Consider the following 892,223-nt stretch of genomic DNA (forward strand, 5'->3'; position numbering starts at 1 on the left):
GGCGCCAAGCCGCAAGAAAACCTCCCGAAAAATCCTCCCACAGCATTTCCTCGGCAGTGCCGCGGTGGCGGGGCTGGTGCTTGGCTGTGCCTGGACCGTCTATGCCAACATCTTTGCGGCGAGCGTCTATCCGTCGGTCGGCAATGCGTCGTTTGAAGCGCCGGTCGTGAAGCGGCCCGTCGCGGTTGCCGCGCGGCCCACACCCGCGTTCAACGAGGTGTTCGCGTCCCTGACGCCGGCGCCGGCGGCGCCCGCAAAGACCGAGGTCGCGAAGTCGGAAGCCCAGACACCGTCACTTATGTTTAACGATCGGTTTGCGGCCGCCGCGCCCGACGGCGTCGCGTCCAGCGTCGTGGCTGACGCCGCACCGCAGATCGACCCGATCAAGCAGGCCGCTGAACCCAAGGTCGCCGTAGCGGCGAGGGCGGTGGCGACGGCGGAGCTCGCCGAGACATCGAAGCCGTTGCCGGCGCCGAAATCGGTCGAGACCGCCAAGAAGCAAGCCGCCGCCAATCTGAAGGTGGCGCTCAACGATCCCGCTGCGACGGTTGAGTCGAAGGCCGCCGAGAAGGCGCCCGAGGCGAAGCAGGCAACGAAATCCGGTGGCGTCCGTGACATGGCCGCGCGCGCCAAGGCCGCGGTGCTGTCGATCGCATCGAGCGAGCGGCAGACCATGGTCGAGAAGCTGTGGGGCAAGCGCGAGTCGAGTGGCGGGCTGCTCTCGTTCGCTTCTGCCGATGCCAATGTCACCGGCAGCATCCCCTCGACGCTGGACCAGAACCCGATGCTCGGCGGCTCGCCGCCCTATGACCGCCAGACCGCGGTCTACGACATCTCGGCCAAGACCGTGTATTTGCCCGATGGCACGCGCCTCGAGGCGCATTCGGGCCTCGGCTCCCGCCTCGACGATCCCAGATCCTCGCATATGAAGATGGTCGGCGTGACGCCGCCGCACATCTACGAGCTCAAGCCGCGCGAGGCACTGTTCCATGGTGTGCCGGCGCTGCGGCTCAATCCGATCGGCGGCGAGGGCAAGATCTTCAACCGCGACGGTCTGCTCGCACACACCTTCATGCTCGGCCCGAACGGCGACTCCAACGGTTGCGTCTCGTTCAAGGACTATTACGCGTTCCTCGATGCCTACCGTAACAAGGGCATCCGCCGCCTCGCGGTTTTGGCGAGGGTTCAGTAAGCGCCGTCCTGCTGGGGGCGCTGCCCCCACGGCGTGAGCTACGCGACCAGCCCCCCGTACCTGTCCGAAGGTCGCGGTGGCCATCCCTTGAAAGGCCGCTGGGGTCGCTATATCCTGCGGAATACAAAGGTGCCAGGGCCAACAGCGCCGCGCTCCCGAGGGTCACAGAACCCGCGGAGCAGGGGAGGGAAGCATGAGCCGGTCGCCAGGCGTCATGCACACGGACAAGGTTCTCGACGTGCTGGCCGGAGGCGGGGCGCCATCCGACCTGTCGGCATCGTGGCGCAGGTCCGGCCATCTGCATGCGCTCGATCCGGCGAGCCGCCTGCCTTCCCATCGTCTCGGCCAGGCTGAAATCGCCGCTGCACAGCAACGCCTCGGCGAATTCCTGAAAGTCGCCCAGAGCACGCTCGACCGGCTGTTCCTTGCCGTCGGCGGAGTCGGCTGCTCGGTGCTGCTCGCGGACCGCGACGGCGTCGTCGTCGACCGGCGCGGCGCGGGCGCCGACGATGCGACGTTCGACGCCTGGGGGCTCTGGACCGGTGCGGTCTGGAGCGAGAAGTACGAGGGGACCAACGGCATCGGCACCTGCATCGTCGAGAAGCGTCCACTGTCGATCGACCGCGAGCAGCACTTCTTCACCCGCAATTCCGGACTGTTCTGCACCACCGCGCCGATCTTCGACGAGCATGGCGAGCTCGCCGCCGCGCTCGATGTCTCCTCCTGCCGGGCGGACCTGACCGATGGATTTTCCCGGTTGATCGCGACCGCGGTGACGGACGCCGCGCGCGCGATCGAAGCCGAGAATTTTCGCCGGGCGTTTCCCGATGCGCGAATCCTGCTGACACCGCGAAGCGAGCGCGCCGTCAACTCGCTGCTCGCGGTCGATCGCGACGATCTCGTGATCGGCGCAACGCGCGCTGCGCGCCGCGCGCTCGGCCTCAACGCCGCGTCGCTGGCGCGGCCGTTGCCGGCGGCCGACCTGATCGGCGAGACGCGCGACGATGGCGGCCTGGCCGCCGCGGAACGCGCAGTGTTGCAGCGCGCGCTGGCGCGCGCCGGCGGCAACGTGTCGAAGGCTGCCAAGGACCTCGACATGTCTCGCGCCACATTGCACCGCAAGCTCAAGCAGCTCGGCTTGCATCGCTAGAGCATACCCGAAGGCTCCGAACCGGCCTCCGCCGCGCTGGCGCGCCCTGTGCCAATTTGCGGCGCACTCTGTCTCAGATTTGCGACAGTTCCCCTGCGGCCGTTGGGGCGGGCCCCTGTTCTGTCCGCCTGATTTGACCGAGCGTCCCGGCCAACGCCGTGTGCATCGGCGTGCCAACGGAGGAACACATGAACAAGGTTGACATGCAGTCGGTGCTCAAGGCGCCGTTCGCCAAGCGCTACGGCAATTTCATCGGCGGCGAATGGCGTGAGCCCCGCTCCGGAAAGTATTTTGAGAACATCTCGCCGGTGACCGGCCTTCCGGTCTGCGAGATCCCGCGCTCCGACGCGTCGGATATCGAGGCGGCGCTCGATGCCGCGCATGCAGCCAAGGACGCCTGGGGCAAGACCAGCGTCGCCGAGCGCTCGCTGATCCTCAACAGGATCGCCGACCGGATGGAGGCCAATCTCGAAAAGCTCGCCACCGCCGAGACCTGGGACAACGGCAAGCCGATCCGCGAGACGATGGCCGCCGACATGCCGCTGGCGATCGATCACTTCCGTTACTTCGCCAGCGCGATCCGCGGACAGGAAGGCTCGATCTCGGAGATCGACCACGACACCATCGCCTATCACTTCCACGAGCCGCTCGGCGTGGTCGGCCAGATCATTCCCTGGAACTTCCCGATCCTGATGGCGGTCTGGAAGCTTGCACCGGCGCTCGCCGCCGGCAACTGCGTGGTCCTCAAGCCGGCCGAGCAGACCCCGGCCTCGATCCTGGTGTTGCTCGAGCTGATCGGCGACCTGCTGCCGAAGGGCGTGCTGAACGTCGTCAACGGTTTCGGTCTCGAAGCAGGAAAACCGCTGGCATCGTCGAACCGGATCGCCAAGATCGCCTTCACCGGCGAGACGACGACGGGCCGGCTGATCATGCAATATGCCTCGCAGAACCTGATCCCGGTGACGCTCGAACTCGGCGGCAAATCACCCAACATCTTCTTCAAGGATGTCTGCGCGGAAGACGACGACTTCTTCGACAAGGCGGTCGAGGGCTTCGTGATGTTCGCGCTCAACCAGGGTGAGGTCTGCACCTGTCCGAGCCGGGCGCTGATCCAGGAATCGATCTATGACCGCTTCATGGAGCGCGCGCTGAAGCGCGTCGAAGCGATCACGCAAGGTAGCCCGCTCGATCCCACCACCATGATCGGCGCGCAGGCCTCCTCCGAGCAGCTCGAGAAGATCCTCTCCTACATCGACATCGGCAAGAAGGAAGGCGCCGAGGTGCTGACCGGCGGCGAGCGCAACAATCTCGGCGGCGGGCTCTCGGGCGGCTACTATGTCAAGCCGACCGTGTTCAAGGGCCACAACAAGATGCGCATCTTCCAGGAGGAGATTTTTGGGCCCGTGGTGTCCGTGACCACCTTCAAGAACGACGAGGACGCGCTCTCGATCGCCAACGACACGCTCTACGGCCTCGGTGCCGGCATCTGGAGCCGCGACGTCAATCGCTGCTACCGGTTCGGCCGGGCCATCCAGGCCGGCCGGGTCTGGACCAACTGCTACCACGCCTATCCGGCGCATGCGGCGTTCGGCGGCTACAAGCAGTCCGGTGTCGGCCGCGAGAACCACAAGATGATGCTCGACCACTACCAGCAGACCAAGAACATGCTGGTGAGCTACAGCCCGAAGAAGCTCGGCTTCTTCTGATATCCCGGCCGCCCCCCGCGTTCGGGGACGAAGACGACAGGCTTCGGCGGGGTGTCCCGCCGAAGCTCCCATCACGGAGGCCGAGATGTCTGACAAGGTGACCGCGACGCCGGCTGCGCTGGAGCTGATTGCCGAGATCGTCGCCGATCATGGGCCGGTGCTGTTTCACCAGTCCGGCGGCTGCTGCGACGGTTCGTCGCCGATGTGCTATCCGCAAGGTGACTTCCTGATCGGCGATTATGACGTCAAGCTCGGCGAGATCGGTGGGGCGCCGTTCTACATCAGCGGCTCGCAATACGACGTCTGGAAGCACACCGATCTGATCATCGACGTCGTTCCGGGCCGCGGCGGCATGTTCTCGCTCGACAACGGGCGCGAGCGCCGGTTCCTGACCCGGTCCGAAATCTGCGCGTTGCCGCCGCGCACGCCGGATTAGGGCGGCTTGGCGCGATCGGCGTCGATCTGGAACTGGAGGCCATTGTCGCTATACTGTGCTGATCCAGGGCGAGTCCCAACTCGGCAACGGATCGGGTGCAAAGCGAACATGTCTCCCACGCCTCCCATCGAAACCCCGCCGCCGATCACGACCGAAGCGTTCGTCGATGCTGGCGCCGCCGTTGCCCGTCTCGAAGAGATCTATGAGCGCAACACCGGCTTCCTGCGCAGTCGCTTCGAGGCCTATGTCAACGGGGTGCCGTGCACGACGCGGGTGCGGGCGCATTACCCGTTCGTCCGCATCACGACCTCATCGCATGCCCGGCTCGATTCCCGTCTCGCCTACGGTTTTGTCGCGGGGCCTGGTGTCCACGAGACCAGCATCACGCGGCCGGATATTTTCCGGACCTACCTCACCGAGCAGATCGGGCTCCTGATCAAGAACCATGGCGTGGCGGTCGAGATCGGCGAGTCCATCGAGCCGATTCCGATCCATTTCGCCTATCGGCGCGACATCAATATCGAGGCCGCGCTGACCATCGCCGACAGTTCGGCGTTCACAAGGTCGCTGCGCGACGTGTTCGATACGCCCGACCTCGCGGCGATGGACGATGCGATCGCCGACGGCACGTTTGAACTCACGCCGGGGACGCCCGAGCCGCTGGCCCTGTTCCGTGCCGCGCGCGTCGATTACTCGCTGCGCCGGCTCTATCACTACACCGGCACCGATCCCGAGCACTTCCAGAATTTCGTGATCTTCACCAACTACCAGTTCTATGTCGACGCCTTCGCGCAATCGAGCCTGCAGCGTCTTGCGTCGGGTGAGGAAGGCCTCGAGGCGTTCGTCGCGCCCGGCAATGTGATCACGCGCAGCGCGCTGGCAGGCGGCGGCACCGTCGGGACGGCCTCGGATCGCGTCCCGCAGATGCCGGCGTTTCATCTCGTCGAGCCCGGCTACCGCGGCATCACCCTGATCAACATCGGGATCGGTCCATCGAATGCGCGCAACATCACCGATCACGTCGCGGTGCTTCGGCCGCATGCCTGGCTGATGATCGGGCATTGCGCCGGCCTACGCAACACGCAGCGGCTCGGCGATTACGTGCTGGCCCATGGCTATGTCCGCGAGGATCACGTGCTCGACCATGAGCTGCCGCTCTGGGTGCCGATCCCCGCACTTGCGGAGATGCAGGTCGCGCTGGAGGAGGCGGTCGGCGAGGTCACCGGGCTGACCGGCTTCGAGCTCAAGCGCTTGATGCGCACCGGTACGGTCGCCAGCGTCGACAATCGCAATTGGGAAATCAGCGGGCCGCAGGTGATCCGGCGGATGTCGCAATCGCGCTCGATCGCGCTCGACATGGAATCGGCGACGATCGCCGCCAACGGCTATCGCTTCCGCGTGCCCTACGGCACGCTGCTGTGCGTCTCCGACAAGCCGCTGCATGGCGAGATCAAGCTGGCGGGCATGGCGAGCGAGTTCTATCGCCAGCGCGTCGGCCAGCACCTTCAGATCGGGCTGAAGGCGCTGGAGCGGCTCAAGCAGCAGGAATCCGAGCGGCTGCATTCGCGCAAGCTGCGCAGTTTCGCCGAGGTCGCGTTTCAGTGACGCCACACCGGGCGCGCGGCGATCACGCCGCGACGCTCTTCCACAATTGCATCTCGGTGCCGATCGCGGCCTTGACCTGCGGCCGCGCCTGGATGCGTCCGAGATAGGCGGCCAGCGGCGGCCATTGCGCCACATCGACGCCGGCGGGGCGAAGCAACAGCAGAGCCCAGGCGAGATGCGCGTCCGCTACGGTGAAGCGGTTGCCAACCAGAAATTCGCGGTCGGCAAGATGCGCTGATGGCACCGACAAGGTCTGTCCGATCCTGGCACGCGGCTTGGCGAGCGATGCATCGTCCTTGTACCAGAAGGTCGGGAACAGGAATCCCTTGTGGATCTCGGTGCCGATGAAGCTCAGCCATTCCTGCAGGCGATAGCGGTCCGGATGGCCTGGCGGCGGCGCGAGACCGAGCTCGGGCTTGAGGTCCGCGATATATTGCAGCACCGCCGCGCTCTCCGTCAGCCGCTCGCCGTTCTCGAGCACCAGCACGGGCACTGCGCCCTTCGGCGCGACGGCGCGGAAGTCGCCGTCGTCCTCCAGCACCTTCTTGGTCCAGAGATGGACCATGTGGTAGCGCGCGTCGATGCCGGCCTCCATCAGCGCGATCCGGCTGGCGAGTGAGCAGGCCATCGGCCAGAAATAGAGCTCGATCATGATGGTGATCTCAGGCGAGGGCGTTGCCGCGGGCGATGATCGCGAAGCGGTCGGACAGTTCGGCGAGCGCGACGTCGTGGATGAGCTTCGCGGCAATCGTGCCGCCTTTGCCGTCGGGCAAGTCGCGGGTCGCGCAGCTCTCGGCATCGATCGTGGTGCGGAAGCCGAGATCGAGCGCGGCGCGGGCGGTCGAGCTGATGCACATATGCGTCATGAAGCCGGCGAGCACCAACTCCTTGCGGCCGGTCGCGGCAAGCTGGGCGTTGAGGTCGGTGCCGGCGAAGGCGTTCGGCAATTGCTTCTCGATCACGATCTCGCCCGGCCGCGGCTTAAGCGGCGCAACGATCGCGCCACGCTCCGCGCTGCGATCGAACAGGCTTCCCGGCGCTCCCTTGTGCGCGATGTGGATGATCGCAGCGCCGCTCTCCCGCGCGCGGGCGAGCAATGCGGTGGCGCGTGCAATTGCGGGGCTGGCGTCGGGCAAGGCGAGGGGACCGGCGAGATATTCGTTCTGGATATCGATCAGCACCAGGCAGGCATCGCCGAGGCGGGGCGGGGTGAGGTCGATACCGGCAAGCTGCATCAAGGTTTTGGCTGCGGTCATGGTCGTGAGAACTCCAGAGGATGCGTCTTGCCAAAATATAGCCGCGGACCGGCCTGCTGTTATGCAGGGATATCGCAGCCGGTGGCTGCGTTATTGCAGGCAGGCGGGATGCGATGTAGCCTCAAGGCCATGAACTGGGACGACCTTCGCATCATCGCGGCCGTCAGGGACGAGGGCACCTATGCCGGCGCCAGCGCGCGGCTGCGGATCGACGAGACCACGGTCGGCCGCAGGCTGGCCCGGATCGAGCGTGCGCTCGGGCTGCGGCTGTTCGAGGCAGCCGACGGCGTTCGTAAGCCGACCCGGCAGTGCGACGTGGTGCTTGCGCACATTCAGGCGATGGCCGCGCATGCCGAGGAGATCGGCCGGATCGGCGAAAGCCTGCCCGGCCCGGTCGGCCGGCTGCGCATCGCCTCCACCAATGCGATCGCGGAGGAGGTGCTGGCGCCGCGCACCAGCGCATTGCTGCGCGCCCATCCGGGCTTGACGTTGCAGTTCCTGACGTCGAGCGAGAACGTCAAATTCTCGCGCTGGGAGGCCGATCTCGCGATCCGCCTGCGCAAGCCCGACAAGGGCGACTTTGCGATCTCCAAGCTCGCCGAGGTCAGGCTGTATTTCTTCGAACCGGTCGCGACGACAGCGGGAGAGGCGGTGGCATGCGCCTATCCCGATGAGCTCGGCGGGATTCCGGAAATGCAGTTCCTGCGCGGAAAGCGGCTTCGTGCGCGCTGCGTCACCGACAATGTCCGCATCATCCACAAGCTGATCCAGTCGCATCAAGCGGTCGGCGTGCTGCCGGAGCACAGTTGCGTCGACCTGCTGACCGATCGCCGTCTGCGCGCCACGCTGCTGCCGAAGCGGCGCGACGTCTGGCTTCTGGTGCAAAGCCACCTCAAGCGCGATGCGGCGACGCGCGTCACCATCGACTGGCTGCGCGGCTGTTTTCAGGACGTCGCGCGCAGCGGGTGAGGAGGACGGAAGCGGATTTCTCCGCTCGTCATTCCCCGGTGCGCAATTGCGCACCTGAGGGCGGCGCGCAGCGCCGAGCCCGGAATCCATTTTTCAGCAAAGCTTGCGGCTCGATGGATTCCGGGCTCTCGCTTCGCGAGCCCCGGAGTGACGAGGAGAGGGTCTCCAGGCGATATTGCAGCGGCGCGCTGCCGGCAACCTCAGATCTCGGCCTTCAGCTTCGCGAAGGCATCCTGGACGTATGTCGTGAGCTTACGCTTGCGGCCGTGCTCGATCCATTTGTCGACGGCGAGACGAAGCGTTCCGATCGAGACCATCGCGACGAGGCGGAGAGGCTCGCGGCGTTCCTTGTCTGGCCATATCTCGCAGAGTGCCTCGTAAACCACCTGTTCGCGCCGCAGATTATTGCCGTGTCTGCTGGCGCTCAACGCCTCGCTCTGCCGGATCAGGCGAATGATCGCCATGAGTCGAGAGGTCTCGAAGCGGGCAGCCACGTCGAGCAGCGCTTCGCGGACGACGTCGATCGGAGAACCGGCGGCGGCATGTCCCAGGACTGACGCCCTGAGCTCGTCATCATAGCCGGCAAGATGCGCGAGCAGGATGTCGTCCTTGCTCTTGAAATAATAGAAGAAGGTTCGGCGCGAGATGCCGGCCGCGGCCGCGATCTCGTCCAGCGTCGTTGCCTCGTAACCCTTGGCAAGAAACAACTCGATGCCGACCTCGGCGATATGCTGAAGCGTCTGCCGACGATTGCGCTCGCGCAGGCCTTCGGGTTTCGAGAGGGGGTCGGGCATCAGCCGCTTCTCTCATCAGGATGAAATCAGGAGCCGGCGGTCACGCCTTAAAACCGCCCAACACGAAATTTACACCAAGTGTAGTATTTACACTTAGTGTAAGTCGCCGGTGCCCCAATGACAACCTGCTTACGCGTGAGTTGGATCAAATTGCTTCCGGAGGCAAATGGATTCTCGAGCGGGCGGGGGGCGCAACTGCGCGGCTTTGCGGCGGCGAACCTGCTCGGTCTTTTGGTCTCGGGCTGCGCGACGGCGACGCTGGATCAGGCCGGTTCACTCCGCTCCTACGACAATATGGAGCAATCGGACGGGATGTTGACCCGCTCGAAGCTGCGGGTGAGCAAGGAAGAGGTGCTGGCGGCGAAGACGATCAGGATCGTGCCCACCGTGTTCTCTGACGGAACGTCAGTGCCCTTCACCGCTGCACAGCGCAGGCTCGTCACCAACGCCGCCGACCGTGCATTGTGTGCGGGCCTGAGCGAACGCTTCTACGTGGTTGCGTCAGAGCCCGCCGACCTGACCGTTCACGCTGTCATCACGCATGTGGTGCCGACCGATCCGACGGCGGTCGGCGTCTCCAAAGGTGTGTCGGTGGCGAAGACGATTCTGTTGCCCGGCGTGCCCGTGCCTGTTCCGCGCATTCCGGTGGGGCTCGGCAGCCTGTCACTTGAAGCCGAGGCGCGCGATCCGGCCGGACAGCAGAAGGCGGCGATGGTCTGGGGCCGCGCGGCCAATGCCTTCGACAACGGGCGGATGTCGGAGGAGGGCGATGCGTACGGCCTTGCCGCATCGTTCGGCGGCGATTTCAGCCAGATGCTGGTCACCGGCGCGACGCCGTTCGGCGCCGTGCCATCGATGCCCTCGATGCAGCGGCTGGGCTTCCTGCTCGGCGGCGCGCCGAAATATCCGGCCTGCGAAGCGTTCGGACGCGCGCCGGGCCTCGTCGGCATGGTCGGCGACAGCGCCGGCGTGCCGCCGGATTGGACCGACAAGGGACCGGTTGCGGCGAAGGTGGAGTGAGGCGGCCGGCACGCGTACGAATGTTCGCGTGCATACGGCTGTAACGGGGCACCGCGGTGGCACAATTCGCGTGTCCTGCTCTGCGCGGACTTGCCGCAAAACAGAAGGTGCCAGCACAGACAGATTGCGATAACGTCTGTTCGCCGTGGTCCATTCGGCCAGCCGTCAACCCGTCGGTGAAGCCAATGCAGCAGATTGCGGAATGGCTCGACAAGCTGGGGCTTGGGCAATACGCGCTGCGTTTTGCCGAGAACGGCATCGATGTTGGTGTTCTTCCCGAATTGACGGATGAAGACTTCGACAGGCTCGGGGTCCTGCTCGGCCATCGCCGCAAGATGCTGCGTGCCATCGCCGATTTCAATCAAGCCGAACTGATCGCTGCGCCGGTTCCATCGCACGATGCCGAGCGACGCCATCTCACCGTGATGTTCTGCGACCTGGTCGGCTCGACGGCCTTGTCGGCGCGTCTCGATCCCGAGGACATGTGGGAGGTGATCCGCGCCTATCGCGCAGCCTGTGCGCGGGTAATCGCGACATATGATGGCGTCGTTGCCAGATTTATCGGCGACGGGATCCTCGCATATTTCGGCTACCCACGTGCGCATGAAGACGATGCGGAGCGCGCAGTGCGCGCCGGCCTCGACGTCATCGCCGCGATCGGCAAGCTCGAGACCCGCGCGGACGAGGGGGTCGCGGTGCGGATCGCGATTGCGAGCGGGCTCGTCGTGGTCGGCGACCTCGTCTCCGGCGGTGCATCGGAGGAGCAGGCGCTGGTCGGCGATGCGCCGAACATCGCCGCGCGGCTGCAGAGCCTGGCGGAGCCGGGCGTGGTCGTCGTGGCCTCCTCGACACGCCGGCTGCTCGGCAATCTGTTCACGCTTCGCAACCTCGGTCGCCGCGAGGTCAAGGGTATCTCGGAGCCGATCGCGGTGTGGGCTGTCGAGGGCGAGCCGGCATCGGAAAGCCGTTTCGAGGCCGTGCGGACCGCGCGCTCGATCGGCTTTGTCGGCCGCAAGGCGGAGATCGAATTTGCATTGTCGCGCCAGCAACTGGCGTGGCAGGGCCAGGGCCAGGCGGTGCTGATATCGGGCGAAGCGGGTATCGGCAAATCCCGCATCGTGGCGATGCTCTCCGACAGCCTCGTGCCCGCGACGTACCGCCGGGTGCGCTATCAATGCTCGCCCTATCATACCAACAGCGCGCTGCATCCCTTCGTCGCCCAGCTCGAGCGTGCCGCCGGCATCCGCCTGGAAGATGTGCCGGAGCAGAAGCTGGACAAGCTCGAGGCCATGCTGGCGCTCGGGACGCAGCATGTGCCTAGCGTGACTCCGCTGATCGCAGCGCTGCTGTCGATCCCGACCGGTGACCGCTATCCGCCGCTCGGCCTGAGCCCGGCGCAGCAGCGGCGGCAGACATTCGCAGCGCTGCTCGACCAGCTCGAGGGCCTTGCCCGGCAGCAGCCGGTGCTTGTCGTCTGCGAAGACATGCATTGGGCCGATGCCACCTCGCTCGAATTGCTCGACCTCGCGGTCGATCGGATCAGGGGACTGCCGATCCTTATGCTGATGACGTTCAGGCCCGAGTTCGAACCACCGTGGGCGGGGCTCGCCAATGTCAGCCTGCTGCGGCTGGATCGGCTCGACCGGCAGGACACGCGCGCCCTGATCGAGCAGGTGACCGTCGGCCGGTTGCTGCCCGGCGAGATGATGACACAGATCATCGAGCGGACGGATGGTGTCCCGCTGTTCGTCGAGGAGCTGACCAAGATGGTCATGGAGTCGGGGCTGCTCGTCGAGAATGCTGGACGCTACCGCCTCGACAATCCGCTGCCGCCGCTGGCGATCCCGGCGACGCTGCAGGACTCGTTGATGGCCCGGCTCGACCGCCTGGCGCCGGTCAAGGAGGTGGCGCAGATCGGCGCAGCGATCGGCCGTGAGTTCTCATACGCGCTGCTGCGCAGCGTGGCCGGTCGCGATGATCTGACGCTTGCCGCGGCGCTCGCCCAGCTCGAGGAGGCGGAGTTGCTGTTGCGTCGGGGCACGCCGCCGGATGCAAGCTACAGTTTCAGGCACGCATTGGTCCAGGAAGCGGCTTACGAGAGCTTGCTCAAGAGCCGCCGGCAATTGCTCCACAAGCAGATCGGCGATGTGCTGCGCGCCAAGTTTGCCGAGATCGCCGAGATCGAGCCGGAAGTCGTTGCGTATCATTTCACCGAGGCGGGGCTCGGCCAGACCGCGCTGGCGTGGTGGCGCAAGGCCGGTCAGCAGGCGCTGAAGCGCTCGGCCTATTGCGAGGCGATCGCACATCTCGGCAAGGCGGTCGCCATCGCCGATGAACTGCCCGACGAGCCGGGTCGGATGATCGGCCGGCTCCATCTGCAAATCGCCTACGGTCGCGCGCTGCGCGGCAGTCTTGGGCACAGCGCCCCCGAGACGGTGGCCGCCTGGACGCGCGCCCGGCGGTTCGCCTCTGACATTGACGATCCAATCGAACTGGCGCCGATCCAGTCTGGCCTCTTCAACGCCTGCTTGACCCACGGTGAGCTCGCGCCGATGCGGGAGTTGGCGGAGGCGATCATGGGCGCGGCGGAACGGCATCCGGAATCGCCGGTGGCGACGATCGTCGCGGGCTGGACCAGCGGAGTGACCTGCTGGTTTGCGGGCGACTATCTGAGCGCGGGCATCCATCTCGAGAAGGCGTTCGCTGCCTATGCGACCGAGCCGGATCCGGCAACGTTCAAGGCGTCGACGCTCGATCTGCCGTTCGTCATCATGAGATTTCTGGCGCTCGTGCTCTGGCCGCGTGGCGAGATCGATCGAGCCCGGCAGCTCGCGGGCGCGGCGGTGAGCGTCTCCGGAGAACAGCGCGCGCTCGCGCGTGCCAATGCGCTGGTTCACAAGGCCGTTTTCGACGGGCTGTGCGGCAGCCGGTTGCGGCAGACCGAGACGATCCTTGCCCTCGGACTGGCGCAGGATCACGCGATGCCGCTGTATGTCGCCGCCGGCACCTATCTCAATGGCCTGGCAAAGTGGCGTGCCGGCGACCTCGAGGCAGGTCTCGCAGAGATGCAGCGCGGCTGGACATTGCTTCACGAGAACGACTGCTACCTCTGTGATCCCTTCTGGGGACTGCATATCGCGTTGGCGAACGCGGACGCAGGGCATGTCGAGGCGGGGCTCGACATCATCAACGAGCTGATCGACGCGACGGAGCAGTCCGGGCAGCACTGGCTGGATGCCGAGCTGTACCGTGTATTGGGCGAGCTGCGGTCGCGTCGCGACACCCCCGACATTTCCGGCGCCGAGGATGCCTTCCGCCGCGCGCTCGAGATTGCGCGAAGGCAACAGACCAAGACTTTCGAATTGCGCAGCGCGCTTGGACTTGCACGTCTTTACGGCCGCAGCGGCCGGGCAGAGGAGGTATCTCAATTGTTGGCGCCGGTGCTCGCCGGCTTCGATGCGGCGCTCGATCTCGCCGAGATTAAGGACGCGCAGGAATTGCTCACGCAGGCGCATCGGTGGCCGGACCGCCACTCGCGCGCGTCTTGACCGTTGCCGCAGCGGAGCGGCCGCACCGCGTCCGTCTTCCTGCGCCCGCGCAGGTGGTGAAAGAGCAGGCTCGGATGTCGCGCGCAGCGCTTGCGGTGCGAAGCTGGAACTGTTGGGTTCCCGAAGTCCTTGGGCTCCCGAAGTTCTACGGTGCCGACGATGCGCATTTTGCTATTGCGTCCGGCGGCGCATTTGCATCTAACTTTAAGGACGCTGCCGCAGAGAATTCCGCCTTGCGGTCAAGCGTTTGGAATTTGTTTTTGATCCTGTGTTTGAGTGAGTATGCTGTGCGACCTTTGACGTTCCCGCAGGTGAGCATTTCCGGTGGAACTCGTAATCGCCTTCTCGCGACATTGTCGCAGGCGGATCTGGATCTCCTGAGACCCGAACTTGAGACCATTGCGCTCGAACAGGATGCAGTCCTGGCGCGCGCCGGTGACGAGATCGACTACGTCTTCTTTCCTCACAGCGGCGCGATCTTGTTGATGATCGACATGGCGGATGGGCAGACGGTCGCGACCGGTGTGGTCGGATGCGAAGGAGCCGTGGGCAGTCTTTCGGTTCTCGGAGCCTCGCCGTCAGGCATTACCGCCGTCGTTCGTGCGGCTGGTACCGCCTCGCGGGTCCCGGCGGCGCGCTTTCATGCCGCTTTCGGCCGCAGTCCGGGGATTCGGCAGGCAATCCAGAAGCACGTCAGAGCGATGCTGATCCAGTTTCAGCTTGGCTCCGCTTGCAACGCGCTCCACCCGGTCGAGGCGCGGATGGCGCGCTGGCTGCTTCAGCTTCGCGACCGCGTCGACAGCGACGTTCTCCCGCTGACCCAGCACGCGCTGTCGCAAATCCTCGGCGTACGACGAACAACAGTAACCTTGCTGATGGGTAATCTGCGCAAGCGCGGTGCGATCAGGTCGGATCAACGAGGCCAGATCGAGATCGACCGGGCGCGGCTATTGGCGGCGGCATGCGAATGCCATCGCATCATGCGTCTCGAGGCCGAGGAGATCTTCTCGGGTGACAAGGCTCGAGCTCGAGGAATGGCTCCGGCCGACGAGCTCCGCATCTCGGAAATCGAGGCGGACGACACCGTGTGAGCGCGTTCCCGGCGCGATCAGCTTGCTGGCCGCCGATCACGCTTCCGCGCGGAGGAGGATGCCGCCTCGAGCTTCGCAATCTCGCGCAGCACGTGCGCCGTCTCGCGCAATTCATTGCGCTCGGGGCCCGGCTTCAGCCGTCGTGCTTCATGGAGAAAGTCCTTGGCCTGCAGCAGCCAGGCAGACGTTTCCGTTGAGTTCTGCGCATGCGCCATGGTGTCCCTCCATCGCGATCATCAAGAGTGGTGGCCGGTTTCAGGCCGGTGAACCGGCGCTGCGGCGTCGCCGCACGCGGATGCTCGGCTCGTCGACCCAGGCGTCCCCAGCAAACCAGGCGTGATCGGCGCGGCAAAATGGGCAAGGGGTGCGCGAGAAGAACACCGTACTGCGTCGAAAGCTCTCGCGATCGGTTTTGATCCCGGTGGAGATCGCGTGCCCGGTTTGCGGACATTTGACCATGACCATGCCCATGTGAGCCTCCCTCCGATATTGTTTTTTTGCTCTTGCAGAAAAGCTCCGGCCGGTTGGATTGGCCTCAGGTCGGTGCGGGGTAGTTGGGGGCATCTCGCACCTGCGGCGGTTGACAGAGCATTGGGCAGTGGGGGCTGCATGCTCGTCACTGGGCTTTTTCCAACCGGCCAGATTCCTCCTCAAACGAATCCTCGATGTGAGTTGAACGCCGCTTTTTCAGGCGGCTTGGCGAAGCACCTCGGCAAATCGTTTCCTGGCTGGTTCGCGGGCTTTCGTCACGCCCGTCTGGTCGAACGGGTGGCTCGACGACGGCATCTCGAAGAGACGCGTGCCCTTCACGGTGACTTTCATTTGGCTTTCGTTCACCGCATAGCCTCCCGCTCAAGCGCAAGCATTCTCCGCAACGCTTGCCCGCGTCACGGGAGCAGACGCTCCGTGCTCGATTCAGATTTTTGAGTGAACTTCGATCCTGTCCCGAGCTTACTGTGCGGGACGAGGCCGAGACTGTCGGTTCGGTTTGCGACTCTCGCCGACAATTTTTTTTGAGAATGTCAACCCGAACGAACATGGGTTTATGGGGAGTGCTGTGCATAAGTGAATGCTGCCGTGAACAGCAGCGTGCCTTCTCCGGCGCGAGGTCGCGCAGATCACCCACATTGAGCGCGCTGCAACAAGTGCTCGGTCAGCTGCCCAAAACAAAAACCCCGGCATCGCTGCCGGGGTTTTGCATTCCGTAAATTGCCTTGAGAGGCCGGACTTAGAAGTCCATGCCGCCCATGCCGCCGCCCGGAGGCATCGCGGGGCCGCCGGCGTTCTTCTTCGGCAGCTCGGCAACCATCGCTTCCGTGGTGATCAGCAGCGCGGCAACCGAGGCAGCGTTCTGGATCGCGGTGCGCACGACCTTGGTCGGGTCGATGATGCCCTTCTTGACGAGGTCGGCATAGTCGCCGGTCTGGGAGTCGAAGCCGTAATTGTAGGCCTTGTTCTCCAGGATCTTGCCGACGATGACCGAACCGTCTTCACCAGCGTTGATCGCAATCTGGCGAGCCGGAGCCGACAGCGCCTTGCGCACGATCTCGACGCCGGTCTTCTGGTCGTCGTTCTTGGTGCGCAGGCCCTTGAGCTGCTCGGAAGCACGGAGCAGGGCGACGCCGCCGCCCGGGACGATGCCTTCCTCGACAGCCGCACGGGTCGCATGCATCGCGTCATCAACGCGATCCTTGCGCTCCTTCACCTCGACCTCGGTCGCGCCGCCGACGCGGATCACCGCGACGCCGCCTGCGAGCTTGGCGAGACGCTCCTGCAGCTTCTCACGGTCGTAGTCCGAGGTGGTCTCCTCGATCTGCGCCTTGATCTGGGCAACGCGAGCGTCGATGTCGGCCTTCTTGCCGGCGCCGTTGACGATCGTGGTGTTTTCCTTGTCGATCATCACCTTCTTGGCGCGACCGAGCATCTGCAGCGTGACGTTCTCGAGCTTGATGCCGAGGTCTTCCGAGATGGCCTGGCCGCCGGTCAGGATCGCGATGTCCTGCAGCATGGCCTTGCGGCGATCGCCGAAGCCCGGAGCCTTGACGGCCGCGACCTTCAGGCCGCCACGCAGGCGGTTGACGACGAGGGTGGCGAGCGCTTCGCCTTCGACGTCTTCAGCGACGATGACCAGCGGCTTGCCGGTCTGCACCACGGCCTCGAGCAGCGGCAGCAGCTCGTTCAGCGAGGAGAGCTTCTTCTCGTTGATGAGGATGTAGGCGTCGTCCATCTCAACGCGCATCTTGTCGGCGTTGGTGACGAAGTAGGGCGAGATGTAGCCGCGATCGAACTGCATGCCCTCGACGACGTCGAGCTCGGTCTCGAGCGACTTGGCTTCCTCGACCGTGATCACGCCCTCGTTGCCGACCTTCTTCATGGCGTCGGCGAGGAACTTGCCGATCTCGGCATCGCCGTTGGCCGAAATGGTGCCGACCTGGGCGATCTCCTCGTTCGAGGTGACCTTCTTCGAGTTCTTCTGGAGGTCCGCAACGACGGCTTCGACCGCGAGGTCGATACCGCGCTTCAGGTCCATCGGGTTCATGCCGGCGGCAACCGACTTGGCGCCTTCACGCACGATCGCCTGGGCGAGCACGGTCGCCGTGGTGGTGCCGTCGCCGGCCGCGTCAGCGGACTTGGAGGCGACTTCGCGCACCATCTGCGCGCCCATGTTCTCGAACTTGTCCTCGAGCTCGATCTCCTTGGCGACGGTGACGCCGTCCTTGGTGATGCGGGGAGCGCCGAACGACTTCTCGAGCACGACGTTGCGGCCCTTCGGGCCGAGGGTGACCTTCACCGCATTGGCGAGGATGTCGACGCCGCGCAGCATCTTGTCGCGCGCATCGACGGAGAATTTGACTTCTTTGGCTGCCATCTGAATTTTTCCTTGAGAGGTTTACCTGGGAGGGAGGAGGCGCTTAGGCCGCCTTCTTCTTGGAAGCGGGGACGTCGAGCACGCCCATGATGTCGCTTTCCTTCATGATCAGCAGGTCTTCACCGTCGATCTTGACCTCGGTGCCGGACCACTTGCCGAACAGGACGCGGTCGCCGACCTTGACGTCGATGGGGATCAGCTTGCCAGCTTCGTCGCGGCCGCCCGGGCCGACGGCGGTGATTTCGCCCTGCGAGGGCTTTTCCTTGGCACTGTCCGGAATGATGATGCCGCCAGCAGTCTTCTCTTCGGCGTCGATACGCTTGACCACGACGCGGTCGTGAAGCGGACGGAATTTCATGCAGTCCTCCTAAACGTTTGCGGATGCTGTAGATTTTTGGAGAGTTAGCAGTCCAGCCCGGCGAGTGCCAGACCGACTGCGCAGGAGATAGGCCAAGCCTAGGCGGCGGGCAAGTGGCTCTAGCAGAAAAATTGGCACTCGCGAATGGCGGCTGCCAGGATCATTTCGGCATCCTTAATGCCGTCATCGGGGCCCACCGGAGCTATTAGCAGATGCGGTAAGCTGCTGCTAACGCAAGAAATTTCAACAACCTATTAAACATTTAGGCTTGAGATGGGCTAGTCGCGTGCGTCACATTTGTATCATGTGAGCGCATCCATTGCCGGTGGTCCGGCGGGGGTCGGCCGCCATGTGAATGCGCTCCGTCACAGGAGGTTGGCATGGTCTCGCGAGTTGGTGGGGTTGTTTCCGACGATTTCCGGAAGCAGTTGCTGGGGTATGGACTGACGACGGCGCAAATCCTGTACCGGATGCCGGATCATCCCTCGCTGCTGCAAACCTATGTCTGGCAGAACTACGACCTGTTTCCGAAATTTCCGGCGCTGCGGGATTTCCTCGCCTTCTGGGAGGAAAAGCTCGAGGGCCCGCTGTTCTCGGTGACGGTGGCGCATTCCAAGCTGGTCAAGCCGGCCGAGCTGCGCGCCGTCGACGGCGTGTTCCGGCTGCATTGATCCGTTGAAGGGGGCAAGGCAAGAGGGGCGCGGCGCGGCCTGCGCCTTTGCCCACCTCGCGCGGCGCGACTTGTGTTAGCCTTCATCAGTCACAAAAAGACGGGAGGCGAACAATGGCCAAGAAGACGGCATCGAGATCTGCAGCCAAGACCGCGGTGAAGAAGAAATGGTCGGGGCTCGGCGCCGGCGCCAAGAAGTCGTCGGCGAAATCTTCCGCGCGCAAGACCATCAAGTCCAAGGGCCGCGTCACCGCGGTCAAGAAGAGCGCGCCCAAAGCGGCGACCAAGACAGCAAGCAAGGCGCGGCCGAAGCAGCGCATCGCCATCAGCCATCACCGCGAAGAGGATTTCAAGGCCGATGGGCTGCGCGCCTACGCCAAGTACCGCGACCTCGGCATTGCCGCAGCATCCCATGGTCTCGCGCAGGCGCATGTCATCCGGTTGCAGGGACCGTGCAACCCCGATGAGGTCTCGAAGCTGCACTTCCACGACGTCGAATTCCAGATGGTCTATGTGCTCAAGGGTTGGGTGAAGACCTACATGGAAGGCGAAGGCGAGACGCTGATGAAAGAGGGCAGCGCCTGGACCCAGCCCCCGCGCATCCGGCACATGATCCTGGACTACTCCGACGACGTCGAACTGCTGGAAGTGATCCTGCCGGCCGAGTTCAAGACGGTGGAGTTGAAGGCGTAGCCACGGGCCGTCATGGCCGGGCTTGACCCGGCCATCCATCCAGCTTCGCAAGAGTCGTCGTTGATCGATGGATGCCCGGGTCAAGCCCGGGCATGACGAGGTGGACTCGCTCCATCCGGGCTACGGCTGCGTCAGCATCCCCACGATCGCGCCCATCAGGCAGGTCGTCAGCGTCCCTGATACGACCGACTTCAGCCCGAGCGCGTTGATCTCGTCGCGCCGCCCGGGCGCCATGATGCCGAGGCCGCCGATCATGATGCCGAGGCTCGCGAAGTTGGCAAAACCGCACATCGCGTAGAGCATGATCAGGCGCGAGCGCGGATCGAGCGCGTCGGGGCCGAGCTTCGAGAGGTCGACATAGGCGATCAGCTCGTTCAGCACGGTCTTGGTGCCCATCAGGCTTCCCGCCGTGATCGCCTGCGGCCACGGCAGGCCCATCAGCCAGCACACCGGCGCCATCACGTAGCCGAGCAGCCGTTGCAGCGAAATCTTCGCGCCGCCGACCTCCGGCAGCAGGCCGATGATCTTGTTCGCCAGATACACCAGCGCGACCAGCACCAGCAGCATCGCGATGATGTTCATCAGCAGCTCGAGCCCGGCGGCGGTGCCCTTCACGATGGCGTCCATCGTCGAGGACACCTGAACATCGGGATCGTCGAGCGACCCGCCGGTGCGCTTGTCGGAAGTCTCCGGCACCATGATCAGGCTCACCAAAATCGCGGCCGGCGCGCCGAGCACCGAGGCGATGACGAAATGCGCGGCGGCATCGGGAATCAACGGCGCCAGCAGTGTTGCGTAGAGCACCAGCACGGTGCCGGCGATCCCGGCCATGCCGCCGGTCATCACCAGAAACAATTCGGAGCGCGTGAGCTGCGCCAGATAGGGGCGGATGAACAGCGGCGCTTCCACCATGCCGAGGAAGATATTGGCCGCGGTCGAGAGCCCGACCGCGCCGCCGACGCCGAGCGTGCGCTCGAGGATCCAGGCCATGCCGCGCACGACAGGCGGCAACACGCGCCAATAGAACAACAATGTCGTCAGCACGCTCATGACCAGCACGATCGGCAGCGCCTGGAAGGCGAGGATGAAATCCGAGCCCGGTGCCTTGGGATCGAACGGCGCCGGGCCGCCGCCGACATAACCGAACACGAAGGCGGTGCCGGCGCGCGTCGCCGCCGCGATGGTGCCGACGGCATCGTTGATCGCGCCGAAGGCCTGCGTCACCAGCGGCACCTTGATCAGCACCAGCGCAGTCACGACAGTGACGACGAGCCCGATCGCGGCCTGCCGCAGCGACACCTTCAGGCGATTCTCGCTCAACGCCCAGGCGATCACGAGCAACGCCACCACGCCGAACGCCGATTGCAACTGCAGCATCACGCCCCCAAGAACCCTCGGGCGATTATGGGCAGGGGCCTCGCGCAGCGCAATGCTGTTGCGCGTTGATCCCGAATCCATTGACAAGTTGCAGGGGCTCAGCCACGCAATCATGCATGTCCTCCGCCACGCCGGCCGGTGCCCGCGATCTGCTCGGCCACAGACCGTTCCTGTTCTTCTTGTCGTCGCGCAGCCTGTCGCGCTTCTCCAGCCAGATCGGCGCGGTGGCGATCGGCTGGCAGATCTATGATCTGACTGGGAGCGCATTCGACCTCGGCATGGTCGGCCTGGTGCAGTTCCTGCCGACGGCGCTGCTGGTGTTCGTCGCCGGCCACGCCGCCGATCGCTTCGAGCGCAAGCGCGTGGTGCAGGCCTGCCAGGTGGCGGAGGCGCTGACCGCATTGTTTCTCGCCGGAAGCACATTCGCCTGCACCGTCTCCGAGATCCAGATCTTCGCTGCGACCTTCGTGCTCGGAATCGCCGGCGCGTTCGAGAGCCCGGCGACTGCCGCGCTGTTGCCGCTGATCGCGCCGCAAGGCGCGCTGCAGCGGGCGACCGCGATCTCGAGCGGCGCGGCGCAGGTCGCGACCATCACCGGACCAGCGCTCGGCGGCTTCGCCTACGCGCTGATGCCGAGCGCGCCCTATGGCATCATGATGGTGTTCTGGCTGTTCGGTGCGCTGCTGACCGGCGGCATCGGCCGGCTGCAGCAGGCGGCGGCGAAGAACGGCGAGGTGTCGGATGACCTGTATGCCGGCGTCACCTTCGTTCGCAGCAATCCGGCGATCCTCGGCACCATCTCGCTCGATTTGTTCGCGGTGCTGTTCGGCGGCGTCACCGCGCTGCTGCCGATCTATGCGCGCGATATCCTGCAAACCGGACCGCTCGGCCTCGGCATCCTGCGTGCCGCGCCCGCGGTCGGTGCGCTCTTGATGACGATGGTGCTGGCGCGGCACACCATCAACCGCCGCGTCGGCATGCGGATGTTCCAGGCGGTGATCGTGTTCGGCTTAGCTACCGTGGTGTTCGCGCTGTCGCAATGGATGTGGCTGTCGGCGGTCGCGCTCGCGGTGCTCGGCGCCGCCGATACGATCAGCGTCGTGATCCGCTTCTCGCTGGTGCAACTGGCGACGCCGGACGAGATGCGCGGCCGCGTCGGCGCGGTGAACTTCCTGTTCATCAACGCCTCGAACCAGCTCGGCCAGTTCGAGAGCGGCGTCACCGCGGCGCTGCTCGGCGCCGTGCCATCGGCCGTGCTCGGTGGCGTCGCGACGGTCGCGGTCGCGCTGCTCTGGATGAAGCTGTTCCCGACGCTGCGGGATGTCGAGAAGCTGGAGTAGGGGCGTTCTCGCCACCCGTCATTGCGAGCGAAGCGAAGCAATCCATCTTGCCACACGCGGAGGCATGGATTGCTTTGCTTCGCTCGCAATGACCGCAATTTCGGAATAATGGAAAAATATCGCTGATTTGCCCGACGTGTCAAGTTGCCGTGTCGAACGCCGGTAGCTGCCGGCTACTTTGCATGGGGTTGTTTTCGATATTTTGGCCGTGGGCCTTGGAACGGCATGGCCGGGACAAGCCCGCCGCGCGGTCTCGTGTCCCGGATGCGGTGCAGCGCGGAGCGGTGCGCCACAGAGCCGGGACCCATCTCATGGTACGACGGATCGAGCCTGGGCCCCGGTTCAGCAGCGCGTCATTGCATGCCGCGCTGCGCCCGGGGCACGAGAGTCAGCCCCGGCCCACGAACGGCATCTTGGTCGCCATCACCGTCATGAACAGCACGTTGGCGTCGAGCGGCAGGCCGGCCATGTAGGCGACGGCATCGCCGACCGCCTTGGCGTCCATGCGCGGTTCGTGCTTGGTGGTGCCGTCCGGCTGCAGCACGCCGGGGCCGTTGACCATGCGGTCGGTCATCGGGGTCGCAGCATTGCCGATATCGACCTGGCCGACCGCGATGTCATACATGCGGCCGTCGAGGTTGGAGGCTTTTGTCAGGCCGGTGATGGCGTGCTTGGTCGAGGTGTAGGCCGCCGAGAACGGCCGCGGCGCGTGCGCCGAGATCGAGCCGTTGTTGATGATGCGGCCGCCGCGCGGCGTCTGGTCCTTCATGATGCGGAAGGCGTGCTGGGTGCACAGGAACGGCGCGGTGAGGTTGGTGTTGACCACGGCCTGCCACTGCTCGAGGGCCAAGTCTTCGAAATTTACCGGCGGCGCGCCCATGCCGGCATTGTTGAAGAGAACGTCGAGCCGGCCGTAGGTTGCCTTCACCTTGTCGAACAGCGCGGCGATCGCGGCCGGGTTGGCCATGTCGGCGGTGACGCACAGGCTCTTGCCGGCGGGGCCGAGCTTGGCGGTCTCTTCCAGCATCTCGATGCGGCGCCCGACCAGCACCACGGTGTAGCCCTTGTCCATCAAAGCGAGCGATGCTGCGCGGCCGACACCGGTGCCGGCGCCGGTGACGAGCGCGATCTTGCTGGTTGCTTCGGTCATCCGAGTTTCCTCTTACTTGGTTTTTGCTTCGGTTTCGTTCTTGTAGGGTGGGCGTGGAATGTTCTGATGCGCCGCGCGCAGCGCAGCCGACCAGCGCGAGCGCAAATCGTGGAAATAGGGCTCGCCGGCCTCGATGCGGTGGTTGAGGTCGGCCTCGCAGGCATCGGTGCGCACCACCAGCACGTCGATCGGCAGGCCGACGCCGAGATTGGAGCGCATCGTCGAATCCATCGAGATCAGACCTGTCTTGAGCGCCTCATAGAGCTCGACGTCGTAATGCATGGCGCGGTCGAGCACCGGCTTGCCGTATTTGTGCTCGCCGATCTGCAAATAGGGCGTGTCGGTGGTGCATTCGATGAAGTTGCCGGCGGTGTAGACCATGAACAGGCGCATCCGCGAGCCCTTGATCTGGCCGCCGAACAGGAACGAGACGTCGAAGGAGATATCTTCGGAACGCAGCGCATCGCCCTCGGTCGCATGCACCGACCGGATGGCGCGGCCGATCCGCTGCGCGGCCTGGAACATGGTCGGCGCGTTCATCAGCGTCTCGAGCTCGCCGGTGTGCGGATCTTCCATGCCCTCGGTCAGGGTCGACAGCACCGACTGGCTGATCGCGAGATTCCCCGCGCTGGCGATCGCCATGATGCGGTCGCCGGGCTTTTCGAAGATGTGCAGCTTGCGGAAGGTCGAGACGTTGTCGAGACCGGCATTGGTGCGGGTATCGGCGATCATGACGAGGCCGTCGCGCACCAGAATTCCGCAGCAATAGGTCATTTGCAGCCCTCAAACGGTCCGAGTTTCTCGGCGCCAAACGTGTAGCCAATTTCGAGGTCGCATCCAACCCTAATTCCCCGTGACGGGACATCAGGTGGCCGGTCAAAAGGGGGCCGGCGACGGTCCGTGTGAGGCCCTTTTCCATCGCTGGCCGCCTGAGAATCCGATCCTTGCCCCGGCCTCGTTCTGCGTTGCACGCAGCCGGCAATGATCTGCGCTCCCGTGTCATTGCGGGGCACCTGGCGTTGTGGTCGACTGCCCACAACCGACAACAACAAGAATTCCGGGAGGCGAGAATGTCGTTCAAACTGGCCACGTGCATCATGGCATTGGGCGCAGCAGTGATGGCGGCGAGCCCTGCATCGGCGCAGAAAAAGGGCGGCACGCTCCGACTTTATCACAATGACAATCCGCCCTCGACCTCGCTGCTCGAGGAATCCACCATCGCCTCGGTGATGCCGTTCGCGGCGGTCTTCAACAATCTGGTGGTGTTCGATCCGGCCAAGGTGCATGAAAGCGTCGACACCGTGATCCCCGATCTGGCCGAGAGCTGGTCGTGGGACCAGACCAACACGAAGCTCACCTTCAAGCTCAGGCACGGCGTGAAGTGGCATGACGGCCAGCCGTTCACGGCCAAGGACGTGCAATGCACCTGGCGGATGCTGATCGGCAAGAGCGAGACCCAGGACTCCAAAACCCAGGACTTCAAGCGCAATCCGCGCAAGGTCTGGTACTCGAAGCTCAAGGACATCAGCATCAACGGCGACGATGAGGCGACTTTCGAGCTGACAGAACCGCAGCCCGGTCTCTTGGCGCTGCTCGCCAGCGCCTTCTCGGTGGTATATCCCTGCCACGTACCGCAGCAGGTGATGCGCACCAAGCCAATCGGCACCGGGCCGTTCAAATTCGTCGAGTTCCGGCGCGGGGATTCGATCCGTCTGGTGCGCAACCCCGATTATTTCAAGAAAGACCGGCCGTATCTCGACGAGATCACGGTGCGCTCGATCGACAGCCGCGCCACGCGCATGCTGGCCTTCGCGACCGGCGACTACGACATCACCTTTCCGTCCGACGTCAGCATTCCCCTGATGAAGGACGTCAAGGCGCGGGCGCCGAACGCGATCTGCGAGATGACGTCGACCAATCTGCAGATCAATCTCTTGGTCAACCGCGTCAATCCGCCGTTCGACAATCCGGAGATCCGCAAGGCGATGTCGCTGGCGCTGGATCGCAAGGCCTTCAACAGCATCCTGTTCGAAGGCACCGGGCGGCTCGGCGGCGCGATGCAGGCCAAGCCCGAAGGCGAGTGGGGCATGCCGCCGGAGACATTGTCGACGCTGATGGGCTACGGCGCGGATACCGAGAAAAATCTCGTGGACGCGCAGGCCATCATGCAGAAGCTCGGCTACAGCGACGCCAAGCCGCTGTCGATCAAGATCCAGACCCGCAATCTGCCGACCTATCGCGATCCGGCAGTGATCCTCGCCGACCAGCTCAAGAAGATCTACATCGTCGCCGAGCTCGATATCCTGGACACGCCGCGCTGGTACTCGCGGCTGCAGCGCAAGGATTACACGATCGGCCTCAATGTCACCGGCGTCAGCGTCGACGATCCCGACGGCAATCTGGTCGAGAACTATTCCTGCAATTCCGAGCGCAACTATACGCAATATTGCAATGTCGAGGTCGACAGGCTGCTGGCTGCGCAGTCGCGCGAGGTCGACAAGGACAAGCGCCGAACCATCGTGTTCGACATCGAGCGCCTGCTGGTCGACGACGCGGCGCGGCCGGTGATCCTGCACTCATCGGCCGGCAATTGCTGGCAGCCCTACGTGAAGAACTTTCATCCGCACGACAACAGCCAGTACAACAATCTACGTTTCGAGGATGTGTGGCTCGACAAATAGTGCGTGCTGCCCCCGCTGGCGGCGACGTGTGTCGTCGCCCTGCGCATAAGCGGAATGTTCGCGCCGATCGCCGGGTGTCTGAATAGCGACGGTACCCGTCAGTCAGGCCGCGCAGAGGTCCACTGGACATCCGAAGCCGCTACGGAAGCTCGGATATCAGCTTGGTCCACTCGGCCTCGGGCCAGGCCCGTGAGGTGCACGTCCGTATGTTTCCCTGAGAACTGAGGGCGAGCGCGAGTTTTGTGATGTTGTCGCCGAGAGGCGCTTCGGCGAGGAGAAGGATGTCATGCTCGCCGGAGGTGAGATAGACCTCCTTGATTTCGACACCAAGCGTCTTGGCGAGTTCTTTCGCCGCCCGGCTGCGCTTGGGAGCTTCCTTGACATTACGAATTCCCTGGTCGGTCCAGTCGATCCTCACTATGAATGTCGCCATGTCGTCCTCCAAGGGTTACGCATTCCCTTGTCTGCCGCGCGTGCGGCAGGCCAACCTGCATCATGTTGAAGTCGAGGGAGCGCCACATAAGGCAGGCGCTGCTTTCAGACTGAGATGCCTGCCGACGGCCTGATCGCTGCCCGTTCCATCAGACGGAGACGTCGGCCCGTCCCGTCTAAGGGCAGCTCGCTGCAGATTACGCCATGTCCCTTGCTCGAGAAAGAGGGCTCCCCGCGTTGTGATCGGGACCGCGGTGGCCTCGCACAAGCGAGGGCGCTGCGTCGAGATCGCACGCTGTGCACGAGGATGACGGCGCACAACGCCTTCGCCTGGCGGGCTGCCATCCGATGCAAGTCAGCTGTGGGTGTAGTCGCCAGGTTTCAATCCGAGCGCTTTCACCGCGGCTTCAGGAAGCGGCCCCCACGCTTCGACCGTTTCATTCGGGGCCATCATGTCCGCAATAATTGCCGTGGCCTTTGCCGCGTCTCCTTCAGCCACGAAGAAGACCGAGCGAACAGGCGGGCCGCCGTCCAACGGCGCGGTTCTTACGAGGACAACCTGACCATTTGCCATGCTCTCTTATACAGCAGTCGCGGCGCATGCTGCCACGGTATTGCATCGTCGCGGCCCGAACACCAAATAACTGAACGTGGGAGGCAGAACCGCTCCTGGAGTGAGCGCGTGGCCAGCAAAAGAGCGAACGAAGAGCTCCCCGTCATTGCGCGCTTTGAGGTGCGCCGCCGCAATTACCTCGCGCCCGACGGCTCGATAGAGCGGCCGCTTCCTGCCTTCGCCACCGATGCCAAGCTGCTGGTCGAACTTTACCGGTCGATGGTGCTCTTGCGTCTGTTCGACCGAAAGGCTGTTGCATTGCAGCGAACCGGTCGGCTGGGAACCTATGCCATTTCGCTTGGCCAAGAGGCCGTGTCCGTCGGCATCGCGAGTGCGATGCGGCAAGATGACGTTCTGCTGCCTTCCTATCGCGACAATGGCGCGTTGCTCTGGCGTGGCGTCAAGCCCGAGGAGATCCTGCTGTTCTGGGGCGGCGATGAACGGGGCAATCAATTCTCCGGTCCTGTCCACGATTTCCCGTTTTGCGTTCCGGTCGGATCACAGGCACCGCATGCCGCCGGTGTCGCCTATGCCTTCAGGCTGCGCAGGGAGCCGCGCGTGGCCGTCTGCCTGTTCGGCGATGGCGCCACCTCGAAAGGCGATGTCTACGAGGCGATGAATTTTGCCGGCGTTCACAAATTGCCGCTCGTGTTCGTCGCCACCAACAATCAATGGGCCATATCGGTGCCGCTGCGGCTGCAAACCGCGTCTGAAACGTTGGCCCAGAAGGCGATCGCTGCCGGGTTCAGCGGCGAGCAAGTGGATGGGTGCGACGTGGTGGCGGTGCGCGCCGCGGCCGAGGAGGCCATTGCCGCTGCCCGCGACGGCAAGGGCCCTCACTTCATCGAAGCGGTCACCTATCGGCTCGGCGATCACACGACGTCAGATGATGCATTGCGCTATCGTTCGGCCGAAGAAGTCCAGGCGCATTGGAAGGAAGAGCCGATCGCGCGCCTCAGGTCCTATCTTGTGGGTCAGAAGATGTGGACCAAGGCGGACGAGGAGCGGCTTGCCGCCGAGTGCCATGAGCGCATCGAGGCGGCGGTGGAGCGCTATCTGAAGACGCCGCCGCGCCGGCCAGAAACCATGTTCGACAACCTCTATGCCGATCTGCCCGAGGCCTTTGGCGCGCAGCGTCGCGAACTCGCGGGAGAGGACGATGCCTGAAGTGACGTTGGTCGAAGCCATCAATCTGGCGCTCGGCCGCGCCATGACGGACGATCCCGATGTGGTCGTGCTCGGCGAAGATGTCGGCGTCAATGGCGGCGTCTTTCGCGCGACCATCGGCTTGCAGGAGCGCTTTGGTCCGGAGCGCGTCCTCGATACGCCGCTTGCCGAACTCCTGATCAGTGGGCTTTGCGTCGGCATGGCCGGGCAGGGACTGAAGCCGGTCGGCGAAATCCAGTTCATGGGATTTATCTATCCCTGTCTCGATCAGCTGGTGAACCACGCATCACGGATGCGCAACCGTACCCAGGGACGGCTCACTTGTCCGATGGTTCTGCGCACGCCGCATGGTGCCGGCATTCGCGCACCCGAGCATCATTCCGAGAGCACTGAGGCGATGCTCGCCCACATTCCGGGCTTGCGTGTCGTGATTCCGTCGTCGCCGGAGCGCGCCTATGGACTTCTCCTCGCTGCGATCCGCGATCCCGATCCGGTGGTGTTCCTGGAGCCGACGCGGCTGTACCGCGCGGCGAAAGGAGAGGTGGAGGACAACGGCGAAGCCTTGCCGCTCGATCGCGCCTTTGTCGAGAGGGAAGGTCGCGACGTCACGCTGATCAGCTGGGGTGCGATGCTGAAGGAAACGATGGCCGCAGCGGACGCGCTCGCCGACGAGGGCATCGCTGCCGAGGTTGTCGACCTCGCCACGCTCAAGCCCTACGATGAAAACACCGTGCTCAGGTCGGTCGCAAAGACCGGGCGCTGCGTCATCGTGCACGAGGCCGCGCACACCGGCGGATTTGGCGCGGAGATAGCGGCCCTGATCGCCGAGCGCGGACTATCCTCGCTGCTCGCACCCGTGACCCGTGTCACCGGCTACGACACGATCATCCCGATGGCCCGCCTTGAGCAACGCTACATGCCGTCGGTCGGACGCATCGTGACCGCAGCCCGAAAGGCGCACCAGTACAACTGAACACCAACGGACCTTGTGCCATGCGCCAGTTCACGTTGCCGGACCTTGGTGAAGGTCTTGAAGAAGCTGAGATCGTCACCTGGTATGTCAACGAGGGCGATCACGTCGTGACCGATCAGCCGCTCGTTTCGGTCGAGACCGACAAGGCGGTGGTCGAGATACCGGCGCCGTCGAGCGGACGCATCGCGCGCCTGTTCGGTGCCAAGGGCGATATCGTGAAGGTCGGCGCGCCGCTCGTCGAGTTTGCCGAGGAGGCCGGGCAGGACACCGGCACGATTGTGGGCGAACTCGACACCGGCGAGCAACGGCCGGCGCCAGCAACTGCTTCGCCGCCCGGCGGGAAGGGAGCCCAAGTGTTTCCGGCAGTGCGGGTCCTTGCGCGCAAGCTTGACGTCGCGCTCGATCTCGTCGAGGCGACCGGGCCCGGCGGCACCATCACGCGGGCCGATGTCGAGAGGGCGGCGAAGCGAATGTCTCACAGCGGACCCGCCGAGCCGCTGCGCGGCTTGCGCCGCGCGATGGCCCAACGCATGACGGCAGCGCATGCGGAAATCGTCCCCGCGACGGTCACCGATGAAGCCGACATCGACGATTGGCGGCAGGGCGAGGACGTGACAATCCGCCTGGCGCGTGCGATCGCCGTTGCCTGCAAGGCAGAGCCCGCGCTCAATGCCTGGTATCATTCCGGTACGGGAGAACGGCGCCTGATCGAGCGAATCGATCTTGGCATCGCCGTCGATACCGGCGGCGGCCTGATCGTTCCCGTGCTGCGCAATGTCGCGGAGCGGAGCGTATCGGACCTGCGGGCCGGGCTCGACCGTCTGCGAGCCGACGCAATCGCGCGCGCGATACCTCCAGAGGAGCTGCGCGGTGCGACGATCACGTTGTCGAACTTCGGCATGATCGGAGGCCGGTTTGCTAATCTCATCATCGTGCCACCGCAGACGGCGATCGTCGGCGCCGGGCGGATTTCGGAGCGCGTGGTCGCGCTTCGGGGACAGGTTGCGGTCCGACGCACACTGCCGCTATCGCTGACCTTCGATCATCGGGTGGTGACGGGCGGCGAAGCTGCCCGTTTCCTGGTTGTCCTCAAATCCGACGTTGAGCGCATTTCGTGACATCACTCATTCGCGAGACAGGCAGGAGCGTTCACGGCTCCTGCCTCTGTCCCGCAGGTGCATCGACGAGAAAGGCATCGTCCACCGGCACGCCGAGCGCGGTGACCAGCCGGTTGGTTTCGGCGGCCATGCCGACGATCGCGAGCATCTCCTGATATTCGGCCTCGGTCATGCCCTTGGCGCGGGCGCTCGCGGTGTGCGAATGGATGCAGTAGCTGCAGCCATGGGCCACCGAGACCGCAACATAGAGCATCTCCTTGACCTTCGGATCGAGGGCGCCCGGCGCCATCACCTCCTTGATGCTCTCCCAGGTCCGCCGCAGCGTCTTCGGATCATGCGCGAGCGCGCGCCAGAAATTGTTGATGAAGTCCGAGTTCCGCGTCTTGCGGATGTCGTCGAAGACGGCGCGTGCGTCGGCCGAGAGTTCGTCGTCGGAGAGCAGTTTCACAGTTGCCATGGTTTCTCTCGCTGATCCGGTGTGGTGCAGCGATCATAGCACCCCAGCCGTCATTGCGAGGAGCGAAGCGACGAAGCAATCCACGCCTCCGCACGCGGTCAAATGGATTGCTTCGCTGCGCTCGCAATGACGGATGCGAAGAGGGATCAGTCCTACGACTGCGACTGGCTCTGCCACTGCCCGGGGCGGCCGGCTTGGTCGACCTTGACTGCGACCGACAGGGTCTCGTTGCCACCGCCATAGCGGGTGCCGCGGACCGGGGCGGCGCCGAGATAGTCGAGGCCGATCGCGACGCGGGCATGGGCGTCGGTGGTGCAGATGCCGTTGGCGGCGTCGAAGCCGACCCAGCCGAGGTCGGGCACGAAGGCTTCGGCCCAGGCGTGGCCGGCCTGCTGGTTGACCATGCCGTCGGAGCGCAGGAAGTGGCCGGAGACGAACCGCGCCGGAACACCGCCGGCGCGCGCGCAGGCGATCAGGATGTGCGCGTAGTCCTGGCAGACCCCGCGCTTCAGCGCGAACGCCTCGGAGGCCGAGGTGGCACTGTTGGTCGGGTCCTCGTCGAAGGTCATGTGCTCGTAGATCTGCACCATCACCGCGTGCAGGAAGCCGAGCACGTCGCTACCTGCTTCCGCGCGCAGCTCGCGCACGAAACTCGTCATCGCCGGGTTGAGGTCGGTCAGCGGCGTGGGGCGCAGGAACAGGCTCGGGGGAAACCGCTCGTCGGTGCCTTTCAGCACGCCGCCGGTGTCCTGGGTCTCGACCAGGCCCTCGCAATGGATCGTGAGGTCGGTGATCGCGCCGTGCGTCAGCACATGGGTGACGTTGCCGAACGCGTCCTCATGGGTGTCGAGCCGGGAATCGGTCGAGACGTCGATCTGCCAATCGGCGACATACTGGCCGTCATGGCTGCCCGGCGTCATCCGCAGAATCTGGATCACGCCCGAAGCCGCCGGCTCGTAGCGATAGGTGGTGGTGTGGGCTATCCGCAGGCGCATGGTTCAACCGGGATTCAGTCGGTCTTCTGGGGCAGGAACATCATGCCCCGGGCACTCACGTCTTTCTTCCTAATCGGCCGCGAAAGCAAGACGTGGGTAACCGGGATCAACCCGGTCATGACGACATTTTGAGCACTTTTCCCGCCGCGGTGGTCAGACCAAGTACTGCTTGGCGACGATCTCACCCAGCCGTGAATTATCCGCAAGGAATTCCTGGATGAATTCATGCACGCCGTGCTGGAAGATATCGTCCATATGGCTGTGCTCGAGCCGGTTCCTGACGCCGCGGGCGTGGCGCTGGGCGGCGCCCTGGCGGCCATAGGCGACGCCGATCTGGTCCAGGTTGCGCACCAGGTTGCTGTAGCAGCTGGCAAGCGACCGCGGCAGCGTATCGTTGAGGATCAGGAGGTCGGCGATCAGCCAGGGCTTCAGGGTTTCCCGGTACACCCAGTGATAGGCGGTCGTCGCCGACACCGAGCGCAGGATCGAGGTCCACTGGTAGTAATCCAGCGGGCCGCCGACATGCTCTTCCTCGGGCAGCAGCATGTGATACTTGACGTCGAGAATGCGGGCGGTGTTGTCGGCGCGCTCGAGATGCACGCCAAGCCGCGAGAACCAGTAGGCGTCGTTGCGCAGCATGGTGCGGTAGGCCGAACCGTCGAAGCGCAGCGAGGTCTCCTGCACGAAGCGCAGGAATTTTGCCAGCTCCTCGCGGTTGGCGGGACCCTTGTTCCAGACTGCCTGCAACTCGATCCACGATGAATTGATGGTGTCCCACATCTCCGACGTCAGCGCGGTGCGCACCGAACGCGAATTGAGCCGCGCAGCCTCGATGCAGTTCTTGATCGAGGACGGATTTTCCGACGAGAAGGACAGGTACTCGACGACGTTCCGCTCGTTGGCTTCTTCGTAATGGTCGTAGAAGGCCGAGCCGACACCGGCGGTGAGCAGCGCGGAATCCCACTCATTGGTCTTGCCGACATAGGCCGCGGGCAATGCGGTGACACGGAGCGTGGCGTCGATCGTGCGTGCGAGATACTCGGCGCGTTCGACATAACGGGCCAGCCAGAACAGGTTTTCGGCGGTGCGCGACAGCATGCTTCAACTACTCACTCAATATCCAGGTGTCCTTGGTGCCGCCGCCCTGGCTCGAATTGACCACCAGCGAGCCTTCCTTCAGCGCGACGCGGGTCAGGCCGCCGGGCACGATGGTGGTGTGGCTGGAGCCGGTCAGCACGAACGGGCGGAGGTCGACATGGCGCGGTGCCAGCCCCTTGTCGGTGCAGGTCGGGCAGGTCGACAGCGCCAGCGTCGGCTGGGCGATGAAGCCCTCCGGCTCGCGCTTGAGCTTGTCGCGGAACGCCTCGATGGTCGCCTTGGTGGCGGCAGGACCGATCAGCATGCCGTAGCCGCCCGAGCCGTGCACCTCCTTGACGACGAGGTCGGCGAGGTTGTCGAGCACGTAGGACAGGTCCTGCGGTTCGCGGCAGCGCCAGGTCTGCACGTTCTTCAGGATCGGCTCCTCGCTGAGGTAGAATTTCACGATGTCGGGCATGTAGGAGTAGATCGCCTTGTCGTCTGCGATGCCGGTGCCGACCGCGTTGGCGAGCGTGATGTTGCCGGCCGCGTAGGCCGACATCAGCCCGGGGACGCCGAGCGCGGAATCCGGACGGAAGGTGAGGGGATCGAGGAAGTCGTCATCGACGCGGCGGTAGATCACGTCGACCCGCTTCAGCCCCTCGGTGGTCCGCATGAAGACTTCGTCGTTCTTGACGATGAGGTCGCGCCCCTCGACCAGCTCGATGCCGAGCTTGTCGGCCAGGAAGGAGTGCTCGTAATAGGCCGAGTTGTAGACGCCGGGCGTCATCAGCGCGACCGTCGGCTCGGCCGAGGCGCTGTGCGGCGCCACCGACCGCAGCGCCGACAGCAGCTCGTCCGGATAGCGCTCGACCGGCGCGACGCGGTGCCGCGCGAACAGGTCCGGAAACAGCCGCATCATGATCTCGCGGTTTTCCAGCATGTAGGAGACGCCGGACGGCGTGCGCGCATTGTCCTCCAGCACGATGAAGTTGTCCGGATCGGTGCGGATGATGTCGATGCCGGCGATGTGGACATAGATGTCGTGCGGCACGTCCTGGCCGTTCATCTCCGGCCGGAACACCGGGTTCTGGAAGATCAGGTCTTCGGGGATGATGTTGGCGCGCAGGATGTCGCGGCCGTGATAGATGTCCTTGAGGAACATGTTGAGCGCGAGCACGCGCTGCTTGAGGCCCTTCTCCAGCAGCGTCCACTCGGTCGCCGACATGATGCGCGGAATGACGTCGAACGGGATCAGCCGCTCCTGGGCCTCGGAATCCCCGTAGACCGCGAAGGTGATGCCGATCCGGCGGAACAGCAGCTCCGCTTCCTGGCGCCGATATTCGAGCGCATCCGGCGGCGTCTCTTTGAGCCAGCGGGAGAGCTCCTGGTAGGCCGGGCGGAGATCCTCGCCGAGGCCGTTCATCTCATCGAACGCGACTGCCATATATCCCGATTGCCCTCCCAAGCCATGTGACACAGTGCATGACTTGATGGGATGGTAGCAAGGGGCGGGCCAGCGCGATATGCATTGGCTTCTGGCATTTGCTAAGGGGGAGGCGGAAGGCCTGCCCGAAAAACCGGCTGAGGTCTGCTTAATTCGGCGGCAAAACCCCGTGACATCAAGGCATTGGAACGGCAATGTCAGGGGATCAAGTTTAAGGAAATGAGACCATGAGCGAGATCGTCACGGCGGGGATATTGGTGATCGGCGACGAGATCCTGTCCGGCCGGACCAAGGACAAGAACATCGGCTTCATCGCCGAATACCTGACCAATATCGGCATCGACCTGAAAGAGGTCCGCGTCGTTGCCGACGACGAGGCCGACATCGTGTCCGCCCTTGATGCGCTGCGGCATAGGTACAATTACGTGTTTACCACCGGCGGCATCGGGCCGACCCATGACGACATCACCGCCGACAGCGTGGCGAAGGCGTTCGGGGTCGAGATCCACCATCATCCCGACGTGGTGGCGCGGTTCAGGGAGCGCTGGACCGAGCAGGACCTCAACGAGGCGCGGCTGCGGATGGCCCGGGTGCCCGATGGCGCCGAGCTGATCCAGAGCGCGACCATCCTGGCGCCGGGCTTCAAGCTCGGCAACGTTATCGTGATGGCCGGCATCCCCACCATCATGCAGGCGATGATGGACATCGTGGCGCCGACCCTGAAATCCGGCGTGCGGATGTTGTCGGACTCGGTCCGCGCCGACGCAAGAGAAGGCGACATCGGCGGCCCGCTGCGGGCGATCGCGGAAGCCAATCCCGACACCATCATCGGCAGCTATCCGTTCCAGGACGAGAACCAGAAGCCGAACACCAATCTGGTGGTGCGCTCGCGCGATCCGGAGAAGCTCGCCGCGGCGATGGCCGCGGTGAAGGAGATGCTGAAGCAGGTGCAGGCCGCGCAGAAGAAGCCGGCGGGTTGAGGCGACATGGTTGAACGAAATTCTGAACAGAATGCGCAGGATCGGGCCGGCAGGCCGTTCCCGGTCTCGTGGGATCAATTCCACCGGGACTGCCGGGCGCTGACCTGGCGGCTCAACGAGGTCGGCCCGTTCCATGCGGTGATCGCGATCACCCGCGGCGGGCTGGTGCCGGCGGCGATCGTGGCGCGCGAGCTCGGCTTGCGGGTGATCGATACCGTCTGCGTCGCAAGCTACGACCACGACAAGCAGGGCGATCTGAAAGTGCTCAAGGGCATTTCGGAGCAGACCGCCAAGCTCGGCGGCGGCACCGGCAAGGGGCTTCTGATCGTCGACGACCTCGTCGATACCGGCAAGACCGGCAAGCTGGTGCGCGAGATGCTGCCCGATGCGCATTTCGCCACCGTCTACGCCAAGCCCAAGGGCCGCCCGCTGGTCGACACCTACATCACCGAGGTGTCGCAAGACACATGGATCTTCTTTCCCTGGGACACCGCGCTGTCGTTCCAACCGCCGATCCGCGACGGGGCGGCGTAGACGCGTCATTCCGGGGCGATGCGAAGCATCGAGCCCGAAATCTCGAGATTCCGGGTCTGGTCCTTCGGACCATCCCGGAATGACGGTGGTGGATAATCGAATTCGCAATATGCCCCTGCAAAACCGCGTCACCCCGACAGGCGACATCGTCGCGTCCGAACATCGCGGCACCTTCACCGGCAATCGCGGCATCATCCACGATCCGGCGACCCGCACACTGTTGAACAAGCGCTGGTCGTCGCCGGCCTGGCTCACCTGCGTCTGCGAGTTCAGGGGACGGCGACGCGAGGTGATGAGCCGGCAGAGCTGGACCGAGCTGTTCTTCCTCGATGAAGCCACCGCCTTCGCGGCCGGGCACCGGCCCTGCTTCTACTGCCGCCGCGACGACGCCAAGCGGTTTCGGAGCTGCTGGGAGCAGGGCAACGGCACGGGCGATCTCAGCGCCAAGGCGATGGATGCGGTGCTGCATGCCGAGCGGCTCGATCGGGGCAGGAAGCGGCTGCATCCGCTGCCGATGCCGCTCGCCGCGCTACCCGACGGCGCGATGGTGCAGGCGAACGGCGAGAGTTACCTCGTTGCCGGTGGCAAGACCTTGCGCTGGTCGTTCGCCGGCTACGAGCGGGCCGACGTCATCGCTCCCGCAATGCTGCTGACGCCGCCGTCGACCGTCCGTGCGTTTCAGGCCGGCTATCGGCCGGTGCTGCATCCGAGCGCGGCGGCTGCCTTGGGCTGAGCCGCCGGCACCGCCCTTACGCCAGCCGCTGCCGTGCCAGCTGTGCGCCGGCGCCGAGCGCGATCAGCTTGGCTTCGGCGATGTCCCGCCGCATCGGGGCCATGCCGCAATTGGTGGTCGCGATGATGTTGCCCTTCGGCACGTGTTTCGCCACAGCCTCGATCACCTTGACGACGTCCTCCGCACTCTCGACCTCGTCGCTGGCGACGTCGATCACGCCGGCCTGCACGATCTTGCCGGGGAGTGCCGCGAGCAGTTCGATCGGCACCTTCGAATTACGGCATTCGATCGCGACCTGCTGGATCGTGCTCTTGTCGATGACCGGGAAGGTCTCTTCATACTGTCGCCACTCGCCGCCGAGCGTCTGCTTCCAGTCGGTGTTGGCCTTGATGCCGTAGCCGTAGCAGATGTGAACGGCGGTGGCGCAGGTCAGGCCTTCGGCGGCGCGCTCCAGCGCCTTGATGCCCCAGTCGCGGACCTCATCCATGTAGACGTTGAAGGCAGGCTCATCGAACTGGATCATGTCGACGCCGTCGGCCTGCAACGCCTTGGCTTCCTGGTTCAACAGCTCCGCGAAGGCGAACGCCATCTTGACGCGGTCGCCGTAATATTGGTCGGCGATGGTGTCGATGATGGTCATCGGACCGGGCAGGGTGAACTTCAACCTGTTTTTAGTGTGGGCGCGGGCCGCGCGTGCCTCGCCTTCGTGGACGCGGCCCTTGAGCTGCAACGGCGCGACCACCTGCGGTACCATGGCTTTGTAGCGGTCCTTGCGGATGCCCATCTCGACCTTGTGGGCGAAATCGATGCCCTCGATCCGCTCCAGAAAACCATGCACGAAGTGCTGGCGTGCCTGCTCGCCCTCGGTGACGATGTCGACGCCGGCATCCTCTTGCAGCTTGACCGCAAGCACCGTGGCATCGCGCTTGGCGCGGGCGAGTTCGGCGCCTTCGGATTTCCACGGTGCCCACAGCATGTTCGGCTCGGCGAGCCATTCCGGCTTCGGCAGGGAGCCTGCGATCGTGGTTGGAAACAGCATGGGTGCCTCCCGCTGGGTTCTGATTGAGCGCCTGTGTGCCATGTCCTAGAGTGGAGGTACAGAACAACAAAAGTCTTTGTGACGGGGAAGTGGACGCCGATGATCGACCTGCACTACGCGCCGACGCCGAACGGCTGGAAGATCTCGATCATGCTGGAGGAACTGGGGCTGCCCTATCAGGTGATCCCGGTGAACATCCGCGCCGGCGAGCAGTTCCGGCCCGAATTCCTGGCCATCAGCCCGAACAACCGCATCCCCGCGATCGTCGACCATGCGCCTGCCGACGGCGGCGGCCCGTTCTCGGTGTTCGAGACCGGCGCGATCCTGATCTATCTCGCCGACAAGGCCGGCCGCTTCTTGTCGCAGGAGTTGCGTGCGCGGTCGAACGTCATCCAATGGGTGATGTGGCAGATGAGCGGCCTTGGGCCGATGCTCGGTCAGCACGGTCATTTCGCGCTCTATGCGGCCGAGAAAATTCCCTACGCGATCGAGCGCTATCGCGACGAGACCGCGCGGCTCTATGGCGTGCTCGACCGCCAGCTCGGCAAGACCGGCGCCTATATCGCCGGCGATGACTATTCGATCGCGGACATCGCCTGCTTCCCTTGGACCATGACCCACAAGGCGCAGAGCTTCACCCTCGACGATTACCCGAACATCAAGCGCTGGTACGCCACCGTGCGCGCCCGTCCGCAGGTGCAGGCGGGCCTTGCGATCGGAAAATTCGTCAAGGAGCCGTTCGACGAGGAATCACGCAAGAACATGTTCGGCCAAAGGGCTAGGGAAGTGTTGGGGAAATAGCAGATGTTCCCGCAACGTCATTGCGAGCGAAGCGAAGCAATCCATCGCGCCACGCGCGGAGATATGGATTGCTTCGTCGCTTCGCTCCTCGCAATGACGGAGGACAGAGCAATTCACGCACAACAAAAGGAAACGCTATGATCGAATTCTTCTTCGACTGCTCCAGTCCATGGACCTATCTCGCCTGGCACAACATCCAGCCGCTCGCGAAGGAGTTCGACGCTGACATCACCTGGCGGCCGATCCTGGTCGGCGGCATCTTCAACACCGTCAATCCGTCGGTCTACGCGCAGCGCGAGACGCCGGTGCCGCTGAAGGCCCGCTACATGAAGAAGGATCTCGGCGACTGGGCGCGCTCGGCTGGGCTAGCGATCAAGATGCCGCCGACCGTGTTCCCGGTGAACAGCGTCAAGGCGATGCGCGGCTGCATCCTTCTCGGCAACGAGAAGATGGTGCCGTTCGCGCGCGCCGTGTTCGAGGCCTATTGGGGGGACGACAAGGACATCTCGCAGGACGCGGTGCTGACCGAGATCTGCAGCAAGCTCGGGATCGATCCGGCGCAATTCCTGGCCGGCATCGGCGACCAGGCGATAAAGGATCAGCTCAAGGCCAACACCGAGGAGGTGATGGCGCGCGGCGGCTTCGGCTCGCCCACGATCTATCTCGACAAGACCGACATGTATTTCGGCAACGACCGATTGCCGCTGATCCGCGAGGCCTTGGCCCGTCTCAAGGCGCGAGCCGCCTGATGCCGAAAGCCGTTGTTTGCCGCGAGCTCGGGCCGCCCGAGCGCCTTCAGCTTGAGAATTTTGCCTCGGTGCCTTTGCAACCGGGGCAGGTGCGCGTCGCGATCCGCGCCGCCGGGATCAATTTCCCCGACATCCTGATGGCGGCGGGCGAGTACCAGCTCAAGCCGCCGCTGCCGTTCACGCCGGGCTCGGAGGCGGCCGGCGATGTGGTGGAGGTCAATGACGCTGCCGGTGTCGCCGTCGGCGACAAGGTGATCGTCAAGATGCGCTTCGGCGCCTATTGCGACGAGACGGTTGCAACACCGTCGCAGCTCGTGCCGGTGCCGTCGACCTTCGACTACGCGGAAGGTGCGACCTTCCTTGCCGCACACGGCACCGCGTATCACGCGCTCATCGACCGCGGGCAAATCAAGCCGGGCGAGGTGCTGCTGGTGCATGGCGCCGGCGGCGGCGTCGGGCTTGCCGCGGTCGAGATCGGCAAGCTGCTCGGCGCCACCGTGATCGCGGCGGCCTCGAGCGAGGAGAAGCTTGCGATTGCCAAAGAACGCGGCGCGGAACATCTCGTGCTCTACGCGCGCGAGCCGTTTCGTGACGCGGTCAAGCGCATCACCGATGGCCGCGGCGCCGACGTGGTGTTCGATCCGGTCGGCGGCGAGGTGTTCGAGAACTCGATGCGCTGCATCAACTGGGGCGCGCGGATTCTCGTCGTCGGCTTCACCGGCGGCATCGGTCTTGCCCGCACCAACCTCCTGATGATCAAGGGGGCGAGCGTGCTCGGCGTTCGCGCCGGCGAGGCGGTGCGGAAGGACCCCGCGCTCGGCGAAGTCAGGGTCAAGGCGCTGAGCGAATGGGCCGAGGCCGGCCGGGTGCGGCCAAATATCTCACATCGGCTGCCGCTGGAGGACTATGCGAAGGCGATGCGGCTCTTGATCGACCGCAAGGCGATCGGGCGTGTGGCGCTGATGATGCAGTAGTTCGTCATTGCTGTCGATGTTCACTAATTCGCTGATTGGATCGCGGTGGTCTTGGTAGCGGCGAAGGCCTTTGGCGTTTGTCCTGCTAGGGCTTGGTGAGGCCTGTGGTTGTTGTAGTAAATCAGATACTCGAACAGCTCATTGGCGAAGTGGTCGAGGTTGTCGAAGGTGGCGCCCTCGATCACGTCCTCGTCGAGGGTGCGCCAGAAGCGCTCGACCTTGCCATTGGTCTGCGGTCGATAGGGTCTGGTGTAGCGGTGCTTGATGCCAAGTTCGAGCAGCATGGCCTCGAAGGGATGTTCCTGAGGATTGTTGCGGGAGGCGAACTCGGCACCGTTGTCGGACAGGATTTCCTGGAAGGCGAGCCCATAGGTGACGTTGAGGGTGTTGATCATCTTCAGCGTCTTGAACATGACTGGCAGCGCCTTCTTGGAGGCCAGGACCTCGGCCCAGGCCAGACGCGAGCAACTGTCGATCAAGCTGACGATGTAGGCCGTGACCGAGGGTGGCGCGAGGAACATATCGCGCGGCAATTGATGCAGATCGACGTGGCCCAGTTCCCCGAGCTTGTCCTTGATAATGCGACGTTTCTCCTCACGCATCGCCGGCGTGCGGCGGTTTAGCTGATGGCGTCGCAGCACCCGGTAGATCGTCACCGGCGAAGGTACTGTGTCCCGCTGCTCGCGCAAGACCGCATGGATCTCGTAACGGTTCATCCCTCGCCTGCGGCAAGCGATGATCTCCGCCTCGATCCCTGCCGGCTCGCGCCGCTCCCGCCATTTGGGGCCGCGGCGGCGCGGCAACAAATCCGCTTCGTCGCCGCTCTGCAAATAGCGATTGTAATACTTACGGAACGTCTGCGAGCAGGTCCCATGGTGGCGGTAGAAATCCCCCACCCGTTTGAACAGCTCCGATCGGCCAGCCTTTACTGCCTCATACTCCGGGATCAGAAATCGCCACTTCTGCAGATAGTTACGTTCGATCGTCCGGTCGTAGCTGTTATCGCGCATCGGATCATCCTCCAGTCGAGCGATCCAATCAGCGAATTAGTGAACATGCACAATTGCGAGCCAACGGGTCGGCGCGTAGCGCCGCCCGATGACAGGCTCCGCGAAGCAATCCATCCTTACCGTGCGGGCGGTATGGATTGCTTCGTCACTTCAGCGCAAAATTGCTTTGCAATTTTGTCGCGAGCTCCTCGCAATGACGGCTAGTGCGGCGTGAATTTGCCTTGCCGCAAAAACACAATCGTCTGCGCGATCGCCTCCCGGTTGCGCACCAGCCAGGGATGCGAGGTGCGGATCACGATGTGATCCGCCATGCCGTCGAGCCTGGTGTTGGCGACCGACACCCGGCCGTCATGCGGCCGCGGCAGTCCCATGGAGGTGATCGGATAGACCGAGCGGTTGCCGGCGATGATGCCGGCGGGATAATCAATCGTCGGCAGCAGCGCGCTGGTCGCGGCATCGCGGCGGGTGACGAGCTGCTGGCCGGCCGGGCCGAAGAAGGCACGGTAGGCCGCGAGGTGTTTCAGGCGGTCGGCGATCTCGCTGCCGCCATTCGGCGTGCCCAGCATCACGACGCGGCCGAGCCGCGCCGGGCGATATCTCGCCAGATAGACGCGGGCGAGCAGACCGCCCATCGAATGGCAGACGAAATGCACGGAGCCGTCGAGGCTCTGCGCGAAGCGATCGAGCGGAGGATGGATATCTTCGGCCAGCGCATCGAGCCCTTTGCGCCGGCTGTCATAGTCGAGATTGAGCGTCGCAAAACCGGCATCCCTGAGCGCCAGCTCCATCCTGCGAAACGAGCGCGCCGTCCTGCTGATGCCGTGCAGCAGGACGACGCCATCAGGAGTGGACGCCGCGGGACGCCGTTCGCTCACTTATAGTCGCGCTCTTGCCACCACGGGAAATAGTCGGGCATATCCGACGACACCTTGTTCTTGAACTGCGCCGGGCGCTTTTCCAGGAACGACACCACGCCTTCCTTGACGTCCTCGGAGCGGCCGCGGGCATAGATGCCGCGGCTGTCGACCTTGTGCGCTTCCATCGGATCGTCGGCGCCCATCATCCGCCACATCATCTGGCGGATCAGCGCCACCGACACCGGCGCGGTCTTGGCGGCGAATTCCTTGGCGAGCGCGCGCGCGGTCGGCAGCAAATCGTCCGGCGGCACCACCTTGCTGACGAGGCGGCCGGCGAGCGCTTCCTGTGCCGGGAAGACGCGGCCCGAGTAGCACCATTCCAGCGCCTGCGAGATGCCGACGATGCGCGGCAGGAACCAGCTCGAGGCGGCTTCCGGCACGATGCCGCGCTGGGAGAACACGAAGCCGAAGCGCGCGGCTTCGGAGGCAATGCGGATATCCATCGCAAGCTGCATGGTGACGCCGATGCCGACTGCCGGGCCGTTCACCGCGGCGATCACAGGCTTCAGGCACTTGAAGATGCGCAGCGTCACCTGGCCGCCACCGTCGCGCACCTGCGGATCGCTGTAGTCGACGCTGCCGTCGGCATTGCGCTTGACCGGACCGCGCCGCGCATCGCGGTCGAAAGTGTTGGCGCCGGAGGATAGATCCGCGCCGGCGCAGAAGCCGCGGCCTTCACCGGTCACGATGATCGCCCTGACGTCGTCGTCCTTGTCGGCTTTGTCGAACGCGTCGATCAGCTCCTGCTGCATCGTGGCGTTGAAGGCGTTGAGCTTGTCGGGCCGGTTCAGCGTGATGGTCAGGATCTGCTCGGCGACCTCGTACTTAATCGTCTCATACGCCATGGGGATGATTTCCTCTCGGTTTTCTTGAGTGAACGGCGCTGGCGCGCGTGTCATTCAGTTAACCCGGCAATCATCCCTTGTGAAGAAGTCGGATGCGCGGTGTGGTTCCGCGCATCCTGACTTGCGTTGAGGCGCTACTTCTTCGGCGGCGTGGGCCACGGCTTCTGCGGGCCGCGCAGGCCTTCGAACGCCTTGCCCATGCCGAGCACGCCGATGTCGTCGAAGCGGCGGCCGATGATCTGGACGCCGATCGGAAAGCCCTTCTTGTCATAGCCGCCGTTGATCGACAGCGCCGGGTTCTCCGACATATTCCACGGCACGGTAAAGCAGATATGCTCGAACGGCTTTGCGGGGTCGTTGAGTGGTGCTGCGAATTCCGCCGGGAAGTTCACGACCGGCGACACCGGCGAGATCACGTAATCGACGTCGCAGAACAGTTTTGCCGCGGCCGCGCGGATCGCCATCGTCTGATTGAAGCCGCGCACGACGTCGACCCCGGAGAGCTTGGCGCCGGCCTCGGCCCAGTTGAGGATGTAGGGCAGGGTCTTGCCGCGGTCGGCCTGCGACAATTTCGACAGCTCGTCCCAGGTCCGCGCACGCCAGAAATTGTCGAGCCCCTCGAGCATCTCAGGCGTCAGGATGCCGTCGATCTCGGTGATGACGGCACCGGCGGACTCGAACGCCTTCGCTGCCTTGACGGCGACCTCGCGAACCTCCTTCTCGACCTTCTGGCCGGATCCGGCATCGAGCATCAGCCCGATGCGCAGCTTGCGCGGCGACTTCTCCAGCGCCTTCCAGTTCACCTCGAGTGCCGGCAGGCTCATGCCGTCGCGGCGATCAGGGCGCGACAGCACGCTCATCATCAGCGCAGCGTCGTCTACGGTGCGGGTCATCGGACCGGCGACGCGGCCGACATAGGGCGGGTCGATCGGCACGCGGCCGAGGCTCGGCTTCAGGGCGACGAGGCCGCACCAGGAGGCCGGCAGCCGCACCGAGCCGCCGATGTCGGTGCCGAGATGCAGCGGGCCGTAGCCGGCCGCACCGGCCGCGCCCGCGCCCGCGCTCGAGCCGCCGGGGTTCTTGCTGACATCCCAGGGATTGCGGGTGAGGGGATGGAACGACGACAGCCCCGACGACAGCATGCCGTAATCCGGCATCGTGGTCTTGGAGAAGATCACGCAGCCGGCTTCGCGCAGCCGCGCGGCAGGCGGCGCATCCTTCTCGGCGGGCGCGAGCTTCACGCTTGCCGCACCCAGCGGCACCGGCTGGCCCTTGGTCGCGACATTGTCCTTGATGGTGACCGGCACGCCGTCGAGCGTGCCGACCGGCTCGCTTTGATGCCAACGCTCGGTCGCAGCTTTCGCGACCTTCCGCGCGCCTTCGGGGTCGTACAGATACAGCGCCTTGATGTGCGGCTCCCAGGTCGCGACCTGGGAGATGATTTCCTCGAGCACCTCGGACGGCGAGAACTGCTTGGCACGGTAGCCGGCGAGCAGGTCGACGGCCGAGAGAGCATGCAGCGACGTGATGGCGTCCCCTTTCGGCTTATGCATGCGCACCTGCCGGCATACGTTTCTCGATGATGCGGGCGAACATGCTGGCGCCGATCGGCAGGATCTTGTCGTCGAGAACGTAACCGGGATTGTGCACGGGCACCGAACCGTCATGGCCGACCCAGAAATACGCGCCGGGAATGGCCTGCATCATGTCGGCGAAATCCTCGCTGCCCATCTTCGGCGTCGAGCGGGTGATCACCTTGGCCGGATCGACCACCGTGCGCGCGACTTCCTCAACGACGCGGGACTGCTCTTCCTGATTGACCAGTACGCTGAAGCCGTCGCGGATCTCGACCGAGATTTCGGCGTCATATGCCACCGCAAAGCCGGCGGCGATCTCGCGCATGCGCTTGCGGATCAACTCACGGATCTCGTCGGAGAAGCAGCGCACCGTGCCGCACATCCAGGCTTCGCCGGGAATGACGTTGTACGCCGACCCGGAATGGATCTGCGTGATCGACAGCACCGCAGCCTGCAGCGGATCGACGTTGCGGCTGACGATCGACTGCAACGCTTGTCCGAGCGTCATTGCGATCACGACGGCGTCCTTGGAGCGCTCCGGCATCGCGCCATGCGCGCCGTAGCCCTGGATCCTGATGTCGAAGAAGTCGGCTGCGGCCATTGCCGGGCCCGGCAGGATCGCGATTTCGCCATGGTTGAGGTCGGGCGCGTTGTGCAGGCCGTAGACCTCGTCGCAGGGGAACTGCTTGAACAAGCCGTCCTTGATCATGGCGCGCGCGCCGCCGAGGCCTTCCTCGGCCGGCTGGAAGATGAAATGCACGGTGCCGTCGAAATTGCGGGTCTCGGCGAGGTAGCGCGCCGTGCCGAGCAGCATCGTGGTGTGGCCGTCATGGCCGCAGCCGTGGAAGCGGCCGGGAATGGTCGAGCGCCACTTCAGATTGGTGTTCTCTTCCATCGGCAGCGCGTCCATGTCGGCGCGCAGGCCGATCTTCTTGCTGCTGTTGCCCTTGCCCTTGAGCACGCCGACCACGCCGGTGCCGCCGAGGCCGCGATGCACCTCGATGCCCCAGCTCGTGAGCTTGTCGGCGACGATGCCTGACGTGCGGACCTCCTCGAAGCCGATCTCGGGATGCGCATGCAGATCCCGTCTGATGGCGGTGAGTTCGTCGGCAAAACTGTCGATGCGCTCAATGGTCGGCATGATCTCTATCCGTTTGTGCGTGATGGGGAGGAGGGGGTGAAAGTGGGGCCGTTAGGCTTGATACGAATGCCGGGACGCAAATGTTTCCACGGCAGTGTGGCGGTATCGGCCGGCATTGCGCCGGGCGCGGCGCAGATCAGCAGCTTCTCGGCGATCGGCTCGAAATCGGCGCGGAAATGCACCGAGCTCTTGTTGACCAGGATCTTCTGCGCAGTCGGCTCGATGCCGACATAGCGGTACATCGACTGGTCGGCAAGCTGGGCCTTGTAGGAGCCGACGACGACGCGGACGTCGCCGACCCGCAGGCAGGCCGAGGGCCCCATGTCCATGTCGCGGCCGCCGAAATACGGGCCGGGTGCAACGAACTTGCCGTCCGAGAGCTGCTCGACCACGAAAGTCTCCCGGTACGGCGCGTCGCCGGGAATGCCGGACTTGCCGCCGAGCTCGAGCGTGACGGTTGAGCCGACGCCAGCCGTGTGCGCAGCCTTCGCCGATTGCGGGTCGTAGATCACGCCGGTTGCGGCGCTCGCTTTGTTGCGCACCAGCGCGCGCAGCATGCCCGTGGTGTCTGAATCGCCGCCGGCGCCGGGATTGTCCTGGGTGTCGGCGATGATGATCGGCTTGCTGGCCGACTTCGCCAGTTCCATCGCCAGCTGCACGCCTTCGTCCGGCGAATAGATCCGGCCGTCGAAATCGTCCTCATGGCTCTCGACCAGGGCGACGACCTTGTCGGCCGCCGCATCTGCATCGGCCTGGGTCCGGCCATAGGCGAACACGCTCGGCCCGCAATCCCTGAAATCGGCGGCCGGGAAGCCCGGCGCGAACGACAGCGTCGGCACGGCATCGCTCTCGAGGGCCGCGAGCTTCTGATAGATGCCCTTGGTGGGCTGGTCGTTGGTGCATTGCCAGCTGATCGGGATCAGGAACGGCAATTGCCGGAATGCCTTGGCAAAACGCTGCCCGGACTTGAGCATCAGCGCCAGATGCCGGGCGCAGGCGCGGCCGGTGTCGGCCATGTCGACATGCGGGTAGGTGCGGTAGGCGATCAGGGCATCGGCATGCTCGACCATCTTGGGCGAGACGTTCGCATGCAGATCGAGGCTCACGACCAGCGGGAGATCATTGCCAATGGCCTTGCGCACGCGGGCGAGGGTTTCGCCTTCGCCGTCGTCATAATGCTCGGTGACCATGGCGCCGTGCAGGTCGAGATAGACGGCATCGATCGGGCCGGCCGCGACAATGCCGTCGACCATTTCCGTCACGATCCGCTCGAACGCGTCCTTGCTCACATGCGCCGAGGGGCTCGCCGCGGCGAAAATCGTCGGCACCAGCTCCCAGCCATTGGCTTCCGCGGCCTCGACAAAGCCGGCGAGGCCGACATTGATCTTGCGCATGACCTTGAGCACCTCGGTGCCATGCGTCATCGACGGCCAGCCGCCGCCGTGCACGAAGTCGTCATAGGTTGCCTTCGTCGGTGCGAAGGTGTTGGTCTCGTGCAGGAAGCCGCCAACGGCAATGCGGGTCATCAAGTTGGTCTCGATACGTTTCTTCGATCACGGTGCGATCGGAACGGTTCGCGCCACGATCTCGTTTCGTTGGTTTGAGCGCGATCTTCCGGCGAACAGGTGTCCACCTTCCGGCCCACGCTCTAGCGCGCGACGTTAAGCGTGTCGTCGCGCCAAGCGCAAGCCGTCGAGCACTTCCGGATTTGCATGCCCTATGGGCGTAAAGGCCCAAGGCAGACCAAAGCCTGAGATCAAGGCTGAGACTGAGGCTACGGCGAAAGGCTTAGGCCGTTGCCACCATGCCTTCCGAAACCGGCCGGAAATTCGCAAAATCCCAGCCGCGCCCGGGCGCAGCCTCGAGCAGCGCGCGGGTGTAGGCCTGCTGCGGATTGGTCAGCACCTCGGCCGCCGGTCCCTGTTCCACGACGCGGCCATGTTGCATCACGGCGACGTCGTCGCAGATCTGTGCGGCGACGCGCAAATCATGCGTGATGAACAGCAGCGCGATGCCGAGCCGTCGCTGGATTTCGTCAAGCAGATTCAGAACCTGCGCCTGCACCGAGACGTCGAGCGCGGACACAGCCTCGTCTGCCACCAGCACGTCGGGATCGAGCGCCAGCGCGCGCGCGATCGCGATGCGCTGGCGCTGACCGCCGGAGAACTGGTGCGGATAGCGCGAGATCGCGTCGGGCGGCAGGTGGACGAGCTCGAGCAGCTCGCGGGCCCGCGCCAGCGCATCCTTGCGCGGCATGCCGTAGTTGACCGGGCCTTCCGCGATGCTCTCGCCGACGGTGACGCGCGGATTGAGCGAGCGGTAGGGGTCCTGGAAGATGATCTGGATCTTCTGGCGATGCGGTTGCAACAGCCGGCGCGACAGGTCGGAGATCTCGCGGCCGACGAGGCGCACCCCGCCCGAGGTCGGATCGATCAGGCGAACGATGCAGCGCGCCACCGTCGATTTGCCAGAGCCGCTTTCGCCGACGATGCCGAGCGTGCGGCCCTTGCGCAGGGTGAGCGTGACATTGCTGGCGGCGGCGACCTCGCGGGCTTTACCGTACAGCGACCGCTCCCGGTAGACCTTGCTGAGCTCGTTGGCTTCCAGCACCACCGGCTCCTTCGTCTCCGGCCGTGGCGCGCGCGGCACGAGGCTCGGCACCGCGGACAGCAGGTTGCGGGTGTACTCCATCGTCGGGTTGCGCAGCACATCTTGCAGCTGGCCGGTCTCGACCAGCCGGCCGTGCCGCATCACCGCGACGCGGTCGGCGATCTCGGCCACCACGCCCATGTCGTGGGTAATGAACAGAACCGCCGTGCCGTGGTCGCGTTGCAGGTCGCGGATCAAGGTGAGGATCTGCTTCTGGGTGGTGACGTCGAGTGCGGTGGTCGGCTCGTCCGCGATCAGGAGCTTCGGTTCCAACACCAGCGCCATCGCGATCATGATGCGCTGGCGCTGTCCGCCCGAGAGGCGGTGAGGGTAGGAGGAGAAGATGCGTTGCACATCCGGCAGCCGCACGTGCTCCATCATCGCCAGGATCTTCTGACGCCGTGCGCGGGAATCGAGATCGGTATGGGCGCGCAGCACCTCGTCGATCTGGCGGCCGACCGGCACGACCGGATTGAGCGCGGTCATCGGCTCCTGGAAGATCATCGCCATCCGCGTCGCGCGCAGCTGGCGCAGCCGCCGGTCGGTCGCGGTGAGCAGTTCCTCGCCGACCAGTTTGACGCTGCCGCCGGACGGCACCAGCGTGCCCTTCTGCAGCAGGCCCATCGTGGTCAAAGAGGTCACCGACTTGCCCGAGCCGCTTTCGCCGACGAGGCAGAGCGTCTCGCCCTCGCGCACTTGCAGCGACAGGTCGTCGATGATGCGGTGCGCGTCAGCCTTGCGGCCGAGACCGACGACGAGATTGTTGATGTCGAGGACGACGTTGGTCATGTCAGGGTCTCGTGTTGCGAGGGGGCACGATGGGTCCGTCAGTGTCATTCCGGGATGGGGCGCAAGCACCAGACCCGGAATCTCGGGATCCCGGGTTCGGTGCTTCGCACCGCCCCGGGATGACGGCTTCAATTGGTATTGAAGCCGTCACTTGCCCTCACGCTGCTTCATGCGGGGATCGAGCGCGTCGCGCGCGGCGTCGCCGATCAGGTTGACGCTGAGAATGGCGATCGAGAGCAGCAATCCCGGCCAGAAGATCAGCGACGGCTTGACTTGGAAATAGGCACGGCCCTCGGCCATGATGTTGCCCCAGGTCGGCGTTTCCGGCGAGATGCCGGCGCCGAGGAACGACAGGATCGCCTCGGTCAGGATCGCGGATGCGCAGACGTAAGTGCCTTGCACGATCAGCGGCGCGATCGTGTTCGGCATCAAATGCCGCCACATGATCTTCGGCAGGCTCGAGCCGAGCGAGATCGCGGCCTCGACATAGGGCTCCTCGCGCGCGGTCAGCACCACCGAGCGCACCAGCCGCGCCACGCGTGGGATCTCGGGGATGGTGATCGCGACCATCACGGTCCAGATGCTGGCGCCGGACAGCGACACCACGGCGATCGCGAGCAGGATGGCGGGGATCGCCATCAAGCCGTCCATCACGCGCATCATCACCGCATCGACCCAGCGGAAGAAGCCGGCGACGAGGCCGATCAGGAGCCCGATGGCGATCGAGCAGACGGCGGCGCCGAGCCCGATCAACAGCGAGATCCGTGCGCCATAGATGACGCGCGACAGCAGGTCGCGCCCATAGGCGTCGGTGCCGAGCAGGTATTGCGCGCTTGACGGCTTCAGCCGCTGCGCCGGCGTCAGCAAGAGTGGATCATGAGGCGCAAGGAGCGGCGCGAAGATCGCCATCAGGATGATCAGGACGAGGCAGATCGTCGCAACCGCGATGATCGGCGTCGATGCCAGGAAGCCGAACTTGACGCGGAACGGCCGGGTGACGGGGATGGAGGATTCGGGAAGGGTTTCGATCGCCATTGCTCAGTACCGGATACGAGGATCGAGCAGGGTGTAGGCGAGGTCGATCAAGAGATTGACCGCGACATAGATACCCGATGTCAGAAGGATCATGGCCTGGATCACCGGATAGTCGCGCGCCAGCACCGCATCGACGGTGAGGCGGCCGATGCCGGGCAGGTTGAACACGCTCTCCGTGACGACGACGCCCGAGATCAGCAGCGCGAAGCCGGAACCGATCACGGTGATGACCGGGACCGCGGCGTTGCGTAGCGCATGGCGCAGCAGCACGCCGCTCTCGCCGATGCCCTTGGCGCGCGCCGTGCGCACGTAATCCTCACCCAACACGTCGAGCATCGAGGCCCGCGTCATGCGCGCGATCAACGCGACATAAATGAAGGAGAGGGTGCAGGTCGGCAGGATGAGGCGCTGGAAGAACGGACCGAAGCTGTCTCCCATACAGGTGGCGACCTCAAGTGCGCTAAGCGGCTTCGGCGGTGATGCTGGGCAGGCTGCCATGATGCTCTTGAAGCCCTGCACCGGCACCCAGCGCAGATCGATCGCAAACACCTGGATCAGCACATAGCCGATCACGAACACCGGCACCGAGAAGCCGAGCACCGACAGCCCCATCACGCAGCGGTCGATCCAGGTGCCGTGCTTCCACGCCGCGATCACGCCGAGCGGCACCGCCACCAGGATCGAGAGGACGATGGTGGCCAGCGCGACCGAGATCGAGGGCTCGAGGCGCGGACCGATCATCTCGAGGATCGGCTTGTTCGAGATCAGCGAGACGCCGAGGTCGCCGTGCAGCAGCTTGGCGACCCAGGTATAGAACTGGATGTAGATCGGCTCGTTGAGACCAAGCGAGGTGCGGATGCGATCGAGCTGTTCGGGTGTCGCATTGTCGCCGGCGAGAATCGCGGCCGGGTCGCCCGGCGTTAGCCGCAGCAACAGGAACACGAACAGAGCCACCACGCCCATCACGGGAACGGCGGCGAGGATGCGGCGAAGGAGATAGCCGAGCATCGTTGCTATCTCCTGCCGCCAGATGGTGTGAAGCGAAGGCTGGGCCGCATCATACTCATGGTGTCCCCGTGATGTGTCTCATGCGCTTCTGCGTCTTGTCTCAAGGCTAGCGCGAACGTGATGAATTTGCAGGCAAATACTGTGCCAATGGCGACGTTATATCAAGGCGCGGTTCAGGCCGTTGGAAGCCTCCCTTGGTCTGAAGCTGCTATTTCGAATTGCACATGGCGCAATGCGCCACCGACCTGAAACGAAAAGTCCATTCACGCTCGCATCACGCCGCACCAATTGGCGACGAACAGTGCGATGCTCTGCGTTGTCTTGCGAAGGCTGTCGAGCTCGACACGTTCGTTGAACGCATGCGGGCCGATACCGTACGGACCATAGCAAAGGGCAGGGATGCCGTAGTCGACGCAATAATAGCGGGTGTCGTTGACGGCCGTAGACAAGCGCTCCTGCATTGGAGCGTCGAAGATGGAGTGATGGGCGGCAGACAGAGCTGCTTCCGCGTCGCTGCCGGGTTCGCACACCGCCGCGTCTGCCTGAAAGCCGCTCCATACGAGCTCAGCCGGATTGTCGGACAGGAAGTCGTCGGCCTTGTGCGCCTCAGTCAGGCATTCCTCGATGCCGCGCATCGCCTGCTGTGGTGTTTCGCCCGGCAAGAGACCGAGCCGGCAATCCAGCTCGCACCACGCCGCGGTCGAACTGGCCCAATCGCCGCCTTTGATGATCCCGACGTTGAACTTGATCGGATTCTTGACACTGCGGAACCAGCTGTTGTCGAGCGCCCGGGCGTTGAGCGCCTTGGTGTAATCCTGAAACGCGCGCACCAGATGCATCGCCGACAGGATGGCGCTGGTACCGGCCTCGGAATAGGCGACATGCACCGGCGTGCCACGGACGCGCAGGCGAAACCAGACGGCGCCGACCTGGGCACGCGTCAGCGTGTGTCCGGTCGGCTCTGGAATGAGGCAGGCGTCGGCGCGATAGCCGCGCATCAAGGTCGACAGCGCGCCGTTGCCGGTGCTCTCTTCCTCGGTCACGGTCTGCAGATGGACACGCCCGCCCGGGGCATAGCCGGCGTCGCGGATGGCATCGAGCGCGAAGATCATTGCCGAGACACCGGCCTTCATGTCCTGCGCGCCACGCCCGAACATCCAGCCTCCGTGCACGGCGCCCGAGAACGGAGGTTGCTCCCAGAGGTCAGCGGGGCCCTCCGGCACCACGTCGATATGACCTTGCAGGATCAGGCTGCGTCCGCTGCCTTTGCTGTTGAGCGTGGCAACGACTTGCTGCGATCCGGCAAGATCGATGCCGTCCATCGGTGCAGCCTTCGGATGGCTCATCAGGTCGACGTCGGCAAGGCTGAACGTATCGACGTCGTAGCGGCGCTTTGCGAATTGCTCGGCCAGCCAGCGTTGTTGCGGCGCTTCCTGTCCGCGCAGGCTGCGGAACTGCACCATGCGCGACAGGAACGCGATCTGATCGTCGAAGTTTCGATCGACGGCCGCGCACAGCTCGGCGGCAATCTGATCCGGCTTGGTCAACGTGTCGTGCGTGTCCGCCACCCCAATGCGCATTGTCCCCTCCCGCGCTGAAGCGCTTTTCCCCAATATGACGCTAGTCGTTGTCATGCGGTGTTTCTCAGCGAATTCCGACTTGGCCACACGCAAATACGCTCATATTCTTCCTCGTCGGCCGGATAATTAGGGGAAAGCTGCGCGGGCGGTCTCTGTCGCATCGACCTGCGATGGCACCATCGAGGGCGTGTCGAGATCGCGCCAGTCATCGATCGCGCCTGCCACCATCTGCGCCGTCGCAGCCGACAGCGTCCAGCCGAGATGACCGTGGCCGGTGTTGTAGAACACGCCCGGAAACCGTCCGGCGCGCACCACCGGCATCATGTTCGGCATCATCGGGCGCAGGCCGGCCCACGGCACGACCCTCGACGTGTCGACGCCGGGAAAATGCTGCCGCACCCAATCCACCAGCGGCTGGATGCGGTCGGCGCGAATGTCGAGGTTGAAACCGTTGAACTCGGCGGTGCCGGCGACGCGGAAGCGGTCGGCGCCGAGCCGGCTGGTGACGATCTTCGCGGCCTCATCGAGCAGGCTGACGGTTGGCGCAGCGTCCCGGCTTTGCGGCGCATCGAGCTGCACGGTGATCGAATAGCCCTTCACCGGATAGACGTTGACGCGGTCGTTGAGCAGGCCTGCGAAGTGGCGGCTCGCGACGCCGGCGCAAATGACGATGCCGTCCGCCTGCAACTCATGTCGCGTCGCGACCTCAGCATCGTGCGAAGCGACTTCGTTCCAGCCGATGCGGAAGCCGTCGTCGCCGCGCGCGATCGCATCGACGTCGGCTTCATGGACGAAGCTCGCGCCGCGGCGGATGCAGGCGTCGGCGAGGCCGCGCGTGAACTTGTGGATATCGCCGGTCGCGTCCGACGGTGTGAAGAAGCCGCCATAGCAGCTCGTCTGCAGCGCGGGTTCGATGCTGCGGATTTCGTCCGCCGTCACCGGCCGGCGGTCGAGCCCGCCTTGTTGCAGCAGCGTGTTGACGCGCAGGCCCGCCTCGAAGCCGGCCTTGTCGTGATAGACGTGCAGGATGCCGCGGCGTTCGAGATCGAAGGCGATATTCTCGCGCTGCGCGATCGAGAACAGATGCTTGCGCGCTTCGATTGCGAGCCGCGTGGTCTCGATGGTGTTGGTGCGATAGCGGCCGATGTGGCCGACGAACTCGCCGATCCAGGAATATTTGTGCCAGCTCGGCTTCGGATTCATCAGCAGCGGCGCGTCGCTTCGAAGCATCCAGCGCAGCCCCTTGAGAATGGTCGCGGCGCTGTTCCACACCTCTGCATTGCTGGCGGAAAGCTGTCCGCCGTTGGCGAATGAGGTTTCCATCGCGGCGTAGCGATGCCTGTCGAGGACAGTCACCCGGTAGCCGCGTTCGAGCAGGGCATAGGCCGTCGTCACGCCGGTGATGCCGGCGCCAATGATTGCGATGTGAGGCATGGTGGTCTTCAGGCTCCCGTGGGTTAGAGTCGCCGAACCACCGGTGAAACCGGCGTCGGCGCCCCATCTGTCACGGTACCTGAGAGCTTGATCCGCATCGGGCCTGGGCCCGATGGCAGACTATCCCCTTCGGTGGACGTCATGGCCCTTGATGTGCGGCCATGTTCGTCTCTCTCCAGATCGTCCTGACGATACAGTCCTTTTGCCTGAGAGTTTCCGGGGCGGTTGCTCCGTCGGCGCCGAAGCAACAACACGAATGTTGTGGCTTCGATCTCTCCCGCATCGTCGCGTTGGACGGCCGGACCGTAGGCGAAGCCTTAAAATTGGACAAGGCTAAATTTCGGTCCGGCAGTGCCAACGTGTTGTGCAGTGCAAATCGATGTCAGTCCAGCGTCGCCAGCAGCGCCGCCATCAGGCGGCCGCGCTCGGCGAGGCTCTCGATCTCGATATGCTCGTTGAGCGTATGTGCATCGGCGCCGCGAACGCCGAGGCCGTCGAGGGTAGGGATGCCCATCGCACCGGTGAAGTTGCCGTCCGATCCGCCGCCGGCGCTGCCGTGCGGCAGATCGAGGCCCATCGCCGCTGCAAGGCCCTTGGCCTTTTCATAGAGCGCCATGGTGCCGGCATCCGGCTCCCATACCGGGCGGGTGACGCCGCGCGTCACCTTGAAGGTCACGTCGTTGGCGGTGCCCGACAGCGCCAGCATGCGCTCGACGCCGCGGTCGAGATCGGCCTGGCGCTTGGCCATGCTGAGCGCTTCGCCGGTGCAGGTCGTTGCGACGCAATTGACCCATTGCCCGCCATGCACGATGCCGACCGAGAAGGTGCAGTCTTCGGTGGTCATGCCGTCGATCGCAATGATTTGCCGGGCCATTTCGCGGATCGCAGAACGGCCGGAAGAAAGTGTCGCGCCGGCATGGCTCGGCTTGCCGACAGCTTCCAGATTGAAGCGCGCGATCGCGTAGCGGCCGGTGACGACGCCGTTGTTCGGCCGGCCGGGCTCCGGCACCAGCACGTATTTGTTGCGCGCGGCCTCCGCCTCGATGATGTCGCGCGTCGACGGCGTGCCGACCTCTTCATCGGGCGTGAACAGCACCGTGATCGGCAGCGGCGTCGTGAAGGACGCGCGCGCCAACTGCCGGATCGCCTCGATCGACAGATAGTTGCCGCCCTTCATGTCGAAGATACCGGGCCCGAAGCACTTGTTGCCTTCGCGCCGCCACGCCAGCTTTTCGATGGTGCCGACCGGGTGCACGGTGTCCAGATGGCCGGCGATGAGGATGCCGGGCTGGCCTTGTTTCGGATGGGGAAAACGGGCGCGGACGCAGCCGGCACAGCCCTGGCGTCCCGCGATGCGTTCGATCGTCGCACCCATGACCGCCATCTCGCGCGCGGCGAGGTCGAGCATGCGCTCGACTGCGGCCGCATCCCATGTCGGGCTCTCGCATTCCACCCAGCTGCGCAGCCCCTGCAGCATCGCTTCGGAATCAAAAGGAAGATTGGCGGGGTTCATGTCTTTTCTCTCTTGTTGTTTGTGCGCGCCGATACGCGTTCGCGTGCGGTACGAAAAGCTCGGAAGACGAGTTTGTAAAGTCAAATGCGCTGCACCAGCGGTTCATTCGTTCGTATACGTTCGATCCTGCCGGAAACCGATTGACGCGCATTGCGCTTGATGCAAGTCTCGATTTCACAAGCCATACAGCATGTTAGTTCGCCTAAATAACGAACCGCATGCATAACGAATAAGCCGGCTTTGACCAGTTACACGTCAGGAGAAATTGCATGTTCCCTATCTCGCGTTGGAAGCACCGCACGCTCGCGGCTGCGTTAACCGCGCTCGCGCTGTCGTTCGCGCCGCAGGAATTGTCCTTTGCGCCGCAGGCTATGGCCGCGGGCAAGACCATCACCGCGGTGATGCACTCGGATCTGCGCGTCATCGATCCGATCCTGACCACCGCCTATATCACGCGAGACCATGGCTACATGGTCTACGACACGCTGGTCGCGACCGACTCCAACTTCAAGATCCAGCCGCAGATGGCGGACTGGAAGGTGTCCGACGACAAGCTCACTTACACGTTCACGCTGCGCGACGGCCTGAAGTGGCACGATGGAACGCCGGTGACCGCGGAAGACTGTGTCGCTTCGCTGAAGCGCTGGGCCAAGGTCGACGGCATGGGCCAGAAGCTGATGGACTTCACGGCGAGCTTAGAGGCCACCGATGCGAAGACGATCACGCTGAAGCTGAAGGAGCCCTACGGCCTGGTGCTGGATTCGATCGGCAAGCCGTCGTCGCGCGTCGCCTTCATGATGCCGAAGCGGCTGGCCGAAACGCCGCCGGACAAGCCGATCCCGGAGCAGATCGGTTCGGGCCCGTTCAAATTCGTCCAGGCCGAATTCCAGCCGGGCGTGAAGGCGGTCTATGTCAAGAACACGGACTACGTGCCGCGCAAGGAGCCGGCGAGCTGGACCGCGGGCGGCAAGGTCGTAAAGGTTGACCGCGTCGAGTGGGTCACGATGGCCGACGCGCAGACTGCGATGAATGCGCTGCAGTCCGGTGACATCGATTTCCTGGAGAACCCGTCGTTCGACACGCTGTCGATCCTGGAAGGCGACAAGGACCTGAAGGTCGAGACGCTGAACAAGTTCGGCTTCCAGACGCTCGGCCGCATGAACTTCCTCTATCCGCCGTTCGACAACATCAAGGTTCGCCAGGCGGCGCTGATGGCGATCAACCAGAAGCAGGTGCTCGACGCGCTGGTCGGCAATCCGAAATACTACAAGACCTGCGTCTCCTTCTTCATCTGCGACACGCCGTTCGCGTCCGAAGTCGGCGGCGAGACCTTGTTGAAGGGGGGCGACATGGCGGCGGCCAAGAAGGCGCTTGCCGAGTCCGGCTATGATGGCACGCCCGTCGTCATCATGGCGCCGGGCGATGTCACCACGCTCAAGGCGCAGCCGGTTGTTGTCGCCCAGCAACTGCGCGACGCCGGCTTCAAGGTCGACCTGCAGGCCACCGACTGGCAGACCGTGGTGACTCGCCGCGCCAGCCAGAAGGCGCCGAAGGATGGCGGCTGGAACATGTTCTTCACCAACTGGGTCAGTGCCGACGTCTCCAACCCGATCGCCAACCTCTCGATTGGCGGTCAGGGCAAGAATGGCGGATGGTTCGGCTGGGCCGACGATCCGAAGATCGAGCAGCTGAAGGACGCCTTCGTTCGCGCGCCGTCGCTCGACGAACAGAAGAAGATCGCGGCCGATATCCAGAAGGAAGCCTACGAGCAGGTCATCTACATTCCGCTCGGTCAGTATCAGGGTCCGAGCGCCTGGCGGAAGTCGCTGTCCGGTGTGCTCGATGGTCCGGCAACGCCGATCTTCTGGAATATCGACAAGTCCGAGTAGGCTTCAGGCTTCACACAACACAAATGGCCGGGACCTGTCCCGGCCATTTTCGTTTCGCGCCGTCGCTTCGCGACGGCGGCTAATCTAGTGGCCCGATTTCGCGTTGCTCGTGCTCGACAGCCTCGTGAGCTGGGTCTGTCCGACGCCGTCGCCGTTCATCCAGACCATCGCTCCCGCGGCAAACGCCAACAATCCGCACAGCACGATCGCACTGCGAATCCAGCGCCGGTAGATCGCGCGCTCGTCGGGCGTCGCATCGCGGAATTTCTGTGCGCTGAGCCCGTTGCTGCAATGGGCCGCGTCGTCGCCGTGCTCGAGGGCGGAAGCGCCATGATCGGGCGCGGTATTGCCGACAATCTGATTGCGACCGGCAATCCGATTGCGATCCGCAATCGTCATCGCCTATCTCCAACTCATTGATCTCGAAATCTGATGGCCGCGAAATGTGCGGCCGGAATTTCCAATGCGACCACACTACACCACGTGGCGAGCGCGGCATGTGAACCCTGCCACACCCGCAAAACACGATGAGGTGATGCAAGCATCGTGACGCCTCGGCTGCTTGCTCAAGCCGTGGGCGGGCGCGTGGCATACCAATTTGGATAGCGCCGGCTTTAAGGTTCCCGTTAGTATTGCATCGTAATCTGACCGCCAGCTTGTGAACTTACCGCGACGGGCCCATGGCCGACGACCATAGCAGGCCCGCACCGGCCAGCGCGCAACAGGCAATGCCGACCGAGAAGCGCCGTATCGGCGCACGCCGCCGCGTGCTCAAGTCGGGAGCGATCGAATTCGGCAATGAAGCGATTGCCTGCACGGTCCGGAATCTCTCACCTCAGGGCGCCTGCATCGAAGTCATCTCGCCGCTGTGGTTTCCCGACCGCTTCACCCTCGCCGTCGACGGCCAGCGGTGGCCGTGCCGCATCGCATGGAAGAAGCAGAAGCGGCTGGGACTGACGTTCGAGTAAGGCTCGACGCCAGGCGTGGCGCGCCGCGCCGATTTGCACGAACAGTTGTCGTCTATTTCACAAACTACCCGAGGTTACCGGGGTATTGTCCGACGGGCCGATATCGGTGCCGCTCCAGGATGCACGCTCTCACCGTGCAAGGGTGGCGTCCATTGTTTCGCTCCTGCGCATTCACCCAGCCTCGGGGAAATTGTGATGACCATCAATGTCAAGGCCTACGCGAACGCCGATGATATCCTGATCGCCTGGCAGCCGGACACCTGGTCCAACGACTGGGTCGGATTCCAGCTCGAGCGGCGCAACAACATCACGCAACAGACGACCGTGCTGTCCAACCGCATTCCGCCGAAGCCCGGCGAGAAGCCGGTGGCGGACGCCGGCATCTCCTCGACGCAATCGCCGTTCCGGCGCTGCATCTGGACCGATCACAGCGTCGTCGACACCGACAACGTCTCATATCGCGTCACCGCGATGAAGAGCGGTGCGAACGGGACGTTCACGCCGGATGCCGCCTCGGTGTCGGCCTGGACGACGCCGGCGGTCGCTTCGGGCGATGCGGGCGGCGGCTTGTCGGCCTATTTCAATCGCGGCACCTTGATGTCGCAGATCGTCAGCCGCTTCGTGCAGGGCGATACGTCCGACGACGCGCTGCGCAATTTCGTCAAAGGTCTTTCCGACCCGGCCAACCAGGCGCGGCGCTACCTTTCAGGCGACGCCCTGCACGAGATCCTGGCCTTTCTGCACGATGCCGATCTCCGCGGCAGCCAGATCCATGCCGCCATCTATGAGATGAATGACGAGGAGCTGGTCGGCGCGCTGAAGCCGTTCGGCAGCCGCGGCAACGTCCTGCTCGGCAATGGCAGCGCGACCAAGCCGAACATCGCGGGCGAGCTCAGTGGCGCCGGCCTGACGGTCAAGCATCGCGATCTGTCGAATGCGGGCAGGTCGTCGCCGAGCGTCCACAACAAGTTCGTGGTCGAGAGCGACGCGCATGGCAACGCGATCCGCGTGCTGACCGGCAGCACCAACTGGACCACCACCGGGCTGTGCACGCAGCTCAACAACGTGCTGATCATCGAGAATGCGGTGATCGCCAAGCGCTACCTCGATCAGTGGGGCAAGCTGGTCGCCGCGGGCAATGCCATGCCGCCCGCGCTCAAGACGTCGAATTCCAGTCCGACCAGCGACAGCAACATTTCGGTCTTCTTCGCCGCGACCAACGGCGAGGCCGAGTTCCAGCCGGTGCTGGACCTGATCCAGAACGCCAAGGACGGCGCGCTCTTCCTGATGTTCATGCCTGGTCAATCGCCGCTGCTGGATGCCCTGCTGGACCGCGCACAGCAGAACGACATTTATGTCCGCGGCGTGGTGTCGACCATGATGCCCAGCAAGAACGGCAACATCGTTTCGGTCGGCGGGGAGGTCGTCAAATCGGGCGCGCCGCAGCAATCCTTTCATGACGACGTCCAGCTGCCGCATGGCGTGAGCGCGACCAACGAACCCTCATGGGCCGACGTCGAATTCAGCGTCCAGCAGATCCGCAACGCGGGGATGATCGCGATCGTTCACTCCAAGACCATCGTGATCGATCCGTTCTCCGACAATTGCGCCGTCATCACCGGATCGCACAATTTCTCGGTCGCCGCCTCGGAGAAGAATGACGAGAATCTCGTGATCATCCGCGGCAACAAGCAGCTTGCCCAGGCCTATGCGCTGCACATCAACGGCGTCTACGACCACTATTCCTGGCGCGGCTATCTCGGCAGCGGCGGCAATCCGGATCAGATCTATTCGCTCGACGGCTGGAAGCCGGGCGGCGGCAAGGAGCAGGAACTGGATTTCTGGATGGAGGAGCCGGTGCCGCCGCGCGCGACGGGCAGCGGAGGCGGTGGCGGCGCGGCGCAACAGCCCAGCGCGGCTGCCGGGGCGTCAACGAAGACAGCCGTCAAGAAGACCCCCAAGAAAGCTCCGAAGAAAGCCCCGAAGAAATCGGCCAAGAAAGTCGCCAAGACGTCAGCCAAGAAATCGGCGAAGAAGGCGAAGGCCAGCAAGCCGGCAAATGCGAAGAAGACAAAGGCCAAGAAAGCAAAGGCCAAGACGGCGAAGAAGGCCAAGCCGAAAAAGGCCAAGGCCAAGAAATAAGAGCGGTGCGCAACAAACTGGTGCGGGCGGTGGGACTCGAACCCACATGACGTTGCCGTCGAGGGATTTTAAGTCCCTTGCGTCTACCAGTTCCGCCACGTCCGCATGATTCTATTGAGTTTTCGCAATCTAGACCGAGAAGTTTTCCAAAATCCCTCGGCGGTTTTCAAAATCTGGTTTCGTTCTGTTCCGGACAAAACCCGGCGGGCGCATCTTCTAGCTCTTCGTCGTCGGCCGGGCAAACGCCGGGATACCGTATCGCGACTGAACGGCTGGTCTGTCCGTTAGCCCGTTCCTGATTTCGTCAACGCGGTGCGAAGCGCCTGGACGCGCTTGTTGAGTGAGATGAGTTCGTCGACCGTCAGGCCGGACCGCTCCAGCAAGGTGTCGGTCAGACAGCCGGTGCGCGATTGCATCGCCTTGCCGCTGTCGGTCAGATGGACTCCGACCTGCCGTTCATCCTCCACACTGCGCCGGCGCACCACGAAGCCGGCGCTTTCGAGCCGCTTGACCAGTGGCGTGATGGTGCTGGGCTCGAGGGCGAGCCGGTCGGCGATCGCGGAAATCATCTGTCCGTCCTTTTCCCAGAGCACGCTGAGAACGAGGTATTGCGGATAGGTGATGCCGAGGCCGTCGAGCAGGGGCTTGTAGGCACGGTTGATCGCAATGGTCGTCCCGTAAAGAGAGAAGCAAAGCTGGCTATCCAGCGGAATTGGTCCCGGATTTGGCATGGGAGGGGGCCCTTTCGATGTGGTTTGCCCAACATACCACGAAAATCGTTATCGCGATAAAAAATATCTGGACAAGCAAATCGAGGGCGGTTACAAGATGATTATCGCGATAAAGATTATCGCGAAATAAACATCCAGGAGAACTTCAATGTCTGTCGTCACCAAATTGCTCGCCGCCGCAGCGTCGCTGGGCCTCGCCACCGCCACGATCCCCGCGGCCCAGGCCCAGTCCGCCCCGGTCAAGTCGATCGTCCTCGTCCACGGCGGTTTCGTCGACGGTTCGGGATGGGAAGGCGTCTACAAGATCCTGAAGAAGGACGGCTACAAGGTCAGCATCGTCCAGAACCCGACCACCTCGCTGGCGGACGACGTCGCCGTCACCAAGCGCGCCATCGCCGCCGCTGACGGCAATGTCATTCTGGTCGGTCATTCCTATGGCGGCGTCGTCGTCACCGAAGCGGGCACCGATCCGAAGGTCGCGGGGCTGGTCTACATCACGGCGTTCGCGCCTGACCAGGGTGAATCGGTCGGCAAGCTGATCGCCAATCCTCCTCCCGGCGCGCCGGTGCCGCCGATCCTGCCGCCGAAGGACGGCTTCCTGTCGCTCGATCACGCGAAGTTCGCCGCCGCGTTCGCAGCCGATGTGAAGCCCGATGTCGCGGCATTCATGGCTGACTCGCAGGTGCCCTGGGGTGTCGCCGCCTTGAATGGCGAGGTGTCTGTGCCGGCCTGGAAGAGCAAGCCGAGCTGGTACCTGGTGGCGACCAACGACAAGATGATCCCGGTCGACGCGCAGCGCATGATGGCGAAGCGCGCCGGTGCCAAGACCGTCGATCAGGCCGGCAGCCACGCCGTGTACGTCTCGAAGCCGGAGGCCGTGGCAAAGGTCATCGAGCAGGCCGCCAAGGGCGTCGGCGACAAGCAGAAGTAACGCAGCCGTCCGTGACCGAGCTCCCCGATCGCGCCCGCGGCCGGGGAGCTTGCGCGTTCGCGACCGGTGCTGTGCCCCGAACTATGCTGTATCCTGTGGGCTGACGCGCAGGAGGCGGTATTGCCCAAGGGCGGTATGCGGAGCGGCTAGCCACCTGCGAAGCCTGGCGGAGGTTTCGAGACGTGCACAAGGTTGAGGGCTTTGTTGCCAGGGCAGCGCGTCGACGCAGATCGATCCGTGGAGTCGTCGGCCGCCGGCTCGACATCTGCGGCAGCGCGAGGCGTTCCACCAGGGCCTGATGAAGGGGCAGGGGCCCATTCCAACTCCGTCCTAGAATTATCCGACCGGATGGTCAATAAATGGCTTCAGGCCCGGCCGTGGACAGCGCGGGACCGGTCTGAGAAAATTTGCCGTTATTGATTCACGTCCCAGGACGAGGGCCGAACGGCCAGCCGGTGGAATGGACAGGATATGGCCCGATCGCGCGCCAAGGACTACGACGACAAGCGTCTCTCGATTCTGCATCGCTCGGCCGAGCTGTTTGCGGCATCGGGATATGTCGGCACGTCGATGAACACGATCGCGGATGCGTGCCGTGTCTCGAAGGCGTTGCTCTATCACTACTATCCCGACAAGGAAGCCATCCTCTTCGACATTCTCTCGTCCCATCTCGAGAAGCTGGTTGCCGCGGTCCAACAGGCCAACGCTTCCGCCGAGGATCCGGTGCAACGCCTCGGCACGATCGTCGCGACCCTGCTCGAACTTTACCGGCATGCCGATGCCGAGCATCAGGTCCAAATCGCAAGCCTCAAGCTGTTGCCGAAGGAGAAGCAGCAGCCGTTGCTCGCGAGCGAACGGATCCTGGTCGCGATCATGTCGGATGCGCTGGCCGCGGCCGTGCCGGCGGCGAGGCAGAAGCGGGTTCTCAAGCCGCTGACGATGAGCGTCTTCGGCATGCTGAACTGGCACTACATGTGGTTTCGTGAGGGCGGGCTGATGACCCGCGCCGAATATGCCGACTTCGTCGTGCAGCTCGTGCTGGCCGGTGCGGAGGACGCGGCGGCCGCCGCCACCCGGCCGCGCAGCAAGGCGAAGCCCACCGGCCGAAACCGGCAGACCGCTCTGCTTTGAAGCGATGAGCCAGGTCCGCATCGCATTGCATCGTCAGCGATTCATAGGTCACCGGCGCTGAAGCAATTCAGGCGATCCGCCCGCGTTTGAGGATCAGGACGCGAGATCCGTCGCGGACATGCGTCAGCGCAGGGGGCTGACCATGTCACCTTCCGTTGCGGCTTCCGATGACCGAAGGTCGCATGACCTGCGACTGAATTACTATTGACCAACCGGTTGGTCAATTATAATTTCCTGCCCAACAATAGGAATAGGACGCGCCGGCGATCGGCGCGCGAGGAGGGGAGGTCTCACATCATGCGTTATCTTGCTCGATTGAACCGGCGGCAGGCGGTCGGCGTCCTGCTTGGCGCCTCTGTCGCCACCTTCGCCGTCTCCGCTCCGGCCGCTGCACAGGCCACGATCAAGATCGGGACCGTGCTTTCGGTGACCGGGCCGGCGTCGTTCCTCGGCGACCCCGAGGAGAAGACGCTGAAGCTCTACGTCGACAAGATCAACGCGGCCGGCGGCATCCAGGGCAAGAAGATCGAGCTCGTCATCTATGACGACGGCGGCGACGCCAACAAGGCGCGCACTTTTGCGACGCGCCTGGTCGAGGACGACAAGGTCGTCGCCATGGTCGGCGGCACCACCACCGGCACCACGATGGCCATGGTCCCGGTGTTCGAGGAAGCCAAGGTGCCGTTCATCTCGCTGGCCGGCGCCATCGAGGTGGTCGATCCCGTGCGCAAATACATCTTCAAGACGCCGCACACCGACAAGATGGCGTGCGAGAAGATCTTCGAGAACCTCAAGCAGCGCAACCTGACCAAGATCGCGATGATTTCCGGCACCGACGGCTTCGGTGCGTCGATGCGGGCGCAGTGCGTGAAGGTCGCGCCGAACTACGGCATCCAGATCCTCACCGAGGAAACCTATGGTCCGCGCGACACCGACATGACGGCGCAGCTCACCAAGATCAAGGGTACGCCGGGCGTTCAGGCCGTGGTCAATCCCGGCTTCGGCCAGGGCCCCGCGATCGTCACGCGTAACTATGCGCAGCTCGGCATGTCGGCGACGCCGCTCTACCAGAGCCACGGCGTCGCCTCCAAGAGCTTCATCGACCTCGCTGGTCCGGCCGCCGACGGCGTTCGGCTGCCGGCCGCGGCACTGCTGGTCGGCGACAAGCTGCCGGATAGCGATCCGCAGAAGAAGGTCGTGGTCGACTACAAGCAGGCCTATGAGGCGTCGGCGAAGCAGCCGGTCTCGACCTTCGGCGGTCACGCCTATGACGGGCTGTTCATCCTGGTCGATGCGCTGAAGCGTGCGAATTCGACCGAGCCCGACAAGATCCGCGACGCCATCGAGGCGACCAAGGGCTTTGTCGGCACCGGCGGTATCGTCACGATGTCGCCGACCGATCACCTCGGCCTCGATCTCACCGCGTTCCGGATGCTCGAGATCAAGGGCGGGGACTGGACCCTGATTGCGCCCGGAAGCTGAGCGCCCGGGTCAGATATTGCGCAACATCTAGGGCGACCGTGGGCGCCGCGACTGGGTCGCGGTCCCGCGGAGAGGGGGCCGCTCGTCGTTCATGTCCGAATTTCTTCAGTTCCTTTTCTCCGGGCTCACGGTCGGCGCGGTCTATGCGCTCGTCGCGCTCGGCTTCACGCTGATCTACAACGCGTCCGATGTCGTGAATTTCGCGCAGGGCGAGTTCGTGATGCTGGGCGGCATGGTCACGGTGTTCGTGTCGGCGGCCGGCGTTCCGCTGCCGATCGCTGCGCTGATCGCGGTGATCGCATCGGTCGTCGTCGGGCTGCTGCTGTACTGGCTTGCCATCGCCCCGGCGCGCGATGCGTCGGCGGTCTCCCTCATCATCATCACGATCGGCGCATCGATCCTGCTCAAGGGTCTTGCCCAGCTTGTGTTTGACAAGCAGTTCCACAAGCTGCCGGCGTTTTCCGGCGATACACCGATCAACCTCCTGGGCGCGGCGATCCAGCCGCAGAGCCTGTGGGTGATCGGCGGTACCGCCGTCGCCGTCATCGTGCTCTATGTTTTCCTGGAGAAGACCCTGATCGGAAAGGCGGTGCTCGCGACCTCCGCCAGCCGGCTGGCGGCGCGGCTCGTCGGCATCAACACCGCGACCATCATGGCACTGTCGTTCGGCGGCTCGGCTGCGATCGGCGCGCTCGCCGGCATTCTGGTGACGCCGATCACGCTGACCAGCTACGACGTCGGCACCATGATGGCCCTGAAGGGCTTCGCTGCCGCGATGTTGGGCGGGATGGGCAATCCGCTTGGCGCCGTGGTGGGCGGACTGCTGCTCGGCCTGCTGGAGACGATGGGCGCCGGCTACCTCAGCTCGACCTACAAGGACGCGTTCGCCTTCATCATGATCCTGGTGGTGCTGTTCGTGATGCCGCAGGGCCTGCTCGGCCGCCGCACCGTGAACCGGGTTTGACCGATGCGCGCCGTTCTCAACAGCCGCTATGCGGTGATCTTCGCGCTGGCGGTCATCGTCGGCGTGCTGCCGCTGACCTTTCCGTCGAGCTACTATCTGCGGGTGGCATCCCTGGTCTGGGTCTCGGCGTTCGCGGCGATCGGGCTCAATCTTCTGATGGGCAAGGCCGGGCAGGTCAGCCTCGGCCACGCGGCGTTCTTCGGCGTCGGCGCCTACTCGGTCGCGATCGGCCCGGCGCATCTCGGAATCTCGGCCTGGGCGTCATCGCTGATCGGCGCCTGCCTCGCGGGGGGGCTGGCCTATCTGGTCGGGCGTCCCATCCTGCGGCTCAAGGGCCATTACCTCGCGATCGCGACGCTCGGCTTCGGCGTGCTGGTCGCGCTGGTGATCACGACAGAGAACCGCTGGACCGGCGGCCCCGACGGCATGCCGGTCGCCAAGCTCACAATGTTCGGCTGGCGCGTCAGCACGGCCTATGCGTGGTACTGGGTCTCGGGCGCGTTCATGATCCTTGGGACCTGGGTCGCGCTCAACCTCGACGACACGCCAACCGGCCGCGCGTTCCTCGCGCTGCATGACAGCGAGATCGCGGCGCGGGTCGCCGGCATCGACGTCGCGAGCTTCAAGCTGCGCGCCTTCGTGCTGGCCGCCGTCTATGCCTCGGTCGCCGGCTCCCTGCTCGCCATGATGAACGGCTTCGTCTCGCCCGACCTCGCCGGCTTCCAGCATTCGGTCGAACTGGTAACGATGGTGGTGCTGGGCGGGCTCGGATCGATTCTCGGCAGCATCGTCGGCGCGGCGGTGCTGATCGTGCTGCCGCAGATGCTCACCGTTTTCCAGGACTACGAGAACGTCATGCTCGGCCTGATCATCATCGCCTCGATGGTGTTCATGCGTGACGGCATCGTTCCGACAGCCCGCAAATTTCTCGTGAAGGTGATTGCACGGTGATTCTTTCGGTCAGCGATATCGGGATCGCGTTCGGCGCCGTGAAGGCGATCGATAACGTCAGCTTCGCGGTCGACGAGGGCCAGATCTTTTCCGTGATCGGTCCGAACGGCGCCGGCAAGACCTCGCTGTTCAACGTGATCTCCGGCGTCTACGTCGCTGGCTCCGGCCGCGTCGAGCTCTCGGGGCAGGACGTCACCAGGCTCGGGCCGGATGGGCTTGCGGCACGCGGCATGTCGCGCACGTTTCAGAACCTCCAGATCTTCCAGCGCATGACGGTGGCGCAGAATGTCATGGTCGGCCGTCACTTGCAGGAGAAATGCAATCTGCTGGCCGACATGCTGCGGCTGCCGTCGGTCGCGCGCCAGAATCGCGCGACACGCGAGGCGGCGCTCGCCTGTCTCGACGAGGTCGGTCTGCGCGGCAAGGCCGACGTGCTTGCCGGCGACCTGTCTTACGGCGGCTGCAAGCGGCTGGAGATCGCCCGCGCGCTCGCGGCCGAGCCGCGCATCGTGCTGCTCGATGAGCCGGCGGCCGGCTGCAACGCGGTGGAGACCGAAGATATCGACCGCGTCATCTGCCGCCTCGCCGACAAGGGGATCGCCGTCGTTCTTGTCGAGCACGACATGAAGCTCGTGATGAAGATTTCGAATCGCATTCTCGTGCTGGATCGCGGCAAGGTGCTGATCGAAGGCACGCCCCAGCAGGTGCGTGAAAGTTCGACGGTCCACGATGCCTATCTCGGCACCCGCCGCGCGGAGGCCCAGCGTGCTTGAGATCGAGAATCTTCACAGTGCCTATGGGCGCATCGAAGTGCTCAAGGGCGTCTCCTTGCGTGTTGCGGCGGGCGAAGTCGTCGCGCTGATCGGATCGAACGGCGCCGGCAAGACCACGCTGATGCGGGCGCTGTCGGGCGTGCAGCCGGTGACGGGCGGAGCCATCACCTTTCTCGGTGAGCGGATCGACCGGCTGCCATCGCATGCGCGGGTCAGGCGCGGCATCGTCCAGTCGCCGGAAGGGCGTCACGTCTTTGCGCCGCTGAGCGTTGAGGACAACCTCAGCCTCGGCGGCTATCTCAGGCGCGACGGGGAGATCGAGCAGGATCGCGCGCGCGTCTACACGATGTTCCCGGTGCTGCATGAGAAGCGGCACCTGCTCGCGGGGGGCCTGTCCGGTGGCCAGCAGCAGATGCTGGCCATCGGACGCGCGCTGATGGGCAAGCCGAAACTGCTGCTGCTTGACGAGCCCTCGCTCGGGCTGTCGCCGCTGCTGGTCGATCAGATCCTCGGTGCGATCGCGGCCCTGAAGGCCGCCGGGGTCACCATCCTGCTGGTGGAGCAGAACGCCTCCGCCGCGCTCGAGATTTCCGACCGTGGCTACGTCATCGAGACCGGCCGCATCGCCTTCACGGACAGTGCATCGGCGCTGCTGAACGATCCGAGGGTCAAGAGCGCCTATCTCGGCCTCGAATAGGGCCGAGGATTAGGCTCGGCAGTACCAGTGGATATTCGCGGAGCTCAAGCGATGCTCGTCAACACCGCGATGCAGACGCACCATCGCCATGTCGTGGTGCCCGGGCGCCGTGTAGGCGGGCGCCTCGCCGAAGCGAACGACATTCATGATCAGGCTCTCGGTCGCAGGACGACGCGGTTGCGTGATGATCCGATCACTGCGGTGTAGGCCGCCTTCGTCTCAGCGAGCGGGTAGATCGAGGACGGGACGATCGGATAGGGGCGCAGGAAGCCGCCGGCGAACCCAGGTAGCACGCTACGCAGCAGCTCTGCGCTTTCGACCGTAGAAAACGCGAGGGTGTCGACGCCGACGTAGGTGTGCCGTCCGCGATAGAATTCCAGGATGTTGAATTTGACCGTCTTGTTGATCGTGGCAATCAGGATCTGCCGCCCGGCCTTTGCAAGCGAATGATGCGCATCGTCGAAATAGGGGTCACCGACCGTGTTGAAGACGATATCGGCTCCGTGGCCGTCGGTCAGTTCGCGCACACGTTCTGCCACGTCGGCCGTCGCGGAATTGATGATCTCGATCGGGGCGTTGGCGTGGCCTTCATAGGGTTCGTCCTTGCGCACCACGCCGATCACCCTGGCGCCTTGCCAGGTCGCAAGCTGGACCGCAGCCTGCCCGACCTTGCCGTTGACGCCCATGACGAGGACATGTTCGCCGGGTCTCGGCGCGCCAGCTCGCCGAAAGCCTTCGATGGCTGTCACGAACGGAACGCCGATCCCTGCAGCCTCATCCATCGAAATGCCGTCCGGCTTTTCGACCAGGGCCGCGGCTTCGACGACGACATGGCTGGCGTGGGTACCGTCGCGGCGGATTCCGAGGTCGCCGGACGAGCCGAACACGGCTTTTCCGATCAATGCGTCCGGCCCTTCGACCACCCGCCCGGAAAAATCCCGGCCCGGGGTTCTTGGGAACACCGCATAAGGCATCAATCCCGTGGCGGCCTTGACGTCCGACGGATTGACACCAGCAGCTTCGATCGCAACCACGACTTCGTGCGGTTGCCGCGTCAGCGAATGTTTCTCGATGGACGGCGCGATCGCCGCCGCATCGGCGGCCTTGGCATTGAGCCGCACGCAGGTCGCCTCGACGACGACATCGGTCCCCGATCTGGTGATGGCATTCATAGCTCGCTCCTAAGCCTTGATTGTCTTCGTGGGCGAGGGCAGGCCGACGATCCGCCGGCTGTCCTCGATCGTCGCGACGGCGCCTCCGAGATCCTCGACGATGCGGCGCGCCTTTGTGACCATTTCCGCGTTGGAGGTCGCGAGCTGGCCGCGCGTGAGATAGACCGCATCTTCCAGGCCGATCCGAACGTGACCGCCCGCAAGATAGGATTGTGCAACCGTCGTGAATGCGGCCTTGCCGATGCCGACCGCGGTGAACTCCGCGTCAGGCGGCAGCAGGCCGCGCGCGTACAATACGGTTTCCGGGGAAGGCTGAAAGCCGTAACGAACGCCCATCACGAAGGAACACAGGACTGGCCCTCGCAGGGAGCCGTCGGCCAAGAGATCGCGCATCAAGGCGATATCGCCGGAATCGAACAGTTCGATCTCCGGTTTGACGCCGGCGTCCGCGATCACTTTCGCCATCCGGCGAACGTTCGCCGGCGTATTGATCACGACCTCGCCTCCGGAGTTCATGGTGTTGAGATCGAGCGTGCAGATGTCCGGTCGCAGCACGGCGATGTGCTCGACCCGCTTCTCCGGCGCCATCAGGGTCGTGCCTTCGGCGGCCACCTTCGGATCGTCCTTGGACGGAACAAAGCGTCCGCCCGGTCCGGTCGTGATGTTGAGGATCAACGCGGGGTTGCGCGCGCGAATGCGCTCGACGACATCGACATAGTGGTCGAGCAGCATCGAGGGACGGCCGGTAAGCGGGTCTCGAACGTGGATATGGACGATGGCGGCGCCCGCATCGGCGGCGGAGAGACAGGCGTCAGCGATCTGCGCCGGCGTGATGGGAAGATGAGGGGTCTGCTCGGGTGTCGTCAGGTTGCCGGTGACGGCGCAGGTGATGATGACCTTTTCGTGGGGAGATCGCATAGACTTGTTCCTTCAAAGCGAGCGGCCGCCGTCGACCACGAAAGTCGTTCCGGTCGCGAAGCCGAGTTGGGTTGCACAGGCGAGAATGGCCGAGGCGATGTCCTCCGCGGTCGCGATCCGCTTCAGCGGTGTCGTCGTCGCGGTCTTGGCGTTGAAGTCCGTGCCGCGCCCTGGAACGAAGCCGGTGTCGACCACGCCGGGTGCGACCGCGAGCACCCGCACCTCGGGGGCCAGCACGCGGGCGAGCGATTTCGTCATGACGTCGATGCCGGCCTTGACGGCACAATAGGCAATCGAGGAACCGATCCCGTTGGTGCCCGCGATCGATGATATCGAAACGACGAGGCCGTCACCGGATGCCTTCAGCAGCGGAGCGAAGGTGCGGATCGCCGCAAACTGTCCGCGCCAGTTGACCGCGAACATCCGGTCAATCAGGTCGTCGTCCAGCGCGTCGAGATCGGCGTGCGGCACCGGCTTGGTAAAGCCGGCGGCGTTGACGAGGATATCGAGCCGGCCGAAGCGCCGCTCGATCTCGGCGCGCAGTGCTTTCAAGGTTGCGGTCTGCGCGACGTCGGCGATCAACGCGGCGTGGCCGTCTCCAGGCAAGGATTGCACTACCGTTGCCGCGGCGGCGGCTTCGTCCGGAACGTCGCGGTGGCTGATTGCAATGCGGGCACCGAGTTCGGCGAAGCGCCTGGCGGACACGGCCCCGATGCTGCCGGCTCCGCCTACGACGAGCACGACCTTGTCCTTCATGGATTGATTCATCGTCAGCCTCACTTGATCGGTGGCTTGGGGAGGATCGCTTCACCGTTTTCCATGGTGGAGCGATAGTTCAGCGTGTACCAGGGAGCGCGGACCCCGGGCGCCGGTGGATCGCCGTCGTCATGCCGGCGATAATCGCCGACCAGCGCGCGCGTCACCCCGAACACCACGTCGCTGTCCAGGTGTTCGTCGTCGTCGACGAAGACCTGCGTGATCAGCGTCTTGTAACCGGGCTTGAAGCCCAGGAAGTGCAGGTGTGCCGGCCGGTAGGGATGCCTGTTCTGGGCGCGCAGCATGTCGCCAACCGGGCCGTCGGTCGGCACGGGATAGCCGGCGGGCTTGACCGATCTGAATGAGAACCGACCCGCGGCGTCGGTGGTGAACTTGCCGCGCAGGTTCATGTCTGCCTGCGTTTCGTCCTGGTTCTCATAGAGGCCGACCGGCGAGGATTGCCAGACGTCGACCTCGACATTGGCGAGGGGCTTGCCCGCGATGTCGACGACCTCGCACGCGACGAAGAGTTCGGGGCCGGGTGTCGCCGAGCGAACGATCGATGCCCCGTTCTCCGTTCGGGGAGAATTGGCCCGCCAGAACGGGCCCAGCAATGCTGCCGCGGTTTCGGTCGCACCGGCGTTGCCGTTGTTCAGCAGGCAGACGAACGTCGAGAAGCCGGTCGCATCCGCGAAGAGGATGCCCTCGTTGTGGCTGTCGTGGGTGGCCTGTCCGATCCGGTTCAGGAAGTCGATGCCGAGATCGTATTCCGCCTCGGTGAGTTTCACCTCGCGGGCGAAGGCATGGAGGTGCCTGACGAAGGCTTCCATCACCGTTCGAAGCCGCGCGTTGTCGGCCGACGCCATCGCCCGCAACACTGTCGGCGTCACGTCCTCGAGCTTCTCGATAATGCCGTGAGACATCAGTGGGCTCCCAATTGGTTGCTCAGAATGCAATCGTTTGCATGAGATATTGCAATCGATTGCAATGAGTCAAGGGAGCCGCTATGCTCATTTCGCAAACGAGCTAAGCAGCAGGAATCGCTGGGTGAATCGACCAGTCACGACAATCAAGCAGATCGCGGACGCCGCCGGCGTCCATCCTTCGACCGTGTCGCGGGCTCTCGATCCCAAGAAACGGCATTTGGTCGCGGACGACGTCGCCAGGAGGATCTCCGCCCAGGCCGAGGCGCTGGGCTACCAGCCGAACCGGCTGGCGGCCAATCTGCGACTGGGTCGATCCGATCTCGTCGGTGTGCTGCTGCCCGACATTACCAATCCGGTGTTCGCTCCGATCCTTGGCGGCATTGCGGAGGTTCTTTCTGCGGAAGGCTACGCACCGATCGTCGCGGATGCCGGGAATGTATCGTCGCAGCAGATCTCCTTTGTTGAGCGACTGCTCAGCCAGCGGGTCGACGGTCTGATCCTGGCGACGGTTTCGCAGGATGACGAACTCGTCGGTTTCTGTATCCGGCGCGGCGTTCCCGTGATCCTGGTCAACCGATCCGAAGCGCGCGATCGCGTCTCCTCAGTCGTCTCGGACGACGAAATGGGAATGCGCCTCGCCGTCGATCATCTCGTCGATATCGGACACCGCCGCATTGCGCATATCGCAGGGCCGCTGTCGACATCAACCGGCGCGCTGCGGCGTGATGGCTTCGAGCGCGCGATGGCGCGGCACGGATTGACCGGTGTCTTACGCGAAGCCGCGGGATACACGCGCGAAGGCGGCGCGCTGGCGGCGACGTATCTCGTCGGCGGGCCGCATCAGGTGACTGCGATCGTTGCCGCGAACGACCTGCTGGCGATCGGTGCCCTGGACGCGCTGCAGGAGCGGCACCTGCGGTGCCCGGAGGATGTCTCGCTCGTCGGTCACAACGACATGCCGTTCATGGATGTCGTCTCGCCGCCGCTCACCACCGTGCGCATCGAGCACCGCGAGATGGGGCGGATCGCTGCCAGAATGCTGATCGAAATGCTCCAGAGCAAGTCGGCCGAGATCCGGCACGTCGTACTTCCTCCTGAGTTGGTCGTCAGGAAATCCACGCAACCGGCGGTCTAGAGAATCTGCCGGCTGCTTTCGGCCGGGCGGGTCATCAAGGTTGCGCCGGCGCGGCCTGTCAGGAAGCACGTCGGCGATCTCGCCTTCGTCGCTGGTCGGAGCAGGGCACTCGTCATCCCGCAATGGTCGATCGATCGGGTTGAGCGAAGAGGTAGTGCCGCATTGGACACCGTACGATCCCGCCGGACATGCTGCGCCTGACGGTCAGCCCGGCGTGCGCCTTGGCTTAGCCCCGCGCTCCGCTATCCGCTACTACCAGGCGCGCTTTCAAAGGCTTAACCTGCAGCTTGCAATTCCATTTGCTTCAGCGGCCGAGCATTGGGATAAGCAGCGCGCCGCCGCGATTGAGCCTCAATCCGGACACCGGCGGCTGCTTTAGGCAATCTCAACACTGTCGGACTAAGAAAGCTGAATGTCTGTTCGTCCCTCACGCCGCCCAAATCTGTCGCGCGCGGCAGCCTTCGTTGCGCTGCTAGCCTCGGCTGCGGGCGTTTCCGGCTGCGCACAGATCGGCGACAGCGTGCCGTCGGCATTCGCCGATCCCGCCAAATACGATCTGTATGATTGCAAGCAGCTCGAGACCGAGCGCACGAATCTCGCGTCTCGCGCGACGGCTCAGGAAAAGTTGATGGCCAAGGCGGAGACCGGCGTCGGCGGTACCGTGGTCTCGGAAATGGTCTATCGCAACGAGCTGATCTCGATCCACGCCCAGCAGAGGCTGGCGGATCAGGCCTGGCGCGCCAACAAGTGCCATGAGAGCCCGCCGGACACGCCTGCGGCGGCCGCACCCGCGGCGCCTGCGCCGGCGGCGAATGGCCCGCGCGCGCCGCGAGGCCTCGTTCACTAAGTCAACGTTTCCAGAAGAACCGGTAGCTGCGCGCGCAGGCGCGCTCGGCTCAGGCGCGCCAGTCGTAGATCCAGTCCTGCCGCGCCAGCATGCGCTGCGGACCGATGGCGCGGATCGCAAGATCGCGCGCGATCGCCAAGGGTCCGCTCAAATGATAGATGCGGCCCTGCTGCCGCGCCATGCGCTGCACCTTCAGCACGCGGCCGCGCCGCATCTCGGCGTAGCGCTTCAACGCGGCGGGAATGCCTGCGGTGTTTTCGCCGGTGCAGTCGGCCAGGGCCTTGGCGAGCACGGCCGCATCCTCGATCGCCATGCCGGCGCCTTGCGCGGCAAACGGCAGCATCGCATGCGCGGCGTCGCCGAGCAGTGTCACCGCGCCTTCGTTCCAGCGGCCGATGTCGGGCAGGGTGAACAGCGCCCATTTGCGCCAGCCGTCGACCGCGCCGATCAGCATCCGCGCCGTGGCGGGCCAGCGCGCGGTAGCGAACGCGCCCTTGATCTCGTTGATGTCACCCGGCGCGCTCCAGCCTGGTCGGTTCCAGGTGCCGGACACGATCGCAACCACGTTGACCTGGCGTCCGGCCGAGATCGGATAGGCAACGAGATGCGCGTCCGGCCCCATCCACAGCTGCACGCGCGGCGCGGTGTATTCGCGCGGCAGGGCGGTCGCGTCCAGCGTGCCGCGCCAGGCGATCAGGCCGGAGAATTGCGGCTGTACATCCGGAAACAAATGTCCGCGGACCGACGACCAGATGCCATCCGCGCCGATCAGCGCAACGGCCAATTCCTCTTGCCGTGCGTTGCCGCGGCGCTGCACCACCGTCAGCCCCTTGGCGTGCTTTGTCACGTCCTCGAACTGGCAGCCGAGCCGCAGATCGATATCGGGATGCTCGTTGACGGCGGCCTGCAACGCGGCCTGCAGATCGGCGCGGTGGATCACCCAATAGGGGGCACCGGCGCGGAACTCGGCGGCCCGGCCGAGCGGCATCCGCGCGATCTCGCCACCGGCCCGCGCGCTCAGGATGTTGACGGATTCCGGCGTGACCGCGCGCCGCGCCAGCGGTTCCTTGAGCCCGAGCTCGACCAGGATGCGGCTGGCATTGGGAGAGAGCTGGATGCCGGCGCCGGCTTCCTCGAGCCGCTCGGCCTTTTCCAGCACGACGACGCGAAAACCTTGTGCCGCCAGGGTCAGCGACGCCGTCAGTCCCCCGATCCCGGCGCCGGCAACGATGACGGTTCGCGTCAGCGCCACGGAACGATCAGGCGACCTTGTCTTTCAGCACGCATTCCGGCGGCCGGGCTTCGCCGGCAGCGAGGTCGGACGCGAAGCGATACAGCGTCGAGCAATACGGGCAAATGATCTCGCTGTCGTTGCCGAGGTCGAGGAACACGTGCGGATGGTCGAACGGAGGGTTGGCGCCCACGCACATGAATTCCTGCGACCCGATCTCGATCACCGAGACACCGGCATCGTTATGGAAGTGCGGGACGACGTGGTCGGACATATTCTCACCTTGGTGGCAACGATGGGCAGACGCAATTAACAGCATGCGGCATCGTGAAATGCCGCGCACCATACTGGCGGGAACAGTTGATTCCTAGAGCCCCGATGGCTCATTTGCTCATGCAAATTCGACACAATCTTGTCGTCCCAGAGAAGCCCTTCTTTGGTCGGAGCCGTTGTGTCGCAAAATCGGCACACTATTTCCAAGCGAACTGAACAAGGCGAATAAAACTAGAGGTTTTCAGCGGAATGAACGGGGTGCGCCTCATTTTTGCGGTGGCCGGCCTGGCAGCGAGCGCTGTCGTGGGCGCGGCCATTTGGCCGCACGCCCGGGACGCCGGCACGGTGCTGTCAGCGCGGAACGATCCGGCTGCGCTCGCCGACCTCAGGCTCAATTCCGTCCTGCGCAACAACCCGGCGTTGATATCGGACAATATCGAGGCGGCGCTCGCCTCCGGAGATGCCGATCTTGCGACCAGCTTCGTCGCGCTCGCGAGCGAGAAGAACATCGCGCTCAGTGATGAACTCAAAAAGCGTGTCGATGACGCGCGCACCGAGCAGTCGTCCACCACGCATTTCGCCAAGGGATTTGCCACCGGTCTCGTGACCGGCAATGCCGACGATGTCGCAAGCCTGTCCGGCACGGTCGCGGGCGATCTGTTCGTGTTCGGTGACGTCAGGGACGTCGTGCGCGAGGGCAAGCACCTCGTGATGGGCGAGGACACCGACCGACTGGTGCTTGGCCTTGCCGCCGCCGGGCTCGCCGTGACTGCGGCCACCTATGTGTCGGTCGGCGGCGCCGCGCCGCTGCGCGCCGGACTGACGCTGGTCAAGGATACGCGCAAGGCCGGACGGCTGAGTGAGGGGATGATCGAATGGGCCGGGCGCTCGACCCGCGAGGTGGTCGATCAGCCGGCGCTCCGTGATGCGGTCGCATCCGGCTCGGTGCTGCGGCCGGCGGAAACCGCAACCGCGATCCGCGCGGCGTTCCGCGCCGAGAAGGCCGGTGCGCTGGTGCGCGTCGCCAAGGACGTCGGGCGCATCGGCGAGGCGGCCGGGGTTCGTGCCGCGCGGGACACGCTGAAGGTCGCGGAGAACCCGCAGGAGATCGCGCGCGCGGCCCGCATCGCCGAGGTGAAGGGCGGCCAGACCCGCGCAATCATCAAGCTGCTCGGCCGCGGCGCGCTGCTGCTCGTGGCCGGCACATTCAATCTCACCATGTGGCTGTTCGGCGCGCTGCTTGCGCTGTTTGGCTTTGTGTCGTCGATCAAGGCCACCACCGAGCGAGCCACGGCATGGTGGCTCAGACGCAGCAAGGCGCTGCGCCTGAAGCGGCAGATGACCGCGCAGGCCGCGCTGGCGAGTATGCCCGCCCAAGGCTAGATTTCACGCTAAGCTTGCGGTCGCCGGTCGATCGCAAATCCCAAATCCAGAATCCCAAGAAAAAACGGAATCGAAGATGCCGAGTTTCCACCACGGCGATGTTGAGATTGCCTATATCGACGAAGGCGCGGGCGAGCCGATCGTGCTCGTGCACGGCTTCGCGTCGAGCAAGAACGTCAACTGGATCTATCCGACCTGGGTGTCGGAGCTCGTCAAGGCCGGCCGGCGCGTCATCGCGCTCGACAATCGCGGCCACGGTGAATCCGCCAAGCTCTACGACGCCGCGCAGTACGAGATCGCGACCATGGCAAGCGACGTGATCGCGCTGATGGATCATCTTGGAATCGCGCGCGCCGACATCATGGGCTATTCGCTGGGCTCGCGGATGACGGCGATCCTGGCGCGTGAAAATTCCGATCGGGTGCGTTCGGCGATCCTCGGTGGCATCGGCATCGGGCTGATCGAGGGCGGCGGTCCCGGCGAGGCCGTTGCGCTGGCGCTGGAGGCGCCGTCGCTCGACGACGTCACCGATCCGGTCGGCCGCACCTTCCGCGCCTTCGCCGATCAGACCCGCTCCGACCGCCGCGCGCTCGCCGCCTGCCTGCGCGGCTCGCGCCGCCTGATGACGCGCGAGGAGGCCGCCGGCATCGGCGTGCCGGTCCTGATCGCGGTCGGCACCAACGATGAGATCGCAGGCTCGGCGTCAGCGCTCGGCCGGATCATTCCGGGTTCGCAGGTGCTCGACATTCCGAACCGCGACCACATGCGGGCGGTCGGTGACAAGGTCTACAAGACCGGCGTCATCGACTTCCTGTCGCCGCGAAAATAGCTCGTTGGCATCGTTCTCGGCATCGTGCTTGGCGAAGGCGCGCGCCGCCGCGGTCAGCACCACGAAGGTCGCGACCCACACCATGCGCGCGCCATAGCGGTCGTGGGGCCCCGAGATCACGCCGCAGACGGCGGCATTGCCGAGCAGAGCGAGCGTCACCGTGCCCGCCAGCAACGTCAGATCGTCGAGCCGCCGCTGCCACAGTCCGCGGCCGAACAGGATCACGACCAGGAGCATCGAGGCCAGCGCGACCGGCACGTGGATGCGATTGATCGCGGTGAAGTCGAGGGCCCATCGTTGTTGCCGCGCGGCGCGCATCGGCGCGACCTGCTTGGGAACATAGCGCTCGATGATGCCGTAGGTATGCGGGATCCAGCCCGAGGAGCCTTCGCCGGTCGCCACATCCAACAGCTGGTCGGCGGTCGCTTTCAGCGCCGCCCTGGCCTGCCATGTCGGATATTCGGCGAGCGAACGCACCACGATGTGGCCCATCTCGTCATTCAGTCCCTGAAAGCGGCCGAGCGTGTTGAACATGCTGTGACCCCACAGGAAGTCGTCGGCGGTCGGCGGCAACTCGTCGCGATAGGGGCAGAGCTTCAGGTTCTCCCTGGCGCAATGATCGCGCAGATATTGCGCGACGATGCCATCCTGCAGCATGCGGCCGAAGGCGACGCCATAGCCGCCGGGTGTCCAGGCAAGCTGACCCGACAGCGCGAAGTTCGCCGCCAGCAGCATCACGGCGGCGGTGACGATGGTCAGGCTGCCTTGCATGAGCCCCGCGACCGGGACGCGGCGGCCGAGCCACGGACGCAGCATCCAGCCGACGCAGCACAGACCGAGCAGTACCGCGAGCGTCGCGCTGTGCGTGGCGGCGGAAAACGCGATGAACCCGAACAGCACCGCCTTCTCGAGCGTCGAAATCCGCTCGCCGTGCAGGACCAGGATGTAGAGCGCGAGCACCGAGAGGCCGGCAAAGATGTCGGTCAGCAGCATGCTGGCGAGCCAGGGCAGGGCGGTGGTGGCGATCAGCGCGAGGCTGATCGCGATCAGCCGGACCGGCCGGGCGAGCTCGAGCATGCGCAGGGTCAGCTGCAGGATCCACAGCGTCGCCAGGGTCTGGATACCGAGGTTGAGCCAGAAGCCCGATGTCTCGCCGACATGCAGGTAGAGGCCGAATACCGTGGACCGGCTCGGCACCAGATAGCCCTCGTACCAGCGCGCCAGATAGCCGCCGGTATCCCATTGGAGCAGCGGATAGCCGTTCCAGAAGGCAGGTGCGAGCAGCAGGAGGGGAATGGCAATGGTGGCGATCCAGACCGACCGTGCATCGGTCAGGCGCCCACGTAACGTCTGGGTATTGATGGTATTTCCCCCTTTTATTGGGGCCGACCATGCCCAAAACCACACTCGGGACGAAATCCGCCAATAGTTGCAGAAGCGCGGCTTGATTTCGGCAAAATCCCGACCAATTCCCCTAGACATCGGCCCGGGGGGCGTTCGGCTGGGGTTTACCGTACCGAGCCCTCCCGGGACGCGCTGGGGTCACCGTGCTATAACGCACATCAGAACAACCGAATTGCGAGAGCAGCTATGGCAGTTCATCAGGTCAATCCGCAGGGGAGCAAGCTCGCGGCACTCGATCCGATCTGGGATCGAATCCGCGGCGAGGCGGAAGACATCCTGCGCCGCGAGCCGGAGCTCGCATCCTTCATCTATGCGACCGTGTTGCATCATGAGCGCCTGGAAGATTCCGTGGTCCATCGCATTGCCGATCGGCTCGACCACGCCGCGCTGTCGGGCGACCTGATCCGCCAGACCTATGGCGAGGCATTGCGCGATGAGCCCGATATCGGCAACGCCTTCCGCGCCGATCTCGTCGCCGTCTATGACCGCGATCCCGCGACCTCGCGCTTCATCGATCCCTTGCTCTACTTCAAGGGCTTCCACGCGCTGCAGACCCATCGTCTTGCGCACTGGCTCTATCAGAAGGGCCGCAAGGATTTTGCCTTCTACCTGCAGAGCCGCTCGTCGGCGGTGTTCCAGACCGACATCAATCCGGCGGCCAGGATCGGCCGCGGCATCTTCCTCGATCACGCCACCGGCTTCGTCTGCGGCGAGACGGCCGTCATCGACGACGATGTCTCGATCCTGCATGGCGTCACGCTCGGCGGCACTGGCAAGGAGAACGAGGATCGCCATCCGAAGATCCGCCACGGCGTGCTGATCGGCGCCGGCGCCAAGATCCTCGGCAATATCGAGATCGGTCATTGCGCGCGGATCGCGGCGGGCTCCGTCGTGGTCAAACCCGTGCCGCACAACGTCACGGTCGCGGGCGTGCCGGCGAAAATCGTCGGCGAGGCCGGCTGTGCCGAGCCGTCGCGCACCATGGATCAGATGCTCAACGCGATCGGGCTTTGATTTCACTCGCTTTCTGATCGGTACCGCGCCTTAGCGTGTGCGCAACATCACGTCGCCAAAGCCTGAAAAGGCTCTGGCGATCTTTGCCGTCTCGTCCTAAAACTCCCCCGAAAATCATCGACCCGATTGGAGACGGCTGTGGACGTTCAGGAAGTCAGGAAGCTCGACGCGTATCTCAAACGCGTGTTCAGCAATCCCAAGATCCGCGTGGTGCCGCGGCCCAAGAAGGACGACTCGGCCGAGGTTTATATCGGCGAGGAGTTCATCGGCGTGCTGTTCGTCGACGACGAGGACGATGATCGCTCATTCCAGTTCCAGATGGCCATCCTGGAAGAAGATCTGGGCGAGCAGGGCTGAACGGCCTCGCCGCGACCAGCGCCGTCGTATGAGCGTCGGCGCTGGTGACCATTTGCCTGCCGCGGCCGCTGCGCGGGTCAATGAATCTGACAAGCTCGGGCTCCGCGCCGGCGACCAGACTGGTCGCGGGTCCAAGAAACGTGACTCAGGCGCCGCGTGAGACCAATGCTGGCACGATCAGCGACAGGCCGGCGAGCAGTAACAGTGTCAACACCACCTTGCGGAACATCTCGTCATCGATCTTTCCGTACAGCCTGAAGCCGCTCCAGAGGCCGGCGAGCAGAAATGGCAGACCCAGGCCGTACAATTTGACGGTTTCGGACGTGAAGGCGCCGGTGACGCCCATCGAAATCGAGATCACCACAAAGGCGGCGAACAGGACCGGCTGGAACACGGCGCGCTGCGTATCCTTCGTCCAGCCGCGCCATTGGCAGGAGATGGTTGAGACGACGCCACCAAGTCCGGTCAGTCCGCCGACCAGCCCGTTGACGAGGCCGATCGCAATGTCCGGCCCGATCCCGATCTTCATCGGACTGAACGCCGGTCGCGCCAGGCTGTAGATCGCGTAAGTTGCCAGCAGTGTACCGACACCAAATCGCAAATAGACGGGGCTGAGATAGGTGAGCAGGACCACGCCGGTCGGGATGCCAATCGTCGTGCCAAGCGATAACGGCCAGATGGCGTGCCAGTTCAGCGCCTGCCGCAATTTCAGGATGCCGTAACCCTGCGTGAGCAGGCCGTAGCCCGCGATCAGCGCCGCGGTCTGGATCGGCGTGATGATGTGCAGCCACACACCCGACACCACGAGGCCCATCGCAAACCCCGAAAAGCCGCTAACGAACCCGCCTACAAGAGCGGCGAGAACAAAAAGAACGAGACCCACTCCATCCATCGGTCACTCCCCCAAAAGCGAGGTGACGCACACTTGGATGGAAATTCCATCTGATGGGGAGGATGCGGATCCCCGCGTTTGCTAATCGGCAGTTGCCTGCGCTTGGCCAACTCACCTATTTCGCTTCTCCGTAGGTGATTTGATCAAATAGCGTCACACTGTCGGCCTTGGTCCAAAGCCCGACCTTGCCTGCATCGCCGAATGTGGAATCCTCCACCTCAAACAATTGCTTGCCGTTGAAAGATACAACGAAGCGCGAGGCTTTGAAGTCGACACGCAGGGTGTGCCAGGTGTTGGACGGAACCTTGATATCGGTTCCATAGCCTCCCTTGCGGCCCACGATGTCGAGCGGGCTTCGAACGCCGTTCACAGTCTTGTAGAGGACGACATTATCCTCAAGTGCATTGGCGCGGGTCACGTAATAGTTGTTCGCGTCCTTCGCTCGCCAAACAATACCGGCGGCGCGGTCCTGGGATCCCGCGACAGCCTTGAACATGAGCTCGACAAAGCCGTCCTTGATTCTGGTGTCGTCCTTCAACAGCAGCGGGTAGCTCGCTCGGCCGGATTGCTTGAGCACGTTCGATTTCGACGGCGCCGTCGCATCGGTTTCGACCGTCCATCTTGAAACGCCTGATCCCGTGACGGTGGCGGTCCAACCGTCGGGCGCAACACCGATCTGGGTACCCTCAAAGCCGATAGCGTAATTTGACATGTCATTCACTCCCAAGAGAAGCAGCGTCGCTGCGGCAAGGGCCATGCGTCGTTGGGGATGGGGCATTTCCAGGCTCCGGTGAGATCGAGAACTCCGCTACGCGGACTACAACGTGAAATGCGAACTGACCGGGCGCTGATCATTCGAAAAGCCCGGACCCTTGAACGGGAGGCTCCACCGGGTCGGGAGGTTGTTCGAATCCTGCGATCCCCATCGCGCGCAACGCTACGAGGAATCCTTCCCAGACTTCTTCTCGGTTCCGGTGATAAACGGCGACCGAAGATTCATCGGAGCAATCGTCCCGGCCAGGCTGAGTTGGCCCAGACCAATTTTGCCGCTCGCCGGCGACGAGTTCGTCTGACCTAGCGGGGGTAGGATCGATATCCGCCAAGGTCGGCGCAGGGGCAGACCGTAAGGCAAATTGGCTGCGGGGAATTGGGGGCTTGCTTTCGTCCATGTGCGCATGACCTCGACAAGTCGAGCGTTGCACAGTTCTTGGACCGAAGCCTCAAGGGGAGACCGTACTTCCCCTGAAGACGTCTTAGTCCAGCGAAACGACAAAGGCAATACGGCCTCGACCGGCGCTGCCTAGGATTGCCTCATGGAGCCTGTCATCCGGCGGCGCTTCGCGCCGACCGGGGGCGTTCGCAATGACGAGGAGGCTAGCCCTTCGCGCTGTGCATCTGCGCGGAGAGGCGGTTCATCGCGGTGGCGATGTCGCGCCATTGCGCAAGCCAGCTGCGCGGAAAGCGGAAGGTCAGGTCGGCGCCCTCGATACGCTGCTCACTCAGGCACGTGCCGGGCGTCGACGTATCGCGCGTGCAGCGTGCGATCAGCTGCGGCTCGGTCGCGGTGAACAGGTCCTCGCCGCCATAGGGCGTGCCGTCGCGGAACGCGCGTGCAGTCAGGCCGTCATCGGTGTTCGCACGCTCGTCGAGATAGCGCGGATAGATCGTGCGCAGCCGCATGTCCGGCGCGAGTGAATCGTGGTGCGCCGCGATCGACACGAAGATCCTGTCGATCGGCTGCACCTTGTCCTCGACCGTATCGGCACTGTAGTGCTTCGGCGCGGCAGGCGCCTCCAGCGACGGATAGAGGAAGCTCAGATCGACGCGCTCCTGCGGCCCGGAATGACGCTGGATCTTCATGCGCACGGCCATGGTCGGCACGTTGAACAGCGTGCCGCCGACGCTCACCGGAAGCCGCGACGGATCGCTCGGCGGGACGGTCGTATAGGTCGGCCACAACAGATAGGCGACGAGGGCAATCGCACCGGCCGCGATGACCGCCGAGGCGATGAGCGGAACGAGATGCGCGCGCGGATTGCGGCGGGTGTCGCGGGCGAGATGCTGGGCAGTCGAGAGAAGCGTCATGAGCGAGGCAAAGATCAGGTCGGGAGTCGCCGAATCACCTGTCGAATATGCCACGAGGCGAAGAATTTCCGTACGATTCCAATGGAATCCCTGATCGAATGGCCATGCGCAAACGCCGCGGCGGGCGCCCCGGTTAACCTTTCCTTAAGGATGATGTGGCGGCCGGCCGTCAATTCTGCGAAGCAGGGTGGAGTGGCCTGTTGCGTAGCGGAAGTTTCGATGTCGCCCGATACCTTGAATTCCCTGTTCTCGCTCTTCATTGGCTTCGCGCTCGCCGGCGCATTGGCCAGCGGTTATCAGGCGATGGCGGAGCGTCCGGCCGGCTTCGGCCTGCTGCAGGAGGGCGTCGCGCCGAGGACCTTCGCCGCGGTCCCGTTTCTCGTCTTCGCCGCACCGTTCATCATCATGCGCAACACGCTGCGCGGCGCGCGCATCGAGCGCCGCCGTTTCGAGTTCGTGATGATGGCAACCGTCATCTCCGGCTTCTGGAGCCTGATGTCGGGCACCTTCTTCGTGATGACGCTGCGCGCTGCCGGCGTGATCGGGTGATCCGCGCCGGATCCTGATCCGGGTCCGGACCATGAGCGTGCTTGCTTGAAACCACGTCGTCCGCTGTGCCAAGGTCACCTTCATCCAAGGAGACCTCTATGGCGATCTACGAACTCGACGGGCAGGGGCCCGATCTTCCCGCCGACGGCAGCTACTTCATCGCCGACAATGCCGTTGTGATCGGCAAGGTGCGCCTCAAATCCGCGGCGAGCGTCTGGTTCGGCGCGGTGCTGCGCGGCGACAATGAGTGGATCGAGATCGGCGAAGGCTCCAACGTTCAGGACAATTCGACCCTGCATGTCGATCCCGGCTTTCCCCTGACCATCGGCAACAACGTCACCATCGGCCACAATGCGATCGTGCACGGCTGCACGCTGGAAGACGGCGTGCTGATCGGGATGGGATCGATCGTGATGAACGGCGCGCGCATCAGGCGCGGCAGTGTCGTCGGCGCCGGCTCCGTCATTACCGAGGGCAAGGAGTTTCCGGAAAATTCCCTGATCATCGGTGCGCCCGCGCGCGTGGTGCGCACGCTGGACGCCGCGCAGGCGGAGGCGTTGTCGCGGCCGGCGAAGTCCTACGCGATCCGGGGCCCGCAGTACAAAGCCGGACTGAAGAAGATCGGCTGAAGGCTCAGCGCTTCCGGCCCTGCTTGCGTGCGCCCTTCGCTATCGCCGGGCCTGGCCTTGCCGCCTCCCGCGGTCTCGCTGCTTCCTGAAGTCTAGCGCTCTTGCGCAGCGCATCCTTCAGGTCGATCGGAATACCGTGCTTCTTGAGGAGGTCGGCGAAGGCCTCGTCCGCCAGCTCCTGCAGCGTCGCCATCCGGTCGCGCCCAAGCTGCTTCAGCTTGTCGGCGGTATCGTCGTCAAACTCGATCAGCTTGCGCAAATTGCATTGCTCCCAAACTGTATTGCCCCAACGCCTGTGGGAACCGGCGTTTTGCGGATCCGTTGATGTCCGCAAGGGAGAATTGCCATGCGCAAATTATCCGTCACCGCCGTGTTCGCGACAATCGCGATTCTGCTGGTACCCACGGTTACCGTCGCTCAAGGCACGGGCACTGGGAGCGGCAGCCCTTCGTCAGCCAGCACGACATCGCCGCAAGTCGCGTCACCGCCGCCCGGCACCAACAGCGTCGGCACGGCGCAATCCTCCGGCCGGCTGAACACCGGTGAGGGCGTCACCACCGGCGCAGCGTCGAGCGAAAGCTTCGACAAGGCGATTGCCGACGAGAACAGGTCGGTCGATCGCCGGGTCAACGGCATCTGCCGCGGCTGTTAACTTTTGACGGCTGCGCCTTGATGAACGCGGGTCGCGCAGAAGTGAGCGCGACATGAGCGCGCGGTTGAAGCCGCGGTCCCACATTGAGTTAGCATGCGCGGGACGCGGCGGCGGAGGCTTGCAAAGAAAGCCTTGGAAAGAGGAGTGACGGGTGATGTTGCGTAAAGCGATGATTGTCTTGCTGGCGACGGCCACGGTCGGCCTGTTCACGGTCGATGCCGCGTCGGCTCGAGGTGGTTTTGGTGGTGGCGGTTTCCACGGCGGTGGTGGCGGCTTCCGGGGTGGCGGCTTTGGCGGCTTCCACGGTGGCGGTTTTGGCGGCTTCCACGGTGGCGGCGGCGCTTTCCGCGCCATGGGCGCGGGCGGTGGCTTCCGGTCGGCCGCCATCGGCGGCGGCTGGCATGGCGGCGGCTGGCATGGTGGAGGCTGGCACGGCGGAGGCTGGCATCGGCGCGGCTGGGGCTATCCGTTCGCGGCCGCCGCGATCGGCTTTGGCCTGGGCTACGGCGCCTACGATTACTATGACGGCTACTACGGCAACCCGTACTACGCCGGTTACGGCTACGACGACGGGTATGGCTACGGCTATGGTTACGGTGACGGCGGCTGTTACGTCGTGCGCCGTCGCATGCTGACGCCGTATGGCTGGCAGGTGCGACCGGTGCAGGTTTGCAACTGAGACATCTGCTGACGCATGGCCGGTCCATCGGATCGCCATGCTGATGGTCTTGGTATGATCCGGCGCGGCCTCGGCGTCTTGATGCCGGGGCCGTCGCGCATTGGTACGCGGCTTGCAGCGCTCTGCAGCAGTCTGTGTGTGAACGCGTCGCGAAAACAAACGGTCCGGCTGCGATTGGAGCCGGGCCTCAGAGGATATCAGAGATGCTGACCATTCCTGATCTGACATTGCTGTTCATGGTTGTTGTTTCGGGCCTCGCCATCGCATTCGTCTACATGCTCCACGAGCTCGAGCCGAAGCTTGCCCGGCTGCGGCAGCGAAGCGATCGCGTCTTGCGCGACCGCACCAAGTAGGCGGCAACGCGGATCGCTGCGGCTTCAGCTGCAGCGATGTCGCGCGCGCAGAGCCGTCATCCGAGCACGCCGCATTTTCGGGGTGGGCAGTCCAGAGGCCGGGATTCACGATCACAAAAAACAAGGCCGTCGACGTAGTATACCGTCAACGACCTTGCCAGCCCCGGATATTGAAATCGGCTCACGCCATCCGGTGATTTAAGGATGACTCGGATTCGAAGTCGGATATGTGAACCAGTTCACAAAGTCCGGATTAATTCACGGTAACGGGCACTCATGCGAGGCTGCCATCGGCAGGCCTGGAGCGGGAAATTCCACCTTAGCTCCTGATGCTGTTCGGGATTTGGCGCATTTTGATGGCCGGGCCGGTGACTGCCGCTCCGCCGTCTTCGGTCGTCAACCGCGCGACCTGTGGCGCTTCCGGTTGGCCTTCGACCGCTTGCGCGGCTCGGGCTCTGCGGCCGGCTCATTGGCCTGCGCGCTCGCGAGCGATTGGCGCAGGCCCTCGACCTGTTCGGTCAGTGCGGCGACCTGGTCGGAGAGCTTCTTGGCGTCGGCCTGCTGCGCGGCGAACTGCTTGCGCATGGCCAACAGCTGGTCCTGCACTTCCTGCAATTGGTCGATGGATTCCTGCTGGGTCACCTCCATGCCCTTGGTCTTTTCCACCAGGGCCTCGGAGACCTGCGCGGTCCGCGCCTGCAATTGGCGGGCGGCGACCATCCGGTCGGTCTCCGGCACGTTGCCGCTGAAGGCGCGCCACAGCGCGATCGAGCCGATCCCGAACAGCACGAGCACCAGCGCCACGGCGCCGATCGCGATCGGCTGCACGCCGATCAGGCTGCTGGCCTGTGCATTCCGGGGGGCAAGTTCGATCATGCGACCAGAACCGGACATCAATTGAAAGGTTCCGAATAGCACAACCGCGATGCGGGCAAAACCCCCGGGGATTCAAGCAGGTGGCGCGGGGAGTGCAAAACTCGCCGCAAATTCCGGGAGGCTGCCTCAAAACGGGACTGTCCGGCGCGCGTCCGTGGTTCAGCCCGTCGGCGCGATCAGGCCGACCCTCATGTCCTTCGCCAGATAGACGCAAGCGCCGTCGGCGAGCACACGGCCGTCGGCGATGCCCAGCACCAGCCGGCCGCGCCTGACCTGACGCATGTCGACCTCATAGCGCACGAGCCTGACGTCCGGCGTGATGTGGCCCCTGAACTTGACCTCGCCGACCCCGAGCGCGCGGCCTTTGCCCGGCGAGCCCGACCAGCCGAGCCAGAAGCCGATGATCTGCCACATCGCGTCGAGCCCGAGGCAGCCGGGCATCACGGGGTCGCCGGCAAAGTGGCAGGCGAAGAACCAATGGTCCGGCGCAACGTCCAGTTCGGCTGCGACACGGCCCTTGCCGAAGGCGCCGCCGTCGATGCCAATTTCGGTGATGCGATCCATCATCAGCATCGGTGGCGCCGGCAGCTGCGCATTGCCGGGGCCGAAATAGCCGCCCGCGCTCGAGCGCAGCAGATCCGGCTTGCTGTAGGACGATTGCGGCGTGTGAAAATCATGCGGGTTGAACAAGATGGCCACCAACCTTGGAGTTATAGTTGAACATTAGAAGCGGCTGCGCCGCGTGGCTTTCGGCTTCACCGGCGGGGACTTGGCAGGCAGGCGCAGCGCCGCGGCCATGAAGGCCCAGATGTCGCCGGTCAGCCTTGCCGGATCCGGCCGCCGGTCGGCCGTGAGCGCGCCGATCAGCGCCTGGCGAATGCCACCGATCATCAGCGCGATGGTGAGGTGAGGGTCGAGGTTGCCGGGTACGATCCGGTCGCGCTGCGCGGCCTCCAGCATGCGCGCCCCGGCTGCAAGCTGGCGGCTGGTGAAGGCGGTCTCGACATCAAGCACTTCGGGCGCCCGGCTCAGCGGTCCGATCACCAGCGGCGCAAACGGGTGCTCATAGTGAAAGGCGACATAGGCGCCGATCCGCGCCTTCTCCCGGTCGGCCCAGTTGCTGGCGGGCAGTTTGGCGCCGCCGAAGGCCGCCTCATCGAGATGTTCATAGAAGCCTTCGACCACGGCGGCGATCAGGCCGGCCTTCGATCCGAAATGGTGATAGGCGAGCCCGACCGAGACCTGGGCCCGTCTCGCGACGGCCTGCATCTCGAGATGCCCTTGGCCTTCGATCAGCTCCACTTGGGCTGCGGCGAGCAGCCGCTCGCGTGTCCCCTGGCTCGTTACGCCCATCGCTTGCCCGTTGCTTGAATTGAATTCAATTCAATAGACCGGATGCTAGGATGTCAAGCTTGGGGCGCCGGATGGCCGAGCGTACCGGTGCAGGGCATGCGATGGCGTTTGCAATCAAGACCGAGATCGGGGAGCCGCGGGCGAAGGCGTTCGTCTTCACCGCGCAGAAGACCATGTATGGCGGCAAGCACATCGCGGCCGGCGACATCGTGTTCGTGTTCGCGAGCGAGAACGAGGGCGGCAACGGACTGATCGCCCGCGCGGTGGTGACCTCAGCCGAACCGGTGCCGCGCAAGCCTGACATCGCCAGGCAGACGCCGCGTGTCAGCATCGCGGTCAGGCGTGTTGCGCTGGCAAAGCGGCCGCTCGGACGCGACGCGCTCAAGCGTTTCAAGGATTGGGACGACGGCCGGCCCGAGACCGAGCTCAATTTCAAGTTCTATCGCCAGGCCACCAACAAGATCGTCGGCATCTCGGACGAGACGGCGGCCTTCCTCGATCGGTTCTTCTGACGGGCGGTCTTGATTCTCACATCATCCAACAGCAGCCGGTCGCGAACGGCTCTTTAGCGATGCTCGATGTCGTCAACTATGCCGCAACGGCGACAGATGGAAAACGACGCTTTTCGCTTGCGCTCGGCTCGCGCCGAAACGCGTCGTCGGCCCGTTGCTAACTGCTGGTTGCAGTGCTAGCTGTCTCGCCACGGAGAGACAGTATGCAAGACAACCAGCAGACGGCCGATCACTACACCAAGCAATGGTCGAGCGACCTGGGTTTCAGGTCGTTCGTTCAGCAGAATGCAGAAGCTGCAAAGGCGATGCCGAGCAGGCAATTGCCCTGGGCCGAACTGTTCGAGCGCATTCGCAAGCAGGCCTCCGAGCGCAAGACATCGGTATACGATGCTGCTTGCGGATTTGGAGACATCCTGAACCAGCTCGCGGCATCGCCTGTCCCTGCCAACCTCGAATATGTCGGTGCCGATATTCACGGCGCCCTGGACACCATCGAGCGGTTCGGGATTGCGACACTGTTCAATCATGACATCACAAGCGAGTTGCCAACACGGCAGCAGTTCGACTTCATCGTCTGTCGCGCGGCCATCCATCACACGCCGAGCCCGCGTGCAACATTCCATACATTGGTCAGGCAGCTCGCGCCCGGCGGCACCATTGCCATTACAGCCTACGCAAAGAAGGCCCCAATGCGCGAGGCCGTGGACGACGTCTTGCGCGCCGCGATCATTCCGATGCCAAACGACGAGGCGTTCGCTACCGCGAACCAGCTCACGGCGCTCGGACGGGATCTGCAGCGCTCCCAGGGCCAAATCACGATCGACAATGATTTGCCGTTTCTTGGCATCAAGGCCGGCACCTATGACATCCAGACCTTCATCTACAATCACTTCATCAAGTGCTGGCACAATCCGGCGTTCTCGGAGCAGCATTGCGATCTCGTGAACTTTGACTGGTACCACCCGCCATTCGCATTCCGCTACAAACGGGATGAGTTGCGTGAGTGGGCAGCCTCGTGCGGACTCGAGATTGTCAACGAAGCCTCGACCGAGGCCCAGCACTATTTGGAATGCCGCTCATCGCGGTGAGCCGGCCTGCGGGCAAACGACCGGTGAGCCCACCGATCCATCAGGCGAGCACGATCAAGCTGCCGTGCAGTTCCTGCGCCGGGATCGTGCTGAAGGCCGGATCAGCGCTGCTGCAACGAACTCGGAGCGATCGTTTCCCAAAGAGGTTGCGGCCAGGCTTTGGGGGAAGCCTGGCCGCGCGCGAACCGGTCTGGGACGGGGAGGGGTGGGGATGTGACCGGGTCGCGAACTCGATTCCTTGTTGCTGCTCAGCGCGAGCTTGCGGTTGAAACTGCGGGGCGGTTGTCGCCGAGCGAGACCCACACATTGGGATCGCTCTGCGATTGCCGCTTGACGAAGCGGTAGCCGGTCTCCGTCCAGGCGACGATGCTCTCGTTCTGGTTATCGAGCACGAACTCGCCCTTGTCGGTCTTCACCGTCAGCACCGCGTGGCCTTCGCCCTTCTTGTCGCGGACCACCGTGATCAACAGCGCCTCGCGCGGCCAGCCGGCATCCATCAGCATCTTGCGCTTCAGGAGCACGTAGTCCTCGCAGTCGCCGTAGCCGTCTGATGGCAACGACCATTTCTCGATCACGCCCCAATGATCCATGTCGGTCATCGGCTTGATGGATTCGTTGACCCACTTGTTGACCCGCACGAGGTCGCGCCAAGCGGTCTGCGACAACACGATGTCGCGTGGTTGCGTCTTGCCGCCGCGGCACTCGGCGGGATTGTCGGCGCAGAATTCGACCCAGCCGATCGGCGAGCGCGCAACGTCACCCAGGCTGGCGTAGACCACGTCGCCGGCCTTGGCCGACACGCACGTCGCAAACAGAATGGCGGCAACCGCCAAACCTTTCCCCTGTCCCCTGAACCCAAACATCGTGGCCCCCGTTCTTCTTGTTGGGACCACGTTTCGCACAAAGCTTTTGCGCCGCCGCTAAGTACGCGAAGTAGATTTGACGCGAATACTGGTAAAAGCTGCGGAGAATTCGATCTTTACTTGAATCTAATTCGCGTAAAATTTGAAACATCTGCAATTGATTCAAATTTTATCTATTAACGCGGCAAACGCTGTGCCTGCACGGTTTGTTGCCTCAAACGCTCTGGCCGTTAACCGCCGATTTCACGACGCCAAACGCGCCGAAGGCGGCCACCGGTGCACCGGTGGCCGCCTTCGCGGGCTGAAAACGGGGGTCTTGAGCGGTTTTTCGCTTTACCTCGCGGTAACGCTCTCTTCGAGCGTTTCCGCCGACTGCTCGTGGACGAACTCGAGCGCGAAGCCTTCCTCGAGATTTCGCACCACGCGGGCCTGCACCCTGCCGAGCATCACCAGCGACTTCAGCGGCGGGCGGTTCTCCGCGGCGATCGCAGCACCGGACAGCGAAAGGTCGATGATGCGGCAGGTCATCCGCGAGCCGTCTTCCTGGGTGAGCAGGGCGATCGGGTTGCGCGGCACGATACGGTCGTGGCGGCGATCCTCGGGCAGATTGAGGATGTCGCGGTTGGCGAGCCAGGTGAGCTGGGCGGCGAGCTTGTCGCGCTTGCGCGCGGTGGCGCCGATCGTCATCGCAAAGCCGTTGTCGATGATACGGGTGATGCGGCCCTCGACCCGGCCGATATGGTCGAGATAGGCGATCACGCGGTCGCCGACATTGCCGATGCCAGGCGCCAGCAGCGCGAGGCCACCCGGGGACATGTTGATAATCTGGCAGGGAAACTCGCGCCGGTCGGGCAGCATGTAGCGGCCGAGCAGGTGCACCTTGACGCGCTGGAAGCGCCGCCGCTCCTCGGCAACGGGGACGACGGTAGTTTTCTTTTGTGCAAACGACATCACAACAAACCCGGCCACCGTCCATTCGGAGCCCCGACGACCCTAAGGCTGATAGGGTTAACGGGGCGTTACGGTTGTGAAGGGGAACCCGGACACGGAGTGAGAGCGACAATTGAAGCTCACGTGCGCCGTATCCAGGGACGTTAGGCTCATGCAGATGCCGCGTCAGGCTCTCCGAACCATCGCGCTGCGGCTTGAGCAGTCTCCTCCAGATCCTGCTCGATGTCTGTGGCCCAAGCCACAAACCCGTCGGGACGCACCAGCACCGCGCGCAAGCCCAGCCGATCCCCGGCATCGCTTGCGACATAGTTGATCCGGCCGCGCCAGCGATCGGCCAGCGCGCGCTGGGGAGAGTGCGGATCAAAGTCGAGCAGCAGGCCGCGCCCATCTTTGAGCAGTTCGCCGAGCCTCATCCCGCTGGCGAGCTCGAAGTCGGGCGCGCTGCGGCCGACCAGCGGATGGCCGCCGCCAAGATCGTAGCGCAGCGAAACGCCCCACACGCGCTCGGCAAAATAGGTTGCGCCGTCTGATGTCGCGATGAGATCGCGGATGATGGCTTCGAGCGCGCGCGAACTGCGGCTCGGCCGCATCAGCGCGACCTGGGCGCGCGACCAGTCGAGGATCTGCGCGCCCACCGGATGCCGTTCGCTGCAATAGCTGTCGAGCAGACCGGCCGGCGCGTCGCCGCGGATCGTGGCCGCGAGCTTCCAGCCGAGATTCATCGCATCGCCAAGCCCGAGGTTGAGCCCTTGGCCGCCCAGCGGAGAGTGGATGTGCGCGGCATCGCCGGCGAGCAGCACGCGTCCCCTCTGGTAAGCCGTCGCCTGACGGGCGCGATCCGTCCAGGTGGTGGCAAGCCGGAGCGCCGTCAACGTGACGTCGGTGCCGGAGACGCGGCGCAGCACCGCCTGCACATGCTCGCGCGTGACCTCTTGGGTGCGGTGGAAGGCGCCGCCGTCGAAATCGACCATCGCGATGGTGTAGGGCCGCGCGTAGCTATACATGCCGGTCGGCGTGTAGTGGCGGCCCGGGCGGAGCGTGTCCGGATCGGCGATCTCGACCTCGATCGAATAGCCGGTGAACTCGGGATCGGTGCCAACGAACTCAAAGCCGCCGGCCTTGCGCACAATGCTGCGGCCGCCGTCGCAACCGACCAGCCAGCGTCCGCGGAACGTCTCGCCGCCGGCGCGAACGATCACGCCGTCATCCCACTGATCGAACGCCTCGACGGCCGCGCCGCGCCGGATCTCGACACCCATCGCAATTGCGCGCGCGGCGAGCGCGGATTCGAGCGACCCCATGTCGACTGCCATGCTGGTGTCGGCCGGACCCGGCACGCGATACGGCCATTTCGCAGTGTCGATATCGTCGTGATAAAACTGGATGCCGGCGAAATGGCCCGCCGGGCGGCGCGGCTGCCGCATCCAATGCGCGCCGTTTGACGCATTGCTGCCCGCGCCATCATTCGCACGCGGGGGCGCTGCGATCTCGTCCAGCATCCCGCGACGATAGAGGGCCTCGATGCTGGGCGCCGAGAGGCCGCGCATGCCGAACGGCAGCCGCTTCAACGGCGATCGCGGGTCGGCGGCCTGCTCCAGCACCAGCACCGAGCGCCCTGCGAGCCGCAGCTCGCAGGCAAGCAGCAGGCCGACCGGGCCGGCGCCGGCAATCACGACATCATGGGGAAGGGGGTGGTGGTTGTGCATGAACTGCTCCTGTGTCGAGGTTCGACCGGAGCGGTTCGTCGGGTTGAGAACCACACGGACGAACAATGGACGCTTCGATAGCGTCCGGTGTTCGTCGTGGGGATCTCATGCACGCAGCAGGAGGCCAGAGCTTTCGCTACCGAAGGGACTTCGATTTCGAAAGGACTTGGGCTTACCAAACCAAGTCTGCCTTTTCCGACACGGGCGATATAGCGGCATCGCGACAGCTCCGCAACGGCGATCCGTGCGTGCAAGTTATGGGAACAACGCAGGGCCGCGATGTCCCGGTGCGGCCGCATCGGCGTTATCAGGACCGCCGACGCGGCGGGAGCCCGGGCGCGGCGCGAGATTGTCCGGCGTCTTGATGTTGCTGGCGAGGCCGGCTGCCTCGAAGGCCTTGATCAGCCACCAGCCGAGATCGATCTGGCCCGGCAGCAGCCCGAGCTTGGCGGAGCCGGGATAGGCATGGTGATTGTTGTGCCAGCTCTCGCCCATGCTGATCAGCCCGGCGATGCTGACATTGTAGCCCTGGGCTGCAACGCCTTCGATGACCCAGGTCTGTCCGCCCTTGCGATGCGAGTAATGACCGATCAGCCAGTGCCCGGTGACGCAGACGGCGACCCGGACGCAGATGCCCCAGACCGGCCAGCTCCACGAGCCGATCGCAAAAAACAGGATCGCCCACGGCAACTGCTGCCACATCCAGGTGCGCTCGACGAAGGCGTAGAAGCGGTCGTCGGCGAGCCGGGGCTCGAGCCGGAAAACCGGCGGGTGCGTCAGCACCAGCGTGCAGTGCAGTTGCCACCAGGCGTCGCGCCAGAAGCCGGCGGCGTGGCGGGAGTAGGCGTGGCACGCCGCCTGGCGCTGCGCCCAGTCACGGAAATCGTGTAGCCGCACCATGCCGTAGGGGCCGGCCATTCCGACCAGCGTGCCGAGATAGACGCAGAGCCGTTCGAGCCATAGCGGGCAGTCGAAGCTCGCATGGATCAGGCGGCGGTGCATGCCGACCGAATGCCCGAAGCACAGCGTGATCGCGCTGGTCACGATGAACAGCGCGAACGCGCTCCACGAGAACAGCAGCGGCCCGAACACGATCGCAACCGCGGTCATGCTGCCAAGCCATAACGACTTCACCGGCGCCCATCGCACGCGCCCGTCGAGCGGGTCGGTGCTGTCGTCCGCGAAGATGCGTTCGGACCCGGGATGCAGCTTCATTCCGTAACCTGAAATTGTAACGCAGGTTTGGATGGAGCGGCCGTTGCTGTCAATCCGCCGCGCACGTCCGTCATGTCGCAGTCCGCATTGGCATCTCCGGCCGCTTCACCTAGCCTGTCGTGGCTGAGTCAGCTCATCGGCTTAGTAAGCGCTTGGGGCGGAGACGTTCGATCATGCGACTGAAATTCTGGTTTGCACTCGTTGTGGCGATCCTCGCCGGCGCTGGCATGGCACGCGCCGCTGAGATGCGGGTCACCTTGCTCGGCACGGGCACGCCGACGCCGCGGCTCTCGAGCTTCAGCGCCGCGACGCTGGTGGAGGCGGGGCCCGAGAAGCTGATGTTCGATTTCGGACGCGGCTCGACGATCCGCCTGTTCCAGAAGAAGATCCCGATCGGTGCGATCACCGCGCACTTCATCACCCATCTGCACTCCGACCACATCGTGGGCCTTCCCGACATGTGGCTGACGGGATGGATCGGCACGCCGTTCGGCTCGCGCAAGACGCCGATGGTGATCTTCGGGCCGAAGGGCACGGTGGCGATGACCGAAAATCTCACCAAGGCGTTCGCCGAGGACATCCGCATCCGGATCGATGATGAGAATTATCCGCCTTCCGGCGTTGCGTTCGCGGCGAAGGACATCGAGCCGGGTCCGGTCTACGAGAACAACGGCGTCAAGGTCACCGCGATCGAGGTCAATCACGGCGACAAGATCAAGCCGTCGTTCGGATATGTCGTCGAGTATGACGGCAAGAAGGTGGTGCTGTCGGGCGACACCAAGCCGGACCAGCGGGTGGCGAAGGCGGCCGAGGGCGCGGATCTCTTGATCCACGAGGTCGCGGTCATCGATCCCGACCTGTTCAAGGCCTATCCGAATTATCGGGCGATCGAGAACCATCACACCTCGCCGGAAGAGGCCGGCAAGATCTTCGCGCAGGCCAAGCCGAAGCTTGCGGTCTACTCGCACATCGTGTTCGCGAGCCAGCCGCCGACGCAGGACGTGCCGGAGGACGCGCTGCTGAAGCGGACGCGCACGACCTATCAGGGACCGCTGGTGATCGGGCACGACCTGATGTCGTTCGTGATCTCCGACAAGGTCGAGGCGTTCGCGCCCGACGGCACCGCGATGAAGTGACGATCCATGCGAAGCGGCGCGGCGGGTTACTTGGCTTCGGCGTCCATGGCCGGTTCGGCCGGCACCGCCGGTGGCTCAACAGTCACGGCCTTTAGCACCTTGCGTTTCGCCGCGCGGATCTCGAGTTGCAACGGCGGCTGATAGGACCCGCTTGGCGGCTCGAACACGAAGGCGTGGTGCCCATCGCCCTTGTTGAGCTTGAGAAGATCCTTGCGGAATTGATCGGCGACGACCTCGGCTACGTGATCGCCGTTGAAATAGATATCGATCGTGACCCGCTTGTCGGGATGCCGGTCGTACAGGGCCCAGCCGGCAATCCGTTTTTCGTTGAAGACGTCGACATGGCCGGTGACCTCGCCTGACAGGCTTTCGATGCCGGCCTCGATCACCTCGAGGTCGCTCTTGTAGATCGATCGCGTCACGTCGAAGCTGAAATGCGCGGTGTCGACACATTGGTCGAGCAGGTTCTGCCGATGTTCCTTCATTCGTTGCAGCGTGTCCAGCTCGCCCAGCTTGACGTACATGCCAACGATGCCTTCGATACCAGGATTCATGGTGTCGTTCCCCGCAATGCTACAAGCCTATTGGCCCTCAGTTGCGTTCACAATCAACGGTTCTTTGCGATGCTTCCTTGCGGAAGGATACTCCTGTCAAGACCTGAAGCGCGTCGTCCCGCCAGGGTCTGTCATGGAGGCCTTCATGACAGGCGTTCATGACATCCCGATCGTCCTGACCTAAAGTCGGTGCGGCCGGACCCGGCCCAATGGGAAGGACAGGGAGAGCGAACCGATGGAGCAGATCCGCGTCTGCACGCATGACGGACCTGGAGCCAAGCCTGTAATCCGGACCGTGCCATGGCCGGATGTCGGCAAAAAGGCGGCCTTGATCAAGGTCGGCGCCTGCGGAGTTTGTGGAACCGATCTGCACATCCTGAAGGGACACTGGCCGAAGCCGCTGCCATGGCCGTTCACGCTCGGCCACGAGCTCGGCGGCGTGATCGTCGAATGCGGTGCGGAGTTCACCGAAGACTTCATGAGCAAGCCGCTGCAGGTGGGATCGAAGGTGATGATCCCGCCGTTGATGCCGTGCGGCCGCTGCTATTACTGCGTCCATTATCCCGAGAGCGCCAACAAGTGCCTGACGCCGGTGTACTACGGCCGCTATCTCGGCTTCGACAAGGCGCCGCACATGTGGGGCGGCTGGGCCGAATATGTCTATGTCGATCTCGACATGCTGCCCGGCACCAAGATCTACAAATTGCCTGACGACATGTCGCTGCGGCTCGGTGCACTCTCGGAGCCGTTGACCTCCTGCATTCGCGCCTTCAACCGCGCCACCCGCGCCGGCGGCTTCAGCTGGGGCGACACGGTGGTGATCCAGGGCTCCGGGCCGATCGGCATCCTCGCGGTCGCGGCCGCGCAGGAGATGGGAGCGGGGCGCGTGATCTGCGTCGGCGCGCCGGAGGTGCCGCGGCTGGCGCTGGCACGCAAGTTCGGCGCCGAGGCGACGGTCGATATCGAGCAGCTCAAGACGCCGGAGCAGCGCATCAAGGCGGTGCGCGATATCGTCGGCGGCTTCGGCGCCGACTTCGTGATGGATTGCTCGGGCCATCCGACCGCCGGCCCCGAAGGCATCGAGATGCTGCGCGACGGCGGCACCTATGTCGAGATGGGCCAGTTCACCGACGCCGGCTCGATCAATACTTCGTGGCACCGCATCTGCACCAAGGACCTCAATGTGCTCGGCTCCTGGGGCTTTACCGGCAACGACCTGCCGCTCGGCGTCGACATGCTCTACCGCACGCGCAACAAATACCCGTGGCTCGACATGCAGACGATCTATCCGTTCACCGAGGACGGCATCGCACGCGCGGTGGCGGACGCGATGGCGATGAAGACGGTGAAGTCAACCATCGTGCCGTGGCCGGAGCTGCTCGAATGAGGCAGGCCAATGGAAGCCTCGCTATTCCTGTTGCAGTGCTCCCAAGAAATGCTGGCCGGGGCGCCGCCGGGGGCGGCCTGATATCGCTCGCCGGGACGGCGGCCCGGCGCTAACATCCGCGCATGCAATCGAACCGTGTGCCGCCGAGCGCAACGTTTGCGTGGGGAAACCTGTCCGAGGACTTCGCGCTGTTCCGTACGCTCAGCCCTGAGCAGCGGCGGATCGCCTTTGGCGCGATGACCCGGCGCGACCTGGTGCGTGGAGAGCTGCTGGTGGAGCAGGGCGGCGCCTCGGACGCATTGTTCCTGGTGCTGCACGGCGCGCTCGCGGTGCATCGGACCGATCATCCCGAGCCGATTGCGGAGCTTCGCGCCGGCGAACTGGTCGGTGAGATCGGCTTCTTCGCCAACATCCCGCGCACGGCCAACGTGATCGCGATCCGCGATTCCAGCGTGCTGGTGTTGACGCGGGCGGCCTATGCGAGGCTTGTCCAGGAAGCGCCCGGCATCGTCGAGGCGCTGCTTGCCGCGCTCGCACAGCGCTTTGCCATCCAGACCGCGCGCCTGTTGCCCGTCCGGGCGTCACCAAAGGCGCGCACCGTCGCGCTGATTGCGGGCGGACGGGAGCCGGTGCCGCCTGCCTTTGAACGGAGGTTGCGCGAAGGCCTTGCCGCAGCAGGCGCCGAGATCGTCGATCTCGCGCGCGTTCAGGCGATGTTTCCCGGCCGCGCGCTGGACTCGTCCGAGGTCGCCGACTGGCTCAACCAGATCGAGTACGACGCGCCGCTGGTGGCTTATTTCGGTGGTGCGGAAGCATCCGAATGGGCGCGCAAGACCATTCGCCAGGCCGACCTCGTCGTGCTCGCCTGCCGCGGTGATGCTCCGCCGCCGGTTCTCACCGAGATCGAGAGCTTCGCGTGCGGGGTGCATCCGGCGTCGGCGCGGCGCCTGGTTCGTGTTCATGATATCAGGCAACACGAGGTCAGCGGCACCGCGGCCTGGCTGGCGCGGCTGCCTTGCTTCATGCATCACCATGTCGCGCTCGAGGACCAGATCGATATCGAGAGCCTGGTGCGCTTCCTGTGCGGTCGCGCCGTCGGGTTTGTCGCCGGCGGCGGCGGCAGCCTCGGCACCGCGCATGTCGGCATCTACAAGGCGTTTCGCGAGCGCGGCACGATGTTCGACATCTTTGTCGGCACCAGCGTCGGTTCGGCGATGGCGGCGGGCTTTGCCAAGAACTACGACGCCGAGCATCTCGAGCGCGGCACCCATGAGATCTTCGTCTCCAGCCGCAGCTTCCGCCGCCCGACCTGGCCGCGCTACGCGCTGCTCGACCACAAGGCCTTCGATCGGGCGCTTGCCGATCAGTACGGCGACAACTGCCGGATCGAGGATTGCTGGCGGCCGTTCGCGGCGGTCGCGACCAATCTGTCGACGCACAGTCTCGAATTGATCAGGACCGGCCTGCTCTGGCAGGCGGTGCGGGCATCGAGCGCCATCCCCGGCCTGCTGCCGCCGTTCTACACCCGTGATGGCCTGATGCTGGTCGACGGATGCCTCGTCGACAACGTTCCGCTGGCGCAAATGCACCAGCTGAAGAGCGGGCCGAATCTGGTGGTGCATTTCGGCGAGCCGGCGACCGAGATGTTCGACGTCGACTATGCCGCGCTGCCGGGAAGGTTCGAACTGCTCGCGTCGCTGCTGACGCCATTCCGGCGGAAGGCGCTTCCATCAGCGCCGAGCGCCGTCAATGTGTTGTGGCGAAGCCTCGTCGCGCACCAGCGCTACGATACGCTGCCGACCACGCCACTCGACCTGGTGATGCGCCCGCCGACGCCCGATGGCGTCGACGTCACCGATTTCGATCGCCATCAGGAAATCTTCGAATCCTCGTACCGCTGGGCGCGGGAGACCATTGCCGCCTCGGAGGCGGCGCATAATCCGGCCATTGCTGCCATCGTCGCGTCAGCCAAGGGTGCGGACTCGGCCGCGGACAAGAGCGCAGATCAGACGACGACAGCGACAGCGCCGGTTTCCCAACAGGCCCGCGTCGTCGGCTGAGCCGCTTGCGGGCGGCGGCGAACTCGACCATCGTGCCGGACAGAAATCCGGAGATGATGATGCCTTTCGATTTGATTCTGCGCGGCGGACGGGTGATCGACCCGTCGCAAAAGCTCGATGCGGTGACGGATGTCGCCTTTGCCGGCGGCAAGGTCGCGGCGGTCGGCCGGGAGCTGAAGGCCGATCCCGCAACCGAGGTCCGCGATGTCTCCGGGCTGATCGTCTCGCCGGGGATCATCGACCTGCACACCCATGTCTATTGGGGCGGCACCTCGCTCGGCATCGACGCGGAGGAGTTTTGCCGCAGCTCCGGCGTCACCACCTCGGTCGATACCGGCAGCGCCGGCCCCGGTAATTTCGCGGGCTTCCGCAAGCATGTGATCGAGCCGAGCCAGGTCCGCATCCTCGCCTATCTGCATGTCTCGCATGCCGGCATCTTCGGCTTCTCCGATCGCGTGATGGTCGGCGAGAGCGAGGAGTTGCGGCTGATGAATCCGGTCGAGGCGGCGCGCGTGGCGGACGAGAACCGCGACCTCATCGTCGGCATCAAGGTGCGGGTCGGCCTGCACGCCTCGGGCACTTCGGGGCTGGTGCCGCTCGAGATCGCGCTCGAGGTTGCGGAGCAGGTCGGCATGCCCTTGATGGCGCATATCGATCACCCGCCGCCGAGCTATGAGGAGGTGCTCGCGCGCCTGCGACCGGGCGATGTGCTGACCCATGCGTTCCGTCCGTTCCCCAACACGCCCGCGACCGCGCAGGGCACGGTGAAGAAGGTGGTGCTGGAGGCGCGCGAGCGCGGCGTGCTGTTCGACATCGGCCACGGCAAGGGCTCATTCGCCTTCAAGACCGCGCGCGCGATGCTCGCCAACGGCTTCTATCCCGACACCATCTCCTCCGACATCCATCAGCTCTGCATCGACGGTCCGGCCTTCGACCAGGTGACGACGATGTCGAAATTCCTCTGCATGGGGATGTCGCTGCCGGACGTGATCGCCGCGTCCACCGTCAACGCCGCGATGGCGCTGAGGCGGCCGGAGCTTGGCAGCCTCAAGCCGGGCAGTGTCGGCGACGCCACGCTGGTCTCGATCAGGGAAGGGCAGTTCGATTATGTCGACGTGGTCGGCGAACATCTGACGGGCGATCGCAAGATCGCATCCGAAGGCGTCGTGATCGGCGGACGCTGGTGGCATCCGAGGTAGCGCGCGTCCTCACAAAGCCCGCGAGCGCTTTGCCTTCATAAAGGCGACATGGAAGCCGGTGTGAACAAATGCCGGCTAGGGGCCAATAGCGGACATCCCGCACACTTTCCAATTGCTTGAAAGTGCGGTCATATGGCGCCCAGTGACACCTCGGACGTTTGACACTTGGCGTCTCGGGGCGAGGTTGTCCGCTTGCACGGGGGGAGAACGCGCGTGAAGGATCTCGCTGGAAAGACCGCGTTCGTGACCGGTGCAGCGTCAGGCATTGGACTGGGGATCGCGACCGCCTTCGCCCAAGCGGGGGCGAAAGTCATGCTTTGCGACATTGATGAAGCGGCTCTGTCCGCAGCGCTCAAGCAACTGAGGCTCACCAACGTCGATGTCGACGGCGTGAAAGCGGACGTTTCACTCAAAGCCGAACTCGCCGCCGCCGCCGAAGCCACGACTGCCCGCTACGGCAAGGTGCATATCCTCGTCAACAACGCGGGCGTCGGCGGCGGTGGGCCCTATGGCGCCTGGACCGACGCGGCATGGGATTGGACCATGGGCGTCAACCTGATGGCGACCATTTGGGGGATCGAGATTTTCGGCCCGTTGATCGAGCAGCATCGCGAGGGCGGACACATCGTCTCCACAGCCTCGATCGCTGGCCTTATTTCAGGGGAGAGCAATGCATACAACGTCTCGAAATATGGCGTTGTCGCGCTGTCCGAGGGCCTGCGGGGTGAACTCGCGCCCCGCGGGATTGGCGTATCGGTGCTGTGTCCAGGGTTCATTCGCACTCAAATCGTGGACTCAAGACGCAATCTCCCCAAGCGCTTCGAGGGGGCGGTCCGTACCTTGCCGACTTCGGGCCCACGTGCCCTGCAGATCAATATGGTCCGGGCACGCATCTCTCAGGGCATAGAACCCAACTATGTCGGTGAACTCGTCCGCGAGGGCATCGAAAACGACTGGCCATATATCTTCACCGACCTCGAATTTGAGCCGATGATCGAAGCGCGCTTTGCTGCAATCAAGCAAGGCTTTGACCACATCCGCGGGCGCACCCCGAAACGTTGAGCACGCAGGCACGGTGAAGAAGGTGGCGCGTGAGCGCGGCGTGCTGACGATCGTCTCCGAAGGCATCGTGATCGGCGGACGCTGGTGGTATCCGAGATAGGGCGCCTGTTCATAAAACCAGTGTCCGCTTTGCGCCAAAAAGGCGACATCGAAGCCGGTCCGAGCGAATGTCGGCTATGGGCCCAGCTCCGGACATTCCTAGGTGGCGCAGTCGCCGCCTCCGGGCAGTATGCCCATCGGGCCTTTGAAGCCACCTGTTTCTCTGGCGCGTCAGGTGGCGTAGAATGCAGTTGCCCTTGAAGCGGGACGTGCCGAAATCGCCGTTAGGGGCGAACGAGCAGCATTGGTGCCATCGGCAGGCACGCGCTCTTGAGAGACCGGCTCTTTTTCCGGTTTCGCACCACCATTCGCACTACCATTCACCACGAAGTGTACACGCCGCTTCTGCGACAGCTCGTTGCGTAACCTCGGGAGAAAAGCGATGAACAAGATCGATCGAAGGTCAGCACTGGGAATCGGGTTGGCAGCGGCTTCGGCTGCTCTGATGAAACCGGCCGCCGCTCAGACCACCGGCTACAAGGATACGACGCCGTGGCCAGGTGTCGTAGTGCGTGCTTATGATGGTGAGACCCCCTCCCTCATCCCCGGTTTTAAGACCGTCTCAATGCGCGATGTCATCATGCAGCCGGGATCGAAGACTATGGGTCCCCCGATGATGAATGCCATGATCTGCCATATCCCCGAGGGGGAGCTTCGGATCGAGCAGGAGGGCAAGACCTTTACGGCCAAGAAGAACTTTGTCTGGACCTGCAACAAGGACACAAAGGAGCAAGCGCACAACGATGGGAACGTGGTCGCAATCATGCGGATCGCGGATCTGAAGGCTTAAGGCTCGTTTCTTCGCAAGAGACCGATTGCAGGTGCGGATGGCGTATGCGACGAGGTTGCCGCCGCCGAGAGTCTTCTTTGGGTCATTCGCGTCGTCTTGATCGTCCGCCGAAGACTTCCGGTCTACCCCGGCGAACAGACATCCTGAGGCCTCGTCCTCGTGTCTCAAACGGGCCAGAAGCGGAAGTTATCCAATCACCAATGCCCCGGTGGGGACCACGGAAGCTGTGGCGACCTTTTTAGGAAATACGACAATAGAGTCCGATCCCCTTCTTTGAAGGCACAGACATACGCGACGGGAGTCTCCGGCTGATCGTGGCCCGGGAGCAGATTGAGAACAAGATTTGCGTCGTTGCGGTCCTGAAACCAAAAATCGTTCCGGCCCAGTTTTTGGTTTATTTCCGAATGGCCAAAATGAACGTCGTTGTATCGAACGTAAAAGAACGCCTTTATCACCTTGCCGGCGCTATATTGCTGGTCGCCCAAATTGTCTTCGACAAGGAAGCTCGCTTCATACGGATAACCGGGACCAACACGCGCAAGCACCCAGATAATCTCCCCAACGAACCGCACCTTGAGCCGCGAGCAGGTCTTTGTGCCCGAAGGCAATTCAAACTCTTCGCCATCCGGGGCGGTCGGCCACCACCAGTGGGCGACGACGTCTTGTACGAATTTTGGTTGAGAGGAATCCGGACGATCGTTCATCGCATAAGCCCTTTCACACGGCGCGGTCACGCAAAGGAGAACAATCACGGCGACCCGGCGCACGGGATGGGTTGAGCCCTTCGCGAAGCCCATCACCTTCGCTAGTGCGCCAAAAATCACCGATCGCGTTCCCTGTCCCTCGCTCTCAACAACTCGTCCGGCTTTAGGTCAATTTGAGATGCTTTGGAGAGTCACAGATCAACTCGATGGTTGTATAATATGGTGTGAACAACTGTTAACGCGAGTCTACTTTTGAGGAATTTCAATACGCTCGATTATCCGCTTTGGGTCAAAAGCCGTCGATGATGACCGACCCCAGCAACTACCGCTTCCCCTCAGAAGTGGACCTTTATGAGTCCATGCCCCAATTATCGCCCACGTCATTCCCGCCGCCGTGCTGCGAATGATGTGCAATCGCAGCAGATTGTTCGCGCCGATCGATGTCGCGCGACCGGTTCGGCGGTTCATGCTGCCATCAAAAAAAGATTGGCGATGCGAATAATGTTCACGCCTTGCGCCACCTGGGCCTCGCATCACATCTCCGCATCGCAATTCTTGGGTGCAGGTTTGGGCTCCCAAACCGCCCAGTTGCGAATTGTGGAGATGGGCTATGGACTTCCTCGGTTTTCTTAATGGTTCAGGTTTAACTCAGCCTGCCATTTGGATCGCTGCAGCGGTCGCATGTGTGATCCTGCTGCGCATATCGAACGTATTTCGCTACATTCCCAACAATCAGGTCGGCATCGTCGAGAAGATGTGGGCGATCAAGGGCTCGATCGACGGCGGCTTCATCGCGCTGAACGGTGAGGCCGGCTACGAGCCGGAGGTGCTGCGCGGCGGCCTGCACGTGATGTTTCCCTTCATGTACCGCATCCACCGCTCGGACCTCGTGACCGTCGGCCAGGGCAAGATCGCCTATGTGTTCGCGCGCGACGGTGCAGCGCTGGAGGCTTCGCAAGTTCTGGGCGCCAACGACACCGAAGACAAGTCGGACTTCCAGGACGCGCGCCGCTTCCTGCTCGGCGGCGGCCAGAAGGGACCGCAGCGCAAGATCCTGCGCGAAGGCACCTATGCGATCAACACCACGCAGTTCGCGGTCATCACCGACGAGCGCGTCTACGGTCATGCGCTCAGCGAGCGGGAACGCGGCGTGCTGGAGAGCATGCAGCTCACGATCACCGAGCGCTGGGGCTTTGCGCCGGTGGTGCTGGCGGCCGATCACGACCTGGTCGGCGTCGTCACGGTGCATGACGGCCCGTCGCTGCCTCCGGGCGAGATCATCGCGCCCGAAGTCGGCATCGAGCTGCGCGACGCCGCGACCTTCCACAACAATTTCCAGGAGCCCGAGAAATTCCTGCGCGCCGGCGGCTATCGCGGCCGCCAGCTCCAGGTCATCGTCGAGGGCACCTGGTACATCAACCGCCTGTTCGCGACCGTCGAGGCGGTGCCGAAGACGGTGATCCCGGTCGGCAATGTCGGCGTCGTCATCTTCTACACCGGCCCGCGCACCGACGACGTCTCGGGCGAGCAGTATCGCCATGGCGAGCTGGTGCTCAACGGCAGCCGCGGCGTCTGGAAGGACCCGCTGTTGCCGGGCAAGTACGCCTTCAACACCTATGCCGGCAAGATCGAGGTGATCCCGACCGTCAACTTCATCCTGAAATGGGTGCGCGGCGAGGTCGGTGCGATGAAGCTCGACGAGAACCTGTCGGAGATCTCGCTGATCACCAAGGACGCGTTCGAGCCGACGCTGCCACTCTCAGTGGTGATGCATATCGACTACAAAAAGGCGCCGATGATCATCCAGCGCTTCGGCGACGTGAAAAAGCTGGTCGAGCAGACGCTCGACCCGATGGTCAGCGCGTTCTTCAAGAACATCGCGCAGAAGATGACGCTGATCGAGTTGCTGCAGAACCGCGCCGCGATCCAGGAGGAAGCGGCCCACGACATGAAGGCGAGGTTCGAGAGCTATTCGCTCGATCTTCAGGAGGTGTTGATCGGCACGCCGCGCGCGGCCCCTGGTGACCACACCATCGAGAACATCCTGATCCAGCTCCGCTCGCGCCAGATCGCGCGCGAGCAGATCGAGACCTATCAGGAGCAGGAGAAGGCCGCGGTGCAGGAGCGCGCGCTCAACGAAGCCAAGGCGACGGCGGCGGCGCAGTCGGCGCTGACGCAGTCGCTGATCCAGGTCAAGGTCAACGAGAACGAGGGCGCGGCTGCGCTGGCCCGTGCGCAGAAGGATGCCGAGACGAGGAAGGTGACCGCCGCGGCGGTCGGCGAGCAGTCGCGGCTCGAAGGCCAGGGCGAGGCCGACCGGGTGCTCGCGGTCGGTACCGCCAACGCGCAGGCGACCAAGCTGTCGGTCGATGCCTATGGCGGGCCGGAATACCGGCTTGCCGAGCAGAACTTCGCGAAGTTCGCCGATGCGCTGACGCGGATCAACCAGCCGCTGGTGCCGCAATTCCTGATGTCGGGCGGGCAGGGGCAGGAGGGCAACAGCGCGGGGCTGATCCCGACCGCGATGCTGAGCTCGATGTTCGGACAGATGATGCCCGGCGCATTGGAGAAGCTGAAGGACGAGGCACCGAAGGCCGCGCGCCGCACCAACGGCCAGTGAGGTGACGGTACTCAGGCGAAGTCGAATAGCAGGGAAGTGCGCTCCCTCTCCCGCTTGCGGGGGAGGGGGCATTTGCACGAATTCGGAATATTAGAAATATATTGGTGATTTGCCCGACGTGTCAAGTGGCCCGGTGGGAGGGCGGCGGCCGTCGGCTACTTTGCATGGGGTTGTTTTCGATATTTTAGCGGCGCGCAGCGGGGCGGCCCGGGGTGGGGCTCTCTCCGCGAGCCACGTTGTGGAGAAAGCCGATCAACCTGCCTGCGTGCTGCGGCTCACCGAACGATGATCTGCGGCCCGCAAGTTCGCGCCGCCGATCCTATTCCGTCTTGTCGACGTTCCAGAACACCGGCGGCGCCGGGCCGTCCAGCACGCCGGTGAGCGATTTGCGCCAGGCGCTCGGCAAGCGGAACTGGCCGAGCGGGACATAGATCACCTGGTCGTAGGCCTGCTTCTGGATCTCCACCGCGAGCTTCTTCTGCTCTTCAGGTGAGGTGGCGCGGGCGTAGGCGTCGCGCATCTGCTCGAGCTTGGCGTCCTCGGGCCAGCCGAACCAGGCCCGCTTGCCGTTCGCGGCGATCTGGTTGTTGACGATCGGATTCATCACCTCGGTCGCGCCGGTGAACGTGAAGAACAGGTTCCAGCCGCCTTCCTTGGGCGGCTTCTGACTGGCGCGTCGGCTCACCACAGTCTGCCAGTCGGTCACCTGCGCGTCGACATTGAAGCCGGCCGCGCGCAACAGTTGCGCCGCGACGGTCGGCGGCCCCTTCAGCGTCTGCACGTCGCCGGGGATCATGATCACGACCGGCGTGCCGTCATAGCCCGAGGCGGCCAGCGCCTTCTTCGCCTCGGCCATGCCGTCGCCCTTGATCAGCGTCTCCGCGCCGGCGTCGCTGGCGAGCGGCGTGTCGCAGGCGAAATAGGAGCCGCAGATCTCGTAGTATTTGGCGTTACCGACGGTGGCGTCGAGCACGTCCTTCTGGTTCATCGCCAGGAATGCGGCGCGGCGGATCTTGGGATTGTCGAACGGCGGGTGCAGGAAGTTCATCCGGCCTTCGATCTGGAAGCCGAACTTGTTCAGCACGGCCACGGTGAGATCGGAATTGGCCTCGAGCACCGGCACCAGGTCGATCGAGGGCTGTTCCAGGAAGTCGATGTCGCCGGATTGCAGCGCGTTGATCGCGGTCTGCGCGTCGGGCATCGTGATCCATTCGACGCGATCGACCTTCGCGACCTTGCCGCCCGACAGCCAATCCGGCTTTTCCTTGCGCGGCACATAGTCGGCGTTGCGCTCATAGACCGCCTTCACGCCCGGCTGGAATTCGGCCTGGACGAACTTGAACGGCCCGCAGCCGATCTGCTCGGCGATCTGCTTGCCGGGTGGCGTCTCCGCGAGCCGCTTCGGCATCATGAAGGCGACATAGGAGGAGGGCTTTGCCAGCGACTCCAGCACCAGGCCGTACGGCTCCTTGAGCTTGAGCACGATCGTCTTCGGTCCGCCGGCCTCGAGGGAGGCGGTGAACTCGGCCAGCTTCTGCGCCATGCCGTCGACGACGGTCCAGCGCTTCAGCGAGGCGATGCAGTCCTCCGCCGTGACAGCCGCGCCGTCGTGCCATTTCAAGCCGTCGCGCAGCGTGAAGGTGTAGGTCAGCTTGTCGTCGGAGATCGTCCAGTCCGCCATCTGCGGCCGGACCTTGAAGCTTGAATCGATGCCGAGCAGCGTGTCGTAGACCATGTAGCCATGGTCGCGGGTGATGTAGGCGGTGGTGAAACCGGGATCGATGATGCGCAGGTCCGAATGCATCACCGCCGAGATGGTCTTGCCCTTGCCGGCGGCGATGGCCCTCGACGAGAGGAGAGCCGGGGCCGCAATCGCCGGCGGCACGCTGGCCGCGAGCTTGAGGAGCGTTCTGCGCGAAACTTCGACCATTCGCCGTCCCCCGATTTTGTCGTTGCGCCGGCACGCAGGCCGCGGCGGCCTGCATGCTTCACCAATCCGTGACGCAAAGCAAGCAAGGGCCGTGCCGCCGATCTGGGAATCTCGGCAGCGGGTTCGCGTGGACCGGTGACGTGAACGTTCGATGACCCGCGGGCCGTCGCGCGCGACCGTCGGCACCGCGCAAGCGCGCATCCTGCATGGGAGCCTGCGCTTCCTGCCGCACCTCGCAGGCTGTTCGGACGGCGATCCGCCGTGTAGGCTTGCGGTCTGCCGGCCAGCGATAAGGCCATATCCCGCACATCCCTGAGGGAACAAGCAGCCGAGGGAGACCAGAAGAAACATCATGACCGATATCCGATACGTAGCACCGCGCACGCTTGATGAAGCGGTCGGCGCATTTGCTGCCTCCGGGAGTGCCGCCCGCATTATGGCAGGCGGTACCGACTTATTGGTGCAAATGCGCTCCGGCCTGGTGCGGCCGGGATTGATCGTCGACATCAAGAAGATCGGCGAGATGACCGAGATCTCTGAGGCCGCCGATGGCGGTTTCCGCGTCGGCGCTGCCGTCTCCGGCATAGAGCTCGCCGACCACGCGCGCTTCGGCAAGATATGGCCCGGCGTGCTTGAAGCCGTGAACCTGATCGGCTCCAAGCAGGTGCAGGGCCGGGCCTCCGCCGGTGGCAATCTCTGCAACGGCTCGCCGGCCGGCGACAGCGTGCCGGCGATGATCGCGGCGGGTGCCGTCGTCACCGTGCAGGGCCCGAATGGTCGCCGCGAGATGAAGGTCGAGGACGTGCCGGCCGGACCGGGACGGATCAACCTCAAGCCGGGCGAAATCCTCGTCAGTTTTGCGCTCCCGCCGCGGCCCAAAGGTTCGGGCGATGCGTATCTGCGCATGATTCCGCGCACCGAGATGGACATCGCGGTGGTCGGCATCGGCGTCAGCCTGACGTTGAAGGACGGCGTCTGCACCGCGGCCCGCGTCGGCCTCGGCGCGGTGGCGCCGACCGCGCTGCTGGTTGAACCGGCGGCAACGGCGCTGATCGGCTCGAAGCTCGAGGACGCCGCTTTGGCGGCGGCTGCCGCCGCGTGCCGCGCCGCCTGCCGTCCGATCGACGACAAGCGCGGCACCATTGCCTACAGGATAAAAACCGCCGGCGTGCTGCTCAAGCGCACCGCCGCGATCGCCGCCCAGCGCGCCGGAGGACACTAGCACCATGCCGAAACTGCACGTCACCACCTCCGTCAACGGCGAGCCGGTCGAATTCCTGTGCGAGCCGTATGAGACCATGCTCGATGCCTTGCGCGGACAATTGGGGCTCACCGGCTCCAAGGAGGGCTGCGCCTCCGGCGACTGCGGCGCCTGCTCGATCACGCTCGACGGCCAGCTGATCTGCTCCTGCCTGATGCTTGCGGCCGAGGCCGAGGGCCACGAGATCCGGACCATCGAGGGCATGGCCAAGGGCGACATGCTGCATCCCTTGCAGCAGAAATTCCTCGAGCACGCCGCGCTTCAGTGCGGCATCTGCACTTCGGGCATGCTGGTGGCCTCCGAGGCGCTGCTGGCCAGAAATTCCAATCCGACCGAAGAAGAAGTCCGCTTCTGGCTCGCCGGCAATCTCTGCCGGTGCACCGGTTACGACAAGATCGTCCGCGCGGTGATGGAGACCGCCGCCGAAATGCGGGAGATGCGGCCATGAACGTCGTCAACAACAAATGGATCGGCCAGCGCACCATCAGGCCCGATGGCGTCGACAAGGTGACCGGCCGCGCGGCGTTTGCCGCCGATACCACCATGCCCGGCATGATCTGGGGCAAGGTGCTGCGCAGCCCGCATCCGCATGCCCGCATCAAGTCGATCAACACCGCCAAGGCCGAGGCGCTGCCCGGCGTGAAAGCGGTGGTCACCTCGCGCGACATCGTCGACTTCAGAATCGAGAAGGGCGCCGTGATGCTCGGCATCCAGGACATGCGCTGGATGTGCCGCAACGTGATGGCGCGCGACAAGGCGCTGTTTCCCGGCCATCCCGTCGCCGCCGTCGCCGCGACCACGGAGGCGATCGCGGCGGAAGCCTGCAAGCTGATCGAGGTCCACTACGAGGTGCTGCCCTGGGCGATCGAGATCGATGACGCGCTCAAGCCCGACGCGCCGATCCTGCACGAGTTCAACAGATTCGACGGCAAGCCCTCGAACATCATGGGCCGCATCGAGTCCAAGAAGGGCGATATCGCGCAAGGCTTCAAGGACGCCGACATCGTCGTCGAGCGCTCCTTCACCACGCGTCCGGTGCACCAGGGCTATATCGAGCCGCATGCCTGCCTGATCTCAGTCGCCGCCGACGGCAAGACCACGATCTGGTCGTCGAGCCAGGGCCAGTTCATGGTGCGCGCGATGACCTCGATGCTGACCGGCATCCCGCAGAGCGACATCCGCGCGATTCCCGCCGAGATCGGCGGCGGCTTCGGCGGCAAGACCATCGTCTATCTCGAACCGCTTGCGACCCTGCTCGCCAAGAAATCCGGCCGACCGGTCAAGATGGTGATGACGCGCGAGGAGGTGATGCGCGCCACGGGCCCGACCTCGGGCTCGAAGGGCACGGTGAAGATCGGCGCCAGGAAGGACGGCACCATCGTCGCCGCGCATGGCAGCTTCTATCTGCAGGCCGGCGCCTTCCCGGGTTCGCCGATCCGCGGTGCGGTCGGATGCAGCTTCGCGCCCTACGACATTCCGCACGTGCTGTCGGAAGGGTTTGACGTCTGCTCCAACCGCTCCAAGGTCGCGGCCTATCGCGCGCCCGGCGCGCCGATCGGCGCCTATGCGGTGGAATGCGTGCTCGACGAACTGGCCGAAGCGTTGAAGATGGATCCGCTGGCGCTGCGGCTGAAGAACGCGGCCAAGGAAGGCACCAAGGCGGCGCATGGCCCGGTGTTTCCACGCATCGGCTATATCGAGACGCTGGAGGCCGCGAAGAACCATCCGCATTATGCCGCGCCGCTCGGCAAATATCAGGGCAGGGGCGTCGCCTCCGGCTTCTGGTTCAACGCCGGCGGCGAATCCTCTGCGCAGGTCAACATCACCGAGGACGGCAACGTCGTCGTCACGACGGGGCATCCCGACATCGGCGGCTCGCGCGCCGGCATCGCCAACATCTGCGCCGAGCTGCTCGGCATCGATTACAAGCGCATCTCGGTCATCATCGGCGACACCCAGACGGTCGGCTTCTCCAACCTCACCGGCGGCAGCCGCGTGCTGTTCGCCTCCTCGATGGTGGTGACGCAGGCGGCCGACAAGGTGATCGCAACGCTGCGCGAGCGCGCGGCGAAGATCTGGGAGATCGACCCTGAAGCGGTGAAGTGGGAGAACGGCGCCGCGCATCCGGTGAGCCCGAATGCCGGCCAGTTCGAGCCGCTGACGCTCGCGGATCTGGCTGAAAAGGCGCCCTCGCAGGGCGGCCCGATCGGCGCCAGTGTGCAGCTCAACACGCAAGGCGCAGAGGGCGGCTTCGGCACGCACATCTGCGACGTCGAGGTCGATGTCGATCTCGGGATCGTGCGCGTGATCCGCTACACCGCCGTGCAGGATGTCGGCCGCGCAGTGCATCCGAGCTATGTCGAGGGCCAACTGCAGGGCGGCGTCGCGCAGGGCATCGGCTGGGCGCTGAACGAGGAGTACATCTACAACAAGGACGGTAAGGTCGATAATCCGGGCTTCCTCGACTACCGGATGCCGGTCTGCTCCGACCTGCCGATGCTCGACTGCGCGCTGGTCGAGGTGCCGAACCCGAAGCATCCGCAGGGCGTCAAGGGCGTCGGCGAAGTGCCGCTGGTCCCGGTGATGGCCGCGGTCGCCAATGCCGTGCACAATGCGCTCGGCAAGCGCTTCTACAGCCTGCCGATGTCGCCGCCGAAGGTGTCGGCGGCGCTGGATGCGCCGACGCAGCAAGCCGCCGAGTAGGGAGTGGTGGGCGGGTCAGTCAAGACTCGATTTTTTGCCCATTGGCTCGATATCACAGCCTAGAGGCGCTCCCGGATCCTTTTGTGCTCAAGCATCGGATGCGTGTAGATCGAAAGATCTACACGCAAACCTTGCGCATCTGTGGGTTCATCAGCTAAATGTCTCACACTGCGGGAGCTTAGGTGAGCGTTAGAGATTCGGGTGGGCGGGGAATACGTTGCTATTGGAGATAGATAGAGGTCTGCTGCTTGGCGCGATCAAAGCTCAAGATTTGTCAAACTCTGATTGCCAGTCACTCGGCTATGATCGCGACAAATTAGCTGATGTAGCTTTGCGCGTTGTCCAAGATGGATTCGATGATCTGGTCCTCGCCAAGACTGAGATCAGGGGTAGCGTTGCATTCACAATCCGGTCGACGCCTCATTTGATCGTGCTTCGGTGTTTGAACCAAACGATAAGACAGACAGTCGGAATTCAGCCTTCGGATCGCGACACAATTATTCGCCGGCTGACGACAATTCTCACCGAGGGCGTACCACACCGGTTGTACAAGTTTGATATCAAGAAGTTCTTCGACAGTGTTGGCGTGATAGACCTGTTTGCGGAACTGGCAAACGAGCCCCGCATTCCTCGCAAGGCCATTTGGGTCCTTAACAACTACGTCTACATGCTCAAGCAACGCGGCATTGACGGGCTCCCAAGAGGCATTCAGCTTAGTGCGACAATGGCCGAATATGCGATGAGGCGATTTGATCGCTTCGTCTCTCGCTTGCCAGAAGTTTACTACTACGCCCGCTACGTCGATGACATCGTGGTTGTTACTGGCGCGCGGGAGGAACAAGTTCGATTTAAGCGCCAGCTTGCGCGGATGTTACCGAGAGGTCTCCGATTTAACGGTGTCAAGACCAAACACATCGACATTCCGGTGCAGCACAAGTCCGATGGCTCGGCGATTGTCGGTGATGTCGATTATCTCGGTTACAATTTTTCGATTCACGAAACGAAACGGGTAGATCAGCGGTACTGCCGTGAGATCGATGTGACCCTCGCTTCCAAAAAGATTCGGAGATTGAAGTCCCGCATTTGTCGGGCTGTAGCTAGCTACGTTGCCGACGGCAACGAACTGCGCCTTGAGCGTCGATTGCAATTGCTCACCGGAAACTACAATTTGCGCGATGTATCGACAGGCAAGCTTCGGAATGTGGGATTGTACTGCAATTATCGAAGAGCAAACTCGTACAAAGCTTTGATCGAGCTCGACATGTTCATGCGCGCTGTCTTTGTTGGTAATAGGATCCCGCTATCGCGTCGTCTGTCTGCAAGAATGCGCTATCAAGTTCGTCGCTCGTTTCTGAAGTTTAGCTTTTCGACCGGCTTTCGCGATCAGACCTTCTATAACTTTCCACCTGATGAATTGGCAGAATTGGCGTTGTGTTGGCGCGATGCATAAGTGGAAGTTGAGGAAAGGAAACATTGATCGCGGCAACGCTAGTAGGGCGTTGCTTACGGATACGTCTCCTGATGACGTCCCCATCATATTCTCGAACGATGGGTTTCATGCAAACTTGCAGCGCGAGCCGACAACGGAGGGGTTGCGAAGGATTATTGACGCGGTCGCCCTCAATTGCCGGGAGCGGTATACGATTCCATATCGATATCGAATAAGACTGACCAATACTTCAAGTCGCTTGATCAGCCTAGCTCATCCAGCGGCGCAACATCGTGCCTGCCGCTTCTATCAAGCCTACGGTCACTTAATTCCCTATTTTTGTCGTCACGACGACATTTCGATGCGGCGTCCGACTAAAATAGGAAGTGCTTACTTCCATAGCAGCCGACTCTCCGAGCGGAAGAAATATAAGGGGGCGGCAATTGACCTGCTCCTGGATGATCAAGTTGTCCGCAACCCCGGTTCGTTCTTCGCGTACGAAAAATACGATCGGTTCTACAAGTTCTTCAATTCGACCGAATTCGTCGAGCTAGAGAAGACTTTCTCGATCATGAGGCTGTCGGACATATCGAAGTGCTTTAGCTCGATCTATAGTCACACAATGGCATGGGCGATCAAAGACGTTCAGCATGGGAAGGAAAACACTTCCGCGGTCTCGTTTGCGAATGACTTTGATGTGTTGATGCAATTTTCGAACTACAACGAGACCAATGGAATTCCAGTGGGAGCTGAGATATCCCGTTTATTTGCTGAAATCATCTTACAGTCTGCTGATGTTGACCTCCTGCGGCGAGCTGATCAGTATGGATTGGTGCAGGGGCGCGACTTTGAGATTCGACGATATATCGACGACTATGTAATTTTCGCTAACAAAGTCGAAGTGCTGGATAGCCTGCAGAGAGGGCTATCGGAGGCGCTACAAATCTTCAATCTCCATCTGAACGATTCGAAGACTCTAACCGTCTATAGACCTCTCCAAACGCGGCGGTCGCAGATCATCGCGGATGCTACGGTCGGCCTTAATCGCTTCCGCGATCAGGTGAGCAGGCTTGATCCTGTAGTGCAGGCAACAATGCCGGGAAAAGTTCGCAACCCGGAGAGTCTGACGCGAACGTTTGTCAACGACATGAAAGTCGCGTGCGTCAATGCAGATGCTGGTTATGAAGATGTATCTGCGTATATCATAGGGTCTATCAGTACGACAATCGAGACTCTGGTGGGGAGTTATAAGGCCGCTAAGCAATCGCGAGAATTCAGCTCTGAGGCGTACGTTGGGGCATTTGAAGCGCTTCTGCGTTCACTGTACTACTTCTTTACGGTGCATGCCACGGTCTCTTCATCCTATCAGGTGGCGAAAGCAACGATCATATCCATTCGTTTCTTTAGGGATCGTTTGACGGGATTTTCCGACATGATCCATGAAGTCGTGCGGCAGCTGATTCAATCTCTGATTCAGAATCCCGCGCTGCAAAACTTGGCAATGAGTGCTTATGTGCCGATCGAATTGCTGAACGTAATCCTCGCATCAAGCGAGCTCCCGGTTCAGTACCGAATCAACATCTACGACATACACAGGCGTATTCTCGAGGACGATCAGATTGACTACTTCTCTATCGTAACGCTGCTATTCTATTATGAAGATAGTGATGAAGCTGTGCGGGATGAAATCGAGGAGAAACTCCTCGACGAGTTTCTTCCTAAGGTTCGGCCTACACAGAATTCGCATGATGCTCATTTCATGCTCGATCTCATCGCTTGTCCGTATCTGACCCGAGATTTTCGTAAGGCCGTCCTGACTGCGTTGTTCAAGGGGCTGGGGATATCCGTGGGCACCTACTTTTCATTTCTCGTTGTCGCAGAAATCGAAAAGAATCCATGGTTCGTGAACTGGAAGCAAATTGATCTGCTGAATCATTTGCGAAAGAAGGAATTGAGGCCTGTGTACTAGCTGTGCTACTGGTATGGTCGGAGGGGCCACCCAAGATAGCTATTTGTTCGGGGCAACCCAAACAACTGCGTGGAAACGACGAAGTCGTACGTAATTAGCCGGCTGCATAGTTTCACACGAGCGGGCGTAGCCCGCACACACTTGATGCGTGAGAGTGGCTCCTCTGCTTTCCGCCGCCGATCTAACATGATGTCACTTAAGCGCGGCCCCCAGCTGCGCAAGCACCGTCTCGCAGGTCATCAGATCGAGATGCCCGCCGCCGGCGTTCTTGAAGAAGGTGATGTCGTCGGCGGACAGGCGGCCTTTGACCTTGCCGGTTGCGAGATCATAGTGATCGCCGAGCACGTCACTCTCCTTGATCGCGCCGCTCGCGATCGGCGCCAGAATGTCGCCGACGCCGTCGAAGGCGGATTCGCGGCGGTCGACGAAGATGCGCGCGCGCCGCGCCGCCTCGTCGTCGGACTCGCGGGTCTCGGGCGTGAAGCCGCCGACCAGGTCGAGGTGGGTGCCGGGCCTTAAGTTGGCACCCTTCACCAGCGGCTCGCGCGAGCGGGTGCAGGTGGTGATGATGTCGGCCTCGCGCGTCGCGGCATCGAGATCGGTGACAATATCGGCGGCGATGCCGTCGCTTTCCAGCAGCGTGGCGAGCTCGTGCGCGCGCTCGACCGTCCGGTTCCAGATCCGCACCCGCTTCAGAGACGGCCGCACCGTGCGGTGGCCACGCACCAGCCAGCGCGCCATCTCGCCGGCGCCGACCACCAGCAGCGTCGCGGCGTCCGGCCGTGCCAGGTGCTTGGCGCCGAGCGCGGAGTCGGCGGCGGTCTTCCAATGGGTGATCTCGGCGGCGTCCATCACCGCCAGCGGCCGCCCGTCATTGCCGTCGAACAGCACGCAGACCGCCTGCACGGCCGGCAGCTTGCCGTGCGCAAGGTTGCCCGGAAAGCTGGTGTACAGCTTGGTCATCATGAAGCGGCCGGCATCGACCGCGCTGCGGGTCACCAGCTGCTGGCCCCTGTCGTCGCCGAGATAGCTGTCGTGCACCGCGATCTTCGGCCGCCGGTGCGCGGCCTCGATCGCCTCGATCAGGATCGGAAAGGTCAGGACGCGGTTGACCTCGCGGTCGTCGACAATATGCACTGTTTCTCTCCTCGGGCGCGCCGGACGCGCCAAAAAGCGCTCCGGACTGATAGCGCGTAGGGAGGGCCAGTCAACCGGACATGCGCCGCCGCGCGGCACTTGCTATCCTGCGCACCTGATTCTCTCGCAGGTCCTTGCAAGCCGTGGTTGCAGTTGTCGTCGCCATCCTGATCTTCATGCTGCTCGGCGGCGCCGCGCTTGCCACCATGGCGATCCATGGCCGGCTCGGGGAGCATCACCGCAGCGACGAGACCAATACCTCGGTACGCCTGGTCGCGACCCTGTTCGTCACCATGCCGTCGCTGCTGCTCGGCCTGATGATGAACAATTCGGCCAACACCTATGCGGCGGTCGACCGCAACCTGCACGTCTTCGCCACCGACCTCATCCTGCTCGACCGCAGCCTGCGGCCGCTCGGCCCCAGCGCCGACGAGCCGCGCAAGCGGCTGCTCGCCTATGTCGAGCAGGCGCTCAGGGATGCCCCGATCTCGCGCGCGAACGAGGTGTCCGAACATCTGCTCGACGAGGTAGGCAACAGCCTCCGCGAGCTGAAGTTCAACGACGAGCAGAAGATCGCGCTGTGGAACGACGCGCGCTCGGTCTATCGCCAGGCGGTGCAGCAGCGCTGGACCTTTGTAGAGCAGTCCGACGGTTCGTTCCCGTCACCGCTGATCTGCATCCTGGTCGGGTGGCTGACCCTGATGTTCGCGACGCTGGGCTTTCGCGCGCCGCGCAATGCGGTGGTGGTCTCGACCTACATCGCCGCCGCGGCGCTGATCGCGGCCGCGATCTATCTGATCCTCGAAATGAGCACGCCGTTCTCCGGGCCGATCCAGCTCTCCGACCGCCCGCTGGTGCGCGCCGCCGAGGAGATCAGGCGGTAGGACATGTAGACTTGTAGCCCGGATGAGCGAAGCGACATCCGGGGTGTCTCCCGCATATCGCTGCGCTCATGCGGGCTACGTGCCGGTATCGGCACGCGCTGTCGGCTTTATTCCCCTCACGCCCGTCGCTCCGCCGAAAATTCTTCGCGCGCCGCCAGCGGAATACGGTGCGACCTCCGGCGTCCTTACGCATGCAAGCCATTTGCATTCGAAAGGGAGACACCATGAAGACAACGCTCGCGCTCGCCATCGCCACTGCCGCTTCGTTCGCGCTCGCCTCGGCCGCGCTTGCCGCGCCGCCGACCAAGACCGGCACCACGGCGAAGGGCTCGGTCCTGACAGACACCAAGGGCATGACGCTCTACACCTTCGACAAAGACACCGAAGGCAAGTCGGCCTGCAATGGCCCATGCGCGACCAACTGGCCGGTGCTGAAGGCGGAAGCCAGTGACAAGGCCGAAGGCGGCTACACCATCATCTCGCGTGACGACAGCTCGAAGCAGTGGGCCTACAAGGGCAAGCCGCTCTATACCTTCGCCAAGGACCAGAAGGCCGGCGACATCACCGGCGACGGTTTCCTCAACGGCGCCTGGCATCTCGTGCAGCCCTGAGAGTATGCAGGGAGAGGCGCGGGTTAGCGCAAGCGTAACCCGCTATCTCTTCACGCATGAAACGTGTGGCGGGTTACGCGACGGCTAACCCGCCCTGCGTTCGTGCTAGCGGCCGCCACCACCGCCGCCCCCTCCGCCACCACCACCTCCGCCTGCGTTCAGCAGGCTCTGATTGTAGCGCGGATCGGACTGTTTCATGTAGGCTGGCGAGATGTCGCGGTTGCGCGCACGGCCCGGATCGGCAGGTGGAGTTGGCTGGCCGCATCCCGTGAAGAGGAAGAAGCTGCAGGGCGGAACGACACGCGGCTGATATGCATGGGCCGCGGTGGTTGTCAGCGCCGTCGTGGCGACGGTCGTGGCCAGCACTGCCGCTGCCGCGACCACGGTGCTGCCTGCGACAGTGAATAACGCTGCTGCTGATAATCTTGACCGTATCGACATAGCCAATTCCATCCTTCGGTTCGGCGAAACCGGAATGGTCCGCGCGTCGAATTGGACGGGACCTGATGGAAGTGGGTTCGAGCGCGAAGCTGCGATTTGGCGATATGGACACGACAACGTGAAGGCGTGAAGGCTCGCGCCTTATGCCGGGCCGGCCGGTTCGCCTGCGGCTTGCGAAGTCAGGCGCGCTGCTTCAGCGCCATGCCCATGCTGATCCAGCTGACGCCGGCGCAGATCAGGTCGACGCTGAGGAAGATGCCGAGCACATAGAGGCTCGACACCGGCCAGCGCGCCAGGATCATGGCCCCGAGCACCAGCGTGATCAGCCCGGAGATCGCGACCATTCCCCACGGCGCCGCCGAGTTCATGCCGAACGCCAGGAAGATGCGGACGATGCCGGAGACCACCAGCGCGACGCCGAGGAATAGCGTCAGCGTTGCAGCTGCGAGCAGCGGGTTCTCGAAGGTGATGAAGCCCGCGACGACATAGAGCGCGCCGAGCAGCAGCCAGAACAGGAACTTGCCCCAGGTCTTGAACTGGAACGCGTTGATGATCTCGGCAACGCCGGCGACGATCATCATCGCGCCGACGAACAGCACGCTGACGACGGTGGCAAAGAACACGCTGCCGAAGGCGAGCACGCCTGCGATCAGGTAGATCACGCCAAGGGCGACGATCCAACCCCACTTCGCGCGAAGGTTGGCAAGCCCGGATCCGAGGCTGTGAGGAGGTGTGGCGGGTGAGCTGGACGCTGTGGACATCGATCGCTCCCGAATACGAGGTCAAACCATGCTACCATAGGTGACGGAGCGGACAAGGGCAGGTGCCTCCCTGGCACGAAATGCATGCTGGCACCAAAGGCGCCGCGACGCGTTGATTCAATTCGTCCGGCGTGTTGCCGCGCAGCATTCGTCGGTCTGACGACAGCTGGTCGGCATCGGACGACGGACTGTCCGGATCGGAGTGCAAATTGTCCGGATCGCGCATCCACCCAAGGAGGTCGACATGCCCACCACGCAAGACAAGGACCACGTCTACAAGATCCTCGAACTGGTCGGATCATCGGACAAGAGCATCGAGGCGGCGATCGAGAACGCTGTCAGCCGCGCGTCGAAGACGATCCGGGAAATGAAATGGTTCGAGGTGGTGCAGACCCGGGGCCATATCGAAGACGGCAAGGTCCGCCACTACCAGGTGGCGCTGCGAGTCGGGTTCACGCTGGAATAGGGCGCTTAGGCAGCTTATCGCGAGAGCGCGAAGCTATATCCCATCCTCAACTGTCATCGTCCGGTCGAGCCGGGCGATCCAGTACGCCGCGGCTTATCGGCTCAAGCGCGCGCGTCTCTGGAATACTGGATCACCCGCATGCGCATGCGCGGGTGATGACACCGCGTGGTGTGACGCCTCGAATCGAGAACCATCCTCATCGTCGTCCTGGCGAAAGCCAGGACCCATTACCCCAAATCTAAATTGTTGTACGACGCTGGGGCCGCTGTCCCGTTCATCACCGAATGCGGTGGTTATGGGTCCTGGCTTTCGCCAGGACGACGAATGGCAGGGAGCCGTGCCATCACCGCCGCGACAGCGGCGCGGGTGGCGGCGGGGCGGTCGAGCCCGCGGCGAGCGAGCGCTGCACCATCACGGTGTCGGACCAGCGGCCGTAGCGATAGGCGACACCGGGCAGATGGCCGACGCGGGCAAAGCCGAAGCGGTCGTGCAGCGCCAGCGAGGCGGCGTTGTCGCTGTCGATGTAGCCGATCATCTGGCGGAAGCCGGCCGCCGCACAGGCGTCGACCAGTTCCTGCAACAGCCGGCCGCCGACGCCCTTGCCGGTGAAGCCGTGGTGAATATAGATCGAATGCTTCACCGTATACCGATAGGCCGGACGCTTGCGGAACTGGACCACATAGGCGTAGCCGACCACCTCGCCGTCGCACAGCGCGACCAGATGCGGCAGGCGGGTGTTGCGCAGATTCTTGCGGCGGTCGCGCAGGTCGTCGGGCTCCGGCGTGCCGGAATCGTCGACGCTCTCCTCGATGCCGTGGCGGATGTGATAGCGGTAGATCGACAGCATCGCATCGACGTCGCTGTCGCGCGAGGGACGGACGGTGATCTTGTGATCATTCTCCATTGCGTTGCGTCCGCTGGCCTATTCGGACACGACATAGGTGTAGAAGCGGACGCGGCCCGCGTCGTCGATCTCCTTGTAGATGCCCTGGACCTCGACCTCGAAGCCCGGGAATGCATTGAAGCTCGCCTCGAACATCCGCAAGTAATCGATCATCGGCTTGCTGCGTTCCGACAGCCGCTCGCCGGGCACGATGGTGGCGATGCCGGGCGGGTAGACCACGAACGGCGTCGCGGCGATGCGGCCGAAGATCTGGTCGATCGGCAGATAGTCGACGTCGTTGCGGATCAGATATTGCGCCGCCTGGCGCGGTGACATCGCGATCTCGGGCAGATGTTCGGGCAGGAATTGCTTGGCCTGTAGCGTGCTGACGCCGCCGTCGCGGAAGAAGCGGTGCATGTCGCCGCAGAGGTCGCGCAGCCGCACCCCGGTGTAGCGTTGCGGGCGGCGGCGGAAGAATTCCGGGATGACGTCCTCGACCAGCGCGTTGTCGTCGTGCAGTTTCTTGAAGGCGACGAGCCCGGACACCAGCGTGCCGGCCTTGCTCGCCTCGACGCCTGGTGTCAGCAGGAAGAGCAGGGAGTTGAGGTCGTTCTTCTCGGCGACGATCTGGTTCTCGCGCAGATATTGCGCGACGACCGGCGCGGGGATGCCGTGGTCGGCATAGGCGCCGGTGGCGTGATCGAAGCCCGGCGTCAGCAAGGTGAGCTTGTTCGGGTCGGTCATGGCAAATCCCGCGGTCAACTCGGGGAAGCCGTGCCAGGTTTCGCCCGGGCTGAGCTGCCAGTACGACGGATTGGTCGCGAGCTGATCGGTTGAGATCGTCTCCCAGGCGACATTGTGTACGCCGTTCTCGCGCGCGACGTCGGGGATCATCACGCGGTCCGGCACGAACGGCTCGAAGAACCAGCGCCGCTCCGCGCGCGTCTCCTTCTCCTCGAACTCGCGCTTCACGGCACGGATCTTCTTGCGCAGCTCGATGCCGAGCCGGATCGTGTCGTCCCACAGCACTTCGCCGGAGCGGCCCTTCATCATCTGCGCGCCGACGTCGAGTGAGGCGAAGATCGGATAGAACGGCGAGGTCGAGGCGTGCTGCATGAAGCTTTCGTTGAAGCGGCGGTGCTCGACCCGGCGCTTCTGGCCCTTGATGTGGCGGTCGCGGATATGGATCTGCGAGGCCTGCGAGAAGCTCGCGAGCTGCTTGTGGGTCGATTGGGTAGCGATGATGCCGGGCGCCTCGGGGCCGAGATTGGCGAGCCCCATCGCGAAGCGGCCGGAATAGATCGGGTGGAACTTCATGAAGCCGGCCCAGGCCTCGTCGAACAGGATGTAGTCGCAGAGATGGCCGATCCGCTTGAGGATCATCTCGGCGGAGTGGATGGTGCCGTCATAGGTGCACTGCTCGACCACGGCGACGCGGAACGGACGCTCCTTCTTCCAGGCGTTCTCGTCCTTGACCAGCGGGTGCTTGCGGATCTGGTCGCGTAAGCTCCCCTCGTCGAGCAGGTCCCAGCGCATCGGGCCGATCAGGCCCCAGGCGTTGCGCACCGTCGGCACATAGACCGGGATGCCGCCGCCGATCAGAAGCGCGCCGTGATGCGCGGCCTTGTGGTTGTTGCGGTCGAACAGCACGAGATCGCCGTCGGTGACCAGCGAGCCGAGCGCGACCTTGTTGGATGTCGAGGTGCCGTTGAGCACGAAATAGGTCTTCTCGGCGCCGAAGATCTTGGCGGCTTCCTTTTGCGCCCGCAGCGCCGGCCCCTCATGGGTGAGGAGGTCGCCGAGATCGAGCACGGAATTGTCGAGGTCGTCGCGGAACACGGCCTCGCCGAGATGCTCGACGAACACCCGGCCGATCGGGCTGCGGCTGTAGAACACGCCGCCATTGTGGCCCGGGCAGGTCCAGAGCTGGTTGCCTTCCTCGGCGTAGTCGACCAGCGCCCCGAAGAACGGGGTCTTCAGGTTCTCGGCATATTGCTTCAGCCTGGAGATCAGGTTCTTGGCGATGAAGGACGGGGTTTCCTCGGACAGGAACACGTAGCCGTCGATGAAATCCAGCACCTCGACCGGCAGGTCCTCGAACCGCTTGCGGCGGATCAAGAGGAGGATCGGGAAGTCGAGGCCGCGGCGGCGCATCAGGTTGATCAGCGCCGCGGTCTTGCCCTCGAGACCCTTCTTGCCCCAGTCGACCACCATGCAGCCGATCGCCGCATCGGTCTGCACCGCGATCTCGGCATCTTCCAGCTTGCGGGCGCGGACCACCTCGAAACCGGAGCGCTCGATTTCGGCGATGATCTGGTTGAAGCGGATGCCTTCGAGGTCGTCGGCCTCGAAAACCGGCGCCGCGAACAGGAAGTTGAAGCGTTTGAAATAGTCCATGCATGTCCCCGAAACTGGTCCGCTGAACCTGTCTGCACAATTCATGACAAAGAGATGACAATCCCTCTGCGACGCCAGGTGCCATGGCCAAATCCGCGTCTCCGCGCTGAACTGCCGATATAGCCAGCCGTCGGAAAGCACGGCGTCATGCCCCAGCCTGCTCAACCCACTGTTGCCGACCATTTGGCCGCGCTCGAGCGGCTTGCCCCGGATTTCGACCGCGAGCGCCGGCTTCCCGACGCCGTGGTCCGCGCCCTGGCCGAGGCCGGAATGTCTCGGCTGTATTTGCCGAAGGCGCTGGGCGGGCCGGAATTCTCGCCGCTCGACTTCATGACGATCGTCGAGGCGGCCGCCGCGCTCGACGGCTCGGTCTGCTGGCCGGTCGGCAATGGCGGCGGCATGAGCCGGGCCGGCGGCTATCTGCCGGAGGAGGTGGTGCGGGGCTGGTTCGCCGATCCGCTGGCGTTCATCGCGAGCGCCACCAGGGCGATCGGGACGGCGGTCGAGGTCGAGGGCGGCTATCGGGTCAGCGGACGCTGGCCGTTCGGCAGCGGCGCGCCCCACGCCACCAGGTTCAAGGGGCTGGCGTGCGTCAAGGGTCCCGACGGCAAGGATGGCCCGCCGATCTGCTGCTACGTCGATCGCGCCGACGTCCGCCTCCACGACACCTGATTCGTGTCCGGACTGCACGCCACCGGGAGCTGCGACTTCGAGATGCAGGACTGCTTCGTGCCTGACAGCCACACCCATCCGCTGGTCGACTTCAAGCCGACCCAGCCGGGTATCCCGTACCGCCCCGCGTAAAGCTCGGCCTGCCGCTCGGCACGACGCGGTTTTGAGCAGGGCCGCCGGCGGTACAGGTTTCTTGCGTCGAGCGGTCAGGAAGCGACCGGCACCAGGCCGTAGCGCAGCATCGTCTCTTTCATCCTGGCTGGATCGGGGGCACCCCCCGCCATCAGGGCCGCCATGTCCTTGAAATATTGCGGTCCGAGCGCGCCGGGGCTGAGGAGGCAGAGGCAGGTCGCCGGACCGTTCGAGCGGTTGGTGAAGCCGTGCACGACACCGCGCTTGATGAATACCGATTCGCCGGGCCCGATGTCGATCTCCTTGCCGTCGACCCGCCAGGTCGAGACGCCCGAAAGCCCGTAGATCGTCTCGTCCCAGCTCTCGTGATAGTGCGGAATCGGCATCCGGGCGTTCGGCTGCAGCGTCATCTCGAACAGGTCGACGCTGCCGCCGGTGGTCTCCTTGCTCTGCAGGAATTTGAGCTGCAACGTACCGAAATCAATCAGGTCGGGCATGACGGACTCGCAAATGGTTCGGGTGCCCACGATAGCGGACGGCGCCGAAGGAAGCCAACGGCGTGTGCGGCCCGGACGCGCGAAGCGATGTCCGGGCCGGACTAATGATCCCGCATTCCGCTCATGCCGGCTCAGCGCCGGTGCGCTCAGTAGACGAGGTTCGTACCCGGCGGCTTCTCCAGTGCCGCCGCCAGCGTGCGATACTCCTCGCAGTCGGTGCCGCAGATCTCGGCGATCCGCTGCAAATGATACTGCGCCTGGTCGCGGTTGCCTTGTTCGATCTGCCACAGGCCGTAGTAGTTCCACGTCAGCACGTGGTTCGGATCGGCCTTCAGCGCGCGCTCGTACCAGACCTGCGACTGCTTGTAGTCGCCGAGCTTGCGATAGGAGTAACCGATCAGGTTCGCGACATCAGGATGATCATCGCGGCCGAGCGCGTGCAGTTGATCGATCGCGGCGGCATAGTCGTTGTGTTCGTAGATCGTCGCATAGGCCGCGCGGTAGCCGTCGCGGAATGCCGGGTCGTCGAAGCCCGATTGCTTGATCGGCTTCTTGACCCTGTGCGTGGTCTTTCTGTCCTTTTGCTGGGGATAGGCCGGCGCAGGCGTGCTGTAGCTCGACCCGTAGAAGTCTCCGCCGCCTGCTCCTCCTCCGCCGCCACCACCACCTCCACCGGCGGCGAGGGCGGTGTGCGGTGGGAACAGGATGATCGGCGCTGTCAGAAATGCCGTAAGCATTGCGAGCTTCATCGGTGACTTGATCATGCGCATCTCCCGATTTGATGTGGCAGTCGTTGACCTGAAGGACTAACTCCCGATCGCGGGAGACATTCCGTTCGTTCTGAAAAATTGTTTGCCGATGCGGCAATCGCACTGTCGCTTCCGAACGTCGCGCGTGCACGCGCGTGCTGTTTGTTCGCGCCATCGAACGACGGCGCCGAAACTAACATCGGTGTTAGAATCGCGCCGGTCGCACAAGGGCAGTGAAGGGCAGGTCAGCGTCAATGCGTGTAGCCCAGATGAGCGAAGCGATATCCGGGATCTTTCGTTCCGCATATCGCGGAGCCCGTCATCGGGCGCGCATTTCGCGCGAGCCGTTGGCTCATGCGGGCCGCAAGTGCCGCTACTTCTGCTCCAGGTGCCAGGCGCCGTCCCAGTCCGCCGCCGGCGGATTTTGCCTGAACGCTGCGACGCGTGCCTTCATAGTGATCGACGGTCCGTCGCCCGGCGCCGCAACCAGTGCCGCAGTGAAAGCTTGCTCGGCGTCGTCCCAGCGGCGGTCGCGATAGGCGTCGAGACCATCCGCGTAGTGCTGCCGCAACTCGGTCTGCGCCGGCGTCAGCTCGTCCTTCTTGCCGAGGATCTCGAACACGGCGACCGGCTGGGTCTGGCCGACGGCGACGAGGCGGTCGATCTCGCGCAGCTCGATGGTCGCGGCGCAGGCGCTCGCGGTGGCTTCCGAGATCAGGCTGCGGCTGCCGTAGAACTTGTTGGCGCCTTCCAGCCGCGAGGCGAGGTTCACGGTGTCGCCGAGCACGGTGTAGCTCATCATGAATTCGGAGCCGATGCTGCCGACCAGCACTTCACCGGTGGCGATGCCGATGCGGATGTCGCAATCGGCCGGGATCGCGCGCACGCCGAGCAGCTCGGGCAGATCCTTGCGCAGCTGGTTGACCTGGCCGATCATGTCGATGGCGGCAAGCGCGGCCAGATGGGTCTGCTCGGTTTCCTCGACGAAGGGCGCGCCCCAATAGGCCATGATGGCGTCGCCGATATATTTGTCGATGATGCCGCGATGCGCATGGACCGGCGCCGACATCGTCGACAGATAGAGGTTCATGATCTTGACGAGGCCGCTCGGCGTCACGCCTTCGCTCAGGCGGGTAAAGCCCTTCATGTCGCAGAACATCACCGTCATGACGCGGCGCTGTCCCTCGGTGGCGGCGATCGCCGGCTGCTCGAGCAGGCCTTCTGCGATCCGCGGATTGATGTAGCGGCCGAACGTCTCGCGGATGCGCTGGTTGTGGCGCAGCGTCTCGATCATGCGGTTGAAGGCGGCGGAGAGCTGGCCGATCTCGTCCTGGGTCGTGATCGTGATGGCGCCGTCGAGGCGCCCCGCCTCGACCTCGCGGGTGCCCTCCAGCAGCTGCATCACCGGGCGCGTGATGCCGCTGCCGACCAGCATCGCGAACACGAAGCCGAGGATCGCGGCAATCGCGGTCACGACACCGGAGATGATGATCGCCCGCTGCTGCGCATTCATCACCTTCGCGGCGGCCGAAGCGACCTGCGCCAGCATGTCGGTGCGAATGCCTTCGATCTTGTTGGTGAAGTCGTCGCGCAGCACGTCGGCGCGGAGCGTGGTCGCTTTCGCGGCCGCGAAGTCCTGAGCGTCGAGCTGGTCGAGCAGCGTCTTGTTCTCGGCGTTCAGGCGCATCAAGAGATCGTTGACGGCATTGTCGATGCGGTCATCGAGGCGCCCGAGGGCAGCGTTGTCCGACGGGGTCGAGGGATCGGCGATGATCGAATCGATCAGCGCGCGCGCCGCATCGGCCTCGCGCTTGATCGTCGGCTCGATCTCGTCGAACGTCTTGCGCGCCGCGTCGTAGCCGCTGGCTTCCCCCGGCGCCTGCATCTTCGCCATCATCATCCGGCGCATCGCCAACGACCGCTCCAGCGAGCGGATGTTGACGCGGGCGAGATGGCCATAGGCGGGGATGTAGCGGTTGGTGAGCTCATCCAGGAGGTGGCCGACCTGGCCCGCCATCACCATCGACAGCAGCGAGGTGACCACCGCGAGGACGATGAGTCCCGCGGCGATGCCGACGATCTTCTGCCTGATCGAATTGCGAAACATGCCCAGCCCGCCCGCAGCTGCAATAAGCGGATCACCCCCGCCATGGCAGCGAACCAGCTAATAGAGTTCCGCGGCCCGCGGTGCAAGCGACCGGCGTGGCCGGTCTCGCCGCCGAAGGAGGGCAGGCGTCAGGGGTTAGCGCAGCCCTTCGTAGACCATGAGGCCGCGCGCGATGGCGAGCTTGCGCAGGGTCCGCGGCACCAGCCGCTCCTGGGGATGCAGGTAGCGCCACGAGGTCAGGACGAGGTCGTGCAGCCGGGTGACGTCGTCCTCGAACGGGGCGAGCAGGCCAGTCAGGCTCGCCGGCATATGGACGCGGGCGGTGAAGGGCAGCAGCAGCAATTCAAGGTGCGCCTTGGACCCGGTCTCGGTCGTGGCGGTGATGCCGGCGATGGCCGGCAGGGTCTCTTCGACGACACAGGTGATGATGTCCTCGATCTCGCCGCGGCTCTCGCCGGTGAAAAGGGCGGAAAAGCTGCGGTTCTTGAGGTCGCAGCCGAGCAGGGCGGAGGTGCGGGTGCCGGCGACGCGGAACGGAAAGCGGGTCTCGCCGTCATAGGACAGCACGAAGATGTCGGACAGCAGCTCGCGCACCGCGGACGGCTCAAACTCACTCCGGTCGGGTGCACGCGCAGTGCCGCGCTTCGCATTCCAATAGGCGAAGAATTCGCGGCTGGAGCTGTGTTTCATCTAAGAACCTTGCCCGGCACCTGGCTCGGCGGGACACATCTGTCCCGGTTTTGCTCAGGCGCCTTCCCTTCTCTGTTGTGCAGGGAAGGCTGTGCAGCGTCCATGCCGTGGCCGCGGTTTGGGCGGCTTATCGGCAGCTTTGTGTTGTTAACGTAAATTTAACTATGTCCTTGGCGGCCGCGGAACCTCCGCGTAGGGTCCGCGCGTTCCCGTTCGCCGGCTGCCCCAAGCGCCGGCGTGGTTGGTACACAGGTGGCGTCAAACAGTTTGGTCACCGTGCGGGGAGGGGTGGGGATGTTCTCCCGATCCCTCTGGGGCACGAGAAGACCAGCTGATCAGGGAGGGCGTTCTCAGCGCCCTCCCTTTATCTTTTTGCCAAGATATCGTGTCCCGGACGCAGTGCAGCGCAAAGCGCTGCGCTGCAGAGCCGGGACCTATGCCAGACCCCGCTCAAGAATTGACCCGATCAGACAGATTCCGCCAATCCGGATTGAGCCCTTCAATCAACTTGATCTTCCATACACGACGCCATCGTTTGAGGGAGTGTTCACGCGAGCGCGCACTGCGACGCGTCCGGGACACGAGAGATGTCCGATTTCGGGATTGTGCACTTGCACAGCGGTATGAAAGCCGCCTATCTGGGATGCACAGCCGCGTGCGAGGTCGCCGACCCCTTGGACTCCCATCCCGAATCCCCGCTCGAGCCGCCGCCGGAGGCGCCGCGCGAGCCGATCCTGACCTTGCCGCCGGCGCTCACCGCCTACATCCTCCTGATCGCGGTGATCCATCTGCGGGTGCTGCTGCCGCCCGAGATGGAAAACTGGACCATCGACGTCTTCGGCTTCATCCCGAAGCGCTACGATTCGACGCTGCTCGACATCACCTTCCCGGGCGGAGACGGCGCCAAGGTCTGGACCTTTGTCACCTATTCGCTGCTGCACGCCAACCTCACCCATATCGGCTTCAATGTGCTGTGGCTGCTGCCGTTCGGCAGCGCGCTGGCGCGGCGCTTCGGCGCGGTGCGCTTCTTTGTCTTTATGGCGGTGACGGCGGCCGCAGGCGCGCTCGCGCATCTGTTGACCCATGAGCACGCCATTGCGCCGATGATCGGCGCGTCGGCCTCGGTGTCGGGGACGATGGCGGCGGCGATGCGCTTCGCCTTTGTGAAGGGCAGCTTCCTGTCGTTCAGCCGCGGCGATGCCGACGCGGCCGCCAAGGTGCCCGCGCTGTCGCTGTGGCGGGCGCTGCGCAACGGGCGGGTGCTCGCGTTCCTGGCGATCTGGTTCGGCGTCAATATTCTGTTCGGCGCCACCTCGTTGTCGCTCGGCGGTGAGGAGGCGAGCGTCGCCTGGCAGGCGCATATCGGCGGCTTCCTCGCCGGGCTGTTGCTGTTCTCGCTGTTCGATCCGATTCCGCGCGCGCGAGATGATGCTGCGGATGCGTCGTCGGTGGACCAGTCCGGCCGCGTCTGATCGCCGCTTGCGGCTCGGTTCGAATTCCATCATCATCTTTGCGACACAGAACAAAGCGGGCCGACACATCGAGCCCAGCTACCGACCGCGCCCCCGGAACCGAATTCGGCGCGGAACTGTTGATTGAAGACTCTGGCGAACAGGCTCGACCCCGCTGATGCAGGGAGCGAACGGATTCAGGGAGACGACAATGACGGTACGTTCCATTCTCGATGCAAAGGGCCATCAGGTCATGAGCGTCGCGCCAGGCGCGAAGCTCTCGGCCGCGGTCAAGCTGCTCGGCGAGCGCAAAATCGGCGCCGTGCTGGTGATCGAGCAGGGCCGGATGGAAGGCATCCTGTCGGAGCGCGACATCGTGCGCGTGCTCTCAGAGCGCGGCGCGGGTGTGCTGGACGAACCGGTGAGCGCGGTGATGACCAAGAAGGTCGTGAGTTGCCGCGAGTCCGATACCGTCAGCGGCCTGATGGAGATGATGACCACCGGCAAGTTCCGCCATCTCCCTGTCGTCGAGGACGGCAAGGTGGTCGGGCTGATCTCGATCGGCGACGTCGTCAAGCGCCGCGTGCAGGAATACGAGCACGAGCAGGAAGCGCTGCGCGACTACATCAAGACCGCCTGAGCAAGACCGCCTAAGGGCTACTTCCCGGTGGTGCCCGCGCCGTTCGACGGCGGCACCAGGATATCGATCGCTTCCTCGATCGCGCCGATGGCGCGTTCGGCCGCGCGGATGCCGTGTGCGATCAGGTCGTCGGCGCGGTGGAAGTCGAACCAGCCGATCTGGCCGACGCGCGGCGAGATCAGCATGTCGGGCGGATCCCCGGCGAGGCGCGCACGGGTGATGCGGTCCTGCATGATGTTGAAGGCGTCGACCATGACGCTCGAGATCCCGGGTCGGCTGGCGCTGCCGAAAAACTCCCGCTTCACGGTCCGTTCGGCGGAGAAGAAGCGGCCGAACCGCCGCTTCGGCGGCTCTGGCTCAGTTTCTGCCTCGGCAGTCACCGCGACCGTCACCTCGGGCGCGGCGGACGGTCCGTGATTGTAGATCGTGGTCGAGTGCGCGAACACGTCGCTGGAGAGGTTCGCCGCAATGACGATCTCGGCGCCGAGGGCGCGGGCGGCCGAAACCGGCACCGGATTGACCAGCGCGCCGTCGACCAGCCAACGGTCGCCGATCAGCACCGGCGCGAAGATGCCGGGCAGGGCGTAGGAGGCGCGCATCGCGTCGACCACGCGGCCCTGGGTCAGCCAGATCTCGTGCCCGGTGCGGACTTCGGTTGCAACGCTGGCGAACTTGACCGTGAGGTCCTCGATCATGACCTGGCCCAGCGCGGCCTCGATCTCGGCGGCCAGCTTTGCGCCGCCGATCAGGCCGGAGCCGTTGAGGCGGATGTCGAGGTAGCCGAGCACGCTGCGCGGCTGCAGGCTGCGGGCCCACTGCTCCAGCTTGTCGATATGGCCGGCCGCATAGGCACCGCCGACCACGGAGCCGATCGAGGTGCCGACCACCACGTTGGGGACGATGCCGTGGGCGAGCAGGGTCTTGATGATGCCGATATGAGCAAAGCCGCGCGCGGCGCCGCCGCCGAGCGCAAGCCCGATCACCGGCCGGCGAACCGTTCCCAGTCCGACCTTGTCGGGGCCGTCGGAGCTCTTTTGGCCGCGGCCCATCCAGCTATCCAACACGGCAAATCTCCTGCCAGCGCCAGACTAGGCCGCGCGGCATCGCTGCGCCAGCGTCGTCCGGTTTCATGGTTAGTCCCCACAGGCATGATTCATGCCTCGGGTGGACCGCGGTAGGCAGGGAATGTGACTTGACCGCGACGATAGGACTAACATCCGCTTGATCGAGCGGTTCCAAACCGGGACGGCGCCCCCGGGACTGTGACAAAGCATTGGACGAAGGCTTGAATTTGCCGCGTTTTCGTTGAAAAGCATGGTGATGACTTCGAGGGGCAACGGCATCGGCGGATGCGGGCGGGGCATGCGGCTCCTTCCGCTATTGACGCTTGCGGCATTTTTGCTGGCCCTGATCCCTGGTTCCGTGTCGGCGCAGTTCTTCAGCGACCGGCCGCCGCCGATCCCGCCTGCCTCGGTTCCGGATGTACCGTCCGGCCCGGCGCTGAACCTGGCGCCGCCGTCCGGGCCCGGTTCGGGGCCCGTTCTGCCGGGTCCGTTGACCCAACCGACCATCGTCCAGCCGTCGATTGCGACCGTGCCTCCGGTGACGCCGCCGGCCGGCTCGCCGACCGCCGGGCAGGCGGTGCTGTCGCTGACGGCGCGATACGGCAAGGACCTGCCGGTGATCAATGCCGGGCTGGTGTGGCGGGTGTTCGCCGACAAGCCGGACGATAACGGCACCTACAAGCTGATCCGCGAGGAGCGCGGCGCGACGCCCAACGTCGTGCTGCCGCCCGGCAACTATGTCGTCCATGTCGCGCTCGGCCTCGTCAGCGCGGTCCGCGCCGTCAGCCTGAAGTCGGAGACCGACCGCGAGTCCTTCGTGCTGCCGGCCGGGGGCCTGCGGATCGAAGGCCGGGTCGGCTCCAGCAAGATCCCGGCCAACCAGATTTCGTTTGCGATCTACAAGGGCAGCCAGTTCGACGGCTCGGACCGCGGCCCGCTGGTGCCCAACGTGTCCGCCGGCGACGTCGCGCTGCTGCCGGAGGGCACTTACTACATCGTCTCCAACTATGGTGATGCCAACTCGGTGGTGCGCTCCGATATTCGCGTCGGAGCGGGCAAGCTGACTGACGTCACCGTCACGCATCGTGCGGCCGTCATCACCCTCAAGCTGGTCAGCGAGAAGGGCGGCGAAGCGCTCGCCAACACCGCCTGGTCGGTGATCACGCCGGGCGGCGACGTGATCAAGGAATCGATCGGCGCCTTCCCGCGCGTCGTGCTCTCCGAAGGCGAGTATCGTGCGATCGCCAAGAACGAGGGCAAGGTGTTCGAGCGTCCCTTCAACGTCGTCAACGGCGTCGATGGCGAAGTCGAGGTCGTGGCGCGCTGACGCCCGGCCGCGCTGCATTCATGCAGCTGTCATAGTCTCTAACGTGAACTAACCATCGCGCCAATTTGAGCTGTCATAATCGCTGGCGGCGACGCACGGGCTCGCTATTTTTACATGGCGTTAAGCCGCGGCATGACTTGGATGCCACGGGGACTAAAGCGCGCTGAGTTCACCTTGTGTCGTCATCGCGCCTTGGCTTTTTGCTTGAGCATGATCCCTTCGGAAAGCTGTGTCGCACTTTCCGGATCATGCTCCGGCGTTTGCGTGAACGGGGCGTGCCATGATCATGGCCAACAAGAAATCAGCAACGACTTCGGCCAAGTTCAATTCCGAGATGTTCGCCGACGTTCCGGTTCTGCAACGCAAGTGGCAGGCGGCAGTCCGTCCCGGCGAAAAGCTGCCGCATTATGAAGACGTGATGCTCGGCAGCCTTGGCCGGCTCGCCGATCACATCGTGCTGCTGCGGAACGTCGACGGCGTGCTCAGCGTCTCGCACACCGGCCGCTACGTCCAGACCTGGCTGAACGACGAGCGTTGGGACATTCCACTCAGCGCGCTGCCGCCGGACTGCGCGACGGCATTGACCGAAGCTGCTTCGAATGCGCGCGAGAACTGCCGGCCCTATCTCGCGTCGGCGCATTGCGTGCGCGACGGTCTGGTGCGGACCTTCGACGTGCTGGCGCTGCCGACGCGGTCGCGCTGGGGCGGCATCCTGGTCGGCGTCTATGTCAACGAGCGCAATGCGCAGTACAATCTTCTCGATACGATTTTCTCGGCCACCGACGAGGGCGTGCTGTCGCTCGCTGCGATCCGCGACGCGCGGGGCGAGGCGGCCGACTTCCAGATCGTGCATCTCAACCAGGGCGCCGCAAGGCTCCTGATGCAGCCCGCGACCGAATTGCTGTGGCGTCGGCTCAGCGCCGGCGGCAATCCGCTGGCAGCGCCGGCGGTGATGAACCGCCTGCGCGGATTCGTGGGAAGCGGATTCGTCGGCAACGGTCCTGGCGGCCAGTTCGAGATCGACAGCGGCGATCGCTGCCTGCGACTCGGCGTCACGGCATTCGGCGACATGCTGTCGCTGACCGTCTCCGACGTCACCGCGCTGAAGCAGCGCGAGCAGTCGTTCCGCCTGCTGTTCGAGAACAACCCGATGCCGATGTGGGTATTCGACGCCGGCACGATGGAGTTCCTCAGCGTCAATGACGCCGCCGTTCAGCACTATGGATACAGCCGGGAGAGATTTCTCGGCATGACGCTCCGCGAGATCTGGCCGGAGGATGAGTGGGCCATGCACAGCGCCGCCTTGCGCGAGGTCGGCGACGTCTATCAATCGAGCCGCGACTGGCGGCACATCAAGGCTGATGGCACCGAGATCCATGTGCTGACCTTCGGACGCAGGGTGGCGTTCGAGGGCCGCGACGGCTATCTGGTCGCGGTGGTCGACATCACGGAACGCCGTGCTGCCGAAGCGCGGATCGCGCACATGGCGCACCATGACGGTCTGACCAACCTGCCGAACCGCGACTTCTACCAGGAGCGCCTGCGCGAGGCGCTGGAGCGCAGCCGGTCCGGCAATCGGCGCGTCGCGGTGATGTGCATCGATCTCGACCTGTTCAAGAACGTCAACGACTCCTTCGGGCATCCGATGGGCGACCGGCTGCTCAAGCTGGTGGCGGAGCGGCTGCGCGAGGTGGTCCGCGACGACAACGTGGCGGCCCGTCTCGGCGGCGACGAGTTCGCGATCGTGCTTGCCGCGGATGTCTCGCCGAACGAAGCGAGCGCTTTCGCCGAACGGCTGATCGATGCCCTGAGCGCGCCCTACAAGATCGACGGGCTCGAGGTCGTGGTCGGCGCCAGCGTCGGGATCGCGCTGTCGCCGGGCGACGGCACGACGTCGGAGGACCTGATGCGCAATGCCGACATGGCGTTGTATCGCGCCAAGTCCGACGGCGGCGGCGTGCATCATTTCTTCGAGCCGGAGATGGATCAGCAGGCGCAGAAGCGCCGCGACATGGAGCGCGATCTGCGCGCGGCTTTCAGCAACGGCGAATTCGAGCTGCACTACCAGCCGCTGGTCGACATCGCCGCCGACCGCATCAGTGGCTTCGAGTCGCTGCTGCGGTGGCAGCACCCGCAGAAGGGCATGATCTCGCCTGCGGAGTTCATCCCGGTTGCGGAAGACATCGGCCTGATCGTCGCGCTCGGCGAATGGGTGCTGCGCGAGGCCTGCGCCGAGGCGATGAAGTGGCCCGCCGACGTGAAGGTCGCGGTCAATCTGTCGCCGGTGCAGTTCCGCAGCCGCAATCTGGTCCAGGCCGTGATTTCGGCGCTGGCGCATTCCGGCCTGTCGGCGCGGCGGCTCGAGCTCGAGATCACCGAGTCGGTGTTCCTGGCGGAGACCGAGGCCAATCTCGCGATCCTGCATCAGCTGCGCGAGCTCGGCGTCAGCATCTCGATGGACGATTTCGGCACCGGCTATTCCAGCCTGAGCTATTTGCGCAGCTTCCCGTTCGACAAGATCAAGATCGACCGCTCCTTCGTGAAGGACCTCGCGCGGCGCTCCGACTGCCTCGCGATCGTGCGCGCGATCTCCGGCCTCGGCCGCAGTCTCAAGATCACCACGACCGCGGAGGGGGTCGAGACAACCGACCAGCTCGACTGGCTGCGCGCCGAAGGCTGCAACGAGGTGCAGGGCTTCCTGTTCAGCGCGGCGAGGCCCGGGCACGAGATCGCGGCGTTGATGAGCGGCTTTGCGGAGCGCGCGTCGAAGGCGGCGTAGCCTCGTTCAACTCGTCATGCCTGACGACGGAACTCGTAGCCCGGGTGAGCGGAGCGACACCCGGGGCGAGGGTCCCGCATATCGCTGCGCTCATGCGGGCTACATAGCTTCAGAAGAGTCTTTCGGTAGATGGATTGCCGGGTCAAGCCCGGCAATGACAGATCTACGGCTTCAGAACCGCGTCACGATATCCGACAGCGCCGGGCGCGGGCGGTCCTCGCTCGGCTTGGTCGGCGTGCCGATATGAATCAGCCCTGCGAGCTTCTCGTCCGGCTTCAGGCCGAGGCCGTCGAGCACGTCGCGGTCGAAGGCGAACCAGCCGGTCAGCCAGCAGGCGCCATAGCCGAGCGCGCTCGCGGCAGTGACGATGTTCATGGCGCTGGCGCCGGCCGACAATTCCTGCTCCCACGGCGGCACCTTCGGGTGCGGCCTGGTGAAGGAGACCACGCCGATCACCAGCGGCGCATCGGTCAGGCGCTTCTTCTCGACCTCGATGTCGGTGGCGGGTGCGCCGGGGTTCTTGCGGGCAAACACCTTCGCGATCACGTCGCCGGCGCGGGCGCGAGCCTCACCCTCGAACACGATGAAGCGCCAGGGCGCCAGCTTGCCGTGGTCGGGCACGCGCGCGCCGATGGTCAGGATGGTCTCGAGCTCGGCCGCGGACGGGCCCGGGCCGGTCATCTCGCGCGGTTTCATCGAGCGGCGTGTCTTCAGGAGTTCAATGGCATCGGGCACGGAAATGTCCTTCAAGTGGAGTCGTGCCCCCAAGATGGGGGCACGACCAGGCCGACGAAAGCCAGTTTAGACCGATTGTGAAGATCAGGCGACGGATCGCGCCCGTTTCACGTCCGGTGGCGTCGCTTCATCCACCAGCGCGGCGATCGCCTCATCGGTCGGCATCACGGTCTGCCGCTCGCTGCCGAGGCGGCGGACCGAGACCGAATGCGTCTCGGCTTCCTTCTTGCCGACGACGAGCAGGGCCGGGATCTTGGCCAGCGAGTGCTCGCGGACCTTGTAGTTGATCTTCTCGTTGCGGAGGTCGATCTCGACGCGGAGGCCGGCGCGGCGCGCCGCGGCCGCCACCACCTTGGCGTACTCGTCGCCCTCGGAGGTGATGGTCGTGACCACGAGCTGGGTCGGCGCCAGCCACAGCGGGAAGTTGCCGGCATAGTGCTCGATCAGGATGCCGATGAAGCGCTCCATCGAGCCGCAGATCGCACGGTGCACCATCACCGGCGCCTTCTTCGAGCCGTCGTGATCGATGTAGAACGCGCCGAACCGTTCCGGCAGGTTGAAGTCGACCTGGGTCGTGCCGCACTGCCAGTCGCGGCCGATGGCGTCGCGCAGCACGTATTCGAACTTCGGCCCGTAGAACGCGCCTTCGCCCGGGTTGATCTCGGTGCGGATCCGGTTGCTGCCGTTGGCCTTGATCTCCGACAGCACGGTCGCCATCACGCGCTCGGCGTGATCCCACATCTCGTCGGTGCCGACCCGCTTTTCGGGCCGCGTCGAGAGCTTGACCGTGAGCTCGCCGTCGAAGCCGAAATCGGCGTAGGTCGACAGGATCAGCTCGTTGATCTTGAGACACTCATCGGCGAGCTGCTGTTCGGTGCAGAACACATGGGCGTCGTCCTGGGTGAAGCCGCGCACCCGCATCAGGCCGTGCATCGCGCCCGACGGCTCGTAGCGATGCACGACGCCGAACTCGGCGAGCCGCAGCGGCAGGTCGCGGTAGCTCTTCAGCCCGTGCTTGAAGATCTGCACGTGGCCCGGGCAGTTCATCGGCTTCAGCGCGAACCAGCGCTTGTCCTCGGCCTCGTCGCCGGCGGACTGCGCTGCGAACATGTTCTCGCGGTACCAGTCCCAGTGGCCCGAGGTCTCCCACAGCGCCTTGTCGAGGATCTGCGGCGCATTGACCTCACTGTAATCGCCGAGCAGCCGGCGCCGCATATAGGCGATCAGCTGCTGGAAGATGGTCCAGCCCTTCGGGTGCCAGAACACCACGCCGGGGCCTTCCTCCTGGAAGTGGAACAGGTCGAGCTCGCGGCCGAGCTTGCGATGGTCGCGCTTCTCTGCTTCCTCGATCTGCTTGAGGTAAGCGTCGAGATCCTCCTGCTTGGCGAATGCGGTGCCGTAGATGCGGGTCAGCATCGGATTGTTGGAATCGCCGCGCCAATAGGCGCCGGCCACCTTCATCAGCTTGAAGGCGTTGCCGATCTTGCCGGTCGACGTCATGTGCGGGCCGCGGCAGAGATCGAACCAGTCGCCCTGGAAATAGATCTTGATCGGCTCGTTGCCGGGAATCGCGTCGACCAGCTCGACCTTGAAGGCCTCGCCCTTGTCGCGGAACACCTGCTTGGTCTTCTCGCGATCCCAGACTTCCTTGGTGAACGGCTTGTCGCGCGCGACGATCTCGCGCATCCGCTTCTCGATGGCGGCAAAATCTTCCGGGGTGAACGGCTCGTTGCGGAAGAAGTCGTAATAGAAGCCGTTCTCGATCACCGGGCCGATCGTGACCTGGGTGCCCGGCCACAGCGACTGCACGGCTTCGGCGAGCACGTGCGCGGCATCGTGCCGGATCAGCTCCAGCGCGCGCGGGTCTTCACGGTTGATCAACTCGATCCTGGCGTCGGCTTCAATCGGATCGTTGAGATCGGCGAGCGTGCCGTCGAGCGCCATCGCGACGGTGCGCTTGGCGAGCGAGGGCGAAATGCCTTTGGCGATGTCGAGGCCGGTGGTCCCTCTCGGGAAATCGCGCCTCGCTCCATCAGGGAAGGTGAGGGCGATCTTGTTCACGGGTTCTGCGGGTTTGAGGTTAGAGAGGCTGTACTGGAATCCGGACTCGGATTTGGGCGGCGTGTCGGACATTGAAGGCTCCTGTAGCTCACTCCTGCGAACGAGCGCAGGTAAGCGGAAAGCAGCGGTATAGCAGGGGATTTGACGCCTGCAATCCGGCAATATCAAGAAATTGGGCCTCCGGCCGCACCGATTCGAGAGAAGCCCGGCTGCACCTGGCAGCACCAAGCGTTGCGACGTTGCCGATCATCGTTTAACGTCGAATGTCCACTTTCCCGCCATCGTGCGATCCGCAAGGTTCATGTTTTCCCGTCTCCTGTTTTTCGTGGCGTTGCTTCTGCTCCCGGGCATCTTGCGGGCGGAAGAAGCACCGGTCGAGAAGGCCGGGTTTGCGAAGAAGCTGACCATCTACCTCGCCAAGGGACCGGCGAATGCCTGCGGCGCCGGTTGCGATCGCTGGATCGCGATCGAAGGCGAGATCGATCGGGAAGCCGCGCAGCGGATTCGCACCTTCCTTTTTCCCATCAAGGACAGGCAGCTCCCCATCTACCTCCATTCGCCGGGCGGAAATGTCGAGCAGTCCTACGCGATCGCGCGGTTTCTGCGCGCGCACAAGACGATTGCCCGCGTCGGCCGCACCACCGTGGGCGCATGTTCCGCGGGCACGCAGATCGACGCTGCCTGCCTGAAGGTCAAGGCTGCGAAGGGAGAGGTCGAGGCCGAACTCACCACGCGCAACGCGATGTGCGTGTCGGCCTGCGCCTATCTGTTCCTGGGCGCGACCGACCGTGAAGTCGCGCCCGACTCGGTGCTTGCGGTCCATAATTCCAAGCTGATGTTCGTGGTCCACGGGCATCCGCCGCCGCAGGTCGTCGCCGATTTCAGGCGGCGCGAGATGGTCAGTGCCGATCGCGATCGCAATCTGTTCCTCGCGGCGATGGGAATCAGCCATGAGCTCAGCGAGCTGATCCGGACCGTGAAGTTCGAGAACCTGCACGTGCTGACGCGGCCGGAACTCTATCGATTTGGAATCGATACGCGGCCGCTGCCGGAAACGCTGTGGATGGTGGAGAAGGAAACCCGGCCCTATGTCCGCAAGATCGCGCAGCAGAGAAAAGGCGACGGCAGCTCGTTCCGCATGATGGAGTGGCGGCTGTTCTGCGAGAACAAGGATCGCGGGCGGCTGATGTTCGTGCGCGAGTTCGACGAGGGTGCCGCCGGCAGAAGCACGGCGGTGATGATGGCCGGCGCCACCAAGGCGATCGCATTCGGCAGGTTGCCGGCGCGGTTCGGCAAATACGAGGTCTGGAGCGACCCGGTGGGGTCGGACATCGTCAAGGCCATGCTGGCGGTCCCGCATCTGCAGATCGGCGAAAGCACGCCGTCGTCGGACGGCAAGGCCGATCCCAAGGGAGATCCCAAGTCCAATCTCAAGTCCGATATCAAGCCTGACTTCGCGACATTCGATATCGACACGACCGGGCTGGAGCAGGGCTGGGCGCAGCTGCTGGCGTCGTGCCCGGCAACAAGCGTCGGCCCGAAGCCTGCGAGCCCGCTGCCGGCCGCGGTATCGCCGAGCGTCAACGCGGTGCCGGCCGCATCGCCGTCGCCGTGAGCGCAACAGGCGCCATTCGATCACGTGCCATCGATCACGTGCTATGCATTTAGATGCAGTTGCATTGATTTCGGGGTCTGCTATCAACGCGGCGTGAAACGCTTCGCTCCCACCGCATTGATGCTCGGCAATATCGTCACCGGCTGCTCGGTGCTGGCGCCGGCCGGCATGCTGTCGGAGCTGTCCAACGGGCTCGGCGTCACGATCCACGCCGCGGGTCTCCTGATCACCTTCGGCGCGATCGTGCTGTGTGTGGGCTCGCCGGTGACGGCGTGGCTGACCAGCCGGTTCGAGCGGCGGGCGCTGCTGACGGCGACGCTCCTGGTGCTGACGCTGACCAACGCGGCATCGGCCTTCGCGCCGGACTACGACAGTCTCTTGATCATCCGCCTGGTCATGCTCGCGGTCGGTGTCCTCTACACGCCACAGGCGGCCGGCACCGCGGCGCTGATCGTGCCGGTGGAGAAGCGCGGCAGCACGATCGCCTATATCTTCCTCGGCTGGTCGCTCGCCGCTGCGATCGGGCTGCCGTTGATCACCTTCATCGCAAGCCGTTACGGTTTTCGCGTGACCTATGGCGCGATCGCGCTGACCGGGCTCGTGAGCTGCCTGCTGCTGTGGTGGCGGTTGCCCGGCGGGTTGCATGGCGCGCCGGTCGACTTGAGGACCTGGGCCGATCTCGGCCGCAATCCGACCGTCATCCTGCTGCTGTCGATCACGACGTTGCAGATGTCCGGCCAGTTCGTGGTGTTCACCTTCATGGGGCCCTTGCTCGGCAAATTGACCGGCGCCAACGCGGACGCTGTCGGGATCGTATTCGCGCTGTACGGCCTCTTCGGCTTCGTCGGCATTGCGATCGCGACCCGCATCGTGGACTCTTGGGGCGCCTGGAAGACGTCGGTGCTGTTCACCGTGCTGCTGCTCGCAGGCGTTACTGGCTGGGCACTGAGCGCCGGCGCCTACGCACTGATGGCCGCCTCGGTTGCGGTGTGGGGCCTCGGCTTTGCGTCGACCAATTCGATGCAGCAGGTGCGCCTGGTCGGTGCGGCTCCGACGCTTGCGTCGGCGTCGGTCTCGCTCAACACCTCGGTGCTCTACATCGGCCAGGCCATCGGCTCCGCGATCGGCGGGTTGCTGTTCGCGCGCGAATGGCTCTACAGCGCGGGCTATGTGGCCATGGCCTTCGTCGCGGCGGCCCTCGCGGTCGTGGTCATGACTCGGCCGCGACAGACGGCGCGCGCTGTCGCCGCTGAGTGAGTTAATCGGCGATCCGGGTCAGGAACGCCTTGAAGCTCACGCCCGGCAGCTGCAGCGCCTCGCCCTCGAAATCGACCATGTCGCCGTTCGCGGTGCCCTTCAGCATCAACGTGATCATGTCGGTCCCGAACAGCGGCCGGAACGCGGGATCGGGATTGTGCCGCTGGGTCGAGACCTTGACGTGAATGCCGTCACCGCGATTGGTGTAATTGCCGACGAAGGCAAAGGCCGAGTTGCCGCCGCGCAGCTTGCCGCACGTCGCGTAGAGCACACCGGTGCCGGTGCCATGAACGGTGTGAAATTCGAGCTTGTACAAGCCTTCCTGCAATGCCCACCCCCGAGAAAAATATCTGTCCCAATGGTTGCAGCCTATGGTGCACGCGGGATGCAGACAATGCCGCGCGGCACAGATCGCCCGGTCGTCAACACCACATGGGGTGAGGTCAGCGCATGGTCCGGGGCTCGGCGCTGTGGCTGTTCGCGTTGCGCGTCACCACTTCACGCTCTGGCTCGGCACGATGAACGCCGTCGTGCTCGGCTTGTTCGGATTGTGGGTGAAGTAGCCGTAGGCGGCAATGATCACGACCAGCAGGGCAAGCACGGCCAGCAAATCGATCTGCCGGGGATCGTGCCCGTTTTGGCTGAGTTTCCAGCGCATTGTTGTTTCCTCCCCGAGGGGATCCCATGCGGGCGATGAAACAATGCGCCAAGTATCGCCACAGTTCCGCCGGAACAGCTATGCGCGCCGCGTTTGGGAGTGCCGCAACAGATCAAGCGTCGTTGACGCCGCGCCAGCGGCCATAGCGCCAGGGCAAATACCAGTGTGCCCCGGGCGGCCTCGTCTGCGGGACATTATCGATGCCGGAGGTTCCCCAGGGCTGGCAGCGCAGCAACCTTGCCAGCGTCATCCACCCGCCGGCCCAGAGTCCGAAGCGCTCGATCGCTTCATCGCCATAGACCGAGCAGGTCGGCAGGTGCCTGCAGTTGTAGCCGACCAGCGGCGACAGCGTGTGCCGGTAGATCCAGATCAGGGCGCGGCCAAGGTTGCGCGGCATGCGGCGCATAGTGGTGGCACAGTCCATGCATCGCGGATGGTGTGTCGTTGAATGATCGGTCGGTGGCATACGCAAGTATGTACGTAATCTTGCGGGGGTTCCAAGCCAAGGAACTGTTCAATTGCAGATATTTACGCCACAGTTGGCCACTATTGCACAGCACCGGTGGCGCTGCAGCAAGGGCTCTATGGACGGTCCAGGTCGGCAACGCTACCGTTCCCATTACGCGCCGATGACAGATTCGTGGCGCATTTCCATGGGGCCATTGCCACCGCTCGCATCACCAAGGGCTTGGGGGAAGGAACCAAATTGAGGCTCGCGAACTCGCTTTCATTGCGCAGTTGGGTGCTCGCCGGCGCCGTTGCCCTTTGCTTCGCGGTTTCCGGCACCGCCGCATGGGCGGGTAACTCCACGCAGACCAGCTCGACCCTCGAAGAACGCAAGCTGCCGATGAAGTTCAGCTGGATCGCATGCCAGCCGAATTGCCGCGGCTGGGTGTCGGCGGTCGGGATCATCACGGCCGACAGCCCCAAGGAATTCGACGAGTTCGCGCGCAGCCGCCAGCTTGGCGGCGCCACCATCGTGCTCGACTCCAGCGGCGGCTCGGTCAACGACGCGATCGCGCTCGGTCGCCGCTTCCGCGGTCTCGGCGCTTTGACAACGGTCGGCACCAGCGTCGTCAATGCGGCCGCGCAGGGCGACCGCGCCAGCGTGCTGCCGGATGCCTATTGCGAGTCGATGTGCGTGTTCCTGCTGTTGTCAGGCAAGACGCGCTATGTTCCACCGGCCGCGCACATCCGGGTGCATCAAATCTGGATGGGCGACCGCGCCGATGACGCCAAGGCCGCCAGCTACACCGCGCAGGACCTGATGATCGTCGAGCGCGATATCGGCCGTCTTGCCAAGTACACCTTCGAGATGGGTGGCGCGGGTGAGCTGTTGTCGCTCGCACTTAGCGTGCCGCCGTGGGAAGATTTGCACGAATTGTCGGCGGCCGAATTGCGGCTGACCAATCTCGTCACCACCGATGCAGTCGCCGACGTGCTGCCGCATCAGGACAATGCAATCCCGGTCGCCGACGCGAAGCCGAAGAACGCCGATCGCTTCGCGAGCAGCGCGATGGAAGGTGAGGCGCTGCCGCAGGCCGCCAAGGCGACCAAGACCGCCGAGGCCGTGGTGCCGACCGGCGGCACCGCAGCGCCGGCGCCGGTCCAGCCGTCGCAGTAACGTTGAGGCTGGCGGTCGGGCTTACGCCGGCTGCTTTGCCTTGGCCTCGATCTGGCCGATCGCATCGACCACGGCGTCGAAGGTCAGTAGCGTCGAGGCATGGCGGGCCTTGTAGTCGCGCACCGGCTCGAGCAGCGCGATGTCGGCCCATTTGCCGCCCTGCGGAGGCTGGCCGTTTTCCTTCAGCATCTTGCGGACGGTCTCGCGCAATTCGCGCAGCTCATCCGCAGTCGACCCGACCACATGGCTCGCCATGATTGAGGAGGAAGCCTGGCCGAGTGCACAGGCCTTCACGTCATGCGCGAAGTCCGTCACCACGGGGCCGTCCATCTTGAGGTCGACCTTGACGGTCGAACCGCACAATTTCGAATGAGCGGTGGCACTGGCGTCCGGCTCGGCCAGTCGTCCGAGGCGCGGAATATTGCCGGCCAACTCAATGATCCGCTTGTTATAAATGTCGTTCAGCATGGAGGTAGATGCCTGGTTCCGGCTGCGCCGGGCGCTCTTGGCGGCTGGGTCTCACCGTCCTATATATGAACGGCATCGTCCGAAACATAGCCCGGCTATGCTTCCACCGCGGGCCACTTGCGCCGCGGCGGTGCTACAAAGATGGGACTCAGGCGCCCGGCGGTTCGATGATCCGCCCCGTCTGCCCGGTGACACATCCGGCCCAAAGGCAAATGCCTGGCCGGTCGAACGGAGAAGACATGGACGCCTTGATCAAACCGATTCGCGCCAACAAGCCGGCCGATGCGAAGGCCAGCGAGCTCGACCCTTCAGAATTCCTGGCGGCGGCCGTCCGTGCCGACCAGCCGCGCCCGTCGCGGGCGGAGGCCGAGGACGCCGTGAAGACGCTGCTCGCCTATATCGGCGAGAACACCGGCCGCGAGGGCCTGCTCGACACGCCGCGCCGCGTCGTCGAGGCCTATGACGAGCTCTATCAGGGCTATCATCAGTGCCCCGCCGAAGTGCTGAACCGCACCTTCGGCGAGACCGCCGGCTACGACGATTTCGTCCTGGTCCGCGATATCGAATTCACCTCGCAGTGCGAGCATCACATGATGCCGTTCTACGGCAGGGCGCATATCGCCTACACGCCGGTGGAGCGCGTCGTGGGTCTCTCCAAACTGGCGCGGCTGACCGACATCTTCGCCCGCCGCCTGCAGACCCAGGAGCATCTCACCGCGCAGGTCGCGGCCGCGATCGACGAGGTGCTGAAGCCGCGCGGCGTTGCCGTGCTGATCGAGGCGGAGCATACCTGCATGTCGGTGCGCGGCGTCGCCAAGCATGGTGCATCGACCTTCACCAGCCGCTTCACCGGCATGTTCCGCGACAATCCGGCGGAGCAGCAGCGTTTCCTGTCCCTGGTGCGAGGACCGAACCGGTAACCTCGCATTTTCCCAAGCGAGGTTTGCCGTGTCCGCATCGACCCACGATCACGACCGCGAAGAAGGGCTGGCCTTCCAGCCCAAATTCGACGCGACAGGTCTTGTGACCTGCGTCGCGACCGATGCCGCGACCGGCGATGTGCTGATGGTCGCGCACATGAACGACGAAGCCCTGCGCAAGACGATCGCGACCGGCGAAGGCTGGTACTTCAGCCGCTCGCGCAATGCGCTGTGGCGCAAGGGCGAGAGCTCGGGCCAGACCCAGCGCGTGATCGAGATCCGGATGGATTGCGATCAGGACGCGGTGTGGATCAAGGTCGAGCAGATCGGCGCGGCCTGCCATACCGGGCGGCGTTCCTGCTTCTATCGCGCGGTGAAGGACGAGGGCGGCAATGTCAGCCTGGCCTTTGTCGACGCCGAGCGGCTGTTCGATCCGGCGCAGGTCTATCGCAAATAGATCATTGATCTGAATCAAGTACAACGCGCCGCAGTCGTGTATTTCGTGGCCTCCTGTTACGCCATGCGCAAGCCGTTGCGCATCGTCGTCACTGGGGGTGAACTGTGGCGCATCGCCTGATACCGCTTCTTGGGTTTCTTGCCTGGGCTGTATGGCCGATCGGGGCAGCGCAATCGCAAACGTCGGAGCGTGCGCCCGATACGATGGCCGCGCGCGTCCTCGCCTGTGCGCCCTGTCACGGCGCCGAAGGCGAGGGCACCAGCGACGTCTATTTTCCGCGCCTTGCCGGCAAGCCGGCCGGCTACCTCTACAACCAGCTGATCGCGTTCAGGGACGGGCGGCGGAAATATCCGCCGATGAACTACCTGCTGGAATTTCAGACCGACGACTACTTGAAGGAAATCGCCGAGTATTTCGCTTCGCTCCGGCCGGCATTTCCGCCGCCGGTCCCGCCGGTCGACAGCAAGGAGATCCTGGCGCGCGGCGAAGCGATCGTGAAGAACGGTGATCCTCAGCACGGCATTCCGCCCTGTTCGGCCTGTCATGGTCAGGCACTGGGCGGCATGGAGCCCGGCATCCCGGGCCTGCTTGGCCTGCGCGCGGCCTATATCAGCGGACAACTCGGCGGCTGGCGCTACGGCACGCGGACCGCGCTCGCCCCCGATTGCATGCAGGTCGTCGCGGGCCTGCTGACGGAGGACGACGTCAAGGCGGTGGCTGCCTATTTGTCGTCGCGCCCAGCGCCGGCCGATCCGTCTTTTGCGCCGCGAGGCAGCCTGCCGATGCCGCTGGAATGCGGCAGCGAACCGCACTGAAGGGATCGTGCAGATGTCGCGAACCTCCACAGGACTGCTGGTCGGATTGATGCTCGCATTTGCGCCGGTTGCCGCACTGGCGCAGCAGACGGCGGCCGATCCGGCGGTCGTCGCCAAGGGCGAGTATCTTGCGCGCGCCGGCGATTGCATCGCCTGCCACACGGCGCGCGAAGGCAAGACGTTCGCCGGCGGCCTTCCGATGAAGACGCCGTTCGGCACGCTCTACACGTCGAACATCACGCCCGATCCGCAGACCGGGATCGGCACGTGGACGTCGGATCAGTTCTACCACATGATGCACAATGGCCGCTTCCCCGACGGCGGCCTGGTCTATCCGGCGATGCCGTTCGCGTCCTACACCCAGGTGACGCGCGAGGACAGCGACGCGATCTACGCCTATTTGCGCACCGTGCCGCCGGTCAGGCAGCTCAACAAGCCGCATGAGCTGACATTCCCGTTCAACAACCGCTCGCTGATCCTCGGCTGGCGCACGCTGTTCTTCAGGGAAGGCGAGTTCAAGCCGGATCCGGGCAAGTCCGCCGAGTGGAACCGGGGCGCCTATCTGGTCGAAGGGCTCGGCCATTGCGGCATGTGCCATACCCCGATCAACGCGCTTGGCGGCAGCTCGCAGTCGCAGGCCTTCGAGGGCGGCCTGATCCCGATGCAGAACTGGTACGCGCCCTCCTTGACGTCGAACAAGGAGACGGGCCTCGGCGATTGGACGATCGAGGAGATCGTCGACTATCTGCGCAAGGGCGTCTCCGCCAAGGGCGCCGTGTACGGGCCGATGGCCGAGGTCGTCTACAACAGCCTGCAATATCTCAACGACGACGACGTGCGCGCGATGGCGATCTATCTGAAGGGCCTTGCGCAGCGCGGTTCGCCTGAGAAGCCGTCGACGCCGCTGCCGTCGGCCGAGAGCAGCCTGCTGCTCTCCTTCGGCAAGCCGATCTATGACCGTGAATGCGCCAGCTGCCATGGCGCGACCGGGCAGGGCATGCCGCCGGACTATCCGCCACTTGCCGGCAACCAATCGATCCAGATGGTTTCCGCCGTCAACCCCATCCGCATGGTGCTCAATGGCGGCTATCCGCCGGGCACATCAGGCAATCCGATGCCGCACGGCATGCCGCCGTTCGCGCAGAAGCTGTCGGACGACGAGGTTGCGGCGGTCGTGACCTACATTCGAACGGCGTGGGGCAACCGCGGCGAGCCGGTGTCGGCGCGGCAGGCCAACGATTTGCGTGCAGCAACACTGAACTAGGGGCGCGGTCATGATCAACTCATCTTTGCCGCAATCGCCTGCATCCGTCCCGGAGGACGAGGCCGTCGAGACCATCGTGCGCGCGGGCCCGAGCGGCGCGGTCGCGATCGCGGGCATTGCGACGGCCATCGTGGTCGGCTTGTGGTTTGCGTTCTATCTGCTCGTCTTCCTGCCGCGGAGCGCGCCCTGATGGCGACCGAGACTGACCATAGCCTCGGCGAGGCGGTCGCCGCACGGATCGAGCGGCGCTGGGCGACGCTGTCGATCGTCATCGTCGGCCTGCTGGTCGGCATGGCGGCCTATATCGGCATTCATCAGGCGACGATGCCGCAGGGCCGGGTCGAAACCGCCGATCCCAAGACGTTGCATCTGTCCGGCGAATTCATCGAGAGCAATCTCGGCAGCGAAATGGAGGCCGACGGCTCGGTCACCGTGCGCGCCATCGGCCAGCAATATTCCTTCACGCCGCAATGCGTCGTGGTGCCGGCGGAGGCCCCGATCACCTTCCGCGCCACCAGCGCCGATGTTGTCCATGGATTCCTGATCGAGGGCACCAACATCAACACGATGCTGGTGCCGGGCTACGTCACGGCGCTGCCGGTGCGCTTCAAGGCGCCGGGCGATCACGTGATGCCATGCCAGGAATTCTGCGGCATCGGCCACCAGGGCATGTGGGGCAAGGTCAAGGTGATCGACAAGGCCGCGTTCCGCGACATAGCCGCAGCGAAGCGGAGGCTGACCTGTGTTGACTAACAGACGGCTGATAGCGGCGCATTTCTGGCTCGCCTTCATCGTGTTCGGCGTCGCGCTGGTGCTCGGCGCCTGGCAGATGTTCGTGCGCAGCCCGTTGAACGCCTGGCACTTCAATCCGGAATTCTACTATCGCTCGGTCACCGCGCACGGCTCGGCGATGGGTTACGTATTCCCGACGCTGATCGCGATGGGCTTCGGCTATGCGATCACCGAAGCGTCGCTGGAGAAGGCGCTGATTGGACGGCGCTGGGCCTGGGCCGGCTTCTTCCTGGTCGCCGTCGGCGCCGTTGTCGCGATGATCCCGGTGTCGCTCGGGCTCGCCTCGGTGCTCTACACCTTCTATCCGCCGATGGTCGGCAATCCCTTCTATTACATCGGCGTCGTCATGGTCGTGGTCGGCTCATGGATCTGGGTCGCGCTGATGGTGACCAATTTCGTGATCTGGAAGCGCGAGAACCCGGGCAAGCCGGTGCCGCTCGCGATGTACGCCAATGTCGCGGGCTCATTGCTCTGGGGCTGGACCGCGGTGGGTGCAGCGCTGGAAATCCTGTTCCAGATCCTGCCTGTGGCGCTTGGACTCAAGTCGACGATCGATGCGGGGCTGGCACGCGTCTTCTTCTCGTGGACTCTGCACGCCATTGTCTATTTCTGGCTGATCCCGACCTACATCGCCTATTACACGATCTTCCCGCGCGCGATCGGCGGCCGGCTCTATAGCGACGCGATGGCACGGATTTCATTCATCCTGTTCGTCGTGGTGGCGATGCCGATCGGCGTGCATCATCTGTTCGCCGACCCGCAGGTCGGCGCCGGATTCAAGTTCATGCATTCGGTGTTTACCGGCCTGGTGACGTTGCCGACACTCCTCACGGTGTTTACGATCTGCGCGTCGGCGGAGATCGCCAGCCGCCTGCGTGGCGGCCGTGGTGCATTCGGCTGGATCGGCGCGCTGCCATGGTCCAACCCGATCATGCTGGCGACCGCGCTGTCGCTGGTCATGCTCGGTTTCGGCGGCGCCGGCGGTATCATCAACATGAGCTACCAGCTCGACGCCACGGTGCACAACACGCAGTGGATCACCGGCCATTTCCACCTGATCTTCGGCGGCGCCATCGTGATCATGTATTTTGCCATCGCCTATGATCTGTGGCCGCATCTGACCGGCCGTGCGCTGGACAGTTTCGGCATGATGCGCACGCAGCTCTGGCTGTGGTTCATCGGCATGATCGTGACCACTTTCCCGTGGCACTATGTCGGCATCCTCGGCATGCCGCGCCGTATGGCGTACTACGACTATGCCAACCCGGCGATCTCGCCGCAGGCCTTCTCGGTCGCGATGTCGGCGATCGGTGGATTCATCCTGCTGCTGTCGGGTCTTCTGTTCCTGCTGGTGCTGGTCCGTGGCCAATTCGGCGCGCGCGGCGAGGCGGGTGCATATCGTTTCGCAGTGCCGCTGCACATGCCGGCGCGGATTCCGGTCGCGCTCAACTCGTTCGGCCTGTGGCTCGCCTTGATGGTCGGCCTCACCGTGGTGAACTATGGTTTCCCGATCGCGCAGCTGATGGCGCTGAACGAGACCAGCGTGCCCGCGGTCTATGTCGGAGCAGGCCGATGAGCGATCAGCCGCTGTTCTCCCCGCGCAATCCGTGGTTCGGCATCAGCGTCGGCGTCACGGCCGCCATTGCCGTGCTGTCGGCTATTGCGGGCCTGATCTTGTTGCCGCTGGCGCAACCCAATCTCAAGCTTGCCGGTGTCTGGGACGCCATCTGCAGCGCAGCCGGCGTGCCGCGTGCCGCGGTGCAGGGGGCCAGCGTCAAGCCGGATTTCAAGACCTCCAACGTCGTCATGACGTCGGAGATGCTGACCAAGGTCGATCAGGTCTCGATCGGGCGGGGCGCGACGCTGGCGCAGCGTTGCGCGATTTGCCACGGACCGCAGGGCGTCAGCGATGCCCATTCGCCGAACCTCGCCGGGCAGTTTGCCGCGGTGACGTACAAGGAGCTCAACGACTTCAAGACCGACGCGCGGGTCAGCGTGGTGATGAGCCCGTTCGCGGCGGCCATGAGCGACCAGGATATGAAGGACGTTGCGGCCTACTACGCCTATCTGCCGCGGGTGCCTTCGAACAGTCTGGATACCGGGCGCCCCGCGCCGGCGGTCGTGGTGACGGGCGCCCCGATGCGCAACATCCCGCCTTGCGGCTCCTGCCACGGCGATATCGACAACAAGGCGGGAAGCCCCTGGCTCGGCGGTCAGTCGGCGGTCTACATCAAGGCGCAGCTCGAGGTGTTTGCGTCCGGGGCCCGCCGCAACGACATCAGTCAGCAGATGCGCAACATCGCGCGCCAGATGACCGCCGAGGAGATCGACCAGGTTGCGCATTACTACGAGGCCCAGCCTTGAGGGTTGTTAACGCGCCGTTAACCATAATTACGGCAGTTTGACGGGACATGAGCGCCGATTGCCGGCGCCCGGCAAGGCACCCGGACAGATGGCGGTCGACCTCTTCAATGCGACGGCTTCGGCAGGTGTCGATGCTTCGCGCCTGAAGGTCGCCGGTTCGATCAAGCAGGCGGCCGCGACCACCGGCACGAGCTTCGAATATCTGCTCACCACCGCGAAGATGGAATCCAATTTCAATCCGCGGGCGGGTGCCACGACCTCGTCGGCGCATGGACTTTATCAATTCATCGACCAGACCTGGCTCGGCACCGTCAAGGAGGCCGGAAGCCAGCTTGGCTACGGCCAGTATGCCGACGCCATCACCAAGAACTCCGACGGCAGCTATTCGGTCAGCGATCCTTCCGCGCGCAACGCCGTCATGAAGCTGCGCGACGATCCCGATGCGGCGTCGTCGATGGCGGCGGTGCTGACGCAATCCAACAGCTTCAAGCTCACCGGCACGCTCGGCCGTCGTCCGACCGATGCCGAGCTCTATATGGCGCATTTCATGGGCGTCGGCGGCGCCGGCAAGCTGATCTCGAGCGCCGAGGACAGCCCGAGCGCCAATGCAGCCGCGATGTTTCCGAAGGCCGCGGCGGCGAACCAGTCGATCTTCTACGACAAGTCGGGCAGTGCGCGCAGCGTCAGCCAAGTCTATTCAGTGTTGACCACGCGCTACGCCGCGGCTGCGAATTCGAACGACACGCGCACGGCCTTTGCCGCGGCGGGCGGCGACACCATGAGCCCCAATGCGATTGCTAGCGCTGCGCCGACGCAAGCGCTGACCATGGACACCGCGTCCTATCTTTCGACCTTCCCGAATGCCCACGCGGCCTCATCAGCCGGTGCGAGCTCGGCCGTCGCATCGGCGCAGCCGGCGCCGGCCTTCCGCTCGCTCTACCAGGGCGGCGACCGTTCGGAGCCGATCTCGCCGGCGGTGCAGGAACTGTGGGGCAATTCCGCATCGCTGACCACGTCGGCGACGCCAAAGGTCCGCGCGCCCGGGCGGCTTGATCTGTTCAGCGATCCGAACGGCACTTACAGCAGCGGCTAGCGTTGCTGTCTTGCAGGTGCGTTGGCGCGCCGTGGCTGTCTTAACGAAACGTCAATAATCCCAAACGTTTATGGTGAACCCTTTGTTAAGCGTCATGGTTTATTTTTCCTTGTAGTGGCGTCGTATGTCGATGCCGTCTCGTTGCGTAAGCCGGCAGGACCATGATCGTTCGGCAGTTCATTAGTTGGATTAGGACCGCTCCAGCAGGCGAGCGGGCAGAGGCGACACGGGCGTTGGCCCGGGCCTGGCTCATTTCGGATCTCACCGAGGACGACCGTATCGCAGCCGAAGGCGCGCTGCTGATGCTGCTCGACGACCCGTCGCCGCTGGTGCGACAGGCGATGGCCGAGGTGTTTGCATACAGCGCGGAGGCGCCGGCTACGATCGTGCAGGCGCTGTCGGCCGACCAGCCGGCCATCGCGCTGCCGGTGCTGGAGCATTCACCGCTGCTGATCGATGCCGACCTGGTCGACATCGTCGCGACCGGCTCCGACGAGATGCAGTGCGCGATCGCGCGCCGCGCCAATCTGCCCGCCTCGGTCGCCGCGGCGATCGCCGAGGTTGGCTCGGCGGCGGCTGCGCTCGAGCTGATCGAGAATCCGTACGCCGGGCTTGCGCCATTCTCCTGGGACCGCATCGTCGAGCGCCACGGCCATCTCGCCGCCATCAGGGAATCGATGCTGCAGTTGGACGACCTGCCCTCGGCGACGCGGCTCGCGCTGGTCGCAAAGCTCTCGGATACGCTGGCGCAGTTCGTCGTCGCGCGAAACTGGATCGGCGCCGACCGCGCCGACCGCATCGCCGGCGAGGCGAAGGAGCGCTCCACGGTGAACATCGCCGCGCGCGCCTTCGGCGACGACATGCAGAATTTGATCACGCATCTGCGCGCCACCGGCCAGCTCACCGCCGGGCTGATCCTGCGCGCGCTGCTGTCGGGCAATCTCGACCTGTTCGGGGCTGCGCTCGCCGAACTGTCGGGGCTGCCCTATGGCCGGGTTTCCGCGCTGTTGAACGACCGCGGCGGCAACGGCCTGCAGGCGTTGCTGCGGCGCGCCGGCCTGCCGGAATCCACCTACGCGGCGTTCCGCGTTGCGCTCGAGGCCAGCCACGAGGTCGGCTATGTCGACAGCGGCGACGGCGCGGCGCGGCTGCATCGCCGCATGGTCGAACGCGTGCTGACCCATTGCGAGACCGATCATGCGGCCGCCGAACCGCTGCTGATCCTGCTGCGCCGCTTCGCGACGGAATCGGCCCGCGAGGATGCGCGCATGTTCTGCGAGGAGCTCGCCGCGGAAGACGCGATTGCGGTGCTGCCTTACGACGACGATCTGATCGCGGCCTGACAGCCGCGTTCTCCCGAGATTGACGAGAATGGAAGCCGTGGCCGCCGCCGCGGCGTGCGGCTATTCGCTGGGTGCGATGCTCGGCGCGAGGATGGCCTCGAGATGTTCGGGGCGGTCGCGGTTGGCGTGGGTCAGGAATTCATCGGCGATGCCGCGGAGCTGTTTGCTCAGCACGCCGGCCACGACCGCGGTGTCGAGCTTGGTGCGGTTGCGCACGATCGCCTGCACGGCGTTGATGTGGTGGGCAATCAGCTGCGCCGGCACCGCGGCGAGATCAGGCGCGTGCTCGATGATGCGGCACAGGCTCTCGGCCGCCGCCGCCGCCGAGGGATAACCGAATGTCGCGGCATCGCCCTTGATGTCGTGCGCGGCGCGGAACAGCTCCTCACGCGTCTTGTCGTTGAAGCCCTCGCGCTGCACCGTGGCGTGCGCGGCGGAGAGGCGGTCGGCCTCGATCGTCATCCATTCCTTGAACTCGCCCGACAGCCCGGCGAGCGCCTTTTCGGCGCGGCCGACCGGATCGTCGAGATCGCTCTCGGGGACGCGCAGCAGCACCTTGCGCAGCGGGTTCGGCTGCGTGATGACATGGTGGGTGCCGAAACTCTTGACCTCGATCGTCCCGGGTTTGTCTTTCGCCATGGCGATATCCTAAATGGTCGAGCGCGCCTTCTCGAGCAGCGACGGCTGTTGCAGGATTTCGACCTCGCCGCTGCCGCGGCGTTCGGGGCCGATATAGGTGTTGGTGGTGTTGCGGCGGCGGTCGGGCCCGAAATAGGTCTTGGTCTTGATGAACGGGCGCGGATTGGCGACCACGTTCATGATGCGCTGGTAGAGGCCCTTGGCCGAGATCGGCTTGGCCAGGAATTCGGTGACGCCGGCATCGCGCGCCACGGTGACGCGGCGCTTCTCGGAATGGCCGGTCAGCATGATGATCGGCGCGTAGGGATTGCCCTTGGATTCCGGCTGCCGGATCATCTGCGCGAGCTCGAGCCCGTCGAAGATCGGCATCGACCAGTCGGTGATGACGATGTCGGGCACGTAATGGGTGTACATCTCGAGCGCGGTGGCGCCGTCCTCGGCCTCATACACCTCGCGCGCGCCGAACGAATGCAGCAGCGTCCGCAGAATGCGGCGCATGTGCGGATTGTCGTCGCAAATCAAAAATCGCAGCTTGTTGAAATCGATGCGATACATGGTCCGGTCCCGAACGGGCATACCGGGCCAATGCGGTATTACCCAGCGTTAACCATATCCCGCCCGGGGTTAATGATTGGTTGCCGGGCAAGGGAGCAAGGGTCGGGCCAGCGCGCCGTCAGTAGCCGAACTGCTCGCGCAGGATGCGCTCTTCGAGCGAGTGGCCGGGATCGAACAGCATCCGCATCGCGATCGTCTTGTCGGAGAGCACCTCGACCCGGCGGACGTCGCGGACCTCGTCATGGTCGGCGACCGCGGCGACCGGGCGCTTCTCGTCCTCGATCACCTCGATCACCACGAAGGCGGAATTCGGCAGCAGCGCGCCGCGCCAGCGCCGCGGCCGGAACGCGCTGATTGGGGTCAGCGCCAGCAGCGCCGCGTTGATCGGCAGGATCGGCCCCTGGGCGGAGAGATTGTAGGCGGTCGACCCGGCCGGCGTCGCCACCAGGATGCCGTCGGCCATCAGCTCGGGCATCCGCTCATGCTCATCGATCAGGATGCGCAGCTTGGCGACCTGGTAGGTCTGCCGGAACAGCGCGACCTCGTTGATGGCGTGATGCAGATGCACCGCGCCGTGGATGTCGGTCGCGCGCATCAGCAGCGGATTGATCAGCGACTCCCGCGAGGCGGCCAACCGCGCGCGCAGATCGTGCGTCGAATATTCGTTCATCAGGAAGCCGACGGTGCCGCGATGCATGCCGTAGATCGGCTTGCCGCTGCGCATGTTGGCGTGCAGCGTCTGCAGCATCAATCCGTCGCCGCCGAGCGCAACCACGACGTCGGCATCGGCGGCCGAATGGTTGCCGTACATCGCGGCCAGCTGCTCGAGCGCGGTCTGCGCTTCCGCGCTCGCGCTGGCGACGAAGGCGATCTTGTCATACCGCTTGGGGCTAGCCATCGCTCACGAACTCGTTTGGCACGGAACACGCCGCGCTCGTCTATACATCCCGGGCGGCCTTGTCGAGATGGTCCCGTGAGAGACCCGATGCCCAACGGGTGCCGCCAGACTAGCGCAGTTCGCTGGTGATATGCGTAATTGTCGGCCCAGGGAGTGAACGGCATGGCTAACAGTTTTGCGACACAGCTCACCGCGGCGTTGCTGGTGGCCTGCCTCGCAACCGCGGTGCGGGCCGACGACGAGACCCCGCAGCCGTCGCCGTCGCCGAGCGCGCAGGCCCCAAGCGGTCAGAACCCAAGCGGCCAGAAGGGACGGGCAGGGCGCGGCGAGGCCGGCTCCGGCGCCAGCGCCGCAGCCAATACGCCTGCCGCCGAGCAGCACCGCCTGCCGCCGGATTCCACGACCAAGCAATCGGTCGCGCTGCCGGGCCGCACGCTGAACTTCAGCGCGACCGCGGGCTCGATCCGCGTGTTCGACGACAAAGGCGAGCCGCTCGCCGACATCGCCTACACCTCCTATCAGCTCGACGGCGCCGAGAAGGCGAGCCGCCCGGTGACGTTCCTGTTCAACGGCGGGCCGGGCTCCGCGTCTGCCTGGCTGCAATTCGGCAATGTCGGGCCGTGGCGACTGCCGTTCGACGGAGCGGTGGCCTCGGCCTCGCCCGAGCTGCAGCCGAATGCCGACACCTGGCTCGATTTCACCGATCTTGTCTTCATCGATCCGGTCGGCACCGGCTACAGCCGTTTCGTCACCACGTCCGAGGATGCGCGCAAGCGCTTCTTCACCGTCGATGGCGATGCCAATTCGGTCGCGCTGGTGATCCGCCGCTGGCTGGAGAAATACGACCGGCTGACCTCGCCGAAATACGTCGGCGGCGAAAGCTATGGCGGCATTCGCGGACCCAAGGTGGTGCGCAATCTGCAAATGCAGCAGGGTGTCGGCGTACGCGGCCTGATCCTGATCTCGCCGGTGCTCGATTTCCGCGACTATACCGGCTCCAGCCTCCTGCAATACGTCGCGAGCCTGCCGACCATGACGGCGGTTGCGCGACAGGCGAAGGGGCCGGTGACGCGCGAGGATCTCGCCGACGTCGAGAGCTACGCGCGCGGCGATTTCCTGCTCGATCTCGTCAAAGGGCAGGCCGATACCGAGGCCACCGCGCGGCTCGCCGACAAGGTCGCGAGCCTGACCGGCATCGATCCGGCGGTGAGCCGCAGGCTCGCCGGCCGCTTCGACATCGGCGAATTCCGCCGCGAGTTCGATCGCAAGAACGGCAAGGTGACCGGCCGCTACGACGCCTCGATCGAAGGCTTCGATCCCTATCCGGACTCCAGCTCCTTCCGCTTCAACGATCCGTCCGGCGATCCGCTGATGGCGCCGCTGACCAGCGCCGCCGTCGACCTCACGACGCGCAGACTGAACTGGCGGCCGGACGGTTCGTATCATCTGCTCAGCGAAAGCGTGAGCAAGGGCTGGGAGTTCGGTCACGGCATCAGCCCGCCGGAATCGGTGACGCAGCTGCGCCAGATGCTGGCGCTCGACCCCAAGCTGAAGCTCCTGATCGGTCACGGCCTGTTCGATCTCGCAACACCGTACTTCGCCTCCAAGATCATCCTCGACCAGCTGCCGGCCTTCGCGGGTCCGAGCCGCACCAGGCTCGCGGTTTATCCCGGCGGCCACATGTTCTACTCCCGCGACGGCTCGCGCCAGGCCTTCCGCAAGGAGGTCGAGGCGCTGGTGAAGTGAGGGGGAACGTGGCGGCATAGATTACGCCGCCGGCGCGACGCCCACAGCCGTCGTCCCTGCGAAAGCAGGGACCCATACGCCGCGGCGGATGTTGTAGGCGGGACTCGTCGTTCCAACGTCGCGCATCAATTTACATTGGTGGTTATGGGTCCCTGCTTTCGCAGGGACGACAGTGAGTTTGTTGCGCCGCCCGCTGCAAACATTCTCGTCGTCCCTGCTTTCGCCGGGACGACAGCGAATGTGTTGCGCGGCCGGTGAGTCATACATCCGCGTTCTCGCGACATGATCTTCCGAATTGCACCGGGTCAATTTATCTCAGCCATAGGTCTCCACGATGAAGTCGATCAGGGCGCGGAGCTTCGGGGTCATCTTGCGGTGCTTCGGCCACAGGATCTGGCGCGCGCGGGCTTGCGTCGAGTAGTTCGGCAGCAGCACCTGCAGCCGGCCCGCGGCGATATCGTCGGCCAGCAGCTCGTCGCGCATCAGCACGATGCCGGCGCCGGCCAGCGCCGCATAGCGGATGCCGAACGCGCTGTTGATGAAGAGGCGGCTCGCGACATCGACATGCACTTCGCCCTCCGGTCCGACGAAGGTCCATCGCTGCCCGTCCGACCAGCCGGGATAGCGCAGGCATTCATGGTGGATGAGATCCCCCGGATGCGTTGGTGTGCCGTGTTCGGCGAGATAGCCTGGCGCTGCGCAGACGACGCCGGTGTAGGGCGACAGCGAGCGCGACATCATGGTGGAGTCGGTCAGGGTGCCGACCCGGATTGCGGCATCAAGCCCTTCCTCGAGCAGATCGACCATCCTGTCGCTGAGGATGAGGTCGACCGAGACTTCCGGATATCTCTTCATGAAGCGGACCAGCGCGGGCGCCAGGCTGTACGACCCGAAGGCGACCGAGGTCGCCACGCGCAGCTTGCCGCGCGGCGCGCTCAACGCCTCCTCGACCAGCGCGTCGCCGGCCTCGGCCTGTTCCAGCAACTGCTTGCAGTGATCGAGATAACTGCGGCCGAGCTCGGTGAGACCCTGCCGCCGGGTCGACCGGTTGATCAATTGCGAGCCGAGCCGGTCCTCGAGAAAACGGATATGCTTGCCGATCATGGTCGGCGAGATCCGCAGCTCTTTGGCCGCCGCGGTGAAGGACCCGAGATCGGCGACGCGGGCGAACACGGACATGCTGGTCAGTCGGTCCATGGATTATAAACCAATGGTTATTTCATTGCGCATCATCGCGCCGGTTACGCGGCATTGGAATTGGATTTATTACCACAAGTGAGCAATCGGCGCGAATGCGCGTTCAATCGCTTTGGAATGTCGCGGTTGCGCCCGGAGGGGCGCAGTCCGGGCGGGTCTCGAACCAGGACAGGAGTGTCAGGATGCCTTTCCAGATTATGATCAATGGGACCAGTCATTCGGTCGATGCCGATGGCGATACGCCGCTGCTGTGGGTACTGCGCGACGTGCTCGGCATGACCGGCACCAAATTCGGCTGCGGCATGGCGCTGTGCGGCGCCTGCACGGTGCATCTCGATGACAGCGCGGTGCGCTCCTGCATCACGACGATCGACAGCATCGGCGACTCCAAGATCACGACCATCGAGGCGATCGGCAAGACGCCGGCGGGCAAGAAGATCCAGGACGCCTGGCTCGCGCATGAGGTGCCGCAATGCGGCTACTGCCAGTCCGGGCAGATCATGTCCGCCTCCGCCTTGCTCGCAAGCAAGCCGAAGCCGACCGATGCCGATATCGACGACGCGATGTCGGGCAATATCTGCCGCTGCGGGACCTATGTCCGCATTCGCGAAGCCATCAAGCAAGCCGCGCAGTCGGGAGGTTGATCATGACGCTGATGAACAATGTGTCTGAGCGCGCCGCCGATCTGTCGCGCCGCAATTTCCTTCGCGCCGGCGCGATCGCAGGCGGCGGCCTGTTGCTCAGCGTGAGCCTGCCGCTCGCGAGCCGCGACAGCGAAGCCGCGGCCGCCGGTGACTTCGCGCCGAATGCCTTCATCCGGATCGGCGGGGACGGCAAGGTCGTGCTGACCATGCCCTATGTCGAGATGGGGCAGGGCACCTACACCTCGATCCCGATGCTGATCGCCGAGGAGCTCGAGATCGGCCTGACGCAGGTGCAGCTCGAGCATGCGCCGCCGAGCGACAAGCTCTATGCCAACCCGCTGCTCGGCGTGCAAGCCACCGGCAATTCGAATGCGATGCGCGGCGCCTGGCAGCCGATGCGGAAAGCCGGCGCCACCGCGAAAGCGATGCTGGTCGCGGCCGCGGCGAAACGCTGGAACGTCGAACCCGGCTCGTGCCGCGCCGAGAACGGCGAGGTGCATCATGTGGCGTCGGGACGCAAGCTCGGTTACGGCGAACTGGCGGCCGACGCGGCGCAGATGCCGGTGCCGGAGAATGTGACGCTGAAGAGCCCGGCCGAGTTCAAGCTGATCGGCACGCCGGCCAAGCGGCTCGATACGCCCTCCAAGATCAACGGCTCGGCGGTCTACGGCATCGATGCACGGCCACCCGGCGTGAAGGTCGCGACGCTGGCGCAGTCGCCGGTGTTCGGCGGGCGGGTCAAGCGCGTGGATGATGCGGCGGCGAAGGCCGTCAACGGCGTGCGCCAGATCGTGAAGCTCGATGACGCGGTCGCCGTGGTGGCCGATCACATGGGGGCGGCGAAGAAAGGTCTCGCGGCGCTCACGATCGAGTGGGACGAGGGGGCTCACGCCAAGCTCGCCACGTCGGATATCGCGCGCGAGCTCGAAGCCGCCACCACGAAGCCGGGCGCGGTCGCGCAAAATGTCGGCGACGCCGACAAGGCGCTGGCGGGCGCGGCGACGAAGCTCGAGGCGACCTATCAGCTGCCGTTCCTTGCCCATGCAACGATGGAGCCGATGAACTGCACTGTGCATGTTCGCGCCGATGGCTGCGAAATCTGGGTCGGCAACCAGGCGCTCTCGCGCGTGCAGGCGGTAGCCGCCAAGATGTTGGACCTGCCGCCGGAGAAGGTGGTGGTGCACAATCATCTGCTCGGCGGCGGTTTTGGCCGCAGGCTCGAGGTCGATGGTGTCATTCGCGCCGTGCAGATCGCAAAGCAGGTCGACGCGCCGGTCAAGGTGGTGTGGACCCGCGAGGAGGACATCCAGCACGACATGTACCGGCCGTACTGGTGCGACCGGATTGCGGTCGGTCTCGATGCATCGGGCAAGCCGGTGGCCTGGAACAATCGGTTCGCGGGTTCTTCCGTCATTGCGCGGTGGGCGCCGCCGGCGTTCCGCAATGGTCTCGACCCCGACACGACAGAGGGGGCGATCGATCTCGTCTATGACATTCCGAACTTCCACGTCGAATATGTCCGGGTCGAGCCGCCCGGCATTCCGACCGCGTTCTGGCGCAGCGTCGGGCCCTCGCACAACGTTTTCGTCACCGAAAGCGTGATCGACGAGATGGCGGCGGCCGCCAAGCAGGACCCGGTCGATTATCGCCGGGCGCTGCTCGGCAAGTCGCCGCGCGCCAAGGCGGCGCTCGAGCTTGCGGCGGCCAAGGCCGGTTGGGGCGGCAAGCTGCCGGCCGGACGGGGCCGCGGCGTGTCGCTGCAATTCGTGTTCGGCAGCTACCTCGCACAGGTCGCCGAGGTCGAGGTAGCCAAGGACGGTTCGGTCCGTGTCCATCGCGTCGTCTGCGCGATGGATTGCGGCACCGTGGTCAATCCCGACACCGTGCAGGCGCAGCTGCAGAGCGGCATCAATTTCGGGGTCACCGCCGCGCTCTACGGCGAAATCACGCTGAAGGACGGTCGCATCGAGCAGAGCAATTTCGACAGCTACCAGATGCTGCGGATCGACCAGGCCCCGGCCATCGAGGTCCATATCGTGCCGAGCACCGAGCCGCCCGGCGGCATGGGCGAGACCGGGACATCGGGAATCGTGCCTGCGATCAGCAATGCGATCTTCGCGGCGACCGGCAAGCGGCTGCGCAAGATGCCGGTCGACCCGGCGGCGTTGAAGCAGACGTGACCGATTGAGGGATGGCGCAGCTGTGCGTCGCGGGCCGAGGGTGACTTCGGCTCGCGCGCCCTCTCGCTTGAAGGGGCGCAGGGAAAGCCGGGTGCCGATCGCACCCATGAGTCCGGTGCAACAAAAAGCACGGGAAGCAGGGCCACAGGTGTAACCGGAGCAATCCCGGCTTTCCCTGCACGATGGCCTTACGGGTGGTGTTCTATTGCCTCGACAGGCGGGGTCTAGCCCTCGCGCCGGAACTGGCCGAGCTCGTGCAACAATGCAGCCCCGGTCCGCAAGCCGCTGTAGAAGCAGTCCAGCGTCATGTTTTCGTTCGGCGCATGGTTGGCTTCGTCCGGATTGGCATAGGGCGTGACGAAGGCAGGGATGCCCAGGAGCTTGGTGAAGACGTAGTTGGGCAGACTGCCGAAGCCGGCCGGTATCAGCAGCGGCTCCTGGCCATGGGCGGCAACGAAGGCGCGGCGCAGCGGCGCGGTGTAGGGCGAGGCGATCGGCGTCTTCGAGGGCTGCATTCCCATGTCTGCAGCGACGAACTCGACCTCGGGCGCGTGTTTGGCGACGTGAGCGCGGACTTTGCGCAGGATGTCCTCGGCGTCCTGAGCCTCGACGAGACGGATGTCGCATTTGACGAAGGCCTCGTTCGGCAGCACCGTCTTGGTGCCGGGGCCGCCATAACCGCCGTGGAAGCCGTTGATGGTCAGCGTCGGCTGGAAGCAGAGACGGTCGTAGAAGGGGCGGTCGGCGGGGGCGTCGAGGCGCTTCAGTGCAAGGCTCGCTTTGACGGCCTCGATATCGAGCGGCAGGCGCTCGATCGCCGCCAGTTCCTCAGCCGCTGGTGGCTCGACGGCATCATGCAGCCCCTCGATGGTGATCTCACCGGCCGCGTTCTTCATCGTGCCGAGAAGGTGGACCAGCGTCCAGATCGGGTTCGGCACGACGCCGCCGAAGTTGCCGGAATGGACGTCGCGGCTGGCATGGCGGCAGCGCAGCTCGAAGGAGACGACGCCGCGCGAGCCGAACTTGATCGTCGGTGCGCCGCTGGCATGGCGCGGGCCGTCGGCGGTGACGGCAAGATCGGCCTTCAAGAGATGCGCGTTGGTGCGCACGAAACCGGCGATGTGCGGGCTGCCGATCTCTTCCTCGCCCTCCAGCAGCAGGATGACGTTGCAGGGCAGTTCGCCGTGCACCTTGAGATGGGATTCGATCGCCAGTATCTGGGCGAGGTGCTGGCCCTTGTTGTCACCGACGCCGCGTGCATAAAGCCGGCCGTCCCGGATCGTCGGCTCGAAGGGGGGCGATATCCATTTCTCGAGCGGGTCGGCCGGCTGCACGTCATAGTGTCCGTACAGCAGGACGGTCGGCTTGCCCGGTGCCTTCTCCCAGCGCGCCACCACCATCGGATAACCCTCCGTGGGGACAAGGCCGGCTTCGAGGCCGATCCCTGTGAGCATCTCGACCAGCAGGGCGCCGACCTCGGCGATGCCGATGTTCTCGGCACTGATGCTCGGATGGCGCAGATAGGCGATCAGGCGCTGCAGGAAGCTGTCGCGGTTGGCTTCGATATGAGTGAAGACGGCAGCCAATGCGTCGGACGAAGCCATGATGAGCACCTGACAATGGAGCGGTCGTCGCACCGGGAGACGTCGGCGCGATCAGCGTCGGATTGTGCAAGCGCTTTACCTGCCTCCAAAGAGACAATCAACGGGGAGACGTCAATCGCCATCGGCGCGACAACAACTACGTCCGCCATGCCCCGTGAACGATCCAGCTCGCGCTGGTATCACTAACGCTCACGGCTCCACGGGAAGAGCGAGGCCGGGAAATCGGCCGCGTAGCGGTGACCGATCGGCGGGCGGGGCTCTTCTTGCGGAGGATTCGGGTCAGGCTCGATCACCTTCCTGTAAAGATGCCAGGTCGCATGACCAAGCACCGGCAGAACGACGCAGAGACCGACGAAGAATGGCAGTGAGCCCACGGCCAGCAATACCGCAACGATCAATCCCCACGCGGCCATCTCAATTGGATTCATCATCACGGCCCGTATCGAGGTACGGATCGCATCGATCGCTGTCGCATGGCGGTCGAGCATCAGTGGAAACGAGACGACGCTGACGCAAAGGGCAACCAGGGCGAAAAGGAAGCCGACGCCGCATCCGACGATGATGAGCGACCAGCCTTCGGGTGTCGTCAACACGCGCTCTGCGAAATCAGGGATGCTCGCAGCCGGAGCATAGCCGAAAGTCGCAATGTAGATCGCGTCCGCGGCGGCGATCCAGACCCCGAACAGAACGAACAGGAGAATGCCAAGTTCGAGCATGGCGCCAAACGACGGCGCGCGGAGCACCTGCATTGCATCCCAGGCTCCTGGCTCCTCTCCCCGCTCGCGGCGGCGGCTCAGCTCGTAGAGGCCTAATCCGGCGAAAGGACCGATCAGGGCGAAGCCGGCTGCGAGCGGAAACAGCAGCGGCAGCACCGAATAGCCGATCACAAGTCTGAACAGGACGAGTCCGAGGACGGGGTACATCACGCACAGGACGATGGCGTGGGTCGGGATGGCTTTGAAATCTTCCCAGCCGAGGCGCAGCGCGTCGCCCAGGTCGGAAAGGCTGATCTTGCGAACGACAAAGGCGGTCGAGACGCCAAACAATTGCAGTTTGGGTCGTGCGAATACGGTGGTCATGGTTCCGGTCTCCTTGCTTGTGCTCGCAGGGGAACGGAGCGCCATCAACACACGCACATCCGCCTCATGCGCGAAAATCGCGACTGAGTCCGGCAAATCAGATTCAACCAGAAGGAGCTTGCCGGACGACATCTGCCGCAACCGGTCCAATCAAAGTAGTCCGATACGCAGCAGAAGCAAGATGGCGAACGCCGTCGGGAGAATTGTGCAATCGCACAGGCCAAGTTTTGCGATGCACCATCTGATGGCGGGTCCCGATCGGTGCTCTCCGGCACGCAATGCGTTCGCGCCAACGCGCGCCGGACAGAGGCGGGACATACTCCTCTATTGACGCCGGGCTCGACGAGTACCATCTTGAATGGACTGAACGCCCCCAAGCTCCGATGAGATTGCGGCCGTGACGTTGATCCTTTGTCATGATGTCCCAGCGTCGCGACCGGCAGAATGGGCGAGGCAAAAGGCACGGTGATGGTGTACGTGACACCATACCTTTGACACCATACCTTTGACGTGAGCTCCGCCCTTTCGTTCGTCTCCGTAGCCTTCAATGGCAAGGAGGAATGAGGGATGGCTGTCGCGCTCGTACTGCTCCTGGTTGCAGTCGCCTCGGTGCTGTTTCACATCTACAGCCCGTGGTGGTGGACGCCGATCGCCTCAAACTGGCGCTACATCGACGACACGATCAACCTGACGTTCTGGATCACCGGTGCGGTTTTCTGCGCGGTCATCGCGTTCATGGCCTATTGCGTGTTCCGCTTCCACCACAAGGAGGGACGGCGGGCCGCCTACAATCCCGAAAACAAGAAGCTCGAATGGTGGCTCAGCATCGTGACGGCAGTCGGCGTCGCCGCCATGTTGGCGCCCGGCCTGGTGGTCTGGCACCAGTTCGTCACCGTTCCCGACGACGCCACCGACGTCGAGGTCGTTGGACAACAGTGGATGTGGAGTTATCGGCTTCCCGGAAAAGACGGCCGGCTCGGCACGTCAGATGCGCGCCTGATCAGTCCCGACAATCCTCTGGGGTTGAATCCCAACGATCCGAACGGACAGGACGACATTGTCGTTCAAAGCGACGATCTGCATCTGCCGGTTGGGAAGCCGGTGAAGGTGCTGCTCCGCTCAATCGACGTTCTGCATGATTTCTACGTGCCCGAGTTCCGGGCCAAGATGGACATGATACCGGGCTCGGTGACCTATTACTGGTTCACGCCCACCCGCACCGGAACATTCGACGTCCTCTGTGCGGAGCTGTGCGGTACCGCGCACGCGCAGATGCGGAGCAGGGTCGTCGTGCAGGAAGCGAAGGAATATCACGCGTGGCTCGACAAGCAGCGGACGTTTGCGGAGTTGTCAGGCCAGCACGACGTCGCGAAGGCCGCGTACAAGACTGGAAGCGAATGAACATGCCGACGAGGATCAGCCGGATATGAGGTGAACTCGTCGCTGAGCGGAAGACCAAGGAGGCTATTCCGATGGTCGATATCCCGTTTGATGAGGTCGCAGGCATCCCGCCCGCCGAAGTAGGTGAGGTCGAGCTCTATCACCCGCACAGCTGGTGGACGAGATACGTCTTTTCGCAAGACGCCAAGGTTATCGCCGTCCAGTACTCGATCACGGCGATGTCGATCGGAATGGTTGCGCTGGTGCTGTCGTGGATGATGCGGCTGCAACTGGGATTTCCCGGCACATTCTCCTTCATCGATGCCAATCAGTACCTTCAGTTCATCACCATGCACGGCATGATCATGGTGATCTACCTGCTCACGGCGTTGTTTCTCGGCGGCTTCGGCAACTACCTCATCCCGCTGATGGTCGGCGCGCGGGACATGGTCTTCCCCTATGTGAACATGCTGAGCTACTGGGTCTACCTGCTCGCCGTGCTGGTGCTGGTCGCGACGTTCTTCGTGCCCGGCGGGCCGACCGGCGCAGGCTGGACGCTTTATCCACCCCAGGCGATTCTCTCCGGTACCCCCGGGCAAGATTGGGGCATCGTTCTCATGCTGGCCTCGCTGATCCTGTTCATCATCGGCTTCACGATGGGCGGGCTCAATTATGTGGTGACGGTGCTGCAGGCCCGCACGCGCGGCATGACGCTGATGCGGATGCCCCTTACGGTGTGGGGCATCTTCACGGCCACCGTGATGGCGCTGTTGGCCTTCCCGGCGCTGTTCGTCGCCTCGGTGATGTTGCTGCTGGACCGCCTCCTCGGAACCAGCTTCTTCATGCCGACGCTGGTCGAGATGGGCCAGCTGACGAAGTACGGCGGCGGCAGCCCGATCCTGTTCCAGCATTTGTTCTGGTTCTTCGGCCACCCCGAAGTCTACATCGTCGCCTTGCCGGCCTTCGGCATCATTTCCGATCTGATCAGCGTCCACGCGCGAAAGAACATCTTCGGCTATCGCATGATGGTTTGGGCGATCGTGGCAATCGGTGCGCTCAGCTTCGTCGTATGGGCGCACCACATGTATGTGAGCGGCATGAACCCGTATTTCGGGTTCTTCTTCGCCACCACGACACTCATCATCGCCATCCCGACTGCGATCAAGGTCTACAACTGGGTGCTGACGCTGTGGCGCGGCGACATCCATCTCACGGTGCCGATGCTGTTCGCGCTCGCGTTCATCATCACGTTCGTGAACGGCGGCCTGACCGGACTGTTTCTCGGTAACGTGGTTGTGGACGTTCCGCTGTCGGACACGATGTTCGTCGTCGCACACTTCCACATGGTGATGGGTATCGCGCCGATCATGGCCGTGTTTGGCGGGATCTATCACTGGTATCCGAAAGTCACCGGACGCATGCTCAATGAGGCGCTTGGACGCTTCCATTTCTGGGTGACGTTCATCGGGGCTTATGCAGTCTTCTTCCCGATGCACTATCTGGGCCTGCTCGGGATGCCCCGCCGCTATCACGACATCGGCGAGACAACCTTCGTCCCGGCATCCGCGCATGACCTCAATGCGTTCATGAGCGTGGCGGCGCTGATTGTCGGCTTCGCCCAGCTTGTCTTCCTGTTCAATATCATCTGGAGCCTGTTCAAGGGAAAAGAGGCTGGCAGCAACCCCTGGGGAGCCGCTTCGCTGGAGTGGCAGACACCGGAAACCCCGCCTGGACATGGCAACTGGGGCAAGGACCTCCCGATCGTCTATCGCTGGGCCTACGATTACAGCGTGCCGGGCGTTGCCGGGGATTTTGTGCCGCAGAATGAACCGCCGGCCGGATTGGCGACGCAGGGGGCCCATCCGTGAGTGCCATCATCCTGTTCACTGTTACAATCGCAGCGATCGCGGGATGGTGGCTCTCGCAGCAACGGTTGGCGGCCAAGCCATGGCTCGAGCAAGGAGTGGACGTCGATCTTCGCGGTGAGCGCGGTTCGTCCGTGCCGACGGCGAAGATCGGACTGGGCGTGTTTCTCGCGGTCGTCGGCTCGTTGTTCGCGCTCCTGATCAGTGCTTACTCGATGCGCAACAGCATGGTGGACTGGCGGGAGCTGCCCCTGCCCAGGCTGTTGTGGTTCAATACCGGCGTCCTGGTCATCAGCAGCGTGGCGCTGCAATGGGCGTACATGGCCGCGCGACGCGACGACATTGATGGCCTGATCGTCGGCCTGCTGATCGGCGGAGCATCCGCCGTGACCTTTTTGGCCGGGCAGCTACTGGTCTGGCAGCAGCTGAAGGCCGCCGGCTATTTCGTGGCGTCCAATCCGGTCAATTCCTTCTTCTACCTGATCACTGCGGTGCACGGACTGCATCTGATGGGCGGTCTGGTGGCGCTCGGCAGGACGACCGCCAAAGTGTGGCGTGGCGCGCCCATGATGCAGATGCGGCTGAGCGTGGAGCTCTGCGCCATCTATTGGCATTTCCTGTTGCTGGTCTGGCTGATCTTGCTCGGTCTGCTGACGGGCTGGACCGACAATCTGGTCGACATCTGTCGCCAGTTGCTCACCTAGCGAGGGCGGGAAGCGATGACGGAAACCACACTTGCACCCCCCCAGACGTCGCCCGGAACGATACCCGGATTGCGCGGCATCGCCGCCGACTGGGCCTCGGACCAGCGTGCCTTCAAGCACGTGTCCTGGGGCAAGGCAATGATGTGGATCTTCCTTCTGAGCGACACCTTCATCTTCAGCTGCTTCCTGCTGTCGTACATGACGGCGCGAATGTCGACGACCGTGCCGTGGCCCAATCCCAGCGAAGTCTTCGCGCTCAATCTCGGCGGCAAGCACATCCCGCTCATCCTGATCGCGATCATGACTTTCATCCTGATCAGCAGCAGCGGGACGATGGCGATGGCCGTCAACTTCGGTTATCGCCGGGATCGCGCCAAAACGGCAGCCTTGATGCTGGCCACTGCGGCATTTGGCGCGACGTTCGTCGGAATGCAGGCCTTCGAATGGACCAAGCTGATCATGGAGGGCGTGCGGCCGTGGGGCAATCCATGGGGCGCGCCGCAATTTGGCGCCTGCTTCTTCATGATCACCGGCTTCCACGGCACCCACGTGACCATCGGTGTGATCTTCCTGATCGCCGTCGCGCGAAAGGTTTGGCGGGGAGACTTCGACGTCGAGCGGCGTGGCTTCTTCACGAGCCGGAGGGGGTATTACGAGATCGTCGAGATCATGGGCCTGTACTGGCACTTCGTCGATCTGGTGTGGGTGTTCATCTTTGCCTTTTTCTATCTCTGGTGAGGTTGGCGCATGACAAACGCAGCGGTACATGTGGAAGGGCAGGCAACACAACATGGGCTGCACGCGTATGTGCACGACGCAGTCGCATCAGGAGCCACGCACGCCAAGGGCCAGCAGCATCCGATCAAGCTCTATCTCGTGGTCTGGGGATGGCTGTTCGTGCTCAGCACCTGCTCGTACCTCGTCGACTTCTTCGGCATCCATGGCCATCTCCGCTGGTCACTGATCCTGCTGTTCATGGTGCTGAAGGCCGGCCTGATCGTTGCCGTGTTCATGCACATGGCCTGGGAGCGGTTGGCGTTGGCCTACGCCATCCTGTTGCCGCCGGTGCTCGTGCTGGTCTTTGTAGCGATCATGATGTTCGAATCCGACTATACGCATCTGCTTCGGGTCATGTTTTTCGCGCCGGCGAGCTAGAGGCAGGACGGCTGCGAGCTCGCCACGTCATCTGGGAGTCTGCGAAGAAGGCCTTCAACCGACGGCCTTTTGAGTATCGAACTGACGAGGAATCAATCTCGTGCAAATCAATCGTTCAATTCTTCGCCGGAGCTATACCAACATCGGAGACTACGTCGCACTGACGAAACCGCGCGTCATGTCGCTGGTCGTCTTCACCGCACTGGTCGGTCTTATGGTCGCACCAGGCGGCATCGATCCCGTGACCGGCGTCGTTGCTCTTGCTTGCATAGCTGCGGGAGCTGGCGCCGCAGGTGCGCTCAATATGTGGTACGATGCCGACATCGATGCGGTGATGGCGCGGACCGCCATCCGTCCAATTCCCGGCGGTCGTGTATCGCGCCCGGAAGCGTTGGTTTTCGGATTGATGCTCGGAACGTGCGCCGTCCTGGCCCTCGGCACTTTGCTGAACATGGCCGCTGCTGCACTCCTTGCTTTCACGATTTTCTTCTACGTCGTCGTCTACACGATCTGGCTCAAACGCCGAACACCGCAAAATATCGTCATTGGCGGTGCCGCTGGCGCACTCCCTCCGGTGATCGGCTGGGTCGCGGTCACAGGAAGCGTCGGGCTCGAGCCGCTCATCCTGTTCCTGATCATCTTCCTTTGGACGCCACCCCACTTCTGGGCATTGTCGCTCAATCTTGCTGGAGAATATGCCCGCGCCGGTGTGCCGATGTTGCCGGTCGTCGCCGGCAAGACCGAAACAAAGCGCCAGATTCTTCTCTATAGCGCGCTTTTGGTTCCGATCTCGCTGCTACCCTATGCACTGGGATTCGCGGGGGGCATCTATGGCGCGGCCGCGGCGATGCTGGGAGCGATCATGATCTTTCTCGCATGGCAAGTACGTCGGAGCCACGACAAGGAAAGGCGGCCTGCTCGTCGCCTGTTTGTGTTTTCGATGCTCTATCTGGTGCTTCTTTTTGGTGTGCTGCTGATGAATGCTGCACCCTACGCCCAGACCTACTAACGCGACGCATTCGAAGCGTCAGCCGCAGGACTTACTTCGTGCTGTCCCCGGCGAGACCGGGCCTGCCTAGCCGATCAACCGAAACATCTTCGCCGCGGGGCGTGCGCCGCCGGGCAAATCAGTGGCAGGGGGCTCAGGCTGGCCCTGGTCCGCCACAGCATGCGCCGCGCGTCTGCACCGGAGGGCAGGGGACCGTCCCGTATGAGCAGAACACGCAGCAATCGCCGGCAAGCGGCTTGAGGCGGGTGCCGCAGCCGCGGCAGTCGTAGAAGAACTGGCAGGCATCGGTCGGCATGGTTTCGGTCGCGGCGAATCCGCAGGCCGGACAGGTCAGGGTCGAGACGAGTTGCATGGGCCGCGGGTCCGTTGGTTAGTCCCTCATGTCATTTCGGCGATTGCACAGGTCAAGGCCCCATCTGGCAGGATTGTGATCGGCGGTCGCCAAAGACGGGTCTATCCAGCCGGGATGAAGCCGCAAACAGTCGGGATGGTGTACGAACTGAGCTGAACCCGTCGCGGCTTCGAAAATATTCGTGGTCCGGCCGATCGGGCTGTAACCAAACCGGTCGCCTGAGCGAACCAGACCATAGAAGCGCTGCATGACGACCGCGGAAAACGAGCTCAAGCCACTGATGCTTGCCAGCCAGGATGGCGATGCGGCAGCCCACCGGGCATTGCTGGAGCGCCTGAGCCGGCATTTGCGTGCCTACTACAAGAGCAAGCTTGCCAGGACCGGCCGCGGTGCGGCGGAGGCGGAGGATCTGGTGCAGGAAGCCGTGTTGGCAATTCACCTGCAGCGGCACACCTACGACCCGGCACAGCCACTGACGCCCTGGGTGCACGCGGTCGCGCGCTACAAGCTGATCGATTTCCTGCGTCGCACCCGGGCCTCGCGCGCCGACGTGCCGATCGATGAGGCCGACGACATCACAGCCCATGACGATCATATCGGCGCCGAGAGCAGCTTTGACCTCAGGCGATTGCTCAAGCAATTGCCGGCGAAGATGCAGTGCGCGATCGCGGCCGTAAAGCTCGACGGATTGAGCGTCGCCGAAGCGGCGCAGCGGTGCGACATGTCGGAATCCAGTGTCAAGGTCAGCATTCATCGCGGCCTGAAGTCCCTGGCCGCGTTGATCGCCGGGAGGACGAAGCCATGAAGACCGATGAACTCATCGCGGCTCTCAGCAACAATGTCGAGCCGGTCGATCGGCGGCTGGTCGGCCGGACCGTCGCTATCGCGCTCGGGCTGGCGCTGGTTGCCGCACTTGGCCTCGTGCTTGCCGGGCTCGGCGTCCGCGCCGACCTGACCACGCCGCGCGCGGTGACCTTCCTCTTTCTGAAGCTCGCATTCGCGCTGGCGACCGTCGGCGCGGCGGCGGTCTATCTGACCCGGCTGGCGCGGCCGGGCGGCGAGCGAAAGATCTCGCTTGGACTTGCCGCACTCCCGTTCGGGGCGATCATGCTGCTTGCCGCCATCAGCCTCGGACAGGCGCCCAGCTCCCACTGGGACAGGATGGTCATGGGAGACCAATGGCTCGAATGCCTGATCTCCGTTCCGATCATCGCGATCGTGCCGTTTGCCGTGGTGATCTGGGCAGTCAGAAAGGCGGCGCCGACCAACCTGGTGCAGGCGGGGGCATTCGCCGGCCTTGTCGCAGGTGGTGTGAGCGCCGTCGGCTATGCACTCCACTGCACCGACGACTCGTTGCCCTTTGTCGCGCTGTGGTACGGCGGCACGATCGTGCTGTGCACACTCGCAGGCGCGGCATTGGGACCGCGATTGCTGCGTTGGTGAAAGCAGATCAGATCTTTCACGTCAGCGTGAGCGTGTAACGGGGGAAACGTCGGCTCCGAACTCATGATCAGAAGCGCAAATCAATGCGCTTCAGGACAATGATGGAGCCGATGATGTCGATCAACAAATGCCTTCTTGCCTTCTCAATCCTCGCGCCGCTGGTGGTGGCGTCGGCAACCGCGCAAGCGGGCCTGACTGCCTCCGACAGGAGATACTTGCCCAACGAGGCCTCAGAAACCGCACCGGCGGGTACGGTTGCCGCGCAACGCGACCCGATGTCTGCATTCGGCTACGATCAGGGAGCGGCGGCCTTGCAGCCGGCAAGTGCCCCGGAGGGTACCCGGACGCAGTGGCGCTATCACGGCGGCCCGAAATCTCCATATCAATAGCCGCGCCATGCGGGGCGCCAGGCCGGGATGAACGATTAACCACCCAATCTCCCGCTGGTGCAGTTGTGAACAGGGTGACCTTTTCAGCACCCGTCCTTTGTGAGACTGTCGCGACATGAATGTTCGCCAATTGTTCAGATTGCTGCTCGCCGTCCTCGTGACGGCAGGCCTGACAATTGCGCCGCTGGCAACGCCCGCGGCGGCCGGATCTTCGTTGACCGGTATGAGCCAGATGGCGGACATGTCGGATATGGCGGCCGATATGCCGTGCTGCCCCGACAAGCAGAAGAGCGATGATTGCCGGGATTGTCCGCTGGTTGCGATCTGCATGTTGAAGGTCCTGCACGCAGGACCATCGACCGTCGGCCTCGCGGTGCGGCCGTCGACGCAGCTGCAATTGCATCCGCATGACGATCTGGTCGCTGACGGGCTGGTCCGTCCGCCGCCCGACCATCCTCCTCGACATTTGGTCTGACTGGCGCCGCAAGCGCCGGTTGCTGCCGCGCGACCTTCTGGCGCGTGGATGTCGCATGCCGCACAAGCGGCAGACTAAATCCAATCGAGGAATGAAACGAAATGACGTCGTTCAATACGCCGCGTGCCGTAGCGGCCGCGCTCATCGGCCTGGCGCTGACAGGCACCGCCACTGTCGCGCTCGCCGACATCAAGGACTACGAATTCCAGCTCGTCGACCAGTCCGTCCAGGCCGGTCCGGACAAGGTTGTCACCGTCCGGCTCATGAACAGGAAGACCGGCAAGGCCGTGCCTGACGCCGTGATCTTCGCGACGCGGCTCGACATGGCGCCGGACGGCATGCAGGAGATGGCCACCAAGGTCACACCGATGCCGGGGACCGAACCCGGCACCTATCGGTTCAAGGCGAACTTCGGCATGGCCGGGCGTTGGCAGCTGTCGCTCGGTGCGAAGGTGCAGGGCGAGACCGGCACGGTCGAAAGCAAGCTCGTCGTCACGGCCGGAAAATGAACCGGCTCGCTCTGGCGGGCGCCGTCGCTGCGATCGTTGCAGCGGCAGGCGTCGCATATGTTGGTCGCGGCCTGCCGCCGTGGCCGGGCGCAAATCTCGTTGCTCCTGCCGCGCAAGCGGCGGAAGCCGGCGCGCCGATCTATTTCCGCGATCCGGACGGCAAGCCGTCCTACTCGCTGACGCCGAGGAAGACGTCCGACGGCCGCGACTACCAGCCGGTCGCCGCCGGCGCCGATCTCAGCTTCGACGAGGCGGAGGCGCCAATGGCGATGCCCGCGGACAGCAGCGCCACGGCCGCCAAGGGCGAGCGCAAGGTCAAATATTATCGCAACCCAATGGGCCTTCCCGACACCTCGCCGGTGCCGAAGAAGGATTCCATGGGGATGGATTACATCGCCGTCTACGACGGCGAAGACAGCGACGACGGCTCGATCAGGCTGTCGCCGGGAAAAATCCAGCGCACCGGCGTCAAATCCGAGGCGGCGGAGCTGCGCCGCATCCGCACGCTGGTCCGTGCCCCCGGCACGATCCAGCTCGACGAACGGCGGGTCTCCGTGATCGCGATGCGGGCCGAGAGCTATGTGCAGAAGGTCGCCGACATCACGACCGGCAGCCGGGTGACGAAAGGCCAGCCGTTGATGGAGATCTACAGCCCGGCGGTGTCGTCCGCGGCGGCCGAATATGTCGCGACCATGACCTCGAAAGCGATCGCGAATATCGAGCCCTACGGACGCGGCTCCAAGCAGCGGTTGACCAATCTCGACGTTCCCGAGACCGTCATCGCCGAGATGGAGAAAAGCCACACGGTGCCGCTCGCGATCCAGTGGTTGTCGCCGCGTGACGGCATCGTGTTGCAGCGTGCCGCGATCGAGGGCATGCGTGCCCAGCCCGGCGACGTGCTGTTCCGGATCGCCGACGTCTCCGTCGTGTGGGCACTGGCCGATGTCGCCGAGCGCGATCTCGGCAACATCGTGGTCGGGCAGAAGGTCGCGGTGCGGGCCCGCAGCTATCCCGGCCGCACGTTCATGGGCCAGATCAGCGTGATCTATCCGCAGGTCAACAAGGACACGCGCACCGCGCGGGTGCGGATCGAATTGCAGAATGCCGATCTCGCGCTGTTGCCGGACATGTATGTCGACGCCGAGATCGACATTGGCAGCGCGGCGCCGGTGCTGACGGTGGCGGAAAACTCCATCCTCGACACCGGGAGCCGCCAGACCGTGCTGATCGACCGCGGCAACGGGCGGTTCGAGCCGCGCGAGGTCAAGCTCGGGCGGCGCGGCGACGGCTATGTCGAAATCCGCGACGGGATCGCCGAGGGCGATGCGGTCGTCACGTCGGCGACCTTCCTGATCGATGCCGAAAGCAACCTGAAGGCGGCGATCAAGGGCTTTGCCGAGGCCGGCGCTGCGCAAGCGGCAGCGGCCGACGGCCAGATGACGGACGGAGGCAAGCCATGATCGCACGTGTCATCGCCTGGTCGGCGCGCAATTTGCTGCTGGTGCTGTTCGGCACCGGCTTTGCGGCTGCCGCGGGCCTCTACGCGTTGCTGCATCTGCCGCTCGATGCGATCCCCGATCTCTCCGACACCCAGGTCATCGTCTACACCGAGTATCCCGGCCAGGCGCCGCAGGTGATCGAGGACCAGGTCACCTATCCCTTGACCACGGCGATGCTGACGGTGCCGAAGTCGAAGGTCGTCCGCGGCTTCTCGTTCTTCGGCGTCTCCTTCGTCTACGTCATCTTCGAGGACGGCACCGACATCTATTGGGCGCGCTCGCGGGTGCTCGAATTCCTCAACGGCGCGGCGTCGCGGCTGCCGGCCGGTGTCTCGCCGACCATCGGTCCCGATGCGACCGGGGTGGGGTGGGTCTACCAGTATGCCGTGATGTCGAAAGAGCTGAATCTCGCCGACACCCGCACTATCCAGGACTGGAATCTGAAATTCGCGCTGGCGAGAGCGGAAGGCGTGGCGGAGGTCGCGAGCGTCGGCGGCTTCGTCAAGCAGTACAATGTGATCCTCGATCCGCAGCGGATGCGCGACCGCGGCATCACCATGCAGCGGATGCGCGATGCGATCCGCGCCAGCAATGCCGATGTCGGCGGCCGCACCGTCGAGCTCTCCGAGTTCGAATATGTCATTCGCGGCAAGGGCTATCTCAGGGATATCAACGATCTCGGCAACATCGTGCTGAAGACCGACAACGGCACGCCGGTGCTGCTGCGTGACATCGCCCGCGTCGAGCTCGGCCCCGACGAGCGGCGCGGCATCGCCGAATTGAACGGCGAGGGCGAGGTGGCAAGCGGCATCGTGCTGCAACGCTTCGGCGTCAATGCCCTCGACGTGATCGAAAACGTCAAGAAGCGCTTCAAGGAGATCGCGACCAGCCTGCCGAAGTCGGTCGAGATCGTGCCGGTCTATGACCGGTCCAACCTGATCTATGCGGCGATCGACACGCTCAAGCGCACGCTGTTCGAGGAGAGCGTCGTGGTCGCGCTGGTCTGCTTCGTGTTCCTGCTGCATGTCCGCAGCGCGCTGGTCGCGATCCTGATGCTGCCGGTCGGCGTCTTGATGGCGTTCGGCGCGATGAAGCTGCTCGGGATCGGCTCCAACATCATGAGTCTCGGCGGCATCGCGATTGCGATCGGCGCCATGATCGATGCGGCGATCGTGATGATCGAGAACGCGCACAAGCACCTGGAGCGGGCCGAGCCCGGACGGTCGCGGGTCGCGATCCTGATCGAGGCCGCGGCGGAGGTGGGACCGGCGCTGTTCTTCAGCCTGCTCATCATCACCGTGTCGTTCATGCCGATCTTCACGCTGGAGTCGCAGGAGGGGCGGCTGTTCTCGCCGCTCGCTTTCACCAAGACCTTTGCGATGGCGGCAGCCGCGTTGCTGTCGGTGACGCTGGTGCCGGCGCTGATGGTGATCTTCGTCCGCGGCAGGATCGTCCCCGAGCACAAGAATCCGATCAATCGCTTCCTGATCTGGATCTACCGTCCGGTCATCAACGGCGTGTTGCGGGCGAAGACGCTGGTGATCCTGCTCGCGCTCGCAGCGGTCGCCGTCACGGTCTGGCCGGCCCGGCAGCTCGGCACCGAGTTCATGCCCGACCTCAACGAGGGCACGCTGCTCTACATGCCGACCACGCTGCCGGGGATTTCGGTGACCAAGGCGGCCGAGCTGCTGCAGATGCAGGACCGCATCATCCGCAGCTTTCCCGAGGTCGTCTCGGTCTACGGCAAGGCCGGCCGCGCCGCCACCGCGACCGATCCGGCGCCGTCGGAGATGTTCGAGACCGTCGTCAACCTCAAGCCGAAACAGCAATGGCGCAAGGGCCTCACGCTCGACGGCCTGATCGCCGAGATGGATAAGGCACTGCAATTCCCCGGCGTCTCCAACGCCTGGACCATGCCGATCAAGGCGCGCATCGACATGCTGTCGACTGGGATCCGGACGCCGGTCGGCGTCAAGGTGATCGGCCCCGATCTCGCCGTGATCGACAAGCTCGCCCGCCAGATCGAGCAGGTCGTGAAGGGCGTGCCCGGCACCTCGTCGGCCTATGCCGAGCGCGGCCTCGGCGGCTACTACCTCGAGATCACGCCGAACCGCGAGGCGTTGTCGCGCTACGGCATCGCGGTGCAGGACGTGCAGGACACGATCGCGACCGCGCTCGGCGGCCAGACCGTCACGACGACAGTGGAAGGACGCCAGCGCTTCACCGTCAACATGCGCTATCCGCGCGACCTGCGCGACAATCCGGGTGCGATCGCGAGCGACATCCTGGTGCCGATGCCGGCGGGCGGCGCCGTGCCGCTCGGCGAGGTCGCCGATATCACGCCGTCGCGCGGGCCGACCACGATCCGGACCGAGAACGGGCAGCTTGCGACCTACATCTATGTCGATATCCGCGATCGCGATCTCGGCGGCTATGTCGCGGATGCGCAGCGCGCGGTGCAGGCCGCCGTGCAGTTTCCGCCCGGCACCTACGTGGTCTGGAGCGGGCAATACGAATATCTCGAACGCGCCGCGGCGCGGCTCAAGATCGTGGTACCGGTGACGCTTCTGATCATTTTCCTGCTGCTCTACCTCAACTTCCGCTCGGTGGTGGAGACCATGATCGTGATGCTGTCGCTGCCGTTCGCGCTGGTCGGCGGGCTCTGGCTGATGTGGGCGCTCGGCTTCAACCTGTCGGTTGCGGTCGCGGTCGGCTTCATCGCGCTCGCCGGCGTCGCCGCCGAGACCGGCGTCGTGATGCTGATGTATCTCAACCATGCGCTGGCCGGGATCACCGCGCGTCGCGCCGCCGAGGGACGCTCGATCGACCACGAAGATCTCAACCGCGCGATCATCGAAGGCGCGGTCGAGCGGGTCCGGCCGAAGATGATGACCGTGGTCGCCATCATGGCCGGGCTATTGCCGATCATGTGGAGCACCGGCACCGGCTCCGAGATCATGCAGCGCATCGCGGTGCCGATGATCGGCGGCATGATCTCGTCGACCTTGCTGACGCTGATCGTGATTCCCGCGATCTTCGCTGTCGTGAAGGGCTTCGCGCTTCGTGCACGGATGCCCGAACCGGATGTCGTTGCGCCAGTCGTGCGACAGCGTGTAGCAGGGGCAGGGAATCCATAGGCCGGTTCAAACCGGATTGAATGATACCCTGCGGGGGTATATAGGATGGCGGTTCGCGGCCGACTGATCTGCAGTCGGGGTGCGGGCGAGGCGAGTTCGGGGCGATCACGCGGGTGTTGGTGCGGTTGACGAGGTCACGGCGGGTGCGGGCGGGATGTTCCATCATCCTGGCCTATCTGTTCTGCGTCCTCGCGCCGTCCGTCGCGCTCGCGTTCGGGGCGCCGTTTCCGTGCCTGACCGATGAGGTCCAGCCATCCGTCGCGGTGCACGTGCATGATGCCTCGATGGCGCATGCCAATGGCGTCGCGCACGATCATGCCGGCCACGATCATGGTGGCATGCATGCGCATCACGCGGCCGATGGCGCCGGACCACCGATCAAGCACAGCCACGACGGCAAGAACGCGCCGGGCCCGTGCTGCGCGATGATGTGCGTGTCGGCGCTGCCGGCCGATCTTCCGCTCGTCGCCGGTCCGTTGCATCCGATTGCGACCCGTCTCACTGAAGCCTTGCAGGGCCTGCGCAGCGAGGCGCCCGCGCGGCTCTATCGTCCCCCCATCGCCTGATCCTCAGCTGACATCGTGGCTGCGCCGCGCGCTTGCGTGCGCATGCCTGCTATTCATCTGATGATCGGGACAGATCCATGTTTTCGCATTTCGGGGCGAGGCTCGCCGCCGTGGCCACGCGGCGTGGCAACCGGCTTGGCCGGCGCGCACCATCGACATTCGCATCGCGCATCGCCGCCGCCATCCTCGCGGCTGCGCCGCTCGCCGGGTGCATGGCTGACGGCCGGCCAGTCGCCATCGCAGCCGATCCGGCCGACCCGTCGGCGCACACGGCCAGCGTCGGCTACCGCTCGACGATCGCGCCCTACAGCAGCCTGCGTCCGGCGACGCCGCTGCCCTGGCGCGAGCGCAACGATGGCGTGACGCCGCAAACCAATTCCAATCACAAATCGGATCGGTAGGAGGGCGCCATGCGATATCTGGCCATTGCGCCGATCCTGCTGCTGACAGCCGCGCTTGCGGGATGCGCATCGTTCTCGCCCGACAGCGGCATGGGCGTCGTTTCCGACGTGACCGAAAAGGCGATCGGCAAGGACGTCGCCTTTGTTCGCTCCGCGGACGAAGCCACGACCGTCGACGCCGCGGTGAAGCGGCTGCTGGCGCGCAACCTGACCGCGGATGCCGCCGTGCAGGTCGCGCTATTGAACAACAAGGGCCTGCAGGCGGCCTATAACGAGCTGGCGCTGGCGGAGACGGATCTCGTCGCCGACAGCCTGCCGCCGAATCCCACCTTCTCGGTCTCCCGCATCACCGGCAACGGCGCCAGCGAGGTCGAGCGGCAGGTCGTCGGCGACATCCTGGCGCTGGCGACGCTGCCGGCGCGCTCCGAGATCGCACGCGAGCGCTTCCGCCAGGCGCAGCTCAGGGCCGCGCTCGCCACCTTGCGGCTCGCCGCCGAGGTGCGGCGCAGCCATGTCGCGGCGGTGGCCGCGAACGAGACGGTCGCGCTGCTGATCGACGCGAAGGCGACCGCGGAATCGACGGCACAGCTCGCCAAAAAACTCGGCGAGACCGGCGGCATGAACAAGCTCGACCAGGCCCGCGAGCAGGTGTTCTACGCCGAGATCACGGCTGACCTCGCCAGCGCGCGGCAGAACGCGTCGAGTTCGCGCGAGCGGCTCGCGCGCCTGCTTGGGCTCTGGGACGGCGATCTCGGCTTTCGACTCCCCAGCAAGTTGCCATTGCTGCCGAAGCGGCCACTGGAACAGCCGTCGATCGAGGTTGCCGCGGTCGGTCATCGCGTCGATCTGCAGATCGCGCGGATGGAGATCGTAGCTCTCGCCAAGGCGCTCGATCTCACCGAGGCGACGCGCTTCGTCACGCTGCTTGATGTCGCCGGCATCGACAGGCGGACGCGCGATCCGGAAGGCCCGCCATTCAAGGAGCGCGGCTTCGACGTCCAGTTCCAGATTCCGATCTTCGACGGCGGCGAGGTGCGGGTGCGCCAAGCGGCCGAGACCTACCGGCAGGCCATGAACCGGCTGACCGAGAAGGCCATCAATGTCCGCTCCGAGGCGCGCGACGCCTATCGCGTCTACCGCTCGACCTACGACATCGCGAGCCACTACCAGCGCGAGGTGCTGCCGCTGCGGCAGATCATCACCGAGGAGATGCAGCTGCGCTTCTCCAGCATGCAGGTCGACGTGTTCGCGCTGCTGACCGAAGCGCGGCAGCGGCTCGGCTCGCTGCGCGCGGCGATCGACGCCAAACGCGACTTCTGGCTGGCGCAATCCGACCTGCAGACCGCGATCAACGGCGGCGGCCCGGCGGCCGCGCCATCGACACCATCCGCCATCGCCTCGACCGCGCCTGCGGCCGGCGATCATTGAGAGGAGACGTAGATGTTTTCACGTCGAGGATTTTTGGGGAGCGCGGCGCTGGTCACGGCGAGCGCGGTCAGCGGCCGCGTGCAGGCTGCCGGCATTCCGGAAGCGCCGACCATGGACAGAGCGGTGATGCAGCCGCCGCTGCATCCGTCGAGCGGGCCCGACTATCGGCCCGTGGTGACGCTCAACGGCTGGTCGCTGCCGTGGCGGATGAACGGCGACTGGAAGGAATTCCATCTCGTCGCCGAGCCGGTGGTGCGCGAATTCGCCGACGGCATGAAGGCCAATCTGTGGGGCTATAACGGCCAGGCGCCGGGACCGACCATCGAGGCGGTCGAGGGCGACAAGGTCCGGATCTTCGTCACCAACAAATTGCCTGAACATACCACGGTGCACTGGCACGGCATGATCGTGCCATCAGGCATGGACGGCGTCGGCGGCCTCAACCAGCCGCACATCAAGCCGGGCAAGACCTTCGTCTACGAGTTCGAGCTGAAGCACAGCGGGACCTTCATGTACCACCCGCATTCCGACGAGATGGTGCAGATGGCGATGGGCATGATGGGCATGTTCATCGTGCATCCGCGCGATCCGGCGTTCCGTCCCGTGGATCGTGACTTCGTCTTCATCATGAGCAGCTACCTGATCGACCCCGGCACCTATCTGCCGAAGGTCAACGAGATGACCGATTTCAACATGTGGACCTGGAACAGCCGCGTCTATCCCGGCATCGATCCGATGCCGATCCGGCTCGGCGACAGGATCCGCGTACGGATCGGCAACCTCACCATGACCAACCATCCGATCCATGTGCACGGGCACAATTTCGCGGTGACCTGCACCGACGGCGGCTGGGTGCCGGAGAGCGCGCAATATCCGGAGACCACGACCGATGTGCCGGTCGGCGCCGTCAGGGCGTTCGACATGCTCGCCGACAATCCGGGCGACTGGGCGTTCCACTGCCACAAGTCGCACCACACCATGAACGCGATGGGCCACGACGTGCGCAACTTCATCGGCGTGTCGCGCCAGGATCTGGCGAAGGCGGTCGGCAAGCTCGCGCCCGACGCCATGGTGATGGGATCGACCGGCATGGCGATGGGCAACATGGAGATGCCCGCGCCCGACAACACGCTGCCGATGATGACCGGCACCGGGCAGTTCGGGCCGATTGAGATGGGCGGCATGTTCACCGTGATGAAGATCCGCGAGGGGCTCGGCCGCGACGATTACGCCGATCCCGGTCCCTACGACTATCCGCCGGGCACCGTTGCCTATGAGGTCGACGCGCCCACTGCCGAACCCGCGCGGCAGCCGCCGGCGGCTCCGGAGCGAAAAGCCAAGCCATCAATGAAGGGAATGAAGATGTAGCGGATCGACGCGCCGTCCAACGAAAAGCAAGCAACAACTCAGAATGGAGAATCCCATGAAACACCGCACCACGATCGGCATCGCCCTGGTTGCGTTGTCGATCACCGCGGCGCCGTCGCGCGGTCACGAAAAACACGGTCACCAATCCTATTCGGCCGGCGAGCCCGGCGATCCGAGCAAGCCGTCGCGCACGGTCGAGGTCGAGATGAAGGAGATGGAGTTCACGCCGTTCCGCATCGAGGTCAAGCGCGGCGAACAGGTCCGCTTCGTGATCAAGAATGCCGGCACCGAGGATCACGAATTCCTGCTCGCGACCACCGAGGAGAATTTGAAGCATGCCGAAGTCATGAAGAAGCATCCGCATATGGAGCATGACGATCCGAACGGCGTCCGCCTCGCGCCCAAGAAGACTGCGGAGATTGTCTGGAAGTTCACCAAGGCCGGTACCTTCGAATATTCCTGCCTGATCCCCGATCACCGCGACTACGGGATGACCGGCCGCGTCATCGTGAAATGAAACCAGCAACGAGAGAAAGGACGACGACGATGAACAGGATGATCCGGATTGCAGCCGCAGCTGCGCTGGCGCTGACCTTGGGCGGCGCTTTCGCGCAGGCCGCAGCCATCAACGGCGAGGTCAAGAAGATCGACGAGGGCGCGGGCAAGATCACGCTCAAGCATGGCCCCGCCAAGAGCCTCGGCATGGACGAGCCGATGACGATGGTCTACCGGGTCAAGGATCCCGCGCTGCTCAAGCAGGTCAAGGTCGGCGACAAGGTCAAGTTCGAAGCCCAGGAGAGCGACGGCGGCTACACCGTCACCGCGATCCAGAAGGCGAAGTGAGGCGATACCCGTATCGTCGCTGCGCGCCAGGGCTGTCGGCTGAAGCACCGCCGGCAGCCCCAGCAACCGCGGGCGCGGGAATTCGCCTTGCATTTACCTTAAATGATGGTGCCGGGGGAACGTCCGCGGCAGCGGCGCGTTGCTGTGCATCATTCGTGCGCAGAAGGCCCCCTCCATGACAGTCAACGCGGCAATACTGATGGCGGCATTGGTGCTATCGGGAACCGTGTTGGCGCAGAGCTCCGGTCCGTCGGCCGGCTCAGCGGGAGCCGGGCAGGCCGCCAACATCACCACCGGCCAGGCGATCAGCACCAGCAAGCAGACCGGCGACAGCGGCCCGCCGATCGCGAAGGCCGCGCACCCGGCGAAACCGGCGGAAACCGCTGATGGCAATACGGTCGGCGCGAGTCGTCCGAAAAAGCCAGACCGGCGCCTCGAGCACTACCCGTAACTGTCCGTAATCCCAGGGATCTCGCCGGGCCCGCGCCGACTGCGGCTGCACGATCCTGAGTAGCGGGCACGGTTCTTGCTGGAGTCTGGTTGTGATACGGCCCCGATCGCGGACGGAGCGCCATGCGATGGGCGCGATCGCGACGGCGCGCGCTCCCGACATGACGCGAGGCATTCGCATGACCCAGCAGGTGATCGGCTTTGTCGGCTTCGGAGAGGCCGCGCAATGCTTCGCGGCACATCTCGCGGCCAAGGGCGGTCCCGCGCCGCTGGTGTTTTGCGCAGGCAAGACCAATCGTCCGCCATATTCGGAAGGGTTCCGGGGCGTGGCGTCCACATGCGGGGTCGAGCTGGTCGACAGCCTGTCCGCGTTGATGGCGCGTGCCGACATTGTGTTCTCCGCGGTCGTCGTCGCAACCGCCGTGCCGGTCGGCGAGGCCATCGCCAGCCTGGTTCGGCCTGGCATGCTGGTGGTCGATCTCAATGCCTCCACGCCCAAGGCCAAGCGGTTGGTCGGCGATGCCGTTGCGGCGAACGGCGGCGCCTTCGTCGATGCCAATTTGATGGGCGCGGTCAGCATCTACGGCGCGGCGGTGCCGCTGTACTGCTCGGGCGATGGCGCCGCGCGCTTCGCCGAATTGTTTGCGCCTTTGGGCTTCACTGTCGAGCTCGCCGGCCCAGAGGCCGGCACCGCCGCGGCGGTGAAGATGCTGCGCAGCGTGGTGACCAAGGGCATGGAGGCGCTGATCGTGGAAGCGCTGACCGCCGCCTCGCTCGCCGGGGTGCGCAGCGAGGCGCTGCGTGGCATTTGCGAACCGATGGATGCGACGCGCTACAGCAAATTCGTCGACATGTGCGTGCGCACCGACGTGCTGCACGCCGAACGCCGCGCGGTCGAGATGGATGGCGCCGCGGAGGGGCTGCGCGAGATCGGCCTGCAGCCGATCATGACCGAAGCAACCGCCGCGCGGCTCAGGACGTCGGCGAAGCTCGGCCTGCGCGATGATTTCGCGGCGCGCCAGGCCTACAGCGCCGCCGACGTGCTCGATGCCTATGTGGCACGGATGGCTGACCTGCCGCAGGCGTAGTCGGTTGGATGGCGCGCGCAAAGTTCGCAGTTCGCAGTTCGTAGGATGGGTAGAGCGAAGCGAAACCCATCGACTTTGACCCGCGCGGAAGCATGATGGGTTTCGCTGCGCTCTACCCATCCTACGGCAGCTCACGGCGCAGCAAAAAGCCGGCGCAGTCATTGCGACTACGCCGGCTCGATGTTTGAACGGTTCGCCTGCTCAGTAAACCAGGCCGGTGCCCGGGGGCTTCTCCAGCGCGGCGGCGAGCGAGCGATATTCGTCGCTGCTGGTGCCGGCGAGCTGGGCGATGCGGTTGAGGTGGTATTGCGCCTGATCGCGGTTGCCCTGTTCGACCTGCCAGAGGCCGTAATACTGCCAGGTGCGCACATGGGCCGGGTCGGCCTTGAGCGCGCGCTCGTACCAGATCTGCGAGACCTTGTAGTCGCCGAGCTTGCGATAGGAATAGCCGATCAGGTTGGCGACGTCGGCACGGTCATCCTGGCCGAGCGCCTTCAGCTGCTCGATCGCGGCGGTATAGTCGTGCTTGTCGTAGATCGTGGCATAGGCGGCGTGATAGCCGGCCAGGAACTTCTGATCGTCGATCGCGGAGCTCTTGTCCTTCTTCGCCTTCTTGCCCTTGCCGCTGTCGGAAGCCGGCGGGGAGGGATTGTCGCCGCCTGCGGCGTAGGCCGAGATGACCGGCCCGGCGGCGAGGGTCATCGAGAGCACTGCGAGGCCCAAAAATTTCCAAAGAGACTTCGGCGACTTGCTCATTCCTGGTTGCTCCTGATCGTTCCTGATCGTGCTCGGTAATCCTACACCCAAGCCTGCTGACTTGAACACCCGAGGGTGCAGAACATTCCCGGCCGGTGCCACGATTGCGTGATCCCCGCGATCGGCGGGCAGGGGCAGGCCAACATGACCAAGATGTCATTCACATGAATGAATTCCGTCAGCGCCCTTCAGAACGGGTTCAGTGCGGGGCCCATAAGGTCACGTGCATTGATCGGTGAGGCCGACCATCCGGCCGGAGACCTCCCGATCCCGCAGAGGAGACCACCATGCTGAAGACGATTTCCGCCGCGCTGCTCGCCATGTCCGTGATCGCAGCGCCCGCGCTCGCCGCCGAGGCCGGCAAGACTGCTGCGCCCGCGCCGGTGACCACGACCGCCCCGGCGACCAAGGCCGCCCCCGTCATCAAGAGCGAGCAGCTGCCGTCGAAGGTGCGCAACGCCAACGCCAAGATGCACCACAAGCACTATCGCCATCACCGCCACCACAAGCACATGGGCATGCTGAAGGTGAAGGCGCCGAAGCATGCGACCAAGCACGTCCATGCGAAGGTCGCCACCAAGCACGTCGCGCCGGCCAAGCGCGGCTGAACCTGATCCGAGGGCGCAGTTCGCTCCACATTGCCCCGCTGCGTCCTTGGATGCAGAACCGGCCCGTCCGTCCATTGCTTCCCCAATGGCGGCGGGCCGGAGTGCATCGGGGCTTCCGTTGCGAGGCTGGGCGCCGGCTCGGCAGGAACAACCGAGTTGCGAATTCCCCGCCTGGCGGTTTATGAGACGCGGCCGGGGACCCATGAAACAGCTGACTTTGCGGACTTCATCAAAACTGGCGGCGATCCTGCTGCTCTCGATGCCGCTTGCCGGCTGCCTCACCAGCGATGACGGCGGCAGCTCGACCACCTTTACCGACGACCGCGGCGTCGCCAACCAGCCGTTCCCGGACCGGTACCGCGACCAGATCCTGGCCTTCATGCGGACCTATCTGAACAATCCGGTCGGGGTCCGCGAAGGCGGAATCGCCGAGCCGGTGCAGCGCACGGTCGGCGGCCGGCTGCGCTACGTGGTCTGTCTGCGCTACAGCGCCAAGGAGACCGACGGCAATTACCGGCCGGTCCGGGAGCGCGGCGTCCTGTTCGTCGACGGCCGGCTCGATCGCATCCTCGACAATGCCGCCGAGGCCTGCGCCGGCGCGTCCTACGCGGCATTTCCGGATATGGAAAAAATGGCGCGCTGACGCGGCGGCTTGTCGCAGCAAGCCTGAGCAGACCGTTAGCGAACTCCGATCACTTTTCGGGGAGCGCTGAACTTCACCTTAGCCGTTTGCGACTTACATACAGCCGAAATACGGCTGCTTAACCGGTGAAAAAACCTTCTGTGCCAAGGAACAAACGGGCGTTGTTGCGACCCCGTCACAGCTCGGAAACATCACAGGTCAGGCATTGCCCCAAAGCAACCTAATTGGCGTCACGTTGTTTGTCTTAACAGCGCAGCGTTCGTAACGGGGATCAGAGATGAAGAGGTTTTTGCTCGGCACAGTCGCGCTGGCCGCTTTTGCGGGCCCGGCATTCGCGGCTGACATGCCGGCCCGCACCTATACCAAGGCACCGCCGCCCTATACCGCCCCGGCGCTCATCTACAACTGGACCGGCTTCTATATCGGCGGCCATGTCGGCGGCGCGTTCACCGACGGCACCAATCTGATGGGCAGCGACGCGCGCTTCATGGGTGGCGTGCAGGGCGGCTTCGACTATCAGTTCGCGCCCAACTGGGTGATGGGTATCGAGGCGCAGTACTCCTGGCTGCCGAGCTCCTCGAACAATGGCCTGACGTTCCCCGCCGGAACGGTCGTGACCGGCAATACCGACCAGCTCGGTTCGGTGACCGGCCGCCTCGGCTACACTTGGGGTCCGGCGCTGCTCTACGCCAAGGGCGGTTACGCCTGGCGCGACAACAACAACATCACGGCGTCGGTCGGCGGCGTGCCGGCGGCCTTCACCACCGATGGCGGTCACAAGGACGGCTACACGGTCGGCGCGGGCCTGGAATACATGTTCGCCCCGAACTGGTCGGCGAAGGCTGAGTACCAGTATTACAATTTCGGCAAGACCACGTTCAGTAGCGGTCCGGCCGACATTGTCGGCGCGAGCTTCCGGAACGACGAACATACCGTCAAGCTCGGGGTCAACTACCGCTTCGGCTGGGGCGGTCCGGTGGGCTCCCGCTACTAACTGCGCCGTCGTCGCATCGAGATCGAAAGGCCGGCCTTCGGGTCGGCCTTTTTCGTTGGCCCGCCGCGTGCCCCCGGATCGACGACGGATGTGGCGAACCCGTAGCCCGGATGGAGCCAACGGGTCGCGCGAACGCGCGCCCGATGACAGGCTTCGCGTAATCCGGGGCGGTCGATCCGACGAACGAAGTCCCCGGATTTCGCTCCGCTCCATCCGGGCTACGACCCACATTCACCCGATGTTCAGGCCTGATCGTGCAATGCAAAAAATAATTCCTGCATTGCACGGAACTTTCATCGTGATGCGCTATTGTGGGATCGCCGGGCTGGTGGACAAACAAACATGCGTAGCTTTGCGTTAGGGCTGATCATCTCTGCGGTCTCTGTGCCGTGCTTTGCCCAGACCATCCTCAAATCCGAACCCTTGGCGCTTGCGCCTTACGAGGTCGTGTTCGTGCAGGACGCCTCCTGCACGGCCGGCAAGGTGCTCAAGGTGACCGGGTCGATCCGCGGTCTGCATCGGCGGAAAATCTGCGTCTCGCTCGTCGCCGAACAGGCGTCGCTGGCGACGGCGACGCCGTAACGGCAGCACGACGGCCGCATCGGCATCCGGTCCGCCCCTGCGCACCGGACGACCCACTGTTCTTCAGTTCAACCGCGGCTCCAGACGCGCTTCGCGATCGGCATCGGCCTTGTTCTTGACCGGGTCCTCGTTCGGCTCGGGCTGGCACGGCCGGATTTCGTAGTCATTGTCCAGCACCGGGCGCGGCGAGGGCTTCTCCTTCCCGGAGACGGTATCCACCACCAGGCCCGATTTCCGGGCAAGCTTCCAGACATCGGCCTCGGTCGGGTAGGCCTTGCTCAGCTTGGCGTCTTGATAGAATAGCGCGTACGGCATTCGTCGTTTCCCCAAACAACCGACAACGCCAAGGCCCGTCCCGGGTTTCACACGAGATCGCCGTTCCGATCACGGAACCGTGAGCTGGATTCGGGCAAGCATCTGAAAACATGAGTCATTTCGGACCTTTTGCCGGAGGGGCCTGAGTCCTTAATGAGCGGTAAACCCCGGAAAAAAGAATCCCCGGGACTCCTCGGGTAGAATCGCCGGATGCTCCAAACCATGAGAGCGATCCACCAGCCCCCCTACGAACGCGTGCAGCTCGCGCTTGCGGTTGTGCTGTTCGCAGCCTGTGCCGCCAACGTGGCGCTGGTCTGGTCGTGGCTTTAGGTTTGTTGGATTAGGTTTCCTGCCTTTCCCTACTTAGCCCGAACCGGCTGCCGGCCTCGCGAAAAACGCATCAGCCCGCGCGAAAAACGCCGTAGCCGTGCGACGCGGCACAACGGGTTAGTTTCAATTTACTATGACAGGGCAGGTACTTCTCCTTTAGGGTGAGTCACTTTGACTTACCTCCTTACGGTTGATTGGAATCGGATATTGACTTATATGTCAATTGCCCCATCTATAGTGGCGCTGACGGCGGCCGGCAGGCTTTCCAAATACCCCCTCCGAAGCCGGCAGCCAGCGAAACGGCGGTTATTTTTGACGGAATCGGCTCTGAAGGACTTAGAAGACCCGAATTCGGCGACAAATATTCTAGGCGTGCGCGGTTTTATCGAGAGTGCAATGACTCGGTGGGTACTAGGTGGAAGAGTATTCGCGGATGATCGCGGGCGGCCGCGTTTTCTGAAGCGGCTTGGCCCTCCGCCCCCCGAGATATGGGAAATTCGCGTCATCGAACCGCGCGTCCAAGCGAGGCTATTTGGACGGTTTGCTGAGCCCGACACGCTTATCCTGACTAGATTCCACAGTCGTGGCGTCCTTCGTGACAGGAAAAAAGCTGCATCAAGCAACAGTGAGTGGCAGATCGCGATGGGCGAATGCGAGGCTGCTTGGAATAGGCTGTTTCCAGGAATCGTCCCGTTTAGCGGCCCTGATGTTCATGCATATGTGACGGAGAATTGTGATGACTTCCCCATCTAAGCGAAACGCCATGACGGCCGATCAGAGGGGCGATTACGGTTTTGCGCGCGTGCGGGATGCTGCCTACGACGCCGTGATGGAGTTATGGCGTCGGCGCAAGGCAGAGGGCATGACTCAAGCCCAGTTGGCCGAGGCGCTTGGCGGCGACACTGGATGGCTCTCACGTAATTTGCGTGGTCCCGGCAATTGGACACTCAGGACAGTTGGGCGGTTTGTAGAAGCCCTCAATGGAGAAGTGGAGCTAAAGGTGCATGGATTGGAAGATCCACTCCCTGCGCCGCCGAACTATCATGCCTACATTGGATATGAACCTCACACAGCCACTGATCTCGCCGCGACAATGAGTTGGCCAAAAGCGGCAATCACATCGACTAAGCCGACTATTCGGAAAGGCTTCCCCGCCGTAGCTGCGAATTTAATCTCGTGACCGATCAATCTCGCGAGAAGGCGTGGGGCTTCGCAATTTTCTGCGACGATGTTCGCCCGGAAGTGGGTGGAAAGCTGAGCCTCATGGGCCTCTATCAGGCTGACATGTTTTTCCCGGCAAGCATTTCGCTGCCGATCATTCTGCCTAAGTTTTTTGCCGTAATAAACTACTATGAAATACACCACTCCATTGAAGAAGATATGATCTTCCGGATTACGTATGGAACAGAGGGGGCTGCACTAGCTGAACTCCCCATCTCAAGAAAAGAAATTCAAGCCAACCAAATTGCAGCCACGGCGGCGCCGGAAGACGCAGAAGATCAAGAACGAATTTTCAACATTCGCCTGCCGATTCCGTTAATCCCCTTCACGCTATCGAAAATGGGTCGCCTACGCGTGAGGGCTCACTATAGCGACGGGAAAGTTCTTAGGCTTGGCAGTATGGCGATCCGACAAATTCCAGATGCGGAATTTCAGGCCATGACCGGGATTGTTGCTGCGCCTTGAGCCCCTGCTGCTTTGTCTAGCCGGGCTCGCTTTGCTATATCCGACCGCTGCTCTGCGGTCGGGCCTCTCACTCGTTGCGATTCAATGATGTGCCTAGCGACCTGGTTGGGGCCTAGGGCGGTTTGGCTTGGCTAGTCGTTGTCACCGCGAAATTTGGCCAAGAGTTTCTCAATGGTCCCGAGACGGTGGGCGTCCCGCTGCTCGGCAGAATCGGTGATCCTTCCCCATCCCTTAGTGGAAAACAGTCGTTCCAAGATGCCCTGCTTCTCGCGTTCCAACTGGTCTCGGTAAGCCATTCGCCGACTCTCCATCTAGAGGCGAAGCATAACATCGGAATAAGGCGGATCGGCACTTTATCCCCTGCCACAATCAAATTGACCCCCGCGCGACGCCGGCACCGATTGACGGCCCGGACATTCCTTCCATCATTGCCGGCAGAACAAGTGCCCGCCGCGGCCGTTACCTCACCACGACATTCCTGCTCGAGATCGGCAAGGCCGCCTGGCTGATCGCGATCCATGAGGGCCGCATCGTCGCGGTGACGAAGGGCCCGTTCGTGATGCCGTCGTCGTCGTTTGCGCTGCGCACCTCGGACGAGGAATGGGACCGGTTCTGCGAAGAGCGGCCGCCGCCGGGCTCCAACGACCTGATGGCGCTGATCAAGCGCCGCGTGCTGAAGGCCGAGGGCCAGCTGCAGATCTTCATGGCGAACCTGCGTTACTTCAAGGAGGCGCTCGGCAAGCTGCGCCGCAAGGGAGCCGCCGCATGAGCGCCAAATTCGAACCGATCATCGGCCGCTACATGCATCTCGAACTGTCCGGCCGGGCGCATCGCGTCTATGTCGAGGAGGCCGGCGAGGGCACGCCGCTGCTCTGCCTGCACACCGCGGGCGCCGACGGGCGGCAATATCGCGGCCTGATGAACGATGTCAGCGTTACGCGCAACCATCGCGTCATCGCCTTCGACATGCCCTGGCACGGCAAGTCGTCGCCGCCCCGAGGCTGGCACGACGAGGAGTACCAGCTCACCTCGGCGCACTACACGGCGATGATCCTGGCCGTGATGGAGGCGCTCGAGCTGGACCGGCCGATCGTGATCGGCTGCTCGATCGGCGGCCGGATCGCGCTGCATCTCGCGCTCGAGCACCCCGAACGCTTCCGCGCGATCATCGGCCTGCAGGCCGGCGCGCATGTCGATCCCTATTACGACCTGAATTTCCTGCACCGGCCGGACGTGCATGGCGGCGAGGTCGCGGCCGCCATCGTCTCGGGTCTGGTCGGGCCCGACGCGCCCGACAATGAGAGGTGGGAGACGCTGTGGCACTACATGCAGGGCGGGCCCGGCGTGTTCAAGGGCGACCTGTATTTCTACAAGATCGACGGCGATATCCGCGCCCGCGTCGCCGAGATCGACACCAAGCGCTGCCCGCTGTTCCTGCTGTCGGGCGAGTACGATTATTCCCGCACGCCGGAGGAGACGCTGGCGGTGGCGAACAGCATTGCCGGAGCCAAGGCCACCATCATGAAGGGCCTCGGGCATTTCCCGATGAGCGAAAACCCGGGCGAGTTCGTGAAGCATCTGCTGCCGGTGCTGGAGAAGATCGGCGGCGGCTAGAGCGTTTCAAGCGAAGTGGATACCGGTTCGCGCTCGGAAAACGCGTCAGAACAAGGGGCGCTACTCTCGACCGTGGGCGGCGCGGTGTGACAGACTGCGTCATCGCACGAAAGGGTTACGCAGGAGGTCTCCATGCTTCCGAAGGCTGAAGCGGCATATTTCGCGATTGCCGATATTTCCGGCTATACCAACTTCCTCGCGGCGGTCGAGCTCGACCATGCGCAGGACATCATCGCCGATTTCATGGACGTGGTGGTGAAAGGGCTGCGCCCGCCATTTCGCCTCGCCAAGTTCGAGGGCGACGCCGCGTTCGTCTACTCGACCGGGACGATCGACGGCTCGCTGCTGCAGGACGCGATCGAGGGCGCCTATTTCAAATTCCGCCGGCGCTTGCGCGACGTTCGCCAGGCCTCGACCTGCGAGTGCAAGGCCTGCGTCGCAATGGGCGATCTCGATTTCAAATTCGTCGTCCATCACGGCGAGATGGTGAAGCAGAAGATGGGCGGCAGGGAAGAGCTCGCCGGGCGCGACGTCATCCTGGTCCACCGGCTACTCAAGAACAGCGTTGGTGAGAAGCTCGGCGGCCGCGCCTACGCGCTCTACAGCGACGCCGCGATCCGCGCCATGGGCGCCGACCCGGTGGCGCAACGGCTGATCGCGCATCACGAAACCATCGATGTCATCGGCGATGTGACGCTGTGGGCGCGCGATCTCGAAACGGCGTGGCAGCAGGACGACGCGCAAACGCGGATGGAGGTGACGCGCGAAGACGCCTACGCGATACTGGAGTTCGACATTGCCGCGCCGCGGCAGACGGTGTGGGAGTTCATCACCGTGCCCGGGCAATGGCGGAAATGGTGGGACGCCGACGACATCATCGAGGAGTCAGGCAAGGGGCGACGCGGTGTCGGCACCAAGAATCATTGCGCGCACGGCAACCATACCAACGTCGAGGAGACGCTCGACTGGCGTCCGGTCGATTACTTCACGGTCGGGATCACGCTGCCGGTGCCCGGAGCGCCGCGCATCATCATGACCCGGGCCGTTCTCGACGGCCCGGACGGAACGTCCCGTTTCGAGCTGCGGATCGCCAAGCCGAAGCCGAAGGACAGGGCGTTCCTCGATGGCGCCGCGGCCAAATTCGCCGAACGGATGACCCAGGCGGTGGCCGGCCTGCGATCGATGGTGGAAGGCAAGCAGCCTGCCGTTGACGCTGTGGAGGAGCCGACGCTGGCGCGATCGAGCGGACGCTTCCTGAGCGAGCCGGTGAAATCGGGCGCGCGCGGCTGAAGGTCAGCGAACGATTCGGAGATTAAGGGGGGCCGATTACTTGCCGGAGCGCGGCAGCTCGCTGTTGTCGCGGATCGCGGCGCGGACCTTGGCCATGGTCGTGGTGCAGTATTCCTCGCGCTCCCTGAGGAAGCGCTGCTGCTGCGCGCGGAAACTGGCAACCCGCTCCCGCACCTCGGATCCGAAGTCGCCGCTGATGTCGAGCTTGGCAAATTGCGGCGGCTGCGCCGCCGGCGGCGGGACTTCCACGACGGTCGCCGTCAAAGGCGGCGGCGCGGGGGGCAGGCCCTCGAGCACGGTCGGCACCGGCAGCGGCGGCGGCATGACCACCCTTTGGGCCTCCGCCGCAGGCTTGATCTCCAAGGCCGGCTTTGCCTCCAAGGCCGGCTTTGTCTCCAAGACTGGCTTTGTCTCAAAAGCTGGCTTTGCGTCAAACGCTGCCTCGACCACGGCCGCGGTGGCGGGCAGCGGGGCAGCCGCTGGCGGCACGGCGGTCGGCGGGGCAGGCGTCGGCAGCTCGGCGTCGGGCAGCTTGCCCTTCACCGACTGTACGAAAGCCATTGTCTGCGCGATCAGGAGATCGCGTTCCTTCATCCACTTCATGGCGCACCTTGAGCGCGCGGATTGCATCAGAGCAACCCCGCGGAAGCAAGCACTCGCAATCATGATGGTTGAGGAAGACGCCTGTTTTGCAGGCACGGTGACAAAATTGTGACGTGCGTGGGCGCGAGGACGGTCAGCGCTGGCGGGGATTGGTGTTCGGGACGAGCGGGGTACCGACGATCCGGACCTGCGTCTGGGTCAGTGCTTGGCTTGGGACCGGCGCCTGATTCGGGGCCGGCCGGGGCGCGGCGTTGGCCGGCGCGGGCGCCGGATCGAGCAGGGCGACGATGCCGGCAGCGGCCACGCTCAGCAGCATGAAGCTGCCCAGAAACATCAAACTGCGGTTGGTCTCGCGCACCCTCATGCGGGGAAAATCGCGTGACGGGGCATCATGTTCCGAACAAATCCTCAGGCGTTTTCGCGCGGTTTGACATCAAGCTTGAGAGAGTGCGTCAGGAGCAGACCTGAAAGCTCAAGTCGCGAATCCACCGGCCCGGTGTGCCGGCGGGAGCGGGCGGGTCGGCCTAGTGAGCCATCGCCTCGACGGGGGCCGGTTCGACGCTGCGGGCCTCGATCAGGTCGGCGTAGCGGCCATACTCCTCGGCCATTTCGAGCAGCTTTTCACGCACCGCGGCGTCGGTGACCTGGCGGGCCAGCCGTCGCGCCTGATCGGACTGGAAGCGATAATGGGCTGTGTCGGACATCGTAGGCTCCTCACACATGTGTAAGGGCCATCCGGCAAAGGTTCATCAAGACGTCATTCAAGGGAAGACGTCATTGAAGGGCAGGCGCTATTGAAGGGTGTTGGACCGATCGGTCGCCGTAGCCGCGACGGAGTGGCCGGCCTTGTCCTCGCGGACCTCGACCTCGAACCAACCCATCTCCTTCAGCTCGCGCGCCTTCTTCTCGGCCGCGTCTTCGCTGTCGCGCTTCAGCACGATTTGGCTGGTGCCATCCCGGGCAAGGATCAAATAGGTCATTGGCTGAGTCCCATCCCTCATTCTGCATACCGCGTTTCGGGCTGCAAGGACAGAAACAAGGCAAGGGATGGGTGATCCTACGGGAATGATCCCACGATTCCTGCCAGGGAGCGCGGATTGCGCCGCTTCCGAAACGGCTCTGTGATTTCGCGGTGCTCCTGAACACGGTTGCGTCTTTGGTCAGTCCATCATTTCGGCGCCTGTTCCAGCACGCGCTGTCAATGCGTACCGCCTCATGGAGACCGGAAGACTACGGCTTCTGCTGCACCTTGTGGGTAAGCCAAGCGAGGGACTTTGATTGAATCGCGAGTCCGTGCTCGGCTTGGATCAAGGACAATGCGCGGCGCAAGCCGTGTCGATCTGGATGGAGGACTCGATGCCCAGGCACTTCGGTTTGAAGGCGACATCGCCGGCAGGACGGTCGACGTTCACGGGATCATCAAGAGATTTGCAGCAGCGGACCGCGTCGGCATCTGCGTTGAAGAATCGTGCTTCGGTCAGTTCGCCGACGTCAAAGCCCGCTTCGCCATGCTCGGAGCTGCCGTATTCTCCCACGAGCTGGCGGGGCTGCTGCGGTCGACGGTCGATCTCGGCCGACTGAAGCTGCGCGCGACGAGGCGTGGCTGACCAGTCCTCATAGCTCGGACGGCTCGTGCTTTTTGTCGCGCTTCAGGTCCATGCGATCGATGCGTTCATCGATCAATCGATTCAGTCTCTCGTCCCGCAGCGTGTCCTTCCTGAACAGCCCGCCATGCAGGCGATAGGCGAGGAGGAGCAGGACAACAGCAATGCCGACGAGATAGTAGGACCAGTCCATAGTCAGAACCGCGCCTGGCAGTGTGCATTGTGAAACAGCGAGTCTCGGCAACTGTGCCAGGCAGCGCTAACGGCGGCTCGCCAGCATCACCGCAAGGTCAGCTCAATTGGCGCCCGCCAGGATGAACAGATTGTTGTAGACGGGCAGTGCGATGAAGGCGACCACATAAGCCACCTGGCGTTCGCTGTTGCCGTGCCAGAGCAACCATATCACGAGGTAGGTTAGGCCCAGTTTGGCAATAAGCCACCATTCGCCCAGCCACTCCTGGGTGAGCCACATGAACGGGTTCAGTTCGCCCATTCCCCGCTGCAAGATCTCGTTGGTGGTGATGAGATCCGAGTAGCCCATCAGCAGGGCGCAGACCAGCAGCATTGCCTTCAGGAACGACGTCCTCGCCCGCAACTGCTTTTCCGTCATCCGGTCCCTGCCCGAAATCCGCTTGTGGCTCCCCGTTGCGCAATTTTGCGGGATGTTTTCGGCGAGTGCAAGCCTCCACGCCCCGGTTATCCAACGCCCGCCCTTCAAACCGACCGGGTTGGGTACCCCCTACCGGGGGACGGTCAATCGACCCGTCTCATCGATTTTCGCGAAAAACTGGTGCCGGCTGAGGGGATTGAACCCCCGACCTTCAGTTTACAAAACTGCTGCTCTACCGCTGAGCTAAGCCGGCGACATGGGAATGATTTGCGCGCTCGCATAGCAGACTTGGTGCGCCGGGGCCAGAACCTGAAGACCAGAACCCGAAGGCCGAGAACCCGGGAGATCCGGATCGACCACTTCGCCTCCACCGGCTCGGCGACAAAAAGGCGGCCCGAAGGCCGCCTTTTGCACATCAGTGCTTAGCCTGAGCTACTGGCAGGGATGCCGGAGGCCGTCGCTGCCGCGGAACCAGGTGCCGGGGGTGCAGATAAAGCCGTTTTGCCGGGCATATTCCGCGCCGCCGATCGGGGCGGTGGCGATCGCAGCGGCTGTTCCGACGGCGCCACCGACCACGCCGCCCACCACACCGGCCGCAGCGTCGACGGGCCCGAACGGGCCGGGGTCAACCCGGTTGTAGCTGCCCTGCCAGTCGCGGTCACGCCGGTCGGAGCGGTGGTGGTAGGTGGTGCGGGTCGTGCCCGGCGCCATCGCCTGGCATCGGGCATCCGGAGTTGCGTTCGAGCAGCGTGCGGGCGTGCCGATGGTCTGCTGCGCCATTACGGGGCTCGCAAGCGCCGCGGCGACGAGCGCGACAGCGCCAACGATCTTAAGCTGTGTCATGCGAGATCTCCTCTTGCCGTAGTGCAGAGCTAATCTCGCAGTGCCGCGCCTGTTCCGGTGCGGCCTTGCCCTGCGTTCAAACCAGTGTGAAGTTCCCAAACGCGCGCGCATGATGCGTTCCGGATCATGCGCTATTGAAGGGAATTCGATGCACGCACGCGACATCGACTACGCCGCCGGCGACGCCATTTTGCGCGGCTATCTTGCGTTCAAGGACTGCGGCGTAAAACGTCCCGGCGTGCTGGTATTCCACGAAGGGCTCGGACTCGGCGATTTCGCGATGGGGCGGGCGCGCAGGCTTGCCGAGCGCGGCTATGTGGCGCTTGCTGCCGACATGTTCGGCGAGCGGCGGCAGGCTGCCGATCTGCAGCAGGCAATGACGTTGATCGGTCATTTGCGCACCAGCCCCGCCACGCTCCGCGCACGGGCCCGCGCCGCGCTAGCGACGCTCACGGCTTTGCCCGAGGTCGATGCTACCCGTTGCGCGGCGGTCGGCTTCTGCTTCGGCGGCACGGTCGTGCTCGAGCTCGCGCGCGACGGCGCGGACCTCAAGGCCGTCGTCAGCTTCCATGGCGTGCTCTCGACCACGCAGCCTGCGGCAGCGGGGGCGGTGAGGGCGAGCGTGCTGGTCTTGACCGGGGCCGACGATCCGCTGGCGCCTTCCGACCAGGTCGCGGCGTTCGAGAACGAGATGCGCGCCGGCAAGGTTGCCGACTGGCAGGTGATCAGCTACGGCAACACGCTGCACGGCTTCACCAACCCGTCCGCCGACGGCTCGATCATGAAGTCGGCGCTCTACGATGCGCGGGCCGACCGCCGCTCCTGGGCGGCGATGCAAGGCCTGTTTGACGAGGTGCTGGTTTGACGAGGTGCCGGCCTGACAAGATCGGCGATGTGGTGTTTGATCTGCCGTCACGCGCTGGCGCGGGGGATTGATGTTCGGAATCTTGAGTCTTGGCTTTCTGCTCGGCATGCAGCATGCGCTGGAGCCGGATCACATCGCGGCGGTATCGAGCATCGCGGCGCGCCGTACCCATGTCGGTGACATCGTCAAGCACGGCCTGACCTGGGGCCTCGGTCACACGCTCACGCTGTTCGTCTTCGCCGGCGCCGCGATCCTGCTCGGGCGCGCGATCCCCGAGACGGTGGCGCAGCCGATCGAGACCGCGGTCGGCGTCATGCTGGTCGGCCTCGGCGCGCATGTCTGGTGGCGGCTGTGGCGCGATCGCGTGCACATCCACAGCCATTCGCATGGCGACGGCATGACGCATTTCCACGCCCACAGTCACGCCGGCGAAACCAGCTCGCACGTCCGCGCGGCGCACAGCCACGCCCATGGCTTCCGCTGGCGCACGCTGCTGGTCGGTCTGATGCACGGCATGGCGGGCTCGGCGGCGCTGTTGGTGCTGACGGTGTCGCAGGCCCCAAACCCGGTGATCGGGCTTGGCTATGTTGCGCTGTTCGGCGTCGGCTCGATGATCGGTATGGGCGTGCTGTCCAGCGTGATCGCGGTGCCGCTCGCGGCCTCCGCGCGCTGGCTGACCTGGGCCAATCGCGGCCTGCAAATGGCGGTCGGCGCGGTGACGATTGCGATCGGCGTCCACTCGATCATCGAGAACGCGTTCACCTGACGCAGCGGCGGCTTTTGTTTGAGCATGATCTCTTCGGAAAACCGCTTCGCACTTTCCGGATCATGCTCCCGCACCGCGAGCCGCCGTTAACGATTCCTGATCCCTCACGGCCGCATTGACCGGATGCGGATGCTTACGCGTTAGGCTTACCGCCAGTTTGGCCTGCGTCCTTAACCCTTCCGCCAAGCCGTTGGATTAGGCTGTCGGGTGGAACAATTCGGGACGCTGGGTAGAACATGCGCGGAAGTCTTGCGCTGACGATATTGGCTGCGATGACCTCGACGGCGCTGGCCGGCGGCGGTTTCGACATCGTCGTGCCCAATCGGCCTGGCGTGCCCATCATCATCAATGGCGTCGACGCGTCCTACGCCGTGGTCGAGAGCGCGATGGGGCTGGCCCGCAACGACTCGATGGTGCCGACCGTCTATGGCGGCCGCCCGATCGATCCCCAGCCGAATGTCGGCCATTATTATCCGAGCCTTGGCCGCATGCCGGGTTACGGCCGCCTCGAGATCGAGCCGCCGGCCAACCGCCGCCTGCCGCAACCGGCCGAGAGCTATCATGAATCGTGGTCGGCACATTCCGCACCGCTGCCGGCGCAATCCAGCGTGCCGGTCGATCCGCCGCCGGTGATCTACGCGCCGCAGTTCAACGGGCCGCGGCCGCTGCCCGGACCGGTCCCGCGGCCACCGCGTCCCCGAGGCCCCTAAAACCAACTACCCCAAATCAACAGCCCCTCGCGGGGCGCCTTCATAGCCACCAAGAGCTACGCGACGAACAGAGAGACCATCAGGAGAGAGTAATGCGTCAAATGATCAAAGGACTGATTGCGGCCGTGGCAGTCATGGTGACCGCGCCCGCAATGGCGTGCGGTTTCAACCCTTGCGGTGCGCCGGTTTATGCCGCGCCTGCCGTGACCTATGGCTGCGGCGGCTGCGGTGGCTACGGCTACGGCTATGGCGGTTACGGCGCGGTCGAGCGTCTGCCCGACCCGGATGCGGCCTATCCCGACGCAGCGCAGCAGTACTATTACGTCAACCAGGGACCGAGCTACACCGGCCCGGGCAATTGGGCGCCGCGCCCGTACTACCGCCAAGGCTATGGCCGCCCGTATTACGGCTATCGCCACTACGGCTACCGCCATCACTATCGGCCCTACCGTCCGCACTACGGCTATCGCTACGGCTACGCGCCGCATCGCTACGGCCATCCGGTGCTGCGCCGCTACTACTGATCCGACGATCGGTCGAAGAGACATCAGCGCCCGTTCGCGTCAAGCGAGCGGGCGTTTTCGCTCACATCAGCCCGAGCCGGCTGGCGCCGATATAGAGCGCGAGCACACAGGCGTTCGACACGTTGAGGCTCTTGATCTCGCCGGGCATGTCGAGGCGGGCGACGACGCGGCAGGTCTCGCGCGTCAATTGCCGCAAGCCCTTGCCTTCGGCGCCGAGCACCAGCGCGAGCGGCTGCTGCAATTGAACCTTGCCGAGATCCTCGGTGCCCTCGCTGTCGAGGCCGACGGTCTGGAAGCCGTGGTCGTTCAGTTCGTTCAGCGCACGCGCCAGATTCTGCACGGTCACCATCGGCACCAGTTCGAGCGCGCCGGAGGCGGACTTCGCCAGCACACCGGTCGCTTCCGGGCTGTGGCGGGCGGTGGTGACGATCGCCTTCACCGCAAATGCGGCGGCCGAGCGCAGGATGGCCCCGACATTGTGCGGATCGGTGATCTGGTCGAGCACCAGCACGATGCCCTCCTGCGCCAGCGTGTCGATGCCGGGCGAGGGCAGGGGATCGGCCTCCGCCAAAAGCCCCTGATGCACGGCATCGGGGGTGAGGCGCCGGTCGATGTCGCCGGGCCGGACGATCTCCGGGGTGACCCGGGTCGCGATGTTTTCGTCGGCAAGGCGCTTGGCGGCGTTCTCGGTGAGGTAAAGCTTGCGGATCTGGCGGTCCGGGTTGGCAAGCGCGGCCGCCACCGTGTGCCAGCCATACAGAATCACCGGTCCGTCGGAACCGGATTCGCGCTCCCGCCGGGCCGGCGGGCGGCCGAATTTCGGCCCTTTTTGGAAGGGTTTACCGCCCTTGCCTCGGAAATTGGGTTTGCGGTCGCGGTCGCTCATGTGAGGCTTGTGTCACGGGTGTCGCAGAATGGCAATTTAACCGGCAAATTGCGCGCCGGCTTGGTTGACTTTGGGGACCGCCTTCGCCCATAAACGCGCCCGACCGCGCACCCGTTTCGGGGCGTCCGGTTATCAGCGTCATTTCGATGACCGGTCCGCCGCCACTCGCGCGGCCGGTTTGATGCTGTTGGACGGGGGAGTGTCCCGAGTGGCAAAGGGAGCTGACTGTAAATCAGCCGCCTCATGGCTTCGCAGGTTCGAGTCCTGCCTCCCCCACCACGCTTCGCCCTGACGGGCTACGCGTGGCGCAGCCACGCCTGGCCCGTCAGGGCAAAGCGTGTCCGGCGTAGCTTGAGCGCGAGCGAAAGCGAAGACGGACTGGCCAAGGGCCTCGCTTCCACGAACTTCAACTCGACACGTTCCTCCCATTTCGCTGGGCATGCCGACAAGGCGTCTCGCGCTGCCACCACGACTCACCCACGCAAACCGCGCCGCAGCAGTTTGGCGAAATCCTGCGCCATCTGCGACTGCGCTTCGTGCGTCGGGGAGAGGATCGCGATCTGGTACTGGATCTTCGGCTTGAACGGGCGGATGGCGAGGCCCTCGGTGAAGGGCTTGCTCACCACCGGATCGACGATGCCGACGCCGCGGCCCTCGGCGACGAGCTGGCACGCGGTCGAGAAGAACTCGGTTTCCGCCACCACGTTCCAGCGCGCGCCATATTCGGAGAAGGCGGATGCCAGCTGCTGGTAGATCGGGTCGCCGCGAAACAGCGTCACGAAGGGGACGCCGTCGAGGTCATCAGGGGTGATCTGCTTGAGCTTCGCCAGCGGATGCGCATGCGGCAGCATGCACACGCACTCATACGAGAACACTTCCATGTGCGAGGTCGGATAATCCAGCGGCAGCTCGGCGACCGCGAGATCGAATTGCTGCGTCGAGATCAGCTCGCGGACGGTCGCCGAATTGCGCGTGATGATCTTGATCTGCAGTTCGGGCTTGTCCCTGGCGAACTGCGACAGCAGGCGCGGCAGCAGGCTGATCGAAATGCTCGGATAGGCTGCGATCGCGAGGTGACCGCGCCGCCCGGACCTGATCTCGGCCGCAACGCGCGACGCGTTCTCGGCGGCTTCGAGGGCGCGCGCCGCCTCGACATAGAACAGCTTGGCTTCCGGGGTCGGTTGCAGGCGGCCGCCGCGGCGCAGGAAGAGATTGAGGCCGGTCTCGTGCTCGAGGCCCGCGATCATCGTGCTGATGCCGGGCTGCGACATGCCGAGCAGCTCGGCCGCCCGGGTCATGGTGCCGTGGAGCATCAGGGCGCGGAAGCATTCGAGCTGTCTGAGGCGCATGCGCGACTATACGAATCTGCTATAATGGACACAATTAATATTATTAGAATTGCATGGCGAGCGGTGCTCCAATGGCGCAACGAGCCATTGAGGAGGCACCAAATGAACGCAGCAACCATCGATCTGACCCGCGCCCGTCTGATCCCGGCCCGCAACGGCGTGGCGGCTCGCCTCGATGCGGGAGAGACGGTCATGGTCGTCAACACGCATGGCAAGCAGGTGGTCGACACCTGGGCCTTCAATGCCCGCGACACCGGCGAGTTCATGTCGATGGAGCACAGCCGTGCCTCGATGCTGCGGCTCATTCCCCGCGTGGGCGACACGCTGACCACCAACCGGCGCCGCGCGATCCTCACTTTCGTCGCCGACACAACGCCGGGGATCCACGACACCTTGATCGCGGCCTGCGACATTCACCGCTATCGTCAGCTCGGTGCCGTCGGCCATCACGATAATTGCACGCAGAATCTGGCGCACGCGCTCGAGGCGGTCGGTCTGTCGGCTGCCGTGACGCCGGCGCCGCTCAATCTGTTCATGAATGTCCCCGTCACCGACAATGGACAATTGGACTTCAAGTCGCCCGTCAGCGAGGCCGGCCAGTATGTCGCGCTGCGTGCGGAGATGGATCTGGTCATCGTGTTCTCGGCCTGTCCGCAGGACATGGTGCCGGTGAACGACATGCGGCCGACCGACGCTCACTTCCTCATCGCCTGATACTGTCAGCGCGGAGAACCGATCATGCGCAAGCTGCCGCCGCTCAATGCCGTCCGTGCGTTCGAAGCCGCCGCGCGCCATGAGAGCTTCACCGCCGCCGCCAATGAGCTCTGTGTCACGGTGACGGCGATCAGCCATCAGGTCCGGCAACTCGAAGCAATCCTGGGCCACAAGCTGTTCGAACGCTCCGGCCGCGCGGTCGTGCTGACCGCGGAGGGCCATGCGGTGTTCCCCATGCTGCGCGATGGCTTCGATCGCATGGCGAGCGCCTTTGCCGCGATCAGGCCGCCGGCCGATGGCGATGCGGTCACGGTATCGACCACGCGCGCCTTCGCCGAGCGCTGGCTGATGCCGCGGCTCGCGCGCTTCAACGCGGCGTTTCCTCACCTCGTCGTCCACATCGATGCGACCGAAGAGGTGCGAACGCCGGGCGCAGACGGCGTCGATCTGGCCATCCGCTACGGACGCGCCGACCGCGCCGGCGAGACATCGGTGCTGTTCAGCGATCGCTATATTGCCGTGGCAGCGAGCGCGATCTGTCCGCCCGGTGTCCGTCCTGGCATCGACGACGTCCGTTCGTGCCCGCTGCTGGCCTATCGCTGGAAGAACGCCACGCTGGATTCGCCGGCGTGGTCGGCCTGGCTCGCGGGGGCCGATCATGATCCCGGCCGGGACTTCCGTATCTCCTGGTACAGCGAGGAGCCGCTGGCCTTGCACGCCGCCGAGCGTGGGCTCGGGCCGCTGTTGTGCAGCGATGCGCTGGTGGACGAGCAATTGCGTCAGGGCACGCTGCGCCGGCTCGATGGTCCCGCGCTTGCGGGCTTTGCCTATCGCCTCGTCGACGCGCCAAGCGCTGCCCGGCGCAAATCAGTGACGGCGTTCATCGACTGGTTGCGGGCAGAGGCGGCCACCTTTCGTGCAACTCCCGAACAGGTCATGACACGGGCTGCGTGAAGTAGGGCAGGGTCTCGACGCGGACCTGATACGTGCCTGCCTTGACCAGGCCGTCGAGATGCGCGGCGATGTCCTCGAGCGATGCGAACCAGACCTTGCGCTCGGCGACGATCTGCTCGAGCCAGCGCTCCACGACGCGCCAGCGGGCAAGCCGGCCGGTCAGGAACGGATGCCAGATCCCCATCCAGAATCCGCCGGCCTCATAGGCTGCTTCGAACTCCTCGAACGAGGCGGCAAGGCCCTCGCTCGGCGATTTGACCGGCATCATGTAGCCGATCTCCGCGTAATGGGCGAAGGGCGGCCAATCGTCCGATCCCCAGTGCGGCGGCATCTCGTAGAGCGATCCGCGCGCGGTGCGCATCTGGTACGGGATGTCGTCGGCCATCAGCGACGAATCGTAGACAAAGCCGTGCTCGATCAGGAGATCGATCGTGGTCTGGTTGGCGTTGTAGACCGGCGCGCGGTAGCCGCGCGGCTTGCGCCCGGTCATCGCGATATGAATGCCGAGCGCGCGTTCGAAGGCCTCGCGCTGCTCCGCCGAGGAAATCTCCGTCGGATCCTCATGGATGTAGCCGTGATGGCCGATCTCGTGGCCCGCCTTAAGGATCGCCTCCACCGCATCCGGATAGCGCTGCATGGTCCAGGCCGGCATGAAGAACGACTGCTTCAAGCCGAGGCGGCGATAGGTCTCAAGAATGCGCGGCACGCCGACGGTCGGCCCGTAGCGTCCCATCGTGATCGGATAGAGCCGGTCGAACGAATCCTTCGGCCGGGCGATGTGAATGAGACTGTCGGCGTCGACGTCGAACGTGATCGCACAGGCGCAACGCGCACCGTTCGGCCAGGGGATGGGATTGCGGATCATCGGATCATCCTCGTGCAGCCGGCGGACAGCGGCGCATCATTCCGCGGCCACATTAACAGGCTCGTCGATTCCAAGACACTGCCGGACCAGCACCGGAATCGCGGCGAAGGCGTCGGCGAGCGAGCGCCGGTAGCGCTCATCGTTGAACTCCTGGTAGTCGACCGCGATCAGATGGCTCTCCTGGACCCCGAGATAGTGCGCGCAGGTGAAGATGTGGGTCTCCAGATGGTTCATGGTTTCCCGCACCCCGCCGGGGCCGAAGCCGAATTCGCCGCGCGAACTCAGCACCACCAGCGTCTTGCCGCGCATGATCGGCTCGAGCGGAAAGTCGCCGCGCGCGAGATCGAAGCTGAAGGTCTTGTCGATGCGGATCACCTTGTCGAACCATGACTTCAAGGCAGCCGGCATGCCGTAATTGTGCATCGGTGCGCCGATCACGATCACGTTGGCGCGTTCAAGCTCGTCGATCAGCACATCGGAGAGACGAAGCTCGTCGTGCTGCTCCGCCGTGCGGTCACCGGGCGCGGTGAAGGCGGCGGCCACCCACGCCTCCGTGATGAGCGGCGGCGGGTTGCGGCCGACGTCGCGCGCGATGATCGTGGCGCCGGGCTCATGCGTCAGCCAGTGCTCGACAAACGAGTTGGAGAGTTTCCGGCTGACCGAACGGTCGCCGCGCGGGCTGGCATCGATATGCAGAAGTGTCGTCATCCCTGGCCTCGGCTGATTGGGGGCAATGCGTCGGCTTCACAATGACCGAGTGCCAGGGGCGGCGTGATTGACGAATCCGACAGCTGGGTTGAGAAAATCTCAACAGTGAAGCAGCGCGCCACGGTGACGCGGTGTGCGAGCCTGATTGCGGCGCGATCTTTCGCTGTTCAGCAGACAAACTTCACTCTCGACGTCGTCTCAACCCGGCTTGAGGATTTCTCATTATCGCCTTAACGCTGCCTGCTGCTCAGATGCCCCATCCGGCCCGAACCAATGCGCCGGACAACGGGGGAAACATGTTGCTCAAGCAGACACAGCTTCCGGCGCAGGATGAGGCCGGCTTCGATGCCCACGGAATTGAACCGGTGCCGGCGGCGCACCGCACTTCGTCATCGTTCGATCAGTTCTGGATCTGGACCGGCGCGAACATCGCGCCGATCAACTGGGTGCTCGGCGCGCTCGGCATCCAGCTCGGCCTGAGCCTGCTGCAAACGCTTGCCGTCATCGTCGTCGGCAACCTGTTCGGCGCGGCGCTGTTTGCCGCCTTCTGCCTGATGGGACATCGCACCGGCGTGCCGCAGATGGTGCTGGGCCGGCTGGCGTTCGGCCGCCGCGGCGCCTATCTGCCGGCGCTGGCGCAAGTGCTGATGCCGATGGGGTGGGTCGCGATCAATACCTGGATCGTGCTCGACCTCTGCATGGCAGCGCTCGAGCGGATGGGGATTGGCGCCGGTGTTGAGCTCAAATACGCGATCGCGGTGCTGGTGATGGTATTCCAGATCGGCATCGCGGCCTGGGGCTTCAATGCCATCAAGGTGTTCGAGCGCTACACCATGCCGTTCATCCTGCTGATCATGGCGGTCATGACCGCGCTCGCTTTCCTGCGCGTCGATATCAAGTGGCAGTCCGCGACCGTGACCGGCATGCCGGCCTTCGCCGCGGCGACGCAACTGATGACGGCGATCGGCATCGGCTGGGGCATTTCGTGGCTCACCTATGCGTCCGACTATACGCGCTTCACCAGGCCCTCGCTCAATGCCGCCAGTGTGTTCCGGGCGACATTCCTCGGCATGTTCCTGCCGACCGTCTGGCTCGCCTTCCTCGGTGCGGCCATTGCGTCCGCCGGCGCCGGTTCCGATCCGTCGAAGCTGATCATCGCAGCTTTTGGTGCGATGGCGCTGCCGGTGCTGCTGGTGCTGCTCCATGGACCGATCGCGACCAACATCGTCGTGATCTATTCGGCGGCGCTGTCGTCGCTCGCGCTCGATCTGCGGCGGCCGCGCTGGGTGATCTCGGTGCTGTCCGGCCTGATCGCCTCCGCGATCCTGTACGCCTTCCTGCAATCGGGCGATTTTGCCCATGCCTTCGACAATTTCATGGTCGCCCTGATCGTCTGGATCAGCCCATGGGCGGGCGTGACGCTCGCCGACTTCTACCTGGTACGACGCGGCCGCATCGACGTCGCCTCGCTCTACGAGGAACCGGGGCGGGATCGTGATTTCAACTGGGCCGGGCTGATCGCCTTTGCTGCCGGCTTCGTGGCGGCGTGGGCCTTCCAGATGGGCACGATCAAGGCCATGCAGGGTCCGCTGGCGATGGCGACCGGCGGGGTTGACCTGTCGTGGCTCACCGGCATCGGCGTTGCGACGGCGAGCTACCTTGCGCTGCATCGGCGGTTTGGACGCCCGCTGGCGCGGAGCGTCCCGTCGCCGGCCGCGGCGTCGATCGAACCCGCGCCCACATCGACCTGACAGGGGCACGCCTTGCGCCTGTTCACTCCATCCGCGCGAACAGCTCCACCAGCGTCTCGCGCAGCCAGCGCTGCGCGGGGACGGTGTCGTTGCGCTGGTGCCAGAACAGGCTGACGATGCGCGGCGGCGCCGGCAGCGGCACCGGCACCGCATGCAGATGGGGCGCGTGGCGGGACTGCGCGCTGAGATCGCGCGGCAGAACCGCGATCAGGTCGGACTGGCGCACGATCTCGTAGGCAGCGTTGTAGTGATTGACTGTTGTGACCAGGTTGCGCGACAGCCCGCGCGAGGCGAGGAACTGGTCGTAGGTCGGCAGCGTCTTGCCGGCGAGGCTGACATCGACGTGCTTGGCGCTGAGGAAGCTGCGGGCGTTGAGCCGCTTCCTGTTCGCCAGCGGATGATCCCGCCGCATCATGCAGGCATATTCGACGGTCCACAGCGAGCGTGAGCGGATCGCGGCCGGCGGCTGCTGCGCCTCGTTGACATAGACGCTGAGCACGCAATCGACCCGGTTGTCCTCGAGCCGGTCGCCGATCTCGAGAATGGTGTTGGGCAAGGTGTGGATGCGCGCGGAAGGCGCGATTTCGCCGAAGCGGTTGATGAGCCGCGGCATCACCAGCGAGGACACGTAGTCCGACATCGACAGGCTGAACTCGGCCTCGGTGCGCCGCGGATCGAAGGCATCTTCGTCGAGTGCGTGGCGAACGTGTTCCAGCGCATCGCCGATCGGTTGCCACAGCGCCACCGCGCGCTGTGTCGGGCGGATCCCGCTGGCTGACCGCACGAACAGGGGATCGCCGAGCGCGTCGCGCAAGCGGGCGAGGGCGTTGCTGACGGCGGGCTGCGTCATCGTCAGCGCGCTCGCGGCGCGCGTGACGCTGCCCTCGGTCATCAGCGCCTCGAAGACTTTCAGCAGGTTGAGGTCGAGCGTGCGAAAGGACACGAGCAATATTCACAATGGTGATGTACCAGATAACAATTATAAATTATTCCCATAATATTGATTTGTCTATCATTCCCCCGGACCGACCTCGCGGCGCGTGCCGACCGCGGGGCGGAGGGGGGCTATTTCATGTCGATGATTTCGGCGCGCATCGAGCGCCTGCCGTTCGCGCGTTTCCATGTGCACCTGCTGCTGATGGGCGGCCTGGGCTATCTGTTCGACGCGATGGATGCCGCCGTGCTGGCGTTCATCCTGCCCGTGCTGCGCACCGCCTGGGGACTCACCAATGTCGAGACCGGCGTGCTCGGCAGCAGCACCTTCGTCGGCTATCTGTTCGGCGCGCTGCTTGCGGGGACACTGGGCGACCTGATCGGCCGCCGTGCGGTGATGATGTCGGCGCTTGCGCTCTACAGTGTGGCCTCGCTGGTGAGCGCGACAGTGGACAGCTGGCCGGCGTTCTTCGCCGCGCGCGTCGTCGCCGGCATGGGCACCGGCGCGGAAAGCGCGATCATCGCGCCCTATCTCGCGGAGTTCGTGGCGCGGCGTTACCGCGGCGCCTTCACCGGCGCGCTCGCGGGATTCTTCTCGTTCGGCTTCGTCGCGGCCGCCTTGCTCGGCTATTTCATCGTGCCTGCCTACGAGAACGGCTGGCGCATCGTGCTCGTGATCACCGCCATCCCTGTCGTGATGCTGCTGTGGTGGCGCCGGTCGCTGCCGGAATCGCCGCGCTGGCTGGAAAGCCGCGGCAGGGTGAAGGAGGCTGAAGCGGTGCTCGACAAGGTCGAGGCCAGCTTCGCGCGCGAGGGCCGTGTGCTGCCACCGCCGGTCGCGGAGCCCGTTCTGCCGGCCGTATCGTCGGGAACGCTGCTGAGCAATTTTGCGGCGCTGTTGGCCGGCCGTCAGGCGCGGATCACCACCATGACCTGGATCATGTGGCTGTCGATCACGTTCAGCTATTATTCGTTCTTTGTCTGGATTCCCGGCCTGCTGGTGCAGAACGGCATGAGCATCACCAAGAGCTTCGGCTATTCGCTGGCGATGTATTGCGCGCAGGTGCCCGGTTATTTCACCGCCGCCTTTTTCAACGAGCGGATCGGCCGGCAGTCCACGATCGCAACTTACATGATCCTCGGCGGCGCCAGCGCGCTCGGGCTCGCCTTTGCCGCGAGCGACGGGCAGATCATGGCGGCCGGCCTGCTGCTGTCGTTCTTCATGAACGGCACCTATGCCGGCGTCTATGCCTACACGGCCGAGGTGTTTCCGACGGCGATCAGGACCACGGGGGCAGGCCTTGCGTCCGCCATCGGCCGCATCGGCGCGATCATTGCCCCGATCCTGGTCGGTTATCTCTACCCGAATTTCGGCTTTGCCGGTGTGTTCGGCGTCACCACGACCGTGCTGCTGGTCGGTGCCGTCACCGTCGTGCTGATGGGCGTGCCGACGCGCGGCCGATCGCTGGAAGACATCGCAAGCGAAGCCGCGTGATCACGCGGGCCGCATCCTGACAGGAGACCTTTATGTCCACGACCCTCTTCAAGAATGCCGCGCTGCTTGATCCGTTGCGGTCCGATTTGCTCGAAGGACACCACGTCCTGGTCGAGGATCGCCTGATCAAGGAGGTGTCCGACCGGCCGATCGAGGCTTCAGTCGATCGCGTTATCGACCTCAAGGGCAAGACCCTGATGCCCGGCCTGATCGACTTGCATGTCCATGCGGTCGCCGTCGAGCTCGACCTGTCGCAGCAGGCCCGCATGGCCAATGTGCTGGTGACGCTGCGCTCGACCATGCTGCTGCGGGGCATGCTGAAGCGCGGCTTCACCACCGTCCGCGATGCCGGCGGCGCCGGCTACGCGCTCAAGCAAGCCATCGACACCGGCCTGACCGATGGTCCAAGGCTGTTCGTCTCCGGCCGCGCGCTGAGCCAGACCGGCGGCCATGGCGACGGACGCGCACGCTCGGATTATCTGGCCGACCCGACCTGTTCCTGCTGCGTGCGGGTCGGCGCGATCGCGCGCGTCGTCGACGGCGTCGATGCGGTGCGCAAGGCGGTGCGCGAGGAGCTGCAAATGGGCGCCGACCAGATCAAGATCATGGCATCCGGCGGCGTCGCGTCGCCCACCGATCCGATCGGTGCGTTCGGCTATTCCGAGGACGAGATCCGCGCCATCGTCGCGGAAGCCAAGGCGCGGCACACTTATGTGCTGGCCCATGCCTACACCGCGGAGGCGATCGAGCGCGCGGTGCGCTGCGGCGTGCGCACCATCGAGCACGGCAATCTGGTCGACCTGCCGACTGCGCGCCTGATGGCGGAGCAGGGCGCCTATGTGGTGCCGACCCTCGTCACCTACGAGGCGCTGGCCACCGAAGGCGCCAAATACGGCCTGCCGGCGGCGAGCGTCGCCAAGGTCGCCGACGTGCGCGACGCCGGCTTGCGCTCGCTCGCGATCTATCGCGAGGCCGGCGTCAAGATGGGTTTCGGCAGCGACCTGCTCGGGCCATCGCAGCGCCTGCAGAGCGACGAGTTCCGGATCCGCGCCGAATTGTTGGGCCCGCAAGCGGTGATCGCGAGCGCGACCATTATCGGCGCCGAGGTGCTCGGCATGGAAGGCAAGCTCGGCCGCATCGCGCCGGAGGCTTTTGCCGACCTGCTGGTGGTCGAGGGCAATCCGCTGCGCGACGTGACCTGCCTGCTTGGCCAGGGCGAGCACATCCCGCTTGTCATGAAGGCCGGCAAGGCCGAGGTCGACCGGCTGGGCGGATAACGCAAGATGAAGTCAGGCTGAATCGATCCTGCGGCAGGCTCCCTGAACCTCCCGCGCAAGCGGGCAGGGCGATCGCATATGGCTATCGGCGACATTCCATAGCCGGCCATGACGACGTCGAGGCGTCAGTTGCAGAAGCCCGCAAACGCCATATGCGATCGTCCCGGAGCGAGGCGCCTCTGCACGATTTCTGGATAATAGAAGAATGCCAGTGATTTGCCCGACGAGTCAAGTTGCCGTGTCCGGCGGCTACTTTGCATGGGGTTGTTTTCGATATTTTGGCAGTGCGTCCATGCGACGGCAGGCTATCGCATCCGGCTCTCTTGTGACCGTCCGGCCTCACCACACCACGCGGAGGCCTGCGGTGCCCTTCGAGGGGCTCGGGCAGGCCGACTAGCTCGATCACGATACCACCGGCGGCGTTGACGCGGCCGGGCGGAAGCACGACATATCCCGTGCCGACCCCACCCGCCGCTCCGGAGCAAGAAATGAACGCGCCCCCCAACATCGATCGCGTCACGCCGCAGTCCGACGGCGACGTTGTGAGCTGGCTGACCAATGAAACACGCGACCAGCGCTTCATCGACAATATCTTCGCCGAGCTGTGCATCCGGCTGCAGGGTGCGGGCATTCCGCTCAAGCGGGCGACCATGAACCTCCTGATCCAGCATCCGCAATGGCTCGGCGCCCGGATCATCTGGGCCGACGGCAAACGCGAGGCCGAGATCACGCGGATCGATTACGAGGTGCAGCAGCGATCGGAATATATCGGCAGTCCGGTCTACGAAATCCATCAGGGTACCGACGAGGTGCGCGAGAACCTCGAACGTGACCCGTCGCAGGGCCGCAAGCACGCGCTCTATGACGAGATGCGCGCGCAAGGGCTGACCGATTATGTGGCGTGGCCGCTGCTGCATACGCTCGGCAAGCGGCATGTCGTGACCTTCGCGACCGACCGTGCCGGTGGTTTCGACGATGCGCAGATCGCCAGCCTGAAGACGGTGCTGCCGGTGCTGGCGCTGGTCAGCGAAATCCGGATGAAGAACCGCCTGGCGCGGACGCTGCTCGAGACCTATGTCGGGTCGCATGCCGGCGAACTCATCCTGGCCGGTGCGACGCGGCGGGGCAGCGGGACCACTGTGAGCGCCGCGATCATGATCTGCGACTTGCGGGATTTCACCCGGATCTCGGACTCCTGGCCGCGCGATGACGTCATCGATCTCCTGAACGACTATTTCGACGCGATGTCGGAGCCGATTGCGCGGCATGGCGGGGAAATCCTGAAATTCATCGGCGATGGCCTGCTCGCTATTTTCCCGCTCAGCGAACCCAAGGCCTGTGCCAACCTGCTCCACGCGGTGTCCGAGGCGCGGCTGGCGATGGCGGCGCTCAGCGAAAGGAACGGCATGATGGGCCGGGCGCCGATGAATTACGGCATCGGCGTCCATGTCGGCGACGTCATGTACGGTAATATCGGATCGCGTACCCGGCTCGACTTCACCGTCATCGGCCCCGCCGTGAACATGGCTTCGCGCCTCGAAACCCTCACCAAGCAGTTGAAGAAGACGGTGCTGCTGTCCCGCGCCTTTGCGGACCTGGTCGAGCACGATTTCGCGCTCGAGCATGTCGGCGAGCATCCGGTGCGCGGCTTCAGCGAGCCGATCGAGCTGTTTGCCTATAGCGGCTGAAGAATCTCAGGCTGGCGTCGCCTGCTGCGCCGGCGCAGCCCGATCGATGAATCCCTTGGCGAGGGCGTGATAGATGCCTTCCTTGCAGATCAGGCGCGAGCTCGCATGCGCGATCAGGGCCGCGGCCATCAGCGGCACAACCATGGCGTGATTGTCGGTCATCTCGGTGACGATCACGAAGGCCGTAATCGGGGCCTGAACCACGCCGGCAAAATACGAGACCATGCCGAGCAGCATGATGGCCGGAAGCGGCGCGCCGTGAAACAGCGGCGCGATGTTGGAGCCGAGCCCGGCGCCGACCGCGAGCGAGGGCGCGAAGATGCCGCCCGGCATGCCGCTGATCGAGGCGAATGTGGTGGCGAGGAATTTCCAGACGCTGAAGCTCGCGGGCAATTGGGATCCGGCTTCGAGCGCGGATTTGACCTGCTGATATCCCGTGCCGTAGATCGCGCCATCGGAGGCGATCCCGCAAATCGCCGCGGCAAGTCCGCAGATTGCGGCAAAGCCAACCGGGTAACGCTTGATCGCGCGCCCGACCGGATTGGCAAATCCGCGCGCCATTGCGATCAGGATGCGGCTGAACAGGCCGCCCGCCAGACCTCCGGCCACGCCGCAGAGCGGCACCGCGAGCCAGTCGGCGCCGTTGCGCAGGGCCGTCGCGCTGGTGCCGAAATAAGTGTAGTTGCCCATCAAAGCGAGCGAGGTCAGGCCCGCGGCGATCACCGCGCCGATGATCAGGCTGGAGGTTCGCGTCTCGAAGGCGCGGCTCATTTCCTCGATGCCGAACACGATCCCGGCCAGCGGGGTGTTGAAGGCTGCCGCGACGCCCGCGGCAGCACCGGCGAGGATCAAGCCGGGCTGGCGCCGGGGCGAGAAGCGGCCGAGCGCAAACATGATCGACGCGCCGATCTGCACCGTCGGTCCCTCGCGCCCGACCGACGCGCCGCACAGCAGGCCGAACAAGGTCAGCAGAATCTTGCCGGCGGCAATGCGCAGCGAAACCAGGCTTTCGCGCGCGGTCTGGTCGGTCAAATGGCGTGCGGCAATGGCCTGCGGGATGCCGCTGCCCTGCGCGTTCTGAAAAAAGCGATTGGTCAGGAAGACCGACAGCGCGAAGCCTATCGGCGTCAGCACCAGCGAGGCATAACGGAAATGCGACACCAGTGCGGAGAAGGCGACCTGCGCCAGATCCGCGAGCTGGGCGAGCGCGACGGCCGCCGCACCGACCGCAATGCCGCCCAGCAGGAAGATGGCGCGGCGCTGCCAACGCGCGGAAACGATTCTGAACAGCCGCCTCTGGCGGTTGGAGGGGAAGCCCATTCTGACGCAATTCCGGCTGATATCGTGGTCCGGTCCGGACGGATCACGTCATTCCTAGCACGCGTCGATGGTGGGTGAAGCTCAACAAATCAGCAAGGCGTGCCCGCGCAGCCGCCAGATGCCAAAGCCGAAATCCGTGCTTTTTCCGCGGGCAGCAGATATCCCGCCGCCTATCTCCGGCGCCGCTGTTTCCTTGGAAACAGCCGATCGCGGATGTAGCGCGAGGTCGCCGTCAGGCGAAGTCCGCGGGGCTTCTGCCAGGCGGCGCGGTCGATCTCCTTCTTGTCGCCGATCGCCAGCCTTCCCTTGGCGTTCTTGGCGATGAAGATCGCGTCGCTCATCTTGCGGCCGGAGCGCTTGTTCTTGGCCGTCACTTCCTTCCACAGGCTGAGCCTGCCGAGCTTGAGCTTCGGCAGCTCTTCCTTGATCTCACGCTTCAGGCAGTCCTTGCCGGTCTCGCGCGCACGCCTGCGCCCGCCGGGGAACATCCACAGCCCGTCAGATCGACGTCGGACCAGAAGGACTTTGCCGCGCTTCGCGGCAACCAGTTTGGAAGACTTCGTCATGTACTGCGCAATGATCGAAACAGAATCGACCCCATTCTAATTTGTCTATTTGAGTAGACAAGTTCCAAGGGCGAATTGTTCCACAGTCATGTGTCGGCGGTTTGTCTGCCACGGATCGCCTGAGCACTGAGGAAATCCTGACGACGCGCATCCCTTTAAGAGGCGGCCGCAAATGAAGAGGCCGCCGGCTGTGACGGTCGGTCGCGGCTTCATTGCGGACGCTTGCGCAGGTTCGCCCGATCCCGGCCGGACGCGTTCGTCCGTGGCTTTCGGTCGCTTCATCGAACGTCCTCACGTGGAGTTTGTGAGAATCGTGATCCTCCTGGTTCCCGCGACAGGAACCGGGCACGGCCTTCGATGACAAAAATCCATGACAGGCAGGCTCCGCCGCTTGACTGCATGTTCTTGTTTTGTTCTAATTGCCCTCCATCGTGAATAGGAGGCCGCCATGGACAACCGTATCAGCGAAATTCGCAGGCAGATCAGGGCGCTGCGCATCAGCATGCTCGAGGCCGAGGCCATCATGCGACAGCAGATCAATCGGGATGAGGACTGCGCCTTCGTTGCCGGGGACCTCCTGAAGATGCGCCTGGTGATGAGCCGTCTGGTCGAAGAGCGGGGCACGTTGGGCGACCGCGAGCCGATCATCGTGCATGCGAGCGTTGCTCCGCGCCGCCGCGCCGCGACACCGATCTTTCTTCGCGCGGCGAAGCGGGAGCTCGTCGCCGGCGAAGCGCGTGGGTGATGACGCACTAAGGATGCGGGGGCTGCGCGCCGAGTTGCGCGAGCTCGACGCATCCGTGAACCGGCTGAGGCAGGCCGGACGCGATAGTGCATCGGCGCAGCTTCTGCTGTCGCGCAAGCGCGCCGAGCTGGAGGACGTGATCTGCCGGAGGAAAGATGAGAGAGCCGCTTCGGTATTTCCACGACAGTGATGATCATGCGCCCTGGATCAAGGCGCTGGCCGAGGTCCGGCACATGGCGACGCGGGAAGGCTGGTGCTTTCACCACGTGCAGGCGATCATCGTGGCGATCGACCAGTATGCGGAGGCCGCGCTTGGCAACCGCGAATTCTTCCTCAACCGCCCGCAGACCGTCGGCCCGCTGCGGCGAGGCGAGGTGCCGTAGAACGCAGCATCGCGTACGGCATTTCGCGAGCTGGTGCTGCGGTCAGCATCGCCGTGTGGCTGACGTGCTCAAGGCAATACATCGGCGGGATGTTTGTCGCGATGCTCGACATATTCGACGCGTGTCTGGTCCGGATGCAGCACCAGCATGTTGCGGCCGGTCGGGACCGGCTTGGGGGCCTCGAGTATCGTGGCGCCGACGACGGGGAGATGCGCGGCGAATGCATCGATGTCGTCGACCAGAAACGTCAGATGCGTCGCCGTGAACGGCTTCAGGCTCTGTTCCGTGCCTGCAATGAACAGGATCGAGGCGACCTGCGCCAGCCTGAGATCATATTCGGGATAGTCGAACCGAAGCCGCGCTGGCTGGCCGACCAGGGCTTCGTGGAAGGCCACGGCCTCGTCCAGGCCCTCGAGCGGCAGGTAACGTCTCGCCAGGATATTGAGTATCTTCATCGCCAGGTCCTGATGTTCTCGTGTTGCTGCGACCGCCATCCGGTTCAGCCAGACGACGCGACAAGGCGCGCCGCCGCTTGCGCAGCGCCGCGATCGCTCGATCGATCTGGTCGAGCTTCTCCTGCATCACTGCCGAGCAGTTCACGCGCGGGCCGCGCCGGCCGTCTTCAAGCGCAGTCAGAAGATTGCAAAGCTCGCGGGTCGAGAAGCCCGCGGCGATGAGATCTCTCACCCACGCAGCCCGTTCGACCTCCAACACAGAGTAGCTTCGATAGCCGTTCGAATTCCGGCGCGGCACGATCAGGCCAGCCGCCTCATAATGCCGAAGCGCCCGTGCACTCACGCCAAGATGGTGTGCCGCCTCCTGAATCCGCATCGCGATCTCCTGTCGAGGGTCAGCCTAGCACCTTCTCATTAGCGTCAATGTCAAGCGCCGTGTTGCGGGGCCGCGCCGGGCGCCGCCGCTGAACTCCGTCAATCCGCCGGGACGGACGCAGGGGCCAAATGTCCCGGCCTGCCCGATCCGGCCGGGATGGCCAATCTGCTGCCGGCGACATATCGTGACGGTCCGCGGCCGAATCTGAGGCGGATCGTTCATCGCCGGGTCATCTACATGAGGCCATCGTCAGCGCCGCGCCCGCGAGGGCGGCGGCACATTTTTCGGAGGAGGTTTCGGATGATCAGGGGCTGGCAGATTGCGACGTCGGCGCTCGCCATCGTCGTGATGGTTGCAACGCTGGGCGCAGAAGCGAACGCGGCGCAGTGCGGCAACGGGCCCGGCGGATTCGAAGCCTGGAAGGAGCAGTTTGCCGGCGAGGCGAGGGCCAAGGGCGTCGGGGCCACCGCGATTGACGCGTTGATGCAGGCACATTACGCCAGTGCGACGATCGCCGCCGATCGCGGCCAGCGCAGTTTTGGCCTGTCGCTCGAGCAGTTCATGGCCAAGCGTGGATCTGCGACCATCGTGGCGCGCGGCCGTTCGCTGAAGCAGTCGCAGGCGGCCATGTTCGCCTCGATCCAGCAGCGCTACGGCGTGCCGCCGGGACCGCTGATCGCGATCTGGGGCATGGAGAGCGGTTTCGGCAGCCAGCGCGGCAACCAGAACATGCTGTCGTCGATCGCGACGCTTGCCTATGACTGCCGCCGTCCCGACTTCTTCACCGACCAGCTCTATGCTGCGCTGAAGCTGATCGACCGCGGCACTTTGTCCGGGAGCACGCGCGGCTCGATGCATGGTGAAATCGGCCAGACCCAGTTCATGCCGAAGAACGTCCTCGCCTACGGCACCGGCAATCTCGACGTCGCCGCCAACGCGCTGAGCTCGACGGCGAACTTCCTGCGCGCCAATGGCTGGCGCGCCGGCGCCGGCTATCAGCCCGGGGAACCCAATTTCGCGGCGATCGAGGCGTGGAACGCGGCAGGGGTCTATCAGAAGGCGATCGCGATCATGGGACGGCAGATCGACGGCGGCCAATGAGCGCTGGTCCGAGTTCCTTCACCTCCCGTTAACGCAACGATGGCCTGATCGTTTGCTTGAAACGGAGCGAGTGGAGACAGGCTCCATGCTCAAGAACGGCACCTATGCGGCGTGGTTTCGAACGTCGCTCGCTGACGGCACCGGCATCGTGCACGTGGCTGATGGCAGGCTGTGGGGCGGCGATGCCATCATGCTCTACAGCGGCACCTATGAAGTGGACGGCGAGCGCTTCTCCGCCGTTCTCACGGCCAAGCGGCACTCCGAGGGACATTCGACCGTGTTCGGCACCGACGATCTCGTGGTGCGGCTCGACGGCGTCTGGAGCGGCGCGATCGCGACCTGCAAGGGCAGGGCTGATGCCGTGCCCGATCTCGCCTTCGAGGTGACGCTGATGCCGAGCCACGAGGCGACACCCGAGCCGCCGGCGGATCTGCCGCTGCCGAAATTCGATCCGAGCAAGCTGCCGAAATTGCCGAAACGCTCGAGCCGTTGAGCAGCTCTCCAGGCGCGATCTCTACGCGTCGCTTGGGCCCGCGGTTTCCGGAAACGGTGCGCCGGGAGTGTAGCGCTTCAGCGCGCGGATCTCGTAGACCGCCGACGGGTTGACGCTGCGCAGGTCGCGCGCCGCGGCGATCGCTTCGGCTTCATCGGCGCAGTCGATCACGTAGAAGCCCAGCAGCTGCTCCTTGGTCTCCGAGAACGGGCCGTCGATCACGATGCCGTGGCCGGGCCCGCGCAGGGTGCTGGCATTGCGGGTCTCGCCGAGCCGTGCAGCCGGGCCGAGCCGCCCCTTCAACCGTTGATGGACCTCGCGCAGACCCGCCATGACGGCTGCGTCCTCATCGGCGCTCCACGACTTGACCTCGGCTTCGACGTGATAGGCCAGGATGGCATAAAGCATCTGGTGAGCTCCTCATTTCTGATGCGGCAGGCCCAAGGACGGCCCAAAGCCAGCCACGCCGACATTTCATGTGTAGCGGACCGGCCGGTTTTTGTGCTGCGACAAGGTATCCCGCCGGCGGCTTGGCGGCGGCGAGTCGCGCGGCCCGAACAGGTAAAAAGGCGCGGCGGAATCGCTTCCGCCGCGCCCCCGGATTTGTTGTCTCGCTGGTCAGGGCTGAGAGCGCCCCGATGCCAGGCTGATTACTCAGAGCCTAGCGGGCGATCCCAGCGAGGTGACAGCGCTTGAGACAAGACACTAGATCACCTCCTTTCTTTGTTGATGGGACCAGCAATATAGGTGGCGAATCTGCCGCTGTTAAGGCCGCCGTCCGGCCCATTCCGGCCAGGAATCGGCCCGATTGCGCCGACATAGTCTCGTTTACCGGCGCACAGGGACGCCCGCCGAGGCAGTTGAGACGGCCGTCCGGCCGTGTTAGGTGATCGCTCGATGCGGGTGTAGCTCAATGGTAGAGCAGCAGCCTTCCAAGCTGAATACGAGGGTTCGATTCCCTTCACCCGCTCCAGCCTCTCCACTGGCATCGAGTACGAGCGGATCGCCTCGCCACCGACATGCGCGGCTCAGACGCCGCAGTAGCCGACCTCGCAGCCGTACTTCGGTCTCTACGCGCAGTTCGTGCCGCAGCAGCAGCGAAGCAGCGGGCTCTCCGCTACGAACTTGCACTGTTTCCAAATCGGCTTTACAGTTCACGAAGGTGCTGAAGGGGCGCCTTCCCGCGCAAGAGGCTCTCACCCTTCAATCGTTCGTTTCCCGTTGCGATAGATGCATCGAATGGCATCGGGGTTACGACAATGACTCGACCCTTTGTTCGGCCACAGCGGGAAGGCCGAAGTCTCTACGGAGGGTTGTTGTGCCTTTATCTCCATCAAAAGAAATTGCACTTGCGTCGTCTCAAGTCGCCGCGAGCGAGCTCCTGCGCGAAGTCAAGATCCGCGCGCGGCTCCGCCTGAATGATCTGGCCAATCAAGTACCAGATGCGATGTTCTATGCGCGCTGGATCTCGAGGAAGCGACGTTGGGATTTGCCAGTGTCCTGGAAGCTTGCGCACGCCCTGAATATCGTTTCCACGGAACTTGGATTTCAAGATTGGGCGCACGCTCGCCGTGTGCTTGAGGGGCGAGCCCAACTGACCGACGACCTCGGCGGCCTCTGGTACGATCTTCGTTGTCAATTCCTGCTCAACAGCTGGTTTTCAACTTATGCTGACGCCCGCTCTTTCTGCCGCCAAGGTGGCGAGCGGTTTCTATTCCCGTTCGCAAAGCAGATCGTCGTTGGCGACGAAAATTTCGTACGAATGCTAGGGCTGGATCCCACGTCATCGCTCTGGAAGGAGACGGGGAACGATCTCGTCGCAAGTTATGGCACCCGCGCCTGGCGCGCTCTTTGCTCGGCTCGCCTGGCGGCGACCCGTGGTCGTTTGCCGATTGGTCGTACGCCGACAGCGCGCAATCTTTGACCTGAGCGAGACGATTGCCGCCGACACGGCTTGAGACGCTTACGCGCTCAGCCCGAGATCAACCATATCTGAAGAAACGAAGAAACATGCCTGCACATTTCGCTACGTCAGCCGACGGAACTCGCATTGCCTATGAAAAGACTGGCTCAGGTCCCGCTGTGGTGCTTTTGCACGGTGGGGCTCAGTCTCGCCAAACGTGGCAAGATGCTGGCTACGTGGATAGGTTAAGTTCGGACTTCACCGTCGTGGCTGTGGACCTTCGAGGTCACGGTGAAAGCGACAAGCCGACTAGAGTTGAGGCATACGGCATCGACCGCCACTGCCAAGACATCCTGTCTGTTGCCGATCACGTAGGTATCGAGCGATTCGCGCTTTGGGGGTACTCTTTCGGAGCAAACACTGGCCGCTATCTTGCGGCCAAATCGGAGCGCGTAGCACGGTTCGTCATGGTCGGCGTGCCGTTTGGTCCCGGCGCTTCCGGCGACTTCCGCCGCACGGTGACGGGCGTTCGGGATCGCTGGATACCGATCCTGCGCGCGCAAGACGAGGGGACACTCGATTTGGAGTCGCTTACTCACCCCGAGCGCGCCTATCTTCAGAGCGCCCGTGCGCAGCACGAAGTTCCGTGGCTTACCGCCATACTCGACTGGGACGAAATCGTTCCGGCGCAACTGCTCTGTCCAACGCTTTGGATCGTCGGCGGGAAAAATCCGGTTGCGCTGGAAAGTGCCCGGAGCATCGGGCCCGCCTTGGCGAACTCCAAGGTGCTGTTATGCACGATCGACGGACTGACACATGAAATGGAAATGAGCGACATCGATAATGTCTTGCCGCGCATCCAAGGTTTCATCAGAAATGCCAGCGGTTGAGGGGGCGGGGGCGCGCTGCAACGGGGCGCGGCACCCGTATTGAACTCGGCCGAAGATAGCGGCGACTAACAGTCGGTAGACTGGAGGACCACGACATGCCCGACTGGATTCTCGCGCCGATCTGTGTGGTCGGACTGGGCGGCTTTATCTGGTTCGCGTTTCGACAGGGTTTCAGGGTCAAGCCCGACGAGAACAACCGCGACCATCCGACTTTGCCCCTTGGGCCGGACGGGTCGTGGCGCTAAGGGCGGCGTCCGAGCGACAGGTGCTGCCGGCGCCACACCCGCGTGACCCATGGTCGTGGTGAGATCGTCATACGGCCGAGGGTGCCAGGGATGAGTGTCAATGTCGTCCATTACGGTCGGCGATCCTACACCCTTTGGAGTATGCCGATCGTCACGTGAACCTTCTGCCCTAATGTGTAGACCTAATGGCTACCGGGATTTTGCATTTCCTTCCTGGGGCTAGAGCCGACGCCGTCCGCATGCATTTTAAGCGGGCGGTGTTGTGCTGATGTGGATCACCGCCCCGTCGCAGCATCCCGCTCCCGCGCGCGGAGGCGGCCTATGAAGCGCATACCGACGAGCGAAGCGATCATCACCGTCGCCTTGTTGGTGATATTCGCGCTCGTGATCTGGTTTGGCGCTATGCCCTGAGACTCGGGCGCCCGGCGCAACGAGGCCGAGAAAATCCCGATGCGCCGGATACGTGCGGCGTTTGGGACCGCGGAGCCGGGCGATGGCTCCGTCAGGGAAGCGAAACGACTCGCAGGTTGTTGGTGCTTCCCGCCTGCCCAAAGGGAATGCCGGCAACAACGACCAGCAGGTCCCGGCTGGATGCAAACTGCTCTGCATGCGCGAGAGCCGTCGCGCGCTCGACCATCTCCTCGTAGCTCTGAACGTCGTCGGAAAGAACGCTGTGCGCGCCCCAGAGCAGGCACAAGCGGCGCGATACTTCGCGGCTTGGGGTGATGGCGAGGATCGGCAGGCTCGGCCGCTTGCGCGCGACGCGTGCGGCCGTGGTGCCGCTCGACGTGTAGGCCACGATGGCCGCGGCGTGGATGACGGAGGCGAGGTCGGCGGCGGCTGTTGCAACGGCATGCGGCGGCGTTTGCTCCTCGCCGGGCTGGGTCGCCTCGACGATCGAGCGGTACATCTTGTGCTGCTCCGTGCTGCGGATGATGCGATCCATCATCTCGACGGCCTCGCGCGGATAGTGGCCCGTCGCAGATTCCGCCGACAGCATCACCGCGTCTGCGCCGTCATAGATCGCGGTCGCAACGTCGGAGACTTCCGCGCGCGTCGGGGTTGGCGCTGCGACCATGGAGTCCAGCATTTGCGTGGCGACGATCACGGGCTTCACCGCGAGACGGCAAGCCCGCACCAGCTCCTTCTGGCGCCCGGGCACGTCCTCATGTGGAATTTCGACGCCGAGATCACCCCGCGCAACCATGATGGCGTCGCACAGCTGGATGATGTCGTCGATCCGCTCGAGCGCTGCCGGCTTCTCGATCTTGGCCATCAGACCGGCGCGGTTGCCGACCAGGCCTCTCGCCTCGATGATGTCGGAGGGCTTCTGCACGAATGACAGGGCGACCCAGTCGACGCCGAGGTTCAGACCGAACTCCAGATCGAGGCGGTCCTTGGTGGTGAGCGGCGAAAGGTCGAGCACCGTCCCCGGCAGATTGACGCCCTTGTGGTTCGAGATCGTGCCACCGACGATCACCCTGGCTTCGATGAAATCGTCACCGAGCCCGATGACGCGAACCCGGACCCTGCCGTCGTCGATCAGAAGGTCGTGGCCGGGGGCCACGGCGGCAAAGATTTCCCGATGCGGGAGCGGAATCGAGGATCGGTCGCCGTCCGATCCGGACAGCACGAACCGGATGGTCTCGCCGGCCGCCACGATAATCTTGCCATCGCGCAAGGTGCCGACGCGGATCTTGGGACCCTGGAGGTCCATCAGAATGCCGATCGGCCGGTTGACTTCCTGTTCCAGCTTTCGGATCGCGGCGTGGATGCTTGCGTGGTCGCTCTGGGTTCCGTGGCTGAAGTTGAGACGGAACGTATCGACGCCGGCCAGCAGCAGCGCCTTGAGCATCTCGGGGGAACTGCTGGCGGGGCCAACGGTCGCGACGATCTTGGCCCGTCGATGACGACGCATGGGTTACCTCATTGCTGGCTTGCCGGCCGCAATCAGCACGGCGCGGATATCGTTGACATTGGTAAGCGTTGGGCCGGTGCGCACGAGGTCTCCAAGGCGGTCGAAGAACGTGTAGCTGTCATGGGCTGCCAGATAGGCCCGTGCGTCGAGATTACTCGCGGCTGCGCGCCGCAGTGTATCCGGACTGATCAAAGCTCCAGCCGCATCTTCCGTTCCATCAATACCGTCGCTGTCTCCCGCAATCGCCCAGATATCGGACGTACCGGACAGGGCGATGACAAGCCCGAGCAGGAATTCGGTGTTGCGACCGCCGCGGCCCGCCGGCCCACGTCCGATCGTCACCGTCGTCTCGCCGCCGGAGAGCAGCACGGCGGGGGCAGGGCCAGGCTGCCCATGCCCCGCGACAGACCGGGCGATGCCGGCCATCACGGTTCCGAGTTCCCGTGCCTCGCCTTCGATCGCGTCGCCAAGGATGATCGGGGTGAGGCCTTCATCTCGGGCTGCGTTGGCCGCCGCATCGAGCGCATGGATCGGCGCGGCAAGGATCCGGACGTCGGTCTCGATCTCGCCGGGTTTTGGGGTCTCGTCGGCTTGCGCGAGGACAAGCCGCGCCGCGTCCGGCAGATCGATCGCAAAGCGGCGAACGATCTCCTGCGCATCGGCTTTGGTGCTGCTGTCCGGCAGCGAGGGGCCGGAGCCGATCGCCGAGGGATCGTCGCCGGGAATATCTGAGATCACGAGGGTCGTGACGCGGGCGGGGCAGGCGGCGAGCGCCAGCCGTCCACCCTTGATCGCGGACAGATGTTTGCGGATGACGTTCATCTCGGCAATCGTGGCGCCGCTTGCAAGCAGGGTACGGTTGACCGCCTGCTTGTCGGCGAGGGTCATCGGGGATGCAGGAAGGGTCATCAGCGCCGAGCCTCCGCCGGACATCAGGGCGATGACGAGATCATCCGCTGAGAGTCCCTGAACGGCGCCGAGCATCCGAAGGGCGGCGGCCTTGCTCGTGTCGTCAGGCACAGGATGAGACGCCTCGAGCACTTCGATGCGGCCCGCGGGGACTGAATGGCCGTGGCGCGTCACCACGACGCCTGAAAGGTCGACATCGGGCCAGGCCGCGTCGAGGCCTGCTGCCATCGCGGCCGAAGCCTTGCCCGCGCCGACGACGATGCATCTGCCCTTCGGCTTTGCCGGCAAGGCGCGCGCGATGGTTAGCCTTGGATCGCAGCTGGCGATGGCAGCATCGAAGATCTTCCGGAGCGCCGTCCGAGCACGCAAGTCCGTCCAATCAGTGTTCAATCGCCGCACTCCGGCCAGGTGCAGGCGCGATCGCGGCCTTTGCCGTCGTCTCACTGCCGAGAATGAACGCGCGCCGCATCGGCTTGATCACCAGCAAGGCGGTGAGGGCTGCAGTAGCATTGAGCGCAACCGCGACGATGAACACGGCCTGCCAGCCGAGCTGCGAGGAGATGATGCTCGCGAGCGGCACGAGCAGCGCCGCGGTGCCCTTCGCGGTGTAGAGCATGCCGTTGTTGGTGGTTGCGTATTTGGCGCCGAATGTGTCGCCCGACGTCGCCGGAAACAGGCTGTAGATTTCGCCGAAGACGCCGAAATAGACCGCCGTGGCCAACACGAAAACAACCGGAATGTGGCCATAGGTGGACAGCGTCAGCAACATCAGCGCCGCAGTCGCGAACGCGATGAACATCGTGTGCTCGCGGCCGATCGTGTCGGAGACCCAGCCAAAGAACGGACGGCCGAACCCGTCGAACACACGATCGAGCGAGATGGCAAAGGTCAGCGCCGCCATCTGGAAGCCCGCGAGGGTGACCGGCGTGTCCGCGATCTTGAAGTCGTGAGCGATCGGCCCGATTTGCGCGGCAGTCATCAAGCCGCCGGAAGCCACCATGACGAACACCAGGTACATGACCCAGAAGATCGGCGTGCGCAGGACCTGGGGCGGCGTGTAGTCGATTGCGCTCTGCGGCAGATTGAGCTGCTTTTTCCTCGGGGCCTCGACGCCATGCGGCGGGCGGACGAACCAGGCCAGCAGGAGGACCACGAGGCCTTGCCCGATTCCGAACGTCAGGAAGGTGCTTTGGTAACCGCTGGCGGCAATCATGTTGGCGATCGGCACGACGGTGAGGGCTGCGCCGGCGCCAAAGCCTGCGGCGGTCGCGCCTGCGGCGAGGCCGCGCCGGTCCGGAAACCATTTCAGCGCGTTGCCGACGCAAGTGCCGTAGACGGCGCCGGCGCCGATGCCCGCGACAATGGCTGCTGCATAGAGCATGACGAGAGAGGAGGCGTAGGAGTTCAGCACCCAGGCCAATCCGATCATCAGCCCGCCGAACATGATGACGATGCGCGGGCCGTATTTGTCCACGAACCAGGCTTCCACCGGCACAAGCCATGTCTCCGTCATCACGAAAATCGTGAAGGCGAGCTGGATGGCCGGTCGGCCCCAGTGAAACTTGGCGTCGATCGGATCGACGAACAATGTCCAGCCGTATTGCAGGTTGGCGATCATCGCCATGCAGACGATGCCGATCGCGAGCTGGAGCCAACGGAAGCTGCCGGGCGTCGATGCCGGTTTCGTGCTGGAGATCATATGCGCTCCCAAAAAGATGTTGGTCGGTTGGTCCGGATGCGGCAGGCGCTCGTCCTGCGGCCGCCTACTGACGAAATTCGTTGGTCAACTCGCCGATCCCGTCGATCGCGACGGTGACCGTATTGACCGGCTCCTTCATCACCCCGACGCCGATCGATGTCCCGCAGCAGATCAGGTCGCCCGGCAACAGCGTCATGTCGTGCGAGATCTTGCTGACCAGCGCCTGTGCGCTGAAGATCATGTCCGCGATCGGGTAGTTCTGGCGCTCCACCCCGTTGAGGATGGTGCGCACCACGAGGCGTGCAGGGTCGAGGCCCGAGGCAATCACGGGACCGAAGGGGCCATATCCGTCGAAGCCCTTGGCCCGCGCCCATTGCGGGAAGGTCGGATCGCGATTGAGAATGTCGGCAGCGGTGACGTCGTTGGTGCAGGTATAGCCGAAGATGAAGGCGTCGGCCTGTTCGGGGGCTATGGCCGTGCAGCTTTTGCCGATGACAATGCCGAGCTCGCCTTCGTAGGTCGTCTTGCCATCGTAGCCCGAGGGACGCGTGATGACGGCGCCAGGCGCGGTCACGCTGGTCTGCGCTTTCAACAGGTACAGCGGTTCGGCCGGCTCAGGTGATTTCAGCTTCGCCGCCAGTGCGTGGAAATTGTTCCAGAGCGCGATGATCTTGCTCGGCTCGGTTGGAGCGAGCAGCTCGACATCGTCAAGCGCCAGCGTTTGTCCGGTCGGTCGTGTGTGGCCGAACATCTCTCCTGCATGCACGGAGATGCCGGAGGGGGTGAGTTGCCCGAAGCCGGTTTCGGCATGGTGGCGGAAGCGAACCCAGCGCGTCACATTGGTCATCGCGATCACGCCACCGCAAGCGATTGGGCTTCGACGCCGGCCGCCCCGTCATAGAGGCCTGCCAGTCTGGTGCGCTGCGCGACCAGCGCCAGCACCGCGTCGAGCGCAGGCGTCGCAATATCAGTCATCCGGCCCATCTCCTGCACCACAGTGATCAGCGGATCGATCTCGACGGGACGTCCACGCTCGAGATCCTGCAACATCGAGGTCTTGTGCGCGCCGACCTTGCGTGCGCCCTCGATGCGGCGTTCGACATCGACCCGGAACTTGACGCCGAGGCTTTCCGCGATCGCCTGGGCCTCCAGCATGATCGCCCTGGACAGCGCGCGCGTGCCGGGATTGGTGCAGATCACGTCGAGGGTCGCGTGGGTGAGGGCGCTGATCGGGTTGAAGCAGACATTGCCCCACAGCTTGAGCCAGATCTCGTCGCGGATGCGGTCGAGCACCGGCGCCTTCATGCCCGCGGCCGCGAACAGGGCGGCAAGGCGCTCGACATCAGGTGTGATCTCACCGGAGGGTTCGCCGAGCGGAAAGCTGTTGCCGTAGACGTGGCGGATCACGCCGGGCGCCTCGATTTCGGTGGCGGGATAGACCACGCAGCCGATGGCGCGCGCGGGATCGAGCTCGTTCCACTGCCGTCCGCCGGGATCGATGCTCTCGAGCGCCGATCCTTCGTGCCGTCCGCCGTGCTTGTAGAAATACCAATAGGGAATGCCGTTGACGGCGGTGACGATACGGGTCCGCTCACCCAGCAGCGGCCGCATCGGCTCGATGACGCCGGTGATCGAATGCGCCTTGAGGCAGATGATGACGAAATCCTGCTCACCGAGTTCGGCGGGATTATCGGTACAGCGAGGATGCACCACGCGCTCCTCTTCGCCGATCAGGAGCTTCAGGCCATTCTGCCGCATCGCGGCGAGGTGCGCGCCCCGCGCGACCAGGCTGACATCGGCGCCAGCGCGCATAAATTCGACACCGAGATAGCCGCCGATGGCGCCGGCGCCGTAGATGCAGACCTTCATGAAATCCTCGCGAGCAGAGTGGGGGCACAGCATGAGCCGCAACGGCTCGAACCGGGTTGCGTGACAATGACCTTGGGAAAATCCGTCAGGCCGCGCAGGCGGCTTCCTCCAGGGCAAAGCCGATGTCCCGCATGCTCACGACGCCGACCAGCCGGCCGTTGTCGATGACGGGGATATGGCGGATGTCATGACGGACCATGAGATGCTCGACATCGGTGAGCGCATCCTGCGAAGTGCAGGACACCAGCGGCCGTGGCGAAATGAACTGCGCGACTTTCGCGGCGAGGCCACCCGTGCCGCGCTCGGCGATCACGGCGACCACATCGCGCTCGCTGAACATCCCGACCACGGCGGCGTCGACGCTGCGCGAGCCGTTCCTGACCACGAGTGCGCCGACGTTGCTCGCGTACATCAGGTTCGCGGCAATGCTTACGGTTTCGCTCGAGCCGATCGTCACCACGTGCGCACTGTTGGTGCGAAGGATGTCCCCGACATACATGGCATAGTCCTCCCGGTTGCATCATTGGATCGTTGAGAAACAATCGTGGTATACATTATCCCAGAAGTCAAACAAAAGAATCGAGGTGTTCTGCAAGAAAAATGGCAAAAAGACTTACCTATTCTTGAATTTTGCCACCTTGACTCACAGGTCTTTTGGTATGCCATATGCCAATTGTGACGCTCGTTATCGGCGAGCAATTTCGTTCTGAACCGCAACCGGTTAGGGGCAGGTCGTGATGAAAAGAGAGCCGATCCGGCGCAAGCCGTCCGATCCCGATCTTCGCGCTCCGTCCGATCAGGACGCGCGAGACGGCGGCGTTCAATCGGTCGATCGCGCGATGCAAATCATCGAAGCGCTTGCAGAGGATGACGAAGGCTATCGGCTGACCGATCTCGCGATCCGCATCGGCTTGCCGCCGTCGACCGCTCACCGGCTGCTGACGACGCTGGAGAACCGCAGGTTCGTGCAGTTCGACCGCGAGGAGTCGAAGTGGCATATCGGCGCGCAAAGCTTCGTGGTCGGCTCGACCTTCATGCGGCGGCGCAATTTTTCCACGCGGGCATTGCCCTATCTGCGCAAGCTGCGCGACCAGACCAGGGAAACCGCCAATCTTGCCGTGGTCGACGACGACTCCATCATCGTCGTATCCCGCATCGAAAGCCGCGAGATCATGCGCTCGCTGACCAAGGTCGGCGGACGCGTGGCATTGATCGCGTCCGGCGTGGGGAAGGCGGTGCTGGCCGCGTATTCCGACGCCGACATCAACGCGATCATCCGCCGTCGCGGCATGCCGCGCCTGACGGAGAAGTCGATCATTCGGCCGGGCGAGCTGTTCAGGGAATTGGAGACCGTGCGACGCCAGGGCTATGCGGTGGACGATGAAGAGGCGCGGCTCGGCCTGCGCTGCGTGGCCGCGGTCGTCTTCAACGATTGCAGCGAGCCGTTCGCCGCGGTTTCGGTATCTGGGATGGCGGATCGGCTGACGGACGAGCGCTTGCCGGAGATTGGCGCCATCGTGCACCAGATCGCAGCCGAGCTCTCCGCAGAGCTTCGCGGGGGCAGTCGCACTTAACCGTCGCAGGCGCACGGCCTGCTGCTGTTCTCACCCTTGCCGGTTTCCATTGTTTCGCAGGCGCTAATCTCTTGGAGAGATGCAAGAAATCGCAAGCGCTGCCACTGGGCGGAAAATCCAATCGATTGCGTTGAGATCGATGATCGCGGGCCTGATGATCATGCTCAGGCCAACTCATAGCGAAGCGGGATCATCAGATGAAGATGCGAGCAATCGATGCAGCAGTGCGCATTCTCGAACGCGAGGGGATCACCTGCGCGTTCGGCGTTCCCGGCGCCGCGATCAACCCGCTTTACTCCGCGCTGAAGCGCAACGGCTCGATCCGGCACATTCTGGCGCGGCACGTCGAAGGCGCCTCGCACATGGCCGAAGGCTACACCAGGGCGAAAGCGGGCAATATCGGCGTCTGCATCGGCACGTCGGGCCCGGCCGGAACTGACATGATCACCGGGCTCTATTCGGCGATCGCGGATTCGATTCCGATCCTGTGCATCACCGGTCAGGCGCCGCGGGCGCGGCTCTACAAGGAAGATTTCCAGGCCGTCGACATCGAGGCGATCGCAAAGCCGGTGACGAAATGGGCCGTCACGGTGCGCGAGCCGGCACTGGTGCCGCGCGTGTTCAGCCAGGCCTTCCATATCATGCGGTCGGGTCGGCCGGGACCGGTGCTGATCGATCTTCCCCTCGATGTGCAGCTGGCCGAGATCGAGTTCGACGACGAAACTTATTCGCCGCTGCCGGTCTACAAGCCTGTGGCGACGCGCAAGCAGATCGAGAAGGCGCTCGAGATGCTCAACGCCGCGGAGCGGCCGCTGATCGTGGCCGGTGGCGGGGTGATCAACGCCGATGCATCCGAGCTGCTGGTCGCGTTCGCCGAAGCGGTCAACGTTCCGGTGGTCCCGACGCTGATGGCGTGGGGCGCCATTCCGGACGATCACGCGTTGATGGCCGGCATGGTCGGCTTGCAGACCAGTCACCGCTACGCCAACGCCACGATGCTCGAATCCGATTTCGTGCTCGGCATCGGAAACCGCTGGGCCAACCGGCATACCGGTTCGATCGAGACCTACACCAAGGGGCGCAAATTCGTCCATGTCGACATCGAGCCGACGCAGATCGGGCGGGTTTTCAATCCGGACCTCGGCATCGTGTCGGACGCCAAGGCCGCGTTGGAAATGTTCGTGACCGTCGCCCGCGAGTGGCGGAAGTCCGGCAAGCTGCGCGATCGGCAGGCCTGGCCCGCAGCCTGTCGCGACCGCAAGCGCTCGATGCTGCGCAAGAGCCACTTTGATAACATCCCGATCAAGCCGCAGCGCGTCTACGAGGAGATGAACAAGGCGTTCGGCCGCGACACCTGCTACGTGACGGTGATCGGATTGTCGCAGATCGCAGGCGCCCAATTCCTCAACGTCTATCAGCCGCGCAACTGGATCAACGCCGGGCAGGCCGGTCCGCTCGGCTGGACGCTGCCCGCCGCGCTCGGCGTGCGCGCCGCCGATCCCGGCCGCGACATCGTCGCGCTGTCCGGTGACTACGATTTCCAGTTCCTGATCGAGGAGCTCGCGGTCGGGGCGCAGTTCAATCTGCCCTACATCCACGTCGTCGTGAACAATTCATATCTCGGGCTGATCCGCCAGGCGCAGCGCGGCTTCGACATGGACTATCACGTCCAGCTCTCGTTCGAGAACATCAACGCGCCTGAGATCGGCGCCTACGGTGTCGACCACGTCACCGTCGCGGAGGGGCTGGGCTGCAAGGCGATCCGCGTGACGGATCCCAACGACGCACAGGCCGCGTTCGCGACCGCGCGCGAGCTGATGGCCAAGCATCGGGTGCCCGTGGTGGTGGAGTTCATTCTCGAGCGGGTCACCAATATCGCGATGGGAACCGAGATCGACAACATCGTCGAATTCGAGGAGGTGCTCGATCTCCCGCTCGATGACCTGCCGAGCGCACAACGATCCGGCACGCTGTTGCCGGCCTGACGACATCATTCAGCGCTGCCCCAAGCGGAGATATCACCCGTGCCTCAATTTGCCGCCAATCTCACCATGCTCTTCAACGAGCTGCCGTTCCTCGATCGGTTCGCCGCCGCCAAGGCCGCCGGCTTCAACGCAGTCGAGTATCTCTTTCCCTATGACTTCGAAAAGGGCGCGTTGCGCGAGGAATTGGCACGCTGTGGGCTGACCCAGGTGCTGCACAACCTTCCGGCCGGCGATTGGGCCACCGGCGAGCGGGGCATTGCGATCCTGCGCAACCGTGTCGATGAATTTCGCGACGGCGTGGTGCGCGCGATCGACTACGCGAAGGCGCTGGATTGCCGGCAGCTGAACTGCCTGGTCGGCATCGCGCCCGCCGGTGCGGATGCGTCAGAGCTGCGCGAAGTCCTGGTCTCCAATCTGCGCTTCGCCGCCGGTGCGCTCGGCCAGCACGGCATCAAGCTCCTGATCGAACCGATCAACACGCTCGATATTCCCGGCTTCTTCCTGAGCGGGACGGAACAGGCGGCGCAGCTCATTGCCGACGTGGGCTCATCCAATTTGTTCATCCAGTACGACATCTATCACATGCAGATCATGGAAGGTGATCTGGCGCGGACGCTGCAAAAGCATCTCGACCGGATCGCGCATGTCCAGCTCGCCGACAATCCTGGCCGGAACGAGCCGGGGACCGGCGAGATCAACTATCCCCATTTGTTCAAGCATCTCGACAGCATCGGGTATCGCGGCTGGATCGGGTGCGAATACAAGCCGCGGACGACCACGCTCGAGAGCCTCGCCTGGCACGCCGCGCAGACCTTCGTGACCTAGAGATTTTGCGTTCCGATCTTACCGGAACGGAGCTCTGGACTTTGTTTTGATGCGTTTTCCGCTTCGCTGGAGAACGCTCTAACCCGCCTGACAGGAGCGACGACAATGAAAGACATCGGATTTATCGGGCTCGGCACCATGGGACGTCCGATGGCGAGCCACCTCCTGGCTGCCGGCTATCGCCTGTTCCTGCACGACGTTGCGCCCATTCCGCCGGAGCTGATTGCAGCCGGCGGCGTCGCCTGCGAGTCCGCGAGGCAAGTGGCGCAGGAAGCGGACGCCGTGATCATCATGGTGCCGGATACGCCGCATGTCGAAGCCGTGCTGTTCGGTCAGGGCGGCGTCGCGGAGGGGGTGTCCAAAGGCATGATCGTGGTCGACATGAGCTCGATCTCGCCGCTGGCGACGAAGGAGTTTGCACGCAAGATCGATGCGCTCGGAGCCGACTACCTCGACGCGCCGGTTTCCGGCGGCGAGGTCGGTGCAAAGGCGGCAAGCCTGACCATCATGGTCGGTGGCCGGGAGCGGGCGTTCAACGCGATGAAGCCCCTGTTCGACGCGATGGGAAAGAATGTCACGCATGTCGGCGGCAATGGTGACGGCCAGACCACCAAGGTCGCGAACCAGATCATCGTGGCGCTGACCATCGAGGCGGTGAGCGAAGCCCTGCTGTTCGCGTCCAAGGCGGGCGCCGATCCTGCGTTGGTGCGCAAGGCGTTGATGGGGGGCTTTGCGTCGTCCCGGATCCTTGAAGTGCATGGCGAGCGCATGCTGAAGCGCAATTTCGATCCGGGCTTTCGTATCGAGCTGCACCAGAAGGATCTCAACCTGGCGCTGGAGGGCGCGCGGGCACTCGGACTGTCGCTGCCGGGCACCGCAGCCGCCCAGCAGCTGTTCAACGCCTGTACCGCCCTCGGCGGCAAGGCCTGGGACCATTCCGCAATGCTGAGAGCGCTGGAAGTCATGGCGGATCACGAGGTGGCGGCTGCCTGAGCTTCATGCAGGTGCTGATGCGGGGAAAGGCGGTAGCCTTCCCCGCTACGAATTTCGCGATCTTGTACGGCGAAGGCGCCTCAAGAAGCCACGTAGCCCGCGGAAAAGCGACTATGACTTGACGGCACCCGCCGTCATGCCGTCGATGAAGCGACGCTGCAGCAGCACAAAGGCCAATACGACCGGCAACACGATGATCACGGCTGCAGCCAGCATCTCGCCCCAATCCGTCGAATACTGTCCGGTCAGATTGTAGAACTTCACGATCGCCGTGACATTGCTGTCGTTCTGCAAGAACGTGACTGCGATCACGAATTCATTCCAGGCATTGAGGCCGACGATAATCGCAACTGTCAGAAGTCCAGGCCGCATCATCGGCAGGACGACGTAGTAGAACTTCTGCCAGGCAGTCGCGCCGTCCACCTCCGACGCCTCTTCCAGTGCGTAGGGGATTGCGACCACATAGGTGCGCAGCAGGAAGATCGAGAATGGCGAGAACATCGCCGTGTAGATCAGCGCTACTGCCGGGATCGAGTTGACCAGTCCGAGCTTGGCGAAGATGAAATACAGCGGATAGAGATAAAGCTGCACCGGGACCGTGATCGAGGCCATGAAATAGAACGTGAGGAGCCGGAAACCTCGTCCTCGCTGCCGTGCAAGGACGTAGGCGCAAGGTGCCGCCGTGGCGCAGACCATGACGATGGTGAGGGCGGCGACTTCGGCGCTGTGCAACAGGCTGGGGCCGAGTGCGGCATTGTTCCAGGCTGCAGTGAAATTCTCCCAGTGCAATTGGCGAGGGGGCGCCAGTGGGTTCGTGCTGATTTCCACCGTTGTCTTCAGTGCATTCATCACCGCGAGCACGATGGGCAGCAGGGAGGCGAATGACGCCACGCCGATCAGGATCAGGCAGAGGGTCCGGTTCAGGCGGCTCTCGGTCATGCGGCGTTGGCACTGTCGCGGGTTTGCAGCCAGAGATAAACCGCCGTCGCGCACAGGCCGAACAGGCTCATCACACAGGCCGCCGCCGTCGCCTTGCCGATATCGCCTGCGAAGAACGCGTTGCGATAGGCGAGCGTGGCGAGCACGTCGCTGCCGTTGGCAGGACCTCCCTGGGTCACGATGTAGATGAAGTCGAAGACCTGGAATGACCATATCACGGTGAGGATCATCATCAGCACGAGCGTCGGCCGAATGCCGGGCAGCAGGACATAACGCAGCAGTGCGAAAAAGCCGGCGCCGTCGAGACGGGCGGCCTCGATCTGATCGACGCTGATCTGCCGCATGGCAGCGAAATAAACGACTGCGAGAAAGCCCCACCAGTGCCAGATGTCGACGGCCGCAACCGCATAGAGCGAGCGGTCAGGATCGGCGAGCGGATCCGAGATGGAAAGACCATGCCCGTTCAGCCAGCCCACCAGTCCGGTGACCGGGCTGAAGATCATGCCTTGGAAGACCCGGCCGGTGACGGCGGCGGCGAGAATCCGGGGCAGGAAGATAATGGATTGCACGACGATGCGCGACGAAGGAACCATCATCAGCGCGGCCGCCATGACCAGCGCGAGACACATCGGTACGATCAGGAAGATTGCGGTCCAGATGAAGTTGTTGGTCAGCGCGGTCCAGAACACGGGATCGTCGAACAGGTTGTGGAAATTCGCGAGCCCAGCCCATGCCGGCGTGCCCACGCCGTCCCAGACGAAGAACGCCGCCATCAGCGTGAGAAGGCCGGGAATCAGGATGATGCACACGTTGATCAGCAGCGCGGGAAGCGCAAACAACCACATTCTGCCGCTCACGCCGTGCGGGGAGGGAGTGGGGGCACCCTGCCGGCCTTGAGCTCCTCGGCAAACACGGTCTGCAAGCGGTTGAGATAGCCATCGGCGGTGATCCGGTTGAGCCAGACCTGCTCGATCCCCTCCGTGACATAGCTGTTTGCGGCGTTCGGCCAGAACGTCCAGGTCGTGAAGCCGAAGCGCCCCTTGCTGAACGCCTCGTGCAGGCTGGCGATGGTCTTCTCGAACAGCGGATATCCGATGCCCTGCAACAGATCGGGGGGAAGATCCTTCACCGGCAGCGCCCATTTGCCCGGCCAGTCGCGATTCATGCTTTGGTAGAACTGCCGCGACAGCATGAACTCGAACACGGCTGCCGCGCCTTCAGCGTTCTGCGAAGTATTCGCGATCGAAAGCGTGGCGCCGCATGCAAGATGCGAGAGCGGCTCGGTCACCCTGTCGCTCAGGCCGGGGATCGGTACCACGTCCATCACCGTATCGGGCTTCGACATACCGAAGGACTTGGTGCCGAACGACCAGGTGCCGTTCATTGCCATGGCTGCCTTGCCGTTCACCACCTGCAGAAAGCTCTGCTCGTTGGTGAGGGAGAAATAGTTCTTTCCGAAGTAGCCCTTGGTGTACCAGGCCTTGGCGAGTTCGACGGCTTCGACGAAGGGGTGCGCGGTCCACGGCAACTCGCCGCTGAGTGCCTTGCGGACATTGTCGGGACCGGCGACGTTGTTGAAGAACACCGTCATCAGCCACTCGTTGACGCCCTTCCAATCTGCATTGCCGGCGCTGAACGGGGTGATGCCCTTGGCCAAGGCCGCATCCGCGAGCGCTTCAGTTTCGACGCGATTGGTCGGAACCTTCCAGCCGTTCTGGCTGAACACCTGCTTGTTGTAGAACAGGTGCATGGATTCATAGTCGCGTGGCAGGGCGTAGAGCTTGTCGCCATAGACGCCGGTATTGAGCAGCGCCGGCAGGAAGCGCTCCTTCCATCTGTAGCGGGCCGCGAGATCATCGAGCGGTAGCAACTGGCCGGCATTGGCGATCGCCGTGAGATAGGAGGGGCCTGACGTCTGCACGATGTCGGGTCCGTTGCCGGCAAGCAGCGCGACCTTCAGGAGATTGTTGACCGCAGCGCCCTTTACCTCGAGCTGAAGCAGATATTTGTCTTGTGAGGCGTTGAACGCGTCGACGAGGTCGTTGCGCAGCGCCGTCTGGCCATCGGAATTGGCCTGCGCGAACCAGAACGTCACCGCCTTGCGTCCGTCCTGTGCCCGTGCGGGCGCGCGAGGCAGGCTGGCCACGACAGCGGCGGCGGGCAGGGCGGCAACGATTTGGCGTCGGGTCACTGGCATGGCGGCGCTTCCTCTTTCCCGGGATGGCGGAATTATGATTGTTGATATTCGCTATAGTAATACGTATAATTAAACGAGATGAGATCGTCAACACAAACACCGCGAGGCGGCGAAGGCGGCGAGCGCTTCAATCCGCGCACGACGCAGAAGGACATTGCGTTGGCTGCCGGCGTCTCGCAGGCCGCCGTGTCGCTGGTGCTCAACAAGTCTGAGACGCCGTCCGTCCCCGATGCGACGCGCGCGCGCATTCTCAAATTCGCCGGTGAAATGGGGTATCAGCCGCACCATCCCGCACGGATGCTGCGCCGCGCCCGCACCATGGCGCTCGCCTGCGTCGTGCCTGATATCACCAACCCGTTCTATCCGGGACTGGTGCGGGGCGTGCAATCGGTGGCGGCGCCTGCCGGTTACGACGTGCTGATGTTCGATACCGATGGCCGTGAAGAAGGGGAGGCGCGCGCCCTCAGCTGGTTGTTGCAGGGCCGCGCGGATGGCGTGGTCGGTACGTTCTTTCACCTGCGTGTTCCGCAACTGTCGACGCTTGCCGGACAGAGTGTCCCGATCGTTCGCCTCGAAAGCCGGTACAAGGCGGCCGGCGATTTGCCGATCGACAGCGTCTACATCGACAACGCGGAAGCATCGGCCGCCATGACGAGATATTTGATCGAGCGGGGACATCGGCGGATCGCGATGATCCTCGCCGAGGTTGGGCCGAGCCGGCAGCGGGCCCTCGGCTATGCAGCGGTGATGCGCGCGGCCGGTCTCGTGCCGGATGTGGTGACCGACAGCCGGTATTCGGAGGAGTCGGGCGCTCGCGCCATGAGCGAGATCCTGGCGCGCGGCCGGGACCGCCCCACTGCGGTGTTCTGCGCCAACGACATGCTAGCGATCGGTGCGATGGTCAGCGCGCGAAGCGCTGGTTTGTCGGTCCCGGACGATATCGCGATCGCCGGCTTCGACGATATTCCGGCCGCCAAGCTCCTGGGTTTGACGACGGTCCGGCAGCCCGAATTCGATCTCGGTGCGCTCGCAGCACGCACGCTGCTCGAACGGTTGCAGCCGGGCGGCTTGAATTCGCGCGGCCAGAGCCGCGAGCTGAAGTTTGAAGTCATGACACGTTCGTCGGCTTGAGGCTGCGGACGAAGGGAGTGCGACGTGCCGACGATACCAGGTGGTTATGCCGAACGGGTCTATGCGGGCGTGCTCGGCAAGTTGATCGGCGTCTATCTGGGACGCCCGTTCGAGGGCTGGACCTATGATCGGATCATGCAGGAGCTCGGTCCGATCAACTACTATGTCAACGAGCGCCATGACGTTGCATTGCGGTCGCACCATCTCGTCGTCACCGACGACGACGTTTCGGGCACTTTCGCCTTCCCGCGGACGCTTGCCGACTGCGGCTTTCCCGAGCGGCTGACGTCGCAGCAGATCGGGAACGGCTGGCTCAACTACATCGTCGAGGACCGTTCGGTCCTGTGGTGGGGCGGCATCGGCAATTCGACGGAGCATACGGCGTATCTGAGGCTGAAGTCCGGAATACCGGCGCCGCGCAGCGGTTCGATCGAGCTGAACGGCAAGACCGTCGCCGAGCAGATCGGCGGACAGATATTCATCGATGGCTGGGCGATGATGAGCCCCGGCAATCCCGAACAGGCGGCTTATCTCGCCGAGCAGGCAGCCCGCGTCAGCCACGACGGCGAGGCGGTGCATGCGGCGAGGCTCCTGGCCGCGATGGAGGCGCAGGCCTTCGTCGAAGCGGACGTTCAGAAGCTGGTCGACATCGGCCTCGGGTTCGTTCCCGCCGATTGCTTGATCCGGCGCGTGGTCGATGACGTGCGCGCATGGCATGCGGGTGACAATGGCAACGACTGGGAACGCACGCGGGCGCTGATCGCCGGGCGCTATGGCTATGACAAGTTCAGTGGCAATTGCCACGTCGTGCCCAACCACGCCCTTGTCATCCTCGCGACACTCTACGGCGCCGACAGCTTCCAGGACGCGATGCGGATCGCCAACACCGCCGGCTGGGACACCGATTGCAACGCCGGCAATGTCGGGTGCCTGTTCGGCATCAGGACGGGTCTTGCGGGCATCGACGCCGGGCCTGACTTTCGCACGCCGGTCGCCGACCGGATGTACATCTCGACGGCGGATGGCGGCGCTTCGATCACCGATGCCGTGATCGAGGCCAATGCGTTGATCCAGGCCGGCCACAGGCTGGTGGGATCGAACCCGCCCGCGCGGCCGAAGAACGGGGCGCGCTTCAACTTCGATTTCCCGGGTAGCCTGCAAGGATTTTGCGCGAAGTCAGGGGAGGCCGCCAGCCTGCACCCATTGCAGGTCGGCAACGTGGAGGGGCACAGCCGCGACGGGCATCGCAGCCTCGCCATCGACTTTCGACGTCTCGCGCGCGGACGGGTCGCGCGCGTGGCGACGCCAACGTTCTTCGACAAGGACGTCTTCACGATGCCGATCTACCAGCTACTGGCCTGTCCGACGCTGCATTCCGGCCAGCTTGTCGAGGCCAGGGTCGAGGCTGGTTCAAGCGTCAGAGACGTTTCCGCGCGTCTCTATGCAAGCGTCTACGATGAGCGCGATGAACTCGCCCCGATCTTCGGCGACCGGCTGCCATTGCAGCCCGGTCGGGATGCCGTCCTGACCTGGCGGATTCCCGATACCGGCGGATATCCGATCTTCGAGATCGGGCTCGAACTTGAAACTGAAAGCCCGCTTGGCGCGGATGGCACGCTCTACCTCGATTATCTGACCTGGTCCGGCGCGCCCGAGACCAGGCTCTATCGTCCGGACGACAATCTGAGCACGATGTGGAAGCATGCCTGGGTGAACGGCGCGAGCCAGTTCCAGACCCGCTGGGAAGGATTGCGCGTCACCAATGGTGAAGGCATCGGCTTCGTCTCGCAGGGTTCGCGGGATTGGCGTGACTACCGCGTCAGCTCAGTGATCACGCCGCTGCTCGCCCGGCGCTGGGGGCTCGCGGCCCGCCTGCAAGGGCGCGAGCGCTACTACGCGCTGATGTTCGACGCGGTCGACGGCGGCCGCGTCACGCTGCTCAGGCGCGACCACGAGGAGACGGTTCTTGCCAGCAACCGTTTCGCCTGGGAAGTCGACCGGCCATACGCCCTTGAGCTTCGGCTGCATGACGTGGAGATCCTGGCCTTCATCGACGGTCGTCAGGTGTTTTCGGTTCGCGACGAAGGCAGGCTGCCGCTCCTCGGTGGCGCGGTCGGACTTGTCGTCGATACCGGGTCGATCTCGACCAAGGCCGTCGATATTTCCCCGCTTTAAGGAGCCGACATGCAAGCCAGCACCTCCAGCCGGTTTGAGACCCACGTTCTGGCTTGCCTGACGTTCGGCGTGATCGGCGACGCCATGGGAACGCCGACCGAGAATCTCGAGCCGGCCGAGATCGAGCGGCGCTTCGGCTGGGTGGATTCGTTCGAGGGCGACGGAACCGACGACACGATCATGCGCGACTTGATCGCATCCGCGCTCATTCGGACCGGCGGGTATGCTGATGCCGATCATTGGGCCGAGGAGTGGCGTGACCGGCACGAACTGATCTTCGGCAGCAAGGTCGGTCGTTTCTTTCCGTCCGTGCTGCATGCGGCCGCCAAGTTGCGCCACGGCTATGCGCCGCGCACGATTGCCGAGGGCACGATGCCGAGCTCGAGCGCCGCGATGGCGATCGCACCGGTTGGAATCGTCAATGCCGGAAATCCGCGCGCGGCGGCGGCGCAGGCCATGGAGATCGCGAGCCTGCTCCACGTCACGGACCTCGCGTTCTGCCAGGATGGGGCGGCGGCGATCGCCGCCGCCGTGGCCGAGGCACTGATGCCGGAGGCGACGGTCGAATCGGTCCTGAAAGCGTCGACGGCTCACCTGAAGCCGTGGAGTGGCAAGGAAATGCTGGCGCTGATCGCAGCCGCGCTCGAGCTTGCCGGCGAGGCGGCCGACTACAAGATGTTCCGCGAACGCTATCACGCCAAATTCCGTCGGCAAATCGCCTGCGACAGCCGCGAAACGGTCCCCGCTGCACTGGCGATCGTTCGTCTTGCCGGGGGCGATCCCCGGTTGGCCGCCGCCCTCGGCGCCAATTTTGGCCGCGATGCCGATACGGTTGCCTGCATGGCCGCCGGCATCTGCGGCGCATTAAGCGGCATTTCACCTCTGAATGCGGAATTGATCGACCGTTTGCCCATCGAAGCGCAGCGCGCTCAGGCCGAACTGGCCTCGCGACTGTCGGTCGTCACACGTGCCAAGATGGAGCGCGACCTGAAAGCTGTCGCTCGCTGCCCCGTAGGCGCTTCGTAATCGCGCTGGCACGAGGATCCGGCACCACGGAGCTGCGCGGGGTCCTTCGGTTCTATCTTCGGCGCGATCTTTGGCTCCTTGACACGGTAAGTAAAAATATTATTACATATCGTGATTGGGAGAGACGACCGATGTTGCAGACAAAACGAAGCTATGGCGGCATGGTGACCGCGCCGCACCACCTGGCGGCGCAGGCTGGACTCGCGGTCCTGTCGGAAGGTGGCAATGCGATCGAGGCGATGATCGCCTCGGCCGCGACGATTGCCGTGGTCTATCCGCATATGAACGGCCTCGGCGGCGACAGCTTCTGGCTGGTCGGCCGCGCCGGTTCGATGCCGGTCGGGATTCAGGCTTGCGGACGTTCTGCGATGGCTGCGGATCGCGGCTGGTATCGCGAGCGTGGCTGCAGCAGCATTCCTGGCCGCGGCCCGCTGGCCGCGCTCACCGTTGCCGGTACCGTCGACGGCTGGCAGAAGGCCTATGAGCTCAGCCGCGATCGTCATGACGGTCGGCTGCCGATGGCGCGGCTGCTCGAGCCCGCAATCCGGCATGCCGAGGAGGGCGTCGCCGTCACCAGCACGCTGCATGAGAACATCCGCAAGAAGCGGCATGAGCTCGAAAACGTGCCCGGCTATGCCGAGGTTTATCTGCCGCAAGGCACCCCGCTCGCGCTCGGTGCGCGGCTGCGGCAGCCGCGTGTCGCCGAGACGCTGCGGCGTCTGGCCAAGGCCGGGCTGTCTGATTTCTATCGCGGCGAACTGGCGCGCGCGATGGCGGCCGACCTCGAGCGAGTAGGGAGCCCGCTGCGGCTCGCTGATCTGGAGCGGCATCAGGCATCGCTGGTGACGCCGCTGTCGGTCGAGGTGTCCGGACACAAGGTCTTCAACATGCCTCCGCCGACGCAGGGGCTGGCCTCGCTCCTGATCCTGGCGCTTTATGCCCGGCGCATCGCCGGCGAGGCCGATGGCGTCGATCATCTGCACAGGCTCGTCGAATGCACGAAAGCTGCGTTCCGTATTCGCAACGGCCATGTGACCGATCCCGACTACATGAAGCGGCCGGCCGCCGAATTCCTGTCCGAGGAGTCGCTCGCCGCGCTTCACGAAACGGTCTCCGACCGCCGCGCCGCGCCGTGGCCCGATCCGTCCAAGCAGGGCGATACGGTGTGGCTCGCTGCGACCGATCGCAACGGACTCAGCGTCAGCTTCATTCAAAGCGTCTACTGGGAATTTGGTTCGGGCGTCATCCTCCCCGAGAGCGGAGTGACCTGGCAAAATCGCGGAACGAGCTTCAGCCTAAACGAGACCGATACCAATCGGCTGGATCCCGGACGCCTGCCATTCCACACGATCCAGCCGGCGATGGCCGAACTCGGCGACGGGCGGCTGATATCCTTCGGCACGATGGGCGGAGAGGGGCAGCCGCAGACCCAGGCCGCCATCTTCTCCCGTTACGCCATGCACGGCCAGGAGCTGCAGTCCGCGATTACGGCGCCGCGCTGGTTGCTCGGTCGCACCTGGGGCGAGGAAAACAACAATTTGAAGATCGAATCCCGCTTCGATCCCGCGATCATCGAACAGCTCCGCGCGCTCGGCCACGACATCCAGGTGACCGGCCCGTTCGAGGAATTCATGGGACACGCCGGTGCGATCGTCTGGCATCCGGATGGCCTGATGGAAGGAGCCAGCGATCCTCGCAGCGACGGCGTCGTTGCGACCCGCTGAAGGACATTCCCGGCGCGTGATCCGCACGATACCGCGTCGTGCGGCTCGCCCGCTAGCGGGACGGCTTGCCGAGGCGTGCCGTCGCCTTCGATCCGGCTGACCTGTCCTTGCGTCCTCCGGCAGGGGCCGTCAGCCAGGTCAGGATCATGTCCTGCGCATGCTCGCGGCGCAGCTCTAGCCAGTCCGACGCGCCGAGGTCCTTGTCGAACATCGCCGACAAAGTGTACCGGTTGGAAACGTGGAAATAGCTCATCGCGGTGATTGAGACGTAGAGCTGGATGGGATCGACGTCACCGCGAAACAGGCCCGCCGCCACGCCGCGCCGCAGAATGCTTTCGATGCTTGCAACCAGGGGCAAAGTGAGATCGGCAATCTTGCGCGACTTGCGCATATTGCGCCCGCGCTGAAGGTTCTCGGTGTTGATCAGGGCGATGTAGTTCTGGTGCTGCCCGAAGAACGTGAACGTGAAATCGATCAACCCGCTCATTGCGGCGATCGGCTCGAGATCATCCAGGTTCAGCCGCTGTTCGGCGGCGCGAATTTCGGTGTAGACGTCCTCGAGGACGGCAATGTAGAGCCCGTTCTTGTCGCCGAAATAGGCGTAGAGCAGGCGCATGTTGGCCTTGGCGCGCTGCGCAATGGCCTCGACGCGTGCGCCGCCGAGGCCATTGTGACAGAACTCGAAGGTCGCGGCGCGCAGGATCGCTTCCTTGGTGAGCGCGGAGTCGCGAGGCCGCTTTCCGCGTGTGGTGCTGCGGGTGGGGCTGGTCGGTGCTGTCGTCTCTGTCACGGCGTCAACCTTGCCTGGGCTCGGGTATTCACGCAGGGCACGTCCGCATCAGGCCACATCGGGCAGCGGACCGGTTCCCGGCGCAAGCAGCTGGGATTGAGATCGGCATTGCGACTGTTCGTCAAGTGCGATTCCTCCATGTTCACTGCTTCCGGGCGCCGGCTGCCATCACCGCGCCGTTGTGCGCGACGAGTCGGCCAGCCTTGTAGACATCGCGTGGCTTGGGACGAGCGACCACGGCTTCCTGGACATGCCGGGCGTCTAGCACGACGAAATCCGCCGTCCCGCCGACCGTGAGGCCGTAGTCCTTGAGGCCAAGCGCGCGCGCTGCGTTGGTCGTCACCATGTCAAAGGCCGCGGCCAATTGATCGTCCGTGTTGAAGCCGGAGCGATAGCCGACCATCATCGCGCGTTCGAGCAGGTCGCCGTCGCCGTAGGGCCACCAGGAATCGCGGATGTTGTCGTTGCCGGAGAACACGGTGACACCGGCATCGCGGAGCAGCAACACGGGCGGAAATGCGTGCGCGCCCGGGGCATTGGTCAAAATAGCAACGCCGGCCTCGGCAAGCTGCTGCGCGGTACGTTGAGCCACGTCAACAGCCACTTCGCCGAGCGCATAGGCATGACTGATCGTGACCTTGCCGCCGAGGCCCGACGCCTTGGTGCGTCGCGCGATCTCCTCGATCTCCGAGATGCCCTGCAGGCCGCCGTCATGCAGGTGAATGTCGATGCCTACGCCATGCCGCTCGGCGATCCCGAAGACGACGTCGAGATGCCCGGCGACGTCACCATCATGGCCTGCGGGATCAAGCCCGCCGACCAGATCGGCGCCGGCGCGAACGGCTTCCTCGAGCAATCTGGCCGTTCCGGGCGACGTCAGGATGCCGCTCTGGGGAAACGCGACGATCTGGATCGAAAGCTTCTCCCGGTGCGCCTCCCGCGCGGCGGCGATCGGTTCGAAATGTCGCAGGCCGACCTCGGCATCGACATCCACATGGCTGCGCATGTGAGTGGTGCCCTGCGAGACGCAAAGGTCGATCAGGGCCGCGGCCCGAACCGGGATCGGCTTGGCGCCGGCGAGCGCTTCCTTTTCGAATTTGACGCGCTCGCGCACGCTGAAGCCGGCGGTGCAGGGCCGGTGCGGCTTCCAGTCGTCGCCGATGAAGCATTTGTCGAGGTGGATGTGACCTTCGACCATGCCGGGGAGCACCAGGCGTCGGCCAAGGTCGCGCCTTTCGCCGACTGCGCCGTAGCTTTGCGGGGACGACGCGATCGCCACGATCTTGCCGCCGCGGATGGCGATTTCGACCAGCTGGCCGTCGGTGAGCCGCGCGTTCTGAAAGAGTGTGTCGATGGCAGTCAATTCGAGTCTCCAGTTTTTTATGTCGGGACGATGCCGTCGGGCAGGGCGCGGGAAAATGCCGCGATCTCACCGGCGGTGGTGATCCAGATGTCCTCGCGCCTTGCGACGATCGCCTGCAGGGCGCGGCGCAGCGGCCGCAGCCGGTGCGGTTGGCCGACCAGGTATGGATGCAGCGCGATGCCCATCACCAGCGACTGCTTGGCGGATTGCGTCAGCATCTCCTCGAATGTGTCCGTGATCATGGTCGCAAACTGCTCGCCGCTGTCCTTGCGCCCGACAATCGAGGGGATGTCGTTCAGTTCCTGTGGATAGGGCACGGACAGGATCCGCCCGCCACCCCTTGTCGAGAACCACACCGGCTGGTCGTCCATGCACCAGTCGAGCAGATATTGGTAGCCCGCTTCGGCGAGAAGGTCCGGCGTCACGGCGGATTGCGAGATCCACGGACCGAGCCAGCCGAGCGGCCGTCGCCCTTCGGCACGCGCGATGACATCCGTTGCCTCCGCGATCAGTTGCTGCTCCTCGGCAGGTGAGAGCACGCCTTGCCGTTCGGAATTGGTCCGTCCATGGCCGACGACCTCGTCGCCGCGCGCGCGAAATGCGTCCATGACTTCCGGGCAGTAGTGATAGATGCTGCTGTTCGCGAGCACGGAGACCGGCAGTTTCAGCTGGTCGAACAGATCGATGAGCCGCCAGACGCCGACCCGGTTGCCATAATCGCGCCAGGCGTAGTTGAGGACGTCCGGATGCGGGCCGCCCGGACAGAGTTCGGCGCCGAGTCCATCGCCGAAAGCGAAATGCTCGAGGTTGAGCGCGATGTAAACCGCGAGCCGCTTTCCGTGTGGCCAAACGAAGTCGGGGCGCCGCGTGATCGCGCTGTAGCGATAGCGGTCATGGGAGACGAGACCCTGCGTTGGATCCGCCGCTTGCGCGGATGTTGCACCGCCGAGAACGCCAGGTGAGGTGGCCCGCTCCGGTTCCGCTCCAGTCTCCCGTTGCATTGCAATCTCCATTCGGCGCGCGATCAGCCGCTTGACATTCGTCAATTTGTGAAGAAAGTTTTTACTTCCGTCAAGGCCGCGGAGACAGCGGCAGCGGACCAGAGGCGGCTGAGGAGCCGTCGGAGCGGGAGGAATTGCAGAAATGAGCTACGCTTGTACCCCCATTACCCGGTTGTGCCGCCGCGTCGTCTTGCAGGGCGCGCTCGCCATTCTCGTCGGCGCTGTGCCGCTTGCGGAGCGGGCGCGGGCCGCCGAGCCGATCAAGATCGGGCTGGTCACCGCGCTGTCGGGCCAGTCGGCGCGCGCCGGCGAAGCATTGACGCGCGGCGCCACGATCGCGATCGAGGAGATCAACGCCAAAGGCGGCGTGCTCGGCCGTCCGCTGGAGCTGGTGCGCCGTGACGATGAAAGCAATCCCGCGAAGGGGTTGACCGCCGCGCGCGAACTGATCCAGCGCGAGAAGGTCGCGGTGCTGCTCGGCGGTCTCGATACGCCGGTCCAGCTCGCGATCGTGCCGTTCGTCAACAACGTCAAGATGCCGTTCGTGGTGCCATGGGCGGCCGGAACCAACATCACGCAGAACGGCGCCGCCTCCAACTATGTGTTCCGCGTCTCGGCGATGGACGACGAGGTCGACAAGGCGATCGTCGCGTTCGCCGGCAAGACCTTCGCGGCCAAGAAGCCGGGCCTCATCCTGGTCAACAATCCCTGGGGCGAATCGAACGAGCACGGCCTGCGCGCGGCGCTGAAGGCGGCCGGGATCGAGCCGGCGGGTGTCGAGAAGTTCGAGGCGAACGATGTCGACGTGGTCGCGCAATTGTCCCGGCTCAAGCAGGCCGGCGCCGACTCCCTGTTCCTGGTCGGCAATGTCGGTCCATCCTCGCAGGTCGTGAAGTCGCTGGACCGGATGGGCTGGGCGCCGCCGATCGTGTCGCATTGGGGACCGGCGGGCGGCCGCTTCACCGAGCTCGCCGGGCCGAGCGCCGAGAGCGTCGTGTTCGTCCAGACCTACAGCTTCTTCGGCAACCTTTCGCCGGTCGGCAAGCGCGTGCTCGCCGAGTTGCAGGCGAAGTATCCGGACATCAAGGGCCCGGCGGACGTGACGCCCGCAGTCGGCTTCGCCAACGCCTATGACAGCGTCTTGGTGATCGCCGGCGCGATCCAGAAGGCCGGCAGCACGGATCCGACCGCCATTCGTGACGGCTTCTACGGAATCGACCGGCTGGAAGGCCTGATCAAGACCTATGAGAAGCCGTTCGCCCAGGACAAGCACGATGCGCTGACGGCGCAGGACTACATCTGGGCCCATTTCGAGGACAACCACATCCTGCCGTTCAAGAACTGACGGCAGCGGCCGTCCAGCAAGCAGATCGGGGTGATCATCGATGTCGTTTCTTTCGGCGATAATAACCGGAATGGCGCTGGGGAGCATGTACGGTCTGCTCGCGCTGGGCTTTCACGTCACGTACGCCGTATCCGGCACGGTCAACTTCTCGCAGGGCAGCTCGATGACCCTGGGAGCCGTTGCCGGATACTTCTTCCTCATCGTGTGGGGCTGGCCGGCCGCGATCGGCATCCCCGCGGTGCTGCTGGTCTGCGCGGTTTACGGCGTCCTGATTGAACGCTTCGCGGTTCGTCCGTTCGTGCTCCGCGGGTCGGACAACTGGCTGATGGCGACCGTTGCGGTCGGCATCATCGTCGACAATGTGATGCTGTTCGTGTTCGGCAAGGAGCCGCGCAGCTTCCCGTCGATGCTCGCGGCCAAGCCGATCCAGATCGTGGAGGGGGCAGGGGTCTACCCCCTGCAGCTCCTGATTCCCGTGGTCGGCCTGTTGCTTGCGCTGGCGCTGCATCTGATCACCCGCCGCACGCGGCATGGCGTCGCGATGCTTGCGGTGGTGCAGAATCCCAATGCCGCGCGGCTGATGGGCATCAATGTCAGTGGCGCCATTGCCGCGAGCTACGCGGTATCGGCCATGCTGGCAGGTGTCGCCGCGCTGCTGATCGCGCCGTTGTTCAACGTCTCGTCCGAGATGGGCACGCTGTTCGGCATCAAGGCGTTCGCCGCCGCCATCATCGGCGGTCTTGGCAGCGCCTGGGGCGTCATGCTGGCCGGATTGTGCCTTGGCCTGATCGAGGTGTTCGCGACCAACTATCTCGGGTCGGTCTACACCCAGATCATCACGTTCGCTTCCGTCATCGTCATCCTCGTCGTCATGCCGCACGGGCTGCTCGGCCGAGCTGGAGTTAAGAAGGTATGACCTCGCGCGCCTCCCTTCTCGTCGCGGTCGCGGCGTTCGCGATTGCCATCGGCTATGCCGCGGTCGCGGACAGCTATTCGGTGTTCCTGATCGCAACGATCTCGCTGACGGCGATCGGCTGCATCGGCCTCAACGTCCTGCTCGGTCTCGCGGGCCAGATCTCGCTCGGCCATATCGGCTTCATGGCGATCGGTGCCTACACCACCGTGCTGCTGATGGAGAAGGCCGGCTGGCCCTACCTCGCCGCGACGGCGGGAGCCATCGTGCTGGTCAGCATCGTCGGCGGGCTGCTCGCGATGCCGGCGCTGCGCGTGCGCGGGCCGTATCTGGCGATGGTGACGATTGCCTTTGGCTTCATCGTCGAGCATGTCACGATCGAGTGGCGCGACCTCACCGGCGGCGGCAACGGCCTGATGCTGAGCGCGCCGCCGAGCGTGTTCGGCTATGCGCTGTCCGAGCGTTCGCTTGCCATCGCCGGCGTCGCGCTGGTGTTTGTCGGCCTCATCCTGTTCGAGCGGCTGAAGCGCAGCGGCTGGGGCTATGCGATGCGAGCCGCCCGCGATACCGAGGTCGCGACGCGCTCGCTCGGCATCGATCTGGTGCAGGTCCGCGCCGTGGCCTTCGTGATCTCGGCGGCCGCGATGGCGCTGGCCGGCGCGCTGTTCGCGCCGCTGCAGGGCTATATCAGCCCGAGCTCGTTCCCGTTCCTGCAATCGGTGCTGCTGTTGTTCGCCGTGATGGTCGGCGGCGCCGGCTCGGTGCTCGGCCCGGTGATCGGCGCAGCACTGGTGGTGCTGCTGCCCGAAGCGCTGTCGGATCTCGCCGAGTATCGCCTGCTGGCTTTCGGCGTGCTGCTGTTCGTCGTGCTGCGCGCCGCACCCTCCGGCATCGTCGGACTCGTGGAGCAGCTCGCGGCAAAATTCCTGCCGGCGCGCAAGCCGGTGGCCGAGCCCGCGATCGCGGCGGCGAATGCCGATGCCGCGATCCTCGAGACCCACAACGCGGCGGGGCTCGACGTGACGGATCTCTCGATCTCGTTCGGCGGCGTGCGCGCGGTCCAGGGCGTATCGTTCAAGGCGGCGCCCGGTGCGGTCACCAGCATCATCGGTCCCAACGGCGCCGGCAAGACCAGCGCGCTCAATCTGCTCTGCGGCTTCTACCGGCCGCAGGCGGGGACGGTGAAGCTCGGCGATCGCGATGTCACGGGCATGACGTCGCATTTGCTGGCGCGGGTCGGCGTGGCGCGCACGTTCCAGACCACGCAGCTGTTCGGCTCGCTTACGATCCTGGAAAACGTCCTGCTGGCCGAGCGGGTCGGCCGTCTCGGCGGCGTTGTCTCCGCGCTGCGTAACGCGGAGACCGAGAGTTTCGCCCGGTTCCTGCTGCGATTTGCCGGTGTCGACGGCGATGTCGACCGTCTTGCGGATTCGCTGTCCCATGGCGAGAAGCGGCTGGTCGAGATCGCGCGCGCGCTGGCGTTGCGGCCCCGCATCCTGCTGCTCGACGAGCCCGCGGCGGGCCTCTCGAAGGGCGACAAGCAACGCCTGACTGCGCTGTTGCGCCGGATCGCCGATCTCGGGATCGCCGTCATCATCGTCGAGCACGACATGCCGATGATCATGTCGCTAAGCGATCTCATCGTCGTGCTCGACGGCGGCAAGCGCATCGCGATCGGCGATGCGGCGGCGATCCGTAACGATCCGCTGGTCCGCAAGGCCTATCTCGGCGACGCCACGCCCGGTGAGAAAAGCCGCGCGCCGCGACCGGCGCGGCAGGGCACCGCACTCGAGGTCAAGACGCTCGATTCGTTCTATGGCCTGTCGCGCGCCTTGAACGGGATCGATCTGGTGGTCGCGCCCGGCGAGGCGGTCGCCGTGCTCGGCGCGAACGGCGCCGGCAAGACCACCCTGATGCGGTCGATCGCCGGTCTCGAGCCGCCGCGCTCCACGGGCGAAGTGCGGCTCGCCGAGACGCGCATCGACCGGATGCCCGCGCATGTTCGTGCCCGCAATGGCGTCGTGCTGGTGCCGGAAGGGCGGCAGGTGTTTCCGGAGCTGACGGTGAAGCAGAACCTGCAGCTCGGCGCCTATGCGCGCAAGGGAATCGACCTCGATGCCGAGATCGAGGCGATGTTCGTGCGCTTCCCGCGGTTGAAGGAGCGCATCGATCAGCGCGCCGGCCTGTTGTCGGGAGGCGAGCAGCAGATGCTCGCGGTGGCGCGCGGCCTTCTGACCGGGCCGAAGATCTACATGCTGGACGAGCCGTCGCTCGGGTTGGCGCCGCTCGTGGTCGATGAGTTGTTCGCGTCCTTCGAGCGGCTGCGCAGCGAGGGCATGACCATCATCGTGGTCGATCAGATGGCAGGCCACGCGCTCGCGCTGGCCGACCGGGCCTATCTGCTGGAGACCGGCGCGATCCTGAAGAGCGGCGCTGCCGACATCATCGCCGAGGATCCGCTGCTCGAGGCGGCCTATCTGGGCGGCGAGGCCCAGGCCGGCGCGCCACAACGGCTCGCGGCACAGGCACGCTGAGGGAGGCGAGGGCGGATGTTGATCGAAGGCCGCGAAGCTGACGGAAGGCAGCCGGGTCGCGCAAGTGCATCGGGCGAGCGGCGTCCCGAACCCGCCGCGACGATCTGTGCCGATGTGGAAGTGGGGCTCCTTGCCGACAGGGCGCTTCGCGATCGCGCCGCGGGCCAGGTCGTCGCCGTGTTCGAACGTTCGTTCTACGCTGTGATCGACGGGATCTGGATCTGCGTTGGACGGATCGGCATCGGATCGGGTCCGTTGCAGGTCGTCGGCGACTTCCGATGGCCGGGATTGGCGGTCGGCGATCCGGTGCGGGTCGCGGACTCCGTTCTGTGGATCGGAGCGACGCCGCTTGCGAATCTTGCCGCGCGGTCGGTCTGGGCGCCGCCCGCTGCACCACACTGGTCGACGGCTAGCCTGCGACGCGGCCTTGATGCCGTCGACGAGGTGTGGGGCGGTGATCTGATTGCGGAGGGCCTCGCCGTGGCCGGGTCCGGACGAGTTCCAAGCGACGGCCCTGCGCTGGTTCGGGCTGCCATGCCCGGTCTCGCCGCGCTGGAGCTAATCCTCGCAGGCTCGGACGACGATGCGGATCGCGAGTCCGGGCTTGCCAGCCTGATCGGTCTCGGGCCGGGGCTGACGCCGTCCGGCGACGACCTGATCGGCGGTGCGCTGATTGCGCTGGCAGCGCTCGGACGCATCAAATGTCGCGACGCATTGTGGGACCGTTGCCGCGCGCTGCTCGACGGCACCAACGACATCAGCCGAATCCATCTGCGCGCGGCGGCGCTGGGTTACGGCGCGGCGGCACTGCACGCTGCCATCCATGCAACGATGAGTGGCGAGGCTGCCGGATTTCGTCGCGCCCTCACGGCCCTGACCGCGATCGGACATTCATCCGGACTGGATGCATTTTCCGGCAGTCTGATCGTCCTGCGCCACGCCCTTCGCGAACGGTGACGCCGTTGCAGACCGAATTTCGAGTTCTCCCAGACTGCTCCGAACGAAGTTCGGAGCACTTTTTTTAAGGCGCGATCGCGCTTCGACCGGTCCGCTGTTCGAGGGTTGCGGAAATCCGCATTCTTCGAGAATCCGGTCTTGACGAAGTAAGTGTTTTCTTATTAACTCGACACAACGAAAACGAACTTGGTTAGGGCGGAGACGATGACGGATCAGGATAGGCCGCAGTATCAGCAGTTGCTGGCGCGCAAGGTCGAAGTCGTGAATGTCGGGCTTGAGGGGTTCGTGAAGGACCTCAGCGACTGCGGCATCGAGGTCGTTCACCTCGACTGGAAGCCGTCGGCAGGCGGAGATCCGCAGATGGCGGCCCTGCTCGCGAAGCTCGGTGTGTGAGGGCGCACCGATGAAGCTGATCGAAGACGCAAACCAACAGGCGCTCACCCGGATCCTCGAAGGGGAGCCGCGGCTGATCGATATCGTTCCCGCCCGCGAATTGATCCCGGGCCTGCGCGAACGGATGATCCTCCACGCCGGACCGCCGATCTCCTGGGACAGGATGTGCGGCCCGATGCGCGGTGCGGTCGCGGGCGCCATCGTGTTCGAGGGATGGGCGCAGGATCTGCCGACCGCGACCAAGCTCGCCGCCAATGGCGAGATTGAATTTCACCCGAACCACCACTTCGGCGCGGTCGGCCCGATGACCGGCATGACGACGATGTCGATGCCGCTGTTCGTGGTCGAGAACGCGCGCTTCGCCAACCGCGCCTATTGCGCGATCAACGAGGGGCTCGGCAAGGTGATGCGCTTCGGCGGCAACGACGCCAGCGTGCTGAAGCGGCTCGCCTGGTTGCGCGACGTGTTCGGGCCGACGCTCGGTAAGGCGATCCGTGCCGCCGGCGGCATCGACCTGAAATCGATCGTCGCGCGGGGCCTGTCGATGGGCGACGAGCTGCATCAGCGCAATCTCGCCTGCTCGAGCGTTTTCCTTCGCGAGATCGCGCCCTGGATGGCGCGCACCTCGACCGACAACGCCGTTCTCGCCGAATGCCTCGCATTCATCGGGCAGAACGATCAGTTCTTCCTCAACATCGCGATGGCGATGGGCAAGGCGATCACCGATCCCGCCAACGGCATTCGGGGCTCAACCATCGTCACCACCATGTGCCGCAACGGCACCGATTTCGGAATCCGCGTCAGCGGGCTCGGCGAGCAATGGTTCACTGCGCCGGTCGAAATGCCGGAAGGGCTGTACTTTGCCGGCTATTCCGAGAAGGACGCCAATCCGGACATGGGTGATTCCGCGATCGTCGAGACGATCGGCCTGGGCGGATTTGCGATGGCGGCGGCGCCGGCCGTCGCGGGCTTCGTGGGGGCGGGCGCGCCGTCCGAGGCAGGCAACTTCACCCGCTCGATGGGCGAGATCACGGTTGCACAGAATCCGGAATGGACCATCGCCGCAATGGACTTCGCGGGCGTGCCGACCGGCATCGATATCCGCCTGGTCGTCGATTCCGGGGTGGTGCCCGTCATCAACACCGGCATCGCGCATCGCGAGCCCGGCATCGGCCAGGTCGGTGCCGGCGTGGTCAAGGCGCCATTGGCGTGCTTCCAGCAGGCGATCGTCGCGATCGCCAAGGATTTGGGTGTGTCATGAACGTCGTTGTCCTGAACGAGGTCCGCAAGGGATTCTATCTCGACTCGGTCGCGCTGATGCGGCTGTCGCGCGAGGTGGCCAGCTCGCCCGGTGTGATCGAGGCGGCGTTGATGATGGGAACTCCGTCGAACGCTGCGATCATGCGCAATGCGGGGCTGCTGGAGGAGGGCACTGCCGTGAAGGGCAATGACCTCGTGATCGCGGTCAAGGCCGCCTCCGAGTCCGCTGCCCGCGAAGCCCTCGACAATGCGATCAAGTCGCTCGACAAGCCGAAGACCCAGGGCGACGCGCAGGCTGCCTGGCGGCCGCACTCGATCGCCGCGGCTGTGAAGGTCAGGCCGGAGATCAATCTTGCGCTGATCTCCGTTCCCGGCGAGTTCGCTGCCGCCGAGGCCCGCAAGGCGCTCAATCGCGGCCTGCATGTCCTGATGTTCAGCGACAACGTGTCCCTCGAGGACGAATTGTCGCTCAAGCAGCAGGCGCGGGCGGCCGGCCTCCTGATGATGGGACCGGACTGCGGAACGGCCGTGATCGGCGGCGCGCCGCTGGCGTTCGCCAACAAGATCGGGCGCGGCAGGATCGGCATCATCGGCGCGTCCGGGACCGGAACGCAGGAGGTCTCGTGCCTGATCTCGGAAGCCGGCGCGGGAATCTCCCACGCCATCGGGGTCGGCGGGCGCGATCTGAAGAAGGATATCGGCGGCATCACCACGCTGATGGCGATCGATGCCTTCGAGTCCGATCCGGAAACCGATCATGTGGTGCTGATCTCGAAGCCGCCGCATCCCGATGTCGCCAAATCCGTCCTTGAGCGGATCGGCAGAAGCCGGAAGTCGTACACCGTGTGCTTCATCGGTGCTTCGGAGATCGAGCTGCCGCCGAACGCCCGCTTCTCGCCGACGCTGAAGGGCGCCGCGGAGCTGGCACTGGGAGACAAGAAGATCGGCGCGGGCTTCGACGCGAACGCGGTCGCGTCGCGGCTTCCGCGCAGCGGCCGCGGCGGGATCGAGGGCTTGTTCGCCGGCGGAACGCTGTGTGCCGAAGCTCAGGTGATCCTCGCTGCCGCAGGCCGGAAGGTGGCGTCGAATGCCGCCATCCCCGGCGTGGTCAAGCTCGGCGTCGAGCCGAACGCCGGACGGGATCGGCTGATCGACCTCGGCGACGACGAATATACCCGTGGCCGGCCGCACCCGATGATCGACCCCTCAGTGCGCGACGATGCGTTGCGTGCCGCGCTGAAGAACCGCGATCTTTCGGTGGTCCTGCTCGACCTTGTGCTCGGCTATGGCGCGCATGCCGATCCCGCCGAGCATCTGACGAAGATCGTCGCTGATCGCGGGCAAGATGCGCCGGCGCTGATCGCGTCCGTCGTCGGCACAGAGCAGGATCCGCAAGGCCGCTCCGCGCAGGTCAAGAAACTGGAGCAGGCCGGAATCCTCGTTGCGCCGTCGAATGCCCAGGCGTGCGAGCTTGCGGTTGCCATCGTCCAGAATGCCGGGAGGTAAGGAAATGCGTACACTCAATGACGTGCCGCGTCGCCTGGTGGTCGCGATCGGTGGCAATGCGGTTCACCCCGAGGATATCAGGGGCACTTCCCAGGAGCAGAAGTCCGTCGCGCGGATCACTGCGGAAGCGCTGCTGCCGCTTGCGCAACTCGACAATGAACTGGTCATTACGCACGGCAACGGGCCGGTCGTCGGCAAGATCATGATGCGCCAGATGCTGACGATGAGCCGAATTCCGCCGATGGACATGGACATATGCGTCGCGCACAGCCAGGGCGGCATCGGCTATCTCCTGATGCAGGCGATCGAGAATGCCCTGCGCGAGCAAGGCAACCAGCGACATGTGGCAAGCCTGCTGACCCAGGTCGAGGTGGACAAAGACGATCCCGCGTTCAAGAACCCGACGAAGTTCGTCGGACCGTTCTTCTCCGAGGACGAGGCGAAGAAGATCAGCGCCGAGCTCAATTGGGCGATGCGTGAGGATTCAGGGCGTGGCTGGCGCCATGTCGTGCCGTCGCCAAAGCCCAAGCATGTCTGCGACATCTCGCTGGTCGATGCATTGGTCAAGCGGGGAACGATCGTCATCGCGGGGGGCGGCGGCGGCGTTCCGGTGGTTCGTGATGCAAAGGGCGTGCGCACCGGCGTGCCGGCGGTCATCGACAAGGATCTGACATCCGCTCATATCGCCAATGTGCTTGGTATCGAAGAGTTGCTGATCCTGACCGCAGTCCCGCGTGTCGCGGTGAATTTCGGCAAGCCGAACAAGAAGGAACTGGACCAGGTCAGCCTCGAGGAGATCAAGGCCTACCACCGCGAGGGACATTTTCCTCCGGGAAGCATGGGACCCAAGGTCGATGCGGCAATCCGGTTTCTCGAGGGAGGCGGCAAGCGCGCGATCATCAGTCACCTCGATTGCGCCATGGCGGCGCTGCGGGGCGAGACGGGGACGCACGTCGTTCAGTAACCACCGGGATTGGCGCATCGGTGGGACATTCGCCCGCGCCAATCTGCATTCGAGCGTCGAGCAAGATGGCGGTCCGATCCTGATGGCTGCAATGGCGCCCGCGCTCACCGAGTTGAAGCAGTTGAGGCGCGTCGGCGCCTCACTCTGATCAGGCGATCGAGCTGGCCGCTGGCTCAAGCTCACACATACAAAACAAACAAGCAGCCTGCGGGATTCAAGGGAACGACAAGGCGATGGCCATTCAATCCAGCATAAAGGCGAATCTGTACAAAGATTCCGTGTCGTTGATGCGGATCTCGCAGGTCACGGTCGCGCGGACCGGCGTGCAGCGGGTCACGCTGCTGATGGGAACGCGCAGCAACAAGGAGTTCCTGCAGCAGGCCGGGCTGATGAGTCCGGCGCTCGAGAGCGCCAAGCCGGGCGATATCATGATCGTTGTGGCGGACGATGCGCCCGAAAAGCTCGCAGCCGCGGAGCGCGAGATCCACTCCCTGATCGCCGGCGAAGAACCGAAGGGCGGATCGACTGAAGCCGCGGCGGAAGCACCGCCGCGCTCGATCTCCGGCGGCGTCGCGATGGCCGATCATGCCGACCTCGCACTGATCTCGGTGCCCGGCCCCTATGCCGCCGCCGAAGCCTTGAAGGCGCTGCGCCAAGGCCTCAACGTGCTGCTGTTCAGCGACAATGTGCCGATCGAACAGGAGCAGGCCATCAAGCGCGTTGCGGCGCAGAAGGGCCTGCTGGTGATGGGACCGGATTGCGGTACGGCCATCATCAACGGAGTGCCGCTTGGATTTGCCAACGTCGTTCGGCGCGGCGCGATCGGGCTCGTCGGAGCGTCCGGCACGGGCCTGCAGGAGGTGATGTGCCAGATCCATCGTCATGGCCAGGGCATCTCGCAGGCGATCGGCACCGGCAGCCACGACGTTTCCAGCGAAGTCGGCGGCATCACCATGTTGCAGGGCCTGGAGCTGCTCGCCGCCGACGCGCAGACCAAAGTTGTCGCCATCGTCTCCAAGCCTCCCGCGCCCGATGTCCAGAAGCGGGTGATCGAGCGCGCTCGCGCGATCGGAAAGCCGGTCGTGATCTGCTTCCTCGGCGGCGAGCCGGCAGCATCCGCCGGCAATGTTCACCGCACATCGTCGCTCGAGGAGACGGCGCGGCAGGCCCTCGCGCTTGCGGCGCCCGGCCAGCCCGAGCGTAACGAAGGCGCGATCGAACAGTTGGCAACACGGGTTTGTGCGTCGCTGGCACCCTCGCAGCGCCACCTGCGCGGTCTCTACTCCGGCGGAACGTTTTGCTCGGAAGCCCAGACCATCTGGCGGGCGGCGGGCATTCGTGCCCGGTCGAACGCGCCGCTTGCCGGCGCAGATCGCCTCGCCGACGTGGAAGAGAGCCACGGGCACACGGCGATCGATCTCGGCAGTGATGAATTCACGGTGGGGCGTCCGCATCCGATGATCGACTATGGCGTCCGGATCGAACGGCTGCTGAAGGAAGCGGACGATCCGACCGTTGCCTGCATCGTCATGGACGTCGTGCTCGGTTACGGCAGCCACCCCAATCCGGCAGAGCTCCTGGCCCCGGCGATCCGGCGGGCGAAGGCCGCGGCGCGAGCGCAGGGGCGGGAGCTTCCCGTGGTCTGCTTCGTCTGCGGCACGGGTTCCGATCCGCAGCCCTACGAGACCCAGAAAGCCATGTTGGCGGACGCCGGCGCGGAGATTGTCGGCAGCAGCACGGCCGCAGCGCTTGCCGCGCAAGCCATCGCGAGCCGTATGGCCGCGGACGACAACGCCACGGGGCGTCGCGTGATGCAAGGTGGAGAACGATGATGAACGCAGCCCCTTCCGCGCTCCAGCACAAGACCTCGGTCATCAGCCTCGGCGCCTCCGGCCTCGACCGCGGTGTCGAGAGCAGCGGGGCCCCGCTGGTGCGTCTGCAGTGGCAGCCGGTCGGCGACGGAAGTCCCGAAGTCGCCTGGAATCTCGCGCAACTGGTTGGCGATGACGGCGATGCCGACTGCCTCGGATCGTGGATCGATCGCGCCAATGCGGAAGTGCTCGAGCGCATCCTGACCGCGCAGCCGGTATGGGTCGACGTCGCGGCGCACGCGTCCGAAGTCTGGCCGGACATGGGCCGGACGCTGCTCCACGCCGGTCCGCCGATCGCCTGGCGCGATATGTGCGGCCCGATGAAGGGGGCGGTCGTCGGCGCAATTCTCTACGAGAAATGGGCGACAACCCAGCAAGAGGCCGAGCAACTCGTCGCGGCAGGCGGCATCCGCTTCGCGCCGTGCCATGAATTCGGTGCGGTCGGGCCGATGACCGGGATTATTTCGCCTTCGATGCCGCTGTTCGTGGTGCAGAACCAGACCACCGGCAATCGAGCCTATGCGCCGATGATGGAATCCGGCGGCGCCAAGACATTGCGTTTCGGCGCTTTCGCGCCCGAGGTGATCGAAGGCCTCAAGCTGATCGAAAATGTGCTGGCGCCATGTCTGAAGGCCGCGGTCGCCGGCATCGACGGTGGATTGCCGTTGAAGCCGCTGATGTCGCAGTCGCTGCACATGGGCGACGACGTCCACAATCGCAACACGGCCGCGACCCTGCTGCTGTATCGCGCCGTCACGGAATCGCTGCTCAAATCCTCGATCTCGCGCGATCTGGTCCATGAGACGCTGCGGACGATCGGGGCGGACGACATGTTCTTCCTCAGCCTGTCGATGGCGGCATGCAAGGCGACCATGGATGCCGCGCACGGCGTGCCGTTCAGCAGCATCGTGACCGCAATGGCGCGCAACGGCGTGAATGTCGGGATCAGGGTCAGCGGGCTGAACGGGCAGTGGTTTGTCGGTCCGGCCGACATCCCCGTCGGCCTGTTCCTGCCCGGTTTCAGCGAGGCCGATGCCAATCCCGATATCGGCGACAGCGCGATCACCGAGACTGCTGGCCTGGGCGCGTTCGCGATGGCGGCGGCTCCGGCGATGGTGCAGTTCGTCGGCGGCACGCCGCAGGACGCCCTGCGTTATTCCCGCGAGATGGCGCACGTCACGATCGGCCGCAATCCCGGCTTCACCCTGCCGATGCTCGACTTCATCGGAGCTCCGGTCGGCATCGACGTCCGCAAGGTCGTGGACGAGAGCATGCGGCCGGTGATCAACACCGCAACGGCGCACAAGGAGCCGGGCATGGGGATCATCGGCGCCGGCGTCGTGCAGGCTCCGATGAAGTGCTTCGTCGACGCCGTCGGCGCGCTGGCGACGGTGGCCGGAGATGACGTTGCTTCGAGTCTGAGAACGACGGCAGCGGTCGCGCTGCCGATTGAAAAAATACCGCAACAAAGATTGCGGCAACACCGGGAACGAACAGGAGGAAACAGATGAACGGTACCCGTCGTGCATTTCTGCAAACAGGCCTGCTCTCGGCAGCCTGGATCAGTTCATCAGGGCGGCTGGCCTTCGCCGACGATGCGGCGAAGCCGCTGCGCATCGGCATTCTCATTCCGGGGTCGCGGGCAGACCATGGCTGGATGGAGTCGGCCTATAACGGCATGAAGGCGGCCGAACAACGCCACGGCAACAAGGTCGTGATCACGTCGATCGAGAACGTCAAGTTCGCCGACATGGAGCAGGCGCTCGTTACGCTCGCGAGCAAGAATGACATGGTGATCGGCGCCGCGGGGCAGACCCAGGCATCGGTGCTCAAGGTCGCCAAGCGATTCCCGAAGGTGAAGTTCTCTATCGTCGGCCCGACCGGACAACCGACCGAAAACGTCGCGCAATACGACGTGCTGCAGGCCCAGATCGGCTTCATTGCCGGCGCGGTCGCCGCGATGATGTCGAAGAACGGTGCGGTGAGCTACGTCGGCGGGCTTGAAATTCCGGCCATCGTCAACACCGGAACGGAATTCGCGAACGGCGCCAAGCACGTCAAGCCGGACACCAAATGCTTCGTGACCTACACCGGCGACTTCGACGACGTCGCCAAGGCGAAGGAAGCGACCCTTGCTGCGATCGCGCAGGGGGCCGACGTCCACTACAACATCCTCAATCTCGGCGTGCGCGGAATGGAGCAGGCGGCGCGCGAGAAGGGCACCAGGATGATCGGGAGCTATACCAACTACTGCTCCGACAACAACCCGCTCTACATCGCCTACACGGTCAGCGGCATCGGGTTCATGGTCGAATATGCCATCGACCAGGCCGTCGCCGGAACGTGGCACCCGGAGTACAAGCAGTTCGGCCTCGCGATGGGGCCACGTTCGGCCGACATCGAGATCTGCGCCGGGGCAACGCCTGAGATCCAGGCCAAGATCAAGGAGCTCAAGGACGGCCTGCTGTCGAACAAGATCAAAGTCAAGGTGGGCTAACCGTGGCGCTTCTCGAACTGTCTGGCTTGACCAAGCGCTTCGGGGCTTTCACCGCGCTCGACGACATATCGCTGCTGATCGAGCGCGGCGAGGTGCATTGCCTGCTTGGCGAGAACGGCGCCGGCAAATCGACATTGTGCAATCTGGTGTTCGGGGTGCATCGGCCGGATGCCGGCACGATGACGCTCGGCGGAGAGCCGTTCGATCCGCGCGGCCCGGCGGAAGCGCTGCAGCGCGGCGTCGTGATGGTGCATCAGCATTTCAGCCTGGTGCCCAACATGACCGTGGCCGAGAACCTGATGCTCGGCCGCGCCAGCGCGGTGTTGAAGCCGCAGGACATCATCGTGCGGATGGAGCAGCTCGCGGCGGAATACGGGCTCGAAATCGACCCCGAAGCGCGGATCGACGAGCTTTCGGTCGGTGAGCGGCAGCGGGTCGAGATCATCAAATGCCTGCTCGGCGATCCGCAACTGCTCGTGCTTGACGAGCCGACGGCTGTTCTGCAGCCAGACGAAATCGACGCGCTGCTGGCGATCTGCCGCCAGGTGGCGCTGCGCGGAAAGTCCGTGATCCTGGTGACGCACAAGCTCGGCGAAATCAGCCGCGTGGCCGATCGCACGACGGTGCTGCGGCAGGGCCGGATCATCGAGACCGTGGCGATGGAGGGCGCCGACATCCGATCGCTGGTGCGCTCGATGGTCGGCCGCGACGTTCAGTCGGCAGGTTCGGTGCTCGCCGCCGCCGTCGACATCGAGGGCAAGACGCCGGCGAAACCCGCAGAAGCGGCCGGTCCGGTGTCGCCGGGCGAGGCGGTGCTACAGATCTCGGACCTCGTGTATCGCGACCCGCATGGGGTGCCGCGGCTCGACGGCCTGAGCCTCACGGTCGGCACCGGCGAGATCGTCGGGATCGCGGGCGTCGAGGGCAACGGCCAGACCGAGCTCGGCCTGATCCTGGCCGGGCTCGCCTCGCCAAGCGCCGGTGCGATCGTGGTCGGCGGCACGCCGGTGGCCGGTTGCACGCCGCAAGAGATCACGGATGCGGGTGTCGGCATCGTGCCCGAGGATCGCCATGCGCTGGCTTGCATCAAGGAGTTGTCGGTTGCCGAGAACCTGTTTCTCGGCGCGATCGGAAAGTTCAGTCGCTTCGGCCTGCTCGACAAGTCCGCGCGCCGCAAGGCGGCGGAGGCGATGATGCGCGACTTCGACGTACGCGCGAGCAGCCCTGATGTTTCGATGGCGAGCCTTTCCGGCGGCAATCAGCAGAAGGCGGTGCTTGCACGCGAGCTCTCGCTCGATCCGCTGGTGTTCCTGCTGGCCGCGCAGCCGACGCGAGGCCTCGACGTCGGTGCGATCGAGGCCGTCTACAATCGCATCCGTGCCGCGCGCGATGACGGTCTCGGGGTGCTGTTGATCTCCAGCGAGCTCGAGGAGCTGATGGCGGTGTCGGATCGGATCGCGGTGATCTACCGCGGAAAGCTGGTTGGCGAGCTCGCGGCCGGGTCGTTCAGCCGCGAGGCGATCGGAGCGATGATGTCGGGGCACGCGCATGTCTAGGTTGGCCATGGTCATGAAAAATCCGAAGCTTGCGCGGGTCGCGCAGGGCGCGCGGCTCGAGCTCGTGCCGTTGCAGGTTCTGGTTCCGGTGGTAGCGACCCTGATCGCGCTCGGGATCGGCCTGCTCATCATCGCCGCCACCGGCGCATCCGTCCTCGAGGCGATCGAAGCCTTCTGGGACGGCATGGCGGGCAGCGATTTCAACATCGGTGCGTCGATCAATCGCGCCATCAGCCTCGCGCTGGTCGGTCTCGGCTTCATCTTCGCCAGCCGCGCCAACCTGACCAATGTGGGAGGCGAGGGGCAGATCGCGATGGGCGGCATGTTCGCGACGGCCGCGGCCCTGCACGGCGCCGGCGGCTTGCCGTTGGGACTGGCGTTTATCGTGCCGCTCGCCGTGGGGACTATCGCCGGCGCTGTTTGGGGTGGCCTCGCGGGCTTCCTCAAGGCCGCACGCGGCACCAACGAGGTCATCAGCACGTTGCTGTTGAGCTTCATTGCGCTGCCGCTCGTCTACTGGTCCGTGGAGTCGTTTCACCTGCTGCGCAAGCCGATCAGCGACGTGTCTTCGCTGCCGGAATCGGCGGAGATTCCTGACACGACCAAGCTGCCGCTGCTGTTCCCGGACAATGGATCTCCGCTCCATATCGGTCTGCTGATCGCGGCGATCGCGGTCGTCGTGGTGTGGCTGGTGCTCAAGCACAGCACGCTCGGTCTGCGGCTGCGCGCCGTCGGCCTGAATGCTATGGCCTCCCGCCGCGCGGGCATGCGAACGAGCTTCTACGTGATCCTGGCCATGACGGTCTCCGGTGGCCTGGGCGGTCTCGGCGGTGCCATCATGATCCTCGGCCAGCAGTTCTATCTGACCAGCGATTTCTCGTCGGGTTACGGATTTGACGGCCTGGTGGTCGGCCTGCTGTCGCGCGGCTCGGCCGTCGGCGTGGTGATCGGTGCGTTGCTGTTCGGATTCCTGCGCTCGGGATCCATCAACATGGAAATCTCGGCGCACGTCCCGTCTGCCGTGGTCCTGATCTGTCAGGGCCTGATCGTCATTGTCATTGCAGGCTCCGCAATCTTCACCAACCGAAAGGTGACCCGATGATTGACGAACAAATGGCCGTGTTCATCGGTTCCGGACTGCGTCTCGCGGTTCCGATCATCTTCGCCGCAACCGGCGAGATGCTGAGCGAGCGCGCCGGCGTGCTCAATCTCAGCCTCGATGGCATGATGCTGATGTCGGCGTTCACGGCGGCGCTGGCGTCGTGGGCGACCGGCTCGCCGCTGCTCGGCGTGGCGGCCGGCGTATTGGTCGCGATGGCGGTTGCCGCGGTGCAGGCCGTGTTGAGCGTGACCTTGCGCGCCAATCAGCTGGTGGTGGGGATCGGGTTCAACATCCTGGCGCTGGGAACAACGACGTTTCTCTACCGCGAGATCTTCGGGCCGCTGTCGCGCGATCCGATTCCCGGCTTCGCGCAGCTCAATCTGCCGTGGCTCGCCAGTATCCCGGTGATCGGGCCGGCATTGGCGAACCAGACTGGGCTTGCCTATGTCAGCATCCTGATGGTCGTCGTGACATGGTTGATCCTGAAGTACACGTCGTTCGGGCTGGCGGTGCGGGCGGTCGGCGAGGATCCGCGCGCCGCGGACAAGGCCGGCATCAGCGTCGCCAGGACGCGCTATCTCGGCGTGCTCTACGCCGGCATCCTGGCCGGCCTCGGCGGCGCCTTCATGTCGGTTGCGGACAGCAATACGTTCACCGAGAACATGACCAAGGGCGCGGGCTATCTTGCGATCACGGCCGTGATCTTCGGCGGCTGGAATCCCTGGTACACGCTGGCGGCATGCCTGCTGTTCGGCTTCGCGACCGCGCTGCAATTCCTGATGCCGGCGTTGCAGATCGACGTGCCGGTCGCGTTGCTGTTGCTGCTGCCATATTTGCTGGCGCTGGTCGCCATCGCGGGCTTCGTCGGAAAGAGCAGGCAGCCCTCAGCCCTGACCATTCCGTTCGAACGCGGCGGCTGATCGCAACGGACGTCAAGAAAACATAGGCAAGAAAACATAGCCAAGGGAGGACAATCCGATGACGAGTTCAACTTTAGCAAAGGCCGCGGAATCCACAGCGCCCAACACCGCCAATCCTCTCGGGTCTGCTCCCGGCTACAAATGGCTGGTCGACGACGCCAACGTCAACATGGCGATGGCGCCGCCGCCGCCCAAGGCGGTCACGATCGACGCGCAGCCGCAAACGGTGACGGTCGATCTGCATCGCACCGCTCTCATCGTCGTCGACATGCAGAACGACTTCTGCGCGAAGGGGGGATGGGTCGACCATCTCGGCCTCGACCACACGCCGGATCGGGCGCCGATCGAGCCGCTGCAGAAGCTTCTCCCGGTGTTGCGGAACGCCGGCGTGCAAATCATCTGGCTGAACTGGGGCAATCGGCCCGATCTGAAGAATATGGCGCCGAACCAGCTCCATCTCTACAAGCCGAAGGGTGTCGGCATCGGCCTTGGCGAGCCGTTGCCGGGCAGTGGCGCGCGCGTGCTGCAGAAGGACAGCTGGGCCGCGGCCGTGGTCGATGAATTGAAGCAGGAGCCCGAGGACATTCACGTCGACAAATACCGGATCAGCGGCTTCTGGGACACGCCGCTGGACAGCATTCTGCGCAATCTCGGCACCAAGACGATCCTGTTTGCCGGCGTCAACACCGATCAATGCGTATTGCATTCGCTCACCGACGCGAACTTCCTGGGCTACGGTTGCCTCCTGGTCGAGGACTGCTGCGCAACGACCTCGCCGGGCTACTGCGTTGAAGCAACCCTGTTCAACGTCAAGAAGTGCTTCGGCTTCGTGACGCATTCGTCAGATGTCATCGAGGCCATTTCAGGAGCACATCCGACGGCGTGACAGATCGGTCGCGCTCCGAGCGCACAGACTAGCCTTGTGACGCCACTTGCGATTCTCGTCCGCCTGAGCCCAGACGCGGCTCGGTCCCGGCCAGCAGCCGCTGAATGTTGGCACGATGACGCGCGATCACGTAAAGGCCACCTGCGATGACGAGCAGCCGATATGGCAGCGGCTGCTCCAACGCGCAGACCAGTGCGATCGCAGTGAGCGCCGCCAACATTGAGCTCAGGGAAACGATCCGGGAAATTGCCAGCACAACGCCAAAGGCTGCGGCGGCGCCTAAACCGACAGGCCAGGACAGCGCCAGCAACACGCCGAGCCCCGTCGCCGCGGATTTGCCGCCCGTAAAATTCAACCAGATCGAACGGCTGTGGCCCAGCAATACCGCAAGCCCGGCCAGGCAGACTGCCCAAGGCTCCAAGGTTTGCAGATCGATCGCCGTCGGCGGCGTAACCGACGGCAACGTCCGGAGCCAGGGATAAAACCAGCGGGCAAACGCGATCGCCCCGGCGCCCTTCAGGACATCGACCAGGAGGACCGCCAACGCGGGCCACTTGCCCAGGGTACGCAGCACGTTTGTGGCCCCGGTCGACCTGGAGCCGTGCTCCCGGATGTCGATACCCCTCAGCAGTTTCCCCGCGAGATAGCCCGCGGGTATGGAACCGAGAAGGTAGGCAGTCGCCAATCCAGCCGCACTCGCGATCCAAAAAACCATAGGCCTCTCCTCGATGCGCCAGTGTCAGGCAAGCGTCATCCGAAGTCTACCGCCATGCGACGGCCGATGTCGTGGATACGAGGGATCGATTGCCTTACCCGCTCCAATGCCCTTTGGAATAGGCTGGCCTTGCGATAGATACCGCGATCGACTTGCCGATCAATCGGCCATGCTGCCGCGACGGAGACAGGACACGGAATGACGACGCACTCAATCGAGATTCGCCGCCTCTTGCCTGCGGACGCTGCGCTTTATCGCGACATCCGTCTCGAGGCGCTGCGCTTCAGTCCCGAGGCGTTCGGCAGCGCGTATGAGACGGAGAGCGTGCATTCCGTCGAATGGTTCGTGGAGAGGCTCGCGCATGGGGCGGCGATAATTGGGGCGTTTCGTGGCGGCGAACTCGCCGGCATCATCGGTTTCATCGCGGCGCAAGGGCCGAAACAGCAGCACAAGGGCATGCTGGTTGGGATGTATGTGCGGCAGCAGGCGCGACGCGCCGGAGTCGGCCGGCTCCTGGTCGATGCGGTGCTCGAGCTTGCCGCGCAATCGGTCGAGCTGTTGCAGCTCGCCGTGGTGAAGGGCAACGAGCCTGCCTGCGGGCTCTACCGGCGCGCCGGCTTTGTCGAGTACGGGCTGGAGAGGCATGCCCTGAAGATCGACGGCCGCTACTACGACGACATCCTGATGGCAAAGGATCTGGTCGGGCGCGACTGACGTCGTACAAAGCGAACCGACACAATTCCGGCGGCCCGTTGCGATAGCCGCACATCCACGCTTGGGGCCACGCATTCGTTTGCTGTTATCGCCTCGGAGACGCTGCCATGCCGAAGATCGATCTGACAAAGGTGCCGGAACGTAAGGGGACCGGCTATCCGGCCGAGTTCGCTGCACCGTGCGCGGAACGAATCCGGCAGCGTCTCGGCGACGCCGGCGGGCTCGCCGATTTCGGCGTCAATCTGATGCGGCTGCCGCCGGGCAACTGGTCGAGCCAGCGCCATTGGCATTCGGACGAGGACGAGTTCGTCTATGTGCTTGCGGGCGAGGTGGTGCTGATCGAGGACGGCGGCGAGACGGTGCTGCGCGCCGGCGATTGCGCGGCTTTCCGGAAGAATTCCAGCAACGGGCACCACATGATCAACAGGTCGCAGATGACGGCGACCTATCTCGAGGTCGGCTCGCGCTCGCGTGCCGACGTCATCACATGTTCCGACATCGACATGATGAGCCCGAGCTCCGACGGCCGCTTTCTGCACAAGGACGGCCGGCCATACGAATAGGCCCCGAACCGCGGGCAGCCATGCCGCCGCGAAAATCGGCGTTGCGGATTGGCCGGCGAAGGACCAATCTTCCGGCCAGGGAGATTTGGTCGCGTCCATGACGGAATGGTATTTCATCTGGATTGACGGTCCGCGCGGACCCGAGCCGCAGAAATGGTCGTCGGACGCGCTGTGGGGGCAGGTGGCCCGTCAGGATATCATCGTCCGTTTTCCCTTGAGCGATCGCGAGGCTGGCCTGTCGCTCGATCAGCTGGCGCGGCTGCATCCGGTGCCGCAGTGAGCTGCGCCGCAAGAGCGTGCGGCAGTCTCACACCACCAGCCGTCCTTCGCGGTCCGCGACCGTGATCTGGGCTTCCGTTCCCGAGTTGAAGTCGAGCCGGTCGGCCTCGATGCCGTCGCTGAAGATGACGCCGTTCTCCGGCATCAGCGAGCGGACGCTGAGGCGCTCGGCGCGTTCGAGGCTGCCGCAGACCAGCGCGACCTGCGAGGTGCGGCTCGGAAACGGCTCGCGCGACGGTGTTCTTCGCGCGTACGTTCAATCCGCCGGGCTGACCGTCAAACCGAGAGATCGAAGCCGGGCGTCGCGACGTCGGTCAGGAACGAGGCCAGGAACATTTTTCCAAGCACATGCTTTGCCGCCGGCGTGTCGTTCTTGAGCCGGCCGGCGCCGGTCGCGGCTGCGAGTTCCGTCAGTGTCGGTGCCACGAGACTCGTGTCGGGTGCGGCGCGCGGCGCCGTCGCGGATGCACTGAACAGCACGCCGGCATAATAGAGACGGGTGAGGGCGCGGACCAATCGGAGCTGGGTGTGCAGCGCCGCGTCGAGCGGCCGGCCGAGCCAGGCGCGATGCAAAATCTCCTCCAGCTCCGGCGTTCGCGCGAAGCTGTCGCCAACGATCGCGAGATCGACCAGCGGATCGGTGCGATAGGCGGATTCCCAGTCGATCATCCAGAGCCTGTTACCGTCGAACAGGATATTGGCGGGAAGCGAGTCGTTGTGGCTCGAGACCGAGTTCGCCTCATCCCAGACATAGCCCGCGCGAATGCGTTCGAGATGTTCGTTGCACTGGTCGAGTACGCCGGGCGCGAACAGGCCGTTGCGGCAGACATGGGCCCAGAGCCGAGCCACGATATCCGGATAACGCACGAAAGCCGGAAAGGTCGGCGTCGCCTGCAACCGCGCCAGCAATTCGCCGACCGCCTTTGCCAGCGCCGGCAGCCCACCGGGATAGCGACCGAGCGGCTGCCGCTGGATAAAATCCATCACCGCGACGCGCGACGTCTCGTCGACATAGTAGAGTCGCGGCGCGATGCCTGCTTCGGCGGCGATGCGCAGCGAAACATATTGATATGGATTGCGCAGTGGGCTCGGTACGCCTTCGATTCGTAGCAAATAATTCTTGCCGCCCGCGTCGATCCGAAACAACCGCGCCGACGTGGCGCCGCCTGCGATCGGCGTCACGGCGTCGATCGTTACCGTACCGATCATTTCACGCAGCGCAGCATGCGCTGCATCGCGCTGTTCCGGTGGAAGTGCATCGAGATCACTCATGCGCAAAAAGTTAGCATGACGGCTATGCGTGCCGAAATCGCATTGATGTTGGGTTCCCGATCTTCAATCGCTGGTCGCGCGCGACGAAGCGTGAAACAATGCCGCAAAAATCATGCTGGGAGAAAACTTGATGTCGTTCGAGCGGGGGTTGCATGGCGCCGTTGCGTGCAGGATCGTGAAGCGCAGATCATGGATGGCGTTGCCATTATTCTGCCTGATCAGCACGTTCGGAGTGGTGCATCACGTCGTCGCGGACGAATCCTTGCAGATTGTGGATGCGCGCGTACCGGCTACGGACAAAGAAGGCGGAGACCTTCCCTTGACGATGACGATCAAGAATGAGGCCGACAGCGCCGACGCGCTACTCCGTGTCCGGTGCCCGGTTGCGAATTTTTCCGAACGCCACATCGTTGATCGCGGCGAAGGCGCGCCCGCCATGCGCTCGATATCCAATATACCAGTCCCGGCCAAGGCGACGCTCGAGCTGAAGCGCGACGGTTATCACGTCATGCTGCTGCAGTTGCGTCAGGCGCTCGCGCCGGGCGAGACCTTCAAATGCGCAATCGTTTTTCAGAAAGCAGGCACCATCGAGACGGAGGTACAGGTCCAGAAGTGACCGAAGACAAGTTATGACAAGTGACTAAGGAAGACGGCGGGCGGCACAGCCGATCGCCGGGACTCAAGGCTTCTCGCGCGGCCACCCGTATGTGACGGGCGGTTCGATCAATGAAGAACGCTGGATCCGGAGGAAATGAACTCATGACAAGGTTGAATTGGGTTAAATCGCACATGCTCGCGGCGGCAGTAGCATCCGCCGCGACCTTCGCGGGCTCTTTCGCGCTCGCCGACGATGTCAACCAGGATCGCCTGCTCAATGCTGACAAGGAAGCAGGCAACTGGCTGCACCACCACAAGAACTATTCGGCGACCCGCTTCTCGTCGCTGGCGGATATCAACAAGGACAACGTCAAGAACCTGAAGGTCGCCTGGACCATGCATCTCGGCGGCGTCGAGGGCGGCGGAATCTGGGGGCACGGCGGCCTGGAGGGAACTCCGATCGTCGAGAACGGATTCATGTACGTCACCGACGGCTGGGGTTCGGTCTACAAGATCGACGCGCACGGCGGCAAAGGCGTGCTGCTCTGGAAGATGGATCCCAAGACCGACCACGACTGGGCCGGCGCGGTCGCCTGCTGCGGCGTCGACAACCGCGGCGTCGCGCTGTGGGACAACCTCGTGATCTCGCACACGCTCGACGGCCGCCTGATCGCGACCAACAAGGAGACCGGGCAGGTCGCCTGGCAGCGTCAGGTCGCCGATCCCGACAAGGGTGAGGTGATCACCGGCGCGCCGTTAATCGTCAAGGGCATGGCGATCACGGGCGTCGCTGGCGCCGAATACGGCATTCGCGGCTGGATCGCTGCGACCGACCTGAAGAGCCAGAAGGAAGTCTGGCGTACCCACACCATCCCGGGCAAGGACGAACCCGGTTCCGAAACCTGGAAGGACGACAAGAACGCCAAGGCAAGCGGCGGCGGATCGACTTGGGTCACCGGCAGCTACGACCCGTCGACCAACACCATCGTCTGGGGCGTCGGCAATCCCGGACCGGACTGGGACAACGAATACCGGCCCGGCGACAACCTCTACACCGACTCCTCGCTCGGTCTCGATGCCGACACCGGCAAGATCAAGTGGCACTACCAGCACACGCCGAACGATCCTTATGACTATGACAGCGTGGCGGAGAACGTGCTGGTCGACGTCCCCGGCCCCAACAACACGACGCTGAAACTCGCGCTCGAGGCCGACCGCAACGGCTTTGCCTATGCGGTCGATCGCAACAGCGGCAAGTTCATCTGGGGTCTGCCCTTCGTCAAGAAGGTGACCTGGACCAAGGGTCTCGACCCCGAGTCCGGCAAACCGGTGGAGTATGATCCGAAGCAGGGTGTGCAGAAGTACAACGCGTCGGTGACGCCGAGCCGCACCAACAAGGAGACGGATATCTGCCCCGGTAACATGGGCGGCAAGAACTGGCCGCCGACCGCCTACAATCCGAACCTGAAGCTCTGGTACATTCCCGTCATCGAGAGCTGCAACCACATCAAGGTCGAGGAGATGACGCCGGACAAGGTCAAGGCGCGCGAGTTCTTCACCGGTGGCGGACCGAGCCAGCCGGTCAAGATCACCGGCAGCGTGACCGCGATCGACGTCACCACCGGCAAGGTGGCAGGGAAGGCGGAGACGCAATTCCCGAACCTCGGCGGGATCCTGGCGACGCCCGACCTCGTGTTCTCCGGACAGCCGTCCGGCGAGGTGATCGCCTACGACGCGAAGTCGCTGCAGCAGCTCTGGCAGTTCAACACCGGCGGTGGCGTCAATGCGCCTCCGATGACGTTCTCGGTGGACGGCAAGCAGTATGTCGCGATCCTGGTCGGCCTCGGCGGTGCCTGGGACAAGTGGTTCATCGATGCCACGCCCGAGCTGAAGCGGATGCAGCCGGGCTCGATGCTCTACGTGTTCGCGCTCTGACATCGCAGACGCGGGAGGCTTCACTGAGAGGCCTCCCGCGTCGATCTGACCGAGAGAAATAAGACAAGAAACAGAACAAATGAAGCAATCATGGCTGGTTGGCGCGTGGCTCGGCTGCGCGCTGGTGATGGGATTTGTCAGTATGGCGCAGGCACAGTCGGCGAGCGATCCGACCGATGCGGGCAAGGCGGTGTTCAAGCGCGGCAATTGCGTCGGCTGTCACAAATGGCACGGCAATGGCGGCGGCGGCTATGGCGGCGATGCGCTGTCGCTGCGCAAGACCGAGCTGACGCGCGAGCAGATCATCGAGACCGTGACGTGCGGGCGGCCGGGCACCGGCATGCCGTTCTTCGTGCGCGGCTCCTATGACACCACGAAATGCTACGAGATGACCCGCCAGGATGTCGCGGACCGCATGCCGCCCGAGGCGAATGTGTTCCTGCGGCCGAACGAGATCGAGGCCGTGGCCGACTACGTGCTCGCCCACGTCAAGGGTAAGGGTGAGCCGAGTTATGACGAATGCATCGCCTTCTTCGGCGACGGTTCGCGCGTCTGCAACATCTACAAGGAGGCCGGCCACGCCGCCGCGTCGTCCGACCAGAGCGAGAAGGCAAAGCCATGAGCAAGCAGGGATCGGCAATCCGCGGGTTGGTCTTCGCCGCGTCAGTCACCGCGGCGGTGCCGGCGATGGCGACTGCGGGAGACTTGCGCGACATCAATGTCGGCATGGACGTCAGCAGCGTTCCCGACGCGGGATATATCAACCTGACCTGCGTCGGTGAGACGACGCACCGATTGGCGGAATGGGCGCAGTGGGCGGCCTGCCCAGCCGGGCCGGACCAGCTGCGCGGCATCCGCTTCGAGTATGACCGCGAGACCGCGCGGGAAGGCACCATGGTGGGCGGCCATCCGGCGATCCTGACCGTGATGATCGACAAGGATGCCAGGATCGCGGCACTGACGATCGAGACCGATCCGAAGGCGCGGCTCTATCTGCGCAAGAAGGCGTTCCTGCTCGGCCTGCAGGCGAAGTCACGCTACGGCGAGGACGGCTGGACCTGCACGGAGGCCAAGCGGGGCACCGACAAGCAGGAGGTCGGCGGCGTATTCGTCGACGAGACGTGCAGCAAGACCACCGATGGCCGAACTGTCGAGATCGAGCGTCACCTCTATCGTGAGCCGAACAAGGAGCTCAAGGACATGACCGACGAGACCCGGATCACGATCCGCCGCGCGGGGTCGTAGGAACATCGATCGGGCGCGTTTGCGCCTCGTAGCCCGCCCGATCTCAAGTCTCGACCGGTGGCGCGTCGACGTCGATCTGCGGCAGCAGGCCGGGCGACTGCCGTTCGACCAGCTCGCGCATCTTTCCGATGATTGCCTTGCCTTCCGCCGAGACGATCGAACTCGGGCCTGCGACGGTGATGACCAGCGGGGGCGTCTGGTCGGCTTCGGTCAGCCGCATCGCAATCGCGCTCAGGCCGGGCGTCCCCATGTCGCGCGTATAGGCGAAGCCCTGCCGGCGGATGGTCGCCAGCGCATGCTGGATATCACCGAATCGGACCACGGATGACGGCGCCTCCTCGGCGTTGATCCGCTGCACGATCCGCCGCGCATCCTCGTCGTTCATCAGGCTGAGAAACACCCGGCCCGGGGTCGAGTGGGTCAGCAGCCGCCGCGCGCCGGGTTCGAGATAATAGCGCACGGGCGTGGTGCCCTGCAGCACGCGGATATACTGGCTGTAGAGCTGGTTGCGTGCCACCACGAAGGTGGTCAGCCGCGTCGCTTCGTGCAGCTCGCGCGTGATCGCATCGAGCGTGACGCCCGGCAGCCTTTCGCTCGTGAGCCAGCCGCCGAGCAGGGCGATGCGGACCGTCGGCCGGTAGCTGCGCGCCTGCCGGTCGTGGTCGAGATAGCCGAGCTCGACGAGGCTCTTCAGAAGTGCAGACGTGCTCGATGGCGGATAGTTCAGCCGGCGCGCGATCTCGGTCATCGCCGCGGGCCGTTCGATCTCGGCAAAATATTCGAAGATGCGGAGCGCGCGATGCGCCGATTTGACGATTGACGGATCGGGGCTGCCGTCGGCGGCGCGAAACAATTCGTCGTGCCTGTTGGCCTCGATCACCATCGCCGCGGGATCGTCCGCTTGCGTGCGCACGCGGTCGGCGACGATGCGCCTGCGGCCCCGCCGGGACGGGGGCTGGGTATCGGAGCGAACTCCCTTCATCTCTGCCGCTCGTGTCCTCGAACGCAGCGCTAGCTTGGTGCGCTGCAACATTCATTGTCGCCTTCTCCGGTCGAATGTGCAGCGAAACCAGCGGAGGTCAAGCGTCCGCGGTGCAGCATGACCTAGCGTGCGATCCGCATTTCTTCCACGTATCTGAAATTATTCTCGGAAGCTCGTCCGCAGATGGACATCGCCGCGATCGTTCCCGATGTTGCAGGCGAAGTTTGAACACCGAGCGATGGTGTCGCGCGCACCGCAAGGCCGCTGCGATATCGTCCCGAACAAGGAGAGCCCCGATGCAGATGAGCGCGCGCGACCTTCGCAGCTCCAACGATGCCGCCGATCCGGCCCGCCACATCTCGCATGATTGCGCAGGCCTCAACTTCTATGATCTCGATCGCGGACTTCGCGGCCTTCTGGGGCTCTATTTGTCGCGCGAGGATCGCGACAAACTGGAGCCGCACTTCAAGCGTCTCGGCGAACTGGCGGGAGGCAGGCTCGACCGGCTGGCGCGGATCGCCGACAAGCATGCGCCGGTGCTCAATCCGAGGGATGCCTACGGCCGCGACGAGGATTGGATCGACTATCACCCGGCATACCGGGAGATGGAGGCAATCGCGTTCGGCGATTTCCAGTTTCATGCCATGAGCCATCGTGCCGGCGTGCTCGGCATGGACCGGCCGCTGCCGGCGGTGGCCAAATACGTGTTCCAGTATCTGTTCGTGCAGTCCGAGTTCGGGCTGATGTGCCCGATCAGCGTCACCGACACCTCGACGCATTTGATCCGCAAATTCGGCTCGGATGAGCTCAAGGCCTATCTGCTGCCGAAGATGCTCTCGGACGACATGGGGACGCTGTGGAAAGGCACCCAGTTCATGACCGAGCGCGCCGGCGGCTCCGACGTCGGTGCCGTCGAGACGGTTGCGCGCCGGGATGGCGACGTCTGGCGTCTGACCGGCGACAAATGGTTCTGCTCGCACGCCGATGCCGACGTCGCGCTGATGCTGGCGCGGCCGGAAGGTGCGCCGGATGGCACCAGGGGGCTCGCACTGTTCGCGCTGCCGCGCCGCCTCAAGGACGGACGGCGCAACAGCTACCGGATCGTCCGCCTCAAGGACAAGCTCGGCACCAAATCGATGGCATCAGGCGAGATCCGGCTCGACAACGCGGTTGCCTATCTGGTCGGTGACCCCACGCAGGGCCTCAAGCAGATGATGGAGCAGGTCAACCTCTCGCGCCTGTCGCACGGCGTGCGGGCCGCCGCGATGATGCGGCGCTGTGTCAATGAGGCTGTCGTCAGCGCCTCGTCGCGCGTGGCGTTCGGCCAGCGCGTCCTCGATTTCCCACTGCTGCGCCGTCAGCTGATGAAGCTGATCGTGCCGACCGAGCAGGCGCTGTCGATGATGCTGGTGGCCGCGCGGGCGATGGACGATGCCAATGCCGGCTCGGCGGAGGCAAGGGACCTGCTGCGCATCCTGACGCCGCTGTTGAAGTATCGCGCCTGCCGCGACAACATTCCGGTCGCCACCGGCGCAATGGAGGTGCGCGGCGGCAATGGCTACATCGAGGAATGGGTGCAGCCACGGCTGGTGCGCGACGCCCATGTCGGCGTGCTCTGGGAGGGCACCAGCAACATCAACGCGCTCGACATCATTTCGCGCGCCGTCGGCAAGAGCGGCGCGCACCGGGCGCTCGCCGCTGTCCTTCAGTCGCGCCTCGAGGAGGCGAAGGCGTTGCCCGGGCCGTTCCGCAAGCGCCTTCGGACCGCGCTCGACCGCGCGGTCGGCTTTGCCGAGCAGGTCGCGGCCGATCCCGGCTCGGAGCACACGGCGCGGCTGGCGGCGAGCGCGCTCTACCATGCCACCTCGGCGATCATGCTCGCATGGGAAGGATCGCAGCCGGAGGTCGATGCGCGGCGGCTGTTGCTGTCGCGCTTCGTGCTCGAGCATCGCCTGACCGCCAAGGACCCGCTGGCGCCGGCCGCCGATGCATGGGAGCGCGAGGCCATCGATCTGATGCTGAGCGATGCGCCGGTCACACTCGGACAAGCGGTCAAGTCCGTGACGGCCTGACAACAAAAGAACAAGAAACATCGCGGGGAGGTTTCTATGCGATCGATTGCGGCTGCGTTCACGGCGGTCTTGTGTCTGGCTGTCGTTGGGTCCGTGCGTGCCCAGGTGTCAGGCGACGTGGTGCGCATCGGCGTCATCAACGACATGTCGGGACTTTATTCCGATCTTGGGGGCGAGGGCTCGGTGGAGGCGGCCCGGCTCGCGATCGAGGATTTTGGCCCGACCGTGCTCGGCAAGAAGATTGAGCTGATGTCCGCCGACCACCAGAACAAGCCCGATATCGCCTCCGGCATCGTGCGTCGTTGGATCGACGAGAACGGTGTCGATTTGATTGCCGATGGCGGCAACTCGGCCACCGCGCTGGCCATTCAGGCCATCACCCGCGAGAAGAAGCGCATCTTTGTGATTTCTGGGCCTGGTAGTTCCGATCTTACCGGAAAGCAGTGCTCGCCTTATGGGTTTCATTTCACCTACAGCACTTACGCTGAAGCCTCCGCTGTCACCAAGGCCATGCTCAAGAAGGGCGCGGATACGTGGTTCTTCCTGACCGCGGACTACGCCTTCGGCCATGCGCTGGAGCGTGACGCGTCAAGCTTCATCACGACCGCGGGGAGCAAGGTCGTTGGCTCGGTTCGCCATCCGCTCGGCGCGTCGGACCTCTCGTCGTTCCTGCTTCAGGCACAGAATTCGAAGGCGAAAGTCATTGCATTGGCGAACGCCGGCGGCGATACGGTCAACAGCCTGAAGCAGGCTTCGGAGTTCGGTATCGGAAAATCTGCCGACCAGAACATCGTCGCGCTTCTGATGCTGATTACGGATGTGCATTCGCTCGGCCTTGAGGCGGCCCAGGGCATCATCTACGCGACGTCGTTCTCGTGGACCCAGAACGAGGCAACCCGGACTTTCGGTCATCGCTTCATGGCGCGTCGGCACGGGCAGGCGCCGACCATGATCCAGGCCGGCGTCTACAGTGGAGTGATGCATTATTTGAAGGCAGTGCAGGCGGCCGGAACCGACGATCCTGGCGCCGTAGCCGCCGCCATGCGCAAGCTTCCGGTCAACGATTTCATGACGCAGAATGCACAGATCCGCCAGGATGGGCAGGTGATGCGTTCGATGTATTTGGTCCAGGCCAAATCGCCATCCGAATCGCGCGAGCCTTGGGACTACGAAAAGGTGATCGCGACGATTTCGCCGGACGAAGCCTGGCGGCCGCTCGCGGAAGGCGGTTGTCCGCTTGTAACGAAAGCTCAGTAACGTTTGCGTTCGCACCGTTGGCAGGCAGTTGAAGACGTCTTCCATGGCCTCGCGGCGAAGTCAGCTTCGTCGCCGCCATGGAAGACGTCTTCAACAGCCCGCTAGTGCCGCGCCAGCAGCACCACGATGATCAGCGCCAGGATCGCGCACAGCACCTTCCAGAAGGTCACGGGATCGCGGTCGTGCAGCGATTTGCGGGTCGTGACCGCGGGGCCGGCCCAGGTGGCGCCGTTTTCCAGCTCGTGCGCGAACTCGATGGCGTCGCCGAAGCGTTGCGCGGGCTCGATACTGAGCGCCTTGCCGATCACGGCATCGAGCCAGGCCGGCAGGTCCGGCCGGTAGCGTGACAGCGGCGCCGGTTTGCCGAACCGTGGCCGCGAGAACGGCTCGATCTCGCCGAACGGATAGTTCGCGGTGAACATGCGGTAGACAGTGACGCCGAGCGCGAACAGGTCGGAGGCCTCGTCGCCGGCCTTGCCGCCGAACAGCTCGGGCGCCATGTAGCTCGCGGTGCCGGGAATATCCTCGGCGGGAAAGTCTTCCAGCAGCGGCACGCGCGCGACGCCGAGATCGACGAGGCGCAATCCGCCGTCTTTCAGCAGGATCACATTGTCGGGCTTGATGTCGCGATGGATGATGCCGGCGCGGTGCAGCGCCGTGACCGCGCGTACCAGCTTGGTTGCGATCGCAATGCCTTCGGTGAGCGACAGCCGCGGCGCGCGGCCAAGCCGCTGCTCCAGCGTTTCGCCCTCGTAGAGCGGCATCGCCGAATAGAGTCTGGTCTGCCGCTCAGCCGGCACCTCGATGATTTCGCCGATCCAGAGGCTGCGCACGCGCGCGGCGACCCAGGCCTCGCGCACGAAGGCGAGGCGGTAGGAGCCTTCGCTGGCGACCCGCGGATGCGGGAACTTCAGCACGACCTCGCGGCCGGCCCGTTTGTCGGTCGCCTTGAACAGGCGGCTGTAGCGCCCGTCGGACAGCACGTCGTGGAGCGCGAAATCGTCGATCGAGTCGCCGCTCTCCGGCAAGTCCAAAATCGGCAAGGTCGCGATCGCATGCGTGAGATCGTCTCGATCCGCCGGCGGCAGGTCGACGACGTCGAGCACCAGCGCGGTCGTGTTGTCGCTGCTGCCGGCTGCGAGCGCGGCATCTACGATGCTGCGCGCCGATTCGTCAGGCGGCGTGCGTTCCTCCAGCAGCTGCTGGAGGCGGGAATCGGAGAGCGCGCCGTGAACCCCGTCGCTGCAGACCAGGAGACGGTCGTGCTGGCGCAGTCCCACCGAGGTGTAATCGAAGCGGGCGAACTCCTCGAAACCGATGGCGCGGTTGAGCAGATGGGCGAGGTCGCCGCGGCCGGCGATATGGTCCTGCGTCAAGCGCTCCAGCCGTCCGTCGCTGAAGCGATAGGCGCGGGTGTCGCCGATGTGGATCACATGGCATTGCCGCCGCGACAGGATGATGGATGAGAACGCGCAGGCCATGCCGCTGCGCGCGGCATCGACGCGGCCCTGTCCATAGATCCAGCTGTTGGCGGCCTCCAGCGCCCGCGCCGCGCGGCGGCGGACGCCGAGCGTCTCGGGCAGCGAATAATAGGCGTCGATGAAGCTGCGGACCGCGACCTCCGCGGCCTCGCGTCCGCCCTTGTGGCCACCGACGCCGTCGGCGACCGCAGCCACCACGTCGCGATGCAGCGTGCCCGGTTGGCCGAGGCAGGTCGCGACGTAATCCTCATTGGCGGCGCGTTTGCCGGTCTCGCTGGCGAAACCGACGCGAACGCCCAAATCCGGTTGCGCGCCATTCGCCACGTCCTAGCCCGTCCTTTCGGAGCGGGCCGTCAGACGCGCGCTCCCGACACCGCGCCCCAGGTAGTGCGCCAGCGGACCTTGACCATGGCAAGTCCGATGAAGCCAAGCAACGCCAGCGCGCCGAAGAACAGGAAGCCGGCGCCGAAACCGCCGGTCATACCCTTGGCGAAGCCGAGCGTCTGGGCGAGGAAGAAGCCGCCGATGCCGCCGGCGCAGCCGACAAGTCCGGTCATCAGGCCGATCTCGTGGCGGAAGCGCAGCGGGATCAGCTGGAACACGGCGCCGTTGCCCATGCCGAGCGCCAGCACGCCGATCGAGAACAGCAGCACCGAGATCCAGGCGATCCGCGGCAGCTCGGTCAATGCCCAGCCGCCCGGAGCCGGCGCCGTCGGGCCTTCGGGCATGAAGGCGATGACGAGATAAGCCGCGACGACGACGCCGAACAGGATCGACAGCGAACGGATGCCGCCGATGCGGTCGGCAATCATGCCGCCGACAGGGCGGAAGCCCGAGCCGAACGCGACGATCAGCGCGACCAGCATGCCGGCCGCCACGCCCGAGACGTGATACTGCACGGTGAAATAGAGCGGCAGCGCGTTGGCGAGGCCGACAAAGCCGCCGAAAGTGATGAAGTAGAAGAACATGAACCAGCGGCTGTCGGAATCCTTCAGTAGCGCGCCATAGGCCTGCAGCGAGACCTTCTTGCGCTCGCCCGGCGCGTCCTTGGCCGCGAATGCGTAATAGGCGAGCACCATCAGCATCGGAATCAAGAGGCAGCCGAACACGGCCTGCCAGCCCCAATGTTCGGCAATGCTCGGTGCGAGCAGGGTGTCGAGCACGACGCCCATATTGCCGGCGCCGGCGATCCCCATGACCACGCCCTGATATTGCGGCGGATACCAGCGGCTGGCCTGGGGCAGGGCGACCGCGAACGAGGCGCCGCCGACCCCGAGCGCAAGCCCGAACAACTCGATCGCGAGCTTGCTGGTCAGCCCGAAATGCCACACCGCCGCGGTCGCGGCGATCACGACGAGCTGCGCGATGATGCCGGTGCGCTTGGCGCCGATGATGTCGGCGAGAATGCCCATCGGCACGCGGAGCAGCGCGCCGGCCAGCACGGGAATGGCGACCAGGGTGAACTTCTCGTTCACGGCCAGGTTCATGTCGCGCGCGATGTAGACGATCAGCGGTCCGAGCGCGACCCACGCCATGAAACTGATGTCGAAGTACAGGAACGCGGCGAGCAGGGTCGGCCAGTGACCTGCCTTCTTGAACTCGGCTAGCTTCATCGCAACGTCTCGCGGTGATGCGGCGGAGACCGCCGCACAGGTGCGGCTCTCTCGGGCGCTGATAAATCGAATGTGGGTGAATGGTGAGTGCACTCGTCGTTGAGACGCACTCCGTCAACCGTTCAGATTAGCAATTTGCGTGCCATCGAATCGATCGCGCCGCTTTGCCTTGCAGTCGCAAGACGTTGCTGCGAGATCGCGAACCGAGTCCGGCGATCGGGACTGGCGTGGCTTGCAGCAAGCGCCGCCGTGGAAACGCGCACGCTGATGCTTTCTTGTGCGACGCGCCACGAGCGCGCGATGGCGCATCAATGGCGGGTTCACGATTGTCATCGCGGCCGGCGATGCTGTGCTGCACAAGAGATCATCGCCGTGGCTAAAAATTCGGCCAGCCGGCCGCGCGGCGCATCATCAGGCACATTTGAGGTCACGGAAAACCTGTTGATTTTGCAATCAGATTCGTTCGCCCCGAGTTGGCACGCGTCTTGAATGTCAGTCGATAACGGAACATCGGTCGTCATCGAAGACGGTCTGCGCCCGCGGCTGGGCTTCCTACAACTCCAACCTTTATCGGTGCCCATCAACGACGCACATCGCGTCGCTGCGCAGCGCCGTCGGAATTGAAAGGCAGACCATGCTCGACAAAGTGACCAAGCAGAAGCTCGTGGTGATCGGCAACGGGATGGCCGGCATCCGCACGGTGGAGGCGCTGCTCGAGCGCGCCCCCGATCTCTACGACATCACGGTGTTCGGATCCGAGCCGTACGGCAATTACAACCGCATCCTGCTGTCGCCCGTGCTCGCCGGCGAGAAGACCGTCGACGACATCATGCTCAACACCGTCGACTGGTACGAGGACAACAACATCACGCTGCGCAAGGGCGAGACGATCAGCATGATCGATCGCCGCACCTGTGAAGTCGTCACCGATGCCGGCGATCGCGTTCCCTACGACCGCCTTTTGATCGCGACCGGCTCAAATCCGATCATGCTGCCGCTGCCGGGCAAGGACCTGCCGGGCGTGATCGGCTTCCGCGACATCTATGATGTCGACCGCATGATCAAGGCCTCGACCGACTATCGGAACGCCGTCGTGATCGGCGGCGGCCTGTTGGGCCTCGAGGCCGCCAACGGGCTGATGAAGCGCGGCATGAACGTCACGGTGGTGCACCTGCTCGACACCTTGATGGAGCGTCAGCTCGATCCGGTGGCCGGCGGACTGCTGCGCAAGTCACTGGAAGAGCGCGGCATGGTGTTCAAGATGCCGGCCCAGACCCAGGCGATCCTGGGCGAGGACCGCGTCACCGGCGTGCGCTTCGGCGACGGCACCGAGCTGGCGGCCGATCTCGTGGTGATGGCGGTCGGCATCCGCCCGAACTTCGAGCTCGCCAAGAAGGCCGGGCTGTACTGCGAGCGCGGCATCGTCGTCTCCGACACCATGCAGACCTATGACGGCCGCATCTATGCGGTGGGCGAATGCGTGCAGCATCGCCGCCAGACCTACGGTCTCGTCGCGCCGCTGTTCGACCAGGCCAAGGTCTGCGCCAACCACCTCGCGATGAAGGGCTTTGCTACCTATGACGGCTCGGTCACCTCGACCAAGCTGAAGGTCACCGGCATCGACCTGTTCTCGGCCGGCGACTTCGCGCCGGGGCCGGACAAGGAGGAGATCGTGCTGCAGGACGCCAATCGCGGCGTCTACAAGCGCATCATCCTGAAGGACAAGAAGATCGTCGGTGCCGTGCTCTATGGCGACACCATCGACGGCCCCTGGTACTTCCAGCATTTGCGCGACGGCACCGACGTCTCGCACATGCGCGAGCGCCTGGTGTTCGGCGCCGCCAATCTCGGCGACGGCGGCGTCAACGGCCAGAACTCGGTTGCCGCGATGAGCGACGAGACCGAGATCTGCGGCTGCAACGGCGTGTGCAAGGGCGCGATCGTCAAGGCGATCTCCGAGAAGAAGCTGTTCACGCTCGACGACGTCCGCGCCCATACCAAGGCGTCGTCGTCCTGCGGCTCCTGCACCGGCCTCGTCGAGCAGGTGCTGGCGTTCACGCTCGGCGGCGACTATTCGGCGGCGCCGAAGGTTAAGCCGCTGTGCAAGTGCACCGATCACAGCCACGACGACGTTCGCCGCGTCATCGTCGAGCAGCAGCTCAAGACCATTCCCGCCGTGATGCGCTTCATGGAGTGGAAGACGCTGAACGGCTGCCATTCCTGCCGTCCGGCGCTGAACTACTATCTGCTCGCGACCTGGCCGGGCGAATATCGCGACGACCAGCAGTCGCGCTTCATCAACGAGCGCGTCCACGCCAACATCCAGAAGGACGGCACCTATTCGGTGGTGCCGCGGATGTGGGGCGGCGTCACCACGCCGAGCGAGCTGCGCGCCATCGCCGACGTCGCCGAGAAGTTCAACATCCCGACGGTGAAGGTCACCGGCGGCCAGCGCATCGACCTGCTCGGCGTCAAGAAGGAAGACCTTCCGGCGGTGTGGGCCGATCTTAACGACGCCGGCATGGTGTCGGGCCATGCCTACGCCAAGGGCCTGCGCACGGTGAAAACCTGCGTCGGCTCCGAATGGTGCCGGTTCGGTACGCAGGACTCCACCGGCCTCGGCGTCAAGCTCGAGAAGTTCATGTGGGGGTCGTGGACGCCGGCCAAGGTCAAGCTCGGCGTCTCCGGCTGCCCGCGCAACTGCGCGGAGGCGACCTGCAAGGACGTCGGCGTGGTCTGCGTCGATTCCGGCTACGAGATCCATTTCGCCGGCGCCGCCGGACTGCACATCAAGGGCACCGAGTTCCTGACCAAGGTCGAGACCGAGGACGAGACGCTCGAGGTGATCGTGGCGCTGACCCAGCTCTATCGCGAGGAGGGCTGGTATCTCGAGCGCATGTACAAATGGTGCGACCGCGTCGGTCTCGAGCAGATCAGAAAGCGGGTGGTCGACGACATCGCGAACCGCAAGGCGCTGTTCGCCCGCTTTGCCCATTCGCAGCAATTCGCGCAGACCGATCCGTGGGCCGAGCGCGCCAGCCGCGGCGTCGACCGCAACGAGTTCGCGCCTCTCGCCGAATTGGAGCTCGCATGACCAGCTGGATCGAAATCGGCGCGCTCGACGACATTCCGCGGCTCGGCTCGCGCGTGGTGCGTACGCCGGCCGGCAACATCGCGGTGTTCCGGACCGAAAGCGACGAGGTGTTCGCGCTCGATGACCGTTGCCCGCACAAGGGCGGGCCGCTGTCGCAAGGCATCGTGCACAACAAGCGCGTGACCTGTCCGCTGCATAATTTCGTCATCGAGCTGACGAGCGGGCAGGCGGTCGCGCCCGATGAAGGCTGCACGCATACCCATCTGGCCAAGGTCGAGAACGGCGTTGTCTGGCTGTCGGTGCGGCAGGCGGCTGCGGTGAGCTGAGCGGGCAAGGATCGGCCAGCCATGTCCGTCAAGACCACGTGTCCCTATTGCGGTGTCGGCTGCGGCGTCATTGCGTCGATGGACGCGGCGGGCGCCGTCCGGGTCGAGGGCGACGAGCAGCATCCGGCCAATTTCGGCCGGCTCTGCAGCAAGGGCTCGGCGCTCGCCGAGACCATCGATCTCGACGGGCGATTGCTCGCGCCTGTCGTCGATGGCGCGCCGGCGGGCTGGGATGACGCGCTCGATCGTGTCGCCGATGGCTTCAGCCGCGTTATTCGTGAGCACGGGCCCGACGCGGTCGCGTTCTATGTCTCCGGCCAGCTCCTGACCGAGGACTATTACGTCATCAACAAGCTCGCCAAGGGCTTTGTCGGCACCGCCAATATCGACACCAATTCGCGGCTGTGCATGGCCTCCAGCGTCGCGGGGCACAAGCGCGCCTTCGGCAGCGACACCGTGCCGGGCTGCTACGAGGATCTCGAGCAGGCCGACCTTCTGGTGCTGGTCGGCTCCAACGCCGCCTGGTGCCATCCGATCCTGCACCAGCGGATGCTGGCGGCGAAGGAGAAGAACCCGGCGTGCAAGATCGTGGTGATCGATCCGCGCCGCACCGCGACCTGCGAGGGCGCCGATCTGCATCTGCCGCTGCGCTCCGGCAGCGACTCCGTGCTGTTCAACGGGCTGTTCGCATTCCTCGCCGGCAGCAACGCGGTCGATCGCGGCTTTGTCGGCAATTGCACGACGGGGATCGTCGACGCCCTCAAGCAGGTGGCCGGCCAGACCCTGGCGCAGACGGCTGCGACGTGTGGGCTGAGCGAAGGCGCGGTCGGGCTGTTCTTCGACTGGTTCACCCGGACCGAGCGCGTCGTCACGCTGTATTCGCAGGGCATCAACCAGTCGTCGAGCGGCGTCGACAAGGTCAACGCCATCATCAATTGCCATCTGTTGACCGGACGCATCGGCCGTCCCGGCATGGGGCCGTTCTCGCTGACCGGGCAGCCCAACGCGATGGGCGGCCGCGAGGTCGGCGGGCTCGCCAACCAGCTTGCCGCGCATATGGAGATCGAGAACCCCGCGCATCGCGAGCTGGTGCAGCGGTTTTGGCGCGCGCCTGTGATTGCGGAGAAGGGCGGGCTGAAGGCGGTCGACATGTTCGACGCGATCGCCAGTGGCCGCATCAAGGCGGTGTGGATCATCTCGACCAATCCGGTGGTGAGCCTGCCCGATGCCGACCGCGCGCGCGCCGCGCTCGACGCCTGCGAGCTCGTCGTGGTGACGGATTGCATGCGCGACACCGACACCACGCGGCATGCCGACGTGCTGCTGCCGGCGCTGGCGTGGGGCGAGAAGGACGGCACCGTCACCAATTCCGAGCGCCGGATCTCGCGGCAGCGGCCGTTCCTCGCCGCGCCCGGCGAGGCGCGCGCCGACTGGCGGATCATCTGCGACGTCGCCGCCCGCATGGGCTATTCCGGCTTCGATTACGCGTCAGCCGCAGAGGTGTTCCGCGAGCACGCCGAACTGTCGGGCTTCGAGAATAACGGCCAGCGCGATTTCGATATCTCGGCGCTGGCTGCGCTCGATGACGGCGCCTATGACGCGCTGGCGCCGGTGCAGTGGCCGGTGACATCGGAGCATCCGGCCGGCACGCCGCGGATGTTCGAGAGCCAGCAGTTCTTCACACCCGATCGCAAGGCGCGCTTCGTGCCGATCGCCCCGCGCGCGGCGCGGCATGCGACCAGCCGCGACTATCCGCTGGTGCTCAACACCGGCCGTGTCCGCGATCAGTGGCACACCATGACGCGGACCGGGAAGACCGGACGGCTGCTGTCGCATGTCTTCGAGCCCTATGCCGAGTTTCACCCCGAGGATGCGCGGCAGGCCGGGCTGCAAAATGAAGGACTGGTGCGGCTGACCAGTAGTTGGGGTGAGATGATCGCGCGCGTCGTGGTCAGCGCCGACCAGCGACGCGGCTGCGTGTTCGTGCCGATGCACTGGAACGAGGAATTCGCCGGCGAGGGGCGGGTCAACGCGCTGGTCAATCCGGCGGTCGATCCGCTGTCCGGCCAGCCGGAGTCCAAGCACACGCCGGTCAAGGCCGATCCTTACGCGCCGAAATGGCACGCCTTCATCCTGAGCCGCGATGCGATCAAGCGTCCGGCAAGCGGCTACTGGGTTTACGGCAAGGCCGGCGATTGCACGCGGCTGGAGCTCGCGCTCGACGTCCGCCCGGAGAGCTGGCGCGACTGGGCGCGCGCGCAGCTCGACCTCGAAGGTGTCGAGATCGAATGGATCGCCTATCGCGATCCGGCCGCGGGCCGCTTCCGCTATGCGGCGGTGCGCGACGGCCGGCTCGAGGGCTGCGTGTTCATCGCGCCCGATCACGCGCTGCCGTCGCGGGCGTGGCTCGCCGGGTTGTTCGCGGAGCAACAATTGTCGGCCAATGCGCGGATGGCGCTGCTCGCCGGACGGCCGTTCGGCGCGGGCGAGGATGTCGGGCCGATCGTCTGCTCCTGCTTCGGCGTCGGACGACACCAGATCACCGCCGAGATCAGGAAGGGCGCGGGCAGCGTCGAGGCGATCGGTCGCTGCCTGAAGGCCGGCACCAATTGCGGCGGCTGCAGGCCCGAGATCGGCAAGCTGATCGGCGCCTCCGCGCCGGCGCGACAGGCGATCGCGTCCTAAAGGCCCGGCGCCGGCTTGAGCCGAACGAATGAACGCATGATCCGGAAAGTGCGAAGCGGCTGTATTCATTGCGTATCGCCGCAAGACGTGCAATAGTTTACTCAAGAAACTTCAGATAGCGTTCGTTCAGATGGAAGCCGCAATAAAAGATACGGTTTGCAGTATCTGGCGCTGCAGTTGCGATTCCATCAGGTTTCGGTTGATTCCGCACAATTCATTCATCGGTTTTCCGGCACTTCGATCGAAGTGCCCTGTTGCGTGCGCCAATGATTAAGGCTGAAGGCCGGCAGGTGACCCAAAGTCGGGCCGGCCTGATGAAGCTCCCGTTGCAAGCGATCGTGGAGCTACGAAAGCAGCAGCGCACAATAGGATTTTACGACAAAGGATTTTGAGACCAATTGGGATGCGACCATGGATGTCGAGGGATGGTTGCAGGAGTTGGGCCTCGAACAATATGGAACGCTGTTCCAGGCAAACGAAATCGATGCCGAAGTCCTGCCTGAGCTGACCGAGATCGATCTTGAGAAGCTCGGCGTGCCGTTGGGGCACCGCAAGCGCCTGCTCAAGGCGATCGCGAAATTGAGCGCCACGGAAACGGCGGAGGTATCGCAACCGACGTCGGCCGAACCGAGCCCGCGGGACGCCGCGGAGCGTCGTCAATTGACCGTCATGTTCTGCGATTTGGTCGGCTCGACCGCATTGTCGGCGCGACTCGATCCCGAGGACATGCGCGAGGTGATGCGCTCCTATCAGGACGCGTGCTCGGGCGTGATCGCGCGCTATGAAGGTTTCGTCGCCAAATTCCTGGGCGACGGCATCGTGGCCTATTTCGGCTATCCGCTCGCTCATGAAGATGATGCCGAGCGCGCCGTGCGCGCCAGTCTCGAGATCGTTGCTGTCCTTGCGGGGCTGGAGACGCGGGCCGCCGACCTGCTTCAAATCCGCATCGGTATTGCGACGGGGGTCGTGGTGGTCGGCGATCTCATTGGACAAGGCTCCGCGCAGGAGCATCCGGTGGTCGGCGACACACCAAATCTCGCCGCGCGGCTACAAAGCGTAGCCCACCCCGGCAGTATCGTGGTGAGCGAGCAGGTGCGCCGCCTGGCCGGAGGAACGTTCGATTACGAGGATTTGGGCGAGCTGACGCTCAAGGGCATCGCGCCCCCCACGCATGGCTATCGCATCCGCGGCATAAGCAAGACGGCCAGCCGCTTCGAAGCCGCCACCTCCGCGGGACTAACGGCTCTGGTCGGGCGGCACAGCGAGGTTTCGCTGCTGCAAGACCGCTGGGCCCAGGTGGTGGAGGGGACGGGGCAGGTGGTCTGCCTCAGCGGCGAGGCCGGCATCGGCAAGTCGCGCCTAGTTCATATGCTGCGCGCCCATGTGTCGGCTGGTCACGCCCTGTGCTTCTCGGCCAGCGGCTCGGCGTACCACCAGAACACCGCGCTCCACCCGGTCATCGATCTCCTGCAAGGGCTGCTGGGATTTGAGCCCGGCGACGACGCGCCGGCACGCCTGGCCAAGCTGCATCAGGGCCTCGCCCTGCATGGTCTCGGCGACGCCCGCATGGCGAGCGTGTTCGCCGCGTTGCTGTCGCTCCCCAGCGAAGCTGGCCAACCCGCCGCGACGGCCGGGACGCAAAAGGAGACGCTGGAAGCGATCCTCACTCTGTTGCTGGCGCTGGCCGCACACAAACCGGTCCTGCTTGTGGTCGAAGATCTGCATTGGCTGGATCCTTCCACGCTGGAACTCTTGGGCTTGCTGATCGATCAGGTGCCCACGGCCAACATCCTGTTGCTGACCGCGGCCCGACCCAACTTCCAGCCGCCCTGGGGTGCGCGGCCGCAGGTCAACGCGCTGCGCCTCGGCCGGTTGGCGCGCAGCGAGATCAGCCAGCTGGTGCTGCAGGTGACGGGCAGCAAGCCGCTGCCGGCGGAGGTGCTGGAGCAGATCATCAAGAAGACGGATGGCGTGCCGCTATTCGTCGAGGAACTGACCAAGACGGTGATGGAGCTCGGTCTGCTCAGGGACCTTGGCGAGCGCTACGAACTCGTGGGCCCGCTGACCCCACTGGCCATTCCGGCCACAGTGCATGACTCGTTGATGGCGCGCCTGGACCGTCTATCGACGGCCAAAACTGTGGCCCAACTTGGCGCCGTGCTGGGGCGCAGTTTTGCCTACGACCTGTTGCATGCGGTGGCGAAAATGGACGAGCCGACGTTGCGCCAGTCGTTGCAGCAGCTTGTCGTCGCCGAGGTGTTGCAGCAACACGGCCTGCCGCCCAGCGCCACCTACACGTTCAAGCACGCGCTGGTGCAAGACGCCGCCTATGGCTCCTTGCTGCGCAGCACGCGCCAGCTGTTTCACCAGCGCGTCGCCCAGGTACTGGTGGAAAGCTTCGCCACCCTTACGCAGGGGCAACCCGAGGTGCTGGCCTATCACTACACCGAGGCCGGCCTCGCCGCACAGGCCATCCCGCAGTGGCAGCGCGCGGCGCAATTGTCAGTTGGGCGCGCGGCGCATCGTGAGGCAATCAGCCAGTTCAATGCGGCGCTAGGATTGTTGGCCGGCCTGCCCGCGGGGTCCGAGCGGTCCAGGCAGGAACTTGAGGTGAGGCTCGGTCTCGGACCGGCGCTGATGGCGGCGCGCGGGTATGCGGCGCCGGAGGTCGAGCGGACCTACGAGCGGGCACGCGAACTCGCGAACGAACTGGGCGAGGCCGAGCAGCGGTTCACCGTCTTGTTCGGGCTGTGGCGCTACTACTTGAACCGTGCCCGCCTGGCCGCGTCGCGCGGTCTCGCCGAGCAACTCATCGCCTCGGCCGAGGAATCGGGCGTCGACACACAGTGGTCGATGGCGCGTTATGCGATGGGCACCACCCAGTACTACCAGGGCGAGATCGAGCCCGCCGCCGCCAACCTGGCACAAGCCGTGGCGCTGTACGACCCGCGGCAGCATGTCAGCGTGGCGGCGAGCGACCCGCGCATCACCAGTCTTTCCTGCGGCGCGTGGGCGCTGTGGCATCAGGGCCTGGCCGACCAGGCGCTGATGCGCAGCGAGGAATCGGTGCGCCTGGCGCACGAATTGTCGCATCTGCCGAGCCTCGCGCACGCCTTGTACTACGCCTCGCTGCTGCATCAGTTCAGACGGGCCGCGGATCGGGCGCGTGATTGCCTGCAGCAGTTGATGGCCTGCTCCACCGAGCGCGGCTTCTCCTACTGGGAAGCGCGGGGCTCCGTGCTTCAGGGCTGGCTGCTCGGCGAAGAAGGCCACACGGCCGAAGGCATCCGCACCATGCTGCGCGGCATCGAGGCGGTGCAGGCGACCGGTGCCGAACTGGCCCAGCCGAACTACCTGGCGATGCTGGCCGAGCTGTATCTCAAGAACGGCGAAGCGGCCGCGGGGTTGCGCACCGTGAACGACGCATTGGAGCGGATCGAGCACACCCTCGAGCGCCGCTGGCAACCTGAACTGCTGCGCCTGAAAGCCGAACTGCTGCTCGCCGAAGACGCCGGCGCGGCGGATGCCGCGCGGGACAGCCTGCACCAGGCGCTGGCCCTGGCGCGCCGGCAGAATAACCGGTCACTCGAGTTGCGCGCGGCGATGAGCCTCTATCGCCTGGAGCGCCATCACCGGGGACGGTGCGACGGGCATCAACTGCAAACCGCCTGTTCCGCTTTCACCGAAGGCTATGACGAACCGGATCTACGCGAAGCCCGTACGCTGCTCCAAGCATCATAAAGGGAAATAACGCCATGGAAGAGTCGCTGCTGCATGATCTGGGCGATGAGGCGCTGGACCCGATCATCAAGGAGTACGTCCAGATCGTCCAGCGGGGATTGCCGCGACCGGCGCGCCCGCAGGACGTGATCATTGTCGGCGCCGGCATGGCCGGCCTGACCGCGGCGTATCTTTTGCGCAACGCGGGCCACCACGTGCGCATTCTGGAAGCCAACACTTATGTCGGCGGCCGCGTGCACACCTTTCGCTCCTTCAGCGGCGATCTCTATGCCGAAGCAGGCGCGATGCGGATCCCGAGCCAGCACCAGCTGGTGAGCGCGTTCGCCGATCTGTTCAAGCTGCCGCGTGAACCCTTCTTCAACGTCGACATCGACCCCGCGACCCGCGACGCTGCCGACCCGGTGTCGCGCAACAATGAATGGCTATTCGTCAATGGCGTGAAGATCAGGCGTAGCGCCTACACCGCCGGCCAGTTGAACTTCCCGCTGCCGCCGGGCGAGAAAGGCCTGACTGCGCAGCAAATGCTGGACGCCGCGCTGGCGCCGCTGCGCGATTTCATCAAGGCCGATCCGGCGTCGCGATGGCCGGTGGTGATCGAACGCTTCGGCGAATTCTCGGTGCGCCGCTTCCTGAAGGAGCAGACGCTGTATTCCGAGGAAGCGATCGAGATGATCGTCGTGCTGAACAACCTGGAATCGCGATTGATGACGTCCTTCGTGCAGGCCTTCATCGAGCTTGCCATCATCAATGACAGAGTTCGTTATTGGCAGATTCTCGGCGGCAACGACTTGTTGCCGCAGGCCTTCCTGCCGGCGCTGAAAGACAGCATCAGCTTTGGCCAGCGCCTGAGCGCGCTGAGCTGGGACGGTAGCGGTGTCAGTCTGCGTACGACCAGTGGCGAGACCTTCAAGGGCGACGCGGCCATTGTCGCGATCCCCTTTTCCAGCCTGCGATTCGTGCGCACTGACCCGTTGTTCGTGCCGCAGCGCCGGCGCGCCATTCGCGAATTGCACTATGACGCCGCCACCAAGGTCTTGCTCGAATTCAGCCGCCGCTTCTGGGAGCAGGACGACGACATCTACGGCGGGGGCTCCACCACCGACCTTGCCAACCGCTACATCTACTACCCGAGCCACGACATGGGCTCCGATCGGGGCGGCGTCGTGCTCGCGAGCTACGTCTGGGGCGAGGACGCCTTGCGCTGGGACTCGCTGACGGAGCCCACGCGCCTGCAGTTCGCGTTGGACGGCGTCTGCGCATTGCACGGCGAGGGCGTGCGTAAACTGTATGTGGGTGGCACCAGCAAGAGCTGGATGCAGGATCCTTTCGCGTGCGGCGAGGCGGCCATCTTTGCGCCGGGGCAGTTCGAGATGCTGATGCCCTACCTGCTCGAGCCGGAAGGCGGCAAGATTCACTTCGCGGGCGAGCACACCTCGCTCAAGCATGCGTGGATCGAAGGCGCCATCGAGTCCGGCGTGCGCACCGCGCTGGCTGTCAGCGAAGGGCGCAAGCCGGCCGCAGCCCAACTGGGTGTCATGCGATGAACAAGTCACCCAACGCCATCGAATTCGTGCTCGGCGCGCTCAAGCAGGAAGGCATCAGCCATGTCTTCATGGTGCCCGGCGGATTGATCGACGGCTTCCTCACCGAGTTCGGTGACGTCACCGGCGTGAAAGCCATCGTCGCCGCCCATGAAGGCGGCGCGGGCTTCATGGCGGACGGTTACGCGCGGGCAAGCGGCAGGTTTGGCGTATGCCTCGGCATCGGCGGGCCGGGCGCGGCCAATCTGGTCGCTGCGCTCGCCAATGCCTACGCCGACGAGTCGCCGATCCTCGCCGTCACCGGCGAAGTGCAAAGCGACTGGGAAGGCCGCGGCTCATTCCAGGACGGCAGCGGTACGGGCATGAACGACGTCGCCCTGATGCGGCCGGTGACGGCGTTCGCCCAGGAAGTGCCGGCGGTCAGTCTGCTGCCGCATCATTTGCATGTGGCCTTGCGCACCATGGTGGGGGACTCGCCGCGGCCGGTCTTCCTGAGCCTGCCGCAAGATCTGCACGAGCGGCCCGTGACCGAGGCCTACCGCCCGCTGCAATACGGCCCGGCAACGCCGCCGCGTGTGCTGGACCGGGAGACCGCGGCCGCCGCGCGAGCGTTGCTGACGGCAGGCCCGCGCATCGCCATTCTGGCCGGAAACGGCTGCGTGAGATCCGGCGCCACAGAGGACCTCGTGCGGCTTGCCGATAGCTTCGGCATTCCGGTTGCCACCACGTTGCGCGCCAAGGGCGTCGTCCCGGAAGACCATCGCCTGTCGCTGGGCGTGTTTGGCTATGGCGGCACGCGTCATTCGACACTGGCTTTGACGCCGGACGACGACACCGGCCCCAACCCGCCGCCGGCGGCTGACATGAAGGCCGACGTGCTGTTGATCTTGGGCTCGGGCCTGAGCCAGCGGGACACCATGTCGTGGAGCCCGAACCTGCCGGCGGTCACCGTGCAGGTCGACATCGACGCTTGCGAGTTCGGTCGCGACTATGCGGTGACCGGGTCCGTGGTGGGCGACGCGCGCGAGTTTGTGCGCTGGATGTTGGACGACGAGCTCGTGCGCAGCACGCTCGCCGGCACCCGGGCGGCGCGCGACGCGTGGACCGCGCGCATACGCGCCATGCCGCGCCTGTACGATGTGGCCAACACCCGCAGCAATGCGGTGCCCATCCACCCGGCGCGCGCCGTTGCCGACCTGCGTCAGGTGGCCCCGCGCGACTGCGTGCTGCTGGTCGACTCCGGCGCGCATCGGGTCTTTGGCGGGCATTACTGGCAAAGCCATGGGCCCAGCGCCTATCTCACCGCCACCGCGATGGCGCCGATGGGCTGGGCCATTCCCGCGGCAATCGGCGCCAAGCTGGCGCGGCCGGAGCTGCCGTGTGCGGTGATCACCGGCGATGGCTGCATGCTGATGCACGGCATCGAGATCCAGACCGCGGCGCGTCACGGTCTCGCTATCGTCTACGTCGTCATCAACAACGGCGCCCTAGGCAATGTCTACCTGCGCGCCAAGCAGATGAGCCCGGCCGCAGCCGAGCTGTCCCTGCTTCGCACCCATGACTGGGTGCAATTTGCACGCTCGCTCGGTGCCGACGGCGTGGTGGTGGAGCAGCCCGGCGACCTGGTCGGCGCCTTCGAGCACGCCTTTCGTTCGGGCGGCACGTTCATCGTCGATGTGCGCTGCGACCGTGACGCCACCACGCCCGTGGGCCCCTGGAACCGCGCCAAAGGCGCGTCGCTGGATTGAAGCCATGGCACAATTGCCCGACCCGACGCCGGATCTGGACGACGAGGGCCGCGCCATCTACCGGCGCCTGGCCGGCCCGCGCGGCGGGCTGCATGGCATGTACCTGGCGCTGATGAACAATCCCGTGCTGGCTGAGCATATCGGCAATCTCGGCAGCTATCTGCGCTTTCATGGCCTGCTCAGCGCCGACGTGCGCGAACTCGCCATCCTGGCGACGGCGCGCGGGCTCGGCGTGGCCTATGAATGGGAGCAGCATGCGCCGATCGCTCTCGCCGCGGGCGTGCCCCAGGCGGTGGTGAACGCCTTGCAGGCTGGTGATTTCGCGGCTCCGTCGATGAGCGCTCTCTACGTCGACATTTGCAGCGCGGCCCGCCATGTCGTGGCGCAAGAGTCTCTGCCCGACCTCCTGCAGCAGCGCTTGCAACAGGCGTTGGGCTTGAAGGGCGTGGTCGAACTGGTGGCGCTGTGCGGCTTCTACCGCTGCATCGCCACCGTCGTCACTGCCTTCGACGTAGCCCTGCCCAATCCCGGACCGCCGCCGTTCTGAGACGGTCCCGTACAAGCCGAAAACGTCGAACCTCGGGAGCACGTGATGGACTCCCTGAAGCGCGATGACGATTGAAGCTCATCGGGCCCTAGCAGCCGCGGCAGATGCTCTTCAGCTTGCTGTTGAGCAGGCGGTCCTCTTCGTCGGAGGCCGCCTTGGTGTAAGGGTCGTCGGCGTGGCGCTTGTCGGCGGCAAATCCGCCGCCGCGACTTACGCCGCCGGCATGCATGCCGTGCAAGCCGCCGCCATGGCCGTGGCCGCCGCGCGCATCCGCCGGCGGCGTTGCGGCCGCAAGCAGGGTCAGCAGCAGCCCGACTGTTGCGATCGTCCGCATGTTGTCCTCCTCGTCGCGGTAAAATACCGCAGACGCTGCGGCAAATCGGTGTCGGCCAACTTCACAATTTCGCGTGGCGGCAATCGGCCCGATACGCGCGGCCGGTTCCCGAAGGACCCGGGCCGCTGCGCCACACGGGGATGGCTTCATGCCGACAATGCAGTGCTCGCGGCAGCAAAATGGTGTATCCGCAAGCTCTGGCGCGCTCAGGAGACGGGCAGGAAACGGGCAAGACACGGTCCGGCGCCGGATAATCAAGATTTAGCAAGATTTCGGAGGAACGTTCATGTCGGCTCTGCCACTTTCGGGCATCAAGATTCTCGACCTGACGCGGGTGCTCGCGGGCCCGCTGTCGGCCCAGATGCTGGCGGATCTCGGCGCCGAGGTGATCAAGATCGAGCGGCCCGGCGGCGGCGACGACGCCCGCGCCTTTGGCCCGCCTTATCTCGCCGATCCCGAAGGCAAGGCGAACAACAACAATTCGTTCTACCTCTGCGCCAACCGCAACAAGAAGTCGGTCACCGTCAACATCGCCAAGCCCGAGGGGCAGGCGATCATCCGCGAACTGGCCAAGTCGGTCGACGTAATGATGGAGAACTACAAGGTCGGCGATCTCAAGCGCTACGGCCTCGACTACGACACCATCAAGCAGCTCAACCCCGGCATCATCTATTGTTCGGTCACCGGCTTCGGCCAGACCGGCCCGTACGCCACGCGCGCCGGCTATGACGCGATCCTGCAGGCGATGGGCGGCCTGATGAGCGTCACCGGCCATATCGACGGCGAGCCGGGCGCGGGCCCGATGAAGGTCGGCCCCTCGATCGTCGACTACATGACCGGCATGAACACCTCGATCGGAATTCTGTCGGCGCTCTACCATCGCGACGCCAACAACGGCGAAGGGCAGCATGTCGACGTCTGCCTGTTCGACACGGTGATCGCCTCGCTGTCGCATTGGCTGCAGATTTATCTCGTCAACGGCAACATGCCGCCGCGCCGCGGCACCTGGGGCAATGGCGGCATGCCGGCCGGCGTGTTCCGCTGCACCGACGGCGAATTGATGCTGGTGGTCGGCAATGACGGCCAGTTCCAGCGCACCTGCGCCGTGCTCGGCGAACCCGAGCTCGCCAACGACAAGCGCTTCGTCAAGAACAACGACCGCGTCGTACACGGCAAGGAGATCATGGCGATCTTCGCCGGCCTGTTCCTGAAGCATCCGGTCGCCTACTGGCTGGACAAGCTCGAGGAGGCCGGCGTGCCGTCCGGCCCGATCAACAATTTCGAGCAGGTGTTCAGCGATCCGCACGTGCAGTCGCGCGGCATGCGGGTGAGGGTCGATCACCCCTTCGAGCCGAACCTGTCGCTGATCCGCAATGCGCTGACCTTCTCGGGCACGCCGATCACCGACTACCGCGCCCCGCCGCTGTTAGGTGCCGACACCAAGGACGTGCTGGCGACCATCGGCTACGACGACGCCAAGGTCGAAGGACTGAAGGCGCAGGGGATTCTGTAGGCGCACGCTGGGGCCACGCGGGCGGTCCGCTCTTCCCGTCATCCTGAGGTGCGAGCGGAGCGAGCCTCGAAGGATGAATCGGCCACCGGCCGGGCCGTGCATCCTTCGAGACGCGCTTCGCGCTCCTCAGAGTCTGACTCCAAATGAGCTGAGTATTTTCAGGGCGTAGCGAGGCGTCGGGTCAAGAGTCTGAGATGGGCTACGAGGAGCCAGGCGACCTCAGTTGAGGCGGAGCCCTCGAAATCTCTGGAGAGGCGGCGACACCTGCCGAACCACGCGAAGGTGCGCTCGACGACCCAGCGTCGTGGTAAGAGCTGGAAGCCTTTGACCCCAGGCGGCCGCTGAACGATCTCAATGGTCCATGGCCCGCAATGGGAGAGCGCGCCAACAAGCTGCTTTCCGCGATAAACCCGGTCAGCAAAGACATGACGCAGCTTCGGAAAGCGCTCTCGCACGCGCTCCAGTAAGGGGACTGCACCATGCACGTCCTGAACATTGGCTGGGTGAACGTGGACGGCCAGCAAGAGACCGTTGGTATCGGTGACGATGTGCCGCTTACGTCCGTTAACACGTTTGCCCGGATCGAAGCCGCGCGGGCCGCCGGCTTGTGTCGTCGAAGCGCTCTGACTGTCGATGACGGCCGCCGTCGGTGTCGGCTTGCGGCCGAGTTTGCGCCGTGCCTGTCGGACCAGAGCCTTCACGATCCTGTGCCATCGGCGAGTATCGCGCCAAGTATAGAAATAACCTTGCACCGTCGAGTACGGCGGGAACTCCCGCGGCAGAGCGCGCCATTGGCAGCCGGTGGACAGAATGAACAAAATGGCCTCGACCACCTTGCGCAGATCAACCTTCCGCGGGCGGCCCAATCGACGCCGACCCGGCAACTTCCTGGCTATCAGACGCCACTCCGCGTCGGTCATGTCGCTTGCATAGCGCAGTCCGTTCCGCAGATACTGAGCACGAGTGATTTTGGTCCATGGCATGGTGCACTCCCTCGAATCTTTGCAAATCCGAAGGAATCACAGCCGACTGAAATCACTCACTGCTTTTTCGGTCAGGCTCTCAGGATGACGGGGAGAGGGCTGTCTGGTCGGCTACAACACTTCGACCGATATCGAAGCATTCTTGACACGAGCCTGCTAGATTGGCGCCATCGATCCCTATCGAAGGTGCCAATCATGAAACGGGAAGTGGTCCGCGTCGAACCGATCTCAAGCTGGCTGGAGCGCTGGCAGGCGCCGGCATCGGTGGTCACGCGCGCCGGCAACATGATCTTCGTGTCAGGCCTGCCGCCGTTCGATCCGGCAACCGGCGAGATCGCCGCCGGGGCCTCGATCGAGCGGCAGAGCGAGCTGGTGATGGAGCAGCTCAGGCGGTGCCTGGAGGCTGCCGGCGCGTCGTTCGACAACGTGATGAAGTGCAACATCTTCTGCACCTCGGCAAAACACTTCGCCACCTTCAACGCGATCTACCGGAAGTACTTCGCGGATGATCTGCCGGCGCGGATCTTCGTCTGCATCCCGGAATGGACCGGGCCGTTCGACATCGAGATCGACTGTATCGCGATGGTGTAGCGCGGAAAGTCTTACAGATCCTGCCGCGTCAGCCGGCCGTGCACCACGACCGGCCGCAGCGCCGGCTTGCTCGGCACGTCGCCCATCGTCAGCGCCATCACCGAGACCGTGACCACGCGATCGATGATGGCGCGGACGTCGTCGAGATCGCATTTGCCTTCCGACAGCCGCAGCAGGCGTTCCTTTTCGCGGATGGTGTGGTGCGCCATCGCGAGCGCGAAGTGCAGGCCCCAGTACAGTTCGGTGTCGTCACGGCCGGGCATCGCGCGGCGCATCGCGGCGGCGAATTTGCGCAAGTGATCGACCTCGCGGTTCTTGATGCGGCGGATCGGCGGCACCGATTCGATCGAGGCGCGGATCATGAAGCGCGCCGCGGTCGAGCCCTCGCGATCGGGCCCAAGGCAGCCGCGCAAAGTGGGGCCGACGAGGGCGCGCATGATGTCCTCGATCGAGGCGCGTCCGCCGCCATTTTCCTCCGCCGCCTTCAATTCATTGAGACGTTCGCGGTTGGTCTGGATGCTGCGGGTGACGAACAGCTCCGCGATCAATTCGTCCTTGGAGCCGAAATGATAGTTCACCGCCGCGAGGTTGACGTTCGCCTCCGCGACGATGTCGCGCAGCGTGACGTCGCCGAAGCCGCGGTCGGCATAGAGCCGCTCGGCGGCGGCGAGAATGGCGGATCGGGTCTGGTCGCTGGCCATGGTCTTGAGCCTTTCCGTTATTCCGCGGTGCGCCGGGGAATGACGAAGACGACGGGGAGTTGCATTTCAAACATTTGTATGAAACTATCGTTTGAAGAGCCGGAAATGTCAATCCGCAGATCGCGGGGCGGCGTTCCGGCACACCACCGCCGCCGTTTCCGTGAACGCCCTTGCGGGCCGCGGAGGCGGGGTCAACAATGTTGCCCAAACCGGCCAAGGCCCAGTTCCGCGGCCCCAGTGCAAAGCCCAAGTCTAGGAAGAAACGAGGAGCGTCCCATGGATTTCACGATGTCGGCCAGGCAGAAGGAATGGCTTGAGCGCGTTCAGGCTTTCATGAAAACGCATGTCCGTCCCGCCGTGCCGATCTACGACAAGCAGGACGCCGAAGGTCCGCGCTGGAAGGTGATCCCGATCCTCGAGGATCTGAAGAAGAAGGCGAAGGCCGAGGGCCTCTGGAACATGTTCATGCCGCCGTCCTCGCATGAGGATGACGAATTCCACGGCGCGGGATTGAGCAACCTCGAATACGCGCTGCTGTCGGAAGAGATGGGCCACATCTCCTGGGCGTCCGAGGTTTTCAACTGCTCCGCCCCCGATACCGGTAACATGGAAGTGTTCATCCGCTACGGCACCAAGGAGCAGAAGCGCAAATGGCTGCGTCCGCTGATGGACGGCGAGATCCGCTCCGCCTTCCTGATGACCGAGCCGGCGGTTGCGTCCTCTGACGCCACCAACATCGAGACCCGGATCGAGAAGGACGGCGATCACTACGTCATCAACGGCCGCAAATGGTGGTCGTCGGGCGTCGGCGATCCCCGCTGCAAGGTCGCGATCCTGATGGGCAAGACCGACTTCAACGCCGCCAAGCATCAGCAGCAGTCGCAGATCCTGGTGCCGCTCGACACCCCCGGCATCAAGGTCGAGAAGATGCTGCCGGTGTTCGGCTTCGACGACGCGCCGCATGGCCATGCCCAGGTGTTGCTCGAAAACGTTCGCGTGCCGAAGGAAAACATCCTGCTCGGCGAAGGCCGCGGCTTCGAGATCGCGCAGGGCCGTCTCGGTCCGGGCCGCATCCATCACTGCATGCGCACCATCGGCAAGGCCGAGGAGGCGCTGGAGAAGATGGTGAAGCGGCTCGCCTCGCGCACCGCGTTCGGCAAGAAGATCATCGAGCATTCGGTCTGGGAGCAGCGCATCGGCGAGGCCCGCACCGATATCGAGATGAACCGCTTGCTGTGCCTCAAGGCCGCCGACATGATGGACAAGGTCGGCAACAAGACCGCGCAGGCCGAGATCGCGATGATCAAGGTCGCAGCTCCGAACATGGCGCTGAAGATCATCGACCAGGCGATCCAGGCCTATGGCGGCGGCGGCGTCTCCGACGAAGCCGGGCTCGCCAAGGACTACGCCCACATCCGCACGCTTCGCCTGGCGGACGGTCCGGACGAGGTGCACAATCGCGCCATTGCCAGACTTGAACTTCGGAAGTATGCAAACACGTCGCACTGAGCATGATGCGGAACGCATGGCGTTCGCGCTGACATCGTGCTCAGAATGAAAAAGAGAAATCAGGCTGGCGTGCCAGCCTGATTGAAGGAGCGTCCGACGGCGCTCCCCAAAAACTGAATTGAGGGAGCGTCATCGTGGCGGACGGCGTCAGGAAAGACGAAGAATTTTCCGGCACAAGGGAAGTCGAGGAGCGCCATCGTATCAACCAGGCGAACCTCGCGGCCTGGATGCAGGAACACGTCGAGGGCTATCTGGGCCCGCTCAAGGTCCTGCAGTTCAAGGGTGGCCAGTCCAACCCGACCTACAAGCTCGAAACCCCCGGCCGCAACTATGTGATGCGCCGCCGTCCGTTCGGTAAATTGTTGCCGTCGGCCCATGCGGTGGATCGCGAGTTCCGCGTCATCGCGGCGCTCGGCAAGCAGAATTTCCCGGTCGCGAAAGCCTACGCGCTGTGCACCGACGATGCGGTGGTCGGCTCGGCCTTCTACGTCATGTCGATGGAGGAGGGGCGGGTGTTCTGGGACCCGACGCTGCCGAGCCAGCAGCCCGACGCGCGCCGCAAGATCTTCACCAGCAAGATCGAGACGCTGGCGAAGCTGCACATGCTCGATCCCGAAAAGATCGGCCTCGGCGATTTCGGCAAGCCCGGCAATTATTTTGCGCGCCAGGTCGACCGCTGGACCAAGCAGTATCGCGCGTCCGAGACGCAGCACATTCCCGAATTCGAGAAGCTCGCGGAGTGGCTGCCGAAGACGGTGCCGGAGCAGAAGCGCGTCTCGGTCGTGCACGGCGACTATCGCCTCGACAACATGATCTTCCACGCCACCGAGCCGCGGGTGCAGGCGGTGCTTGACTGGGAATTGTCGACGCTCGGCGATCCCATGGCCGACTTCACCTATCTGCTGATGCAGTGGACCATGCCGGGCCTCGCCAATGCCGACCTCAAGGCGCTGAACATTCCGAGCCAGGACGAGGCGGCGCAGATCTACTGCGACGTCACCGGCATGGCTGTGCCGGATCTGAACTGGTACTTCTCCTACAATCTGTTCCGCCTCGCCGGCATCACGCAGGGCATTGCGGGCCGGGTCCGCGACGGCACCGCCGCGAATGCCAAGGCCCTCGAGTCGGCCAAGCGCACCGTGCCGCTGTCGCAGGCGTCCTGGGAATACGCGCAGAAGGCCGGCGCAACCTGATCCGAGAAACGCGGCGCGATCCCCCAGGGTTCGCGCCGCTTCTGCTTCCGCCTTACCTCGCCCCGCTTGCGGGGAGAGGTCGGATCGCATCGCAAGATGCGATCCGGGTGAGGGGGAGTCTCCGCGAGTCCATATCTCACCGAATTTGCGGAAGCAGCCCCTCACCCCAACCCTCTCCCCGCAAGAGCGGGGCGAGGGAGCAAAATCGCGCCGCTTCTGCGTGGTGCGGCATGTTTCCGCATTGTAGCCATCTGTGACTTGAGTTCGCGGCGCCGCTTTGGCAAGTCAGTCCGGTCAACGCCCGCCCTGGTCCTGATCGGACATTTTCACTTTGCCCCTTTCCCCGAATCTTCGCGGCAGCCTGTTCATGGCTGCGGCCATGGCCAGCTTCACGGCCAACGACGCCATCACCAAGGCGGTGTCGGCGGAGCTCAACATCGGGGAGATCCTGCTGGTCCGCGGCCTGGTCGCGATGGTGCTGGTCGCAGCACTTGCCTGGTACCGCGACGCGTTCCGCAGCCTTGGCGCACTGCTGATCTGGCCGGTCGGACTGCGCGTGATGGGCGAGATCGGCGGCACGCTGACCTATCTCTCGGCGATTTCGCAGATCCCGCTCGCCAATGCGTCGGCGATCTTCCAGGCGCTGCCGCTCGTCATCACGCTGGGCGCGGCGCTGGTGTTCGGCGAGCCGGTCGGCTGGCGGCGCTGGCTTGCGATCGCCGCCGGCTTCATCGGTGTGCTGGTCATCGTGCGGCCGGGGGCGGAGGGCTTCAGCCAGGCCTCACTCTTGGCGCTGGCGTCGGTCGGCTTCTGCGCGGTGCGCGATCTCGCCACCCGCCGCATTCCGAAGGCGCTGCCGACCGTGTTCATCACGCTGCTCACCACCGTGACGGTGACGACGGCCGGCGCTGCCGTTCTGGTCCCGCTCGGCGGCTGGAAGCCGCCGTCGGGCCACGCCCTCGGCCTGCTCACATTCGCCGCGGTGCTGATCCTGATCGGCTACCAATGCATCATCGTGTCGCTGCGCACGGGCGACATCTCGGCGGTGGCGCCGTTCCGTTACTCCGCATTGCTGTGGGCGATGCTGCTCGGCTATCTCGCCTTCGGCCACCGGCCCGATGTTCAGATGCTCGCGGGCGCTGCGATCATCGTCGCCTCCGGCCTCTATGCCTTCTACCGCGAGCGCAAGCGCGACAAGCTCCGCCCCGCCGCGACGGGGCCGGGCCTGCCGCCGGATGGGTTGTGAAGATTTGTAGGGCGGATTTCGCGCAGCGTCATCCGCCCTACGGCTATCGCAGGTTCAAGGCCCGATACCCGGGCATGACGAAAACAACCGCCTCAGCGGAGACCGCCCGTCACGTGCAACGTTTCGCCGGTGACGTAGGAGGCATCGTTCGAGGCGAAAAAGGCCACTGCGGCTGCGATCTCCTCGACCTTGCCGATCCGTGCCAGCGGCGTGGTGGATTCGATCCACTTGCGCATGTCGCCTTCGGCAAGGCCGGCGGAAACAACGCCTTCGGTAGCAATCATGCCGGGGTTGACGGTGTTGACGCGGATCTTGCGCGGCGCCAGTTCCTTCGACAGCACCGAGGAGATCGCATCCACCGCGGCTTTGGTCGCAGTATAGACGGCGGTGTTCGGCGGCGCGATCGTCGATACGCCGGAGCTGATATTGATGATGCTGCCGCCTGCCGTATTGAAGTGCCGCGCGGCTTCCTGCGACACCAGCAACAGGCCAAGCACGTTGAGATCGAAATGCTTGTGGATGTGCTCGGCGGTGATGCCATCCAGCGGTGCGAACTCGTAGAGGCCGGCATTGTTGACCAGGATATCGATCGGACCAAATGCCTTGACGGTCTCGGCCACCACCGACTTCACGTGGCTGGCGTCGGTGAGATTGCCGTGGACAGCGATGGCTTTGCCGCCCTTGCTGGTGATCGTATCCACGACACGCTCTGCTGCCTGTTTGCTGGCGCTGTAGTTGACAGCAACCGCGGCTCCCTCCGCGGCCAGGCGGATTGCGATCTCGGCGCCGATCCCCTTTGACGCGCCGGTTACCAGCGCCACTTTGCCCTCGAGTCTTTTGCTCATCTTCTTCTCCATTGCCCGCGCGGATGCGGAGTTTGTTCAATAGTTCAGTAATAGTGAACTATTGAAGCTGTTCAAGGGCAGCGCTATATATTTCGTGATGGTGCAGTTCGTTCACCCGTCGCGTGAGGACATCACATTGGCCGGAGTGCTGGCAGCACTCGCGGACCCGATGCGGTTGAAGATTGTCAGGAGCCTGCTCGAGCGGGACGATTGCATGTCGTGTACGGCGGCGGCGCCGTGCCCTGGCATGGCCAAATCGACGCTGTCGAACCACTTCCGCGTCCTGCGCGAAGCCGGCTTGATTCAAACCTCAAAAAAAGGCGTCGAGCATCGCAATGTGGTGCGCGAAGCCGATATCAATGCGCGCTTTCCCAAATTGCTCAAGACGATCCTGGGGTATCCGGAATAGCGCACAGGGCGGATCAACGAAGCCTAATCTGCCGTTCGTTCAACGCAGCTGCAATGGCGGATTGGCCTTCCCGCATATCGCTTCCGCCGTCGCTCTTCGAGCTATGGCGGACAAGTCGCTCATGCGGGCTACGTCTTGATCGGCGCCGCTCGCTCGTCAGTGAATGCCGGTGAACAGCCGGTTCCAGCGCACCGAGGACGGCCAGTGCCAGACTTGCCATGCCGGCGCGTCATTGCCGATCGAGAAAAAGATCACCTTGGCTTGCCCGATCAGGTTCTCGAACGGCACGTAACCGACGCCGCCGCGCGCCGGCGGCACGCGGCTGTCGGCCGAGTTGTCGCGGTTGTCGCCCATCGCGAAGAAATGCCCCGGCGGCACCACATAGACCGGCGTGTTGTCGTATTCGGAACGCTCGATGCGATCGAGCGTGTCGTAGCTGACCCCGTTCGGCAGGGTCTCGCGCCAGCGCTTGACGCGGACCGGGCGCGGCCCCTCGTCGCGATCGACATAGTCATCGACCCGCTCGCGCTTCACCGCAGTGCCGTTGATGTACAGCTGCCCGTCGATCATCTGAATGCGATCGCCGGGCAGGCCGATCACGCGCTTGATGAAATCAACGGAGTCGTCGCTCGGCAGCCGGAACACCACGACATCGCCGGGCTTGGGTTCGGAGCCGAAGATGCGGCCGGAGAACAGCGGCGGCGAGAAGGGCAGGGAGTAGTGCGTGTAGCCGTAGCTGTATTTCGAGAGGAAAAGGTAGTCGCCGACCAGCAACGTCGATTCCATCGACTCGGACGGAATGTTGAACGACTGGAACAGGAAGGTGCGGATCACCAGCGCGATGATCAACGCCTGCACGGCCACGCGGAAGGTTTCCGCGATTCCGCCTTGCTGACGTTCTTTCTCGGTCGACATGGTTCCGGGGCTCCCGTTTCACGCCTTACGCAGCAGAGCATCACTTCGCGTAACGCCCGATCAACTACGTAGCCCGGGTGAGCGAAAGCGATACCCGGGGAACTGTTCCCGCATATCGCTTCCGCCGTCGCTCTTCGAGCTATGACGGACAAGTCGCTCATGCGCGCTACGAAATCAATTCACTTCGCGCAATGCGCGATCAGCCGTGCGACGAATTCGCCGCAAGCCTCGAGCTGCGACATCTCGACGAATTCATCCGGCGTATGCGCCTGCGCGATAGAGCCGGGGCCGACCACCACGGACGGCACATCGGCCATGCTGACGAACAGGCTGGCCTCGGTGCCGAACGCGACCTTGGCGTGGTCGTTGCGGCCGGCGAGCTGCTTGGCGAGCGTGACGATGGCTGCGTCCGCCGCGGTGTCGAGCGCGGGGTAGTCGAGGATCTCCTCGAAATCGATGCCGCACTCCGGATTCCGCTTGCGCATGTCAGGCTCGATCTCGGCTTTCGCCCAGGCGATGATCGCGTCCGTCACCTGCCGGGACTCGGTGATGCCGATGCCGCGGCATTCGAATTCTACCACGCAATTGTCGGGCACGATGTTCAGCGCGGCGCCGCCATGCACGATGCTGGTGAGCAGGGTCGAGTGCGGGACGTCGTAGAGGCTGTCTCGCTCCGCATCCGTGGCCAGCAACGCGGCTCGGCGGCGGATCTCGGTGATCAGATCGGCCGCGTATTCGATGGCGTTGACGCCGTCGGGCGCGATCGAGGAGTGACGGGCGAGCCCGCGGAACGTGGCGCGCACGCCGTGCTTGCCCTTGTGGCCGATGATCACCTGCATCCGGGTCGGTTCGCCGACGAAACAGCCGAGCGGCCTGATCGGCTTGCGTGCGACCTCGCGCAGCATCGGGCGCACGCCGACGCAACCGATCTCCTCGTCATAGGAGATCGCAAGATTGATCGGCGTCTTCAGATCGGCCGCGAGCATTTCCGGAACCATCGCGAGACAGACCGCGACGAAGCCCTTCATGTCGGTGGTGCCGCGGCCGTAAAGCCGCCCGTCACGCTCGACGAGTTCGAACGGGTTGTGGCTCCAGTCCTGTCCCGCAACCGGCACGACATCGGTATGCCCCGACAGCACCAGCCCGGGTTTGTCCTCGGGGCCGACCGTGACCCACAACGAAGACTTCTGTCCGGTGTCATCGACGATGCGCTGTCCGGTGACGCCGAGCGAGGCGAGGTAGCGCTCGATGTAGTCGATCAGGGGCAGGTTGCTGCGGTCGCTGATGGTGTCGAACGCGACGAGGTCGGCCAAGAGCTTGCGGATACGGTCGGGGCGTTGATTTTGCATTGCCTGTTCGTGTGCGAGGGAGTGTGCAAGGAATTGCTGATGTGCCGGCGATCCTGCCAGCAAAGTATAACAGCTGGTTTGCCTGCCGCCGCCAAGCAAAATTCGGGCCGCTGCCTGCCGATAAAGATGCATCCGCGCCGTGAGATGATGGGTTTAGCTTCGCTCTACCCATCCTACGGCTCTCGATGCGCAGCACATTCGATGTCGTCCTGGCGAAAGCCAGGACCCATTACCCCAAATGAGAATAGTTGCACGATGCTGGGGCCGCGATCCCATCCATCATCAAATGCGGTGGTTATGGGTCCTGGCTTTCGCCAGGACGACGATGGTGTGCAAGGCACCCACACTGTCATCGCCCGGCTCGACCGGGCGATCCAGTACGCCGCGGCCCCTCGGTTCAACAACCGGCGTCTCTGGAATACTGGATCACCCGCATGCGCGGGTGATGACATCGCGTGGTGTGATAACTTGAATCGAGAACCATCCTCATCGTCGTCCCGAGCCAGTGCGAAATGCACGGGGGATGGGACGACGGTGGTGGATGTGGCGCCGTCATCGCGCCATTCCGGCTTGCGCCGCGAACGGAGAACGCCGTTGCTAGATCGGCTTGCCCGTATACGGCATCGACGCGGTGAGGCCGCCGTCGACGGGGATGGCCTGGCCGTTGACGTAGGACGCCTCATCGCTCGCCAGGAACAATCCCATCGCGGCGAGTTCGTGCGGCTGGCCGGGGCGCTTCAGCGGATTGAGCTGGCCGATCTTGTCCTGGGTGCCGCGCTCCTTGGCGCGATCGAACACCGGTTTGGTCATGCCGGTCTCGATCAAGCCCGGGCAGACCGCGTTGATGCGCACGCCGGTGCCGGAGAGCGAATAGGCGGTGGTCTGCACCAGGCTGATGACGCCGGCCTTGCTCGCGCCGTAGGGATGTCCGCTGGCGCCGGACTTCAGGCCCGCGACGGAGGCGGTGCAGACGATCGAGCCGGAACCCTGCTTGGTCATGTGCGGGATCGAATGCTTGATCGCGAGGAACGGGCCGATCAGATTGACGCGCAGCACTTCCTGCCAATGTTCCGGGGTCTGGTCGGCGAGCGGCACGAGGCCGCCGCTGACGCCGGCATTGGCCCAGATCGCATCGAGCTTGCCGTATTTCGACAGCGCCTTGTCGATGAAGGCCTTCACGTCGCTCTCCGAGCCGGCATCGGCGGTGACGGCTTCGACGGTGCCGCCGGCATCGCGCACCAGCTTGGCGGTCTCGTTCACAGCCTCGCTGCGATCGACCGCGATCAGCTTGGCGCCTTCCTTGGTGAACAGCAGCGAGGCGGCGCGGCCGATGCCGCTTCCAGCGCCGGTGATGATGACGGATTTGCCTTCGAGGCGGCCCATGGTTTTTCTCCCTGTTCACGTGGTCCGTGGCGCGTCTGCCGCGCGACGGAATTCAAACAAAATTTCAAACGTCCGAAGCACTTGAGACGATGTGCGGCGTGACGTACAGCGACGGGGGACAGTATTGAAGGGCTCATCCGATGTCCAATCCAGACAAGCCTAACGTGACGGTGACGCGGTGGTGGTGGGTTCGCCACGCACCGGTGCGCAGCGACGGCGGAAATATCTACGGGCAAGAGGACATTGATTGCGACACCGGCGATGTCGAAGTGTTCGAGGCGGTCGCAAAAATGCTGCCGCGCGATGCAGTCTGGTATTCGAGCAATCTGAAGCGCACGCACAAGACCGCGGAAGCGATCTGGGCCGCAGGTTTTCCGAAGCCGGCCAACATGATTCAGGAACGCGACTTCGCCGAGCAACATCTCGGCCAGTGGCAGGGCATGAACCGCGCCGCACTGCTCGCGAGCCAGCCACCTGGCAGAAGCTGGTTTGCCGATGTCAACGAGCCCGCACCCGGCGGCGAGAGCTTCATGGATCTCTACACACGGGTCTGCCGCACGATCGTGCGGATCACGGCTGCGGAGCCGGGCAAGAATATCATCGCGGTCGGTCATGGCGGCGTGATCCGGGCCGCGGTCGGTCTCGCGCTCGGCGGCCAGCCGGACAGGGGACTGTCGTTCGACATCGACAATGTTTCGGTGACGCGGCTCGATCACATCGCGGGCATCGGCCTGTCGACCTGGCGGCTGCCGATGGTGAACCAGCAGCCCTGGATCGCCGATCCGCGCCACGCCGCGATGCATCAACCGTCCGGACCTGAAGTCCGGCCGGCGAGCAAGCTTGCGTGATTGCCGCTATCGCAACACCGGAACGCTGCCTAAGCTCAACCGCAGAATTCAAACACTTCACACCTGGGAGAGAAACATGACCTTGTTCGACATGAAGGGAAAAGTCGCCGTCATCACCGGTTCGACGCGCGGCATCGGGCTCGCCATTGCCGAGCGCATGGCCGAGCACGGCGCCAAGGTCGTGATCTCCTCGCGCAAGGCCGACGTCTGCGAGCAGGTCGCGGCCGACATCAACGGCAAGTTCGGCAAGGGCACCGCGGTCGCGATCGCGGCTAACATCTCGTCGAAGGAAAACTTGCAAAATCTGGTCGACGAGAGCAATCGCGCCTTCGGCAAGATCGACGTGCTGGTCTGCAACGCGGCGTCGAACCCGTATTACGGTCCGCTTGCCGGCATCTCCGACGATCAGTTCCGCAAGATCCTCGACAACAACATCGTCGCCAACAACTGGCTGATCTCGATGGTGGTGCCGCAGATGATCGAGCGCAAGGACGGCTCTATCATCATCGTGTCCTCGATCGGTGGCCTCAAGGGCTCAACCGTGCTCGGCGCCTACGCGATCTCCAAGGCCGCCGACATGCAGCTCGCGCGCAACCTCGCTTGCGAATATGGCAAGCACAATATCCGCGTGAACTGCATCGCGCCGGGCCTGATCAAGACTGATTTCGCCAAGGCGCTGTGGGACAATCCGGACACGCTGAAGGCCTCGACCGCGCGCTCGCCGCTGCTGCGGATCGGCGTGCCTGACGAGATCGCGGGCGCCGCCGTGTTGATGGGCTCGCGCGCCGGCGACTTCCTCACCGGCCAGACCATCGTGATCGACGGCGGCGCGACGATCAGCTGACGCCGGCGTTGGTGCGCAAAGCGCGCCATACTCAATCTGTCATCACCCGCGAAAGCGGGTGATCCAGTATTCCAGAGGCAGTCATTATTGAGCCGAGGGGCTGCGGCGTACTGGATCGCCCGGTCAAGCCGGGCGATGACCGTCTTGGATGGAGCGAGGAGTGTCCCAATCACTCCACCGCCGCGTACACGCCGTTGCGCACCAGCGAGCGGGTATATTCGCGCTGGCCCGGGCCCTGCATCATGAAGACCGCGATCAGGTCTTCGCTCGGATCGATCCAAAAGAACGTGCCGGCCATGCCGCTCCAGAAGTACTGGCCGACCGAGCCGGAGAACGGCGCGATGCCCTGCTGCATGCGCACGGCGAAGCCGAGGCCGAAGCTGTGGCCGGGCGACACCAGCGTGCCCTGGACCTTGACGCCGGCGCCCAGGTGATCGGACGCCATGAATTCGAGCGTCTTGCGGCCGATGATCCTGGTGCCGTCGAGCGCGCCGCCGCCCAGCAGCATCTGCGCGAAGCGGGCATAGTCCATCGTGGTCGAAACAAGTCCGCCGCCGCCGGATTCCATCGCCGGCTTCTCCAGCATGTTGAACAGCTGCACCTTCTCGTTGGTCCAGGGATCGTTGGCAAAGGCCTCGGCGAGACGGCCGGCATTGGCTTCCGGCGTGTGGAAGGCGGTCTCATTCATCTGCAGCGGCGAGAGGATGCGCTCGCCGAGGAATTCGCCGAGCGTCTTCCCGCTGACCACTTCGATGATGCGGCCGAGGATGTCGGTGGAGCGGCTGTAGTTCCACTCGGCGCCGGGCTGGCAGACCAGCGGCATACCGGCGAGCATGGTGGCGTGCTCTGCATTGGTGATCTTGCGGCTGCGCAGCCGCGACTGCTGGTAGAGCTGCTGCACGGGGCCGTTGCCGGTGTGGTCATAAGTCAGGCCGGAGGTGTGGCGCAGCAGGTCCTGAATCGTCATCTGCCGCTGGACCGGGACCAGCTCGAGCTTGCCGTTGTGCTCGACGCCGACCTTGGTCTCGGCGAATTCGGGGATGAACTTCGCGACGGGGTCATTGAGGAGGAAGTGGCCGTCCTCCAGCAGCATCATGATGCCGACCGAGACGATCGGCTTAGTCATCGAGAAAATGCGGAAGATCGTGTCATGCGTCATCGGCGCGGAGGCCGCCGGGCTTTGCCGCCCGATCGCGTCGAACCAGCCGATCTGGCCGCGCCGCGCCACCAGCACCGTAAAGCCGGGCGCGGTTCCCTTGTCGACCTCGCGCTTGAAGGTGTTGGACAGCGCCTGCAGCCGCGTGCTCGACAGTCCGATCGATTCGGGCTTGGCGAGGGGGAGGGACGGGGTGGTTTGGCTGGCGGCGTGCTTGGTGGCGGTCTGGGCGTTCATGGTCTCTCCCGGGTTCTTGATTCTTGTGGCGGAGCGCCGACGTGGTGTGATGGACGAAGTCTGGCGCAGAAGTTTTGCAATGAACAGAAGCTTCACCGCTTCGCCCTTGCAAACCGGCCATGCCCTGTGCTTGAAACGGCGCGAACCGGCGGCGACGCCGGTTCCCTGCAGGAGTGTAGCTCAATTGGTAGAGCACCGGTCTCCAAAACCGGGGGTCGCAGGTTCGAGCCCTGCCACTCCTGCCAGATTTTCCCTAATCATTTGAACGTGTTGGCCGAGCTCCTGGACCCCGGCCATGATTGTATTCACTCACTTGACGAGCGGGCAGCCGCCGTCCTTCAGCGGTCGGAATGCCTGGTCGCCGGGCACCTCGGCGAGCACCTTGTAGTAATCCCACGGCGCCTTCGACTCCTCGGGCTTCTTGACCTCGAACAGGAACATCGAGTGCTCCATGCGGCCGTCCTCGCGCACCACGCCGTTGTCTGTGAAGGCGTCGCGGACCGGGGTCGCGCGCATCTTCGCCAGCACCGGCTTGGTCTCTTTGGTGCCGGCGGCCTTCACCGCGTTGAGGTAGTGCAGGGTGGCGCTGTAGGTCGCGGCCTGATTCATGGTCGGCATCCGCTTCATGCGCTCGAAGAAGCGCTTGCCGAAGGCGCGGGTGCGGTCATTGAGATCCCAGTAGTAGGCCTCGGTGATGATCAGGCCCTGCGCGAGCTTCAGGCCGAGGCTGTGGATGTCCGAGATGAACATCACGATACCAGCCAGATTCTGCCCGCCCGCCACGATGCCGAATTCGGCGGCCTGCTTGATCGCGTTGATGGTGTCGCCGCCGCCATTGGCGAGACCGACGATCTTCGCCTTCGACGATTGCGCCTGCAGCAGGAAGGAGGAGAAGTCCGGCGTGTTGAGCGGATGCCGGGCGCTGCCGAGCACCTTGCCGCCGGCGGCGCGGACCACGTCGCCAGTGTCGCGCTCGATCGAATGGCCGAACACGTAGTCGGCGGTGATGAAGAACCAGCTGTCGCCGCCGTTCTTGACGATCGCACTGCCGACAGTGTGGGCGTTGGCGTAGGTGTCGTAGGTCCAGTGCAGCGTGTAGGGCGAGCAGGATTTGCCCGTGATGTCGGAGCTCGCCGCGTCAGTCACGATCATGATCTTCTCGAACTGCTTCGACATCTCCATGCCGGCGAGCGCCGTCGCCGAGGTCGGCATGTCGATGATCATGTCGACATTCTCGGCCTCGTACCATTTGCGGGTGATGGTGGCGGCGACGTCGGCCTTGTTGAGGGCGTCGGCGGTGACGAGCTCGATCGGCTTGCCGAACATCGAGCCGCCGAACTCCTCGATCGCCATCTTGGTGGCCTCGACATTCCCGGCGCCGCCGATGTCCGCATAGACCGACTGGAAATCGGTCAGCACGCCGATCTTGAGCGGCGTCTGTTGCGCGAGCGCGGGTCCCGCCAGCGCGGCGGCGATCAGGCCGGCGGCGGACAGACTCGTGACGATGGATTTCATGGTGATGCGCCTCCCCAGGATGCTTTTATCGGTTTGTCCGACAAAGCTAGATTTGCCCGGTTCCGGTGTCAATTCGTGCCGGGCGGGTGCGACAATCCGGCCAATAACGCCGATTTGACGCACTAGATGGCTTCGCCTATCTTTTGTCCGACAAACGACAATCGGGAGCCAAGGGTGTCCACCACGCCGCTGTTCCGACGCATCGATGTCGCGCCGGCCTATCAGAAGGTCGCGGACGCGATCGAACGCGAGATCGTCAACGGCCGGATCAAGCCGGGCGAGCCGATCGGCACCGAGCAGCAACTCGTCGCGCAGTTCGGCGTCAACCGCTCGACGGTGCGCGAAGGCATTCGCGTGCTCGAGGAGGGCGGGCTGATCCGCCGCGATTCCAGCCGCCGCTTGCAGGCGTGCCTGCCGCGCTACAACAAGCTCGCCACGCGGCTGTCCCGCGCGCTGATCCTGCATGAGGTGACGTTCCGCGAATTGTTCGAGACGTCGATGACGCTGGAGGTCGCGAGCGTCGAGGGTGCGGTGGAGCGCGCGACCGAGGCGAACATCGCCGAGCTCATCGGCAATCTCGAGCGCAGCGCGGCGGTGGTCGGCAATCCCGCCGATCTCGCCGAGCTCGATGCGGAATTCCACGTGCTGATGGCCAAAGCCTCGCAGAACCGCGTGCTGCAGCTCGCCCGCGAGCCCGCCGCGCAGCTGTTCTTTCCGACCACGGAGATGATCGTCGGCGGCGTGCCGGAGGGCGGCGCCCGCCTGGTCGAGGCGCATCGCCACATCCTCGATGCGATCAAGGGGCGCGACAAGGAGGCCGGCGTGCTGTGGACCCGGCGGCATTTGCAGGACTGGCGACGCGGCTTTGAGAAGATCGCCTCGCTCGATCGCTCGGTCGAGCACACCTACATGGAACATGCCTACGCCGCCCGGCAATAGCGACGGCGCGGCGAAAACAACACAACGACAAAAAGCACATTCGGGAGGGACAAATGAGCGGAGACATCGCAGCAACCATCCAGCGCGCCCGCGAGCACAGCATCGGCGATCTGCTGCGCCGGTCGGCCAAGCGCTACCCCAACAAGACCGCGCTGATCTGCGGCGAGGTGAGCTGGAGCTTTGCGGAGATGGACGCGATCTGCAATCGGCTCGGCCGCGGCTTGCTCGCGCTTGGCATTGCGAAGGGCGATCGTGTCGCGGTGCTGTCGCGCAACTCGCATGGCTTCGCCGCGCTGCGCTTCGCGGTGGCGCGGATCGGCGCGATCCTGGTGCCGATCAACTTCATGCTCAATCCCGACGAGATCAGTTTCATCCTCGCCAATTCCGGCGCGAAGCTGCTCGCGGTCGGCCCCGATTTCGTGGAGACGGCGCACGCTGCGGCCGCCAAGGGCTCGGCGGTCGAAACCCTGATCTGGCTGCCGGGCGAGGATCCGGCCACAGCACCCGAGGGCATCACGACCTTCGACAGCCTGCTGCACAGCGACGCCTCGGCGCCGGAGGTTGCGGTCGACAGCCGCGATCCCGCGCAGATCATCTACACCAGCGGCACGGAGTCGCTGCCGAAGGGCGCCATCCTCACCCATGAAGCCGTGATGTGGCAGTATGTCAGCTGCATCATCGACGGCGGCATGGCGACCGACGACACGGTGCTGCACGCGCTGCCGCTCTATCACTGCGCGCAGCTCGACGTGTTCCTGGGGCCCGCGATCTATCTCGGCGCCACCAGTCTCATCACCGGCAAGCCGGTGCCCGACAATGTCCTGGCGCTGATCGCGGCCCACAAGATCAATGCGTTCTTCGCGCCGCCGACGATCTGGATCGCGATGCTGCGCTCGGGCGCGTTCGATCGCACCGACCTGTCGTCCCTGCGCAAGGGCTATTACGGCGCCTCGATCATGCCGGTCGAGGTGCTGCTCGAATTGCAGCGCCGGCTGCCCGACGTGAAGTTCTGGAATTTCTACGGCCAGACCGAGATCGCGCCGCTCGCGACCGTGCTGGCGCCTACGGACCAGTTGCCGAAGGCCGGCTCGGCCGGCAAGCCGGCGATCAATGTCGAGACGCGGGTGGTCAAGCCGGACATGACCGACGTCGAGGTGGGGGAGGTCGGCGAGATCGTGCACCGCTCGCCGCATCTCTTGTCCGGCTACTACAACGATCCGGTCAAGACCGCGGCGGCATTTGCCGGCGGCTGGTTTCATTCCGGCGATCTCGCGACCGTCGATGCCGACGGCTACATCACGGTCGTCGATCGCGTGAAGGACATGATCAAGAGCGGCGGCGAGAATGTCGCGAGCCGCGAGGTCGAGGAGATGATCTACCGGCTGCCGGCGGTGTCGGAGGTCGCGGTGGTCGGGCTGCCCGATCCGCGCTGGATCGAGGCGGTGACCGCGATCGTGGTGGCCAAGGCGGGCGAGAGCCTCGACGCCGAGGCGGTGATCAAGCACTGCGCGGCGTCGATGGCCCATTTCAAGGTGCCGAAGCGGGTCATCTTCGTGGATGCCCTGCCGAAGAACCCGAGCGGTAAGCTGCTCAAACGCGAGCTGCGCCAGCGCTATGTCGGTGGCGCCACGCTGGATCAGGCGGTGCAGAAGAGCTTTGCCGGATAGACCGGTTACTGGCCAGTCGTCGCAGGCGCCTTGTCCGACCACTCCGGCGGCAAGCCAAGCTTTCCGGCAGCCATGCCGATCAGGCCGGGGTTGCGGCCGAACGCCTCGCAGGCCGCATATTTCGGCTTGCCGCCGAACGAGGCGCCGATCTTGTCGAATGACGGCAGCTCCGGCACCTTTCCGAACGGCGTTGCGCCGGTGACGACGAGCTTGCTGAAATCGTCGCTGAAGGAGGACGCAAGATCGTAGGCGTCAGCGGCGCTCGAAGCCCTCGGCGTGTTGGTGAATGAATTTGCGCCGCGGGCCCAGACCATCGCCGCTTGCTGGCGGCTGGCCGGATCGCGCACCTCGGCTTCGACGGTCAGGCTGCCGAGACCGACCGGCAGCCGCGGTATCGGCACGGGCACGTTGGCGCTGAGTGCGGTCGGCAGAAAGCCGATCACCGTGGAGGCGCCCGCGGCGACCTCGTCGGTGGGCGCCGCCTGCGTGACGAGCGCGTGCACGGTCAAATCGGCTGGCTGATCTGGAGCAACGACTTCGAGCCGATCGCTGAGGCCGACGCAAAGCGATCGGTCGATCACGTTGGCGACGAGGTGCCTCTGCTCTTGCGACAGCGTCGGCGAGGCTGACTGCGAGAAGGTCGTCGGCACGATTCGCACGGTCTTCGCGGCAAGCACGTCGTCCTTGTTGACGCGAACCAGCGATTTCGCCAGCAGCCCGTCGGATGGCGTCAGCTTGTCGTAGGACGCCAGTGATCCGCCTTTGGTCATCGGCGCGCTGGCGCAGCCCGACAACAGCGCCATTGCGGCCGCAGCTCCGACGAGCGAGGACAACCGAATATACCGGCGATCGTGCCACGCCCGGCCCGTGCCCTGCGCATCAGTCGCAGCGCTCGGTAGAAACTGAATTTTCATATCACCCCTCGACGACCGCTCACCCCAGCAACGATCGCGTGGCACGATAGGGCGAGGCCGCCGAGGCCGGGATTAAGAGATATTAAGTCAGTTATAGACCGCGAAATCGCGCGACCTATTTGAGCCACATTTGGCCGCGCAGGCTTAACAAAACGCAATATTTGCGTGGCTGCGCATCCATGGCGGACGCCTCTAAAGTGCCGTGATGCAAATCCTGGAATATGACCTCGTGACTCTCTCCGTCACCAATGCGCGTATTCTCTGCGTCGAGGACGACGCCGATATCGCGCGCATGCTGGCCGAGGTGCTGCAGGACAACGGCTTCAGAGCGGTGCTGGTCGGTTCGGCCATCGAGATGGATGCGTTGCTCAAGCGCGAGAGCTTCGATCTCATCGTGCTCGATGTGATGCTGCCGGGCGAGGATGGACTGAGCATCTGCCGACGCCTGCGCATGTCGTCATCGATTCCCATCATTATGGTCACGGCGCGGGGCGAGGACGTCGACCGCATCCTCGGCCTCGAGCTCGGCGCCGACGACTACGTCACCAAGCCGTTCAATTCGCGCGAGCTGGTGGCCCGCATCCGCGCGCTGTTGCGTCGTGTCGAAAGCGGCGCCGCGTCGCGCACCCGGCCACGTCCTTTGACCTTTGCCGGATGGCGCATCAATCCAACCACGCGCGAACTGCATGACCCGGCCGGCGTGCGCATCACGCTGACCGGGGCCGAGTTCGATCTGCTACTGGCGTTCTGCCGCAATCCGGGACAGGTGCTGTCGCGCGAGCAACTGATCGAGCAGGCCTTCGGCGGTTTGATCGCATCGGTCGAGCGCAGCGTCGACGTCCATATCAGCCGCATCAGGCAGAAGATCGAGCCGGATCCGAAGGACCGCTCGATGATCAAGACGGTGCGGCTCGGCGGCTACCTCTTCACGCCTGCGGTCGAGCAGACATGATGGGGTGGGTGCAGCGGCTGATGCCGCGCAGCATTGCTGCGCAGATCATGAGCCTGGTCGCGCTGTCGGAACTCATCGGCATCACGCTCGCGGCGGCAGGCATCATTTTTTTGTTCGATTCTCCTTCGGTCAATGACACGCAGAAGTTTCTTGCGGGGCGGATCGCGGAGGTCGCACAGCTCCTGCGCTCCACGACGACGCCAACCGAAGCGGATGGGCTGCTGGCCACGGCGAGGCGCGGCGGTCTCGATGTCAGGCGCGTCGCGTCGAGCGAACTTGTGCCTCGGACGATCGGAGAGACGCGGCCGTCCATGCGGGCGTTTCGGCAACTGGCGGCCGAGCCTGGAATTGAGTTGCTGGAGGAATTGCGTCATCCGGCAGGCTCGGCGTCACAGGTGATCGTGAAGCTCGACGACGGCCACGCGCTGATGGCCGACGTCGCGACCGCCGGCGGCTTTTGGTCCTTTGTGCTCCGTCCGGCGGCAGCGATGGCGACTATCGTGTTGATCTCGATGCTGTTGCTGTCGGTCTATGCCGTGCGTTGGGTAGTCGCACCGCTGGCGGAATTGGCAAGCGCCGCGACGTCGTTCGGCCGCTCGCCGCGAGCTCCCGAGGTGCTGCACCGGCGCGGCCCGCTTGAAATTGCGCAGGTTGCCGACGCGCTGAACGACATGCGCACCCGTATCGCTGCGCTGCTCGACGACCGCACGCGGATGCTGGCCGCCATCAGTCATGATCTGCGGACGCCGCTGACGCGGCTCAGGTTGCGCTCCGAGCGGGTACGCGAAGATGCACTGCGCACAGCGATGCTGGGCGATATCGCCAAGATGACGCGCATGATCAACGAGACGCTGGAGTATCTTCGCGACGATGCGCGCTCGGAGGCGCTGTCGTGCATCGACCTGCCGAGCTTTCTGCAGACGATCTGCTCGGACTTTGCCGACACGGGCCATGCGGTGTCCTATTCCGGGTCCGCGCGACTGCCCTATGTCTGCCGGCCCCGTGCGCTGTCGCGTGCCGTCACCAATGTCGTGGAGAACGCGGTCAAGCACGGCAGCTTGGTCGTGGTGACGCTCCGCCTTGCGGAGGCCGACCACGTCGAGATCGAGGTGGCCGACGATGGTCCCGGCATCCCGCCGGCGCTGCACGACAGGGTGTTCGAGCCCTTCTTCAAGGCTGACAACGCACGACAGGAAGGCGGCTTCGGGCTGGGGCTGTCGATCGCCCAGGAGATTGTCAAACGTCATGGCGGCAGCATCGCACTGAGGCTGCAGGAGCCGAGTGGATTGCTTGTATCGATGCTGCTGCCGCCAAAGCCCGCCCCGGCCTAGACCAGCGACGGCTATCTCGGCAGCAAGCGGGGATGTCGCCGGGAGCCGGCTAAGTCCTTGATTCGAGGGGCCCCGTTCCGATCCGCCGCGGCCCCGGCCGGGATGGGGGGCGACCCCGCCGACCTTGACCTTTGGCCGGTCTCGCAGTAGATACGCGGCACTCGCAGCCGGCCCGCTTTGATCGCGGATATCCGGCGCGGCCTAATTCCCCGAACATTCGAGCTCGTTTATCGGCTCAACCTTCCAAACGAGGGCTGGGTCCGCAAGGTCGGCTGTTCGGATTCCTTGAAACGTTGCAAATCGTCCGGAGACGGGCGCGGATCTCACGATGGCTTTCAGCCCGTTCAAATTCCTGCAGGAAGTGCGCTCGGAGACCGCCAAGGTCACCTGGCCGACGCGCCGCGAGACGACCATCACCACCATCATGGTGTTCGTGATGGTGGCGCTGGCCTCGATCTTCTTCTTCGCCGCGGACCAGGTCATCCGCTACCTCATCACCCTGGTACTGGGCATCCACTGATGAGCATGGGAACTCAATTGATGGACAAGCGCTGGTACATCGTTCACGCCTATTCGAACTTCGAGAAGAAGGTCGCGGAATCGATCCGCGAGCAGGCCAAGCAGCGCGGGCTGGAAGAGCTGTTCGAGCAGGTGCTGGTGCCGACCGAGAAGGTCACCGAGGTGCGCCGCGGCCGCAAGATCGACGCCGAGCGCAAGTTCTTCCCGGGCTATGTGCTGGTGAAGATGAAGCTGACCGACGAGGCGTTCCATCTGATCAAGAACACCCCGAAGGTGACCGGCTTCCTGGGCGCTGAAAACAAGCCGATGCCGATCTCGGAATCCGAGGCGATGCGGATCCTGCACCAGGTGCAGGAGGGCGTGGAGCGTCCGAAGGCGTCGGTGTCGTTCGAAATCGGCGAGAACGTGCGCGTGGCCGACGGCCCGTTCGCCTCGTTCTCCGGCGTGGTGGAAGAAATCGACGAGGCGCGCTCGCGCGTGAAGGTCGCGGTGTCGATCTTCGGCCGTGCGACCCCTGTGGAACTGGAATTCGGTCAGGTCGAAAAGGTGGTCTGACCGGACGGCGTGGGGTATATGCCCCCCGTCAAGTGAGAGGCCGTGGGAGGGAGGAGGCGGTCGCCAGCCCCTTCAACCGAACCACGGAACCTGAAACCGCCGGCACCGTCCGGCACAACAGGAGTGATAAATGGCAAAGAAAGTGACCGGATACCTGAAGCTTCAGGTCCCGGCCGGTGCGGCGAATCCTTCGCCCCCGATCGGCCCCGCGCTTGGTCAGCGCGGTCTCAACATCATGGAATTCTGCAAGGCGTTCAACGCGCAGACCCAGAAGGAAGAGAAGAATACCCCAATCCCGGTGGTGATCACGATCTACGCCGATCGTTCGTTCACCTTCGAGATGAAGACGCCCCCGATGTCGTTCTTCCTCAAGCAGGCTGCCAAGATCCAGTCCGGCTCGAAGGCGCCGGGCCGCGACAAGGCCGGCCAGGTGACCAAGGCGCAGGTGCGCGAGATCGCCGAGAAGAAGATGAAGGACTTGAATTGTGACACCATCGAATCGGCCATGAAGATGGTCGAGGGCTCTGCCCGTTCGATGGGTCTGGAAGTTGCGGGGTAACGGGCCATGGCAATCGGAAAGCGTTTGAAGAAGGCCCGCGAGGGTGTCGATCGCGAGAAGCTCTACCCGCTCGCGGATGCCATCAAGATGGTCAAGGAGCGCGCCAAGTCGAAGTTCGACGAGACGATCGAAATCGCGATCAATCTCGGCGTCGACCCGCGCCACGCCGACCAGATGGTCCGCGGCGTCGTCAACCTGCCGAACGGAACCGGCCGTACGCTGCGCGTCGGCGTGTTCGCGCGCGGCGCCAAGGCTGAGGAAGCCAAGGCCGCCGGTGCCGACGTCGTCGGTGCCGAAGACCTGGTCGAGAAGGTGCAGGGCGGTGCGATCGACTTCGATCGTTGTATCGCCACTCCCGACATGATGCCGCTGGTCGGCCGCCTCGGTAAGGTGCTCGGTCCGCGCGGCATGATGCCGAACCCGAAGATCGGCACCGTGACCATGGACGTCACCAACGCCGTGAAGGGCGCCAAGGGCGGCTCGGTCGAGTTCCGCGTCGAGAAGGCCGGCATCGTGCAGGCCGGTATCGGCAAGGCCTCGTTCTCCGAGGACAAGCTGGTCGAGAACGTCAAGGCGCTCGCGGATGCGGTCTCCAAGGCGAAGCCGGCGGGTTCCAAGGGTACCTACATCCAGCGCGTGGCGGTTTCCTCCACCATGGGCCCGGGCGTGAAGGTCGAGCCGGGCACGATCCTCGGCTGAGGTCTCTGGCCGTGACGAGTTAGACAGGGCGGGATCGGGCAACCGGTTCCGCCCTTTGTTTTGCCGGAGCGTTTTCGCGCGAAGTGGCTGCCGACTCGCGTGAAGAAGACCCGCCAAGACAGGAATCCAAAGCCTCGTTTCGATTCAATCGGAACGAAAAGGCTCCAGGTGAAGCCTCTCGCAGGAAACAACAACAATGCCCGACAAGGTGCTGGTCTATTCACGCTTTCCCAGAAACGAACTGGTGCGCTTCGGCGAGCGCTACGAGCTGCTGAATGCCGCGGGCAAGCGGCCGACCGAGATGTTTTCCGCGGCGGAGCTCGGCGAGATCCGGGCGATGATCACGGCGGGCGGGACCCCGCTTGGCGGCGAGGCGATGGACCTGCTGCCGAAGCTTGGCGCGATCATCTGCTACGGCACCGGCTATGAGGGGATCGATCTTGCCGCCGCGGCCAGGCGCGGCATTGCGGTCGGCCACAGCCCCGGCGCCAATGCCGCATCGGTTGCCGACATCGCGGTGACGCTGATGCTGGCGGCTACACGCCGCCTGCCGGTCGCCGACAACTATGTCCGCAGCGGCGACTGGATCGCCGCCAAGCCGTCGCCGATGATGCGGCCGCAGGCCGGCATCCGCGGTCGCAAGGTTGGTGTCTTCGGTCTCGGCGAGATCGGCCGCAAGATCGCAACGCGGGTCGCGGCGTTCGAGACCGAGGTCGGCTATTTCAGCCGGTCACGGCAGGACGTGCCGTATCAGCACTTTCCGAGCCTCGAGGCGCTCGCCGACTGGTGCAGTGTGCTGATGATCGCGGTGCGCGCCGGCGCGGACACGGTCCACGCCGTCAATGCCGACATCCTGCGCCGGCTCGGCAGCAGCGGGATCGTGGTCAATATCTCGCGCGGCTCCGTCATCGACCAGAAGGCGCTGCTCGCGGCGCTGACCGATGGCGCGATCGCTGGCGCCGGCCTCGACGTGTTCGCCAAGGAGCCGCACGCGCCGGACGAACTGACCGCGCTGCCGAACGTCGTGCTGTCGCCGCATATCGGCGGCCACACCCTGGAATCGCACGTGGCGATGCAGGACTGCGTCCTCGCCAATCTCGACGCGTTCTTCGCTGGCAAGCCGCTGCCGTATGAGGTAAGGGGCGCCTGAGCGGCTGGCGGTTCCGGCCTCGGAACCGGTTCCCCGGCCGCAATGTGAAACTGGTCTGAAATTTGCTCTTGGCAAGCAGGGCGGGACCGGTTACATAGCGGCTTCCGGGCGTGCTGGCACTTGCTGGCATGTCCGTGCTCGCATTCCGAAAACCTGAGGTGATAGGAGATCATTCCTTTCCGCATGCCCGCAAGGATGCTCGAAAGGAAGGAAACCCGTCGCCTCCAACGGAATGAGAGCAGGGCATTCGGCCCCGGCCGATAGCCCGATCCTGTCCGAGACTGCAGGCGCCCGCGAGAACTTCGTGTTTTCAACGGCTTAATCGCATGGCCTGCATAGACGGGTGAAGACCGGATTTTGTGCTCCACGTCGCGGCCTGTTCGCGACTGGGAGGCTGGTTTGGTTCGAACCTCGACAGCCCATGGCCGCAAGGCTCTGGGAGGGCAGGCTTCTAGATGTCGTCTTGCCCGGCATGTCCGAAGGGTCTTGCGCCCAACGGATCAGGTTTAGGGCGGGACGATGGGTGCAACCCGGCGGTCCTGCCTTCGCGGAAAGGCCGCCAACCGGAAAGAGCTTGCTGTGGAACGAGCGGCAAAAAAAGAGGCGGTCGGACAGCTCAACGAGGCCTTCAAGGCCACGAGCGTTGCGATCGTCGCTCACTATTCCGGCCTCACCGTGGCCCAGATGCAGAAGCTGCGCATGCAGATGAAGCAGGCGGGTGCGTCGGTGAAGGTCTCGAAGAACCGTCTCGCCAAAATTGCTCTTGAAGGCACTGACGTCGCTGCCATCGGCTCCCTGCTGAAGGGGCCGACTGTGATCGCTACTTCGAACGATCCGGTCGCGGCGCCAAAGGTTGCCGTCGAATTCGCCAAGGCGAACGAGAAGTTCGTCATCCTTGGCGGCTCGATGGGTAAAACCGTCCTGAATGTCGACAGCGTGAAGGCACTTGCCTCACTGCCGTCGCTCGACGAACTGCGCGGCAAGATCGTGGGCCTCATCGTGGCGCCGGCGACCAAGCTCGCTCAGCTGTCGAACGCGCCTGCGGCCAAGCTCGCACGCGTCATTCAGGCTCATGCCTCAAAGAGCGAAGCGGCCTGACCCTTCGCTAATCTCAAAACCTGGTTCGAACCAAACGTTTAAGGAAACAGATCAATGGCTGACTTGCAGAAAATCGTCGACGACCTCTCGAGCCTCACCGTGCTCGAAGCCGCCGAACTCGCCAAGCTCCTCGAAGAAAAGTGGGGCGTCTCCGCCGCTGCCGCCGTCGCGGTTGCCGGCCCGGCTGGTGGCGGCGCTGCCGCTGCTCCGGCTGAAGAGAAGACCGACTTCACCGTCGTGCTGGCTGCCGCCGGCGACAAGAAGATCGAAGTCATCAAGGAAGTCCGCGCCATCACCGGCCTGGGCCTGAAGGAAGCCAAGGACCTCGTCGAAGGCGCTCCGAAGCCCGTCAAGGAAGGCGTCAACAAGGACGAAGCCGAGAAGATCAAGGCCCAGCTCGAGAAGGCTGGCGCCAAGGTCGAGCTCAAGTAATGCGCGATCCGGGAGCGCCGCAGGGCGCTCCCGGGCCTGCAAATGGCGTGCGACAGGTTGTCGCGTGGCGCGCCGGACACAAGAAAGTGTGGGGATCCGTGGACTTAACCCTCGAATCTCCTTTATTGCCATCCCATATCGGGTTGGCAGCGGAAAAACACGGTAGGCGGCGGGGGCGGCAGGGCACCCGGCGGAAGCCGTTGGGAGACAGTCAGATTTCGGGCTTTTTCAGTCCGTAAAGCGGAGCGTTTGGACGAGCGGGTGCAGTGATGCGCCTCGCGCGTCGTTTTGCGTTTTGGAGGTGATGGGGCCGGGCCGGGGATTTAATTCCTGACTTTGCGCTTCGTTCCTTCGGGACGATTCGAAATTCAACCCGGGGGCGATGGCAATCGCGTCCCGGAAGGTTCGCCCCACAAAGGCGACGAAAATGAGAGGCCACGATGGCGCAGCAGACATTCACCGGTCGCAAACGCGTACGCAAGTTTTTCGGTCACATCAAGGAAGTCGCCGAGATGCCGAACCTCATCGAGGTTCAGAAGGCATCCTACGACCAGTTCCTGATGGTTGACGAGCCGGCCGGCGGTCGCCTCGACGAGGGCCTGCAGGCAGTATTCCGCTCGGTATTTCCGATCTCGGACTTCTCCGGCACCTCGATGCTCGAATTCGTCCGCTACGAGTTCGAACAGCCGAAGTATGACGTCGACGAGTGCCGCCAGCGCGGCATGACCTTCGCTGCGCCGCTCAAGGTGACGCTGCGCCTCATCGTGTTCGATATCGACGAGGAAACCGGCGCCAAGTCGGTGAAGGACATCAAGGAGCAGGACGTCTACATGGGCGATATCCCGCTCATGACGATGAACGGCACCTTCGTCGTCAACGGCACCGAGCGCGTCATCGTCTCGCAGATGCACCGTTCGCCCGGCGTGTTCTTCGACCACGACAAGGGCAAGACCCATTCGTCCGGCAAGCTCTTGTTTGCCGCGCGCGTGATTCCGTATCGCGGTTCCTGGCTCGACATCGAGTTCGACGCCAAGGACATCGTGTTCGCGCGCATCGACCGCCGCCGCAAGCTGCCCGTGACCTCGCTGATGTACGCGCTCGGTCTCGACGGCGAGCAGATCCTGTCGACCTTCTACAAGAAGATCACCTACAAGCGGACCAAGGACGGATGGCGCGTGCCGTTCGATGCCAACCGCTTCCGCGGCTACAGCACCATCAACGACCTGATCGACGCCGACACCGGCAAGGTGGTGCTCGAGGCCGGCAAGAAGCTGACCGTGCGCAGCGCGCGCCAGATGCAGGAAAAGGGCCTCAAGGCGCTGCGGATGTCGGACGAGGAGCTCGTCGGCAACTATCTCGCCGAGGATCTCGTCAACCCGAAGACCGGTGAGATCTACGCCGAAGCCGGCGAGGAGATCACCGAGAAGTCGCTCAAGGTGCTGAACGAGCAGGGCTACAAGGACCTGCCGCTGCTTGACATCGACCACGTCAATGTCGGCGCCTACATCCGCAACACGCTCTCGGCCGACAAGAACATGACGCGTGAGGACGCGCTGTTCGACATCTACCGCGTGATGCGTCCGGGCGAGCCGCCGACGCTGGATTCGGCGCAGGCGATGTTCCAGTCGCTGTTCTTCGATGCCGAGCGCTACGACCTCTCCGCGGTCGGCCGCGTCAAGATGAACATGCGCCTCGAGCTCGATGCGCCCGATACCCATCGCACGCTGCGCAAGGAAGACATCCTGGCGGTCATCAAGACGCTGGTCGACCTGCGCGACGGCAAGGGCGAGATCGACGACATCGACCACCTCGGCAACCGCCGGGTGCGTTCGGTCGGCGAGCTCATGGAGAACCAGTACCGGATCGGCCTGCTCCGCATGGAGCGCGCCATCAAGGAGCGCATGTCGAGCGTCGATATCGACACCGTGATGCCGCAGGACCTGATCAACGCCAAGCCCGCGGCCGCCGCGGTGCGCGAGTTCTTCGGTTCCTCGCAGCTGTCGCAGTTCATGGACCAGACCAACCCGCTGTCGGAGATCACCCACAAGCGGCGCCTGTCGGCGCTTGGCCCGGGCGGTCTGACCCGCGAGCGTGCCGGCTTCGAAGTCCGCGACGTGCATCCGACGCATTACGGCCGTATCTGCCCGATCGAAACGCCGGAAGGTCCGAACATCGGCCTGATCAACTCGCTGGCGACGTTCGCGCGCGTGAACAAGTACGGCTTCGTCGAGACGCCCTATCGCAAGATCAAGGACGGCCGGGTCACCGACGAGGTGGTCTATCTGTCGGCGATGGAAGAGGGCCGCTACCGCGTCGCGCAGGCCAACGTGCCGCTCGATGCCAAGGGCCGCTTCACCGACGACCTCGTGGTCTGCCGTCATGCCGGCGAAGTGCTGCCGGTGACGCCGGACAAGGTCGACTACATGGACGTGTCGCCGAAGCAGCTGGTTTCGGTCGCAGCGGCCCTGATCCCGTTCCTCGAGAACGACGACGCCAACCGCGCGCTGATGGGCTCGAACATGCAGCGCCAGGCGGTGCCGCTGGTTCGCGCCGAGGCGCCGTTCGTCGGCACCGGCATGGAAGGCGTGGTCGCCCGTGACTCGGGCGCGGCGATTGCCGCGCGCCGCTCGGGCGTGATCGACCAGATCGACGCCACCCGCGTCGTGATCCGCGCCACCGAGGATCTCGATCCGACCAAGTCGGGCGTCGATATCTACCGGCTGATGAAGTACCAGCGCTCGAACCAGTCGACCTGCATCAACCAACGTCCGCTGGTGAAGGTCGGCGACATCGTCAAGAAGGGCGACATCATCGCTGACGGTCCGTCGACCGATCTCGGCGAGCTCGCGCTCGGCCGCAACGTGCTGGTCGCGTTCATGCCGTGGAACGGCTACAACTTCGAAGACTCGATCCTGCTCTCCGAGCGGATCGTGAAGGACGACGTCTTCACCTCGATCCATATCGAGGAGTTCGAGGTGATGGCCCGCGATACCAAGCTTGGTCCTGAGGAAATCACCCGCGACATTCCGAACGTTTCGGAAGAAGCGCTGAAGAACCTCGACGAAGCCGGTATCGTCTACATCGGCGCGGAAGTCCGCGCCGGCGACATCCTGGTCGGCAAGATCACGCCGAAGGGCGAGAGCCCGATGACGCCGGAAGAGAAGCTGCTCCGCGCCATCTTCGGCGAGAAGGCCTCCGACGTCCGCGATACCTCGCTGCGCGTGCCTCCGGGCGTGCAGGGCACCATCGTGGAAGTCCGCGTGTTCAACCGCCACGGCGTGGACAAGGACGAGCGTGCGCTGGCGATCGAACGGGAAGAGATCGAGCGTCTGGCCAAGGACCGCGACGACGAGCAGGCGATTCTGGACCGCAACGTCTACAACCGCCTCGCCGAGCTGCTGGAGAACCGCCAGGGCATCGCCGGCCCGAAGGGCTTCAAGAAGGATACCAAGATCACCCGTGCGGTGCTCGACGAGTATCCGAAGTCGCAGTGGTGGTTGTTCGCCTCGCCGAACGACAAGCTGATGGCCGAGATCGAGGCCATGCGGAAGCAGTACGACGAGTCGAAGAAGGGCCTCGAGCAGCGCTTCCTCGACAAGGTCGAGAAGCTGCAGCGTGGCGACGAGCTGCCGCCCGGCGTGATGAAGATGGTCAAGGTCTTCGTCGCGGTGAAGCGCAAGATCCAGCCCGGCGACAAGATGGCCGGCCGTCACGGCAACAAGGGCGTGGTGTCGAAGATCGTGCCGATCGAGGACATGCCGTTCCTCGAGGACGGTACGCACGCCGACATCGTGCTCAATCCGCTCGGTGTGCCGTCGCGCATGAACGTCGGTCAGATCCTTGAGACCCATCTCGGTTGGGCCTGCGCCGGCCTCGGCAAGCGCATCGGTCAGACCATCGACGCCTATTATCAGAAGCAGGATCTCAAGCCGCTGCGCGAGACCCTGAAGAAGATCTATGGCGAGGATGAAACCATCAAGTCGCTGAACGACAACGAGCTGGTCGAACTCGGCCGCAATCTGAGCCACGGCGTGCCGATCGCAACGCCGGTGTTCGACGGCGCCAAGGAAGCCGACATCGAGGAGATGCTGAAGCTCGCGGGCTTCGACGCCTCCGGCCAGTCGACCGTCTATGACGGCCGCACCGGCGACCAGTTCGATCGCAAGGTGACGATGGGCTACATCTACATGCTCAAGCTGCACCATCTCGTGGACGACAAGATCCACGCGCGTTCGATCGGTCCGTACTCGCTCGTCACCCAGCAGCCGCTGGGCGGCAAGGCGCAGTTCGGCGGCCAGCGCTTCGGCGAAATGGAGGTCTGGGCGCTGGAAGCCTATGGCGCCGCCTACACGCTGCAGGAAATGCTGACCGTGAAGTCGGACGACGTCGCCGGCCGTACCAAGGTGTACGAGGCGATCGTGCGCGGCGACGACACCTTCGAGGCCGGTATTCCGGAATCGTTCAACGTGCTGGTCAAGGAAATGCGCTCGCTCGGCCTCAACGTCGACCTGCACAATTCCAAGGTGGGACCGGCGTCGACGTCGGAAGCGGCCGAGTAACGCGATGATTTACGCCCGGCGCGAAAGCGCCGGGCCTTCGCGCTCCGCTCGGACGTTGAGTGGGGCGCGCGTTGAATAAAAGTTTCGAATTTGCTGCCGGTGACGATCGGCACGCGAGGAGAAGACCATGAATCAAGAGATTATGAATCTTTTCAATCCGACGACGCCGGCTCAGGTCTTCGACCAGATCCGGATTTCGATCGCGTCTCCGGAGAAGATTCTGTCCTGGTCGTACGGCGAGATCAAGAAGCCGGAGACCATCAACTACCGCACCTTCAAGCCGGAGCGTGACGGCCTGTTCTGCGCGCGCATCTTCGGGCCGATCAAGGACTACGAGTGCTTGTGCGGCAAGTACAAGCGGATGAAGTACAAGGGCATCATCTGCGAGAAGTGCTCGGTCGAAGTGACGCTGTCGCGCGTCCGGCGCGAGCGCATGGGCCATATCGAGCTGGCGGCGCCGGTCGCCCACATCTGGTTCCTGAAGTCGCTACCGTCGCGCATCGGCTTGCTGCTCGACATGACGCTGAAGGATCTCGAACGGATCCTCTATTTTGAATACTACGTCGTTCTCGAGCCGGGGCTGACCGCGCTGAAGGACCGTCAGCTGCTGTCGGAAGACGAGTATCTGAAGGCGCAAGACGAGTACGGCCAGGATTCCTTCACCGCCATGATCGGCGCGGAGGCGATCCGCGAGCTGCTCAAGGGGCTCGAGCTCGAGAAGCTCGAGGCGACGCTGCGTGCCGACATGGCGGAGACCGACTCCGACATCAAGCACAAGAAGCTCGCCAAGCGTCTGAAGATCGTCGAGGCTTTCCGCGTCTCCGGCAACAAGCCGGAATGGATGATCATGACGGTCGTGCCGGTGATTCCGCCGGACCTGCGTCCGCTGGTGCCGCTCGACGGCGGCCGGTTCGCGACCTCCGACCTCAACGACCTGTATCGCCGCGTCATCAACCGCAACAACCGCCTGAAGCGGCTGATGGAGCTGCGTGCGCCCGACATCATCATCCGCAACGAGAAGCGCATGCTGCAGGAGGCCGTCGACGCACTGTTCGACAACGGCCGCCGCGGCCGCGTCATCACCGGCGCCAACAAGCGCCCGCTGAAGTCGCTCGCCGACATGCTGAAGGGCAAGCAGGGCCGGTTCCGTCAGAACCTGCTCGGCAAGCGCGTCGACTATTCGGGCCGTTCGGTGATCGTGGTCGGTCCCGAGCTGCGTCTGCATCAGTGCGGCCTGCCGAAGAAGATGGCGCTCGAGCTGTTCAAGCCGTTCATCTACTCGCGGCTCGACGCCAAGGGTCTGTCCACCACGGTGAAGCAGGCCAAGAAGCTGGTCGAGAAGGAGCGTCCGGAGGTCTGGGATATCCTCGATGAGGTGATCCGCGAGCATCCGGTGCTGCTCAACCGCGCGCCGACGCTGCACAGGTTGGGCATCCAGGCGTTCGAGCCGGTGCTGATCGAAGGCAAGGCGATCCAGCTGCATCCGTTGGTCTGCGCCGCCTTCAACGCCGACTTCGACGGCGACCAGATGGCCGTGCACGTTCCGCTGTCGCTCGAAGCGCAGCTGGAAGCGCGCGTCCTGATGATGTCGACCAACAACATCCTGCATCCGGCGAACGGCCAGCCGATCATCGTGCCGTCTCAGGACATCGTGCTCGGCCTCTACTACGTCTCGATCATGCGCGAAGGCCTGCCCGGCGAGGGCAAGATCTTCGGCGACATGGCCGAGCTCGAGCACGCCCTGCATTCGAAGGTCATCCACCTCCACACCAAGATCAAGTACCGGTGGGAAGGCCTCGACGAGGAAGGCAAGATGTCCAAGCGGTGGATCGAAACCACCGCCGGCCGCGTCATGCTCGGCAACCTGCTGCCGAAGAGCACCAAGATCTCGTACGACATCATCAACAAGCTGATGACCAAGCGCGAGATCTCCGGCGTGATCGACCAGGTCTACCGTCACTGCGGTCAGAAGGAGACGGTGATCTTCTGCGATCGCATCATGGCGCTCGGCTTCTACAACGCCTTCAAGGCGGGCATCTCGTTCGGCAAGGACGACATGGTCGTGCCGGCGTCGAAGTGGAAGATCGTCGACGCGACCCGTACGCTGGCGAAGGATTTCGAGCAGCAGTACAATGACGGTCTGATCACCCACGGCGAGAAGTACAACAAGGTCGTCGATGCCTGGTCGAAGGCCGGTGAAGAAGTCGCCAAGGCGATGATGAAGGAGATCTCGTCCGTCAAGAAGACGGCGAGCGGAGCGGAGGCCGAAGTGAACTCCATCTACATGATGGCACACTCCGGTGCGCGTGGTTCGCCGGCGCAGATGCGCCAGCTCGCCGGCATGCGCGGCCTGATGGCCAAGCCGTCGGGCGAGATCATCGAGACGCCGATCATTTCCAACTTCAAGGAAGGTCTGTCGGTGCTCGAGTACTTCAACTCGACCCACGGCGCCCGCAAGGGCCTCGCGGACACCGCGTTGAAGACCGCGAACTCCGGCTACCTGACCCGCCGTCTGGTCGACGTCGCGCAGGACTGCATCATCACGCAGACCGATTGCGGCACCAAGCTCGGCATCAAGATGCGCGCCATCGTCGATGCCGGCACGGTCGTTGCCTCGCTCGGTTCGCGCATCCTGGGCCGTACGGCCTGCGATGACGTGCGCGATCCCGCCACCAACGAGATTGTCGTCAAGCGCGACACGTTGATGGAGGAGACCCATGTCGACGCGATCCAGCAGGCCGGCATCCAGGAAGTGAAGATCCGCTCGGCGCTGACCTGCGAGCTGATCAACGGCATCTGCGCCAAGTGCTACGGCCGCGATCTGGCCCGCGGCACTCCGGTCAACCACGGTGAGGCCGTTGGCGTCATCGCGGCGCAGTCGATCGGTGAACCCGGCACGCAGCTGACGATGCGCACGTTCCACATCGGCGGCGCCGCCCAGCTCAACGAGCAGTCGTTCGTCGAATCGAACTTCGACGGCAAGATCGTGATCAGGAACAAGGCGATCGCCCGCAACAGCGAAGGCAACCTGGTCGCGATGGTGCGCAACATGGTCGTTGCGATCGTCGATGCCGACGGTACCGAGCGTGCAACCCACCGTATTCAGTACGGTTCGAAGATGCACGTCGACGAAGGCGACATGGTCAAGCGCGGCCAGCGCATCGCGGAGTGGGATCCCTATACCCGCCCGGTGCTCACCGAAGTCGAGGGCACGATCGGTTTCGAGGATCTGGTCGAAGGCCAGTCGATCTCGGAAACGCTCGACGAGTCGACCGGTATCGCCAAGCGTGTGGTCATCGACTGGCGCACGACGCGCGGCGGTTCGGACCTGCGTCCGGCCATCGTGGTCAAGGGCAAGGACGGCAAGGTCATGAAGCTCGCGCGTGGCGGCGATGCCCGCTACATGCTGTCGGTCGACGCCATTCTGTCGGTCGACACCGGCGCGAAGGTGATGCCGGGCGACATCCTGGCGCGTATCTCGACCGAGAGCGCCAAGACGCGTGACATCACCGGCGGTCTGCCGCGGGTGGCGGAACTGTTCGAGGCTCGCAAGCCGAAGGATGCGGCGATCATCGCGGAGACCGCGGGAACGATCCGCTTCGGCCGCGACTACAAGAACAAGCGCCGCATCTCGATCGAGCCGATGGACAAGACCGAGGAGCCGCGCGAGTACCTGATCCCGAAGGGCAAGCACATCCACCTTCAGGACGGCGACATCGTCGAAAAGGGCGATTTCATCGTCGAAGGCAATCCGGCGCCGCACGACATCCTGGCGATCAAGGGCATCGAGGAACTCGCTGCCTATCTGGTCAACGAAATCCAGGAGGTCTACCGGTTGCAGGGCGTGCTCATCAACGACAAGCACATCGAGGTGATTGTCCGTCAGATGCTGCAGAAGGTCGAAGTCACCGATCAGGGCGACACCGACATGATCTCGGGCGAGCAGGTCGACAAGATCGAGTTCGACGCGCTCAACACCAAGGCCAAGGAGGAGGGCAAGAAGCCCGCCACGGGGACGCCGGTTCTGCTCGGCATCACCAAGGCGAGCTTGCAGACCCGCTCCTTCTTCTCGGCGGCGTCGTTCCAGGAGACCACGCGCGTGCTCACCGAAGCTGCCGTCAACGGCAAGGTGGACCCGCTCGAAGGCCTCAAGGAGAACGTCATTGTCGGCCGCCTGATCCCGGCCGGCACCGGCGCCTCGATGGCGCGGATTCGCGAAGTTGCGGTCAAGCGCGACAAGCTGATCCTCGACGAGCGCGAGAAGCAGCAGGCGGCGATCGTGCCGACGGCTCCGGAAGCGGAGCCGCTGGCGCTGCCGCCCGCGGAATAGGCATCCGCAAGACTACGGTAGTCAGCGAGAAGGCCGGCGTTCTGCCGGCCTTTTTGTTGCTTTCTTGCCTTGCTGCGGTGCAGGGACGCAGTTTGTTCATCTTCCCTTCAGGCAAAAAAGTGCCTTTGCTAGGGTGACTTAGACCGGCTGTTTGGCTCGTGCCGGAGACGACGGAATCGATATGCTCGACTTGGCGATTGTAGGCGGCGGCCCCGGGGGGCTGATGAGCGCCTGGTATCTGAAGCGCAAACTCGGCGACCTCTGCCGCATCACCATCTTCGAGGCGTCGAACCGTCTCGGGGGCAAGATTGTCACGCGCAAATTCGACAGCGCGCCCGCGATGTACGAGGCCGGCGTCGCCGAGATCTACGATTACTCGATGACGGGACCCGACCCGCTGCGCGAGCTGATCCAGCATTTCGGCCTGCAGACGATCCCGATGGATGCCGAGCAGGTGCAGCTCGACGGCGAACTGCTGGCCGACGTTCCCGGCATGCGCCGCAAATACGGCGCCAAGACCGCGGCCGCGATCGAGGCGTTCCGCAAGCGCTGTAGCGAGCTGGTGTCGCCGATCGAGTATTACGAGGGCGTCGGCGCCCACGACAACGAACATCCGTGGGCCTACAAGACCGCCGAGCAGATCCTCGACGAAGAGGTCGAGGACGTGACCGCCAAGCGGTTCTTCAAGGTGATGGCGCGCTCCGACCTCGCGACCGAGAGCCACAACACCAACGGCCTCAACGCGCTGAAGAACTACGTCATGGACGTCGACGGCTATATCGGCCTGTATTCGATCCAGAACGGCAACGAGCAGCTGATCGATTGCCTGCGCTCGGAGGTCAGCGCCGACATCCAGCTCAACCATCGCGTCCTCAAGGTCGGCAAGACCGCAAGCGGCCGCTACCAGCTCAACATGATGAACGGCAAGGGGCCGGAGACGCGCGACTTCGATCTGGTGCTGGTCTGCCTGCCGCATTCCTGGCTCGCGACCATGCGCTGGGACGGCGAGCAGCTGCGCAAGTCGATGGTCAAGCACGTCGCCTATTTCGATCGTCCGGCGCACTACCTGCGCGTCTCGATCCTGTTCGACGAGCCGTTCTGGGGTGAGAAGATCCCGGGCGCCTGGTTCATGTCGGAAGCGTTCGGCGGCTGCTGCGTCTACAATGAGGGCGCGCGCCACGATGTCGGCAAGCACGGCGTGCTGAACTGGCTGATCGCCGGCTCCGACGCGCTCGCCTTCGCCAATCTCAGCGACGAGGAACTGATCGACGCCGCGCTGAAGTCGCTGCCGGCCTCGCTCGGCGATGCCCGTGCGCATTTCCTCGAGGGCAAGACCCATCGCTGGCTGTCGTCGGTCAACGCGCTGCCGGGCGGCCTGCCGGTGCGCGACGTCATGACCAACCACCGCCCAGATCCGAAGCAGCACCCCGGCATCGTGGTGGTCGGCGACTATCTGTTCGATTCGACGCTGAACGGGCTGCTCGATTCCTCCGATGCCGCGACCGACATCATCGTCACCGAGATGATGCGGCTGCGCCGCGCCCGTGCGCAGGACGAAGGCGCGCTGTCCGACAAGATCGACCGCAACTATTTCGAGAATTATCGCGGCGCCGGTCCCTACAGCGAGGTCTGGCGCAACTTCACCGAGCCGGCCTATCTGACCGACCTCATCAAGACGGTGTGGGGCAGGGCGAAGGGCTACAAGCTGCTGATCGCCGGCTCCGCCAGCGGCGAGCTGGTCGGCGCGCTGCGCGAGCGGGGCATCGATGCCTGGGGCATCGAGAACAACCGCTACATCCACGGCAAGACGCCGAAGGCGCTCAAGAAGTACAACAAACTCGGCTCGATCGCCGACATGCCGTTCAAGGACAATGAGTTCGACTTCGTGTTCGAGACCTCGCTGTGCCATCTCGGCGAGAAGCAGGTCGTGCGCGGGGTGCGCGAGCTCAACCGCGTGGTCAAGACCGGCGTCGTGTTCGCGTCGGTGACCTCGGACATGGCGCCGGCCGTGATCGATCGCTACGACCTGCTGCGCGGCGTGAAGAAGCTCGGCACCTGGTGGGAATGGTCGGAATTGTTCTTCGGCAACGGCTTCGACCTGTCGATGCACCGCCGCGACTGCACCGATGCGCTGTGGACGTTGACGCTTGCCGCCAACAAGGGGCCGGGCCAGTGGTACGCCGACTCCGACAGCCTGCGCTACTCCTTCTTCGACAAGGTCGAGGCGGATCACGACGACTAGCGGCACCGGCTCGCGGGGCCGCGCACCGCGCCGTTCCAAACGCTTTGCCGAATTCATTGTGATCGCATAGGATTGTACCGGCAGCATTCGCCGCTGCGGTTTCGATTTGCGGTCATGCCGGCCGTGGAGCATCGGTTGGTTTCATGGCGCCAAGACCTCCTGCATCAGACGATCCGAATCGATCGGCCGCCGACGATCCCGAGCTGAAGAAAAAGTCTGCGGCCGCGGCCGCGGCCGGTCCGCCTGCGGCAACCGCCTCCGCCAAGCCGGCCTCCGCCAAGCCCGCTGCCGCGCCGGCCGATGACGACGATGATGAGGACGAGGACGACGAGTTCGAGCTCGACGACGATGATGACGAGGACCTCGTCGTCTTCACCGCCAGGGAAGCCGCCGGCGCGCTCTCTACGATCTTCAGCTTCGTCAAGCCGATCCTGACCAACTACAAGAAGCCGCTCGCCTTCGTCGCGATCGGCGTGCTGGTCGAGACGTTGTTCAACGTCATCATGCCGCTCAGCCTGAAATTCCTGATCGACGACGCGCTCGGCGAGGAGGATTTCCAGGCCCTTTACAAGATCCTCGGCGTGCTCGCGATCGCCGGCATCGTCACCTCGATCATCGCGGTCTGGTACGAGCGCTGGGATGCGCGGCTCGGCGCGGGCATCATCGCCGACGTCCGGACCCGCATCTTCGACCACGTCCAGAACCTGCCGTCAGCCTATTTCGCCCGCACCAAGCGCGGCGAGATCCTGTCGCGTTTCTCGATCGATCTGTCGGCCTTCGAGGGCTCGGTCAAGACCTTCGCCAACAGCGCGGCGCTGCCGGGCCTCGAGCTGATCGCCGGCATCATCCTGATGCTGTTCCTGAACTGGCAGCTTGCCGTGGTCGCCTTGCTGGTGTTTCCGATCACGCTGATCGGGCCGCGCATCCTGACGCCGAAGGCGGTGCTGGCCAATTACGAGCAGAAGCAGAACGAAGCCGCGCTGCTCGGCATGGTGCAGGAGAACGTCGCGGCCCAGGCGGTGGTCAAGGCGTTCAACCTGCAGCGCCGGGCGCTCGGCTGGTTCACGCTGCGCAACCGCGACGTCCGCGCCAAGGCCGCGTCAGCCATGTTCCTGTCGACAATGGTGGAGCGCACCGTCACCATCGCGGTGCTGCTGCTTCACCTCGTGGTGCTGGCGATCGGCGCCTATCTCGCCACCAAGGGGCAGATCACGGTCGGCACCTTCGTGACCTTCGAGAGCGCATTCTGGGAGGTGTCGTACAACATCGCCCATCTCATGCATTTCATCCCGGTGTCGATCCAGTCGGCGGCGGCAGTGCGGCATATCCAGGAGCTGCTCGACGAGCCGACCCGCGGCGCCGACCGTCCCGGCGCGCCGGATCTGCCGCGCATCACCAACGACATCTCCTTCGACCGCGTCACCTTCCAGTATGAGGGGGCGCAGACGCCGGTGCTCGACAATCTCAGCCTCAAGCTCAATGCCGGCAAGAGCATTGCGATCGTCGGTCCCAGCGGCTCCGGCAAGAGCACGCTGATCAACCTGATCCTGCGGCTCTACGTGCCGGATGAGGGCCGTGTTGCCATCGACGGCGTCGACATCCGCCGGGTGACGCGCGAGTCGCTGCGGGCCAGCATGGCGGTCGTGTTCCAGGAGAACATGCTGTTCAACATGTCGATCCGCGAGAACATCCGGCTCGGCAAGGAAGGGGCCACCGACGCGGAGGTCGAGGACGCCGCCAGGAAGGCCGAGATCCATCGCTACATCATGAGCCTGCCGCAGCGCTACGACACGCCGGTCGGCGAACGCGGCGACACCTTGTCCGGCGGCCAGCGCCAGCGCATAGCGATCGCGCGCGCGATCATCCGCAACCCGTCCGTGCTGCTGCTCGACGAGGCGACCTCGGCGCTCGACCAGACCACGGAGGCGGCGATCAACCGCACGCTGCTCAAGGTGGCCGAGGGCCGCACCATGATCTGGTCGACGCACCGACTGGCCTCGGTGGTCGAGATGGACGAGATCATCGTGATCTCCGGCGGCAGGGCGATCGAACGCGGCTCGCATGAGGAACTGCTGGCCCTGAATGGCGTCTACCGCAGGCTGTGGGACGACCAGGGGCATGTCCATCACGACGCGGACGACGAGGATGACGACGACGCGGACGATGATGAAGACGACGAAGATGAGGACGAAGACGAGGCGTGAGTCCCGCGCCGTGTCGCCGGCGATGGCCGGGCGCTGGAATCTTGTTTGACGCGCTTTCTTTACGCGAACCGGTATCCACTTCGCTCGAAAACGCTCCTGCTGACCACGCCCTTACGCCCGGTCGGCGGCGTGCGGACGTTGCCGGAAGTGATTGGCGGACCGTGTCGCTGACGCTGCCTGCGGGCCGTGCAGCCGGCGCAGCGTGCCCCGGCCGAGATAGCCGAGGAAGCGCGCCCAGCGCTGGGCCTGCCAGTAGGGCCCGCTGCCGATCGACACCTCGCGGAAGTTGAATGCCTTGGCATTCGACCAGGCGTCGCACTCCGTCTTGACCGGATCGTCGTAGAACGCCGTGATCTTCTCCTCGCCCATGCCGTCGGTCGCAAGCCAGGCCGGGATATGGACATTGCAGAGCTGGGATACGTCGGTGAACACCTTGTCGGTCCCGGTGCCGGTGACGGGGCAGGTGCTGGCGAAGGCGTCGCCGACCAGCACGACACCGGCCTGCCGATAGCCGGTGCTGACATAGACGTCGGCGGGCCTGATCTTGATGTCGCCGGCGACGTCGAACTCACCGGTGAGCCGGCGCAGCCGCGGCAGCGCAGCGTTCAGCGTCTCGACCGGATTGCGCCGCATCGCCCGCAGCCACGGATCGTCGGCCGGGCGGTAGGTGAACAGGTTGGCGCGCATCCGGTTTCCGACCGGAAACAGCGTGATGTAAGGGATGCGGTCGCTCGGCCGCTCCGAAAAGTAGGTCATGGCCGCGAACGGGAAGGCGGGGCGGCCGACGGGGACGAAATCGAAGCCGATCGAGATCGAGTGGCAGAAGCTGGTCACCAGCCGCTCGATGCCGAGCATCCGGCGCAGCCCGACATTCAGGCCGTTGGCGAGCACCACGAGGCGCGCCGAGATCTCCTCGCCGCCAGAAAGCACCAGCCGCTGCCGCTCGGAGCTGGTCGCGACATTGACGACCTTGTCGCGGATGAATTCCGCCGGCCCCGCGATCTCGGCCCGAATCGCAGTGATCAGCGCGTCGTACATGATGCCGTATTGCCGGCTCGGCTGCCGGTCGAGCAGACGGCCGAATCGCGCGATCCAGTTCTCGCCGTCGAGCGTCGCCGAACGCAGCACGGATTCGGCAATCCCGGTGCGGGCGAATCGCGCGAGCTGCAGGTCGCCACCGACCTTTTCGACGCGGAAGTCGAACGGATAGACCTGATGGGGGTCGATCAGGACGCTCGGTATCCCGGCACGGCCGAGCATGGCGGCCGCGGTCGAGCCCGCAAGACCTCCGCCGATGATCGCGATGTCGGTGTACCGCATGACGTTTTCCGTGGCCGTAGACCGCAATTTTTGCGCTGCGAATGGCAAATAAAGGCTTAGTTTCGAAATTCGCCTTCAGGTCCAAGTTGGGGAGAATTGTTTCTAATCATATTTTACCCGGATATAATATGATTCCGTTGGCGTGCCCGAGATTCGGATTCGGGCGAGGGGAGTCGCAGACGCTGTCATATTTTGACGCCCGGCGAGCGCTGCGAAATGCGAAATCTGCAAGCGCCAGAGGCGTTTCTTTGCTTGTCGTTTTGCTTGACTTCACTATCTCTCGATTATACAAGGCGCTCACTTAACGACAGGCGGTGAGCTACGCCAGCGTCGGAACGGAACACCCCAAGGCCCTTTTTCAGGCGCCGGCCGGGCACCAACCTCGACGAATGCCGCTCAAACGCTGTCGATGATAGCTAGGCAATGCCAGGACGATTTTGGTTCTCTTGAGCACGTCCTCTTGAGAGTGAATTCGGATGCATGACCTCGGTGGCGGACCGGACAGCGAACGCTGAACGGTTCGGAATCGCGGTCCTCTGTGGCGTCGATGCGCTTTCCGCTCAGTGATGAGTGGTTGGCGCGATTTCGCTTTGCGCGGGTGTTTGTTCCGTGTCGAGCGGGCCGTACGGGACGGCTAGTCCTGAGAAGAAATTTGCGGAGCCATTCTAGGTTTCCGCGCGAACTAAAGGGTGAAGGCTGCATGCCGACGATCAACCAGCTGATCGCAAAACCACGTGAAGTGCAGAAGTCGCGCAAGAAGGTGCCGGCGCTGCAGCAGTCGCCGCAGAAGCGCGGCGTGTGCACGCGCGTCTACACCACGACCCCGAAGAAGCCGAACTCGGCGCTTCGTAAGGTCGCGAAGGTGCGCCTGACCAACGGCTTCGAGGTGATCGGCTACATCCCGGGTGAAGGCCATAACCTGCAGGAGCACTCGGTGGTCATGATCCGCGGCGGCCGCGTCAAGGACTTGCCCGGCGTGCGCTACCACATCCTCCGTGGCGTGCTGGATACCCAGGGCGTCAAGAACCGTAAGCAGCGTCGTTCGAAGTACGGCGCAAAGCGTCCGAAGTAAGCGGGAAACGATCAGATGTCGCGTCGCCATTCTGCTGAGAAGCGTGAAGTTCTTCCGGATCCGAAGTTCGGGAACATCATCATTACGAAGTTCATGAACTCGGTGATGTACGCCGGGAAGAAGTCGGTCGCCGAAAACATCGTCTACGGTGCGCTCGGCATGATCGAGGCCAAGACCAAGCAGCCCCCGCTCGGCGTGTTCGAGCAGGCGCTCGAGAACGTGATGCCGACCATCGAGGTCCGTTCCCGCCGCGTCGGCGGCGCGACCTACCAGGTGCCGGTGGAAGTCCGCTCGGTGCGCCGTCAGGCGCTCGGCATCCGCTGGCTGATCTCGGCCGCCCGTGAGCGCAACGAGAAGACCATGACGGAGCGTCTGTCGGCGGAACTGCTCGACGCCTCGAACAATCGCGGCAACGCCGTCAAGAAGCGTGAAGATGTGCACCGGATGGCGGAAGCCAACCGCGCCTTCTCGCACTATCGCTGGTAACGGCGAAACACGGAATTTAAGGAACAGCCTATGCCTCGCGTTCATGCCATAGAGAACTACCGCAACTTCGGTATCATGGCGCATATCGATGCCGGCAAGACCACGACCACCGAGCGCATCCTGTATTACACCGGCAAGAGCCACAAGATCGGCGAAGTGCACGAAGGTGCCGCGACGATGGACTGGATGGAGCAGGAGCAGGAGCGTGGCATCACGATCACTTCGGCTGCGACCACCGCGTTCTGGAACGGCAAGCGCCTGAACATCATCGACACCCCCGGCCACGTCGACTTCACCATTGAGGTCGAGCGTTCGCTGCGCGTGCTCGACGGCGCCGTTTGCGTTCTCGACTCCAACCAGGGCGTCGAGCCGCAGACCGAGACCGTCTGGCGCCAGGGCGACAAGTACAAGGTTCCGCGCATCGTCTTCGCCAACAAGATGGACAAGACCGGTGCCGACTTCTTCAAGTGCCTGTCCGACATCGTCGACCGCCTCGGCGCCAAGCCGATCGCGATCCAGCTTCCGATCGGTGCCGAGAACAACTTCAAGGGTCTCGTCGACCTGGTTGTCATGAAGGGCATCGTCTGGAACGATGAATCGCTCGGCGCCAAGTTCGACTATGTCGACATCCCGGAAGACATGGTCGAGCAGGCCAAGGAATATCGCGAGAAGATGGTGGAAGCCGCCGTCGAGCTCGACGACGACGCTTTGGCTGCCTTCCTCGACGGCAAGGAGCCGGACGAGGCGACCCTCAAGCGCCTGATCCGCAAGGCCGTGCTGACCGGTGCGTTCTATCCGGTGCTGTGCGGCTCCGCGTTCAAGAACAAGGGCGTTCAGCCGCTGCTCGACGCCGTCGTCGACTATCTGCCGTCGCCGGTCGACGTGCCCGCGATCAAGGGCATCGACGATGACGGCAACGAAGTCGTGCGCCATGCGGACGACAAGGAGCCGCTGGCGCTGCTCGCGTTCAAGATCATGGACGACCCGTTCGTCGGCACCATCACGTTCTGCCGCATCTATTCCGGCGTTCTGCAGTCGGGCACCGGCGTGGTGAACTCGACCCGCGAGAAGAAAGAGCGTATCGGCCGCATGCTGCTGATGCATGCGAACAACCGCGAAGACATCAAGGAAGCCTATGCCGGCGACATCGTCGCGCTGGCTGGCCTGAAGGAAGCGCGCACCGGTGACACGCTGTGCGATCCCGACAAGCCGGTCATCCTTGAGAAGATGGAATTCCCGGAGCCGGTGATCGAGATCGCGATCGAGCCGAAGTCGAAGGCCGACCAGGAAAAGCTCGGCGTGGCGCTTGCCAAGCTCGCCGCGGAAGATCCGTCGTTCCGTGTGTCGACCGACCAGGAGTCCGGCCAGACCATTCTCAAGGGCATGGGCGAACTGCATCTCGACATCAAGGTCGACATTCTCAAGCGCACCTACAAGGTCGATGCCAACATCGGCGCGCCGCAGGTGGCGTTCCGTGAGCGCGTGACCAAGAAGGCCGAAGTCAAGTACACCCACAAGAAGCAGACCGGCGGTACCGGTCAGTTTGCCGAAGTGTCGATCGTCGTCGAGCCGAACGAGCCCGGCAAGGGCTATGAGTTCGAGTCGAAGATCGTCGGCGGTGCGGTGCCGAAGGAATACATCCCCGGCGTCGAAAAGGGCCTCAACAGCGTGATGGGCTCCGGCGTCGTTGCCGGCTTCCCGGTGGTGGACGTCAAGGTGCAGCTGGTCGACGGCAAGTATCACGACGTCGACTCGTCGGCACTGGCCTTCGAAATTGCGTCGCGCGCCGCGTTCCGCGAGGCGCTGACGAAGGGCAAGTCCGTTCTGCTCGAGCCGATCATGAAGGTCGAGGTGGTGACCCCGGAAGACTACACCGGTTCGGTCATCGGCGACCTGAATTCCCGGCGCGGCCAGATCCAGGGTCAAGACATGCGCGGCAATGCCAACGTCATCAATGCGATGGTGCCGCTCATGAACATGTTCGGTTACGTGAACAACCTGCGCTCGATGAGCCAGGGTCGCGCGACCTTCACAATGCAGTTCGATCACTACGCCGAAGCACCGGCGAACGTGTCGGCTGAAGTCCAGAAAAAGTTTGCTTGATTGTCGTTGGTTAGCAACTAACGACTGAACGGAGAGTCAAATGGCCAAAGCAAAATTCGAGCGTAACAAGCCCCACTGCAACATCGGCACCATCGGTCACGTCGACCATGGCAAGACCTCGCTGACCGCAGCGATCACCAAGGTGCTTGCAGAGACCGGCGGCGCGACGTTCACCGCCTACGACCAGATCGACAAGGCGCCGGAAGAGAAGGCGCGCGGCATCACGATCTCGACCGCTCACGTCGAGTACGAGACGAAGAACCGCCACTATGCCCACGTCGACTGTCCCGGCCACGCCGACTACGTCAAGAACATGATCACCGGTGCCGCCCAGATGGACGGCGCGATCCTGGTCGTGTCGGCTGCTGACGGCCCGATGCCGCAGACCCGCGAGCACATCCTGCTCGCCCGCCAGGTCGGCGTGCCCGCGCTCGTCGTGTTCCTCAACAAGTGCGACATGGTCGACGATCCGGAGCTGCTCGAGCTCGTCGAGCTCGAGGTCCGTGAGCTGCTCTCGAAGTACGAATTCCCGGGCGACAAGATCCCGATCATCAAGGGCTCGGCGCTCGCCGCCCTCGAAGACAAGGACAAGACGCTCGGCCACGATGCCATCCTCGAGCTGATGCGCAATGTCGACGAATACATCCCGCAGCCGGAACGTCCGATCGACCAGCCGTTCCTGATGCCGGTTGAAGACGTGTTCTCGATCTCGGGCCGCGGCACCGTCGTCACCGGCCGTGTCGAGCGCGGCATCATCAAGGTCGGCGAGGAAATCGAGATCGTCGGTATCCGCGACACCCAGAAGACCATCGTCACCGGCGTCGAAATGTTCCGCAAGCTGCTCGATCAGGGCCAGGCCGGCGACAACATCGGTGCGCTGCTCCGCGGCACCAAGCGCGAGGAAGTCGAGCGTGGCCAGGTGCTGTGCAAGCCCGGTTCGGTCAAGCCGCACACCAAGTTCAAGGCTGAGGCTTATATCCTCACCAAGGAGGAGGGCGGTCGTCACACCCCGTTCTTCACCAACTACCGTCCGCAGTTCTACTTCCGCACCACCGACGTGACCGGCGTTGTGCACCTGCCCGAAGGCACCGAGATGGTGATGCCGGGCGACAACATCGCGATGGAAGTGCACCTGATCGTGCCGATCGCGATGGAAGAGAAGCTGCGCTTCGCGATCCGCGAAGGCGGCCGCACCGTCGGCGCCGGCGTCGTCGCCGCCATCATCGAGTAAGGGTGGATCAGTCAGTTTGCAGCGGGTGGGTTCGCCCACCCGCCGCTCACCACTCGCTATTCGCTAATTGAGCGACGAAGAAAGAGATACGGCAATGAACGGCCAAAACATTCGCATCCGTCTCAAGGCGTTCGACCATCGAATCCTCGATACGTCGACCCGTGAGATCGTGAACACGGCGAAGCGCACCGGTGCGCAGGTTCGCGGACCGATTCCGCTGCCGACCCGCATCGAGAAGTTCACCGTCAACCGTTCGCCGCACGTTGACAAGAAGAGCCGCGAGCAATTCGAGATGCGCACTCACAAGCGCCTCCTCGACATTGTCGACCCGACCCCGCAGACCGTCGATGCGCTGATGAAGCTCGACCTGGCCGCCGGTGTCGATGTCGAGATCAAGCTCTAAGGTTTTGGATTTTTACGTCCGCCGCTTGCGGACAGAAAGACAGGAAGCACGCCGATGCGCTCCGGAGTGATCGCACAAAAGGTCGGGATGACGCGGGTCTTTACGGAGACCGGCGAGCATATCCCTGTGACCGTGCTGAAGTTGGGCAACTGCCAGGTGCTGGGCCACCGCACGACCGAGAAGAACGGCTATGTCGCTCTTCAGCTCGGCTCGGGCGCCCGCAAGACGGTGTACATGCCGAAGGCCGAACGCGGCCAGTTCGCGGTCGCCAAGGTCGAGCCGAAGCGCAAGGTCGCCGAGTTCCGCGTGTCCGAGGACGCGCTGATCCCGGTCGGCGCGGAAATCCAGGCGGACCATTTCGTGGTCGGCCAGTTTGTCGACGTGACCGGCACCTCGATCGGTAAGGGCTTCGCCGGCGGCATGAAGCGCTGGAATTTCGGCGGTCTGCGCGCCACCCACGGCGTGTCGGTCTCGCATCGTTCGATCGGTTCGACCGGTGGCCGTCAGGACCCCGGCAAGACCTTCAAGAACAAGAAGATGCCCGGTCACATGGGCGTCGACCGCATCACCACGCTGAATCTGCGGGTGGTTTCGACCGACGTCGAGCGCGGCCTGATCCTCGTCGAAGGCGCCGTTCCCGGCTCCAAGGGCGGCTGGATCTCGGTGCGCGACGCGGTCAAGAAGCCGCTGCCGAAGGAAGCCCCGAAGCCCGGCAAGTTCAAGGTCGCCGGCGGTGAAGCTGCCGAGGCTGTAGCCGAGAAGGAGGGCGTGTGAGATGGAACTGAAAGTCACCACCCTTGAAGGCAAGGACGCCGGTTCGGTTCAGCTGTCGGACGAGATCTTTGGTCTCGAGCCGCGCAAGGACATCATCCAGCGTTGCGTGCAGTGGCAGCTCAACAAGCGCCAGGCCGGCACGCACAAGGCCCAGGGCCGCGCCGACGTGTGGCGCACCGGCAAGAAGATGTACAAGCAGAAGGGCACCGGCGGCGCCCGTCACGGCTCGGCCCGCGTGCCGCAGTTCCGCGGCGGTGGCCGTGCATTCGGTCCGGTGGTTCGCTCCCATGCGACCGACCTGCCGAAGAAGGTGCGGGCGCTCGCGCTGAAGCATGCGCTGTCGGCCAAGGCCAAGGACGGCGGGCTGATCGTGATCGACAATGCGCAGCTCGAGGCCGCCAAGACCAAGGCGCTGCTCGGTCACTTCTCGGGCCTCGGCCTGACCAACGCGCTGATCATCGACGGCGCCGAACTGAACAACGGTTTCGCGACCGCGGCCCGCAACATCCCGAACATCGACGTGCTGCCGATCCAGGGCATCAACGTCTACGACATTCTCCGCCGCCACAAGCTGGTGCTGACCAAGGCTGCGGTTGATGCGCTGGAGGCGCGCTTCAAATGAAGAACATCGATCCGCGCCACTACGACGTCATCATCTCGCCGGTCGTGACGGAAAAGGCGACGCTCGCCTCCGAGCACAACAAGGTGATGTTCAAGGTCGCCGGCAAGGCGACCAAGCCGCAGATCAAGGAAGCGGTCGAGAAGCTGTTCGACGTCAAGGTGAAGAGCGTCAACACTCTCGTTCGCAAGGGCAAGACCAAGGTGTTCCGCGGCAATCTCGGTTCGCAGTCGGACTCCAAGCGCGCGATCGTGACCCTTGAAGAGGGCCACCGCATCGACGTGACTACCGGACTATAAGGCGCAACGACGATGGCATTGAAAACCTACAATCCCACGACGCCGGGCCAGCGCCAGCTGGTCATGGTCGATCGTTCGGCGCTCTACAAGGGCAAGCCGGTGAAGACCCTGACCGAGGGCAAGCTCGGCAATGGCGGTCGCAACAACACCGGTCGCATCACCGTGCGTTTCCGCGGCGGCGGCCACAAGAAGGCCTACCGCACCGTCGACTTCCGCCGCGACAAGGTGGACATGCCGGCGGTCGTGGAGCGGCTCGAGTACGATCCGAACCGCACCGCGTTCATCGCGCTGATCAAGTATCAGGACGGCGAGCTGGCCTACATCCTGGCGCCGCAGCGTCTGGCGGCGGGCGACACCGTGGTCGCCGGCAACTATGTCGACGTGAAGCCGGGCAACGTCATGCCGCTCGGCAACATGCCGGTCGGCACGATCGTGCACAACATCGAGCTGAAGATCGGCAAGGGCGGCCAGCTGGCGCGCTCCGCCGGCACTTATGCCCAGATCGTCGGCCGCGACCAGGACTACGTCATCGTCCGCCTGAACTCGGGCGAGCAGCGTCTCGTGCACGGCCGTTGCCGCGGCACGATCGGCGCGGTCTCGAACCCCGATCACATGAACATCTCGATCGGCAAGGCCGGTCGTACCCGCTGGCTCGGCTGGCGTCCGCACAACCGCGGCGTCGTCATGAACCCGATCGATCACCCGCACGGCGGTGGTGAAGGTCGTACCTCGGGCGGTCGCCACCCGGTTACTCCGTGGGGCAAGCCGACCAAGGGCAAGAAGACCCGCACCAACAAGTCGACCAACAAATTCATTCTCCTCAGCCGCCACAAGCGGAAGAAGTAAGGAACGCCGGACATGGTTCGTTCAGTCTGGAAAGGCCCGTTCGTCGAGGGTTCTCTGCTCAAGAAGGCAGATGCCGCGCGCGCGTCCGGCCGTCACGACGTCATCAAGATCTGGAGCCGTCGCTCCACCATCCTGCCGCAGTTCGTCGGCCTGACCTTCGGTGTCTACAACGGCCAGAAGCATGTGCCGGTGGCGATCAACGAGGAAATGGTGGGTCACAAGTTCGGCGAGTTCTCGCCGACCCGGACCTTCCACGGCCACTCGGGCGACAAGAAAGCCAAGAAGGCTTGAGGAATAGACGATGAGCAAACCAAAGCGCGAACGTAGCCTCGCGGACAATGAGGCCAAGGCCGTCGCCCGCATGCTGCGCGTCAGCCCGCAGAAGCTCAACCTGGTGGCGCAGCTGATCCGCGGCCGCAAGGCTTCGGCTGCGCTCGCCGACCTGCAGTTCTCGCGCAAGCGGATCGCGGTCGACGTCAAGAAGTGCCTGGAATCGGCGATCGCGAACGCCGAGAACAACCATGACCTCGATGTCGACGATCTCGTCGTTGCCGAGGCGCATGTCGGCAATGGCATCGTGATGAAGCGTTTTGCTCCGCGCGGCCGTGGCCGTTCGGGCCGTGTGTTCAAACCGTTCTCGCACCTGACCATCGTGGTTCGTCAGGTCGAGGCCGAGGCAAGCGCCTAAGAAGGGCGCAGGAGAAGACGATGGGTCAAAAGATCAATCCAATCGGGCTGCGTCTCGGCATCAACCGGACCTGGGACTCCCGTTGGTTCGCCGGCAAGCAGGAATACGGCAAGCTCCTGCACGAGGACGTCAAGATCCGCGAGATCCTGCACAAGGAGCTCAAGCAGGCGGCTGTCGCCCGCATCGTGATCGAGCGCCCGCACAAGAAGTGCCGCGTGACGATCCACTCGGCCCGTCCGGGCGTCGTGATCGGCAAGAAGGGCGCCGACATCGACAAGCTGCGCAAGAAGGTTGCCGACATCACCTCGTCGGACGTCGTGATCAACATCGTCGAAATCCGCAAGCCGGAGCTCGACGCGACCCTGGTCGCTGAATCGATCGCCCAGCAGCTCGAGCGCCGCGTTGCGTTCCGCCGCGCCATGAAGCGCGCCGTGCAGTCGGCGATGCGTCTCGGCGCCGAGGGCATCCGCATCAACTGCTCGGGCCGTCTCGGCGGCGCCGAAATCGCGCGCATGGAGTGGTATCGCGAAGGTCGCGTGCCGCTGCACACGCTGCGCGCCGACGTCGACTACGGCGTTGCCACCGCGTTCACGACCTTCGGCACCTGCGGCGTCAAGGTCTGGATCTTCAAGGGCGAGATCCTCGAGCACGATCCGATGGCCCAGGACAAGAAGATGGCCGAGGGCGACAACACGCCGCGTTCGCGCCGCGACGCCGCTTGAGGCAAAGCAGGAATTTGAGGGCTTAAAGCCATGATGCAACCTAAGAAGACGAAGTTCCGGAAGGCGCATAAGGGCCGTATCCACGGCGTTGCGACCTCTGGCGCGACGTTGGCGTTCGGCCAGTTCGGCCTGAAGGCGATGGAGCCTGAGCGCGTCACCGCCCGTCAGATCGAAGCCGCCCGCCGCGCGCTGACCCGTCACATGAAGCGCGCCGGCCGCGTCTGGATCCGGGTGTTCCCGGACGTACCGGTGTCGAAGAAGCCCGCCGAAGTCCGCATGGGCTCCGGCAAGGGTGCGCCGGAATTGTGGGTGGTCCGGATCAAGCCGGGCCGCGTGATGTTCGAAATCGACGGCGTGCCGGTGCAGACCGCCAAGGAGGCGCTGTCGCTCGCCGCCGCCAAGCTGCCGATCAAGACGCGCTTCGTTGCGCGCATTGCGGAGTAATCGCCATGGCCGAGATGAAAGTTGAAGACATTCGCGCGATGAGCGACGACCAGCGGGACGACGCGGTCCTTAACCTGAAGAAGGAACGCTTCAACCTGCGTTTCCAGCGCGCCACCGGGCAGCTGGAGAACACGTCGCGGATGCGGGAAGCCCGCCGCGATATCGCTCGTATCAAGACCATCGCCGCGCAGCTGCGCGCGAAGAAGAAGTAAGGGGCCAGCTATGCCGAAACGTACTCTGCAGGGCGTGGTCGTGAGCGACAAGCAAGCCAAGACCGTGGTGGTGCGCGTCGATCGCCGCTTCACCCACCCGATCTACAAGAAGACGATCCGCCGTTCCAAGAACTACCACGCGCACGACGAGGACAATCAGTTCAAGCCGGGCGACATGGTCTGGATCGAGGAATCGAAGCCGATCTCGAAGCTGAAGCGCTGGACCGTGGTCCGGGGCGAACACAAGAAAACGGCCTGATTACTTCGGCCTGGCCGAAGACATTCAGGGAAATTTTGGGCGCGCTAAAGCGCAGAAAGAGGACGAGGTGCATCAATGATTCAGATGCAGACCAACCTCGACGTGGCCGATAATTCAGGCGCACGCCGTGTCATGTGCATCAAGGTTCTTGGAGGTTCCAAGCGCCGCTATGCCACCGTGGGCGACGTTATCGTTGTGTCGATCAAGGAAGCCATTCCGCGTGGCAAGGTGAAGAAGGGCGACGTGATGAAGGCCGTCGTGGTTCGGGTCCGCAAGGACATCCGCCGCGCCGACGGTTCGGTCATCCGTTTCGACCGCAACGCCGCCGTGCTGATCAACAATCAGTCCGAGCCGGTCGGCACCCGTATCTTCGGGCCGGTGCCGCGCGAGCTGCGCGCCAAGAACCACATGAAGATCATTTCGCTTGCGCCGGAGGTGCTGTGATGGCTGCCAAGATCCGCAAGGGCGACAAGGTGATGGTGCTCACCGGCCGCGACAAGGGTCGCACCGGCGAGGTGTTCGAGGTGCGTCCGGACGAGAACAAGGCTCTCGTTCGCGGCATCAACATGGTGAAGCGTCACCAGAAGCAGAGCCAGACCCAGGAAGGCGGCATCATCTCCAAGGAGATGCCGATCGACCTGTCCAACATTGCGTATGTCGGCAAGGACGGAAAGCCGACCCGCATTGGGTTCAAGATTCAGGCCGATGGCAAGAAGGTTCGTGTTGCCAAGAGCTCGGGAGCAGAGATCGATGGCTGAGACAGCTTACACGCCGCGCCTGCGCGCGGAGTATGACAAGAAGATCCGCGGCATGATGACCGAGAAGTTCGGTTATGCCAACGTGATGCAGGTGCCGCGCCTCGATAAGGTCGTGCTCAACATGGGCGTTGGCGATTCCGTCAACGACCGCAAGAAGGCCGAGACCGCGGCTGCCGAGTTGAGCCAGATCGCCGGCCAGAAGGCGATCGTGACCTATTCGCGGATCGCGATCGCGACCTTCAAGCTGCGCGAGAACCAGCCGATCGGCTGCAAGGTCACGCTGCGCAAGGCCCATATGTACGAGTTCATCGACCGCCTGGTGAACGTGGCGCTGCCCCGCGTCCGCGACTTCCGCGGCCTGAACCCGAAGAGCTTCGACGGCCGCGGCAACTATTCGCTCGGCATCAAGGAGCACATCATTTTCCCCGAGATCGACTTCGACAAGGTCTCGGAAGCGCGTGGCATGGACATCACGGTCTGCACCACCGCCAAGACCGACGACGAGGCGCGCGCCTTGTTGACCGCTTTCAATTTCCCGTTCCGGCAGTGAGTAGCTGAGCCAAAGCCACTCAAACGCGGATACCCAGGAGCCAAGCATGGCAAAGAAGAGTTCGATCGAGAAGAACAACCGGCGCAAGCGGATGGCGAAGAACGCCGCCCCGCAGCGTGAGAAGCTGAAGGCGATCATCGCCGACAAGACCAAGCCGATGGAAGAGCGCTTCGCGGCGACGCTGAAGCTCGCCGAGATGCCGCGCAACTCGTCGCCGACGCGCATCCGCAACCGTTGCGAGCTGACCGGGCGTCCGCGCTCGAACTATCGCAAGAACAAGCTCTCGCGCATCGCGCTGCGTGAACTCGGCTCCAAGGGCCTGGTTCCCGGCCTCGTGAAGTCGAGCTGGTAAGGGGAGGGTCGGAACAATGTCTACGCACGATCCGATCAGCGATCTCATCACCCGCATCCGCAACGCGCAGATGCGTTCGAAGTCCAAGGTCTCGAGCCCCGGCTCGAAGATGCGCGCCAACGTGCTCGAAGTGCTGAAGTCCGAGGGTTACATCCGCGGCTACGCCAGCGTCGAGCATGCCTCGGGCCGCAGCGAGCTCGAGATCGAGCTGAAGTATTTCGACGGCGAGCCCGTCATCCGCGAGATTGAGCGGGTGTCGAAGCCGGGCCGCCGCGTTTACGCCTCGGTGAAGAACCTGCCGCGCGTGAACAACGGTCTCGGCATTTCGGTGTTGTCGACGCCGAAGGGAATCATGGCTGACCACGAGGCGCGCGACGCCAACGTGGGCGGCGAAGTTCTCTTCACGGTGTTCTGAGGAAGGATTTTACGATGTCACGTATCGGCAAAAGGCCGGTGGCGATCCCGTCGGGTGTGACGGCAAGCGTCGAGGGCCAGACGGTGAAGGTGAAGGGGCCGAAGGGCCAGCTTCAGTTCGTCGTGCATGACGACGTCGAGGTGAAGTTCGAGAACGGCCAGGTCAAGGTCGCTCCGCGCGTCAAGACCAACCGCGCGCAGGCGATGTACGGCACCGCGCGCGCGCAGGTCGCCAACCTCGTCGAGGGCGTCACCAAGGGCTTCGAGAAGAAGCTCGAGATCACCGGCGTCGGTTACCGCGCCGCGATGCAGGGCAAGAACCTGCAGCTCGCGCTCGGCTACAGCCACGACGTGGTCTACGCGATCCCGGAAGGCATCACCATCGCGGTGCCGAAGCCGACCGAGATCACGATCACCGGCAACGATCCGCAGCGCGTCGGCCAGGTCGCCGCCGAGATCCGCGCCTACCGTCCGCCGGAGCCCTACAAGGGCAAGGGCGTGAAGTACGCCAACGAATTCATCTTCCGCAAGGAAGGCAAGAAGAAGTAACGGAGCCGGTCATGTCACTCAAGGTTACGAATGCCCGGCGCAAGCAGCGCGTCCGCCTTGCGCTTCGCCGCTCGGCAGGCGGCCGTCCGCGGTTGTCGGTGTTCCGCTCGTCCAAGCACATCTACGCCCAGGTCATCGACGACCAGAAGGGCGAGACGCTCGCGTCCGCCTCGTCGCTGGAGAAGAACCTGCGCGACGCCGGCAAGACCGGCGCCGACATCGATGCGGCGAAGGCCGTCGGCAAGCTGCTGGCGGAACGCGCGGCGCAGAAGGGCGTCAAGGAAGTCGTGTTCGATCGCGGCGCCTACATCTATCACGGGCGCGTCAAGGCGCTCGCGGATGCGGCGCGCGAAGGCGGATTGAGCTTCTAAACGAATCGAACGATTACCAGGATAGAGGCGTCAGGCCTCCTAGAGATTGGAAAACACCATGGCAGGTGAACGCGAACGCGGCGGACGCGAACGGAGCAGGGATCGCGAGGAGCGCGACAGCGAGTTCGTCGACAAGCTCGTCCACATCAATCGCGTGGCGAAGGTCGTCAAGGGCGGCAAGCGCTTCGGCTTTGCGGCGCTGGTCGTGATCGGCGATCAGAAGGGCCGGGTCGGTTTCGGCCACGGCAAGGCGCGCGAAGTTCCGGAAGCGATCCGCAAGGCGACCGAATCGGCGAAGCGCAACCTGACGCGGGTCGCGCTGCGCGAAGGCCGCACGCTGCATCACGACATCGCCGGCCGTCACGGCGCCGGCCGCGTCTATCTGCGTGCCGCTCCGGCCGGTACCGGCATCATCGCCGGCGGCCCGATGCGCGCGGTGTTCGAGACGCTCGGCATCCAGGACGTGGTGGCGAAGTCGATCGGCTCGTCGAATCCCTACAACATGGTTCGCGCAACCTTCGACGCGCTGAAGCATCAGGATTCGCCGCGCTCGGTGGCTGCGCGCCGCAACATCAAGGTCTCCACCCTGCAGTCGCGCCGCGTCGGCGGTGACGCCGAAGTGGTGGCGGAATAACAACGCGCGCTTCTCGAAGCGCTATTCGGAGTTACTGTCATGGCCCAGGCCAGCAAGACCATCAAGGTCGAGCAGATCGGCAGCGCAATCCGCCGCCATCACTCGCAGCGTTCGACGCTGATCGGCCTCAAGCTCAACAAGATCGGCCGGGTTGCCGAGCTGCAGGATACCCCTGAAGTTCGCGGCATGATCAGCAAGGTTCAGCATCTCGTCCGCGTCGTCGGCGAGTAAGCAGAGATAAGGAGAAGGGCGATGAAGCTCAGCGATATCGCCGACAACGCCGGCTCGCGCAAGAAGCGCATGCGTGTCGGCCGTGGCATCGGTTCCGGCAAGGGCAAGACCTCGGGCCGCGGCGGCAAGGGCCAGACCGCGCGTTCGGGCGTCCGCATCAAGGGTTTCGAAGGCGGCCAGATGCCGATGCATCGCCGTCTGCCGAAGCGCGGCTTCAACAACATCTTCCGGCTCGACTTCGCCGAGATCAATCTCGACCGTCTGCAGGAAGCGATCGACAACAAGCTGGTCGATGCGAGCGCGACGGTGAACGTCGAGTCGCTGGTGAAGGCCGGCGTGCTGCGCCGCGCCAAGGACGGCCTGCGGCTGCTCGGCCGCGGCGAGATCAAGACCAAGCTGACCATCGAGGCGCACGGCGCCTCCAAGTCGGCCATTGCGGCGGTCGAGAAGGCCGGCGGCTCGGTCAAGATCCTGGCCCCCGCCAAGGACGAAGGCGAGGCGGCGTAACATCTGCGTCATTGCCCGCGGCCTGCGCGGGCAATCCGTGGATCGAATGATGGACTTATCGAGGCCGAGCACCAGATAATGTCCGGTGTCTGCCGACGGCCCCGAGGGAACGAGTTTCTTGGGGGCGTCGGCGAAGCGGGCTCCGGGAGAAAGCCGAACATGGTCTCAGCAGCCGAACAACTTGCCGCAAACCTCAATTTCGGACAGCTGGCGAAAGCCGACGAGCTGAAGAAGCGCATCTGGTTCACCCTGGGTGCGCTGCTTGTTTATCGGCTGGGCACCTATATCCCGCTGCCGGGCATCGATCCCAACATCTGGGAGCAGGTGTTCCGCAGCCAGTCCGGCGGCATCCTCGGCATGTTCAACATGTTCGCCGGCGGCGGCATCCACCGCATGGCGATCTTTGCGCTGAACATCATGCCGTACATCTCGGCATCGATCATCGTCCAGCTGCTGACCACCGTGTCGCCGCAGCTCGAGGCGCTCAAGAAGGAAGGCGAGGCGGGCCGCAAGACGCTGAACCAGTACACCCGCTATCTGACGGTGATCCTGGCGCTGTTCCAGTCCTACGGCATCGCGATCGGCCTCGAAGGCGCCGGCAATGTCGTCAGCGACCCCGGCATGTTCTTCCGGATCTCGACCGCGATCACGCTGACCGGCGGCACCATGTTCCTGATGTGGCTCGGCGAGCAGATCACCTCACGCGGCATCGGCAACGGTATCTCGCTGATCATCCTGTCCGGCATCGTCGCCGAGCTGCCGTCGGCGCTCGCCAACATGCTGGAACTCGGCCGCCAGGGCGCGATGTCGACCGGCCTGATCCTGATCGTCATCGTGATGGCGGTCGCCGTGATCGCCTTCATCGTGTTCATGGAGCGTGCGCAGCGCCGGCTGCTGATCCAGTATCCGAAGCGCCAGGTCGGCAACAAGATGTTCGAGGGCCAGTCCTCGCATCTGCCGCTCAAGCTCAACACCTCGGGCGTGATTCCGCCGATCTTCGCTTCGTCGCTGCTGCTGCTGCCGACCACGGTTGCGAACTTCAACGCCGGCAAGGGGCCGGAGTGGTTCCAGTGGCTCACCACCCAGCTCAGCCACGGCCGGCCGCTGTTCCTGCTGATGTATCTCGCGCTGATCGTGTTCTTCGCCTTCTTCTACACCGCGATCGTGTTCAACCCAACCGAGACCGCGGACAATCTGAAGAAGCATGGCGGCTTCATTCCGGGCATTCGGCCCGGTGAGCGCACCGCCGAATACATCGACTACGTGCTGTCGCGCATCACGGTGCTCGGTGCGATCTATCTCGCGATCGTCTGCCTGATTCCTGAAATTCTGATTTCCTACGCCTCGGTCCCGTTCTACTTTGGCGGCACTTCGCTCCTGATCGTCGTCAGCGTGACGATGGATACGGTGTCGCAGGTGCAGGGCTATCTGCTCGCTCATCAGTATGAAGGGTTGATCAGGAAGTCGAAGCTCAGGGGAGGCCGCCGCCGCTGATCGCGGCGCGGCTTCAAACTCAAAACACAGGTGTGCGGACGTCGCCACCTAGCCGGGGGGCGAAACAGATATGAGATTGATCCTTTTGGGGCCGCCGGGCTCGGGCAAGGGAACCCAGGCACAGCGGCTGGTGCACCGGCATGGCATCGTTCAGCTCTCGACCGGCGAGATGCTGCGCGCAGCCGCTGCCGCGGGCACCCCGGTCGGCTTGCAGGCCAAGGAGATCATGGCCAATGGCGGCCTGGTTCCCGACGAGATCGTGGTTGGAATCATCGCTGACCGAATCGAGGAGCCCGACGCCAAGAAGGGCTTCATTCTCGACGGCTTCCCGCGCACCGTGCCGCAGGCGGAGGCGCTCGACGAACTGCTCCGGAAAAAGCACCTCAAGCTCGACGCCGTCGTCGAGCTGCGCGTCAACGAGAGCGCGCTGCTCGCCCGCGTCGAGAAGCGTGCTGAGGAAACCCGCGCGCGCGGCGAGGAAGTGCGCCTCGACGATACGCCGGAAGTGCTGACCAAGCGCCTGGCGCAGTACCGCTCGCTGACGGAACCGCTGATTCACTATTATTCGGAGCGGCGGAAGCTCCTGACGGTCGACGGCATGATGACCATCGAGCACGTCACCCGCGAGATCAACCGGATCCTGACCGCGCTCGGCGCGCTGGAACCGAAGGAGCACGAAGAGGCCAAGAGCGCCTCGAAGGCGTCCAAGACAGCCAAGAAGATCGCGAAGCAGCCGACCAAGAAGGCAGCTAATTCGGCCAAACCGGCCCGCAAGGCCGCCAAGGGGGCCTCAAAGCCGGCCGCCAAGGCCAAAGCTGCCAAGAAGGCTGCCAAGAAAACGGCGAAGCAGCCGGCCAAGAAGACCGTGAAGAAGGCCGCAAAGCAGGCTGCCCGTGCCGTGAATGCCCGGAAGGGGGCAAAAGCTGCCAAAAAGGCAGCAAAAAAGCTCACGAAAAAGCGAGCTAAACGCTAGGAGCGGTTGACGAAACCGACATGAATCCTTTAATAAGCCCCGCATCCAAGTTGGATAGTTTTATGACGATGCCGGGCCCCGAAGGACATGAGGGGAAGGGCGTCGTGTTCGCGTTTGTGGACACAAGCCCGCAGAGAGCAAGAACTTGAGAAGCCCGTATCCGTGATGGATCGGCGACAGGAGAGAAGTCCGTGGCCCGTATTGCCGGCGTCAACATTCCTACCAACAAGCGCGTGCTGATCGCGCTTCAGTACATCCATGGTATCGGCCAGAAGAACGCGGCCGACATCATCGAGAAGGTCAAGATCCCGCTGGACCGTCGCGTCAACCAGTTGACCGACCAGGAGGTCCTGCAGATCCGCGAAGTCATCGACCGCGACTATCTGGTCGAGGGCGACCTCCGTCGTGAGGTTGGCATCAACATCAAGCGGCTGATGGACCTCGGCTGCTATCGCGGCCTGCGTCATCGCCGTGGTCTGCCGGTGCGCGGCCAGCGCACCCACACCAATGCGCGCACGCGCAAGGGTCCGGCCAAGGCGATCGCCGGCAAGAAGAAGTAAGTTTTACGAATTGCAGGTGGGGGGTAGCGAATCGAAATTCGCTACTCGCCATTTGCGTTTTGAGGTGTAGCCGCTGGCACTACGGCGGCGTTTGAGATCACAGGAAAGGTTTGAAATGGGCAAGGAAGCCACCCGCGTACGTCGCCGCGAACGCAAGAACATCGCCTCCGGCATCGCGCACGTGAATTCGTCGTTCAACAACACGACCATCACCATCACCGACGCGCAGGGCAACACCATCGCCTGGTCGTCGGCTGGTACGATGGGCTTCAAGGGCTCGCGCAAGTCGACCCCCTATGCCGCGCAGGTCGCGGCCGAAGACGTCTCCAAGAAGGCGCAGGAACACGGCATGCGCACGCTGGAGGTTGAAGTGGCCGGCCCGGGTTCGGGCCGTGAGTCGGCGCTCCGTGCGCTGCAGGCTGCGGGCTTCACCGTCACCTCGATCCGCGACGTGACCACGATCCCGCACAATGGCTGCCGTCCGCGCAAGCGTCGGCGCGTTTGATCTGTAAATCGCGGGCGGCTTTCCAGCCGCCCTGCGATGGTTTTTGGAATTGACCGCGCGGACTGTTCCGCGATCTCCAACGCCAGGTTCGGCCATTCGACGGGCCCGACGACTGGCACATGGGTGAACAAGTGACGATCCAGAAAAATTGGCAAGAACTCATTCGACCGAACAAGCTGCAGGTGACGCCGGGCTCGGACGCGAGCCGGTTCGCCACCGTGGTCGCCGAGCCGCTCGAGCGCGGCTTCGGCCAGACGCTCGGCAACGCGCTGCGCCGCATCCTGCTGTCCTCGCTGCAGGGCGCGGCGGTGCAGTCGGTGCATATCGACGGCGTGCTGCACGAGTTCTCCTCGATCGCCGGTGTCCGTGAAGACGTCACCGACATGGTCCTCAACATCAAGGACATCTCGATCAAGATGCAGGGCGAAGGCCCGAAGCGCATGGTCGTGAAGAAGCAGGGCCCGGGCGCCGTCACCGCCGGCGACATCCAGACCGTCGGCGACGTCACCGTGCTCAACCCCGACCTGCAGCTCTGCACGCTGGACGATGGCGCAGAGATCCGCATGGAGTTCACGGTCACGACCGGCAAGGGCTATGTCGCCGCCGAGCGCAACCGGCCTGAGGATGCGCCGATCGGCCTGATCCCGGTCGACAGCCTGTTCTCGCCGGTCCGCAAGGTCTCCTACAAGGTCGAGAACACCCGCGAGGGCCAGATCCTCGACTACGACAAGCTGACCATGACGATCGAGACCAACGGCGCGATCACGCCGGAGGACGCCGTGGCCTATGCCGCGCGCATCCTGCAGGATCAGCTCAACGTGTTCGTCAACTTCGAAGAGCCGCGCAAGGAAGTCACGCAGGAGATCATCCCCGATCTCGCGTTCAACCCGGCGTTCCTCAAGAAGGTCGACGAGCTCGAGCTGTCGGTGCGTTCGGCAAACTGCCTGAAGAACGACAACATCGTCTACATCGGCGACCTCGTGCAGAAGTCGGAAGCGGAAATGCTCCGCACCCCGAACTTCGGCCGCAAGTCGCTGAACGAGATCAAGGAAGTGCTGGCCCAGATGGGTCTGCACCTCGGCATGGAAGTGCCGGGCTGGCCGCCGGAGAACATCGACGAGCTCGCCAAGCGCTTCGAGGATCACTACTGATTTGGTCATTCCGGGGCGGCTCGCAGAGCCGAACCCGGAATCTCGAGATTCCGGGTTCGATGCTGCGCATCGCCCCGGAATGACGTCATAGGGCGAACGCAGGATGCCCACCTGCAAAACTTGTCGCTGAACCACCGCGGCAGAATTGAAGAAGGAAGAAGTCAATGCGTCACGGCAAGGTTCATCGGAAGCTCAACCGCACCGCCGAGCATCGGCGTGCGATGTTCGCCAACATGGCGGCCGCGCTGATCAAGCACGAGCAGATCGTCACCACGCTGCCGAAGGCCAAGGAGCTGCGGCCGATCGTCGAGAAGCTCGTCACCCTCGGCAAGAAGGGCGGTCTCGCCCTGCGCCGCCAGGCGATCTCGGAGCTGCGCGACCTCGACCAGGTCAGGAAGCTGTTCGACACGCTGGCGACCCGTTACAAGGACCGCCAGGGTGGCTACACCCGCATCATCAAGGCCGGCTTCCGCTACGGCGACAACGCGGCGATGGCCGTGATCGAGTTCGTCGACCGCGACGTCGACGCCAAGGGCCAGGACTCCGGTCCGACCCAGGACAAGGAAGCCGAGGCTGCGTAGGCCCGGTTACCGAGCCAAGGTTTTGAAAACGGCGCCCTCGGGCGCCGTTTTTATTTGGCGGCGACGCTCCATCCCAGTCGTCGTCCTGGCTTTCGCCAGGACGACGTCGTCATTGGCTTCCTCACGCGTCGGTGAGATGCAATTGCGGTGCATCATGCCGCGCCCGATATCTCGGTCAGCATCAATGGAGATGACGCCATGAGAATCGACCTTTCCGGAAAGACTGCGCTGGTGACCGGCTCGACCGCGGGCATCGGCAACGCCATTGCCAGGGGGCTGGCCGAGACCGGCGCCGAGGTCGTCGTCAACGGCCGCAGCCAAGCCAAGGTCGATGCGGCGGTCGCCGCGATCGCCAAGGCGGTGCCGGGCGCCAAGGTCCGCGGCATTGCGGCCGACGTCTCGACATCGGCCGGTTGCCAGGCGTTGCTGGCGGCGCTGCCCGAGGTCGACATCCTCGTCAACAATGCCGGCATCTTCGAGCCGAAGGCGTTCTTCGATATTCCCGACGAGGACTGGAGCCGCTTCTTCGAGGTCAACGTGATGTCGGGCGTGCGGCTACATGCAGGGCATGCTGAAGCGCAACTGGGGCCGCATCGTCTTCATCTCCTCGGAATCCGGCCTCAACATCCCGACCGAGATGATCCACTACGGCACGACCAAGACCGCGCAGCTTGCGATCGCGCGCGGGCTCGCGCAGCTGACCCGCGGCACCGCCGTGACCGTCAACTCCGTGCTGCCCGGACCGACGATGTCCGAGGGCGTCGAGACCTTCGTCAAGGATCTCGCCAAGCAGAACGGCCAGTCGATCGAGGAGGCGGCCTCCAACTTCGTCAAGCAGCACCGGCCGACTTCGCTGTTGCAGCGCTTTGCCAGCACCGAGGAGATCGCCAACCTTGTGGTCTATGTCTGCTCGAAGCAGGCCTCCGCGACCAATGGCGCCGCGCTGCGGGCCGAGGGCGGCATCGTCAACACCATTGCCTGAGGTGCGGCCATGTCAGCCTATGTGATTTCCGAGGTCGACGTGAAGGATGCCGCGGGCTTCGAGGCCTATCGCACGATCGCCGCCAAGGCGATCGCGCAGTATGGCGGTCGCTATCTGGTACGCGGCGGTGCTGCGGAGGCGGTCGAAGGCGGACCGCCGCCGAAGAACATCATCGTCGTCGAATTCCCGTCGATGACGCGGCTGCGCGAGTGGTACGCGTCGCCGGAATATGCCGAGGCGCTCAAGCATCGGCGGACCGCGCTGGACCGCCGGCTGATCTTCGTCGAAGGCGTGCCGCCGAGTTAACCCTTGGCCCCGTCCAGAAACTCGCTGAATCCGGAGGGACGGTAGGGGCCGAAGCACAATTGCTCCAGCACGCCAATTCCTGTCCGGTCGCCGTGGCGGGCGCGAACCACCTGTTGCACATGCACGTTCTCGCGGGCCAGCGGGTCGAGCGTTGAAGGATCGAACGACTCGCCGCCGATCTCGAGCTCGCCCTTCCACATGCCCTGGCCCCATTGCGGATGACCGTAGCCGAGGCCCTTCATCTGGAATTTCAGGATCGGGTCGAGCGCTATCGTGCTGGTGTGGCCGTCGATGTCGACCAGGTCGATCTCGGCCGACTGCGCAAGCCGCGTGTTCGGCACGTATTTGACGCGGTGCCGCGCAGTCGCCATGCGGCGGTCGAGCCCGTCGACGACGCCGGGAATCTCGGCCTCGCTTCGGTAGAGCGGCGCGGTGATGCCCTCGCGGACCAGCGCCTCGCCCTGCGTCCCGTCGAAGAAGATCGCGTGCGAGATATGGTCGTCCCAGACCAGCGGGGCCCAGAGGAAGAACACGCTCGGCGGCGGCATCGGCGCGCCGCCGACGTCGCGTTCGCCGACATTGCGCACGCCCCAGGAGCGATCCTTGGTGCCGTAGCAGGTGTGATCGTCGACCTTGATCTCGCCGTCGGGGTGGCGCACGACGCCGCTCCAGCGGCCGAACTGGTCGAACCGGGTCGAGTCCATCGCGCGGCGGTCGCCGGACCAAAGCGTCTGACGCGCTTCCTGGATCGCGGCGGTGCGTGCGGAGAAGGTCAGGTCGCAGGCGAGACCCGTCGCATTGTCGTCGAGCACGACGCGGGTTCGCCGCATCGGCTCGATCACCTCGAGCCTGAACGGGCCGACCTGCATCTCGGTGCGTTCGAGTGGCGCCCGCCGCGAACCGTAGAAGCAATGCTGCCGTCCGCCGCGCTCCACGACGCTGAAGGCGCAATCGAGGATCTTGCGGTGCGGGTAGATCGCGATGCCGATGCCGAAATAATACGCGCCGTCGGCGGTGTAGCCGTTGAACCAGGTGCGGTCATAGACATTGCGGTCGCTGGTCGAGGGAACCGCGATCGGCTCCGGCGTCTGGTGGATGGGGAAGTCGTCCAGTTTGTTGAGCACGCCGATCCCTTTCGATGTCTTGATGCGCTGTCTTCAAGCGGAGCGTTAGCCGCTTCGCGCGATGGCGCTTCAGTCCTGCCAGTATGAAAAACTGTCGTGGTCCTGCGCTTGCGCGCAGGCGCCACGGGTCATTTTCAGGAACAGTGCGTCGCCCCGCTCGGAGCGCTGGACGCTGAGCGCCGAGACGACGCCCATCATGATGCCGTGCAGCGTGTAGCGCCGGTAATCCCGCCAGCAGTCCTCCCAGCCATAATCCTGCACGCCGCGCCGGATCAGCTCGGAATGATAGAACCGCACCAGATCGGCTTCATGGAGCCGCCGCTCGGACGGATCGACGCCGGCCGACAGGAAATAGGCGACGTCGACGATGCCTGGCCCCACCGTCAGCGTCTGCCAGTCCAGCGTGGCCATCGGACGGGCGTTGCCACGTACCTCGAACAGCATGTTGTCGAGCCGGAAGTCCGCGTGCTGCAGGGTTCGCGGCGCCGATCGATCGGACTGGTAGCGCGGTATCGCGTCGGGAAGCCGGTCGATCAGATCGAGGAATTCCGGCTCGATCACGCCGTGATAGCGCTCCTTGTAGTGGCCGATGATGGCGGGCAGCACCGCGCGAAGATCCCTGCGCCGGCTTGCGGCGACCACGAAGCATTGCACCGCTTCGAGTGTCGGGTCGTTCCATCGCGGCGCATGCAGCGCGGCGGCCTCACGCATCGCCGTCAGGCAGTCCGCGATCGCGCATCCGGCGAGCTGGTCGCCCGGGCGTGCGGGCGCCAAATCTTCCAGGATCAGCGTGAAGTCGTCGGTCGCCGGATCGATTTCGGCGAGGATCGGCCGCGGGGTGTGAATGTCGACGGTGGCCGCAAGCTCGCGATAGAACGCGACCTCGCGGACATAAAGCGTGTGCGCGGAACCGGAGCGGCGGCTGTCGGGATCCGCGGCCGGGAATTTACCGACAACGCTCAAGGGCGCGTTCGGCGCGTCGCCGTCATAGCCCAGATGAAATCGATAGCTGTCGCCGACGAGGCCATTGCCGACCGGCTTGCAGACGAGATCGATGACCTTCACGTCGTCGATCACACCGGCTGCGCGCAGCGCCCGCGTCATCCACTCCGGATCGATCCGCGACGGATCGGCCGTGAGCAAACTCATCGGTTTCCTCCCATCGCCATGTATCCCCTTGGGGCGTCACCACCGTTCCGGCCGCCTCTTGCTGCGGCCGGATTGAGGACGGGGTGATCGTTGCGCAAATCATACAGGCGATGCTGGCTTTGGCAAAAGCCACACGCCGGCCTGTGGGGATATCTCGCGAGGTGTGCAGCTGCGTAGGGCGAGTTAGCGTCAGCGTAACCCGCCGTTCGCAGAGCGAAATGATGGTGGGTTACGCTGCGCTAACCCACCCCACACATTGGAGTCCTACCAGCCCTCCAGCACGATCTTGCCACGCGACTTGCCGCTTTCCAGCAGCGCATGGGCGCGCTTGAGGTTGGCGGCGTTGATGGTGCCAAAAGTCTGGTCGAGCGTGGTGCGCAGCACACCCTTGTCGATCAGGTCGGCGACATCGTTGAGCAGACGATGCTGCGCGATCATGTCAGGTGTCTGGAACGAGGAGCGCGTGAACATCGATTCCCAGTGCACGGAGACCGCCTTGCCCTTGAACGCGGCGACGTTGAATTCGGCGGGATCGTCGATCAGGCCGAACTTGCCCTGCGGCGCGATGAAGTCGGCGATCGACTTGTAGTGCTGGTCGGTGAAGGTGAGGCTGGCGACGAGGCCGACCGGCGACAGCCTCAAGCTCTCGATCTGCTCCTTCATCGGCTGCGAGTGGTCGATCACCGCATGCGCACCGAGATCGCGGCACCACCTCTGCGACTCCGGCCGCGTCGCGGTCGCAACCACGGTCAACCCGGTGAGGCGGCGCGCAAGCTGGATCAGGATCGAGCCGACGCCGCCGGCGCCACCGGTGATCAGCAGCGTCCGCGGATCGAGGCTCTTGCCCGGCACCGCGCCGAGCCGGTCGAACAAAAGCTCCCACGCGGTGATCGAGGTCAGGGGCAGGGCGGCGGCCTGCGCGAAGGACAGCGATGCCGGCTTGTTGCCGACGATGCGCTCGTCGACCAGATGAAATTCCGAATTGGTGCCCTGGCGCTGGATCGAGCCCGCGTAGAACACTTCATCGCCGGGCTTGAAGAGCGAAACGTCGGGCCCGACGGCGTCGACCACCCCGGCCGCGTCAAAGCCGAGGATCTTGTAGCTGCCGTCGGTCGGCGCCGCGCGCTTGCGCACCTTGTAGTCGACCGGGTTGGCCGAGATGGCCTTCACCGCGACGCGGATGTCGCGCCCCTTCGGTTCGGGCTTGGCGATCTCGAAATCGACGAGCGAATCCGCCGCCTCGATCGGCAGCGATTTTTGATATCCGACGGCCTTCATGCCTAGTCTCCGTGGTGGGCGATTGCCTGCCGCCTTACCTGTCGCGCTGGCGTCCTTTTGGCAAGTACTGTAAAATCAGGGAACTAGTCCCTGTTTGTATACTATTGGGAAATTACCGATGAAACGGAAGAATTTTGCGCGCCGGCCGGGCTGCGCGGTCGAGGCAGCGCTCGACCTGATCGATGGCAAATGGAAGGGCGTGATCCTGTATCATTTGCAGGCCGGCACCCAGCGCTTCGGCGAGTTGCGGCGGCGGATGCCCGGCATCACCCAGCGCATGCTGACCAAGCAGCTTCGGGCGCTCGAGGACGACGGCCTCGTGACCCGCAAGGTCTACGCCGAGGTGCCGCCGCGGGTCGAATACACGCTCTCCGAACTCGGCGAGAGCCTGCGTCCGGTGATCGATATTTTGAAAGCCTGGGGCGAGGGCCATCAGGAACGGCTGTCCTGCGCGCCGGCGCCGGACGTCGTCGTGAAGAAGAAGCGCGCGGCCTGACCATTTGCAATGAAGAAGGCCGGGAGCGGTGTGTCGCTCCCGGCCATTGTTATCGGCGCTGATCAGATCGCGTCAGAACGCAACCTGCGTGCGCAGCGCGACCGCGTCGAACTTCGAGCCGGCATCCACAGGCGAGGTCGCCGAGGCCTGTCTGGCGATGTCGCCGTGCAGGTAGTTCAGCATGAAGCGGACGTTGTTGTTGACGTACCAGTTCAGCGCGGCGGTGTAGACGGTCTGCCGTCCGCCGGCGATGCCGACGGCCTGGCCGACCTGGTCGTTGAGGTTCATCGTGCTGACGCGGCCGGCGATTTCCCAGGCGCCCCAGCCGCCGCCTGCGAGCGAGACCGGATCGTGCGGCTTGATACCGCCGTAGGAGGCCGTTGCCGGATTGTAGGCGTGGTTCTCGCCGGTCAGCACGTAGCCGACCTGCGCATAACCGCCGTCGAATTTCAGGCTCGGCGCGCCGAATGGCGGCAGCCCGGTATTCGCAGAGCGGTCGACATTGAACCAATAGTACTCGCCCTGTGCGATGAACGGGCCATAGGTCGCGGCCGCCTCGACGCCGTAGACCTGTGCGCCCGAGACGTTGGCGATCGCACCGGTCGAGATCAGCGTCGTCGGGTCGATGCGTAGCTCGGGCCGGTCGTTCAGCGTGAGCGTCTGCGCTTGGGTGAGCTGGTTGCGCGGCGGCTGGACCAGCCATTCCGCATCGGCGCCGATATGCACCGAGTAGTTCTTGCCGCTGATCGGATTGCCGGCGACGCGGATGACACCGCCATACTGCTCGGACGTGCCGGCCGGCGCGGCTGACGACGCGGAGTGAATTGCGCCTGTCGTCGGTCCCGTGACATAGCCGCCGATCCAGAGCTGGTCGTTCCACCATCGGGTGCCGGCGCCCGAACGGAAGTCACCGGCCGCGATGTTCTGTGCGATGATGCCGACGGAGGCGCGCTCCATGAACAGGATGTCGTTGGAGCTCGTCGATTCGTCCAGCGTCCACGGGATGTCCATGATGCCGCCTTCGATCGCCATCTTGCCGCCGAACGGCTTGAAGCCGGTGTAGCTCAGATAGGCATTCTCGACGCCAGAGGTGCCGCCGCCCGGCAGTGATCCCGGTGCCGCACCGCCGAAGCCGTCGGACGAGCCGCCGAAGTCGTAGATCAGCGCGTAATTCCAGTCGCCGAAGAATTTGCCGACGATGCCGATGCGGGCGCGGCGGAGGTTCTCGCCGCTGTCGAGCTTCTGCGGCGAGGTACTTGCGGTGTTCGGACGATAGTCGTAACCGCCGACATCCCAGTGCACGCGGCTCGTGATCGCAACGCAGTTCTGTTCATCCGCAGTGCAGATCGTCGGCCGGTTGTTCGGCAGCGTCACCACGACGCCCGACGGCGCGACCGGGCCCTTGACCGGGATCGCGGCGTTGGCGCTTGCAACACGCGCGGCCTTGGCATCCGCCGCCTTCGCGTTGGCGTTCGCGCTGGCTGCGGTCGCGGTATTGGCATTGGTCTGCTTCTGCAGCTTGTCGAGCTTCTGCTCGAGCATCTTCAGCTGCTGCTTGAGCAGCGCGATCTCCGCGTCGCTGCCGCCTCCGGCCGATTGCGAATAGGCCGGCGAGGCGGCGAGCGCCCCTGCCAGCCCTATGGCGATTGCACCAACTTTTGTCGCACCCATCGTGCACCCCTGTTGTGTTTGAATTCCCCACTCACTCACTGAAACGTCCTAGGAGTTGATCGTGACTGACGCACGACAGCGCCGCCTAGCATCGCAGTTCCGCTTGTTGTCCGCAGGCAACAAGCGGAGCGGCGCAGTGAGATGACAGTCATCATAGGAGTTTGGCAGCGCGCTTCAACGCGGCTGCCGGGGGTTTTGCACCGGTCCGGCGGGGGCCAGTTATCCGGCCGGGCGCCCTTCAATTGCCCGGCGAACACGCCTATATTCCGGCGTTTCCACGAGAGGTGAGAATGCTCCGACCTGTCCGCTTCGCTGCCATATCCGCTCTGTGCACATTGGCCTTCATGGGGAATCTGTCCCCCTCCGCGGCCCAGGACCGCCGCGTGCCGTCCTCGCAGGCCGAGCTCCAATTGTCCTATGCGCCGATCGTGCAGCGGGTGCAGCCGGCGGTGGTCAATGTCTACGCGGCCAAGACGGTGCAGAACCGCAATCCGTTTCTGGACGATCCGATCTTCCGCCGCTTCTTCGGTGTCCCGGGGCAGCAGCCCGAGCAGATGCAGCGCTCGCTCGGCTCCGGCGTGATGGTCGATGGCTCCGGTCTCGTGGTCACAAACAATCACGTGATCGAGGGCGCCGATCAGGTGAAGGTCTCGCTCGCCGACAAGCGCGAATACGAGGCCGAGATCGTGCTGAAGGACAGCCGCACCGACCTCGCGGTGCTGCGGCTGAAGGGCACCAACAAGGAGAAGTTCGCGACGCTCGACTTCGCCAATTCGGATCAGCTGCAGGTCGGCGACGTCGTGCTGGCGATCGGCAATCCGTTCGGCGTCGGCCAGACCGTGACGCACGGCATCATCTCGGCGCTGGCGCGTACTCAAGTCGGGATCACGGATTATCAATTCTTCATTCAGACCGACGCGGCGATCAATCCCGGCAATTCGGGCGGCGCGCTGGTCGACATGACCGGCCGGCTCGCCGGTATCAACACCGCGATCTTCTCGCGCTCCGGTGGTTCGCAGGGCATCGGCTTTGCGATCCCCGCCAACATGGTGCGCGTGGTGGTGGCCTCCGCCAAGAGCGGCGGCAAGGCGGTGAAGCGGCCATGGCTTGGCGCGCGGCTGCAGGCGGTCACGCCGGAGATCGCAGAGACGCTCGGGCTGAAGCTGCCGACCGGCGCGCTGGTCGCCAATGTCGCGCCGAACAGCCCGGCGGCGAAGGCCGGGCTCAAGCTGTCCGATCTGATCGTCGGGATCGACGGCACGCCAATCGACGATCCCAACGCGTTCGACTACCGCTTCGCGACCCGTCCGCTCGGTGGCAGCGCGGAGATCGAGGTGCAGCGCGCCGGCAAGCCGGTGAAGCTCACCGTACCGCTGGAGACCGCGCCCGATACCAACCGCGACGAGATCGTGCTGACCGCGCGTTCGCCATTCCAGGGCGCCAGGGTTGCGAACATCTCGCCGGCGCTGGCCGATGAGCTGCATCTCGACGCCGGCGCGGAGGGCGTCGTCGTCACCGAGCTCGCCGATGACGGCACCGCCGCCAATGTCGGCTTCCAGAAGGGCGACATCATACTCGCCGTCAACAATGAGAAGATCGTACACACCAGCGACCTCGACAAGGTATCGAAGGCGGGATCGCGGATCTGGCGCATCACGCTGGTGCGCGGCGGCCAGCAGATCAACGTGACGCTCGGCGGATGAGCCCGAAGAGACCGCACGAAGCCAGCAATCTCTTTGCCGCGGCGGGGATGGAGCAGGACGCGCCACACCCGCTGCCGGATCGGCTGCGCCCGCGCACGCTGGCTGACGTCGTCGGTCAGGATCACATCCTCGGCCCAGACGGCGCGCTGACTCGCATGCTGGAGACGCGCACGCTAGGTTCTCTGGTGTTCTGGGGACCGCCCGGCACCGGCAAGACCACCGTGGCGCGGCTGCTGGCCGACGCCACCGAGCTGCATTTCGAGCAGATCTCCGCGGTGTTCTCCGGCGTCGCCGACCTGAAGAAGGCGTTCGATGCCGCACGGGCCCGGCGCGAGACCGGCAAGGGCACGCTGCTGTTCGTCGACGAGGTGCACAGGTTCAACCGCGCGCAGCAGGATTCCTTCCTGCCCGTGATGGAGGACGGCACCGTGGTGCTGGTCGGCGCCACCACGGAGAACCCGTCCTTCGAGCTCAACGCGGCGCTGCTGTCGCGCGCCCGCGTGCTGGTGTTTCATTCGCTCGACACGGCCGCGATCGAACGGTTGTTTGCCAATGCCGAGAAGATCGAGGGCAAGACCCTGCCGCTCGATGCGGAAGCGCGCGCCGTGCTGGTGCGGATGGCCGATGGTGACGGCCGCGCCTCGCTGACATTAGCCGAAGAGGTCTGGCGCGCCGCGCGCAAGGGCGAGGTGTTCAACGCCGAGCAGTTGCAGGCCATCCTGCAGCGCCGCGCGCCGATCTACGACAAGTCGGCCGATGGCCATTACAATCTGATCTCGGCGCTGCACAAGTCGGTGCGCGGCTCCGATCCGGATGCGGCCCTGTATTATCTCGCGCGCATGCTCGATGCCGGCGAGGACCCGCTCTTCCTGGCGCGGCGCGTGGTGCGGATGGCGGTCGAGGACATTGGTCTCGCCGATCCGCAGGCATTGGCGGTCTGCAACGCCGCCAAGGATGCCTATGATTTCCTGGGCTCGCCGGAGGGCGAGCTCGCGATCGCGCAGGCCGTGGTCTATCTCGCCACCGCGCCGAAATCGAACGCGGTGTACACGGCGTTCGGCGCTGCGATGCAGACCGCAAAGCAGGGCGGCTCGCTGCTGCCGCCGAAACACATCCTGAATTCGCCGACCAAGCTGATGAAGTCGGAGGGCTACGGCTCCGGCTATCAATACGACCACGACGCGCCCGACGCGTTCTCCGGCCAGGACTATTTCCCGGAAGCGCTCGGCCGCCAGACCTTCTACGATCCGCCCGACCGCGGCTTCGAGCGCGAGATCCGCAAGCGGCTGGATTACTGGAACAGGCTACGCAAGGAGCGCGGCGGGAGCTAGGCCGCGTACTTATAAACTAACCGCGTGAATCGATGTCCGCTTGTCCCCCAAGAAAGGCGCGAAAGCGGACGTTGCCGGACTTCCGAGAAGGGCCAAAAGCGGACCATCCCGACAGCGTGTGCTATTGCACGCTCGGCGGATCGCCCTCCGATTTCCGCAAATGCATATTTGAAATGAAATCTTGAAATAAATGCGGCTCACCGAAGCCTTTGTCGCGGGTGCGCCTTCTGTTATTGACTGTCGTCCTGAAGATACGGAGGCTTCACCGATGAAACGGCCGCTCGCGGCTTCGGCGGCTCTCGTCGCGATGCTCGCCTTCGCGGATGCGGCCCTCGCCTGCCGTGTCGCAACGCATCAATCCATTTTCTTCGAAGAGGGCCATCTTCCGATAATCGAAGGGACCGTGGCGGTCGAAATCGAAGTCACCGGGACCGCGTCAGCTTCCGGTCCAGTTGCCGTCCGCGTATCGCGGGTGGTGCGAGGAGATATCGATCCCGGGCCGCTGTCACTCGCGGTCCAGGTCTCGTCTTGCGGAGGATACCCGAGAGCGGGATCCAAAGGCGTGGTGGTCGGCCACGTTTCGAGACAACCCGACGGCAGCAACGTGATCGCGGCGTTGTGGAATTATCCCGAGCGATCAAAGTCGACTTCAGGGACGCCGTCGTGCCCGATCCCCGTGCCGCGTACGGAATCTGAAGTGCTTGCCCTCGGAGGAGGCCGCTCGCGCGGAATTTCGCCGATCTCCACGGTAGGACTCGACAAGATGACGACTGTTTCGAACGTCAGGATCGAGGGAGACCGGCCGCTTTATCTTGTTCTCGGAAGCCGGACACCGACGATTTGGAACCTCGATGGCAACGTGGGCCTGATCGATCGTGTGGTCGTCGAGTCGGACAAGAGTCGGGGCGGGATGTACACGTCAGCGGTTTCGGGCGTCCCGCCGGAGAAAGTCTCGTTCACGACGTGCCTTCCTATGGCGACCGGAGGACTCGAAGACGATGCGCTGAGGACAATGTTGCTGCAAGAGATCGGGCGCGCCGACCGGATCGTCCATAGCGAAGATCTGACCGGGACCAAGATGCCGTCGTTCGAGCGATTCGTTCCGGAAGACGTGGCGAAGCCGGTCCGTCTCGATGAGAATAGCATGGTCTCCGTCGGGCTACTGGAACGATATGAGGTCCTACCGGGCAGGGCCGGGTTCGAAGCGCTCATCGAAGATATGGCCGTCGAGGAAGACGTGGAAGCGTCGCGACGGCAGGGGTTACGCGGCAACAAGGTCTATCGGATTCTGAAGCCGATCCATCGTCTGCCGGCACTGAACCGATACACGATCTACACACTGCCGGCCGGTATGGATCCGCCGGTCAATGCGTCCGACTACTGCGTCTTCGACGGCCGAACCGGGCATCTGATCGACGCGTCGCTGGGTCATGAAGGCTGTAGCGTGCTCAATATCCTCACGGAGAACGGTAAAGATCCGACGGCAGTAGCCCCACCGAAAGTCCCTTCCTGCCCTCCAAGTTTTAAATGTACAGCATCGACACCGATGCCCGCGCTGCGCCCCACCGAAATCCCGTTGAGGCCGGAAGCCTACGTGAGGGTCGAATATCTGGAACAAGACCGCAGTATGCAGTCCATGCGCGGATTTCTGCAGTACGAACTGGGATTCGCTTTCAACAGGATCACTGGCGCTCCGACCGATCGGAAATGGCCGCCGCCGCCGGACACGTCGCTTGACTACCATTTCGTGATGTTCGGAAGCGATGCGTTGCCTCCTGAGGACGTCGTCCCGCTTCGTGGTTTCGCTCGAGTGCCGTACGTGCTGCTCGCCACCCCCAAACTTCCGGTACAGACGGTGGCTGATCTGGTCCGATATGCGCGATTGGAAAAGACACCCATCAGATACGTCGATAGCGGAGGGACGGCGACCAAGGTAGTGGAGAACTTTCTGAACCATTTCGACATCCAGGGCGAGCGGATCCCGGCGTCGGGTGACGACGCCTACGCGGCCGTGATCGCCGGTCGGGCGGACCTGATGATGTCGACCATTCTCCATGCGGCGGACGTGACGAATACAGGACGCGTTCGAGCGCTCGCGGTGACCGGAGCCAACCGCAACGCGCGTCTTCCGGACGTACCTGCCGTGGCGGAGTTCTTCCCGGGGTACTCCGACGGAGATTGGTACGCCGTAGGAGCGAGGAAGGGCGCCGCTGCCGAAGAAATGCTTGCCTTGGCCGACATAATGAAGACGGTCGATCATGACCCGGCTACCTCGGTCAAGTTCAGGGAACTTGGGGTCGACCTATTCGATGTCGGCCCGGAGGAAATCGCGAAACTCTTGAAGCGATAGACGATCGCGGCAGCGGCCTCCGCACGCCGACACTGGCGCGAATGCGCGCAGGCGGCCGAGCCTGCCGAAAAGAATAGGGAGTTCGATTCGGGTCATGAACGACAAAACTCAAGGTAAGCACGATAGGTCCGCTTTCGGGTGCATAGCGACCACTTGAGCCTCACGGCCGAGCCATTGACAAGCTCGCCGCCAACTACCTTGAATTTGTTCAACTCGCGTCAATCCGGTTGTGGCTGCGCCTTAGCGAGTCCGCGTGCTCGACGAGAGGCTGCGGCTGCGAATGACGCGCGTTCCCGGTCCCGCCCGCCAGCGTGGGAGCGTGAGTTGCAGAAGCTCGCAAATGTGCACGACCTTGGGCGAGGACACTTGCGCGGCTTCGGAATATTAGAAATGTATCCCTGAGTTGCCCGACGTGTCAAGTTGCCTGGTCGAACGCCGGCCGCCGCCGGCTACTGTGCATGGGGTTGTTTTCGATATTTTGGCAGCGCCGCTGCGACGGCCTGTAGCTCATATTGCTCTGGCGCGTCACTTGACGCTCTTCACGAACTCCAGGATCTCGTTGGTCAACCGCGTATCCGGCGTGTTGATCGCATAGACCTCCGACGTGTGGCTGTGCTGCGGCAGCATGAAGCTGCGGACGCAGCCGCTCGGCCGCTTGCAGCTCGCCTGCTTCAACAGCTCGAACTGCTCGACGAAGCGCGGCGGGTCGAGCTCGGCCGCGGTGATCAGAAACGGGATCGGGCTCGCGAGCAGACCTTGCAACGAGGAGCGTTCGGCGTAGCGCGACGGATCGGAGCCGTAATAGGCGAGCTCGGCATCGCCGGCGGGCGAGGCGGTCAGATCGTAGATGCCCGACACCATGATCGCGCCGGCGAGGCCGCCGCCCTTCACCTTGTGGAATTCGCTGTGCGAGACGTAGCTCGCGACATGGATTGCGCCGACCGACTGGCCCATCAGGAAGACGCGGCTGGGGTCGCCGCCGCGGCTGGCGATGTTCTCCGCGACCCACTGCACGATCGCGCCCATGTCTTCGGCGCCTGCCGGCCAGGGAAAGGCCGGGGCCAGGCGATAGGTGGCATTGACGCCGACAAAGCCGCTCTTGGCGGCCCACAGCATGACGTTGTCGTAGAACGGGCTGCCGGGGTTGCGCTTGTTGCCGGCAATGAAGCCGCCGCCGTGGATGTAGATCAGCACCGGCCGGGGCGGCGACGCCGGGTCCGGCGTGAAGACGTCGAGCAGATGGCGGTCGGCAGGGCCATACTTGACATCGCGCTCGACCTTGACGCCCTGATAAGGCTCCTTCTGCTGCAGCGGTGCGTAGAGTGCGGCCGTCTTGGGCGGGTCGATGACGCGGCCGAGTTCCAGGAGCTTCCAGGCCAAATCTTCCGGCATCGGGCCTTGCTGGCCTAGCGCCGGTCCGGAGAGCATCAGGGCCGCCGCCAAAGCCGATATCGCCAGTCTCATTCCAAAGCTCCCGTCGATTGCCGATTGCGGCCGAACATGGCCGATGTTGTGCCGGATTCGTACCGATTTCGCCGTGACGATTCGCGGCATTTGCGCTACCCACGGGCTTAACTTCGGAGTTGCAACCCCATGAGCCGCCGCGTCAAGAGACCTCTCCGCCCAGCCGCCGACCGCGCCAAAGGCGCGCGTCCCCATCGCGGCCCGGCCGCCGAGCGGGGGCCGGCGCATCGTGCGGGCGGCAAGTCAGCGGCGGTGCGCCTTGGCGACAAGCAGCGGGCGACCAAGCCATTCGTGGCCGAGCCGGAGAAGAGCGTCGCCGAGCCGCCGCCGCTGCCGACCAAGGTGCAGACCGTGGTGGTGACGGCGGACGAGGACAACATGCGCGTCGACCGCTTTCTCGAGGCGCGTTTCCCCGGCCTGTCGTTTTCCCACATCCAGCGTATCGTTCGGAAGGGCGAGCTGCGCGTCAACGGCAAGCGTGCGGACAGCAAGGACCGGCTGGAAGAAGGGCAGAGCGTCCGCATTCCGCCGCTGCGGCTCGATACGCCGAAGGCGGCCACCAGCCTGTCTGAAGCGGCGAAGAAGACCCTCCAGGACCTCAAGGACATGACCCTGTTCGAGGACGCCGACGTGATGGTGCTGAACAAGCCCGCAGGTCTGGCGGTTCAGGGCGGCTCCGGTATCACGCGCAATGTCGACGACATGCTGGAGGTGATGCGCGACGCCAAGGGGCAGAAGCCGCGGCTGGTGCATCGGCTCGACCGCGAGACCTCGGGCTGCCTCCTGATCGCCAAGACACGTTTCGCCGCGACCGCTCTGACCGGCTCGTTCCGGCATCGCTCCGCGCGCAAGATTTACTGGGCGCTGGTCGCCGGCGTGCCGAAGCCGAAGCAGGGCCGCATCTCGACCTATCTCGCCAAGGAGGAGAGCGAGGAGGACAGCATCATGCGGATCGCGGCGCATGGCGACGAGGGCGCCAGCCACGCCGTGACCTACTATGCCGTGGTCGAAACCTCGGCGACGAAGCTCGCCTGGGTCTCGCTCAAGCCGGTGACCGGCCGCACCCATCAATTGCGCGCCCATATGGCGCATATCGATCACGCGATCGTGGGCGACCCCAAATATTTCAACAAGGAAAACTGGCAGCTGCCGGGCGGCCTGCAGAACCGGCTGCATTTGCTCGCGCGCCGGATCGTGATTCCGCACCCGCGTGGCGGCGTGATCGATGCCACCGCGCCGCTGCCGCCGCATATGCTGCAATCCTGGAATCTGCTCGGGCTCGAGGCCGACCGATTCGATCCGATCGAGAATGCGCCCGAGGAGTGACGGCGGACGCCGCCTCCCGATATCCGCCGCGGACAGCAAGAACGATCAAAGCGGCTCATCGCGCCGCGGCTATGTTGCCGCGCGCCGGTCGTTGCCGGCATGCAACCATCAAAGAGGCTGTCCATGACCCGGACTTGGTTGCGCGTCGCGCTTTTCCTGATTGGCTCGGCTGTCGCCTCTGCGTCGGCACATGCCGAGACCGTGGTGCTCCGCGGCGGCACGCTTTACGCATCGGCCGATGCGGCCGCGCTGCCGGATGCGACGATCGTGATCACGGACGGCGTCATCAGCGCGGTCGGCAAGTCCGGCGACGTCAAGCTGCCCTCGGATGCGCGCCTGATCGATTGCAGCGGCAAGACTGTTGTTGCCGGGTTCTGGAACAGCCACGTGCATTTCACGGAACATGTCTGGCACAAGGCCGGCGAGGCGCCGGCCGCGCCGCTGACGCAGCACATGCAGGAGATGCTGACCCGATGGGGCTTCACCACGGTCTGGGATCTCGGCTCCGATCCACGCAACACGCTGCCGCTGCGCAAGCGCATCGCAGCGGGTGAAGTCGCCGGTCCGAACATCCTGCTCGCCGGCAATGTGTTTCCCAAGGGCGGGCATCCCGTCTACCTGCCGCCCGAAATCCAGCTCCCCGAAGCTGCGACGCCGGAGGAGGCCACGAAGTGGGCGCGCGACTGGCTCGCGATGGGCGAGGACGGCATCAAGCTGTTCACCGGCGCGTTCATGGGCGACAAGCCCGTCGTCAACATGGATCCTGCGATCGCCAAAGCGGCCGTCGAAGTCGCGCATGCGCAGGGCAGGCCGGTGTTCGCGCATCCGCAGAACAAGATCGGCGTGGAGACGGTGATCGCAGCGGACGTCGACGTGCTGGCGCACACCACGCCAAGCGAGCGGAGCTACACGGATGACCAGCTGGCGCGGTTCAAGGCGCGGGGGACTGCGCTGATTCCGACGCTGTCGCTGTTCACGACGGTGGTGCTCGACCCCAACGTCACCAACCGTCTGGTGGCCGCGACCGTCAACCAGCTCAAGCAGTTCTCCGAGAATGGCGGCACCGTTTTGTTCGGCACCGATGTCGGCTTCACCACGCTGTACGACACCACGCAGGAAGTCCAGCTGATGCACCGCGCGCTGTCGGAGCGCCAGGTGCTGGCCTCGCTGACCACAAATCCGGCGCGGTTCTTCAAGGCCACGAAGAAGGGCAAGGTGGAGCAGGGCTTTGACGCCGATCTCGTGGTGCTCGACGGCGATCCGCTCAGCGACGTCGCCAATCTCGCGAAGGTGAGCACCACGATCCGTGCCGGTCACGTGATCTATCAGAAGCCGTGAACGCCGGCCGGGGAACGGCTGCGCCAGTCTATTTGGCGGGAAGGCGCAGCGTGGCGAGATCCGAGCCGACAATGGTCGTGCCGGTAAATCCGCCTGCCTCGGCGGCGGCGCGATAGTCCGCTTCGGTCAGCGCGCCACCGGGGACCTTGTAGGGGCCGTGGTGCGTCGCCCCGACCTGCGGCGCGAGATGGGTCACCATCAAATATTTGGCGCCCACGCGCTTCGCCATGGCGCCAAGGTCGGGCGCCAGGCTCTGGCGGTAGAAGACGGGCGGCGGCATGCCGCTGTCGCGCTCCGGACCCATGATGGGATGCATGGTCGAGTGCACGATCACGTCGGCGCCTTGTGCCAGCTTCTCGACTTGCGCCGACGTCGACGTCGGACGCGGCGGAGCGGCACTGTCATTGCTGGCGTCGCCGCCGATCACGACGCTGCCCGCGGGCGTGTCGACGCGATAGGAGGCATGGCCCGCGATGTGGGTCGAGCGGATCGCGCTCACCCGGACCTCGCCCTTCGACCAGATCACCTGTGGCTCGTCCGTCGGCTCGAACGTGACGAGATGCACAAGCTCGGCAGGTCCGCCCGCCAATCGTTTGCTGTCCTCTGAAACCCGTTGTGCGATTTCGCCGGACTGAATGAAGGCGTCGCCGATATGCGCGACAAACTTGCCGCAGCTCAGGGTGAAGCCGAGCGGCGAGGGCGCATCGCTGCTGCAGACGACATCGAGCGCGGGCCCGCCGGAATTCCAGTTCCAGCGCGCGAGCAGAAGGTCGACGAGGCCCTCGGTGTGATCCGAGTGCATATGCGTGAGGAAGACGGCGTCGATCTGGCCAGGTTCGACGTCCAGTTGCGACAGCCGTAGCTCGGTGCCGCGGCCAGCGTCGAACTGCAGCTTCAGCGTCCCGCAATCGGCACTGTCGTCGCCGTAGCGCACGAGTGTGCCGGCGCCCGCGACGCCATTGAGCAAGGCGGGACCGCTCATGGTGCCGGTCAAGGTGACGAGCAGGCAGGGCGCCGATTGGGCGGGAAGCGGCAGCAGCAGCCAGATGACGGCCAGCAGGGGTATCGGAAGAATGAAGTGCCGCATGCTGTCGGCTCCCGCGTCGTTCCGGTCTTCACCGAGACTGCCAAAGTCCGCGCCGCATCTCAACGCTCGGCAGCGCCGCATCGAGGTGTTGTGATCGCGCGGCCGGTTGGTCTCGCCGCACGGTGCGGAAGCTTAGAGCATCAGCTTGTAGCCGATGTGGCTGCCGACGAATCCCAATCGCTCATAGAAGCGGTGCGCGTCGGGGCGCGCCTTGTCGGTCGTGAGCTGCACGAGATCGCAGCCTCTCGCTTTGCACTGCGCGATCGCCCATTCGAACATCTGCTGCCCGACACCCGAGCTGCGGTGCGCCTCGGCAATTCGGACCGCCTCGATCTGCCCGCGCCAGGCGCCCAGGCGTGCCATTCCGGGAATGAAGCTGAGCTGAAGGGTCCCGATCACCTCGTCGTCCAGGGTCGCCACGACCAGCAATTGATTGGGATCGGCGAGGATAGCTTTGAAAGCGTCGACGTATCGTGGGTTCGGCGGCGAGCTTGCATCCTCGCGCTGCTGCCCCAGCACGTCGTTGGCGAGGAGCGCGATGATCGCCGGAAGGTCGGCCGCTTGGGCCTGGCGGAAGGCGATTGATGTCATTGAACAGGGATTCCACGCAGACGAGATCGGTGTCGCCGGATACGTTACAGGCTCGCGCGGGTTATGGACATCCAGCCGGGTACAAATGAAATCCGCCGGCCTTTCGGGCCGGCGGATCGTTGTGTCGCGAGATGCGGTGCTCAGTGGTTCCAGTTGCCGCCTTGATCGTCGCCGTCACCATGGTGATGGCCGCCGTCGTCGAAGTCGAAGAAGTCGAACAGATCGCTGAGCGCCGGGCTGTTGACCGGAACATAGGGATTGCCAGGCGTCGCAACCGGGTTCGGGAAGTTGTCGCGGCTGCGGTTCGTGATCGGCTCCAGGCGCCAGTTCCGCTCGATGAACTTGAGGATCGAAACGTGATCGGCATATTCATGAGAGATGTGGCCGTGCCGCGCGAACGGCGACACCACGATCAGCGGAATACGGGTGCCGTCGCCGAAGTAATCGAGCGGCTGCACATAGCCGGAGTCGAAGTAGCCGCCGCCTTCGTCGAAGGTGATGAAGATTGCGGTGTCCTTCGCATAGTCCGAGGCCTGGACCTGGTCGACGATCTTCTTCGCGAAGCCTTCGAACAGATTGAGCTTGGAGGACGACGGGTGACCGTCGGTGAAGCCGCTCGGCTTGACGATGGAGACCGCCGGCAGCGAGTGCTTGGAGAGGTCGGCGTAGAGATCAACCGAGTCCTTGATATGGGCTGCGACCTGGTCCGGGTGCGACATGATCGAGGTGTCGTACTGGAACGGATTGCAGATGTTGCAGTACTCGTCGGCGTTCGGACCGGCCACGCCCCAGTTGAGCTGGTAGGGATCGTTGACGTAGTTGTTCCACTGGTCGCCGTAGTACTTCCAGGAGACGTTCCGCTCGTTCAGACTGTCGCCGATGCTCTTGCGGGTCGACGGCGGGATCGTGAACGGCGTGTTCGATGGGTTGGTGTCGGTGTAGGCGTTCTTGCCGTTGCCGAAGTAACCGGGATTGTAGTTGTTCAAGAGATAATAGTGGCCCGGCTCGCAATTCGCGTTGATGTGGATCCCCTTCAGATAGTCCAGGATCGGCTTGACGCCGGGCTGGGTCGGATCCGAGCAGTCGCTGTAGGAGCCGCCGCCGGACACCGGGCTGGTCTGGAAGGGCGGTGCGAAGCCGCCATTGCCGCCGGCGCCGTAGCCGTCCTCGGTGTACCAGTTGTTGGTGCCGGAAGCCGGGTTCGGATTCTCGATTTCATGCACGATGCCGGCGTCGGGCGTGCCGCCGAACACCTGCGTGCCGTTCGGCGGCACCGCGGCGTTGCCGTAGGTGTCGCTGAAGTAGAGCATGTCGGCATGGCCGAACATGATGTGGTTGGCGCCGGTGCCGCCATTGACGGACTGGTGGAAGTTGTCGCTCATCGCATATTTCTGCGCGAGCGAGGTGAAGTAGGGCACGTCACCCTTCTGCACGTTGTAGAAGCCGAGCGCCGTCGAACCCTCGCCCGTGGTGGTCGCCGTCGGCGAGTAGTCGGTGGAGAAGTTGGAGGGCTGCGCCGCGCCATTGGCGCCGGCGCCGACGGTGACTTCGACCCAGGCGAACAGATTGCCGCCGCAGCCCGACGGATTGTCGCGGCTGGCCGCCGAGTGGTTGCAGTTCAGCTGCTGCCACATCTGGTAGAAGCGATGCACCGGGCTTGCCGAATAGGAATCGTAGGGCATTGCATCTGTGTTGGTGAGCTGGAACGGGCCGGCCGGCAGCGCGCTGACATTGGTGATGCGCTGGTCGGGGGTCTGCGAGGTCTGACCGGTGCCGCCGCTCAGGAGGAACTGGTAGTACTCGGACGGCAGGCCGGATTCCGACTGCTGCGCCAGCGCAAGCGACGCCTCGCAGGTGGTGATCGGCGAGCTGCCGCATTTGTTCGGGATGTAGGAGACCTTGGGGCCGCCGACCAGCGGAGCCGGCAGTTGATCCTTGGGAAAGTTCTGCTTCGGCGGGCTCAGCAGGAACGCATCGTTCAGGCCGGTATCCGTCGCTGCCTGCTGATGCGCCTTCTCGAAGTTGGGGCCGGGGATCGCGTTCTTGTTGTGATCGAGCTTGACGATGCCCTGCGAGAGCAGATTGAACACGCTCTGGTCGTGCCGTTCGGGCACGTAGGTCGCGAACACGTGGTCGAAGCTGCGGTTCTCGCCGATGATGACGATCACGTGCTTGATCGGCGACCGCGTCTCGTGTCCACCGTGGTGATTCCAGTCCTCCGCAAGCACCGGGCCGGCGGTGAACTGACCTAGCGCAAGCGCGCTGAGGGTGAGGCGGCAACCTTGCAGCCAACGTGACCTGTGCTTGTCGCGCATTAGAGCTCTCCTTTTTGCTGATTGAGCGGCTTGGTGGAACTTGCAGTGTCTCGCGGCACGACCCTGATGCGTCCCATCATGCCGCCGTCCTCATGCTCGAGGACGTGGCAGTGGTAGACGAAGGTGCCGACGATGTTGGGATCGCGGAAATCCATGCGCAGCCGCACGCTCGGATATTTCAGCATCCGGCCGTTGTAGTAGGGGACGTTGACGGTATCGCGCAGGAACGGCTCGTTGACGGCGACGCCGGACCAGTCGAGCAGTTGGAAGTGCAGCTGATGGATGTGGAAATCATGCAGCTCCATCGAGCGGTTCTCGATGATCCAGTCCTCGACGTCGCCCTGCCTCACGGCGATGTCGGGAATGTCCGATTGCGGATCGAACGGTTTCGGCGTCTCTCCGTCGAGCGTCATGAAGAATTTGGTCGGGCTGTTCGGATCGTTCGGGTTCTCCGGTTGCTCGGAGAAGAACAGCTTCCTGACGCGCACCGGCGCGACGGTCCCGACCCACGGCCGCTCCGGCCGTGGCAGCGGCTCGGCGCGAGCGGGCAGCGCGGCCTGCGGTTCGTTCGCGTTGACTGAAGACGCGACCGCCAGCAGCGCGCGGTTGGGGTCGTTCTCGCCGGCGGGCCCGGTGTCGACCGCGCGCGTCACCAGCAACGCCGAGCTGCCGGCCGGCGGTCCCTCGACGATGAATTCGGCACGCGAGCCCGGCGGCAGGCCGATATGGTTGACCCATTGCACTGACGGCGATGGGCTACCCTGGAATTGCAGCGGCACCCCATCGAGCCCGACAATGCCGATCTGCTGCGGTGTGCGGCCGACCAGCAGCGCGAGGTTGAGATAGGTGATCGCGGACGCGTTCAGCACCCGCCAGAGCTGCCGCTCGCCCGGCTTCATCGTCAGCGCGGCCGGCGGATAGTTCGGATAGGGCACCGGCACGAAGTTGATGGAGAGATCCTTGGACGGCTTGCCGAAACCGGTGCCGGAGTTGGCGACGTCGCCGTCATTGTCGAGCTGGCTCTTGGTCATGACCGGCTCGGATTTCGACGGCGGCGCGTCGGGATTGACGAGATCCTGGTCGCGGATCACGAGCACGCGCTCGGGCAGGCCAGCGAGCGACGGATCAGCGCGCTCGATGCCTTCGATGATGATGGCGCCTGAGGCGCCGCCGAGCACCTGCGTCTTGCTGAAGCCGTGCAGATGCGGGTGATACCAATAGAGGCCGGGTGGCGCGTCGTCGGGGATGCGCAGGCGGTATTCGAACGGTGCGTCGTCGGGCTGGATCGAAGTCTTCAGCACGTCATCCTGGTGGCAGACCGGCGGCACGGTCAGCCCGTGGAAGTGCAAATTGGTCGAGATCGGCGTCATCGCGCCGCTCTCGCAAACGTCGGCTCGCTTTCGCGTGGTGCAGATCGGCGCGCCGGCGAGCGGGCGGTCGATCGCAGGTGTTGCCGTATCGAGGTCGACGAGGTCGTTCTTGAAATGGATGACCAGCTGATCGCCCGGCTTCAGCCGCAAGGTCGGCGACGGCTTGCCGTCCGGCGTCAGATAGCAATAGCGGCTCGTGCCATCCGGCTGCTTCTGATCGTGGATGCTAAGGTCGGTTTCGAGCACGCCATCGCGGCTGCGCAATTCGGCGGGTTCCTCGATCGCGCTTCCGGGCTCTGGCCGGGCACAAACGTCCTGTTGCGTGCGCGGCGCATTCTGCAAGCCGGTTGCGCCGAGCCAGGCCGTCATGCCGCTCACGGCAAGCCCGAAGCAAGCCGCAACGATGACACAACAAACGGTCGAAAGTCGTCGTGCCACGCCGCCCCGCCAATACGCTGCCACCGGCGCGCAAACACGCACGGACGCCACGCGTGACGTCAGTTCACGTCTTGCGACCGCAATGGTCGACCAATGCTTCTGTTTGGTGTCGGGACGCTAGCCGCGCGTTGTTGCCGGAATCTGGCAGGTTTTTAACGCGCAGATGACAGCATCTTGCGGCACTTCGACGCGGTGAGCTGGAGAGATGTTCAAACTTGCTGAGCGATCAATCGGATGAACGGTGTCCCGACTGGATTGCGGAGAGAGGGGGTAGACCCGCCAACCGCCGGATATTTTTTCGGCGTCGGCGATCCCGCCATCGAGGCTGGGGCTGCATGCGTCGGAGGTTACGCCCTTCTCATCAAGCGCACACAAAGTGGCGTTCGAATCGAACGCCGACTACCGGATCCGCTCAGAGATCCGCCAGTGGCAAAAGTAGCACACCAGGCGCAGGAACGGGAACCTTGCCCACGACGGCAATGGCAAACGGATCTCGGGTGTGGGCATGATCGTCCTGCCGGGGAATTGGAAGCGCTGAAGCAATTGCAGCTGCAGCGTTGAGCCGGCGGGCAGGGGTCGGTAATTGCGCTTGATTATATTGGCGGTCCGGAAGCGGATATTTTCCGCTCGCCTGGCCTGTATATTCGTCATGACCTTGCTTGGTGTTGTCGGCGCGACGGGCGATGCCTTCGCCCAGGCGACCTCCACGGTCGTGACATCGCAGGAAAACCCGAGCGTAGTTGGTCAAACCGTGACCCTCGTCGCAACTGTGACGGTCACGGGCCCCTTCGTGCCAGGCGGAACGGTGGACTTCTTTGATGGAATCACCCACTTGGGATCGAGTTTTGTCGGTGCCGGCGCCGCGATATTCGACATCTCATCGCTGACTCTCGGCAGCCATACCATCACTGCCACCTATAACGGCGATACCAACGGCAATTTGGTATCGACCTCGCCACCTATGACGCAAATCGTCATCCTGGCTCCCACCACGACCAGCCTGGTGTCGTCGGCCAATCCCAGCGCGCCCGGCCAATCGGTGACCTTCACCGCGACCGTGAGCGGCAGCGGCTCGCCGACCGGAACGGTGCAATTCAAGGATGGCGCCGCCAATCTCGGAGCCGTGGCGCTCGCCGGCGGTGTCGCCACATTCACCACCTCGTCGCTGGCTACAGGCAGTCACACCATCACCGCGGTGTATAGCGGCGACAGCAACAACACGGCGTCGATGTCCGCGGCGCTGACGCAGACCGTCAACCAGGCGGTGAGCACCACCACCGTCACGTCGTCGCCCAATCCCAGCACGCCGGGCCAATCGGTGACGTTTACCGCGACGGTGACCGGCGCTTCGCCGACCGGGACAGTGCAATTCAAGGATGGCGCCGCCAATCTCGGAGCGGTGACGCTCGCCGGCGGAGTCGCCACATTCACCACCTCGTCGCTGGCTACAGGCGGCCACAGCATCACGGCCGCGTACAGCGGCGACGCCAACAACACGGCATCGACGTCTGCGGCGCTGACGCAGACCGTCAACCAGGCGGCGAGCACCACCACGGTCACCTCGTCGCTCAATCCCAGCGCGCCGGGCCAATCGGTGACCTTCACCGCGACGGTGACCGGGGCCTCGCCGACCGGGACAGTGCAATTCAAGGATGGCGCCGCCAATCTCGGAGCAGCGGTGACGCTCGCCGGCGGGGTCGCGACATTCACGACCTCATCGCTGCCCGCGGGCAGCCACAGCATCACGGCCGCGTACAGCGGCGACACCAACAACACGGCCTCGACGTCGGCCGCGCTGGCGCAGACCGTCAACCAGGCGGCGAGCACCACCACAGTGACGTCGTCGCTCAATCCCAGCGCGCCGGGCCAATCGGTGACCGTTACCGCGACGGTGGCCGGCGCCTCGCCGACCGGGACGGTGCAATTCAAGGATGGCGCCGCCAATCTCGGAGCAGCGGTGACGCTCGCTGGCGGTGTCGCGACGTTCACGACCTCGTCGCTGGCGACAGCCAGCCACAGCATCACGGCGGTGTATAGCGGCGATGGCAACAACGTGGCTTCGACCTCGGCGCCGTTGACGCAGACCGTCAACAAGGCGGCGACCAGCACCAGCCTCGTATCGTCGCTCAATCCGAGCACGCCGGGCCAATCGGTGACTTTCACCGCGACGGTGACCGGCACCTCGCCGACCGGGACGGTGCAATTCAAGGATGGCGCCGCCAATCTCGGGGCGGCGGTGACGCTCGCCGGCGGGGTCGCGACATTCACGACCTCATCACTGGCGTCGGGCAGCCACACCATCACCGCGGTGTATGGCGGCGACGTCAACAACACGACCTCGACCTCGGCAGAGTTGACGCAGACCGTCAACAAGGCCGCGACGAGCACCAGCCTCGTGTCGTCGCTCAATCCCAGCACGCCGGGCCAATCGGTGACCTTTACCGCGACCGTGACCGGCGCCTCGCCGACCGGAACGGTGCAATTCAAGGATGGCGCCGCCAATCTGGCTGGGCCGGTGACGCTCGCGGGCGGGGTCGCGACGTTCACGACCTCATCGCTGGCATCAGGCAACCACAGCATCACGGCGGTCTATGGCGGCGACGTCAACAACACGCCATCGACCTCGGCCGCGCTAGCGCAGTCCGTCAACCAGTCGGCGACGACCACCACCCTGTCGTCGTCGGTCAATCCGAGCCAGGTCGGCCAGGCGGTGACGTTTGCCGCGACCGTGACCAGCGGCGGCGGCACGCCCGCCGGCACGGTGACATTCAAGGACGGTGCTGCCGTAATCGGCAGTGCAACATTGGGTGGCGGCGGCGTTGCGACATTGACGATCTCGTCCCTGACGCTCGGCTCGCATTCCATCACCGCGGTCTATGGCGGCAGCGCGGCGTTTGTCACCAGCACCTCGGCGGCCCTGATCCAGGCGGTCAGTACGCCGGCTGACAGCTTGAAGCTGCGCGCGATGCAGACGCTGGCGGCGCCGGTGGTGGCGCAGAACTCGGGTGCGGCGATTTCCGGCGCGATCGATTCCGCGATCTCCGAAGCCTTTGGCGGCGATGGCGCGTTCATGACGCCGACCGGCAGCGGCATGCGCATCAATTTCGCCGCCGATCCAGACGGCAAGTCGTTCGAAGACCGCGCGCCACGCTCGGCCGATCCATTTGCCGGCATCAACAACTCGTCCGCATCGAACGGGCGCGGCTTTGCCGCGCAGACGCTGCCGGGCAACACCACCCGTTCGACACCGCGCATCGACGACGCGTTCGGAGCGATGGCCTATGCCGCGCCCACCAAGGCGCCGCCGCGTTACGTCGAACAACGCGACTGGCTGGGCTGGGCGGAAGTGCGCGGCGCCGTGCTCGACCATTGGGGCACCGGCGCGGTCGGCACGGTCGCCGGCGCGTCGATGCTTTACGGCCACCAGGTCAACTTGATCGCCGGATTGACGCGACGGCTGTCATCGAATTTCGTGGTTGGTGTGCTCGGCGGGTATGAGACGTTCGATTATCGGTCCGACGCCTTGCAGGGCCGTCTGAAGGGCGATGGCTGGACGGTCGGCTCGTATCTCGGCTGGAAGTTGACCCAGACCATTCGCTTCGATGCGGCGGTCAGCTATTCGGGCATCGGCTATGACGGCACCGCCGGTACCGCATCCGGCAATTTCGGCGGCGAGCGCTGGATGGTGTCGAGCGGCCTGACCGGCACCTATCAGGGCTTCGGCCTGCAGTTCGAACCTTCTGCGCGCATCTACGCGCTGTGGGAGCACGAGAGCGCCTATACCGATTCCTTTGGCACGCTACAGACCGCGCGCGACTTCTCGACCGGGCGGGCCAGCGCGGGCGTCAAGGTCGCCTATCCCGTGGCATGGTCGTCGACGGTCGCGCTGGCGCCCTATCTTGGATTGTACGGCGATTACTACTTCAATTCCGACAACGCGACCGCGGCCTTGGCGGCGTCCGGGCTTCCGGGTGCGGTCGTGCTCGAAGGCTTTTCGGCGCGCGCCATCGGCGGGGTGACTGCCAGGTTCGCCAATGGCGGCCAGGTCGCGCTCGGCGCCGAGTTCGGCGGCATCGGCGGCAATGCCAGCATCTGGATCTATCGCGCCCGCGCCTCAGTGCCGTTCTGACCATCGCGTCGATCATCGCGAGGTCGCCTCAAGCATGATCCGGAAAAGTGTGAAGCGGTTTTCCGAAAAGATCATGCTCAAGCAAGAAGCTAAATCGCGATCACGATTCAACCTATTCTCATCGCGCTTTAGCGCCTGAACTGCGCGAGAAACATCCGCAACGAATCGTGCGGGCTCTCGACGTCCGCAATCACCCAGCCGTCGGCACCGTTGACGACGATGAAGTTGAGCGTGACCGCGCGGCCCTCATTGTCGAACGTGACCGTCACGTCGGTCCTGTCGAACTGCCGGCGCGGAATTGCGATCGAGACCGGGCCGAGCCGCCAGGTCGGGCTCTGCACCAGGAAATCGTAGGGCGCGTCGTGCAGGGCGGTCCAGGCGCCGCGCAGGCTGGAATCGAAGAATTGCCGGGCCGTTTCGTCGTCGCGCGGCAGGCCATTCGAGAACGCGGCGCTGCCTTTGCCGTAGTGGGCGTAGACGTTGCGGATCAGCGATTCCGGTGTGCGGAACCCGGCGTCGGCGGCGGCGGCTCCGAAAACCGTCGCAACCAGCGAAAAACCCGCGAGGAATTTGCCGCGTCCCATCAGCTTTATTTGCCGTTGCCGCTGGCATATCTTGCAGGGAAATCCTTCCGAACGAAAGCCGGCCGGCGCAATGCGCGAACTCTTCGACGACGTCCCAGACCAATCCCCGCTCGACCCGCAGGAGGCGGTGCGCCGCCACATCCGCAAGCCCCAGCGCAAGCGGTTCTACACCAGCGCCGGCGTGGCTGAGGCCGATGGCGGATTTGCGATCACGCTCGACGGCAAGCAGATCCGCTCGCCGTCCGGCAAGCCGATCGTGGTGCCGAGCCGCGCCATTGCGGATGCGGTCGCGGCCGAATGGAATGCGCAGGGCGAGACCATCGATCCCGTGACCATGCCGCTGACGCGCCTCGCCAACAGCGTGATCGAGGGGGTGATCGATCGCGTCGACGAGGTCGCCGACGATGCGGCAAAATTCCTCGGCAGCGATCTGCTGTTCTATCGCGCCGGCCATCCCGACACGCTGGTGGCGCGCGAGGCCCGGCACTGGGACCCGATCCTGTTCTGGGCCGCCGATGCGCTCGGCGCCCATTTCGTGATGGCCGAGGGGGTCATGCATGTCGGCCAGCCCGAGCCCGCGATCAAGGCGGCGCGTGCGGCGTTCCCGACCGATCCCTGGTCGGTCGCAGCGCTCCATGTGGTGACGACGCTGACCGGCTCGGCGCTGCTGGCGCTGGCGCTCGCCCATGGCGTCCGCGACGAGGACCAGGTCTGGGCGGCCGCCCATGTCGACGAGGACTGGAACATCGAGAAATGGGGAGTCGACGAGGAGGTCGCCGCGCGCCGCGCCGCCCGGCTGGTCGATTTCAGGGCCGCCGCCGGCGTCCTGAGGGAGCTCAAGTCGGCTGCCGGTTAACGGGGGGTTTACGACGCCCGGCTAGCCTGCGGCACGTCCCTCGCGCCTGGCCGAGACCTCCGACATGGCACTCGCCGTCAATCCCGTGCTGCCGGTGCTTGCCTCGAACGAGGCGGGCAGCGTTGCGCCTGATCTCACGCTGGAGGCCGGCAGCGTCGTCAATGCCCAGGTGCTGAAGGTGCTGTCGGCTGACCTGGTGCGGATCGCGATCGCGAGCCTGTCGATCGACGTCCAGACCGAGGTGCCGCTGCAGCAGGGCCAGAACCTGCAGCTTGCGGTCTCGCAGAGCAATGACGGCATCCGTCTGCAACTGGTCGGGCCGGGGGCTGACACGGGCGACGCCGTGCAATTGTCGCCGGCGGCCGCCAACGTCAGCGCCGCTCCGCAGCCCGTCGCCACGGCGCCGAAGGCCATGCTGTCGCCGCTCGAGCGCGTCACGATCACCGCGGCGGCGCAGCATGCGGCGGCGGTGCAGGGCAGCCAGGCGCCGCTGTTTGCCAATCTTGTGGCGGTCGCCGCGGCTAATCTGCCGCCGAAGCTGCAGGCCGCGATCGCGCAGGTTCTGGCGCAGCAGACCGGCTTCAACGAGAATTTGAGCGGCGATGCCGTCAAGGCCGGCTTCCAGAAATCCGGCCTGCTGCTGGAGGCGACGCTCGCCTCGGGCGTTGCGCCGGCGAGCGGCAGCGTGCCCGATCTGAAGGCCGCGCTGATCGTGCTGCGCGAGGTGCTGACCTCGCTCGGCGCCGGCGATGCCACAAGGTCTGCGTCCACGCCGCTGCAGCAGCCGGCGCTCGCCGGTGCCGGCACGGCGCCGGGCCTTGTGCCGTCAGGCACGCCCGAGCTCGAGGTACAGGAGGTCTTGCTGCCGCAGGCGCGCGTGCCGGTTGCCGAGGATCTCACCCGCGGCGCCACCCGCCTTGCAGGCGCACTCGCGGACGCGCTCGATGCCGGCCCGTCTGCGGGCGGCGCGCTCAATCTCATTCAGGAAGCGCTGCACGAGCTCGGCAACCCGGCACGGCAGGGCGCCGCGCCGCGGGAGATGCTGCCCGGCGACGTGCCCGCACGTGGCAGCACGCCGCCACCGCCGTTTCACGGCGCGCTGCCGTCGGCCCAGGCCGTTGCGGAGCCGTCGATTGCATCAGGCACGCCGCTTGCGACCGCTGCGCACCGCCTGTTGGAAAACACCGACGCGGCGCTGGCGCGGCAGACGCTGCTGCAGATCGCCTCGCTGCTGGATAGTGGCGACGGCACGCGTCCGCCGCTCGACGCCATGGTGCCGCGCTGGAATTTCGAGATTCCGTTCCTGACCCAGCAGGGTACGGCGATGGCGCAGTTCGAGATTGCCCGCGACGGCGGCGGCAACGAGATCGAAGCCGCCAAGCGGGTGTGGCGGGCGCGCTTCACGCTCGACGTCGAGCCGGCCGGTCCGGTGCACGCGCTGGTCTCGCTGAACGGCGAGCGCACCTCGGTGCGGATGTGGGCCGAGCATCCGTCGACCGCCGCGCAATTGCGCGCCGGCGCCTCCGAACTGAGCCTGGCGCTGACCCGGGCTGAGCTCGTGCCCGGCGACATCGAGATCCGCGACGGCAGCCCGCCGCAGCCTGCGCCCGCGCGCGCCGGCCATTTCCTGGACCGCGCATCATGAGCGATGCGCCGAACCAACTCGCGGTCGCGCTGCATTACGACCACGCCGGCGCGCCGCGCGTGGTGGCGAAAGGCAAGGGCGCGATCGGCGCCAAGATCATCGAGGTTGCCAAGGCCAACGACATCCCGATCGAGGAGAACGAGGTCTTGGCCGGCGCGCTCTCCAACGTCGAGCTCGGCGACGAGATCCCGGCCGAGCTCTACAAGGCCGTCGCCGAGGTGCTGGTGTTCGTGCTGCGAATGTCGGGGCGGGCGCGGTAGCGATAGCGTTTTCAAGCGAAGTGGACACCGGTTCGCGTGAAGAAAGCGCGTCAGGCAACCGAGACTTATTGCCATCCTTTCACCACGATGGCATCCACCATCGTCGCCAACCCGAACCCGCTCAGGTTCCGCCGTGAGTCCCGTCGTGATCCATCGCCGCCATGCGCTCGGTCTGTTTGCTGTCGCCACCATCCTGCCGTCGCGCAGCTTCGCCAACGTGTCGTACCAGCGCAGCGAGTTTCGCGAGGACCTGCAAAAGCGGTTCTTCGATCTCGGCACCGAGGGCACCTTCGTCGGCTACAAGGTTGACGACTATCTGATCATCGCGAGCGACAAGGTTCGCTCGGGCGAGGGCAAATTGCCGGCCTCGACCTTCAAGATACCGAATGCGCTGATCGCGCTCGAGACCGGCGTGGTGCAGGATCCCGACAAGGACGTCTTCAAGTGGGACGGCACGACACGCAGCATCGAGGCCTGGAACAAGGACCATACGCTGCGCTCGGCGCTCGCGGTGTCGGCATTCCCGTGTTCCAGGAGATCGCCCGCCGGATCGGCGCGGAGCGGATGCAGAAATATCTCGACGTCATCGACTACGGCAACCGCGACATCGGCGGCGGCATCGACCAGTTCTGGGTGACGGGCAATTTGCGGATCGATCCGGTGCAGCAGATCGATTTCCTCGACCGGCTGCGCCGCGGCGTGCTGCCGGTCGGCAAGCGCAGCCAGCAGCTGGTGTGCGATGTTCTTCCCGTGACGAAAGCCGGTGACGCCGTCATTCACGCCAAGACTGGCCTCACCGACAAGGAGCACGGCGCGCTCGGCTGGCTGGTCGGCTGGGCCGAGAAAGGCAGCGAGATCACCGTGTTCGCGATGAACATGGACTGCAAGACGCAGGCGCAGATCGATGCGCGAATGAGCGTCACGCAGCAATGCCTCACCGATATCGTCGCGCTGTGACTGGCTGATCGCTACGCAAGCGCTTTTGCGTTTGTCGTCCGCGCAAACGCCTTGCAGCGCGCTTTCAGCGCCCGATCGCGCGCTGGAGCGCCGGCATCAGTTTCGGGTCGCGGCATTGCGCGACGTTGAAGCGCATGAAGCCGGTCGCCGATTGCGTGGTGCTGAACACGTTGCCCGGCGCCAGCACGATGTTGTCGGCGAGTGCCGCGCGCGCGACGTCGGCGGAGTCGCAGCCGTCGGGCAGGCGGCACCAGAGCTGGAAGCCGCCGCGTGGCATCAGCCACGGCTCGATGCCGATGCGCTGCAGCTTCTCGCCGACGTCGCGGCGGGCGCGCACGAGCCGCCGGCGCAGCTCCTCGACATGCTTGCGGTAGAAGCCGGTCGCCAGGACGCTGGCGATGATTTCGGTCGCGACCGCGCAGGGGCCGCCGAATCCGGTCGCGACCTGCAGGTCGACCAGCTGCTCGATCCAGTCGGCGCGCGCCGCGATGAAGCCGCAGCGGAGCGACGCCGACAGCGTCTTGGAGAAGCTGCCGATCCGGATCACGCGGTTCAGCCCGTCCAGCGCCGCGAGCCGTGCCGACGGCTCTGGCTCGAAATCGGCAAAGATGTCGTCCTCGACGATGGTGAGGTCGAAGGCTGCAGCCGCGTTCAACACGCGGTGCGCGGTCTGCGGCGACATCGTCGCCCCGGTCGGATTGTGCAGTCCGGAGACCGTAATGTAGAGCCGCGGCCGCTCGGCTTCGAGCACGGCCTCGAAGCTTGCGACATCGGGGCCCGATGGGGTGTAGGGCACGCTGACGAGCTTGATCTGATGGGCGCGCAGCAGCGCCCGGAAATTGAAATAGCAGGGATCGTCGACCAGCACGGTGTCGCCGGGCCGCAGCAGGAAGCGGCAGATCAGGTCGATCGCCTGGGTGCCGGACATCGTGAGCAGCACCTGCTCGGGCGACACTTCGAGACCCTCGTCGGCGAACCGCGCCATCAGCATGCGGCGCAGCGCCAGCGAGCCGCGCGTCGCACCGTAATCGGCGAGCACGGCGTCGTCGGCCCGCGCCAGGCTGCGGAACGCGCGCCGCAACGCCTCGGTCGGCATCCAGTCGGCGGGCAGCCAGCCGCAGCCCGGCTTCAGCGCGCCGCTCGCGGCATCGAGCGATTGCCGCGACACCCAGAACGGATCGACGGCGCGGTCGTGCTGCGGCTGGTCGTTGGCCAGCGCCAGCGGCGGCAGCGCCGCCGACGAGACATAGAAGCCCGAGCCCGGCCGCGCCCGGATCAGGCCCTCGGCGGCGAGCCGGTCATAGGCCTCGACCACGGTCGAGGGCGAGACCCCCATGGTCGCGGCAAAGCTGCGGATCGAGGGCAGGCGGTCGTCGGCGGCGAGCGCGCGGCTCGCGATCCTGGCGCGGATCGCGTTCATCACGTCGGTGGTCCGGGTCGCCTTCGGCGCCAAAGCGGCGCGATAGTTGGATGGTTGCCGCAAGTGTATGCCTACCTTTGCCCATACAGTTTGGCGATATTGTACTGATCCGTAGCTGCCTTGGCCAGCCCGTCGCCGCTATCCTCGCCCGCGAAAGTCGAGGTGTGCGATGAGCGATTCAAAGACATTGCCGGGGAAGTCTCTGTCGGGAAAGTCCTGGGCGGGCGAGGCGAGTGGCGGCGCTTCGCTGGAGGGCTGGGGCAGCGGCCTGCTCGGCGTGATCATCTTCAGCGGCTCGCTGCCGGCGACCCGCGTCGCCGTGGCCGGGTTCTCGCCGCTGTTCCTGACCTCGGCGCGCGCCGCGATCGCGGCGCTGCTCGGTGCCGCGCTGCTGGCGGCGCTGCGACAGCCCTGGCCGCAGCGCAAGAACCTGGCGTCGCTGACCATCGTCGCGCTCGGCGTTGTGATCGGCTTTCCGCTGCTGACCGCGCTTGCGCTCCAGCACATCACCTCGGCGCATTCGATCGTGTTCATCGGGCTGCTGCCGCTGTCGACCGCGGTGTTCGGCGTGCTGCGCGGCGGCGAGCGGCCGAAGCCGCTGTTCTGGCTGTTCTCCTGCGTCGGCAGCGCGACGGTCGGCGCCTTCGCTCTGTCGGGCGACGGATCGGCGTCGCTGACCGGCGACTTGCTGATGATCGCCGCCATCATCGTCTGCGGCCTCGGCTATGCCGAAGGCGCGGCGCTGTCGCGCCGGCTCGGCGGCTGGCAGGTGATCTCCTGGGCGCTGGTGCTCTCAGTGCCGGTGGCGCTCGTGATGACGATCATGACGTTGCCGCCGAGCTGGCAGGGCATCGGCGCGCCGGCCTGGCTCGGGCTCGCTTACGTCTCGATCTTCAGCATGCTGGTCGGCTTCGTGTTCTGGTATCGCGGGCTTGCGCTTGGCGGCATCGCCAGCGTCGGCCAGTTGCAGCTGTTGCAGCCGTTCTTCGGCCTCGCGCTGGCCGGGCTGCTGCTGCATGAGCCGGTCGCCTGGTCGATGATCGCAGCGACGATGCTGGTCGTCGCCTGCGTCGTGTTCGCGCGCCGGTACGCTTGAGGCTAGAGCGGGATGACTTTTCGTCGAATCATCATCCCGCTCTATCCCTTTGTTTGATTTCCCCCACTGACTCGGCCGAATTGTAAAGCGCACGCTAACCATGCCAAGCGGTAGTTCATGCCGCCGGCAGCACGGCCCCGCACGGCTATGGATCAGGTTTCAGTGATCCTTAAGTCGAACCTCCGACCATGCGCGCCGACGCGACACGAGGGGGCCGATGCCATTCAGGTTGATTGCGCCTGACGCGGTCAGGTCGGAAAGCCAGCGCGCACTGCTGGCCTATTGGGATCAGCTGTCGGCAGGCCGGCCATTTCCCGCTTTCGCCGAATTGAAACCGGATCCCGCGATGCACGATCCCCGGCAACTCGTCGCATGGGCGGTCGAAGGCGAGGGACGCCTACGCAAATTCCGTGCGATGTATCAGGGCGAGCATGTTGCCGAGGCGTTCAATTCCGCCTGGGCAGGCAAGACCATGGAGCAGGTGGTCTCGATGTCGCTCCGGCGCATTACGCTGACGCCGGCGAAGCAATGCGCGACGAGCGGCTGTGCGGTGTACATGGTCTTCTCGACCATCGATGCCAACGATCGGCAAGTCGATTGCGAGCGGCTGTTGCTGCCGTTCGGCAGCGACGGCAAGAAGGTCGAGCATCTGCTGGCGTCCCTGCAATTGACCGTGGTCGGAAGTCGGCCACGCATTCTAAAGCATTTCGACATGCAGGCGGACGTGCGGCTGCAAGGCAGGATTCGCTCCGGCTTCTCGACCGGCGCGACCAGCCAAGCCGCTGGCGACCAGCGCAGGGCTCTCAGGCGCAACGTTGCGCGCGCGGCACGGATCAGCTTTGCCCGGCGCAGCATGACCTGCATCGTGCGCAACCTCTCCGCGACCGGTGCCGCGGTCGAGGCGACGAATCCCGCTGTCATCCCCGACAGGTTCAGCCTCGTGCTGGAAATGGAGACGACGGAGCGGCATTGCCGCGTGATCTGGCGCAGGAAAGGCCGGATCGGCGTCCAGTTCAGCTGAGCTTTCCTATGCGCCCGAGATGGGTGAAGCCAAACCCTGTTGAGTATTTCAGCCCGTAGCCGAGCGCGCGGTCGATCCCGATATGGGCAAGCCAGATCATCGCGATCGAGAGCACCAGCGGTCCTTCGCCGGCAAAACCCAGCGTCATCAGCGCCACCGGCGCCAGATAGGTGTGGGCGGCGTTGTAGGCGATGGCGCCGGCCCGCGGGCTGATCAGGTAAGCGGCAAAGCTGATGTCCGGAACCAGGAACAGCAGGACATAGACCAGCCACGAGCCCTCCCACTTGTAGTAGAGCACGGTCATCCCGACGAACAGCACCAGTCCCTCCAGCCGGAGCAGGGTGCGGACCCCGCCGGTGGCGGCGCCGGTCTCGGCCGTGGTCGTATCAGTCATCGCTGTCTCCCCAGATGTCGGAAAATCCTACCGTTTTTGCGCCCGAACCCGGTCACAAGCGCCTTTCCGGTTCCGAAATGGCCGTGCTAAAGCCATTCCGAACGAAGCGGGACACCGGTTCGCACCGGGACGCGGACTGTAGCTAACACGGGCGGAAACAAATGAAAGACATCCTCGACACCCTCGAAGAGCGGCGCGCCGGCGCCAAGCTGGGCGGCGGCGAAAAGCGCATCGAGGCGCAGCACGCCCGCGGCAAGCTGACCGCCCGCGAGCGGATCGAGCTGCTCCTGGACAAGGGCTCGTTCGAGGAATTCGACATGTTCGTCGAGCACCGCTCGATCGAGTTCGGCATGGAGAAGACCAAGATCCCCGGCGACGGCGTCGTCACCGGCTGGGGCACGGTCAACGGCCGCAAGACTTTTGTCTTTGCCAAGGACTTTACAGTTTTCGGCGGCTCGCTCTCCGAGACGCACGCACTGAAAATTACAAAGCTTCAAGACATGGCGATGAAGGCGAGGGCGCCGATCATCGGCCTCTATGACGCCGGCGGCGCGCGCATCCAGGAGGGCGTCGCTGCCTTGGCGGGCTATTCCTACGTGTTCCGCCGCAACGTGCAGGCCTCGGGCGTGATCCCGCAGATCTCGGTCATCATGGGCCCCTGCGCCGGCGGCGACGTCTATTCGCCTGCGATGACCGACTTCATCTTCATGGTGAAGAACACCAGCTACATGTTCGTCACCGGCCCCGACGTGGTGAAGACCGTCACCAACGAGGTGGTGACGGCCGAGGAGCTCGGCGGCGCCTCGGTGCACGCGACGCGGTCCTCGATCGCCGACGGCGCATTCGAGAACGACGTCGACGCGCTGTTGCAGATGCGCCGGCTGATCGACTTCCTGCCGTCGAACAACAGCGACGGCGTGCCGGAATGGCCGAGCTTCGACGACATCGGCCGGGTCGACATGTCGCTCGACACGCTGATCCCCGACAATCCGAACAAGCCCTACGACATGAAGGAGCTGATCCTCAAGGTCGTGGACGAGGGCGACTTCTTCGAGATCTCGGAGACCTTTGCGAAGAACATCGTCACCGGTTTCGGCCGCATCGCCGGCCGCACCGTCGGCTTCGTTGCCAACCAGCCGATGGTGCTGGCGGGCGTGCTCGACAGCGATGCCTCGCGCAAGGCCGCGCGCTTCGTCCGCTTTTGTGATGCCTTCAACATCCCGATCGTCACCTTCGTCGACGTGCCGGGCTTCCTGCCGGGTACCGCGCAGGAATATGGCGGCCTGATCAAGCACGGCGCGAAACTCTTGTTCGCCTATTCGCAGTGCACGGTGCCGCTCGTCACCATCATCACCCGCAAGGCCTATGGCGGCGCCTTCGACGTGATGGCGTCGAAGGAAATCGGCGCCGACATGAACTACGCCTGGCCGACCGCGCAGATCGCGGTGATGGGCGCCAAGGGCGCGGTGGAGATCATTTTCCGGGGCGACATCGGCGACCCCGACAAGATCGCTGCGCGAACGAAGGAATACGAAGACCGCTTCCTGTCGCCCTTCATCGCCGCCGAGCGCGGCTACATCGACGACGTCATCATGCCGCATTCGACAAGGCGGCGGATCGCGCGGGCACTGGCGATGCTCAGGGATAAGAAGGTCGAGATCCCCGCGAAGAAGCACGACAATTTGCCGTTGTGATGGAAGCGTAGGGTGGGTTAGCGCAAGCGTAATCCACCAACTTCGCTCCGCACGATCCGCGGCGGGTTACGGCTTCGCCTAACCCGCCCTACAGGTCCGAACCTGATGACCGAAGACGAGCCGACCGACGAGATTTCGGAGATCGAGGCGCAGATCGAGGAGCTTGCCGAGAGCGCCGAACGGTCCCGGCGGATCATTCTCGGCTCGAAGATCGCGATCGCCGGCGGGTTCGTCTTGTTGTTCGCTGCGCTGCTCGGCCTGTTCAGTTCTGGTGAGGCCGCAGCACTCGGATCGATTGCGCTGGTGCTCGGCGGCATCGTGTCGCTCGGATCGAATGTCAGCACGCTGCGGCAGATCGAGGCTGCCATCAGCACCGCCGAGGCGCGCCGTGCGCGGCTGATCGGCAATATCGATCTTCGGCTGGTTCATGACGCGCCGCTGAAGCTGATGTGAGGCAACGTTTGTAGATGAGCTCCGACGGTGTAGTCGTGTGGTCCTGATGCCCTAGCGGCAGGTGTCTTTTCCAATTGCGCGATGCGCGTTGCGAAGACGGTGACAAGCAAGCCCAGTCTCGCCGGGCAGAGCACGAAATAAAGCTGTAACCCATCGCGCAGGGAAAGCCGGAATGCTCCGGTTACACCTGTGGTCCTACCCCCGTGCTTTCTACTTTTGCACGGGGCCCATGGGTGCGATCGGCACCCGGCTTTCCCTGCGCCCTCTTCAAGAGCGAGGGCGAGACGAAGAGCAAAGCTCGGACGATTTGCGTCGCGAGAATGCGGACGCTCATCCTCAATGCTGTTTGAGATGTGAATCGGAATCTATCCCCGCGTCGTCCCGGGCAAGCGAAGCGCGACCCGGGACCCATAACCACAAATGCAAGTTGGTTTGCAACGCGGTGGCCACAGCGTGCTTCGACAACTCAATCCTGTGGTTATGGGTCCCGGCTTTCGCCGGGACGACGATGGAGAGAGTTTGGCTCCTTACTTCGCCGCCAGCGGCACGTAGTCGTACTCGCCGACGCCTTGCAGAACCAGGAAAGTCAGCGACGTCGTGCTGGCGTTGGTGACGAGGTGAGGGCGGGTCGGGCGGACGGCGTAGACTTCGCCGACCTTCAGGTTCACTTCCTCCTTCGGCTCCTGCAGGAACAGTCGCATCTGGCCTTCCAGCACATAGAATGTGTCGGAGATGTTGCTGTGGGTGTGCCACGGCACCTTCTGGGTCGGCGAGAGCTGCAACTCCATAATGCGGAAGCCGGGGCGGGCGGCGTGCTGGGCGCGGCGCTCGACTTCGTAGAGGTGGCTGGCATCCTTGATCGGTTGTCCTGACTTCATGACGGCCTCCCGGAGATGGTCTTGTGATGCGCGATGCTAGTTCCGTTCGGCCGCGCGTGAAACGGTCGGAATCGGCATAACGGGTAGAACGTGAGGCGGCAGCGTCGTGATGGTTGTGTGACGTCACGCCAATGCGAACGCGGCCGCGGCGTCGAATTCCCTCGAACGTGAATGCGCGGTTCAGCGAGCGTTCAGGTCGCGGCGAAAAAACTGGCTGACGCAGTTGGTCCAACTCAGCAACAAAGGGAAACTCTGATGGAACGCCGGGATTTTCTGAAGATGGCCTTCGGTGTCGCCGCCGGTGTGGCGACTTTTGCAGCAACCGCCCAGGCGGCGCCGCTCGCGCCGCTTCCGCTCACCCAGGACGCCCGCGCGCCGGCCGGCAATGATGCGCATCCGGCCGTCACCACCGGCGAGGAGGTCGGTCGTCTGAAGCCCGAGCAGGTGCGCTGGCATCACTGGCATCATCGGCGCTGGCATCACCGGCATTGGGGCTGGCGCCACCGCCACTGGCGCAGGCATCACTGGCGTCATCATCACTGGCGCCGCTGGTGACATCGGCACCACCTCAAAAAAGAAAAACCCCGCGCGAGGCGGGGTTTTGTTTGCGCAGGTGTGCCGCGATCAGATCGGGCGGCAGCGGCCGTAGCGCCAGGCGAAGCCATAGGGGCAAGCGCGAACGCGCGGCGCCACCACGACCGCGCCGGGCGCGACGACGACGGGGCGCTCAACAACGACAGGGCCGGGAGCGACGACGACGGGGCCGCGGTTCCGGACGCAGCCGCCATACGGACCGCGGTGCCAGCCGGGGCCGCAGCCGCCGGCAGCGTCAGCGGCGCTGATGCCGGCGAAAGCGGTCGTCACCAAAACTGCTGCTGCAAAAAGATACTTCATGTCTTCTCCTTTTATTTTGGGCCGCGCTGCGGCACCGCAACAAACTTTAGATTACCGATTCGCCCGGCCGGATGATTGCAGAAGCCGTGCCCGATGTCGCCGACGATAGTGTTGCGGGCTGAATGCGACATGAATGTTACGCGTCACAGCTGCGTCAGTGCGCCGCAAGCAAGCTCAGCATTGATTTGAAACATTTCGCACGCGCGAGAGCAGCACACGCCGCCGCGAGGATACAAACTGTATCGGCGAGCGAGACAAGCAAGACAAGGGTTCGCGAATGACCGCGCCGATGCGGACTTCGACGCGCGACGTTACTCGCCCGCGCCGAACAAGGCTGCGAACCGCTTTTCGCCGTTCCGCGAGAAATTGACGACGCGGCTGCCCGGCGTCGTGTCGCGCGCGGCCCACTTCAATTCCGTGAAGCGGCCCATCATCGCGGCGCCCAGCGTGCCGGCGAGGTGGTGCCGCCGCTCGCTCCAGTCGAGGCAGGCCTTGCACACCGGGCGGCGCGGATGCGTCAGCGCATCGGCGTCGATCTGCAGCTCCTCGGCCATGAAGCGCTTGCCTTCGCCGGTGAGCTCGATCGCCTGCTTGCTCTGGCGCACCAGCTTCTGCCGCTTCATGCTGTCGAGCATCTGCACGCCGAGATCGCCGGCGAGATGATCGTAGCAGATGCGGGCGCGGCGCAGCGCCGGATCCTTCGGCCCGGTGCGCACGCGCATATGGCCGGCGCGGGCGGCGATGCCCTGCAGGCCTTCGAGCACATCGGCGACGTCGGGGTCGGAGAGCCGGTAGTAGCGGTGGCGGCCTTGCTTCTCGGGCTCGATCAGGCCGCCGGCCTCGAGCTTGGCGAGATGCGAGCTCGCCGTCTGCGGCGTGATGCCGGCCTCCTGCGCCAGCTCGCTCGCGGTCAGCGCGCGGCCGGTCATCAGCGCGGTCAGCATGTTGCAGCGTGCGGGATCGCCGACCAAAGCGGCGATCCGGGAGATGTCGGGTCCTGCTTTCATAGTTCGATGATAGCCGAAGCATCGAGGTCAGGCAAGGCGGTAGTGTCCATCGTGCCCGTCGCCCGTAAAGACGAAAACACCAGGAGGCCATCAATGACCGTCACCGTCTTCATCCGCTACCAGCTCGATCCGTTCAAGCGCGCGATGTTCGAGGAGTATTCGCGGAACTGGCTCTCGATCATCCCGCGCTGCGGCGGCGATCTGCTCGGCTACTGGATGCCGCACGAGGGCACCAACAACATCGCCTTCGCGCTGATCTCGTTCGAAAGCCTCGCCGCCTACGAGGCCTATCGCGCGCGGCTGCGCCAGGACAGCGAGGGCATGGCGAACTTCAACTTCGCGGAACAAAACCGCTTCATCCTCGCCGAGGAACGAACATTTCTGCGCAAGGTCGAGCTATAGTGGTTCCACAACAACAATGCGCGGAGGCGCCCATGATTGCCGTGATCTTCGAAGTCTGGCCGAAGGCCGAGCACCGGGAGCTCTATTTCGACCTTGCCGCCGAGTTGAAGCCGATCCTGCAGGAGATCGACGGCTTCATCTCGGTCGAGCGGTTCGAGAGCCTGACCGAGAAGGGCAAGTTCGTGTCGCTGTCATTCTTCCGCGACGAGGCTGCGGTCGAAGCCTGGCGCAACACGATCGAGCACCGCCGCACCCAGGCCAAGGGCCGCGCGCGGATCTTCGAGAACTATCGGCTGCGGGTCGCGAGCGTGATGCGTGACTACGGCCTGAACGAACGCGATCAGGCGCCGAAGGACAGCCGCGCGTTGCACGAGCCGAAGCTCTAGCGCGCGCAGATGCGCGTGCCTATCTGTGCGCGGCCAATGACTCTAGGGAGCGACCAATGCCACTGCCAACTGCTGACAAACGAGCCGCCTTCAAGAAGCTGCACGACAGCGGGTGCTTCATCATTCCGAACCCGTTCGATGTCGGCAGCGCCCGCGCATTGCAACATCTCGGCTTCAAGGCGCTGGCCTCGACCAGCGCGGGCTTTGCCTGGACCATCGCCAAGGCGGACAACCGCGTCACCGTCGACGACGTCTGCGATCACCTGACCGCGCTATGTGCGGCGGTCGATATACCCGTCAACGCCGATTTCGAGGGCGGCTTCGCCGTCGAGCCGGACAAGGTTGCGGTCAATGTCGCGCGCGGCGTCAAGACCGGTGTTGCCGGCCTCTCGATCGAGGATTCCACCGGTGATGCGGCCAATCCGCTGTTCGAGCACAAGCTCGCGGTCGAGCGCATCAGGGCGGCGCGCAAGGCCATCGATGCCGACCACAGCGGCGTGCTGCTCACCGGCCGCTGCGAGGCGTTCCTGTGGGGCAAGAAGGACCTCAATCTGGTGATCGAGCGGCTGCAGGCGTATTCGGAAGCCGGGGCGGATGTGTTGTATTCGCCGGGCATCTCGACCAGAGAGGAGATTTCCGCGGTCGTGAAAGCAGTGGCGCCGAAGCCGGTCAATCTTTTGATTGGTGGCGCGTCCGAGTTGACGCTGCAAGCGGTCGGCGACCTCGGCGTGCGGCGGATCAGCGTCGGCGGCGCGCTGGCGCGGATGGCCTGGACCGGCGTCATGAAGGCGGCCAAGGAAATGGCCGAGAAGGGCACCTTCACCGAATTCGCCAACGGCTATCCCGGCGGCGAGCTCAACAAGATGTTCAAGTAGACCTCACGCGCAAAAAGAGCGGCGGGCCGCCTGGGCCCGCCGCTCGCGCCTGGTCAGTGTCGTTACACGTTACTTCGCATTCCCGGCCGGCGGGGCGGCCGGCTTGTTCATGTCCGGCTTGTTCAAGTCAGACGGCGGGGTCGACGGGTTGGCCGGCGCCGCGCCCGTGGTTACGCCGGGCTGGCTGTTCGGCTTCGGCGTCACGTCGCGCATGCCCGGAGGCGGCGCGGCCGGGTTGATCGGCTGCGTCTGCGCGGTCTGTGTCGACGGCGTCGTGCCGGCCTCGTGGACCGACGTGTTGTTCAAGCCGTAGAACAGCGCGCCGAGCACCACGGCCACCGCAACTGCGAACATCGCGACCTTGGTGCTGCTGGTCGATCCTTCCTGGAGTTCCGGATCCGGCTGCAGCTCGTTGTCCAGGCTGTTGAAGCGCGCCTGACGGCGGATTTCGTCATCGGTCAGGTTGGCGCGATACGGATCGTCAGGGTTGTAAGCCATCTCAAAGTTCCTCCGTTAGCCCCCCAAGGCTAAGCGCGTAGGCTAAACGCAGGAGACAATGGCTGGCGCGTGAGGATGTTCCGCGCCAATGTTGCAACCCGTTCATGCTGGAACCGCCGATTCCCAGGGTTCCGAACCTGTTCCATGGGGCCTTTTCAATGTGGACCATGCCGCCCACCGATTCGGTGCTGCACGTGCTCTCGTTCATTGCCGTTGCGGCGCAATCGATGACGGCGGCGCTGGCGGCGGGCAGGCGCAGCATGGATTGGGCCGGCGTCTGCATGCTTGGGGCGATCACCGCGCTCGGCGGCGGCACCATCCGCGACGTGCTGCTCGGGCATTATCCGCTGCTCTGGGTCGCGCATCCGATCTACCTTGCGATCGCGGCGGCGGGCGCATTCGCCACCATTCTGCTGGCGCGGCTGGTGGTCAGGCTCAATCTCGCATTCCTGGTGCTCGATGCGATCGGGCTTGTGGTGTTCACGATGGCCGGCTGCGACGTGGCCTGGCAGGTGGACGCCTCGCTGCCGATCGTGATCGTCGCCGGCATGATCACCGGCTGCGCCGGCGGCGTACTTCGCGACATCCTCTGCAACGAGGTGCCGCTGCTGTTTCGCAGCGAGCTCTACGCCAGCGTCTCGGTGGTGACCGGGCTGTTCTATGCGACCGCGTTCGGACTGAACCTCAACCCACCGGTTTGGACCCTGCTGACCTTCGCCCTCGGCCTGACGTTCCGGATGCTGGCGATCCGCTACAAATGGGAGATGCCGAAATTCGTGTTCAGCGGCGAGGAACGGTGATCCGCTATTTCGCCGTCCGCGCCTTTATTTCGCTGTCCGCGCCTTGGCGACCTCGTCCGCCGTCACGGCCGGTGCCGCATTGCCCCAGGCATTGCGGATATAGGTCGCGACATCGGCGACCTCCTGGTCGGTGAGTTTTGGATAGGCCGGCATCGAGCCTGCGTTCGGCGCGCGCGGCGTGGTCAGGGTCTGCGCGCCGTCGAGGATGATGCGCAGCGTGCTCGCTGGACTAGCCGATTGCAGATTGGCGTTGCCGGGCAGCGGTGGATAGATCCGCGGTGCGCCGGAGCCATCGAGCTCATGGCAGGCGACGCAGGCGCCGCGATAGATGCGCTCGCCGTTGCTCATCTGCATGGGCGAGGGCGGGGTGACTGCTGGCTCCGGCGCGCCGGCCGGCAGGCTCTTCAGATAGACCGCGATCGCGCGCACATCGGCGTCGCTCATCTTCGACGTCGAGTTGACCACCACCTCGGACATCAACGGGCCGGCATGGCTGTGCCCGTTGCGGCCGCTCTGCAGATATTCGGTGATGTCGCCCGCGCTCCAGGATTTCAACCCGCTGCGCGCCGCGCCATCGAGCCTCGGCGCGAACATGCCTTGCACCATGCTGCCGCCGAACGTCTGGTCGCGCCTGTCGGCGCCGAACGCGTTCTTCGGCGTATGGCAGGCGCCGCAATGGGCGAGCGCCTCGACGAGGTAGCGGCCGCGATTCCATTCCGCGCCCTTGCCCTGTTCCGGCTGGATGATGCCCGGCGTGAAGAACAGCGCATTCCAGGCGCGCATCAGGACGCGGTAGCACAGCGGCCAGCGCAGCTGCGGCGGCGGCGCCCTGTTGCTGACTGGCGCCAGCGTCGCGAGATAGGCGCGGATCGCCAGGATGTCGTCACGGATCAGTTTCGTGAGGTAAGGGTAGGGGAACGCGGGATAATAATGCTTCCCGTTCGGCGAGACGCCCATCCGCAGCGCGCGGACGAAATCGTCGTCGCTCCAGCCGCCGATGCCGGTATCGCGGTCGGGCGTCAGGTTCGGCGAGAACACCGCGCCGAATGGCGTGTCGATCCGTTTGCCGCCGGCGAACGGCTTTGCCGGATCGGCCGTATGGCAGCTTGCGCAGTCGCCGGCGATCGTGAGCGCCTTGCCGCGGGCGACGACGTCGTCGGCTGGAGCAGCAGTGCATTCGCCGGCCGCGAACGCGCCGCACAACAGCAGGGGGACCAGAATCGCACCGGTCGTTCGACGTCGTCGCCGCATCCATTCACCTTCCGGTCCACAAGACGCGTTACGCCGTTTCGCCGCGGGCCCATCCTGCGACAGAAACCGAAACGGCCCTGCAATATTCCCGGCACGATATTGCGATTTTTGAGCGACGGGCTTGGTCGCCCAGAATTGTGCTGCGCGGGCCGGAAAATCCGACATAGACTGGTTCTAACAAGTTCGGATGACTAGCTAAAAAGCGGGCGTCGCGACCAGCGCAAAGAGGGCTAAATGGGAATCAACCAAGGGCCTATCAGCCTCGACCAGAAGTACACCCAAGGCACCGGTCACGTCTTCATGACCGGCATCCAGGCGCTGGTCCGCCTGCCCATGGCGCAGATCAGACGCGACCGCGCCGCAGGCCTCAACACGGCAGGCTTCATCTCCGGCTATCGCGGTTCCCCCCTCGGCGGTTACGACCAGCAGCTGTTCGCCGCCCGCAAGCATCTCGAACAATACAACATCAAATTCCAGCCCGGCGTGAACGAGGACCTCGCGGCGACCGCGATCTGGGGCTCGCAGCAGCTCGCTTTGTCGCCCGGCGCCAAATATGATGGCGCGGTCGGCATCTGGTACGGCAAGGGCCCCGGCGTCGACCGCTGCGGCGACGTCTTCCGCCACGGCAATGCGGCGGGCTCCGCCAAGCATGGCGGCGTGCTCTGCCTTGCCGGCGACGACCACGGCGCAAAGTCGTCCACCGTCCCGCATCAGTCCGACCACGCCTTCATCTCCGCGCTGATGCCCTACCTCTACCCCTCCAGCATCCATGAAATGATCGAGATGGGCCTGCTGGGCATCGCGATGTCGCGCTACTCCGGCTGCTGGGTCGGCATGAAAGTGATCACCGAGACGGTCGAGACCACGGCCGAGATCGACCTCACCGACGAGATGACGCCCTTCATCATCCCGGCCGATTTTGAATTGCCGCCGGGCGGGCTGAACATCCGCTGGCCCGACGACCGTTTCGAGCAGGATCGCCGGCTGCAGGACTACAAGGGCTTTGCCGCGATCGCCTTTGCCCGCGCCAACAAGGTCAACCGCATCACCATGGATTCGCCGAACGCACGCTACGGCATCATGGCCTCGGGCAAGAGCTACGAGGACATCCGCCAGGCGCTGCGCGAGCTCGGCATCACGCCGGAGATCGCTGCCAAGATCGGCATCCGCCTCTACAAGATCGGCATGCCCTGGCCGCTGGAGCCGGAAGGCGTGCGCAACTTCGCCGTCGGTCTTGAGGAGATCTTCATAGTCGAGGAGCGCCGCGAGATCGTCGAGAACCAGGTCAAGCAGGAGCTGTTCAACTGGCGCGACGACGTGCGCCCGCGCATCGTCGGCAAGATGGACGATCACGACAAGCGCTTCCTGACCTTCGCCGCCGAGCTCAGCGTGGCCTCGCTTGCGAGCTCGCTCACCGAACGACTGCTTCGACTTAATCTCAATCCCGAAATCGCCGAGATGCTGCGCGCCAAGGCCGACTGGTTCAACGGCCGCCAGTCGTCGCAGATGCAGGCGACGGCTCCCGTCAGCCGCACGCCGTATTTCTGCTCGGGCTGCCCGCACAATACCTCGACCAAGGTGCCGGAAGGCAGCCGCGCACTCGGTGGCATCGGCTGCCACTTCATGGCGCTGTGGATGAACCGCTCGACCGAGACCTTCACCCACATGGGCGGCGAGGGCGTGCCGTGGGTCGGCATCGCGCCGTTCACCAACGAGAACCACATCTTCGCCAATCTCGGCGACGGGACTTACTTCCACTCCGGCATTCTGGCGATCCGCCAGTCGATCGCCTCCAAGGCCAACATCACCTACAAGATCCTCTACAACGACGCCGTGGCCATGACCGGCGGCCAGCACCACGACGGCGATCTGTCGCCGCAGAAGATCACCTTCCAGCTGCACGCCGAAGGCATCCGCGAGATCTACCTGGTCTCGGAAAACCCGGGTTCTTATCCGGCCGACACGATTGCGCCCGGCGTCAAGCTGTTCCATCGCGACGAGCTCGAGAACGTCCAGAAGATGTGCCGCGACACCAAGGGCACGTCGGCGATCGTGTTCGTGCAGACCTGCGCCGCGGAAAAGCGCCGTCGCCGCAAGCGCGGTCTGATGGAGGATCCGGCGCGGCGCGTGCTGATCAATCCGGCGGTCTGCGAAGGCTGCGGCGACTGTTCGGTGCAGTCGAACTGCATCTCGGTCGAGCCGCTGGAGACTGAGCTCGGGCGCAAGCGCACCATCAACCAGTCGACCTGCAACAAGGACTATTCCTGCGTGAAGGGCTTTTGCCCGTCCTTCGTCACGATCGATGGTGGCACCCTCAAGCGTCGCGCGCCGACCGAGCTTGGCGATATCGGCGTCTTGCCGGAGCCGGCCTCGAAGCCCGCGCTCGACCGGCCCTACAATATCGCGGTCGGCGGCGTCGGCGGCACCGGCGTGCTGACGATCGGCGCGCTGCTCGGCATGGCCGCCCATATCGAGGGCAAGGCCTCGATGATCCTCGACATGTCCGGCCTCGCGCAGAAGGGCGGCGCGGTGCTCAGCCATGTTCGGCTCTCCGAGCACACCGCCGACGTGACCTGCTCGCGCATCGTGACCGGCACGGCCGATCTCGTGCTCGCGGCCGACGAAGTCGTCGCGGTATCGAAGGACACCATCTCGCTGTGTGAAGCGAGCCGCACCGTCGGCATCATCAACAGCCACATCATCCCGACCGCGGATTTCATCCTCAACCGCGACTTCAATTTCCAGAGCCGTAAGGTCAACAGCGTGCTGGAGACCGAGCTGCGCAAGGACTCGGCCTTCTTCGACTTCACCAAGCCGGCCGAAGCGCTGCTCGGCGACAGCATCGCCACCAACATCATGATGATGGGCTTTGCCTATCAGCGCGGGCTGCTGCCGCTATCGGCAGAATCGATCCAGCAGGCGATCGAGGTCAACGGCGTCTCGATCAAGATGAATACGCAGGCGTTTCAGCTCGGGCGTCTGGCCGCGGCCGATCCGGCGCGCCTCGCCGCGATGATGAAGGGGCAGGACGACGACGTCGCGCCGGCAAAGTCGCTGGATGCGATGTCGCTCGACGAGATCATCACTCACCGCATGGCACTTCTGACCGGCTATCAGAACGCACGTCTTGCAAAACGCTACCGCAAGCTGGTCGACCAAGTCCGCGAGGCCGCCACCAAGGGCGGCTATGGCGAGGCGCTGCCGCGCGCGGTCGCGATCAACTACGCCAAGCTGCTCGCCTACAAGGACGAGTATGAGGTGGCGCGGCTGTTCACCGACGGCCGGTTCGAGAAGCAGCTGCGCGACCAGTTCGAGGGCGACTTCAAGTTCAACTTCAATCTCGCTCCGCCGATCCTCGGCGGCGGGCTCGATGCGCAGGGCCGCCCAAAGAAGCGCGCCTTCGGGCCGTGGATGATGCCGGTGTTCAAGGTGATGGCGCGATTCCGTTTCCTGCGCGGCACGCCACTCGACATCTTCGGCTACAACGCCGACCGCAAGCTCGAGCGCGATCTGATCGCGGGCTACGAGAAGGATGTCGCGACGGTGCTGACCCTGCTGTCGCCGCTCAATCACGACATCGCGGTCGAACTGCTGTCGCTGCCCGACCGCATCCGCGGCTACGGCCCGGTGAAGGACAAGGCGATCAAGGAGGCGAAGGTTCGCTACGCGCAACTCGCCGCCGACCTCGCCAACCCGCCGCCCGCACCGCGCCAGATGGCTGCGGAGTAGGAGCCACATATCAGCTGCGTAGGGTGGGTAAGCGAAGCGTAATCCACCATCTCGCCCGCACACCGATGCACTGATGGGTCACGACTTGGATATGGATGCGAGTCAGAGGATCGTCACGCAGACACCGCTCACAGAACTCTGGGACAACAGCGGGCTGGTGAGCGCGCGTCGCATAGAGCCGATAGGTGAGGCCGAAATTGTTCGGCTTCTGCGCGATGGTTCGGTTTTGGTGGTCGCCGACGTAGGTCTTCCGCTGTGCTGGATAGCTGCGGATGATCGCTTCGCGTTTTGGAAGAATGAAGTGAAGCGTCGTCTGGCGGAACCAAACGCGGATCGCATCGACCTCCGCGATTATCCGGCCAACTACTGCTATGCGGCATCGATGTGGTCATGCGCGTCGCTTGGCACGGTGATCGTTCTGGAAAAGCATCATTAGCCTATCGGCAAACGCTACATATTCAGTGTCGTCCCGGGCAAGCGAAGCGCGACCCGGGACCCATAACCACCGCATTTCATTGTTGGGCGATGCTGGGGCCACAGCCTTATCTCGCAACGCAGCCTGTGGTTATGGGTCCCTGCTTTCGCAGGGACGACGATTGAGTTGCGGACGCAGTCTCGCCTGACGGAATATTTCCGCGCTTGCCAAGGTCGCGCCGTCGGTTCAGAAAAACGCTGGAGCGAGAAACGCCAGCGGAGAGCGATTTGACCATCAAGGGCAAGGCCTACATTGCCGGGATCTACGAGCATCCCACCCGGCATGCACCCGATAAATCAACAGCACAGCTGCACGCCGAGGTCGCCAAGGGTGCGATCGAGGATGCCGGGCTCACCAAGGACGACATCGACGGCTATTTCTGCGCCGGCGACGCGCCGGGCGGGCTGTGGCCGATGGTCGATTATCTCGGCCTCAACACCAAGAAGCTGCGTCACGTCGACTCCACCGAGACCGGTGGCTGTTCCTATCTGATCCATCTCGGCCACGCCGCCGAGGCGATCGCCGCGGGCAAATGCTCGGTCGCGCTGATTACGCTGGCAGGCAAGCCGCGCACCGGCCCGATGCCGCCGCGCGCCTCCGGCGCCGAGGCCGACTTCGAACTGGCTTACGGGGCTACCACGCACAATGCCTATGGCATGTGTGCCATGCGCCATATGCACGACTATGGCACCACCTCCGAGCAGCTCGCCTGGATCAAGGTCGCGGCCTCGCATCACGCGCAATACAATCCGCATGCGATGCTGAAGGAGGTCGTCACCGTCGAGGACGTCTTGAACTCGCCGATGATCTCGGACCCGCTGCACCGGATGGACTGCTGCGTCGTCACCGACGGCGGCGGCGCGATGATCGTGACCACGCCGGAGATCGCCAAGAGGCTGAAGAAGCCGCTGGTGCGCCTGATCGGCCATGGCGAGGCGATGAAGGGCCCGCGCGGCGGCAAGGATATCGATCTGACATACTCCGCCGGCGTGTGGTCCGGCCCGCGTGCTTTTGAGGAAGCGGGCGTGACACCGAAGGACATCAAATACGCCTCGATCTATGACAGCTTCACCATCACGGTGCTGATGCAGCTCGAGGACCTCGGCTTCTGCAAGAAAGGCGAGGGCGGCAAGTTCGTCGCCGACGGCAATCTGATCTCGGGCGTCGGCAAGCTGCCGTTCAACACCGACGGCGGCGGCCTGTGCAGCAACCATCCCGTCAATCGCGGCGGCATGACGAAGATCCTCGAGGCGGTGCGCCAGTTGCGCGGCGAGGCGCATCCGAAGGTGCAGGTGCAGAACTGCGACCTCGCGATCGCCCACGGCACCGGCGGTCTGCTCGGCGTTCGCCACGCCGCCTCAACCTGCATTCTGGAGCGTGCGTGATGTCTGAAGCCAAGAAGTACAATGCCCCGGTGACCAACCCGGAGACCGCGCCGTTCTGGGAAGCGGCGAAGGCGGGCAAGTTCATGATCAAGCGCTGCACCACCTGCGGCGAGGCGCATTACTTCCCGCGCGCGATCTGCCCGTTCTGCTTCTCCGACAAGACGGTGTGGGAGGAGTCGAGCGGCGAGGCCACGGTGTACACCTACAGCCTGATGCGGAAGTCGCCGACCGGTCCGTATGCGATCGCCTATGTGACGCTGAAGGAAGGTCCGTCGCTGCAGACCAACATCGTCGATTGCGATCTGGAGCAGGTGAAGATCGGCCAGAAGGTTAAGGTGGTGTGGAAGCCGACCGACGGCGCGCCGCTGCCGTTCTTCACGCCGGCCTAAGAAGTACCTTCCCCCCTTGCGGGGGAAGGTGGCAGCCGAGGGCTGCCGGAAGAGGGGTGTCTCTCCACGAACAAAGTCGTTCCGCGGACGCAACCCCTCTCCCAAGTGAGTTTGTTGCGCGACCGGCGCAGCCCTCTCCCGCAAGGGGAGAGGGCGCAATAACCGGCAGCGCCGAAGAAACAACGGTTCGGGGAGAAAACAACAATGCCAATCGTGTACGAACAGCTGATGGCCCTGAAGAACCTCGGCCAGAAATACAGCTACAGCGATCGCGACGTGATGCTCTATGCCTATGGCATCGGCCTCGGCGCCGATCCGATGGACGAGAACGAGCTCGCCTTCGTCAATGAGGGCGTGCTGACGCCGCGTCCGCTCAAGGTGGTGCCGACCTTCGCGTCGGTCGCGGCCTGGGGCGCCGGTCCCGGCGAGATGAATCTCAACCGCGTGATGGTGGTCGACGGCGAGCGCGACATTACCTTCCACAAGCCGTTCGCGACCGCAGCCCACATCACGGCCGACTCGACCGTGCTCGACGTGTTCGACAAGGGCAAGGACAAGGGCGCGGTGATCCGCCACCAGACCGTGCTGAAAGACGAGAAGGGCGACAAACTCGCCACGCTGGTCGCCTCGCGCTTCGCCCGCGGCGATGGCGGCTTCGGCGGCCCGTCGGACGGCCAGCCCGAGCCGCACAAGGTGCCGGAGCGCGCGCCGGACAAGGCGGTCGACATCTCGACGCGGCCCGACCAGGCGCTGATCTACCGGCTCTGCGGCGACCGCAACCCGCTGCACTCCGATCCGGAATTTGCGAAGAAAGCCGGCTTCCCGCGGCCGATCCTGCACGGCATGTGCACCTACGGCATCACCTGCCGCGGCGTGCTCCAGACCTACGCCGATTACGATCCGTCCGCCTTCAAGCAGCACGTGGCGCGGTTCTCCTCGCCGGTGTTTCCTGGCGAGACCGTGACGATGGAGCTGTGGAAGGACGGCAACGTGGTGTCGTTCGAAGCCAAGGTGAAGTCGCGCGGCGTCACCGTGATCAAGAGCGGCAAGACGGTGCTGGCCTAAGCGGCGCGGGTGATGCTCTCCCTCGCCCCGCTCTTGCGGGGAGAGGGTTGGGGTGAGGGGCTCTCACCGCGAACTGTGACCATGGTGAGACCTGTACCCCCTCACCCGGATCGCAAGGGCGATCCGACCTCTCCCCGCAGGCGGGGAGAGGTGAAGAAAGAACAACAACGGAGAAACGACCATGGGATTACTCGACGGCAAGGTGGCGCTGATTACGGGCGCGGGCGGCGGATTGGGTGAAGCCTACGCGAAGCTGTTCGCGCGTGAGGGCGCGGCCGTGGTGGTCAACGACCTCGGCGGCCCGCGCGACGGCTCGGGCTCCGACAAGTCGATGGCCGACAAGGTGGTCGATGCGATCAAGGCCGAGGGCGGCCGCGCGGTCGCCAACGGCGCCGACATCTCGACGCTAGCCGGCGGCCAATCGGTGTTCGACGATGCCATCAAGCATTTCGGCCGCGCCGACATCCTGGTCAACAATGCCGGCATCCTGCTCGACGAGACCTTCCACAAGGCCAAGGAAGCCAACTGGGACAGGGTGATGAAGGTGCACCTGAAGGGCACCTTCTGCTGCACCCAGCCGGTGTTCAAATGGATGCGCGACAATGGCGGCGGTGTCATCGTCAACACCTCCTCGACTTCAGGTCTGATCGGCAATTTCGGCCAGACCAATTACGGCGCGGCCAAGGGCGGCATCTGGGGCCTCTCCAACGTGTTGGCGATCGAGGGCCGCAAGTACAACATCCGGATCTGGACGCTGGCGCCGGGCGCGCTGACCCGCATGACCGCGGACCTGCCGCGCTACAAGGAGAACCCGGGTGCGGCGCTGGGGCCGGACGGCATCGCGCCGGCCGTGCTCTACATGGTCAGCGATTTGTCGGGCGACCAGACCGGCAAGGTTCTCGGCGTCTCGGGCCCGCGCGGCGTCCGCGAAATGCGGATGATGGAAATGGAGGGCTGGAAGCCGCCCTTTACCGGCTGGAAAGCCGAGGACATCGCCACCCACGCCAAGGAGATCTTCTTCTCCGAGGAACAGATCAAGATGGGCGCGCGGCGGATCTGACCGTACGTCATTCCGGGGCACGCGAAGCGTGAGCCCGGAATCCATACCCCCGATCGTGGTTATGGATTCCCCGATGCGCAATTGCGCATCTGTGGCCTGCGCCAAGTGGCGCATCCCGGAATGACGCTGTATAGAGGCGGAAACAGATGAGGCACAAATGACCAAACTCACCGCCCAGGCCGCAGGAACCTTTGCAATCGCGCCGACCCCGTTCCACGACGACGGCCGCATCGACGAGGCATCGATCGACCGGCTGACCGATTTCTACACCGAGGTCGGTTGCGACGGCGTCACCGTGCTGGGCATTCTGGGCGAGGCACCAAAGCTCGATGCAGCCGAGGCAGAGCAGGTCGCGCTGCGCTTCGTCAAGCGCGCCAAGAAGCTGCAGGTGATTGTCGGCGTCTCGGCGCCGGGCTTTGCCACGATGCGCTCGCTGGCTAAGAAGTCGATGGATGCGGGCGCCGCCGGCGTCATGATCGCGCCACCGCCGCACCTGCGCACCGACGACCAGATCGTCGGCTATTTCAAGCAGGCGCAGGAAGCGATCGGCGACGATATTCCCTGGGTGCTGCAGGACTACCCGTTGACGCTCACCGTCGTGTTCACGCCCGCCGTGATCCGCAAGATCGTGATGGATTCGCCGTCCTGCGTGATGCTCAAGCACGAGGACTGGCCGGGCCTGGACAAGATCTCCACCTTGCGCAACTTCCAGAAGGACGGCTCGCTGCGGCCGCTGTCGATCCTGGTCGGCAATGGCGGGCTGTTCCTCGATTTCGAGATGGAGCGCGGCGCCGACGGCGCGATGACCGGCTATGCCTTCCCCGAGCTCCTGATCGACGTCGTCAATTTGTCGAAGGCCGGAAAACGCGATGCCGCGCATGATCTGTTCGACGCGCATCTGCCGCTGATCCGCTACGAGCAGCAGCCGGGCGTTGGTCTCACCGTGCGCAAATACGTGCTGCAGAAGCGCGGCATCATCTCCTCCAGCGCCCAGCGCAAGCCCGGTGCGGTCATCACGCCGCAGGCGAGGGCGGAGGTCGACTATCTGCTCTCCCGCGTGGCGCGCGTCGACCGTCGCGCCAATCTGCAACCGCAATCCAGTGCAGCAGGATAATTATGACCGAGATCGTTGCCGCGCGCCTTGCGTCCACCGTTTTACTGTTGCGTGACGGAACGCCGTCAGGCGAAATCGAAGTCTTCATGATGGTCCGCCATCACCAGATCGAGTTCAACTCGGGTGCGCTGGTGTTTCCGGGCGGCAGCGTCGACAAGAACGACAAGGAGATCGCCGCCGATCCCGCGCTCTATTCGGGCGGGGGAGGGCTCGACGGCGACGCGCTCGGTTTCCGCATCGCGGCGATCCGCGAGACCTTCGAGGAGAGCGGGATTCTCTTGGCACGGCCTCAGGGATCGAAAGATCTGGTCGACGCGAAGCGCGCGAACGACATCGCGACCGCGCATCGTGCGGCGCTGAACGAAGGCAAGATCAGCTTCCTCAAGGTGCTCACGGACAACGGCATGGTGCTCGCGCTCGACGAGCTCGTGCCCTATGCGCACTGGATCACGCCGGAAGGCATGCCGAAGCGCTTCGACACCTGGTTCTTCCTGGCCGCCGCGCCGCCCGAGCAGCTCGGCGCCCATGACGGCAAGGAATCGACCGACTCGATCTGGGTGTCGACGCGTGAGGCGCTGGAGGGCGGTGAGACCGGCCGCTTCAAGCTGCCATTCCCGACCACGCGCAATCTGGTCAGGCTCGGCAAGCAGCCGAACGTCGGCGCCGCACTCGCCGACAGCAAGGGCAAGCCGATCGTCGCCGTGATGCCCGTGATGACCAAGACCGCGACTGGCCGCCAGCTCCGCATCCCCAAGGAAGCGGGCTACGACGGCGAGGTGTTCGACGTCGGCGCGATGGGCTGAGCTCCCGCGGATCCGAGCCACGATACTTCGGCGGGCATCGAAATATAGCCACCAGAAGCCCGCTATAACCACGTCAATCACCGCGCTGGGCGAACGGCCCGGCGCAAAGGAACCGACGTGGCAACATCTCTCGACGCGGCAATATCTCTCGAAGCCCACCTGACGATGCCCGGCAGCGATGACACGCTGTTGTTGCGGCACTGGCCGGGCGCGGGCGATCCGGTGCTGTACGTTCACGGCGCGACGTTTCCCTTAGCGCTGTCGGTCGGCTATCGCTTTGGCAGGCGATCCTGGGCGGACGATCTCAACGCCGCGGGCTTCGACGTCTGGGGTTTCGATTTCATCGGCTTCGGCGGCTCGAGCAGGTCGCGGCAGATGTCGATGCCCGCGAGCGGGGTCCTGCCGCTCGGTCGTGCGCCGGAGGCCGCCAATCAGGTCGGTGCGGTGGTCGATCACATCCGCAAGGTGCGTGCCGGTGCGCCGGTTCATATAGTCGCGCATTCATGGGGCACGATGGCGGCCGGCCGTTTTGCAGCCGATCGCCCGGATGCGGTCGGCCGGCTCGTGCTGTTCGCGCCGATCGTCCGGCGCGAGCTGGAGGGGCTGCCACGCCCCGAGAGCATCGGTGCATGGCGCGAGGTCTCCATCGCGGATCAATTGAAACGATTTGTCGAGGACGTCCCGCCGTCGCATCCGCCGGTGCTGATCGAGCCTGACCTCGCCGAGTGGGGGCCGGCCTATCTGGCAAGCGATGCCGGCGCGACCGGACGCAACCCGCCGGCGGTCCGGATTCCAAACGGGCCGCAGGCCGACATCATTGCCGCGATGTCGGGGCAGCTTCCCTACGACCCGCGCCGCGTCCAGGCGCCGACGCTGATCGTCCGCGGGGAATGGGACAACCTTTGCCAGGATGCCGACGCAGCCTGGCTGACACATGCGCTGGGCGCCTCGCAGAAGGCCGATGTCGTCGTGCCGAGCGCAACGCATTTGATGCATCTTGAGCACGGACGCGAAGGCTTGTTTGCGGCGACCACCGCGTGGCTTGCAAGGAGTGCGTCGTGAGCGGCCCCGCGACCGGCGACGCGCGCCAGCCCCCTATGGGCTTCGAGCTGGCGCTGCTGCTCGCGCTCGCCACCCTCTGGGGCGGCTCCTATACCTTCATCAAGCTCGGCGTCGCGACCATCCCCCCGATCACGCTGATTGCGGCGCGCACCGCAATCGCGGGGCTCTTGCTGCTCGTCATCATGCGGATGCGCGGCGTGACGATGCCGACGGACGGCGCGACCTGGCGCCGCTTCATCTTCCAGGCCTGTCTCAACAGCGTGATCCCGTGGACGCTGATCGCCTGGGGCGAACGCTTCGTCGATGCCGGGCTCGCCACCATCCTGAATTCGGCCTCGCCGATCTTCACCTTCCTGTTCACGGCCGCGATCACCCGCCATGAGGCCGCGAGCCCGCGCAAGCTGTTCGGGGTGATTGCCGGCATGGCCGGCATCTGCCTGATCGTCGGCGTCGATGCGTTCCGCGATCTCGGGGAGGGCATCGTGGCCGAGGTCGCGATCGTCGCCGCCACCATCTGCTACGCCTGCGCCGCGATCTTCAGCCGCGGCTTCAAGGGGCTCGATCCGATGGCGCCGGCCGCGGGTTCGCTGATCGCGGGTGCGGCGGTCCTGATTCCGCTCAGCCTCGCCGTCGAACGGCCCTGGACGCTGACGCCATCGACCAGCTCGCTGCTCGCCTTGCTGGCGCTTGCGGTGTTCTCGACCGCGATCGCCTTCGTGATCTACTTCCGCCTGATCCAGACCTTGGGCTCGGTCGGCACCACCGCGCAGGCCTATCTGCGGGTGCCGATCGGGGTTGCGCTCAGCGTCGCCTTTCTGGGCGAACGGCTGAGCCCGACGGCGTGGCTCGGGCTCGCCTGCGTCGTGATCGGCGTCGCCGCGATGACGATTCCGGCGCGAAGGACCACCACGGCCTGAAGTCACCGCCGCGATGACGATCCCGGCGCCGAAGGTTGCCGGCGCCTGATGTCCTGTCTCCCGAACCGGCTGCCGGCCGGATGTCCCCGGATGCGTCAAGGAGGCCGGCATCCCGCCGGACGAGGCCTGACGTCACCCTGTGCCGGAATCGGCCACCGGTGGCCCCCGGGTGACACGGGTCACACCGCCGGCCGACGCGAGCGGCTTCAGCATGTTTCCCCAAAGCCCGTAATTTCCCGTATATTGGGGCGCATTGGACCCCGGCCTTGATGACATGACCGCTGAATTGCCGCCGAATTCGCAAGCGCCGCGTGCGTTCTCCCTCTCCATTGGCCAGCTCACGTTCGGCAGCTTCCTGCTGGTGCTGGCTGTGATCATCATCACGTCCACGGCCAGCGTGATCGCGATCCGGCACATCGATACGACCTTCGCCGAGCTGCAGCGGCTGCAAAGCGTCGGCGACATCGCCGAGGATATCGATCGTCGCACCAACGAGCTGCGGCTAGCGGCGCGGGACTTCGTCACCGAGCCCGGCAACCAGTCGGCCCAGGTCGCAGAGGCGGCCCAGTCGCTGAGCGAGATCCTGAAGAAGACCCGGATCGAGCTGGCGCCCGAGCAGCAGGACATGATCGACGGCGTCACCCAGCGGCTGGCGACCTATCGCAGCGGGATCGAGCGCATCTCGGCGCTGCTCAGCCGCCGCGCCGAGATCGTCGCCGGGCTGCCGCCGCTGCGCGACGCGTTCGACAAGGCGGTCGCCGCGAGCGATGATGCGCCGCTGGCCAACACGCTGTCGCAGGCGCAGAGCCGCATTGCCACCGCGCTGTTGGCGCACAACACGTCGGCCGCCGAGCAGGCCGCGCAAAGCATGCGAGCGATGACCATCGCCGAACCTGCCCTGCGCGGCGCGGTCGACAATTATGCCGAGGCGATCAGCGCGATTTCAGTGCGCGAGGGCCAGATCGCCGACATCGACCGCGAGGTGCTCGGCGCCGAAGGCCGCCTGATCCAGAAGGTCACTGAACTGCTGCGCGAGCTCAGCTCCCGCCGCGGCCATGTGCTGTCGCGCGATTTTGCGCGCACGCTGGCGGAGGCAAAATGGCAGAGCATCGTGCTCGGCACGGCCGGGGTGCTGATCGGCCTGTTCGCTTCGGTGCTGGTGGTTCGCCGCACCGTTCGCCCGCTCGCCCGGATCGCCGGATCGATCCGCAAGGTCGCGGGCGGCGAGAAGAGCGCGTTCATTCCGGGCGCCGACCTCGACAACGAGATCGGCGACATCGCGCGCGCCGCCGAAGTGTTCCGCCAGACCCTGGTCGACGCCGACAGCGCGCGCGAGGCCGCGCTGCGCGCGCTTGCCGAGCAGCGGCTCGCCGAGGAGAGCTACCACAAGCTGTTCGAGGCATCGGTCGACGGCATCTACGTCACGACGCCGGGCGGCGCGCTGCTCAACGCCAACCCGGCGCTGGCGCGGATGATGGGCTATGCCACGCCGCAGGACCTGATCAACGGCATCGGCGACATCGCCTCCACCGTCTATGTCGATCCGGCGGCGCGCCAGCAGTACCAGCAGCTGATGCTGCGCGACGGCACGGTGCGCGACTACGAGTATCAGGTGCGCTCGCGCGACGGCACCGCGCTTTGGCTGTCCGATTCCGCGACCGTCGTGCGCAACGACGAGGGCGAGGTGATCCGCTACGAGGGCACGGTGCGCGACATCACCGACCAGAAGCGCGCCGAGGATGCCATCGCCGAAGGCCGCCGGCTGTTGCAGATGGTGATCGACACGGTGCCCGCCGTCATCAACGTCAAGGAACGCAACCTGCGCTACGTGCTGATGAACCGCTACATGGCGGGCATCTTCGGCATCGAGCCGCAGGACGCGATCGGCCAGACCACCGCCGAGCTGATGGCGCGTTATGGCGCAGCCAAGACCGACGAGAACGACAAGCGCGTCCTGTCGGCGCGCCGCGAGCTTGGTTTCTATGAGGAAGAGTACAGGGACGCAGCCGGCAACATGCGGCAATGGCTCGTCAACAAGCTGCCGATCCTCGATGCCCAGGGCGACATCGAGAACATCGTCACGGTCGCGCTCGACATCGGCGAGCGCAAGCGCTCCGAACAGGAAATGCGCAAGGCAAGGGACTCCGCCGAGGCGGCGCTGCGCAATCTGCGGGAAACCCAGAATTCGCTGATCGAGGCCGAGAAGCTCGCCGCACTCGGCCGCCTGGTCGCCGGCGTCGCCCATGAGGTCAACAATCCCGTCGGCATCAGCCTCACGGTGGCCTCCGCACTGGAGCGCAAGACCGCGAACTTCGCGACCCAGATCGAGCGCGGCGACCTGCGCCGCTCGAGCCTCAACGACTTCCTGAACACCGCGCGGGATGCCTCCTCGCAGCTGGTCGCCAATCTGAACCGCGCCGCGGAGCTGATCCAGTCGTTCAAGCAGGTCGCCGCCGACCGCAATTATTCGGACCAGCGCACCTTCGATCTCGGCGATCTCACCGAGCAGGTGGTGATGAGTCTGCGGCCCGGCCTGCGCAAGCACAATCTGACGCTCAATGTCGATTGCGAGCCCAACCTGATCATGAATTCCTATCCCGGACCGTACGGCCAGGTGCTGACCAATCTGTTCCTCAACGCGGTCGCGCATGCGTTCCCGGACGGCAAAGCCGGCGAGGTCGAGATCCAGGTGCATGCCTCCGGCAACGACTATGTCGAGGTGATCTTCGCCGACAATGGCTGCGGCATGAGCCTCGACGTGCGCCGCCGCGCCTTCGATCCGTTCTTCACGACGCGGCGCGACCAGGGCGGCACCGGGCTCGGGCTGCACATCGTCTACAGCATCGTCACCAACCGCCTCGGCGGCCGGCTCTCGCTCGAGTCCGCGCCGGGCAACGGCACCCGCATCCAGATGATCCTGCCGCGCGTCGCGCCGCTGGAGCAGGCGGCGGAGTAGGTGAGCGATGAGTTGGTGGCGCCAGCTTAGCTCCGTCATCCTGAGGTGCGAGCGGAGCGAGCCTCGAAGGATGAACGGCCCCGCCGGTGGCCGTCGACCCTTCGAGACGCGCTACGCGCTCCTCAGGGTGACGGGTTGGATTATCCATATTCGATCGGCATCGATCGATGCCCGAACGGCATTGGACCGTCGGCGACAACGCTCCTACGGCTCGCTCAGCCGACCGGGGATCAACGGACGGTACGGGCAGGGAGGACAACATGATTTCACGGCGCAATCTGATGGCCGGCATCGGCGCGGGCATGGCGAGCGCAGCGGCCAGCCGCGCCATGGCGCAGTCGTTCCCGTTCAAGCCCAATCAGCGCTATCCGGATCCGGCCGTCGAAATCCTCGATCCAGCTTTTGCCAAGTACCGGCTCTACAGCTCTACGCTGGAGCAGGTTGCGACCGGCATGCGCTGGGCGGAAGGGCCGGTATACTTCCCCGAAGGCGGCTATCTGCTGTTCAGCGATATCCCCAACAACCGCATCATGAAGTACAGCGAGAAGGACGGCAGCCTCAGCGTCTTCCGCAGTCCCGCCAATTTCGCCAACGGCAACACCCGCGACCGCCAGGGCCGGCTCGTCACCTGCGAGCACTCGGTGACGCGGCGGATCACGCGCACCGAGAAGAACGGCAAGATCACCGTGCTGGCCGACGGTTTCGAAGGCAAGCGCCTCAATGCGCCGAACGACATCGTGGTCAAGTCCGACGACACGATCTGGTTCACCGATCCGGTGTTCGGTATCGCCGGCGAGTGGGAGGGCTTCAAGGCCAAGCGCGAGCAGGACAACACCAACGTGTTCCGGATCGGCACCGACGGGAAGCTGACCGCCGTCATCACCGATCTGGTCAATCCCAACGGGCTTGCCTTCTCGCCGGACGAGAAGAAGCTCTACGTCGTCGAGTGGAAAGGCACGCCGAACCGCAGCATCTGGAGCTACGACGTCAATGCCGATGGCACGGTCGGCAACAAGACCAAGCTGATCGACGCCGCCGACCAGGGATCGCTCGACGGCTTCCGCGTCGACCGCGACGGCAATCTGTGGTGCGGCTGGGGCAGCAACGGCGCGCTGCAATCGGAGCCTGTCGAGACGGGCGGCCGCAAGGTCTACCAGCTCAAGGGCAGGCCCGAGGATCTCGACGGCGTCATGGTGTTCAGCCCGCAGGGCAAGCCGCTCGGCTTCATCCGCCTGCCGGAGCGCTGCGAGAACCTGACCTTCGGCGGGCCCAAGAACAACCGCCTCTACATGGCGTCATGCCATTCGATCTACGCGCTCTATGTCGAGGCGCACGGCGCGACGTGAGACGTCGCGACGGAGAAGACGCGTGAGCGCGCACCATCGCTGTTCACCGTCATCCTGAGGAGCGCGCTCTTGCGCGCGTCTCGAAGGATGCACGGCCCGGCTGTTGGCCGTGCATCCTTCGAGGCTCGCTGCGCTCGCACCTCAGGATGACGGGTCAGATGCCGGTGCGATGACCTAATTGATATCCGCGAGCTTGTGCAGCGTGGCGCCGAAGATCAGGCTCGCCTTGCCGACCAGCGCGGTGCCACTCATGGTGCCGCGGGTGTCGGTGAAGGTGCCGGAGACGCCGATGCCGACCGGCGCGGGCCCGCCGAACAATGGGTTGTCGGTCTCGCGCGGCGTGGTGTGGCGTTGCACGAGGACCTCGCCCTTGAACGCGTCACCCTTCACCGTGTAGCTGCCGGTGTAATAGAGATAGGCATCGCCGCCGAGAATCTGCCCGTCGCGGAAAAGAATCACTCCGCTGCCCTTGCCGACGCGTCCGTCCAGCAGGGTGACGTGGATTGAGTACAGCCCGTTCTTCATAACGTCCCATGTACCGGCTGCCGCGCCCGCAGCAATCCGGATTGGTTTTTTATGCCAAAGCGAGCAACCTCGTGCAATGCGGCAGGTTGATTCCGGGGGTATCCGGACTGACCGTGAACCCTCGGTTCCTGCCAGGCGGTGTGACGGCGCGATGACAGCGGACCGTGCGCGCGAATCGAACTGGCCCGCGAAATGCATAGCTCTGGTTGCACTGGCCGGTGAGTGCTGGAGCGAACACATGTCAGACTGGATTGATTCGGGCGGCCGATTGGCGCGCCTTCGCATTGCCAATGGAACTTGGGCCCGTCGTGCGGGCCGTGTGATGGTGTCTCTCGGGCTGATGATGCTGGTGTTGGCCGCGGCCGTACAAATCGCGCGGGCGCGCGATCCCGACGGACGCTACGCCAATTCGCCGCTCAAGGAATGGTTCGACGGTCTGCGCAGCGGCAAGGGACCGTGCTGCTCGGATGCCGACGGCAGCGCGGTCAGCGACGTCGATTGGGAATCGAAGGACGGGCATTACCGCGTGCGTCTCGACGGAGCCTGGGTCGACGTCCCCGACGAGGCTGTGGTCACCGAGCCCAACCGGGTCGGCCGCGCCATGGTCTGGCCGATCAAGAGCTACATGGGCGTGACGATCCGTTGCTTCATGCCTGGCAGCATGACGTAGCGGACCGGTCTTCGCTCATACGTATTTCTGGTCGCGCTCGAGCAGTTCGATCGAGATGCCCTGCGGCCCGCGGATGAAGCAGATCCGCACGCCGGGGCGGATCGTGGTCGGCTCCTTGGTGAACTCGACGCCCTTGGCCTTGATCTCGGCCGCGACCGCGTCGATGTCCTTCACGGCCAGGCCGAAATGATCGAGCCCCTGATACGGCGCCACCGGCGGGGCGTTGACGCCGTCGCCTTGCGTCACCTCCGCGATGAACACCTTGGCGCCGCCGAGCTGGACGTCGATGCGGCCGGGGCCGCGGATGATCTCGCCGCCGAGAATGTCGCGCAGCCAGGTCGCGGTGGCCTCGGGATCAAGACTGCGCAGATGGACGTGGTCCCAGGTGACGACAGGCATTGCGATCTCCATGTTGTTCTCGCGCGCTTGAGGGTGCGGCACTCGCTCTCGGGCGGCGCAAATCTAACGAGCGGTCTGTTGGGATACCATCCCTCCGTGATGCCAGCCGCAAGATTGTCGTCCCGGAATGAAACCATTCCGGCCGTCGGTGATTGTTCTCGCGTGGCCGCTCGACCTGCGGCCGTCCCGGATGCCGCATGCTGCGATGCCTGCGGCTTCCGTGCTGGGTGGCGGCTTGATCGGGCGTCGAGGGTGAGGGCATGACGATGCGGATCGGCTTGGCGTCGTTTCGAAGGTTTACCGCCGGGCGTCTCGGTGAGGGCGGCCTTTACGTCAGCCTGCTGCTGTCGATCATCGCCGTCGCCGGAATTGCGGCGTGGTTCATGCTTCCCGAGCCGAGCGATGCCGGAGACCAGGATGTCTGGCCGGTGTCTTCCGCCGTCATCCGCACCGTGCAGGATGCATCGACCGGGGCGCAGCCGGGCCAGATCGCAAATCAAGCCGCAAAGGATGTGCCAGCCGCACCGGCAAGTGAACCGGCCACCGTCGGCGTGGCGACCGCCGCGCAGCCCGCCGAGGCGGCCAGAGCGTCCGAGCCGGGCACCGGACGATCGCCGCTGGACCGGCTGCGGATCGCCTCGCAATCCTGGCGGCGCGGCGGGCTGGGTTCGAAGGTGCTGGTCACCCTGACGCTGCGCAACGCCAATGATTTCGCGGTGAAGGATATCGAGATCGCTTGCGCCTTCATCCGCGGCGACGGCAGCCCCGTGACCGAACGCAAGCGGCTGATTCCAGACACCATCGCCATGAAGAGCCGCAAGACCTACCCGCCGATGCTGATCGGGTTCGTAAATGTTAACGCAAACAAGGCGAGATGCACGGTCGTGACCGCCAGCCGCGCCTAGAGCACTTTCGGTTCTGATTTAATCAGAACCGAAGCTCTAGCTTCTTGTTTTGACGCGTTTTCTTCACGCGAACCGGTACCCACTTCGCTCGAAAACGCTCCAAACCCTGCATCCCGAAAAAGTGACCGGGAATTGACTTGCCGGGTGAACCGTAACGGCCAGGCAGGAACTAACTAATAAGCCGACCGTTAGAGAACGACCCGGAAGCGCAGGATGGCGTCTGTCCGGGTGATCATGCGCAGACGATGAATTCGTTGCGCGATGACAAGATGTCGTCGCGTCGAGTTGAACCGCGCCCGTAGCGCGGGGGGAGCTACCAAAATGCCTGTGGCGCGTTATTTCCTGTTCGTTGGTGGCGTGCTGCTCGCGCTGCTCTTTGTCGTCAATGCCATCGTACCGCAGGAGGCCGTGGTCGCCAGCCAGGGCCTGTCGTCGCCCGGCGTCGACAGCAAGACCATGGTACGCATCAAGTCGACCCAGAAACTGCCGGAGCGGGTGGTGTACGACACCAACCTGCCGACCATCGTTCCGTCGCAGGTGAACGCGGTCGCCGCAGCGACCCCGGCGGCTGCCAGCGATGCGTCGGCGCAGGCCCGCGTGCGTGACACGTTCGCCCAGTTCATTCCGCCTGAGAAGGCTGACGCGCGCAAGGGGCCGGTCGTGGCCGAGGCGAAGCCGGCCGAGCAGCCGGTGCAGGCGCCGAAGAAGCGCAAGATTGCGCGCAGCCATGTCCATTCCCAGCAGCCGATGCGGCTGGCCCAGCCCGGCATGTATCAGCCGTACCGTGTCGCGCAGCAGCAGCCGCGCATGGGCTTCTTCGGCGGCTTCGGTACCTGGTAGACCAGGACACGCCGCAATCGCAATCGATACGCCGCCGCAAACACTTGCGGCGGCATTTTCATGTCCGCGAGATCAGGCGAGCAACCGGTTGCGGGAAAGCGTCCCCGGTTGGCCGGAAACGGTTAGCGCGGCAGGCGCGGAATCTTGTCGGCGAAGCCGTTGTAGCAGGTCAGCCGCTCGTCCTCTTCCTTGACGAACCGGCACTCGGCGACGCCCTTGGCAGGGGCGGCCTTCGGCTTGGGCTGCGGCTTGAAGATCTCGTCGTAGCACATCAGCCGCTCCTTGGTGGCGTCGTCGATGTCCTGGCAGGCCTGGAGCTTCTGCGCCACCGACTGAGGCTTGCCGGGTGCTGCGGCCTTCTCGCCCTTCTTGGCCGCCGATTTCTTGCCGACCTGGACCAGCGGCTTGTCGCCGACCATCGGTTGTGGGGCCGCTGCCGGCTTGTCGGCGGCGGGGGGTGGTGTGGTGGCTGGAGCGGTGCCTTGGGCAAGCGCGGCAGCCGGGCAGAGGAGCGCCAGCGCGAGGATGATATGTCTCATGGTGAAAATGTCCGAAGTGGCGTGATGACCGGAAGGATGGCGCCGGGGATCGGAAAAGCCCGGCAAGCGCCGAGGCTTATCGCAAGTTCTGCCCGAATCCTACCCCCGGCGGGGGCCCGCCCGGCACCGATCCACCGGCAAAAACAGGGGCAATTCCTCGCCGGTTCGCCGCAAGGGAGCGTGATTTGCGTTTGCCGGGCCGGGCGGCTATGACGGCGCCATCTGCGCGACTGGCGCTTGGATGGACCACCATCGGGGAGCGCAGAGACTGAACGCCGCGCGCCTGGGCACCGCTTCGAAACGGAGGTGCCATGACGGCGAACATTCTTGATGGGCATGCACATGCCCAAATTGTCATCGACAAGCTTGCGAGCGAACTGGACCGGCTGCCCCGCGCGCCCGGGCTCACGGTCGTGCTGGTTGGCTATGACCCGGCGAGCCAGATCTACGTACAGAGCAAGGTCAGGATGGCCGAGCAGCTTGGTCTGCGCGGCGAGGTCGAACGCCTGCCGGATGACGCCAGCGAGGCCGATCTGCTCGCCAGGATCGACGCGCTCAACGCACGCGACGATATCGACGGCATCCTGATCCAGCTGCCGCTGCCGGCGCATATCGACGCCTTGCGCGTGATGGCGGCAGTCGATCCCGCGAAGGATGTCGACGGCCTGCATGCGTTGAACGCAGGCCGGCTGTTTCACGGCGACGATGCCTTGGTGCCGTGCACGCCGCTCGGCTGTCTCCGGCTGATCAAGTCGATCCGGCCTGACCTCACCGGCGCTCATGCCGTGGTAATCGGCAGTTCCAACATCGTTGGCAAGCCGATGGCCGCGCTGTTGCTGCAGGAGCAGGCGACCGTGACGCAGACCCACATCCACACCCGCGGCATCAGCAAGATCTGCCGCCAGGCCGATATCCTGGTCAGCGCGGTGGGGAAGGCTGGGCTCGTGCGCGGCGACTGGATCAAGCCGCAGGCCATCGTGATCGACGTCGGCACCACGCGGGTCGAGAAGCCGGACGGCGGCTACGCGGTGTGCGGCGACGTCTTCTTCGACGAAGCGGTGCAGGTCGCCGGCGCGATCACGCCGGTGCCGCGCGGCGTCGGCCCGATGACGATCGCCTGCCTGATGGAGAACACCGTGAAGGCCGCAAAGGCGAGGGCAGCGCGGCTGCAATAGCCGCGGGGAGCCTGCAGCGAGACGCGAGCGGCCGGCGCCGCGCGCGTCTCGTCTTTGCGCACGAAGTCCGGCGCGCGAAGGACATGACGCCGGAGGTCATGGAAAGCCTGCAGCATTGGTCTATCGTCGCGCGACAGAACGGAGGCGCGCGATGCTGTATGCGGAAGATCCCACCGAGGGCCAGACATTCCAGCTTGGTACCTACACGATCGGCGAAGCCGAGATCCTTGAGTTCGCCGGCAAATATGATCCGGTGCCGATCCATACCGATCCTGTTGCAGCTGCGGCGGGCCCGTTCGGCGGCCTGATCGCAAGCGGCTTCAACACCATTGCGATCTATCAGCGGCTCGTCGTGGAGGCGATCTGGACCAAGGTGGCGGGCATCGTCGGGCGGAGCTTCGAGATCCGCTTGCCGAGCCCGGTTCGCCCGGGCGCCACGCTCACCGGCCAATCCCGGATCCAGAAAATCACCATCAGGCCGGAGCGGCGCGACGCCGTCGTGATCTTCAAGACGGAGCTTGTCAACGACGAGCAGCGTCCGGTTCTTGTCCTGGTGCTCGATGCGCTGATCCGCATGCGGCCGGCGGAGCAGACGTAACCCAGCCCGGATCAATCTGGCCGCCCGGCACTGCTGCGGCTACCATGGCAAGCCTGCGCCGGACTGCAGCCTATCAGTGGCGTCGCCCTGATATGGCCGGGCGGCAAATTCGTCGATGCGGTGCAAGCCGGATGGTATGGGCGTGAAGCGCAGCAAGCAGACGCGGGGCGAGATCGAAGCCAAACAGCGCAAAGCTGAGGAATGGCGTCGCACGCTGGCACAACGCGCCGCCGAACGGCAGCGCTTGCGCGACTACAAGATCGCGCTGGCGCGCGACGAGGTTCCGGTGGTCACGAGCCAGCTCGCGCCGACGAACAGCTATTCGACTCCTGATTTCGTCGAACGCGGAACCTATCGGCCCGAGCCGTTCGTCTGCAAGGATTGCGGCGTTGCCGAGGTGTGGACGCCGTTGCAGCAGAAATGGTGGTACGAGACCGCCAAGGGCGACGTGTTCACCAAGGCCGTGGCCTGCCGGGCCTGCCGCACCCGGGCGCGCGCACGCAAATCCGCCGCGCGCCGCGTGCATCTGGCAGGGCTCGCCAGGAAGAAGCCTTCCGCCTCGTAGAGAGTGGGCATGCCCAGCGTCGTGCCACACACACACACACACACAGCGATGGATGTGGAACCCGCGCGCACGCGGTCAATGCGTCGCGCGTGCGGAACGTTTCGTTGCCTGATCGGTTCGAGACTTCGAAGCCCCCGGCGAGGGGTGCGGGCGGGGAGGAAGCAGCCAGGGAAACATCCAAGGCCGGAACCAACAAAGAAGGAGCAGCGGATGAAGCTTAATTCCACGCAAGTCAAGCAGACCATGACGCAATTGAACGCGCAGGTGCTTCCGGATGATCATCCGGCGGTGGCGCAGCTGAACAGCGTGTTCGGCGAGCACACATTCTTCGTCGACACCACCGGGCTCAAGGTGCTCGAACCCGCCCAGACCTCCGACATGCCGGGGCAGACCGGCGAGGTGGTGAGCCTAGCCGAGTGGAGCGATCCGGAGCTGACGTCGCTGCGGCCGCACGAGCCCGAACCGACCGGCGTGCTCATCACGCTTGAACCCAGCAAGCACTGAAGCGAAACGCGATCACACAAAGAGATTGGAGCATGATCCGATTCAATCGGATCGTGCTTCTGAGTGCCGCATCGGACGGCACCGCAATCGGCCTTCTTGATGGCGACAGTCTCCAACGTCACATCAAGAGGTGCCAAAAGTCACATGGCAAATCAGCATCGCCTGCGTATGCATCGGTTCGAGATGGGTACCCGGGCGGTGAGGGGCAGATGGGGATCGTGCGACGCTGGAGCTCTGACGAGGACGAGAAGCTCAGAGAACTCGCCCGGGCCGGCAAGAATGCTCTCGAGATCAGCAACGAACTGACCCGCAGCGCGTCGGCCGTGCGCCGGCGCGCCGAGGTGCTGTCGGTCCTGATCATGGCAAAGGCGTTTCGCGCGCGCCCCTCGCATGTCGCGACCCATCTGGAGCGGGTCGCGATCGACGCGATCCGGCATCGCCGGCCGTTTCCCGCGGGCGTCGGCCCGAGCACCATCGCTGGAATGATCGAGAAGGGCTGGATCCTGCCGGAGATGGGGCGGAAATATCGCGTCACCGATGCCGGCGTGGAGGCCGTGCGTCGGAAGATCCCGAGCGGGTGAGACGGGCGGCGGCAAGACGGGCCATGGATGGACGCGCGATCAGCGCGGCGGGATGCAAGATTCTCCGCCCGGGAAGGGCGCTCGCGCCGTTGAAGGAGGAGGAGACTTGCCGCCAGCGCTCTCCCGTCCGTCCAACCCTCGCCCGATCGCACCGATGCTCAACGTCCAGCAAGCTCCAGAAGACCGATACCAGCGTTTCGCCGACCTTGCGCCGTTCGTGCGTGAAGCGATCAGCACCATCGCCGCATTGACGCCGTCTCAGCGGCTCGATGTGGAATTCCTCGAACGTGAGTTCATCCCTGCGCTGGGGCTCAATGACGAACTGCTTCACGAGCAGCCGCCGGAGCTTGCGCCGAGCTTCGGCAAGGGCCTCCACCTCTGGCAGTATCCGAGCAGCTTGCGCCGTATCTGGCCTGGCTCGCGCGCAACGCGTCCGGCATTTCCTCCTATATGGAAATCGGATGCCGCTGGGGCGGCATGTTCATCCTGGTTTCGGAGTGGCTGAGGCACAGCGGCGCCGACCTGAAGACCGTGATCGCGCTCGATCCAATCGCGCCGACGCCCTTCATCGCGACCTATTTCGAACTGCTGCAGGAGCAGGCTTCTATCGAGCCGGTCTATCTCCAGGCTTATTCGACTTCACCTCTAGCGGGTGCCCATGTCGATCGGCTGAAGCCCGACTTCGTCTTCATCGACGGCGATCACAGCCTGCGCGGTGCGATGCAGGATCACCTGCTGGTGCGCTCCCACGCCAGCATCATCGTACATCATGACATCCACTCCCAGGCCTGTCCGGATACGACGCTGCTCTGGAAAGCACTGAAGGAATTCGAAGCACCTGGCTTCGATGCGTTCGAATTCACCAGCCAGTATTCGTCGGTGAACGGCTCGTTCCTCGGCATCGGCGCGATGAAGCGGCGGCAAGCCTGAGCTGTTGCCCTAACCGGCGCGCGGCGCCGAAGCTGACGCACCGTTGATCGCACGCGGCGAGGGTCGGCGCGTCTCCAGGTACGAATTGCCCCAGACCCACAGCGACCGGATGACGGGCTCGAGCGAACGTCCGAGCGGCGTCAGCGAATATTCGACGCGCAGCGGCACCTCCGGATAGATCTCGCGGTGGATCAGGCCCGCGGTCTCGAGCTCGCGAAGTTGCCGCGTCAGCATGCGTTGCGAAATCCGCGACAGCCGCCGCCCGAGTTCGTTGAAGCGGATGGTGTCGCCGAGCAGGTGGTAGAGGATCACGGCTTTCCACTTGCCGTCGATCAGATCGAGCGTCGCCTCGACGGGGCAGCCGACCGCGCAGTCATAGCTCTTCGCATCAAGCCCCTTCATGGTTCACTCCCTGATACTACCGGACATTCCTGTGCGTAATTGTCAGCGCCCAAATTAGCGCGCAACGTCGATCCCGCAAAGCCGAACCTTGCCGATCAAGGCCGGTCCGGTGCGCAACGACACACCAACGATAACAGGGAGGGGACCCGCGTGAAGCGAGGGATTTTGTTGATCGCCGCGATGACGGCGAACGTAATGCTATCGAGCGCGCGTGCGGATGAGGCGGTTCGCGCCGAAATCGTGGCGCGGTTGCCCGAGTCGGTCGGCAACATCGCCATCACGCCGGATAACCAGCTCATCTTCAGCCATCACCCATTCTTCAGCCCCGAGATCAGGGTCGCCAGGCTAACGTCGCCGACGACGTCGCAGCCATTTCCAAGCGCGGAGTGGAATACGCCCCGGAAAGGCACCGACCAGTATCTCGACAACGTGCTCGGGCTTCGCTCGGACGAGAATGGCGTGGTGTGGATCATCGACATGGGATTCCGCACCAACATCACGCCCAAGCTGGTGGGATGGAATACCCGCAGCGACCGGCTCGAGCGCATCTACTACATGCCCGATCCGGTGACGCGGCCGGGCTCGCAGCCGCAGGACATCGTGATCGACCAGAAGCATCGCAAGTTCTACATCGCCGACGAGAACATCGGTCCCGGTGGCGACGGATCGCATGCCGCGATCATCGTCATCGACATGGATACCGGGCGCGCCAGGCGCGTGCTTGACGGCGACCGCTCCACGATTCCCGAGGACCTGCCGATCACTGTGGACGGCAAGGATCTCACCGTGTCGGGCAAGGACGGCAAGCCGTCCATCATCAAGGTCGGCTGCGACGGCATCACCATGGATGTCAGGTCGGAATGGGTCTATTTCGCGCCGCTCAGCGGCCGCTCGATCTATCGCGTGCGCGTGGCCGATCTCAATGACGAGAAGCTGACGCCGGCCGAGCTCAGCGCCAAGGTCGAGCGCTACTCAGACAAGCCGAACAATGGCGGGCTCTCGATCGACTATGCCGGCAATCTCTATCTCACCGCGGTCGAGAGCAAGTCGGTGGGCGTCGTCGGGACCGATCGCAAGTACCGCACCTATCTGAGCGATGCGGAGATGGTGTGGCCTGACGGAATCACGGCCTCTTCGGATGGCTACATGTACGTGTCGGCATCGCAAATCTCTGCGGCGGCAATGTTCCACGGCGGCAAGGGCGAGAACAAGGCCCCATATCTGATCTATCGCTTCAAGCCGCTTGCGGCAGGCTACGTCTCACGATGACCGCGCATCGCGCGTGCTTACGACGATCGCCCGGCCTGCTTGCAGGCCGGGCGAGACCTGCAATCACGCATTCGCCGGCCGGTCGCCGAGATTGAGCTTGCTCCTGTCGCCGCCGGCCCACGCCAGTGTCTTCGGGTCCATCACGCGGAACCAGAGCGGCGGGATCGCAGCCAGGCCGAACATGCCGGTGTAGCCGTTCGGCAGCCGCGGGATGTCGTCGAAATCGCGCAGCGACTGGTAGGGGCGCATCGGGTTGGCGTGGTGATCGGAATGACGTTGCAGATGGAACGTCATCAGGTTTGAGACGATGTGGTTGGTGTTCCAGGAGTGACGCGGCTCGACCGCCTGGTAGCGTCCGTTCGGCAGCTTCTCGCGCAGCAATCCGTAATGCTCGACATAATTGGCCTGGGTCAGCGCATACCAGCCGAGGAAATGATGCGCGACGATGAACGGCGCGACCTTCCAGCCGAACAGCGCAATCAGAATGGCCGCGACGACGAGCGTGAGCGCAAAGCCCTGCAGGATCTCGTTGTTGACCGACCAGACCGGCTCGCCGCGCCGGGTCAGCCGTTCGGCCTCATTGCGCCAGCCGCGCATGAACGCGCCCGGCAGCTCTCGCGTCGCGAAGGCATAGATCGATTCACCGAACCGCGCGCTGGCGGGATCCTCCGGCGTCGCGACCCAGGTGTGATGGCCGCGATTGTGCTCGACGCGGAAATGGGCGTAACCCACCGCGCAGTTGGCGAGCATGCCGAAGAAGATGTTGAGCCGGTCGGCCTTGTGGCCGAGCTCGTGCCCGATCAACAGCGCCCCGCCATTGATGGTGCCGACGCCGAGCAGCAAAGCGACATAGGACCACCACGGCAGCTCCTGCGTGCCGAAGAAGGCGATCAGGGCGACGTAGTTGATCCATGGAAACACCACGGTGATGCGCGCCAGCCGCAGATAATAGGGATCGGCCTCCATCGCGGCGACCACTTCCGCCGGCGGATTGTGGGTGTCTTCGCCGAATAGGACATCGAGCAGTGGGATCAGGATAAAGATGAAGACGAACGGAATCAGCGTCACCAGCGGATTGTGCGTCCGCAGGAAGAGCCAGTAGGACAACAGCGGGATCAGCGGCGGGATGAACGCGAGCATCCACAGATAGCGCTTGCCGTCCCGGTAGGTGATCGTTTCGCCAGCGGCATTGGTGCCCGTGAAGATCATCGCATTCCCTCCAGCATCTCTTGTCGAGGCGGCGTTCGCCGTTATTGCGCTCAGGATGCCGCGGGGCGGGCCTGCGCCGCCAGTTCCCAACAGGCCAATTTTGTGGCATTTTGCGCCAAGCCTGTTGGGCTGAACGCTTGCGAGGGAGGCGCCGAGGCAATGCAGGGATCGGAGGCCGATGCCCTTCGCACGCCGGTGTCCGTGAGCTATGCGCGGGCGCTGGTGCGGGCGTTCGGCAAGACGCGGGGCGAACGCGACGAGCTGCTGCGGGGCACCGCAATCGAGCAGGACGTGCTCGACCAGCCCGGCGCTCACATGCCGGTGTCGTCGCTGGTGATCCTCGCCGCCAACATCACCCGCCGGCATGGCGAGCTGTGGCCGTTGTCGGCCGCGGCGGTTTGGTCGACATCGCTGCAGGGCGCGCTCGATGTCGCGACCAGGACGGCGCCGACCATCGCGGACGCGCTCAACACCGGCGCGCGCTTCGGGTCGACCCGCGCGCCCTTCATCCGTAACCGGCTGCGCACAACACCGCGCTCGATCCAGATTGAAATCTCTCCTGCGGTCGCCATGGATGCCGCGCTGTGGCGCGCCGTGGCGCTGGCGGTCAGCCTCAACGTGCATGCGGTCTATGCGCAGCTGCTCGAGGATGCGATCGATCAGGCGACCTTGCAGTTTCCTTGGCCGCCGCCTGCGGGCGCGGAGCGGCTGATGCCGTATTATTCCTGCGCCGTGAAGTTCAACGCCGCCGCCTTCATCTTCGACGTGCCGAAGCAGCTATGCGCGCGCCCTTCGCCGTTTGCGGATCCGGAATTGCACGCCAAGGCCATCGAGGCGCTCGAGGAGATCGAGAGGCCGCGCTCGGACACCGCGGCGCTGGCGCGGATCGTCGAGAGCCTGATTGCGGCACGGCTGCCGCAGCGGCTCGGCGAGGAGGAGGCCGCGCGCCTCGTCGGCACCTCGCGGCGGACGCTGGTGCGGCGGCTGGCCGAGGCGGGCTGCGCGTTCCGGCCGCTGCTCGACGGCGTGCTGCGCGAGCGCGCCCGGACAATGCTCGCGGCCGATACACAGTCGCGCGACGAGATGGCGGCCGCGCTCGGCTACACCGACGCGACGAGCTTCAGCCGCGCCTGCCGGCGCTGGTTCGGCGACAAGAGCCTGCGGAGTTAGCTCAGCGGCGCGATCTGGCGCGGCTGCGCAGGCTCGCCACCACTTGGCATGTGAGGTTGGGCGGCTGGCGGATCGTTGCGCTTGCGCTTCGAGGTCCACGCGACGATCGGGTAGGCCAGGAGCGCCAGATAGCTGGAGGGCATTGGATGATCGACGCCAAATGTCTTGGGATTCTGCCCCTTCGGAAGGTGGGCGCTCCCGAACAGCACATCGTAGAACGAGAACAGTCCGGCGAAGTTCTTGTCCCTGGCTGCCGTCTCGCTGCTGTGGTGCCAGTGGTGAAATTCCGGCGACACCAGGATGTGACGCAGTGGTCCGTAGTTCAGGCGCACGTTGGCGTGAACCAGCCAAGTCTGCCAGAAGTAGGTGAGAAGGTAAGTGGCGATCGCTTCCGCGGAGAAACCGAGCGCGTAAAGCGGAAACAGCGCCCCGGCCTTCATGAAGATTACGTCGAGCGGGTGCTGATGAACCGCCGCGAGCCAATCCAGTTCCTCGACCGCGTGATGAACGGAATGGATTTCCCACATGGCAGGCACGACGTGCAGGATGCGGTGCGTCCAGTAGACGCCGAGGTCCGCGATCAGGATCACGATGGGCACTTGCACCAGATACGGAAGATCGCCGATCGTCTGCGTCACCGCTGCCGGCAGGATCGACCGGTTGACCAGAGTGGCCACCGCCATGATGGCGATCACGCCGCCCACCACCAGCCACCCGTTGAGAAACAGGAAGGCCATGTCGGTCAGCAGGCCACGCCTGAGAATCTTCTGAGGCCTCGCGGCGAGCAGTCGCTCGAAAGGCACGAAGATCAAAACCACCAGCAAAAGCTGCTTCAATCCCGATAAATCGTTCATTCAAAATGGCCGTTTGAAATGCCGCTAGCCTATCACCCCGGCGCCCAACAGCGTCAAGGGGAAGGGAAGCCCGAACCGCGGGAGCGTTAATCGGCCCGGTTCCATGTCGCCGAGGGGCGTCAGAAACCAGGCAAGTCCAATCGATTTGGGTGGTGCGCCAGTGGCGCGCTCGGAGAGATTCGAACTCCCGACCCTCGGAATCGAAATCCGATGCTCTATCCAGCTGAGCTACGAGCGCCGCGGGGGTCGATTATCAGACTTGGGCGGGGAGGGCCAGCAGCCTCGCGCGTCGCCGGGCGGTGTCGCGCGCTGCCCCGGCCGTTTCCCGCAAAGCCCTCAGAAGCAGGGATGCCGGCGACGATCCTGGCCGATATAGGCGGCCGAGCCCTGGTAGCACTTGTTGGTCGACGGGCCGTCGTAATAGGCGAAGCTGCCGGCGGCCGGGCCCGGGCCGTAATTGTGCAGGTAGCTGATGTGGTAGGGCAGGCCCCAATGCGCGTGGTGGTGATGCCGGTGGTGGCGCGGGGTGGCCGAGAGGTCGGCCGCTGCAGCCGGGGTGAGGGCCGGGATGGTCAGGGAAACGGTCACGGCGAGGGCGGCGAAAAGCTTGGTCTTGGTCATTGGCGGCCTCCTGGCATTCACGCTGGAATCGGCTTGCGCAGCCGGTCCAAGATCCTCTGGCGCTTCATTTAACCCGGAATCCGGCCAAAAGCTGCGGGAAATCAGCCACAGCGCGCCAAATTCCGCCTTTTTGGGGATGCTTAACGGATTGCCAACACAGTCCGGCCAGAGTCTTGCGGTCAGGTCCGCCCGGGCCGCCTCTCCCTCGGTTTAGAACATTCCATGCGCATCACGCCCCTTGTCGCTTTGCTGCTCTCGGTTCTGGCGGTCACGCCAGCGGGGGCCGTTTTGCACATCACGCGCGACCATGGCGGCTATGTCGAGGAGTACAAGGCCAAGTACAAGCAGATCCGCGACCGCCGCGAGCGCGTCGTGATCGACGGCATCTGCAATTCGGCCTGCACGCTGGTGTTCGGCATCGTGCCGCTGAACAAGATCTGCGTGACGCCGAAGGCCAGCATCGGCTTCCACCAGGCCTATTACGACAAGGCCTTCACCTTCGGCATCAAGGTCACCAGCCTCGAGGGGACCTCCGACCTGATGTCCTACTATCCGGACACGGTGAAGGACTGGATCCGCCGCAACGGCGGGCTCACCACCGAGATGAAGAAGATCAAGAACGGCGTCGATCTCTGGAAGATCGTCGATCCCTGTCCGGAAGAGTGGTAGGCGCGGACGCTCGCGCGCTCCGGACCTTCTTCCAGCGCGGCTTTGCCCGCTTGCCGCATGCGGCCAATGCCCGCGACCCGAAACCCTGCGGTCAGAATTCGGAGCCGGCAACACTGGCCATTCGTTTCGCTCATGATGCGTTCATCCTCATGATGCGATGGTTCCGAGCAGCGAGAGCGAGCCTCACCGCCGGAACGGACCGGCCTCAGCTCGCCCGCGCAGGAGGTTGTGATGGCAACCAGGTCCAATCTTTCGAAGGCTGAACTCGCCCGCGGCGTTGCCGGCGCCGCATCAGCGTTGGTGCTGAGCGCGCTCGTCCTGTTCGTCGCCGCACATCACCTGAGCGGCGGGTAAACCGGGCGGCGGGTCCACCAAGCCTGTCATGAAAACAGGAAGGTCCCGATCAGGAGGCCGGCCGCAAATGCCCAGAGTCCGAGGGTGCAGGCCGAGATGACCCGAACGAGATTGCGCAGATCCACGTCCTGCCAGCTGCTGTGGGATCGATACGTCAATTGCAGGCACCCCCTGCGGCGGCCGCCTTTGCGTCCTGGTTCCGCAGCCTGTTCCCGATACGTGCCCAAATGAAGGCAACCGGTGGTGGCGCCTGATCACGCATTTGCGAGGTGCGGCCTTAAGCGTCCGATATCGCCTTCCGGCGGCCGCAACGACGGTCCGTACCCAGGTCTCCCTGGCTATCTCGACCGGGGCGTCCGCTGGACACCGGCCTTGTCGTCGTTCGGTTCTACCACCTCGAATCTGGACCGGCTGAAGCGGCCTAATCCGCTGAGCTCGTAGTAACCGTCACGTTCGCTATCCCCCGTCACGTCGTAGACGCGCCCGAGCGAGAGCGTGTCCCGCTGCAACGTGTTGTCGACGCAGCGAACGCGAGAAATCCTGCCGGATTCGACCACGGGCCTATCCTGAATTGTTGTCTGGTTCGGTGAGGTGCCAGCTCGCAGTTTGCCATCGCGATCGCTGACCCGCTCGCACGCGGCACGTCCGATGGCTTGAAAACGCCTGTGTTGGGCGAGCGTTCCTAACTTCGGAGGCTGCGTCGGTGTGCGTCACGCCGCAAAGGCCGAACCGCCGCCTTGCACGATGTCGCTGAGATATTTCGCCGGCGGCTTGCCGAGCGCCTTCTTGAACGCGATGGCGGATGCCCGTCGGTTGTATGCGATGAAGCCGCGCGCTACAGAGACGCGTGGCAAGCAAGAGCCTGGGGAAAGTGCCGTTGAGGATATCCACCAATACGCGCATCGTGATCGGATCGACGCTTTTTGCGCTGGCGTCGAGTGCATTGCTCTATCTGGTTCCGGCAAGCCCGATCGACCGACAACTGCTGCGCGGCACCTTTCACTTTTATCAGGGGCACGCGTTTCTCGTGCCCGTCAAATACGTGGATGGCGAGATCAAGACTGCCCGGCTGTATGAAGACGATAGGCTGCTCGGCCCGGCGAATAGCACCCAGCAAGAGATCATCGACAAGGGCGCCGGCCGATTTGGACTTTACCGGGATCGCTGGGGCTATTTCGGACTGGCCTTGATGTTCTCGACAAGCGACAATACCGACCCGAACACGAACGGCAGGAAGTATCACCTCAGATGACGATCGGCGCCATGCGACGGTCGAATCGAGACCCGCGCGGGTCACATGAAGCCCGGATTGCGCGGCAGATACTGGCTCCAATTGCCGAATTCTCGCGACGACATCAGCAGCATCGGACACTTGATCCGCATTCCGTGCGCCATTGCGGCATCAAGCGCCGCCTTGCTCGCACCGGGCAGGAATGCCGATATCCGTGACGCGCCGCTCCCGGCCGCCAGGTACAACGCTGTTCTCAAGGCCGGAGCGACCGCGTTCGGCTCCATGACCGCGAGCGGTCCGATATGACCACCGGCGTCCACATAGGCATAGCCGATCCAGTCGTTTCCATCGTGGAGATTGAACCCGGTCGCCGCGCCCTCATGGAGCAGATAGCGATGATGCTTTTCGCGCGAGACACCAAGGGTCCGCTGGTCTGCCTGCGCGAGGCGGCGCAGGGTCGAGGCCTCCGGCTTGAGCGGTGTGACGTCGTATTGGGGACCGTGCAAATGACCGATCAACTGGTCGCGCGATGCACTGACACTGTAGATAGGGAATCGCGGAAGCAGTCCGTGACGGATGTAGAGCCCCTGCGATACCGTGTTGAAGCTGAAGGTGATGAGCACCCTGTTGGACGCGCCCGATTTCCCGGCGTGCTCGATGGTCCGCTTGATCAGTTCGTTGCCGATGCTCCGCCCCTGCTGATCGGGCGACACGAACAGCTGCGCCAGAAACCACATGTCGCCGCAGACCCAGCTCCAGGCGAAGCCGAGGATCCGCTCGTTCTCCTCCGCCACCCAGAGACCATCGGGATCGTCCCTCATGCAAAACAACTGGAAATTGGGTGGAGACGACACCGCCATCGAGCCGAAGCCGTGCCGTTCCGTGAGATCGTTGATGCTGGAGACGACGAGGGCGTCGGCGAATTCCAGATCCTGCGCGCGTGCCGGCCGGCAAGCCACTGACATGGGCAACTCCGTTGGTGGCCGGATGATGGTCAAAACCTCGTCGTGCCGGGATCGAGCCCGAGCGCCAGCCGGCCGGCGGTGATGTAATTGTTCGGACTCATCGCGATATGCTTCGCCGCGGCGCGGACATCGCCGACCGCACGCTCCAGGGTGCAGGTCTCGAAGATGGCGACGGCGCCTGCGCTGGCGGCCAGCATCTCGGTGATGGACGTCGCAGTCTCCGCCGCATGTGCGTTGGCGATCCGAATGTCTGCGCGTGCCTCCACCAGCCGTTGGTCGCCCGTGTCGGTTGCGGCCATCAACTCGGTCATGGCATCGATCAGAAGCGCGCGGCCGGCGCGAAGCATCGCCCTGGTCCGCCCGACCGTCGCCTGAACGATCTCGCGATCGCGGAGCGCGGCCCGATTTCCGGAGCGGCCTTTGGCGAGCTCCGTGAACGAGGTCATGGCGCCGGACGCGATGCCGAGCGGCACCCCGCAGATGCTCCACGCGAACACCGATGACGGTGGCATGCGATAGAGCAGTCCGGGCTGGGTCGGTTGCAGCCCGAGAAAAGGATGAGCGTGAGCGGCCGGCACGAAGATATCCCGCGCCTCGAAATCGCAACTGCCGGTGCCGCGCAGCCCGGATACATGCCAGTTGTCGAGGATGGTCACATCCGCCCGCCCGAGATAGCAGCAGAGAAGCGGCGAAGCCGGATCGTCGGGCCTGACGCTGGCCAGCACCATGAAGCGCGTCGCGTGATGGGCGCCGCTGCCGAACGGCCAGCGCCCGGAAACGCGATAGCCGTCTGCGACGGCGGTTGCCGTGCCGACCGCGCCGGTCGCGCTTGCGACAAAGGCGCGCGGGTCGGCATACCACTCACGTGCGACGGCCTCATCGAGGTAGCCGCCGATCCGGCTCATGCCGGCGCCATTGCCGACCAGCCAGCCGACGGAGCCATCGAGCGCCGAGGCGGCTTCAACGACGCGCATGAACGCGAAGGGAGACAGTTCGGGTCCGCCGAGCGCTTGCGGCAGCCACAGGCGGAACAGGCCGGCATCCGCCAATGCGGCGAAAACCGCGTCCGGCAACCGCCGTCCGCTGTCGAATGTGTTGCGCTGCGCAGCGATGAGCGGGGCCAACGCCTGGACGGCCTCGAGCATGCGGCAAACGTGGGCAGGGTCACCGGCATTCACTTCCGGACCGGGACGGGCCGCCGGGCCGTCCGCCTTCGCCGCATAGCCTGGATCGCGCATCGGGCTCTCCTCGAGGTTCAGCACCGCCGCAGCATGATCGTCCGCTTCCCCGAGGTCCTGAATCCATTCCGAAAAAGTTCCAAAAAATGTAGTCTCCGGAGCCATGGCAACACTCCACGAATTCGGGCCCTTCCGCCTCGACGCCGGGGCCGAGATGCTGTTCCGGGAGGCCGAACCGGTCGCGCTCGGGCGGCGCGCGGTGGTGCTGCTTCGGCTGCTTGTCGAGCGGGCCGGATCGCCGGTTTCCAAGGACGCGTTGGTGGAGGCGGCCTGGCCGGGGCTTGCGATCGAGGAGAGCAACCTGACCGTGCAGATCGCCGCCTTGCGGAAGGTATTTGCCGACATCGACGGAGGCGCGAACTGGATCGAGACGCTGCCGCGTCGCGGCTATCGCTACGTCGGCCCGCCGGTTGCGAGCGTATCCGAGCCGGGCTCCTCGGTAACGCCCGAGCCGGCGCTGTCCGGCAAGCCGTCGCTCGCGGTGCTCCCGTTGTCGAATCTGAGCGGCGATCCCGCGCAGGACTATTTTTCCGACGGGATCACGGGAGACATCATCGCGGAACTGTCGCGGTTCAGGTCACTATTCGTCGTCGCCCGTCACTCCAGCTTCGCCTACAAAGGCAGGACAGCCGAGATCAAACGGGTCGGCCGCGAGCTCGGCGTCCGCTACGTGGCCGAAGGGAGTGTGCGCAAGATCGGCAGCCGTGTGCGGGTGACCATCCAGCTGCTCGATGCCGCGAGCGGTTACAATCTCTGGACCGAGCGCTACGACCGCGATCTCGATGACATCTTCGCTCTGCAGGACGAGATTGTACGCGCGATTGTCGCCGCGCTGCCGGGTCGGATGGAGGATGCCGGCCGGGAGGTCGCCAGACGCAAGCCGACCTCCAGCATTACCGCCTATGATCTGGTCCTGCTCGGAAACGAGCGATGGCGTCAATTGACCGTGGATGCCATGGCCCAGGCCAGGGACTATTTTCGATGCGCCGTGGCGCTTGACCCGCAATATGCCCGCGCCCACGTCAACATCGCCTGGACCATCGTCTGTGACGTGTTTCTCGAATCACCCACCACCGCAACTCTGGGCGAGGCGCGGAGTGAGATCGAGAACGCGCTCGATATCGAGGACGGCGACGCCTGGTCTCATGGCGTCTTCGCCCAGTTGCTGTTCCTGCTGAAAGATGACGCCAAGGCCGAAATCCATTTCAGCCGCGCGCTCGCCCTCAATCCAAACGATGCCGATGTCGCCGCCGTTTTCGCCAACATCCTGGTCTACTGGGGACGGTGGCGCGAGGCGCTGATGTGGATCGGGACAGCCAAGCGGCTCAATCCGTTTCCGCCCAACCTGTACCACTGGTATCACGCGCTTGCCCTCTATTCAGGGCGCGAGTACGAGCAGGCGGTCAAGGCGGTGATGGAGGCGCGGTCGTTCGACAGGTGGTCGCACGGCCTCCTTGCAGCCTGCTATGCGCAGATGGGACGCCTCGGCGAGGCGCAGGCCGAGGCTGATGCGTTCGTTAGCCAACGTTGTCGCGAACTGAATGCGAATGGCAACATCGCGCCCGCGAGAACTCTTGACCTCGCCCAGGCCAGAGCCGAACGGTATCGTAATCCCTCCGACCGCGAACATTTCCTCGATGGATTGCGCAAGGCGGGTCTCACCGGTTGACGCTCACAGCCGCTTGTTTCTCGAACCGGCGGGTTGACCTGCGCTGTGTCCGGGTATCGTCACGTCGTGCGTATCACGCCCAGTTCCTTTGACCGCTGCAGAAGCGCCGGCTGGTAAGGCGGTGAGGGATCGTCGTCATCGTCGTCAGGGATGGCGCAATATCCGAACTCCTGCTGGATGCGGTGGATCTCCATGACGCGATCGTTCAACCGCTGCAGATGCTCGAGCGACCTGGCCTTCCAGTAGCGGAAAGTATCGAACGTGATCGGCACGAAGGCGGTGCCGAACAGCGTTGGATCGGGCACGATGGTCCGGCCGAGCAGCAAATAGCGGTCGTGACCGACGATGACGAGGGTGGCATACGGCCGCCCATCGCTCACCCTGAGGCCCTTCAGCGATAGTTCGCACAGCTTGCTGAAATAGGGTTCCTCGCGCCAGCGCTCGGGATCATCGAGGTCGACCTGCACATTGAGTGTATCGAGCCCGAAATGCGGCACCATGCCCGCGCTCTCGGGAAACCAGTCATCATCGAGATGGCCCTGCAGCCAGGCGCAGCTGAATGAGCGGCACTGCCGGGGACGCTCGTGATAGATCCCGCATCCGCCGCCCGCCAGGATGTGGTTGCAGAGCGTGTTGACCGGTTTGCCGAGGTCGGTGACTTCAAGCACCTTGCAGCAGAGGGTGCATGATCCGCATTGCCTGACCGTCGCAGCCACCGGAAAGCCGAGGGCCCACGCGCCCTGTCGTTCGCGAACGAGCAGCTTCTGCTTCTCCAGCGCGCCCAGTGCGCGCTCGACCTTGAGGCGGGACAATCTGGTTACGCCGATAATATCTTTCGTCGTCGTCGCGCCGCTCTCGACCGCCCGAACGACGACCAACGCCACTTGGTCCATTGTTCTTCTTCTTGTCCGGCTCGTGGCCGGTTCTTCTTGTGCAGTGTTCTTGGCCGCCGGTATTCGGTGACGGCAGATCCCTGTGATTATCCGGACCGCGCCGCGACCGATGGCTGCGAGGTTGTTCAGGGAGCGTATCCGCGAGGACAGGATGCTGCATCCGACAAACGCGCATGGCATCCCTGAGGACAAATGGTCGTGATTTGTGGCGAACAGGCGCAACAGTTTGCAAAGTCAGAGCGCGCTCAGGCGACAAAGCAACCCGGCGGAACGAGATACAAAGCTCGGACGGATTATGTCGCGAGAATGCGAAATGTGACCAACAGACGGTGCAACACGTTCAGTGTCGTCCCTGCGAACGCAGGGACCATAACCACCGATGGTCATCGTTGAAGTTCGCTGGAACGACGCGTTCCTTTCACAACATCCGCCGCGGAGTATGGGTCCCCGCTTTCGCAGGGACGACAGCGTGCCTGGGGCGCTCGTCCGGCTAACGCGCGAAAATTCGCGATTGCCCGCTGCCTCATCTTCAGGCAATGACGGCCTGCAATGAACAAGAGCTTCGAGGAAACTGCCGCTCGGCTGGCGCCGGCGATTTTTGTCGTGCTGTGGAGCACGGGGTTCATCGGCACCAAATACGTCATCAACAATGCGGAGCCGCTGACCTATCTGGCGATCCGGATGGCGTTCGTGGTGGTGGTGATGGCGATCATCGCCGCGGTCGCACGGCCGAAATGGCCGGACCGGACAGGTGTTTTCCACAGTGCGCTGGCCGGCATCCTGGTGCACGGCTTCTATCTCGGCGGCACCGCGATTGCGATCGCGCATTCGATTCCCGCAGGCCTGTCGGCGTTGATCCCGGGCCTGCAGCCGATCCTGACCTCGACCATCGCCAACCGCTGGTTCGGCGAGCGCGTCACGCCGCTGCAATGGGGCGGACTCGTGCTCGGTCTCGCCGGGGTCGTGCTGATCCTGCACAACCGGCCGATGACGGGTGACGCGGGGTGGGGCTGGCTTGCCTCCGGCGTCTCGCTGATCAGCATCACGCTTGGCACGCTGTACCAGCGCCGCTACTGCAACCAGATCGACTGGCGCGCCGGCAATCTGGTGCAGTACGTCGCGGTGACGATCTTCTTCGGCATCGGCGCCTGGCTGTTCGAGACCAATGTCGTGCATTGGACTAGCGAGTTCGTGCTGGCGATCGCCTGGCTGGTGTTCGCGCTGTCGATCGGCTCGATCGGATTGCTGTATTGGCTGATCCGTCACCATGCTGCGACCTCGGTCGCGAGCCTGTTCTATCTGGTGCCGGCGGTGACCGCGTTGATGGCCTATGTGCTGTTCGGCGAGCGGCTGGATTACGTCGCCATGGCCGGCATGGCCGCCTGCGCCGCCGCGGTGCTGCTGGTCAACCGCCGCTCCTGACCCTTGCTCTAATCCTTGCCGCGGATTTTTGCATACGCCGCAAGCGCGCGTTCGCGTCCCTGCTTGTGATCGACGATCGGCGGCGGATAGGTCTTGCCGAGTTCGACGCCGGCGCTCGCCAGCTCGATTGGTGTTGCAGTCCAGGGCTGGTGGATCAGGTCGTTGGGAAGCTGCGCGAGCTCCGGCACCCAGCGCCTGACATAGGCGCCGTCCGGATCGAACTTCTCGCCTTGCAGGATCGGATTGAAGACGCGGAAATAGGGCGCGGCATCGGCGCCGGAGCCGGCGGCCCATTGCCAGTTCGCCGGATTGGAGCCGGCATCGGCGTCAACCAGCGTGTCCCAAAACCATTGTTCGCCGGCGCGCCAATCGATCAGCAGGTGCTTCACCAGGAACGAGGCGACCACCATGCGCACCCGGTTGTGCATCACGCCGGTGCGCCCGAGCTCGCGCATGCCGGCATCGACGATCGGGTAGCCGGTCAGGCCGCGTTGCCAGGCTTCCAACGCACGGGCGTCGCGCTTCCATGGAAACGCGTCGAACTGCGCCTGCAGATTCCGATCCGCAATGTCGGGGACGTCGAACAGCAGATGGCGGCAGAACTCGCGCCAGCCGAGCTCGCTGAGGAACTTGTCGATATCGCCAGAGAGCCGCGGATGCTCGGCGGCCGCAAAGCGGGCGGCGTGCCAGACCTGGCGTGGGCTGATCTCGCCGAAGCGCAGATGCGGGGAGAGCCGCGAGGTGCCGTCGCGGCCGGGCCGGTCGCGGTCGTCGCTGTAGCCGCTGATATTCTCGTCGAGGAACGCCTTCAGTCGGGCCTGCGCCGCGGCTTCGCCCGGAGACCAGGTGTCGCGCAGGCCGCCGGCCCAATCGGGCCGGGTCGGCTCGAGGCCCCAATCGTCGAGGGCTTCGCTCGCGACGCCGCCGATGGATGCGAGCTTCTTCGGTGCCGGCAACGGCCTTGGCGGATCGCCCAGCGCCTGCACGCGCCGCCAGAATGGCGTGAAGACGCGCAGGCCACGGTTGTCCTTGTTGCGGATCGCCCTGGGTTCGGCGAGCAGGTCGCCCGGGAAAATCTGCGAGTCTATTCCGTCGCTTGCGAGCGCAGATTCAACGCCCGCGGCAATCGCCTGATGCGGCGCCTGCGCGATGTCGTTCCAGAACACGGCGCCCGCATGGATGTCGCGCGCCAGCGTGGCGATCACGGAGGCGGCTGGTCCGGTGCGCAGCACCAGCGTGCCGCCTATCACCTCAAGGCTTTTGCGGAGTGCGCGCAGCGACTGCGCCAGCCACCAGCGCGTCGCGCCCCCGAGGGGGCGCGACGCTGGAGGTTTCAGGGCACGGCTTGCTTCGTCGCGGACATAGAGACCGACCACGGGCGCGCCGCGGCTGGCCGCTTCATGCAGGGCCGGGTGATCCGACAGCCGCAGATCGTCGCGAAACCAGACGATAACAGGCTGTGCGCAGGTCACCCGGACGTGCGTGCCGGCCGTTACTTCGGCTGCGGCACGATGCGGATGTAGGGCTTCGGTTCTTTCCAGCCCTGCGGATAGATCGTCTTGGCCTCGTCGTTGCTGACCGAGCCCGCAATGATCACGTCCTCGCCCTGCTTCCAGTCGGCGGGGGTGGCGACGCGGTGCGTGGCTGTGAGTTGCAGCGAGTCGATGACGCGCAGGATCTCCTGGAAGTTCCGCCCCGTGGTCATCGGGTAGACCAGCACCAGCTTGATCTTCTTGTCGGGGCCGATGATGAAGACGTTGCGGACCGTCTGATTGTCCGCCGGCGTGCGGGTGAGGGGATCGCCCGAGGTCGAGGCCGGCAGCATGTCGTAGAGCTTCGACACGTTGAAATCGATGTCGCCGATCATCGGGTAGTTCGGCGCCGCGCCCTGGGTTTCCTTGATGTCCTCGGACCATTTGGCGTGACGGTCGACCGGATCGACCGACAGGCCCATCAGCTTGACGCCGCGCTTGTCGAATTCGGGTTTCAGGCGGGCGAGCGTGCCGAGCTCGGTGGTGCAGACCGGGGTGAAGTCCTTGGGATGGGAGAACAAAAGCACCCAGCTGCTGCCGATCCAGTCGTGGAACTTGATCTTCCCTTCGGTGGTCTCGGCTTCGAAGTCGGGGGCGACGGCGCCAATCTGAAGTGCCATGATTTTACCTCATCTATTTGATGTTGCAGACAAAATTGCATTTGAGGTGGTCGGTTCCCAGTATAGGACGCAAGAAGGCTTAAGTGAACGGCTTCTGAAAAAAGGTGAGACATTTCTCCTTGAAGGTGGAATTCCAAGCAATTTGTTTTGATCCATACTCCTGCGGCGAAATATCAGCTGCGGCACAAAAGCTTGGAAATGCCCCGATAAAGCCGCTTATCGCCGTCATCACGCCGACCCCGGCTGCTATAGGACTGAACCGTGACGGCGTTTAAATCGACCAAATAGCAACCATCTAAAAATCTCGGAACCCAAGTTCCGAATCGTTAACCACTCGTTTACGCCCGCATGGAAAAGCTGGCCTCAGATAGGAATTGAAAGCTCCCACAATGTCTACCCCAAGTACCAAGACCGCTGAGGTTCTCAGCGGTGCGTTGCATCCGTCCTGCCGCAAGACCGCCGCCCATGCGCTGACCATCGTGCGCGACGGCGTGATCACCGGCGAGGGCCCGACCACCAAGGGCCGTATCCATTTCTCCCGGTCGCTCGATGCCGATGACGCTGCCTGGTGCGCGCGCATCCTGACTGCGGCCGCGGTCGAGCACCAGCCGGTCAGCCGGGCCGAGATCGAGGCGCTGTTCGCGATCAACGAGGCTGCTGCCGAGCGCAGTGATGGCGGCCGGTTCGACGACCTGCTCGCCAAGGCGATCGCCCATCATGCCGCGTCCGAATCCGGCCTGCCGGTGCCGCCGCGCACGGTGGCGCTGTCGCCGGATACGAACATCGATCGCTGGGCGCCGACGCAAGGCGCCAAGATGGACACCAAGGTTCTGGAATGGATCGCGGGCCGGATGCGCGGTCAGCGCCGCACCGGCCGTGCGCTCGCGGCGATGGTGGCGACGCTGGTCGGCGCGACTGCGCTGCCGCTCGCAGTCCAGCTGCCCAACGTGTTCGACATCGGGATGATGTGACCAGTCGGGATGATGCCTGTGCATCATCCCGAACCAATGGCTTCAGGCGAGAGCGGCGGGGATCACTTCCCCGCCGTTTTCTGTGTGCCGCCGCTCTCCTCGAGCCCGAGCGTCCGCCCCGGGAACCCGGCGACGTCGAAATAGCGGGTCGAGAGTACGCGCTGGAATTTCAGCACGGTGCGCAGGCCGTTGGCCGAAGGCTTCTTCGACATGATGGTGCCCTCGGCCATCTTCGGCACGATGCCGTTCGGCAGTGCTTCCGACATCACCCGGCCGATCAGCCCGCCATTGTTCGGCGCGCGCAGGCCGAGCAATTGCGCCGCGGTCATGCCGACATCGGCGTTGCTGACCGGCAGCGGATCGACATAGCCCGCCTTGAAGTCGGGGCCGATCGCCGCGGTGAAGTTGTAGGTGTCGCCGCGGCTGAAGCTGCCATGCATGCCCTGGCCCTGGCGCAGCACGGTGTCGGCGATCTGCACCGAGCAGTTGGTCGGGATCTCGCAGCCGCTCGACCAGGAGCGGAAGTTGACCACGATCGACGGGTTCGGCGTCACCGCCTTGCCCTTCAAATTGAGGTTCGACATCGGCAGCGTTCCGGGGAAGGTGCCGAGCTTGTCGTCGACGAACAGGCCGCTGACATAGTCCTGCTCGAGCAGCGCCGTGATGACGCGATCGGCGAGCTTCTTGTCGCGGTTCGGCAGATAGATCAGGTCCGAGCCGCCATTGGTGGCGATCACGACATCAGGCTTGGCCGGATCCTGGCCGAGCACGCCGTTGCCGGCCTTCGGATGGGCATTGTCGGCGACCTTGGCGTTCTTGTCGTTGGGGTCGAACAACGGCAGGTTCAGCGCCTTGGCGAGATCGATCGCCAAAAAGCCCATCGGCAGGAAATCCTTCGGCGTGTCGTCGTAGGCGATCTTGGCCGAGGGGCTGGTCTTGCTCTCCTTCGAGATCGTCGAGAAGCCGTGGTCCGAGGAGACCATGATGTTGGTGTTCGCGGCGAGCCCGAGCTCGTCGAGCGCCTTGCGGAGCTGGGCGAGGTTGTTGTCGGCATTCTTGATGCCGGCCATCGAGGTCGGGCCGTTGATGCCGGGCGTGATGGTGTTGAGGCTGTCGCCTGTGTTGTGCTGGCTGCCGTCCGGATCGCGCGACCAGAACACCAGCACGAAAGGCTTGTTGCGCGCCTTGAACATCGGCAGCACGACCTTGGTCGCGACGTCGGCCATATAGGCCTGCTGTGCAACGTTGGCGACCGTGGTACCTGGCGTCTTGGCATCGCCGGCCTTGGCATTGTCGCCGCGGCTCGGAGTAGCGAGCGGCAGGCCGGCCTTGGTCAGCGCGTCCTTCATCTCGTCGGAGAGCGGCACGCCGGCCTTGCCGCCGGTGGAATCGTCGACCACGATGGTGTTCTTGCCGCGGTCGGTGTGGTCGAACAGCAGGGTCGGGCCGAGCTTGCCGATGGCTGCAGTGCTGAAACCCTGGCCGCGGGCCATCTTCAGCAGCGTCTCCTCGTTGAGGTAGTCGCCATTGAAGTGATCGTCGATATCGGCGAGCACGGCGTCGTTCTCGATGAAGGGGACAACGGTGTCGCCGGCAGGCACCGAGGTGTAGCCGGTGAAGATCGTGTTGGAGAAGGTGCCGGTGTCGCCGAGATAGTGGCCGGTCGAGAGCGCCGAGCTGTTCGCCATCGTGAAGGTCGGGAACAGCGAATGCGAGTTCTTGAAATGGACGCCCTTGTCGCGGATCTCGGCCATCGCAGGCGCCGACTGCGGCGTCACGATGCCGCCGCGCAGGCCGTCGGGGACGAACAGGATCAGGTTGCGGGGCTTTGCATTTTGCGCGGAAGCGGCGCCGGCTGAAAGCGCGATCATGCTCGCGGACAGTAATGTAATGGCACGGCGCATTTTGTTATTCCCCCTGATGAAGCCCCGCGGCAGCCCGCCGCAGCTTTCGTTTAGTTTTGCCACATGACAGAAATGTTACAGCGCCTGCCGGGCGCTGTAACTGCCGGATTTTTCTTGGCGACGGCCGGTCAGCCGGCCGTCATTCCGCGGGCTGGGGAGCGGTTCTCACTGCGCGCAGCGCTGCCGGCATGCCCGTACCGTGCATAGAGCGCGGGCAGCACGGCAAGCGTGAGCAGGGTCGCGCTGATCAGGCCGCCGATCACGACGGTGGCGAGCGGCTTCTGCACCTCGGCGCCGGTGCCGGTGGCGAACGCCATCGGCACGAAACCGAGCGAGGCCACCAGCGCGGTCATCACCACGGGGCGGAAGCGGGTGAGGGCGCCTTGCTCGATGGCCTCCCGGATCGGCACGCCGCGCTCGCGCAATTGCCGGACGAAGCTCAGCATCACGAGCCCGTTCAGCACCGCAACGCCGGACAGCGCGATGAAGCCGACCGCCGCCGAGATCGAGAATGGCATGCCGCGCAGCCACAGCGCGGCGACGCCGCCGGTCAGCGCCAGCGGCACCGCGCTGAAGACCAGCAGCGCATCGCGCACTGATCCCATCGCCGCCAGCAGCAACAGGAAGATCATCGCAAAACAGGCCGGCACCACGACGGCAAGGCGCTGGCGCGCCGCGGCGAGATTTTCCGATTGGCCGCCCCAGGTCATCCAGTAGCCGGGCAGCAGCTGCACCGATTGCGTGACCTTGGCCTGAGCTTCCTCGACCACCGAGCCGAGATCGCGGCCCCGGACATTGGCCGTCACCACGATGCGGCGCTTGCCGTTCTCGCGGCTGATCTGGTTCGGTCCCTCTGTGAAGGAGAACTGCGCGACGCGGTTGAGCGGCAGGCTCTGCACGGGCGAACTCGGCGTTGCCTTCGGCAAGGCGACCGGCAAATTGCTCAACGCTTCGAGATCGGAGCGGACGCTCTCCGGCAACCGCACCACGATGTCGAAGCTGCGATCGCCCTCGTAGACGACGCCGGCATCCTGGCCGCCGACCGCGGCACCGATCACGTCCTGGACCTCGGAGACGCTCAGGCCCCGCCGGGCGATCGCCGCCTTGTCGACCTTGATCTCGAGCACGGGCAGGCCACCGGCCTGCTCGACCTTGACGTCAGTCGCGCCGCGGACGCCGCGCAGCGCGGCGGCGATCTGGTTGGCGGCCTTCTGCATCGGCTCGAACTCGTCGCCGAACACCTTGACCGCGATGTCGCCGCGAACGCCGGCGAGCAGTTCGTTGAAGCGCATCTGGATCGGCTGGGTGAATTCATAGACGTTGCCCGGCAGCCGGCCGACCGCCTTCGAGATCTCCTCGATCAACTGCTCCTTGGTCAGCGATGGATCCGGCCACTCTGCGCGCGGTTTCAGGATGATGAAGGTGTCGGACGCGTTCGGCGGCATCGGGTCGCTCGCCACCTCCGCGGTGCCGGTCTTGGAGAACACGAACGACACCTGCGGAAAGCGGCTGACGGCCTTCTCGACCGAGAGCTGCATCGCCTGCGACTGCGACAGCGCCGTGCTTGGAATTCTGAGCGCGTGCATGGCGATGTTCTTCTCGTCGAGCGAGGGGATGAACTCCTGGCCGAGGCGGAAGAACCCGAACAGGGCGGTCGCGAACAACACGACCGCCACCGCGATGACGGGCAGGGGCGTTGCGACCGCGCGCCGGAGCAGCGGGCTGTACCCGCGCTTCAATGCGGCAACGAGCCAGTTCTCCTTCTCCTGCACGCGGCCGGTGATGCCGATCGCGATCAGTGCCGGAACCAGCGTCAGCGACAGCACGAAGGCGGCGGCGAGCGCGAGGATCACGGTCAGCGCCATCGGCTCGAACATCTTGCCTTCGACGCCGGTGAAAGTGAGGAGCGGCACATAGACCAGCAGGATGATGGCCTGCCCATAAAGGCTCGGCTGCACCATTTCCACGGCGGACGCCCGTACCGTCGCCAGCCGTTCGTCGCGGGTCAGCACGCGACCGAGCGCGTGCTGCTTCTCGGCAAGATGACGCAGGCTGTTCTCGGTGATGATGACGGCGCCATCGACGATCAGGCCGAAATCCAGCGCACCGAGGCTCATCAGATTGGCGCTGATGCGGCCCTGCCACATGCCGATCGCGGTCATCAGCATCGCGATCGGGATCACCAGTGCCGTGATCAATGCGGCGCGGAAATTGCCGAGCAGCACGAACAGCACCGCGATCACGAGCAGTGCGCCTTCGCTGAGGTTCCGCGCCACCGTACCGATCGTCGCATCGACCAGCTGGGTGCGATCGAGCACCGTCTCGACTGCGACGCCTGCCGGCAAGGACGGCGTGATCGCGCGCAGCTTGGCATCGACTGCGGCCGATACCGTGCGGCTGTTGGCGCCGATCAGCATTAGTGCCGTGCCGACCACGACCTCGCGGCCGTTCTCGCTGGCGCTGCCGGTGCGCGTCTCGCCGCCGATTGAGAGGGAGGCGAGGTCGCGAATCCGGACCGGGACGCCACCGCGGGTGGTGACCACGACGGCGCCGAGCTCTTCGATGTTTTCGAGGCGACCGCCGGACCGCACCACGAATCCTTCGCCGTTGCGCTCGATATAGCGCGCACCGCGGCTGACATTGTTGCTCTCGATCGCCTTGGCGACGTCGGCAAAGGTGAGGCCGAGCGCGATCAGCTTCGCTGCATCGGGATGGACCTGGTACTGCTTGAGGTAGCCGCCGATCGAATCGACGCCGGCAACACCCGGCACCATCTTGATCTGCGGCTTGATGATCCAGTCCTGCACCGTGCGCAGATAGGCGTCCTTCTCGACCTCGCTTTGCAGCACCTGGCCGTCCGCCGTCAGGAATCGGCCGTCGCTCTGCAGGCCCGGCGCGCCGTCGCCCTGTACCTTTTGGTTGGAGTAGTGGACGGTCCACGTGTAGATTTCGCCAAGACCCGTCGTGGTCGGGCCAATTCGCGGCTCGATGCCCTGGGGCAGGCGCGCGCGAACTTCGGTCAGGCGCTCGCCGACCTGCTGGCGGGCGAAATAGATGTCAGTGGCTTCGCTGAACACCGCCGTGATCTGCGAGAAGCCGTTACGCGACAGCGACCGCGTGCTCTCCAGCCCCGGCGCGCCCGCCAGCGCCGTCTCGATCGGGAAGGTGATCTGCTTCTCGATTTCCGCCGGCGACAGCGCCGGGGCGACGGTGTTGATCTGGACCTGCTTGTTGGTGATGTCGGGCACTGCGTCGATCGGCAGCTTCGTCAATGCGAGGCCGCCGAGGAACATCAGGATCGCCGCCAATGTGACGACCACCCAGCGCCGCTGGATCGCCAGACCGATGATGCGCTCAATCATGGCCGTGCTCCGCTTCGTCCTTCCCGACCTCGGCCTTCAATGTGAAGGTGTTCTGCACCGCGATGGTCTCGCCGGCGGCAAGACCCGCGACGATTTCGATGTCGTCATCGTCCTCGCGACCGGTCCGTACCGACCTCGCCTCGAAGCCATCGGCATCACGCACGAATACGGTCGGCGTCCCCTTGATGGTTTGAATGGCCTTCTTCGTCACCATCACGGTGGACGGCGCGCCAGACAGCGGCACCTCCGCGGTCACGAAGGTGCCCGGTTTCCAGCGGTGATCCTTGTTGGGCAGGGTCGCGATCACACGGGCATTGCGGGTCTCGCGGTCGAGCAGAGGGCTGACGAAGATCACGCCGGCACTGGCTTCATCCTCGGTGCCGATGGCGCGGATCTTGACCGACACGCCTTCGCGGACCGCGCCGATGTCTTCAGGCGAAACCGCCAGATCGACCCAGATGTCGTCGAGATTAACGATAACATAAAGCTCGCTTTCCTGGCCCTCGCGCCCGATCAGGCCGCCGAGATCGACGCGCCGTTCAGACACCCGGCCGCTGATCGGCGCGCGCAGGAACTGCGTCCGCAGGCTTTCGGGCGGCTGGTTCGGCAGATCGGTGATCTCGCTTTCCGACAGACCGAGCGCAAACAGTTTCTGCCGCGCGCCGTCGAGCTTGATCTGCGCGTCGTTCGCGGTCAGTCGCGTGCGCAGGAACTCGTTTTCCGAGACGATGCGCGTCTCTACCAGCGTCTTCTGTCGCGCGTAGAGCGTCTGCTGCAGGTCGTTGGTGAGCCGCGCGGCGAGGTATTCGCTCTTGGCGTCGGCTACCTCACGGCTTTCGATCGCAGCGACGATCTCGCCTTTCTCGACCACGTCGCCGAGACGCTTGCGCAGTTCCGTGACCGTTGCGAGCACTCGGACCGAGACGCGGCCGATATGATCGGCGTCGGGGATCAGCGATCCCGGCGCGAGGAAATGCCGCTTCAGCATGCCGCCGCTGGCCGGTGCGAGCGTGATGCCGGATTCACGAATCTGGTCTTCGCTGAGCTCGATATGTCCGGGGGCCTCATGCCTGGCCTCGGCTTTCGGTGGATCTGCGCTCGCCGTCTCCTGCGTCGTGGCCGGGAACTTGACCGGCCAGCCGATCCATCCGGCCGCCAGAATGATCAGTGCAATGCCGGCAGCCACGCCGGCGAAAAATAGAACAACCCGTTTCATATGCGCCTCTCCGCAGCGCATGCCGATGGCCCTGCGCTGTCGCGACATCGATCTGTGCGGAAGCGTGCGCGCTACCGGATGGCAGCGGCGCACGGCCGGTCATGCCGACCGGATCAGGCGCGGGGTGGTTTGAAGGGGGAGAGGCGATCGGCTGACGCCGGCAGCCCGATGCTGCCGTCGCCATAGCTATGCGGCGCATAGGCGATCGGGAATGCGGTCTCCTGCGGCGCCACCGAGGCGACGTGGGTCAAGCAGTGATCGCCGTGCAGTGAGGCCGGATGCGCGGGAGCCTTGCCGCCGGTGTCGTTGATCGACTGCGCGATCGAGAAGCCGGGAGCCGCATCGTCATCGCCATCGAAGGCCCAGCCGTGGAAGAACGACAGCACCAGCGCAAGCGAAATCAGCCCCGCAAGCAGGCTGCGCCAGCGGCGCGATCCTGTTGCATGGGCGGAATTCTGAATCATGGTGCGCGAAGCGTCCATGGGCCCTAATTAGCGCCGCGACCGCGCGCATTCAAGTTCGACGCCGCGACAGAATTGCCGCGGATACTATAACGTTACACCCTCTCAGCGGTTCGGCGCATCAGCCAGCGGCGCGCTGCGACGACGGCCCAGATCGCTTCGACCAGCCCGAACGGCCAGGCGCCCTGCAGGAAACCGTAGGCCGAGCCGAGCGCGCAGGAGACTGCGAAGGCCAGGATGAACCACGGGCTGCGGTCCTCGGCTGCGTAGCAGACGAGCATCATCGTCACGGCGAACAAACCGAACAGCGTGAGCGCATCCATTCCGCAGCAGGACTCCTGTTGTAACGCTGTTGATATCTGAGCATGCTTGGGCTGGAATATCCATCCAGCGTCGGCGCCCGAAAGGATTGCCTCCCATGAAGCGCATGCATGTTCACGTCGCCGTCAAGGACATCCACCAATCGGTCGACTTCTACTCGGCGTTGTTCGGCGCCGAACCGACGGTCGTGAAATCCGACTATGCCAAATGGATGCTCGACGATCCCCGGGTCAACTTCGCGATCTCGACCCGCGGCCGCGAGCCGGGGCTCGATCATCTCGGCATTCAGGTCGAGAGCGCCGAGGAACTCGGCGAGGTCTATGGCCGGCTGCGCAAGGCGGGCGGCGAGGTGATCGAGCAGGGCCAGACGGTGTGCTGCTATGCCAGGTCCGAGAAGTCATGGACCGACGATCCCGCGGGGATCGCGTGGGAGACCTTCCATACGACCGGCGAAAGCATCGTCTACGGCGACGGCAGCGGCGAGCGGTCCGCGCGCGTCGCGCACGAGAAGCTGGACGGGCAGCAGAGCGCCTGTTGTGCGCCACAGCCCGAGGCCGCGCCGCCCGGGGCTTCGGCCTGCTGCAAGGCGTGAGTCGAAGCGGCCGCGCGCACCAGGGGTCGAAGTTTCTTGTAGCCCGGATGAAGCGCAGCGAAATCCGGGAGCCGCCAACCGTTGATACAGGTCCCGGATTGCGCTGCGCTTCATCCGGGCTACGCATCGCCGGGCCAGCCGCCGCAGCCGGCTACCGTTGTAAGCAAAGGCTTAATGCCTGCGACATATTATCCCAGCGACGACTCCCCTCCGTGCTAACAGCCCCCTAACCATGCGGCTTTTGCCAATCAAGGATCCTGAGCGGTCCTGGCGTCAAATCAAGGCACAATGGAAGAAGGACGCTGAAGGCGTCGGAGAGGATTTTGCCACCTTTGGCGGCATCGGCGCGTTTGAAGCGCTGACCGCCAGGGAAGGTGACAGTCAGGGGCTGTATCACCTGACCGACGGCGAGCGGGTCCACGCGGTCTGCCAGGTCAGACGTCTCCTGATGAGCCGATATACGTCGCCGGCTCTCAGCGCGCGTTTCATCAATGTGTCTCCGATCTACGATCTCGGCCTCTCCGATGTCAGCGATTACGCGCAGATGCTCGTGGCGCTGTTCTCCGGCGTCGTCTGGCTGTCGCGCGATGCGCTGGCGGCCAGCCACATCCGTTTTCTCCTCAAGAGCCCTGGCGACTCGCAATTCTTCGCTGCGCTCAAGGCCGCGACGCCGTTCTCTCCATTCTCGAAATTCAGCATTGAGGGCGCGTTGATCGAGTGCAGCCTGAAGGAGGCGACCGGGTCGCCTGAGGCGGTCGCGTTCTGAGGCATCCCGTGCTGATCGCGCTCAGCTACTCATCCGCCTTAACAATCCGATAACTGATTTTCCTAACGACCCCTTGGGTTGTGCTCCCGTACAAGGGCACCCGCAGGGGCAGGAAAATGTCGGTTATCTCAACGAACAGCGTGAAGCCGGAGCACCGGCGGCTGTCGATCAAGGGTGTGCTGCGCGCCACCAGGATGGGCGCCATTCAGTGGCTCGTCCTGAGCGCCGCGCTGCTGGTGCTCGCCATCACGCTTGGCACCGGCTATCTCGCGCTGCAGTTTCGCGAGCGTGCGCTGGAGATGTCCGAGCGCGAGCTCAACAACACCGCGCTGCTGCTGTCGCGGCATTTCGACCAGCAGCTCAGCGACCTCCAGCATGTCCACGACGACATCGTGAACTATCTCCGGTCGGAGCAGGTCGAGACCGCCGATCAGTTCGAAAAGAACATGTCGCTCCTGAGCGCGCACGAGATGCTGCGCACGCGGTTGGCCGCGCTGCCGCATGTCGGCGGGCTCAATCTGTTCAATGCCAAGGGATGGCTGATCAACTCGTCCGAGATGTGGCCGGTGCCCGACGTCAGCATTGCCGAACGGCGCTATTTCCAGGAGTTCACCTCGGGACGGCCGACGTCGCCGGTGATCGTCGAACCTGCGATGAGCAAGGTGACCGGCAACTGGACCACGATCTTTGCGCGCAAGATCACCGGGCGCAACGGCGAGATCATCGGCTTCGCGAGCCGCGGCGTCGAGCCCAGCCATTTCGAGGATTTTCTCGCCTCGCTGGCATTGAGCGGCGACACCGTGATTTCGATGATCCATCGCGACGGCACCATCATCGCGCGCTATCCGCAGGATGCCGGCGTGATCGGCCGCAACATCATCAACTTGCCAGTGTTCCAAAAGGTCATCAGCTTTGGCGGCAACACGTCGGGACGGTTCGTTGGCGCTTCTGGCGAGGAGAACGTCGGTGCGGTCAAATCGCTGTCGCATTTTCCAATCCTGATCCTCGCCACCACGAAGACCTCGAGCGCGCTGGAAGACTGGCGCGCCCAGACCAAGCTGCAATTCTGCGCGGCTGTGTTGGCGGTACTGATCATCAGCTTTGCGGTCTTCCTGATCGTCCGCCAGCTGCAGCGGCAGCACGATGCGGCGCAACGCCGGCTGTCCGAGAAGAGCCAGCATCTCGACACCGCGATCAACACCATGACGCAGGGGCTCCTGCTGTTCGACGCCTCGGCGCGGCTCGTGATCTGCAACCAGCGATACATCGACATGTTCGGCCTGTCGCCCGATGTCGCCAGGCCCGGCTGCCATCTGCGCGATCTGATCCTGCATCGCCAGGCGCTCGGTTCATTCGTCGGCGATGTCGATGAATACTGCGCGCGGTTCACCAATCCCAGGGGTGATGAAATCCGGGACTCGGTGATCGTGACGCCCGACGGCCGCAGCATCCGCCTGATCTACAAACGCGCACCCGACGGCGGCTGGGCTACCACGCTCGAGGACGTCACCGACGGGCGGCGTGCGCAGGCGCAGATCGAGTATCTCGCGCATTACGATGCCCTGACCAATCTGCCGAACCGGACGCTGTTCCAGCGTCACGCGGAAGAATTGTTGCGCGAGGCTATCGTCCGCGAGTTCGCGATCCACTACATCGATATCGACGAGTTCAAGCGGATCAACGACACGCTGGGCCATCCGATCGGCGATGAATTCCTCCGGCGCGTGGCCGACAAGCTGCGCCAGTCGGTCGGATCGAACGACTTCATCGCGCGCCTCGGCGGCGACGAGTTCGCGATCGTCCAGCATGACATCACGTCGGACGACGACGTCAGCGATCTGGTCGCGCGCGTCTATCAGTCGCTGCGCACGCCGTTCGACTGCCACGGTCATTGGCTGTCGAGCGACGCCAGCATCGGCATTGCGATCGCCCCGCGTCACGGCTCCGACCTGTTCGGCCTGCTCAAATGCGCCGACCTCGCGATGTACGCGGCCAAGGCCGCCGGCCGCAGGACCTACCGCTTCTTCGATCCGGCGATGGAGAAGCAGGCCAACCTGCGCCGCGCACTGGAGGCCGATCTGCGAACAGCGTTGGCGGAGGACCGCTTCGAGCTGCACTATCAGCCGCTGGTTGACCTGCGCAGCGACGAGGTGACCGGCTGCGAGGCGCTGCTGCGCTGGCGGCATCCGGTGCGCGGCATGATCTCGCCGGCGGAGTTCATCCCGGTCGCCGAGGAAACCGGGCTGATCGAGGAGATCGGGCAGTGGGTGTTACGCACCGCCTGCATCGAGGCGGCGGCATGGCCGGCGCATGTGCGCCTTGCGGTCAACGTGTCGCCGATCCAGTTCAAGTCGGAGACGCTGGCGCTGAAGGTTGCGAGCGCGCTCGCCGAGAGCGGGCTCGACCCGCGCAGGCTCGAGCTCGAGATCACCGAGGCGGTGCTGATCGCCGACGACGATGCGGCGCTGGTCACGCTCGGCCAGCTGCGGGCGCTCGGTGTCCACATCGCGCTCGACGATTTCGGCACCGGCTACTCGTCGCTGCAATATCTGCAGCGCTTTCCGTTCGACAAGATCAAGATCGACCGCAGCTTCGTCAAGGAAGTCACCCGGAACAGCGGTTCGGCTTCTATCATCCGCGCGGTGGTCTCGATCGCCGCCGACCGCAACATGATCACGACCGCCGAGGGCGTCGAGACCGATCAGCAGCGCGATACCGTGCAGATGCTCGGCTGCACGCAGATGCAGGGCTATCTGTTCAGCAAGCCGGTTCCGGCGCAGGATCTCCGGACACTGCTCGCGGCCGATAGCGTCGAGGACGCCGCCTGAGCGGCTCTCACTGAAAAGTTCCAAAAAATCGACCTGCCGACGTGTCGGGCGCGGAACCGAAACGGTGGAACCGCGTTCCATTGCGGGGCTCGACCGGCAGGCAATCAATGAAGACCGCAGTAACGTCCGCGGCCATGCTGCTGTTTACCTCATGCATGGCGAACGCAGAGAGTGGCCTTGCGTCCTATTATCATGGCATCGGCAGGAGTGGCGAGATGACCTGCGCGCATCGCAAGCGGCCGTTCGGCAGCATGGTCACCGTGTCCTATCGCGGGAGGTCGATCCGGTGCCGGGTCAACGACCGTGGGCCGTTCGTTCGTGGACGGATCATCGATGTCTCGACCACGGCGGCGCGCGCGCTCGGCATCCTTCAGCTCGGCGTCGCGCATGTCGTGATCGAGTAGCGCGGCCGGCGGTGGGATCAGGGTTTTGAGGCGGTCGCCCGCTGCTCGGCGATCGCCTTGCGGAGCGTGCGCGACAGCGCCTCGACCGAATAGGGTTTCTGGATCAGCTCGAAGCCGCTATGCGCATTCTCGGCGAGCACGTTGCTGTAGCCGCTGGTCAGCACCACCGGCAGGCCGGGAAAGCGATCGCGGATCACGCCGGCGAGTTCGACGCCATTCATGCCGGGCATGATCACGTCGGAGAATACGAGGTCGGCGGCGAACTCGTTCTCGGAGAGGATCGACAGCGCTGCGTTGGCATTGGCAGCGCGCTTGACTGAATAACCGAGATCCTCGAGCAGCTCGGTGGAGAACTGGCCGACATCGTCGTTGTCCTCGACCACGAGGACGCGATAGCCGCGGCCGATCGAGGCCTGCTCGATGCCGGCGCTGGCCGCGACCTTGGCGTCCGCCGGGCGCATTGCCTGCGGCAGATAGATGGTGAAGGTCGCGCCGTGCCCGGGCGTGCTGGTCACCTCGATATCGCCGTCGGATTGCTTGACGAAACCGAATGCCTGGCTCAGCCCGAGGCCCGTTCCCTTGCCGACCTCCTTGGTGGTGAAGAACGGTTCGAAGATCGCGTCGAGATTTTCCGGCGAGATGCCGGTGCCGGTATCCTGGATCGAGACCGTCACGAAATCGCCGCTGCGCGAGGCCTGGGCGCGCAGGGCAGGGATGTGCTTGACCTTCCTGACGCCGATCGTCAGCTGGCCTTCGCCGTTCATGGCATCGCGGCCATTGACCGCAAGGTTGATCATCGCGGTCTCGAATTGACCGATATCGGCGATCGCAAAGCAGTCGGGATCGTCGATCCTGACCTCGATGTGAATCCGCGCGCCGACCAGCGGGCGGATCAACTGCACCACGCTATCGACCTGCGTCCCGACATTGAACACTTCGGGATTGAGCGGTTGCCTGCGCGCGAACGCCAGGAGCTGCGCGGTGAGCTTGGAGGCCCGCTCCACGGTCTCGGAGATCGCGTCGATATAGCGGCGTCGCCGTTCATCCGGCAGCTCGCGGCGGCGCAGGAAGTCGGTCGCCGAGCGGATGATGGTGAGCAGATTGTTGAAGTCGTGCGCGACGCCGCCGGTGAGCTGGCCGACCGCTTCCATCTTCTGCGACTGCCGCAGGGCTTCCTCGCCGAGGCGCCGTTCGGTGATGTCGACGGCTTCCGGCACCGCGCCGACGATCGTGCCGTGCTGGTCCTGCAACGGGCGCATCGCGAAATCGAAATAGCGCTCGCCGATCGGCAGCTGCAATTGCAGCTCGATCTTGACCTCTTCGCCGCGCATTGCGGTCGCAAAGGCATTCTGGATCACGCGCGGCATGCCGTCGGTCGCAGTGAACCATGGCGTGTCCCAGAACGGTTTGCCGACGACGTCGGTGGCCTCGGCGCGGATGCCGGCCAGCGCGGTCTGGTTGGTGTAGAGCAGGTCGCCATCCCGGTTGAGCAGCATCTGATATTGATGGCTGGTTTCCAGGATCGCGCGGGTCTGCGCTTCACGGGATTCGAGCTGGGCGGTGCGCTCCAGGATGCGCCGCTCCAGCGACTCGTTGAGCTTGCGCAGCTCGATCTCGGCTTCCTTGGCCGCCGTGATGTCGTGGGCGACGCCGATGAAGCCGATATGCTTGCCGTTCGGGTCCCAGCGCGGTTGCGATTCCGAGCGCAGCCAGCGCCAATCGCCGGCGGCATTTCGATAGCGTGCCTCGAGCACGAACGGCTTGAGCGACAATTCGCCGGTGATCTGCTCCTGCAGGATGTTCGGCAGGTCATCCGGATGCAGTGCCTTGCGCCAGTCGAACACGACCGCTTCCTCGAACGGCAGGCCGAGGAAATCCAGATAGGCCTGGTTGGCGAAGGAGCGGGTGCGGTCGAGCTTGGTCACCCAGATCGGCACCGGCGCGCTGTCGGCGATCAGGCGGAAGCGTTCCTCGCTCTCGCGCAGGGTTTCCTGCGCCAGCATCTGATCGGTGACGTCGAGATCGGCGCCGACCAGCCGCAGCGCGCGGCCGTTGCGGTCGCGGTCGATCTTGGCGACGACACGGATCCAGCGGCTCTCGCCGTCGTTCGGGCGGATGATGCGGTACTCGGCGGTGTAATCCTCGCCGCCGGCCTTGAGCACGCCGAACAGGTGCTTGATGGTGCGCTCGCGGTCGTCGGGATGGATGCGCGCGACCCAGTTCTCGTAGGTCTCGTTGACCTCCTCGGACGGCAGGCCGTGCACCAGCAGATATTCGGGAGAGCGGCGGTTGCGCACGCCGTCGCGGAAATCGATCTCGAGCCCGCCGACCCGCGCGATACGCTGGATCCGGGCCAGCTCGGCCTCGCGCTCCTGAAGCTCTCGATGGGCGCGGTCGCGTTCGCGCGCGATCTCCTCAAGGTGCTGCCGCAGCCGTTCGGCTGCCGCAGCTTCGGGAAGCACATCAGCGGGATCGGGTGGGGTCATACGCGCCGGCAACCTCTAGGCGCAGTTTCACACAGGACGAGGCGGCTTTTCCAGCGTGATTTGCGGCGATCACTTGGCTCCGTCATTCCGGGGCGATGCGAAGCATCGAGCCGAGATTCCGGGTTCGCTTCGCGCCCCGGAATGACGGTGTAATCCACTTGCCCTTCATTTGCCTTTGGGCGGGCGGCAATTGTAGGCCCTGCGGAACCCGGCGGCCTGCGCATCCTCCTCGGAGCAGAACCAGCGATCCGGATTGCCGAGGCCCGGGTAACTGCGGCACGCCTGCAGGTGATAGATGCCGACATTGCCGGTGACGCGGGCGCGTACGGCATACTTGCCCTTGATGTTGCAGCTTGCCGGCATCGGCAGGTCGTCGGGGAAGAGCGCATTGCGGATCTGCGTGTCACGGTCGGCCGGGCAGGCGTTGCCGAGCAGGGCGCCGTCCTTCTTGCCGAGACGAAAATCGCGCGGCGCCACGAAGCAGCCCTTCCACAGCCCCGCACGACTGTCCGTGGCGGTGGCTTGATCCGGCTTGAATCGGCCAGTGGCCGATGTCTCGACGTTGAGGGCGTAGCCCTTCTGCACCATCACCTGGCTGAGGCTGGTCGGGTCGCCCTCGAGCTTGCAAACGCCGAGGCGGCGCTTCTTGAAGGTCGGGTCGACGCCGATATCGTCGCAATGAATCGGTTTGCCGCCAATCAGCTTTGTCAGCTGGTCGCGCGCTTCAATCCCGCAGGTCCAGACGTCGGCGTGCTCGTCGATGCAAAGCTGGTCGGCCGCCGGCGCGTCGATGCCGTCGAGCCGATAGACCGTATTGCCGAGCTGAACCGTGCCGGCGTCCTTGACGATCGCCGTGGCCGAGGGGCCACCGGTCGCAGACAGCGCAGCCGTCGCAGACAGGACAGGGCTCGCGGACAGGCATGTCAGGAGAAGCGTCGTGATGACCGGATTCCGAAACCGCATTTTCTCACTTCAGATCTTTGGCGGGCAGCCGAACTTCTAGCACAGGCAGGTACGATCCAACCAAGGACTGTTCGCACGCGATGCGTGCGCGCCGTCACATCCTGATCGGCATTCCGCGACGTAGAACGGCCGGACATTGCTATCGAAGGGATGCTGACATGGCCGAGTTCATCATCAACCTCATTGCGGATGTCATCACCGACATCTGGACCCTGCAATGCCTCGTGCGCTGGCGGCGGAAGCGAGAGGGGCCTCGGCAGACAGCTTCCGAGCAAAGATCCGATTGACTTCAGGAGAACATAATAGGAACATGATGTGCCACCTGAATCCCGGATACCCCATGATGTCTGCACGGCCCGAATCTGATGACGATGACGGGCTGGAGGCGGCTGTCGATCAGGCGATTTCCGCCTGCGGCGGCAATTTGCGTGCGACCATCCGGGCGCTGATCGTGGCCAATGAATTCCTGGAGAATGAGGTCAGCGAGCTGATGAAGGCCGTCGCGAAGGCGCATTCGCGCGGCCGCTTCAAGACTTATTCGGGCTGAAATACCCCTCCGGCTACCGCCAAGAACCGGCCAAGGATCGGCCAAGCGCCGGGCCCGGTCTGCATTTGCCTCCGGGGCATTTTGCTGTACGACGGAGTGGTTACGCCAATCGCCCGTGCCGGATTGCGCGGGGAGGAATCCTGCCCAAAGCCCAAGCAAGAAGAGCATGTTCAAACGAATCCTGATCGCCAACCGCGGCGAGATCGCCTGCCGGGTCATCAAGACTGCGCGCCGTATGGGGATTGAGACGGTTGCCGTCTACTCCGAGGCCGACCGCGACGCGCTGCATGTCGAGATGGCCGACGACGCCGTGTTGATCGGCCCGCCCGCCGCCGCCGAGAGCTATCTTCTGATCGACAAGATCGTCGACGCCTGCCGCAAGACCGGCGCACAGGCGGTGCATCCCGGCTACGGTTTCCTGTCCGAGCGCGAGGCGTTTCCGCGCGCGCTGGAAGCCGCCGGCATCGTCTTCATCGGCCCGAACCCCGGCGCCATCGCCGCGATGGGCGACAAGATCGAATCCAAGAAGGCCGCGGCCAAGGCCAAGGTCTCGACCGTGCCCGGTCATCTCGGTGTCATCGAGGACGACAAACACGCCGTCCAGATCGCCGACGAGATCGGCTACCCTGTGATGATCAAGGCCTCCGCCGGCGGCGGCGGCAAGGGCATGCGCATCGCGCATTCGAAGAGCGAAGTCGCCGAAGGCTTCAACCTCGCCAAGGCCGAGGCGAAGTCGTCGTTTGGCGACGACCGCGTCTTCGTCGAGAAATTCATCGTCGATCCAAGGCACATCGAGATCCAGATCCTCGGCGACAAGCATGGCAACGTGATCTATCTCGGCGAGCGCGAGTGCTCGATCCAGCGCCGCAACCAGAAGGTCATCGAGGAAGCGCCGTCGCCGCTGCTCGACGAGCAGACCCGCCGCAAGATGGGCGAGCAGGCGGTCGCGCTGGCCAAGGCGGTGAATTACGATTCGGCCGGCACCGTGGAATTCGTCGCCGGCCAGGACAAGAGCTTCTACTTCCTGGAGATGAACACCCGTCTGCAGGTCGAGCATCCCGTCACCGAGCTGATCACCGGCATCGACCTCGTCGAGCAGATGATCCGCGTCGCCGCCGGCGAGAAGCTTGCGCTCGCGCAGAAGGACGTCACGCTGACCGGCTGGGCGGTCGAGTCCCGCGTCTATGCCGAGGATCCGTTCCGCAACTTCCTGCCGTCGATCGGCCGCCTGGTGAAATACCGTCCGCCGGCCGAGGCCAGCCATGACGGCATCACGATCCGCAACGACACCGGCGTGCAGGAGGGCGGCGAGATCTCGATCCATTACGATCCGATGATCGCCAAGCTCGTCACCCACGCCCCGTCGCGCGCCGCCGCGATCGAGGCGCAGGCGACCGCACTCGACGCTTTCTATGTCGAGGGCATCAGGCACAACATTCCGTTCCTGTCGGCGTTGATGAACCATCCGCGCTGGCGCGAAGGGCGGCTCTCGACCGGCTTCATCGCGGAGGAATTCCCGAAGGGGTTTTCGGCGCGTCCGCCCGAGGGCGAGATCGCGCGGCGGCTGGCGGCGGTCGGTGCCGCCATCGATCACGTGCTGGGCGAGCGCAAGCGGCAGATTTCCGGCCAGATGGGCGGCCGCGTGGTGCAGCGCGAGCGCCGCCGCGCGGTGTGGCTCGACCGCGCCGAGATCGCGCTCGACGTCGCGCGCGAGGATGACGCCATCGCGGTGCGCTTCATCGGCGCCGACGGCTTGCCGGGCAATCCACACAACCTCGTGTCGAGCTGGGCGCCGGGCGAGCCGGTGTGGCAGGGCACCATCGACGGCAATTTTGTCGCCGTGCAGGTGCGGGCCATCAACAACGGCTTCCGCCTCGCGCATCAGGGCTATGAGGTGCCGGTTTATGTCTTCACCGAGACCGAGGCGACCTCGGCGCGGCTGATGCCGGTGGTCTCGGCCGCCGACACCGGCAAGAAGTTGCTGTGTCCGATGCCCGGGCTCGTGGTGTCGATCGCGGTGACCGAGGGCCAGGAGGTCAAGGCCGGCGAGACGCTCGCGGTGGTGGAAGCCATGAAGATGCAGAACGTGCTGCGCGCCGAGCGCGACGGTACGGTGAAGAAGATCCACGCCGCCGCCGGCGCCACGCTCGCGGTCGACGCGCTGATCCTGGAGTTCGCATAGCACCGTCATTCCGGGGCGATGCGAAGCATCGAACCCGGAATCTCGAGATTCCGGGTCTGGTGCTACCGCACCATCCCGGAATGACGAGAATGGGGACATAGCAAATGGCTTTCCGCAAACGCCGCGAAGCACTGCGATCGATTCTCAACGGATCAACCTGCATTCGCCCGGGTTCGGTCTATGACGCGACCTCGATCCGGATCGCGGAAGATCTCGGCTTCGAGCTAGGCATGTTCGGCGGCTCGGTGGCGTCGCTCGCCGTGCTGGGCGATCCCGATATCGCGCTGATCACGCTGACGGAATTCGCTGAGCAGGTACGCCGGATGTCGCGTGCTTCGACCCTGCCTGTGTTGGTCGATGCCGACCACGGCTACGGCAATGCGCTCAACGTTCGCCGCACCGTCCAGGAGGTCGAAGGTGCCGGTGCCGCCGGCCTCACCATCGAGGATACGCGGCTGCCGCAAGCGTTCGGCCAGGCCAAGGCGCAGCTGATCTCGCTAGAGGAAGGCGTCGGCAAGATGAAGGGCGCGCTTGACGGCCGCAGCGATCCGTCGCTCGTCATCCTGGGCCGGACCGGCGCCGTCTCGATCACGGATCTCGACGATGCGATCGCTCGCGCCAGGGCCTATGAGGCGGTCGGCGTCGATGGACTGTTCTTCACCGGCATCACGTCGCGCGGGGAGCTCGAGGCGCTCTCGGCCGCCACGACGCTGCCGATCGTGCTTGGCGGCGCGCCGGAGGAGATGACGGCGCTGGATTATCTGGCAAGCCAGCGCGTCAGGATCGCGCTGCAGGGCCACGCGCCGTTCGCGGCCGCAACCCAGGCCGTCTACGAGACGTTGAGGGCGCTGCGCGAAGGCACCTCGCCGAAGAATCTGAAAGGCATCGCCTCGTCCGAATTGACCAGCCGCGTCATGCGCGAGGCGGAGACCAAGGCGCGCAGCGGCGAGTTCCTCGGTCTGAAAAAATGAGCGGCGCGATCCGCCACGTTACCATCAGCGGCCGCGTCCAGGGCGTCGGCTATCGCGCCTGGGTCGACGAACAGGCGACCTCGCGCGGCCTCGAAGGCTGGGTCCGCAACCGCCGCGACGGCAGCGTCGAAGCGGTGTTCGCCGGAGCCGATGATGTAGTCGCCGACATCATCGCGGCCTGCGGACGCGGACCGTTCTCTGCGCGGGTCGATGCCGTGCACGCCGGAACAGGCAATTCCGATCTTCTGAACCTGCGCCGGGCAGGGGAGCGGTTCTCGGTCCTGCCGACGGTATGACGCGTGGTCACGCAACAGCCGTGATCACCAGCGCCTGAATGCGGCCTTCGATCGCGCCCTTGCCGAAGCGCCGCGCGAGCGCCGATGCGGCGTGCTCGGTCGCGGCGTCGAGGCCGATCCCGCCGCGCGCCTCGATCTCGCCGCGCAGCGGTGAGCCCTGGCAAAAACCGATCGCCGGATCGTGCGGCGCATTCGCCCGGCTTTGCTCCCGGACGGTGTCGATCTCGATCTTGCTGAAGCCGGCGGCCAAAAGATCGGCCCGGATCGGGTCCGCCGAGTAGTGGCCATGGGGCGTGCGCGCCAGGAAGCGCGGCGGATCGGCCGGGAAGACCTCTGCCAATGCCTGGGTCACCACGTCGGCAAACTCGTTCGCTTCGATGCGATCCCACATGCTGAACAGGAAACGGCCGCCCGGCTTCAGGACACGGCGAGCCTCCGAATAGCCCTTGGGCTTGTCGGGGAAGAACATCGCGCCGAACTGGCAGGCGACGACATCGAAGCTCGCATTGTCGAACGGCAGGTTGAGCGCGTCGGCCTGCCGCCATCTGACATCAGCCGCGTCCGGCATCCGCGATTTCGCCCGTTCGAGCATCGGCTCATTCAGGTCGGTCGCCACGATGCGGGTGTCGTGGCCGAGCGCTGCCGACAGCGCGCGGGTGACAGCCCCGGTGCCCGCGGCCGTCTCAAGCAGGTCGCGCGGGCCAATGGCCTTGGCGCGTTGTGCGAGATCGCGTGCGTAGGGTTCAAAAATCATCGGCACGAGGAGCCGGTCATAAAGTTCTGGAATGGACCCAACGAACTCCTTGTCGGACGCGGGCATCGCAAGCTCCTTGTTGGCCGTGAAGCTGGCTCATGTCGACAGCCCGCGATCCGGCCGAAAAATCGTCCACCCGGATCAGCTTGGACGAAGACGCGGGTCGCGACAAAGGAAAATTCGTCATCTGTGATGATCACCTTCGCTGGGGTCACACAGGCGAGAGGGGCACGCTGCGTCGCGCGGCGTCCCTGGCGGCAGCGATGACCCTTGACTTCTGCTCCGAACAATCTGATATTTCTGTCATGACAGAAATAACCGCCAAGAAAAAACTTCCCGCCGCCGTCGAGCGCTTCATCCTGCATTGGGGCGACATGGGCGACGAATGGGGCGTCAACCGCTCGGTCAGCCAGATCCACGGGCTGCTCTACCTCGCCGAGGCGCCGATGACCGCGGAGGACATCGCCGACACGCTCGGAATGGCGCGCTCCAACGTCTCCAACTCGATCAAGGAATTGTTGTCCTGGGGATTGATCCGGCGGGTGCCGATCCTCGGCGACCGTCGCGACCATTTCGAGGCCGAGACCGATATCTGGGAGGTCGCGGCCAAGATCGCGGCCGGGCGCAAGGAGCGCGAGATCGATCCCGCGCTGGCGGCGCTGCGCGCTTGCGTCTCCGACGCGGCCGACGATCCCGCCATCAGTCCGCTCGCCAGCAAGCGGCTGAAGGAGATGCTGACATTCACCGAGCTGGTCGACCGCTGGTACACGCAGATGCTGAACGTACCGCGGCCACGCCTGGTCGCGCTGATCAGGCTCGGCGAGAAGATCGTGAGTTTCCTGCCGACAGGCAGGGCCAAATAGGGGCAGCGGCGTAGCGGGAGTGTGCGATGGCGTCAGCAAGGATATCCACCTTAAAGACAGCGCCGGCTTCCGATACGAAACTGTTCGACGACCATCGCTTCCGCGCGTTGCTGCCCGACGAGGATTGGGGCCGCCTGCCGGTTGCAATCTGGCGGCGCTTCTCGAAGCGGTTCGAGGACGGCAACACCGTCGTCTATGTCGGCGAGGTCGAGGAAGCCTCGAGCAGCCGCGCCGGCTGGTGGCTGGCACAGGCCGCACGGCTGATCGGCGGACCGCTTCCGACCGGCACCGAGACCGGCGTGCCGATGATCGTCACCGTCACCGAGGACGCCGCGAGCGGCGGCCAGATCTGGACCCGCATCTGCGCGCGCCGCGACGGCTTCCCGCAGGTGATTCATTCCGCCAAGCGCTTTGCCGGGCCGACCGGGCTCGAGGAGTATGTCGGCTTCGGCGTCAGCATGGCGTTGCGGATCGCGGTCGAGCACGAGGCGCTGGTGTTTCATAGCGTCGGCTATTCGCTGCGGCTCGGGCCGTTTCGGATGCAATTGCCCGATTGGCTCACGCCCGGCGATCTCACCGTGACCCATTCCGATCTCGGCTGCGGCGACTTCCGCTTCACGCTGGAGATCATCCACCCACGTTTTGGCCGGCTGATCCGTCAGTCCGCCGTGTTCAGGGAGGCCTCGTCATGACGCCGCTGCTGTGGACCCTCGTCGCGATCCAGATCGCGATGGGCGCGTTCGATACCTTCTATCACCACGAATTCACCGAGCGGCTGGCCTGGCGTCCCTCGCAGCGCCACGAGCTTCAGCTGCACAGCGTGCGCAACATGCTTTATGCGCTGCTGTTCCTCGTGCTCGGCTGGCTGGAGGTGCACGGCATTCTTGCGATTGCCATCATGGCCATGCTGGTCGTCGAGGTCGTCATCACGCTGATGGATTTCGTCGAAGAGGATCTGAGCCGAAAACTGCCGCCGAGCGAGCGGATCAATCATACGCTGCTCGCGATCAACTACGGCGCCATCCTGGTGCTGCTGGTGCCGGTGTTGATCGGCTGGGCGATGCTGCCGACGGCTGTCATGCCGGCCTATGCGGGTGCCTTAAGTCTGTTTGCGACGGTCGCGGCCTTCGGCGCCGCGCTGTTCGGTGCGCGCGACTTTGCTGCGGCCAGGCGGCTGGGACGGATGGTCAGCGTGCCGGCCGCCTCCTTGGTCGAGAAATTGCCGGCGCGGCAGACCGTGCTCATCACCGGTGCAACCGGATTCGTCGGCAGCCGCCTGGCCGCAAGCCTCACCGCATCCGGCCATCAGGTGATTGCGCTGATCCGCAACCCGGCGAAGGCCGAGATGCTGCCGCCGCCGGTGACGCTGATCACGAGCCTTGACCAGGTGCCCGCCGATTCAGGGATCGACGCCATCGTCAATCTCGCGGGCGAGCCGATCGGCAACGGTCTTTGGACCGAGGCCAAGCGGCGTAAGATTATCGCCTCGCGTGTCAACATGACGGCCGAGGTCGTCGGGCTGATCGCGCGGCTCGAACGCAAGCCGTCGGTGCTGGTGAGCGGCTCCGCGATCGGTTGGTACGGTCTCTGGCAGGACCAGGTGCTGACGGAGTCGGCGAAATCCCACGCTTGCTTCAGTCATGAACTGTGCGAGGCCTGGGAGAATGCGGCCAAGCCCGCCGCCGACCACGGTGTGCGCGTAGCGTATTTGCGGATCGGTCTCGTGGTCGGCACCGACGGCGGTTTCATCACGCGGATGCTGACGCCATTCGAATTCGGTCTCGGCGGCCCGCTCGGCTCAGGCAAGCAGTGGATGTCATGGATCGAGCGCGACGATCTGGTGCGCCTGATCGCGCATGTGATCGCGAAGCCGGAGCTCGCAGGCCCGATCAACGCGACCGCGCCGATCCCCGTGACCAACACGAAATTCACCGAGGAGTTGGGACGGCGCCTGCACCGGCCCGCGATCTTCCGCGTGCCTGCCGCGCTGCTCCGCGCTGTCGGTGGCGACTTCGCCAATGAGCTATTGCTCGGCGGCCAGCGCGTGCTGCCGAACAAGGCGCTCAGCAACGGCTTTGTGTTCCGCCACGAAACCTTGCGCAGCGCGTTCGAAGCGATCTTGTGAGGAGGCCAGTATGTCCAGCATCTGTACGCGCGCGTTCGGAGGGTGGCTCGCGGGCTGTGGCGCCGCAACCGCGGTGATTTCCGCGGTCGGTCAGACCATTCTGATAGTGACTTCGCACGGCGATGTCGCGCGGCTGCTGTACGGCATCGTCCTGCTGCTGATTCCATCGGCTGCGGTGCTCGTCATCACCTGTCTGCTCACCGCAATTCCGGCTGCGATCGTCGTCTGGCTCACTGAGGAGTTCCAGATCCGCGACGCTGGCTTCTTCGCCTGCGCCGGCGCCGCGATCGGCGCGCTGAGCATCAGCGTGCTGATCCGCTCGCCGGCTGTGTGGACCTCCGGACTGGTTTGCCTGTTCGTCGCCGCCGGATTTATCGCGGGCCTCACCTACTGGTTCGTCATGCGCGAACTGGCGGCCGGCGAGCACTCCATGTGAGCCCGTGCGGCATGCTCATGTTATGCTGCAGAGGCCACGCTGCGGAACGTCGCTGCCAGCGTCCGCAACGCCGCCAGCTTGGCGGGATCGCTGACCTTCGAGTGTAGCATCACCTTTGTCGTGCCGAGCCGCGGTAGCTTGTGCGCGGGTCCGATGTCTATCAATCCGGGCGGCGCGATGCGGCGGACGAGGGGCGCAACGGCAAGGCCTGCGAGCGCGGCGGCGACCACCGCCGTGACGCCGCCACCGACGAAGCTTTCGGTCCACGCGATGCCGGCCTTGTCGAGCGCCCGCACGGCGAGGGCGCGCACCCCGCACGGCGGCGCCAGCGTAGCGAGCGGCAGCACATCGCCGCGCGGCCAGACGAAGCGCTTGGCGGCGAACCAGCCGAATTCGTCTTCAGTCAGTTTCTCGCCGCCGCGCCGGCTGCCTTCCTGCCGCACGATCACCGCATCGAGTTCGCCGGCGTCGTAGGCATCGAGCATCGCGCGCGAGAAGCCGATGGTCACGGCAAGCGCAAGCTGGGAGGCCATTGCGTGCAGCCGTTCCAGCAGCGGCACCAACTCGGGGCCCGCGGCGTGATCGCTAATTCCCAGCGTGAGTTGCTGTCGCGCCGGTGTCTCGCCCGAGAGCGCACGGTCATGCACCTCGATCAGCGCGCGGGCGTGGTGCAGGAAGGCCGCGCCATCGGCGGTCAGCCGCACCGCGCGGGGCGAGCGCTCGACCAGCCGCTTGCCGAGCACGGTTTCCAGCCGCTGCAATTTCATGCTGATCGCCGCTTGCGTGGTGCCGAGCGCCTCGGCGGCGCGGGTAAAGCCCTGCAGCTCGGCGACGAGGAGGAAGGCCTGCACGGTGTCGATATCGAGTGTCGCCGTCATAATCAATAAACGTTATCATTGCTATCAATATGGATAAGATATCAAGATGATACGCAAAGGTCTAGCTAGAGGAGGCGCGATTGACCCGCCAACCGAATTCAAGGAGACCGATCATGCCGCTCATCACCGTCACCTATGCGACCTCCCGCGAGAGGCCGTCGCTAAAGTCCGACATCGCCGCTGCCGTGTCGGAGCTGACCGCGGGGATCCTGCACAAGGACCCCAAGGTCACGGCAATCATCGTGAAGTCCGCCGACGCCGCCGACTGGTTCGCCGGCGGCAAGTCGCTTGCCGAGCAGGGGCTCGCGAGCTACTGGCTCGACATCCACGTCACCGAAGGCACCAACACCAAGGACGAGAAGGCGGCCTATCTCGCGGCACTGTTCAAGCGGATGGGCGAATTGCTCGGGCCGCTCCACACCGAGAGCTACGCCCATGTCGACGAGGTGAAGGGCGATGCCTACGGCTTCGGCGGACTGACCCAGGAGCGCCGCTACATCGCCGGCAAACTCGAGGTGGCGCCGCAGAAGGCGGCGTGAGCCTTACAGCGTTGCTTCCGGCAGGCGCGCCGCGGTGTCGCCGAACACCTCGGAAAATGCCTGCCGGAGCGCGATGTCGACATCGGCCATCGTGACCGGCAGTCCGAGATCGACCAGCGAGGTCACGCCGTAGCGCGGATCGACCACGCCGCAGGGCACGATCGCCTGGAAGTGCGAGAGGTCGGGCTCGACATTGATTGCGATGCCGTGGAACGAGACCCAGCGGCGCAGCCGCACGCCGATCGCGGCGATCTTGTCCTCATGGCCCGGCCCCTTGTCCGGGCGCCTCACCCAGACCCCGACGCGGTCCTCGCGGCGCTCGCCGCGGACGTTGAAGGCGGCCAGCGTTCGGATGATCCATTCCTCCAGCGAGGCGACATAGGCGCGCACATCCGGCCGGCGCCGCTTGAGGTCCAGCATCACATAGGTCACGCGCTGGCCCGGGCCGTGATAGGTGACCTGGCCGCCGCGGCCGCTCTGGAAGGTCGGAAACCGTGGGTCGAGCAGATCGTCGGCCTTGCCGCTGGTGCCGGAGGTGTAGAGCGGCGGATGCTCGAGCAGCCACACCAGTTCCGGCGCCGCGCCCTCGGCGATCGCCGCCACCCTTGCGTCCATCTCGGCGAGCGAATCGGGGTAGGGCACAGGACGGTCCGAGATCCGCCATTCGACCGCTTCGCTGCCCGAAGGGCGCGCAAAGGTCGTCAAATCGAGGCTTTGGCGGTCGTTAACCATTAGCTAACCCTAACGTGGTCAGGTGAACCCACAATTTAGTTCCCGTTCGGTGGTTCAGAAGTGCCCACGCTTGATAAAGTCAGCGTAGATCTCATGGTGGTTCTCGGCACGACCACCATGCCGATTCACCAGGTCATGCGGCTGTCCCGCGGCGCCATCATCGAACTGGATGCCACCGAGGCGGACGAGGTCAAGATCCTCGCCAACAACCTGCCGGTGGCCAGCGGCGTCGTCCTGGTCGACCGCAACCGGATTGCGGTCGAGGTCAAGCAGATGCTGCCGAAATCTCCCGGGGTTCGCAGTTAATTCACGCATCAAGCGCCTTGTCCCTGCATCCGTGATTTGTTACATGGCCCCCTCGATGCGGCGGCGCCTTAGGGTTCCATCCGACATCCTTAGCGCTCGTGGCGGAATTGGTAGACGCGCTGCCTTGAGGTGGCAGTGGGTAACACCGTGGGGGTTCGAGTCCCTCCGAGCGCACCACACCTCAGCTGATCATTGAAATCGCTGGACTTTTCGAAGGCGTGCCGGCCCCGCGCCCTGGGGCAGGTCCGACGAGTGCCGGCCGGCGACGTGAAAGCGCCGGTCGATGCGGTCCTGTAACACCGGTCAGGTAGATTCGCGGATGCATGGCCTTGCCGGTGTGGCGCTGCCGACTGGAGGCGGCCGCGTCTCCCGACCGCGCGGCGCGAGCCTGCCCCAGCCGGAGACCTCGATGATCTTTGCTAGCTACGCCTACCGTATCCTCTCCAACTTCGTGTTCCTGGGGCTGGTCTACTTCACGCTGAACCTGCTGGAGAAATACGAGCAGCGCGCGACGGTCGCGATCCTGGTCCTGGTCTATGCAACGATGCATGCTCTGTCCGGCCTGCGCTCGTTCTATTTCTTCCAGCGTATCGAGCGCCTTGAAGGCGAGACGCGGCGGCTAGCCGCTGCGGCCGGCGAGGGGCCCAATGCGGTGGCCTCGCGCAAGCAGATCGTCGCCGATGTCACCACACTCAGGCACGCCGGCGAGATCAAATCCTACATCGACATCTTCTTCCTGGCGCTGGTGATCCTGCTCTGCGTCGCCAAGATCGTGGTCAGCTAGATCGCGCTCTAGTCAGGCACGCGCTTGCTGGCCGCCGAGGCCTCCGCGCGCGGGGCGCGCTTGGCGACGTGGACCGACGCATTGCTCGCGGCCGGCGGTGCGACATGCAGCGGCGCGGCGTGAAGTCGGCCGTGAGCCGCAGCGGGGATCTGATGCGCGGCCTGCTTCGGGTGCCTGGCCTGGCGCGCCGAGATCGCCTGCGCGCGCGGCGCGCCGACGCCGGGGACAGCTGTCGCGCGCTGTGCGAGACGGCGATCGGCCGCCGAGCGGGCCGCGAGCAGGGTCAGGTCCAGCGCTTCGGGAATGCGAAACACGTCAGCCGCCGGGATCGGCAATGTCGAGACCGACGCGAGCTGGGTGAGCTGCGGCTGCGGCCACAGCGTGCGCACGGATGCGCCGACGCGCGCGCGCTGCGCGTGATCGAGAACGTCGGCATCGCGCCAATCCATGTCGGCAAACACCGGGGCCGGCAGCGTCCGCGTCGCGGTGAAGACGAAGTTCGGAATTTTGGGCCAGCGCGTGATCGCGACCGTCTCGGTCGGCGGACGCATGAACCATTGCTGCGGCTCGGTCGGCGTCGCCGGGCGGTCCGCTGTCGCGGGCACGACATGGACGATGCGGTAGCCGCGCTCCTTCAGCGTGTTGAGGATGCGCGGCAGCGCCGCGACGGTGCGCGGCTGGATGTCGTGCAGCAGCAGGATGCCCTTGTGCTTGGCCTCGATCCGCTGGATCGCGAGGTCGTAGACCCGCTGCGGCGAGACGTGGCGCCAGTCGTCGGCCGGGAAGTCGGCGCTCCAGACCTGGATGCCCTGTGACGCCAGATAGGCTTCGGGGATCTCGGCGCGCATCAGGCCGGGGATCCGGAAGAACGGCGCGAGCTTGCTCCTGTCGCCGTTGAGCGCGGCGAGTGTCGAGGCGATGCCGTCGTCGACCTCCTGCCGCACGCGCTCGAGCGGCATCTTGTTCATCGTCAACGGATGGTTCTGGCTGTGCGTGCCGACGGTATGCCCCGCGGCGATCAGCTTGCGCACGCCTTCCGGATTGAACCGGGCCTGTGAGCCGATGGTGAAGAAGGTCGCCTTGACGCATTGGCTGGCGAGGATGGCCAGCACTTGGTTGCTGTATTTCGGCAGCGGTCCGTCGTCGAAGGTCAGCACCACCTCATGATCGGCGAGCGGCAGCGTCTCCGGATACTGCATGGTGCCGATCCGCGGATGCTCCCTGGGATCGACGACGATGGTCCGCGAGGTGCCGAGCGCGTTGGGGTTACCCGGGCAATCCGCGGCGAGGGCGGCCTGCGGCGTCATGAAGCAGCAGCCCAGCAGCGCCGCGCCGACCACGGTCCGCGACCGCTTCCGGATTATCACCAGGACGTCTGCAATCATCGATCTCGGCCGCATTCCAAACGCACTGACGAATCCTTAGGTGCGGCCCCATGAATGCCGCCTTAACGGTCTGTAATCCACCTTGGGTCCCGGGTTCAATGTGTCCGGTCAGACACGGTTTTCAACGCCGCCGGGACGATGTGGACGACGTGATAATTATGCTCCTGCAGGTACCTTAGGAAGGCCGGCAGCATCTCGGCTGTTCGCATCTGCGGGTCATGCAGCAGGATAATTCCTTTGCGATGGCCCTCGAGCCGCCCGATGAGCAGCTTGAGTTCCTCCTCGGGGGTCATCTTGTTCCAGTCGCTGGCCCAGAAATCGGCGCCGAACACCGCGATACCGCGCTTTTCCATGCGCTCGAGCAGGGCGGGCGTCGACTCGAAATAGGGGAACCGGAAGAACGGCGTGCTCGGGACCGTGCTCGCGGTGCCGCGCAGGGCGGTCTGGACCGCTTCGATCCCCCGATTGATGTTCGCCTCGGCCTGATCCGTCGGCATTTTGTTGAGATGCGGATGGTCCCAGCTGTGATAGCCGATGCTGTGGCCGAGCCGCGCGATCTTGCGGACCATGTCGGGATGATCGGCTGCATTGCGGCCAACCATGAAGAAGGTGGCCTGCACGCATTCGGTTGCCAGCGCCGTCAGCACTTTGTCGGTGACGCCAGGCGTCGGCCCATCGTCGAAGGTCAGCACGACTTCGCCATCCCGCAGCGGCAGGGTCTGCGGAAAGCTCTTCTGCCCGACGCGCGGATAGGTCGCAGGGTCGACCTCGAGCACGCGCGAGGTGCCGAGTGCGTCCTTGCGCGGGCATTCGGCGGCCTTCGCCGAGTTGATCAGCGCGACAGGTGCGAGCGCGATCAGCGCCGCGACAATGTTCAGGATCGGTCGCGGTGCGCTCGACATCTTTCTCATTGCACTGGGCCCCACCGATTAGGTAATCCGTTCCGCACTCATCAGAGCAGTTTTTCCCTTCCTGTCAAACCGGCGAAACACGGCATGGCCGAGAATATCGACGTTGCCGAACCCGCCGAGGCCGACCCGCTCGCCCGGATGCCGATGCGGGACGAGGAGGGCCAGCTCCGCCCCGAATTCGTCACGGAGATCACCCGGGCCATCCATGCCGCCGACCGGCCCCTGCTGTGCGAGGTGGTGGCGGAACTGCACGAGGCCGATCTCGGCGACCTGATCGAGGCGCTGGAACCGGACGACCGCGTCACCCTGGTCGAGATCACCGGCACGGACTTCGACTTCTCGGCGCTCAACGAGGTCGACGAGACGGTCCGCGAGGAGATCCTCGAGGAACTCGAGCCGGAGACCGTTGCCGAGGGCGTCCGCGAGCTCGAATCCGACGACGCCGTCGAGCTGCTGGAGAGCCTCGATGAAGAGGACCAGGAAGAGATCCTGGAGAAGCTGCCGGCGGCGGAGCGCGAGGACATCGAGCGCAGCCTGCTGTATCCGGAGAATTCCGCCGGCCGGCGGATGCAGACCGAGTTCATCGCGGTGCCGCCGGACTGGAATGTCGGGCAGGCGATCGACTACATGCGCGACACGCCCGATCTGCCGGACCGCTTCTACGAGATCTATGTGGTCGACGCCAACAAGCATCTGCTCGGCGCGGTGCCGCTCGACGTGCTGCTGCGCACGCGCCGCCCGGTTCCGGTCAAGGACCTGATCGACGAGGACCGTCGCCGGGTCTCCGCGCTGGAGGACCAGGAAGAGGTCGCGCGGATGTTCGGCAAGTACAATCTGGTCGCGGCTCCCGTGGTCGACACCACCGAGCGGCTGGTCGGCGTGATCACCATCGACGACGTCGTCGACGTGATCGAGGAGGAGGCCGACGAGGACCTCAAGGCGCTGGGCGGCGTCACCCACCCGGAAGAGCTGTCCGACACGGTCTGGACCATCGCCCGCGGCCGCTTCAACTGGCTGCTGGTCAATCTCGCCACCGCGTTCCTGGCCTCCTCGGTGCTCGGCCTGTTCGAGGGCCAGCTCGAGAAGATGGTGGCGCTCGCGGTGCTGGCGCCGATCGTGGCGAGCCAGGGCGGCAATGCCGCGACCCAGACCATGACGGTCGCGGTGCGCGCGCTCGCCACCCGCGAGCTCGGTTCGTTCAACGCGACGCGCGTGGTGTTGCGCGAGACCATGGTCGGGCTCGTCAACGGGCTCGCCTTTGCCGTCATCACCGGCATCGCCGCGGTGGCCTGGTTCAAGATCCCCGGCCTCGGCATCGTGATCGGGCTTGCGATCATCTGCAACCTGGTCGCCGGCGCGCTCGGCGGCATCCTGATTCCGATGGTGCTGGAACGGGTGCGCGCCGATCCCGCGGTTGCCTCCGGCACCTTCGTCACGACCGTCACCGACGTGGTCGGCTTCTTCTCGTTTCTCGGCATCGCCACGCTGTGGTTCGGGCTGAAATAGCCCGGCGCCTGCGGGCGCGCTTATCGTTAATCGCGCCTTAACGGGGTTGGCGGATGATGGTCCTATCTCCAAAGGGGCCATCACGGGGGCCATCATGCAGCGGTTGCGGCTCAAGGCGGACGGACGGATCGTCGAATTGCGCGACGGGCAGGAAATTCCGCTCGTGCCGGCACATCCGGCCGAGACGGCGATACAGCCTTCGGCCGCGCAACCGGCCGTGCGCGATCTGCGCCGCCGGGCCCAACTCACCCAGCTCGAATTCGCCGCCAAGCTCGGCGTGCCGGTGGAGACCATCCGCAACTGGGAGCAGGGCAAGCGCGCCCCGCGGGGACCCGCCCGCGCGCTGCTCGCGGTGATCGCCCATTCGCCGGAGACGGTATTCGCCGCGCTGTCGAGCGAGCCGACGGCGGCTTGAGCGGGTACGTCGCGCGCGACGTTGATTGTCAGCCGATCGATCGCGCTTGCAGACCACAACACCGGTGTCGTCCCTGCGAACGCAGGGACCCATAGCCACCGCATGTGATTGTGAAAGGGATTGGGGCCCCAGCGTCGCGCAGCAATGACCATTTGGGGTAATGGGTCCTGGCTTTCGCCAGGACGACGATGAGGATGGTTCTTGCGCGATATGACGCACCGTCATTGCGTACCATCTCGGTGTCATCGCCCGGCTCGACCCGGCGATCCAGTATTCCAGAGACGCCGGTCACGGGGCTTGCCAGGAAGGCGGTTTGGCCGCTTTAATCGAAGGATTGCAGTAGGTTTTCATTTTGAAGCGTGGATTTCCCCCATGAAGGCCATCGAGCAGATCATCGCCGGCTACGTGTCGCTGAAGAATCGTCAGGCGCTGGAACAGCTGAGAGACCATCGCCAACACCTACTGGACGATGTTCGAACGCACAGCGTCCCCGGTTTCAGCCCATCGGTCGTGAACGAGACCCTCGCCGAGGAGATCGAGCTCATCGAGGGAGCATTGGCTCGCCTCGACGAGGACGGGTAGCTCGCGACCGGGGGCGTCAGGCCGGCTGGTCGTCTGCTGATCAACCGCCGCAGCACGGTTGCTTGGCTTTCGGCGCGCAGCACGACTGCTGTTCCTGCAGCCATCGGTCGCGCGGCTTGCAGCTCGACGGACGCGCCGAAAGATAGACGCGGATCGCGGCGTCGTCGGCATCCATGCGTTCCGCGCGATAGATTTGCATCGGCCGTACGCCGTCGCTCACCTCGAAGGTCAGCTTGGCCTGCGGATCGAAGCCGACGGCCTCGTCGACCTTGCGGATGATCGCAAGAAACTTCCCGGCCGGCATGTGGCCCCGGTTTTCCTCCTCGATGTCCCAGAGCTGAATGAAGGTCTCGCTCCAGCTCTCGGGGTTCGCGCCGCAATCGAGCCCTCTGAATGAGCCGGTCTTGACCTCGGTGACGTGGTAGCTGGGGCGGACGTCCCGGCCGTCGTAACTGAAGATCAGCGGCTTCTCCCTGTGCGCCTCGAGGCTGGAAAGCAGCGCTGCGGACGAGAGCTCTTCGACCGGCAGCAGGGCGCCGACGGTCGATCGGGTATTGGCAAGCGTGTTCACGGCTGCTATCCTCATTTCAATGATTATTGAATTGTAGGATTATCGAAAGATGGAGGAGCGTCAAGCCCGAACCGCCTTCGCCGCGCTGTCGCAGGAAACGCGGCTGCGGATCGTGCGGTTGCTGGTGCAGGCCGGCCCCGATGGTATGGCGGCAGGGGCGATTGCCGAGGCGGTCGAAGTATCGCCATCCAACGTGTCGTTCCATCTGAAGGACCTCGAGCATGCGGGCATGATCGTGCCGCGCCGCGAGGCGCGTTCGATCATCTACTCGGCGGATTACACTGGCCTCCGCGAACTCATTGCCTTCCTGATGAAGGATTGCTGCGCGGGCCACCCGGAAATCTGCGCGCCGGCGCTCGCCGATGTTCAGTGCGGGCCGTCCACGGCCAAGAAAAAGGCGCGCGCCTGATGCACGGCTTCGACCTGCCGCGGCGCCTGGCGGCCGAGGGCCTCGGTACGTTGCTTCTGGTCGCAACCGTCGTGGGCTCCGGCATCATGGCCGAGACGTTGACCAAGGACGTGGCGTTGGCGCTGCTCGGCAACACCCTTCCGACCGGTGCCATTCTGGTGGTGCTGATCACGATCCTCGGACCGATATCCGGCGCGCATTTCAATCCGGCGGTCACGCTGGTGTTCATGCTCAAGGGCGAACTCCGTCCGCCGCATGCCGCGCAATACGTCGCGGCGCAGGTGCTCGGCGGAATCCTCGGCGCAATGGTCGCGCACGCCATGTTCGGCCTGCCGCTCCTGGAATTCTCGGCGAAGGCAAGGACGGGATTTCCGCAATGGTTTGCCGAATTCGTTGCCGCGTTCGGATTGATCGCAACGATCATCGGTGGCCTCCGGTTTCGTGAGGCCGCAATTCCATGGCTGGTCGGGCTTTACATCACGGCCGCGTACTGGTTCACGGCATCCACGTCTTTCGCCAATCCGGCCGTTGCCATCGCGCGATCGTTCACCGACACGTTTTCCGGCATCCGCGCGCAGGATCTGCCGGGATTCGTCGTCGCCGAAATCTTAGGGGCCGTGGTCGCGCTGACATTCATGAGCTGGCTGCTGCGCCACGCTGAAACCACAACGGAAGTCACCCAATGACGATCACGATCTACCACAACCCCGATTGCGGCACGTCGCGCAACACCCTGGCAATGATCCGCCAAAGCGGGGAGGAGCCCGAGATCGTCGAATATCTCAAGACTCCTCCCTCGCGCGACAAGCTGATCGCGCTGATCGCTGCCATGGGCATGACACCGCGCGCGCTGCTCCGCGAGAAAGGCACGCCCTATGCCGCGCTCGATCTCGCCAATCCGAAATGGAGCGACGACGAATTGATCGATTTCATGATGGCGCATCCGATCCTGATCAATCGGCCCATCGTCGTCTCGCCGAAAGGCGTGAAGTTGTGCCGGCCGTCCGAGGCCGTCCTCGATCTCCTCGCCGTTGCCGACATCGGCCGGTTCGTCAAGGAAGACGGCGAAGTGATTCCGCCGGGGACGCCGGATGCGCACGCTGAATGAGCCGCCGTGCAGATAACCTCCTGATCGTCGCGCTCGGCACCACGCAAACCCTGGCCTGGGCGTCGAGCTACTATCTGCCGGCCATTCTCGCGGACCCGATTGCGCGGGACCTCGGCATATCCACGAACTGGCTGTTCGCCGCGTTCTCGATGGCGCTCGTGATATCAGGACTGCTCGGTCCGCGCGTCGGCCGCCAGATCGACCGCATGGGCGGGCGCGAAGTGCTTTGCGCGTCCAATCTTATCCTGGCGTCCGGCCTGATCCTGCTCGGGCTTTCGCAAGGCCGCGTTCTGATGGCCGCAAGCTGGCTGCTGCTCGGCGTCGGCATGGGCCTAGGCCTGTATGATGCAGCCTTCGCGGCGCTCGGGCGCATCTATGGCAACACGGCACGCCGCTCCATCACCGGCATCACCTTGATCGCGGGGTTTGCCAGCACGATCGGCTGGCCGCTCACCGCGTGGGGCCTCGCAACCATCGGCTGGCGCTGGACCTGCTTCGGCTGGGCGGCGGCGCACGTTCTGATCTGCCTGCCGCTCAACGCCTTCGTGGTCCCCAAACTGAAGAGCGAGCATCGGATCGCGGCTGACACGCCAAAGCCGCACATTCCGATCGACCGCGCGATGATGCTGCTCGCGTTTGCCTTCGCGGCCGCCTGGAGCGTCACGTCGGCGATGGCGGTTCATTTGCCGCGAATTCTGGAGTCACTCGGCGCGACGCAAACGCAGGCGATCGCGGCAGGCGCGCTGATCGGCCCGGCGCAGGTGGTGGCACGGATTGTCGAGGCGAGCCTGCTGAAGCGCGTCCATCCACTCTGGTCGGCGCGATTGGCCTGCATCACGCACCCCTTGGGCGCCTGCGTCATCGGCCTGTTCGGCGGAGGCTCCGCCGGGATCTTCGCGCTGCTGCATGGTGCCGGAAACGGCATCCTGACGATTGCGCGCGGCACGCTGCCGCTCGCAATATTCGGCCCGAAGGATTACGGCTACCGGCTGGGGCTGCTCGGCGCGCCGTCGCGGCTGTCTCAAGCCATTGCGCCCCTGGTATTCGGATTCCTGATCTCTCCGCTCGGCGGCTATACGTTCGCGGTCACGTCGGCTCTCAGCCTCGCCGCGCTGCTGGCGTTGTTCGCACTCAAGGCCGAACCGAAGAGCCTCTCGCGGTAGCGTCGCGACCTTTCATCCGCCGAACAGTATCGATGAAGGCCTTGATGATCGGGGAGTGGCCGCGCCCGCTGTGATGGGCGATGCTGTACTGGGTCTTGATGGTGCGGTCGCTGATCTCGAGCGCGCGCAGGTTGGGATGCGGCACGAATTCGAAGTCGGCGACGACGCTGATGCCGAGCCCGCGCTCGACCGCCTTCCACACACCTTCGCGGCTTTCGATCTCGAACACCGGCTCGATCCTGATGCCCTCGGCCTGCATCGTCGCCTCGAACGCGCGCCGCGTGGTCGAGCCGCGCTCCCGCAGCACGATGGGCTGGTCGGCGAGCTCGCGCAGCCTGACCGATTTCCGCTTGAACCAGGGATGGTCGCGGTTGACGAACACGATCACGCGGTGCGTGCGATAGGGGATCATGGTGACGCGCGGATCCTCCGGGACCTCGGCCAGAATCGCGACGTCGGCCTCGAAGTCGACGATGTGGCGGAGGGTGCGTTCGGAATTACCGAGCAGGGTCGAGATCTGAACGTCGGGGTGATCGCGCTTGAACGCCGCAATGATCTCGGTGGCATGAAACGGCCCGACGGTCGCGACCCGCAGATGGCCCTTGGTCGCCTTGCCGTGCGCGGCCAACAGTTCGTGTGCCTCGTCGCAGAACGTCATGATGCCGCGGGTGATCTCGAACAGCGCGGCGCCTGCTTCGGTGAGCTCGGTGTGCCGCGGCTTGCGGATCAGAAGCTCGACGCCGTAGGTCTCTTCCAGCTCCTTGACCTGAATGGTCAGCGTCGGCTGCCCGACATTGAGCACGCGCGACGCCGCGGTGAAGCCGCCATGCGCGGCGACTGCATGAAAGGCGCGAAGCTGGCTGAATACTATTGACATAATCAATAGAACGCATCCGAAGAATGAATTTGTCAATACCAGCCGGGGCCGTACGTTCGCGCCAAATGGAGGACGCGCGAATGGACTGGAGTTATTCCAACCCGGTAAGAGTCGAATTCGGAGCCGACAGCTTCGACAAGCTGCCGGCGCTGATCGGCAAGCGTGCCTATGCGCTCGTGACCTATGGCGAGCCGGTCTTCGCCGAGCTCGAGCGGCGACTGCGCGCTGCGGCGGGTGCTTCGGTCCTGACCATTCGCGACGTCGCCCCCAATCCGGACTACCGCCTGCTCACCGAACAGACCGCGCGCTTTGCCGGGCTCGCCAAACAGCCCGAAGTGATCGTCGCGCTCGGTGGCGGCTCGGTGATCGATTCCGCAAAGGTGTTCGCGGCTGCCGGCGGCGACTTCGCGACCGTCAAGACCTATCTGGAAACGCAGCAGGGCGCCGATCGCTTGTCCGCCATTCCGATTATCGCGGTGCCGACCACGGCAGGCACCGGCAGCGAGGTGACGTGCTGGGGCACGGTGTGGGACGAGGCCAACGGCAAGAAATACTCGCTGGCGCGGCCGTCGCTCTATCCGACCCATGCGGTGATCGATCCGCGCCTGATGCTCGGCAAGCCGCAGCTTCTGACCATCAGCACCGGGCTCGACGCGCTGTCGCACGCGCTGGAGAGCATCTGGAACGTCAACAACAATCCGGTGTCGGCCAACCATGCGGTGGCGGCGGCGCGCGGCGTTCTCGACGTGCTGCCGAGGCTCGCCAATGATCTGGGCAATCTCGAGCTGCGCAGCCGCATGGCGCAGGCGGCGCTGTTCGCTGGCCTCGCGTTCTCCAACACCAAGACCGCGATCGCGCATTCGTTGTCCTATCCGATCACGCTGCGGCACGGCGTGCAGCACGGCATCGCCTGCTCGTTCTCGCTGCCGATGGTGTTGCGCAGCGTGAAAGGGGCGGGCGGGCTCTGCGAGGACAGCCTCCGGCAGATCTTCGGCGCCGACCTGGCGCGCGCAGCCGACGATCTCGAAGACTTCATGGCGCGGCTCGGCATTTCCTGCAATCCGGCCGCCTACAGGATCGAGCGCAGCGAGTGGCACGCGCTGATCGCGGATTCGCTCGAGGGCGAGCGCGGTCGCAACTTCCTGGGGTCCAAGGAACGGCTGATCGAGGCATCGCAGACGCTGCGGATGCCGAGCGCGGCAAGTGCGTGACGACGGCGCAGTGACACGGAGAGATATCATGCAAGACAATCGCAAAACCATCACCGTCAACGGACGCCATTACGACGCGCCGACGCGGCCGACGGTCGTGATCTGCCTCGACGGTTCGGAACCCGGCTATATCGAGCAGGCGATCGAGGCCGGCGTCGCGCCGACCTTCGCGCGCTTCATGAAGGAGGGCGCGCATGTGCATGCCGCCAGCGTGATCCCGAGCTTCACCAATCCGAACAACCTCTCGATTATCACCGGACGGCCGCCCGCGGTGCACGGCATCGCCGGCAATTATTTCTACGACACGGCGAACGACGCCGAAGTCATGATGAACGATCCGAAGTTTTTGCGCGCGCCGACGATCCTCGCCGGCGTCCATGACGCCGGCTACAAGGTCGCCGCGGTCACCGCCAAGGACAAGCTGCGCACCTTGCTGGCCTACGGGCTCGACTATGCGAGCGGCCGTGCCATCGCGTTCTCGTCGGAGAAAGCCGACCAGGCCACCAGGGCTGCCAACGGCATCGACAATGTGCTCGACTTCGTCGGCCTGCCGCTGCCCGGGGTCTATTCGGCCGATCTGTCGCGCTTCGTGTTCGCGGCCGGCGTCAAGCTGGTCGAGCGTTATCGTCCGGACCTGATGTACCTGTCGACCACCGATTACATCCAGCACAAGGTCGGGCCCGGTACCAAGGTCGCCAACGACTTCTACGCGATGATCGACGGCTATCTCGCCAGGCTCGATGCGCTCGGCTGCAACATCGTGGCGACCGCCGACCACGGCATGAACGACAAGTTCTTGCCCGACGGCAAGCCCGACGTGATCTACCTCCAGGACGTCATGGACGACTGGACGGGTACGGGCGCCGCGCGCGTGATCCTGCCGATCACCGATCCCTATGTCGCCCATCACGGCTCGCTCGGCTCGTTCGCGACGATCTACACGCCCGATGGCGCCGACGTCGACGCGCTGCTGATGCGGCTGCGCGACATCAAGGGTATCGAGGTGGCGCTGCCGCGCAAGGATGCCTGCACCCGGTTCGAGCTGCCGCCCGACCGGATCGGCGACATCGTCGTGATCTCGACCAGGCACAAGGTGCTCGGCACTAGCGAATCTCGTCACGATCTGTCCGGCCTGACCGAGCCGCTGCGCTCGCATGGCGGGCTGACCGAGGAGCGGGTGCCGCTGATCGCGAACCGCAAGATCGCGTTGCCGGCCGGTCACGCCTTGCGCAACTTCGACGCCTTCGACGTCGCGCTTAACCGCGTCCAGTGACATCCGGACCTTAAGGATACCACCATGAACATCCAGAGCCCGGCCGTTCGCCATGAGCAGATGCGGATCGCAGGCAGCCTCATTGACACCGATGAGCATGTCGAGGTTTTCAATCCCTACACCAACAAGGTGGTCGGCACCGTGCCGGCGGCGCGCCCGGAGCATGTGCGCAGCGCCTTTGCCAAAGCGGCGGCGTTCAAGCCGAAGCTGACGCGTTACGAGCGCCAGCGCATCCTGCTGCGCACCGCCGAGATTTTGGCGGGCCGCAAGGAGGAATTCGCGCGGCTGATCACCGCCGAGTCCGGCCTGTGCTGGAAGGACTCGCTCTACGAGGCCGGTCGCGCCTACGATGTCTACTCGTTCGCCGGGCAGCTCGCGATCAAGGACGACGGCGAGACGTTTTCCTGCGACATCAGCCCGCAGGGCAAGGCGCGCAAGATCTTCACGACGCGCACGCCGCTGCTCGGCGCGATCTCGGCGATCACGCCATTCAACCATCCGCTCAACATGGTCAGCCACAAGATCGCGCCGGCGATCGCCACCAACAACCGCGTGGTGCTGAAGCCGACCGAGCTGACGCCGCTGACCGCGCTCGCGCTCGCCGACGTGCTGTACGAGGCCGGGCTGCCGCCGGAGATGCTGTCGGTGGTCACGGGCAATCCGCATTCGATGGGTGATGCAATGATCAGCGATCCCGACGCCGATCTCGTGACCTTCACCGGCTCGGTCAGGGTCGGCAAGCACATCGCCGACAAGGCCGGCTACAAGCGCCTGGTGCTCGAGCTCGGCGGCAACGATCCCTTGATCGTGATGGAGGACGCTGACCTGGAGAAGGCGGCCGAGCTTGCGGTCACCGGGGCGACCAAGAATTCCGGCCAGCGCTGCACGGCCGTCAAGCGCATCCTCTGCGTCGAAGCGGTCGCCGACGATTTCGCCGCCCTCGTGCTGAAGAAGGCGCGCACCCTGAAGTGCGGCGATCCGATGGACCCGACGGTCGATGTCGGCACCGTGATCCATGAGGGCGCGGCGAAGGAGTTCGAGCGCCGGGTCAACGCTGCGGTTACCGACGGCGCCGAGCTTTTGCACGGCAACGACCGCAAGGGCGCGCTGTATCCGCCGACGGTGGTCGACCGGATTCCCTACACCAGCGAGCTGGTGATGCAGGAGACCTTCGGTCCGGTGATTCCGATCATCCGCGTACCCAACGACATCGAGAGCGTGATCCGGATTTCAAACGCGACCGCGTTTGGACTGTCGTCCGGCGTCTGCACCAACCGGCTCGACTACATCACGCGGTTCGTCAACGAGCTCGACGTCGGCACCGTCAACGTCTGGGAAGTGCCCGGCTACCGGATCGAGATGTCGCCGTTCGGCGGGATCAAGGACTCCGGCCTTGGTTACAAGGAAGGCGTGCAGGAGGCGATCAAGAGCTTCACCAACGTCAAGACCTATTCGCTGCCCTGGCCCGTCTAGGAAAGCGTCCGACGAGGGCCACACGCGCACAACAAAAACAACGCGGCGGCCGACTGCAATCAACGAGACAATCAGGGGAGGCTGCAATGTCGATCACGTTCAGTCCGGCGAGCGTCGGCTCGGTCGGAGTCCAAAATCCGGAGCTTGCGACATCGTTCCGCCGCGCACAGTGGCGGATGCTGTTCGCGGCGATGTTCTGCTATCTGTTCTTCTACACCGGGCGGCAGACCTTTGGCTTCGCCATTCCCGGCATCCAGACCGAGTTCGGCGTCAGCAAGGAGGCGCTGGGCTGGGCCAGCGCGGCGCTGCTGTGGTGCTACGCAGTCGGGCAGGCCATCAACGGCAATCTCGGCGACAAGTTCGGCGGCCGCCGCGTGATGAGCGCGGGCGCGATCCTCTCCTTCATCATGAACTGGGCGACCAGCCTCTCGACCGGCATCGTCAGCCTCACCGCGTTCTGGGGCATCAACGGCTATTTCCAGTCGATGGGCTGGGCGCCGGGCAGCCGCCTGCTGTCGAACTGGTGGGGCCGGCATGAGCGCGGCACGGTCTACGGGCTCTACACGTTCGCGGCCGGTCTCGCCTCGGTGCTGTCGTTCGTCACCTCGCTGGTGGTGGTCGGCTATTTCCAGCTCGACTGGCGCTGGATCTTCCGCATCCCGGTGGTGCTGCTGCTGCTCGGCGGCATCGCGTTCTATCTGATCGCGCGCGAAAAGCCCGAGGACATGGGCTTTGCTTCGCCGCATGACGAGACCGACGACGTCACCGCAACCGACGCCGCGGTCGACGCCAATGAGGGCTCGCTCGCGCGCTACAAGGCGGTGCTGTCGAACTGGCGCCTGCTCGTCGCCGGCGTCTCGATCGGATTCCAGAACGCGGCGCGCTATGGCCTCTTGGTGTGGGTGCCCGTGCACTTCCTCGGCAGCAACTGGGCCAAGGCCGGCGCCACCTCGGCGATCGATCCGCGCTGGATCAGCATCGCGCTGCCGGTCGGCATGGCGGTGGGTGCGTTCAGCAACGGCTGGGTCTCGGACAAGGTGTTCGGCTCGCGCCGTTACCTCGCCATCGTGCTCTATATGGTGCTCGCCGCGGTCACCGCGCTGTGCATGTACGCGATCCCGACCACCGAGATCTATCTCGGGATGACGGTGCTGTTCCTGTGCGGCTTCTTCACTTACGGCCCGCAATCCTCGTTCTGGGCGCTGTGCCCGGATCTGGTCGGCCACAAGCGGGCAGGGACCGCAACCGGGGTGATGAACTCCTTCGCCTATCTGTTCGCAGGTCTCGGCGAGCCGATCATCGGCCACTTCATGGACAAGCATAACCAGACCTCGCTGGTGTTCCTTGTGGTCGCGGTCTGCGCGACCTCCAGCGCGGTGGTGGCGGCCTTTATCCGGCGCTAGTTCACCCACATGCGTCCCGGGTGACTGCCCGGACGCCGCCATCGGGGCATGTGTAGCCCGGATGAGCGAAGCGATATCCGGGGTTGCTGTGGTTCCCGCATGTCGCTTCGCTCATGCGGGCTACGCCTTTTTGCAGCTAGCGGAACGCAGCCGCGCGCGAGCGCTGGAGCCCAAACACCGCGCCAATTCGCTGAAAATCGCCTCGCCGAGCCGGCGGACTGACGCCCAATTCCTCGCCATGGGCTGGCCAACAACCAGGCAACCGAGATATAATATCTATAAATATCAATATGATATATAAAATTGCATGCAGAATACAAAATGTGCTTGCCGCCTCGTGCGGCTTGAAGCAGACTTTGCGCGGGGCAGGAGAGGCCCGATGACCTTCGATGACGAAGGTCGCATGGGGCAAAAACAATCTGCCGGCAGAGGAGCGAGCAATGAGCGATCAGGTGTCCACCATCGCAATGGCAGATACGGCGAAGCCTTCCGGCGTGCGCTGGAAGATCTTCCTGCTGATGCTGTTCCTGATCTCGATCAACTATATTGATCGCGCCTCGCTCTCGGTCGCGATGCCTGTGATCGCCAAGGAGTTCGACATCGATCCGGCAATGCAGGGCTTGATCCTGAGCTCGTTCTTTTGGACCTACGCGCTGATGCAGGTGCCGGGCGGCATGCTCGCCGATCGCTTCAAGCCGCGGATCGTGATCGCGCTCGCGACGCTGTTCTGGGGCTTCTTCCAGGCGCTGGCGGCGCTGTCCACCAGCTGGATGCTGCTGCTGCTGACCCGGCTCGGGCTCGGCGCGTCGGAAGCGCCGATCTATCCGGCCGGCGGCAAGCTCAACGCGATCTGGATGACGCAGACCGAACGCGGCCGCGGCGCCACCCTGCTGGACGGCGGCGCGCCGCTCGGTGCAGCGCTCGGCTCGATCGTGATCGCCTGGCTGATGGCGGCGTTCAGCTCCTGGCGCGTCGCCTTCGTCGTCGCGGGCATCGGAACCATGCTGTGCGGCCTGTGGGCCTGGTACTACATCCGCAACGCGCCGCGCGAGCATCCGTCGGTCAATGAAGCCGAGGCGCGCTATCTCGAGGAGGCGCATGCGATCGAGGACGCCGCGACGCCGCCGTCGTCGGGCGCGAGCGGGATGGCGTATTTCCGCTTCCGCTCGGTCTGGTGCATGTGCCTGGGCTGGATGTTCTTCAACACCACGTTTTATGGCCTGCTGACCTGGATGCCGACCTATTTGTTCAAGGTGCACGGCTTCGACATCAAGGCGCTCGGCGGCGCATCCTTCATCATCTTCTTCGCAGGCTTCGTCGGCGAACTGGTCGGCGGCTGGATCGGCGACGGCTGGCGCGCGCGGGGCGGGGCGCCCAACACCGTGTTCCGCACCCTATTCGGCATCGCGGCGATCATGGCGACCGTGTCGATCTTCCTCGTCGCCTACGTCACCAACGCGGTCGTGGTCGTGGTGCTGCTGTCGACGACGCTGTTCTTCCTGCGCTGGTGCGGCATGTACTGGGCGATCCCGTCGGCGCTGGCGGGCCGCGGCAAGTCCGGCTTCCTCGGCGGCTGCATGAATCTCGGCGGCAATATCGCCGGCATCACGACACCCTTGATCGTCGGCTTCATCGTGCAGGCCACCGGCTCCTACTTCCTCGCTTTGATGTATTTCGCCGCCGCCGGAATTGCGCTGTTGATCTGCTCGACCCTGATCGATTACAGCCGCAAGCTCCCGGTCTAGAACTGATACGGCCGAATCCTTACGAGGGCTCGGCCGCTTGATGAGGTCCGCCAATGACACGTCCCGTCCGGCTCGGCATGCTGACGCCGTCGTCGAATACCGCACTGGAGCCGATCACCTGCGCGATGCTGACAGGCGTCGAGGATGTCTCGGCGCATTTCTCGCGCTTCAAGGTGACGCAGATCGCGCTGTCGGAACAGGCGCTGCGCCAGTTCGACGCCAGCGAGATTCTGCGCGCGGCAGAGTTGCTGGCGCATGCCAAGGTCGACGTCATCGCCTGGAACGGCACCTCGGCAAGCTGGCTCGGCTTTGACCGCGACGAGAGCCTGTGCGAGCAGATCACTGCGGCAACCGGGATCAAGGCCTGCACCACGGTGCTCGCCTATCGCGACCTGCTGCGGCGGATCGGCGCCAGGCGCATCGGGCTGGTGACGCCGTATCGCAGGGATGTGCAGGACAGGATCATCGCCAACTGGAATTCGGCTGGGCTGCATTGTTTTGCCGAGCGGCATCTCGCGCTGCAGGACAATTTCTCCTTTGCCGAGGTCAGCGAGGTCGAGGTCGCGGGCCTGATCGAGCAGGTGGTGCGCGAAGGCTGCGATGCCGCCGTCGTGCTCTGCACCAACATGCGCGGCGCGGGCGCTGCCGAACGGCTGGAGCGCGGTTTCGGCGTGCCGGTGCTGGATTCGATTGCGGTGACGCTGTGGGCGTGTCTCACGGCTGCGGGCTGCGATCCGTCACGCGTGCACGGCTGGGGCAGCCTGTTCACCAACCCCGATCTGCGCGCAGCGACCGCGATCCCCGATCATGACGATAAAGGCGTGCGGTGACTGAAGCCAAAACCAAAGCCAAGACCACCAGACGCAGCAAGGAACCCAAGCGCGCCATCACGGCGCAGCAGCGGCGACGTCTGCGCGTGCCGCGGGTTGGACTGCACGAGCAGGCGGCGGCGCGGCTGCGCACCATGATCGTGCGCGGCGAGCTGGCGCCGGGACAGTCGCTGGGGGAGGCGGACCTGTCGGATGCGCTGGGTATTTCGCGCACCCCGCTGCGCGAGGCGCTGAAGCAGTTGGCGAACGAGGGTCTGGTTGAACTGCGGCTCAACCACAGTGCGGTGGTGGCGCCGTTCCGCCGCGCCGAGCTGACCGAATTGTTCGAGGCGGTCAGCGGCATCGAGCGCTGCGCTGCCGAGCTCGCCGCGCTGCGCATGGAGGATGCCGACTTCGAGCGGCTCGACGCGCTGCAGGACAAGATCGAGTGGCATCACCGCCGCGGCGAGCTGCGCGACTATTTCCAGGCCAACCAGCAGATCCATTCGGCGATCGTCGGCTTCGCCCGCAACGCGGTGCTGAAGGCGACGCACGAGGCGCTGCTGGCGCGGGCCGAGCGCGCGCGCTTCTTCGCGCTCTCGGTGCTCGGGCGCTGGGATGAATCGGTGCGCGAGCACCAGGATATCCTGGCCGCGCTCAGGCGCCGCGACGCGGCGCGGGCCGGGCAGATGCTGGCCCACCATGTGCGCCGCACCGGCGAGATCGTCGCCGAGACGCTGGATGGCAAGGGAGATGAGGCCGCGGCTGTGGACGCTCCCGCAAAGCCGCGCGGCCGCAAGACGAGGAACGTTGCGCCATGAAGATCCTGCTGCTCAATCCCAACACGACCGCGGCGGTCACGGATTTGCTCCATGCCGCCGGCAGCAAGGCGGCGTCGGCCGGCACCGAGCTCGTGCCTGCGACCGCCTCGCGCGGCGTACCTTATATCGCGACTCGCGCCGAGGCCCAGATCGGCGGCGCGATCGCGCTGGAGATGCTGGCCGAGGCCGGCCCCGGCATCGATGCCGCCATCATCGCCGCGTTCGGCGATCCCGGCCTGTTCGGCGCGCGCGAGCTGTTCGCGTTTCCGGTGGTGGGATTGGCGGAGGCCGCGATGCTCACCGCCTGCATGCTCGGCCGGCGGTTCTCCATCGTGACCTTCGCCGGCGCGCTGGCGCCCTGGTACGAGGAGTGCGTCGCCATGCACGGGCTGAGTTCACGCTGCGCCGGCATCCGCACGCTCGACGGTGGCTTCCAGTCGATCTCCGACGTGCAGGCCGAGAAGGAAGAGCTGCTGGTCGCGCTCGCGAACCGGGCGGTCGAACAGGACGGCGCCGACGTCGTCATTCTGTCAGGCGCGCCGCTCGCAGGCCTTGCCGCAAAGGTCCGCGACCGCATTCCGGTGCCCGTGGTCGATCCCGTTGCGGCCGCCGTGCGCCAGGCGGAGACGCTTGCCGTGCTCAAGCCGCGCAAGGCGGTCGCCGGCACCTTCCGGCGGCCTGATCCGAAACCGACGCTCGGGCTGGCGGAGCCGCTTGCTGCCATCATCGAACATCGCTCGCCGAAAGAGGGGACGGACTGATGTCCTTCGACACCATCATCCGCGGCGGCACCGTCGTCACCGCTGCCGACACCTTTGCCTGCGACGTCGGAATCCGTGACGGCAAGATCACGGCGCTCGGCCACGATCTCGGCGATGCGGTCACGATCATCGACGCCACCGACCGGCTCGTGCTGCCGGGCGGCATCGACAGCCACGTCCACTTCGCCCAGCCGTCAGGCGACGGCATCGTGATGGCCGACGGCTTCGCCAGCGGCACCCGCTCGGCGGCGTTCGGCGGCAACACCACCGTGCTGCCGTTCTGCCTGCAGGAGAAGGGCCAGACGCTGCGCGAGGCGCTCAAGCACTACCATTCGCTGGCCGACGGCGAATGCCATGTCGACGTCGCCTTCCATCTGATCGTCACCGACCCGACCGAGCACGTGCTAGGCCAGGAGTTGCCGGCGCTGGTCGAGGACGGCTACACCTCGCTCAAGGTCTTCATGACGTATGAGGGGATGGCGCTGTCGGATCGCGAGCTGCTCGAGACCATGTCGGTCGCGCGCGAGACCGGCGCGATGCTGATGGTGCATGCGGAAAACTTCGACGCCATCCGCTTCCTGACCGACCGGCTGGAACGCGCCGGCAACACCGCGCCGCGCTTCCACGCGACCTCGCGGCCGATTCCGGTCGAGCGCGAGGCGACGCACCGCGCGATTTCGCTGTCCGAGCTCGTCGATGTGCCGATCATGATCGTGCATGTCTCGAACCGCGAGGCGATGGACGAGATCCGGCGCGCGCAGCAGCGGGGCTTGCGGGTGATGGGCGAAACCTGCCCGCAATATCTGATGCTGACCGAAAAGGATCTCGATCAGCTCAACATGGAGGGCGCAAAGTACGTCTGCTCGCCGCCGCCGCGCGATGTCGCGAGCCAGCAGGCCTGCTGGGAAGGCCTGCAGCAGAAGGTGTTCTCAGTGTTCTCGTCGGACCATTGCCCATTCCGCTACGACGACCCGCAAGGCAAGCTCGCGCCGAAGGGGCGCACCAGCTTCCGCTGGGTGCCGAACGGCATCCCGGGTGTGGCGACACGGCTGCCGATCCTGTTCTCCGAAGGCGTCGTGAAGGGCCGCATCGACCTCAACAGCTTCGTCGCCTTCAGCGCCACCAATCACGCCAAGATCTACGGCCTCTATCCGCGCAAGGGCACCATCGCGGTCGGCTCGGATGCCGACATCGCGCTGTGGGACCCAAAGCGCAAGGTGACGATCCGCCACGACCTGATCCATGACGGCTCGGACTACACGCCCTATGAGGGGCTCGAGGTCACCGGCTGGCCGGTGCTGACCATGGTGCGCGGCAAGGTGGTCGTCGACGACGGCACCCTTGTCGGCAGCAAGGACCACGGCACATATTTGCCGCGCGCCAAACCTCCAGCGGGGGCAACCATCCCGTAACACCCAAAGTAACCCGTATTACCCAAAGCAAGAAGGCAGGAGACCACCATGCCCTACGCGACAACAGACGACGGCGTGCGGCTCTATTTCGAGGAAACCGGATCCGGCCATCCGGTGATCCTGGTCCATGAATTCGCCGGCGACCTGCGCAGCTACGAGCCGCAGATGCGGCATTTCGGCAAGCGCTTCCGCACCATCGCCTACAATGCGCGCGGCTTTCCGCCGTCTGACGTGCCCGAGCAGGTCTCATCCTATTCGCAGGCGCGCGCCGCCGACGATATCCTTGCCGTGCTCGATCATATCGGCGCGCCGAAGGCGCATATCATCGGCCTCTCGATGGGCGGCTTTGCAACGCTGCATTTCGGCATCCGGCATCCGGCGCGCGCCTTATCGCTGTGCGTCGGCGGCTGCGGCTATGGCGCCGAGCTCGACAAGCGCGAGACGTTTCGCGCTGAGGCCGACGTGATCGCGGGCATGATCCGCAAGGAAGGCATGCCGGCGTTCGCCGAGCGTTACGCCTACGGCCCGACGCGCGTGCAGTACGAGAACAAGGATCCGCGCGGCCACGCCGAATTCAAGGCCATGCTGGCCGAGCACTCGGCGGTGGGATCGGCCAACACCCAGCAGGGCGTCCAGAAGGAGCGTCCCTCGCTCTACACGCTGGTCGACGAGATGAAGCGCATCACCGTGCCGACGCTGATCATCACCGGCGACGAGGATTGGCCATGCCTGCTGCCGGGCATCCTGATGAAGCAGAGCATCCCGTCGGCCGCGCTCGCGGTGATGCCGAACTGCGGTCACGCCATCAACGTCGAGGAACCCGACGAATACAACCGGATCGTCGGCGAATTCCTGGCGCAGGTCGAAAGCGGCCGCTGGCCGCAGCGCGATCCGCGAGCCGTCAGCGCCTCGATCACGGGGATGAAGGACTAGGCTCGGGGCGCAATTGCCCCGTGCTCAAATGCTCGTGCGCAATCAGCCAACCGGATTGCTCTTTGCGAAAGACTCTGGTTCCTCGGCCATCTCCGCCGATGTTCTCGCCGCGGACCCTGCCGGTCCATGCGAAGCTGTAGATGACGGCGGCCGAGGTGTCGGATTGCGTGACCCAGATCGATTCCAGGGTCGCGTAGTTGTAGTCATCGACCAGCTTCCAATTGGCCTGCATTGTGGAGGAGAAGGCGTCCCTGCCGCATATTGCCGTTCCGTTGCTGTAGAACAGCACGACGTCATCGGTGAGAAATGTCAGCGCGGAATGGATGTCCCTCTCGATCAACGATGCAGTAAAATCGGCCATGCAAGTCTGTGGCGTGTTTGCGGGCATGTCTGCTCTCTGTTCTCAGATTGCGATGGGAGAAAATCGGCGCAATGCGGCGAGATCCTCGGTGATCCCGAGACCGCTTCCCTGATTGGCCTCGGTGACCAAGGTGACGCATTCGTCTTATGTAGCGGTCTCCGTTCCTACGCTCGACTCTCCGCGGCCCAGATCACGGCGTCGGCGCCGGCGGGGATACGCATCGGGCTCGACGGATCGGTCACCGCGCGCCACACCGCTTCGGCAACGTCCTGCGCGGTGGTGACCGGCCCCGGTTCCCCGAATCTTGCGAAGACGCTCTGCACGAGCTCGGCATAGGCCGCGTGATCGAGGCCCTGCGCGCGGGCGCGTGCAGTATCGCCGAAGCGGGTCTCCGGCGAACGGCCCGGCAGCACCAGGCACGCGCGCACGCCGAACTGCGCGAGCTCCAGCGCCATCGACTCGGTGAATGCGTTCACCGCTGCCTTGGTCGCGGTGTAGGACGCGATCAGAGGGATCGATCTCAACGTCACGCTCGAGGTGACGTTGACGACAACGCCGGTCCTGCGTTGCCTGAACTGCGGCAGCACTGCCTGGGTGACGGCCATCGTGCCAAATGTGTTGGTCTCGAACAGCTCGCGGATCGTTGCCATCGGCGTGGCTTCGAATGGCGACGCTGCGCCGAAGCCTGCGTTGTTGACGAGGGCATCGATCGGTCCCGCGGCCTCGACGGCGCGATGGATGCTGTCGGGATCGGTGACGTCGAGCGCGAGCACGCGCAGATGCGCCGAACGCGGCAGCACCTCCTCGCGCGGCGTGCGCATCGTCGCGATGACCTTCCAGTCGCGGTCGAGAAAGTATTTCGCGGTTTCAAGTCCGAAGCCGGACGAGCATCCGGTGATCAAGATGGTGTTCATGGGGGCTCTTGGAAGTGATTTGACTGACACAGACGATAGGTGTCAGTGGCCGGACTCTCTATGTTTGAAAGTCCAAGAGTCATTTGCAGGAGTCCGGACATGATCGATCCGCTTGCGGAGGTCGTTACGCTGCTGCAGCCAAGTGCCCGGTTCTCGAAGGCCGTGGTCGGCGCCGGGGCGTGGCATGTCCGCCGTTCCGATGCCGGACAGCCGTTTTATTGCGTGGTCCTCGAGGGCGGGTGCCGGCTTGAGGTCGACGATTACGAAGCGATCGAGCTAAAGGCGGGCGACTTCATTCTGGTCCCCGCGGCCTATGACGTCGCGATGTCGAGCCTCGCGCGGTTTTCCGAGCCGACCGCCGAAACACGTCCCGTCGCGCTCGCCACCGGAGAGTTCAGGATCGGAGACCAGGACGGTCCAACCGATCTGCGGATGCTGATCGGCCATTGCAGCTTCGGCTCGGCGGACGCGAACCTGCTGGTGTCGCTGCTTCCCCAACTGGTGCATGTGCGCGGCGAACCGCGGCTCGCCACCCTGATGCAGTTCGTCCGGGACGAATTCTGCGAGAGGCGCCCGGCGCGCGATGTGATCCTGGCCCGCCTGCTCGAGGTTCTCCTGATCGAGGCGTTGCGCTCGACGGCGGGCACCGCGGCGTCGCCGGGTCTCGTGCGCGGGCTCGCCGACGAGCGTCTCGCTGTTGCGATCCGCCGGATGCATGAGAGCCCGACGCGGGCGTGGACGGTCGCGCAACTGGCGAAGGAGGCGGCGCTGTCGCGTTCGGCATTCTTCGACCGGTTCAGCCGCGCTGTCGGCGTCGCACCGATGGAGTATCTGCTGGCCTGGCGCATGGCGATGGCCAAGAACATGCTCCGGCAGAATGAAAGCGGCATCGCCGAAATCGCCGAACGCGTCGGCTACGGTTCAGCGAGCGCGTTCAGCGTCGCGTTCACCCGCCATGTCGGATTGTCGCCGACGCAATATGCGCGGGAGCAGATCGCGCCGTGACGCGCGTGCTGGCGTCATCGAGATAGAGATCAATCCAACATCCTTCGCAAGCGCTGCAGCCGACGCGTGAATCGGACGCGCGATGATGAATCGTTGTGATGAAACTTACACAGGGCTGTCATCGGCGATGGATAACTTGTCGCACGTCGACGTCATAAATCCTTAAAAAATGGGGCAAGAAGTGAAGGCGAAATTCCTTTCAACGGTCGGAGTCTGCCTGGTTGCTGCTGCTGCAGTTGTGTGCAGCGCCGCCGCTCACGACGATGATAGAGATCACGATCATCGTCATCCGCACGACATCCACACCGCAACGCCGATCAAGCATCTCGTCGTGATCTTCAACGAGAACCGCTCGTTCGATCACTATTTCGCAACCTACCCGAATGCGGCCAATCCGACCGGCTCGATTCCGTTCACGGCCAAGCCGCATACGCCGAAGGTCAACAACCTCGTTAGCGCCAATCTGTTGACCAACAACCCGAACACCAATCCGGCCAACGGCACCGGCGCGACCAATCCGTTCCGCCTCGACCGCACCCAGGCCAACACGCGCTCGCAAAACCACGCCTATACGCCCGAGCAGCAGGCGGTCGACAACGGCAACGAAGACCTGTTTCCGAAATTCACCGGTCGCGGCACCGCCGGCGGCGTCGGCGCCTTCGGCACCAACGGGCAGGTGATGGGCTATTTCGACGGCAACACCGTCACCGCGTTCTGGAATTACGCCCAGAACTTCGCGATGAGCGACAACAACTGGACCGACACCTTCGGTCCGTCGACGCCCGGCGCGCTCGAGGTGATTTCCGGCCAGACCAACGGTGCGCAGAACATCGTCGGCACCTCATCGTCGATCGCCGACGGCCAGGGCGGCCTGACGCTGATCGGTGATACCGATCCTGCCTACGATTCCTGCTCGAGCACGACCAGCCAGGTCCTGATGACCAGCAAGAACATCGGCGACCTGCTCAACGCCGAGCACATCAGCTGGGGCAGCTTCATGGGCGGCTTCGACCTGACGCTCAAGAACAGCAACGGCACCACCAACTGCGCCCGCAGCACGTTCTCGAGCAACGTCAACGGCAGCATCGTGGACTACATCCCGCACCACGCCTGGTTCCAGTACTACAAGTCGACCGCCAACCCGACCCATGCGCGGCCGAGCTCGGTGAGCGCCGTGGGCCACACCTACGTGCCCGGCAGCAAGACGCTTGATCCGGCCAATCATGCCTACGATCTCGAAGACTTCTACGCTTCGGTGAAGGCCGGCAACTTCCCGGCGGTCTCCTACATCAAGATGCCGGCCTATCAGGACGGTCATCCCGGCAACTCCGATCCGCTCGACGAGCAGGTGGGCAATGTCGAGCTGATCAACTTCCTGCAGAAGCAGAAGGAGTGGCGCGACACCGCGGTCATCATCACCTATGACGACTCCGACGGCTGGTACGACCACCAGTACACGGCGCCGATCAGTGCCTCGTATGATCCGACCGCCGACCAGGTCAACGGTCCCGGCCAGTGCGGCCGCGGCATCGGCAAGCAGACGCAGCCGAATGGCCTGAACGGCCAGCCGGTGAACGGCCGCTGCGGTCCCGGCACGCGGACCCCGTTCATTGTGATCTCGCCTTACGCCAAGAAGAACTTCGTCAGCCACACCCGCATCTCGCAGGCGTCGGTCGTGCGCTTCATCGAAGACAACTGGCTGCACGGCCAGCGTCTCGGCGGCGGCGCGTTCGACGACAGCGTCGAATCGATCACGGACATGTTCGATTTCGATCATGGCCACGATCACGACCACGACGGCGACGATCAGCAGAAGCTGTTCCTCGATCCGACGGCCGGCACGGTCATCGTCAGCCCGTCTGACGATCATCACCATCACTAACGCTCTGGGATCACTGGACGTCATATGAACGGCCGCATGTTGTGGCTTCTCGGCGCCGGCCTGCTCTGCATGGCCGGCGCCGTTGCGGCAGTCGAGACCCAAGTACTAGCGGGGACAAATCCGAACCCGGTGCAGCTCAGGCGCCCGCCGGTCGCCCCGCTGTCCGGCATGGCGCAGCTTGGCCAGAAGATCTTCTTCGACGCGTCGCTGTCGTCGTCGGGCGCATTGTCCTGCGCCTCCTGTCACAGTCCGGACCACGCCTACGGACCGCCCAACGATGCGGCGGTGATGTTCGGCGGCCCCGCGCAATCGCGGCAGGGAACGCGCGCCGTTCCGGGACTGACCTATCTGGAACGCCAGCCGAATTTCAGCATCGGACCGGAGAAGGACGAGGACGACAATCTCGTCGACTTCGCGCAACTGGCCGCGGCAGGTCAGCAGGCTGCGCGTGCGAAGAAGGTCGCGACCGGGACCGCGGCGTCGGCGGTCAACATCGTGCCGCAGGGCGGACTGTTCTGGGACGGCCGCGCCGATACGCTGCAGGACCAGGCGATCTTCCCGCTGCTCGATCCCAATGAGATGGACGGCGGCAGCATCGAGGTGGTGGCGCAGAAACTGCGCCGGGCGAGCTACGCCCCGCGCTTTGCCGAACTGTTCGGCGCTCAGGTCTTCGACAATATGCGGCTGCTGGTCGCCGAGGCGATGTTCGCGGTCGCGCGCTATCAGGTCGAGGAGCCGAGCTTCCATCCCTACACCAGCAAGTTCGACTACTGGCTGGAAGGCAAAGCGCGGCTGAGCGAGAGCGAGCTGCGCGGCCTGCAATTGTTCAACGATCCGGACAAGGCCAATTGCGGCGGCTGCCACACCTCGGCGCCGACCCGCGACGGCCTGCCGCCGCTGTTCACCGACCATCAGTATGAGGCGCTCGGCGCGCCGCGTAACGCCGCGCTCGCCAGCAACCGCGATCCCAACTATTTCGATCTCGGGGTCTGCGGCCCGTATCGCACCGACATTGCCGAGCAGACGCAATATTGCGGGATGTTTCTGACGCCGACCTTGCGCAACACCGCAACCCGCCGCGTGTTCTTCCACAACGGCGTCTTCACGAGCCTCGAGCAGGTGCTCGATTTCTATAACTTCCGCGATACCAATCCGGAGAAAGTTTACCCCCGTGCAGCTGACGGTACGGTGCGGAAATACGACGACCTGCCGGAAAAGCATCACGGCAATGTCGACGTCGCCGATCCGCCGTTCGAGCGCCATCTCGGCGACACGCCTGCGATGACCGCACAGGACGAAGCCGACATCATCGCCTTCCTGAAGACGCTCACTGACGGTTACCAGCCGGAACGGTGAGCGGTCGCGACGGCTCATCGCGGAACCCATGCGTGAGTTGGCAGGTCCTCGTCGTGCGCGCATAATGGGCGTATGAATGTGGTCGAAGGCAACGGTGCCAGAATTCCCGCGATCGGGCTCGGCACATGGGAGCTGCGCGGGCGGACCTGCGCCCGTATCGTCGAGCAGGCGCTGCGGCTCGGTTATCGGCACATCGACACCGCCCAGATCTATGACAATGAGCGCGAGGTCGGCGAGGGGCTGCGTGCCTCCGGCATCAAGCGCGACGATGTGTTCCTGACCACCAAGGTCTGGACCACACATTTCATGGCGAGGGATCTCGAACGTTCCGCCAAAGAGAGCCTGGCGCGGTTGCGTCTGACCGAGGTCGATCTGTTGCTGCTGCACTGGCCGCATCCGCACGTGCCGCTTGCCGAGACGCTCGGCGCGCTGGCGCGGGTCAAGCAGGCGGGACTGGCGCGGCATATCGGGGTCTCGAACTTCAACGTGGCGCTGATCGAGGAGGCGGTGGCGGCGTGCCCCGAGCCGCTCGCCTGCGATCAGGTCGAGTACCATCCTTATCTGGGCCAGGGTGACGTGATCGAGGCGTGCACGCGCCATGGCATGGCGTTCGTCGCCTACAGCCCGATCGCGAAGGGACGCGTCAAGGGCGACCGCGCGCTGGCGCGGATCGGCGACCGTTATCGCAAGACGGCTGCCCAGGTCTGCCTGCGCTGGCTGGTGCAGCAGAATGTCTCCGCGATTCCGCGCACCTCGAAGCTCGAGCGGCTCCAGGAAAATCTGGACATCTTCGACTTCGAGTTGTCGGATGAGGACATGCGCGAGATTTCGGCAATCGGGAGCGCGGCCGCGCGCTAACGGCCCACCTAACGGCGCATCTGAACGCCCATGGTGCATTGGGTCCTTGCCTGCGAATCGCTGCGCGGAAAATGGCTGGGCAGCGGTCCGGATCATGCTATTGCGGCGCTTGCCGATTGCGGTTTTGCATCGAATGGGGATTGAGGCAGGCGGGTTCCACCCGGTATTGTGGCCGGCGGGGAGACGACACTGATGTGATCGAGTGGGATGAAGTTTCGGCCAAACGCGGATCTGATGGCATCGGTGTTCGTGCACCTGATGCTGCTCGCGCTGATTTTCCTGTATTCGGAGGTGCATCAGTTCGATCCGGTCGCCGCTGACACGGTGCCGGTCGAGATCGTGACGCCGCAGGAGGTCGCCAGGAGCGAGATCACAAGCGAGGTCAAGCCCGATCCAGTGCCGAGCCCGTCGCCGACGCCCGAGCTGCAGTTGCCGTCGCTCGACAAGCCGGTCGACACCGCCAAATCCGAACCACCGGCGCAAGCCCCGGCACCACAGCCGCAACAGGCCCAGCAGCAACCGCCGCAGAAGCAGGCGACGCCGCCGGAGCCCAAGCCCAGCCCGGCTCCGCAACATGCCGCGGTCGAGCCGCCGGCACCACAGGCGCCGGCACCGCAGACGCCGCCGATGCCCCAGCCAATGGCGCAGCAAGCGGCGCCGCCGTCGCAACCTGCCTATGCGCAGCCCGAGCCTGACCTGTCCGTCAAATACAATGTCATGCTCGGTTTGCCGCCCGACATTCCCGTCAAGCTGCCGGCTGAAGCGCCGCACGGCCCCGGTCCGGGCAAGGACAATTTCGACGCTGCGGCCACCGAGCAGGCCGACGTCGGCTCCAGCGTGGTCGCCGAGTTCCGCCGTCATCTGAAGAGCTGCATGAAGCTCCCGGCGACGCTGAGCACCGGCGATGACGTCAGGATCAAGCTCAGGGTGTTCATGAAGCCCGACGGCAAGCTCGGCGCATCGCCGTTGCTGATCGAAGCCACCGCATCGGAAAAGGGGCCGCTGCTGCTCAAGAGCGCGACCGAGGCGCTGCAGGCCTGCCAGCCCTATGCGATGCTGCCGCGGGATCGCTATGGCGAATGGAAGGTGCTCGACCTCGACTTCACGCCGCGCGATTTTGCGTCGTGAGCGGAGGCAAGTCTCAGCTTCCCATCGCCTGCCAGGCATTCGAGGCGAACTGCCGGCGCCAGATCACGATGACGACCGCGGCGGTGGTGGCGAACAGCACCCAGGGGCTGAGGAACCAGCCGAGATAGCCGAGCGCGAAGAAGAACGCGCGCTGGCCGCGATTGAAGTGCCGGCCCGCGGTCTCGAACAGCCGCGTGGTGCGGATCACATGCGCCTCGGCTTCCGGTGTATCGCGCTGGCCGGCCGGCGGCATCGCGCCGAACAGGATCGCGACATAGTTGAACAGGCGATAGGCCCAGGCGAATTTGAAGAACGTGTAGATAAAGATCAGGATCAGCCCGATGCACTTGATCTCCCACAGTGCGGGCGAGGGCGTGAGGTTGACTGGCAATGCGCCGAGCACCGCGAGCGCGTCACTGGTCGCGCGCAGCAGCGCCAGCGCGCCGCCGATCGCGATCAGGCTGGTGGAGGCAAAGAACGCGGTGCCGTTCTGCAGGCTGGCCATGATCTGCATGTCGACCATCCGCGCATCGCGGTTGAGCAGATTCCGCACCCAGATCTCGCGATAGACATGCATCCGCGCCGACAGGCCGTCGCGTCCGTAGGCGGTGTGCTCCAGCGTGATGGCGTAGACCAGCCATTCCAGCGCAAAGAAGCCGACGGCCAGGATGTCGACCCAATAGCCGGTCATTGGTGCCTTCCTTCGTCAATGCGCGGCGGCGGGTCCGCGCCGCGCTGCATCCCGCGTCATGTACAGGTTGAACGCGTGCAATGCACTATGGCAAACTGACGTGGCAACAGGATTCACAGGCATGCTCAAGCTCGTCATCGGCAACAAGAACTATTCGTCATGGTCGATGCGGCCCTGGCTGGCGCTGCGCGCCAACGACATCCCGTTCGAGGAAATCTTCGTTCCGCTCTACACCGATCAGGCCGACAAGGACCGCATCCTCTCTTTCAGCAAGGCCGGCAAGGTACCGACGCTGATCGACGGCGACGTCACGGTGTGGGACTCGCTGGCGATCATCGAATATCTCGCCGAGAAGTTTCCCGAGGCCAAGCTCTGGCCGTCGGATCGCGCCGCGCGCGCGCATGCCCGTGCGATCTCGGCGGAGATGCACTCCGGCTTCGTGCCGCTGCGCAGCGAATGCGGCATGAACCTGCACCGGCCGATCCGCGCCGTCGCGCTGTCGGACGATGCGCGGGCCAATGTGGCGCGGATCGAGGAGATCTGGGCCGATTGCCACGCGCGCTACGGCAAGCAGGGTCCGTTCCTGTTCGGGGCATTCTCCGGGGCGGACGCGATGTACGCGCCCGTGGTGCATCGCTTCCGCACCTACGCGATCCCGGTCAAGGCCGAGGCGCAGCATTATGTCGATGCGATGATGTCGCTTCCGGCATTCCAGCAATGGACCCGCGACGGCCTGGCCGAGACGCTGGTGATCGACCGATTCGAGGACGCCTGACCGTTGCTGCGCTGCCGAATTGTGACAGCGGCGGCAAAGATCGCGGCTTGACGCCGCGGGGCCGAAGGCGTCGAATCCAAAAGACCGGTTTTGCAAGTCGTGAAAGGACTTAGACCATGGGCATTCTCGATTCCCTGGAGAACTCGCCGGAGCTGAAAGGCATGCTTGGCCAGCTCGGGGCGGCCGTCATCCCCGTCGTGCTCGGTCAGGTGATGGGCAATGGCGGGCAGGGCGGCTTGTCGGCGATCGTGGCCAAGCTCGAGCAGGCCGGCCTTGGCGAACAGGTCAAATCCTGGATCGGCACCGGCCAGAACCTGCCGATCACCGCCGAGCAGCTCCAGCAGGTGCTGGGCAGCGACACCGTCAAGCAACTCGCCGCCAAGTTCAACATTCCGGTCGACCAGCTGTCCAAGGTGCTGGCCCAGCAACTTCCGGCTGCGGTCGACGGCGCGAGCCCCAACGGAAAGTTGCCACATACCGCCTGAGGTGTGGAACCGGGTTCCGGCCGAGGTCGGCGGGCAATTTCCGGCTGGCACATAAATTGCTGCCTATCGCCCTGAAAAACCTGCAAAATCGCACCTTCGCCATGCCCCAATCTTGCTGGATTTGGGGCGGTGCGATGTGCTAGGTTGCCGCAGGGTTCTCAAAATGCCGGCTTGAGCTATCGGGACTGTCAGCTCAGCCAGCAATCTCTAAGAAAATGGAGAGGGCGTTGAAGCATAAGTACTCGATTGGCGAGATCGTCTATTTCACGGCCAGCAACGTGGCGCGCCCCGCTGCGAGCGGCACCTATGAGGTGATCCGCCTGCTGCCGACCGATGGTGACGATTGCCAGTATCGCATCAAGAGCTCGACTGAAGCTTTCGAACGGGTGGCCAAGGAGAGTCAGCTCGCGCTGTCCTGAACGCGTTGTGCGCAAGCCGGTGGCTGGAGCGGGTTCCGCGCCGTCGCCGTCAAAAGGCCCTGTTCGCAGACCCATTGTGCTGAAGGTTGGACGTCGGGATGGCGGCGTTCGGCGTCGCCGGCTGTGCTTACGCTGTGTTGAGGGACATCGCGCATGAATTGGGCTTCCTCGCTGGATCAGATCTGGCGCTCACCGACCTTCCCGATGTGGCTGACGCTGGCTGCGGCGGGCTTCTTTGGGATCGTCGTACTGGTCACGCTGCTGCGCGCGGAAAAGTCCGTCGCCAACGGCGCGCTGACCGTCATCACGCTGCTGTCGATCGCGGTTGCGGTCGCTGCCACGATCCGCGGCTTCGGGCCGGGCGGGCAGGCGGCGCCCGCCGACACACGGACGGCGCAATTCACCAGCCAGACCGCGCCGGCGCTGGCCTGCGTCGACGACCTCGCTGGAGATGCCGTTCTCAATGCCTGCGAGAAGGTGCTGTTCGGTTCGTCTGACACAGCCGCAGCGGCAGTCAGCTATGCGGCGGCGCAGATTTCGCGCCTGACCGCGCTCGGCGACCTCGCAACCGCGGAGCGCAATTCGACTACCGAGTTGCAGGCGCTGCGCCGCGCCATCGAGCACGACCGCTACGGTCTCGTGGCCTACGCACTGATGGCGCGAGACCACTGCACGCCGACCGCGTGCCCCGCGTTCCGCTCGCTGGGCGACAACCATCAGATCATCAACAACATGAACGAGCGGACCTACGAGAACCTGGTCACGCGCTACGCGGCGTCCTGGAACGCTCCGGGCGGCGCGCAGGCGTCGGCCGCCTCCGGCCTGGTCGCGGCGCTGCCGCAGTCGTTGCCCACCGGCAAGCCGACCAATGCGGAGTTTCCGAGCGCGTCGTCGACGCCGCCGGTCAGCATCATGACGCCCGAACCGGCGAAGCCGGCCGCAGCGGCCCAGCCGCCGGCCGCACGCGCCGCCGCCGCACCGCCCGCAGCCCCGAAGCGCCCCCCCGCAGCGAAGCGTCCGGTCCAGATCGCGCCGGCTGCGGCGCCAGCGCCACCACCACCACCTGCCGCGGCGAGTGCGCCGGCGGCCGCGAACCAGGAATGAGCCTGACGACGGCGGCTTGAGCCGCCGTCCTTGCACCGTTCCGGGTGGTAAATCCCGATATCCACTGCCGCTGCTATCGCTCCCTTTCCAAAGCGCGCGCCGGCCGCTACATCCGGCGCATGCCGCTTCATCTCATCAAGCTTGCCGTCGGTTGCGACTCGGTCAAGGAACTCAAGGGCTGGGTCGCCGAACGGATGGCGACCGCGAAGAAAAAAGGCCTGCCGCTCCGTCACGTCCACATCACGCGGATGACGCCGAAGCGCGAGGAGGAGATCCTCGCCGGCGGTTCGCTGTATTGGGTGATCCGTGGCGAGATCGCCGCACGCGAGAAGATCATCGCGATCGAGCCGTTCCGCGACAAGGACGGCATCGGACGCTGCCGGCTGGTGATGCAGCCCAAGGTGATCGCCGTCTCGCCGCGGCCGATGCGGCCGTTCCAGGGCTGGCGCTATCTGACCGCGGACTCCGCGCCCGCAGATCTCACCAAGTCGAGCGCAGCCAGCGTGGCGTCGATGCCGGAACCCATGCGCCGCGAGTTGCGCGACCTCGGATTGCTGTGAGCCATCGGATTGCTGTGAGCAATCGGAAGACGGCTGGCGCGGATCACTGCGTCACGAGATGCAGCCGGCCCCATTCGGACGCCGGGATCTCGACATAGCGGCCGCCGCCGGCGTTGCGGACCGCAACGTCGAGCAGTTCGTGATCGATCCCCATCTCGCCGAGATAGCGCCGGAACTGGTCGGTGAAGATCGAGGTCAGGCTTTCGCGATGCTCGGCCGAGACGTTCGGCGCGAGCCGGTTGTGGATCGCCATGCCGCTCAGCACCACGCGGCTGCCCGCCGGCAGGCTGCGATGCACGCCGCCCGACAGCACCAGCACGCAGGCAAGATCGCAGGCAATGCTGGACGGCTTCTCCTTGGCGTCCAGCGGGCCGCCGGGCCGCTTGAGCGCAAAGCACTCCTCCTCGGGCTTGCCGTTGCAGACCTCGACCTCGGTCGCCGCGACCGCGGTATCCACCCCGCGGTCGCGCAGGATCCGGCCGAGGCTGGAGGCGACGTTGAGGTTGGACTCGCCCTTGATGTTGATCACCACCGGAAGCTTTCGTCCGCCCTGCCGGTCGAGGATCGCCAACAGGCGCTTGTAGGTGTCCCATTGCACGGCGCCCTCGGCGGCGATCCAGTCCGAGCAGCCCGGGCCGCAGGCATCGGGCGCACCATGCGCGACGTAGAAGATCATCGCGCCGGGTGCGGAAATGACCCCGCCGACCGGCGGCCGGGTTTGCGCCTGCGCGACACTGATGGCCAGTAGCGCGATGCCGAGAACAATGCCTTGCCTGAAATAACTGACCATTCCGATCGCCTCTGAAAGGGGCGATCATCCATGCGTCACGGGCGCGGCGCAAGCACGACCCGGCCGCACGGATGAGGCCGGGCTCTCATTACAGGCTCGCATCCGGTTTGCGCGTGAACCGCTTCACACTTGTCCCGATCCAGCCTTAGACCGCGATGTTATCGATCAGGCGCGTGCTGCCGATCCTTGCCGCCACAAGCATCCGCATCGGACCGTCCTTCAGCGAGCCGATCGGCGCCAGCGAGCCGGCGTGGCGGACCTCGAAATAATCCAGCACGAAGCCGGCCTTGGTGATCTCAGCAGCGCCGGCGGCCATTGCGGTCGCGGCGTCCTCGCCGGCGCGCAGGCGGCCCGCCGCTTGCTTCATCACACGGTTGAGCTCGGGAGCCGCGCGCCGTTCCTCCGCCGAGAGGTAGACGTTGCGCGAGGACATCGCGAGGCCGTCGCGTTCGCGCACCGTCTTCGATCCGATCACCTTGACGCCGAGGTCGAGGTCCGCGGCCATCTGGGTCACGACCCGAAGCTGCTGAAAGTCTTTCTCGCCGAAGATCGCAACGTCGGGCCGGACTTGGGTGAACAGCTTGCCGACCACGGTGGCGACGCCGCCGAAGAAATGCGGCCGGAAGCGATCCTCCAAACCGGCGGTGGCCGGTCCCTCCGGCACGATCCTTGTGGCGAAGCCGTCGGGGTACATCGCCTTCACCTCGGGATGCCAGATCAGGTCGACGCCTTCGGCGGCGAGCTTGGCGACGTCTTCCTTCCAGGTGCGCGGATACGAACCGAAATCTTCGGTCGGCGCGAACTGGGTCGGATTGACGAAGATCGAGACGACGACCCGCTTGGCGCGACGCTTGGCCAGCCGCACCAGCGACACATGGCCGTCATGGAGCGCTCCCATGGTCGGGACCAGCGCGACGGTCGCCTTCTTGGCGCGCAGGGTGTCGACGGCGCGACGAAGGGCGGGGACGGTACGGACGACGGTGGGATTTCTCGGCATCTGGTCTCGACTCGTGGGGCAAGCTGGGTGGGGGGAATCCAGGTGGAACGTTTGGCGTTCGGCAGGTGGCGGAGCTTACCAAGTCCGAACCGTTATCGGCAAACCGCCGCGCAAGCATTACCCGATCTCGCACGCGCATGGATCGCAGGCCGCGTGCCGCCGATCGACGCAGCCGGCTTGCGCGCTCGATTCATCATTAAGGGCGCCTGCAATTGATTTCCTTGCGCAGTGATGCATTTCACTTGACCGCAGCCGTGCGCGATTTGAAGATCATTGCGGGGATTGAATCATGTTGGTGCAGGCTAGTCAGGGTCAATCCGGCTCCGCACATGTCGTGGTGCTGGGGAACGAGAAGGGCGGTTCGGGCAAGTCGACCACCGCCCTGCATATCGCCGTCGCGCTCCTGAAGGCCGGACAGCGCGTTGCCAGCATCGATCTCGACTGCCGCCAGCAGAGTTTCACCCGCTACATCAGCAATCGCCAGGCCTGGGCGCGGCGCTCCGGGCTCGATCTCGAACTCCCTGCGCATTATTGCATCAAGTACGGCGAGACGATGCAGATCGAGGAGAACGAGAACGCCGAATTCCAGCAGTTCATGGCCGCCGTGAGCGCGGTGGAACGTGCCTATGATTTCATCGTCATCGATACCCCGGGCTCGGACAGCTACCTGATGCGGCTCGCGCATTCGATGGCCGATACGCTGGTGACGCCGATCAACGACAGCTTCCTCGATTTCGACGTGCTGGGCACCGTCGATCCCGCGACCTATGCGGTGGTCGGCGAGAGCCATTACGCGGAGATGGTGCGCGACACCAGACGCAAGCGCCGCCAGCTCGACGGCGCCTCGACCGACTGGATCGTGGTGCGCAACCGGCTGTCGATGCTCGGCTCGCGCAACAAGCAGCTGGTCGCCGACGGCTTGAAGCAGCTGTCGCTGCGGCTCGGGTTCCGTTCGGTCGACGGCTTTGCCGAGCGGGTGGTCTACCGCGAATTCTTCCCGCGCGGGCTGACGGCGCTCGACGACATCGACGAGGCGACGCTCGGCACCCGCCCGAGCCTCGGGCACGTCACCGCCCGCGAGGAGGTGATGGGTCTGTTGCGCCAGCTCAAGCTGCCGCTCGATGAGCGCGGCCGCCGCCGCGCCGCCAACCGGGCCGAATGGTTCAGCCAGGTCGACAAGCCGCTGGAAGTCGACGACATCATCGGCAGCTAGGCCTTGAGGCCGGCAGTCCCGGTGGCGGCCCGGCATCGGGCAGATTCTCCAGACGATTGGTGTGCCGGTCGCAAGGCGATGAACGGGGGATCGAATGGAACGACGCCAGTTCATGTCCCCCATCGTCCGCAAGGCGACCGGACATCCGCTCGACGAATTTGCGCGCACCGCGTTGTTTGAGCCCCTGGGCATTACCAGCTTCGAATGGAGCCGGGTCATAGCAATGCCGGCGGTGGGTTGCGCCTTCGGCCGCCTGCCCGCGAGCGAGCGCAATACTCTGATCTGCATGCTGACCAATCCCGAGACCCGCCGGCTGTTTGCCGCAGGCTGGGCCGAGGAGGCGCGCAGGATGGTGGCGCAGTTCCGCAGGACTCACGACCTGTGGGCCGGGGACCCCGCCTTCGTCGACCTGCTGGCGAGGGTCCGCCAGGGCTGTCCCGAGTTCGAGGCCTGGTGGGGAACCCATGACGTCAGCAGCAGCGTTGCCGGTCGGAAGGTGCTGAGCCATCCCAGGCGCGGTCGGCTCAATTTTGAGTACGCCAGCTTCCAGGCCAACGACGATCCCGGCCTGAAGCTGATTATTTACACCGAAATCGGTTGAATCCGTGGTTTTCCGGTGATTTCGGCCACACCACGGCCAAAAAGCCGGAACAAAGCAGCCGAAATCCAGTTTCTCCTCAACGTCGATCCAAGAGCGATCCAAGAGCGATCCAAGGCTCGAACGCAACCTTGGGAACTCACGTCAAAGGGGAGAGGAGAAGCACGAGCCGTCGCGGTAAGGCGTGTGCATCTGCACAAACTATAGGTGCAGCGCACAACGTTATGCCACCGAAGCCACAATATTTGGACTTCCTGTCACGGCGCTGTGACATATATTCTCACAAGGAGGCCGAAGAGCCTCCGACCAAAATCGCCCTGTAAAGGCGGGCACCTCGAGGACGTCATGAAGCGTGGAATTCTCGTTCTGCTTTCGCTCTCCGTAGTGATCACGGGTGCGTATTTCACCGCGAGCAAGTGGGCGATCCGTCACGAAACTCTCATGTTCAAGGATCCTACCCGCGATGAGCGGCCGGTCGCGGTCGACGTTGCCGTGCGCTTCGACAAGGAGATGCAGGCCGACGCCGGCATGATCAAGCTCCCGGTTGCGATCCTCAATCATGGCAATACCGTCAAATTTACCGAATATTCCTTCCTCGCGAATGTGTTCGCGGCGCGCGGCTATCTGACCATCAGCATTCAGAACGACCTGCCGTCGGATGGACCGATGGTGACCAAGGTCGGCGAGCTCTATGTCGGGCGCCTGCCGCAGTATCAGCGCGGCATCACCAACATCAAATTCGCGATCGAGGAGATGAAGAAGCTTCAGCCGAACGCGGACTACAGCAAGCTGACGATGGTCGGCCATTCCAATGGCGGCGACATCGCGATGTATTTCGCCAAGCAGTATCCGGACGAGATCAAGAAGGTCGTCACGCTGGACAATCTTCGCGTGCCGTTCATGACCGACGGCAAGTTCAAGATCCTCTCGTTCCGGTCGCACGATCAGCACTTCAAGCCCGATCCGGGCGTGGTGCCGGACGAGGAGGAGTGCGAGAAGGCCGGCATCACCGTTGTGAACACCAACTTCCAGCACAACGACATGCGGGACACCGGACCCGAGAAGGCCAAGGACTCGATCCAGGCGATGCTCGATAAATTCCTGGCCGACACCGACAGCGATGTTGCGGCGGTCGATACCAGGAATGCGCCGCTGAAGATTCTGGAGCCGGGTCCCGTCTCGCTCTACGTGCCGGTCGAGAAGCCCCTGACCTTCGGCGAGAAGGTCAAGAAGTCGCTCTCGCTGACCAAGACCGAGACCAAGAAGGATCCGTCGGTCACGAACTGACAGGGCCGCCCGGGATTCGATCCGGGCCGGCGGGCGCGTCACGTTGACCAATCCGATGCCGCGGCCCACATAGTGTTTGCTGTACGAGGCAAGCGCTGATGGCTGGCAAGACGATCAAACCGACATCCGGAAGCGACGTGCGCCCGGCCGATGCGCCTGGCGTGCCGGCGTCGAGCGCCAATGACATCGCCGCGTTCGTGGCAAAGGCGCGCGCGATGTCGCCGCATCGCGCCGGCGCACGCGGCAGGCTGGTGTTCGCGCTCGACGCCACGATGAGCCGGCAGCCGACATGGGACATGGCATGCACGCTGCAAGCGGACATGTTCCGCGAGGCCGGCTCGCTCGGCAGCTTGGATATCCGCCTCGTCTACTATCGCGGCTTCAACGAGTGCCGCGCGTCGGGCTGGATCTCCGACAGCGCGCAGCTCGCGCGGCTGATGAGCAAGATCGACTGCCAGGGCGGCAATACCCAGATCGGCAAGGTGCTGTCGGAGACGCGCCGCGAGGCGGTTGCGGCAGCCGTGCGCGCGCTCGTGTTCGTGGGCGACGCGATGGAGGAGAACGCCGACGCGCTGTGCGCAAGCGCCGGAGAGCTCGGCCTGCTCAAGGTGCCGGTCTTCATGTTCCAGGAGGGCGCGGACGCAACTGCCGAGCAGACGTTCCGCGAGATCGCGCGGCTGACCGGCGGCGCATGGTGCAGGTTCGATCCCGGCGCGGCGGCACAACTCCGCGAGCTGCTGCGCGCCGCCGCAGCCTATGCTGCCGGCGGCCGCGAGGCGCTGCTGCAACTGGCGAAGACGACGAGCGGCGCGGCCAGGCTGATCGGCCAGATGAAATAGGCCGCTTGGCGCGTCAGGCTCCGCCCGACGTCACGGCTTTGGCAATCGTGGCGAGCAGCGCCGACATGTTGGCTGTGACCTGTCCGGTCGCTTCCGCGAAGCCATGCCGTTCGGCGAGCCAGGCCGGATCATTGTAGGAGAGCCAGCAGTCGCCGGCTTCGTCCTGCCAGACCAGCGCCTTGAGCGGCAGATCGATCCCGATGGTCTGCGCAGCCTGCATCAACGGCGTGCCGCCCTTGGCATTGCCAAACACGAACAGTTCGGTCGGACGGAGCGTAAGCCCGGCACCGGCGGCGCCCGCGGCATGATCGATCTGCGCGAACAAGGTCAGCCCGCGCGCCTGCAATTCGGCCTTGAGCCGGTCCGCGGTTTGCTTCGGCCCGACTTGGCTGCGAAGGCTGATCAGTCCGTCAATCGCCATCAAGCGTCCTCCAGCGCCGTTGCCGCAAGCTACTCAGTCGCAGGGGGCGGCGCCACGCCAAAGCATGATCCAGCGGTTTTCCGAAAAGATCATGCTCAAACAAGGAGCTAAAGCGCGATGACGAGTCTACCGGATCTCATCGCGCTTTAGGCGCTTCACGCTCCAGTGAGACGAAGCTTCGCATGCTTTTTGCCGCCGGGCCGCCTATATTCCGCGCATGCCAACCCTGATCGCCGGCGTCGTCGCAATTGTCATCCTTTACTCCGCACTGCAGATGTTTCGTGCGGCCAATCCTGCCGTGCTTGCGCGTGCGATCAAGATCGGTGGCGGCGTGCTCGCGCTTGCCGTTGCGGCCTTCACCGGCGTGCGGGGCGAACTGGCAGTGGCAATCCCGCTCGGCATCTTCGGCGCCGGATTGCTCGGCTGGTCGCCGTTCGGGAGCACCGGCTTTCCCAATTTCGGCGGCATGTTCGGCGGTTCGCGCAATCAGGGACAAAGCTCGCGGGTGCGCTCGCAATATCTCGACATGAGCCTCGATCACGACAGCGGCGTGCTCAAGGGCCAGATCGTGGCGGGACCGCAGGCCGGCCACATGCTCGACGAGTTCGACCTGTCGCAGCTTCTGGCGATGGTCCCGAGCTTCGACGCCGAAAGCGTCGCGCTACTTGAAAGCTATCTGGACCGCCGCTTTCCCGCCTGGCGTCAGGACGCACAGGGCGACCGGACAGGGGGGCAGGGCCGCGCGGCGACGAGTGGCAAAATGACGAACGAGGAGGCCTATCAGATCCTTGGCCTGCAGCCGGGAGCGTCGCGTGACGACATCGGCCGGGCTCACCGCACCCTGATGAAGAAACTCCATCCCGACCAGGGGGGCTCGACGTATCTCGCTGCCCGTGTGAACGAGGCCAAGGATACTCTGCTTCGCACGCATCTCTAACTCCGGCTACGCCACTGACGCCACAGCCGAGAGCTGCCTTCCGCTTCTGATTGATGCCCCGTGTGGCCCGCCGCTGTCCGGCGTGGCCGATCGTTCTTTCGGGAAAACTTAACCGTAAAATATTGACGAGAAGTTCTCATGGTTGCGCCGCGCGCGGAAAGGCCGGTCGTTGGCGCGGCGGCCCGCCAAGCAAAAGGGCCGGCGCTTGCGGCGCCGGCCCTTTGAAATCAGACGATCGCGTCGATCAGTTGCGAACGGTGATGCAGGAGATCTCGGCGCGCTTCAGCGTCTTGCACGCAGCTTCCGCCTGATCGCGCTCGAGGCCGGCAAAGCGGGCGCGGTAGAGCTTGCGATTGTCCTTGGCCACGACCTCGGTGAACGGGTCTGCCTTGCTGAGGAGGCCGCGGGCCGAGCTGCGCGCGAGGTCGATACGCTTGTTGGCCTCGCCTTCGGACTCGAGCGCGCCAACCTGGATGATCCAGCCGGAATGCGCGGCGCCTGGCTTGACGACGCTGGTCTGCGGCGCGGCCTGCAGGCTGCGGGTCGTCGGTTCGATCGAGGCCACCGCCTGCGGCGCCGCGACGGCGGCCGGTGCATGGACGGACGAGGCCGGCAGCACGCCGAGGATGCCGTTGCCGGTGCCGAAGTTCGCCGGCTGCGGCGGCATCTCGGGCCTCGTGGTCTCGGCAGCCCGCGCCATCATCGCATTGGAGGTCTCGGGAACTTCGCCGCGCGACGGGATGGTGCTGGTGATCGGGGGCGCGGACTGCGCCGGGCCGGCGGCGGCAAGCTTGATCTGGCCGGCCTTGACCTGCACGGTCTTCACCTTGACCGGCTTCATCGGTTCGGCCGAGCCGGGGATCGCGGCGATCGGCTGGGTCTGGATCACGCCTGAGGTCAGCGGGGCCGGCTCGGGCTTGGCCTGCGGCTCAGGCTTCGCCGGGGGCGGCGGCAGGGCGGCGGCGACGGCTGCCATCAGCGAGGGCTTGCTGGCCGGGCGGGGCGCCTGCACCGCGACGGCTGCCGCGGCGGGCTCCGACGCTGCGACCGGCGCGGTGTCCGCGCTGCGGCCGCTGTCGGCATCGGCAACCTCGATATTGGCGTCGGCCGGGTTGCGCTCGGTGATCGCGGCGGCCGTGCGGGTGGTCGCGCCCTTGCCGATGTTCTCGGCCAGGAGGTTGCGCATGATGGCGTCGCGGGAGCCGCCGCTGCGTCCGCCAAGTACGACGCCGACCAGGAAGCGATTGCCACGGTGGATCGAGGTCACGAGGTTGAAGCCGGAGGCGCGGGTGTAACCGGTCTTGATGCCGTCGACGCCTTCGACGCTGCCGAGCAGGCGATTGTGACCGGTGATCGTGTGGCCGCGGAAATTGAACGCCGTGGTCGAGAAGTAGCGATAGTAGCGCGGGAAACGATCCTGGATGGCGCGACCGAGCGTCGATTGATCGCGCGCGGTGGTGATCTGCTCGTCGTTGGGCAGGCCTGAGGCGTTGCGATAGGTGGTCCGGCTCATGCCGAGCGCGCGGGCCTTGCGGGTCATCATCCGGGCGAAGTCGTCTTCGCTGCCGCCGATCGCCTCAGCGATCACGACTGCGGCGTCATTGGCGGAGCGGGTGACGAGACCCTTGATGGCGTCTTCGACCCTGATGGTCTGGCCGGGCCGCAGGCCGAGCTTGGTCGGGTCCTGCTCGGAGGCGTGCTCGGAAACCGGCATCTCGGTGTCGAGCTTCATCTTTCCGGAATCGAGGCGCTCGAACAGCAGATAGAGCGTCATGATCTTGGTGAGCGAGGCGGGGTGCCGCAGGCCGTCGGGACTGTTCGATGTCAGCACCGAGCCGGTGTTGCCGTCGACGATGATCGTCGCGAATTGCGGGCTGTAGCTTTCGCGCGCGGGCTCGCTGTGATGGTGACGGGCGGTGTGGCGCCGGTGACGGCGCGCCTCCGCGCTATCACTGGTGATCAGGATCGCCGTCGTGACGGTAACGAGCCCAAGAACGCCAACTCGCAGCGCCCGCGAGGAGGCCAAGGTTGTTCGAAGCATCTACTTCCCCGTCCCAATTTCTATCTAGATCACTGGCTCGTGAGGCGAAATTGTGCCCGGCGGCCGTCGATCCTTGCCTGCGCAACAGACCACTTCGGGCAGAACCATCGGCCCTCGTGGCGGCTCAGGTCGCTCTTCTAGCTAAGGTGTTGTTCACAAACAGCTTTCAAGGCTGTCCGTCGGAAGGCGAACAAAGTCCAGGAATCAGGTTAGGCGGACCGAGTTTCCAAAAGATTAAGCAACCGTTGCGTAGTCCCCCGGGGTTTATCGCAAATGCTCAGGATTCGGGCAAATGTCGTTGTGCGTCGCACAATATTTGTTGACTTTATTGTGCGATGCGATATTCCGATCGTTGTCAGGGGGCCGGGAGCTTCCCGGCAATGGGAATTTGCGCCTTCAAGTCTGGGAAAAGGAATTCCAATCCATGGTCAAGATCGAAGACATTCAGAACTACGGCAAAGAGCATTTCGAGTCCGTCACTGCGTCTGCGAACAACCTGCAGAGCGGCGTCCAGGCGATCGCCACCGCCTATGGCGACTACGCCAAGAAGTCGTTTGAGGACACCAAGTCGTTCGTCGAGAAGCTGTCGGGCGTGAAGTCGCTGGACAAGGCGCTCGAGGCGCAGACCGAGTACCTGCGTTCGTCCTACGAGACCTTCGTCGCGGAATCGCAGAAGATCGCCGGCCTGTACAGCGACTGCGCCAAGCAGACCTTCAAGCCCTATGAGGGCCTGGTCTCGAAGTTCGCGCCCGCTCAGTAAGCGCCGCTAATCAAGACAAACGAAAAGCCCGGCCGTTTCGGCCGGGCTTTTTTGTTGCGCCTGAAGCGGGCGGTTATTTCGCCAGCCGCAGCTTGCTGAGCGCGGTTCCGATCGTGTTGAACGTCGTCAGGATCTGGGTCGAGCTGGTCAGCATGAAGAACTTGTCGGGGCTGCTGGCGCAGTTCTTCAGGACGGTCGAGGTCGGATCGGCGGGCGAGCTGGTGTTCACCTGGATCGCGTAGATCGTGTACATCGGCGCACCATTGGAATCCTTCGCGGCCTGCAGATTCTGGCACTGCAGGGTCTGCCGTGCATCGATCGGATTGCCGGATGCCTGGCTGCTGCCGTCGCCGTAGTCGGGCCAGCGATCCTCGGTGTTCAGACCGTCGGAAAGAATGATGATGACGCGGTTGTAGGTGGTGTTGGAGTCCTCCGCCGGCGCGTTCAGCGGACCGCCCACCAGAAGGGACTGCCACGCCCAGGCGAGGCCGACCGACTGGTCGGTGCCGCCGGTCGGCTGCATCGCGTTGACCGCGGTCTTGAGCGCGCTCCAGTTGTAGCTCAGCGGAATGATCGGCTCGAGCGGCGTCGAGACGTTGCTGTTGCAATAGGCCGTGCCGTTTTCATAGTACTCGTTGGCCGGGAACATCGTGGTGACGTCGGATGTCGTCGGCAGTACGCCGGTCGCATCGTTCGGCTGGGTGCGGTCGGTGATGCAGCCCGTCCATGTGCTGATGGGATTGGTGGAGGGCTGCTGCCAGTTGTTCACCACGGTTGGCGTCTTGTTGGTCGAGGTCCATTGGTTGTTGGTCCATCCGACGACGGCGGTGACCCGCGGCTGGTTCTTGTTGTCCACGGTGTCGTTGGGGCCCGGCTGCGTCCAGTCGTGGGTATACAGATTGCCGGAGCACGAATAGACGCCGTTCTTGGTGCCGCAGCTGCAGCCGCTTACAGCGTAGCCCGTGGAATCCGTGGGACAGGCGCACGAGCTTGAGCCGGTGCAGAATACGCCCGTGCCGGCTGGCGTGCTGACCCAGCAGCCATTGTAGAGCGTGTGCGAATTGTAATCGACGCTCGGGCAAATGTAGCCCGAATAGGTCCCGCTCGAGGGGATGTAGGTCGTGTTGGACGAATTGGTCGGGCCCTTCGTGCAGGTGAAGCCGCCGTTGCCGTTGGTCCAGGGGCATCGTGCACCCGGTCCCACCGCATGCCAGTTCATCGGCAGGGTGGCCTGGGTGCTGCCGTTGTTCGGCTGCGCGGTCGGAGGATTGAGCCAGTCGGTCCAGTCGATGTAGTTCTGGCCATAGTTGCTGGCGCCGAGATTGACGACCTTGGCGAACGGGATGACGGAGATGTAGACGTCGCCGTTGTTCTTGCTGAGCGCGCTGAGCTGGTCGATCAGGCCGCCGGTTCCGGCCACCGCGTTTCGCAGCGCGGTAATCTTGCCGTTCTGGCTCATCGATCCCGTGTTATCGAGGGCGAGGGCGACGCGCATCTTGACGTTGCCCCAGGTGGTGGTGGTCGAGGTACCGAAATTCATTTTCTGGAAATTGCCGTGGGACAGATCGGCAAACTTCATGAAATAGGTGTTGATGTAGCCGGACCCGCTCAGGAGAATGGTCGCGGCAGTGTTCGCGGTCGGGGTCGTATAGGCGGCCGAGACGGAAATGCCTTGGCCGTCCTTGTTGGTGAAGAGGCTGTTGAAATAGGTCTGTGCCTTGTTCGGGATCTGCGCGGCCGTGATGTTGCCCATGGTCAGATCCTTGGACAGCATCAGCGCGGTGGAATCGAGGGCCGACTGCATCGCGGTGCGAGCGTTGTTGGCGCGGGTATAGTCGACCGCTGCGCCCACGAAGGCGAGGATCGGCAGCATTGCGAAGGTGAAGATCACCGCGACATTGCCGTCGGTTGCCCTGGAAAACCGGCGGAGAGCCGCGCGAACGCGATTGGAAATGGCTGAACCAAGCATGGCACTCTCGTCAAAATGAATTGCGCGGCCATCTCCACGTGCGCGGCTAAACAGATGGTGAATCGGGCCGGGGAAACCCTGCGGGTGGCCCGGCGGAAGCTCAAAAAGCGGGGCAAAAGCGCGGGCTATCCTGAATGCCGTCTAAACTGGAGGCCCCAGTCCTTTGTCAAATCAGCCAGAAATGATTAACCTTCCGAGGGTTGCCGCGCCGGGAATCGGACCGGTGGGCTGCGGCGGGTCAGCGCTTGCGGCAGGGCGTCGTGAGGCCCATATTCGGGAGGTCGATCCGGCCGCCGGATCGGACCGGGAGCGGCAATCTGGAAAGCATTGCTGGGGGTTCCGCGATCAGTCTTGCGGCAATCGCGACCACCTTCCAATCGCCAACCGGTTTCCCCTGGGGAATTCGAACGCCTGAGCCATGCTGCGATACACGTTGACAGTCCCGATCTCCGAGCCGGTTTCGGCCATGCCTGCGGTGTCCGCCGCGCCGGTGCCGAAAATGAGCAATGACGACAACCGCAATGGCGCGGGCAGCGGCCCGTCGACCTCGGTCATCACCAAGGTCAAGCCGAAGACCAAGCGCCCGAACCTGTATCGCGTCCTGATCCTGAACGACGACTACACGCCGATGGAGTTCGTGGTTCACGTGCTGGAACGCTTCTTCAACAAGGACGCCGAGGCGGCGACCAAGATCATGCTGCACGTTCACCATCACGGGATCGGTGAGTGCGGCGTGTTTACCTATGAGATCGCCGAGACCAAGGTGACGCAAGTCATGGACTTTGCGCGCAAGCATCAGCATCCACTGCAATGTGTGATGGAAAAGAAATAGTTCGCGGGAACGATTGACCTGCCGCGGAAGCGGAACGGGTCTTGCATCGCGCATTTTGACGGCTGCGAGCGGCGTTCCCGTATGATCACGGGGCGCCACCGGATCACGTCCCGGCGCCTGAATTTTAGAAGAAAACCATCATCGCGGGACCGGTCTTTCGCCACGATCCGTCGTAACTATATCAATGGCGATCACGAAGGTTGTTATTGCCTGACCCGGTAATGGCGATCATGATGGCCGGGGGCCATAGAGGACGCGAATGCCTACTTTTTCCCAAAGCCTAGAACAATCCTTGCATCGTGCATTGGCGATCGCGAACGAGCGTCACCATCAATACGCGACGCTCGAACACCTTCTGCTGTCGCTGATCGATGACTCGGATGCGGCGGCGGTGATGCGGGCCTGCAGTGTCGATCTCGACAAGCTGAGGACCAGCCTCGTCAATTATCTCGAGACCGAATTCGAAAACCTGGTGACGGATGGCGCCGACGACGCGAAGCCGACCGCTGGGTTCCAGCGCGTGATCCAGCGCGCGGTGATTCACGTCCAGTCGTCCGGTCGCGAGGAAGTGACCGGCGCCAACGTCCTGATCGCGATCTTCGCCGAGCGCGAGAGCCACGCTGCGTATTTCCTGCAGGAGCAGGACATGACGCGCTACGACGCCGTCAACTACATCAGCCACGGCATCGCCAAGCGGCCCGGCGTGTCCGAGGCACGGCCGGTGCGCGGCGTCGACGAGGAAACCGAGACCAAGGGCAACGAGGACGCCAAGAAGAAGGGCGAGGCGCTCGACACCTATTGCGTCAACCTCAACAAGAAGGCGCGCGACGGCAAGATCGATCCGGTGATCGGCCGCAATGCCGAGATCAACCGTGCGATCCAGGTGCTGTGCCGCCGCCAGAAAAACAACCCGCTGTTCGTCGGCGAAGCCGGTGTCGGCAAGACCGCGATCGCCGAAGGCCTCGCCAAGCGCATCGTCGACAGCGATGTGCCGGAAGTGCTGGCGGCCGCGACCGTGTTCTCGCTCGACATGGGCACGCTGCTCGCGGGCACCCGCTACCGCGGCGATTTCGAGGAGCGGCTCAAGCAGGTCCTGAAGGAGCTGGAGGCGCATCCGAACGCCATCCTGTTCATCGACGAGATCCACACCGTGATCGGCGCCGGCGCCACTTCCGGCGGCGCGATGGATGCGTCCAATCTGCTGAAGCCGGCGCTGGCTTCGGGCACGATCCGCTGCATGGGTTCGACCACCTACAAGGAATATCGTCAGCACTTCGAGAAGGACCGCGCGCTGGTGCGGCGCTTCCAGAAGATCGACGTCAACGAGCCGACGGTGGAAGACGCGATCGCGATCCTCAAGGGCCTCAAGCCCTATTTCGAGGATTACCATCGGCTGAAATACACCAATGAGGCGATCGAGGCGGCGGTGCAGCTGTCGTCGCGCTACATCCACGACCGCAAGCTGCCCGACAAGGCGATCGATGTGATCGACGAGTCCGGCGCGGCGCAGATGCTGGTCGCCGAGAGCAAGCGCAAGAAGACGATCGGCATCAAGGAGATCGAGACCACGATCGCGACCATGGCGCGGATCCCGCCGAAGAGCGTGTCGAAGGACGATGCCGAGGTGCTGAAGCATCTCGAGCAGACCCTGAAGCGCACGGTGTTCGGCCAGGACAAGGCGATCGAGTCGCTGGCGGCGTCGATCAAGCTGGCGCGGGCCGGCTTGCGCGAGCCGGAGAAGCCGATCGGCAGCTATTTGTTCTCGGGTCCGACCGGTGTCGGCAAGACCGAGGTGGCCAAGCAACTCGCGGCGTCGCTCGGTGTCGAGCTGCTGCGCTTCGACATGTCCGAATACATGGAGCGGCACACCGTGTCGCGCCTGATCGGCGCGCCTCCCGGCTATGTCGGTTTCGACCAGGGCGGCCTGCTCACCGATGGCGTGGACCAGCATCCGCATTGCGTGGTGCTGCTCGACGAAATCGAGAAGGCGCATCCGGATCTCTACAACGTGCTGCTGCAGATCATGGACCATGGCCGGCTCACCGACCATAACGGCAAGCAGGTCAACTTCCGCAACGTGATCCTGATCATGACCACGAATGCGGGCGCGGCTGACCTGGCGCGGCAGGCCTTCGGCTTCACCCGCTCGAAGCGGGAAGGCGACGATCATGAGGCGATCAACCGGCAGTTCGCGCCGGAGTTCCGCAACCGGCTGGATGCGATCGTCTCGTTCGCGCACCTCAATGCCGAGGTGATCGGCATGGTGGTCGAGAAGTTCGTGCTTCAGCTCGAGGCGCAACTCGCCGACCGCGACGTCACGATCGAGCTGTCCGAGCCCGCCAAGGCCTGGCTGATCGAGCACGGCTATGACGAGCAGATGGGCGCGCGTCCGATGGCGCGGATCATCCAGGAGCACATCAAGAAGCCGCTCGCGGATGAAGTTCTGTTCGGCCACCTCAAGGGCGGCGGACACGTTCGCGTCGTCCTCGTCAAGGACGAGGCGACCGACAAGGACAAGATCGGCTTCGAATATGTCGAGGGCCCGGTCACCCCGAAGCCCGAGAACCTGCCGCCGCGCAAGCGCAAGCCGCCGAAGGGCGGTCCGGGTGGCGGCGGAGGCGGCACCAAGGGGCCGGCCTCAAAGGGGCCGATGGTCAAGGCCTGACGGGCTGCATAATCAAAAAGGCCGGCTCCTGAGCCGGCCTTTTTCGTGTGGCAGCCGGTGTTTTCCGCCGGTCGCGCATGCCGCCGGACCGGCGTTACACGAGGCCGGCCAGGAAATCCCGCGTTTGCGAAGTCATCGGATAGGACAGTTCGATCCGCAGTTCCTGCAAGCCGACATCCTGGGGCGTGCCGAACGTCGTGATCGTATTGAACAGGTGCAGCACGGTTCCATCTATTTTTAGCTGCAGCGGGACAATCGGGAGTTCGGCCCGCTCCTGATCGTCAGCCGCCAGGTCGCAGCCTGCGGACGGTCCGAACTCACTGAGTAGTGATGCGGAGGGTGACCGGGGATCGCCGCGCGCCTCGTTGCGAAGCCGCGCGAGCAGGCGTGGCGCCACCGCCTGCCAGTTCAGGATTCTCGGGCGCATTTGCGAAGGCTCGAACATCATGCGCATCAAATTGAGCGGGCCGTCCGCCTGCAGCGCGCGCAGCGTGGCTTCGTCGAAGCAGGCGGCGACGAGCCGCGCCGCGCCGTTATTGTGCATGACGACGCGCCACTGGCGGTCGACCACGAACGACGGATAGGGCTCGTGGTGCGTGATGATGCGCATGAGCGCCTCGCGCACGCTTGCCATCTCGGCAAGATCGAGCGACCGCTCCGGATAGAGCGCGGCATAACCGGCTGACGCCAGCAACTCGTTGCGTGCGCGCAAGGGAATATCCAGCGCATCGCAGAGCCGGATCAGCATCTCGCGGCTCGGAAGCGTGCGGCCGGACTCCAGGAAGCTGAGGTGGCGCTGCGAAATGTTGGCGGTGATCGCGAGGCTGAGCTGGCTCTCTCGCCGCCGCTTCCTCCATTCGCTCAACCGCGCGCCGACGTGATCTGCCTGCAGCGGTTGTCGTCGCTGGCGTTCAGTCATGTGCGCGATCCTGTCCGGCCCGGCGGGTGCGTCCAATTACCCGGCGGGTAATTGCGCGAATTACGCGACCGGCAGTAGTGAACGAGAAAAGCACCCGTGCAACCCCCGACATTCCGGAGCGATGCAATGTTGAAGCCGAAGATTCTGGTCACCGGAGCGACCGGCAAGACCGGCATGCCGACTGCACTCGGGCTCGCGGAGAAAGGCTTTCCGGTGCGCGCCCTCGTTCGGCGGCACGACAGGCGCGCGGCGCTGTTGCAGAGCAAGGGTGTCGAAATCGTCGTCGGCTCGCTGGAGAGCCTGCGCGATCTCGAGCTGGCCATGAAGGGCGTGAAGCGCGCCTATTTCTGTCCACCGCTCGAACCCGGCACGCTGCGGCGTGCGGTGCTGTTCGCGGCGGCTGCGCGTGAGGCCCGGCTTGAGGCCGTGGTGCAGCTCAGCCAATGGGTGGCCGACGCAAGCCATCCCGCGGTGCATGCACGTGAGAAATGGCTGACCAATCACATGCTGTCGTGGATGCCGGATATCGGCATCGTCACGGTGCAACCCGGCTGGTTCGCGGACAATTACTTCGCCGTTATCGGGCAGGCCGCCCAGTTCGGGCTGTTCGGCCTGCCGCTGGGGCGCGGCTGCAATGCGCCGCCATCCAATGAGGACATTGCGCGGGTCATTGCGGCTTGCCTGGCCGAGCCGGCGCCGCATATCGGCAAGGCTTACCGGCCGACCGGCCCCCGGCTGCTGGCGCCCGGCGAAATCGCCGAACTGATGGGCGTGGCACTTGGCCGTGCCGTAAGCTACCAGGACGTGCCGCTGCCGATGTTTCTGAAGGCCGCCGCTTCGCTCGGGCTATCCGAGTTCGTGATCTCCCAACTGTACTGGTTTCTGCAGGACTATCAGGCCAATGCGTTCGGCGTCGGTGCGCCGACCGACGCGGTCGAGAATGTCGCCGGGGTGATGCCGGAGGATTTTCTCACCATCGCGAGGCGCTACGTCAGGACGTCGCCATCGGCGGAGCGCGGGATAGCGGGAGCGTTGCGGGAGACCGGCGGCTTGCTGGCTGCCTTGCTCGCGCGCAAACCCGACATCGGGCGGATCGAAGCGCGCCTCGGCGCCCCGCAGATCGAGGGCTTCGTGCTCGCACGCCAGTCTGAGGCTTGGCTAGCGACCCATGCCTGACGGCGACACGCGTTCAGCCTTCGCTGAGCAAGGTCCCTCCTTGATCTCGCACTTCGGGCGAGCGCGATGATATCGAAAAGACTGGCTGAGCAGCCGGCTCTTTTTTGTTTGCGCTCACTCGCCCTTCAGGCGCTGACCCTCATGGACCCGCACCTGCTCGGCGCCGCGGCTGCCGGCTGAGGACAGCCGCAGCGTGCTCAGCACCGCGCCTACCACGGCAAAGCCGACGCCGACCATCAGCGAGATTCTGGTGCCGTCGGCCGGATAGCGCGCCAGCAGCATCGCCACCAGCGCGGCACCGATGGTCTGTCCAAGCAGGCGCGCGGTCCCGAGCATGCCGCTGGCGCCGCCCGAGCGCTCGCGCGGCGCGGCGGCGATCATCGTGCGGTTGTTCGGGGTCTGGAACAGGCCGAAGCCGGCGCCGGCTAGCGCCATCCGCCAGATCACGTCGATCGGTGTCGCAGTGACCGGCATGAACGCCAGCGTTCCCAGACCCAGCGCGAATAGCAGCAGGCCGATGCCGCCGAGCAGGCCGGCGGGGTAGCGCTCGACCAGCCAGCCGGCGATCGGCGCGGCGAATGCGACCGCGATCGGCCACGGCGTGATCAATAGGCCGATCTGCACCGCCGAATATCCGAAGTGGTTCTCGAGATAGAACGGCATCGCGACGAAGGCCAGCATCTGGCCGCAGAACGAGGCGATCGACGTGCCGATCGAGAGCGCGAAGATCGGAATCCGCAAGAGGTCGACCGGCAGCAGCGGCGAGGGCAGATTTTGTTGCCGCCGGTACAGCAGATGAGAAGCGACCGCGGCAATCGCAAATTCCAATGCGCAGAGATACAGCGCCTCGCCATGGCCGGCGCTGTCGATCGCGCTGATGCCGAACCCGAACGCGATCGCGCTCATCGCGGCGCTCTGCCAGTCGAAGGCGTGAACCGCGGGCCTGGTATGCGGCAGGAAGCGCCAGCCCAGCGCCAGCGTGACGATGCCGAGTGGGACATTGATGGCGAACAGATACGGCCAGGTCCCGACCGCCAGGATGAACGAGGCGATGGTCGGGCCGACCGCGGCCGAGATCGCGACCACCAGCGCGTTGACGCCGATGCCGCGGCCGAGCTGCGAATGAGGATAGATGAAGCGGACCAGCGCAGTATTGACGCTGAGGATTCCGGCCGCGCCGAACCCCTGCAGGATGCGGGCGACCGTCAGCAGCGGCAACGTATGCGATAGCGCGCAGAACAGCGACGCCAGCGTGAACAGCAGCAGCCCCGCCAGATAGACCCGGCGATAGCCGATGATCTCGCCGAGCGAGGCCAGCGGCAGCAGCGAGATCGTGATCGCCAGCTGATAGCCGTTGACGATCCAGATCGAGAAGGCGGGGCTGGCGTTAAGATCCCGCGCGATGGTCGGCAGCGCAACGTTGGCGATCGAGCCATCGACGACCGCCATCACCAGGCCCAGCGCGATCGTGAGAATGGCCCAATTGCGCTGCGGTTGCGGCAGCCCGTCGGGATGCTCGATGATCGCGGACGACATGTCGTGAAATGGCCTTTGGTTCCAGCATGGGCGGGCTTACCGGATGCTGGATTAACCTGGCCTTTGCAACCCCCGAAATGACAGATACCGGCCGCGATCGAAACGCGGCCGGGGAGCTGCGGGAGGACGCTCAGCCCTGGCCGAGCAGTTCCTTGATCCGCCGCTGCAACTGCCGTTTCTTGATCTCGCTGCGGCGGACCCGCTCGTCGAGATCGCTGACCGGGGTGTCCGAGGTCATGATCCGGAACGCGAGGCCGACCTTGTTGGCCTGGCGCCAGATCATGCGCGCCAGGAACGAGCGGCCCTTGCGCGCGACGCTGAGATTCATCTCTTCGGGCAAGTGTGCGGCGTCGCCAAATTCGACGCACGCGCCGCCTTCGCTGATATTGCGGACGATGCAATCCATCGTCGAGCCGCGCTCATTGATCTCCGCAACCGCACCGTAAAACACCTTGTCACGTGGGCTCTGGCGCCGGTCCTGCATGGGAAATCCTCCTTAAATTAACGGCAGGACTGTACCGGTCCGGACCCGCGAAAAGAAGGGTACGAACGGAACCCGTTGGAGTTAGTGTAAATTGTTTGCATCTGTGAAGGTCAGGATTCCCGGCTATTTTGCGCCGCAAACGACCCGAGAAACTAGTTCGGCACTCGGCTGTGCCGCCAATCGCGCGGCGAAAGGCCGTAATGGTCGCGGAACACGCGGCCGAAATGCGAGAGATCGTTAAAGCCCCAGGCGAATGCAATCTCGCCGATATGGCGATGCGCGTGTGCCGGCGAGGCCAGGTCGCGCTTGCAGCGCTCCAGCCGCTGCGCCAGCACGAAGCGCTGGAACGAGGTGTCCTCATCGGCCAGCAGGCTGTTGACGTAACGCGGCGAGATGCCGAGCGCCGCGGCGGTTTCGCTGAGGCTGAGCTCGGGGTTCGGCAGATGCGCGAGCACATGCGCCTTCAGCCGGTAGAGCAGGGCGGAGCGGTGCGTCGAGGCCGGTAGCGCCGCGCCGCCGAGCCGCTCGCTGATCGCCATCGCCAGCAGGTCGGCGGCCTGATCGGCGAGGCGGATCGCATTGTCAGGATCGAGCCTGTCGGCGATCTCCGAGAGCCCGCTGATGAACTGCCAGGCGAGCCGCTGCACCGGGCGATCCGATGTGAATGAGGTTGCCGTCAGGTCCTGGGTGCCGGCAAGGCGCCGGTGCAGCATCGCGCGCGGCACCTGGAAGATGGTCTGCGTAAAGTCGTCGTTGAAGCGCAGTTCGTAGGGCCGGGTAGTGTCATAGAACGCAAACTCGCCCGGCTGGATCACGGTCTCGCGGCCGTCCTGCAGCACGGCGCCACAGCCGCGTTGGCCGAGCGCGAACAGAACAAAATCCTCACTGGTGCGCGCAATCCGCGACGGCGTGCGCAGCACGCGCTGCCGGCTCGACGAGACGACGGAGCATTTCACCGCGCCGAGTTGCGCGCTGGTGATGGCGCCGTGGAAGGCGGTGCCGAGATCGGACTTGCAGTCGAGTTGGACGAACACGTCGCAGACGATGTCTCGCCAGAGCGCGAGGCGCCGATGCGTGGGCGCGCCTTCCGTGGTGAACAGGGCCGGCATGATTTCCTCCCTTCACGAGTGCAAACGCTGGCCACGCAAACAAAGCAAGCTTCGTACCGGGGACGGCCGAGGAAATCTCCTCCGCAGTCGAATTTTCCTTCCGTCCTGGTCGAACGGCGCTCCCGGTCCCGGGGCAGCATGATGTCAGAAGCGGCTGCGGCCGATCAAGTACGAACCGGCCAGAACGGCCGGCCACGAGGAGGACATCATGGGCATCGAACATCCGAAATATCGCGTTGCGGTGGTGCAGGCGGCCCCTGCCTGGCTCGACCTCGACGCCTCCATCGCCAAGAGCATTGCCTTGATCGAGGAGGCCGCCGCCAAGGGGGCCAAACTGATCGCGTTCCCCGAGGCGTTCATCCCTGGCTATCCCTGGTACATCTGGTTGGATTCGCCGGCCTGGGCGATCGGGCGCGGCTTCGTGCAGCGCTATTTCGACAATTCTCTTTCGTACGATAGCCCGCAGGCCGAGAAGCTGCGGCTGGCGGTGAAGAAGGCCGGCTTGACCGCGGTGCTCGGCCTGTCCGAGCGCGACGGCGGCAGCCTCTATCTGGCGCAATGGCTTGTTGGCCCCGACGGCGAGACCATCGCCAAGCGGCGCAAGCTGCGGCCGACCCACGCCGAGCGCACCGTCTATGGCGAGGGCGACGGCAGCGACCTTGCGGTGCATGACCGCCCCGGCATCGGCCGCCTCGGCGCGCTGTGCTGCTGGGAGCATCTGCAGCCGCTGTCGAAATACGCGATGTATGCCCAGAACGAGCAGGTCCATGTCGCAGCCTGGCCGAGTTTCTCGCTGTACGATCCGTTCGCGCCGGCGCTCGGCTGGGAGGTCAACAACGCGGCCTCGCGGGTCTACGCCGTTGAGGGCTCGTGCTTCGTGCTGGCGCCGTGCGCCACGGTCTCGCAAGCGATGATCGATGAGATGTGCGACCGCGACGACAAGCACGCGCTGCTGCATGTCGGCGGCGGCCACGCTGCGATCTACGGGCCGGATGGCAGCTCGATCGCCGAGAAGCTGCCGCCCGATCAGGAAGGCCTGCTGCTTGCCGATATCGATCTCGGCGCGATCGGGATCGCCAAGAATGCCGCCGATCCGGCCGGGCATTATTCGCGGCCCGACGTCACACGCCTGCTGCTGAACAGGAAGCCGTCGAAGCGCGTCGAGCATTTTGCGCTGCCGCTCGACATCGAAGAGATCGACGCGGCCGCGAGTTGACATATCGGGCAAATCCAACCGGAGGCGACTGCCATGGAATCCGCGATTCCTTCCCATCTGCAAACGGCGCGCTCCCGTCATCGTCGTGTGCCCGACGATTACGCGCCGCCTTATCCGTCCTTCGTCGCGCGCCACAAGCCCGCCGTCGCACGCGTCATCATGGCCTATTTCGGCGTACAGGTTCGGGGCGAGCCGACCGCTGCGGTGGCCGAGGCGCTGGCATTGATCGCAACGCGCTTTGCCGGTGAGAACGGCCCGACGCATTGGGACCGCGCGCAATATGTCGACCAGGCCGGCTTCACCAACGTCGTCTCGGTCGCCTATTGGGACGACGCCGGGCGTTTCGATGCCTGGTTCGAGGCCGCGCGCGAGGCCTGGACCGGCAGTGGCGCAACAAATGGCGTCGGCCGCTTCATCGAGGTGCTGCGGCCGCATGTCGAACGCTACGAGACGCTGTTCTCGTCGCTCGGCCGTCCGGAGGGCGTCGCGGTCCTTGCAGACGGCATGAGCGGGGAGGTGCAGGAGCACGCCTATTGGGGCGGCATGCGCGACCGCATCCCGCTGTCACAGACCGACGCGATGACGCCGGGCGGTGAGCCGCGCGTGATCCGCGACGGCGCGCGCATCCGGGTAATCGCGCATGACAACCTCTGCCTGATCCGCTCCGGTCAGGACTGGAGCGACACCGAGGCGTCGGAGCGCAAGATGTATCTCGACGATGTCGAGCCGGTGCTGCGCGAGGGCATGGATTTCCTGCGCGATGACGGCGTGCCGATCGGCTGCTACGCCAACCGCTACATGCGCGTCGTCGACGCGGAGGGACGACTGACGGAAAAGTCCTACGGCCAGAGCTGGTGGAAGAGCCTCGCGGCGCTGGAGCGCTGGGCGGAATCGCATCCGACCCATGTCCGGATATTCGGCGCGGCGATGAAGTATCTGTCGACGTTGGGACCAGCCGCAAAGCTCAGGCTGTATCACGAGGTCACCGTCGCCGCGGCCGACGAGCAGTTCTTCGAATATCTCGGCTGTCACGAACAGACAGGGATGCTGAACGCGGTGCAACTAGCGGCGGCGCCATCCGCCTGACGCGGGGCGCCTGGTCCGAGCAGGGGCCGCATCGAAGCTGCATTCAAAATATCGAAAACAACCCCATGCAAAGGAGCCGGCGGAAGCAGCAACTTGACACGTCGGGCAAATCAGCGATACTCTTCTATTATTCAGAAATCGTGTAGACGCCCTCAGCATGCTCAGTGTCATCACCCGCGCATGCGGGTGATTCAGTATTCCAGAGACGTCTGTGCTTGAGCCGAGAGGCTGCGGCGTACTGGATCGCCCGGTCGAGCCGGGCGATGACAGCGGAGGACGAGGACATAGCCTCACACCCTCTCGGGATGAGGTGATTGCCCAGCTTGCTCGGTGTCATCACCCGCGCATGCGGGTGATCCAGTATTCCAGAGACGTCTGTGCTTGAGCCGAGAGGCCGCGGCGTACTGGATCGCCCGGTGAGCCGGGCGATGACGGGCGGGGGCCTCGCACACCATCGTCGTCCTGGCGAAAGCCAGGACCCATAACCACCGTACTTGATGATGGACGGGATCGCGCGCCCAGCATCGCGCAACAATTCTCATTTGGGGTAATGGGTCCTGGCTTTCGCCAGGACGACGATGAAGATGGCCCTCGTTCAACCTGTCAAACAGCTCGTTCAGTGTCATCACCCGCGCATGCGCATGCGGGTGATGAGTACTCCAGAGGCCGCAGCGTTGGGCCGAAGGGCTGCGGCCATAGACCGTTCTAGCCAAAGTTCTACGGCCGCAGCCGGCCGCCGCGTTCCGTGATGGCCTGCGCCAGCTCTGTGGCTGGGCCGCGTCTGGTCCGTCGCGCGGTGCGGACCACGAATTCGACGCTGCCGAGCGGTGGCAATCCTGACGCCGGCAGCGCTTCCAGTCCGTCCGGGATCAAGCCCTGTGCCTGCGGGGTGATGCCGAGACCGGCGAGAGCTGCGGCGCGCAGGCCGCTCAGGCTGCCGCTGGAGCAGACGATCCGCCAGGGCCGTCCGAACCGCTCCATCGCCTCCAGCACCACGCTGCGGCTGACGCTTGGCGGCGCGTAGAGGATCAGGGGCAAAGGCTGCTCGGGATCGAGCCGCATGCCCGGCGCGGCGGTCCATACCAAGCGGTCCTGCCACACCAGCTGTCCCAGCGCGTCGCCGGGCCGGCGCTTGCCGAGCACGAGATCAAGCTCGCCGGCGTCGAGCTGCTGGTACAGCACGGCGCTGAGGCCGATCGTCAGCTCGAGATCGACCTGTGGATGGCGGCGGACGAAGTCGCGCAGCAGATCGGGCAGGCGCGAACTGGCAAAATCCTCCGCGGCGCCGAACCGGACCTTTCCGCGCACCTGCGACCCCGCGAAGTAATCGCGGGCACGGGCATTGGCCTCCAGGATCGGGCGCGCAAAACCGGTCATCGCCTCGCCGTCGGCGGTGAGCACCACCGAATGGGTGTCGCGCACGAACAGGCGGCGCCCGGCGGCGGCCTCGAGCTTGCGGATGTGCTGGCTCACGGTCGACTGCTTCAGGCCAAGGCGGCGGCCGGCCTCGGTGAAGTTCTGGGTCTGCACCACGGTGAGGAAGGTTTCGAGCTGGGTCGGGTCGAGCATGGCGGCGATCCGTCATTACGCAATGTCATGACAGTAACATCGGTAAGCGCGGTTCACAATCGGCATGGAGAGAGCCATTTTCCGGTCAAGGAAAGGAAGCCACCATGACCATCAGCCGCCTGCGATCATTTGTACCCGTCGACCCCTACATCGCCGCCATCGTCGGCATGGTCGGCCTCGCCACCTTGCTGCCGCTGCACGGGCAGGGCACCGTGATCGGCGGCTACGCCACCGACGCTGCGATCGCCCTGCTGTTCTTCCTCCACGGCGCCCGTCTCTCGACCACGGAGGCGCTGGTCGGCGCCCGGCACTGGAAGCTACACCTCGTGATCTTCCTGTCGACCTTTGCCCTGTTCCCGATGCTCGGCCTCGCGGCGCATGCGCTGGCGCCGCATCTGCTGACGCCGGCGCTGTGGGCGGGCGTGATCCTGGTCTGCATCCTGCCGTCGACCGTGCAGTCCTCGGTCGCCTTCACCTCGATCGCGCACGGCAACGTGTCGGCGGCGCTGTGCTCGGCGACCGCCTCCAACCTGCTCGGCATCGTCGCGACGCCGTTGCTGGCCGGCTTCCTTCTGTCCAGCCATGGCGGGTTCTCCGGCAATGCCGCGCTCGACATCGTCGTGCAGCTGCTGCTGCCGTTCGTTGTGGGGCAATTGTCGCGACCGCTGATCGGCCGCTGGGTCGAGCGGCACCATGCGATGCTCGGCCTGGTCGATCGCGGCTCGATCCTCCTGATCGTCTACACCGCGTTCAGCGACGGCGTCAGCCATGGCATCTGGCACCAGGTCAACGCAAGCCAAATGGCCATCGTGCTCGGCCTCGATGCAGCGCTGCTCGCGATCGTGCTGCTGATCACCAATTTCGGCAGCAAGCTGCTCGGCTTCTCGCGCGCCGACCGCATCGCCATCATGTTCTGCGGCTCGAAGAAGAGTCTGGCGAGCGGGTTGCCGATGGCGAGCGTGCTGCTGGCCGGGCAATCGGTCGGCCTGATCGTGCTGCCGCTGATGCTGTTTCACCAGATCCAGCTGATGACTTGCGCCGCGCTGGCGCGCCGGTATGCGGGCGGCGAGGAGGGGGCGTCACGTGATGCCGCCCCGGTGCACGCGTAGGCATTTCGCCTCCGCTGTCGTCCCCCGGCTTGACCGGGGGACCCAGTACGCCGCGGCTTCTCCGTGACCAACTGGCGTCTCTGGAATACTGGATCGCCCGGTCGAGCCGGGCGATGACACCTAGAGTTGGGTGAGTGATCGGGCCAAACGCAAAGCCTTACGCCACGCGAAGACCCTTCGCAATTTCCTTCTGCGCGTCGAACTCGCGGCGCAGGCGGGCGAGCTCCTCGGCGCTCAGTGCGTCGGCGTTGCTGTAGTCGCGCTTCCAGGAGGCGTCCTCGCTCCAGCGCAGCGGCGATTGCACGGTGGTCTGCGGACCGGGCGCAGTTTCCAGCACGCGCAGCGCGAGCTCCAGCGTAAAGGCCTGCGAGGTCACGTCATGCGGCTTGCCGGCGGAGTTGCCGAGCGGGAAATCCGAGACCAGGAAGCGCGGCACCGCGGCGTGCTCGACGATGTCCTTGGCGCAGCCCATCAGCACGGTCGGGATGCCGTTGGCTTCGAGGTGCCGCGCGACGAGGCTGACGGTCTGGTGGCAGACCGGGCAGTTCGGCACCAGCACCGCGGCGTCGACCTTGTCGTCGCGGCAGCGCTTGAGGATTTCGGGCGCATCGGTCTCGATGGTGACGCGGTGGCTGCGGTTGGTCGGGGCGCCGAAGAAGCGCGGGGCGACCTCGCCGATCTTGCCCGCCGCGGCGAGACGCTTGAGTTGCGCCAGCGGGAACCAGGTGCCGCTGTCGGTCGCGGTGGTGTGGGTACGGTCATAGGCGATGTGCGAAATCCGCAAATCGTGTGGCTGCGACGTGTCGCCGTCATAGACGGAATAGAACTTTGCTCCGCCATTGTATTTCGCTCCGGGACCCTGGTCGCCCCTGGCCGGATCGAACGGCGCCGCCGTCGTGATGATCGCGACGCGGGACTGGCTCAGCGGCTTCTTCAGCGGCTGGAACGGCGCGGAGGTGTAATGCGCCCAGCGGTAGGGGGTGGTGTAGCCGATCGCCGCGTAATAATCGCGGGTCCGCTTCATATAGCCGATCGGGGCGTCGTCGTCGGGGGCAAAGCCGAGTTGGTCATCCGAAGCTGCTGCCATTTTGCGCTCCCTTTTGTGCGCCATCATTTCAGTCCATAGCTAGACCACGAGCCTGCGGTGTCAAGCCGCGCCGCGCGGGAACAGATTTGCGATGCGAACAGGTCTTTGCGCCGCATGGGTCATGCTTCTGGTGCTGGTGTCGCCGGCCGGTGCGGAGGACGCGCCTGCCGCACCTCCGCCGACGTCGCCAAGCCCCGAGCAGCCCGCAACGCCGCCCGGCGACAAGCCCGCCAAGAAACCCGCGGCCGCGCCGGCGGAGCAGCCTGCGCCGCCGCCGGGAGAGCAGGCCACACCATCAGCCGGGAAACCTGCCGCACCTCCGGCGGACACGCCCACGCCACCTGCCGAGAAGCCCGCGGCGGCAACTGACAAGCCCGCGGATGACGCGCGCGAGAGCGACACCCGCGAGGCGATGTGCCTGATGATCGAATCGGCGGCGCGGGCGAACGACCTGCCGCTCGAATTCTTCGCGCGCGTGATCTGGCAGGAGAGCCGTTTCCAGGCCGACGCGGTCGGTCCCATCACCCGGAGCGGCCAGCGCGCGCAGGGCATCGCGCAGTTCATGCCGGGCACGGCCAACGAGCGCGGGCTTCTTGATCCCTTCAATCCCGTCCAGGCGCTGCCGAAGTCGGCCGAATTCCTCAGCGAGCTGCGCAACCAGTTCGGCAATCTCGGCCTCGCGGCCGCCGCCTACAATGCCGGCCCGCGCCGGATCCAGGACTGGCTCGCCGGCTCCGGCTACATGCCGCAGGAGACGCGCAACTACGTCTCCGCGATCACCGGCTCCAGCGTCGACGACTGGGTCGCCGCCGGCCGCAACGGCAAGATGCCGCAGCGTGCGCCGACCGCGAGTTGCCGCGAGCTGATGGCATTGTTGAAGCGCGCGCCCAACCCGTTCGTGGCCGGGCTCGAGCAGCACATCACGCTGTCGGCGGCCAAGCTATGGGGCGTGCAGCTCGCCGCCGGCTTCAGCCGCGACAGGGCGCTTGCGATGTATGCCCGTGCCATCAAGCGGCTGTCGAGCGTGATCGGCGATCAGGATCCGAGCCTGCTCGGCTCGCGGCTGCGCAGCCGCGGCAGCGCGATGTTCTACCAGGTGCGTATCGGTGCCGACACGCGCCCCGAGGCCGACGGCCTGTGCAACCGCATCCGCAAAGCGGGCGGGGCGTGCTTCGTGCTGAAGAACAGGGCGTGATTGCGTAGCTGCGTAGCCCGGATGAAGCGCAGCGAAATCCGGGGCCGCTCCTGCAACGCGTGAGAGCTGTCCCGGATTGCGCTGCGCTCCATCCGGGCTACTGCATACCAGCGCTGTGTCGTCGCTTGGTTGACCCTGCGTCGCGCGCGCCGTAAGCCGCCGACATTGCAAAACCATCCGGCTTCCCGTGGCGCTTCCTCCGCTCGATTCTCCGCAATGGCAGACCTCGTTCCGCGCCTTCCTGTGGGGCGCGCGGTCGATCGGGGCGACCGTGCTGACGCTGGTGCTGTTTGCGACCTATCTCGGCATCGGCGCGCTGGCGCATGATTCCGGCTTCTCGCTGGGCTGGACGCTGGCGAGCACTGCGTTCGTCTGGGCGGGCCCGGCGCAGATCATCGTGATCACGACGCTCGGCTCCGGCGCCACCGTGCTGCAATCGGCGATCGCGGTCACCGTCAGCGCGATCAGGCTGTTTCCGATGGTGGTGTCGGTGCTGCCGATGATGCGCACGGAGGACACCAAGCGCCGGCATCTGATCCTGGTGGCGCACCTCACGGCGGTGACGCTGTGGGTCGAGTGCTTCCGCTTCCTGCCGCAGGTGCCGCGCAACCGGCGGATCGCCTTCATCCATGGGCTCGGCTGCGGGCTGGTCTCGGTCTGCCTGATCGCTAACACGATCGGCTACACGCTCGCGGCCAACCTCACGCCGCTATTAGCCGCCGGCATGCTGATGCTGACGCCGCTGGCCTTCCTGTTCTCCACCGCGCGCAACTGCCGCGAGCTCGCCGACGTCATCGCACTGGTGCTTGGGCTCTTGCTGTTCCCGCTGGCGGCGATGCTGAACAGCGGCGTCGACATCCTGGTCAGCGGCGTCGTCGCCGGAACCATCGCCTATGGCGTGCACCGGGCGAGGGCAGGCATCGTGAAGGCGCGCGCATGAGCAGCTTCATCGGCGACTGGCACGCGCTCGCGATCCTGTTCGTGGCGGGCGTCATCCCCAACCAGATCTGGCGCATGCTCGGCCTGTGGTTCGGCGGCGGCATCGACGAGAATTCCGAGCTCTTGGTCTGGGTGAGGGCAGTCGCCACCGCGATCCTCGCCGGTATCATTGCGCAGATCGTGGTGCAGCCGCCGGGCGCGCTCGCCAGCGTGCCGGACTGGCTGCGTTACGGCGCCGTCGCCGCGGGCTTCCTGGCGTTCATGCTGGCGAGGAAGTCGATCTTCGCCGGCGTGATCGTGGGCGAAATCGTCATGCTGTCAGGCAAATACTGGCTCGGCTGATTGCGGCCATCGCATTATCCGTTACTCTCGTTCTCCAAGAAATAACGGGGGAACGTCATGCAGCGGCGCGCATCATCGGCCTTCATTGTTGCTTTGGCTGCCATGCTGGCGGCGGCGTTGCCGGCGCGCGCCGCGGACTATCCGTCACGTCCGATCAAGCTCGTGGTGCCCTACGCCGCTGGTGGACCGACCGACGTGCTCGGCCGCATCGTCGGCGAATATCTCGGGCGCGATCTCAAGCAGGTGGTCGTGGTCGAGAACAAGGCCGGCGCGCAGGGCGCGATCGGCGCCGAGGCGGTCGCGCGCTCCGATCCCGACGGCTACACGCTGTTCGTGACGGCGGCCTCGATCTTCGTGCTCAATCCGCTGCTCTATAAGAAGCTGCCGTACGATCCCGCCAGGGATTTCCGCCTGCTGTCCGTGATCACGGATGCGCCGATGATCATGGAGGTGAATCCGTCGGTCCCGGCCAAGACGATCGCGGAGTTCGTCGCCTACGCCAAGAAGAATCCCGGCAAGCTCAATTTCGGATCGGCCGGCACCGGCGGCACCGTTCACCTCGCCGGCGAGATGTTCAAGCAGATGGCCGGCGTCGAGATGACCCACGTGCCGTACAAGGGCGCCGGACCCGCGCTGCAGGATTTGCTGTCAGGCAACATCCAGCTGATGTTCGACACGCTCGGCACCGCGCTGCCGCCGGTCAAGTCAGGCATGCTGCGCGCGCTGGCCGTCACCTCGACCGAGCGAATCCCCGACTTGCCCGATCTGCCGACGATTGCCGAGAGCGGCTACCCCGATTATGCGGTCAGCGTCTGGTATGGTATTGCGGCGCCGTCGAAGGTGCCTGACGAGATTGCCGACAAGATCAAGGCGAGCCTCGACCGGGCCTTGAACGACGAGGCGTTTCGCGCTTCGCTGGTCAGGATCGGCTTTCCGCCGCTGCGCGTAAAGAGCCAGGCCGAGATCGACAGATTTGTGGACACCGATCGCGCGCGGTGGGCGGGCGTGGTCAAGGCGCTGAACATATCGTTGGACTGACACATGGTACGTGAAATGGAATTGCGCCAGGGCGAGGTCGCCGTCGACATGCCGACGGCGCGCGACGCCGGGCTCGTCTTCATCGGCCGCATCCGCACGCCCTGGACCTCGCGGCTGGCGACGCCGCGGCAGGGGCGGCATGACGGCCCGGTGTGCCGGCTCGAGATCTTCGAGCCCTGGGTCGCCGCGATCAAGGGCGTCGATTTCTACTCGAACCTCGAGGTCCTCTACTGGCTACACCAGTCGCGTCGCGACATCGTGCTGCAAAGCCCGAAGAACAACGGCAACACCCGCGGCACCTTCTCGCTGCGCTCGCCGGTGCGCCCCAATCCGATCGGGACCTCGATCGTCAAGCTGGTCGGTGTCGAGGGCAACGTCATCCTGGTGCGCGGCCTCGACTGCCTCGACGAGACGCCGCTGATCGACGTCAAGCCCGACCGCTGCGAGTTCACCCCGCTCGCCCCGCCGCAGGCGGGGGATTTCGAGACGGAGTAGGATTCGTAGCCCGGATGAAGCGAAGCGAAATCCGGGACGGTCTTACAATGCTGTAAGGACTCCCGGATTGCGCTGCGCTTCATCCGGGCTACGCAGCATCGCGCGTGTCGCGCGGCCTATCTCAACGCCGCAATCAGTTTCGCCGCATTCGCCTCCAGCACCTTGCCGTCTTCCTTGTGGCTGGCGGGCGGCAACAGCGCGACGCCATCCTTGCGCGGCATCACATGCATGTGCAGATGGAACACGACCTGGCCGCCGGCGGGCTCGTTGAATTGCTGCACGGTGATGCCGTCGGCCTCGAACGCCTTCATCGCCGCGGCCGCGATCTTGTGGGCGGCGCGTGCGACATGGGCGTAGTCGTCCGCCTTGATGTCGAGGATGTTGCGGGCCGGGGCCTTCGGAATGACGAGTGTATGCCCGGGCGAGCGCGGCATGATGTCGAGGAAGGCGAGCACGTGCTCGTTCTCGTAGACCTTGTAGGACGGAAATTCGCCGCGCAGGATTTTTGCGAAGGGGTTGTTGTTGTCATAGGCGGCGGGCATGGCGGCGGCTCCTTCGGATTTTAGAACGCTAATGTCTTAGTCGCGGTCCAAACGTCAAGCGTCGTCGTCGGCCGTCTTGCGGAACGGACCGGCCTCGGTCAGCTCGCGACCGACCTCGGCGACATAGTCGCGCTCGCGCTTGAGGTAATCGGCGATCGCCCGGCGCAATCCGGGATCGGCGATGAAATGCGCCGAATAAGTCGTCTGCGGCAGGTAGCCGCGCGCCAGCTTGTGCTCGCCCTGCGCGCCGGCCTCGACCACCTTGAGCCCGCGCTGAACCGCGAAATCGATCGCCTGGTAGTAGCAGACCTCGAAATGCAGGAACGGGTGGTGCTCGATCGCGCCCCAGTTGCGGCCGAACAGCGTATCCGAGCCGATGAAGTTGATCGCACCTGCGATCCAGCGCCCGTTGCGCTTGGCCATGACCAGCAGCACGTCCCGGCTCATGCTCTCGCCGATCAGCGAGAAGAACTCTCGGGTCAGATACGGCCGGCCCCATTTGCGCGAGCCGGTCTCCATGTAGAACTCGAAGAACGCGTCCCAGGCGTCCTCGGTGATATCGGAGCCGGTCAGCCAGTGGATGGTGATCCCGGCGGTAATCGCCTCACGGCGTTCGCGCTTGATGCCCTTGCGGTGGCGCGAGTTCAGCGATCCCAGGAAATCGTCGAAGGTTTTGTAGCCCTCATTGTGCCAGTGGAACTGCTGGTCGGTCCGTTGCAGGAAACCGTGTGCGCCCAGGAATTTTGCCTCGTCCTCGCGGGCAAAGGTGACGTGTACGGAGGAGGCCTCGGTGGCGTTGCAGAGCGCGCGCAAGCCCCGCGCCAGCGCCGAGCCGATCGCCTCGCGGTCGACACCGTCGCGGATCAACAGCCGCGGCCCGGTCGCGGGCGTGAACGGGACGGAGACCTGCAGCTTCGGATAATAGCTGCCGCCGGCGCGGTGATAGGCCTCGGCCCAGCCGCGGTCGAACACGTATTCGCCCTGCGAGTGCGATTTCAGGTAACACGGCACGACGCCGACGATCCGGCCATCGAGCTTTGCAATCAGATGCCGGGGGCCCCAGCCGGTCCGTGGGCAGGCCGAATTGGAGGCCTCGGCGGCGGCGAAAAAGGCATGGGAAACGAAGGGGTTATAGCTCGAACTTGCGGTCGTCTGGCAATCGCCTGCGACCGCGGGCGAGGCCAGGGTGTCGAGGTTGTGGATGCTGTCCGCATCCGCCTTCGGATTGGCGCAGGCGTCCCATTCGGCGGCCGGAATGCCGCCGATGTCCGCTACAGCCTCTAGGGTGATTTCAGACGACGCCATCGAGAGTGAAGACCGGTGCCTCTTTTGAGCATGATCTTTCCGGAACAGCTGGCTCCACTTCCGGATCATGCTCCGCATTCCGCCATCGCCGATGACGACCAACGCTTTGACCAACCCTTGCCAAGATCGTGCGTCGCAGCGACGAGTTCAAGACTGCCGGCGACATGTCAGGTTCCCGGCACGAACCCCTCGAAAATCATCTGGTCGGCGTAGCGGGCCGCGCGCTCGCGCTGTTCCGCCGTCCGCACGGTCCACGCCAGCAGTGGGCAGCCGAACACGTTGCGGGCGATCCAGGGCGCCGGCGCCGGCAGCTGGTTGACCCAGAAGGCGACGAAATGCGGCTCGGTCTTGAAGCCGTGACGCAGATACAGCATGCCGTCGCGCTGGGCCGGCGTCAGCTTGGTCCAGGAACTGTCGTCATAGCTGCGCTGGGCGGTGATGCCGCGCGGCAGGCTCGGCATGGTCTCGCGCAGCGCCAGCACCTGGTCGGGATCGAACGACATGCCGACCACAGGGCCGGAATAGGGCGACAGCACCTCGGCCATCCGCCGAACCAGCTTGCGGTCGCCGTCGAAATGGCTCTTCACCTCGACCACCAGCGGGACGCGGCCGGCGACCAGCGTGCAGAGATCGCCGAGCGTCATCATCTGCTCGGAGGTGCCTTTGAACTTCACCGCCTTCAGCTCGGCTGCGGTCTTGGTCGACAGCAGGCCGGAGCCTTCGGTGAGGCGGCCGAGCGCATCGTCGTGATGCACCATCGCCTCGCCGTCGGCGGTGAGCTGGATATCGCACTCGATCGCGAAGTTGCCCGCGACCGCGGCACTGGCCGCGGCCGGCATGTTCTCGATAACGCCGCGTGCGGCATCGTGCAGGCCGCGATGGGCGACCGGCCGTTTGGTCAGCCAATCAGGGGCGCGCATCGATCAGGAGACTTCGAACACGCCTTCGACCTCGACCGCGGCGTCCGCCGGCAGCGACGCGACGCCGACGGTGGTGCGGGCATGGCGGCCCTTGTCGCCGAACGCCGCGACCATCAGGTCGGAGGCGCCGTTCAGCACCTTCGGTCCGTCGAAGAAGTCCGGCGCCGAGTTGATGAAGCCGCCGAGCCGCACCACGCGCACGACCTTGTCGAGATCGCCAAGCGCGGCCTTGACCTGGGCCAAGAGGTTGATCGCGCAGCCCTGCGCCGCGGCGACGCCTTGCTCGAGCGTGACGCCGGCACCGAGCTTGCCCTTGGCGATCAGCTTGCCTTCGGCGTTGAAACAGACCTGGCCCGAGACGAACAACAGGTTTCCGCTGCGGACGAAGGGGACATAGTTCGCGACCGGGGAGGTCGGCTGTGGAAGTGTGATGCCCTGTGACGCCAGTTTCTGTTCGACGGTACCCGCCATTTTTGTTCCCCAATTGGAATTGCACGAAGCCTGAAACGCGGTCAGGGCCAAGTTTGTTTCGTTTGTTTCGCGCATCGTGTCGCAGGTTGCAAGCGACGGTAAGGTGAGGGCCCGCGGCGGTGACGTGTGGAATCGCACGGAAAGCTGCCAAGAATGACGGCAAACTCGCTCCTTACATTGCTATTTTGTCAGACTTGCCCCAGTTGCGGCGCAATACCACCGTCACTATTGTGGCGAATCCCTGCCTCCTCGAGGAAAAACCATGACCTTGCCGTTTCGGAATCCGTCGCGTGCCCTGGTGCTCACGATCGCCGTTGCCGCAGGAGCCGGTCTGGTTCATGGGGCAGCCGCTGCGGCCGGCGGGCCGTTTCTGGCGCATCAGGCGCTGTACGATCTCAGCCTCGTGAAATCGCGCGGCTCCAATTCGGTCAGCGATGCGCGCGGGCGCATCCTCTACAATTTCTCCGGCAGCTCCTGCGAAGGCTACACCTCCGAATTCCGCCAGGTGTCCGAACTCGACAGCGGCGAGGGCAAGGTGACGCTGTCCGATCTGCGCTCCACGTCCTGGGAGGACGCCTCTGGCAAGAGCTACCGCTTCAAGATCGATACGCGGATGAACGACAGCGACTCGTCGCCGGTCGACGGTATCGCCGAGCGTGTGGGCGATCATATCACCGTGAAGCTGACCCAGCCGGTGAAGAAGACGTTCAATCTCGACGGCAAGATCGTGTTCCCGACCGAGCAGATCCAGCACATCATCGCCGCCGCCCGCGACGGCAAATCGGTGCTCGAACAGACCGTCTATGACGGCTCCGACAATGGCGAGAAGGTCTACAACACGCTGACTGTGATCGGCCGGCCGATCGCGGGCGACCGCGCGCCGTCATCGCCCGATCCGTCGACCGCGAGCGATGCGATGAAGACCATGACGCGCTGGCCGGTGACGGTGAGCTATTACGACAGCGACGCGCGGGCCAAGGATGGCGAGCAGACGCCGGTCTACGCGATGTCGTTCGAGCTCTACGAGAACGGCGTCTCCCGCGCGCTGGTCCTGGATTACAACGATTTCGTGATCTCGGGCGCGCTGGACAAGTTCGACGTCAGGGATTCCAAGCCCTGCAAGTGACGGCTGGCGATCGCCACCCACTCGGTGTCGTCCCGGCGAAGGCCGGGACCCATAGCCACCGAAGGTCGTTATTGCGCGACGCTGGGGCCACAGCTTCCTTCAACAACTCAACCCTGTGGTAATGGGTCCCGGCCTTCGCCGGGACGACGGCGGAGACCGCACTGGCCGGAACCATCAGACACGAGTACGCTTCCCAAAACACGCGTGTCAGGGAGGCACATCATGAGCAAATCAGACCATCTTCGCCCCAGCGGCCTGCATCACAATCCGGCTTACTCCCACGTCGTGGTCGCGTCAGGGGCGCGCACGATCTACATTTCCGGACAGGTTTCCACCGACGAGGAGGGACGGGTGGTCGGCGCCGGCGATCTTGCCGCTCAGACGACGCAGGTGATGCAGAACCTCGGCATGGCGTTGAAAGCCGCCGGCGCGAGCTATTCCAATATCGTCAAGATCACGACCTTCGTCGTCGGCTACAAACCGGAGCTTCGCCCGATCATCGGCAAGGCACGCTCGGCATTCTTCGAGGGCATGGAGCCGCCGGCCTCGACCCTCGTCGGCGTCACCGCGCTCGCGGCGCCGGAATGGCTGATCGAGATCGAGGCGGTCGCGGTCGCGGATTGATACGGGGCGTCATGCGCGGGCTTGACCCGCGCATCCATCGCTCTTCGAAGAATCTTTCTGGATGGATGGCCGGGTCAAGCCCGGCCATGACGATCGATTACTCCTCCGCCGGCTTTCCCGGCCCCTCATAGGCAATGCCCCTGATCACGGCGGCGTTGCCGAACTTCTTGCGCAGATTGTCGATCGCGCGTTCGGCGTGCGCCGAGCGGCGGTCGAGCATGTCGGAATCGTTGGCCTGCGCGCCCGGGCGCAGCGCGCTGACGCCGGCGCCCATCAGGCGGAAGGCGGTGCCGTCGATCTCCTTCACCAGCATCTCGCGCGTCACCGCAAAGATCTTTGCGGCCAATTGGGTCGGCGTCTGGATCGATTGCGAGCGTGTGCGCTGGCGGAAATCAGCGGTCTTCAGCTTCAGCGTGATGGTGCAGCCCGAGAGGTCGCTGCTCTTCAGCCGCGCCGAGGTCTTCTCCGACAGCTTCCAGAGCAGTTTTTCCAGGATTGCGAAATCGCGGATATCGGTCTCGAAGGTGGTCTCGCTCGAGATCGTCTTGGCGCCGCGATCGGGCACCACGCTGCGGTCGTCGATGCCGCGCGCCAGCCGCCACAGCCTGCGGCCTTCGCTCGCGAACTGCTTCATCAGCTCGTTCTCGTCGGCGCGCTGCAGGTCGGCAATGACGCGGAAGCCGCGCTGCACGAGCTTCTCTTGCGTTGCAGGGCCAACGCCGTAGATGAAGCCGACCGGCTTGCCGGCCAGCATCTCGCGCGCCTCGTCCTGGTCGAGCGCGGCGAAGCCCCTCGGCTTGTCGAGGTCGGAGGCGATCTTGGCGAGGAACTTGTTGCAGGACAGCCCGACCGACACCGTGATGCCGATCTCGCGCTCGACGTCGCGGGCGAACTTGGCGAGCACCTTGGCCGGGATCATGCCGTGGACGCGCTGCGTGCCGGAGAGATCGAGGAAGGCCTCGTCGATCGACAGCGGCTCGACCAGCGGCGTCAGCGCCTGCATGGCCTGGCGCACCTCGCGCCCGACCCGGACATATTTCGCCATGTCCGGCGGGATCACGGTCGCGTCAGGGCAGAGTTCCAGCGCCTTGAACATCGGCATCGCCGAGCGGACGCCGTAGGTGCGGGCGATGTAGCAGGCCGCCGACACCACGCCGCGCTTGCCGCCGCCGATGATGACGGGGCGGTCGGCGATGTCAGGATTGTCGCGCTTCTCGACGGTGGCATAGAACGCGTCGCAGTCGATATGCGCCAGCGCCAGCGCGGGCAGGGTGCGATGGCGGACCAGCCGCGGCGAGCCGCAATGGCTGCATCGCTTCACCTTGATATCGAGATCGCCGAGGCAGTCTCGGCAGAAACTGAGGGGGCTGTCGGAAGCTGGCGCTGCCGTCGTCACGGCACGTCGCGCTCCCACTTCGGGTCGCCCAGCACCTGGTGGGCGGCAGCGACGTTGGTCGGGTGCAGTTCGGAGGCCGCGGCGAACGCCTTCACGGTGGCATCGTCGCGCATCACGAAATCGAGCACGCTCGCAAGAAATTGAGGATTGGACGCAGCGTTCCGCAGCGTCTCCGGACCGATTCCGGTTTCGGCCAGGAACAAGCCCAGCCGCTCGGGATCGCCGGCAATGAAGCCTAGCGCCTGAATCGCAACGATTTCAGCGACTTCCCGGGGGTTGTGAACAGGCTTTTTCAACGCGCCGGTTTGCCTTTCCGTTAACTTATGGTCTCTAATGAGAAACCCATCATGCCCGAGTCTTCCGCGTGTGTTCAAGCAACGGAAACCACGCTGCGGAAGTTGGACTACGGGTTAACGGGTTAGAGCGATTCTGGCGCTAGTTTGAATTCACATTTTCGACGCGCTCCGCGCGCGGTGCGTGAGGTGCCGCAGCCGGGCCTGTTTCCTAAGTCTGGGAGGGACGGGATGGCCAAAACCGTCCTGATCGTGGAGGACAACGAGCTCAATATGAAGCTCTTTCGCGATCTGTTGGAAGCGCATGGCTATCAGACTTCGGGCACCAGCAATGGCTTCGAAGCGCTTGATCTCGTCCGCAAGCTGCGCCCCGATCTCATCCTGATGGATATTCAATTGCCCCAGGTCTCCGGCCTGGAGGTCACGCGCTGGATCAAGGACGATCCTGACCTGCGCACGATTCCGGTGGTCGCGGTCACCGCCTTCGCCATGAAGGGCGATGAAGAGCGCATCCGCGAGGGCGGCTGCGAAGCCTATTTGTCCAAGCCGATCTCGGTCGGGAAATTTATTGAGACTGTCCGACGCTTTATCGGATAGGGGAGTTGTGGTGCCATGTCCGCGCGTATCCTCGTCGTCGATGACGTTCCGGCGAACGTCAAGCTGTTGGAAGCCCGGCTGTCAGCCGAATATTTCGATGTGCTGACCGCTTCCAACGGGACCGAGGCGCTGGAGATCTGCGCGCGCGCCGAATGCGACATCATCCTGCTCGACGTCATGATGCCCGATATGGACGGCTTCGAGGTCTGCCGCCGCTTGAAGTCGAATCCGGCGACCCATTTCATCCCCGTCGTCATCGTCACCGCGCTCGACAGTCCGTCTGATCGCGTGCGCGGCCTTGAAGCCGGTGCCGATGACTTCCTGACCAAGCCGGTGTCCGACGTCGTGCTGATCGCGCGCGTGCGCTCGCTGACGCGGCTGAAGATGATGACCGATGAGCTGCGCATGCGCGCCATCACCTCGCTCGAGATCGGCATGCAGGCGCCCGAGCGTAGCGCGATCGCCGACCGGGGCACCGGCGGCCGCATCCTGCTGGTCGACGACCGGCCGTCGTCCTACGAGAAGCTGGCGCCAATCCTTTCCGCCGAGCACACCGTCGACGTCGAAACCAATCCGGCGGAAGCCTTGTTCCACGCCGCCGAGGGCAATTACGACCTCCTGATCGTGTCGCTCAGCCTCGACAATTTCGATGGCCTGCGGCTGTGCAGCCAGGCCCGCTCGCTGGAGCGTACGCGGCAGGTGCCGATCCTTGCAGTCTCGGACGCCGACAACAACGCGCGGCTGATGCGCGGGCTCGAGATCGGCGTCAACGACTATCTGCTGCGTCCGGTCGACAAGAACGAGCTGCTGGCGCGTGCGCGCACCCAGATCCGCCGCCGCCGCTACACCGATCATCTGCGCGACAACGTGCAGAACTCGATCGAGATGGCGATCACGGATGCGCTGACCGGCCTCAATAACCGGCGCTACATGGAGAGCCATCTCGCGACCTTGGCGGAGCAGGCTTCGATCCGCGGCAAGCCGCTGGCGCTGATGATCCTCGACATCGACTACTTCAAGGCGATCAACGACACCTACGGCCATGACGCCGGCGACGACGTGCTGCGCGAATTCGCCGTCCGCATCCGCAAGTCGATCCGCGGCATCGATCTGGCGTGCCGCTATGGCGGCGAGGAGTTCGTGATCGTGATGCCGGAGACGGACTTGCATGTCGCCGGCATGGTCGCCGAGCGGCTGCGCCGCTCGATCGCGGGCGAGCCGTTTGCCGTCGACAAGGGTGGCAAGCGGATCACGGTCACGATTTCGATCGGGCTGACCACGCTGGAGCGCAAGGGCGAGCAGGTCACCGACGTGCTCAAGCGCGCCGACACCGCGCTCTATCGCGCCAAGCACGATGGCCGCAACCGCGTGGTTTCCGCCGCGGCGTAGTCAGTCTGTAGCCCGGATGGAGCAAAGCGCAATCCGGGACGCTTGTGCATTTGGCGCGATACCCGGATTTCGCTGCGCTCCATCCGGGCTACGAAGCATCCTTAACGCCCGCGCTTCACCGCGTCATAGGCCATCCGCTTGAACTCGAACGAGAACGGATGGACGAACGCCATCTGGCGCTGTGCCATCATGACGCCGGCCATTCCCGTCTTCGGCGAAATCCACCACTGCGTGCCCGCGACGCCGCCCCAGTAGAACTCACCGGCTGCGTCGGGATGATCGATCGGCGAGGGGGTGAGGATCAGGCCACCGGCAAGTCCGTGCGCCTTGCCGGGTTGCTCGCCCATCATCGCAAAGCGGATCCACTGTCCTTCGGGCAACTGGTTGGACATCATCATCGCGATGGTGTCCGGCTTCAGCAGCGTCGGTCCACCGGGCAGCAGGCTCCGGATCAGCGCGACCATGTCGGGCAGCGTCGACACCAGCCCACCGCCGCCATTGAGCCTGGCGACCGGGCGCAGATAGGCGCCGGGGAAGGGCGCATTGTCGGTGCGGGTGAGACCGGGTTTCATCGGCTCCATCAGATCTGCGCCGGCGTAGTAGGCCACGAGCCGGCCGTGATCCCTTTCCGGAACGACGAAGCCGGTATCGACCATGCCGAGGGGGTCGAGGATGCGCGCCTTGATGAACTTGTCGAAGGTCTGGCCACTGACGACCTCCACCAGGCGTGCCACCACGTCGATCGCGAGCGAGTATTCCCACGACGTGCCCGGCTGATAGATCAGCGGCAAATCGGCCAACACGTCGACCATTTCAGCCAGGGTCGTATTGGGATTGTGCACGCCGCGCTCGTTGAGCGCCTTGAAAATGACGGTGCCGGGATCGAAGAAACCGTAGCTCAAGCCGGCGCTGTGGCTCAGCAATTGGCGGATGGTGATCGAACTCTTCGCGGGCTCGGTTTGATCGATCGACGTCGCGCCTTTCAGCAGGACCTTGCGGTTACGGAGCTGCGGGATGAATTTCTCGATCGGATCGTCGAGCTGGAAACGGCCATCCTCGAACAGCAACAGCGCCGCGCAGGAAGTGATCAGCTTGGTATTGGAGAAGACCCGGAAGATGTGGTCGGTGCGCAGCGGGGTCTGCGCTTCCTTATCGGCCCATCCGACGCAGCCCGTGTCGGCGATGTCGCGCCCGACCAGAACCGACCAGGAGATTCCGGACAGCAGATTGTTGTCGATATAGCGCTGCATGGCGGCGCGCGTCGGCGCGAAATCGTAGCCGGTGGCCGTCACCTTCAGATCTTCCATGGTTGTTCCTCAGTTGTGCCGCAGGTTGTCGCGCGGTCGTCAATCTCGCCGGACGGAATATCCAATCTGGAATGCCGTCGCGTGCCTCACCGCTAACAACCAAACCGGACTTGGGTACGCAACCGGATTTATCCAGTGCGTTTCTTGTCCGCAGGCGCGGCGCCGCCGACTGTGACCCCCGCATTCGCCAGCAGCACGCGGGCGGCTTCCTTCGCCGCGCGCGCCATGGCCGGATCGTCGCGCACGAGGTCTTGCGCAATCGAGCCGTCGACCAGGAGCGTCAGCTGGGTCGCAAGCCCCTCGGCATCCGCGACGCCAAGCTGCCGCAGCAGATCGCGAAACCAGACCCGGCGGCTTTCCTTGAAGGCCACAGCGATATTGCGGACGGTGCGATCCTCGTCGTCCGGTCCGAGCTCGGCAACCGCGTTCACGAACGGACAGCCGCGAAAGTCCTTCGCCGAGAAGCGCCGCTCCAGCGAATCGAAGGTTGCGAGAATCTGCTCGGCCGGCGGCTTGTCCGAGGGGCGGGGCTGCACGAAGCGGCGCTTCAGATAGGCCTCGATCAGCGCGTCCTTGGACGGGAAGTGATTGTAGAGCGTGCGTTTGCTGATGCCGATCTCGGCCGCGATGGTGTCGACGCCGATGGCGCGAATGCCCTGCAGGTAGAACAGTTTGTCGGCGGTCTCGAGGATCCGCTCTTTCATGGTCTGTTTGGGAGGCGGGGAAGCCATGCGCCGGCCGTGATCCTCTTCGCTTGACAGGTCGCCCCCTGTATAGCCTAAGTACACAGGTCTGTGTAACCAAAACATGCGTGAATCGCAGTCCGTGGCACGCGTGCCGCGCCATCATGGGAGAATAAGAACAATGCCCCTGTTGCAGGTCCTGCGTCCCACGCTTCCCATTCTGATCGGTGCCTCCATCATGCTCACGCTGAGCATGGGGCTGCGGCAGAGCCTCGGCATCTTCATGCAGCCGCTGACGCATGACATCGGTATCTCGGTGTCTCATTTCACCTTGGCGCTGGCGGTGCAGAACCTCGCCTGGGGCTTCCTGCAGCCGCTGGCGGGCGCGATGACGGTGCGTTACGGCTTCCGCCCGATCATGATGGTCGGTGCGCTGGCCTATATCGCGGGCCTCGTGCTGATGACGACGGCGCACGGCCTCGTCGCCATCATGATCGGCGCCGGTGTGCTGATCGGCCTGTCGCTCGCCTGCACCGCGAATGCGATCGCCATGTCGGTCGCGGCGCGCGCGGTGTCGGAGACGGTGCGCTCGACAGTGCTTGGCATGGTCTCCGCGGCCGGCTCGCTCGGTGCGCTGCTGTCGGCGCCGATCGGCCAGATGCTCAATGAAGGGTTCGGTTGGCGCGTCGGGCTTGCCGGATTCGTCATCCTGTCGATCGGGATGATTCCAGCCGCGTTGTACGCCGGCCGCGTCGACAAGATCCCGCTGCCGAAGCCCTCGGCCGATGATATCGGCAACGCCACAGCGGCGACCGCGGCGAAGACCGCGTTCGGCAACGCGTCCTTCGTGGTGATGACCTGCGCCTACATGGTCTGCGGCATGCAACTCGTCTTCCTCACCACGCATCTGCCGTCGTATCTGGCGATCTGCGGGCTCGATCCGATGCTGAGCGCGCAGACGCTCGGCATGATCGGCGGCTTCAACGTGCTGGGCTCGCTGTTCTTCGGCTGGGCCGGCCAGCGCTGGAACAAGCTCGCGCTGCTCGGCGGCATCTACATCCTGCGCTCGCTGGCGCTCGCCTGGTACTTCATGCTGCCGGCGACGCCGGGCTCGACATTGCTGTTCGGCGCCATCATGGGCTTCCTCTGGATGGGCGTCGGTCCGCTGGTCGCGGGTGCGGTGGCCGAGATGTTCGGGCTGCGCTGGCAGGCGATGATCCAGGGCCTTGCCTTCATGAGCCACCAGGTCGGCAGCTTCCTCGGCGCCTACGGAGGCGGGCTGATCTACGACTCGCTCGGCTCTTACACCATGGCCTGGCGGATCGGCGTCGCGCTCGGTCTTGCCGGTGGCATCATCCAGGTCGCCTTCGCGCTGATCCGGCCGGCGCAACCGCCGCTGCTCAAGGCCGCCTAGCTTCCGATCCCGGCCAGACGGCGACTGCCCCGCCCGAAGGCAGTCGTCGGATGCTGCCTATTTTTTCATCGATCGCCTGCTACGAGAACGTGCAATGGAGCGCGACGCCGTTCTATACGCGGATTAAAGTCACAGCGTCTTCAAGCTGTTACGCCGCACGCGTCGGTGGCACGAATCTTGATTGAATTTGGCTAGAAATCGTGCCGGAAGCCGCCGCTGCGGTTCCGGCCTGGGGACCCATGGGAAGGGCTGGCCGCGATGAGGCTAGTCGCCGTCATTCTCCAGCCATCCGCGCACCACGGCCTCCGCCGCGCCGCCGAGCAGGAAGCCCTTGTGCCTTATGTCCGGCCTGATGCCGCGACGACTTCGCTGCTTCGCGCCGTCAGCAACGCGGCACTTCGAGATATCCCGACAACTGAGCGCGCAGATGGCCCTTCGGCGCTTACGCGCGGAGCGCGCTGCACCCATTCCGAACACCAGCATTTCTTGTGAAGGGAGGACGATGATGGAGTCTGGGACATATACGCGCCAGAAGCTCGTGAGAATCCTGGTTGCCTTGCTGGGAGTGGCCGTTCTTTGCCTGCTGTTCAGCGACCTCGCGCTGGCTGAGGAGGCGGCGGCGCCGCCGGCCTGCGGCGGCAAGATTCTCGAGAAGTGCACACCGAATTCCGGCGATACCGCCTGGATGCTCACGTCCGTCGCGCTCGTCCTGATGATGACGATCCCGGGGCTCGGCCTGTTCTATGGCGGCATGGTGCGCAAGAAGAATGTCGGCGACACGGTGATGACCAGCTTCGCCGTCACCTGCCTGGTCACGATCCTGTTTGCCGTCCTAACCTACAGCCTGGCGTTTCGTGCCGGCACGCCGTTTATCGGCGGTCTGGATCGCATGTTCCTCAAGGACATCCTGAGCGACATCGGCAAGGGTGGCATCGGCAATCCCAATCCGCTTGCCGCGACCATCCCTGAGTCGGTTTACATCTGCTTCCAGATGACGTTCGCCATCATCACGCCGGCGCTGATTGCCGGCGCGTTTGCCGAGCGAATGAAGTTCTCGGCGATGCTCTGGTTCATCGGGCTGTGGGCGATCTTCGTCTATGCGCCGATCGCGCATTGGGTCTGGGGGCCTGACGGGATCTTCTCGGCGGGCAACGATGCCGCCTATGTCAAGGTTCTCGATTTCGCCGGCGGCACCGTGGTGCACATCAATGCCGGCGTGGCGGGGCTGATGTGCGCCATCATGCTCGGCAAGCGCGTCGAGACGGGGCCGGCGCACAATATGGTGCTGACCTTCATCGGCGCCTCGCTGCTGTGGGTCGGCTGGTTCGGCTTCAACGCCGGCTCCGCCGTCACGGCCGGAATGCAGGCGGGCATGGCCATGCTGGTGACCCAGATAGCGACAGCAGTGGCGGCCTTCACCTGGATGCTGGTGGAATGGGCGCTGAAGGGCAAGCCGACCGTCGTCGGCATCTGCTCGGGTGCCGTTGCGGGCCTCGTCGCGATCACGCCGGCCTCCGGTTTCGTCGGGCCGGTCGGTGCGTTCGCCATCGGCATCGCCGCCGGCGTCTGCTGCTACTGGGGATGCACCGGCTTGAAGCGCTTGTTCAGCTACGATGACGCGCTGGACTGCTTCGGCGTCCATGCCCTCGGCGGCATCGTCGGGGCGCTGCTGACCGGGGTGTTCGCTGTCGAGCAGTATGGTGGTACGGCCGGCGTTCTGGAGGGAAATCCCGGGCAGTTCCTCAATCAATGCATCGGCGTCGCGACGGTTTTCGTGTATGATGCGGTGGTGAGCCTGATCATCCTGTTCGTGATCAATCTCTTCGTCGGGCTTCGCGTGACGCGAGATATCGAGCGCGAAGGGTTGGATCTGGCACTGCACGGCGAGGTCGTGCAGTAGACTTGGCGGCGTTCCGCTCAGCCGGCGTTCTTCGCCGGCTGACGCGGATCAAAGCTGTTCGAGGTGATCCGATGAACTGGTTCTATTGGAACACAGCGTGGTCGCTGTTCTTCAGCCTCATTTGGTTCATGACCATCACGCACAATCCGGATGCAGAGATCGCGGACGCGCATCTGCGTGATGAAGCGTTCAAGGGCTAGCTCCGGTAGTAGCGCCACATCCTGAGGAACGTCCGGTGGATCTCGTCGGGCGTCCGGTCGAATGGCTCGAGACTGACGCGGACCACGCCACGATGGTCCATGCGCCACGGCATGCGCATCAGCAGCCGATAGGCCGGCCGCTTGCGCCAATCGGCCACCAGCGCGCTGCCGAGCGGCCCGTTGAGCGCGATCTGCAACTCGTGAACGGTCATCGCGCGCTCGGCGATTTCGACGAGGTCGATGCGCGTGATGGCGCGCCAGCGAATCAGCCCAAAGGCCTGGATGAAGATGCCGTACTGGTTGGCACCGATGGTCGGACGACCGGCCTCCAGCAGAGGGATGTTGTAGTAGGTGAAGCCGCCCGCCGCCGCCGCCGGCGCCAGCCAATAGATCTCGCCCGTGATCCAGCTCGCGGTCAGGAAGATCGCGGCCAGGGCGGCCGTGACATAGACCGGAAAGTAGATGTCCTCGCGGCCGTAGGCGACCGAGTAGCCGCCTGCGTTTCCCTCGTCCAAGCTTGCGATCATCTGAACCCTGCACCCGGGACTGGTCCGGGAATCATGCGGGATGACGCAAGCCTACAAAGCAAAAACGGGGCCGCGAGGGCCCCGTTTGAAACATCAGAAGCAGGCGATCTTACTTGATCTTGGCTTCCTTGAACTCGACGTGCTTGCGCGCGACCGGGTCGTACTTCTTCTTGACCAGCTTGTCGGTCATGGTGCGCGAATTCTTCTTGGCGACGTAATAGAAGCCGGTATCGGCCGTCGACACGAGCTTGACCTTGATGGTGACCGCTTTGGCCATGTGCAAAACCTCGAAACTGCAGGGATATCGGGAGCCGGCCAAATCGGCCCGCGTTTGGCCGGGAAACTAGCCAGAAACCGTCCAAAGTCAAGGATTTCCGAGCCAAAACCATCCCGAATCCGGGCCGATTACCCCCCGAAGAACTGATTTTTGGGCCGCGGCAGGCCCAAATTCTCGCGCAGGGTCCGCCCTTCGTACTCGGTGCGGTAAATCCCGCGCTTTTGCAGTTCCGGCACCACCTTGTCGACGAACTCGAACAGGCCCTGCGGCAGATAGGGGAACATGATGTTGAAACCGTCGCTGCCGCGGCCGGTCAGCCATTCCTCCATCTGGTCGGCGATGGTCTGCGGCGTGCCGACGAAGGCGAGCCCGCCATAGCCGCCGACGCGCTGCGCGAGCTGGCGCACGGTGAGCTTATCGCGCGCGGCGACCTCGACGAGGCGCTGGCGGCCGCTCTTGCTGGCGTTGGTTTCCGGGATCGGCGGCAATTGCCCGTCGGGATCGAAGGCGGACGCATCGGTGCCGAGGATCACCGAGAGCGAGGCGATCGCGCTGTCGTAATGCACGCGGCTGTCGAGCAGCGCGCGCTTCTCCCTGGCTTCATCGACGCTGTCGCCGACCACGACGAAGGCGCCGGGCAGGATCTTCAGGTGCTCGGGATCGCGGCCGATTTTCTCCATGCGGCCCTTGATGTCGGCATAGAGCTTCTGTCCATCCGCAAGGCTGCCGCCGCCGGTGAACACGGCCTCCGCCGTCTCGGCCGCAAGCTGCCTGCCGTCGTCGGACGCGCCGGCCTGCACGATCACCGGCCAGCCCTGCACGGGGCGGGCGATGTTCAGCGGGCCGCGCACCGAGAGATATTTGCCCTTGTGGTTGAGCACATGCATTTTGTCGGGATCGACGAACAGCCCGGACTCGACATCGCGCACGAACGCGTCGTCGGCGAAGGAATCCCACAGTCCGGTGACGACGTCGTAGAACTCGCGGGCGCGCTTGTAGCGCTCGGCGTGCTCCATGTGGTCGTCGAGGCCGAAATTCAACGCGGCGTCCGGATTGGACGTGGTGACGATATTCCAGCCGGCGCGGCCGCCGGAGATGTGGTCGAGCGAAGCGAAGCGGCGGGCGACGTGATAGGGCTCGTCGAAGGTGGTCGAGCCGGTCGCGATCAGGCCGATATTCTCGGTGACGGCCGCGAGCGCCGACAGCAGGGTGAACGGCTCGAACGAGGTCACGGTGTGGCTGCGCTTCAACGCGTTGATCGGCATGTTCAGCACGGCCAGATGGTCGGCCATGAAGAAGGCGTCGAACTTGCCGGCCTCGAGCTTCCGGATCAGCTGCTTGATATGGTCGAAGTTGAAATTGGCGTCGGGCCAGGCCCCGGGATAGCGCCAGGCGCCGGTATGGATGCTGATCGGCCGCATGAATGCGCCGAGCTTGAGTTGACGCTTCGCCATTGCCCCGTTCCGTTCTTGATGTCGTTAGCGGAACAGATAGGGAGGCGTTTTGCGGCCCGCCATCGGGAAGATTATTTTGTTTTTGGGCACTTCCTCAACGCCGTCATTCCGGGGCGGCGCGAAGCGACGAGCCCGGAATCCATTTCTCCATTGATTCTGCGGCCCGATGGATTCCGGGCTCGCGACTGCGTCGCGCCCTCAGGTGCGCAATTGCGCACCGGGGAATGACGGGAGGATGATCACGCCCCCAACACGTCCTTGTGCATCTTGCCGCCGTAGAAATGGAAGAACGGCACCGGCGCGTCGTGACGGAGCGGGCCGGTGGCGAGACGGCGGTCGAGTTCGGCGAGCACGTTCTTGGTCATGGCATGCGCGTCCGCGAGCGGCTCGGAGCCGATCTCGACCCACACGAGCTCCACCAGCTCGGCATCGGCATGCACTACGCCTTCGACACGATGCGCGATCGTCGAGGCATCGGCGGTGAAGAAGCGCGTGTCGAAGCGGCGGACGCGGCCGGGCGGGGTGATCGCACGCGCGATCAGGAACAGGCCGGACGGATCGGGCAAGAGTCCTGCGTCGGCGAACGGCGCCCAGGGGCCATCGAGCTTCGCCGTCTTCTCGACCTTGCGGCCGAGGCAGAGCCCGGTCTCTTCGCAGGCTTCGCGGATCGCGGCATTGGCGAGCGCGCGTGCGCGGCCGGGTGTGATCTTCGGGCTGCCCTTCAACAGATTGGCTTCGAGCTCCGGCGTGATCGGGGCTGCGACCGGCACGCGGTTGTCGGCCTTGTCGACGCGGCCGCCCGGGAAGACGAATTTGCCCGGCATGAACACGACCTTGTCGTGGCGCTTGCCGACCAGGACCTTCGGCTTGGCGCCGGAACGATCGATCAGGATCAGCGTCGCCGCATCCTTCGGCCGGAAGTATGCGTGATGATCGGCTTCCTTTTCGCCCTGGTGGACGACGGCGGCAGGGGCGGCAGCTTCAGTCATTTCATCCCTTTCATTTCTTCTTGTGGCCCGGTTTAGCTAGACCGGCGGGATGTCGCTAGGGGGAATCTCGTCAAAGCCATGCATGCGCAGGGCCCATTGCAAGCCGATCACGGCTCCCTTCACCGGCTGCAACAGTGCCAGCGATGCGAACAGTGTGAACGGCAGATAGATCGCAAGTTGCAGCCACACCGGCGGCGAGTAGTCGGTCTCGATCCACAGCGCGGTCGGTACCACCATATGGCCGACAATGACGATGACGAGATAGGCAGGCAGATCGTCGGCGCGATGCGGGGTGAAATCGAGATCGCAGACCGGGCAATGGCCGTCGCATTTGAGAAACTTGCGGAACAGTTTGCCTTTTCCGCAGCGCGGACAACGGCTGAGGAACCCGCGCTTCATCGCGGTCCACACGTCGCGCTTCTCGGGCTCGACAGAGTCGCGAGTCCAGGCCACCGTCGGCGGTGTCACTTCCATGACTTGCCTCGCTTCGATTTGCCGGATGTCGGCTTCGCCGGCTTGCGGTCCTTTTTCTTGCGTGCCTTCCGTTCCTTGTGCGCCTTCTTGCTGGATCCTTTATTCGGCCCCTTGCCGAATCCTGCGGCGCGGCGCTCGGACCCTGCGCCGTCACGTTTTCTGCCGCGCGGAATTGCCTGACCTTCGGATAATAGCTCAAAACGCAGCGCGCCCGCCACCGGCGCGGCCTCGACCAGCCGCACGTCGACGACGTCGCCGAGCCGATACATGGCGCCGCTGCGCGTGCCGATCAGCGCGTGGCGGGTTTCGTCGTAGTTGAAATACTCGCTGCCGATGGTGCGGATCGGGATCAGGCCGTCGGCGCCGGTGTCGTCGAGCTTCACGAACAGGCCGGCTCGCGTCACGCCGGAAATGCGGCCCTGGAACGAAGCGCCGATGCGATCGGCGAGGAAATGCGCGATCAGCCGGTCGGTGGTCTCGCGCTCCGCCTTCATCGCGCGGCGCTCGGTGACGGAAATCTGCGCGGCGATCTCGGCCAGCGTCTCCACGCTCTCATCGGTCGGCAAGGCGCCTTCACCAAGGCCGAGCGCGCGGATGAGCGCGCGATGCACGATCAGATCGGCGTAGCGGCGGATCGGCGAGGTGAAGTGCGCGTAGCGGCGCAGGTTCAAGCCGAAATGGCCGTAGTTCTCGGCGGAGTATTCGGCCTGCGCCTGCGAGCGCAGCACCACCTCGTTGACCAGCGGTTCGTAATCCTCGCCGGCAACCTGCGCCAGCACGCGATTGAATTGCGTCGGACGCAGCGCGCCCTGCTTGGTGAAGGGCAGGTCGAGCGTCTTCAGGAATTCCTGGAGGTTGTGCACCTTCTCCTGGCTCGGCTCGTCATGCACGCGATAGATCAGCGGCAGCGCCTTCTTCTCCAGCATCTCGGCCGCAGCGACGTTGGCGAGGATCATGAACTCCTCGATCAGCCGGTGCGCATCAAGCCGCTGCGGCACGATCACCCGATCGACGGTGCCGTCGCCCTTCAGCAGGATCTTGCGCTCGGGCAGATCGAGATCGAGCGGGTCGCGCTCGTTGCGTGCGAGCTTGACCAGCTCGTAGGCCGACCACAGCGGTTTGAGGATCGGATCGAGCAGGGGACCCGTCGTGTCATCAGGCCTGCCATCGATCGCGGCCTGTGCCTGCGCGTAGGCAAGCTTTGCTGCCGAGCGCATCAGCACGCGATGGAACGTATGCGAGCGCTTGCGGCCGTCGGCGCCGATCACCATCCGCACCGCGAGTGCACCACGCGGTTCGCCCGGCACCAGCGAGCAGAGATTGTTGGAGATCCGCTCGGGCAGCATCGGCACCACGCGATCGGGAAAATACACCGAGTTGCCGCGCAGCAGCGCGTCGCGGTCGAGCGCCGAGCCGGGCCGCACATAGAAGGCGACGTCGGCGATCGCGACATGGACGGTGAAGCCGCCCTTGTTGTTCGGATCGAGGTCGACCTCGGCATGAACGGCGTCGTCGTGATCCTTGGCATCGGGCGGATCGATGGTGACGAGCGGCACGTCGCGCCAGTCCTCGCGGCCCTGCAAGGTCGCCGGTTTTGCTTCCTCGGATTCGCGCACGGCGGCGGCGGAGAACACCTGCGGGATGTCGTGGGTGTTGATCGCGATCAGGCTGATCGCCTTCTCGCTGGCGATCGAGCCGAGCCGCTCCTTGACCCGGGCGGAGGCGAGCCCGTAGCCGCGGGTGCGGATCAGGTCGACACTGATGAGATCGCCGTCCTCGGCGTCGCTGCTGTCGGCCTTGGCGATATTGAGCTCGCGGCCGGCCTGCTTCTTGTCGACCGGGATCAGGCGCCCGCCGCCATCAGGGTTCTTGCGGAAGATGCCGAGGATGCGCGTGCGGCCGTGATCGATCACCTTGATGACGCGGCCGCGATAGGGCGTGCCGTCGTTCTCGTCGGTCACCTCGACGTGGAGCAGCGCGCGGTCGCCGACGCCGGCCGTGGTGCCGGGCTTTGGCCGCCGCGGCGTCTCGATGCGGATTTTCGGGGCGGTGCCGTCTTCCGAGTCCCACTCGGCGGGCGTCGCGATCAACTCGCCGTCGCTGTCGCGGCCGGTGATGTCGGCGAGCAGGGTCGGCGGCAGCGCCGCCGGCTCGTGGATCTTGCGGCGGCGCTTGGCGACCGTGCCGTCGTCGGCGAGTTCGCGGAGGATCCGCTTCAACTCGATGCGGTCGGCGTTCTTCAGGCCGAACTCGCGCGCGATCTCGCGGGTGCCGACCTTGCCTGGATTGGCGCGGATGAAGGCGACGATGGCGTCCCGGCCCGGAAAGCCATGGTCGGGTTTTCGTTTCACTTATCCTCTTGCCTTGCCGGCGCTCTTCTTCGCGGGCGCTTTCGCTGGTGCCGATGACTTTGCAGGCGACGTCTTGGCACCGGAGGCGACCGGCGCGCGCGCCTTGCTGGTCGCATCCGTTTTCGGCTTCGCCGCGGCCTTCTTTGACGCAGCCTTCTTGGCAGGCTTGGCCTCGGCGTCGCCGTCGGTCTCTTCAGACCCTGCCTTTTCAGACGTTGCCTTTTCAGACTTGGCCTTCTTGGCCTTGGCGGGCTTCTCCGCCTTCGCCTTCTTGGCCTTCTTGCCGCTGCCCTTGGCCGCGCGCTCGTCGATCAGCGCGATCGCTTCCGCGAGCGTGATCTCGTCCGGAGTGCGGTCGCTCGGGATCGTCGCATTGACGCCACCGGCTGCGACATAGGCGCCGTAGCGGCCGTTCTTCAGCGCGACGGCGCCGAGCGTCGGGTGGTCGCCGAGCGGTTTGCCCGGATCGGCGCCGAAGCGGCGGCCGCTCGGGCCCTTGGCGATCTTCTCCGCGATCAGCGTGACGGCGCGGTTCAAGCCGATGTCGAAGACCTCGTCGCCGGCCTCGAGGCTGGCATAGGTCTTCTCGTGCTTCACGAACGGCCCGAACCGGCCGAGGCCGGCGGTGATCGGCTCGCCGGTCTCCGGATGCTTGCCGATCTCGCGCGGCAGCGACAACAGCTTCAGCGCCAGCTGGAGATCGACATCGGCAGGCGAGGTGCCTTTTGGAATGCCGGCGCGCTTCGGCTTCTCGCCCTCGGCGTAATCCTTCTGCTCGCCGAGCTGGATGTAGGGGCCGAACCGGCCTGCCTTCACCGTGACGTCGAACCCGGTGTCGGGATCGGTGCCGAGCACGCGATCTGCGCTCTCGGCGCTGTCGGCCGCGAGCGGGCGGGTGTAGCGGCATTCCGGATAGTTCGAGCAGCCGACGAAGGCGCCGAACTTGCCGGCCTTGAGGTTGAGCCGGCCGGTGCCGCAGGTCGGGCACTGCCTGACGTCGCCGCCATCCGCGCGCGGCGGATAGATATGCGGGCCGAGCATTTCGTCGAGCGCATCGAGCACCTCGGCGACGCGGAGATCCTTGATGTCGTTGACCGCACCGATGAAGCCGCGCCAGAAATCGTGCAGCACCTGCTGCCAGCCGATCTCGTTGTTGGAGACGCGATCGAGCTGTTCCTCTAGATCGGCCGTGAAGTCGTACTCCACGTAGCGCGAGAAGAAGTTCTCCAGGAACGCGACCACGACGCGGCCCTTGTCCTCGCCGTGCAACCGCTTCTTCTCAAGCTTGACGTAACCGCGGTCCTTGAGCACCTGCAGGATCGAGGCGTAGGTCGAGGGACGGCCGATGCCGAGCTCTTCCATCCGCTTCACCAATGATGCTTCCGAGAAACGCGGTGGCGGCTCGGTGAAGTGCTGGGTGACGGCAAGGCTCTGGCGCTTCACCGCCTCGCCCTGGCTCATCGCGGGCAGGCGGCGCGAATCCTCGTCCTCCTCGTCGTCGCGGCTTTCCTGGTAGAGCGCGAGGAAGCCGTCGAACTTGATGACCTGGCCGGAGGCGCGCAGCTCCAGCACGCGGGCGCCGGCCTTGGCCTCGATGTCGACGGTGGTGCGCTCCAGCTCGGCTGATTCCATCTGGCTCGCAATGGTGCGCTTCCAGATCAGTTCGTAGAGCCGCGCCTGATCGGTATCGAGCCTGCGGCCGATGGTGGCCGGGCGACGCGACAGATCGGTCGGGCGGATCGCTTCGTGCGCTTCCTGCGCGTTCTTGGCCTTGGCCTGGTACTGGCGTGGAGCGTCCGGCACATAGGCGTTGCCGTAATCCTCGCCGATCACCTTGCGGGCCTGGGTGATCGCGGACGGATCGATCTGCACGCCGTCGGTTCGCATATAGGTGATGAGACCGGTGGTCTCGCCGCCGATGTCGATGCCCTCATACAGCCGCTGCGCGATGCGCATGGTGTGCGCCGGCGCGAAGCCGAGCTTGCGGCTGGCTTCCTGCTGCAGGGTCGAGGTGGTGAAGGGCGCCTGCGGATTGCGCCGGGCCGGCTTCGCCTCGACGGTCGCGATCTTGAACAGCGCGGCCTCGATCGCCTTCTTGAAGTCCTCGGCTTCTGCGCCGGAGCCGATGTCGAGCCGTGCGATCTTCTTGCCGTCGGCGCCGACCAGCCGGGCCTCGAAGGCTTCGCCGCGCGGCGTCAGCAGCGTCGCGACCAGCGACCAGTACTCCCGCGGCACGAACTTCTCGATCTCGAGCTCGCGGTCGCAGACCAGCCGCAGCGCGACCGACTGCACGCGGCCGGCGGAGCGGGCGCCGGGCAGCTTGCGCCACAGCACGGGGGAGAGGGTGAAGCCGACCAGATAGTCCAGCGCGCGGCGCGCCATATAGGCGTCGACCAGCGCGCCGTCGATCTGGCGCGGCGCCTTCATGGCGTCGGTGACCGCCTGCTTGGTGATGGCATTGAACACGACGCGCTCGACCTTCTGGTCCTTCAGCGCGCGCTTCTCCTTCATCACCTCCAGCACGTGCCAGGAGATCGCTTCGCCCTCGCGATCAGGGTCGGTCGCCAGAATCAGGCGGTCGGCCCCCTTGAGCGCCTTGGCGATGTCGTTCAGCCGGCCGGCGGCCTTGGCATCGACCTCCCAGATCATCTGGAAATTGGCGTCCGGATCCACCGAACCGTTCTTGGCCGGGAGGTCGCGAACATGGCCAAACGACGCCAGGACCTCGTAGGAGGACCCCAGATATTTGTTGATCGTCTTGGCCTTGGCAGGCGACTCCACAATGACGATATTCATGTCATTCCAATAGCTTACGGGAAAACTTGAAGGCTGGTTCCGCTAGACTCGCGGCCCGCCGTGTCGGGGCGAACATGGGTGCTGGGGCGGTCGGTGTCAAATCGTCAGATATTGAAGGCAGGGCTCAGGCTGTGGAGTTCCTATCCCAAGGGTTGAAAAATGCGTCCTAGAGTTGCGGCCGGAAACGGCGTATCTCTTTATATATTGGGTGGGAATCGGATTAGGCCTTTTGAGCAGCACAGGGGGTGGGCGCAAGCCCAAGCCGTCCGGCCGACGGCGACCGGAGGGCGACGAGCCAGGTGGGGAGCCAGGTGGGGAGGGCGGCCCGGATGACGCCCTGGTCCTGATCGCAGCGGCCGCGACCGAGCTCGCCAAACTCGCCCAGCGCCACAAATTCGAAGTCCTCGACCATCTGCTCGCGATGACCCGCCTGGAGGCCGACGAGCAATTGCGCGCGCGCAGCCGAAGGAAGCTGTCGTGAGGGTGTGACAGGGCCGGCCTTGTTCGCAGGGCTTTCTCCATTCGTCGTCCTGGCGAAAGCCAGGACCCATAGCCACCGTGTTCGGCGATGAGCGTGATCGAGGCCCCAGCGTCGCGCACCAATTGAGGTTTGGGGTAATGGGTCCTGGCTTTCGCCAGGACGACGATGGGGATGGGTCGCGCGCGATGCAACGCGCCGCCATTGGCGAACCCCATCTTCAGTGTCATCGCCCGGTCGAGCCGCGCGATGACAGTGTGGGTGGGGACGCAGCTTCGCATTCTCGCGACATGAGTTGCCCGAGGCTCTTCGTTTCGCCGCTCTGAGAATAGAGGACGCAGGGAAAGCCGGGTGCCGATCGCACCTATGGGGCCCGAGCAATCGCGGATGGAGCTACGCCGACACGCTCCGCGCGCGCTTCGCCGCAGGCCGCGGCTTCAACGTCGTATCGGCAGCCCCCAGCACGCGTCCGTCCTGCGAAAGCAGCGCGAGCTTCTTCACCGGCTTGCCCTTGTCGCGGTCGACCATGATGGTCGCGATCTCGTCCGGATGCTCGTCGAACTCCTCGGTCCATTGCCGGAGCGCGACCAGGATCGGAAAGATGCCGTGGCCCTTCGGCGTCAAGACGTATTCCTGATAGGCGCTGCCGTCGGAGGCGGGGACCGTTTTCAGGATGCCGCGCTCGACCAGCGTGCGCAGCCGGGTGGCGAGGATGTTCTTCGCAAGCCCGAGGCTGGCCTGGAATTCGCCGAAACGGCGCCGGCCGAGGCTGGCGTCGCGGATGATCAGGAGCGACCACCAGTCGCCGAACACGTCGAGTGCGCGGGCCACCGGACAGCTGTCGCCTGCAAGGCTGGTTCTCTTCACGACGCACGCTCCGAAAGTCGGGCCATCACGGTCTTGTGTGGTTGCAATATTAAACCTGATGCCCTAGGTAGGCAACGAAGTTTAATAATGCAACCAACTGGAGGCGGACATGAGACTGGCAAACAAGACGGCGTTGATCACCGGCGGCAACAGCGGCATCGGGCTTGCGACGGCAAAGCTGTTCGTCGCCGAGGGCGCCAAGGTCGTCATCACCGGGCGCAACAAGGAGACGCTCGCGGCGGCGGCGCGGGAACTCGGACCGAATGCGCTCGCGGTGGTGGCCGATGCCACCGATGTCGCGGCGCTGGAAGCCGCGGTGAAGCAGGGCGCGGAGAAGTTCGGCAAGTACGACGTGCTGTTCGCCAATGCCGGCATTCCCGGCCAGACGCCGGTCGGCGGCACCACGCTTGCTGCATTCGAAAATGTGATCCGCACCAATCTCACCGGCGTGTTCTTCACCGTGCAGGCGGTCGCGCCGTATCTCAACGACGGCGCTTCGATCATCCTCAACGGCTCGGTGATTTCGGTGCTCGGCAATCCCGGCTATTCGGCCTATGCCGCGAGCAAGGCCGGCGTGCGCGCGATGGCGCGGGTGATGGCGTCAGAACTGTCGCCGCGCAACATCCGCGTCAACGTGGTGGCGCCGGGCGCGGTGCGGACGCCGATCTGGGGCGCGGCCATCGCGACGCCCGAGGCCGAGAAAGCGTTCGAGCAGCGGATCGGCAAGTCCACGCCGCTCGGACGTATCGGTGAACCCGATCACATCTCGAAGACGGTGTTGTTCCTCGCGTCCGACGACGCGGCGCATGTGCAGGGGCAGGAACTGTTTATCGATGGCGGTGCAACGGCATCTCCCGCCGGCGCGCCGATCTATCGCGGCTAAACTTCGTTTCTCATTGTAACGATCGGCCGGTGTGAAGCGGTTCACACCGGCCGATTTCGTGCGTGACTAATATCACGCGTATTGAACCTTTGACGTACTCGCCGGACTCCTGAATGGGCGGGGATTTTTTTTCACCACGGAATCATTTTGGAGTTCCTTCATGCCGAAAGCAGCCCGCATTTCGACGCCGATCCCGGTTTCGTCTACCTCCGAAAACGAAAACTCAGACTCAGCCCAGTTTGTGACGGTCGCGCTGTTTTCCGGCATCGGTTTGTTGATCTCGCTCGTCGCCGTCATCTTCGGCATTCAAGGCGTCTGGTTCTGACTTCATCCACCTGAAGCGGCCTGCCGCCACCAGGGTGACGGCAGGAATGTGATCACGTCAGGCGGCGTTCAGGCTGCCAGCGGCCTGCAGCGCACCCGCGACCGCCTTCTCGCGGTGCTCGGGACCGACCTGGATGCCGTCGGCGGGGATCAGCTCGAGATTCTTGACGCCGATGAAGCCGAACACGCCGCGCAAATAGGTCTCGAGGTGCTCCAGCGCGGCCATCGGCGTGTCGGCGCCGTAATAGCCGCCGCGCGAGATCGCGATGATGACGCGCTTGTTGCCGGCCAGTCCCTCGACGCCGCCGGCGCCGTATTTGAAGGTCTTGCCCGCGACCACGATGCGGTCGATCCAGGCCTTCAGCTGGGAGGGAAGGGTGAAATTGTACATCGGCGCGCCGATCACGACGACGTCGGCGGCGAGGAACTCCTCGAGCACGGCCTGGCCGGTCGCGATGTCGTCGCGCATCGACGGGTCCGGCGCCGCGCCCTGGCTGGCGGCGAGGTGCAGGCCGGAGAGGTGGGCGAGCGGGGTCTGGGTGAGATCGCGGTAGCTCACGACCAGGCCGGGATTGGCCTGGCGCAGCCGCTCGACGGCGGCGGCAGAAACCTGGCGGCTGACGGAGTGGGAGCCTAGGACCGAGGAGTCGATGTGCAGAAGTTTCATGGCTGAAGTCACCTTTGGTATAGGTTTGTAACTGGCGCTATATGAGTGACCGCCCTAAATGTGCGCAAGAACGCACATTTTTGAAACCCGAGCACAGCAATGAAACCCGAGCACATCCGTGTGCCTGCCCTTCCGCCCCTGCCTGACCAGGATCACAGCGATTGCCGCGCGGTTGCCTCCGTATTGGCGCGGGTCGGCGACAAATGGAGCGTGTTCGTGATCATGATGCTGACCGATGGGCCAAAGCGCTTCAACGAGCTGAAGCGGATGATCAACGGCATCTCGCAGCGGATGCTGACGCTCACGCTGCGCGGGCTCGAGCGCGATGGCCTGGTGACGCGCACGGTGTTTCCGACGATCCCGCCGCGGGTCGATTACGAGCTGACCGATCTCGGCCGTGGTCTGGCCGCGCCCGTGAAGGCACTCGGCGAATGGGCGTTCGCGCATCTGCCGGAGATCGAGGGCGCGCGGACACGGTTTGACGGACGCAACGAGTAGGGAGTGTTATCGGTCGTCCTGCTGTTATCCGTCACCCGACTGTTATCCGTCACCCTGAGGAGCGCGAAGCGCGTCTCGAAGGGTCGACGGCCACCAGCCGGGCCGTGCATCCTTCGAGGCTCGCTCCGCTCGCACCTCAGGATGACGGTGATGGACTGGCGTGAGCCGCTTATTCGCCCGCGTCAGATCATCGACACCAGTCCGCCGCCGTGACGCTCGAGTCGGCCGGCGAGCTCCAGTTCGAGCAGTACCGCGCGGACGACAGCGGGCGAGACATCGGCCATCCGGATCAGATCGTCGAGGCTGATCGGGCTCGGTCCGAGCAGATTGATGATGCGGGCGCGATCGGACGCATCGGGGGCAAAATCCAGCGGCTCGTCGTCTTCGCGGGCGGACAGCATGACGGGCCGCTCCATGATCGGCGTGACCGCGCTGATGACATCGGCGGCCTCGGTGACCAGCGTGGCGCCTTGCTTGATCAAATCGTTGGCGCCGGCGGCGCGCGGATCGATCGGCGAGCCCGGCACCGCGAACACCTCGCGGCCCTGTTCAGCGGCCATCCGCGCCGTGATCAGCGAGCCCGAGCGGTGCGCAGCCTCCACCACCACGACGCCGAGCGATGCGCCCGAGATCAGCCGGTTGCGGCGAGGGAAGTCGCGCGCCCGCGGCACGTGGCCGAGCGGCATCTCCGAAATCGCCGCGCCGTGCGCGAGCAGGGCGGCGAGCAGATCCTCATGCTCCGGCGGGTAGATTTTGTCATGGCCGCCGGCCAGCACGGCGACCGTGCCGCTTGCAACGGTCGCGCGATGCGCCGCCTGGTCGATGCCGCGGGCAAGGCCGGAGATCACGACAAAGCCGGCGTCGCCGAGATCGCGCGCCAGCTGGCCTGCAAATTTCAGCCCGGCGCCGGACGCATTGCGGGAGCCGACGATCGCGATCATCGGGCGCATCAAGGTGTCGCGCGCGCCGCGTACGGCAAGCAGCGGCGGCGCGTCGTCGATGGTGGCAAGCCGCGCCGGATAGTGGACTTCCTCCGGCGCGATGAGGTCGATGCCAAACTTGGCACAGGCCGCGAGCTCCGCGGCTGCATCGGCCTCGCTCGTGATGCGCCCGGGTCCCGATGCGCCGCCGCGGCGCGCGAGATCCGGCAGGCGCTCCAGCGCGTGCGCCGCATCGCCAAAATGGCGGAGCAGCGATGCAAAGGTGCGCGGGCCGACATTGTCGGAACGGATCAGCCGCAGGCGGTTGAGCCGTTCGGCGTCGGTGAGTTCAGTGGTGCTGGGTGACCGGTCATGCATGCGAGGTGTAGCTTCGCCCAACCTGGGATTGTGATCAACCGCGACATTGGCGGCATAGGCGTGACGCGCTACAAGCGGTCGCCAATTCGAGGAAGCCGCCCATGATCTCACTTGCCGACCTCCAAGCGCGTATCGAACAGGGCGCGCTGTCGCCTGAAGCGGCCATCGGCCAATCGCTGGAGGCGATCAGTGCGCAGGACAAGACGATCGGCGCCTTTGTCCGCCACGACGCGAAGGCGCGTGCGCAGGATGCCGGGCCGCTGCGCGGCATCGCGGTCGGCATCAAGGACATCATCGATACCGCCGGCTTTCCGACCGAGATGGGGGCTGCGATCTATCGCGGCCATCAGCCGCGCGCCGACGCGCCGGTGGTGATGGCGCTGAAGCAGGCCGGCGCCACCATCATCGGCAAGACCACGACGACCGCGTTCGCGGCGAACGATCCGACCGCAACGCTCAATCCGCACAATCACGCGCACACGCCGGGCGGCTCGTCGTCGGGCTCGGCCGCTGCGGTCGCCGCCGGAATGATCCCGCTGGCGCTGGGCACGCAGACCGGCGGCTCGGTGATCCGGCCGGCCTCGTTCTGCGGCGTCGCCGCGATCAAGCCGAGCTACCGGCTGCTGCCGACCGTCGGGGTGAAGTGCTTCTCCTGGACGCTCGATACCGTCGGGCTGTTCGGCGCCGGCGTGCGCGATGTCGCGCAGGGGCTGGCCGCGATGACCAGGCGCCCCGAGCTTGTCGTGCCGTCGGAGGTCGCGGCACCGCGCATCGGCGTCGTGACGCAGGCCTTCGCCGGTGCGCCCGAACCATCCGGCGCGGAGGCATTGCAGAAGGCGGCGCGGGCGGTGGAGCGGGCGGGCGCAACCGTGCGCGAGCTCGCGATGCCCGAGATCATCGCGGAGGCGTGGCGGATTCATCCGGTGGTGCAGGAGTTCGAGGCGCACCAGTCGTTCGCCTGGGAATACGGCCAGAACTACGATGCGATGCCGCCGCTGCTGCGCGGCCGGCTCGACGAGAGCAAGGGCGGCACACCCGCCGAGTATGATGCGGCGATGGACGTCACGCTGCGCGCGCGGCAGGCGCTGTCAGCGATTTTTGGCGAGGTCGATGTGCTGCTGACGCTGTCAGCGCCGGGTGCTGCGCCGAACGGCTTGGCCTCGACCGGCGATCCCCGTTACAACCGGCTCTGGACGTTGATGGGCGTGCCCTGCGTCAACGTGCCGACGCTGACCGCCGAGGGCGGATTGCCGGTCGGCGTGACCGTGATCGCGGGTTTTGGCGGCGACGCAAAGGCGCTGGCGGCGGCGAGCTTTTTGGAAGGTGCGCTGAAGTCCTAGCCTTCCGTCATTCCGGGGCGCGAAGCGAACCTCAGATGCGCAATTGCGCATCGGGGAATCTCGAGATTCCGGGTTCGCGACTTCGTCGCGCCCCGGAATGACTTGCGTCACTTCTTCTCGCCGATCTTGCCTTCGGTGCCGGCCTGCAGCCGCTTGATGTTCTCGCGGTGCATGTAGAACAGCAGCAGCGTCAGCACGGCGAACAGCGAGGCGAGCGCGTTGTGGCCGAACCACCACAGGAATAGCGGCGTCACGAACGCGGCGACGAGCGCCGATAGCGACGAGTAGCGCGTGGTGGTGGCGGTGCCGATCCAGATCACGGCGAAGATCAGCGCGGCCGGCCAGAACAGGCCGAGCAGCACGCCGATATAGGTGGCGACGCCCTTGCCGCCGCGAAACCGGAGCCAGACCGGGAAGAGGTGGCCGAGGAATGCGCCGAGCGCCGCCAGCATCGCCGCGTTCGGTCCGTCGATCGAGCCCGCAATGATGACGGCGACCGTGCCCTTGAGCATGTCGCCGATCAGCGTCGCCGCGGCGAGGCCCTTGTGGCCGGTGCGCAGCACGTTGGTGGCGCCGATATTGCCCGAGCCGATGGTGCGCAGATCCTGCGTGCCGGCGAGCCTGGTGAGGATCATGCCGAACGGGATCGAGCCCAGGAGATAGCCGATCACGAAGGCGGCGAGCAGCAACGCGTCAGCAGACATCGCGGTGGTTCCCTGGACGGTCGATCCGGTCCATTTTTGGCAATTCCGTCAATGAAATATTAACCATCAATCCGCACCATGGCCTTGGAAATGAGGGAGCTTATCATGGCTTCTGTTCGCACGCGGCTTGAGCAGGTTTTCTTTGTGGTTTACGTCGCGGCCATCGTCGTTGGAACGACGATGGAAGCGATGTCGCAACTCGCTGTACGCTGAGTTCCACGCTGATCTAGAGCCTTTTTCCGTTCCGATTGCATCGGAACGGGGCTCTGGTTTTTTGTTTTGACGCGTTTTCTTCACGCGAACCGGTATCCACTTCGCTCGAAAACGCTCTAGACGTGTTCGTACACCGTCCGTCCGCCGACGATCGTCCGCGTCACGCGGCCCGAGAAGCGGGCGTCGTCGAACGGCGTATTCTTGCATAGCGATTTGAGGTCGTCGCGGTCGAGCACCCAGGGGGTGTCGGCGTCGATCACGATCACGTCGGCCGGGGCCCCGGCGCGCAGCGTGCCGCCGGGCAGGCCGAGCAGTTCCGCCGGCCGTGTCGACATGGCCCGGATCAGCGTCTTGAACTCCATCTCGCCATTGTGGATCAGCCGCAGCGCCGCCGGCAGCATGGTCTGCAGGCCGACCGCACCGCTCGCCGCTTCCGCGAACGGCAGCCGCTTGACCTCGACGTCCCGCGGATTGTGATCACTCATCACGACGTCGATCAGCCCGGAGGCGAGCGCTGCAACCAGCGCCCTGCGGTCGTCCTCGGTGCGCAGCGGCGGCGCCAGCTTGAGGAAGGTGCGGTAGGGGCCGATGTCGTTCTCGTTCAGCGTCACGTGGTTGATCGAGACCGAGGCCGAGACGTTGAGCCCGTTGTCGCGGGCACGCTTGAGGATCTCCAGCGACTCGATCGAGGTCAGCGAGGCCGCGTGATAGCGCCCTCCGGTCAGCGCCGCGAGCCGCATGTCGCGCTCGAGCATGATCGACTCGGCGGCGGTCGGGATCCCGGCGAGGCCGAGCCGCGTGGCGAACTCGCCCTCGTTCATCACACCTTCGCCCACCAGATTCGGGTCCTCGGTGTGATGCACGATCAGCGCGTCGAAATCGCGAGCATAGGTCAACGCGCGCCGCATCACCTGGGCGTTGGTGACGCTGCGGTCGCCATCGGTGAAGGCGACGGCGCCGGCGGCCTTCAACAGGCCGATCTCGGTCATCTCCAGGCCCTGCATGCCCTTGGTCAGCGCCGCCATCGGGTGGATGTTGACGATCGCGGTGTCGCGGGCGCGGCGCAGCACGAAGTCGACGGTCGCCGAATTGTCGATCACCGGCGAGGTGTCGGGCTGGCAGATGATGGTGGTGATGCCGCCGGCGGCCGCGGCCTGGCTGGCGGAGGCAAAGGTCTCGCGGTGGCTGGCTCCGGGTTCACCGACGAAGGCGCGCATGTCGATCAGGCCGGGCGCCACGATCTTGCCGGCGCAATTGACGATGTCGGTGCCTTCGGGGACGCCGGCGGCGCCGATGCCGCGCTTGGCGTCACGGATCACGCCGTCGGCGATCAGGACGTCGCCCGGACCGTCGAAGTCGCGGGACGGATCGATGACGCGGGCGTTGGCGAGCAGGATGGGGCGGCGGTCAGTCAGCATGGCGTCACGCGTTCGGCAGGTTGCGGGCGAGCGCTTCGAGCACTGCCATGCGCACCGCCACACCCATTTCGACTTGTTCACGGATCAGCGACTGCGCGCCGTCGGCGACGAACGTGTCGATCTCGACACCGCGGTTCATCGGGCCGGGATGCATGACCAGCGCATCGGGCTTGGCGTACGCGAGCTTCTTCTGGTCGAGGCCGAAATAGTGGAAATATTCCTGGCTCGAAGGCACGAAGGAACCGTTCATGCGCTCGCGCTGCAGCCGCAGCATCATCACGATGTCGGCGCCGTTCAGCCCCTCGCGCATGTCGCGCGCGACCTCGACGCCCATCCGCTCGATGCCGCGCGGCAGCAATGTGGAGGGGCCCACCACACGGACGCGGGCGCCCATGGTGTTGAGCAGGAAGATGTTGGAACGCGCCACGCGCGAATGCAGCACGTCGCCGCAGATCGCGATCGTCAGCCCCTCGAGCCGGCCCTTGTTGCGGCGGATGGTCAGCGCGTCGAGCAGCGCCTGGGTCGGGTGCTCGTGGGCGCCGTCGCCGGCGTTGATCACGGAACCGTCAACCTTGCGCGCCAGCAGCTCGACCGCACCGGAGGCGTGGTGGCGCACCACCAGGATGTCGGGGTGCATTGCGTTCAGCGTCACCGCGGTGTCCATCAAGGTCTCGCCCTTGCGGGTCGACATCGAGGACACCGACATGTTCATGACGTCGGCGCCCAGGCGTTTTCCGGCGATCTCGAACGAGGACTGGGTCCGGGTCGAGGCCTCGAAGAACAGATTGATCTGGGTGCGGCCGCGCAGACTGGCGCGTTTCTTGTCGACCTGGCGGTTGAGCTCGACATACTCCTCGGAGAGGTCGAGCAGGCCCGTGATGTCGTCAGCGGAAAGGCCCTCGATGCCCAGCAAATGCCGGTGACCGAGGACAAAAGTCGATTTTAATGATGGGGTCATTAAAGCGAGAGCTATAGGCGCGGATGGCCGGTGGGGCAAGCGCGAAGAGGGCTAGGCGGAGTTTTCCCCGAGTAAGATGGGGCTGGGTTTCTCCGCCATCATGCCCGGGCCTATTGCGAGCTGTCCGCGCCTTGCTTTTGCTGGTTTTTCCGGAACAAGACGTGGACGACCGGGCTCAGGCGGAGCAGAGGCGAGGTGGTGCCTTGGACGGTCATGCAGCCAGGACAGCGGAGCTAAGGACTCGTGAAAATCGCCGTGATCGCACTGCTGGCCATCGAGCTGATCTCAGGGTCGATCTCGCCGGCCTTCGCTCAGAGCCTGCCCGGCGACTTCGCGTTCTTGCGCGAGATCGATCCGACCATCATCCAGGACATCCGCTACGCGACCTCCAACAATTTCATGGGGCGGCCGATCGCGGGCTATGGCGCGGCGGAATGCGTGGTGAAGCGGGAGGTGGGGTTGCGGCTCAAGGCCGTGCAGCAGGAACTGGCGCGGCAAAGCCTGTCGCTGAAGATGTTCGATTGCTACCGGCCGGCCCGTGCAGTCGCCGACATGGTGGCGTGGTCGAAGAACGGCAAGGAGACCGCCGCCGAGCGGCGCTACAACCCGGCCTTCTCGAAGGCGGACCTGTTCCGCCTCGGCTACATCGCCACCCATTCCGGTCATTCGACCGGCGCCGCAGTCGATCTCACGCTGGTCGATCTGACCGCGGACAATTCGCGCAAGTTCGACCCGGCCAGGGACTATGCCGACTGCACCGCGCCGGTCGCCGAGCGCGCCCCGGAGGGCAGCGTCGACATGGGGACCGGCTATGACTGCTCCGACGTGAAGGGGCATACCGCTACCAGCGCGATCACGCCGGCGCAGCGACGCTGGCGCAACCTTCTGGTCGCTGCGATGGCCCGCCAGGGATTTGCCAACTATTCAAAGGAATGGTGGCACTTCTCGCTGCCGGGGGGCGGCGGGGTGGCCTACGATTTCCCGGTCACACGCGCGCACTAATGCTGGATTTTCCTCAAATCCAAGGCATCTCGGCAACACAAAGCTTGCCAACGCTGAAGTAGCTGAATGCGCTTTCAACACTCCTTAATTGTGGCCGTATGAAGTGCGGGCATTGCGGGAGCAGAAAACATGCGTTGGGCTGTTGTCATTGTTGCCGTTGGTGCGTTCGGCATCGCGATCTACGACCAGTACGACAAGGGCGCGAACTACCAGCGCGTCGATGCGCGCATCAGCAGCGTTAATGACCAGTGCTATCTAGAAAAGGTCGAGCGCGGCGTCGTCACCAAGACGACGTTCACGTCGGACCTCACTCGCTGCGAAACCGCCGAGCTGCTGCGGAAGGAGCATCCGAAGTGGCAGGGCTATCACGTGATGCACAAGATCGAGGTTCGCGTCGTCTATGTCTCGCCGGTCGATGGAGCCACGCACCAGTCCAGCCTGCAGATGTCCTACTTCCCTAACGGCAAGCCGCTGCGCGCCGGCGACGTGTTGCCGGTGTTGGCCTCCAAGACCAAGGCGGAGACGACACGTTCGATCTGACCGTCACAGCGGTCCGACAGGATGGGAGTTCGACCATGCGTCTGGGGCTCTACGGGATGATCGCTATCGGCGTCGCGGGCCTCTATGCCTACATCGAACTCGACAAGCGGGTGAACTTCCGGCCGATCGACGCGCGCGTCAGCAGCGTCAAGGAGCAATGCTATATGGAGAAGACCGAGGAGAATCGGAGCTCGACCTCGGATCTGTTGCCTTGCGAGCTTGTCGAGCTTCTGGCGCGTCACCATCCGAAATGGCAGGGCGCCGACATCAAGCACAAGATCGAGATCCGGTTTGCCTACATCTCTCCGGTCGACGGCGCCGCGCATGAATCGAACCTGCAATTGGCTGAATATCCCGATAACCGGCGACTGAACAGCGGCGACATCTTTTCGGTCCAGGCGTCCAGGACGGAGGCGAACCGGACCCGCGCCAACGACTGGGTCGACCGGTGGCTCGGCCGCCATGCGCCGAGGCATGGAAGCATCTAGCGGACGTGTACTTTTCGCTGCCCCGTGCCGGCTTGCAGGCTTATGATCCTCCGATTCCAGTTACGGCGCTGCTGCCGCCAACCAAGACCGTTGTCCGGGCATCGCGCGCAGTGCGACCAATCGCCGGGGAGACCATGACGCAGGCTCCGTTCGCCACCCACGACGTCTTCAACCAATCGCCGCCATTTTGGGATGTCGACCTGTTCGCGACGGACGCGCCGCTCGTCGCGGCGGTCGCCGCCAATGGCGGGGCGGCGGCCAGCGCAGAGCTGTCGGATTTCGGCAACCATTGGGGATCGGCCGCCATGGCCGAGCGCGGCCGCGTCGCCAACGAGAACACGCCTAAACTGCGAACCTTCGATGCCAGGGGCAATCGCCGCGACGAGGTCGAGTTTCATCCGGCCTATCACGAACTGATGGCGCACTCGGCCCATGCCGGCGTGCACAACTCGACCTGGACCGCCGACGGCAAGCCGGCCGGCGGGGCGGCCGAGGTGGTGCGCGCGGCAAGGTTCTATATCGCGTCCCAGGTCGAGACCGGTCACCTCTGCCCGATCACGATGACGCGCGCCTCGGTCGCGGCGCTGGCCTCGCAGCCGGACATTCTGGCGAAGACGATGCCGGTCATCGCCACGCGCGCCTACGACCCGGGCTTTGCGCCGTGGTGGACCAAGCGCGGCATGACGCTCGGCATGGGCATGACGGAAAAGCAGGGCGGCACGGATGTGCGCGCCAACATGACACGCGCCGAGCGCGACGGCGGCGCCTGGCGCATCACCGGGCACAAATGGTTCATGTCGGCGCCGATGTGCGACGCGTTCCTGGTGCTGGCACAGGCCGAGCAGGGCCTGAGCTGCTTCTTCATGCCGCGCTTTGCGCCCGACGGCACGGTCAATGCGATCCACTTCCAGCGGCTGAAGGACAAGCTCGGCAACCGCTCCAATGCCTCCTCGGAGGTCGAATTCCACGGTGCCCATGCCGAATTGATCGGCGAGGAGGGCAAGGGTATCCGCACCATCATCCAGATGGTGCAGCTGACGCGGCAGGATTGCGCGATCGCCTCCGCCGGCCTGATGCGCTCGGGGCTGGCGCACGCGCTCAATCACGCGCGGCATCGCAGCGTGTTCCAGAAGCATCTCGCCGACCAGCCGTTGATGCAGGCGGTGCTCTCAGACATGGCGCTGCATGTCGAGGCGTCCATCGCGCTGGTGATGCGGCTCTGCCGCGCCTTCGATCGCGCGCCCATCGATGCAGGCGAGGCCGCCTATATGCGGCTGCTGACGCCGGCGATCAAATACTGGACCTGCAAGAGCGCGCCCGGCTTCCTCTATGAGGCGATGGAGTGCCTCGGCGGCAATGGCTATGTCGAGGAGGGCATTCTGGCGCGGCATTACCGGGAGTCGCCGGTCAATGCGATCTGGGAAGGCTCAGGCAACGTGATGTGCCTTGACGTGTTGCGCGCGCTCGGCCGCGAGGCCGATGCCGCGCTCGCCGTGCTGCGTACGCTCGCCGACGAGACCAAGGGCCTGCTGGGCGCCGCTGAGGCAGTTGCGTCGATCGGACAATCGTTCCGCCGCCCGGACAGCGAGCGCATCGCACGGCTTGCAGTCGAGAAGCTGGCGCTCTTGGCCGCCACCGCGGCGCTCAACCAGGTCTCGCCCAAGAACGCCGAATTGTTCGCGGCGACACGGCTTGCCGAACGCCACGCCGGCATGTACGGCGCCGTGGACCTCTCCGATGCCGATCAGCGCGCGCTGCTGGCGCGGGCGCTGCCATGAAGGTTTGCTGATGGACGCACTCAATCCCGATACTCCGCCGACCACCATCGAACCGCCGCCACGTCCCCCTCGGGTGTGGAAGTTCTGGGGCACCGCGCTGTGGGGCCTTCTGATCTTCGCCGCGATGTTCCTCGGCCAGGTCGCGGTCATCGTCTATCGCATCATCGCGCAGGGCGGCGAACTGTCGGCGGCCGGCATTACCCATGTGGTCGCCGACGGTCTGACGATCTCGCTCTCGGTCCTCGCGGGCCTGCCGATGGTGCTGCTGGTGCTGTGGTTCGCGATCCGCCGCACCGGGATCCCGTTCGCCGATTACCTCGGGCTGCGCGGGACGTCGTGGAAGAACGTGATCATCGGCGTCGTCGCGCTGATCGTGCTGGTGGGCGCCTGGGACATGGTGTCCCGTGCCGCCGGCCGCGAGGTGACGCCGGGCTTCATGGGCGACGTGCTGAAATCGGCACAGGAGCACAGCGCGCTGTGGCTTCTGGTGATCGCCTTTGCCGTGGCCGCGCCGCTCTGGGAAGAATTGTTCGCGCGCGGCTGGCTCTATCGCGGCTGGTCCGAATCCAGGCTCGGCCCCTATGGCGCGATTCTGCTGTCGTCGATCGTCTGGACCATCATGCACCTCCAGTATGACTGGTTCTTCCTCTGTGAAGTGCTGTCGATCGGGTTCCTGTTCGGCTATTTGCGCTTCCGCACCGGCTCGACCTGGCTGACCATCCTGCTGCACGGGCTGAACAATTTTGCCGCGACGCTGCAGACCTGGTGGCTGGCGGGGCAGTAGACAGTCTCTCTCCGCCGTCATTGCGAGGAGTGAAGCGACGAAGCAATCCATGTCTCAGCGAACGGAGAGATGGATTGCTTCGCTTCGCTCGCAATGACGGGGATACAATAAGGGCGCTACTCCAGTAAGCGTGCGCGTTTCGGAGAATGGACGATTGATGTCTAATCAAACCCCCGACGCGTTCAACGCGCACATGCTGACCTATCGCCACCATCTTCATCGCTTGAACCGCGCGTTGGCGGAAGAATACATACTCGAGCACAGTCACTATGTGTCCATGGCCATCAACGAGTTGGCCAAAGCGGTCCCTGTTGCTCTCGCTATCGCACGGCTTCACGATGCAATTCGTCGATCGCCTGCGAGAGATTTCTGGCCGGTGATCCGCGAGGCAAAAGGCGCGCTCCTCATTCGATCGACCGACACAGGCCCGGAGTGCCCTTCGCCGTGGCGGCGAACGCATGGCGGCAACATGCGCTACGATCTGCCGGGGTATCTGCTGTTCTCGCCATTTCCCCCAAATTTCCGTCGCATGGTGCACGCTCGGATACACGAGTTGCAGAGGCTGACGGAGCGTATCGAGGCACGGGCAAGCACCAATGATTTTTGGGTCACGGTCGATGCCGGACTTATCTATTGGAGCACGCTCAAAGGCAAGCATCTCGTTCCTAAGATCAAGGCATTCCAAGGATTTGTGACGCCGGACAGTAGTGCTGCTCTGGATCGGTGGTCCAATGAACAACACCGTGATGCGAAATTCACGTTGCGGATTTCGCAGGGGACTCTTGTTTACAGCTACGGCGCAGATCGTTGCGAAATTGAAGTCCCGGACGCACTGAGCGCGCCGCTCTGCGTCCCTACGGTGCCTGATCGCTTCGAAGAAAGGCATTGGATCCGAGCTGGAGATCGAGCTTATTTGTGAAAACGCTTTAAAGCCCACCCGCTGCAATCACGATCGGCATCGTGATTGCAGGCCACGATGGTGTGCCTCTTAGCCAGCGCGTCGCGCCGCTTAGGAACCTGACAGAGGGGATGCCAGTGCCCCCCTTCGAGTGCTATGATCTAGATCAATGAACGAGCGCGGGCCGGACTGAAACCAGGCAGCGGCGGCTGCCGTCGTGCGAGCTCTTCTCATGGCCATGTTGATCCGAACTCTGCTGGCCAGCGTCGTCGCGCTGGCGTCGCTCGGTGCCATCACGCAACAGGTGCGCGACCAGGGCGTTACCGACACCGAAATCCGTATCGGCAATCTGATGCCGTATAGCGGCGCGCTGGAGATTTTCGGCCAGATCGGCAAGGCGGAAGCTGCCTATTTCGAGATGATCAACGAACGCGGCGGCATCAATGGCCGCAAGATCCGTTTCATGTCCTACGACGATCTGTCGGATGCTTCCAACGCCATGGACCTCACGCGTATTCTGGTCGAGACCGACAATGTGCTCTTGATGTTCGGTTCGTTCGGCGCGCCGGGGAATCTCGCCGCGCGGAAGTATCTCAACGAACGGCAGGTCCCCCAGCTTTTTGTTGCCTCCGGCGATCAGGACCTCAGCGAGCCGTCGGTCTATCCGTGGACCATGGGCTGGCAGCCTTCATACCGCGAGGAGGGGCGCATCTACGCCAATTACATCCAGGCCTTCTATCCTGGAAAGAAGATCGTGGCGCTCTGGGAGAATGACCAGTTCGGCCGGGAATTGTTCAAGGGATTGGTGCAAGGCCTGGGAGACGTCGCCCACAACATCAGGGTCGACATCGCCTATGATGTCGACGATCAGCATCTGGACGGCCACATATCGATCCTGAAGCAATCGGGGGCCGAGGTCTTTGTGTTTGCCGGGGTGCCGGAAAATGCCTCGAAGGTGATCCGGGCCGCGGCCGAGCACGGCTGGCGGCCGGTGTTCATCGTGAACCAGATGGCGTCATCGATCGAGACGGTGCTTAAGCCGGCCGGCACGGAGAATGCGACCGGGGTCGTCACCGCTGCCTTCCTGAAGGATGCAAGTGATCCGGCCTGGAGGGAAGAGCAGGGCGCCTGGCGCAGCTTCCTCGACAAGTATACGAAAGCCGGCGGCAAGGATGACGCTGCCGCAGTCTACGGCTATGCGGCCGCCGAAACGCTGGTCCAGGTGCTCAGGCAATGCGGCAACGATCTGTCGCGCGAAAACGTCATGAAGCAGGCTGCGGCGCTCAGGGATTATCAGGCATCCGCCTTGCTCCCCGGCATCAAGATCAATACCGGTCACTTCCGTCCGGTCGAGCAATTGCGGTTGCTGCAGTTTGACGGCCGCAGCTGGCAGCCGATCGGTGACGTGCTCGATACGGCGTTCACCGGTTCGAGCGGGAAATAGCGACGATCAGCGCAACGAGCCGGCCTGCGCAAGCGCATGCCGCATGCTACGGCCCGACGGCGGCGATCACGATCGGCATCGTGATCGCGGCCAAAATCGTCTGCAGCGTGATGATCTGGGCGAGCAGCGGTGCGTCGCCGCCCATCTGGCGCGCCAGCACGTAGGCCGACGGCGAGGTCGGCACCGCGGCGCAGGCCGCGACGATGGCGAGATTGGCGCCGCTGACGCCGAACCACAGCGCGAGCGCGACGGTCAGGACGGGCATTGCGACCAGCTTCAGGACCAGCGCGACGCTGGTGGCGAGACTGGGACGGAAGATGCCTTCCAGATGCAGCCCGGCGCCGGTGACGAGCAGGCCGATCGCGAGCGACGAGCCGCCGAGCGCGTCGGCGACGTCATGCCAGATTTTCGGCAGCGGGACATGCGTGACATTGATGACGAGCCCGATGACGCAGGCCCAGATCAGCGGGTTCTTCACGACCGTCATCACGATGGCGCCCGCGGAGCGTTTCTTGGACGAGGCATATTTCGCCAGCACCGCGACGCTGAAGACGTTGACCAGTGGAATGATCGCGACCATCGCGACCGAGGCCAGCGCAAGTCCGACCTTGCCATAAAGATTGCCCGACACCGACAGCGCGACATAGGTCTGCCAGCGCGTGGCGCCCTGGAAGATCGAGGAGAAGGCGGGGCCGTCGACCCCGGCGCGGGCGAGCGGGGCCCGCAGCGCCAGACACAGCAGGCACATCATGAGCGCCGCGAGCAGCAGCGCGCCGCCGACACCCGCGACCGGCACCTTGGTCAGATCGGCCTTGACCAGCGTCTGCACCAAAAGCACCGGGAACAGCACGTAGTATGTGAGCTGTTCCAGCCCGTGCCATTGGGTGTCGAGCCGCATCAGCGTGCGTCTTAGGATGAAGCCGAGCACGATCAGCAAAAATACCGGCAACAGCGCCGCGATCACCACGGCCATGGTCAGCGGTCCCCGCGCAGCTTCGCCAGCCGGTCGAGCGCGCCCTGCAGGATGAAGATCGCGGCGTGCTCGTCGATCACCTCGGCGCGGCGGGCGCGGCTGACGTCCATCCCGATCAACTCGCGTTCGACCGCCGCGGTCGACAGCCGCTCGTCCCACAGCCCGATCGCAAGCGGGGTGAGATTGGCGAAGTTGCGGGCGAAGGCCCGGGTCGATTGCGCGCGCGGGCCCTCGCTGCCGTCCATATTGATCGGCAGGCCCAGCACGAAGCCAACGGCACTGCGCTCGGCTGCAATCGCGAGCAGGCGCGTCGCATCGGCCTTGAACTGCTTGCGCCGGATGGTCTCGACGCCGGTCGCGAGCCGCCGGTCCGGATCGGAGACGGCAACGCCGATGGTCTTGGTGCCGAGGTCGAGGCCGACCAGCGCGCCGCGTTCGGGCCAGTTCGGCGCGGCTTCGATCAGGGGAAGGATGGGGGCGGGCATGCCGTGCGCTTAGCACGGGAGCGGGAAGGAAAGGTAGCCCGGATGGAGCCAACGGGCCGCGCGGACGCGCGCCCGATGACAGACTCCGCGAAATCCGGGAATCTCGCCGCGGAGAAACTGTCCCGGATTGCGCTGCGCTCCATCCGGGCTACGAACTCCCGATGGGAGAGGTAAGATTGAAGTCGCCTCACGCGGCGATGACGCGATCCTCGCCGCCAAGGCATGCGGCAAGTCCCTGCAACGCGCTGGAGTGGTGTGTGGCGCGGCGCTGGATGAACAGCGTCTCGACATGCGCATGCTGCGGATTGAGCTTGTGGATCTTGATGTCGCGCTGGACGTGGTCGCGCTCGACCACCGCGCGCGGCAGAAGCGTCACGCCCATGTCGGCGGCGACGCAGCCGACCATGCCGTCGAGCGTGCCGAGCTCGAAGCGGGCCGCCGACGGCCAGCCGAATTCGGTGAACACCTGTTCGAGGCGCTGCCGGTAGGTGCAGCCGGTGCGGAACACCAGCGCGGTCGGGCCCGACTCCGGCGTGCCGGCGCGCAAGGCGGCGAGCGATTTCCAGCGCTGCGCGGTGACGAGCACCAGTTCCTCGGTGAAGGCTGTTGTCGCCGACAGTTCGGCGTGCTCGATCGGACCCGCGACAAAGGCGCCGTCGAGCGAGCCGTCGAGCACGGCGGCCACGAGATCGGCGGTCGGTGCCGTGCGCAAGGTCAGGCGCACCGCCGGATAGCGGCGATGAAACTCGGCAAGCAGCGTCGGCAGCCGCACCGCGGCCGTCGTCTCCATCGATCCGATCGACAGCGGCCCCTTCGGCTCGCCATCGTCGCGCGCGGCGAGCACCGCTTCGCGCGACAACGCCGCCATGCGCTGCGCATAGGGCAACAGGCGGCGACCGGCGCCGGTCAGCGACATGCCGCGGCTGTGACGCTCGAACAGTGGCGTGCCGATCTCGGCCTCCAGCGCCTTGATGCGCTGGGTGACGTTGGACTGCACAGTGTTCAGCTCGTCCGCGGCCCGGGTGATGCCGCCGAGCCGGGCGACCGTGGAAAAGGTGAGCAGGTCGGTCAATTCCATCTGGGACCACCGTTTCATTTTAGAGATGGTAGCGTTCTCTAGTATTCATTTTCCGAGAAGGTTAGGCCCGCTTAGGCTGCGAGTCCAGAACAGCAAGTCCAGAACAGGGAGCAACGCATGCCGATCGGCACCGAATTGACGGCTCGTCTGGGCATCGCACATCCGATCCTGCTGGCGCCGATGGCGATGATCACGGGAAGCCGGCTGGTGATGGCGGTGAGCGACGCTGGTGGCCTCGGCATCCTAGGCGGAGGCTATGGAGATAAAGCCTGGCTCGAGGCGGAGACTGCGACGCTCAGGAGATATCACCGCCCGTTCGGAATCGGTTTCATCACCTGGAGCCTCGCCAGGCAGCCCGAGCTGATCGATATCGCACTGGAGGCGCGGCCGCGCGCGGTGATGCTGTCATTCGGCGATCCCGCGCCCTTCGCGGCCAAGATCAAGGCCGCGGGCGCGCTCCTGATCTGCCAGGTGCAAAGTGAGGAGATGGCGCAGCAAGCGCTCGATTGCGGCGCCGACATCCTGATTGCGCAGGGCACGGAGGCGGGCGGTCACGGTGCCTCGCGCACAACGCTCGACATCGTGCCTGCGGTCATCGATTTCGCGGCAGGGCGCGTCCCGGTCGTCGCAGCCGGCGGCATCGCGGATGGCCGCGGCCTCGCGGCGATGATGATGCTCGGCGCATCCGGCGTGCTGATGGGAACGCGCTTCTATGCCAGCGTCGAAGCCGACGCGCCCGAGCAGGCGAAGCAGCTGATCTGCGCCGCGAAGAGCGGCGAGACGGTACGCGGCGTGGTGATGGACTGGTCGCGCAAGCTGATGTGGCCGGCGCCTTTCACCGCGCGCTCGCTCGTCAACGATCATCTGCGCCGCTGGAGCGGTCGCGAGATCGAGCTGATGCAGCGCGCCGACGAGATCGCGGTGGAATATGCCGCCGCGAGGGAAGCGGCCAATTTCGATGTTGCCGCGGTGTTTGCCGGCGAGTCCGTCGGCCTGATCCATGATATCGTTCCCGCGGCCGAGATCGTCGGCCGCATCGTCGCCGAGGCCGAGCAGACGTTGCAGGGCCGGCGCAACTCTCTTTCCTCTTTGTCCTGAACAAGCGCGAGACAGACCATGTGGCCGGACCGTCGATTGATCGATCGTTTCAAGACCGAATTCCCGATCGTGCTGGCGCCGATGGCCGGCGTGATGGATGCGGAGCTCGTGATCGCGGTGGCGCAGGGCGGCGGGCTAGGCTCGCTGCCATGTGCGATGCTCTCGGCCGAAAAGGCGCGTGAGCAGGTCAACATCATCCGCCAGCGCGTATCCGCGCCGGTCAACCTCAACTTCTTCTGCCACAAGGCCGTCGACGCCGATCCGGCGCGCGAGGCGCAATGGCGGCAGCGGCTCGGGCCTTACTATCGCGAACACGGCCTCGATCCGGATGCGCTGATCAATGCGGCGAACCGTGCGCCGTTCGATGCGGCGTTCTGCGCAGTGGTCGAAGAGCTGAAGCCCGAGGTCGTCAGCTTCCATTTCGGCCTGCCGGAGCCAAAACTGTTGCAGCGGGTGAAGGCGGCGGGCGCCATCGTGATGTCGTCGGCGACGACAGTGAAGGAGGCGATCTGGCTCGAGGAGAACGGTGCCGACGTCGTCATCGCGCAGGGCGCCGACGCCGGCGGCCATCGCGCCATGTTCCTGACCGAGACCATTGCCGAGCAGCCTGGCACGTTCTCGCTGCTGCCGCAGGTGGTGGATGCGGTGAAGGTGCCGGTCGTCGCGGCCGGCGGCATCGCCGACGGACGCGGGATCGCGGCGGCCTTCGCGCTCGGCGCCTCCGCTGTGCAGATCGGCACCGCGTTCCTGCGCTGTCCGGAATCCAAGGTGAGCGCGGCGGGCCGCGTGGCGCTGGCGCAGGCGAGCGATGAATCGACCGTCATCACCAATGTGATGACCGGCCGCCCGGCGCGCGGGGTCGCCAACCGCGTGATGCGCGAGGTCGGCCCGATCTCGCCGGACGCGCCGGCGTTCCCGCACGCGGCGACCGCCCTCGGACCGCTGAAGGCGGCTGCCGAAAAACAGGGCAAGGTCGATTTCACTAACCTCTGGGCCGGGCAGGCGGTGCGGATGGGCAAGGAAATGCCGGCCGCCGAGTTGACCCGCGCGCTGGCGGGCGCCGCGTTGGCGCGGATGGGCAAGATGGCGGGCTGATTTCACCTCTGTCTGCGCAATTTCGGTGTTGCCCCCACTGCCGCCGCGGATATGCGGGTATCGAGAGGCGGCAGTTCACGTGTCGCATCACTTGGCCCACCACCTGGCGCAGGAGCACCACGGCATGATCACCTGTTATCTGCGATACGAAGTGCGTCCGGACAAGCTCGCCGAATTCGAGGCTTATGGTGCGATGTGGCTGGAGCTGGTGCCGAGGTTTGGCGGCACTCATCACGGCTATTTCCTGCCGTCCGAGGGAGCAAGCGACGTCGCGTTGGCGATCTTCAGCTTCCCGAGCCTTGCGGCCTACGAACAGTACCGCAAGGACTCAGCGCTCGATCCGGACGTTCAGAAGGCGATCGCCTTCGCGAGGGAGACGCGCTGCTTTGTCCGCTATGAGCGGTCGTTCTTTCGGCCGTTGCTGCCGAAGCCGGCCTAGCCGGCCATGGCAGGCCGGATCGCTCTGTCTCAGGCCTGACGCGCGGGCTCGCTCGGGTTGATCTCCAGGTGCTCGGTCGCGAGCCTGCGATAATGCGCGGCCATTTCCCTGTAATGCTGCCGGGAGATCGGATCCGTGGCGCTCTCGGCGCGGCGCTCGAACATCTCGGCCTTTTCCTGCAGAGCTTTCGCCTGGGACTTGGCCATCACTCGCCTCGCTCAGACCAGACAGGCCACGTAGAGGATCGCAATCCCCAGCACCGTGCCGATCGACCACAGGGCGGGATCCCAGCCCTCCGGCCGGGGACGGTTTTCCAGCGTTTGCATGACGCACTCCGAACTTTTTGATTTGGAGGGAGTAGGCGCCCTGAATGTTTCGGCACCACTTCGTGGCAGCGGCAAAGTGGTTTCGTCGCGGGCTTTTGCGGCCTGAATGCGGGCCAGAATGTCTCGCCGGGTGCCCGGCAGGGTGCCGAAGCCCCGGGGCCGGGGGATTCGCGCGGTTGCGGCGCAAAACCGGCCTCTGCTATACGGCGGGCTGACCTTTCAGCCTGACCTTTTGGATCTGGGGCCCTATATAATGTCCGTCGACGCCACAACCGTCCGCCGCATCGCGCATCTGGCGCGGATCGCGGTCAGCGACGCCGAAGTTCCCCATCTCCAGGGCGAGCTGAACGCGATGCTGGCCTTCGTGGAGCAGCTATCGGAGGTGAATGTCGACGGCGTCGAGCCGATGACCTCGGTGACGCCGATGGAGATGAAGAAGCGCGCCGACGTGGTCAATGACGGCGAGATCGCCGACGACATCGTCCGCAATGCGCCCGATACGACCAACCACTTCTTCCTGGTGCCGAAGGTGGTCGAGTAGTTCTCTGTTCTGGGACGGTCCCGATGTGTCTGCTCTGCGACGATGAGAAGGCCTACAAGGCCTATATGGATTTCCTCGATGCGATGGAGCGCAGGGGAAAGGTCGCCGATCCCAATGCGGCGATGGACGCGGTGCTCGACCATCTCGAGGCGCTCGACGCCGCCCGCGCCAAGGAGAATGCCCAGAGACATATGAGCCCCCGGCAGGACGACCCCGCCAACGACAAGACCCTGTCTCCGTTCTTCTGCAGCCCGATCAATAAATGACCGATTTGACATCGCTGACGATCGCCGAGGCCCGCGAGGGCCTGGCGAGCAAATCTTTCACCGCCCGCGAATTGACTAACGCGCATCTCGCCGCCATCGAAGCCGCGCGCGTGCTCAATGCCTATGTGCTCGAGACGCCGGACCGCGCCCGCGAGATGGCCAAGGCCGCCGACGAGAAAATTGCAAAGGGCGAGGGCGGGCCGCTGGCCGGCATTCCGCTCGGCATCAAGGATCTGTTCGCGACCCGCGATATCAGGACCACGGCGTGCTCGAAGATCCTCGGCAATTTCATTCCGCCCTACGAGTCGACGGTGACCTCGCAGCTCTGGCGCGACGGCGCGGTGCTGCTCGGCAAGCTCAACAATGACGAGTTCGCGATGGGCTCGTCGAACGAGACCTCGTGCTTCGGCCCGGTCACCAATCCGTGGCGGCGCGAAGGCTCCAACACCACGCTGGTGCCGGGCGGCTCGTCCGGCGGCTCGGCCTCGGCGGTGGCGGCACTGCTCTGCATGGGCGCGACCGCGACCGACACCGGCGGCTCGATCCGCCAGCCCGCGGCGTTCACCGCGACCGTCGGCATCAAGCCGACCTACGGCCGCTGCTCGCGCTGGGGCATCGTGGCGTTCGCATCCTCGCTCGACCAGGCCGGGCCGATCGCGCGCACGACGCGGGATGCTGCGATCCTGATGCGCTCGATGGCCGGTCACGATCCCAAGGACACCACGTCGGTCGACATCGCCGTGCCGGACTACGAGGCCGCGATCGGCAAGTCCGTGAAGGGCATGAAGATCGGCATCCCCAGGGAGTACCGGCTCGACGGCATGCCGGCCGAGATCGAGAAACTCTGGAGCGAGGGCGCGCAGTGGCTGAAGGCTGCCGGCGCCGAGCTTGTCGAGGTGTCGCTGCCGCACACCAAATACGCGCTGCCGGCCTATTACATCGTGGCGCCGGCGGAGGCCTCGTCGAACCTCGCGCGCTATGACGGCGTGCGCTACGGGCTGCGCGATCCGGCCAAGAACATCATCGAGATGTACGAGAACTCCCGCGCCGATGGGTTTGGCGACGAGGTGCGCCGCCGCGTGCTGATCGGCACCTACGTGCTCTCGGCCGGCTACTACGATGCCTATTATCTGCGTGCGCAGAAGGTGCGGACGCTGATCAAGAAGGATTTTGAGGACTGCTTCGCTAAGGGCGTGCATGCGATCCTGACGCCGGCGACGCCGTCGGCGGCATTCGGCATCGGCGAGAAGGGCGGCGCCGATCCGGTTGAGATGTATCTCAACGACATCTTCACGGTGACCGTGAACATGGCCGGCCTGCCGGGCATCGCCGTGCCCGCGGGCACGGACACGCAAGGCCTGCCGCTCGGCCTGCAACTGATCGGTCGTCCGTTCGACGAGGAGACGCTGTTCTCGCTCGGCGAGGTGATCGAGCAGGCGGCCGGCCGGTTCGCGGCGCCAAGATGGTGGTGAGCGATGGCGGATTTCCGCGCCAGTCTCGCTGACGCTGTGCCGGAGACGACTCTGGCGCCGCCGCTCGCCGCTTTGTGGTGGGCGGCGAAGGGCGATTGGAATCAGGCGCACCGTATCGTGCAGGACGAGAGCGACGCCAATTCGGCCTGGGTGCATGCCTATCTGCATCGCGTCGAGGGTGATCTCGGCAATGCCGGCTACTGGTATCGCCGGGCCGGCCAACCCGTCGCGAAAGATACCGTAGAGGCCGAGTGGGAGCGGATTGTTTCCACATTGTTGGCCTCGTGAGCGTGATGACGACACCGGTGCCAAGGCACCGCGAGCATTAACCCTGTTTCGGCCGCCATGCCGCCGCCCAGATTGGCCGTGATAGGCTGGTGGAACCGGGCGGGGGCCAGTGGCAAAGAGAGTATTCGTGCGTGGGTCGGGCATAGGGGGATGGCTGTCAGCGTTGCTGGTGGCTGCGGTGGCGGTGGGCCTGGCCGGCTGCGCAACCGTCTACAATCTCCCGGGCAATGTGCCGCTCGGCGCCGCGGCTGCCGACACCAACGGTGTCAGCGATATTCCGGCTTATGAAGACGATCTGCTGCTTGCGCTGTCGTTCTCCGGCGGCGGCACGCGCGCCGCGGCATTTTCCTTTGGCGTGCTCGAAGAGCTCGATCGGGTGCGCTCCAGCGCCGCCGGCACCAAGACGCTGCTCGACCGTGTCGACTTCGTCTCCGGCGTTTCCGGCGGATCGGTCACCGCGGCCTATTTCGGATTGAAGCGCCGTGCGGCGCTCGACGATTTCCGCGAACGCTTCCTGCTGCGCAATGCCGAGGAGGGGCTGAAGACCAGGATCTCGCTCGGCAATATCGGGCGCGCGCTGGGCGGCGGCGTCAACGACAGCCAGTTCACCGATTGGCTCGATCAAAATCTGTTCGACGGCGCGCGGTTCGAGGCATTGCCCGACGACCGCCGGCCGCGGGTGTGGATCAACGCCTCCGACATCTACAACCGCACGCCGTTCGTGTTCGGCAAGACGTCGTTCGATGCGCTGTGTAGCGACATCCGCTCCTATCGTGTCGCCGAAGCGGTGGCGGCGTCCGCCGCGGTACCGTTGGCCTTCGCCCCGATCGTGCTGCAAACCTATCCCGGCGGCTGCGCTGCGCCGCTGCCCTCCTGGCTCGATCGGGTGCGCAACGATCCGAACGCGCAGCCGCTGCTGCGCTCCTATGCCGAGGCCCAGGCGCGTTACCGCGACGGCTCGATGCGCTACGTCAAGCTGCTCGATGGCGGTCTCGTCGACAATTACGGCCTGTCGGGGCTGAGCATCGGCCTGCTTGCCGCGCAACGCCCTTACGAGCCGCTGAGTGAACGGCAGGCGGCCAAGCTCAGGCGCATCCTGTTCCTGGTGGTCGATGCCGGCCGCGGCATCTCCGGTGACTTCGTGCAGACGCTCGAAGGGCCGAGTGGTGTCGAGCTGGTGTCGGCGGCCGCCGACACCGCGATCGATGCCAGCGTGCGCTCGAGCTACGCTGCCTTCACGGCGCTCGCCAGCGACTGGTCCGGCAAGCTGAAGCATTGGCGCTGCGGCCTGTCGGCGGCGGATCGCACCAGGCTCGGCGTCGGCGCCGGCTGGAAGTGCGGCGACGTCGCGATCTATGTCGAGCGGCTCGGCTTCGACCGGCTCGGGCCGGAGCGCGCCGGCATCCTGAACGCCATCCCGACGCGGCTTTCGCTGCCGGCCGAGCAGGTCGACCAGCTGATCACGGGCGGCGCGGACGCGCTACGCTCAAGCAAGGCCTATCAGCAGTTCCGGCGCGGGCTCTGATCTCTGCCCAATGCGCCGGTACGGGCTGCAAGGGGACTGCAAGGGGATTGCAAGGCGGCTTGACTGGCGCGATCGGTTGCGCGAAGCCCAATCCATCCCAGATATTACTTGTCCGGAAACCGAGATCATGACCGCATCTGCTGCCCCTCACAAACTGATCAAGAGCGCCACCGGCGATTGGGAGGTCGTGATCGGCATGGAGGTCCATGCCCAGGTCACCTCGAACGCGAAGCTGTTCTCGGGCGCGTCGACCGCGTTCGGCGGCGAGCCCAACTCCCATGTCTCGCTGGTCGATGCCGCGATGCCGGGCATGCTGCCTGTGATCAACGAGGAGTGCGTCCGCCAGGCGGTGCGCACCGGTCTCGGGCTGAATGCGCAGGTCAACCTGCGCTCGGTGTTCGACCGCAAGAACTATTTCTATCCGGACTCGCCGCAGGGCTACCAGATCAGCCAGTACAAGTCGCCGATCGTCGGCGAGGGCGAAGTGGTGCTCGAGCTCGATGGCGGCCGCAGCGTCACGATCGGGATCGAGCGGCTGCATCTGGAACAGGACGCCGGCAAGTTGCTGCACGATCAGTCGCCGACGATGTCCTATGTCGACCTCAACCGCTGCGGCGTCGCGCTGATGGAGATCGTCTCCAAGCCTGACATCCGCGATGCCGAGCAGGCCAAGGCCTACGTCACCAAGCTGCGCTCGATCCTGCGCTACCTCGGCACCTGCGACGGCGACATGGAGAAGGGCAGCCTGCGCGCCGACGTCAACGTCTCGGTGCGCCGCCATGGCGAGACCACGCTCGGCACCCGCTGCGAAATCAAGAACATGAACTCGATCAACTTCATCGGCCAGGCGATCGAGTACGAGGCGCGGCGCCAGATCGAGATCATCGAGGACGGCGGCTCGATCGACCAGGAAACCCGGCTGTTCGACCCGAACAAGGGCGAGACGCGCTCGATGCGCTCCAAGGAAGAGGCGCACGACTACCGTTACTTCCCCGATCCCGATCTGCTGCCGCTCGAATTCAGCCAGGCCTTCGTCGACGAGCTCAAGGCGCAGCTGCCGGAACTGCCGGACGAGAAGAAGTCCCGTTTTATTACGGGCTTCGGCCTGTCGCCGTACGATGCGAGCGTGCTGGTCGCCGAGCGCGAGAGCGCGGAGTTCTACGAGACGGTGCTCGCTCGTCTCGCCGACAAGGCGCGCGACGGCAAGCTCGCCGCCAACTGGGTGATCAACGAGCTGTTCGGCCGTCTCAACAAGGAGGGCGTCGCGATCGCAGCCTCGCCTATGTCGGCGGAGCAACTCGCCGCGATCGTCGACCTGATCGGCGAGGGAGCGATTTCCGGCAAGATCGCCAAGGACTTGTTTGAGATCGTCTGGCGCGAGGGCGGCGATCCGCGCGCGCTCGTCGAGGCGCGCGGCATGAAGCAGGTCACCGACCTCGGCGCGATCGAGAAGGTGGTCGACGACATCATCGCGGCCAATCCTGACAAGGTCGAGCAGGCGAAGGCGAAGCCCGCAGCCCTTCAGTGGTTCGTCGGTCAGGTGATGAAGTCGTCGGGCGGCAAGGCGAACCCGAAGGCGGTCAACGAGCTCTTGAAGTCCAAGCTCGGCGTCTGAACGAACAGGACAATGATGTTGTCCTTGGCGTATGATCCAGTCGGATCATGCTCTCGCGCCGTCACCATCGGCGTCGTCGCGCGCGCGTGAACGCGGCGTGATCCTGCCTCACACCCTCCCTCGACGGTCGCACTGACGCCTTCCGCGCCGAATCGCCGAAGCTGCGATTCGTTCGCGAATCCGGTCCCGGTGACCTCAAACGAGGCAAAAGCGGTCTTACCCACGAAAATTTTTTCGTTGCCAAAAATTACGACTCGGCGTTCGCGACGCGCCGCTTTTCGTCACGGCTTGCGACTCAACGCAATGACGATCGCGCGTCGATCGCTCGAATGCGAATTCAAGAAATGCCTGCAATACAGGCGTTTCCTGCAACGTTGACAAATGCCGATGTCGGCCGTTGCTGCATTTCTTGCATCGTCGCGTCAACGCAATGCCGATTTGATCGGCGCCGCGCGCTGTGCGCACTGCCACCGCTGCGTCAACACTTCCTTAAGCGGGACACTGTTTTTTTCAGTCTGTTGGTGTATTCGGGAAGTAGTGCATATCGATTCCCGAGTGCACGCAGCGAGAGCCATCTCACATACTGGAGGGCAACATGGCTAAGAAGGCAAAGAAGGCGAAGAAGGCGAAGAAGGCGAAGAGCGCAGTGAAGAAGACTGCGAAGAAGACCCGCAAGGTCGCCAAGAAGAAGTAAGCCTCTCGCCTTGAGAGGATTGCCGGCGGCTTGATGCCGGCACGTCGCGAGAGCCAGCGGACGGACTGCTGAGAGGCACATCCCACCCCAAGGCTCTGGCTGACGAAAGAGGGTGTCGGCGAGACATCAGGTCAAACGGCTGGATCGAATTTCGGAGAGGGCAACCTTCCCAAAAGCGGTCCGGCAGAAGAAACAGAGATTTCTTCGTTCGGTGCGGAGCCCGCTTGGTTCCGCAATTTCACCGGCGACAATGCCGAGCTGAAATCTGGTCCTGACGTGTTCGCCGACCCCCTCGTTCCGGCGGCCCGCGCAGTCCGCGCCCCGGGCAACCATTTTCCCAATCCCAGTTCTGGATCGACGTTGGGCCTGACGGCCTCGCGTTGTTGTTGCGCGCTCGACCGTACCGCGCCTCCGCGGACCGTCCCGCCAGGCGTGCCAGCCCGCCGTCAACGCGTCGACTGATCACATGCGTCGGACCGGCCGGCGCCCGCAGCCATTGTCCGCGATGGTTATCGTAGTCCGAAGCACCAGGGTAAACCGGCGTTCACGAATACCCGGAAATGCCTGCGGCACAGGCACTTCTGCGATTCCGGGGAACGTGCCGGGCGGGCTCGATTTACATCCCGTTCATCGCGATACTTAAACCGCTCTTCAAATTTGATGGGCCATGATCATCCCAACAAGCCGGCAAACGGCGCGCGGTGATCCCCAGGGATCAGCGCGGCGCATGATCCCAGGATCAGCGCGGGGATAACAGGGCGTTTCAACAGTGGACGGGGGCCGCGCTCGGGGGAGGGCGGCCAACAACAAAAAGGGGAATGACGACAATGTTTCAGGGGGTCATCGATCAGGAAAGTGCTATCCCGGTTGTTGCGACTGCAATCCAGGACGTGCTGTTCGAGCGTGGTATGTATTGGGCGAGCGGCCGCTCCGGCGTGGTCAACCTCGTCGCGGCGCACAAATGGTTCAACCTGGCGGCGCTCAAGGGACGTACCGACGCGATCGCGCACCGCCGCGAAGTCGCCGAGCAGATGTCCGACGTCGAGATCGCTGCTGCCCAGCGCGAGGCCCGCGCCTGGATGACGACGCATTAAGCTTTCGTTTTGGAGCGTTTTCTTCACGCGAACCGGTAATCCACTTCGCTCGAAAACGCACAGCTCGAGCTGGGAGCCTCGGCTCCCTCGCTCCATCTAGAACCAGTATCGCGCTGCGTAGATCACACTCATCAGCGCTCCCGCGACGATGACGAACTGTCGGACGATGCGAGCCGGCAGGATCCGGATCAGGTGGCCTCCTGCATAGCCGCCGATCATGGCGCCGAGCAGCATCACAGAGGTCTCCGGCCACCGCACCGCTCCCTGCACGATGAAGATCAATGTGGCGGCGAGCGAGACGCAGGTCGCCAGCAGGTTCTTCAATGCCTTGACCGCCCTGATGTCGTTGGGTTCCGTGATCGAGAGCACCGCGGTCAAGATGACGCCGAGCCCGGCACCGAAGAACCCTCCATAGACGCACGCCAATCCGAGCATAGAACTGCTCGCGCCGGTCGAGGGCAGAGCCGCTGCCTTCTGGTGCCCGACGGTCCATGCTTGGATCTGCGATGCTTGGATCTGTGGCGCGAAGGCAAACAGCAGCGTTGCGAATGCGATCAGGGCCGGCACCGGCAGGACGAACAGCCGCTCGGGAAGCAGCAAAAGGACGCCGGCGCCGACTGCGCCGCCAAGCGTGGAGACGGCGACGAAGCTGATCATGCGCCGCGTCGGCGGCGGCAGCTTGCCGCGATCGGCGAGCGCCGCGATCAAATGCCCCGGCGAGATCGCCACCGCATTCGACGCATTGGCGATGACCGCCGGCAAGCCTGCGGCGAGCATCGCCGGAAACGTGATGAGCGTCGCGCCACCCGCCAATGCATTGATGATGCCTCCCGCGCCACCGGCTGCGAGCAGCAGAAAACTTGTTCCGGTATCCATCCTTCACCCCTTTGCAGGGTGAGCAGGCTAGCGGGCCGAGCGCCGGCCGGTCTGGAACGTCTGTGACGCCGCCTCAATCGCGCCAGTAAACGCCCGGTGTCGTGCCGAAGGTGCGGCGGAACAGGCGGGTGAGGTGGCTCTGGTCGGAGAAGCCCGCATCAGCCGCAACGGCTGCGATCGGCTCGCCGGCGCGCAGCAACTGGCGGGCAAGATTGAGCCGGGCGAGCAGGCGGAAGGCATGCGGCGCGACGCCGAGCTCGCGCCTCACCATGCGGCTGAACCCTTCGCGGCTTCGCCCGAAGCTGGCGGCAATCGCGCCGATCGGCTCGACGCTCTCCGTCAAGGCCGTGCCGAGCTTCGCCCTGTCGGAGCGCCCGGCCGGGCGGAACGGCTCGCGCGACAGCATGTCGTTGGCGATCTCGCTGATGTGCTCGGGCGATATCTCGTCGATGCTCCGCCAGCGGTCCCCCACATTGATGATCCGGAGCGACGGGCAGGCGCGGCTGGCCGGAACGTAGGCGTTCAGGCAGACCGTCTCCGCGCCCGGTGTTGTCATCGGTGCGTGCAGCATTCCCGCCGGGATCAGCGCGGCATGGCCCGCAGGCACCGTGACGGTCACGCCGTCGATGCGAAAGGCGCGCGATCCCGACAGCACCAGCACGATCTGGGTCTCGTCATGGAAGTGCGGTCTGAGGGAGAGCGAGCCGGCACCGCGCCACGACGCCAGCTCGACGATGTCGTCGTTGCCGGCGCGCCGGTAGGTCCAGGCATTGGTCATGGCGAAGCGGGTGATCACAGAAGCTCGAACCGGCAGGTGATCCCCGAACGTAGCACGGGGGTCACCGACCGTCATGGGAAGTCACCGCTGCGCGAGTGAAGCCATCGGTGAGGCCGTTCGCATCGTCGCGACGGCGATGAGGGCGGCGACGAGATTGGCGGCTGCGCTGATCGCCACCGGGATGAAATAGCTGTGGCTGACGTCGAACGCGAAGCCGGCGGCGCTCGGACCCAGCAGCGTGCCGACGGCGACGCTGGTGTAGAGGATGCCGATGATGCCGCCGACATTGCGGCCGCCGAAATGGTCGGTGACCACAGCGGGCAGGATCGCGACCCAGCCGCCATAGAACACGCCGAACAGCAGCGCGAAGACCGTGAGCGACCAGAAGCTGCCGGCGATCGCCCAGATCGCCAGCGAGACGGCCATGCCGAGATACATCGCAATCAGGAACGCATCGCGGCCGACCCGGTCGGCGATGCCGCCGAGGAAGAACCGGCCGGCGGTGCTGCCGACGCCGATCATCCCGAGCAGCAGCACGGCGAGCGTCGGCGCCACCTGATGGTCGACGGCAAAGGGCACCAGGTGCACGAAGGGCACGAACACCCCGAACGCGCTGATCAGGCAGGCCGCATAGAGCCCGGCGAAGCGGGCGGTCTTGACCGCGCCGCGGATCGAGACGCCTTGACGGAGCGGCGCGCCTGAAGCCGCTTCAAGCGGATCGCCATCCGGTCCGGTGCCATGGCGGCGCGGATCGTCGGCGATCAGGAGCGATGCGCCGATCCCGGCAACGACGGCGACGACGCCCAGCACGACATAGGCATCGCGCCAGCCGAGGCTCGTGATCAGCCAGGTCGCGAGCGGCGGCATCACCAGCGTCCCGACCCCGATCCCGCTGACGGCGAGGCCCGACGCAAAACCGCGCCGCCTGACGAACCAGCGCTGCACGGCGCCCAAGGTCGGAACATAGGCGCAACCGACGCCGGCTCCGATGCCGATGCTGTAGGCGGCATAGACCTGGAGGATGGTCTGCGCCTGTCCCGCCAGCACCATGCCGAGACCGACCAGCGCCATTCCAAGGACTGCAAGCCTGCGTGCGCCCCAGCGATCGGCAAGCGGGCCGGAGACGATGCCGAGGCCGAAATACAGGAAGCCCGCGAACGAGAACACCAGCGAGACCGAGCCGCGCGAGGCGCCGAACTCCCGCTGCAACGACCCGACAAAGGACGAGAACGTATAAGCGCTGCCGAAGCCGACGAAGGTCACGACGAAAGCTGCGGCGACGACATACCAGCCATAGAATGGCTTTGCTCTCTGATAGCCGGCGTGCATGACGGCGTTCCTCATGATCGTTCTCCCTGCGCTGCGCCGCTGCCTGCCTTGGCCGGTGGATAGAGCAGCATCTGCGTGCAGCGAAACAGCGCGATGGCCTTGCCCGTCGCTTCGCTGCGGATCTCGGCATCCCACACCTGGGTCGTGCGCCCGGCATGAACGAGGCGCGCCTCGCAGCTGACGCCGCCTTCGCGTGCGGCGCCGATGAAGTTCGTCTTCAACTCGCCGGTCGCGAAGCCGATTGCGCCGTCCGGCAAGGAGGCGAGGCAGCCGAAGCCGCACGCGGTATCCGCCAGCGCGACGATGCTTGCGCCGTGCAAGAGCCCGTGCGGCGAGAAGTGCTTCGCGGCAATCTCGAAGCGGCCGCGGATGAGGCCGCGTTCGGCTTCGAGCCATTGAAAGTCCAACAGGCCGGGCAGGCTGCCGGGTTGCGACGCGTTGATGCGGTCGACGCGTTGGCGGGTGTCGCTGCCAGCACCGATTTCGTGCAAAGCGAGTCTATTTGGCACCTCAGTCATGTCCTGTCCTGGCTCCATCAGGGAACCGGAAGCCGCTGTCGCGAGCCGTGACAAAAGATTAGAAAAACTAACTTTATTGGCCCGGATTGCTCTGCGTTGACGCGGCTCTCGGCATTACGATAGGCTGATTGAGCGCCGGGAAGGTCCCGTTGGCAAACCAGATTTGCTGCGCGATTGAGATTAGAAAATCTAAATCATGGAGAGTAGGCTTCCACCACTGAACGCGCTCAAGGTGTTCGAGTCCGCCGCCCGCCATCTCTCGGTGAAGCTCGCGGCCGAGGAGCTGTGCGTGACGCCGGGCGCGGTCAGCCAGATGCTCAAGACGCTGGAAGCCCATCTCGGCGTCAAGCTGTTCGAGCGGGTGCCGCGCGGCATCTATCTCACCGACGCTGGGCGCGACTATCTGCCGTCGATCCGCAATGCGTTTCGCCAGATCGCCGAGGCCTCGCGCCGCGTCGCTGCGTCGGTCGATGTCGGTACGCTGACGGTGAGCGTCACGCCGTTCTTTGCGTCGGCCTGGCTGGTGCCGCGCATGGCGTCGTTTCAGGGGACGCATCCCGAGATCGATCTTCAGATCGTCACCAGCAACACGCTGGTCGATTTCTCGCGCAGCGGCATCGACGTCGCGGTGCGCCACGGCCTCGGCCGCTATCCGGGGCTGCGCAGCGACCGCGTCGTCACGGTCGAGATGGTGGCGGTCGCCTCGCCGTCGCTGGTTGCGCGTCTCGGGCGGCCGGCATCTCCCACAGATCTCGCGGGCTGGCCGCAGGTGCATGATGCCGATCGCAAAGGGTGGAGCCTGTGGTTTCAGGCCAACGGCATCGCGGAGGTGCGCACGCCGCGCGGCGCTTCGTTCGACGACAGCGGTCTGCTGCTGAAGGCCGTGCTGACCGGGCAGGGCGCAGGCCTGCTGCCGGCGGCGATGGTTACGAATGAGATCGAGAGCGGCGAACTGATCCAGCTGCTCGCGACCGCGCATCTGGAGGAGTTCGCGTATTATCTCGTCTGCCCTGACAACCGGCAGGGGCTTCCGAAGATCGCGGCGTTCAGGGAATGGATATTGGGGCCGGTGGCCCAGTCGGCGCTTGGGGACCGCTAGCTATCTCGCCGCCGTGCTCTATCGATAGAACGCGTTCGGCGGCACGCCAAAATGCTTGCGGAACATCGCGGTGAAGGCGCTCTGGCTGGCATAGCCGGCATCGAGCGCGACATCGACCACCCGCGCGCCGCGCGCGAGGCGTTCCAGCGCGAACAGCAGGCGGGCCTGCTGACGCCACTCGCCGAACGTCATGCCGGTTTCGCGGGCGAACAGACGATGGATCGTCTTCGACGTCAGCTTCAGCCGGCGCGCCCACTGCTCGGCGGTGGAGGCGTCGTCCGGGGCGGGCCACCAGCGCCGCGCAGATCCGCGCCAGCCTTTCGTCGCGCGGCATCGGCAGATGCAGCGGCAGCACATCGATTTCGCGCAGCTGGTCGAGCAGCACGCGCATCAGGCGCTCGTCGGACGTCGCGGGCGCATAGTCCAGCGGCACACCCATCGCGGCGACGAACAATTCGCGCAGCAGCGGCGAGACCGTGAACACACAGCTGGTCTGCGGCAGATTGGGGGCCGCGTCGCTGTCCACGAACACGGTGCGGATCTTGACCGCGCCGCACATCCGGACCTCGTGCGCGAGACCGGCCACCAGCCACACGGCGCGATTGGGCGGCACCACCCAGGTGCCCTCGGCGCAGCGCACGATCATCACGCCTTCGATCGCATAGAGCAGCTGGCCGCGCGGATGCGCATGCAGGCCGGTCGATGTGCCGCTCGGATAGTCGATCTCCATCGCCGCCATCGGTCGCGCCGTGGCGTGATAATCGAGGTGCCGTGTGATCAGCTCGTCCAACACGTCGTTAGTCTCGCATGTCCCAATCTCGCTAGGTGAGGTCATTCTAGCGCGAGACGGACTCATGCGCGACAGGTAGTTGCTGGTGTGTCCTTCACCAACGCGCTGCCGGATCATGCTCAAGAAGAATGCTGCACTTCTCTATCCCTTCGTTGCCATCGTGCTGTGGGCCGGCAACGTCATTGTCTCGCGTCTGTCGGCGCACACGATCGGTCCGCAGGCGATCACCTTCTATCGCCTGCTGGTCGCGGTGCTGATGATGTCGCCATTCGTGGCGCGCGCCGCCTGGCGCAATCGCCGCGCGATCTGGCCGCATCTCGGGCCGCTCGCGATCCTCGGCTTCCTTGCGATGTGCCTGTTCCAGAGCCTGTCATATCTCGCGGCCGAGACCACGACTGCGACCAACATGGCCGTGTTCACCGCGCTGACGCCGCTGCTCACGGTCGCGCTCAGCGCCGCGCTGCTCGGCGAGCAGCCGACGCTTGGCATGGTCTGCGGCGCGCCGCTGTCGTTCGCAGGCCTCGTCTATCTCGTCAGCGGCGGCGAATTGTCGTCGCTGTTGCAGACCGGCGTGCATCCGGGCGATGCACTGATGCTGCTGGCCGCGATCGCCTACGCGCTGTACGGCGTACTGTTGAAGCGATGGAGTTTGCCGATCACCGGGTGGCAATCGACCTACATGCAGGCGTTGTGCGCGCTGGCCGTGATGTTTCCCGCGTTCCTCGCGACGCCGGCGCCGCTGCGCCAGGTCAACGCCGAGACCTGGCCGTTGATCGTCTATGCCGGCGCGCTGGCCTCGGTGGTGCTGCCGTTCCTGTGGATCCGCGGGGTCGCGCAGCTCGGCCCGAACCGCTGCGCGGTCTTCATGAACCTGCTGCCGGTACTGACGGCCGCGGCCGCGATCGTGATGCTGGGCGAGCCGGTCAGGACGTTTCACGTCATTGGCGGCGGCCTCGCGCTGCTCGGCGTTGCCTGCGCGCTGGCGTTTCCGCGGCCGCTGTTGACCGCACACAATCCGCGATGACGTGCGACTTACGGATCGGCGATCTCGCGGTTTTGATCACATGTGAAAGGTCGGGGCAGAATAGAACGCCGCGGTCGGCGGTCACTTGTTCGGTGAAACGGAGTGATCGCCATGCGTGTTGCCTTGGTCTTGACGTTGCCTCTTGTGATACTGTGGGGTGCGGTTGCCGACGCGGCCACTGCGCATCACCGGCGCGTGCGACAGCACCTCATCATCCGTCCGAGCGAAGAGGTGGTCGTACCTGGCGGGTACAGATATCCCGGCTTCGGCCCAATCCCGCCAGGCGAGAACCGCAATCTCGATCCATCCACCCGCGGCAGTGGCTGACATCGGTCAGCGCCGCAGCTCCATCACGTCGATCACGCCGCCAACGCCGCGTTTCGGTGGCGACGTGATCGTTCCAGGGCTGCAGCCGCGTGCCTGAGTGACCCGCCTCACATCACTCCCGGAGCCGTTCTGCGAGTGTCTCGGCCAAGGCGATGCAATGGTGCGTCGGCCCAATTGTGGAGGAGGGTAAATCATGCGTGCAATTTCACTGAGCTTCGCCGTCGCAACTGCGATTGCTCTGTTCACGTTCGGTCAGTCGGCTTCCGCCGCCCCCGTCGGGGCCGTTGTGAAGGCGTGCGACAGAACTGCCGGATGCAACTATACCCTGAACAAGGCTGGCGACCTGTCGGGCTGTTCCTCGAAGGTCTGCTTCTACTGCCCGAACAACAGCAAGCGGCAGTGCTTCCCGGTGCAGTAAGCAGCCAGGGGCTCGCTTCCAGCGGGCCCCTTTGCTTCTCGGGGACCGAGCTACGCTGCGCCGGTGACCAGCTTGTGCTGAGGTCTCTCGGTGGCACGCATTTCGAGCGTGGCGATGGTTCCCTTGAGATTGTCGTGCCGCTCATGGAGCGACCTTGCCAAGATCGGGTACCTTGGGTTCGATCGGTCATAAATTCCCGCGCGGGCTTCTTCGGTCGCGATGTCGACTTCGATCTGCTGGCAGGCCAGGACAAGATCGGACAGCATCTTCCTGACCGTCGACTCTCGTCCGGTGCTTGGGCGAGCTGTCTCAAAACGATGATGCATGTTCATGTGCGTGCTCCGAATGTTCGAGTTCGGTACACCGGGACAGCTGGCGCCGAACTATTCACGGATACATCGCAAGTCGCCTGCCAGGAGCGGGTCCGTAAGAATACGGCGCGAGCGGTCTCGCGCGGGAGCGCCACCGGGTAGCGACAGTCTGATGGGTCTCGCAGGCTATTCTCGGCGCCAAGCCGGAATGCAGGCGCTGAGCGCGACCCGCCTGTAGTCTCGAGCGGCGTTCTGATCTCCGGATTCTTCCGCAAACCTGACCGCTGCTTCCATGTCCTGCGAGGCAGACGCGCTATCGCAGAACAGGCTGTGAATTTCAGCCCGGTATCGATATGCCCTGTAGTTCATCGGGTTGTACTGAAGCGCCAGGGTGTAGTTGGTTTGCTCCTCAGCGGCGCCTCGGCGCGCTTCATCCGATTGACTGTCGATGTTGGCCAGGCGATTGAGCGCCTGGAGTGTTCCGAGCTCCGTGTACCGTTGAGACATCGCGCCGAAACTTGCAGGAAGTGCTTCGGCCGAAGCAGCAGGCTGCTTTGCCGCGCTCTGTGCGCGTTCAATTTCGATCTTCTTGTATTTGATGGCGTTGTCGTAGTCGCGCAGGCTTTGGAAGGTGCTCGATATTTCGCTGTTGATCGGCGCGATGTAGGCAGTCGACAGTCGTCGATCGCTCAGCAGGTTGAGGCAAGCCTGTATCTTTACCTGCGCGGGCAAGACATCGCGACATTCCTTGTCAACCACACGACGCGCGTCCCGCGAGTGCACGGTCGGCGGCGTCTGAGCAGCAGGCAGGACAATAGCCAGTGCGAAGCAGACCGCTAACCTGAGACCGCGACTCGGGCTATCCATCTTATTTCTTTGCCTTCAGCCCGATCTCGACCAGCCGGCGGATACTTCGTGCGGGCTTCATGATGATTTGATGCCAAATAATCAAGCCGAGGGGAAGCTGCGACTTCCACCTCGGCTCTCACCCTCATCCGGCTCCGTGGCTACGCCAAGCCTCAAGGCTCGATCATCGATCGCATAGCGGCTGACGCGTTTCATTGATGGGCTCAAAAGTGAGGCCGTTCGTGACTGGGATCGACCGAACGGCCTCAGCCGGCCCGCGGTACCAAAATGGAAGAATGGGCCGGCTGTCGAGCTACGGCGTCGCCGGATAGATGGTTTCGCCAGCCAATTGACGTCGCGACCGTCCGCCCCTTCGACCTGTTGGGTCAGATCACCTTTGCTTCCTTGGTGATGGCGGCAATTGAGGGACCCGATTTTCGAACGATTGAAGCAAACTGTTGATCAGAGACCTTGAGGCGCTTCCTCAATATTTTGACCTGGACCTTGTCGCGCAGATCCAGCGAATTGCGAAAATAGATCTGCCTGCGTTTGTTCATGGGAGCTTGGCTCGCAAAGGACACGTTGCTCGCGATGTTGCGACATTGCGTCGACATCGATCGGTCGACGAGGGGACCGGTTGCCCTCGCGAGCGGGCCGTCGCCGCCTACGCAACGCCGGGCCAAGGGCAACGTTCCCTGAACGACGAGGCCGCTTGCTATGAGTGCGCGGGCTCGGTTTGACGACAGGTCGTCAAGACGAACGCTGCCTTGCTACATTGCCAATCGCTGCCAAGCGCAGCGCTCGAGACGGGCCGTGGGGCGGCAACGATTGCCAGCACGACAACCATGCAAGCCAGCGAAGTTGCGATGACGAGCCTGCCTGCCTTGGACGAGAAGCGCTGCCGTAACCAGGGAGCCAAATCGGCGGATCGGCGAAGCTGGGCGTTACGCAAAACCTGGTCGATATCCTGGAATTGAATGCCACTATCCTGCTGCATGGCCTTACTCCGGAAACATTCAGGTGATGAAAAACTAGGGGGATGTTGCGCGCGGTTTGTTTCGCGCTCGCTTCAACGCACCGGAAATGATGTTTCGTTCACGCGGAGGTGACTACCGGTTCAAGCCAGGGGGCTTTGGCGGCTGGCGAACCATGGAATCGGTTGGGTCGGCTATCAGCGGCAGCCGATCTGCGGACGCCGTCCCCGGTCGTCCTGGTCAAGATCCGAAAGGCTGGCTGGCGGAGACTGACGTGTGATAGTAGATCGCAGCGGCCGTCCAGCCCGGCTACTGGGGTGTGGCAGCAAGGCTGCCGAATGTGCCCGGAAGCCAAAAGCTGATGCCGCTCTCGTCTGCCGAGGCAATCGTTGGGTGCCGACACAATGGCCGTGAATGCAATCGCGGCAAACGCTCTCGTCATTCTCATGGTAGCCCCACCCGATGCCACGAGCCTCGCTCAGTTGCGAGCACCGAATATGATTCTGACACTTTGACAAGGTATGCTGCGCGGGCCATGGCTCTCGCAACGTCGGGAATAATTGGCAACAGGATGTAGCAAAAGCGGTACATTATGCACTTTGTGCCACCTGGCAGGTGCCGGGGATTCCGGGATTTTACGGGAACGACTGCTCCTCTCGTCGTGCTATGCTCACGTCTCGCCTTGACCGAGATCAAGGCGTCAGCGGCTGGGCCGCCTATCCTGCAGCAGATTTCGTAAGACCCACTGAGCCCATTTTGAGAGTGGGGAGACGGCGATCGGTCTTTGCCTCTACTTCGTTTGGTTTGGCTAATCTTTGCACCGCCCGTCCGTAGGGCGGCATGACGCAAAGAAATACATCTCTGCTTCCGGTTGATCCACGCCTTCTTGCGGGGATCAGCCGATATTTGTATTTCATTCGAAGGGAGGAACTGCGATGAGCATTGCCCGATCCCTCGCTGCCGCATTTGCGCTTGCAATAGTTTTCTGGCGGCCGGCATTTCCGCAGCAGACACAACAAGGTGCACCACCACCTGGCTCACCTGCCGCGACCATCACCATTCCCGGTGACCAACTTCCGCCGCCTCCGCAAAAATTCGGCGGCAAGATCGAACGCGATGCCAGGGATTCAAAACCATACTGGCCGTCGCGCGTGGTGCCGCCCAAAGGAGCACCGAACGTCCTGCTGATCATCACTGACGATGCCGGCTATGGCGTCCCTAGCACATTCGGCGGCGTTATCCCGACGCCTGCGCTTGATCGCATCGCGCAGAGCGGCCTGCGCTACACGAATTTCCACTCGACCGCGTTGTGCTCGCCGACGCGCGCTGCGCTCATCACCGGGCGCAATCATCACTCGGTTGGCTACGGCGTCATCGCCGAACAGGCGACTGGCTATCCCGGCTACGACAGCATCATCACCAAGGACAAGGCCACGATCGGCCGGATTCTTTCTGATAACGGCTACCACACCGCCTGGTTCGGCAAGAACCACAACACGCCAGAATATCAGGCGAGCCAAGCCGGTCCGTTCGATCAATGGCCGACCGGGATGGGTTTCGAATATTTCTACGGATTCATGGGCGGCGACACCAATCAATGGGAGCCCGGTAATCTCGTCCGCAACACCACGCCGATTCATCCCTATGAGGGAAAGCCCGGCTGGAATCTTGTCACTGCTATGGCAGACGAAGCGATCGATTACGTGAATCGCATGAACGCGCTGTCGCCAGACACGCCGTTCTTCGTGAAATTCGCTCCTGGCGCGACCCATGCGCCACATCATCCGACGCCGGAGTGGGTCAAGAAAATCAGCGACCTGCATTTGTTCGACCAGGGTTGGAACAAGCTGCGCGACACCATCTTCGAAAATCAGAAGCGGCTGGGCGTCATTCCGCAGAACGCGAAGCTGACGGCGTGGCCCAAAGACCTGATCAAGGAATGGGATCAACTCAACGCCGACGAGAAGAAGCTGTTCATCCGTCAGGCCGAGGTATTTGCCGCCTACGCGGCGTATGCCGACAATGAGATCGGCCGGGTGATCCAGTCTATCCAGGACATGGGCAAGCTCGACAACACGTTGATCATCTATATCGAGGGCGACAACGGGACGAGCGCGGAAGGCCAGCCCAACGGCACGCCCAACGAAGTGGCGATGTTCAACCAGATCAACCCGTCGGTCGAGGATCAGCTCAAATATTTCTACGACGTCTGGGGCACCGATCGCACCTACAATCACATGTCGATCGGCTGGGCCTGGGCATTCGACACGCCGTTTTCCTGGACCAAGCAGATCGTCTCCCATTTCGGCGGCACGCGCCAGGGCATGGCAATCTCCTGGCCGGCGGTGATCAAGGACAAGGGTGGCGTGCGCACGCAGTTCCACCATGTCATCGACGTCGTGCCGACGATCCTCGAGGCCGCTCAGATCAAGCAGCCGGAAGTCGTCGACGGCATCAAGCAAAGCCCGATCGAGGGCGTCAGCATGTTGTACACGTTCGATGCAAAGAATGCGAACGCGCCATCCACGCATCCGACACAGTACTTCGAAATGTTCGCGGATCGTGCGCTCTACCACGATGGTTGGATCGCCAGCACGAAGGTCTTGCGACCGCCGTGGGTGACGATTGCGAAACTGCCGAGCCCGCAGGATTACCCATGGGAGCTTTATGATCTGCGAAACGACTGGACGCAGGCCGATGACGTCGCCGCCAAGTATCCGGACAAGCTGAAGGAGCTGCAGGCGCTGTTCTGGAAGGAGGCGGAAAAATATCAGGTGCTGCCGCTCGATTCGACGGTAGCCACGCGCATGATCACTCCGCGTCCCAGTCTGAGCGCTGGTCGCACAAGCTTCGCCTGGACGCGACCGATGACCGGGACGCCAAACGGCGACGCGCCCAGCCTGCTCAACTCGTCGTATGTTTTCAAAGCCGACGTCGATATTCCCAACGGCGGCGGCGAGGGCATGCTGGTCACGCAGGGCGGCCGTTTCGGAGGTTACGGCTTCTACGTTCTGAAGAACAAACCCGTCTTCCTGTGGAATCTCGTCGACCTGAAGCGGGTCCGTTGGGAGGGGCCGGAGCTCACGCCCGGCAAGCACCTGATCGAGTTTGACTTCAAGTATGACGGCCTCGGGGCGGCCACCATGGTATTCGGAAACTATAGCGGCATCGGACAGGGCGGCACAGGAACGCTCAAGGTCGATGGCAACGTGGTGGCCACCGAGAAGATGGAGCATTCGCTTCCCTTCATCCTGCAATGGGACGAGGCGTTCGACATCGGCTCCGACACCGGAACGCCGGTCGACGACAACGACTATCAGACGCCCTTCGTCTTCACCGGCAGGCTGAACAAGCTCACGCTGGACATCGATCGGCCCAAGTTGAGCCCGGACGACATCAAGCGGCTGCAGGAGGCGGCGCGTGCCGCGGGCGACGGTCCGTCGGCAGGCGAGGGACAGACGGCTTCGGCCACGCCACAGGTTGGCACGGTCGGCCTGAGCCTGGTCGAGAAGATCCAGTTGCGGATCGACAAGCGCGAGGGCTGTCGCAAGCAGGCCGAGGCGCAGGGGCTTGGCATGGTGGAGCGCATCAAGTTCGTCCAGCAATGCGTCCAGCAATGATGGACGCCGCGGGGCGGCCTCACGGGGCCGACGATACCGATGAGGCGATGATGCTGCACTGCATCGCGCTGGCGCGTTCTGCGCGCCAGCGCGGAGAGTTGCCGTACGCGGCCATCATAAGTCAGCGAGGTCAATTCGTATGCGGGTCGCCGAACATGGCGAGCACCGATCGGGATGTGACGCACCATGCCGAACTGGTCGCGATCTCGATGGCGCAGAAGGAGCTTGGCACCGTCAGTCTCCACGAATGCACGCTGTATTCGCTGGTCGAGCCTTGCCCGATGTGCGCCTACGCAGTGCGCGAGACGAGGATCAGACGCGTCGTGTACGGGCTGCGTTCTCCAGTAATGGGGGGGCACACGCGGTGGAACATTCTTGGCGACCACGCTCTCTCCATTCGCATGCCGGAGGTGTTCGCTGCTCCGCCCGAGATCGTCGCGGGCTATCTCCAGGAGGAGGCAGTCGCTGCAATTCGCAACTGGAATTCGGCGTTCTGGTGGATCATCAAGGGGCGCGGAATCCTGACCACAACGCCGGCCGACCCGGACGGCCGGCACATGAACGGCGCTGCACATTCCGAAATGGGATTTCGGCTCCGCATGGCGGCAATATTCCGCCCGGCCATCGATCGCATCTGGCGCAGTTAGATGGACTAGCAGAAATGAGTGACTTGCTGCCGCTGACACCGTCGATCGAACAGTTGTCCCGCATTATCGGCAGTGTCGCAGCGCCGGCATTTCTGCTGGGCGCGGTAGCAGCGTTCATTTCGGTGCTGATCTCGCGGATGAACCGCGTGATCGATCGCTCACAATTCCTTCACGGTATCATCGACGATGAGACGAAGGCGTACCTCAAGGAAGACATCCCCCGTCTCAAGCGCCGCGCCGCACTGCTCAACCAGGCGGTCTTCTACTCCACCGTGTGCGCCATCATCACATCCGCTCTGATCATCGTCGCGTTCGTGAGCGCCATGTTGCACCTGGCGCATGAGTACGGCGTTGCCATTCTGTTCATTGCCGCACTGATATTCTTCGTCCTTTCGCTGATCAACCTCGCTCGCGAGACGCGAATTGCCCTTCACGACTCTGATCATCACATTTAGGACGCACATCACCACCGGAGGACATGACATGCACCCGGCAATCCTCGCAGGCATTCTTGGAGCACAACTACTGACACCGGTTTCCGACCGCGTCCCCAAACTCGACGTGGAGGCTACCTGCAAAGCCACGGTAGAAGCCGACAAGGCGATGGGTTTGGCTTTGCCGCAAAGCTTCGACAAGTGCATGAGCGATGAGAACTCAGCGCTGCAACAGTTAGGGCCGATCTGGTCTTCATATTCGGCTTCGATCCAGGCGGGCTGCGAAGGCGAAGCCGGCGCCGGCGGAAGTCCAAGCTATGTCGATCTGCTGACTTGCCTTCAGATGAACGATACCGCTCGTACAACTCCGGTGACAACGCTAAAGGGAGCCAGCAGGAGGAAGCCTCCAAACTGATCGCGAGCTGGATGGCCCCTTACGGAGGGAATGCGAATGAACTCCATTGGATTGCCAATCTGGCTTCGCGCCGTCTTGGTCAATCAGTGGATCTGTCGGAGTGACGGGCATGATGTCGATCAAACTTCCGCTGTGGCTTCGCCTTATTTCGCTCGTGGGTATTGCCGTTCTCGCGATAGGCGCGGGTCTCCTTGGTTATCGATACTACACCCGTCCGGTAACCCTGACCGTCGCGGCGGGCTCAGTTGACGGTGAGGCCGTCAAGGCAATGTCCACTATCGCAAGCCGGCTCGTTTCGACGAACGCTGCGGTGCGCCTGAAGGTGATCGACACCGGCACGACACTCGACGCCGCCAAGGCCTTTTCGGAAGGTAGCGTCGATCTCGCAGTTGTGCGCGGCGACGTCGGTGACTTGTCACAGGCGCAGGCCGTCGTCGTTGTAAGCCACATGGTCTTGCTGATCATCGCGCCGCCGGGCTCGACAATCGACAGCATGGACAAATTGAAAGGCCGCCGTATTGGCGTGGTCGCGGGCGCGGCGAATGCCCGGATCGTCGATGTCCTGAGCAAGGAATATGGTCTGGATCGCGCGAAGACGTTCAAGGATATCGACTTGCCGGATGCGCGGCGCGCGATTCAATCCAAAGAGGTTGCTGCACTGCTCGTGGTGATCCCTTTAGCCGAAAAATATTTGTCGCTCGTACGCAGTTTCTTCCAGCAGGGCCCAAAGGCTTTGCCAGTGCTGATTGCCATCGAGTCCGCTGGCGCAATTGCGCAGGCCGATCGAGCCTATGAAAGTTTCGACGTGCCGAAGGGGACGCTACGCGGAGCCCCGCCGGTTCCAGACGACGATCTCACGACTCTCAGGACTTCACTCTATTTGGTCGCGAGAAAGAAGCTTGGCTCCGATTTGATTGCCACTCTGACGCAAACGATCATGAGTGTGCGTCGGGACCTTTTGACCGAACAGCCTATCTTTGCGCAAATCGCCGCCCCCAGCACCGACCCGGATGCCTACCTTGCGGTCCATCCCGGGGCGGCAGCCTTTTACAACGGCACCCAGCAGAGCTTTATGGATGAATACGGCAACTGGATCTACCTGACGCCAATGATTTTGGGTGGCATGGCATCCGTTCTGGCGGCGGCGTGGAAGTTTTTGGGGATCGGGCAGCCGGAGACGGTGCAAGGGCCCCTGGATTCTCTCTACGCTCTGGCGCGACGGATCCGGAAAGTCGATACGGAGGCCGAGCTGTCGGATATCGAAGATGAGATTGACGGCATTCTCAGAGAGCAACGCAGCAGGGCTGCAAGGGGAGACGAGACCGCGGTGGATGAGGCCACATTGAATGTAGCAGCCCATCGGTTGGAGAACTTGATCCACGATCGTCGGACACTGCTCGCAACGAGACCTGCAATTCACACTGCGGCCTAGACGCAAGGGGGAGCCGGAGCCCGGAGAAGGGAGAGCTGAGAGACCTGAAAACGACTGAAGGCGTGAACTGGCGATGGAAGGTAGATGTGGCAAAGGGATCTCATAGAAAATCGCACCGCAAGCGCGGCCGACGGCCCCAGGATCCGCCTCAGCCAACTCCCGACCCAGATACAAAGACGGGCTGGTTGCCCGGCCTCAGGAAGACAATCTTTGGAATTCTTGCAGCTGCGGGCATCGCAATCACCGGCGGCGCGTCGTGGTGGTACCTGTCGGGCAAAAGCCACCCGTCGGACAATCCATCAGGGTCGCAGAGCACATCATTGCGCTTTGTCGGCAGCCAAACCTGCAGCGGCTGCCACCAGGCCGAGGCCGACCTCTGGAAGAATTCGCAGCACCGGCACGCCATGGATCACGCTACGGATGCGTCGGTCCGCGGCGACTTCAACGACGCTGCATTCGAATATGCAGGCACGCGCTCGCGCTTCTTCCGAAAGGACCAGAAGTTTCTGGTCGAGACGGACGGACCGGATGGGCAGCTCGCGACCTTCGAGGTGAAGTACACGTTCGGCGTCGATCCGCTACAGCAATATCTGGTCGAATTTTCCGACGGCCGCGTTCAGGCGCTGTCGATCGCGTGGGACAGCCGGCCGAAAGAGCAGGGCGGCCAACGCTGGTTTCATCTCTACCCCGATGCTGCTGTCACCAGCAGCGATCCGTTGCACTGGACCAAGCCGAACCAGAATTGGAATTTCATGTGCGCCGAGTGTCATTCGACCGACGTGCGCAAGAACTACGACGCCGCCAAAGACCGGTTCGCGACGACTTTCTCCGAGATTGGCGTCGGGTGCGAAGCTTGCCATGGCGCTGGCTCGCGACATGTCGCATGGGCACACCGAAAGACCGCAGCACCCGACAGCGACAATGGTCTTCTCGTCAGATTCGACGAACGCACCGGCATGACTTGGTCAGTCGAGGACGGAACATTCACTCCGAAGCGCATCCCGTCCGCGCCTGCGTTGCGCAAGGAAGTGGAGACCTGCGGGCGCTGCCATGCGCGCCGCGGGCAGCTTTCCGAGGACTGGATGCCGGGCAAGTCGCTCTCGGAGACCCATCGGGTATCCCTGATCGATCAGCAACTCTTTCATGCCGATGGCCAGATGCGGGACGACGAAGAGACGTACAACTACGTTCCATTCAAGGAGAGCAGGATGTTCGCCAAAGGCGTGACCTGCAGCGACTGCCACGATCCGCACAGTGCGATGCTGAAGGCACCGGGTGAGGCCGTGTGTGGACAATGCCATGTGGCGAGCAAATATGAATCGGACGCCCACCGGCAACACGCCAATGTTACTCCGCCGCCGAGCTGCGCCTCCTGCCATATGCCGGAGCGGCGCTACATGGTCGTCGACCGCCGCCACGATCACAGCCTCCGGATCCCTCGCCCTGATCTGTCCGTACAGTTTGGCACCCCGAATGCCTGCAACGATTGTCACCGTGACAAGTCTGCCGTCTGGGCGGCACAACAGATCGAAGCATCGTTCGGCTCGAAGCGGCATGGCTATCAGGCCTACGCGCCGGCGTTTCATGCCGCGTGGGGCGAAGCAATCGACGCGCAGGCCCTGCTCGCGGCCCTCGCCCAGGCCATTGATGTCCCGGCATTGGTTCGCGCGAGCGCGCTGGCTGAGCTTCCGAGGCCCGACCTTGATCTCATCCGTCGCGGACTTTCCGATCCCGATCCGCTCGTGCGCCTGGGAGCGCTTGACGCCCTGGAAGGCATTCCAGCCGATCAGCTATGGGCGCTAGCTTATCCGCCATTGACCGACCCTGTGCGCGGCGTGCGGATCCGAGCCGCGGAGGTTCTCGCCTCGTTCCAGCCGCCCGCCGATAACGACGCCTTTTCACGTGCGGCCGCGGAATTCGTGGCTGCGCAAAAGCTGAACGCCGACAGACCGGACGCGCGCACGACGCTCGGCAATTTCTACGCGCGGCAGGGCAATGCGGCCGAGGCGGAAACGGAATATCGAGCCGCGATCCGCCTCGATCCCATGTTCTCCGCGGCAACCATCAATCTGTCTGACCTTTACCGGCAGCTTGGACGGGACAGCGAGGGCGACCGGGTCCTTCGCGAGGCTTTGTCGAGATCGGAACAGGACGCCTCTCTCCATCACGCACTGGGTCTGGTCCTCGTGCGGCAAAAGCGACTAGAGGCGGGGCTCGATGAATTGCGTCGCGCGGCAATGCTGGATGATGGTCAGCCGCGCTATGCGTATGTCTATGCGGTCGGGCTCAAGTCCGCAGGTCGCCGCGACGAGGCGCTTGCTGTCCTCAAAGCGAACTTGCACAGGCATCCCAACGACCGCGACAGTCTCTCGGCCGCGATCGCGTTCAGCCGAGAAAACGGAGATTCGGCGGCAGCATTAGAATATGCCGAACGGCTCGCGCGCCTCATGCCAGGAAATCGCGCGCTCACAGAGCTCATCAAGCAACTCAAACAGTAGGTATCGCGGCGGCCTTGGATGTCAATCACCGTCACTTCGCGCTGAGCAGTCATTCTAGTCTTATGGGCCAGTTTGTGGGGTGGCTTATCATCCCCCAAAATATTCTTTTACAATCAAATACCTGGGTTAAATATTGGCGGAGACGGAGGGATTCGAACCCTCGATAGGCCTTTACAAGCCTATAACGGTTTAGCAAACCGCCGCCTTCAGCCACTCGGCCACGTCTCCAATGGCGCCGATATGCCCGAGAGGGCGCTAGGCCGCAAGCGGCAGATTCAGTTTGCGGCAAGGTGATTTGGTGGCAGCTCCGCCGCCGGCGGCCCGGGAGCGGGCACTGAGCCTTTATACTGCGCGCCGATTCCGGTGCGATGGCTCGGGTGAATTCAGGAAAATCAAGCTATAACAATAAGTTAGATCAAGGGCAGCGCGGAGCTGACCGTGGCCCCTCGCAAGGCTGTTGAAAACCGGCCGTGCCGGCTCATTCCACGCTGGCGCCGCGGCGCAGGTCGGCGTCGATCTGCAATCTGGTGCCGCCGCCGAAGCGGGCGCGGTAGACCTGCAGGTTCTCCATGATCCGCTGGACGTAGTTCCGCGTCTCCGAGAACGGAATCAGCTCGACCCAATCAACCGCGTCGACCTTGGGATCGCGCGGGTCGCCATAGCGCTCGATCCACTTCTTCACGCTGCCGCGGCCGGCATTGTAGGCGGCGAAGGTCAGGATGTAGGAGCCACGATAGTCCTCGAGCAGGCCGCCGAGCTCGGCGGCGCCGAGCATCGCGTTGTAGACCGGATCGGTCTTCATCCGGTTGAGATCGAAGCCGATGCCGGCGCGCTTGCAGACGTAACGTCCGGCGTCCGGCGTCACCTGCATCAGGCCGTAGGCCTGGGCCGGCGACACCACCGCCGGATTGAACGCGCTTTCCTGGCGCGCAATCGCATAGACCACGCTCTGCTCGACCTCCGGTCCGACCTGGCGGAACGATGGAATGCCGTTCACCGGGTAGGCGTAGTGGTCGAACGGCAATCCGCGATTGAGCGCGGCCTTGCCCATCAGCAGCATGCCGCGGGCATCGCTATGGCGCGCGGTGAGCTCGCCGAGGCCCGCCAGCGCTTCCGGATCGCCATTGTCGCCCATATCGCCGAAGATCGGAATCGCGAGCTCGCGCGCGTCGATTTCGTAGAGCAGCCCGACCGCGCGCACGATCTCCAGGCGGTCGGCGCCGCGGCCGCGCGGTGCGCTGTTCAATTCGATCTGCGGCAGGCCGAGCTTGGCGCGCGCGAGCTGGCCGTAATAGCTGGTCGACTGCTCGGCTGCGCGTGCGTAGGCGGCGCGCGCCTCCTGGCCGCGGCCGGCGGCTTCGGCGGCGCGGCCTTGCCAATAACCGGCACGCGCCAGCGCGGTCGGGTTGGCGCTGCCGACGCCGATCCGCGCGAAATGCTGGGCGGCGAGGGCGGGGTCGTTGAGAAAGCGCAGCGCGATCCAGCCCGAGGTGAATTCCTGCTCGGTCTTGTAGATGTCGCGGGCGGGCAGCGCCGCGTCGCGCGCGATCAGATAGGCGGTGCGAAACTCGTTGACGTCGATCATCTTGCGCGCCAGCAGGCGGCGCTCGACCCACCATTCGTCGACGTTGAAGAGCCGCGCGGCGTCCTTCGGTGCGCTCAGCATCAGCTGCGCGGCTTCGGTGAACTTCTCCTCGCGGCGGAGCAGCTGGATCTTGGCGAACAAATAGCCGGTGTCGCCGGAGAGTTCGCGCGGCACCTCTTCGAGCATCGCGCGCAGGTTCGAGCCCTTGCGGTTGGCCGCGATGCGCGCCTTGGCGAGCGCCAGATAACCGGAGCCGAGACGCCTGGCCGCGCGGATGCCGGCGGCCTCGTTGTCGGTGCCGTAGAGCATGGTGTCCATGCGCGCCTTGTGGTCGCCTGCGGTCAGGAACGAGCCGAACAGATCGAGCGCGGTGGTTTCGGTGTCCTCGCTCATCGGATCGCTGCGCCAGGCCTCGCGCACCAGGCGCTCGGCATTGCCGCGGTCGCCGCGTCCGATCATCACCTTGGCGAGCGCGAGCCGGCCCTTGGCCGAGACCGGCGATTCATTCTGGAACCAGGCCCACACCGCGGAATCGTCGCGATGATCGTCCCATAGCGATGCCTCGATGCGGCGGCGAAGGAAGATCTGCGAGGGCCAGCTCGGATTGGCGTCGAGGAAGGCGCGGTAGCGCTCGACCGAGGCGCCATTGTCCTCGCTGCGCAGGATCAGCCATTCGGCAAGCTTGCGCGCAACCGGATCGGAGATCGAGGCCTCGGCCTCGGTGGCGTCCGCCGGCTTGCGCTTGCGCAGCAGCTCGACGACGCTCGCGAGCGCCTCCTTGTCGGACTGCGACGTCGACGACGTCGCGGCCACGGCCGCGGGCAGCACCGGCTTGCGCGCGATCGGCGCGGCATGCTGGCGGGTCGCCGGAACCAGCGCGGGGGCGGCGGCGCGGACGGGCGCCGGCTTGTTCGGCAGACTTCCTGTCGCTGCCGGAGCAGCGGGCTTCGACGCAGTGGTCTTTGCAGAAGTGGTCTTGGACGTGCTGCTCTTTGACGCGGCGCTCTTCGAAGCGTCGGTTTTGGAAGGCGCGGCCTTGGCGCTGTCGGTCTTGGCCGCGCCGGACTTCGAAGAGGTCGTCTTGGCTGCGTCCGTCTTAGCAGCGCTGGTCTTGGTTTCGCTGTTCTTGGTCGCGGTTGGCTTTGAAGAATGCGGCTTCGAAGTGCTGGTCTTGGAAGCTTCGGTCTTGGAAGCCGCAGTCTTCGAAGTCGCGTTCTTCGGGGTCGCCGTCTTGGCGGCTGTGTCTTGGGCAGCCGGCTTCGCGGCCGGAGCATCCTCGGCGGCCCATGCATCGGCCGTGATGGCGGCAAGGCCAACAACGAGCGCCAGGCTCGTCGCCAGCGCCGTCGATCGCAATGTGCCTGCGCGGGCGGAACGGATCACAGAAGTCCTCTGCGGCCCCGAATCATCTGGTCGGTTGGGCCATGGGTTCTTATTTGATTGAAAACGTAGACAAAATACTAAGAAGCCTGCCGGTGCGGCTGTTTGCGCCAGCACAACGGCAAAATCGCGGCTGGAACCGGCTGGGAATAGGTTCGGTACGGCCCTTTCGCCTGCCGGTCAGACCCGATATGAATTGCCTTTCATGGCGTTTCGCTTCAACCGGGTGCCGGTTGCACGGACGTGAAGCACGACAATAACAAGGGTCCGTCGACCTAGCCTTTAGCCTGAAGCGTTTGGAGGAAGTCCATGGCAGCCAAGACAAAATTCCGGGGATCATTCACTGCCTTGGTGACGCCCTTCAAAAACGGCGCGGTGGATGAGGCGGCGTTCCGCGGCCTCGTGAACTGGCAGATCGCCGAGGGCACGCACGGCCTGGTGCCGGTCGGCACCACGGGCGAGAGCCCGACGCTGAGCCATGACGAGCACAAGCGCGTGGTGGAGTGGTGCATCGAGGAGGCCAAGGGCCGGGTCCCCGTGATCGCCGGCGCCGGCTCGAATTCGACCAAGGAGGCGATCGAGCTCGCCGAGCACGCGGAGAAGGCCGGAGCCAATGCGGTGCTGGTCGTGACGCCGTACTACAACAAGCCGACCCAGGAAGGCATGTACCAGCACTTCAAGGCGATCAACGATGCGATCGGCATTCCGATCATCATCTACAACATCCCGCCGCGCTCGGTGATCGACATGTCCGTGGACACCATGACGCGGCTGTTCGAGCTGAAGAACATCGCCGGCGTCAAGGACGCGACCGCGAGCATGGTGCGGGTGTCGCAGCAGCGCGCCGCGATGGGCGAGGACTTCAATCAACTGTCGGGCGAGGACGCGACTATCATCGGCTACATGGCGCATGGCGGCCATGGCTGCATCTCGGTGACCTCGAACGTCGCGCCGCGGCTGTGCTCGGAGTTTCAGATCGCCTGGCAGAAGGGCGATGTCACCACCGCGCTGAAGATCCACGACAAGCTGATGCCGCTGCACACCAACCTGTTCATCGAGAGCAATCCGGCGCCGGTGAAGTATGCGATGTCGCTGCTCGGCAAGCTGGACGAGAAGCTGCGCCTGCCGATGGTGCCGGTCTCTGAATCGACCCGCCAGGCCGTCCGCAGCGCCATGGTGCATGCCGGCCTGATCAACTGAGCCAGGCCGCAACCGCCGTGAACAATGCCGTGCGCAATGTCGAAGAGAAGGGGATGGGCATGCTGAAGGAATTCCGCGAATTCGCCATGAAGGGCAATGTCGTCGACCTCGCCGTCGGCGTCATCATCGGCGCAGCCTTCGGCGCGATCGTCACTTCGCTGGTCGGCGACATCATCATGCCGATCATCGGCGCGATCACGGGCGGACTCGATTTCTCCAACTATTTTACCGGGCTTTCCAAGGCCGTCACGGCGACCAACCTGGCCGACGCCAAGAAGCAGGGCGCGGTGCTGGCCTGGGGCAACTTCCTGACGTTGACGCTGAACTTCCTGATCATCGCCTTCGTGCTGTTCATGGTCATCCGCGCCATGAACCAGTTCAAGCGCAAGGACGAGGCCAAGTCCGCCGAGCCGCCGAAGCCGTCCGACGAGGTCGTGCTGCTGACGGAAATCCGCGACCTCCTCAAGAAGGGCTAACGTGGCCGACAAGAACGAACGTCCGATCAAGGTTGTCGCTGAAAACCGAAAGGCCCGCTTCAACTACGCCATCGAGGATACCGTCGAGGCCGGCATTTCGCTGACCGGCACCGAGGTGAAGTCGATCCGCAGCGGCAAGAGCACGATCGCGGAATCCTATGCGGATTCGAAGAACGGCGAGATCTGGCTGATCAACGCCAATATCCCGGAATATCTGCAGGCCAACCGCTTCAACCACGAGCCGAAGCGGCCGCGAAAACTCTTGCTGCATCGCAAGCAGATCAACAAGCTGCTTGGCGCCGTCGACCGCGAAGGCATGACGCTCATTCCGCTGAAGCTGTACTTCAACGAGCGCGGCCGTGCCAAACTGCTGCTCGCTGTCGCCAAGGGCAAGAAGCTGCACGACAAGCGCGAGACCGAGAAGAAGCGCGACTGGGGCCGCGAAAAGGGCCGCCTGATGCGGGCGCGGGGCTAGGGCGTTCCGAGTGCCGTCCCTGCGACGACGGCGGATGGAGATTGGTCCGATGAACCAGAGCAGCCTCACCGACGTCGACTGGAGCAGGATCCCGGCCCCCAGGGACGATGGCGGCGCTGCGCATTTGACCGGCATGACGATCCCGCCGATCAGGCTGCGCGCCACCGACGACACCTCGGTGGCGCTGTCGGCGCTCGAGGGCCGCACCGTGGTGTTCGCCTATCCGCGAACCGGCGAGCCCGGCAAGATCGGGCTGGTCGACGATTGGGACATGATCCCGGGGGCCCGCGGCTGCACGCCGCAGACCTGCGCCTTCCGCGACCTGTTCGCCGACCTGAAGGCGGCCGGTGCCGCCCAGGTGTTCGGGCTGTCGACGCAGAGCAATGCCTACCAGACCGAGATGGCGTCGCGCCTGCATCTGCCGTTCCCGGTGCTGTCGGACGAAGCGCTGGAACTGACGCACGCGCTGAGATTGCCGACGATGTCGGTGGCGGGCCTGACGCTGATCAAGCGGCTTGCGCTCATCATCGACGATGCGCGCATCACGCAGGTGTTCTATCCGGTGTTCCCGCCTGACCGGAATGCCGGCGACGTGCTGGAATGGCTGCAGGCCAATCCGCGGAAAGATGAGAGCGCTTCCAAATAAAGTGGATACCGGTTCGCGAAGTGGATACCGGGAGAAGGCTCTAGCCGAGCTCCTTGCGCACGGTCGCGAAGACCTTGCGGAACATGTCGGTCGTCAGCACGCCGGTGTTCGTGTTGTAGCGCGAGCAGTGGTAGCTGTCGTAGAGCTTGAAAGTGCCCGCGCTATGCACGGCGCCGTGCACAAAGGGCGCCGCAGCCAGACGAACATCCAGCGCCTTCAACGTTGATTCGTGTGCGATTCGTCCGAGCAGCACGATCGCGCGCAGCTTCGGCATCGTGGCGATGGTGGCGCGGAGGAATTGCCGGCAGGTGTTGATCTCGGCCGGCAGCGGCTTGTTTTGCGGCGGCACGCAGCGCACCGCGTTGCTGATCCGGCAGTCCACCAGCTTCAGGCCGTCGTCCGGCCGCGCCTGATAGACGCCGCTGGCGAAGCCATATTCGAGCAAGGTCGCGTAGAGCAGATCGCCGGCGTAATCGCCGGTGAAGGGACGGCCGGTGCGGTTGGCGCCCTGCATGCCCGGCGCGAGCCCGACGATCAGCAGCCGCGCATTCGGATCGCCGAACGATTCCACCGGCGAGTTGAACCAGTCCGGGTGGAGTGTGCGGGCCTGTGCACGAAAGTCGGCCAACCTGACACAGAGCTGACAGTTGCTGTCGGGGCGCGTCGGTGCGGCGACGAGATTACTCGTCGAAATCGTCATCGGCTCCCCGGGGGGCCATGGTGGTCGCGCGTTGCAGGAATTGCGGGGAGTGGTGACGCGGTTCGCGCGGGGCCGGACGTTCGGACGGATCGCGGCCAAGCTTGGATTGCAGCTCGACGAGGTCGGTGAAGACGTCGGCCTGGCGGCGCAGCTCGTCGGCGATCATCGGCGGCTGGCTCGCAATGGTGGAGATCACGGTGACCCGAACGCCGCGGCGCTGCACGGCTTCGACCAGCGAGCGGAAGTCGCCATCGCCGGAGAACAGGATCATCTGGTCGATGTGCTCGGCCAGCTCCATGGCATCGACGGCAAGCTCGATGTCCATATTGCCCTTCACCTTGCGGCGGCCGCTGGCATCGATGAATTCCTTGGTCGCCTTGGTGACCACGGTGTAGCCGTTGTAGTCGAGCCAATCGATCAGCGGACGGATCGACGAATACTCCTGATCCTCGATGATCGCCGTGTAGTAGAACGCACGGAGCAGGGTGCCGCGACTCTGGAATTCCTTGAGGAGGCGCTTGTAGTCGATGTCGAAGCCGAGCGTCTTTGCGGTTGCGTAAAGATTGGCTCCATCGATGAAGAGCGCGATCTTGTTGGAAACAGGTGACGACATCAAAGTGTTCTCGCGTGGTTGTTAGTGTTCTTAGCGCGGCGGTGATCAACCGCGCGTAATTTCCGGCGTTGCTGCCTAAAGTTCTGTGAATCTTTCCCCACGACAGTCACCACCGCAATTATGGTGAGGCGAGGGCAAAAAGCCTAGAGCTTTGACATTGCAATGAAGAGATTTACTTGCCTGGGACAGCAACCTAGCCATGTCGTCAGACGCTCCGGCCCTTCTGGCCCCGGCAGAGGGGGTTATCAGAGCCTGTTGGGAAGGCAAATCACAAATTTTGCCTTGCGAAACGGGGACTAGCCCTATAACTAACGCTCATAACCTACATGTTCGGTCCCTTTTACCACGGAGCGCCTCGAGATGGCTCGCGTCACCGTCGAAGATTGCATTGATAAGGTCGACAATCGTTTCGACCTCGTCCTGTTGGCTGCGCATCGTGCCCGGATGATCTCGTCGGGATCGCAACTCACGGTTGATCGTGACAACGACAAGAACCCGGTCGTTTCGCTGCGGGAGATCGCCGATTCGACGATCTCGCCGGAGGACCTGAAAGAGGAACTCGTGCACTCCCTGCAGAAGTTCGTCGAGGTCGACGAGCCCGAGCCGGACACTGTGCCGCTGATCGGTTCCGCCGGTGCCAGCGTCGACGCCGACGACACCGAGGTCGCGGTCGAGCGCATGACCGAGGAAGAGCTGCTGAAGGGCCTCGAGGGCTTGGCGCCCCCGGAAGAGCAGCCCGAGGAGGACGAGTAAGCTCGTCGTTCGGCTCCGCATCTCGGATCAATTTGCCAAAGGCCCGGACATTGCTCCGGGCCTTTGCTTTTGTTGACAATTTTGCTGTTACGGTGCGTCCTATGCGGACGCGCAAAATTGAATGGTTCCAGGGCCCGCGCGGGGTGCTGCTTCGTTCGAAAGCGCACTAGATTGAGGAAGAAGGGACGTTCCGGTCCCGCGAGAGGCAGCGAGTTCATGGCGTATCGACGCCGCAGTTCCATCCAGATGCAGGCTGCAACCGAAACGGTCGCGGTGGCGCCGGCGTCGTCCGCGGCGGAGAGGCCGGCCAAGCCGCGGACCCGCATGATGCGACAATATGACCTTGTCGAGCGCGTCCGGTCCTATAACCCCGACACCAACGAAGACCTGCTCAACCGCGCCTACGTCTACGCCATGAAGGCGCACGGCACCCAGACGCGCGCCTCCGGCGATCCCTATTTCTCGCATCCGCTCGAGGTCGCCGCGATCCTCACCAACCTCAAGCTCGACGACGCCACGATCGTGGCGGCGCTACTGCACGACACGATCGAGGACACCGAGGCGACGCGGGCCGAGATCGACCATGTGTTCGGCCATGAGATCGGTGCGCTGGTCGAAGGCCTGACCAAGCTGAAGCGGTTGGAGCTGGTGTCGCGCGAGGCCAAGCAGGCCGAGAATTTGCGCAAGCTGCTGCTGGCGATCGCGGACGACGTCCGCGTGCTGCTGATCAAGCTCGCCGACCGCCTGCACAACATGCGCACGCTGGAATTCGTGCCGCCCGCCTCGCGCCGCCGCATCGCCGAGGAGACGCTGGATATCTATGCGCCGCTGGCCGGCCGCATGGGTATGCAGGAGATGCGCGGGGAGCTGGAGGACCTGTCGTTCTTCGTGCTCGATCCCGAGGCCTATGCGGTGGTCAAGCAGCGGCTCGATTCACTGGCCGAGCGCAACCGCAACCTGATCGGCGAGATCGAAACCCAGCTCTCAAAGAATCTGCAGAAGAACGGCATCACCGCGCGGGTGTTCGGCCGCCGCAAGCAGCCGTTTTCGATCTGGACCAAGATGGAGCGCAAGTCGGTCGGCTTCGAGCAGCTGTCCGACATCTACGGCTTCCGCGTCATCCTCGACGATGTCGGCGCCTGCTACCGCGCGCTCGGCATTGTCCACACCACCTGGCCGGTCGTGCCGGGCCGCTTCAAGGACTACATCTCGACGCCGAAGCAGAACGACTACCGGTCGATCCACACCACCGTGATCGGGCCGGGCAAGCAGCGCGTCGAGCTGCAGATCCGTACCGAGGAGATGAACCAGATCGCCGAGTTCGGCATCGCCGCGCATGCCTTCTACAAGGAGGGGGCGGGCTCGCCGCACGAGCGGCTGAAGCACGAGTCGAACGCCTTCGCCTGGCTGCGCCACACCATCGGCATCCTCTCGGAGAGCTCCAATCCCGAAGAATTCCTCGAGCACACCAAGCTCGAACTGTTCCACGACCAGGTGTTCTGCTTCACGCCGAAGGGCAAGCTGATCGCGCTGCCGCGCAACGCCAACGTGATCGATTTCGCCTATGCCGTGCACACCGGTGTCGGCAACAGCGCGGTCGGCTGCAAGATCAACGGCAAGTTCGCGCCGCTGTCCTCCGAGCTGCAGAATGGCGACGAGGTCGAGGTGCTGACCTCGAAGGCGCAGTCGGCGCCGCCGTCGGCCTGGGAAGCGCTCGCCCGCACCGGCAAGGCGCGGGCCGCGATCCGGCGTGCCACCCGCGATGCGGTGCGCGACCAGTATGCCGGCCTCGGCCGCCGCATCGTCGACCGCCTGTTTGCCCGCGCCAAGATCGAATATGCCGACGACAAGCTGAAGGGCGCCTTGCCGCGGCTCGCGCGCACCTCGATCGAGGACGTGATGGCCTCCGTCGGACGCGGCGAGATCAAGGCCTCCGACGTCGCGCGCGCGATGTATCCCGACTACAAGGAAGAGCGGATGGTGCGCTATGGCGCCAAGAAGGGGCTCGCCGCCAAGCTGAAGACGCAGACCCCGCCGCATCCGGCGCGCGCCACCTCGGTGATCCCGGTGCGCGGCATCAATTCCGAACTGCCGGTGAAGTTCGCGCCGAACGGCGGCGCCGTGCCGGGCGATCGGATCGTCGGCATCGTCACGGCGGGCGAGGGGATCACGATCTATCCGATCCAGTCGCCGGCGCTGAAGGATTTCGAGGAGGAGCCGGAGCGCTGGCTCGACGTGCGCTGGGACATCGACGAGACCATGCCGCAGCGCTTCCCCGCGCGTATCCTGGTCCACAATGTCAACGAGCCGGGCAGCCTCGCCCAGATCGCGACCGTGATCGCCGAGCACGACGGCAATATCGACAACATCCACATGTCGCGCCAATCGCCCGACTTCACGGAGCTGACCATCGATCTTGAGGTCTATGACCTCAAGCATCTCAGCGCTATCATCGCGCAGTTGCGCGCCAAGGCCGTCGTTGCACGGGTCGAACGCGTCAATGGGTAAGGATGCATGCGCAGGGCATAGGCGGGCGGAAGCGACGCCTTCCTTCGGACGGCTTTGCCCGCGCATGACAGGCTAGAATTGCAGGTTAGGGACATGTCAAAGGCTGCTCCGCTCCGTCTCGGTATCAATGTCGATCACGTCGCGACCCTGCGCAATGCGCGTGGCGGGGCGCGGCCCGATCCGGTGCGGCTGGCGCTTGCCGCGATCGCGGCCGGCGCCGACGGCATCACTGCGCATCTGCGCGAGGATCGCCGTCACATCCGCGACGAGGACATGGCGCGGCTCAAGGCCGAGATCTCCAAGCCGCTGAATTTCGAGATGGCGGCGACCGATGACATGCTGCGGATTTCGCTCGCCACCAGGCCGCACGCGGTCTGCCTGGTGCCGGAACGGCGCCAGGAGCTCACCACTGAAGGCGGCCTCGACGTGGTCGGCCAGCACAATGCGCTGGCGCCGTTCATCGCGCGGCTCAATGATGCCGGCATCCGGGTCTCGCTGTTCATCGCCGCCGATCCCAGGCAGATCGAGATGGCCGCGCAGCTGAAGGCGCCCGTGATCGAGATCCACACCGGCGGCTGGTGCGACGCCGTGGTCGACGGTCACAAGGACAAGGCGGAGGCCGAGTGGAAGCGCATCGTCGCCGGCGCCAGGCTCGCGCAGGCGGCCGGGCTCGAGGTCCATGCCGGCCACGGGCTCGACTATGAGACCGCGGAGACGATCTCCGCGCTGCCCGAAATCCGCGAGCTCAACATCGGTTACTTCATGATGGGCGAGGCGCTGTTCGTCGGCATCGCCGCCACGGTGCGCGAGATGCGTGCGGCGATGGACCGCGGCCGCGCCAGGGCGCAAGGCGTCGTCAGCGCATGATCATCGGCATTGGCTCCGACCTGATCGACATCACCCGGATTGCGAAGGTGATCGAGCGCCATGGCGAGCGATTCCTCGATCGCATCTTCACCGATGCCGAGCGTGCCAAGGCGGTGCGCCGGGCCAACAGCGAGAAGATGGTGGTCGCAACCTACGCCAAGCGGTTCGCCGCGAAGGAGGCCTGCTCCAAGGCACTCGGCACCGGTATCCGGCGCGGGGTGTGGTGGAAGGACATGGGGGTTGTGAACCTGCCGGGCGGTCGGCCGTCGATGCGGCTGACCGGTGGGGCGCTGGCCCGGCTCCAGGAGCTGACGCCCGAGGGCATGCAGGCGCAGATCGACCTTTCGATCACGGACGATTGGCCGCTGGCGCAGGCCTTCGTCATAATTTCGGCGGTTGCTCCCGCCAGATGAGCGGGCGGCGCCGGAATTTGCCGGAAAACTTCAGCAAACTAAAAAATCATTGACATTTCAATGAATTGCGAAGTTTTGAGGCGGCGATTGATTGCGCCCCTGCGAACAACCGTCTAAAACGCCGCAGGGTATCGAGCGAGACGCGGATTCCAGGTTTAGGCCGGAATTTGCCCTCAAGATCAGAATCAAGGCCATTTTCCTCACGCGGGGGTCGAACGCTTCGCGTGGAGAGAACGTTCTGCCACCGCGTGGGCATCACGGCCCGCGGGAATTGGGAAAGCAATGAGCGCGACCACCGGGACCAAATCTGAGAGCGGCTTGGGCGAGACCATCCGTGTCGTCATCCATGCCCTTCTGATCGCGCTCGTCATCCGCACCTTCCTGTTCCAGCCGTTCAACATCCCCTCGGGGTCGATGAAGGCGACGCTCTTGGTCGGCGACTACCTGTTCGTCTCGAAATATTCCTACGGCTACAGCCACTATTCGATCCCGTTCTCGCCGAACATCTTCTCGGGGCGCATCTTCGGCTCGGAGCCGAACCGCGGCGACATCGTGGTGTTCCGCCTGCCGCGGGATGACTCCACCGATTACATCAAGCGCGTCATCGGACTGCCGGGCGACCGCATCGAAGTCCGGAACGGGCTGCTCTACATCAACGATGAGCCGATCAAGCGCGAGCGGCTGAGCGATTTCGTCGGCGAGGATCCTTGCGGCTCGGCGGACGCCACCGCGCGGGTCAAGCGCTGGAAGGAAACGCTGCCGAACGGCGTCAGCTATGAGTCGCTCGACTGCACCGACAACAGCTACATGGACAACACCATCGTCTACACCGTTCCGCCCGGGCATTTCTTCATGATGGGCGACAACCGCGACAACTCCACCGACAGCCGCTTCCTGTCGCAGGTCGGCTACGTGCCGTTCGAGAACATCATCGGGCGTGCCCAGATGATCTTCTTCTCGATCGCCGAGGGCGAGCAGGCCTGGATGATCTGGCGCTGGCCGTTCGCCGTGCGGTGGAACCGCCTATTCTCCATCGTGCGATGAACGACGATACCGCAGCCATCAACGACCAAGCGCCCACCGGCGAGCCGAGCCAGACGCCCGCCGCCGAAAGCACGGCCGCGCCGAAGAAGCGGCGCAGCAAGGCCGCCAAGGCGGCTGAAGAGAAGGCCGCGATCGCCGGCACTGAGGCGCGTATCGGCTATACATTCTCGGATGCCGCGCTGCTGACCACTGCGTTCACCCACGTCTCCGCGCTGAAGCCCGCCACCCGCAACCGCGCCGACAGCTACCAGCGGCTGGAATTCCTCGGCGACCACGTGCTCGGGCTGATCGTGTCCGACATGCTGTTCCGGGCGTTCCCGAAGGCTGATGAGGGCGAATTGTCGAAGCGGCTCGCCGATCTCGTGCGCAAGGAAAGCTGCGCCGATGTCGCCAAGTCGCTCGGGCTGCTCGAGGACATCAAGCTCGGCATGGTGAAGGCGGTCGAGGGCGCACGGCTGCGCAAATCCGTGCTCGGCGATATCTGCGAGGCGGTGATCGGGGCGATCTTTCTCGACGGCGGCTACGAGGCCGCGCGCCAGTTCGTCGAGCGCAATTGGACCGAGCGGATGCACAAGCTGCGCCGGCCGCTGCGCGATCCCAAGACCGTGTTGCAGGAATGGGCGCAGGGCAAGGGATTGCCGACGCCGGTCTATCGCGAGGTCGAACGCACCGGCCCGCACCACGATCCACAATTCCGCGTTGCGGTCGACCTGCCGGGCCTGGCTTCCGCCGAGGGCCTCGGGGGCAACAAGCGCGCGGCCGAGAAAGCAGCAGCATCCGCGATGATCGAGCGTGAAGGCGTCGGCACCAATGACTGACGAACCCAAGGAACAGGGGGAAGCGACGCGCTGTGGCTTCGTCGCGCTGATCGGTGCGCCCAATGTCGGCAAGTCGACGCTGGTCAACGCGCTGGTGGGCTCCAAGGTCACCATCGTTTCGCGCAAGGTGCAGACCACGCGCGCGCTGATCCGCGGCATCGTGATCGAGGGCAACGCGCAGATCATCCTGGTCGACACGCCCGGCATCTTCGCGCCGCGGCGCCGGCTCGACCGCGCCATGGTGTCGACCGCCTGGAGCGGCGCCCACGATGCCGATCTCGTCTGTGTGCTGCTCGATGCGAAGTCGGGCATCGACGAGGAGGCCAACGCGATCCTCGCCAAGCTCGAAACCGTCGCGCATCCGAAGATCCTGGTGCTGAACAAGGTCGACCTCGTGCAGCGCGAGAAGCTGCTGGCGCTGGCGCAGGCCGCCAACGAACGGATGCGCTTCGAGCACACCTTCATGATCTCGGCGCTGTCGGGCGACGGCGTTGCCGACCTGCGCGAGGCGCTGGCCAAGCTGGTGCCGGCGGGACCGTTCCTCTATCCCGAGGACCAGATGTCGGATGCGCCGATGCGGCATCTGGCGGCCGAGATCACCCGCGAGAAGATCTACAGCCATCTGCATCAGGAATTGCCGTACCAGTCGACGGTCGAGACCGACAGTTGGACCGACCGCAAGGACAAGTCGATCCGCATCGAGCAGACGATCTTTGTCGAGCGCGAGAGCCAGCGCAAGATCGTGCTCGGCAAGGGCGGCGCTACCATCAAGTCGATCGGCGCACAGGCGCGTGCCGAGATCGCCGAGATCATGGGCGTTCCCGTGCACCTGTTCCTGTTCGTCAAGGTGCGCGAGAACTGGGGCGACGATCCCGACCGCTACAAGGAAATGGGACTGGACTTCCCAAAGGAATGAGCCGGCGCCTGAATGTGCCCAGAGCAATGAGCGTGCCCAAAGCAATGAATGTGCCCAGAAATGTGCTGTGGTTTGAGGTGCTGCTCTATCTGTCGCTGACGCTCGACGCGTTGTCGGTGGCGTTCCAGGACCGCACGCCGACCGACGTGAGGACTGATCAGATGATCACCGGCGAGACGTTGACCGCCGGCTGCATGATCCTGCTGCTGGTGTATTTCGTCCGGCTCGCCGCGCAGCACCGCAAGAACTGGCCGCGCTGGGCGCTGGGTGCGATGCTGGTGCTGTCGGTGATCTCGCTGGTGCAGGTGATCGGCGAGAAGGGCCTGGAGCTCGACAGCGCCATCGAGGTGGTGTCCTGCATCCTGACCACGGCCGGGCTGTATTACTCCTTCACCGGCGACGCGCAGGGCTGGTTCAACGCGTAAGGGGCGGTGTCATCTACGAACGGTAGGCGTGAAAGATCACGACCGCGCTGAAGACGACAGCCCAGATGATGAAGCCGACAATGATCCCAAGCGCGGGCGACAGGATCATGCGGCCCTGAGGCGGCCGCGTCACGTGTGGAATGCCGGTCCAGCCGATCTTGCTGGGCTTCTCCGGCCATTCGACGCTCACTTTGCCGAATGTTGCCACGAACACCACGGCGAATGCCGCGAAGAGGCAGAGCAAGGGAAGTATTTCCCAGATCACCCAGTACGCAAGTTCGATCAGGCCGGTGATCAGGTCGACAATCAGGCTAGCCATTGCGATGATCCCGCATCTGCCGACAACTTCTGAATCGGACCGTTCGCGCTGGAATTAGCATATGAATGGACCGACAGGTATCGTGCTGGGGCGCGGCGGCATGGTGAAGCCTCCGCTTATCGTTGAGCTGCGGACCCGCGAGCTCGGTCCGTCGCGGGGGGCGCTGCCAAAATATCGAAAACAACCCCATGCAAAGTAGCCGGTGGGGCGGGCGCGCTCGGCCAGGCAACTTGACACGTCGGGCAACTCAGCGTCATCATTCCAATATTCCGAAATTGTGCAAGCGCCATCGCCCGTCGGCATGACGGCGTATGATGACTGCGCGGTGCGCTGGAATCCTGTAGTCTCTCTTTCATGGAATGGACCGACGAAGGCATCGTGCTGGGCGTGCGGCGGCATGGCGAATCCTCCGCCATCGTCGAGCTCTTGACGCGCGAGCACGGCCGTCACCTCGGTCTCGTGCGCGGCGGCGCCAGCTCGCGGATGCGGCCGCTGCTGCAGCCCGGCAACAGCGTCACCGCGGTGTGGCGGGCGCGGCTCGACGAGCATCTCGGCATGTACGCGCTGGAAGGCACCCGGCTGCGGGCGGCGACGCTGCTCGCCTCGTCGCACGCGGTCTATGGCGTGACGCATCTGGCGGCGCTGGCGCGGCTGCTGCCCGAACGCGATCCGCATGAAGACATCTACGAGATGCTGCAGGGGACGCTCGACGATTTCGATGATGCCGGTGTCGCCGCCGTGCACCTGATCCGGTTCGAGCTCGCGATGCTGACCGAACTCGGCTTCGGGCTCGACCTGGAAAACTGCGCGGCGACCGGGGAGACCACCGACCTGATCTACGTGTCGCCGAAATCCGGCGGCGCCGTGTCCCGCGCCGCCGGCGAGCCGTGGCGCGACCGGCTGCTACCGCTGCCGGCGTTCCTGCGCGAAGGCGAAGGCGGCGCCAACGGCTGGTCGGAGCAGGACCTGCGCGACGGCTTCCAGATCACCGGCCTGTTCCTGCTCCGCCACGTGCTGGAGCCCCGCGGTCAGGGCCATTCCGACGCCCGCGACGGGTTTATCAACGCCGTGACCAGGCCGCGAAGCCGAACGGCGGTTCCGTAAGGCCGATTCGGGACCTAAATTGCCGTTGATTCGCGGCTTGCCCGATTCACCGCCAAGGTTTAACGCCTCCCCATGGGAAAACGACAGGTACCGCCGGAAAAGCCGGCCGAAATTCACGAGGTGCCGCTGCGTGATGCGCTCGAGGAGCGCTATCTCGCCTATGCGCTCTCGACCATCATGCATCGTGCGCTGCCGGATGCCCGCGACGGGCTGAAGCCGGTGCACCGGCGCATCCTCTACGGCATGGACCTGCTCGGGCTCGACCCGCGCGCGGCATTCAAGAAGTCCGCCAAGATCGTCGGCGACGTGATGGGCTCGTTCCATCCGCATGGCGACCAGGCGATCTATGACGCCATGGTGCGCCTCGCGCAGGATTTCTCCTCGCGCTACCCGCTGGTCGACGGGCAGGGCAATTTCGGCAATATCGACGGCGACAATGCGGCCGCCTACCGCTACACCGAAGCGCGCATGACCGAGGTCGCGCGGCTCTTGCTCGAAGGTATCGACGAGGACGGCGTTGAATTCCGCCTCAACTACGACGGCCAGACGAAAGAGCCGGTGGTGTTGCCGGGCGGCTTCCCGAACCTGCTCGCCAACGGTGCGCAGGGCATCGCGGTCGGCATGGCGACCTCGATCCCGCCGCACAACGCCGCCGAGCTCTGCGACGCCGCGCTGCATCTGATCGAGAAGCCCGACGCCAAGTCCAAGGCGCTGCTGAAATGGGTCAAGGGCCCGGACTTCCCGACCGGCGGCATCGTCGTCGATTCCAAGGAATCGATCGTCGAGGCCTACACCACGGGCCGCGGCTCGTTCCGCACCCGCGCGCGCTGGACCCAGGAGGAGGGCGCGCGTGGCACCTGGGTGATCGTCGTCACCGAGATTCCGTGGCTGGTGCAGAAGTCGCGGATCGTCGAGAAGATCGCCGAACTCATCAACGAGAAAAAGCTGCCGCTGGTCGGCGATGTCCGCGACGAGTCCGCCGAAGACATCCGCCTCGTGATCGAGCCGAAATCGCGCACCGTCGATCCGGCGCTGATGATGGAATCGCTGTTCCGGCTGACCGAGCTGGAAAGCAAGATCTCGCTGAACCTGAACGTGCTGATCAAGGGCCGCATCCCGAAGGTGGTCGGCCTTGCCGAGTGCCTGCGCGAGTGGCTCGACCATCTGCGCGACGTGCTGGTCCGCCGTTCCAACTTCCGCAAGACTCAGATCGAGCACCGCCTGGAAGTGCTGGGCGGCCACCTCGTCGCCTATCTGAACCTCGACAAGGTGATCAAGATCATCCGCACCGAGGACGAGCCGAAGCCGGTCTTGATGAAGACCTTCAACCTCACAGACGTCCAGGCCGACGCCATCCTCAACATGCGCCTGCGCAATCTGCGCCGGCTGGAGGAGATGGAGATCCGCACCGAGGACAAGGAGCTGCGCAAGGAGCTGAAGGGCATCGAGGGCCTGCTCGGCTCCGAGACCGAGCAATGGGCCAAGGTCAGCGATCAGGTCCGCAAGGTCCGCGATATCTTCGGGCCCAAGACCCCGCTCGGCAAGCGCCGCACCACTTTCGCCGATGCGCCCGAACATGATCTCGCCGCGATCGAGGAAGCCCTGGTCGAGCGCGAGCCGTGCACCGTCGTGATCTCCGAGAAGGGCTGGGTGCGGACGCTGAAGGGCCACGTCGAGGATCTCTCGGGGCTCGCTTTCAAGACCGACGACAAGCTCGAGCACTCGTTCTTTGCCGAGACCACCTCGAAGCTGCTGCTGTTCGCCACCAACGGCAAGTTCTACTCGCTCGATGTCGCCAAGCTGCCGGGCGGCCGCGGCCATGGCGAGCCGATCCGCATGTTCATCGACCTCGAGCAGGACGCCGCGATCATCTCGCTGTTCGTCAACAAGGGCGAGCGCAAATTCCTGATCGCCAGCAGCGAAGGACAGGGCTTCGTCGTCAAGGAAGAGGACTGCGTCGGCAACACCCGCAAGGGCAAGCAGGTGCTCAATGTCGAGATGCCGAACGAGGCCCGTGCGATCACGACCGTGAACGGCGACACCGTTGCCGTGATCGGCACCAACCACAAGATGGTGCTGTTCGGTCTCGACCAGGTGCCGGAGATGGCGCGTGGCCGCGGCGTTCGGCTGCAGAAGTACAGCAGCTCGGAACTGTCCGATGTCGCGGTGTTCGACGCCAAGGCCGGCCTGACCTGGAAGGATTCCGCCGGCCGTGAGCACAGCATGACGTTGAAGGAACTGGCCGACTGGCGCGGCAACCGCGCCGATGCCGGCCGGCTCGCTCACGGCCTGCCGAAGTCGAACAAGTTCAATCGCGGCGTGGAATAGCGGTGTTGTAGCCCGGATGAAGCGCAGCGAAATCCGGGGCCGCTGTCGCGTTTGGCAACGATCCCGGATTGCGCTGCGCTTCATCCGGGCTACGCCGTCAACTGGCGCGGTGTGATAGTATCCACATTTCACCGCGCTATAACCGTCGCCGACGATATCGGGCGACGGTTGCCATGGCGCATAATCACGACCACGACCATGACCACAGCGGTCATTCTCATGGACATTCCCACGCTGGACATTCCCATGCCGGGCACGCGCACGCCGGGCACAGCCACGCGCCCGATAGTTTCGGTACGGCGTTTGCGGTCGGCGCGTCGCTGAACACGGCCTTCGTCATCGCGGAGCTGATCTTCGGCTACTCCGCCAACTCGCTGGCGCTGGTCTCCGACGCCGTTCACAATCTCTCCGATGTCATCGCGCTGCTGCTGGCCTGGGGCGGGGCGTGGCTCTCCGGCCGGCGCCCGACCGACACCCACACCTATGGCTACCGCCGTGCCTCGATCCTGGCGGCATTGTTCAATGCCGGGCTGCTGTTGATCGCGGTCGGCGGCATCGCGGTCGAGGCGATCAACCGCTTCCGTGAGCCGGCCGAGGTCGCAAGCTGGACCGTGGTCTGGGTCGCGGCGCTCGGCATTTTGATCAACGGCGGCACGGCGCTGCTGTTCATGCGCGGCCGCGACAGCGACCTCAATGTGCGCGGCGCCTATCTGCATATGGCAGCGGATGCCGGCGTCTCGTTCGGCGTCGTGATCGCCGCGCTGCTGATCATGGCGACTGGCTGGCAGTGGCTCGATCCGGCAATCAGCCTGGTCATCGCCGTGGTGGTGCTGCTGAGCGGCTGGGAGCTTGCCCGCGACAGCGTCAACCTCGCGCTCGACGCGGTGCCGAGGAGCATCGATCTCAAGCAGGTGAGGGACTATCTCGGCGCGCTCGAGGGCGTCACTGAGGTGCACGATTTGCACATCTGGGCGATGAGCACCAGCGAGACGGCGTTGACCGCACACCTGGTGCGGCCCGGCGGACATGACGATGTCTTCCTGCATCGGGTTTGCGCCGAGCTGTCGGAGCGATTCAGCATCCACCACGCGACCCTGCAGGTCGAGATCAGCAGCGAGACCTGCCGGCTGGCGCCGGCGGAAATGGTCTAGCCCGCGGCGAGCCTCACTCGCGTTCAATTGATCGATCGACCCATGTCCGTGTCTTCCACGGCCGCCGACGAGGCGGCACATTGCGGCCGCACGCGTTGAGCGGGCTCGATCAATGGAGGGCAACGTGAAGAAGGCAATCGGTCTTGCGATGTTGCTCTGGGTCGTCGGCGCGGTGCTACCCGCGGACGCCCAGCCGACGAAATCAGGCGTCGAGCGGCTCTACATCCTCAACTGCGGTGAAGGCGTTGCAGGCGACATTTCGCGCTGGTCGCCCGGCGTCAATGAAGGCAAGTCGATGGACTTCGTCGACAATTGCTATCTGATCAAGCACGCGCAGGGCTGGTTCCTATGGGACACCGGTATTCCCGACGCGGTCGCGGCGATGCCGAACGGCCTCGCGCCTGCCGATCCCAAGGCTGTGACCTGGCGGCGGCCGAAGACGCTGGCCGCGCAGCTCGACCAGCTCGGGGTGAAGCCGTCGGACATCAAGGCGATGGCGGTCTCGCATACCCACCCCGATCACATCGGCAATGTCGAGATGTTCCCGGCGGCGATGCTGTATGTGCAGAAGGCGGAGTATGAATGGCCCGGTGCCAACAACGCGCCGCGCTTCAAGCCGGAGCATCCCGTGACGAAGCTCGAGGGTGATCGCGACGTGTTCGGCGACGGCAGCGTCACCATCCTGTCGACGCCGGGCCACACGCCCGGCCACCAGTCGCTGCTGGTGAAGCTGCCGAATACCGGCGCGATCGTGCTGACCGGCGATGCCGTTCACTTCAAGGATAATTGGGACAATCGGCGCGTGCCGGCCTTGAATGCGAGCAAAGAGCAGACGCTGGCCTCGATGCAGAAGATCGCCGACACGCTGGCGAGCGAGAAGGCGCAGCTCTGGATCAACCACGACAAGGCGCAGCGCGACGGGCTGAAACTGTCGCCGGATTTCTATGACTGAACCGCTTCGGCGCCGTTCGCTTTCGACCAGCCCCGATCGGCCTGATCAACTGTGCGGGGCGGACGGCGCGGTCACCGGCGGGGCGGGCGCGTGCTTTGGCTTCATCGTGCCGGCGTAGAACGACAGGGCGTAGACCAGGACGATGCCGGCCAGATAGACCCCATAGGATTGCGGCGGGGTGATCGCCCATCGCATGAGGCGTCGGATCGGGTTCGGCTGGCAGGCGTCGTTATCCATGCGCCCTTTTGCGCGAAGGCCGGGGCAAAGGGAAGCGGAATCGCCGCCGTTCGGCGGCGTCGTTCCGCCCGAAAATGGTGAGGCGGGGCGGCCTTGCAATGCTGGACGAGCGTCCGCATCTGTCACGCGACGACCAGCCCTTCCTCCCGCACCAATTGCCCGGCATAATCCGACGTATGGAACTCACGCCCCGTTTGCGCCTCATGAATTGGCTGGTCCGCCAGGGTCTGACCGGCCTGCCGGAAAACGACCTGCTGCGTGGCTTCTGCGAGCGCTGCCGGGCCGCCGGCATGCCGTTGTCGCGGGCGATCGTCTTCATCGACACCCTGCATCCGATCTTCGAAGGGCGCGGCTTCCGCTGGAACGACGGCGAGAGCAACGAGGCCGACATCTTCGAATACGGCTCGACCAGCAGCGGCGAGGCCAGCCAGAACTGGCGGCGGTCGGCGTTCCATCACATGCTCGAAAACGGCCATGACGAGATGGTGATCGACCTCAACGGCTCGCACGATTTTTCGATGATCGGCGACCTCGCCGAGAAGGGCCACAAGCACTTCGCCGCCTTCGTGCATCGCTTCGGCGAGGCCGGCACGATCGGCGAGATGGACTGCTTCTACTCCTACTACACCACCCGCCGTTCGGATGGCTTCGACGAGAACCACATGTCGGCGCTGCGCGACCTGGTGCCGGTGCTCGGGCTCGCGATCAAATCGGCCGCCCAGGTCGAGATCGCCCGCACGCTCGGGCGGGTCTATCTCGGCCGCGAGACGGCGGAGCAGGTGCTGCGTGGGCGCATGCAGCGCGGCATCACCGAGAAGATCAAGGCCGTGCTGTGGTACTCCGACGTGCGCGGCTCGACCGCGATCAGCGAGCGCATCGGCCCGGACGAGATCATTCCGTTCCTCAACGATTACGCGCAGGCCTCGATCGACGCGATCCATGATGCCGGCGGCGAAGTGTTGAAGCTGATCGGCGACGGCGTGCTGGCGATGTTCACCAGCGAGAACATGGCAAACTCCAGGCGCGCGGCGCTGCGCGCCGAGCACAGATTCCGCCATAACATGCGCGTGCTGAACGATCGCCGCGAGAACGAGAACCGGCCAACGACCACGGCTTATGTCGGCCTCCATGTCGGCGAGGTCTTCTACGGCAATATCGGCAGCGAGGACCGGCTGGATTTCACCGTGGTCGGGCCTGCCGTCAACGAGGTCAGCCGGATCGCCTCGATGTGCGCCTCGGTCGACCGCGAGCTGCTGACCTCGACCGATTTCCGCACCGGCCTCGACGCCGCCGGCCGCAATTATCTGGTCTCCACCGGCCGTTTCGTCTTGCGCGGCATCAGCCACGCGCAGGATCTCTATACGCTGGATCCGGCTGTTATCGCCGACGAGGTCGTCGGCGGCAAGTACGAGTGGTATCTGGCGAGCTGAGGTCTTTCCACCGTCATTGCGAGGAGCGAAGCGACGAAGCAATCCATCGTCCCGCATATGCGGACAGATGGATTGCTTCGCTCCGCTCGCAATGACGTTGAGGGGCGAGATTAGCACCGCGCGGGTTCGCCGACCATGTCGGGCTGCCGCCTGAGCGACACCGCCGGCGACATCAGGATCACCAGCGCCTGGGCAGCGAAGATCGCGGCCGCGAGATAGAGGCAGGCTTCGGCGCCGTAGAGGCCACCGACGACGGCGCCGAGTGCGGAGCCGAGCGGGCGGGCGCCGTAGCTCATGATGTTGATCGCGGAGACGCGGCCGAGCAGCGAGGGCGGTGTCACCGATTGCCGCAGCGTGGTGGTCGAGATCACCCACAGGATCGGGCCGACGCCGAGCAGGAAGAAGCCGAGGCCCGCGAGCAGCGGCGTCGCAATCCAGGTGGTCAACGCCATCACGAGTGAGGCGACGAGGCCGGTGACCGGGCCGAGCCCGATCACGGTGCCGAACGCCAGCCGCTTCATGACGCGGGTTGCGAACAGCGCGCCGACTACCATGCCGACGCCGTACATCGCGAGCGTCGTACCGACGCCGGTGGCGCTGAGCCCGAGATGGCGCACCGCATAGGGCACGAACACGGCGAGCAGCAGGAAGGACGCGGTGTTGAAGATGAACTGGGTGATGAACACCGGCCGCAGCAAGGCGTGATGCATCACGAAGGCGGCGCCTTCCTTGATGTCCTGCAACGGATGGCGTCGCGGGGCAGGCTGGCGCGCCGGCTCGTAGATGCCGGCGAGCAGCACGACCGCGATTGCCGACAGCGCGGCGGCGAAGCCGAATGCGGGCGCGGCACCGACCCAGCCGACCAGCACGCCGCCGAGCGCGGGGCCGCTGGCGAAAGCGACGGTGCGCGCAAGTTCGATACGGGCATTCGCCGCCGGCAATTGCTGCGACGTCACCAGGGACGGGACCAGCGCAGGAGCTGCGACGCTATAGGCAACCGTGCCGCAGACCGCGATGAAGCCGAGCAGGGCGAGCAGCGGCAACGTCATCGCGCCGAGCCACAGCAACAGCAGGATCGCGGCCAGGGCGGCGGCGCGCAGCGCCTCGGAGCCTGCCATCACCCAGCGCCGCGACACGCGGTCGGCCAGCAGGCCTGCGGGAATTGCAAACAGGATGAAGGGCAGCGTCAGTGCGGTCTGCAACAGGCCGGTCTGGCCTTCGCCGACGCCGAGCACCAGCACGGCGACGATGGGCGCGGCCGCAAGCGCGATCTGCTCGGCCGATTGCGCGGCGAGGTTGGACCAGGCCAGGCGATTGAAGGTGCTTGGCAGGCGAGGCGTGTCGGCGGACATGGCAGAATCCTTAAGGGGAAATTCGATCTGGCCATAGTGTGTGGTTGGAAGACGCCCGATCCCACCCGTTTCCCGACAACGCCAAAAACAAGGCCCGTCGTGAGAGGCGGGCCTTTCCAGCGGAAGTGAGATTGAGTGCAGCAGCCGCATCGGACGTGCGTTCCCTCTCCCGCTTGCGGGGGAGGGTTAGGGTGGGGGTCTATCCGCGAGTCGCATCGTGGAGAGAGCCCCCACCCGGATCGCATCTTCGATGCGATCCGACCTCCCCCGCAAGCGGGAGAGGTGAAGTGCGCTTGCCATCAGAGCGCGGTCACTTCATTGCGGCGAAGGCCCTGCCGCGAGCTGGCCGGTGATGGTGCCGACCAATGTCGCGGGCCGGCTGTCGTCACTGGCCGCAGGCGCCGGAGCGACCTCCGTCTTGCGCTGCGCCAGCGCGCTGGTCAGGCTGGTGAGTGCGTCGGGCCCGGCCGGGAAGCCTGCCTCTGCGAGGATCTTGTCGATCATCGGCTTGAACGCCGAGACCGACAGCAACTGCGCGGCGAGGCCGTCGCCGAGCCCAAGACCGCCATTGCCCCCGCCATTGCCGTTGGCATGGCCGTTGGCGCCGCCGCGGCCGAGCATGCCGCCGGTGTCGAAGATCCGGATGTCGGAGATCTTCTCGATCGGCTTCACCGCCTCGGCGAGCGCGCTCGGGATCACGTTGATCCGCGCGAGGTTGAGATCGTAGGCGATCATGTCGGCACTCAATTTGTTGCGCGCCTCGGCCTTCAACGTCGCGACTTCCGCTTCGGCCTGGCCGAGCGCCTTGACGCCGGCGGCGCGGGTGGTGGCGGCATTGGCGTCGGCTTTCGCCAGCACGTTGGTGGCCTCGGCCTTGTTGGCCGCAGCCTGCTTTTCGGCCTCCGCCATCACGGTGATCGGCATCGCGTTGGTTTCGGCAACCTTGCGCGCGGCGATCACATTGATGATCTTGTCGCGCTCGGCGACCTCGGTGGCGCGGGCGGTGGTGACCTTTTCCTCGGCTGCGATCGCGAGGGCGCGCGCGGTCTCGGCGATGGTCTGGGCTTCCGACTGCTCCTTGCTCTTGGTGGCGACCGCGATCGCGGCCTCCTGCGCCACGATCTGCAGCTCGCGGTCGGTTTCGGTGGTGCGGCGCTTCACGGCGAGATCGGCCTCGATCTTGCGGGTGTCGCGAGCCTGGTTGGCCTCGGTCTGCTTGTTGGCGACCGCAAGCTCCTGCTGGATGCGGTATTCGGCTTCGTTCTGCAACGCGGTCTGCTCGACCTGCGCCGTCTGCGCGCGCATCGCGGCGGTCTTGTTGGCGATGTCGCGCTGTTGGGCGAGCTCGGCCTCGCGCTTGGTGCTTTCGATCGTCAGCGTGGTCTGCCGTGCCACCAGGTCCTGTTGCGCGATATTGACCTCGGTGGTGCGGACGATCTGGTTGCGCTCCTGCTCACGCTCCTTGGTGATCTTGGTCAGCGTGGTGAGGCCGTGCGCGTCGAAGAAATTACTCGGGTTGAAGTGCTTGATGTCGCTCTGGTCGAGCCGGGTCAGCGACACCGACTCGAGCTCGAGACCGTTGTTCTGGATGTCGGCGCCGACCGCGTCCTGCACCGCCTTGACGAAGGTCGCGCGCTGCTCCTGCAATTCCTCGAGGTTCATGGTCGCGGCGACCGAGCGCAGGCCGTCGACGAATTTGGCCTCGACCAGCTCGCGGAGCTCGGCGGCGTCATTGGTGCGGTTGCCGAGCGTCTGCGCGGCCAGCGCGATCGACGAAGAGTCGGGTTTGACGCGCAGATAGAACTCTGCGCCGATATCGACGCGCATGCGGTCCTTGGTGATCAGCGAGTCCGGACCGCCGCGCGCGACCTCGAGCCGCAGCGTCTTCAGGTTCACCGCGGCGGTGGAGTGGAAGATCGGCAGCACCAGCGAGCCGCCGTCGAGCACCACCTTCTGACCGCCGAGGCCGGTGCGCACATAGGCCTCATCGCGCGTCGAGCGCTTGTAGAGTTTTGCGAAAAGCAGGCCAATGACGAGGATAGCGAGGACGCCAATGGCGACGGGTACAGCAAGTTCCCACATATGTTATGCCCTGTTGGAAGATTGTTGTTGTTCAATGAGGTCGGAAGGAGCGGCAATCGCAATGAATCCCTTGGCATCGCGATCGACCAGCAACACGCTGGCGCCGACCGGCAATGCCTCGGACTCCGCGCTGGCCCGCGCCGACACGGTGTGCCAGTTGCCGAAGACATCCTTGAGACGGACCCTGCCGGGCAGGCCCTGATCGAGCGGGCCGACCGACACGGTTGCGACCTTGCCGACAAAGTCGCTGTCGTTGACCGCATAGCTCTCGTCGCGCGGAATGATGCGGGCGAGGCCGCGGCTCGTAGTTCTGATCACGGGGACGCTGCCGGCGGCAGCCACCACCGCGGCAATCGAGACCGGGATGGCGGTGCCTGCGGCATGCGCCAGTCCCTGAAGCAGGAAGCCTCCGATCGAGAATATGCCAAGTATCAGGATGATCAGGATCAGGAGGGGAAGCCGCCCGGCGTTGATCCAGAGAAACAGGCCACTGAGAGCGTTGTGGCTCTCGGCCTCGACCGCGAAATCCTTGCCGACGAGTTCGCTGATCGAAAGTCCGACCATGGTGGTCAGCAGCTCGATACCGCCAAGTGCCACCATGATCGCAGCCGCGACCGCGAAGGGCCGCACGTCCGGGGCGAGCAGAATGTCGCCAACTGCACTCATTTTTCTGACTTGATCCTTTCAAGCCGCGCCGCGATTTCCTTTTCGCGGTGCAGGCGATCGAGTTCGTCAAGCTCCTTGTCGCCGAGCACGCTGGAGGCGGGGACACCGGTGACCCGGGCGATCGCCGCCATGGCGCGTTCGGCACTCAATGTATTGGTCGTCGATGGGCCCCGGCTGGTTTCGTCCTTGGCCTCGCGGATCAGACTTTGTTCGAAATCGGCTAGTCGCGCCTCTGCCTCGCGGCGCGCGCCGAGCATGGCTTGCAGCGCCTTGGTCTGCTCGTCGATCTCGAGTTCGATGAAATCCATCGCGCGTTCCAGCGCGATCACCTGCGACTCCAGGTCGATTTGCCGTGCGACGCCGGCGCGCGCGAGATCCTCGCGACTTTCCGCAAGTGCGAGACGGATCTTCTCGTTCAGAGCAGTCGTCTCGGTATCCAGTTCTTCGCGCCGCCTCTTCAAGCGGAATTCCTCGGCGCGCGATTTGCCGAGCGCATAGCGCGCTTCGTCGGCACCGGCGTCGATCTCGCGGATCGCCTGCTTGACCAGCGCGACCTTGTTGTTGCTCTCGACGTTGTCGATGGTCTGACTTGCGATGGCGGCAAGAAGCCGGCCCATGCGCGCAAGGATGCCTTCGTGAAGCATGGTCTTCTCCTCCGGTTGTGCTGATTTCGATTTGACGGCGATGTGGATTTCGTAGCCGCGTCCATCCGAGATCAAATGCGCCGGGAAGGGGCTTTCCCAGCCCGAGACATATCCCGGCACGTCGAACGGCACCAAGACGCGTCCGCTGACAGTGCTAATGGTCAGTGAAGTTGGACCCTTGATCGCAAACAACTTGTCGTCGAGCGGTATCCTGCGGACGGCGGCGCCTGCGATGTAGTTGGCACGGTCGCGCAGACCGAGCGTCACCAGCCGCGCGGGCAGGCCGGTCTCCTTGCGGATCCTCTCGTAGGCCTGGGCGTGCAGCGAGACGAGGTTGGCGCCGACGGGCGCGACCTCGGCGAGGATCGCCATCATCCGGTCGTAGGCCGCAAAGGTCGCCTCGATCGCCTCGATGCCCGACGGGTCGGGAGCGAGGGCGTAACGCAGCGTTGCGGTTGGCGTCTCGACGGGCAGCTTGATCATGCGTCTAACGTAAAGCACTTCCTCAGTGCTTTACAAGACGGGCAGTCAGTATCATTTTCGTGAGCCTAGATGCAGTTGCAAATGAGTTGCAATAACGCGAGAGATCGGTCATCCTTCTCGGATGGACGCTCGCACCCCTGGAATGGCTCCCGTTTCCGTTGCCGACACCGTGCCAGGTGGCTGGCGGGGCGACGCCGGGCATGCGCGCAGTCTGCCCGAGGTGAACGCAACCGTCGCGGTGCCGAGCACAGGCGTGTGGTGGCGGCGGCTGCTGGCCTTCGCGGGGCCGGGCTATCTGGTCTCGGTCGGCTATATGGACCCCGGCAACTGGGCGACCGATCTCGCAGGCGGATCGAAGTTTGGCTACACGCTGCTGTCGGTCATCCTGCTCTCCAACCTGATGGCGATCCTGCTGCAGGCGCTTTCCGCCCGGCTCGGCATCGCGACCGACCGCGACCTGGCGCAGGCCTGCCGGGCGACCTATTCGCGCCCGGTGAATTTGCTGCTGTGGCTCGCCTGCGAGGCCGCGATCATCGCCTGCGACCTCGCCGAGGTGATCGGCACCGCGATCGCGCTCAAGCTGCTGTTCGGCATTCCCCTGATCGGCGGCGCGCTGCTTGCGGCGCTCGATGCATTCCTGCTGCTGCTCCTGATGAACCGCGGCTTCCGCTTCCTCGAAGCCTTCGTGATTGCGCTGTTGATCGTCATCGCGGTCTGCTTCGTGGTCCAGATCGCCGCCGCGGCGCCGCCGATTGCAGGCGTGATCGGCGGCTTCATGCCGTCGCGCGAGATCGTCACCAATCCGGAGATGCTCTACATCGCGATCGGCATCATCGGCGCCACCGTGATGCCGCATAACCTCTATCTGCACTCCTCGATCGTGCAGACCCGCGCCTATCCGCGCACCGAGGAGGGTCGGCGCGACGCGATCAAATGGGCGACCACCGACTCCACCATCGCGCTGATGCTGGCGCTGTTCGTCAACGCCGCGATCCTGGTGCTGGCGGCCGCGACCTTCCACAAAAGCGGCCACTCTGATGTCGCCGAGATCGACCAGGCTTTCGAGCTGCTGTCGCCGCTGCTCGGCCTCGGCATCGCCTCGACCCTGTTTGCCGTGGCGCTGCTCGCCTCCGGTCTCAATTCGACGGTGACGGCGACGCTCGCCGGCCAGATCGTGATGCAAGGCTTTCTCGACCTCAAGCTGCCTGACTGGTTGCAGCGGCTGATGACGCGCGGCATCGCGATCGTCCCGGTCATTGTGGTGGCCGCGCTCTATGGCGAGAGCGGCACCGCGCAGCTTTTGGTGTTCAGCCAGGTCGTGCTGTCGATGCAGCTGCCGTTCGCGGTGATCCCGCTGGTGCGCTTCGTATCCGACAAGCGCAAGATGGGCACATTCGCGATCTCGCGCCCCGTTGCGGTGGCGGCGTGGATCGTGGCCGGCCTGATCGTGATCCTGAACGTGAAGCTGCTGATCGATACGATCTTCGGCACCTGACTGAAGAGGCGCTAGGTAGTGTGGACACTAGCGCATCCATAGGACAATGGCTGCGAGGGTGACGACGGCGCGATAATTTCGGGCGGTCTTTTCGAAGCGGGTTGCGACGCGTCGGAACTGCTTGAGCTTTGAGAAGCAGCATTCCACGAGATGGCGCTGGGCATAGAGATGCTTGTCGAGCGGATATTTGAGCGCGCGTGACGGGTTGTTGGGAATGACGGCGAGCGCGCCCTTGGCGGCGATGGCTTGGCGCAAGTGATCGGCATCATAGGCCGTGTCGGCCATGACGACCTCGGCGGATAAGCCCTCAATCAATGCGGCGGCCTGCGGTGCATCGCCCTTCTGACCTGCGGTAAGCGTGAACCGCACGGGACATCCCAAGCCTCGAACGGCCATATGTATCTTGGTGCTCAGGCCCCCGCGCGAGCGGCCGATCGCTTGATCTTCAGACCCCCCTTTTTGGCCCCGGCGGCGTGCTGATGTGCCCGAACGATGGTGGAATCGACGATCAGATATTCGAAGTCCGGGTCATCGGACATCGCCTCGAATATCCGCCACCAAACACCCTTGATGCTCCATCGGCTGAAGCGTCGGAACACGCTGTTCCAATCCCCAAAGACCTCAGGGAGATCGCGCCAGGGAGACCCCGTACGCACGATCCACAGCACACCTTCCACGAACATCCGGTTGTCGCGACCGGTAGAGCCCTTCTGATCGGGGCGCCCTATGATCAGCGGCGCCATCCGCTCCCACGTCGCGTCGCTCAACACCAATCGGTCCATCGCACCCAAGGCTGCCTCCCAAAAGCAGCCTTGAATCTGATTTGCTCCTAAAAGGGAATCCTTAGAGTCCACACCACCTAGTCCTGCGGCTCGGCCAGCGCCTCGCCTGACGCGTCGACGCGCAGCCAGCCCGACGGCGCGAGCCGCTGCTGCGGCAGGAAGCGGCCCTTGTAGTCCATCTTCTTGGAGCCCTCGATCCAGTAGCCGAGATAGACGTAGGGCAGGCCCTGCCGGCGCGCGCGAGCGATATGATCGAGGATCATAAAGGTGCCCAGCGAGCGGGCCTCAAGCCCCGGCTCGAAAAAGGAATAGACCATCGACAGCCCGTCGCTGAGCACGTCGGTCAGCGCCACCGCCATCAGCTCGTCGCCGCGGCCAGTGATGGCGCTGTCGGCATTGCGCTTGCGGTACTCGATGATCCGGGTCTCGACATGGCTGTCCTCGACCATCATGGCGTAGTCCAGCACCGTCATGTCGGCCATGCCACCGTTGCGGTGGCGGCGGTCGAGATAGGCGCGGAAGACCGAATATTGCTCCGAGGTCGGCACCGCCGTGCGCTGCTCGCCGATGATGTCGGCGTTGCGGGCCAGTACCTTGCGGAAGTTGCGGGAGGGGCGGAATTCGTTGGCGACCACCCGGACCGAAACGCAGGCCCGGCAGGCGTCGCAGGCCGGGCGATAGGCGATCGACTGGCTGCGGCGGAAGCCGCCATGGGTCAGCAAGTCGTTGAGATCGCCCGCTTTGTCGCCGACCAGGTGCGTGAAAACCTTCCGCTCATGCCGGCCCGGCAGATAGGGGCAGGGCGAGGGCGCCGTCAGATAGAACTGGGGGGTATCACGCGAGTGCTGGGTCACGTCTGATCGTCGGGCTCCACATACAATACAGGCAGCCGAGTTAGCATCGCCCCCCGGAGGCTAACGGTCAATTGGTTTAGGTGGGCCTAATAAGAGGCCCGCGCGGCCGGGGTAACCTGGGTCCGGACCGAGCTGTTGATAATCACGGTTCCGAGGATGATGTCGTGCAGCAGCCGGCGCCGGCCATTGAGGAGCCCGATCACGAGCACCAGCGGCGACAGGAACGAGACCGTCACCCAGAACAGCACCGCATGGGTGGCGCCGAGCACGAAATAGCCGCGGGCGCCGTACCAGGTGCGCAGTTCCAGATCCATCATGCGCATGCCGATGGTGGCCGAGTGCTGCCCGCCGATCGAGGCCCCATAGTAGACGATGGCCCAGACGATCGAAGCTGGCGAGACCAGCCAGAACAGCGCCCAGCCGAGGCCGAGCGTGACGATGCCGAAGATCGCGATGAAGATCACCGCCAGGATCACCGGCACCGACAGCACGAAGAGGTCGATCAGGAACGCGAACACCCGCCGCGTCAGCACGCCGCGGAACAGTTCCGGCTGCATCAGCGGATCGAACGCATGCGGGGGAACGCCGCCGTCGTTTCGCCAGGCTTCCCTGCGCCAAGTGCCGCTGTCATTGCCGTAGGACATGACCAACCTCCGATGAAACTCCCGCGCAGGACATGGGAGCGAGAGGTGCACCTGCCAAGTCCGCGCGAACATTAACTAGCCGAAATATTCCGGCGATTCGGCGGCCGAAATCGCCCGCCTCGGTGTAGGCTGGAGGTTGCGTGACGGCGGGGGACATATGGGCACACAGATCGGGTTGCGCTGCCGCTGTGGCGAGGTTCGGGGTGTGGTCACGAACGCCGCGCCGGCGACCGTCAATCGCGTCGTCTGCTACTGCGACGACTGCCAGGCGTTCATGCACCGGATCGGCCGGGCCGATCTGCTTGATGTCCACGGCGGGACCGACATCGTCCAGGTTGCCCCGGCGTCGCTCAGTTTCGTGCAGGGGCATGACAAGATCGCCGGGCTGCGGCTGACGCCCAAAGGACTGTACCGATGGCACACCAGCTGCTGCAATTCGCCGGTGGGCAACTCGCTGACACCTGCTGTCCCGTTCGTCGGAATCGTGGCGCAGGCCTTCGACGGCGGCGCGGTGCGCGTGGACGAGGTGTTCGGCAAGCCAACCGGCGCAATCCTCGGCAAATATGCGATCGGCGAAGCCCCGAAGGGATCGACCGGCTTCAACCTGCCGCTGATGCTGCGCGCGATCGGCAAGGTGTTGGGCTGGCGCCTGCGCGGCAAGGCCTGGCCGCATCCGTTCTTCCAGCGCGAGACAAATGAGCCGATCTACCCGCTGAGGGTGCTGTCGCAGGACGAGCGCGAGGCGCTGCGCCCGCTCTGCGGTCCAACCGCGTCGGCCGGACCGGTGTAGCGCCCTTACGATTCCGCCTTGATCTTCTCGGCGGCCTGCGGCGCGAAATAGGTCAGGATGCCGTCGGCGCCGGCGCGCTTGAAGCCGACCAGGCTCTCCATCATCGCGCGCTCGCCGTCGATCCAGCCATTGGCGGCGGCGCCCGCGATCATCGCGTATTCGCCCGACACCTGGTACACGAAGGTCGGCATCGCGAAATGATCCTTCACACGACGAACGATGTCGAGATAGGGCATGCCCGGCTTCACCATCACCATGTCGGCGCCCTCGGCGATGTCGAGCTCGACCTCGCGCAGCGCCTCGTCGGAATTGGCGCTGTCCATCTGATAGGTGCGCTTGTCGCCGGTCAGCGTCTTGGCCGAGCCGATCGCGTCGCGGAACGGGCCGTAGAAGGCGGAAGCATATTTCGCCGCATAGGACATGATCTGGACGTCGCCGAAGCCGTTGTCGTCGAGCGCCTCGCGGATCGCGCCGATGCGGCCGTCCATCATGTCCGACGGCGCGATCACGTCGCAGCCTGCCTCGGCCTGGGTCAGCGCCTGCTTCACCAAAACCGCAACCGTCTCGTCGTTGAGGATCTTGCCGCCTTCGATCAGCCCGTCATGGCCATGGCTGGTGAAGGGATCGAGCGCGACGTCGCAGAGCACGCCGATGTCGGGAAACTCCTTCTTGATGGCGCGTACCGCCTGGCAGACCAGATTGTCGGGGTTGAGGGCCTCCGAGCCTTGCTCGTCGCGCAGGGCCGGCTCGGTGAAGGGGAACAGCGCGATGCAGGGGATGTTGAGTCTTGCGGCGCGCTCGGCGTCGCGGACGATCTGGTCGACGGTGAGCCGCTCGACGCCGGGCATCGAGGCCACCGGCGTGCGGGTGTTGTGGCCATCGACCACGAACATCGGCCAGATCAGGTCGTCCGTGGTCAGCACGTTCTCGCGCACCAGGCGGCGGGCCCATTCCGACTTGCGATTGCGGCGCATCCGGATCGTAAGGTCGAGCGAGGGGGAGGCGAGGGCATCAGTCTGGCGCCGCGGCGTATCGCGCAGTTCGATCGGGCGCCCGAATTTGATCGCCATGTTGTCTTCTCCTCGACGGACGGCTGGTCTGGACCTGATATAAGTCCGATTCTAGCACCTGTCAGGGGCGCCGTCATTGCGCCGCTATTGCAGCCCTGTTGCACTCCTATTGCTCTCTTGGCGCCCTTGATTTGCCGCAACGGCGATTGATTTTGGGCCCCCGGCGGGCCAAGACTGCGCCATGAACCCCATTTTGCAGCCGCCATTCGGCGATTCGGATGTCTGACACCTCTGCACGCGATCAGGCGCGGGACAACGCCATCTCGGTGAGCGCGATCTCGTCCGACCGGATCGAACCCGACGACAATGCGTGGACGCGGCGCCTTGTCATCTTCCTGCGCATCATGGCCGTCGTCTCGGTCGCCAAGGGCCTCTATCACTGGGCCCAGGTGACAGGCTTCGTCGGCGGCGAGGAGGAGGCCTTCGAGAACCAGTCGATGGCCTGGCAGACCGCCACGATCTATTTCGCCGTCATCGAGCTCGTCGCCGCCGTCGGGCTCTGGCTCGCGACGCCGTGGGGCGCCGTGGTCTGGCTGACCACCGTGGTGTCGATGGCAGTCATCGAGCTGATGTTTCCGGGCATCTATGGCGGCAGCCTCACCGTGGTCGGGCTCGAGGCCCTGATGCTCGCGGCCTATCTTGCGCTGGCCTGGATGTCGGCGCGCGAACGCCCGCCATAGGCCCGCGCGCTGCAATGGCTTGATGCACTGTTGCCCGGCTGCGACAGCGCGGCGAAGAGCTGACGGTGACAGCCAATATTTGGCAGTCGTGCGCGCAACGAGAAGACAGCGTCGCTGGTTCTGCTAGGTGGATGCCTCAGATCGCATCCCATTTAAGGCGGCCCATCGCGGCAGCGCCTTTGCGGGACCTGCCGTCGGGACCCATTTCACCGGATCTCGGCGCGTGTGCCGGCCGGCTTTGCGCGGGCCGACGGCGGAACCGATCTGGCCGCGGCGACGAACGGGGGCCGCTTGCGCGCGTCCCACGCGTCCCGCCCCGATGCACTCCCATAAAATTTTCGAAGAATTTTCCGGTAACCGATCGGTCACCGTAAAGGGTTCCCTCATACCCGTTACGCCACCGTTTCGAATTCGGACGCTGCTGTTTCCGAATGTGACAGGTGATGCACACGAAGCGTGAACAGGGGCCTGCCACCGTCAATGAACAGTTGCGAAAAGTCCTTGATCCATGGGCTTAATCCACGATTCACTGTCTTAAATTCATGATCTCTTTATTCTCTTATTTAAGCGGATATTCAAACGGCCCCCTTACGTTGGACCTATCAGGCGGGACACAAGTTTCGTCGAAATAAAGTCGATAAAAACGACAAACAGGGGAAGTGTCATGATGAAAGCCGTTGCGACAACGGCGGCGGATGCCGCTGATCGCGCTACCGGTCAAGCTCCGGTGCAGCCGCTCTATCTCGAAGCCCTGACTTTGGTGGAGCGGCTGCATCGCCGGCTCCTCGACGTCATCAAGGACGAATTCGATCGTCGTGGCCGCGCCGACATCAACTCGGTGCAGGCGCTGCTCCTCTACAACATCGGTGACAAGGAACTGACCGCCGGCGAGCTGCGCACCCGCGGCTACTATCTCGGCTCCAACGTCTCCTACAATCTGAAGAAGCTCGTCGAGCTCGGCTTCCTCGATCATCAGCGCTCGCGCGTCGATCGCCGCTCGGTCCGCATCCGTCTGACCCCGCAGGGCCAGGAAGTCCGCAAGATCGTCGATGCGCTCTATCAGAAGCACGTCAAGACGGTCGAGCAGGTCGGCGGCATCTCGAACGAGGAGTTCGCGAGCCTCAACAAGTCGCTGCACCGCCTCGAGCGCTTCTGGACCGACCAGATCCTGTATCGCCTCTGAGCCTTCCTCGTTTCGCCTGATGGCCAAGCCGGCCACTTGAGAAGACCGGCAGCCTCCCTCCAGTCAGCGCATCGGTCATGCCCGGCCGATGCGTTTTTCATGTTGCACCTGCGAAAATAATTAGGTCCCGGCGAGGAACCAAGCCGTTTCCTGCGCTTTATCCCGTCTCCCAACGGAGAGGCAGGGATATGTTGGTCGAACGCGGAATTGAGGTGCTGAACGTCGAGGTCGTCGGTGACGCCTACGCGATCGCCTCGAATTATCTGCGCAAATCCGGCGCTATTCCCGACACATTCGCCACCAATGAGCGCCTGCTCGGCATCGTCGTGAAGCTGTTCCAGCGCGGTGAGCTGAACCGACTCCGCCTCGCCAACAAGGCGATCGCGAAGTTCGAGGCCGAGACGCTGGTGGTCGCCTGAGCGTCAACCCGGAGTCATCAATGGAAGCCGCGATCGATCGGATCATGCAGACGTATGATCTGCTGCTCAACCGCACGTCCGCTGCAAGCGACGAAGCACGGGCGAAGGTGACAGAGTACGTGCACACGCTGTTCGAGGCGGGCGAGCGCGATACGCATCGATTGACCGTGTGCGGGCTGACCTATCTGCGCCAGCTCGACGGCAGCACCGACCATGTGAAGGCCGGATTTACCGGGCTGTAGCGGTCTGGCTTCGCGGTCTGTCGGTGTCATTGCGAGGAGCGGAAGCGACGAAGCAATCCATCGTTCCGTACAAGCGGTGCAATGGATTGCTTCGCTGCGCTCGCAATGACGGTGGCGTGTATTCTGATTCAAATGCCAAACAGCTACTCGGTGTCATCACCCGCGCAAGCGCAAGCGGGTGATCCAGTATTGCAGAGACAGCAGTGCTTGAGCCGAGGGGCCGCGGCGTACTGGATCGCCCGGTCCAGCCGGGCGATGACAGTGCGGGTACCACACACGATCGTCGTCCTGGCGAAAGCCAGGACCCATGCAGCACAAAAATATGCTTCGACGTATCCATCCCTATACGGATAATCTCTCTCATGGACGGTCCCCTTGTCTGAGATTTGCAACAACCTCATTCTGGCACACTGATGCCGTAGGGAACCGTCCACCCCATCAACCACAGGGTTGGCTTGTTGAAAACAGGCTGTGCCCCGGCGTCGCGCAGCGATTGAGATGCGGGGTAATGGGTCCTGACTTTCGCCAGGACGACACCGAGTGTGTGGCGCGGCCTACATCCCAATCAGCGTCGCGCAGCAATCTGTGTGTCCCGGAAACGCCGCCGGCCTGGTTCCGTCGCCGGAACACCGTACTGATCCGGATTTCATCGCAAGCCAGGATGGCCGTAATACCACTCTGCCGGCACTACTTTTGTTTACAGAGCATTTTTCAACTTTTGAGTTTTTACAGATCCATTCCAACCGGCAGATCCAACCGGCAGAAAAGGACCGCCCGTGTGACGGTCCTTTTCGATTCGATTGCTCACCGCAGCAGAAGCCACGCCACGCTGGCGAGCAGGGCCATCAGCGACACCAACGCAGCGCCGACAAAGGCAAGCTCCACGCCGTCGAAATGGTGATGGTTGCGGTGATGGTTCGCCTGCATCGTCGCCCTCCTAGATGGGCGTCCGTTGACCTGGGGACATCAGCCATTCCGACATGTGCGCGGCGGCTTCATTATGCTGCGCTCGCTGGAGTAGCGCGTCACGGTCTCGACCAGCGGGAAGTTGCCCGGCGCGGTCGCGAAGTTCTTGCGCTCCCTGCGTGAGCCGGATTTCGAGCGTATCGGCTTGCTTCACGCGGCGGCGGATCTGTACCATGCATTTCCCTTTACTCAGCCATGTCAGTGCACGCGCCATCGAGGCTGTATGCCGCCTGATGGTTGATTCCCTTGACCTCGAAACGCTCATGTCAGTTATCCATGATGCCGCTTCGTCGGCATGCACGACCGTCCCTTCGCGATGCGAGCGCGAATGAATGAAGCGGCCTGGCTTTCCGAATTGAAAATTGCCAGGACGGAATTTTCTCCGCGCTCCCGGACTATGACGACAACTCCGTGCTTGCCGTTCTGGTTCCTGGCAAAGCGACGGTCGATACGATCCGCCGTCATATTGGCGGACTTCACGCGTGCGTTTGCCTGAAGCGACGACCCTTGAACAGGCGCTATCGCTTCCCGCCTGAGAAGGCGCGAGCGCAATTGGCGTTGTCATCGCCGATGCGCTGGAACGAACTGGAACCGCGAGAGTCGACTTTCAGCTCCCGGCCTTGCCCCCAAGCCCTCCGGGAGTAGCGATCCCTGGTGCTGTGAAACCTCCGGCGCCGGGGGTCGTTGGTTGGGCCCGGTATCCGGGGCTGCGCTCGCCGTACCGTTTCGATCCATGCTGGACGAAGACCGGCATCAAATAGCGGTGCGCCGGCGAGCCGCTCAGATCATGGCAAGCGAAAAGCCATCAGCGAGGTGCGGCGATATGCAGCACGGCTTGGTCGCGCCGTCGGGCTTGCCGAAGGCTGTGGCGAATGGTCGCTAAGAACGCGCAGACGCGAGCTCGGCGAGCGATTCCATCACCCGATGGGACCGCGCGTTTCGATTGGCGATGCGACCACGCGACTGGACGCGGCCGGCGATCGGCAGGCCGCGTCTGAAAATCCAGGAGGAAGCCTCATGATCTCGTCCCACATGCGCCTGTTCGGCGCGGTCGTCGCGCTGTTGCTTGGGGCGAACAGTCCGGTGTCCGCGCAGCAGCTCGAGCTCAAGCTGATGGCGCCCGCAGCGCCCGGCGGCGGCTGGGATCAGACCGCGCGTTCGATGCAGCAGGCGCTGGTCGCCGCCGGTGTCGCGCGCAGCGTCCAGGTCACCAACGTGCCCGGCGCCGGCGGCAGCGTCGGCATCGCGCAGTTCGTCAATGGCGCCAAGGGCGACGGCAACCAGATGATGGTGAACGGCTTCGTCATGGTGGGGGCGCTCGCCATGAACAAGTCGCCGGTGACGCTCGATCAGGTGACGCCGATCGCGCGCCTGACCGAGGAGACCCAGGTCATCGTCGTGCCGGCGAGTTCGCCGATCAAGACGGCGCAGGATCTTGCCACAGCGCTCAAGGCCGATATCGCCAAGGTGACCTTTGCCGGCGGCTCGGCCGGCGGCGTCGACCACGTGATGGCCGCGCTGTTCGCGGGCACGGTCGGCGCCGACGCGAAGAAGATCAATTACATTCCGTTCTCGGGCGGCGGCGAGTCGCTCGCCGCCATTCTCGGCGGCAAGGTCACGGCCGGCATTTCCGGCCTCAGCGAGTACGAAGGCCAGATCAAGGCCGGCAAGCTGCGCGCACTCGGCGTGACCTCGGCGCAGCGTCTGCCCGGCGTCGACATCCCGACCTTCAAGGAGCAGGGGATCGAGCTGGTGCTGGCCAATTGGCGCTCGGTGGTCGCACCGCCCGGCATCACGCCGGAGCAACGCAAGGTGCTGAGCGATGCCGTCGAGAAGATGGTGAAATCCGATGCCTGGAAGGACATCCTGAAGCAGAAGGGCTGGGATGACGCCTATCTCGGCGGCGATGCGTTCGCGGATTTCCTGAAGAAGGAGATCGCGCGGGTCACCGAGGTGCTGAAGTCCGTCGGCCTCGTGAAATCATGACGCCGGACACGGCTTCGGAAAATCTCCCGCGCGCGCCGGCGTGGCGCGTCGATCGCGCAGGCGTCGTTATCGCCGCCGCGCTTGCCGCGCTCGCCGCGGTGTTGGTGTGGGACGCGAGCAAGCTGCCGTCCACCACGATGTACGGAATGGGCCCGGAGGCGATGCCGATCGTGATCGCGATCGGCCTCGTCATCCTCGCGGTCGGCAATCTGATCGACGCGCTGCGCGGCAACCTGCCGCCGCGCGAGAGCATGGATCCGAAGCCGGTGTGGCTGATCATCGGCGGCCTGGCGCTGCTGATCGCCGTCATCGGCCTCGGTGGCGGCTTCATCCTTGCCACCTCGGCGCTGTTCGTCACGACGTCGGCCGCCTTCGGCCGGCGCGCCGTCGCGGCCGATACCGCCATCGCGCTCGTGATCACGACCCTGATCTACCTCGCGTTCGACAAACTGTTGACGCTGAGCCTGCCCGCCGGCCCGCTGGAGCGACTGCTGTGATGGACACATTCGCCGCGCTGGCGCACGGCATGGCGGTCGCCATGCAGCCGATGAACCTGCTCTACGCCCTGATCGGCGTGTTCCTCGGCACCGCGGTCGGCGTGTTGCCGGGGATCGGTCCGGCGCTGACGGTCGCGCTGCTGCTGCCGGTGACCTACAAGCTCGATCCGGGCGGCTCGCTGATCATGTTCGCCGGCATCTATTATGGCGGCATGTATGGCGGCTCGACCACCGCGATCCTGATCAACACGCCGGGCGAGAGCGCGTCGATGGCGACCGCGCTCGAGGGCAACAAGATGGCCAAGGCCGGCCGCGGCGGCCCGGCGCTGGCGACCTCGGCGATCGGCTCGTTCGTGGCCGGTACCATCGCCACCATCGGCCTCGCATTCCTCGCGCCGTGGCTGGTCGACGTCGCGGTTCGGTTCGGGCCGGAGGATTACTTCGCGCTGATGTGCGTCGCCTTCGTCACGGTGTCGGCAACCTTTGGTGACTCGCCGGTCCGTGGGCTCACCAGCCTGTTCATCGGCCTCACGCTCGGGCTGGTCGGGATCGACAAGCTCACTGGCCAGGCGCGGCTTGCCTTCGGCATCCCCGAGCTACTCGACGGCGTCGAGGTGACGACGCTCGCGGTCGGCCTGTTCGCGGTGGGGGAGGCGCTCTATGTCGCCTCGCGCCGTCATCACGCCGAGGAGAGGCTCGAGCCGGTGCGCGGCTCGCTGTGGATGACGCGGGAGGACTGGCGGCGCTCGTGGAAGCCGTGGCTGCGCGGCACGCTGTTCGGCTTTCCGATCGGGGCGCTGCCGGCCGGTGGCGCCGAGATCCCGACCTTCCTGTCCTATTCAACCGAGCGGCGGCTGACCAAACATCCGGAGGAATTCGGCAAGGGCGCGATCGAGGGCGTCGCCGGACCCGAAGCCGCCAACAATGCCTCCGCTGCGGGCACGCTGGTGCCGTTGTTGACGCTCGGGCTGCCGACCTCGGCCACTGCGGCGATGATGCTGGCGGGCTTCCAGCAATACGGGCTCAATCCGGGGCCGCTGTTGTTCGCGGAGCGGCCCGATCTGGTGTGGGGCCTGATCGCGAGCCTGTTCATCGCCAACGGCATGTTGCTCGTGCTCAATCTGCCGCTGGTCGGGCTGTGGGTGCGGTTGCTCGCGATCCCGCAGCCTTGGCTCTATGCCGGCATCCTGGTGTTCGCGACCATGGGCACGATCGCGGCAAAGCCGTCGGTCGTCGAGCTGTCGATGCTGGCGGCGTTCGGCGTGATGGGCTTCTTGATGCGGCGGTTCGATTTCCCGATCGCGCCCGTCGTGATCGGGCTGATCCTCGGGCCGATCGCGGAAAGCCAGCTGCGCCGCGCGCTGGCGATCAGCCTCGGTGATCCCATGGTGCTGCTGCAAAGCCCGATGTCGGCTGTGCTGCTCGGCATCGCGCTGATCGCGCTGCTGGCACCGTTCGTGCTGAGAGGGCTCGGGCGGTTCAAGGCGAGTGAAGATTAGGACGTGAATCCATCGGCCGCGTCGAGACAGACGGTAACGCTGCCAACATTTGCGTGATCGGGAAATATCCAAACTCCGATTTCGGTCTTCCTTTCAGCAACGCACATGCCTCGCCCGCGCGAGGCGCTATCAAGGCGGCTGAACGATGAAGATGATCTACCTTCTGGCGGCGCTCATGCTGGCGCCATCTCTCGCGACTCAGGCCTTCGCTCATGCACGAACCGGCAGAGGCAGCGATCGAGCGCATGTCGGCACAGGACCGACAATCGGCAACGGACTGCAGGGATACGGGATCGTCGGTCGTCAGATCGCGGCTCCGCCGTGGAGTTCGGCCTGCATGAACGACACAGGCCCACGACAATGCGACGAGCCCATGTGGGTCTATGGCAGCCCCGACTATGTCGCGCAGTTCAAGAGTGCATTCTGATATCGACCCGCGTGCTGCCCGTGCGACGGGCTCGGATGCCCTTGGGTTGTCGTGGGAAACCTTCGCCACCTAAAAGGCCCGCTCCGGGGCTCGCAAATTCGGAGCGGGCCAGTCTGGGCGCGGCAAGTGTAGCCGCAGCGCGAACCTAGCGCGACATGCTGACACCACCCTGACGGCGCAAAAAAATGGAGAGGCGGCTGAACGCCGCCCCCCGTCTCGATGATGGATTTGTGAACGAAATGTTTCGCGGCACGCTCACCATTTGTAGGCCAGGCTTGCCGTGATGCGCCGGCGATCGCCGTAGTAACAGGAGCTGATCGTCGCGCAGCTCGCGACGTAGATCTTGTCGGTGACGTTCACGACATTGAGCGCCGCGCGCCAGTTGTTGCCCCATTCGTAGTGCACGGCGAGGTCACCGAGCACGACGCCTGGGACGCGCGCGGTGTTCGCGGTGTCGGCATAGGACGAGCCGACATAGCGGACGCCGCCGCCGAAGCCGAAGCCGCTCAGCGGGCCGTCGCGGAAGGTGTAGTCGGTCCAGACCGAGGCGAGCTGCCGCGGCGTGTTGGTCGGCACGGTGCCGATCAGCGCGGGATTGAGGTCCTTGCTGACGAACAGCTCGTAATTGGTGTAGCTCGCCACCAGCTTGAAATCCCGCGTGATGTTCGCGACAGCCTCGAGCTCGACGCCGCGTGAGGTGACCTCGCCATTCTGGGTCTGGAACAGCGTGTTGTTCGGATCTGTGGTCAGCGCGTTCTTGCGCTTCAGGTCGAACAGCGCGACGCCGAACCGCGCATTGAGCCCGACCGGCTCGTATTTGACGCCGACCTCGGTCTGCTCGGAGGTCTCCGGCAGCAGCAATTGGCCGGCGGCGTTGGTGCCGATGACCGGATTGTAGCCGGTCATGTAGGAAACGTAAGGCGCGACGCCGCTGTCGAAATTGTAGATCGCCCCGACGCGCCCCGAGAACTTGCTGTCTTCACGGCTTTGATCGGCGCCGATCCGGTTGTTGTTGGTGAGGTCAACCCAGTCCTGCCGCCCCGACAGCACGACCGTCAGGCGGTCGAGCTTGACCTGATCCTGCAGATAGAGCCCGGCCATGCCCTGCGTCAGGTAGGCGTTCTGATACAGCGGGCCGCCATATGGCAGGTTGTTGCCGTAGACCGGATTGAGCACGTTGAGATTCGTGCCCATGCCAAAACCCTGCCGGTCGTCGATGCCGTAATATTTCAGGTCGACGCCGACCAGCGCGGTGTGCTGCAGCGCGCCGGTGGAGAAGCGATATTCGAGCTGATTGTCGAGGTTGAGCTGCGTCGCGATGCCGCGGGTGTAGAAATTGCCGCGGGTGATGTCGGCGGCTGCCGGCGTCGTGGCGTAGCCGAGCCCGTAGAGGCCGGCGTAATAGACGTCGACATGCGCCATGCGCGCGTTCTGGCGGAAGTCGACGTTGTCAGTCACGCTCTTCTGGAACTGATAGCCGACCATCTCCTGGTCGCGGCGGAATTGGTCGACGCTGGGATCGCCGGCGAACAGGCTGGTCGGAATCCGGCCGAACGGCGCGTTGGTGACGGTGCCGACATAGGGCAGGAAGTTCAGCGCGCGGGTGTTGCTGTGCGAGGCCATGCCGAACACGGTGAGGCTGGTGTCGGCATCGGGCCGCCAGGTCACCGACGGGGCGAAGAAGAAATTATTGTCGTAGACATAATCGGTCTGGGTGCCGCCGCCCTGGGCCTGGCCGACCAGGCGGTACTGCACCTGTCCGCCGCCGGGCTGCGCCGCCGCGCCGCCGATGTCGAACTGGGTATAGGCGTTGCCGAAATTGTTGACGCCGGTCTCGATGTAGCGGATGGGCTCGGCGGACGGCAGCTTGCTCACCGCGTTGACGAGGCCGCCCGGCGCCGAGCCGCCATACAGGATGCCAGACGGACCGCGCAGCACCTCGACGCGCTCGAGATTGAAGGGCTGCAGCTTCCAGCTCGCATAGGAGGTGTAGAACAGCTGCAGGCCGTCGAGGAACAGCGACTCGTTCTGCGCGGGGAAGCCGCGGATCATGAACCAGTCGTTGCGGAAATCCGCGCCGTAGGTGCCACCGATGACGCCCGGCGTGTAGCGCAGCACCTCGTCGAACTTGCTGACGATCTTCTGGTCGCGGATCTGCTCGGCGCTGATGACCGTCACCGATTGCGGCGTCTGGATGATCGGCGTGCTGGTCTTGGTGCCGCTGGCGCTCTGCCGCGCCAGGTAGCCGGTGACCGGGCCGTTGGCGCGCTCGTGTCCGCCGCCTGCGCTTGCAGCCTGCTGTGCCGCCTGTGACTGCGCTCCCGCTGGCGCGACTGTGGCGCGGCGCGAGGCGCTTCGTGCGCGCGTGGTCCGTTGCGAAGGCTGCTGCGATCGCGCCGCTTGCCGGTGGGGCGCATCGACCGTCACGGACGGCAATTGCGTCTGCGCGAACACCTCGTCCGCACCCGCAACCGAAAGCACCACCAGAGCCGAAGCAGCAAACCGCTGCGGCCGAATCCATCCGTCCGTCATTCAACGCCCCCAAGAGAAGATTTCTTCGGCGTCGTTATCACGATGATTTTCGCGAACAGCCCGCGCGCCGTTAGAAGCTATCGAAGCTGTGCGCAAAGCTGATGTGTGTGACTGAGCGACAACGGAGTACGACGCACAATTGCACGCATCGCGTGAGAGGCTTGAATCGATCCAGTGTTGAACGATTCAAAAATCGAACGATTCAAAATCATCTCGTGACTCGATGCATCATGATCGCTCGCGTGATGATCCAGATAGTCGGCCGTCGCGTGATTGGGGGATCGGCACTGGTGACGCTCGAGGGCGCGGCTCGTGTTGAGGCGTCAGCCTCGGCTGGTCGCGCGATCGGGAACGGGGGCACCAGGTCACCCCGGTCGGCCGCCGCGTCAGTCGGCCGGGGGCTGCCATCGTAACGAGGATAGATCACGTGCCTGCTAGTGTAGGATCGAAGCGGAACGCGCCGCCGGATACTAAACGAAAGTAGGCGTTGCGGTTGCCACCGTCAGTTTGGCAGCCGCTGCGGGTTTCGTGGGTTCGATCATCGGCTTCCTTCGCAGTGTCTTGCACGGGCCAACGACGAACGAGAGGGACGCGTTGCGGGGAACGCTGAGTCTCAACGTGAACAGGTTGTTGTGTTCTCCGAGCATCACCTGTTGGCCTTACGGCTACATAACGCGCGACATCTGGAAGTTGTGGAGGCGATCCGAGGTAGAACATGCCTTGCAAATTAATGTTCCCGGCGCGATAGAGGTATCACTGGTCGGGGGGAACTATGAGAAACGACGATGCAACTCGCTTCGTTGCGGTGGAATTCCACCGTTTCAAGGCCTTCAAAAAGTTCAATCTGTCACTTCAGCATTTCAATATCCTGGTGGGACCGAACAATGCTGGAAAGTCGACGATTCTAGCTGCGTTCCGAATTCTTGCGGCTGGAATGCGGCGAGCGTTCAGTCGGGGTTCGGTGGTAATTCGGGGGCCAAGCGGTGTGGGAATGACACATGGCTACAGCATCGATCTCCGTAGCATTTCGATAGCCGAGGAGAATCTGTTCTACAATTACGACGACTCCGAGTCGGCCACTATTCGGTTCAAACTATCAAATTCCAATGAGTTGATGCTCTATTTTCCCGAGCAAGGAGTTTGTTACTTGATTGCTCAGTCGGGGGGGAAATCTCAATTCACACCCAGTACGTTTAAATCGCACTTCAACTGTAGAATTGGCTTTGTGCCGATCCTTGGGCCTTTGGAACACAACGAAAATCTGTTCGAAGAGGAAGCCGCGCGACTTGCTCTCTTCAATTACCGTGCAGCGCGAAACTTTCGAAATATTTGGTACCGTTTTCCTGAAAAATTCGATGAATTCCGCTCGGCTCTCATTCGGACGTGGCCAGGAATGGACATAGAGCGCCCGATCGTCGATACGACACACGGAAAACCGCGTCTCCACATGTTTTGTCCCGAGGAGCGAATTCCCCGAGAAATCTTTTGGGCCGGCTTTGGATTTCAGGTGTGGTGTCAAATGCTCACCCACATCGTGCAGTCGCGCGAAACGGCGTTATTCTTAATCGATGAGCCGGACATCTATCTCCATTCGGAGCTGCAGCGGCAGTTGATTGAGCTTCTCAGAGACATGGGACCCGACATCCTGATCGCTACTCATTCGACCGAGATCATAACGGAAGCCGAGATCGACGACATTGTGTTGATTAACAAGCAGCGGAGAACGGGACGCAGAATCAAACAGCCAGGTCAGCTAGAGGAAGTGTTCTCGATATTGGGTTCGAACTTGAATCCGATCTTGACACAGCTCGCTAAGTCACGACGCGCTGTTTTCGTAGAGGGGCAGGACTTTCAACTGCTGTCGAAGTTCGCTCTGAAGCTTGAATACGTAAACGTTGGTAACAGAACGCAGTTCGCGGTTATACCTGTCGAAGGTTTCAATCCAGAAAGAATTCGAAGCCTCAAGATCGGAATGGAGACCACACTAGGGCGTAAGATTCTGGCTGCCGCAATTCTAGACAAGGATTATCGAAGTCAGGTTGAGCGAGAATCTATCACGTTGGAATGTGAGAAATTTTGTTCGGTCGTGCACATCCATCATCGGAAGGAAATTGAGAACTTTGTGCTTGTTCCGACAGCCATTGATCGTGCGGCCGAGCGAAAAGCTGCTGATCAGGCGCGGAGGTCCGGCAAAGTCGAGCGATCAAAATTTGAGCCATTCGCGGCGGAGTTTCTGGACGATTTCGCTCGTCAAAAGAAGGCTTACGTTCAGGCTCAGTATCTTACTGCTCGTCGAAACTTCCAGAGGCATCGGTCTTCCGGCATAAACGAAGCCACGTTCAGCGAAGCGATAATAACTGAGTTTGAAGAATTGTGGGGCTCGCCAGACAATCGACTAGCCGTCATCCCTGGCAAGGAAGCCCTCAGCGCGATGAATGCTCACTTGCAGGATCAGTTTGGGATCAATCTGACAGCAACGTCGATTGTGGACGCTATGGCTGTTCACGAGGTACCGGTAGAAATGAAGCTATTGCTTGCCGATCTAGGGCTCTTTGCTTCATCGCAAGTCACCGTAGAGTCGGACGACTGATCCAGGTTCGGGAGCGGGCTTGCTCTTTCAGAGCGCACTGGTAGCGACGAGCCGCCACCTATGAAGGCGAGCCATTTCGGTTCGCGCCGCCAGACGTGTTTGCGGAGCTGGGCTCGGCCTATTGCCTCAAGTCGGAAACTTGCTCTGTTCCATCATTATTGTTGAAAGCAGGCGCAAGGCGAGCGGCTGGCGCCTGGGACCGAGCCGCGGGCGGGCCGGCCCCGCCGGCTGGCAATCCCCGGCATCCCCACCATATCTGGCATAATTGACCGCCGGGGACCGCAACGGCTTGGCCATTTTGGGGTGATGTGATAACCCTCTGAAACCAGCTTCGACCGCCACTCGTGACCGTCCGCATCCCGTGTAAAGGCTTGCGGCGGTGGAGATATTTCGCCGATGACCTCTTCCTCCAAGACCGCTTCCGCGCCCGATTCCTTCTTCACGGCAACCCTTGCCGAGGCCGATCCCGAGATCGCCGCCGCGATCAAGGGCGAGCTCGGCCGGCAGCGCCATGAGATCGAGCTGATCGCCTCCGAGAACATCGTCAGCCGCGCGGTGCTGGAGGCGCAGGGCTCGGTGATGACCAACAAATACGCGGAAGGTTATCCGGGCGCGCGCTACTACGGCGGTTGCGAGTGGGTCGACGTCGCCGAGAACCTGGCGATCGAGCGCGCCAAGAAGCTGTTCAGCGCCGGGTTCGCCAACGTCCAGCCGAACTCCGGCAGCCAGATGAACCAGGCGGTGTTCCTGGCGCTGCTGCAGCCGGGCGACACCTTCATGGGTCTCGACCTCGCCGCCGGCGGCCATCTCACCCACGGCTCGCCGGTCAACATGTCCGGCAAGTGGTTCAAGGCCGCGCACTACACCGTGCGCCGCGAGGATCAGATCATCGACATGGACGAAGTCCAGAAGCAGGCCGAACAGGTCAAGCCGAGGCTGATCATCGCCGGCGGCTCGGCCTATTCGCGCGCGTGGGACTTCAAGCGCTTCCGCGAGATCGCAGACTCGGTCGGTGCGTATCTGCTGGTCGACATGGCGCATTTCGCGGGCCTCGTCGCCGGCGGCGTGCATGCCTCGCCGGTGCCGCACGCCCACGTCACCACCACCACGACGCACAAGTCGCTGCGCGGTCCGCGCGGCGGCCTGATCCTCACCAATGACGAGACGCTCGCCAAGAAGCTGAACTCGGCGATCTTCCCCGGTCTGCAGGGCGGTCCGCTGATGCACGTCATCGCCGCCAAGGCGGTGGCGTTCGCCGAAGCGCTGCGGCCGGACTTCAAGGTCTACGCCAAGAACGTGGTCGAGAACGCCAAGGCGCTGGCGGAGACGCTGCGCAGCCATGGCCTCGATATCGTCTCCGGCGGCACCGACAACCACCTGATGCTGGTGGATCTCAGGCCGAAGGGCCTGAAGGGCAACATCTCGGAGAAGGCGCTGGTGCGCGCGGCGATCACCTGCAACAAGAACGGCATCCCGTTCGATCCCGAGAAGCCGTTCGTCACCTCGGGCCTGCGTCTCGGTACGCCGGCTGCGACGACGCGCGGCTTCGGCGTCGCCGAGTTCAAGCAGGTCGGCGGCATGATCGCGGAAGTGCTGAACGCGCTGGCGCAGTCGCCGGACGGCAAGGCGCCGCTGGTCGAGGCCGCGATCAAGGAACGCGTCAAGGCGCTGACCGATCGCTTCCCGATCTATCAGTAGTCGTTCGCCGCTAGAGGTCTCGTCGGATGCGCTGCCCGAGCTGCAACTCACTTGATACGCAGGTCAAGGACTCGCGTCCGACCGAGGACTCCGCGGTCATCCGCAGGCGCCGCGTGTGCATGGCCTGCAACTTCCGCTTCACGACCTTCGAGCGGGTGCAGCTGCGTGAGCTCACCGTGATCAAGCGCAACGGCCGCCGCGTGCCGTTCGACCGCGACAAGCTGGTGCGCTCGCTGCAGATCTCGTTGCGCAAACGCCCGGTGGAATCCGAGCGGGTGGAGAAGATGGTGTCCACCATCGTGCGCGAGCTCGAAAGCGGCGGCGAGGCGGAGGTCTCCTCGGAGGCGATCGGCGAGATCGTGATGGAGCATCTGCGCCAGCTCGACGACGTCGCCTATGTGCGCTTCGCCTCGGTCTACCGTAACTTCCGCGAGGCCAAGGACTTTGAGGCCGTGCTCGACGAGCTGACCGGCGAAGAGGACCCGCGGATCGCGACGTTGCGAAAATGATCTTCCGCATTCTGGAAGAGCAGCTCGGGCAGAAGGCCAAAGAGGCCAAAGAAGCTGCCAAGGAAACGGCAAAAGCCGCCGATCTGCGCTTCATGCAGCTCGCGCTTGCGCTCGGCCGCCGCGGGCTCGGGCGCACCTGGCCCAATCCGGCGGTCGGCGCCGTCATCGTCAAGGACGGCGTGATTGTCGGCCGCGGCTGGACCCAGCCCGGCGGCCGCCCGCATGCCGAGGTCGAGGCATTGAGGCGCGCGGGTGACGCGGCGCGCGGCGCAACGCTCTATGTCACGCTCGAACCCTGCTCGCATTTCGGCCGCTCGCCGCCTTGCGCGGATGCCGTCGTCGCGGCCGGGCTTGCCCGCGTGGTGTCGGCGATCGAAGACCCCAATCCGGAGGTCGGCGGCAAGGGGCACGCCAAGCTGCGCGCCGCCGGGATCGCGGTCGATGTCGGGCTGTGCGCGCCCGAGGCCGCGCGCGACCATGCCGGGCATTTCCGCCGTATCACGGACAAGCGCCCGCATGTGATCCTCAAGCTTGCGGTGTCCGCCGACGACAAGATCGCAGCCGGCGGCCACAAGCCGGTAGCGATCACCGGCGAGGCTGCGCAGAGGCGAGTGCATCTGTTGCGCGCGCAGAGCGATGCGATCCTGGTCGGGATCGGCACGGTGAAGGCCGACGATCCGCTCCTGACCTGCCGGTTGCCCGGCATGGCGGCGCGTTCGCCGGTGCGCGTGGTGCTGGATCGTGCGCTGCGGATCTCGGGCGACAGCCGCCTGGTGCATTCGGCGCGCGAGACGCCGCTCTGGGTGATGACATCGGATCTTGCCGAGGCGCCGGCCGCGATGAAGCTCGGTGCTGCCGGGGCAGAGGTGATCCGTGTTTCCTCAGGCGCGCAGCCGGGGCTCGATCTGCCGGCGGTGTTGCATGCGCTGGCGGAGAAGGGCATCACGCGGCTGATGGTCGAAGGCGGCGCGCGCGTGGCAAATTCTTTCGTGGCAGCCGGCTTGGTCGATGAAATCTGGCTGTTGCGCGGACCTGACACGATCGGTGGCGATGGCGTTCCCGCGCTGGACGCAATGCCGCTCGACGCAATCACGCAGTCGCCCGCCTTCCGCCTTCGTGCTAGCGAAACCCTCGATAACGACAGTCTCATGATCTACGAGCGTGCGTAATGTTTACCGGAATTGTCACCGATATCGGTGAGATCACCAGCCTGAAGCCAGTGGCGCAGGGGCAGCTGCACCGGATGCGGATTGCCTGCGACTACGACCAGACCACGATCGCCGACGGCGCCTCGATCGCCTGCAACGGCGTCTGCCTCACCGTGGTCGCCTCCGGCACCGCTGACGGCAAGACCTGGTTCGACGTCGATGCTGCGGCCGAGACGCTCGGCATGACCACCGCCAGGCACTGGGCGCAGGGTGGCCGGCTCAACCTCGAGCGCGCGCTCAAGATCGGCGACGAGCTCGGCGGTCACATCGTGGCCGGCCATGCCGACGGGATCGCCACCATCGTCAAGCGCGACGATCTGCCGGACATGGCGCGCTTCGAGCTGCGAACCACCCGCGAACTGGCGCGCTTCATCGCCGCCAAGGGATCCATCACGCTGGACGGCGTTTCGCTGACCGTGAATACGGTCGACGACGTCACCTTTTCGGTGCTGATCATCCCGCACACGCTGTCCGTCACGACCCTGAGCGGCTGGAAGGCCGGCAGCGAGGTCAATATCGAGGTTGATCTGATGGCCCGCTATGCGGCGCGGCTGTCGGAGATGAAATAGCTCAGGTCTCGGCATTGCGGCCGAGACAGACATCCTTATCTGCCTGTTCACCTCGGGCGGCTTCCAGCCGGATGGCCTATGCATAGCGGGCGAAGCCGACCTGAAAAATCAGGCTGATCGTGGTGACATCCGGGTCAGTATTGCCCTTGGCTTTACCGGCCGCTGCGCCTAAAACGCAGCACAACTCCTCCCCAAGTTCCGATTGGTATTGCAATGGCTGACGCGCGGCGCGCACCCCTGAAGGACCAGACCGACATCACCGGCGCACGCGTGCTGATCGTCGAGGCCCGGTTTTATGACGATATCCAGGATGCGCTGCTGGAAGGCGCGCTCGCCGAGCTGAAGACGGCGGGCGCCAGCCACGACGTGATCACGGTGCCGGGCGCGCTGGAGATTCCGGCCGCGATCGCGATCGCGATCGATGCGGCGGCTGCGAACGGCAAGCCCTATGACGCGGCGATCGCGCTCGGCTGCGTGGTGCGCGGCGACACCATCCATTTCGAGATCGTCTCGCAGGAGTCCTCGCGCGGATTGATGGATCTGGCCGTGAGCCGGAAATTCCCGCTCGGCAACGGCATCCTCACCGTCAACACTGAGGCGCAGGCCTGGGCGCGAGCGCGCGCCAGCGAGTTGAACAAGGGCGGCGACGCCGCGCGCGCGGCGATCGCGATGCTGCGGATCAAACGCCGTCTGGCAAAGGCCTGACCATGGCTGACAACAAGAAGCCCGCGAAAGCCCCCGACAGGAAAGCCAACCGGCGCGGCGCGGCACGGCTCGCGGCCGTGCAGGCGCTGTACCAGATGGACATTGGCGGCGCGGGCATCAACGACATCTTCGCCGAGTTCGAGAGCCACTGGCTCGGCAACGAGGTCGAGGGCGAGAAATACCTGCCGGCGGAAGCGGCGTTCTTCCGCGACGTCGTCTCCGGCGTGGTGCGCGACCAGGCCAAGCTTGATCCGCTGATCGACGAGGCGCTGTCGAAGGGCTGGCCGCTGAAGCGGATCGACGCGATTTTGCGCGCGGTGCTGCGGGCCGGGTCCTACGAGCTCGAGCACCGCCGGGACGTGCCGGGCCGCGTGGTGGTTTCCGAATATGTCGACGTCGCGCATGCCTTTGTCGAGAAGGACGAGACCGGCATGGTCAACGCCGTGCTCGACCAGATCGCACGCCAGTTCCGCGGCGACGAGTTTGTGCGGACCTGAGTGCAGACGTATGATCGTTTGACCGTCACCCTGAGTAGGCCGCGCAGCGGCCGTCTCGAAGGGCGACGGCCCGGCTGGGGCCGTGCATCCTTCGAGGATCGCTCCGCTCGCACCTCCAGCGACAAAGGCGGAGCCTTTGCGCGGGGATGACGGGTTGATGACCGAAGCAACCAAACCGACCTCCGGCGAAGACTCCCTGATCGCGCGCTATTTCAAGCCGCTGGCGACCGACCCCGGCGCGTTCGGGCTCGACGATGACGCCGCCGCGCTGAGGGCGGCCGGCGAGGACATCGTGGTCACCACGGATGCGATCGTCGAGGGCGTGCATTTCCTCCCCGATGATCCGCCCGACACGCTGGCGCGCAAGGCGCTGCGGGTGAACCTCTCCGATATCGCGGCCAAAGGGGCAGCGCCGGCCGGCTTCGTGCTGACGCTGGCGCTTCGCCACGCCGAGGAGGCCTGGCTCAAGCCGTTTGCCCGGGCGCTCGGCGAGGACGCCGCCCATTTCGGCTGCCCGCTGCTCGGCGGCGACACGGTCTCGACGCCGGGGCCGCTGATGATCTCGATTACTGCGTTCGGACGGCTGCCTCAGGGCAAGATGGTGCACCGCGCAGGCGCAAGGGCCGGCGACCGCATGTTCGTGACCGGGACGATCGGGGATGCCGCGCTTGGCCTCGATGTGCTCCGGGGCGGTCCGGTCGCGGCGGCGCTGGCGGATGATGCCGCCGGCCGGGATTTTCTTGCGGCCCGCTACCGTGTTCCGCAGCCGCGCAACGCCCTTGCCAAGGCCGTCCGCAGCTACGCCAGCGCGGCGATGGACGTGTCCGACGGTCTCGCCGGCGATCTGGCCAAGCTTTGCGCAGCCAGCGGTGTGACGGCCGTGATCAACGTGCCGAGCATCCCGTTGTCGCCAGCGGCCGCGGGGCTGCTCGCGCGCAAGGCGATCGGTATCGAGACGCTGGTCGCCGGCGGCGATGATTACGAACTCTTGTGCGCGGTCCCGGGCGATCGCGCGGACGCCTTTGTGCGAGAGGCACGGCAGGCCAAGGTCGCTGTCACCGCCATCGGCGGTCTCATCGCAGGCTTGTCACCTCCAAGCTTCCTCGACGGACAGGGCAGGGAACTGGCGCTGAAGCGCCTGTCCTACAGCCATTTCTAGAATGTCCGGCCGAAACGCGCCGACTTTCCTTCTAAATTGCTGCCGATATCGGCGTTTTCGGCCATAGGTGGCGTTGCACAGCGGTAACGATTTTGGCAAGGTCGCGCCCGATTTGAGGCAATCCGTTTTGGGGAGGATTGTCCTCGGAAAATAAGCGCCTGCCGCCCCCTAGCGGCACAATGAAGGCGCGGGGGTTACATCAAGGATCTGAGGCAACATTCAATGACAGCTTTATGGTTGATTGTGCTCTGCGGGGCGCTTTCCATCGTCTACGCGATCTGGGCGACGCAGTCGGTCTTGAACGCGGATGCGGGCAGTGCCCGCATGCAGGAAATCGCGGGCGCGGTGCGCGAGGGCGCACAAGCCTATCTGCGGCGGCAGTACACCACGATCGGCATGGTCGGTATCGTGATCTTCGTGGTGCTGGCCTACTTCCTTGGCCTTCTGGTGGCGATCGGCTTTGCGATCGGCGCCATCCTGTCGGGTGCGGCCGGCTTCATCGGCATGAACGTCTCGGTGCGCGCCAACGTCCGCACCGCGCAGGCGGCGACCACTTCGCTCGCCGGCGGCCTCGAGCTCGCCTTCAAGGCGGGTGCGATCACCGGCATGCTGGTTGCCGGTCTCGCGCTGCTCGGCGTCACCATCTACTTCATGGTGCTGGTCAAGTTCATGGGGCTGGAAGCCGGCAGCCGCACCGTGGTCGACGCCATGGTGGCGCTCGGCTTCGGCGCCTCGCTGATCTCGATCTTTGCCCGTCTCGGCGGCGGCATCTTCACCAAGGGTGCAGACGTCGGCGGCGACCTCGTCGGCAAGGTCGAGGCCGGCATCCCCGAGGACGATCCGCGCAACCCGGCCACCATCGCCGACAACGTCGGCGACAATGTCGGTGACTGCGCCGGCATGGCGGCGGACCTGTTCGAGACCTATGCGGTGACCGCGGTCGCCACCATGGTGCTCGCGGCGATCTTCTTCGCCAAGACGCCGATCCTGGTGAACATGATGACGTTGCCGCTCGCGATCGGCGGCATCTGCATCATCACCTCGATCATCGGCACCTTCTTCGTCAAGCTCGGCGCGAGCCAGTCGATCATGGGTGCCCTGTACAAGGGCCTGATCGCCACCGGCATCCTGTCGCTGGTCGGCGTCGCGGCCGTGATCAACTGGCTGATCGGCTTCGGCAAGCTCGATGGCGTCAGCTTCACCGGCATGGCGCTGTTCGAGTGCGGCGTGGTCGGTCTCGTCGTCACCGGCCTGATCATCTGGATCACCGAGTACTACACCGGCACCGACTATCGCCCGGTGAAGTCGATTGCGGCGGCGTCCGTCACCGGTCACGGCACCAACGTGATCCAGGGCCTCGCGATCTCGATGGAGGCGACCGCGCTGCCTGCGCTCGTCATCATCGCCGGCATCCTGGTCACCTACAGCCTGGCCGGCCTGTTCGGCATCGCGATCGCGACCGCCACCATGCTGGCGCTGGCCGGCATGATCGTCGCGCTCGACGCCTTCGGCCCGGTCACCGACAACGCCGGCGGCATCGCCGAGATGGCGGGTCTTCCCAAGGAAGTGCGCAAGTCGACCGACGCGCTCGACGCGGTCGGCAACACCACCAAGGCGGTGACCAAGGGCTACGCGATCGGCTCCGCCGGTCTCGGTGCGCTGGTGCTGTTTGCGGCCTATAATGAGGACCTCAAATTCTTCATCGCTGACTCTGCCAACCACCTGTACTTCAAGGGGGTCAATCCCGACTTCTCGCTCAACAACCCCTACGTCGTGGTCGGCCTGCTGTTCGGCGGCCTGCTGCCATATCTGTTCGGCGCGATGGGCATGACGGCAGTCGGACGCGCCGCCAGCGCAATCGTTGAAGAGGTGCGCCGTCAGTTCCGCGAGAAGCCCGGCATCATGCAGGGTACCGACAAGCCGGACTACGGCAAGGCGGTCGACCTGCTGACCAAGGCCGCGATCAAGGAGATGATCATCCCGTCGCTGCTGCCGGTGCTGTCGCCGATCGTCGTCTACTTCCTGATCTATGCGATCGCGGGCGGCGGCGCGGCGGGCAAGTCGGCGGCGTTCTCCGCGGTCGGCGCCATGCTGCTCGGCGTCATCGTCACCGGCCTGTTCGTCGCGATCTCGATGACCTCGGGCGGCGGCGCCTGGGACAATGCCAAGAAGTACATCGAGGACGGCCACTACGGCGGCAAGGGCTCTGACGCCCACAAGTCCGCGGTGACCGGCGACACTGTCGGCGATCCCTACAAGGATACGGCTGGCCCGGCGGTCAACCCGATGATCAAGATCACCAACATCGTGGCGCTGCTGCTGCTGGCGATCCTGGCGCACTAAGTTCTTGGCGCACTGAGCTGTGCGAAACGAACGAATGCAAAACCCCGCGGTGCAAGCCGCGGGGTTTTTGTTTTGCATGGACTTGGTTCGGTGTACTGCCGAATTGATCGGCGTTCCGCCAACGATATCCGCCGACGATCAAACGCGAACAACACGGAGATCAATCGATGTCGCTCTCATCCGCACGGAACTATGCGCTCCGCGCCTCCAAGTCGCAGGATCAGAAGGAGGCCATCGAGCTGTTGTCGCAGGCGATCCTGGAACTGGCGATGTCGATGGAAGCAACCGACGCGAAGATCAAGAAGATCAACAAGTCATCGTAGCATGAGCCGCACCGTGCTCTTCCTGTCATTCCGGGTTCGATGCTTCGCATCGCCCCGGAATGACGGCTGCGCCGTCACTTGACCTCCATCTGCAAGCCTTCCTTCTCGATGATCGCGGCGAATTTCCTCGTCTCTGCATCGACGAAGTCGGAGAATTGCTGCGGCGTGCCGTAGTCGGCGCGGGCGCCCATGCCGGCGATGTTCTTCTTGACGTCGTCGCGCTCCAGCATCGCCTTGATCTGGCGGTTCAGCTCGTCGACCACGGGCGCCGGTGCCGTCTTCGGCAGGAACACGCCGAACCAGGAGGCGACGTCGAACTTGGCGAGCTCCGGCGCACCCTCGCGCATCACCGGCAGATCGGGCGCCGACTCGCTGCGCTCGGCCGTGGTGACGCAGAGCCCGTTCAGCTTGCCGTCCTGCACTTGCGGCAGCGAGGGATAAAGGTTGTCGAACAGGATCTGGATGTCGCCGGCGAGCCCGGCCTGCAGCGCGGGGCCCGCGCCGCGGAACGGCACGTGCGTCATCTTCAGCCCGGTGAGCTGCAGGAACCAGGCGCCGGTGAGGTGAGGGCTCTGGCCGGTGCCGGACGAGCCGTAGGTCAGCTTGTCGGGGTTCTTCTTCAAATAGGCGATCAATTCGGCGATCGATTTGATGCCGGTCGACGGATGCGCCGAGACGATGTTCGGGATCCGGATCATGTTGGAGACGGCCTGCAGCTGGTCGGCCTTGTAGGTCAGGTTCCGGAAGATGCTGAAGGCGATCGCGTTGGGGCCGGGATTGCCGATCAGGATGGTGTGGCCGTCGCCCTTGCTGCGCGCGACCTCCGCGGTGCCGATGGTGCCACCGGCGCCGGAGCGATTCTCCACCACGACCGACTGGCCCCAGAGGGGCTGCAAATGCGCCGCCAGCAGCCGCCCCATCACGTCGGTCGAGCCGCCAGCCGCTGCCGGCACGATGATCCGGACCGTTTCCGTCGGCCGCCAGTCGCCGGCACCGAGACTGGCGCGCGGCAAGATCGACGCCGCCGAAAATGCGGCCGCGCCCGACAATACCGTACGACGGGAAAATCTTTTGGCTCTCACGCGCTTACCCCCTGCTCGGACTTTCTTGTTTGCGAGCGAGCGTAGGTGACCGCTTGCCCGTAGGGCAAGCGCGGCAACTTGGCGCAGCTTGGCCTAAGCTCTAGTTGAAGCTCAGCAGCTTGAAGAGCGGTGTCAGGTAGGACATTTCCTGGCCCGACGTCGGCGTGGTCCGGCTGACGAAGTCGAAGATCTTGCCGTCCTTCAGGCCATAATTGGCGAGCCGGCGCACCTGGCGGTTCTTGTCGAAATAGACCGCGATGACGCGCTGGTCGACCACGCGCTGGTTCATGAAGGCGACCGGGCGCGAGGTCCGCTGCGAGATGTAGTAAAACACCTCGCCGTCGAGCGTTGCGACCGTCGAGGGCGTGCCGAGCACGATCAGCACCTGATCCTGGCTCGCGCCGATCGGAATCTGCTCGAGCGCTCCGTCGGGCAGGATGTAGCCCTTCTGGAATTGCTCGCCTGCGCAGCCGCCGAGCGCGGCGGCGCAGAACAGACCAACGACCGCGATGGCGCGGAAGCGCGTGAAGAACCCGCGCGCGGAAGCCGTGCGAGACTGTCTTGGAAGAGTGTGGTTCATCGGCGGAACTGATCCGTCCCCTTGCATCGGCCGGAGCATTGACGTACCGGGCAGCTCAATGGATTGCAATCATGCCGAGCTCCAAGTGGCGAACCCTCAACAGGCGTCCTTTGGGGGGCCGGCAGCCGGAACCCGCTATGCTTTGGCCGTTCAATCACTTCAGAAGACCCCGGGTGCCCGCGCGCAGCACCATTGAGACCATCTATGGCATGATCGTGACGCAGGCGCGAGAACCGTTGTTTTACCGTGACTTGGGCGTTCCGGACACGGTTAACGGCCGTTTTGACCTGCTTCTGATGCATCTGTGGCTGGTCCTGCGGCGATTGAAATCCTCGGAAGGCGGCGCGGGGCTGTCGCAGGCCCTGTTCGATCATTTCTGCATCGACATGGACGACAATCTCAGGGAAATGGGCGTCGGCGACCTCACGGTGCCGAAGCGGATGCAGGCGTTCGGCGAGGCCTTCTACGGCCGCACCGCGGCCTATGATCTGGCGCTGACCGACGGCGACGAAGCCCTGGCCCAGTCGCTCTGCAAGAACATCCTCAATGGTCAGAACATCGACAAGGCCCGCGAACTGGCCGTTTATGCCAGAGAGGCGATAGCGGTGTTGGCGCGCGCCGACCTCGCGGCGCTGACCCAAGGGGCATGGCGCTTCCCGGCGCCGCAAGCTGCGAGGACCACGGCATGAGCGGCGGCAGCACAGCACGGCCCGATGCCGCGCGGGACCCTTGGCGCGTTCTCGTCAACGTCGCGCAGATCCCTGATACCGGCCTGCATCGCGAGATCGTGGCCGACGAGGCGACGCGCAAGGCGATCGCCGAGGTCGGCGAGTTGCGCGAGGTCGTCTCCGCGCGGGCGGCGTTCGATCTGGAGCCCAAGCGCGACGGCAGCTGCCACGTCACCGGCCGGGTTTGGGCGAGGGTTGGGCAGACCTGCGTGGTGACGCTCGATCCGATCGAGAACGAGATCGATGAGCCGATCGACGTGGTGTTCGCGCCGCCCGAGCAGATCCCGGAGATGGCCGACCTCGTCGACGACGCCGAGCAGGGCGATGAGGAGACGCCGGATCCGCCGGAGCCGATCGCCGGCGGCTTCATCGACATCGGCCGTCTCGCCACCGATGCGCTGTTTCTCGGTATCGACCCTTATCCGCGCAAGGCGGATGCGGTCTTTGAACAAGAGGTTGAAGCGCCTGATCCGGAAAATCATCCCTTTGCCGCGCTGAAGGCACTGAAGGAAAAGGCCGACGGCAAGAAGCCGAAGGGGAGTTGAGGGAAGTTGAGGGCAGCCAGCGCCAAGATTTGAGGGGATGGCTTGCCTGCAGGCGTGCGCGAGGGGGATTCCTAGTTACTTCAAATGCGCGTCATAATGCTTTGAAATATCATGTTTTTCTGGTAGGCTTTGGTGTGTCGCGTGACGGTTCGGCGCCTCGGTTGTTTGTGGTCAAGAGGTTGTGTCGGACCGCGGACACGCTATTGTCGCGGCCCGGCCGGGATGCGAGTTCGCGTTTCGCCGCGCGCCGTTGACGGCGGTGACTTCAAGCTCGCGGTCTTCATCTGAAGGGCTGTGGGAGAGCAGGCTTCCGGGACGTTCATGCCTCATAAGGTTCGAATCGCGCTTGACGCCATGGGGGGCGATGTCGGCGCATCGGTGGTCATTCCCGGCGCCGCGATCTCGTTGAGCCGTCATCCCGACAGCGAATTCCTGCTGATCGGAGACCGGGCCCAGATCGAGCCGGAGCTTGCGAAACATCCTGCGCTGAAGGCGGTATCGAAAGTGATCCATACCGACGTCGCGGTGAAGAATGACGAGAAGCCGAGCCAGGCGCTGCGGCGGACCCGCAGGGCGTCGTCGATGTGGCTGGCGATCGATGCGGTGAAGCACGGCGAGGCCGACGTTGCGGTCTCCGCCGGCAACTCAGGCGCGCTGATGGCGATGGGCAGTATCAATCTGCGGACGTTGCCGGGCGTCGACCGCCCAGCGCTCGCTGCGGCGTGGCCGACGCTGCGCGGCGATTCCGTGGTGCTCGATCTCGGAGCCTCGATCGGCGGCGACGCCCGCCATCTGGTGACGCTCGCGGTGATGGGCAGCGCGATGGCGAGCGTGCTGTTCAATCTCGAACGGCCGACTGTCGGCCTGCTCAATATCGGGTCCGAGGAGATCAAGGGTCACGGGGAAATCCGCGAGGCCGCCGAGATGCTGCGCGCGATGAACGCGCCCCAGTTCAACTATATCGGCTTTGTCGAGGGCGATGCGATCGGCAAGGGGCTCGCCGACGTGATCGTGTCGGAAGGCTTCAGCGGCAATATCGCGCTCAAGGCGGCCGAAGGCACCGCGCGCCAGATGTTCACGCTATTGCGCGAGGCGATGTCGTCGAGCTGGCTGGCGCGGATCGGCTATCTGTTTGCCCGCGGCGCGTTCCAGAAGCTGCGCGACAAGCTCGATCCCAACAAGTCGAATGGCGGCCTGCTGCTCGGCCTGAACGGCGTGGTGGTCAAGAGCCATGGCGGCATCAACGCGGAAGGCTTTGCCTATGCGGTGGATGTTGGCTATGAGATGGCCCACTACGATCTCCTCACCAAGATCAATCAGATGCTCAACCGCGATGGCGGCGCCCTGGTAAAGGCGCAGACCGCGCAGGAGGCTGTCTCGTGACTGCGATACGTTCGGTAGTGCTCGGCTGCGGCTCATATTTGCCGGAGCGGGTTTTGACCAATGCCGAACTGGCGAGCCGAATCGACACGTCCGACGACTGGATCGTGCAGCGCACCGGCATCAGCGAGCGGCACATCGCCGCCGATGACGAGTTCACCTCGCACCTCGCCATCAATGCGGCGCGCGCCGCGCTCGCCGATGCCAACATCGACCCCCAGTCGATCGACCTGATCGTGCTGGCGACCTCGACGCCCGACAACACGTTTCCGGCGACCGCGGTCGCAGTCCAGCACGGGCTCGGCATCAACCACGGCGTCGCGTTTGATCTGCAGGCGGTGTGCTCCGGCTTCGTCTTTGCGCTGACCACCGCCGACAATTTCCTGCGCGCCGGGGCCCACAAGCGGGCCTTGGTGATCGGCGCCGAAACCTTCTCGCGTATCCTCGACTGGAACGACCGCGGTACCTGCGTGCTGTTCGGCGACGGCGCCGGCGCGGTGGTGCTGGAAGCGCAGCAGCATTCCGGCACGACGGACGATCCCGGCGTGCTGACGACGCATCTGCGCTCGGACGGACGCCACAAGTCGAAGCTGTTCGTCGATGGCGGTCCCGGCTCGACCAAGACGGTCGGCCATCTCCGAATGGAAGGCCGCGAGGTATTCAAGCACGCCGTCGGCATGATCACCGATGTGATCGTCGACGCGTTCAACGCCACTGGCTTTACGGCTGACGACATCAACTGGTTCATTCCGCATCAGGCCAACAAGCGAATCATCGATGCCTCGGCCCACAAGCTGCATATTGCGCCGCAGAAGGTGGTCTTGACAGTCGACAAGCACGGCAACACCTCGGCGGCCTCGATCCCGCTCGCGCTGTCGGTCGCCGTGAGGGACGGACGCGTCAAGAAGGGCGATCTAGTGCTGTTCGAGGCGATGGGCGGCGGCTTCACCTGGGGCTCGGCGCTCGTGCGCTGGTAGCGCATCGCCAAAGAGTATCGGCAGGTTGCCGGCATCTTTCCAGCGCCCGGATGCTGGTCGCTGTTGACCATTGCGCGCTAAGCTTTTAATTTCAGTCAAGAAATTGTTCGCCGAGAGTGCGGGGCAGGCGATGACCACGGGAACCGGAAAAACAGTGACGCGCGTCGATTTGTGTGAGGCGGTCTACCAAAAGGTAGGTCTGTCGCGCACGGAATCGTCGGCGTTTGTCGAATTGGTGCTGAAGGAGATCACCGATTGCCTGGAAAAGGGCGAGACGGTGAAGCTGTCCTCATTCGGCTCCTTCATGGTGCGCAAGAAGGGCCAGCGTATCGGGCGCAATCCAAAGACCGGCACCGAGGTGCCGATCTCGCCGCGGCGGGTGATGGTGTTCAAGCCGTCGGCGATCCTGAAGCAGCGGATCAATGGCCACGCCGTCACCAATGGCGACGGCAGCAAGGCCGAGTAGCGCGTTTTCAAGCGAAGTGGATACCCGGTTCGCGTGAAGAAAACGCGCCAAAACCAGAATCCGGAGCCCCGTTTCGATCGGAACGGGATGGGCTCCAGACATTGAAGCCAGAGGAGCGGGCATTTGGACAAGGCGCCGGATGCGTTCCGTACCATCAGCGAAGTCGCAGATGAGCTCGATATTCCCCAGCATGTGCTGAGATTCTGGGAAACGCGCTTCGCGCAAATCAAGCCGATGAAGCGCAGCGGCGGACGCCGCTATTATCGCCCCGACGACGTCGACCTGCTCAAGGGTATCCGCCGGCTACTCTACGGCGAGGGCTACACCATCCGCGGCGTACAGCGGATCCTGAAAGAGCATGGCATCAAGTCGGTGCAGGGCATCGCCGACCAGACCGCCGCCGTCTCGTTCGGCGCGGTCGAGGAGGCGGTCGGCAACAGCATGGCCGAGCCCGACGATCTCGAGAGCAATGACGGCCTCGATTTCGACGGCGAAGAGGGCGACGGCGACGAGGGCGGAATCGACTACCGATTCGTCGATCCCGACGTGGATCCGATCCTGTCGACCTACAAGAAGGCGCACGCCCACCCGGGCAAGGCGTCTGCCGCACCGCCGGTGCGTCCCTCCGTCCCTCCAGTGGACCGAGAGAAGCTCGAACGCGCGCTGCAGGAGCTGGTCGCCTGCCGGCAGATGATCGATGCGGCGATGAAGGACGGCTGAGCCAAGGAAGCTGCCATGGGAACCGGGCCCCGGATTGCAGCCTTTAAGCGCCTGCGCCGCCTTGCGCGAACGCAGGATCGCAGCTAATGGAACGGCATCGGAGCGTGGCGCAGCCCGGTTAGCGCACTAGTCTGGGAGACTAGGGGTCGGAGGTTCAAATCCTCTCGCTCCGACCATTTTTCAAAGCATGCGATGTTTGAGAGTATTCGGGCGTTGCTTGCCGCCCGATGCGGCAATCGTCAGGTCTCGAAATCCATCGCGGCGATCAGGCATGCCTTTTCCATGCGGTTGTTGAGCATCGCAAGCTTGGCCGTGAACTCGGCCAGTTCGGGCTCGCTGAATTCCTCGAACACGGTCTTCTTGAACGCCTTGTGCTGGTCGGCGAGGCCCGTCAGATGCTTTCGGGTCTTGTCGGTCAGCGACAGCCGGACCACGCGCGCATCGGCCGGGGAGGGGGCGCGGCGCAGCAGCTCCTTCTGCTCGAGCAGCTTGGACTGCGTGGTCACGAACGACGGATCGACATGCAGCAGCTTCGACACCACGTTGATCGGTACACCGTCATCCTTGTCGAGGTCCGAGATCGCGATCAGGATCATCCATTGCGGACCGCTGACGCCAAGCGCCTTGCCCCAGAGCTGGCGGACCCGTTCGAGATGCGAGTTGATGGACGAGATCTCGAGCGTAAAGCGCTTGATGATGTCGAGATTCTCGATGGCGCGCAGGCGCGCCTGATCCTTCCTGGTCACTGACACAGCTTCCCCTTCCCTAGGTGCCGACTCAGCTTTGTGCTGATTTATTTCTTGATTCCCGCGTCGGCGGGACGTTTTTTCTAGCAAGTCGCTCAGGAAGGCAAGTGAACGTAAAGCAATTATGATGCGTATGTGACGGTTCGGCTATTTGGGGTGCGACAAATTTGCCCATACAGGTAAGGGGGTTAAGTCGAGCGTTGCCGGCGAGACACAGTGTGGCCGCATTCGCATTCCTGACTTTATAAACTATTTTGATTGGGCAACTCGCCCATGCATATTGAACCCGGCGGTAGGGGAATCTCGATCGTCCCGTTGCGGTGATCGTTCAAGTCCGTCGCACCACAGATTGATCTGAGGGTGCGAGGTTTGGGGAAAACGGTCTTGGACAATGCGGGAGGATCACGGGGCGCTCGCGACCCGGACTCTACGCATATGAGCAACTTGGAGGTTTAATATGAAATTGGCGAAGAGCCTTATTCTGGGCTCGGCCGCTGCGCTGGTCGCGGTCGGCGGGGCACAGGCAGCCGATCTTCCCGTTAAGGCCAAAGCGGTCGAATACGTGAAGGTTTGCTCCCTTTATGGTCCGGGCTTCTACTACATCCCCGGCACCGACACCTGCATCAAGCTGGGCGGCTACGTTCGTGCTGACGTCGTCGTGAACGGCAACAGCGTCTACGGCCCGAACGTCAACGGCGCCAGCGGTGCCAACAACCGCTTCACCAACGGCTACACTTGGCGTTCGCGTGAAGACTTCAACATCGACACCCGCACTGCGACCGAGTACGGCGTGGTCCGCACCTATTTCGACGCGGTGTTCACCTGGACGTCGGACTCCTACACCGGCCAGGGCAACGGCTCGACCGTCTACTCGGCGATTGGTTCGTCTGCCGCGCCGAACAACGCTGGTTCGGGTAACGTCGCTGCCGGCTCGGTCGGCGTCTACTACGCCTTCATCCAGTTCGCTGGCTTCACCATGGGTAAGGCGGTCTCGCAGTTCGCCGCTCCCTGGAACGGCTATCCGGGCAACAACTACGACGGTCTCGTCGGTGGCGTGAGCACGACCAACGGCATCAACCAGTTCACCTACACCGCGCAGTTCGGCAACGGCGTGTCGCTCGCTTTGTCGGCGCAGGACCAGGTTGCGTACATGCAGGCTGGTGTGAACAACCTCAGCCTCGGTGGTGCTTACGGCTCCAGCGACTACGCCGGCACGGTCGCTCCGGACTTCGTCGCCGCACTCAAGGTCGACCAGGCTTGGGGTATCTTCCAGGCGTCGATCGCTGCGCATGACAACCATGCTGCCTACTACGGCGGTACGGAGCTGACCGGTCATCCCGACGACAAGTGGGGTTGGGCTGGTGCACTGGCCCTGTCGATCAAGAACATCCCGACCGGACCTGGCGACACCATCAACGTCCAGGGCGTGTACACCGACGGTGCGACCCGTTACAACATCCAGGAACTGGCCAGCCAGTTCAGCTCGGTCGCCATCTACAGTGGTTCGAACCTCCCGGGCGCGTATGGCAGCGTCGGCTTCGGCACTGCGCCTGACACGGTGTTTGGCCCTGGCGGTCAGCAGCAGAGCGTCAAGACCTGGGGTATGCGCGGTGCGTACACCCACAACTGGGATCCCTACTGGAACACCAGCATCTACGGTGCTTACGCTGCGATCATGTACAACGACACGGCTAAGTCGCTTATCTGCGGCGTCGGCGGTGTAGGTGGCACGTTCCGCACCGCCTTCGGTGGCGGCGCTGGCGTGACCAACTGCAACCCCGACTACAACATCTCGCAGATCGGCGTGATCACACGTTGGACCCCGGTCAAGAACCTGACCTTCTCGGCCGACGTGACCTACGTCCACCTCGATCAGAAGTATGCCGGCACGATCACCACTTCGTCGGCCGGTATCGGCAAGCCGACCGCGACCTACGAGCTGAAGGATCAGGACACTGTCCAGATGCTCTTCCGCGCTCAGCGCAACTGGTAATACCGGTTGGTCTGATCACGATCCTACAGAACCCCGGCAGGCAACTGCCGGGGTTTTTCTTCGACTGAAATAGGTAGCGGAAGATTGGCTGCGTCATTTCGGTCCACGCGAACAACGAAGACGTGCCATGCGATTCATTCGCGGCAAATTTATTTACTTACCTGATCTACTAAACTATATACGTGGTGGCCAACACATTAAATGATGGCTCTTAGCTCATGCTAAGCCTCCCAAACCTCCGGCAATGCCCTGCCGGAGGTTTTTGATTCAAGGCGCGGACGATCGTGACGCGCGCGGCCGTCGCAAACAGCTGCTCGCGGGCAGGGCCGACACCGTCTCATCGATTCGATCTCGTCAAGGTTTGACGGAATCGATCCGCAGTGCATTCTCGTCATTCATGGGACGCTTCAAGAACAGCCGCCTGGCTCGGATGAGCAGCGGCCATTACTGCTTGATCCGGGATCTCGGGCTGGTGAAGGGCGGCAAGGGGTTGCGGCACCATGAGGTTGTCATCGACTTCTCGTGGCGCGGCCTGCTCAAGCTTGTCTTGAGCGTTGCCAGCGGCGTTCTGCGGCGGCGCACGCCTGTGCGGATCGAGACGGCCGAATAGCGCGGAGCGGTCCCGCGCTCTGACCTGGCGTTCGCGGGGGGCTCGGACAGGCGTTCGAGATCGAGCGACATCATCTCGGCATCTGAGAGCGCGCATGCGATGACGATGTGCGCCGCTTCTGCGCTTGTCTGATCTGATCAGCGTGAGCCGTCGGCGCAGGCGCCGTCGCGCGGCTTCGGCGGTGTGACCTCGGCGGCAGCGGCTGCAGCGGCAATGCCGGCCGCGATCGCCATCAGCGTCGTTGCGACCAATCTATTCAGAATCTGCACGATCGTTGTCTCCGCTTGTCGATCTCGGATTGTTCGCTGCGCGGAATGATTTCGTTACAGCAGCCGGCTGCCCTAATCTGCTGCTGGCGGCACACTTGCGCGTGAAGGGCGGGCGCCGTTGCTGCGCGATAATTCGGTGATGTAGAGTGCCGCAGCCGAGCGGCCGGGACTGCGATCCGCGCTCCAGCCGAAACCAAGAACAAGCAGGCAAGAAGAATCAAGGAAGGAACGGATCTCACATGAAGGATTTCGCCGGAAAGATTGCCGTCATCACCGGTGGCGGCACGGGCATGGGGCGCGAGCTGGCGCGACAGCTCGTTGCTGAAGGATGCAATGTCGCGATGTGCGACGTCTCGGCCGAGGCGATGGCCGAGACCAAGCGGCTCTGCGAGGTCGAGAAGCTGCCGCAGGGCCTGCGCATCACCACTCACGTTGCCGACGTCTCGATCGAGGATCACTACAAGCGTTTTCGCGATGAGCTGATCGAGCAGCAGGCGACCGACAAGATCCATTTGCTGTTCAACAATGCCGGCATCGGCGGTGGCGGCAGCCTGTTCACCAACACGCGCGAGCAGTGGGAGCGCACCTTCAACATCTGCTGGGGCGGCGTCTATCTCGGCGTCCGCACCTTCCTGCCGCTGCTGGTGAAGGCCGACGAGGCGCACATCGTCAACACCTCGAGCGTCAACGGCTTCTGGGCGTCGGTCGGCATGGGCGTGTCGCACACCGCCTACAGCGCGGCGAAGTTCGCGGTGAAGGGATTCACCGAGGCGATGATCAACGATCTCCGGCTCAACGCGCCGCATGTCAAATGCTCGGTCGTGATGCCCGGTCACATCGGCACCTCGATCGTGTCGAACTCGCGCAAGGTGCAGAATGGCGCCGACCAGCTCAATCCCGACGAGCTCAAGCAGGTTCGGCAGCGTCTGCAAGGGCAGGGCATCGACGTCGCCAAGATGTCGGATGCCGACATCCAGCAGCTCGCGCTCGACCGCGCTCGCATCTTCCATGACGAGGCACCGACCTCGGCGGCTGCCGCCGCCAAGATCATCCTCGACGGCGTGAAGGCCGATCGCTGGCGCATCCTGGTCGGTGACGATGCACATCTGCTCGACGAGCGCGTGCGCAAGACCCCGGAGCAGGCCTACACGCCGGAGTTCTACCAGGGCATCGTGGCGGCGACCGGCTGGAAGGTCGGGTGATCAGCGCATCCCAGGGTCCGTCACCCTGAGGAGCGCGTAGCGCGTCTCGAAGGGTCGACGGCCCGGCTGCTGGCCGTGCATCCTTCGAGACGCCGCTTCGCGGCTCCTCCAGCGACAAAGGCGAAGCCTTTGCGCGGGGATGACGGGGTTAGATGCTTTTGTGATGCGATCAGACTACCCGCGCAGCGCGCGCTGGCGTGACCCCGCCTGATAGGCAAGGCGGTAATGCCCCGAGCAATAGGGCATGCCGCCGAGCGGCGTGTTGCCGCAAAAGCAGAAATCATCGGCGCCCGGCGTGCTGATCGGCCAGCGGCAACGTTGCTCGCTCAGCTCGAACAGCGAGCAGTTGTTGGCGCTGACGATCGGTGCATCGTCGGGCTCTTGTTCGTAGACCGCCTGCAGCAACCGGAACTGCTGCTTTGCGGTCGCCCGTTGCGCGGCGTGGGCGGTGGATTTCTTCCGCCGGGCCCGGCGTTCGTCCGGCGTCGTGCGCGTGAGGTTCAGCCGGGATAGCTTGCCGATCACCGCATTGCGGCTGACGCCGATATTGACGGCGATGTCGCGGCAGGAAAGGCCGGCTTCAAAGTAGATTTTGAGTTGGTCGACGCGCTCCGGCGTCCAGGTCGGCTCGATGGTAATCATTTTGACGGTTCCACGTTCTGTTGAACCGCCGCGCCGACGCACACGCCGTCAAGGCGTGCGGCCGTTGTCGCGGATTGCAAGCAACCCGTCCTTAATGGCGAGCCGAATGCCTTCCTCGATCAATGTCCGTGCGACGCCCGGGACGCTCGTGCCGTGGGTGCCCTGTCTCACCAGCTTCTCGAGGTAACCTATGGTCGAGAGCGCCAGCGTGACCGGGACGCGGTCGGTTTCGGCCTTTTCTGTAGCCATGAGAAAACGCTTAGCCTTGAACGCAGGTACTGAAAAGTATCTATTTAGAGTCTATTTAGGAATATGGCGGTCCGTCAAGCCATGAGCTGTGAAATTGGACGCGCACGCTCGCGCGCGCCGGAAGCTGGTTCCGGCGCGCCGTCGTGTAAAATCTGCTAGACAAATGAATGTGTTAGGATCGCAACTCGACCTTGACTGGGAACTTCTTGAGAAGCCGCTCAGCCGTTTCGGCCTTGTCCGCAGGCGCGCTCACGCTCAGGTACAGCCCACGGGACGGGTCGGTGATGGCCTCGACACTGACCTCGCCGGACAATCCTTCTCGAGCCAACAACTCGCGCGCGGCCTCGCCGGCGGCGATCTCGCGCAGCTTCGGCTTGAAGATCTTGCCGACCGGCGTGACCGGCATCTCCGGGATCACCGACACCACGCGCGGACGCGCCGGCGGCTCCAGGATGTTGTCCTGCACGAAGGCGGCGAGCGCGTTCGGATCGATATGGGCGCCGGGCTGCGCCGAGACGAACAGCATCGGCACTTCGCCGGCATAGGTGTCGGGACGCCCGACGGCCGCGGCCAGCGCCACGCCCGGAAAGGCCAGCGCGGCATCCTCGATCGCACGCGGATCGATGTTGTGGCCGCCGCGGATAATGACGTCCTTGGCGCGGCCCAGGATGTAGACGAAGCCGTCGGCGTCGATCCGGCAGATGTCACCGGTGCGCAGCCAGCCGTCGCGGAACGCCTCTTCGGTCTGCTTCTTGTCGACGTAACCGGCGAACACCTGCGGGCCCCTGGTCAGGAGCTCGCCGACCGGCGAGGGCCACGGCCCGGTGTGCAGCTTGCCGCCGTCGAGGATCGCGAGCTCGACCAGCGGATTGCGGGTGCCGACGCTCTCGGCGCGCGGCTTTACGCCGTGCACGTCGTGCGTGATGGCGCCGGCGAGCTCGGTCATGCCGTAGAGCTGCTGGATGCAGGCACCGCCCCAGGTCGCAAGATAACGCCGTTCGATTTCCGGCGGGCAGATCGAGGCGCCGGTGGCGGTGACGCGCAGGGTCGAGATGTCGCTGTCCGCGACCGGAATGTCGGCCAGCGCCCCAAGCGTGGTCGGCACGTTGCCGGAGATGTTGACGCGGTATTTCTCGACGATCTTCCAGAAATGCGTGATCAGCGACGGATCGCGGGCGCCGGCCGGGCCGGGGATGAAAATCGTCGTGCCGGCGGAAAGGCAATTGGCCGTCGTGCAGAACAGGCCACCGACATGGAATAGCGGCATCGTGATCATTGCGCGCTCGCCGCGATGAAAGTCGAGTGCCATGCGTGAGGACACGGTGGAGGCGACCATCGCGCGGTTGGTCAGCCGCGCCACCTTGGGATGACCTGTCGTGCCGCCGGTCGGCAGCATCACCGCGACACGATCGGCCTCGCTCATGTCCTTGGACTTGCCGTAGTCGTCGCGCCACGCAGGATCGGGCCGCAGCACCTCGCCGTCGAACGCGATGCTGCCGTCGAGCGGCACGATCACGATGTGCTGCAGCGACGGCACCTCGCGCTGCAAGCCTTCGACTCTTTCATAGAGCCCGCCCGGCATGCCCGGCGGCGGCGCCAGCAACAGCTTTGCCTTGATGGCGTTGAGCTGCGCGACAATCGCCTCGCGTGTGAACAGCAAATTGAGCGGCTCGGCGACACCGCAGGCGGCTGCGCCGAAGATCGCGACCACGGTCGCGGGGCAGGCCGGGACCAGGACGGCGACCGCGTCGTCCTTGCCGATGCCGCGCTTACGGAAATAGTTTTCGGCCGCCTTGATGCAGCCCATCAGGTGATCGTTCGAGATCACGACTGGGTTGGCATCGAGCGGCGAACGCAGATAGATCGCGGCATCCGCCTCAGGCGCGCCCTGCGGACCACGGGCAATGAGATCGAGGATGCGCGGGCAGGCGGCGAGCGTCTCCTGCATCTCCTTGTCGCGCGCAGCCTCGTCGGCCGGCGAAAGCCTGTCCTTGAGCATATCCGTCCCCGTCCATTTTTGTTCGTTGGGACGGGGATTGTATCGAGCCGTGCTTGCGGAACACAAGTGCGGCCTATCGACCGGACGTCAGCCGTGAACGACCGATTTGGCGATCATGCAGTGAATGCCCTTGGAGCCGTTGACCGTCTGCGTGACGCGCAGGTCGGCGGCCAGGCTGCACAGCGTATAGGCATCCTCGCGCGACAGATTGCGCTTCTCGCCGAGCAGCACGATCATGTCGCGCAGCGCCCGCACCACGCACTGGTCGAGATTGGGATCCATCGCCATGGTCATGTAATGGTCGGCGGTCTCGGCGCGCGGATAGGCGAGCTTGAGGTCCTTGCGCAAGGTCAGGCGGAAGCGGCCGGTGAGCGCGGTCTCGATCGCGGTGACGCAGACCTCGCCGTCGCCCTGCACGCCATGGCCGTCGCCGCAGGAGAACAGCGCGCCCGGCACGAACACCGGCAGATACAGCTTGGCTCCGGCCCCGAGTTCCTTGTTGTCGAGATTACCGCCCATCGCGCGCGGGATCAGCGAGGAGATGCGGCCCCAAGCCGGCGGCGGCGAGACGCCCATCACGCCGAAGAACGGCTTCAGCGGCAGGTCGAGCCCCCACGGCATGCGGCCGACCATGTGTGCGCGATCGAGCGGGATGTTGAGGATGCGGGTTTCGTGGAAATCGTCGGGTAGGGTGCCGGACAGCGGCTTGATCAGATTGTAGCCCCAGTCCTGCCGGAGCTGGACGTCGAGAATATCGACCTCGAGCACGTCGCCGGGCTCGGCACCGGTGACCGCGATCGGGCCGGTCAGGATGTGCCCAGGCACCATCCGCTCGCTCTTCGCATGAATGTCGTCGAGCTCTGGCGGCACATAGAACTTGTCGCGGTCCGGCACCACGTCGGGGCCGCCGCTGACGGTCTCGATCGTGACCTCGTCGCCGCTCGCGATGGTCAGGACCGGTTTCAGCTTTGCTTCGAAGAAGCCCCAATGGCAGGTTTCGGGACTGGATTTCAGATGATGATGGGTCATGTGACTTCTTTTTATTGCATTCCCGGCAGCGTATGACGCTGTAGCAGAACTTCGCAGAGGCTTCCCTTGTTTTTTGTACTCTCCAAGACGCTCGGCATCATGCTGCTGCCGATCAATTTCCTGATCGGTATCGGCGTGATCGGCGCCGTCCTGCTGCTGACGCGGTTTGCGCGGCTCGGCCGCAGGTTGATGGTTGGCTCGCTGCTGCTGCTCGCGATCTGCGGCTTCTCGCCGCTCGGCAACGTCCTGATCTCCACGCTGGAGCAGCGCTTCCCGCCATGGGACGCTTCGCGCGGCGCGCCCGACGGCATCATCGTGCTCGGCGGCTCGATCGATGCCGATCTGTCGGTTGCGCATGGCACGCCGGTGGTGCGCACTGCGGCGGATCGCGTCATCGCGGCGGCGGCGCTCGCGCGCAGATATCCGAACGCGCGCCTCGTGTTCACCGGCGGCAGCGCGAACCTGATCTCGAACGACGCGCGCGAAGCCGACTACGCCGCCGAGATGTTCGAGAGTCTCGGCATCGCCAAATCGCGATTGACCATCGAGCGCCGCTCGCGCAACACGGTGGAGAATGCCGAGTTCTCCAAGGCGCTGGTCGATCCCAAGCCGGGCGAGCGCTGGCTGCTCGTGACGTCGGCCTATCACATGCCGCGGTCGGTCGGCCTGTTCCGCAAGGCGGGATTCAATGTCGAGGCCTATCCGGTCGACTGGCGCGTCGGCAATGTCATGAGTTTCGCGACGCTTGCAATCGAGGGTCTGTCGCGCACCGATCTCGGCACACGGGAGTGGATCGGGCTGGTCGCCTATCATCTGGCGGGCAAGACCGACGATTTGCTGCCGGGACCGGCCGCACGTTGAGCCGTACCACGAGCTTGTCGCTTCCTCCGGCCAATCCGGCTAACATCAAATCAACAGGCGGCGCCAAGCCGCCGATCACGGGAGTTTTCGCCATGCAACAGCAGACACCGCCGGAACAGTTCGACCTCTCCGCAATCGTGGCCGACCTGAACAACCTGTTGCGGCTGAAGACCACGGTCATCGGCATCAAGATGTTCGCGCGCGTCGAGGAGATGGAGGCGATCCCGAAGATCCGCCGGCCATCGGCGGTCCACACCACGGACCAGATCGTCAGCATGGCCTCGCGGCTCGGCTGGACCGTCGGCATCACCGGCGACGATCTGGTCGGCGCGCAGTGCCGCGCGGTGATCGGGCTCGCGCCGCAGGACGAGAAGTGGCTGGCCGGCGAGAATTATGTCGGCGTCTGGCACGGCACGGCGGAAGACGCGCGCAAGCGCCAGGAGGCGCTCGACGTGGTGCCTTACGGTCAGTACCAGGCGATGGCGGTGAGCCCGCTGACCAGCGGACGTCTCAATCCGCCCGACATCTGCCTCGTCTATGCGACGCCGGGACAGATGATCATCCTGATCAACGGGCTGCAATACACCGGCTACAAGAAGTTCGAGTGGGGCGTGGTCGGCGAAACCGCGTGCGCGGACTCGTGGGGCCGGGCGCTGAAGACCGGCGAGCCGAGCCTGTCGCTGCCGTGCTTCGCCGAGCGCCGCTACGGCGGCGTCCCCGACGAGGAGATGCTGATGGCGCTGCCGCCGGCCTATCTGGTGAAGGCGATCGCGGGGATGAAGCAGCTCGCCAAGAACGGCCTGCGCTACCCGATCGCACCTTATGGCATCCAGGCCGACGTCCGCGCCGGCATGGGTGTGTCCTATGCCAAGAAGTAGCTGCAAGAAATAGCGGCAAGAAATAGCTGATTGCGTCGCCGCGCCCGCGATGACAAAAGGGGCGCCCGTTTTGCTGCGCAGGGAGCCCGATCCATGTCCTCGTCGAAACTCGACATCGTCGTCTATGGCGCAACCGGCTTCACCGGCCAGCTCGTCGCCGAATATCTCGCGGCGCATTATCGCGACGGCAGCCTGAAATGGGCAATGGCCGGGCGCAGCAAGGACAAGCTCGCCTCGGTTCGTGATGCGATCGGCGCGCCCGCCGACACGCCGCTGATCGTCGCCGATGCCGGCGACACCGCATCGCTGAAGGCGATGCTGGCGCAGACCAAGTCTGTGATCTCGACGGTCGGTCCGTATCAGCTCTATGGCAATGAGCTGATCGCGGCCTGCGTGGACAGCGGCACCGACTATTTCGATCTATGCGGCGAGCCGGTGTGGATGCGGCAGATGATCGACAAGCACGAGGCCGCCGCAAAGGCCAGCGGTGCGCGGATCGTGTTCTCCTGCGGCTTCGATTCGGTGCCGTTCGAACTCGGTGCCTTCTTCGTCCAGGAGGAAGCCAAGCGGGTGTTCGGTGCGCCGGCGCAGCGCGTCAAGGGCCGCGTGCGCGACATGCGCGGCACGCTGTCCGGCGGCACGGCCGCGAGCGCCAAGGCCACCTTCGATGCGGTCGCCAAGGATCTGGGCCTGGTCGCGATCCTCAACAACCCGTTTGCATTGACGCCGGGATTCGAGGGCCCCAAGCAGCCGCGCGGCAGCAAGCCCGCCTACGAGGACGATCTCCACTCATGGACCGCGCCGTTCATGATGGCGCTGATCAACACGCGCAACGTCCATCGCTCCAACATGCTGATGGGCTTTCCCTACGGCAAGGAGTTCGTCTACGACGAGATGGTTCTGACCGGTCCCGGCGAGAAGGGCGAAGCCAACGCCAAGCGCGTGATGGCGCTGAATTCGGAGAAGACCGGGCCCAGCGCGCCGAAGCCGGGCGAGGGACCGTCGAAGGAAGAGCGCGAGAACGGCCGCTACGATCTGCTCTACCTCGCGGTCGCGCCCGACGGCCGCATGGTCCGCGCCGGCATCAAGGGCGATCGCGACCCCGGCTACGGCTCGACCTCGAAGATGATCTCGGAATGCGCGATCTGCCTGTTGCGCGACACGCCCGACGTCGCTGCCGGCTTCTGGACGCCGGGAGCGGCGATGCAGCACAAGCTCATCAAGCGCCTGGTCGATCACGCCGGGCTGACGTTTGAGGTCGAGAAGTAGGCCGCTCAACTTCCAACGGTGTCACCGCCCGGCTCGACCGGGCGATCCAGTACGCCGCGGCCTCTCGGCTCAAGCACTGCGGTCTCTGGAATACTGGATCACCCGCATGCGCATGCGCGGGTGATGACAGCCGGGGCTACGCTGCCGCGCGCGGATTGTAGGCGTACATGAAGTCCATACCCTTGGACGATACCGGCAGCAGCAGCTTCAGCAGGTGATCGCGCAGCCAGGCGCCGGTCGGGCCGAACTCGCGCTTGCTGTTGCCGTTGCGCCGGGCGATCGCCACGATCTTCTCGGCGCGCGGCCGCCGCTCGTGCTCGAACGCCTGGAACGTCATGCCGAGCTCTTGGCCCTCGCGCATCAGGATGCCGAGCCGCAGCGCATCCTCCAGCGCGAGCGATGCGCCCTGGCCGGCATGCGGGCTGGTGGCGTGCGCGGCGTCGCCGATCAGGAGCGTGCGCTTGCGCGACCAGGTCGGCAGCGTCGCGACGTCGAGCGTGTCGGTCACCACGATATTCTCGGCGGCCTCGATGATCTCGGGGATCGGCGCATGCCAGCCAGCGTGGAAGTCGCGCAGATGCTGCCTGATCGCGTCCTGGCTCTGCAGCCGGTAGGCCGCCGCGGTCATGCCGTGCGACGGCTGCGTGCTCCACCACATCCCACCCGTGTCCGGATCGGGGCTGCACAGGCCGTAGCCGAAGAAGCCGCTTTGCCCGAACGTCGTCTCAACCTTCTGACCGATCGACAGGCGCTCGAACATGGCCCGCGGCACGAAGCCGCCGAAACCGATCAGCCCGGTGTCGAACGGCGTCGGGCCATCCGGGATCACGTGCCGCCGCACTGCCGAATGCACGCCGTCGGCGCCGATCACGAAATCGCCCTCGGCGGTGGTGCCGTCGTTGAAATAGGCGATGACCGGCTGGTCGCCGCGATCCTCGATCTTCACCAGCTTCTTCTCGAAGAACACCGAGACGTTGGAGGCCCAGGCCTTGTCGATCAGCGTCTCGTTCAGGGTCGCACGGCACATGTTGACCGCGGGCTGGCCGAAACGCTGCTGCATGTTCTGGTTGAGCGAGCCGAGCTTCTTGCCGGCCTGCGAATAGAAATCGAAGGACTCCGCGACCGAGCCGCTGCGGATCAGCTCGTCGGCGAGGCCGAGCTCCGCCAGCACATGCATGCCGTTCGGTGCGATCTGCAAGCCCCCGCCGATCCCGGTGGAGTAGGGCCATGCTTCATAGAGTTCGGCCTCGATGCCGGCGCGGGTCAGGAACATCGCGGTCACCGGACCTGCGATGCCGGCGCCGATGATCAGAGCTTTACGGGGACGTGAGGTCATGCCTTGCTCCATGCATCCGTGTGGGGTACGAAAGGTCAGTTGCTAATTATCTTAGAAGGTAAGATATTTGGCGAGTAAGATATGGGAGCAGCTTTGTCAAGTGCGAAGTCGCGCGCAGCGCTGATGCAGGAACTCGAGGAGGCGATGCGCCGGTCATCCGCGCAGGGCGTGATGTACGGGCAAGCCGTTGCAAACATAGCCGGAATTTCCAATTCCGACATGGAATGCATGGACATCCTCCACCTTGAAGGGCGCGTGACCGCGGGTCGTCTCGCGGAAGTCACCGGGTTGACCACCGGCGCGATCACGGGCGTGGTCGATCGGCTGGAGAAGGCGGGTTACGTGCGCCGCGAGCGGGACGAGAGCGACCGCCGCAAGGTCTTCATCTCGGTCGTTGAGGAGAAGGCGGCGGAGATCGGCAAGTTCTACGTGCCGATGCAGGAGGCGATGCTCAAGCTCTGGAGCCGCTACACCGACGACGAACTGCGCCTGCTGCTGCGCTTCGCCAATGACGGCTACAAGGGCGTGCTGGAAGCGACCGGCGCATTGAAGGCGGTGATCGACATGCCGCCGGAGCAGCGCGCCGAGCTCAAGCTGCCGCCGAAATCTCGTCGCTGACCTCGGCCGGTGTCGCGCGGGTGCGCTCGGTCGCCGCGTACATGCCCCACATCGTGCCGAGCATCAGCCAGAAGTGCCGCCAATGGTCGGTGTCGATGATGAAGCTCTCGCCGGCGATGCCGAGGAATGCCGAGAAGATCGCCAGATAGTCGCGTTGCCACGGCACCCGCTTGTAGACGTAGCGGAAGCCGACGATCGCGCTGACGAACACCAGCGCCGGATAACAGATGCCCGAGATCCAGCCGCCCGACATGAAGGCGTTGAGGAACGAGTTGTGGGTGTCCTCGGGGAAGTAGGTGTGGAATTGCAGCGGCCCGATGCCGAACGGCAATTCGAGTGCCATCTGGGCGCCGAGGATGTGGCGGCCGAACCGGCCGAAGCGGCCTTCGTCATAGCTTTGGTCGAAGCTCGCGCGCTGCTTGAACATGTCGGCGACCGAGCCGATCGACAGCAGCACCGCGATCAGCGCAACGGCGAGGATCGCGGCGATCAGGGTCATCACGATGATGCGCGAACGCTGCGCCTGCGAACGGCTGGTGAACACCATCAGCGCCAGCATGAAGGCCGCGGTGACGATCAGGCCGCCCCAGGCGGCGCGGGAGAACGACAGCAGGATCGCAAGCGAGATGATGCCGAAGGCGATGGCGTTGCGGAACGCCTTGCCGAAGCGGTCGGTGACCACGCTTTGCAACGTGAACAGCGCCGGCAGGATCAGGAACGCGCCGAGCACGTTCGGATCCTTGAAGGTGCCGCGGGCGCGGTCATACAGCGTCAGCAGATCGTAGCCGCCGGGCACCAGATGGAAGTAGCCGGCGATGCCCGCAAGCGAGGCGATCATCGCGCCGACGATCAGGCCGCGGCGCAGCATGTCGAGCCGCGCTTCGGTATCCTCCGACATCACCATCGCGAAGAAGATGACCGTGACGGCCATGTACCAGGAGGTGAGGACCCAATTCACCACCTCCGGCTTGTCGAGGAACGGCACCGCGCCGATGCTGTAGCCGACATTGAGCACGATCAGCGCGAACAACAGCGGCATGAACACAAGCTGCATGCGCAGGCCCGTGCCAAAGAACAGCACGCAGGCGGTCAGCGTGACGAGTTCATACGGGCTCGGCTCGATGAACACGATGGCGATCGAGGCCCCGGCGAGCCACACCAGCGCCCGCTGCAGCGCCAGCACGCCTGGCGGTGCTGCTGCCGGCGAATGGGACGTCCCGGCTGTCGCCGCATAGGCCATCGGATACTCACGCAACTCGATACAACAACATTCAGTACGCTACTTCGACATCACACGATCCAAAGCGACGACTTGTCCGCCGAAGCCTTGGCGAAGGCGGAAGCAATCCACCTATCTCCGAGCTGCGATATGGATTGCTTCGCTTCGCTCGCAATGACAGTGGCTAGTTCAATTCTCAGTACGCGTTCTCGCTCTTGGTCAGCAGCGAGAACGGGGTCTTGAGCAGGATGTAGAGGTCGAACAGCACCGACCAGTTCTCGATGTAGTAGAGGTCGTATTCGACGCGCTTCTGGATCTTCTCGTCGGTGTCGACTTCGCCGCGCCAGCCGTTGATCTGCGCCCAGCCGGTGATGCCGGGCTTGACGCGGTGGCGGGCGAAGTAGCCGTCGACGGCCTCGTCGAACAGGCGGTTTTCCAGCTTGCTCTGCACGGCGTGCGGACGCGGGCCGACCAGCGAGAGATTGCCCTTCAGCACCACATTGAACAGCTGCGGCAATTCGTCGAGCGAGGACTTGCGGATGAAGCGGCCGACGCGGGTGACGCGCGGATCGTTCTTGGTCACCACCTTGGAGGCGGTCGGATCGGCCTGGTGATGGTAGAGCGAGCGGAACTTGTAGACGTCGATCCGCTCATTGTTGAAGCCGAAGCGCTTCTGGCGGAACAGCACCGGGCCGGGGCTGTCGAGCTTCACCGCAAGCGCCACCAGTCCCAGCACCGGCAGCGCCGCAAGCAGGGCCAGGCCGCCGACCACGCGGTCGAACAGCCATTTCAGCACCAGATCCCAGTCGGTGATCGGCGCCTCGAACACGTCGAGCGTCGGCACCTTGCCGACATATGAATAGGAGCGGGGGCGGAAGCGCAGCTTGTTGGTATGGGCCGACAGGCGGATGTCGACCGGCAGCACCCAGAGCTTCTTCAGCATCTCCAGGATGCGGGTCTCCGCCGAGATCGGCAGCGCGAACAGCACAAGGTCGACGCGGGTGCGGCGCGCGAACTCGACAATGTCGTCGACCTTGCCGAGCTTCGGTGAGCCGGCACAGGTGTCCATCGCGCGGGCGTCATTGCGGTCGTCGAACACGCCGAGCACGTGGATATCCGTGTCGTCGTCGGCGTTCAGCGCCTCGATCAGCTTCTCGCCGTTCTGGTCGGCGCCGACGATGATGGTGCGGCGGTCGAGCCGGCCGTCATGCGCCCAGGCGCGCACCATCGAGCGCAGCGCCAGCCGTTCGGCGATCAGCACCGCAAGGCCGGCACAGAAGAACGACGACAACCAGACCCGCGACACCTCGCCGCCGAGCTTGGCCAGGAAGGAGACGCCGATGAACAGCAGGAACACGACGGCCCATGACGAGATCATCCGCGTCATCTGGCGGAGCTGGCCGCGGAAGATCTGCACCTGGTAGATGTCGGCGGCCTGGAAGCAGACCACCGCCGCAGCCGACATGCCGAGGATCGAACCGATGTATCCCCAGTGGATGCCGCCGGCGAGCGGCCTGACATAGGCGAGATAGAGCCCGACACCGACCAGGCTCAGCAGCACGAAATCGGCGAGGCGAACCACGCCGGCGATTACGACCGGTGAGTAGGCGCTGCGAACTTTCTGATTGGTCACGGCGAGCGCGGCCGGCGACAGGCGGCGGCGGCGTTCGACCTGCGGCCGAGCGGCCGTCGCAGACGCAGCGGCATCCAGCATCGAGCGTGCGTTAAACGGTTCCACGAGTCCACGTCCATTCCCGCGCGAGCAGATGGGCATCCGCGCGCAACAGCGAAATTCCCCCGGACGTGACTTAAGGGGACAAATCGGAAGAAACGGTTACGTGTGCAAGGAATGGTTAATGTTTAGCAAATGCGTCGCGATAGCCGGCCAGCACGCCCTCGACCATCGCACCCTGCGAGAAATGTTCGGAAATCCGTTCGCGCAGTTGCTCGGCGCGCGCCGCGGTCGCGGCGGGATTGTCGAGTGCGGCCTTGATGGCGTCGGCCATCGCGCCGGCGTTGCTGGGCGCGAACAGCGCGTCGGTGTGGGTGTCGAAGATCTCGGGGATCCCGCCGACATTGGCGGCGATCATCGGAATTCCCGCCGCGCCGGCCTCGATCACCACATAAGGCATCGAATCGCCCCGTGAGGGAACCACGAGAACGCTGCCCTTCGAGAAGCCGTAGCGCGCCTTGACGTGGCCGATGAAGCGAACGGCATCGCCGAGCGACAGCCGCTTCACCTGCTCCTTGAGCCGTTCGAACTCCTCGCCGTCGCCGCCGAGCGTCAGCGTCACCGGCTTGCCGTCGGCGCGCAGCTTGGCGACCGCGTCGATCAGGAGATCGGCGCCCTTGATGCGCCGGAATTCGCCGACATAGGCCACGTCGGAGGCGTCATCGGCCTTGGCGACCGGTTCGAATTCTTCCGACGTCACGCCGTTGAAGACGCAGCGGACGAGGCCTGAGGGCTTGCCCACGGTGCGCTGATAGGTGTCGCGGGCAAACGCGCTCTCGAACAGGAACAGGTCGGTGCTGTTCATCAGCGTACGCTCGAGCTGGCTGTAGAAGCGGCCCTTCCAGGTGTCGAGCGGATAGTGCAGCGAGCCGCCGTGCGGCGTGTAGACCCGGATCACCTTGTTCGACCGCCGCCGCAGCCGGACATAGGCGCCGGCCTTGGCGCCGTGGCCGTGCACGACATCGGGTTTCAGCTTGCGGATCAGGCCGGCGATATGCGCCCAGACCATGAAGTCGGCGAAGCGCGGCTCGCGGCGTATCGCCACCCGGTGGACCCCGAGCTTGAGGCGCGGCTCGATCTCGGCGAGGACGGCGTCAGCCCGCGTGCCGCCGGTCAGGCTGTCGGCGACGATGCCGACATGGTGACCGCGTTCGATCTGGCCGTTGGCGACATCGAGGATGTGACGGATGATGCCGCCAACCGGGGCGCGGACGACATGCAGGATGCGGAGCGGCCGTTCCTGATTTTGATCCTGTGCCATCGATCAGAACCAGCGTTCGCCGACGAAGACGGTCTCGCCGGGCCCGATCGGCGTGCCCAAGGGAACGACAAAGCGGCCGGCGCCCGATGCATCGGTATGGGTGAGGGTGACCTCGTCGCGCCGGGCGCGCGGCGAGAAGCCGCCGGCGATCGCCACCGCGCTCTCGACCGTCATGTTGGGCACGTAGGGATATTGGCCGGGGGCTTGGACTTCGCCGAGGATGAAGAACGGCCGGTAGGATTCGATCTCGACCGCCACCGATGGCTCGCGGATGAAGCCGTTGCGCAGCCGCGCGGTGATCTCGGCGGCAAGCCCGGCAGGCGTCCGGCCGCGTGCGGGCACCGAGCCGATCAGCGGCATGGTGATCGCGCCGGCCGCATCGATCGCGTAGGAATTGGTCAAGCCTTCCTGGCCATAGACCACGACGCGAAGCTTGTCGCCGGGGCCAAGATTATAGGCCTCGCGCGTCGGCGCAGGGTCGGCATAGGCCACGGCCATCGGCGCGGGCGCAGCAAAGGCTGGCTGCCCATACGCCATCGAATCGAGGACCGGGTCACCGGCAACCGGTGACGTCCGGCCCAAGCAGCCCGACAGCGCGAGCGCAGCAATCAGACAAACGAGGGGAGCGCGCAGATCGCGCATGTGAGGAATCCCACGGACAATATCGGCGTCGATTAACGGCACTCATGGTTAACAAACGATGACGGTGTGGTGGTGGCCGCCGCATCCGTCAACCGCGCCGATTAACCCAGCAGCAACCTTAATGGACTGTAATCGCCGCCATTGAGATGGAATCGCGGCGTCCGCGGGAGTTGGTTATGCGTTTTGCATTCTGGCGTAGAGGCAAGGAAAAGGCCGCGGTGCAACGGGCGTTGCCGAAGTCTGCGCCCGTTGCCGCCGAAGCCGTTGCGAGGCCGGCTTCGCCGATATCAGCTCCTGACAAGCCGGCGCGTCCAGCGGAGGCGACAGATCTCGATGTGCATGTGCTCGGGCGCGCGCTGGCGCGCAAGCGAAGCTGGATCATCGTGCCGACCGTGCTCGTGTTTGCGGTGTCGCTTGCCGCCGTCAACGTCGTGACGCCGCGCTACAAGTCGGAAGCGCGAATCCTGATCGACAATCGCGAAAATGCTTTCCTGCGCCCGAACGGCGAGCGCGACCTCGAGCGCACCTCGCTCGACGCCGAGGCCGTGACCAGCCAGGTGCAACTGCTGCTGTCGCGCGATCTCGCCCGCGACATCATCAAGAAGAACAAGCTCGCCGAGCGCCCCGAGTTCGATCCGGTGCTGCGGGGCTTTTCCCCGCTAAAGTCGCTGCTGGCGCTGTTCGGCATCGGCCGTGACCCGTTCAGCCTGACGCCGGAAGAGCGGGTGCTCGATTCCTTTTACGAGCGCTTCCAGGCCTATGCGGTCGACAAGTCGCGCGTCATGGTGATCGAGTTCCAGTCGGAGGATCCAGAGCTCGCGGCGCGCGTCGCCAACTCGATTGCCGACGGTTATCTCGTGTTGCAGCAGGCGGCGCGGCAGGACCAGGCCAAGTCCGCCAGCACCTGGCTGCTGGGCGAGATCGACAAGCTGCGCAGCAAGGTCGCGGAAGCGGATTCGCGGGTCGAGGAATTCCGCTCCAAGTCGAGCCTGTTCGTCGGCACCAACAACATCCCGCTCTCGAACCAGCAGATGGGCGAGCTGAACACGCAGCTCAACAATGCCCGCGCGCTGAAAGCGGATGCCGAGACCAAGGCGCGCCTGATCCGCGAGATGCTTCAGGGCGGCAAGCCGATCGAGGCCTCCGAAGTGCTCAATTCCGAGCTGATCCGCCGGCTCGCCGAGCAGCGCGGTACGCTGCGTGCGCAGCTCGCCGAGCAGTCGTCGACGCTGCTCGACAACCATCCGCGCATCAAGGAACTGAAGGCGCAGATCGCCGACCTCGACCGCCAATTGCGCGAAGAGGCCGGCAAGATTTCGCGCTCGCTGGACAACGATGCCCGCGTCGCCGATGCCCGCGTCCAGGCGCAGCAGGCGGGCTTGGACCAGTCGAAGAAGCAGGCGTCGTCGAGCAACAGCCAGGACGTGCAGCTGCGTGGGCTGGAGCGTGAAGCCAAGGCGCAGCGCGATTTGCTGGAAGCCTATCTCGCGAAATACCGCGAGGCGACCGCACGCGAGAACATCGAGGCCGCGCCGACCGACGGCCGCATCATCTCGCGCGCCACGGTCTCGAACACGCCGGCCTATCCGAAGAAGCTGCCGATCGTGCTGATCGCGACACTGGCGACGCTGTTGCTGTCGGCCGGCATCATCATCACCGGCGAGCTGCTGCGCATCTCCGCGCCCGGCGCGGTCGGCCGTGCCTTCGCGCCGGCCGCCGCAGTGATCCGGCGCCGCGAGCCGGTCATGGAGACCGCAACCGTCGACGAGCCGGCACTGACGCTGCCGCCTGAACCTGAGCTCGCGTCGCCGCTCGCGCCCAGCTTGTCGCCTGAGCCTGATCTGAGGCCCGACCCCGCAGTTGCATATGAGCCGGTCGTCAGCGAGCCGCAGCCTGCGCTCGCCCGGACGGCCAACGAGATCGATGAGCTGGCCGGGCGTCTGGTCGCGGCCGGTCCCGCCGCCCACAAGGTCACGGTGCTCGGCCCGGCCGCCGCCGAGAGCGTCACGCTGACGGCGCTGACGCTGGCCCGTTTGATGGCGCGTCAGGCCAAGGTCGTGGTGGTCGATCTCGTCGCGTCCTCGCCGGCGCTGACGGCGGCCACGGTCGATCCCGGCGCGCCCGGCCTTGCCGAACTGATGCAGGGTGAGGCGACGTTCGCACAGATCATCACCAAGGATCGGCAGTCGCGGGTTCAGATCGTCAGCGCCGGGCGTCCGGGCTTCGATCGCTCGCATCTGCAATCGCCGCGGCTGGCGCTTGCGATCGACGCGCTGCTCCGGGTCTACGACCACGTGCTGCTCGACGCGGGCACGGCCGTCGACCTGCCGGCCGAGCTGCTGACCGCGAAGGCGCAAGCTGTCGTCGTGCCCGACGCCGGCATGGCGCAGGATGCCCGCCGCTCGATGGTCGATCAGCTCAGGGCCGTCGGCTTCTCCGAAGTGACGATGCTGAGCAAGCCCTGCGCGCCGTCGGAAACGGTCGTGGCGGGTCCGCGCGTGGTGGCGGCCTGACCGGACCTCCAGAGCGCGATGAGCTCAGATTGAGACGTCATCGCGCTTCGCTTTGGAAGGCCGCTTCACATGCTTCCTGATGGCGCCTCAGTGCGCCATCATCGGCTCGCGCATCGATCGCTCAAGCACCGGATCGATCCGCAGCCTGATCGTGACCAGCGCGCCGATCAATCCGACGACCGCGAGCAGCAGAAGGCCCGCCGTGAATCCACCGGTCAGGTCCTTCAGATAGCCCATCGCGAACGGGCCCGCGAAGCCCGACAGATTGCCGAGCGAGTTGATCGCGGCAATGCCGGCCGCGGCCGAGGCGCCGTTCAGAATGCTGGCCGGCATCGGCCAGAACATCGGCGGCACCGCCGAAACGCCGATCTGCGCGAGGCAGAGCAGGCCGATGATCAGCACCGGGCTTGAGACCAGTCCGGCGAGGCCAATGCCGACAGCTGCCAGCACCAGCGCGCCGGCGACATGGTAGCGCCGCTCACCGGTCTTGTCGGAATGGCGGCCGAGCAGCACCATGCCGACCGCGCCGAATACGAAGGGCAAGGCTGCGATCAGGCCGGTCTGGGTGTCGGTGACGCCAAACGCCTTGATGATGGTGGGCAGGAAGAACGCGACGCCGTAGCTCGCTGCATTGAGGCAGAAGTAGACGAAGGCGCAGGCGAGCACGCGCGAATCGGTGAGCGATTGCAGCACCGAGATGTGCTCCACCGCTTCCTTCTTCTGCCGCTCCATCTCAAGGGTGGTCTGGACCCATTTGATCTCGTCGGGCTGCAGCCAGCTCGCCTGACGCGGGAAGTCGGGCAGGAGGGCGAGCACGGCGAAGCCGACCAGGACCGACGGCAGCGCTTCGCAGATGAACAGCCACTGCCACCCGGTCAGACCGCCTCCGGACAGGTTGAGCAACAGGCCCGAGATCGGCGCCCCGATGATGCTCGAGATCGGGATCGCGAGCATGAACAGGCTGATGACGCGGGCCCGATAGATCGTCGGGAACCAGAGCGTCAGATAGAAGATGATGCCGGGGAAGAAGCCGGCCTCGCAGGCGCCGAGCAGCAGGCGAAGGAAGTAGAAGATCCATTCGCTCGAGAGGCCGCTCGCCGCGGACATCTGCGGGATGAACGCGAATGCCGCCGAGACGATGCCCCAGCTGATCATGATGCGGGCGATCCAGCGCCGCGCGCCAAACCGTTCCAGAAGGATGTTGGAGGGCACTTCGAAGAAGAAGTAGCCGACGAAGAACAGGCCGGCGCCGAGCCCGTAGGCGGCTTCGCTGAGGCCGAGCGCCGTATTCATGTGCAGCTTGGCGAAGCCGACATTGACGCGATCGAGATAGGCCACGAAGTAGCACAGGATGAGGAACGGAATCAGCCGCCGCATCATCTTTCCGATTGCGCGCTTCTCGACATCGTCGCTCATCGTTCCCATCCCTTCCGGTTTTTCGATTCGGCGCACGGTAGTCGCGCTGCCTGGGCGGCACCTTCGTGCGGCCGCAGCGGTCCGTCGCCTTGCCCTTGCAAGTATTGCATTCATTGTTGTGTAATCGACAGGCGCGTGACTAATGGCATTTGGGAATGGAGCCACGGCGAAACTGTCATGATGCACCGCGGTATAAGCGCGGGAACCCCAGAGCGTTTTCCAGCGAAGTGGACACCGGTTCGCGTAGGGAAGACGCGTCAGGACAGAATCTGGAGCCCGGTTCCGATCTAATCGGAACGAAGAGGCCCTTGCCGGGCAGGATGGTAGCAGGCCGTGATCAGTAACCTGAAATTGCGCCAGCTGCGCCTGCTGGTCGCTCTCGACAATGAGCGCAAGCTGCAACTGGCGGCCGAGCGGTTGAACATCACCCAGTCTGCGGCATCGAAGATGCTCGCCGAAATCGAGGCGCTGGCGCGGGTTCCCCTGTTTGAGCGGACGGCGCGCGGCGTCGAGCCCACCGCCTATGGCTCGATCCTGATTCGCGGCGGCAAGAGCGTGCTGGCCGATCTTGACCAGGTCACCGACGAGTTCGCGGGCTACAAGTCCGGCGAGCTCGGCACCGTCTCCGTCGGAACAGTCGCCAAGCCCAGCATCGACCTGGTCGTCGACGTGATCCAGTATCTCGGTGAGAAGCTGAACCGGGTGAACATCTCGCTCGATGTCAGCACCAGCCCGCCATTGATCACACGTCTGCTCGCGCTCGAGTTCGACTTCGTCGTCGCCAGGATTCCGGCCGGCATCGACCCCCGGCAATTCGACTATTATGAGATCGGCGCAGAAGAGGCGGTGCTGCTGGTTCGTGCTGAGCATCCATTGGCCGGCCGCGAGGCCGTCGAGCTGGAGGACATGGCCGACCAGCAGTGGATTTGCCAGCCGCGGGAATCCTTCATGCGCCAGGCGCTGGAGAGGCTGTTCATGAGCCGCGGCGTGACGCCGCCGCGCCGGGTCATCAACACCGAGTCGTTCTTTGCCTCGGTTGGAATCGCCGCCGGCATCGACGCGATCGTGCCGGTTCCCATGCTGGTGTTCGATCTGGTCGATCCGCAGCGGTTCAGGATGCTGCGTCTTCGCGACCGGCTCCTGTTGGAGAATTATGGCCTGATCAAGCTGCGCAAGCGTGCGCTGTCACCTGCCGCGGCGCTGCTATTCGATGCGATGAGGCGGCTCGGCGTACCGAGTGGCGGCGCAGAGCAGGGTGAAGCGACGAGCTGAGGCTCAGCGGAACATGCTGCGCAGGTTCTGCGCGATTCCGAACAGCGCCGGATTTTGCTTCACGGCGCGCTTGGCGCGGCTGATGGCCGACAGCGCGCTCGCCGCCGGCTTGCCGCGCAGGCTGAGCGGAATGAAGCTGTCGACGATCGCTTCGTCGTCCTTGCAGAACAGCCGCTTGTACTCGTCCGAGCCGATGCCGAGGTCGAAGGCGCGGTAGTTCAGGCCGGCATGGCGATCGATGATGTCGCGCATCAGGATCAGGCCGGGGCTGAACTTGGAATTCGCCGACATCGTGTAGGTGTTGAACATCATCGAGAACCGATGACCGTCGGAGACGCCGGCGAAGATCGCGATCACTTCCTCGTCGCACTCCAGCGCGTGGATGTCGATCGCATAGCCCTTGCCGTCGGCGCGCGGCGCGAGGCAGGCGCTGCGGATGAACTGCTCGACGCCGGGCTCGGCGAACACGTCGGGCAGCTTCTGCTCGGCCATGCGCTGCGGCTTGACGCGGAAGAACCAGTCGAGCAGGCGGCAGACGTCGGCGCTGTCGGCCGCGACGTGATAGCGGTAGCCGGGCAGCGCCTGCAGCTTGCGCTCCTTGCCCTTGAGGCGGCGGCGGAACGAGTTGCTGATCAGTACGGCGGGTGCCGCGCCGGGCTCGATGATTAGCAGCGGGCAGTCGTTCACCGCAGCCTGGTGCGGCAGCAACGCCAGCGGATTGGGCTGGTCCTGCCAGCGCAGCGGCTGCTGACACAGCACAAGCGTGTCGACGCGAGACCGCTCGGCGATCGATCCGGTCAGCGCCGTGATGTCGGCCTCGGTTGCGTTGGCGGCGAAGTCCTTGTCGTACAGCGCCATGTTGAAGGTCGCATGCTTGCCGCCCATGAAGCCCGCGCAGCTCGCGCCCAGGCGCTGCTCGACGGCGAGCGGCAACAGCAGCAGCGGACGGCGTTCGCTGTCATGGGCCACGACGATGAAGGGCCGTAAGCCCTCGCGCTCGCCGACCTGACGCTGCCAGTTGGCGAGAAAATCGAAGCGCTGATAGGGCGTGTAGCTGTGTTGCGGGGTCTCGAGACTACGCCAGGTCGCCTCGGCCGCGGTGAGGTCATGAAAGATGTCGACGCCGGCAACGCGGATTGCGTTCGGCCATGGTCGCGTCCCCGCCGTCTGGCCTTCAACTGCCGCCGCCATGATCATCTCGGAGCCCAAATTTTTTAAGGTATTAATTTACAGGTCTCGGCTGCGGCCGACCTTCGCAGGGAAATGTCAACAAAGAGTAATGACAATGCCGCGGCGGGGTGTGGGAACCGCCGGGCAGAGGCGGGGATCTTGACGCCGGACAACGGGATTTTGCGGCGGGCCCGGATGGAGCTCGCCTATTTCAGCGGCGCCTTCAGGCTGCGGGAACACGAGGCCGGGGGCGCCGGGGTGATCCTGCGCTTCGCGCGCGTCCGTCCTGCGCGCCGGGGCCGGTTTCAGCCGCTGAAATCCCAGGAGATCACGCCTGCCTTCCTCGATCGCACCGTTCGCGCGCTGAAGCGCTGGAAGTACGACATCGTCGGGATCGACGAGGCCTGCCGGCGCGCGGTGACCCTGCCGGAGCGCCGCCGCTTTGCCTGCCTGAGCTTCGACGGCGCTGCCAAGGACATCGTCACGCACGGCTATCCCGTGCTCGCCATGCACCGCGTCCCCTTTACCCTCTATCTGCCGACAGCCTTCCCGGATGGCGTGGGCACGGCGTGGTGGCTCGTGCTCGAGGACATCATCGCGCGCGAGAACCGCATCAGCCTGATGATCGACGGCAGGGAACGGCACTTCGTGGTCTCGAGCCTGTCGGACAAATACGAGCTGTTCGATTTCCTGTCCGGCTGGCTGCGCAAGCTGTCGCCGTCCGATCTGTCCTATGCGGTGAACGATCTCGGCCGGCGCTATTCGGCCGATGCGGCACAATTGTCACGCGGCGCGTCGCTCGACTGGCAGGATCTGGCGAAGCTGGCGGCTGATCCGAACGTGACCTTCGGCAGCGCGACGGTGAACTATTCCGTCCTGTCGAGCCTCAGGGACGCCGACGCGCAGCGCGAGATGGCGATGGGAAAGGCGGTCGCCGAGAGCGCGCTGCGGCGGCCGATCAAGCATTTCGCATTCCCCTTCGGGGACCGCGACGCGTTCCGCCGTCCGCATGTCGTGATGGCCGAGGAGGCCGGCTTCGCCAGCGCAGTGTCGACCATATCAGGCGTGGTCGAGGCGCAGGGGCGCACCAATCTCCACGCACTGCCGCGCATCGCGTGGGACGGCCGCGTGCGGTCGTTGCGGATGATGCGCGTGCTGCTCTCGGGCGTGATGTTCGCACCGGTTCGGCCAACGCGGCACGCGCGCGACGAGGGCGCGATCTAGGCGCGGTCGGGCCGCGACATCCAGGAGACGATCGGCATCGCCGGCAGCACCCAGCCGAGCCCCGCAACGACGTAGAAGATCGCCTGCAGCAGCCCCGAATTGGCGAGCCACGGGGTTTGGGCGACCGTCATGCCGAGCAGCGACCACACCACGACCAGGATCAGTAGGGCGATGGTTCCGAGCAATTTGCGGGTGCGTATGGCCATGGCGGATATGTGTAACTCGTGATCTCGGCGGTGCTTGCGCCGCTTGCGGGCCGGACTATAAGGGGCCCGAAAATCCAATCAAGTCAGGGCGAAATGGCCGGTATTTCCGCACAACCATCGCAGCTCCGCGCCGTCAGGGTCTGGCTGATCGCGGTCGCCGCCCTGATCGCGCTGATGGTGCTCGTCGGCGGCGCCACGCGGCTCACCGAGTCCGGCCTGTCGATCGTCGAATGGAAGCCGGTGACCGGCGCGCTGCCGCCCCTGACCGAGGCGCAATGGACGAAGGCCTTCGAGGGCTACAAGACCATCCCGCAATATCGCGAGCTCAACGCCGGGATGACGCTCGCGCAATTCAAGACGATCTTCTGGTGGGAGTGGAGCCACCGGCTGCTCGGCCGGGTGATCGGCGCCGCCTATCTGCTGCCGTTCCTGTATTTCCTGTGGCGCGGCGCGGTGAGCGGCGAGCTCGGCCGGCGGCTGTGGGTGATCTTCGGCCTCGGCGCGTTGCAGGGCGGCGTCGGCTGGTGGATGGTGGCGTCCGGCCTCTCGGAGCGCGTCGAGGTGTCGCAATATCGGCTGGCGACGCATCTGGTGCTGGCGCTCCTGATCTTCGCGGCGATCGTCTGGACGCTGCGGCGCTTGACGGACCGTCCATCCGTGATTGCGCCGCTCAGGCTGAAAATCACGAGCGCCGTGCTGCTCGTCCTGACCTTCATTCAGCTCTATTTCGGCGCGCTGGTCGCGGGGCTGCGCGCGGGCCGGGTCTACAACACCTGGCCTGAGATCGACGGTGGCTTGATTCCGTCGGCGGACCGGCTGTGGTTCGAGACGCCGTGGTGGCGCAATCTGTTCGACAACACGCTCACGGTTCAGTTCGAGCATCGCATGACCGCTTACCTGCTGTTCGCGCTGGCGATCGCGCATGCGATCGATGCCGTGCGCGCGCGCGCCGGCGGCGCTGCGATCGCCGGCGCATGGTGGCTGGTTGCGGCGATCACGCTGCAGGCGACGCTCGGCATCCTGACGCTGCTGCATCAGGTGCCGATCGATCTGGCGCTGACCCACCAGGCGGTCGCCATCGTTGTGCTGACGCTCGCGGTGCTGCAGGCCGAGCGCTTCGCTGCGCGGCGGACCGAACGGGACCAGCCGACCCTCGTTCCGGTCGGCCAGTCGCTTTGATCCATCAGGTCAGATAGTCGAGCCCGATATCGAGCGCGGCTGAGCTGTGGGTCACCCAGCCGACCGAGATCAAATCAACGCCGGTGGCGGCGATCGCCGCGGCGGTCGCAGCCGTGATGCGGCCGGAGGCTTCGGTGAGCGCCTTGCCGCACGCCATCGCCGCCGCCTGACTGAGCTGCTCGGTCGTCATGTTGTCGAGCAGGACCGCGTCGACGCCGAGTGCCAGCGCCTCTTCAAGCTGCGCCAGCGTGTCGACCTCGACCTCGATCTTCACGAGATGGCCGGTATTGGCCTTGGCGCGCTCGACCGCGGTGCGGATGCCGCCGGCGAGCGCGATGTGGTTGTCCTTGATCAGCACGGCGTCGTCGAGACCGAAGCGGTGATTGCCACCTCCGCCGGCGCGGACCGCGTACTTCTCCAGCGCGCGCAGTCCGGGTGTGGTCTTGCGGGTACAGACGATCTGCGCGCGGGTGCCTGCGACGGCCTTGACGAGTGTGGCGGTTGCGGTCGCGACGCCGCTCAGATGGCAGAGGAAGTTGAGCGCGGTGCGCTCCGCGGTGAGCAGGCTGCGGGCGGGGCCGTCGATGATCGCGATGACCTGGTCGGGTTCGACCGCGCTGCCGTCGGGCCGCTCGGCGCGCAGCTCGATCGCCGGCGATACCGTCTGGAAGGCTGACCGTGCGATGTCGAGCCCGGCGATCACGCCGGGCTGCCGCGCCCGCATCACCAGCCGGGCCTGCTGGCTGGCCGGCACGATGGCGTCCGCCGTGATATCGCCGGCGCGGCCGAGATCCTCGCGCAAGGCGGTTTGCACGATCGGCTCATACAGCAGCGGCAACAGGGGATTGAGGGTCATGAGTGGGCACTCCTGGCTGGTAGCTTGGATTCAACGATGTCGTGCGCGGCGGCGAGCGCCTCGGCACGGGTCAGGGAAGACGGCGCCGCCGACAAAGCGGTGTGCGGGAAATCGGTGCGGAAATGGCCGCCGCGGCTTTCCTCACGCCCGATGGCGGCAATCGCGATCATCAATCCGACCAAAGCGGCGTCGGATGCCGCACTGGGACTGCGTGCGAGCGGATAGAGGCTCCGGATCGTGCGTGCGATACCGTCGTGATCGCGCAGCACGCCGAGCCCCTGGGTGAGGATCGGACGTACGGCGGAAGGATCGGAGGCGGGCGGCATCGTGTGTTCGCTCAACATCGCGCGTGGACCTGCGCTGACGCCTTCGATGCTCTCGGCGACCCAACGCGCGCAGACGATCGCTTCCATCAGCGAGTTGCTGGCGAGCCGGTTGGCGCCGTGCAGCCCGGTGCGCGCGGCCTCGCCGCAGGCCCACAGGCCTTGCACCGTGCTGCGGCCATAGCCGTCAACCGCGATGCCGCCCATGTGGTAGTGCACCGCCGGCCGGATCGGGATCGGATCGCTGGCGGGATCGATGCCCGCCATCTTGCAGAACGCGCTGATGACGGGATAGCGCTGCGCGAAATCCGCGCCCGGATGCTTGCGCGCATCGAGGAAGGTGCGATGTCCCGCGGCGCGATGGCGCCAGACCGCGCGCGCGACGATGTCGCGCGGCGCCAGCTCGGCGCCGGGCTGATCGGCCATGAAGCGCTGGCCGGTCTCGTCGATCAGGATCGCGCCGTCGCCGCGGATCGCCTCGGTCAGCAGCGGCATCGGCCGTGACGGCCCATCGAAGGCGGTCGGATGAAACTGGACGAATTCGAGGTCCGACAGTTTTGCGCCGGCATGGGCCGCGAGCGCGAGCCCTTGGCCGAAACATCCGCCCGGATTGGTGCTGTCTGAAAACAGCCCGCCGATGCCGCCGGTCGCGATCACGACGCGGTTGGTCGCGATCGTCAACGCGCCGCGGTCGCTGGCTGCGAGCACGCCCTTGACTGCATCGTCTTCGACGAGCAATCGCCGCGCCTCGACGCCCTCCAGCAAGGTGATCGACGGTGTCTTGCGGACCGCGGCAATCAGCGCGCGCATGATCTCGCGGCCGGTGCCGTCGCCGGTGGCGTGCACGATGCGGTTGCGGCCATGCGCGGCCTCGAGCCCGAGACGCCAGCTGCCGTCGGCACGCCGGTCGAAGGCGACGCCGAGTTCGGCCAGATGCTCCACGGCGGCCGGCGCGGCATGGACGATCCGGGATGCCGCGGCTGCATCACACAGGCCGGCGCCGGCCGCAAGCGTGTCGGCGAGATGCAGGGCAGGGGTATCATCCGCGCCGACCGGTGCGGCGAGGCCACCCTGCGCCCACATGCTGGATGCTTCCGCGCCGAGCGGCGATTTCGACAGCAGCACGACCGGCTCGGGCGCGAGCTGCAGCGCCGTCATCAGTCCCGCGGCGCCGCCGCCGATGATCACCGGGCGGCCGTTGAGATCGGAAATATCGGTACTCATATCGCCAGCATCCTTTCGACGCTCCTGCGTGCACGATCGGCGATCGCGGGATCGATCGTGACCTCGTGCTGATTGGTCTCCAGCGCGTGGCGGATGTTCTTCAGCGTGATCCGCTTCATGTGAGGGCAGAGATTGCAGGGCCGGACGAAGTCGACATCGGGATTGCGGGCCGCGATGTTGTCGCTCATCGAACATTCCGTCAGCAGCACGACCCGCGGCGGCCGTTTGGTCTCGACGAACGACTGCATCGCTGCCGTCGACCCCGAAAAGTCCGCTTCGGCGACGACCTCGGGCGGGCATTCCGGATGCGCCAGGATGGTGACGTCGGGATAATTTTCACGCAGCTGACGCACGTCATCGGCGGTGAACAGCTCGTGCACCTCGCAATGGCCCTTCCAGGCGATGATCTTCTTGCTGGTCTGCTTGGCGATGTTCTGCGCCAGATATTCATCCGGCAGCATGATGACGCGCTCGGTGCCGAGCGATTCCACCACTTTCAGCGCATTGCCTGACGTGCAGCAGATATCGGACTCCGCCTTCACCGCGGTCGAGGTGTTGACATAGGCGATAACAGGCGCGTCCGGGTAGCGCGCGCGCATCAGCCGCACGTCAGCTGCCGTGATGGAATCCGCCAGCGAGCAGCCGGCCTTGAGGTCGGGGATCAGCACGGTCTTCGCCGGGTTCAACAGCTTCGCCGTCTCGGCCATGAAGTGCACGCCCGCGAGCACGATGACATCGGCATCGACCTTGGTCGCTTCACGCGCGAGCAGGAGGCTGTCGCCGACGATATCGGCGACGCCGTGGAAGATTTCCGGTGTCTGGTAGTTGTGCGCCAGCACCACCGCGTTGCGGCGGCGTTTCAGTTCGAGGATCGCATCGACATCCTCGGCGAAGGTGGCCCATTCGAACGGTGGGATGACGCGCTTGACGCGCTCATAGAGCGGCGCGGTGCGGGTGAGCAGATCGGTATCGAGTGCAACCATTTATACTCTCCTTGAGCATAAGATGGCTTATACTTATCCTGAGCATAAGGCGTGTCAAGTGCGCGAAAGCGGAAGCTTGGTGCCGACGACGGCCCGTTCGGCCAAGACGGCATGGCGGAAGCGGAACAGCTTGGCCGGCCGTCCGACGGTATCGGCGGCCATTGCGCCAGTCTCTTCAACGAGTTCCTGCTGCTCCATGAGCCGGCGGAAGTTCTGCTTGTGGACCAGCCGGCCTGCGAGTGCCTCAACACTGCGTTGCAGTTGCAGCAGGGTGAACTCGGCCGGCATCAATTCGAATACCACCGGACGGTATTTGATCTTGGCGCGCAGCCGCGCGATTCCGGTCGCGAGGATGCGGCGATGATCCGCCGTCATCGGCTTGCCCGGCACGATCGGCGCCTCGCGGTCATGCGCGCGTCCGGCTTCCGGGATCAGCGACGCCTCGTAGAGCAGCTCGTAGCGCTGCAACACCAGTTCCTCGTTCCAGCCACGATCCTCGAGGCCGAAGGTGATCGCGCAGCGCTGCCAGCGCTCGCGCTGCAGCGTTGGTGACGGGGCCGCCTTCGCCCACGTCTTCAGCTTCGGCGCGATCATCTTCGCGAGGCAGACCGGCGTGCCGGCGCGATGATCCTCCCAGGGGAAATAGTCGTACCAGCCGGACCAATGCGCCTCGAAGCCTTCGCCGACCTGGTCCTCGCGGGTCAGGCCGAGATAGCTGATCGAGACGCTATGCGGCGTCCTGACGTCGCCGGACCGGCCGCGGTCGGCAAAGGTGTAGAGCTGTTCGACATAACCGAGCGGATGGCCGGTCTGCGCCTCGACCCAGGCGCGCAGCGCGGTCTGCAGCGAACGGTGGGTGAACTCGAACGGGCCGCTCGGCAGCGCGGAGCCGCCGGCGATGGTCATGATCTTCGGCGTGCCGTCGGTCACGGCGACGAGCACCGCGACGAGGTCGGCGGTCACCGCGTTGCCCGAAGCCGGTGCGCTGGTTTTCTTCTGCGGCGATCTGGCCACGCGCGTGTCCCGGGCTAGCAGTAGCCGTAGACGCCGCAGGCGTAGGGCAGGCGGTCCCAGTAGGTCACGTAGGCGCCGCCGTAATAGGGGCCGAAATAGTTGTAGGAATGCCAGTTGCCGTAATAGCCGGGCAGCGACGACGATCCCGGCAGCAGCGGTTCACCCGGCACGTAGGGGATGTACGGCTCTGTATTGAGCGGGATCACCGTGGGCTCGACGACCACGAGCTGGCGTCCGCGCCGCACATAGGTCGGCTGTGTGATGGTGGTGCGGTAGGCGTAGTGCCGGCGCGGCAGGCCGGCCGGCAGCTGGCGCGCAGCCTTCACGGTGGCGCGTTTGGTGACGACAGGGCCGTCGGCGGCGTCAGCAGGCGAAATCGCAAACAGCGCGATCGCGAGCGGCAATATCCAGCGCAGCATCAATGGTCTCCCGAATCATCCGGAGCCTATCACTGCCACTTTATGCCGGATTGAGCGTTAACGAGAGACCCGTCGATACTAAGCGTTAACGAGACGGCCGTTTGGGCAAGGTTGCCGGAGCGATGCGGGCGCACCGCTCCGGAACCAACGTCGGGATCAGGCGCGCAGCGCCTGGTCGAGGTCCGCGATCAGGTCTTCCTTGTCCTCGATGCCGATCGAGAGCCGCACCACCTCGGGCGCGGCACCCGACTTCACCTTGGCGGCGTCATCGAGCTGGCTGTGGGTGGTGGAGGCCGGGTGGATCACCAGCGAGCGGGTGTCGCCGACATTGGCGAGATGCGAGAACAACCTCAGGTTCGACACCAGATTGACGCCGGCGTCATAGCCGCCCTTGAGGCTGAAGGTGAACACCGCGCCGGCGCCCTTCGGTGCGTATTTGCGCTGCAGGGCGTTGTACCTGTCGCCGGGCAGGCCGGCGTAGTTCACGGCTGACACGGCCGGGTGGGTGGAGAGGAATTCCGCCACCGCCTTGGCATTGTCGCAGTGCTTCTGCATGCGCAGCGGCAGCGTCTCGATGCCGGTCAGGATCATGAAGGCGTTGAACGGCGACAGCGCGGGACCAAGGTCGCGCAGGCCGAGCACGCGGCAGGCGATCGCGAAGGCGAAATTGCCAAAGGTCTCCTGGATCCGGATGCCGTGATATTCCGGGCGCGGCTCGCTCAGCATCGGATACTTGTTGTCCTTCGACCAGTCGAAGGTGCCGGCGTCGACGATGATGCCGCCGAGCGAGTTGCCGTGACCGCCGAGGAACTTGGTCAGGGAGTGCACGACAATATCAGCACCGTGGTCGATCGGCTTGATCAGGTACGGCGAGGCCAGCGTGTTGTCGACGATCAGCGGCACGCCGGCCTTGCGCGCGACGGCTGCGATCGCCTCGATGTCGGTGATGCTGCCGGCTGGGTTGGCGATCGACTCGATGAAGATCGCCTTGGTGTGCGGCGTCACCGCCTGTTCGAAGCTTGCGATGTCGTCGGGATCGGCCCAGGCCACGTTCCAGCCGAACGCCTTGAAGGCATGGGTGAACTGGTTGATCGAGCCGCCATAAAGCTTGCGCGCGGCAATGATCTCGTCGCCGGGCCGGAGCAGCTGCTGCAACACGACGAGCTGCGCGGCGTGGCCGGAGGCGACCGCAAGTGCCGCCGTGCCGCCTTCGAGCGCTGCGACGCGTTCCTCGAGCACGGCGTTGGTCGGGTTGCCGATGCGGGTATAGATGTTGCCGAAGGCCTGCAGGCCGAACAGCGAAGCCGCATGGTCGGCGTCGTTGAAGACGAATGACGTGGTCTGATAGATCGGCGTCGCCCGCGCGCCGGTGGTGGGATCAGGCTGTGCGCCGGCGTGCACGGCGAGGGTGGAAAATCCCGGAAGGCGATCGGTCATTCTTTGTGTCCTGTTGTGGCCTGGTCGAAACGCGCGGCATGCTGATGGCGGCGGCGCTCGTCGTCAAGCGAGTTGGGCACGCCGCCGATTTCGGGAGGGGCATCCTGGGCTATACCGGACGATCGGAACGATTATTCCGCCGCGATGTCAGGTCGTCTCGGTCTTGTTTTTCGCCGCGCGGTCGGATGCCGCAGTCTGGCCGCCGCCAAAGCTCGTGCGGTTGAGCGACAGCCGCATACCCTGCGTCGGGATCGGCGCGCGCTTGGAGCTCAGCGTGCGCGAATTGACGCCCATCCAGGAGATCTCCGACGACAGCCGGCCATACTCGATCTTCGGGCAGCGGTTCATCACCACCTTGAGGCCCGCGGCTTCCGCCTTCTCGGCCGCGGCATCGTCGCGCGCGCCAAGCTGCATCCAGATCACCTTCGGCAGCGGCGACAATTTCAGCGCCTCCTCGACGACCGGCATGATGTGGCTCGAATTGCGGAAGATGTCGATCATGTCGATCGGGCGATCGATGTCCGCGAGCGATGCGACGAACGGCTTGCCCATCAGCGCCTTGCCGACATGGCCGGGGTTGACCGGGATCATGTCGTAGCCGCGCTGCGCCAGATATTTGAACGCGAAATAGCTCGGCCGCACATTGACCGGCGAGGCGCCGACCATCGCGATCGATTTCACATTGTTCAAAATGCTGCGGATGTAGTTGTCGTCGTAGGCGTCGTGGTTCATCGTTCGTCTTTTTCAATTGCGTCATTGCGAGGAGCGAAGCGACGAAGCAATCCATGCTTCCTTGTGGTGCGATAGATTGCTTCGCTTCGCTCGCAATGACGGGGAGACTATTTATCCTGCCATTTCGGGTCGCGCTTCTCGATGAAGGCGCCGATGCCTTCCTCGGCGTCGCGCGCCATCATATTTTCGGTCATCACCTCGGCGGCGAAGCGATAGGCCTCAGTGAGGCTCATCTCGGCCTGGCGATAGAACGCCTCCTTGCCGAGCTTGACGGTGTAGGCCGATTTCAGCGCGACTTTTTGCGCCAGCGCGATCGCGGCGTCGCGTTCGGTGCCGGCCGGCACCACGCGATTGACGAGGCCGATGCTCTGCGCCGTTGCCGCGGAGACCGGTTCACCGGTCAGCAGCATTTCCATCGCCTGCTTGCGCGGCACGTTGCGGGACAGCGCCACCATCGGCGTCGAGCAGAACAGCCCGATATCGACGCCCGGCGTCGCAAACGCCGCCGCTTCGGAGGCGACCGCGAGGTCGCAGCTCGCGACGAGCTGGCAGCCCGCTGCGGTCGCGATGCCCTGGACGGACGCCACCACCGGCTTCGGCAGATGCACGATCGCCTGCATCATCGCGCTGCAGGCGTTCATGATCTCTGCGAAATAGGCGCGGCCGCGGTCGGCGTCGGTGCGCCGCGCGGTGAGCTCCTTGAGGTCATGGCCGGCGCAGAAGGCCGGGCCGTTGGCGGCGAGCACGACGGCTCGGATGCTCTGGTCAGCGCCGATATCGTTCAGCGCCGCGTGCAGCTCGCCGATCAGGCCCTCGGAGAGGCTGTTGCGGGCCGCGGGGCGATTGAGCGTCAGTAGCGCGATACTGCCGACGGTCTCGCGCAGCAGGATCGGCTGGTGTTGCGGCGCTTCGGCGCGGGCGGCTTGGGCGGACATGGTGAAATTCCACTTTGGTCTCTATGACAACTTAATGTAACAGGCAGGCTGAAGCGAGGGCAGGGGCGGCATGGCGATTGCGAAAATGAGCGTGGCTGATCTGGAGGAGTTCCTGCGCAAGGAATTTCCGCAGGCATTCACCCACGACGACATCAGGATCGAAAGCGCCGACGGCGAGACGGCTTTGCTGCGCCAGCGCTACAGCGAGCGCATGCTGCGGCCGGGCGGCACGGTATCCGGACCGACCCTGATGGGGCTGGCCGATTTTGCCATGTACGTGGTGCTATTGTCGGCCATCGGGCCGATCGGCCTTGCCGTCACCACCAACCTCAACATCAACTTCCTGCGCAAGGGGCAGCCGGGGCAGGACGTGCTAGCGGTCGCCAAGCTGCTCAAGCTCGGCAAGCGGCTTGCGGTCGGCGAGGTGAACCTGCTGTCCGGCACCTCTCCGGATCCGATCGCCCATGTCACGGCGACCTATTCCATTCCAAATCAATAGGCTTTCTCGCGGTATTATTACACCATATTTACAAGCTGTTGTTTTCGCTCATCTAAATCGCGCGTGCCGACGTTGACGCGCGCCCGCGGCTTCTCTAGAAACCCACGCAGTTCGGCGCATACGGCGCCGATTTCCTTTTCACGGATTTCACACATGAGCACGTTCTCGGCCAAGCCCGCCGAAGTGACGAAGAAGTGGGTTGTGATCGACGCCAAAGGTCTGGTCGTCGGTCGTCTCGCCACGCTCGTCGCGATGCGCCTGCGCGGCAAACACCTGCCCACCTACACACCCCATGTCGATTGCGGCGACAATGTCATCATCGTCAACGCCGCGCATGTGGTGCTGACCGGCCGCAAGCGCGACCAGAAGGTCTACTACAAGCACACCGGCTTCATCGGTGGCATCAAGGAGCGCACTGCGAAGCAGATCCTCGAGGGTCGCTTCCCCGAGCGCGTCGTCGAGAAGGCGATCGAGCGCATGATCCCGCGCGGTCCGCTCGGCCGCATGCAGATGGGCAATCTGCGCGTCTATCCGGGTGCCGAGCATCCGCATGAAGCCCAGAGCCCCGAGAAGGTCGATATCGCCTCCCTGAATCGCAAGAACACGAGGGCCGCATAATGTCCGATACTTTGCAGTCCCTCGACCAGCTCTCGCAGGTCAAGCCGGCGGCTCCCGACGCGCCGAAGTACGTCAAGAAGATCGATAAGTTCAACCGCGCCTATGCCACCGGCAAGCGCAAGGACGCGGTCGCCCGCGTCTGGATCAAGCCGGGCGCCGGCAAGATCTCGGTCAACACCCGCGACATCGAAATCTACTTCGCCCGCCCGGTGCTCCGCATGATGATCCAGCAGCCGCTGGTCGCTGCCGCCCGTAACGGCCAGTACGACGTGATCTGCACCGTCGCCGGCGGCGGTCTGTCCGGCCAGGCCGGTGCGGTCCGCCACGGCATCTCGAAGGCGCTGACCAACTTCGAGCCCGAGCTGCGCGGCGTCCTCAAGAAGGGCGGCTTCCTGACCCGTGACTCCCGCACGGTCGAGCGCAAGAAGTACGGCAAGGCCAAGGCCCGCAAGTCCTTCCAGTTCTCGAAGCGCTAATTCGAGTCCTCAAATTCGCGGCAATTGCCGCGTGCATCGAGTTGCAGAGGGCGCCGCGAGGCGCCCTTTTTGCTGCGCCCAACCGCGCGTGCTTCAACGCGAATTAGCGCAGTTTTTCATGAAAACTTGCGTGTGCGTGCAAACGAAATTGGAACTCGGGCCTTCTAGCTTGCGGGCTCGCACTGGCGCTGCATCACCGTATTATTTGCGCCTGCGAACGTTGCATCACCGGGCTGGGGTGACTCTATGTCGTTCGATCCATCGACGCTTTATCTGTTCGCCACCATGGTCGCGGGCATGCTCGGCGCCATGCTCTGGTTGTTCGGCAGGCAGGAGAACATTGCCGCGCTGAAGTGGTGGGGCACCGCCTATCTGCTCGGTGCGGCCTCCGTCGCGCTGTGGACAGTCGGCAGCTCAACGCTCGATCCGCTCGTCTTGCTGGGTCTCAACGCGATCGGCTTCGCCGCCTGCGGCATGGTCTGGAATGCTGCGCGTATCTTCCACGGCCGCAAGGCCAACCTGCCGGGTCTCGTGCTCGGCCCGATCGTGTGGATCGGTGCCGTGACGTCAATCGCGGATCCGGCGATGCGCCTGACGATCGGCGCCGGGATCGTCGCGATCTACGCCGCGCTGACCGCCTCCGAGCTCTGGAGCGAGCGCCGCCGTGCGATGCAGAGGCGCTGGATTGCGATCGCGATCCCGGTCGCTCATGGCTGCGTCCTGATGCTGCCGATCCTGGTCGGGGACGTGCTGCGGCTGAACGGCCAGAACTTCGTCAGCAGCTTCTGGGTCACGCTGTTCTCGATCGAACTCGTGCTGTACGCGATCGGCACGGTGTTCGTGATCTTCATGATGGTGTCGGACCGCGCGGTCGCCGTACACAAGACCGCCGCGTCGATCGATCCGTTGAGCGGCATGCTCAACCGCCGCGGCTTCACCGAGGCCTGCACGCGGGTGATCGAGCGGGAGGCCACGGCCGGCCGGCCGGTCACCGTGATGATCTTCGACCTTGATCACTTCAAGTCGATCAACGACCGGTTCGGCCATCCCGCCGGTGACGAGATTCTGAAGCTGTTCTCCGCCGTGGTGGTCAACAGCCTCAGGATCAGCGATCTGTCGGGCCGGATCGGCGGCGAGGAATTCGCAGCGCTGCTGCCGTGCTCGCTGGAGGAGGGCGTCTTGGTCGCCGAGCGCGTGCGTGAGGCGTTCGAGAATAGCAATATCACCTGCGAGGACGGCGCGGTCGACACCACCGTCAGCATCGGCGTGGCCGGTGGACCCGCCGGGACCGAGCTCGAGGTGCTCTTGGCCTCGGCCGACACCGCGCTCTATCAGGCCAAGCGCGGCGGCCGCAATCGTGTCGAGGCCGCAGAGGAATTGCCGCTGTCGCTGGAGAATTGGCGGCGCAAGACCGCGGGCCTGCCGGCATCGGCGCGGCAAAAGTCGGCGCCCGCCCGCGCGTGAGTGCGTGGTAACGACTGATTAACCATTCGATCCCATGCTTTCGGGCATGGAGTCGATCCGCACCCGCAACCCGCATTCAGCCCTGATGTCGCTCGAAGCCGACGCGGCTTCGGCGCGCGGAGGCTTCGCCTGCCTGTTCTCGGACTCCGATGAGTACGAGACCGCGCTGATCGCCGAACGCCGTGCGCAGGGACGATACCAACCGCCGAAGCGCCGCTGGCCGATCGCGATGCTGCTGGGCGTGATGCTGATGGTCGTCGGTACCGTCCTGCTGTTCAACTGACCTGCGGCACGTTCGACAGAGCGGGCGTCTGCGCGGGCGCCGGATCCTCCGCCTTGAAATGGTCGATCATCACCTTGGCGATCGCCATCAGCGGCAGCGCCAGCGCGAGCCCCCAGATGCCGAACACGACGCCGAGCAGGATCTGGAACGCGAACAGCGTTGCCGGCGGGATGTCGAGCGCCTGGCGCTGGATGATCGGCGTCAGCACGTAGCTTTCCAGCGCGTGGACGCCGAGGAACAGGATGAAAGCGGATAGCGCCGCGATCCACCCGGTCGCGAGGCTCGCCAGCACCACGATCAGCCCACCCAGGATCGCGCCGACCGTCGGGATGAAGGCGAGCAGGCCGGCCTGGATGCCGAGGATGAACGAGCTCGGAATCCCAATGATGGCGAGCCCGATCCAGGTGACGAGGAACACCGCGGTCATGGTGATGATCTGCGCGATCAGCCAGCGCTCCAGCGTCTCGCCGATGCGGTCGACGATGACGGTCGCCTGGGCGCGGTATTTGGCCGGCGCAATGAACAGCAGTCCGGCGCGGTAGATGCTCGGCTGGGCCGCGAAGGCGAGCCCGAGGAACAGCACAATGAAGAAATTGCCGACGACGCTGACGGTGCCGAGCAGCACCTTCAGCGTCTGACTGATGATCGCGCCGCCGCTGGAGGCCAGCGCGCCGGCGCCGGGGATGCCATGCGACTGCGACGACGTTGTGGGCGTCGATGTCGTCGTCGTCGCGGCGGAGCCTTCGCCCTTCGCCTCGCCGGCGGCATTGGTGAAGTCGAGATAGCTGGTATCGACGCCGCGCTGCTCGAGGAACTCCTTGACGTTGCCGAGCTGCGATTTGATCGTGTTGCTCAGCACCGTGGCCTGCTGCGCGATTGTGGTGCCGCCGAGGAACACGATGCCGGACAATAGCCCGGCCATCGCCAGGCAGACGATCGCAAGCCGCAACGCGTGAGGCAGCGCGGTCAGCCGGCCGAGCAGGGTGGTCATGGCATTGAGGGCGACCCCGAGCAGCATGCCCGCGAACAGCAGGAACAGGGTCGCAGCGAACTGCCAGGCGAAGGTCAACAGGGCGGCGAACAGCACGATGCCGATGCCGCCGACGGCGATCGCCCACGCCATGTCGTTGCGGGCCTGCAGGCGATTGTCAGCCGAGTCTGTCACGGGTGATTCCCCCTTCGCGACGGTGTCCGGCAGTCTTTGGCGAAAATCCCGCCGGGATCAAGCTGGGCGGACCGTGCCGGTTTGCCGCTGATCCGCCGTGGTCCGGGCGCGACCGTGGGGCGCCAGGCCGGATTTGGGGCCCCGAGGCTGCGAATCTGTGCAGGACTGCAAGGACCCCTGTGCAGATATAGGCAGTTGATCCGGGGGGAACTCGAAGGCATGATCGTCTCCGCAAAGTCGCAAACTTAGAATAATCATTGCGCGAGACTTCGATAATGAGACGGCCCGTGGTCGGCGTGATCGGAAACGCCCATCGCATTGAAAATCGTTTCACAGTCCAGATGGTCGGAGAGCGCAACCTTCGCGCGGTTGCCGAGGTGTCGGGTGCGGTGCCCTTGATGTTCGCGGGCAGCCCCGAAATCACCGAGGTCGGCGCCTTGCTTGACGTGGTCGACGGCGTGGTGCTGACCGGGGCTCGCGCCAACGTTCATCCGACCCGCTTCAACACCGAACCTTGCGCGGCCCACGAGCCCTACGACATCCACCGCGACGACGTCGCGCTGGCACTGTCGGAGGCCTGCGTCGCGCGCGGCGTGCCGATCTTCGGCATCTGCCGCGGCCTGCAGGAGATGAACGTCGCGTTCGGCGGCTCGCTGCATCCGGAGATCCGCGAGATTCCGGGTCGCATGAACCACCGGATGCCGCGGCTAGAAAACGGCGAGATCCATCCCGATCCCACCGTGGTGTTCGCCGACCGTCACGACGTCGCGCTGACGCCAGGCGGCGCCTTCGCAAGAATCCTCGGCTGCGAGACCATTCGGGTCAATTCGCTGCACGGCCAGGGCATCCTCGAGCCCGGCAAGCGCGTCGTGATCGAGGGCATCGCCGAGGACGGCACTATCGAGGCGATCCGCATTGCCGATGCCCCGGGCTTTGCGCTCGGCGTGCAATGGCACGCCGAATACGATCCGCAACGCAACCCGATCAACCGCGCGCTGTTCGAAGCCTTCGGCGACGCACTGCGCGAGCGGCGGCGGGCGGCGTAGCTAGCCCGCTCACCGCACAGTTTGGGCAGCGGTATCGTCAGCCGCGAACGTGTTTCAAGCGAGCCTAGACCAGATGAAACCCGCTGCTGGTGTCGGGCACCGGCGGGTAAGGCGTGCCGGCGGGTAGGCCGAGATAGAGATATTCCAAACCGTAAGCCGCCGCGAAGCTGGACGCGGTGGCATCGAGGATGATGTTGCCGGCCGTGCCGAAATGCAGCTCGGGACGGGTCAAGCCGTCGGCCGAGAAGGCCGGCGCGTCATTGACGGACAAGCCGTTGAAGCTCGCATTCACATGCGACAGGTCGGCGGCGTTGCCGGCAAGGTCGGCGATCGCAGCGCCGTTCGCGTTGAGGCTTGTCACTGCAAGCGTCGCGGTGGGATTGTCGGTCCCCGAGACGAGATAGTCGAAGGCGAGCTTGGTCGCATCGTGCAGGGCCGCGGTCGTGGCCGCGTCGTAGGTCGCGGTCGCGCCGTTGTTCAGCGCAAGCGCGGGCGTGCCGCCCGTTACGGTGACGGCTTCGTTGAAAGCGAGCGTCAAGGCGATGGACGCCCCCGCCGTCTCGACGCCGGTCGTCGGCGTCGTAGTGACGCCTGATGTCTCCGGCGCAGTGGTGTCGATCTGCAGGATGCCGCCAGGATTGGTCACCGCACAAACGAGGCTCGCATGATGGCCGTAGCTGTCCGTCAGCGACGCGCCGTGCAGCAGGAAACCTGATACCGCGAGATCGGCCGTGTTGTCGCCGGCAGCGACCGTGTAGCTGAAGGTCAGGGCGTCGCTGCCGCTGCCGCCGGTATAGGTCGCGACACCACCGTCGTTGAGCAGCAAGGTCGGCGTGCCGGCGGAGATGTCGACGGTGACGGCGTCGCTCATGTTGAGGGTGAAGGTCACGGCATGGCCGGCGTTGAGGTCGCCATTGCCGCCGGAGATGCCGGCGCCGCTGCTCGCAACCGACATCACCGACGGCAGCAGGAAGATCGCGGTGCCGCCAAAGCCGTCGCCGCCGACACCAAAGGTCTGGCCGACGAAATTGTCGTTCGGATCGAGCTGGAAGTCGAACGTCTTGTTGTGCTCGGTGAGCTCGAGCACGTTGCCGGGCAGCAGCGTGACCGCGGCATTGCTGCCGATGTTGACGCCGTAGAAATCGATGGTGTCGCCGATGGCAAAGCCGCTTATGATGTTGGCCGGCGGCGTGTGCCCGTCGATCTCGAGCGTGCCGCCTATGCCCTGGAACACGATCGGTGTGCCGCCGGTCACGGCGCCGCTCGTGACATCGACCAGCCCGCCCGCGATGGTCACGCCATCGGCCGCGCCTCCGGAATCGACGGTCAGCGTGCTGCCGGCATCGACGATGATGCCGTGGATTGCACCACCGCTGTCGATCTCGGCATTGCCGCCATCAAGCGCAACGGCGGTTGCGTTACCCGCGACGTCGAGCGTGCCGCCCGCCTGCACGACGAGGTTGCTTGCGGTATGGCCGGCTGCGACGAAATAGATCTCGCCGTTGAACACGAAGTTGTCCGGCGCCGACGGATTCCACCCGAGCGTCTGCATCTGGATGAAATCGGTCTGGGTAAACCCGTTGATGACGCCGGAATTGCTTTCATTGTTGAAGGCGTCGTCGCCGAACGGGCCCGGACCCCCGCCGGAGCCGAAGCCGGAATCCCAGTCGCCGAGATCGCCCTTGGCGACGTGGTTGTTCCAGCTTGCAAGGCTGGTCGCACCATTGTCGATCGAGAAATAGCCGGTGGAATGGACAGGGCCGGGCGAAAGCTCGCGGATGCCGGGTGCCGAGAAGCGGAACAGGTCGGGGACGCCCCAGCCATTGGCATAGTGCTCGCCATTGACGCCGAGCAGGGAGTCGCGGCCCATCACCTCGGTGATCTCGTGCTCGATCGAGCCGACGAGATAGTATTGATTGCTTCCCGGCGTGGCCGTCGGGTCGTAGGACCAGTTCGCCGTGGCATCGAAGCCGACCCAGCCGTCATTGGCCGGGTCGTTGACGGCGATCAGACCGAGCGCCTTGGCTTCCGCGCGCCCGATATCGAACGTTCCTCCGCCGGTCGGATCCGATCCGGGCAAGGTCGCGAAGGCCGCGAGCTGGGCGCTGGAGGTGCCGTCTGCGATCAAGGCATTCCTGATCGTGGCGTAGTCATAGGCCGGCGCCTTTGCCTCCTCGCTTTCACCAAGGAAACCGGACGCGATCGCCGAGCCGCCGACTTCGCCCCAGCCGACGTGGATGCTGAGGGTGACGCCATTGGTGAAGGCGGTGTCGAACAGGTTGACGACATAGGCGACCGCGGTCTTGAAGCCTGACGGCGCGGACCCGACGCTCGGGTCGTCGATGACGTTGATCTGCACGATGCCTCCCGGGAGACGGCGAGCGACTTTGCGGAGCGCAGGCGGCTCGTGCGCGCCGGCGACCGCGCGAAGATGCCCTAAATCGGGACCGGCGGCTTGGACTCCCCGGCGCCGGAGGCGGTCCAACCGGCATCGGCGCGTGCCGGCGGCCATCCTCCGTACTTATACGGATACGAAAGTGGCGGATTGCAGGGCCGGACTCGGCTAAGCAAGAAGGCGCAAGCCACCCGATATTGCCCCGGCGCCGACGATCCTTTCCGATATTGTTTTGCTTTTCCATTTTCCGGTGCAACTGCTCACGATGAGTTGGTCGGGATGAATTTGTCGGGCCGACTGGCGGCCGGGATGATGCTTCCCGTCGTCACACTCCTGCTCGCGTTGGGCTTCATCCATGGCGTCGCCTGGCCGGGCATTCTGCTCGCCGGTGGTGTGGTTTCGGTGGTGTTGATGACGGCTGAGATGATTGCGAGGTCGCAGTCCAGAACGCCCGCCCAGTTGGTGCGGGCGGCGGAGGCGCTGTCGCGCGGCGAGCCGGTCTCGATACGCCCGAGTGGCGACGACGAGGCCGCTCAGCTCGCTGCGACGCTTGCCGAACTGTCCGCGCAGTTGGGCAGCAGGCAGCACCTGCTGGAGAAGACCGTCGAGAGCATCCGCGATCCGGTGGTGGTCGCCGACGAGCATGCGATGATCGTGATCGTCAACGCCGCGGCGCGGCGGTTGTACCGTGTCGAACCCGGTTTTGACACCCTGACCGGCGTTCGCACCTTTCAGAACTATTATGCTGACGGCACGACGGTCATGCCGATCGCGGAGACGCCGATGGCGCGTGCGCTGCGCGGCGATGACGTCGACGATTGCGAGCTGATCGTCAAACCCCTCCGGCCGGAACCGGCTGTCTGTCTTGTCGCCAACGCCAGGCCGCTGCGCGACGATGCGGGCAATTTGCGCGGCGCGGTCATCGTGCTGCGTGATGTCACCGCGGAGCGTCAGGCGCATCAGGCGCTGGTGGAGAGCGAGCAGATGGCGCAGGCCATCGTCAGGACCGCGCTCGACGCCTTCGTCCAGTCCGACCAGGACGGCATCGTGCTCGACTGGAGCCCGCAGTCCGAGGCGTTGACCGGCTGGACGCGCTCCGAGGCCGTCGGCCAGCGCGTCGTCGAACTGGTGTTCCCGGAAGAGCTGCGGGTCGCACACCGGCAGCGCATCACCCGCTTCCTGCAGGAGACCGCGGCCGGCGGCATGGGCATGCGTTATGAAACCGCATCCGTGCACCGCGACGGCCACCGGTTCTATGTCGAGGTATCGCTCAATGCGCTGCGCCGCGGCGATGGCTGGATCATCAATTCCTTTGTCAGGGACGTCACCCAGCGCCGGCGCGCCGAAGAGCAGTTGATCCAGGCGCAGAAGACGGAATCGCTCGGGCGGTTGACCGGCGGCATCGCGCACGACTTCAACAACATGCTGACCGTGATCACCGGCACGATCGAGATCCTCGCCGACGGCGTCAGGGATAACCCGCAGCTTGCCGCGATCGCCAAGCTGATCAGCGATGCCGCCGATCGCGGCGCGCAGCTCACCTCGAGCCTGCTGGCATTCGCGCGCAAGCAGCCGTTGCAGCCCGTCGAGACCGACGTCAACGACCTGATCGGCGACGTGGTCCGGCTACTGTCGCAGACCCTGGGGTCGCAGACCGAGATCAGGACGGAGCTCGGCCGCGACGCCTGGCTCGCCTTTGTCGACCGCAGCCAGCTCGGCGCGGCGCTGGTCAATCTCGCCATCAATGCGCGCGATGCGATGCCTGAGGGCGGCACGCTGACCTTTGCGACCCGCAACATGCAGCTCGGGATTCCCGATGCCGTGGCGCACGGCGTTGAGCGCGCCGGCGACCATCTCGTGATCGAGGTGACCGATACCGGCACCGGAATTTCGCCGTCGCATCTGGAGAATATCTTCGATCCGTTCTTCTCCACCAAGGAGGTCGGGCAGGGCACCGGGCTCGGGCTCAGCATGGTGTTCGGCTTCGTCAAGCAGAGCGGCGGCGGGATCGAGGTCAAGAGCGAGCAGGGGCGCGGCACCATCTTCAGGATCTATCTGCCCAAGGCGGACGGCACTGCGCAGCGCGCGGTCGAGGAGGACGATCTGCCGGTCAGGGGCGGCAACGAGACCATCCTGTGCGTCGAGGACGATCCCACGATCCGCGACTATGTGATGGGCCAGCTCGAAAGCCTCGGCTACAAGGTGCTGGCGGCGGCAAACGCAGATGCCGCGCTCGAGATCGTCAGCCGTGGCACCGCGTTCGATCTCCTGTTCACCGACATCGTGATGCCGGGCAGCATGAACGGCCGGCAATTGGCGGAGACGCTGATGGCCGGGCGACCGGCGCTGCGGGTGCTGTTCACCTCGGGCTACAGCGATGGCGCGCTGCCGGCGCTACAGGGCCGCGGTGGCCATGGCATTCCGCTGCTGACCAAGCCCTATCGGCGCAGCGAGCTGGCGCGGATGCTGCGGCGCTGCCTCGATCTTCAGGTCGACTTTCAGGGCGATCCGGTTCCGCAGCCTTACTCGGTGCAGCCCGATCTCGAACGCTTCCTGCGCGAGAACCCGCCTGAGAAGAATTAGCGCGTTATGCGCCTACCCCGTCGGATGGGTAGAGCGAAGCGAAACCATCGCCCTGCGCAAGGTCTGACATGATGGGTTTCGCTTCGCTCCACCCATCCTACAGGTGTGACGTAAGCTGCGCGGGGGAGGCAGCACAGTGCAGGACCACAGCAAGATTGCGATCTTCGATGGCCATAATGACGCGGCTCAGCACCTCGCTGAATACCGGGAAGGCGGGCGGGATTTTCTCGTGCGCTCCGAGGATGGTCATCTCGATCTGCCGCGTGCCCGGGAAGGCGGCATGGTTGGCGGCCTGTTCGCGATGTACGCCAAGGCAGAACATCCGCGCCAAGGCGATTTCACTCGAACCGCCGACGGGTACGAGGTGCGCCTTGCGGAGCCGCTCGACGCGGCCTACGCGCGCCGGACCATCGATGCCCAGCTGAGCGCGCTCGAGACCATGGTGGCCCGCGCCTGCGGAAACATCCGATGGGCGACGACCGTGGATGAGATCGAGGCGGCACGGCGGGACACCGTATTCTCAATCGTGCTGCACCTCGAAGGCGCCGAAGCGATCGACGCCGACCTGGACGGGCTGGCGAGGCTCCACGCCCGCGGCCTGCGTTCGCTCGGCCTGGTCTGGAGCCGGCCCAACATCTTCGGCCATGGTGTGCCGTTCGCCTATCCGCGCTCCCCGGATACCGGCCCCGGTCTGACCGACGCGGGGAAGGCGCTGGTGAAGGCCTGCAATGAGCTCGGAATTATGCTCGACGCGGCCCACCTCAACGAGCGCGGCTTCTGGGACCTGGCGGCGGTCAGCACCGCGCCGATCGTGGCCACCCATGCCTGCGCGCATGCGGTCTGCCCCGCGACCCGCAACCTGACTGACCGGCAGCTCGACGCCGTCAGAGCGTCGGGCGGCGTCGTCGGCTTCAACTTCAGTGTGTCCGAGGTGCGCCCGGACGGGCACCGTGATCCGGATATCCCGATCGGGGCCGTCGTCGACCACCTTAGCTACCTGGTCGAGCGGATGGGTGACGACCATGTTGCGCTGGGGTCCGATTTCGACGGCGCGCTCATGCCCGTTCCGTTGAAGGATGCAAGCCACCTCCCGAACCTGATTCAGGCGCTGCGGGCACACGGCTTCGATGACGCCACATTGCGCAAGATCGCCTTCGACAACTGGATGCGTGTGTTTCGCCAAAGCTGGCGATGAAACCGCTGCACAGAGTCGATCGATCGTGATCTATTGTGGCTGCACAACAATGGCGCGGCCGGTCAACGGCCCGATTCAGGGAGCATCGAATGCAGGACCGCAAATGGTCGAGACGCGACTGGCTCAAGGCGACGGCGGCGACGACAGCGGGCATGGTGTTCGCCGAACCGCTGCGGGCGGCGTCGCCGCCGGCCGAGGCCGTGACGCCCGAGCTGATCGCAGCCGCCAAGAAGGAAGGCAAGATCTCGTTCTATAGCGCTCTCGAACTGAACACGGCGGAGCGTCTCGCGCGCGACTTCGAGCAGAAATATCCGGGGATCAGCGTCCGTGTCGAGCGCTCCGGCGCCGAGCGCATCTTCCAGCGCATCGCCCAGGAGCAGGGCAGCGGCATCCATGCCGTCGACGTCGCCAACTCGACCGATCCCGCGCATTACCTCGACTGGAAGAAGAACGACTGGCTCGCGGCCTATCTGCCGGAAGACGTCGCAAAGCATTTTCCCGCCGACCAGATCGACCCTGACGGCACGTCAGCGACGTCCTGCGCCTGGTTCGAGGTGATCGGCTACAACACCGAGCAGGTGAAGCGCGAGGAGGCGCCGAAGAGCTACGCCGATTTGCTCGATCCGAAATGGCGCAGCAAGATCGTCAAGGGCCACCCGGGCTACTCGGGCGCGATCTTGACCGCGACCTTCGTGCTGGCGCGCGATCTCGGCTGGCTGTATCTGGAAAAGCTCGCGCAGCAGCGCGTGATGCAGGTGCAGTCGGCTGCCGATCCGCCGAAGAAGATCCTGCTTGGCGAGCGCGCGGTCATGGCCGACGGCAACGACTACAATCTCGTGCTGGCCAAGGATCAGGGCAAGCCGGTCGAGGTGGTCTATCCGACTGAGGGCGCGCCTCTGATCATCGTGCCGAGCGGCGTGTTCAAGAGCGCGCCGAACCCGAACGCGGCGCGGCTGTTCCAGAGCTACTTCTTCAGCGCCGAAACCCAGCAGATGCTGGCCGACGAGTTCGCGCACCGCTCGTTCCACGCCAAGGTCAAGGAAAAGGCCGGGCACGTGCCGCTCAACAAGCTGAAGATGCTCAAGGCCGACCCGGTCCAGGTGCAGGCGCAGAGTGAAGAGATCAAGGCGCGCTACGCGAAGCTGTTTCGCGTGTGACGGCCGGTCCTCGCCATCCTGCGAGCGAAGTCAACAACGAGGAGCATTGGACAATGGCGGTCGGGGCTTTGCGGACCGCGGATGCATGCTTTGATGGCCTTCCCGGCTATGCGTTCGCGCCCAACTATCGTGACGATCTTCCCGGCTATGCCGGCTTGCGCATGCATTATCTCGACGAGGGAAAGGGCAATGCCCGTGTTGCGCTGTGCCTTCATGGCCAGCCGACCTGGAGCTACCTTTACCGCAAGATGATTCCCGGCCTCGTCGCCTCCGGCTATCGGGTGATTGCGCCTGATATGTTCGGGTTCGGTCGCTCCGACAAGCCTGTCGAGGAGGCCGTGTACACCTTCGACTTCCATCGCGAGAGCCTGATCGCCCTGATCCGTGCGCTCGATCTCGGCCGCATCACGTTGGTTTGCCAGGACTGGGGCGGTTTGCTCGGCCTTACCATCCCGATGGACATGGCCGATCGCTTCGAAGCGCTGCTGGTCATGAACACCATGCTCGCGACCGGTGACCGCCCTCTGACGAAGGGTTTCATGGATTGGCGCGCGTGGAGCAACGCGAATCCCGACATGGCGGTCGGCAAGCTGATGGCGCGCGCCTGCCCGCAGCTCTCATCGGCGGAGGCAGCGGCCTATGACGCACCTTTCCCTGATGCCAGCTACAAGTCCGGTGTGCGCCGCTTCCCGAATCTCGTGCCGGACCAGCCCAATGCCGGCGGCGCGGCCATCTCGCGCAAGGCGCGCGAATGGTGGCGAAGCGAATACGGCGGCAAGGCCGCGATGGTGATCGGCATGACCGACCCGGTGCTCGGGCCGGCCGTGATGGCGGAGATGCGGCAAACGGTTCGCAATTGCCCCGAGCCGGTCACGCTCACCGCAGCCGGACACTTCGTGCAGGAATGGGGTGAGGATGTCCTGAAGGGCGCGCTGCCGCTCCTGTCCTGAACGCGGAGGCGAGCAAGCCGGGCAACCGCAGCCCGCAAAAATGGGTAGGGCTCAGCGAAACCCATCGCTTGTGCAAGGGGCGAGATGATGGGTTTCGCGGAGTTTATCATCGGGCCGCGCGTTGCGCGGACCCGTTGGCTCTACCCATCCTACAGATTGCGCTAACCGCTGACTTCTGCGCTGAGCATGGGCCCGAACAGCTCCCATCTCTCGCCCTTGAATCGTCTGAGCCGCATCTGCTTGATTGGAGCAAAGTCGATCGCACTGGTGTTCATGCTGATGCCCGGCAACAGGTTGGTGGTCCTGAAGTCCTTCAGACTCGCAGCCTGCTTCATCACGTTGGCGCGCGTGAGATCGTCGCCGCACTGTTTCAACACCTGAGCCAGCGTCTGCGCCGCATTGTACCCTGTCACCACTAGGCCATCGGCCCGATTACCCTCGGGGAAGTATTTGGAGAGATATTCGTCGAATGCCTTCATGCCGGGGTCGTCTTTCCATTGCGGATCAAGCGGATCCATTAGATAGGCCACCGAAACGATCCACTGCGCGTTCTCGAAGCCGGCGGGCTGGATCACGGCGCCGATCGAGGAACTGACCGAGTTGAGGATGTGTAACGGCCTCCAGCCGATCTCGGCGGCTTTCTTGATGGCCTGCGCTGCGAATTTCGGTGTGGCAATGTTGACGAATACATCGGCATTCATCGACTTCATCTTGACGATATGCGTGTCGATCGTCGGCTCCGCCACCTCATAGGCATCCTCGATCACGATCATCGACGCCGCCTTGTCGCCGAGGCCGTCCTTCAGGCCCTTCAGGTAGTCCTTTCCGTAATCGTCGTTCTGGTAGAGGACGGCGATCCTGCCGCCCGGCTTTTCCTTCAGGATGTGCTTGGCATAGATCCGTCCCTCGCTCTGGTAGCTGGGCTGCCAGCCCATGGTCCACGGGAAGTTCTGCGGATCGTTCCACTTGGTCGCGCCGGTCTGGATGAACAGCTGCGGTACCTTCTTCGCGTTCATGTACTTCTGAATGGCACCGTTGGATGCTGTGCCGAGTGCGGCGAAAATCAGCAGGACCTCGTCGCCTTCGACCAGCTTGCGTGCCTGCTCGACCGTCTTCGGCGGACTGTAGCCGTCATCATAGGAAATGAACGTGATCTTGCGGCCATTAATGCCTCCCTCGGCGTTGACCTTGCGGAAATACGCCGCCTGAGCCCGGCCGCTGGTGCCATAGGCGGATGCCGGTCCGCTGTAGGGCATGATGTTGCCGATCTTGATTTCCGTATCGGTTGCGCCGGTGTCGTATCTCTTCTGCGCAAATGCGCTGCCCGCACCGACAGCGAGGATGATGATGGCGGTCGAAAGCGCCGCCATTCGTCGTGCGACGAAAGACATCTCGTTTCTCCCCATGCGAAAATGAATGTGCTTGTCTTATCGGAGACTGCTTTTGAGTCTTTGCTGGAAGTGAACACCCGACTCCACACGTTGTCGATTCCGAACATCGCGCTTTGCGTGTCGGCTCGCGTCACGTCATTGGGTTCGTCAGTATTGCTGACCGTAGTCTTGCGGGCAGCTTGCAACTACGCCGCACGCATCGCCCGCTGCGCGCGGTAAGCCTGAGGCGACAGCAGTGTCAGCTTGCGGAAGGCCTTGCGAAAGCTGCTCTCGTCCTCATAGCCGGCGGCGCGAGCGATCGTCTTGATCGGTTGCGCCGTCGTCTCCAGCAGCGTGCGGGCGTGCTCGACGCGGCGGCGCATGATGAAGGCCTGTGGCGGCTCGTGGGTCAGTTCGCGGAAGCGGCGGTTCAGCGTCCGTTCGCTGAGGCCCAGCGCCTGCGCGAGGCTGCGCACCGTGATCGGTGCCTTGCCGGTGCGGCGCACCAGCATATCCGCCTTCATCAGCAGCGGGTCTTGGGCGAGCATGTAGCCGAGCGGCATGAAGATCGCCTGCGTGCGTTGCGCGGTGTCGATCACCGCATAATCGGCGCAGACCTTTGCAACCTCCGGGCCCTCGACGAGCTCGATCAGCCGCAGCAACAGATCGACCCACGACATCGGGCCGGCGGCACAGACCAGGCGGTCGGCCTGGGTGAGCACGGCGTCGCCGGCGAGGTCGATCCTGGGATGGCGGCGGCGGAGTTCGCTCTGCAGCCACCAGGTGATGGTGGCGCGGCGGCCGTCGAGCAGGCCGGCATTGGCGAGCAGCAGCACGCCGCTGCAGAAGGCACCTATCAGGCGACCGCTGGCATGTTGCTGGCGCAGCCAGGCGCCGGCCCGGTCATATTGCGGTTGCAGGCGTTCGGCGGTCAGATGGTCGACCAGGCTGCCCGGCACGATGATCGCGTCGAATGCCGTCCGCTTGCTGACCGCGCCGTCGACGGCAAGCAGCTTGCCGCCGCCGGCGCGCACCGCCTTGCCGTCGAGCGAGAGCGTTTGCCAGCTGAAGCGCGCCTTGCCGCCGCGCAGCTGCATCACATGGTTGCCGAGCGTGAGGATGTCGGCGATGCCGGCGACCGCCGATTGCATGCAGCCTTCCAGCGCGAGGATCGCGAGCTTCATGGGACCTCCGGAATTTGCCGTCATCCTACCCGATCGACGCAGGCAGGCCGTGGCAGATATTGCCCGATCTCTGTCCGATCGGCCACTGCCTGATCGCAGTGTGCCGGTCCATCTTCGTTGCGTTGTCATAACTCAGCAATGGAGAGAGACCATGCCTTACGTCACCATTTCCACCGTCCGCGGCATTTTCGATGTCGCGCAGAAGCAGGCGCTGCTGCAGCGCGTCACCGATCTCATGGTCGAGGTCGAGGGGCAGGGTAACCCGGATTTCCGCCGCAACGTCTGGGTCAAGATCGAGGAGGGCGAGCCGGCGAGTTGGTCGCTCGGCGGCATGATCCCGACGCCCGACATGATCGCGGGCAATTTTGGGGCACTCGACGCCGGTGGACGGCGGGTCGCGAAGGCGAAAGCTTAAGCGAAGAAGGGGCGTCTTTCACGGCATCGTCATTGCGAGCGAAGCGACGCAATCCATCTCTCCGTGTACGCGGATGTGTGGATTGCTTCGTCGCTTCGCTCCTCGCAATGACGGAGAGATACAGCACCAAAAGCAAAAGGCGCTTCCGGTGGAGGCGCCTTTTGCACGCGCCACGATCTGTTCGAGGCGGTAGCTATGGCCGGCGCACCTCGAAGTAGGTCTTGCCGCCACGCTCAAAGCCCGCTTCCTCATAGAAGCGGAGGGTGGTCTCCCGCTTCGAGCCCGTCGCCAACAGAACCTTGTAGCAGTCGGCTTGCCAGGCAACATCGAGCGCGTGCGCAAGCACCCGTCGGCCGAGCCCTAGCCGACGGTGGTCGCCGTGAGTGACGACGTTCTCGATCACGGCATATGATCTGCCGCCTCGCGACAGGTTGGGCACGATCGCGAGCGTGCACGAGGAGACCAGCTGCTCTGCCGCTTGCGCCACGATCACGGTCATGAAGCTCGATGCAAGCAAATTCGACCAGACACGCTCGGCAGCGGCTGTCTCCAGCTCAGGATCGTGCGGATGAAGGTGTCGGTAAAGCTCCAACAGCTCGGGCAGTTCGTGCGCTGCCGCAGATCGGACGATCACTTCGGTCATGGACTGATTCCAGGGATCATGGCTTCGCAACCCATCGCGCCGGTGCAAGCCTTGAGAGGATGGGTTTCGCTTCGCTCTACCCATCCTACGCATCGTTCAACCAAAAACAAAAGGCGCTTCCGGTGGAAGCGCCTTTCGCGTTCGTGAGGTGCCGTAAAGCTTACAGCGAGTAGTACATCTCGAACTCGACCGGGTGCGGGGTCATTTCGAAACGGGCGACCTCGGTCATCTTGAGCTCGATATAGGCGTCGATGAAGTCGTCGTCGAACACGCCGCCGTTCTTGAGGAACGCGCGATCCTTGTCGAGGCTCTCGAGCGCCTCGCGCAGCGAGCCGCAGACGGTCGGAATCTGCTTCAGCTCTTCCTTCGGCAGATCGTAGAGGTCCTTGTCCATCGCCGGACCCGGATCGATCTTGTTCTTGATGCCGTCGAGGCCTGCCATCAGCATCGCGGCGAAGCCGAGATAGGGATTGGCCATCGGGTCGGGGAAACGCACCTCGACGCGCTTGGCCTTCGGGTTCGCGGTGTAGGGGATCCGGCAGGCCGCCGAGCGGTTGCGCGCGGAATAGGCGAGCAGCACTGGGGCTTCATAGCCCGGGACCAGACGCTTGTAGGAGTTGGTCGATGGGTTGGTGAAGGCGTTGATCGCCTTGGCGTGCTTGATGACGCCGCCGATGTAGTGCAGGCAGGTTTCCGACAGGTCGGCGTATTTGTTGCCGGCGAAGGTCGGCTTGCCGTCCTTCCAGATCGACTGGTGGACGTGCATGCCCGAGCCGTTGTCGCCATAGACCGGCTTCGGCATGAAGGTGGCGGTCTTGCCGTAGATGTGCGCGACCTGGTGGATGCAGTACTTGTAGATCTGCATGTGGTCGGCCATCAGGGTCAGCGTGTCGAACTTCATGCCGAGCTCGTGCTGGGCTGACGCCACTTCATGGTGGTGCTTCTCGACCTTGACGCCCATCTTGGCCATCGCGCCAAGCATCTCGGAGCGCATGTCCTGCACCGAGTCCTGCGGCGGCACCGGGAAGTAGCCGGCCTTGGTGCGGATGCGATGGCCAAGGTTGCCGCCTTCATACTCGGTGGCAGAGTTGATCGGCAGCTCGGAAGAGTCGAGACGGAAGCCCGTGTTGTAGGGTTCGGCCGAATAGCGCACGTCGTCGAACACGAAGAACTCGGCCTCGGGGCCGACGAACACGGTGTCGCCCACGCCCATCGACTTCACCATGGCCTCGGCCTTCTTGGCGATGCCGCGGGGGTCGCGGTTATAGGGCTCGCCGGTGGTCGGCTCGAGCACGTCGCAGGTGATGACCATGGTGGTCTCGGCGAAGAACGGGTCGATCGTCGCGGTGACCGGGTCCGGCATCAGGCACATGTCGGATTCATTGATCGCCTTCCAGCCCGCGATCGACGATCCGTCGAACATCGTTCCCTCGGCGAAGATGTCATCGTCGATCATGCTGACGTCGAAGGTGACGTGCTGCCACTTGCCGCGCGGATCGGTGAAGCGCAGGTCGACGTATTTGACGTCGTTGTCCTTGATCGATTTCAGGACGTCTTTGGCGGTCTTCATGAATACCCCTTATGGATGTGCGGGTCGGTTTCCAGCGGAGAGGGACGTTATTCCCGCTTTTGGCGAGTTCGTGTGACTGCTGAAACGAAATGAGGCTGCCGAAGCAGCCTTTTTTCTCTTTTGCCGTCAGAAAATCCGGATAGCACCGGGCTTAAATAGCGTCCAGCCCGGATTCGCCGGTCCGGATGCGGATGGCTTCCTCGATGTTGGAGACGAAGATCTTGCCGTCGCCGATCCGCCCGGTCTGGGCCGCGCGGCGGATCGCGTCAATCGCCTTCTCGACCAGGTCGTCGCCGATCACGATCTCGATCTTCACCTTGGGCAGGAAGTCGACGATGTATTCCGCACCGCGATAGAGCTCGGCATGGCCCTTCTGGCGGCCAAATCCCTTGGCCTCGGTTACGGTGATGCCTTGCAGTCCGACTTCCTGGAGCGCTTCCTTCACCTCGTCGAGCTTGAAGGGCTTGATGATGGCTTCAATCTTCTTCACTGAGCGCCTCCCGGGCATTGCAGATTGCAGGGTCGAGTTCGATGCGCGTGGGGCGCAGTCTGGTTGGTCTTAAACCTTCCGGCGGGTGGCCGGAAACACGCGCAATGGTCGCATCGAGCGGCATTGTGCGCGGCTTCCTCAAAAGCAGGGTCTATGCCAAGTTGTTAAGGTCCCCAATTTTGGAATGTTATCAGCCTTTTAACAGGCAGTCGGCTGATATCGAACCACATGGGCTATGATATCCAAGCCCAACAAATAGGCAAATAGATCAATCCGTATGCAGTCGGCCAGTAGAAACCCCGCGAACGTCACAGGAATTGCCTCTCGAAAAGGCGAAGCGATTGAGGATTCGGCATGGACGTTCTGACCACCACCGAGATGGAGCGCGCCGACCGGCTGACCGTCGCAGCCGGTACGCCGGGCTTCGCACTGATGATGAGCGCCGGCCAGGCCGTCGCTGAAGCCGCGATGGACCTGGTCGAGGAGGGGCCGATCGTCGTGGTCGCCGGCCGCGGCAACAATGGCGGCGACGGCTTTGTCGCCGCCGCCGAGCTCGCCGCGCGCGGCCGCGAGGTGTCGGTGATCCTGCTCTGCGAGCGCGACAGCCTGCAGGGCGACGCGGCGCTGGCGGCGAAGGGCTGGAAATATCCGGTGCTGCCGTTCAACCCGCAGGCGCTCGGCAAGCCGGCGCTGATCATCGACGCGCTGTTCGGCGCCGGGCTCAATCGCCCGGTCAAGGGCGACCCGCTGGAGATGATCGCGGCCATCAACGCCAACGGTACGCCGGTGCTGGCGGTCGACCTGCCGAGCGGAATCAACGGCACCACGGGCGCCGTCATGGGAGCGGCCGTGCAGGCGGCCGAAACCGTCACCTTCTTCCGCAAGAAGCCCGCGCATCTGTTGCTGCCGGGTCGGATGTATTGCGGCCGGGTGCGTGTCGCCGACATCGGCATCGCGGCGCAGGTGCTTGACGAGATCAAGCCGCTGACCGCGGAGAATTTGCCGCAGGCCTGGCGCTGGTCGTTTCCGCTGCCGCGGATTGATGGCCACAAATACGCAAGGGGCCACACCGTCGTGGTCTCCGGCGATCTCGCTTCGACCGGGGCGGCGCGGCTCGCCGCGCGCGCTGCGCTGCGCGCAGGCGCCGGGCTCGTCACCCTGGCCTCGCCGCGCGATGCGCTCGCCGTCAACGCGGCGGCGCTGACCGCGGTGATGGTGCGCGCGGTCGACAATCCAATCCAGTTCGCCGAACTGCTCGACGACAAGCGCCTCAACGCCTGCGTGATAGGGCCCGGCGCCGGCGTCAGCGCGCGTACCCGCGACTTCGTTCACACCGCGCTGTCGGCGCAGCGGCATCTGGTGCTCGACGCCGATGCGCTGACCAGCTTTGCCGGTTCGCCGGACCGGCTGTTCGAGGCAATCAAGGCCTCCGACGGTCTTGGGGTGGTGCTCACCCCGCATGAGGGCGAGTTTCCGCGGCTGTTCAGCGACATCTCCAACAAGCATCCCGGCCGCTCGAAGCTCGAGCGCGTCCGCGCGGCGGCCGAGCGTTCCGGCGCGGTGGTGCTGCTGAAGGGCGCCGACACGGTGATCGCATCTCCCGATGGCCGCGCGACCATCGCCGCGAACGCGCCGCCTTGGCTCGCCACCGCCGGCGCCGGCGACGTGCTGGCCGGCATCATCGCCGGCTTCCTGGCGCAGGGCGTTGCGGCATTCGAGGCCGCCAGCATCGGTGTGTGGCTGCACGGCGAAGGCGCCAGCGAGGCGGGGCCCGGCCTGATCGCGGAGGATCTCACCGAGGTGCTGCCTTCCGTGTTCCGCCGGCTCTATGACGAGTTCGGGATTGAGTACTAGGCGGCTTCAGCTTGCCGACATGGATGCCGCTGCACGCGTGCACCGTGCGGCGTTCGACGAAGCGTTGCCGTGGCTCGCGGGCCTGCACACACCGGACGAAGACCGCTGGTTCTATCGCGAGCGGATGTTTGCGACCTGTACGCTGTGGGGCGCGTTCGACGGCGGGGCGATGAGCGGCGTCATCGCATTCCACGACGACTGGATCGAGCAGCTCTACGTGCTGCCGGCCGCGCAGGGCCGCGGCATCGGCGGCGCGCTGCTCGAGATCGCACAGCAGGGCGCGGACCGGCTGCAACTCTGGACCTTCCAGCGTAACGCGCGGGCGCGCCGCTTCTACGAGGCGCGCGGTTTTGCCGCGGTCGAGGAAACCGACGGCAGCCGCAACGAGGAGAGGGAGCCGGACGTGCGCTATCTCTGGGCGCGCAGGGCCGGCGGATGACATATTGATCGGGGTTGACTGACCCCAGGCGGATCCGGGAACAGGACGGGGCTCGCGGCGGGACGAAAGATCGTCTGGCAATCGGCCACCATTTGAGCACCTAATGCCTGTATCGACGAACGAATGTACCCTTGAGCCTCGAAGCTGCGTGGTACGGACCGGAGCAACATGACAAGTCCCTGCCGCGTTCTAATGATCTATCCGAAGTTCGTTCCGGACTCGTTCTGGAACTATACCGAAGCTTGCGAACTCGTCGGCGCGAAGTATCCGGCGGCGCCGCTCGGACTGATCACCGTCGCCGCCATGCTGCCGAAGCATTGGGAGATTCGGCTCGTCAACCGTAACACCGAGCCTTCGACCGACGCGGACCTTGACTGGGCCGATCTCGTCATGATCGGCGGTATGCTCAACCAGCAGCCTGATTTTCTCCACCTGATCGATCTCGCCCACCAGCACGGCAAGCCGGTATGTGTCGGTGGGCCTGACGTCTCCTCCAGCCCGCACCTTTACGCGGATGCGGACTTCCAGGTGATCGGCGAGGCCGAACACATCATCGAGGAATTCATCGCTGCCTGGGAAAGCGGCGAGCGCAAGGGCGTGTTCGTCGCCGAGAAATTCAAGATCGACGTCACGCTAAGCCCGATGCCCCGCTACGATCTGATCAAGTTCGATCATTATCTCTTTATTGGCGTGCAATATTCGCGTGGCTGCCCGTTCACCTGCGAGTTCTGCGATATTATCGAGCTGTACGGGCGCGTGCCGCGCACCAAGACCCCGGATCAGATTCTCGCTGAGCTGCAAGCGCTCTACGATCATGGCTATCGTGGGCATGTCGATTTCGTCGACGACAACTTCATCGGCAACAAGAAAAACCTCCGCATCTTGCTGCCGCGGCTCAAAGCCTGGCTGGAAGAGCGAGACTATCCGTTCGAGTTCTCGACCGAAGCCTCGATCAATATCGCTGATGACAGCGAGCTGTTGCAGGCAATGAAGGACACGAACTTCTTCGGAATTTTCGTCGGCATTGAGAGCCCGGATCCGGAGACCCTCGTGCAGATGAAGAAAAAGCAGAACACCAGGCGCAACATCGCAGAGAGCGTTCACAAGATCTATGACTATGGCATGTTCGTCACGGCGGGTTTCATCGTCGGGTTCGATACCGAGAAAGTCTCGATGGCGCAGGCGATGATCGACTTCATCGAGGAGGCGAGCATTCCAGTCTGCATGGTTGGACTGCTCTATGCGCTGCCTGGCACACAGCTGACGCGGCGGCTGGCCCAGGAGGGCCGCCTGCACGAGGGCCATGATCTCATGAAGGTCGAGCAGGCGGGCGACCAATGCACGCTCGGCTGCAATTTCGACACCAAGCGTCCGCTTCGTGACATCCTTACGGATTACAAGGCTGTGCTCGGGCACGTGTACAGCCCGGCGGCATATGCAGGACGGCTGTCGCGGCTTGCCGCCATGCTCGACCGGTCGGATCGGCGCCGCGACCTGCCGGATGGCGACACGCGCAAGAGGCTTGGCGGCATCGAAGGCGTACACAAGATCATAAGTGCCCTGCCGGAGGTTCGCGAGCCGTTCTGGAAGACCTTCGTCGAGGTCGCCAAGTCCAATCCAGGCGCGCTGCGCTACATCGTGATGCTGATGGCGCTGTACCTGCATTTCGGGCCGTTCTCGAACCACGTGATCGGTGAGATTGACCGCCGGATTGCCGAGCTGGACGGTGCGCCTCCGGTGAGGGCCACCGCGCTTGTGCCGTGAGTTCATCAAGGATGTGATGGACGGCAAAGTTCGCTCGACTCTTGGGCAACTGACGCAACTCAGGCAACGTCGGTGGAAAGCGAAACGCTCTTCCACGCATCGAATTCGGCTTGCAGCAGTTTCATTTTTTCCTCGACCAGCCGCACGGCATCGCTGCCGAGCAGCAGATGCGCCGGCGGATCGGCCGACAGTGCGAGTTTCAACATCGCCTGCGCGGCCTTTTGGGGATCGCCGACCTGCCAGCCACTCAGTTCCATGCGACGTTTGCGGATTGGATTGATGACAGCGTCATAATCTCCGATCGACCGCTCCGCTCGCACCATCGATCGTCCGGCCCAGTCGGTGCGAAAGCCGCCCGGCTCGACCGCGGTGACCTTGATGCCGAGGTCCTTGATTTCCTTGCCGAGGGATTCCGATATCCCTTCCAGCGCGAACTTGCTGCCATGGTAGTAGCTGAGGCCGGGCATCGTGATGATCCCGCCCATCGACGTGATGTTGAGGATATGCCCGGCGCGCCGCTTGCGCATGAAGGGCAGCACCGCCTGGATCATCGCCACCGCGCCGAAGACGTTGACCTCGAACTGGCGTCGCAGATCGTCGATCGATGATTCCTCCAGGATGCCCTCGTGGCCGTAGCCGGCATTGTTCACCAGAACGTCGATCGCGCCGATCCTGTGCTCGACGTCGGCGACGGCGGGCGCGATGGCCCCGGTGTTGGTGACGTCAAGAACCACCGCGTGCGCGCCGGCGCCGAGCGCTTCGAATGTCCGCTTGTCGTTCTCGTTGCGCACGGTGCCGGCGACGGTATGGCCGTCGCCCAATGCTGCCTCGGCCAACGCGCGGCCGAAGCCGGACGAAACGCCTGTGATGAGGAAAGTCTTTGCCATAGGAGATGTCCTTCAGATCGAGATTGCAGGCTCGATATAGGCGACTTGATTGGTGCAATAATCGGCATAGAGTGGCATGACCTGATGCAGATAATAGAACAATGCAGCATGCTGGCCTTTTCGAGCTGAACGCCGTCGTCGCGATTTCAACGCATCGCAGCTTCCGCGCTGCCGCGACTGAACTCGGCATTTCGCCCTCGGCGTTGAGCCATGCGATCGCCGCCCTGGAGAAGCGGTTGGGCGTGCGCCTCATCAATCGGACGACGCGCAGCGTCGCGCTGTCGGAGGCGGGAGAGCGTTTCCTCGCCAGGGTCAGTCCCGCGCTGCGCGAGATTGCCGGCGCGATGGAGGATGTGAACGAGTTTCGCGACACGCCCGCGGGAACGCTGCGCATCAACTTGAAGGAGCGCGCCGCGCACCAGATCCTCCGCCCGGTCGTCGCAAAGTTTCTGCGGCGCTATCCCGACATGAACGTCGAGCTGACCCTGGAGGGACGCCCCATCGATATCGTCGCGGAAGGTTTCGATGCCGGCATCCGGCTGGCCGAAGCCGTGCCGCAGGACATGGTCGCGATCCCCTGTGGTCCGGACACGCGCTTCATTGTCGTCGGCGCGCCCGATTATTTCGCCCGCGCTTCGGTGCCGCGGTCTCCGCTCGATCTGCTCGCCCATGAATGCATTCGCAGGCGGATGCCCAGCGGCAAGCTCTATCACTGGGAGTTCGAGAAGCGCGGCGGCGAGCAGATGGTGGTGGATGTCCGGGGCAGGCTGACCCTCGACAATGACAGCCTGATGGTCGAAGCCGCCCTCGACGGCCTGGGACTGGCGTTCGTCAGCGATTTCTGGGTGACGGGGCATCTCGCCGCCGGCACCCTGCGCGCCGTGCTGGACGACTGGACGCCGCCATTTCCCGGCTTGCGTCTCTACTATCCGAGGCACCGGCACATGACAGCCGGGCTTCGTGCTTTCGTCGACATGATCCGGGAGGAGACGAAGTTGGCCGCCGGCGGTGAGGCGGTCCGTGCACCTCCGGCCAAGCGATCGGGCGATCATCGCAAGCGCGCTTGAGCCGCCGTGGCCGCCGGGTCTTCGGCGATTGCTTCGCCGAGTGGTCGCGTCAGCGCCGGCCCCGCCATACCTGCGTCACGACACTTTTGGTGGACGCGTGGGGAATTGCGAGATAAAGGCGCATGATATTCCCTCGCATCCTCCAGAAGCTTTCTCGTGAGTGGCAGGCAGAACAGTTTCCTCGCGCAGGCAATGCAACAAGGTGCGTTGGCATTGCGGGCGCGGCAGTTTGCTCAAGCCGAGCAGATCGCCATCAACATTCTGAAATCAAACCGCTCGGACAGACACGCCGCGCTTCTGCTGGCGCATGCCCTGATGGGGCAGAACCGAGGTGACGAGGCAATTGCACCGCTTGAGCGAGTTATACGCCGCGCCGACGACGGAGAGGTGGAGACCTTGCTCGGTGCGCTGCTGTGCGGTGCAGGGCGCACCACGGACGGCATCGCGCAGCTTCGACGCACGGCGGCGCGCCGCCCACCATATCTTCCTTCGTTTCGGGAACTCGCTGGGCAGCTTGCCAAGGCCGGTCAACACGACGAGGCGATCTGCACGATCGAGGCCGGCCTCGCGCTGGCTCCTGATAGCGTCGATCTGAAGCTTGACCTCGGGCGCCTCCTGCATGACACCAATGACTTCGCGCGGGCCGCGAGTGTCCTGACAGCCGCGCGCGATGCCGCGCCGGGACGCCCGGACGTCCTTAACCAGCTCGGGCGGGTCCTGATCCTTCATGGCGATTACGCCGCAGCCGCGGACGCCTTCCGCCGCGTGCTCGCGCTCTATCCGGACGATCGCTCGACCCGCGCCTATCTCGCCACATCCTTGTTCGAGCAGGGTGAGCGCGACGCTGCCGAGGCGGCGCTTCGTTCCATCATTCGTGGTCAGCCCCAGCTGTTGGGACGCGCGGCATTCGTCATGGCCGCGGCATCGCATGGTCGCTTCTTCTTCTCCCAGCGCGACGTTGCGAAATTCCTCGGCGGGGAGTGAGGCCGGGCGCGTTGGACGAAATCTCGTCGCACCTCACGCTCTGAAGTTTCTCCGGTAGAGGTTGGGCTGCCGCCTGAGCTCACCCCGGAACTGGCCGACGCGCTTGGCTTCATCCGCGGTGAACGAGGATGTCTGCGCAGTCCAGTCGTCTCGCTTGACCGGAATGCACTGCGCGATGGGAGTCCCCTTGGGGAGGACACCTCTGAAATTGCGGTCGTGCCAGTACGCCGGGAAGTGCACCCAGTTGTCGGTATAGAGGTCCGAATTGACCAGGCCGCTGAGCGTGGTGAACGGCAGGTCGAAGCGGTTGACGGGATGCGTGAAGTAGATCGCGTAGCCTTCGGGCGCCTCGACCGTCCACAGATTGTGGAATTTGAGAAAAAAGCGGCCTTCTTCGAACAACGGCGTGCCAGAAACCTGACCCGGGTCATGGAAACCGATCGGCGAGCGCGGAAATTCGGGCGTGCCTCCCGGCGGCAGGTCGTGATCCCAGGTGATTTCGCCGTCCTCGACCTTGAGATCGCACACCAGCGGCAGCAGGAATCCGCTCGTCATCGCATCGACAAACGGAGGGCAGCGCTTGATCGTGTCCTCGTCGTGCAGGTTGATCGAGGAGAAGGCCGTCGCAGGCATTGTCTTGAGCCAGTCGGGAACGCCCTGCGCCGCCGGGATGGGGGCCGGAATTAGTCCCTCAAGCTCTGTTGGACAACGGAATTTGAGCGTCAGTTTGCTGTTGGTGGACATTAGGCGCTCCGATGCCCCGATGGCCTACATGAATGCGTCGCAAAGGTGAAGCGCCGCCACGCCGCCGAACGCATAAGATGGGTAGAGCGCAACGAAACCCGTCATCTCCCTAGGTCGCGACAAGGTTAATGGGTTTCGCTACGCCCAACCCGCCCTGCGATTCATAGCCCGCCGCTAGCCGACGAGATACTTCGCCACCGCCGGCTCGTTCCACTCGATGCCGAGCCCGGGACCGCGGGCGGTCACTGCGCCATCCGTGATCTCGGCGGGCCTCGCGAGGATCGCGCCGGCGAAGTCGAGGAATTCGAGCCAGTGCGCGGTCGGCGTCACTGCGAGCAGATGCGCGCTGACTTCCGCGAACAGATGGCTCGACATCGGGATCGATGCGGCATCGGCCTGTCCCGCGACCTGCATCCAGCCGGTCACGCCGCCGACCTTCATCACATCGGGCATGATGAAGTCGGACGCACCGGCCGCGATCGCCTCGGCGAAGCCGCGCGGAAACCACCAGTTCTCGCCGGCCTGGATCGGCGTCGGCGAAGTCTCGCGGACCCTGGCGTGGCCAGACAGGCTTTCCTGCGGCACCGGCTCCTCGATCCAGTGCAGGTCGTAGGGCGCAAGCCGGGCGATGCGGCGGGTGGCTTCCGCCGGATCGAGCGACTGGTTGAAATCGATCATCAGCGCGATGTCGGGGCCGAGCAGGGCGCGCACGCCCTTCACGACGCGCTCGTCATTGGCGGCATCACCGTCGCCGCCCTTGATCTTGATGCCCTTGAAGCCTTGGTCGAGCGAGCGGCGTAGCGCGCGCTCGTCGGCAACGGGATCGACCGCGCCATAACTGTCATAGGCCTTGATCGGCTTCGCCGAGCCGCCGAGCAGTTCGACCAGCGGCCGGCCGGCGAGTTGGCCGAGCACATCCCAATAGGCCATGTCGAGCCCCGACACGGCCATCCCGACCAGACCTTGCGCGCCGAGCAGCCGAAACTTGGCGTCCATCGCCTTCATCAGATCGAACGGGGCGACTGGCCTGCCGGTCAGCTCACGACCGATCTCCTCGATCAGATAGACGAGAGGGTGAAGTGTGAGCTTGCTGTAGGCGAAGATGTAGGTGCGGCCGGTAACGCCTTGATCGGTTTCGACATCGATCAGGACCAGCGGACCGGAATCGATCACGCCAAACGCGGTCTTCACAGGACGCTTGAGCGACACCACGACGCTTCGTGCCTTCACTCCGCGAATCGCTGCAACTGTCTGGCTCATCGGAGTTTCCTTAAGGCGGTTTCCACTTCTTGTTATTGGACACTGTACCATCGCAAGAGCCGCGGTGCGGCCCAATCGGTCGCAACCTGCTCGATCAAATAGCGGCCGGGATATTCGGCGAGGAAGGCAATGCGCTGGGTCTGGCCCGGTTCGACCGCGAGCGTGTCGAGCCAGAACGGCTTCCAGCCGTCGTCGAGCCGGTCGAGCAGACGGAAGTGATGGCCGTGCAGGTGAAAGACGCTGGCGATCGTGGCCTGGTTGGTCAGGGCCAGCACGACGGTTCGGCCTGCCTTGGCCTGAAAGGCCGGGGCGGTTGACGGCTTGAAATCCGCCACACGGAACCACTCGGTGGGCGTGCCGAGCGCCAGATCGAACCGCGTCGCGCTCTTGAGGTCGAGCTGGGCGGGCATGTCGTTGCCCGGCAGCGGTGGCGCCGGCGGGAACGGCGCCGTTCGGATCGGCGGCTCGCTCGAGACGGCGAGCTTGCCGACCGGACGGGCTTGCTTGCCGTCGTGCAGCAGGATCGCGAAGCTCGTTCCGGCCGGACCAGCCGTATCGACAAAGACATCCGTGCGGCTCCCGGGGGCCAGGACCAGCGCACCATTGCGGGCCGGGAACGGTTCGGCCGGCTGGCCGTCGATCGCCATCACCCGGACGTCGAGGTTGTCCAGCTTGACCGCCAGCACGCTGCGTTGGCTGCCATTGATAAAGCGGAGTCTGAGGCGGGCATTGGCCGGTGCCGAGATATCGTATGAGGTCTTGCCGTTAATTGTATGAATTTGCGTCGAATTTTTTGGATCGCTTCCAGGCGGGATCGCGGTTCCATCGGGCTGCAGGCGCCACTCCTCGATCAGCAAGACCTCGTCGCGATCGACGGCGACCGGCGAGGTGCCGGTCACGATCAGCGGGCGCGGCCGCGTCGGCGCCGTGCCGTCCCCGAACAGCGGCTCGCACAGGAAGGTACCGGCATGCCGAAGCGGCAGCTGGAAGGTATCCTTCGCCCCCGTGGCAAGGGGCGCCCGGGAGGCCAGCGGCTCCGCGGCCGGGACGCCATCGAGCCCGCGGCAATCGAGCGCGGCCGCAATCGGCAGCTCGTTGCCGAACGTCACGTCGAGGACCTCGCCGCGCTTGAAGCGGAGATCGCCGCTGCCAAGTGACCAGACCGGGGTCTGCGGTCCGTCGGGACGAAGCAGGATGCGGTCGGCTTTGGCCTGCAGCGCAACCGCCGTCCGGCCCTGCGCGGAGCCGCTGGCCGGCCAAGCGGGGCAAAGCGCCGCGGCGCCGAGGCCGGCGATCAGGTCGCGCCGGGTCAGGGAAAATTCGGGACTTGCTTGGGGGCTTGCCATCTGGCCGATGCGGACCATTTTCAAGTGTACCTGTCCAGTCGCGATCGGTCGCAGGGCGGGCTCTCTAGCGGCCATTTTTTTGCTGCGAACCGGTGGGCGCATGTTATAAGCCCGGCCGCCCGCGGCATCGCGGCCGGACTGGATGCTTTTCGCGCGGGCGTGGCGGAACTGGTAGACGCGCTGGATTTAGGTTCCAGTGACGAAAGTTGTGGGGGTTCGAGTCCCTCCGCCCGCACCAAGCGCTTACAGCGTTTGCATGACGATTCCTTGGAGAACCTTGGGCCCCGAAGGGGACGAGGGTTCGCCGAACCCACAGACGTTAAGCCGCAAGGCTCATCGTCGAACAGATTGACACTGCCACGGCCGCTCGGGCCGCGGCAAAAGCGGAAGAAGATTGATACCATGCAGGTCACCGAGACCCTCAACGAGGGACTGAAGCACGAATTCAAGATCAGCGTTCCGGCATCCGATCTCGATGCCAAGGCGGGCGCCAAGCTGGTCGACCTCAAGGACAAGGTCCGTCTCAACGGCTTCCGTCCCGGCAAGGTGCCGGTGGCGCACCTGAAGAAGATCTACGGCCGCTCTGTCATGGCCGAGACCATCGACCAGACCATCAGCGACACCAACCGGCAGATTTTCGAAGATCGCGGCTTCCGCCTCGCCGGCGAGCCGAAGATCACGATGCCGACCGAGAAGGACCAGGTCGAGGAATTGCTGTCGGGCAAGACCGACCTGACCTACACCGTCGCGATCGAGGTCGTGCCGCAGATCCAGCTCGCCGATTTCAAGTCGTTCTCGGTCGAGAAGCCGGTGGTCGATGTTTCCGACGCCGACGTCGACGATGCCATCAAGCGCATCGCCGAAGGCAGCCGCCCATACAGCGCCAAGACCGAGGGTGCGGCGGAGAAGGGCGACCGCGTCACCATCAGCTTCAAGGGCACCATCAACGGTGAAGCCTTCGAGGGCGGCACCGGCGAGGGTATCCAGGTCGTGATCGGCGCCGGCCAGTTCATTCCGGGCTTCGAGGAGCAGCTGATTGGCATCGGCACGGGCGAGACCCGCACGCTGAAGGTTGGTTTCCCGAAGAACTACCTGAACGACAAGCTCGCCGGCCAGCCGGCCGAGTTCGAGACCACCGCGACGCTGATCGAGGCGCCCGGTGAGACCACGATTGACGACGAATTCGCCAAGACGCTCGGCCTCGAGTCGCTCGACAAGCTGAAGGAAGCCGCGCGCGAGCGCCTGACCGCCGAGTTCGCCGGCGCGACCCGTCAGAAGGTCAAGCGTGCGCTGCTCGACCGGCTCGACGAGAGCCACAAGTTCGAGGCGCCGCCGTCGCTTGTCGCCGAAGAGTTCAACCTGATGTGGAACTCGATCAAGGCCGAGATGGACTCGACCGGCAAGTCCTTCGCCGACGAGAACACCACCGAGGATGCGGCCAAGGAAGAGTACCAGAAGATCGCCGACCGCCGCGTCCGCCTCGGCCTCGTGCTGTCGGAGATCGGCGAGAAGAACAAGATCACCGTGACCGACGATGAGGTCTCGCGCGCCGTGATCGAGCGCGCACGCCAGATGCCGGGCCGCGAGAAGGAAGTCTGGGATTACTACCGCAGCAACGCCCAGGCGCTGGCCCAGCTCCGCGCTCCGATCTACGAGGACAAGGTCGTCGACTTCGTCCTGGAGCTCGCCAACGTGACTGAGAAGAAGGTCTCCAAGGATGAGCTGTTCAAGGATGAAGACGCCGAGCAAACTGCCGCTTAATTGCGGTACCTCGCGTTAATGATGAACCGCGAAAGCACGCCCGCGGCGGGTCCCCGTCGCTAGGCGTGCCGACGCGAATCGGCTTGAACTTCTGCGTCCTGCCCAGGTGGCTAGTACGGCCAGTGCCGGTCTTGTCGGCCGGAAATTGGCCCATATCTGGGTTAAGCCTTAACGTTCTGCATCACCCCTAACCCTTGGGTTCTTTCATGCGCGATCCCGTTGAAACCTACATGAACCTCGTGCCGATGGTCGTCGAGCAGACCAATCGCGGCGAACGCGCCTACGACATTTTCTCGCGCCTGCTGAAAGAGCGCATCATCTTCGTTACCGGTCCGGTGGAAGATGGCATGGCGACGCTGACCGTCGCGCAGCTGTTGTTCCTCGAGGCCGAGAATCCGAAGAAGGAAATCTCGATGTACATCAACTCGCCGGGTGGCGTGGTGACGTCGGGCCTTGCGATCTACGACACGATGCAGTTCATCCGTCCGCCGGTGTCGACGCTGTGCACGGGGCAGGCGGCCTCGATGGGCTCGCTGCTGCTTGCAGCCGGCGAGAAGGACATGCGCTTCACGCTGCCGAACTCCCGCATCATGGTGCACCAGCCGTCCGGTGGCTTCCAGGGCCAGGCCACCGACATCATGCTGCACGCGCAGGAGATCCTGAACCTCAAGAAGCGCCTCAACGAGATCTACGTGAAGCACACCGGCCAGACCTACAAGGCGATCGAGGACGCGCTCGAGCGCGACAAGTTCCTCACCGCCGAGGACGCCAAGGCGTTCGGTCTCGTCGACAAGGTCATCGACAAGCGGCCGGAAGACCCGTCGGCCGCCAAAGCTGCCTGATCTGGACAGGCGACCCGAGGCGTCGGTGTGATCTCCACATTGACGCCTCACATTGTCGGCAAAGCAGGACGGCGGAGTACCCCGCAAGCGCATATGTGGGGGCAGAAAGTTCCGCTTTCGTGCTCATGGCCCGGCGTGGTAATCCCGCAACGTTTCGTGGATTTCGACGCGTATTCCACGTGCGATCGTGGAAAATCACGGTATTGTCACGGTCTTGAGCCGGCCTCCCGATTAGCGAATTCTTGATAGTCGGGTGCCAGCATGGTTGGCTGTAATGCAGCGGCTATGATCGCGGAGATTCGAATAAACCGTGATCCACACGGTCAGTATTGCGTAGGGTCTTTTTTGGTACGGAATTTGCTCTATCTACCCAATACTCCGGTTTTGTGCCGGATTGGGTCGATCTGGCAAACGAGGTCGAACGGCGGACGGAGATAATGAATGAGTAAGGTCGGCACGAGCGACGCCAAGAACACGCTATATTGCTCGTTCTGCGGCAAGAGCCAGCATGAAGTTCGCAAGCTGATTGCCGGACCGACTGTCTTCATTTGCGACGAGTGTGTCGAACTCTGCATGGACATCATTCGCGAGGAGAACAAGTCCTCGCTGGTGAAGTCGCGCGACGGCATCCCGACGCCGAAGGAAATCTGCAAGGTCTTGGACGATTACGTGATCGGTCAGAGCCATGCCAAGAAGGTGCTCTCGGTCGCCGTCCACAATCACTACAAGCGGCTTAACCATCAGACCAAGCACAACGACGTCGAGCTGGCGAAGTCGAACATCCTGCTGATCGGTCCGACCGGTTCGGGCAAGACGCTGCTCGCGCAGACGCTGGCTCGCATCCTCGACGTGCCGTTTACCATGGCTGATGCGACGACGCTGACCGAAGCCGGCTATGTCGGCGAGGACGTCGAGAACATCATCCTGAAGCTGCTGCAGGCCGCCGACTACAACGTCGAGCGTGCGCAGCGCGGCATCGTCTATATCGACGAAATCGACAAGATCAGCCGCAAGTCGGACAATCCCTCGATCACCCGCGACGTGTCGGGCGAGGGCGTCCAGCAGGCGCTGCTGAAGATCATGGAAGGCACGGTGGCCTCGGTCCCGCCGCAGGGCGGCCGCAAGCATCCGCAGCAGGAGTTCCTGCAGGTGGATACCACCAACATCCTGTTCATCTGCGGCGGTGCCTTCTCGGGCCTGGAGAAGATCATCTCCGCGCGCGGGCGTTCGACCTCGATCGGCTTCGCGGCGCAGGTGCTCGCGCCGGAGGATCGCCGTACCGGCGAGATCTTCCGTCACGTCGAGCCGGAAGATCTGCTGAAGTACGGCTTGATCCCGGAATTCGTCGGCCGTCTGCCCGTCGTCGCGACGCTGGAAGACCTCGACGAGGCCTCGCTGAAGAAGATCCTGACCGATCCGAAGAACGCGCTGGTGAAGCAGTACCAGCGGCTGTTCGAGATGGAGAACATCGAGCTGACCTTCGCCGACGAGGCGCTTGGCGCGGTTGCCCGCAAGGCGATCGAGCGCAAGACCGGCGCACGCGGCCTGCGGTCGATCCTGGAGAGCATCCTGCTCGAGACCATGTTCGACCTCCCAGGCCTCGAAGGGGTCGAGGAAGTCGTGATCTCGCGCGAGGTCGTCGAGGGCACGGCGCGTCCGCTCTACATCTACGCGGATCGTTCCGACCGCGCCGTCGAGAGCAGCGCGAGCGCCTGAGGCGCAACTTTCTGTCGTCGCAATTCATGCGGCTGCCGGGCGATCCGGCGGCCGTTGCGGCGCAGCAGCAGGCCATTTTCGCGTCGCAGTAAATGCCTGTTTAGCCTATATTTCCCGGCACTTCTCAGACTTGACACCCCCCCGCCTGATAGCCACCTAATGCTATCGGTGAGGGATCTCATGCGTTGAGATTCGTCGCTTTACGATGCGGAATATGCGGCTGCTGACGGCAATCTAATTCCGGATCACCAAGGCACCTTGTGGCGGTTGCGCAAGCAGGCGGACTGCGTGCAAGGGGGCAAAACAAAAGGATAAGGCCATGACGACTTCAAAACCCCGGCCAACGATCGTCCACGGCGAAAGCCATTCCTATCCGGTGCTGCCGCTCCGCGACATCGTCGTCTTCCCGCACATGATTGTGCCGCTCTTCGTCGGCCGCGAGAAATCGATCCGCGCGCTCGAAGAGGTGATGAAGAACGACGCGCTGATCATGCTCGCGACGCAGAAGAACGCGTCCGATGACGATCCGGCTCCCGATTCAATTTACGAGACCGGTACGCTCGCCAGCGTGTTGCAGCTCCTGAAACTGCCCGACGGCACCGTCAAGGTGCTGGTCGAGGGCCTCGAGCGCGCGCGTGTCGAGAAGTATTCCGACCGCAGCGAGTATTACGAGGCGACCGCGGTCGCGCTCGCCGACACTGACGCCAACTCGGTCGAGGCCGAGGCACTGGCGCGTTCGGTCGTGTCCGACTTCGAAAGCTATGTGAAGCTGAACAAGAAGATCTCCGCCGAAGTCGTCGGCGTGGTTCAGGCGATCACCGATTTCGCCAAACTCGGCGACACCGTTGCCTCGCATCTCGCGGTCAAGATTGCCGATCGGCAAGCGATCCTGGAGACGTTGTCCGTCACCCAGCGCCTGGAGAAGGTGCTCGGCCTGATGGAGAGCGAGATCTCGGTGTTGCAGGTCGAGAAGCGCATCCGCTCGCGCGTCAAGCGCCAGATGGAGAAGACCCAGCGCGAGTATTACCTGAACGAGCAGATGAAGGCGATCCAGAAGGAGCTCGGCGACGATGAAGGTCGCGACGAGCTGGCCGATCTGGAGGAGAAGATCTCCAAGACCAAGCTGTCCAAGGAAGCGCGCGAGAAGGCCCAGCACGAGCTGAAGAAGCTGCGCCAGATGTCGCCGATGTCCGCGGAAGCGACCGTCGTGCGCAACTATCTGGATTGGCTGCTGTCGATCCCGTGGGGCAAGAAGTCCAAGGTCAAGAAGGACCTCGAGGCCGCGCAGGCGGTGCTGGACTCCGATCACTACGGGCTCGAGAAGGTCAAGGACCGGATCGTCGAGTATCTCGCGGTGCAGTCGCGCGCCAACAAGCTGACCGGACCGATCCTGTGCCTGGTCGGGCCTCCCGGCGTCGGCAAGACCTCGCTCGGCAAGTCGATCGCGAAGGCGACCGGCCGTGAATTCGTGCGCGTGTCGCTCGGCGGCGTGCGTGACGAGGCCGAGATCCGTGGTCACCGCCGCACCTATATCGGCTCGATGCCCGGCAAGATCATCCAGTCGATGCGCAAGGCGAAGACCTCGAACCCGCTGTTCCTGCTGGACGAGATCGACAAGATGGGCGCCGATTTCCGCGGCGATCCGTCATCGGCGCTGCTTGAGGTCTTGGACCCCGAGCAGAACTCGACCTTCAACGATCACTACCTGGAGGTCGACTACGACCTGTCCAACGTGATGTTCATCACGACCGCGAATACGCTGAATATTCCGGGCCCGCTGATGGACCGCATGGAGATCATCCGGATCGCCGGCTACACCGAGAACGAGAAGGTCGAGATCGCGCGCAAGCATCTGATCCCGAGCGCGCTCTCCAAGCACGGTCTGGACTCCAAGGAATGGTCGATCGACGACGCGGCCTTGCTCTTGATGATCCGCCGCTACACCCGCGAAGCGGGCGTGCGTAATCTGGAACGTGAGCTCTCCACACTCGCCCGCAAGGCGGTGAAGGAGCTGATGATCTCCAAGAAGAAGTCGGTGAAGGTCACCGAGGCGAACATCGAAGAGTTCCTCGGCGTGCCGAAGTATCGCTTCGGCGAGATCGACGACGAGGATCAGGTCGGTATCGTCACCGGTCTGGCGTGGACCGATGTCGGCGGCGAGCTGTTGACCATTGAAGGCGTCATGATGCCCGGCAAGGGCAAGATGACCGTCACGGGCAATCTGCGCGACGTGATGAAGGAGTCGATCTCGGCGGCGGCGTCTTACGTCCGTTCGCGCGCGATCGTCTACGGCATCGAACCGCCGATGTTCGACCGCCGCGACATCCACGTTCACGTGCCGGAGGGCGCAACGCCGAAGGACGGTCCGTCCGCCGGCGTGGCGATGGCCACCGCGATCATCTCGGTCATGACCGGCATTCCGGTCCGCCACGATGTCGCGATGACCGGCGAGATCACGCTGCGCGGCCGCGTGCTGCCGATCGGCGGTCTGAAGGAGAAGCTGCTGGCTGCCGCGCGCGGTGGCATCAAGACGGTGCTGATCCCCGAGGACAACGCCAAGGATCTCACGGAGATTTCCGATGCGATCAAGGGCGGCATGGAGATCATCCCGGTCTCGCGGCTGGACGAGGTCGTCGCCAAGGCGCTGACCCGGGTGCCTGTGCCGATCGTCTGGGAAGAGGAGACCAGCAAGGTCGACGTCAAGCCCGACGCTTCGGATGAGGCGTCCGGTGGCCTGACGGCGCACTGAAGCGAGCTCCAATCGAAATAATGAAACGGCGCCTTCGGGCGCCGTTTTTGTTTGGCGCTTCGTGCGCCTCTATTGTCCGGATTACTCTTTCTTCTCGACGACGAAATTGCCGATTGCCCCGAGTGCCATCAGCACGCTGGTGCCGAGGAACACCGCGCGCATGCCGATATGGCCGCCGATGAATCCGCCGGCGAGCGGGCCGATCACCTGGCCGGCATATTGCGCCGAGATCGAATAACCCAGCATGCTGCCGGTGACCGTGTCGGGCACGTTGTGCCGGATCACGCTTGCGATGCAGGGTAACAGGCCGCCGAGCGCGAGCCCCATCAGGAAGCGGAGCAGGATCAGCTGCCAGCCGCTGACCACGAAGGCCTGCGGGATCAGCAGCAGCGCCGAGGCGGCCAGGCAGATGGTGATGATCCGCCAATGGCCGACGCGATCGGCCAGCCTGCCGAGATGCGACGACGACAGCAGGCTGCCGAACGCCGCCGCCGACATCACGAGGCCGGCGACGAACGTCACCTGCGGTGTCTCGACCAGTTGCGCGACATAGACCGTGATGATCGGCTCGATCGACATGTTGGCGATCATCAGCAGCAGGCCGGTGCCCCACATCGCGATGACAGGACGCTTGTCTGGAACCAGTGACCAGCCGCCACGCGACTTGCTGCCTTTCGCCGTCTTCGGACGCGCCTCCTCGCGGATCAGGAAGGTCGTGCCGAGGAAAGTGAAGAAGATGACGCCGCCGATCAGGAAGAAGGTCGCGCGGATGCCGATCAGGCCCGGCAGCACGCCGCCGATCAAGGGACCGACCAGGCTGCCGGCCATGATGCCGGCCGACAGCACGCCGATTGCCCAGCCGGACCGCGCCTTCGGCGTCTGCGCCGCGACCAGCACGGTCGAGCCCGAGGCGTAACCGCCGAGCAGGCCGGTCAGCAGCCGCAAGCCGACCAGCTCATAGACGTTGTGCGCCATGCCGATCAGCGACATGGCAACGGCCATGCCGAGGCTGGCGCGGATCAGCATCAGCTTGCGGCCATAGCGGTCGGCGAGCCGTCCCCACAGCGGCGCGGTCAGCGCAGCACTGAAGAAGGTCGCGCCATAGGCTACGCCCGACCATTGCACGATGGCGGCATGATCGGTCACGCCGAGCTGCTCGACATAGAGCGGCAGGAACGGCAGCAGCAGCGTCATCCCCACGATGGTGGTGAAGGAGCCTAACACGCAGACGATGAGATTGCGTTTCCAAGGGCCGGCGTCGAGGGCCGCCTCGCGATCGATCTCCATGTTCATGTCAGCGCAGCCCGATCACGGCGAAGCCGCGCGCCCGCAGGCCGCGGCGATCTTCGTTCAGCGAGCGGAGCAGGCGATCGCGGGTGTCGGTGATGTGATCGGCGGCCTCGCGCGCGGCCGAATCCGGATCGTTCGCCTTGATGAAGCCGAGAATGCGCCGGTGCTCGCGCCAGGCCTGCTCGCGCGAGGGTTCGGTCCACACTTCGAGCCAGCGCGCCCGCGACAGCCGGGTCATGGCGCCGGCGATCGCCTTGACGATGAAGGGATTGCCGGAGAGGCGCGCGATTTCGACATGGAAATCGGTGCCGACCCGGTGCCATTCCTCGCGCGGCGCGCCGGACTGGCAGGCATCCAGCATCTCCTCGACGCCGGCGATGTCGGCCGCGCTCGCCCGCGCGCAGGCGAGGCGGACCGCCGTCGTCTCCAGCGGGATCCTGAACTCCGCCAGCGCCTCCAGCTCGCCGAGGTCGATCGGTGCGACGATCCAGCTGCGGCCGTCGCGGCGGACCAGCTCTTCGCCTTCGAGCCGCACCAGTGCGGCGCGGATCGGCGTGCGCGATCCCTCGAACCGGCTCTCGAGCCAGCGCTCGGTCAGTCGCTCGCCGGGGCCGAGGTCGAGGGAGAGGATCATCTCCCGGAGCTGGTCGTGGATCTGGAGCATCTGCGACATGGCGGTTTGCCGGCCTGGGAGTAGAGTTTTGGGGCTCAGTCGACGTATCCCGAATTGGTATCCCAAACAATCCCGTTTTGGGATACCAGCGTTGCTCCATCGGGCACCGGTTGGCACCGTGCGGACCCGAACCGGTGAGCATCCCGTAGGGAACGCCAGTTCGGGGACGGCCATATTGGACAATGCTGAATTGGGAGAACGCAGATGCAGATCGACGGGCAATGCCATTGCGGGGCCGTGACCTATCAGGCCGAGATTGATCCCGAACGGGTGTCGATCTGCCATTGCACGGACTGTCAGGCGCTGACTGGCTCGCCCTATCGCGTCACGGTGATCTGCGCCGCCGAGCAGGTCCGGCTGACCGGAGGTGTGCCGAAGATCTACAGCAAGCGGGGCGACAACGGCGGGATCCGCTTCCAGCACTTCTGCGCCGATTGCGGTTCCCCGCTGTTCACCAGTGGCGAGGATGACGGTCCCGATGATTGGGGCATCCGCTGGGGCAGCATTCGCCAGCGCGGCGAATTGACCCCGCGACGCCAGGTCTGGTGCCGCTCCGCCGCACCCTGGATCAATGATCTCAAGGGATTGCCGGCGCGGCCCAAGGATTGAAGCTTTGCGATCCTTGCGATCTTGCGCCCGAGGGGCGGGCGAGGCTAAAGAGGCGCGCAGGTAAGGGCGGCTAGCTCAGCTGGTTAGAGCATCTCGTTTACACCGAGAGGGTCGGGAGTTCGAATCTCTCGCCGCCTACCAGCCTTCGCCCTGCGGGCTACGGCTCGGCAAGCCAGCCTTTGCGGATCGACCTATCCGCTTGTTCGGTTCGCAGGGCGAAGGCTGTCGCGCCGAAGCTCGAAGAGCGAAGGCGGACTGGTTCAAATCCCATCGCTGCTGTTCCCCGCGAGCTACGAGCGAAGGCGGACAAAAGTATGGCTCCCTTGATCATCATTCCTGCCGCTCAGGTTTGATGCCGACACCGCTGCAATGCTATTCTCTGCGCCTAACCGGGAACTTGATGCATGCGCAAACTCGCCGCGATTTTTCTTCTCACCATGATTGCCGGACCGGCATTGGCGCAGCAGGACCATGTTCAGCGCTATCGCGAAGAGATCGAGAAGTCGCCGGCGGATCTGGCCAACGAGGCGCGGCAGCAGCGCGCCTACCAGCGTGCGCTGAGCGGCGTGCCGGACCAGAAGCCGACCGACCCGTGGGGCATTGCGCGCAGCAATGACGGGCAGGCCGCCCCGAAGGGCAATGCCGCGAAGACGCCTGCGCCGAAGCCGGCCAAGCCCACGAGCGCTGCCGCCAAATAATCCGAGAGAAGCGGGCCAGGTCGATGAAGTATTACGTCTGCAAACTGACCGGACCGCGCCCGACCTTCCCACAGGACATGACGCCGCAGGAAGCCGCCATCATGCAGGCGCATGTCGCCTATTGCGGCGAATTGCTGCAAGCCGGCAAGGCGCTGATCTTCGGGCCGGTGGCCGATCCCGCCGGCGTCTGGGGACTGGGCGTGCTGCAACTGGCTGACGATGCCGATCCGCAGGAGATCGTCACCAACGATCCCGTCAGTAAGGCCAATGCCGGATTCACCTATCTGGTCACGCCGATGTTGCGCGCGGCCACGCGCGAGACTTGCTAGGATCGGCGCAATTTCTCAACAAGGTTTGGATCGCATGAACGCTGGCCATCCGCAAAACGCCGATCAGATTGCATACTGGAACGGGCCGGGCGGTCAGCGCTGGGCCTCCAGGCAGGCCGCGCAGGATATCGTGCTGCAGCCGGTGCTCGACCTCCTGATCGATCGCGCCGCGCCGAAGGCCGGCGAGCGCATCGTCGATGTCGGCTGCGGCAGCGGTGCCTCGACGAATGGGTTTGCGACCAGGGTGGGGCCGTCAGGCCATGTGTTCGGCGTCGACGTCTCCGGACCGATGCTGGAGCGGGCACGGCAAAGCACGCCGAAGGATGCGCCGGTCACCTATGCGCTTGCCGACGCCACGGTCTATCCGTTCGATCCCGCAAGCTTCGATCTGTTGGCGTCGCGCTTCGGCGTGATGTTCTTTGCCGATCCGGCGGTGTCGTTCGCCAATCTGCACAAGGCGCTGAAGCCGTCGGGCCGGCTCGCCTTCGCCTGCTGGCAGGAGCCGCGCGAAAATCCGTTCTTCATGGCGCCGTTGCAGGCCGTCTACAAGCACGTGCCGAAGCTGCCGCAGCTTGGCCCCGAAGACCCCGGTCCGTTTTCGTTTGCGTCCGAAGCGCGCGTGAAGCGGATCCTCGGCGAAGCGGGGTTTTCCGGCATCGCGATGGAGGCCTGCCGGCTTGAGTTCGACGTTGCGATCGGGCGCGGAATCGATGCCGCCGTTCAGAGCGCGCTCGAGATCGGGCCCGCCAGCCGCGCACTGGAAGGACAACCGGATGACCTACGGGCCGCAGCCGTCATCTCGATCCACGAGGCGTTGACGTCGTTCGCGAAGGGCGATGCCGTGCTGCTGCCCGGCGCGATCTGGATCGTGACCGCGCGGGCCTGATCAGGCTTTCTCTTCCCAGATCATCGCCAGGTGCACGATGGTCTGCACCGCCTTCTCCATGTCCTGGCGGCTCACCCATTCGAGCCGCGAATGGAATGCGTGCTCGCCGGCGAAGATGTTCGGGCAGGGCAGTCCCATGAACGAAAGCCGCGAGCCATCCGTGCCGCCGCGGATCGAGGTTTTTACCGGCGATAGCCCGGCGCGCTCGATCGCCTCGATCGCATAGGCGACGATCTGGGGGTGGCGATCGATCACCTCTTTCATGTTGCGGTACTGCTGCTTGACCTCCATGCGATAGGTCGAGCGCGGATATCCCTTCATGACGTCCTGCACGATCTTCTCGAGCAGCGCTTCCTTTTGCTTCAGGCCTTGCTCGGTGAAGTCGCGGACGATGAAGTCGATCCGGGCATTCTCCAGCGCCCCGGAGATTGCGACCGGATGCAGGAAGCCTTCCTTGCCTTCCGTGGTCTCGGGCGAACAGGTGTCCTTGGGCAGGCGATCGACGATGGCGGCCGCGATCTTGATCGCGTGCTCCATCTTGCCCTTGGCAAAGCCCGGATGGGTCGCGACGCCTTCGATGATGATGCTGGCGCCGTCGGCGGAGAAGGTCTCGTCCTCGATGTGGCCGGCGGTCTCGCCGTCCATGGTGTAGCCGAAATCGGCCCCGAGCTTCTTGATGTCGACCTTGTCGACGCCGCGGCCGATCTCCTCGTCCGGCGTGAACAGGATCTTGATGGTGCCGTGCTTCACCTGCGGGTTGGTGACCAGGAAATGCGCGGCGTCCATGATCTCGGCGAGGCCGGCCTTGTTGTCGGCGCCGAGCAGGGTGGTGCCGTCGGTCGTGATGATGTCGTTGCCGATCTGGTCGGCCAGCGCTTCGTGCTCGACGGCGCGGATCACCTGCGAGGCATCGGCCGGGAGCACGATGTCGCCGCCGCGGTAGTTCTTCACGAGCTGCGGCTTGACGTTCTTGCCGGTGCAGTCGGGCGAGGTGTCCATGTGCGAGCAGAAGCAGATCACCGGCACCGTCTTGTCGGTGTTGGCCGGGATCGTCGCATAGACGTATCCGTGTGGATCGAGGTGCGCATCGGATATGCCCATCGCCTGCAGCTCGGCGACCAGTAGGCGGCCGAGATTCTTCTGCTTCTCGGTGGAAGGCGTGGTCGGTGAATCCGGGTCGGACTGGGTGTCGATCACGACATAGCGCAGGAAGCGCTCGGTGACGGTGTGCTTGAAATCGAGAGCCGGTACCAGCATGAAGACCGCGCAAGGATGGAGAACAGGAATCGGGCGCTCAGGCGAAGTTGGTTCGCGCAAGCAAAGCGCATCGAGAGACAACTCTACAACAGAAAAGCGCCATTCCGGGGCCGCGTCACGAGCCGGAATGGCGCTTTGTCTTAACGGAGAGAGAAGACCTTAGACGGCTTCCTTCAGCTCCTTGGCGGCGCGGAAGGCGACCTTCTTGCTCGCCTTGATGTGGATCTGCTCGCCGGTCGCCGGGTTACGGCCCATGCGGGCGGCGCGCTTGCGAACCTGGAGGATGCCGAGGCCGACGATGCGAATCCGCTCGCCCTTCTTGAGGTGCTTGGTGATCCGGGTGACCATGTCGGTCAGGATCGCCTCGGCCTGCTTCTTGGACAGCTCCTGCTCTTCGGCGATGGCCGCCGCCAGGTGCTTCAGCGTGATCGTCGCCGGGGTCGCTGCCTTCTTCGCCATGTGTGGCCCTCCTCGTTGCTGAATGGCTGGATTGCTGCTTTCACGCGAATGGCGCGCCGTTCGCGTCGGGAAAATGCGTCCGGAAAAGTCCTGAAACCGCCGGTTCTGGGAACGGGCAGCGCCGAGCCCGGCCACAGGAAACCCAGACGTATCAGGCCTTATTTGATTCGGGGCTTTGCTGACTACGCCGTTTCCCCTGAAAACAGGCGACAAAGTCGCACCCGTGGCGCGAAAATGCCCGCGCTGTGCAGGGCTCCGCAACGCGCTTGACTATCGGGATGCGGGCCTTTATGCCCTCGATCCTGCGCGGATCAATCCGATGATCGGCATCCGCGGGAGTAGCTCAGTTGGTTAGAGCGCCGCCCTGTCACGGCGGAGGCCGCGGGTTCGAGTCCCGTCTCTCGCGCCAGTCTTATCAAGTACTTAGCGCAAGTTCCAGATTTCAGACGTGTCGCACGGAGCGCCGCTATGGCACTTTGGAGCGCCCCTGCTCGGGCTTGCCGGCACACATCCCGAGACGCAAAAGCAACCGCTCCGATGCTCGGGATCGTTCAGACGATTTCAACAGCTGGTTCACTCCCGACGATCGCATGATCTTCATTCACGCGCGCAATCCGACATTCCGCTACGCCCGACACGATCAGCCAGGTTTCCGGCTTCGCTCCTTCTCCAATCACGACCGTTGCGTCCTGATCCGGCAGTGCCTGGAGCACCTGGACTAGCTCGCGGACTTTCATCGACATGCTTCCTGGAGGCCGACCAGCTGGCTCGCCTTTCACGCCAGCACGACATCGGCTGATGCGGTAGTGACTATCGCCACCCAGACCAGCGAGAAACGGACGTACGTCAGGTCTCGGTTCGAGCGCGCAGCGTAATGCGCGAGCCTGACGTCAACCTTACTCTCGTGTCGCCGTTGCCGACAGTGGTCGCAACTCGTTTGAGCAGAAGCGACGTTCGCGGTTCCACCACCTTGCGGAACTCACACGCTTTCGATGGGTCTTAAAGTGCTGGAGTAAGCGAAGACAGTCAGGACATTCAAACGACGCGAGCGTGGGCGAGGGCTGACGAAGCGAACCTAACACGGAGGCGTGCCGATGAATCGGAGTTCGTGGCTGAACGAATACTACAACGACGAACTGGAGTAAGCGGACGCTGCCTGCCGAAGGGGAGATACGACGCACTCAAATGGATCGATGATCCGTATCTGTGGAACGTGCTGCCCTGGAAGGAATATCTTGGCTTCAAGGCGATCAAGGCCGCTATTCCTGATCCGCCTGACGCCGGCACCCAGAAAAACTGGAGCGGTCGTTCCGGGATGGAGTTGGGCGCCGCCGTCATCGAAACCTATCGCCTGTTGCACGATAAGCTCAGGCGGCATCTGGATAAGCCGTTCGAAGAATGCGCGATGCTGGACTATGGTTGCCGCTGGGGCAGTGTGCTCCGGTACTTCATGAAGGATGTGCCGCTACGCAATCTGCATGGGTGCGATCCGCACAAGGGCATCATCCAGGTCGCGCAACGCTCCAACCCGCACGCCGACATCGTGTTTATCGTTCTCCGAAAGAAGTGAGGCCACAAGGTATCGGTGTTGCTTGGCCGCGGCGGTCGATCGCTGAGGCCGCAGCGTCGTGCCGCGGCAAGGCGCAAGAAAATCAGGCCGCGACACCGATCGCATCGATGGGCCGCGTTGACTGTTGCTGATGCTGCGAAGCTTCCGCTCGCCATTCGGGCGTCAGCCACCACAGCAGGAACAGCAGCGCGATCCCGTTCGACATCAGGCTTGTCGTGAGCGGCACGTTCATGATGGCCTGAACGGCGATGCCTGAGGACACCGCGATGAAGCGCGGCGACAGGTGCCGCGAGACCATCGACCCCACCGACAGGATCAGGCCGCATACGAGTGCCGAAACCGGCGTGAGCGCAAGACCGACCGACGCGATGCCCTCGGTGGCGAGGAAGGAGGCGTTGAAATTGCCGTCCCGATAGATCGCTCCGAGCGCGGGGCCGAGCTCGCCGTACGGGCAGGCGGTCATCTGTCGCACGATCGATATCTGGCAGAAGCGGGTCAGGTCGCGGTGCGCGAAGAAGTCGGCATATTGATCAAGGGCGAGCGAAGGGATTGCGAGGAAGCGCAGATTGATGGCGCTGAACACGACGTAGTCCCTGTCGGCGCCGAGCACGGCGAACGCCGTGAGCCCGATGATCATCGGAATGAGGAATGCGAGCACCGTGGCCAGCCGCGGGGTGAACCGGCCGAACAGCCAGAACAGAAACGTCAGCCAGATCGGCAACAGCAGCACGGTCTTGTTGTTGACGACCGGATAGAAGCAAAGCGCAAACAGCAACACGCAAGCGGCCTGCACCCATTGCCTGCGCGATGCGAAATGCGCGAACAGATAGGGCAGGACCGCGCCGATCATGATCCCGGTGAGATAATTCAACAGCGCCGGCCGCGTGACGGCGTTGCGGGCTGCGCCATAGGGGTTGCCGAGACTGGCGCCGTACGAGATGTCGGCGACCAGCACGGCCAAGGACGACGCCATCAGCAGCAGCGCAATGCGTTTGATCGCCGTTTCGGACAGGCCGGGCCGCCAAACCGGCATATTCTGGAACATCAGGGGGATCATCGCGGCGGCCAGCGCGGCGATCATGGCCCAGCGGGCGATGGCATGCGGATAATCGAACGCGCTGAAGAAGCTGAGCCAGACGAAGCCGAACACCGCTGAGAGCAGCGCGAAGCTCACCAGATAACCGAAGCTGAAGCGGCCCGCGACGAACGCCGGGATGAAGACGGCCATGACGGCGGTGCCGAGGATGGCCTCGGCAGTGATGCCGGAGCGCCAGACATGCATCGCCGGGAACGCGTGCCCGCAGGCGATCATCGAGACGGTGCTGAGGACGAGGAATCCAGGGATGGTGACCCCGACAGTCAGGTCGTCGCGCGTCAATTGCATCGGCCCGTCCGAATCGAAAGCTGTGCGACAGCTAGCCGATCGACCTCGGGCTAATCAAGTCAAGCAAGGTTAGGCGATGTCTCGATCTGTATTGTTATGTTTCCGCCGGCGATCTGTCACCGCGGCGCCGCATTGAATTCACAAACTCGGAAACGCGTTGCCTTGATCAGGCAAAGAATGCGGCGACCGCGTTGAGGTCGGATTGTCCCGGGGCGTCGCCGCGCAAATTCGCGTCGATGATACGGCGGCATGCGTCGACCGTGTGGGTATCGCCCAGTTCGTTGGCGGCCTCGAGGATCGACCAGACCGTGTCCAGGGGAATGTCGCTCTGCATGGTCGCGTTCGGGTCTGACAGCATCGGCGGCGCCGGGGTTAGAATTCGAACAGGTCGCGGCCGCGCCGCGCCAGGGTGTGCAGATCCGCCACGGTGCCGCGCACGGCGTTGCAGCGGCGGCATTCGATGATGGTGTCGCCGGACGCATGCGCGGGATCGGCGACCTTGATCGCCAGGCTGCCGCAATCCGTGCAGATGATCTTGAAGCCGGTCGAAATTACTTGCTGCTGCAAATTCATTATGGGCCTGCGCCTCTGTTGATGCTGACCTTAATGGAACAATTTTTAAAACTGGGGTCGCGGAGCGGATTGCAATCGAACGACCGCGTTAGGAGGCGGTTAAGATTTCGCCGCGGCTGCGCGGTCGCGCGTCAGCCAGACCGCGCATGCAACAACGAGCAGCGGATTGCGACGCAGGATCGAAACAAGCTCAGATCGAACAGGTCGTCCTTGATCAGGGTGCCGTCGAGGTCGAGGACCAGCGGCAGCGATCTCGCGCGCCCCGCTCTCGGTGGTCCTGCAATCGCCGTAGCCGAACCTGGCGAAGTCCACACCGCCCTGATCGGAGCGCGAGACGATCAGGCGCAACAAAAAAGCCGCCCGAAGGCGGCCGCTTTGTCTGCCGAAGCCTGAATGTGTTTTAGCGGACCGTCGAGGTGCCCGAGGAGGTGATCGCGACAGGCTTGCCGGCCTTGATGACCTGGTTGGTCTGGGCGGTCTGCGTGAATTCCGCGTTGTTCCGGGCCGAAATGCCGAAAGCCGCAACTCCGATGGCGGCAACGAGGGCAACAACCACAATCTTGAGGTGGGTCGCGCGATCGGCTGAATGGATCGAGTGGTTCATGGTCGCCTCCGGGCGTCTATGCGCCGTCTATGGCAGCTACTGGTAAGCCCCATCTGTTTCCGGATCGTTTCGTGAGTTCCTGGAAATGGTTTCGTGCCACGGGCGGATTGGTTTCACCGTGCCTTGCGTCACAGAAAGAGAGGGCTGAAACTGGCCACGGGCGCGGACCGCGCCTGGGAGAAAAACAATAATGAAAACAACGAAAGTGACCCGCCGCCGGATGCTGGGAACCGGCTCCGTGGCCGTTGCCGCCGCGATGTTTGGTAAGCCATCTCTTGCCGCGGCAGAGTTCGACTTCAAGCTCGGCGTCAACACTCCGGAAACCCATCCGCTAACAATCCGGCTGGCCGAGGCGGCCAAGCTGGTCGGCGCGCAGTCGTCCGGCCGGGTCAACATCACGGTGTTCGCCAACAGCCAGCTCGGCGGTGATCCGGAGATGCTGTCGCAGGTCCGTGCCGGCGGTATCGAGCTATTGGCGGCACCCAGCATGACCTTGTCGACGCTGGTGCCGTTGTCGGGGCTGCCCAGCATCGGTTTTGCGTTCCAATCCTACGATCAGGTCTGGGCGGCGATGGATGGCGGCGTCGGCGGCATCGTCCGCGATGCGATCGCCAGAACAGGCGTCGTGCCGTTGAAGAAGGTCTGGGACAACGGCTTCCGCCAGATCACCTCGTCGTCGAGCCGGCAGCTCAACGGCGTCGAGGATCTCAGGGGCTTTAAAATTCGCGTGCCGGTGACGGCATTGCTGACGTCGCTGTTCTCAGGACTTGGCGCGCTGCCGTCGAGCATCTCCTACAGCGAGCTTTATTCGGCGCTGCAGACCCACATCGTCGAAGGGCAGGAGAATCCGCTCGCACAGGTCTCGACCGGAAAGCTGTACGAGGTGCAGAAATACTGCGCGCTGTCGAACCATTGCTGGAGCGGCTACTGGATCCTCGGCAACCGCCGTGCGATGGCGGCGCTGCCGCCCGATCTGCTCGAGCTCATCAATGCGGCGTTCGACGCGGCGGCGGTGAAGGAGCGCGCCGATCTGGTCGAGATGGACCGCTCGTTGCAGGAGGAGCTAACCGGGAAGGGCATGACTTTCAACAAGCCTGACCCGGTGCGGTTCAGGGCCGCATTGGTGAAAGCCGGCTTCTACACGCAGTGGCAGAAGACCTATGGCGCGGACGCATGGGCGGCGCTGGAGAAATACACCGGCAAGCTGACGTGACGGTGCGCAGATCGCGAGCAGCAATGGCCTTGTGGCAAAGAAGGCACATCGTCGCGCTTTCGGTTCCAATTTGGCTTTTTGTCGTGCGGCAGGATGTCTCAGGGGATAGAACCCCACGCTGAGATTTTCAGTGGCCGCCTGCGCGCGGCCCGAGTTGGAATGCCATGCGCGTGCATGTCGTGGAACGCTTTCGATCGCCCCACTTGCGGCGGGTTGCCGTAACCCTTGCTCTGCTCATCGCGTCCGGGACCGGCGCACACGCTCAGACGGTGCTGAACGTCGGCGATGGAGCGAGCCTCGTCACCGCGCTGACGACGATCGATAACAATCCCGGCACCAACTACAGGCTCAACATCACGAACAACATCACGCTGACTGCCGGAACGACGCTGCCCGTCATCAATTTGAGCGGCACCGTAACCATCAACGGCGGCAACTTCACGCTCGATGGCGGAGGCGTGCAGCGCGGATTCTTCGTCTACGCCGGCACCGTCGCGATCAACAATCTCACCATCCAGAACGCGGTCGCCAAGGGCGGCAATGGCGGAAACGGTTTCGACGGCGGCGGCGGCGGCGGCATGGGCGCTGGCGGTGCGCTGTTCGTTGCGAGCGGCGCCAACGTTACGGTGAGCAATGTTTCGCTCGCCAGCAATCAGGCCAATGGCGGCAATGGCGGCAATTACGGCGCGGGCGGTGGCGGTGGTGGCGGCGGCGGGCTCGGCGGCAATGGCGGTAACGGCGGCAACGCCGGTGGCGGCGGTGGCGGCGGGATTGGCCTCGGCGCCAATGGCGGGGCCGGCGCGGCGGGCACCACGGGTGGCAACGGCGCTGCTGGCATCGTTATCGGCGCCGCCGGCGGTGGCGCTGGGAGTGGTGACTCACCAGGCACGGGGGGCGCCAGTGGAGGCGGCGGTGGCGGCGGGGCCGCGGGGTTCGTCTCCGGTGCCGGTGGCGGCGGCGGGATTGGCGGCGGCGCTGGTACGACGACCGGAGGCTTGAGCGGCGGCGGCGGTGCCGGCGGCTTCGGCGGCGGCGGCGGCGGCAGCAACAACAGCGCGGGCGGAATTGGTGGTTTCGGCGGCGGCGGCGGCAGCGTGCGCTGCTTTGCCAATCCGGGGAAGGGCGGCTTCGGCGGCGGCGGCGGTGGGGCCAGCGGCAATTCCGGTCAGACGTGCGGCAATCTCGGCGGTTTCGGCGCTGGCAATGGCGGTAAAGATTCCCAAGGCGGTGCGGGTGGCGGGCTTGGCGCGGGCGGCGCCGTATTTGTCCAGGGTGGCGGAACGCTCAATGTCTCCGGTGCCTTTACCGTCAACGGCAGCAGCGTCACCGGCGGAACGGGTGGTGTCGGTGCCGGCAATGGCTCAGCCTTAGGCTCGGGTATGTTCCTGCAAGGCAACGGGACGCTGACCTTCAGTCCTGCGGCCGGCCAGAACCAAACGGTCTCCGACGTCATTACCGATCAGACCGGCAGCGGCGGCACAGGCGCCGATGCCGGCAGCTGGAGCCTTGCCAAGACAGGGCTCGGCACGCTGATACTCACTGCCGCAAACACCTATTCGGGCGGCACGACCGTAAGCGGCGGCCTGATCAACTTCAATGCAGCGAACAATTTCGGCTCGGGCAACGTCACGCTCAACGGCGGCGGTCTGCAGTGGGCGAGCGGCAACACGGCCGACATCTCGGGTCGGCTGAACGCAATCGGCTCCGGCGGCGCGACGTTCAACTATAACGGCAATGCTGTGACGCTCGCGACGGCACTGACCGGTACAGGCGGCGTGACGGTCGCGAACTCCGGCAGCGGCGGTGCGCTGACCTTCACGGCGGCGGAAAGCTATTCCGGCGGGACGACGATCAATTCCGGCGCGACGCTGGCACTCAAGGGAAATGGCTCGATCGCCAATTCGGCCTCCGTCGCTTTCTCTTCGGGCGCCGGCGTCGGCACATTCGATATTTCGCAGACCAACAGCGGTGCCAGCGTCGCCGGTCTGTATGACCCGACCGGCGGCAGCGTCGTTTCTCTCGGCGCCAAGACGCTGACCATCACCAGCAGGGTAGGCCCCTACGACGGCGTCATCCAGGACGGCGGCATTGGTGGCGGCACCGGAGGCAATGTGACGATCGCCTCTGGCGGCCTGGCGAGATTCGGCGGCGCCAACACCTATACCGGGCTGACCACGATCAACGCCAGCGGCGAACTCGACCTGATCAGCGGCGGCAGCATTGCGTCCTCAAAGGCCGTGATCAACGACGGCATCTTCGATATATCGCGCGCGGGTGGCGGTGTCTCGATCAACAGTCTTTCCGGGACCAGCATCGCCGGCGCCGTGAACCTCGGTGCCAATACACTGACCTTCACCAATGCCAACGGCACGTTTGCCGGCGTCATCCGGGACGGCGGCGCGGGCGGCGGTGTGACGATCACAGGCGGCAAGGAAATCCTTGCAGGCACCAACACCTACACCGGCGCCACCACCGTCACCGGCGGCACCCTTGAAGTGGACGGCACGATCGCCAACTCGCTGAAAGTGACGGTCAATTCCGGCGGCACGTTGAGCGGCACCGGCATCGTCGGTGCTGAGGCCATCGTCTTTTTCCACAACGGCGTCGCGCCGACATTGTCAGGCGCCAACCCCGGCGGCCCCTTGAGGGGCGGCTTCGTCATTCCGACACCCACGACCATTATGAGCGGAGGCACGCTTGCGCCCGGGAGTGCTGCAGATCCGACCGGCACACTGACGATCAACGGCGGTCTCGCCTTTCAATCCGGCGCGATCTATCAGGTGCAGGTGACGCCGACCGCTGCGGCATCGACCAATGTCAACTCGAACGCGACACTTGGAGGGGCGACCGTCAATGCTGTGCTCGCCAACGGCAGCTACATCTCCAGGCAGTATACGATCCTGAACGCCGCTGGAGGCATATCCGGCACTTTTGCATCCAACATCGCCAATACAAACCTGCCGACGAATTTCACCGACACGCTGAGCTATGACGCCACCCACGCCTATCTCAATTTGGCGCTGAATTTTCCGTCCCCCAATTTCGGCGGCGGCCTCTCCACTAACCAGCAAAACGTCGCGAACACGCTGGTCAATTACTTCAACACGACTGGCGGCATTCCGATGGCCTATGGCACGCTCACGCCGGCGGGGCTGACGCAGGCCTCCGGCGAACTGGCGACCGGTTCGCAGCAGACGACGTTCGATGCCATGAACCTGTTCATGGGGCTGCTCACCGATCCCTTCACGAACCGCACCGGTGCGGCGGGTTCGATGCCGGGCGCGCCTGGCTATGCGGAGGAGGGCGAAGCGAGCGCCTATGCCGCAACGAAAAAGACCGATGCATTCGCGATGTTCACCAAGGCGCCGCCGGTGCCGTTCGTGCCGCGCTGGAACGTCTGGGCCGCCGGCTTCGGCGGTTCGCAATCGACCGGCGGCAACGCCATGGTCGGATCGAACGACACCACCAGCAGCATCTATGGCACGGCGGTCGGCGCCGACTATCAGTTCTCGCCGAACACCATTGCGGGCTTTGCGATCGCCGGCGGCGGCACCAGCTTCTCGGTCGCGGGCAACGGCAGCGGCCGGTCCGATCTGTTCCAGGCCGGCACCTATGTTCGCCACACCGAAGGTGCGGCCTATGTCTCCGCCGCGCTCGCCTATGGCTGGCAGGACATCACCACCAACCGCACCGTGACGGCCGCGGGCGTCGACCAGCTGCGCGCCGAGTTCAATGCCAACGCCTATTCGGGACGGCTCGAGGGCGGCTATCGTTTTGTCGCGCCGTGGATCGGCGGCGTCGGCATCACGCCTTACGCCGCCGGCCAGTTCACGACTTTCGAGCTGCCCGGTTACGCCGAACGGGTGATCTCGGGCCTGTCGACGTTTGCGCTGACCTATGGCGGCAAGAGCCTGACCGATACGCGCAGCGAGCTCGGCTTCCGCACCGACAAGTCCTTCGCGGTGCAGGACGGCATCCTGACGCTGCGCACGCGTTTCGCCTGGGCCCACGATTACGACCCCAGCCGCTCGGCTGCCGCGACCTTCCAGGCGCTGCCGGGCACCAGCTTCGTCGTCAACGGCGCGGCGCAGGCAAGCGACTCCGCGCTGACCACAGCATCGGTTGAGATGAACTGGCGAAACGGCTGGTCGGCCGCGGCGACCTTCGAAGGCGAGTTCTCCGACGTCACCTCGAGCTACGCCGGCAAGGGCGTGGTGCGAAATCAGTGGTGAGACGGGCGCGTTTTCGCTCCGAGAAGCCTTACATCACGCGCGTGATTACCTGAGGCGTAATCGCGCGCGCGATCTCCCTTTGCGATGGTCGGTGCATCGGTGGCGATGTTGCCGATCGATCTGCAAAGGGAATTTCATCATGGCCAGCCAACCGCTTTATGCGACCGCGAGCGACGGTACAAAACTGTTCGTGCAGGATTGGGGCTCGGGTAAGCCGGTGCTGCTGCTTGCCGCCTGGACGTTCAATTCCAGCGTCTGGGGCAGCCAGATCGTGGCGCTGAACGCGAAGGGTTTTCGTTGCGTCGCGCCCGACCGGCGCGGCCACGGCCGTTCCGACATGCCGATGATGGGATACGATCTCGACACGCTGACCGATGACGTCGCTGCCGTGATCGAACAGCACGATCTCCACGGCGTCACGATCGTCGCGCACTCGATGGGATCGATCGAGGCGGTAAACTATCTGGCGCGTCACGGCGCCGGTCGTATCGCGCGGCTGGTCCTGGTTGCGCCGACCACGCCGTTCATCGTCCAGACCGACGACAATCCGGTCGCGGTGCCGAGGGCGATGGTGGAGGCGCAGAATGCCGCGATCGCGCAGGACTTCCCGAAATGGATGGGCGAGAACGAGGCGCCGTTCTTCACGCCCGACACGCCCGACGCCACGCGCGCTTGGATCAGGGAGATGATGCTGAGCGTGCCGCTGCCGGTGGCGCTGGCCTGCCGCAGGACCATCTCGTTTGCCGATCTGCGCGCCGCGGCCAAAAATATCGATCGCCCGACGCTGATCGTGCACGGCGACAAGGATGCCAGCGCGCCGCTCGAGCTGACCGGTGCGAAGACGGCGGCGCTGATCAAGGGCAGCAAGCTCGCCGTCTATGAAGGCGCGCCGCACGCTCTGCCGCTGACGCACAGAGCGCGCCTGATGGCCGACCTGCTGGCCTTCATCGACGCTTAGCTGGCGCGCGCGATATCGGCACGGATCCACCGCGCTGCCCAGACGAACAGCAGCGCGCCGAGCGTCGTTGTCACCGCGGCCGATAGCAACGAGTAGCGAACCGCATCCGTGCCGTACGCGCCCTTCAGAGCGTCGTTGATCATACCGACGGCGAGGGGGCCGACGCCCTGGCCGAAGCAGGTCGCGGTGAGCAGCACGATCGCCGAGGCCAGCGCCCGCATGCTTGGCTTTGCGACCGTCTGGGCGATCGCAAAGATCGGGCCGAGATGGAAGCCGACCATGAGCGAGGTCAGCGCCAGGGTAGCAACCATCAGCGTGAAGCTTTGCGTCAGCATGCACGATGCGAAGACGGGGCCGGCGAGGCCGGACATGATCGCGGGCGCCCACAGCTTCCAGCGATCGTCGCGGCGGCCGATCTGCGCTACCACGAGGCCGCCGATCAGCGTGCCCGCCATGCCGGCGAAGCCCTTGAAGGTGCCGGCATAGGTGCCGATCTCGGCGCTGGTGAGATGATGGATGCGCGCCAGGAACGGCGGGATCCACACCGCGGTGGCGTAGTTGGTGTAGGTCGTGAGGCAGAAGCCGACCAGCACGATGACGAAACTCGGCTGCGAGATCAGGAAGCCCAGCGTCGGCCCGATCCGCTCGGCCTTGAAGGTCTCGGCCATCGCACCGCGCTTCGGCTCGGAGATCGTCAACCACAGCACCGCGGCGAGCGCGATGCCGGGCAGGCCCGCGGTGAAGAAGGCCATCCGCCAGCCGTAGTTCTGATTGACGTAACCGCCGATGAAATAGCCGAGGAAGACGCCGAGATAGGTGCCGATCGCGTAGATGCCGAGCGCGCGCGGACGCTCGTTCTTGTCGAACAGATCGGCGATCATCGATTGCGAGGCCGGCGTGCCGGCGGACTCCCCGATGCCGACCCCGACCCGCGCCATTGTCAGCGCAGTGACGCTGGAGGCCATGCCGCAGAGGTAGGTCATCGCGCTCCAGAACGCGAAGGCGATTGCTACGATGTTGCGGCGGTTGAGACGATCGGCCATCCGCGCAATGGGAATGCCGAGCAACGAGTAGAACAGCACGAAGCCGAACCCGGCCAACAGGCCCATTGTGGTGTCGCTGAGCGCGAACTCCTTCTTGATCGGCTCGATCAGGACGTTGAAGATCGTACGGTCGAGGAAGTTGAGGGCGTAGATGATGGTGAGCAGGGCGAGGACGTAATAGCGGCGGGCAGCAGGCCTGGCGCTGACTTGCGCTTGCGCAGCCGCCTGCGGTGCGACATCGACCATGACTTCCTCCCCCGATGATCTCTTGTCTTTTCTTGTTTGCCTGGGCGCGGGCCCTACGCCTCGCGGATGTAATTCCCTGCTTCGAATTCGACCGGCTTGGCATCGGCATCGAACGACACGCCGATCGGGTCGCGGCCGGCGGCCATGGCCTCGAGCTGGTCAGACAGCATCCGGCGGATCATCAGGACGCCGCGGTCGCTCTGGCCGAAATGCTCTTCCGAATGGATGGTCACCGGCCCCTGGCCGACCTGCGCCTCGTAGTCGCCGGGGAATTGCTGGTGCTCCTGCTCCGTCATGTCCCACCAGAACTTGCCGTTGAACTTCGAGCGCATGCGGCCGATATCGCCCGCGTTCTTGACCCGGCCGGCGACATAGATGCGGAACGAGGTGTCGTCGATTGGCAGGGTCCAGCCGATCGATTCGACGCGGGCGAATTGCGCGACCCGCGGGTTGGGCACGACGCGGAGCGTGGGCAGGGCAGCCTCGGTGACGCGATAGAACACTTTGCCGTCGTCCTGCCGGCGGATCGAGCGCACCGCGACGCCGCGCGGCGACATCTCGAACTTCACTTCGGGCATCGAGGCCATCATGGTGGTGAACTGCGGCCCTGAGAACGAGCCGTGCAGCACCGGCACGTGATAGGGGTCGGCGACGTTCTCGAAATGCTGCAGCCAGTTACAGGGGATCACCGCAGGCCCGCCGCCGCCGATCGAGGAATCGTCTGCCTCGACGAATTCGCCGTCGTCCATATTCTCCAGGCACTCGTGGCGCGGCAGCACCGGCTTTTTATCGGCCGGGCCCATATAGGCGAAGATCAGGCCGTAGCGTTCCTGCACCGGATACCAGGGCTGGCGCACCTTGCCCTTGAACAGGCCGCCTTCGGGCTCGCAGGGCTGTTCGAGGCAGCGGCCTTCGGTGTCGAACTTCCAGCCGTGATAGCAGCAGCGGATGCCGTCTTCCTCGACCTTGCCGTAATAGAGCGTGGTGCCGCGATGGCAGCAGCGCGCATGCAAGAGGCCGACCCGGCCATGCCGGTCGCGGAACAGGATCAGGTCCTCGCCGAGCGCGCGGACTTTTCTGGGGATATCGGTGGCGTCGCCGACGAGGCCGATCGGGTGCCAGTAGCGGCGCAGCAGTTCGCCCATCGGTGTGCCGCGGACGACCGAGGTGAGCTCTGTCCGGGTGGTGGACGGCTTCATCGCATAGGCCGTGCCGAGATCGCGATCGAGCTGGGTCATCGTCATGCTGGTTCCTCCCGCCGCCGGATTCTTGCCGACGGTCGCTGTGTCGGTGATGGCAGTCAACGTTGTTGACCAAGTCAACGATAGATCGATGACAATGTCAACGATCTCGTCTAGCTTGGCAGCGATAGGCTTTATTGGCAGAGGTTGGCGATGACCGAGAAGCTCAGGACTGCGAGGCCATTGCCGCCGGAGGCGGCGGTCGATGCCGAGCTGGCGCCGATCACCGCGATGATGTCGTCGCGGCTGATGGTGCTGGCGAATCTGCTCAGGCGCGGTGCACTGCTGCGCTACAAGCGCCTGACCGGCCTGTCCTCGGTCGAGTTCGGCCTGGTTGCCTCGCTCGGCCGGCGTCCGCCGATGAGCGTGGTGCGGCTTGCCGAAGCCGTCGGCATGGACAAGGGCCAGATCAGCCGGGCGCTCGCCGAGCTCGTCGCGCGCAAGCTGGTCGCCAAGGCCGCCAACCCGCGTGACAATCGGGAAACACTTGTCTCCCTCACCAAAGCCGGGCTCGCCGCCCATGACACCATTGTGGCCGGCGCGCAGGAGCGAAACCGGCGCCTGCTGGAACAGCTCGGCCCGCAGGATCTTGAGTTGCTGCTCGGACATATCGACCGGCTGACGCTGACCGCGGCGGAGATGCTCGCTGCCGAAAGGGAGCTGGGCTGATATGGGGAGAGCGCAGGGCACCGGGTGGCCGGCGCAGCGTTGCCTATTGGAGCAGCGCATCCGCCCGACGAGGCCATCAGCCCGCGGCAAGGGGCGGTAAAAGCGTCAAAATAGCTTGTCTTGCGCCCCCTGTTGCGCTGCGCTAAAGCCTCAAGAACAATTCCAATCAACGAATCTGCGGCGCGTCCGAAACCGCAGCAAGAAGGCCTCGCCGATGACCGGCATCCTGCAGAATTATCTCCCACTTGTGGTCTTTATCGGGGTCGCGAGCCTGATCGGGCTGGCGCTCCTGATCGCGCCGTTCCTGGTCGCGTTCCAGTCGCCGGATCCGGAAAAGCTGTCCGCCTATGAATGCGGATTCAACGCTTTTGACGACGCCCGCATGAAGTTCGACGTCCGCTTCTACCTGGTGGCGATCCTCTTCATCATCTTCGATCTCGAAGTGGCGTTCTTGTTCCCCTGGGCCGTGGCGTTCGGAAAACTGGGCGCGACCGGCTTCTGGTCGATGATGGTGTTCCTGGCCGTGCTGACGGTCGGGTTCGCGTATGAATGGAAGAAAGGCGCGCTCGAATGGGATTGAGCCCCACCGCCGCATCCTCGCAGCCGGCGATTGCGCAAGCTCCGAGAGGCATTCTCGATCCGTCGACCGGCAAGCCGGTCGGCGCCAATGATCCGTTTTTCCTCGAGGTCAATCACGAGCTGTCCGACAAGGGCTTCTTCGTCGCGGCGGCCGACGACCTCATCACCTGGGCGCGCACCGGCTCCCTGATGTGGATGACCTTCGGTCTCGCCTGCTGCGCGGTCGAGATGATGCAGGTCTCGATGCCGCGCTACGACGTCGAGCGCTTCGGCTTTGCACCGCGTGCCTCGCCGCGGCAGTCCGACGTGATGATCGTTGCGGGCACGCTGACCAACAAGATGGCGCCCGCGCTGCGCAAGGTCTACGACCAGATGCCGGAGCCGCGCTACGTCATCTCGATGGGCTCCTGCGCCAATGGCGGCGGCTACTACCACTATTCGTACTCGGTGGTGCGCGGTTGCGACCGCATCGTGCCGATCGACATCTACGTGCCGGGCTGTCCGCCCACGGCGGAAGCGCTGCTCTACGGCGTGCTGCTGCTGCAGAAGAAGATCCGCCGTATCGGCACTATCGAACGCTAAGGTTTCAGGCATGGACGACGGCAAGCTCGACGCCCTTGGGCAGACGATCGTGAGCGCGCTTCCGGGCGCCGCCACGGCGCACTCGGTCGCGTTCAATCAACTCACTATCGACGTCGAGATTGGCAGAATCGTGGACGTCGTCACTTTTCTGCGTGACGATCCCAACTGCCGCTTCGTCAACTTCACCGATGCGACGGCGGTCGACTATCCGAGCCGCGAAAGGCGCTTCGATGTCGTCTATCATCTGCTGTCGCCGACGCTGAACACGCGCATCCGAGTACGCGGCCAGGCCGACGAGACCACGCAGGTCCCATCGATCATCGGCGTCTTCCCCGGCGCCGACTGGTTCGAGCGCGAGACCTACGACCTCTACGGCGTGATCTTCATCGGCCACCCCGACATGCGCCGCCTGCTGACGGATTACGGCTTCGACGGCCATCCGCTGCGCAAGGATTTCCCGCTGACCGGCTTCGTCGAGGTTCGCTACGACGACCAGGAGAAGCGGGTGCTGTACGAGCCGGTCCGGCTCAACCAGGAATTCCGCAAGTTCGATTTCCTGTCTCCGTGGGAGGGGGCCGATTACCCCTTGCCGGGTGACGAAAAGGCGAAGGCGGAACCGAAGGCCTGATCATGAACGAACAGAATCTTCGTAATTTCACCATCAACTTTGGGCCGCAGCATCCGGCCGCCCACGGCGTGCTTCGTTTGGTGCTCGAATTGGACGGCGAAGTCGTCGAGCGCGTCGATCCGCATATCGGGCTGCTTCACCGCGGCACCGAGAAGCTGATCGAGCACAAGACCTATCTGCAGGCGATCCCGTATTTCGACCGGCTCGACTATGTCGCGCCGATGAACCAGGAGCATGCGTTCTGCCTCGCGGCCGAAAAGCTGCTCGGCATCACGGTGCCGCGCCGCGGTCAGCTGATCCGCGTGCTGTATTGCGAGATCGGCCGCATTCTCTCCCATCTGCTCAATGTCACCACGCAGGCGATGGACGTCGGCGCGCTGACCCCGCCGCTGTGGGGCTTCGAAGAGCGCGAGAAGCTGATGGTGTTCTACGAGCGTGCCTCGGGCTCGCGCATGCACGCGGCGTTCTTCCGCGTCGGCGGCGTGCACCAGGATCTGCCGCCAAAGCTGATCGACGATATCGAGGCGTGGTGCGATCCGTTCCTCAAGGTCGTCGACGACCTCGACACGCTGCTCACCGGCAACCGCATCTTCAAGCAGCGCAACGTCGATATCGGCGTGGTGCCGCTGAAGGAGGCCTGGGAGTGGGGCTTCTCCGGCGTGATGGTGCGCGGTTCGGGCGCGGCCTGGGACCTGCGCAAGTCGCAGCCCTATGAGTGCTACGCCGAAATGGATTTCGACATTCCAATCGGCAAGAACGGCGACTGCTACGACCGCTACCTGATCCGCATGGAAGAGATGCGCCAGTCGGTGCGCATCATGAAGCAGTGCATCCAGAAGCTGAAGGCTGCGGACGGGCAGGGCCCGGTCGTGGTCGAGGACAATAAGATCGCGCCGCCGCGTCGCGGCGACATGAAGCGCTCGATGGAAGCGCTGATCCATCACTTCAAGCTCTACACCGAAGGCGTGCACGTGCCGGCCGGTGAGGTCTACGCCGCGGTCGAGGCGCCGAAGGGCGAGTTCGGCGTCTATCTCGTCGCCGACGGCACCAACAAGCCCTACAAGTGCAAAATCCGCGCGCCGGGCTTCGCCCATCTGCAGGCGATGGATCACATCTGCAAGGGCCATCTGCTGGCCGACGTTTCCGCCATCCTTGGCTCGCTGGACATCGTGTTCGGCGAGGTCGACCGGTGATGATGTCCGCATCCGCACCGCCCGCAATGAGAGTTTGATCGATGTCCGTCCGCCGCCTTGCCCCGAAGGAATTGCAGCCCGCGAGCTTCACGTTCACGGACGAGAATCTCGCCTGGGCCAAGAAGCAGATCGAGAAGTATCCGCCGGGCCGTCAGGCCTCGGCTGCGATCGCGATTCTGTGGCGCGTGCAGGAGCAGCATGACGGCTGGGTCTCGGAAGCGGCGATCCGCGCCGTCGCCGACCTGCTCGAGATGCCGCATATCCGCATGCTGGAGATCGCGACCTTCTACACCATGTTCCAGCTCTCGCCGGTCGGAAAGAAGGCGCATGTCCAGGTCTGCGGCACCACGCCGTGCCGGCTGCGCGGCGCCGCCGACCTGATCGAGGTGTGCCAGCATCGCATCCATCACGATCCCTTCCAGCTGTCGAAGGACGGCAACTTCTCGTGGGAAGAGGTCGAGTGCCTAGGGGCCTGCGTGAACGCGCCGATGGTGCTGATCTGGAAGGACACCTATGAGGACCTGACCAAGGAAAGCTTCGGCAAGGTGCTCGACGGCTTTGCCGCCGGCAATCCGCCGAAGCCGGGCCCGCAGGTCGACCGTCAGTTCTCGGCCCCCGCAGGCGGGCCGACGACGCTGAAGGAAACCACCTGATGGGGGGCTTTCAGGTGCAGGCAAACGGGCAGGAAAACAAGGTGGGGAGGGGCGCTGCGATGAAGGCCTGGCGCACGATCGCCCTGCATACCACTGTCGCGGCCGGCTTCATGTTCCTGCTGCAACGTTACGGCCTGAGCGCGACGCTGGAATCCAGCCTGTTGTGGGCCATCGTGTTCGGCGGCTGTGCCGCCGGGCTCGCTTACTCCCAAGCCAATCGGTGATGTTCGGAAAGTTTTGAGCATGCTCGACGACAAGGACCGCATCTTCAAGAACCTCTACGGCCAGCATGATTGGGGCCTCGAGGGCGCGCGCCGCAGGGGCGCCTGGGATGGCACCAAGGGGATCATCGACAAGGGCCGCGACTGGATCATCAACGAGATGAAGGCCTCGGGCCTGCGCGGCCGCGGCGGTGCGGGCTTCCCGACCGGCATGAAGTGGTCCTTCATGCCCAAGGAGTCCAAGGACGGCCGTCCGAGCTATCTCGTCGTCAACGCGGACGAGTCGGAGCCCGGCACCTGCAAGGACCGCGAGATCATGCGGCACGATCCGCATCTCCTGGTCGAAGGCTGCCTGCTCGCGAGCTTCGCGATGGGCGCGCATGCCTGCTACATCTATATCCGCGGCGAGTTCATCCGCGAGCGCGAGCGCCTTCAGGCCGCGATCGACCAGGCCTATGAGGCCAAGCTGGTCGGCAAGGACAACATCAACGGCTGGCCGTTCGACATCTATGTCGCGCACGGCGCCGGCGCCTATATCTGCGGCGAGGAAACCGCGCTGCTCGAAAGTCTTGAGGGCAAGAAGGGCCAGCCGCGGCTGAAGCCGCCGTTCCCGGCCAATGTCGGTCTCTATGGCTGCCCGACCACCGTCAACAACGTCGAGTCGATTGCGGTCGCGCCCGACATCCTGCGCCGCGGCGCCGCCTGGTTCGCCGCCATCGGCCGGCCGAACAATGTCGGCACCAAGCTGTTCTGCATCTCCGGTCACGTCGAGCGGCCCTGCAACGTCGAAGAGGCGATGGGGATTCCGTTCCGCGAGCTGATCGAGAAGCATTGCGGCGGCATTCGCGGCGGCTGGGACAATCTGAAGGCGGTCATCCCCGGCGGCTCGTCGGTGCGCATGGTGCCGGCCGACCAGATCATCGACACGCCGATGGATTTCGACAGCCTGAGCAAGCTGCGCTCGGGCCTCGGCACCGCGGCCGTGATCGTGATGGACAAGTCGACCGACCTGATCCGGGCGATCGCACGCATCTCCTATTTCTACAAGCATGAGAGCTGCGGCCAGTGCACGCCGTGCCGCGAGGGCACCGGCTGGATGTGGCGCGTCTTGACCCGCATGGCCGACGGCCGCGCCCACAAGCGCGAGATCGACATGCTGCTCGAGGTCACCAAGCAGGTCGAGGGCCACACCATCTGCGCGCTCGGCGACGCCGCGGCGTGGCCGATCCAGGGTCTGATTGCGCATTTCCGTCACGAGATCGAAGAGCGCATCGATCAGTATTCGCACAAGGCCGATCTCGACGATCAGGGCGTTCGTGATCCCGTCCATATGGTCGCGGCGGAGTAGAGAAGAGACATGAGCAAGATCATCGTCGATGGCAAAGAGATCGATGTGCCGCCGGAGTACACGCTGCTGCAGGCGTGCGAGGCGGCCGGCGCCGAGATTCCGCGCTTCTGCTATCACGAGCGGCTGTCGATCGCCGGCAATTGCCGGATGTGCCTGGTCGAGGTGAAGGGCGGCCCGAAGCCGGTCGCGAGCTGCGCCTGGGCCGTGCGCGACTGCCGTCCGGGCCCGAAGGGTGAGCCGCCTGAGATTTCGACCCGTTCGCCGATGGTGAAGAAGGCGCGCGAAGGCGTGATGGAATTCCTGCTGATCAACCATCCGCTGGACTGCCCGATCTGCGACCAGGGCGGCGAGTGCGACTTGCAGGACCAGGCGATGGGCTATGGCGTGGACACCAGCCGTTTCGCCGAGAACAAGCGCGCGGTCGAGGACAAGTATCTCGGCGCGCTGGTCAAGACCTCGATGAACCGCTGCATCCAGTGCACGCGCTGCGTCCGCTTCTCCGCCGAAGTCTGCGGCGCGCCGGAAATGGGAGCGACCGGGCGCGGCGAGGATATGGAGATCACCACCTATCTGGAGCAGGCGCTGAGCTCCGAGCTGCAGGGCAACCTCGTCGACATCTGCCCGGTCGGTGCGCTGACCTCGAAGCCCTATGCCTTCGCGGCGCGCCCCTGGGAGCTCGGCAAGACGCAGTCGGTCGACGTCATGGACGGCGTCGGCTCGGCGATCCGTGTCGACACCCGCGGCCGCGAGGTGATGCGCATCCTGCCGCGCATCAACGAGGCGGTGAACGAGGAGTGGATCTCCGACAAGACCCGCCACGTCGTCGACGGCCTGCGCACGCAGCGCCTCGACCGTCCCTATGTGCGCGAGAACGGCCAGCTCAAGCCGGCGACCTGGCAGGAAGCCTTTGCTGCCATCGCCGCCAAGGCCGGCCGCACCGACGGCAAGCGTATCGGCGCGATCGCGGGCGATCTTGCCGCGGTCGATGAGATGTATGCGCTGAAGGAGCTGCTCGCGAAGTTCGGCTCGGTCAATCTGGCGGTGCAGGGCGGCGATGCGTTCGACGCCAAGGCCGGCCGCGGCTCCTACATCTTCAACCCGACGATTGCCGGCATCGACCAGGCCGACGCGATCCTGATCATCGGCTCGCACCCGCGCAAGGAAGCTGCCGTGCTGAACGCGCGGATCCGCAAGCGCTGGCGCACCGGCGGGCTCAAGGTCGGCATGATCGGCTCGAAGGCCGATTTCACCTATGAGCATGACTATCTCGGCGCTGGCACCGATACGCTGGCCGATCTCGTGGCCGGCAAGCACTCCTTTGCCGACGTGCTGAAGAACGCCAAGAACCCGATCATCCTGGTCGGCGCCGGCGCCTACACCAGGCATGACGGCGCGGCGGTGCTGGCGCAGGCGGCCAAGCTCGCCGTCGACGTCGGTGCGCTGAAGGACGGCTGGAACGGCTTTGCCGTGCTGCAGGACACCGCCTCGCGCGCCGGCGCGCTCGATGTCGGCTTCTCGCCTTCGGCCGGCGGCCTTACCACGGCGCAGATGACGACCTTCGGCACCCTCGACGTGCTGTTCCTGCTCGGCGCCGACGAGATCAAGGCGCCGGATGGCACCTTCGTGGTCTATATCGGCACCCATGGCGACCAGGGCGCGCACCGCGCCGACGTCATCCTGCCGGGCGCCGCCTATACCGAGAAGTCCGGCATCTACGTCAACACCGAGGGCCGGGCCCAGATCGCCAACCGCGCCGCGTTCCCGCCGGGCGAAGCCCGCGAGGACTGGGCGATCATCCGCGCGCTGTCCGACGTGCTCGGCAAGAAACTGCCGTTCGACTCGCTGCAGGCGCTGCGCCAGGCGATGTTCAAGAGCTATCCGCATCTGATGCGGCTCGACCAGATCGAGGTCGGCAAGGCCGACGACGTCAAGGCGCTGGCCGGCAAGGGCGGCAGCGTCGACAAGGCGGCATTCAAGCCGACCGTCGAGGATTTCTATCTGACCAACCCGATCGCGCGGGCTTCTGCCGTGATGGCGGAATGCTCGCGGCTGGCGTCGGGGCGAATGCTGACGGCAGCGGAGTGAGCGTGACCTGATGGCTGAATTCTTCGCAAGCGCGTTCTGGACCGGCTTCCTCTGGCCGCTGATCATCATGGTCGCGGAGAGCCTGTTGCTGCTCGTCGTGCTGCTGATCGCGATCGCCTACATCCTGCTCGCCGACCGCAAGATCTGGGCGGCGGTGCAGATCCGCCGCGGCCCCAACGTGGTCGGCCCGTTCGGATTGCTGCAATCCTTCGCTGACCTCTTGAAATTCGTGCTGAAGGAGCCGGTGATTCCGTCGGGCTCCAACAAGGGCGTGTTCCTGCTGGCGCCGCTGGTCTCGTGCATCCTGGCGCTCGCCGCCTGGGCCGTGATCCCGTTCAATCTCGGCTGGGTGATCTCCGACATCAATGTCGGCATCCTCTACATCTTCGCGATCTCCTCGCTGTCGATCTACGGCATCATCATGGCCGGCTGGTCGTCGAACTCGAAGTATCCGTTCCTGGCCGCGCTGCGTTCGGCGGCGCAGATGGTGTCCTACGAGGTCTCGATCGGCTTCGTCATCATCACCGTGCTGCTCTGCGTCGGCTCGCTGAACCTGTCGGCGGTGGTTGAGGCCCAGAACACCCGTGGGCTCGCGCACCTGATCGGTCTGCCGCAGCTCACCATCCTGAACTGGTATGTGTGGCCGCTGTTCCCGATGTTCGTGGTATTCTACGTCTCGGCGCTGGCGGAAACCAACCGTCCGCCGTTCGACCTGGTCGAAGCGGAGTCCGAGCTCGTCGCCGGCTTCATGACCGAATACGGCTCGACGCCGTATCTCTTGTTCATGCTCGGCGAGTATGTCGCGATCACCACGATGTGCGCGCTGGCGTCGATCCTGTTCCTGGGCGGCTGGCTGCCGCCGGTCAATCTGCCGCCGTTCACCTGGATTCCGGGCATCGTCTGGTTCGCCCTGAAGGTGTTCTTCATGTTCTTCATGTTCGCGATGGCGAAGGCGATCGTGCCGCGCTACCGCTACGATCAACTGATGCGGCTCGGCTGGAAGGTGTTCCTGCCGCTGTCGCTGGCGATGGTGGTGATCGTGGCCGGTGTGCTGCAGTTCGCCGGCATCGCGCCGAAGTGAGGTCGTCATGAGTGTCAACGTCAACGCAACAGCCCGCTCGCTTCTGCTCTCGGAATTCGTCTCGGCGTTCGTTCTCGCCATGCGCTATTTCTTCAAGCCGAAGCCGACGCTGAATTATCCCTTCGAGAAGGGGCCGATCTCGCCGCGCTTCCGCGGCGAGCACGCGCTGCGCCGCTATCCGAACGGCGAAGAACGCTGCATCGCCTGCAAGCTGTGCGAGGCGATCTGCCCGGCGCAGGCGATCACGATCGAGGCCGGCCCGCGCCGTAACGACGGCACCCGCCGCACGGTGCGCTACGACATCGACATGGTGAAGTGCATCTATTGCGGCCTGTGCCAAGAGGCATGCCCGGTGGACGCCATCGTCGAGGGACCGAATTTCGAATTCGCGACCGAGACCCGCGAGGAACTCTACTATGACAAGGCGAAGCTGCTCGCCAATGGCGACCGCTGGGAGCGCGAGATTGCGAAGTCGATCGCGCTCGACGCGCCGTACCGGTGAGGTGAGGGCATGATCCTTCCGGCGCTGTTCTTCTATCTGTTTGCCGCGGCCTGCGTGGCCTCGGCGGTCATGGTGATTGTCTCGCGCAATCCCGTGCACTCCGTGCTGTACCTGATCCTGGCCTTCGTCAACGCCTCGGGCCTGTTCATCCTGATGGGCGCCGAGTTCCTCGGGATGATGCTGATCGTCGTCTATGTCGGCGCCGTCGCGGTGCTGTTCCTGTTCGTGATCATGATGCTCGACGTCGACTTCGTCGAACTGCGCGAGGGCTTCATGCAGTACCTGCCGATCGGTATCGTGATCGGCGGCATCTTCCTGTTCGAGCTGCTGCTGGTGGTCGGCGCCTGGGTGATCAACCCGTCCGTGACCAAGACGATCACGGCGGCGATCCCGACCAATGTCAGCAACACCGAGGCGCTCGGCCTCGTGCTCTACACGAAGTACATCCATTACTTCCAGCTCGCCGGCATGGTGCTGCTGGTCGCGATGATCGGCGCCATCGTGCTGACGCTGCGCCACAAGGCCAACGTCAAGCGGCAGAACATCAACGTGCAGAACGCGCGCACGCCCGAGATTGCGATGGCGATGCGCAAGGTGGCGTCGGGGCAGGGCCTGCAGGATGCCGATGCGGCGGAGTGGGTGAAATGACGATCGGGCTAGGGCACTATCTGGCGGTCGGCGCGATCCTGTTCACGCTCGGGATCCTCGGCATCTTCCTGAACCGCAAGAACATCATCGTCATCCTGATGTCGATCGAGCTGATCCTGCTCTCGGTCAACATCAACCTGGTGGCGTTCTCGACCTTCCTCGGCGACATCGTCGGCCAGGTGTTCGCGCTGCTGGTGCTGACGGTGGCGGCGGCCGAGGCCGCGATCGGCCTCGCGGTGCTGGTGGTGTATTTCCGCAACCGCGGTTCGATCGCGGTTGAAGACGTCAATCTGATGAAGGGCTAATCCGGCGATGATACAGGCAATCGTATTTCTGCCTCTGCTGGGAGCCATTCTCGCGGGGATCATCTCGCTGGTCGGCGCGCATGCGCGCTGCCCGAGCGGCGACACCGTCGACCATCACGACGACGCGCATGGCGACGCTCATGCCTTGTCGGCCCATGACGACCACGGCCACGACGACCACGGCCACGACGACCATGGCCATGACGACCACCATGTCGCCGAGCCGCCGGCAGCCGGCTCCCGGCTGGCCGAGCTGATCACCACGGGCTTGCTGTTCGTCTCGGCGGCGCTGTCCTGGTTCACGCTGGTCGATGTCGGCTTCATGCACCATGACGCGCGCGTCGTGCTGCTGCCCTGGATCACCTCGGGCGACCTGCAGGTCGCCTGGACGCTGCGGGTCGACACCCTGACCGCGGTGATGCTGGTCGTGGTCAACACGGTGTCCGCGCTCGTCCACCTCTATTCCATCGGTTACATGGACGAGGACCCGAACCGGCCGCGCTTCTTCGGCTATCTTTCGCTGTTCACCTTCGCGATGCTGATGCTGGTGACCTCGGACAACCTCGTGCAGCTGTTCTTCGGCTGGGAGGGCGTCGGTCTCGCGAGCTACCTCCTGATCGGCTTCTGGTACCAGAAGCCGTCGGCCAATGCGGCGGCGATCAAGGCCTTCGTGGTCAACCGCGTCGGCGACTTCGGCTTCGCGCTCGGTATCTTCGCGATCTTCGCGCTGGTCGGCTCGACTGACTTCGAGACCATCTTCCATGCCGCGCCCGGGCTGACCGGCAAGACCATCGACTTCTTCGGTTGGCACCCCGACGCGCTGACGCTGACCTGTCTGTTCCTGTTCATGGGCGCGATGGGCAAATCCGCCCAGTTCCTGCTGCACACCTGGTTGCCGGACGCGATGGAAGGCCCGACCCCGGTGTCGGCGCTGATCCACGCCGCGACCATGGTTACCGCCGGCGTCTTCATGGTGGCGCGGCTGTCGCCGCTGTTCGAGCTGTCGCCGACCGCGCAGGCGGTGGTGATGTTCTTCGGCGCGACCACGGCGTTCTTCGCCGCCACGATCGGCCTCGTGCAGAACGACATCAAGCGCATCGTCGCGTACTCGACCTGTTCCCAGCTCGGCTACATGTTCGTGGCGATGGGAGCGGGGGCCTATTCGGTCGGCATGTTCCACCTGTTCACGCACGCCTTCTTCAAGGCGCTGCTGTTCCTGGGCTCCGGCTCGGTGATCTACGCGATGCACCACGAGCAGGACATCCGCAACATGGGTGGCCTGTGGCGCAAGATACCGTACACGTTCGCGGTGATGTGCATCGGCACCCTGGCGCTGACCGGCTTCCCTCTGTTTGCCGGCTACTTCTCCAAGGACGCGATCATCGAGGCGGCCTATGCCGCGCACAACCCGTTCGCGACCTACGCCTATCTCTTGACCATCGTGGCTGCCGGCCTGACCTCGTTCTACTCCTGGCGCCTGATCTTCAAGACGTTCTTCGGCGAGCCGCACGACCAGAAGCACTACGAGGCCGCGCATGAGAGCCCGGTCTGGATGCTGGTGCCGATCGGCGTGCTTGCCGCCGGCTCGATCCTGGCGGGCCTGCCGTTCAAGGAAGTGTTCGCCAGCCCGCACGGCGTCGAGGAGTTCTTCCGCGAGTCCGTGAAGATGAACCCGCACATCCTCGAGGACATGGAGCACATGCCGAGCTGGCTCGCGCCGCTGCCCACCGTGATGATGGCGCTCGGCCTGTTCATCTCGTACCTGTTCTACATCCGCAGGCCGTATCTGCCGGTCGAGCTCGCGAACCAGCAGCCGATGCTGTACCAGTTCCTGCTCAACAAATGGTACTTCGACGAGCTGTACGACTGGATCTTCGTGCGCCCGGCGAAGTGGCTCGGTTACACGCTGTGGAAGAAGGGCGATGGCTTCGTCATCGACGGCTTCGGTCCGGACGGCGTCTCGGCCCGTGTGCTCGACGTCACCCGCAACGTCGTCAAATTGCAGACCGGCTACCTCTATCACTACGCGTTCGCGATGCTGATCGGGGCCGCTGGATTGATCACCTGGTTCATGTTCGGCTTGGGAGGCCAGTAAATGACAACCTGGCCCATCCTTTCCGTCACGACCTTCCTGCCGGCGGTCGGCGCGATCCTGGTCTACCTCTTGGCGCGGGGCGGCGACGAGACCGCGAGCCGCACGGCGCGCTGGATCGCGCTGTGGACCACGCTGATCACCTTCGCGGTGTCGCTGATCCTGGTCGCGCGCTTCGATCCGGCCTCGACCGACTTCCAATTCGTCGAGAAGACGTCCTGGCTCGCCACCGGCATCACCTATCACATGGGCATCGACGGCATCTCGCTGCCGCTGATTATCCTGACCACCGCGATCATGCCGCTCTGCATCATCGCGAGCTGGAAGTCGGTGACGCAGCGCGTCAGCGAATACATGATGGCGTTCCTGATCCTGGAAACGCTGATGGTCGGCACCTTCTCGGCGCTCGACCTCGTGCTGTTCTATCTGTTCTTCGAGGGCGGCCTGATTCCGATGTTCCTGATCATCGGCGTCTGGGGCGGCCCGCGCCGGGTCTATGCCTCGTTCAAGTTCTTCCTCTACACGTTCCTCGGTTCCGTGCTGATGCTGCTCGCCATCATGGCGCTGTACTGGAACGCCGGCACGACCGATATCCCGACCCTGATGCACACCGCGGTGCCGCGCTCGTTGCAGACCTGGGCGTGGCTCGCCTTCTTCGCCTCGTTCGCGGTGAAGATGCCGATGTGGCCGGTGCACACCTGGCTGCCTGACGCGCATGTCGAGGCGCCGACGGCGGGCTCGGTGATCCTGGCCGCGATCCTCCTGAAGATGGGCGGCTACGGCTTCCTGCGCTTCTCGCTGCCGATGTTCCCGCTGGCCTCGCACGACTTCGCGCCGTTCGTGTTCACGCTGTCCGTCATCGCCATCATCTACACCTCGCTGGTGGCGATGATGCAGGAGGACATGAAGAAGCTGATCGCGTACTCCTCCGTCGCGCATATGGGCTTCGTCACCATGGGCATCTTCGCGGTGACCACGCAGGGCGTCGCCGGCGGCATGTTCCAGATGGTCTCGCACGGCATCGTCTCCGGCGCGCTGTTCCTCTGCGTCGGCATCGTCTACGACCGCATGCACACCCGCGAGATCGCGGCCTATGGCGGCCTCGTCAACCGGATGCCGCTCTACGCGATGACCTTCATGGTCTTCACCATGGCCAATGTCGGTCTGCCGGGCACGAGCGGATTCGTCGGCGAGTTCATGACGTTGCTCGGCACCTTCAAGATCTCGCTGCCGACGGCGTTCTTCGCCACCACGGGCGTGATCCTGTCGGCCTGCTACGCGCTCTGGCTCTACCGCAAGGTGGTGTTCGGCGCGCTGGTCAAGCCGTCGCTGATGTCGATCAAGGATCTGACATTCCGCGAATGCGTGACGCTGTTCCCGCTGATCGCGCTGACCATCCTGTTCGGCGTCTATCCGAAGCCGGTGCTCGACATGTCGGCCGCCTCGGTGCAGCAGCTCGTCAACAATTACAACACCGCCGTGACTGCCGTGAAGGCAGCCGCGCTGGTTACGCAGTAAGGCCGCCGCCATGAGCTTTTCCAGTGCAGGTTATCAGTTGCAGCCGGTGCTGCCGGAGCTGGTGCTCGCGGTCGGCGCCATGGTGCTGTTGATGATCGGAGCCTACCGCGGGCAGGGGACGACCCGGCTGATCACCGCGCTCGCGGTGTGTCTCCTGGTCCTGACCGGCGTGCTCGAGCTCTGGCTGCCGGTCGGCAAGCTCGTCACCTTCGGCGGCAGCTTCATCGTCGACGACTTCGCCCGCTTCCTGAAGATCCTCGCTTTGATCGCCTCGGCGGCAACGCTGATCCTGTCGACCGAGTACCTGTCCCAGCCGTCGACCCGCAATTTCGAGTTCTCGATCCTGGTGCTGCTGTCGACGCTCGGCATGATGGTGCTGATCTCGGCCGGCGACCTGATCTCGCTCTATCTGGGCCTCGAGCTGATGAGCCTTGCGCTCTACGTCGTCGCCGCCAGCCAACGTGACAATGCCAAGTCGAGCGAAGCCGGCCTGAAGTATTTCGTGCTCGGCGCGCTGTCGTCGGGCATGCTGCTCTACGGCGCCTCGCTGATCTACGGCTTCACCGGTACCGTCAGCTTCGCCGGCATCGCGGCGGCCGCGACCACCGGCAGCATCGGCATCGTGTTCGGCCTGGTGTTCCTGCTCGCCGGCCTCTGCTTCAAGGTCTCGGCGGTGCCGTTCCATATGTGGACGCCCGACGTCTATGAGGGCGCACCGACGCCGGTGACGGCGTTCTTCGCCTCAGCCCCGAAGGTCGCGGCGCTCGCCGTGTTCACCCGCGCGACGCTGACCGCGTTCCCGGGCATCGTTACCCAGTGGCAGCAGATTCTGGTGTTCGTGGCGATCGCCTCGATGGCGCTGGGCTCGTTCGCCGCGATCGGCCAGTCCAATATCAAGCGGCTGATGGCCTATTCCTCGATCGGCCATATGGGCTTTGCGCTGGTCGGCCTCGCCTCCGGCACGGTCGAGGGCGCGCAGGGCGTCTTGATCTACATCGCGATCTATGTCGCGATGACGCTCGGCACCTTCTCGATCATCCTTGCCATGAAGCGCAACGGCCAGGCGCTGGAGCAGATCAGTGATTTCGCCGGCCTGTCCCGCACCAACCCGCTGATTGCCTTCGTCTTCGCGATGCTGCTGTTCTCGCTGGCCGGCGTGCCGCCGCTCGCCGGCTTCTTCGGCAAATGGTACGTGTTCGTCGCCGCGATCAAGGCCAATCTGTTCACGCTCGCGGTGATCGGCGTGCTGACCAGCGTGGTGGGCGCGTTCTATTATCTGTCGATCGTCAAGGTGATGTATTTCGACCAGCCGCTCGGCAAGCTCGACCCGGTCCGCGTCGAGCTGCGCACCGTGCTGGCGGTCGCTGGCATCTTCAACATCTTCTTCTTCGCCTATCCGGGCCCGCTGGTGAGTGTGGCCACGGCGGCGGCGAAGTCGCTGTTCTAACGCGCATGATCCCGAAAACAGGACGCTGGCTTTCGGATCGGATCATGCGCATAACCTCACTATGACCTTCACGCTCGGACCCCGGGCCATTGCGGCGGGCTACAAGCTCGCCGCCTTCGATCAGATCGGCTCGACCAATGCCGAGGCGATGCTGCGCGCGCGCGATGGCGAGCGCGGGCCGATGTGGTTCGTGACGCCGGAGCAGACCGCTGGCCGCGGACGCCGTCAGCGGGTATGGGTCGCGCCGCGCGGCAATCTCGCCAGCAGCATTCTCGAGGTGACCGGCGTTCAGCCGGCGGTTGCCGCGACGCTCGGCTTTGCCGCTGGGCTGTCGCTCGAAGCCGCGTTGCGGAAGGTCAGCATCGAGGCGGCGCTGCGGCTCGGGCCGGACAGCCCGAAATTCACCCTGAAATGGCCGAACGACGTGCTGGCCAACGGCAAGAAGCTCTCGGGCATCCTGCTGGAGGCCGAGGCGGTCGGCGACCGGCTTGCGGTCGTCGTCGGCATCGGCACCAACGTCATTGCGGCGCCCGAGGGCACGCCGACGCCTGCGGTATCGCTCGCTGCGCTCGGCATTCAGATCGGTGCGGAAGAGCTGTTTGTGGCATTGTCGGATGCTTGGGTCGAGTTTCGCGGCATCTGGGACGATGGCCGCGGCTTCCCGGAGATCCGCAGGCTGTGGCTGGAGCGCGCGGCCGGCCTCGGCGACAAGGTCGCGGTCCAGACCGGCGCGGCGACCGTTGAAGGTACCTTTGACACCATCGACGACACCGGCTGCCTGATCGTCCGCACCGCGGCCGGGCAGCGCTTGCCTGTAACGGCCGGCGAGGTCTATTTCGGCACTGCAGCCACAGTGAGGGCCAACTGATGGCGCGACCTGACGAGCTTACCTTTGCACCGCTCGGCGGCGTCGGCGAGATCGGCATGAATTTGTCGATCTATGGTCTCGGCAACCGCCACCAGCGCTCGTTCCTCGCGGTCGATCTCGGCGTCTCCTTCGGCGACGAGGAGCATCTGCCGGGGATCGACCTGATCATGCCGGATGTGCGTTTTCTCGAGAAGGAGCGCAACAATCTGATGGGCCTCGTGCTGACGCACGCCCATGAGGACCATTTCGGTGCGATCATCGATCTCTGGCCGAAGCTCGGCTGCAAGATCTACGCGACGCAATTCAGCGCGGCGCTGTTCGAGGCCAAATGCGCCGCCGAGCGCAATCCGCCGAAGATCCCGATCACCGTGATCCCGTCGGGCGGGCGGGTCGATATCGGCCCGTTCAATGTCGAGTTCATCCCGGTCGCGCATTCGATTCCGGAATCGCACGCGCTTGCGATCAAGACCGATGTCGGCACCGTGCTGCATACCGGCGACTGGAAGATCGATCCGACCCCGATCATCGGGCTGCCGACGGACGAGCGGCGGCTGCGCGAGCTCGGTGACGAAGGCGTGCTGGCGCTGGTCGGCGATTCCACCAACGCGGTGCGCGACGGGCGCTCGCCCTCGGAGACCGAGGTTGCCGCCACCATCAAGAAGCTGGTCAAGGCGGCCAAGGGCCGGGTCGCCGTCACGACCTTCGCCTCCAATGTCGCCCGCGTGAGGGCGGTGGCGGACGCCGCGAACGCCGCCGATCGCGAGGTCGTCGTGGTCGGCCGCGCCATGGAGCGCGTGGTGCAGGTGGCGCGCGAGTGCGGCTATCTCGACGGCTCGCACAAGTTCCGCAGCACCGACTATTACGGCCACTTCCCGCCCGACAAGGTGCTGGCGCTGTGCACCGGCAGCCAGGGTGAACCCCGCGCCGCGTTGGCTCGGATCGCCAACAACGACCACCCGCAGGTGACCCTGAACAGGGGCGACACCGTGATCTTCTCCTCCCGCACCATTCCCGGCAACGAGAAGGCGGTCGGCGGCATCATCAACGGGCTGGTGACGCAGGGCGTGGAAATCATCACCGACCGCGAGCATCTGGTGCATGTCTCCGGCCATCCGCGCCGTGACGAGCTGCGCGACATGATCTCCTGGGTGCGGCCGCAGCTCCTGATCCCCGTGCATGGCGAGGCGCTGCATCTCGCCGAGCACGCCAAGCTGGCGCGCGCCGCGGGTGTCCCAAAAGTCCTGACCTGCCGCAACGGCGACCTCGTCAAGCTCGGGCCCGGTGATCCCGGCATCGTCGGCGAAGTGCCGTCGGGGCGGCTCTACAAGGACGGAACCATCCTGGAGGATTCCAAGTCGCGCGCCGTGGTCGAGCGGCGGCGGATGGGTTTTGCCGGGTGCGCCTTCGTTGCCGTTGCCATGACCGCGCAGGGCGAGATGGTCGACGATCCCGAGGTTGATCTCGTCGGCATGCCGGAGAAAAATGCCGCGGGCGAATTGTTCGACGACATTGTGTTCGATGTCGTGGTATCGACGATCGAGGGCCTGCCCCGGCCGCGGCGCCGCGATCCGGACGCACTCGGGGAATCGGTGCGCCGCGCGGTGCGGGCCGCGCTGAACGAGCAGTGGGGCAAGAAGCCGATCTGCGTCGTGCACGTTCTGACGGTCTGATACACGCCTTTAAGGCGTGCGCAACGACAAAGGGAGAGAGAGATATGCTGGGCCGGCTCAATCATGTCGCCATCGCGGTCAAGGACGCCAGGCAGGCCGCCAAGATCTACGGCACGGCCTTCAATGCCGAGATTTCCGACGCGGTGCCGCTGCCGGAGCATGGCGTCATCACCGTGTTCGTGACGCTGCCCAACACCAAGATCGAGTTCATCGAGCCGCTCGGCGAGGCCTCGCCGATCGCGAAGTTCGTCGAGCGCAACGCCGATGGCGGCATCCACCATGTCTGCTACGACGTGCCTGACATCATCGCCGCCCGCGACCGCATGATCGCCGAGGGCGCGCGGGTGCTGGGCGACGGCCAACCGAAGATCGGCGCGCACGGCAAGCCGGTGCTGTTCTTCCACCCCAAGGACTTTTCCGGCGCCCTGGTCGAGATCGAGCAGGCCTGAGCCCACATGGCGTACCAGATCACCACCGGGCTTGCGATCTACTTCGTCCTTTGGTGGCTCGTGCTGTTCCTGACGTTGCCGTTCGGCATACGCAGCCAGCACGAGGACGGCGTCGGTGCGCCCGGCACCGATCCCGGTGCACCGATCATGGCGCGAATGGGCCGCAAGCTGTTGTGGACCACGCTGATCTCGGCCGTGATCTTCGCGATCGGCATGTGGGCCTATTATGCCGGCTATCTCTCGATCGAGCGGCTGTCGAAGCTGATGGGGATGCCGTTCTAGGACCAATCCACATTCAGGATTCCCATAGCTGAATGATGCTGAATCAATGCGTTCCGAACCTTTTGATTCGGAGCGGACTGATGGGTGTGAAGCGCTATGAGCTAAGCGAGGCACAATGGGCTCGGATTGCACCTATGCTGCCAGGCAAGGTAGGTGATCCCGGCCGCAGCGGTGTTGACAACCGCTTGTTCGTGAACGGGGTTTTGTGGGTTCTACGGTCCGGTGCCAACTGGCAGCACCTGCCGGAGCGCTATGGCAAGTGGAAGAGCGTACACGCGCGTTTCACTCGCTGGGCCAAGGCCGGCGTATGGGAGAAGGTGTTTGCCGAACTGATCAAGGATCGCGACAACAAATACCTGATGCTCGACACCACTCTGGTTCGTGTCCACCAGCAGGCCGCGAGCGGAAAAGGGGGGCCAAAACTCAGGAGTTGGGGCGTTCCCGAGGTGGATTGACGACCAAGATCCATATGCTCTGCGACAGCCTCGGTCGGCCGCTGCGCTTCATGCTCACCGCCGGCCAACGACACGACAACCTCACTGCAAAAGCCCTGCTCGAGGGCTTCAACGCCGAGGCCGTGCTCGCCGACAAGGCCTACGACAACAACGATCTACGCACGACCATCGCAGACATGAACGCTGAAGCGGTAATCCCCTCAACCCGTTCTCGTAAGGTCCCCATCCCGCACGACGAGACGATCTACAAGCTACGCAACCGCATCGAGCGCTGCTTCAACAAGCTCAAACACTTCCGCCGCTTCGCCACGCGATATGACCGACGAGCTGACTACTTCCTCGCCTTCGTCCACCTCGCCGCAATCTGCATTTGGCTCCGTTGAATGTGGATTCGTCCTAGTGCACTGGTCTCGTGAACGGCGCAGTTAGGTTTGCTCCGGCCGAAACCATTCGGGTGAAGGGCCCGAGATTGCCTCGACCTCGGGCACGAAGCTGCGATCGAGCGCTGCGACGAGCGTTGCCAGATTGTCGACGATTTGCGTCCACCGCTCGGCGCTGCCGATCTGAAACTGGCTCGGCAACTCGATCCCTCTCACTTCGCCGCGGACCGCGTGGCGCGAGGCATGGAGCGGCAGCGTGGCCTTGAAGCCGTGCCCGTTCACCATGCCGATCACCTGCATGAAGGCCGCGACCGAACTGTTCCAGCTGCCAACATCGACCTGGAGCCTGACAGTGAGATTGCCCGGCGTGCGCCGCTGTAGCCTGAATGATCCGCTCTCGCCGCGGCAATCGTAGCCGAGTGGCGTGAAGGCCCGAACGAGATCAGGCTTCTTGGGGCCGGCGCTCGGGCTCCCGCCGGGGGGTGTCGCAGCCACGTTCTCGACCTGATGTGGCAGATCGTGCGGAAGTGTATCGAGCAGCTCGGTCATCTTCGCCCGATGCCCACGCACGACCGTGCGGATGGCGTCGTCCATGTCCGGAGCTAAACCGCCGGGGGACACGGCAGCCGCCGCTGTAGCGGCGGGTGCAGCGACCATCGGGACCTGCACCGTCTTTCGCAGCTTGCCGCAGGCCGACAGCAGGGCTGCGACATCGGCAGGAGGGGCCGGCAATTTCTTGGCCTGCGGATCGGCTTCGACGATACGTAGCGCCGCCAGCGACCGCTGCCGCCCATTCACCCACCACTTGTCTTGCACGCTGATGCCGGGCGAGGTCGGATGTCCGGCGCCGATGTCGACGCCGGCGCGCATCAGGCTCCGGAGAGTCTGAAGGTCAGGCTGAGCGGGCAGCTGCGGACCGTCCGAAAAGCCAGGCGCCGAGAAATGCAGGTTGATGGCATGGCACGGAAATGACTTCGGGACGCCCTGTGCGATCTCCCTGAGGACCGCGAAGTCGATCGCCTCGACCACGCCGCTCTCGGTCACGTTCGACAGCAAGCGCGCTTCCGCCCTGCCTGGACCAATCGAGCCGGTCGTCCGCACGAAGCGCTCCAACTCCGGCCAGCGCTTGACCACCCTGGCGATGCTGGAAATGCGCTTCGTCCCCGCAATCGCTTGCACGGCAGCGATCTCGGTACTGAGTGGCGGATCGGACAGCCTGAAGTGTACCGTCGGCTCGCCCAACCCGGCGGCAAGGAAGCCTGTGTGGACCTGCTCGACGATATCGACGAGCGGGTCCTTGCGGCTGGCAGCGAATACCGAGAACACGGCGACGAGCACTGGAGCGTCCTCCACTCGGAAATCCATCGTGCGTTCTGAAACAACACCAGCGGGGTGGGGTCTGATCGATCCGTGGCTTCGGGGCGTTCCTCTGGGGCATTGCGGCGCGTCCCGTCGCCTGCGATTGTGGGCGTCAACCGGACCGTCGGCTCTTGCGGCATCGTGTCCGGAATAGCACAACGAGCGGCCAATGGCTCGGGCTTAAGTATTGGGGGAGGCGACCAAGATGAACCTGCAGGCCCAGCCAGGCTCCGCCCAGAGCGCCTATCGAATCCTGCGGGAAGCCGATTTGCGGGACTATCTCGCGAGCCTTCCCGCCATCGTCATGCAGCTTGGCGGAGCGCCGGCCGACTGGTCGATCAGCGAGGTCGGTGACGGCAATCTCAACCTCGTCTTCATCGTCAAGGGCAGCAGCGGCGGCATCGCCGTCAAGCAGGCGCTGCCCTATGTGCGGCTGGTCGGCGAGAGCTGGCCGCTGCCGCTGTCGCGGGCGCATTATGAACATCTGGCGCTGGTGCATCAGGCGCGGCTGGCGCCAAAGCTCGTGCCGGCGGTGCTGCATCATGACGCGCCGCTTGCGCTCACCGCGATGGAGCTGCTCGAGCCCCACATCATCATGCGCAAGGGTCTGATCGGGGCCACGCGTTATCCGCGCTTCGTCGAGGATATCTCGACCTTCCTGGCGCAGACGCTGTTCTTTACCTCCGATCTCGCGCTGTCGGCCGCGGAAAAGAAGCAGGGGATCGCCGATTTCGCCGGTAACCATGCGCTCTGCAAGATCACCGAGGATTTGATCTTCACCGATCCCTATCGCATCGCCGAGCAGAACCGCTGGACCGCACCGCAGCTCGACGCGACGGCTGAGGCGTTCCGCGAGGATCTCGACCTGCATGTCGCGATCTCCAGGCTCAAGCTGAAATTCATGGCGAGCCCGGAGGCGTTGCTGCACGGCGACCTGCACACCGGCTCGATCATGGTCACCGACAGCGAGACCAAGGTGATCGATCCCGAGTTCGCCTTCTACGGCCCGATGGGTTTTGATATCGGCGCCGTCATCGGCAACCTCCTGATGGCCTATCTGGCCTCCGCCGGCCATGAGCGCACGGCGGGCGAGCGCGCGACATTCGAGGCCTGGCTGTTGGAAACCATTGAGGGCGTCTGGACAGAATTCTCGCGCAAGTTCCTCGCGCTGTGGCGCAACGACGCGAAGGGCGACGGCTATCCGCTTTCGCTGTTCGCAGGCGAGGCGGGCGCGGCGCGGCTGGAGGCCGAGCGGCAGGCCTACATGGCGCGGCTGTTCCAGGACACGGTCGGCTTTGCCGCGGCCAAGACCATCCGGCGCATCCTTGGCCTTGCGCACAACATCGATTTCGAATGGATTGCGGACGAGAAGCAGCGCGCGATCTGCGAGGCGCGCAGCCTCAAGCTCGCGCGCAACATGATGCTGGAGGCGGCGTCCTACACGACGATCGGCACAGTCACCTACGCGGCGCGAGAATTGCGCCACTGGCAGCCGAATTTCGCCAGGTAGGTTCAGCCGATCTATTTCGAGATGGCTTCATAAACCCTGATACTCGTGATGTAAGGATTGCCTTCGGCCATGCGCTGGGCCGCGTCGATACCTTCTGCCTCGACGATGATGAACCCGGTAATCGAATCGGGTCCCAACGGCAAATCGACAGTTCCCGATCGCGAGATTTCGCGCCCCTTAGCGAGCCTGCCCATCTCGACGATGTTGTCCTTGATCGATTCGAACCATCTGCCCCAGGCCGCCATGATCTTGGGCGTCGGAGTCTCGAATCCATAAGTCAGGAAAACGAATCGTTTCATTCTGTCCTCCGCGCGGTCTGGCGACGGTTGTGTTGTGTGCAGAACACCCTACATGGCACGGGCGACCGCGCCAACGGTGTGCTGGCCATTGACTCCAATTATTGTAGTTAGTACTATAAAAAATGTAGTATGGTCTGTTGGCGGTCGTATCGGCATGCCGTTCGCGGCCGATCCGTCGGAGGGGAGCTGTCGATGTCGGTTGTTTCCGCGGGTGAAAGTTCGAGGTCCAGCCGTAGCTTCTGGCTCGGGGTCGCCGCCTATCTCGCTCCGACATTCCCGCTCGGCTTCTTCTGGCATTTGGCTTGGTTTGAGGGCACTTACCGTGCTCTCGCCATCTACCGGGCCGATCCGATCATTCCGCTCGGCCTGGCTTCGATGGCGGTTCAGGCCATGATTTTCTCCTGGGCCTATCCTCGGCTGTTTCCCGCCGATCGTGGGTCCGCGCTGAAGGCTGGCTTGCTGTACGGCCTTGTGATGGGGCTGTTGTCGTGGTCGTTCACCACATTGGCGGTTGCTGCCAAGCACCCGGTTGCCTCAATCGTCGACTACATGGTGCTCGAGACCGGCTTCACCTTCGTGCAATTCCTGATCGTCGGCCCCTTGATGGCCTTGGCGCATCGAAATTGACCTTAGACGCCGGCGCAGTCATCATTGCTTGATGAGTGGCACCACCTACCGTCAGTTTTGCGCACTCGCTCGCGCGGCCGAGATCGTCGGCGAGCGATGGACGTTGTTGATTATCCGAGAGCTGTTGATCGGCCCCAAACGGTTCAGCGATCTCCTCAATCACCTCAATGGCATGAGCCCGACATTGCTGACATCCCGGCTCGCCGCATTGATCGAGAGCGGCGTGATCAGGAAGATCGACTGGCAGGGGCCGGTGACGGCGCAACTCTACGAATTGACGGAGTCGGGGCGCGAAATCCAGCCGGCGATCCGGGAGTTGATCCGATGGGGCGGACGCTATCTGTTTCCGCCGCGCGCCGACGACGAATTCGAGCCGGATTGGGTGCTGCTCGGCTTGGATGCGATTGCCAGGCGGACACCGGTGCCGGCCATCAAGGTCGGGCTGGTGGTCACCCATGGAAAGAAGTCGGCGGGCTTCACGGTCGCGGGCGGAGACCGCGGCACGACGATTACCCGGGGGGAGGCCGGTTGCAAGGCGACCCTGCAGGCACCCTTCGATGCACTGTTGCAGATCGTCGGCAAGCGCATCTCGCTCGACAAGGCGATTGCCGACAAGCGAGCAAAGCTACGCGGACCGGCCGCACCAGTGCGACAACTGCCGCTGCTGTTCGACCTTGCAGATCGGTTGTCTTGACGAAGCTGCGTCATCGGTGGCGAGCGGATCGCCCATGCCACTAATTTGCCCGACGGCGCAAGCCCTCGCAGTAAATATATTTCGCTTTATCAGAAGTGCAGGATCGCCCGGTCGAGCCGGGCGATGACACCGCGGTGCTTGGCGTCTTGAATCGTGAACCATCCTCAGTGTCGTCCCGGCGAAGGCCGGGACCCATTACCACAAATGCGAATTGTTGCGTGACGCCGGGGCCACGGCTTGTTTCCAACAACACAACCCTGTGGTTATGGGTCCCGGCCTTCGCCGGGACGACGAGAGGAGGGAGCTATTTGCTCGGCTCAATCATCACTCCGCCGCTTGCTCGCGCAGCCGCTGCGCGTAGACGTTGATGATCAGCGCCGCGAGCAGGATCAGGCCGCGGATCAGGATCTTCAGGAAGCTGTCGATGTTGACGTGGTCGAGGCCGTTGTTGAGCACGCCGAGCACGAACAGGCCGACGATGGTGTTGCCGATGCCGCCGCGGCCGCCGAACAGGCTGGTGCCGCCGACCACGACCGCCGCGATGGAGTCGAGCAGATATGTGTCGAACTCGTTCTGCTGCGCGCTGCCGAAATGCGCGACCCCGAGCATGCCGCCGATCCCGGAGCAGACCGCCGAGATCACCATCACGCTGCCGAGGATGAGCTTGACGTTGAGGCCGGCAAATTCCGCGGCCTCGCGGTTGCCGCCGACCATGTAGACGTAGCGGCCGAAGCGCGTGTAGGTCAGCACCAGATGGCCGCCAAGCAGCATCACCGCGGCGACGATCACGATCCAGGGGATGCCGCCGATCGAGCCCGAGCCGAGCGTCGTGATCAGCGGCGGCACCTTGTAGGCGATCTGGCCGCGCACCAGGAGCGCCGAGACGCCGGCCGCGATCTGCATCATGGCCAGCGTCATGATGAAGGAGGGGATGCCGATCACGGTCAGGCCCAGCGCGTTGACGAGGCCAAGCAGCGCGCACAGCGCCAGCGCCAGCAGGATCGCGGCAAAGCCAGGCATCGGGACATTGGCGATGTTGACGTAGGACTCCTGCAGCGTGAAGTACGCCACCGCAATGCCGGTGACGTTGGCGATGCTGGCGATCGACAGGTCGATCTCGGCGCACAGGATCACGAAGGTGAGGCCGACCGCGATGATGCCGGTGACCGACACCTGCGTCAGGATATTGCCGAGATTGTCGATGGTCGCAAACGACGGGCTCGCGATCGCGAAGAAGCCGCTGAGGAAGATCAGCGTCAGGAACGGCGCGATGTTGCGCATCTGCGAGCGCAGGAACGGCGCCAGCCCGCGCGGCCGCTTGTGATCGGCCGGGCTCGTCGCGCTGTCACTGCTCGCCATCATCCCACTCCATTAGGCGCGCTGAGCTGGTCATCGCGCTTTCTCCAATTGTTTGAGCATGATCTCGTCGGAAAACCGCTTCGCACTTTTCCGGATCATGCTCTAGGCCGCCTCGAGCAGCCGATCCTTGCTGACCGCTTCGCCCGCAAACTCACGCACCACCGCACCGCGCTTCAGCACCAGGATCCGGTCGGCCAGCGACAGCACCGTTTCCGGCTCGGTCGACAGCACGATGATCGCCAGTCCCTTGGCGCGGAGGTCGCGCACGATGTTGATCACGTCGTTCTTGGCGCCGACATCCATGCCGCGGGTCGGCTCGCACAGCACCAGCAGGCGCGGCGGGTAGGTCAGCCATTTCGCCAGCGCCACCTTCTGCTGGTTGCCGCCGGAGAGCATGCCGAGATCGAGGCCAACCACCGGCGGCCTGATCTGCAACTGCTCGACCTGGCGCTGGGCGATGGCGCGCTCGCGCACCGGCTTGAGCAGCAGCGCCGAGATCCGCTCGAGAATGCTGATCGAGATATTCTTGTAGACCGGCTCCTGGTGGAACAGCATGGCGCGGCGGCTCTCCGGCACCAGCGCGACGCCGGCCCGCCGCGCCGCCGCGGTGCTGCGGAATGTCTTGGCGGAGCCATCGACAACAAGCGTTCCGCCGTCCGGCCGAAGCTTGCCGAACAGAACCCGCGACAGCTCCAATTGGCCGCAGCCCATGAAGCCGTAGATGCCGAGCACTTCGCCGGCGCGGGCCTCGAACGAGACGTCCTGCAGGCTGCGGCGGAGCGAAAGCTGGTCGACCTTCAGCACCGTCGAACCGCCACCCGGTTGCGGGAGCATCAGGTCATCGGTGTAGCTGTGCTCCAGCGCCTCGCCGCCGCGGCCGATCATGGCCTCGATCAGCGCGCCCTTGGTGGTGTCCGCGGACGCGGTCTCGGCGATCTTGCGCCCGTTGCGGAACACGGTCACCACGTCGGAGACCCGCAGGATGTCCTCGATGAAATGCGAGATGAAGACGATGCTGGTACCTTCGTCCCGGAGCCTGTGCAGCGTCGTGAACAGGCGCTCGACCTCGGGCGGGGAGAGGGCGGATGTCGGCTCGTCCAGGATGATGATGCGCGCGCCGGAGAACAGCACGCGGGCGATCTCGATCAGCTGCTGCAGGCCGATCGGCAGGTCGCCGAGCCGCGTCATCGGATCGACGTCGATGCCGAACCGCGACAGCTGCTCGCCGGCCTCGCGCGCCATCCGCCGCCATTGCACAAAGCCGAGGCGGTTGGTCGGCTGGTTGCCGAGGAAGACGTTCTCGGCGACGGTGAGATCAGGCGCGACGCTGAGCTCCTGATGCACCATGCCGATGCCGGCGGCATGGGCGTCGCGGGTGGAGCGGAACCGGGTTTCCTTGCCGTCGAGCACGAAGCGGCCGGAGAACTCCGGGTGCACGCCCGCGATGATCTTCATCAGCGTGCTTTTTCCGGCGCCGTTCTCGCCGACGAGACCATGGATCTCGCCGGCGTGCAGCGCGAAGTCGACCCCACGAAGGGCTTCGACACCGCCGAAGGCCTTCGTGATCTGGTTCAACTCCAGGATCGGGGAGCGTCCCTGCGACATGCGGACGGCTCAGATCAGGAAGTGATCCTCCATCCATTGCATGCCGGCGGCGTTGGCCTTGGTCACGACGGGACCATCGGTCACGACGTTCTTCGGAATGCCCTGGCCGCTCTTCTCGCCGCCGACCACGGCCGCGACGCCCGCGACGATCGCGCCGCCATGGATGCGGCAGGACGGATTGCGGACGGTTGCGAACATGCGGCCTTCGCTGACCGCCTGGATCGCCGGCGGCATGGCGTCGACGCCGCCGATCAGGATGTTGGTGCGGTTGTGCGCCTTCATGATGTTGGCGGCGGCGAGCGCCATGTCGTCATTGTGGAAGAAGGCGGCGTCGATCTGCGGATACTTCGTCAGATAGGTTTCCCAGAGGCGGGCGGTCTTGGAGACGTCCCAGTCGGCGGGCTGGGTGTCCAGCACCTCAATGTTCGGGAACTGCTTCACGACGGAGTTGAAGCCCTTGGCGCGGCCCTGCGCGCCGGTGTGGCCGAGCGCGCCCTGGGTCATGATGACTTTGCCCTTGCCGCCGATCGCGTTGCACAGCGCTTGCGTCACGGAGGCGCCCATGAACTCGTTGTCGGGGGCGAGGAACGAATGGACGTTGATCTGGTCGAGCGGCGCAATCAGCGTGTCCATGTCGATCACGGGGGTGCCGGCGTCGATCATCTTCTGCACCGGCTGGGTCAGCGTGCCGATGCCGAATGCCTGGATCGCGACGAAGTCCCATTTCTGCGAGGCCATGTTGTCGATCGCGGCGCGCTGCTTGACGGCATCGAGCTGGCCGTCGAACCAGGTCACCTCGACATTGAACAGCTTGCCCCAGAATTCGGCGGCCTGCTTGCCCTGCGCGCACCATGTCGCCTGCAGTCCGGCGTTGGAGAACGCGGCCTTCAGCGGTTTTTCCGAACGTCCCATTTCGGCTGCGAGCGCGGACGTCACGCCCATTCCGGCGAACAGGCCGGCCGCAGCTCCGCCTGCCGCCGCCAATTGCAAAAGGTCGCGCCGTGTCGTCGACGCCTTGTCCATCCCCTTGTCGGTCCCTGGCATTGTTTGCTCCCTCTTCGTTTTTCTGACCGTCGGCGTCAGTTGCACGCGCCGCGGATAAAGGGAGTGTGTCACAATCGGAACGGTGACGCTACGCCTTCGCGTCCACGAGATGTTTCTGCTGCAGCACGATGGCCTCGATGTCGCGAAGCAGCTTGTGCCACGCAGCATCGATGTCCGCAGACCATTGCTCATCGAGAATGTCGCGCAAGCAGTCCGCGATCACGGCGAAGAATGCGACGAACAATTCGCGCGGCGTCCCGTAGGCATCATGCGAGAACACCTCGGATTCGATCAGGCGAAAATGTCCGCGGCGCTCGCCCGCGAAATCGAGGATGGCTTCGATCGCGAGCGCCAGCATCGAGCCTTTCACCGGCTCGCTGCCTTCGGTGCGAAACATCGCCTGCGCCTCGGGATGTTCGCGAAACAGGCGCTGGTACACCAACGGCGTCAGATCATCGCAAGCCGCCGCTGCGAGTTCAAAACTGCGTTCGATCGGATTCGACGATGGAGTCATGGCGCTTTGCGATCATCACATAAAAAAAGAGCAGGGCTCCAAGCCCTGCTCCAAAAATTGTGTCGACCCTATTTGCCCCAAAAATTCGGTTTGATCTTGATTGATGGGGTGACGCTGCTTGTGCGCGTCGGGCTCCTCCCGAGACTTGGACCACCAGGACACACCTCGCGGCTGGCCTGAGCCCGAATTGGTAGACTATCTTTCCAGCCTTGTCATCATTTTCGGCAACGATTGTTCAAATTTCGAGCAATTTGCGAAATGATTGGGATGATGCCACCGGCAGTTGCGAAAGTGAGCTGAAAACACGTGACGGGGTAAGGGGATACAAAGGCCGGTGGAGTGGCCGTGACGCAAGTGTCACGTCCGGCAATTTCCGCCTGCCGGAAGAAACGAGCGAGGTCGATGATCTCGACTTCCGACGGCTGTGGTGGTTAGTTCCGTCCCGGATGGGTTTTGCGATGCGCCGGCGGCTGAAGATTTTTCTGCCCATAGTCCTGGTTGCCCTGCTGGTGCAGATTTTCGCACCGATCGGGGCCTGCTGGGCGGCTAGCCTTGCCCTGTCCGATCCGCTCGCGGCCGCCACCATCTGCCATGGCAATGCCGGCTCCGGGGCCGGGCACGGTGACCAGACCGGTCATGATGCCCATGACGGTTGTTGCTCCGCATGCAGCGTGCTGCAGACCGGTGCGCCCATTGATAACCCGGAGATCACGGCGCAGGCCGTCGAGCGGCCTTCGACGCGGATCGCCTGGCTCGATTTCGCACCCGGGCTGACCGGTTCCAGGCCCATTTCTCGCGCCCAGGCGCGCGCTCCGCCGTTTCTGTCGTAAAGCGTTGCGGCCACCGGCCGCTGAGACCTTTGCACATCAACGCCTGCGGAGATTCCCATGCTCATCCGTCTCGCCCGCGTGGCCCTGCCGGGGCTCGCAATTGCGCTCGTTCCATTTTCTGGAGGTATCGCCCACGAAATCGTCGGCAATCGCTTCTTTCCGGCTACGCTTGGCATCGACGATCCTGGCGTGAATGACGAACTGTCACTGCCGACGGTGTCAAGTTTCAATACCGGCGACGATCCGTCATTTCGACAGCGCGACTTCTCCGGCGAATTTTCGAAGCGAATCACTGAAGCGTTCGCGATCTCGATCGGCACGACCTACAGCGTTTTCAGTCCGCCGGGCGGCCCCACTGGCGTAGGTGCCCACGGATTCCAAAACCTCGACACGACTTTCAAGTATCGCGTCTTCAAGAACCCCGAGCATGAATTCGTGATGTCGGTCGGGTTGAGCATCGAATGGGGCGGCACCGGCGCCAACAGTGTCGGAGCCGATCCGTTCAACACCTACACGCCGACCGTCTTTTTCGGCAAAGGCCTCGGCGACCTGCCCGACACCCTGTCGTGGTTGCGTCCCGTTGCAGTCACCGGGCAGGTTGGCTACGCCATACCCGGCAGGCGTTCCACCACGACTTTCGGGGTCGATCCCGATACTGGTGAGCTGACCTCCGACACCGAGTTTCATCCGCAGGTGCTGAACTGGGGTGGAACGATTCAGTACAGCATGCCCTATCTGAAATCTGCCGTCGTCGATCTCGGCCTGCCGGATTTCGTCAATCATTTGATCCCGCTAGTCGAGGCCACACTTCAGACGCCGGTTGCGAACACGCTGACGTCGGGCACGATGACCACCGGGACTATCAACCCCGGCGTTCTCTGGGTCGGGAACACCTATCAGCTCGGTGTCGAGGCGCTTATTCCGATCAATCGTCAAAGCGGAACCCGCGTCGGGGTGATTGCCCAGCTCCATCTCTATCTCGACGATATCGACCCGCACGGAATCGGCAGGCCGATCTTCGGCGGCCCGGTCCAGCCCGCAAGCCCGTTTGCGAGGAATTGATCATGCGGCGCTCATCCTGGATCTCGGTCATCGCGCTGGTGTTGCTGTTTGCTGCTGACGGAGCGGCCGCCCACGCGTTCCTTGATCATGCCGAGCCGCGCGTCGGCAACAAGGTGGCCAGCGCTCCGCGTGAGGTCACGCTTTGGTTCACGCAAAAACTAGAGCCCGCGTTCAGTGGCATCACCGTGACCAATGCCGCCGGCGAGCGCATTGACGCCGGCAAGGCCCGTGTCAGCGGCAATCAGATGTCGATCCCGCTGCGGCCTGGTGGCACCGGTACCTACCACGTGAACTGGCATGTGCTGTCGGTGGACACGCATACTACGGACGGAAGCTTTACCTTTCAGGTCGGCCAATAAGACCCGGGTGTGTCTATGGACTGGCTCGGGGCAGGGGGACCGTTGATTGCGACGCGCGCGATCCACTTCGCGGCGACCGCGATCACGGCCGGTACGGTTGTGTTTCGGATGGTGGTTGCGGCGCCGGTGCTGCATGCGGAAGCTGCGGTCGCAGAGGCATTCCGGGCGCGAACCCGGCGTGGAGCGTGGATTGGCTTGTTGGTCGCCATGGCGTCGGGGATGATCTGGCTGTTGCTGGAGACTGCATCGATGAGCGGGCGTCCGTTTGGCGATGTGCAGATGCTGTCGACAGTCCTGAGCGAGACACAATTTGGACAGGTCACGGAAATTCGCCTCGGTTTGGCAGTCGTGCTGGCCGCAAGCTTGGCGTACGGTCGTCTGGGCGGAGCGGACTGGCTCGCATTTGCCGTGGCACTCGGCCTGGTCGCAAGCCTTGCCTGGACCGGTCACGCCGGTGCGACAGCCGGTGAAGCCGGCAACTTGCATGTCGCCGCGGATGCGTTGCATCTCTGTGCCGCGGCCGCCTGGATCGGGGGTCTCTTGTCATTGATCCTTTTCTTCGCGACGGTACGACGAACGCAGCGCTCGACGTGCGCGCCACTCGTCCTTTGGGCAACAAGACGGTTCTCGATCGTGGGTATCGTCAGCGTGGCAGGCCTCTCGGTGACCGGCGCCGTCAACGCCTATTTTCTCGTCGGTTCACTTCAAGGGCTGCTGGTCACTGAATATGGCCGGCTGCTGATCCTCAAGCTTGTTGTGTTCGCGATCATGTTGGCGCTCGCCGCGATCAACCGGCTGTGGCTGACACCCCGACTCGCCCTGTCCGACGCCGGTGCCCTTCGCGGACTCTCGCGCAACAGTGCGATCGAGTTCGCCCTTGGCTTGGTCGTCGTTCTCATGGTCGGCATGCTCGGCACACTCCATCCTGCCATTCATCTCGTTGGGCCATAATGTCGCAAAGGCAATGGGAAGAACGTTGGAGTGACGACCATAGGAAGCCGCGCCTGCTCTCGACTCCGGACAACCGGAATGATTAATGGGCACCGGATGGGTTTTGCGATGCGCCGGCGGCTGAAGAATTTTCTGCCCATAGTCCTGGTTGCCCTGCTGGTGCAGATTTTTGCACCGATCGGGGCCTGCTGGGCGGCGAGCCTTGCTGCGTCCGATCCGCTCGCGGCCGCCACCATCTGCCATGGCAATGCCGGCTCCGGAGCCGGGCAGGGTGACCAGACCGGTCATGATGCCCATGACGGCTGTTGCTCCGCGTGCAGCGTGCTGCAGACCGGTGCGCCCGTTGATAACCCGGAGATCACGGCTCACGCCGTCGAGCGGCCTTCAACGCGCATCGCCTGGCTTGATTTCGCCGGCGAATTCGATCGTTCGCAGGCGCACCACTCCGCGCAAGCCCGCGCGCCGCCGCTTTTTTCCTGACGACGTTCTCGCTGCCGGTGCGCGTCGCGTGTCGGCGAGTGCCTTAGAGCAAGCCGGCCGAAGAGCCGGTGTCAGGATTCAACCATGTTTCGATTTCATCCGCGGGCCGGAGCCAGTGCGCTCACGCTGGGCCTCGGGCTTTCCATGCTTACAAGTTGGGCAGAGGCCCAGACGACGCTGCCGTCCGTCACGGTCGATGCGCCGCAGGCTGCGCGCGCGAAACCGACGAGGTCCAAGCCGAAGACCCGCGCGGTTGCCGCCCGGCGGCCCGCAAGGCCGCTGGCGCCCTTGGCCGTGGCGGCGGCCGGCCGCGCGCAGCGCGTCACGCCAAGCGCGGCGCGGGACAGCCTGAACCAGGGGCCAGCCGGTCAGACGCAAACCACCATCGACCGCAGCCAGTTCGAGAATCGGCCGTCCTTCTCGGTGGCGGACGTGTTGCGGGACAGTCCCGGCATCTCGATCAAGCAGGGCAACGGCCCGCGTGATTTCGGCATCTCGATTCGCGGGTCGAATGCACGCAATGGCTTCGGCATCCGCAACCTCGTGATCTTCGACGACGGCTTTCCGGTCACTCAGCCGGACGGCCTGTCGCGCAGCGACCTGATCGATCCGCACGCCTATGGCGCGATCGACGTGGTCCGCGGGCCATCATCGGCGCTCTACGGCAACTATGCGACCGGCGGCGCGTTGAATTTCCGGACCCGGCCGGGCGGCACGATCGACGGCGTGGAATACGGCGTCGATGGCGGCAGCTTCGGCTATCTCAACAACTATCTCGCCGCGGGCAAGAAGGTCGGCAATTTCGAGGGCTCGCTGTTCGCAAGCGACGTGCGTGGCGACGGCTATATCGGCAACAGCTGGTTCAATACCCAGACCGTCAATTTCCTCGGCACTTTGCAGGTGACGCCGGACGACCGTTTCACGTTCAAGCTCATCAACAATGACCTGACCGCGCGCCTGCCGATCCGCTCGTCGCTTAACCAGTTCAACCAGAACCCGTTCCAGCAGGGCTGCGCGACCGGAGCGACGGCCGCGCCGGGATGTGGAACCGTGACCTTGTTCAACAACGGGTTCAATTCGGCAGCAGGGACCGACAAGGAAACCGCGGTCCAGGCGGGTCTCGGGCGCGATGATCGCCGGACCATCGTCGGCGGCCGCTGGGAGCACGACTTCGACAACCAGACCACCTGGCGCAACCAGTTCGTGTTCGACGACCGCAATATCAGCCAACCGACGGGATCGACGAGCGCGATCGGTGACTTCCCGTCCTACAATTACAGGAGCGACCTCGTGAGGCGCGGCGACATCTTCGGAATGGATTCGACGGCCTATTTCGGCGGCTTCTACAATACGCTCACCGCCTCGAGCGACACGCGCAATGTGATGCCAGGCGGAAATGCGACGCTTGGAAGCCTGTCTAGCAATCTGTTCAGCTCGACAACGAATTACGGTCTTCGGGCGCGCGAGGAACTAAAGCTCACCTCTGCGCTGACAGCCGTTGCCGGGATCGGCTGGGAGACCACCAATCTCACCGGACGAAACACCGCCTATACCTACACCGGCGCGGCCGGAGCCACGTCCACGGTGATCACGACGGCGGATCGGCAATTCCAGAATACGGCGCCTGAGCTTGCGCTGCTCTACCGGCTGAACAGCGACTGGCAATTCCGCGGCCGCGTGGCAACCGGCTACGGCACACCGCAAGTCAGCAATCTCTTCGTCCTGCCGAGCGGCGCTTCGGGCAATAACACCCAGCTGCAGACGCAGAAGAATCTGGGCTACGACATCGGGGCCGACTGGACGCCAAACAATGCGCTCAAGGTAAGCGTCACCGGGTTCTACGAGTTCTTCAAGGGCGAGCTGGTCTCGCAGGCAACGCCGCTATCGGGCATCTCCTACACGTTCAATGCGCCGCGATCGGAACATCGCGGCGTCGAACTGGCCGCCGACTGGAAGTTCCTGCCGGGCTGGCGGTTTTCGGCTGCCTACACCTATCTCGACGAGGTCTATACGGAATACGTCGAGAACATCACGAATGGCGCGGTCTTCAGCTTCAATCGGGCCGGCAACAAGATTCCCGGCATCTCGCCGAACGAGCTCACGACGCGGTTGGGCTACGACCAATTGTCGGGTCCGTTGCAGGGACTGGGCGGGTTCGTCGAGGTCCAGTGGAAGGATGGCTTCTACATGGACAACGCCAACCTGTTGAGGGCGCCGGGCTACGAACTCGTCAATCTCAACCTGCACTACACGACCGGTCTCGTCTCCGACTATTTTAAGGCGCTGAATTTGTACATCGAGGTGAGGAACGTTTTCGATCGGACCTATGTGGCTTCGGCGAACAACATCACGAATTCGGTGACCGCCGCGGGCATTCAAAATCCCGCGAGCGTACTGGCGAACTCGACCAACTCGATCTATGCCGGATCGCCGCGCGCTTTCGTGGCGGGCATGAAGATTGCGTTCAAGTGAGGAGCGCATCGATGACATACCGCAAACCTGCGACTCTGATGGTGCTGGCAACGGTCATGCTTGCGGTCTTGCCGAACCTTGCCATCGCTCAGATGAGCCATCAGCACGCCTCCGAAGCGGCGTGTGAAGAGACCGTGCTACGCTGCGCGACCAAGGTCACTCCGGCCTTCGCGCCGGACGGGACGTTGTGGCTGGCCTGGATGGCCGGAGGCCAGATCTCCGTCGCGAGCTCGAAAGATCAGGGCAGGAGCTTTTCCACGCCGGTGCAGATGACGCGGGAGCGGCTCAATCTGGATTGGGGGCCGGACGCGCGGCCGAAGCTTGCGATCGGTGCCAAGGGGGAGCTCGCGTTGGCTTTCTCGACCTTCCGCGATCAGGCCTTCAATGGGCAGGTGCTGACCACGCGGTCGACCGATGGCGGGCGCAGCTTCGATCCGCCGAAGCCGATCACCGCCAACAACGAGAGCCAACGGTTCGAGGCGATCGGCTTCGATCCTTCAGGTGCCGTGTTCGCGGTCTGGCTCGACAAGCGCAATCGCGTGCCGGCGCAGCAACGCGGTGAGAAGTATAACGGCGCCGGATTGTTCTTTGCTTCATCGAAGGACGGTGGTGCGTCCTACTCCGATGCGCAGCTCGTGGCCGACAGCACCTGCGAATGCTGCCGTCTCGCCCTGGCATTCGATGGTTCGGGCCATCCTGTCGTGGTGTTTCGGAACATTTTCGAAGGTGGCGTGCGCGACCATGCGATCGTGAAATTCAATGATCTGGCTACGCCTGGCGAGGTGCATCGGGTGAGCCGCGACGACTGGCAGATCGCGGCATGTCCGCACCACGGTCCCAGCCTGACCATTTCGCCGGCAGGAACCTACCATGCGACCTGGTATACGAATGGCAAGGCGCGCAAGGGATTGTTCTATGCGCGGTCACGCGACGGCGGCAAAACCTTCTCCGATCCGCTCCAGATCGGTCAGCCGAACCGCGGCCCGTCACGGCCGCAGATCGCCGCCGGGCCGCTGGGGCTTGTAATGGCCTGGAAGGAGTTCGACGGGCAGAAGACATCGATCCATCTGATGACATCGCGCGACGATGGAGCGACATGGTCGAAGCCCACTAATATCGCCGACACCGCCGACAGCTCCGACCATCCGCTGCTGGTCTCGGACAGTCGGCAGACCTACCTGTCGTGGATGACGAAGGCCGACGGCTACCATTTTCAAGCGATCGAGGGCGAACCATGAAACGTCATTTGCTCGCTGCGCTTGTCCTGCTCGCAACGCTGCCGTCCGCACTGGCGGCGGGCGAGGGCGCGCCGAAGCCGTTCGAACGCGGCAGCTGGCAGAAGCTGCTGCATGCGCACGCCGGTCATCCGGCCCTGGTGCACTTTTGGGGCGTGACCTGCGGACCATGCAAGGTCGAGCTGCCGCAGCTTGGCCAGTTCATGAAGGTTCATCCCGAGATCGACGTCGTCACGATCAGCGCGGATTTGGTTCCGAACCTTCCCGAGGCGACGCGATCGATGCTGGATCACGCCGGGCTCGCTTCCGCCGAGAACTGGATTTTTGGCGACGGCTTTGCCGAGCGACTGAGATTTGAGATCGATCCGGCGTGGCAAGGTGATATCCCGCGAACCATGCTGATTGCTCGTGACGGAACGATCACAACGATCGAGGGATCGGCCGAAATCGCCGATCTGAACAAATGGTCTGAGGCCCAGGCCGCAACAGTCCGATAGCACAACCACTTCAATCTGAAAGGAAGCCGTCACCATGAAATCGTTCTCTCGCATCCTCGCCCTCACGACGCTGACTGCCGCGCTCGTGTCTACGTCCGTACGCGCCGAGGACGTCAAGGCCGGCGACCTCGTGATCACCCAGGCGTGGACGCGCGCCACGCCGAACGGCGCCAAGATCGGCGGCGGCTATTTGACGATCGAGAACAAGGGGACGACGCCGGACCGGCTGGTTTCAGGCTCGGGCGACGTCGCCGGCAAGATCGAGGTCCACGAAATGTCGATGGACAATGGCGTGATGAAGATGCGTGCGCTCGACAAGGGACTGACCATCGAGCCGGGCAAGACCGTGAAGCTTGCTCCGGGCGGCTATCATTTGATGATGTTCGACCTGAAGAACCCGCTGAAGCAGGGCGACAAGGTGCCGGTCACGCTCGAATTCGAGAAGGCCGGCAAGGTCTCGGTCTCGCTGGACGTCCAGGCTGTCGGTGCGCAGGCGCCGGGCCGCAGCGATCACTCCGGCCATGGCGACCGTTCCGGTCAGATGGACATGAAGAAGATGTGAGGAAGCCATGCGATCACACACGCTCTTCATTGCTACGGCGGCGCTGCTCGCAGCGTCGCCGGCGATCGCTCACATCACGCTTGAAGGAAAGCAGGCGCCGGTCGGCTCCTACTACAAGGCGGTGTTCGCCGTGCCGCATGGCTGCGCGGGATCGGCGACGATCAAGATCCGCGTGCAGATTCCGGAAGGCGTGATCGGGGTGAAGCCTATGCCGAAGCCCGGCTGGACCCTCGATACGGTCACCGGCAAATATACGGGCCAATACGACTATCACGGTGCCAAGCTCTCCGAGGGCGTGAAGGAAGTCGCCTGGAGCGGTGGCAAGCTCTCCGACCAGAACTACGACGAGTTCGTGATGCAGACGTTTCTCACCGATACGCTGAAGCCGAACACCACGTTGTATTTTCCCGTCGTGCAGGAATGCGAACAGGGCGTCAGCCGCTGGATCGATATCCCGGCCGAGGGGCAGGGCGGCGGGGACGACCATGGCAGCAAGACGCCGGCGCCCAGCGTCAAGCTGCTGCCGAAGTCGTAAGCCGTGCGGGCGGTCGCAAGTCTTGTTGTAACAGGCCTGGCTGCGCTGCTGTTGGCGCTGTGTCTTGCGACCTCGGCCCATGCGCATGCCGTCCTGATCGCCGCTGAACCTGCGGATGGCAGCGTAGTGACGGAGGCACCGAAGACGGTGGTGCTCCGCTTCAATGAAGCGGTGGCGCCGACCGCGGTCAGCCTGCTCGACGCTGCGGGCAAGCCGCGCGACGTCGCGATCCGCGCCGTCGATCAATCTGTCATGGTGACCCTGCCGGCCGACTTGCCTCAGGGCACGCAGGTGGTCAGCTATCGCGTGGTGTCGCAGGACGGCCATCCGGTTGCGGGTTCGCTGCTGTTCTCGATCGGCGTCGTCACCGGCTCGGCGGCGCCGGCTGGCGACGGCCTGCTCCATGCGCTGATCTGGCTGGCGCGGCTCGGGCTCTATCTCGGGCTGTTTGCCGGCGTCGGCGGCGTGTTCTTTGCCGCCTGGATCGGGCAGGGCCCGGCCGGCGAACGGCTGATCATGTGGTCGCTGGCGATCGGCCTCATCGGCGCGATCACCTCGCTCGGCTTGCAGGGCGTCGACCTGCTGAACCTGCCGATCACGGGCGTCCTGACCTGGGCGGCATGGGCCAGCGCCGCCGGCACCAGCCTGTTTCCTGCACTGCTGCTCGCGATTGCTGCGATGTTGATCGCGGCGATCGCCTGGCGCAGTCCGTCGTTCAGCGCGGCCTGGATCCGCACCGCGGTCGCAATGATCTGTGTCGGACTGTCGCTTGCGGTCAGCGGCCATGCTGCCACCGCCTCTCCGCAATGGCTGACGCGGTCCGCGCTGTTCGTTCATGGCGTTGGCCTGGCGTTCTGGATGGGCGCACTCGGGCCACTCGCGGTGCTGGCCTGGCAGCGCAAGGATTCGCTGTTGCGAGTGCTCGGGCGCTTTTCGACGCTTGCGGTGCCGGTCGTCGCGTTGATCGCCTTGTCCGGCCTGGCACTCGCTGTCGTTCAGCTCGAAAGCTTTGGCGCACTGATCGACACCGGATACGGCAACATTCTCCTCGCGAAACTTGCGCTGGTGTCGCTGTTGCTCACGCTCGCTGCGCTGAACCGGCTGGTGTTCACGCCGGCGATCGCGCGCGAATTTCACCGCACGCGGCCGCTGCAGCGCTCGATCGCGCTCGAGTTCGTGCTGATGATCGCGATCCTCGGCCTCGTCGCGCTTTGGCGCTTCACGCCTCCGCCGCGCGTGCTGGCAATGTCAGACGACGTTCCGCTCGCGGTGCACATCCACACCGATGCCGCGATGTTCCAGGTGCTGATTGCGCCGGGCAAGGTCGGGCAGAATGATTTCGTGCTGCAGCTGATGAACGGCGATGCGAGCCCGTTCGCGGCCAAGGAGGCGACGCTGACGCTGAGCCTGCCGGATCGCGGCATCGAGCCGTTGGAACGCAGCGCTGCGCTCGGTCCCGACGGCTATTGGCACGTGAAGAAGGTGCCGTTGCCGGTCCCGGGCCGCTGGCACATGCAGATCGACGCCCTGGTGACCGATTTCAGGAAAGTGACGCTGGAAGACGATTTCGAGGTCAGGTAAACGCACGATCAGCGCGCCGGGCACGTCGGCGGGACGCAAATCGCTCAAATGGCGGAAAATTGCCTGATTTGAAGGGCTTTTGTCATTTGGCGGCCTTGTGTTTTCACAGCCGATCCGGTTTCACTGCTGCGCTTCCCACGCTTTCCTGATTCCCGAGTAACGCCATGCGATTGTCGCGGTTTTTCCTGCCCATCCTGAAAGAAAACCCGAAAGAGGCGGAGATCGTCTCGCATCGGCTGATGCTGCGCGCGGGCATGATGCGGCAGGAGGCGGCCGGCATCTATGCCTGGCTGCCGCTCGGCTTCCGGGTGCTGAAGAAGATCGAGCAGATCGTCCGCGAGGAGCAGAACCGTGCCGGTGCGCTCGAGCTCTTGATGCCGACGCTGCAGCTTGCCGATCTCTGGCGTGAAAGCGGCCGCTACGATGCCTATGGCCCGGAGATGCTGCGCATCCTCGATCGTCACAAGCGCGAGCTGTTGTACGGACCGACCAACGAGGAAATGATCACCGAGATCTTCCGCTCCTACGTCAAGTCCTACAAGAACCTGCCGCTCAATCTCTACCACATCCAGTGGAAGTTCCGCGACGAGCAGCGTCCGCGTTTCGGCGTGATGCGCGGCCGCGAATTCCTGATGAAGGATGCGTATTCATTCGACCTCGACGAGGCCGGCGCGCGGCGCTCCTACAACAAGATGTTCGTGGCTTATCTGCGCACGTTTGCGCGGATGGGCCTGAAGGCGATCCCGATGCGGGCCGAGACCGGCCCGATCGGCGGTGACCTCAGCCACGAATTCATCGTGCTCGCGGAGACCGGCGAGTCCGGCGTCTACATCAACCGCGACGTGCTGGACCTGCCGGTGCCGGGCGAGGACGTCGACTATGAGGGCGACCTGACGCCGATCATCAAGCAGTGGACCTCGGTCTATGCTGCAACCGAGGACGTCCACGAGGCTGCGCGCTTCGAGCAGGAAGTGCCGGAAGCAAAGCGGCTGAACACCCGCGGCATCGAGGTCGGCCAGATCTTCTATTTCGGCACCAAATATTCCGACACCATGAAGGCGATGGTGGCGGGGCCCGATGGCGTCGACGTGCCGATCCATGGCGGCTCCTATGGTGTCGGCGTGTCGCGCCTGGTCGGTGCGATCATCGAGGCCTGTCACGATGACGCGGGCATCAAATGGCCCGAGGCGGTCGCGCCGTTCCGCGCCGCGATCCTCAACCTCAAGCAGGGCGATGCAGCGGTCGACGGTGCGTGCGAGCAGCTCTATCGCGAGCTCTCGGCGAAGGACGTTGACGTGCTCTACGACGACACCGATCAGCGCGCCGGCGCCAAGTTCGCCGCGGCCGATCTGATCGGTATCCCTTGGCAGATTCTCGTTGGGCCCAAGGGGCTCGCGGAAGGCAAGGTCGAAGTGAAGCGCCGCAGCGACGGTTCACGCGAGAACATGAGCCCCGCGGACGTGGTCGCGAAGCTCGCGGGTTAAAGTTTATTCACGCCGTATCTATCGGCGGGGTAATCCGGCCACATTTGACCCGAATCATGGGATTATCGAGAGATGGATGAGACCATGAACGAGCCAGTCCGTACCCCGCCTTTTGCGCCATTCGAATGGCTGCTGTCCGGACGCTATCTGCGCGCGCGCCGCAAGGAAGGCTTCATCTCGGTCATCGCCGGCTTTTCGTTCCTCGGTATCATGCTCGGCGTTGCCACGCTGATCGTGGTGATGGCCGTCATGAACGGCTTCCGCAAGGAGCTGCTCGACAAGATCCTCGGCCTCAACGGCCACCTTCTGGTGCAGCCACTGGAATCGCCGCTGACCGACTGGAAGGACGTCGCCGACCGCATCAGCCAGGTGCAGGGCATCCGTCTGGCCGCGCCTGTCGTGGACGGACAGGGGCTCGGCTCGTCGCCGTTCAACGCGGCCGGCGTCTTCATCCGCGGCATTCGCGCCGACGATCTCAACAACCTCACCTCGATCGCCAAGAACATCAAGCAGGGCACGCTCGAGGGCTTCGACGAGGGGCAGGGGGTTGCGATCGGCCGCCGGCTTGCCGACCAACTCTCGCTGCATGCCGGTGACATGATCACGCTGGTTTCGCCGAAGGGCGCGGTGACGCCGATGGGCACCACGCCGCGCATCAAGCCCTACAAGATCACGGCGGTGTTCGAGATCGGCATGTCGGAATACGATTCGACATTCGTGTTCATGCCGCTGGCCGAGGCGCAGGCCTATTTCAACCGCAACAACGACGTGTCCTCGATCGAGGTGTTCACCACCAATCCGGACAAGATCGACACCTACCGCAGGCTGGTGACGGAGGCGGCCGGGCGGCCGGTCTTCCTTGTCGACTGGCGGCAGCGCAACTCGACGTTCTTCAACGCGTTGCAGGTCGAACGCAACGTGATGTTCCTGATCCTGACCATGATCGTGCTGGTCGCGGCGCTCAACATCGTCTCCGGGCTGATCATGCTGGTGAAGGACAAGGGCCAGGACATCGCGATCCTGCGTACGATGGGCGCCTCGCAGGGCTCGATCATGCGGATCTTCCTGATCACTGGCGCCTCGATCGGCGTGGTCGGAACGCTGACCGGCTTTGCTGTCGGCATGCTGATCTGCCTGAACATCGAATCGATCAGGCAGTTCCTGTCATGGCTCACCAACACCGAGCTATTCTCGCCGGAACTGTATTTCCTCTCCAAGCTGCCGGCTGAGGTCGATTTCGGCGAGACGCTCGCCGTCGTGATCATGGCGCTGACGCTGTCCTTCCTTGCGACGCTCTACCCGTCGTGGCGCGCCGCGCGCCTCGATCCGGTCGAAGCGCTCCGGTACGAATAGGGAGCGCACATGGCAGAGGGGGCGGAAGACGTACCGGTTGTCTATCTTCATGATATCAAGCGGGAATACAGGCAGGGCGAAGCGACGCTGACGGTCCTGAACGGCGCCAAGCTGGCGTTGTGGCCCGGTCAATCGGTGGCGCTGGTAGCGCCGTCGGGATCCGGCAAGTCGACGCTGCTGCACATCGCGGGCCTGCTGGAGAGTCCCGATGAGGGTGAGGTCTATGTCGCGGGCACGCCGACCTCGCAGATGTCCGACGTCGACCGCACCCAGATTCGCCGCTCCGATATCGGCTTCGTCTATCAGTCGCACCGACTGCTGCCGGAGTTCTCGGCGCTCGAGAACGTCATGCTGCCGCAGATGATTCGTGGCCTCAAGCGCTCCGAAACCGTGAAGCGCGCGACCGAGATCCTGGCCTATCTCGGGCTCGGCGACCGCATCACCCATCGTCCGGCCGAGCTCTCGGGCGGCGAACAGCAACGCGTGGCGATCGCGCGCGCGGTTGCCAACGCACCGCGGGTGCTGTTTGCGGACGAGCCGACCGGGAATCTGGACCCGGGAACGGCCGATCACGTCTTCAACGCGCTGATGCAGCTCGTGAAGGCGACCCGGGTCGCGATGCTGATCGCGACCCACAACATGGATCTCGCCGCACGGATGGATCGCCGGGTTTCACTGTCGAATGGGCAGGTCGTCGAGCTCGAATAGCGCTTCGCGCGAAGTGGGTCGCGGTTCGTGTGAAGAACACTCGCTAAGCGTAGGAATTTAAATCCTTTTCCGGTCTGGTTAAATCGAAGTGGAAAGGGCTTGAACCCTCAATAAGCGGGGCGAGGCCGTTTGCCAGACTGGCTCGGCCGACGATCGATCGGCGGCCCGGCATAATAGGGATTGTTGATGCAGATCGCGGCGAGGCCGGACGCTGAGGCGCGGCACTGCTCCAGCGAGGTGTAGCCGCAGTCGGTATCCTCACCGCCCCATCGGTAGTTCGTCTTGCAGACCGGCGAGGTCGAATCGTATTTCTGGGCATTGGCTGGCGTGCTTGCGATGACAGCCAGCGCCAGGAGCGCCGGAAACAGTACCAGAATCAGGTCTCGCATCAGAAGCTCCAGTCGATCTGGCGCCGGCAACGGTCGCGCCGAACATCCATGCGAATAGGCACCGGCGTGCGGGAGCGATCAATTCACATTCCCGCGGCGGCGACGCCGGGCCGGGTGTCAGTGAATGAACAGGTCGAAAAAATTACCCTCGCGGCGGTCGCGCGGGGAGACGTACAGATAGGAGCGCGGGTCGTTGTCGCCGGCATAATAGGGGTTGGCGATGCAGTTCTGTCCGATGCCGGAGGCGGTGGCGAGGCACGCCTCATAGGACGGATAGGAGCAGTTGCTGAGACCTGGATAGCGGTCGCCCTGGATGCAGAACGGGTAGCGCACGCCGACGGCATGGGAGGGCGCCGTACCAAGCGTAGCGAGCGCGACCACAGACGCCGCAGCAGCAAGAATCATCGTCCGCATGTGCATTCCTTATCGCTGCGAAGATTCGATCTCGGCGACGATCCAAATCGGACAAGCCGGTTCCGGTCAACACGATCTTGCGCGCAGCTGCGCAGGCAGTTTTGAATTGTGAAAATTGTGCGGCAGCTATGTGGCAAAAGTTCCAGGAAGTGCTTGTAACGCAGTATTAACTTCAAATTTGAGCGAAGTCGTTTGGGCCTGCCTGTTGCAGCGAAGTTACAGCAATTCCGACGGGGGCTGCTATGACGGTGTCTCGCGGCCTTGGGGGCCTGTAGAAAAAGTTGGAACGGGAAAATGAAAAAGATTTTGCTTGTCACCGCCAGCCTGCTCGCGCTCAGCGCGACCGCTGCCTCTGCGGCTGACCTCGCGGCTCGCCCTTACACGAAGGCTCCGCCGCCCATGGTTGCCGCTGTGTATGATTGGACCGGCTTCTACATCGGTATCAACGGTGGTTGGGGCCAGAGCCACGACAACCGTTCGGTCGACGGCTTCGGCCAGGCCGGCAGCTACGATGCCAACGGCGGCACCGTCGGTGGCCAGGTCGGCTACCGCTGGCAGACCGGCGGCTGGGTGTTCGGTCTGGAAGCTCAGGGCAACTGGGCTGACTTCTCCGGCAGCACCGGCAACCTGCTGGTCCCGGGCGGCACCGTTCGCTCGAAGACCGATGCGTTCGGCCTGTTCACCGGTCAGATCGGCTATGCTTGGAACAACGTCCTGCTGTACGCCAAGGGCGGTGCTGCGGTCACCGATCGCAACTACCAGTTCCTGGCACCCGGCGGCGCGCTGGCGTCCTCGACCGGCTACGACACCCGTTGGAGCCCGACGGTCGGCGTTGGCCTCGAATTCGCTTTCGCGCAGGGCTGGTCGCTCGGCGTCGAATACAACCACATCTTCGAAGACACGCACGGTGCGACCTTCGTGACCCCGGCTGGCGTCGGCGTGACCGGCTTCCACACCGGTGGCGACACCGACATGGTCCTCGGCCGTCTGAACTACAAGTTCGGTGGCCCGATCATCGCGCGTTACTGATCGCTCGCTTAATCCAAGCGGCATCGAAAACCCCGGGCTTCGGCCCGGGGTTTTTTGTTGGCCCGACGGATTAACCATCGGCCGTGAAGGCAGCGCGGGCATTCCCGGGCTCGCTTGACTCCTGGAACAAAAAAGGAACAATGTTCTGCATACGTTCCAGTCAGGGAGAGCGGCCATGTTGAAGATTTTCGTGCAGGAAGCTGCAGCGCTGGCATCGATCACGCTGTTCGTCGGGATGATCGCGGTTTGGGCCCAGCTGATCACCCAGTTCTGAAATGTGCCCGCAGGGACAGGGGCATAGGTTGCTTCTGGGGAAAAGCAGGACGACCTGCCGCCACGCCGCGTTCGGCGTGGACTTGGCAGAGCCGAGGCCCCACGATGGGGATGCGAGTCGGGTCTGATGCTTTCGAGATCCGACCTGGGCACTCGCGCCATCCCTGAGTTCAAGAGACCCCCGAGCAGCCATGCCGAATGCCGGATTCGTTCATCTTCACGTTCATTCCGCCTATTCGCTGCTGAAGGGCTCGATCAAGATCGCCAAGCTCGGCGAGCTCGCCAAGGCCGACCGTCAGCCGGCGCTGGCGCTCACCGACACCGACAACATGTTCGGGGCGCTGGAATTCTCCGACAAGATGGCCGGCTATGGCATCCAGCCGATCGTTGGTTGCGAGCTGGCGGTGGATTTCGGCGATGTCGACCCCAATACGCGGAGCATCCTGGCGACGACGGGGCCGACGCGAATCGTGCTGCTGGCGGCCCGCGAGCGCGGCTACCGCAGCCTGATGCGGCTGAACTCGCGGGCGTTCCTGGAGACACCGGTCAACCAGACCCCGCACATCAAGCTCGACTGGCTCACCGACGACGCCGAGGATTTGATCGCGCTGACCGGGGGACCCGACGGGCCGATCGCGCTGGCGCTGCGTGCCGAGCAGGCCGCACTGGCCGCGACCCGCTGCGAACGCCTGGCGAGCCTGTTCGGCGATCGTCTCTACATCGAATTGCAACGCCACGGCATCGACAAGGAGCGCCGCACCGAGGGCGGCCTGATCGATCTCGCCTACAGCAAGGGCCTGCCGCTGGTTGCGACCAACGAGCCGTATTTCGCCAGCAGTGACGACTACGAATCGCATGATGCGCTGCTGTGCATCGCCGGCGGCCATTTGATCGCCGAGACCAACCGCGAGCAATTGACCCCCGATCACCGCTTCAAGACCCGCGCGGAAATGGCGGTGCTGTTTGCCGATATTCCGGAGGCGCTGGCCTCGACGGTGGAGATCGCCGAGCGCTGCTCGTTCCGGCCGAAGACGCGCAAGCCGATCCTGCCGTTCTTCACCGTCGGTGCCGCCGCCAGCTCCGATGCGGCCGCCGACGAAGCTGCCGAGTTGAAGCGCCAGGCCGAGGAGGGGCTCGCCAACCGCCTGCGGGTGCACGGCCTCTCGCCGGGCATGACCGAGGAGGACTACGCCAAGCGGCTTGCCTTCGAGCTCGACGTCATCACCCGCATGAAATATGCGGGCTACTTCCTGATCGTCTCGGACTTTATCAAGTGGGCGAAGGCGCAGGGCATTCCGGTCGGACCGGGCCGCGGCTCCGGTGCCGGTTCGCTGGTCGCCTGGGTGCTCACCATCACCGACCTCGATCCGATGCGCTTCGCCTTGCTGTTCGAGCGCTTCCTCAATCCCGAGCGCGTCTCGATGCCGGACTTCGACATCGACTTCTGCCAGGACCGCCGCGGCGAGGTGATCCAGTACGTGCAGGAGCGCTACGGCCGCGACCAGGTGGCGCAGATCATCACCTTCGGTACGCTGCAGGCGCGCGGCGTGCTGCGCGACGTCGGCCGCGTGCTGCAGATGCCGTATGGGCAGGTCGACAAGCTGACCAAGCTGGTGCCGCAGAATCCCGCAGCCCCGGTGACGCTGGCGCAGGCGATCGAAGGCGAGCCCAAGCTGCAGGCGTTCCGCGACGAGGATCCGGTGGTGGCGCGTGCGTTCGACATCGCGCAGCGCCTCGAGGGCCTGACCCGCCACGCCTCGACCCACGCCGCTGGTATCGTGATCGGCGACCGGCCGCTGAGCGAGCTGGTGCCGATGTACCGCGATCCGAAATCGGACATGCCGGTCACCCAGTTCAACATGAAATGGGTCGAGCCGGCCGGTCTCGTGAAGTTCGACTTCCTCGGCCTCAAGACGCTGACGGTGCTCGATGTCGCGGTCAAGCTGCTCAAGCAGCGCGATGTTCATGTCGACCTCGCGACGCTGCCGATCGACGATGCGCCGAGTTACCAGATGCTGGCGAGGGGCGACGTCGTCGGCGTGTTCCAGGTAGAAAGCCAGGGCATGCGGCGCGCGCTGATCGACATGCGGCCGGACCGCTTCGAGGACATCATCGCGCTGGTGGCGTTGTATCGCCCGGGCCCGATGGCGAACATCCCGACCTATTGCGCGCGCAAGCATGGCGATGAGGAGTCGGAATATCTGCATCCGATCCTGGAGCCGATCCTGAAGGAGACTTTCGGCGTCATCATCTATCAGGAACAGGTGATGCAGATCGCGCAGCAGATGGCGGGCTATTCGCTCGGCCAGGCCGACCTGCTGCGCCGCGCGATGGGTAAGAAGATCCGCGCCGAGATGGACAAGCAGCGCGACATCTTCGTCGCCGGCGCGATGAAGAACGGCGTCGGGAAGGGACAGGCCGAGACGATCTTCGAGCTGCTCGCCAAGTTCGCCGACTACGGCTTCAACAAGAGCCACGCGGCGGCCTATGCGCTGGTGTCGTACCACACCGCCTATATGAAGGCGCATTACCCGGTCGAGTTCCTCGCGGCGTCGATGACGCTCGAACTCAACAACACCGACAAGCTCTCCGAATTCCGCTCCGAGGCGCAGCGGCTCGGCATCAAGGTCGAAGCGCCCAACATCAATCGCTCCGGCCCGACCTTCGAGGTCAGCGGCAACACGATCTACTACGCGCTCGCCGCGCTGAAGGGCGTCGGCATCCAGGCGGTGGAGCAGATCATCGAGGAGCGCAACAAGAAGGGCGCCTTCACCTCGCTCGCCGATTTCGCAGCAAGGGTGAGCCCGCGCGCCGTCAACAAGCGGATCATCGAAAGCCTTGCGGCGGCCGGCGCCTTCGACACGCTGGACCCGAACCGGGCCCGCGTCTTCGCCGGCGCCGATGCGATCCTCGCCGCCTGCCAGCGCAGCCACGAGGCGGCGACCTCGGGCCAGAACGACATGTTCGGCAGCGCTCCGGATGCGCCCAGCATCATGCTGCCGCAGGTCGAGCCATGGCTGCCCGCGGACCGGCTGCGGCGCGAGTATGATGCGATCGGCTTCTTCCTGTCGGGTCATCCGCTCGACGACTACGCGACCGCGCTGAAGCGGCTGCGCGTGCAATCCTGGGCGGAATTCTCCCGCGCGGTGAAGACCGGCGCGACGGCAGGCAAGGTCGCGGCAACCGTGGTGTCGCGCATGGAGCGGCGCACCAAGACCGGCAACAAGATGGGCATCATGGGCCTGTCGGATCCGACCGGCCATTTCGAGGCGGTGTTGTTCTCCGAGGGCCTCGCGCAGTACCGCGATGTGCTGGAGCCCGGCGCGGCCGTGCTGTTGCAGCTCGGCGCCGAGCTGCAGGGCGAGGATGTGCGGGCGAGGGTGCTGCACGCCGAGCCGCTGGATCACGCCGCGGCCAAGACGCAAAAGGGCCTGCGGATTTTCGTGCGCGACACCAAGCCGCTGGATTCGATCGCACGCCGGCTCAACATGCCGGACGCTGCGCCCGCCGCGGGTGGCGCCGCAAAGCCGCCGGCCGTCAAGACCGCACCGTCAGCAGCACCGGCAGGTGCGGCCGATGGCGATGTCTCGCTGGTGATGATGCTGGACCTCGAAACCGAGGTGGAGATGAAGCTGCCCGGCCGCTACAAGGTCTCGCCGCAGATCGCCGGTGCGATCAAGGCGGTCGCGGGCGTGGTCGACGTGCAGACGCTGTAGACGACGATCCCGCCGACGCTGCGGAAAGCCAATGGCTTCGGCTTAAGCACTATTGCAACCACACCGTGCTTCTTTCTATGGTCCCGCCTGCGGGGAATTTCGGGGGCGGGATGTTCGGACGTTACGCGGCCTTGCTGGCCGGTGTGTTGATGGTGTCGGGCTGCGTGAGCGATGGTGTCGGCACCGACTATGCGGCGATCTCGCAGAAGTTCGGGCCACCGAAGCCGGGACGTTCCCGCGTCGTCGTGCTCCAGGAAAAACGCAAGGGTCTGAGCATGGCGTTTTGCGCCTGCGACATGAAGCTTGATGGCGAGCCGATCGGCAAGGTCACCTTCGGGACCTACGCGTTCGCCGATCGCCCCGCCGGCCGGCATCAACTGGTCGCGAACGAAGTGATGTTTCCCGGCGACACCACCTTCAACTTCGCAACCGAGCCCGGCCGCACCTATTTCTTTCTGTTGAGATCGAGCGAGCGCCACGACTCCGTCACCGGCGTGTCGATGGTGGGAGGTTTGGTCGGTGGCTTCGTCGCGTCGGCTGCGACCGCGAACGCCGCCAATCCGGGGCCGGCCGATTTCGTAGCGCTGGACGAGGCGACCGCGCGCACGACGCTGGCGGAGCTGCAATTGGCGCAATAGGGATCGCCCGGCGGGATCTTGGCGTGGGCCCTGGCCGGCCGTACCGGGCCGTTTTGGGCCAAAACGGATCAGTTCCGGGGCTCAAAGGGTCCCTCCGGCCGGTGTAACCGGCCGTATTTCCTTGCTTCTGGCGCAAATCGCGCTATATACCGCGCCATCTCACACGGAAACATGGCTCTCAAAGGCCGTCCGGTGGCAACCGGGCCATTCAGGCTCGTTTGCTCACACGTTTCCGGAGGAACCAACCGGAGAATTAGATCTATGTCGCTGCCCGAATTCAACATGCGTCAGCTCTTGGAAGCTGGCGTTCACTTTGGCCACCAGTCCCACCGCTGGAACCCGAAGATGCAGGATTACATCTTCGGCGCCCGCAACAACATCCACATCATCGACCTCGCGCAGACCGTGCCGATGCTGCATCGTGCCCTGCAGGCGGTCAGCGATACCGTCGCCAAGGGCGGCCGCATCCTGTTCGTCGGCACCAAGCGCTCGGCCCAGGACGGCGTTGCCGATGCGGCCAAGCGTTCGGCCCAGTATTTCGTCAACTCGCGCTGGCTCGGCGGCACGCTGACCAACTGGAAGACGATCTCGGCCTCGATCAAGCGCCTGCGCCATCTCGACGACGTGCTCGCGTCGGGCGAAGCCAGCTCCTACACCAAGAAGGAGCGGCTGACGCTGCAGCGCGAGCGCGACAAGCTCGACCGTTCGCTCGGCGGTATCAAGGACATGGGCGGTCTTCCCGACATGATCTTCGTGATCGACACCAACAAGGAAGACATCGCGATCCAGGAAGCCCAGCGGCTCAACATCCCGGTCGCCGCGATCGTCGACACCAATTCGGACCCCAAGGGCATCACCTATGTGGTGCCGGGCAATGACGACGCCGGCCGCGCGATCTCGCTGTATTGCGATCTCGTGGCGCGCGCCGCCATCGACGGCATCTCGCGTGCGCAGGGCGATTCCGGAATCGATATCGGTGCGTCGGCCGCACCCGTGCAGGAAGACCTTCCGGCGGCTGCGCCGTCCGGCTTCCAGGGCCTCGCTGGTCCGCGCGGCACCGCCGACGACCTCAAGAAGCTCACCGGCGTGTCCGGTACGATCGAGAAGAAGCTCAACGACCTCGGCATCTTCCACTACTGGCAGCTCGCCGAGCTCGACCACGACACCGCGCACAAGATCGGCGAAGAAGTCGGTCTGCCGAGCCGTGCCGACGCCTGGGTTGCCCAGGCCAAGACGCTCGCCGAAGCGGAATAAAAGCTACGCTGCGTGGCCGGGTCTCGCCCGGCCGCCGCTCCTATTCCACGAACAACGATTTCCCTGTCGCTGACAGCGGCGCCATCGGGCGCCGCGGTTTCTGTACAGGCAAGAAGGACATTGAACGATGGCAACGATCACAGCAGCGATGGTCAAGGATCTCCGCGAATCGACCGGCGCGGGCATGATGGATTGCAAGGCGGCGCTGACCGAGAACAACGGCGACATGCAGGCCGCGCAGGATTGGCTGCGCAAGAAGGGTCTGTCCAAGGCCGCCAAAAAGGCCGGCCGCGTGGCCGCCGAGGGCCTGATCGGCGCGCTGACCTCCGGCACCAAGGGCGTGCTGGTCGAGGTCAATTCCGAGACCGACTTCGTTGCGCGCAACGAGCAGTTCCAGGGCCTGGTCAAGATGATCGCCCAGGTCGGGCTGCATAACGGTGCCGATGTCGAGACGATCAAGGCGGCCAAGGTCGGCGACGTCACCGTCGAGACCGCGATCTCCGACGCCATCGCAACCATCGGCGAGAACATGACGCTGCGCCGCGCCGCTTCGCTCGAGGTGAGCAAGGGCGTGGTGTCGAGCTACGTCCACAACGCCGTCGTCGAAGGCGCCGGCAAGATCGGCGTGATCGTGGCGCTGGAATCCACCGGCAAGACCGACGAGCTCGCAGTGCTCGGCCGCCAGCTCGCGATGCACGTCGCGGCGGCAAAGCCGCTGGCGCTCGATCCGGCCGGGCTCGATCCGGAGACCGTCAAGCGCGAGAAGGACGTACTGGCCGACAAGTACCGCCAGCAGGGCAAGCCGGAGAACGTCATCGAGAAGATCGTCGATTCCGGCCTGAAGACCTACTACAAGGAAGTCTGCCTGCTCGATCAGGCCTTTATCCACGACAGCGGCAAGTCCGTTGCCCAGGCGGTGAAGGAAGCTGAGGGTAAGGTCGGCGGGCCGATCAAAATCGCTGGCTTTGTGAACTATGCTCTCGGTGAGGGAATCGAGAAGCAGGAAAGCGACTTCGCCGCCGAAGTCGCGGCCGCCAGCGGCAAGAAGTAACCGCTGACACCTGGCGTCCGGCGTCCGCGCCGGAGGCCTGCCTGCGCGGGATGAGAAAGCGATCGCATCATGGCTGAGCCGATCTATCGTCGCGTGGTGATCAAGCTGTCCGGCGAATATCTGGCCGGCTCCCACGGGTTCGGTATCGATCAGCCGACGGTCGACCGCGTCGCCGACGACCTGATCGCGGCCCGCAAGCTCGGTGTCGAGGTCGCGGTCGTAATCGGCGGCGGCAACATCGTCCGCGGCGTCGAGGTGTCCTCGCGCGGCGTGTCTCGGCCGACCGGCGACACCATGGGCATGCTTGCCACCATGATGAACTGCCTCGCGCTCGAGGCGGCGATCGAGCGCAAGGGGACACCGGCGCGGACCTTGTCGGCGTTCGTGATGCCGGAGATTTCCGAGCTGTTCACCCGTAGTGCGACGCACAAATATCTCGCCGAGGGACGCATCATCCTGCTCGGCGGCGGAACCGGCAACCCGTTCTTCACCACCGATACCACCGCCGTGCTGCGCGCGGCCGAGATCGGTGCAGAGGCGGTGTTGAAAGCCACCAATGTCGACGGCGTCTACAGCGCCGATCCGAAGAAGGACCCCAAAGCCAAGCGCTTCGACCGCCTGACCCATTCACAGGCGATCGAGGGCGGCTACAAGGTCATGGACGCGACCGCTTTCGCACTTGCCCGCGAGACGTCGCTGCCTATCATCGTGTTCTCGATCGCGGAGCCCGGTTCGATCGGTGCGATTCTGCGCGGTACCGGACACGGCACGGTCGTCGCCGGCTGATCGCCGCGCCTCCGGGTCCAGACTTTGGACCCGAGGGCGTCGACAGCCGGTTTCTAGTAAAGGGAGAAGCGTCATGGCCGCAGCTGGTTTTGACATCAACGACGTGAAGCGCCGCATGCAGGGCGCCACACAATCGCTCAAGCACGAGCTCGGCGGTCTGCGTACCGGCCGCGCCGCGGCCTCCATGCTGGAGCCGGTCCAGGTCGAGGCTTACGGCTCGCATATGCCGCTCAACCAGGTTGCGACCATCAGCGTGCCCGAGCCGCGCCTGCTCTCGGTGCAGGTCTGGGACAAGTCGATGGTGAAGGCCGTGGAGAAGGCGATCGTCGACTCCAACCTCGGCCTTTCGCCGGCAACCGAAGGACAGGTGCTGCGCCTGCGGATTCCCGAACTCAACGAGGAGCGCCGCAAGGAGCTGGTCAAGGTCGCGCACAAATACGCGGAAGCGGCCAAGGTCGCGGTACGCCACGTGCGCCGCGACGGCCTCGACGTGATCAAGAAGCTCGAGAAGAATCACGAGATCTCCGAGGACGATCAGGAGCGCCTGTCGAACGAAGTGCAGAAGGCGACCGACGGCGTGATCGCCGAAGTCGATCAGCTGCTCGCCGCCAAGGAAAAGGAAATCCTGACGGTCTGAAGGCGCTACGGGAAAGAGCAGATGTCGAACGCCGCCGCCCCAGCAACTGACGGACCGGATCGCTCCGGCAGTCCGTTGCATGTGGCGATCATCATGGACGGCAACGGGCGCTGGGCCGCTTCGCGCGGCCTGCCGCGCGTCGAGGGCCATCGCCGCGGCGTCGAGGCGCTGCGCCGCGTGGTGCGTGCGGCCCATGAACTCGGCATCGTTTATCTCACGATCTTTTCGTTCAGCTCGGAAAACTGGTCGCGGCCGGCCAGTGAGATCGGCGATCTGTTCGGCCTGCTGCGCCGCTTCATCCGCAACGATCTGGCGACGCTGCATCGTGACGGCGTGCGGGTACGTGTGATCGGCGAGCGCGCCGGGCTCGATCCCGACATCTGTGCGCTGCTCAACGAGGCCGAGGAGCTGACGCGGAATAACGTCAAGCTCAACCTTGTGGTCGCCTTCAATTACGGCTCGCGGGCGGAGATCGCTGCCGCCGCGCGGCGCCTTGCGCGCGAGGTCGCCGAAGGCAAGCGCGACGCCAACTCCATCGATGCCGATACGCTCGGCCAATATCTCGATGCGCCCGACATTCCGGACCCGGACCTGATCATCCGGACCAGCGGCGAACAGCGGCTGTCGAACTTCCTGATGTGGCAGGCCGCCTATAGCGAGCTCGTGTTCGTGCCGATTCACTGGCCGGATTTCGACAAGGCGGCGCTCGAAGGCGCGATTGCGGAATACGGCAAGCGTGAGCGCCGGTTCGGCGGCCTCGCCGCGAAAACCGGCTCGTGAGCGAGCGCGAAGCCGCACCGGCGGCAGCAAGCGAGCAGTCGCCGGCGGCAGCAAGCGAGCAGGGGTCGCGTAACTTCGCGATGCGCGTGGTTGCGGCGCTGGTGCTGGCGCCGGTTGCGATCGCGCTGGCCTATCTGGGTGGCATCGCCTGGTCGCTGCTGGTGACGCTGGTTGCGGTCGGATTGTTCGCGGAATGGCTCATGGTCACCGGGCTCGGACGCGAGGCCCGCGTCATGGTGCCGGGTGTTGTCGCGCTGTTGCTCGCCGGACTTTGCCTGATCGCCGGCCGCATCGATGCGGCGCTGGTGGTGCTCGCCGTCGGTGCGGTTGTAGTGGCGCTGACCTCGGGCGTGCGGCGCAACTGGGCCATCGCGGGATTGCTCTATGCCGCGGCCGCCGAGATCGCATCGGTGCTGCTGCGTCTCGATACGGCGAAGGGCTTTGCCGCGCTGATGTTCGTGTTGCTGATCGTGTGGGTCACGGATATCGGCGGCTATTTCGCGGGCCGCAGCATCGGTGGACCGAAGCTTTGGGTGCGGGTCAGCCCCAAGAAGACATGGGCTGGCGCGGCCGGCGGTTTCGTCGCGAGCCTGCTCGTTGCGGCCTGCTTTGCCGCGTTCGAGATCGGCACGGCCGGGCCGCTGCTGATGCTCGGAGCCGTGTTGTCGGTGGTCTCGCAACTTGGCGATCTCTTCGAATCCGCTGTGAAGCGGCGGTTCGGGGTGAAGGATTCGAGCCACATCATTCCCGGCCATGGCGGCCTTTTGGATCGCCTGGACGGATTTGTCGCGGCCGTCATTGTGGCGGCGATTTTCGGCTTTCTCCGTGGTGGCGCCGATGGCGTCGGACGCGGTCTTATGGTTTGGTGATGAGATGAGCGCAGTTCCGTTGCGTAACAACAAGGCCGCGGCGGCATCCGCAGCGCGGTCCGTGACCGTCCTCGGTGCCACCGGCTCGATCGGCGACAGCACGATGGATCTGCTGCGTGGCGCGCGTGACCGTTACCGGGTCGAGGCGCTGACCGCGAACAGCAATGTCGAGGGACTGGCCAAGCTCGCCAAGGAGTTCGGCGCGCGGTTCGCCGCCATTGCCGATCCGGCGCGGCTTTCCGAATTGAAGGGCGCATTGGCCGGAACCCGGACCGAATGCGGGGCCGGGGAGAGCGCCATCATCGAGGCGGCCGCGCGGCCGGCAGATTGGGTGATGGCCGCGGTCAGCGGCGCTGCCGGATTGAAGCCGGCACTTGCCGCGGTCGATCGCGGCGCAACCGTCGCGCTCGCCAACAAGGAGTGCCTGGTCTGCGCCGGCGACATCTTCATGGAGCGGGCCAAGAAGGCCGGCGCCTGCATCCTGCCGGCGGACTCCGAGCATAATGCGCTGTTCCAGGCGCTAGCTTCCGGCAATCGCGAGGAACTGACGCGGGTGATCATCACGGCCTCCGGCGGGCCGTTCCGCACTTGGGCTCCCGCCGACATCGAGCAGGCGACGCTGGAACAGGCCCTGAAGCATCCCAACTGGAGCATGGGGCAGAAGATCACGATCGATTCCGCCTCGATGATGAACAAGGGCCTCGAGGTGATCGAGGCGTCCTACCTGTTTGCCCTGGCGCCCGACGAGATCGACGTGCTGGTGCACCCGCAGTCGATCATCCACGGCATGGTCGAGTTCTCCGATCGCTCCGTGATGGCCCAGCTCGGCACGCCCGACATGCGGATCCCGATCGCGCATTGCCTCGGCTGGCCGGACCGGATCGTGGGCCCGTCCGCCAAGCTCGATCTCGCCAAGATCGGACAGCTCACCTTCGAGGCGCCGGATTTCCAGCGCTTCCCGGGGCTGCGGCTCGCTTACGAGGCGCTGCGGCTCGGCAATGGCGCGACAACGGTCTACAACGCTGCGAACGAGATCGCGGTCGCGGCGTTTATCGCCGGCAAGATCAAGTTCGGTGCGATCGCCCGGCTGGTCGAAGCCACGATGAACGATTGGATCAGGTCGGGGAATCAGCCACCACTGAACTCGGCGGATGATGCGATTTCCGTTGACCATATCGCGCGAAATAAAGCTGCCGCCCTATTGCCTCAAATTGCCTTAAAGGCAACCTAGAGGGTTGGGGACGGAGCCTATGGCTCTTGTCGAGGGGAATTCGAATGCCCGAGTATTTTCTTCATAGTATCAATGCGTTGAGCCATGGGCTCCTCGGCTATATCGTTCCCTTTCTCTTCGTCCTGACCATCGTTGTTTTCTTTCACGAGCTCGGCCACTTCCTGGTTGCACGCTGGGCCGGCGTGAAGGTGCTGACGTTCTCGCTGGGTTTCGGGCCGGAGCTTGCCGGCTTCAACGACCGGCATGGCACACGCTGGAAGATCTCCGCGATTCCGCTCGGCGGTTACGTCAAGTTCTTCGGCGACGACAGCGAGGCGTCGACGCCGTCGACGGAGGCGCTCGCCGCCATGACGGCGGAGGAGCGCGAAGGCAGCTTCCATCACAAGTCGGTCGGCAAGCGCACCGCGATCGTCGCGGCCGGTCCGGTGGCGAACTTCATCCTCGGCGCCCTGATTTTCGCGGGCATGGCGCTCTATTACGGCAAGCCCAGCACGATCGCCCGGGTCGATGGCCTGGTCGCCGAGAGCGTCGCTGCGAACGCGGGCTTCAAGGTCGGTGACGTCGTCGTCGATATCGACGGCAGCACGATCCAGAGCTTCGCCGACATGCAGCGGATCGTAGCTTCGAATGCTGGTTCAGAACTTGGATTCAAAGTGAAGCGGGACGGCGCGGTCGTTGCGCTGAAGGCGACGCCGGCACTGAAGGAGGTCAAGGACCCCTTCGGCAATGCCCACCGAATCGGCGTGCTCGGAATCGAGCATAAGGCTCAGGTCGGCGAAGCATCCAGCGCTCCGGTCGGCGTCTTCGAAGCCATGAAGATCGGTGTCGAGCAGGTTTGGTATATTATTTCGAGCACGTTCAAGTTCCTGGGGTCGCTGTTCGTCGGAACCGGCAATCCGGCCGAGGTGAGCGGGGTCATTGGAATCGCGAAGCTGTCGGGTCAGGCCGCGAGCGCCGGGTTCCAGTTCGTTGTCAATCTTTGCGCCATCCTCTCGGTCTCGATTGGGCTGTTGAACCTGTTCCCGATCCCGCTTTTGGATGGCGGACACCTCCTGTTCTACAGCGCGGAGGCGCTTCGTGGACGCCCGCTTTCAGAGCGGACGCAGGAGGTGGGTTTCCGAATCGGGCTGGGTTTGGTTCTGATGCTGATGGTGTTTGCGACCTATAACGACATCCTCAGAATCGCTGGGTCCTGAAACGGGGCTTTTCTGTGGCGTTGCCAATGGGCAACGTCTTGGTATGAAAATGGAAATGTTCAGCTGTAGTAAGTTTGCCCCCTTGGCAAAGTTGGCTACAAGCTGAGCGGCAGGTTGGGAATCTGTCGGGTCGTTGGGGAACGGTCCGGCATTGCGAAAGATAAGGGCGCGTTGCGCATGATGTTTGGAATGCGAGTGAGGGGGGGGCTGTTCGCCGCCTTGGTCATGTTCGCCGCGCCGGTGGCGGCCACCTTGGCGGCCGTTGCTGTCTCTGCGCCTGCGCTTGCGCAGACGGTCGATTCGATCACGGTGGAGGGGAACCGCCGCGTCGAGCTCGAAACCATTCGTTCCTATTTCCATCCCGGACCGGGCGGTCGGCTGGGCCAGGCCCAGATCGACGACGGCCTGAAAGCGCTGATCGAGACCGGCCTGTTCCAGGACGTCCATATCGATCAGCGGGGCGGGCGCCTCGTCGTGGTCGTGGTCGAGAACCCGGTGATTGGCCGCGTTGCCTTCGAGGGCAACAAGAAGGTCAAGGACGAGCAGCTCACCGCCGAAGTCCAGTCCAAGCCGCGCGGCACCTTCTCGCGCCCGATGGTGCAGTCGGATGCCCTGCGCATCGCCGAAATCTACCGCCGTTCGGGCCGCTACGACGTGCGGGTCAATCCGCAGATCATCGAGCAGCCGAACAACCGCGTCGACCTGATTTTCGAGGTCAACGAAGGCGTGAAGACCGGCGTGCGGTCGATCGAGTTCCTGGGCAACAATGCCTACTCGGCGTCCCGCCTGCGCGACGTCATCAAGACCCGCGAATCGAACCTCTTGAGCTTCCTCGGCGGCAACGACGTCTACGATCCCGACCGGGTCGAGGCCGACCGTGACCTGCTGCGCCGCTTCTACCTCAAGAACGGCTATGCCGACGTTCAGGTCGTGGCCGCGCTGACCGAATACGATCCCGACAAGAAAGGCTTCCTGGTTACCTTCAAGATCGAAGAGGGACAGCAGTACCGCGTCGCGGCCGTCAACTATACGTCGTCGATCGCAACGCTCGATCCGAACGCGCTGCGCTCGTTCTCGCGCGTCAATATCGGCTCGCTCTACAACGCCGAGGCGCTGGAGAAGTCAGTCGAGGAGATGCAGATCGAGGCGTCGCGCCGCGGCTACGCGTTCGCGGTGGTCCGTCCGCGCGGCGATCGCAATTTCGACAATCACACGGTGTCGATCACCTTCGCGATCGATGAAGGTCCGCGCACCTATATCGAGCGCATCAACATCCGCGGCAACAGCCGCACGCGCGACTACGTGATCCGCCGCGAATTCGATATCTCGGAAGGCGACGCCTACAACCGTGCGCTGGTCGACCGTGCCGAGCGCCGGCTGAAGAACCTCGACTTCTTCAAGACGGTGAAGATCACCACCGAACCCGGGTCCTCCAGCGATCGCGTCATCCTGATCGTCGATCTCGAGGAGAAGTCGACCGGCGACTTCTCGGTGTCGGGCGGCTATTCGACCACCGACGGCGCGCTGGCTGAAGTCAGCGTCTCCGAGCGCAACCTGCTCGGCCGCGGCCTGTTCGCGAAGGCGTCGGTGACCTACGGCCAGTATGCCCGCGGCTACTCGCTGTCGTTCGTCGAACCCTATCTGCTCGACTACCGCGTCGCGCTCGGCCTCGATTTCTACCAGCGCCAGCAGCTGTCCAACAGCTACATCGCCTACGGCACCAAGACGCTCGGCTTCAGTCCGCGCCTCGGCTTCAGCCTGCGGGAAGATCTGTCACTGCAGCTGCGCTACTCGATCTATCAGCAGGAAATCACCCTGCCGTCGACGCTCGACAACTGTAACAACAATCCTTTCCTGGCTGACGGTGTAACGCCCAATCCTGCGTTCAATCCGAGCCCGGCCTATGCGAACCTGAACGGGATCAGCCTGGTGTCGACCAACGGTCTCGGCTGCTACAGCGACGGCGAAGCCTCGCTGCCGGTCCGCAAGGAGCTGGCGGGTGGCAAAACCCTGACCTCGGCGCTGGGCTACACGCTCAACTACAACACGCTCGACAACAACAAGAACCCGACCGAAGGTCTGATCATCGACTTCAAGCAGGACTTCGCCGGCGTCGGCGGCGACGTCAGCTACATCAAGAGCGCGATCGACGCGAAGTACTACACTCCGCTGGTGTCGGACATCGTCGGCGTGATCCACGCCCAGGGCGGCATCCTGAACAAGCTCGGCAGCCAGGATCTGCGCATGCTGGATCACTTCCAGATGGGCCCGAACCTGGTCCGCGGCTTCGCGCCGAACGGCATCGGTCCGCGTGACATCAATCCCTACGGCACCATGGACGCCGTCGGCGGCACCAAGTACTGGGGCGTGTCGGCGGAGCTGCAGATGCCGTTCTGGTTCCTGCCGAAGGAAGTCGGGCTCAAGGGCGCGGTCTATGCCGACGCCGGCGGCCTGTACGACTACCAAGGCCCAACCTCGTGGGCGGCGACGGGCGAAGTCAACACGCCTGGCTGCGTGAGGCCGACGAACAACCCGCCGTCTCCAGGTACCTGCCTTGGCCTGAGTTTTGACGACAGCAAGGTTGTCCGTACCTCGGTCGGTGTCGGCCTGATCTGGCAGTCGCCGTTTGGTCCGCTACGCTTCGACTACGCTGTACCGCTGACCAAGGGTGCGTATGACCGCGTGCAAGAATTCCGGTTTGGCGGCGGTACGACTTTCTAAAACCGCTGCTCGACCGGACTGCGACGGATGGAATGGCGCAGCCGATCTTCTTCAAAAGTCCTCCTTCGTCATCGCTGGCTGAAATCGCCGCGCTGACGAAGGCGCAACTGGTCGACCCCGAGAGGGGCGCGCTTCAGATCAGGGGGCTGGCCTCGCTCGACGAGGCCGGTCCGATGCATCTCGCGTTTTTCGACAATCTCAAATACGCCGACCAGCTGGCCGCGACCAAGGCCGGCGCGTGTCTGGTCAGCCCGCGTTTCGAGGCGCAGGTGCCGAAGGGCACCGCCGTGCTGCGCGCCGCAAAACCATTTCAGGTGTTCGTCGAGCTCGCCCGCGAATGGCACGCCGATGCGCTGCGTCCACAATCCTGGTTCGGGACCGAGGGCATCGCCCCGTCTGCGATCATCGATCCCAGCGCGCGCCTCGAGGATGGCGTCATCGTCGATCCGCTGGTCGTGATCGGCCCGCGGGTCGAGATCGGCTCCGGCACCATCATCGGCGCCGGCGCGGTGATCGGCGCCGACGTCAAGATCGGCCGCGACTGCAATGTCGGCGCCAAGACCACCATTCAGTTCGCGCTGATCGGCAACAACGTGCTGATCCACCCGGCCTGCAATATCGGTCAGGACGGCTACGGCTTCATCTTCTTCGGGCCGGCAGGGCACGTGAAGGTGCCGCAGACCGGCCGTGTGGTGATCCAGAACAATGTCGAGGTCGGCGCTGCCTCGACCATCGACCGCGGTTCCCTGCGCGACACCGTGATCGGCGAGGGCACCAAAATCGACAACCAGGTCCAGATCGGCCACAATGTGACCATCGGCCGGCACTGCCTGCTCGCGGCCCAGATCGGGCTCGCGGGCAGTCTGACGATCGGCGACAATGTCGCGCTCGGCGCCAAGGTGGGCATCAACAACCACCTCAAGATCGGCGACGGCGCCCAGGTGACGGCGATGAGCGCGGTCAAGGACGACATTCCGGCCAATGGTCGCTGGGGCGGGCATTTCGCCAAGCCGACCAAGCAGTGGTTCAGGGAAATTATCGCGGTGGAGCGCCTGGTGCGCGACAACGAAGCCAAAGGCAAGGAACAGGAGTGATGGAGGAGGCACCGGTCAAATTCGAGCTCGTGGATATCAACGATATCCTGAAGACGCTCCCGCATCGCTTTCCGATGTTGCTGATCGACCGCGTGATCAAGATCCGCACTGACTACAGCGGCATCGGCATCAAGAACGTCACCTTCAACGAGCCGCCGTTCCAGGGGCATTTCCCGGATCGCCCGGTGTACCCCGGCGTGATGATGATCGAGGCGATGGCGCAGACCGCCGGCGTGATCGGCATCAAGTCGGTCGAGGGCACCGAGAAGCCGCGCGCGGTGTATTTCCTCACCATCGACAAGTGCAAGTTCAGGAAGCCAGTGATGCCCGGCGACACCATCGAGTACCACATGCGCTCGCTCGGCCGCCGCAAGACGATGTGGTGGTTTCACGGTGACGCCAAGGTCAATGGCCAGATCGTTGCCGAGGCCGATGTCGGCGCGATGCTGACGGACTAAGGCAGCTTCAAGTCGCCGGGGTCACGACGTCCTGCAAGCATACCGGCCGTCAGCGCCGGCGATCCGCAGGACGCGATTGACGAAGAGGCCCATCGATGGTGCGATCATCAGCGCGTCGTAGGTCTCCGTAGGCACGCCGCAATAATGCTGGTAGCTGCCCCTGACCGCGACCAGCAGCGTGCGTTCGCCCGCGCTGTAGCAGACGCGCTGGACGATCGTGCTGCGGTTGATGTCGCGGCAGTCGAAGGTCGAGAGATCGACGCTCGTGCTGTTGCCGAGGTCGACGGTCTCCGGCCCGATCGGCGCGGAGAACAGGCTGAGGATCAGCGCGGCGGCCCGGACCATGGATCGGTTGCGACCTTCTCGTTTGCAACAGGCCGTCATCATACGTCACTGGACAGGGCGGGCAAAGTCGCGCTAACGACCGCCCAAATCGACCAATAGCACCTTGGCGCCACTCACGAATTCCGGACCGTAACGACATGAGCATGATCGACCCCACTGCGCGGATTGCGGATGGCGCCGTGATCGGGGCCGGCACCGAGATCGGTCCGTACTGCATCATCGGCCCCAACGTCGTGCTGGGCGAAAACTGCAAGCTGATCGCGCACGTCACGATCAGCGGGCATACGAAGATCGGCGCCGGCTGCGTCATCTCGCCGTTTGCCGCGCTCGGCGGGCCGCCGCAGGATCTCAGCTATCGCGGCGAGCCGACCCGTCTCGAAGTCGGCGAAGCCTGCACGATCCGCGAAGGCGTGACGATGAATGTCGGCACGATCAAGGGCGGCGGGCTCACCCGCGTCGGCGATCGCGGCTTCTTCATGAACAACAGCCATGTCGGCCATGACTGCATGGTCGGCAACGGCGTGATCTTCGCGACGTCAGCGACGCTGGGCGGCCACTGCGAGATCGGCGACTTCGTCTATATCGGCGGCCTGTCGGCGGTGCACCAGTTCACCCGCGTCGGCTCGCAGGTGATGATCGGCGGCGTCTGCGGCGTGCGCGGCGACATCATCCCGTTCGGATTGGCCAACGGTCAATACGCGGTGCTCGAAGGGCTCAACATCATCGGCATGCGGCGGCGCCAGTTTACCAAGGCACGGCTGGCGACGGTGCGCGCGTTCTATCAAAAACTGTTCCACGGTCCCGGCATCTTCGCCGAGCGGCTGGCTTCGGTGCAGCCGCTGGCGGGTGAGGATCCTGCGATCGCGGAAATCCTTGCCTTCATCGAGGGCAGCAAGCTCCGGCCGCTCTGTCTTCCCGCCGATTCCAACTGAGCAGGGGATGGCCGCCAGCATGACGTCAGCGGCTCCCTCGCTTTCTTCGCCGGTCGGCGTGATCGCCGGCGGCGGTGCCATGCCGTTCGCGGTCGCCGATCAGCTCACCGCGCGCGGCATCACGCCGGTGCTGTTCGCGCTGCGTGGCGCCTGCGATCCGGTGCGCGCGCAGCGGTTTCGTCATCGCTGGATCTCGGTCGGCCAGCTCGGACGCGCGACCCGGCTGTTCCGCGACGAAGGCTGCCGCGATCTGATCTTCATCGGCACCCTGGTGCGTCCCGCGCTGTCGGAGATCCGGCTCGACTGGGGTACGCTGCGCCTGCTTGGCCATGTCGTGCGCGCGTTCCGCGGCGGTGACGATCATTTGCTGTCGAGCGTCGGCCGCATCCTCGAGCAGCAGGGATTTCGCATGGTCGGAATCAAGGATGTCGCGCCGGACCTGCTGATGCCTGAGGGCGCCGTGACGCGCACGACGCCGGACTCGAGCGCGCTCGCCGACATCGCGCGCGGACGCGGCGTGCTCGATGCGCTCGGCCCGTTCGACATCGGACAGGCCGCCGTGGTGATCGACGGTCACGTGGTTGCCGTCGAGGACATCGAAGGCACCGATGGGCTGCTCGCGCGGGTGGCGCGGCTGCGTGCCGACGGCCGCATCCGCGCCAAGGCCGGCCGCGGCGTGCTGGTGAAGGCGCCGAAGAGCAAGCAGGATCTGCGCTTCGATCTGCCGACCATCGGTCCACGCACGGTCGAGGGCGCGGCCGCGGCCGGCATCGCCGGCATCGCCGTGATCGCCGGCAACACGCTTGCTGCCGATCCGCAGGCGCTGATCGAGGCCGCCGACGCCAAGGGGCTGTTTGTCATCGGACTGGCGGGCTGATGCAGGCGCGCAGTCCCAGCAGCGGCCGTAAGATCTTCCTCATCGCGACTGAGGAGTCCGGCGACCGCCTTGGCGCAGCATTGATGAAGGTGCTGCGCCAGCGCCTCGGCGATGCCGTGCAATTCTCTGGCGTCGGTGGCCGGGAGATGACGGGCGAGGGCATCGATCCCCTGTTTCCGATCGAGGAGCTCTCGATCATCGGCTTTGCCGCCGTCGTGAAGCAATTGCCGAAGATCCTGCAATTGATCCGGCGCACGGCCGATGCCGTGCTTGCCGATGCCCCTGACATGCTCGTCATCATCGACAGCCCCGACTTCACCCACCGCGTCGCCCGCCGCGTCCGTGCGCGCAACCCGAACATTGCGATCGTCGACTACGTGTCGCCATCGGTCTGGGCCTGGCGGCCGGGCCGGGCGCGCGCGATGCGAGGCTATGTCGATCACGTGCTCGCGCTGCTGCCGTTCGAGCCGGAGGAATATCGCAAGCTGCAGGGACCGCCATGCAGCTATGTCGGGCATCCCCTGACTGAGCAGCTCACTTCGCTGCGGCCGAACGAGGAGGAGCAGAAGCGGCGCGATGCGCAGCCGCCGGTTCTGCTGGTCCTGCCCGGAAGCCGGCGCAGCGAGATCAGGCATCATCTGGCGCTGTTCGGCGCGGCGCTCGGCCAGCTCAACAAGCAAACGCCGTTCGAGCTCGTGCTTCCCACCATGCCGCATCTCGAGGCCATGGTGCGCGAAGGCGTTGCGTCGTGGCCCGTGGTACCGCGGCTTGCCATCGGCGAGAGCGAGAAGCGCGCCGCATTCCGCGTGGCCCGCGCGGCGCTCGCAAAGTCAGGTACGGTGACGCTGGAGCTCGCGCTGTCAGGCATTCCGATGGTGACGGCCTATCGCGTCGGTGCTGCGGAAGCGTTCATCCTGCGCCGTGCGATCCGGGTGTCGTCGGTGATCCTCGCCAATCTCGTGATCGGCAGCGATATCATTCCCGAGTTCCTGCAGGAGGACTGCACGCCGGACAAGCTCGCGCGCGCGCTGGGCGATGTACTCGCGGATTCGCCTGACCGTCTGCGGCAGCTCGTGGCGTTCGCGACGATGGACGGGAAAATGTCGACCGGCGACCAGCCGCCAAGCGTCCGCGCCGCCGACATCGTGCTCGCGGAAATGAGCCGGCGTTCGGCCTAGCCATTCGCTCATCCTGTCGTCGGCGGCATACGGCCGCAACGGTTCCGCTTGCTTCGAATATTTAGGCTGCGCTAATATTAGTAGTAACTAATATTAATGCGGAGAGCCGTCATGAAGATCGATCCTGTCGCCTATGTCGGAGCCGTTGTCCGCGAAGTCGCCGTCCGGGACCGCGACGGCAAGCCGGCGCGGGCTGTCATCGCGACCCGCAGCTACGACACCGACATCGCTGATCTCTGGGACGCGCTGACTAATCCAGAGCGCATCCCGCGCTGGTTCCTGCCGATCTCGGGCGATTTGAAGCTGGGCGGCCGTTATCAGTTCCAGGGCCAAGCCGGCGGGGAAATCACGACGTGTGAGCCGCCGCGCCGGCTCGCCGTGACCTGGGAGGCGATGGGCGCGGTCAGCTGGGTCACCGTGACCCTGGCCGGCGATGCCGCCGGCGGCACACGGCTCGTGCTGGAGCATCTTTCGCTGATCGAGGGCGACTTTTGGGATCGCTACGGACCCGGTGCGGTCGGCGTGGGCTGGGACCTCGCCTTGATCGGGCTTGCGCTCTATGTCGCCGCAGGCCCTGGCGGGCAGTTCGACCGGGCGGCCGCGGCGGCATGGCCAGGCTCCGAGGACGGCAAGGATTTCATCCGCCGCAGCAGCGCGGACTGGTGCAGGGCCTCGATCAAGGCAGGAACGGACGAGGCGGCGGCACGCCGGGCCGGGGCCAACACGACGGCGTTCTATTGCGGCGAGCCTGAGCCGAGTGGAGGCTAGCAACCGTGCACGCCTTCGACATCCTCGGTGATCCCGTCCGCCGGCGCATCCTGGAACTGCTGGCGACCGGCGAGCACAGTTCGGGCGATGTCGTCGCCGTCGTGCAGCGCGAGTTCGGCATCACCCAATCGGCGGTCTCGCAGCAGTTGCGGATCCTGCGCGACGCCGGTTTCGCGTCGGTGCGCGCCGACGGCACCCGCCGCATCTATGCCGTGGAGCCGGGGCGGCTGCGCGAGGTCGACGACTGGCTCGACCGCTTCAGGGCGTTCTGGCTGCCGCGTCTCGATGCGCTCGCGACCGAAGTCGCCCGCGGCAAACGAAAACGGCGCCATCAGGAATGATGGCGCCGTCTCGAACCTGTCAGAGATGAAGCTTACTTGCGCTTGTCGATCGTCACATAGTCGCGGCGCGCCACGCCGGTGTAGAGCTGGCGCGGACGGCCGATCTTCTGCTGCGGATCCTCGATCATCTCGCTCCACTGGCTGATCCAGCCGACGGTGCGGGCGACCGCGAACAGCACGGTGAACATCGAGGTCGGGAAGCCCATCGCCTTCAGCGTGATGCCCGAATAGAAGTCGACGTTCGGGTAAAGCTTGCGGTCGATGAAGTAGGGATCGCTGAGCGCGATCTTCTCGAGCTCGAGCGCAACCTTCAGCATCGGGTCATCGCCATGGCCGGTCTCGGCCAGCACCGCGTGACACATCTTCTGCATGATCTTGGCGCGCGGATCATAGTTCTTGTAGACCCGGTGACCGAAGCCCATCAGGCGGACTTCGCTGTTCTTGTCCTTCACCTTGGCGATGAACTCGGGGATCTTGTCGACCGATCCGATCGACGACAGCATGGCGAGCGCCGCTTCATTGGCGCCGCCATGGGCCGGACCCCACAGGCAGGCGATGCCGGCCGCGATGCAGGCGAACGGGTTGGCGCCGGAGGAGCCGGCGATACGCACCGTCGAGGTCGACGCGTTCTGCTCGTGGTCGGCATGCAGGATGAAGATCTTGTCGAGCGCGTCGGCGAGCACCGGGTTGATCTTGTAGTCCTCGCACGGCACCGCGAAGCACATCTGCAGGAAGTTCTCGGCGAAGGACAGCGAGTTCTTCGGATACACGAAGGGCTGGCCAATGGTGTATTTGTAGGCCATCGCCGCCAGCGTCGGCACCTTCGCGATCATCCGCATCGAGGCGATCATGCGCTGCTTCGGATCGTTGATGTCGGTGGAGTCATGGTAGAACGCGGCGAGCGCGCCGACAGCAGCAACCATGATCGCCATCGGATGCGCGTCGCGGCGGAAGCCCTGGAAGAAACGCGCCATCTGCTCGTGCACCATGGTGTGGTGGATCACGCGATGGTCGAAGTCCTTCTTCTGCGCCGGGGTCGGAAGCTCCCCGTAGAGCAGCAGGTAGCAGGTTTCGAGGAAGTCGCCGTTCTCGGCGAGCTGCTCGATCGGGTAGCCGCGGTATTCGAGGATACCGGCGTCGCCGTCGATATAGGTGATCTTAGACTGGCAGCTGCCGGTCGAGGTGAAGCCGGGATCGTAGGTGAACACCCCGGCCTGGCCGTAGAGCTTGCCGATGTCGATGACATCAGGCCCAACCGTGCCGCTCAGGATCGGGAAATCGTAGTTCTTGTTGCCAATGGTGAGTGTGGCTGTCTTGCTGGATTTTGCGTCCATCGTGAGATCCCCGATGAAATCGTTGCGAAAACCGACCTTGCCCAGTCGCTAATTTGCGGCCCATGGCGGGGCGGAACGGCTTGTGAGAAAGCGTCCGGCGATGGGTAGCTCATTGCAATGTGCGCTGCAAGATGGACCCTGGAGGGGGTCCATGCAGGATCACGCCGCCTGATCGGCGAGACGGTCGAGGCACTCCTGGCGTCCCAGGACGGCCAGCACGTCGAAGATGCCCGGCGATGTCGTGCGTCCCGTCAGCGCCACCCGCAGCGGCTGGGCAACGGCGCCGAGTTTCAGATTGTTCTGCTCGGCGAAATTCCGCATGGCGGTCTCGGTGGTTTCGGCTGTCCAGTCGTTGACGGCTTCCAGCGCGGTGCGCAGCCGGCCGATCAACGCGCGCGTTTCCGGCGTGAGGAGCGCGGCCGCTTTCGGATCGAGCTCCAACGGGCGATCGGCGAAAATGAAGTAGGCGCCCGCGATCAGCTCGATCAGCGTCTTGGCGCGCTCCTTCAGGCTCGGCATCGCCCGCAGCAATTGCGCGCGGGTGGCGTCGTTGAGCTTGGCCTTCAGCGCGGCGCCTTCAGGAACATAATCCAGCACGCTCTCGAATTGGGTCACGAGGGATTGATCGTCGCTCTGCCGGATATAGTGGCCGTTGAGGTTCTCCAGCTTGGCGAAATCGAACCGCGCCGCCGAGCGGCCGACGCCCGAGAGATCGAACGCGTCGATCATCTCCTGGGTCGAAAAGATCTCCTGGTCGCCATGACTCCAGCCGAGCCGGACGAGATAGTTGCGCAAGGCGGCCGGCAGATAGCCGAGGGCGCGGTAGGCATCGACGCCGAGCGCGCCATGGCGCTTCGACAGCTTCGAGCCGTCGGGTCCGTGGATCAGCGGAATGTGGGACATGCTCGGCAGCTCCCACTCCAGCGCGTCGTAGATCTGCTTCTGACGCGCGGCGTTGATCAGGTGGTCGTCGCCGCGGATGATGTGGGTGACGCCCATATCGTGGTCGTCGACCACGACCGCGAGCATGTAGGTCGGGGTGCCGTCGCCGCGGAGCAGGACGAGGTCGTCGAGGTTCTCGTTCTGCCAGACCACGCGGCCCTGGACCTGATCCTCGATCACGGTCTCGCCGGTCTGCGGCGCCTTGAGGCGGATGGTCGGCTTGACGTCGGAAGGCGCGGTCGCCGGATCGCGATCGCGCCACATGCCGTCATACAGGCGGGTGCGGCCCTCGGCGCGCGCCTTCTCGCGCATCGCGGTGAGCTCCTCCGGGGTGGCGTAGCAGTAATAGGCGCGCCCGGCCGCGAGCAGGCCCTCGGCGACCTCGCGATGGCGGGCGGCGCGGCTGAACTGGTAGATGACCTCGCCGTCCCAATCGAGCTCGAGCCATTTCAGGCCGTCCAGGATGGCGTCGATCGCCTCCTTGGTCGAGCGTTCGCGGTCGGTGTCCTCGATCCGGAGCAGCATCTTGCCGCCGAGCTTCCTGGCATAGAGCCAGTTGAACAGCGCGGTGCGGGCACCCCCGATGTGGAGGAAGCCGGTCGGCGAGGGGGCGAAGCGGGTAACGACGGAATTGGTCATGATCGAGTGCGACGTATGCTGGAATGGGCGGTGGTGTATATCAGGAACCGAACATAACTAAAGCCCCGGCTGACCTTTTGCCGGCCAAACCAGGCTTGAAACCACACTTTGAAACCAGGCTTGGCCGGACGGCGCGAATTTGGCAGAAGGTTGGGCTGACTCCTCCAGGGAACCCTTTGATGACGATTGACACGACGGCAGAGGCAGGGCGCGACTTCATCCGCGACATCGTCCAGGCCGATCTCTCCTCCCACAAGCACAACCGGATCGTGACCCGCTTTCCGCCGGAGCCGAACGGCTACCTGCATATCGGTCACGCCAAGTCGATTGCCCTGAATTTCGGCATCGCGCAGGAGTTCGGCGGCCAGTGCAATTTGCGCTTCGACGACACCAATCCGACCAAGGAGGAGCAGGAGTACATCGACTCGATCCAGGCCGACGTGCATTGGCTCGGCTACGATTGGGGCAAAAACCTCTTCTTTGCGTCGGACTATTTCGAGCGGCTGTACGATTGGGCCGAGGGCCTGATCAAGGCGGGCTACGCCTATGTCGACGATCAGTCGCAGGAGGAGATCCGGCTGTCCCGCGGCACGCTGACCGAGCCAGGCAAGAACTCGCCGTTCCGCGACCGCACGGTCGAGGAGAACCTCGATTTGTTCCGCCGCATGAAGGCCGGCGAGTTCACGAACGGCGCCCGCGTGCTGCGCGCCAAAATCGACATGGCCGCCGGCAACATCAACCTGCGCGATCCCGTGCTGTACCGCATCCTGCACGCCCACCATCCGCGCACCGGCGACAAATGGTCGATCTATCCGAGCTACGACTACGCGCACGGCCAGTCGGACGCCATCGAGGGCATCACCCATTCGATCTGCACACTGGAGTTCGAGGATCACCGTCCGCTCTATGAGTGGCTGCTCGACAAGCTGCCGGTGCCATCGAAGCCGCGCCAGTACGAAATGGCGCGGCTCAATTTGACCTACACGCTGCTGTCCAAGCGCGTGCTGACCCAGCTTGTCCGCGACGGCCATGTCTCGGGCTGGGACGATCCGCGGATGCCGACCATCGCCGGCCTGAAGCGGCGCGGCGTGCCGCCGGCTGCGGTGCGCGAGTTCATCAAGCGCATCGGCGTCGCCAAGGCCAACAGCGTGGTCGATGTCGGCATGCTCGAATTCTGCATCCGCGAGGAGCTGAACCGCACGTCGCTGCGCCGCATGGCGGTGCTGCGGCCGCTCAAGGTGGTGATCGAGAACTATCCGGAAGGCCAGGTCGAGGAGATCGCGGCGATCAACCATCCCGACAATCCGGACGCCGGCACCCGCAAGATCGCCTTCGGCCGCGAGCTCTATATCGAGCGCGACGACTTCATGGAGAACCCGCCGAAGAAGTTCTTCCGCCTCTCGCCCGGCAATGAGGTGCGGCTGCGCTATGCCTACTTCATCAAGTGCACCAGCGTCGTGAAGAACGACGCCGGCGAGATCGTCGAGCTTCGCGCGACCTACGATCCCGCGACCAAGGGCGGTAACGCGCCCGACGGCCGCAAGGTGAAGGCGACGATGCACTGGTTGCCGGCGGCGCAGTCGAAGCCGGCGGAAATCCGCATCTACAATCAGCTGTTCGCCAACCCGAGCCCGAACGCCGCCGATTTCGCCGCCGACCTCAACCCGCAGTCGCTGGAAGTGCTCAGCGATGCGCGGGTCGAGCCTGCGATCGCCGAGGGCAATTCGCCTGAGGCGATGCAGTTCGAACGGCAGGGCTACTTCGTGCGCGATGCGGATTCGACGCCGGACAGGCTGGTGTTCAACCGCACCATCGGCCTGCGCGACACCTTCGCCAAGGAAGTCGGCGGCAAGGGTTAGCGCGATCCGGCGCGAACAACGGACGGAGGCGATCGATGCCTGACGAAGCCGACGAAGTCGCCTCCGCCATCATCGCCAGATGGTCCGCGGGTTTCGGCAAGCTCGATGCGGATACGCTTGCTGCGCTCTACTCGCAGCACGCGTTCTTCTTCGGCTCGAACCCGACGCTCTATCGCGGCCGCGACGGCGTCAAAGCCTACTTTGACGGCCTGCCGCGCTGGCACGCTCCGCGCGTTCAGTTCAGCGATATCAGGACCGAACGGGTGAATGCCGATCTCGTCAACATGGCTGCTATCGCGTCGTTCTTCCTCGACGGCGATGCGCCCTCGCTCGCCGTCAAGATCACCTGGGTGATCGCGCGCGAGGGCGGCGACTGGAAGATCGCCTGCCATCATGTCTCGTCGCAGACGCCATTGATCTAGGCGTTGCGCTGGAACGTGGCAAAAAAAGTCGAGGGCCGGCGGGCCCCCGTAGTCAGGGAGAGTGCATGGGCGGTGCTCGGGGCCGAGCGTCATGCGCCTCGCGGCTGCCGCTCGTCCATGCGATCTTGTACCTGACTTGCAGGCTATCTGGATCTCGTTGCATCGCGAGGAGGGACCACGGTCGTAGGCCGTGGAGAGCGGCTTCCGGGCGGACGGACGGCAGCTCGATCGTCGGCTGGCGGATCAGCAGCGGCAACACATCGCAGGTCGGATAGATGCTTTTTTGTCCCCGCCACACCATGTCTTCGGAAGAAGGAGGTGAGGATCATGCGCATTCAACACTGGCAGGATGCTGCCAGCCTGTTGGTGGGCGTCTGGCTGGTCGCGTCGCCGTTTGCACTGGGCTTCTCCGGGGCCGCTCTCTGGATCTCCATCATGCTCGGATTGGGCGTCGTGCTGTTTGCCTTGGAGGCATTCATCATTCCGTCCTATCTGGAGGAATGGGGCGAGATGCTGATGGGGTTGGCTCTGATGTTGGCCCCCTGGACGTTCAGCTACCAACAGGGATCGGTCACGACGAGCAGCGTGCTCGCCGGCATCGTGGTGATCGTGCTCGCTTGCTGGGAGCTGACGATGGATCGTGATTTCGCCACCTGGTGGCACGATCGCTGGCATCACCGAGCTGGCTGAGAGGAATTCGACTGAAACGTTAGTCTGACCGTCGACCACCGGCGGCCGGAGAGGTTGGGAATTGCGTGGAGCAGCATCCCCTCCACGCCGCGTCGATGTAATACGTATGCAGCCTTTGCAGAGAAATCACGCCGGAGACCGCGAGTACGGGACGATACAGAAGCGTCGTCCCGCACTTGCTGGAAGGCGGCTATCGTTTTTGCTGTAGGGGTCAGTCGCCCCTCAGCAACGTCACTCCGTCACGACGCGGCTCTCGCCTCGATCTGCTCCCAAATTCTGGTCTTGCGTGTCTCCGGCATGACAAGGAGGGCGATCACGAAGCACACCGCGGGAACGGCAATCGGGTAGATCAGCGCGTAGCCGATGCTGCCGGTCGCTGCGAAGGCGGCTGATGTGATGAACGGCACCAATCCGCCGCCCCAACCATTGCCGATATGATACGGCACCGAGACCGAGGTGTACCTGATCCTGGCCGGGAAAAATTCCGCCAGGAACGCTCCGACCGGCCCGTACACCATCCCGACGTAGCAGACGAGGATGAAGATGATGAAGACGGCGACCGGATAGTTGATGTGTCCCGGCTGCGTGACCATGCCGAGCCATAGATACAGCGGATAGTAGGTGATCGCGGCGAGCAGCATTCCTCCGAGGATCACGGATTTCCGGCCGATCTGATCCGACAGCCAACCAAAGAAGATCAGGCTCGGCGTCGCGATCAGCAGTGCGGTTCCCACGATGTAGGCCGAGGTAACCGCATCGACCTTGGAGACCTGCTGCAGGAAGTACAGTGCCCAGAATTGACCGCTGTACCAGACCACGCCCTGTCCGATCAGGACGACGATGGCGATCAAGATGTACTTGATGTTGGCGCTGAGGAAAGCTTCGCGCCAAGGATTCCTGGTCATCTGTCCGCGGGCCTTGATCTCCTGGAAAATCGGCGTCTCCTGGAGCTGGAGCCGGATGTAGATGGCGATGGCCACCAGCAGGAACGAGACCAGGAACGGAACGCGCCACGCCCATTCGTCGAAAGCCTGATTGCCGGCCCAGGTCCGGGTCAGAACGATCACGGCAAGCGACACCACGATCCCGAGCGTCGGCGAGGTTTGTAGCCAGCCCGTGTAGTAGCCGCGGCTGTCGTCTGGAACATGCTCGGCGACATAGGTGATGGCGCCGCCATATTCGCCGCCCAGGCACAGACCCTGGATCATCCGCAAGCCGAACAGAACGAATGCGGCCGTCAGGCCGATCGACTGATAAGTTGGGATCAGTCCGATCGCTCCCGTTCCCAAGCCCATTCCGCTCAGCGTAATGAGGAATGTATATTTGCGGCCGACCCGATCGCCCATCCATCCGAACAGGAAGGCCCCCAAAGGACGGATCAGGAATCCCGCAGTGAACAGCGCGATCGTGCTCAGCAAGGCTGCAACGGGGTGGGATTGCTCAAAGAACTTGACCGACAGAACTGCGGCCAGGCTGCCAAAGATATAGAAATCGTACCATTCAATAACGTTTCCCACTGACGCAGCGACAATCACGCGACGAAAATCGCTCGGTACTTGAACTGCCATGTGCTGCTCCTATCAAATGCAAACGCTACGCCTCGCGTTTTTTCAGCGATCTATCCGCTCGCGGCGTGCGCATGGTGCGCGGCGTTGCAGGCGAGATTTGCGAGTTCGTCCGCAACGCCTGGTCTCAGGGGGAGTTGTGGGCCACCTGAGAAGAGCTCCAGCGGCCGTCAGGTGCCGCGAGCCGTCACTGCCTCATCCCGTCTGTCCGGGAGTGGAGGCATCAGGGTAGTCTAATCCCAATGGGATCGGCACCTAATGAGACTTTCGGCTCGATCGATTTGACGCAGGCCGCAGCTGTGGGCTCGGCGCGGGAAGCTGCGACACAGGTCGGTCCTGGCATCCCGCCTGCCGGTCGGTATTCTGCATCCGTTCTGCTAGCGGTGAGGTCACAGCTTCCGCTAGCCTTGCGGCCCGGCAGGGATCGCGAGCGGAATGGCGGAGCAGGGCACGACGCCGGGCGGCAGACGCGGCTACGCGGGGACGTGGCCGCCGCGCGCGGCTGCGCCGGTCGGCGGCTATGTTCCGGAGCGCGCCAGCATCTGGCGGCCTCTTGCCGAGACATTGCGGCAATGGGCGCGTGCGGAGACTGGGGCTGGACGCCTGTTGCCGTGGGTGCCGGTGGCGTTCGGCACCGGCATTGCGTTCTATTTCGCGGCCGAGCACGAGCCGGTGCTGTCGGTCGCAGCGACCGGCGCAATCGCGCTCTTCCTGCTGGCGCTGCTGCTGCGGCGGCGCAGCGTGTTTCCCGCCGTCGTAATGCTGGCGGCGGTTGCGGCAGGCTTTGCGACCGCGACCTGGAAGACCGCGCGGATCGCCCACGGCGTGCTGGCACGGCCGATATTTTCCGTGGCGCTGACCGGTTTTGTCGAGACACGCGACGTCAGAGAAAAGACCGACCGCTTCGTGCTGCGCGTCGTGTCGATGGAAAGCCAGCGCGAGGCGCCAAAACTCGAGCGTGTCAGGCTCTCGGTGAAGAAGGGCACCGCGCCCGATGTCGGCAGCTTCGTCGAATTGAAGGCGCGGCTGATGCCTCCGCTTCTGGATCGTCCGGTGGCTTCCTGAGACATCCACGAAAGCCGTTGTAGATCGGGCATAACTTGGATTTGTCGTCTAGACAGGTCCGGGACGCTCCAGCAGAATCCAGTGATGATTTGTGGGTAGGCCCGTGGGTTGCTGGAGATGATTTTTGGCGCGGCTGCTTAATCGACTCTCTCCGAAATTCATTGAGAACATCGACAAGCCGGGACGGTATGCTGACGGCGGTGGGCTGTATTTGCAGGTTGCCCCCAGCAAGGACGGGGGTGTGACCAAGGCCTGGCTGTTTCGCTATATGCGGGGCCACACCAGCCGGGCCGGCAAACCGACATCTAGGGAAATGGGCTTGGGTCCGCTCAGCACCAGCAAGCGGGATGGTTTCATCACCACCAAGGAGGCCCGGGATCGAGCCTACGGGGCCCGGGAGAGCCTGAAGGCGGGAATAGACCCCCTCGAGACCAAGCGCGCCCTGCGGCTCGCCAAACGCATCCAGGAAGCCAAGGCGGTGACCTTCAGCCAGTGTGCCGCCGAGTATATCGAGGCCCACAAGGCTGGCTGGAAGGGCGAGAAGCACACGAAGCTATGGAAGGGCAGCCTTAAGAGGTACGTCGAGCCAGTCTTCGGAGCACTCCCGGTGGCCAGCGTCGACACGGCACTCGTGTTGAAGGCCCTGAAGCCGATCTGGGGAACCAAGACCCAGTCAGCCGCGAAACTCCGGATGCGGATCGAATTGATCATTAACTGGGCAACGACGCACGGATATCGCGAAGGAGAAAACCCAGCTCGGTGGCGCGGTCACCTTAAGAACGTGCTCCCAGATCCCGGCAAGGTCGCGAAGGTGACACATCTGCCGGCGATGCCTTATGCGGAACTACCGGCATTCATGGCCGAGCTGCGCCAGGACGAAACGGTGGCGGCCCGTGCGCTCGAATGGACGATCTTGTCCGCGGTACGGTCCGACAACACGTTCGGCCTGACCTGGGAGGCGGGTGAGGTCGATGCGGCCAAAAAGTGCTGGACGATACCTGCAGAGCGCATGAAGGCCGATGCTGATCACCGCGTACCGCTGACCGATCGAATGCTGGAGATACTTTCAGGTCTGTCGCGCGACACAAAGTATGTCTTCTCCGGCGAAAATCCAAAGAAGAAGCTTCCTCATGAAAAGATGTTGAAGGCGCTAAAGGCGATCCGGCCGGGCCTCACGGTGCACGGGTTCCGCAGCACCTTCAAAGACTGGGCTTCCGAGCAAACCGCGTACGCAAACGAAGTCTCAGAAATGGCGCTGGCGCACGCAGTCGGCGACAAGGTCGAGAATGCGTACCGCCGAACCGACTTGTTCGACAAGCGCAGGCTGCTGATGGAGGATTGGGCCACATACTGTGGAGGCCGATGATGGCGGAGATGTTGGCGATCAGTCGGGAAATAATTCTCGCGCCGACGCCGGTCGATCTAGACGCCATAGCTGCGCTGATGCTCTGGCCCCATGATCCGGCCCAACGGGACCAAAGCATTAAAACTAGCCGAGTTGAGACCGGCCATTCGATTCAAGAATTTCTGGCCGCGGACGATCTTCGTAGCCTAACTACGTTGGCAAAAGATGCTTTACCTCTCGCTCTGATACAGAAGCAAATGCCCGAACCCTTTGGCCACGGCGTGCGGTCCGGCTTCTATCTGCAGCGTGCAGTGGCTAGCGTTGCTCGCGGCAAACCAGAGACGTTAGGGAAGATGGTCAAAGAACTTGCAGCCATCGAGCCAAAGATCAGAGATGAAAAGACCTTCGCGAATACATATTGGCCGAGATACCGACCTGTGGCCCATTTTTGGGCATCGGCAATCGATTTTGCGGACGGGGGAACGCTTCCCTGCAGAGCGGCGAACCTGTTGGAATTTCTTCAGCGCGCTGAAGGGTACAGGGTGCTTGGCGAAAAGAGTTCGACCAAACAGGCGCCGCGCCCCATATTGCGTTCTGGTGAAACCGTCCAGATTGACACTAGCTTAAAAATCGAGCCGGCCATTCTGCGGTTCTAGACCCGGCCCACGCTGTCAGGGCCAAGCCCCTAGAAATAAGTTCTCCCGTTTCACTCGGGAAAAGACAGGTGGCAATCTGCCCAATAAATCCCGTTGCACCAGTTTGGATTTTCCAACGGAGCAACGAGGATCAAATGGCGCAATCACTAGCAGGACAGCAGGGAGCTCTAGCTCACCATGTCGAGACATTCCTCCGGCTAGAAGACGTGAAGACAGCTACCGGTCTGGGCCGCAGCACCATCTATTTGCTGATGGCCGAAGCCTCGTTCCCCAAGCCAGTGAAGCTCAACGGGGAGGGTGGCAAGGCTGTGGCTTGGCTAGCGAGCGAAATCGCGGAGTGGCAACGTCAGCGCGTCGCTGCGCGGGATCGGGCTGCCGCCTGATGGTCCATCATCGTGAAATTCGCCAGCGTGATGACGGACTGTTCAGCGTTGTAATTGGTGCCGACGAGGCCGGGCCGTTCCCGAGCTACGTGTTTGCCATCGCGATAGCAGAGGGCAGGGTACCCGAGCTGAAGCCGGCGGCGAAATTCCGTCGTTATAAGATCATTCGCGAGGTGCCGCACCTTGCGTGATCCAGAAATGCAAAACCCGGCCGCTGGTGACGGTCGGGTTTGCGAATTGGTCCTTGCTGGCGCTTTGGACAATTCGCAACCTAGCAAAATAGTTGCCCGTCGTCTTCAAGTTTCTGCTTTGACGCGACGCTGCGCGATCAGCGCCACGGCAGCTGCATTGCTTGCGCCTCTCATTTTCGGGGAGAGCACGCAGTGAAACTTAATCTGGAAAGCAACATTGACGAGCAGGTAAGCACGCTCGACCCCGAAAAATGGTCGAACCTGCAAGCTGAGATTTGCTTGAACATCGCAAACGCGAGATTCCACGCTTTCGTTGCTGAGTCCGAGCATGCCGCGGGCTTGGTTAGGCTGGGCTTGATATCTCGCGTCGTTGCCGCGGATCATCTTCATGTGGCGGCCATCTACAACGCCCTTTACGTCGAGTACGGCGCGGAAGCTATCCAGCGGGTGATGGCTGATGCCATGAGCCAAACGGGTGGCGCATGAATATTCGCGTCATGGACTGTTCCGACATCGAGAACATGACCAACCAGGATCTGGACGCGCTGACTGCCGTCCACGATCGGTTCGGCCCCGGCTTCAAACGTACCAACACCAACGATTTGATGGCTGCAACATTCCCGCCGCTAAAGGCGATCGTGGCTGGCTACGTATATGCCGGTTTTACGGCGTTCGCGGGTCGAATGAAACTCGGCAAGACATGGTGGGCTATCGATATCGCCGTGGCAGTCGCGACGGGCGGAGCCGCCATGGGGTCGATCGACTGTATTGCGGGCGACGCCTTATACATCGACCTAGAGAACGGACCGCGCAGAATACAGTCTCGTATTCGAGCACTGTTTCCGCACGATCACACATTGCCGGACATGTCACGGCTCGAGTGGGTAACGGAAGCCCCACTGCTCAACGACGGTTTCATCAATCGTCTGGATCGTTGGCGGCTATCCGTGAAGGATCCCCGGTTGGTCGTTATCGACGTCCTTCAGCGGATCAAGCCTCCCGGCAATAAGAATCAGAATGCCTATGAGTCCGACTATTCCATTTGGGCTCCGCTTCAGGAGTGGTCCACTCGTCACGGCGTGGCTGTGCTTGGCCTGCATCACACCAAGAAGGGCGCGATGGACGATCCGCTCGAGGCGCTATCGGGATCCAACGGCCTAGCGGCCTGCGCGGACACCACCATCGTTCTGGATCAGGGACCAAACGGTCGGACGCTCTACGTTCGCGGGCGCGACGTCGAGGAGCGCGAGACAGCAGTGTTGTTCAATGCGGGGAGTTGGACGGTTCTCGGGGAGGCGGCTGACGTACGTCGGTCCGACGAACGGAGGGCAATTCTCTCAGCTTTGGCCAAGACGTCGCCGCTCGGACCGAAAGAGATCGCGGCGGCAACAGGCATGAAGGACGGCAACGTCAGGTTCCTACTTGGGCAGATGGTGGCTGCCGGCGAGATCCAGAAGCAGGGCTACGGCCGCTATACCCCCACCAACACCGCTAACACCCCTAACAGTTGGTGCTCAGATGAGGACTGAGACTGTGAGCGGTGTGAGGAGTGTCAGGGGGTATCTTGCCTGTCGCAGCACAACCTCCGGGACCGCCCTGGCTGCAAATCTTCGACGAAACCAAATTGATGTTCCGAGTTGGCCAATGTGGCTATGGCGGTATCGCGGTGGATTGGCCGGGCCGCGCCAACCGCATGGGCAGCTCCGTTTGCAGCGAGATCGAAAACCGAGCGAGGGGCATCGCTCCCTTCGGCGGTCATCGCCTTGCGATCGTTGGGCAAAAAATCAAAACGGGAAATCAACCCAAGGGGTAGGGGTTTCTGCCCTTCCAGCGCTCTTGGGAGCCGGAACCGCATGGGCTCCCACGCGCAGCACACGCGCGCGCGCCGAAAATTCCCAGAAAATCACCCACACGGAGAAAACCACTATGGCGAAGCGCATAGCGAAACGCCGCAAAGGTAGGCCGAACCGGCGAGAGGCGAGCCAGAAAGCGCTGGCCGGGGTTGATTTGTCGACACTCGATCCGACCGCGGTGTTGCGCTCGATCGCCGCTGACACCAGCGCGCCGGCGTCGGCTCGCGTAGCGGCAGCAAAAGCTCTGCTGAGCAACGAACCCCAGCGACCCGAGGAGCCAGGCGAACGTGACCCAGTCGCGCGGCGAGCGCTGCACATTCTGAATGGAGGCAAGGCATGAATGACGACGACGACACAATCCCGATTATCGCGACCTACCGAGGCGTGGGTCTTCACTGCGAGCAGTCCGCGGAACGGCTCGACGCGGTCCGCCGCGCAATCGACGACGTGTTCGAAGTCGTCAATATCGATCGACATCTGGAAATAGCCGGTGACGCGCGCTGGCCACCGGAGGCGCGCCTGCTGGCTGCGGCAAAGTTGGAAGCCATGGTGCAGATTGCGGTAGATGAGCGCGCGGTCCGCCCGCCGATTGATCTCATGCTCGTGCAGGCGATCGTGGCTGGCTTGGACTCAATGAAGTGGCGGCATCCGAAATATTTCGCCTCGCTGTTCGATCCCGGTCCTTCGCCCGGCGAGAAATGGGCAGAACGCGAAGTGCCGCTGCCGTGGTGAGTCTGGCTGACGAAATCACGGGGGCGCGCGCGAACTAGATGCCGTTGTCGCTCGACCAGCTCCGTCGCCAACTCGGACCGGTTGTCCGCGCGATCGTTGCTGACGTGGAGCGACGCGTGGCGACGGAAGTGGTCGTGGCGCGCGGCGTCGAGCGGCTTCTGACGGTCATCGACGGTGGGGAGGAGATTCCTTCCGAGCGGCAGCAGCGTGAGAACGCCGCCGCAATGGCTGAGCTGCAGCGGCTCGGCAACGGTCCCCATGCGGCAATGAAGCTTGCCCGGCGCTGGTCGAACGATCCGCACCGACAGCAAATGCTGGCGCAGCACTTTCGTCGACTGCGCCGACGCGCCCGGACAAAAACGAGCACCGCTCGTTTTCCGACGAAAAAGTGAGCTAGGTCTGGATTCATGGCAAGCAAACATACCGATCCCAAGACTTCCGCCGAGATCAGGGCTGTCCGGTCGGCGCTCTCCGAGCACGATCGCGCGCTCATGAGTGAGGATGCCGGAATCTATCAGGCTAGTTTGAAAGGGCTACCGCCGCCGCGGCCGTTGACTGAGCACGAGTGCATGGTTCGCGATCACCTGAAGACGCTCCTCAATGGCTCGACACCCGCTCACTTTCTGGGCGGATCAGATGTCTCTCGCCTCCAGCAGATCCGGGCAAATCGCGAGGCCATCGCAATCGCGGACAAGCACTGGGCGCAGAAAGAGGGCGAGGCGCGCGAACGTGAGGCCCAGGAATACATCGACAGAAATGCTGACGCGTGGCGCGAGGTCTGTCGCGAGATCGTTTTCACCTCGACAAGGCTGCTGGCACTCGAAAACCGTGCGCGCGAAATGCTCGAGCCCGTTCAGGGAGCTTGGGGGCTCAATATAGCAATGGCAACCACCATCGCCTCCGGCTTTTCGCTCCTCGGAGTCGGCGATCCCCTTCGGGAGCTGCACGACGCGGCCGTCGCAGAGCGCATCGTCACTCAGGCCGAAATCAGAAAGACACAGAATGTTGCTTAAATCGAATCGTACGCGCGCGTTTACCGGTCCGCATGCCGAGCAGAAGGCGGAGCGCGTTGGTTATTGGGCCAAGGCGATCATGGGAGACGACGCTGCACGCATGTGGTGCGTCGATCATGGCATCGGCCTCACGAAAGCGACCTCTGGATCCACCAACTCGGTCGGTGGATTTCTCGCACCGCAGGATTTCGACGCGGCGATCATCAATGTCCGCGAAGCCATGGGAGCGTTCCGCCAAGGTGCGGAGATCCGGCCAGCGCGTTCCGATGGTCAGGTCAGGCCTCGCCGGAGTGGCGGGCTAGTGGCAAATTTCGTTACTGAAGGGGCTCCGATCCCGGAGTCGAGTTTCCAGCTTGACGTGGTCGAAAGCGCACAGAAGAAGTTCGCAATTCTCGGGCGCGCGTCGTCCGAATTGTTCGAGGACAGCGCGGCAGATCTCGGCGAATTTCTGACGTCTGAAGTCGGTTATGCCTTCGCCTCTAAAGAGGACGACTGCGGCTTCAACGGCGACGGGACGTCGGCCTATGTGGGCATGAGCGGGCTTGCAACGAAGCTGGTAGGCCTCAAATCATCGGTCGCGGCGGGGACTGGCGTCAACACGTTCTTGACGATCACCGCAACTGACATTGCGAATCTGATGGCCGGCGTGATCGCCGCGGCGATCCCTGGTGCGGCGTGGTACACAAGCGCAACCGGCTACGCTCAGACGCTCTGCCGTCTCGCAGCTGTTAGCGGCGGCCTTGTCGCAACTCAGCGGCCGGACGGAACGATCAGCGCAAACTACCTCGGTTTTCCGGTGCGGTTTAGCGGCAAACTGCCGGATGTCCCGACCAGCCTGACGGGCAAGCCGATGCTGTTCTTCGGCAACTTGGCTATGTCGAGTGTTCTGGTTGAGCGTCAGCAGCAGACCATCCTAGCGATCAGCCGCGATCGGGCGATGGACGCCGATCAAGTGTTGGTCCGCGGCGTCCAGAGATGCGACATCATTAATCACACAGTCGGTGACGCAAGCACGCGTGGCCCTGTTGCAATGTTAGTGGGAACCGCGTGATGAAAAACGTTCGTTTGAAGGACAGCGATCCGCTCGCCCTGCGGATGAAACCCGGCGCCGTCGTGTCGATGACAGACGGCTGGTGTGGGACCGTGCAATCCGATGACGGCGAATTCGTCGTGATGGTTCGCGATGGCGAGCAGATGAACAGCGCATTCCGGGGCTATCGTGGGTTGAGGCGGCAGGCAGTCAGGGTCGGTCGCGACAAAGTCATGACGCGCAGCCCCGTAGTGGACCTTGCGGCGCGCAAGATGTTGAAGCCGAGCATCGCGATCGTCGATCGTGCCCGGATCGAATCGTCATGGTCTGCTCTAGACGGAGATTGGACAGCATGAACCAGGGCATCATCAAGCACGTCAACCCGGACGCAGGCTTCGGATTCATCCGCCAGGATAGCGGCGGAGATCTTTTTTTTCACTTTAGGCAAATGCTGAGCACGGGCACCCCGCAAGTTGATCAGCGCGTAAGCTTCGATGTCGGCGCGTCACGGGACGGCAAGCGCCGCGCCGAACGTGTGCGGATTCTGTAACTGGCTCCATCTGCGTCATGACGAGGTTTATAGATGTTTTGTAGTCCGCAGATTGTAGCGACGCGCCCCGCTATACGTAGCGGCGGGTTCACGCCGACAACGCTTGACGCAGCGTCCGTCAGCAACGCCACGCTTTCGAATGGCAATCTGACCGCGACGCGCAGCAACACGAGCACCGGCGGTGCTCAATCGATTTCCTACAAGAGCGCCGGTAGGTTTTATTTCGAGGTCACAGTCGGAGCTTCACACGGCAGCACCGACACGATCGGTATTATGGCGTCCACCTACGGATACTTCCCGCTCATAAACGGCAATACTGGCGCGGGGTCCGGCATCTGGCTGAGCAACGGCAACATCATGAACAACGGCGGCAACGTTGGCAACATTGGGGCCGCCAATGCCGGGGGAAGTATTATCCGCGTGGCGCACGACGCCGTCGCAGGAAAGGCGTGGTATGCGCTCAATGGCGGAAGCTGGGACAACAACGGGACGCACGATCCAGCAACGAACGCGGGCGGCATTACGCTGATTGCAGCGCAGTACGCGCCGGTGGTTGCGTTTAGCCAATACGGTAGCCCGACTGTTGGCGATAACCTCACGGCCAATTTCGGCGCGGCAGCGTTTGTATACGCGGTTCCGTCGGGCTTCACCGCGGGATGGTCGGCGTGAGCTTCGTGCCCGAGATCTATTGCATCCACGCGGAGCCTCGAACCAAGGCGGCGGCGCTACCTGAGTGTCCGAATCCGCCGGTGCGCCCACAAGGTTCGGGGCGGCCTTTAGTGCTGAAGTTTCACTCGTCGGTACCTAGGGGCGTCGACGTTGCGGAGGGGCGCGCTGCGAAGCGCGATACCAACTACTATTTGCAAGCCATCCGCGACGCGAGTGACCGATCTATATCCATGTTGATCGATTGCGCCGGTGGTGAGGCGGGGAGCGCGGCGGCCATCGCGCTGGCTCTTCTGCACCACCCTTGGCGTGTCACGGCCCGGATTACTGGCCGGTGCTCGAGCGCAGCAATCTTTCTCGCGCTAGCGGCAGACTTTCGAACCATCGTACCGGGCGGAACGGTTTTGATTCACAGGTCTGCGCGGCTCTGCACTCCAGAACAATTCGAGGCCATGCGGCAGCTATCAGAAGCCGCCAAGGCGGCCATCAATGAATCGCTGACGGCAACCGATGATTTGACAGCTGCGGTGCTGACGTCACGTCTCGGTATCACCGAACTGCGCGCGCGCGATTGGATGACGCAAGGGCGCAACTGGACCGCAACGGAAGCCCTTGAGTTTGGTTTCGTTCATGCGATCGAAGATCACGCGGAGGTCGCATCGTGACTGGGGTCAATTGGCTTGTTGAGATAACTGCCGAGTCGATCCTGCAGTGTCGTGTTGGTGCGATTACCGCGCCTCCGCCCGTTGTTGGCGTAAGTTCTGCCTTCGACCCCGGCTCAATTTCTAACGCTACGCTGTCCAACGCCAATTTGACCGCGACGCGCAGCAACACAAGCACGGGCGGTGCCAGGTCCATCTCATATCAGAGTTCCGGCAAGTATTATTTTGAAGTCACCGTCGGCGCGTCGCATGGAAGCACGGATTTCGTCGGCGTCATGGCGGCTAGCTATGGCTATTTCCCTGCAGTCAACGGAAACACGGGTTCCGGAGTCGGCGTTTGGCTGGGCAGTGGAAGTATTGTCAGCAACGGCGGCCCATCCGGATCGGTGGGGGCTGCTGCTTCTGCAACCGGAAGCGTTATCGGCGTCGCGTTCGATGCCGATAACCAGCGGATATGGTTTCGTCTCAATGGCGGCAACTGGAATGGCATCGGCACAGCCGATCCAGCGACGAACACGGGAGGCGCCTCCTACCCAGTAGCCGCGATGGCGCCTGCGGTCGCGTTTAGTCCCTATGGCAGTCCAATTGTCGGTGACAACTTAACTGCCAACCTTGGGGCGTCGGCGTTTTCTGGATCTGTCCCGTTCGGGTTTACTTTGGGGTGGCCGCCATGAGGACAAGAATCGTATGCCTTCTCGCCGCCGCCTTCATAAACAAAGCGAACAACAACCTCGGTGCGATGAGAATCGAGACCAACCACGATCTTCGCAACTGGAGCCCGCGCAACGGGCTGATGAGTATGACTCTCACGCTGCGCTTTCAATTGATCCCGATGCTGATCTGCTAGTCGGAGTAGCCCGAGAAATTCGAATTCTGAAAGAATGATCTCTTTCCCGGAGTCGGCATTTAACTGATATCCGCCGCTGCTAAGCTTTGTAAGGCGCATCGTAAAATGTCCTCTCTGAAGTATGAGGATTGTTCCGCAACCAACGAGCGAGAGCAAGGCCTGTCGGCCTGGTTGCTCATCGACCGCATCGCGTTCCGAACTAGCCAGCGGGATAGGGGAAGGCTAGGTCCTGGCGCAAAGGTCAAGAGCGTCGGCATCCGCCTCAGTCTCTCAGGTGATTTTTGGCGCGAATAGATCGAACAGTTCCCGCTTAGTTCGCGCAAAATCAAACTTGCGGGCCGGAGCATTCTCGCCGCCAAAGATACCCGCGACCTTGAGGCCTCCGCCTCCTAGCACAGTGCCTGGTTTTGCATCCCTAACAGTTTCCCATCGGCCTACAGAGAACAGGAGATCGTCGTAGTTGGATTGGATATGCGCGATATTTTGCGCGCCGGTCCCGTTGGGGCCCGAGAATGAGATGCCGTATTCTAGTGTTGCCACTAGGTTTTCGTCGGCAACGTGTACGACAACGCCTGGCATTGAGTACACTCCGTAACCCGAAATCAAACGTCGTTCCTCATAGCTGGATGTTGCGTTGCGCCAAGTCGGTCCATTGCCGGCATCGAACTTTATATAAGGAGCGCGAACAGCCACTCTTCCTGCATTCACGAGGACAAGGATGAGATCCATCCTGTGCGCGAGGCCGGTGCGCGAAGTCTGTCGTGCGTACAGCTTAATGTCCAAGGCGCCATGACGTGCTCCCAGCATCAATTCGCGAACTTCGTCATGTTCGAGCACCCGAGTTCCATCGCTACCGCGTCTGAAATACTGATGGTGGAGATTGCTCATGTGAGGGCGGTCGTCCGAGGCTGGAACTTTTACGATCACGTAGCCGGCCGGGGGAGGCTCGCCCTCGACGGCGAAGACCTCGATACCGGGGTGCTGTGAAGACAGCCAGTCGGGAAGTGCGGCTACTACCAGGTTTCTAAACCGTGTGCAGTTACCTATCGGCTCCTTTGTCGAGGCGACGTCGATTCTATCAAGCTTCGCAGATTTGATACCAACAATGATAGTGCCGCCTTCGGCGTTGGCCATGCCGCAGACGGCCCTCGCCAATAGAGAGCGATCATCTTTGACTATCTGTTCGCCAGAGTTGTCCTTGAGACTTTTGAATTCAATGTGGAGTGTTTCCTCAGCTCGACTTGTCAGGAGGTCTTCGATTGCTGCCAGGCCTCTGGCCCTGATGTCGTCCGCAAGCATCGTCATTCAATCTCTCTCGCTGGAAAGTGAGCACACCGGCAATGTAACCGCAACCTACGCGGGCAGGGAAGCGCGGCTTGACCGACTTCTTGCGTCGGAACTGGCCTTGACGCGCTAGCTCTCGTGGGATTGCGAGCCGCTTCAGCGAGCGCTGTAATCGCGCGCATGAGGGACTATCCTACCAAGATCACGTTCCGCGAAATGCGTGAAACTGGCGCAACGCGCATCATCGTATTTTGCAAAGACTATCGGTGCTCTCACAACGTCCAGATGGACGCTGCGCGATGGCCAGACGAGATGCGGCTGTCCGATCTCGATCCGCGGTTCACCTGCACGGTCTGCGGCAAGCGAGGCTCGATCATACGTTCGGTAGACGCTCCGCCCAAAAAGGGCACGGGGACTTTTCAGACATCGTAGCTGCCGTCAGCAGCTGATCACTTCGCCCTTTGATATATGCGGTTCAGTTCATCGCGCCGCTGCTCCGTCGCCATTTGGGTGCCCAGTTGGATAAAGCAGTCAATCGACCGCTGCGTTCCCTGCCCGTATGTCCTGTTGCATTCGTCTCTGATGCGCTCCAGCTGCGCCTTGGGAGAATCATCCACGCTCTGGCTTGAAGCGATCGCTGCATAGAGGATGGCGACGGCGACCATGCAGGCAATGATCAACCCGAATTTCAATAATCCGGCAGATTCCGTCATGAAATATCCCTTAAAGAAAGGGCATAGCGTACCGCAACCTAGGCGCGCAGGGAAGTCGAGTTCCGACCGGCTTCAGTCCGGGTTTTTACGGTAGTTCGCCCGCGATTCATTCCCAGAGGGCACGCTCCGACAATAGCTCAACCAGCGGGGTCTTGCTGTCGAGGTGGGCCGGCGCATCTAGCGATATCGGCGTTCGTATATCGCCGTAGGTTCGATGCGCGAACATCCGGTAGCTCACGGTGAGGAACGATGGATATGCCGCCTTCGCGTTTTCAAGCTGTAGCCGCCCTTCCAGTACAGCCAGCATCATCTCACTCACGACCTCGCGACGCCGCTCGAACTCGAGCGTTTTGGGAACGACCTCGTCTATCGTAGTGAACACGATATGTGGCTGTGCGGCTAAGACGCCGGTCAGCGTAGGTTCTCGACTGACGATCGAAATCCTGCCGGATCGCGGTCGGATAATCGACGGTGGGCGTGTCGACCTCCAGTTGCCCCACGCCAACTTCAGCTTCGCCCTAGCATGCAACTGAGAAAGTGGACGAAGCTCGGCTTCCAATGCTGGATTATCCCGGAAGGCCGTTTGCAGCCCGACACATTTGATAATGGCACCTTTGCCCTTCGTGGCGTCTGTAAGCGTGCCGCCGCCTTTCACTATGTCGACCACCTTGGCTAATTGCTCCCTGGTGTAGCGGCCTCGCAAGTTCCACTGAGCACGGCAGATCTTGCACTCGCGATGTCGCCAGCCGTTGCGCTTGACTATCACGAGGGTCGTATTCTCGGGGGTGAGCTCGTGGCCGCGCGAACAATGCGTGCGAGCGGCGACGCGCTTTTTACAACCATCTAAGACGCGAGATTTGCTTCTCGCGTTAGCCAGCGCCAGCGCTCTCCGACCCCATTCCGGATGCAACTCGCAGTGCCTAAAGAAGGCCTTACGCGAACAGATTGGCGTGCGGCCAAAACCACCGATGATCGTTCGAAGGGCCTCGCCCGACTCGAGGCGCTCTATGATGGTCGCGGCTTCGGTCGAGTTCATCGTGAACTCTTGGCCACCGATGATGTCGCCCATGCAGAGCGCACATATTCTCTGAACGTGGTCGCGAGCCGCTCGATGGAAATTGGCTAAGGGCAGAACCTGTTCGCATCGTCGACAAAGCTGTGTCGTCATGGCGACCGCCTCCCGATTTTGAGCGGGAAGATCGAAATGCCATTCGGACGCACTTGCGAGGCTCGCTGCAGCGCACGTCCCGGAATCCTCGATATGCCAGTGCACAGCGGAAGGCTGCTTGGGGATATGGCTGGCTTGCGACGCGCGAAAGCCGCCCCAAGGGGGCTTGCTGTTCGCCTGCAAATCAGGTGGGATGGGGGCGGAGCGTGACAACTCCCGCCAAAGGCCTTGCCGGGCCAGTTTGGTACCAGAGCGATGGCAGGGCGATCCTTGCCGGGATCATCCGTCGCCATCGAAATCGAACGTGCCGATAGCCGTCGGCGCGAACCGGCGCATTATGCCGGGAGAGCGGCGGCTATACAAGACCCGCAAGGGGAAGGCCGTTGCGCATCGTCTCTGGCGGTGTTGTCACCCTCCCGGCGCCAGCGCTGTCCGCTGGCACCCGGCCGTGACAAGCCGGCAATTCCAGAGAAGCACCATGAAAGCACCCTTGGGAGTCCCAGCGCAGTCCGCTGGCGAGCTATATTTCCGAACCGACCTTCCCCCTGAAAAGATCTTCCAGACCATTGGTCGCCTCCGCAAAGAGGCGCGGGACGAGATAGACTGGTTGGTCCGGTTTCTCGACGATACGGACCAGCATATGGAGCGGGAGCCGGACGAGGACTTCGAGCCGTCGCTCGGTACCCAAGAGGCCTTCCCCGGGCAGGGGCGTGGCGGTGGCGGCGACGACCGTGAGCCGGACCTCGGTAGCTTCGACCGCATGCTGAACCAAGAACGCTGCAACCGGCAGCGCCTTGGCGAGGAGCGGGTCGAAGTCGACGCCGAGTTGGATCACGCCGATCTGGAGCCAGCCCTTGGCGCCCTGGATCACGATCACAGCCAGGTGCGCTGGGCCGCAGGCGGCCGTCGCGACCTTGAGCGTGATCCCGCCGAGTGCGGCATTGCCGACCTTGAGGGCCTATACGAACAGGGGGCCGAGACGCAGGACTGGCAGAAAGGGGTGCTGGCATGAAGCCGATATCCCGGAGACTTGGCCTGCAGATCATGGCCGCCGCCGCGGCGGCTCCGGCCACGGCATCAACCGCGACATCGGCAAATCCCGATGCCGAGCTAATCGAGCTCGCGCGGCAGTTCGTCGAATTAGCGCGGCATAGGGATGCATTAAACGATGAGAGCGGTCGTCTGTACGATATAGCCAGTCGGTCCTACCCTGAGGCCCGTTCGTTCGGCACCGTGGCAGCATACACTGCTGCTATCGACGCTATCGATGAGGCGGTGGGCGTCACGGCGGCGACGGCCGAGTTTGAGGATGCCATGGATCGGCTGCGGGCGATGTTTGCCCGGGTGATCACGATACGACCGAGAACCATCGAGGGCATGCGGGCGGTAGCCTCTGCGGTTCTGCATTTCGAATGGGACGGCAACAACGTCGAGTTCGATTCAGGCTTCGCAGGTGACGTCGAAGGCGCGGCGCTCGCTGTGCTGGTCGCCGGCCTGCTCGACAAGCCACTTCCGGAGCGTCTAACGGACTGGGCGGCTGCTTGGATTTGATCCCGTCCCAATAAAAGACGCCGCCGGTCTCACAAATACACGCCCGGCGGCGTTTTCTTCCTGAACTGGGACACTGAAATCCCCAGCACAGCTTAGATTGCAGGGCCTGTGCCATCGGCGACGTCAGGGGCGGGAAGGCTGTTTGTGGGTTGATCTGTGGGCTGGCATACGGCTTAGTATATTATTGCAGTAATATCAATATGTTGAGCCGATTATTATCGGCTGATGCCGCCGCTCGGGCCGCAGCGTCCGGGCTCCTATGATTTCGGCCGCGATCTCTATTTCCAGGGTATCGGCGCATCCGGTTTCGTGATGGGCGCAGTGAAGACCAGGGAGCCGCCGGCAACTGGCGGTCTCGCGCTGCGCTATGCCGCATTCATGCAGTGGCTGCGCGATGCCATCGACGCGCGCATCCGCACCACGCTCGATGGCGATCAGCGCGCGATCGCAACGGCACTGCTGACCGGCCGGCGCGATGCGATCACGACGCCGGTCAACGACGCGATGTTCATCTCCGGGCTCGGCCATGTGCTGTCGATCTCCGGCTACCACATGGCGGTGGTCGCGGGCGTCGTATTCTTCACGATCCGGGCGCTGCTTGCGCTGTTTCCGGCGCTGACGGCCGGGCACCCGATCAAGAAATGGGCGGCGGCGGCCGCGCTCGTCGCGGCGGCGTTCTACCTGCTGCTGTCGGGGGCGGAGGTCGCGACCCAGCGATCGTTCTTCATGACGGCCGTGGTGCTGATCGCGGTGATCGTCGACCGCCGCGCGATCACCTTCCGCACGCTGGCGGTGGCGGCGCTGATCGTGCTCGCGATCGCGCCGGAAGCGCTGGTGCATCCGAGCTTCCAGATGTCGTTTGCGGCGACGCTCGGGCTGGTGGCGCTGGTGCAGATCGGACTGCCGAACCTGCTGGCGTCGCCCGACCATTCGGCGACCGCACGGGTTGCGCTATGGGGCGGGCGTGAGCTCACGATGCTGATGCTGGCCTCGCTGGTGGCGGGGCTCGCGACGACGCCCTACGCCGCGTTCCATTTTCACCGCGTGACACCCTACGGGCTGCTGGCGAACCTTGCGGCGATGCCGGTGGTGTCGGCGGTCGTGATGCCGGCCGGCCTGCTCGGGCTGCTCGCCATGCCGTTCGGTTTCGACGGCGTGTTCTGGGCGATCATGGGGTTCGGCATCGACTGGATGATCCTGGTGACGCAATGGGTTGCTGCGCTGCCGGGCGCGGTCGGCCGGATGGCGGCGTTCGGAATCGGGCCGATGGTCGTGGCAAGCACGGGTCTCATCCTGCTCGGGCTGTTGCGCACGCCGCTGCGCTGGTCGGGCGCGGTGCTGTTGGTGGTGGCCTCGGTCTGGGCGCTGCGGGTGCCGCAGCCGGACGTGCTGGTCTCCGCCGACGGTCGCAACGTTGCGGTGCGGGGCGGCGACGGCCGGCTGCATCTCATGCACAGCGCGAAGGACGCCTTCCTCGTCAAGGAGTGGCTGGCGGCGGATGCCGATGCGCGGACCGCGACCGACGCGTCGCTCGGCGAGGGCGTCTCTTGCGATCCGAGCGGCTGTGTGACGCAGGGGCCCGGCGGCGCCTTCGTCGCGCTGGCGAGCCGGCCGGAGGCATTGGCCGACGATTGCGAGCGTGCGGCGCTGATCGTGACCGCGCGGCCGGCACCGCGGGGCTGCGCGGCCTCGGTGATCGATGCCGAGCGGTTGCGGCGCCACGGCGCGCTGGTGCTGCGGCGCATCAGGGACGGCTACGCCATCGATGCGGTCAAGCCCGGCGGGATCGACCGGCCGTGGTCGCCGGCGGTTCCCGGCGATGGCGAGAGCGAGACGACGCTACGCACACCCGCCAGCGCGCCGCGGCCCGCCGTGGATGCGACGCCGGCCGAGACCGATTTGCAGGGCGAAGATTAGCCGTTGTCGGGTGAGGGGCCGGTCGGCAACTCGAACAGGCCGAGATGGTATTCGTCGGAGTCAGGGCCGGCGTCGGGCTTCTTGACGAGGGTGAAGGAAGCCTCGGGGAATTGCTCCCAGACCTTCAGGTCGTCAGCCGTCACCGTCAGCCAGCCGAACCGGAACATGTAGCGGCCCGGCTCCGTGACGCGTCCAGCCTTTTGCCATGTGACCTTGTCGACCACCACGCACGTCCTCCGTGCCCGATGATGCGCCAAGGCGCGCGTCGACGCAATTCTCCAGCTGCGCCCCGGAGCCCGGCGTCCGGGGTCGCTCGAAATCGCTTAGGTCATCCGCCGCCGGACAGCTCATCCCGCGGCGACGATGCGTTCAACCCAAAAACAGCGACGCAAATGCGGAGGGGCGCCGCTCCACTATCTTCGGCTTCTGCTCGACCGGCGGATGCAGTGCCGGCAATTGCAGCACGCTGACGCGTTGTCCCTCGACGAGTTGGGTCACCAGCACATGGCTGCCGTCGGGGAATTCGACCGCGTCATGATGGCGATCGGGAACGTCGGGCTCGACTTCGTTGAACACTCCGACGCGGAAGTTCATCGTCTTGGTCCAGATCCAGCGGCTGTCGTAGCGAACGTTCTCGGCGAAAGCGAGCTCGGTGCCCGGCAGCATGCAGACCGCGACAGTGGGATCGGTCTCCGAAGCAAAGCCGCGGGTCGACGTGCCGCGGAAAGTCGTGGTGATCAGCGTCTCTCCAACAATGGCGGGGCGCGACGCCACGGCGTGCAGACTATAGTCACACATCGGATGGCTCCTCTAATCGAGGTAGCGACCCGTGCCTCTCCTTGAGGCATAGGGCCTCTACCAGAGTGGACGATAGCGAACGAGTGTCTCCTCGTTTCTGGGCGATTGTACGACTGGTCGCCCAACGCTCCCGATCACAAACACGCGACGCTGCGTGAGAGGTATCGGAGCGCATCGGGCAAACAGCACACTACCCTATCATCCAAGGAACGATCCGATGTGTCGCTCGTTCCCCGCCGCCGCAAGTATTTGAAATTCAGTATTTGCGATAGAGGCCGATCAGCTTGCCCTGGATGCGGACCCGGTTCGGCGGCAGAATGCGCACTTCATAGGCGGTGTTGGCCGGCTCCAGCGCGATCGACGCGCCGCGGCGGCGGAAGCGCTTCAGGGTGGCTTCCTCCTCGTCGATCAGCGCCACCACGATGTCGCCGGTGTTGGCGACGTCGTTGCGCTGGATCAGCGCCATGTCGCCGTCGAGGATACCGGCATCGACCATCGAGTCGCCGCGCACTTCCAGCGCATAGTGCTCGCCGGAGCCAAGCATGTCGGGCGGTACGCTGATGGTGTGGCTGCGGGTCTGCAGCGCCTCGATCGGCGTACCGGCGGCGATCCGGCCCATCACGGGGACCGCGACCGGACGGTTGCCGTCGTCCTCGGCGATCGGCGGCGTGCTTGTGCGCTTGCCGAGGGTGCCTTCGATGACGCTCGGGGTGAAGCCGCGGCGGCCGTTGCCGCCGCCGGCCGCGAGCTCGGGCAGCTTGATGACTTCGATGGCGCGGGCGCGGTTGGGCAGGCGGCGGATGAAGCCGCGCTCTTCCAGTGCAGTGATCAGGCGGTGGATTCCGGACTTCGAGCGCAGGTCGAGTGCATCCTTCATCTCGTCGAACGAGGGCGGTACGCCGGCCTCCTTCAGACGTTCATTGATGAAACGCAGAAGTTCGTACTGTTTGCGCGTGAGCATCTCGAGTATTCCCCCGGTTGGTAGCGTCGTTCGATTCCGAGACTTTTCAGGCGGGGCCTGACCTCAGGAGCACGGTGCTCATCACAAGCGCTCCCTCGCGGCCTCCCATTTGTACACACCAGTACTCGAAACAAATCATGAACGGACACTATATGTTCGATATGTGTTCCGCAACCACTTAATTTCCGGTGAACGCATCCGGCGAGCGCTCAAGCGATGCGGTCTGCGCCGTCACTCGGGCAGTGTCAGGATCTCGCATTCGCTGCCTTTGACGGCGGCGGGCGCAAACGGTGGACGCACGAGAAGTGCCCGTGCCGCAGCGAGATTCCCGAGCAGGGACGAGTCCTGCTGCATGACAGGCGTTGCGATCAGCGTGCCGTCCTCGCGCGCCTCCAGACGCGCCCGCAGATAGTCCTCGCGCTGGTCGTTGGCGGCGAGGTCGCGGCCGAGCAATGCGCTCGCGCGGCGATGATGAACAGCTTTTCGGCCGCTCAACGCCCGAATCAACGGCACCAGAAACAGGAAGGCGCAGACATAGGAGGACACCGGATTGCCGGGCAGGCCGATCACCCGCATTGCGCCGAGCCGGCCATGCATCATCGGCTTGCCGGGCCGCATCGCGATCCGCCAGAACGCCATCTTGACGCCCTCGGCCTCCAGCGACTGCTTGACCAGGTCGTGGTCGCCGACCGAGGCGCCGCCGGTCGTGATCAGGATGTCGGCACCGGTCTCGCGCGCCCGGCGGATGCCGGCGGTGGTGGCTTCCACCGTGTCGGCGGCAACCCCGAGATCGACGGTCTCGGCGCCTTCGGCGCGGGCCAGCGCCCGCAGCGCATAGCCGTTGGAATAGACGATCTGGCCGGCGCCGGGCTCCGAGCCCGGCATCACCAGCTCGTCGCCGGTCGCCAGCACCGCGACCTTCGGACGGCGGTGCACCGCAAGCTCCGGATAGTTCATGGCGGCCGCCAGCGACAGCGCGCGATCGGAGAGGCGGCTGCCGGCATCGAGCAGTACGTCGCCTTCACGGAAGTCGACGCCGGCCGGGCGGATGTGCCGTCCGGCGGCAGCTAGCTCGGTGATCGTGATGTGGTCGCCGTCGACGGCGGTGTCTTCCTGGATGATGACGGCGTCGGCGCCGTTAGGGATCACGCCGCCGGTAAAAATTCGCACCGCTTCGCCGGCGCCGACCATTCGCTCGAGCGGCCGGCCGGCGGCGACTTCGCCGATCACTCTGAGCCGGGCCGTCAGATCACCGGCGTCGGCCGCGCGCACGGCATAGCCGTCCATCGCCGACATCGGCTGCGGCGGCTGGGTGCGCAGCGCGGCGAGGTCGCGCGCCAGGGTGCGGTGGTAGGCGGCATCGAGCGCGACCATCTCCTCCGGCAGCGGTTCGGCGCCGGCGAGGACGGCGGACAGGGCATCGGCAACCGGCATCAGGGCCACGCTCGGAGCTCCTTCAATCCTAATGTTCAATACCAAGTGCAGTCAGAGCCCTCGCCACGTCATCCGTCGATGTCACGTGGATGGCATGAAGGCCGCGCGCCCGCGCGCCCTCGATGTTGGCGGCCAGGTCGTCGAAGAACAGGATCCGCGACGCCGGCACGCCGATGGCTTTTACCACATGATCGTAGGCCTCGGCGTCGGGTTTCCGATGGCCGATCGTCGAGGACAGGAAGACGGTGCGGAAATGGCTGAGCAGCTCGGCATGGACGGCCGAGAAATGCGTAACGTGGGCCGGATTGGTGTTGGAGAAGGCGTAGAGCGGCATCCGCTTCGCGGCGGTGGCGAGCAGGGGGGCGATGCCCGGCATCTCGCCGGTGAAGATCGCATTCCAGCCTTCGAGGAACTGCGCATCGGTGAGGTTGACGCCGAGCGTCCGGCGCAGATTTGCGAAGAACGCCGCGTCGTCGATCCGGCCGATCTCGTGATGCTTGAAGCTGTCGTCGACGACAAATCGCGTGGCGAGGTCGGCCGGCGCGCAGCCGGCATGCTGCGCCCAGTGCGCCATCACCTTCTCGAAGTCGATGTCGAGCACGACGCGGCCGATATCGAACAGCAGCACGTCGACGGAATCGGGAGAGAGTTGCGAGGTCATTGCGTGAAACCGTGTACGAGAATTGCGGGCGGGCGGCAATGTCCCCGATTTGTGCGGCAGGCATGCGACGAAGGTGGCGAGGTGTCGTCCCTGCGAAAGCAGGCCCAGGGCGGCCACGGCGAAGCTTTCAATCCCGTCATCCCCGGACTCCGCTCCGCGGCTTCTTCCAGCGACAAAGGCGAAGCCTTTGCGCGGGGGTGACGATGATAGAGACGAACCCGCGATCTCCCCCAATCGTCGTCCTGGCGAAAGCCAGGACCCATAACCACGACATTCGTTGATGAGTGGGATCGCGGCCCCAGCGTCGCGCAACAATGGACACTAGGTGGTGTGGACTCTAAGGATTCCCTTTTAGGAGCAAATCAGATTCAAGGCTGCTTTTGGGAGGCAGCCTTGGGTGCGATGGACCGATTGGTGTTGAGCGACGCGACGTGGGAGCGGATGGCGCCGCTGATCATAGGGCGCCCCGATCAGAAGGGCTCTACCGGGCGCGACAACCGGATGTTCGTGGAAGGTGTGCTGTGGATCGTGCGTACGGGGTCTCCCTGGCGCGATCTCCCTGAGGTCTTTGGGGATTGGAACAGCGTGTTCCGACGCTTCAGCCGATGGAGCATCAAGGGTGTTTGGTGGCGGATATTCGAGGCGATGTCCGATGACCCGGACTTCGAATATCTGATCGTCGATTCCACCATCGTTCGGGCGCATCAGCACGCCGCCGGGGCCAAAAAGGGGGGTCTGAAGATCAAGCGATCGGCCGCTCGCGCGGGGGCCTGAGCACCAAGATACATATGGCCGTTCGAGGCTTGGGATGTCCCGTGCGGTTCACGCTTACCGCAGGTCAGAAGGGCGATGCACCGCAGGCCGCCGCATTGATTGAGGGCTTATCCGCCGAGGTCGTCATGGCCGACACGGCCTATGATGCCGATCACTTGCGCCAAGCCATCGCCGCCAAGGGCGCGCTCGCCGTCATTCCCAACAACCCGTCACGCGCGCTCAAATATCCGCTCGACAAGCATCTCTATGCCCAGCGCCATCTCGTGGAATGCTGCTTCTCAAAGCTCAAGCAGTTCCGACGCGTCGCAACCCGCTTCGAAAAGACCGCCCGAAATTATCGCGCCGTCGTCACCCTCGCAGCCATTGTCCTATGGATGCGCTAGTGTCCACACTACCTAGGGGTAATGGGTCCTGGCTTTCGCCAGGACGACATCAAATGTGTGGCGCGGTCTTCGTCCCGATCGTCGCCCGCACGAAAGCAGGGACCCATAACCACAGGCTCGTGTTGTTGATGAGGGCTGTGGCCCCGGCGTCGCGCAACAATCACCTTCCAGCGACTTGTTGCTTGCCGGGCAGACCTCTCACATTCTGGAAAGCGCCAGGCCGAGGTAGGCGATCAGCGCGCCGGTGCTGAGGATGACGACGACGAGCGCCTGCTCTGAACGCGCCTGCAGGGTTTTTCGGCTCACGGCGATGACGCTCCATCCTTCGAGATCATGGTGCCCAACTAACATCGGCTGATATCCGTTCCGGTTCCTGCCCGGGAACTTTCATCAATGTCGGCTGCCTAGGCATGGCGCGTCTCGTTGCAGGCCAGAAACGCGCAACGCCGCCCGCATTGAAATAGGACGGGCGACGTTGGTTCTAGCCCCAGGAGGAATGGCAAAATCCTGACGTTATGGATACGCGCGAGCGAGCAATAAGGTTCAGTCTTCGACCCGTATGAATCCGGTAACTCCGAAGGAACAAAGGAAAGCGCCGGGGCGAGGTCTAGGATGGTGTGACCAAGTTGCTCTGGCCTCAGCGTGTACCCCCTCGCTGGGGCCCTTCTTTGAGCAGCGATCTCGATGAGCGCGGCTAGCAATGCAAGCCGGCCCCCGATGCGGGCTCACTGTTCGCCCAGATCGATCGGCGTGAGGATGCTCTGCCGCAGCGCGAGGCGGACCAGCTCGATATCCGTGCTGACGCCGAGCTTGTCCTTGATCAGGGAATGCAGGTTCGCGACTGTCTTGGGGCTGAGATGCAGTGCCTCGGCGATCTCGTCGGTGGTCTTTTCCGCAAGCAGCATGCGCAGCACCTCGAACTCCCGAGCGGTCAGGAGGTCGGCGGCGGCGGTCTCGCCGGCGAGGTGGCTGAGCGCGAGTTCGTGGTCGATGTCCGGGCTGATCGCGATCTTGCCCGACAGCGCGTCCATCACGGCGTGCACCAGCGTCTCCGGCGGGCTGGTCTTGGTGACATAGCCGCTCGCGCCGGCGCGGATCGCCTGCACGGCAAACGCCGCGTTCTGGTGCATGGTGAACACCAGGATCTTTGCCCGCTTGTCCCACTGCCTGAGGCGCCGGATGGCTTCGATGCCGCCGATGCCGGGCATCGACAGGTCCATGATGACGAGGTCGGGCCCGGTCTCCTTGTAAAGGCGGTAGGCCTCGACGCCGTCGGAGGCTTCGGCGACGACCGAGAGGCCCGGCTGCTTCTGCAGCATCGCCCGGTAGCCCTCGCGAACGACGGCGTGGTCGTCGACCAGCATGATAGTTCGCGTCGTATTGCTCATGCCGCGCGTTCCACAAATGCGGCCTCTCGGCCGGCTGCGACGGGAACGCTGACACGGAGCGAAGAGCCGTTGGACTGTCCGGCCCCGAAGCTCAGCCGCCCGCCGAGCGCGGCGACCCGCTCGCGCATGCCGAGCAGGCCCATGCCGGACTTCACTTGAGTATCGCCGGGCCTGCCATCATCATCGATCGCGAGCACGATTTCGCCGCCGCCGGCCGAAGCCGTCTCGCGCATCTCGAGCCGCAGCATGACGCGCGTTGCGTCGGCGTGCTTGGCTGCGTTGGTGAGCGCCTCCTGCACGATGCGGTAGAGATTGGCGCCGGTGGAGGCGGGGATGTGCTCGAACGATCCCGATACGGCGATCTCGAACCGCGGCTGTCCCCGGCTGCGGCTGTTCCAGCCCGCGATCAGGCCCTCCAGACTGGCTGCAAGGCCGAGTTCGTCGACATCGGGCGGGCGCAACCTGAAGAGGGCGCCGCGCAACGTCTCCATCATGTCGGTCGCGGTCCGCGCGATGCCGTCGCATTCGGTGAGCAAAGGCGGGCAATCCTGCACCGCGGTCAGGCGCGCCGAGGCAGCGAGGGCGCGGATCGCCGCCAGCGATTGCCCGAACTCGTCGTGCAGCTCGCGCGCGAGATGCTGGCGTTCCTCGTCCTGCACCACGATCAGTTTTTGCGTCAGGGCGTTGCGGTCGGAGAGCGCAGTGGCGAGGCGCTCGGCGAGATGGTTGAAGACGTCGCCGATCGCCGACAATTCGGCGAGGTCGAACGCCGGCAGGCGCGCGGTGAGGTCGCCAGCGGCGATCCGTTCAAGCCCGTCGCGGATCAGCCGCGTCGGACGCAGCGCACGCGACAGCGCCGCATAGACCAGGGCGCAGAGCAACGGCAGCGCGAGCATCAGCACCGTCATCAGCCGGCCGGCGTCGTGCCAGGCCTCGGTCGTCAGCACGGCCGGATCGACCCAGACCACGGCCTCGCCGATCGCTTGGCCGCGCGCAATCACCGGGCGCACGGTCTCCCGGCCGGGATCGAACAGGCGGCGATAGAGTGCCGCGAAGGCCTGTGGCGGCGCGGCCGTATCGGTCTGCGTGCCGCCGCAGAAGCGCTGGCTGATCTCGCCGCCATTGCTGCGAAAGGCGAGGCACAGGCCGGGTGCCATGACCGAGGCGGCAACGCTGTCGAGATCGGGGAAATCGGAGCGTGGATTGTTCAGCCACTGGATCTTGCTCTGCTGCAACTCGAGCGTCCTGGCGGCGACATCTGCAACGGCAGCGATCCTGGCGCGCACCGATCGGTCGGCGTCGATCAGGAAGTAGCCGGAGATCGCGGCAAAGCAGAGCATCGACACCGCAGCCACACGCAACGTCAGCCGCAGCTTCAGATCGCTTCCGGACCAATTGCGCATCGGCGTATCCTCAGAAGTCGCAGACGACCTTCGGCGCGCGGTTGCGGGCAGGGCCGTCACGTCCATTAAACGGCAGAAAGGAAGCGTCGAGAAGCACTGCCTTGGGTGCGGACCACGGTCGTGAAAATTTCCCGGCACCGGCCGGGAGGCGCTCCGCTGCGGCGCGGTGCCCCGCCGGCCTAGGCTGCGACCCAACCGACCGCACCAGCATCTGAAAGGCTTCGATCATGCACCAGTCCCGCCTCGTCGTGCGCGTCCTCGCGTTGATCGGCCTTCTGGCCGGATCTTGTCCGCTGCGCGCCGAGACCGGCGCCGCATCCCCGCTTGGCGTCAGCATCGATGATTTCAGCTATGTCGACACCTCGGGCGAGGTGATCGACCAGACCGCCGTGCATCAGAAGCGGCTGGATGCGTTCATGGCTGCGCTGCGCGCCGATGTCGCTGCGGAGCCGCGCTATCGCCTGGTGCCGTCGGCGGCGCCCGCCGGCGAGGCTCAGATCAAGGTGGTCGGCGGCGTGCAGAAGATGAGCACGCTGGTGCAGTGGGCCAAGGTCGCGGTCATCGATGTTGGCGCGAGCCGTGTGCTGTACGAAAAGCTCTACACGTTTCGCGGCGACAATGACGAGGCATGGAACCATGCGCGGATGTTCGTGTCGCGCGAGGTGCGCGCCGTTCTTGCCGCTGCGCTGCCGACGGCAAAGGCCGCCGCCGTGGCGCCGATCGGGCTTGCGGTGTTCGAGTTCGAGCTCGAGGACAATTCCGCGGCACCGTCGTCCGGCCTTGCCGGCTCCGATGCTGCCACGCTGGCCGATGTCACCCGGGGCGTCCGCGACCGGCTTGCGCAATCGGGCCGCTACCGCCTGGTCGATACCGGCGGCGCAATGGCCGAGCCCGTCAAGGCGCCGGCGCTGCGCGACTGCGACGGCTGCGAGGCGGCGATCGCGCAGAAGCTCGGCGCCGATCAATCGCTGATCGGCGTGATCAGGCGGGTCAGCCGGACCGAATACACGGTCGGCTTCCAGGTGCGCGACGCGCGCAGCGGCGCGGTTGTCTCACGCGGCGACAGCGGCTTGCGGATGGGCGCCGACTATTCATGGACCCGCGGCGCGGTTCACCTGGTCGGCGACCGCCTGCTCGAGGGCGGAGCGCAGCAGTAGTCACGGCGAACTATAGCAAAGCGCGATAGCTGATAGACACACCGTCGTCTATCGCCGCGCCTGTGTGTGGGCTATCACCGCCATCTGATCACCGCACAGGAGCCGCCGATGCGCTTGCCCGCCATCCTTTTTGCTCTCACGCTCGCTGCGAGCCCCGCGGCAGCCGAGGAGCCGTCGGGCACGCTGCAGAAGGTCAAGGAGACCAGGAAGGTCACGCTGGGCTTTCAGGAGGCCTCCGTTCCCTTCAGCTATCTCGACGACAATCAGCGGCCGATCGGGTTCGCGCTCGATATCTGCCTCAAGATCGTCGATGCCGTGAAGAAGGAGCTGGGCATGCCCGACATCGCGGTCGACTATCTCCCGGTGACCTCGTCGAACCGCATCCCGCTGATGGTCAACGGCACGATCGACCTGCACTGCTCGGCGACCACCAACAGCGCCGAGCGCCAGAAGCAGGTGACCTTCACCAACTCGCACTTCCTGAGCGCGACGCGGTTTGCCGCCAAGAAATCGTCCGGCATCAACACCATCGACGACCTCAAGGGCAAGTCGGTCACCGCCGTTGCAGGCTCGGTGAACCTGACCCAGCTCATCAAGGTCAACACCGAACGCAAGCTCGGCATCAACGTTCAGCCGGCCAAGGACCAGGCCGAAGCGTTTTTGATGCTGGAGACCGATCGCGCCCAGGCCTATGCGCTCGACGACGTCCAGCTTGCGGTGGCGATCGCGCGATCCAAGCAGCCGGCGCTGTACATGATCAGCGAGGAGGCCTTCTCGAAGGCCGAGCCCTTTGGAATCATGCTGCGCCGGGAGGACGCGCCGTTCAAGGCGCTCGCCGACCGCGCCACGGCCGAGCTGTACAAGAGCCCGGAGATCGAGGTCATGTACAAGAAGTGGCTGGAAGCGCCGACCCCGCCGAACGGCATTAACTACAACGTCCCGATCTCGCCGGCGCTGCGCAACGCGTTCGCCCATCCGAGCTCGAGCTTCGATCCCGACGTGTACGAGATCGCCAAGTAGCGCGGCTGCAATAGCCCGGATATCGCTGCGCTCATCCGGGCTACGTTTCGTCGTCGGATATGGTTTTCCGCGCCAAGCTGCCAATCCTTGGAACGGCCTTTCGCGCGCGCGGCGAAAAACGAAATAGCGTCTCATATACATCGGCGGGTTTTCTCCTAAGCTTGCAGGCAATGTAACTGCTGATCAGGAGCCTGCGCCGGTGACCACGCCATTTGTCTTTTCGCGACGTTCTGCGCTCGGCGTGCTCGCCGGAAGTCTGGTCGCCGGCGGCGTGCGTGCGGAAACCGGGGCGGGTGAGGGTGCCGATCTCGGCGGCGTCACGCTGCGTGTCGCCTATTACAAGGGCGGCTGGCGTCCGCTGCTGCAGGCCGCCGGCGAGGACAAGACGCCCTACAGGATCGAATGGAAGGAGCTCAACAACGGGGTGCTCCACATCGAGGCCCTGAACGGCGATGCGCTCGACGTTGGTTCGGGCAGCGAGATTCCCGCGATGTTCGCCGCGCGCCAGAACGCCAAGGTGCGCTTCATCGCCGTCACCCATGAGGATCTCAACATCCAGGTCACGGTGGCGGCAAAGGACGCGCCGATCTACTCGATCGCCGACCTCAGGGGAAAGCGCGTCGGCTATGTGCGCGCGACCACGGCGCATTACTTCCTCGCCAAGCAGCTCGAGGAGGCCGGGCTTGCGTTCAGCGATATCGAGGCGATCAATCTGACGCCGTCGGACGGCTACTCGGCGTTCGCCTCCGGCAAGCTCGATGCCTGGGCGATCTATGGCTACAACGGGCAGCTCGCCATCGCCAAGCAAGGCGCGCGGCTGCTCAAGACCGGCGTCGGCTATCTCTCGGGGAATTTCCCGATCTACGCCAATCCGAAGGCGGTCGACGATCCGCTGCGGCGCGCAGCCGTGAGCGATCTGCTGCTGCGGATCCAGCGCGCCTATGCGTTCGCCAACAAGAATTTTCCCCTCTATGCGGCGGCACAAGTGGCCGAAACCCATCTGCCGTTGCAGGACATTCTCGACCAGTTCGCCCGCCGCAGCGACGACTTCTCGCTCGCTGGCGTGAGCCCTGACGTGCCGGAGACCCACCAGAAGGTTGCCGACACCTTCCTCAAGCTCGGCGTGCTCGACGCGCGCGCCGAGGTCGGAAAATTCTGGGATACGAGCTTCAACGACGCGATCGCCGCGGGCGCAGCAAGGCTCGTGCGGAGTGGACGGCCACGGTGAGGATGTAGCCCATATGGGCTAGGTGATGGACGGGCAGGTTCCCGGAGATCGATTCTTCATTCGCAAAATTCCGCTCCACCTGGAACGGCAGATGTTTGCGACCCCAGCTTGACGGCTGGGGCCGCAGGAGGTGTTGTGTGCCTCTGGGGCAATGATCAGAGCACAGCCGCCGAACGGCACACAGACAAGGAAGTTCCAGCATGGCTGCGGCCGGTTGTGCCGTGCTGCCATGCAGAGCGGATAGCTTGCAGGCCGCGCCAGGTCCGTACGATGATGAATCTCGACCGCGTTGAATCGAATGCGGTCAGGTAGACAGCCCCGGCACGCCTTCAACGGTCCCGGGGCCGGTTTTTGTTTGCAGCTGATGATTATCGCCTATGCGGATTGTTGCTCGGAGCTGAAATTGAATCACGACACGTTGGCCAAGCTCACCGTCACCATCATCGTCCTGGTTGCGCTGCTGGTCTGGCGTGTTGCCGACCACAAGAAAGCGATCGCATGCGGGGCAGACTGCCCGACGGACGTGTCGGCGAACCGGAAGCCCGCTCAATAAGGCCAGCTCGTTGATCAATGTCGCCTCGGTGTTGCGCGCAGCGCGCCTCTATCGGCCATCGCGCGGTGCGTATATCGTCGGCCGCCAAACACAAGATCGACCCGCCGCGCCGGGTAACGACGTGAAGTGAGGAAGCGATGTCCGACATGCTGCTGTTTTCGCCGATGACCATCCGCGGCGTCACGCTGAAGAACCGCATCGTGGTGCCGCCGATGCATCAATATTCGGCCGAGAAGGGCTTTCCGACCGACTGGCATCTGATGAATGCCGGCAAGTTCGCCGCCGGCGGCGCCGGTCTGGTGATCGTCGAATCGACCAAGGTCGAGCGGCGCGGCTGCGGCACGATCGGCGATCTCGGCATCTGGGACGACAAGTTCGTCGCGCCGCTCAGCCGTCTCGTCGGCTTCATCAAGCAGCAGAACGCGGTGGCCGGTATCCAGCTCGGCCATTCCGGCCGCAAGGCGCGCGCAAGCCGCCCCTGGGAGGGCGACCGTCCGCTCGAACGCAGCGCTGCAATCGAGGATTGGGACACCTGGACGCCGGTGGCGCCGAGCGCGATCGCCCATAGCGAGCGCTGGCCGGTGCCGCGCGCGCTGGAGACGCAGGAGGTGAAGGACCTCGTCGCGGCCTGGGGACAAGCGGCGCGCCGCGCGCACGAGGCCGGGTTCGAGGTGCTGGAGCTGCACGGCGCCCATGGCTATCTCGTGCACGAATTCCTCTCAGCGCGTTCGAACCAGCGCAGCGATGAATATGGCGGCTCGGAAGCCAACCGGATGCGCTTCCTGATCGAGGTGACGGAGGCCGTGCGCGCGCACTGGCCGGATCACAAGCCGCTGTTCGTGCGGCTGTCGGTCGAGGACAATGCCGGCTGGGGTCCGGAACAGAGCGCGCGGCTGGCTGCGATCCTGAAGCCCAAGGGCGTCGATGTGATCGACTGCTCGTCGGGGGGAATCAGCGAGATGGCGCCGATCCTCGGCAAGGAGATCAAATACAACTATCAGGTGCCGCTGGCGGAATATGTCCGCCGGCACGCCGATATCATGACCATGGCGGTCGGTCTGATCATTCACGGCGATCAGGCCGAGCAGATCCTGCGCGATAAACAAGCAGATTTGATCGCGGTCGGCCGGGAGATCCTCAATAACCCGAACTGGCCGATGGACGCCGCGCTAAAACTCGGGGTTGAAGGGCCATTTCGCCATGTTCCTCCGCAGTTTGGCTATTGGTTGGGCACCAGGGCCAAGCGCGGATTCGGGACCCGGCCGTCGACCTGGCAGAGCGGGTTGCGGGAGGCTGGGCCAGAGGCCGACCGGGAGCTGACTTGAGGCTTACGTGGTGCTGACTAAATGCTGATTTTCGGGCTGACCAGGGCATCGTGACAGGACCGTAATGGTCCAGTGACAAGGCGGCCTTGATCCGACCAAAAAGCCGTTGTGTGGTGCCCCCGTCGGGGTGGGGCAGGTGAACGTTGCGGAACGTGGCCGGCCGATAGCGAAAAAGGATCGCGGATAATGCGCAAACATGTTGGCTTCTTCCTCGGGACGGTTGCGGGAGCGTGTCTCACCCTGCTCGTGGCCTCGCCGCAGGGGGCGCATCTGTTCGCCGTCGCCAATGCCGCCGCGCATGCCGACAACACCTATTCGCAGCTCAACCTGTTCGGCGAGGTGTTCGAGAAGATCAAGACCGACTACGTCGAGAAGCCCGAGGACTCCAAGCTCGTCGAAGGGGCGATCAACGGCATGATCTCCGCGCTCGATCCGCACTCCCGCTACATGAACGAGAAGGGCTGGGCGGAGATGCAGGAGACCACGCATGGCGAGTTCGGCGGGCTCGGCATCGAGGTCACGATGGAGGACGGCTTCGTCAAGGTGGTGGCGCCGATCGACGATACGCCGGCCTCGCGCGCCGGCATCATGTCGGGCGACGTGATCACCTCGATCGACGATGAGCAGATCCAGGGTCTGACGCTCGACCAGGCCGTCAACAAGATGAAGGGTGCGCCCAACAGCTCGATCCGGCTGAAGGTCATCCGCAAGGACGCCGACAAGCCGATCGAGGTCTCGATTGTCAGAGAGATCATCCGCGTCCGCCCGGTGAAGTATCACGTCGAGGGCGGCGACATCGGCTACATCCGCATCACCTCGTTCAACGAGCAGACCACCGAGGGCCTGCGCAAGGCGATCGGCGAGATCCAGAAGCAGGTCCCGCAGGACAAGCTCGACGGCTATGTCGTCGACCTCCGCAACAATCCGGGCGGCCTGCTCGACCAGGCGGTCTCGGTGACCTCGACGCTGATGCAGCGCGGTGAGGTGGTCTCGACCCGCGGCCGCAATCCGGAAGAGACCCAGCGCTTCACCGCCCATGGCGGCGACATGACCAAGGGCAAGCCGCTCGTGGTGCTGATCAATGGCGGCTCGGCTTCGGCCTCCGAGATCGTCGCCGGCGCGCTGCACGACCACAAGCGCGCGACGCTGATCGGCACCCGCTCGTTCGGCAAGGGCTCGGTGCAGACCATCATTCCGCTCGGCGCCGGCAATGGCGCGCTGGCGCTGACCACGGCGCGCTATTTCACCCCGTCGGGCCATTCGATCCAGGCGCTTGGCATCAAGCCCGACATCGAGGTGCTGCAGGACGTGCCGGACGAGTTCAAGACCCGCTCCGAGATCAAGGGCGAAGCCTCGATGCGCGGCCATCTCTCCGCCGAGGGCGCCGAGCAGACCGGCTCGCAATCCTACGTGCCGCCGGACGAGAAGAACGACAAGGCGCTGGCCGCGGCGTTCAACCAGCTGCGCGGTGTCACCGTGAACGCCGACGCCAAGAACGCGGACAAGGCCGCGCAGAAGCGGCCGGTGCCGAACTAGAACCTGACCCATGTAGCCCGGATGGAGCGAAGCGAAATCCGGGAGCGGTCTGCGCGTTTGCAAGGTCCCCGGATTGCGCGGAGCCTGTCATCGGGCGCGCGTTTGCGCGACCCGTTCGCTCCATCCGGGCTACGCAGCCGCCAAAATATCGAAAACAACCCCATGCAAAGTAGCCGGTGGTGGCCGGCGCTCGACCAGGCAATTTGACACGTCGGGCAATTTCAGGGTATTCTTCCAATATTCCGAAATTGTACAGGCGCCCGCTTCGGGCTCGCGACGTCCGGAAAGCCTTACGCCGCGCCGGCGACAGGCCTCCGCCGGCGCGCGGCGGTCGGACCCGCAGCAGGGCCACGGCGATGGCCGGCCAGGAGCTCGCGGATCTGGACGGCCGGCTTCGGCGGGCTGAACAGATAGCCCTGCATTTCCGAACAGCCGAGCTCGCGCAGCAATTGCTGCTGCTGTGCGGTCTCGACGCCTTCCGCCGTCGTGGTCATGTTGCGCTCGGCGGCGATGTTGACGACGGCCTCGACGATGCCGGCCGAACCTTGCGGATCGGCGATATCGGTGACGAAGCAGCGGTCGATCTTGATCTTGTCGAACGGGAAGCGCTTCAAATAGCTCAGCGACGAATAGCCGGTGCCGAAATCGTCGAGCGCGATCCTGATGCCGATGGCGCGGAGCTGGTGCAGCGCGGCCAGCGCCGTCTCGTCGTCGCGGATCAGCACCGCCTCGGTGATCTCGAGCTCCAGCCGGCCCGCCGACAGGCCCGATGCCGCCAGCGCTGCGATCACCTTGAGCGCCAGTGTGCCGGTCCGGAACTGGACCGGCGAGACGTTGACCGCGAGCTTGATGTGATCGGGCCAGTTCACCGCTTCCTTGCAGGCCGTCATCAGCACCCATTCGCCGAGCTGGTTGATCAGGCCGGTCTCCTCGGCGATCGGCACGAAGTCGGCCGGCGAGATCATGCCGCGCACCGGATGGCGCCAGCGCACCAGCGCCTCGCAGCCGGTGATCTCGTTGCTGCGCAGGTCGACGCAGGGCTGGTAATAGACTTCGAGCCCGCTGCCCGCGGCGATGGTCTGCCGCAGCTCCACCTCGAGCTCGCGGCGGGCGCGGGCATCGGCGTCCATCGCTGGTTCGAAGAACCGCGAGACACGCCGGCCGGCTGACTTCGCCGCATACATCGCAAGGTCGGCGTTCTTCAAGATCTGGTCGAGATCGGTGCCGTCCTTCGGCGCCAGCGCAATGCCGATGCTGGCATCGGTCGTGACCTGGTGGCCAAGGCATTGATAGGGCGAGCGGATCACCTCGTAGATGCGCGCGACGAGGTCGGTGACCTCGACCTCGCTCTTCACGCCGGTCTGCACGATCGCGAATTCGTCGCCGCCGAGCCGGGCGACGAAATCGCCGTCGCCGATCACGCCGGATAGCGTCCGCGCAACGGACTTGAGCAGCTCATCGCCGACCATGTGGCCGAGCGAGTCGTTGACGCCCTTGAATTCGTCGATATCGATATAGAGCACCGCGAGCTGGCTATCGGGGGTGACATGCGGCAGCTCGCGCTTGATCTCCTCGTGGAACAGCGCGCGGTTCGGCAGGTCGGTGAGCGCATCGTAGTGGGCAAGATGCGTGATGCGCTCCTCGGCGCGGCGGCGCTCGGTGACGTCCTCGTGGGTCGCAAGCCAGCCGCCATCGGCCAGCGGCTCGTTGACGACCTGGATCGAGCGCCCGTCGGGCGTCGCGATCACCATGGTGTTGCGGATGCCGACGTCGCGCAGCACGAGGTTGACGTAGCGCTCGACGTCGCCCTGGAACGAACCGGTCAGGTGGCGATGCACGATGACGTCGCGGAAGGTGCAGCCGGGCCGGATGACGTCGGCGGACAATCCGTACATCTCGATATAGCGCTTGTTGCAGATCACCAGCCGCTGCGCGGCATCGAACAGCAACAGCCCCTGCGTCATGTTGTTGACGGCGGTGTCGAGCCGGAGCTTCTCCAGCGTCAGGCGCTGCTGCTGGGTGCGATGCTGCTGCAACAGCTTGCGCACCACGAGCGTCAGCAGGATCGCGATCGCAAGCACCGATGCTGCGGTGACCGCGATCAGCATGCCGATCTGCTCGCGCCAGTTGGCGAGCGCCGCTTCCGTGGTGGTCGTGGCGACGACGACGATCGGGAATTTGGTGAGCGCCCGCGACGACACCAGGCGGTCCTTGCCGTCGACCGGGCTGGTCAGCCGCGAGGTGGTCTGCGGCAGCTCGAACACCTGCTGCTGATTGGCCGGGCCGGTGCGGAAGTTCTTCCCGATCATCTCCTCGACATGGGGATAGCGCGCCAGCAGCGTGCCGTCGCGATGATGCATCGAGATCGCGGCGCCTTCGCCGAGCGCAACGGTCGAGAAGAATTTCTCGAAGGTCGCGGGCTCGATGCCGCGCCCGACCACGCCGAGGAAGTCGCCGCGTGGGCCCGTGACCTTGCGGACGATCGCGGTGGTCCAGTTTCCGCTGACGCGGCTGACCACCGGCGCGACCATCATGTCGGGCGAGTAGGGGCTGGATTTGAAGATATTGAAGTAGTCGCGATCGGCGATGGAGGCCTGTGGCAGCGGCCAGGCGCCTGAGCTGTTGATCAGCACGCCGTCGGCGTCGAACACGTTGAGGCTGCCGACATTGGACAGCGCGTCCATCTTGGACTTGAGCATCGCATGGATGTCGGCGGCGGACATCCGGCGCTTGTAATTCTCCGGGGTCGCGATCCCGTTGTCGCGCATGAACGCAATCAGGTCGCGTTGGACCACCTCGAGATCGTCGAGCTGCTGGTCGAAATGCCGTGCCAGCAGCAGCACGGTGTTCTCGAGTTCGCGCTCGCTGTTGTGCAGGGCGCGCTCGCGGAAATTCTCAGCCATCAGGGTGGCGCCGATCGCGATCGCGGCCATCAGCACGGCGCCGCCAAGGATCAGCCAGCGGATCGGACCACTGCCGATCACCGAGGTGACGTTGAACGAGGCGCTGCCGTTTTGATTCATCAATCGCTTCCAAGCGTTTCACCCGGAAGTAGCTTTCGCGCACCGCCGGCCCGCGAAAGTCGTATCCAAACGAGATGGAGCGCGGGTTAGCGAGATTGGTTAACGAATGGTTGCGCGTCTTCGCGAAAGGCCATCCCTGCGCATCGGCCGCGATCACTCGGCTGCGCGATAATGCCCGGACTTGCCGCCGATCTTCTCGACCAGGTGAATGCCTTCGATGCGGATGCCACGGTCGACCGCCTTGACCATGTCGTAGATCGTCAGGCAGGCGACCGAAACCGCGGTCAGCGCCTCCATCTCGACGCCGGTCGGCCCCGTCACCTTGACGCTGGCGCGGACGATGCAGCCGGGCAGCTTGCCGTCGGTTGCGATATCGATCGTGACCTTGGTCAGCGCCAGCGGATGGCAAAGCGGAATCAATTCCGAGGTCCGCTTCGCCGCCATGATGCCGGCGATCCGAGCAGTCGCCAGCACGTCGCCCTTCTTGGCCTGGCCGGACTCGATCAGCGCCAGCGTTGTCTTGCTCATCAGGACGCGGCCTTCGGCGACCGCGGTCCGCTCAGTGGCGGGCTTGGCCGAGACGTCGACCATGCGCGCCTCGCCCTTGGCGTCGATATGGGTGAGGGCGGCGACGGGTCCCTTCGATCCGGCTTTGGCCTTGCGCGCCATCGCGTCAGCGCGTGCCTGTGGCGCGCGGTGCCGTCTGCCGCGTCAGCAAGGCGCGGGTGGCCGCGGTGACGTCCTGCTGGCGCATCAGGCTCTCGCCGACCAAGAAGGTCGACATTCCGACGCGCTCGAGGCGGGCCAGATCGTCGGGCGTGAAGATGCCGCTCTCGCCGACCATCAGGCGGTCGGCGGGGATCAGCGGCGCCAGCGCCTCGCTGGTCGCAAGCGTGGTCTCGAAGGTGCGCAGATTGCGGTTGTTGACGCCGATCATCGGCGAGCGAAGTTTTAGGGCACGGTCGAGCTCGGCGCGGTCGTGGATCTCGATCAGCACGTCCATGCCGTAGCCGAGTGCCGCGTCCTCGATGTCCTTGGCCGCGGCATCGTCGAGCGCGGCCATGATGATCAGGATGCAGTCGGCGCCGTGGGCGCGCGCTTCCGCCACCTGATAGGTGTCGAACATGAAATCCTTGCGCAGCACCGGCAGATTGGTTGCCGCGCGGGCCGCGACCATGAAGTCGAGATGGCCCTGGAACGAGGGCGCATCCGTCAGCACCGACAGGCACGCCGCGCCGCCCGCCTCATAGGCTTTCGCGAGCGCGGGCGGATCGAAGTCGGCCCGGATCAGCCCCTTCGAGGGCGAGGCCTTCTTCACTTCCGCGATCAGGGCGTAGTCGCCGCGTGCATGCTTGTCCTTGAGGGCGCGGACGAAGCCGCGTGGAGCTGAGGCCGCTTTCGCCTGCGCCTCGACCTCGGCGAGCGGACGGGCGCGCTTCGCGGCGGCGATCTCCTCGCGCTTGTAAGCCTCGATCTTGGTCAGGATGTCGGACATGTCCCGCGCTCTCAGCCGTTGGAAACCGCGACAAGATGCTTCAGCCGCGCCGCGGCCGCGCCGCTGTCGAGCGACTGGGCGCCGATCGCCACGCCTTCCTTCAAATCCTTGGCGCGGCCGGCCACGATCAGGGCGGCCGCCGCATTGAGCAGCGCGACGTCGCGATAGGCGCTTGGCTTGCCAGCAAGCACGCTCGACAGCGCGATCGCATTGGCATCGGCATCGCCGCCCTTCAGCGCCTCGCCGCCGACGCGGCCGAGGCCCGCATCTTCCGGCGTCACCTCGGATGTCCTGATCTCGCCGTTCTCGAGCGTTGCAACGAAGGTCGGGCCGGTGAGGGTGATCTCGTCGAGGCCATCGGAGCCGTGCACGACCCAGACCTTGTCGGAGCCGAGGTTCTTCAGCACCTGCGCCAGCGGCTGCACCCATTGCCGCGAGAACACGCCGACCATCTGCCGCTTGACGCCGGCCGGGTTCGACAGCGGCCCGAGCAGGTTGAAGATGGTGCGGGTGGCGAGTTCGACCCGGGTCGGGCCGACGTTCTTCATTGCCGGATGATGCGAAGGCGCGAACATGAAGCCGATGCCGGCTTCCTTGACGCAGCGCCCGACTTGCGCGGGCGTCAGGTCGAGTTTGACGCCGAGCGCGGCCAGTACGTCGGCGGCGCCCGAGCGCGACGACAGTGCGCGGTTGCCATGCTTGGCAACGGGCACGCCGGCGCCGGCCACGATGAAGGCGGCGCAGGTCGAGACGTTGACCGAGCCGGAGCCGTCGCCGCCGGTGCCGACGATGTCGACGGCCTCCGCCGGTGCGGTAACGCGCAGCATCTTGCCGCGCATCGCGCTGACCGCGCCGGTGATCTCCTCGACGGTCTCGCCGCGCACCCGCAGCGCCATCAACAGCCCGCCCATCTGCGAGGGCGTGGCTTCGCCCGACATCATGCTGTCGAAGGCGGACGCCGCCTCTTCACGCGTCAGCGTGGCGCCGGTGGCGACTTTTCCGATGATCGATTTCAGGTCGTCCATTCGCTGGCTCAGGGTCTGTTGTTGGAGCTTGGTCGGCGCGCAGCGCGTCGCCGCGCTGTTCCGATCATGCTCAATTATTTGCGCCTGTCACCTGTGCGAAGGCTGCCTGGTTGACGGTCACACCGATGTCGGTCTCGATCTTCGCGACATATTGCGCGACCTGCTCGTCGCTGAGCGAGCGCCGCAGCGCCTCGGAGAGCTGCTTGACCTCGTTGGAGGCGAAGTCGACCGGGGGCACCGTCACATCGGTGACGCGGAACACCACCCACTGGCTGCCGCCGGCCGCGGAGGTCTGTCCGTCGCCGTCCTTGGCGGTGCGGAATGCGGCCGCGATCACGCCGGCCGGCACGTTGGGCAGCGTGGCCTCGCGGCGGAAGTTCGCAGCGGTCTCGACCTTGACGCCGGCCGCCGTGGCCTCGTCGGCGAGCTTGGCGCCGCTGTCGAGCTTCTGGACCATCTCGGTCGCCTTGGCGCGCAGCTTGGCGGAGATCTGGTCCTCGCGCCACTTGGCCTCGACCTGGTCGCGGACCTCGTCGAGGGTGCGCTCGCGCGACGGCGTGATGCCTGTTACGTCGTACCAGACATAGCCGTTGTTGAACTGGATCGGGTCGTTGTCGACGCCGACGTCGCTGTTGAAGGCCTGCGACACCACGTCGAGGCCGCGCGGGATGTTTGACGCGACCTGGCCGTTCGGCAGACGCCCCGAGCGATCGATCGCGTCGATGGTGACGGCGGTCAATTTCAGCTTCTGCGCAGCGTCGATCACGCTGGAGCCGCCGCCGCGCTCGTCTTCCATCTTGTCGCGGAGCTCGGCGACCTTGGCGCGGGCGCGCTCGGTCGCGATCTCGTTCTTCACCTGCTGCGCAAGGCCCTCATAGGTCGGGGTCACGCCGGGCTCGATCTTGCCGACCTTGACCAGCGCCACGCCGAAGCGGCCCTGGACCGGCTGGCTGACTTCACCGGCGGGCAGGGAGAAGGCGGCGTCGCCGACGGCCGGATCGAGGATCGCAGACTTCGCGACCAGGCCGAGATTGACGTCGGCGGGATTGAGCTTGCGCTCCTTGGCGATGTCGTCGAACGAGGCGCCAGAAGTGATGCGGGCGCGGGCGGCCTGCGCCTCACCGGCGTCCGGAAACACAATCTGCGAGACCTCGCGCTTCTCCGGCGTGCTGAGCCGGTCCTTGCGCTCCTCGAAGATCTTCTTGGCATCCTCGTCGGACACGGTCTCCCACTTGCCGATTTCCTCCGGCGTGATCGCGACGAAGGCGATCTTGCGGTACTCGGGCGCGCGGAACTGGACCTTGTGGTCCTCGAAATAGGCGGCGAGCGCCTCGGGCGAGGGCGGATCGATGGTGCCGGCCTGCGCGGCGCCGAGCGTGACGTAGTCGATCGAGCGCTGCTCGTTCTGGAAACGGGTCAGCGCCTCGATCATCGATTTGGTCGGCTCGATCCCGGACGAGATGGTGCCGGCGATCTGCCGCCGCAGGCCGACGCGGCGCTGCTCGGCGATGTAGCGGCCCTCGGTGTAGCCGAAGTTGCGGATCACGGACTGGAAGCGCTGCGGATCGAACTGGCCGTTGAGGCCCTTGAAGTTCGGGTCGTTGTAGATCGTGCGCAGCACCTCGGCATCGGACTGGTTGAGGCCCATGCGGCGCGCTTCCTCGTCCAGCGCGGCTTCCGCAAGCGTCTGCTGCAGCACCTGGCGGTCAATCCCGAAGGCGCGCGCCTGGTCCGGGGTCAGCGGACGGCCGAACTGGCGGCCAAGCTGCTGCAGGCGGTCGGTATAGATCTGGCGGAACTGCTCGGCCGAAATCTCGGTCCCGCCCACCTTGGCGAAGGTCGACTGGCCAAACCCCTTGAAGATGTCGGCAATGCCCCAAATTCCGAAACTGACGATCAAAACGCCCATCACGACGGCCATAATCGTCTTGCCGAGCCAGTTTGATGAGGCTTTCCGCATTCCTCGAAGCATGGGTCCAACTTGTTTTACAGGAGGGGAACCGGGTCGTACCCAAGTGGGACTAAAAGTCGGGACTTTTTGTCCGGCAGCGGGGCGTCACCGAATTGAAAACGCTTATAAAGTGGCTCGTGTCCCCCCGCAACCTCGGGCGCGCGGGCGGAAGCGTCGCACGGCAGGCGCGAAGCCGTGCTCTGGAAGTCGCCGCCCGGCTCTGATAGCGCAGGGGCACGCTTGAATGATGGGAAATCCGACATGACCGACGCCATCCGGCCGCTGATCGCCGGCAACTGGAAAATGAACGGCCTGAAATCCTCCTTTGCCGAGTTCGACGCGATGCTGGCCGGCGCCGGCGATGTCGCCGGGAAGGCCGATCTCTTGGTCTGTCCGCCGGCGACATTGGTCGGGGCCTTTGCCGACAAGGCGCGCGGCTCGAAGGTCGCCGTCGGCGCCCAGGATTGCCATCCGAAGGCGTCGGGCGCCCACACCGGCGACCTCTCGGCGGAAATGTTTAGGGATCTCGGCGCGGTCGCCATCATCGTCGGCCACTCCGAGCGGCGCGCCGACCATGGCGAGACCGACGCGTTGATTCGGCAGAAGGCGGAGGCGGTCTGGCGCGCTGGACTGACCGCGATCGTCTGCATCGGCGAGACGCGCGAGCAGCGCGACGCCGGCAAGACGCTCGACGTCTGCGGCACCCAGCTTGCGGGCTCGCTGCCCGACGGCTCGACCGCGGCCAATCTGGTGGTGGCCTATGAACCGGTCTGGGCGATCGGCACCGGCCTGACCCCGACCGCCAAAGATGTCGAGGAAGTTCACAGGTTTATCCGGGGTCAGCTCACCGATCGCTTCAAGGGCGAGGGAAACCGGATCAGGATCCTCTATGGCGGCTCGGTGAAGCCGTCGAACGCCGCGGAGCTGATGGCCGTCGCCAATGTCAACGGCGCGCTGGTCGGCGGCGCCAGCCTGAAGGCGTCCGACTTTTTGGCGATCGCTGCGGGCTGTTAGGGCGGGCCGCCGAGTTCTCACACCGTCATCCCCGCGCAAAGGCGAAGCCTTTGTCGCTGGAGGAGCGCGCTCTTGCGCGCGTCTCGAAGGATCGACGGCCCGGCTGGTGGCCGTCGACCCTTCGAGACGCGCTACGCGCTCCTCAGGGTGACGGATTGGGCGCCGCGCCGATCCGCTTCCAGTAAATCATCGTCCCGGTGAGGCCGCCATGCGGCTTCAGCGCGTAGTCCGGGATGATGCCGCTGAGCTGAAAGCCCTGCTTCTCGTAAAGCGGCGCGGCGCCGTCGTCGACGGCGGTGTCGAGCACCAGCAGCGTGCGCCCGTGCGCGATCGCCAGCTGCTCGGCGGCGCGCAGCAATGCGGTCGCCACGCCGCGGTTGCGGTGGCTCACGCGCGTCATCATCTTGGCGATCTCGGCGCGGTGCGGCTGGTTCGGCGGCAGCTTCAGCAGCAGCGTCACGGTGCCGATCAGGCTGTCGCGGTCGAACGCGCCGAGCACTACTCGCTCGCCGCGCGCAGCCGCGCCAAGCGAATCCTGCCAGAATGCCTTCGCGTCATTTATCGGCAGCGGATGCATGAAGCTCACCGAGCCGCCGCTCGCGACGGTCTCGACCAGCAGCGCGCCGAGCGCGTTGCGCAGATCCGGCCCGTCCTCGAGCGACTTGATGTCGAAGTGCGGCATGCGTCAGCTCCGGGCCAGGGCGACCACGTAGGTGCAGCCGGCGTTGGTTTCGTTGGCGAAGGTGGTCTCAGCGGGTGGGCCGAAGCCGAGGCAATCGCCGGCGCCGAGCACATAGCGCGCGCCGCCCTCGGTGATGACGAGGCTGCCGCTCAGCACCCAGACCAGTTGGCGGATATGGGCGTAGGACGAGGCGGGCAGGGTCACGGATTGCTTCGGCGGCATGTCCACCCGCACCAGTTCGACCGGATGATCGGGGCGGCTGAACACCTGGCGGCGCAGATAGCCGGTTTCCGGATCGCTCCAGATTGGCTGCGTGGCGGCGCGCGACAGCTGCTCGCCCTGGCCCTCGGCGCGCAACATCAGCCCGGCCAGAGTGAGGTCGAAGGCCGAGGCGAGGCGCACCAGCACGACCGCGGTCGGGCTGACCTCGGCGCGCTCGATCTTGCTGATCGTCGCCTTCGAGACGCCGGAGCGTTCGGCGAGCTCGGCCAGTGACCAGCCCCGGCCGTCGCGCTCCAGCCTGATCCGCTGCGCCAGGCGTTGGCTCAGATCGTCTACCAAAGTATCCATACGTCTATTATAATGGAAATAGCCGATTCCGATCAAGCCTCGGGCTGATGCCATCGGCACCGCTTGAGATGTCCGCCATTGCGACTATCTCGGGGGTGACAATGCCCGGTCCAATCGTGTAACAGGGCGCGACTTCACGAAAAACCGCAAAGCCGATAGCGCCGTTTGTCTGGCCGCTTGGCGGCTTGTGACGGAAGGCTTGCGATGCAGACTGTCGTTATCATTATCCATCTCATGATCGTCGCCGTCATGATCGGCGCTGTGCTGTTGCAGAAATCCGAAGGCGGTGGCCTTGGCATGGGCGGCGGCGCCGGCTTCATGTCGAGCCGCGGCACCGCGAATCTGTTGTCGCGGACCACCGCGATCCTCGCGGCCGGCTTCTTCCTCACGAGCCTGTTTCTGTCCTGGTATGCGGGCTACGACCGCAAGCCGAGCTCGATCATCGGCACCGGCGCACCGGCGCAGACCCAGCCGGCCAGCGGCGCGCCGATCACTGCACCGACCTCCGGCGGCATCCTCGATTCGCTGAAGAAGACCGACGAGCAGCAGGGGCAGCAGGCTCCGAGCGGCCCGCAGGCACCACGGTCGCAATAAAGCAGGGGCGCCATGCAGGATGCAGCGCTGGCATCCTGCATCCAAAATCCCCATTAATGCTCTGAAATCGCTCTCAGTTTAACGTAACCCACAGCCCGGTGATTTGTTTGCCGGGAACAGCCGATTCGTTTTGCGAATCGCAGGAAGCGGCTTAAAGGTAAAGTCCCATGGCGCGGTACATATTCATCACCGGCGGCGTGGTCTCCTCGCTCGGCAAGGGTCTGGCTTCAGCGGCGCTCGGCGCTTTGCTGCAGGCTAGGGGCTACAAAGTCCGCCTTCGCAAGCTCGATCCTTATCTCAACCTCGATCCCGGGACGATGTCGCCGTATCAGCACGGCGAAGTGTTCGTCACCGACGACGGCGCCGAGACCGATCTCGATCTCGGCCATTACGAGCGTTTCACCGGTCGTCCGGCCACCAAGGCCGACAACATCACGACCGGGCGGATCTACCAGGACATCATCACCAAGGAGCGCCGCGGCGATTATCTCGGCGCCACCATCCAGGTGGTCCCGCACGTCACCAACGCGATCAAGGAATTCGTGCTGTCGGGCAACGACGAGTACGATTTCGTGCTGGTCGAGATCGGCGGCACGGTCGGTGACATCGAGGGCCTGCCGTTCTTCGAGGCGATCCGCCAGCTCAAGAACGAGCTGCCGCGCGAGCACGCCGTCTACATTCACCTGACGCTTTTGCCGTACATTCCAAGTGCCGGCGAGCTCAAGACAAAGCCGACGCAGCACTCGGTCAAGGAGCTGCGCTCGATCGGCATCCAGCCGGACATCCTGCTGTGCCGCACCGACCGTGAAATCCCGAAGGAAGAGCGGCGCAAGCTCGGCCTGTTCTGTAACGTGCGCGAGAGCGCCGTGATCGAGGCGCGCGACGTCGACAACATCTACGCCGTGCCGGAGGCCTATCACGCCGCCGGCCTCGACGACGAGGTGCTGGCCGCGTTCGGCATCACGGCGAAGATTCCGCCGGCGCTGCAGAGCTGGAACGTCATCAACGAGCGCGTCCGCAATCCGGAAGGCGCGGTGACGATCGCGATCGTCGGCAAGTACACCGGCATGAAGGACGCCTACAAATCGCTGATCGAGGCGCTCTCGCATGGCGGCATCGCCAACAAGGTGAAGGTCAATCTCGACTGGATCGAGAGCGAGGTGTTCGAGAACGAGGACCCGGCGCCGTTCCTCGAGCACGTCAACGGCATTCTGGTGCCCGGCGGCTTCGGCCAGCGCGGCGCCGAGGGCAAGATCCGCGCGGCGCAATTCGCGCGCGAGCGTGACGTGCCGTATTTCGGCATCTGCTTCGGCATGCAGATGGCCGTGATCGAGGCGGCGCGCAATCTGGTCGGCATCGAGGAGGCGAACTCGACCGAGTTCGGTCCGACCAAGGAGCCGCTGGTCGGCCTGATGACGGAATGGCTGCGCGGCAACGAGCTCGAGAAGCGCTCGCAGAGCGGCGACCTCGGCGGCACCATGCGGCTCGGGGCCTATCCCGCGGCGCTGAACCGCGGCAGCCGCGTCTCACAGGTCTATGGCGGCGCGACCGAGATCTCAGAGCGTCATCGCCATCGCTACGAGGTCAACACCGCTTACAAGGATCGCCTCGAGCAGCACGGTTTGCGCTTCTCAGGCATGTCGCCCGACGGCGTGCTGCCCGAGATTGTCGAATACGAGGACCATCCCTGGTTCATCGGCGTCCAGTTCCACCCCGAGCTGAAGTCGCGGCCGTTCGAGCCGCACCCGCTGTTTGCGTCGTTCATCGAGGCGGCAGCGAAGCAGAGCCGGCTGATGTAAGCCGCCGTCAGCTGCGCCGTTACACGACGGCGCAGTCCTTGCTGGCGCGGCGTTCCTTCTTGATCGGTGAGACGCCTGCATCGGCCGCAGGGGTGACGTCGCGCGTGATGAGCTTGTATTGCGGGCGTCGCGTCAGCCGGTAGACCGCGGCGGGCGGCACGTTGAGGATGGCGCGATCGACCAGCGTGGCGCGCAGACCGAGCCGGTCGAGGATCGGCCGCGGCACCGGGCAGCGCATCCCGTAGGTGAATTGGTAGAACGCGCCATTGGGACGCATGTAGCTGAATGCGCCGCTGACGATCGAGATCACCTTGCGCGGCGACATGTTGAGCAGCGGCAGTCCGCTGACGACGGCGCCGACCGGCGCGCCCTCGTACAGCCGTTCCGAGGCCAGCCGCGCGGCGTCCATCCACAGCACGCGCGCGCCGGGAAAGCGGAGCTGCAGCAGCCGCATGAAATCCGAACCGTATTCGATCAGCGTGAGATCCTGCTGGCGCACACCGCGCTTCAGCAGCTGATAGGTGAAGGCGCCCGTTCCAGGGCCGAGCTCCAGCACCGGACCGGTGTTGGCGCTGATGTCGCGCGTGATCAGTTCGGCGAGCGCGGTGCCCGAGGGCGCGATGGCGCCGACGCGGCCGGGGGCTGCCATCCACGCCGTGAAGAAAGACAGGAGATCATGTGACATTGGGATTCCCAGCAAGGTGTCGCCGCGCCTCGACTCGATTGCGCGGCGCGTTCTCTTCTTTGCGGGGCCTGCATTGCGACAACATTGCGCGATGTTGCGGGAGCCTGTTCCGATTGAATCGGAACGGGCTCCAGATTCTAGCTTTGATGCGTTTTCTTCACGCGAGCCGGTGCCCATCCCGGATCAAGTCCGGGACTGGCTTCGCTCGAAACGCGCTGGCGTCACGATGCGAACGGTGCCGGCGGTAATGTGAGACGGAAGCTCGCGCCGCCCGTCGGGCCATCGAGCACGGAGACGTGACCGCCATGCAGTCTTGCGATCTCGCGCACCATGTTGAGTCCGAGGCCGGCGCCGCGATCGAGCGGCGCAAGCCGATAGAACGGATCGAAGATCCGCGTGCGCTCATCCTTCGGAATGCCGTTGCCTTCATCGGTGACGTCGATCGTCGCGGCGCTGCCGACATGGATGGTGATGGTGCCGCGGCGGCCGCCATGCTGGATGGCGTTCTGCACGAGATTGGTCAGCGCGCGCTCGAGCGCGGCGCGGTCGCCCAGCGTCTCGACCCGATCGGTTGCGGTATCGAGTGACAATTCGTAACCGGCCGCGATCGCGAGCGGCGCGAGGTCGGCGGCGACGCTGCGCGCGATCGCGACGAGATCGACGCGGCCGAACGGATTGCGGCACTGGTCGAAACGCTGGATGTCGAGCAGCTGCTCGGCGAGCGTCGCAAGCCGTGCCGCATCCTCGAGCAGGCGGGTTTTCTCTGGCCCCGGGGGCAGCGACTCCAGCCGTGTGTTGAGAATCGCGATCGGCGTGCGCAATTCATGCGCGGCGTCCGCGACGAAGCGCTGATGGCGCGAATAGCCGTCGTCGAGCCGCTTCAGCGCATCGTTGACGGCGCTTACCAGCGGCGCGACTTCGAGCGGCAAATGGTCGGCCGACAGCCGGCTGCCGCGCTGGCGGAAATCGATCCGGCGGGCCTCGTCGGACGCGGACTCGATGCCGGCGAAGGCGCGGCGCACCACCATCGGCGTCGCGATGAAGGTGGCGCACGCCATCAGCAACAAGCCGGGCAGGGTAGAGCCCAGGCACGTCGCCGCCATCACCAGCAGCGCCTTGGTCCCGGTCATCCGGCCTTGCGTCGCGGTGAGAATCTGGACGTTTCCGGCATCGGTGTTGACGCGTTTCAGCCGCGCCGCCGGCTTGCCGGGACTGTCCTCCAGCATCTGGTAGCCGAGCCGCGCCTGGCTGATATGATCGAGGGCATTGCCGATGCGCGCGAAATCGGCCGGCACGTCGCCTTCGGAGAGCGTGTGCCCCTCGCGGTCCCGCACGGCGAACCAGAGATCGGGAATCTCGGCGCGCAGCTTGCTGAGATCGTCGGTCGGACGCAGCACGAGTTCGCCCTGCGCATTGCGCGCGACGGCCGATTGCACGACGTCGATGACGCGATCTTCATCCCGGTTGACCAGCAGGAAGCCCGATGCCCACAGTGCGCCGAGCACCGTGAGCACGAGTCCGGTCAGCAGGGCTGCCTGCAGTGCAACCAGGCGCCAGCTCAGTTGCGAGTGCAGGCAGTAGTGATCGGCGGGCTCGGTCATGATACCTGCTTCAGCAGGTAGCCAACGCCCCGGATGCTGTGGATTTCGACGCCGGCATCGGAGTCGGCGAGCTTGCGCCGCAGCCGCGAGACGTGAGCGTCGAGCGCGTTCGACTGAATCTCGTCCTCGAAATTGTAGACGGCTTCCTCGAGCGTCGCGCGCAGCACGGTGCGGCCCATCCGGCGCAGCAGCGTCTCCAGCACCAGCAGCTCGCGTCGCGGCAGCTCGAGCGGGCGGCCATTGACGCTGGCCTCGCGATGGCTGCAATCGAACGCCATCCGGCCGGCCTTGATGATCTCGAACTGCACGCCGGCGGGACGGCGCAGCACGGCGCGCAGCCGCGCCAACAGCTCCTCGACCGCGAACGGCTTGGCCAGATAATCGTCGGCGCCGCTGTCGAGGCCGGTGATGCGGTCGGCGAGATCGCCGCGCGCGGTCAGCACGATGATCGGAACGCCGTCGGCCTTGGCGCGCAGCTTCGGGATCAGCGTGAGGCCGTCGCCGTCGGGGAGCTGGCGGTCGAGCAGGACGGCGCCATGCACGTCGGCAGAAATCGCTTCCTCGGCCTCGGCAAGGGTCGGCACGTGATCGACGACCATGTCGTAGCCCTTCAGCGCCTGCGCCAGCGCCGCCGCCATTTCGGCCTCGTCTTCAACCAGCAGTATTCGCATGTGCTTTTGGGTCCAGATCCCGTACGGCCGGTTGTAGGGCAAGTAACATTGCAACAACATTGCGGAAATGGCCGCTTCCGATCAGCAGGGGTGCCATGTTGTCGCCCCCTCAAGACAGTCCGGAACCGGCTAGCTATAACCGCCCGCGCAACAAATCTGAGAGGATCACCAATGATCTACGAGACCCGCGTCTATCGCTGCCTGCCGGGCCGGCTGCCGGCGCTGCTGAAGCGCTTCGAGACCATCACGCTGAAGCTCTGGGACAAGCACGGCATCAAGCAGGCCGGCTTCTTCACGACGCTGGTCGGCGAATCCAACCAGGAACTGACCTATCTGCTGGCCTGGGAATCGCTCGCCGAGCGCGAGAAGAAATGGACCGCGTTCCAGACCGATCCGGAATGGATCACCGCGCGCGCCAAGACCGAAGAGGACGGCCAGATCGTTCTCAACATCGTCAACCAGCTGTTGGTGCCGACGTCGTTCTCGGCGGTCAAGTGATGCTGCCGAACGAGGGTGCGTGCAATTGAGGAAAACCTCCGGCGGTCCGCCGGAGGTTTCCTTTTCCTTGGGCATTTTCTAAGGGATCGACCGTCAAGCCATCGCAGCGGCCGCAAGCGCCGGATAATCGGTGTAGCCGCGCGCCGTGCCGCCGAAGAATGTGGTGTGATCGGCGTCGTTCATCGGCGCGCCGGTCTTCAGCCGCGCGACGAAATCCGGGTTGGCGAGGACCAACCGTCCGTAGGCTTCGAGATCTGCGAGGCCCGATGCGAGATCGGCGCCGATCTGCTCGGCCGGATGACCGGGACGGTTCAGGATCAGTGTCCGCTTCCACAGCGCGCGCAAGTCGGCCACCAGGCGGTCGTCGCCGTTATGAAGGATGTGAAGGTAGGCAAGGCCAAGCTTGTCGAGTTCGGCGACCAAGTGACGGTACAGGGCAGCGCTAACCGCGCCCTCGTCGATGCCGCCGAGCGTTGTGCCGGGCGACAAACGGATCGCCGTCCTGTCCGCACCGATCTCCGCTGCAATTGCGGTAGCGACCTCAATCGCAAAGCGCGCGCGGTTCTCGATCGAGCCGCCATATTGGTCGGTGCGCGTGTTGGCGCTTGGCGCGAGGAACTGCTGGATGAGATAACCATTCGCGCCATGGATCTCGACGCCGTCAGCACCAGCCTCGATGGCGGCGCGCGCCGCGTGACGGAAATCGGCGACCGTCTGGCGGATCTCTTCGATCGACAGCGCGCGCGGCACCGGAATGTCCTTCATCCCCGTCGCCGTGAACATCGGCGCTCCCGGGGCGATGGCGGACGGGGCAACGCCCTGACGATGATGCGGCGTATTGTCGGGGTGCGACATGCGTCCCGCATGCATCAGCTGGATGAAGATGTGGCCGCCCTTGTCATGCACCGCCGTCGTCACCTTCTTCCAGCCGGCGATGTGTGCGGCCGTGTAGATGCCGGGCGTGGCGAGATAGCCCTGGCCGTCATCGGAGGGCTGTGTGCCTTCGGTGACGATCAGGCCGACGCTGGCGCGCTGGGCGTAATATTCGGCCGCGAGGTCTCCGGGCGTGCCATCGAGTCCCGCGCGGCTTCGGGTCATCGGTGACATGACCAACCGGTTGGCCAGGGTGCTGCGTCCGACACGGACGGGCAGAAATCTTTGTGTGCCGAGTGCCATTTTGTGGGTTCCCTATCTTGGCTCCAGACGCCTCGCTGCGAGCAGGAGGTCGCCCTTCAAGGGCAGAAGTAGGATTTGGTTGTATCGGCGGTAGCCACTATATGCTGATACTATCCATCGGACCAGCCGATATGAGGCCACAATGCTTGAGAGCGTATCGTTCGACCAGCTGCGGATGTTCGTGGCCGCTGCCGATGAGGGCAGCTTCTCGGCCGCAGCACGTCGCGTCCAGCGAACCCAATCGGCGGTCAGTGAGGCAATCCTGAACCTGGAGGCCCATCTCGGCGTCGCCTTGTTCGACCGCGCGGGCCGCTATCCGAAGCTGACAACGGAAGGCGTCATCCTGCTGGCGGACGCGCGGACGGTCATGAGCGACGTCGACGCCATGAAGGCGCGCGCGAAAGGCATCGCCGGCGGGCTCGAGGCCGAGTTGACGGCGGTCGTGGACGTATTTCTCCCGATCGAGGCCGTCGCCGCTTTTGCCCGGCAGTTTCGGGTCCAGTTTCCGGCAACGCCGCTGCGGCTCTACGTCGAAGCGCTGGGAGGCGCGGTGCAACCGGTGATCGACGGACGCGTGAGCGTCGGGATCGTGGGTTCGCTGCCGTCGCTTCCGACCGGCCTGGTCAAGGAGCGCGTGGCCAGCATCAAGTTCATGTTCGTGGTTGCTTCGAACCACCCGCTTGCCTCCTATCGGGGTGCCATTCCGAAAGAGGAGCTGGCGCGACATGTGCAGCTCGTGCTGACCGATCGCTCAACGCTTTCGCAGGGCCGCGAGATCGGCGTGATGTCTCCTTCGACCTGGCGCCTGGCGGATCTGTTCGCCAAGCACGCGTTTCTCCTCAACGGCCTCGGATGGGGAGGCATGCCCTATCATACCGTGGCAAACGACATCGCCGCGGGGCGGCTGGTCGAACTCGCAATCGAGGAGGCGCCGCCCGGAGGACTGCCGCTGCCGATGTTCGCGGCCTACCGGGCTGCCGAGCCGCCGGGACCCGCTGCGCGATGGATGATCGAATTCTTCAAGAACTGCCGGGGCGGCGAGTGCTCAAATGAGATGGTGCAGGCTGCCGCAAGCCGCACCTCTTCATCGGGCACTGCGGATGGCGCTCACAGATCTGCCGCGCGGGGTGGCAAGATGCGCGCTATTGCGGGCAGCCCGACGTCTGATCGCCCTCGCGGACCATCGGCTTGCCGTTGATGAAGACGCCGTGGCTGCCGGAGGTCGTCTTGCCGCCGCAATGCGTGCGATCGCCCATCACCACGGCCGGCTTGCCGTTGATCAGGACATTGGGCACGCCTTCGACGAGCGGGCCGCCATTGCTGGTGGTGTCGCCGCTGCGCGCGGCCGGCTTGCCATTGACGGTGACGCCGGCGGCGCCGCCGGTGACGACCCCGGGCTGGCTGCTGGTCTGGGCGTGCGCCAGGCTCGACATCGCCGACAGGGCGGCCACAGCTCCGATCACAACCGAGATGCGCATTTCGTTCCTTTTTGTCGTTCCTCTTGGGAATCTGTTCCGCGGCAGTCTATAGGGGCGGTTGGGGCAGGATTGTGATAGCAGGGCGCACCCACGGCGTCAGCGCAACCCCCTCATCGTGCAGGATGGCTTGATCCCTCCGGCGCGGGATTGCATGGTCGCCGGCAAAAGGATGCAGCATTTTGACCAATCAGGTTTCCGCGCCAGCCGCCGCGCCGATCGTTGCCGTCGGATCGGCGAAATTCGGCAACGCCTTGCCGATCTCGATCATCGCCGGTCCCTGCCAGCTCGAGAGCCGCGCGCACGCGCTCGAAGTGGCGTCCGCGCTGAAGGAGATCGCGGCGAGGCTCAAGATCGGCCTGGTGTACAAGACCTCGTTCGACAAGGCGAACCGCACCAGCGCGTCGGCCGCGCGCGGCATCGGGCTGAAGCAGGCGCTGCCGATCTTCGCCGAGATCCGTTCTTCGCTCGGGCTGCCCGTGCTGACCGACGTGCATGAACCCGACCAGTGCGCTGAGGCGGCGCAGGCGGTCGACGTGCTGCAGATCCCGGCGTTCTTGTGCCGGCAGACGGATCTCCTGCTGGCTGCGGCCGCGACCGGCAAGGTCGTCAACGTCAAGAAGGGCCAGTTCCTGGCGCCGTGGGACATGACAAATGTGGTCAGCAAGATCACTGGCGCCGGCAATGCCAATGTGCTGGTCACCGAGCGCGGCGCGTCGTTCGGCTACAACACGCTGGTGTCAGACATGCGCGCGCTGCCGATCCTTTCGCGCACCACCGGCTCGCCTGTGATCTTCGACGCCACCCATTCGGTGCAGCAGCCGGGCGGCAAGGGGACTTCGTCGGGCGGCGAGCGCGAATTCGTGCCGGTGCTGGCGCGCGCCGCGGTCGCGGTCGGCGTTGCCGGCGTGTTCATCGAGACCCATCCCGATCCGGATCATGCGCCGTCCGACGGTCCCAACATGGTGCCGCTCCGCGACTTCGAATCCCTCGTCAAGCGGCTGATGCAGTTCGACGCGCTCGCCAAGACGGCAGCCTGATCGGCGGACAACGACATGACCGCAACGAGCGGCATGCCGCCGGCCCTCAACGTCATCACGCTGGCGACCTTCGCGGCGAGCCTGTCGGTGCGCGCACTCGATCCGGTGCTGCCGCATGTCGCGGAGGATTTCGGCGTCAGCATCGCGACCGCGGCGAGCTTTGCCGCGGTGTTCGCCTTCACCTTTGCCGCAGTCCAGCCGGCGATCGGCGCCGCCGCCGATTTGTTCGGCAAGGCGCGGCTGATGACGATCTGCCTTGGGCTGCTCGGCGTCGCCAACATCCTCGGCGCGCTCTCGACCTCGTTTCCGATGCTGTTCGTGACCCGCATCCTCGCCGGCATCGGCTCGGGCGGGGTGTTTCCGGTGGCGCTCTCGCTGACCAGCGATCTCGTCGGTCCCGACAAGCGGCAGCTTGCGATCGGGCGAACGCTCGCGGGCTCGATGACCGGCAACCTGCTCGGCGCCACGGCCTCCGGTCTGATCGGCGATTTCCTCGGCTGGCGCGGTGTGCTCGCGGTGCTCGGCGGCCTCGTGATCATCGTTGCACTGGCGGTTGCGGCCGGCTTCCGCGGCGCTGCGTTGAACCGTCCGCCGCGCACCAGCCTCAAGGCGCTTCGCCACGGCTATCGCACCATCTTCACCAATCCGAACGCGCGGATCTGCTATTCGGCGGTCTTCATCGAAGGCTGCTGCGTGCTCGGGCTGTTTCCCTTCATCGCCTCGTTCCTGTTCGAGCTCGGCGAGACCTCGCTCTCGATCGCCGGCATCGTGATCGCCGGCTTTGCGATCGGCGGATTGCTCTACACGCTGACGGTGGCGCGCCTGCTGCCGTTGATCGGCGTGAGGGGCATGATGGTCGTCGGCGCAACGCTGGTCGGCATCCAGCTTGTCGGCGTCGCCTTCGGGCCGCTCTGGAAGCTGCAGATGGCGGGCCTCCTCGTGATGGGCCTCGGCTTCTACATGATCCATGGCTGCCTGCAGGTGTTCGCCAGCGAATTGTCGGTCGAGGCGCGCGCCACCGCGCTGTCGCTGCACTCGTTCTTCTTCTTCATGGGCCAGACCGTCGGCCCGATCGCCTATGGCTTCGGCCTGCAACATGCCGGCAAGACCGCGACGCTCGTCTCCGCTGCCGCCGTGATGGTCGTGCTCGGCTTCATCTGCACGAGATTCCTGAAGCAGCGGCGTCCGGCCGACGCCGACCTGCGCCCGGACGTCGAGCCCTAACGATCCCTCAGGTCATGGACACACAGCATCAAGGCATTGTGTCGCTCAGTCGCCTTAGTGCTCGCTATTCAAACAAGATGCGCGTACCGTGGATTATGACCGTGCTTCCAGCGCGGCCTCTAACGGTGACCGAGGGTAACGAACGCTCCCGCCGTGGCGATGAAGGAGCGTGCCCGTTGTCCGGACGTCGCTTGACCGACTGAATTGTGCCGCCGGTCATCGTGCCGCTGTTTCTTCTGCTCTGCTTGGTCGCTGTGGTCGTCTGGCGTGGTTAGCGCGCCGGAGCTGCAATGTCTCGTCAGTGGCAACAATCAGCCCCACCATTAACGTGATCATGGCAAAGCTCGACACCGAAGCCTGATCAACGTCGCTCCAACGAGGCAATTTTGACCCATGGTCGCGCGCGATAGTTGGACCGTAGACCTGGAGTGCCCGCGCTGCGGGAGCATCGACGTAGCTATTCTGTCTCAGGCGGATGGCTATGCCTATGTGAGAGGCGAGAGCGGTACGCGCGCTGACCATGTGCCAGCCGGCTTCGCTTGCATTGATCCGGAGATCTGCTGCTTTCAGTGTTTGAAATGCCAGGTGCGGATACCGTGACATCGAATGTCGCCGCATAGAGGCTTCAATGGTGGTGTTGGCCTCGAAAAAAAACAACCGTCAGTGTTCAGACGGGATGTCCGCCGCATCGCATTTGATCGTGGCCCTATCGCTGCCAGGCGGATCGGCGTATGCTTTCCGCATCGCCGCCCGGCCCGTGGCTTCTATCGGTGATGAGAACGCCGGTTGCGCTTTCGCCCCACTCAGGGAGCAGCGCAGCCAAATGATCAGTTTACCCCAAATTTCAGTGTATTTTTCCTGCGAGAGCTGTGGTGCCACATATGAGGCCTCACAGGATCGCAATGATCGCAGTGGAAAGTTTCACTGCGTTCACTGCGCCAGATTGGTGCATCAATGGTCGGGCACCTTTAGCTATTTGGGTTGGCGATTGTTCCGGACGTCCGCCCAGCTGTCATGATCGGTCATTGCATCCTTTGTGATGACACGCGCTGGGTCTGTGAGAGTCACGAGGATCAGCCATGGACAGGTCCCGACGCCTGCACGTGTTGCGGGGCCGGGTCGCCATGTCCTCATTGCAATAGGCCTGAAGGCGAGGCGCGGCTGCCGCGAGGCTTTCGCAACATGTTCGACAACGGAGCCGAGTCATGACAGGCCGTACATCCTGATCCCTCGCGCATTGATCACATGTCGAACCGCGGCACCCAATTGGCGTCCAGGTGACGCCGGCGCGCAATCGCCACTATTGGTTAGCCGTCACCTGCCGGAGGTGCATGGTGTGCATGCCCATCGCGGCAAAGATCGCCGAAAGGTCGCCGGTCGGATGATCGCCGTTGAGGAACTGGACCATGGTCGCACCGCCCGGATTGACCGGGTTGGTGAAGCTTAGGAACACCTTGTCGCCCTTGAACGCGACGTCGTCATAGCCACGGCTGGCCTGGCGATCCCTCAGGTCATCTCGGCCCGCTTATTCCCACAACCGCTATTTCAGGGATGAGACGACCGGACCCGCAACCGGATCGGTTAGGCCGAGACCGTTGCCGAGGTCCTCGAGCGTGTCGCGAAAAGAATTCAGAGTGGAAATCATGGCTGGCCGCGCCGCGATGCACGCGTCCATATCTTGCCACTCGGCGATCATGCAGTAGGAACGGTCACCGGTTTTGATGATGCTGGCATGCAATAAACCCGGCCAGGTTGCTCCAATTGTCTTGTGAGCGTCCAGGAACTCTTGATCGCGCCCCGGCTTCACTCGAAAACGCACTGCATTGAAAGCGGTCACCGTCTTCTCCCAAAGCGCTGAGACGTTCCCGTAGAGGAAGCGCGCTTACGTGGTCGCGCAGGTTGAAAGCGGATGCATTCGCTTCAGCTTCGTGGCGGTCACAGACCGATTGGCCCGCCTACTGGGTCTTTATCATCTTCGCCAATTCATGGCGCAATTCTGGACTATCTTGATGGCCATGCACCGCGACAGCGTGTTGTACCGCTGCTTCCAGAAGCTCCTTTTGAGTGTCAGCTGAAATCGCGATCGTGCAGTTCATCTCACTTGGGTATTCTCGGCAATCCACAAACATTCTACCCAAATCTGCCTCCGTCAATACGAGTATACTATTGCCGTGCTGAACTACTCCCACTCACGATAATGCCCGCGTCTGCTCACTATGCCTGACTTCTTCAAATGATAGCTCATGACCGGCCAGCTTACCCGCCGCCGACAATGAGCGTGTCGATCGTCCTCGATCATGGTCGCTTCAACCACACGAGAGCAGGCATGCTCGAACATATGATACATCAAAGGGAACACCCATGTCAGTTCCTGGCCAAAGGCCGATAGGCATGTTGGCTTCCGCGCCGGTTTCCGAGGATCCGCGGATGTGGCGAACTGAAGGGGGTACCCGACCTAACCCCGCCCGCGATAAGTCGCGACGCCCTGATCGGGAACCCAGAGGCCCTTCGGCAGCCGGCCGGTCTGGAAGAACACGTCGATCGGAATGCCGCCGCGCGGATACCAGTAGCCGCCGATGCGCAGCCATTTCGGCTTGATCTCGTCTGATATCCGCCGGCCGATCATGACCGTGCAATCCTCATGGAATGCGCCGTGGTTGCGGAAGCTCGCGGCGAACAGCTTCAGCGATTTGGATTCCAGGAGCCAGCGGCCCGGCACATAGTCGATCACCAGATGCGCGAAATCCGGTTGGCCCGTCACCGGGCAGATCGAGGTGAATTCCGGCACCGTGAAGCGTACCAGATAATCGGTACCAGCCTGCGGATTGGGCACGCGGTCAAGCTGCGCCTTTTCCGGCGCGTCGGGCCATTCCACCGCACGGCCGAGTTGCAGGCCGGGGGAGGTCGTTGATTTGCTGGATTTCTTCGCCATTCGGGGTCTCCGTGGGGGTCTCATAGAGCATGATCCGGAAAAGTGGAAACCGGTTTTCCGAAAGATCATGCTCAAACAAGGACTCCCTATGATCGGGCGTCCGTCACCCGGCCTTTTCCCCCTCGATGCATTGCGCTAGAAGCACCGCCATCCGACCCCCTCACTGCCACAAGAGGTACTCATGACTGACATCGTCGACATCATCGGCCGCGAAATCCTGGATAGCCGCGGCAACCCCACGGTCGAGGTCGATGTGGTGCTGGAGGATGGGTCGATCGGCCGTGCGGCGGTGCCGTCGGGCGCGTCCACCGGCGCCCATGAGGCGGTGGAACTGCGCGACGGCGACAAGTCGCGCTATCTCGGCAAGGGCGTGGAAAAGGCAGTTGCCGCCGTCAACGGCGAGATCTTCGAGGCGCTGAGCGACCAGGCCGTCGAGGAGCAGGTCGCGATCGACCAGATCATGATCGAGCTCGACGGCACGCCGAACAAGAGTCGGTTAGGGGCCAACGCCATCCTCGGCGTCTCGCTGGCCTGCGCCAAGGCCGCGGCCGAGTCCTTCGACATGCCGCTGTATCGTTATGTCGGCGGCACCTCGGCGCGGACGCTGCCCGTGCCGATGATGAACATCATCAATGGCGGCGTGCATGCCGACAACCCGATCGACTTCCAGGAATTCATGATCCTGCCGGTCGGCGCCACGTCATTTGCCGAAGCGCTGCGTTGCGGATCGGAGATCTTCCACACGCTGCGTGGCGAATTGAAGAAGGCCGGCCACAACACCAATGTCGGCGACGAGGGCGGTTTTGCGCCGAACCTGCCGTCGGCCGACGCCGCGCTCGAGTTCGTCATGAACGCAATCGGCAAGGCCGGCTACAAGGCGGGCGACGACGTCGTGCTCGGCCTCGACTGCGCCTCCACCGAATTCTTCAAGGAAGGCGCCTACGTCTATGGCGGAGAGAACAAGACCCGCTCGCGTTCGGAGCAGGTGAAGTATCTCGCGGACCTCGTCAGCCGCTATCCGATCGTCACCATCGAGGACGGCATGTCGGAAGACGACATGGACGGCTGGAAGGAATTGACGGACGCGATCGGCAACAAGTGCCAGCTGGTCGGCGACGATCTGTTCGTCACCAACGTCACGCGGCTTGCCGACGGCATCAAGAACGGCCGCGGCAATTCGATCCTGGTCAAGGTCAACCAGATCGGCACGCTGACCGAGACGCTTGCGGCGATCGAGATGGCCTACAAGGCCGGCTACACCGCGGTGATGTCGCATCGCTCCGGCGAGACAGAGGATTCCACGATTGCCGACCTCGCGGTCGCCACCAATTGCGGGCAGATCAAGACCGGCTCGCTGGCGCGTTCCGACCGCACCGCCAAGTACAACCAGCTGCTGCGCATCGAGCAGCAGCTCGGCACGCAGGCGAAATACGCGGGCAGGGCGGCCTTGAAGGCGCTGGCCTAGCGCCCCAACTGATCGGGACTGAACAAGACGCAAAAAAGGGAGGTCGGGATGAGTGACGGCAAGAGCGGTCTGCAGCTGCGTTCGCTGCTCAAGAAGGATGGCGAACTGGAATTGTCGCTGGTCAATGTCCCGACCCCCGAGCCCGGTCCGGACGAGGTCGTGGTCCGGGTCGAGGCGTCCCCGATCAACCCGTCCGACCTCGGGCTCCTGATCGGCCCGGCCAACATGGCGGCGGCAAAGGTCACCGGCAGCAAGGAACTGCCTGTGGTGACCGCGCGCGTGCCGGAAGCGGCGTTGCCTGGCCTCGCTGCGCGGCTCGACGAGTCGATGCCGGTCGGCAATGAAGGTGCCGGCGTCGTGATCAGGACCGGCTCATCGGACGCGGCGAAAGCGTTGATGGGCCGCACCGTCGCGATGATCGGCGGTGCAATGTATGCGCAGTACCGCACGCTGCGCGTCAACGAATGCCTGCCGCTGCCCGACGGCACCACGCCGGCGGAAGGTGCGTCCTGCTTCGTCAATCCGCTGACCGCACTCGGCATGACCGAGACGATGCGGCGCGAGGGACACAAGGCGCTGGTGCACACGGCGGCGGCGTCTAACCTCGGCCAGATGCTGAACAAGATCTGCCTCAAGGACGGCATCGGTCTCGTCAACATCGTGCGCAACAAGGAGCAGGCCGACATCCTGCACAAGATCGGCGCCAAACATGTCGTCGATTCCAGCGCGCCCGATTTCATGGACAAGCTCACTGGCGCGCTGGTCGAGACCGGCGCGACCATCGCCTTCGATGCGATCGGCGGCGGCAAGCTCGCCGGCCAGATCCTGGTCGCGATGGAAACCGCGATCAACAAGGCCGCCAAGGTCTACAGCCGCTACGGCTCGAATGTGCACAAGCAGGTCTATGTCTATGGCGGCCTCGATACCCGCGACATCGAACTGCCGCGCGGCTTCGGCATGGCCTGGGGCATCGGCGGCTGGCTGCTGTTCCCGTTCCTGATGAAGATCGGTCCGGAGGCCGGCAACAAGCTGCGCCAGCGCGTGGTGGCCGAGTTGAAGACGACTTTCGCCAGCCACTACACCAAGGTGGTGTCGCTGCAGGAGACCCTGCAGCTCGACAACATCGCGGTCTACGGCAAGCGCGCCACCGGCGAGAAATTCCTGATCAACCCGAACAAGGGCGCGTAACGAACCGCGTTTACTCGCGCTCGAATGCCAGCTTCCTGGAGCGTTGGTGGCGCTCCAGGGCGTGGCCGATCAGGACATCCATCAGCTCGGATTGCGGCAGGCCGCTGGCCTCCCACAGCCGCGGATACATGCTGATGTTGGTGAAGCCGGGCAGGGTGTTCGCCTCGTTCACGAAGGCCTGCTCGCCGTGCAGGAAGAAGTCGATCCGCGCCATGCCTTCGCAGCCGAGCACGCCGAACGTCTTGATGGCGAGCTCCCTGATGGTTTCGGCAACGGCAGCCGGCACGTTGGCCGGCACCTGCAGCAGCGCGCCGTCCGCATCGAGATACTTCGCGTCGTAGGAATAGAAGCCGTGCTTGTCGGACGGAACGATCTCGCCGAGCTGGGAGGCGCGGACGCGGCCCTCGGCATCCTCGAGCACGGAGCACTCGACCTCGCGGATCGGCGCGACACCGCGCTCGGCCAGGATCTTGGTGTCGAAGCGGAACGCCAGTCTGCAGCCGGCCTCGAACTCTTCCGCGGTGCGCGCCCTCGACACGCCGACCGATGATCCCATGTTGGCGGGCTTGACGAAGACCTCCTGCGATCCGAGGGCGCTGACGGCGTCGTCATAGCTGATGGGAGCCGCGCTCGACATCGCGACAAAGGGGACGATCGGCAACCCCGCGTCGCGCATCAGGCGCTTGGCGACGTCCTTGTCCATGCCGGCCGCCGAGCCCATCACGCGCGAGCCGACATAGGCGACATCCGACAATTCCAGCGCGCCCTGCACCGTGCCATCCTCGCCGTTCGGTCCATGCAGGACCGGGAAGACGACATCGAATGCCGGCAATTCCGCCGGTCCCGCCGCCGGTCCCTGAAGCACCACGACGCGGCCCTGTCCGCCCGGCAGCAGAGCGAGTTGCGGTCCCTGGTCCGGAATGGTCAGCGCGCCGCTCCCGGTGCCGGCGCCGTTTCCCGCATCGGTGACGATCCAGCGGCCATCGCGGGTGATGCCGATCGCCGTGGCGTCATAGCGATCCGGGTCGAGCGAGCGAAGCACGTTTGCGGCCGACGCCCGCGAGACGTCGTGCTCGGCGGAACGGCCACCGAACAGGATTGCAACCCGTGTCTTGCGCTCTGCCATTGCCTGCTCTTCGGTCGGCCGGATGGTCCGTGAAATCCCGCCACATTATGTTTGGAAGAACGTGTCGACAATTGGCCCCGGGCGGCGCGTTTCCGGAATTGGACGAGCCATCCCCTTGCATTGATGCGGCCGGCGCCTCCCGGTGCGTCCCGCCGGCGGCGGGACAATGTTTCGGCCACCATGCGCGCGGCGGCCGCCCGCCGCGTCGGGCGATCGAGCAATGGCCTGGTTCACTTCTGCAAGAGCAAGCGCACCAGCTCGGCCTGTCGCTTCGACCCGGTCTTGTCGAAGATGTTCGACAAATGCGTTCGTGCCGTTCCGACGGTGATGCCGAGTCTATCAGCGGCGGCCTGACGGCCGTCGCCCTTGACGATTTCCAGCGCGAACGCGGCTTCCGCAGGCGTCAGGCCGAAACGTCGTTGCAGGCTGCTGAGGCGTGCCTGCATGTCGGTCTCGGGATCGGTCACCAGCACGATCGCGACAGGGCACCGCGAAACGGTCCAGGGCAGCGCGGCCATTGCTGTCTCCAGCGGCACCGGTGTCACGAGAACGTTAAGCGGTGGCCGGCCGGCGTGCCGCCGCAGCGTGAGTTCGCCGCCGGCACCGATAGCGGCGGCTGCCGCGCAGGACAATACCAGTTTCCGCAGCATCCGCCCGCCGTCCGCGTCGGATGCCGACAGACGACCGGCCTCGAGCCGTAGCCCATCGTCGGCGTCGAGAAGCGCATCCGCGATGCGGTTGGTGAACAGGGGCCTAGCCTCCGCATCGACAAGCAAGAAGCCCTGCTGCAATCTGTCAAAGCCGTCGAGCGCGCTCTCGCTGGCGAAGGTCAGCCGAAACAGGCGGCGCTGCAAAGCGACTGCGCGGACCAGATGTTGCGCAAGCGCGGCGAACAGGCGCTTCTGATCGACGTCGAATGGCGGCCGTCTGAGCGATCCGTGGCTCGTGAAGATTCCCGTCGCGCCATCGTCGACCAGCAGGTTGGTGGTCAGCGGCTCGGTGTCGTAACCGGCCGGAAGCCACCACTCCTGATAAAAATCCGTGTCCGTGAATTGGTCCCGCGTGATGAAGTTGCCGACGGTGAAAACCTTGCCCGGCGCCTGACCGATGCCGAGCGGCAGCAGCGGATTGCGCGGCGCCCAGTCCAGCAGGCGGTTGACCAGCACGGGATCGATGCGCGGTGCGAGCAGGTTCGAGAGCCCGGTCGCCGGATCGTAGACGCCGAAGATCACCTCCGGCCCGCCGACGGCATCACCGATCCGGTTGAGGACATCAGGCCAGCGCGCGGCGTCGAGTGCGGCATCGTAGATCGCGGCGACGAGATCGAGCACCCCGTCTTCGCCGGAAAGTGTGCCGCCAAGCATCGATCAGCCCCTGCCTGTTGCCAAATCTGACCCGGATGGCATTCGTGCCGCAAGCTCGATTTTGGGGCATCTCGCGCGTTGTTGCTGCAAAGCCTCACCTGGCGACATTCAGGTTGCAACGCAGTCTTTCCTCCCGGGCCTCCGACGAACGTCAGATGCGACCATCCCGCGGCTTGGTGAAGGTGCCGCAGCGGCAGTTCAATCGGCAGACTCGCGCCGTCCGTTTCTGGGGGCTCGCATGTACCGTCATCGGCGTCACAAAACCATCATCCCGCCGGTCGGCAGCCGGTCTCGCAAGGCCGGCTTGCTGACAAGCGACACGCTTGCCCGCGGTGTCGTCTGCCTGCTCGGCGCCAGCGCGATGCTCTATCCATCGGCGGCGCGCTCGGCGGACTATGCGGCCGGCGGCGGCGTCGTCAATGCACCGTCAGGGTTTGCGACGGCGGTCGGCTCCGGCGCGAGCACAACCGGCATATCTGCGACGGCCTACGGCTCAGGCAGTGCGGCGACCGGCGCCGATGCGACCGCGATCGGCCACGAAAGCTTGGCCACCGGCGTCGCTGCAAGCGCCTTCGGCACTTTTAGCACCGCCACCGGAGCCGCCGCGACGGCGATCGGCTCGGGCAGCTTCGCGAACGGCACGCAGGCGACCGCGACCGGTAACGACAGCCTGGCCACCGGCGCCAATGCAAGCGCCTACGGCACTTTTAGCACCGCCACCGGAGCCGCCGCGACGGCGACGGGCGTGGAGAGTACGGCGAACGGCACCAACGCGACGGCGACCGGTATGTTGAGCTCCGCGACGGGCACCAATGCAACCGCAACAGGCCAAAGCAGCATCGCCAATGGATTCGGTGCGACCGCGACCGGCGCAGGCAGCAACGCGATCGGTAACCTCGCAGCGGCGGCGGGCGCGGGCAGCAATGCGAACGGCGCGGAAGCGACCGCGACCGGCGCAAGCAGCAACGCGATCGGCACCTTCGCAACCGCGACAGGCCAAGGCAGCTTCGCCAACGGGTTCGGTGCAACCGCGACCGGCGCCGGCAGCATCGCCAATGGAGACCGGGCCACTGCGACCGGCGCGGGCAGCACCGCGACCGGCAATAACGCAAGCGCGTTGGGACGGTCCGCCACCGCGACCGGCGATTCCGCAACGGCTGTCGGCGCGGACAGCATCGCCAACGGCACGACCGCCAGCGCGTTCGGCCGAGGCAGCAACGCCACCGGGGTGGCGACGACCGCGATCGGACAGGCGAGCATCGCGAACGCCACCGGCGCGACCGCGGTCGGCGCCAGTTCAAAGGCGACCGCGTCCGGTGCGGTCGCGGTCGGTTACAATGCCGCTGCCACCGGCACCAATGCGATCGCGATCGGCAATGGCGCGGTCGCGACGGGTTCGATCGCGGTCGGCGCCGGCGCTTCGGCTTCCAATGGCGGCGCTGCGTTCGGTGACGGCGCTGTGGCGACGGGAACGAATTCGGCCGCCTTCGGCAGCAATGCGACGGCGACCTTCGCCAATTCGACCGCGATCGGCGCCGGTGCGGCGACGACGGCCGCCAACCAGATCGCGGTGGGCACCGCGTCCAGCACCTATCGCCTCTCGGGCATAACCTCGGCCGCGAGCCTCGCCGCGCAATCCGGACCGACCCAGGTCGTGACGACGGACGCCGCCGGGAATCTGGCGTCCGCCGGATTCAGCGGGCAGGATATTTCCACCCTGCAGTCCAACGTCTCGACGTTGCAGACGCAGATGCGACAGGCATTTGAGGGCACGGCGATCGCGATCGCCATGGGCGGCGCGGCGCTGCCGTCGGACAAGAGGTTTGCGATCTCGACCAATTGGGGCACGTTCCGCGGACAGAATGCCATGAGCCTCGGAGCGCAGATGCGGCTGAGCCAGTATGTCGTGCTCAATGGTGGCGTCGCCGCCGGTTTCGCGCAGGGCGGCGTCGGGGGACGGGCCGGAGTGACCGTTGCGTGGTGATCGGAAAGCAATCTGGCTGCTGGCTCTGGTAGCTGCGGGTGCGTTGCTGGCGGCGGCTGCCGCCTGTCACGCGGAAGCGCCTCCGCCGGCACCAAAGCCGGCCCAGATCGATCGCAACGGCGTGCTCATGCTGGTCCGCTCCTCGCTGCTCGCACTCGATCACGCCAACAAGACAGGCAACTACACGGTGCTGCGCGATATCGGCGCGCCGGGCTTTCAAATCAACTCGGCCGCCCGCCTCGGGGAGATCTTCGCCAAGCTGCGCAACGACAATCTCGACCTTTCCGGTGTCGCCGTGATCGATCCGCAGCTCAATCTGTTGCCGCAGATCGAGGCTAACGGACTGATGCATATGGCGGGCTTCTTTCCCTCGGTGCCGAACCAAGTCAATTTCGACCTGGCGTTCGCACCGGTGAACGGGCAGTGGCGGTTGTTCGGAATCTCGGTATCGATTGGACAGAGCGGGCCCACCGCGCCTGAGCCGCCGGCCGCGCAAAAACAGGCGCCCACAAACGGCGCCAGACCGGCGGCTGCAAAGTCTTCATCTGGCGGCAAGCTCGTGCCCGCGGAGAAGCCGGCCGATGTCCCGGCGCCGAAATAGACCGACACCGGCGATGGCCGTGCTGTATCCCGCGACCTGACCCAGCAGCACCTTTTCAGCGGCGACCTCGCCGAACGCCTGAAACTTCAGAGGGCGGACGCGAGTTGAACGCCCCGGCGGAGCGGTTTCATAAACGCTGCGTTTCCGGAATTGGACGATCCATGCACTTGCATCTTTCTTGGCGTGCCGGTAGGTGAAGTGGACCAGTCTTACGCGCAACCCGAGGGGAATTTTGTAATGGCCTATAACATCGTCACCATCGTCGGCAGCATCCGCAAGCAGAGCTTCTCGCTCAAGATCGCCAATGCGCTGGCCAAGCTCGCGCCGGCCTCGCTGAAGCTCGATGTGACGACCCTCGAGGGCATTTCCTTCTTCAACCAGGACCTCGAGGCGGCGCCGCCGGCGGATTGGCTGGCCTTTCGCGAGAAGCTGCAGAAGTCGAACGGCGTGCTGTTCGTGACCCCCGAATACAACCGCTCGGTCCCGGGCGTGCTGAAGAACGCGATCGACGTTGCCTCGCGGCCCTATGGCAAGAGCTCGTTCATCGGCAAGCCGGTCGGCATCATCTCCAACTCGCCGGGTCCGCTCGGCGGCGTCAGCGCGGCGAAGCACCTGCAGAACATCCTGCCGGGCATTTCCGGCCCGATCCTCGGTCAGCCGGAAACCTATCTCAACGGCGTCGGCGATGCCTTCGACGACAAGGGCGAACTGACCAAGGAAGCGCTCAAGACGGTGTTGCAGCAGTACCTCGCCGCCTTCGCCGCCTTCGTCGAAAAGCAGAACGGCTAACCCGGCGCCCCGTTCCGATTGAATCGGAGCGGGGCTCCAGGTTTGTTGTTCTGACGGGTTTTCTGCGCGCGAACCGCTATCGATCCCGGATCAAGTCCGGGACAGGCTTCGCTCGAAAACGCTCTGGTTTAGCACTCCGTTAACCGCATGGTCGCATCTTCGCGGCCATGGTTTCCCGCACACGCCTCAAATCGATTCTGACCGGGCTCGCCCTCTACACGCTGGCGGCGCTGATGGTCGGCTATTTCGGCGTCAACGCCTATACCGGCAAATACGGCCTGAACGCGCGGCAAGAGCTCGACCAGGAAATCATCGCGCTGACTTCGGAGCTGGCGCGCTTGAAGAAGGAACGAGCCGAGGGCGAGCAGCGGGTGTCGCTGCTGCGGTCGGATCGGGTCGATCCCGACATGCTGGACGAGCGTGCGCGCTTCCAGCTCGACTACGCCAATCCGCGCGATCTGGTTCGGATCAACAAGGCGAACTGACACCGGCAGTGATTTTTGGACAGCGTGTGTCCGAAATTAACTCGCGCCCGTTCTTCAAATTTCAAAATCGATCGATCAACATCACAAAAATGTCGCGCCGCGTTGCAGTGCGGCATAGCAAAATTCCATCCGGCGAATGCAATCCTTCCAAGGCGATTTGAGTTGGGTTAGAGAGGGTTCTTCGACTTCTCTCACCCGGAATTGCCATGGCCACACCCAAGAAAACCGTCGCAAAGGAATCAGGGCAGGAGAAGGCTGGCTCTCCGCCCGAATTCTCGAGGGAGCAGGAGCTGAAGGCTCTGCGGGACATGCTTCTGATCCGTCGCTTCGAGGAGAAGGCCGGTCAGCTCTACGGCATGGGTGCGATCGGCGGCTTTTGCCATCTCTATATTGGCCAGGAGGCCGTCGTGGTCGGCATGCAGATGGCGTTGAAGCCCGGCGACGAGGTCATAACCGGCTACCGCGACCACGGCCACATGCTGGCTTGCGACATGGAAGCCAAGGGCGTGATGGCGGAACTGACCGGACGCCGCGGCGGCTATTCCCGCGGCAAGGGCGGCTCCATGCACATGTTCAGCAAGGAGAAGCATTTCTACGGCGGTCACGGAATCGTGGGCGCACAGGTGTCGCTCGGCACCGGCCTTGCGTTCGCCAACCGCTATCGCGGCAACGATAACGTCAGCGTGACCTATTTCGGCGACGGCGCGGCCAACCAGGGCCAGGTCTACGAAAGCTTCAACATGGCGGAGCTGTGGAAGCTGCCGGTGATCTACGTCATCGAGAACAATCGCTACGCGATGGGCACCGCGGTGTCGCGCGCCTCGGCGCAGCAGGACTTCTCCAAGCGCGGCGTTTCGTTCAACATTCCCGGCAGGCAGGTCGACGGCATGGATGTACGCGCCGTGAAGGCCGCCGCCGATGAGGCCACGGCATGGTGCCGCGGCGGCAATGGTCC

General features: G+C 64.5%; 871 protein-coding genes, 12 tRNA genes, 8 pseudogenes and 3 riboswitches (1 of these 894 only partly in view). Of the genes and pseudogenes, 567 read left to right on the forward strand and 324 right to left on the reverse strand.

Features of this window, described 5'->3' with window-relative positions:
- Positions 1 to 64 precede the first annotated feature (64 nt).
- From AAFG07_RS16715 to AAFG07_RS16735, 5 genes are all read left to right on the forward strand, one after another.
- Positions 65 to 1,192: a tlde1 domain-containing protein gene (locus AAFG07_RS16715; protein ID WP_342728223.1), complete on the forward strand. Its 1,128-nt coding sequence runs from the start codon at positions 65 to 67 to the stop codon at positions 1,190 to 1,192.
- Between the two features lie 193 nt (positions 1,193 to 1,385).
- Positions 1,386 to 2,342: a helix-turn-helix domain-containing protein gene (locus tag AAFG07_RS16720; RefSeq protein ID WP_342728224.1), complete on the forward strand. Its 957-nt coding sequence runs from the start codon at positions 1,386 to 1,388 to the stop codon at positions 2,340 to 2,342.
- A gap of 188 nt (positions 2,343 to 2,530) precedes the next feature.
- On the forward strand, positions 2,531 to 4,048 hold the full coding sequence (gene adh, locus AAFG07_RS16725; RefSeq protein ID WP_298374987.1) for an aldehyde dehydrogenase: 1,518 nt from the start codon (positions 2,531 to 2,533) through the stop codon (positions 4,046 to 4,048).
- Between the two features lie 85 nt (positions 4,049 to 4,133).
- On the forward strand, positions 4,134 to 4,484 hold the full coding sequence (locus AAFG07_RS16730; RefSeq protein ID WP_342728225.1) for a DUF779 domain-containing protein: 351 nt from the start codon (positions 4,134 to 4,136) through the stop codon (positions 4,482 to 4,484).
- A 108-nt stretch (positions 4,485 to 4,592) separates the two neighbouring features.
- Positions 4,593 to 6,089: an AMP nucleosidase gene (locus AAFG07_RS16735; RefSeq protein WP_342728226.1), complete on the forward strand. Its 1,497-nt coding sequence runs from the start codon at positions 4,593 to 4,595 to the stop codon at positions 6,087 to 6,089.
- A 22-nt stretch (positions 6,090 to 6,111) separates the two neighbouring features.
- Here AAFG07_RS16735 and AAFG07_RS16740 read toward each other — a convergent pair whose 3' ends face one another.
- Positions 6,112 to 6,741, reverse strand: a complete 630-nt coding sequence (locus tag AAFG07_RS16740; protein WP_342728227.1) for a glutathione binding-like protein — start codon at positions 6,739 to 6,741, stop codon at positions 6,112 to 6,114.
- A gap of 10 nt (positions 6,742 to 6,751) precedes the next feature.
- On the reverse strand, positions 6,752 to 7,345 hold the full coding sequence (locus AAFG07_RS16745) for a cysteine hydrolase family protein (RefSeq protein ID WP_342728228.1): 594 nt from the start codon (positions 7,343 to 7,345) through the stop codon (positions 6,752 to 6,754).
- 129 nt (positions 7,346 to 7,474) lie between these two features.
- Between AAFG07_RS16745 and AAFG07_RS16750 the strand changes: the two genes are divergently transcribed.
- Positions 7,475 to 8,314, forward strand: coding sequence for a LysR family transcriptional regulator (locus AAFG07_RS16750; protein ID WP_342729173.1), 840 nt, complete (start codon positions 7,475 to 7,477; stop codon positions 8,312 to 8,314).
- 200 nt (positions 8,315 to 8,514) lie between these two features.
- Here AAFG07_RS16750 and AAFG07_RS16755 read toward each other — a convergent pair whose 3' ends face one another.
- Entirely contained in the window at positions 8,515 to 9,108 is a 594-nt protein-coding gene (locus AAFG07_RS16755; RefSeq protein ID WP_342728229.1) for a TetR/AcrR family transcriptional regulator, read from the reverse strand.
- Positions 9,109 to 9,243: 135 nt separating this feature from the next.
- On the opposite strand from AAFG07_RS16755, the gene AAFG07_RS16760 reads away from it, so the two are divergent.
- The 3 genes from AAFG07_RS16760 to AAFG07_RS16770 all read left to right on the forward strand — a co-directional run bounded on the left by AAFG07_RS16760 (position 9,244) and on the right by AAFG07_RS16770 (position 14,767).
- Positions 9,244 to 10,128, forward strand: a complete 885-nt coding sequence (locus tag AAFG07_RS16760) for a DUF3313 domain-containing protein (RefSeq protein ID WP_342728230.1) — start codon at positions 9,244 to 9,246, stop codon at positions 10,126 to 10,128.
- A gap of 185 nt (positions 10,129 to 10,313) precedes the next feature.
- Positions 10,314 to 13,676 (forward strand): adenylate/guanylate cyclase domain-containing protein, encoded by a 3,363-nt coding sequence (locus AAFG07_RS16765; RefSeq protein ID WP_342728231.1) that lies wholly within the window; start codon positions 10,314 to 10,316, stop codon positions 13,674 to 13,676.
- A complete protein-coding gene (locus AAFG07_RS16770; protein WP_342728232.1) occupies positions 13,673 to 14,767 on the forward strand; it encodes a Crp/Fnr family transcriptional regulator in 1,095 nt (364 codons plus the stop codon). The genes AAFG07_RS16765 and AAFG07_RS16770 overlap by 4 nt, the downstream gene beginning before the upstream one ends.
- A 17-nt stretch (positions 14,768 to 14,784) precedes the next feature.
- Here the strand turns inward: AAFG07_RS16770 and AAFG07_RS16775 are convergent, their stop codons facing one another.
- The 5 genes from AAFG07_RS16775 to AAFG07_RS16795 all read right to left on the reverse strand — a co-directional run bounded on the left by AAFG07_RS16775 (position 14,785) and on the right by AAFG07_RS16795 (position 17,994).
- The gene (locus AAFG07_RS16775) at positions 14,785 to 14,982 is read right to left on the reverse strand and encodes a hypothetical protein (RefSeq protein WP_342728233.1); all 198 of its coding nucleotides are present in this window, start codon (positions 14,980 to 14,982) and stop codon (positions 14,785 to 14,787) included.
- Positions 14,983 to 15,022: 40 nt separating this feature from the next.
- Complete coding sequence (locus AAFG07_RS16780) at positions 15,023 to 15,238, reverse strand: hypothetical protein (RefSeq protein WP_076858594.1); 216 nt, start codon at positions 15,236 to 15,238, stop codon at positions 15,023 to 15,025.
- Positions 15,239 to 15,454: 216 nt separating this feature from the next.
- Positions 15,455 to 15,589 (reverse strand): hypothetical protein, encoded by a 135-nt coding sequence (locus AAFG07_RS16785; RefSeq protein WP_342728234.1) that lies wholly within the window; start codon positions 15,587 to 15,589, stop codon positions 15,455 to 15,457.
- A gap of 406 nt (positions 15,590 to 15,995) precedes the next feature.
- Positions 15,996 to 17,636 carry a chaperonin GroEL gene (gene groL, locus AAFG07_RS16790; RefSeq protein WP_342728235.1) on the reverse strand — a complete coding sequence of 547 codons (1,641 nt, stop codon included), beginning with the start codon at positions 17,634 to 17,636 and terminating at the stop codon, positions 15,996 to 15,998.
- Between the two features lie 43 nt (positions 17,637 to 17,679).
- Positions 17,680 to 17,994 carry a co-chaperone GroES gene (locus tag AAFG07_RS16795; RefSeq protein WP_342728236.1) on the reverse strand — a complete coding sequence of 105 codons (315 nt, stop codon included), beginning with the start codon at positions 17,992 to 17,994 and terminating at the stop codon, positions 17,680 to 17,682.
- A 380-nt stretch (positions 17,995 to 18,374) separates the two neighbouring features.
- On the opposite strand from AAFG07_RS16795, the gene AAFG07_RS16800 reads away from it, so the two are divergent.
- Both AAFG07_RS16800 and AAFG07_RS16805 read left to right on the forward strand, forming a co-directional pair.
- A complete protein-coding gene (locus tag AAFG07_RS16800; RefSeq protein ID WP_212309910.1) occupies positions 18,375 to 18,665 on the forward strand; it encodes an usg protein in 291 nt (96 codons plus the stop codon).
- A 113-nt stretch (positions 18,666 to 18,778) separates the two neighbouring features.
- Positions 18,779 to 19,357: a cupin domain-containing protein gene (locus AAFG07_RS16805; protein WP_342728237.1), complete on the forward strand. Its 579-nt coding sequence runs from the start codon at positions 18,779 to 18,781 to the stop codon at positions 19,355 to 19,357.
- Positions 19,358 to 19,477: 120 nt separating this feature from the next.
- On the opposite strand, the gene AAFG07_RS16810 is transcribed toward AAFG07_RS16805, so the two are convergent.
- On the reverse strand, positions 19,478 to 20,734 hold the full coding sequence (locus tag AAFG07_RS16810) for a nucleoside transporter C-terminal domain-containing protein (protein WP_342728238.1): 1,257 nt from the start codon (positions 20,732 to 20,734) through the stop codon (positions 19,478 to 19,480).
- 116 nt (positions 20,735 to 20,850) lie between these two features.
- Here AAFG07_RS16810 and AAFG07_RS16815 point away from each other — a divergent pair, with 116 nt between their 5' ends.
- Entirely contained in the window at positions 20,851 to 22,074 is a 1,224-nt protein-coding gene (locus AAFG07_RS16815) for an MFS transporter (protein WP_342728239.1), read from the forward strand.
- 388 nt (positions 22,075 to 22,462) lie between these two features.
- Here AAFG07_RS16815 and AAFG07_RS16820 read toward each other — a convergent pair whose 3' ends face one another.
- Together AAFG07_RS16820 and AAFG07_RS16825 are read right to left on the reverse strand one after the other, a co-directional pair.
- Positions 22,463 to 23,224 carry an SDR family oxidoreductase gene (locus AAFG07_RS16820; RefSeq protein ID WP_342728240.1) on the reverse strand — a complete coding sequence of 254 codons (762 nt, stop codon included), beginning with the start codon at positions 23,222 to 23,224 and terminating at the stop codon, positions 22,463 to 22,465.
- Between the two features lie 12 nt (positions 23,225 to 23,236).
- The gene (locus tag AAFG07_RS16825; protein WP_050406373.1) at positions 23,237 to 23,998 is read right to left on the reverse strand and encodes a proteasome-type protease; all 762 of its coding nucleotides are present in this window, start codon (positions 23,996 to 23,998) and stop codon (positions 23,237 to 23,239) included.
- A 296-nt stretch (positions 23,999 to 24,294) separates the two neighbouring features.
- Between AAFG07_RS16825 and AAFG07_RS16830 the strand changes: the two genes are divergently transcribed.
- Positions 24,295 to 25,905 (forward strand): ABC transporter substrate-binding protein, encoded by a 1,611-nt coding sequence (locus AAFG07_RS16830; protein ID WP_342728241.1) that lies wholly within the window; start codon positions 24,295 to 24,297, stop codon positions 25,903 to 25,905.
- Between the two features lie 139 nt (positions 25,906 to 26,044).
- Here AAFG07_RS16830 and AAFG07_RS16835 read toward each other — a convergent pair whose 3' ends face one another.
- A complete protein-coding gene (locus AAFG07_RS16835) occupies positions 26,045 to 26,338 on the reverse strand; it encodes a GYD domain-containing protein (RefSeq protein WP_029081559.1) in 294 nt (97 codons plus the stop codon).
- Between the two features lie 306 nt (positions 26,339 to 26,644).
- Here AAFG07_RS16835 and pdhA (AAFG07_RS16840) point away from each other — a divergent pair, with 306 nt between their 5' ends.
- Genes pdhA (AAFG07_RS16840) through AAFG07_RS16850 form a run of 3 tightly spaced genes read left to right on the forward strand, consistent with a single transcriptional unit; the run spans position 26,645 to position 30,208 of the window.
- A complete protein-coding gene (gene pdhA / locus AAFG07_RS16840; protein ID WP_342728242.1) occupies positions 26,645 to 28,117 on the forward strand; it encodes a pyruvate dehydrogenase (acetyl-transferring) E1 component subunit alpha in 1,473 nt (490 codons plus the stop codon).
- Positions 28,110 to 29,090, forward strand: coding sequence for an alpha-ketoacid dehydrogenase subunit beta (locus AAFG07_RS16845; RefSeq protein WP_342728243.1), 981 nt, complete (start codon positions 28,110 to 28,112; stop codon positions 29,088 to 29,090). The genes pdhA (AAFG07_RS16840) and AAFG07_RS16845 overlap by 8 nt, the downstream gene beginning before the upstream one ends.
- Positions 29,091 to 29,110: 20 nt before the next feature.
- On the forward strand, positions 29,111 to 30,208 hold the full coding sequence (locus tag AAFG07_RS16850; RefSeq protein ID WP_342728244.1) for a dihydrolipoamide acetyltransferase family protein: 1,098 nt from the start codon (positions 29,111 to 29,113) through the stop codon (positions 30,206 to 30,208).
- A 31-nt stretch (positions 30,209 to 30,239) separates the two neighbouring features.
- Here the strand turns inward: AAFG07_RS16850 and AAFG07_RS16855 are convergent, their stop codons facing one another.
- The 4 genes from AAFG07_RS16855 to AAFG07_RS16870 all read right to left on the reverse strand — a co-directional run bounded on the left by AAFG07_RS16855 (position 30,240) and on the right by AAFG07_RS16870 (position 34,184).
- Positions 30,240 to 30,665 (reverse strand): carboxymuconolactone decarboxylase family protein, encoded by a 426-nt coding sequence (locus AAFG07_RS16855; RefSeq protein WP_342728245.1) that lies wholly within the window; start codon positions 30,663 to 30,665, stop codon positions 30,240 to 30,242.
- A 152-nt stretch (positions 30,666 to 30,817) separates the two neighbouring features.
- Positions 30,818 to 31,660, reverse strand: a complete 843-nt coding sequence (locus tag AAFG07_RS16860) for a transglutaminase family protein (protein WP_342728246.1) — start codon at positions 31,658 to 31,660, stop codon at positions 30,818 to 30,820.
- Between the two features lie 153 nt (positions 31,661 to 31,813).
- Complete coding sequence (locus AAFG07_RS16865) at positions 31,814 to 32,758, reverse strand: alpha-E domain-containing protein (protein WP_342728247.1); 945 nt, start codon at positions 32,756 to 32,758, stop codon at positions 31,814 to 31,816.
- Between the two features lie 7 nt (positions 32,759 to 32,765).
- Positions 32,766 to 34,184, reverse strand: a complete 1,419-nt coding sequence (locus AAFG07_RS16870) for a circularly permuted type 2 ATP-grasp protein (protein ID WP_163161604.1) — start codon at positions 34,182 to 34,184, stop codon at positions 32,766 to 32,768.
- Between the two features lie 227 nt (positions 34,185 to 34,411).
- Between AAFG07_RS16870 and AAFG07_RS16875 the strand changes: the two genes are divergently transcribed.
- The 3 genes from AAFG07_RS16875 to AAFG07_RS16885 all read left to right on the forward strand — a co-directional run bounded on the left by AAFG07_RS16875 (position 34,412) and on the right by AAFG07_RS16885 (position 36,431).
- Positions 34,412 to 35,164, forward strand: coding sequence for a molybdopterin-binding protein (locus tag AAFG07_RS16875; RefSeq protein ID WP_223976339.1), 753 nt, complete (start codon positions 34,412 to 34,414; stop codon positions 35,162 to 35,164).
- Positions 35,165 to 35,170: 6 nt separating this feature from the next.
- Positions 35,171 to 35,698: a xanthine phosphoribosyltransferase gene (gpt, locus tag AAFG07_RS16880; protein ID WP_092115219.1), complete on the forward strand. Its 528-nt coding sequence runs from the start codon at positions 35,171 to 35,173 to the stop codon at positions 35,696 to 35,698.
- A gap of 109 nt (positions 35,699 to 35,807) precedes the next feature.
- Entirely contained in the window at positions 35,808 to 36,431 is a 624-nt protein-coding gene (locus AAFG07_RS16885; RefSeq protein WP_342728248.1) for a hypothetical protein, read from the forward strand.
- 16 nt (positions 36,432 to 36,447) lie between these two features.
- Here AAFG07_RS16885 and AAFG07_RS16890 read toward each other — a convergent pair whose 3' ends face one another.
- On the reverse strand, positions 36,448 to 37,470 hold the full coding sequence (locus tag AAFG07_RS16890; protein WP_342728249.1) for a methionine synthase: 1,023 nt from the start codon (positions 37,468 to 37,470) through the stop codon (positions 36,448 to 36,450).
- Positions 37,471 to 37,569: 99 nt separating this feature from the next.
- Between AAFG07_RS16890 and AAFG07_RS16895 the strand changes: the two genes are divergently transcribed.
- The 3 genes from AAFG07_RS16895 (at position 37,570) to AAFG07_RS16905 (ending at position 39,994) form a co-directional block, all read left to right on the forward strand.
- Positions 37,570 to 38,271, forward strand: a complete 702-nt coding sequence (locus AAFG07_RS16895) for a glutathione binding-like protein (RefSeq protein WP_342728250.1) — start codon at positions 37,570 to 37,572, stop codon at positions 38,269 to 38,271.
- A 137-nt stretch (positions 38,272 to 38,408) separates the two neighbouring features.
- A complete protein-coding gene (locus AAFG07_RS16900) occupies positions 38,409 to 39,020 on the forward strand; it encodes a 2-hydroxychromene-2-carboxylate isomerase (RefSeq protein WP_342728252.1) in 612 nt (203 codons plus the stop codon).
- Complete coding sequence (locus AAFG07_RS16905; protein ID WP_342728253.1) at positions 39,020 to 39,994, forward strand: NADPH:quinone oxidoreductase family protein; 975 nt, start codon at positions 39,020 to 39,022, stop codon at positions 39,992 to 39,994. The genes AAFG07_RS16900 and AAFG07_RS16905 overlap by 1 nt, the downstream gene beginning before the upstream one ends.
- 23 nt (positions 39,995 to 40,017) lie before the next feature.
- On the opposite strand, the gene AAFG07_RS16910 is transcribed toward AAFG07_RS16905, so the two are convergent.
- The 12 genes from AAFG07_RS16910 to AAFG07_RS16965 all read right to left on the reverse strand — a co-directional run bounded on the left by AAFG07_RS16910 (position 40,018) and on the right by AAFG07_RS16965 (position 55,492).
- Positions 40,018 to 41,004, reverse strand: coding sequence for an IS481 family transposase (locus AAFG07_RS16910; RefSeq protein ID WP_342725716.1), 987 nt, complete (start codon positions 41,002 to 41,004; stop codon positions 40,018 to 40,020).
- Positions 41,005 to 41,204: 200 nt separating this feature from the next.
- Positions 41,205 to 41,879, reverse strand: a complete 675-nt coding sequence (locus AAFG07_RS16915; RefSeq protein ID WP_342728254.1) for an alpha/beta fold hydrolase — start codon at positions 41,877 to 41,879, stop codon at positions 41,205 to 41,207.
- Positions 41,876 to 42,766, reverse strand: coding sequence for a crotonase/enoyl-CoA hydratase family protein (locus AAFG07_RS16920; RefSeq protein WP_074130099.1), 891 nt, complete (start codon positions 42,764 to 42,766; stop codon positions 41,876 to 41,878). Before AAFG07_RS16920 ends, AAFG07_RS16915 begins: the two co-directional genes overlap by 4 nt.
- 134 nt (positions 42,767 to 42,900) lie before the next feature.
- A complete protein-coding gene (locus AAFG07_RS16925; protein ID WP_342728255.1) occupies positions 42,901 to 44,319 on the reverse strand; it encodes an amidase in 1,419 nt (472 codons plus the stop codon).
- The gene (locus AAFG07_RS16930) at positions 44,312 to 45,484 is read right to left on the reverse strand and encodes a M20 aminoacylase family protein (RefSeq protein ID WP_342728256.1); all 1,173 of its coding nucleotides are present in this window, start codon (positions 45,482 to 45,484) and stop codon (positions 44,312 to 44,314) included. Before AAFG07_RS16930 ends, AAFG07_RS16925 begins: the two co-directional genes overlap by 8 nt.
- 5 nt (positions 45,485 to 45,489) lie before the next feature.
- On the reverse strand, positions 45,490 to 47,010 hold the full coding sequence (locus AAFG07_RS16935) for a M81 family metallopeptidase (RefSeq protein WP_342728257.1): 1,521 nt from the start codon (positions 47,008 to 47,010) through the stop codon (positions 45,490 to 45,492).
- Positions 47,011 to 47,272: 262 nt separating this feature from the next.
- A complete protein-coding gene (locus AAFG07_RS16940; protein ID WP_342728258.1) occupies positions 47,273 to 48,922 on the reverse strand; it encodes an ABC transporter ATP-binding protein in 1,650 nt (549 codons plus the stop codon).
- Between the two features lie 147 nt (positions 48,923 to 49,069).
- Positions 49,070 to 49,957 (reverse strand): ABC transporter permease, encoded by an 888-nt coding sequence (locus AAFG07_RS16945; RefSeq protein WP_092115207.1) that lies wholly within the window; start codon positions 49,955 to 49,957, stop codon positions 49,070 to 49,072.
- 3 nt (positions 49,958 to 49,960) lie between these two features.
- Entirely contained in the window at positions 49,961 to 50,965 is a 1,005-nt protein-coding gene (locus tag AAFG07_RS16950; RefSeq protein WP_342728259.1) for an ABC transporter permease, read from the reverse strand.
- A 263-nt stretch (positions 50,966 to 51,228) separates the two neighbouring features.
- Positions 51,229 to 52,545: an ArgE/DapE family deacylase gene (locus tag AAFG07_RS16955; protein WP_342728260.1), complete on the reverse strand. Its 1,317-nt coding sequence runs from the start codon at positions 52,543 to 52,545 to the stop codon at positions 51,229 to 51,231.
- 126 nt (positions 52,546 to 52,671) lie between these two features.
- Positions 52,672 to 53,979 (reverse strand): D-amino acid dehydrogenase, encoded by a 1,308-nt coding sequence (locus tag AAFG07_RS16960; RefSeq protein ID WP_342728261.1) that lies wholly within the window; start codon positions 53,977 to 53,979, stop codon positions 52,672 to 52,674.
- 65 nt (positions 53,980 to 54,044) lie between these two features.
- A riboswitch (glycine riboswitch) is annotated at positions 54,045 to 54,160 on the reverse strand.
- A 3-nt stretch (positions 54,161 to 54,163) separates the two neighbouring features.
- Positions 54,164 to 54,269, reverse strand: a riboswitch (glycine riboswitch).
- A 92-nt stretch (positions 54,270 to 54,361) separates the two neighbouring features.
- On the reverse strand, positions 54,362 to 55,492 hold the full coding sequence (locus AAFG07_RS16965) for a M20/M25/M40 family metallo-hydrolase (RefSeq protein WP_342728262.1): 1,131 nt from the start codon (positions 55,490 to 55,492) through the stop codon (positions 54,362 to 54,364).
- 269 nt (positions 55,493 to 55,761) lie between these two features.
- On the opposite strand from AAFG07_RS16965, the gene AAFG07_RS16970 reads away from it, so the two are divergent.
- Positions 55,762 to 57,381, forward strand: a complete 1,620-nt coding sequence (locus tag AAFG07_RS16970) for an ABC transporter substrate-binding protein (RefSeq protein WP_342728263.1) — start codon at positions 55,762 to 55,764, stop codon at positions 57,379 to 57,381.
- Positions 57,382 to 57,465: 84 nt separating this feature from the next.
- On the opposite strand, the gene AAFG07_RS16975 is transcribed toward AAFG07_RS16970, so the two are convergent.
- Positions 57,466 to 57,780, reverse strand: a complete 315-nt coding sequence (locus AAFG07_RS16975; RefSeq protein ID WP_342728264.1) for a hypothetical protein — start codon at positions 57,778 to 57,780, stop codon at positions 57,466 to 57,468.
- A gap of 281 nt (positions 57,781 to 58,061) precedes the next feature.
- Between AAFG07_RS16975 and AAFG07_RS16980 the strand changes: the two genes are divergently transcribed.
- Together AAFG07_RS16980 and AAFG07_RS16985 are read left to right on the forward strand one after the other, a co-directional pair.
- The gene (locus tag AAFG07_RS16980) at positions 58,062 to 58,349 is read left to right on the forward strand and encodes a PilZ domain-containing protein (protein WP_342728265.1); all 288 of its coding nucleotides are present in this window, start codon (positions 58,062 to 58,064) and stop codon (positions 58,347 to 58,349) included.
- 195 nt (positions 58,350 to 58,544) lie between these two features.
- The gene (locus AAFG07_RS16985; protein WP_342728266.1) at positions 58,545 to 60,491 is read left to right on the forward strand and encodes a phospholipase D-like domain-containing protein; all 1,947 of its coding nucleotides are present in this window, start codon (positions 58,545 to 58,547) and stop codon (positions 60,489 to 60,491) included.
- 18 nt (positions 60,492 to 60,509) lie between these two features.
- Here AAFG07_RS16985 and AAFG07_RS16990 read toward each other — a convergent pair.
- Positions 60,510 to 60,596: transfer RNA gene (locus tag AAFG07_RS16990), tRNA-Leu, on the reverse strand.
- Between the two features lie 179 nt (positions 60,597 to 60,775).
- On the reverse strand, positions 60,776 to 61,222 hold the full coding sequence (locus AAFG07_RS16995) for a MarR family transcriptional regulator (RefSeq protein WP_342728267.1): 447 nt from the start codon (positions 61,220 to 61,222) through the stop codon (positions 60,776 to 60,778).
- Between the two features lie 148 nt (positions 61,223 to 61,370).
- On the opposite strand from AAFG07_RS16995, the gene AAFG07_RS17000 reads away from it, so the two are divergent.
- The 7 genes from AAFG07_RS17000 to AAFG07_RS17030 all read left to right on the forward strand — a co-directional run bounded on the left by AAFG07_RS17000 (position 61,371) and on the right by AAFG07_RS17030 (position 68,151).
- Entirely contained in the window at positions 61,371 to 62,153 is a 783-nt protein-coding gene (locus AAFG07_RS17000) for an alpha/beta hydrolase (protein WP_342728268.1), read from the forward strand.
- A 471-nt stretch (positions 62,154 to 62,624) separates the two neighbouring features.
- On the forward strand, positions 62,625 to 63,284 hold the full coding sequence (locus AAFG07_RS17005; protein ID WP_342728269.1) for a TetR/AcrR family transcriptional regulator: 660 nt from the start codon (positions 62,625 to 62,627) through the stop codon (positions 63,282 to 63,284).
- A 297-nt stretch (positions 63,285 to 63,581) separates the two neighbouring features.
- Positions 63,582 to 64,766 carry an ABC transporter substrate-binding protein gene (locus tag AAFG07_RS17010; RefSeq protein ID WP_342728270.1) on the forward strand — a complete coding sequence of 395 codons (1,185 nt, stop codon included), beginning with the start codon at positions 63,582 to 63,584 and terminating at the stop codon, positions 64,764 to 64,766.
- A gap of 91 nt (positions 64,767 to 64,857) precedes the next feature.
- Positions 64,858 to 65,730 carry a branched-chain amino acid ABC transporter permease gene (locus AAFG07_RS17015; protein WP_342728271.1) on the forward strand — a complete coding sequence of 291 codons (873 nt, stop codon included), beginning with the start codon at positions 64,858 to 64,860 and terminating at the stop codon, positions 65,728 to 65,730.
- A 3-nt stretch (positions 65,731 to 65,733) separates the two neighbouring features.
- Complete coding sequence (locus tag AAFG07_RS17020) at positions 65,734 to 66,681, forward strand: branched-chain amino acid ABC transporter permease (RefSeq protein WP_342728272.1); 948 nt, start codon at positions 65,734 to 65,736, stop codon at positions 66,679 to 66,681.
- Positions 66,678 to 67,454, forward strand: a complete 777-nt coding sequence (locus AAFG07_RS17025) for an ABC transporter ATP-binding protein (protein WP_342728273.1) — start codon at positions 66,678 to 66,680, stop codon at positions 67,452 to 67,454. The genes AAFG07_RS17020 and AAFG07_RS17025 overlap by 4 nt, the downstream gene beginning before the upstream one ends.
- Positions 67,447 to 68,151, forward strand: a complete 705-nt coding sequence (locus tag AAFG07_RS17030) for an ABC transporter ATP-binding protein (protein WP_342728274.1) — start codon at positions 67,447 to 67,449, stop codon at positions 68,149 to 68,151. The genes AAFG07_RS17025 and AAFG07_RS17030 overlap by 8 nt, the downstream gene beginning before the upstream one ends.
- Positions 68,152 to 68,160: 9 nt before the next feature.
- Here the strand turns inward: AAFG07_RS17030 and AAFG07_RS17035 are convergent, their stop codons facing one another.
- Genes AAFG07_RS17035 through AAFG07_RS17055 form a run of 5 tightly spaced genes read right to left on the reverse strand, consistent with a single transcriptional unit; the run spans position 68,161 to position 71,920 of the window.
- Positions 68,161 to 68,298 carry a hypothetical protein gene (locus AAFG07_RS17035; RefSeq protein WP_342728275.1) on the reverse strand — a complete coding sequence of 46 codons (138 nt, stop codon included), beginning with the start codon at positions 68,296 to 68,298 and terminating at the stop codon, positions 68,161 to 68,163.
- A 2-nt stretch (positions 68,299 to 68,300) separates the two neighbouring features.
- Positions 68,301 to 69,323 carry a zinc-binding alcohol dehydrogenase family protein gene (locus tag AAFG07_RS17040; RefSeq protein ID WP_342728276.1) on the reverse strand — a complete coding sequence of 341 codons (1,023 nt, stop codon included), beginning with the start codon at positions 69,321 to 69,323 and terminating at the stop codon, positions 68,301 to 68,303.
- Between the two features lie 9 nt (positions 69,324 to 69,332).
- Positions 69,333 to 70,241 (reverse strand): 3-keto-5-aminohexanoate cleavage protein, encoded by a 909-nt coding sequence (locus tag AAFG07_RS17045; protein WP_342728277.1) that lies wholly within the window; start codon positions 70,239 to 70,241, stop codon positions 69,333 to 69,335.
- A gap of 12 nt (positions 70,242 to 70,253) precedes the next feature.
- Entirely contained in the window at positions 70,254 to 71,009 is a 756-nt protein-coding gene (locus AAFG07_RS17050) for an SDR family oxidoreductase (RefSeq protein ID WP_342728278.1), read from the reverse strand.
- Positions 71,010 to 71,017: 8 nt separating this feature from the next.
- Positions 71,018 to 71,920 carry a dioxygenase gene (locus AAFG07_RS17055; protein ID WP_342728279.1) on the reverse strand — a complete coding sequence of 301 codons (903 nt, stop codon included), beginning with the start codon at positions 71,918 to 71,920 and terminating at the stop codon, positions 71,018 to 71,020.
- A gap of 37 nt (positions 71,921 to 71,957) precedes the next feature.
- Between AAFG07_RS17055 and AAFG07_RS17060 the strand changes: the two genes are divergently transcribed.
- Entirely contained in the window at positions 71,958 to 73,058 is a 1,101-nt protein-coding gene (locus AAFG07_RS17060) for a LacI family DNA-binding transcriptional regulator (protein WP_342728280.1), read from the forward strand.
- A 412-nt stretch (positions 73,059 to 73,470) separates the two neighbouring features.
- Entirely contained in the window at positions 73,471 to 73,905 is a 435-nt protein-coding gene (locus tag AAFG07_RS17065; RefSeq protein WP_342728281.1) for a twin-arginine translocation pathway signal, read from the forward strand.
- Positions 73,906 to 73,954: 49 nt separating this feature from the next.
- Here AAFG07_RS17065 and AAFG07_RS17070 read toward each other — a convergent pair whose 3' ends face one another.
- Together AAFG07_RS17070 and AAFG07_RS17075 are read right to left on the reverse strand one after the other, a co-directional pair.
- Positions 73,955 to 75,157, reverse strand: coding sequence for an FAD-dependent monooxygenase (locus AAFG07_RS17070; protein ID WP_342728282.1), 1,203 nt, complete (start codon positions 75,155 to 75,157; stop codon positions 73,955 to 73,957).
- A gap of 7 nt (positions 75,158 to 75,164) precedes the next feature.
- Entirely contained in the window at positions 75,165 to 75,410 is a 246-nt protein-coding gene (locus AAFG07_RS17075) for a zinc-finger domain-containing protein (RefSeq protein ID WP_092115185.1), read from the reverse strand.
- A gap of 248 nt (positions 75,411 to 75,658) precedes the next feature.
- On the opposite strand from AAFG07_RS17075, the gene AAFG07_RS17080 reads away from it, so the two are divergent.
- Together AAFG07_RS17080 and AAFG07_RS17085 are read left to right on the forward strand one after the other, a co-directional pair.
- Positions 75,659 to 76,792 carry a hypothetical protein gene (locus AAFG07_RS17080; protein WP_342728283.1) on the forward strand — a complete coding sequence of 378 codons (1,134 nt, stop codon included), beginning with the start codon at positions 75,659 to 75,661 and terminating at the stop codon, positions 76,790 to 76,792.
- 76 nt (positions 76,793 to 76,868) lie between these two features.
- The gene (locus AAFG07_RS17085) at positions 76,869 to 77,621 is read left to right on the forward strand and encodes an alpha/beta fold hydrolase (RefSeq protein WP_342728284.1); all 753 of its coding nucleotides are present in this window, start codon (positions 76,869 to 76,871) and stop codon (positions 77,619 to 77,621) included.
- Positions 77,622 to 77,654: 33 nt separating this feature from the next.
- Here the strand turns inward: AAFG07_RS17085 and AAFG07_RS17090 are convergent.
- Positions 77,655 to 79,028: pseudogene (locus tag AAFG07_RS17090) on the reverse strand (hypothetical protein); the annotation flags it as partial.
- A 183-nt stretch (positions 79,029 to 79,211) separates the two neighbouring features.
- Here AAFG07_RS17090 and cysE point away from each other — a divergent pair.
- Positions 79,212 to 80,039 carry a serine O-acetyltransferase gene (cysE, locus tag AAFG07_RS17095; protein WP_212309873.1) on the forward strand — a complete coding sequence of 276 codons (828 nt, stop codon included), beginning with the start codon at positions 79,212 to 79,214 and terminating at the stop codon, positions 80,037 to 80,039.
- A 138-nt stretch (positions 80,040 to 80,177) separates the two neighbouring features.
- Positions 80,178 to 80,396 (forward strand): DUF3126 family protein, encoded by a 219-nt coding sequence (locus tag AAFG07_RS17100; RefSeq protein WP_050406403.1) that lies wholly within the window; start codon positions 80,178 to 80,180, stop codon positions 80,394 to 80,396.
- A gap of 145 nt (positions 80,397 to 80,541) precedes the next feature.
- On the opposite strand, the gene AAFG07_RS17105 is transcribed toward AAFG07_RS17100, so the two are convergent.
- The 3 genes from AAFG07_RS17105 to AAFG07_RS17115 all read right to left on the reverse strand — a co-directional run bounded on the left by AAFG07_RS17105 (position 80,542) and on the right by AAFG07_RS17115 (position 83,373).
- Positions 80,542 to 81,210: a TSUP family transporter gene (locus AAFG07_RS17105; RefSeq protein WP_342728285.1), complete on the reverse strand. Its 669-nt coding sequence runs from the start codon at positions 81,208 to 81,210 to the stop codon at positions 80,542 to 80,544.
- Positions 81,211 to 81,403: 193 nt separating this feature from the next.
- Positions 81,404 to 82,066 (reverse strand): family 16 glycoside hydrolase, encoded by a 663-nt coding sequence (locus AAFG07_RS17110; protein ID WP_342728286.1) that lies wholly within the window; start codon positions 82,064 to 82,066, stop codon positions 81,404 to 81,406.
- Positions 82,067 to 82,662: 596 nt separating this feature from the next.
- Entirely contained in the window at positions 82,663 to 83,373 is a 711-nt protein-coding gene (locus AAFG07_RS17115; protein WP_342728287.1) for a hypothetical protein, read from the reverse strand.
- A 219-nt stretch (positions 83,374 to 83,592) separates the two neighbouring features.
- Between AAFG07_RS17115 and AAFG07_RS17120 the strand changes: the two genes are divergently transcribed.
- The gene (locus tag AAFG07_RS17120) at positions 83,593 to 83,922 is read left to right on the forward strand and encodes a hypothetical protein (RefSeq protein WP_092115175.1); all 330 of its coding nucleotides are present in this window, start codon (positions 83,593 to 83,595) and stop codon (positions 83,920 to 83,922) included.
- A 98-nt stretch (positions 83,923 to 84,020) separates the two neighbouring features.
- Positions 84,021 to 84,551 carry a gamma carbonic anhydrase family protein gene (locus AAFG07_RS17125; RefSeq protein WP_092115174.1) on the forward strand — a complete coding sequence of 177 codons (531 nt, stop codon included), beginning with the start codon at positions 84,021 to 84,023 and terminating at the stop codon, positions 84,549 to 84,551.
- A 4-nt stretch (positions 84,552 to 84,555) separates the two neighbouring features.
- On the opposite strand, the gene AAFG07_RS17130 is transcribed toward AAFG07_RS17125, so the two are convergent.
- On the reverse strand, positions 84,556 to 84,810 hold the full coding sequence (locus AAFG07_RS17130) for a hypothetical protein (protein ID WP_342728288.1): 255 nt from the start codon (positions 84,808 to 84,810) through the stop codon (positions 84,556 to 84,558).
- A gap of 87 nt (positions 84,811 to 84,897) precedes the next feature.
- Here AAFG07_RS17130 and AAFG07_RS17135 point away from each other — a divergent pair, with 87 nt between their 5' ends.
- The 3 genes from AAFG07_RS17135 (at position 84,898) to AAFG07_RS17145 (ending at position 86,235) form a co-directional block, all read left to right on the forward strand.
- Positions 84,898 to 85,203 carry a hypothetical protein gene (locus AAFG07_RS17135; RefSeq protein WP_342728289.1) on the forward strand — a complete coding sequence of 102 codons (306 nt, stop codon included), beginning with the start codon at positions 84,898 to 84,900 and terminating at the stop codon, positions 85,201 to 85,203.
- Positions 85,204 to 85,357: 154 nt separating this feature from the next.
- Positions 85,358 to 85,882 (forward strand): hypothetical protein, encoded by a 525-nt coding sequence (locus AAFG07_RS17140; protein ID WP_342729174.1) that lies wholly within the window; start codon positions 85,358 to 85,360, stop codon positions 85,880 to 85,882.
- Between the two features lie 203 nt (positions 85,883 to 86,085).
- Positions 86,086 to 86,235: a hypothetical protein gene (locus tag AAFG07_RS17145; protein WP_176530426.1), complete on the forward strand. Its 150-nt coding sequence runs from the start codon at positions 86,086 to 86,088 to the stop codon at positions 86,233 to 86,235.
- A gap of 396 nt (positions 86,236 to 86,631) precedes the next feature.
- Here the strand turns inward: AAFG07_RS17145 and AAFG07_RS17150 are convergent, their stop codons facing one another.
- The 3 genes from AAFG07_RS17150 to AAFG07_RS17160 form a co-directional block, all read right to left on the reverse strand.
- Positions 86,632 to 87,111 (reverse strand): hypothetical protein, encoded by a 480-nt coding sequence (locus tag AAFG07_RS17150; protein ID WP_342728290.1) that lies wholly within the window; start codon positions 87,109 to 87,111, stop codon positions 86,632 to 86,634.
- A gap of 159 nt (positions 87,112 to 87,270) precedes the next feature.
- On the reverse strand, positions 87,271 to 87,801 hold the full coding sequence (fabA, locus tag AAFG07_RS17155; RefSeq protein ID WP_342728291.1) for a bifunctional 3-hydroxydecanoyl-ACP dehydratase/trans-2-decenoyl-ACP isomerase: 531 nt from the start codon (positions 87,799 to 87,801) through the stop codon (positions 87,271 to 87,273).
- A 33-nt stretch (positions 87,802 to 87,834) separates the two neighbouring features.
- A complete protein-coding gene (locus AAFG07_RS17160) occupies positions 87,835 to 88,464 on the reverse strand; it encodes a TetR/AcrR family transcriptional regulator (protein ID WP_342728292.1) in 630 nt (209 codons plus the stop codon).
- A gap of 71 nt (positions 88,465 to 88,535) precedes the next feature.
- On the opposite strand from AAFG07_RS17160, the gene AAFG07_RS17165 reads away from it, so the two are divergent.
- Entirely contained in the window at positions 88,536 to 88,976 is a 441-nt protein-coding gene (locus AAFG07_RS17165) for a hypothetical protein (protein WP_342728293.1), read from the forward strand.
- Between the two features lie 173 nt (positions 88,977 to 89,149).
- A complete protein-coding gene (locus AAFG07_RS17170) occupies positions 89,150 to 90,064 on the forward strand; it encodes a class I SAM-dependent methyltransferase (RefSeq protein ID WP_342728294.1) in 915 nt (304 codons plus the stop codon).
- 248 nt (positions 90,065 to 90,312) lie between these two features.
- On the opposite strand, the gene AAFG07_RS17175 is transcribed toward AAFG07_RS17170, so the two are convergent.
- From AAFG07_RS17175 to AAFG07_RS17190, 4 genes are all read right to left on the reverse strand, one after another.
- The gene (locus tag AAFG07_RS17175) at positions 90,313 to 90,927 is read right to left on the reverse strand and encodes a transglutaminase-like cysteine peptidase (protein ID WP_092115167.1); all 615 of its coding nucleotides are present in this window, start codon (positions 90,925 to 90,927) and stop codon (positions 90,313 to 90,315) included.
- 333 nt (positions 90,928 to 91,260) lie between these two features.
- Positions 91,261 to 91,878, reverse strand: coding sequence for a PilZ domain-containing protein (locus tag AAFG07_RS17180; RefSeq protein WP_092115166.1), 618 nt, complete (start codon positions 91,876 to 91,878; stop codon positions 91,261 to 91,263).
- 149 nt (positions 91,879 to 92,027) lie between these two features.
- Positions 92,028 to 93,584 carry an FAD-dependent monooxygenase gene (locus AAFG07_RS17185; RefSeq protein WP_342728295.1) on the reverse strand — a complete coding sequence of 519 codons (1,557 nt, stop codon included), beginning with the start codon at positions 93,582 to 93,584 and terminating at the stop codon, positions 92,028 to 92,030.
- 255 nt (positions 93,585 to 93,839) lie between these two features.
- Entirely contained in the window at positions 93,840 to 94,799 is a 960-nt protein-coding gene (locus tag AAFG07_RS17190) for an acyl-CoA desaturase (protein WP_342728296.1), read from the reverse strand.
- Between the two features lie 173 nt (positions 94,800 to 94,972).
- Between AAFG07_RS17190 and AAFG07_RS17195 the strand changes: the two genes are divergently transcribed.
- Positions 94,973 to 95,935, forward strand: a complete 963-nt coding sequence (locus AAFG07_RS17195) for an MBL fold metallo-hydrolase (protein WP_342728297.1) — start codon at positions 94,973 to 94,975, stop codon at positions 95,933 to 95,935.
- 26 nt (positions 95,936 to 95,961) lie between these two features.
- On the opposite strand, the gene AAFG07_RS17200 is transcribed toward AAFG07_RS17195, so the two are convergent.
- Positions 95,962 to 96,489, reverse strand: a complete 528-nt coding sequence (locus AAFG07_RS17200) for a hypothetical protein (RefSeq protein WP_342728298.1) — start codon at positions 96,487 to 96,489, stop codon at positions 95,962 to 95,964.
- Positions 96,490 to 96,724: 235 nt separating this feature from the next.
- Between AAFG07_RS17200 and AAFG07_RS17205 the strand changes: the two genes are divergently transcribed.
- From AAFG07_RS17205 to AAFG07_RS17225, 5 genes are all read left to right on the forward strand, one after another.
- Positions 96,725 to 97,876 (forward strand): zinc-binding dehydrogenase, encoded by a 1,152-nt coding sequence (locus AAFG07_RS17205; RefSeq protein WP_342728299.1) that lies wholly within the window; start codon positions 96,725 to 96,727, stop codon positions 97,874 to 97,876.
- 122 nt (positions 97,877 to 97,998) lie between these two features.
- On the forward strand, positions 97,999 to 99,936 hold the full coding sequence (locus AAFG07_RS17210) for a cyclic nucleotide-binding and patatin-like phospholipase domain-containing protein (protein ID WP_342728300.1): 1,938 nt from the start codon (positions 97,999 to 98,001) through the stop codon (positions 99,934 to 99,936).
- 59 nt (positions 99,937 to 99,995) lie between these two features.
- Positions 99,996 to 101,135: an amidohydrolase/deacetylase family metallohydrolase gene (locus AAFG07_RS17215; RefSeq protein WP_342728301.1), complete on the forward strand. Its 1,140-nt coding sequence runs from the start codon at positions 99,996 to 99,998 to the stop codon at positions 101,133 to 101,135.
- 213 nt (positions 101,136 to 101,348) lie between these two features.
- Positions 101,349 to 102,197: an SDR family NAD(P)-dependent oxidoreductase gene (locus tag AAFG07_RS17220; protein ID WP_342728302.1), complete on the forward strand. Its 849-nt coding sequence runs from the start codon at positions 101,349 to 101,351 to the stop codon at positions 102,195 to 102,197.
- A 481-nt stretch (positions 102,198 to 102,678) separates the two neighbouring features.
- The gene (locus tag AAFG07_RS17225) at positions 102,679 to 103,086 is read left to right on the forward strand and encodes a hypothetical protein (protein WP_342728303.1); all 408 of its coding nucleotides are present in this window, start codon (positions 102,679 to 102,681) and stop codon (positions 103,084 to 103,086) included.
- Between the two features lie 194 nt (positions 103,087 to 103,280).
- Here the strand turns inward: AAFG07_RS17225 and AAFG07_RS17230 are convergent, their stop codons facing one another.
- Positions 103,281 to 103,910, reverse strand: a complete 630-nt coding sequence (locus AAFG07_RS17230; RefSeq protein WP_342728304.1) for a hypothetical protein — start codon at positions 103,908 to 103,910, stop codon at positions 103,281 to 103,283.
- Between the two features lie 490 nt (positions 103,911 to 104,400).
- Between AAFG07_RS17230 and AAFG07_RS17235 the strand changes: the two genes are divergently transcribed.
- A complete protein-coding gene (locus AAFG07_RS17235) occupies positions 104,401 to 106,410 on the forward strand; it encodes an SPFH domain-containing protein (RefSeq protein WP_342728305.1) in 2,010 nt (669 codons plus the stop codon).
- 319 nt (positions 106,411 to 106,729) lie between these two features.
- Here the strand turns inward: AAFG07_RS17235 and AAFG07_RS17240 are convergent, their stop codons facing one another.
- On the reverse strand, positions 106,730 to 108,340 hold the full coding sequence (locus tag AAFG07_RS17240; RefSeq protein WP_342728306.1) for an ABC transporter substrate-binding protein: 1,611 nt from the start codon (positions 108,338 to 108,340) through the stop codon (positions 106,730 to 106,732).
- Between the two features lie 361 nt (positions 108,341 to 108,701).
- On the opposite strand from AAFG07_RS17240, the gene AAFG07_RS17245 reads away from it, so the two are divergent.
- The 5 genes from AAFG07_RS17245 (at position 108,702) to drt3b (ending at position 115,702) form a co-directional block, all read left to right on the forward strand.
- Positions 108,702 to 109,562 carry a xanthine dehydrogenase family protein subunit M gene (locus AAFG07_RS17245; protein WP_342729175.1) on the forward strand — a complete coding sequence of 287 codons (861 nt, stop codon included), beginning with the start codon at positions 108,702 to 108,704 and terminating at the stop codon, positions 109,560 to 109,562.
- Positions 109,563 to 109,566: 4 nt separating this feature from the next.
- On the forward strand, positions 109,567 to 110,049 hold the full coding sequence (locus tag AAFG07_RS17250) for a (2Fe-2S)-binding protein (RefSeq protein ID WP_342728307.1): 483 nt from the start codon (positions 109,567 to 109,569) through the stop codon (positions 110,047 to 110,049).
- Positions 110,046 to 112,304 carry a xanthine dehydrogenase family protein molybdopterin-binding subunit gene (locus AAFG07_RS17255; protein WP_342728308.1) on the forward strand — a complete coding sequence of 753 codons (2,259 nt, stop codon included), beginning with the start codon at positions 110,046 to 110,048 and terminating at the stop codon, positions 112,302 to 112,304. Before AAFG07_RS17250 ends, AAFG07_RS17255 begins: the two co-directional genes overlap by 4 nt.
- A gap of 223 nt (positions 112,305 to 112,527) precedes the next feature.
- Entirely contained in the window at positions 112,528 to 113,754 is a 1,227-nt protein-coding gene (gene drt3a / locus AAFG07_RS17260) for an antiviral reverse transcriptase Drt3a (RefSeq protein ID WP_342728309.1), read from the forward strand.
- Entirely contained in the window at positions 113,714 to 115,702 is a 1,989-nt protein-coding gene (gene drt3b, locus AAFG07_RS17265) for an antiviral reverse transcriptase Drt3b (RefSeq protein WP_342728310.1), read from the forward strand. Before drt3a ends, drt3b begins: the two co-directional genes overlap by 41 nt.
- A 192-nt stretch (positions 115,703 to 115,894) precedes the next feature.
- On the opposite strand, the gene AAFG07_RS17270 is transcribed toward drt3b, so the two are convergent.
- Positions 115,895 to 116,839, reverse strand: a complete 945-nt coding sequence (locus AAFG07_RS17270; RefSeq protein ID WP_342728311.1) for a dehydrogenase — start codon at positions 116,837 to 116,839, stop codon at positions 115,895 to 115,897.
- 143 nt (positions 116,840 to 116,982) lie between these two features.
- On the opposite strand from AAFG07_RS17270, the gene AAFG07_RS17275 reads away from it, so the two are divergent.
- On the forward strand, positions 116,983 to 117,723 hold the full coding sequence (locus AAFG07_RS17275; RefSeq protein ID WP_342728312.1) for a hypothetical protein: 741 nt from the start codon (positions 116,983 to 116,985) through the stop codon (positions 117,721 to 117,723).
- Between the two features lie 224 nt (positions 117,724 to 117,947).
- Positions 117,948 to 118,334, forward strand: a complete 387-nt coding sequence (locus tag AAFG07_RS17280; RefSeq protein WP_342728313.1) for a hypothetical protein — start codon at positions 117,948 to 117,950, stop codon at positions 118,332 to 118,334.
- A 105-nt stretch (positions 118,335 to 118,439) separates the two neighbouring features.
- Here the strand turns inward: AAFG07_RS17280 and AAFG07_RS17285 are convergent, their stop codons facing one another.
- Positions 118,440 to 118,700: a hypothetical protein gene (locus tag AAFG07_RS17285; RefSeq protein ID WP_342728314.1), complete on the reverse strand. Its 261-nt coding sequence runs from the start codon at positions 118,698 to 118,700 to the stop codon at positions 118,440 to 118,442.
- Between AAFG07_RS17285 and AAFG07_RS17290 the strand changes: the two genes are divergently transcribed.
- On the forward strand, positions 118,690 to 118,905 hold the full coding sequence (locus AAFG07_RS17290) for a hypothetical protein (RefSeq protein ID WP_342728315.1): 216 nt from the start codon (positions 118,690 to 118,692) through the stop codon (positions 118,903 to 118,905). The two genes, AAFG07_RS17285 and AAFG07_RS17290, sit on opposite strands and share 11 nt — an antisense overlap.
- A gap of 49 nt (positions 118,906 to 118,954) precedes the next feature.
- Here the strand turns inward: AAFG07_RS17290 and AAFG07_RS17295 are convergent, their stop codons facing one another.
- Positions 118,955 to 119,536: an HdeD family acid-resistance protein gene (locus AAFG07_RS17295; RefSeq protein ID WP_021077691.1), complete on the reverse strand. Its 582-nt coding sequence runs from the start codon at positions 119,534 to 119,536 to the stop codon at positions 118,955 to 118,957.
- A 244-nt stretch (positions 119,537 to 119,780) separates the two neighbouring features.
- On the opposite strand from AAFG07_RS17295, the gene AAFG07_RS17300 reads away from it, so the two are divergent.
- A complete protein-coding gene (locus AAFG07_RS17300; protein ID WP_342728316.1) occupies positions 119,781 to 120,002 on the forward strand; it encodes a dodecin in 222 nt (73 codons plus the stop codon).
- 343 nt (positions 120,003 to 120,345) lie between these two features.
- Here the strand turns inward: AAFG07_RS17300 and AAFG07_RS17305 are convergent, their stop codons facing one another.
- Entirely contained in the window at positions 120,346 to 120,906 is a 561-nt protein-coding gene (locus tag AAFG07_RS17305; protein ID WP_229167944.1) for a GNAT family N-acetyltransferase, read from the reverse strand.
- An 18-nt stretch (positions 120,907 to 120,924) separates the two neighbouring features.
- The gene (locus tag AAFG07_RS17310; RefSeq protein ID WP_342728318.1) at positions 120,925 to 123,282 is read right to left on the reverse strand and encodes an Orn/Lys/Arg decarboxylase N-terminal domain-containing protein; all 2,358 of its coding nucleotides are present in this window, start codon (positions 123,280 to 123,282) and stop codon (positions 120,925 to 120,927) included.
- Positions 123,283 to 123,429: 147 nt separating this feature from the next.
- Here AAFG07_RS17310 and AAFG07_RS17315 point away from each other — a divergent pair, with 147 nt between their 5' ends.
- Positions 123,430 to 123,954 (forward strand): acyl-CoA dehydrogenase family protein, encoded by a 525-nt coding sequence (locus tag AAFG07_RS17315; protein WP_342728319.1) that lies wholly within the window; start codon positions 123,430 to 123,432, stop codon positions 123,952 to 123,954.
- A gap of 3 nt (positions 123,955 to 123,957) precedes the next feature.
- A complete protein-coding gene (locus AAFG07_RS17320) occupies positions 123,958 to 124,086 on the forward strand; it encodes a hypothetical protein (RefSeq protein WP_342728320.1) in 129 nt (42 codons plus the stop codon).
- 74 nt (positions 124,087 to 124,160) lie between these two features.
- Here AAFG07_RS17320 and AAFG07_RS17325 read toward each other — a convergent pair whose 3' ends face one another.
- The 5 genes and pseudogenes from AAFG07_RS17325 to AAFG07_RS17345 all read right to left on the reverse strand — a co-directional run.
- Positions 124,161 to 124,583, reverse strand: coding sequence for a cupin domain-containing protein (locus AAFG07_RS17325; RefSeq protein ID WP_223976466.1), 423 nt, complete (start codon positions 124,581 to 124,583; stop codon positions 124,161 to 124,163).
- Between the two features lie 146 nt (positions 124,584 to 124,729).
- Positions 124,730 to 125,320 (reverse strand): tetratricopeptide repeat protein, encoded by a 591-nt coding sequence (locus AAFG07_RS17330; RefSeq protein ID WP_342729176.1) that lies wholly within the window; start codon positions 125,318 to 125,320, stop codon positions 124,730 to 124,732.
- 385 nt (positions 125,321 to 125,705) lie between these two features.
- A complete protein-coding gene (locus AAFG07_RS17335; protein ID WP_342728321.1) occupies positions 125,706 to 127,439 on the reverse strand; it encodes an adenylate/guanylate cyclase domain-containing protein in 1,734 nt (577 codons plus the stop codon).
- Between the two features lie 135 nt (positions 127,440 to 127,574).
- The gene (locus tag AAFG07_RS17340; RefSeq protein ID WP_342728322.1) at positions 127,575 to 128,129 is read right to left on the reverse strand and encodes a PAS domain-containing protein; all 555 of its coding nucleotides are present in this window, start codon (positions 128,127 to 128,129) and stop codon (positions 127,575 to 127,577) included.
- A 450-nt stretch (positions 128,130 to 128,579) separates the two neighbouring features.
- Positions 128,580 to 128,690, reverse strand: a pseudogene (locus tag AAFG07_RS17345) (GIY-YIG nuclease family protein); the annotation flags it as partial.
- 113 nt (positions 128,691 to 128,803) lie between these two features.
- Between AAFG07_RS17345 and AAFG07_RS17350 the strand changes: the two are divergent.
- Both AAFG07_RS17350 and AAFG07_RS17355 read left to right on the forward strand, forming a co-directional pair.
- Positions 128,804 to 129,601, forward strand: a complete 798-nt coding sequence (locus tag AAFG07_RS17350; RefSeq protein ID WP_342728323.1) for a rhomboid family intramembrane serine protease — start codon at positions 128,804 to 128,806, stop codon at positions 129,599 to 129,601.
- A 190-nt stretch (positions 129,602 to 129,791) separates the two neighbouring features.
- Complete coding sequence (locus AAFG07_RS17355) at positions 129,792 to 130,220, forward strand: CBS domain-containing protein (RefSeq protein ID WP_342728324.1); 429 nt, start codon at positions 129,792 to 129,794, stop codon at positions 130,218 to 130,220.
- Between the two features lie 17 nt (positions 130,221 to 130,237).
- Here AAFG07_RS17355 and AAFG07_RS17360 read toward each other — a convergent pair whose 3' ends face one another.
- Positions 130,238 to 131,284, reverse strand: a complete 1,047-nt coding sequence (locus tag AAFG07_RS17360) for a patatin-like phospholipase family protein (protein ID WP_342728325.1) — start codon at positions 131,282 to 131,284, stop codon at positions 130,238 to 130,240.
- A gap of 256 nt (positions 131,285 to 131,540) precedes the next feature.
- On the opposite strand from AAFG07_RS17360, the gene AAFG07_RS17365 reads away from it, so the two are divergent.
- The gene (locus tag AAFG07_RS17365) at positions 131,541 to 132,611 is read left to right on the forward strand and encodes a hypothetical protein (RefSeq protein ID WP_342728326.1); all 1,071 of its coding nucleotides are present in this window, start codon (positions 131,541 to 131,543) and stop codon (positions 132,609 to 132,611) included.
- 280 nt (positions 132,612 to 132,891) lie between these two features.
- Positions 132,892 to 135,390: an EAL domain-containing protein gene (locus AAFG07_RS17370; protein ID WP_342728327.1), complete on the forward strand. Its 2,499-nt coding sequence runs from the start codon at positions 132,892 to 132,894 to the stop codon at positions 135,388 to 135,390.
- Positions 135,391 to 135,561: 171 nt separating this feature from the next.
- On the opposite strand, the gene AAFG07_RS17375 is transcribed toward AAFG07_RS17370, so the two are convergent.
- Positions 135,562 to 136,125: a nitroreductase gene (locus AAFG07_RS17375; RefSeq protein ID WP_342728328.1), complete on the reverse strand. Its 564-nt coding sequence runs from the start codon at positions 136,123 to 136,125 to the stop codon at positions 135,562 to 135,564.
- A gap of 84 nt (positions 136,126 to 136,209) precedes the next feature.
- Positions 136,210 to 138,258 carry a threonine--tRNA ligase gene (thrS, locus tag AAFG07_RS17380; protein ID WP_342728329.1) on the reverse strand — a complete coding sequence of 683 codons (2,049 nt, stop codon included), beginning with the start codon at positions 138,256 to 138,258 and terminating at the stop codon, positions 136,210 to 136,212.
- A gap of 229 nt (positions 138,259 to 138,487) precedes the next feature.
- Between thrS and AAFG07_RS17385 the strand changes: the two genes are divergently transcribed.
- On the forward strand, positions 138,488 to 139,801 hold the full coding sequence (locus AAFG07_RS17385; protein WP_342728330.1) for an ATP-dependent Clp protease proteolytic subunit: 1,314 nt from the start codon (positions 138,488 to 138,490) through the stop codon (positions 139,799 to 139,801).
- Between the two features lie 120 nt (positions 139,802 to 139,921).
- Complete coding sequence (locus AAFG07_RS17390) at positions 139,922 to 141,058, forward strand: MFS transporter (protein ID WP_342729178.1); 1,137 nt, start codon at positions 139,922 to 139,924, stop codon at positions 141,056 to 141,058.
- 1 nt (position 141,059) lies between these two features.
- Here AAFG07_RS17390 and AAFG07_RS17395 read toward each other — a convergent pair whose 3' ends face one another.
- The 3 genes from AAFG07_RS17395 to yidD form a co-directional block, all read right to left on the reverse strand.
- Positions 141,060 to 141,386 (reverse strand): GrlR family regulatory protein, encoded by a 327-nt coding sequence (locus tag AAFG07_RS17395; protein ID WP_342728331.1) that lies wholly within the window; start codon positions 141,384 to 141,386, stop codon positions 141,060 to 141,062.
- 162 nt (positions 141,387 to 141,548) lie between these two features.
- Positions 141,549 to 141,716 carry a hypothetical protein gene (locus AAFG07_RS17400; protein ID WP_342728332.1) on the reverse strand — a complete coding sequence of 56 codons (168 nt, stop codon included), beginning with the start codon at positions 141,714 to 141,716 and terminating at the stop codon, positions 141,549 to 141,551.
- A 112-nt stretch (positions 141,717 to 141,828) separates the two neighbouring features.
- Positions 141,829 to 142,140 carry a membrane protein insertion efficiency factor YidD gene (gene yidD / locus AAFG07_RS17405; protein ID WP_207830661.1) on the reverse strand — a complete coding sequence of 104 codons (312 nt, stop codon included), beginning with the start codon at positions 142,138 to 142,140 and terminating at the stop codon, positions 141,829 to 141,831.
- 282 nt (positions 142,141 to 142,422) lie between these two features.
- Here yidD and AAFG07_RS17410 point away from each other — a divergent pair, with 282 nt between their 5' ends.
- Positions 142,423 to 143,340, forward strand: coding sequence for a hypothetical protein (locus tag AAFG07_RS17410; protein ID WP_342728333.1), 918 nt, complete (start codon positions 142,423 to 142,425; stop codon positions 143,338 to 143,340).
- A gap of 21 nt (positions 143,341 to 143,361) precedes the next feature.
- Here the strand turns inward: AAFG07_RS17410 and AAFG07_RS17415 are convergent, their stop codons facing one another.
- Entirely contained in the window at positions 143,362 to 143,808 is a 447-nt protein-coding gene (locus AAFG07_RS17415) for an iron-sulfur cluster assembly scaffold protein (protein ID WP_029080129.1), read from the reverse strand.
- Between the two features lie 239 nt (positions 143,809 to 144,047).
- Here AAFG07_RS17415 and folE point away from each other — a divergent pair, with 239 nt between their 5' ends.
- The 10 genes from folE to AAFG07_RS17465 all read left to right on the forward strand — a co-directional run bounded on the left by folE (position 144,048) and on the right by AAFG07_RS17465 (position 152,856).
- Positions 144,048 to 144,728 carry a GTP cyclohydrolase I FolE gene (gene folE / locus AAFG07_RS17420; protein WP_342728334.1) on the forward strand — a complete coding sequence of 227 codons (681 nt, stop codon included), beginning with the start codon at positions 144,048 to 144,050 and terminating at the stop codon, positions 144,726 to 144,728.
- A gap of 28 nt (positions 144,729 to 144,756) precedes the next feature.
- Positions 144,757 to 145,185 (forward strand): phosphoribosyl-AMP cyclohydrolase, encoded by a 429-nt coding sequence (hisI, locus tag AAFG07_RS17425; RefSeq protein ID WP_342728335.1) that lies wholly within the window; start codon positions 144,757 to 144,759, stop codon positions 145,183 to 145,185.
- A gap of 203 nt (positions 145,186 to 145,388) precedes the next feature.
- On the forward strand, positions 145,389 to 146,000 hold the full coding sequence (locus AAFG07_RS17430) for a cytochrome c4 (RefSeq protein ID WP_342728336.1): 612 nt from the start codon (positions 145,389 to 145,391) through the stop codon (positions 145,998 to 146,000).
- Positions 146,001 to 146,049: 49 nt separating this feature from the next.
- Positions 146,050 to 147,264 carry a cytochrome c gene (locus AAFG07_RS17435; protein WP_342729179.1) on the forward strand — a complete coding sequence of 405 codons (1,215 nt, stop codon included), beginning with the start codon at positions 146,050 to 146,052 and terminating at the stop codon, positions 147,262 to 147,264.
- Positions 147,265 to 147,274: 10 nt separating this feature from the next.
- Complete coding sequence (locus tag AAFG07_RS17440) at positions 147,275 to 147,454, forward strand: hypothetical protein (RefSeq protein ID WP_342728337.1); 180 nt, start codon at positions 147,275 to 147,277, stop codon at positions 147,452 to 147,454.
- On the forward strand, positions 147,454 to 148,017 hold the full coding sequence (locus AAFG07_RS17445; RefSeq protein ID WP_342728338.1) for a cytochrome C oxidase subunit II: 564 nt from the start codon (positions 147,454 to 147,456) through the stop codon (positions 148,015 to 148,017). The genes AAFG07_RS17440 and AAFG07_RS17445 overlap by 1 nt, the downstream gene beginning before the upstream one ends.
- Complete coding sequence (locus AAFG07_RS17450) at positions 148,007 to 149,632, forward strand: cbb3-type cytochrome c oxidase subunit I (RefSeq protein ID WP_342728339.1); 1,626 nt, start codon at positions 148,007 to 148,009, stop codon at positions 149,630 to 149,632. Before AAFG07_RS17445 ends, AAFG07_RS17450 begins: the two co-directional genes overlap by 11 nt.
- Positions 149,629 to 150,420 carry a c-type cytochrome gene (locus tag AAFG07_RS17455; protein WP_342728340.1) on the forward strand — a complete coding sequence of 264 codons (792 nt, stop codon included), beginning with the start codon at positions 149,629 to 149,631 and terminating at the stop codon, positions 150,418 to 150,420. Before AAFG07_RS17450 ends, AAFG07_RS17455 begins: the two co-directional genes overlap by 4 nt.
- Before the next feature lie 88 nt (positions 150,421 to 150,508).
- On the forward strand, positions 150,509 to 151,513 hold the full coding sequence (locus AAFG07_RS17460; RefSeq protein ID WP_342728341.1) for a transglycosylase SLT domain-containing protein: 1,005 nt from the start codon (positions 150,509 to 150,511) through the stop codon (positions 151,511 to 151,513).
- Between the two features lie 161 nt (positions 151,514 to 151,674).
- A complete protein-coding gene (locus AAFG07_RS17465; RefSeq protein WP_342728342.1) occupies positions 151,675 to 152,856 on the forward strand; it encodes a DUF2336 domain-containing protein in 1,182 nt (393 codons plus the stop codon).
- Positions 152,857 to 152,916: 60 nt separating this feature from the next.
- Here the strand turns inward: AAFG07_RS17465 and AAFG07_RS17470 are convergent, their stop codons facing one another.
- The 3 genes from AAFG07_RS17470 to AAFG07_RS17480 form a co-directional block, all read right to left on the reverse strand.
- The gene (locus tag AAFG07_RS17470; protein ID WP_342728343.1) at positions 152,917 to 153,495 is read right to left on the reverse strand and encodes an Hpt domain-containing protein; all 579 of its coding nucleotides are present in this window, start codon (positions 153,493 to 153,495) and stop codon (positions 152,917 to 152,919) included.
- A gap of 9 nt (positions 153,496 to 153,504) precedes the next feature.
- Positions 153,505 to 154,050, reverse strand: coding sequence for a response regulator (locus AAFG07_RS17475; RefSeq protein WP_092115128.1), 546 nt, complete (start codon positions 154,048 to 154,050; stop codon positions 153,505 to 153,507).
- 118 nt (positions 154,051 to 154,168) lie between these two features.
- Complete coding sequence (locus AAFG07_RS17480) at positions 154,169 to 154,948, reverse strand: NAD kinase (RefSeq protein ID WP_342728344.1); 780 nt, start codon at positions 154,946 to 154,948, stop codon at positions 154,169 to 154,171.
- A 162-nt stretch (positions 154,949 to 155,110) separates the two neighbouring features.
- On the opposite strand from AAFG07_RS17480, the gene AAFG07_RS17485 reads away from it, so the two are divergent.
- A complete protein-coding gene (locus AAFG07_RS17485; protein ID WP_342728345.1) occupies positions 155,111 to 156,694 on the forward strand; it encodes a peptidase S10 in 1,584 nt (527 codons plus the stop codon).
- Positions 156,695 to 157,009: 315 nt separating this feature from the next.
- Here AAFG07_RS17485 and AAFG07_RS17490 read toward each other — a convergent pair whose 3' ends face one another.
- The gene (locus tag AAFG07_RS17490) at positions 157,010 to 157,891 is read right to left on the reverse strand and encodes a LysR substrate-binding domain-containing protein (RefSeq protein WP_342728346.1); all 882 of its coding nucleotides are present in this window, start codon (positions 157,889 to 157,891) and stop codon (positions 157,010 to 157,012) included.
- Positions 157,892 to 158,073: 182 nt separating this feature from the next.
- On the opposite strand from AAFG07_RS17490, the gene AAFG07_RS17495 reads away from it, so the two are divergent.
- Positions 158,074 to 158,535, forward strand: a complete 462-nt coding sequence (locus tag AAFG07_RS17495) for a (2Fe-2S)-binding protein (protein WP_342728347.1) — start codon at positions 158,074 to 158,076, stop codon at positions 158,533 to 158,535.
- Positions 158,536 to 158,537: 2 nt separating this feature from the next.
- Positions 158,538 to 160,715, forward strand: a complete 2,178-nt coding sequence (locus tag AAFG07_RS17500; protein WP_342728348.1) for a xanthine dehydrogenase family protein molybdopterin-binding subunit — start codon at positions 158,538 to 158,540, stop codon at positions 160,713 to 160,715.
- 224 nt (positions 160,716 to 160,939) lie between these two features.
- Here AAFG07_RS17500 and AAFG07_RS17505 read toward each other — a convergent pair whose 3' ends face one another.
- Both AAFG07_RS17505 and AAFG07_RS17510 read right to left on the reverse strand, forming a co-directional pair.
- The gene (locus AAFG07_RS17505) at positions 160,940 to 162,319 is read right to left on the reverse strand and encodes a M20/M25/M40 family metallo-hydrolase (RefSeq protein ID WP_342728349.1); all 1,380 of its coding nucleotides are present in this window, start codon (positions 162,317 to 162,319) and stop codon (positions 160,940 to 160,942) included.
- 182 nt (positions 162,320 to 162,501) lie between these two features.
- A complete protein-coding gene (locus tag AAFG07_RS17510) occupies positions 162,502 to 163,398 on the reverse strand; it encodes a DUF2189 domain-containing protein (protein ID WP_342728350.1) in 897 nt (298 codons plus the stop codon).
- A 567-nt stretch (positions 163,399 to 163,965) separates the two neighbouring features.
- Between AAFG07_RS17510 and coxB the strand changes: the two genes are divergently transcribed.
- The 6 genes from coxB (at position 163,966) to AAFG07_RS17540 (ending at position 169,511) form a co-directional block, all read left to right on the forward strand.
- A complete protein-coding gene (coxB, locus tag AAFG07_RS17515) occupies positions 163,966 to 164,799 on the forward strand; it encodes a cytochrome c oxidase subunit II (protein WP_342728351.1) in 834 nt (277 codons plus the stop codon).
- 71 nt (positions 164,800 to 164,870) lie between these two features.
- Complete coding sequence (gene ctaD / locus AAFG07_RS17520) at positions 164,871 to 166,646, forward strand: cytochrome c oxidase subunit I (RefSeq protein WP_342728352.1); 1,776 nt, start codon at positions 164,871 to 164,873, stop codon at positions 166,644 to 166,646.
- Positions 166,643 to 167,347, forward strand: coding sequence for a cytochrome c oxidase subunit 3 (locus AAFG07_RS17525; RefSeq protein ID WP_342728353.1), 705 nt, complete (start codon positions 166,643 to 166,645; stop codon positions 167,345 to 167,347). Before ctaD ends, AAFG07_RS17525 begins: the two co-directional genes overlap by 4 nt.
- Positions 167,348 to 167,362: 15 nt before the next feature.
- A complete protein-coding gene (locus tag AAFG07_RS17530) occupies positions 167,363 to 168,085 on the forward strand; it encodes a heme-copper oxidase subunit III family protein (RefSeq protein WP_342728354.1) in 723 nt (240 codons plus the stop codon).
- 9 nt (positions 168,086 to 168,094) lie between these two features.
- Positions 168,095 to 168,502, forward strand: coding sequence for a cytochrome C oxidase subunit IV family protein (locus AAFG07_RS17535; RefSeq protein WP_342728355.1), 408 nt, complete (start codon positions 168,095 to 168,097; stop codon positions 168,500 to 168,502).
- Between the two features lie 100 nt (positions 168,503 to 168,602).
- Complete coding sequence (locus AAFG07_RS17540) at positions 168,603 to 169,511, forward strand: heme o synthase (protein ID WP_342728356.1); 909 nt, start codon at positions 168,603 to 168,605, stop codon at positions 169,509 to 169,511.
- Between the two features lie 133 nt (positions 169,512 to 169,644).
- Here the strand turns inward: AAFG07_RS17540 and AAFG07_RS17545 are convergent, their stop codons facing one another.
- Positions 169,645 to 169,863: a GDCCVxC domain-containing (seleno)protein gene (locus AAFG07_RS17545; protein WP_342728357.1), complete on the reverse strand. Its 219-nt coding sequence runs from the start codon at positions 169,861 to 169,863 to the stop codon at positions 169,645 to 169,647.
- A gap of 247 nt (positions 169,864 to 170,110) precedes the next feature.
- Between AAFG07_RS17545 and AAFG07_RS17550 the strand changes: the two genes are divergently transcribed.
- From AAFG07_RS17550 to AAFG07_RS17620, 15 genes are all read left to right on the forward strand, one after another.
- Positions 170,111 to 170,668, forward strand: a complete 558-nt coding sequence (locus AAFG07_RS17550; RefSeq protein WP_342728358.1) for a sigma-70 family RNA polymerase sigma factor — start codon at positions 170,111 to 170,113, stop codon at positions 170,666 to 170,668.
- Positions 170,665 to 171,306 carry a DUF1109 domain-containing protein gene (locus AAFG07_RS17555; protein WP_342728359.1) on the forward strand — a complete coding sequence of 214 codons (642 nt, stop codon included), beginning with the start codon at positions 170,665 to 170,667 and terminating at the stop codon, positions 171,304 to 171,306. The genes AAFG07_RS17550 and AAFG07_RS17555 overlap by 4 nt, the downstream gene beginning before the upstream one ends.
- 113 nt (positions 171,307 to 171,419) lie before the next feature.
- Positions 171,420 to 171,695 (forward strand): hypothetical protein, encoded by a 276-nt coding sequence (locus AAFG07_RS17560; RefSeq protein WP_342728360.1) that lies wholly within the window; start codon positions 171,420 to 171,422, stop codon positions 171,693 to 171,695.
- Between the two features lie 115 nt (positions 171,696 to 171,810).
- On the forward strand, positions 171,811 to 172,170 hold the full coding sequence (locus AAFG07_RS17565) for a hypothetical protein (RefSeq protein WP_342728361.1): 360 nt from the start codon (positions 171,811 to 171,813) through the stop codon (positions 172,168 to 172,170).
- Positions 172,171 to 172,271: 101 nt separating this feature from the next.
- Positions 172,272 to 172,679, forward strand: coding sequence for a FixH family protein (locus tag AAFG07_RS17570; RefSeq protein WP_342728362.1), 408 nt, complete (start codon positions 172,272 to 172,274; stop codon positions 172,677 to 172,679).
- Positions 172,676 to 174,139, forward strand: coding sequence for an efflux RND transporter periplasmic adaptor subunit (locus tag AAFG07_RS17575; protein WP_342728363.1), 1,464 nt, complete (start codon positions 172,676 to 172,678; stop codon positions 174,137 to 174,139). The genes AAFG07_RS17570 and AAFG07_RS17575 overlap by 4 nt, the downstream gene beginning before the upstream one ends.
- Entirely contained in the window at positions 174,136 to 177,315 is a 3,180-nt protein-coding gene (locus AAFG07_RS17580) for a CusA/CzcA family heavy metal efflux RND transporter (protein WP_342728364.1), read from the forward strand. The genes AAFG07_RS17575 and AAFG07_RS17580 overlap by 4 nt, the downstream gene beginning before the upstream one ends.
- 119 nt (positions 177,316 to 177,434) lie before the next feature.
- Positions 177,435 to 177,881, forward strand: coding sequence for a hypothetical protein (locus AAFG07_RS17585; RefSeq protein ID WP_342728365.1), 447 nt, complete (start codon positions 177,435 to 177,437; stop codon positions 177,879 to 177,881).
- A gap of 77 nt (positions 177,882 to 177,958) precedes the next feature.
- Positions 177,959 to 178,282, forward strand: a complete 324-nt coding sequence (locus AAFG07_RS17590) for a hypothetical protein (RefSeq protein WP_342728366.1) — start codon at positions 177,959 to 177,961, stop codon at positions 178,280 to 178,282.
- A 9-nt stretch (positions 178,283 to 178,291) separates the two neighbouring features.
- The gene (locus AAFG07_RS17595) at positions 178,292 to 179,710 is read left to right on the forward strand and encodes a TolC family protein (RefSeq protein WP_342728367.1); all 1,419 of its coding nucleotides are present in this window, start codon (positions 178,292 to 178,294) and stop codon (positions 179,708 to 179,710) included.
- A 12-nt stretch (positions 179,711 to 179,722) separates the two neighbouring features.
- The gene (locus AAFG07_RS17600) at positions 179,723 to 181,078 is read left to right on the forward strand and encodes a copper oxidase (protein ID WP_342728368.1); all 1,356 of its coding nucleotides are present in this window, start codon (positions 179,723 to 179,725) and stop codon (positions 181,076 to 181,078) included.
- Between the two features lie 55 nt (positions 181,079 to 181,133).
- Entirely contained in the window at positions 181,134 to 181,595 is a 462-nt protein-coding gene (locus AAFG07_RS17605) for a cupredoxin family protein (RefSeq protein ID WP_342728369.1), read from the forward strand.
- A gap of 29 nt (positions 181,596 to 181,624) precedes the next feature.
- Positions 181,625 to 181,921, forward strand: coding sequence for a copper-binding protein (locus AAFG07_RS17610; protein ID WP_342728370.1), 297 nt, complete (start codon positions 181,625 to 181,627; stop codon positions 181,919 to 181,921).
- A 175-nt stretch (positions 181,922 to 182,096) separates the two neighbouring features.
- On the forward strand, positions 182,097 to 182,372 hold the full coding sequence (locus AAFG07_RS17615; protein ID WP_342728371.1) for a hypothetical protein: 276 nt from the start codon (positions 182,097 to 182,099) through the stop codon (positions 182,370 to 182,372).
- Positions 182,373 to 182,499: 127 nt separating this feature from the next.
- Entirely contained in the window at positions 182,500 to 183,459 is a 960-nt protein-coding gene (locus AAFG07_RS17620) for a DUF1932 domain-containing protein (protein ID WP_342728372.1), read from the forward strand.
- 201 nt (positions 183,460 to 183,660) lie between these two features.
- Here AAFG07_RS17620 and AAFG07_RS17625 read toward each other — a convergent pair whose 3' ends face one another.
- Complete coding sequence (locus tag AAFG07_RS17625) at positions 183,661 to 184,215, reverse strand: tetratricopeptide repeat protein (RefSeq protein WP_342728373.1); 555 nt, start codon at positions 184,213 to 184,215, stop codon at positions 183,661 to 183,663.
- Between the two features lie 287 nt (positions 184,216 to 184,502).
- Here AAFG07_RS17625 and AAFG07_RS17630 point away from each other — a divergent pair, with 287 nt between their 5' ends.
- The 4 genes from AAFG07_RS17630 (at position 184,503) to AAFG07_RS17645 (ending at position 187,042) form a co-directional block, all read left to right on the forward strand.
- Positions 184,503 to 184,823, forward strand: a complete 321-nt coding sequence (locus AAFG07_RS17630; RefSeq protein WP_176530498.1) for a hypothetical protein — start codon at positions 184,503 to 184,505, stop codon at positions 184,821 to 184,823.
- Between the two features lie 202 nt (positions 184,824 to 185,025).
- Positions 185,026 to 185,466 carry a hypothetical protein gene (locus AAFG07_RS17635; protein WP_342728374.1) on the forward strand — a complete coding sequence of 147 codons (441 nt, stop codon included), beginning with the start codon at positions 185,026 to 185,028 and terminating at the stop codon, positions 185,464 to 185,466.
- Between the two features lie 277 nt (positions 185,467 to 185,743).
- Positions 185,744 to 186,460: an outer membrane protein gene (locus AAFG07_RS17640; protein ID WP_342728375.1), complete on the forward strand. Its 717-nt coding sequence runs from the start codon at positions 185,744 to 185,746 to the stop codon at positions 186,458 to 186,460.
- Positions 186,461 to 186,802: 342 nt separating this feature from the next.
- Positions 186,803 to 187,042, forward strand: coding sequence for a hypothetical protein (locus AAFG07_RS17645; protein ID WP_342728376.1), 240 nt, complete (start codon positions 186,803 to 186,805; stop codon positions 187,040 to 187,042).
- A gap of 63 nt (positions 187,043 to 187,105) precedes the next feature.
- Here the strand turns inward: AAFG07_RS17645 and AAFG07_RS17650 are convergent, their stop codons facing one another.
- Positions 187,106 to 187,357, reverse strand: coding sequence for a hypothetical protein (locus AAFG07_RS17650; protein ID WP_342728377.1), 252 nt, complete (start codon positions 187,355 to 187,357; stop codon positions 187,106 to 187,108).
- A 1,093-nt stretch (positions 187,358 to 188,450) separates the two neighbouring features.
- Between AAFG07_RS17650 and AAFG07_RS17655 the strand changes: the two genes are divergently transcribed.
- The 5 genes from AAFG07_RS17655 to AAFG07_RS17675 all read left to right on the forward strand — a co-directional run bounded on the left by AAFG07_RS17655 (position 188,451) and on the right by AAFG07_RS17675 (position 192,277).
- Positions 188,451 to 188,867, forward strand: a complete 417-nt coding sequence (locus AAFG07_RS17655; RefSeq protein WP_342728379.1) for a helix-turn-helix transcriptional regulator — start codon at positions 188,451 to 188,453, stop codon at positions 188,865 to 188,867.
- Positions 188,864 to 189,373 carry a hypothetical protein gene (locus AAFG07_RS17660; protein ID WP_342728380.1) on the forward strand — a complete coding sequence of 170 codons (510 nt, stop codon included), beginning with the start codon at positions 188,864 to 188,866 and terminating at the stop codon, positions 189,371 to 189,373. The genes AAFG07_RS17655 and AAFG07_RS17660 overlap by 4 nt, the downstream gene beginning before the upstream one ends.
- A gap of 538 nt (positions 189,374 to 189,911) precedes the next feature.
- Positions 189,912 to 190,142, forward strand: a complete 231-nt coding sequence (locus AAFG07_RS17665; RefSeq protein WP_342728381.1) for a hypothetical protein — start codon at positions 189,912 to 189,914, stop codon at positions 190,140 to 190,142.
- The gene (locus AAFG07_RS17670) at positions 190,139 to 190,987 is read left to right on the forward strand and encodes an alpha/beta hydrolase (RefSeq protein ID WP_342728382.1); all 849 of its coding nucleotides are present in this window, start codon (positions 190,139 to 190,141) and stop codon (positions 190,985 to 190,987) included. Before AAFG07_RS17665 ends, AAFG07_RS17670 begins: the two co-directional genes overlap by 4 nt.
- Positions 190,988 to 191,119: 132 nt before the next feature.
- Complete coding sequence (locus AAFG07_RS17675) at positions 191,120 to 192,277, forward strand: DUF2652 domain-containing protein (RefSeq protein ID WP_342728383.1); 1,158 nt, start codon at positions 191,120 to 191,122, stop codon at positions 192,275 to 192,277.
- 36 nt (positions 192,278 to 192,313) lie between these two features.
- Here AAFG07_RS17675 and AAFG07_RS17680 read toward each other — a convergent pair whose 3' ends face one another.
- The 4 genes from AAFG07_RS17680 to AAFG07_RS17695 all read right to left on the reverse strand — a co-directional run bounded on the left by AAFG07_RS17680 (position 192,314) and on the right by AAFG07_RS17695 (position 193,860).
- Complete coding sequence (locus tag AAFG07_RS17680; protein ID WP_342728384.1) at positions 192,314 to 192,880, reverse strand: hypothetical protein; 567 nt, start codon at positions 192,878 to 192,880, stop codon at positions 192,314 to 192,316.
- A gap of 133 nt (positions 192,881 to 193,013) precedes the next feature.
- Positions 193,014 to 193,244: a hypothetical protein gene (locus AAFG07_RS17685; RefSeq protein WP_342728385.1), complete on the reverse strand. Its 231-nt coding sequence runs from the start codon at positions 193,242 to 193,244 to the stop codon at positions 193,014 to 193,016.
- A 160-nt stretch (positions 193,245 to 193,404) separates the two neighbouring features.
- Positions 193,405 to 193,584 (reverse strand): hypothetical protein, encoded by a 180-nt coding sequence (locus AAFG07_RS17690; protein WP_342728386.1) that lies wholly within the window; start codon positions 193,582 to 193,584, stop codon positions 193,405 to 193,407.
- Between the two features lie 87 nt (positions 193,585 to 193,671).
- Positions 193,672 to 193,860 carry a hypothetical protein gene (locus AAFG07_RS17695; protein ID WP_342728387.1) on the reverse strand — a complete coding sequence of 63 codons (189 nt, stop codon included), beginning with the start codon at positions 193,858 to 193,860 and terminating at the stop codon, positions 193,672 to 193,674.
- A gap of 336 nt (positions 193,861 to 194,196) precedes the next feature.
- On the opposite strand from AAFG07_RS17695, the gene AAFG07_RS17700 reads away from it, so the two are divergent.
- A complete protein-coding gene (locus AAFG07_RS17700; protein WP_342728388.1) occupies positions 194,197 to 194,487 on the forward strand; it encodes a hypothetical protein in 291 nt (96 codons plus the stop codon).
- 7 nt (positions 194,488 to 194,494) lie between these two features.
- Here AAFG07_RS17700 and AAFG07_RS17705 read toward each other — a convergent pair whose 3' ends face one another.
- The 4 genes from AAFG07_RS17705 to AAFG07_RS17720 form a co-directional block, all read right to left on the reverse strand.
- Positions 194,495 to 194,677: a hypothetical protein gene (locus AAFG07_RS17705; protein ID WP_342728389.1), complete on the reverse strand. Its 183-nt coding sequence runs from the start codon at positions 194,675 to 194,677 to the stop codon at positions 194,495 to 194,497.
- A gap of 102 nt (positions 194,678 to 194,779) precedes the next feature.
- Positions 194,780 to 195,094: a DUF5658 family protein gene (locus AAFG07_RS17710; protein ID WP_224924475.1), complete on the reverse strand. Its 315-nt coding sequence runs from the start codon at positions 195,092 to 195,094 to the stop codon at positions 194,780 to 194,782.
- Between the two features lie 178 nt (positions 195,095 to 195,272).
- Positions 195,273 to 195,347 (reverse strand) — tRNA-Thr (locus AAFG07_RS17715).
- A 179-nt stretch (positions 195,348 to 195,526) separates the two neighbouring features.
- Positions 195,527 to 195,937: a hypothetical protein gene (locus AAFG07_RS17720; protein ID WP_342728390.1), complete on the reverse strand. Its 411-nt coding sequence runs from the start codon at positions 195,935 to 195,937 to the stop codon at positions 195,527 to 195,529.
- Between the two features lie 148 nt (positions 195,938 to 196,085).
- Here AAFG07_RS17720 and AAFG07_RS17725 point away from each other — a divergent pair, with 148 nt between their 5' ends.
- The 4 genes from AAFG07_RS17725 (at position 196,086) to AAFG07_RS17740 (ending at position 198,802) form a co-directional block, all read left to right on the forward strand.
- Positions 196,086 to 196,802 (forward strand): dienelactone hydrolase family protein, encoded by a 717-nt coding sequence (locus AAFG07_RS17725; RefSeq protein WP_342728391.1) that lies wholly within the window; start codon positions 196,086 to 196,088, stop codon positions 196,800 to 196,802.
- Between the two features lie 70 nt (positions 196,803 to 196,872).
- A complete protein-coding gene (locus AAFG07_RS17730; protein ID WP_342728392.1) occupies positions 196,873 to 197,568 on the forward strand; it encodes an urease accessory protein in 696 nt (231 codons plus the stop codon).
- A 236-nt stretch (positions 197,569 to 197,804) separates the two neighbouring features.
- Positions 197,805 to 198,278, forward strand: a complete 474-nt coding sequence (locus AAFG07_RS17735; protein WP_342728393.1) for a hypothetical protein — start codon at positions 197,805 to 197,807, stop codon at positions 198,276 to 198,278.
- 92 nt (positions 198,279 to 198,370) lie between these two features.
- Positions 198,371 to 198,802: a hypothetical protein gene (locus AAFG07_RS17740; RefSeq protein WP_171947621.1), complete on the forward strand. Its 432-nt coding sequence runs from the start codon at positions 198,371 to 198,373 to the stop codon at positions 198,800 to 198,802.
- Positions 198,803 to 198,863: 61 nt separating this feature from the next.
- Here the strand turns inward: AAFG07_RS17740 and rlmB are convergent, their stop codons facing one another.
- A complete protein-coding gene (gene rlmB / locus AAFG07_RS17745) occupies positions 198,864 to 199,688 on the reverse strand; it encodes a 23S rRNA (guanosine(2251)-2'-O)-methyltransferase RlmB (RefSeq protein WP_342728394.1) in 825 nt (274 codons plus the stop codon).
- A gap of 193 nt (positions 199,689 to 199,881) precedes the next feature.
- Between rlmB and AAFG07_RS17750 the strand changes: the two genes are divergently transcribed.
- A tRNA-Tyr gene (locus AAFG07_RS17750) sits at positions 199,882 to 199,967 on the forward strand.
- A 194-nt stretch (positions 199,968 to 200,161) separates the two neighbouring features.
- On the opposite strand, the gene AAFG07_RS17755 is transcribed toward AAFG07_RS17750, so the two are convergent.
- A complete protein-coding gene (locus AAFG07_RS17755; protein WP_342728395.1) occupies positions 200,162 to 201,037 on the reverse strand; it encodes a LysR family transcriptional regulator in 876 nt (291 codons plus the stop codon).
- Positions 201,038 to 201,139: 102 nt separating this feature from the next.
- Between AAFG07_RS17755 and AAFG07_RS17760 the strand changes: the two genes are divergently transcribed.
- Both AAFG07_RS17760 and AAFG07_RS17765 read left to right on the forward strand, forming a co-directional pair.
- Positions 201,140 to 201,751 (forward strand): urea carboxylase-associated family protein, encoded by a 612-nt coding sequence (locus AAFG07_RS17760; RefSeq protein ID WP_342728396.1) that lies wholly within the window; start codon positions 201,140 to 201,142, stop codon positions 201,749 to 201,751.
- A gap of 24 nt (positions 201,752 to 201,775) precedes the next feature.
- Positions 201,776 to 202,705: a LysR substrate-binding domain-containing protein gene (locus tag AAFG07_RS17765; protein ID WP_342728397.1), complete on the forward strand. Its 930-nt coding sequence runs from the start codon at positions 201,776 to 201,778 to the stop codon at positions 202,703 to 202,705.
- Here the strand turns inward: AAFG07_RS17765 and AAFG07_RS17770 are convergent.
- The gene (locus AAFG07_RS17770) at positions 202,686 to 203,570 is read right to left on the reverse strand and encodes a polysaccharide deacetylase (RefSeq protein ID WP_342728398.1); all 885 of its coding nucleotides are present in this window, start codon (positions 203,568 to 203,570) and stop codon (positions 202,686 to 202,688) included. The genes AAFG07_RS17765 and AAFG07_RS17770 overlap by 20 nt on opposite strands.
- Positions 203,571 to 203,606: 36 nt before the next feature.
- The gene (locus tag AAFG07_RS17775) at positions 203,607 to 204,278 is read right to left on the reverse strand and encodes an NAD(P)H-dependent oxidoreductase (RefSeq protein WP_342728399.1); all 672 of its coding nucleotides are present in this window, start codon (positions 204,276 to 204,278) and stop codon (positions 203,607 to 203,609) included.
- Between the two features lie 296 nt (positions 204,279 to 204,574).
- Between AAFG07_RS17775 and AAFG07_RS17780 the strand changes: the two genes are divergently transcribed.
- On the forward strand, positions 204,575 to 206,029 hold the full coding sequence (locus AAFG07_RS17780; RefSeq protein WP_342728400.1) for a cytosine permease: 1,455 nt from the start codon (positions 204,575 to 204,577) through the stop codon (positions 206,027 to 206,029).
- A 22-nt stretch (positions 206,030 to 206,051) separates the two neighbouring features.
- On the opposite strand, the gene AAFG07_RS17785 is transcribed toward AAFG07_RS17780, so the two are convergent.
- Entirely contained in the window at positions 206,052 to 206,978 is a 927-nt protein-coding gene (locus AAFG07_RS17785; protein WP_342728401.1) for a LysR family transcriptional regulator, read from the reverse strand.
- A 123-nt stretch (positions 206,979 to 207,101) separates the two neighbouring features.
- On the opposite strand from AAFG07_RS17785, the gene AAFG07_RS17790 reads away from it, so the two are divergent.
- The 3 genes from AAFG07_RS17790 (at position 207,102) to AAFG07_RS17800 (ending at position 211,422) form a co-directional block, all read left to right on the forward strand.
- Positions 207,102 to 208,457: an MFS transporter gene (locus AAFG07_RS17790; protein ID WP_342728402.1), complete on the forward strand. Its 1,356-nt coding sequence runs from the start codon at positions 207,102 to 207,104 to the stop codon at positions 208,455 to 208,457.
- A gap of 32 nt (positions 208,458 to 208,489) precedes the next feature.
- The gene (locus AAFG07_RS17795; protein ID WP_342728403.1) at positions 208,490 to 209,734 is read left to right on the forward strand and encodes an amidohydrolase family protein; all 1,245 of its coding nucleotides are present in this window, start codon (positions 208,490 to 208,492) and stop codon (positions 209,732 to 209,734) included.
- Between the two features lie 488 nt (positions 209,735 to 210,222).
- Positions 210,223 to 211,422, forward strand: a complete 1,200-nt coding sequence (locus AAFG07_RS17800; RefSeq protein WP_342728404.1) for an adenylate/guanylate cyclase domain-containing protein — start codon at positions 210,223 to 210,225, stop codon at positions 211,420 to 211,422.
- Positions 211,423 to 211,428: 6 nt separating this feature from the next.
- Here the strand turns inward: AAFG07_RS17800 and AAFG07_RS17805 are convergent, their stop codons facing one another.
- Complete coding sequence (locus tag AAFG07_RS17805; RefSeq protein ID WP_342728405.1) at positions 211,429 to 212,742, reverse strand: chloride channel protein; 1,314 nt, start codon at positions 212,740 to 212,742, stop codon at positions 211,429 to 211,431.
- A 170-nt stretch (positions 212,743 to 212,912) separates the two neighbouring features.
- Positions 212,913 to 213,308, reverse strand: a complete 396-nt coding sequence (locus tag AAFG07_RS17810) for an NUDIX hydrolase (protein WP_163159328.1) — start codon at positions 213,306 to 213,308, stop codon at positions 212,913 to 212,915.
- Positions 213,309 to 213,756: 448 nt separating this feature from the next.
- On the opposite strand from AAFG07_RS17810, the gene AAFG07_RS17815 reads away from it, so the two are divergent.
- Both AAFG07_RS17815 and AAFG07_RS17820 read left to right on the forward strand, forming a co-directional pair.
- Positions 213,757 to 214,053 carry a hypothetical protein gene (locus AAFG07_RS17815; RefSeq protein ID WP_342728406.1) on the forward strand — a complete coding sequence of 99 codons (297 nt, stop codon included), beginning with the start codon at positions 213,757 to 213,759 and terminating at the stop codon, positions 214,051 to 214,053.
- 155 nt (positions 214,054 to 214,208) lie between these two features.
- On the forward strand, positions 214,209 to 214,436 hold the full coding sequence (locus AAFG07_RS17820) for a hypothetical protein (RefSeq protein ID WP_021081740.1): 228 nt from the start codon (positions 214,209 to 214,211) through the stop codon (positions 214,434 to 214,436).
- Between the two features lie 68 nt (positions 214,437 to 214,504).
- Here AAFG07_RS17820 and AAFG07_RS17825 read toward each other — a convergent pair whose 3' ends face one another.
- Positions 214,505 to 214,891, reverse strand: coding sequence for a VOC family protein (locus AAFG07_RS17825; RefSeq protein WP_342728407.1), 387 nt, complete (start codon positions 214,889 to 214,891; stop codon positions 214,505 to 214,507).
- 676 nt (positions 214,892 to 215,567) lie between these two features.
- On the opposite strand from AAFG07_RS17825, the gene AAFG07_RS17830 reads away from it, so the two are divergent.
- Both AAFG07_RS17830 and AAFG07_RS17835 read left to right on the forward strand, forming a co-directional pair.
- Entirely contained in the window at positions 215,568 to 216,368 is an 801-nt protein-coding gene (locus AAFG07_RS17830; RefSeq protein ID WP_342728408.1) for a lytic murein transglycosylase, read from the forward strand.
- 85 nt (positions 216,369 to 216,453) lie between these two features.
- Complete coding sequence (locus AAFG07_RS17835; protein WP_342728409.1) at positions 216,454 to 216,861, forward strand: hypothetical protein; 408 nt, start codon at positions 216,454 to 216,456, stop codon at positions 216,859 to 216,861.
- Positions 216,862 to 216,882: 21 nt separating this feature from the next.
- Here AAFG07_RS17835 and AAFG07_RS17840 read toward each other — a convergent pair whose 3' ends face one another.
- Positions 216,883 to 217,269 (reverse strand): YciI family protein, encoded by a 387-nt coding sequence (locus AAFG07_RS17840; RefSeq protein WP_342728410.1) that lies wholly within the window; start codon positions 217,267 to 217,269, stop codon positions 216,883 to 216,885.
- A 491-nt stretch (positions 217,270 to 217,760) separates the two neighbouring features.
- Here AAFG07_RS17840 and AAFG07_RS17845 point away from each other — a divergent pair.
- From AAFG07_RS17845 to AAFG07_RS17860, 4 genes are all read left to right on the forward strand, one after another.
- Positions 217,761 to 217,834: transfer RNA gene (locus AAFG07_RS17845), tRNA-Gly, on the forward strand.
- A gap of 345 nt (positions 217,835 to 218,179) precedes the next feature.
- Positions 218,180 to 218,785: a hypothetical protein gene (locus AAFG07_RS17850; RefSeq protein ID WP_342728411.1), complete on the forward strand. Its 606-nt coding sequence runs from the start codon at positions 218,180 to 218,182 to the stop codon at positions 218,783 to 218,785.
- Between the two features lie 86 nt (positions 218,786 to 218,871).
- Positions 218,872 to 219,654, forward strand: a complete 783-nt coding sequence (locus AAFG07_RS17855) for an alpha/beta fold hydrolase (protein WP_342728412.1) — start codon at positions 218,872 to 218,874, stop codon at positions 219,652 to 219,654.
- A gap of 95 nt (positions 219,655 to 219,749) precedes the next feature.
- Positions 219,750 to 219,899, forward strand: a complete 150-nt coding sequence (locus AAFG07_RS17860; protein WP_342728413.1) for a hypothetical protein — start codon at positions 219,750 to 219,752, stop codon at positions 219,897 to 219,899.
- Positions 219,900 to 220,401: 502 nt separating this feature from the next.
- Here the strand turns inward: AAFG07_RS17860 and pyk are convergent.
- The 6 genes from pyk to AAFG07_RS17890 form a co-directional block, all read right to left on the reverse strand.
- Positions 220,402 to 221,817: a pyruvate kinase gene (pyk, locus tag AAFG07_RS17865; RefSeq protein ID WP_342728414.1), complete on the reverse strand. Its 1,416-nt coding sequence runs from the start codon at positions 221,815 to 221,817 to the stop codon at positions 220,402 to 220,404.
- Between the two features lie 3 nt (positions 221,818 to 221,820).
- Complete coding sequence (locus tag AAFG07_RS17870; protein WP_342728415.1) at positions 221,821 to 223,116, reverse strand: glycerate kinase; 1,296 nt, start codon at positions 223,114 to 223,116, stop codon at positions 221,821 to 221,823.
- Positions 223,106 to 224,425, reverse strand: a complete 1,320-nt coding sequence (oxlT, locus tag AAFG07_RS17875) for an oxalate/formate MFS antiporter (protein ID WP_342728416.1) — start codon at positions 224,423 to 224,425, stop codon at positions 223,106 to 223,108. Before oxlT ends, AAFG07_RS17870 begins: the two co-directional genes overlap by 11 nt.
- A 64-nt stretch (positions 224,426 to 224,489) precedes the next feature.
- Positions 224,490 to 225,272 carry a fumarylacetoacetate hydrolase family protein gene (locus AAFG07_RS17880; RefSeq protein ID WP_342728417.1) on the reverse strand — a complete coding sequence of 261 codons (783 nt, stop codon included), beginning with the start codon at positions 225,270 to 225,272 and terminating at the stop codon, positions 224,490 to 224,492.
- Positions 225,273 to 225,277: 5 nt separating this feature from the next.
- Complete coding sequence (locus AAFG07_RS17885) at positions 225,278 to 226,294, reverse strand: 2-dehydropantoate 2-reductase (protein ID WP_342728418.1); 1,017 nt, start codon at positions 226,292 to 226,294, stop codon at positions 225,278 to 225,280.
- Positions 226,295 to 226,379: 85 nt separating this feature from the next.
- The gene (locus AAFG07_RS17890) at positions 226,380 to 226,793 is read right to left on the reverse strand and encodes a CBS domain-containing protein (RefSeq protein ID WP_342728419.1); all 414 of its coding nucleotides are present in this window, start codon (positions 226,791 to 226,793) and stop codon (positions 226,380 to 226,382) included.
- 238 nt (positions 226,794 to 227,031) lie between these two features.
- Here AAFG07_RS17890 and AAFG07_RS17895 point away from each other — a divergent pair, with 238 nt between their 5' ends.
- The 4 genes from AAFG07_RS17895 (at position 227,032) to AAFG07_RS17910 (ending at position 231,671) form a co-directional block, all read left to right on the forward strand.
- Positions 227,032 to 227,868, forward strand: coding sequence for an IclR family transcriptional regulator C-terminal domain-containing protein (locus tag AAFG07_RS17895; RefSeq protein WP_342728420.1), 837 nt, complete (start codon positions 227,032 to 227,034; stop codon positions 227,866 to 227,868).
- A gap of 197 nt (positions 227,869 to 228,065) precedes the next feature.
- The gene (gene gcl, locus AAFG07_RS17900; protein WP_342728421.1) at positions 228,066 to 229,853 is read left to right on the forward strand and encodes a glyoxylate carboligase; all 1,788 of its coding nucleotides are present in this window, start codon (positions 228,066 to 228,068) and stop codon (positions 229,851 to 229,853) included.
- Between the two features lie 39 nt (positions 229,854 to 229,892).
- Positions 229,893 to 230,678, forward strand: coding sequence for a hydroxypyruvate isomerase (hyi, locus tag AAFG07_RS17905; protein ID WP_342728422.1), 786 nt, complete (start codon positions 229,893 to 229,895; stop codon positions 230,676 to 230,678).
- 105 nt (positions 230,679 to 230,783) lie between these two features.
- On the forward strand, positions 230,784 to 231,671 hold the full coding sequence (locus AAFG07_RS17910) for a 2-hydroxy-3-oxopropionate reductase (RefSeq protein ID WP_342728423.1): 888 nt from the start codon (positions 230,784 to 230,786) through the stop codon (positions 231,669 to 231,671).
- Positions 231,672 to 231,782: 111 nt separating this feature from the next.
- Here AAFG07_RS17910 and AAFG07_RS17915 read toward each other — a convergent pair whose 3' ends face one another.
- The 3 genes from AAFG07_RS17915 to AAFG07_RS17925 are packed head-to-tail and all read right to left on the reverse strand — an operon-like array spanning position 231,783 to position 234,807.
- Positions 231,783 to 232,610 carry a carbohydrate ABC transporter permease gene (locus AAFG07_RS17915; RefSeq protein ID WP_342728424.1) on the reverse strand — a complete coding sequence of 276 codons (828 nt, stop codon included), beginning with the start codon at positions 232,608 to 232,610 and terminating at the stop codon, positions 231,783 to 231,785.
- On the reverse strand, positions 232,607 to 233,455 hold the full coding sequence (locus tag AAFG07_RS17920) for a sugar ABC transporter permease (protein ID WP_342728425.1): 849 nt from the start codon (positions 233,453 to 233,455) through the stop codon (positions 232,607 to 232,609). The genes AAFG07_RS17915 and AAFG07_RS17920 overlap by 4 nt, the downstream gene beginning before the upstream one ends.
- A gap of 8 nt (positions 233,456 to 233,463) precedes the next feature.
- Entirely contained in the window at positions 233,464 to 234,807 is a 1,344-nt protein-coding gene (locus tag AAFG07_RS17925) for an extracellular solute-binding protein (protein WP_342728426.1), read from the reverse strand.
- Between the two features lie 186 nt (positions 234,808 to 234,993).
- Between AAFG07_RS17925 and AAFG07_RS17930 the strand changes: the two genes are divergently transcribed.
- From AAFG07_RS17930 to AAFG07_RS17945, 4 genes are all read left to right on the forward strand, one after another.
- Positions 234,994 to 235,938 carry a LacI family DNA-binding transcriptional regulator gene (locus AAFG07_RS17930; RefSeq protein ID WP_342728427.1) on the forward strand — a complete coding sequence of 315 codons (945 nt, stop codon included), beginning with the start codon at positions 234,994 to 234,996 and terminating at the stop codon, positions 235,936 to 235,938.
- 24 nt (positions 235,939 to 235,962) lie between these two features.
- Positions 235,963 to 238,113 carry an ADP-ribosylglycohydrolase family protein gene (locus tag AAFG07_RS17935; protein WP_342728428.1) on the forward strand — a complete coding sequence of 717 codons (2,151 nt, stop codon included), beginning with the start codon at positions 235,963 to 235,965 and terminating at the stop codon, positions 238,111 to 238,113.
- A 69-nt stretch (positions 238,114 to 238,182) separates the two neighbouring features.
- Positions 238,183 to 239,139, forward strand: a complete 957-nt coding sequence (locus tag AAFG07_RS17940) for an ADP-ribosylglycohydrolase family protein (protein ID WP_342728429.1) — start codon at positions 238,183 to 238,185, stop codon at positions 239,137 to 239,139.
- 131 nt (positions 239,140 to 239,270) lie between these two features.
- Complete coding sequence (locus AAFG07_RS17945) at positions 239,271 to 240,863, forward strand: gamma-glutamyltransferase family protein (protein ID WP_342728430.1); 1,593 nt, start codon at positions 239,271 to 239,273, stop codon at positions 240,861 to 240,863.
- A 52-nt stretch (positions 240,864 to 240,915) separates the two neighbouring features.
- Here the strand turns inward: AAFG07_RS17945 and AAFG07_RS17950 are convergent, their stop codons facing one another.
- From AAFG07_RS17950 to AAFG07_RS17960, 3 genes are all read right to left on the reverse strand, one after another.
- Positions 240,916 to 241,653 carry a TetR/AcrR family transcriptional regulator gene (locus AAFG07_RS17950; RefSeq protein WP_342728431.1) on the reverse strand — a complete coding sequence of 246 codons (738 nt, stop codon included), beginning with the start codon at positions 241,651 to 241,653 and terminating at the stop codon, positions 240,916 to 240,918.
- 142 nt (positions 241,654 to 241,795) lie between these two features.
- Entirely contained in the window at positions 241,796 to 243,016 is a 1,221-nt protein-coding gene (locus tag AAFG07_RS17955) for an amidohydrolase family protein (protein WP_342728432.1), read from the reverse strand.
- A gap of 17 nt (positions 243,017 to 243,033) precedes the next feature.
- Positions 243,034 to 244,017, reverse strand: coding sequence for a polysaccharide deacetylase family protein (locus tag AAFG07_RS17960; RefSeq protein ID WP_342728433.1), 984 nt, complete (start codon positions 244,015 to 244,017; stop codon positions 243,034 to 243,036).
- Positions 244,018 to 244,159: 142 nt separating this feature from the next.
- On the opposite strand from AAFG07_RS17960, the gene AAFG07_RS17965 reads away from it, so the two are divergent.
- From AAFG07_RS17965 to AAFG07_RS18035, 15 genes are all read left to right on the forward strand, one after another.
- A complete protein-coding gene (locus AAFG07_RS17965) occupies positions 244,160 to 245,362 on the forward strand; it encodes an ABC transporter substrate-binding protein (RefSeq protein WP_342728434.1) in 1,203 nt (400 codons plus the stop codon).
- Positions 245,363 to 245,402: 40 nt separating this feature from the next.
- On the forward strand, positions 245,403 to 246,278 hold the full coding sequence (locus AAFG07_RS17970) for a branched-chain amino acid ABC transporter permease (RefSeq protein ID WP_342728435.1): 876 nt from the start codon (positions 245,403 to 245,405) through the stop codon (positions 246,276 to 246,278).
- Positions 246,275 to 248,809, forward strand: coding sequence for a branched-chain amino acid ABC transporter ATP-binding protein/permease (locus tag AAFG07_RS17975; RefSeq protein WP_342728436.1), 2,535 nt, complete (start codon positions 246,275 to 246,277; stop codon positions 248,807 to 248,809). Before AAFG07_RS17970 ends, AAFG07_RS17975 begins: the two co-directional genes overlap by 4 nt.
- 15 nt (positions 248,810 to 248,824) lie before the next feature.
- Positions 248,825 to 249,766 (forward strand): DUF2877 domain-containing protein, encoded by a 942-nt coding sequence (locus AAFG07_RS17980; RefSeq protein WP_342728437.1) that lies wholly within the window; start codon positions 248,825 to 248,827, stop codon positions 249,764 to 249,766.
- A gap of 204 nt (positions 249,767 to 249,970) precedes the next feature.
- The gene (locus tag AAFG07_RS17985) at positions 249,971 to 250,159 is read left to right on the forward strand and encodes a hypothetical protein (RefSeq protein WP_342728438.1); all 189 of its coding nucleotides are present in this window, start codon (positions 249,971 to 249,973) and stop codon (positions 250,157 to 250,159) included.
- A gap of 10 nt (positions 250,160 to 250,169) precedes the next feature.
- Positions 250,170 to 251,420, forward strand: coding sequence for a DUF1116 domain-containing protein (locus AAFG07_RS17990; protein ID WP_342728439.1), 1,251 nt, complete (start codon positions 250,170 to 250,172; stop codon positions 251,418 to 251,420).
- Positions 251,417 to 252,925 (forward strand): acyl-CoA synthetase FdrA, encoded by a 1,509-nt coding sequence (fdrA, locus tag AAFG07_RS17995; protein ID WP_342728440.1) that lies wholly within the window; start codon positions 251,417 to 251,419, stop codon positions 252,923 to 252,925. The genes AAFG07_RS17990 and fdrA (AAFG07_RS17995) overlap by 4 nt, the downstream gene beginning before the upstream one ends.
- A 4-nt stretch (positions 252,926 to 252,929) precedes the next feature.
- Positions 252,930 to 253,889, forward strand: coding sequence for a carbamate kinase (arcC, locus tag AAFG07_RS18000; protein ID WP_092115048.1), 960 nt, complete (start codon positions 252,930 to 252,932; stop codon positions 253,887 to 253,889).
- A 287-nt stretch (positions 253,890 to 254,176) separates the two neighbouring features.
- On the forward strand, positions 254,177 to 255,721 hold the full coding sequence (fdrA, locus tag AAFG07_RS18005) for an acyl-CoA synthetase FdrA (RefSeq protein ID WP_342729180.1): 1,545 nt from the start codon (positions 254,177 to 254,179) through the stop codon (positions 255,719 to 255,721).
- On the forward strand, positions 255,721 to 257,271 hold the full coding sequence (locus AAFG07_RS18010) for a DUF1116 domain-containing protein (protein WP_342728441.1): 1,551 nt from the start codon (positions 255,721 to 255,723) through the stop codon (positions 257,269 to 257,271). The genes fdrA (AAFG07_RS18005) and AAFG07_RS18010 overlap by 1 nt, the downstream gene beginning before the upstream one ends.
- Positions 257,268 to 258,257, forward strand: a complete 990-nt coding sequence (locus tag AAFG07_RS18015; RefSeq protein WP_342728442.1) for a BMP family protein — start codon at positions 257,268 to 257,270, stop codon at positions 258,255 to 258,257. The genes AAFG07_RS18010 and AAFG07_RS18015 overlap by 4 nt, the downstream gene beginning before the upstream one ends.
- A gap of 2 nt (positions 258,258 to 258,259) precedes the next feature.
- Positions 258,260 to 259,813 carry an ABC transporter ATP-binding protein gene (locus AAFG07_RS18020; RefSeq protein ID WP_342728443.1) on the forward strand — a complete coding sequence of 518 codons (1,554 nt, stop codon included), beginning with the start codon at positions 258,260 to 258,262 and terminating at the stop codon, positions 259,811 to 259,813.
- A gap of 13 nt (positions 259,814 to 259,826) precedes the next feature.
- Positions 259,827 to 260,915 (forward strand): ABC transporter permease, encoded by a 1,089-nt coding sequence (locus AAFG07_RS18025; protein WP_342728444.1) that lies wholly within the window; start codon positions 259,827 to 259,829, stop codon positions 260,913 to 260,915.
- Entirely contained in the window at positions 260,912 to 261,835 is a 924-nt protein-coding gene (locus AAFG07_RS18030; protein ID WP_342728445.1) for an ABC transporter permease, read from the forward strand. The genes AAFG07_RS18025 and AAFG07_RS18030 overlap by 4 nt, the downstream gene beginning before the upstream one ends.
- Before the next feature lie 58 nt (positions 261,836 to 261,893).
- Positions 261,894 to 262,721 carry a cysteine hydrolase family protein gene (locus AAFG07_RS18035; RefSeq protein ID WP_342728446.1) on the forward strand — a complete coding sequence of 276 codons (828 nt, stop codon included), beginning with the start codon at positions 261,894 to 261,896 and terminating at the stop codon, positions 262,719 to 262,721.
- A 28-nt stretch (positions 262,722 to 262,749) separates the two neighbouring features.
- On the opposite strand, the gene plsY (AAFG07_RS18040) is transcribed toward AAFG07_RS18035, so the two are convergent.
- On the reverse strand, positions 262,750 to 263,436 hold the full coding sequence (plsY, locus tag AAFG07_RS18040) for a glycerol-3-phosphate 1-O-acyltransferase PlsY (protein ID WP_342728447.1): 687 nt from the start codon (positions 263,434 to 263,436) through the stop codon (positions 262,750 to 262,752).
- A gap of 198 nt (positions 263,437 to 263,634) precedes the next feature.
- On the opposite strand from plsY (AAFG07_RS18040), the gene AAFG07_RS18045 reads away from it, so the two are divergent.
- The 3 genes from AAFG07_RS18045 (at position 263,635) to AAFG07_RS18055 (ending at position 264,993) form a co-directional block, all read left to right on the forward strand.
- The gene (locus AAFG07_RS18045; RefSeq protein ID WP_342728448.1) at positions 263,635 to 264,150 is read left to right on the forward strand and encodes a GNAT family N-acetyltransferase; all 516 of its coding nucleotides are present in this window, start codon (positions 263,635 to 263,637) and stop codon (positions 264,148 to 264,150) included.
- 107 nt (positions 264,151 to 264,257) lie between these two features.
- On the forward strand, positions 264,258 to 264,713 hold the full coding sequence (locus tag AAFG07_RS18050) for a cupin domain-containing protein (protein ID WP_342728449.1): 456 nt from the start codon (positions 264,258 to 264,260) through the stop codon (positions 264,711 to 264,713).
- 97 nt (positions 264,714 to 264,810) lie between these two features.
- Positions 264,811 to 264,993 (forward strand): hypothetical protein, encoded by a 183-nt coding sequence (locus AAFG07_RS18055; RefSeq protein WP_249131574.1) that lies wholly within the window; start codon positions 264,811 to 264,813, stop codon positions 264,991 to 264,993.
- Positions 264,994 to 265,268: 275 nt separating this feature from the next.
- On the opposite strand, the gene AAFG07_RS18060 is transcribed toward AAFG07_RS18055, so the two are convergent.
- Entirely contained in the window at positions 265,269 to 266,264 is a 996-nt protein-coding gene (locus AAFG07_RS18060; protein WP_342728450.1) for a phosphotransferase, read from the reverse strand.
- A gap of 130 nt (positions 266,265 to 266,394) precedes the next feature.
- On the opposite strand from AAFG07_RS18060, the gene AAFG07_RS18065 reads away from it, so the two are divergent.
- The 4 genes from AAFG07_RS18065 (at position 266,395) to AAFG07_RS18080 (ending at position 270,041) form a co-directional block, all read left to right on the forward strand.
- Positions 266,395 to 266,880 carry a copper chaperone PCu(A)C gene (locus tag AAFG07_RS18065; RefSeq protein WP_342728451.1) on the forward strand — a complete coding sequence of 162 codons (486 nt, stop codon included), beginning with the start codon at positions 266,395 to 266,397 and terminating at the stop codon, positions 266,878 to 266,880.
- Between the two features lie 143 nt (positions 266,881 to 267,023).
- Positions 267,024 to 268,796, forward strand: coding sequence for a PQQ-dependent dehydrogenase, methanol/ethanol family (locus AAFG07_RS18070; RefSeq protein WP_342728452.1), 1,773 nt, complete (start codon positions 267,024 to 267,026; stop codon positions 268,794 to 268,796).
- 79 nt (positions 268,797 to 268,875) lie between these two features.
- Entirely contained in the window at positions 268,876 to 269,418 is a 543-nt protein-coding gene (locus tag AAFG07_RS18075; RefSeq protein ID WP_342728453.1) for a c-type cytochrome, read from the forward strand.
- On the forward strand, positions 269,415 to 270,041 hold the full coding sequence (locus AAFG07_RS18080) for a hypothetical protein (RefSeq protein ID WP_342728454.1): 627 nt from the start codon (positions 269,415 to 269,417) through the stop codon (positions 270,039 to 270,041). The genes AAFG07_RS18075 and AAFG07_RS18080 overlap by 4 nt, the downstream gene beginning before the upstream one ends.
- 43 nt (positions 270,042 to 270,084) lie before the next feature.
- On the opposite strand, the gene AAFG07_RS18085 is transcribed toward AAFG07_RS18080, so the two are convergent.
- The gene (locus AAFG07_RS18085) at positions 270,085 to 271,023 is read right to left on the reverse strand and encodes an IclR family transcriptional regulator (protein WP_342728455.1); all 939 of its coding nucleotides are present in this window, start codon (positions 271,021 to 271,023) and stop codon (positions 270,085 to 270,087) included.
- A 296-nt stretch (positions 271,024 to 271,319) separates the two neighbouring features.
- Between AAFG07_RS18085 and AAFG07_RS18090 the strand changes: the two genes are divergently transcribed.
- Together AAFG07_RS18090 and AAFG07_RS18095 are read left to right on the forward strand one after the other, a co-directional pair.
- Positions 271,320 to 273,095 (forward strand): acyl-CoA dehydrogenase family protein, encoded by a 1,776-nt coding sequence (locus AAFG07_RS18090; RefSeq protein WP_342728456.1) that lies wholly within the window; start codon positions 271,320 to 271,322, stop codon positions 273,093 to 273,095.
- 36 nt (positions 273,096 to 273,131) lie between these two features.
- The gene (locus tag AAFG07_RS18095) at positions 273,132 to 274,352 is read left to right on the forward strand and encodes an ABC transporter substrate-binding protein (RefSeq protein WP_342728457.1); all 1,221 of its coding nucleotides are present in this window, start codon (positions 273,132 to 273,134) and stop codon (positions 274,350 to 274,352) included.
- A gap of 101 nt (positions 274,353 to 274,453) precedes the next feature.
- Here the strand turns inward: AAFG07_RS18095 and AAFG07_RS18100 are convergent, their stop codons facing one another.
- Together AAFG07_RS18100 and AAFG07_RS18105 are read right to left on the reverse strand one after the other, a co-directional pair.
- The gene (locus tag AAFG07_RS18100) at positions 274,454 to 276,157 is read right to left on the reverse strand and encodes a protein kinase (RefSeq protein WP_342728458.1); all 1,704 of its coding nucleotides are present in this window, start codon (positions 276,155 to 276,157) and stop codon (positions 274,454 to 274,456) included.
- A gap of 29 nt (positions 276,158 to 276,186) precedes the next feature.
- Entirely contained in the window at positions 276,187 to 277,446 is a 1,260-nt protein-coding gene (locus AAFG07_RS18105) for an MFS transporter (protein WP_342728459.1), read from the reverse strand.
- A 135-nt stretch (positions 277,447 to 277,581) separates the two neighbouring features.
- On the opposite strand from AAFG07_RS18105, the gene AAFG07_RS18110 reads away from it, so the two are divergent.
- The 8 genes from AAFG07_RS18110 to AAFG07_RS18145 all read left to right on the forward strand — a co-directional run bounded on the left by AAFG07_RS18110 (position 277,582) and on the right by AAFG07_RS18145 (position 291,128).
- Positions 277,582 to 277,935 (forward strand): hypothetical protein, encoded by a 354-nt coding sequence (locus AAFG07_RS18110; RefSeq protein ID WP_342728460.1) that lies wholly within the window; start codon positions 277,582 to 277,584, stop codon positions 277,933 to 277,935.
- A 145-nt stretch (positions 277,936 to 278,080) separates the two neighbouring features.
- Complete coding sequence (gene nirB / locus AAFG07_RS18115) at positions 278,081 to 280,540, forward strand: nitrite reductase large subunit NirB (RefSeq protein WP_342728461.1); 2,460 nt, start codon at positions 278,081 to 278,083, stop codon at positions 280,538 to 280,540.
- On the forward strand, positions 280,537 to 280,866 hold the full coding sequence (gene nirD, locus AAFG07_RS18120; protein WP_342728462.1) for a nitrite reductase small subunit NirD: 330 nt from the start codon (positions 280,537 to 280,539) through the stop codon (positions 280,864 to 280,866). The genes nirB and nirD overlap by 4 nt, the downstream gene beginning before the upstream one ends.
- Positions 280,867 to 280,887: 21 nt before the next feature.
- Positions 280,888 to 283,551, forward strand: a complete 2,664-nt coding sequence (locus tag AAFG07_RS18125) for a molybdopterin-dependent oxidoreductase (protein WP_342728463.1) — start codon at positions 280,888 to 280,890, stop codon at positions 283,549 to 283,551.
- 411 nt (positions 283,552 to 283,962) lie between these two features.
- Positions 283,963 to 287,292: an adenylate/guanylate cyclase domain-containing protein gene (locus tag AAFG07_RS18130; RefSeq protein ID WP_342728464.1), complete on the forward strand. Its 3,330-nt coding sequence runs from the start codon at positions 283,963 to 283,965 to the stop codon at positions 287,290 to 287,292.
- Positions 287,293 to 287,306: 14 nt separating this feature from the next.
- Positions 287,307 to 288,836: a flavin monoamine oxidase family protein gene (locus AAFG07_RS18135; protein WP_342728465.1), complete on the forward strand. Its 1,530-nt coding sequence runs from the start codon at positions 287,307 to 287,309 to the stop codon at positions 288,834 to 288,836.
- Positions 288,833 to 290,581, forward strand: a complete 1,749-nt coding sequence (locus tag AAFG07_RS18140) for a thiamine pyrophosphate-binding protein (RefSeq protein WP_342728466.1) — start codon at positions 288,833 to 288,835, stop codon at positions 290,579 to 290,581. The genes AAFG07_RS18135 and AAFG07_RS18140 overlap by 4 nt, the downstream gene beginning before the upstream one ends.
- Before the next feature lie 4 nt (positions 290,582 to 290,585).
- On the forward strand, positions 290,586 to 291,128 hold the full coding sequence (locus AAFG07_RS18145; RefSeq protein ID WP_342728467.1) for a carboxymuconolactone decarboxylase family protein: 543 nt from the start codon (positions 290,586 to 290,588) through the stop codon (positions 291,126 to 291,128).
- Positions 291,129 to 291,216: 88 nt separating this feature from the next.
- Here the strand turns inward: AAFG07_RS18145 and AAFG07_RS18150 are convergent, their stop codons facing one another.
- Complete coding sequence (locus AAFG07_RS18150) at positions 291,217 to 291,462, reverse strand: hypothetical protein (RefSeq protein WP_342728468.1); 246 nt, start codon at positions 291,460 to 291,462, stop codon at positions 291,217 to 291,219.
- Positions 291,463 to 291,748: 286 nt separating this feature from the next.
- On the opposite strand from AAFG07_RS18150, the gene AAFG07_RS18155 reads away from it, so the two are divergent.
- Positions 291,749 to 292,975 carry a CaiB/BaiF CoA-transferase family protein gene (locus AAFG07_RS18155; protein ID WP_342728469.1) on the forward strand — a complete coding sequence of 409 codons (1,227 nt, stop codon included), beginning with the start codon at positions 291,749 to 291,751 and terminating at the stop codon, positions 292,973 to 292,975.
- A 158-nt stretch (positions 292,976 to 293,133) separates the two neighbouring features.
- Here the strand turns inward: AAFG07_RS18155 and AAFG07_RS18160 are convergent, their stop codons facing one another.
- Positions 293,134 to 293,958, reverse strand: coding sequence for an IS5 family transposase (locus tag AAFG07_RS18160; protein WP_342722065.1), 825 nt, complete (start codon positions 293,956 to 293,958; stop codon positions 293,134 to 293,136).
- Between the two features lie 195 nt (positions 293,959 to 294,153).
- Here AAFG07_RS18160 and AAFG07_RS18165 point away from each other — a divergent pair, with 195 nt between their 5' ends.
- The gene (locus tag AAFG07_RS18165) at positions 294,154 to 294,549 is read left to right on the forward strand and encodes a Rid family hydrolase (protein ID WP_342728470.1); all 396 of its coding nucleotides are present in this window, start codon (positions 294,154 to 294,156) and stop codon (positions 294,547 to 294,549) included.
- Positions 294,550 to 294,560: 11 nt separating this feature from the next.
- On the opposite strand, the gene AAFG07_RS18170 is transcribed toward AAFG07_RS18165, so the two are convergent.
- Positions 294,561 to 295,250 carry a TetR/AcrR family transcriptional regulator gene (locus tag AAFG07_RS18170; protein ID WP_092115017.1) on the reverse strand — a complete coding sequence of 230 codons (690 nt, stop codon included), beginning with the start codon at positions 295,248 to 295,250 and terminating at the stop codon, positions 294,561 to 294,563.
- A 276-nt stretch (positions 295,251 to 295,526) separates the two neighbouring features.
- On the opposite strand from AAFG07_RS18170, the gene AAFG07_RS18175 reads away from it, so the two are divergent.
- The 3 genes from AAFG07_RS18175 to AAFG07_RS18185 all read left to right on the forward strand — a co-directional run bounded on the left by AAFG07_RS18175 (position 295,527) and on the right by AAFG07_RS18185 (position 299,198).
- On the forward strand, positions 295,527 to 296,759 hold the full coding sequence (locus AAFG07_RS18175) for an acyl-CoA dehydrogenase family protein (protein WP_212309687.1): 1,233 nt from the start codon (positions 295,527 to 295,529) through the stop codon (positions 296,757 to 296,759).
- A gap of 134 nt (positions 296,760 to 296,893) precedes the next feature.
- On the forward strand, positions 296,894 to 297,952 hold the full coding sequence (locus AAFG07_RS18180; RefSeq protein WP_342728471.1) for a phosphotransferase family protein: 1,059 nt from the start codon (positions 296,894 to 296,896) through the stop codon (positions 297,950 to 297,952).
- Positions 297,953 to 298,319: 367 nt separating this feature from the next.
- On the forward strand, positions 298,320 to 299,198 hold the full coding sequence (locus AAFG07_RS18185) for a DMT family transporter (protein ID WP_342728472.1): 879 nt from the start codon (positions 298,320 to 298,322) through the stop codon (positions 299,196 to 299,198).
- Positions 299,199 to 299,290: 92 nt separating this feature from the next.
- Here the strand turns inward: AAFG07_RS18185 and AAFG07_RS18190 are convergent, their stop codons facing one another.
- Positions 299,291 to 300,043 carry a glucose 1-dehydrogenase gene (locus tag AAFG07_RS18190; RefSeq protein ID WP_342728473.1) on the reverse strand — a complete coding sequence of 251 codons (753 nt, stop codon included), beginning with the start codon at positions 300,041 to 300,043 and terminating at the stop codon, positions 299,291 to 299,293.
- 97 nt (positions 300,044 to 300,140) lie between these two features.
- Here AAFG07_RS18190 and AAFG07_RS18195 point away from each other — a divergent pair, with 97 nt between their 5' ends.
- A complete protein-coding gene (locus tag AAFG07_RS18195) occupies positions 300,141 to 300,452 on the forward strand; it encodes a helix-turn-helix domain-containing protein (protein WP_342729181.1) in 312 nt (103 codons plus the stop codon).
- 156 nt (positions 300,453 to 300,608) lie between these two features.
- On the opposite strand, the gene lepB (AAFG07_RS18200) is transcribed toward AAFG07_RS18195, so the two are convergent.
- The 3 genes from lepB (AAFG07_RS18200) to AAFG07_RS18210 form a co-directional block, all read right to left on the reverse strand.
- Positions 300,609 to 301,367 (reverse strand): signal peptidase I, encoded by a 759-nt coding sequence (lepB, locus tag AAFG07_RS18200; protein ID WP_342728474.1) that lies wholly within the window; start codon positions 301,365 to 301,367, stop codon positions 300,609 to 300,611.
- A 179-nt stretch (positions 301,368 to 301,546) separates the two neighbouring features.
- Positions 301,547 to 302,716 (reverse strand): acetylornithine deacetylase, encoded by a 1,170-nt coding sequence (gene argE / locus AAFG07_RS18205; protein ID WP_342728475.1) that lies wholly within the window; start codon positions 302,714 to 302,716, stop codon positions 301,547 to 301,549.
- A 597-nt stretch (positions 302,717 to 303,313) separates the two neighbouring features.
- Positions 303,314 to 304,099, reverse strand: a complete 786-nt coding sequence (locus AAFG07_RS18210) for an SDR family oxidoreductase (protein ID WP_342728476.1) — start codon at positions 304,097 to 304,099, stop codon at positions 303,314 to 303,316.
- 140 nt (positions 304,100 to 304,239) lie between these two features.
- Here AAFG07_RS18210 and AAFG07_RS18215 point away from each other — a divergent pair, with 140 nt between their 5' ends.
- Together AAFG07_RS18215 and AAFG07_RS18220 are read left to right on the forward strand one after the other, a co-directional pair.
- A complete protein-coding gene (locus tag AAFG07_RS18215; protein WP_342728477.1) occupies positions 304,240 to 304,947 on the forward strand; it encodes a histidine phosphatase family protein in 708 nt (235 codons plus the stop codon).
- A 76-nt stretch (positions 304,948 to 305,023) separates the two neighbouring features.
- Positions 305,024 to 305,791 carry an SDR family oxidoreductase gene (locus AAFG07_RS18220; protein WP_342728478.1) on the forward strand — a complete coding sequence of 256 codons (768 nt, stop codon included), beginning with the start codon at positions 305,024 to 305,026 and terminating at the stop codon, positions 305,789 to 305,791.
- A 169-nt stretch (positions 305,792 to 305,960) separates the two neighbouring features.
- Here the strand turns inward: AAFG07_RS18220 and AAFG07_RS18225 are convergent, their stop codons facing one another.
- Complete coding sequence (locus AAFG07_RS18225) at positions 305,961 to 307,184, reverse strand: serine hydrolase domain-containing protein (protein WP_342728479.1); 1,224 nt, start codon at positions 307,182 to 307,184, stop codon at positions 305,961 to 305,963.
- Positions 307,185 to 307,353: 169 nt separating this feature from the next.
- Between AAFG07_RS18225 and AAFG07_RS18230 the strand changes: the two genes are divergently transcribed.
- Positions 307,354 to 307,429: transfer RNA gene (locus AAFG07_RS18230), tRNA-Trp, on the forward strand.
- Between the two features lie 64 nt (positions 307,430 to 307,493).
- Here the strand turns inward: AAFG07_RS18230 and AAFG07_RS18235 are convergent.
- Complete coding sequence (locus tag AAFG07_RS18235; RefSeq protein WP_342728480.1) at positions 307,494 to 308,699, reverse strand: ABC transporter substrate-binding protein; 1,206 nt, start codon at positions 308,697 to 308,699, stop codon at positions 307,494 to 307,496.
- Positions 308,700 to 308,873: 174 nt separating this feature from the next.
- On the opposite strand from AAFG07_RS18235, the gene AAFG07_RS18240 reads away from it, so the two are divergent.
- Positions 308,874 to 309,638 carry an FCD domain-containing protein gene (locus tag AAFG07_RS18240; RefSeq protein WP_342728481.1) on the forward strand — a complete coding sequence of 255 codons (765 nt, stop codon included), beginning with the start codon at positions 308,874 to 308,876 and terminating at the stop codon, positions 309,636 to 309,638.
- 53 nt (positions 309,639 to 309,691) lie between these two features.
- The gene (locus AAFG07_RS18245) at positions 309,692 to 311,305 is read left to right on the forward strand and encodes an acyl-CoA synthetase (protein WP_342728482.1); all 1,614 of its coding nucleotides are present in this window, start codon (positions 309,692 to 309,694) and stop codon (positions 311,303 to 311,305) included.
- Between the two features lie 5 nt (positions 311,306 to 311,310).
- Here the strand turns inward: AAFG07_RS18245 and AAFG07_RS18250 are convergent, their stop codons facing one another.
- Positions 311,311 to 312,108 (reverse strand): DUF3313 domain-containing protein, encoded by a 798-nt coding sequence (locus tag AAFG07_RS18250; RefSeq protein ID WP_342728483.1) that lies wholly within the window; start codon positions 312,106 to 312,108, stop codon positions 311,311 to 311,313.
- A 316-nt stretch (positions 312,109 to 312,424) separates the two neighbouring features.
- Here AAFG07_RS18250 and AAFG07_RS18255 point away from each other — a divergent pair, with 316 nt between their 5' ends.
- The 13 genes from AAFG07_RS18255 (at position 312,425) to AAFG07_RS18315 (ending at position 332,849) form a co-directional block, all read left to right on the forward strand.
- Complete coding sequence (locus tag AAFG07_RS18255; RefSeq protein ID WP_342728484.1) at positions 312,425 to 313,171, forward strand: response regulator transcription factor; 747 nt, start codon at positions 312,425 to 312,427, stop codon at positions 313,169 to 313,171.
- On the forward strand, positions 313,168 to 314,502 hold the full coding sequence (locus tag AAFG07_RS18260; protein WP_342728485.1) for an ATP-binding protein: 1,335 nt from the start codon (positions 313,168 to 313,170) through the stop codon (positions 314,500 to 314,502). The genes AAFG07_RS18255 and AAFG07_RS18260 overlap by 4 nt, the downstream gene beginning before the upstream one ends.
- Before the next feature lie 328 nt (positions 314,503 to 314,830).
- Positions 314,831 to 315,022 carry a preprotein translocase subunit SecE gene (gene secE / locus AAFG07_RS18265; protein ID WP_092115004.1) on the forward strand — a complete coding sequence of 64 codons (192 nt, stop codon included), beginning with the start codon at positions 314,831 to 314,833 and terminating at the stop codon, positions 315,020 to 315,022.
- Positions 315,023 to 315,042: 20 nt separating this feature from the next.
- Positions 315,043 to 315,576, forward strand: a complete 534-nt coding sequence (gene nusG, locus AAFG07_RS18270; protein ID WP_044538613.1) for a transcription termination/antitermination protein NusG — start codon at positions 315,043 to 315,045, stop codon at positions 315,574 to 315,576.
- Positions 315,577 to 315,706: 130 nt separating this feature from the next.
- Positions 315,707 to 316,135 (forward strand): 50S ribosomal protein L11, encoded by a 429-nt coding sequence (gene rplK / locus AAFG07_RS18275; RefSeq protein ID WP_066499365.1) that lies wholly within the window; start codon positions 315,707 to 315,709, stop codon positions 316,133 to 316,135.
- Between the two features lie 6 nt (positions 316,136 to 316,141).
- Positions 316,142 to 316,834, forward strand: a complete 693-nt coding sequence (gene rplA / locus AAFG07_RS18280; protein ID WP_029081784.1) for a 50S ribosomal protein L1 — start codon at positions 316,142 to 316,144, stop codon at positions 316,832 to 316,834.
- 196 nt (positions 316,835 to 317,030) lie between these two features.
- Entirely contained in the window at positions 317,031 to 317,984 is a 954-nt protein-coding gene (locus tag AAFG07_RS18285; RefSeq protein ID WP_342728486.1) for a 2-hydroxyacid dehydrogenase, read from the forward strand.
- A 579-nt stretch (positions 317,985 to 318,563) separates the two neighbouring features.
- A complete protein-coding gene (rplJ, locus tag AAFG07_RS18290; protein WP_092115003.1) occupies positions 318,564 to 319,082 on the forward strand; it encodes a 50S ribosomal protein L10 in 519 nt (172 codons plus the stop codon).
- Positions 319,083 to 319,136: 54 nt separating this feature from the next.
- Positions 319,137 to 319,514, forward strand: a complete 378-nt coding sequence (rplL, locus tag AAFG07_RS18295) for a 50S ribosomal protein L7/L12 (RefSeq protein ID WP_092115002.1) — start codon at positions 319,137 to 319,139, stop codon at positions 319,512 to 319,514.
- 440 nt (positions 319,515 to 319,954) lie between these two features.
- Positions 319,955 to 324,073 (forward strand): DNA-directed RNA polymerase subunit beta, encoded by a 4,119-nt coding sequence (gene rpoB / locus AAFG07_RS18300; RefSeq protein WP_097675067.1) that lies wholly within the window; start codon positions 319,955 to 319,957, stop codon positions 324,071 to 324,073.
- 127 nt (positions 324,074 to 324,200) lie between these two features.
- On the forward strand, positions 324,201 to 328,403 hold the full coding sequence (rpoC, locus tag AAFG07_RS18305; protein ID WP_342728487.1) for a DNA-directed RNA polymerase subunit beta': 4,203 nt from the start codon (positions 324,201 to 324,203) through the stop codon (positions 328,401 to 328,403).
- 181 nt (positions 328,404 to 328,584) lie between these two features.
- Positions 328,585 to 330,645, forward strand: a complete 2,061-nt coding sequence (locus AAFG07_RS18310) for an FAD-dependent oxidoreductase (RefSeq protein WP_342728488.1) — start codon at positions 328,585 to 328,587, stop codon at positions 330,643 to 330,645.
- A 143-nt stretch (positions 330,646 to 330,788) separates the two neighbouring features.
- Entirely contained in the window at positions 330,789 to 332,849 is a 2,061-nt protein-coding gene (locus AAFG07_RS18315; protein WP_342728489.1) for an ABC transporter ATP-binding protein, read from the forward strand.
- 111 nt (positions 332,850 to 332,960) lie between these two features.
- On the opposite strand, the gene AAFG07_RS18320 is transcribed toward AAFG07_RS18315, so the two are convergent.
- A complete protein-coding gene (locus tag AAFG07_RS18320; RefSeq protein WP_342728490.1) occupies positions 332,961 to 334,169 on the reverse strand; it encodes an NAD(P)/FAD-dependent oxidoreductase in 1,209 nt (402 codons plus the stop codon).
- 700 nt (positions 334,170 to 334,869) lie between these two features.
- On the opposite strand from AAFG07_RS18320, the gene rpsL reads away from it, so the two are divergent.
- From rpsL to AAFG07_RS18485, 33 genes and pseudogenes are all read left to right on the forward strand, one after another.
- Positions 334,870 to 335,241 carry a 30S ribosomal protein S12 gene (rpsL, locus tag AAFG07_RS18325; protein WP_028168167.1) on the forward strand — a complete coding sequence of 124 codons (372 nt, stop codon included), beginning with the start codon at positions 334,870 to 334,872 and terminating at the stop codon, positions 335,239 to 335,241.
- Positions 335,242 to 335,256: 15 nt separating this feature from the next.
- Complete coding sequence (rpsG, locus tag AAFG07_RS18330; RefSeq protein WP_021081660.1) at positions 335,257 to 335,727, forward strand: 30S ribosomal protein S7; 471 nt, start codon at positions 335,257 to 335,259, stop codon at positions 335,725 to 335,727.
- A 30-nt stretch (positions 335,728 to 335,757) separates the two neighbouring features.
- Positions 335,758 to 337,830 (forward strand): elongation factor G, encoded by a 2,073-nt coding sequence (gene fusA, locus AAFG07_RS18335; RefSeq protein WP_212309667.1) that lies wholly within the window; start codon positions 335,758 to 335,760, stop codon positions 337,828 to 337,830.
- Positions 337,831 to 337,870: 40 nt separating this feature from the next.
- Positions 337,871 to 339,061 (forward strand): elongation factor Tu, encoded by a 1,191-nt coding sequence (gene tuf / locus AAFG07_RS18340; RefSeq protein WP_212309666.1) that lies wholly within the window; start codon positions 337,871 to 337,873, stop codon positions 339,059 to 339,061.
- A gap of 94 nt (positions 339,062 to 339,155) precedes the next feature.
- On the forward strand, positions 339,156 to 339,464 hold the full coding sequence (gene rpsJ, locus AAFG07_RS18345) for a 30S ribosomal protein S10 (RefSeq protein ID WP_002712302.1): 309 nt from the start codon (positions 339,156 to 339,158) through the stop codon (positions 339,462 to 339,464).
- A gap of 54 nt (positions 339,465 to 339,518) precedes the next feature.
- Positions 339,519 to 340,238, forward strand: coding sequence for a 50S ribosomal protein L3 (gene rplC / locus AAFG07_RS18350; RefSeq protein WP_029081772.1), 720 nt, complete (start codon positions 339,519 to 339,521; stop codon positions 340,236 to 340,238).
- A 1-nt stretch (position 340,239) separates the two neighbouring features.
- On the forward strand, positions 340,240 to 340,860 hold the full coding sequence (gene rplD / locus AAFG07_RS18355; RefSeq protein ID WP_092114993.1) for a 50S ribosomal protein L4: 621 nt from the start codon (positions 340,240 to 340,242) through the stop codon (positions 340,858 to 340,860).
- Positions 340,857 to 341,156, forward strand: coding sequence for a 50S ribosomal protein L23 (locus AAFG07_RS18360; protein ID WP_092114992.1), 300 nt, complete (start codon positions 340,857 to 340,859; stop codon positions 341,154 to 341,156). The genes rplD and AAFG07_RS18360 overlap by 4 nt, the downstream gene beginning before the upstream one ends.
- Positions 341,157 to 341,168: 12 nt before the next feature.
- Positions 341,169 to 342,002, forward strand: coding sequence for a 50S ribosomal protein L2 (gene rplB, locus AAFG07_RS18365; RefSeq protein WP_021081655.1), 834 nt, complete (start codon positions 341,169 to 341,171; stop codon positions 342,000 to 342,002).
- A 12-nt stretch (positions 342,003 to 342,014) separates the two neighbouring features.
- On the forward strand, positions 342,015 to 342,293 hold the full coding sequence (gene rpsS, locus AAFG07_RS18370) for a 30S ribosomal protein S19 (protein ID WP_018272137.1): 279 nt from the start codon (positions 342,015 to 342,017) through the stop codon (positions 342,291 to 342,293).
- A gap of 10 nt (positions 342,294 to 342,303) precedes the next feature.
- Positions 342,304 to 342,690, forward strand: coding sequence for a 50S ribosomal protein L22 (gene rplV, locus AAFG07_RS18375; RefSeq protein WP_018272136.1), 387 nt, complete (start codon positions 342,304 to 342,306; stop codon positions 342,688 to 342,690).
- A 20-nt stretch (positions 342,691 to 342,710) separates the two neighbouring features.
- Positions 342,711 to 343,412 (forward strand): 30S ribosomal protein S3, encoded by a 702-nt coding sequence (gene rpsC, locus AAFG07_RS18380; RefSeq protein ID WP_018272135.1) that lies wholly within the window; start codon positions 342,711 to 342,713, stop codon positions 343,410 to 343,412.
- A 30-nt stretch (positions 343,413 to 343,442) separates the two neighbouring features.
- On the forward strand, positions 343,443 to 343,856 hold the full coding sequence (gene rplP / locus AAFG07_RS18385) for a 50S ribosomal protein L16 (protein WP_016843752.1): 414 nt from the start codon (positions 343,443 to 343,445) through the stop codon (positions 343,854 to 343,856).
- A gap of 5 nt (positions 343,857 to 343,861) precedes the next feature.
- Positions 343,862 to 344,068, forward strand: a complete 207-nt coding sequence (rpmC, locus tag AAFG07_RS18390; protein WP_212309665.1) for a 50S ribosomal protein L29 — start codon at positions 343,862 to 343,864, stop codon at positions 344,066 to 344,068.
- A 10-nt stretch (positions 344,069 to 344,078) separates the two neighbouring features.
- Positions 344,079 to 344,327 (forward strand): 30S ribosomal protein S17, encoded by a 249-nt coding sequence (gene rpsQ / locus AAFG07_RS18395; protein WP_092114991.1) that lies wholly within the window; start codon positions 344,079 to 344,081, stop codon positions 344,325 to 344,327.
- Between the two features lie 75 nt (positions 344,328 to 344,402).
- The gene (gene rplN, locus AAFG07_RS18400) at positions 344,403 to 344,771 is read left to right on the forward strand and encodes a 50S ribosomal protein L14 (protein ID WP_011473865.1); all 369 of its coding nucleotides are present in this window, start codon (positions 344,403 to 344,405) and stop codon (positions 344,769 to 344,771) included.
- Positions 344,771 to 345,085, forward strand: a complete 315-nt coding sequence (gene rplX, locus AAFG07_RS18405; protein ID WP_050402253.1) for a 50S ribosomal protein L24 — start codon at positions 344,771 to 344,773, stop codon at positions 345,083 to 345,085. The genes rplN and rplX overlap by 1 nt, the downstream gene beginning before the upstream one ends.
- Positions 345,078 to 345,635, forward strand: a complete 558-nt coding sequence (gene rplE, locus AAFG07_RS18410) for a 50S ribosomal protein L5 (RefSeq protein WP_097675079.1) — start codon at positions 345,078 to 345,080, stop codon at positions 345,633 to 345,635. The genes rplX and rplE overlap by 8 nt, the downstream gene beginning before the upstream one ends.
- Before the next feature lie 46 nt (positions 345,636 to 345,681).
- Entirely contained in the window at positions 345,682 to 345,987 is a 306-nt protein-coding gene (rpsN, locus tag AAFG07_RS18415) for a 30S ribosomal protein S14 (RefSeq protein ID WP_029081762.1), read from the forward strand.
- A gap of 16 nt (positions 345,988 to 346,003) precedes the next feature.
- Positions 346,004 to 346,402, forward strand: coding sequence for a 30S ribosomal protein S8 (rpsH, locus tag AAFG07_RS18420; protein ID WP_021081651.1), 399 nt, complete (start codon positions 346,004 to 346,006; stop codon positions 346,400 to 346,402).
- A gap of 14 nt (positions 346,403 to 346,416) precedes the next feature.
- Positions 346,417 to 346,950 (forward strand): 50S ribosomal protein L6, encoded by a 534-nt coding sequence (gene rplF, locus AAFG07_RS18425; protein WP_092114986.1) that lies wholly within the window; start codon positions 346,417 to 346,419, stop codon positions 346,948 to 346,950.
- Between the two features lie 11 nt (positions 346,951 to 346,961).
- Positions 346,962 to 347,321 carry a 50S ribosomal protein L18 gene (gene rplR / locus AAFG07_RS18430; protein ID WP_029081760.1) on the forward strand — a complete coding sequence of 120 codons (360 nt, stop codon included), beginning with the start codon at positions 346,962 to 346,964 and terminating at the stop codon, positions 347,319 to 347,321.
- Positions 347,322 to 347,379: 58 nt separating this feature from the next.
- Complete coding sequence (rpsE, locus tag AAFG07_RS18435; RefSeq protein ID WP_028349043.1) at positions 347,380 to 347,955, forward strand: 30S ribosomal protein S5; 576 nt, start codon at positions 347,380 to 347,382, stop codon at positions 347,953 to 347,955.
- 39 nt (positions 347,956 to 347,994) lie between these two features.
- Positions 347,995 to 348,186 (forward strand): 50S ribosomal protein L30, encoded by a 192-nt coding sequence (gene rpmD, locus AAFG07_RS18440; protein ID WP_092114985.1) that lies wholly within the window; start codon positions 347,995 to 347,997, stop codon positions 348,184 to 348,186.
- Positions 348,187 to 348,207: 21 nt separating this feature from the next.
- Complete coding sequence (gene rplO / locus AAFG07_RS18445) at positions 348,208 to 348,693, forward strand: 50S ribosomal protein L15 (RefSeq protein WP_176530648.1); 486 nt, start codon at positions 348,208 to 348,210, stop codon at positions 348,691 to 348,693.
- Between the two features lie 159 nt (positions 348,694 to 348,852).
- A complete protein-coding gene (secY, locus tag AAFG07_RS18450) occupies positions 348,853 to 350,187 on the forward strand; it encodes a preprotein translocase subunit SecY (protein ID WP_021081647.1) in 1,335 nt (444 codons plus the stop codon).
- A gap of 70 nt (positions 350,188 to 350,257) precedes the next feature.
- The gene (locus AAFG07_RS18455) at positions 350,258 to 351,160 is read left to right on the forward strand and encodes an adenylate kinase (protein ID WP_342728491.1); all 903 of its coding nucleotides are present in this window, start codon (positions 350,258 to 350,260) and stop codon (positions 351,158 to 351,160) included.
- A 191-nt stretch (positions 351,161 to 351,351) separates the two neighbouring features.
- Entirely contained in the window at positions 351,352 to 351,720 is a 369-nt protein-coding gene (gene rpsM / locus AAFG07_RS18460; protein ID WP_057019544.1) for a 30S ribosomal protein S13, read from the forward strand.
- A 115-nt stretch (positions 351,721 to 351,835) separates the two neighbouring features.
- Complete coding sequence (gene rpsK, locus AAFG07_RS18465) at positions 351,836 to 352,225, forward strand: 30S ribosomal protein S11 (RefSeq protein ID WP_006021048.1); 390 nt, start codon at positions 351,836 to 351,838, stop codon at positions 352,223 to 352,225.
- 119 nt (positions 352,226 to 352,344) lie between these two features.
- The gene (locus AAFG07_RS18470; protein WP_097675082.1) at positions 352,345 to 353,376 is read left to right on the forward strand and encodes a DNA-directed RNA polymerase subunit alpha; all 1,032 of its coding nucleotides are present in this window, start codon (positions 352,345 to 352,347) and stop codon (positions 353,374 to 353,376) included.
- A 164-nt stretch (positions 353,377 to 353,540) separates the two neighbouring features.
- Positions 353,541 to 353,957 carry a 50S ribosomal protein L17 gene (gene rplQ / locus AAFG07_RS18475; RefSeq protein ID WP_342728492.1) on the forward strand — a complete coding sequence of 139 codons (417 nt, stop codon included), beginning with the start codon at positions 353,541 to 353,543 and terminating at the stop codon, positions 353,955 to 353,957.
- A 198-nt stretch (positions 353,958 to 354,155) separates the two neighbouring features.
- A pseudogene (locus tag AAFG07_RS18480) lies at positions 354,156 to 354,939 on the forward strand (SDR family oxidoreductase).
- Between the two features lie 9 nt (positions 354,940 to 354,948).
- Positions 354,949 to 355,245 (forward strand): DUF1330 domain-containing protein, encoded by a 297-nt coding sequence (locus AAFG07_RS18485; RefSeq protein WP_342728493.1) that lies wholly within the window; start codon positions 354,949 to 354,951, stop codon positions 355,243 to 355,245.
- Here AAFG07_RS18485 and AAFG07_RS18490 read toward each other — a convergent pair.
- From AAFG07_RS18490 to AAFG07_RS18500, 3 genes are all read right to left on the reverse strand, one after another.
- Positions 355,242 to 356,369: a hypothetical protein gene (locus AAFG07_RS18490; RefSeq protein WP_342728495.1), complete on the reverse strand. Its 1,128-nt coding sequence runs from the start codon at positions 356,367 to 356,369 to the stop codon at positions 355,242 to 355,244. The two genes, AAFG07_RS18485 and AAFG07_RS18490, sit on opposite strands and share 4 nt — an antisense overlap.
- 69 nt (positions 356,370 to 356,438) lie before the next feature.
- Positions 356,439 to 357,518 (reverse strand): phosphotransferase, encoded by a 1,080-nt coding sequence (locus AAFG07_RS18495; RefSeq protein WP_342728496.1) that lies wholly within the window; start codon positions 357,516 to 357,518, stop codon positions 356,439 to 356,441.
- Positions 357,519 to 357,782: 264 nt separating this feature from the next.
- Entirely contained in the window at positions 357,783 to 358,796 is a 1,014-nt protein-coding gene (locus AAFG07_RS18500) for a zinc-binding alcohol dehydrogenase family protein (protein WP_342728497.1), read from the reverse strand.
- 118 nt (positions 358,797 to 358,914) lie between these two features.
- Here AAFG07_RS18500 and AAFG07_RS18505 point away from each other — a divergent pair, with 118 nt between their 5' ends.
- Entirely contained in the window at positions 358,915 to 359,292 is a 378-nt protein-coding gene (locus AAFG07_RS18505) for a helix-turn-helix domain-containing protein (protein WP_342728498.1), read from the forward strand.
- Between the two features lie 72 nt (positions 359,293 to 359,364).
- On the opposite strand, the gene AAFG07_RS18510 is transcribed toward AAFG07_RS18505, so the two are convergent.
- Positions 359,365 to 360,963, reverse strand: coding sequence for an OprO/OprP family phosphate-selective porin (locus AAFG07_RS18510; protein ID WP_342728499.1), 1,599 nt, complete (start codon positions 360,961 to 360,963; stop codon positions 359,365 to 359,367).
- 344 nt (positions 360,964 to 361,307) lie between these two features.
- On the opposite strand from AAFG07_RS18510, the gene AAFG07_RS18515 reads away from it, so the two are divergent.
- The 3 genes from AAFG07_RS18515 (at position 361,308) to AAFG07_RS18525 (ending at position 366,347) form a co-directional block, all read left to right on the forward strand.
- Complete coding sequence (locus AAFG07_RS18515; RefSeq protein WP_342729182.1) at positions 361,308 to 362,666, forward strand: DegQ family serine endoprotease; 1,359 nt, start codon at positions 361,308 to 361,310, stop codon at positions 362,664 to 362,666.
- Entirely contained in the window at positions 362,663 to 363,997 is a 1,335-nt protein-coding gene (locus tag AAFG07_RS18520; RefSeq protein ID WP_342728500.1) for a replication-associated recombination protein A, read from the forward strand. Before AAFG07_RS18515 ends, AAFG07_RS18520 begins: the two co-directional genes overlap by 4 nt.
- Positions 363,998 to 364,265: 268 nt before the next feature.
- Entirely contained in the window at positions 364,266 to 366,347 is a 2,082-nt protein-coding gene (locus AAFG07_RS18525; RefSeq protein WP_342728501.1) for a tripartite tricarboxylate transporter substrate-binding protein, read from the forward strand.
- Positions 366,348 to 366,872: 525 nt separating this feature from the next.
- On the opposite strand, the gene AAFG07_RS18530 is transcribed toward AAFG07_RS18525, so the two are convergent.
- Positions 366,873 to 367,811 carry an alpha/beta hydrolase gene (locus tag AAFG07_RS18530; RefSeq protein WP_342728502.1) on the reverse strand — a complete coding sequence of 313 codons (939 nt, stop codon included), beginning with the start codon at positions 367,809 to 367,811 and terminating at the stop codon, positions 366,873 to 366,875.
- 129 nt (positions 367,812 to 367,940) lie between these two features.
- Between AAFG07_RS18530 and AAFG07_RS18535 the strand changes: the two genes are divergently transcribed.
- Both AAFG07_RS18535 and AAFG07_RS18540 read left to right on the forward strand, forming a co-directional pair.
- Positions 367,941 to 369,137: an RluA family pseudouridine synthase gene (locus tag AAFG07_RS18535; RefSeq protein ID WP_342728503.1), complete on the forward strand. Its 1,197-nt coding sequence runs from the start codon at positions 367,941 to 367,943 to the stop codon at positions 369,135 to 369,137.
- 123 nt (positions 369,138 to 369,260) lie between these two features.
- Positions 369,261 to 370,475 (forward strand): amidohydrolase family protein, encoded by a 1,215-nt coding sequence (locus tag AAFG07_RS18540; RefSeq protein ID WP_342728504.1) that lies wholly within the window; start codon positions 369,261 to 369,263, stop codon positions 370,473 to 370,475.
- 28 nt (positions 370,476 to 370,503) lie between these two features.
- On the opposite strand, the gene AAFG07_RS18545 is transcribed toward AAFG07_RS18540, so the two are convergent.
- The 5 genes from AAFG07_RS18545 to AAFG07_RS18565 form a co-directional block, all read right to left on the reverse strand.
- Positions 370,504 to 371,562, reverse strand: a complete 1,059-nt coding sequence (locus tag AAFG07_RS18545; protein WP_342728505.1) for an MBL fold metallo-hydrolase — start codon at positions 371,560 to 371,562, stop codon at positions 370,504 to 370,506.
- 132 nt (positions 371,563 to 371,694) lie between these two features.
- Positions 371,695 to 372,153 (reverse strand): GNAT family N-acetyltransferase, encoded by a 459-nt coding sequence (locus AAFG07_RS18550; RefSeq protein WP_342728506.1) that lies wholly within the window; start codon positions 372,151 to 372,153, stop codon positions 371,695 to 371,697.
- A gap of 140 nt (positions 372,154 to 372,293) precedes the next feature.
- Positions 372,294 to 374,468: an alkaline phosphatase family protein gene (locus AAFG07_RS18555; RefSeq protein ID WP_342728507.1), complete on the reverse strand. Its 2,175-nt coding sequence runs from the start codon at positions 374,466 to 374,468 to the stop codon at positions 372,294 to 372,296.
- Positions 374,468 to 376,207: a multicopper oxidase domain-containing protein gene (locus AAFG07_RS18560; protein ID WP_342729183.1), complete on the reverse strand. Its 1,740-nt coding sequence runs from the start codon at positions 376,205 to 376,207 to the stop codon at positions 374,468 to 374,470. The genes AAFG07_RS18555 and AAFG07_RS18560 overlap by 1 nt, the downstream gene beginning before the upstream one ends.
- A 481-nt stretch (positions 376,208 to 376,688) precedes the next feature.
- Positions 376,689 to 377,024 (reverse strand): hypothetical protein, encoded by a 336-nt coding sequence (locus AAFG07_RS18565; protein ID WP_342729448.1) that lies wholly within the window; start codon positions 377,022 to 377,024, stop codon positions 376,689 to 376,691.
- Here AAFG07_RS18565 and AAFG07_RS18570 point away from each other — a divergent pair.
- Positions 376,926 to 380,405, forward strand: coding sequence for an Ig-like domain repeat protein (locus AAFG07_RS18570; RefSeq protein WP_342728508.1), 3,480 nt, complete (start codon positions 376,926 to 376,928; stop codon positions 380,403 to 380,405). The two genes, AAFG07_RS18565 and AAFG07_RS18570, sit on opposite strands and share 99 nt — an antisense overlap.
- 128 nt (positions 380,406 to 380,533) lie before the next feature.
- Here AAFG07_RS18570 and AAFG07_RS18575 read toward each other — a convergent pair whose 3' ends face one another.
- Complete coding sequence (locus AAFG07_RS18575) at positions 380,534 to 380,989, reverse strand: hypothetical protein (protein WP_342728509.1); 456 nt, start codon at positions 380,987 to 380,989, stop codon at positions 380,534 to 380,536.
- Between the two features lie 70 nt (positions 380,990 to 381,059).
- Between AAFG07_RS18575 and AAFG07_RS18580 the strand changes: the two genes are divergently transcribed.
- From AAFG07_RS18580 to blaOXA, 4 genes and pseudogenes are all read left to right on the forward strand, one after another.
- Entirely contained in the window at positions 381,060 to 381,845 is a 786-nt protein-coding gene (locus AAFG07_RS18580) for an ATP12 family protein (protein WP_342728510.1), read from the forward strand.
- A 64-nt stretch (positions 381,846 to 381,909) separates the two neighbouring features.
- Entirely contained in the window at positions 381,910 to 383,490 is a 1,581-nt protein-coding gene (locus tag AAFG07_RS18585; protein ID WP_342728511.1) for a flagellar hook-length control protein FliK, read from the forward strand.
- Positions 383,487 to 383,750 carry an EscU/YscU/HrcU family type III secretion system export apparatus switch protein gene (locus tag AAFG07_RS18590; protein WP_342728512.1) on the forward strand — a complete coding sequence of 88 codons (264 nt, stop codon included), beginning with the start codon at positions 383,487 to 383,489 and terminating at the stop codon, positions 383,748 to 383,750. The genes AAFG07_RS18585 and AAFG07_RS18590 overlap by 4 nt, the downstream gene beginning before the upstream one ends.
- 145 nt (positions 383,751 to 383,895) lie before the next feature.
- A pseudogene (gene blaOXA / locus AAFG07_RS18595) lies at positions 383,896 to 384,707 on the forward strand (class D beta-lactamase).
- Positions 384,708 to 384,771: 64 nt separating this feature from the next.
- On the opposite strand, the gene AAFG07_RS18600 reads toward blaOXA, so the two are convergent.
- Positions 384,772 to 386,127, reverse strand: coding sequence for a PLP-dependent aminotransferase family protein (locus AAFG07_RS18600; RefSeq protein WP_342729184.1), 1,356 nt, complete (start codon positions 386,125 to 386,127; stop codon positions 384,772 to 384,774).
- 169 nt (positions 386,128 to 386,296) lie between these two features.
- Here AAFG07_RS18600 and AAFG07_RS18605 point away from each other — a divergent pair, with 169 nt between their 5' ends.
- Both AAFG07_RS18605 and AAFG07_RS18610 read left to right on the forward strand, forming a co-directional pair.
- Positions 386,297 to 387,223 carry a DMT family transporter gene (locus AAFG07_RS18605; protein WP_342728513.1) on the forward strand — a complete coding sequence of 309 codons (927 nt, stop codon included), beginning with the start codon at positions 386,297 to 386,299 and terminating at the stop codon, positions 387,221 to 387,223.
- 217 nt (positions 387,224 to 387,440) lie between these two features.
- Positions 387,441 to 388,244, forward strand: a complete 804-nt coding sequence (locus AAFG07_RS18610) for a PilZ domain-containing protein (protein ID WP_342728514.1) — start codon at positions 387,441 to 387,443, stop codon at positions 388,242 to 388,244.
- Here the strand turns inward: AAFG07_RS18610 and AAFG07_RS18615 are convergent.
- A complete protein-coding gene (locus tag AAFG07_RS18615; protein WP_342728515.1) occupies positions 388,237 to 388,638 on the reverse strand; it encodes a DUF4260 domain-containing protein in 402 nt (133 codons plus the stop codon). The genes AAFG07_RS18610 and AAFG07_RS18615 overlap by 8 nt on opposite strands.
- 161 nt (positions 388,639 to 388,799) lie before the next feature.
- Between AAFG07_RS18615 and AAFG07_RS18620 the strand changes: the two genes are divergently transcribed.
- Both AAFG07_RS18620 and AAFG07_RS18625 read left to right on the forward strand, forming a co-directional pair.
- Positions 388,800 to 390,332, forward strand: coding sequence for an acyl-CoA carboxylase subunit beta (locus AAFG07_RS18620; protein ID WP_342728516.1), 1,533 nt, complete (start codon positions 388,800 to 388,802; stop codon positions 390,330 to 390,332).
- 105 nt (positions 390,333 to 390,437) lie between these two features.
- Positions 390,438 to 390,785 (forward strand): hypothetical protein, encoded by a 348-nt coding sequence (locus tag AAFG07_RS18625; protein WP_342728517.1) that lies wholly within the window; start codon positions 390,438 to 390,440, stop codon positions 390,783 to 390,785.
- 527 nt (positions 390,786 to 391,312) lie between these two features.
- Here the strand turns inward: AAFG07_RS18625 and AAFG07_RS18630 are convergent.
- Positions 391,313 to 391,663: a cupin domain-containing protein gene (locus AAFG07_RS18630; protein ID WP_342728518.1), complete on the reverse strand. Its 351-nt coding sequence runs from the start codon at positions 391,661 to 391,663 to the stop codon at positions 391,313 to 391,315.
- A 255-nt stretch (positions 391,664 to 391,918) separates the two neighbouring features.
- Between AAFG07_RS18630 and AAFG07_RS18635 the strand changes: the two genes are divergently transcribed.
- Complete coding sequence (locus tag AAFG07_RS18635) at positions 391,919 to 392,218, forward strand: twin-arginine translocation signal domain-containing protein (protein WP_342728519.1); 300 nt, start codon at positions 391,919 to 391,921, stop codon at positions 392,216 to 392,218.
- Positions 392,219 to 392,287: 69 nt separating this feature from the next.
- Here AAFG07_RS18635 and AAFG07_RS18640 read toward each other — a convergent pair whose 3' ends face one another.
- Together AAFG07_RS18640 and AAFG07_RS18645 are read right to left on the reverse strand one after the other, a co-directional pair.
- Positions 392,288 to 392,557, reverse strand: a complete 270-nt coding sequence (locus tag AAFG07_RS18640; protein ID WP_092114950.1) for a hypothetical protein — start codon at positions 392,555 to 392,557, stop codon at positions 392,288 to 392,290.
- 311 nt (positions 392,558 to 392,868) lie between these two features.
- Positions 392,869 to 393,564, reverse strand: coding sequence for a metalloregulator ArsR/SmtB family transcription factor (locus AAFG07_RS18645; RefSeq protein WP_342728520.1), 696 nt, complete (start codon positions 393,562 to 393,564; stop codon positions 392,869 to 392,871).
- A 93-nt stretch (positions 393,565 to 393,657) separates the two neighbouring features.
- On the opposite strand from AAFG07_RS18645, the gene AAFG07_RS18650 reads away from it, so the two are divergent.
- From AAFG07_RS18650 to AAFG07_RS18660, 3 genes are read left to right on the forward strand one after another with little or no spacing between them, the layout of a single operon-like run.
- Complete coding sequence (locus tag AAFG07_RS18650) at positions 393,658 to 393,966, forward strand: NIPSNAP family protein (protein WP_229167744.1); 309 nt, start codon at positions 393,658 to 393,660, stop codon at positions 393,964 to 393,966.
- Between the two features lie 32 nt (positions 393,967 to 393,998).
- Positions 393,999 to 394,352 carry an antibiotic biosynthesis monooxygenase gene (locus AAFG07_RS18655; RefSeq protein WP_342728521.1) on the forward strand — a complete coding sequence of 118 codons (354 nt, stop codon included), beginning with the start codon at positions 393,999 to 394,001 and terminating at the stop codon, positions 394,350 to 394,352.
- A 56-nt stretch (positions 394,353 to 394,408) separates the two neighbouring features.
- Positions 394,409 to 395,227 (forward strand): isocitrate lyase/phosphoenolpyruvate mutase family protein, encoded by an 819-nt coding sequence (locus AAFG07_RS18660; RefSeq protein WP_342728522.1) that lies wholly within the window; start codon positions 394,409 to 394,411, stop codon positions 395,225 to 395,227.
- A gap of 69 nt (positions 395,228 to 395,296) precedes the next feature.
- On the opposite strand, the gene AAFG07_RS18665 is transcribed toward AAFG07_RS18660, so the two are convergent.
- Positions 395,297 to 395,725, reverse strand: coding sequence for a hypothetical protein (locus tag AAFG07_RS18665; protein WP_342728523.1), 429 nt, complete (start codon positions 395,723 to 395,725; stop codon positions 395,297 to 395,299).
- 158 nt (positions 395,726 to 395,883) lie between these two features.
- Between AAFG07_RS18665 and AAFG07_RS18670 the strand changes: the two genes are divergently transcribed.
- Entirely contained in the window at positions 395,884 to 396,525 is a 642-nt protein-coding gene (locus tag AAFG07_RS18670; RefSeq protein ID WP_342728524.1) for a trimeric intracellular cation channel family protein, read from the forward strand.
- A 24-nt stretch (positions 396,526 to 396,549) separates the two neighbouring features.
- Here the strand turns inward: AAFG07_RS18670 and AAFG07_RS18675 are convergent, their stop codons facing one another.
- Entirely contained in the window at positions 396,550 to 397,776 is a 1,227-nt protein-coding gene (locus AAFG07_RS18675) for a cytochrome c (RefSeq protein ID WP_342728525.1), read from the reverse strand.
- Positions 397,777 to 398,010: 234 nt separating this feature from the next.
- Here AAFG07_RS18675 and AAFG07_RS18680 point away from each other — a divergent pair, with 234 nt between their 5' ends.
- From AAFG07_RS18680 to AAFG07_RS18735, 12 genes are all read left to right on the forward strand, one after another.
- Complete coding sequence (locus tag AAFG07_RS18680) at positions 398,011 to 401,505, forward strand: indolepyruvate ferredoxin oxidoreductase family protein (RefSeq protein ID WP_342728526.1); 3,495 nt, start codon at positions 398,011 to 398,013, stop codon at positions 401,503 to 401,505.
- Between the two features lie 73 nt (positions 401,506 to 401,578).
- Positions 401,579 to 401,941 carry a hypothetical protein gene (locus AAFG07_RS18685; RefSeq protein WP_342728527.1) on the forward strand — a complete coding sequence of 121 codons (363 nt, stop codon included), beginning with the start codon at positions 401,579 to 401,581 and terminating at the stop codon, positions 401,939 to 401,941.
- A 266-nt stretch (positions 401,942 to 402,207) separates the two neighbouring features.
- Positions 402,208 to 403,365: a thiolase domain-containing protein gene (locus tag AAFG07_RS18690; RefSeq protein WP_342728528.1), complete on the forward strand. Its 1,158-nt coding sequence runs from the start codon at positions 402,208 to 402,210 to the stop codon at positions 403,363 to 403,365.
- Positions 403,365 to 403,754 (forward strand): Zn-ribbon domain-containing OB-fold protein, encoded by a 390-nt coding sequence (locus tag AAFG07_RS18695; protein WP_194460885.1) that lies wholly within the window; start codon positions 403,365 to 403,367, stop codon positions 403,752 to 403,754. Before AAFG07_RS18690 ends, AAFG07_RS18695 begins: the two co-directional genes overlap by 1 nt.
- 204 nt (positions 403,755 to 403,958) lie before the next feature.
- Positions 403,959 to 404,819, forward strand: coding sequence for a MaoC/PaaZ C-terminal domain-containing protein (locus tag AAFG07_RS18700; protein ID WP_342728529.1), 861 nt, complete (start codon positions 403,959 to 403,961; stop codon positions 404,817 to 404,819).
- 181 nt (positions 404,820 to 405,000) lie between these two features.
- A complete protein-coding gene (locus AAFG07_RS18705; RefSeq protein WP_342728530.1) occupies positions 405,001 to 405,879 on the forward strand; it encodes an SDR family oxidoreductase in 879 nt (292 codons plus the stop codon).
- A gap of 157 nt (positions 405,880 to 406,036) precedes the next feature.
- On the forward strand, positions 406,037 to 406,993 hold the full coding sequence (locus AAFG07_RS18710; protein ID WP_342728531.1) for a dihydrodipicolinate synthase family protein: 957 nt from the start codon (positions 406,037 to 406,039) through the stop codon (positions 406,991 to 406,993).
- Positions 406,994 to 406,995: 2 nt separating this feature from the next.
- Positions 406,996 to 407,796 (forward strand): NUDIX hydrolase, encoded by an 801-nt coding sequence (locus AAFG07_RS18715; RefSeq protein ID WP_342728532.1) that lies wholly within the window; start codon positions 406,996 to 406,998, stop codon positions 407,794 to 407,796.
- Between the two features lie 117 nt (positions 407,797 to 407,913).
- A complete protein-coding gene (locus AAFG07_RS18720; RefSeq protein ID WP_342728533.1) occupies positions 407,914 to 408,858 on the forward strand; it encodes an alpha/beta fold hydrolase in 945 nt (314 codons plus the stop codon).
- A gap of 35 nt (positions 408,859 to 408,893) precedes the next feature.
- Entirely contained in the window at positions 408,894 to 409,775 is an 882-nt protein-coding gene (locus AAFG07_RS18725; RefSeq protein ID WP_342729185.1) for an EamA family transporter, read from the forward strand.
- A gap of 274 nt (positions 409,776 to 410,049) precedes the next feature.
- A complete protein-coding gene (locus AAFG07_RS18730; protein WP_342728535.1) occupies positions 410,050 to 412,731 on the forward strand; it encodes a PAS domain S-box protein in 2,682 nt (893 codons plus the stop codon).
- A gap of 260 nt (positions 412,732 to 412,991) precedes the next feature.
- On the forward strand, positions 412,992 to 414,077 hold the full coding sequence (locus AAFG07_RS18735; protein ID WP_342728536.1) for an SMP-30/gluconolactonase/LRE family protein: 1,086 nt from the start codon (positions 412,992 to 412,994) through the stop codon (positions 414,075 to 414,077).
- Between the two features lie 174 nt (positions 414,078 to 414,251).
- Here the strand turns inward: AAFG07_RS18735 and AAFG07_RS18740 are convergent, their stop codons facing one another.
- Positions 414,252 to 414,602: a GrlR family regulatory protein gene (locus AAFG07_RS18740; RefSeq protein WP_092114933.1), complete on the reverse strand. Its 351-nt coding sequence runs from the start codon at positions 414,600 to 414,602 to the stop codon at positions 414,252 to 414,254.
- Between the two features lie 238 nt (positions 414,603 to 414,840).
- Here AAFG07_RS18740 and AAFG07_RS18745 point away from each other — a divergent pair, with 238 nt between their 5' ends.
- Positions 414,841 to 415,272 carry a hypothetical protein gene (locus AAFG07_RS18745; protein ID WP_342728537.1) on the forward strand — a complete coding sequence of 144 codons (432 nt, stop codon included), beginning with the start codon at positions 414,841 to 414,843 and terminating at the stop codon, positions 415,270 to 415,272.
- 15 nt (positions 415,273 to 415,287) lie between these two features.
- Here AAFG07_RS18745 and AAFG07_RS18750 read toward each other — a convergent pair whose 3' ends face one another.
- A complete protein-coding gene (locus AAFG07_RS18750) occupies positions 415,288 to 415,671 on the reverse strand; it encodes a VOC family protein (RefSeq protein ID WP_342728538.1) in 384 nt (127 codons plus the stop codon).
- Between the two features lie 260 nt (positions 415,672 to 415,931).
- On the opposite strand from AAFG07_RS18750, the gene AAFG07_RS18755 reads away from it, so the two are divergent.
- Positions 415,932 to 416,576, forward strand: a complete 645-nt coding sequence (locus AAFG07_RS18755; protein WP_342728539.1) for a hypothetical protein — start codon at positions 415,932 to 415,934, stop codon at positions 416,574 to 416,576.
- A gap of 321 nt (positions 416,577 to 416,897) precedes the next feature.
- Complete coding sequence (locus tag AAFG07_RS18760; RefSeq protein WP_342728540.1) at positions 416,898 to 417,416, forward strand: hypothetical protein; 519 nt, start codon at positions 416,898 to 416,900, stop codon at positions 417,414 to 417,416.
- A gap of 122 nt (positions 417,417 to 417,538) precedes the next feature.
- On the opposite strand, the gene AAFG07_RS18765 is transcribed toward AAFG07_RS18760, so the two are convergent.
- Positions 417,539 to 417,955 carry a hypothetical protein gene (locus AAFG07_RS18765; protein WP_342728542.1) on the reverse strand — a complete coding sequence of 139 codons (417 nt, stop codon included), beginning with the start codon at positions 417,953 to 417,955 and terminating at the stop codon, positions 417,539 to 417,541.
- Between the two features lie 216 nt (positions 417,956 to 418,171).
- Positions 418,172 to 418,251, forward strand: a riboswitch (ZMP/ZTP riboswitch).
- 15 nt (positions 418,252 to 418,266) lie between these two features.
- Between AAFG07_RS18765 and AAFG07_RS18770 the strand changes: the two genes are divergently transcribed.
- The 7 genes from AAFG07_RS18770 to AAFG07_RS18800 all read left to right on the forward strand — a co-directional run bounded on the left by AAFG07_RS18770 (position 418,267) and on the right by AAFG07_RS18800 (position 422,308).
- Positions 418,267 to 419,130, forward strand: a complete 864-nt coding sequence (locus tag AAFG07_RS18770) for a tetrahydrofolate dehydrogenase/cyclohydrolase catalytic domain-containing protein (RefSeq protein ID WP_342728543.1) — start codon at positions 418,267 to 418,269, stop codon at positions 419,128 to 419,130.
- 151 nt (positions 419,131 to 419,281) lie between these two features.
- Positions 419,282 to 419,728, forward strand: coding sequence for a MaoC/PaaZ C-terminal domain-containing protein (locus AAFG07_RS18775; protein WP_342728544.1), 447 nt, complete (start codon positions 419,282 to 419,284; stop codon positions 419,726 to 419,728).
- Positions 419,729 to 419,870: 142 nt separating this feature from the next.
- Positions 419,871 to 420,293 carry a zinc-ribbon domain containing protein gene (locus AAFG07_RS18780; protein ID WP_342728545.1) on the forward strand — a complete coding sequence of 141 codons (423 nt, stop codon included), beginning with the start codon at positions 419,871 to 419,873 and terminating at the stop codon, positions 420,291 to 420,293.
- Positions 420,294 to 420,503: 210 nt separating this feature from the next.
- On the forward strand, positions 420,504 to 420,797 hold the full coding sequence (locus AAFG07_RS18785; RefSeq protein WP_342728547.1) for a hypothetical protein: 294 nt from the start codon (positions 420,504 to 420,506) through the stop codon (positions 420,795 to 420,797).
- A gap of 209 nt (positions 420,798 to 421,006) precedes the next feature.
- The gene (locus AAFG07_RS18790) at positions 421,007 to 421,378 is read left to right on the forward strand and encodes a hypothetical protein (RefSeq protein ID WP_223967410.1); all 372 of its coding nucleotides are present in this window, start codon (positions 421,007 to 421,009) and stop codon (positions 421,376 to 421,378) included.
- A gap of 154 nt (positions 421,379 to 421,532) precedes the next feature.
- Positions 421,533 to 421,883: a hypothetical protein gene (locus AAFG07_RS18795; protein ID WP_342728548.1), complete on the forward strand. Its 351-nt coding sequence runs from the start codon at positions 421,533 to 421,535 to the stop codon at positions 421,881 to 421,883.
- Entirely contained in the window at positions 421,856 to 422,308 is a 453-nt protein-coding gene (locus AAFG07_RS18800) for a hypothetical protein (RefSeq protein WP_342728549.1), read from the forward strand. The genes AAFG07_RS18795 and AAFG07_RS18800 overlap by 28 nt, the downstream gene beginning before the upstream one ends.
- Before the next feature lie 9 nt (positions 422,309 to 422,317).
- Here AAFG07_RS18800 and AAFG07_RS18805 read toward each other — a convergent pair whose 3' ends face one another.
- Positions 422,318 to 422,710: a helix-turn-helix domain-containing protein gene (locus tag AAFG07_RS18805; protein WP_342728550.1), complete on the reverse strand. Its 393-nt coding sequence runs from the start codon at positions 422,708 to 422,710 to the stop codon at positions 422,318 to 422,320.
- 150 nt (positions 422,711 to 422,860) lie between these two features.
- On the opposite strand from AAFG07_RS18805, the gene AAFG07_RS18810 reads away from it, so the two are divergent.
- Positions 422,861 to 423,979 (forward strand): L-dopachrome tautomerase-related protein, encoded by a 1,119-nt coding sequence (locus tag AAFG07_RS18810; RefSeq protein WP_342728551.1) that lies wholly within the window; start codon positions 422,861 to 422,863, stop codon positions 423,977 to 423,979.
- Positions 423,980 to 424,042: 63 nt separating this feature from the next.
- On the opposite strand, the gene AAFG07_RS18815 is transcribed toward AAFG07_RS18810, so the two are convergent.
- The gene (locus AAFG07_RS18815) at positions 424,043 to 425,188 is read right to left on the reverse strand and encodes an alkane 1-monooxygenase (protein WP_342728552.1); all 1,146 of its coding nucleotides are present in this window, start codon (positions 425,186 to 425,188) and stop codon (positions 424,043 to 424,045) included.
- Between the two features lie 159 nt (positions 425,189 to 425,347).
- On the opposite strand from AAFG07_RS18815, the gene AAFG07_RS18820 reads away from it, so the two are divergent.
- A complete protein-coding gene (locus tag AAFG07_RS18820) occupies positions 425,348 to 426,358 on the forward strand; it encodes an AraC family transcriptional regulator ligand-binding domain-containing protein (protein ID WP_342728553.1) in 1,011 nt (336 codons plus the stop codon).
- Here the strand turns inward: AAFG07_RS18820 and AAFG07_RS18825 are convergent.
- From AAFG07_RS18825 to AAFG07_RS18835, 3 genes are all read right to left on the reverse strand, one after another.
- Positions 426,355 to 427,194, reverse strand: a complete 840-nt coding sequence (locus AAFG07_RS18825; RefSeq protein WP_342728554.1) for a sterol desaturase family protein — start codon at positions 427,192 to 427,194, stop codon at positions 426,355 to 426,357. The two genes, AAFG07_RS18820 and AAFG07_RS18825, sit on opposite strands and share 4 nt — an antisense overlap.
- A gap of 179 nt (positions 427,195 to 427,373) precedes the next feature.
- Positions 427,374 to 427,450: transfer RNA gene (locus AAFG07_RS18830), tRNA-Arg, on the reverse strand.
- A gap of 98 nt (positions 427,451 to 427,548) precedes the next feature.
- The gene (locus AAFG07_RS18835) at positions 427,549 to 427,833 is read right to left on the reverse strand and encodes a hypothetical protein (protein WP_342728555.1); all 285 of its coding nucleotides are present in this window, start codon (positions 427,831 to 427,833) and stop codon (positions 427,549 to 427,551) included.
- Positions 427,834 to 428,055: 222 nt separating this feature from the next.
- Between AAFG07_RS18835 and AAFG07_RS18840 the strand changes: the two genes are divergently transcribed.
- On the forward strand, positions 428,056 to 428,502 hold the full coding sequence (locus tag AAFG07_RS18840) for a hypothetical protein (RefSeq protein ID WP_342728556.1): 447 nt from the start codon (positions 428,056 to 428,058) through the stop codon (positions 428,500 to 428,502).
- A 231-nt stretch (positions 428,503 to 428,733) separates the two neighbouring features.
- Positions 428,734 to 428,856, forward strand: coding sequence for a hypothetical protein (locus AAFG07_RS18845; protein ID WP_256459054.1), 123 nt, complete (start codon positions 428,734 to 428,736; stop codon positions 428,854 to 428,856).
- Positions 428,857 to 429,566: 710 nt separating this feature from the next.
- Here AAFG07_RS18845 and AAFG07_RS18850 read toward each other — a convergent pair.
- Entirely contained in the window at positions 429,567 to 429,710 is a 144-nt protein-coding gene (locus tag AAFG07_RS18850; RefSeq protein WP_342728557.1) for a hypothetical protein, read from the reverse strand.
- Here AAFG07_RS18850 and AAFG07_RS18855 point away from each other — a divergent pair.
- Positions 429,704 to 430,108: a hypothetical protein gene (locus tag AAFG07_RS18855; RefSeq protein WP_342728558.1), complete on the forward strand. Its 405-nt coding sequence runs from the start codon at positions 429,704 to 429,706 to the stop codon at positions 430,106 to 430,108. The two genes, AAFG07_RS18850 and AAFG07_RS18855, sit on opposite strands and share 7 nt — an antisense overlap.
- A gap of 41 nt (positions 430,109 to 430,149) precedes the next feature.
- On the opposite strand, the gene AAFG07_RS18860 is transcribed toward AAFG07_RS18855, so the two are convergent.
- A complete protein-coding gene (locus AAFG07_RS18860) occupies positions 430,150 to 431,052 on the reverse strand; it encodes a GNAT family N-acetyltransferase (RefSeq protein ID WP_342728559.1) in 903 nt (300 codons plus the stop codon).
- A 29-nt stretch (positions 431,053 to 431,081) separates the two neighbouring features.
- Positions 431,082 to 432,395 carry an acyl-CoA dehydrogenase family protein gene (locus AAFG07_RS18865; RefSeq protein WP_342728560.1) on the reverse strand — a complete coding sequence of 438 codons (1,314 nt, stop codon included), beginning with the start codon at positions 432,393 to 432,395 and terminating at the stop codon, positions 431,082 to 431,084.
- A 49-nt stretch (positions 432,396 to 432,444) separates the two neighbouring features.
- On the opposite strand from AAFG07_RS18865, the gene AAFG07_RS18870 reads away from it, so the two are divergent.
- Positions 432,445 to 433,959: a winged helix-turn-helix domain-containing tetratricopeptide repeat protein gene (locus tag AAFG07_RS18870; protein ID WP_342729186.1), complete on the forward strand. Its 1,515-nt coding sequence runs from the start codon at positions 432,445 to 432,447 to the stop codon at positions 433,957 to 433,959.
- Between the two features lie 59 nt (positions 433,960 to 434,018).
- Here AAFG07_RS18870 and AAFG07_RS18875 read toward each other — a convergent pair whose 3' ends face one another.
- On the reverse strand, positions 434,019 to 434,852 hold the full coding sequence (locus AAFG07_RS18875; protein ID WP_342729187.1) for a YkgJ family cysteine cluster protein: 834 nt from the start codon (positions 434,850 to 434,852) through the stop codon (positions 434,019 to 434,021).
- 549 nt (positions 434,853 to 435,401) lie between these two features.
- Here AAFG07_RS18875 and AAFG07_RS18880 point away from each other — a divergent pair.
- Positions 435,402 to 436,274, forward strand: coding sequence for a DMT family transporter (locus AAFG07_RS18880; RefSeq protein ID WP_342728561.1), 873 nt, complete (start codon positions 435,402 to 435,404; stop codon positions 436,272 to 436,274).
- 8 nt (positions 436,275 to 436,282) lie between these two features.
- Here AAFG07_RS18880 and AAFG07_RS18885 read toward each other — a convergent pair whose 3' ends face one another.
- Positions 436,283 to 437,746, reverse strand: a complete 1,464-nt coding sequence (locus AAFG07_RS18885) for a deoxyribodipyrimidine photo-lyase (protein WP_342728562.1) — start codon at positions 437,744 to 437,746, stop codon at positions 436,283 to 436,285.
- A 20-nt stretch (positions 437,747 to 437,766) separates the two neighbouring features.
- Entirely contained in the window at positions 437,767 to 438,426 is a 660-nt protein-coding gene (locus AAFG07_RS18890; RefSeq protein WP_342728563.1) for a peroxiredoxin, read from the reverse strand.
- Positions 438,427 to 438,815: 389 nt separating this feature from the next.
- Here AAFG07_RS18890 and AAFG07_RS18895 point away from each other — a divergent pair, with 389 nt between their 5' ends.
- Entirely contained in the window at positions 438,816 to 439,397 is a 582-nt protein-coding gene (locus AAFG07_RS18895; protein ID WP_342728564.1) for a hypothetical protein, read from the forward strand.
- Between the two features lie 62 nt (positions 439,398 to 439,459).
- On the opposite strand, the gene AAFG07_RS18900 is transcribed toward AAFG07_RS18895, so the two are convergent.
- The 5 genes from AAFG07_RS18900 to AAFG07_RS18920 all read right to left on the reverse strand — a co-directional run bounded on the left by AAFG07_RS18900 (position 439,460) and on the right by AAFG07_RS18920 (position 446,663).
- Positions 439,460 to 441,301: an alkaline phosphatase family protein gene (locus AAFG07_RS18900; RefSeq protein WP_342728565.1), complete on the reverse strand. Its 1,842-nt coding sequence runs from the start codon at positions 441,299 to 441,301 to the stop codon at positions 439,460 to 439,462.
- A 128-nt stretch (positions 441,302 to 441,429) separates the two neighbouring features.
- A complete protein-coding gene (locus tag AAFG07_RS18905) occupies positions 441,430 to 444,663 on the reverse strand; it encodes a CusA/CzcA family heavy metal efflux RND transporter (protein ID WP_342728566.1) in 3,234 nt (1,077 codons plus the stop codon).
- Entirely contained in the window at positions 444,656 to 445,879 is a 1,224-nt protein-coding gene (locus tag AAFG07_RS18910) for an efflux RND transporter periplasmic adaptor subunit (protein ID WP_342728567.1), read from the reverse strand. Before AAFG07_RS18910 ends, AAFG07_RS18905 begins: the two co-directional genes overlap by 8 nt.
- Positions 445,880 to 445,992: 113 nt before the next feature.
- Positions 445,993 to 446,343 carry a hypothetical protein gene (locus AAFG07_RS18915; protein WP_342728568.1) on the reverse strand — a complete coding sequence of 117 codons (351 nt, stop codon included), beginning with the start codon at positions 446,341 to 446,343 and terminating at the stop codon, positions 445,993 to 445,995.
- A gap of 92 nt (positions 446,344 to 446,435) precedes the next feature.
- The gene (locus AAFG07_RS18920; RefSeq protein ID WP_342728569.1) at positions 446,436 to 446,663 is read right to left on the reverse strand and encodes a hypothetical protein; all 228 of its coding nucleotides are present in this window, start codon (positions 446,661 to 446,663) and stop codon (positions 446,436 to 446,438) included.
- Between the two features lie 95 nt (positions 446,664 to 446,758).
- Here AAFG07_RS18920 and AAFG07_RS18925 point away from each other — a divergent pair, with 95 nt between their 5' ends.
- From AAFG07_RS18925 to AAFG07_RS18940, 4 genes are all read left to right on the forward strand, one after another.
- Positions 446,759 to 447,253, forward strand: a complete 495-nt coding sequence (locus AAFG07_RS18925; protein WP_342728570.1) for an ArsI/CadI family heavy metal resistance metalloenzyme — start codon at positions 446,759 to 446,761, stop codon at positions 447,251 to 447,253.
- A gap of 232 nt (positions 447,254 to 447,485) precedes the next feature.
- Positions 447,486 to 448,019 (forward strand): hypothetical protein, encoded by a 534-nt coding sequence (locus AAFG07_RS18930; RefSeq protein ID WP_342728571.1) that lies wholly within the window; start codon positions 447,486 to 447,488, stop codon positions 448,017 to 448,019.
- Between the two features lie 116 nt (positions 448,020 to 448,135).
- Positions 448,136 to 450,847, forward strand: coding sequence for an EAL domain-containing protein (locus AAFG07_RS18935; RefSeq protein ID WP_342728572.1), 2,712 nt, complete (start codon positions 448,136 to 448,138; stop codon positions 450,845 to 450,847).
- Positions 450,848 to 450,954: 107 nt separating this feature from the next.
- Entirely contained in the window at positions 450,955 to 451,251 is a 297-nt protein-coding gene (locus tag AAFG07_RS18940; protein WP_342728573.1) for a septal ring lytic transglycosylase RlpA family protein, read from the forward strand.
- Positions 451,252 to 451,268: 17 nt separating this feature from the next.
- On the opposite strand, the gene AAFG07_RS18945 is transcribed toward AAFG07_RS18940, so the two are convergent.
- Both AAFG07_RS18945 and AAFG07_RS18950 read right to left on the reverse strand, forming a co-directional pair.
- Positions 451,269 to 453,737: a PAS domain-containing protein gene (locus AAFG07_RS18945; protein ID WP_342728574.1), complete on the reverse strand. Its 2,469-nt coding sequence runs from the start codon at positions 453,735 to 453,737 to the stop codon at positions 451,269 to 451,271.
- A 165-nt stretch (positions 453,738 to 453,902) separates the two neighbouring features.
- Positions 453,903 to 454,700 carry a thermonuclease family protein gene (locus AAFG07_RS18950; protein WP_342728575.1) on the reverse strand — a complete coding sequence of 266 codons (798 nt, stop codon included), beginning with the start codon at positions 454,698 to 454,700 and terminating at the stop codon, positions 453,903 to 453,905.
- 158 nt (positions 454,701 to 454,858) lie between these two features.
- Between AAFG07_RS18950 and AAFG07_RS18955 the strand changes: the two genes are divergently transcribed.
- The 5 genes from AAFG07_RS18955 to AAFG07_RS18975 all read left to right on the forward strand — a co-directional run bounded on the left by AAFG07_RS18955 (position 454,859) and on the right by AAFG07_RS18975 (position 458,696).
- On the forward strand, positions 454,859 to 454,987 hold the full coding sequence (locus AAFG07_RS18955) for a hypothetical protein (protein WP_342728576.1): 129 nt from the start codon (positions 454,859 to 454,861) through the stop codon (positions 454,985 to 454,987).
- 53 nt (positions 454,988 to 455,040) lie between these two features.
- Positions 455,041 to 455,247: a hypothetical protein gene (locus AAFG07_RS18960; RefSeq protein WP_016840474.1), complete on the forward strand. Its 207-nt coding sequence runs from the start codon at positions 455,041 to 455,043 to the stop codon at positions 455,245 to 455,247.
- A 166-nt stretch (positions 455,248 to 455,413) separates the two neighbouring features.
- Positions 455,414 to 457,429 (forward strand): acetyl/propionyl/methylcrotonyl-CoA carboxylase subunit alpha, encoded by a 2,016-nt coding sequence (locus AAFG07_RS18965; RefSeq protein WP_342728577.1) that lies wholly within the window; start codon positions 455,414 to 455,416, stop codon positions 457,427 to 457,429.
- 104 nt (positions 457,430 to 457,533) lie between these two features.
- Positions 457,534 to 458,400, forward strand: a complete 867-nt coding sequence (locus AAFG07_RS18970) for an isocitrate lyase/PEP mutase family protein (RefSeq protein ID WP_342728578.1) — start codon at positions 457,534 to 457,536, stop codon at positions 458,398 to 458,400.
- Complete coding sequence (locus tag AAFG07_RS18975) at positions 458,397 to 458,696, forward strand: acylphosphatase (RefSeq protein ID WP_342728579.1); 300 nt, start codon at positions 458,397 to 458,399, stop codon at positions 458,694 to 458,696. The genes AAFG07_RS18970 and AAFG07_RS18975 overlap by 4 nt, the downstream gene beginning before the upstream one ends.
- Before the next feature lie 7 nt (positions 458,697 to 458,703).
- Here AAFG07_RS18975 and AAFG07_RS18980 read toward each other — a convergent pair whose 3' ends face one another.
- A complete protein-coding gene (locus tag AAFG07_RS18980) occupies positions 458,704 to 459,516 on the reverse strand; it encodes a methyltransferase domain-containing protein (RefSeq protein WP_342728580.1) in 813 nt (270 codons plus the stop codon).
- 239 nt (positions 459,517 to 459,755) lie between these two features.
- Between AAFG07_RS18980 and AAFG07_RS18985 the strand changes: the two genes are divergently transcribed.
- Genes AAFG07_RS18985 through AAFG07_RS19000 form a run of 4 tightly spaced genes read left to right on the forward strand, consistent with a single transcriptional unit; the run spans position 459,756 to position 462,874 of the window.
- Positions 459,756 to 460,313: a MarR family transcriptional regulator gene (locus tag AAFG07_RS18985; RefSeq protein ID WP_212318486.1), complete on the forward strand. Its 558-nt coding sequence runs from the start codon at positions 459,756 to 459,758 to the stop codon at positions 460,311 to 460,313.
- 26 nt (positions 460,314 to 460,339) lie between these two features.
- Entirely contained in the window at positions 460,340 to 461,005 is a 666-nt protein-coding gene (locus AAFG07_RS18990; protein WP_342728581.1) for a DUF4166 domain-containing protein, read from the forward strand.
- Complete coding sequence (locus AAFG07_RS18995) at positions 461,002 to 462,438, forward strand: TIGR01777 family oxidoreductase (protein ID WP_342728582.1); 1,437 nt, start codon at positions 461,002 to 461,004, stop codon at positions 462,436 to 462,438. Before AAFG07_RS18990 ends, AAFG07_RS18995 begins: the two co-directional genes overlap by 4 nt.
- A 10-nt stretch (positions 462,439 to 462,448) precedes the next feature.
- Complete coding sequence (locus tag AAFG07_RS19000) at positions 462,449 to 462,874, forward strand: hypothetical protein (protein WP_342728583.1); 426 nt, start codon at positions 462,449 to 462,451, stop codon at positions 462,872 to 462,874.
- A 20-nt stretch (positions 462,875 to 462,894) separates the two neighbouring features.
- On the opposite strand, the gene AAFG07_RS19005 is transcribed toward AAFG07_RS19000, so the two are convergent.
- A complete protein-coding gene (locus AAFG07_RS19005; protein ID WP_342728584.1) occupies positions 462,895 to 463,752 on the reverse strand; it encodes a LysR family transcriptional regulator in 858 nt (285 codons plus the stop codon).
- 113 nt (positions 463,753 to 463,865) lie between these two features.
- On the opposite strand from AAFG07_RS19005, the gene AAFG07_RS19010 reads away from it, so the two are divergent.
- On the forward strand, positions 463,866 to 464,291 hold the full coding sequence (locus AAFG07_RS19010) for a 4-oxalocrotonate tautomerase family protein (RefSeq protein ID WP_092114882.1): 426 nt from the start codon (positions 463,866 to 463,868) through the stop codon (positions 464,289 to 464,291).
- A gap of 3 nt (positions 464,292 to 464,294) precedes the next feature.
- Here the strand turns inward: AAFG07_RS19010 and lipB are convergent, their stop codons facing one another.
- A complete protein-coding gene (lipB, locus tag AAFG07_RS19015) occupies positions 464,295 to 465,023 on the reverse strand; it encodes a lipoyl(octanoyl) transferase LipB (RefSeq protein ID WP_342728585.1) in 729 nt (242 codons plus the stop codon).
- A gap of 60 nt (positions 465,024 to 465,083) precedes the next feature.
- Here lipB and AAFG07_RS19020 point away from each other — a divergent pair, with 60 nt between their 5' ends.
- From AAFG07_RS19020 to AAFG07_RS19030, 3 genes are all read left to right on the forward strand, one after another.
- On the forward strand, positions 465,084 to 465,329 hold the full coding sequence (locus AAFG07_RS19020; RefSeq protein ID WP_021080574.1) for a FliM/FliN family flagellar motor switch protein: 246 nt from the start codon (positions 465,084 to 465,086) through the stop codon (positions 465,327 to 465,329).
- A 92-nt stretch (positions 465,330 to 465,421) separates the two neighbouring features.
- A tRNA-Leu gene (locus tag AAFG07_RS19025) sits at positions 465,422 to 465,506 on the forward strand.
- A gap of 232 nt (positions 465,507 to 465,738) precedes the next feature.
- Positions 465,739 to 466,113 carry a hypothetical protein gene (locus tag AAFG07_RS19030; RefSeq protein ID WP_342729188.1) on the forward strand — a complete coding sequence of 125 codons (375 nt, stop codon included), beginning with the start codon at positions 465,739 to 465,741 and terminating at the stop codon, positions 466,111 to 466,113.
- 8 nt (positions 466,114 to 466,121) lie between these two features.
- Here AAFG07_RS19030 and AAFG07_RS19035 read toward each other — a convergent pair whose 3' ends face one another.
- Positions 466,122 to 467,498 (reverse strand): polysaccharide deacetylase family protein, encoded by a 1,377-nt coding sequence (locus tag AAFG07_RS19035; protein WP_342728586.1) that lies wholly within the window; start codon positions 467,496 to 467,498, stop codon positions 466,122 to 466,124.
- A gap of 95 nt (positions 467,499 to 467,593) precedes the next feature.
- Complete coding sequence (locus AAFG07_RS19040) at positions 467,594 to 468,409, reverse strand: polysaccharide deacetylase family protein (protein WP_342728587.1); 816 nt, start codon at positions 468,407 to 468,409, stop codon at positions 467,594 to 467,596.
- 84 nt (positions 468,410 to 468,493) lie between these two features.
- Between AAFG07_RS19040 and mgtE the strand changes: the two genes are divergently transcribed.
- From mgtE to AAFG07_RS19055, 3 genes are all read left to right on the forward strand, one after another.
- Complete coding sequence (gene mgtE, locus AAFG07_RS19045) at positions 468,494 to 469,915, forward strand: magnesium transporter (protein ID WP_342728588.1); 1,422 nt, start codon at positions 468,494 to 468,496, stop codon at positions 469,913 to 469,915.
- A gap of 94 nt (positions 469,916 to 470,009) precedes the next feature.
- Positions 470,010 to 470,330 carry a helix-turn-helix domain-containing protein gene (locus tag AAFG07_RS19050; RefSeq protein WP_342728589.1) on the forward strand — a complete coding sequence of 107 codons (321 nt, stop codon included), beginning with the start codon at positions 470,010 to 470,012 and terminating at the stop codon, positions 470,328 to 470,330.
- A gap of 372 nt (positions 470,331 to 470,702) precedes the next feature.
- Positions 470,703 to 470,912: a hypothetical protein gene (locus AAFG07_RS19055; RefSeq protein WP_342728590.1), complete on the forward strand. Its 210-nt coding sequence runs from the start codon at positions 470,703 to 470,705 to the stop codon at positions 470,910 to 470,912.
- Between the two features lie 40 nt (positions 470,913 to 470,952).
- Here AAFG07_RS19055 and AAFG07_RS19060 read toward each other — a convergent pair whose 3' ends face one another.
- The gene (locus AAFG07_RS19060; RefSeq protein ID WP_342728591.1) at positions 470,953 to 471,483 is read right to left on the reverse strand and encodes a DUF6428 family protein; all 531 of its coding nucleotides are present in this window, start codon (positions 471,481 to 471,483) and stop codon (positions 470,953 to 470,955) included.
- 49 nt (positions 471,484 to 471,532) lie between these two features.
- Here AAFG07_RS19060 and AAFG07_RS19065 point away from each other — a divergent pair, with 49 nt between their 5' ends.
- The 4 genes from AAFG07_RS19065 to AAFG07_RS19080 are packed head-to-tail and all read left to right on the forward strand — an operon-like array spanning position 471,533 to position 474,163.
- Complete coding sequence (locus tag AAFG07_RS19065) at positions 471,533 to 471,892, forward strand: metalloregulator ArsR/SmtB family transcription factor (RefSeq protein ID WP_342728592.1); 360 nt, start codon at positions 471,533 to 471,535, stop codon at positions 471,890 to 471,892.
- A complete protein-coding gene (locus AAFG07_RS19070; protein WP_342728593.1) occupies positions 471,892 to 472,578 on the forward strand; it encodes an MIP/aquaporin family protein in 687 nt (228 codons plus the stop codon). The genes AAFG07_RS19065 and AAFG07_RS19070 overlap by 1 nt, the downstream gene beginning before the upstream one ends.
- Positions 472,575 to 473,000, forward strand: a complete 426-nt coding sequence (arsC, locus tag AAFG07_RS19075; protein WP_342728594.1) for an arsenate reductase (glutaredoxin) — start codon at positions 472,575 to 472,577, stop codon at positions 472,998 to 473,000. Before AAFG07_RS19070 ends, arsC begins: the two co-directional genes overlap by 4 nt.
- A complete protein-coding gene (locus tag AAFG07_RS19080) occupies positions 472,997 to 474,163 on the forward strand; it encodes an MFS transporter (protein WP_342728595.1) in 1,167 nt (388 codons plus the stop codon). Before arsC ends, AAFG07_RS19080 begins: the two co-directional genes overlap by 4 nt.
- Here AAFG07_RS19080 and AAFG07_RS19085 read toward each other — a convergent pair.
- The gene (locus AAFG07_RS19085; RefSeq protein ID WP_342728596.1) at positions 474,132 to 475,040 is read right to left on the reverse strand and encodes a LysR substrate-binding domain-containing protein; all 909 of its coding nucleotides are present in this window, start codon (positions 475,038 to 475,040) and stop codon (positions 474,132 to 474,134) included. The two genes, AAFG07_RS19080 and AAFG07_RS19085, sit on opposite strands and share 32 nt — an antisense overlap.
- A gap of 80 nt (positions 475,041 to 475,120) precedes the next feature.
- On the opposite strand from AAFG07_RS19085, the gene psrA reads away from it, so the two are divergent.
- The 10 genes from psrA to AAFG07_RS19135 all read left to right on the forward strand — a co-directional run bounded on the left by psrA (position 475,121) and on the right by AAFG07_RS19135 (position 486,881).
- Positions 475,121 to 476,251 (forward strand): iron-containing alcohol dehydrogenase PsrA, encoded by a 1,131-nt coding sequence (psrA, locus tag AAFG07_RS19090; RefSeq protein ID WP_342728597.1) that lies wholly within the window; start codon positions 475,121 to 475,123, stop codon positions 476,249 to 476,251.
- A 25-nt stretch (positions 476,252 to 476,276) separates the two neighbouring features.
- Positions 476,277 to 477,524 carry a phosphonoacetate hydrolase gene (gene phnA / locus AAFG07_RS19095; protein ID WP_342729189.1) on the forward strand — a complete coding sequence of 416 codons (1,248 nt, stop codon included), beginning with the start codon at positions 476,277 to 476,279 and terminating at the stop codon, positions 477,522 to 477,524.
- Positions 477,525 to 477,548: 24 nt separating this feature from the next.
- Positions 477,549 to 478,997: a phosphonoacetaldehyde dehydrogenase gene (phnY, locus tag AAFG07_RS19100; RefSeq protein WP_342728598.1), complete on the forward strand. Its 1,449-nt coding sequence runs from the start codon at positions 477,549 to 477,551 to the stop codon at positions 478,995 to 478,997.
- Between the two features lie 86 nt (positions 478,998 to 479,083).
- The gene (locus AAFG07_RS19105; RefSeq protein ID WP_342728599.1) at positions 479,084 to 480,400 is read left to right on the forward strand and encodes an MFS transporter; all 1,317 of its coding nucleotides are present in this window, start codon (positions 479,084 to 479,086) and stop codon (positions 480,398 to 480,400) included.
- Positions 480,401 to 480,840: 440 nt separating this feature from the next.
- Complete coding sequence (locus tag AAFG07_RS19110) at positions 480,841 to 482,145, forward strand: MFS transporter (RefSeq protein ID WP_342728600.1); 1,305 nt, start codon at positions 480,841 to 480,843, stop codon at positions 482,143 to 482,145.
- A 53-nt stretch (positions 482,146 to 482,198) separates the two neighbouring features.
- The gene (locus AAFG07_RS19115) at positions 482,199 to 482,975 is read left to right on the forward strand and encodes an aspartate/glutamate racemase family protein (RefSeq protein WP_342728601.1); all 777 of its coding nucleotides are present in this window, start codon (positions 482,199 to 482,201) and stop codon (positions 482,973 to 482,975) included.
- Positions 482,972 to 483,775, forward strand: coding sequence for a GntR family transcriptional regulator (locus AAFG07_RS19120; protein WP_342728602.1), 804 nt, complete (start codon positions 482,972 to 482,974; stop codon positions 483,773 to 483,775). Before AAFG07_RS19115 ends, AAFG07_RS19120 begins: the two co-directional genes overlap by 4 nt.
- Positions 483,772 to 484,536 (forward strand): aspartate/glutamate racemase family protein, encoded by a 765-nt coding sequence (locus AAFG07_RS19125; protein WP_342728603.1) that lies wholly within the window; start codon positions 483,772 to 483,774, stop codon positions 484,534 to 484,536. Before AAFG07_RS19120 ends, AAFG07_RS19125 begins: the two co-directional genes overlap by 4 nt.
- Entirely contained in the window at positions 484,536 to 485,948 is a 1,413-nt protein-coding gene (hydA, locus tag AAFG07_RS19130) for a dihydropyrimidinase (protein ID WP_342728604.1), read from the forward strand. The genes AAFG07_RS19125 and hydA overlap by 1 nt, the downstream gene beginning before the upstream one ends.
- Before the next feature lie 48 nt (positions 485,949 to 485,996).
- Positions 485,997 to 486,881, forward strand: coding sequence for an alpha/beta hydrolase (locus AAFG07_RS19135; RefSeq protein ID WP_342728605.1), 885 nt, complete (start codon positions 485,997 to 485,999; stop codon positions 486,879 to 486,881).
- On the opposite strand, the gene AAFG07_RS19140 is transcribed toward AAFG07_RS19135, so the two are convergent.
- A complete protein-coding gene (locus AAFG07_RS19140) occupies positions 486,862 to 487,242 on the reverse strand; it encodes a nuclear transport factor 2 family protein (RefSeq protein ID WP_342728606.1) in 381 nt (126 codons plus the stop codon). The two genes, AAFG07_RS19135 and AAFG07_RS19140, sit on opposite strands and share 20 nt — an antisense overlap.
- A 164-nt stretch (positions 487,243 to 487,406) precedes the next feature.
- On the reverse strand, positions 487,407 to 488,156 hold the full coding sequence (locus AAFG07_RS19145; protein ID WP_342728607.1) for an SDR family oxidoreductase: 750 nt from the start codon (positions 488,154 to 488,156) through the stop codon (positions 487,407 to 487,409).
- A gap of 99 nt (positions 488,157 to 488,255) precedes the next feature.
- Here AAFG07_RS19145 and AAFG07_RS19150 point away from each other — a divergent pair, with 99 nt between their 5' ends.
- The 5 genes from AAFG07_RS19150 to AAFG07_RS19170 all read left to right on the forward strand — a co-directional run bounded on the left by AAFG07_RS19150 (position 488,256) and on the right by AAFG07_RS19170 (position 494,385).
- Positions 488,256 to 489,161 (forward strand): AraC family transcriptional regulator, encoded by a 906-nt coding sequence (locus AAFG07_RS19150; RefSeq protein ID WP_342728608.1) that lies wholly within the window; start codon positions 488,256 to 488,258, stop codon positions 489,159 to 489,161.
- A 181-nt stretch (positions 489,162 to 489,342) separates the two neighbouring features.
- Entirely contained in the window at positions 489,343 to 491,043 is a 1,701-nt protein-coding gene (locus AAFG07_RS19155; RefSeq protein WP_342728609.1) for an alkaline phosphatase family protein, read from the forward strand.
- 36 nt (positions 491,044 to 491,079) lie between these two features.
- Entirely contained in the window at positions 491,080 to 492,399 is a 1,320-nt protein-coding gene (locus AAFG07_RS19160; RefSeq protein ID WP_342728610.1) for a cytochrome c peroxidase, read from the forward strand.
- Between the two features lie 72 nt (positions 492,400 to 492,471).
- Positions 492,472 to 493,257 carry an aldo/keto reductase gene (locus tag AAFG07_RS19165; RefSeq protein ID WP_342728611.1) on the forward strand — a complete coding sequence of 262 codons (786 nt, stop codon included), beginning with the start codon at positions 492,472 to 492,474 and terminating at the stop codon, positions 493,255 to 493,257.
- Positions 493,258 to 493,464: 207 nt separating this feature from the next.
- Positions 493,465 to 494,385, forward strand: coding sequence for a hypothetical protein (locus AAFG07_RS19170; protein WP_342728612.1), 921 nt, complete (start codon positions 493,465 to 493,467; stop codon positions 494,383 to 494,385).
- A gap of 13 nt (positions 494,386 to 494,398) precedes the next feature.
- On the opposite strand, the gene AAFG07_RS19175 is transcribed toward AAFG07_RS19170, so the two are convergent.
- Entirely contained in the window at positions 494,399 to 495,076 is a 678-nt protein-coding gene (locus AAFG07_RS19175; RefSeq protein WP_342728613.1) for a DUF599 domain-containing protein, read from the reverse strand.
- Between the two features lie 121 nt (positions 495,077 to 495,197).
- On the opposite strand from AAFG07_RS19175, the gene AAFG07_RS19180 reads away from it, so the two are divergent.
- The 5 genes from AAFG07_RS19180 (at position 495,198) to AAFG07_RS19200 (ending at position 498,419) form a co-directional block, all read left to right on the forward strand.
- Entirely contained in the window at positions 495,198 to 495,851 is a 654-nt protein-coding gene (locus AAFG07_RS19180) for a glutathione S-transferase family protein (protein WP_342728614.1), read from the forward strand.
- Between the two features lie 116 nt (positions 495,852 to 495,967).
- On the forward strand, positions 495,968 to 496,336 hold the full coding sequence (locus AAFG07_RS19185; protein WP_173642449.1) for a YidB family protein: 369 nt from the start codon (positions 495,968 to 495,970) through the stop codon (positions 496,334 to 496,336).
- 215 nt (positions 496,337 to 496,551) lie between these two features.
- On the forward strand, positions 496,552 to 496,755 hold the full coding sequence (locus AAFG07_RS19190; protein WP_092114848.1) for a hypothetical protein: 204 nt from the start codon (positions 496,552 to 496,554) through the stop codon (positions 496,753 to 496,755).
- A 153-nt stretch (positions 496,756 to 496,908) separates the two neighbouring features.
- The gene (locus AAFG07_RS19195) at positions 496,909 to 497,859 is read left to right on the forward strand and encodes a hypothetical protein (protein WP_342728615.1); all 951 of its coding nucleotides are present in this window, start codon (positions 496,909 to 496,911) and stop codon (positions 497,857 to 497,859) included.
- A 119-nt stretch (positions 497,860 to 497,978) separates the two neighbouring features.
- The gene (locus AAFG07_RS19200) at positions 497,979 to 498,419 is read left to right on the forward strand and encodes a DUF1489 domain-containing protein (RefSeq protein ID WP_028336418.1); all 441 of its coding nucleotides are present in this window, start codon (positions 497,979 to 497,981) and stop codon (positions 498,417 to 498,419) included.
- A 43-nt stretch (positions 498,420 to 498,462) separates the two neighbouring features.
- Here AAFG07_RS19200 and AAFG07_RS19205 read toward each other — a convergent pair whose 3' ends face one another.
- Positions 498,463 to 499,209, reverse strand: a complete 747-nt coding sequence (locus AAFG07_RS19205; protein ID WP_342728616.1) for a hypothetical protein — start codon at positions 499,207 to 499,209, stop codon at positions 498,463 to 498,465.
- Positions 499,210 to 499,354: 145 nt separating this feature from the next.
- Positions 499,355 to 500,206: a pantoate--beta-alanine ligase gene (gene panC / locus AAFG07_RS19210; RefSeq protein ID WP_342728617.1), complete on the reverse strand. Its 852-nt coding sequence runs from the start codon at positions 500,204 to 500,206 to the stop codon at positions 499,355 to 499,357.
- 289 nt (positions 500,207 to 500,495) lie between these two features.
- Between panC and AAFG07_RS19215 the strand changes: the two genes are divergently transcribed.
- From AAFG07_RS19215 to AAFG07_RS19230, 4 genes are all read left to right on the forward strand, one after another.
- Positions 500,496 to 501,419 (forward strand): division plane positioning ATPase MipZ, encoded by a 924-nt coding sequence (locus AAFG07_RS19215; protein ID WP_342728618.1) that lies wholly within the window; start codon positions 500,496 to 500,498, stop codon positions 501,417 to 501,419.
- Between the two features lie 94 nt (positions 501,420 to 501,513).
- Positions 501,514 to 502,020 (forward strand): hypothetical protein, encoded by a 507-nt coding sequence (locus tag AAFG07_RS19220; RefSeq protein WP_342728619.1) that lies wholly within the window; start codon positions 501,514 to 501,516, stop codon positions 502,018 to 502,020.
- 342 nt (positions 502,021 to 502,362) lie between these two features.
- Entirely contained in the window at positions 502,363 to 503,304 is a 942-nt protein-coding gene (locus AAFG07_RS19225) for an alpha/beta fold hydrolase (protein ID WP_342728620.1), read from the forward strand.
- A 98-nt stretch (positions 503,305 to 503,402) separates the two neighbouring features.
- Complete coding sequence (locus tag AAFG07_RS19230; protein WP_342728621.1) at positions 503,403 to 504,143, forward strand: VWA domain-containing protein; 741 nt, start codon at positions 503,403 to 503,405, stop codon at positions 504,141 to 504,143.
- A gap of 13 nt (positions 504,144 to 504,156) precedes the next feature.
- Here the strand turns inward: AAFG07_RS19230 and AAFG07_RS19235 are convergent, their stop codons facing one another.
- Positions 504,157 to 504,564: a DUF302 domain-containing protein gene (locus AAFG07_RS19235; RefSeq protein ID WP_342728622.1), complete on the reverse strand. Its 408-nt coding sequence runs from the start codon at positions 504,562 to 504,564 to the stop codon at positions 504,157 to 504,159.
- Between the two features lie 217 nt (positions 504,565 to 504,781).
- On the opposite strand from AAFG07_RS19235, the gene AAFG07_RS19240 reads away from it, so the two are divergent.
- Positions 504,782 to 505,501: a DnaJ domain-containing protein gene (locus AAFG07_RS19240; RefSeq protein WP_342728623.1), complete on the forward strand. Its 720-nt coding sequence runs from the start codon at positions 504,782 to 504,784 to the stop codon at positions 505,499 to 505,501.
- A 244-nt stretch (positions 505,502 to 505,745) separates the two neighbouring features.
- On the opposite strand, the gene AAFG07_RS19245 is transcribed toward AAFG07_RS19240, so the two are convergent.
- The gene (locus AAFG07_RS19245) at positions 505,746 to 507,542 is read right to left on the reverse strand and encodes a D-alanyl-D-alanine carboxypeptidase (RefSeq protein ID WP_342728624.1); all 1,797 of its coding nucleotides are present in this window, start codon (positions 507,540 to 507,542) and stop codon (positions 505,746 to 505,748) included.
- A 424-nt stretch (positions 507,543 to 507,966) separates the two neighbouring features.
- On the opposite strand from AAFG07_RS19245, the gene AAFG07_RS19250 reads away from it, so the two are divergent.
- Positions 507,967 to 508,302: a phasin family protein gene (locus tag AAFG07_RS19250; RefSeq protein ID WP_021078275.1), complete on the forward strand. Its 336-nt coding sequence runs from the start codon at positions 507,967 to 507,969 to the stop codon at positions 508,300 to 508,302.
- 73 nt (positions 508,303 to 508,375) lie between these two features.
- Here AAFG07_RS19250 and AAFG07_RS19255 read toward each other — a convergent pair whose 3' ends face one another.
- Positions 508,376 to 510,271: a TadE/TadG family type IV pilus assembly protein gene (locus AAFG07_RS19255; RefSeq protein WP_342728625.1), complete on the reverse strand. Its 1,896-nt coding sequence runs from the start codon at positions 510,269 to 510,271 to the stop codon at positions 508,376 to 508,378.
- Positions 510,272 to 510,770: 499 nt separating this feature from the next.
- On the opposite strand from AAFG07_RS19255, the gene clpS reads away from it, so the two are divergent.
- Both clpS and clpA read left to right on the forward strand, forming a co-directional pair.
- Entirely contained in the window at positions 510,771 to 511,103 is a 333-nt protein-coding gene (gene clpS, locus AAFG07_RS19260) for an ATP-dependent Clp protease adapter ClpS (protein WP_106318898.1), read from the forward strand.
- 259 nt (positions 511,104 to 511,362) lie between these two features.
- Positions 511,363 to 513,768: an ATP-dependent Clp protease ATP-binding subunit ClpA gene (gene clpA / locus AAFG07_RS19265; RefSeq protein ID WP_342728626.1), complete on the forward strand. Its 2,406-nt coding sequence runs from the start codon at positions 511,363 to 511,365 to the stop codon at positions 513,766 to 513,768.
- Between the two features lie 94 nt (positions 513,769 to 513,862).
- On the opposite strand, the gene AAFG07_RS19270 is transcribed toward clpA, so the two are convergent.
- Positions 513,863 to 514,723: a helix-turn-helix transcriptional regulator gene (locus tag AAFG07_RS19270; protein ID WP_342728627.1), complete on the reverse strand. Its 861-nt coding sequence runs from the start codon at positions 514,721 to 514,723 to the stop codon at positions 513,863 to 513,865.
- A 90-nt stretch (positions 514,724 to 514,813) separates the two neighbouring features.
- Here AAFG07_RS19270 and AAFG07_RS19275 point away from each other — a divergent pair, with 90 nt between their 5' ends.
- Positions 514,814 to 515,863, forward strand: coding sequence for an NmrA family NAD(P)-binding protein (locus AAFG07_RS19275; protein WP_342728628.1), 1,050 nt, complete (start codon positions 514,814 to 514,816; stop codon positions 515,861 to 515,863).
- A gap of 114 nt (positions 515,864 to 515,977) precedes the next feature.
- Here the strand turns inward: AAFG07_RS19275 and AAFG07_RS19280 are convergent, their stop codons facing one another.
- The 3 genes from AAFG07_RS19280 to AAFG07_RS19290 all read right to left on the reverse strand — a co-directional run bounded on the left by AAFG07_RS19280 (position 515,978) and on the right by AAFG07_RS19290 (position 518,992).
- Positions 515,978 to 517,399, reverse strand: a complete 1,422-nt coding sequence (locus AAFG07_RS19280; RefSeq protein ID WP_342728629.1) for an MFS transporter — start codon at positions 517,397 to 517,399, stop codon at positions 515,978 to 515,980.
- A 130-nt stretch (positions 517,400 to 517,529) separates the two neighbouring features.
- Entirely contained in the window at positions 517,530 to 517,883 is a 354-nt protein-coding gene (locus tag AAFG07_RS19285; RefSeq protein WP_342728630.1) for a PilZ domain-containing protein, read from the reverse strand.
- 152 nt (positions 517,884 to 518,035) lie between these two features.
- Positions 518,036 to 518,992: a helix-turn-helix domain-containing protein gene (locus tag AAFG07_RS19290; RefSeq protein ID WP_342728631.1), complete on the reverse strand. Its 957-nt coding sequence runs from the start codon at positions 518,990 to 518,992 to the stop codon at positions 518,036 to 518,038.
- Positions 518,993 to 519,200: 208 nt separating this feature from the next.
- On the opposite strand from AAFG07_RS19290, the gene AAFG07_RS19295 reads away from it, so the two are divergent.
- Together AAFG07_RS19295 and AAFG07_RS19300 are read left to right on the forward strand one after the other, a co-directional pair.
- Complete coding sequence (locus tag AAFG07_RS19295; protein WP_342728632.1) at positions 519,201 to 520,208, forward strand: carbon-nitrogen hydrolase family protein; 1,008 nt, start codon at positions 519,201 to 519,203, stop codon at positions 520,206 to 520,208.
- Between the two features lie 33 nt (positions 520,209 to 520,241).
- Entirely contained in the window at positions 520,242 to 521,294 is a 1,053-nt protein-coding gene (locus tag AAFG07_RS19300; RefSeq protein WP_342728633.1) for a phenylacetaldoxime dehydratase family protein, read from the forward strand.
- Between the two features lie 717 nt (positions 521,295 to 522,011).
- On the opposite strand, the gene AAFG07_RS19305 is transcribed toward AAFG07_RS19300, so the two are convergent.
- Entirely contained in the window at positions 522,012 to 522,863 is an 852-nt protein-coding gene (locus AAFG07_RS19305; RefSeq protein WP_342728634.1) for a LysR substrate-binding domain-containing protein, read from the reverse strand.
- Between the two features lie 104 nt (positions 522,864 to 522,967).
- Between AAFG07_RS19305 and AAFG07_RS19310 the strand changes: the two genes are divergently transcribed.
- Positions 522,968 to 523,972, forward strand: coding sequence for a bile acid:sodium symporter family protein (locus tag AAFG07_RS19310; protein WP_342728635.1), 1,005 nt, complete (start codon positions 522,968 to 522,970; stop codon positions 523,970 to 523,972).
- 157 nt (positions 523,973 to 524,129) lie between these two features.
- On the opposite strand, the gene AAFG07_RS19315 is transcribed toward AAFG07_RS19310, so the two are convergent.
- Positions 524,130 to 525,059, reverse strand: a complete 930-nt coding sequence (locus tag AAFG07_RS19315; RefSeq protein ID WP_342728636.1) for a glycine/sarcosine/betaine reductase selenoprotein B family protein — start codon at positions 525,057 to 525,059, stop codon at positions 524,130 to 524,132.
- Positions 525,060 to 525,150: 91 nt separating this feature from the next.
- Between AAFG07_RS19315 and AAFG07_RS19320 the strand changes: the two genes are divergently transcribed.
- The 5 genes from AAFG07_RS19320 (at position 525,151) to tsaA (ending at position 529,068) form a co-directional block, all read left to right on the forward strand.
- Positions 525,151 to 526,254 (forward strand): lytic transglycosylase domain-containing protein, encoded by a 1,104-nt coding sequence (locus AAFG07_RS19320; protein WP_342728637.1) that lies wholly within the window; start codon positions 525,151 to 525,153, stop codon positions 526,252 to 526,254.
- 187 nt (positions 526,255 to 526,441) lie between these two features.
- Complete coding sequence (locus AAFG07_RS19325; protein ID WP_298368901.1) at positions 526,442 to 527,194, forward strand: AzlC family ABC transporter permease; 753 nt, start codon at positions 526,442 to 526,444, stop codon at positions 527,192 to 527,194.
- Complete coding sequence (locus tag AAFG07_RS19330; protein ID WP_342728638.1) at positions 527,191 to 527,535, forward strand: AzlD domain-containing protein; 345 nt, start codon at positions 527,191 to 527,193, stop codon at positions 527,533 to 527,535. The genes AAFG07_RS19325 and AAFG07_RS19330 overlap by 4 nt, the downstream gene beginning before the upstream one ends.
- A gap of 57 nt (positions 527,536 to 527,592) precedes the next feature.
- On the forward strand, positions 527,593 to 528,573 hold the full coding sequence (locus AAFG07_RS19335) for a tripartite tricarboxylate transporter substrate binding protein (RefSeq protein ID WP_342728639.1): 981 nt from the start codon (positions 527,593 to 527,595) through the stop codon (positions 528,571 to 528,573).
- Between the two features lie 3 nt (positions 528,574 to 528,576).
- The gene (gene tsaA, locus AAFG07_RS19340) at positions 528,577 to 529,068 is read left to right on the forward strand and encodes a tRNA (N6-threonylcarbamoyladenosine(37)-N6)-methyltransferase TrmO (RefSeq protein ID WP_074128941.1); all 492 of its coding nucleotides are present in this window, start codon (positions 528,577 to 528,579) and stop codon (positions 529,066 to 529,068) included.
- A 116-nt stretch (positions 529,069 to 529,184) separates the two neighbouring features.
- On the opposite strand, the gene AAFG07_RS19345 is transcribed toward tsaA, so the two are convergent.
- The 4 genes from AAFG07_RS19345 to AAFG07_RS19360 form a co-directional block, all read right to left on the reverse strand.
- Positions 529,185 to 529,610 carry an HIT domain-containing protein gene (locus AAFG07_RS19345; protein ID WP_342728640.1) on the reverse strand — a complete coding sequence of 142 codons (426 nt, stop codon included), beginning with the start codon at positions 529,608 to 529,610 and terminating at the stop codon, positions 529,185 to 529,187.
- Between the two features lie 54 nt (positions 529,611 to 529,664).
- Positions 529,665 to 530,915 carry a GNAT family N-acetyltransferase gene (locus AAFG07_RS19350; protein WP_342728641.1) on the reverse strand — a complete coding sequence of 417 codons (1,251 nt, stop codon included), beginning with the start codon at positions 530,913 to 530,915 and terminating at the stop codon, positions 529,665 to 529,667.
- Between the two features lie 167 nt (positions 530,916 to 531,082).
- Positions 531,083 to 531,835 carry a glycerophosphodiester phosphodiesterase gene (locus tag AAFG07_RS19355; protein ID WP_342728642.1) on the reverse strand — a complete coding sequence of 251 codons (753 nt, stop codon included), beginning with the start codon at positions 531,833 to 531,835 and terminating at the stop codon, positions 531,083 to 531,085.
- A gap of 3 nt (positions 531,836 to 531,838) precedes the next feature.
- The gene (locus AAFG07_RS19360) at positions 531,839 to 532,306 is read right to left on the reverse strand and encodes a RidA family protein (RefSeq protein WP_212318634.1); all 468 of its coding nucleotides are present in this window, start codon (positions 532,304 to 532,306) and stop codon (positions 531,839 to 531,841) included.
- Positions 532,307 to 532,568: 262 nt separating this feature from the next.
- Between AAFG07_RS19360 and AAFG07_RS19365 the strand changes: the two genes are divergently transcribed.
- Together AAFG07_RS19365 and AAFG07_RS19370 are read left to right on the forward strand one after the other, a co-directional pair.
- Positions 532,569 to 533,432 (forward strand): cell envelope integrity EipB family protein, encoded by an 864-nt coding sequence (locus AAFG07_RS19365; protein ID WP_342728643.1) that lies wholly within the window; start codon positions 532,569 to 532,571, stop codon positions 533,430 to 533,432.
- Positions 533,433 to 533,654: 222 nt separating this feature from the next.
- Positions 533,655 to 534,056, forward strand: coding sequence for a RidA family protein (locus AAFG07_RS19370; RefSeq protein ID WP_212013274.1), 402 nt, complete (start codon positions 533,655 to 533,657; stop codon positions 534,054 to 534,056).
- 97 nt (positions 534,057 to 534,153) lie between these two features.
- Here AAFG07_RS19370 and AAFG07_RS19375 read toward each other — a convergent pair whose 3' ends face one another.
- Entirely contained in the window at positions 534,154 to 535,470 is a 1,317-nt protein-coding gene (locus tag AAFG07_RS19375) for a DNA polymerase IV (protein WP_342728644.1), read from the reverse strand.
- A complete protein-coding gene (locus tag AAFG07_RS19380; protein WP_342729190.1) occupies positions 535,449 to 535,748 on the reverse strand; it encodes a DUF3572 domain-containing protein in 300 nt (99 codons plus the stop codon). Before AAFG07_RS19380 ends, AAFG07_RS19375 begins: the two co-directional genes overlap by 22 nt.
- Positions 535,749 to 535,976: 228 nt before the next feature.
- Between AAFG07_RS19380 and AAFG07_RS19385 the strand changes: the two genes are divergently transcribed.
- Both AAFG07_RS19385 and AAFG07_RS19390 read left to right on the forward strand, forming a co-directional pair.
- Positions 535,977 to 536,342, forward strand: coding sequence for a response regulator (locus AAFG07_RS19385; RefSeq protein ID WP_016845968.1), 366 nt, complete (start codon positions 535,977 to 535,979; stop codon positions 536,340 to 536,342).
- Positions 536,343 to 536,357: 15 nt separating this feature from the next.
- A complete protein-coding gene (locus AAFG07_RS19390) occupies positions 536,358 to 537,731 on the forward strand; it encodes a PleD family two-component system response regulator (RefSeq protein ID WP_342728645.1) in 1,374 nt (457 codons plus the stop codon).
- Between the two features lie 101 nt (positions 537,732 to 537,832).
- Here AAFG07_RS19390 and AAFG07_RS19395 read toward each other — a convergent pair whose 3' ends face one another.
- The gene (locus tag AAFG07_RS19395; RefSeq protein ID WP_342728646.1) at positions 537,833 to 539,038 is read right to left on the reverse strand and encodes a serine hydrolase domain-containing protein; all 1,206 of its coding nucleotides are present in this window, start codon (positions 539,036 to 539,038) and stop codon (positions 537,833 to 537,835) included.
- A gap of 128 nt (positions 539,039 to 539,166) precedes the next feature.
- Complete coding sequence (locus tag AAFG07_RS19400; protein WP_342728647.1) at positions 539,167 to 539,769, reverse strand: TetR/AcrR family transcriptional regulator; 603 nt, start codon at positions 539,767 to 539,769, stop codon at positions 539,167 to 539,169.
- Between the two features lie 133 nt (positions 539,770 to 539,902).
- On the opposite strand from AAFG07_RS19400, the gene AAFG07_RS19405 reads away from it, so the two are divergent.
- From AAFG07_RS19405 to AAFG07_RS19415, 3 genes are all read left to right on the forward strand, one after another.
- Positions 539,903 to 541,135 (forward strand): MFS transporter, encoded by a 1,233-nt coding sequence (locus tag AAFG07_RS19405; RefSeq protein WP_342728648.1) that lies wholly within the window; start codon positions 539,903 to 539,905, stop codon positions 541,133 to 541,135.
- Between the two features lie 502 nt (positions 541,136 to 541,637).
- Positions 541,638 to 543,035 (forward strand): ammonium transporter, encoded by a 1,398-nt coding sequence (locus tag AAFG07_RS19410; protein ID WP_342728649.1) that lies wholly within the window; start codon positions 541,638 to 541,640, stop codon positions 543,033 to 543,035.
- Positions 543,036 to 543,037: 2 nt separating this feature from the next.
- Entirely contained in the window at positions 543,038 to 543,235 is a 198-nt protein-coding gene (locus AAFG07_RS19415) for a hypothetical protein (RefSeq protein ID WP_342728650.1), read from the forward strand.
- Here AAFG07_RS19415 and AAFG07_RS19420 read toward each other — a convergent pair.
- From AAFG07_RS19420 to topA, 7 genes are all read right to left on the reverse strand, one after another.
- Positions 543,232 to 543,762 (reverse strand): hypothetical protein, encoded by a 531-nt coding sequence (locus AAFG07_RS19420; protein WP_342728651.1) that lies wholly within the window; start codon positions 543,760 to 543,762, stop codon positions 543,232 to 543,234. The genes AAFG07_RS19415 and AAFG07_RS19420 overlap by 4 nt on opposite strands.
- Before the next feature lie 109 nt (positions 543,763 to 543,871).
- Positions 543,872 to 544,039, reverse strand: a complete 168-nt coding sequence (gene rpmG / locus AAFG07_RS19425; RefSeq protein WP_018271988.1) for a 50S ribosomal protein L33 — start codon at positions 544,037 to 544,039, stop codon at positions 543,872 to 543,874.
- 128 nt (positions 544,040 to 544,167) lie between these two features.
- Complete coding sequence (locus tag AAFG07_RS19430) at positions 544,168 to 545,493, reverse strand: LLM class flavin-dependent oxidoreductase (protein WP_342728652.1); 1,326 nt, start codon at positions 545,491 to 545,493, stop codon at positions 544,168 to 544,170.
- A gap of 239 nt (positions 545,494 to 545,732) precedes the next feature.
- Positions 545,733 to 546,482: an NUDIX domain-containing protein gene (locus AAFG07_RS19435; protein ID WP_074128929.1), complete on the reverse strand. Its 750-nt coding sequence runs from the start codon at positions 546,480 to 546,482 to the stop codon at positions 545,733 to 545,735.
- Between the two features lie 36 nt (positions 546,483 to 546,518).
- Complete coding sequence (locus AAFG07_RS19440) at positions 546,519 to 546,956, reverse strand: DUF983 domain-containing protein (protein WP_342728653.1); 438 nt, start codon at positions 546,954 to 546,956, stop codon at positions 546,519 to 546,521.
- On the reverse strand, positions 546,947 to 549,307 hold the full coding sequence (gene rnr, locus AAFG07_RS19445; RefSeq protein ID WP_342728654.1) for a ribonuclease R: 2,361 nt from the start codon (positions 549,305 to 549,307) through the stop codon (positions 546,947 to 546,949). Before rnr ends, AAFG07_RS19440 begins: the two co-directional genes overlap by 10 nt.
- Complete coding sequence (topA, locus tag AAFG07_RS19450; RefSeq protein ID WP_342728655.1) at positions 549,308 to 552,103, reverse strand: type I DNA topoisomerase; 2,796 nt, start codon at positions 552,101 to 552,103, stop codon at positions 549,308 to 549,310.
- Positions 552,104 to 552,332: 229 nt separating this feature from the next.
- Here topA and AAFG07_RS19455 point away from each other — a divergent pair, with 229 nt between their 5' ends.
- Positions 552,333 to 552,584 (forward strand): hypothetical protein, encoded by a 252-nt coding sequence (locus AAFG07_RS19455; RefSeq protein ID WP_342728656.1) that lies wholly within the window; start codon positions 552,333 to 552,335, stop codon positions 552,582 to 552,584.
- Positions 552,585 to 552,974: 390 nt separating this feature from the next.
- Here AAFG07_RS19455 and AAFG07_RS19460 read toward each other — a convergent pair whose 3' ends face one another.
- Complete coding sequence (locus AAFG07_RS19460; protein ID WP_342728657.1) at positions 552,975 to 553,448, reverse strand: helix-turn-helix domain-containing protein; 474 nt, start codon at positions 553,446 to 553,448, stop codon at positions 552,975 to 552,977.
- A gap of 109 nt (positions 553,449 to 553,557) precedes the next feature.
- Here AAFG07_RS19460 and AAFG07_RS19465 point away from each other — a divergent pair, with 109 nt between their 5' ends.
- Both AAFG07_RS19465 and AAFG07_RS19470 read left to right on the forward strand, forming a co-directional pair.
- A complete protein-coding gene (locus AAFG07_RS19465) occupies positions 553,558 to 554,331 on the forward strand; it encodes a glucose 1-dehydrogenase (RefSeq protein WP_171947609.1) in 774 nt (257 codons plus the stop codon).
- Positions 554,332 to 554,491: 160 nt separating this feature from the next.
- On the forward strand, positions 554,492 to 554,656 hold the full coding sequence (locus tag AAFG07_RS19470; RefSeq protein WP_229168016.1) for a hypothetical protein: 165 nt from the start codon (positions 554,492 to 554,494) through the stop codon (positions 554,654 to 554,656).
- 57 nt (positions 554,657 to 554,713) lie between these two features.
- On the opposite strand, the gene AAFG07_RS19475 is transcribed toward AAFG07_RS19470, so the two are convergent.
- Positions 554,714 to 555,322, reverse strand: coding sequence for an FMN-dependent NADH-azoreductase (locus AAFG07_RS19475; RefSeq protein WP_342728658.1), 609 nt, complete (start codon positions 555,320 to 555,322; stop codon positions 554,714 to 554,716).
- 99 nt (positions 555,323 to 555,421) lie between these two features.
- On the opposite strand from AAFG07_RS19475, the gene AAFG07_RS19480 reads away from it, so the two are divergent.
- Complete coding sequence (locus AAFG07_RS19480; RefSeq protein ID WP_092114798.1) at positions 555,422 to 555,820, forward strand: helix-turn-helix domain-containing protein; 399 nt, start codon at positions 555,422 to 555,424, stop codon at positions 555,818 to 555,820.
- Positions 555,821 to 556,002: 182 nt separating this feature from the next.
- On the opposite strand, the gene dprA is transcribed toward AAFG07_RS19480, so the two are convergent.
- Positions 556,003 to 557,118 carry a DNA-processing protein DprA gene (dprA, locus tag AAFG07_RS19485; protein WP_342728659.1) on the reverse strand — a complete coding sequence of 372 codons (1,116 nt, stop codon included), beginning with the start codon at positions 557,116 to 557,118 and terminating at the stop codon, positions 556,003 to 556,005.
- A 101-nt stretch (positions 557,119 to 557,219) separates the two neighbouring features.
- On the opposite strand from dprA, the gene AAFG07_RS19490 reads away from it, so the two are divergent.
- Positions 557,220 to 558,458: an amidase gene (locus AAFG07_RS19490; RefSeq protein WP_342728660.1), complete on the forward strand. Its 1,239-nt coding sequence runs from the start codon at positions 557,220 to 557,222 to the stop codon at positions 558,456 to 558,458.
- A gap of 107 nt (positions 558,459 to 558,565) precedes the next feature.
- On the opposite strand, the gene plsY (AAFG07_RS19495) is transcribed toward AAFG07_RS19490, so the two are convergent.
- The 3 genes from plsY (AAFG07_RS19495) to AAFG07_RS19505 form a co-directional block, all read right to left on the reverse strand.
- Positions 558,566 to 559,162, reverse strand: a complete 597-nt coding sequence (plsY, locus tag AAFG07_RS19495; RefSeq protein ID WP_342728661.1) for a glycerol-3-phosphate 1-O-acyltransferase PlsY — start codon at positions 559,160 to 559,162, stop codon at positions 558,566 to 558,568.
- A 329-nt stretch (positions 559,163 to 559,491) separates the two neighbouring features.
- Positions 559,492 to 560,793 (reverse strand): dihydroorotase, encoded by a 1,302-nt coding sequence (locus AAFG07_RS19500; RefSeq protein ID WP_342728662.1) that lies wholly within the window; start codon positions 560,791 to 560,793, stop codon positions 559,492 to 559,494.
- A gap of 4 nt (positions 560,794 to 560,797) precedes the next feature.
- On the reverse strand, positions 560,798 to 561,751 hold the full coding sequence (locus AAFG07_RS19505; protein ID WP_173642499.1) for an aspartate carbamoyltransferase catalytic subunit: 954 nt from the start codon (positions 561,749 to 561,751) through the stop codon (positions 560,798 to 560,800).
- Positions 561,752 to 562,000: 249 nt separating this feature from the next.
- Between AAFG07_RS19505 and AAFG07_RS19510 the strand changes: the two genes are divergently transcribed.
- From AAFG07_RS19510 to AAFG07_RS19540, 7 genes are all read left to right on the forward strand, one after another.
- Positions 562,001 to 562,753, forward strand: coding sequence for a M15 family metallopeptidase (locus AAFG07_RS19510; protein WP_342729191.1), 753 nt, complete (start codon positions 562,001 to 562,003; stop codon positions 562,751 to 562,753).
- Between the two features lie 129 nt (positions 562,754 to 562,882).
- Positions 562,883 to 563,293 carry a hypothetical protein gene (locus AAFG07_RS19515; RefSeq protein ID WP_342728663.1) on the forward strand — a complete coding sequence of 137 codons (411 nt, stop codon included), beginning with the start codon at positions 562,883 to 562,885 and terminating at the stop codon, positions 563,291 to 563,293.
- 35 nt (positions 563,294 to 563,328) lie between these two features.
- Positions 563,329 to 563,781, forward strand: coding sequence for a hypothetical protein (locus tag AAFG07_RS19520; protein ID WP_342728664.1), 453 nt, complete (start codon positions 563,329 to 563,331; stop codon positions 563,779 to 563,781).
- 134 nt (positions 563,782 to 563,915) lie between these two features.
- The gene (locus AAFG07_RS19525; protein WP_342728665.1) at positions 563,916 to 565,559 is read left to right on the forward strand and encodes an acyl-CoA dehydrogenase family protein; all 1,644 of its coding nucleotides are present in this window, start codon (positions 563,916 to 563,918) and stop codon (positions 565,557 to 565,559) included.
- A gap of 10 nt (positions 565,560 to 565,569) precedes the next feature.
- The gene (locus tag AAFG07_RS19530; protein WP_342728666.1) at positions 565,570 to 566,343 is read left to right on the forward strand and encodes a CPBP family intramembrane glutamic endopeptidase; all 774 of its coding nucleotides are present in this window, start codon (positions 565,570 to 565,572) and stop codon (positions 566,341 to 566,343) included.
- A gap of 157 nt (positions 566,344 to 566,500) precedes the next feature.
- The gene (locus tag AAFG07_RS19535) at positions 566,501 to 567,262 is read left to right on the forward strand and encodes a hypothetical protein (RefSeq protein ID WP_342728667.1); all 762 of its coding nucleotides are present in this window, start codon (positions 566,501 to 566,503) and stop codon (positions 567,260 to 567,262) included.
- Positions 567,263 to 567,473: 211 nt separating this feature from the next.
- Positions 567,474 to 568,685, forward strand: coding sequence for an ABC transporter substrate-binding protein (locus AAFG07_RS19540; RefSeq protein WP_342728668.1), 1,212 nt, complete (start codon positions 567,474 to 567,476; stop codon positions 568,683 to 568,685).
- 46 nt (positions 568,686 to 568,731) lie between these two features.
- Here the strand turns inward: AAFG07_RS19540 and AAFG07_RS19545 are convergent, their stop codons facing one another.
- From AAFG07_RS19545 to AAFG07_RS19555, 3 genes are all read right to left on the reverse strand, one after another.
- On the reverse strand, positions 568,732 to 569,658 hold the full coding sequence (locus AAFG07_RS19545; RefSeq protein ID WP_342728669.1) for an AEC family transporter: 927 nt from the start codon (positions 569,656 to 569,658) through the stop codon (positions 568,732 to 568,734).
- Between the two features lie 2 nt (positions 569,659 to 569,660).
- Complete coding sequence (gene ruvX / locus AAFG07_RS19550) at positions 569,661 to 570,143, reverse strand: Holliday junction resolvase RuvX (RefSeq protein WP_342728670.1); 483 nt, start codon at positions 570,141 to 570,143, stop codon at positions 569,661 to 569,663.
- A gap of 187 nt (positions 570,144 to 570,330) precedes the next feature.
- The gene (locus AAFG07_RS19555) at positions 570,331 to 571,221 is read right to left on the reverse strand and encodes a LysR substrate-binding domain-containing protein (RefSeq protein ID WP_342728671.1); all 891 of its coding nucleotides are present in this window, start codon (positions 571,219 to 571,221) and stop codon (positions 570,331 to 570,333) included.
- A 117-nt stretch (positions 571,222 to 571,338) separates the two neighbouring features.
- Here AAFG07_RS19555 and AAFG07_RS19560 point away from each other — a divergent pair, with 117 nt between their 5' ends.
- The 3 genes from AAFG07_RS19560 to AAFG07_RS19570 all read left to right on the forward strand — a co-directional run bounded on the left by AAFG07_RS19560 (position 571,339) and on the right by AAFG07_RS19570 (position 573,853).
- Positions 571,339 to 572,319, forward strand: a complete 981-nt coding sequence (locus AAFG07_RS19560; protein WP_342728672.1) for a nitronate monooxygenase — start codon at positions 571,339 to 571,341, stop codon at positions 572,317 to 572,319.
- An 18-nt stretch (positions 572,320 to 572,337) separates the two neighbouring features.
- Positions 572,338 to 573,414: a nitronate monooxygenase family protein gene (locus AAFG07_RS19565; protein ID WP_342728673.1), complete on the forward strand. Its 1,077-nt coding sequence runs from the start codon at positions 572,338 to 572,340 to the stop codon at positions 573,412 to 573,414.
- A gap of 124 nt (positions 573,415 to 573,538) precedes the next feature.
- Positions 573,539 to 573,853, forward strand: a complete 315-nt coding sequence (locus tag AAFG07_RS19570) for an NIPSNAP family protein (protein WP_342728674.1) — start codon at positions 573,539 to 573,541, stop codon at positions 573,851 to 573,853.
- 29 nt (positions 573,854 to 573,882) lie between these two features.
- On the opposite strand, the gene AAFG07_RS19575 is transcribed toward AAFG07_RS19570, so the two are convergent.
- On the reverse strand, positions 573,883 to 574,059 hold the full coding sequence (locus AAFG07_RS19575) for a hypothetical protein (RefSeq protein ID WP_342728675.1): 177 nt from the start codon (positions 574,057 to 574,059) through the stop codon (positions 573,883 to 573,885).
- A gap of 373 nt (positions 574,060 to 574,432) precedes the next feature.
- Between AAFG07_RS19575 and gatC the strand changes: the two genes are divergently transcribed.
- The 7 genes from gatC to AAFG07_RS19610 all read left to right on the forward strand — a co-directional run bounded on the left by gatC (position 574,433) and on the right by AAFG07_RS19610 (position 581,674).
- Complete coding sequence (gene gatC, locus AAFG07_RS19580) at positions 574,433 to 574,720, forward strand: Asp-tRNA(Asn)/Glu-tRNA(Gln) amidotransferase subunit GatC (RefSeq protein WP_207829947.1); 288 nt, start codon at positions 574,433 to 574,435, stop codon at positions 574,718 to 574,720.
- Positions 574,721 to 574,743: 23 nt separating this feature from the next.
- Positions 574,744 to 574,986: a hypothetical protein gene (locus AAFG07_RS19585; protein ID WP_342728676.1), complete on the forward strand. Its 243-nt coding sequence runs from the start codon at positions 574,744 to 574,746 to the stop codon at positions 574,984 to 574,986.
- Positions 574,983 to 576,458, forward strand: coding sequence for an Asp-tRNA(Asn)/Glu-tRNA(Gln) amidotransferase subunit GatA (gatA, locus tag AAFG07_RS19590; RefSeq protein WP_342728677.1), 1,476 nt, complete (start codon positions 574,983 to 574,985; stop codon positions 576,456 to 576,458). The genes AAFG07_RS19585 and gatA overlap by 4 nt, the downstream gene beginning before the upstream one ends.
- Positions 576,459 to 576,461: 3 nt before the next feature.
- The gene (locus AAFG07_RS19595) at positions 576,462 to 576,746 is read left to right on the forward strand and encodes a hypothetical protein (RefSeq protein ID WP_342728678.1); all 285 of its coding nucleotides are present in this window, start codon (positions 576,462 to 576,464) and stop codon (positions 576,744 to 576,746) included.
- A 163-nt stretch (positions 576,747 to 576,909) separates the two neighbouring features.
- Complete coding sequence (locus AAFG07_RS19600; protein WP_342729192.1) at positions 576,910 to 578,271, forward strand: patatin-like phospholipase family protein; 1,362 nt, start codon at positions 576,910 to 576,912, stop codon at positions 578,269 to 578,271.
- A gap of 127 nt (positions 578,272 to 578,398) precedes the next feature.
- On the forward strand, positions 578,399 to 579,886 hold the full coding sequence (gene gatB / locus AAFG07_RS19605) for an Asp-tRNA(Asn)/Glu-tRNA(Gln) amidotransferase subunit GatB (protein WP_342728679.1): 1,488 nt from the start codon (positions 578,399 to 578,401) through the stop codon (positions 579,884 to 579,886).
- A gap of 1,521 nt (positions 579,887 to 581,407) precedes the next feature.
- A complete protein-coding gene (locus AAFG07_RS19610) occupies positions 581,408 to 581,674 on the forward strand; it encodes a hypothetical protein (RefSeq protein WP_342728680.1) in 267 nt (88 codons plus the stop codon).
- Positions 581,675 to 581,770: 96 nt separating this feature from the next.
- Here AAFG07_RS19610 and AAFG07_RS19615 read toward each other — a convergent pair whose 3' ends face one another.
- The 4 genes from AAFG07_RS19615 to AAFG07_RS19630 all read right to left on the reverse strand — a co-directional run bounded on the left by AAFG07_RS19615 (position 581,771) and on the right by AAFG07_RS19630 (position 585,229).
- Positions 581,771 to 582,550: a sulfite exporter TauE/SafE family protein gene (locus AAFG07_RS19615; protein ID WP_342728681.1), complete on the reverse strand. Its 780-nt coding sequence runs from the start codon at positions 582,548 to 582,550 to the stop codon at positions 581,771 to 581,773.
- Positions 582,551 to 582,623: 73 nt separating this feature from the next.
- A complete protein-coding gene (locus AAFG07_RS19620) occupies positions 582,624 to 583,403 on the reverse strand; it encodes a helix-turn-helix domain-containing protein (protein WP_342728682.1) in 780 nt (259 codons plus the stop codon).
- A gap of 6 nt (positions 583,404 to 583,409) precedes the next feature.
- On the reverse strand, positions 583,410 to 584,672 hold the full coding sequence (locus AAFG07_RS19625) for an MFS transporter (protein WP_342728683.1): 1,263 nt from the start codon (positions 584,670 to 584,672) through the stop codon (positions 583,410 to 583,412).
- Positions 584,669 to 585,229: a PaaI family thioesterase gene (locus tag AAFG07_RS19630; RefSeq protein ID WP_342728684.1), complete on the reverse strand. Its 561-nt coding sequence runs from the start codon at positions 585,227 to 585,229 to the stop codon at positions 584,669 to 584,671. The genes AAFG07_RS19625 and AAFG07_RS19630 overlap by 4 nt, the downstream gene beginning before the upstream one ends.
- Positions 585,230 to 585,371: 142 nt before the next feature.
- Between AAFG07_RS19630 and gcvA the strand changes: the two genes are divergently transcribed.
- Positions 585,372 to 586,274, forward strand: a complete 903-nt coding sequence (gcvA, locus tag AAFG07_RS19635; protein WP_342728685.1) for a transcriptional regulator GcvA — start codon at positions 585,372 to 585,374, stop codon at positions 586,272 to 586,274.
- Here gcvA and AAFG07_RS19640 read toward each other — a convergent pair.
- A complete protein-coding gene (locus AAFG07_RS19640; protein WP_342728686.1) occupies positions 586,222 to 587,064 on the reverse strand; it encodes an AraC family ligand binding domain-containing protein in 843 nt (280 codons plus the stop codon). The genes gcvA and AAFG07_RS19640 overlap by 53 nt on opposite strands.
- Positions 587,065 to 587,179: 115 nt before the next feature.
- Between AAFG07_RS19640 and AAFG07_RS19645 the strand changes: the two genes are divergently transcribed.
- Positions 587,180 to 588,088, forward strand: a complete 909-nt coding sequence (locus AAFG07_RS19645) for a DMT family transporter (protein WP_342728687.1) — start codon at positions 587,180 to 587,182, stop codon at positions 588,086 to 588,088.
- Positions 588,089 to 588,608: 520 nt separating this feature from the next.
- Entirely contained in the window at positions 588,609 to 588,833 is a 225-nt protein-coding gene (locus AAFG07_RS19650; RefSeq protein WP_342728688.1) for a hypothetical protein, read from the forward strand.
- A gap of 50 nt (positions 588,834 to 588,883) precedes the next feature.
- On the opposite strand, the gene AAFG07_RS19655 is transcribed toward AAFG07_RS19650, so the two are convergent.
- The 5 genes and pseudogenes from AAFG07_RS19655 to AAFG07_RS19675 form a co-directional block, all read right to left on the reverse strand.
- Positions 588,884 to 589,165, reverse strand: a complete 282-nt coding sequence (locus AAFG07_RS19655) for a hypothetical protein (protein ID WP_342728689.1) — start codon at positions 589,163 to 589,165, stop codon at positions 588,884 to 588,886.
- A 165-nt stretch (positions 589,166 to 589,330) separates the two neighbouring features.
- Complete coding sequence (locus tag AAFG07_RS19660) at positions 589,331 to 589,903, reverse strand: hypothetical protein (protein ID WP_342728690.1); 573 nt, start codon at positions 589,901 to 589,903, stop codon at positions 589,331 to 589,333.
- 473 nt (positions 589,904 to 590,376) lie between these two features.
- Entirely contained in the window at positions 590,377 to 590,547 is a 171-nt protein-coding gene (locus AAFG07_RS19665) for a DUF3606 domain-containing protein (RefSeq protein WP_342728691.1), read from the reverse strand.
- A 158-nt stretch (positions 590,548 to 590,705) separates the two neighbouring features.
- Positions 590,706 to 590,987, reverse strand: a complete 282-nt coding sequence (locus tag AAFG07_RS19670; RefSeq protein ID WP_342728692.1) for a hypothetical protein — start codon at positions 590,985 to 590,987, stop codon at positions 590,706 to 590,708.
- A gap of 289 nt (positions 590,988 to 591,276) precedes the next feature.
- Positions 591,277 to 591,406 (reverse strand): annotated as a pseudogene (locus AAFG07_RS19675) (phenol degradation protein meta); the annotation flags it as partial.
- 493 nt (positions 591,407 to 591,899) lie between these two features.
- Here AAFG07_RS19675 and AAFG07_RS19680 point away from each other — a divergent pair.
- The 6 genes from AAFG07_RS19680 to AAFG07_RS19705 all read left to right on the forward strand — a co-directional run bounded on the left by AAFG07_RS19680 (position 591,900) and on the right by AAFG07_RS19705 (position 600,010).
- The gene (locus AAFG07_RS19680) at positions 591,900 to 594,584 is read left to right on the forward strand and encodes an arylsulfatase (protein ID WP_342728693.1); all 2,685 of its coding nucleotides are present in this window, start codon (positions 591,900 to 591,902) and stop codon (positions 594,582 to 594,584) included.
- Complete coding sequence (locus AAFG07_RS19685; RefSeq protein ID WP_342728694.1) at positions 594,581 to 595,231, forward strand: nucleoside deaminase; 651 nt, start codon at positions 594,581 to 594,583, stop codon at positions 595,229 to 595,231. Before AAFG07_RS19680 ends, AAFG07_RS19685 begins: the two co-directional genes overlap by 4 nt.
- A 14-nt stretch (positions 595,232 to 595,245) precedes the next feature.
- Complete coding sequence (locus AAFG07_RS19690; protein WP_342728695.1) at positions 595,246 to 595,686, forward strand: DUF2721 domain-containing protein; 441 nt, start codon at positions 595,246 to 595,248, stop codon at positions 595,684 to 595,686.
- A 28-nt stretch (positions 595,687 to 595,714) separates the two neighbouring features.
- Positions 595,715 to 596,080 carry a hypothetical protein gene (locus tag AAFG07_RS19695; protein ID WP_342728696.1) on the forward strand — a complete coding sequence of 122 codons (366 nt, stop codon included), beginning with the start codon at positions 595,715 to 595,717 and terminating at the stop codon, positions 596,078 to 596,080.
- A 109-nt stretch (positions 596,081 to 596,189) separates the two neighbouring features.
- Positions 596,190 to 597,512: a TAXI family TRAP transporter solute-binding subunit gene (locus tag AAFG07_RS19700; protein ID WP_342728697.1), complete on the forward strand. Its 1,323-nt coding sequence runs from the start codon at positions 596,190 to 596,192 to the stop codon at positions 597,510 to 597,512.
- A gap of 185 nt (positions 597,513 to 597,697) precedes the next feature.
- Positions 597,698 to 600,010, forward strand: coding sequence for a cytochrome c3 family protein (locus AAFG07_RS19705; protein ID WP_342728698.1), 2,313 nt, complete (start codon positions 597,698 to 597,700; stop codon positions 600,008 to 600,010).
- Positions 600,011 to 600,144: 134 nt separating this feature from the next.
- Here the strand turns inward: AAFG07_RS19705 and AAFG07_RS19710 are convergent.
- Together AAFG07_RS19710 and AAFG07_RS19715 are read right to left on the reverse strand one after the other, a co-directional pair.
- Positions 600,145 to 600,238: transfer RNA gene (locus AAFG07_RS19710), tRNA-Ser, on the reverse strand.
- A 250-nt stretch (positions 600,239 to 600,488) separates the two neighbouring features.
- Positions 600,489 to 602,408: a lytic transglycosylase domain-containing protein gene (locus tag AAFG07_RS19715; protein WP_342728699.1), complete on the reverse strand. Its 1,920-nt coding sequence runs from the start codon at positions 602,406 to 602,408 to the stop codon at positions 600,489 to 600,491.
- On the opposite strand from AAFG07_RS19715, the gene AAFG07_RS19720 reads away from it, so the two are divergent.
- From AAFG07_RS19720 to AAFG07_RS19740, 5 genes are all read left to right on the forward strand, one after another.
- Positions 602,374 to 603,039: a hypothetical protein gene (locus tag AAFG07_RS19720; protein ID WP_342728700.1), complete on the forward strand. Its 666-nt coding sequence runs from the start codon at positions 602,374 to 602,376 to the stop codon at positions 603,037 to 603,039. The two genes, AAFG07_RS19715 and AAFG07_RS19720, sit on opposite strands and share 35 nt — an antisense overlap.
- A 245-nt stretch (positions 603,040 to 603,284) precedes the next feature.
- A complete protein-coding gene (gene dapA, locus AAFG07_RS19725; RefSeq protein WP_298369064.1) occupies positions 603,285 to 604,175 on the forward strand; it encodes a 4-hydroxy-tetrahydrodipicolinate synthase in 891 nt (296 codons plus the stop codon).
- Positions 604,176 to 604,234: 59 nt separating this feature from the next.
- On the forward strand, positions 604,235 to 604,651 hold the full coding sequence (gene mscL, locus AAFG07_RS19730; RefSeq protein WP_212318795.1) for a large conductance mechanosensitive channel protein MscL: 417 nt from the start codon (positions 604,235 to 604,237) through the stop codon (positions 604,649 to 604,651).
- A 1-nt stretch (position 604,652) separates the two neighbouring features.
- Positions 604,653 to 605,126: an SsrA-binding protein SmpB gene (smpB, locus tag AAFG07_RS19735; protein ID WP_173642523.1), complete on the forward strand. Its 474-nt coding sequence runs from the start codon at positions 604,653 to 604,655 to the stop codon at positions 605,124 to 605,126.
- A 49-nt stretch (positions 605,127 to 605,175) separates the two neighbouring features.
- Positions 605,176 to 605,772 (forward strand): peroxiredoxin, encoded by a 597-nt coding sequence (locus tag AAFG07_RS19740; RefSeq protein ID WP_342728701.1) that lies wholly within the window; start codon positions 605,176 to 605,178, stop codon positions 605,770 to 605,772.
- Positions 605,773 to 605,812: 40 nt separating this feature from the next.
- Here AAFG07_RS19740 and AAFG07_RS19745 read toward each other — a convergent pair whose 3' ends face one another.
- Together AAFG07_RS19745 and AAFG07_RS19750 are read right to left on the reverse strand one after the other, a co-directional pair.
- On the reverse strand, positions 605,813 to 606,472 hold the full coding sequence (locus tag AAFG07_RS19745) for a uracil-DNA glycosylase (RefSeq protein WP_342711571.1): 660 nt from the start codon (positions 606,470 to 606,472) through the stop codon (positions 605,813 to 605,815).
- On the reverse strand, positions 606,453 to 607,085 hold the full coding sequence (locus tag AAFG07_RS19750) for an NYN domain-containing protein (protein ID WP_016844002.1): 633 nt from the start codon (positions 607,083 to 607,085) through the stop codon (positions 606,453 to 606,455). The genes AAFG07_RS19745 and AAFG07_RS19750 overlap by 20 nt, the downstream gene beginning before the upstream one ends.
- A 360-nt stretch (positions 607,086 to 607,445) precedes the next feature.
- Here AAFG07_RS19750 and rpoZ point away from each other — a divergent pair, with 360 nt between their 5' ends.
- From rpoZ to AAFG07_RS19790, 8 genes are all read left to right on the forward strand, one after another.
- Complete coding sequence (rpoZ, locus tag AAFG07_RS19755) at positions 607,446 to 607,838, forward strand: DNA-directed RNA polymerase subunit omega (RefSeq protein ID WP_016844003.1); 393 nt, start codon at positions 607,446 to 607,448, stop codon at positions 607,836 to 607,838.
- A gap of 216 nt (positions 607,839 to 608,054) precedes the next feature.
- Positions 608,055 to 610,346, forward strand: a complete 2,292-nt coding sequence (locus AAFG07_RS19760; protein ID WP_342728702.1) for a bifunctional (p)ppGpp synthetase/guanosine-3',5'-bis(diphosphate) 3'-pyrophosphohydrolase — start codon at positions 608,055 to 608,057, stop codon at positions 610,344 to 610,346.
- A gap of 93 nt (positions 610,347 to 610,439) precedes the next feature.
- On the forward strand, positions 610,440 to 611,213 hold the full coding sequence (locus tag AAFG07_RS19765; RefSeq protein WP_342728703.1) for a pyridoxine 5'-phosphate synthase: 774 nt from the start codon (positions 610,440 to 610,442) through the stop codon (positions 611,211 to 611,213).
- A complete protein-coding gene (acpS, locus tag AAFG07_RS19770) occupies positions 611,210 to 611,626 on the forward strand; it encodes a holo-ACP synthase (protein WP_342728704.1) in 417 nt (138 codons plus the stop codon). Before AAFG07_RS19765 ends, acpS begins: the two co-directional genes overlap by 4 nt.
- A gap of 282 nt (positions 611,627 to 611,908) precedes the next feature.
- The gene (gene lepB, locus AAFG07_RS19775; protein ID WP_092114761.1) at positions 611,909 to 612,670 is read left to right on the forward strand and encodes a signal peptidase I; all 762 of its coding nucleotides are present in this window, start codon (positions 611,909 to 611,911) and stop codon (positions 612,668 to 612,670) included.
- Positions 612,667 to 613,488, forward strand: a complete 822-nt coding sequence (gene rnc, locus AAFG07_RS19780) for a ribonuclease III (RefSeq protein WP_050422613.1) — start codon at positions 612,667 to 612,669, stop codon at positions 613,486 to 613,488. Before lepB (AAFG07_RS19775) ends, rnc begins: the two co-directional genes overlap by 4 nt.
- The gene (era, locus tag AAFG07_RS19785) at positions 613,481 to 614,404 is read left to right on the forward strand and encodes a GTPase Era (RefSeq protein WP_342728705.1); all 924 of its coding nucleotides are present in this window, start codon (positions 613,481 to 613,483) and stop codon (positions 614,402 to 614,404) included. Before rnc ends, era begins: the two co-directional genes overlap by 8 nt.
- Before the next feature lie 44 nt (positions 614,405 to 614,448).
- Positions 614,449 to 614,829, forward strand: coding sequence for a hypothetical protein (locus tag AAFG07_RS19790; RefSeq protein ID WP_092114758.1), 381 nt, complete (start codon positions 614,449 to 614,451; stop codon positions 614,827 to 614,829).
- A gap of 13 nt (positions 614,830 to 614,842) precedes the next feature.
- Here AAFG07_RS19790 and AAFG07_RS19795 read toward each other — a convergent pair whose 3' ends face one another.
- The gene (locus tag AAFG07_RS19795) at positions 614,843 to 615,148 is read right to left on the reverse strand and encodes a hypothetical protein (protein WP_342728706.1); all 306 of its coding nucleotides are present in this window, start codon (positions 615,146 to 615,148) and stop codon (positions 614,843 to 614,845) included.
- 354 nt (positions 615,149 to 615,502) lie between these two features.
- Here AAFG07_RS19795 and recO point away from each other — a divergent pair, with 354 nt between their 5' ends.
- From recO to AAFG07_RS19815, 4 genes are all read left to right on the forward strand, one after another.
- The gene (recO, locus tag AAFG07_RS19800) at positions 615,503 to 616,252 is read left to right on the forward strand and encodes a DNA repair protein RecO (RefSeq protein WP_342728707.1); all 750 of its coding nucleotides are present in this window, start codon (positions 615,503 to 615,505) and stop codon (positions 616,250 to 616,252) included.
- Positions 616,253 to 616,324: 72 nt separating this feature from the next.
- Entirely contained in the window at positions 616,325 to 618,580 is a 2,256-nt protein-coding gene (parC, locus tag AAFG07_RS19805) for a DNA topoisomerase IV subunit A (RefSeq protein WP_342728708.1), read from the forward strand.
- A gap of 173 nt (positions 618,581 to 618,753) precedes the next feature.
- A complete protein-coding gene (locus AAFG07_RS19810) occupies positions 618,754 to 619,731 on the forward strand; it encodes a cation diffusion facilitator family transporter (protein WP_342728709.1) in 978 nt (325 codons plus the stop codon).
- A 148-nt stretch (positions 619,732 to 619,879) separates the two neighbouring features.
- Positions 619,880 to 620,683: an N-acyl homoserine lactonase family protein gene (locus tag AAFG07_RS19815; protein ID WP_342729193.1), complete on the forward strand. Its 804-nt coding sequence runs from the start codon at positions 619,880 to 619,882 to the stop codon at positions 620,681 to 620,683.
- A 45-nt stretch (positions 620,684 to 620,728) separates the two neighbouring features.
- Here AAFG07_RS19815 and AAFG07_RS19820 read toward each other — a convergent pair whose 3' ends face one another.
- Positions 620,729 to 620,920, reverse strand: coding sequence for a hypothetical protein (locus tag AAFG07_RS19820; RefSeq protein ID WP_342728710.1), 192 nt, complete (start codon positions 620,918 to 620,920; stop codon positions 620,729 to 620,731).
- A 176-nt stretch (positions 620,921 to 621,096) separates the two neighbouring features.
- On the opposite strand from AAFG07_RS19820, the gene AAFG07_RS19825 reads away from it, so the two are divergent.
- Positions 621,097 to 622,350 carry an adenylate/guanylate cyclase domain-containing protein gene (locus AAFG07_RS19825; protein WP_342728711.1) on the forward strand — a complete coding sequence of 418 codons (1,254 nt, stop codon included), beginning with the start codon at positions 621,097 to 621,099 and terminating at the stop codon, positions 622,348 to 622,350.
- A 110-nt stretch (positions 622,351 to 622,460) separates the two neighbouring features.
- Here the strand turns inward: AAFG07_RS19825 and AAFG07_RS19830 are convergent, their stop codons facing one another.
- The 4 genes from AAFG07_RS19830 to AAFG07_RS19845 all read right to left on the reverse strand — a co-directional run bounded on the left by AAFG07_RS19830 (position 622,461) and on the right by AAFG07_RS19845 (position 627,577).
- Positions 622,461 to 623,702 carry an MFS transporter gene (locus tag AAFG07_RS19830; RefSeq protein WP_342728712.1) on the reverse strand — a complete coding sequence of 414 codons (1,242 nt, stop codon included), beginning with the start codon at positions 623,700 to 623,702 and terminating at the stop codon, positions 622,461 to 622,463.
- 315 nt (positions 623,703 to 624,017) lie between these two features.
- The gene (locus AAFG07_RS19835) at positions 624,018 to 625,784 is read right to left on the reverse strand and encodes a flotillin domain-containing protein (RefSeq protein ID WP_342728713.1); all 1,767 of its coding nucleotides are present in this window, start codon (positions 625,782 to 625,784) and stop codon (positions 624,018 to 624,020) included.
- A gap of 3 nt (positions 625,785 to 625,787) precedes the next feature.
- The gene (locus tag AAFG07_RS19840) at positions 625,788 to 626,450 is read right to left on the reverse strand and encodes an OB-fold-containig protein (protein ID WP_342728714.1); all 663 of its coding nucleotides are present in this window, start codon (positions 626,448 to 626,450) and stop codon (positions 625,788 to 625,790) included.
- Complete coding sequence (locus tag AAFG07_RS19845; protein ID WP_342728715.1) at positions 626,447 to 627,577, reverse strand: PspA/IM30 family protein; 1,131 nt, start codon at positions 627,575 to 627,577, stop codon at positions 626,447 to 626,449. Before AAFG07_RS19845 ends, AAFG07_RS19840 begins: the two co-directional genes overlap by 4 nt.
- 121 nt (positions 627,578 to 627,698) lie before the next feature.
- Between AAFG07_RS19845 and AAFG07_RS19850 the strand changes: the two genes are divergently transcribed.
- Complete coding sequence (locus AAFG07_RS19850) at positions 627,699 to 629,072, forward strand: Nramp family divalent metal transporter (RefSeq protein ID WP_342728716.1); 1,374 nt, start codon at positions 627,699 to 627,701, stop codon at positions 629,070 to 629,072.
- Between the two features lie 27 nt (positions 629,073 to 629,099).
- Here AAFG07_RS19850 and AAFG07_RS19855 read toward each other — a convergent pair.
- The 3 genes from AAFG07_RS19855 to AAFG07_RS19865 form a co-directional block, all read right to left on the reverse strand.
- Positions 629,100 to 629,863, reverse strand: a protein-coding gene (locus AAFG07_RS19855; protein WP_342722457.1) for an IS5 family transposase whose coding sequence is annotated in 2 segments (ribosomal slippage) — positions 629,100 to 629,525 and positions 629,528 to 629,863 — 762 coding nt in all. Because the reading frame shifts where the segments join, the coding sequence is not laid out codon by codon here.
- 68 nt (positions 629,864 to 629,931) lie between these two features.
- Positions 629,932 to 630,708 (reverse strand): arginyltransferase, encoded by a 777-nt coding sequence (locus tag AAFG07_RS19860; RefSeq protein WP_092114746.1) that lies wholly within the window; start codon positions 630,706 to 630,708, stop codon positions 629,932 to 629,934.
- An 86-nt stretch (positions 630,709 to 630,794) separates the two neighbouring features.
- The gene (locus tag AAFG07_RS19865) at positions 630,795 to 631,352 is read right to left on the reverse strand and encodes an RDD family protein (protein ID WP_342728717.1); all 558 of its coding nucleotides are present in this window, start codon (positions 631,350 to 631,352) and stop codon (positions 630,795 to 630,797) included.
- 205 nt (positions 631,353 to 631,557) lie between these two features.
- Here AAFG07_RS19865 and AAFG07_RS19870 point away from each other — a divergent pair, with 205 nt between their 5' ends.
- Positions 631,558 to 632,142 carry a DUF6151 family protein gene (locus AAFG07_RS19870; RefSeq protein ID WP_342728718.1) on the forward strand — a complete coding sequence of 195 codons (585 nt, stop codon included), beginning with the start codon at positions 631,558 to 631,560 and terminating at the stop codon, positions 632,140 to 632,142.
- A 5-nt stretch (positions 632,143 to 632,147) separates the two neighbouring features.
- Here the strand turns inward: AAFG07_RS19870 and hemB are convergent, their stop codons facing one another.
- Positions 632,148 to 633,212 carry a porphobilinogen synthase gene (hemB, locus tag AAFG07_RS19875; RefSeq protein WP_342728719.1) on the reverse strand — a complete coding sequence of 355 codons (1,065 nt, stop codon included), beginning with the start codon at positions 633,210 to 633,212 and terminating at the stop codon, positions 632,148 to 632,150.
- 218 nt (positions 633,213 to 633,430) lie between these two features.
- Here hemB and AAFG07_RS19880 point away from each other — a divergent pair, with 218 nt between their 5' ends.
- The 4 genes from AAFG07_RS19880 (at position 633,431) to AAFG07_RS19895 (ending at position 635,736) form a co-directional block, all read left to right on the forward strand.
- Complete coding sequence (locus AAFG07_RS19880) at positions 633,431 to 633,892, forward strand: DUF6163 family protein (protein ID WP_016845013.1); 462 nt, start codon at positions 633,431 to 633,433, stop codon at positions 633,890 to 633,892.
- Between the two features lie 664 nt (positions 633,893 to 634,556).
- Positions 634,557 to 635,075, forward strand: coding sequence for a MarR family winged helix-turn-helix transcriptional regulator (locus tag AAFG07_RS19885; RefSeq protein WP_018271925.1), 519 nt, complete (start codon positions 634,557 to 634,559; stop codon positions 635,073 to 635,075).
- A gap of 188 nt (positions 635,076 to 635,263) precedes the next feature.
- Complete coding sequence (locus AAFG07_RS19890) at positions 635,264 to 635,494, forward strand: hypothetical protein (protein WP_176530919.1); 231 nt, start codon at positions 635,264 to 635,266, stop codon at positions 635,492 to 635,494.
- 20 nt (positions 635,495 to 635,514) lie between these two features.
- Positions 635,515 to 635,736, forward strand: a complete 222-nt coding sequence (locus AAFG07_RS19895; RefSeq protein WP_342728720.1) for a hypothetical protein — start codon at positions 635,515 to 635,517, stop codon at positions 635,734 to 635,736.
- 804 nt (positions 635,737 to 636,540) lie between these two features.
- Here AAFG07_RS19895 and AAFG07_RS19900 read toward each other — a convergent pair.
- Positions 636,541 to 636,663, reverse strand: coding sequence for a hypothetical protein (locus AAFG07_RS19900; protein WP_342728721.1), 123 nt, complete (start codon positions 636,661 to 636,663; stop codon positions 636,541 to 636,543).
- Positions 636,664 to 637,719: 1,056 nt separating this feature from the next.
- Here AAFG07_RS19900 and AAFG07_RS19905 point away from each other — a divergent pair.
- The 4 genes from AAFG07_RS19905 (at position 637,720) to AAFG07_RS19920 (ending at position 641,111) form a co-directional block, all read left to right on the forward strand.
- A complete protein-coding gene (locus AAFG07_RS19905; RefSeq protein ID WP_342728722.1) occupies positions 637,720 to 638,688 on the forward strand; it encodes a tripartite tricarboxylate transporter substrate-binding protein in 969 nt (322 codons plus the stop codon).
- Positions 638,685 to 639,185 (forward strand): tripartite tricarboxylate transporter TctB family protein, encoded by a 501-nt coding sequence (locus AAFG07_RS19910; RefSeq protein WP_342728723.1) that lies wholly within the window; start codon positions 638,685 to 638,687, stop codon positions 639,183 to 639,185. Before AAFG07_RS19905 ends, AAFG07_RS19910 begins: the two co-directional genes overlap by 4 nt.
- Complete coding sequence (locus tag AAFG07_RS19915; protein ID WP_342728724.1) at positions 639,185 to 640,684, forward strand: tripartite tricarboxylate transporter permease; 1,500 nt, start codon at positions 639,185 to 639,187, stop codon at positions 640,682 to 640,684. Before AAFG07_RS19910 ends, AAFG07_RS19915 begins: the two co-directional genes overlap by 1 nt.
- 145 nt (positions 640,685 to 640,829) lie before the next feature.
- On the forward strand, positions 640,830 to 641,111 hold the full coding sequence (locus AAFG07_RS19920; RefSeq protein WP_342728725.1) for a hypothetical protein: 282 nt from the start codon (positions 640,830 to 640,832) through the stop codon (positions 641,109 to 641,111).
- A 255-nt stretch (positions 641,112 to 641,366) separates the two neighbouring features.
- Here AAFG07_RS19920 and AAFG07_RS19925 read toward each other — a convergent pair whose 3' ends face one another.
- Complete coding sequence (locus AAFG07_RS19925) at positions 641,367 to 643,643, reverse strand: TonB-dependent siderophore receptor (protein ID WP_342728726.1); 2,277 nt, start codon at positions 643,641 to 643,643, stop codon at positions 641,367 to 641,369.
- Positions 643,644 to 644,415: 772 nt separating this feature from the next.
- Here AAFG07_RS19925 and AAFG07_RS19930 point away from each other — a divergent pair.
- The 10 genes from AAFG07_RS19930 (at position 644,416) to AAFG07_RS19975 (ending at position 655,244) form a co-directional block, all read left to right on the forward strand.
- The gene (locus AAFG07_RS19930) at positions 644,416 to 646,233 is read left to right on the forward strand and encodes an AAA family ATPase (RefSeq protein WP_342728727.1); all 1,818 of its coding nucleotides are present in this window, start codon (positions 644,416 to 644,418) and stop codon (positions 646,231 to 646,233) included.
- Between the two features lie 396 nt (positions 646,234 to 646,629).
- Positions 646,630 to 647,931 (forward strand): serine hydroxymethyltransferase, encoded by a 1,302-nt coding sequence (gene glyA, locus AAFG07_RS19935; RefSeq protein ID WP_342728728.1) that lies wholly within the window; start codon positions 646,630 to 646,632, stop codon positions 647,929 to 647,931.
- Between the two features lie 26 nt (positions 647,932 to 647,957).
- On the forward strand, positions 647,958 to 648,440 hold the full coding sequence (gene nrdR / locus AAFG07_RS19940; protein ID WP_050400938.1) for a transcriptional regulator NrdR: 483 nt from the start codon (positions 647,958 to 647,960) through the stop codon (positions 648,438 to 648,440).
- The gene (gene ribD / locus AAFG07_RS19945) at positions 648,437 to 649,609 is read left to right on the forward strand and encodes a bifunctional diaminohydroxyphosphoribosylaminopyrimidine deaminase/5-amino-6-(5-phosphoribosylamino)uracil reductase RibD (RefSeq protein WP_342728729.1); all 1,173 of its coding nucleotides are present in this window, start codon (positions 648,437 to 648,439) and stop codon (positions 649,607 to 649,609) included. Before nrdR ends, ribD begins: the two co-directional genes overlap by 4 nt.
- Positions 649,609 to 650,217, forward strand: a complete 609-nt coding sequence (locus AAFG07_RS19950; RefSeq protein ID WP_342711554.1) for a riboflavin synthase — start codon at positions 649,609 to 649,611, stop codon at positions 650,215 to 650,217. The genes ribD and AAFG07_RS19950 overlap by 1 nt, the downstream gene beginning before the upstream one ends.
- A gap of 213 nt (positions 650,218 to 650,430) precedes the next feature.
- A complete protein-coding gene (ribH, locus tag AAFG07_RS19955; protein WP_092114727.1) occupies positions 650,431 to 650,922 on the forward strand; it encodes a 6,7-dimethyl-8-ribityllumazine synthase in 492 nt (163 codons plus the stop codon).
- Between the two features lie 2 nt (positions 650,923 to 650,924).
- Positions 650,925 to 651,419, forward strand: coding sequence for a transcription antitermination factor NusB (gene nusB / locus AAFG07_RS19960; RefSeq protein ID WP_342728730.1), 495 nt, complete (start codon positions 650,925 to 650,927; stop codon positions 651,417 to 651,419).
- 157 nt (positions 651,420 to 651,576) lie between these two features.
- Positions 651,577 to 652,578 (forward strand): thiamine-phosphate kinase, encoded by a 1,002-nt coding sequence (gene thiL / locus AAFG07_RS19965; protein ID WP_342728731.1) that lies wholly within the window; start codon positions 651,577 to 651,579, stop codon positions 652,576 to 652,578.
- Positions 652,579 to 652,800: 222 nt separating this feature from the next.
- The gene (locus tag AAFG07_RS19970) at positions 652,801 to 654,921 is read left to right on the forward strand and encodes a sodium-translocating pyrophosphatase (protein WP_342728732.1); all 2,121 of its coding nucleotides are present in this window, start codon (positions 652,801 to 652,803) and stop codon (positions 654,919 to 654,921) included.
- Between the two features lie 167 nt (positions 654,922 to 655,088).
- On the forward strand, positions 655,089 to 655,244 hold the full coding sequence (locus AAFG07_RS19975; RefSeq protein WP_171947607.1) for a hypothetical protein: 156 nt from the start codon (positions 655,089 to 655,091) through the stop codon (positions 655,242 to 655,244).
- A 74-nt stretch (positions 655,245 to 655,318) separates the two neighbouring features.
- Here AAFG07_RS19975 and AAFG07_RS19980 read toward each other — a convergent pair whose 3' ends face one another.
- Both AAFG07_RS19980 and AAFG07_RS19985 read right to left on the reverse strand, forming a co-directional pair.
- Positions 655,319 to 656,326: a tripartite tricarboxylate transporter substrate binding protein gene (locus AAFG07_RS19980; RefSeq protein ID WP_342728733.1), complete on the reverse strand. Its 1,008-nt coding sequence runs from the start codon at positions 656,324 to 656,326 to the stop codon at positions 655,319 to 655,321.
- A gap of 100 nt (positions 656,327 to 656,426) precedes the next feature.
- Positions 656,427 to 656,906, reverse strand: a complete 480-nt coding sequence (locus tag AAFG07_RS19985; protein ID WP_229166332.1) for an outer membrane protein assembly factor BamE — start codon at positions 656,904 to 656,906, stop codon at positions 656,427 to 656,429.
- Between the two features lie 137 nt (positions 656,907 to 657,043).
- Here AAFG07_RS19985 and AAFG07_RS19990 point away from each other — a divergent pair, with 137 nt between their 5' ends.
- The 7 genes from AAFG07_RS19990 (at position 657,044) to AAFG07_RS20020 (ending at position 661,898) form a co-directional block, all read left to right on the forward strand.
- Positions 657,044 to 657,595 (forward strand): ubiquinol-cytochrome C chaperone family protein, encoded by a 552-nt coding sequence (locus tag AAFG07_RS19990; protein WP_342728734.1) that lies wholly within the window; start codon positions 657,044 to 657,046, stop codon positions 657,593 to 657,595.
- Complete coding sequence (locus tag AAFG07_RS19995) at positions 657,592 to 658,179, forward strand: DUF177 domain-containing protein (RefSeq protein ID WP_342728735.1); 588 nt, start codon at positions 657,592 to 657,594, stop codon at positions 658,177 to 658,179. The genes AAFG07_RS19990 and AAFG07_RS19995 overlap by 4 nt, the downstream gene beginning before the upstream one ends.
- Positions 658,180 to 658,500: 321 nt before the next feature.
- Positions 658,501 to 659,562 (forward strand): phosphate acyltransferase PlsX, encoded by a 1,062-nt coding sequence (gene plsX / locus AAFG07_RS20000; RefSeq protein WP_342728736.1) that lies wholly within the window; start codon positions 658,501 to 658,503, stop codon positions 659,560 to 659,562.
- Positions 659,559 to 660,536, forward strand: a complete 978-nt coding sequence (locus AAFG07_RS20005) for a beta-ketoacyl-ACP synthase III (RefSeq protein WP_342728737.1) — start codon at positions 659,559 to 659,561, stop codon at positions 660,534 to 660,536. Before plsX ends, AAFG07_RS20005 begins: the two co-directional genes overlap by 4 nt.
- Before the next feature lie 130 nt (positions 660,537 to 660,666).
- Complete coding sequence (locus AAFG07_RS20010; protein WP_342728738.1) at positions 660,667 to 661,002, forward strand: integration host factor subunit alpha; 336 nt, start codon at positions 660,667 to 660,669, stop codon at positions 661,000 to 661,002.
- Positions 661,003 to 661,125: 123 nt separating this feature from the next.
- Positions 661,126 to 661,722, forward strand: coding sequence for a MerR family transcriptional regulator (locus AAFG07_RS20015; protein WP_342728739.1), 597 nt, complete (start codon positions 661,126 to 661,128; stop codon positions 661,720 to 661,722).
- Positions 661,723 to 661,820: 98 nt separating this feature from the next.
- Positions 661,821 to 661,898 (forward strand) — tRNA-Pro (locus tag AAFG07_RS20020).
- Between the two features lie 63 nt (positions 661,899 to 661,961).
- Here the strand turns inward: AAFG07_RS20020 and AAFG07_RS20025 are convergent.
- Entirely contained in the window at positions 661,962 to 662,474 is a 513-nt protein-coding gene (locus AAFG07_RS20025) for a MarR family transcriptional regulator (RefSeq protein WP_342728740.1), read from the reverse strand.
- Positions 662,475 to 662,925: 451 nt separating this feature from the next.
- Here AAFG07_RS20025 and AAFG07_RS20030 point away from each other — a divergent pair, with 451 nt between their 5' ends.
- Together AAFG07_RS20030 and AAFG07_RS20035 are read left to right on the forward strand one after the other, a co-directional pair.
- Positions 662,926 to 664,461: a porin gene (locus AAFG07_RS20030; RefSeq protein ID WP_342728741.1), complete on the forward strand. Its 1,536-nt coding sequence runs from the start codon at positions 662,926 to 662,928 to the stop codon at positions 664,459 to 664,461.
- 430 nt (positions 664,462 to 664,891) lie between these two features.
- A complete protein-coding gene (locus AAFG07_RS20035) occupies positions 664,892 to 665,071 on the forward strand; it encodes a hypothetical protein (RefSeq protein WP_342729194.1) in 180 nt (59 codons plus the stop codon).
- Between the two features lie 137 nt (positions 665,072 to 665,208).
- Here AAFG07_RS20035 and AAFG07_RS20040 read toward each other — a convergent pair whose 3' ends face one another.
- The gene (locus AAFG07_RS20040) at positions 665,209 to 665,340 is read right to left on the reverse strand and encodes a hypothetical protein (RefSeq protein ID WP_342728742.1); all 132 of its coding nucleotides are present in this window, start codon (positions 665,338 to 665,340) and stop codon (positions 665,209 to 665,211) included.
- 239 nt (positions 665,341 to 665,579) lie between these two features.
- On the opposite strand from AAFG07_RS20040, the gene AAFG07_RS20045 reads away from it, so the two are divergent.
- Entirely contained in the window at positions 665,580 to 666,542 is a 963-nt protein-coding gene (locus AAFG07_RS20045; RefSeq protein ID WP_092114716.1) for an SDR family NAD(P)-dependent oxidoreductase, read from the forward strand.
- Positions 666,543 to 666,716: 174 nt separating this feature from the next.
- On the opposite strand, the gene AAFG07_RS20050 is transcribed toward AAFG07_RS20045, so the two are convergent.
- The 4 genes from AAFG07_RS20050 to AAFG07_RS20065 form a co-directional block, all read right to left on the reverse strand.
- Entirely contained in the window at positions 666,717 to 667,184 is a 468-nt protein-coding gene (locus tag AAFG07_RS20050; protein ID WP_342729195.1) for a GcrA family cell cycle regulator, read from the reverse strand.
- Positions 667,185 to 667,232: 48 nt separating this feature from the next.
- Entirely contained in the window at positions 667,233 to 667,433 is a 201-nt protein-coding gene (locus tag AAFG07_RS20055; RefSeq protein ID WP_016844973.1) for a hypothetical protein, read from the reverse strand.
- A gap of 172 nt (positions 667,434 to 667,605) precedes the next feature.
- Positions 667,606 to 669,432 carry an AMP-binding protein gene (locus AAFG07_RS20060; protein ID WP_342728743.1) on the reverse strand — a complete coding sequence of 609 codons (1,827 nt, stop codon included), beginning with the start codon at positions 669,430 to 669,432 and terminating at the stop codon, positions 667,606 to 667,608.
- Between the two features lie 87 nt (positions 669,433 to 669,519).
- Positions 669,520 to 670,461, reverse strand: coding sequence for an acetamidase/formamidase family protein (locus AAFG07_RS20065; RefSeq protein WP_342728744.1), 942 nt, complete (start codon positions 670,459 to 670,461; stop codon positions 669,520 to 669,522).
- 66 nt (positions 670,462 to 670,527) lie between these two features.
- On the opposite strand from AAFG07_RS20065, the gene AAFG07_RS20070 reads away from it, so the two are divergent.
- The 3 genes from AAFG07_RS20070 to AAFG07_RS20080 all read left to right on the forward strand — a co-directional run bounded on the left by AAFG07_RS20070 (position 670,528) and on the right by AAFG07_RS20080 (position 673,469).
- A complete protein-coding gene (locus tag AAFG07_RS20070; protein WP_342728745.1) occupies positions 670,528 to 671,322 on the forward strand; it encodes a YdcF family protein in 795 nt (264 codons plus the stop codon).
- A 92-nt stretch (positions 671,323 to 671,414) separates the two neighbouring features.
- Positions 671,415 to 672,200 (forward strand): DUF169 domain-containing protein, encoded by a 786-nt coding sequence (locus AAFG07_RS20075; RefSeq protein WP_342728746.1) that lies wholly within the window; start codon positions 671,415 to 671,417, stop codon positions 672,198 to 672,200.
- Positions 672,201 to 672,293: 93 nt separating this feature from the next.
- Positions 672,294 to 673,469: a saccharopine dehydrogenase NADP-binding domain-containing protein gene (locus AAFG07_RS20080; protein WP_342728747.1), complete on the forward strand. Its 1,176-nt coding sequence runs from the start codon at positions 672,294 to 672,296 to the stop codon at positions 673,467 to 673,469.
- Between the two features lie 136 nt (positions 673,470 to 673,605).
- Here the strand turns inward: AAFG07_RS20080 and AAFG07_RS20085 are convergent, their stop codons facing one another.
- On the reverse strand, positions 673,606 to 674,805 hold the full coding sequence (locus tag AAFG07_RS20085) for an FAD-dependent monooxygenase (protein ID WP_342728748.1): 1,200 nt from the start codon (positions 674,803 to 674,805) through the stop codon (positions 673,606 to 673,608).
- Between the two features lie 123 nt (positions 674,806 to 674,928).
- On the opposite strand from AAFG07_RS20085, the gene AAFG07_RS20090 reads away from it, so the two are divergent.
- Positions 674,929 to 675,423: a MarR family transcriptional regulator gene (locus AAFG07_RS20090; RefSeq protein WP_342729196.1), complete on the forward strand. Its 495-nt coding sequence runs from the start codon at positions 674,929 to 674,931 to the stop codon at positions 675,421 to 675,423.
- Here the strand turns inward: AAFG07_RS20090 and AAFG07_RS20095 are convergent.
- The 4 genes from AAFG07_RS20095 to AAFG07_RS20110 form a co-directional block, all read right to left on the reverse strand.
- Positions 675,395 to 676,663, reverse strand: a complete 1,269-nt coding sequence (locus AAFG07_RS20095) for an O-antigen ligase family protein (RefSeq protein WP_342728749.1) — start codon at positions 676,661 to 676,663, stop codon at positions 675,395 to 675,397. The genes AAFG07_RS20090 and AAFG07_RS20095 overlap by 29 nt on opposite strands.
- Before the next feature lie 175 nt (positions 676,664 to 676,838).
- The gene (locus AAFG07_RS20100; protein WP_342728750.1) at positions 676,839 to 678,380 is read right to left on the reverse strand and encodes an undecaprenyl-phosphate glucose phosphotransferase; all 1,542 of its coding nucleotides are present in this window, start codon (positions 678,378 to 678,380) and stop codon (positions 676,839 to 676,841) included.
- Between the two features lie 115 nt (positions 678,381 to 678,495).
- Positions 678,496 to 679,635, reverse strand: coding sequence for a glycosyltransferase family 4 protein (locus AAFG07_RS20105; protein WP_342728751.1), 1,140 nt, complete (start codon positions 679,633 to 679,635; stop codon positions 678,496 to 678,498).
- A 3-nt stretch (positions 679,636 to 679,638) separates the two neighbouring features.
- Complete coding sequence (locus tag AAFG07_RS20110) at positions 679,639 to 680,277, reverse strand: polysaccharide biosynthesis/export family protein (RefSeq protein ID WP_342728752.1); 639 nt, start codon at positions 680,275 to 680,277, stop codon at positions 679,639 to 679,641.
- A 176-nt stretch (positions 680,278 to 680,453) separates the two neighbouring features.
- Here AAFG07_RS20110 and AAFG07_RS20115 point away from each other — a divergent pair, with 176 nt between their 5' ends.
- The gene (locus AAFG07_RS20115) at positions 680,454 to 682,790 is read left to right on the forward strand and encodes an exopolysaccharide transport family protein (protein WP_342728753.1); all 2,337 of its coding nucleotides are present in this window, start codon (positions 680,454 to 680,456) and stop codon (positions 682,788 to 682,790) included.
- A gap of 87 nt (positions 682,791 to 682,877) precedes the next feature.
- Here the strand turns inward: AAFG07_RS20115 and AAFG07_RS20120 are convergent, their stop codons facing one another.
- Complete coding sequence (locus tag AAFG07_RS20120) at positions 682,878 to 684,206, reverse strand: MFS transporter (protein WP_342728754.1); 1,329 nt, start codon at positions 684,204 to 684,206, stop codon at positions 682,878 to 682,880.
- 333 nt (positions 684,207 to 684,539) lie between these two features.
- Between AAFG07_RS20120 and AAFG07_RS20125 the strand changes: the two genes are divergently transcribed.
- Positions 684,540 to 685,478 carry a LysR family transcriptional regulator gene (locus AAFG07_RS20125; protein WP_342728756.1) on the forward strand — a complete coding sequence of 313 codons (939 nt, stop codon included), beginning with the start codon at positions 684,540 to 684,542 and terminating at the stop codon, positions 685,476 to 685,478.
- A gap of 3 nt (positions 685,479 to 685,481) precedes the next feature.
- Here AAFG07_RS20125 and AAFG07_RS20130 read toward each other — a convergent pair whose 3' ends face one another.
- Complete coding sequence (locus tag AAFG07_RS20130) at positions 685,482 to 686,675, reverse strand: GNAT family N-acetyltransferase (RefSeq protein ID WP_342728757.1); 1,194 nt, start codon at positions 686,673 to 686,675, stop codon at positions 685,482 to 685,484.
- A 132-nt stretch (positions 686,676 to 686,807) separates the two neighbouring features.
- Between AAFG07_RS20130 and AAFG07_RS20135 the strand changes: the two genes are divergently transcribed.
- Complete coding sequence (locus AAFG07_RS20135) at positions 686,808 to 687,872, forward strand: polysaccharide deacetylase (RefSeq protein ID WP_342728758.1); 1,065 nt, start codon at positions 686,808 to 686,810, stop codon at positions 687,870 to 687,872.
- Here the strand turns inward: AAFG07_RS20135 and AAFG07_RS20140 are convergent.
- Positions 687,869 to 688,078, reverse strand: coding sequence for a DUF2842 domain-containing protein (locus AAFG07_RS20140; RefSeq protein ID WP_050400909.1), 210 nt, complete (start codon positions 688,076 to 688,078; stop codon positions 687,869 to 687,871). The genes AAFG07_RS20135 and AAFG07_RS20140 overlap by 4 nt on opposite strands.
- Positions 688,079 to 688,171: 93 nt before the next feature.
- Between AAFG07_RS20140 and AAFG07_RS20145 the strand changes: the two genes are divergently transcribed.
- Complete coding sequence (locus AAFG07_RS20145; protein ID WP_342728759.1) at positions 688,172 to 689,257, forward strand: COX15/CtaA family protein; 1,086 nt, start codon at positions 688,172 to 688,174, stop codon at positions 689,255 to 689,257.
- Positions 689,258 to 689,261: 4 nt separating this feature from the next.
- Here AAFG07_RS20145 and nadC read toward each other — a convergent pair whose 3' ends face one another.
- The 8 genes from nadC to AAFG07_RS20185 all read right to left on the reverse strand — a co-directional run bounded on the left by nadC (position 689,262) and on the right by AAFG07_RS20185 (position 697,180).
- On the reverse strand, positions 689,262 to 690,113 hold the full coding sequence (gene nadC, locus AAFG07_RS20150) for a carboxylating nicotinate-nucleotide diphosphorylase (protein ID WP_342728760.1): 852 nt from the start codon (positions 690,111 to 690,113) through the stop codon (positions 689,262 to 689,264).
- Entirely contained in the window at positions 690,110 to 691,660 is a 1,551-nt protein-coding gene (locus AAFG07_RS20155) for an L-aspartate oxidase (RefSeq protein WP_342728761.1), read from the reverse strand. Before AAFG07_RS20155 ends, nadC begins: the two co-directional genes overlap by 4 nt.
- Positions 691,657 to 692,643, reverse strand: a complete 987-nt coding sequence (nadA, locus tag AAFG07_RS20160) for a quinolinate synthase NadA (protein ID WP_342728762.1) — start codon at positions 692,641 to 692,643, stop codon at positions 691,657 to 691,659. Before nadA ends, AAFG07_RS20155 begins: the two co-directional genes overlap by 4 nt.
- Positions 692,644 to 692,697: 54 nt before the next feature.
- A complete protein-coding gene (locus AAFG07_RS20165) occupies positions 692,698 to 693,657 on the reverse strand; it encodes a hypothetical protein (protein WP_342728763.1) in 960 nt (319 codons plus the stop codon).
- Positions 693,658 to 693,671: 14 nt separating this feature from the next.
- Entirely contained in the window at positions 693,672 to 694,076 is a 405-nt protein-coding gene (locus AAFG07_RS20170) for a hypothetical protein (protein WP_342728764.1), read from the reverse strand.
- 156 nt (positions 694,077 to 694,232) lie between these two features.
- Positions 694,233 to 695,513: an O-acetylhomoserine aminocarboxypropyltransferase gene (locus AAFG07_RS20175; RefSeq protein WP_342728765.1), complete on the reverse strand. Its 1,281-nt coding sequence runs from the start codon at positions 695,511 to 695,513 to the stop codon at positions 694,233 to 694,235.
- Positions 695,514 to 695,660: 147 nt separating this feature from the next.
- Positions 695,661 to 696,245: a CoA-binding protein gene (locus tag AAFG07_RS20180; RefSeq protein ID WP_050405660.1), complete on the reverse strand. Its 585-nt coding sequence runs from the start codon at positions 696,243 to 696,245 to the stop codon at positions 695,661 to 695,663.
- A 107-nt stretch (positions 696,246 to 696,352) separates the two neighbouring features.
- On the reverse strand, positions 696,353 to 697,180 hold the full coding sequence (locus AAFG07_RS20185; protein ID WP_342728766.1) for an enoyl-CoA hydratase: 828 nt from the start codon (positions 697,178 to 697,180) through the stop codon (positions 696,353 to 696,355).
- 70 nt (positions 697,181 to 697,250) lie between these two features.
- On the opposite strand from AAFG07_RS20185, the gene AAFG07_RS20190 reads away from it, so the two are divergent.
- From AAFG07_RS20190 to AAFG07_RS20210, 5 genes are all read left to right on the forward strand, one after another.
- On the forward strand, positions 697,251 to 697,679 hold the full coding sequence (locus AAFG07_RS20190; protein ID WP_342728767.1) for a PaaI family thioesterase: 429 nt from the start codon (positions 697,251 to 697,253) through the stop codon (positions 697,677 to 697,679).
- A gap of 153 nt (positions 697,680 to 697,832) precedes the next feature.
- Complete coding sequence (rplM, locus tag AAFG07_RS20195) at positions 697,833 to 698,297, forward strand: 50S ribosomal protein L13 (RefSeq protein WP_050405657.1); 465 nt, start codon at positions 697,833 to 697,835, stop codon at positions 698,295 to 698,297.
- A complete protein-coding gene (rpsI, locus tag AAFG07_RS20200; RefSeq protein ID WP_342728768.1) occupies positions 698,297 to 698,773 on the forward strand; it encodes a 30S ribosomal protein S9 in 477 nt (158 codons plus the stop codon). Before rplM ends, rpsI begins: the two co-directional genes overlap by 1 nt.
- A 246-nt stretch (positions 698,774 to 699,019) precedes the next feature.
- Positions 699,020 to 700,237 (forward strand): GGDEF domain-containing protein, encoded by a 1,218-nt coding sequence (locus AAFG07_RS20205; protein ID WP_342728769.1) that lies wholly within the window; start codon positions 699,020 to 699,022, stop codon positions 700,235 to 700,237.
- A gap of 46 nt (positions 700,238 to 700,283) precedes the next feature.
- Positions 700,284 to 700,520, forward strand: a complete 237-nt coding sequence (locus tag AAFG07_RS20210; RefSeq protein ID WP_342729197.1) for a hypothetical protein — start codon at positions 700,284 to 700,286, stop codon at positions 700,518 to 700,520.
- Here the strand turns inward: AAFG07_RS20210 and AAFG07_RS20215 are convergent.
- Complete coding sequence (locus tag AAFG07_RS20215) at positions 700,513 to 701,685, reverse strand: AI-2E family transporter (RefSeq protein WP_342728770.1); 1,173 nt, start codon at positions 701,683 to 701,685, stop codon at positions 700,513 to 700,515. The two genes, AAFG07_RS20210 and AAFG07_RS20215, sit on opposite strands and share 8 nt — an antisense overlap.
- A 275-nt stretch (positions 701,686 to 701,960) precedes the next feature.
- Here AAFG07_RS20215 and AAFG07_RS20220 point away from each other — a divergent pair, with 275 nt between their 5' ends.
- Positions 701,961 to 702,731 carry a gamma-glutamyl-gamma-aminobutyrate hydrolase family protein gene (locus tag AAFG07_RS20220; protein WP_097673503.1) on the forward strand — a complete coding sequence of 257 codons (771 nt, stop codon included), beginning with the start codon at positions 701,961 to 701,963 and terminating at the stop codon, positions 702,729 to 702,731.
- Between the two features lie 64 nt (positions 702,732 to 702,795).
- On the opposite strand, the gene AAFG07_RS20225 is transcribed toward AAFG07_RS20220, so the two are convergent.
- Positions 702,796 to 705,090, reverse strand: coding sequence for an NF038122 family metalloprotease (locus tag AAFG07_RS20225; RefSeq protein WP_342728771.1), 2,295 nt, complete (start codon positions 705,088 to 705,090; stop codon positions 702,796 to 702,798).
- 345 nt (positions 705,091 to 705,435) lie between these two features.
- Between AAFG07_RS20225 and AAFG07_RS20230 the strand changes: the two genes are divergently transcribed.
- The 4 genes from AAFG07_RS20230 (at position 705,436) to AAFG07_RS20245 (ending at position 711,011) form a co-directional block, all read left to right on the forward strand.
- Positions 705,436 to 707,709, forward strand: a complete 2,274-nt coding sequence (locus AAFG07_RS20230) for a PAS domain S-box protein (RefSeq protein WP_342728772.1) — start codon at positions 705,436 to 705,438, stop codon at positions 707,707 to 707,709.
- A gap of 136 nt (positions 707,710 to 707,845) precedes the next feature.
- Positions 707,846 to 708,904, forward strand: a complete 1,059-nt coding sequence (locus tag AAFG07_RS20235) for a dipeptidase (protein WP_342728773.1) — start codon at positions 707,846 to 707,848, stop codon at positions 708,902 to 708,904.
- 89 nt (positions 708,905 to 708,993) lie between these two features.
- Positions 708,994 to 710,061, forward strand: a complete 1,068-nt coding sequence (locus AAFG07_RS20240) for an extracellular solute-binding protein (RefSeq protein WP_342728774.1) — start codon at positions 708,994 to 708,996, stop codon at positions 710,059 to 710,061.
- A 53-nt stretch (positions 710,062 to 710,114) separates the two neighbouring features.
- The gene (locus AAFG07_RS20245) at positions 710,115 to 711,011 is read left to right on the forward strand and encodes a haloalkane dehalogenase (RefSeq protein ID WP_342728775.1); all 897 of its coding nucleotides are present in this window, start codon (positions 710,115 to 710,117) and stop codon (positions 711,009 to 711,011) included.
- A gap of 161 nt (positions 711,012 to 711,172) precedes the next feature.
- On the opposite strand, the gene AAFG07_RS20250 is transcribed toward AAFG07_RS20245, so the two are convergent.
- Together AAFG07_RS20250 and AAFG07_RS20255 are read right to left on the reverse strand one after the other, a co-directional pair.
- A complete protein-coding gene (locus tag AAFG07_RS20250; protein ID WP_342728776.1) occupies positions 711,173 to 712,402 on the reverse strand; it encodes an ABC transporter substrate-binding protein in 1,230 nt (409 codons plus the stop codon).
- A gap of 185 nt (positions 712,403 to 712,587) precedes the next feature.
- The gene (locus AAFG07_RS20255; RefSeq protein ID WP_342728777.1) at positions 712,588 to 713,565 is read right to left on the reverse strand and encodes a helix-turn-helix domain-containing protein; all 978 of its coding nucleotides are present in this window, start codon (positions 713,563 to 713,565) and stop codon (positions 712,588 to 712,590) included.
- A 151-nt stretch (positions 713,566 to 713,716) separates the two neighbouring features.
- Here AAFG07_RS20255 and AAFG07_RS20260 point away from each other — a divergent pair, with 151 nt between their 5' ends.
- Positions 713,717 to 713,980: a tautomerase family protein gene (locus AAFG07_RS20260; protein ID WP_223967645.1), complete on the forward strand. Its 264-nt coding sequence runs from the start codon at positions 713,717 to 713,719 to the stop codon at positions 713,978 to 713,980.
- Between the two features lie 193 nt (positions 713,981 to 714,173).
- Here the strand turns inward: AAFG07_RS20260 and AAFG07_RS20265 are convergent, their stop codons facing one another.
- From AAFG07_RS20265 to AAFG07_RS20275, 3 genes are all read right to left on the reverse strand, one after another.
- Positions 714,174 to 714,623: a GNAT family N-acetyltransferase gene (locus AAFG07_RS20265; protein ID WP_342728778.1), complete on the reverse strand. Its 450-nt coding sequence runs from the start codon at positions 714,621 to 714,623 to the stop codon at positions 714,174 to 714,176.
- 160 nt (positions 714,624 to 714,783) lie between these two features.
- Positions 714,784 to 716,193 carry a type I glutamate--ammonia ligase gene (glnA, locus tag AAFG07_RS20270; RefSeq protein ID WP_028333940.1) on the reverse strand — a complete coding sequence of 470 codons (1,410 nt, stop codon included), beginning with the start codon at positions 716,191 to 716,193 and terminating at the stop codon, positions 714,784 to 714,786.
- A 151-nt stretch (positions 716,194 to 716,344) separates the two neighbouring features.
- Positions 716,345 to 716,683, reverse strand: a complete 339-nt coding sequence (locus AAFG07_RS20275) for a P-II family nitrogen regulator (protein WP_011441447.1) — start codon at positions 716,681 to 716,683, stop codon at positions 716,345 to 716,347.
- A 354-nt stretch (positions 716,684 to 717,037) separates the two neighbouring features.
- On the opposite strand from AAFG07_RS20275, the gene AAFG07_RS20280 reads away from it, so the two are divergent.
- The 3 genes from AAFG07_RS20280 to AAFG07_RS20290 all read left to right on the forward strand — a co-directional run bounded on the left by AAFG07_RS20280 (position 717,038) and on the right by AAFG07_RS20290 (position 720,740).
- A complete protein-coding gene (locus AAFG07_RS20280) occupies positions 717,038 to 718,537 on the forward strand; it encodes an NAD(P)H-hydrate dehydratase (RefSeq protein ID WP_342728779.1) in 1,500 nt (499 codons plus the stop codon).
- Positions 718,512 to 718,976, forward strand: a complete 465-nt coding sequence (locus AAFG07_RS20285; protein WP_342728780.1) for a GNAT family N-acetyltransferase — start codon at positions 718,512 to 718,514, stop codon at positions 718,974 to 718,976. Before AAFG07_RS20280 ends, AAFG07_RS20285 begins: the two co-directional genes overlap by 26 nt.
- Positions 718,977 to 719,144: 168 nt before the next feature.
- Complete coding sequence (locus AAFG07_RS20290; protein WP_342728781.1) at positions 719,145 to 720,740, forward strand: radical SAM protein; 1,596 nt, start codon at positions 719,145 to 719,147, stop codon at positions 720,738 to 720,740.
- Between the two features lie 59 nt (positions 720,741 to 720,799).
- Here AAFG07_RS20290 and AAFG07_RS20295 read toward each other — a convergent pair whose 3' ends face one another.
- A complete protein-coding gene (locus AAFG07_RS20295; RefSeq protein WP_342728782.1) occupies positions 720,800 to 721,627 on the reverse strand; it encodes an oxidoreductase in 828 nt (275 codons plus the stop codon).
- Positions 721,628 to 721,728: 101 nt separating this feature from the next.
- Between AAFG07_RS20295 and AAFG07_RS20300 the strand changes: the two genes are divergently transcribed.
- A complete protein-coding gene (locus AAFG07_RS20300; protein ID WP_342728783.1) occupies positions 721,729 to 722,694 on the forward strand; it encodes a LysR family transcriptional regulator in 966 nt (321 codons plus the stop codon).
- Between the two features lie 207 nt (positions 722,695 to 722,901).
- Positions 722,902 to 723,678: a tetratricopeptide repeat protein gene (locus tag AAFG07_RS20305; protein ID WP_342729198.1), complete on the forward strand. Its 777-nt coding sequence runs from the start codon at positions 722,902 to 722,904 to the stop codon at positions 723,676 to 723,678.
- A 33-nt stretch (positions 723,679 to 723,711) separates the two neighbouring features.
- Here AAFG07_RS20305 and AAFG07_RS20310 read toward each other — a convergent pair whose 3' ends face one another.
- The 3 genes from AAFG07_RS20310 to AAFG07_RS20320 form a co-directional block, all read right to left on the reverse strand.
- Entirely contained in the window at positions 723,712 to 724,422 is a 711-nt protein-coding gene (locus AAFG07_RS20310) for a hypothetical protein (RefSeq protein ID WP_342728784.1), read from the reverse strand.
- 174 nt (positions 724,423 to 724,596) lie between these two features.
- A complete protein-coding gene (locus tag AAFG07_RS20315; RefSeq protein ID WP_342728785.1) occupies positions 724,597 to 725,682 on the reverse strand; it encodes an enolase C-terminal domain-like protein in 1,086 nt (361 codons plus the stop codon).
- 32 nt (positions 725,683 to 725,714) lie between these two features.
- Positions 725,715 to 727,028 (reverse strand): multicopper oxidase domain-containing protein, encoded by a 1,314-nt coding sequence (locus tag AAFG07_RS20320; protein ID WP_342728786.1) that lies wholly within the window; start codon positions 727,026 to 727,028, stop codon positions 725,715 to 725,717.
- A 153-nt stretch (positions 727,029 to 727,181) separates the two neighbouring features.
- Between AAFG07_RS20320 and AAFG07_RS20325 the strand changes: the two genes are divergently transcribed.
- The 5 genes from AAFG07_RS20325 (at position 727,182) to lon (ending at position 734,096) form a co-directional block, all read left to right on the forward strand.
- Positions 727,182 to 727,266 (forward strand) — tRNA-Leu (locus AAFG07_RS20325).
- Between the two features lie 164 nt (positions 727,267 to 727,430).
- Complete coding sequence (gene tig / locus AAFG07_RS20330) at positions 727,431 to 728,789, forward strand: trigger factor (protein ID WP_342728787.1); 1,359 nt, start codon at positions 727,431 to 727,433, stop codon at positions 728,787 to 728,789.
- A 206-nt stretch (positions 728,790 to 728,995) separates the two neighbouring features.
- Positions 728,996 to 729,631, forward strand: coding sequence for an ATP-dependent Clp protease proteolytic subunit (locus AAFG07_RS20335; protein WP_092114669.1), 636 nt, complete (start codon positions 728,996 to 728,998; stop codon positions 729,629 to 729,631).
- 441 nt (positions 729,632 to 730,072) lie between these two features.
- The gene (gene clpX, locus AAFG07_RS20340) at positions 730,073 to 731,347 is read left to right on the forward strand and encodes an ATP-dependent Clp protease ATP-binding subunit ClpX (protein ID WP_024583449.1); all 1,275 of its coding nucleotides are present in this window, start codon (positions 730,073 to 730,075) and stop codon (positions 731,345 to 731,347) included.
- Positions 731,348 to 731,666: 319 nt separating this feature from the next.
- The gene (lon, locus tag AAFG07_RS20345; protein WP_176530994.1) at positions 731,667 to 734,096 is read left to right on the forward strand and encodes an endopeptidase La; all 2,430 of its coding nucleotides are present in this window, start codon (positions 731,667 to 731,669) and stop codon (positions 734,094 to 734,096) included.
- Positions 734,097 to 734,177: 81 nt separating this feature from the next.
- On the opposite strand, the gene AAFG07_RS20350 is transcribed toward lon, so the two are convergent.
- Both AAFG07_RS20350 and AAFG07_RS20355 read right to left on the reverse strand, forming a co-directional pair.
- On the reverse strand, positions 734,178 to 735,389 hold the full coding sequence (locus tag AAFG07_RS20350) for an MFS transporter (protein ID WP_342728788.1): 1,212 nt from the start codon (positions 735,387 to 735,389) through the stop codon (positions 734,178 to 734,180).
- 1 nt (position 735,390) lies between these two features.
- The gene (locus tag AAFG07_RS20355; RefSeq protein ID WP_342728789.1) at positions 735,391 to 736,059 is read right to left on the reverse strand and encodes a GntR family transcriptional regulator; all 669 of its coding nucleotides are present in this window, start codon (positions 736,057 to 736,059) and stop codon (positions 735,391 to 735,393) included.
- Positions 736,060 to 736,263: 204 nt separating this feature from the next.
- On the opposite strand from AAFG07_RS20355, the gene AAFG07_RS20360 reads away from it, so the two are divergent.
- The 5 genes from AAFG07_RS20360 (at position 736,264) to AAFG07_RS20380 (ending at position 738,581) form a co-directional block, all read left to right on the forward strand.
- Positions 736,264 to 736,668, forward strand: a complete 405-nt coding sequence (locus AAFG07_RS20360; protein ID WP_342728790.1) for a GFA family protein — start codon at positions 736,264 to 736,266, stop codon at positions 736,666 to 736,668.
- Between the two features lie 64 nt (positions 736,669 to 736,732).
- A tRNA-Val gene (locus AAFG07_RS20365) sits at positions 736,733 to 736,809 on the forward strand.
- 263 nt (positions 736,810 to 737,072) lie between these two features.
- Positions 737,073 to 737,366, forward strand: coding sequence for a hypothetical protein (locus tag AAFG07_RS20370; protein ID WP_342728791.1), 294 nt, complete (start codon positions 737,073 to 737,075; stop codon positions 737,364 to 737,366).
- Positions 737,367 to 737,389: 23 nt separating this feature from the next.
- On the forward strand, positions 737,390 to 737,695 hold the full coding sequence (locus AAFG07_RS20375) for a YciI family protein (protein ID WP_342728792.1): 306 nt from the start codon (positions 737,390 to 737,392) through the stop codon (positions 737,693 to 737,695).
- Positions 737,696 to 737,729: 34 nt separating this feature from the next.
- Entirely contained in the window at positions 737,730 to 738,581 is an 852-nt protein-coding gene (locus AAFG07_RS20380) for a methyltransferase domain-containing protein (RefSeq protein WP_342728794.1), read from the forward strand.
- Here AAFG07_RS20380 and pepT read toward each other — a convergent pair whose 3' ends face one another.
- Positions 738,582 to 739,838 (reverse strand): peptidase T, encoded by a 1,257-nt coding sequence (gene pepT / locus AAFG07_RS20385; RefSeq protein WP_342728796.1) that lies wholly within the window; start codon positions 739,836 to 739,838, stop codon positions 738,582 to 738,584. It lies immediately after the preceding gene.
- Positions 739,839 to 739,997: 159 nt separating this feature from the next.
- Positions 739,998 to 740,297 (reverse strand): HU family DNA-binding protein, encoded by a 300-nt coding sequence (locus tag AAFG07_RS20390; protein WP_016847738.1) that lies wholly within the window; start codon positions 740,295 to 740,297, stop codon positions 739,998 to 740,000.
- A 332-nt stretch (positions 740,298 to 740,629) separates the two neighbouring features.
- Between AAFG07_RS20390 and AAFG07_RS20395 the strand changes: the two genes are divergently transcribed.
- A tRNA-Asp gene (locus AAFG07_RS20395) sits at positions 740,630 to 740,706 on the forward strand.
- 142 nt (positions 740,707 to 740,848) lie between these two features.
- On the opposite strand, the gene AAFG07_RS20400 is transcribed toward AAFG07_RS20395, so the two are convergent.
- On the reverse strand, positions 740,849 to 741,034 hold the full coding sequence (locus AAFG07_RS20400; RefSeq protein ID WP_342728797.1) for a hypothetical protein: 186 nt from the start codon (positions 741,032 to 741,034) through the stop codon (positions 740,849 to 740,851).
- Positions 741,035 to 741,405: 371 nt separating this feature from the next.
- On the opposite strand from AAFG07_RS20400, the gene AAFG07_RS20405 reads away from it, so the two are divergent.
- Entirely contained in the window at positions 741,406 to 741,867 is a 462-nt protein-coding gene (locus AAFG07_RS20405) for a hypothetical protein (protein ID WP_342728798.1), read from the forward strand.
- An 82-nt stretch (positions 741,868 to 741,949) separates the two neighbouring features.
- Here the strand turns inward: AAFG07_RS20405 and AAFG07_RS20410 are convergent, their stop codons facing one another.
- The 4 genes from AAFG07_RS20410 to AAFG07_RS20425 all read right to left on the reverse strand — a co-directional run bounded on the left by AAFG07_RS20410 (position 741,950) and on the right by AAFG07_RS20425 (position 744,428).
- Positions 741,950 to 743,251, reverse strand: coding sequence for a hypothetical protein (locus tag AAFG07_RS20410; protein WP_342728799.1), 1,302 nt, complete (start codon positions 743,249 to 743,251; stop codon positions 741,950 to 741,952).
- 166 nt (positions 743,252 to 743,417) lie between these two features.
- Positions 743,418 to 743,585 carry a hypothetical protein gene (locus AAFG07_RS20415; RefSeq protein ID WP_223967230.1) on the reverse strand — a complete coding sequence of 56 codons (168 nt, stop codon included), beginning with the start codon at positions 743,583 to 743,585 and terminating at the stop codon, positions 743,418 to 743,420.
- 38 nt (positions 743,586 to 743,623) lie between these two features.
- A complete protein-coding gene (locus AAFG07_RS20420) occupies positions 743,624 to 743,824 on the reverse strand; it encodes a hypothetical protein (RefSeq protein WP_050405629.1) in 201 nt (66 codons plus the stop codon).
- A 400-nt stretch (positions 743,825 to 744,224) separates the two neighbouring features.
- Positions 744,225 to 744,428, reverse strand: a complete 204-nt coding sequence (locus tag AAFG07_RS20425) for a hypothetical protein (protein ID WP_212314874.1) — start codon at positions 744,426 to 744,428, stop codon at positions 744,225 to 744,227.
- A 256-nt stretch (positions 744,429 to 744,684) separates the two neighbouring features.
- Between AAFG07_RS20425 and AAFG07_RS20430 the strand changes: the two genes are divergently transcribed.
- The 3 genes from AAFG07_RS20430 to AAFG07_RS20440 all read left to right on the forward strand — a co-directional run bounded on the left by AAFG07_RS20430 (position 744,685) and on the right by AAFG07_RS20440 (position 750,831).
- The gene (locus AAFG07_RS20430; RefSeq protein WP_342729199.1) at positions 744,685 to 745,641 is read left to right on the forward strand and encodes a TRAP transporter substrate-binding protein; all 957 of its coding nucleotides are present in this window, start codon (positions 744,685 to 744,687) and stop codon (positions 745,639 to 745,641) included.
- A 269-nt stretch (positions 745,642 to 745,910) separates the two neighbouring features.
- Positions 745,911 to 749,873 (forward strand): autotransporter domain-containing protein, encoded by a 3,963-nt coding sequence (locus tag AAFG07_RS20435; RefSeq protein ID WP_342728801.1) that lies wholly within the window; start codon positions 745,911 to 745,913, stop codon positions 749,871 to 749,873.
- A gap of 139 nt (positions 749,874 to 750,012) precedes the next feature.
- Entirely contained in the window at positions 750,013 to 750,831 is an 819-nt protein-coding gene (locus AAFG07_RS20440; protein ID WP_342728803.1) for an alpha/beta hydrolase, read from the forward strand.
- Here AAFG07_RS20440 and AAFG07_RS20445 read toward each other — a convergent pair.
- Together AAFG07_RS20445 and AAFG07_RS20450 are read right to left on the reverse strand one after the other, a co-directional pair.
- Positions 750,828 to 752,120: an MFS transporter gene (locus tag AAFG07_RS20445; protein ID WP_342728804.1), complete on the reverse strand. Its 1,293-nt coding sequence runs from the start codon at positions 752,118 to 752,120 to the stop codon at positions 750,828 to 750,830. The genes AAFG07_RS20440 and AAFG07_RS20445 overlap by 4 nt on opposite strands.
- Before the next feature lie 53 nt (positions 752,121 to 752,173).
- Complete coding sequence (locus tag AAFG07_RS20450) at positions 752,174 to 753,364, reverse strand: aromatic ring-hydroxylating dioxygenase subunit alpha (RefSeq protein ID WP_342728805.1); 1,191 nt, start codon at positions 753,362 to 753,364, stop codon at positions 752,174 to 752,176.
- 150 nt (positions 753,365 to 753,514) lie between these two features.
- On the opposite strand from AAFG07_RS20450, the gene AAFG07_RS20455 reads away from it, so the two are divergent.
- The 21 genes from AAFG07_RS20455 to AAFG07_RS20555 all read left to right on the forward strand — a co-directional run bounded on the left by AAFG07_RS20455 (position 753,515) and on the right by AAFG07_RS20555 (position 773,019).
- Positions 753,515 to 754,030 (forward strand): MarR family transcriptional regulator, encoded by a 516-nt coding sequence (locus AAFG07_RS20455; protein ID WP_342728806.1) that lies wholly within the window; start codon positions 753,515 to 753,517, stop codon positions 754,028 to 754,030.
- A gap of 214 nt (positions 754,031 to 754,244) precedes the next feature.
- Complete coding sequence (locus tag AAFG07_RS20460) at positions 754,245 to 754,610, forward strand: NADH-quinone oxidoreductase subunit A (RefSeq protein ID WP_018271860.1); 366 nt, start codon at positions 754,245 to 754,247, stop codon at positions 754,608 to 754,610.
- Positions 754,607 to 755,191 carry an NADH-quinone oxidoreductase subunit B gene (locus tag AAFG07_RS20465; protein ID WP_171948160.1) on the forward strand — a complete coding sequence of 195 codons (585 nt, stop codon included), beginning with the start codon at positions 754,607 to 754,609 and terminating at the stop codon, positions 755,189 to 755,191. Before AAFG07_RS20460 ends, AAFG07_RS20465 begins: the two co-directional genes overlap by 4 nt.
- Before the next feature lie 10 nt (positions 755,192 to 755,201).
- Positions 755,202 to 755,819: an NADH-quinone oxidoreductase subunit C gene (locus AAFG07_RS20470; protein ID WP_342728808.1), complete on the forward strand. Its 618-nt coding sequence runs from the start codon at positions 755,202 to 755,204 to the stop codon at positions 755,817 to 755,819.
- Positions 755,820 to 755,821: 2 nt separating this feature from the next.
- The gene (locus AAFG07_RS20475; protein WP_092114645.1) at positions 755,822 to 757,012 is read left to right on the forward strand and encodes an NADH-quinone oxidoreductase subunit D; all 1,191 of its coding nucleotides are present in this window, start codon (positions 755,822 to 755,824) and stop codon (positions 757,010 to 757,012) included.
- A 41-nt stretch (positions 757,013 to 757,053) separates the two neighbouring features.
- The gene (gene nuoE / locus AAFG07_RS20480) at positions 757,054 to 757,665 is read left to right on the forward strand and encodes an NADH-quinone oxidoreductase subunit NuoE (protein ID WP_029080758.1); all 612 of its coding nucleotides are present in this window, start codon (positions 757,054 to 757,056) and stop codon (positions 757,663 to 757,665) included.
- Positions 757,665 to 757,889 (forward strand): hypothetical protein, encoded by a 225-nt coding sequence (locus AAFG07_RS20485; protein WP_176531012.1) that lies wholly within the window; start codon positions 757,665 to 757,667, stop codon positions 757,887 to 757,889. Before nuoE ends, AAFG07_RS20485 begins: the two co-directional genes overlap by 1 nt.
- Before the next feature lie 19 nt (positions 757,890 to 757,908).
- A complete protein-coding gene (gene nuoF, locus AAFG07_RS20490) occupies positions 757,909 to 759,234 on the forward strand; it encodes an NADH-quinone oxidoreductase subunit NuoF (RefSeq protein ID WP_342728809.1) in 1,326 nt (441 codons plus the stop codon).
- A gap of 9 nt (positions 759,235 to 759,243) precedes the next feature.
- On the forward strand, positions 759,244 to 761,319 hold the full coding sequence (nuoG, locus tag AAFG07_RS20495) for an NADH-quinone oxidoreductase subunit NuoG (protein ID WP_342728810.1): 2,076 nt from the start codon (positions 759,244 to 759,246) through the stop codon (positions 761,317 to 761,319).
- 10 nt (positions 761,320 to 761,329) lie between these two features.
- The gene (nuoH, locus tag AAFG07_RS20500) at positions 761,330 to 762,400 is read left to right on the forward strand and encodes an NADH-quinone oxidoreductase subunit NuoH (protein ID WP_298369394.1); all 1,071 of its coding nucleotides are present in this window, start codon (positions 761,330 to 761,332) and stop codon (positions 762,398 to 762,400) included.
- A 7-nt stretch (positions 762,401 to 762,407) separates the two neighbouring features.
- Entirely contained in the window at positions 762,408 to 762,902 is a 495-nt protein-coding gene (gene nuoI, locus AAFG07_RS20505; RefSeq protein ID WP_097673576.1) for an NADH-quinone oxidoreductase subunit NuoI, read from the forward strand.
- Between the two features lie 9 nt (positions 762,903 to 762,911).
- Positions 762,912 to 763,550, forward strand: coding sequence for an NADH-quinone oxidoreductase subunit J (locus AAFG07_RS20510; RefSeq protein WP_342711418.1), 639 nt, complete (start codon positions 762,912 to 762,914; stop codon positions 763,548 to 763,550).
- Positions 763,547 to 763,855 carry an NADH-quinone oxidoreductase subunit NuoK gene (gene nuoK, locus AAFG07_RS20515; RefSeq protein ID WP_027537255.1) on the forward strand — a complete coding sequence of 103 codons (309 nt, stop codon included), beginning with the start codon at positions 763,547 to 763,549 and terminating at the stop codon, positions 763,853 to 763,855. Before AAFG07_RS20510 ends, nuoK begins: the two co-directional genes overlap by 4 nt.
- A 7-nt stretch (positions 763,856 to 763,862) precedes the next feature.
- Positions 763,863 to 765,950 carry an NADH-quinone oxidoreductase subunit L gene (nuoL, locus tag AAFG07_RS20520; protein WP_342728811.1) on the forward strand — a complete coding sequence of 696 codons (2,088 nt, stop codon included), beginning with the start codon at positions 763,863 to 763,865 and terminating at the stop codon, positions 765,948 to 765,950.
- Positions 765,951 to 767,465, forward strand: coding sequence for an NADH-quinone oxidoreductase subunit M (locus AAFG07_RS20525; protein WP_342728812.1), 1,515 nt, complete (start codon positions 765,951 to 765,953; stop codon positions 767,463 to 767,465).
- A 10-nt stretch (positions 767,466 to 767,475) separates the two neighbouring features.
- On the forward strand, positions 767,476 to 768,912 hold the full coding sequence (gene nuoN, locus AAFG07_RS20530; RefSeq protein ID WP_342728813.1) for an NADH-quinone oxidoreductase subunit NuoN: 1,437 nt from the start codon (positions 767,476 to 767,478) through the stop codon (positions 768,910 to 768,912).
- A gap of 61 nt (positions 768,913 to 768,973) precedes the next feature.
- The gene (locus AAFG07_RS20535) at positions 768,974 to 769,780 is read left to right on the forward strand and encodes a biotin--[acetyl-CoA-carboxylase] ligase (protein ID WP_342728816.1); all 807 of its coding nucleotides are present in this window, start codon (positions 768,974 to 768,976) and stop codon (positions 769,778 to 769,780) included.
- Positions 769,780 to 771,450, forward strand: coding sequence for a ribonuclease J (locus tag AAFG07_RS20540; protein WP_342728817.1), 1,671 nt, complete (start codon positions 769,780 to 769,782; stop codon positions 771,448 to 771,450). The genes AAFG07_RS20535 and AAFG07_RS20540 overlap by 1 nt, the downstream gene beginning before the upstream one ends.
- Before the next feature lie 44 nt (positions 771,451 to 771,494).
- Complete coding sequence (gene mce / locus AAFG07_RS20545; protein ID WP_092114633.1) at positions 771,495 to 771,899, forward strand: methylmalonyl-CoA epimerase; 405 nt, start codon at positions 771,495 to 771,497, stop codon at positions 771,897 to 771,899.
- 6 nt (positions 771,900 to 771,905) lie between these two features.
- On the forward strand, positions 771,906 to 772,181 hold the full coding sequence (locus AAFG07_RS20550; protein ID WP_212314852.1) for a DUF1467 family protein: 276 nt from the start codon (positions 771,906 to 771,908) through the stop codon (positions 772,179 to 772,181).
- Between the two features lie 86 nt (positions 772,182 to 772,267).
- Positions 772,268 to 773,019 (forward strand): IS5 family transposase gene (locus AAFG07_RS20555; protein ID WP_342729200.1). Its coding sequence is split into 2 segments (ribosomal slippage): positions 772,268 to 772,598 and positions 772,598 to 773,019, totalling 753 coding nucleotides; the frame shifts between segments, so codons are not numbered across the junction.
- A 42-nt stretch (positions 773,020 to 773,061) separates the two neighbouring features.
- On the opposite strand, the gene AAFG07_RS20560 is transcribed toward AAFG07_RS20555, so the two are convergent.
- Entirely contained in the window at positions 773,062 to 774,369 is a 1,308-nt protein-coding gene (locus AAFG07_RS20560; protein ID WP_342728818.1) for a hypothetical protein, read from the reverse strand.
- Positions 774,370 to 774,580: 211 nt separating this feature from the next.
- Between AAFG07_RS20560 and mtnK the strand changes: the two genes are divergently transcribed.
- Complete coding sequence (gene mtnK / locus AAFG07_RS20565) at positions 774,581 to 775,885, forward strand: S-methyl-5-thioribose kinase (RefSeq protein WP_342728819.1); 1,305 nt, start codon at positions 774,581 to 774,583, stop codon at positions 775,883 to 775,885.
- 11 nt (positions 775,886 to 775,896) lie between these two features.
- Here the strand turns inward: mtnK and AAFG07_RS20570 are convergent, their stop codons facing one another.
- The gene (locus tag AAFG07_RS20570) at positions 775,897 to 776,184 is read right to left on the reverse strand and encodes a hypothetical protein (protein WP_342728820.1); all 288 of its coding nucleotides are present in this window, start codon (positions 776,182 to 776,184) and stop codon (positions 775,897 to 775,899) included.
- Between the two features lie 192 nt (positions 776,185 to 776,376).
- Between AAFG07_RS20570 and AAFG07_RS20575 the strand changes: the two genes are divergently transcribed.
- Both AAFG07_RS20575 and AAFG07_RS20580 read left to right on the forward strand, forming a co-directional pair.
- Positions 776,377 to 776,811, forward strand: coding sequence for a hypothetical protein (locus AAFG07_RS20575; RefSeq protein WP_342728821.1), 435 nt, complete (start codon positions 776,377 to 776,379; stop codon positions 776,809 to 776,811).
- Between the two features lie 31 nt (positions 776,812 to 776,842).
- Positions 776,843 to 777,505 carry a helix-turn-helix domain-containing protein gene (locus AAFG07_RS20580; RefSeq protein ID WP_342728822.1) on the forward strand — a complete coding sequence of 221 codons (663 nt, stop codon included), beginning with the start codon at positions 776,843 to 776,845 and terminating at the stop codon, positions 777,503 to 777,505.
- Positions 777,506 to 777,829: 324 nt separating this feature from the next.
- Here the strand turns inward: AAFG07_RS20580 and AAFG07_RS20585 are convergent, their stop codons facing one another.
- The 4 genes from AAFG07_RS20585 to AAFG07_RS20600 all read right to left on the reverse strand — a co-directional run bounded on the left by AAFG07_RS20585 (position 777,830) and on the right by AAFG07_RS20600 (position 782,027).
- A complete protein-coding gene (locus AAFG07_RS20585) occupies positions 777,830 to 778,864 on the reverse strand; it encodes an ABC transporter permease (protein ID WP_092125653.1) in 1,035 nt (344 codons plus the stop codon).
- 102 nt (positions 778,865 to 778,966) lie between these two features.
- The gene (locus AAFG07_RS20590; RefSeq protein WP_342728823.1) at positions 778,967 to 780,469 is read right to left on the reverse strand and encodes a sugar ABC transporter ATP-binding protein; all 1,503 of its coding nucleotides are present in this window, start codon (positions 780,467 to 780,469) and stop codon (positions 778,967 to 778,969) included.
- Positions 780,470 to 780,478: 9 nt separating this feature from the next.
- Complete coding sequence (locus AAFG07_RS20595; RefSeq protein ID WP_342728824.1) at positions 780,479 to 781,513, reverse strand: sugar ABC transporter substrate-binding protein; 1,035 nt, start codon at positions 781,511 to 781,513, stop codon at positions 780,479 to 780,481.
- Between the two features lie 88 nt (positions 781,514 to 781,601).
- Positions 781,602 to 782,027, reverse strand: a complete 426-nt coding sequence (locus AAFG07_RS20600) for a globin (protein WP_342728825.1) — start codon at positions 782,025 to 782,027, stop codon at positions 781,602 to 781,604.
- 209 nt (positions 782,028 to 782,236) lie between these two features.
- Here AAFG07_RS20600 and AAFG07_RS20605 point away from each other — a divergent pair, with 209 nt between their 5' ends.
- The 14 genes from AAFG07_RS20605 (at position 782,237) to AAFG07_RS20670 (ending at position 796,136) form a co-directional block, all read left to right on the forward strand.
- On the forward strand, positions 782,237 to 782,857 hold the full coding sequence (locus AAFG07_RS20605) for a DUF2946 domain-containing protein (RefSeq protein WP_342728826.1): 621 nt from the start codon (positions 782,237 to 782,239) through the stop codon (positions 782,855 to 782,857).
- Between the two features lie 57 nt (positions 782,858 to 782,914).
- Positions 782,915 to 783,919, forward strand: coding sequence for a hypothetical protein (locus AAFG07_RS20610; RefSeq protein WP_342728827.1), 1,005 nt, complete (start codon positions 782,915 to 782,917; stop codon positions 783,917 to 783,919).
- A gap of 2 nt (positions 783,920 to 783,921) precedes the next feature.
- Positions 783,922 to 784,278 carry a copper resistance CopC family protein gene (locus tag AAFG07_RS20615; protein ID WP_342728828.1) on the forward strand — a complete coding sequence of 119 codons (357 nt, stop codon included), beginning with the start codon at positions 783,922 to 783,924 and terminating at the stop codon, positions 784,276 to 784,278.
- Between the two features lie 15 nt (positions 784,279 to 784,293).
- Positions 784,294 to 785,229 carry a copper homeostasis membrane protein CopD gene (gene copD, locus AAFG07_RS20620; RefSeq protein ID WP_342728829.1) on the forward strand — a complete coding sequence of 312 codons (936 nt, stop codon included), beginning with the start codon at positions 784,294 to 784,296 and terminating at the stop codon, positions 785,227 to 785,229.
- A gap of 96 nt (positions 785,230 to 785,325) precedes the next feature.
- Positions 785,326 to 785,709: a DUF2946 domain-containing protein gene (locus tag AAFG07_RS20625; RefSeq protein ID WP_342728830.1), complete on the forward strand. Its 384-nt coding sequence runs from the start codon at positions 785,326 to 785,328 to the stop codon at positions 785,707 to 785,709.
- A 144-nt stretch (positions 785,710 to 785,853) separates the two neighbouring features.
- Positions 785,854 to 788,181: a TonB-dependent receptor gene (locus AAFG07_RS20630; protein ID WP_342728831.1), complete on the forward strand. Its 2,328-nt coding sequence runs from the start codon at positions 785,854 to 785,856 to the stop codon at positions 788,179 to 788,181.
- A gap of 11 nt (positions 788,182 to 788,192) precedes the next feature.
- Positions 788,193 to 789,419: a sialidase family protein gene (locus AAFG07_RS20635; RefSeq protein WP_342728832.1), complete on the forward strand. Its 1,227-nt coding sequence runs from the start codon at positions 788,193 to 788,195 to the stop codon at positions 789,417 to 789,419.
- Positions 789,416 to 789,913 carry a TlpA disulfide reductase family protein gene (locus AAFG07_RS20640; RefSeq protein WP_342728834.1) on the forward strand — a complete coding sequence of 166 codons (498 nt, stop codon included), beginning with the start codon at positions 789,416 to 789,418 and terminating at the stop codon, positions 789,911 to 789,913. The genes AAFG07_RS20635 and AAFG07_RS20640 overlap by 4 nt, the downstream gene beginning before the upstream one ends.
- A gap of 34 nt (positions 789,914 to 789,947) precedes the next feature.
- Complete coding sequence (locus AAFG07_RS20645; protein WP_342728835.1) at positions 789,948 to 790,475, forward strand: copper chaperone PCu(A)C; 528 nt, start codon at positions 789,948 to 789,950, stop codon at positions 790,473 to 790,475.
- Between the two features lie 7 nt (positions 790,476 to 790,482).
- Positions 790,483 to 791,010: a DUF1775 domain-containing protein gene (locus tag AAFG07_RS20650; protein ID WP_342728836.1), complete on the forward strand. Its 528-nt coding sequence runs from the start codon at positions 790,483 to 790,485 to the stop codon at positions 791,008 to 791,010.
- 3 nt (positions 791,011 to 791,013) lie between these two features.
- Entirely contained in the window at positions 791,014 to 792,591 is a 1,578-nt protein-coding gene (locus AAFG07_RS20655) for a CopD family protein (RefSeq protein WP_342728837.1), read from the forward strand.
- Between the two features lie 164 nt (positions 792,592 to 792,755).
- Positions 792,756 to 794,075, forward strand: a complete 1,320-nt coding sequence (gene proS, locus AAFG07_RS20660) for a proline--tRNA ligase (RefSeq protein ID WP_342728838.1) — start codon at positions 792,756 to 792,758, stop codon at positions 794,073 to 794,075.
- A gap of 72 nt (positions 794,076 to 794,147) precedes the next feature.
- The gene (locus tag AAFG07_RS20665) at positions 794,148 to 795,428 is read left to right on the forward strand and encodes a lipoprotein-releasing ABC transporter permease subunit (protein WP_342728839.1); all 1,281 of its coding nucleotides are present in this window, start codon (positions 794,148 to 794,150) and stop codon (positions 795,426 to 795,428) included.
- Positions 795,429 to 795,437: 9 nt separating this feature from the next.
- On the forward strand, positions 795,438 to 796,136 hold the full coding sequence (locus tag AAFG07_RS20670) for an ABC transporter ATP-binding protein (RefSeq protein WP_173642802.1): 699 nt from the start codon (positions 795,438 to 795,440) through the stop codon (positions 796,134 to 796,136).
- 107 nt (positions 796,137 to 796,243) lie between these two features.
- Here the strand turns inward: AAFG07_RS20670 and AAFG07_RS20675 are convergent, their stop codons facing one another.
- Positions 796,244 to 796,525, reverse strand: a complete 282-nt coding sequence (locus AAFG07_RS20675) for a DUF3551 domain-containing protein (RefSeq protein ID WP_342728840.1) — start codon at positions 796,523 to 796,525, stop codon at positions 796,244 to 796,246.
- Between the two features lie 117 nt (positions 796,526 to 796,642).
- On the reverse strand, positions 796,643 to 796,939 hold the full coding sequence (locus AAFG07_RS20680; RefSeq protein ID WP_342728841.1) for a DUF3551 domain-containing protein: 297 nt from the start codon (positions 796,937 to 796,939) through the stop codon (positions 796,643 to 796,645).
- 294 nt (positions 796,940 to 797,233) lie between these two features.
- On the opposite strand from AAFG07_RS20680, the gene AAFG07_RS20685 reads away from it, so the two are divergent.
- The 14 genes from AAFG07_RS20685 (at position 797,234) to fabZ (ending at position 814,672) form a co-directional block, all read left to right on the forward strand.
- Entirely contained in the window at positions 797,234 to 797,968 is a 735-nt protein-coding gene (locus AAFG07_RS20685) for an outer membrane beta-barrel protein (protein WP_342728842.1), read from the forward strand.
- A gap of 464 nt (positions 797,969 to 798,432) precedes the next feature.
- Positions 798,433 to 801,957: a DNA polymerase III subunit alpha gene (gene dnaE / locus AAFG07_RS20690; RefSeq protein WP_342728844.1), complete on the forward strand. Its 3,525-nt coding sequence runs from the start codon at positions 798,433 to 798,435 to the stop codon at positions 801,955 to 801,957.
- A gap of 110 nt (positions 801,958 to 802,067) precedes the next feature.
- The gene (locus AAFG07_RS20695; protein WP_342728845.1) at positions 802,068 to 802,595 is read left to right on the forward strand and encodes a DUF2846 domain-containing protein; all 528 of its coding nucleotides are present in this window, start codon (positions 802,068 to 802,070) and stop codon (positions 802,593 to 802,595) included.
- A 261-nt stretch (positions 802,596 to 802,856) separates the two neighbouring features.
- Positions 802,857 to 803,849, forward strand: a complete 993-nt coding sequence (locus AAFG07_RS20700; RefSeq protein ID WP_342728846.1) for a 30S ribosomal protein S2 — start codon at positions 802,857 to 802,859, stop codon at positions 803,847 to 803,849.
- Positions 803,850 to 803,976: 127 nt separating this feature from the next.
- Positions 803,977 to 804,900: a translation elongation factor Ts gene (gene tsf / locus AAFG07_RS20705; RefSeq protein WP_342728847.1), complete on the forward strand. Its 924-nt coding sequence runs from the start codon at positions 803,977 to 803,979 to the stop codon at positions 804,898 to 804,900.
- Positions 804,901 to 804,969: 69 nt separating this feature from the next.
- Positions 804,970 to 805,686 (forward strand): UMP kinase, encoded by a 717-nt coding sequence (pyrH, locus tag AAFG07_RS20710; protein ID WP_342728848.1) that lies wholly within the window; start codon positions 804,970 to 804,972, stop codon positions 805,684 to 805,686.
- A 73-nt stretch (positions 805,687 to 805,759) separates the two neighbouring features.
- A complete protein-coding gene (frr, locus tag AAFG07_RS20715; RefSeq protein ID WP_176531045.1) occupies positions 805,760 to 806,323 on the forward strand; it encodes a ribosome recycling factor in 564 nt (187 codons plus the stop codon).
- Between the two features lie 21 nt (positions 806,324 to 806,344).
- On the forward strand, positions 806,345 to 807,103 hold the full coding sequence (locus AAFG07_RS20720; RefSeq protein WP_223967277.1) for an isoprenyl transferase: 759 nt from the start codon (positions 806,345 to 806,347) through the stop codon (positions 807,101 to 807,103).
- An 80-nt stretch (positions 807,104 to 807,183) separates the two neighbouring features.
- The gene (locus AAFG07_RS20725) at positions 807,184 to 807,972 is read left to right on the forward strand and encodes a phosphatidate cytidylyltransferase (protein ID WP_342729201.1); all 789 of its coding nucleotides are present in this window, start codon (positions 807,184 to 807,186) and stop codon (positions 807,970 to 807,972) included.
- Positions 807,973 to 807,976: 4 nt separating this feature from the next.
- On the forward strand, positions 807,977 to 809,203 hold the full coding sequence (dxr, locus tag AAFG07_RS20730; RefSeq protein ID WP_342728849.1) for a 1-deoxy-D-xylulose-5-phosphate reductoisomerase: 1,227 nt from the start codon (positions 807,977 to 807,979) through the stop codon (positions 809,201 to 809,203).
- 44 nt (positions 809,204 to 809,247) lie between these two features.
- Positions 809,248 to 810,399: an RIP metalloprotease RseP gene (gene rseP / locus AAFG07_RS20735; RefSeq protein WP_342728850.1), complete on the forward strand. Its 1,152-nt coding sequence runs from the start codon at positions 809,248 to 809,250 to the stop codon at positions 810,397 to 810,399.
- A gap of 177 nt (positions 810,400 to 810,576) precedes the next feature.
- Positions 810,577 to 813,120 carry an outer membrane protein assembly factor BamA gene (bamA, locus tag AAFG07_RS20740; protein WP_342728851.1) on the forward strand — a complete coding sequence of 848 codons (2,544 nt, stop codon included), beginning with the start codon at positions 810,577 to 810,579 and terminating at the stop codon, positions 813,118 to 813,120.
- A 32-nt stretch (positions 813,121 to 813,152) separates the two neighbouring features.
- Positions 813,153 to 814,214, forward strand: a complete 1,062-nt coding sequence (gene lpxD, locus AAFG07_RS20745; protein ID WP_342728852.1) for a UDP-3-O-(3-hydroxymyristoyl)glucosamine N-acyltransferase — start codon at positions 813,153 to 813,155, stop codon at positions 814,212 to 814,214.
- Positions 814,214 to 814,672, forward strand: coding sequence for a 3-hydroxyacyl-ACP dehydratase FabZ (gene fabZ / locus AAFG07_RS20750; protein WP_229170551.1), 459 nt, complete (start codon positions 814,214 to 814,216; stop codon positions 814,670 to 814,672). The genes lpxD and fabZ overlap by 1 nt, the downstream gene beginning before the upstream one ends.
- Positions 814,673 to 814,693: 21 nt before the next feature.
- Here fabZ and AAFG07_RS20755 read toward each other — a convergent pair whose 3' ends face one another.
- Positions 814,694 to 815,017, reverse strand: coding sequence for a KTSC domain-containing protein (locus AAFG07_RS20755; RefSeq protein WP_342728853.1), 324 nt, complete (start codon positions 815,015 to 815,017; stop codon positions 814,694 to 814,696).
- A gap of 137 nt (positions 815,018 to 815,154) precedes the next feature.
- Between AAFG07_RS20755 and lpxA the strand changes: the two genes are divergently transcribed.
- From lpxA to AAFG07_RS20780, 5 genes are all read left to right on the forward strand, one after another.
- Positions 815,155 to 815,949: an acyl-ACP--UDP-N-acetylglucosamine O-acyltransferase gene (gene lpxA / locus AAFG07_RS20760; RefSeq protein WP_342728854.1), complete on the forward strand. Its 795-nt coding sequence runs from the start codon at positions 815,155 to 815,157 to the stop codon at positions 815,947 to 815,949.
- Between the two features lie 19 nt (positions 815,950 to 815,968).
- The gene (gene lpxI, locus AAFG07_RS20765; protein ID WP_342728855.1) at positions 815,969 to 816,826 is read left to right on the forward strand and encodes a UDP-2,3-diacylglucosamine diphosphatase LpxI; all 858 of its coding nucleotides are present in this window, start codon (positions 815,969 to 815,971) and stop codon (positions 816,824 to 816,826) included.
- A complete protein-coding gene (gene lpxB, locus AAFG07_RS20770; RefSeq protein WP_342728856.1) occupies positions 816,826 to 818,004 on the forward strand; it encodes a lipid-A-disaccharide synthase in 1,179 nt (392 codons plus the stop codon). Before lpxI ends, lpxB begins: the two co-directional genes overlap by 1 nt.
- A gap of 111 nt (positions 818,005 to 818,115) precedes the next feature.
- Positions 818,116 to 818,772, forward strand: coding sequence for an SRPBCC family protein (locus tag AAFG07_RS20775; protein ID WP_342728857.1), 657 nt, complete (start codon positions 818,116 to 818,118; stop codon positions 818,770 to 818,772).
- 5 nt (positions 818,773 to 818,777) lie between these two features.
- Positions 818,778 to 819,113, forward strand: a complete 336-nt coding sequence (locus tag AAFG07_RS20780; protein ID WP_342728858.1) for a metalloregulator ArsR/SmtB family transcription factor — start codon at positions 818,778 to 818,780, stop codon at positions 819,111 to 819,113.
- A 32-nt stretch (positions 819,114 to 819,145) separates the two neighbouring features.
- Here AAFG07_RS20780 and gltA read toward each other — a convergent pair whose 3' ends face one another.
- Both gltA and gltX read right to left on the reverse strand, forming a co-directional pair.
- Positions 819,146 to 820,447 carry a citrate synthase gene (gene gltA / locus AAFG07_RS20785; protein WP_342728859.1) on the reverse strand — a complete coding sequence of 434 codons (1,302 nt, stop codon included), beginning with the start codon at positions 820,445 to 820,447 and terminating at the stop codon, positions 819,146 to 819,148.
- Between the two features lie 159 nt (positions 820,448 to 820,606).
- The gene (gltX, locus tag AAFG07_RS20790; RefSeq protein WP_342728860.1) at positions 820,607 to 822,028 is read right to left on the reverse strand and encodes a glutamate--tRNA ligase; all 1,422 of its coding nucleotides are present in this window, start codon (positions 822,026 to 822,028) and stop codon (positions 820,607 to 820,609) included.
- Between the two features lie 179 nt (positions 822,029 to 822,207).
- Between gltX and AAFG07_RS20795 the strand changes: the two genes are divergently transcribed.
- From AAFG07_RS20795 to AAFG07_RS20805, 3 genes are all read left to right on the forward strand, one after another.
- The gene (locus AAFG07_RS20795) at positions 822,208 to 823,887 is read left to right on the forward strand and encodes a glutamine--tRNA ligase/YqeY domain fusion protein (RefSeq protein ID WP_342728861.1); all 1,680 of its coding nucleotides are present in this window, start codon (positions 822,208 to 822,210) and stop codon (positions 823,885 to 823,887) included.
- A gap of 35 nt (positions 823,888 to 823,922) precedes the next feature.
- On the forward strand, positions 823,923 to 824,309 hold the full coding sequence (locus tag AAFG07_RS20800) for a nuclear transport factor 2 family protein (protein WP_342728862.1): 387 nt from the start codon (positions 823,923 to 823,925) through the stop codon (positions 824,307 to 824,309).
- Between the two features lie 327 nt (positions 824,310 to 824,636).
- Positions 824,637 to 824,999 (forward strand): SPW repeat protein, encoded by a 363-nt coding sequence (locus tag AAFG07_RS20805; protein WP_342728863.1) that lies wholly within the window; start codon positions 824,637 to 824,639, stop codon positions 824,997 to 824,999.
- 239 nt (positions 825,000 to 825,238) lie between these two features.
- On the opposite strand, the gene AAFG07_RS20810 is transcribed toward AAFG07_RS20805, so the two are convergent.
- The gene (locus tag AAFG07_RS20810) at positions 825,239 to 826,567 is read right to left on the reverse strand and encodes an MFS transporter (protein ID WP_342728864.1); all 1,329 of its coding nucleotides are present in this window, start codon (positions 826,565 to 826,567) and stop codon (positions 825,239 to 825,241) included.
- A gap of 432 nt (positions 826,568 to 826,999) precedes the next feature.
- On the opposite strand from AAFG07_RS20810, the pseudogene AAFG07_RS20815 reads away from it, so the two are divergent.
- The 17 genes and pseudogenes from AAFG07_RS20815 to AAFG07_RS20895 form a co-directional block, all read left to right on the forward strand.
- Positions 827,000 to 827,605: pseudogene (locus AAFG07_RS20815) on the forward strand (DUF4131 domain-containing protein); the annotation flags it as partial.
- 148 nt (positions 827,606 to 827,753) lie between these two features.
- On the forward strand, positions 827,754 to 828,995 hold the full coding sequence (locus tag AAFG07_RS20820; protein WP_342728865.1) for an integrase arm-type DNA-binding domain-containing protein: 1,242 nt from the start codon (positions 827,754 to 827,756) through the stop codon (positions 828,993 to 828,995).
- Positions 828,995 to 829,630, forward strand: coding sequence for a hypothetical protein (locus AAFG07_RS20825; RefSeq protein ID WP_342728866.1), 636 nt, complete (start codon positions 828,995 to 828,997; stop codon positions 829,628 to 829,630). Before AAFG07_RS20820 ends, AAFG07_RS20825 begins: the two co-directional genes overlap by 1 nt.
- 134 nt (positions 829,631 to 829,764) lie before the next feature.
- Entirely contained in the window at positions 829,765 to 830,013 is a 249-nt protein-coding gene (locus AAFG07_RS20830) for an AlpA family transcriptional regulator (protein WP_342728867.1), read from the forward strand.
- Positions 830,013 to 830,204: a hypothetical protein gene (locus tag AAFG07_RS20835; protein WP_342728868.1), complete on the forward strand. Its 192-nt coding sequence runs from the start codon at positions 830,013 to 830,015 to the stop codon at positions 830,202 to 830,204. The genes AAFG07_RS20830 and AAFG07_RS20835 overlap by 1 nt, the downstream gene beginning before the upstream one ends.
- A 192-nt stretch (positions 830,205 to 830,396) precedes the next feature.
- The gene (locus AAFG07_RS20840) at positions 830,397 to 830,690 is read left to right on the forward strand and encodes a hypothetical protein (RefSeq protein ID WP_342728869.1); all 294 of its coding nucleotides are present in this window, start codon (positions 830,397 to 830,399) and stop codon (positions 830,688 to 830,690) included.
- A complete protein-coding gene (locus AAFG07_RS20845) occupies positions 830,687 to 831,733 on the forward strand; it encodes an AAA family ATPase (protein ID WP_342728870.1) in 1,047 nt (348 codons plus the stop codon). The genes AAFG07_RS20840 and AAFG07_RS20845 overlap by 4 nt, the downstream gene beginning before the upstream one ends.
- Positions 831,734 to 832,393: 660 nt before the next feature.
- A complete protein-coding gene (locus AAFG07_RS20850; protein WP_342728871.1) occupies positions 832,394 to 832,789 on the forward strand; it encodes a hypothetical protein in 396 nt (131 codons plus the stop codon).
- Positions 832,790 to 832,827: 38 nt separating this feature from the next.
- Positions 832,828 to 833,181, forward strand: coding sequence for a hypothetical protein (locus tag AAFG07_RS20855; protein ID WP_342728872.1), 354 nt, complete (start codon positions 832,828 to 832,830; stop codon positions 833,179 to 833,181).
- A gap of 15 nt (positions 833,182 to 833,196) precedes the next feature.
- Positions 833,197 to 833,802, forward strand: coding sequence for a hypothetical protein (locus AAFG07_RS20860; protein WP_342728873.1), 606 nt, complete (start codon positions 833,197 to 833,199; stop codon positions 833,800 to 833,802).
- Positions 833,792 to 834,853 (forward strand): phage major capsid protein, encoded by a 1,062-nt coding sequence (locus AAFG07_RS20865; RefSeq protein ID WP_342728874.1) that lies wholly within the window; start codon positions 833,792 to 833,794, stop codon positions 834,851 to 834,853. Before AAFG07_RS20860 ends, AAFG07_RS20865 begins: the two co-directional genes overlap by 11 nt.
- Positions 834,853 to 835,188 carry a hypothetical protein gene (locus tag AAFG07_RS20870; protein WP_342728876.1) on the forward strand — a complete coding sequence of 112 codons (336 nt, stop codon included), beginning with the start codon at positions 834,853 to 834,855 and terminating at the stop codon, positions 835,186 to 835,188. Before AAFG07_RS20865 ends, AAFG07_RS20870 begins: the two co-directional genes overlap by 1 nt.
- Positions 835,185 to 835,382, forward strand: a complete 198-nt coding sequence (locus AAFG07_RS20875; RefSeq protein ID WP_342728877.1) for a cold shock domain-containing protein — start codon at positions 835,185 to 835,187, stop codon at positions 835,380 to 835,382. The genes AAFG07_RS20870 and AAFG07_RS20875 overlap by 4 nt, the downstream gene beginning before the upstream one ends.
- 33 nt (positions 835,383 to 835,415) lie before the next feature.
- On the forward strand, positions 835,416 to 836,051 hold the full coding sequence (locus AAFG07_RS20880; protein WP_342728878.1) for a hypothetical protein: 636 nt from the start codon (positions 835,416 to 835,418) through the stop codon (positions 836,049 to 836,051).
- Entirely contained in the window at positions 836,048 to 836,713 is a 666-nt protein-coding gene (locus AAFG07_RS20885) for an ATP-dependent Clp protease proteolytic subunit (protein ID WP_342728879.1), read from the forward strand. The genes AAFG07_RS20880 and AAFG07_RS20885 overlap by 4 nt, the downstream gene beginning before the upstream one ends.
- Entirely contained in the window at positions 836,710 to 837,384 is a 675-nt protein-coding gene (locus AAFG07_RS20890) for an SPRY domain-containing protein (RefSeq protein WP_342728880.1), read from the forward strand. Before AAFG07_RS20885 ends, AAFG07_RS20890 begins: the two co-directional genes overlap by 4 nt.
- Positions 837,381 to 837,557 (forward strand): hypothetical protein, encoded by a 177-nt coding sequence (locus AAFG07_RS20895; protein ID WP_342728882.1) that lies wholly within the window; start codon positions 837,381 to 837,383, stop codon positions 837,555 to 837,557. The genes AAFG07_RS20890 and AAFG07_RS20895 overlap by 4 nt, the downstream gene beginning before the upstream one ends.
- A 270-nt stretch (positions 837,558 to 837,827) precedes the next feature.
- On the opposite strand, the gene AAFG07_RS20900 is transcribed toward AAFG07_RS20895, so the two are convergent.
- The 3 genes from AAFG07_RS20900 to AAFG07_RS20910 all read right to left on the reverse strand — a co-directional run bounded on the left by AAFG07_RS20900 (position 837,828) and on the right by AAFG07_RS20910 (position 840,623).
- On the reverse strand, positions 837,828 to 838,862 hold the full coding sequence (locus AAFG07_RS20900; protein ID WP_342728883.1) for an ATP-binding protein: 1,035 nt from the start codon (positions 838,860 to 838,862) through the stop codon (positions 837,828 to 837,830).
- Between the two features lie 428 nt (positions 838,863 to 839,290).
- Entirely contained in the window at positions 839,291 to 839,554 is a 264-nt protein-coding gene (locus AAFG07_RS20905) for a hypothetical protein (protein WP_342728884.1), read from the reverse strand.
- A 106-nt stretch (positions 839,555 to 839,660) separates the two neighbouring features.
- Positions 839,661 to 840,623, reverse strand: a complete 963-nt coding sequence (locus tag AAFG07_RS20910) for a hypothetical protein (RefSeq protein ID WP_342728885.1) — start codon at positions 840,621 to 840,623, stop codon at positions 839,661 to 839,663.
- Positions 840,624 to 841,200: 577 nt separating this feature from the next.
- Here AAFG07_RS20910 and AAFG07_RS20915 point away from each other — a divergent pair.
- From AAFG07_RS20915 to AAFG07_RS20925, 3 genes are all read left to right on the forward strand, one after another.
- Complete coding sequence (locus AAFG07_RS20915; RefSeq protein ID WP_342728886.1) at positions 841,201 to 841,734, forward strand: hypothetical protein; 534 nt, start codon at positions 841,201 to 841,203, stop codon at positions 841,732 to 841,734.
- Positions 841,731 to 842,273 (forward strand): hypothetical protein, encoded by a 543-nt coding sequence (locus AAFG07_RS20920; protein WP_342728887.1) that lies wholly within the window; start codon positions 841,731 to 841,733, stop codon positions 842,271 to 842,273. The genes AAFG07_RS20915 and AAFG07_RS20920 overlap by 4 nt, the downstream gene beginning before the upstream one ends.
- A 225-nt stretch (positions 842,274 to 842,498) precedes the next feature.
- On the forward strand, positions 842,499 to 844,190 hold the full coding sequence (locus AAFG07_RS20925) for a ComEC/Rec2 family competence protein (RefSeq protein ID WP_342728888.1): 1,692 nt from the start codon (positions 842,499 to 842,501) through the stop codon (positions 844,188 to 844,190).
- Here AAFG07_RS20925 and AAFG07_RS20930 read toward each other — a convergent pair.
- The 5 genes from AAFG07_RS20930 to AAFG07_RS20950 form a co-directional block, all read right to left on the reverse strand.
- A complete protein-coding gene (locus tag AAFG07_RS20930; protein ID WP_092114591.1) occupies positions 844,187 to 844,414 on the reverse strand; it encodes a hypothetical protein in 228 nt (75 codons plus the stop codon). The genes AAFG07_RS20925 and AAFG07_RS20930 overlap by 4 nt on opposite strands.
- 145 nt (positions 844,415 to 844,559) lie before the next feature.
- Positions 844,560 to 844,988 carry a hypothetical protein gene (locus tag AAFG07_RS20935; protein ID WP_342728889.1) on the reverse strand — a complete coding sequence of 143 codons (429 nt, stop codon included), beginning with the start codon at positions 844,986 to 844,988 and terminating at the stop codon, positions 844,560 to 844,562.
- A 256-nt stretch (positions 844,989 to 845,244) separates the two neighbouring features.
- On the reverse strand, positions 845,245 to 845,949 hold the full coding sequence (gene lexA / locus AAFG07_RS20940) for a transcriptional repressor LexA (protein ID WP_342728890.1): 705 nt from the start codon (positions 845,947 to 845,949) through the stop codon (positions 845,245 to 845,247).
- Positions 845,950 to 846,180: 231 nt separating this feature from the next.
- A complete protein-coding gene (glp, locus tag AAFG07_RS20945) occupies positions 846,181 to 847,392 on the reverse strand; it encodes a gephyrin-like molybdotransferase Glp (protein WP_342728891.1) in 1,212 nt (403 codons plus the stop codon).
- A 19-nt stretch (positions 847,393 to 847,411) separates the two neighbouring features.
- Positions 847,412 to 848,044 (reverse strand): HAD family phosphatase, encoded by a 633-nt coding sequence (locus AAFG07_RS20950; protein WP_342729202.1) that lies wholly within the window; start codon positions 848,042 to 848,044, stop codon positions 847,412 to 847,414.
- Positions 848,045 to 848,485: 441 nt separating this feature from the next.
- Here AAFG07_RS20950 and AAFG07_RS20955 point away from each other — a divergent pair.
- Positions 848,486 to 849,201, forward strand: a pseudogene (locus AAFG07_RS20955) (IS5 family transposase).
- Positions 849,202 to 849,399: 198 nt separating this feature from the next.
- Here the strand turns inward: AAFG07_RS20955 and AAFG07_RS20960 are convergent.
- The 3 genes from AAFG07_RS20960 to AAFG07_RS20970 form a co-directional block, all read right to left on the reverse strand.
- A complete protein-coding gene (locus tag AAFG07_RS20960; protein WP_342728893.1) occupies positions 849,400 to 849,552 on the reverse strand; it encodes a hypothetical protein in 153 nt (50 codons plus the stop codon).
- Between the two features lie 374 nt (positions 849,553 to 849,926).
- Positions 849,927 to 850,589, reverse strand: coding sequence for a response regulator transcription factor (locus AAFG07_RS20965; protein ID WP_342728894.1), 663 nt, complete (start codon positions 850,587 to 850,589; stop codon positions 849,927 to 849,929).
- Entirely contained in the window at positions 850,586 to 851,992 is a 1,407-nt protein-coding gene (locus tag AAFG07_RS20970; RefSeq protein ID WP_342728895.1) for a histidine kinase, read from the reverse strand. Before AAFG07_RS20970 ends, AAFG07_RS20965 begins: the two co-directional genes overlap by 4 nt.
- Positions 851,993 to 852,219: 227 nt before the next feature.
- On the opposite strand from AAFG07_RS20970, the gene AAFG07_RS20975 reads away from it, so the two are divergent.
- The 6 genes from AAFG07_RS20975 to AAFG07_RS21000 all read left to right on the forward strand — a co-directional run bounded on the left by AAFG07_RS20975 (position 852,220) and on the right by AAFG07_RS21000 (position 858,811).
- Complete coding sequence (locus tag AAFG07_RS20975) at positions 852,220 to 853,149, forward strand: DUF2380 domain-containing protein (RefSeq protein WP_342728896.1); 930 nt, start codon at positions 852,220 to 852,222, stop codon at positions 853,147 to 853,149.
- Positions 853,150 to 853,257: 108 nt separating this feature from the next.
- Positions 853,258 to 854,169 carry an amino acid ABC transporter substrate-binding protein gene (locus AAFG07_RS20980; protein ID WP_342728898.1) on the forward strand — a complete coding sequence of 304 codons (912 nt, stop codon included), beginning with the start codon at positions 853,258 to 853,260 and terminating at the stop codon, positions 854,167 to 854,169.
- Positions 854,170 to 854,368: 199 nt separating this feature from the next.
- Positions 854,369 to 855,397, forward strand: a complete 1,029-nt coding sequence (locus AAFG07_RS20985) for an ABC transporter substrate-binding protein (RefSeq protein ID WP_342728899.1) — start codon at positions 854,369 to 854,371, stop codon at positions 855,395 to 855,397.
- Between the two features lie 364 nt (positions 855,398 to 855,761).
- Positions 855,762 to 855,950: a hypothetical protein gene (locus AAFG07_RS20990; RefSeq protein ID WP_342728900.1), complete on the forward strand. Its 189-nt coding sequence runs from the start codon at positions 855,762 to 855,764 to the stop codon at positions 855,948 to 855,950.
- Positions 855,951 to 856,087: 137 nt separating this feature from the next.
- Entirely contained in the window at positions 856,088 to 857,275 is a 1,188-nt protein-coding gene (locus tag AAFG07_RS20995) for an NADH:flavin oxidoreductase/NADH oxidase (protein ID WP_342728901.1), read from the forward strand.
- 186 nt (positions 857,276 to 857,461) lie between these two features.
- Complete coding sequence (locus AAFG07_RS21000; protein ID WP_342728902.1) at positions 857,462 to 858,811, forward strand: S41 family peptidase; 1,350 nt, start codon at positions 857,462 to 857,464, stop codon at positions 858,809 to 858,811.
- Positions 858,812 to 859,101: 290 nt separating this feature from the next.
- Here the strand turns inward: AAFG07_RS21000 and AAFG07_RS21005 are convergent, their stop codons facing one another.
- The 5 genes from AAFG07_RS21005 to AAFG07_RS21025 form a co-directional block, all read right to left on the reverse strand.
- On the reverse strand, positions 859,102 to 861,834 hold the full coding sequence (locus tag AAFG07_RS21005) for an EAL domain-containing protein (RefSeq protein ID WP_342728903.1): 2,733 nt from the start codon (positions 861,832 to 861,834) through the stop codon (positions 859,102 to 859,104).
- A 153-nt stretch (positions 861,835 to 861,987) separates the two neighbouring features.
- Positions 861,988 to 862,503 carry a cyclic pyranopterin monophosphate synthase MoaC gene (gene moaC / locus AAFG07_RS21010; protein WP_342728904.1) on the reverse strand — a complete coding sequence of 172 codons (516 nt, stop codon included), beginning with the start codon at positions 862,501 to 862,503 and terminating at the stop codon, positions 861,988 to 861,990.
- 4 nt (positions 862,504 to 862,507) lie between these two features.
- Positions 862,508 to 863,329, reverse strand: a complete 822-nt coding sequence (gene trpC, locus AAFG07_RS21015; protein ID WP_342728905.1) for an indole-3-glycerol phosphate synthase TrpC — start codon at positions 863,327 to 863,329, stop codon at positions 862,508 to 862,510.
- An 11-nt stretch (positions 863,330 to 863,340) separates the two neighbouring features.
- Positions 863,341 to 864,354: an anthranilate phosphoribosyltransferase gene (gene trpD / locus AAFG07_RS21020; RefSeq protein ID WP_342728906.1), complete on the reverse strand. Its 1,014-nt coding sequence runs from the start codon at positions 864,352 to 864,354 to the stop codon at positions 863,341 to 863,343.
- Positions 864,355 to 864,424: 70 nt separating this feature from the next.
- Positions 864,425 to 866,326, reverse strand: a complete 1,902-nt coding sequence (locus tag AAFG07_RS21025) for a SurA N-terminal domain-containing protein (RefSeq protein ID WP_342728907.1) — start codon at positions 866,324 to 866,326, stop codon at positions 864,425 to 864,427.
- 240 nt (positions 866,327 to 866,566) lie between these two features.
- Between AAFG07_RS21025 and tpiA the strand changes: the two genes are divergently transcribed.
- The gene (gene tpiA, locus AAFG07_RS21030) at positions 866,567 to 867,319 is read left to right on the forward strand and encodes a triose-phosphate isomerase (protein WP_253590179.1); all 753 of its coding nucleotides are present in this window, start codon (positions 866,567 to 866,569) and stop codon (positions 867,317 to 867,319) included.
- Between the two features lie 142 nt (positions 867,320 to 867,461).
- Here tpiA and AAFG07_RS21035 read toward each other — a convergent pair whose 3' ends face one another.
- Both AAFG07_RS21035 and AAFG07_RS21040 read right to left on the reverse strand, forming a co-directional pair.
- Positions 867,462 to 868,001, reverse strand: coding sequence for a GNAT family N-acetyltransferase (locus AAFG07_RS21035; RefSeq protein WP_342728908.1), 540 nt, complete (start codon positions 867,999 to 868,001; stop codon positions 867,462 to 867,464).
- 3 nt (positions 868,002 to 868,004) lie between these two features.
- Positions 868,005 to 868,571, reverse strand: coding sequence for an XRE family transcriptional regulator (locus tag AAFG07_RS21040; protein WP_342728909.1), 567 nt, complete (start codon positions 868,569 to 868,571; stop codon positions 868,005 to 868,007).
- A 204-nt stretch (positions 868,572 to 868,775) separates the two neighbouring features.
- Between AAFG07_RS21040 and secG the strand changes: the two genes are divergently transcribed.
- Positions 868,776 to 869,165: a preprotein translocase subunit SecG gene (secG, locus tag AAFG07_RS21045; RefSeq protein WP_092114570.1), complete on the forward strand. Its 390-nt coding sequence runs from the start codon at positions 868,776 to 868,778 to the stop codon at positions 869,163 to 869,165.
- 167 nt (positions 869,166 to 869,332) lie between these two features.
- Positions 869,333 to 870,964, forward strand: a complete 1,632-nt coding sequence (locus AAFG07_RS21050; protein WP_097676323.1) for a CTP synthase — start codon at positions 869,333 to 869,335, stop codon at positions 870,962 to 870,964.
- A gap of 19 nt (positions 870,965 to 870,983) precedes the next feature.
- On the opposite strand, the gene AAFG07_RS21055 is transcribed toward AAFG07_RS21050, so the two are convergent.
- The 3 genes from AAFG07_RS21055 to AAFG07_RS21065 form a co-directional block, all read right to left on the reverse strand.
- Positions 870,984 to 871,649, reverse strand: a complete 666-nt coding sequence (locus AAFG07_RS21055) for an SAM-dependent methyltransferase (RefSeq protein ID WP_342728910.1) — start codon at positions 871,647 to 871,649, stop codon at positions 870,984 to 870,986.
- A 221-nt stretch (positions 871,650 to 871,870) separates the two neighbouring features.
- Entirely contained in the window at positions 871,871 to 873,250 is a 1,380-nt protein-coding gene (locus tag AAFG07_RS21060; RefSeq protein WP_342728911.1) for a HAMP domain-containing sensor histidine kinase, read from the reverse strand.
- Positions 873,247 to 873,921, reverse strand: a complete 675-nt coding sequence (locus tag AAFG07_RS21065; RefSeq protein WP_342728912.1) for a response regulator transcription factor — start codon at positions 873,919 to 873,921, stop codon at positions 873,247 to 873,249. Before AAFG07_RS21065 ends, AAFG07_RS21060 begins: the two co-directional genes overlap by 4 nt.
- 171 nt (positions 873,922 to 874,092) lie before the next feature.
- On the opposite strand from AAFG07_RS21065, the gene AAFG07_RS21070 reads away from it, so the two are divergent.
- Positions 874,093 to 874,419 carry an NIPSNAP family protein gene (locus AAFG07_RS21070; RefSeq protein ID WP_092114564.1) on the forward strand — a complete coding sequence of 109 codons (327 nt, stop codon included), beginning with the start codon at positions 874,093 to 874,095 and terminating at the stop codon, positions 874,417 to 874,419.
- Positions 874,420 to 874,512: 93 nt separating this feature from the next.
- On the opposite strand, the gene AAFG07_RS21075 is transcribed toward AAFG07_RS21070, so the two are convergent.
- Positions 874,513 to 875,595: an alkene reductase gene (locus tag AAFG07_RS21075; protein ID WP_342728913.1), complete on the reverse strand. Its 1,083-nt coding sequence runs from the start codon at positions 875,593 to 875,595 to the stop codon at positions 874,513 to 874,515.
- A gap of 142 nt (positions 875,596 to 875,737) precedes the next feature.
- On the opposite strand from AAFG07_RS21075, the pseudogene AAFG07_RS21080 reads away from it, so the two are divergent.
- Positions 875,738 to 876,610, forward strand: a pseudogene (locus AAFG07_RS21080) (LysR family transcriptional regulator); the annotation flags it as partial.
- Positions 876,611 to 876,737: 127 nt separating this feature from the next.
- Here AAFG07_RS21080 and AAFG07_RS21085 read toward each other — a convergent pair.
- Positions 876,738 to 877,073 carry a PAAR domain-containing protein gene (locus AAFG07_RS21085; RefSeq protein ID WP_342728914.1) on the reverse strand — a complete coding sequence of 112 codons (336 nt, stop codon included), beginning with the start codon at positions 877,071 to 877,073 and terminating at the stop codon, positions 876,738 to 876,740.
- Positions 877,074 to 877,252: 179 nt separating this feature from the next.
- On the opposite strand from AAFG07_RS21085, the gene kdsA reads away from it, so the two are divergent.
- Both kdsA and AAFG07_RS21095 read left to right on the forward strand, forming a co-directional pair.
- On the forward strand, positions 877,253 to 878,110 hold the full coding sequence (gene kdsA / locus AAFG07_RS21090; RefSeq protein WP_342728915.1) for a 3-deoxy-8-phosphooctulonate synthase: 858 nt from the start codon (positions 877,253 to 877,255) through the stop codon (positions 878,108 to 878,110).
- A gap of 15 nt (positions 878,111 to 878,125) precedes the next feature.
- Positions 878,126 to 879,334, forward strand: coding sequence for an MFS transporter (locus AAFG07_RS21095; protein WP_342728916.1), 1,209 nt, complete (start codon positions 878,126 to 878,128; stop codon positions 879,332 to 879,334).
- Between the two features lie 216 nt (positions 879,335 to 879,550).
- On the opposite strand, the gene AAFG07_RS21100 is transcribed toward AAFG07_RS21095, so the two are convergent.
- The 5 genes from AAFG07_RS21100 to queF all read right to left on the reverse strand — a co-directional run bounded on the left by AAFG07_RS21100 (position 879,551) and on the right by queF (position 882,266).
- On the reverse strand, positions 879,551 to 879,991 hold the full coding sequence (locus AAFG07_RS21100; protein ID WP_342728917.1) for a hypothetical protein: 441 nt from the start codon (positions 879,989 to 879,991) through the stop codon (positions 879,551 to 879,553).
- Between the two features lie 643 nt (positions 879,992 to 880,634).
- Positions 880,635 to 880,787, reverse strand: a complete 153-nt coding sequence (locus tag AAFG07_RS21105; protein ID WP_342728918.1) for a hypothetical protein — start codon at positions 880,785 to 880,787, stop codon at positions 880,635 to 880,637.
- Between the two features lie 87 nt (positions 880,788 to 880,874).
- Complete coding sequence (locus AAFG07_RS21110; RefSeq protein WP_342728919.1) at positions 880,875 to 881,171, reverse strand: antibiotic biosynthesis monooxygenase; 297 nt, start codon at positions 881,169 to 881,171, stop codon at positions 880,875 to 880,877.
- Between the two features lie 118 nt (positions 881,172 to 881,289).
- Entirely contained in the window at positions 881,290 to 881,472 is a 183-nt protein-coding gene (locus AAFG07_RS21115; protein ID WP_212314728.1) for a DUF1059 domain-containing protein, read from the reverse strand.
- 317 nt (positions 881,473 to 881,789) lie between these two features.
- Positions 881,790 to 882,266, reverse strand: a complete 477-nt coding sequence (gene queF, locus AAFG07_RS21120) for a preQ(1) synthase (protein WP_194454218.1) — start codon at positions 882,264 to 882,266, stop codon at positions 881,790 to 881,792.
- Positions 882,267 to 882,447: 181 nt separating this feature from the next.
- Here queF and eno point away from each other — a divergent pair, with 181 nt between their 5' ends.
- The gene (gene eno, locus AAFG07_RS21125) at positions 882,448 to 883,731 is read left to right on the forward strand and encodes a phosphopyruvate hydratase (protein ID WP_342728920.1); all 1,284 of its coding nucleotides are present in this window, start codon (positions 882,448 to 882,450) and stop codon (positions 883,729 to 883,731) included.
- Positions 883,732 to 883,779: 48 nt separating this feature from the next.
- Positions 883,780 to 884,919, forward strand: coding sequence for a zinc-binding dehydrogenase (locus tag AAFG07_RS21130; protein ID WP_342728921.1), 1,140 nt, complete (start codon positions 883,780 to 883,782; stop codon positions 884,917 to 884,919).
- 10 nt (positions 884,920 to 884,929) lie between these two features.
- Here the strand turns inward: AAFG07_RS21130 and AAFG07_RS21135 are convergent, their stop codons facing one another.
- Together AAFG07_RS21135 and AAFG07_RS21140 are read right to left on the reverse strand one after the other, a co-directional pair.
- Complete coding sequence (locus AAFG07_RS21135) at positions 884,930 to 886,045, reverse strand: D-alanine--D-alanine ligase family protein (RefSeq protein ID WP_342728922.1); 1,116 nt, start codon at positions 886,043 to 886,045, stop codon at positions 884,930 to 884,932.
- 230 nt (positions 886,046 to 886,275) lie between these two features.
- Positions 886,276 to 887,409 carry a helix-turn-helix transcriptional regulator gene (locus AAFG07_RS21140; protein WP_342728923.1) on the reverse strand — a complete coding sequence of 378 codons (1,134 nt, stop codon included), beginning with the start codon at positions 887,407 to 887,409 and terminating at the stop codon, positions 886,276 to 886,278.
- A 238-nt stretch (positions 887,410 to 887,647) separates the two neighbouring features.
- On the opposite strand from AAFG07_RS21140, the gene AAFG07_RS21145 reads away from it, so the two are divergent.
- The 5 genes from AAFG07_RS21145 to pdhA (AAFG07_RS21165) form a co-directional block, all read left to right on the forward strand.
- Positions 887,648 to 889,393 carry a YadA-like family protein gene (locus AAFG07_RS21145; protein WP_342728925.1) on the forward strand — a complete coding sequence of 582 codons (1,746 nt, stop codon included), beginning with the start codon at positions 887,648 to 887,650 and terminating at the stop codon, positions 889,391 to 889,393.
- Between the two features lie 43 nt (positions 889,394 to 889,436).
- Entirely contained in the window at positions 889,437 to 889,994 is a 558-nt protein-coding gene (locus tag AAFG07_RS21150) for a hypothetical protein (RefSeq protein ID WP_342729203.1), read from the forward strand.
- A 237-nt stretch (positions 889,995 to 890,231) separates the two neighbouring features.
- The gene (locus AAFG07_RS21155; RefSeq protein WP_229184050.1) at positions 890,232 to 890,783 is read left to right on the forward strand and encodes an NADPH-dependent FMN reductase; all 552 of its coding nucleotides are present in this window, start codon (positions 890,232 to 890,234) and stop codon (positions 890,781 to 890,783) included.
- Positions 890,784 to 890,950: 167 nt separating this feature from the next.
- Positions 890,951 to 891,268, forward strand: a complete 318-nt coding sequence (locus tag AAFG07_RS21160; protein WP_092114550.1) for a septum formation initiator family protein — start codon at positions 890,951 to 890,953, stop codon at positions 891,266 to 891,268.
- Between the two features lie 206 nt (positions 891,269 to 891,474).
- On the forward strand, positions 891,475 to 892,223 hold the 5' portion of the coding sequence (gene pdhA, locus AAFG07_RS21165; protein WP_342728927.1) for a pyruvate dehydrogenase (acetyl-transferring) E1 component subunit alpha. 271 nt of this gene lie beyond the right edge of the window; only the first 749 of its 1,020 coding nucleotides appear in the window; the start codon lies at positions 891,475 to 891,477; the stop codon falls past the right edge of the window.

Origin of the sequence: Bradyrhizobium sp. B097 (assembly GCF_038957035.1) — a bacterium.
Classification (GTDB): Bacteria; Pseudomonadota; Alphaproteobacteria; order Rhizobiales; family Xanthobacteraceae; genus Bradyrhizobium.

What these genes read in the sequence shown, in the direction of transcription:
- AAFG07_RS20095 (WP_342728749.1), bottom strand. Translation starts at nt 676,663, where the DNA reads ATGGCCTATGCGGCGACAGCCGGGACGTCCCATTCGCCGGCAGCAGCA.
- AAFG07_RS19555 (WP_342728671.1), bottom strand. Translation starts at nt 571,221, where the DNA reads ATGGAATTGACCGACCTGCTCACCTTTTCCACGGTCGCCCGGCTCGGC.
- AAFG07_RS20475 (WP_092114645.1), top strand. Translation starts at nt 755,822, where the DNA reads ATGAACGAACAGAATCTTCGTAATTTCACCATCAACTTTGGGCCGCAG.
- AAFG07_RS17165 (WP_342728293.1), top strand. Translation starts at nt 88,536, where the DNA reads ATGGCCGAGCGTACCGGTGCAGGGCATGCGATGGCGTTTGCAATCAAG.
- AAFG07_RS16985 (WP_342728266.1), top strand. Translation starts at nt 58,545, where the DNA reads ATGACCATCAATGTCAAGGCCTACGCGAACGCCGATGATATCCTGATC.
- AAFG07_RS17370 (WP_342728327.1), top strand. Translation starts at nt 132,892, where the DNA reads ATGATCATGGCCAACAAGAAATCAGCAACGACTTCGGCCAAGTTCAAT.
- AAFG07_RS17005 (WP_342728269.1), top strand. Translation starts at nt 62,625, where the DNA reads ATGGCCCGATCGCGCGCCAAGGACTACGACGACAAGCGTCTCTCGATT.
- AAFG07_RS20535 (WP_342728816.1), top strand. Translation starts at nt 768,974, where the DNA reads ATGACCTTCACGCTCGGACCCCGGGCCATTGCGGCGGGCTACAAGCTC.
- AAFG07_RS19520 (WP_342728664.1), top strand. Translation starts at nt 563,329, where the DNA reads ATGCGTCTGGGGCTCTACGGGATGATCGCTATCGGCGTCGCGGGCCTC.
- AAFG07_RS17200 (WP_342728298.1), bottom strand. Translation starts at nt 96,489, where the DNA reads ATGAATCCTGGTATCGAAGGCATCGTTGGCATGTACGTCAAGCTGGGC.
- AAFG07_RS18045 (WP_342728448.1), top strand. Translation starts at nt 263,635, where the DNA reads ATGACGACGCACTCAATCGAGATTCGCCGCCTCTTGCCTGCGGACGCT.
- trpD (WP_342728906.1), bottom strand. Translation starts at nt 864,354, where the DNA reads ATGGACGACCTGAAATCGATCATCGGAAAAGTCGCCACCGGCGCCACG.
- AAFG07_RS16925 (WP_342728255.1), bottom strand. Translation starts at nt 44,319, where the DNA reads ATGCATAAGCCGAAAGGGGACGCCATCACGTCGCTGCATGCTCTCTCG.
- AAFG07_RS20910 (WP_342728885.1), bottom strand. Translation starts at nt 840,623, where the DNA reads ATGGGCGACATCATCGGTGGCCAAGAGTTCACGATGAACTCGACCGAA.
- rpsN (WP_029081762.1), top strand. Translation starts at nt 345,682, where the DNA reads ATGGCAAAGAAGAGTTCGATCGAGAAGAACAACCGGCGCAAGCGGATG.
- AAFG07_RS20670 (WP_173642802.1), top strand. Translation starts at nt 795,438, where the DNA reads ATGGCAGAGGGGGCGGAAGACGTACCGGTTGTCTATCTTCATGATATC.
- AAFG07_RS19350 (WP_342728641.1), bottom strand. Translation starts at nt 530,915, where the DNA reads ATGGCGTCGTCTGAAATCACCCTAGAGGCTGTAGCGGACATCGGCGGC.
- AAFG07_RS19565 (WP_342728673.1), top strand. Translation starts at nt 572,338, where the DNA reads ATGTGGCCGGACCGTCGATTGATCGATCGTTTCAAGACCGAATTCCCG.
- AAFG07_RS21155 (WP_229184050.1), top strand. Translation starts at nt 890,232, where the DNA reads ATGGCCTATAACATCGTCACCATCGTCGGCAGCATCCGCAAGCAGAGC.
- AAFG07_RS17690 (WP_342728386.1), bottom strand. Translation starts at nt 193,584, where the DNA reads ATGTCCGACACAGCCCATTATCGCTTCCAGTCCGATCAGGCGCGACGG.
- AAFG07_RS16720 (WP_342728224.1), top strand. Translation starts at nt 1,386, where the DNA reads ATGAGCCGGTCGCCAGGCGTCATGCACACGGACAAGGTTCTCGACGTG.
- AAFG07_RS18235 (WP_342728480.1), bottom strand. Translation starts at nt 308,699, where the DNA reads ATGAAATCCATCGTCACGAGTCTGTCCGCCGCCGGCCTGATCGCCGCC.
- nusG (WP_044538613.1), top strand. Translation starts at nt 315,043, where the DNA reads ATGGACAAGCGCTGGTACATCGTTCACGCCTATTCGAACTTCGAGAAG.
- AAFG07_RS20320 (WP_342728786.1), bottom strand. Translation starts at nt 727,028, where the DNA reads ATGGCAAGCCCCCAAGCAAGTCCCGAATTTTCCCTGACCCGGCGCGAC.
- rpoC (WP_342728487.1), top strand. Translation starts at nt 324,201, where the DNA reads ATGAATCAAGAGATTATGAATCTTTTCAATCCGACGACGCCGGCTCAG.
- AAFG07_RS20935 (WP_342728889.1), bottom strand. Translation starts at nt 844,988, where the DNA reads ATGTGTGACTATAGTCTGCACGCCGTGGCGTCGCGCCCCGCCATTGTT.
- AAFG07_RS20205 (WP_342728769.1), top strand. Translation starts at nt 699,020, where the DNA reads ATGTCGTTCGATCCATCGACGCTTTATCTGTTCGCCACCATGGTCGCG.
- AAFG07_RS17150 (WP_342728290.1), bottom strand. Translation starts at nt 87,111, where the DNA reads ATGATCGAACTTGCCCCCCGGAATGCACAGGCCAGCAGCCTGATCGGC.
- secG (WP_092114570.1), top strand. Translation starts at nt 868,776, where the DNA reads ATGCAGACTGTCGTTATCATTATCCATCTCATGATCGTCGCCGTCATG.
- lepB (WP_092114761.1), top strand. Translation starts at nt 611,909, where the DNA reads ATGAGCGCGACCACCGGGACCAAATCTGAGAGCGGCTTGGGCGAGACC.
- AAFG07_RS19570 (WP_342728674.1), top strand. Translation starts at nt 573,539, where the DNA reads ATGATCACCTGTTATCTGCGATACGAAGTGCGTCCGGACAAGCTCGCC.
- rplN (WP_011473865.1), top strand. Translation starts at nt 344,403, where the DNA reads ATGATTCAGATGCAGACCAACCTCGACGTGGCCGATAATTCAGGCGCA.
- AAFG07_RS17645 (WP_342728376.1), top strand. Translation starts at nt 186,803, where the DNA reads ATGCGTAGCTTTGCGTTAGGGCTGATCATCTCTGCGGTCTCTGTGCCG.
- AAFG07_RS20895 (WP_342728882.1), top strand. Translation starts at nt 837,381, where the DNA reads ATGAGGACAAGAATCGTATGCCTTCTCGCCGCCGCCTTCATAAACAAA.
- AAFG07_RS16740 (WP_342728227.1), bottom strand. Translation starts at nt 6,741, where the DNA reads ATGATCGAGCTCTATTTCTGGCCGATGGCCTGCTCACTCGCCAGCCGG.
- AAFG07_RS19035 (WP_342728586.1), bottom strand. Translation starts at nt 467,498, where the DNA reads ATGATTGCAGACGTCCTGGTGATAATCCGGAAGCGGTCGCGGACCGTG.
- AAFG07_RS20045 (WP_092114716.1), top strand. Translation starts at nt 665,580, where the DNA reads ATGAAGGATTTCGCCGGAAAGATTGCCGTCATCACCGGTGGCGGCACG.
- AAFG07_RS20295 (WP_342728782.1), bottom strand. Translation starts at nt 721,627, where the DNA reads ATGGCAAAGACTTTCCTCATCACAGGCGTTTCGTCCGGCTTCGGCCGC.
- pdhA (WP_342728242.1), top strand. Translation starts at nt 26,645, where the DNA reads ATGACGGCGCACAACGCCTTCGCCTGGCGGGCTGCCATCCGATGCAAG.
- AAFG07_RS18030 (WP_342728445.1), top strand. Translation starts at nt 260,912, where the DNA reads ATGATTGACGAACAAATGGCCGTGTTCATCGGTTCCGGACTGCGTCTC.
- nuoF (WP_342728809.1), top strand. Translation starts at nt 757,909, where the DNA reads ATGCTCGACGACAAGGACCGCATCTTCAAGAACCTCTACGGCCAGCAT.
- rpsE (WP_028349043.1), top strand. Translation starts at nt 347,380, where the DNA reads ATGGCAGGTGAACGCGAACGCGGCGGACGCGAACGGAGCAGGGATCGC.
- AAFG07_RS19575 (WP_342728675.1), bottom strand. Translation starts at nt 574,059, where the DNA reads ATGGCCAAGTCCCAGGCGAAAGCTCTGCAGGAAAAGGCCGAGATGTTC.
- AAFG07_RS18890 (WP_342728563.1), bottom strand. Translation starts at nt 438,426, where the DNA reads ATGGCACTTCAGATTGGCGCCGTCGCCCCCGACTTCGAAGCCGAGACC.
- lpxD (WP_342728852.1), top strand. Translation starts at nt 813,153, where the DNA reads ATGGCGCAGCCGATCTTCTTCAAAAGTCCTCCTTCGTCATCGCTGGCT.
- AAFG07_RS17720 (WP_342728390.1), bottom strand. Translation starts at nt 195,937, where the DNA reads ATGACACAGCTTAAGATCGTTGGCGCTGTCGCGCTCGTCGCCGCGGCG.
- era (WP_342728705.1), top strand. Translation starts at nt 613,481, where the DNA reads ATGACTGACGAACCCAAGGAACAGGGGGAAGCGACGCGCTGTGGCTTC.
- AAFG07_RS17855 (WP_342728412.1), top strand. Translation starts at nt 218,872, where the DNA reads ATGCCTGCACATTTCGCTACGTCAGCCGACGGAACTCGCATTGCCTAT.
- AAFG07_RS21140 (WP_342728923.1), bottom strand. Translation starts at nt 887,409, where the DNA reads ATGCTTGGCGGCACACTTTCCGGCGAAGACGGGGTGCTCGATCTCGTC.
- AAFG07_RS20905 (WP_342728884.1), bottom strand. Translation starts at nt 839,554, where the DNA reads ATGACGGAATCTGCCGGATTATTGAAATTCGGGTTGATCATTGCCTGC.
- lpxB (WP_342728856.1), top strand. Translation starts at nt 816,826, where the DNA reads ATGCAGGCGCGCAGTCCCAGCAGCGGCCGTAAGATCTTCCTCATCGCG.
- lipB (WP_342728585.1), bottom strand. Translation starts at nt 465,023, where the DNA reads ATGGTTAACGACCGCCAAAGCCTCGATTTGACGACCTTTGCGCGCCCT.
- AAFG07_RS17685 (WP_342728385.1), bottom strand. Translation starts at nt 193,244, where the DNA reads ATGAGGGTGCGCGAGACCAACCGCAGTTTGATGTTTCTGGGCAGCTTC.
- AAFG07_RS17775 (WP_342728399.1), bottom strand. Translation starts at nt 204,278, where the DNA reads ATGACGACACTTCTGCATATCGATGCCAGCCCGCGCGGCGACCGTTCG.
- arcC (WP_092115048.1), top strand. Translation starts at nt 252,930, where the DNA reads ATGCGTACACTCAATGACGTGCCGCGTCGCCTGGTGGTCGCGATCGGT.
- AAFG07_RS16855 (WP_342728245.1), bottom strand. Translation starts at nt 30,665, where the DNA reads ATGGCAACTGTGAAACTGCTCTCCGACGACGAACTCTCGGCCGACGCA.
- AAFG07_RS18085 (WP_342728455.1), bottom strand. Translation starts at nt 271,023, where the DNA reads ATGAAGGGAGTTCGCTCCGATACCCAGCCCCCGTCCCGGCGGGGCCGC.
- AAFG07_RS17695 (WP_342728387.1), bottom strand. Translation starts at nt 193,860, where the DNA reads ATGACCTATTTGATCCTTGCCCGGGATGGCACCAGCCAAATCGTGCTG.
- gatC (WP_207829947.1), top strand. Translation starts at nt 574,433, where the DNA reads ATGTCCGTCGACGCCACAACCGTCCGCCGCATCGCGCATCTGGCGCGG.
- AAFG07_RS20370 (WP_342728791.1), top strand. Translation starts at nt 737,073, where the DNA reads ATGCGCAAACTCGCCGCGATTTTTCTTCTCACCATGATTGCCGGACCG.
- AAFG07_RS17225 (WP_342728303.1), top strand. Translation starts at nt 102,679, where the DNA reads ATGAACAAGATCGATCGAAGGTCAGCACTGGGAATCGGGTTGGCAGCG.
- rplO (WP_176530648.1), top strand. Translation starts at nt 348,208, where the DNA reads ATGAAGCTCAGCGATATCGCCGACAACGCCGGCTCGCGCAAGAAGCGC.
- AAFG07_RS19525 (WP_342728665.1), top strand. Translation starts at nt 563,916, where the DNA reads ATGACGCAGGCTCCGTTCGCCACCCACGACGTCTTCAACCAATCGCCG.
- AAFG07_RS19005 (WP_342728584.1), bottom strand. Translation starts at nt 463,752, where the DNA reads ATGACGGCGACACTCGATATCGACACCGTGCAGGCCTTCCTCCTCGTC.
- AAFG07_RS17670 (WP_342728382.1), top strand. Translation starts at nt 190,139, where the DNA reads ATGAGCGCCAAATTCGAACCGATCATCGGCCGCTACATGCATCTCGAA.
- AAFG07_RS19125 (WP_342728603.1), top strand. Translation starts at nt 483,772, where the DNA reads ATGAAGATCCTGCTGCTCAATCCCAACACGACCGCGGCGGTCACGGAT.
- AAFG07_RS19745 (WP_342711571.1), bottom strand. Translation starts at nt 606,472, where the DNA reads ATGACGATTTCGACGAGTAATCTCGTCGCCGCACCGACGCGCCCCGAC.
- AAFG07_RS17015 (WP_342728271.1), top strand. Translation starts at nt 64,858, where the DNA reads ATGTCCGAATTTCTTCAGTTCCTTTTCTCCGGGCTCACGGTCGGCGCG.
- AAFG07_RS19355 (WP_342728642.1), bottom strand. Translation starts at nt 531,835, where the DNA reads ATGCGCGCCCCTGATTGGCTGACCAAACGGCCGGTCGCCCATCGCGGC.
- tig (WP_342728787.1), top strand. Translation starts at nt 727,431, where the DNA reads ATGCAGGTCACCGAGACCCTCAACGAGGGACTGAAGCACGAATTCAAG.
- AAFG07_RS20360 (WP_342728790.1), top strand. Translation starts at nt 736,264, where the DNA reads ATGCAGATCGACGGGCAATGCCATTGCGGGGCCGTGACCTATCAGGCC.
- AAFG07_RS19910 (WP_342728723.1), top strand. Translation starts at nt 638,685, where the DNA reads ATGACGCCGGACACGGCTTCGGAAAATCTCCCGCGCGCGCCGGCGTGG.
- AAFG07_RS18700 (WP_342728529.1), top strand. Translation starts at nt 403,959, where the DNA reads ATGCCAATCGTGTACGAACAGCTGATGGCCCTGAAGAACCTCGGCCAG.
- rplC (WP_029081772.1), top strand. Translation starts at nt 339,519, where the DNA reads ATGCGCTCCGGAGTGATCGCACAAAAGGTCGGGATGACGCGGGTCTTT.
- AAFG07_RS20875 (WP_342728877.1), top strand. Translation starts at nt 835,185, where the DNA reads ATGAACCAGGGCATCATCAAGCACGTCAACCCGGACGCAGGCTTCGGA.
- AAFG07_RS18585 (WP_342728511.1), top strand. Translation starts at nt 381,910, where the DNA reads ATGGCACTCGCCGTCAATCCCGTGCTGCCGGTGCTTGCCTCGAACGAG.
- AAFG07_RS19195 (WP_342728615.1), top strand. Translation starts at nt 496,909, where the DNA reads ATGAATTGGGCTTCCTCGCTGGATCAGATCTGGCGCTCACCGACCTTC.
- AAFG07_RS17580 (WP_342728364.1), top strand. Translation starts at nt 174,136, where the DNA reads ATGATCGCACGTGTCATCGCCTGGTCGGCGCGCAATTTGCTGCTGGTG.
- AAFG07_RS17820 (WP_021081740.1), top strand. Translation starts at nt 214,209, where the DNA reads ATGAGAGAGCCGCTTCGGTATTTCCACGACAGTGATGATCATGCGCCC.
- rplX (WP_050402253.1), top strand. Translation starts at nt 344,771, where the DNA reads ATGGCTGCCAAGATCCGCAAGGGCGACAAGGTGATGGTGCTCACCGGC.
- gcvA (WP_342728685.1), top strand. Translation starts at nt 585,372, where the DNA reads ATGGAGAGTAGGCTTCCACCACTGAACGCGCTCAAGGTGTTCGAGTCC.
- AAFG07_RS18715 (WP_342728532.1), top strand. Translation starts at nt 406,996, where the DNA reads ATGACCGAGATCGTTGCCGCGCGCCTTGCGTCCACCGTTTTACTGTTG.
- AAFG07_RS16845 (WP_342728243.1), top strand. Translation starts at nt 28,110, where the DNA reads ATGCCTGAAGTGACGTTGGTCGAAGCCATCAATCTGGCGCTCGGCCGC.
- AAFG07_RS18965 (WP_342728577.1), top strand. Translation starts at nt 455,414, where the DNA reads ATGTTCAAACGAATCCTGATCGCCAACCGCGGCGAGATCGCCTGCCGG.
- hydA (WP_342728604.1), top strand. Translation starts at nt 484,536, where the DNA reads ATGTCCTTCGACACCATCATCCGCGGCGGCACCGTCGTCACCGCTGCC.
- AAFG07_RS16875 (WP_223976339.1), top strand. Translation starts at nt 34,412, where the DNA reads ATGAGCGAGATCGTCACGGCGGGGATATTGGTGATCGGCGACGAGATC.
- AAFG07_RS18880 (WP_342728561.1), top strand. Translation starts at nt 435,402, where the DNA reads ATGAACAAGAGCTTCGAGGAAACTGCCGCTCGGCTGGCGCCGGCGATT.
- AAFG07_RS19920 (WP_342728725.1), top strand. Translation starts at nt 640,830, where the DNA reads ATGAAGATGATCTACCTTCTGGCGGCGCTCATGCTGGCGCCATCTCTC.
- panC (WP_342728617.1), bottom strand. Translation starts at nt 500,206, where the DNA reads ATGCCGAGAAATCCCACCGTCGTCCGTACCGTCCCCGCCCTTCGTCGC.
- AAFG07_RS17630 (WP_176530498.1), top strand. Translation starts at nt 184,503, where the DNA reads ATGCTGAAGACGATTTCCGCCGCGCTGCTCGCCATGTCCGTGATCGCA.
- gpt (WP_092115219.1), top strand. Translation starts at nt 35,171, where the DNA reads ATGGTTGAACGAAATTCTGAACAGAATGCGCAGGATCGGGCCGGCAGG.
- eno (WP_342728920.1), top strand. Translation starts at nt 882,448, where the DNA reads ATGACTGACATCGTCGACATCATCGGCCGCGAAATCCTGGATAGCCGC.
- AAFG07_RS17175 (WP_092115167.1), bottom strand. Translation starts at nt 90,927, where the DNA reads ATGTTTGGGTTCAGGGGACAGGGGAAAGGTTTGGCGGTTGCCGCCATT.
- AAFG07_RS17440 (WP_342728337.1), top strand. Translation starts at nt 147,275, where the DNA reads ATGATCAACTCATCTTTGCCGCAATCGCCTGCATCCGTCCCGGAGGAC.
- AAFG07_RS19225 (WP_342728620.1), top strand. Translation starts at nt 502,363, where the DNA reads ATGAAGCGTGGAATTCTCGTTCTGCTTTCGCTCTCCGTAGTGATCACG.
- AAFG07_RS19840 (WP_342728714.1), bottom strand. Translation starts at nt 626,450, where the DNA reads ATGAGTGCAGTTGGCGACATTCTGCTCGCCCCGGACGTGCGGCCCTTC.
- AAFG07_RS16965 (WP_342728262.1), bottom strand. Translation starts at nt 55,492, where the DNA reads ATGAACCCCGCCAATCTTCCTTTTGATTCCGAAGCGATGCTGCAGGGG.
- AAFG07_RS20255 (WP_342728777.1), bottom strand. Translation starts at nt 713,565, where the DNA reads ATGAAGCTCGCGATCCTCGCGCTGGAAGGCTGCATGCAATCGGCGGTC.
- AAFG07_RS20965 (WP_342728894.1), bottom strand. Translation starts at nt 850,589, where the DNA reads ATGAGCAATACGACGCGAACTATCATGCTGGTCGACGACCACGCCGTC.
- AAFG07_RS20430 (WP_342729199.1), top strand. Translation starts at nt 744,685, where the DNA reads ATGTTTGGTAAGCCATCTCTTGCCGCGGCAGAGTTCGACTTCAAGCTC.
- AAFG07_RS19740 (WP_342728701.1), top strand. Translation starts at nt 605,176, where the DNA reads ATGAACCAGAGCAGCCTCACCGACGTCGACTGGAGCAGGATCCCGGCC.
- AAFG07_RS19400 (WP_342728647.1), bottom strand. Translation starts at nt 539,769, where the DNA reads ATGGCTTCCCCGCCTCCCAAACAGACCATGAAAGAGCGGATCCTCGAG.
- AAFG07_RS21060 (WP_342728911.1), bottom strand. Translation starts at nt 873,250, where the DNA reads ATGACCGAGCCCGCCGATCACTACTGCCTGCACTCGCAACTGAGCTGG.
- AAFG07_RS18685 (WP_342728527.1), top strand. Translation starts at nt 401,579, where the DNA reads ATGGGTCACGACTTGGATATGGATGCGAGTCAGAGGATCGTCACGCAG.
- AAFG07_RS19810 (WP_342728709.1), top strand. Translation starts at nt 618,754, where the DNA reads ATGGCGCATAATCACGACCACGACCATGACCACAGCGGTCATTCTCAT.
- AAFG07_RS20485 (WP_176531012.1), top strand. Translation starts at nt 757,665, where the DNA reads ATGGGGGGCTTTCAGGTGCAGGCAAACGGGCAGGAAAACAAGGTGGGG.
- AAFG07_RS17105 (WP_342728285.1), bottom strand. Translation starts at nt 81,210, where the DNA reads ATGGGCCTCGTGGTGTCGGGTGTGTGGCTGCACATCATCACGCCGATC.
- AAFG07_RS18175 (WP_212309687.1), top strand. Translation starts at nt 295,527, where the DNA reads ATGGATTTCACGATGTCGGCCAGGCAGAAGGAATGGCTTGAGCGCGTT.
- rnc (WP_050422613.1), top strand. Translation starts at nt 612,667, where the DNA reads ATGAACGACGATACCGCAGCCATCAACGACCAAGCGCCCACCGGCGAG.
- AAFG07_RS20210 (WP_342729197.1), top strand. Translation starts at nt 700,284, where the DNA reads ATGGAGTCGATCCGCACCCGCAACCCGCATTCAGCCCTGATGTCGCTC.
- AAFG07_RS19625 (WP_342728683.1), bottom strand. Translation starts at nt 584,672, where the DNA reads ATGAGGAACGCCGTCATGCACGCCGGCTATCAGAGAGCAAAGCCATTC.
- AAFG07_RS19475 (WP_342728658.1), bottom strand. Translation starts at nt 555,322, where the DNA reads ATGAAACTTCTGCACATCGACTCCTCGGTCCTAGGCTCCCACTCCGTC.
- AAFG07_RS16815 (WP_342728239.1), top strand. Translation starts at nt 20,851, where the DNA reads ATGTCCTCCGCCACGCCGGCCGGTGCCCGCGATCTGCTCGGCCACAGA.
- AAFG07_RS20980 (WP_342728898.1), top strand. Translation starts at nt 853,258, where the DNA reads ATGCGCTTGCCCGCCATCCTTTTTGCTCTCACGCTCGCTGCGAGCCCC.
- AAFG07_RS18125 (WP_342728463.1), top strand. Translation starts at nt 280,888, where the DNA reads ATGTCCGTCAAGACCACGTGTCCCTATTGCGGTGTCGGCTGCGGCGTC.
- AAFG07_RS19055 (WP_342728590.1), top strand. Translation starts at nt 470,703, where the DNA reads ATGAAGGCCATCGAGCAGATCATCGCCGGCTACGTGTCGCTGAAGAAT.
- AAFG07_RS16735 (WP_342728226.1), top strand. Translation starts at nt 4,593, where the DNA reads ATGTCTCCCACGCCTCCCATCGAAACCCCGCCGCCGATCACGACCGAA.
- AAFG07_RS20755 (WP_342728853.1), bottom strand. Translation starts at nt 815,017, where the DNA reads ATGGTCCGGGCCGCCGCGCTGATCCTCAGCCTGTTCTCCGCGCCGATC.
- rpmC (WP_212309665.1), top strand. Translation starts at nt 343,862, where the DNA reads ATGGCCGAGATGAAAGTTGAAGACATTCGCGCGATGAGCGACGACCAG.
- phnY (WP_342728598.1), top strand. Translation starts at nt 477,549, where the DNA reads ATGAACATCCAGAGCCCGGCCGTTCGCCATGAGCAGATGCGGATCGCA.
- nrdR (WP_050400938.1), top strand. Translation starts at nt 647,958, where the DNA reads ATGCGCTGCCCGAGCTGCAACTCACTTGATACGCAGGTCAAGGACTCG.
- AAFG07_RS18955 (WP_342728576.1), top strand. Translation starts at nt 454,859, where the DNA reads ATGGCCGAGTTCATCATCAACCTCATTGCGGATGTCATCACCGACATC.
- AAFG07_RS17915 (WP_342728424.1), bottom strand. Translation starts at nt 232,610, where the DNA reads ATGACCGAGAGCCGCCTGAACCGGACCCTCTGCCTGATCCTGATCGGC.
- AAFG07_RS21095 (WP_342728916.1), top strand. Translation starts at nt 878,126, where the DNA reads ATGACCGCAACGAGCGGCATGCCGCCGGCCCTCAACGTCATCACGCTG.
- rseP (WP_342728850.1), top strand. Translation starts at nt 809,248, where the DNA reads ATGCCCGAGTATTTTCTTCATAGTATCAATGCGTTGAGCCATGGGCTC.
- AAFG07_RS17590 (WP_342728366.1), top strand. Translation starts at nt 177,959, where the DNA reads ATGTTTTCGCATTTCGGGGCGAGGCTCGCCGCCGTGGCCACGCGGCGT.
- AAFG07_RS18555 (WP_342728507.1), bottom strand. Translation starts at nt 374,468, where the DNA reads ATGCGCGACAAGCACAGGTCACGTTGGCTGCAAGGTTGCCGCCTCACC.
- AAFG07_RS19890 (WP_176530919.1), top strand. Translation starts at nt 635,264, where the DNA reads ATGTTGGTCGAACGCGGAATTGAGGTGCTGAACGTCGAGGTCGTCGGT.
- AAFG07_RS17675 (WP_342728383.1), top strand. Translation starts at nt 191,120, where the DNA reads ATGCTTCCGAAGGCTGAAGCGGCATATTTCGCGATTGCCGATATTTCC.
- AAFG07_RS17120 (WP_092115175.1), top strand. Translation starts at nt 83,593, where the DNA reads ATGTCGCCCGATACCTTGAATTCCCTGTTCTCGCTCTTCATTGGCTTC.
- AAFG07_RS17990 (WP_342728439.1), top strand. Translation starts at nt 250,170, where the DNA reads ATGAAGCTGATCGAAGACGCAAACCAACAGGCGCTCACCCGGATCCTC.
- AAFG07_RS18930 (WP_342728571.1), top strand. Translation starts at nt 447,486, where the DNA reads ATGCGGCTTTTGCCAATCAAGGATCCTGAGCGGTCCTGGCGTCAAATC.
- AAFG07_RS17455 (WP_342728340.1), top strand. Translation starts at nt 149,629, where the DNA reads ATGAGCGATCAGCCGCTGTTCTCCCCGCGCAATCCGTGGTTCGGCATC.
- bamA (WP_342728851.1), top strand. Translation starts at nt 810,577, where the DNA reads ATGATGTTTGGAATGCGAGTGAGGGGGGGGCTGTTCGCCGCCTTGGTC.
- AAFG07_RS18505 (WP_342728498.1), top strand. Translation starts at nt 358,915, where the DNA reads ATGAAACGGAAGAATTTTGCGCGCCGGCCGGGCTGCGCGGTCGAGGCA.
- AAFG07_RS19850 (WP_342728716.1), top strand. Translation starts at nt 627,699, where the DNA reads ATGGACGCTCGCACCCCTGGAATGGCTCCCGTTTCCGTTGCCGACACC.
- moaC (WP_342728904.1), bottom strand. Translation starts at nt 862,503, where the DNA reads ATGGCGCGCAAGGCCAAAGCCGGATCGAAGGGACCCGTCGCCGCCCTC.
- AAFG07_RS21005 (WP_342728903.1), bottom strand. Translation starts at nt 861,834, where the DNA reads ATGAATCAAAACGGCAGCGCCTCGTTCAACGTCACCTCGGTGATCGGC.
- AAFG07_RS19905 (WP_342728722.1), top strand. Translation starts at nt 637,720, where the DNA reads ATGATCTCGTCCCACATGCGCCTGTTCGGCGCGGTCGTCGCGCTGTTG.
- AAFG07_RS17035 (WP_342728275.1), bottom strand. Translation starts at nt 68,298, where the DNA reads ATGAATGTCGTTCGCTTCGGCGAGGCGCCCGCCTACACGGCGCCCGGG.
- AAFG07_RS20090 (WP_342729196.1), top strand. Translation starts at nt 674,929, where the DNA reads ATGCAGGAACTCGAGGAGGCGATGCGCCGGTCATCCGCGCAGGGCGTG.
- AAFG07_RS17280 (WP_342728313.1), top strand. Translation starts at nt 117,948, where the DNA reads ATGAAGACAACGCTCGCGCTCGCCATCGCCACTGCCGCTTCGTTCGCG.
- AAFG07_RS19165 (WP_342728611.1), top strand. Translation starts at nt 492,472, where the DNA reads ATGAATGTGGTCGAAGGCAACGGTGCCAGAATTCCCGCGATCGGGCTC.
- AAFG07_RS18925 (WP_342728570.1), top strand. Translation starts at nt 446,759, where the DNA reads ATGAAGCGCATGCATGTTCACGTCGCCGTCAAGGACATCCACCAATCG.
- AAFG07_RS18975 (WP_342728579.1), top strand. Translation starts at nt 458,397, where the DNA reads ATGAGCGGCGCGATCCGCCACGTTACCATCAGCGGCCGCGTCCAGGGC.
- AAFG07_RS18215 (WP_342728477.1), top strand. Translation starts at nt 304,240, where the DNA reads ATGTCCAATCCAGACAAGCCTAACGTGACGGTGACGCGGTGGTGGTGG.
- AAFG07_RS20990 (WP_342728900.1), top strand. Translation starts at nt 855,762, where the DNA reads ATGATTATCGCCTATGCGGATTGTTGCTCGGAGCTGAAATTGAATCAC.
- AAFG07_RS20630 (WP_342728831.1), top strand. Translation starts at nt 785,854, where the DNA reads ATGCTTACAAGTTGGGCAGAGGCCCAGACGACGCTGCCGTCCGTCACG.
- adh (WP_298374987.1), top strand. Translation starts at nt 2,531, where the DNA reads ATGAACAAGGTTGACATGCAGTCGGTGCTCAAGGCGCCGTTCGCCAAG.
- gltA (WP_342728859.1), bottom strand. Translation starts at nt 820,447, where the DNA reads ATGGACGCAAAATCCAGCAAGACAGCCACACTCACCATTGGCAACAAG.
- AAFG07_RS19690 (WP_342728695.1), top strand. Translation starts at nt 595,246, where the DNA reads ATGAGTGACTTGCTGCCGCTGACACCGTCGATCGAACAGTTGTCCCGC.
- AAFG07_RS19615 (WP_342728681.1), bottom strand. Translation starts at nt 582,550, where the DNA reads ATGGATACCGGAACAAGTTTTCTGCTGCTCGCAGCCGGTGGCGCGGGA.
- AAFG07_RS20155 (WP_342728761.1), bottom strand. Translation starts at nt 691,660, where the DNA reads ATGAGTACCGATATTTCCGATCTCAACGGCCGCCCGGTGATCATCGGC.
- AAFG07_RS17880 (WP_342728417.1), bottom strand. Translation starts at nt 225,272, where the DNA reads ATGACCAATGTGACGCGCTGGGTTCGCTTCCGCCACCATGCCGAAACC.
- AAFG07_RS17085 (WP_342728284.1), top strand. Translation starts at nt 76,869, where the DNA reads ATGCCGAGTTTCCACCACGGCGATGTTGAGATTGCCTATATCGACGAA.
- AAFG07_RS17755 (WP_342728395.1), bottom strand. Translation starts at nt 201,037, where the DNA reads ATGCGCCTCAGACAGCTCGAATGCTTCCGCGCCCTGATGCTCCACGGC.
- AAFG07_RS18635 (WP_342728519.1), top strand. Translation starts at nt 391,919, where the DNA reads ATGGAACGCCGGGATTTTCTGAAGATGGCCTTCGGTGTCGCCGCCGGT.
- AAFG07_RS17475 (WP_092115128.1), bottom strand. Translation starts at nt 154,050, where the DNA reads ATGTATCGCATCGATTTCAACAAGCTGCGATTTTTGATTTGCGACGAC.
- rplQ (WP_342728492.1), top strand. Translation starts at nt 353,541, where the DNA reads ATGCGTCACGGCAAGGTTCATCGGAAGCTCAACCGCACCGCCGAGCAT.
- AAFG07_RS20685 (WP_342728842.1), top strand. Translation starts at nt 797,234, where the DNA reads ATGAAAAAGATTTTGCTTGTCACCGCCAGCCTGCTCGCGCTCAGCGCG.
- AAFG07_RS20540 (WP_342728817.1), top strand. Translation starts at nt 769,780, where the DNA reads ATGGCGCGACCTGACGAGCTTACCTTTGCACCGCTCGGCGGCGTCGGC.
- AAFG07_RS18970 (WP_342728578.1), top strand. Translation starts at nt 457,534, where the DNA reads ATGGCTTTCCGCAAACGCCGCGAAGCACTGCGATCGATTCTCAACGGA.
- AAFG07_RS19505 (WP_173642499.1), bottom strand. Translation starts at nt 561,751, where the DNA reads ATGACCCCATCATTAAAATCGACTTTTGTCCTCGGTCACCGGCATTTG.
- rlmB (WP_342728394.1), bottom strand. Translation starts at nt 199,688, where the DNA reads ATGAGCGACCGCGACCGCAAACCCAATTTCCGAGGCAAGGGCGGTAAA.
- AAFG07_RS18590 (WP_342728512.1), top strand. Translation starts at nt 383,487, where the DNA reads ATGAGCGATGCGCCGAACCAACTCGCGGTCGCGCTGCATTACGACCAC.
- rplB (WP_021081655.1), top strand. Translation starts at nt 341,169, where the DNA reads ATGGCATTGAAAACCTACAATCCCACGACGCCGGGCCAGCGCCAGCTG.
- clpS (WP_106318898.1), top strand. Translation starts at nt 510,771, where the DNA reads ATGAGCAATGACGACAACCGCAATGGCGCGGGCAGCGGCCCGTCGACC.
- tsaA (WP_074128941.1), top strand. Translation starts at nt 528,577, where the DNA reads ATGGTACGTGAAATGGAATTGCGCCAGGGCGAGGTCGCCGTCGACATG.
- AAFG07_RS18820 (WP_342728553.1), top strand. Translation starts at nt 425,348, where the DNA reads ATGCAGGGATCGGAGGCCGATGCCCTTCGCACGCCGGTGTCCGTGAGC.
- AAFG07_RS17445 (WP_342728338.1), top strand. Translation starts at nt 147,454, where the DNA reads ATGGCGACCGAGACTGACCATAGCCTCGGCGAGGCGGTCGCCGCACGG.
- AAFG07_RS18870 (WP_342729186.1), top strand. Translation starts at nt 432,445, where the DNA reads ATGCTGTTCCGGGAGGCCGAACCGGTCGCGCTCGGGCGGCGCGCGGTG.
- AAFG07_RS19365 (WP_342728643.1), top strand. Translation starts at nt 532,569, where the DNA reads ATGACCTTGCCGTTTCGGAATCCGTCGCGTGCCCTGGTGCTCACGATC.
- AAFG07_RS18550 (WP_342728506.1), bottom strand. Translation starts at nt 372,153, where the DNA reads ATGACATCAATCGCCTTCCGCCAGGCCCAAGCGGCCGACCTTCCGGCG.
- AAFG07_RS18860 (WP_342728559.1), bottom strand. Translation starts at nt 431,052, where the DNA reads ATGTCAGTGGCTTGCCGGCCGGCACGCGCGCAGGATCTGGAATTCGCC.
- rpsQ (WP_092114991.1), top strand. Translation starts at nt 344,079, where the DNA reads ATGCCGAAACGTACTCTGCAGGGCGTGGTCGTGAGCGACAAGCAAGCC.
- AAFG07_RS18050 (WP_342728449.1), top strand. Translation starts at nt 264,258, where the DNA reads ATGCCGAAGATCGATCTGACAAAGGTGCCGGAACGTAAGGGGACCGGC.
- AAFG07_RS18190 (WP_342728473.1), bottom strand. Translation starts at nt 300,043, where the DNA reads ATGAGCAAAAGACTCGAGGGCAAAGTGGCGCTGGTAACCGGCGCGTCA.
- AAFG07_RS20080 (WP_342728747.1), top strand. Translation starts at nt 672,294, where the DNA reads ATGTCCTCGTCGAAACTCGACATCGTCGTCTATGGCGCAACCGGCTTC.
- AAFG07_RS17595 (WP_342728367.1), top strand. Translation starts at nt 178,292, where the DNA reads ATGCGATATCTGGCCATTGCGCCGATCCTGCTGCTGACAGCCGCGCTT.
- AAFG07_RS20880 (WP_342728878.1), top strand. Translation starts at nt 835,416, where the DNA reads ATGTTTTGTAGTCCGCAGATTGTAGCGACGCGCCCCGCTATACGTAGC.
- rplL (WP_092115002.1), top strand. Translation starts at nt 319,137, where the DNA reads ATGGCTGACTTGCAGAAAATCGTCGACGACCTCTCGAGCCTCACCGTG.
- AAFG07_RS17725 (WP_342728391.1), top strand. Translation starts at nt 196,086, where the DNA reads ATGCACGCACGCGACATCGACTACGCCGCCGGCGACGCCATTTTGCGC.
- dxr (WP_342728849.1), top strand. Translation starts at nt 807,977, where the DNA reads ATGAGCGCAGTTCCGTTGCGTAACAACAAGGCCGCGGCGGCATCCGCA.
- AAFG07_RS17430 (WP_342728336.1), top strand. Translation starts at nt 145,389, where the DNA reads ATGGCCGCGCGCGTCCTCGCCTGTGCGCCCTGTCACGGCGCCGAAGGC.
- AAFG07_RS18645 (WP_342728520.1), bottom strand. Translation starts at nt 393,564, where the DNA reads ATGAAAGCAGGACCCGACATCTCCCGGATCGCCGCTTTGGTCGGCGAT.
- AAFG07_RS20855 (WP_342728872.1), top strand. Translation starts at nt 832,828, where the DNA reads ATGCCGTTGTCGCTCGACCAGCTCCGTCGCCAACTCGGACCGGTTGTC.
- AAFG07_RS18655 (WP_342728521.1), top strand. Translation starts at nt 393,999, where the DNA reads ATGATTGCCGTGATCTTCGAAGTCTGGCCGAAGGCCGAGCACCGGGAG.
- AAFG07_RS19500 (WP_342728662.1), bottom strand. Translation starts at nt 560,793, where the DNA reads ATGCTGACTGACCGCCGCCCCATCCTGCTCGCCAACGCCCGCGTCATC.
- AAFG07_RS17460 (WP_342728341.1), top strand. Translation starts at nt 150,509, where the DNA reads ATGGCGGTCGACCTCTTCAATGCGACGGCTTCGGCAGGTGTCGATGCT.
- AAFG07_RS16795 (WP_342728236.1), bottom strand. Translation starts at nt 17,994, where the DNA reads ATGAAATTCCGTCCGCTTCACGACCGCGTCGTGGTCAAGCGTATCGAC.
- AAFG07_RS18735 (WP_342728536.1), top strand. Translation starts at nt 412,992, where the DNA reads ATGATTTCACGGCGCAATCTGATGGCCGGCATCGGCGCGGGCATGGCG.
- AAFG07_RS18705 (WP_342728530.1), top strand. Translation starts at nt 405,001, where the DNA reads ATGGGATTACTCGACGGCAAGGTGGCGCTGATTACGGGCGCGGGCGGC.
- AAFG07_RS19975 (WP_171947607.1), top strand. Translation starts at nt 655,089, where the DNA reads ATGTCGCTCTCATCCGCACGGAACTATGCGCTCCGCGCCTCCAAGTCG.
- tpiA (WP_253590179.1), top strand. Translation starts at nt 866,567, where the DNA reads ATGACCGACGCCATCCGGCCGCTGATCGCCGGCAACTGGAAAATGAAC.
- rpsK (WP_006021048.1), top strand. Translation starts at nt 351,836, where the DNA reads ATGGGCAAGGAAGCCACCCGCGTACGTCGCCGCGAACGCAAGAACATC.
- gatB (WP_342728679.1), top strand. Translation starts at nt 578,399, where the DNA reads ATGACCGCATCTGCTGCCCCTCACAAACTGATCAAGAGCGCCACCGGC.
- AAFG07_RS19820 (WP_342728710.1), bottom strand. Translation starts at nt 620,920, where the DNA reads ATGGATAACGACGCCTGCCAGCCGAACCCGATCCGACGCCTCATGCGA.
- AAFG07_RS17195 (WP_342728297.1), top strand. Translation starts at nt 94,973, where the DNA reads ATGCGACTGAAATTCTGGTTTGCACTCGTTGTGGCGATCCTCGCCGGC.
- AAFG07_RS17740 (WP_171947621.1), top strand. Translation starts at nt 198,371, where the DNA reads ATGCGTCAAATGATCAAAGGACTGATTGCGGCCGTGGCAGTCATGGTG.
- AAFG07_RS18165 (WP_342728470.1), top strand. Translation starts at nt 294,154, where the DNA reads ATGAAACGGGAAGTGGTCCGCGTCGAACCGATCTCAAGCTGGCTGGAG.
- AAFG07_RS18675 (WP_342728525.1), bottom strand. Translation starts at nt 397,776, where the DNA reads ATGCGGCGACGACGTCGAACGACCGGTGCGATTCTGGTCCCCCTGCTG.
- AAFG07_RS19395 (WP_342728646.1), bottom strand. Translation starts at nt 539,038, where the DNA reads ATGGAAGATCTGAAGGTGACGGCCACCGGCTACGATTTCGCGCCGACG.
- AAFG07_RS19830 (WP_342728712.1), bottom strand. Translation starts at nt 623,702, where the DNA reads ATGTCCGCCGACACGCCTCGCCTGCCAAGCACCTTCAATCGCCTGGCC.
- AAFG07_RS18790 (WP_223967410.1), top strand. Translation starts at nt 421,007, where the DNA reads ATGGGGATCGTGCGACGCTGGAGCTCTGACGAGGACGAGAAGCTCAGA.
- AAFG07_RS20420 (WP_050405629.1), bottom strand. Translation starts at nt 743,824, where the DNA reads ATGAATTTGCAGCAGCAAGTAATTTCGACCGGCTTCAAGATCATCTGC.
- AAFG07_RS18835 (WP_342728555.1), bottom strand. Translation starts at nt 427,833, where the DNA reads ATGACCAAGACCAAGCTTTTCGCCGCCCTCGCCGTGACCGTTTCCCTG.
- AAFG07_RS17480 (WP_342728344.1), bottom strand. Translation starts at nt 154,948, where the DNA reads ATGGCTAGCCCCAAGCGGTATGACAAGATCGCCTTCGTCGCCAGCGCG.
- AAFG07_RS19300 (WP_342728633.1), top strand. Translation starts at nt 520,242, where the DNA reads ATGGAATCCGCGATTCCTTCCCATCTGCAAACGGCGCGCTCCCGTCAT.
- AAFG07_RS20085 (WP_342728748.1), bottom strand. Translation starts at nt 674,805, where the DNA reads ATGACCTCACGTCCCCGTAAAGCTCTGATCATCGGCGCCGGCATCGCA.
- AAFG07_RS19390 (WP_342728645.1), top strand. Translation starts at nt 536,358, where the DNA reads ATGTCCGCGCGTATCCTCGTCGTCGATGACGTTCCGGCGAACGTCAAG.
- AAFG07_RS17135 (WP_342728289.1), top strand. Translation starts at nt 84,898, where the DNA reads ATGCGCAAATTATCCGTCACCGCCGTGTTCGCGACAATCGCGATTCTG.
- nusB (WP_342728730.1), top strand. Translation starts at nt 650,925, where the DNA reads ATGGCTGACAACAAGAAGCCCGCGAAAGCCCCCGACAGGAAAGCCAAC.
- AAFG07_RS17160 (WP_342728292.1), bottom strand. Translation starts at nt 88,464, where the DNA reads ATGGGCGTAACGAGCCAGGGGACACGCGAGCGGCTGCTCGCCGCAGCC.
- AAFG07_RS19115 (WP_342728601.1), top strand. Translation starts at nt 482,199, where the DNA reads ATGACACGTCCCGTCCGGCTCGGCATGCTGACGCCGTCGTCGAATACC.
- clpX (WP_024583449.1), top strand. Translation starts at nt 730,073, where the DNA reads ATGAGTAAGGTCGGCACGAGCGACGCCAAGAACACGCTATATTGCTCG.
- AAFG07_RS18245 (WP_342728482.1), top strand. Translation starts at nt 309,692, where the DNA reads ATGAGCGGAGACATCGCAGCAACCATCCAGCGCGCCCGCGAGCACAGC.
- AAFG07_RS17180 (WP_092115166.1), bottom strand. Translation starts at nt 91,878, where the DNA reads ATGTCGTTTGCACAAAAGAAAACTACCGTCGTCCCCGTTGCCGAGGAG.
- AAFG07_RS17385 (WP_342728330.1), top strand. Translation starts at nt 138,488, where the DNA reads ATGTTTTCCCGTCTCCTGTTTTTCGTGGCGTTGCTTCTGCTCCCGGGC.
- AAFG07_RS17800 (WP_342728404.1), top strand. Translation starts at nt 210,223, where the DNA reads ATGAACGCGCCCCCCAACATCGATCGCGTCACGCCGCAGTCCGACGGC.
- AAFG07_RS18995 (WP_342728582.1), top strand. Translation starts at nt 461,002, where the DNA reads ATGACGCCGCTGCTGTGGACCCTCGTCGCGATCCAGATCGCGATGGGC.
- AAFG07_RS18140 (WP_342728466.1), top strand. Translation starts at nt 288,833, where the DNA reads ATGAACAAGTCACCCAACGCCATCGAATTCGTGCTCGGCGCGCTCAAG.
- AAFG07_RS18745 (WP_342728537.1), top strand. Translation starts at nt 414,841, where the DNA reads ATGTCAGACTGGATTGATTCGGGCGGCCGATTGGCGCGCCTTCGCATT.
- AAFG07_RS18640 (WP_092114950.1), bottom strand. Translation starts at nt 392,557, where the DNA reads ATGAAGTATCTTTTTGCAGCAGCAGTTTTGGTGACGACCGCTTTCGCC.
- AAFG07_RS19315 (WP_342728636.1), bottom strand. Translation starts at nt 525,059, where the DNA reads ATGGCAGCAGCTTCGGATGACCAACTCGGCTTTGCCCCCGACGACGAC.
- AAFG07_RS19070 (WP_342728593.1), top strand. Translation starts at nt 471,892, where the DNA reads ATGCACGGCTTCGACCTGCCGCGGCGCCTGGCGGCCGAGGGCCTCGGT.
- AAFG07_RS17325 (WP_223976466.1), bottom strand. Translation starts at nt 124,583, where the DNA reads ATGCCCGACCTGATTGATTTCGGTACGTTGCAGCTCAAATTCCTGCAG.
- AAFG07_RS18520 (WP_342728500.1), top strand. Translation starts at nt 362,663, where the DNA reads ATGAGCCCGAAGAGACCGCACGAAGCCAGCAATCTCTTTGCCGCGGCG.
- AAFG07_RS19330 (WP_342728638.1), top strand. Translation starts at nt 527,191, where the DNA reads ATGAGCAGCTTCATCGGCGACTGGCACGCGCTCGCGATCCTGTTCGTG.
- AAFG07_RS17960 (WP_342728433.1), bottom strand. Translation starts at nt 244,017, where the DNA reads ATGCAACGGGAGACTGGAGCGGAACCGGAGCGGGCCACCTCACCTGGC.
- AAFG07_RS17575 (WP_342728363.1), top strand. Translation starts at nt 172,676, where the DNA reads ATGAACCGGCTCGCTCTGGCGGGCGCCGTCGCTGCGATCGTTGCAGCG.
- yidD (WP_207830661.1), bottom strand. Translation starts at nt 142,140, where the DNA reads ATGGACTGTGCCACCACTATGCGCCGCATGCCGCGCAACCTTGGCCGC.
- AAFG07_RS19760 (WP_342728702.1), top strand. Translation starts at nt 608,055, where the DNA reads ATGGCGTATCGACGCCGCAGTTCCATCCAGATGCAGGCTGCAACCGAA.
- AAFG07_RS17435 (WP_342729179.1), top strand. Translation starts at nt 146,050, where the DNA reads ATGCTCGCATTTGCGCCGGTTGCCGCACTGGCGCAGCAGACGGCGGCC.
- AAFG07_RS16830 (WP_342728241.1), top strand. Translation starts at nt 24,295, where the DNA reads ATGTCGTTCAAACTGGCCACGTGCATCATGGCATTGGGCGCAGCAGTG.
- AAFG07_RS20915 (WP_342728886.1), top strand. Translation starts at nt 841,201, where the DNA reads ATGAAAGCACCCTTGGGAGTCCCAGCGCAGTCCGCTGGCGAGCTATAT.
- AAFG07_RS21035 (WP_342728908.1), bottom strand. Translation starts at nt 868,001, where the DNA reads ATGCCGCACTTCGACATCAAGTCGCTCGAGGACGGGCCGGATCTGCGC.
- AAFG07_RS16800 (WP_212309910.1), top strand. Translation starts at nt 18,375, where the DNA reads ATGGTCTCGCGAGTTGGTGGGGTTGTTTCCGACGATTTCCGGAAGCAG.
- AAFG07_RS16765 (WP_342728231.1), top strand. Translation starts at nt 10,314, where the DNA reads ATGCAGCAGATTGCGGAATGGCTCGACAAGCTGGGGCTTGGGCAATAC.
- AAFG07_RS20725 (WP_342729201.1), top strand. Translation starts at nt 807,184, where the DNA reads ATGCGCGTGGTTGCGGCGCTGGTGCTGGCGCCGGTTGCGATCGCGCTG.
- AAFG07_RS18320 (WP_342728490.1), bottom strand. Translation starts at nt 334,169, where the DNA reads ATGCGGTACACCGACATCGCGATCATCGGCGGAGGTCTTGCGGGCTCG.
- AAFG07_RS19420 (WP_342728651.1), bottom strand. Translation starts at nt 543,762, where the DNA reads ATGATCGCAAGCTTGGACGAGGGAAACGCAGGCGGCTACTCGGTCGCC.
- AAFG07_RS20640 (WP_342728834.1), top strand. Translation starts at nt 789,416, where the DNA reads ATGAAACGTCATTTGCTCGCTGCGCTTGTCCTGCTCGCAACGCTGCCG.
- AAFG07_RS20445 (WP_342728804.1), bottom strand. Translation starts at nt 752,120, where the DNA reads ATGGTCGATGTCGCACCGCAGGCGGCTGCGCAAGCGCAAGTCAGCGCC.
- AAFG07_RS18130 (WP_342728464.1), top strand. Translation starts at nt 283,963, where the DNA reads ATGGATGTCGAGGGATGGTTGCAGGAGTTGGGCCTCGAACAATATGGA.
- AAFG07_RS17145 (WP_176530426.1), top strand. Translation starts at nt 86,086, where the DNA reads ATGCTGACCATTCCTGATCTGACATTGCTGTTCATGGTTGTTGTTTCG.
- AAFG07_RS16745 (WP_342728228.1), bottom strand. Translation starts at nt 7,345, where the DNA reads ATGACCGCAGCCAAAACCTTGATGCAGCTTGCCGGTATCGACCTCACC.
- AAFG07_RS17620 (WP_342728372.1), top strand. Translation starts at nt 182,500, where the DNA reads ATGGGCGCGATCGCGACGGCGCGCGCTCCCGACATGACGCGAGGCATT.
- AAFG07_RS17240 (WP_342728306.1), bottom strand. Translation starts at nt 108,340, where the DNA reads ATGGTCGAAGTTTCGCGCAGAACGCTCCTCAAGCTCGCGGCCAGCGTG.
- AAFG07_RS18185 (WP_342728472.1), top strand. Translation starts at nt 298,320, where the DNA reads ATGGCTGCGGCCATGGCCAGCTTCACGGCCAACGACGCCATCACCAAG.
- AAFG07_RS18920 (WP_342728569.1), bottom strand. Translation starts at nt 446,663, where the DNA reads ATGGATGCGCTCACGCTGTTCGGTTTGTTCGCCGTGACGATGATGCTC.
- AAFG07_RS17140 (WP_342729174.1), top strand. Translation starts at nt 85,358, where the DNA reads ATGTTGCGTAAAGCGATGATTGTCTTGCTGGCGACGGCCACGGTCGGC.
- AAFG07_RS18150 (WP_342728468.1), bottom strand. Translation starts at nt 291,462, where the DNA reads ATGCGGACGATCGCAACAGTCGGGCTGCTGCTGACCCTGCTTGCGGCC.
- AAFG07_RS18485 (WP_342728493.1), top strand. Translation starts at nt 354,949, where the DNA reads ATGTCAGCCTATGTGATTTCCGAGGTCGACGTGAAGGATGCCGCGGGC.
- AAFG07_RS21050 (WP_097676323.1), top strand. Translation starts at nt 869,333, where the DNA reads ATGGCGCGGTACATATTCATCACCGGCGGCGTGGTCTCCTCGCTCGGC.
- AAFG07_RS19765 (WP_342728703.1), top strand. Translation starts at nt 610,440, where the DNA reads ATGTCAAAGGCTGCTCCGCTCCGTCTCGGTATCAATGTCGATCACGTC.
- AAFG07_RS16935 (WP_342728257.1), bottom strand. Translation starts at nt 47,010, where the DNA reads ATGACCCGCATTGCCGTTGGCGGCTTCCTGCACGAGACCAACACCTTC.
- AAFG07_RS20120 (WP_342728754.1), bottom strand. Translation starts at nt 684,206, where the DNA reads ATGAGCGACGATGTCGAGAAGCGCGCAATCGGAAAGATGATGCGGCGG.
- secE (WP_092115004.1), top strand. Translation starts at nt 314,831, where the DNA reads ATGGCTTTCAGCCCGTTCAAATTCCTGCAGGAAGTGCGCTCGGAGACC.
- AAFG07_RS19545 (WP_342728669.1), bottom strand. Translation starts at nt 569,658, where the DNA reads ATGGCCGTGGTGATCGCGGCGCTGTTGCCGGTATTTTTGCTGATCGTG.
- AAFG07_RS18750 (WP_342728538.1), bottom strand. Translation starts at nt 415,671, where the DNA reads ATGCCTGTCGTCACCTGGGACCACGTCCATCTGCGCAGTCTTGATCCC.
- AAFG07_RS18075 (WP_342728453.1), top strand. Translation starts at nt 268,876, where the DNA reads ATGAAGCAATCATGGCTGGTTGGCGCGTGGCTCGGCTGCGCGCTGGTG.
- AAFG07_RS20230 (WP_342728772.1), top strand. Translation starts at nt 705,436, where the DNA reads ATGATGCTTCCCGTCGTCACACTCCTGCTCGCGTTGGGCTTCATCCAT.
- AAFG07_RS18905 (WP_342728566.1), bottom strand. Translation starts at nt 444,663, where the DNA reads ATGATTGAGCGCATCATCGGTCTGGCGATCCAGCGGCGCTGGGTGGTC.
- AAFG07_RS18670 (WP_342728524.1), top strand. Translation starts at nt 395,884, where the DNA reads ATGTGGACCATGCCGCCCACCGATTCGGTGCTGCACGTGCTCTCGTTC.
- AAFG07_RS19250 (WP_021078275.1), top strand. Translation starts at nt 507,967, where the DNA reads ATGGTCAAGATCGAAGACATTCAGAACTACGGCAAAGAGCATTTCGAG.
- AAFG07_RS17610 (WP_342728370.1), top strand. Translation starts at nt 181,625, where the DNA reads ATGAACAGGATGATCCGGATTGCAGCCGCAGCTGCGCTGGCGCTGACC.
- AAFG07_RS18730 (WP_342728535.1), top strand. Translation starts at nt 410,050, where the DNA reads ATGACCGCTGAATTGCCGCCGAATTCGCAAGCGCCGCGTGCGTTCTCC.
- AAFG07_RS20850 (WP_342728871.1), top strand. Translation starts at nt 832,394, where the DNA reads ATGAATGACGACGACGACACAATCCCGATTATCGCGACCTACCGAGGC.
- queF (WP_194454218.1), bottom strand. Translation starts at nt 882,266, where the DNA reads ATGGCGAAGAAATCCAGCAAATCAACGACCTCCCCCGGCCTGCAACTC.
- AAFG07_RS21145 (WP_342728925.1), top strand. Translation starts at nt 887,648, where the DNA reads ATGTACCGTCATCGGCGTCACAAAACCATCATCCCGCCGGTCGGCAGC.
- AAFG07_RS18155 (WP_342728469.1), top strand. Translation starts at nt 291,749, where the DNA reads ATGTCGGCTCTGCCACTTTCGGGCATCAAGATTCTCGACCTGACGCGG.
- AAFG07_RS20835 (WP_342728868.1), top strand. Translation starts at nt 830,013, where the DNA reads ATGGTCCATCATCGTGAAATTCGCCAGCGTGATGACGGACTGTTCAGC.
- dprA (WP_342728659.1), bottom strand. Translation starts at nt 557,118, where the DNA reads ATGCATGACCGGTCACCCAGCACCACTGAACTCACCGACGCCGAACGG.
- rpsJ (WP_002712302.1), top strand. Translation starts at nt 339,156, where the DNA reads ATGAACGGCCAAAACATTCGCATCCGTCTCAAGGCGTTCGACCATCGA.
- AAFG07_RS19305 (WP_342728634.1), bottom strand. Translation starts at nt 522,863, where the DNA reads ATGCTCGACCCGACCCAGCTCGAAACCTTCCTCACCGTGGTGCAGACC.
- AAFG07_RS18015 (WP_342728442.1), top strand. Translation starts at nt 257,268, where the DNA reads ATGAACGGTACCCGTCGTGCATTTCTGCAAACAGGCCTGCTCTCGGCA.
- AAFG07_RS21075 (WP_342728913.1), bottom strand. Translation starts at nt 875,595, where the DNA reads ATGGCACTCGGCACACAAAGATTTCTGCCCGTCCGTGTCGGACGCAGC.
- AAFG07_RS17790 (WP_342728402.1), top strand. Translation starts at nt 207,102, where the DNA reads ATGTCGATGATTTCGGCGCGCATCGAGCGCCTGCCGTTCGCGCGTTTC.
- AAFG07_RS17925 (WP_342728426.1), bottom strand. Translation starts at nt 234,807, where the DNA reads ATGCCAGTGACCCGACGCCAAATCGTTGCCGCCCTGCCCGCCGCCGCT.
- AAFG07_RS20220 (WP_097673503.1), top strand. Translation starts at nt 701,961, where the DNA reads ATGAGACGGCCCGTGGTCGGCGTGATCGGAAACGCCCATCGCATTGAA.
- AAFG07_RS18055 (WP_249131574.1), top strand. Translation starts at nt 264,811, where the DNA reads ATGACGGAATGGTATTTCATCTGGATTGACGGTCCGCGCGGACCCGAG.
- AAFG07_RS20300 (WP_342728783.1), top strand. Translation starts at nt 721,729, where the DNA reads ATGCAGCATGCTGGCCTTTTCGAGCTGAACGCCGTCGTCGCGATTTCA.
- AAFG07_RS20975 (WP_342728896.1), top strand. Translation starts at nt 852,220, where the DNA reads ATGCACCAGTCCCGCCTCGTCGTGCGCGTCCTCGCGTTGATCGGCCTT.
- AAFG07_RS17300 (WP_342728316.1), top strand. Translation starts at nt 119,781, where the DNA reads ATGCCCACCACGCAAGACAAGGACCACGTCTACAAGATCCTCGAACTG.
- AAFG07_RS18895 (WP_342728564.1), top strand. Translation starts at nt 438,816, where the DNA reads ATGTCTACCCCAAGTACCAAGACCGCTGAGGTTCTCAGCGGTGCGTTG.
- AAFG07_RS18095 (WP_342728457.1), top strand. Translation starts at nt 273,132, where the DNA reads ATGCGATCGATTGCGGCTGCGTTCACGGCGGTCTTGTGTCTGGCTGTC.
- psrA (WP_342728597.1), top strand. Translation starts at nt 475,121, where the DNA reads ATGGACTGGAGTTATTCCAACCCGGTAAGAGTCGAATTCGGAGCCGAC.
- AAFG07_RS20610 (WP_342728827.1), top strand. Translation starts at nt 782,915, where the DNA reads ATGCTCATCCGTCTCGCCCGCGTGGCCCTGCCGGGGCTCGCAATTGCG.
- AAFG07_RS21065 (WP_342728912.1), bottom strand. Translation starts at nt 873,921, where the DNA reads ATGCGAATACTGCTGGTTGAAGACGAGGCCGAAATGGCGGCGGCGCTG.
- AAFG07_RS18195 (WP_342729181.1), top strand. Translation starts at nt 300,141, where the DNA reads ATGGTGCAGTTCGTTCACCCGTCGCGTGAGGACATCACATTGGCCGGA.
- plsY (WP_342728661.1), bottom strand. Translation starts at nt 559,162, where the DNA reads ATGTCTGCTGACGCGTTGCTGCTCGCCGCCTTCGTGATCGGCTATCTC.
- AAFG07_RS19275 (WP_342728628.1), top strand. Translation starts at nt 514,814, where the DNA reads ATGTTGAAGCCGAAGATTCTGGTCACCGGAGCGACCGGCAAGACCGGC.
- AAFG07_RS17110 (WP_342728286.1), bottom strand. Translation starts at nt 82,066, where the DNA reads ATGCCCCATCCCCAACGACGCATGGCCCTTGCCGCAGCGACGCTGCTT.
- AAFG07_RS17125 (WP_092115174.1), top strand. Translation starts at nt 84,021, where the DNA reads ATGGCGATCTACGAACTCGACGGGCAGGGGCCCGATCTTCCCGCCGAC.
- AAFG07_RS18940 (WP_342728573.1), top strand. Translation starts at nt 450,955, where the DNA reads ATGAAGACCGCAGTAACGTCCGCGGCCATGCTGCTGTTTACCTCATGC.
- AAFG07_RS18840 (WP_342728556.1), top strand. Translation starts at nt 428,056, where the DNA reads ATGCGCATCACGCCCCTTGTCGCTTTGCTGCTCTCGGTTCTGGCGGTC.
- AAFG07_RS18760 (WP_342728540.1), top strand. Translation starts at nt 416,898, where the DNA reads ATGCCTGTGGCGCGTTATTTCCTGTTCGTTGGTGGCGTGCTGCTCGCG.
- AAFG07_RS18785 (WP_342728547.1), top strand. Translation starts at nt 420,504, where the DNA reads ATGAAGCTTAATTCCACGCAAGTCAAGCAGACCATGACGCAATTGAAC.
- AAFG07_RS18795 (WP_342728548.1), top strand. Translation starts at nt 421,533, where the DNA reads ATGCTCAACGTCCAGCAAGCTCCAGAAGACCGATACCAGCGTTTCGCC.
- AAFG07_RS19175 (WP_342728613.1), bottom strand. Translation starts at nt 495,076, where the DNA reads ATGACCGGCTATTGGGTCGACATCCTGGCCGTCGGCTTCTTTGCGCTG.
- AAFG07_RS18070 (WP_342728452.1), top strand. Translation starts at nt 267,024, where the DNA reads ATGACAAGGTTGAATTGGGTTAAATCGCACATGCTCGCGGCGGCAGTA.
- argE (WP_342728475.1), bottom strand. Translation starts at nt 302,716, where the DNA reads ATGCAAAATCAACGCCCCGACCGTATCCGCAAGCTCTTGGCCGACCTC.
- fusA (WP_212309667.1), top strand. Translation starts at nt 335,758, where the DNA reads ATGCCTCGCGTTCATGCCATAGAGAACTACCGCAACTTCGGTATCATG.
- AAFG07_RS16995 (WP_342728267.1), bottom strand. Translation starts at nt 61,222, where the DNA reads ATGCCAAATCCGGGACCAATTCCGCTGGATAGCCAGCTTTGCTTCTCT.
- AAFG07_RS18605 (WP_342728513.1), top strand. Translation starts at nt 386,297, where the DNA reads ATGAGCGATTCAAAGACATTGCCGGGGAAGTCTCTGTCGGGAAAGTCC.
- AAFG07_RS20580 (WP_342728822.1), top strand. Translation starts at nt 776,843, where the DNA reads ATGAGTGGCACCACCTACCGTCAGTTTTGCGCACTCGCTCGCGCGGCC.
- rplE (WP_097675079.1), top strand. Translation starts at nt 345,078, where the DNA reads ATGGCTGAGACAGCTTACACGCCGCGCCTGCGCGCGGAGTATGACAAG.
- AAFG07_RS16900 (WP_342728252.1), top strand. Translation starts at nt 38,409, where the DNA reads ATGATCGAATTCTTCTTCGACTGCTCCAGTCCATGGACCTATCTCGCC.
- AAFG07_RS17980 (WP_342728437.1), top strand. Translation starts at nt 248,825, where the DNA reads ATGTTGATCGAAGGCCGCGAAGCTGACGGAAGGCAGCCGGGTCGCGCA.
- AAFG07_RS17570 (WP_342728362.1), top strand. Translation starts at nt 172,272, where the DNA reads ATGACGTCGTTCAATACGCCGCGTGCCGTAGCGGCCGCGCTCATCGGC.
- AAFG07_RS20575 (WP_342728821.1), top strand. Translation starts at nt 776,377, where the DNA reads ATGTCGGTTGTTTCCGCGGGTGAAAGTTCGAGGTCCAGCCGTAGCTTC.
- AAFG07_RS19480 (WP_092114798.1), top strand. Translation starts at nt 555,422, where the DNA reads ATGAAACCCGAGCACATCCGTGTGCCTGCCCTTCCGCCCCTGCCTGAC.
- AAFG07_RS17680 (WP_342728384.1), bottom strand. Translation starts at nt 192,880, where the DNA reads ATGAAGTGGATGAAGGAACGCGATCTCCTGATCGCGCAGACAATGGCT.
- rplA (WP_029081784.1), top strand. Translation starts at nt 316,142, where the DNA reads ATGGCAATCGGAAAGCGTTTGAAGAAGGCCCGCGAGGGTGTCGATCGC.
- AAFG07_RS17655 (WP_342728379.1), top strand. Translation starts at nt 188,451, where the DNA reads ATGACGGCCGATCAGAGGGGCGATTACGGTTTTGCGCGCGTGCGGGAT.
- AAFG07_RS16975 (WP_342728264.1), bottom strand. Translation starts at nt 57,780, where the DNA reads ATGACGATTGCGGATCGCAATCGGATTGCCGGTCGCAATCAGATTGTC.
- AAFG07_RS20400 (WP_342728797.1), bottom strand. Translation starts at nt 741,034, where the DNA reads ATGAAAGTCCGCGAGCTAGTCCAGGTGCTCCAGGCACTGCCGGATCAG.
- AAFG07_RS17835 (WP_342728409.1), top strand. Translation starts at nt 216,454, where the DNA reads ATGCTCAAGAACGGCACCTATGCGGCGTGGTTTCGAACGTCGCTCGCT.
- AAFG07_RS20700 (WP_342728846.1), top strand. Translation starts at nt 802,857, where the DNA reads ATGTCGCTGCCCGAATTCAACATGCGTCAGCTCTTGGAAGCTGGCGTT.
- AAFG07_RS17505 (WP_342728349.1), bottom strand. Translation starts at nt 162,319, where the DNA reads ATGGCTTCGTCCGACGCATTGGCTGCCGTCTTCACTCATATCGAAGCC.
- AAFG07_RS17020 (WP_342728272.1), top strand. Translation starts at nt 65,734, where the DNA reads ATGCGCGCCGTTCTCAACAGCCGCTATGCGGTGATCTTCGCGCTGGCG.
- frr (WP_176531045.1), top strand. Translation starts at nt 805,760, where the DNA reads ATGGCCGCAGCTGGTTTTGACATCAACGACGTGAAGCGCCGCATGCAG.
- AAFG07_RS19430 (WP_342728652.1), bottom strand. Translation starts at nt 545,493, where the DNA reads ATGGCGAAGCGTCAACTCAAGCTCGGCGCATTCATGCGGCCGATCAGC.
- AAFG07_RS18540 (WP_342728504.1), top strand. Translation starts at nt 369,261, where the DNA reads ATGACCCGGACTTGGTTGCGCGTCGCGCTTTTCCTGATTGGCTCGGCT.
- AAFG07_RS17770 (WP_342728398.1), bottom strand. Translation starts at nt 203,570, where the DNA reads ATGATCCGCAATCCCATCCCCTGGCCGAACGGTGCGCGTTGCGCCTGT.
- AAFG07_RS17215 (WP_342728301.1), top strand. Translation starts at nt 99,996, where the DNA reads ATGCCTTTCGATTTGATTCTGCGCGGCGGACGGGTGATCGACCCGTCG.
- AAFG07_RS19695 (WP_342728696.1), top strand. Translation starts at nt 595,715, where the DNA reads ATGCACCCGGCAATCCTCGCAGGCATTCTTGGAGCACAACTACTGACA.
- acpS (WP_342728704.1), top strand. Translation starts at nt 611,210, where the DNA reads ATGATCATCGGCATTGGCTCCGACCTGATCGACATCACCCGGATTGCG.
- AAFG07_RS18900 (WP_342728565.1), bottom strand. Translation starts at nt 441,301, where the DNA reads ATGCGCCGTGCCATTACATTACTGTCCGCGAGCATGATCGCGCTTTCA.
- AAFG07_RS20440 (WP_342728803.1), top strand. Translation starts at nt 750,013, where the DNA reads ATGGCCAGCCAACCGCTTTATGCGACCGCGAGCGACGGTACAAAACTG.
- AAFG07_RS21085 (WP_342728914.1), bottom strand. Translation starts at nt 877,073, where the DNA reads ATGCGCATCTCGGTTGTGATCGGAGCTGTGGCCGCCCTGTCGGCGATG.
- AAFG07_RS20525 (WP_342728812.1), top strand. Translation starts at nt 765,951, where the DNA reads ATGACAACCTGGCCCATCCTTTCCGTCACGACCTTCCTGCCGGCGGTC.
- AAFG07_RS19110 (WP_342728600.1), top strand. Translation starts at nt 480,841, where the DNA reads ATGAGCGATCAGGTGTCCACCATCGCAATGGCAGATACGGCGAAGCCT.
- AAFG07_RS19160 (WP_342728610.1), top strand. Translation starts at nt 491,080, where the DNA reads ATGTTGTGGCTTCTCGGCGCCGGCCTGCTCTGCATGGCCGGCGCCGTT.
- AAFG07_RS19410 (WP_342728649.1), top strand. Translation starts at nt 541,638, where the DNA reads ATGATGGAGTCTGGGACATATACGCGCCAGAAGCTCGTGAGAATCCTG.
- AAFG07_RS17340 (WP_342728322.1), bottom strand. Translation starts at nt 128,129, where the DNA reads ATGAAACACAGCTCCAGCCGCGAATTCTTCGCCTATTGGAATGCGAAG.
- AAFG07_RS18815 (WP_342728552.1), bottom strand. Translation starts at nt 425,188, where the DNA reads ATGATCTTCACGGGCACCAATGCCGCTGGCGAAACGATCACCTACCGG.
- AAFG07_RS20810 (WP_342728864.1), bottom strand. Translation starts at nt 826,567, where the DNA reads ATGGCAGTTCAAGTACCGAGCGATTTTCGTCGCGTGATTGTCGCTGCG.
- gltX (WP_342728860.1), bottom strand. Translation starts at nt 822,028, where the DNA reads ATGACCAATTCCGTCGTTACCCGCTTCGCCCCCTCGCCGACCGGCTTC.
- AAFG07_RS17185 (WP_342728295.1), bottom strand. Translation starts at nt 93,584, where the DNA reads ATGCACAACCACCACCCCCTTCCCCATGATGTCGTGATTGCCGGCGCC.
- AAFG07_RS18625 (WP_342728517.1), top strand. Translation starts at nt 390,438, where the DNA reads ATGACCGAAGACGAGCCGACCGACGAGATTTCGGAGATCGAGGCGCAG.
- AAFG07_RS18570 (WP_342728508.1), top strand. Translation starts at nt 376,926, where the DNA reads ATGACCTTGCTTGGTGTTGTCGGCGCGACGGGCGATGCCTTCGCCCAG.
- AAFG07_RS18145 (WP_342728467.1), top strand. Translation starts at nt 290,586, where the DNA reads ATGGCACAATTGCCCGACCCGACGCCGGATCTGGACGACGAGGGCCGC.
- nuoK (WP_027537255.1), top strand. Translation starts at nt 763,547, where the DNA reads ATGACGATCGGGCTAGGGCACTATCTGGCGGTCGGCGCGATCCTGTTC.
- AAFG07_RS16885 (WP_342728248.1), top strand. Translation starts at nt 35,808, where the DNA reads ATGCCCCTGCAAAACCGCGTCACCCCGACAGGCGACATCGTCGCGTCC.
- AAFG07_RS20870 (WP_342728876.1), top strand. Translation starts at nt 834,853, where the DNA reads ATGAAAAACGTTCGTTTGAAGGACAGCGATCCGCTCGCCCTGCGGATG.
- AAFG07_RS20335 (WP_092114669.1), top strand. Translation starts at nt 728,996, where the DNA reads ATGCGCGATCCCGTTGAAACCTACATGAACCTCGTGCCGATGGTCGTC.
- AAFG07_RS17920 (WP_342728425.1), bottom strand. Translation starts at nt 233,455, where the DNA reads ATGTGGTTGTTTGCGCTTCCCGCGCTGCTGATCAACGTGTGCATCATC.
- topA (WP_342728655.1), bottom strand. Translation starts at nt 552,103, where the DNA reads ATGAATATCGTCATTGTGGAGTCGCCTGCCAAGGCCAAGACGATCAAC.
- AAFG07_RS18090 (WP_342728456.1), top strand. Translation starts at nt 271,320, where the DNA reads ATGCAGATGAGCGCGCGCGACCTTCGCAGCTCCAACGATGCCGCCGAT.
- AAFG07_RS18515 (WP_342729182.1), top strand. Translation starts at nt 361,308, where the DNA reads ATGGGGAATCTGTCCCCCTCCGCGGCCCAGGACCGCCGCGTGCCGTCC.
- AAFG07_RS18285 (WP_342728486.1), top strand. Translation starts at nt 317,031, where the DNA reads ATGCCCGACAAGGTGCTGGTCTATTCACGCTTTCCCAGAAACGAACTG.
- AAFG07_RS18525 (WP_342728501.1), top strand. Translation starts at nt 364,266, where the DNA reads ATGAAACGGCCGCTCGCGGCTTCGGCGGCTCTCGTCGCGATGCTCGCC.
- AAFG07_RS20925 (WP_342728888.1), top strand. Translation starts at nt 842,499, where the DNA reads ATGCCGCCGCTCGGGCCGCAGCGTCCGGGCTCCTATGATTTCGGCCGC.
- AAFG07_RS16945 (WP_092115207.1), bottom strand. Translation starts at nt 49,957, where the DNA reads ATGGCGATCGAAACCCTTCCCGAATCCTCCATCCCCGTCACCCGGCCG.
- AAFG07_RS20645 (WP_342728835.1), top strand. Translation starts at nt 789,948, where the DNA reads ATGAAATCGTTCTCTCGCATCCTCGCCCTCACGACGCTGACTGCCGCG.
- rpsH (WP_021081651.1), top strand. Translation starts at nt 346,004, where the DNA reads ATGTCTACGCACGATCCGATCAGCGATCTCATCACCCGCATCCGCAAC.
- AAFG07_RS18360 (WP_092114992.1), top strand. Translation starts at nt 340,857, where the DNA reads ATGAAGAACATCGATCCGCGCCACTACGACGTCATCATCTCGCCGGTC.
- AAFG07_RS17075 (WP_092115185.1), bottom strand. Translation starts at nt 75,410, where the DNA reads ATGTCCGACCACGTCGTCCCGCACTTCCATAACGATGCCGGTGTCTCG.
- glyA (WP_342728728.1), top strand. Translation starts at nt 646,630, where the DNA reads ATGACCTCTTCCTCCAAGACCGCTTCCGCGCCCGATTCCTTCTTCACG.
- AAFG07_RS17910 (WP_342728423.1), top strand. Translation starts at nt 230,784, where the DNA reads ATGAAAGACATCGGATTTATCGGGCTCGGCACCATGGGACGTCCGATG.
- AAFG07_RS18470 (WP_097675082.1), top strand. Translation starts at nt 352,345, where the DNA reads ATGGGTGAACAAGTGACGATCCAGAAAAATTGGCAAGAACTCATTCGA.
- AAFG07_RS19345 (WP_342728640.1), bottom strand. Translation starts at nt 529,610, where the DNA reads ATGCCCGCCGCCTATGACAACAACAACCCCTTCGCAAAAATCCTGCGC.
- AAFG07_RS20380 (WP_342728794.1), top strand. Translation starts at nt 737,730, where the DNA reads ATGAACGCTGGCCATCCGCAAAACGCCGATCAGATTGCATACTGGAAC.
- AAFG07_RS20590 (WP_342728823.1), bottom strand. Translation starts at nt 780,469, where the DNA reads ATGTCGCAGGGACGCTCCCCGATCCTGGAGTTGAACCAGATCACGAAG.
- AAFG07_RS18875 (WP_342729187.1), bottom strand. Translation starts at nt 434,852, where the DNA reads ATGGACCAAGTGGCGTTGGTCGTCGTTCGGGCGGTCGAGAGCGGCGCG.
- AAFG07_RS17860 (WP_342728413.1), top strand. Translation starts at nt 219,750, where the DNA reads ATGCCCGACTGGATTCTCGCGCCGATCTGTGTGGTCGGACTGGGCGGC.
- AAFG07_RS18025 (WP_342728444.1), top strand. Translation starts at nt 259,827, where the DNA reads ATGAAAAATCCGAAGCTTGCGCGGGTCGCGCAGGGCGCGCGGCTCGAG.
- AAFG07_RS20510 (WP_342711418.1), top strand. Translation starts at nt 762,912, where the DNA reads ATGATCCTTCCGGCGCTGTTCTTCTATCTGTTTGCCGCGGCCTGCGTG.
- AAFG07_RS16820 (WP_342728240.1), bottom strand. Translation starts at nt 23,224, where the DNA reads ATGACCGAAGCAACCAGCAAGATCGCGCTCGTCACCGGCGCCGGCACC.
- AAFG07_RS18865 (WP_342728560.1), bottom strand. Translation starts at nt 432,395, where the DNA reads ATGGCTCCGGAGACTACATTTTTTGGAACTTTTTCGGAATGGATTCAG.
- AAFG07_RS20410 (WP_342728799.1), bottom strand. Translation starts at nt 743,251, where the DNA reads ATGCAATTGACGCGCGACGACCTGACTGTCGGGGTCACCATCCCTGGA.
- AAFG07_RS19385 (WP_016845968.1), top strand. Translation starts at nt 535,977, where the DNA reads ATGGCCAAAACCGTCCTGATCGTGGAGGACAACGAGCTCAATATGAAG.
- AAFG07_RS16980 (WP_342728265.1), top strand. Translation starts at nt 58,062, where the DNA reads ATGGCCGACGACCATAGCAGGCCCGCACCGGCCAGCGCGCAACAGGCA.
- AAFG07_RS20075 (WP_342728746.1), top strand. Translation starts at nt 671,415, where the DNA reads ATGCAACAGCAGACACCGCCGGAACAGTTCGACCTCTCCGCAATCGTG.
- AAFG07_RS20830 (WP_342728867.1), top strand. Translation starts at nt 829,765, where the DNA reads ATGGCGCAATCACTAGCAGGACAGCAGGGAGCTCTAGCTCACCATGTC.
- AAFG07_RS20900 (WP_342728883.1), bottom strand. Translation starts at nt 838,862, where the DNA reads ATGACGATGCTTGCGGACGACATCAGGGCCAGAGGCCTGGCAGCAATC.
- ribD (WP_342728729.1), top strand. Translation starts at nt 648,437, where the DNA reads ATGATCTTCCGCATTCTGGAAGAGCAGCTCGGGCAGAAGGCCAAAGAG.
- AAFG07_RS16850 (WP_342728244.1), top strand. Translation starts at nt 29,111, where the DNA reads ATGCGCCAGTTCACGTTGCCGGACCTTGGTGAAGGTCTTGAAGAAGCT.
- AAFG07_RS19150 (WP_342728608.1), top strand. Translation starts at nt 488,256, where the DNA reads ATGATCGATCCGCTTGCGGAGGTCGTTACGCTGCTGCAGCCAAGTGCC.
- AAFG07_RS20035 (WP_342729194.1), top strand. Translation starts at nt 664,892, where the DNA reads ATGAGCAGCGGCCATTACTGCTTGATCCGGGATCTCGGGCTGGTGAAG.
- AAFG07_RS18990 (WP_342728581.1), top strand. Translation starts at nt 460,340, where the DNA reads ATGGCGTCAGCAAGGATATCCACCTTAAAGACAGCGCCGGCTTCCGAT.
- AAFG07_RS20285 (WP_342728780.1), top strand. Translation starts at nt 718,512, where the DNA reads ATGACGAGTTCGGGATTGAGTACTAGGCGGCTTCAGCTTGCCGACATG.
- AAFG07_RS19200 (WP_028336418.1), top strand. Translation starts at nt 497,979, where the DNA reads ATGCCGCTTCATCTCATCAAGCTTGCCGTCGGTTGCGACTCGGTCAAG.
- AAFG07_RS18845 (WP_256459054.1), top strand. Translation starts at nt 428,734, where the DNA reads ATGGCAACCAGGTCCAATCTTTCGAAGGCTGAACTCGCCCGCGGCGTT.
- AAFG07_RS18775 (WP_342728544.1), top strand. Translation starts at nt 419,282, where the DNA reads ATGCTGTATGCGGAAGATCCCACCGAGGGCCAGACATTCCAGCTTGGT.
- AAFG07_RS19560 (WP_342728672.1), top strand. Translation starts at nt 571,339, where the DNA reads ATGCCGATCGGCACCGAATTGACGGCTCGTCTGGGCATCGCACATCCG.
- AAFG07_RS17615 (WP_342728371.1), top strand. Translation starts at nt 182,097, where the DNA reads ATGACAGTCAACGCGGCAATACTGATGGCGGCATTGGTGCTATCGGGA.
- rplP (WP_016843752.1), top strand. Translation starts at nt 343,443, where the DNA reads ATGATGCAACCTAAGAAGACGAAGTTCCGGAAGGCGCATAAGGGCCGT.
- AAFG07_RS19185 (WP_173642449.1), top strand. Translation starts at nt 495,968, where the DNA reads ATGGGCATTCTCGATTCCCTGGAGAACTCGCCGGAGCTGAAAGGCATG.
- AAFG07_RS19435 (WP_074128929.1), bottom strand. Translation starts at nt 546,482, where the DNA reads ATGACTGAAGCTGCCGCCCCTGCCGCCGTCGTCCACCAGGGCGAAAAG.
- AAFG07_RS19170 (WP_342728612.1), top strand. Translation starts at nt 493,465, where the DNA reads ATGAAGTTTCGGCCAAACGCGGATCTGATGGCATCGGTGTTCGTGCAC.
- AAFG07_RS16835 (WP_029081559.1), bottom strand. Translation starts at nt 26,338, where the DNA reads ATGGCGACATTCATAGTGAGGATCGACTGGACCGACCAGGGAATTCGT.
- AAFG07_RS20170 (WP_342728764.1), bottom strand. Translation starts at nt 694,076, where the DNA reads ATGCTGCGCTGGATATTGCCGCTCGCGATCGCGCTGTTTGCGATTTCG.
- AAFG07_RS20675 (WP_342728840.1), bottom strand. Translation starts at nt 796,525, where the DNA reads ATGCGAGACCTGATTCTGGTACTGTTTCCGGCGCTCCTGGCGCTGGCT.
- AAFG07_RS16750 (WP_342729173.1), top strand. Translation starts at nt 7,475, where the DNA reads ATGAACTGGGACGACCTTCGCATCATCGCGGCCGTCAGGGACGAGGGC.
- AAFG07_RS19685 (WP_342728694.1), top strand. Translation starts at nt 594,581, where the DNA reads ATGATGGACGCCGCGGGGCGGCCTCACGGGGCCGACGATACCGATGAG.
- AAFG07_RS16810 (WP_342728238.1), bottom strand. Translation starts at nt 20,734, where the DNA reads ATGCTGCAGTTGCAATCGGCGTTCGGCGTGGTGGCGTTGCTCGTGATC.
- AAFG07_RS20250 (WP_342728776.1), bottom strand. Translation starts at nt 712,402, where the DNA reads ATGTCTTTCGTCGCACGACGAATGGCGGCGCTTTCGACCGCCATCATC.
- copD (WP_342728829.1), top strand. Translation starts at nt 784,294, where the DNA reads ATGGACTGGCTCGGGGCAGGGGGACCGTTGATTGCGACGCGCGCGATC.
- AAFG07_RS16905 (WP_342728253.1), top strand. Translation starts at nt 39,020, where the DNA reads ATGCCGAAAGCCGTTGTTTGCCGCGAGCTCGGGCCGCCCGAGCGCCTT.
- AAFG07_RS19440 (WP_342728653.1), bottom strand. Translation starts at nt 546,956, where the DNA reads ATGGAAGTGACACCGCCGACGGTGGCCTGGACTCGCGACTCTGTCGAG.
- AAFG07_RS19465 (WP_171947609.1), top strand. Translation starts at nt 553,558, where the DNA reads ATGAGACTGGCAAACAAGACGGCGTTGATCACCGGCGGCAACAGCGGC.
- AAFG07_RS19105 (WP_342728599.1), top strand. Translation starts at nt 479,084, where the DNA reads ATGTCGATCACGTTCAGTCCGGCGAGCGTCGGCTCGGTCGGAGTCCAA.
- AAFG07_RS16730 (WP_342728225.1), top strand. Translation starts at nt 4,134, where the DNA reads ATGTCTGACAAGGTGACCGCGACGCCGGCTGCGCTGGAGCTGATTGCC.
- rplD (WP_092114993.1), top strand. Translation starts at nt 340,240, where the DNA reads ATGGAACTGAAAGTCACCACCCTTGAAGGCAAGGACGCCGGTTCGGTT.
- AAFG07_RS17815 (WP_342728406.1), top strand. Translation starts at nt 213,757, where the DNA reads ATGGACAACCGTATCAGCGAAATTCGCAGGCAGATCAGGGCGCTGCGC.
- dnaE (WP_342728844.1), top strand. Translation starts at nt 798,433, where the DNA reads ATGCCGAATGCCGGATTCGTTCATCTTCACGTTCATTCCGCCTATTCG.
- AAFG07_RS17400 (WP_342728332.1), bottom strand. Translation starts at nt 141,716, where the DNA reads ATGCGCTGGAAACTCAGCCAAAACGGGCACGATCCCCGGCAGATCGAT.
- rplM (WP_050405657.1), top strand. Translation starts at nt 697,833, where the DNA reads ATGAGCACGTTCTCGGCCAAGCCCGCCGAAGTGACGAAGAAGTGGGTT.
- AAFG07_RS19515 (WP_342728663.1), top strand. Translation starts at nt 562,883, where the DNA reads ATGCGTTGGGCTGTTGTCATTGTTGCCGTTGGTGCGTTCGGCATCGCG.
- AAFG07_RS20185 (WP_342728766.1), bottom strand. Translation starts at nt 697,180, where the DNA reads ATGTCCGCCCAAGCCGCCCGCGCCGAAGCGCCGCAACACCAGCCGATC.
- AAFG07_RS17465 (WP_342728342.1), top strand. Translation starts at nt 151,675, where the DNA reads ATGATCGTTCGGCAGTTCATTAGTTGGATTAGGACCGCTCCAGCAGGC.
- AAFG07_RS19255 (WP_342728625.1), bottom strand. Translation starts at nt 510,271, where the DNA reads ATGCTTGGTTCAGCCATTTCCAATCGCGTTCGCGCGGCTCTCCGCCGG.
- drt3b (WP_342728310.1), top strand. Translation starts at nt 113,714, where the DNA reads ATGAATTGGCAGAATTGGCGTTGTGTTGGCGCGATGCATAAGTGGAAG.
- AAFG07_RS21130 (WP_342728921.1), top strand. Translation starts at nt 883,780, where the DNA reads ATGAGTGACGGCAAGAGCGGTCTGCAGCTGCGTTCGCTGCTCAAGAAG.
- AAFG07_RS20425 (WP_212314874.1), bottom strand. Translation starts at nt 744,428, where the DNA reads ATGAACCACTCGATCCATTCAGCCGATCGCGCGACCCACCTCAAGATT.
- AAFG07_RS21135 (WP_342728922.1), bottom strand. Translation starts at nt 886,045, where the DNA reads ATGGCAGAGCGCAAGACACGGGTTGCAATCCTGTTCGGTGGCCGTTCC.
- AAFG07_RS19010 (WP_092114882.1), top strand. Translation starts at nt 463,866, where the DNA reads ATGCCGCTCATCACCGTCACCTATGCGACCTCCCGCGAGAGGCCGTCG.
- AAFG07_RS17735 (WP_342728393.1), top strand. Translation starts at nt 197,805, where the DNA reads ATGCGCGGAAGTCTTGCGCTGACGATATTGGCTGCGATGACCTCGACG.
- AAFG07_RS19835 (WP_342728713.1), bottom strand. Translation starts at nt 625,784, where the DNA reads ATGTGGGAACTTGCTGTACCCGTCGCCATTGGCGTCCTCGCTATCCTC.
- AAFG07_RS19135 (WP_342728605.1), top strand. Translation starts at nt 485,997, where the DNA reads ATGCCCTACGCGACAACAGACGACGGCGTGCGGCTCTATTTCGAGGAA.
- nuoE (WP_029080758.1), top strand. Translation starts at nt 757,054, where the DNA reads ATGTCCGTCCGCCGCCTTGCCCCGAAGGAATTGCAGCCCGCGAGCTTC.
- nuoG (WP_342728810.1), top strand. Translation starts at nt 759,244, where the DNA reads ATGAGCAAGATCATCGTCGATGGCAAAGAGATCGATGTGCCGCCGGAG.
- AAFG07_RS19140 (WP_342728606.1), bottom strand. Translation starts at nt 487,242, where the DNA reads ATGGCCGATTTTACTGCATCGTTGATCGAGAGGGACATCCATTCCGCG.
- rplR (WP_029081760.1), top strand. Translation starts at nt 346,962, where the DNA reads ATGTCACTCAAGGTTACGAATGCCCGGCGCAAGCAGCGCGTCCGCCTT.
- AAFG07_RS18060 (WP_342728450.1), bottom strand. Translation starts at nt 266,264, where the DNA reads ATGAGTGATCTCGATGCACTTCCACCGGAACAGCGCGATGCAGCGCAT.
- AAFG07_RS17555 (WP_342728359.1), top strand. Translation starts at nt 170,665, where the DNA reads ATGAAGACCGATGAACTCATCGCGGCTCTCAGCAACAATGTCGAGCCG.
- oxlT (WP_342728416.1), bottom strand. Translation starts at nt 224,425, where the DNA reads ATGATCTCCAGCACGAAACCGGCATCGACGCCCGGCAGCTTCCGTTGG.
- AAFG07_RS17080 (WP_342728283.1), top strand. Translation starts at nt 75,659, where the DNA reads ATGAACGGGGTGCGCCTCATTTTTGCGGTGGCCGGCCTGGCAGCGAGC.
- AAFG07_RS16955 (WP_342728260.1), bottom strand. Translation starts at nt 52,545, where the DNA reads ATGCGCATTGGGGTGGCGGACACGCACGACACGTTGACCAAGCCGGAT.
- glnA (WP_028333940.1), bottom strand. Translation starts at nt 716,193, where the DNA reads ATGAAGACCGCCAAAGACGTCCTGAAATCGATCAAGGACAACGACGTC.
- AAFG07_RS20775 (WP_342728857.1), top strand. Translation starts at nt 818,116, where the DNA reads ATGAAGATCGATCCTGTCGCCTATGTCGGAGCCGTTGTCCGCGAAGTC.
- AAFG07_RS18755 (WP_342728539.1), top strand. Translation starts at nt 415,932, where the DNA reads ATGACGATGCGGATCGGCTTGGCGTCGTTTCGAAGGTTTACCGCCGGG.
- AAFG07_RS20175 (WP_342728765.1), bottom strand. Translation starts at nt 695,513, where the DNA reads ATGACCGATCGCCTTCCGGGATTTTCCACCCTCGCCGTGCACGCCGGC.
- fdrA (WP_342728440.1), top strand. Translation starts at nt 251,417, where the DNA reads ATGAACGTCGTTGTCCTGAACGAGGTCCGCAAGGGATTCTATCTCGAC.
- AAFG07_RS18725 (WP_342729185.1), top strand. Translation starts at nt 408,894, where the DNA reads ATGGGCTTCGAGCTGGCGCTGCTGCTCGCGCTCGCCACCCTCTGGGGC.
- pepT (WP_342728796.1), bottom strand. Translation starts at nt 739,838, where the DNA reads ATGCTGGTACCGGCTCTCGATTTCAAGCACACCGTCACCGAGCGCTTC.
- nuoH (WP_298369394.1), top strand. Translation starts at nt 761,330, where the DNA reads ATGGCTGAATTCTTCGCAAGCGCGTTCTGGACCGGCTTCCTCTGGCCG.
- AAFG07_RS21070 (WP_092114564.1), top strand. Translation starts at nt 874,093, where the DNA reads ATGATCTACGAGACCCGCGTCTATCGCTGCCTGCCGGGCCGGCTGCCG.
- lepB (WP_342728474.1), bottom strand. Translation starts at nt 301,367, where the DNA reads ATGTCGACCGAGAAAGAACGTCAGCAAGGCGGAATCGCGGAAACCTTC.
- AAFG07_RS20245 (WP_342728775.1), top strand. Translation starts at nt 710,115, where the DNA reads ATGGCGGTCGGGGCTTTGCGGACCGCGGATGCATGCTTTGATGGCCTT.
- AAFG07_RS18455 (WP_342728491.1), top strand. Translation starts at nt 350,258, where the DNA reads ATGAGATTGATCCTTTTGGGGCCGCCGGGCTCGGGCAAGGGAACCCAG.
- AAFG07_RS16970 (WP_342728263.1), top strand. Translation starts at nt 55,762, where the DNA reads ATGTTCCCTATCTCGCGTTGGAAGCACCGCACGCTCGCGGCTGCGTTA.
- AAFG07_RS19665 (WP_342728691.1), bottom strand. Translation starts at nt 590,547, where the DNA reads ATGAACAAACGCAGGCAGATCTATTTTCGCAATTCGCTGGATCTGCGC.
- AAFG07_RS17825 (WP_342728407.1), bottom strand. Translation starts at nt 214,891, where the DNA reads ATGAAGATACTCAATATCCTGGCGAGACGTTACCTGCCGCTCGAGGGC.
- AAFG07_RS16960 (WP_342728261.1), bottom strand. Translation starts at nt 53,979, where the DNA reads ATGCCTCACATCGCAATCATTGGCGCCGGCATCACCGGCGTGACGACG.
- AAFG07_RS19245 (WP_342728624.1), bottom strand. Translation starts at nt 507,542, where the DNA reads ATGCTTCGAACAACCTTGGCCTCCTCGCGGGCGCTGCGAGTTGGCGTT.
- AAFG07_RS18160 (WP_342722065.1), bottom strand. Translation starts at nt 293,958, where the DNA reads ATGCCATGGACCAAAATCACTCGTGCTCAGTATCTGCGGAACGGACTG.
- AAFG07_RS20130 (WP_342728757.1), bottom strand. Translation starts at nt 686,675, where the DNA reads ATGATCATGGCGGCGGCAGTTGAAGGCCAGACGGCGGGGACGCGACCA.
- AAFG07_RS17640 (WP_342728375.1), top strand. Translation starts at nt 185,744, where the DNA reads ATGAAGAGGTTTTTGCTCGGCACAGTCGCGCTGGCCGCTTTTGCGGGC.
- AAFG07_RS17700 (WP_342728388.1), top strand. Translation starts at nt 194,197, where the DNA reads ATGCGCGGCGCAAGCCGTGTCGATCTGGATGGAGGACTCGATGCCCAG.
- AAFG07_RS17535 (WP_342728355.1), top strand. Translation starts at nt 168,095, where the DNA reads ATGACAAACGCAGCGGTACATGTGGAAGGGCAGGCAACACAACATGGG.
- AAFG07_RS20615 (WP_342728828.1), top strand. Translation starts at nt 783,922, where the DNA reads ATGCGGCGCTCATCCTGGATCTCGGTCATCGCGCTGGTGTTGCTGTTT.
- AAFG07_RS20030 (WP_342728741.1), top strand. Translation starts at nt 662,926, where the DNA reads ATGAAATTGGCGAAGAGCCTTATTCTGGGCTCGGCCGCTGCGCTGGTC.
- AAFG07_RS20665 (WP_342728839.1), top strand. Translation starts at nt 794,148, where the DNA reads ATGGATGAGACCATGAACGAGCCAGTCCGTACCCCGCCTTTTGCGCCA.
- AAFG07_RS16805 (WP_342728237.1), top strand. Translation starts at nt 18,779, where the DNA reads ATGGCCAAGAAGACGGCATCGAGATCTGCAGCCAAGACCGCGGTGAAG.
- AAFG07_RS18260 (WP_342728485.1), top strand. Translation starts at nt 313,168, where the DNA reads ATGATGGGGTGGGTGCAGCGGCTGATGCCGCGCAGCATTGCTGCGCAG.
- AAFG07_RS18915 (WP_342728568.1), bottom strand. Translation starts at nt 446,343, where the DNA reads ATGATTCAGAATTCCGCCCATGCAACAGGATCGCGCCGCTGGCGCAGC.
- AAFG07_RS18950 (WP_342728575.1), bottom strand. Translation starts at nt 454,700, where the DNA reads ATGCGGTTTCGGAATCCGGTCATCACGACGCTTCTCCTGACATGCCTG.
- AAFG07_RS19700 (WP_342728697.1), top strand. Translation starts at nt 596,190, where the DNA reads ATGATGTCGATCAAACTTCCGCTGTGGCTTCGCCTTATTTCGCTCGTG.
- AAFG07_RS16950 (WP_342728259.1), bottom strand. Translation starts at nt 50,965, where the DNA reads ATGCTCGGCTATCTCCTTCGCCGCATCCTCGCCGCCGTTCCCGTGATG.
- AAFG07_RS18660 (WP_342728522.1), top strand. Translation starts at nt 394,409, where the DNA reads ATGCCACTGCCAACTGCTGACAAACGAGCCGCCTTCAAGAAGCTGCAC.
- AAFG07_RS17710 (WP_224924475.1), bottom strand. Translation starts at nt 195,094, where the DNA reads ATGACGGAAAAGCAGTTGCGGGCGAGGACGTCGTTCCTGAAGGCAATG.
- AAFG07_RS20450 (WP_342728805.1), bottom strand. Translation starts at nt 753,364, where the DNA reads ATGACGATGACCCAGCTCGATCGCGATCTCGGCACGGCCTATGCGATG.
- AAFG07_RS18495 (WP_342728496.1), bottom strand. Translation starts at nt 357,518, where the DNA reads ATGAGTTTGCTCACGGCCGATCCGTCGCGGATCGATCCGGAGTGGATG.
- AAFG07_RS20060 (WP_342728743.1), bottom strand. Translation starts at nt 669,432, where the DNA reads ATGCTCAAGGACAGGCTTTCGCCGGCCGACGAGGCTGCGCGCGACAAG.
- AAFG07_RS20970 (WP_342728895.1), bottom strand. Translation starts at nt 851,992, where the DNA reads ATGCGCAATTGGTCCGGAAGCGATCTGAAGCTGCGGCTGACGTTGCGT.
- AAFG07_RS20650 (WP_342728836.1), top strand. Translation starts at nt 790,483, where the DNA reads ATGCGATCACACACGCTCTTCATTGCTACGGCGGCGCTGCTCGCAGCG.
- AAFG07_RS20055 (WP_016844973.1), bottom strand. Translation starts at nt 667,433, where the DNA reads ATGGCTACAGAAAAGGCCGAAACCGACCGCGTCCCGGTCACGCTGGCG.
- folE (WP_342728334.1), top strand. Translation starts at nt 144,048, where the DNA reads ATGGACGCCTTGATCAAACCGATTCGCGCCAACAAGCCGGCCGATGCG.
- AAFG07_RS17625 (WP_342728373.1), bottom strand. Translation starts at nt 184,215, where the DNA reads ATGAGCAAGTCGCCGAAGTCTCTTTGGAAATTTTTGGGCCTCGCAGTG.
- AAFG07_RS19995 (WP_342728735.1), top strand. Translation starts at nt 657,592, where the DNA reads ATGAGCGGCGGCAGCACAGCACGGCCCGATGCCGCGCGGGACCCTTGG.
- AAFG07_RS16860 (WP_342728246.1), bottom strand. Translation starts at nt 31,660, where the DNA reads ATGCGCCTGCGGATAGCCCACACCACCACCTATCGCTACGAGCCGGCG.
- AAFG07_RS18510 (WP_342728499.1), bottom strand. Translation starts at nt 360,963, where the DNA reads ATGGGTGCGACAAAAGTTGGTGCAATCGCCATAGGGCTGGCAGGGGCG.
- AAFG07_RS17210 (WP_342728300.1), top strand. Translation starts at nt 97,999, where the DNA reads ATGCAATCGAACCGTGTGCCGCCGAGCGCAACGTTTGCGTGGGGAAAC.
- trpC (WP_342728905.1), bottom strand. Translation starts at nt 863,329, where the DNA reads ATGTCCGACATCCTGACCAAGATCGAGGCTTACAAGCGCGAGGAGATC.
- mce (WP_092114633.1), top strand. Translation starts at nt 771,495, where the DNA reads ATGCTGGGCCGGCTCAATCATGTCGCCATCGCGGTCAAGGACGCCAGG.
- AAFG07_RS20315 (WP_342728785.1), bottom strand. Translation starts at nt 725,682, where the DNA reads ATGAGCCAGACAGTTGCAGCGATTCGCGGAGTGAAGGCACGAAGCGTC.
- AAFG07_RS18035 (WP_342728446.1), top strand. Translation starts at nt 261,894, where the DNA reads ATGACGAGTTCAACTTTAGCAAAGGCCGCGGAATCCACAGCGCCCAAC.
- AAFG07_RS19360 (WP_212318634.1), bottom strand. Translation starts at nt 532,306, where the DNA reads ATGGCGGGTACCGTCGAACAGAAACTGGCGTCACAGGGCATCACACTT.
- AAFG07_RS17390 (WP_342729178.1), top strand. Translation starts at nt 139,922, where the DNA reads ATGCTCGGCAATATCGTCACCGGCTGCTCGGTGCTGGCGCCGGCCGGC.
- clpA (WP_342728626.1), top strand. Translation starts at nt 511,363, where the DNA reads ATGCCTACTTTTTCCCAAAGCCTAGAACAATCCTTGCATCGTGCATTG.
- nadA (WP_342728762.1), bottom strand. Translation starts at nt 692,643, where the DNA reads ATGGTTGCACTCGATACCGATCTGCTCACCCGCACCGCGCCGCTCTAT.
- AAFG07_RS17760 (WP_342728396.1), top strand. Translation starts at nt 201,140, where the DNA reads ATGAACGCAGCAACCATCGATCTGACCCGCGCCCGTCTGATCCCGGCC.
- AAFG07_RS19865 (WP_342728717.1), bottom strand. Translation starts at nt 631,352, where the DNA reads ATGTCCTACGGCAATGACAGCGGCACTTGGCGCAGGGAAGCCTGGCGA.
- pyrH (WP_342728848.1), top strand. Translation starts at nt 804,970, where the DNA reads ATGGCTGAGCCGATCTATCGTCGCGTGGTGATCAAGCTGTCCGGCGAA.
- plsY (WP_342728447.1), bottom strand. Translation starts at nt 263,436, where the DNA reads ATGGTTTTTTGGATCGCGAGTGCGGCTGGATTGGCGACTGCCTACCTT.
- AAFG07_RS20290 (WP_342728781.1), top strand. Translation starts at nt 719,145, where the DNA reads ATGACAAGTCCCTGCCGCGTTCTAATGATCTATCCGAAGTTCGTTCCG.
- AAFG07_RS17560 (WP_342728360.1), top strand. Translation starts at nt 171,420, where the DNA reads ATGTCGATCAACAAATGCCTTCTTGCCTTCTCAATCCTCGCGCCGCTG.
- AAFG07_RS20600 (WP_342728825.1), bottom strand. Translation starts at nt 782,027, where the DNA reads ATGACTCCATCGTCGAATCCGATCGAACGCAGTTTTGAACTCGCAGCG.
- AAFG07_RS17050 (WP_342728278.1), bottom strand. Translation starts at nt 71,009, where the DNA reads ATGAATCAATCCATGAAGGACAAGGTCGTGCTCGTCGTAGGCGGAGCC.
- AAFG07_RS18910 (WP_342728567.1), bottom strand. Translation starts at nt 445,879, where the DNA reads ATGAAACGGGTTGTTCTATTTTTCGCCGGCGTGGCTGCCGGCATTGCA.
- AAFG07_RS16910 (WP_342725716.1), bottom strand. Translation starts at nt 41,004, where the DNA reads ATGCGCGATAACAGCTACGACCGGACGATCGAACGTAACTATCTGCAG.
- rplF (WP_092114986.1), top strand. Translation starts at nt 346,417, where the DNA reads ATGTCACGTATCGGCAAAAGGCCGGTGGCGATCCCGTCGGGTGTGACG.
- mtnK (WP_342728819.1), top strand. Translation starts at nt 774,581, where the DNA reads ATGAACCTGCAGGCCCAGCCAGGCTCCGCCCAGAGCGCCTATCGAATC.
- AAFG07_RS16870 (WP_163161604.1), bottom strand. Translation starts at nt 34,184, where the DNA reads ATGGCAGTCGCGTTCGATGAGATGAACGGCCTCGGCGAGGATCTCCGC.
- AAFG07_RS20390 (WP_016847738.1), bottom strand. Translation starts at nt 740,297, where the DNA reads ATGGCGAAGAAGGCAGCGACCCCGGCGACGATCACGCTGAAGCACCTG.
- AAFG07_RS20720 (WP_223967277.1), top strand. Translation starts at nt 806,345, where the DNA reads ATGTCGAACGCCGCCGCCCCAGCAACTGACGGACCGGATCGCTCCGGC.
- AAFG07_RS16785 (WP_342728234.1), bottom strand. Translation starts at nt 15,589, where the DNA reads ATGAAAGTCACCGTGAAGGGCACGCGTCTCTTCGAGATGCCGTCGTCG.
- AAFG07_RS19240 (WP_342728623.1), top strand. Translation starts at nt 504,782, where the DNA reads ATGCCAACCCTGATCGCCGGCGTCGTCGCAATTGTCATCCTTTACTCC.
- AAFG07_RS20455 (WP_342728806.1), top strand. Translation starts at nt 753,515, where the DNA reads ATGACCGAGAAGCTCAGGACTGCGAGGCCATTGCCGCCGGAGGCGGCG.
- AAFG07_RS19290 (WP_342728631.1), bottom strand. Translation starts at nt 518,992, where the DNA reads ATGCCGGCCCTGTTCACCACGGAAGGCGCGCCCACGCATCGGCGCCTC.
- AAFG07_RS17000 (WP_342728268.1), top strand. Translation starts at nt 61,371, where the DNA reads ATGTCTGTCGTCACCAAATTGCTCGCCGCCGCAGCGTCGCTGGGCCTC.
- AAFG07_RS21025 (WP_342728907.1), bottom strand. Translation starts at nt 866,326, where the DNA reads ATGCTTCGAGGAATGCGGAAAGCCTCATCAAACTGGCTCGGCAAGACG.
- AAFG07_RS19215 (WP_342728618.1), top strand. Translation starts at nt 500,496, where the DNA reads ATGTTGGTGCAGGCTAGTCAGGGTCAATCCGGCTCCGCACATGTCGTG.
- lpxA (WP_342728854.1), top strand. Translation starts at nt 815,155, where the DNA reads ATGAGCATGATCGACCCCACTGCGCGGATTGCGGATGGCGCCGTGATC.
- nirB (WP_342728461.1), top strand. Translation starts at nt 278,081, where the DNA reads ATGCTCGACAAAGTGACCAAGCAGAAGCTCGTGGTGATCGGCAACGGG.
- AAFG07_RS17470 (WP_342728343.1), bottom strand. Translation starts at nt 153,495, where the DNA reads ATGGCGAAAGACAAACCCGGGACGATCGAGGTCAAGAGTTTCGGCACC.
- AAFG07_RS20115 (WP_342728753.1), top strand. Translation starts at nt 680,454, where the DNA reads ATGCGTTTTGCATTCTGGCGTAGAGGCAAGGAAAAGGCCGCGGTGCAA.
- AAFG07_RS18500 (WP_342728497.1), bottom strand. Translation starts at nt 358,796, where the DNA reads ATGAAGGCCGTCGGATATCAAAAATCGCTGCCGATCGAGGCGGCGGAT.
- AAFG07_RS19670 (WP_342728692.1), bottom strand. Translation starts at nt 590,987, where the DNA reads ATGCAGCAGGATAGTGGCATTCAATTCCAGGATATCGACCAGGTTTTG.
- AAFG07_RS19930 (WP_342728727.1), top strand. Translation starts at nt 644,416, where the DNA reads ATGAGAAACGACGATGCAACTCGCTTCGTTGCGGTGGAATTCCACCGT.
- AAFG07_RS20960 (WP_342728893.1), bottom strand. Translation starts at nt 849,552, where the DNA reads ATGTTAGTTGGGCACCATGATCTCGAAGGATGGAGCGTCATCGCCGTG.
- AAFG07_RS19680 (WP_342728693.1), top strand. Translation starts at nt 591,900, where the DNA reads ATGAGCATTGCCCGATCCCTCGCTGCCGCATTTGCGCTTGCAATAGTT.
- AAFG07_RS17315 (WP_342728319.1), top strand. Translation starts at nt 123,430, where the DNA reads ATGCCCCAGCCTGCTCAACCCACTGTTGCCGACCATTTGGCCGCGCTC.
- AAFG07_RS17010 (WP_342728270.1), top strand. Translation starts at nt 63,582, where the DNA reads ATGCGTTATCTTGCTCGATTGAACCGGCGGCAGGCGGTCGGCGTCCTG.
- AAFG07_RS19065 (WP_342728592.1), top strand. Translation starts at nt 471,533, where the DNA reads ATGGAGGAGCGTCAAGCCCGAACCGCCTTCGCCGCGCTGTCGCAGGAA.
- AAFG07_RS19030 (WP_342729188.1), top strand. Translation starts at nt 465,739, where the DNA reads ATGATCTTTGCTAGCTACGCCTACCGTATCCTCTCCAACTTCGTGTTC.
- ruvX (WP_342728670.1), bottom strand. Translation starts at nt 570,143, where the DNA reads ATGCCCGCCCCCATCCTTCCCCTGATCGAAGCCGCGCCGAACTGGCCC.
- rpsL (WP_028168167.1), top strand. Translation starts at nt 334,870, where the DNA reads ATGCCGACGATCAACCAGCTGATCGCAAAACCACGTGAAGTGCAGAAG.
- AAFG07_RS18545 (WP_342728505.1), bottom strand. Translation starts at nt 371,562, where the DNA reads ATGCGGCACTTCATTCTTCCGATACCCCTGCTGGCCGTCATCTGGCTG.
- AAFG07_RS17605 (WP_342728369.1), top strand. Translation starts at nt 181,134, where the DNA reads ATGAAACACCGCACCACGATCGGCATCGCCCTGGTTGCGTTGTCGATC.
- AAFG07_RS17310 (WP_342728318.1), bottom strand. Translation starts at nt 123,282, where the DNA reads ATGGACTATTTCAAACGCTTCAACTTCCTGTTCGCGGCGCCGGTTTTC.
- AAFG07_RS18740 (WP_092114933.1), bottom strand. Translation starts at nt 414,602, where the DNA reads ATGAAGAACGGGCTGTACTCAATCCACGTCACCCTGCTGGACGGACGC.
- AAFG07_RS18600 (WP_342729184.1), bottom strand. Translation starts at nt 386,127, where the DNA reads ATGAACGCGATCCGCGCCAGGATCGCGAGCCGCGCGCTCGCCGCCGAC.
- thrS (WP_342728329.1), bottom strand. Translation starts at nt 138,258, where the DNA reads ATGTCCGACACGCCGCCCAAATCCGAGTCCGGATTCCAGTACAGCCTC.
- nirD (WP_342728462.1), top strand. Translation starts at nt 280,537, where the DNA reads ATGACCAGCTGGATCGAAATCGGCGCGCTCGACGACATTCCGCGGCTC.
- AAFG07_RS17970 (WP_342728435.1), top strand. Translation starts at nt 245,403, where the DNA reads ATGTCGTTTCTTTCGGCGATAATAACCGGAATGGCGCTGGGGAGCATG.
- AAFG07_RS20350 (WP_342728788.1), bottom strand. Translation starts at nt 735,389, where the DNA reads ATGAACATGGAGATCGATCGCGAGGCGGCCCTCGACGCCGGCCCTTGG.
- AAFG07_RS20180 (WP_050405660.1), bottom strand. Translation starts at nt 696,245, where the DNA reads ATGAACCACGACGCCTACGACGACAACTACATCCGCAGCATTTTGAAC.
- AAFG07_RS21055 (WP_342728910.1), bottom strand. Translation starts at nt 871,649, where the DNA reads ATGTCACATGATCTCCTGTCTTTCTTCACGGCGTGGATGGCAGCCCCC.
- AAFG07_RS17650 (WP_342728377.1), bottom strand. Translation starts at nt 187,357, where the DNA reads ATGCCGTACGCGCTATTCTATCAAGACGCCAAGCTGAGCAAGGCCTAC.
- AAFG07_RS20695 (WP_342728845.1), top strand. Translation starts at nt 802,068, where the DNA reads ATGTTCGGACGTTACGCGGCCTTGCTGGCCGGTGTGTTGATGGTGTCG.
- AAFG07_RS19790 (WP_092114758.1), top strand. Translation starts at nt 614,449, where the DNA reads ATGAATGTGCCCAGAAATGTGCTGTGGTTTGAGGTGCTGCTCTATCTG.
- AAFG07_RS19180 (WP_342728614.1), top strand. Translation starts at nt 495,198, where the DNA reads ATGCTCAAGCTCGTCATCGGCAACAAGAACTATTCGTCATGGTCGATG.
- AAFG07_RS19845 (WP_342728715.1), bottom strand. Translation starts at nt 627,577, where the DNA reads ATGATCAAGCTGCCCGTCGAGACGCCAACCGCAACGCTGCGTTACGCC.
- recO (WP_342728707.1), top strand. Translation starts at nt 615,503, where the DNA reads ATGGAATGGACCGACGAAGGCATCGTGCTGGGCGTGCGGCGGCATGGC.
- rpsG (WP_021081660.1), top strand. Translation starts at nt 335,257, where the DNA reads ATGTCGCGTCGCCATTCTGCTGAGAAGCGTGAAGTTCTTCCGGATCCG.
- gcl (WP_342728421.1), top strand. Translation starts at nt 228,066, where the DNA reads ATGAAGATGCGAGCAATCGATGCAGCAGTGCGCATTCTCGAACGCGAG.
- AAFG07_RS19040 (WP_342728587.1), bottom strand. Translation starts at nt 468,409, where the DNA reads ATGAGAAAGATGTCGAGCGCACCGCGACCGATCCTGAACATTGTCGCG.
- AAFG07_RS19925 (WP_342728726.1), bottom strand. Translation starts at nt 643,643, where the DNA reads ATGACGGACGGATGGATTCGGCCGCAGCGGTTTGCTGCTTCGGCTCTG.
- AAFG07_RS17255 (WP_342728308.1), top strand. Translation starts at nt 110,046, where the DNA reads ATGAACGTCGTCAACAACAAATGGATCGGCCAGCGCACCATCAGGCCC.
- fabZ (WP_229170551.1), top strand. Translation starts at nt 814,214, where the DNA reads ATGGAGGAGGCACCGGTCAAATTCGAGCTCGTGGATATCAACGATATC.
- AAFG07_RS21040 (WP_342728909.1), bottom strand. Translation starts at nt 868,571, where the DNA reads ATGGATACTTTGGTAGACGATCTGAGCCAACGCCTGGCGCAGCGGATC.
- AAFG07_RS19405 (WP_342728648.1), top strand. Translation starts at nt 539,903, where the DNA reads ATGCCCCTGTTGCAGGTCCTGCGTCCCACGCTTCCCATTCTGATCGGT.
- AAFG07_RS17730 (WP_342728392.1), top strand. Translation starts at nt 196,873, where the DNA reads ATGTTCGGAATCTTGAGTCTTGGCTTTCTGCTCGGCATGCAGCATGCG.
- AAFG07_RS17830 (WP_342728408.1), top strand. Translation starts at nt 215,568, where the DNA reads ATGATCAGGGGCTGGCAGATTGCGACGTCGGCGCTCGCCATCGTCGTG.
- arsC (WP_342728594.1), top strand. Translation starts at nt 472,575, where the DNA reads ATGACGATCACGATCTACCACAACCCCGATTGCGGCACGTCGCGCAAC.
- AAFG07_RS16775 (WP_342728233.1), bottom strand. Translation starts at nt 14,982, where the DNA reads ATGGCGCATGCGCAGAACTCAACGGAAACGTCTGCCTGGCTGCTGCAG.
- AAFG07_RS18170 (WP_092115017.1), bottom strand. Translation starts at nt 295,250, where the DNA reads ATGGCCAGCGACCAGACCCGATCCGCCATTCTCGCCGCCGCCGAGCGG.
- AAFG07_RS19295 (WP_342728632.1), top strand. Translation starts at nt 519,201, where the DNA reads ATGGGCATCGAACATCCGAAATATCGCGTTGCGGTGGTGCAGGCGGCC.
- AAFG07_RS19825 (WP_342728711.1), top strand. Translation starts at nt 621,097, where the DNA reads ATGGAACTCACGCCCCGTTTGCGCCTCATGAATTGGCTGGTCCGCCAG.
- AAFG07_RS20145 (WP_342728759.1), top strand. Translation starts at nt 688,172, where the DNA reads ATGGCCGGTATTTCCGCACAACCATCGCAGCTCCGCGCCGTCAGGGTC.
- AAFG07_RS18945 (WP_342728574.1), bottom strand. Translation starts at nt 453,737, where the DNA reads ATGACCCCACCCGATCCCGCTGATGTGCTTCCCGAAGCTGCGGCAGCC.
- AAFG07_RS18575 (WP_342728509.1), bottom strand. Translation starts at nt 380,989, where the DNA reads ATGGGACGCGGCAAATTCCTCGCGGGTTTTTCGCTGGTTGCGACGGTT.
- AAFG07_RS20795 (WP_342728861.1), top strand. Translation starts at nt 822,208, where the DNA reads ATGACGATTGACACGACGGCAGAGGCAGGGCGCGACTTCATCCGCGAC.
- tuf (WP_212309666.1), top strand. Translation starts at nt 337,871, where the DNA reads ATGGCCAAAGCAAAATTCGAGCGTAACAAGCCCCACTGCAACATCGGC.
- AAFG07_RS17495 (WP_342728347.1), top strand. Translation starts at nt 158,074, where the DNA reads ATGCCTTTCCAGATTATGATCAATGGGACCAGTCATTCGGTCGATGCC.
- AAFG07_RS21000 (WP_342728902.1), top strand. Translation starts at nt 857,462, where the DNA reads ATGCGCAAACATGTTGGCTTCTTCCTCGGGACGGTTGCGGGAGCGTGT.
- AAFG07_RS17545 (WP_342728357.1), bottom strand. Translation starts at nt 169,863, where the DNA reads ATGCAACTCGTCTCGACCCTGACCTGTCCGGCCTGCGGATTCGCCGCG.
- AAFG07_RS17490 (WP_342728346.1), bottom strand. Translation starts at nt 157,891, where the DNA reads ATGGACCGACTGACCAGCATGTCCGTGTTCGCCCGCGTCGCCGATCTC.
- AAFG07_RS17065 (WP_342728281.1), top strand. Translation starts at nt 73,471, where the DNA reads ATGTCTGTTCGTCCCTCACGCCGCCCAAATCTGTCGCGCGCGGCAGCC.
- AAFG07_RS17115 (WP_342728287.1), bottom strand. Translation starts at nt 83,373, where the DNA reads ATGACGCTTCTCTCGACTGCCCAGCATCTCGCCCGCGACACCCGCCGC.
- AAFG07_RS17415 (WP_029080129.1), bottom strand. Translation starts at nt 143,808, where the DNA reads ATGCTGAACGACATTTATAACAAGCGGATCATTGAGTTGGCCGGCAAT.
- AAFG07_RS17765 (WP_342728397.1), top strand. Translation starts at nt 201,776, where the DNA reads ATGCGCAAGCTGCCGCCGCTCAATGCCGTCCGTGCGTTCGAAGCCGCC.
- AAFG07_RS18310 (WP_342728488.1), top strand. Translation starts at nt 328,585, where the DNA reads ATGCTCGACTTGGCGATTGTAGGCGGCGGCCCCGGGGGGCTGATGAGC.
- AAFG07_RS19540 (WP_342728668.1), top strand. Translation starts at nt 567,474, where the DNA reads ATGGCCATGTTGATCCGAACTCTGCTGGCCAGCGTCGTCGCGCTGGCG.
- AAFG07_RS17335 (WP_342728321.1), bottom strand. Translation starts at nt 127,439, where the DNA reads ATGTTTCGCAATTCGATCAGGCAGAAGATCGTCGGCATCGCCGCGGGA.
- AAFG07_RS16890 (WP_342728249.1), bottom strand. Translation starts at nt 37,470, where the DNA reads ATGCTGTTTCCAACCACGATCGCAGGCTCCCTGCCGAAGCCGGAATGG.
- ribH (WP_092114727.1), top strand. Translation starts at nt 650,431, where the DNA reads ATGGCTGACGCGCGGCGCGCACCCCTGAAGGACCAGACCGACATCACC.
- AAFG07_RS19370 (WP_212013274.1), top strand. Translation starts at nt 533,655, where the DNA reads ATGAGCAAATCAGACCATCTTCGCCCCAGCGGCCTGCATCACAATCCG.
- AAFG07_RS17190 (WP_342728296.1), bottom strand. Translation starts at nt 94,799, where the DNA reads ATGAAGCTGCATCCCGGGTCCGAACGCATCTTCGCGGACGACAGCACC.
- AAFG07_RS18255 (WP_342728484.1), top strand. Translation starts at nt 312,425, where the DNA reads ATGCAAATCCTGGAATATGACCTCGTGACTCTCTCCGTCACCAATGCG.
- AAFG07_RS20010 (WP_342728738.1), top strand. Translation starts at nt 660,667, where the DNA reads ATGACCACGGGAACCGGAAAAACAGTGACGCGCGTCGATTTGTGTGAG.
- rpoB (WP_097675067.1), top strand. Translation starts at nt 319,955, where the DNA reads ATGGCGCAGCAGACATTCACCGGTCGCAAACGCGTACGCAAGTTTTTC.
- mscL (WP_212318795.1), top strand. Translation starts at nt 604,235, where the DNA reads ATGCTGAAGGAATTCCGCGAATTCGCCATGAAGGGCAATGTCGTCGAC.
- AAFG07_RS16780 (WP_076858594.1), bottom strand. Translation starts at nt 15,238, where the DNA reads ATGGGCATGGTCATGGTCAAATGTCCGCAAACCGGGCACGCGATCTCC.
- AAFG07_RS19585 (WP_342728676.1), top strand. Translation starts at nt 574,744, where the DNA reads ATGTGTCTGCTCTGCGACGATGAGAAGGCCTACAAGGCCTATATGGAT.
- AAFG07_RS20570 (WP_342728820.1), bottom strand. Translation starts at nt 776,184, where the DNA reads ATGAAACGATTCGTTTTCCTGACTTATGGATTCGAGACTCCGACGCCC.
- fdrA (WP_342729180.1), top strand. Translation starts at nt 254,177, where the DNA reads ATGCGGATCTCGCAGGTCACGGTCGCGCGGACCGGCGTGCAGCGGGTC.
- AAFG07_RS19205 (WP_342728616.1), bottom strand. Translation starts at nt 499,209, where the DNA reads ATGGTCAGTTATTTCAGGCAAGGCATTGTTCTCGGCATCGCGCTACTG.
- AAFG07_RS20800 (WP_342728862.1), top strand. Translation starts at nt 823,923, where the DNA reads ATGCCTGACGAAGCCGACGAAGTCGCCTCCGCCATCATCGCCAGATGG.
- AAFG07_RS20550 (WP_212314852.1), top strand. Translation starts at nt 771,906, where the DNA reads ATGGCGTACCAGATCACCACCGGGCTTGCGATCTACTTCGTCCTTTGG.
- AAFG07_RS20050 (WP_342729195.1), bottom strand. Translation starts at nt 667,184, where the DNA reads ATGATTACCATCGAGCCGACCTGGACGCCGGAGCGCGTCGACCAACTC.
- AAFG07_RS17985 (WP_342728438.1), top strand. Translation starts at nt 249,971, where the DNA reads ATGACGGATCAGGATAGGCCGCAGTATCAGCAGTTGCTGGCGCGCAAG.
- AAFG07_RS20105 (WP_342728751.1), bottom strand. Translation starts at nt 679,635, where the DNA reads ATGGCACAGGATCAAAATCAGGAACGGCCGCTCCGCATCCTGCATGTC.
- AAFG07_RS17500 (WP_342728348.1), top strand. Translation starts at nt 158,538, where the DNA reads ATGACGCTGATGAACAATGTGTCTGAGCGCGCCGCCGATCTGTCGCGC.
- AAFG07_RS18560 (WP_342729183.1), bottom strand. Translation starts at nt 376,207, where the DNA reads ATGACGGCCTGGCTCGGCGCAACCGGCTTGCAGAATGCGCCGCGCACG.
- AAFG07_RS17885 (WP_342728418.1), bottom strand. Translation starts at nt 226,294, where the DNA reads ATGAAGGTCTGCATCTACGGCGCCGGCGCCATCGGCGGCTATCTCGGT.
- AAFG07_RS18530 (WP_342728502.1), bottom strand. Translation starts at nt 367,811, where the DNA reads ATGAGACTGGCGATATCGGCTTTGGCGGCGGCCCTGATGCTCTCCGGA.
- AAFG07_RS16865 (WP_342728247.1), bottom strand. Translation starts at nt 32,758, where the DNA reads ATGCTGTCGCGCACCGCCGAAAACCTGTTCTGGCTGGCCCGTTATGTC.
- AAFG07_RS20280 (WP_342728779.1), top strand. Translation starts at nt 717,038, where the DNA reads ATGGACGTTCTGACCACCACCGAGATGGAGCGCGCCGACCGGCTGACC.
- AAFG07_RS19320 (WP_342728637.1), top strand. Translation starts at nt 525,151, where the DNA reads ATGCGAACAGGTCTTTGCGCCGCATGGGTCATGCTTCTGGTGCTGGTG.
- AAFG07_RS18580 (WP_342728510.1), top strand. Translation starts at nt 381,060, where the DNA reads ATGCGCGAACTCTTCGACGACGTCCCAGACCAATCCCCGCTCGACCCG.
- proS (WP_342728838.1), top strand. Translation starts at nt 792,756, where the DNA reads ATGCGATTGTCGCGGTTTTTCCTGCCCATCCTGAAAGAAAACCCGAAA.
- rplK (WP_066499365.1), top strand. Translation starts at nt 315,707, where the DNA reads ATGGCAAAGAAAGTGACCGGATACCTGAAGCTTCAGGTCCCGGCCGGT.
- AAFG07_RS18210 (WP_342728476.1), bottom strand. Translation starts at nt 304,099, where the DNA reads ATGGGCCGCCTCGAAGGCAAATCCGTCATCATCACCGGCGCTGGAAGC.
- nadC (WP_342728760.1), bottom strand. Translation starts at nt 690,113, where the DNA reads ATGACCCTCAATCCCCTGTTGCCGCTGCTGTATGAGCCGATCGTGCAA.
- cysE (WP_212309873.1), top strand. Translation starts at nt 79,212, where the DNA reads ATGGCAGTTCATCAGGTCAATCCGCAGGGGAGCAAGCTCGCGGCACTC.
- AAFG07_RS20950 (WP_342729202.1), bottom strand. Translation starts at nt 848,044, where the DNA reads ATGACCTCGCAACTCTCTCCCGATTCCGTCGACGTGCTGCTGTTCGAT.
- AAFG07_RS16930 (WP_342728256.1), bottom strand. Translation starts at nt 45,484, where the DNA reads ATGCCGACCATTGAGCGCATCGACAGTTTTGCCGACGAACTCACCGCC.
- AAFG07_RS19310 (WP_342728635.1), top strand. Translation starts at nt 522,968, where the DNA reads ATGACCATCAGCCGCCTGCGATCATTTGTACCCGTCGACCCCTACATC.
- AAFG07_RS19080 (WP_342728595.1), top strand. Translation starts at nt 472,997, where the DNA reads ATGAGCCGCCGTGCAGATAACCTCCTGATCGTCGCGCTCGGCACCACG.
- AAFG07_RS20140 (WP_050400909.1), bottom strand. Translation starts at nt 688,078, where the DNA reads ATGGCCATACGCACCCGCAAATTGCTCGGAACCATCGCCCTACTGATC.
- rpoZ (WP_016844003.1), top strand. Translation starts at nt 607,446, where the DNA reads ATGGCTCGCGTCACCGTCGAAGATTGCATTGATAAGGTCGACAATCGT.
- AAFG07_RS18630 (WP_342728518.1), bottom strand. Translation starts at nt 391,663, where the DNA reads ATGAAGTCAGGACAACCGATCAAGGATGCCAGCCACCTCTACGAAGTC.
- AAFG07_RS20240 (WP_342728774.1), top strand. Translation starts at nt 708,994, where the DNA reads ATGCAGGACCGCAAATGGTCGAGACGCGACTGGCTCAAGGCGACGGCG.
- AAFG07_RS19795 (WP_342728706.1), bottom strand. Translation starts at nt 615,148, where the DNA reads ATGGCTAGCCTGATTGTCGACCTGATCACCGGCCTGATCGAACTTGCG.
- AAFG07_RS20585 (WP_092125653.1), bottom strand. Translation starts at nt 778,864, where the DNA reads ATGGCGAGCAGTGACAGCGCGACGAGCCCGGCCGATCACAAGCGGCCG.
- AAFG07_RS19900 (WP_342728721.1), bottom strand. Translation starts at nt 636,663, where the DNA reads ATGCAGGCGAACCATCACCGCAACCATCACCATTTCGACGGCGTGGAG.
- AAFG07_RS20415 (WP_223967230.1), bottom strand. Translation starts at nt 743,585, where the DNA reads ATGCAGAGCGACATTCCCCTGGACACGGTCTGGTCGATCCTCGAGGCC.
- rpmG (WP_018271988.1), bottom strand. Translation starts at nt 544,039, where the DNA reads ATGGCCAAAGCGGTCACCATCAAGGTCAAGCTCGTGTCGACGGCCGAT.
- AAFG07_RS20265 (WP_342728778.1), bottom strand. Translation starts at nt 714,623, where the DNA reads ATGACCGAAGTGATCGTCCGATCTGCGGCAGCGCACGAACTGCCCGAG.
- AAFG07_RS19285 (WP_342728630.1), bottom strand. Translation starts at nt 517,883, where the DNA reads ATGCAGGACCGGCGCCAGAGCCCACGTGACAAGGTGTTTTACGGTGCG.
- AAFG07_RS16755 (WP_342728229.1), bottom strand. Translation starts at nt 9,108, where the DNA reads ATGCCCGACCCCCTCTCGAAACCCGAAGGCCTGCGCGAGCGCAATCGT.
- AAFG07_RS17250 (WP_342728307.1), top strand. Translation starts at nt 109,567, where the DNA reads ATGCCGAAACTGCACGTCACCACCTCCGTCAACGGCGAGCCGGTCGAA.
- mgtE (WP_342728588.1), top strand. Translation starts at nt 468,494, where the DNA reads ATGGCCGAGAATATCGACGTTGCCGAACCCGCCGAGGCCGACCCGCTC.
- AAFG07_RS19970 (WP_342728732.1), top strand. Translation starts at nt 652,801, where the DNA reads ATGACAGCTTTATGGTTGATTGTGCTCTGCGGGGCGCTTTCCATCGTC.
- AAFG07_RS19915 (WP_342728724.1), top strand. Translation starts at nt 639,185, where the DNA reads ATGGACACATTCGCCGCGCTGGCGCACGGCATGGCGGTCGCCATGCAG.
- AAFG07_RS18225 (WP_342728479.1), bottom strand. Translation starts at nt 307,184, where the DNA reads ATGAACGCCCAGACCGCCACCAAGCACGCCGCCAGCCAAACCACCCCG.
- AAFG07_RS19230 (WP_342728621.1), top strand. Translation starts at nt 503,403, where the DNA reads ATGGCTGGCAAGACGATCAAACCGACATCCGGAAGCGACGTGCGCCCG.
- nuoL (WP_342728811.1), top strand. Translation starts at nt 763,863, where the DNA reads ATGATACAGGCAATCGTATTTCTGCCTCTGCTGGGAGCCATTCTCGCG.
- AAFG07_RS17975 (WP_342728436.1), top strand. Translation starts at nt 246,275, where the DNA reads ATGACCTCGCGCGCCTCCCTTCTCGTCGCGGTCGCGGCGTTCGCGATT.
- AAFG07_RS20470 (WP_342728808.1), top strand. Translation starts at nt 755,202, where the DNA reads ATGGACGACGGCAAGCTCGACGCCCTTGGGCAGACGATCGTGAGCGCG.
- AAFG07_RS20865 (WP_342728874.1), top strand. Translation starts at nt 833,792, where the DNA reads ATGTTGCTTAAATCGAATCGTACGCGCGCGTTTACCGGTCCGCATGCC.
- AAFG07_RS18535 (WP_342728503.1), top strand. Translation starts at nt 367,941, where the DNA reads ATGAGCCGCCGCGTCAAGAGACCTCTCCGCCCAGCCGCCGACCGCGCC.
- AAFG07_RS19655 (WP_342728689.1), bottom strand. Translation starts at nt 589,165, where the DNA reads ATGAACATGCATCATCGTTTTGAGACAGCTCGCCCAAGCACCGGACGA.
- AAFG07_RS18010 (WP_342728441.1), top strand. Translation starts at nt 255,721, where the DNA reads ATGAACGCAGCCCCTTCCGCGCTCCAGCACAAGACCTCGGTCATCAGC.
- AAFG07_RS17795 (WP_342728403.1), top strand. Translation starts at nt 208,490, where the DNA reads ATGTCCACGACCCTCTTCAAGAATGCCGCGCTGCTTGATCCGTTGCGG.
- AAFG07_RS19085 (WP_342728596.1), bottom strand. Translation starts at nt 475,040, where the DNA reads ATGTCAATAGTATTCAGCCAGCTTCGCGCCTTTCATGCAGTCGCCGCG.
- AAFG07_RS20805 (WP_342728863.1), top strand. Translation starts at nt 824,637, where the DNA reads ATGCGCATTCAACACTGGCAGGATGCTGCCAGCCTGTTGGTGGGCGTC.
- parC (WP_342728708.1), top strand. Translation starts at nt 616,325, where the DNA reads ATGGGAAAACGACAGGTACCGCCGGAAAAGCCGGCCGAAATTCACGAG.
- AAFG07_RS18135 (WP_342728465.1), top strand. Translation starts at nt 287,307, where the DNA reads ATGGAAGAGTCGCTGCTGCATGATCTGGGCGATGAGGCGCTGGACCCG.
- AAFG07_RS19885 (WP_018271925.1), top strand. Translation starts at nt 634,557, where the DNA reads ATGATGAAAGCCGTTGCGACAACGGCGGCGGATGCCGCTGATCGCGCT.
- AAFG07_RS20920 (WP_342728887.1), top strand. Translation starts at nt 841,731, where the DNA reads ATGAAGCCGATATCCCGGAGACTTGGCCTGCAGATCATGGCCGCCGCC.
- AAFG07_RS17510 (WP_342728350.1), bottom strand. Translation starts at nt 163,398, where the DNA reads ATGACCACCGTATTCGCACGACCCAAACTGCAATTGTTTGGCGTCTCG.
- AAFG07_RS17805 (WP_342728405.1), bottom strand. Translation starts at nt 212,742, where the DNA reads ATGGGCTTCCCCTCCAACCGCCAGAGGCGGCTGTTCAGAATCGTTTCC.
- AAFG07_RS17530 (WP_342728354.1), top strand. Translation starts at nt 167,363, where the DNA reads ATGACGGAAACCACACTTGCACCCCCCCAGACGTCGCCCGGAACGATA.
- AAFG07_RS16825 (WP_050406373.1), bottom strand. Translation starts at nt 23,998, where the DNA reads ATGACCTATTGCTGCGGAATTCTGGTGCGCGACGGCCTCGTCATGATC.
- AAFG07_RS17550 (WP_342728358.1), top strand. Translation starts at nt 170,111, where the DNA reads ATGACGACCGCGGAAAACGAGCTCAAGCCACTGATGCTTGCCAGCCAG.
- AAFG07_RS17810 (WP_163159328.1), bottom strand. Translation starts at nt 213,308, where the DNA reads ATGACGAAGTCTTCCAAACTGGTTGCCGCGAAGCGCGGCAAAGTCCTT.
- AAFG07_RS19190 (WP_092114848.1), top strand. Translation starts at nt 496,552, where the DNA reads ATGGAGAGGGCGTTGAAGCATAAGTACTCGATTGGCGAGATCGTCTAT.
- AAFG07_RS17705 (WP_342728389.1), bottom strand. Translation starts at nt 194,677, where the DNA reads ATGGACTGGTCCTACTATCTCGTCGGCATTGCTGTTGTCCTGCTCCTC.
- AAFG07_RS18985 (WP_212318486.1), top strand. Translation starts at nt 459,756, where the DNA reads ATGACAGAAATAACCGCCAAGAAAAAACTTCCCGCCGCCGTCGAGCGC.
- AAFG07_RS20845 (WP_342728870.1), top strand. Translation starts at nt 830,687, where the DNA reads ATGAATATTCGCGTCATGGACTGTTCCGACATCGAGAACATGACCAAC.
- thiL (WP_342728731.1), top strand. Translation starts at nt 651,577, where the DNA reads ATGACCGAAGCAACCAAACCGACCTCCGGCGAAGACTCCCTGATCGCG.
- AAFG07_RS17780 (WP_342728400.1), top strand. Translation starts at nt 204,575, where the DNA reads ATGTTGCTCAAGCAGACACAGCTTCCGGCGCAGGATGAGGCCGGCTTC.
- AAFG07_RS17635 (WP_342728374.1), top strand. Translation starts at nt 185,026, where the DNA reads ATGAAACAGCTGACTTTGCGGACTTCATCAAAACTGGCGGCGATCCTG.
- AAFG07_RS17305 (WP_229167944.1), bottom strand. Translation starts at nt 120,906, where the DNA reads ATGGAGAATGATCACAAGATCACCGTCCGTCCCTCGCGCGACAGCGAC.
- AAFG07_RS20825 (WP_342728866.1), top strand. Translation starts at nt 828,995, where the DNA reads ATGGCGGAGATGTTGGCGATCAGTCGGGAAATAATTCTCGCGCCGACG.
- dapA (WP_298369064.1), top strand. Translation starts at nt 603,285, where the DNA reads ATGGCAGCCAAGACAAAATTCCGGGGATCATTCACTGCCTTGGTGACG.
- AAFG07_RS19470 (WP_229168016.1), top strand. Translation starts at nt 554,492, where the DNA reads ATGCCGAAAGCAGCCCGCATTTCGACGCCGATCCCGGTTTCGTCTACC.
- pyk (WP_342728414.1), bottom strand. Translation starts at nt 221,817, where the DNA reads ATGCGTCGTCATCGACGGGCCAAGATCGTCGCGACCGTTGGCCCCGCC.
- gatA (WP_342728677.1), top strand. Translation starts at nt 574,983, where the DNA reads ATGACCGATTTGACATCGCTGACGATCGCCGAGGCCCGCGAGGGCCTG.
- AAFG07_RS19815 (WP_342729193.1), top strand. Translation starts at nt 619,880, where the DNA reads ATGTTGCTCTGGGTCGTCGGCGCGGTGCTACCCGCGGACGCCCAGCCG.
- AAFG07_RS18105 (WP_342728459.1), bottom strand. Translation starts at nt 277,446, where the DNA reads ATGAAGCTAGCCGAGTTCAAGAAGGCAGGTCACTGGCCGACCCTGCTC.
- AAFG07_RS17235 (WP_342728305.1), top strand. Translation starts at nt 104,401, where the DNA reads ATGGACTTCCTCGGTTTTCTTAATGGTTCAGGTTTAACTCAGCCTGCC.
- AAFG07_RS17890 (WP_342728419.1), bottom strand. Translation starts at nt 226,793, where the DNA reads ATGTATGTCGGGGACATCCTTCGCACCAACAGTGCGCACGTGGTGACG.
- AAFG07_RS16895 (WP_342728250.1), top strand. Translation starts at nt 37,570, where the DNA reads ATGATCGACCTGCACTACGCGCCGACGCCGAACGGCTGGAAGATCTCG.
- AAFG07_RS18065 (WP_342728451.1), top strand. Translation starts at nt 266,395, where the DNA reads ATGTCGTTCGAGCGGGGGTTGCATGGCGCCGTTGCGTGCAGGATCGTG.
- AAFG07_RS19595 (WP_342728678.1), top strand. Translation starts at nt 576,462, where the DNA reads ATGGCGGATTTCCGCGCCAGTCTCGCTGACGCTGTGCCGGAGACGACT.
- rpsC (WP_018272135.1), top strand. Translation starts at nt 342,711, where the DNA reads ATGGGTCAAAAGATCAATCCAATCGGGCTGCGTCTCGGCATCAACCGG.
- AAFG07_RS20860 (WP_342728873.1), top strand. Translation starts at nt 833,197, where the DNA reads ATGGCAAGCAAACATACCGATCCCAAGACTTCCGCCGAGATCAGGGCT.
- AAFG07_RS20355 (WP_342728789.1), bottom strand. Translation starts at nt 736,059, where the DNA reads ATGTCGCAGATGCTCCAGATCCACGACCAGCTCCGGGAGATGATCCTC.
- AAFG07_RS18610 (WP_342728514.1), top strand. Translation starts at nt 387,441, where the DNA reads ATGCCATTCAGGTTGATTGCGCCTGACGCGGTCAGGTCGGAAAGCCAG.
- rpsS (WP_018272137.1), top strand. Translation starts at nt 342,015, where the DNA reads ATGGTTCGTTCAGTCTGGAAAGGCCCGTTCGTCGAGGGTTCTCTGCTC.
- plsX (WP_342728736.1), top strand. Translation starts at nt 658,501, where the DNA reads ATGCCTCATAAGGTTCGAATCGCGCTTGACGCCATGGGGGGCGATGTC.
- AAFG07_RS17945 (WP_342728430.1), top strand. Translation starts at nt 239,271, where the DNA reads ATGTTGCAGACAAAACGAAGCTATGGCGGCATGGTGACCGCGCCGCAC.
- AAFG07_RS20460 (WP_018271860.1), top strand. Translation starts at nt 754,245, where the DNA reads ATGACCGGCATCCTGCAGAATTATCTCCCACTTGTGGTCTTTATCGGG.
- AAFG07_RS17045 (WP_342728277.1), bottom strand. Translation starts at nt 70,241, where the DNA reads ATGCGATCTCCCCACGAAAAGGTCATCATCACCTGCGCCGTCACCGGC.
- AAFG07_RS16920 (WP_074130099.1), bottom strand. Translation starts at nt 42,766, where the DNA reads ATGGCGTATGAGACGATTAAGTACGAGGTCGCCGAGCAGATCCTGACC.
- AAFG07_RS19750 (WP_016844002.1), bottom strand. Translation starts at nt 607,085, where the DNA reads ATGTCGTCACCTGTTTCCAACAAGATCGCGCTCTTCATCGATGGAGCC.
- AAFG07_RS18800 (WP_342728549.1), top strand. Translation starts at nt 421,856, where the DNA reads ATGTTCATCCTGGTTTCGGAGTGGCTGAGGCACAGCGGCGCCGACCTG.
- AAFG07_RS20595 (WP_342728824.1), bottom strand. Translation starts at nt 781,513, where the DNA reads ATGCCAGGGACCGACAAGGGGATGGACAAGGCGTCGACGACACGGCGC.
- AAFG07_RS19895 (WP_342728720.1), top strand. Translation starts at nt 635,515, where the DNA reads ATGGAAGCCGCGATCGATCGGATCATGCAGACGTATGATCTGCTGCTC.
- AAFG07_RS16940 (WP_342728258.1), bottom strand. Translation starts at nt 48,922, where the DNA reads ATGACCAACGTCGTCCTCGACATCAACAATCTCGTCGTCGGTCTCGGC.
- AAFG07_RS17365 (WP_342728326.1), top strand. Translation starts at nt 131,541, where the DNA reads ATGACTTCGAGGGGCAACGGCATCGGCGGATGCGGGCGGGGCATGCGG.
- AAFG07_RS20190 (WP_342728767.1), top strand. Translation starts at nt 697,251, where the DNA reads ATGGCGATTGCGAAAATGAGCGTGGCTGATCTGGAGGAGTTCCTGCGC.
- AAFG07_RS17330 (WP_342729176.1), bottom strand. Translation starts at nt 125,320, where the DNA reads ATGCTTACGGCATTTCTGACAGCGCCGATCATCCTGTTCCCACCGCAC.
- AAFG07_RS20375 (WP_342728792.1), top strand. Translation starts at nt 737,390, where the DNA reads ATGAAGTATTACGTCTGCAAACTGACCGGACCGCGCCCGACCTTCCCA.
- AAFG07_RS20995 (WP_342728901.1), top strand. Translation starts at nt 856,088, where the DNA reads ATGTCCGACATGCTGCTGTTTTCGCCGATGACCATCCGCGGCGTCACG.
- AAFG07_RS19880 (WP_016845013.1), top strand. Translation starts at nt 633,431, where the DNA reads ATGTCTGACACCTCTGCACGCGATCAGGCGCGGGACAACGCCATCTCG.
- AAFG07_RS18650 (WP_229167744.1), top strand. Translation starts at nt 393,658, where the DNA reads ATGACCGTCACCGTCTTCATCCGCTACCAGCTCGATCCGTTCAAGCGC.
- AAFG07_RS17485 (WP_342728345.1), top strand. Translation starts at nt 155,111, where the DNA reads ATGGCTAACAGTTTTGCGACACAGCTCACCGCGGCGTTGCTGGTGGCC.
- AAFG07_RS17840 (WP_342728410.1), bottom strand. Translation starts at nt 217,269, where the DNA reads ATGCTTTATGCCATCCTGGCCTATCACGTCGAAGCCGAGGTCAAGTCG.
- AAFG07_RS18250 (WP_342728483.1), bottom strand. Translation starts at nt 312,108, where the DNA reads ATGGCGCTGTTGTCGGGCTGCGCCAGCGCGCCGATGACCAAAGGCGGA.
- tsf (WP_342728847.1), top strand. Translation starts at nt 803,977, where the DNA reads ATGGCAACGATCACAGCAGCGATGGTCAAGGATCTCCGCGAATCGACC.
- AAFG07_RS19000 (WP_342728583.1), top strand. Translation starts at nt 462,449, where the DNA reads ATGTCCAGCATCTGTACGCGCGCGTTCGGAGGGTGGCTCGCGGGCTGT.
- AAFG07_RS17205 (WP_342728299.1), top strand. Translation starts at nt 96,725, where the DNA reads ATGGAGCAGATCCGCGTCTGCACGCATGACGGACCTGGAGCCAAGCCT.
- AAFG07_RS18620 (WP_342728516.1), top strand. Translation starts at nt 388,800, where the DNA reads ATGAAAGACATCCTCGACACCCTCGAAGAGCGGCGCGCCGGCGCCAAG.
- ctaD (WP_342728352.1), top strand. Translation starts at nt 164,871, where the DNA reads ATGGTCGATATCCCGTTTGATGAGGTCGCAGGCATCCCGCCCGCCGAA.
- secY (WP_021081647.1), top strand. Translation starts at nt 348,853, where the DNA reads ATGGTCTCAGCAGCCGAACAACTTGCCGCAAACCTCAATTTCGGACAG.
- AAFG07_RS19335 (WP_342728639.1), top strand. Translation starts at nt 527,593, where the DNA reads ATGCAGCGGCGCGCATCATCGGCCTTCATTGTTGCTTTGGCTGCCATG.
- AAFG07_RS20110 (WP_342728752.1), bottom strand. Translation starts at nt 680,277, where the DNA reads ATGCGCGATCTGCGCGCTCCCCTCGTTTGTCTGATTGCTGCGCTCGCG.
- AAFG07_RS18695 (WP_194460885.1), top strand. Translation starts at nt 403,365, where the DNA reads ATGTCTGAAGCCAAGAAGTACAATGCCCCGGTGACCAACCCGGAGACC.
- AAFG07_RS19280 (WP_342728629.1), bottom strand. Translation starts at nt 517,399, where the DNA reads ATGTCGTCCGCGATCATCGAGCATCCCGACGGGCTGCCGCAACCGCAG.
- AAFG07_RS19530 (WP_342728666.1), top strand. Translation starts at nt 565,570, where the DNA reads ATGGACGCACTCAATCCCGATACTCCGCCGACCACCATCGAACCGCCG.
- AAFG07_RS20260 (WP_223967645.1), top strand. Translation starts at nt 713,717, where the DNA reads ATGCCTTACGTCACCATTTCCACCGTCCGCGGCATTTTCGATGTCGCG.
- AAFG07_RS17895 (WP_342728420.1), top strand. Translation starts at nt 227,032, where the DNA reads ATGAAAAGAGAGCCGATCCGGCGCAAGCCGTCCGATCCCGATCTTCGC.
- AAFG07_RS20065 (WP_342728744.1), bottom strand. Translation starts at nt 670,461, where the DNA reads ATGACCCATCATCATCTGAAATCCAGTCCCGAAACCTGCCATTGGGGC.
- AAFG07_RS17040 (WP_342728276.1), bottom strand. Translation starts at nt 69,323, where the DNA reads ATGAATGCCATCACCAGATCGGGGACCGATGTCGTCGTCGAGGCGACC.
- rpmD (WP_092114985.1), top strand. Translation starts at nt 347,995, where the DNA reads ATGGCCCAGGCCAGCAAGACCATCAAGGTCGAGCAGATCGGCAGCGCA.
- AAFG07_RS17295 (WP_021077691.1), bottom strand. Translation starts at nt 119,536, where the DNA reads ATGTCCACAGCGTCCAGCTCACCCGCCACACCTCCTCACAGCCTCGGA.
- AAFG07_RS18615 (WP_342728515.1), bottom strand. Translation starts at nt 388,638, where the DNA reads ATGACTGATACGACCACGGCCGAGACCGGCGCCGCCACCGGCGGGGTC.
- AAFG07_RS21160 (WP_092114550.1), top strand. Translation starts at nt 890,951, where the DNA reads ATGGTTTCCCGCACACGCCTCAAATCGATTCTGACCGGGCTCGCCCTC.
- AAFG07_RS19235 (WP_342728622.1), bottom strand. Translation starts at nt 504,564, where the DNA reads ATGGCGATTGACGGACTGATCAGCCTTCGCAGCCAAGTCGGGCCGAAG.
- AAFG07_RS18805 (WP_342728550.1), bottom strand. Translation starts at nt 422,710, where the DNA reads ATGAAGGGGCTTGATGCGAAGAGCTATGACTGCGCGGTCGGCTGCCCC.
- AAFG07_RS18935 (WP_342728572.1), top strand. Translation starts at nt 448,136, where the DNA reads ATGTCGGTTATCTCAACGAACAGCGTGAAGCCGGAGCACCGGCGGCTG.
- AAFG07_RS19645 (WP_342728687.1), top strand. Translation starts at nt 587,180, where the DNA reads ATGCTCAAGAAGAATGCTGCACTTCTCTATCCCTTCGTTGCCATCGTG.
- coxB (WP_342728351.1), top strand. Translation starts at nt 163,966, where the DNA reads ATGGCTGTCGCGCTCGTACTGCTCCTGGTTGCAGTCGCCTCGGTGCTG.
- AAFG07_RS19220 (WP_342728619.1), top strand. Translation starts at nt 501,514, where the DNA reads ATGGAACGACGCCAGTTCATGTCCCCCATCGTCCGCAAGGCGACCGGA.
- AAFG07_RS19535 (WP_342728667.1), top strand. Translation starts at nt 566,501, where the DNA reads ATGTCTAATCAAACCCCCGACGCGTTCAACGCGCACATGCTGACCTAT.
- AAFG07_RS17055 (WP_342728279.1), bottom strand. Translation starts at nt 71,920, where the DNA reads ATGTCTCACGGCATTATCGAGAAGCTCGAGGACGTGACGCCGACAGTG.
- AAFG07_RS18960 (WP_016840474.1), top strand. Translation starts at nt 455,041, where the DNA reads ATGATGTCTGCACGGCCCGAATCTGATGACGATGACGGGCTGGAGGCG.
- groL (WP_342728235.1), bottom strand. Translation starts at nt 17,636, where the DNA reads ATGGCAGCCAAAGAAGTCAAATTCTCCGTCGATGCGCGCGACAAGATG.
- AAFG07_RS18710 (WP_342728531.1), top strand. Translation starts at nt 406,037, where the DNA reads ATGACCAAACTCACCGCCCAGGCCGCAGGAACCTTTGCAATCGCGCCG.
- AAFG07_RS20680 (WP_342728841.1), bottom strand. Translation starts at nt 796,939, where the DNA reads ATGCGGACGATGATTCTTGCTGCTGCGGCGTCTGTGGTCGCGCTCGCT.
- AAFG07_RS19145 (WP_342728607.1), bottom strand. Translation starts at nt 488,156, where the DNA reads ATGAACACCATCTTGATCACCGGATGCTCGTCCGGCTTCGGACTTGAA.
- AAFG07_RS19620 (WP_342728682.1), bottom strand. Translation starts at nt 583,403, where the DNA reads ATGACGGTCGGTGACCCCCGTGCTACGTTCGGGGATCACCTGCCGGTT.
- AAFG07_RS18680 (WP_342728526.1), top strand. Translation starts at nt 398,011, where the DNA reads ATGGGAATCAACCAAGGGCCTATCAGCCTCGACCAGAAGTACACCCAA.
- nuoN (WP_342728813.1), top strand. Translation starts at nt 767,476, where the DNA reads ATGAGCTTTTCCAGTGCAGGTTATCAGTTGCAGCCGGTGCTGCCGGAG.
- AAFG07_RS18315 (WP_342728489.1), top strand. Translation starts at nt 330,789, where the DNA reads ATGGCGCCAAGACCTCCTGCATCAGACGATCCGAATCGATCGGCCGCC.
- AAFG07_RS18665 (WP_342728523.1), bottom strand. Translation starts at nt 395,725, where the DNA reads ATGGCTTACAACCCTGACGATCCGTATCGCGCCAACCTGACCGATGAC.
- rplV (WP_018272136.1), top strand. Translation starts at nt 342,304, where the DNA reads ATGAGCAAACCAAAGCGCGAACGTAGCCTCGCGGACAATGAGGCCAAG.
- lpxI (WP_342728855.1), top strand. Translation starts at nt 815,969, where the DNA reads ATGACGTCAGCGGCTCCCTCGCTTTCTTCGCCGGTCGGCGTGATCGCC.
- rpsI (WP_342728768.1), top strand. Translation starts at nt 698,297, where the DNA reads ATGTCCGATACTTTGCAGTCCCTCGACCAGCTCTCGCAGGTCAAGCCG.
- nuoI (WP_097673576.1), top strand. Translation starts at nt 762,408, where the DNA reads ATGAGTGTCAACGTCAACGCAACAGCCCGCTCGCTTCTGCTCTCGGAA.
- AAFG07_RS17565 (WP_342728361.1), top strand. Translation starts at nt 171,811, where the DNA reads ATGAATGTTCGCCAATTGTTCAGATTGCTGCTCGCCGTCCTCGTGACG.
- AAFG07_RS17965 (WP_342728434.1), top strand. Translation starts at nt 244,160, where the DNA reads ATGAGCTACGCTTGTACCCCCATTACCCGGTTGTGCCGCCGCGTCGTC.
- AAFG07_RS19985 (WP_229166332.1), bottom strand. Translation starts at nt 656,906, where the DNA reads ATGAACCACACTCTTCCAAGACAGTCTCGCACGGCTTCCGCGCGCGGG.
- AAFG07_RS17600 (WP_342728368.1), top strand. Translation starts at nt 179,723, where the DNA reads ATGTTTTCACGTCGAGGATTTTTGGGGAGCGCGGCGCTGGTCACGGCG.
- AAFG07_RS20635 (WP_342728832.1), top strand. Translation starts at nt 788,193, where the DNA reads ATGACATACCGCAAACCTGCGACTCTGATGGTGCTGGCAACGGTCATG.
- hemB (WP_342728719.1), bottom strand. Translation starts at nt 633,212, where the DNA reads ATGGCGATCAAATTCGGGCGCCCGATCGAACTGCGCGATACGCCGCGG.
- lon (WP_176530994.1), top strand. Translation starts at nt 731,667, where the DNA reads ATGACGACTTCAAAACCCCGGCCAACGATCGTCCACGGCGAAAGCCAT.
- AAFG07_RS17355 (WP_342728324.1), top strand. Translation starts at nt 129,792, where the DNA reads ATGACGGTACGTTCCATTCTCGATGCAAAGGGCCATCAGGTCATGAGC.
- AAFG07_RS20310 (WP_342728784.1), bottom strand. Translation starts at nt 724,422, where the DNA reads ATGTCCACCAACAGCAAACTGACGCTCAAATTCCGTTGTCCAACAGAG.
- AAFG07_RS19050 (WP_342728589.1), top strand. Translation starts at nt 470,010, where the DNA reads ATGCAGCGGTTGCGGCTCAAGGCGGACGGACGGATCGTCGAATTGCGC.
- AAFG07_RS18765 (WP_342728542.1), bottom strand. Translation starts at nt 417,955, where the DNA reads ATGAGACATATCATCCTCGCGCTGGCGCTCCTCTGCCCGGCTGCCGCG.
- AAFG07_RS19610 (WP_342728680.1), top strand. Translation starts at nt 581,408, where the DNA reads ATGTTTCAGGGGGTCATCGATCAGGAAAGTGCTATCCCGGTTGTTGCG.
- lexA (WP_342728890.1), bottom strand. Translation starts at nt 845,949, where the DNA reads ATGCTCACGCGCAAACAGTACGAACTTCTGCGTTTCATCAATGAACGT.
- AAFG07_RS18080 (WP_342728454.1), top strand. Translation starts at nt 269,415, where the DNA reads ATGAGCAAGCAGGGATCGGCAATCCGCGGGTTGGTCTTCGCCGCGTCA.
- AAFG07_RS19990 (WP_342728734.1), top strand. Translation starts at nt 657,044, where the DNA reads ATGCTTTGGCCGTTCAATCACTTCAGAAGACCCCGGGTGCCCGCGCGC.
- AAFG07_RS18770 (WP_342728543.1), top strand. Translation starts at nt 418,267, where the DNA reads ATGACGGCGAACATTCTTGATGGGCATGCACATGCCCAAATTGTCATC.
- AAFG07_RS18220 (WP_342728478.1), top strand. Translation starts at nt 305,024, where the DNA reads ATGACCTTGTTCGACATGAAGGGAAAAGTCGCCGTCATCACCGGTTCG.
- AAFG07_RS19650 (WP_342728688.1), top strand. Translation starts at nt 588,609, where the DNA reads ATGCGTGCAATTTCACTGAGCTTCGCCGTCGCAACTGCGATTGCTCTG.
- AAFG07_RS20625 (WP_342728830.1), top strand. Translation starts at nt 785,326, where the DNA reads ATGGGTTTTGCGATGCGCCGGCGGCTGAAGAATTTTCTGCCCATAGTC.
- AAFG07_RS19950 (WP_342711554.1), top strand. Translation starts at nt 649,609, where the DNA reads ATGTTTACCGGAATTGTCACCGATATCGGTGAGATCACCAGCCTGAAG.
- AAFG07_RS18980 (WP_342728580.1), bottom strand. Translation starts at nt 459,516, where the DNA reads ATGCCCGCGTCCGACAAGGAGTTCGTTGGGTCCATTCCAGAACTTTAT.
- AAFG07_RS19490 (WP_342728660.1), top strand. Translation starts at nt 557,220, where the DNA reads ATGATCTCACTTGCCGACCTCCAAGCGCGTATCGAACAGGGCGCGCTG.